Genomic DNA, 796,917 nt, shown 5'->3' with positions numbered 1-796,917 from the left:
ACTTGTTCTTCCCTAACAACAGAGCTTTACGACCCGAAGGCCTTCATCGCTCACGCGGCGTTGCTCCATCAGACTTTCGTCCATTGTGGAAGATTCCCTACTGCTGCCTCCCGTAGGAGTCTGGGCCGTGTCTCAGTCCCAGTGTGGCCGATCACCCTCTCAGGTCGGCTACGCATCGTCGCCTTGGTGAGCCGTTACCTCACCAACTAGCTAATGCGCCGCGGGCCCATCTGTAAGTGACAGCCGAAACCGTCTTTCAGTTTTCCTTCATGTGAAGAAAAAGATTATCCGGTATTAGCACCGGTTTCCCGGTGTTATCCCAGTCTTACAGGCAGGTTGCCCACGTGTTACTCACCCGTCCGCCGCTAACTAACAGGAGCAAGCTCCTGTTAGTCCGCTCGACTTGCATGTATTAGGCACGCCGCCAGCGTTCGTCCTGAGCCAGGATCAAACTCTCCAAGAAAGTTGATATAGCTCATAAATGTTACGTTGGCTTAGTTTCAAAAAGAAACTAATAATTTATTGTTTGTTGACGCTTTTGTTTGTTTAGTTTTCAAAGAACAATGTGCTTTTACTGTTATTTTACAAGTGTTACACCCACAACAGTTTGCACTCTCATTTTTAATCATCGCTCAAAAGCGACCTCTTTAATTTAACACATCTCGTTTAAGTATGTCAACAACTTTTTAAAATGTTTTTAAGTTGTTTAACGCTCTCGTTGAGGACGAGATTTAATATACCATGATAAATAAATGATTGCAATATAATTTAAAAAGGTTTTTTAAATTTTTATTTCGATTTGTTTTCTTCTATTACATTGGGAGCGCTTGGTTAATATATATAAAGAATTATTATTTGCCTTTTTCCTTAAATAAATGCAGGAATAAGCTAAAAATTGCAGGGATATTAACTAAAGGTACTTTAACACATAAAACGTCCTGGAAATGTATATGTAAATAATATAGCTTTTTCCCAGATTCTACTTCCCATTATTCCTTCAATATGTGTAGAATCTAAGTAACCTTTTATGAGTTTCTGAAATTATTAAAAATTTTAAATCCATAAACATGGACTAGAGTACACTAACTGAAATTGGATGTGAATGAATTTGAGTAATGCTGATATTGATATATTAATCAAATTGGGAATTTCTGCTATTTTCGGCCTTATTATCGGTCTTGAACGTGAATTAAAAAGGAAACCTGTTGGACTAAAGACAAGTCTTGTTATTTCGGTTGTAAGCTGTTTATTAACAATTGTCTCCATTCAATCTGCGTATATGTTCCCTGCCTCTGACGACGTAAAAATCACTATGGATCCACTTCGATTGGCAGCCCAAATAGTTTCAGGTATCGGCTTTTTGGGAGCAGGTGTCATATTAAGAAGAGGCAATGACAGTATTTCAGGCTTAACCACCGCTGCAATGATTTGGGGAGCTGCGGGCATTGGGATAGCAGTTGGTGCAGGCTTTTATTTAGAGGCTTTTGTAGGGGTTGCCCTTCTAATAATTAGTGTGGAATTAATTCCTTTCCTTATGAAGCTCTTTGGTCCTAAGCAATTACGAGAAAAAGAAATCAACCTTCAATTATTTATTAGAGACCAGAATCAAATTGAAAAAACAATTTCGTTTCTACTCGAAAAAAAATATATAATTCGCCGACTCAGAATAAAAGATTTAGATAACGGTGATCATCTAGTTCAAATATTAGTTGCGGTAGATTATCGTGAGAAGACAACCGATGTATATTCGATTGTCTCTAAAATAGAGGGTGTTCAAAAGGTGGAAATTGAAAGTATTAGTTAATACGAAAAAAATAATCTTAATTCCCCAAATTACCTCTTGCAAGATTTTTATAATACAGATATAATTTTTCTTGTACCACTTATACTGGGGGCTTAGCTCAGCTGGGAGAGCGCTTGCATGGCATGCAAGAGGTCAGGGGTTCGATCCCCCTAGTCTCCATACGTTAAAACCTTTGCGAAGCAAGGTTTTTTTTTATTTCTTTTTATTAACTCTGAATAATATACAAAAATAGGTAATTTTTCCTGTTTTTCCAAAATGCTCTTGTGCTTTCGATAATAACATTACTATAATTAATTCTAGTATTACTGTTTAAATGTTTGGAAAATTCAGTATAAAGGAGGACTAAAAAGATTCTTACTTTTCCGAAAATAGAGCTATCACGAACAAGCTTTCTTTTCATCTAATGGCCAATCAGTATTGTCTTCATTTTTTTATCTCATGATTTTTTTAAAGCTTTTTAAATGAGAGGGGGCGCTTCAATTGGAGGCACGCAAAACTAAGACTGTTTCTGAAAGCGATTACACTTCTATAGTACAATCAACCGCATTTCAAACTTTACTCTCCGAAAAGAAAAAATTTATTATCCCAATCACGGTCTTCTTTTTTTGCTTTTATTTCGCACTACCTATATTAACATCATACTCAACCATCTTAAATCATAAGTTTATCGGCAATATTACATGGGCATGGGTTTTTGCCTTCCTACAATTTATTATGACCTGGGGTTTGTGCATGCTTTACTCAAAAAAAGCAGCAAAGTTTGATGAATTAGCAAATAAGGTCATCCAAGAAGGAGGATATAACTGATGAATACTCCTGCGTTCCTCATGTTTCTTGGAATTGTGTTGGTAACATTAATCATTACTTATTACGCATCTAAAAAAACCAAAAATGCCAGTGAATTTTATACCGCTGGCGGGGGGCTGACCGGCTGGCAAAATGGAATGGCGATCGCTGGTGATTATATGTCAGCGGCTTCCTTCCTAGGAATTGCCGGTGCTGTCGCCTTAACCGGGTTTGATGGATTTTTTTATAGCATAGGTTTTCTTGTTGCCTATCTTGTTGTCCTTTATCTAGTGGCGGAACCTTTAAGAAATCTTGGAAAATATACTTTTGCCGATATGATTGCAGCCCGCTTCAATGCCAAAAAAATACGTGGTTTTGCTGCTATGAATACGGTAGCAATCTCTGTTTTTTATATGATTGCTCAGCTTGTTGGGGCCGGTGCACTTATTAAATTATTATTAGGTTTAAGCTATACTACGTCTGTATTAATAGTTGGCGTCTTAATGACAGTTTATGTTATATTCGGCGGTATGCATGCTACCAGCTGGGTGCAAATTATTAAAGCAATCCTTTTAATGGGTGGTACCTTTTTAATCTCTATTATGGTTTTGGCTAAATTTAATTGGAGTATTATAGATATGTTTGATCAAATGAAAACGGCCACCCCTTTAAAGGAATCTTTCTTAAATCCTGGTGTAAAATACAAAATTGGTCTTGATACGATTTCATTAAACATGGGACTTGTACTAGGCACAGCTGGATTACCACACATTTTGGTACGCTTCTTTACTGTTAAAGATGCAAAAACGGCTCGTTCTTCCGTTGTTTATGCCACATGGATTATCGGCATTTTTTATGTCATGACTATTTTCCTCGGATTCGGTGCTGCAGCCTTTGTTGGTAATTCTGAAATTATCGCTGCTAACCCAGCAGGAAATATGGCCGCTCCACTTTTAGCACAAGCTTTAGGCGGCGATATGCTCTTTGCCTTTATTTCAGCGGTCGCTTTTGCAACCATACTTGCCGTTGTTGCCGGGCTTGTTTTGACAGCTGCTTCAGCGTTTGCTCATGATTTCTATAATGAAATCTTGCGTAAAGGAAAAGCAACCGAAAAGCAGCAGGTTAGTATGGCACGCTGGGCTGCAATTGGAGTATCTGTTATCTCCATTATTCTAGCCTTAGGGGCACAAACACTTAATGTTGCCTTCCTAGTTTCGCTGGCCTTTGCGGTTGCTGCCAGTGCAAACCTTCCAGTCATTATTTACACGATTTACTGGAAGCGATTTAATACAACTGGAGCCTTATGGGCAATGGTTATTGGTCTTATTTCATCCATTGGTTTAGTTATCATAAGCCCGAATGTTTTTAGCCCTGAAGTAGGAAAAGCCATTTTTGTTGGCAACCCAATTTTCCCATATTCCACGCCAGGAATTGTTTCTATTCCGCTCGGTTTTATTGCCGGTTATCTAGGAACCATCTTCTCTACTGAAAAAACTGATGTGAAGAAATTTGAAGAAGTCCTTGTAAAATCAAACACGGGAATAGGCATGCGCTAATAAGAAATTTAACGTAAATAAAAGAGCATAGTGTTAAACTTTTTTCAAATGAGCGAAGAAATGGGACTGATCGTAATCAGCCCCATTTCTTTATCTTTTTGGATTCCTCTTTCTCTATCTACCTGATCTTCTAGATGTGGAAGTGGAATTAGTCGGTTTTCCCTTTGTGGATTTTTGCTGTTTTCCTCGCTCTGCGGTTGCGGATCCATATTTTTCAGAACTTCCCTTTCGATTGTGCTTCCCAAAACTATCTGACCTTTTTTCAGATTTACGCTTGAATACGCCATCCTGATTTTTATTCCGTTTTCGGTGTTCGTCTTTACCAGCGCCGCTTTTTTCCTTTTGGACATAACCTTTCTTATTTGCATCCTTAGAATGATCTTTTTCATGATTTGCGTTTCCAAAGCTTTGTTTTTGTATGCTAATCTTCAATTCTTTTTCGATTAGATCAAGAGCAGGTTGATTGTCTAAGGTGTATAATGTAACCGCTAATCCCGTCATTCCCGCTCTGCCTGTTCGTCCAATCCGATGGACGTAGCTTTCGGCATCCTGAGGAATATCGTAGTTAAATACATGGGTAACCCCCTCTACATCCAGCCCTCTTGCCGCCACATCAGTGGCAATTAATAATTGAATCTCGGCATCCCTAAAGCGCTTCATGACTTGTTCTCTTTTGGACTGCGACAAATCCCCATGCAACTCATCACAGGAGAATCCATGGGCTTTAAGACCGTCATATAGTTTACTTACTCTTCGTTTTGTACGGCAAAAAATAACGGCTAAAAACGGTCGATATGTTTCTACTACTTGAATTAGGGTTGCTTGTTTTGCCCGGTCAGTTGTAAGGATTGCTATCTGGTTAACATTATCAGCAGGACCTTGTGTTTTTTCGATTTGAATGTATTCTGGCATTTTCATATGTTTGGCTGCTAATTTCCGAATTTCCGGCGGCATGGTTGCAGAGAACAACATGGTTTGTCGATTAGCAGGTGTTTCTCTAATAATATCCTCTACTTCTCCAAGAAACCCAATATGCAGCATTTGATCCGCTTCATCTAACACAAGAAAGGAAATTTCCGATAACCGCACCGTTTCTCTTCTTATATGATCTAACAGTCGGCCAGGTGTCCCCACGACAATTTGCGGGTGCCTTTTTAATTTTTTTAATTGTTTAGCAACATCTTGTCCTCCGTATACAGCTAGCACGGCAATTCCAGGAAGATTAGCGATCAATTTTTCAATTTCCTCTGTAATTTGCAGGGCTAGCTCTCTCGTTGGCGTGACAATGAGGGCTTGAACATGTGTGGCTTCCCGATTAATTTTTTCAAGAATAGGCAGAATAAATGCAAATGTTTTCCCCGTCCCCGTTTGTGCCTGTGCAATAACATCGTTCCCCTTCATCACAAAAGGAATCGCTTGTTCCTGAATGGGTGTAGGTTTCGCAACACCATACCCACGTAATTGATTCACTAAAATTTCCGAAATACCTAATGATAAAAAATCTGACAAAAATACCCCTACTTTCTAAATATCCTATCCATTAATATTGATTGTTTATCGCCTGAATTGCAAATATACATGTTAAATGGTTAAGATAAACAAAAATAATCTAAAACCACTAGTTGCCTTTTCTACTTAAAAGCATTATAATTTCCCCAATACCCACTTATTCAATCGGAATAGTTTATTTAAAATACAAAGGAGGAATTTGATGGCCCAGAAGAGTTTTCTAATCATTCATGGGTTAGGCGGGAGCGGTCAAGATCATTGGCAAACTTGGCTGGCACACGAATTAACACAAAAAGGTTATCATGTATGTTATCCAACCTTCTCAACATTCAAGTCACCTAATAGAAAGGTTTGGTTGGATGAACTAGCACAAGCACTTCAAACTATCCCAGCTGATTCTCATCTAACCGTTATTACTCATAGTCTGGGGTGCATGCTTTGGCTTCATTACACAGCCCATCAAAGGAATAGGATTGCCAAACAAGCCATTCTTGTAGCTCCGCCATCTCCAAATATTGTTCTTCCAGAGGCTAAATCCTTTTATCCAGTACCCTTGTTTGGAAATCATTTATGTAAAGCAGCAGAAGAGACATTATTTATTCATTCCGCTAATGATCCATATTGTAGTATGGAGGATGCAAATAGCTTTTTACACTTAGGTCATCCTGCTATCATCCTTCCTAATGCTGGCCATATTAATCCAGATTCAGGTTACGGAAAATGGCCATGGATGTTGGATCAATGCCTAACGAAGGAAAAATTAGCTTTGAATATATAAAGTGAGATTCAATCCCTACGGATTACTAATAAAATGAGCAGTATTAAATGAAGGACCAATTCGCTGAGAATTGATCCTTCATTTTTTGTATATTTACTTCACTGTTGCTGTTTTTCCCTTAGATAAAAACCATCCACCTAAAGCTATCAATAGCATAACGGACCAAAAAATTGTATTCCAAATAGGTCCCTCAACAAACTCATGAGGAATAATGTGCACAGATGGGTGGGCAAGAGTATGCATTAATAATTTAACTCCAACCCAGCCAACGAGTAACATTGCGGCTGTTTCAAGGCTGGGTCGTTGTGTCAATAACTTAACGAAGTATCCTGCTGCAAACCGAATTACAATTAAACCTGCAATTGCTCCTAATAAAATAATAATAAATTGTGCACCATCCATTCCCCCAATTTCGCCCATTGGCGTTTCCGGTAAGGCGATGACGAGAGCAACTGCAGCTAATATAGAATCAACAGCGAAGGCTATATCTGCTAATGCAATTTGCATAACAGTCATCCGATAGCTTTTCCCTTTTTTCTCTTTTTCTCCATGGTCCTTTTTTAGTAAATGTTTTACTGCAATGAAGATTAAATAAGCAGCGCCAATTGCTTGAACTTGCCAAACGTGAAAAAGGTAGGAAATAATAAAGATTGCACCAATCCTAAATATAAAAGCAAATAACAATCCAATATTAATCGCTTTTTTTTGCTGATCTTCTGGTAAATGCTTTGCCATAATGGCTAAAACTAAAGCATTATCAGCAGATAATAGACCTTCTAAAAATATCAAGATAATTAACACCCAGCCATACTCTAATAATAAAGAAAGTTCCATATGATCCCCCTAAATATGATTATTTTATGACACCAATTAGTTATGAGTTTAAAACCGATTGCTTATACCATTGGAATGATATTACATTACATTAATATTAAAGAAAAATTCCCCCTTAACGAAACTATTTGTTTAATTAACCATCAAGTGAAGATATTAAACATTTATTTCAAATGAAAATGGTGATAAGCTAATATTCAAGTTATCTATGATTTCGTTTATTTATAATCGATTTTACGAATATTCAAGGAGAAGATTAGGATGGATTTGCACCAGCTATATGTATTTACCAAAGTAGTTGAGCATAAAAGTTTCTCTAAGGCTGCAGAAGATATCTTTTTAAGCCAATCTACAGTCAGCTCGCATATTCAAGGACTCGAAAAAATGCTCGATGTGAAACTATTTGATCGTGTGGGCCGGGAAAGTATTCTTACTCCACATGGAGAACGTTTGTATAAATGGGCCCTCAAACTTTTACTCTTAAAGGATCAAGCTTTACTGGATATTAAGCAGGGAATGACAGATCTGCAAGGAATGATTCGCATTGCTACAAGTTCAGTACCAGGACAATTTATGGTCCCAAAAATGGTTAAACAATTTAGGCAGAAATACCCTGAAGTAACATTCCATATTAACCAATCCTCCTCAAAAATTGTGGAAGAAAAGGTGCTGAATGGAACCGTTGATTTTGGGATACTCGGCCAAAAATTTGAAGATGAAAAGCTTCGTTATATACCGTTATTAAAAGAGAAGTTAGTGTTGGTTGCTTCTAATGAAGTAAAAATAACAGAACCTGTATTTATTCAAGATCTTTTACACCACCCTTTTGTGATGCGTAATTCTGATTCTGGCACAAATGCTTTATTAGAGAAATTCCTCAAAAAAAATAAAATAGCGAAAGAAAAATTAAATATTATTTCTTATATTGAGGATGGCCAAAGCTTAATACAATTTGTGATACAGAATGTCGGCATTTCAATAATATCCGAAGTAGCTGCAAAAGAATATTCCAATAATAAGATATTAAAAATGTATAATATCAATTATTTCGATGATGAAAGATATTTTTATCTTGTCTACAACGTAAAAAAAACACAATCCATTGTATCTAAGTTATTTATAGAAACTGCGGCTGAATTAGTTTAACCGTAAGTTTATAGCCAAGGGATATTATCACTCACATAATTTAAAGGAGCAATTAGAAGTGGATTTAACGGTGTCAGGAACTGCGCTCGGGCTTGCCCAGCACTAGATACAGTAACGTGTCCGTACGTACGTTACGGAATGCCATGGAAAAGGAGAGAACGCACTGTTCTCCCCTTTTTATATGTGAATTCCTATTTCTTTTAATCTCATTTTATCAATCTTTCCTACATGAGTTTTAGGAAGCTCATGGATACGAATGAATCGTTTTGGAATTTTGTATCTGCCTAATTTTAGCTCACAATATGTTCTTAATTCTTCATCTTCTATGATATAGTTCCGCTTTAAAGCAATAAATGCAACAACCTTTTCTCCCCATTTATCATCGGGAAGTCCGATCACAGCAACCTCATGGATACCAGGATGGGCTGCAAGCCAATGCTCCACTTCAAGAGGATAGACATTCTCACCGCCCGTGATTATCATATCCTTTTTCCGGCCGACAATATAATAGAAGCCCTCTTCATCTTGTTTTGCTAAATCACCTGTATGAATCCAGCCGCCCCTTATCGTTTCCCGTGTTGCCCGATCATTGTTCCAATAAAATGAAAAGGAATGTTTCCCTTTGATTAAAAGTTCACCGACTTCATTAGGCTTTGTGTCGCTGTCGTCTGATTTTACTAATTTTATTGAATTAAACAACATGGGTCTACCGACAGAACCTCGTTTCCATTTCGCTTCTTCCGGACTAATGTAAAAGTTGTTCGGTCCTGCTTCTGTCAATCCGTACCCCTCTTTAAAAGCCAATCCCTTTTTATGAAAGGCTTCGTAAATTTGTAACGGACATGGAGCTGCTCCAGATAGAAAGATTTTCATATATGGAAAGTTGCTGCTTTGAAATTCCTCAGTTTGAATGAGCATTTGATACATGGTTGGGACAAGCAGGATAATGGTACAGCGATATTGATTAAGGGATTGGACCGCGTTTTTCCCATTAAAACCCTCTCCTAATATGACCGTACCGCCAATCATTAGAATAGGAAGACACAAGGCATTCAATCCTCCTGTATGAAACAGAGGCAGATAGTTTATTGTCGTATCTTTTTCTGTTAAACCCCAACTTAAAATAGTGTTAATAGCATTCCACAAAATCGATTGATGGCTTAATACCACCCCTTTTGGTTTTCCTGTCGTGCCACCGGTATAAATTATTGCGAGTGGATCCGTTTCAACGATTCTTTCTCTATCCCTGTCGTCGATTGGATAAGTAACCAATTCTTCATAATGTGGATCCCCTACCAAAAAAGAACTTAAGTTGAAGTTAGTTAATGGTTGAGACAAGTCTTGAAATTGCCGATGGATGCCAATTAAGACAGGGGTACAATCTGCTAAAATTCCCTTTAATTCATGCTGTGATAAGCGGCAATTTAGTGGCACAAAGATAGCTCCAATCTTTCCACAAGCAAACAGTAAATCGAAATAGCTTATATGGTTGGGCGATAATAAGGCAATTCGATCACCTTTTTTTACACCACGTTGGCTAAGCCAGCTTGCGATTGATTTAGCCCGATGATTCATTTCTTCAAAGGTCCTAGCAATATTTGTATCTTCCTCTATAATGGCCTTTTTTTTCGGAGATAATCTCGCTCTATTATCGAGCCAATCCAGTTCCCACCTCACCGAATAATCGCTCCTTCACTACTAGATGGAACCATTTTACTGATAGGTAGTTACGGGATAGTTACATAAACCTTCGCGGACACCCTTTTCTCTTTCTCCTATTGTTACGGTCGATTTTCCCCTTCCCGATCAGACCATTTATTCAAAAAAACGACCCCGGAAAGGTCGTTTTTAAAATTACATCATAATCCCCCCATCAACATGAAGAACGGTACCATTTACATAATTTGATTCATCCGAAGCTAAGAACAAGTAAGCATTTGCAATATCCTCCGGTTTACCGAGTCTCGCAAGCGGTACCATTTGTTTCATTTGAGTTAAGACTTTCTCTGGTACCTTCGCGGTCATTCCTGTTTCGATAAAACCAGGGGCGACTGCATTCACGTTAATTCCTTTTCGGCCCAGTTCCTTTGCCCATGTTTTCGTCATGCCAATCACACCTGCTTTTGTCGCTGCATAATTGGTTTGACCAACATTTCCATAAACCCCTGTTACAGATGAAGTACAAATGATTTTCCCTTTTCCCTTTTCAATCATCGAAGGCAACACAGCTTGTGTACAGTGAAATACGCCTGTTAAGTTGACATCCAGTACTTTTTGAAAGTCTTCCACCGCCATCTTTGAGAGCATGGCATCTCTTGTAATCCCGGCATTATTAATGAGGATATCAATGTTTCCATAGGTCCCGCGTACCTCATCAACCATCCTATCAACACTGTCACGATCTGCTACATTGACTTGAAAGAAAGTAACCTCATATCCCTTTTTCCGTAATTCACTTGCACGTTCTTCGCCTTGTTCCACATCGAAATCGGCGATGGCCACCTTTGCACCTTCTCTAGCAAATACTGCTGCTGCAGTAAATCCAATTCCATTTGCCGCACCCGTTATAATGGCCACTTTATCTTGTAATCTCATTCCTGCACCTCATTATCCAAAAATTGTTCCATTGCACTTAGCAATTGCGGCAAGTCATCTACTAGTGCTGAATGACCGCAATTTTTTAATTCTATCGCTTTGGCTTTATCCCCCAAATCCTCAAGCAGTTCGTTAGTCATTCCTCGTACGACTACCATGTCTCGCTCTCCATAAAGAACCAATACAGGGACATCAATGTCATCTACTTTCCCATTTCCCTCAATCAAGCCATTAAAATGAAAGCTAATATTAAAACTGTTTAAGGCATAATACACCTCAGCAAGATTTCGCTGCGTTCGCATATCTTGAACATAGTCATCATAACGTTCAGGATCCGGCTGATTGTGAGTATAAATAACCGAATTCCAGATTAACTTTAATAGGGCAGAATCATTTGTGTCATAAGCAGTTTGGATCGGAATTGTCCGAACAAGGTCCCGCTTCATTTCTTCATGCATAGTCAATCTCCGCGGTTCATCAGTATCCTTTAATTTACCGTCAAACGGATAACCTCTGGTAGATGCAGAAGCAAGTAATATCAGCTTCTTACAATATCCAGGGTAATCCGCAGCAAACTGCATCCCAACCGCACCTCCTGTTGACCAACCGGCAATAGCAAAATCCTTCAACCCAATTTCATCAACAAACAGCTTAATGTCATCTGAAAAATCCTTAATCGACATAATGAGATGGTTATAGCTTGAGCTTCCAAAGCCGCGTAAATCTACGGCATAAAGCTTATATTTTGGATCCAGATTATCAAGAACAAGATCCCAATGCTTCGAGGATGTCATATTTCCATGGATTAATAATACCTTTTGCTCACCGCCTTCTCTTTCTCGATAGGCAAGTGTTTCCCCATTTTGTAAACGTACATCCTTCACTGTTACGTTAACCATCCTATTCACCCTTCCCCCCATTTTATCGTGGTCGCTCCCCATGCATAGCCAATCCCAGCACTGACCAGCACAATGACGTCACCCTCCTTCACTTTTCCTGTCTTTAAGGCCAGCTCCAATGACAGGATTTGATCGATTTGGCCAATATGCCCATAATCTTCTAGATAGATAGACTGACTTTCGGACAAACCTAATTCTTTTAAAACATATTCATGGGCTGACTTTTTCATGTGAAGGATGGCCAAGTAGGAAATATCTTCTTCTCGATAGCCGCTTTTCCTAACTGATTCACGAATAACCTTTAAAAAATGATCCATTGATTTTTGTTCAAGCCGCTGCTTCATTCCTTCCGGATCAAGAACATCCAGCTTATTAAGACGGTTTTCAATGGCCTCAATGGTAATTGGATTCTTTGTACCACCGGAAACAACTACGACATCCTCTGAAAAAGAACCATCTGTAATGAGCTCCGTTTCTAATAAAAGATTTCTGTTAAGACCTTTTTTTAATAGAATTGCGCCGCCGCCAGCCCCCAGATTAAACATAAACCGTGTTCTCGGATTCTCATAATCAATGAAATCTACGTTACGATAACCTCCTGCTAATAGGACAGTTCGGATACTGTCATCAGCCATCATCATATTTTTGGCTACTTTCAAGGCCATTACAGTTGTACCGCATCGTAAAGCAACATCAAAAGCCCAGGCGTTTACTGCTCCGACCTCTTCCTGAAGCTTAATCCCTGCAGTCCAAAGCGGATATTCCTTATGCTCTTCGCCAATATAAATCACTAAATCAATCTCTAACGGATCGATTCCGGCTCTAGTAATAGCTTGCTTTGCAGCAATAATGCCCATTTCACACGTATGATCCCCCGGTCCAGGGACATGCTTTTTCCTAATTCCCATTTTTTCTTCGACAACCCGTTCAGGGATACCTGCCATTTGGGCAATTTCTTTTCCGGTTACGTATTCCTCAGGAAGATAAGTACCTATACTGAGAATGCCTATTTGCACCATGCTCACCTACCTATTCACTATGCTTCTTCTGCCATTTGCTTCATATACATCATCGCTTCTTCGATTGATTCAAATAATGTTTCCCGTTCTTCCTGGACATGTGTCACCTTAATTCTCCACTGTTTTCGTCCAGATTCATTTTCGATTGCTGCTAATTGAAAACGAACGACGAAGGAAGCAATTTGATTGATATCCATTGGTTCCTCCTTCTATCCCGCTGCTTTTTCTTCTTTTTTTACGGGATGCTGCTTTTTTCGTTTCCAAGAAAGTGTCCGCAACGTTCCGACAATCCCTTTTGGAAAAAACATGACTACTAAAATATAAAGAATCCCAAAGAAGATAATCCAGCGCTCAAAAATCGCATGCTCCTTGGCCAGCTCGGTTAACCAATCATGAGCAAATTCAATTAATCCTGCACCGATTATCGCACCAATTAAAGTACCAACCCCGCCAATGATGGTCATTAATAGGGCATCTAGAGTAATATCCATTGAAAATACACTCGTATTGACAAACCTAAGTGAAATCGCGTATAAAATTCCAGCAATACCTGCTAATACACCGGAAAGGACACTAGCAGCAATTTTATAATGTAAAACATGAAATCCTAAAGATTCTGTTCTTTGTTCGTTTTCCCTGATTGCTTGAAGTACCTTGCCTAATGGAGAATTGGTAAACCGCTTTAAAATCAGAAATACAGCAACCATAACTAACAAACAGAGGAGATAGAAATTAGTCCGGTCAATAAACGGTTCAGGTACTCGAAAGGTGAACCCATCATTTCCATAGGTCATGGTCCGCCATTTTTCTGCTAACACCAGGAAAAGACCTGACAATGATAAGGTTAACATTGCGTAGAAATGACTTTTTAAACGAAGGGTGAGCAAGCCAACAATAAAACTTACCATCGCAGTAAGGACAATTGTGGTCATCACGGCCAAAAAGAAATAAAACATGGTCGGTTCAAACCTTTTCATAAAAATCCCCATCGAATAGGAACCAATTCCAAAGAACATGGCATGACCGAAGGATACGATTCCGGTAAACCCTAATAACAGGTCATAGCTCATCGCAAAAATAGAAAAAACAAATACTTGTGTTAATAAAATAAATAAGTTTCTAGATTCATAAACAAAGGGCAACAGGAGGAGAAAAGCTGCAATCACTAAAAGAATCGCTGTCATTCTATTACCTTGTATCCATCTCATATTCTCACCCCTTCGCACCAAATAAACCCTGTGGCCGAATAATTAACACAATTGCCATGAGGAGCATATTAACAGCCAGTGAGAGGTCTGGAACATAATAAGCCATAAAAGAACCTGATAGACCGACTAAAATCGCCGCTAAAACAGATCCTTTGAAGTTCCCCATACCGCCAATGACCACCACAATGAATGCTAAGATTGCAAATTCCATTCCCATTCCCGCATGGATTACACCGGAATATGGACCAAGTAAAACACCGCCAAGTGCGGCCATACCGGCACCCATCATAAATACATACATAAATACTTTTTGGATATTGATACCAAGTGCTTGCACCATTTCTTTATTCATGACACCCGCCCTCACTACAAGGCCAATTTTTGTTTTCTTTAGCACAAATTGGACTCCCGCAAAAATAAGAAATCCAACAAAAATGATAAAAACGCGATACTTAATGATAATCACACCGCCCCATTCCCAGCTTCCCTTTAAATAGTCAGGAGGTGATGCTGTAATTTGATTTGGTCCCCAGAAGACTTTTAACATTTCGGATAATACCAGCATGAGGCCAAGGGTAATTAAAATTTGCTGTACATGGTTGCCATATACCGGTTTAATGATCCACTTTTCGGTCATAATCCCCAGCAAAAAACCGGTTAAGATTGCCCCTATAATCCCAATGATGAAGCTGCCGGTCTTCCCATAAATCCATAGTCCGCTATAGGCTCCCCAGGCAAATAATCCGCCATGTGCAAAATTCAGCACATCCATTAACCCAAAAATAAGGGTTAAACCAGCAGCCAATAAAAAAATCAGCATCCCAGTTGCCAGACCATTTAAGGTTAAATTCATGATCAAATCCACGAAGAGGTTCCCCCTTTCTTACGCAATGCCCAAATATTTACGCTTCATTTCTTCATCTTCCTTTAATTGTTTCATGGTTCCACTGCTTACGGTTCGTCCATCATCAATAATGTAAAAACAATCACCGATCGTGCTCGCCATCATAAAATTTTGTTCTACTAACACGATCGTTGTTTGATCTTTCATTTGTAAAATAGACTCCATCACCTTCTCTACAACGATTGGAGCCAACCCTTTACTAGGCTCATCAATTAACAGCAGTTCGTTTTCATTTACATATGCCCTTGCAATCGACAACATTTGTTTTTGCCCGCCGCTTAAAAGGCCGCCTGGTTTCTTCCAAAACTTTTTTAAGTCTGGAAACAAATTTAATATCCAGTCCATCCGTTTTGCCGTTTCCTCATTGTCTTTTTGGATTGCTACTTTCATGTTTTCCTCAACCGTCAATCCAGCAAAAATCCCCTGGTCCTCGGGTACATAACCGATGCCCTTTTTCGCAATGGTATAGGTTGGCAGGGATTGAATCGTTTCGCCATGAAGGGTAATGCTGCCTTTCGAAGCGGAATTTAACCCCATAATGGTTCGTAAGGTGGTTGTTTTTCCGGCCCCATTTCTTCCGAGAAGAACGGTTACTTCGCCTTTTTTTACTGAAAAAGAAATACCTTGCAAAATATGATATTGACCAATATAGGTCTCCACGTTCTCAAGTTTCAACAGGGAGCACATCAAAATGACCTCCTAAATAGGCAGACTGGACCATTTCATTTTTCATGATTTCTTCCGGTGTTCCGTCAGCCAGCAGCCTTCCATTAAATAAGACCATTACCGAATCGGATAAATCCAAGATCATATCCATCTTGTGTTCGATTAGAATAATAGTCCTGTTCCCTTGTGCTTTTATTCTCTTGATTACTTCTAAAATGGCCGGCACTTCCTCTAAAGACATGCCTGCAGTTGGTTCATCTAGTAAAAGAACCTCCGTTTCAAGCGCCAGCAGCATGGCAATTTCAAGCTTGCGCTTTTCCCCATGTGCTAGGTTAATCGCCAGCGAATCTTTTTTATCATCTAAAAGGACAAGCTTGAGCCACTCCAAGGCCTTTTGTTCAAATGCTCGATATTTTTTATGATGCATTAGCATTTGATAGCGAATGCCCGCTTGCGACTGAACGGCTAATCTTACATTTTCTAAAACCGTTAAATTAGGGAATACATTGGTAATTTGAAAGGAACGGCCAATGCCAGCTCGTGTACGGTTCGTAGGCGAAAATTTCGTAATATCTTTTCCACGAAAGTAGATTTTCCCTTGCGTCGGGGCTAATTGGCCGCTTAAGAGATTAAAAAAGGTTGTTTTTCCAGCACCATTTGGCCCAATGATCGACTTAAAGTGCTTTTCAGGTACGGAAATACTGACTGAATCAACTGCAGTATGACCGCCAAAGGTAATCGATAAATCCCTGGTTTCAATAATCATAGACATTCTTTCACCACCTTAAGTCCTTAGCGTTAAAAATAAGGAAGAGGGTGACCACGCTTCATTCGGTCTAATCCTCGCCCTTTTCAATTGAAGTTATGGTTAATCAAAAATCTGCTTACTTGTTCCGAATTGGTGGTGCTGTTTCTTCAGGAGACAGTTCCCTGATCAGTACTGGGACTGGGTATGGAACCCCATCTTTCTTCTCCAGCTTAATTGCATACAAGGTTTGCAAAGCTTGGTGATCCTCTGGGCGATACGTCATTTTCCCCTTTGGTGATTCAAAGCTCATACCTTCCATGGTTGTGATGAGTTTATCAGCATCGGCATTTCCATCCGTTTTCTTTAATGCCTCCACAATGGAAATAGCTGCACTCATCCCACCTGGCGTAAATAAATCAGGAACATCACCGCTAAATCTCTTTTTATGCTCAGCTACGAGCCAATCGTTAATTTTATTTTTCGGCAGGTCATGGTAATAAACAGTGAAGCCTTCCATGCCAATCAAGGGCTCCATCGTTGATAATGCGGCAATATCTGGTGCCCCAGTTGAAATCTTAATTCCTTTTTCTTGAACCTTCATATCAGAAAGCTGCTTCCAAGGAGAGTTTGCACCCGCCCAAACGACAAATAAGTAATCCGGTTTGGCATCCACTATTTTTTGAATGTTAGAAGTAAAATCAGTTGCTGCCGGATCTGCGTATTCTTCCTTCACAATTTCTGCACCAAGCTTTTTGGCTGCTTCCTTAAATGCGGCAACGCCATCACGTCCGAACGAATAATCCGGTGCAAGCGTCGCAATTTTCACTCCCTTTTTGGCAATAGCGGCAGCACCTGCAACTGCATCTTGGGAAGAGTTACGTGCTGAATGGAAAATATACTTATTAAACTCTGAACCTGTGATACTATCAGCAGCTGCTGGTTCTACAACCATTACCTTTTGATATTCCTCTGCAAGTGGCAGCACTGCCAAGGTGTCTGCTGAACTGGATGATCCAACAAGGAAATCTACTTTATCTTCCTCTAAAAGCTTCGTCGCCTTTTGCACGGCAACTTCCGGCTTGGTTTCCGTATCTTCTACAATGAATTCAATTTTCCGACCGGCAACCTCCCTCTTACCATCTGTTGCATAATCAAGTCCCAGCTCAAATCCTCTTAATGTTTGTTTACCGTATGCTTCAAGTGCACCCGTCTTTGATGCAAGAACACCAATTTTAATTGGTTCTTTATTTTCTGTTTTCTTTCCGCCACTATCCTTCGGTTCTGATGATGATTTTTCAGAACTGCAAGCACTTGCAAAAATCATCATAAACATAAGTAATCCTAATAATGCCCATTTACCGCGATACCCCTTCACTCTTTTTCCCCCTTAAGATATGATTTAACAACTTGCAAAGCTTTGATTTTATGATAAAAGAAAGTAGTTACAACAAAGTTACAAAAAAAAACAGCCCTATCTTAAGGCTGTTTAATGGGATTCATGATTGTTTCGGATTCAATTATCATGCTGTACATATGCTTGGTCGGCTCTAATGGGGTTACACCCAGTTCTTCTTCTAATACCTCAGTGCACTTTTGATACCACCTTATCGCTTGAGGACGGTTATTTTTCCGATAGTAACAATACATCAATAATCGATAGGCTTCTTCCCATGTTCGATCCCGTTCAAGAATTTTTTCACACCAATTTATCGCAGCCTCGTAGTTTTCACGGCGCACCATCCATTGCGCCATTTTTTCAGCCCCTCGTAAAAAATAAACGAGCATACTCTCCCTTTTACTTATACACCAATCATCATAACGACGGTCAGGTAAATAATCTCCTTGATAAAGTGTTAATCCGCTTTCTAAGAGGGAAATCATCTTTTCCGGATCTGTTTCATTCAAGCCAGTATGAATCAAATTTTGAAAGCGAGTCGTATCCAGATCTATCTTTGCTTGTGGATTTAATCCATAAAACATTCCTTCCCTAATGATAAAGAATGGTGCAGCGCGTGCCTTACGCATTGGTTCAAGTACATTATGCAGACTATTTAGAGCCACTTTAAAATCACGATCGGCGCTTTTTTTATCCTGGTAGGGCCAAAGGATTTGAATAATTTCATCTTTTGCCATTTGTTCGGTTGAAGTAATCAATAATTGGAACAGTTCCTTGGCCTTTTCTCTTTGCCAATCCTTCTCACCGATTTCTTTTTCGCCAAGCCGCAGTTTGAACTGGCCTAAGGTCTGAACCCGAATCGAATAACCAGGATGGGAATCATATGTGGTCAAGCCCATATCCTGAAGGATTTTAGCAACATAGGAATATTGAATATCCACTTTCATGCATTCAATTAACATTGGAACAAATACTTGTAAATCCCTTGGGCTGAAAACAGAACAGTTATGAAAAAAAAATTCATAGCCATGGATATGGACAAGACTTAAAAAGGCATTGATAGCTTCCTTAAATAAATCTTGATTCTTTTCTACATAAAACAAATAGGATAACCAAAACAGGCTTAGCATTTGTCCAAAGGAATCCTCGCAATTTTGGAAGAGAGATTCCGTTTTTTTCAAGTAATGAAGGGCCTTTGGCAGCCGTTCATTATAAAGGCAGGTAATCCCCATGCACAGAGTAATTAAAGCAGACAACCAGACGTCATGGACCTTATCTGTCTCCTTTAATGCTTTATCCCCTGCCTCTAATGCCCGTTCTAGTTCTCCCCTTGTCCCGTATAATAGACATTGGCCCATTAAGGGCTCAGCCTTACCTCTCTCAACATTAAGCTGATCCATTATTTTTAATGCCGTTTGATAGCAATTTTCGGCCAAATGGGAATCATATTGATTTAAAATTTGTACGGCATGACCCATGCGGATCCAGCCGCATGCTTCAACAAACGGAGCCTTTGCACTTATGCCTTGTTGAATACCTGCTTGTGCAAGCTCCTTTGCCTTTAAACCTTCCCCAGTAAAAGCCTCAATTAGCGATAGTAATAAATCGGTCTCCCGGTGAGCCTGCGGCAATGAGGTGACTGCAATCCCCTTCAGCTCGGCTTTTTTCATGTAGAGGACTTTCTTTGCTTTCTCAAACCGACCGGTTCTTAAATACAATCTTGCTTCTAAATTCGCATCAAGATTAGAATCCATTGCTTCTTTCGTTTTATGAATCCATTTTTCAGCCTCTACGGCCTTCCCCGAGTTTAGCAAATTCTCAGAAAGCAATTGATAGAGTTTACTCAATTCCACATCTGATCCACTACATTGTTCGCGATAGGCAATTGCCTCATAAAGAAGCCGCTCGGCATGCTGAGGCTGAATCGTATCCAAATAAATTTTGGATTTTCCTTCTAGCGCCTTACTCATTCCAAGATAATCTTGCTTCTTTTCTGCACCTGCAAATGCTCGATCATAACTCTCTTCTGCATCTTGATAGTGGGAACGGTAGCGAAGAATTTCAGCTTTTAAATACCAAAGATGGTAATATGATTCGAGTTCTGCTTCAGGAAGAATAGCTAATTGATCAGATAAACTTTCCAATTTGCCATTTTCAAGCATCCATAAGCCATTTTCTTGTAAAATGGCACAAATCGCCTTATGATGATTAATTTTTTTATAATGATGCAGGGCTTCCTCCCATAAGTGTCTTCTTTCATAGTAACGGGCACATTTTTCATGGAGTGCGGCATAATGACTAGGATTATTTTTTTGAAATATATCTTCGAGAAATTCTTTAAATAAGGCGTGATAACGATAATGATTCAAGCCTACTTTTTGAATAAATAAATTTCGATCTTTTAATTGCTCTAGCATATGTGACGTACCCTGAAGCCCAATCACATCATTACAAATCTCTTCTTCAATTTCATCAAAAATGGAAGATTGCTCAAGGAACTGTTGGATAATTGGCGGCTGCTTTGAAAAGACTTCCATGACTAGGTACTGAAAAAAATCTTGCAGAGACTGTGAGGAATGCTGGAAAAGCTCAGAAATGTCCTTTTGTAATGGTATCTGAGTCGCGATCATGCATAAGGCAATAATCCAGCCTTCTGTCATTTCGTAAATGGATTGGAGATGATGTGGTTCAATTGTTAATCCATAAAAATCTGTTAAGAGCAGCTCCATTTCATCCATTGTCAGGATTAAGTCTTCTCTTGTTATTTCTAAAAGTTGCCCACACACCTTCATTTTCGTCAAATATTTCCATCCCGGACGGCTTCGGCTTGAAATCACGATATGTAAATTTGCTGGGATGTGTTCAAGCAGTTTTTCCACCCAGCTATTAATGGTATAGGAATGTTCAATTTGATGAAAGTCATCTAAGATTAATGTTATCTCCGTGTTACTCTCTAGGATTTCATTTATAAAGAGGGAACATAAAACACTTAATTCCTCATCACGAATATAGCGATCCATGGTGTCTATATAGGCTGATAGTTCTGTTCCAAAAGAAGGAACAACACGGCGAAGGGCATGAACGATATAAGAAAGGAAGGGAAGGATATCGTCATCCATCGAAGAAATAGAGTACCAGCATCCTGGATGTTTTTCGTCCCTCATAAACAAGGCAAGTGCCGTACTTTTACCAAAACCTGCACCAGAATGAATGATTGTCAAAGGATAGTCAGGGATTTTTTTCATTTTCCGCGTTAGCTTGGCCCTTCTGATAAAATCATCTTTCACAGCCGGGATTCGCAGTTTGGTTTGAATAATCGGCAGCCTCATATTATTAATCCTCCTTCCTAATTTCCGCAATATTTACACTATTTTACCATATTACACCTATTATGTGTATGTATGCGGTTACAAAAAGAGGGTATCCTGAATGGAAAAATAAGGGGATGAAATCATGTTGATTTCATCCCCTTATTTTGGCTTCCATCCTTATAGAAAACAATAGAATGGACTCCCTTTATTCCTTGTTTATTTCACTAATTCAATTACACTGCTACCCCTATAGTCAATCGAAAGCCTCTTTGCCGTCATGTCTGGAAAACCCGATTCCAAGGCCTTTGCAAGTCGATCACCTTTCCCTCGTTCAGTAAAGCAAATCATCGTTGGTCCTGCTCCACTTAAGGCTACGCCAAAGGCACCGTTGGTTTTAGCCAATTGTTCAATTTCCTGATAGGCATGAATCAGCGGTTTTCGATAGGGCTGATGGAACAGGTCCATTTCCATCATTTTTCCAGCCAACGCCCAGTTTTGACTTAACAGGGCTGCAATCAATAGATTGGCGGTAGAAGAAGCTTGGACAGCATCCTGACGTGAGTATTGGGGAGGCAAAACATCCCGAGCAGCTTTCGTCAATAAAATTTCTTGCGGGATGGCAACCACTACCTCTATCGGGAGATCCGTAAACGATAGCATATCGACTTCATTTTGTTGATAACATCCAATCACAAGACCACCATAAATAGAAGCACCCACATTATCCGGATGACCCTCCCAATTTGTGGCATGAAGGAGTTTTTCTTGCTTTGTTAAGTGTAAGCCGCCAAGGACATCCGCAAGCTCGATCCCTGCCACAATTGCTGAGGCACTTGAACCAAGCCCTCTTGCTAAGGGAATATCACTATCTACTTTGATTGAACAAGGAGATAGCTCAATCCCATAGTGTCCTGCTGTTTTCAGTGCCACTTGACAGATAAAATTTGACTCGTCAGAAGGAAAATCCTTCAATTCCCCACATGTAGAATAAATCTTCCACTGTTTACTTTTCTCGATTTCCAAAGTCAAATATAGATCAAGAGCGAGACCCATTGAATCAAAGCCTGGCCCAAGATTCGCTGTACTCGCAGGTACTTTTATCATAAAACGATCATGTAAAGTCATCTGTAAACAACACCTCGAATATGTTCCAATCCAGTTTTTTCATTATTAGGCTTTTTCCTTGGTGTAACTAAACTGGTTTGATTTAATAATCCCGCCCATCTCATAGTGATTTTCTCACCACTCTATAAGCACTTTTTATTTCTTTGACTGCTTTTAAATCGTTTAAGGCTAGTAATATTTTATCATAATTCGTTAAAGAAGCCTTATGTGTAACTAACACAATTTCTGACGTTTCATGTTTCTTGATTGGCAGCTGGAGTATTTTTTCAAAGCTTACACCGTATTTAGCAAAAATAGAGGTAATATCTGCGAAAACGCCCACCTCATCCTGTACATGAATCCGTAGGAAGTATTTTGAAAACTTTTCTTCGTTATCTTTTAACATCTTAGGATATTGGGGTGTAACTGCACTTCGGCCATTTACACCAAGCCTTAAATTTTTAATCACGCCTACTAAGTCTGAAACAATGGCTGTTGCAGTTGGCATACTCCCTGCACCTGGCCCATAAAACATCGTTTCACCCACTGCTTCGCCATATACATACACAGCATTATATTCATTTTGCACCGAGGCAAGCGGATGATTATTAGATAGAAAGGTAGGTGCGACACTCACTTCTACCTTTTCTCCTTCTCTATGTGCAAAACCGATCAGTTTCATTGTATACCCTAATTGCTTCCCATATCGCAAATCTTCTTCTGTTACCCTTGAAATACCGCTGACCTTAACATCGTCCAAATCAATATGCATGGAAAAGCCTAATGTAGCAAGAATCGTCATTTTGCGGGCAGCATCCAGTCCTTCCACATCTGAAGTTGGATCTGACTCTGCAAAGCCGAGCGCCTGAGCTTCTATCAAAACCTCATCATAGGAACGGTCTTCATCACTCATTTTCGTTAATATATAATTGGTTGTTCCGTTAACAATCCCCATCATTTGCGTAATTCGATCGGAGGCAAGGCCATCCACCAAACCTCTTAAAATAGGAATTCCTCCTGCCACACTTGCTTCATAAAATAAGTCGCAGCCATGTTCAGAGGCTACCGTTAACAATTCAGACCCATGCATGGCCATTAAATCTTTATTAGCAGTCACGACATGCTTTCCTTGGCGGAGAGCTGTAAGCAAATACTCCTTCGTATCTTCTACCCCACCCATCACTTCAATCACTACATCTATGTCTTGATCAAACAGGATATCCTCAGCGTTGGATGTTAGTAGCTTTGTTTCAATTTCAACCGGTCTGTTTTTGTGTACATCTTTAACAAGTATTTTTTTTATGACAACCGGGCACCCTACTTGATGGATTAATTTATCCTGATTTTTTTTAATAATCTTCACGACACCGGAACCAACTGTACCTAATCCTAATAAGCCTATTGAGATTGTTTTCATGAATTTCCCTCCCAAAACTGTCCGTTCGACACGTACAAACGTTTTTCCATTGTAGACATTATATGACTCTCTTTATTTTTTTACAATAGATTTATTTCTTAATTTTCTTAATGTAATCGATTACATGTTTATTAGGGTTGAATTGATTTTTTTATGTGAAAATTTTTAAATAAAAAATATTACTTTTACTTTATCCCTTTACATTCTTGAAGAGTTGATTGTAAAATTATTCATATATGAATTAATTTTTGAAATTTCAATCAATGACATCCTATTTATAAATGTAATCAGGAAAGCCAGCTTTTCATGCAGCAAAAGAGGGTATTACTCCGTTCATTCTCGTCCCTCATAACAAGGCAAATAGTCTGTTATGAGGGACGTTTTTATTGAAATACAAGTATATAGGAGGCTTGAGCGAACATGTATAAAGTTCTCGTAACTGATGGGATTAGTACCACAGGTTTAAAAAGCTTACTAGAGCATCCACATTTTGTCGTTGAAAGACAGCCTACACTACCAACTGCGGACTTGATAAAGATTATCGGCGCTTACGATGCTCTTATTGTCCGAAGCCAGACAAAGGTCACCGAAGAATTACTTTTGGCGGCCTCTCGTCTTCGGGTCATTGCGCGAGCAGGTGTAGGTGTCGACAACATTGATGTAAATGCCGCAACCCGAAAAGGAATTATCGTGATTAATGCCCCAGGTGCTAATACTATTGCGGCAACAGAGCATACACTAGCGATGATGTTGTCTTTAGCGAGAAAAATTCCTCAAGCACATCAAAAAACATCAACAGGTGAATGGGACCGTAACTCCTTTAAAGGAGTGGAATTGTATAAAAAAACCCTTGGTGTTATTGGTATGGGTAAGATTGGGACCGAAGTCGCCAAACGGGCAAAAAGCTTTGGCATGAATATTTTAGGTTATGACCCATATTTAACCGAAGAGCGGGCAGCAAAACTCGGAATCACAAAGGCCAGCCTGGATTTAATTGCCCAAGTTTCTGATTTTATTACCATCCATACCCCTCTGACCAATGATACAAGGGGAATCATCAATGACGACTATTTAAGAAAAACTAAAAAAGGCGTCCGCTTTGTCAATTGCGCCCGTGGTGGAATCATCGATGAGAAAGCTTTGGTAAAGGCCATTCAATCAGGCCATGTTGCCGGTGCAGCTCTCGATGTGTTTGAAAAAGAGCCAGTTGCAAATGCAGATTTATTGCAAAATCCAAATATTATCGTCACTCCACATCTTGGTGCATCTACGGTTGAGGCCCAAGAAAAGGTAGCTCAAGAGGTAAGTGCGGAAATTATTGAGATTTTTGAAACGCAGTCCATTCAAAACGCTGTTAATATGCCGCAAATGTCAGGAGAAACACAAGCAAAGCTTCAGCCATATCTGCTGCTTGGTGATCAAATGGGACAGCTGGTCATTCAATTATTAAATAAACAGGCACCTACTAAAATAGAAATCAATTACTATGGCGATTTAATTGATGAAGATACCGAATTACTGACGCGCACTTTATTAAAAGGGATCCTATCCTATCATCTAAGTGATTCTGTCAATTTAATAAATGCCCTTCATCTATTAAAGGAGCAGGGTGTTTCTTATAATGTTGTCAAACATGCTACCAATAAAGGCTTTGCCAATTACATGGATCTGATTGTCTCCAATGATTCGGACTCAGCCAAGATTGGCGCAACTGTTTTAAACGGTTATGGCGCGAGAATATTAAAAATTAATCAATATCGGATTGATGTGAAACCTGAAAAGTTCCTTTTATATATTAAACACCGTGACGTACCAGGGATGATTGGGAAAGTTGGATCTTTATTAGGCGATCATGACATCAATATTGGTACAATGCAGGTTGGACGGACAGAGGTCGGCGGCGAAGCTATTATGGTATTAACATTAGATAAGACGGTAAATGCGAATGTCATTCATGTCTTAAAATTAATTGATGGCTTAGAAGAAGCACAAGTACTAGAGTTAACCAATGTGGATCCATTTGTACCAGGGCAGTTTGAGCCTCAAAAAATAGAAAGTATCTAATTATTATGAACAGAGGGATTGCCTGTGCGGCAATCCCTCTGTTCATTTTATAAGATGTTTTTGATATCTAACACAGTATCAAGAATATAATCTGCCTCATGTTTTTCAAAATCCCTACGCGCATCTTTTCCTGATAGACCAGTTAAAACTGCAGCAAATTGACAGCCCAATTGTCTTGCTGCCAGTAGGTCTGCTAAAGAATCGCCGACAACTAAAATCTCTTCCTTATGCTCGATTGGCAGTGGGGTTTCTAGGCATTCTATTGGCGAGGTCCCTTTCCCTTTTAACCCCATTATATAAGTAAAAGGATGGGGCTTTGATAAGGATTTTCGCTCCGTAAGCACCTGTTCTGCCTTTAACACATCATCAGCTGTAATAATGCGCTGCTCATCAAAATATTGCAGCCAGTCTAAATGACGAAAAGGCTGAATCGTTTCTAATGCTGGCCTGCCCGTACCAATTCCAATCGTAAAACCAGAAGTGGTTAAAAATTGAAACAGTTTGTTAATTTCTTTGGCGGGAGCTAACGTCGTTTCATTTGCTAAAAATCCTTTTTTACCTGTTTGCACGGATGGCCTCCCGGTAGATTCAAAAACATTTTCATCGCCTACATACCATTCCTGAGAAACGTGCTCGCAAATAGACCACAGCTCGCCTTTTTGGAAAATAGAAGTTTCTACCCCAAGCTTTTCCTTTGCCAGCTCATTCAAATACGTCAGCAATTCCTGCTTCATTGCCTCGGACCGTTCAAAATCCTTAACAAACAAACTAAAATCGATTTCCACATGATAATTACGTAACACCTGGCCAATCTCTCTTAATGTTTCATAATGAATAGGTGCCTGACACCATTTGGTAATTTTTTCTAGTTCACTCTCTTTGATTTGTGACAAGAGGTGTATTAGTTGGTGGCTGAAGGATAAATAGATCATATCCCAGTTGGCATTAAGACCGCGTGATTTCATAAATTTGAGGACTTGATCATTCTCAAAGACGTGCTCCCGAATGGTCTTAATTTCTGTCTCACTATAGTTGGTTTTAAATTGGTCTGGGTCGAGTGCTAAATAATTACGGCTAATAAGCATCTCCCAAACAGTTAATGCCGATGCATCAAAGTAATGTTCTTCACTTAATATGACCCCATCTACGTCAAACAAAATTGTTTTAATCAACTTCCCATCCCTCATTTCCTAGCCTGCTTTTATACGTTATCGTATCACAGCATGTCCCATTATTGTATAGTTATTTAAAATCGAGCACCTCGCCAACCCCTGCTCAACAGAAAAAAGCCAAGAAAAATAAACCACAAAAAAAACAGTGATTTCCGATTTGGAATTCACTGTTTTTTTTTGTGTATAAATGTTCGATTATATATGGATACTATATTCAATCGACTTATTTTGCGAAACGGTGGTTGCCGATTGTTACTGTTACTTCTCGAGTGGTAATCCACTTACTTACAGCTGTTTTGGGATTATAGAAAAATAACGATCCATTTCCTTGACCTCTAAACGCTAAGGCTTCATTAACAGCACGCTTTGAAGCTGCATCGGCAGGTTGATTAATCTGACCATTTTGAACAGGTGTAAAGGCATAGTGTCCGTTAGAGATTTGATAAATAACTTCCCGCACAGAATTCGGGAAATCTGAACTTGAAACTCTATTCAAGATGACTGTAGCAACAGCAACCTTTCCAGCATAGGGCTCTCCCACTGCCTCTGCACGGACAAGACGTGCCATTAATTCTTTATCGGCCGCTGAAATAGTAGAATTAGGGATTACTAGATTCTTCCCCGCATAAAGAACACTGCTTGTTGCATTGTTCACTTTCATTAAACTCAAAACAGGCACCCCAAACTTGTTGGCGATTTTCCAATACGTCTCACCTGATTGGACTTTATGAGTTGTCGTTGCCGCTTCCGTTGTTCCATTTAACGTAAAAGCTGACATAGAAAAAATCAATCCTGTTGCAATCACTAGTTTTTTAAGTTTATTCATGTTATTCCCTCCCGTGATTTGTTTCTCTACCATTAAGGCTATCAGTTGTAACATACCTTTTCATTACCCAATATTTGCTAATGTATCATCGTCTGCAACCATGCCTAGCATGATAGGTTTTCTCTATTAAAAGGAAATAATGACCAACCCATCCTTTTTTCCTATTAATCCCTTCCAAGGATATTTAAGGTTTCAATATTACCGTTTGTTGCATGCTTGTAACATAAAAAGGAATACTCCATGCAAAATCTTCACTAAATTGACAACATATTCCTACATTTCATACAGGATTTCCGCGGTAACTTTGGTAATAATATAATAGAAGACAAAAAAAGGAGGATTTTTTATAATGGAAAATCAGTTAGTCAGCATCCTTAACAAACAAATAGCGAATTGGTCAGTTTTGTATATCAAGTTACATAACTATCACTGGTATGTAAAAGGTGGGCAATTTTTTACCCTCCATACTAAATTCGAAGAATTTTACAATGAAGCAGGTCTCCATGTCGATGAATTAGCGGAACGCTTGCTTTCGATAGGAGGAAATCCAGTAGCTACTATGAAGGAATGCCTTGAAATTTCTTCTATTAAAGAAGCTTCTGGCAGTGAATCAGCCGAAGAAATGGTTCAATCAGTCATCAATGACTTCTCGATACTTATTGGTGAATTAAAGGAAGGCATGAGTTTAGCGGAAGAAGGAAATGATGAAACAACTGGAGATATGCTGTTAGCGATTCATTCAGGTTTAGAAAAACATGTATGGATGCTAAGCGCATTCCTCGGAAGAGCATTATAAATTTCGTTTGCCCAACATCTAAATGTTGGGCTTTTTCAAATAAATAGTGGAACAGAGGATGTCTCAAGACAGAGGGTCAGACCCCTGTGAGACATCTTTTTTGTTTATATCGCTTCCTTATTGTCAAATCCTGTCGTAAACTGTACAATTTTAAGTACTATACATCCTATCCTAGGATTAACTGGGGGAATATCATGAAAAGATTTACGTTCCTTATTCTAACCGCCATTTTTCTATCTGCATGTACACCAAAGGCCTATACCGAAAGCTTTGATGCAGGAAAATCTGCTTTACAAAAGGGAGACTATGCTCAGGCAATCAATAAATTTGAAAATGCTTTAGAGGAAAAAGAGACGACTGAGGCAAAAAATTATCTTCATATTGCTCAATCCTTACAAGAAAGCCAAACACTGTACAAAGATGGAGACTTTGACGCGGCCATCAACTCTATCAAAAATCTATTAAAAGAAAAATCTACTGATGAAAAAGTGATTAAACAAGCAAATTCACTTTTGGCGGAGATTCAACAAGCTAAAACGATTTCAGATACATTTAAAGAAAAAATAGGTAAAGGAAAAACCCTTTTAGAAGATAATCAGTATGACCAGGCAGCAGCTGTTTTCAAGGAAATTGCTGAAACAACTGATTTACCTGAAGTAGCAGCGATCGAAACAATCGCCAAGGATGCGACAGAGCTTCTAAATGAAACAACGAAAAAGAAAAATGCTGCTGAACAAGAAAAGCAGCAGCAAGAAGAAGCTGCGAAAAAACAAGCGGAAGAAAAACAAATGAAAGAAAAGCAAATGGAAGAAAAGCAAGCTGAGCAAAAGCAGCAGAAACAGGAAGAAGCAAACAAAGCAATTACACATGAGCAAGCAGTGGAGCTTGTCAAGCAACACCTCAATATCGAATCAGATCAAAATGTAAAGGTTATTTATGACCATGATGCCGACAATGGAGATTATGTTATTCATGTCTACGAATTCATAGTTGATAATCCAAGTACAGGTGAAGGTCATACGAATACTTGGGGCTGGTATGGTGTAAACAAACAAACTAAGAAAATTTATGATGCAATGAATTAATTTTGAGGATGTCTCAAAAGGGTCTGACCCCTTTGAGACATCCTTTTTTAGTATACTTGGTTCCGCTAAACTTTGTCTTATTTTTCCATTTATAAACACTTGTCCATTTCAATATGAATCAAGCTTGCATATATTGTAATTATTTGAAGAAGGAGGTGATATCTATGTCTGATGGACACGGCCGCCACAACAACTTTGCTCTAATTGTGGTGTTGTTTATTCTTTTAATTATCGTCGGTGCATCTTTTATGATGTACTAATTTAACCAACAGCTCCTACGGTAAAAGAAAGAGCGGTAAACCAATTGGTTCACCGCTCTTTTAATCATTTTTAAATTAATCTTCTTTAGAACCGCGAGCTACAAGGATTAAGCTGACTGTAATAATCGCAAACGCGATAAACGCTAATAAGGGTATGGTTATAAAACCAAGCCAATTGATATAATCCTTCGAACAGGGCACCCCGGTTGTACACATTTCAAATTGCTGTAAATAAGGAATTCTTTGCAACAATGTATGATATCCGGAAATAATCATCCCAATAATAGACAATGGGAGTACATACCTATAAATTCCCTTATCATTACGATAAACCGCTATCCCTAAAATAATCGCTAAAGGATACATGAAAATTCTTTGATACCAGCATAAGGTACAGGGAATAAAATGCATCACCTCACTAAAATATAAACTGCCGAGTGTGGCAATAATAGCCGCGACCCAGGAAAGCAATAAGGACTTATTCATTATTATTCGCCGCTTTCTCTACCATATCTTTTAAGTCATCAATCGTTTGGCCTTCAAACATCTTCCCATCAACAAAAATGGTAGGTGTACCGGTTACACCTAGTTTTGAAGCGTAATCCATATCCTGATCAAAGGCATCTTTTGACTTATTAGCACGGAAGTTTTCAACTACCTTTTTTACATCTGCATCACTAGCGATTTCTTTTAACGTGCTAGTCAAAAAATCCTCTGTAAAAACATCCATTTTTTCTTTTTCCGGCTCTTTAGGCTGTAAATCAAACAGGCGGTCATGGAATTTCCAAAATGTATCGTTTCCAAGCTCTTGGTAGACAGATTCAGCAAACTTAGCCGAGCGGGTCGAATCCACATTAATAAAAGCGTCATTCATAAAATAAAACTTTGCCTTTCCTGTATTCACTAACTCTTGTTGAATGATCGGCACTACCTGTTCAGAAAAGTTCTTACAGTTTGGACATTTATAGTCACCAAATTCAATAATAGAGACCGGTGCGGACTCTTTTCCCAAGAATGGCTGATGGCTGTAATCAATCGATTCCTTTGGTTTAGCCTTATCGTCCGTGTTTGAATGATTGCCTAAAAAGATAAACCCCAGTACAAATGCAGCAATGATTCCAACTGTCCAAAAAATAAATGTGGACGATGATTTAGATTGATTCTTCGCGTTCTTGCTATTCTTTGTATTTTTTTTGTTTTTTGCCATAATCAAACTCCTTATAGTATGTATTTAAAAAGTAGTCTAACGTATTATCCTGGTTAGTTTAAATATTACTTATCCCACTAAATAATGCAAATAAAAGGTTTCTCCTACCAAAAACAAGGAATGTCTAAAAACAAACAGTCAGACCCTTTTATGATGAATTTGCTTTTATAAGTTGTTGTATTAAATAATCTTTCATTCTTTTGATAAAATAGTAATGAAAGATTATTTAACAAGGAGCCTACTTCATGACAACAAAATTTATCGGGTACATTGGAACTTATACAAAGGGCGAAAGTGAAGGTGTTTATTCTTTTACTTTTAATGCGAATGAAGCCCAAATAACAGATATCAAAGCTGTCGCACACTTGAAAAATCCTACTTACGTAAACATTAGTAGGGATAATCAATATCTTTATTCGGTATTGAAAGAAGGAGAAGACGGCGGGGTGGCCTCTTTTTCGATTAATAACGAGTCTGGAGAATTATCGGCCATTAACAAACAGTTATTACCGGGATCATCCCCTTGCCATGTTAGTCTTGATTCCCAAAGAAAATATTTATTTAGTACAAATTATCATAAGGGTACAATTGAATCTTATCTACTTGATTCGTCTACTGGTGCGATTTCTCCTCCCGTTTCTAGTATTCAACACGAGGGCTCTGGTCCTGATCCAAGACAAGAAAAGCCGCATACTCACTTTGCAGGAGTTACTCCAGACGAAAAGTACATAGCGGTGGTGGAATTAGGAACGGATTGTCTGATTACTTACCAACTTGGTCAGGATGGATCTTTAACGGAGGTTAGCCGCTTACCATTAAAAGGTGGCAGCGGACCAAGGCACCTTGCCTTTCATCCAAACAAGCAGTATGCCTACCTCATGACAGAGTTTAGTTCAGAAGTAATTGTTTTAAACTATCATTCAGAAAACGGTCATTTTACCGAAAAACAGTATATTTCAACCATTCCTGCCGATTTTAATGAAAATAACCAAGGAAGCGCTATTCATATTTCTTCCGATGGACGTTTTGTCTATGCCGGAAATCGAGGACATAATAGCATTGCCATTTTTTCTGTAAACGAGGAAACGGGCGAACTAACTTATGTTGACCGTGTTTCCACGGAAGGTGATTGGCCGCGCGATTTTTCATTGGATCCAACCGAAAAGTTTATCGTAGCTTCAAATCAGGAATCCAACAATTTGGTTATTTATGCACGCGATACTGCCACTGGAAAGCTAACAGTATTACAGTCTGACCTCGCCGTACCAAATCCAGTTTGTGTCAAGTTTTTAAATTATTAATTAAAATTACATGCAAGTCTTTACAAGGTATTAAAGATCCACACAATTTTTTGTGTGGATTTTTAATCTTGTATTTACTTTTGTACAAAATGTTACGGATGTGATTCTTCAATATATTTTTAAATATATGAAAAGACTATTAATTTTTAAGTGAAAATAGTATATTTACCATAGCATTTTTGATTCATTTAATTAAAAAGAAACGGGGGGGGCAATAAATGACTTGGTTAGATCAAGCTGAAAAATGGCTGTCTTTTTATGATCTTGAACAGGATTTAAAAGAAAAGTTAGTAGAAATAAAGGATAATCAAAAATTATTAGAAGATAGTTTTTATAAACACCTAGAGTTTGGAACAGGCGGAATGCGTGGAGAGCTAGGTCCAGGTACCAATCGATTAAATACATATACGATTCGGCGGGCGGCTGAGGGGCTTGCCCGTTATATAGCGGAACAGGGGGAAGAAGCAAAACAACGTGGGATTGTTATTGCATACGATTCTCGCCACAAATCTCCTGAGTTTGCACTTGAGGTTGCTAAAACAGTTGGTAAGCATGGAGTGAAGGCTTATGTATTTGAAGCACTCCGCCCCACACCCGTTTTGTCCTTTGCTGTTCGCTATTTACATGCCTTTTCTGGCGTCGTTATAACTGCAAGTCATAATCCACCGGAATACAATGGGTTTAAAGTGTATGGTGAAGATGGCGGCCAGCTGCCTCCAGAAGCTGCTGATATTATTATTCGTTACGTGAACGCAGTGGAAAATGAATTAACGGTTGAAGTGGCTGAAGAAAAAGATCTTCTTTCGAGTAACATGTTAACATATGTGGGGGAAAAGATTGACCAAGGATATGTGGAAAAATTAAAAACGCTTCAATTAAATCCCGAACTAGTAGCAAATGTAGCTAAGGATTTAAAAATCGTTTATACTCCGTTACACGGTACAGGGAATAAACCAGTTCGTGCCGGTCTAAAGGCCTTTGGCTTTGAAAATGTAACCATTGTAAAAGAACAGGAATTGCCTGATGCCAACTTTTCAACAGTAAAATCACCGAATCCCGAAGAACCTGCAGCATTTACATTGGCCATCCAATATGGCGAAGAAATTGCGGCAGATATCTTAATGGCGACAGACCCTGATGCGGACCGACTAGGGGTAGCGGTTAAGAATACAGCTGGAGAATATGTTGTTTTGACCGGTAACCAAACGGGCGCGTTAATGCTTGAATATTTATTATCACAAAAACAAGCAAAAGGCATCCTTCCCAACAATGGTGTCGTCATCAAAACCATTGTTACCTCTGAAATTGGCCGAGCGATTGCGGAACACTATGGTATCCAAGCACTGGATACACTGACAGGATTTAAATTTATTGGCGAAAAAATAAATGAATTTGAGCAGTCAGGCGCCTCTACCTTCCTATTTGGCTATGAAGAAAGCTATGGGTATTTAATTGGGGATTTTGTCCGCGATAAAGATGCCGTACAGTCTGCTATTTTTGCAGCAGAAGTAGCTGCTTTTTACAAATCAAAAGGCATGACTATGTATGAAGGACTTCTCGCTATTTTTGAAAAATACGGTTTTTATCAAGAAGCACTCCAATCGGTAACTTTAAAAGGAAAGGATGGTGCCGAACAGATTGCTGGCTTAATGGAAGCATTTAGAAAGGAACGAATAAGTGAGGTAGCAGGAACAGCCGTCACCTCTATCGAAGATTATTCAATTTCTGTACGATTTGCTGAAGGTGTTGAATCGAGAATTGAATTGCCACGTTCCAATGTTTTAAAATATCATTTAGCGGATGGATCATGGTTCTGCCTGCGTCCTTCTGGAACAGAGCCAAAAGCGAAATTTTACTTTGCTGTAAAGGGAGAAACACTTATTGAGTCTAAAGAGAAAATCTCTGCCCTTCAAGATGCAGTAATGGGTATGGTTAATGGCTTTTTGGCATAAAGAATATGCGAACCCTTGCCACTCAGGCGAGGGTTGTTTTTTTCAAAAGTTGAGCCCTTCTTTTCCTCCATTCGACACCTCCATATGACATTCTTTTTAACACTCGTCATTTATAATCGAATTATGAAATAAAAGCCAGATAGGAGAAACAGTTAATGGTTCATCGTAAACTCGATACTAGTAGGGTAACGAAAAAAAAGCAACTAGATAAGCGGGTAGTGGTTGTAAAAATTTCCTTAATTCTTTTATGGGGAATTTTTTTATTGATAAATACTTGGACAGAAAGCATCGAAAAACTAATCTATTTACACTCATTCGAATGGCGATGGGTGCCACAGCCAAACTTTTTGTCTTTCTTTTTTTTCCATGATTTCACCTTGGTTCATCCTGAATTTATTAAAATAAAGCTAGGGCATTTTATTGGATTTGCTATAATGGATTTCCTGATTTATAACTTAGTAAAAAACCACAAATATTCTATTGCAATAGCGCTTATTTTTGCCTTTATCACGGAATTTTTTCAACTGTTTTTTGGCAGGGATGGACGATTTTATGATCTTGTCATTGATTCTTTAGGGATTATATCGGTGTTTTTTATAATAAAAATACTTAAAGCGTAGCACAAAAAAACAATTCGTAGAAATAAAAAAAGGGTGTGCTAAATGCTCATCCTTATTTTTGTGTCTCGTATGGACTAATAGGAAAATTAATGTGGTGAAAATACCTTTATAATAGTCGCCATTCTCTTTTTATATAAACACAGGTACATCTTAAACAAAGAATTCCCGTGTTGTTCAACACCAATTTGAGCAGGCAGCTCATATTTAGAAGGAAAGAACCAATTATAGAGCTCGATTAAACTATGTTTAACAGAATCATAGCTAAAGAGCTGATAATCGATAAAGTCTATATATTGGTTTAACCCATTTACAGGATGATACTCCCATTTTGTATTCTTTAATATAAAAGGAAGTCTCTGCACATCACTTACATAAGGGATGTGCCGGTAAACAATCGATAAAGTCCTCTTCAGTCTTTTTAATGTTTTGTGTGATGCGGCTATGGTCAAAAGATCATCATAATCGATTTCATTACCTAATTTGTAGATCATTTGAATAATATCCAAAAAGTATTTCGTAGAATCTAGATTATGCCGCCAACCATGTAAGCAAATCATGTAAAAAGTATGGCTGGGTGATAACTCTTTTATATGTTTGCTGTCCCCAACTTGCTTAGCCTGCCTCCAGAAGTCATCTATATGGAACTCTGAAGTGCTCTCCTTCACCAGATTCCAATGCAGCTCTACCACTAATGGCATTGTAGAAGTAGGTAATTGCTTACTAAAACTGCAATGAAAATGTCCTGGAATCTGCTCTTCTTCAACGATAAATCCCAAAGATTTTACCAGTTTAATCGCTCTTTCCAGGTCTTGAAATCGAATTAATAAATCGATATCGGATGTGGCTCTGGCCCCAATATGTCCAAAAAATTTTGCAGCAAAATATACCCCTTTAAGCGGAATAACTTCAATCCCTTTCCCCTCAAAACTTTTTAGAATCGCATCCGTTTGATTTTTTATCAACAGGTTTTGAAAAAGCCCTTTTTCATAGCTTTCTTTTAAAGAATTTTGAAAAAAGGCAGGTGTTTGGCCAAGTCTTCCTTGCTGCTTTAATATGAAATAAACTTGAGACGAGATCCCATCCTCTTTAATATCCTGTAGGGCATATTGGTAGAATAGGTTATCAACTGGCAATGGTTGGTTTTGATCATATAGCAGCTTAACCATCTCTAAACTCATTGCCCTCAACTCCATTCAAGATTTTGCAACTAATGGGAATGCATTCTTTATTTTCGTTCCAAACGATGTTTCATTCAGTTTCCGATATAATCCAGCTTGCTTCACCAGCTCCTTATGGGTTCCTTGTTGAACAATTTTTCCTTGATCGATAACCATGATCACATCTGCATGTTGAATGGTGGACAAACGATGGGCAATGATTATAGTCGTTCGATCTTTCATTAATTCTTCTAAAGCCTCTTTTACGTAATATTCCGTTTCTCCATCTAAGGCAGATGTTGCTTCATCCAATAAAAGAATGGGGGCATTTTTTAGGATAGCTCTTGCTATGGCGATTCGTTGTTTTTGCCCTCCGGATAACTTCATTCCATTTTCACCAATTTCTGTGTCATATCCTTTTGGCAGTGACAGGATGAATTCATGAATTTCAGCCCGGATCGCTGCTTCTACCATTTCTTTTTCTGTAATATTAGGGCGGGCAATTAATAAATTTTCTCTCACCGTTCCTGAAAAAAGAAATGTCTCTTGTGGAACGAGCGCAATCGAGCTTCTTAATTCCGAGGCTGAAAACTCCTTTAGAGGTTTCCCGGAAATGAAAATTTCTCCTCTATGTGGTTTATAAAAGCCTTGTAGGAGATTAAATAATGTACTCTTTCCTGCGCCACTTGGACCAACTAGCGCAACTACTTTTCCTTCAGGGATTTCGAGATAGAATTGCTCAAAAACATTTTTATTTTCCACATAGCTAAAGGTAACATTCTGAAATTGGATAGCCCCCTTAATATCAACATTGGGAGAAAAGAAAGGAAGTTCTTTTAAATCAGCCGGTTTTTCGAGTACATCAAGCACCCTCTCAAGTGCAGAAACTGATCGTTGAAAGCCGGCCCAAATATTAGCCATTCCCGTAATTGGGTAGAACAAGTGAGTGACCAAGTTAAGAAAGGTTAACAAAGCACCGACTGTTAAACCTCCGTTTGCTACAAACAAAGCTCCAATCGAAAGATTCATGATAAAGGTAATATACCCAATAATTTGCTCACCTGTATGGTACCAATTTTGAAGTTTGGCATTCTCCATCTCTAATTGATATAAGTCTTGGTTTTGTTTGGCATACTTGTTGTATTGAAACTTTTCAAGAGTAAAGGAACGAATAACCATAAAACCATGAAGGGTCTCATTTAAAAGACTATTAATATTTCCTATTAACTTGTGAATTAATCTGCCATTTTTCCGCAACAATAGACCGAAAATGAGCCCAGATAGTGCGGCAATCGGGGCAATAATTAAACTTACCAAGCATAATGTCAAATTAATGTTCATGAGGTAAACAAACACTACAATATAGATAATAGGCAGCCTTATAATACTGAGCAGACTGCTTCCAATCATTCCATCCACACCATGAATATCATTTGAAAAATGGGACATTAATTCACCCGAACGATAATTGGCGGCCACGCCAGCCGGCAGCCTTAAGATATGATCAAACAAATGGTTTTTAAGGTCCATCTTGACTGCATTCGTAGCAATCAGATTAAAATAGGTATAGGAAACATTCGAGACGATACTCATTACAATCAGATAGGCCCCATATGGAATAAAAGACAGAATTTGCTTGTATCCTCCATGAATGGCAGCATCCGTGATATCCCCATAAAATTTTGCAAAAGAAATCGTTAAGTAAATATCTACTCCTAATAAAAGAAAAATGGTCAGATAAGCCTTCCATCTCTTCATGATAAAAGGCAGCACGAAAGAATAGGCTCTATGAATATCTTTCATTGTAAAATATTGTTTGATGAGCGCTTTAAGCTGTTCTTTCATGATATAGACACTCCATTTAGACTATTAATATTGTAGTTTTAACTTCTTGTTTAAATAGTTCCGTAACATACCTGAGAGGAATGGCAGAGAAAGGATTAATTTCCCCCATACACGGGATAGGACATGATCTGTGGTTATCTTTACTTGTTTTTTTTGTACGCTAACAAGCTTGCCAAGAATCCAATGTTCTTCAATGGGAGAATCGAAGCCCAGGTTTGTATCACCTTTTAATATAAAAAACAAACGATCCTTTTCTTTTGTTGTTTCGACAAATCGATGGGCAATTAATTGGCCTGTTTGTGAATAATACAAAACGACATCACCCTTTTTTAATACGGAGGGTTTACACGGAATAAACCGACATGTATTCCCTTGTTTGATAAAAGGGTACATACTATTTCCAAATGCGGGAAGCTCCAGCCAGCCATCCTTGTTAATTACTTTTTTTAGCAGTGTAAAGGTATGAATATCAATCAGCATAAGAAATCAACCCACACTGAACGAGATTTTCTAAAAATTCTTCGATATCGTTTGTTACCTGCTCCTTGTTTTCATTAACTGGAAATTTCTTCACCAATGTTTGCACAAGCGACTCAACTGTTTGATTTTCCTTCAGCATTGTCCAACAATGACCGCCTACCTCATTCAACTTAGTAATGGTGCATTGATCGGCATTTAAAATAATCCATTCCCCATCCAATTCGGTCGCTTCACAATTCCCTGTTTGAATAAACTGATTCATGATATTAACTCCCAAAAAGTGTTATTTTTTTGAAAATAAAGTTCATATACTGGTACCTGTTTCACAAGCATGGTGATAAGTTTTAAAATGGTCCTGGTTTCTTCCTGGTTCTGAGGCCAAAAAAACACTTTATCCATTAAGTGAAGAAGTGCATCAGACTTAAGTGACCTCACTCTTTTATTTTGAAGGGCTTGGTGAAGAAGTTGAATACTTGCTAGTTCTACCATCCCATCAAATGGCTCTGCCTCCAGTTCACTTCGGAAAGGTGAATTAAAGATGGTGACACCGGTGGAAGTAATTTTTAACAGTGTGGCCTCATCAGAAAGGAGAAAACGTGGATACGAAAGCTTTGCAGCGGTCGATTTACCGGCACCTGATTGCCCTGCAAAAATGTGGGCCTTACCATTTTCGATGGCACAGGAGGAGTGCAGCAACAATCCCCAATTATGATGAACAATGAAAGAACTATACAGGTTTGTTAAGGCATGTTTTAAAGCTAATTCATCATAAACTGATATATTAGCAGATGTGTACCCTGAATCTACTTCAATTTGGTAGTCAGCTCTGCGATAGGTAATTTTATTTACTTGATTGGTGATTTCAACTTCATAGTTTAAGAACGGAACCCCATAGCCATCTTTTATGTTGATGAAAAGATTGGGCTCCAGGCTTGCTGACCCTCCGTGGAGATGAAAATTTTTCCTGAAAAATGGATTCAGGATTTCCGATTTACAATCGATCTGTATGTAATGGTCGCCAATTTCTGTTAAAAATCCCATCATACTGACCTCCTTTGGAAGAATTGCATATATAAATAGATGGAAGGGGAAGTAGACCTTATCCTATTAATCTTCCCGTTCCCATTCAAACTATGGATTTACATTTGGATTACACTGGCCGACCCCTATATTTCCATTCCCTTTACCATTACCCTTACCACTTCCATTCCCCGGGGTTCCTGCACCACATGGCTGTGGATTTGGGTTTCCTGGTGGGAAGTGGATTCCACCATTTCCGTTAGAATCGGGACTTTTCCCTTTTCCAGGATTCCAGCTATGCCTTGTTTCAAATAGGATTTTTCGATGGCTTAGGACTGTTGGTTTTTTATAAACCTTTTCAGCAATCATTTACTCACCTCCTTACTAACGTTCTTTTTATAGAACGAACAAACCAAAAAATAAACCTTTACTATGTAGTAAGAGGATAATAATACATTTATTAAATATATAGTTAAATATAACGTATTTTAAATTCTTTTTAAAGAACAACCATTCGACAAAAAAACACAATTATATCGTATTGAATTACTTTTCTGTCACCTTAGATATAATATATTTATTTAGTACAATACCAAATGGTAAAGCAATTAGTGTCAATAGTTTTTGTGGTGAACGCCTTAAAACATCTTTACTTTCTGCAAAAATGCTACAGGATACATAATGGATGGCCTGCTTAAATTTGAATTGTAATGGAGTGTTTGGTAATTTCATCATTTCCATTCGATAAAATCTAAAGCCCTTTGGACTCACTGTATATTGTTTTAATATGTTCTTTGATGATCCATCTGGCAGATACTCCACACAACATACCGCTTCATTCATTAGCAGCAGTTCATATTCTTGGTCTAACATGTAATATTTATATGAAAGAGGAACTAATTTTTCATTTTGATAAATCGGGTAGGGATATTTCTTAGTTAGTTCAGTGCGATAGACTAACTTTTTATCCCCTTTTACTCCGTGTTTATTATATAAGCTAAATAAGGTCGAGGTTTTAAGATCCCTTGGCAGTTCTGTTCCAATGACTTCCCCACTGGCATCGCAATCAAGGCCAATTAAACCACCGATCTTCTCACTACCATTTTGTTTCCAAAAAGACACTATTTTTTCAACAGCATCGTCCGGCATATAATCATCACTGTCTATGCAAACATTTAACTCTGTATCTATTAAATTATAGGCCGTATTATGAGCCCCATGCATACCTTGGTTATGCTGACTGTAATATCGAATCGAAATAACATTTTCTGCTATCCAAGTTTTAACTAAATCTTCCGTGTCGTCAGAAGAACCATCATCAATGATTAACCAAATAAATTCCTTGTTTGTTTGTCTTTTAAGGCTCTCATAACATTTAGGAAGGATATAGGCCCGATTATATGTTGGGGTAAATATAGTTAGGATCGGCAAGAAGGATCACCTCGAGTTCGATATATAAAAATTTTGAAGCCATGACACGGTACTCTTGATATCATATCCTCTCTCTCTTAGCAGATGGAGTTTGGAGCTTTGACGATTATTTGGTTCGACTTGGAATTTCTCTAATTCCGCAACCCATATATCCCGACTCGTTATGTTCAAAAATTTCATTAAGTCTAACCCCATGTCCACTTCGTCTGAAATCTGATCCGATATGAAACAAGGAATTCCCGCTGCCTGGGCCTCTATAAGCGTGACTGGTAAACCTTCATGAAGAGACGGAAATACAAAAAGGTCAAGTGCTTGAAGCAATTGATTAATGTCACTTCTAACCCCAAGGAACATTACCTTGTCTTGTATATTTAATTCATTTACTCTATTTTCAATGTCTTGCCTTAACACACCGTCACCACATAATAATAAAGTGGAATCAGGTCTTCTTTTAACAAATTCTGCAAACACTTCAATTAAAAATTTGTGATTTTTTTGTTTTGTAAATCTCCCTACATGCCCGATCACAAGTTGGTTATCACTTAGGCCTAATTCTGTCCTTTTCATCATCCTAACTTCAGGAGAGTAATGGAACATTTCCGGTTCTATTCCATTATTAAGTAACTTTGCCTTATGCGATTTACTTCCAAATAACCACTTGGCTGCTGCTTGTGAACAAGCAAAAGTATAATCAGAATGGGAAGGAATAAATAATCCAGAATACCATTTATATCCCTTAGCAAGTATTCCTCCCTCTCCACCAGTATTATGACTATGAGAAATACAATACTTAATTCCATTTTTCTTTGCCGTTCTAACTACAAGTCCACTCATCTGATTTAGATGTGAATGTACAATTATATAGTCGTTATGATTAGAGAAGAAATCATTAAGAGATTTCATATATCCAAAATGCCCTACTTCATTAATATAGGGAATCCGATGTATCGTGCCACCAAGTTCATTGATTTCACTATCAAAAACCCCTTCTCTACACGTTAGAAAATCGAATTGAACTATGGATCGGTCTATGTTCCTATATAAATTCATAATCAGCGTTTCAGCACCGCCTCGGTTCATATTCACTACAACGTGAAGAACTCTAATAGGCTTATCCATTCCCTCCCCTCCTACAAAAAACTAATTCCTGCTTCAACATCCAAATTTTCCTTATACCAATCTATCGCTGCTTCAATCCCTCGCTCAAAGCTCCAATCTGGTTCATACCCTAGCATCTCTTTTGCCTTAGAAATATCAGCATTACTATGCTTAATGTCGCCATTTCTAGCAGGTCCAAATAGGGGGTGAATATCTTTTCCTAATGCATTCAACAAATAAGTATAGATGTCAATCAAAAACTCCCTTCCCCCGTAGGCAATATTATACGCCTGCCCTGCCGCTTCACTTTTTGCCATACAAGCCTTCAAATTTGCCTCAATGACATTTTCTATATAAGTAAAATCCCTGCTTTGCTTCCCATCACCATTAATAGTTGGCCTTTCATCATGTAGCAATTGTTTTATAAATTTAGGAATCACTGCAGCATATGCCCCATCAGGATCTTGTCTTTTGCCAAAGACATTAAAATATCGTAATCCATACGTATCAAGTCCATATAGCTTTGTATAAAGTTTCCCATATTCTTCGTCTACCTTTTTGGTAAGGGCATATGGTGATAACAAATTTCCTTCTTTTCCCTCTTTCTTCGGAAGATTTGGCTCATCTCCGTACACGGATGAACTTGAGGCATAAACAAACTTTTTCACACCAGTTTGCCTGGCTGCTTCCATCATATTTAAAGTACCTTTTATATTAATTTCTTCATAAACCAAAGGCATCTCTATACTTCTTGGAACGCTCCCCCACGCAGCTTGATGGAGGACATAATCCACGCCTTCACAGGCCTTCATGCATGTTTCCCGTTCACAAATATCTCCTTCCATGAATTCATAGTTAGGATGATTGATAAACTGCTCTACATTTTCTTTTTTTCCCGTTGAAAAATTATCTAGGCCTCTAACTTGATAACCCAGTTCCAATATGGCTTCCACTAAATTTGACCCAATAAATCCTGCTGATCCAGTTACTAAAAATTTAGATCCCTCAGGAAATGTTATTTTTTCATATCCCACTTTATAGCCTCCAATATACAAAGCCCGAATTCTCTGCTTCTATTCGATTAAATACTCCCTTGATGTCCATTAATACATGATGGTTTTGAACAACTAGGCTCATCTCAGATGAGGCAGCAACTTCATTCATGGCTTCAGCATTTATATGCATTTGCTTTGAGGATCTGAACATCTTTTTTACGTCTTCCAACTTAATGGACTTAAACTCATCATGTGGTACAGCAAAGATCACTGCGTCCATGTCTTTTATCTCGTGTACCTCACATGGATTAATTCGATATTCCTGCCAAAGATCATCTCTATCCGCAAGAGGGTCAATAACCTTTACTTCTACTCCGTACTCTTCTAATTCTTTGATGACATCTACTACCTTTGTATTTCGAACATCTGGACAATTTTCTTTAAAGGTAACACCAAAGATAGCTACCTTTGAGCCATTTATCTGTTTATTGGCCTTTATCATGTTCTTTACTGTACTCTCAGCCACATACTTACCCATATCATCATTTATTTTTCTTCCTGAGAGGATAATCTGAGAATAATAGCCCATTTGTTCTGCCTTGTAGGTAAGGTAGTAGGGATCCACACCTATACAGTGGCCACCGACAAGACCTGGAGAGAAGTTAAGAAAATTCCATTTCGTTCCTGCTGTTTCCAGAACTGCTTTTGTATCAATTCCCATCTTATTAAAAATGATCGAAAGTTCGTTCATAAAAGCAATATTAATATCTCGCTGGGAATTTTCGATAACCTTTGCCGCTTCAGCTACTTTAATGCTTTCCGCTTTATACACCCCGACATCCACGACTAATTCGTACACTTTTGCCACAATATCAAGCGTCTCTTTATCCATCCCAGAAACTACCTTAATGATCGTTTCGAGTCTATGTTCTTGATCTCCAGGGTTAATTCTTTCCGGAGAATAGCCCACTTTAAAATCTATTCCACACTTTAATCCAGATTCTTTTTCCAAAATAGGAACACATATATCTTCAGTAACTCCTGGATAAACAGTAGATTCGAAGACTACAATTGAACCTTTGGTTAAGTTTCTACCAAGCGTTCTGCTCGCGGACTTCACCGGTGTTAAATCCGGTGTGCGATCTTCCTTTACAGGTGTAGGCACCGCCACAATGTGAAATTTTGCCTCTCTTAGCCTTCTTTCATCTGATGTAAAGTCAACCGTTGTATTTTTAATGACTTCATTTCCTACTTCTTTTGTTGGGTCTATCCCATTTTTATAAAGTTCTATTTTTTCATCATTCACATCAAATCCTACTACCTCAACCTTCTTAGCAAAAGAAACAGCAATGGGCATACCAACATAGCCAAGTCCGATTAATGATACTTTTACTTCCCTGTTAACAATCTTTTCAAATAAGTTCATACTCATTTCTCCCTATAAATTGTTAATTTCATCTAAATAAGCATTAATCACAATTTTCCGATCATATTCCGTCTCCATCTTTTTACGCCCAGCTATTCCCATTGCTTTTTTTTGCCTATATGGGAGATTAATAAATTTAATAATTGCATCAACTAAACTATCAACACTCTTGACCTCAAAACCAAAACCACTTAGATTTTCATCAAACGTTTCTTTACAGCCTGGTACTCTTGAAGCCAACACTGCACGGCCCGATGAGGCAGATTCTAGGAGTACATTAGCCGTTCCTTCATGGTAGGAAGGAAGGATGGTTGCATGAGATTTCTTAATAAAAGAATGGACATCATCCTGCTGGCCGTGATAATTAATAATTCCTGCTTTATTTAATTCAGCTAAGTGTTGATTATAATCTTCTTCACAGCTGCCAATTAAATCAAATTGTGTATTTGGGTATTTTTCTTTCACAATTTTTGCTGCCTTTAGTAGTTCCTCTATCCCCTTTGCTTTCATCATCCGGCCAATAAAAAGGAATCTATGCTGCTCATTTTCTTCGGGATATTCCTCAAGAGGATGATGACCTAGGTTAACACCCGAGCCAGGAATTAATCTTAATCTAGTCTTACTCTTGACAATCTCTTTATCTAAAAAGAATGTTAGATTCGTTTCATTTTGGAAAAATAAACAGGATGCATTTTTCAATCCTGTCTTATAAAGCATCAATGTAATTTTCTGGATGTTCCCTTTGTTTTCAAGGGATGTTCCTAGCCCGGTTATGTTTGTAAGATAGGGTGTTCGAGTTAACCTACAGGCAAGGCCGCCATAAACATTCGGCTTAATCGTATAGGTTAGAACCACATCTGGTTTCATTCGTTTGATTATTTTTATGTAGTGGAACAAAAGCTTTCCGTCCTTAATGGGATTCGTTCCACGTCGTTCCAATTGCGTCTCTACAAATTGGCATCCTAAACTTTTTAGCTTTGGTACATACTCATCACTTGGCAGTGAAATATAAACCTCATGTTGTTGGTATATTAGTTCTTGTAATAATTCTTTTCTAAAGTTATACAAACCTAGCCCGAAATTAGCTAATACAAGAATTTTCATCTTCTAAACTCTCCTTAACTGGAACCAAGTCTAAGATTTAGTTTCAGTTATATCTAAATCACCTAGGGCAATACCTACCATCACACATCAAATTATCCGTTCACTGAATAGAACAATTAATCTAGAATAAAACAAAAGGATTTTTTACTAAACAGTATCTCTCCTCCATCCAGTATTAAAAAATATCCCAGCATTTGATTTGTTCTTTATATAGAACAAATTGATGTGTTTATCATATTATCTCAAGGACATGAAGTCAACAATATTTTATTAAAAGAACAGTTAACTTTATCATTGGTTCTTCGTAAAAGTGATATAGAGGGAACTAATAAATAAATTTTAGATAATATTTAAATTGTTGATCAGAAAATCAATTTTTAGTAGGTACGTAAGAATATTTAAACCAATGATTTTTTTGATGAATTTTTTTGAGAATGCAGGTAAAAATCTTCCAATATTCAGTCCGATTTTAGTAAGAAATGAGGGCTTATTATGTTTATCAAAATTGTATTTTTTTAGCCAAAATAAAAAATCCCTATGGCTGTCATCAATCATTTGTATATTTTGGGGTATGCTTTTTTGTATATCCTTCCAATAAGGCATATCATCATCCTTAGAATTAGACCAAAATCCTTTAATAATATTGTTTTTTACATGTGAAAAGAAATTTTCAGTTATTTTAAATCCATGAAAATTTGGGTCAATGCCTTCCACTAATAATCCCACAATTGTTCTACAACACTTTTCACATTTACTGCAATTTCCGCCATTATGATTTGCCTGCCAACAAACACGGATTTGCAAGTCATCCTTATTCTTTTTAATAAATCTAGAAATTAAACTTATTTTCCCCTGTCTACTTAAGTCATAACTTTCATGAACAACTTCTGTATTAGCCCATTTAATTTCATTGTCAATTGAAGGGTGTGACCCCCATGGAATATTAATTTCAGCGGTATCAGAGGCTGGAATGTAGAATGTTGAAATTTCTTTACCATAAGTTATTGGAGAACATAAACCCACTAATCCAAATCCATGCTGTACACCTGCCCACCAATGAAATCCATTTATCAAGTGACCATATTCGTCTCCAAGGGCTCTTGTATTTAAAAATAAAGTAAAATTTGACTTAATAAAAACTGCTCCTGTTTCCAATTCATTTGCTATTTTAGTGTTATAGTTTTTTACCTTTTCCCAAGAATCTATGTCATTTAAATTTACATCTGCCCCCCATATTGTAACCAAAGTTGGTTTTTCACCAATCCTTCTTATATATGTTGCAAGTGAGTCTATTCCCCCACTAAAAAGCTGAGCACTTTTACCTGATTCCTTTATTTCATTTTTTATTAGCTTTTTAGCAATTAGTTTACCCTCCATTTTTACTCTTGGATATAAATTTTTAAGACCTATTTGAATATTAGGAATTATGTTGTAAAATTTTTCATCTATTTCATCGACATATACATTCACACCGCCAAACCATGCAACTGGCAAAATATTAGCCAATAAGGGTATTACCAGAATGCTATTTGGAATATTATTTATATTTATATTGCTGTCATATTCAGCATAAAAACTTTGGTCTTTGAAAAACTTTTCAATAAAATTTGGAACAGTAAAGTCTACTTTTACTGTATTTTCGAATTTGACCGGTTTCAAAATATTTATTCCATCTATATAATTCACTGATATTACCTCCATTTTAAACTGAATTATCGGTAAAAAATCATTATCAATTTAATACCTCTGACAATATCCCAATAAAAATTAACTAAAATTATGATTATAAAATAGATCCTTTAAAATCTTTTTTAATAAGTCTTTAGTTTATGGCCATAATTTTGATTACTGTGTAATTTCAAAAGGTTCCTTAATCAACTGTGCGATATCAATAGGATTCGTCCAACTTTCATAGTAACTTGAATTTTTCCCATAAGAATTATCCATTAGTTTATTTTCTTTATTCATTAAACACGCTAATATATGGCCATGTAATCGTGAAGTAATAATAGTTTGATAACCATTAAAAAAATTTACGGCTTTGTTTATCATATGACTTATGAATATAAACCAAAATTTTGATAATAGGGTAGGAGAAATAATTTTTTGTATCTTATATGATCGATGGGCCCTTCTAAGTAATCTATATATTTTATTATCTAATTTCGAAAATAAGAGATGCCAATCAAACTCATTTACATTCTCTGTATTTATGATTTGTGAATCTAATCGTTCTTTATCTCTTCTAAAAAAATATAAACAGTTTACATTGTTCGTATTTTTATTGGTAATAGGGTACAAAGCGTGCGCCATATCCTGACACAAATATACATTTTTAAGATATTTACTAGCTACCAAGTAACTTTTTTTATCTCTAACGTAAAGGTGCAAATCTTTATGTTTACGAAAAACATCAAAATCTTCTTGCATTTTTTGTTTATTTTCATAATAAATTGATTGTGGGAGAATGACGATACGATTATTTGGGAATTTTTCGACAAGTAATTTCCTTGAGTTTTGATGAACAGAATATAAATCACCAAAATTCCCTCCCCCATGACACACTATAATTGTTTCTTTTTGCACTTCTATTAATTTATCTTGTTTTTTTAACAGATAATCTATAAGATGATGGCTAAATCTTTTTACAACACGTATCTTACAATCTTTAAAGAATTGTTCAGTGCCTTTCCAAATAAGCATGTCTCCAATGTTATTATGTACAGGATAGTCAAAATAACAAACTTTTGCTCCTTTTGGTATTACATCATTTATTTTCTTTAATTGATTCTTTAAATCCATCATGTGTATTTGCACAATATCCCCCTAAAATAGTTTTTTCATTTTATTACATGATTCTCTCATTTCTTCAAATCTTTCATATCAATAAAAAATTATGAAAACAGCTGCATCGTAATGCAGAAGGTGCTATCTTATATCACAAAAATCCCATTTTTTATATTTGTTCGTTAAATAGAACGTTTAGTCAAAAATAAATAGAGTAGACTTTATATTCGATGTATTCCCAATTATCATTCTCTGTGAACCATATAAATTAATAGATACGCAGGCTTAATATTCATTACAACGAACAATCTAAAAAACTATAATATTATGATGATGAAATAAATTTACACTATTTTTTTATGTCAAAATTACGAAAAAAATTTATATTACCTTATAAATATCCAATTATTCCTTGATCATTTTCTTCATTCTTATCTCCAAATAAATTATCAAAATTCCTGAGTTCAAAAACATCCAAGTAAGAAACCCGAGTTGCATTATAAATTTTTCTTCCTGAATTTTCATACACAAATTTCGCTTTTTCCATTCCATTATACATTTCTTCAGGGGCCTGGCCTGCCTTCTTTTCATCTGCTCTAATGTAATCTTCACTAAAATAAATTTGTGAATTATCCTCTTTTTTAAGGAATAATAAATCTTTTGTTTTCGAAACTGCGCCTTTGAAATTGTAATCATGCCCAAGTAAATATACTTCTGAAAACCCCAAGTAATGAGCTATTTGAAGTAGATGATATGAAACAGTACCTGACGAGTATAAAGATTCCATTATATTAGTTGAAAAACTTCCGTATTTGTTTTTATTAAGGTTATTATTAAAATATACATCAGCATTAAACAATTGTTTATAACACTTTAAAGTCAATTTTGTCTTTGCTTCAACTAAATTTATATCTTTTACATTCTCTTCTAAAACTATTGAATCTACGACCATATAAAAAGTTGGTCTCCATGTAGTTTGATTAAAAATTTTATATATTTTATTAGATGCAAATGTAATTTCACCTTTCAGTCTCTCTAAATCCTCAGGCTTCAAACTTGGACCATTTCCAATAATAAAGCAACGTTTGCCATTATATTTGTTTTTCAATTTAAATATTCTGTAGTTATTATTCGTAATTGGAATATTAAATCTCGAAAAGTTATAAACAATATTAACCAGTATTAAATTTGCTGAATTATAGACTTTTTTTGCAGTTTTTTTTATATATTTGTACACTTCGACATTCTCCCATATAATAATAATCTTTAAAGTGCTTTTTAAAAATTAACCAAATTAGATAGCTATTCCTTTTAAATGCCCATTTACTCATCTTAATTAACAATTATTTCTTCATGGATTATTTTGGGAGTAACTTCTTAATCTTTGATATTTTTTTAAAATGATATTTTATTATCCCAATCAACTCAAAGTAGTAGAGATAAATTTTGTATTTAGAAAAAAGGTAATCAAAAAGAGTAAAATTAAGTTTTGAAAATCTTATTAAATTTTTATATTTACTCAATCTATCGTTTGTTAAAAAACTAGCGTAGTCTTGAATAATTTTATTTTTCAACATTTTTCTATATTTCTTATTTGGATCAATTTCTTCCTTGTATTTTTTGATCATTTTATAGTGGAACATAATTTGATTGAATAAAAGGAATTCTGCTAAAATGAGAATGCTTAAATTATTTGTTCTTTTCTTTAGAAATTGGTACCTTTCTTCTTGAACTTCTAGCCCATCCAAATTTCTTAATGTATAGTTTTTTTGTTGTCCCATAATACTATCTTCTCTTTGAATGTAGTTGTATTTATCCAGTGCGACAAATATATACTTTTTTAATTTATAAAATATTTTATATGTAAGAAAGCCATCCTCGTATAACTTGTCTGGATATCTCAGATCATCAAAAAGTTCCATTTTATACAATTTACCCCATGCAACATTCCTTATAGGATGTTCTAATAATTTTTTCAATGCAAATAAATTATCTCCGCTCTCTATTCTTCCATCAATAATTTTGTTAGTTTCTAATGGTTGTAAATTGCTACTTTTTACAATCCTAAAACTACACTCCACCACGTCTGCGTTGTTCGCAATTAAAATTTTATACAATGTCTCGTACATGTCCTTATCAATAAAATCATCACCATCAATAAAACTTATTAAATCTCCTGAAGCAATATCAAGACCTGCATTCCTTGCAGATGAGAGACCTCCATTTTCTTTGTGAATTACTTTTATTCTATTATCCTTTTTTGCATATTCATCACATATTCCCCCACATCTATCAGGTGAACCATCATTTACAAGTATTAGTTCAATGTTAGTGTATGATTGTGCTAGTATTGATTCCACACATTTACGTAGGTATGGTTCAACATTATATATCGGGACAATAATACTAATTTTAGCATCCATAAATTAAGATTCCCTTCACTCACTAATTTACTTATATTTTTAATTTTTTTAATATTTTGAAATTAAACTTAATAATTTTTACTTTTACTTATGGATTGTTGGTATGATCCAAAACCTTCAATTTGTTAAGTGTCTCTAAAATCCTAAAATCTGAAATATTATTATCCTTTAAGTTAAGTCTTTCAAGATTTATGAAATATTGCATACCGTCCAAATTAGAAATATTTTTACCACTTAAATCTAATTCTCTTATCATGCTTAATTCTGAAATAGAGATCCATGGATCATCAGGATTTGAGATGTATTCCCTAACACAACTTTCCAAATTTTTGTCTATAAAGGTCGCGACACCAGCTATTTCAGCAGATGTATAAAATTCCAAATCCAGCTTTTTGGCTTCATCAATAATTTCTTTAATTACTTTGGGTGAAATTCTCCATTCTCCAGCTGCCTTCGAGTCTTTACCCCAGCCAAAATCCTTCCAGTCAATTTCTTCTGGAATTAGTGAATGGCACATAAAAATTAAATTATTTCCTGTTTTCTTAGACAATTTCATTATTCTTTTAATATACTTAACATCAGTTAGAAAATTGCTATCTACTCGTATTGAAGGCGCAAGTCCAGTATAATTAAATGCAATTAAGTTATCTTCAGTTAAATGTCCTCTAACGATTTTAAAATATTTTGGCACTAATTCCTTAATATTATCTTCATTATAATGAGAGTATGGAAATGCGTAGGTTACTGGTTTTTTAAATTTTTCTTTCGTTTTTGAATGTGACTGATTTTCCATCCAGGTAAACAAAGGTTTAATATCTTCTTCTAACCAACCTGATAAACCTTTTTCATCGGAATAACCTTTTGCATTTTGATGGTTATATCCATGGTGTGCAATTTCATGACCGTTTGCTTGTAAATCTAGCAGCATGTCTATTTCCTCTTGATTGTGCTCTCTTTGACCTTCAAAATGGTGGAATGCATTAATATTAAAAGTTGCTTTGACATCATAATACCCGAATAATTCTTTTCCATATTTGTACCAATGTTTAACTCTAAAACTATCATCAAAAGAAAACGAAATACCTGGTTTACTTAAATAAGGTGTGTTTTTGTTTGAATTCAATTTGAATATCTCAAGATTTTTTTCCATTTTATTAATAATGCTTCCATAGTACCAGTCATGCCTATACGGGGAATACCGGAACTTTACCTTCTTAATTGTATTTACTAACTTACTGCTCACTCTTTCTGTTCCTCCCTTATTGCTTTGCCATAAGTCCTACTGCTTATTAAAGGATTTGAGCCAGGATTTCATTTTCATACTCTGGATTATGCAATTTTTCAACTTTTGTTCCATTGGCAACTTCACCAGTATACTTATGTTTAACAGGGGTTTTAACTTGAGTTCTTTTTAAAAACCATTCATACTCTATATCGACATTTCCAATATCAACAGCTTGGTAACCCATTCTAGATAGATCGTATGCCAATACTGTTGCTGTAGGTCCAAGAGCAAGAAGTATTAATTTTGAGGTATCGTACTTTTTAACCGTATTTAAAATTTCCTCATATTTTGCAAATGCATTTTCAGCGGGACATAATATTCTTTTTAATGATTTTGCATTACTAAATAAATTATTACCAGCTCCTAATCTACTTTGTTCTCCTTCAACTAGAATAATTTCCCTATCATCCCAGATCTTTTTAAATCTAAAAAAGCGCTCTTCTGCTTTACTTTTATCTTTATAGTCAATATATAAACGAGTCACCATTGCGTCATAATAGACCTTCTTCTTGTCTAACTTACTATATATTTTAATTCTGTAGGAATTTAAATATTTATACCAAAAATTTTTTGCTCTATCAGTAAACCTATCGACATTACTAAAAACATCAGGTATACACACGATATGATCTTTCCTTTGTGAGCTTATAACTTCTATTAATCGTAAACTCAAATCGTTATTATATTCCTGGAAGAACTGCTCTCCCTTAAACATAATATTAAATTCTCCATTTCCATAGCGGCTCACAGAACACTTATCATTTATTATTTTGTTCAACGTTTCATCTGTTGATCTAACAATGGGAGGCTTTACAACTTTTGAAACTAATTTATTGGGTAAAACCCTGAGATTTTTTTTAAAATCAAGAAATATATAATATATTTTCAATAATAATTTCTTCATGTTTCTTTACTCCCTATTAGTTTTATTGCTTACGTCATAAACTCAATCAACTCTTTTTAAAATAACTTTGGAATGAATAACGTTTGATATCCATAATATATTTTTTTACTCTAATCATCTGTTCAAAAAACCAAATAAAATAATAATTATTTGTTTTTAATAACTTTATATATTTCTTATCTTCTTTTGATGTATCTGCCAATTTTATACACTCAATGAATTCTCTTGAATTTAGAATTTGATTGTTATATTTTAATTTTTTAATTAATTTATCCTTATTTCGTTCATCAAAAGTATTCTTAAATATTTTCAAAAAATTCAAATAGTAATACGTTGCAAATTCCCCATATTGTTCCCTATCGACGATATTTTGTTTAAAATAATCGGTCCATGCGGAATAAACCATAACAGCAATATCAAATAAATCTCTACGATAACTATTCATTAAGCTGTATTCATTCGAGTGAACGTAATTATAAGTAACTGAGGGGATGGAAACAAACGAATCCATATGACTCATATACGCGAGGTTAAAAAGTAAATCTTCCCCCCTATTTACATTTACGTCAAAATAAATAGAGTTTTCGACGATTATTTTTCTGGCATATATTTTGCAACATAAACTACCTGATAGACCTTTTTTATATGTTTCAAAATACTTCTCTTTATCAAAAGAAACTTTTTCAGGAAAAGCCTTTATGATTTCCTTCTTTTCCCTAATCTTATAAACAAACCTAATTCCACTTATCGGTAAAACCTTTTCACCTTCTTTAATAGCCTTATAAAGTTGACTACACCAATTGATTTCAACATAGTCATCACTATCACAGAACATCAGATAATCGCCTTGAGCAATTATAATTCCTTTATTTCGTGCATTTGAGACCCCACCATTATTTATGTGAATAACCTTAATTCTGCTATCCTTTTCAGCATAATTATCACAGATCCTGCCGCTCATATCTGTTGATCCGTCATCAATTAAAATTAATTCAAAATCAGAAAATGTTTGTGCCAGTATACTATCAATGCAGCGGTGAATGTAATTTTCAACATTATATACTGGTACTATTATTGATATTAAAGGTATTATTTTTCTCACCTCAATATACAGACTTTAAGTTATAAAAATGATTGGATTTTGATAGTTTAATGAACCCTATACTAAACAACAGAGAACATACTAATACGGAAATAAACAAAATAGCTGAATTATCAGTGTTAAAATAATGTGTTAAAATCAATCCATTTATATTTATGAACATAGGATGTACAAAATAAATTACGGAACTTATTTTCCTCAATAATGGATAACATATATTGTTTTTAAGTTTACTTTTACTTACCAAATTAAAAATAAAAAATACAGTAATTCCTGTTAATAATACATTTGAGAATTTAGAAGAATTTCCAGACGTTTTTAGTAACCATACTTCCAATCCAAGTAAAAAAATGCCTACAACGCTTAAAATTCCACTCAAAGTGGTGTTTATTTTTATTCTATACTTTGAAAAAACGAACCCCATCATCAGATAAGGAAATGTCCTTAATAATCCCACACTTATTGAACTAAGATGGTCATACAATTTAATTAAAAATTGAATAAGCAAGTTCCCACTTACAATCCAAGAATATGAATATGCAAATGTCCCAACTAAATAAAAAATAACTGCAATTCCGATTACTAGCTTAACTGGGACAAATCTTAATATGAAAAAAGAAAATATCATTCCATATATCAGTGCAACAATATACCACATATGATAATAACTTCCAGTTATAAAAATACTTAATACATAACCCTTAAAATTGGCTAAAGTAAAAAAAACACCCTGATACCAAAACGGTATCCACCATATTAGATAAAATAATGTCCAAAAAATATATAAATTTATTAAATGCAAGATATATTTCTTTAAATCGCTAGTATTTCTTTCAATCCTTCCGTTTTTCAGATTAATCTTATTAAAAAAGAAATAACCAGCACATACAAAAAAGAACGGTACAGCTATTCTTGCAATAATCTCCACAAATATAAAATTGGCAGTTTCGCTATATGATAGTAAGGGTGGTGCATGAATAATAACTACCAATATTGCGCATATAAATTTTGTTACATCGATAGCATTGTTATTTGAAGAACTGGACATATTTATCCTCTCTTTATTATTAAATCAATAAATTCTCGAACAGCACCATTTCCACCAATAGATTTGCATATATAATCTACTTCATCAATAACTTCATCAACTGCATCTGCTGGACAAGCTTTTAAGTAGCATACTTTCATACATTCAAGGTCATTTACATCGTCACCGATATAAGCAACATTTTCATAGGTTAATTCGTACCTACTAATTATCTCCTCCAAAACATTTAACTTATCTTCAATTCCTTGATGAACTTCCTCAATTTTTAGTTCAGCAGCACGTTTTGCTAATATTTCCGATCTTTTCCCTGTAATGATAACTGGTTTAATATTATACTTTTCAATATTTATTAAACGATAGCCATCTTTTACATTAAACGCTTTAAAAACCTCACCATTCTCACCAACATAAATTTTCCCATCAGTTAAAGTACCATCAACATCCATAACAAGCATTTTAATTTTTGATAAATCCTTATTGATCATCATATGACTATACCCACTCCAAAAATATCGTTAACCCTTACAGTTCCAACCAGTTTATGATCATTAATAACAGGCAATGCAGAGATATTGTTAACTTTCATCATCTTTAATGCATCTACAGCGAGCATATCAGAATCAATATATTTTGGTGTTTTTACCATTACATCATCTACTGACAAATCGTAAACATTTACTTCTCTTGTAAATGTTTTCCTTAAATCACCATCCGTAAAGACGCCAAGTAATTCATTGTTAATACTTACAATATTAATAATTCCGATCGCTTTCGTGCTCATCTCAACGATAGCGTCTTTTAACTTGGTTCCAGCTTTTACAACTGCATTTTTATCTCCTGAATGCATAATATCATTCACTTTTATTAGGAGTTTTTTACCAAGGGATCCTGCTGGATGATACAATGCGTAATTATGCTCATGAAAACCATAAATTTTTGATAGACAAACTGCTAATGCATCTCCCAAAACCATTTCAACTGTAGTACTTGATGTAGGTGCCAAGTCCATTGAACATGCTTCCTTAAATTTAGGAAATACAAAAGAGTAATCACTGTACTTAACAAGTGATGAATTAGGATTACCAGAGATTCCAATTAATGTTGCACCTATTATTTTTATATTTGGTAGAATTCTTGTGATCTCTTCACTTTCTCCACTAAAACTAATAGCTATGACAATATCATTTGCCGAAATCATTCCCAAGTCACCATGCAAAGCTTCAGCAGGATGAAGGAAAAACGCTGATGTTCCTAGACTCGACATTGTTGCAGCTATTTTCCTCGAAACATGACCAGGTTTACCCATTCCTGTAACAATAACTTTGCCGGTACAATTGGAAATGAGTTTTACTATACTTACAAAGCTTTCATCCAAAGCATCTTTTACAAGATTTATAGCATTTACCTCAGTTTCAAAAACAAACCTCGATTCAGATAGAATATCAATTTGATGTTCCTTTTTTGATTCAATGAGAATATCTAATTGATTCAACATCACGCACCGCCTTAAATATTTTAATAAGTTTTTTAAGCATGACTTCGATCTCATCAAGTTTCACCATATTAGGGCCATCGGACTTAGCATTATCAGGATTTTCATGCACTTCCATAAATAAAGCATCTGCACCAACTGCTATAGCCGCTTTTGCTAAATGTTCCACATACTCTCGATTTCCACCAGTCGAAGTGCCGTTGCCGCCTGGTTTTTGAACGCTGTGTGTTGCATCAAAAACAACAGGATAGCCGAACTTTTTCATTTCAATAATGTTGATCATATCAACAACTAAATTGTTATAACCAAATGTGTTACCTCGTTCGCATAAAAGAATGTTTTCGTTACCTGATTCTTCTACTTTTGTAATAACATTTTTCATATCCTTTGCAGATAAAAACTGTGCCTTTTTAATGTTAACTGGTAACCCAGTTTTAGCTGCTTCTACTAATAAATCTGTTTGTCTGCATAGAAAAGCAGGTATTTGAAGCATATCAACAACTTCAGCAGCAGCCCTTGCTTGGTATGGTTCATGAATATCTGTTACTATAGGTATTCCTAACTCATCTTTAACCTTCTTAAGAATATGAAGACCCTCATTTATCCCAGGACCTCTGAACGCTGAAACGGACGTCCTGTTCGCTTTATCGAACGATGACTTAAAAATAAAAGGAATACCAAGTAGTCCTGTGATGTCTTTCATTCTTGTAGCCACTTCCATCACCTGTGCTTCTGATTCGATTACACAAGGACCTGCAATTAAAGTAAACATAGTGTTATCTATTGTTATGTTACCAACTTTTATTGTTTTCATTTTGATTTCCTCCTCCCCATACTATTTCAACCTTTTACAAACATCATTGTTGGAACCTTCCCACTTTCCTTCATGTACTCTTCCACTTTTTCAATATCTTTGGGTGTATCAACTGAAATTGTTTTACAATGTGCGTTTATATAATATATATCTTTCCTATTTTCAATAAATCGAAAAGAATCGTTCTCTTCAATTTTCTCAATTGGTCCACGTGGTGTTTCGTGATAGTATTGAAGAGCCTTTTTAGTAAATGCTCCTACGCCAACAAATTTCTGATATGAATAGTTCATACCACCTTTAGGGAATGGAATAGGGCTCCGAGAAATGAATAGACAAATCCCATCTTTATTCGTTACAATTTTTAAATTAGAGGTATCGACAACCTCCACTGGATCAGTAAAATCTGTCATAAGATTAGATACATAAAAATCTTCTTTATTTAAATTAGACGGAATACATTTTACAATATCTTTGGCTTCTATAGCTGGCTCGTCACCATTTACCATTACATAAAGATCAGCATCTATTCGTTGCGAAACTTCATAAAGCCTTTCTGTTGCAGTTTCATGCTCTTTTGAGGTCATGATGACTTTTGCACCAAATCCTTCGCATACGCTTTTAATTTTTTCACTCTCAGTTGCAATATAAACCTCATCAAAACATTCAACTTCTTTAGAATGTTGATAAACCCACCAAACCATTGGTTTTCCTAGAATATTTGCTAATGGTTTATTATTAAATCTTGAAGAACCGCCTCTAGCAGGGATTACACCAACTATTCTCATACTTATACCACACTTTCTAAAAAATTATTTTATCAAAATTCACTCTCTCAAAGACTTCTAATTTGCCTCCACGAGTTGCATTATATATTTTTATATTATGTTCATCTGTATATTTTTTTGCTGCTATAAATGCTCTAGTTGAGATTTCAATATTGGGAATATATAATTCCTCTTTGTCAGTATTATACTTTTCAGTAAAATAGTCTTTGGCCGTCTTATCAATTATTATTTCTCCTTTATCGTTTTCCATTTTACTAAAATGATGATCAACACCTAAAAGATAAATCTCTTTAATTCCCATATAAACTGCCATTTGTATTGCGGTATAGGCTACGGTATTACCCCAGTATATACCTTTAACAATGTCTTCAGAAAACTTGGGTTCGACTTTGCTGTCACTTAATTTAAAGATATAATAGATTGCATTTTGAAAATTAATCTTGTAATCCCATGGGAAATTAACAGGGAAAAACTTATTTTCTATCTTTAAATTATCTATTTCTTCTTTACTTTTTAAAATTGTTTTTTCATCTTCAGAGCAGTAATATGTAGGGCGCCAATCTGTTTGATCGAATAAATAGTAAATTCGATTGAAGGCAAATGTAATTTCATGTTTCAGTTTATCTAGGTCTTTAGCTTTCAAACTTGGACCATTGCCAATAATAAAACATCTCTTGTGAAAATGTTTATTTTTAAACTTTATTAAAGTTGCAGCATTTTGTGATAGAGGAAATAGATTAATTTTTATTAGTCTTGTTATTCTATATAAGGCTAAATTTATTATATTTTTATATTTCTTAATCATGCTATACTCCTTGAGTTGTAAACTAATCTATCCGCTGGATTTTATTGCTACTACGATTGATTTCTTAATGAACTTATAAGGTAGTTTAAAAAGGAAGGTTAATAGTTTTTTAATATCAAAAACTGAATATCTTACATCAATTACTTCAAAGTTATCACACCTACCATACGTATGGGTCCCAGTTAATTTTTTATAAAATTTTATAGGAATATCGTCAGGTAAGATTGTTGAGATATTTTTTTCTTGATAGGAATTTTCTGATATACTTATAATTTCATTGAATTTTATTGCTTTACCATATCCACCATTTGAACAATCCTGAGATACCCTAATTAACTTACTATTTTGCTCAAATATTCTTCCAGCTGGCCTCGTAAATTCATTATCAGTTATGATTGGGTTGCTCTTATGTGGTATTAATTTAAATTCATTATCAACTGAATATAATAATAATTCATCACTATATGGACTAAAGCACAATACTTTTGAAACAAAAATATATAGTTTATCCTTGAGTTTTAAAATTGTTGCATCAGATAATTCAATATCATCCAATAGCACTTTGCTAAGTTTCCATTCATATGGAAAACTCACCGATTCATATAACAATAATTTTTTTATTGATGAGGTTTCGGGCATCATATAGATTTTGTTATTAAAATCAAAAACAAATGGGTACGACATGTGAAAGGGTTCGTTTATTATAATTTGTTGATCCACAACTCTATTGTTAATAACTGTGGCTACTCCTATTTCTCCAAGGCTTTTTTTCTTATTATAAGCTTCATAAAACATATAGACTTTCCCGCTTCTTTTATAAAGTAACGGATCTGCATACCAGTATTTAATGTTATTTTTAAAAGCGGTAAATTCAGTTCTATTATTATTATCTAACATTCCTGTGTCATGACTAATAAATCTATATGCGATCATATAATCAGTACGAAAAAATCGCTGGAAAAAATTTGATACTGAACTGTTCATAATCTACACAACCTCAATTAAGTCATAAACTTTATCCATAACAACTTTCGGACTATAATTTTTTAAAACATCACTCTTATCATTTTTTAATTGATTATAGATTTGTTTATCATTTATTAAAGTTAAAATCCCTTTAAAAAGGCCATCAGGGGTTGGTTCAACAAGTAAACCATTTTCTTTTTGACGAATAAACTCTTCTGGTCCCATTGACCTTGCAACAATTACAGGTGTATTTAAAGCTAAAGCTTCCAAGACTGTAATTGATAAAGATTCAACAAGAGATGGATGAACATAAATAAATGCATTTTTAATATATGGATAAGGATTGTTGATAGAACCTATTAAATAAATGCTATTTTCTAATTTATAACGTTTAATACATCTCTCAATTTCACTTCGTTGTACACCTTCACCAATAAGATACCATTTTAAGTTGTACCCGCTGTCTACCAACTTTTTGCAAGCATGAACACAATTAATCATTCCCTTCTCAGGTGATAATCTACCTACGCTCACTAGGGTTAGATTTTGATTAAAATTAATGTCATGACTAATTCTTTCATTTGCTTTGTCCCGGATTTCTGCAACGTTAATAATGTTTGGTATGACAATGATTTTGTTATGGATCCCATTAATATTGTTTATCAGCAATTCTTTGCTACTGTTCGAAACTGCTATTATTTTGTTAAAGTTTTTGAATACTTTCATCCAACGTTTTGTTTCATTTTTCGAATAATCGTATGCTCCATGATGCCACCAAGTAATCTTGTTTTTACTGTTAATGATATATCCAACAAAATCAGTGCAAATTCCCATCCGATATGCTATAGCGCAGTCATAATTTTTATACAAATTAAAAAGGGGCTTAGCAAGATATAATGCCTTAACTCCGATTATTTTCTCTAGTAAGAATATAATTCTGAGACAAAGTGCGAACCAATTCCTTTTTCTTATGTTTGTAAAAATACACTGGATAAATGGTCCATAGGTTTTTGATAAATCAAAGTAGATAATATTTACTTCTTTAGGGACCTCCTTAGCATAATCACCAAGTTCTTCAAATAAGATCAAATCGAGGTCATAATAATTAAAATCTATACTTTTTAGCACATTTATAAGCGAGTTCTCAACCCCGCCTACCTTTAAATGACCATTTACAATCAAAAGTTTCTTTTTCAAAATTTCACCTCTCAATCTAACAATGAATTTTTCTTCTTATTGCTATTTATTCAGTATTTTATCAGTAAAATGCACAGGTCTTGATCTTCTATTGAGCACTAACAAACTGTATAATTTAACCATTTTATATTTTATTAGAAGTACCGTAACTTTCATCTTCCAAGAGATACTTGGTAATTTAAAGTCCTCAAATATTTTTGTGACTTTTGGGTGATACATAATTTCTTTAATCCTATTTATTTTTTCACTTTGTTCGTACCCATAATATTTTACTTGCCCTAACGTATTCAATGTAAAATACAACATATTTATTTTAATTTGCCTAGAAAAATCAAATTCTATATTTTTTCCAAAATACTGATTTAATCTTTCGTTTATTTTAAGGTAAGTATGCCATTTATTTTCATGAAATGTATTCGTCGTTGAAGCAGAATTGTAAAAGTAGTTGTAGTAATAATGATTTTTTAAATAGTAGAAACTTGCTGCATGATACATTATCTTCGAGCCTAGAATTGAATCTTCACAGTAGTGTATATCTTCGTCATAGTATAAATTGTTTCTTTTAAGGAAATTTAAATTAAATAAACAAACCCAGTTTGATATAGTTGGTGGAAATTCGATATGATCGAACATGATTAAGCAGTGGAACAGCTCATTCTTTATTTCATCTTTTGAATAATACCCTCCTCGAATAGGTTGTGTTCGTTTATCTTCATAATTGTTTGATTTTTTTTTGTAATCACACATAATAAAATCAAGATCTAATTCTTCAGCTTTGTGAACCATCTCCTGGTACATCTCAGGTTCAATCCAATCATCCGAGTCAATAAAACTTAAGTACTTTCCTTTTGCAATTTTAATTCCGTCATTTCTGGCTGCTGAAACTCTAGCATTTTTTTTGTGGATAACTTTAATCCGTTTATCTTTTTGGGCATAATCATCACATATTTGACCAGAATTATCTTTGGAACCGTCGTTAATTAATATAATTTCAAAATCTTGAAATGATTGATTTAGTATACTATCAACACAGCGGTGTAAATAATTTTCAACATTATAGACCGGTATTACCACACTGATTTTCGGAAGCATCTTTTTCCTCCTTTCTAAACTATTACGGTACTTACATCGACTGTCTAAGTTTATTATCTGCTGATATTAATTTTCCATTATCTACTTTAAAAACAATGTCACAGTTTTCAATTGTGCTCAATCTATGTGCAATGATGATTAATGTCTTTTCACCCTTTAGACCATCAATTGCCCTCATAATCTCTTTTTCTGTCTCGTTATCTAATGCAGATGTTGCTTCATCTAAAAAGATAATTTCCGGGTTATGATACAATGCTCTAGCAATCCCAATACGTTGCCGTTGTCCCCCTGAGAGTCTAACTCCTCTTTCACCTACGACAGTATTTATTCCTTCAGGGAGAGTATCAATAAAATCCTTTAGCTGTGCATCTTCAATTGCCTTTTGAACAGCAAAATCATCAATGTCCTGATCATTTATTCCAAAAGCCACATTGTTCCGAATGGTTTCATCTGATAAATAAATGGATTGTGGAATATAGCCAATCTTATTTTTCCATATTGGCATCAGTTCATTTAGATCTTTCCCATCAACTACTATCCGGCCCTTCTCAGGTTCGAATAGGCCTAATATAATATCAACAATAGTTGTTTTGCCCGCACCAGAAGTTCCAATGAACGCAACAGAATGTCCAATCGGAATGGTTAAGGATAAATTTTTAATGGAATACTCTTTTTGATTTGGATAACGAAAATATACATTTTCTAATCTAATTGAATTATGGAATATTTTCTCATCATTATTTAGTTTTTCATGTTTAAACTCAATGATTACATCTTCTTCAATTGGATTCTTGCCGTTATTATCTTTAATTAAATCATTATAGACTACTGTCAATGCCGGCTGGCTAAATCGAATGGAGGTTATGGTGGCGACTATTCTATTAATAGAAGGCATTAATCGAAATGCTGCCATAGCAAATAGTGACATGGTAGCCACTAATGTAGATGTCTCTGTACCTTGAAACACAATAATGACCATCGTAATAAGGACAACTGATACTAATAAGGTCTCGATAAATAGCCTAGGAATTTGATCTAGCGTATTTTTATAAATGGTATTATTCGCCATAATCTGACTTTGCTTAGCGTACGATTTCACAAAGTAACTTTCTTTTCCCGAAACCTTGATTTCTTTACTTGCCCCTAATCCTTGATTTACCCACTTAATCATCTCACGACTTACTCTTTGGTTTTCTATTCCTAAATGAGTAATCTTGTTTCGAAAGATCTTAAAGAATAAAAGAACACTTCCCCCCAATAAAATACCGGATGTAAGCGTGGCTAATGGCGCAGTAACAATTAATAAAGTAAGTATAAAAGTCATGATTAATATCTCCGTTAGCAATTGAAAACTTGCTAATAAAATACCATCAAATACCTTTGCTACTTCTCCGTTTACATTCCTTAATAATTCAGCGGAATTCCGCTGCAAATGAAACGTATAAGGTTTTGTTAAGTACAACTTAAACATCGTTCTGGATAGTTTTACTTTTTGATTCAAAATGACTCTATATTGTACCGAATAGAAAAATAATAAATAAGCATTCTTAACAATATATACTGTGAGTAAGCAGACCACAGCAAACAAAATAAACGTATTGGTTGATTGAAAATTTAACAATTGGTATACATTTGATAAAAATGATTGCTTCTGAATAATAGTAGGATTGGTTACAATTCCAACAAAAGGAACGATTAATCCAATTCCTACCGTTTCAAATATAGCTGCAAGGATCATCATCATAAAAAGCAACAATAATTTTTTCTTATCTCTTTTATTTAACAGAACCCCTATTTTTTGAATTGTATCCCTCAATTTGTTTCCACCTTCTCTAACTCTGGTTTTGTTCATTATAATGAACACTATTACTAAAAAAATTTGTGTTGAGATTCTGTTCTGTTTCATCTTTTTACATTATAACTTACAATAAATTCTTTTTAAAGAACATCTCTTCGACATAAATCTACAGAATTTATTTTGAAACTACCTAAAAAAACCTTTTAAATTAACTTAAAATTTTATATAGCTTTTCTAGTTCATAACAATTGCTATAGTCTTGATTTCTTATATTGTTCACTAAAGTATTCTTCATTTCTTGATTACAATAAAATTCCTCAATGCCTTTCGCTATACCTGGGACACTTAAGTCACAAATCAATCCTTCAACTCCATCTTCAATTTGGCTAGCTGCCGTTGGATATTTTGTAATGAGAATAGGTTTCGCTAGTATTTTAGCTTCCGAAACCGTTACCGCTTTTCCCTCATATCTAGAAGGCTGTACATATAGATCGCAATTTTTTATAAAAGGATAAGGATTTGTTTTTTTTCCTAAAAGGATAAAGCTCTCTTTTAAACCATGCTTAGAAATTAAATCTTTCAATTCTTTCTCATATCCTCCGTAACCGATGATGTACCATTTAATATTGGTTAAACCTTTGTTATGCAAAAGTTTCAGCGCTTCTATAGCCAGGTCAAAACCTTTAACATAAGACAATCTACCTACGGAGACTAGATTAAAGGTTTGAGATTTTTCTTGATTAAGTGGCAGCTCTTCCTCCGCCATTTTCTTTATAAAATTAGGTGAAGTTATATTTTCTACAACTATCACTTTCTCCATCAAGGTTGGATACGTAGATAAAAAGGCATCCCTGCATGCATCTGATACGGACGCAATATAATCAAATTGATTCCAAACTTTAAGGTCCAGCTCATTATCAATTTCCAACTTACTATAATCAGTATGAACCCAGGCCATTTTTTTCTTAGCATTTACCTTATTTACAATGATATCATGCGGCCACGCATAGCTGATGGCTACATCGTATTTTTTATCGAGCTTTGGTAAAAAGAAGGAGGAGTATTTTTGAGTTAGCTGCATCTGTATATATCCTGCTCCCTCTTCCAAGTTTCTAGATGTTGATTTAATTTTTGCTATATACTTTGACAATACCCTAATAAAAGCTAAAGAATATTGTCTTTCTTTAAGGCAAAGCGTAACCGGTTTTCGAAAAACCGTGTACTTTTTTACCTGAGGCAGAATATTTACTGACTTAGGAATTAAATTCATAAACTCGCCGACATGATGGAAGATTAACAGATCGACATTGTATTTTTGATAGTCAAAGCTTTCTAACATATTAATCAAACTTCTCTCAATTCCGCCAATTTCCATATTATAAACCGAAATTAAAATATTCTTTTTCATCCTTTATCCTCACTAAAAAGAAGTATTAACCACTAAACTGTACAACCCTATCTTTACTTTTATACGGTTTTACTTCCGTCTCTCTTTTATTTAAAAATAATGTATGGGGCGGTATGATACCTTTAACAATACTTCCAGCAGCAACAACGACATTATCTCCGATATGGGTATTTCTTAAAATCACGACATTCGACCCAATCCAAACGTTTTCACCAATGGTTACTTCTCCTCTTACTAAATGGTCAGTGGTATTTTTTTTATAATTATGATCATGGTCGTTAATGCACACATTGGGGGCAATTTTAGTGTTCTTTCCGATTGTGATTCGGTTAACACAATTAATATTACAATTATCATTAATAAACACATTATTTCCTATCGTGAGGACACCATTATAATCAATTCGAATGCTGGCATTCTTCCGTATAAAGACAAATTTTCCTATATGAATTTTTGCCTGATTATTAAAAACTTCTATCTTACTATTTACTTGTAGAGAAAAGATGGTGGATTTTATATTTCTAAAATACAAAATTTTAAAAAACAATCCCCTTACTATACCAATGAAGTGGGAGAGGTTCATTAAAATGGTTATAAATACACCACGATTTTTACACTCGGATATAAGGGTCCTAACTATTTTCTTAACCATACTCATTCTCCTTAAAAACTTCAGCGGGATATTTTTCTTATTCTAGCAATATTATGACCACCTATTAGTTTTGACAAAATAAATTTTATTTTCCCTTTAATTCTTTTCGCTAATGGCAGCCAACTTTTATAAAAGTGATGGATTGTATATGTTTTTTCGGTAATGAATGTTTGGCAATTGATATAATCATAAGGAGAAAAATAGGTCTGTGGATAAAAAACTCCAAGCTCATTTATTTCTTGATATTGTCCATTTGCTTTTAATCCCTTCTCTTCAAGTAACTTAGTAATAAAAGCTACATTGGTAAGATTATTGAATGTGCCATCATTTTTTATGAACTTTTTATCATTATAGGATTCTAGGAATTCCTTTATTAATGCATTTCCCTTTTCCGCCCCAATCGTGCTTGTAGCAATAAAGTTTTCTTGTTCAAATCCCCAAAAGGAAGTAACATGTAAGAGGTCATCAAAGGGTTTAAACACTTCAACATCTGTATCTAAATAAATCCCACCATAATTATAGAGAGCGTACACTCGGACATAATCACTGACAAAGGCAAATTTCCCCGCATTGTAAGCTTCTTTCACATATGAATTCACATTTATATTAAAATTACTTTCATTCCATTCTAAAATTTCATAGTGTGGTAGATGCTCTTTCCAGCTCTCTATACATTTTTTCACAATCCCTGGTTTTTCTTTTCCGCCAAACCAACAATAATGAATCATCCTAGGTATCTTGGTTATATCGTCCATTGGACTTACCTCTGTTATTCTCTATTCTTGAATTTTGATTTCTCCAATTAATAAATTCAATTAACGTTTTATAGTCTTTAATTTGCTCTTTTTCTATTCCTGTCTCCTTTAATTCTGCTGCGAATTCAATCAAAATTGGATCTATTTTTTTTTGAACTTCATCTGTTTTTACTGGACTCAAAAATGAATCTAAATCAATTTCAAGCACTGTAGCAATTCTTTTTACAACTTCGATAGACGGATTCCTATTCAGATTACGTTCAATATTACTTAAGTAAGACTTTGATATATTTGCCCGTTTAGCTAATTCGGACAAAGTTAACCCCTTTTGCTTCCGTAAATCATACATCGTTTTTCCAATCACGCCTCATACCCCGTTTTTCATAAATTAAATGACTATATAGTAAACATATCCGCTCTTTCCTTCCTTTTAATAACTGTTTGTTTGATATGGTGAATGACAGTTTCTATATCTGCCTCCGTCATATTCGACCCTGAAGGCAAGCACAACCCATTATTAAAGAGGCTTTCTGAAATACTTTTTTGTTCATTATGAGAGTAATATTTCCTTCCCGCAAATACAGGTTGAAGGTGAAGTGGCTTCCAAACCGGCCTTGCTTCAATATTTTCCTCACTTAATGCACTCAGTATCTCTGTAACTGAGACTCCAGCCTCTATCTCATTGATAGTTAATGCGGTTAACCATCTATTAGAATAAGTATCTGTTAACTCAGGCATAAATGTTAAGCCAGGTAAATTGGAAAGTTCATCAAAGTATCGTTGAAAAATCACTCTTCTTGCAGAAATTCTTTCCTCCAGTACTTCTAATTGCGCTCTTCCAACCCCTGCTAAAATGTTACTCAATCGATAATTGAATCCGATTTGACTGTGTTGGTAGTGTGGTGAGAAATCACGTGCTTGTGTAGCTAAGAATCTTGCCCTTTGTAATGCCTCACGATCATCTGAAACCAACATTCCTCCTCCGGAAGTGGTAATAATCTTGTTGCCATTAAAGGAAAAAACGCCAAATTTCCCAAATGTTCCACTTGCTTTCCCTTTATACATAGCGCCAAGTGACTCTGCTGCATCTTCAATGATAGGAATTCCATATCGATTGCAGATGTCCGTAATTTCATCCATTTTAGCGCTTTGTCCATACAAATTTACAACAATTACAGCCTTCGGAAGAGTTCCTCCCTTTATGGCATCATGAAAAGCTCTCTCTAAAGCTTGTGGCGACATATTCCATGTGTCAGGTTCAGAATCGATAAAAACCGGTACGGCCCCCTGATAAATAATCGGATTGGCACTGGCAATAAAGGTAAGACTCGAGCAAAACACCATATCACCGTGTCCTACCCCTAATAAAGAAAGAGCCAAATGAATAGCTGCCGTTCCTGAACTGACGGCCACTGCTTCACTGGCTCCCACGTATTGAGCTATTTCCGCTTCAAAAGCATCCACATTTGGTCCAAGCGGAGCAATCCAATTTGTTTCAAATGCTTCATTTATATATTTATGTTCCTTTCCACTCATATGAGGAGATGATAGAAAAATCCTTTTTTTATAGGTTGGTTGATCCACTGACTTCACCCCGCGTTCACTTTATTATTTATCTTTACCTTGGCAGGTATTCCCACAGCTAGACAATTTGCAGGAAGGTGATCTAATACAGTTGCTCCTGCACCAATCATTGTCCATTCACCTATTCTTTTATTTGGGATAATGGTTGCTCCGCTTCCTACACATGAACCCTCACGCAGTACCACCGTCCCTGCAATCGTACTATTAGGGCAGAGGTGAACAAAATCTTCTAGTAAGCTATCGTGCTCCACTACTGAGCATGAATTGATGATGCAATGATCCCCAATCATCACATCTGCATTAATGACGGCTTGTGGCATGACAACAGTACCATGCCCTATTTTTGCACTTGGGCTTATACTTGCAGAAGGATGGATAATTGTTACAAAGTTTCTTCTAGATAAGTCCAGCTTCTCAGCGACTAATTTTCTTGCTCTGTTATCGCCAATAGCCATGACAAATTTTACATTCTTATTTTCTATCTTAAATTGATTTGCTGCTTCAACAGGACCACAAATGACGTTGTTCAAAACTTGAATTTTTTCATACTTATTATCAAGATATCCGATGATTTGGAGACCTTTGATTGATCGAATAATATCAGAGACTACTTTACTATGCCCCCCATGGCCGATGACAACAACATTCATGGGTTTCCTCCTCCCATTGAGGAGTTAGAGCCTTTAAAGGTCTCCACTGTTACCTTTCCAGGTTGATTAATTCCATCAGATATGATTACCTTATAAGCTGTTAAAAATAGAATTTTCATATCGAGAAAGAAGGTTTGGTTCTTAACGTACCAAACATCTAACTTGAATTTCTCATCCCAAGAAAGAGTATTTCTCCCATTCACTTGGGCCCACCCTGTTATCCCCGGTCTTACGTTGTGCCTTAAGGATTGCTCTTTTGTATAAAGTGGCAAGTATTCAACTAGCAGAGGTCTTGGCCCAACTAAACTCAAATCACCTGTTATCACATTCCATAATTGGGGATATTCATCTAAGCTGTATTTACGAAGTAATCTTCCAAAAGATGTTAATCTGATATAATCTGGCTGCAATTGACCTTGATCATCTTTTTCATCTGTCATAGTTCGAAACTTATACAAGCAAAAAGGTTTTCCATATAAACCAGGGCGATTCTGTTTAAAGAAGATAGGAGAACCCAGCTTCAGTTTAATTAACAATCCAATCACGATAAAAATGGGTGAAAGACTTACGAGCAGTATTAAAGAAATCGTAAAGTCAAATAGCCGCTTCATATTCTAACCTCCCAAGCTATTTGGAATCAGCTAATAATTGTTTTTTTATTTCTTCAATTACATCTTTAATATTTATGTTTTCAGTCTCTATCCCCTTTACATAAATATTCAACAATATTGCTTTCAATCTCTGTTGGGTTAAATGTTCTGATAAAGCCATCTTACTAACCTCTCTTAGTAATACTATTTATTCTTATTTAAAAAAATTCCTCACTTTGATTGAAGTGAGGATTGTTAACCAAAGTAATTACTTTTATAGATGATATTTAAATTAATCACACTTTCAAAGAAATAATAGGCAAAATAGCATATTATAATGGCATAATACACAAGCTTCTCGTCCTTTTTTCTAAAAACCTTAATAATCCATGATAGTAAGATTATTTGGTATAGTTCAAAATAGATACTAAACCTGGCAAAAATCCAATTCCCCATTGATATAATCATAAAGGACAGACCGATTATCGCCATATTTACGATAACATCACTTTCTGGATATATTTCTCTCAGTTTTTCTCTACCAAAAAAAGCAATGATCAAGGGAACGGCAAACACGATTACCCTTAAAATATTTGCTCCTCCTTCATTAAATTGACTGTATACACCGTATTGACTATCCTGAATTGCAGAAAATAATATACTTGAAAACTGATTAAACCCTAACACAATAAGTACAGAACAAAGTAATAGGATCAACGTCGCCTTTGACCACGCTCTATATCTTACTAAAAAATAGATTGGAATTAAGATCAGTGCACTTTGATGAAAAAATGAAGCAAATATAACGAGTAAAACATATTTAAACCAATTACCCTCAATTAAATATTTAGTACCTGTGAAAATAATGGCTGTTGCTAGACATTGTCTAATTCCATTCATGGTTACTAAAAAAAGACCACCAGTTATATAAACATAAAAACTTAATTCAAACAATCTTGAATATTTATATAGTCCCATAATAATAAGAAGATTCGTAATTGCAGCAGTTGTAAATATTAATATTTGTGGATCATTTGAAAACCTTTTTAAAACCATTTGAAGAACACCAAATCCAATATCATCCTGAGATTTCACTAAATCCCAGGTAAAATTAGTAATATTGTAGGTATGTACATAGAAGGGAGTATCTCCTATATTATTACGTAGTCCAGAAACTAAAATAAAAGATAACATCGTACCAAAAACAAATAATTTATTTGGTTTTATTGACACCAACGAACCATTAAAAACTAGGGTTCTTGAAAAATATCGTGAAAGTAATGAACATAGAAATACAATAGCAAGATTGATCCAGAGGACAGTCATACCATAAATCCCTTCAGCGTATTATAAAATTTAAATCTGGCTTTATTTTTATACAACAATATGTTCGATAATACCTCGTAGTAAAGACCAACTGTTGGAATAATTGCTTTCATTGTATGCCCCCCTTTAAACCGACACAGTTAGTTTTGGTATTTCGTTATAGTTGGCTAACGTTATAAGTCTTTTTCTAATTTCCCCAGAATCAAGGCTTGTGTACGATGTGATAATATCTTCTATTTCTTGAATAAATAATTCAGACGTCTTTCCTATATAAATCTTAGGGTATATTTGCTGCTCATGAACTTCTTCTTTTTTCAATAATTCTTCAAACAGCTTCTCCCCAGGTCTAATTCCTGTAAATTCAATACCTATTTCCTCAATTGAATTTCCTGAGAGTTTAATGAGATTTTTGGCTAAATCAACAATTTTTACAGGTTCGCCCATATCTAGGACAAAGATTTCCCCACCCTTTGCAAGTGAGCCAGCTTGTAGGACTAATCTGGACGCTTCGGGGATTGTCATAAAATAACGAACCATATCAGGGTGGGTAACTGTAACAGGTCCGCCCTTTTCAATTTGCTTTTTAAATAATGGGATTACACTGCCTCTACTTCCCAAAACATTTCCAAAACGAACCGCTACAAATTTAGTAGTACTTTCTTTGTCCAAATGTTGAATAATCATTTCAGCAAGCTTTTTAGCAGCACCCATTACACTAGTTGGATTCACCGCTTTGTCAGTAGAGACCATGACAAAGGTTTTTACTCCATTCCAGCTTGCAGCTTTTGCTACGTTCATTGTCCCAATGATGTTATTTTTGACAGCTTCTTCTGGATTAGCTTCCATAAGTGGTACATGTTTATGTGCAGCTGCATGATAAACAATATCTGGTTGATAGTTACTCATAACCGACATCAATTTTTTCTCGTCCTGTATATCGGCAATCACAGGGACAAATTCTATTTTTGTGTGTTTATTTGCTTCTTTTAGTTCCATTTCGACCGAGTAAATACTATTCTCACCATGTCCTAAAAGGACAAGCTTACTTGGATTAAAATTTGTAATCTGTCTGCAAATTTCTGATCCGATCGATCCTCCTGCACCGGTAACTAGAATAACGTTATTGGTGATGTTTTCTGAAATACTATCGATATCTAATTCAACTGGTTCCCTGCCCAGTAAATCCTCAACTTGCACATCACGAAATTGATTAACAGACACTTTCCCTGTCATTAAGTCCTCAAGCAATGGTAAAATTTGTGTTTTGGCATCTGTTTTTGCACATTCTAGAAAGATCGCATTTAGCTCTTTTTTGCTAAGTGATGGAATCGCAATCACTATATTTTCGATATCGAATTTCGAAACCGCCGTCTCGATTTTGTTGGTGCCGCCATAGACTGGAATGCCTAAGATATCAAGCTTATGCTTTTTAACATCATCGTCAATAAAAGCAATTGGGATTAAATCTGCTTCTTTATTTTGTAACAATTGCCTTGCCACCATGGTTCCAGCAGACCCTGCCCCGATAATTAGTGTTCTTTTTTTATTTTCAATCTTATTAAGACGGGAATCTCGAAGCATCCGCCAGCAAAAACGTGATCCTCCAATGAAAGACATATTAAGTAACCATGTGACTGCCATTAGTCGAAAATAAATCTCATGAAAAATAAAATGCTGAACAATCGCAGCAATAATGATTGAAGTGGTTACTACTTTTAAAATACTTAATAATTCTCCAACACTTGCATATTCCCAGGCTTTTTTATACAAATGAAACCTAAAAGCAAGAAGAAAATGACTTGATAGAATGATAATCGAACTTATCACAATCGGAAAAGTAATAACCTGAATCGTTCCATTAACTAAAAAACGGCTAATAAATATGGCCGTCATTACAATACATGAATCAATAAATATAAATAAGGACAATCGTTGCCGATAGGTCATGCTTTCCCCCCTTTAATTAAAGATGTTGTAACTAACCTCTAATCAGTCTTCATTCTTTCAACTCCCTTAAAATAAAAATGTTAATTATATGTACTCATGAAAGAACGCATAATTAACATTTTTAAATAAATTTAAACGGGCATCTAACCCATCCTCACACCACACTTTTGACGACTAGCGTCTAAGGCTCACTGCCCACAGCATGACCGAGTACCTCCATTGATAACGGAAAGGAGACATCTCCGACACTTAACAAACCCCAAATATAAAAGTAATGTTCTTAATAAAGAACTTCTCTATTAAAAAAAATAACCTTTTCCCTTGCTATTGATTCAAAATTACCCCGATAAGTTTTGCTTTTGCGAATTCTATCACTGCTTTGGCTTCAGTTGCACTTTGGCGTTTTGTTTTGCCATTCTTAACTACCAAAAGTACACCATCACAAAGTCCAGCCAACAGCTTTGTATCTGGCAATTTAAGAAGAGCTGCAGTATCTAGTATAATAACATCATAAGAACCTTTTACTTTTTCTAACAAATCCTTCATCATTTTTGAACCTAATAACTCAACTGGATTTTTGGGGATTGAACCACTTGCCAGTAAGTCTAGTCTCCATATCTCAGTATGATGAACAACTTCACTGAAGGTCATCCTTCCTGTCAGTACATCTGTCAACCCAGTTGAGTTAGAAGTATGAAAGAAATCATGTAATGCAGGGGCTCTTAAATTGGTATCAATTAAGAGGACCTTCTTTTTCTGCTGTACCATAGATACAGCTAGGTTGGCTAGCATTGTCGACTTTCCATCTCCTTCTTCAGGAGAGGTAACCAAGAAGGTTTGAGTCATTTTTTCAGACAAGAGAAAATTAATATTTGTTTGAATCATTTGAAATTGATCTGCTAATACCGAATCTGGAAAATAGTAAGTAACAAAGGGGTTCTTTATTTTGGTTGTCTTTGATGATCTTTTATTTATAATCAATTGTCTCACCCTTCATTTCTACTTCAAATTTACTTTTATTTGTTGCTCTTTTCATATTCCTTTTATTAATTTTAGGTATTCTTCCTAATACTGGAACATCCATTATTTCTTCAATGTCCTTTTTGGAGAGGATTCTATCATCTAACGTTTCTAAAAAGAAGGCAATTCCGATGCCTATTACCAGACCACCAATTATTCCATACAGAAGCTTATTATTTGTTGTTGGATTAATTGGAACCGGATTTACCTTTGCCTTGGATAAAATCCGAATATAGTCCTCCCCTACAATTTTGGGAACTTCCTCTTTAAAAACCTCGGCGGTTGTATCGGCAATTTTTGCTGCCCTATCTGGATCAGTATCCACTACACTTATGCTGACTACCTGAGAGTTTTCTAAACTAGCTACTGAAATTTGATTTGCCAATTGTTCGGATGTTTCATTTAAGCCTAACTTTTTTACAACAATATCAAGGATAGAGGAATCTCTTACAATGACTTGTAGAGTTTTTCTAGATTCTCCATCTGCACCAATAATAATTCTAGATGAAGATTGATATAACGGGACCACTGTAGATTGATTTAAGATATAACCCGCTATTCCAGCTAGAAGGGTCACCAATGTAATAACCATTAAACGCCTTTTGATCACAAGGAACAATTCTTTCAGATTGATTTCCTTTGGCCCTTTTTGAGTTACTTGGTTCATTTTTTTAAAACTATCCATAATGCCACCTTTTATGTTAGACTTTTTTCCCAAAAAACAAAACGTTCTAAATAAAGAACAAATACAGTGAAAAAATACTTAAAATTGATTTTACATTTTTTATTTTAGTTCATTATAAAGAACATGTCAATTTGTATTTTCTTAAAATAGTCTCATTTACTTATTAAAAATATTAAACACTAACTTCCAGTTGTTTTTTTAGCAACCGACTGAACATCCCTCTTTTCTCACTAGCAAGCTGGTTAAACTCCCCTTGTTGGATAACCTCACCTTGATCTAATACCACTACCTGATCTGCATTTCGAACGGTTGACAGGCGGTGTGCTATTACGATGATTGTCATCGATCCCTTAAGTCTTTCAAGTGCTTCTTGAATCTTAGATTCATTCTCTGTGTCTAATGCACTTGTTGCTTCATCTAAAATTAAAATAGATGGGTTGCGCAAAATGGCTCGTGCTAGAACAAGCCTTTGCCTTTCCCCCCCAGATAGCTTTATTCCCCGATCACCGATGAGGGTATCAAGTCCTTTAGGTAACTTTCTAACGAAATCAGCAGCCGCAGCAAATTCTAGTGCTTCCCAAATTTGTTTCTCATTAGCATTTTGATCAATAATTAATAAATTTTCTCGTAATGTAGCATTAAACAGAAACGGATCTTGTGGGACATAACTGATCGACCGTCTCAGTTCAAGTAAATTTTCATTTGATAATATTTTCCCATCAATTAAAACCTCACCCTTTTCAGGATTGTTAAGCCCCATTAATAAATCTATTAATGTGCTTTTACCAGCTCCAGATGGTCCAACTATGGCTGTCATTCGATTAGCGGGAAATTGCAAGTTAACCTTCTGTAATGCATATGCTTGCTCTGCTTTATTATATTTAAAATATGCATCTTTACATTCTAAACCTTGATTTATTATGATTGGTTTAACATTTTGAATCATTCTTTCATTTAATTCTTGGTACTCTTTACATTCCTTTTGCAGAGCAAGGAGACCTTTAAATGCGGGAACTACTGAACCTAACTGTTCCAATGATGATTGTATCCCAGTTATTCTTGGCCATAATCTAGAAAATATGATAAGAATTAGAAATAAAGAAGCAGATTGACCATTAAACATATTTATAGAAATAAATACAAAAATACCAATTAAACATGCAAATACTACCTTATAAATAAAGTTTGATTTTGTTTTTAAATCCACAGCTTCAACTACATTTTTCTCCATTTTTTCATTAAGATTTTTGAACCATGCAATGTGATGTTCCTCCAAATTGTTACTTTTAATATCTTTTATCCCATTGAAATGATCGGTTATTCCGGCCATATATGTTTGGGATAATTCAAGATTGACCAAACCTAATTTACTATTTTTTTTAATGAACTTTCTCGAGAAAAAAACAAGTAACAGACCAAAGGTAGTAACCAATATGGTCATCTTTACCGAAAAAAAACAAGCAATTCCTATTTGAATGAGTGTAAATATGATGGAAGATATAAAATTTAAAAAAAGATTTACACCTCCACTTACACGACCTGTTTCCGTAATCATTGAGTTAATAAGATCAGACTTTCGATTTTTCAGAAAAAAACCCCAATTAGCTAATAATATTGATTTATACGTTTCTTCTCTTAAATAACGAGCAAATCCTTGTTGAATTCTTGTATTCAAGATTGTTTGATTCCTTTGAAAATAACTTTGTCCTATCATTACCAATATGAATATACATAAGATTAATGAAAAACCAATCGTTTGCGAAGTACCTTGGAAAATGGACAGGAACTTATTATTTAAATAACTATCATCCATTTTTAGGTCAAGAATATTTGTAAAATTAATTAAAGGGACCAACAAAAAAATGCCTACGCCTTCAAATATGCTAATTAATATCATCGCAGAAAGGTTAATATAGAGGATTTTACCAGAATAAGAATGGATAAGTTTTACAAAATACATGGCTTCTTTCATTTCGGCTCCTCCAAGGATAGTTCTTGCTTCCTAGCTTTCCTCCATAAGCATAAAAAAGGTCTTAATATAAAATATAAAAAATGGAGTTTATATGGAAGTGGTAATGTAACCGTATCGATATGGTAGGGATATAAATAACTTAGTATAAACAATACCTTTTGCTGACCAGACATTAAATGAAATAAATGGCGGGCATGATAGGAAGAAACATCTTTTGGTAAAGGGTAATTATGTAGATTCACCATTTGTTTTATATAAAATATCGCAGCCTGAGCAAGTGATTTTGATCTTTTATTCGTAATAAACCAGTGCATTTCTTTAACTATCTGGGAATTTAACAGTTGTGAAGATAAAATAATGCTTTGTCCCACCACTTGGAAATTGCGGTGTTCTTTCACTAGAGAATGGATTTCTTGCCAGTCTATTCCCTGTCCGATCATTCGATGAATATCTACTAACCAACGCAGACGTGACCATCCGTGTCTTGCACCATGAGAAACAAGAAATAAAAATAAATCCTCCCTGCCTAAAAAAAAGATTGGACTGTTTGATAATAAGCTTTTTCTTTTGCGTTCCCATAATTCGTGGAAGCTGGGTTCCTTTCCAGGCCCTGGACTTAGTCTCCAATGAATTTCTACCTTAATATTTTTTGTTGTATGATGATATGTAACATGGTGATGTCTCCATTTCCAATCTTCTAATACACTCTGAATATAATCGTCTTTTACATAATTAATGGTTTCTAGCAGTTTATGCATGTTTTCTAATTCTTCAATTGGGATAAGTAAATCTAAATCCCCACACGTCCTTAGAGAAATATCACCATAGAATTCGTGACCAAGCATAGGCCCTTTTAAAAATATGGCTTTTAAACCATTCATATTAAATACTTTCGCTAATTCTTCCATTTCCCCACTCAGCTGGAGCATTTTGAAAATATTTTGCTTATATAATCCACCAACTGTTTGAATGACAAATTGTGGAATTAAATCATCAAAACGCTGAAGTTTAGAAGCTAATAATGGATACACCCGATGATGTATGGTTAAATTCAAAAACATTTTCCAATCTATATTGGTATATTCCTCTATTAAATACTTTTGAATGCAATCATCATCATCCCTTAACATCTCAAGTATAAGAATTAATTCTTTCGGAACATCCCGCAGGTCGAGATTGAATTTTTTCACTGTCATTACTCCTTATTTAATAAATACCTCGACTTTTTTGCAAATTTACTAACAACTACAAATTTCTTCATTTCTGCTGCACCCGTTAAATAAAGAGGACCACTTCTTAACCAGGCATGAGCAATCATTTCTCCCTTCTCATCTTTGGCAGTCCCCAAATAGATTGTACTATCAATTTGACGTCGTTCTAGCATTTTCATGCATGCTATAGCCTTTATCAAACATTGGCTTTCCCAAAAAGTATATTTACTCATAATATGGATTGCATGTGATACTTGTTTCAATATTTTTATTTTGACGGGATCTATTTCAAAAGATGTTTCGTCCATTCGAGAACCAAGAGTGGCGGAAACCCTGCTAAAAGGAAAGGCTTTTAACACGTGTGCCCATGCTAACAAAATATACGCTTCTATCAATAATTTTTTCATCTGAATATCTGAAGTGAAGAATAACCAAATTTTTCTCACTTTACATGAATCCTTCCTTACTATCTAAGTAATTATAATTCTATTGCTCTTTTTCAATCATAATTAATTTTTCATTTAATAACAGTTCTAGAAAGGGGATGACTTCTTTCTGGCATTCATCAAATTCCACATCAAACTCGTTAGTTAATTCTGAGATTAATTTATTAATAGAAATAGGAGTTTTTATACCTTTCCAAATATCTCCACCAATTAGACCCAAATTGTAGTATTTTCCGTTATCAATACTCATCATCACAGTTTCTCCATCCATATCACTAATGATATTTCCTGGACTTTGAACGATAGTCGTTTCTAAAGAGAGTTTATCTACACTTAGCATTTTCAATTTTCAATCTCCTCTTTTATACAGCTTAGAATTAGTGATGCCAACTCATCTGCTGTAAATGTATTTTTAGGTCTACTTATATGGTACATTTTAATATAGTTAATCATTTCCGTAGATTTTGTAAAATGCCAATTGGTTAGGCCAAGACTTTGAATAAGTAGATTCCTGTATGTATGAATTAATAGTGTCTGTAAACGAGTAAGACCTTCAATTTGGTTAAACTCTATTTCTTCCATTTCAGTTAAGGATAATTCAAATAATCCAGTTAGTGGTAGTGGGTTAGATATAAATTGGTCTTTAATAGGAATAGCAAACTTCGTTTCTCTTTGGTAAATTGGTCTGAATTCTTTGTTATCTAATCCGAACTCATCTAAGCTTTTCTGCCATAGTTTCTGTTGGGGATAGGATGGAATCACCATTGGTACATTACCTTTCGTAAAATAAACACCAATCACATCATCTGTAAGCAATTGATATCCTTTCTGTAGAAAGGCTGATGCCAAAGTAGACTTTCCGGCCCCGGAATCACCAATAATACCGTAAGCTTTTCCATTAATGGCAACGGCGCTCCCATGTAAAGGAAAGATTCCTCTTTGCATCAAGATAGCTCCCATACAACTTCCCAACAAATAAAGTCGTATGACATCTTCTTTATATTCATTTAGAGGTGATACAGTAATTCTTCTTCCCTCTTCAACAAGAAAAATAGCAGTATCTGAAACCTTAAACATAACTAAGTTTTCATTTATTATTAAAGTGTTTTGCGCATCAGATAATTCTAACCATAAATTTGATAAATCCTTTAATTCAATTTCTATATCTATAGAGTTCCTACCGTTATCAATCACTAATAATTCAGGGAAAGGGATTTTACTTCTCACTGAGAATCCAAAGGCCTTATAAATTACTTCATTCGCAACGCTCTCCATGGTATTCACTCCAATAAAATCCTTGATTTATAAAAAGCCCTTATATAATCTTCTATATATAAGGGCCTTTTTTAGGTCAAACAATACTGTCTAGAAGTAATTTTATATTAAAATTTCAAATAGACATGTCCTATACCATTACTACTTGCAAATATCTTCTTATTAACTTTTAGCGTCCATATGCTGACCAGTAACTGGATCTGTAGGGATTGTCTCACCATCGGCATAATGAGCATCATAAAAATTTCCAGCAGTATTGTGCATTGTCATTTTCACATCTAGCATTTCTAATTCTGGTTTTTTCCATTCTCTTTTCATTTAATCACCCCCTTTCAAAGTATTTTTTTAGTAACCGATACACTATTACAGCCCTCATTAAGATTCTATAGTCTGGGTTAGACATACTTTCTATTCTTGGACCTTTTTCACTTTTGGACAGTGCCGACCTTATTACACCTTCATCAAAGAATCTCATTGCATAGGATTCTTTTAAAAGTTCCTTAACTTCCTCAATGAGCATACTCCAATTTGGAATCATCCGATGAAGCCAATCTGCACCTTGAACACCTCTGACATATTGATTTAATCTAATTTGATTTGGCAGCACATTTTCTGTTGATCTTCGAATGAGCGCTCGGTCTACCCCATTTTGAACAAATTGATCCTCTGGTACAGAAAAACAAAAACGAGCTACTCGAATATCATTGGTAGGATCACGTTTCCAAAGTTTATATCGCAATGATAGTTTGGCATCAAGTGTACTCCCCGAATTCCACGTGGAGATATTTTCAAAGATAATTCTTCTTTGTTCATAAATATTTTGAGAGGCCAACCAGCCAGAGTTATCAATTCCATACTCCCTTAACTTTGAAAATACACCAGTCCTCTCGGCGAGGTCTGAGTTAATTAAAGTCGGAACATCTAATGATCTATTGATAGGTATCATTTGATTAATGAAAGGAAAGCTCTTTCTAATAATATAAGGAAGCAATCGAAATCTGGCTCCTCCGATATTCAGACTATATTGATGTAATTCTTGAATAAGACGCAGCCACTTTAACTTTTTTAATAGAATGGCATAATAATCTAGAGCTGAGCCCCATGATATAGTCGAATTACCTTTATCACCATTTAGTAAAATTCCAACACCTTTTTTGTGTGCTTCCTCAAAAATGCCCCTTAACCAGAATGAATTTTCAGTAAATTTGTAAGGCATTTCCATTACATCCAGATACTCATCGATTTCGGTATAAGAACTTCTCCCGTCAAAATCATAGTAATGGTCAGAAATTCCGCCTACATATTCAACCGTTTTCTTAATTAATGGTCTCTCGTCCGGCATTAATCGCTTATGAGTGAAATCTACGAAATCCATTGGTGGAATATAACTGAAAGTATGTAAGGTCTTATTTTCTTTTCGCAGTTCTTTTGCTGCAAACCCTACAATTGAGCCTGAATCTAACCCCCCGCTTAATTGGGAACCAACTTCTCGGTACGTTCGTAACCTACAGTTTACTGCCTTCTGAAAAACCTCTTGAAATGCCTCTACATATTCTTCGTTTGACTTTAATTTTATTTTTTCTTTAGGAGTAAATGTACCGTAGCGTTTTAGGTGAATTCCTTCTCCAACAATTGATATAGAATGAAATGGTGGTACTTGATCTATATTTTTAAACGGAGTCATCCGAGCATCCACCGTATCAATCATTCCAGTAATAGCTAAAAATTCAGCGATATAATTTTCGTTTAATTGCTTCTTAACATAGGGCAAGGATAATAATGATTCAATGGTTGTACAGAAGGTGAATCGTGAATTATTTTTGAAATAATATAGTGTTCTATATCCAGATGGATCTCTTGCACCAAAAAATTGTTGTTTCCTTTCGTCCCAAATCATAAAGGCAAAATCGCCGACTAGATACTTGGGAGAATCTTCTTCCCATTTATGATACGAAAGCAAGATAAGTTCACTATCAGTGATTTCTTTCCTTCTTTCCTTTTTCACTTGTAATCTTTCAAATAGTTCTTCACGATTATCGATAATTGCATCTGCCGTAATAGCTAACTTCCTTTCATAATCATAGTAGGGAAGTTTTTCACCTATAGACTCCGGGGTAATCCACTGTGCATGGCAGCCAAGAAAAACTTTGTCGTTATGCCAGGTTTGCACATCATCGGCCGGATATTTTTCTAATTCTTTCATAATCCGGTTTCCGTGCTCTAGATTGATTGGTTCATCGTTTAAATGATATATTCCGGCTATAGCACTCATCTTTTCCTCCTGCCAGGCTTAAAATTCCATATTACCTTTAACCATTAGATTAAATTGTTCACTAAAAAGAACAAATATGTCATACTTAACTAATAGAAATTTGGTTAAATCTTAATCTCCACCGATTTAACTAAATAACCCTATTTTAATTGCATTAATTTAATGAATTATATTACTAATTACCTATTTAATCCTCTTTGTTAGTTCTTTATCAAGAACACCTAATAAAGTTATAATAAAGCCTTAAACTATTAGTGTCAATATTTTTTCGTTTAATAATTCTGGAGTTTTTAAATATTGTTATTAAATTAGGTTCTACATTAAAATGAATTATATAAAAACAAATTGACATCATCACTAATTTGTAGTAAATTTTATAAATAATCTAAATAATTATTTTCTTATCAAGAGAGGTTGAGGGAAGGGCCCTGCGACACCTCAGCAACCTTCAATGTTTTTTCTCATTGAAAAGGTGCTAAGTCCTGCAAATTCACTAATTTGCAAGATAAGAAGAATGACAAATGTGCTGCCTACAAAAGTCTTCTTCTTATGAGAAGACTTTTTTTATTTATCAAAAAGCTTTATCACTCAATCGCGTTAATGTTAAACATAATAATCATTTATTACTAGGAGCGTGCCTTATGTACAAAATCGATACGAAACTTGCTCAAATCGGCAACCGCAGCGAAACAACAACTGGAACGGTGAATCCACCTATTTATTTTTCAACTGCCTTCCGCCATGAGGGAATTGGGCAATCAACAGGGTTTGACTATACCCGAACAGGAAATCCAACACGTCAGCTTCTTGAAAAAACAATTGCTGATTTAGAGGACGGCGATCAAGGCTTTGCCTGCAGTTCTGGGATGGCAGCCATCCTAACGATCCTCTCTTTATTTGAATCTGGTGATGAATGGATTGTAAGTGAAGATTTATATGGCGGCACCTACCGTCTATTAGAAAAGGGCTATAAAAAATGGGGCTTGAACACTCAATATGTTAATACCTGTTGTCCGGAAGAGATTGAAAAGAAAATTACGCCAAATACAAAGGCTATTTTCTTGGAGACACCAACCAATCCCCTCATGCAAGAATCAGATATTGCAGCTGTTTCAGAAATTGCCAAAAAACATGGGCTTTTATTAATAGTAGATAATACATTTTATACGCCACTATTACAGAAGCCAATTACCCTTGGCGCGGATATTGTCATCCACAGTGCAACGAAATACTTGGGGGGCCATAATGATGTTCTCGCCGGGCTGGTTGTTGCAAAAGGGAAGGAACTTTGTGAAGCATTGGCCTTTCACCATAACGGTGCCGGGGCAGTGCTTAGTCCGTTCGACTCTTGGTTATTAATGCGCGGAATGAAAACTTTATCGCTTCGAATGGACAGACATGAAAAAAATGCAAAAAAGATTGTTGAGTTCCTTTCTCAGCATGTAGCTGTATCAGATGTGCTTTATCCAGGCAGAGGTGGAATGGTGTCCTTCAGAGTACAAGAAGAATCATGGATTAATCCTTTCCTACAAGGCCTAAGACTCATTTGTTTTGCTGAAAGCCTTGGTGGTACGGAAAGCTTTATTACCTATCCAGCAACGCAGACCCATGCCGATATTCCTGTAGAGGTTCGGACCCAATCAGGTGTCGATAATTGTTTATTACGTTTTTCGGTTGGAATCGAAGATGCACAAGACATCATTGAAGATTTGCAACAGGCATTTGCCCATATTAAAGAAGGAGTGATCGCATAATGGCACACGATGAATATAGTTTTGAAACCCGGCTCCTTCATAATAAGCATAAAATTGATCCGACAACAGGAGCAGTGAGTGTACCGATTCAACACGCCTCCACCTTCCATCAAGCTGATTTTGATCAGTTTGGTAAATATGATTATGGCCGTAGTTTAAATCCAACACGGGAAGCTCTTGAAGATGTAATTGCAGAACTAGAGGGCGGTGTAAAAGGGTTTGCCTTTTCATCTGGGATGGCTGCTATTTCGACGGCCTTTCTGCTCCTTTCAGCTGGAGACCATATTGTGATAACAGAAGATGTCTATGGCGGGACGTTTCGGATGGTCACCCAAGTCCTTACTCGGTTAGGCATTCAGCATACGTTTGTCGATATGACGAATTTAGAGGAAGTCAAACAAGCGATTCAGCCAAATACAAAGGCGTTCTATGTGGAGACCCCATCGAATCCGTTAATGAAAGTAACGGATATTAGAGCGATTAGCAGGATCGCAAAAGAGGTTAACGCATTAACCTTTGTCGATAACACGTTCCTTACTCCATCCCACCAGAAGCCACTGGAATTAGGAGCAGATGTCGTGCTCCATAGCGCAACGAAATTTTTAGCAGGTCACAGTGATGTCGTAGCTGGACTAGCTGTGGTAAACAGCGAAGACTTAGCCAAAAGATTAGGCTTTTTGCAAAATGGCTTTGGCGCGATCTTAGGTGTGCAGGATGCATGGCTCGTGTTAAGAGGAATCAAGACGCTGCATGTTCGGTTAGAACAATCTCAACGGTCAGCTATCAAATTAGCGGAATTTTTAGAGGCACATCCACTCGTGGAAAAAGTTCATTATCCGGGGCTGGAAAGTCACCCTCAATATCAGCTGCAAAAAGAACAAGCAGCAGGTCCCGGTGCGGTCTTATCATTTGAATTGGCTAATGAAGATGCCCTTCGAACCTTTATTGCCAATGTAAAAATACCTGTATTTGCGGTTAGTCTAGGTGCAGTGGAATCTATTCTTTCCTACCCGGCAAAAATGTCTCATGCCGCAATGTCTCAAGAGGACAGAGATGAACGCGGGATTACAAATGGCCTTGTTCGCTTATCGGTTGGTCTCGAAAATCCAGAAGATTTAATCAAGGATTTTTCTCAAGCCCTTGAGCATGTTCGTGATACACACTTGGTCTTACATCAAGGAGAATCATGATGAGCCTTCTAGAAAAATTACAAAATCAAATTTTAATTGCCGATGGTGCAATGGGCACCCTTCTTTATTCTTTCGGAGTGGATTCATGCTCAGAGGAATTAAATTTATCACAGCCTGAGCAAATTCAAAATATTCATCATGCTTATATTGATGCAGGTGCCGATGTGATCCAAACCAATTCGTATGCGGCAAACTATTTAAAGCTGCAGCGATATGGATTAGAAGATTCGGTTAAGGAGATTAATAGTGCAGCCGTCCGTCTAGCAAAAAAGGCAGCACAAAATAATGCCTTTGTTCTTGGAACCATGGGTGGCAACCGTGGCATTAAAACGAGCTCCATTACGATCGAAGAAATAAAACGAAGCTTCCGAGAGCAATTATATTGCCTCCTTCTTGAGGGTGTGGATGGATTATTACTCGAAACCTTTTATGACTTGGAGGAACTCGAAACCATTCTGACCATTGCCAGAAAAGAAACGAATCTGCCAATTATTGCACAGGTATCCCTTCAGGAGCCTGGATTTTTACAGGATCGGACGCCGGTTAATGATGCCTTAAAAAGACTAGAAGGACTTGGTGCTGATGTGGTCGGTCTTAACTGCCGGCTCGGTCCCCACCATATGTTATTAGCATTGGATCAAATTGAATTGCCTGCACATGCTTTTCTATCTGCCTATCCAAATGCCAGTCTACCAACCTATACGGATGGCAAATTTCACTATGAGGGCGATGCGGATTATTTTAAAAAATCTGCTCAAAGCTTTCGACAAGAAGGGATCCGTTTACTGGGCGGCTGTTGTGGAACGACCCCAGCCCATATTAGAGCTTTTGCCTCAGAATTAAAGAATTCTGTCCCCATCACTGAGAAAGTTGTAAAATTAAAACCAAAGAAGATCGTCGTAGAGTCTTCTTCTCCTAAGAGAGAGTACACTCCCCTACAGGAGATCGTGAAGGAAAGACCATCAGTTATCGTGGAATTAGATCCACCTCGAAAGTTGGATACGACTAAATTTTTTGAAGGGGCGAAGGCGTTAAAAGAAGCTGGAATAGATTCTATCACTCTAGCGGATAATTCACTCGCTACTGTCCGAATTTCCAATGAATCAATCGGATATCTCCTAAAAAGCGAGTTAGGGATGCGGCCGCTTATTCATATTGCCTGCCGCGACCGTAATATTATCGGGCTGCAGTCTCATCTAATGGGCTTGCATACACTTGGAATGAATGATGTCCTTGCGATTACGGGAGACCCGGCAAGAGTAGGCGATTTTCCAGGTGCTTCTTCCGTTTACGATGTCTCATCATTTGAGCTCATTCAAATGATTAAGCAATTAAATGAAGGTCTATCTTTTTCCGGAAAGGACTTAGGTCAAAAAACGGCCTTTAGTATTGCCGCTGCCTTTAACCCGAATGTCCGCTCCGTTGAAAAAGCGGTAAAACGGCTGGAGAAGAAAATGGAATATGGTGCGGATTACTTTATTTCCCAGCCGGTATTTTCCGAAGAGAAGTTAATCGAAGTCTATGAAAATACAAAACATTTGGATGCACCGATTTATATTGGGTTAATGCCGCTAACGAGCAGTAAAAATGCAGAGTTTCTTCATAATGAAGTGCCAGGTATCAAAATAGCCGATTCGATACGGGAACAGATGGCCAGCTTAAATGATAATCCGCTTCTAGCCACCCGGTTAGGAATTGATATAACGAAGTCATTAATTGATGCTGCCTTAGATTTATTCAATGGGATTTATTTAATCACACCATTTTTACGCTATGAATTAACTACTGAACTGGCCATATATGCCAGACAGCGGGCTAGTGAAATTAGGGGGAACAGCTATGCCGAAAACACCATTTAGTGAACAACTTAAAAAGCGCATCCTTGTCATGGACGGAGCAATGGGTACCATGCTGCAGCGGGCCAATCTTTCTGCCGAGGATTTTGGCGGTGAGCTGTACGAAGGCTGTAATGAACATTTAAATTTAACGGCTCCTGCCGTTATTTCCAACATCCATCGGGAATATTTAGAGGCCGGTGCTGATATTATTGAAACGAATACTTTTGGGGCAACAAGTATTGTCCTTGATGAATATGAGCTCGGATTTAAAGCCTATGAAATAAATAAAATAGCCGGGATGCTTGCAGTTAGGGAAGCAATGAGGGTTTCCACCGAAGAGTGGCCTCGTTATGTTGCAGGCTCTATGGGTCCGACAACGAAAACATTAAGTGTCACCGGCGGAACTACGTTTGATGCCCTTTCTGCTTCATATGAAGAACAAGCAATCGGCTTGATTGACGGTGGCGTGGATCTGTTGCTGCTTGAAACGAGTCAAGATATGTTAAATGTTAAGGCCGGATTTGCAGGCATTCAAACAGCGTTTGAAAAGACGGGTAAAACGTTGCCGCTGTTTATTTCAGGAACGATTGAACCAATGGGCACCACACTTGCAGGTCAATCGATAGAATCGTTCTATATTTCGGTTGAGCATATGAATCCTGTGGCGGTAGGACTTAATTGTGCGACTGGACCAGAATTTATGCAGGATCATGTCCGCTCACTAGCTAATCTAGCTGGTACGGCTGTCAGTTGTTATCCGAATGCCGGCTTACCCGACGAAGAAGGCCATTACCATGAAACACCTGAAACATTAGCAAAAAAGCTTTCTGATTTCGCTGCCCATGGCTGGCTCAATATTGTTGGCGGCTGTTGTGGTACAACGCCTGACCATATTAAGGCCATTTCTGCTGCAATGAAAAATTTCCAGCCCCGGGAAGTAAAACATTCTCTTGTTCATATGGTTTCTGGGATTGAGCCGTTTATCTATGATGATCCAACGCTTCGTCCAATCATGGTCGGAGAACGGACCAACGTCATTGGTTCACGAAAATTTAAACGACTCATTACCGAAGGAAAATTTGAAGAGGCTGCTGAGATTGCTCGTGCACAGGTTAAAGGCGGTGCCCATGTCATCGATATTTGTCTAGCCGATCCAGATCGAGATGAGATTGTCGACATGGAAAACTTCATCCAAGAAGTCGTTAAAAAAGTAAAGGTACCCCTTGTCATTGATTCAACAGATGAAAAGGTCATTGAAAAGGCACTAAAATATTCCCAAGGTAAAGCAATTATTAATTCCATTAATCTAGAGGATGGCTTGGAGCGTTTTGAAGCGATTGTTCCGTTAATCCATCGCTATGGTGCGGCAGTCGTTGTCGGGACAATTGATGAAAAAGGCATGGGCGTTACAGCTGAGAAAAAACTTGAAATTGCGAAACGCTCTTATGATCTTTTAGTTAATAAATATCATCTTAATCCTCAGGACCTGATCTTTGACCCACTTGTGTTCCCTGTTGGTACTGGAGATGAACAATATATTGGCTCTGCTAAGGCTACAGTCGAGGGCATAAAATTAATTAAGGAACAGCTTCCGGAAACGCAAACCATCCTGGGAATCAGCAACGTTTCCTTCGGACTGCCGCCTGTGGGCCGGGAAATTTTAAACTCTGTTTTTCTTTATCACTGTACACAAGCCGGTCTTGATTATGCGATTGTGAATACGGAAAAACTAGAACGGTTTGCTTCCATTTCCAAGGAGGAGGTTCATTTAGCGGAACAGCTATTATTTGATACAACGGATGAGACGCTGGCGACGTTCACTGAATTTTACCGCGGTAAGAAAAAGGAACCAAAGGTAACCGTTCCAAATATGACTTTAGAAGAACGCCTTGCCTATTATGTGATTGAAGGAACAAAAGAAGGTTTGCTGCCAGATTTAGAAAAAGCACTTGAAACCTACCCTGCCCCACTGGAGATTATTAACGGTCCATTAATGGAAGGGATGAAAGAGGTTGGCCGCCTTTTCAATGACAATCAGTTAATTGTGGCGGAAGTTCTACAAAGTGCAGAGGTCATGAAAGCATCTGTTTCCTTTTTAGAGCCACATATGGAAAAAGGTGATGTTTCTGCTTCAAAGGGAAAAGTTATTTTAGCAACAGTAAAAGGCGATGTCCATGATATCGGAAAAAATCTCGTGGATATTATTCTTAGCAATAATGGCTATCAAGTTATCGACCTAGGAATTAAAGTGAACCCGACTGATTTAGTTCAGGCCATTCAACGAGAAAAACCAGACATGGTCGGATTATCCGGCTTATTGGTGAAATCAGCTCAACAAATGGTTTTAACTGCTCAGGATATGAAGGATGCAGGAATCTCCATCCCTATCTTAGTTGGGGGTGCAGCATTATCTCGCAAGTTTACCGATACGAAAATCGCCAAGGAATATGACGGCCTCGTTCTTTATGCCAAAGATGCGATGAATGGTCTTTCGATTGCCAATCAGTTAAATTCGGAAGAAGAAGTTCAGAAGCTATTAGCTCATAAGCAAGAAAAATTAGCAGCGATCGATGTACCAAGAGAGTTTGAGCGCCGGTCAACTGGAGCAGTTGCGGTAAAACCGAAGCCAGCGGTTTCCACTCAAGTTCCTGTTTTTACACCGATGGATACCAAACGGCATATTTTAAAGACCTACTCCCTTTCCCATATTGAACCGTATATCAATATGCAAATGTTGATTGGCCACCATCTTGGGGTTAAAGGAAAAATTGCCAAGTTATTGGCTGAGAAGGACGAAAAAGCGGTAAAAGTCAAAGAAGTGGTCGACCAATTACTTGCTGATGCAAGTGTACACAATTGGATCACGCCTGCCGCCGTTTATCAATTTTTCCCAGCACAATCTGATGGAAATAAGGTCATTATCTTTAGTCCGGAAAATCCTGATCAAGTGATTGAAACCTTTGACTTCCCGCGACAAGACTCAGCCCCATATCTATGCTTGGCAGATTTTATTAAAACCGTTGACAGCGGCGTTAAGGATTATGTTGGCTTCTTTACAGTTACGGCCGGCAGAGGGATTCGTGAAAAAGCTGACCAATTTAAAGCAGAGGGACGCTTTTTGGAAAGCCATGCGCTTCAATCATTGGCACTGGAAACGGCGGAAGGCTTTGCCGAATTAATTCACCGCCAAATGCGCGATCGCTGGGGCTTCCCTGATCCGCTTGATTTTAGCATGCAGGACCGTTTTGCCGCCCATTATCAAGGACAGCGTTTTTCGTTCGGCTACCCAGCATGTCCTGAATTAGAGGATCAGAAAAAGCTGTTTAAATTAATCCAACCGGAGGAAATCGGCATCCAGTTAACAGAGGGATGCATGATGGAACCTGAAGCATCGGTATCGGCGATTGTGTTCGCCCATCCAGAGGCTAGGTATTTTAATGTGTTGAGATAAGATTGTGATTCCGCGGAATGTGTATTCCGCGGACTTTTTTATGGAGATGGTTCGGCGGACTGTTGGATTGGATTCCGCGCCATTTTGAATTAATCCCGCCGATTTTGCGATTATTCCCGCCTGTTTTGAGCGGAATCCCGCCGAAATCCTGATTAATTCCGCGGTCTTTCCCATTATTCCCGCCAAACCTAGAATCCCCCCCCAATAGGAAACAATTATTGACAATTTTTCCTGTAACCATTATAGTTACCTAGGTAACTATTAAAGATATGGAGCATATTATGATAAGCCACGATTTATTTCATACTCTTCATCAGCTTTCTCGCCATCTCACCAACAAACTCAACCTAGCTCTGAAACCTTATGGATTATATAGTGCTCAATGGGCCGTCATCTTTGTTCTTAAAAATAAAGGTTCGCTTACTCAGAGGGATCTTTGTGATTACCTGTTTGTTGAAGCCCCGCCTATGACGCGAACCATTCAACGACTGGTTAAACAAGGCCTTGTTATTCAAGTTCCAGGGATAGACAAACGGGAAAAGCATGTGCAACTAACAGAGCTTGCATTGGTGGAATTCTCAAATTGGGAAAGAATCGTCAATTCTTTAAATCAAGATTTACTGAAAGACGTTCCTGAGGAATCACAGGAATTACTGTTAAAACTGCAGAAGAGCTGGTTACAGCAAATTTTATAATAGGAGTGCATTATATGAACAAAAGCAAAACAAAACTATGGACAAAGGATTTTATCAGTATTTCCTTTAGTAATTTCTTTTTATTTTTATCATTTTATATCTTACTGGTTACACTGCCATCCTATGCACTCGATGAATTACATACTAGTTCTTCCGTTGCTGGGCTGATGACAACCGTATACTTGCTTTCTGCCATTGTTTCCCGTCCGCTTGCTGGCCAATGGCTTGAACGTGCAGGGAATAGGAAAGTGCTGCTAACTGCTCTTATCCTTTTCGCAGGTGCTTCTCTCTTGTATTTCTTTCCTAAAACAATAACTGGTTTTCTAGTGATCCGCCTTTTACACGGGATTGGTTTTGGTATGGCCACAACAGCCGTCGGTACAATTGTAGCTGATTTAATTCCATCCTCACGGAGAGGGGAAGGTATGGGCTATTTTGTATTGTCCACTAATATGGCAATGGTAATTGGTCCATTTATTGGATTGCTAGCCTTGCAGCAATGGGGTTCACAGATTTTGTTTATCGTAAGTGTAATTGTAGCCGTTGGTTCGTTGGTTACCGGACTTAGTGTCAAACAGCCTAAAATGGAACAGCCCTCTAAGATTGAGGTACTTTCATCTTTTTCATTCGGCAGCCTGTTTGAAGCCAGTGCGGTTCCTATCTCGATAGTCGGAAGCTTCCTAGCGATTGTGTATTCCGCGCTTCTCTCATTTGTATCCATCTACGCTAGTGAGATTCATTTAGCCAACATTGCTAGTTTGTTTTTTGTCTTCTATGCCATTATTTTATTGGCTTCAAGACCATTTACAGGAAAGTGGCTTGATCAGTATGGACCCAACGTGATTACCTTTCCATGCATTGCACTGTTTGCCATCGGAATGTTTATCTTAAGCCAAAGTAATGGGGCATTTACGTTCCTGCTATCGGCCGGAATGATTGGATTAGGATGGGGAACACTTTTTCCGACCTTCCAAACGATTGCCATTCAAGATGCCGAACCTAGAAGACGTGGAGTGGCTACTGCCACCTTTTTATCCATCTATGATACCGGTATTGCTCTAGGGTCTTTTATCGTTGGTATCATCGCGGTGAAAATGGATTATAGTACATTATATTTCTTTTGTTCTTTCTATATTTTAATGGGTGCGGTTCTATATTATTTCCTTCATACAAAGAAGCGCAATTCTTCTATAAATGTAGAAACTCAACAACAATCAAGAATGCAAGAAGTTTAAAATTAACTAACGAAAGCTCCTCCACTGGTATATAATGGAGTGAAACCATATGGAGGAGTGATTTTGATGGCGAAATCCAAAGCCAAGAAGCTTAGAGAAAAACTCGTGCGTGAGGGGAAAATGAATCCGGAAGTAAAGCGAAGCACGTTTACTTTAACCGACATGCGCACGAGAATGACAAAGACGAAGAAGGAACAATTATATCAATTTAAACACAAGAACCATCAGTCCCATGACGGAAATGATGGTTCTTTTTATTTTATATGTTGAAAACTGGTTTATGAGTGAGTTCGATTTTAACGGTCTGTATCTCATCGGAGTTGTGTTGTTCCTGTAAAACTATCGTCCAATTTTTTGAAATAACACTCCGTAATGTTTCAAGATTATCGTTAGTGATGGTAACTTGGTCAAGAAATACACCGGTGTCGACGAAATCCTCGCCTTCTTTCATCCCGAATTTTATAGACAATAAGGATTTTAGGGCCCCTTTTGTTAAAAATGTTATTTCATATTCACCCTTAAGTGCTTTTTGGCATTTCTCTTTGTTTAAATGGAAATAGTCGATTAATGTTTTCCAGGTCGGGATACCTTCACCCATACCATCGAGTAATTCTTCATTTCCCTGATTCAAAAGTTCAATGATTGTTAGGTTAGTTAATCCTTGGGCTTTGAGCATTTCAAGCATGAGGGCATAATTTAACGCTAATTTAACCTTTTCCACAATAATGGGCAACCCCTTTCTTTAATACAGATGGCAGGCAACAAGGTGGTCTTCATCTACTTCCTTTAATTGTGGGTCCACTTCAGCACAAATAGCTTTAGCAAATGGGCATCTTGATCGAAACCGGCAGCCTTTTTCCATCTCAATCGGGCTCGGAAGCTCTCCGGTTATGATTTCCCGTTTACTACTTTGCGCCTTAATTGGATCCGGAATAGGTATGGCAGATAGCAATGCTTGTGTATAAGGGTGCAATGGTTTTTCGTATAATACATCACTTTTGGAAATTTCCACCATTTTCCCAAGATACATAACACCAATCCGGTCAGAAATATGGCGGACCATGGATAAATCATGAGCAACAAATAAATAGGTAAGATTCAGATCACGCTGTAGGTCCTCTAACATATTAATAACTTGTGCTTGTATTGATACATCAAGAGCAGAAATAGCCTCGTCACATATTATGAATTCCGGATTAGTTGACAGAGCTCGAGCAATTCCTATTCTCTGCCGTTGACCACCACTAAATTCGTGTGGGAATTTTTCCAGATCGTCTTTCTGTAAGCCTACTTTTTCAAGAATGTCTATGATGATTTTTTTTCGCTCACCTTTTGCTAATACTGTATGAATTTCTAACGGTTCATCGATAATTTCTTCCACCGTCATATATGGGTTAAGTGAAGAGTAGGGATCTTGAAAAATCATTTGGATTCTTTTACGGTAAGGTTGCAGCTCTTTATTGGTTAAATTAGCAATGTCATTACCATCAAAGTGGATTTCTCCCGCGGTTGGATCGTACAATCGATTAAGTGTTCGTCCTAATGTTGATTTACCGCACCCAGACTCTCCTACAAGACCGAATGTCTCCCCCTTATAAATATGAAATGATACATCATCGACAGCTTTTACAACCTGATTTCCTTTTTTAAACATCGATGTTTTTATCGGGAAGTATTTTTTTAAATTTTTTACATCAACGAGTTTTTCACGTCTTTCAGTCATCTCGTTTTTCCCCTTCCCCTGCTAAAAAGCACATGCATTTATGCGTGGATGAAAAGTTTTTGTATTCCGGTATCTCCGTAAAACATTTATCTACAGCAAGATCACAGCGATCGGCAAATGGGCAGCCTACTGCCATATTCTTTAGCGACGGTGCGGATCCTTTTATTGGCTTTAATCTTGTTTTTTCCCCATCTACTCTTGGAATTGAGTTCAGTAATGCTTTTGTATATGGATGTTTTGGAGAATAGAAGATTTCATCGGCCAGCCCCTCTTCCATGACCATGCCAGCATACATAACTAAAATGCGGCTGCAAATGGTTGCCACAACACCAAGGTCATGTGTAATTAAGACAACGGACATATCATTTTCTGCTTGCAATTTCTTTAATAAGTCAAGAATCTGTGCCTGGATTGTTACATCAAGTGCTGTTGTGGGTTCATCTGCAATTAAAAGTTTCGGCTTACAAGCCAATGCCATCGCTATCAGCACCCTTTGTCTCATCCCGCCGCTAAATTCGTGTGGATACTGGTCCACTCTTGTTTCAGGTGAGGGAATACCTACCATTCTCAGAAGCTCAATAGCCTCCTGCTTGGCTTCCTTCTTTTTCATGCCTCTTACTCTTACTAACAACTCAACAAGATGGTCACCAGCTTTTTTCAAAGGATTAAGGGCAGTCATCGGATCCTGAAAAATCATGGCAATTTCTCGGCCTCTTATCGCTCTTTTTTCCTTATTTGATAAACCTTCAATATGCTTTCCGTCTAAAACAATCTCACCAGCGTCCACTTTTGCATTTGATGGGATAATCCCAAGAATTGATTTAACCATGACACTTTTTCCGCTTCCTGATTCACCGACAATGCCAAGAATTTCACCTTTTTTAATGGTAAAGTCAATTCCCCGAACTGCTTCCAGTTTGGATTTACCATCGTAAAAGGCAGTACGGAGGTTTTTTACTTCTAGTAAATTCTTTGTTTCTTCGCTATTGTACGCCATTAAATTCAACCTCCTCTTTATTTCCCGCTTGTCTTTGGTTCGACGATGGCTCTAAGGATATCACCCAATTTATTAAAAGAAAAAACAGTTAGTACAATGAGAAGTCCAGGCAATACCGCCATATACGGGGCATTTCCTAAATTACCTTGGGCATTCTGAAGCATACTTCCCCATGAGGATAATGGCTGTTGTATCCCAAGACCAAGAAAACTTAATGCCGACTCCATTAAAATAGCATTAGCGATACTAACAGTCGATGCCACAATAAACGTAGGAATAACGGCTGGAATAATATGCTTCCAAATAATTTTTCGCATTGATTGTCCGGAAGACTTTGCATATAAGACATATTCTCTCTCTTTTATTGACAGTGTCTCTGCACGGACCATTCTTGCCGTACTCATCCATGTAAAAAGTCCAATTACTATAATAATAGCTTTTAAACCAGGAGTAAGGTAAATACTTACTACTGTTACAAGTATCATCCATGGGATCGAAGAAATAATATCGACCACTCTCATTAGAAAGTTATCAATACGCCCCCCGAAATATCCACTTACAGTGCCAACCAATACACCAATACTGGTGGAAATCAGCATGGCTAAAATTCCAACCGTTAACGAAACTCGTCCCCCATATAAAGCTCTGGTTAAATAATCGCGGCCGAGCTCATCTGTTCCAAATAAGTGCTTTGAACTTGGTCCTTGCAGGACATTCAAAACATCCACCTTGTTAGGCGGAAAAGGCGATAAAAAGGCAAAGATGGATAATAAAATAATGAGAACAAGGTATAGTAAGGCGAAAGTTGCCGTTTTGTTACGTTTAAGTTCTGATTTTAGCTTTGTTATTTTTCTATTTTTATCCCCGGCCAACGTTTATTCCCCCATTCCCTTTATTCGTGGGTCTACGATGCTGTACAAAATATCCGAGGCTAAATTGCCAAGAATGACAAGACTAGAGGATAACAGCATGATCGCCATAACAACTGGGTAATCAAACCCTTGAATGGCCTTCACAAAATAGGTTCCAATTCCTGGCCAGCCAAAAACAGTCTCTGTCACTACTGCTCCAGTGACCAACATCGGTAAGCTCATTCCCACAATTGTGATAACCGGAAGTAGAACATTTCGTAAAACATGTTTAAAGAGAATAGCAGTTGACGCAGAACCATAGGCTTGTTGGACCATGACATAATCTTCTGAAAGCTGCCCGATCGTGGACGATCGAACATAGCGAACAAGCTCTGGCATAAAGGAAAGAGTTAATACTGTACATGGCAGGACAAAATGGCTTAGAAGATCAGCAAACGAACCTTCACTGCCAATCGTATACATTCCAAGAATCGGAAAAAGATCTAGTTTGTGTCCAAAAATAAATACTAGAATCATAGCCATCCAAAAGCTAGGAATCGCTATCCCAAATGAACTAAGTCCATCAATTATTTTATCTGCCAGTTTGCCTTTACGGGCACCAGCGACAAGACCAAGAATAATGGACAAAACTAAAGCTATCAAATAGGCGGGCAAAACTAATAAAATAGTATTTGGAATTCTTGCCGAAAGATCCTTGGTAATACTTTCGTGCGTCACAATGGAGTAACCCCATTCACCGTTCAGGATTCCCTTCACCCAATAAAAATACTGCATATATGCAGGTTGATCTAAACCGTATCTAGCTTTAATTAGTTCAACCGTTTTATCCGTCATATTCGGTGTAGTCATTGCATCGACTGCATCATATGGAGCCAGTTGAATGAGTCCAAAACAAATGATCGAAATAATGACGAGCATGGGGATGGCCTGCAAAATCCTTTTAAACATATACTTTAACAAGATGGATACCACTCCTTATGTTTCCCGCTCAATTTCTTCTTCCATTAATAAATAAAGATAAACAGCTGAACTGTTTATCTTTATCTACTCATACTTCTTTTGTTTTAATAAGACAGTTTAGACATATCTTCAAACGTATAAACTGGCACTAAGCCTGCTTCGTCGATGCCTTTGATTCTTGAATCGATTGCAAGGATTCGTTTGTTTTCTACTAGAGGATAGAAAGCAGCATCTTCGATAATGAGTTTTTGAATTTCTTCATAAATCGCTTTACGCTTTGCATCATCTTTCTCTACACGGCCTTGGTTAAATAATTCATCAACTTTTGGATTACTGTAATGCATATAGTTGGCATTGCCATTTGTCACAAATAATGAATTAAATGTATCAGGGTCAATTCCCATAATGTAACCGCCAAGATACATATCAAAATCTGTATGAACACTTTGCATCTTTTGAGTTAAGGCTGTGCCATCCATGCCAACAAGCTCAACATTAATGCCTGCAGCTTTTAGGTTTTGTTGAATAACTGCAGCCTGCTTTTGCTGAATTGGGTTATTTGCAATAAAAGCAAGTTTTAATTTCAAATTTGAAGCTCCTGCACTAGCTAGAAGTTCTTTTGACTTTTTGGTATTGAATTTATGCTTTTCTACATTATCTGTATAATAAGTAGCTTTTCTAGGTAAGAACGAATAAGCTGGTTCCGCAAATTCACTTGAAACATAGCTTGCTGTATTGATTTCGTCACGATTCATTGCATAGGCAACGGCCTCGCGAACTTCTTTTGATTGAACTGCTTTTGAGCTCAAATTAAAGGCTAAATATCCGACTCTTCCTTCATCATAAGGCTGAAGGGAAACAGTCTTGCTATCCTTAAATTTACTTGTTTCAGAAGGCTGAATGGCGAACGCATTAATTTCACCTTTTTGTAAAGCTAATGTTGCCGTATTGGCATCCATAATGATTCGGTAAACCACTTTAGAAATCTTCGGTGCCCCTAAGAAGTAATCGTCATTCTTTTCAAACGTAACACTTTCTCCAGCTTTATACTCTTTGAACTTATATGGTCCAGTACCAACTGGCGTAGCGTTTTTCGGGCTATTGGCAATATTGGTTTCACCTTCGTAAATATGTTTTGGCATGATGAAGATGTTTCCTAATGCTTCAAATGCACCCATACTTACTTCTGGTAAAGTAAATTTAACTGTATAATCATCTACCTTTTCTACCTTAACAGGTTGATTGTTAAAAATAAGCTGACTTTGAGCCCAACCGCCATTTTCTTCTTTTAGCATTTCATTATAAGTAAATACAACATCATCTGCTGTAAAGGGCTGACCATCATGCCACTTAACATCTTTTCTTAATTTAGCTGTATACGATAAAAAATCTTCAGATGGTGTCATGCTTTCAGCTAAGAAGTACTCGACATTGTCTTTTCCGTTATACATATATAATGGAGAATATAGGGCTTTAATCTCCATCAATCCATAACGGTCACCTGTAGTGATAACATTTACCGCATTTCCTGGATCCCCATCAATACCATAAATAAATGTATCTGGTTTATTAGTCGTTTCACTCTTATCTTTCGAACTTGAATTATCCTTGGAATTAGAAGAGCAGCCGGCAAGTACAAGTAATGCACTTAATACCATGGCAACAAGGATGTTTACTTTTTTCCGAGTCATTGTTTTTCCCCCTATTTTTCTACTTTATGTTCTAAACAACAGAATAGTAGATATGTATTTTAATTCCTACTAATCTTATATGCTTTCACCTAGGATATTTTACCCCATTAGTTACTAATAGTAAATGATAAAAACATGATAATTTTACGTTCCATGTTTCGATTTTTTACAAAATGGTGAACATTAGAGGTGTAAGCAGTTTCTTTTACAAATGTTACTAAAAGAGCTAAGATTTTTTTGTAGAATATTTTAACAAGTGGAGGAATGTATATGTTTGATGTTGTGATTATTGGTGCTGGACCTGCTGGAGCAAGTGCTGCTTTATTTACAGCGAAAGCAGGCAAGAAAACATTGGTTATTGATAATGACAAAACCGTAACAAAACGGGCGTGGGTTGAGAACCATTATGGTGTTTCCGAAATCTCTGGTCCTGACCTTGTTGAAATCGGTAAGAAGCAAGCAGGTAAGTTTGGTGCTGAAATCGTCCAATCAACTGTTACAAATATTTCCAAAACAGAAGATGGTTTTAAGGTAGAAACGGATGATCAAGCATACGATGCAAAACATGTCATCGTTGCAACTGGATTCTTTGTAGATCTTGCTGAAAAAGCTGGCTTAGCAACAAAACCTGGTACAGAGCCAAGAGTAAAAACCATTCTTGACGTTGATGCGGCTGGTAAAACCAATATTGAAGGAATTTGGGCTGCTGGAACAGTAGCTGGTGTGAGTGTACATACGATTGTTACTGCTGGAGATGGCGCGAAGGTAGCAATTAATGTAATTAGTGAACTAAACGGTGAACGTTATGTTGACCATGATGTTTTAAAAGCATAATCCAAGCGAGACGATTGTTTCGATTAGAGGAGTGACTCATCTTTGAGGCACTCCTTTTTTGTTATATAAGAATTTATAAGTTTTGACTTCGAGAATTGTCTAGCTCCAGCGCCCTAGCGGCTAGTTTCCTTCGCTCTCCGCCCTACGATAAGTCAACATCGAATCGCCTCCGGCTCTTCGTGTTTCCTTTATCTCAGTTGGAGCGCTCCAGGCCATACGCCGCTGAACAGGGCGCTTCCGCTTTTCTAATTTTAAGTATGTGTTGACATGGTCATAGCCTCCCTTATAAAATTGCCTTATCTTATTGTTATAAATTTTGCCAATTCCTTTGAAAAGGAGGCTTACCGTTTTTTAACCGGTATTTATATTTTAGAATTTTAAGGGGAAATTTTATGATAAAAAAAGACAATACTCTTAAGTTCGTTGTCACCGGGCTGCTGCTAGCCATTTTAATGTCGGCAATGGATAACACTATTGTCGCGACTGCAATGGGAACGATTGTCTCTGACCTTGGCGGCTTTGACAAATTTATTTGGGTAACTTCTACTTATATGGTAGCATTTATGGCCGGGATGCCGATTTTTGGGAAGCTCTCTGATATGTACGGACGGAAACGTTTTTTCATGTTTGGATTAATTGTATTCCTTATTGGCTCTGCATTGTGTGGAATTGCCCAAAGTATCGTGCAATTAAGTATTTTCCGGGCTATTCAAGGAATTGGCGGCGGCGCCCTTATGCCGATTGCCTTTACGATTGTTTTTGATATTTTCCCGCCAGAAAGCCGCGGCAAAATGACAGGCCTGCTTGGGGCTGTTTTTGGAGCCTCCAGCGTGTTAGGTCCGTTACTCGGTGCCTATATCACGGATTATATTAGCTGGCATTGGGTTTTTTATGTAAACGTACCCATCGGCATTGTTTCCATCCTATTAATTACTCGCTATTATCATGAATCCTTACAGCATTCCAAGCAAAAAATTGATTACCTTGGAGCCATTACCCTTGTCATTTCAGTAGTCAGCTTAATGTTTGCTCTCGAGTTAGGCGGCAAAAAATATGATTGGGATTCGGTGCTAATCATCAGCCTATTCGCAAGCTTTTTGATCTTTTTTATTGCCTTTTTCGTTGCAGAATTCAAGGCATCTGAACCGATCCTGCCGCTTTGGCTTTTTAAAAGACGACTCTTTGCTGCCTCACAAATCCTATCGTTCTTATATGGAGGGACGTTTATTATTTTAACGGTATACATCCCTATTTTTGTTCAAGCGGTCTACGGGGGCACAGCCAAGAATGCCGGATTGATTTTAACACCAATGATGTTAGGGTCTGTGATTGGCAGTGCTATTGGCGGGATATTCTTGACCAAAACCTCCTATCGAAATTTGATGTTTCTATCCATCGTTTCCTATGCGATAGGTATGTATTTCCTCGGCACCATGAACGTTGATACAGCTCGCGGATTATTAACCGTATTTATGATTTTGGTTGGCTTTGGCGTTGGTTTTTCGTTTTCCTTATTACCAACTGCCTCGATGCACAATTTGGAGCCGCAATATCGAGGCTCGGCCAACTCCACGAACTCATTTCTCCGTTCTTTTGGCATGACACTTGGGGTCACCATCTTTGGTACGCTCCAAAGCAATTTGTTTACGGACCAACTAAAAGAAGCATTCAAGGGGATGCAGGGGGCTGGCGGGGGACAAAGCTTCCAAATGGGGGACCCACGGCAAATCTTCCAAGCAAGTGAACGAGCAAAGATACCTGATTTTATTTTAGATAAAATTGTTCATGCTATGTCGTATTCGATCACACATACTTTCTTACTCACGTTAGTACCCATTGCATTAGCAGCAATTACGATTTTTTTCATGGGCAATACCCGTGTTGAAGCGGCCAAAAAACCACTTAAAGATTAAAAACTAAGCACTAGACCAGTGATGGTCCAGCGCTTAGTTAATTTCTAGACGTATCCTTATACCGCAAGGTCCTTGCCTTCTTCAACAATATGAAACAGAAGGTGTGCAAGATGATGAATAGCTCCGTATTCCTCTTCTTCCTCATCTCCATCCTCAGCAACATCCATGTCGTTTAAGAATAACGCCATGAATTCGTAGAAATCCTTCAGCTGGAAGGAATAGCAGGCAGCGGGATCTTCATTATCCTCTTCGTATTGCAGTACCATGTAGGATAGGTTTCCGTCTTTGTCAGCCGCATCAAAAAATACAAAAAGCCCAATGTTTGTATCGAGTTCAAATAAGTGCCTAGTCCCACCTTCAGTCGCTTTTTCAAACTCCTCTTGATTTATTTTTTGAATTTGCATGCTATCTACATTATCTTCTTGATGAAAACCCACAACAAATGATTTCATTTTGTCCTCCTTAACCTTCTCCTAAAATATAAACACATATCTTTAGAATACCCTTAAATATTTCTTTTAACAAAATATTTCTAACTGCCTATCACATTTATCGATTATATGGTAATACATTCCAGCGCACAAAAAAATCCCTAGTAGTCAGGGATTTTTTCCATCATCCAATTGGCGGCTGAATAGGGTGATAAGATGGTTGAGAATCATAGGCAACCACATCTTGAGTCGACTTTGGAACTGAAACGTCCTTTGTTGAGGTGAACATTACAACAAGTGAAAGTGAAAACAACAGCATAACAAGCTTTTTCATTGTATTACCTCCGATATTAGATAATTTTATATAAATATTTAACAGCTTCAATAACCAATCCTTTTTGGTTGTAATATTCTGCAATCATTTTATAAAATCGGGTCAGGTCATCATTGTGTTCGTTTGTCTCTTCAAAATAGGGGATTACTTTTGATTCTAAGTATTTGAACGCTTTTTCCGGTGACACCATATGGTATAAATAAAAATCAGCTAACAATCGATATTTCTTCACACCTAGTTCTTTAGACAAAGAGTTTACTTCCTGAAAGCATTCTCTCGCTTTTTCTTTTGACTCTAGTGAATAGTGAAGTTCTCCAATCGTATATAATGTGACCAGATAATGTTGATTAAAATTAGGTTGGAGTGCCAAACTTTTTTTATAATAATAGAGTGCTTCTTTACTATTATTCATCTTATTCTGCAAATATCCCATATTATGATAAATTTGCGGAAGTAAACTTTCTTCCTTTAAAATTTTCGCATTGCGAATTAGGTGTTGAAAACACCCCAATGCTTCTTCATAAATATTAGAGTGTGTATAATTGATTCCTAGCAGCATAAGGGTATGAAGGATTCTAATAAAGTTATGCTGATTCATAAAAATTTGCAATGCCATTTTACCAAAATGGATTGCATAGCCGGATTGCTCGAGCGAACTCTTTACTAAGGCACGATGATAAAGGAATTCCCCATCGGTTGTTTCATGACCATTCTCTGTTTGAAGTGCATCCAGTATGTCATCGGCATTTTTATATTGACTCTTCCACATTAAATATACAGCAGTGTAGTATCTAAATAAATAATCCTCATGTTGGGAAAAATTTTTCTTTTGCTTATATAATAAGTCCCTTTGGCACTCGGCTTCTACCACTAACCCTTTAAAAACTAAAAATCGAAACTTGTATAATTCCCATATATAAATATATTTTGAGAATGGGATAAGATGCTCTATTTCTTTTATTTTTAAGTATAGTTCTTCCATTTCTATCTTTAAATGAAAATTAATCTTTTCCACAAACTCTTGCAGTAATAGTTTTATTTGATCTTCTTTCTCTTCTAATTCTTCCCAGCTAATATGCAAGCGCTCTAGTAAAAGCGAAATTGTTTCCTCGTTCGCTTCCTTGGAGTTGTTTTCGATTTTACTTAAATGTGGCACAGAGCAGATACCTTTTGCCAACTCTGATTGTGTCATTCCTCTTTGTGTACGATAAAATTTGATTAAGGCTCCGAATTCCATAATGTCACCCAGCTCGCCTTTCTTTTTTTCATTATTTTACAACAATAGAAGTTATTGTTATAGTTGTTTTTTTAGATTGTTCATAAAATAGGGAAAATTACTCATTTTAACTTGGGAAATTTTTTATTTATTAGATCATAAGCGAAAAAACAAAACAAAAACCAGCCTAATAAAAGGCTGGTAATCTAAAAGTATTTCTTTTTCCAAAAAATAAACGCTGTTAAACTAGTTAAAAATGCAGAGATAATTAACGGAATGGCATAGGAATGAGTCGCATGCTGGAATGGGATATCGACATTCATCCCGTAAAAGCTCGCTACCATTGTTGGGAACGATAAAATAATCGTGATCGAAGTTAAAAACTTCATTACAATGTTCAAGTTATTGGAAATGATGGATGCGAATGCGTTCATCATACCTGTCAAAATGGAGCGGTAGGTTTCCGCCATCTCAATTGCCTGAGTGATTTCGATAATCACGTCTTCTAATAAGTCTTTGTCTTCTTCATACATTTTCAAATAGTTAAACCGTAATATTTTATCGAGTACAACTTTATTAGATCTTAATGAAGTCGTAAAATATACCAAACTTTTCTCTAAGGCAAGAAACGCATATAGTTCTTTATTTTTCAATGATTGGTGTACTTCACGTTCAATTTCATTGGTTTTCTTATTAATTTGCTTCAAGTAACGAAGATAATAAGATGAAATCATAAACAAGATTTGCAGTGCGAAGCGTGTCTTTTTAAACGTAAAAAATTCCTTTACCCGGTTTTTCCGAAATTCCTCGATAATTGGTGAATCCTTTAAGGAAACGGTTATAATATTATCCTCTGTTAGGATAATGCCAATCGGAATCGTTTCATACACGGCTAGGCCTGTTTCATCATGAACGATATATGGAAAGTCAACGATAATATAGATGCTGCCATCGTCCCGTTCAATCCTTGGACGTTCTTCATCGTCCAGTGCATCTTTGATGATATCAACATCTACTTGGGCATCAATTGACACCTTGTTAATTTCTTCTGCTGTTGGGGCGTACATATTCACCCAGCATCCTTTTGTAACCACATCCACTTTTTCTAAAACCCTTGACTCGGTGCTATTAAAAATTTCTATCATGCCAAAACCTCCTCACTCACTTTGTTCGAGGAAGCCAACATCCTTTTATTGAGTTGATATTCTTGGTATTCAATTCAATCCATTCAAAGTTCACATTGACTTCCCCCCGCCTACTTGGGTCTGGGTCTATGGAATAACTCAAAAATATCAACTCCCTTACAATTTTATATCCTATCCTATCATAAACCGAAATGCCTGAAAGTACAAAGGAGTTTTTTTATGAATTATTGGTCTTCCGGAAAATAGGGGTTCAAATGTATTAATACTTCATTGATATTATCATATTTATCAATGAGTGCACGTTTAATCAATTTTGCAAGGTCATGACCTTGTTTAATGGTTTTAAAATGATCGATTGAAATTCGCAAGTCAACGAGTACATAATGCCCCAGTTCTCTTGCCCTTATCCGGTCAATTCGTTTAACTTCTGGAAACGCTTGTATGATGGAAATGTATTCCTGTAAGATCTCTGTAGTAATGTTACGCTCAAGTAAAATGTCAAAAGCCTCCATTAACATTTCCTTTGCGATTTTAAAAATTAAATAAGCGACAAAAATACTGGCAACTTTATCACCATAAAGGAAAAGGGGAATATCGAATCGTTCCCCGATAATCGACAGAAGAACCCCAATCGCAGCGGCAATGGATGCAACAATGTCTGCTTTATGATCAAAGGCAATCGCTTCTATAGCCTTGCTATTATTTTGCGTGGCTACCTTCAATGAACTGCGGTATAAAATAATCTTGGCAACAAAAGAAAAAAGAGCTACCCACATCGCTAAGAAACTTGGCGATTCCACCTCGTGAAAAAGACCACTGATTCCTTCATAGGCTACATAAACGGCTACAAGTAGTAACAGAATTCCGATAATCTCGGACACGATTACCTCTGCCTTTCCGTGTCCATATGGATGTTCCTTGTCCGCTGGTTTATTGGCAATTTTTATTACCAGCAGAACGATAACGGAGGCAAACACATCTGCAGCCGAATGAATTCCATCTGCAAAGACCGCATCACTATGCCCATACAGGCCAATAAATATTTTCCCTAATGTAAGGATAATGTTGCTAATAACACTAATCCAGGCCACCTTTTTGGCCAGTGCTTCCCTCATTTCCATACTTAACCACCTTTAAGATTTACAGAATTGCTTTCAGTTCTATTCTTTGTCCGCCCCTTTTTCCTTTTTGATCATCTCTACCTCTTCCACAACAGAGATTCTGTTAATTTGGTCATGCAGATAGTGGAAGGCCTCGTCTAATTCTTCTCGTGATGGAAATTCATTTTTGGGGTTCATCAAACGTCTCACCTTTCAAAGATTTATTTTATAGGAGTAATATTTTTAAAATGAGAAAAAAATACCTTTGTACCATCCAAACTTAAGGGAGGAATCCATCATGGCCAATAAAAAAGCCAATCCAAAAAAAGAACTTGCCGGAAGTTTCTATCATCCGAGTTATTATCTTGAAAGTGATGACCTTTCCAAAGGCATTGCCACTTCTCATGAACAAGTGAGCGATACGTTCACTGAAGGTGAAATTGGTGCCGTCATTGACGATGTAAATGGTGAGGATATTCCCATCCCTCAAAAAGGCTTTGAAGAAAGTTAAGTGAAGTAGGAAAACAGCTCTCAGTCGAAAGCTGTTTTCCTTTTTTTCACATGATAAGAAAGTATAAATTTTGGCTTTGAGAAATGTCCAGCTCCAGGCGCCATCGGTTTTTCTTAATCATCATTTATCATCATCCACATAGGGATCGTGTTCATAAGCAGGTAAATCACCAAAGCTAGTCATAATGCCTGCTTCATCTAGCGCATCTTCATATTTTTCATGCTGTGCATTTGGGTAGACCGTAATATTTTCACCATACATATCATTTCCTACAAAATTTTCATACTCCTCAACATAACCAATCGATTCCTCTGACTCATTATAAACATCATTATAATGATCCTTGGGAAAGGCAAGGTCTGAAGGTGTGTCGGATGTCCCCCATTCCGCAACCGCTTGCCAAGAATCCTCCGCATCAAAGGCAACATTTTCATCCTTTTCGTCCATATCAAATTTTCCAAATGGCGGGATTAGGACACCCTCTTCAACTGGACGATTGTGAGAAGTAACCTGATCCGGGCTATGCTTAATACAGTAAGTGGTATTCGGCAGGGCCTCTAATCGTTCTAACGGAATTTCCTTGCCACATACCTCGCATTTTCCATACGAGCCATTTTCCATTGCTTGTAAGGCCCGATTAATATTGCCTAATTCTAATTTATAGTGTTCAAGCAAGGCATTATCTTTTTCACGTTCATAAAGGTCAGTTGCTTCATCAGCAGGGTGATTATCATAACTAGATAACTCCCCCATCGACTCATGGTAATGACCGCGTTCAAAACCGAAATGATCATTTTGGTCTAAACGTTCTTCCACATCACTTTTTTCCTGCAACAATTTTAGCCGTAACTCAGCTAACTGCTGTGTTGATAACATGTGATAACCCCTTTCATAAAAACCTATCTGTCGCTTCGCACTTTCTAAATTACGCTTAGATCTATGACAACATTGTTAGTTTCTGTTTTTATCGTTCCTTTATATTTTCATTTTTTTCGTGGTTGATTATGTAAAGAAAATTTAATTCCATCAAAAATCCTTTCAAGTGTGCCATTCTAACTTGAATAAGAATTGATCGTGCGAGTATCTTAATAATGATAAACAAAGTAGAAATGAGGAAATAATATGGTTAATGAAAACTTTGATAAATTCAGACAATCCCAGAAGGAACATAGCGGAGTATATTTAGGCGGCAATAACAACCAAAAACCAGGCCTTAATGATGCAGAATATAATAATCAAGAAGATACGGATAAATCTCCTGGTGCTACTGGACGCAATATTTAGGACGCATCCAATTTCTCTTTTTAGAACAGGATAAAGGTTGGGGACCTCTCCTCAACCTTTTTTAACACGATGCATGATGGATATAAGGGAGAATGAATACCATGAGTAAATCCAAAACTAGTGCAAAAGAAAAAAATAATATGAAGTGGTGGCAGCTGTCTTTATTTGGTGTGGGCTGTACAATTGGAACAGGATTTTTTCTCGGCTCCGGGTTAGCCATTAAGATGACAGGGCCATCTATTTTATTTGCCTTTATAATCGCTGCACTAGGTACCTATTTTGTTTATGATGCCCTTTCAAAAATGACCGCACAAGAGCCTTTACAAGGTGGCTTTAGGTCATACGCTAAGAAAGCATATGGCAGGTGGGCCGGCTTTAGCAGCGGGTGGGTTTACTGGTCCTCAGAGGTGTTAATTATGGGCAGCCAACTGACGGCACTATCCATTTTTTCGCGTTTCTGGTTTCCAAAAATCCCTTTATGGGTCTTTACCACCATTTACGCTGTTCTGGGATTAGCCGTTATTTTAATTGGAGTAATGGTCCTTAATAAACTTGAAAATATTCTAGCGTTCTTAAAAATGGCGGCCATTTTAATCTTTATTGTCATCGCTCTTTTAGCGATTTTTAGTGTAATCGATGGCGACCGTTCCGTTCAGTTTCCGAATAGTCAACAAGAAATTTTTCCACATGGTATTAAAGGCTTGTGGTCATCTGTGATTTTTGCCTTCTATGCCTTTGGGGGAATTGAAATCTTAGGACTAATGGCGACCAAATTAAAGGATCCAAAGGAAGCCCCTAAAGCAGGGAAAGTGATGTTGTTTACGCTCATGTTTATTTATGTACTGTCCATTGCTTTGGCGGTAATGATGGTCTCGTGGAATCAATTTAACACAAAGGAAAGTACGTTTGTTGTCGCATTAGAAAGCTATCATCTTGCCTTTGTTCCCCATTTTTTTAATGCTACATTAATTATTGCTGGCTTCTCTACGATGACTGCCTCTCTTTATGGCGTAACCAGTGTCCTTGTTACGCTTGGAGAAGAAGGGGATGCACCACCATCCTTTGCAAAAAAAGGAAAACTAAAGGTGCCATTGGCAGCATTAATCATTACCATGCTGGGCATTACCGCTTCGATTGTATCGGCATTGGTATTACCCGACCAAATTTATGAGTGGGTGACCACAGCAGCAGGATTAATGCTCCTATATAATTGGCTCTTTATTCTTGCATCCTCTAGAAGAATCTTAGAGTTAAAAATGAAGGAAAAAATCATGTATTCGATTGGCGCCCTATTTATTTTAATTGCGGTCAGTGGAACACTTTTTCACAAAACAAGCAGACCAGGCTTTTTCATTAGCTTAGCCTTTATTGGTATCATTGGTATCATCACCTTGATCATCCAGTTTAAAATGATGAAGGAAGCGAAAAAATCCAAGAAAAAAATCCTTAAGCCCTGGCCAACCGCCTAAGAACATCAAAAAAAATAAAGGGTGACTCTGGTAAATACATTTTTCAATGATTTTACTAGTCAGCCCTTTATTTGTGCTGCTTATACTATGTCCATGTCGTACTATCACAAATTATGGATACCTTTTTCTGTAAATCTGCTAAATTTTGGTTTAAATCTAAAGGTTGACTAGTAGAAAGGAATAATCTTTTTTTATGATGCGAATTCCAAATTGCAGAAAGTTCTGCTAAATTTATTTCTTGTTCCCCCAATAACTCTTCTAATGCTATCCCCTTTGTTTTTATAGACGGAGAGTTGAGAACCTCCGCTTTAGAAGCAATCATGCAATCAGGTAAATGAGAATTATTCAGTACCATTATGGAAGATGGGACTCTAAGGATTCCAAAGATATTATAAAATTTTATGACATTAAAAATCGGTTTATAACAGCGGCCAAGTTCTTCATTTATAGAAAAATTGAGTGGAACATCCTCATTAATAATAATCCCGTCCACCTTTAAGTCACCAAAACTTTTACACAATTGAATAAGTCCTTGAGTAATTGCATCCATCTGGTTTTCAATACGATCGGGACTCTGATTGAATACATCATCCCCATATAAATTTTTAAGAATGGTTTGCGGACCAGTAACGGTTGCTATTACTGGATAGTCATGTCCATTTACTTTTACCAGTCTTTCAACGGTCTCCATTAGAATCGGAATTCTCCCCCGCTTAATAAAATCTGAGGCATCAAGGGCTGCCACCATGGGAAGATGCTCCTTGATGACAGGCATCTCTCCCCTTTCCCAATGAACGGAAGCACCGAAGGCTTCCGCTTCTAGCGTCGGGTCAATGGGTAACGTTAACGCGTCATATTCTAATAATTGCTGGGTATTGACGATGGCCGAAGACAGGGCACTTGAATCATTCAATAACTCCTCGACAGATACTTGACTTACTTTTGTAAGATAGGTCCCGACTAAAGGAATAAAAGGAGGCCGAGGAACTGCTCGACCCTTAAATAATTTCTGTACTAGCTCTTTACGATTCATTTTCGAACCTCCTATGTGATCAACCACTGATTACATACGAACAATTTGTCGTGTAGGTTCAGCTGTAGGCCATTTTCCATAGTATGTTAATGCTTCCTCAGGCGGCTGTTTTGTAGACCATTCCTTCATAAATTCCTCATAACGCATGCCACGGGCTAAACGAGAGACTTTTTCAGACTTTCGAACTTGTTTCGTTTTCTCTTCGTCTAAGGTTAACGTTTCTGGATCATAAACCACCTTATAAATGTTTTCAGCAACCCAATCGGAGATTAATTCATCTTTTAAATCCTTTATCACACTTTGAGGGTCACGGTCTAGTACATCGCCATATCCCCCGCCGCCTAATGAGTTGCCAACGAAAATGTCTCCTTCCATAACTGGGGCTGCACTGCGAATCGCACGTTCGACAACATAGTCTCCTGCAATACTTCTGTCTTCAATAAGTTCTGTTACATTTGTTGGAATGTCTTTATCACCATTGGCCATTTTCTCAAAATAATTAGCTTTTACAATTTTAATTCCGGGATGTGATGCAGGCGGATAACCACCGAATAGTCCCTGAACTGTTGGTACTTTATGATTTTTAATAATCGATTGGTAAATTAAATAGGGCACCTTATGAACGGCCCAAGCCGCATTTGTACCTGCCCCGCCTCTGTATTTCCCAAAGCCGCCAGAATCTTTCCAGTGCTTGAAGAATAAATGGACATGCGGCTGCTCATTTTCCATGTCTTCTACATCTGGCGCTTTCCCCCACCAGCCCCAAGGAAACCCAAATGAATTGTTGCCATCCCGGTTACTGCGAGCGCCTCCGCCTTCACTGTTGAGAGCATTCGCAAGCATATCAGCAAAAGGAACACCCCATTGGTTCAGTCCTGCAATAACAATTGCACAGCCTCCGACACCATACCCAGCAGTTGTTAATTCCTTAACACCACTTGCATAAAATAATTTAGACATTGCATTTGAAACGGTTGATAATGTACAGCTGTTGGTAACCGGTGAGTTGGCTACCGAAGCGTCGACATTTGCATTTAAAAATGTCCCTTGTGGAACAATGACCTTGATTGGTGAGAAAATACCGGACGATGTTGGAAGATCCGCAAATGGGACCCCGAACAAGTAGATCGCAATATGGGCACGGACAATGTGTAAAAAGCTATTAAACGAACCATCATTTTCAGGTGAAGAACCCGTAAAATCAAAGGTAAGTGTGTCACCTTTCTTTGTTAAAGTAAGGACACACCGAAGGATGGAATCAGTAACACCGATCGTATCCATAAAGGATACGGAACGGTAAACACCATCCTGCCAGCTGGCGATCCGGTTCCTTGCCCCTTCTTCTGCTACTATCAGCATTTTTCTCATCACACCAACAACAAGTTCTACCCCTTTTTTCTCGATCAGCTGTTGGACTCTGACACGCAGACGATCACAGGCTGCCACGCGGGCTTTTGTATCAACGATTTGCATACGCGGCGCCCTCGAGACCATGTTTGCCATCATGTTTAACATGTCATTTCGAATCACATAGTTTTCACCAATTTTAATAGGTGGAAGTTTCATCCCTTCATCGGAGCGGGATTTGGCAGTTACAGGCATTCCTCCAGGCTCAATCGCCCCTGTCTCAGGCTGATGCACCGCGGCGGCTGACCAAGCAATTAGCTCCCCATTATGGAAAATTGGCATAACGGCCACTTGGTCAGGATTATGAACACCGCCATACAAGGCTTCGTTTGCATAAAAGATATCACCTTCTTTTACCCCAATGGTAGGATCATCTTTGTAATGCTTTAATATATATTTAATGGCGATCTGCGTGGTAACGGCATGTAAGTAAACTCCACAATAGGCAGCAACAAGGTCACCCTTCGCTGTATACAATCCCACAATGATATCGCCGGAGTGCAGCATGCTGGAAATCCCAATTTTCGTAAGGACTTCTTTTGCCTCTAGCACGAGCTGATTCAATTTTTCACTATAAATCTCGTATTCTCCGAACTTTAACGTTTCTAAACAGTTTTTTTCGAAGTCATCTATAGGCTCTGGATGAATTCGTTCATTAATTTCGAAATCGATCATGCGAGTACCCCCTCAACCATTTTCTTTTCAATCACACCATTTAAATATTGGTCTACGGTATAATCTGCATTTGGCGGTAACACAACGGTTGTATGTGGCGATTCAATTAATGCAGGTCCTTCAATCCTATTCCCATTTTTCAACTCTTCTAGTTGATAGACCGGTGTTTTAACAAAGCCGCCTAATTCCGGCCAGTAGGCTGGACGCGAACCTTTAATGGCCCCAACTGGATTTTCGCCTTCATATTCATTACTATTAAAACTATATTTCTCCTGAGGAACGATTGCCTTTAGGACAATGTTTTCAATTTCAACCCCGCCTTCAGGATAAACAGCAATCGGGCTATACGCATTTGAGTAGTCTTCTGTAAAACTATCCCATAAATTTTGAACATCTTTAGGGCTATTAATAAAAAGTGATGGCGATTGGGTACGCTTGATATTTAGCTGTCCCCCATATTTCATATCTAACTCCAACACATATTGGATCTCTTCTTCCTTGAAGCCCTCACCTTTAATATCTCGAATTGCCTTGGCCTGCAGCTCCTTAACGGTGGTATTAAAAGGTTCATAATCTGTTAAAAATTCCTTCGTTCCCGGCTGAAGCAAAATAATATGTTTAGATTGTTCATAAATGTGCATCACATCCATCATAGATGAGGAAAAGGCACAAAATACTGGTGATTGCTGTAATATGACAGTCTTCGGAATATCTGCATCGAAACCGAATCCTGCACCATGAACAGGGCCCCCGCCGCCGAGAGCAAATAAGACAAAGTCTTTTGGATCATTTCCTTGTAGGGCTGTTTCCTTTTGAATGATATTTGCCATATTGCCGTCGCAAACTTTTTTAATTAAATAAGCAGCCTCGTAAACATCAACACCTAAAGGTTTGGCAATTTTTTCTTCAATCGCTTTCTTTGCCTTTTCTAAATTTAGTGATAAATTTCCACCATGGAAATAATCCGGGTTTAAATATCCTAAAATTAGGTCCGCATCCGTTACCGTTGGCTCTGTTCCACCTTGATCATAGGCGACAGGTCCTGGGAAACTTCCAGCACTTTTCGGCCCTACCTCTAGCCGGCCGCCTAAGTCATGATTGATCCAAGCAATCGATCCCCCGCCTGTTCCAATCGATTTACTTTCGAGCATCGTCATATCAACGAGCCAACGATCAATGACAGGTTTAAATTGATAAATACTTGTTTCCCCATCGACGACAAGTCCGATATCGAAACTGGTTCCGCCCATATCAGCTACAACGATATTTTGATAATCATATACTTTTCCAATTTCATTGCTGCCAATGATGCCGGCGACTGGTCCGCCATTATACGTATTTACCGCTGAAGTACGGAAAACCTCGGCCATTCCTCCTGTGTTATGGACCATAAGTAAGGAATTTTTATAACCCATGTCACGCAGCTCATCCCCAATATTGGACAGTTCTTCTGCCATCGCTTGGTGAAGATAAGCATTTAAGATCGCTACGTTTGACCGGCTGTATTCATAACGCTTAGGCAATACCTCACTTGAAAGAACAACTGGCATGTTGCCTAGGTAGTATTCTGGGTATTCTTCCTCTATTAGCTCTTTTATTCTTTTTTCATGTGCAGGATTCTTAAAGGAAAATAGGGTAGATACAACAAATCCCATTACCCCTTGATCCACCAAGTACTGTAATTTATTTTTAAAATCCTCTTCATCTAAAGGACGAATAATTTTACCTGTATAATCAATTCTCTCTTTGGCACCAACGACATGTTCTCTAGGAATCAACGGATGAGGTTTATCGACTTCTGCAATTTTGCGAGATTCCAATGTGCTGATGCCATCCGCCCATTGACTTCCTTTTCCGATATAAAGCATATCCTCATAGCCTTCGGTCGTAATAAATCCAAGCTTCGGACCTTTTTGCTCGATCAATTTATTCATCGCAACGGTCGTGGAATAGCGAATGACTTCGGTATCTTCTAACAGTTCGTCAATTGAGAGATCAAGCAAGTCGGCCCCATTCTCAATGGCTTTAATAAAACCTACCGACAAGTCATAGCCAGTTGTAGGGCTTTTAGCAATAATTGATTGCTGCCCGTAACGTATAAAGCAGTCTGTAAACGTTCCACCGATATCAATATCAATTGTAGCTCTCATTTTAGCTGACATGTCTTTTCCTCCCCTACACCTTTTTATATGCTTGTTTCTCTTTTGCTTGAACTTCACTTAAAGCGCGCTTCCTTACTTCATTAATATCTAATTCAATATCATGGGTGATTGGGTGACCTGGGGCTAAAATTTCTGTTTCCACTAAAGTACCGCAGCCAGGGCAGTAAAACTCCACTAAACGAACCCAGTTCGGATCTGGGGAAAATGTGTGCTCACCTTCTAGATGGGGCTGATGAATCTCACTTGGATCGCGATCATAGATCAGACAGCCTAACTTAAAATTCTCTTTTGCCGAATTCAATTCATGATCACATTTATTGCACACCCAAACCTCTTTATCTAAATCCAAATCAATGTACTCGGTAATTTTCCTTCTCATGTTTATACCTCCATTACACCATTTAGATGTTGGTCCATCTTAAATTTTGCACCGACAGGAACGACAATCGTCGTGTTCGAACTTTCTAAAACGGCAGGTCCATTTATCACGTGACCAGGCCTTAATTCTTCTATATCAAAAATATTGGTGTCGATAAAACGGTTCTTCCAATAAATACTTCTAATAGACTTTGGAACTGGATTCGTATTTTCGACCTCAACCGTTGGTAATGCAAAATGGGATACGCTTACATAGCTGTTCAAACGAATAAACTCAATGATAAAATTGTCCGATTTTAATTGAATGGCAATATCTTGCAACATGGTTTGCAGCTGATCAGCCTTATTTTTTTGAAGATACTCTGTTGACAAAGAAAAAATATTTCTGTTTTTACTATCTTCCGAAACAGCCTCGATCGCTGCTTCAAAATGTATCGATTCAGGAGTAAATCCTTCGCCTCTCATATCGCGATGAGAGAGCTTCTTCATATTTTCCAGGTATCCATTAGCGGTTTCAATGAGATCATCAATGTTTTGATTATAACGATAATGATAGTCTAAGCGTTCTTGATAGTTATGAGAAATATCAGCAGTGGATAAACCAAAGGCACTAAATACAGAACTAAACGGGAATGAATAAACATGTTTGATTCCACTTTTTAATGCCATTCCTCCTGAGAAAAGTCCGCCCCCGCCGCCGAAAGAAAATAGCTTAAACTCTCTGATGTCTTTTCCTCTTTCTGAAGCAAGTTCTTGTAATGTATCTGCACCAATTTGCTCAATTTTATCAACAATCAATGTTGCTGCTTCCTCATTGGAAATATTTAACGGAGTGGCGATCCATTTGTTAATAGCCTCCGTTGCTTTTTGTTTGGAAATTTTCTTGGTACCACCTAAGAAATATTCTGGATCTACTAATCCTAAGACAACACATGCATCAGTTACTGTTGGTTTTGTACCACCAAGGTCAAAACACGCAGGTCCAGGTACAGCACCAGCACTCTCAGGCCCTAATTGAATTCTTCCATCAGCTGTTGATTTGGCAATGGAACCCCCGCCGCCTCCAACGGAAAGAACATGTATTAATGGGGCATGGACAGGAATTCCAGCAATCTTAGATTCCGCATCAAATGTAAGCTCGCCTCCAGAAATTAATCCAACATCGGTACTGGTTCCACCAACATCTACAGACATGATATTTTCCAGACCATACATCGCTCCAATATACTTCGTTCCCATTAATCCGGCAGCAGGACCGGAATTGTACGTGTCCAGTGCTTTTGTTTTGGCAACACGAGCAACACCTCCGTTGGCATGTGCAATTAACAGTGGTTTTGTATACCCTTGTTGACGCATCCCTTCATCAGCTTTGTACAAGTATTTAACCATATCACGGTGTAGGTAGGCGTTTACAACAGCAGCGTTGGTCCGAATGGCATTATTAGAACGCGAGCTGATCTCACTGCCCAATTGAATCGGTTTTGTTCCTAAATAATGCTTAGGAAAATCCTCTTGGATGATTTTTTTGACTAATTTTTCGTTTTGGTTGTTCACATGCGCATTTTCCAGGCTTACTATAATTACTCTTGTTCCAAGTTCCAAAAGCTTTTTGGTCGCAGCCTTTACATCGTCTTCATCAACAGACTTGATTATTTCGCCTGCTTCTGATACTTTTTCATCAATAGAAACAACGAGCTCTGGCTGAATCAAATAGTTTAAAATAGGATTAGGACCATCTTGATAGAGGGATTTCTCATTCCCTTTCGTAACAATGATTCCTAATTTGGGTCCTGTCCGCTGAATTAACGAGTTTGTGCCTACAGTTGTTGACAAGCGAATTGTTTTGGTTTTCTTCAAGAAATCGCTTACATTTTTAAACCCAAATCGTTTTGCTCCCTCATTAATACAATTATTAAAACAAACGGTTAAGTCATGTGGCGTTGTATCTACTTTTACCACTTCAAATTGGTTTCCATATGAAAAAAATCCATCTGTAAAGGTACCGCCCGTATCAATATCAACCGTGTACTGAGCCATAAGTAAACCTCCCTAAGTTTAATAAACTTCTTTTACATACTTTGTTTTCATTTCAAATCGAGGTAATGTTGAATTTGGCACTAAAAGAATATTGGCCCGAAACAGGAGTTTCGCTCTCAATTGTTCTTCCAATTCGAACTTTAATCCTGCTAATTCTTCCATTTCTACTGAAGGGCCGTATTCCACTTGGATCTCTAATGGAGGTTCAGCAACTGGTCCTGGTTGATATAACACGATTTGAATTTCGCCAGTAGTCCGTGGATAAAAGCTGCTAACCACATCTTTGATAGCAGAAGGAAAGACATTAACCCCTCGAATAATTAACATATCGTCTGTTCTGCCAATACAACGAATTCGGAATCCTTTATGGCCGCAAGCGCAAGTTCCTGTTTTAATCGATATTAAATCTCTGGTCCTGAATCGTAACAAAGGAACGCACTCACGATCAATGGATGTATAAACCAGCTCACCCGTACTGTCATCTTCAATTGGTTTTACTTTCCCTGTATCTGGATCAATGAGCTCACTGAGGACATAATCTGATGCAACAAAGTGCATGCCATCACCCTCAGGGCATTCAGAGAAAAGCACAGGTGCCATATCGGCATTCCCCATTGCTTCGAACACCCTGGCTCCCCAATCTTGTTCAATCTTTTGCCGTACTTCCGGTAAGCCGCCGCCGGGTTCCCCGCCTGTTCCAATTATTTTAAAGCCGAGCTCTTTTGGATTTTTTCCGATCGAACTGACATAGTCGGCCAGGTAATTAGCATAGGATGGCGTACATAACAAGACATCGGGTTTTAAGTTTAAAGCGGTTGTCACTAGCCGGTCTGATGCCCCTGTACCAATTGGTATAAAGGTCGCACCGAGACGTTCAATGCCATCTTTTAACGGCAGTCCGCCAACGAAAAAGGATAAACCCATTGCAAAGATAACTTTATGATGCGGCCTTATCCCTGCTGTATAATAAACACGAGATACAATGTCGGTCCAAATCTCACTATCATGCTTCGTTATTCCAACGTAGGTGGGTTTTCCTGTGGTTCCAGAAGAGGAATGAATTCTGATGATGCTTTCCGAATCCGTACATTGATGTAAACCTAAATCCGAAGTGTTTTCTTGGCTTTGTCTTATTTCCCATTTTTCTGTGAAAGGGATCTTTTCTAGGTCATCTAAGGTTTGAATATCTAGGGGATGTAACCCAGCTTCAGTAAATTTTGCTGCATACATAGGGGATTTTTGATAAACATATTGAACTTGTTTTCTTAGTTTTTCTTCCTGTAATTCTCGTAATCTGTCTTTTAGAATCTGCGATTCCACTGAACTTTTGTAGGAAAACATGACGACCTCCTTCTTTTTGAAATTATTCTTATAATTTTGAATTTTACAACTTCATTATAAATCTGCTTAACTAACATTACCATGTTGGTCATTAACAAAATGTACACATATTTGCCACATTTTTTTGGCTCTAATCCACAAAAAAAAGAATGATCATATAAGATACATTCTCTCTGTTTAGCTGTGAAGCATATGCTCCAGTCTAAGTGCTAAATTTAAATTTAGTCGTACCTCGGAATCTGTAAGATCAAAACCCGTTGTCTCTAAAATCTTCTCCATGCGATATTTTAATGTATTTTGGTGAATAAATAACTCTTCAGCTGTCTTTTTTATTTGTCCATTATGCTTTAAATAAACTTGTAAAGTATCCTTCATTACGTTTGAATCTTTTATTTTATTAAGTTTGTTTAAATATAAATTTATATAAGCGGTTGCTAATTTTGAATCATTGGTCGTTATACTAGACAATAATGTCCACATTCCACACGCAGGAAAATAACCGACGCGGCCAATTTGTTTTATGGATGGTAAAACCGCCAAAATCTGACCTGCCTGTTGATAGGATTCACCGACAAATTTAACAGAATCTTTGGATTCACCAATTCCGACATACACTTCTATTTCTGGTACCTTGTTGATTATTTTTTTCTGCAAGGTATCCTGTAATTGTTTAACCGTCCGTATTAAGTCTGCTTCCGTTACATGCGGAAAAAGAACAACAATTGCTTCATCCCGATAAATTGCACATGAATTTTTCATTGTGTTTTTTATTTCTGAGAGGAGTAAATTAACATTCTTTTTCTCTGGATCTCTTACCCAGAAACCCTTTCTATAAAACCCAATTTTAAGCACACAAATACGAGGAGTAAACGAAATACCAAGGGTATTCATAATATTAGTCGTTTCCTGTACTTTATCTTCATTCATATTGATAAATAAATCAAAAAGCTGATTTAGTAAATATCCTTCAATCTCTAAACGTTTATAATTCTCTTTTCCGCTAGAAGCCATTTGAAGAGCTGCTTTTAGAATAACGCCTAATTGGTCCGAAATTTCCAACAGTAAATTCAGATCATCCTGGGTAAAATAGCCTTGTTTTTTATTGATTGCATGAATAATACCAATCCTTTTATTATCAACGACTAATGGTACCGTAATCAACGTGGATGCATTGAATAAATCGATAAACTGCTGATTATATCGTTTATCTAATTTGGCATCTAGAGTAATCGTTGGGGTGCCCGTAAGAAATACATGCTTTGCATTGCTATTTTCACTCATAGGTACTCTGTATTGTTGAATAATCGTATCATCCCAAACTCCAAAGGCAGGTTTTTGCAGGGCCAGTTCATTTTTGTTTGGATCAAAAAGCATTATTCCAGCCATTTCGGATTGGAGAAGTTCCCCAACTTTATCAACCATCTCAGCTAATATCTCCTGATAGGAATATTGATTGAGAAGGTGATGTAATTGGTTTATATAGGTGAGACTTTTTGATTTCCGCTGCATGATTAAAAATAGACGTGAATTTTCAAGAATGACCGAAACAGATTGCATAAAGATGTTTATTAAATTAATCTGTTCTCTTAATAAATTTTCCTCTTGTTTGGGTTCAATAACTAAGACACTAGTAACTTCATGCTGCCTGGTAATGGGAAAAAAATATATGGTGGTTTCCTTAAAATATTTTTGAGATATTTTTCTTTCCAGTACCTTTTTGGTCATTCCTGTTAAACTCTTTTTCTCGCGCTTATCAATGTTAAGACTTGCTTGTGGGATCAGTTGCTTTAAACTAAAGTCATACACAAGGAACATGCCCTTCCCGCCCCCAACTTGCTTTACTCCTTCAATCACAATAGCTTCCGTTAAAAGCTGCCAATCTTGAATCGTATGAAGATATTCAAGACTTTGTTGGAGTAACTCGATCTGATTATCATTAAGAGTTACTCTAGCTTTGTCGATCATATAATCCCTCCTGATCAGACTAATAAAGAGTAATAAATACATTAATAGAATTGAATTTTCTGATAATTGTATTGATGAAGGGCTGTTATACCTTACGAATGACTTAAATCCTATGTAACCTAATCATTTAGCTAATTGCCAAATGATGGTATGCAATATTCATATTTTCCCTTAATTCATTAGGGTGGTCATGATAAACGATTTCACCCTTATTTAAAATGTAAACATCGTCGGCGATACTTAAAGCTGTCGTAATGTTTTGCTCTACTAAAAGCATCGACATACCTGATTCCTTAAGTTTCAAGAGAACCTCCATTACTTCTCCAACCATTAAAGGTGATAAACCTTCTGTCGGCTCATCAAGAAGGAGGATTTTAGGATTTCTCATTAATGCCCGGCCAATCGATAGCATCGATTGTTCACCGCCGCTTAGGTTCCCGGCATGAGTCTTTTCTCTTTCCTTTAACCGCGGGAAAAGTTCAAAAATCCGTTCTAAATTCCAATCCTCCTGATGCTTACTAGCAAAAACACTCAAATTCTCATGCACGGTTAAGTTTGCGAATATCCGCCTTCCCTGTGGGACAATGCCGATGCCTTTATTAGCAATTTGATGACTATTCAGTTTGATAACATTTTCACCTTCCAGTATGATTTCTCCTTCTTTTTTGGCGACAAAGCCAATGATTGAATGTATGGTCGTGGTTTTTCCCATCCCGTTCCTGCCAAGCAGTGTTACCACACTCCCTTTTTTAACCTCAAGGTCCACTCCATGAAGGACATGGCTGGCACCATAATAACTATGAACACCCTTCAAGCTAAGCATTGGTCAACTCCTCCTTCCCCATATAGATTTCTTTAACCTCTGGATTTTCCCTAACCACTTCAGGACTTCCATCGGCAATCAATGTCCCGGCATGCAAAACGATCACTCGGTCCATGTTACCAAATAATACCTCAATATCATGTTCAATCATCATAATCGTCACATCAGAGGATAATTTATTGATTAAGGCAATGATTTGATCCGTTTCCACTTGGGACATCCCGGCGGTTGGTTCATCTAATAAAAGTAGCTTTGGTTTTCCAGCAATGGCCATAATAATCTCAATTTGCCTTTGAACACCATAGGATAGATCCTGAACCTTTGCATGACTGTGCTCATGTAGTCCCCACTCATAAAGCAGTTTTTCTACATTTTCAAATAATAATGGATAATTTTTATTATTCGCCTGTTTCCACCATTGGGTATGCTTTTTATTAATCCGCTGTAAAACTAGCAGCAAATTTTCTTTTACTGTTAAGCCCATCATTAAATTATTTTTCTGAAAGGTACGGACAATCCCTTGTTCTGTTCGTTTGTAATTTGGCAAATGATTAACCATTTCATCAAAATAGCAAATCGTTCCCCCAGATGGTTGTAAATCTCCGGCAATCATATTAAATAAAGTTGATTTCCCGGCCCCATTTGGTCCAATTAGTCCAACTCGCTCACCTATAGTGACTTCTAAGGTCACATCTTCAATGACCTGAATCCCGCCAAAATGTTTTGAGAGGCCTTTTAGCGAAAGAATTTTTTCCTTCTTCATCTACATTCACCTATCCATCCATTTTAGTTTGCTGCTGAATTGCGATTATGTTTGACTCCTCTTGATCATTCTTTTGGCGTTTAAATAAAGTCCGTTTTGCACTATTGAAAATACCAACAATCCCATTGGGGGCAAATATAACAAACAGTATAAAGGCCACTCCAATAATCATCATCCAATTCTCCGTATACGAACTAATAATCGTTTCCAAAATCACAATAAAAGCTGCTCCAATGACTGGACCCCACAAAGTACCGGCACCTCCGATTAAGACCATGATTAATACAGAGCCTGATGCAGTCCAATAAACATCGGCAGGTGAGATAAAGCCGTTAAAAACAACATATAAACCGCCAGCTAAACCACCAAGTGTACCAGCAATTAAAAAGCTAATATTTTTATATAACGCTGTCTTATAGCCAATTGATTTCATCCGTTCTTCATTTTCTTTTATACCAATAAATACAGTACCTAATGGGGAATGTAAGAATCGATTCAACAAGAATAATAGAATCGCGATCACAACCACAATAAAGTAGTATACAAACACTTGATTCGAAAGGCGGAGATCAGCGAAAACATCTAAAGGAGTGATACCTGATAATCCGTTTGAGCCCCCCGTTACATTTGTCCATTGATACACAATCGAGTAAAAGATTTGCGAGCAGGCTAGTGTAAGCATTAAAAAATAAAAGCCATGCGCTTTTGTAGACAGTAAGCCAATAATCAAAGCCAGTAAAAACGCAAACAAAAGTCCCACACCCAGGGTGAGAAAAATGTTCGTGCTAAATTTGAGTGCTGCAATCCCTGTTGCATAGGCACCAGCACCAAAGAAAGCAGCGTGACCCAATGAAACCATGCCAGTCTGCCCTACTAAAATATTTAAGCTTACTGCGAAAATACTAAGAATCAATATTTCCGATAAAATATTTACGTAATAAATAGATAAAAAGAATGGCACAAGTACCATTAGTAAAAATAATAGCGTTCCCTTTATTGGCCCCTTCTTCATTACACCACCCTCCTTCCAGTTAGACCTTGTGGACGAATCACCAGTACCAATGCCATGAGGGCAAACGTAATAATTAAACTTAGTTCAGGCACGAGATAGCGGCTAAAGGTTTCAACAAAACCTACAAGCAAACTTGCTATAAAGGTTCCAGTCACTGAACCAAGTCCACCGACTACAAGAACAACCAGTGATAGGATGAGAATTTGAAACTCCATACCTGGAAAAACCCCAAGGATAGGGGAACCAAGGACGCCTCCTAAGCCAGCCATTAAACTTCCTAAGAAAAAGACACAGGTAAAGACAAAGTGAATGTTAACTCCTAATCCTCCGACCATCTCTTTATCAGACAATCCTGCCCGGATAACCGCACCCCATTTTGTCTTTTCCTGGGTATACCATAAGATAATCGCCATCACAATTCCCACAACAATTAATGCGATGCGATAGGCGGGAATGGCATTACCTGCAATTTCCAAAGACATGTTAAGCCCATCTGGCGGGTTTACAACAAGAATATTTTTTCCCCACATCATCGAAAAAATGTCGTGAAAAATATAGGCTAATCCAAAGGTTAATAACACCTGTGAAAGATGTCCCAGCTTGTATGTAGGCCGGAGCAAGATCATTTCCAAAACTAATCCTATAATCGCAATCAGAATAGGAACAGCCATTATGGCCACCCAAAATGGTAAGCCTGCCTTCATGATTAGCGAGTAGCCAATATAGGAACCTAGTACATACAATGAACCATGCGCCAGGTTTAAAACGCCTAATATACCGAAAACGATGGTAATCCCACTTGTAATGATAAAAAGTAAAAATCCATAGCTTAATCCATTCATTAACTGCAATAGTATTGCACTCAAAATGTTTAACCTCCTTATCCAAACTATTTATTGTTAAAAGAAAGAGGCAAAGGAAATCTTGCCTCTTTAAGCTTTCTTATAGTAAATCACCACAGGAATGAATACCTTATTTTCCTGGATCAACGACTTGAGGAATGGTATCAATTACTTTATTCTCTGTTTTTCCATTAACAATACCCGTTTCAACAATATAAAGGTTTTGAATGACATTGTGTGTTTCTTTATCAAACTTAATTGGTCCTCTTGGACTGTTAATTTCAATCGAAGAAATGGCGTCAATCACTTTATCTGGATCACTTACATCACCGTCTAATTTTTTAATAGCTTCTGTTATAATCATAGCGGCATCATATCCTTCAGCTGATTCAATACTTGGGCGTTTGTTATATTTCTTCTCGTAGGCCTTGATAAATGTCTGATTTTCCTTCGTATCTAAACTATAATCCCAGAAAATTGACGCCTTAATTCCATCCGGTGAATTGCCTTGCTGCGGCCGGACATCTTCAGCAGTCAGCCACCCCGAGCCAATTAACGGTATTTTCCCTTTTAACCCGTATTGATCATATTGCTGGACAAATCTTACAGCATCGCTGCCTGCATAGAAGGCATAAATACCATCAATACCTTCAGTATTCATTTTACCTAGATAAGAGGAATAGTCATTGTTTCCTAGTGGCGGGTATACTTCACCAGCAATTTGTCCGCCGGCTTTTGTATAGGCCTCTTTAAATGCTTCTGCAACTTCATGCCCAAATGCATAGTCAGCAGCCGTAACATAGATTTTCTTCCCAACGTTTTTGTATGCCCATTCCCCCATTGAGTGACCGATTTGCCATGAACTAAACGAGGAACGGTAGATGTAATTGCTTCTCTTTGCCCTAGTTAGATCATTCCCGCCTGCATGGGAATCTAAGAAAGGAAGTTTTTTGCTGTCTACTTCATCACGAATAGCATAGGCAACCGCTGTGCTGACTGGTCCTGTTAAAATGTCAATTTGGTCTTGATCCGTTAATTTTCTAAGTTTTCTTAAAGCTACCTGTGGATCTGCTTCTGAATCTTCATGAATAATCTCAATTTTTTTGCCGGCCACTTCAAAGTTTTGTTCTTCAAAGTATAGGTTCATACCATTTAGTAAGTTCTCACCTAATGATGCGTATACACCAGTAGAAGGGAGCAAGGCTCCAATTTTAATAGGAGTATTGTCATTAGTTTTCTCTTTTGTTTTCTCTTTAGAAGTAGTAGTGCTAATGGCCCCTCCACTACAGGCCGTAAGCAATAGGACTAATAGAATAAAGAGCGATCCAGTTCTTTTAAAGTTTTTCATAATTACCCCCTGTTTTTTTGTGAACGCTTCCAAAAGTAAAATTTAGCTCCTTCCTTTTTAAATATTTAGAACATTTCTAATATTATTATATTGTTTATGCCGTTCATTTACAATATCTTTTTCTTACTCTAATCAGAAAATCGTAATGAAAAATAAAACAAGATAATCCTCCATATTCTAGCTAAATAATAATTTAGCAATTGGTAGATTTATCACTTTTATCTTAATTTAACAACAATATAAGTGAAAATAAGCTAACGATAATAATGGTTTGTTTCTAAAAATAGGTATATTTTATCGTAATTATTCCCAATAAAGCAATTATGTTTTTATTTCTCTAAAATAAAATACACATCATATTATAGGTATTTATATCTATGATAGAAGATGGATGATAAAAAAATGGTCCCAAAGCAAAGGGTCTGACCCCCGCCACTTCAACATATCGCTGCACTTTTTAAAGTGACTATATATTGAGTGTTAAACGTGAGGTCAGACCCTTTTGGGACATCCACTTTTTGCTTTAAAAATTATGCTTGTTTCAACCTAAACCGCTGGACTTTGCCAGTGGTTGTTTTAGGCAATTCTGAGATAAATTCAATTTCTCTTGGGTATTTATAAGGCGCCAGATTTTGTTTAACAAAAAGCTTGAGATCCACCTTTAGGTCTTCCGTTGGGTCAATTCCGTCCCGTAATACAATAAATGCTTTTGGGTAAACGAGATTATTCTCATTTTTCGCTCCTACTACTGCGACCTCCAGAACATACTCATGTCTAATCAGGGTTGACTCTATTTCAATAGGCGAAACCCAAATACCGCCCACCTTCAACATATCATCAGAGCGGCCGCAATACCAAAAGTACCCGTCTTCATCCTGATAATATTTATCGCCTGTATACATCCACTCACCGTGGAATTTACTTTGATTTTCTGCTAAGTTACAAAAGTAACCCACACTCACGCTATCACCTTTTATGACCAGGTCACCAATTTCATTTACAGCGACCGGCCTTGATTCTTCATTTAGAATTTTTGCTTTATAACCTGGTACAACTTTTCCCGTGCTTCCTGCCTTAATTTCCCCAATATTATTAGATAGAAAAATATGTAAGGCTTCGGTTGAACCAATTCCATCTAAAATTTCAATGTTAAATAACTCTTTCCACTTTTGAATAAAAGTGGCTGGCAGTGCTTCACCAGCAGACACGCAAATTCTAACGGACGAAAGATCAGGAAGTACACCTGTTTTTTCAACGTGTTGAATCAAAGAGCCATACAAGGTGGGCACTCCAAAAAAGATCGTAGGCTTTTGTTTTTCAATAACACTAAAGATATTTTCTGGTGTTGGACGTCCCTTTAATAAAATCGTTGAACCGCCTGCACCGAATGAGAAGTACATCCCATTCCCCAGCCCGTAAGCAAAATATAATTTCGATGCCGAAAAGGTTCGGTCGTTCTCACTAATTTTGAGTACTTTTTCCGCATAGTTTCGATAGGCTATTTCCATACTTCTTTGAATGTGGACTACACCCTTTGGATTCCCCGTGCTTCCAGAGCTATAAAGCCAAAATGCAGAGTCTTCTGAATTGGTTCGCTCTACTTCCAAATCAGATGTAGCAGGTTGAATAAACTCATAATAATCGATACCATCCGGATCACGATAGCCCTTCTCTGATATGACAATAACATCTTTTAGATAAATAAATCGCTCTCTGTTTTCTTTTATTTCGTTCCATACCTCTTCTTGGATCAATAATACTTTGGCACGGCTGTGATTGAGAAAGTATTCATAGTCTTGTGGTTTCATTGCAGTATTAACAGGGATTGGAACCGCGCCGATTTTAACGGCCCCAAAAAAAGAATAAATAAATTCAGGGGAATCATAGACAACCTGAAGGATACGATTTTCCCTTTCAATACCAATTCCTTTGAGAGCGTTACCAAATTTATTCGCCCTTAACAAGACATCTTGATAGGTAACTTGATCATCCTCACTATAAATGGCCACCTTATTAGCAAGACCCTTTTCAATATTTCCGTCTAAAAACACATTTGCACTGTTATAAAATTCTTTTACTCCTCTTAACGCTTGAACTGATTCTTGCATGCTTTAACCCCCAATAGGAAATTGGAACTCGCTACTCCAGATTATTCAGTTTGCCGATTCTAGTAGGGTTATAACTAAAGAAAGAATAGGGTCTGGCTATTTCGCATAGCCAGCCCCTTGTGAAAAATTACTTACCGGACCATTCTGCAGGACGTTTCTCAATAAAAGCACTTAATCCCTCTTTTGCATCTTCAGAACGGAATAATAGATTTTGTAATTCACCTTCATAGCGAATGGCTACATTTAGCGGCATTTCTTTTCCATTCATAATGGATAGCTTAATATTAGAAGCAGCATAGGTAGCACTATTAGCAATCTTTCTTGCATATTCTAGCGTTCTAGCACGTGTTTCTTCCTGCGGATAAACACGGTCAACTAATTTAATATTCAAGGCTTCCTGTGGTGTTAATGTTTCACCTGTCAGGTTCAAATCAAGGGCTTTAGAATGACCGACTTGTCGTGCTAAACGTTGCGTACCGCCAGTACCAGCTAAGACACCAAGGGTAATTTCAGGCAGACCAATCTTACCTGCTTGGTCGCCCATAAAACGCAGGTCACATGCTAATGCCATTTCAAGGCCGCCGCCAACTGTATGCCCTTCAAGACAAGCGATCCAAATTTGCGGAGAGCGGGCAATCTTATCTAATGTCTCATTACAGAAAAGGCAAAATTGTGTTTTAAAGCGCGGCTCTGCTGCTTTTAGAAAGTTAATATTTGCTCCTGCAGAGAAGAATTTAGGCATATCACTCATCAACACAACTACTTTGATATCACTATCAAAACGAATATCATCGATTGCTGCATTTAGTTCCTTATAGTATTCCAAGTCATAGGCATTTGTTTTGTTTACGTGAATATGAACCTCTGCAATCCCTTTTTCCTTTTTCACTGTTAATGTCTTTGTTTCTAATTGAACGTTTGTCATTTAAATTCCTCCTAAAATTTATTTAAAAATTAATTAAATTCCGAAAATATTCAATGGTTTAGCTCCAATATAGGAAACCACACTCTTTGTTTCTGTATAAAGATCAAGAGTTTCAATACATAATTCCCGGCCAAATCCTGATTGTTTATACCCTCCAAACGGTGTTCCCGGGAAGGCTGAAATCGGACTATTCACCATCACAATGCCTGCACGGATTCCAGCGGCAACTCGATGCGCCCTTCCATTGTCTTTTGTCCATACGGCTGAGCCCAATCCAAAAATGGAGTCATTTGCTTGCTTTAACACTTCTGATTCATCTTTAAACTTCATTACCACAACGACTGGACCAAAAACTTCTTCTTGGGCAATTCTCATATCATTGTTTACATTTCCAATAATGGTTGGTTGATACCAGTAGCCATTTTCGAACTCCTGTCCTTCAGGCCTGCTGCCGCCAAATAGGATTTCTCCGCCTTCTTCAATCGCAAGTTTAACGTAACCATCGACTGTCTGTTCATGACTTTTTGAGATTAATGCACCCATGTGGGTTTCTTTGTTAAACGGATCACCAACTTTTAACTTTCTAGCCTTTTCAATAAATCTTGTCAAAAATTCATCATAGACATTTTCTTGAACAAAAATTCTTGACCTTGCTTCACATGATTGACCGGAATTGTAAAATATCCCATAAATGGATCCTACAACAGCAGCCTCTATGTCACAATCGTCAAAGACAATACTCGGTGACTTTCCGCCAAGCTCAAGGGTTACACGTTTAAGGGTTTGCGATGCACGTGCCATGATATCTTTTCCCGTTTCGGTTTCACCTGTAAAGGCCACCTTATCGACACCAGCATGTTCCGTTAAATAGGGCCCGATTTCTGAACCGCTTCCTGTTAATACATTCACTACGCCCACTGGCACTCCAGCTTCATGACAAATATCAGCAAGCATGAACGCTGTAATCGGGGTATAACTTGCTGGCTTTAAAATAATCGTACACCCAGCGGCTAATGCCGGGGCTACCTTCCATGCCGCCATCATCAAGGGATAATTCCACGGAACAATCTGGGCGCACACCCCTACAGGCTCCTTCACCGTATAGTTAAAGAATCCGTTTGGCACTGGGTTTGTACGTCCAGCATGTGTCGAAATGGCGGCCGCATAAAATTCAAAATCCTCGATTGCCTGACCAATTTGCCCTTGTGCCGCCGCAACGGTTTTCCCGGTATTTAAAACTTCTGCCTCAACAAGTTCGTTAAAGCGCTGTCTCATTATGTCAGCAATTTTATTAAGGACTCTTGCCCGTCTTGCCGGTGTCAGCTTCGGCCACTTTCCCGAATCAAAAGCCTTCCTTGCTGCATCCACGGCACGGTCAACATCTTCTTTCGTTGCTTTTGCCACCTTTGCTAACACTTCTCCTGTGGCAGGATTATGGGTTTCAAAGAATTGGTTATTACTGCTATTGCTGTATTCTCCATTAATGAAAAGCTGGTATTCTTCCTTTAACGTCGTAGTTTTTAACATTACGATAACCCCTTTACATTTTTTCGATAATGGTCGATATTCCTTGCCCAACCCCAATACACATACTTGCTAGGCCATAACGACAATCACGTTTTTGCATCTCATGAACAAGTGTGGTTAATATTCTTGCCCCACTGCAGCCCAGCGGATGACCAAGGGCAATGGCTCCGCCATTTACGTTTACTTTGTTCAGATCAAACCCGAGCTCTTTTATACATGCTACAGATTGAGCAGCGAATGCTTCATTTATTTCAATTAAATCCAGATCGTTTACGGATAATCCTGCCCTTTGTAATGCCTTTCTGGTGGCTGGAACAGGTCCAATTCCCATATAGGCCGGGTCTACACCCGCCACAGCAGAAGTAACAATTCTAGCTAGCGGTTTTAACCCCAGCTTTTCTGCCAGTTCTTTTTCCATTATTAAGAGAGCACTTGCTCCATCATTAATACCGGATGCGTTTCCTGCAGTAACGGTTCCTCCCTCTTTAAATACTGGTTTAAGCTTTGACAGCGCCTCCCATGTAGTGGCAGGGCGAACATGTTCATCCGTTTGAAAAACAATCGGTGCCCCTTTTTTCTGAGGAATTTCAATTGGGATAATTTCATCATGGAATCGTCCACTTTCAATTGCTGCGGCTGCTTTTAACTGACTGCTTAGTGCCAGCTCATCCTGCTCTTCTCTGGAAATGTTATACTGTTCTGCAACATTCTCGGCAGTTTCTCCTAGACTAATAGGAGGATATTCCTTCGCCAAAGCTGGATTAATAAGGCGCCAGCCAATGGTTGTATCATATAATGTTTGGTTACTTCTTGGGTTTGCCAAGTGGGGTTTCATCATGACATAGGGAGCCCTAGTCATATTCTCCGTCCCACCAGCCAGAAAGACGTCTCCAAGTCCGGCCTTTATCGCTGAAGCAGCTTGATTCACTGCCTCTAAACCAGAACCGCATAAGCGATTGACGGTCACACCAGCCACCGATTCAGGGATTCCCGCTAATAGTAAGCCCATTCTGGCTACATTTCGATTATCTTCTCCCGCTTGGTTCGTACAACCAAAGTAAACATCCTCTATTAAGGATGGATCCAAATTTACTCTTGCTAAAAGGTGCTTCATCACATGTGCGGCTAAATCATCCGCTCTTACATTTGATAAGGTGCCATTTACTTTCCCAATCGGTGTACGAATTGCATCTATAATGACAGCTTCCCTCATATTGAATACTCCCTAACCTGACGATTTTGATAGTGATAGAAGCCTTTTCCGGTTTCAGCACCAATCCAGCCTGCATGAACAAGTTTGCGAATGAGAGGAGCTGGCCGGTATCTTTCTTCACCAAATTGCCGATGTAATCCGCTTAATACTGCATAAACATCGTCAATACCGATTTTTTCGGCCCATTCTAATGGCCCTAGCGGATAATTGGTTCCTTTTTTCATTGCTTCATCAATGTCATCTACTGAGGCTATACCTTCCATCAATGAAAAGGCCGCTTCATTAATAATCATCGAAAGGATCCGTGGAAAAACAAGACCAACCTCATCCTGGACCACTTCCGTTTCCTGTCCGATCGCCCCAAACAGTTCTTTAGCCATTTGTAAAAAAAACAACTCGGATTGCAATGCCGGGGCTATTTCAATTAGTTTAGCATCATTAAAATTTGAAAAGGTCCCAAACCCAATCAGCCTTTCAGGCTTTGCCAGCCACGATGCTGCTTCCGTAGCCATAACTGCAAGTGTGGTCGATAAAATCAATGCTTGAGAGGGAACATGCACTTCAATTTCTGTTAGATTCCGCTTTTTTTGTTCTAAATCAAGATTGCTAGTCTCAATAACTACCTCTATATCATTTACTGCTTCGTAATCATTGAGTACGACCTTTTCAAAACCATGTTCCCGAAGAGAGTGTACAAACTCTTTTGCTAATCCATTTTCACCTATAACCAAGATTCCTTTAGGTGTCATATGAAAAGAACCCTCCCTTCGTCTTTCTGCCCAAGCTGCCTGCTTGAACCATACGCTCTTGAACGTAATGCGGACGAAAACGAGTCTCGCCATGAAAACTGCTGTGTACGGATTTCGTTACCGCAAAGTTGACGTCTATTCCAATTAAATCTTGAAGTTCAAAAGGGCCCATCTTAAAATTCCCCGCCCTTTTCATAATTCGATCGATTTGTTCTACCGTTGCGCCTTGGTCATTCATGATTTTTAAGGCTTCACCATAAAATGGACGTGCGACCCGATTGACAATAAATCCAGGCGTATCCTTACACACTACAGGACTTTTATGGATCTGTTTAGCAAACTCAACTAAAGTATTTACGGTTTTAGATGCCGTTTTTAAACCATGGATGACTTCTACTAACGGCATGACTGGGGCTGGATTAAAGAAATGAAACCCCGCCACACGCTCCGATGTCTGAATTTGCCCTGAAATTTCTGTTATAGACAGTGATGAGGTGTTCGTAGTCAATATTGCCTCTTCAGAACAAACCTCTTCTAATTTTCTAAAAATGGACCGTTTTATTTCCATGTTCTCTGGCGCTGCTTCAATCACAAGCTGACAATCCGAGAGGTCAGATAAATCAGCTGTTATTTGTAAACGTTTCTTCGCATCGTTAACTTGTTCTGCACTCGCTCTTTTTTTCTCAACTAATCGATCTAATCGTAAGCCAATCGCTGATTGGGCCCGCCTTACTGTTTCCAGGTCGATATCGTAAATGATGGCGGTATATCCATTCTGAATAACAAGCTGTGCAATCCCTGCACCCATTGTTCCAGAACCAACGATCCCGACTTTTTCAATATCTTTCATTAGAAGTCTGACACCTCTCATTATTTGAGTGTGAAGCTTGCCAGCGGATGTATTCAAAGACAGAATGACAACTGTTGCAATAATATTGCCTTACTAATTGAGCTGTCCCAAATGCAGAGATTTTTTCTACATTCTCAGACGAACAAAAGGAGCATTGGATTTTTTTATTATCCTCAGACATGTTGTACATCCCCAAGGGTTGTCAGCGTTTTGATGGTTTCTTTGTATACGTTTACAAGATTGCTTTTTTCCAAGATTATTTTTTCAGAAATTAATAGAGTGTCATTTTCCACATTATTTAACCACTGTAAAGCTTCTTCCGTTATTTTTTCCAGCTCATGGACAAATGTTCTTGGAACGGCACCTTTATCATTCAGCAATTGTTTGCACCAGCTCTTTGAGTAAAGCAGATGTTCCTCTTGTTCTTTTATCAACTTGCTAAATGGAGTATTTAGCTCTGGATGGTTTGCCTTTAATATTGCCTTTATAACAAGATCCACAGCTACATTGATTGCATATACACCTGCTATCAAGCTAATCCAATTAGATGAAAGGACAATAGAAGGAAATGCCTTTCCTGTTTGGTTTTTAATTTCTACTTTGCTGCTATTTAAACCTTGCAATTCATTTGCCCATTTATACATGAGCCGCGCATGACCAAGTTCTGCTTGAGCCATCGCAATAGAAGAAAGCGTCGCTTCTAAATTAGGACCGCTAATACCAATTTCAACTAGGCGGTCACCTAAAATAAATTTGTTATCCGCAATCGTTTCTGCTAGTTGAATTAGAGATAAATTGTTTACTATTTCCATTAATTCACACCCTCTTTTTCAAATAGTGGTTCTGGAAGGCGAACAGTAATAAATGCATCTTTTCGGACTACTTGCATTTCAACCCAGTCTTCTTCATCGTAAATATATTGCGCATAAACCTTTGCAAGTTCATCCGTCTCGGCTTGAAATGAACCAACTTGAATCAAATCATCGCCTCGGTTGATCCGCGTAAACAGAAGATATTCTGGTTTCTGGTTCTTTTTATTCATGAGCTAACACCCCAGGTTCTAAGTTTTTCTCTTCCTTTATCACTCATATTGTTGACGGTCCAAGGCGGACTCCAGACTACTTCAATTTCCACTCCATCAATATCATCTTCTTGAAGGAGCCGTTCCTTGATATCGTTTTCAATCCATTGCATACAGCCACAACCTGTTGATGTGTACGTCATTCTTACAGCGATTTTCCCCTCATCAACTTTAGTAATATCATAGATTAACCCCATATCTACCACACTGATTGGGAACTCCGGATCCATTACCTCTGACAATGCATTCCAATATTTCTCAGTCTCGATTGTTAGCATTTAACTAACCTCCTCAGCGCGCAGCTCTTCAAGTTCATGGAAACCTTTTTGAATTCTGCTCACAAACTCTTGGTTTTGTGGACCGCGTTTTTTAAAACGTTCAATCACACCTTGCCATGTGTCAGGTTGATCGAGCAGCCATTTTTTATTTTCTACATCAAATTTACAAGGAAAAGGAACGTCTAGCACAAACTTTTCTTGGGCCTCATCAAAGTGTGCCGGCACCTTTACTCCAATCGATTCACAAAATGGAACTGCTGTAGACAACCATTTTTGTCTTAGTTCATCATTGGTTTTTCCTTTGAGCTTATAATCTAATTGTGCTGAACGGCTCTTAAGATTGTCGGCAACCCCAAAAAATTCTAACGCCATTAAGAACATCCAGTCGACTGCTTCTTGGACTTGCTTTGCTGTATCAGGATTTTTCATACCTGCCTTCATGATAATTTCACCATTTCTTAGGTGAAACAATTCTTCTTTGTCAACTTTCACAAGTGCTCGTTTCCAGGGTCCATAGGATGTATGTTGATAGGCGTCACCTAGAAGGGTGTAACCAGAGCGGTCAAATAAACCATTAAATACACCAAGTTCAATCCAATTATCTAATTTAAAATCAAAGGCATAGGGGTTTTTCCATCTGTTTGCCGGGCGTTCATATAGGAGTTCTTCGACATCTTCTCCTAGATCCTCCAACAATCGATAGGCAATATGTGCATGGCCAATCTCGTCTTGAATAACGGCTAGAGCGGTAATTTTATAATTTAGATTGGGCGCTTCATTATAAACGGTTAAAAGAGGGGGAACACTTAGTAGCTCTGTGTCACCAACAATCGTCAATGTTTGTTTTAATGCTCGAAGATACTCTTCATTCATATCATCTAAACACTCAAGCATAAATCCTTTCTGAATTTTATCGATTAAAATTTCCGTCTGACTCATATGGATCGCCTCACCTTATTACGTTTTTTTATTCATCGTCTATATTAGATAATATAGATTATTTTAAATTGTCTGTCAATACATTTATTATGTTTTTATGTTGTTAATATTAAAAACATAATTTTACTTTATTAAAAGAAAAGCGCAAGCGCCCTGGTCAGCGGCGTATGGCCTGGAGCGCTCCAACTGAGATAAAGGAAACACGAAGAGCCGAAGGCGATTCGATGTTGACTTATCGTAGGGCGGAGAGCGAAGGACACTAGCCGCTAGGGCGCTGGAGCTGGACAATTCTCGAAGTCAAAATTTATAAATTCTGATATTATTAAAAAACGACGCCTCTTTATGACTAGGCGTCGTTTTTTGCTTACTATTTTAATAGACTTAAAAAGTAAGGCTTCTTTCTATTCTCCTTTAAAATTGGGCTGGCGTTTTTCCTTAAAAGCCTCTAATGCTTCAATTCGATCTGTTGTTGGAATAATCACCTCATATGCCTTTGATTCAATCGCTAATCCAGTTTTCAAATCAACATTGCTGCCATAATTGATGGCATACTTTGCTTGTGTAATAGCCAATGGCGCATTCTTCAACATTTCGTCAGCTAATTCTATTGAAGCATCTAATAAATCGCTGCGTTCCACGACCTTATTAATTAGACCCAACTCAAAAGCCTGATAAGCTTCTATTTTTCTCGCGGTTAAAACTAATTCTTTAGCCCTTGAAGGTCCAATTAATCGAGTTAAGCGCTGTGTACCACCTGCACCAGGAATAATCCCCCAACTCACTTCAGTTAGGCCCATTATGGCTTCTTTAACTGCAATCCGGAAGTCACATACTAAGGCAAGCTCAAGCCCGCCGCCAAGTGCATACCCATTCACAGCAGCAATGGTTGGCTGCGGTAACTCTTCAATTTTTGTGAAAACATCCCGTATCATATTGACGTTTCTTCTGACTTCTTTTTCATTGAGTGTCCGTCTTTCCCGTAAATCTGCCCCAGCACTAAATGCCTTTTCTCCAGCTCCAGTTATAATAACAACTCTTATGTCCTTCTCTAATTTAATTCCATCTATCACTGCTTCTAATTGAGTAAGCGTTTCATAATCAAAGCAATTTAATTGTTCTGGACGATTAATGGTTACAATTGCTAAATGATTGTCTACCCGTAAGTCTACTTTTTGCAATTCGTTTTCCTCCTCATTAGGAGATTATTAGTTTAGGATGGTTATCATACATAAACTTCTTTAAAAGGATTAATCGCTTTGTCTCGCATCGGTTTTATTTCTTGGTCCGGAGCCCCTTCATAGATAGATTCAAAATAACGAATGGACGGTATCGATATTAACTGATGAATATTCCAAAATAGTTCTCTAGCCTTTGTTCCTGCCCAATCCGCTGGTAACAAATCGCGTGGAAAACCGGGATCTTGAAAGAGAAATTTTCGATATTCATGCACGATGGAAGTTCGTTTTATGAAGCATTCTTCGTCCGTTAAGGTATTTGTTAACGCCTTTTCACGTAAAACTCCAAACTCCGCGGTATACTTTTCCATAAATTGATGATAATTGTCAGAAACCTGTTCCAGGTCCCAACCCCTTTCAATAATTCCTTCACTTGTGTGCGAGATCATATCAGAGGAGCTAAATAAAATGGTGTTTTCCTCGATATGATAATTCTTAATCATTTCCATTACTTGATTTTCAAGTGGGTTCGGGCTGATCCACGTACTATTTGAAATCATACCAAAGCCTGTCCATGTAAGCTCTTTTCGAATTTCATTCCGCAGCTCACGTTTCTCCTCAGGAAAGGAATAACTTAAAATTCTCCACTTGCCATCCCATGCAGGCCGCGGAGCAGCATAGACCCTTGTCACCCCATCCTCCACTCTTCTTCTACCTTTTTCTGTAACAGAGTAGTAGCTTTTATTTCCCCTTTTCCTTACTTGCAATAAATTCTTTTGAACCATTCTTAAAATAGCCCCGCGAACAGAGGACTCTGAAATACCAAAGGCACTCATTAACTGAATTAAACTTCCAACCCAGATTTCTCCTCCATAATATTGAATGTACTCTCCATAAAGAGTAAACATTAGCGATCTAGGTTTCATTGCTGCCACCATCCAGTATTTATTAATAATTGCTTTATTTGTCTTTTCTAAAGAGACATCTTTATTATAGAGGAACACCATCTTTTATGCATTAAACCTGGGTCTATTTTTATCTGACTTCGTATGGATTTTTTCACTTAGTATTGATTGAACATCTTCCGGAATTAAGACAGCTCTAATCCCTTCTGGAGACTGCTGTACCCAGCCGCGCAATTCGTATCCGTGAGCAACCCGCATACCGTCCCTATACACTTCATGACGCAATTTAATTGTTTTGCGATTAATTTCTTCTACTTTGCTATGAATCGTAATGAGATCATCGTATAGTAACGATTTCTCAAAAGTACATTGAACATCTAGTAAAGGAACAATAATCCCGCGCTCTTCTTCCAACTTTGCAGGAGATAAATCACAGCTTCGGAAAAATTGGTGTCCTGCTATATCAAACCATTTAAAGAAATTAGGATAATAAACAATTCCTGCTTTGTCCGTATCCCCCCAGTTTACTAGCACTTCCAGTTCATTTGATCGCACTGTTGTCCCCTCGCTTTTCAACCATTTCTATTTTCTTGTTTAAAATGGCGATATCGCTTGTCGATATCGCCATTTTTTCACTTCTTACTGACCTGTCCAATTAGCTTCGCGTTTTTCAACAAATGCGCTTAATCCCTCTTTTGCATCTTGTGAACGGAATAATAGGTTTTGTAGTTCGCCCTCATATCGAATCGCCACATTTAACGGCATTTCTTTTCCATTCATGATGGATAACTTGATATTGGAGGCTGCATATGTTGCACTGTTGGCAATTTTCCTAGCATATGCCAATGTTTTCTCTCTCGTTTCCTCTTGTGGGAAAATACGATCTACTAACCTGATATCTAATGCTTCTTGTGGTGTTAATGTTTCGCCCGTGATATTCAAGTCTAAGGCTTTAGAATGGCCAACTTGGCGTGCAAGACGTTGTGTTCCGCCAGTACCAGCTAGTACTCCAAGTGAAACTTCTGGAAGCCCAATCTTTCCAGCATTGTCACCCATAAAACGTAAGTCACAGGCTAAGGCCATTTCTAAGCCGCCGCCAACTGTATGTCCCTCCAAGCAAGCAATCCAAATTTGCGGGGAACGGGCAATTTTATCTAAAGTCTCATTACAGAATAGGCAGAATTGTGTTTTAAATCGTGGTTCTGCTGTTTTTAGAAAATTAATATTAGCACCAGCTGAGAAGAATTTTGGCATATCGCTCATTAACACCGCGACTTTGATATCACTATCAAAACGAATATCATCAATGGCAGCGTTTAATTCACGATAGTATTCCAAATCATATGCATTGGTTTTATTGACATGAATATGTACCTCTGCTACTCCATCTACTTTTTTAACGGTTAGTGTTTTTGTTTCAGTTACTGTTGTCATTTTCTAAATCCTCCCTTTTTCAACTTTATTATGATTTAATTTCTTTCGTTCTTATTTCATAATATATATAATATTTTCATTATTTGCAATACTTAAAATTTGACCATTTTTCGCAAAATATAGAGGGATTTCTTTCATTTCCTTGGCTTATCTCTCTTTTCCTTTCATTTAACATTTTTTATACAGCCGTAGTGAAAACATATAAATTCCAGCGATTGTAATATCTATTTGTAACAGCCGTAATAAATACCTAGAGTCAATTAAATTGCCTGGTAACCAATTGATTGTTATAATAATTTAAATTCTTAATTTTCGGATAATATATAACTTATCTTTCTATGAGGTGGTTTCGTTGAAACAATTAAAAACTGCAAATTCTGAGGTATTCCCAATCTTCATTCCTGATCGCTCTTCATTAAAGAGCGTTAACTTCTTTTTAGTAAAACAGGAGCAATCCCTTTCCTTAATTGATGCTGGTTGGAATAATGACCAATGCTGGGACGGATTACACGATACGTTGCACAAGAACGGTTTCTCCATTAAGGACTTAACGGAAATTATCCTTACCCATCACCATGTTGACCATATTGGATTAGTCAATCGGATTACTTCTGAGCAGCCAATTCCGGTTTACTCCCATCCATCTTCCATTCCCCGTTTAAAAAGAGACCCCCATTTTCTTGAAATGAGAGTTGACTTTTACGCCCAGCTTTATCACGAAATGGGCTGTGGTATGGATGGGGAAAGGCATGTTGCCTTTTTGAAAAAAGCTATCCAGCGAAACAAACAGAATGCTATTCAAGCGGATGTCACTGAAATTGTCGAGGACCAGTTGCTTAATTTTACGATCATTGAAGTTCCCGGTCATTCACCAGACCAGATTGCATTTTATAGCAAAAAGAGTAATTGCTTACTTGCCGGTGATTTATTGATTGAGCATATTTCCAGCAATGCCTTAGTAGAACCAGATTTAGCTGGAAGAAGAATTCCCACACTTTTACAGCATATCGACTCTTTAAAGAAATGTTTGGCATTAAATGTAGGTCTCGTTTTTCCCGGACACGGCACACTAATTGACCAGCCAAATTCATTAATTTTAAAACGGCTAAATGGCATTGAAGCAAAAGCAGAACGGTTAATCCGGTTAATAGATTCTGGATGTTCAACTGCAAGTGAAATTGCCCAATCGTATTATAAAAAAACCTATTACGAGCAATTTTCACTCGTTATGTCGGAAATCATCGGCCATTTAGATTACTTAGAGGATCGTGGAAAAATCAGGAAGGAACTTGTTCAGGGCATATGGCGCTTTAGTGTTATAGAAAAGTAGGAAAATGGATCATCCTGTTTGTAGGCATGATCCTTTATTTTTTAAAATTTAGATATTCCCCAATAACCACCTCAATAACTAAAAAGAAGGTGACGAATTTTCTAACGGGTTCTCTTTTGGGGTGCAAAAATCAATTTCACAATACATTTTTAACGTGAATTCACACATGAATTCACGTTTTTTCTTTCCCTTGAAATTAGTACACTCTTTGATGTTTTCATTAAAATATAACAATAATAATATAATAAAAAACAATATTATTTTATTGATAATCGATAAATAAAATGCTAAAATCATGTTGTCATTAAATAAGTGAGGTGTTTTAAATGAATGTTAAACGAGGCTCAACCACTTTCTTAAAGGTAATTATTTTTCTGGCTGGAATTGCAGTGCTTGCTTTATGTATATTTTTAGTGCCCCATATGGCGAATTTCGCAGCAAAAATGTATCCAAATATTTCCCCAATGAAATATCTCGTTTTCATCGTGATGTATGGAGCGGCTGTGCCTTTTTACTTTGCTCTCTTTCAGGCTTTCAATCTTTTACGGTATATTGACGAGAACACAGCGTTCTCGGAATTATCTGTAAAGGCGTTAAAGAACATAAAGTGCTGTGCGATTACAATCAGTGGTTTGTATGTATTAGGTTTGCCACTCTTTCATTTTATAGCGAAGAAAGTTGACCCTCCTATTGGATTAATAGGACTCATCATCATTTTTGCTTCGTTGGTTATCGCCGTTTTTGCTGCTATCCTCCAACGGCTTCTACAAGAAGCAATTAACATAAAATCAGAAAATGATTTAACGGTCTGAGGTGGAGGATATGGCAATTATTATCAATATTGATGTGATGTTAGCAAAACGAAAAATGAGCGTAACGGAGCTTTCGGAGAGGGTTGGAATTACTATGGCGAATCTTTCCATTCTGAAGAATGGGAAAGCAAAAGCGGTTCGCTTTTCAACATTAGAAGCGATATGTAAGACTTTGGATTGTCAGCCAGGTGATATTTTGGAGTACAAAAGCGACGAAGACACTCAATAAAAACAGACAACAAATTTATTTAACGGGAGTCGTTAGGTTAGAGAATTTAAGGGATAGCCATTAAGCTATCCCTTCTTTGCGTTTATTGATGTTATTTACACAGAGAATTCCATTGAGAATTGCATTGATATTAGTGACAATAAATATGATGTGATTTGCAATGTTTGCACCTCAAAAGTGAACCCGTTAGAATTTTCGCCACATTCTTTATTTTTCATAGATTAATTATTAATTGGATAGCTCATAGTGTTCAATGGTGCCGCCTCCAATAAAATTTCATCAGATCTAACCTCATATAAGCCAAATGGAACTAATCGAAGACCTGGCAGAAAATCGCAGGTTAAGAATAATAAGGTATAGAGAATGTCATGAAATGGAAATCCACGCTCCTGTAGGGCAGCTAGCAATTGATCATGATAGTCCAGTGCGGTATTAAAAGTAGGATCAGCTGTCATCATTCCCGTTACCGGCAGAGGAATTTCCACGACTACCTCTGCTCCGTCTACAATCACGATTCCGCCACCTATGTCATGAACCCTGGCTGCCGCTTTGGCCATCGCTTCAGGATCTCGACCAGCCACCAATAGTTCGGTTGTTGTATTATACGTGGAGGCCATGCCATCTAGATTAACCGCAAATCTCTCCAATATACCCTTGGACACCCATTCACCATTACGATCAATTAATGCAGCATACACTAGCCCCTCATGGTCAGAAATATCTGCATAACCATTAACAGATGGAAGTTTAATATCTTTTCTTTGGGTGATGACATTACTTTTAAAATAAACGACTGGAACTTGGTCATGTTCAGATGGGTGTGGATAGCGATAGAGATTCGTATTTTCCAAGAATGTTTTTGAAAAGGCAAATGGTTTACGAACCATATATTTATCCCATTCTATTTTTGGCAGTGATGCCGTTAACTCTCCCTTATCTGCGACAATTTTTCCAGATGCAATCACAAGATCTGGGCGGAAATCGACAAGATCAGGCAAAAGCAAAATGTCTGCCTTCCTGCCTGGTGCAAGACCGCCAATATAATCATCCAATCGTAAATAGGTTGCAGCATTGAGGGTAACCATCTGAATCGCAGTCATCACCGGGACACCCATTTCGACAGCCTGTCTTACAAGTCCGTCAACAAATCCTTCTTTTTCAATAAAAGAAGGGTGCGGGCCGTCTGTTGTCATAAGAATTCTACTCGTACTTACATTTCCTTCAGTAATCAGTTTAATAATTTCCTGTAAATCAGGACGGAGTGAGCTATTGCGAAGTGTTGTCCACATCCCTAAACGCAGGCGATCAAAGGCTTCTTTTGCGGTAATGGCTTCATGACACGCCGTCACACCTGACGCAACTACAGCATTTAATTTTTCATAGGAACATCCTGCTGTATGTCCATCAGAAACCTTACCAAGTTCCTTGATAAAATCCATGGTCTCCATTAAAAATGGATCACCATTATATAATAATGGCCAGCGTGTTACTTCCGCTGAACCTAACACTTCATTAAGCTCAAGCAGCTCTCTAATATCCTTATGGTTATACCACTCCCGCTCCCCTGGAAAGTCTGCTTGTGAAACAAGCCGTGCCAGCCAAAAAAAGTTCCCAGGCAATGGTTTTAAATCATGTACCATTTCTTTAAAACCTTTTGCTCCCATATGTAGATAAAAAAATAGATTATCATTCACGGTAGTAGTGGTGCCTAAGGGCAATACTTTTTCTGTAACACTTACCGGGTTATAGAACACCCACGGATGGGCATGCGCTTCAATAAACCCTGGGGAGAGATATTTTCCTTCCGCATTTATAACTTTGGTATGTTCACCAATAGAGGCTTCACTAGTTCCAATATAGGCAATGCAATCTTCATAAACCGCAATATTTTGTTTCAAAAATTCACCCGAATATACATTGATTACAGTCCCGCCCTTTATATATAAATCAGCAGGTCGGTTACCTTTTGCCACATCAATCAATTCACTTCTTTGCGCTAAAAGATCCATGATTCCTCTCCTATCACCATATTATTAAGATCAGCAAGATTTATTATGTTTTATTTTATAACGTTTATATAACATAATATTAATAGGAAGGTGTTTTCCATGTCAATAAAATAGATTGAATTTTATAAACAATCAATTTGTAAGATTTAAAACAATAGTCCTTCTACCCATCCGTGTTAACTGAATAAATTATTAAAAGCTTGTATGCCAAAATAGATACCAAAGCCTATCAATGACAGACCTGATAGAAAGGAAATCACAACAAGCAAATTATTAGTTAAAAATTTTCGGAAGCTGCTAGCTACACTGGCCATGGCAATATCCCAAGTCAACAGCCCAATAAAAATGGCACTGCTGTATAAAACTAATTGACTAGTATTGTAGGTAGCAGCTGTTTTTGCCAAAATCGAACCGTAAATACCCAGCCAAAAAAGAATGGTTAACGGATTTGAAATCGACATAAAGAATCCAGAAAAAAACGACTTTACCAGTGGTTCCTTTCCTCTTGACAGTTCTAAATTTATTTTTCCAGCATTCATAAAGGTTTCTATGCCTGTATACATCAGAACAAAACAGCCAAACATCCACAAAAACGTTTGCATAAAGGATGTTTCTAAAAATTGAATGACTCCTATGTAAACAATTAGCATGTAAATTCCATCCGCAACGACTGCCCCAACGCCGATTAACCATGCGTGCATAAAGCCATTTCTTATCCCTCGGTCAATCTGGGCAGCATTGATTGGCCCAATCGGTGCTGCTAGCGAAAGTCCTAATAAAATGTAACTCAAAAACACATTCATTCTAATCTCTCCCAACATAAGGTTTCAGCCTGTCTTCTAATTTCTATTCAGAGAAGAGGGTTTGTACCACATTTTCCAACAAAAAAGAGCCTTCCTTGTCATTAGGAAAACTCTTTAGACCTCAAACTAAATGATTAGTTGCGTTCAGTTAAACTTCTAAGTTCGATATTAAAAGAATCCTCTTCTCTTGGTTGATTGATGAGATGATTTTTAGGGCCAAGTATATTAAATGTATCGAGCTCAACAATATACTTGGGCCGGTGTTTGGATTCTTTATAGATTTTTCCTACATACTCCCCTATTAATCCAATCGCAATAAGCTGCAACCCTCCGATAAGCCAAATGGAAGTAATTAGAGAGGTCCAGCCCATTTCTGTATTACCTAAAAACTTCAATGTTAGAAAATAACAACCGAATATCATACTCATGAAAAAAGAGACTAGACCGATTACTAACACAAGGCGGATAGGAGAAACAGAAAAAGAGGTGATTCCGTCAAACGCAAAGGCGAGCATCTTTTTTAATGGATATTTCGTTTCACCTGCCTGCCTCTCCAACCTGTCGTAATACACTACATCCGAGCGAAATCCAAGCAGTGGCACAATTCCTCTTAAGAATAAATTAACTTCACTAAATCGTTCTAACTCCTGTAAGGCTCTTTTGCTCATTAGCCGGAAGTCTGCATGATTATAAACGAGATCAACCCCCATTTTTTTCATAAGCTTATAAAAACCTTGAGCGGTACTTCTTTTGAACCATGTATCTGTCTCACGACTTCTACGAACACCATAAACAATCTCAAAACCTTCATTGAATTTCATGATAAATTCGCGGATGACCTCAATATTATCTTGCAGATCTGCATCAATCGAAATAACACAATCAGATTGTTTCATTGCACTAAATAAACCAGCCAATAAGGCATTCTGATGACCGACATTTCTCGAGAGTTTTAAGCCCCGCACATGGCTGCTCCGTAACCCTTCCTTATAAATCAACTCCCATGTTCGGTCCTTACTGCCATCATCAACAAACAATATTTTGCTTTGCTTTGAAACAAGTGCAACAGCAATCATTTCCCTTAACAACGTCTGAAGCTGGTCCATGGTCTCGGGCAGAACTTCCTCCTCGTTATAACATGGCACAACAATCGTAAGGATCGGTTCAATCATCTGCATCATACCCCCGGTGTCTACAATGTTTTATATAAGTAAATTTTCCATGCCGATGTTTCGGACACGAATACTTTCTTAAGTAAAAGTTGATTTTTCTCGGCATTATCGATTGGAAGGGCTGAAAAGATATAACTGCCGCCCAGTTCCTTAAAAACTTCTGTATTTAGTTCTAAATTTCTTAAATGCCGTTTGGAATCCTTTTTAATCATGTATCGTTTCCCAAGCTGTGCTGTAAAAATATAACAACGGCCGCCCCACGTATCAAAATATTTTCGGATTGTGTTATTTTTCGCCAATTCTTTTTCAATTATTTTCCTAAATTGATGTTTATAGCTTAATGGATAAAAATTATTATAGGTATCAATCGTGTAAAAGCCATTGTATTGGGCCACTGACGGATGTATTCCGATACTGGCTATTCGGTATTCATCTTGTTCTTGGCCAATATACTCTTTTATTTCCGTAAACAATTCCTCTGCGAAGAACTGTTGGACGGTTGGCTTATCATGGTAGATAATCTCATCATTCCATAACCCCAAAAATAAGATTTGTAAAATCACAAGCCATTTTGCCACTTTCGTCCATTCCATTCCTTGCAGGGAAATGATTTTTAAAGCCAGGGCAAAGCCAGCATAGATCACAAGAGGTCTTAAAAAATGGTAGCGGGCGAAATTAAAGGTATCCATAAAATGAAATCGTTTCGTTAATGGAAGCCACCCTTCATAAAACCAAAAGGCATACCATAATGACAGAAATATATTTAGTAAAAATAAAAAGACAAAAAGTTTTTCCCGCTTCCATAGTTTTTTCGAATACACAAAATAGAAAGCAATAAAGGTGGCTGGCAAAATAAATAAGGTATGTACAGTCATCACGTGGGTATGTCCAAGCAGGTAGTTTTTCAGAAAAAGCCTTACTGCACGCCAAAAAGGAAGATGTGCATGAAAATATTCATCACGACTATTCGGTTCTGTTGAAAACAAAAACGAATACACGAGTCGATATTCTACTAGCATAAAAATACCTGTCATATAGCAAATGGCAAATAAGAAGCGAAAGTTCCAGCCCCTCCCCCTCAAAACATCCCATAGCCATAGAACCCCGATCGCACTTAAAAAAAAGAAAAAGCCTAACACAATACTTGCGTAAAAAGGCAATAAGGTGAGGACTAGGTAATCTTTCCACGTGGCCAATCCATTACGGATATTAAGAAAAGCCCAAAGAGCAAACGGCATCCCTAACGTGCTAAGCATTCCTGAAGGCCAAAAAGGAGTTAAAGCAAAAGCTAGAGCACTCCCAATCTTTATGACGAGCCATTTATCTCCTGATATAAAATGATCTTTAAGTAAAAAATACATGCCGAAAAAAGCGGCAACCCTCGTTATGGCTTGACTTAATCCATAGGCAATCATAGTTGGAAATACCGTATATAACCAGACAATCAGACTATATTCAGTCCCAAAGGCGTTTCTGGACAGCTCTCCATTAATAATTTGGGGAATACCCGCCGTCACATCTCCAAACATTTCTCCACTTTTTGCGAGCACCTTATACCAAGCCAAGTTTGAATCTAAATTATCATGAACCCGGATATGGGCATTTTCTTGCAAGATAAACAGCGGAGAGAGATAGATTGCCAAAACCATTAAAGCGAAAAGGATCAATCTTCGCTCCTGTTTCGTTTCAATAACCACTCAGCTACACCTCAAATTTTTCTTATCAAAAGGATACTTCCATTTTAAATTTTACTTTTGAGAAGAAAATTATTCCAAAATAAGAAAAAACCTTCCAGATAAATTCTAGAAGGTTCTAAATGGTACTATTAATGCTTCACTAACGTACTATAATAAACATTTAAAAGAAGATCGAGTTCCTGGCTGCATTTAACAACACTAGGGTTAGAATACCCATATTGAAGGGCCAAAAGTATCATTTCTAGTCTCGTCTTTTCAATATTGGATAATAAGGAATTTAAGCCAGTTTCCATGAGCAAACCCTCTTTCCACATTGTAACCATATCCATGTTATTAACCATAATTTATAAGTTTTTCGGGCGGAAAACAAGTAGATTTTTAAAAAATGTGGGAAACATTTGTGAACTTAGACCTATTTTGGAAAAATGAGATAAAAATTATGAGAGTCACCACTTTTGACCATAATGGTAGTATCAGAAACGAGGTGTTGTTCATGCCGAATAGAATTTATATAAGCTTTTTACGCTTGCCGCTTCTAGTCCGGATCTTAGTAATTGCTTTACTTGTTTTTCTATTATTTGGCATATCTATTCATTTTTTTGAGCCAGAAACCTTTCCAACCATCTTTGATGGTATTTGGTGGGCCATCATTACCGCTTCCACAGTTGGCTATGGGGATTATGTTCCACATACATTTTTGGGAAGACTAACAGCACTTATTTTAATTTTGTTTGGAGTCGCCTTTGTCTCGTCTTATTTTGGAACATTAGCAGCCGCAGCTGTTACGAGACAGGATGCTCTTTCTGAAGGAAAAATTCCGTTTAAAGGCAATGGCCATATGATCATCATTGGTTGGAATGAGCGATCCAAGGAGCTCATTCATAAGCTGCTCCATGTAAATGATCAACAGATGATTGTCTTAATTGATGAAACACTTGAAACAAATCCAGTAAAATCACGGTTGGTTCATTTTATCCAAGGAAAAGGCCATGTGGATGAAACGATTATTAAAAGTGATATTGAAAAGGCCGACAAGGTGTTAATTACAGCTGATCGAGGAAACGATGAACTCCAGGCAGATATGAATAGTATTTTAACCTTGCTAACCATAAAGGGATTATGCGGACAAGTGAAGTGCATAGTGGAAATATTAACGGCTGAACAGGTTGTTAACGCAGTAAGAGCTGGAGCCGATGAAGTCATTCAATCCAATAAATTGACCAGTGTATTTATGATTAACAGTCTCTTAGCAAACGGGGATGGTTTGTTATCAAATGTAATCCAGCAATTGCAGGAAAACAGACTTTCAGCTTATTTTGTCAAAGAAACTGACATTGGACATACCTTTCAAGATGTATGTCAAAAGCAGTTAATGGAAGGGTTTTTGCTTATTGGCATTAAAAGAGGAGAGGAAACGGTTCTAAACCCCTCTCACTCTTTCGAAATACAAGCAAACGACCAATTATTGACTTTTAAGTAAAATCATATTCTAATCTGTTAATAGCGTGTTTTCTAATTCCTTTACTAATGCCTTGCCTTTATCAATATATTGGGTGGGGAAGTCAGCATCCTTATTAGTAGGTTCCTGAAATTGATTAAAGGATCCAGAAAAGTTTCCTGTACTTCCTTCTTCATCAAGCCCGGATTCGTACTCATGTGACAATAAGAACGGTCTTCCTATTTCGACCATGCAATTTCTGATATCCAGCTGACCATCTACTGCCGTAAACGGGACTCTTAAAAATTGGTAGCTATACTCGTCATTCAACTTATAATCAAATGCACCGTGATCATAATCCCAATTCCCGCCAATCGTATACCCAATCGGTTTTAATTTCTGTTCAAGCTTGTACAGATCAAACTGTTTTCTCTCTAAACTTGATGGTATTTCAAGCATTCCTATATACCCCCTTTACCAGTTAGCGTTAGTTTCTCCAAACAAAAGGGTTTCATAACAAAAAAGGATATCTAAAAACAAAGGGTCAGACCCACAGTTTTAGCCGTGGGGTCTGACCCTTTTGAAACATCCTCATTTATACCTAATTGTCCAGCTCCAGCGCCCTAGCGGCTAGTGTCCTTCGCTCTCCGCCCTACGATAAGTCAAGCACGAATGCGCCTCCGGCTCTTCGTGTTTCCTTTATCGCGTTTAACGGGCAGTAGATTCTCAACTGCCCGTAAAAACCCGATCGGCTCAACTAACAATCAGCGAGAAGAACGTTCGCTGATTGAAGTTTCACCTTATCTCAGTTGGAGCGCTCCATAAGGAAAGCTTCGGCAGCATTGGCATCGCACGAAGGAAAAGCGTTAGCTTTTCCGAGGAGGCCATACGCCGCTGTCCAGGGCGCTTGCGCTTTTCTTATAAACGTTTTTCTAGTTCAGCTTTCTTTTCTTCATATCCTGGTTTACCCAGTAAAGCAAACATGTTGACCTTATATGCCTCTACACCTGGCTGGTCAAATGGGTTAACGCCAAGCAAGTAGCCGCTCATCGCACAAGCTTTTTCAAAGAAATAGACAAGGTAGCCAAATGTATACTCATCCATTGCTGGAATGGTAACGATTAAGTTTGGTACGCCACCGTCTGTATGAGCAAGCATTGTTCCTTGAAATGCTTGGTTATTAACAAAGTCAATTGTTTGTCCAGCCAAATAATTAAGACCATCCAAATCATTTTCAAATGCTTCAATTGTCAACTCATGACGCGGTTTCTCAACCTTAATGATCGTTTCAAACAAATCGCGGCGACCTTCTTGTACATATTGTCCGAGCGAGTGAAGGTCCGTTGAAAAATTCGCGGAAGAAGGATAAATTCCTTTTTGATCCTTCCCTTCACTTTCACCGAATAACTGCTTCCACCATTCCGAGAAATATTGAAGGCCTGGCTCATAATTGATTAGCATTTCAATCGTTTTCCCTTTATTATAAAGGACATTTCTTACGACCGCATATTGGTAGGCTGCATTATCTTCAAGTTCAGAATGACTGAAATCCGCCTGAGCTTGAGCCGCACCTTCCATCATTTTTTTAATGTCAGCTCCGCACACAGCGATCGGGAGTAAACCAACCGCTGTAAGAACGGAATAACGGCCGCCAACATCATCTGGAATCACAAAAGACTCATAGCCCTCTTCTGTTGCTAACGTTTTTAGTGCACCTCGTGCTTTATCTGTTGTCGCGTAGATCCGTTTACGCGCTTCCTCGACTCCGTATTTTTCTTCAAGAAGTTTACGGAAGATACGGAAGGCAATCGCTGGCTCAGTTGTTGTACCGGATTTAGAAATAACGTTAACCGAAAAATCCTTTCCATCCAAAAGATCCATAACATCTCTCATATAAGATGAACTAATGTTGTTTCCAACAAAAATAATCTGCGGGGTGGTGCGCTTCTCTTTAGGAAGAACATTGTAAAAGCTGTGCGACAGCATTTCAATAGCTGCCTTTGCTCCAAGGTAAGAACCGCCAATGCCTATAACGAGAAGGACATCAGAATCTGCTTTAATTTTCTCCGCTGATTTCTGAATGCGTGAAAATTCTTCTTTATCATAGTTCGTTGGCAGGTCAATCCATCCAATGTAATCATTACCAGCACCAGTACCCTCGTTAAGCGAATGATGGGCAACTTTTACAGCATCACGTAAGTATGTAAGTTCATGTTCTCCAAAAAAAACGAGAGCTTTCGAGTAATCAAAACGAACATGTGTCATATATGACCCTCCATATTATTATTTACTCTATCACTTTATCGAAAGACGGGTCGATTATCAAGGCAGTCACCAAGATGAAAACGTACCCAATTTCAATAATTTTATTACTTTTATAATGATGCACGATAGATGGCTAGAACATCGTCATGATTTAATTTAGCAAAATTGCCGAACTCCCCGTTTGCCATTGCACGGTCAGCCATTAACTCAAGCTTACTGTCATCAATACCATAATCAGCTAACCGTGCAGGAGCTTCGATACTATTCCAGAATTCTCGAAGTTTACGAATTCCTTCAAGTCCTGCTTCTTCTGCACTCTTTCCTTCAGGATTCACACCAAACACCCTGACAGCAAGCTGCTTAAAGCGCTCAGGTTTAACATGTAAATTATGCTCCATCCAGTGTGGGAATAAAATGGCTAAGCCGCCACCGTGGGGAATATCATAAACTGCTGACACGGCGTGTTCAAGATTGTGAGTTGCCCAATCGCCGCCATAGCCCATGTTTAATACACCGTTTAAGGCCATGGTACCACCATACAGGATGGTCGCCCGATGTTCATAATTTTCCAGGTCGGCAAGCAATTTAGGTGCCGTCTCCATTACCGTAATTAGCAAAGATTCACACATGCGATCCTGAAAATCGGTATGCTCTGCAAGGTGAAAATAATGTTCAAGAACATGAGACATCATATCGACCATCCCATATATGGTTTGATTTCTAGGTACAGTATACGTATTAACAGGATCTAATATTGAAAATTTCGGGAATGTTACTGCACTTCCCCAACCATATTTTTCGTTTGTTTCCCAATTAGTAATAACCGAACCGGCATTCATCTCTGATCCTGTTGCAGCGAGGGTTAGAACCGTTCCAAAAGGCAAAGCATCTTGGGCAATCGCTTTTTTAACGACAAAATCCCATGCATCGCCGTCATATTTTGCTCCAGCTGCAATTAGCTTTGTACAGTCTATAACACTTCCACCACCGACAGCTAACAGAAAGTCAATTCCTTCTTGTTTACAAATTTCCACACCTTTACGTGCAGTAGTAATACGCGGGTTCGGTTCCACACCTGCAAGTTCAAATACTTGTGCGCCGATCTCACCTAGAAGCGAAGTGACTTTTTCGTATAAGCCGCTTTTTTTAATGCTGCCGCCGCCATATACAAGCAAAATCTTTTTACCGTATTGAGGGATTTCTGTTTTTAATTGTTCAAGCTGATCTTTTCCAAAAATTAATTTAGTTGGATTCCAAAAAGTAAAATTTTGCAATTCAAACACCTTCCTTTTCCTTCTACATTATTGTTTATTATGCTCATTTTTGCAAATGACTAGTTTTGGCTCTCTAAAAAAAAATTCCTTGCACGTTTTCATGCAAGGACATTTTATACCCAACCTCTAAACAAGGCTGCCTCGGCTATTTTTTTTACTCCTACCATGTAAGCTGCTAAACGCATATTTACATTGTTGGTGTGTGCGAGGTCATAAATAACGTTGAAGGACTTAACGAGCTTTTCCCGTAATTTTCTCTCTATTTCTTCTTCATTCCAATAAAATCCCTGATTATTTTGAACCCATTCAAAATAAGACACCGTTACACCACCAGCTCCAGCCAATACATCAGGTACAAGCAATACACCACGCTCTGTAAGGATGTTTGTGGCCTCAAGTGTTGTCGGCCCATTCGCTGCTTCCACCACAATGTTTGCACGAATGTTATGCGCATTTTCAGCTGTAATTTGTTTCGCTATTGCAGCCGGCACCAAAATATCACAATCTTTGATGAGTAATTCTTCATTTGTAATGGTTCCTTCAAATAACGAGGTTACGGTTCCAAAGCTATCACGTCGATCCAGCAGATAATTTATATCTAATCCTTCTGGATTATAAAGGGCACCGTAAACATCAGAAATGCCAATAATAATTGCCCCTGAATCATGTAAAAACTTAGAAATGAAACTTCCTGCATTTCCAAAACCTTGGACAATAACTCGTGCTCCCTTAATCGACCTTCCACGTTTTTTGACCGCTTCTTCAATGCAGATTGACACACCTTTTGCCCCTGCCTTTTCCCGTCCCTCCGAACCTCCTAGCACAAGTGGTTTACCCGTGATAAAGCTAGGAGAGTCGTTCTGTCGGAGACGGCTGTACTCATCTAACATCCAGGCCATAATTTGCGAGTTGGTGTACATATCTGGTGCAGGAATATCTTTGGTTGGCCCCACCATTTGGCTGATTGCTCGAACATAACCACGGCTTAATCGTTCAAGCTCACCAAATGACATTGTTCGAGGATTACAGATAATTCCGCCCTTTCCACCACCAAAGGGTAAATCAACGATCCCGCATTTCATGCTCATCCACATTGATAATGCCTTTATTTCATCTTCGTTTACATAAGGATGAAAGCGGACACCGCCCATAGTTGGTCCAACTGCATCAATGTGCTGGGATCGGAACCCTTTAAACATTTTCGTTGAACCATCATCCATTCGAACTGGAATCCGGACAGTTACGGATCTCAACGGTTCCTCCAAAAGATGGTACATATCCATGTTATATCCGAGTTTTTTTAAGGCATCATGAATCACAATCTGCGTTGATGTAAGGAGGTTTACGTCCTCTTTTTCCAATCCATCTCCATCAGTAGTCCCCATTTTGGCCCCCCTATATATTTTTGCAATCTACCCTAGTACTTTGTTAATCTGCTCAATGGCCCAATCTAATTCTTTTTTAGTAATTACAAGTGGTGGTGCAAACCGAATGACCATGTCATGCGTTTCTTTACACAATAATCCGTATTCTTTTAATTGTTCACAATATTTACGAGCAGGTTCGGTTAATTCCATCCCAATAAACAATCCCCGGCCACGAACTTCTTTTATCTTCGGATTGTTTATTTCATTTAATTTGCTAATAAAATACTCGCCTAGCTCCAATGATTTTTCTGCAAGTTTTTCATCCACAAGTACATCTAGTGCTGCAATTGAAACAGCGCATGCCATCGGGTTACCTCCGAAGGTAGATCCGTGAGAACCTGGATTGAAGACACCTAATATTTCTTTGCTAGCTGCCACACATGAGATTGGGAATACACCGCCGCCGAGGGCTTTCCCAAGGATATACATGTCAGGCTCAATTCCTTCCCACTCACAGGCAAACATTTTACCAGTCCGTGCCAATCCTGCTTGAATTTCGTCCGCAATAAATAGAACATTGTTTTCTTTACAAACATCAAAAGCTGCCTTGATAAAGCCTTTCGGAGGAATAATAATCCCTGCTTCACCTTGGATCGGTTCAATTAAAAAGGCTGCAGTATTTGGGGATATAGCGGCTTTTAATGCCTCTAAATCGCCATACGGAATCAGCTTAATCCCAGGCAGCATCGGACCAAATCCACGTTGATATTCAGTGTCAGATGATAAAGAAACAGCTGTCATTGTTCTGCCATGGAAATTTCCTACACAAGCAATAATTTCTGTTTGATTTTCCGCTACGCCTTTTACATCATAGCTCCAACGGCGCGCTGCCTTAACCGCTGTCTCAACAGCTTCCGCACCTGTATTCATGGGCAAAACCATCTCTTTGTTCGTTAATTGGCAAACCTTTTCATACCATGGACCAAGTTGATCATTATGGAAGGCACGTGAAGTTAAGGTAACCTTATCTGCCTGATCCTTTAAGGCTTGGATTATTTTTGGGTGACGATGTCCTTGGTTAAGAGCAGAGTATGCACTTAGCATGTCCATATATTTGTTGCCTTCAGGATCTTCTACCCAAACACCTTCTGCACTTGCGATGACAATTGGCAGTGGATGATAATTATGGGCACCATATTTCTCTGTTTTTTCAATTAATTCCCTAGTATTTGTTTCCAAATTAACTCCTCCCCTCCATTCCATTCATTTATGTATAATCACTTCTATTGTAGCCGAGCTAGAAAAAAGAATGAACACTTTTCTATTTTATTTTAAGCCTGTAACAAAAAAAAGCCTAGTCCACTTAATGAATAAGTGGTCCTAGGCTTAAATTGACTTATTTTTTAATTAAATCTTCACGTTGTGATTGGTCAATCCACTCTTGAAGTTTATCTTTTAATGTGTTAAAACCTTGTTGACCTTCAGCGTCTGGAATAATCGCAGCTGCTTGACGTTTACGAGGTTTTTTTGCTTTAGGAGCAGCCTGCTGAACAGGTGCTTCTTCTGTTGCGCGGATAGAAAGGCCGATTTTTCCAGCATTTTCATCGACTGATAATACCTTAACCTTAACTTCATCTCCAACTTTAAGATGATCGTTTATATCTTTTACATAACCGTGCGTGATTTCAGATATATGAACAAGACCTTGGGTATTATCGTCAAGTGCAATGAAAGCTCCGTATGGTTGAATTCCTGTTACCTTACCTGTTAAAATACTGCCAGTTTCAATTTTTTCTGTCATGAAAACACTCCTAAGTAATCATTATTTTATCCCTTATATACGCATTAAAAGATTATATCACAAAAAACAACTTAAATCAAAAAAGCTTATAAAATTTGTGCCCACGTACTAAAGGAACGTGAGATTCGTTTTGCAGAGCTCCGCCCCCTTTTTCAACAAACCTTAACATAATGTTCAAAAGTGGAATAGGAAAAGGGAATAGGACCATGGTATACTAATAGTGAGAAAATATCTTCAAAATGAGGTGAGCAGTATGAATTCAATCGGTCACACTATTAAAACCTGCCGTGAAATGCTCCATATGACACAAGAGGAATTAGCTCAAAAAGTAAGAGTAGGAACGCACACTATAGAGAAATATGAATCGGGTGAACAAGTTCCAAGTACTCAGACAATGCTAAAGTTGTCTACTGTTCTAGATATCCCTGCATCAGAATTATTACAGCAAACCAACAATCAACCTATAAATAAAATTTAGAAAAGCGGTAAAATTTACCGCTTTTTTTATTTTTAACAACCTATTGTATAAAAAAAGAAAATACTGGAAAGCATTAAATTATAAAGCTTTCTAGTATTCCCCCCTTTTTGAGAGGACAACCGTATGGTTTGTCCTCTTTTTTATTTACTCAAACTTGCCTCGCTGCAATACCTTGTTCTCCCCACTTTCCTACAATGAACAGGATTGATTTGCTTTTATGACCAATAAATCCTTTGCTATTTTTAAGCAGTTTTCAATTGGAAGCACTTTTTCAAAAGAAAACTCGTAAATAGTTTGGATTCGCTTCGCTAACTTAGCAGGATCATTAAGTTCATGAACAGCTTGAATAGTATCGGCAATCTCCGTTTCATAACTGCCCGATTTCAGATCAAAGGGATCCCATTCATTTAATACATCGACAAACTGTAAATTGGTTAGAATCTCTTCACGCATCGTTTTTCTCCTATTTTTACTTGATAAAAATATTTTATCATAATTTAAAGGATGATGACCCTCTGGGTGATGTTATTGAGTGACCGCTATCATTTGTTCGAGGAGCTGCTCTGCAGGCAAGAGGACATCCCCTCCGCCTTGTGCAAGTGAATCATTTCCGCCGCCTTTCCCGTTAATCATCGGGAGAATTTCTCCCACAATTTTTTTCATACTTTCGGTTCTTTCTGTGCCTCTAGCACAAACCAGCTGTATACGGGTGTCATTTATGGAAACAAAAAAGACCAGTGCATGACTGTCCGCTGCTGTTACCAATCGAGCTAGCTTCTGAAGCTCCTGGATTGTCCGATTTTGATAAATTGCCGATACGATCGCCTTACTTTCTGCTAACAATTCCTTCGCTTCAAATTGGAGCAAGCTTTCTTTTGTTCGTTCCAATTCCTTTTCCAATTGTTTTCCATTCTCCAGTAATCGAACAACAGCAAGCCCCATGTCTTTTTCAGGGGAATTTAGCAGTCTTGTTAATTCGAGCAGCAACGTTTGCTTCTCGCCAAATAGCTTAATCACTCGATTGCCGCAGGCAAATTGAAGGCGCACTTTTCTCTTTTGCCTTTCCCAGTCTAATACTTTAATAGCACTTACCTCACCCGTTGACCTTGGATGGGTCCCACCGCAGCCATTATAATCAAAGTCAGGGATAATCACGAGCCGGATGTCTCCTTTTACCTTCGTCTCTTTTCTTAATGGATATTGTGATAATTCTTCCTTTGTTACCCATTTCGTTTCGATCGGCCTATTTTCTAAGATAATCTTATTCGCAAGCTGCTCTGCCTTATCCACCTCGAATTCGGTCATCTCTTCCGTTTCTAAATCAATCGTCAGGTTTTCAGATCCTAAGTGAAAACCAATGGTCTTATAGTTAAATAACTGTTCAAAAGCAGCTGATAAAATATGCTGTCCCGCATGCTGCTGCATATGATCAAACCGTCTTTCCCAATCAATGGTTCCCGATACTTCCCCAATAGTATTCTGTAGAGGGGCTTCTAAATAGTGGCGAATCTGTCCATTAATTTCTTCAACATTCATGACTCTTTGTTCCCCGATCATTCCTGTATCGTACGGCTGCCCTCCGCCTGTTGGATAAAAAGCAGTATGATCCAGCAAAACATATGTATTTCCAGCTTCATCCTTTTCCTGTGTGACTATTTGGGCAGTAAAAGTTTGTATATATGGGTCTTGATAATATAATTTGTTTTTCATGGCAAACACACCCCAACTATTTGATGAATTCATTGTCTATAAATATAGTCACGAAATCAAGCTAAAAGAAAAACCCGTGCCTTTTGCCGAAGGAACAGGTTTTCATGAACCACATGTCAGCTATTATTTCTCTTTCTTCCGTTGACCATATGAAGTAGGTTGTTGACCTGGTGTGGAACCACCCATACCTTGAGGGAAACCAGTTTGTTGATGGCCTCCCATCATCTGTGGATAGCCATGCTGATAACCGCCCATTTGTGGATAGCCGTGTTGATAACCACCCATTTGTGGATAGCCGTGTTGATAGCCACCCATATGTGGGTATCCGTGTTGATAGCCGCCCATTTGTGGATAGCCATGTTGATAGCCGCCCATTTGTGGATAGCCTGGCTGCTGATAGCCACCCATCATTTGTGGATAGCCCATTTGTCCAGGGAATCCGCCAAATTGCCTTTTTTCCATACTTATCGCCTCCTAACATTCTCTCTGTAGTGTATGTACCATTTTTTGGATAAGCTTAGATTAATACCTATAAATGGAAAAAATATATTCTACGGAATGAGGCAGGTCAACAATATAGTTGATGGATGGAATCGGCGTACATCCTAATTTACAAGCATAAAAAGCTATCACTCAATGATAGCTTTTTCAGCCTACTTTTTTTCGTCCTGTGCGCTTTTCTGACCTTGTTTATTTTTATCTTTAGAAATCTCCCCACAGGCGATGCGGTTTCCAGAATCCCCTGCCGGCTGAGTCATACCATCATCTTTCCCTTCGTTGACCACGATGGATGTTCCTTCTTTTGTAAACAGAGAGGTTTTACCGTCCTTCAACGTTATATTGGGTGCCATAAGGTCAGCCTTCACCGATCCATCTTCCCCGACAATTAAATTGGGCAGGTCCCCCGCATGGGCACCTTTTGGATGAAGCAGGCCATGTTCCTTCTGTTCAGGATTAAAATGATTTCCTGCAGATTTGAAGTCAGGTGCTATACATTTTCCTTTTTCATGAATATGAATGGCATGTTCTCCTGCTGGGAGGCCTTTTAAACTAACGGTCAATTTCACTCCACTAGACTGTTCAGCAACCTTTACAGTTCCGAGCGAATCTCCCGCAGCATTGAACATTTCAACATTTATTTGTTTAACTTCCTTTTCCATGCAGCCAGATAGGATGAGAAGCGGAATCAACATCCAGCTTTTTTTCATATGTATTCCCCCAACTAAAGACAATCTTCCTTTAGTATAGGCTTTCAGATTAGAGGCTATTCAAATTAGGGATTGGGGATACAAAAAAGAACAGTCAGAAGTTAACTGTTCCTTGGTGTGGATTGATTGTTATTTATTTGTTCTTCTAACTCTTTGGTCTTTTGCGCTTCCTTGTTAGAAATTTTTATGATGAGTCTCATCGTTAATAAGGCGCCAATTAAGAAAATAACACATGTAATTGCAGCCGGAATGTATTCTGATTTATCTTCAGGAAAGTACAAAAATAAGGCCAGTACGGACGGTAGTAACATTTTTCCTTCTTCCTTTCTTAAAGGAACTCTTCTCGAAATTATTATATCAAGAAAAAACGGTGTCTACCAATGAATCGTCCTAGGACTAGGTGATCGTTATTATTTTAATACTTTAATCTTTTTAATAATGACGTCTTCTTTTGGTTTATCCTGAGCACCTACAGGCGTGTTAGCAATTTTATCAACTACATCCATGCCCTCAATCACTTGTCCAAAAACGGTATGGCGATGGTCAAGCCATGGGGTACCGCCATTAGCATAAGCGTCAATAATCTCCTTTGGGTATCCGGCTTTATCCATTTGTTCCTTCATTGCAGGATCAAGTGATGTGCTCTGGACAATAAAAAACTGACTTCCATTCGTATTAGAACCAGAATTCGCCATCGATAATGCACCGCGAAGATTGAATAAATTGGTAGAGAATTCATCTTCAAATGGGTCACCCCAAATACTTTCGCCGCCAGTTCCGTTTCCGCTTGGGTCGCCACCCTGGATCATGAAGTCTTTGATAACTCGATGAAAAATGAGTCCATCATAATATCCTTCTTCACCGTGCTTCACAAAGTTTTCAACAGCTTTTGGGGCATATTCGGGGAATAGCTTAATTTTAATTGTTCCCATCGACGTTTCCATTTCCACAAGTTTTTCTTTGTCAGATACCTCTGTTGTAAGCTGTGGATAATTTCCATCCGTCACTTGTTTTGCTCCTTCCTTTTGGGCTGTTTTTGGTGCTGCAGTTTCTGGCTTTGACTGAGTTTCCTCTTTCTTCGAGCTTGTCCCGCAAGCTGCCAATACTAGGATAACCGTTAATAATGTAAAGAATATTTGCCAATTCTTTCTCATTTATCATCCCTCCATTTTTTCACTTTAAACGAAATAAATTAATTTTGCACTATGTTTTTAATTTAGGCATAATGGAGGAGAGAAGACAAGACGAAATGTGAAAGCACGCGTTTTTACTATTACACGGAAAAATTTAGGGGGTGTTTCTTTGACAGAAATGCAGGTTGGTCAGGTTGTGACTGGTATTTATAAAACAGGAAAATATATTGGAGAAATAACCGAGGTACGTCCACAGCATTATTTAGTCAGAGTATTAGCGGTTGTTAAGCATCCTATGCAGGGTGATTTGCACAATCCAAAGGAAGCCGATGTGCTTATTTTTCATGAGCGACGGGCGTTAAGCTTTAGGGAGCAGGCTAATATTCCAAAACAAATGGTCAAACCGTTCCAAGCAGAAGTGCCTGATTATCAGACTTCATTAAAAGAAGCTGTAGCTAAAATGAAAAAAGAATTAGCAGAGACCACGTCATTCTTCGCTGAGATGAGTATAAGAGCGTTAGAATCCTTGGAAAAGGACTATAAGTTCTAACCAAAAGAATGTTAATATAAAAGGCCAAATCAGTTTAAATGATTTGGCCTTTTATGCAAATTCGTTTAACAGCTTTGAAAAATCAATCCGATCACCAATCGTAGTCGGTTTTGGTTTTTCTAAATAACGTTTATCCTTTTCAACAAGTTTGAATATATTAAAGGTAGTTAAGGCATCGTCCAGTGCCCGATGATGTTTGCCTGTCCCCTCTTTTCCATATTCTTGTACAGCTTTCCACAAACCCGTTTGATTTTGGTCTCCAAAAAACCGTTTATACTCCATTGATAAATCTAGTTCCACTCCGTTAAACGGAAAAGCTATCCCTGCCATTAGACAATTTTGTCGAAGCACCTTCATATCCATATTTCCCCAAGTTACAATGGTCGTTTCTACATGATCCTTATTAAATTCCGCCAATTTTTTTACAAGCTCAAAAATGGATAAACCCTTGTCAACTTGCTGCTGCGAAATATGTAAGAATGATTTACAGCGGTCTGATAACTTTGGGAATTTTAATGGAGTAACATAAGAGGAGAATTGCTCGGTTACTTGGTCGTCCAACACCGCTACGATTCCAACCTCAATTATTTCCGGAAAAAAGTCCTTCATTCGAACATTTCGTTCAGGCATCGTGAACTCAAAATCAATAAATAAATATTGTCGCCTAGCTCTCATCATTTTCACCACGCTTTCTTTTCCATCCTACTACCATTATATAAAGAAACCTGTACAAAAAATTGTGCTTTTTTTCTATTTTTTTATATCTAATATTATAACATGAAAACCAAATGAATTTTTTAAATTTTTGTACAATTGTTTAAAAAAAAGAATGGAAATTTATCCATTCTAAAATAAGCTCTGTTTACTTTTTTAATTTGATAACGGCCATTGTGCACCTTGAAACACAAATGAGACGGTCTTGTTCATCGATTATTTTGATTTCCCAGACCATAGTCGATTTCCCCTGATACAAAACAGTTCCTACTGCTGTCACAACCCCTTCTGTTTTTGGACGAACATGATTGGCATTAATCTCCAGTCCTGCTACCCCTTCTGATTCTTTATCGACAAGCTCATATGCACCCACACTAGCCACCGTCTCTGCTAAGGCAACAGATGCGCCCCCATGCAATAACCCCCATGGTTGTTTTGTCCGATGATCCACAGGCATTGTTCCAATTACCTTGCCTTCTTCAATATGAGTAATTTCAATACCTAATGCCTCAATTAATGTATCTTTGATCATTTCATTTCCTCCCAATATGTAATCTGTTCCATCTTAATTCTATTCTCCGTTTTTTAGTTATTTTCCTTTTATTTATTTCACTTTAATAATCAAAGCAAAAAACAGCCTCGAGAGCTGTTTTTTTTACGAAATTTTTAATAAAATCCTGGATAACCCATTGGTGGGTAGCCAAATCCTGGTCCGCCAAAGCCTGGATAGCCGAAGCCTGGAGCACCAAAGCCTGGATAGCCATAATATGGCCGACTTGCAAAAGAAGCACCTAATCCGCCTCCGAGTAAACCACCTAGAAAGCTAAGCCCACCAATTGCTAACGGCCAGCCAAGACCGATGAATCTTTGATCCTGTATCGGGTACGGGCTTCGATAAGGATACATGCCGCATTACCTCCTTTTTCTACGATACTTGCCTACACTATTTCATATGCGAAAAGGAAGGGTTTGGAGTGGGCTAAATGGAAATGGGGAACGTGGATGAATAAGGAAATAAACTAGTTTAATCCAAAAGGAAAAGACGTGTGTCCATTCCACAACGTCTTTTCGAATTTTTTCATTTCTTTATAAAATTATTTTTCAATCGGCTCAAAACGTTCAACGAACAAGGCAAGTGTTCTAACCATTACTCCAGTTGCTCCAGCAGGGCCTAGATCATAGGCCTTTCCAGAGGTAGCGGTTCCGGCAATATCTAAATGAACCCATGGTGTACCTTCGGCAAACTCACCAATAAAGGCACCTGCGACAAGGGCATGTCCCTCGCTCCCTGGAGAATTATTTAAATCGGCTACTTTACTGTTTCTCACACGTTCCTTTTCGGTTTCAAACAACGGCAAGAGCCACATCTGCTCCCCTGCTTCAATAGATGCTTCTAATACTTGTTCGTATAATGTTTCATGATTGGTCATGGCCCCGGTAGTATGTAACCCGAGTGCAGTGATGACACCGCCTGTTAAGGTAGCCACATCGACTAAATAGTCAGCCCCATGGTGCTTTGCGTAGGTAACCGCATCAGCCAAAACAAGGCGTCCTTCCGCATCCGTATTTAGCACTTCTATGGTTTTACCGCTCATCGATGTAATCACATCATCAGGCTTAAAGGCGCCTCCGCTAATCATATTATCTGTTGAAGGAATGACTGCTACAACATTCTGCTCCGGTCTAATTTCCCCGATGATTTCCATTGCACCAAGAACAGCCGCGGCACCACCCATGTCCGTCTTCATACCGACGATGCCTGCTTTTGTTTTAATGGAATAACCGCCCGTATCAAAGGTAATCCCTTTTCCAACTAAGCCAATGACATCTTTCCATTCATCTTTCCCTTGATATTTAAGAACAATCATTTTAGGAGGCTCAACCGAACCTTGGTTAACAGCAAGGAACGCACCCATTCCCAATTTTTCGATTTCAGCTTTATCGAGAATTTCCACTTCAAAATCATATTTTGCAGCCAATTCACTGGCATAGTTGGCTAAATCTTTGGCCGTAAGTAAGTTACCAGGAATGTTAACAAGTGTGCGGGCAGAATTTGTCCCTTTCCCAAATGCATACCCTACGGTCAAGGATGCTTGAACTTCTTCTTCGTCAAAGGCATCACTATAAATCGTAACTTGGTCTAGTCTTATCTCTGGCTCATTTGATTTTTGCCTATAGCCGTCGAATTGGTAGGTAGCAAGTGCCAATGCTTCACTTAAAGCATGTGCAACGTCTAAGCCATCCAATTCCTCTGTATGGAAAGAATCTAAGTAAATAGCTGTTTCCTCAAGCTTACTGGCTTTTACCTCTTTAAAAAGCTTTCCAAAAGCCGCTTCTAGCTGGTCAAAGGATAATTCTTTTTCTTTGCCTAGACCAACGAACCAAATCCGTTTTGCTCCTATTTTTCCAAAACTATGTACTTTACTAATCCTTTTTAACTTTGCTGACACGTCTCCTGATTTTACCAATTCAGTAAGCTGCCCTTCAAACTGAGCATCCAGTGCTGCTAATGCTCCTGAAAACTTTTCCGGTTTATCAAATAGACCGATCACTAAGCCTTCATGTTTCTTAGAAAGATCCCATTCTTTTACTACTTGAAACATTTCCTTCACCTCCGTATTATTCTTCTTCATTATAACGAAACAAATCATTTATTTCGAGAATCTAATCATCTTCTAAATACAAAACTAAATGGGGCAGCTTAGGCAAATTCACCACTTTCTCAAAAGGAACTTGATCTATTTCTTTAGGAAAAATGACTAAGCACGCCTCGATAAAGGGGTAGATCTTTTCTAAATCAAGCCCCCAGAACTTAGGACGGTAGCCTTGCAGGTAATCATGGGCCGTTTGCATCATGGCCCTTGCTCCTTTGACATTTCCATATTCATAATGGTAAATGGCCACACTCATCTGTAATAACCCTTTTAAAAACAGATTATCCTTTTCTGTCATCCACATCTCCTCAAGGAGATCGTGACATGTATAGTAATCTCCTTCATTAAAACTGACAAAAAACTCATAATATTCGATTGGGTAATCTTTCATCAAAGATGGGACCCCCTTACATGCTTTTATTATGGATGCCTAGTTTAATCCTACCATGTAAAAGGAAATTTAGTAATAAGAACAAAAGCGCAAGCGCCCGTTTAGCGACGTATGGACTGGAGCACATCGACTGAGATAAAGGAAACACGGAGAACGTCAGCGATTCGATGTTGACTTATCGTAGGGAGATGGGCGAAGTACACTAGTCGCTGGGCGCTGGAGCTGGACGAATCTAACTCATCAAAGTTATTCACAGTAATGAAATCTATAATTTCATATAAAATGCAAAAAGGCAGACACTAGGTCTGCACGAATCTTAAAAATAACAGGCTTTCATATCCCGCTTTAAAAAGTGATAGACGACTGATACTGCCTATCTTTTTTCCGAACTTGTATATTGTTGGCGAAATACCTGCAGTGATTTATCTTCATTTAATGTCTGCAATTGCTGCTCAGTCAGTTTTCCTTTTCCTTTTTGAACCACATAAACCTCAACCTGCTTTTTGCCCCATTGTTTATACACATCTTCTACAGTTTCATAATAAAGGTCTAATTCATTTCCTTTTATCGCTCCACCCTTATCAGCAACTACCCCATATCCATACCCGGGGATAAATAAAATGGTCCCAATCGGAAAAATGGTTAAATCAGCTGCTACAGTTGAAAATAAATCACGTTTTACTTTTACACCGGAGTAAGTGATTCCGTATTCAGGATGGCCTTGGTTTTTACCGGTTGATTCAAAACCTGCTGTATAGCCTGTAGCTGTCACAATATGTTTAGGGTACTTGGACCAATCAAATGCTTCCTCTAGTAATGGCTGCGGCGTCCCAGCAACTGTTGCACTCGATGAGTTTGATGACGCAAAGCGACTAATTAGTTTGTCTGCTTTTACGCCAGATATGGATTGGAAGGTCGCTGCTAATGCCATGAAGAAAAGAACAGTCATGACAAAGCGCTTAATCCAGTTTTTCATTTTATTCATAGATTTTTTCACTCCTCCCAAAATATTCATTCCCAAAGTGGAAGGAATTATACAAAAAGAGGGTGAAAAAATCTCCGAACTAAAGTTTACCGCTGTTTCAGCGCAAGACATGAATATTTTCTCGTAGTATGTACAGTTCTAATAATAAAAAAGACCTCTACCTATCGGTAAAAGTCTAAAACATTTGATATCCACTTTTGCGTAATAGCTTGATGGTTAATCCAGCTGCGATAGCTCCAGCTAATCCACTTATTAAAATAAGAATATCAGCTGTGGCTAATGAGCCAAACCTTGTCCAAAGTTCTTGAAAGGCTGCTTTACTATTTGTAAAGTAATCTGAAAATCCAACTTTATCTACAATTAAAATTGCCACTATAGGATATACAATGGCCATAACCCATGACATTCTTAGGAGCATATTCAGGATAAATCCAATTCCAAAAAATAAAACAAAAAATAGCACAATCGAGATAATTAAGACAACAATGCTCATCTGCACCTGAGATTCCCCCTTTATACATCAACAATTAGTTTACTGAATGTAGAAAATGGAGTCAATTAAAAAAGATTCAATTTCAAATTTTACCTAAAATCGGCAAAAAAAATAGCCCTTCAAAGGAGATTCGAAGTGGCGTATATCATTTACTTCATTCCATGACTATTCCTTTTTCTTTCCTGTTCCACCACAGCAAGCACAAGTTTCCGAACCGCCCAAGACCAATTGAAAATATCCTTTACCCGCACAATAATCGCAAGTTTTTGTATCCACGCTCTTTACTGTCATCCTCAACACCCTCTTTTAAATTAATTTAATTTTCTGATAATATATCAAAAATTGTTAAAAAAGGAAAGTGCTATATTAATGCGAATTCGTTTGAGAAAGCGGATACATGGTCAATTTTCTCTTATTTTCGAATGGTTACGCAAATTTTCAAAAAATTATAAAAATAATTTATAAGTTGTATAGCCAAATTGATCACCCGGGTTTATATGATCGATTCCGGGTTTAATTGAGGAGGACTTTTGCGTAATTAAATAGTGTATTAGTATGGAGGTATTTTTTTCTTGGAGCAACTCTTCTGGTGCCATGAATCGAGCATCATAAAGCTCATTTTCTTGATGTACAACGTTCATTTGCTCAAGAGGCTCCAGTAAAAACACGAGCAAATTATCACTAATTTCTTCTTTTATAACCCCCGTCCTTAAGCCTATCAGTCCGATAACTATACAATCAATCCCAGTTTCTTCTTTTACCTCCCTGATCACCGCTTCATCTGCAGTTTCCCCTGCCTCAACAAAGCCGGCAGGTAAGGACCATTGCCCTTTTAAGCCGCCATATCGTTTCTTTACAACCAGCCATTTGCCTTCCGTTGACTTTACTAAGCCGGCTGCAGCAAGCCAAACCTTCCCACGTTTTTCACGACTACTCATTCCAATCCCCCCTATCGTAACACTGCTTATCTCATCATCATAATTTATTTGTGACCGTTGTGGCTCTTTTTTTGGGTCCCATGGGCACAATTAATTTCTTTTGTGACCGTCGGGGCTCTTTTTTTGGGTCACACGGGCACAATTAATCTTTATTATGACCGTCAGGTTATTTTCTGATGTCCTGCGGGCACAATTAAAGGGACAGTTTTATCTGTCCCTTTGGAATAATTATTTTAGAAAACGTTAAATTTACCTTTTTTCAACACTAATCCAACACCGCCAACCATGAAGAGGGCACGGTTGTCGACAACCTTTTTCATAAAGGAAGCTTTACCACCAGTTAGCTTTTTCCCAAATACAACGCCAATCGCGTCATCTTCACCAAGTGAGCAAACCGTTCCTTTATTATCAAAGGTGAAGGTTTTAAGTTCAGCATTATTACGAATTAAGGCAGCAATATTTTTAGCAACTACCTCAGCTTGCTGCATGGCAATTTGTGCTGTTGGTGGATATGGACGATTGATCTCTTCATTAATAACAAGAGAGCTGTCACCAATAATGAAAACATCTTCAAATCCAGGTACACGTAAATCTGGTTGTACCTTTACACGACCTCTCATTGCTTCGAAGCCTGATTTTTCAATTACTGCGTTACCACGTACACCTGCTGCCCAAACAACGGTACCAGCCTTAATCTGATAAGGCTCCTCTTCCCCTTTACCTACAAGGATTCCATCTGGAGTCGCTTCTTTAATAGCCGTACCAATTAAAAATTCGACACCTTTACGTTCTAATTGTGAAACAGCATAATTGACGAGCTCAGGATCAAAACCAGGTAAAACGGTTGGTGCTGCTTCCACACAAGTTATTTTCACTTTATGAATATCAACATCATACTCTTTGCATAGTTTTGGAATGCGGTTTGTCAATTCGCCAAGGAATTCAATCCCCGTAAATCCTGCACCACCAACAACAATGGACAAACGATTGTCGTTCTTTTCTTCTTCCATATTATAAGTGGCAAATTGATACTCAATATGCTCACGCAATTGACGAGCTGAGTTAACATTGCTGATTCCAAATGCATACTCTTTTAACCCTTTAATACCGAACGTTTCTGGTTCTCCGCCAAGTGCAATTACAAGGTAGTCATAATTGACTTCCCCTTTTTCTAAAATAACCTTCTTATCTTCTTTATTAATCTCAACTACGGTATCTTGAACAAAATCAACTTTACTGCTGTCAATAACATTACTAATTCCATAACGTACTTTATCGTGGTGCAACGTGCCTGCAGAGGCCTCATGTAACCATGTTGTTTCGTAATGGTAATCATTTTTATTTACTAATAAAATATCTGCTTCATTTACGCCAATTAACTTTTGTAAACGAACAGTAGTTAAAAGTCCTCCGTAACCTGCACCGAGAATAACTATCTTAGGTTTTCTCAAAGTGATCACTTCCACCTTTTTAGTATTTTTGTATCAATTGTCTTTTTCTTATCTTCCACTGCTATGGCCATTTTTATTTTTAAAAAGCAGGGGGAAGTTTGTGAAAAAATTCACGTACTAAAACAAAGAAAAAGAATGACTGTTAAGGAGACAAGAATGACTAAAAATAATTGTCCTATTGAACAATATATTCCTAAGCATCCATAAAATGTACCTTTTTCGTCACAAATTATTAACAATATATCCACATTTCATCTTATGCTACTTTTCTTCTATTTTCAAGTGATTTACATAAATAATTTACATTTTTATGTTAACCTCTAAATTGTATAAAAATTTGAATCAATGTGAATATTTGTGATATAAGTTGTGAGGATTTTTTTGTTTTGTGATAATATAATGAGTGGAGTTTGTTATCTACTAGTTGGGGGGATACGAGTGCAAGAAAATCAAAAAGTTTATGACATTACGATCATCGGCGGCGGCCCTACAGGTCTATTTACTGCCTTTTACGGGGGTATGAGACAAGCATCTGTAAAAATTATTGAAAGCTTGCCACAACTTGGTGGTCAATTGTCAGCCCTTTACCCAGAAAAATATATTTACGATGTGGCTGGTTTCCCAAAAATCCGCGCACAAGAATTGATAAATAATTTAAAAAAACAAATGGCTCGATTCGAACCTTCCGTGGTTCTTGAACAGTCAGTTGAAAAATTGGAAAAGCAAGATGATGGCATTTTTAAATTAACAACTAATAAGGAAACCCACTATTCCAAATCTATCATTATTACAGCAGGAAATGGAGCCTTTCAGCCTCGTCGTTTAGAGCTTGAAACGGCTGCCCAATATGAAAAGAAAAACCTTTATTATTTTATTGAAGATTTAAACCAATTTGCTGGTCAAAAGGTCGTTGTGTTTGGCGGAGGGGATTCTGCGGTTGACTGGGCCTTAATGCTGGAGCCAATTGCTGAACAAGTAACCATCGTACATCGTCGAGATAAGTTCCGTGCCCATGAACATAGTGTTGAAAATCTTTTTAATTCAAAGGTTGATGTAAAAACCCCCTATGTACCAGCTGATTTAATTGGTGATGAAAATGGGATTAGGCAGGTTGTGCTTAAATCTACAAATGGTGATGAGACAAAAACCATTGATGTCGATTCCGTTATTTGTAACTATGGATTTGTTTCATCGCTAGGTCCGATTAAAGAGTGGGGTCTAGAAATTGAAAAGAATTCTATCGTTGTGAATTCCAAAATGGAAACGAATACACCGGGAATTTACGCCGCTGGGGATATTTGTTCATATGACGGCAAAGTGAAGTTAATTGCCTGTGGGTTTGGTGAAGCACCAACTGCAGTAAACAATGCGAAATCGTATATCGATCCCAAAGCAAGAGTACAACCAATACACAGCTCTTCTATTTTTGATAAATAAAGAGAAAAGGCGTCCAGTTTGGGCGCCTTTACTTTTAAATTATTAACACTCTTCCGGTGTTCCAGCTGCCGTTGCTGTACGGAAAGAGGAACCGCAGCCACATGATGCGATGGCATTCGGATTATCGATCGTAAAGCCGCCGCCCATCATCGACTCTTTATAGTCAATTTTCGTACCTTGTAAAATCGCCACACTTTCCTTATCAACAAGTACCCGAATTCCATACTGCTCGAACTGAAGATCATCTTCATTTACCTCGTGTTCAAAGCCCATTCCATATGATAATCCGCTGCAGCCGCCACCTTTTACACTAACACGTAATAGAGCATCTTCCTCTTCATTATGCTTCATCATTTCTTTTATGTGCAGTGACGCCGCTTCGGTTAACAAAACTACTTCTTTACTCATCATGACTCCCCCTTTGTATTGCTTTTATTTTAGTATATACACTTAGGAACCAAGACTCAACTGATTAGGTACACCCATTTTTAGGATAGGAAGGCAATATAAAAAGGAGCACACTGGCTCCTTGACTTAAAACATCGGATTTTCTTCTAAATATTGGTAAATATTATCGACTAGCTCATCAGGAGTGTTTCCCGTAACAACCTCTCCATTAACAAGAGCATACAAACCCATCGCACATTTTCCACAATAGCCAAGACATCCATATTCAATAATATCCAAGTTCGGATCTTTTTGTAGTTTTTCCAACGCAATTTGCGCACCATTTGCCAAGTTGCTGATACAAAATTCTATGATAGGCTGAATCAATGTTTTCACCTCTCCACAACTACTTATCCTACTCTATTTAGCCCACCCAGTCAATTACCATGTCCAACTCACCTTTGTCAAGAATTGTGTGAAAAGTGTTGTTATTTGGACACATATTAGATATACTCGAATGTGGTTAAGAAACAGAATATTATTTTACTATTTTTTATTACATAGGGCACTAATGATGATGTGAATACCAGATAAACAAAGGGGAATTTAATATGAAAAACCTTGTGATTCTCGGTGGTGGATATGGCGGTATGAAGATTTTAAATGAACTTCTTCCGAATCATTTACCAGAGGACGTGAAAATTGTCCTTGTTGACCGCGTTCCATACCACTGCTTAAAAACGGAGTACTACGCATTAGCTGCAGGAACCATCTCGGATAAAGAAATACGCGTCGCTTTTCCAGAACATCCTCGTTTAGAAGTGAAATACGGGGAAGTGACAAACATTGATACAAATAATCGACTTGTCCTCATGAAAGATGCTGAACCACTTGCCTTCGATGAACTTATCATTGGTCTTGGCTGTGAGGACAAGTACCATAATGTCCCTGGAGCAGACCAATTCACTTACAGTATCCAAAGTATTGAAAAAGCTCGGCTTACTTATTCTGTCCTTAATAACCTTGGCCCCGACTCAATTGTTGGTATTGTCGGTGCAGGTTTAAGCGGTGTAGAACTTGCGAGCGAATTAAGTGAAAGCCGCGAGGACCTTAACATTAAATTATTTGATAGAGGAAAGCATATTCTATCCTCATTTCCTGAACGACTAAGTAAGTATGTAGAAAATTGGTTTGTCAGAAATAATGTAGAAATTATTAACAATTCCAACATCACCAAGGTGGAAGAGAAGCGATTGTACAATCACGGGGAGCCAATTGATTGTGATGTAATCGTATGGACAGCAGGTATTCAAGCAAATCGAATTGTCCGCCAGATGGACGGGGAAAAAGATCGAATGGGCAGAATGGTCATTACCCCTCTTCACCATTTACCGAGTGATGAACACATCTTTATTCTTGGCGATTGCGCCAGCCTTCCGCATGCGCCAAGCGCTCAACTAGCAGAAGGACAGGCTGAGCAGATTGTTGAGGTATTAAAGAGACGTTGGAATGGAGAAGCGCCGCCTGCTTCCTTACCACAAATCAAATTAAAAGGGATCCTTGGCTCCCTAGGGAAAAAGCATGGTTTTGGGATGATGGCAGACCACGCGATAACGGGCAGAGTGGCGCGCCTATTAAAATCAGGTGTTTTATGGATGTACAAATGGCATAAGGGCTGATAGGAAAAGAAGCATTCCCATTTTGGAATGCTTCTTTTCTTTAAATAGCTTTATACCCATATTTCTCTAGTTCGGAAAAAACATTTTTTAAACGAGGGTTTCCTTCACCAACAATTTTTTCATTAATGACAACAACTGGGTAAAACAGATCCTCTTCGATCACTCTTTGGGCAAATTGTATTTTTTCACTCTCACCTGTAGGCTGATAAATATCAACATGCGTTATTTTAAACGATTGATTCGGAAACTTTCTCGAAATAGCCGCCTCTAGCCATTCACATGTTTCTTTGGAAGACGGTAAATTTACACAGCTCGCACATAAGATTTCAGCACCATAAACAACAATCTCGACTTCATTCGTATTCATTCCATCATTCCCGTTCGTTTTTCTTTTAAAGCATTTATTTTATTTTATATTATCCCCAACATAAAAACTAAGAAAATGTCTTAAAATGTGTATTTTCCTAATTTATGATAATGGATTTTTACTGAGGTTGACATTATAATATAAGTAGGAAAGGAGTCGATTAACATGGAAGAACAAGAAATGTTTGAGCAAGTCCAAGAAGTATTAGATAAATTACGCCCATTTCTTCTTCGCGATGGCGGGGATTGTGAATTAGTTGATGTAGAAGAAGGCATTGTTAAGCTCCGTTTATTAGGTGCATGTGGCAGCTGCCCAAGTTCTACGATCACATTAAAAGCGGGTATTGAAAGAGCTCTTTTAGAAGAAGTGCCTGGAATTGTAGAAGTAGAGCAAGTATTTTAAAAACGAAATGTGCAAAGCGATTGCTGTAATGGCAATCGCTTTATTTATGCGGTTATGCCTTTACGAAGGGCTTCCATTCTTTATTTACCAATGTCGTGGGTTCTTGTCCTTCTAATACGGCCTTGATATTTTCGATACATAGCGCCATCATGCTCGTTCTCGTTTCCATACTGGAGCTGCCGATATGTGGAAGTGCCACCACATTGGCAAGCTGTAATAATGGATGGTCTGCACTGATTGGCTCTTTTTCAAACACATCCAGCCCTGCTCCTGCAATCTCCTTTGTAACAAGCGCCTCATATAATGCCTGTTCATCCACTACAGGCCCTCTTGAAGCATTAATAAAAATAGCAGATGGTTTCATCTTTTTAAACACTTCACGGGTAAACATATTCTTCGTTTCAGGAGTGAGCGGGGTTAAACATACAATAAAATCTGACTTCTCCACAAGTTCATCAAATGTAGCATATACAGCGTCTAATTGCTGCTCGGCCTCAAGCTTTCTCGACCGATTATAATAAAGGATGTTCATATCAAAACCCGTTGCTCGTTTCGCGACTGTTTCGCCAATCTTCCCCATCCCCACAATACCAATTGTTTTATGGTGGATATCATGACCTGCTAAGAGTAATGGACTCCAACTTTCCCATTTTCCCTCCTTCACAAACTCAGCCGCTTCGACAATCCTCCTAGCTGTAGCCAAAAGCAGTCCGAAGGTTAAATCTGCCGTTGTATCGGTAAGAACATCTGGGGTATTACAAATTGCAATTCCTTCTCTGTTTGCTGCAACTAAATCAATATTATCAAATCCCACCGCAAGGTTTGCTACTACCTTTAGGTTTTTTCCAGCCGTTAAAACACTCTCATCAATAGAATCACCTAGAACCGATAGCAAGGCATCCGCTTTTTGAGCTTCTGCAAGTAAAACCTGTCTAGGGACAGGAATTTCATCATGCTCCCACATATGCACTTCATATTTTTCTTGTAGTGGATTCACTAGTTCATTTGGAAGCTTCCGAGTAATATAAACGTATGGCTTCATAATGTCACATCCTTTTGTGTTTTCTATTATTTTACCATAGTTTTTTGGCCGCTTCCTTCGAAAGTTTAGAATTGCTCTATTATTGAAAAAGCCACTCCAGTTGGGGAAGGTTCAATCGTTTAATTGGTGCCCCGGCTATTTGAAAGAATCCCGCTAAAAATTGTTCATATTCCCCTGATTGTCTAATAATTTTACTAAGCCGCTCCTCTAACAGCTTTTTATCCTGCTCTGATCGAGTGATGTAATAACTTTCAATACAGTCAAAATAGTGAAGCGGAAAGATTAATCGTGAATATAACAGACGCCATGAAAAGGAAGACAATGGGGCAACGCTTTGGTACTCCTCAAAAAACTGTCTTAAATCCACATCATAGGTCTGGATATTGCGAAAATACCGTTCCCTTGTCCACTCAGCTAGATCCCGGCTGCGATGGTCAAACACCCAATCAAACGGATTTTTAATCATATAATGATGATGCGGTCCCCATGTTTTATTGGTAAACCGCTCATGACAAACTGTCCCGCTATCTGAATCCAACGGATCATCATCAAGCTCGGTATCGACTAAATATTGAATAGCATTCTCCGTTAAACCCAGATAATATGGAAACGAATCGATAAACATTCGTTCAAATTCATCTTCTGGTGTTTGAAACAAAAGACCATTCCATACCTTTTCCATTTGCTCAAGGCGCTTTTCCCAAAAAGACTTCCATTCTCCGATTCGGCTTGACCTTTCGATTTGAAAAGGCACTCTTCGGCCACGCTCATGGAATTTGGCGAGCTTCCGCCCCAATTTGATCTTTCGCTTCTCCTCCATCTGCCGATTTGCTAACACACAATATTTATTTTGTTCCCAGGTTGTAATTAATTGACCTTCTTTAGACGGCAAAAAGATCGGTACATTTTGATCACCGTAATTTCTTAAATGTTCGGCAATCTTTTCAAGTTCGGTAATATCCTCTTCTGCCTTACCTGCCGGATTAGAGATTAAATACAGCCAGCCATTTCCTCTAAGTGCATCATAGGCATCTAGTTTTACATACTCCTCGACAGTAACTCCATATTGATTCTCAAGCATTTTCTGAAGCATCTTTGCACCCCGTTTCATTACTGTTCTTAACATATATATATGTATGGCCTGAAAAAACTTGTTGTTTTTCAAAGCGATGTTTAATTTGAAACAACTGGGAAATAATAAGATTTTAGTTTGTTCATTTACTGTCAAAATTGCATATTATTAGGAAAAAGAGTATATATATAGTGAAAATAGAAAGGCTCCAGCACCCCTTGCATTGGAGCTGGAACTAGACAGTAAACGAGGTTCACATTAGCAGATATTTTTATTTTATAGGAAAAGGTGATCTTGGAATGGCAGACAACAAAAAAGTGGATCTAACCGAGGAAACCGCCCGCAAATGGCTGAAACAAAGAGGCGTGGAAGTTCAGGACATGGCGGATTTAGTTTTCTTTTTACAGGAAAAATATCATAAAAATTTAAAAATGGAAGATTGTATTGCCAACGTTGAACGCGTCCTTTCCAAGCGCGAGGTTCAAAATGCGATTCTGACTGGAATCCAACTAGATGTCCTTGCCGAAAAGGGATTGTTAGAGGAACCACTTCAATCAATTATTGGGACGGATGAAAGCCTTTATGGCGTCGATGAAATCCTAGCCTTTTCGATCGTGAATGTATATGGTTCAATTGGCTTTACCAATTATGGTTACATCGATAAACTGAAGCCTGGCATCTTAGCGCACTTAAATGATAAATCAACAGGCGAATGTCATACATTTTTAGATGATATTGTTGGAGCGATTGCAGCCGCAGCCTCCAGCAGACTTGCTCATCGAGCCGCTCGAGAAGAAGAGGAAGAGGAAAAAGGAGAATAAGCAAAGCAGGAGTTCCTTTGCGCTTTTTTCATAATTTTAAAAAGGATGGAGTTGTTTGAGGTAACCCCGAAAAGTTAGAGTTTTATATTAAGCAGCTAATTGGCAGGTATGGGTACGGTATTGAACTGGACTCATGCCTCCCAATTTTTACTTTATAGGCTTGTTATTATAATAATGGATATATTAATTACTCCTTTTGTCCTCAAGAAGCCTTATCGAAGACAGTTTCACCATCCACTCGCCAAGTTTTGTCCTCAAAAAGCCTTATTGAAGACAGTTTCACCATCCACTCGCCAAGTGTTGTCCTCAAGAAGCCTTATTGAAGACAGTTCCGCCATCCACTCGCATAGTTTTGTCCTCAAGAAGCTTTATTGAAGACAGTTTCATCATCCACTCGCCAAGTGTTGTCCTCAAGAAGCCTTATTGAAGACAGTTTCACCATCCACTCGCCTAGTTTTGTCCTCAAGAAGCCTTATTAAAGACAGTTTCGCAATCTACTCGCCAAGTTTTGTCCTCAAGAAGCTTTATTGAAGACAGTTTCATCATCCACTCGCCAAGTTTTGTCCTCAAGAAGCTTTATTGAAGACAGTTCCTGTAGTCCCTTTGTACGAACAGTATAAACAATTGAGAATTGGGTAAAAGTATTTGAGGAATTTGGTGTGGATGGTTTTTTCCCTCTTGATACTCCTTACTACCATTAATTTATATTGTTAGCTGTATTTAGCCATAAAAATACACCCCAGAAGTCAGATTTCACTCTAACTTTTGGGGTGCAGTGCGGTTCCATCCTTTTTAGATCTTCCATTCGTCTAATGAATCAATTGAATAGGTGGGCTTACGGTTATAGCCAGCAAGCAGTTCCCTTGTGGTCACTCCTGTATGGACTAATAATGTATCCATTCCGGCATTCATACCTGCTAGTATATCGGTATCGTAATAATCACCGACCATCAGGGTCTCTTCTTTCGGCGTTCCTAACACTTTTAAGGCCTGTTCCATAATAATCGATTCAGGCTTGCCGATAAAAATCGGCTCTTTTTGAGTGGAAACCGTAATTACTGCTGTAAGCGATCCATTGCCAGGAAGAAGACCTCTCTCTGTTGGAATCGCAATGTCGCCATTTGTAGATATAAATGTTGCACCGTTCCGCACCGCCAAACAAGCAACAGCCAATTTTTCATAGCTGATTTCACGATCAATCCCGACCACTACAAATTCAGCATCTTCTCCGCCAAAGGTTAATCCTTTTTCCTCAATGGCTGTCCGAATTCCTTCTTCCCCAATCACAAATACCGATGCATCCTTCTTTTGTTCATAAATGTAATTGGCTGTTGCCTGGCTAGTCGTAAATACAAGCTGTTCTTCTGTAGGAATATCAAATCCAACCAATTTTTCAGCCACTTGCACTGGTGTTCTTGACGAATTATTTGTTACAAATAAATACGGAATTCCGTTATCCCGTAACCGTTTAACAAAATCAGATGCTGCCTCAATCCGCTCGGTTCCTTTATACATCGTTCCATCTAAATCAATTAAATAGCCTTTATATTTTTTCATAAAAGAATTCACTCCCTGCATCCTATTATTCCAACGTGAATGTTGTTCTACACCCTGATTCTGATTGAGTGCTATATTAAAATGAAAAGACTCCAACCACGGTCAATTTTTAAATGCGGATACCGGTCCCAATTCATTTTTAAGATAGTCACGGACGTTTTCTGAAAAAAGTACCAATTCAGACAGATTGTTTAAAAATTGTTCTTGCAGTTTGCCATGGTCAATTTCTATGTAATCTTGAACAAGTTCTTTTCGAAAATGGATGAGGAGTTTTAATTTTTCTCCTGTCTCTCCTGAAATAACCTTTTCATCCATTAAAATGTCAATAATATCCTCATAACTGCCAGGATCACGCATAATAAATCCATCGATCATCGCGTTTCCGACGTCTAATACAGCCTCAATCATCATTTGGCATAAACGCTCCAATGCGGCAATTTCAAGTGGTTTTAACCAATTCTTTTGAGTTGAGAAAAGATTGATTTGTTTTTCTAAATAAAGTAAGATAGCTTCGATTTTTTCTCTGTCAACAAAATACATTTTGTCCACTTCCTTATTTCATGTTGTTCTATGTATGTATTCCTTTATATTGTAACACAATCCGCTCAGGATTGATTACGGTTACATTTAATTCAACAAACTTGCATAGAAATTCCCATCATGACCAAAAAATTTGGTACTATAAAGGAGATGCGAACAGTAAAACCAAAAAGGAGACCAAGTAATGAGTGAACGCTTTTTCTTATATGATGATACAGAAGATACAAAAACAAGATTTGTCAGCTTTGTTGGTGAAAACCAGCGCTTTGATTTAGCCATTATTCAAACCAACCGCCATTACGGAAAGAGTTTGGTTCTTGATATCCAAGGAAATCGATTTGCTATTATCGGTCATGATGACTTACAGGAAGAAGGCTATTTAGAATTTGCTTTCCAATTAAATGAGGAAGACGCTGAAGAGCTGCGTTCCTTTTTAGCTGAAATCGTCTAGCACACATGTTTTTCACCCTGGCTTGCAATAATAATGGCTAAAGGAGTGAAAGCATGGCAAATAAAGACTCAGAATTATATACAGAATTAGCTACGGTTGAAAAGCAGCAAAATTTCCTCACGGCTCAAGAGTTTCCGGAGGGTCCTTATGGTTCACCGATAAGAAAGGACGAGCCAGTACAAAATAAAAGTACTCCTTGGCAGGAAGGTCAGCGCTACTACAGTAGCTTTAATTATGAATTTAAATCGTTACATCAGGATATTCCAAGACAAATGGAGGGGGCACATCCAACACATGATGACCCGGAAACCGAAGTCCAGCCTCCATATGAGTGATACAACGTTAAAAAAGAAGGATCGGGGGCCCCTGATCCTTCTTATTTTTTTACCTTTTTCAATACAAAATAGGCACAGCCAAAATTGCAGTATTCATAAAGGTACTCACTCAGCGTGCTAATCTTAGTATCAAATGTTGCCTTTTGATTTTGATCGTCAAAAAAACCCTTAAGGCGAAGCTGACCGTATCCCCAATCGCCAACGATATAATCATATCTCGATAAAATATCGCTATACCTAGCCTTAAAGGCTTCCTCATTATAGCCATTCCGATATTCCTGTAAAATTTCATAGACAATATTGTTCATTACAATCATGCGATTCACCTCATTTTACCCTGCAAATACCTAACTTTAATTATAACTGATTCCCCCTCAATTATAAAGAAAACTCACTAAAGTAAATACCAAAAAACGACAAAAGGCGTGTAGCAGCACCTACATCTCTCGTTAAAATTCGCCTCGTTTCTGCCAATTTATTCTTAGCTAAAGTCGAAGAAGAAAAATCCCCCCATTGGGCTATTCTAATAAAAGGAGGTGGAGTAATTGAAAAAGTTTATCATAATCGCTGGATTATGTACGATAACTGCTTTAACTGGATGCTCAAAGGACATGGCAGGTAAAGATGTTTATGAAGAAAGCGGTAATACCATTAACGTCAATAATAAACGGCATGACCTTTACAATGAAGGTGCAGGCCGTAGCGTACGTAACGTCAGCAATAATTATGGCTTTGTCCGTCACCAAAAAAGCCCATTGATGAATGATAGCACAGCAAATAATGGTTACACTGCCCTTGATCGTGAACAGCTAGCAAATATCATTAGTAAGTTCAGCGCGAACATTCCTCATGTTCATGATGTAGCTACCCTTGTAACAGATCAAGAAGTGTTAATTGCTTATAATACTGATACAAAAGATCGTAATTTAACAGCTGACCAGGTGAAAAAGACTGCACTGTCTGTGGTTCCACGATATTATCATGTGTATGTCACAGATGAAAAAGTGTTGATGCGTGATGTTGAAAATCTTGCAAACCTTGATTCGACAAGCCGCAACGCTCGTAGTTCGGTCAATAGTCTCATTAAACAAATGAAAAAATCGCCTCAAGGCCATCGTTTAAATGCAAGTGAAGATGAAAACGGCCGGACACCAGATGATACGAACATGAATAAAACCAGCAGGTGAAAAAAAGTGGATGTCCCATAAGGGTGACATCCACTTTTCAATAATTTATGCTTGTTTTGCTTCTTGTTCACCCATTAATTGCTTACGCTTTGTTGCGGCATTTACTTGCTCATCAGCATGGTAAGAAGAGCGGACAAGCGGACCTGCCTCACAGTGGCTAAAGCCTTTGCTGAGGGCAATTTCCTGTAATTCCTTAAACTCATCGGGACTATAATATTTTTCGACCTTTAGATGACTCTTTGTTGGCTGTAGATATTGACCAATCGTCATAATATCAACATTGTTTGTCCTTAAATCATCCATAACTTCTAGGATTTCTTCTTTCGTTTCACCGAGACCAATCATTAAGCTTGATTTGGTTGGAATAGTGGGCTGCATTTCTTTAGCACGACGGAGAAACTCGAGAGAACGATCATATTTAGCCCGTGCTCTAACTCTTGGTGTTAATCTTTTTACTGTCTCAATATTATGATTTAAGATATCTGGCTTAGCATCCATTAGAATTTTTAAATTTTCTTCCTTTCCACCCATATCGGAGGGAAGAACTTCAATGCTAGTAAATGGATTTTTACGACGAATTGCACGAACGGTTTCAGCAAAAACAGCCGCACCGCCATCCTTTAAATCATCGCGAGCAACAGCTGTCACGACAACGTGCTTTAAGTTCATCATTTGAACGGAATCTGCAACTCTTTCTGGCTCTTGTAAATCTAATTCTGTAGGTAATCCTGTTTTTACAGCACAAAAACGGCAGGCACGGGTACAAGTGTCTCCCAAAATCATAAAAGTGGCGGTTCGTCTTACGGCCCAGCACTCATGAATATTAGGACATCTGGCCTCTTCACACACAGTATGAAGATTTTTTTCGCGCATCATTTTTTTTAAGCCCGTATAGGACTCATTCGTATTGAGCTTTATTTTTAGCCATTCCGGCTTACGTAAGATTTCTTCTTTCTGGCTCATTTTTACACCCCTTAAAATCCTAATGTTAAATGAATTCTCCTGTCACTTTAACATACTAACCCAGGAACAACAAGCATTTCAATTTTTATGTATTTATCCAGCAAAAGGCGAAAAGCCATAAAAATCTGTATTTATAGGCTATGGAGTTCTTCTAAAAATAATGCCTTAAGTATCTCTACAGTGTGATTACCAATTATTAACCATAATGAAAAATCCTAATCATCATACACTAATCTTGTACATTAATTGGAAGGAGGATTCCTGTTGCGGGCTTTTCTTGTTATTGGAACTATCCTTATACTCTTTATGTCAACATTGTCTGTCAGGTATGCTCACGCAGAAGAACCTGATCCCTACCAGGAAAGAATGAAGCTTTATAAAAAAGTTGAAACCATTACCCAGATTCCTTGGTATTATTTAGCAGCCATTGATCAATATGAAAGAAGCATCCGACAAGTTCGCAGGGATTTACCAAAACCGGATAGTGTAATTGGCATTTATTTTCGTCCTGATGTATGGGCAGGTTTAACAAATCCGAACCCTTCAGAAGAAAATCCTGCGATGATCCAGTTTTTTAATGGAATGGGGGTCGATGGGGATGGAGATGGCAAAGCGAGCCTAAAGAGTGATGAGGATGTATTATATTCGTTTGCACATTATCTTCTTTCATACGGAGTGGATCCTGATAATATAAAAATTGGCTTATGGAATTATTATCATCGCGATAAAACCGTAGGAATCATTGCTGGAAAAGCAAAAATTTACCGCCATTTTGGCAGACTTGATTTAGATAAGCAGGTTTTCCCCGTTCCGCTCCGCAGCAACCATAGCTATCGAAGCACTTGGGGGGACGCACGTGGCTGGGGCGGCAGAAGAATCCATGAAGGCACAGATATTTTTGCCGGATATGGGGTTCCTGTCCGGGCAACGAATTATGGAATTGTTGAAATGAAGGGCTGGAACAAGTTTGGCGGCTGGAGAATTGGAATCCGCGACATTAACAATACGTATCACTATTTCGCTCATCTCAGCGGGTTTTCTAAGGACTTAAAGGTCGGACAGATTGTGGAACCAGGAATGGTCATTGGCGGGGTAGGAAGTTCAGGATACGGGCCTCCAGGTACCTCAGGAAAATTCCCGCCCCATTTACATTATGGAATGTACAAAGACAATGGGGTGACAGAATGGTCTTTTGATCCGTATCCACATTTAGCAAAATGGAAACGAATCGAACGTTTTTATATGAAGAAAAAATAATCAGTGTCCCAAAACAAGGGTCAGACCCCACAACCTTCGTGGGGTCTGATCCATGTTTTTTGTTAGACATCCATTGATTAATCCCCTGACTTTTTAGTTTCCGGCTTCTTTTCAGGAATTTGGATTGATGGTGTTAATCCCCCGCCGCTGTTATAAAATTGAGGCACTTCCCCTTCTACCAATGAGCCGCCCACAGGAATACTTTGTTTCAACTTGGTAATTTTTGTTGCAAAAGGGGTAATAATTTGCACAGAGACTTTTATATCAACTGAAACTTGGACCCATGTATTATTGATTCCCATTTCTTTTGTTTCAATATGCACGTCCGGCTCCACTTCACCGATTGCATGAAATTTGACGGGTATTTTTGGCCCAATATTCCCTAATAAAGAAATATTTGTAGCCTGCCCTAACGGTACATACCAGACAATTCCGTCCTCTTTTTCTGTGTTTTCCGTTTCAATTTCCACATCAGATTCTAACGAGGCAATGTCACCCTTCTTGGCTGTTTTTAAATTCTTTTGAATTTGTGCTGTGGTTTCAGCCAATACACGATTGATTAGATCGGTATTCAGTTGTGCGTTTTGCCCGGTTCCATTGCTGCCTGGCATAATCTTAATCACTTCATTATTTGCTCCGACATTGGTTGTTCGTTTTGTGATTGCTCTATTGATAACGATAGAGGCGATATTACGTGTTTCTGATTCAGCATATCTCATTAAGTTAGGTTCAAGACCTTTATTTACAATCCATAAACCAGAAGCTGTGGATAGAAGAAAAAAAACAAATGATAGCAGCAAAACATATCGGAAAGGCAACGGACCTCGCTTTCGAAGTCGTCTGCGAAACTTTGCCATAATCATCACCCCTTCAAGCTATATGTATGCAAGGAAAAGGTGAACTAGCCCAATAAAAAAGCGCAAGCGCCCTGGTCAGCGGCGTATGGCCTGGAGCATTCCAACCGAGATAAAGGAAACACGAAGAGCCGGAGGCGATTCGATGTTGACTTATCGTAGGGCGGAGAGCGAAGGACACTAGCCGCTAGGGTGCTGGAGCTGGACAATAAAAAAAGCCTGCCACGTCAGCAAGCTTTTAAATCATTTTTAGCAAAGCATCCTTACCTGTCATGCCTTGATGAATGCCTAATTCTTCAGCTTCCCATGTTACCGACTCTAACGGAGCATCGAGAAGCTGATCAATGGTTCTAACCCCAACAGCCCTGCCGGCAATAATTTTGCGGTCCTTTAATTTTTCATTTAACAGCCCCACATCTAAGGCCCCGCACATAATATAACCCTTATCATTTGATACCGAAAGCAGGGTCGTTTTTGGCAGTAACACAGTCACAGCCAAAAAGGTATGCCCTTCAATTTCGATTGGTTTCAGGTCAATCAACGGTTCCACACTCCTTTCATTACTATCACATTATGAAAGTAATGGAGAATGCGTGACAGGCTAGTCGAGCAATTGGAGCTTCCATTTTAATAGATCCCGCAAAAATTCAGGCAAGAAATAGTTCTTCTTTTTAAACGGAAGAACATCTTTGAAAAAATGACCGAATGTAAACATATCCGGAAGGGCTAATGTATAGCCTTTTTCATCCTCTATTTCTTTGTCATTAATCAAGATTCGATTGTTTTCAAACCGTATACCATCGTAAACAAATATCCCTAAAACGCTGCCCCGAAATCCTAGACCTTTTATTTCCTTATGTGCTAAATCTTTGTCTTTTGACTGTAATAATATCGATTGTATTTCTTGCCCAGTCAGTTCCACCACACAAGGATTAATAGGATGGGGACATACGGTCAATAAATCATAATTGGTGACCACACCTGATAATGACCCCAACAGGAGGCCCGCATTAATCATCGCACAATCAGCCTGACACCATTCTTTTAATGACTGGCACAATAAGCGAGAAAAATTCGTCTCCTGAAATGGATGGTGAATCAATGGATCGCTGAGTGTTATAACCTCTTGATTTAACAGTTTCTTTCCTTTTTTTAAAAAATAATCCACTTGCTCTTGTTCGTTTAGAGGAGCCGAAAGATCCTTTATATCATAAAGGATCGCCTCTTTTTGGGTTACAGCCTTTTCATCATTCAAACTGATAGCCATGTAACCAACATAATAACCGTATTTACCGGCTGCCCCAAGCAGTGTGTTACCCACAAGCTTGCCGTTTAAAAGAAAATGATGGGTGTGGGCACCCAAGATAACATCAATATCAGGGAAGTCTTCCGCAATTCGTTCATCATCATGCAGACCAAGATGGGACAATAGGATAATAATGTCCGCTTCTTTTTTTAACGACTCCAGCCACTTTTGCAGCTCTGAAAACGGATCTGTCAGCTTCCAGCCAAGCAATTCATATAGATGACTGAAATTAGCGGTAAGACCGATTACCCCGACACGTGTTCCTTGCTTAGTATAGTAAATCTTATAGGGTTTAACCCAATTAGGATAAACACCATTATGATTATACAGATTGGCAAGGAGTACCTCGAATTCTGCTTTATCATATAGATGATCCAAATCTTCATAAGGGAGGTTCACGCCTTCATTATTACCAATTGTGACGGCCGTATAGTGACAATCATTTAATAGGGGAATATTCCCTTGTCCCTTTGTAGCATCTGTTAAGGGATGCCACCGGTCGATGAAGTCACCAATATCAAATAGAAAAACCTCTTCTCCCATCTCTTGATGCTGCAATCTGTTTTGCGTTAGGAATTGCTGTATGCGCGGCCAATGTTCTAAGTGACTATGAAGATCGTTTGTGTGATAAATATGTATAGTTTCCATTCGTTTCTCTTAACCTGCCATCCCTTGATAAATTAACCGAATTCCAACAATCACCAGAATGGTTCTGATGATCAAAATGATCGTCCTGCTCTTCAATTTTGTATTTAAATAGACACCGATCTTAGCTCCCAGCCATGCACCTGGAATTAAAGCTAATGCATAGAGCCAATTTACATTACCTAAAGCGACATGGGTGATCGAGCTTAGGATGGAGGTTGGTAATATCATGAACATCGATGTGGCAGTTGCCACATGTGGTGGAAAGAAAAATACCAAGATCATCGTTGGCACCATCAACGAGCCGCCGCCAATTCCAAAAATTCCTGATAAAAACCCGACAACAAAGGCAATCACTACACCCAAAATAGGGTTAAATCCATATTCGTAGGTCATCCCGCTGTTATCCGTAAAAGTTCGGGCTATGCCCTTATCTTTCCGATAAGGAAGTGGCTTTAATTTATTTTTTATGACCATCACAACAGACACAAATAACATAAAGATTCCAAAGTAAATACTAAAGGAACTTACAGCTAACTTTTCCGTAACCCATGCCCCTAAAATACTGCCGGGCCCGCTTCCAATCAGAAAAATGATGCCGCTTTTGTAATCGATTGTCTTGTGCTTCATATAGGCTAATGTCGAGGATAAGCCTGTAAATATCATCGTAAAGAGAGATGTCCCTACCACTACCTGTGGTGTGAGATGACTAAATGTTGGCAGTGTCGCCATATAGAGTAAGGCCGGGACGACAATAATGCCGCCGCCCATGCCGATCAATGACCCCACTGAACTTGCAGCAATCCCTACTAAAACTAATATAATCCATTCCATTTGCATTCACCTTCTAGTGTCTGTTAAGTAAACAATACGGTTAATTAAACAAATCTAATTGTCTTGGGGCAAGCCCTTCATAATTTATATGTAATAGATTAATCATTTCTTTGGCGTTGTCTGCCGCATCCCCGCCGGAGTTATTGTTAAATAAAATATAAACATTTTTACAGGTCTGAGCTAAACTTTCTATATTACGCGCCCATTCCTGAAGTTCTTGTTGATTATATCGATAGAGGTACCGAACCTCGCGCCAGTTTTCAGCAGTCCGTTTTTGCCAGCCATGCACATTGCGGCCATGAAATCTTATTAGGACCTTATCGGGATTAGTAGCCTGTAATACAGTCGGTATAGAACCAAGTCCAGATTGTGGTTCATCACAAATACTATGAATCCATTTCTCAGCCTTCATAAAATCAAGTGTTTGTTGGCGATAGGAAGGTGTGAACCATGATTGATGTCTAAACTCTAATGCGCAAGGAATATCCCCCATTTCATGTCTGCACCAACGTAAATACTCTACGTTTTCCCGCTTACAATCAAACCATGGTGGAAATTGAAATAATACCATAGCGATCTTCTTTGTGTTTATATATGGGGAAAGCGATTCTTTAAAGGCATGAAACATAAGTTGTTTGCTATCAAAGGGAATTTCTCCTCGCATATGTCCGGTCATTCCTTGATATGCTTTTACGATAAATTGAAATCTCTTTGGTGTCTCGTTGACCCACTTCTCAGCATTTCTTTTCGGCTGTATTGCGTAAAAAGCGGTGTCCACTTCCACAGTTGGAAAATGACCGGCATACTCCTTCAATTTATCCCTTGTGGCTATGTGACCAGGGTATAAGCTGTCGTGGTCACCCCAGCCTGTTACACCGATATAGATCAATCCATTCACCCCCATTCCCTAATAATAGCATAACCTTTTTTGCACGTAATTTCGATTTCTTTAAAAAAAGTGAATTCATCACAGTTTTAAGAGATTGTGTAAGTTGGGGGAGCATCTTACTCGCAAGTTGGCGCTCGCTATCCGCAAGTTGGCAACCCTTATCCGCTAGTTAGCTCACCCTATCCGCTAGTTGGCAACCCCTATCCGCTAGTTGGAACTGCTTACCCTGAGGGTCTTCCCATATAAAATACCCGCTTGCCATTACAGCAAACGGGTATTTGTTCAACTTATTAACCGATAGAACCTTCCATTTCGAACTTAATGAGACGGTTCATTTCAACGGCATATTCCATTGGTAATTCTTTCGTAAACGGCTCGATGAAGCCCATTACGATCATTTCAGTCGCTTCTTGTTGAGAAATACCGCGGCTCATCAAGTAGAAAAGCTGCTCCTCGGAAACTTTCGAAACTTTTGCTTCATGTTCAAGTGAAATGTTATCATTCAAGATTTCATTATATGGAATCGTATCAGATGTTGATTGATTATCCATAATCAACGTATCACATTCAATGTTCGCACGAGCTCCATCAGCTTTCCGGCCAAAATGAACCTGTCCGCGGTAGGTAACTTTACCACCATGCTTAGAAATGGATTTCGATACGATCGTCGAAGAAGTATTTGGAGCTAAATGAATCATTTTTGCTCCCGCATCTTGGTGCTGGCCTTTACCTGCAATAGCAATCGATAAGGTCATCCCACGAGCGCCTTCGCCTTTTAAAATAACGGCAGGGTACTTCATCGTTAATTTAGAACCGATGTTACCATCAATCCATTCCATTGTTGCGTTTGCGTCACAAACAGCACGTTTGGTTACGAGGTTATAGACGTTGTTTGCCCAGTTCTGAATCGTGGTATAACGGCAGTATGCATCTTTTTTAATGACAATTTCAACAACCGCACTATGCAATGAGTTTGTAGTATAAACTGGTGCTGTACAACCTTCAACGTAGTGTACTGATGCGCCCTCATCGACAATAATTAACGTACGCTCAAATTGCCCCATATTTTCGGAATTAATCCGGAAATAGGCTTGTAATGGTGTATCTACTTTTATACCCTTTGGAACATAAATGAAGGAGCCTCCAGACCAAACAGCAGAATTCAAGGCAGCAAACTTGTTATCTGTTGGTGGAATGGTTTTTCCAAAGTGCTCACGGAAAATGTCCTCATTTTCTCTTAAAGCGGAATCTGTATCCTTAAAGACAATTCCTAATGCTTCAAGGTCTTCTTTCATGTTATGATAAACAACCTCGGATTCATATTGCGCCGAAACCCCAGCCAAATACTTCTGCTCAGCTTCTGGAATCCCAAGTTTATCAAATGTTGCTTTAATTTCTTCTGGAACTTCATCCCAAGATTTCTCGGATTTCTCTGATGGTTTTACATAATAGGTAATTTCATCAAAGCTTAATGAATTCAAGTCTCCGCCCCATTGCGGCATTGGCTTGCTATAAAAAATATCTAGTGACTTTAAGCGGAAGTCTAGCATCCACTGTGGTTCATTTTTCATTCTCGAAATTTCTTCTACAATCTCACGTGTCAACCCACGTTTTGATCGGAATATGGAAACGTCTTTATCGGCAAATCCATATTTATAATCACCGATTTCAGGCATCTTTTTTGCCATTGTCGTATTCCTCCTTCACGAATGGAGCTTCCTCCCGTTCGTTTTACTGTTGTTCCTCTTCCTTCAATCCCTTTTCCATTGCCTTCCACGCTAATGTGGCACATTTAATTCTGGCAGGAAATTTTGAAACACCTTGAAGTGCTTCAATATCCCCTAAATCAATGGAATCGTCATGGTCTTTTCCTAACATCATATCAGAAAATATTTGTGATAATTTCAAAGCATCTTCGACATTTTTTCCTTTAATGGCCTGCGTCATCATGGAAGCAGATGACATGGAAATGGAACAGCCTTCCCCTTCGAACATAGCATCGCGAACGATTCCATCTTCTACATTAAAGGTCAATTGAATGCGATCGCCACAAGTAGGGTTGTTCATATTGATCGTATGACTGCCATTCTCTAAAACCCCACGATTACGTGGTTTTTTGTAATGATCCATAATTACTTGTCGGTATAGTTGATCTAAGTTATTAGAAGACATCGCTGAAATACTCCTTTGTTTTGACAAGCCCTTCAACGAGTTTATCAATATCCTCTTCGGTATTATATAAATAAAAACTTGCCCGTGCAGTTGCGGAAACGTTTAGCCATTTCATCAATGGCTGAGCACAATGGTGACCAGCGCGCACGGCAATTCCTTCTGCATCCAAAACGGTTGCCACATCATGAGGATGAACATCCGCAATATTAAAGGTAACCATCCCCGTACGTTTCGCAGGGTCCAGTGGGCCGTAAATCGACATACCTTCGATTGCAGTCATCTTTTCTAAAGCATATGCAGCAAGTTTATGGTCATGCTCAGCAATATTGTCTAGTCCGACTTCAGTTAAGAAGTCAATTGCGGCACCAAGACCAATGGCTCCAGCAATAATAGGCGTACCGGCCTCGAATTTCCAAGGCAGTTCTTTCCATGTTGATTCGTATAAATGAACAAAATCAATCATTTCTCCGCCGAATTCAATCGGCTCCATGTTTTCAAGTAAATGTTTCTTACCATAAAGTACCCCAATACCGGTAGGACCACACATTTTATGTCCAGAAAAAGCAAGAAAATCGCAATCAAGATCCTGTACATCAATTTTCATATGCGGTGCACTTTGAGCTCCATCAACAACCATAATAGCTCCATTTTCGTGAGCAATCTGGGCGATTTCTTTCACTGGGTTAATAACACCTAGTACGTTCGATACTTGTACGACGGAGACAACCTTTGTATTAGCCGTAATGGTAGCCCGAACATCTTCAAGCGAAATCGTACCATCCTCTTGAAGCGGGATATATTTTAATTGGGCACCAGTGCGCTTGGCTACTTGCTGCCAAGGAATAATATTACTGTGGTGCTCCATATAGGTAATGACTATTTCATCGCCTTCACTTAAATTCGCAGCAGCATAGCTAGCTGCCACTGTATTCAAAGAAGTCGTCGTTCCTCTTGTAAAAATAACCTCTTGGATTGATTTCGCATTGATAAATTTACGAACCTTTTCCCGGGCACCTTCGTATGCATCAGTAGCTCTTGTACCTAATGTATGCACACCGCGGTGGACATTGGAATTAATTTCGCGATAATATTTTTCAACGGTCTCAATCACTTGGATTGGCTTTTGTGATGTCGCTGAACTATCCAAATAAACCAGTGGATTGCCATTAACTTCTTGATCTAAAATTGGAAACTGTGCTCGTATATCCCTAATATTCATTAGCGGACTTTCCTTTCAATCACTTCAGTTAATTGATGTTTCACTTTATCAACCGGAAGCTGATTTACCACTGGTGCAAGGAAACCATGGATGACTAATCGCTCTGCCTCAACCTTTGGAATACCACGGCTCATGAGATAGTAAAGCTGTACTGGATCGACACGGCCGACCGATGCAGCATGGCCTGCCATAACATCATCTTCATCAATTAACAGTGCTGGGTTTGCATCACCGCGGGCTTTCTCACTTAACATTAGTACACGAGAAGTTTGCTCCGCATCCGATTTAGAAGCCCCATGTTCAATTTTGCCAATTCCGTTAAAAATAATGGTCGCACTTTCCTTTACCACTGCATGATTTAAAATGTTACCTTGAGTATTTTTTCCAAAGTGAACAACAGCTGTCGTAAAGTTTTCAGTTTGTTCCCCGCGTCCAACAACAACTGTTTTGGTATCACCAAAGGAACCGTCACCGATAAGGTTAGTCGTATTGTCTGAAATGGTGTTTCCTTCATTCATTAATCCAAGAGCCCATTCAATTCTAGAATCTCTTCCAGCCACCCCGCGGCGGTTTACATAGGTGGTTAATCCTTTTGCAAGATGATCAACGGCACCATATTGAACTCTGGCATTGGTAGTAGCAATCACTTCTGTCAAAATGTTTGCAACTGTATTGGAAGCATCCACTGTAGAGATATAATTTTCTACATATGTGACTGAGCTATTATCTTCAGCCACAACAAGAACGTGGTTAAACAAATTAGCTTCTGCATCATCATGAACGAACAATGCTTGAATTGGTTCAGAGATTTCTACATTTTTTGGTACATATAAGAATACTCCGCCATTTATAAGTGCAGCATGTAAAGCAGTTAATTTGTGTTCATCTAAATTAATGGCCTGTGTCATGTAATATTTTTTTACTACATCGCCATGATCACGGACGGCTGTAAAAATATCAGTGAAGATAACTCCCTTGCTTTTTAGATCTTCTGATAAAGAAAGAAAAGCAGGAGTTTGGTTCCGCTGAATATATAAATTTTGATTTTGCGCATCAACTTCGACTAGCGCCTTTAATTCTTCTGGCAGTTCAGCAAGAGAAGAATAAGGAGCGCTATTTACCGTGTGCTGTTGAAATTGAATAAAGTTCCATTTATCAATCTTCGTTTTATCTGGTTTAGGCATTGGCAGTTCATTGAATTGCTCTAATGCTTGGAGACGAAGATTTTCAAACCAAGCCGGCTCGCTCTGATTTTTTGAAAAAGAGCTGAGAAAACCTTTATCAAATGGTAATTTTGTTTCTGTTGTCATGGTAATCCTCCTAACTCTACGCTTACGCTTCTTGCTCTACTGTTTCTTCTTCAATTCCAAGCTCTTTCTTAAGCCCTTCATAACCTTCCGCTTCTAAGCGTTGTGCCAGTTCTGGTCCGCCTGATTTAACAACACGGCCTTGCATCATCACATGCACATGGTCAGGAGTAATATAGTTTAAAAGACGTTGATAGTGTGTAATGATTAAGCAGCCAAAATCACCGCCGCGCATTTCATTGATTCCCTTTGATACAACCTTAAGGGCATCAATATCAAGTCCGGAGTCAATTTCATCCAAGATGGCAATTTTTGGTTCTAACATCATTAATTGAAGGATTTCATTACGTTTTTTCTCTCCGCCTGAGAAACCTTCATTTAAATAGCGTTGTGCCATATCTAAATCCATTTCAAGGAATTCCATTTGCTTATCCATCTTACGGATAAATTTCATAAGTGAAATTTCATTTCCTTCACCAAGGCGGCTATTAATTGCTGATCGTAAAAAATCGGCATTTGTTACGCCGTTAATCTCACTTGGATATTGCATTGCTAAGAATAGACCTGCACGAGCGCGCTCATCTACTTCCATTTCAAGGACATTTTGTCCATCTAATTCAATCGTTCCGCTTGTAACTTCATATTTTGGATGTCCCATGATAGCAGATGATAAAGTGGATTTACCAGTACCGTTTGGTCCCATGATGGCGTGAATTTCTCCACCCTTTATTTCAAGGTTAACACCTTTTAAAATCTCTTTCCCATCAATTGCTACATGTAAATCTTTGATCGTTAAAGTTGATCCAGCCATATTTATACCTCCGAAAAGAAAGTGTTGTTAGCTTGCAAAGCAAGTTTGTTTGTAGTTCTATTCTCATTTTATTCTCATTACAATCTTATAACAAATGAAATGTATTAGCAACTCTTAAACAGTAAAAACAATATCAGTTTTTCATTTAGCGATTTCTAAATGAGAATAGAATGATCAGTTTAAAGAAAAAGTCTGATAACGTTTGACTTATGTAACATGCATTCAAATAAAATCATACCTCATTTTTTTGCCTTTTCCAACAGATTTCGAGAGTAAAACCCTTTCTATTTTTACCAATTCACCCCTATTCATGTATCCACATACCTCACCAGGTAAAGAAGAAAAAGCCAGTGAATTTGTCACTGACTTTCTAACTTTCTTCCTATTTAATATTACTTAGAAACTGGTACAACCGCACCTTTGTATTTTTCAAGAATAAAGTCTTGAATTTCTTTAGAGTGTAGGACATCTACAAGTGCTTTAATTGCTTCTTTATTTTCGTCACCTTTACGAACAGCAATGACGTTTACATATGGTGATTCTTTATCTTCAATAGCAATAGAATCTTTAACAGGGTTTAAACCGCCATCAATTGCATAGTTTGAATTGATTAATACAGCATCTCCTTCACCATTGTTGAAGATTTGTGGTAAAAGTTTTGCTTCATAATTCGCATCAAATTTTAATTTCTTTGGATTTTCAACCACGTCTTTTAACTCAGCTTTTGTTTTATCAATACCATCTTTTAATTTGATTAAGCCTTCTTTTTCAAGTAATGAAAGGAGACGACCATGGTCAGCAACAGAGTTACTCATGATTAAGTGTGCACCTTCTGGAAGATCGCTTAACTTTTTGTATTTTTTAGAATAAACACCGATTGGCTCGATGTGAATTCCGCCAGCATTCACAAAACCATAGCCAAATTCTTTATTTTGAGATTCTAAATACGGAATATGTTGGAAATAGTTTGCATCTAATTCTTTTGATGCTAACGCTTTGTTTGGTAAAACATAATCAGTGAATGTTTTAATTTCTAAGTCAATACCCTTTTCTTTTAAAATCGGTTTAGCTTTTTCTAGAATTTCTGCATGAGGTACAGTTGATGCTCCAACTACTAATTTTGTTGTTTTGCTGTTATCTTCATTCGTACCTTGAGACTTTTCTTCGGCTTTACCACAAGCACCTAATGCTAGTACAATTGTTAAAGCTAATAATAATGTTAACCATTTTTTCATGTTGACCTCTCCTTTTATCTTTTATCTAATTTTGAAGTGATAAAATCACCAATAAATTGAATCACAAACACAATAAGTAAAATAATGACTGTAGCCACAATAGTTACATCATTTTGATTACGCTGGTATCCGTAGTTGTAAGCGAGATTCCCTAAACCACCAGCTCCAATTGCACCAGCCATCGCTGTGTAACCAACAAGGGCAATCGCCGTAACGGTAATCCCTGAAATAAGGGCAGGCATTGATTCTGGCAATAATACCTTCCAGATAATTGTGCCGGTTGAAGCACCCATTGATCTAGCAGCTTCAATGACCCCTTTATTAATTTCCCTTAGGCCAATTTCCACCATTCTCGCGTAAAACGGGGCGGCACCAATGATTAGTGCGGGTAGTGCTGCATTTTCCCCAATCATAGATCCGACCAAGAAGGTTGTAAATGGTATTAATAAAACGATTAGAATAATGAAGGGAATAGATCGGAAAATATTAACGATTGCACTAATAACTGTGTTAATTGGTTTATTTTCCCACATATTCCCTTTCGCAGTGAGAAATAAAATTAACCCAAGAATCGCACCTAAAATAAATGTGGCAAGAACAGAAATACCGGTCATATAAAGAGTATTTTTTGTTTCATCCCACATAATCAACCAATCAACATTTGGAAAATATTGTTTAATCATTCGTAACCACCTCCACTCCTACTTGCTGGGAACGAATGAAATCAACCGCTTTGTCGACTTCTTCTTCGTTACCGTCGATATGAATGAACAGGGTTCCATATGATCCACTTTGTGTTTGCGATATTTTTCCTTGCAGGATATTAACCGTCACGTTATGATGGCGGATTAAATTCGTAATGACAGGCTGTTCTGCTGACTCGCCAATAAAGGTTAACTGGACAATAAGTCCTGAACGATAGTGGTCAAGCAAATGTTCCGCTGTTTCCTTTGTCTCCTCCGGCTCCGATACCTGCTGCACGAATCGTTTCGTAATTGACTGCTGCGGATTTTTAAAGACATCCAATACAGAACCAAGTTCTACCACTTTTCCGCTTTCCATTACGGCAACCCGGTGACAAATTTTACGAATAACATGCATTTCATGTGTAATTAACACAATCGTTAAACCAAGACGTTTATTAATATCGACCAGCAATTCCAAGATAGAATCTGTGGTTTGCGGATCGAGTGCTGAAGTGGCTTCATCACATAGTAGTACTTTGGGATTATTAGCGAGCGCCCGTGCAATCCCGACTCTCTGCTTTTGTCCTCCGGAAAGTTGTGACGGATAAGCATTTTCGCGGCCTTCCAGACCCACCAACTTAATGAGCTCGTCTACTCTTTTCTTTCTTTGCGGCCCCTTGACACCTGCAATTTCGAGTGGAAAAGCAATATTTTCACTAACGGTTCTGGACCACAGTAAGTTGAAGTGTTGGAAAATCATGCTGATTTCCTGACGTGCTTTTCGAAGTTCTGCGCCCTTAATCTTTGATATGACCCGGCCGGCAACTGTTACACTTCCTTCGGTTGGAAGCTCCAATCCATTTAACATCCGGATCAAGGTGCTTTTTCCAGCACCACTATAACCAATGACCCCGAAAATTTCTCCTTCTTGAATTTCAAGATTCACATCATCGACTGCTTTTAATTCACCTTGTTTAGAAGGGAAGATTTTCCGGGCGTTTTTTATTGAAATCACTGTATCACCTACTTTTTATCCTGATTACGGAAACTTGTAACATGTACTGATTCTTTGAATATAGGGTTTGATTGTTATGGCGAAAAGATTCTACTATTTTGGAAAAATAAAAAACCTTCCTGCGCAGGCAGAAAGGCATAATAAATATAACCTTTCTCCCATCTTCCAAAGCTTATGCTTTGTGTGAATTGGCACCATTTCAATATAAATATTGACGGTTGCCGGGCTTCATCGGGCACATCCCTCCACCTCTCTTGATAAGAGTAAACAGCATACTATATTCAATTAATACGTTAATTTGTGTAAGTAAGTTATTTTACAAAAGTTATCGTATCACGGATAAAAAAGGGTGTCAACAAAAAATCATCATATTCGAAAAATTAAATCAAGGAAAATTTAGGCATTTGTTTTCAATGATGCTAAACCTGTCGCTGCTTCAATTGCTGCTTCAAGGTCCTCAATTAAGTCCTCCACATTCTCAATTCCAATCGAAAGGCGAATTAAATCCTCCGATACACCGGCAGCTTTAAGTCCTTCGGCATCAAGTTGCTGATGCGTTGTGCTGGCAGGATGAATGATTAAACTTTTCGCATCGCCCACATTGGCCACATGTGCCCAAAGTGTTAAAGAGTCAATTAGTTTTGCTCCTGCTTCTTTTCCGCCTTTGATACCAAAAACTACCATTGAGCCTGCACCTTTTGGTAAATATTTTTTCGCTAATTCATGGTCAGGGTGTGAGGCATGCCCTGGGTATGAGACCCATTCTACAGCAGGATGATTTAATAAATATTCAACCACTTGTTTTGTATTGGCCACATGCTCTTTCATCCGAACATGAAGAGTTTCTAATCCTAGTGTAAACTGGAAGGCATTTTGCGGACTTAAGGCAGGTCCTAAATCACGCAATAATTGGACACGTGCTTTGATAATATAGGCCACAGCCCCTAGTGCCTCTGCGTATACAAGTCCATGATAGCTCTCATCTGGCGTGGTGAAGCCAGGGAATTTTGGTGAATTCCAATCGAATTTACCGCCGTCAACAATAACGCCACCTGTTGACGTTCCATTTCCTAATAGCCATTTTGTTGCGGAGTGGACAACGATATCTGCCCCGTACTCAATCGGTCTGCAGAGATATGGTGTGGCAAAGGTATTATCAATGATTAACGGAACCCCAGCTTCATGAGCAATTTCTGCTACTTTTTCAATATCAAGGACACGTAAGCTTGGGTTTCCAATCGTTTCAGCAAAGACTGCCTTTGTTTTTTCAGAAATGGCAGCGCGGAAATTTTCAGGATCCTCCGCATCGACAAATTTCACCTTAATGCCGTATTTAGGCAAGGTAACTGCTAATAAATTATAAGTTCCCCCATAAAGATTTGAGGCAGAGACAATTTCATCGCCAGCTTCAGCAATGTTTAGAATAGCAAGTGTAATGGCAGCCATCCCGCTGGCAACAGCCAGTGCTCCCACACCACCTTCTAATAACGCCACTCTGTCCTCAAAAACAGTCGTGGTTGGGTTGTGGATTCGTGTATATATGTAACCTGGTTCTGCTAAGCTAAACAAGTTTGCCGCATGTTCCGTATTTTTAAATTGATAGGCATTGTTTTGATAAATTGGCACAGCACGCGCACCCGTTACCGGGTCTGGAGACAACCCTCCATGAACACTTAATGTTTCAAACCGATACTTCTTTTGATCCTCTCCCATTACACTCGCTCCTCCTTTTAACAATCAAATTGAAAAACCCCCGCTTCCAAAGAAGAGGGGGTCCACTCTTCTCATCTTCCAGAGCTATTGCTCTGCTGGATTTAGCACCGTGTTATAAACCGGTTGCCGGGCTTCAAAGGGCCAGTCCCTCCGCCACTCTCGATAAGAATATGCATCGTTCAATTGTTGTCTATTAATAGAATATTTAAATAAAACAATACAGCAAGTTTAATTCCGAGTCAATACCTTTGATTAAATTACTTTTGCAAAATTTTCCTGTGCTTTTGTTAAAAAGAAAATGGATTCTAGTAATAGAGTGGTTCTTAGTGGCGCAGATACCTTTAAATGTCCTTTTCGCTCCAAAACGCGCAGTTGCTCCGTCCCTTCAAACAGCTGTTTCATTGCGCTATGAGTTCCGCTGATCGCATCTATTGTCTGTGACCCTTCTTGTACTTCTAGGAAAGAGATCCTGCCCTTTTTGATTACTAATTGAATCGTTTGCTGCTCACAAAGAAATCTTACCGTGACATCTGCCTTGTCAATTAATCCACGAACATGTCTTTGCAGATTAAAATTCTCTAAGAATGTTTGTGTCATCTCCCTCATTTCCATCACTCCGGTCTACTCGTTATATATATATCTTATTCCGCAAGCAGAACCGGAATCCTTTCCTAATCACTCGACATTTCTCACGGCTTTCAACTCATTTCCTGAGAAATATGTCGTTTTCCGAGAGTTAAGAGTGATTTACGTTGTGGACGAAGTGTCGGAAAATAGTCAATTATTCAACTTTTGTTTCTACCTATTTTTTATAAAATGAAAATATAAATTTGAGAGGAAGTGGAATATGTTTTTTAAACCACGTACTGAACCAATTGAAATAAAAATACTTCGCTCACTAAACACACGAATGATATTAGCTGAAAATGACTTGGTACGTTATCATAACCTCTTGAAGGGATATGAAGGTGAGGTAATGTTTGACTCCCTGACAGAAAAGTTACAATGTCAAAATTACCTTTTAAATGATTTATTGCTTGAGACAATTGGTGCTAAATTTCAAATAGATTCTTTGCTGATAACTCAAGAACCGCTTTACCTCTTTGAAGTAAAAAATTATTCAGGTGATTATTTCTTTGAAAATGGAAGGTTCTATACTTTGAATAAAAAGGAAATTCCTAATCCGCTGCTCCAATTGGAAAGAAGTGAATCTCTGCTTCGTCAGTTGCTCCACAGTCTTGGTTATCATATCCCGATTAAAGCATATGTGGTCTTTATTAATCCCCATTTTCATTTATATCAAGCTCCACTAAATAAACCCATTGTTTACCCAAATCAAGTTAATCAAGTTAATCAATTTATGAAAAAATTGAACTTACTGCCTTCCAAGTTAAATGACCGCCACAAGAAGTTAGCCACTCAATTAGTTTCTTTACACCAAACAGAATTCTCTTATGACAAGTTACCCTCTTATAAATATCATTCGCTGAAAAAAGGTTTGAATTGTGCAGCCTGCTGCTCATTTAAGGTGAAGGTTGAGAATCGAAAACTAGTTTGTGATGTTTGTGGGCATCAAGAAGAAATTGATTCCGCAATTTTTAAAGCCGCGGTGGAAATTAAGTTATTATTCCCTAATGAAAAAATAACGACGAATGGGGTTCATGACTGGTGTCAAGTGGTGATTCGAAGAAGACAATTCGGAGAGTGCTGATGCGGAATTTGAATTATAGTGGAAAGACTAAGGGGTTCTTTTATGAGTAAATGTTAATTAATGTAATTTCACTTTAATTGTGACCGTTCAGGCTCTTGTTTGAAGGGCCATGGGCACAATTATTTGTTATTGTGACCGTTCGAGCTCTTGTTCCAAGGGCCTCGGGCACAATTATTTGTTATTGTGACCGTTCGGGCTCTTGTTCCAAGGGCCTCGGGCACAATTATTTGTTATTGTGACCACCAAAGCTCTTTTAAAGATGGAACGAGCATTATTAATTTACACAACGGTTTTCAAGGCGCTCCTACATAAAAAAGCAGATACCCATTCGTATCTGCTCCTTAAGATAAATGCTGTTTTATTTTTTCAAGTAAATAGGGAACGGAATGAAAAGCGTAAATTGTTTCTTGCACCTTGCCATTTTTGAAGAGCAAAAGACATGGCACACTTTCGACCGCAAAATTTTTAGCCAGTTCAGGATAAAAATTCAAATTCATTTTTCCCATTTTAATGTCTACTAGTTCCTCTACGATCTGCAGCATCCTGGAAGCTACCTGACAGGTGCCGCATAGTGGTGTATAAAAATATAACAGACCACTTTCATCTTGATTGAGGAAGCCAGCCAACTCATTTCGATTCCATTCGTTCATAAACATTAACTCATTTCTAAATACTCTTTATGCACATCAATATTCGCGCCTAAAAGAACAGTCGCTAAGTGCTGCACGGGGGCCGTTGCAACCTCTCGATACATCCGATCAATGTATAAATGTTCAGCCTGAGGAAATTCCCGCTTAAACCGTTTGCGGAGCTTTTCACCTGAATCATCAGCATCAACAAGGATATAGACATCCTTATCCTCAAGGAACTCAATTAGTTCCTCTAATTTTGCATGACTGATGGTTCCATTTGTACAAATGATTTCTATTGGTTCCTTCAAAATACTTTTTACCTTATTTTTATCCGATTTTCCTTCGACAATAAGAACTTTGTCAACATACGAGTCATTCATATCCATCACCTGTAATATAAAGTTGTTTATGTTAACATATTCTAAAATATTGATTACGTGTGCCCGCTTCTTAGTATGTTAACTATATCATTATTGTCAGCTAAGAAATAGGTATTTGCTCGGATTTGATAGTTAGCACCATCCACCATCGTCACAGTCTGTATACTTTGCATCAGGCTGTTCGGTAACCGTCACATGTTGATATATTTTTTGTTGTTCTGCTTCAAAATGGTGATCCAATTCCACCTGCATCGTCTCAGAAAGTTTTATTTTTCCAATTGGAGAATTTTCAAGAAATAGTTCTATTTCTCCATTTTTCAATTTGCCAACCACTCGATCGGTTACATCCATTTTCTGCTGTTTCAATGTCATCCTTCCACCCTCTTTAATATAATTATTAATAATGTCTCCATAATCGTAGAAGAAAAAGAGTGGAAATTTAAGAGAAAAAGCACCCGGTCAACAGGTGCTTTTTTCACATATTAGTCTTCTTTTGTCTTTTCTTCGTATTGTTCAGCCGTCATTAAGTTTTCTACTTCACTTGCATTCGCTGGCTCAATAACAATCATCCATGCTTTTTCATATGGTGATTCATTTACGAATTCAGGGCTGTCACTCAGGTCCTCGTTGATTTCAACTACTTTTCCGCTGACAGGTGCATAGAGCTCAGAAACAGTTTTAACTGACTCCACACTGCCAAATGGCTCATCAGCAGAAATTTCAGTGCCTACTTCTGGAAGCTCTACAAACACGATATCACCTAATTCATGTTGTGCAAAATCAGTGATTCCAACGCGTACTCTTTCCCCTTCAACCTTTACCCATTCATGTTCTTCGGAATAACGTAAATCTTTTGGTGTGCTCATTAGCAAAATCCCTCCATGGTTTTATTGTAAAATCTATCATCGAAGTAATTCGATTTCCAATGTAAATAGGGAAGAACTGGCCTATAGCCACATTTTTTCATACTCTTCCTCTTTAAAACCAACTGTGACACGTTCACCATCCGTTAAAAGCGGCCTTTTAATCAACATTCCATCAGATGCCAGTAAATTAAGCAATTCTTCCTCGGTCGCCGTCTTCATTTTATCCTTTATCCCTAACTCACGATACTTTAACCCACTCGTATTAAAAAATTTTTTTAACTCCAAGCCGCTTTTTTGATAAAATTCCTCTAGTTTTTCTCGTGTTGGGGGCTGATCGACAATATGTACTTCCTCATAGGAAAGATGATGGGCATCCAGCCACTTCTTGGCGTTTCGGCAGGTGCCGCATTTTGGATACCAGTAAAAAGTCAGAGACACTCGTTTCACCGCCTTTTACTAAAATGTAATCATGTCAATAAAATATTACCATAACGTTTTTCAAAATCCTAACTAAGAGTCCTAAAAAATCTCTCCATTACAAAAATTCGACTAATTTCGTAAAATCCCTTCCTGTTGGTATTAATTTTTACAAAAAGTAAAGAGGATGTCTCAAAAAGGTCAAACCCTTTTGAGACATCCTCCGAATACTATTACACAATATAGCGCTCTGCCTCAATTAATACATCGGCAGCTTCGCGTTTTTTCGCAATCACGTTGATTGGAGTATGACGAGTAAATTTGCGAAGCGATGACAACATCATCCGTAGTGTATCACCTTGTTCGATTGCTACTAGTGTTTCCTTCGCTGTTGCTTCGATTTCATTAAAGGCTTCCTGACAGAAGATTTGCGTATAAAGCAGTTTTTGCTGGCTCTTTTCTAAACCGGCCTTGGCAATTGCCTTTTCTGTCCGTAAGACAATTGATTCCATGGCGTACACATTGGAAACAAGGTCTGCAATATTAGCTAAAACTTCTTGCTCTCTTTCAAGGGCCTTACCATATTTTTGGGCAGCTAAGCCGGCAGCAAGCAAGGCAATCTTTTTCGCATTTTTCACGAGATATTTTTCTTGTGCAAGCGGCTCGTCACCAGGCTCTTCAGGCATTAACATCATTAATTCTTCTTGAAGTGCCATCGCTTTTTGGAATAGTGGCAGCTCTCCTTTAAGAGCTTTCTTGACAAGCGTTCCAGGAACAAGAAGACGGTTGATTTCGTTTGTCCCTTCGAAAATTCGGTTAATCCTAGCGTCACGATAGGCTCTTTCAATAGGATATTCCTGCATAAAGCCATATCCCCCGTGAATTTGAACACCTTCATCCACTACATAGGATAATACTTCACTAGCAAAAAACTTATTTACAGAACACTCGATTGCATATTCGGCAATCGCGTTTGCTACCTTTTTAAGGTCCTTTGCATCCTCTGTAGACAGTTTCCCTTGGTTTTCTTCATACAAACCAATCGTCCGATAGACAGAGCTTTCAGCCGCATAAATTTTCGATGCCATGGTACCAAACTTTTCTTTTGTTAAATTGAACTGGGAAATTGGTGTGTTAAACTGCTTACGTCCATTCGCATATTTTACCGTCATTTCAAAAGCGCTTTTTGAACCGCCAACACCGCCAACAGCTAATTTATACCGTCCGATATTTAGAATATTAAAGGCAATCACATGTCCTTTGCCAAACTCACCTAACAAGTTTTCAACAGGGACAGCTACATCCTCTAAAATTAAGGTACGAGTCGAAGAGCTTTTAATCCCCATTTTCTTTTCCTCGGCACCAGTAGATACGCCCGGGAACTCTCTTTCAACGATGAATGCAGTAAAATGCTCGCCATTCACCTTTGCGTAGACCACAAAAACATCGGCAAAGCCGGCATTGGTGATCCACTGTTTTTCACCATTAAGGATATAGTGTGTACCTGATTCGTTTAATTTGGCTGTTGTTTTAGCACCAAGGGCATCGGAACCTGAACCAGGCTCTGTTAATGCATAAGCGGCAAGTTTTTCACCCGATGCAAGGGCCGGGAGATACTTTTTCTTTTGTTCATCATTCCCAAATAAAACAATCGGCAACGATCCAATTCCAACGTGTCCTCCATATGATATTGAAAATCCGCCCGCTTTCGCCATTTTTTCCGTAATAATAGATGACGTTACTTTATCTAATCCTAGCCCATCAAACTCTTCCGGAACATCAACAGCTAAAAGACCTAGTTCCCCCATTTTCTTTAAAAGCTTAACCGACCGATCAAATTCATGATTTTCTAAGTACTCAAGCTGCGGAGCCACTTCTTTTTCGACAAAGTCTTCGGCCGTGTGGGCAATCATTAAATGTTCTTCCGTAAACTCTTCTGGAGTAAAAATATCTTCATATGAAAGATCCTCAATTAAAAAGCTTCCACCTTTAACAAATTTTTTCGTTTCAGTCATAAAAAATTCCTCCTAATCATTTTTTATAAGGGGCTGAATCTATGAGCCCTCATTCTGTATTTAAAGTAGTTCAAACACACCAGCAGCGCCCATTCCGCCGCCGATACACATCGTAACAACACCAAATTGTTCGTTTCTGCGTTTTAATTCATGGATTAGGGAAAGCGTTAATTTTGCACCTGTGCATCCAAGCGGATGTCCAAGCGCAATCGCACCGCCATTGACGTTAACAATATCTTCATTTAGACCAAGTTCACGAATAACTTGAAGTGATTGTGAGGCAAATGCTTCGTTTAATTCGAACAATTTAATATCAGATAATTCTAGGCCGGCCAGCTTAACGGCCTTTGGAATAGCCACAACAGGACCGACACCCATGATTTCAGGCGGGACACCGCCAACAGCAAACGAGCGGAATTTGGCTAGTGGCTTAAGGCCCAGTGATTCTGCCTTTTCACGATCCATGACCATGACAGCAGCAGCCCCGTCACTTGTTTGTGAAGCATTACCGGCAGTAACCGAACCTGTAACCGAGAAGGCCGGGCGAAGCTTTGCCAGTGTTTGTAAATTTGTTTCAGGGCGAACTCCTTCGTCTTGCGAAAATTGAATATTTTTTTCAACGAGTTTATTGTCATTGCCCACTGTACGAATCGGCACATCAACAGGAACAATTTCATCGACGAATTTTCCTTCAGCAATGGCTTTAGCTGCACGTTGGTGGCTTCTTACCGCAAATGCGTCCTGGTCTTCACGGGAAATGCCAAACTTTTGAGCAACTTGCTCAGCTGTATGTCCCATTCCCATGTAATATTCTGGTGCCGTTTCGGCCAGCTTAAGATTCGGCCGCACGACATGCCCCATCATCGGGATCAAGCTCATTGACTCTGCTCCGCCGGCGATGGCTGTATCGGTATGCCCCAGCATAATTCCCTGTGCCGCATAGGCAATCGCCTGTAATCCTGAAGAACAGAAACGATTGATGGTGATTGCAGGGACTGTATAAGGAAGTCCTGCTAACGCCCCGATACTCCGTGCGAAGTTATTTCCTTGTTCAGCTTCCGGCATTGCACAACCAATGATTAAATCATCAATATTACCTTCATAATTCCCGGCCCGCTTTAATGTTTCTTTTACGACCAAGGCTCCTAAATCATCAGGACGAACATGGGCAAGCGTACCTTTCTTCGCCTTACCTACCGGGGTCCGCGCTCCGGCTACAATTACCGCTTCTCTCATGCAAGTTCCCTCACTTTCTTTCAAATTATAAAAATACCAATCTACGGGGATCTGACCCCTCGTTATAAACTATTTTTCATAACTCTTTATGCAGAGGGGTCTGACCCCTGTTTTTAACCATTGTTTTAGTTACGTAACGGTTTTCCCTTCACAAGCATATGCTGCATACGCTGCTGTGATTTTGGTTCTGCGATTAGGCTTAAGAAGGCTTCTCTTTCTAGATTTAATAAGTATTGCTCATCCACTTCAGTACCGAATGGCACTTTACCACCGGCAATTACATACGCAATTTTCTTGGCGATTTTTAAGTCATGCTCCGAAATAAAGCCAGATAGCCGCATCGCTTCGGCACCAAGCAGTAAAGTTGCATAGCCCGTTTCACCAACGACGGGTACTTTTCGGCGAACTTTTGCTTTATACCCCTGTTCGTGTAAGGCTAGAACCGCTTGCTTTGCATCATAAAGCAAATGATCGCTATTAACGCTGATGCCATCCGATGCATCTAAGAAATTATTTTCCCGTGCTTCTTCAGCGGATGTTGACACTTTTGCCATTGCAATCGTTTCAAATACTTTATTGGCAACATTTTGCAAATCAAATGGAACACCATTTGGCAGATTCTCTAAGTGCTTCATATAAAGCTCTTTGTTTCCGCCGCCGCCTGGCAATAAGCCTACACCCACTTCGACAAGACCCATATACGTCTCGGCGGATGCTTGTATATGTGCTGTTGGCAGGCAAACCTCTGCACCGCCGCCCAGCGTCATCCCAAATGGAGCCGCAACAACCGGCTTCGAGCTGTATTTTACTTTTAACAAAGCACTATGAAGGTTGCGGACAATCATATCTAGTTCATAAATATTGTCATCCTGCACTTCCATTAACATCATCGCCAGGTTTGCACCGACGCAGAAATTCTTTCCTTGATTGCCGATTACCAGACCCTTATAATTTTTTTCCACTTCATCTACCGCATAGTTAATCATCTGCACGATATCAAGACCGATTGCATTGTTTGGTGAGTGAAACTCAAGGAGTGCTACTCCGTCGCCTAAATCAATTAAACTTGCACCGCTGTTCTTTTTTATAACACCTTTTTGTTTCTTTATTTTTTTAAGGTCAATTACCTTTGGATTGTATTCCACCAATCTATATTGACCATTATGATAGAAGAATTGCTCGCCGTTTTCTTCTATATAGAAAGAAGAATTTCCTTTTTCGAGCATTTCTGTAACCCAAACAGGAACTTCCACACCGGCCTCTTTCATTTTTTGCACAGATTTTTCAACGCCGATTGCGTCCCATGCTTCAAATGGGCCCATATCCCAGCCAAAGCCCCATTTCATAGCTCGGTCAATCGCAACGATATCATCGGCAATTTCACCTAATAACTGTGCAGAATAGACAAAAGACTCCGCAAAGGTATTCCACAAGAATTGTCCAGCTCGGTCATTCGTATATACAAGCGCTTTCAATTTATTGGCGGTGCCTTTTTCCTGCTTCGCTAACTCAACGGCTGCTGTGGAAAGCTTTTTCCGTGGTCCATACTCCAGTGTGTTTGGATCAAGTTCAAGGATTTCCTTGCCTTTTTTCAAAAAGAAGCCTTGCCCGGACTTACTTCCAAGCCAGCCTTTTTCAATCATAGCTTTTAAGAAAGCAGGGACTTCAAATACTTCCTTTTCTTTCCCTTCCACTTGTTCATACACATTACCTGCCACATGGTAAAAGGTATCCAATCCGACAACATCAAGCGTACGGAAGGTAGCACTTTTAGCGCGGCCAATTAATGGTCCCGTGATGGAATCAACTTCACCGACACTTAAGCCTGCCTTTAGCATTTCTCTAACTGTAACAAGAAGGCCATAGGTTCCGATCCGGTTTGCAATAAAATTGGGTGTATCCTTTGCCTCGACAACACCTTTTCCTAATACATCCTCACCAAACGTTCTCATGAAGGAGAGCACTTCTGGGGACGTATATTGTGTTGGAATCACTTCAAGTAATTTCAGATAGCGGGGCGGATTAAAAAAGTGTGTTCCTAAGAAATGGGTTTTGAAATCGTCCGAACGTCCCTCTACCATGGCTTCAACTGAAATCCCAGAGGTATTTGAGCTGATGATACTGCCCGGTTTGCGATATTGGTCCACTTTTTCAAAAACTTGCTTTTTCACATTGAGGTTTTCTACGACTACTTCGATTACCCAGTCAATGTCTTTCAGTTTTACTAAATCATCTTCCAAATTTCCTGCTTCAATAAGGGCAAGGTTCTTTTTCACAGCTAGTGGTGCCGGTTTTTGTTTTAGTAATTTCTGAATGTTCGTTGCACTAATTCGGTTACGTACTTGTTTGTCGGCTAACGTCAGTCCTTTAGCTGCCTCTTCTGTGGTTAATTCCCGCGGCACAATATCCAGCAATAAGGTTGGAATACCGATATTTGCTAAGTGAGCTGCGATTCCAGATCCCATTACTCCTGATCCAAGAACAGCGGCTTTTTTAATAAATTGGTTCAACATTGTCTCCCCCTTCAACTTTGAATGAATACTCATTCATTTTTTTGTCAAAAAAAATTCACATTTGAATGAGTTCTGCTATATTTACTATAAAATATTTCGAAAATTTGTGCAATCATTAAAAGCGGAATTTTGAAATTTTTTCGAACATTTCTTTCCCGCTACATAAATTCTACCTGATGGGCATCCTAATATCTGAGGTGATAATCATGGCAAAGACGAAAAAGAATCCTTCCCAAGCTGGTGTAAGTGCCGCAAGTGTGAAGGGAAATGCTGGGCCAGGTAATGAAGAAGCCCACTTGGACAAAAAAAACAGCCAGAATAATCAATATAAACGGTAATCCAGCATGAAGAGGCTTCAAAACTAAGGGTCAGACCCCACATAGGCAATATATTGAATGTTTAATCGTGAGGTCAGACCCTTTTAGGTCTCCTCTTCTTTTTTGCATAAAATTTCCTTTTAGTGAAACCATATAGTTGTTAAGCTATCTTTGAAATAGGAGGGTTACCATGCAACAGCAAAATATGAATATGCCGAATATGAATATGCAAAATCAAACAATAATGCCACAGCCACCCGGAGTTATTTCAACTAAAGATTCTCTTTATTTAACTGACATGATGTCATGGAATTTACTCGCTGCCAAAAAGGCACATTTCTTTGCCCAGCAATGTCAGGATCCTGAGATTAAAGCAGAAGCAGAAAAATGCGGGCAAATGCATCAGCGTCATTATCAGCAACTGCTTAATCACTTAGGTGAGCACGCCAACCAGCAACAGCCTTTAAATAACATGCAGTAATGACTGGCATCAGCGACCATTAGCGACAATGAAGGAGGACTTTATCAAATGGTTCAAAATCAACAGATGAATCAAAATCAGCAAAAAATTAAAAATCCTGAAACACAAGTACCAAAAACACCGCAAATGAACGATCGAGATTTTATTAACGACCTATTGGCTACAGAGAAATATATGACCACTGCTTATACCATGCCGCTCCATGAAGCAAGTCACCAGGGCTTGTTTCAGGATGTGATGCAGATTTTCACTGAGACACAGCAATGCCAGCGTGATCTTTATGATATGATGTTCAAAAAAGGCTGGTATGCTGTGGAAGCGGCCAATCAACAAAAACTGCAGCAATCGTATCAGCAGTTTCAAGGCTACACAAACCAATTACCAAGCAGTGGCACATTACAGTAGTTTAATAACAGAGAGGACCAAGCTACTTTTAGGCCGGGTCTTCTCTTTCTTGTTTCATTCAGTTGGGTGAAGGATTGCATTTAAATATTGCTGTGGACTTCCAAAATAGAATTGTTTATTGAACTGGGAATAGCTCGATCGGAACTGCATATAAATGGCGGATTCCAGCAAAAAAGGATGTTGGTATAGGAAATGGCGGTCTCCATATATAATAGCAGAGATCGCAAGGCCCAGTTCTTGCTGAAAGATCATAAACCGTTTTTTAGCGGTTTGTTCGTCAAATTCTCCACCGCTTATATAAACTTCCCCACGTAAAATATACTGCCCCATCTGTGGCAACCATTCAGCTAAAACCTCATCGCGAATACTCTTATTAATGTTCTTTAGATCATACGTGCTGCCAATACTCAAAAATAATTCACCTGTTGTATCCGAATGCGTCAATGTGTATTTTCTATAGTCCAAAGGGTTCCATTTCCCATCAGTTAATAATGTAACAGTTAATTTAGACGGATTAAATTTGCTCATAAGGTAGCATTCCACCTATAAATACTTTTTTAATACTACATTTATTTATACTCTAGTTGAATTTTTTTGTGAAAACAAAGGAAATAAGTCTTTTTTTAACAGTTTACACGTGAATAATTCTCATTTGCTTTACGCAAAATAGAAACGATTCTAAGTTAATAAGAATCATTTATCTTTTTTATTTAAAATTAATATTGGAGGTGTAGGATTTCATGAGAGCGATACATCGGATTGCCTTGGCCTTAGTTATAATTGGGGCTATTAACTGGGGACTAATTGGTTTTTTTAGATTTGATTTAGTTGCAGCTATATTTGGTGGACAAACTTCAGCGCTATCGAGAATAATCTATGGTCTTGTGGGGCTAAGTGGACTAGTTTGCATTCCATTATTATTTAAATCAGCAGATGAAACTGAAACAAACACGACTCGTCAAAGCTATGGTAAACCTAGCTATGGTACTGAATTCGCAGAGGAAAATGACTTAACCGATATTAATGAAGCGGTTAGACGTTCCGACGACCCCACTGATAAATAGTACCAGCCCAAAGGGTCAGCCCCCACTTAGCATGGGGGCTGACCCTTTTGAACCTTCTCATTAAAATTGTAGTTTTACCGCAAATTTACTGCACGGATTTCCGATGCTGTTCATTCAACTGTTTGATTTCAGTAATAATCTGCTTCATTTCATTTTTTCCATTTGGATATAATTCATTCCAATGCTTTGCTAATGCGGGCATGGACTTAGCAATATGGGTGTACAGCGCCCAAGCCTTGACCTTTTCTATCGTATCCTCATTACTTTCCCCTACCAATAGTTCACTATATTTTTCAAGCAAAGCTTCAAACTGTTGAACAAAATCTTTCTCCATCATGACACCCCCATTCTTAGCCAGAATATCATACCTTTTAATAAAAATCGATGCAGCCATCATTTGCTTTTTTTTAGATGCTTTCTCGATTTGGGATCCCGCGGGTTTTTGGATTAATCCCGCGGATTTTTGAATTATTCCCGCGCTTTTTGGCCGGAATCCCGCCAACTTTTGAATTAATCCCGCAGATTTCCTTATTAATCCCGCGAAACCCATTTCTATGAAAGAAAGTTTACCTCGTTTCAGGTGTCTCACACCATAATTCCGCGGACTTTTACCATAATCCCGCGCAACACCCTCTCGACAGCAAAAAAGAGCAGTGCCTCGCTGCTCTTTTTTCCCACCTTATGCAGTTGTTGAAAACATGTACTTTTTATAGTGATAACGGATCGAGAAGATTAGCCCCAGAGCCAGCATGTTCCCCATGAGAGCACTACCGCCGTAGCTGATAAATGGTAGCGGAATCCCTGTAATTGGCAGGACGCCAATCGTCATGCCAATATTTTGGAATACATGGAAGGTAATCATACTGATGACCCCAACACAGATATACGTATAAAAATTATTCTTTGTTTCCATACCAACCTTTGTAATATGGTAAATCAACAAGAAAAATAAACTGATTAACACACTTGCTCCAATGAAGCCATATTCTTCGCCCACAACACTAAAGATAAAGTCAGTTTGGCTTTCAGGTAAGTAGACTTCGCGATTTCCGAACCCCTTGCCGCCTGTTTGCCCTGAGCCGATTGCCAGCAGCGATTTTGTCAGCTGATAGGCGTCCGAACCTTGGTAACTATATGGATCCAGCCAGGAATAAATCCGGCGGAGCTGGTATTCACCCACGCCAAGATACTTTTCCAAGACAGCCGGCTTCCAAAGAACAAAGTAAAAAATCGTCCCAATCACTGCCAGCCCGCCAGAGAACATCGGCACCAGTAATTTCCAGGAAATCCCCGATATAAAAATCATTCCTACTAAAATGGCTAAAAAAACGAGTCCAGTTCCTAAATCCTGCTTGATGATTAACGCCAATGGGACCATCGTGACAATCCCCATCTTGATTAACAGCCAAAAATCTGTTTGAAGGGTCTTGATCTGGTTTTTTAAATGATGTTGGTCAATGACGCGTGCAAGAGCAAGAATAATGAATATTTTAACAAACTCGGATGGCTGTAATGAACCAATTCCAGGCAGCACAAACCAGTTTTTGGCTCCATTAATTACCGGAGCAATACTTGCTGGTGCAACAATTAAAAAGCATAGGAGGAAAATTCCAAACCCGTACGCATACCAGGTTAATTTCCTTAATTGATCGGAATCCAGGGTCATGACAGCTGCAATAATCCCGCCGCCAACAGCGTACCAAACTATTTGCTTGATTAAAAAGTTCTCCTTGTATTGCCCGCTCGCTTGAGCACTGTAAATTGCTAAACAACTCGCTAGAAAAAGTAAAATTAATATAAAAACAAGATTGTAATCAAGTTTTGATGTGTTGTTATTTGAATTCATCTCGGTTCCACCTTACAAAAAACTTGTCCATTCCTCCATTATATTTTGAATAACAACAAATCTCAACTTCTAAACCGAACTGGTTTTATTTACATGGTTAAAAATAGTACTTTCGCACCTCTTCTGCCATCCATTCCAAATTGTTTGGGACTTGCGGAATCCCATAGCCAATATAGAGCGGAGTGGTGACAAAACGGGAGACAATTTTTGCATAAATTTTATTATCAATATGATGAAAAAACACATTGTAGCTTGTAGCCTTAAAGGGAAAGTGGTTCAAAATGTAGTCGACAGCGATTCGTATATATTCCGAAAATGCCTCCTGATAAACAGAATCCGACATCTCCACATTAAATTCATAAAATCCCACGCGCGGTTTGGTCGACAATGTAAACTGAACATCATCCTTTTCCGCCATTACAATTCCCTCGAACATGTCATGGGATACTTTTTCTTTATAGTCAATATCATTTAACCCAACAATTTGCATATGAGGATGTGAAATCGTTCCTCCCGACAAGGGCCCATGATTTTTGAAAAAAATAACCGATTGATAGCGGCCGGTGTTCTCCATATCCAGCCAATGTCTTAGACCAAACTTAATCAAGCGATGTAAATGCTCATCTGAATAGGTTGAGAGATCCGCATGGCAATCATCGGTTTCAATTAATACGGTTTGGTAGGTATTCTCCAAAACAGGATATTTATTTTTCAAAAGAATGATCGGACCGTCCACCGCGATAATGTCCGTAAGCTGGTCTCTTTCGCAAAAAGGACAGGCCTGCTCTTTGTTTCGAATATTTTCTGGCTTTGTGACACCGATCGATGTATTAAAATGCAGATGTGTATGTTCCAAACATGTATCCCCTCTCGAAAGACTATATTCCTATTTTATGGGAGAACGCGTTAGGTTTGCACTTAATTTGATTATCTTTAAAAATTTTTATTGACCGTGTTGGGAAATTAATCCTAAAATGGAGAGGACTTTCATGAAATAGCAGTTATTCGCATACCCTTTATATGTACAGGCTTATGAATATTTTAGAATGAGAGGGAGCATATGTTAACAAAACTAGAAGCATTGGTCCTTGGAATTATCCAAGGGTTAACAGAATTTTTGCCGATAAGTAGTACGGGTCACCTTTATTTAGGAAGAAATTTATTTGGTCTTCAGGAAGCGGGCCTTTTACTCGATACGATGCTTCATGTTGGGACCTTACTAGCTGTCTTTGTTTTTTATAAGGACGAATTTATAAAAATCATTAAAAATCCTTTTAGCAAATTAACTTTCTTATTAGTTGTTGGGACCATTCCTGCCATTATTTTTGGACTCGCGTTTAAGGATTATATCGATGAAATTTCAAAAACAGGCGTAACGATTGGTTGGGAGTTTTTAATTACGGGGGTATTCCTTTGGCTTGCCGACTCGGCTAAAAATGGCTATAAAAAAATGGATGATATCGGCTATAAGGACGCCTTAATCATTGGAACCTTTCAAGCGGTAGCAATTATGCCGGCGATTTCTCGTTCAGGTATGACGATTGTGGCGGCACTTTGGCGGAAATTAGATCGCGAAACAGCGGCCTATTTTTCCTTCCTTTTATCCACACCCGCTATTGCCGGTGCAATCGTCCTGCAAACAAAGGATTTACTCGGCGGGGCCGGGGAAGAAATTTCTTTATCCGCTTTGCTTGTCGGCATCATTTCATCCGCCATCTTCGGTTATCTAGCGGTAAGATGGATGATCGGTTATTTGAAGAACCACTCTTTAAAGCCATTTGCAATCTATGTATGGGCATTAGGGATCCTCGTATTATTATTCCAATTCACAGGTAAGTTTTAATATAAAAGGTCGTACTTTTAAACGGCAAACGACGATAAGAAAAGCGGCTCGAGACTCGAGCCGCTTTTCTTATATCGTAACCGTTCGTTTAGCCATTTCTCTCGCTGCTTGTGCTGCCTCTTCTTTCGCTTTTGCCATTATTTCTGGAATCAATTTTGGGAAATGATCCATTCCTTCAGCCACAACGGTCTTAAGGGCTTCAAAGCCGAGGAATTGAAACACCTTTTGTAAGTAGCGGTCGCCCATTTCAAATTCCGCCATCGGACCTGTAGAATAAATGCCGCCGCGGGTTTGAATATGAATGGCCTTTCTGCCGGTTAACAGTCCTTTGGGACCCGCTTCCGTGTTGGTAAAGGTTTTTTCTACAATAAATAGATTATCAATAAACTTTTTCAAAATGGATGGTGCGCCAAGATTCCAAACTGGTGTAACAAACACATAATAATCAGCGGCAATAAAACGGTCTGCCAGTTCATGCATTTTCTCCAGCTTTGTCCGCTCGGCTTCTGATAACTGCTCTTTTGTATAACCCATGAATGATAATTTTGCCCGTCCATACAAAAGGTCCATATCGATTTCAGGGATATCCATATCATATAAGTGCCAGCGTTCGATATCCACATCAGGCTGTGCTGCTTTGAACTCCTCTATGAATACTTCTCCAATTTGCATCCCTTTAGATAGTTTAATATCATTTTTTGGGTTTGCCGTAATATACAAAAGTTTAGACATCTACATCCCATCCCTTTTAGCACAATTTTTTTCTTCTATTACTATATTACAACAAACTTACTTGCTCACTTTTGAACAATAAGTGAATTCTATGAAATTAATGTGAAAAGTAAATGCAGTTGTACACGTTGAGTGATGTATACTCGCTTTTATTGAACAATTCGTGACAATTCCAAACAAAACTAAACGAAACTTAACAAAACTTAACAAAAGTAACTTTTATTATGTTATTCTTTTTGTAAAATAAACACTGGAAAAAGGAGGTTAACTTATGGAAGAGAAGGCTTATACTGCCGATGAGGTAGCGCAAATATTTCAAATCTCAAAACATACCGTTTATGAATTGATTAAACGAGGTGAACTTCAAGCCTTTAAAATTGGTAATAAAATGAGAATTGAGCATGCTGAGTTAGTGCGTTATAAGGAGAGCATGAAAGCACCTGCTAAGAAAATTTCAGAACCAGCAAGACAGGCAGGCATGTCGACTCAACCCATTCGTCTATCGGGCAGCCATGACTTTCTGGTCGAGCATTTTGTCAAACAAGCTGGAAGCGCTTTGAATTTGCAAATTCAGCCTTCCTTCATTGGAAGTCTAGAAGGCCTTATGATGCTCTACCGAGGGCAATGTGATATTGCGGCCATTCATCTATTAGATCCTACATCCCAAGAGTATAATCTGCCATTTATCCATCAATTGTTTGTTTACGAATCAATATTAGTACTTCGATTAGCGGCAAGAGAACAAGGGTTTATTGTGGCCAAAGGCAACCCAAAAAACATTCATGACTTCCCTGATCTCATTCGAAAAGATGTTCAATTCATTAACCGTCAAAAGGGAGCAGGGACAAGGTTTTTGTTAGATTCCAAGCTTTCTAGTTATGGGATTGATCCTACTCAAATTAACGGGTACGGCAATGAAGAGTGGAACCATTTATCTGCGGCCGCATTCATAAGCCGGGGAATTGCCGATGTTACCTTTGGGATTCAATCAGCTGCCAGCCATTTAGGACTTGATTTTGTGCCAGTGGCGAAGGAAAATTTTGATCTTGTTTTTCGGTTTACCGCTGCAAACAAGCAAAATTTAACGGATCTAATCCATTATTTGCAATCTGCTAGGTTCAAAGATAGCCTGACGGATTTAGAAGGCTATTCGATTCACGAATTAGGAACAATCACCTATCAAACCAGTCAAACGGAGGAACTTGTATGAAGAAAAATCGTTTGTTAATCGCCCTATTTGCTTTAATGCTCTTAGTTTTATCAGCATGCGGAACATCTAACACAAAAGAAACGGCGGCAAAAGAGAAAAAGCCGGCACCTAAACCAGAACCAACTTCCATGATTCTAGCAACCACAACAAGTACACAAGATAGCGGCTTACTAGATGTGATCATTCCAATGTTTGAAAAAGAAAATAATGTAAAAGTAAAAGTCATTGCTGTTGGTACAGGTCAAGCATTAGAAATGGGTACCAAAGGTGAAGCCGATGCCCTGCTTGTTCATGCTCCAGCATCTGAAAAGGCAGTCGTCGATGCAGGTGATGCCATTAACTACAAACGTGTTATGTACAACGACTTTGTTTTAGTTGGACCAAAAGAAAATCCAGCCGGTGTAAGTGGCGATGATATTTTAGCAGCTTTCAAAAAGTTAGCTGAAACAAAAGCTACTTTCGTTTCCCGCGGCGACGACTCTGGAACACATAAAAAAGAAGTTGGAATCTGGACCACTGCTAATATAAAGCCTGAAGGCGAATGGTATGTTTCAACTGGTCAGGGTATGGGACAAACCTTACAAGTGGCTGCAGAGAAAAAAGGATATGTTTTAACAGACCGTGCGACATGGCTGGCACAGGAGAAAAATTTAGGCACTCTTCAAATTGTGGTTGAAGGCGGCAAAGATTTAATGAATATTTATCATGTTATGCAAGTAAATCCTGAAAAACATGATAAAGTAAATAGTAAAGATGCTGAAAAATTCGTAGATTTTATGGTAGATGCAAAAACTCAAGATGTGATTGAAAGCTTTGGTAAGAAAGAATATGGACAATCCTTATTTTATAAGTACACAGAATAAGATATAGACTTGGCATGAAGGAGTTACTCCTTCATGCCCTACTTCTATAGAGGCAATCCAGGAGGCTTAACGGTATGGAACTTTTACTAGATGGACTTAAGAAAGCAGTAGAGATGATCCTCTCCGGTGATCAGGAAATTTTTGCAATTACATGGCTGACACTGAAAGTCTGTCTAATTTCCATCCTTTGCAGCACCCTCATCGGATTGCCCCTTGGCATATTCCTCGGTTTAACTAGATTCAGAGGCCGGAGACTACTATTAATCTTTATCAATATTGGCTTAGGCTTGCCTCCTGTTGTTGCCGGACTTTGGATTACTATGCTTCTATGGCGCTCGGGTCCATTAGGTGACTTAACCCTGCTTTATACCCCAACAGCGATTGTCATGGCACAAATTTTAGTCAGCCTCCCGATTGTCACAAGTCTGACATGCACGGCTTTTCAACAAATCAGCGACAAAATGCTGCTGCAAATTAAAGCGCTTGGGGCCACAAAGCTTCAGACCTTGTGGATCCTTATCAAGCAATTAAAAATCGCCATTTTGGCGGCGATCATGGCTGCCTTTGGCCGCGTCATTGCCGAGGTTGGCGCCGCGATGATGGTGGGTGGAAATATTCAGGGTGACACGCGGATTTTAACCACCACGATCGTGATGGAAGTGTCAAAAGGGAATTTTGATGTCGCACTTGCTTTATCGTTTATTTTACTGACTGTAGCTCTTTTAATAACAGCGGCATTAACTTATTTACAGCAAAGGAGGCATATATCATGAACCCGTTATTGGAGCTAAAAGGCATTTCCTATATTGCTCAAAATAAACCGATCCTTGATATTGCTGAATTTAAAGTTTATAGCGGGGAATTTCTCGGCATCATGGGACCAAATGGTGCAGGTAAAAGCACCCTCCTTAAAATGCTATCATTTTTGGAGAGTCCGACGAGTGGTGATATTTTTTATCTGGGTCAATCTATCCCAAAAGGAGCGATACCGCTGGAGTTACGTAGAAAATTCTCGATTGCCTTGCAGCAATCCTTACTGTTAGATGGAACGGTGTTTCACAATATCGCCATTGGGTTAACGTTGAGAAAGATTCCTAAACCGATCATTAAAGAAAAAGTAGCCGATTGGATGGATCTGTTTGGAATTAGCCATTTAGCGAAAAAGAATGCGCTTTTCCTATCGGGTGGTGAGGCACAACGGGTAAATCTAGCCCGTGCGATGATTGTCGAGCCGGAGATTCTTTTTCTAGATGAACCTTTTTCAGCACTCGACTTTCCTACTAAAATTCGCTTAATGGAAGATTTTAAACAGATTATCGAAAAATCAAAAACAACGGCTGTGTTTGTCAGTCATGATTTGATGGAGATCCATTACCTTACTAATCGGCTTTCTATCATTGTAAATGGTGATGTGAAGCAATCTGGACCTACTCCTCAGGTTCTAGAACATCCCAATTCTTTCACCCAATCCTTCCTTAATGAGTGGAAGAAGTTCTTTCCCCTTGCACGTTGACTGGCAGTTCCTTTGGAGCTGCTTTTTTTAATAGATAGGATTGGTCCAGCTCCCTGGCCCAGCGACTAACGTCATTCGCAAAACGGGCGCTTCCGCTCTTGTTATTATTTGCTTAAAGCTTTCTTGAAGAATACAATAAGTTATATCACTTTGACAGACTGAACTTGTTTACAGGGGGAACTTTCTATGAAATATGCAATCATTACTGGGGCATCAAAGGGCTTAGGTGAAGCCATTGCAAGACGTCTCATCCATGAACAAATTGACATTGTCTCTATTTCCCGGACAGAGAATAAGGAAATACGAAATCTGTCAAATGAAAAAGGGATCCATTATAAACATTACCCATGTAATCTTTCACTAGAAAAAGAAATACAGGAAGTGTTTATGGAGATTGCCCATCGTATTTTTTTAAAGAATCCGGATGAAATTCTTCTCTTTAATAATGCTGGCGTCATTGAACCCATCCAAATGGTTGGTAATTTAGATCAAGCCCCAATCATTCGCAACATCCAAGTCAATTTAATTGCACCCATTCTGATTACTAATTTATTTATTAGCCAAGCCCAGTTAACGAATACGAAGCTGACGGTTATTAATGTGACCTCAGGCGCAGCAGACCGCTCGATTGAAGGCTGGAGTGTGTATTGCAGCTCCAAGGCTGGGTTAAATATGTTTACCCAAACCGTTGCATTAGAGCAAACACAATTGAACCCTAACAATAAATTTATCGCGTTTAGCCCCGGCGTCATGGATACGAATATGCAGGCAGAAATCCGCTCATCTTCTAAGGAAGCGTTTAAGGAACTGGAAAAATTTAAGGAATTCAAGAAAAAAAATAAGTTGTTACAGACAGAGGTTGTCGCAAACAGCTTGGTAGATTTGGTTCTTGGGGATGAAATGGAAAGCGGGAAAATATATTATATTAGAGATTTGCTAAAATAAGGGTTTATTCCCAAAATGGAAGGGTATACCAAAACAAAGGGTTTGACCCCCCACGGCTGTAAGCGGGGGTCAGACCCTTTTTAATTAGTCTCCTTGTGGAAACCACAAGGTAATGCTGGTTCCTTTATTCAACCTGCTTTTTACTTTAATAACACCTTTATGGGCATCCATTAAGGCCTTCACAATCGAAAGTCCAATACCGACACCGCCTGTTTTACGATCACGGGATTTATCACCGCGATAGAAACGTTCAAAAATATGGGGAATATCATCCTCATTCATACCAGAGCCCTCATCCTGAATCTTAAAACCGACATAGCCCTCTTTTTCCGTAACGACTGAAATCGTGACAGTCTTTCCTTCAGGAGTATATTTCAACGCATTATTGAGGACGTTGGATAAGATTTGCATCAGGCGATCCTTATCTGCTTCAAACATTTCTTCCTGTGCGGGTTCTTGAATATGAAGTCCTACTCCCTTTTCTTTAAAAATAGGTAAAAATATTTCCCATAAAGCCGCTAACACACTGCCTGCTTCCAACTCCAATTTTTCAAGTCTAATTTGCGGGTTCTCCGCAGCAAGCAGCTTTTCTAACTCATTAACAAGCCGTACTAAGCGCATTAACTCTTCATGACTGACCTGCAGACGCTGTGGGGTCGGCTCCCAAATTCCATCCTGAAAAGCTTCAATTTGACTCCTTAATGTTGCAAGCGGCGTCCGTAGTTCATGGGCAAGGTCACCCGTAAACTGCTTGCGGAGCATTTCTTCCTTTGCTAATGATTCGGCAAGATTATTGAATGAAATGGCAATCTGCTTTACCTCAGTCGGTAAGCCTGATAACGGGATGCGAATATCTAAGTTATGCTGCTGGAGCTCACCCGCGGCAAACGAAAGTCTTTTGAATCCTGAGGTTAGTTTTTTAGAAAATATCATACTAAAGATAATGGCTAAGACAATCGTTAAACAAACGGCTGCCAGTATATATAATTGGATCGTTTGAATAAACGTGGATTCGTCATCAATCAATCCTTCCGGATAGATGGCCACAAGCTTACCAATAATGGCATCACCTGCTTTAAGCGTATACGATTTAGTGTGCCACTCTTCTCCCGTTGGTTCCGGTTCTGTTAAGCCAAAGCTATTCAACATGCCGCGGATGTTGGAAGAATCCATTTGAATTTGTCCCAAGCGATCATACAATTGAAAATAAAGCTGATCGGTCATCGCGTGCTCATGCAGCAACCCAAATACCGGATCACTGGTAAAATGACCATTTTTTTTATAATCCTTCTCAATTTCCGTAATAATTCTTTCAATCTTTTTTTCACGATTTCGATCTATATAACTTTGAAAACTCTCTTCAAATCCATACTGAATAAAAAAGCTAACGATTAAAATCCCGATCATCGAGATCAGGACTAAATAAAAAAGAATTTTAGACCGGAGCGTTTGCAGCATCTAGGACCCCTCCAAATTTATAACCCATCCCGAAAACGGTCACAATGAAATCAGGCTGTCGTGAATCTATTTCTATTTTTTTACGGAGGTTTTTAATATGGGTATCAACACTTCGTTCATAGCCTTCATAATACATGCCTTCATCTTGGATTTTTTCAAGAAGATCCATTCGACTGTAAACTCTGCCTGGATTGATTGCCATATTGGTTAACAGTTTATATTCAATTGGAGTTAATGTTACATATCCCCCGTTTACAGTTACTGCTTTTTTAATTAAATCAATGACTAGTTTTTTACCATTAAATTCAAGGCGTTCGATCTTTTCTGTCTTTTTCACGCGCCTTAAAATGGCTTGCACACGGACCACTACTTCCCTTGGGCTAAAAGGCTTGGTTAAGTAGTCGTCAGCTCCCATCACAATCCCGTTAATCCGGTCATCCTCTGCCGATTTAGCGGTTAGCATGAGGATCGGGACATCCGAGTCTTTTCTTACCAAACGGCAAACCTCTTCACCGGAAATATCGGGCAGCATTAAGTCGAGAATGATGAGGTCAGGGTTAATTGTTTTCGCCTTTTTTAAGGCATCTATTCCATTGTCGGCACTATGAATTTCAAAGCCTTCTCTTACTAAATAAGCTTCGAGAACTTCTATGATTCTGCGTTCATCGTCAACTAATAATATCTTCATGTATCACCACTCCCCATATCACTAATATAACATCTTAGGTCTGTGATGTTTGTAACTTCACAAATTCACCACAACTTCTTCATAACATCTTCAATCTTTCTCGCTAAGATGTAACTGTAGTTAGGAATTAGAAGATAACGTGAAAAACTCCCAAGTTTCTGTTATCCTTCCAATGATGTAGTACATGGTAATCGACCATCTTACTCATCCCAAATTTAACCTCTCTTTTATTATAAACAGGGTGTCCCGGACGTCGGGGCACCCACTTTTTTTATTTTTTATAGATTAGCTACAAATCGAATCTTCCTTCTTGTCTTTCTTGTAGTATGCTTATCGGTAAGGGGCTGAGACATATGAATAAAATTTCTTTAAAAATAGGGTTACTATTCTTCATCGCAATCTTTCTATTAGAAGGCATTTCGATGGTTTTTTTGCATAATAATATTATCCACTCCCGCGTTCATGAGGAATTGTCAGCACTCGAAACCAGAGGGAATAATCATCGTGATGTCCTGGAAGCGTCCTTTAAAAAAGAAACGGTTATGCACATTGCGATGATGGAAGCACAGACAGATACACAAGTCATCCTAACCAAGAAAGATGGCTCCATCTATATGTCATCAAATAAAGTGACAGATGAAATGAAACAAATCATGAAGGCTACCCCAAAGATGGTTCCACATCAAGGTTTCATTTTAGAAGATGATTGGAAAAATGAACCCTATATTGCCTCGATTAGCCCAGTGGTCATCGATAAGCAAATTAGTGGTTATGTATATATGTTTCAAACAACACAAAAAATTAAAGATTTAATTTCCGGTCTGAACAAGCATTTTTTACTGGCAGGACTGCTTTCCCTTTTATTTATGATGATTATCATAATATTTTTAACAAGATATGTGACACACCCACTCATTCAAATGAGTGAAGCGACGAAACGCATAAGCAAAGGGGAACTTTCCGTATCACTGCCAAAACTAGGGAAGGATGAGATCGGTGAGCTCGGCGAGTCGATAAAGGTATTAGCGAGTGATTTGGAGATTTTAAAAAATGAACGAAATGAATTTTTGGCCAGCATCTCGCATGAATTGAGAACGCCGCTAACATATATTAAAGGGTATGTAGATATTGCCCGCCGTGCAGACACAAACGACCAGGACAGGGATAAATATTTAGAAATTATCCATGAAGAGTCTCTTAAGCTTTCAAAACTAGTAAAAGAATTATTTAATCTAGCAAAAATGGATGAGAATTCTTTTTCAATTGAAAAGGAAGAGGTACATTTGCTGCCATACCTTCAAGCAATCATTGAAAAAGTAGGACCTGCGCTGAGAGAAAATGATATGAAGCTTATACTCGATTGTGCAGACGATCTTTATGCCCAAATTGACCCAATCCGCTTTGAACAGGTTTTTCTTAACCTGCTGGATAATGCCAGAAAATATTCAGAACCGAATACGAAAATTACCGTTTCTTTAAGAATAGCTGACGGCAGGTTACGCATTAGGATTCAGGATGAAGGAAAAGGTATTCCTAAAGAAGACTTGCCACGAATTTTTGAACGCTTTTATCGGGTTGAAAAATCGAGGACGCGTGCCCTTGGCGGAACAGGACTTGGACTTTCGATTGTGAAACAATTAGTCGAAGCTCATGGGGGCACAATTGAGGTAACAAGCAGCCCAAATGTTGGGACAACGTTTGAGATTATTATATAAGAAAAGCGGAAGCGCCCTGGTCAGCGGCATATGGCCTGGAGCGCTCCAACTGAGATAAAGGAAACACGAAGAGCCGGAGGCGATTCGATGTTGACTTATCGTAGGGCGGAGAGCGAAGGACACTAGCCGCTAGGGTGCTGGAGCTGGACAATTCTCGAAGCCAAAACTTATAAATTCTTATAGTTCAAAAAAAGGACATCCCCAAAGGGTCTGACCTCACGTTTAACACTCAATCTATAGTCGTCAATTAGGAAAAATTAGGCGATGGGTTGAGGTTGTGGGGTCTGACCCTTTGTTTTGGGACATCCTCTACTCTTTTTTATTTATGAATCCAAACTGCCCCAGCTGTATTGTCTTTTGCTTCGCCGATGACTTGGACCTTAATCGGATACTGAGACGGAACTTTTACTCCGGCATCAGGGATAACATTATTAATATAAGATTTTGTAGAATCGAATTCTGTTACACCTGGAAGCCCATTGTAATCGTAGATTCCGCGAGTTGGTGAGTTTACATCCCATTCAGGTGACTTGTCTAATGAGAAGGCGGCATCTGCGACTTGGTATCTTGTGCTCTGAATTGTTGTTGACTGTCCATTTAGCTTGCCGAAAAGTGCTTCAGGGTGAGAGTCAACTACACTTAGAAAGCCTTCTCCAGGGTGAACGCCGCCCCAGTTATCCGTGAATGTATCATCTGCATACCAAACTACTAAACCAGTATTATATGCGGCACCTCGGGAGTATTTTAAGGCAACGTCAGAACCGGCATAGTTTCTCCATTCTAGGTAGTAGTAGTGCGGCTTGTTAATCCAGCCGTCAGATACTTCAAAGCCATTTAATGTTACTTTAGCATTTCCTTCTGCATCGTCAGAGAATTTAACTTGTCCATCTACTGTTAAAGTAAGGTTATCCAGCGCGAAACCATCTGGAGCAAGACCGCCATCTGTTACATAATTAAATACAAGCTTCACTTTCTTGCCAGCAAATTGGCTTAAGTCTAGCGTTTTGTCTTCCCACTTGCCTTGAGAGGTTTCATAACCGCCTGCAGTATTTTCATCACCAATGACATCAAGTTCTGTGCTCTTGCCATCTTCTGTTACTGCATTTACATATAAGTAGTCATAATCAAATTCCACTTGATACCATTGCTTGTAATCAAATTTAGCTGAAGTTGCATTAGTTAAATCAAACACAGGTGTTTCAAGAACTGTATTAAGGTCATCACCTTTTGTACTGTAATAGTATTTTTTTCCAAATGCAGGTGTAATACCTGGAACCTTCTTATTAGGCAGGTTTACCTTCACGATACCTGGATTCTTAGATTTAGTAACACTCTGATCGATAAAAGTGGCTAGTCCATTTTTATCGATATCTTCATAGTTTACTTCGGAAATATTAGCCCAGTTTCCGCCAATTGTTTTCTGATAGAATTCCTTCACTTGTGGTGAAAAGCTTGGCGGCTGGGTACCTGCAATATGACCGCTCCAGCTGCCGCCGCTCATGATGGACCACTGAGCAACTGTGTCGCCGTTGCCGGTGTATTGAGTATCATACTCATCAGGAGCCCCTAAATCATGGCCATATTCATGGGCGAATACACCGACTGCTCCATCTTCAGGCTCGATTGTATAGTCATATGCTGCCATTTTTCCGCCCCAATAAGGTACCGTTGCTGTTGTATTAGCAACAGGATATACGCCGTTCAATACCCAGCGATGTGACCAGATGGCATTGTCCCCAAGTGCCCCGCCAGCCGCTTCTTGTCCAACACCAGCATGAAGTACCATTAAGTGATCAACTAAACCGTCCGGTTCATTTTGATTTCCGTCGCCATCAAGATCATATAAATCAAATTTGTCATAATCAGCTAAATTGATTCCTTTGGCAACCGCTGCATTAAGTGCATCCTTTACAAGGCCCCGCGGACCTTTTGTTCCCGGAGCATTATCATGGCCGCCGGCAGGATTATCGCTTCCATAATCAGCCGCGTTTCCTGGTACAGTCAGCCAATCTGAAACAGTGCCATCCACTGTATAGCTTCCACCCGATTGCTCTTCATAATATTGTTTGAAGGTTTTAACCTTATCACCATTGAAAAGGGTGAAATCTTCATTGCCAAACAACATTTTTTCATAGTGCTCTTTGTTGAAATCATCTGACCACATATAACCCGGTTCTTGTTCAATATTATTGTGTTTAAAGTCTGCATATTCTACTAAAAGAACAAGCACTTTATCTTCACGTACAGAACCGTCATAAGCTGCTTGTTTTGCAGAATCTACTTTTACTGCGCCAGTTGGCTTGCCTTTTTTGAAGTTTTCATGGCCTTTGTTAAGCTGCTGGGCAAGCTTGTCCTTTTGCTTCGTCAAAAAGTCATTTGCTTTTTGGTCCATTTCCTTCTGTTCTTTCGTTAAGGCTTTGTCTGTTTTGCCAGGCTTTTCACCTTGCTTCTTGGTTATGTAGGCCTTTGCTGCTTTTGTAATTTCTGCGGGTGAAGCATTCTTAGCGATAAGTCCTCTTTTTTGTAGTGCTTTACCTAGGCGATCAAAATCAACTACATTCAAATCAACAGGTGCCGATTCGCTTATTGTTGCAGCAGATGCCGGTTTTGGTGCTGCCGTGCTTCCAGCAAACGCCCCTGCGAACATGGTAGTTGCTACCATTGTACTTGCAGCTAGACTAGATAAGACTTTTAAGCTATTTTTCTTCTTCAACTGTTTATACCCCCTAATTTGTATATATTCTATCGTTCTACTAAAAGAACGATGTTTTACTAGTTTAGCAAAGGAGTATAAATATTGTAAATAGTTTAAATTAACTGATAATTATCGATAAAAAATGGATATTAAGCCCTAAAATAGTAAAATTACGCAGCCGATTATAGGCATTAAAACCCATATAATAGAAATTGCACACGGCTTTCAGTCTTCTTTTTAACCAATTAAATACTTTTTTACTAAATATATATACTTCGAATCTCGAAATTTAAGGAATTAGACCTATTTCAAAACACCAGCTAAAATTATTAGGTCTTCCGTCTCTTTTTGGTAGTCAATAAAGAACAACATAAATCAACAAAAGCCTTATCATCATTTGAACTGCCCCGTAAATGTTAGACACCATTCTAACGTTTACGGGGGTTTTTTTATGGCCAAATTTACAGTTGAAGAAAGAATACAAATTGTTTTACGGTATTTACATGGGATCGAATCTATCAAGGCGATTGCGCAGGAGGCAAAGGTATCCCTTAGTATTGTGAGTGGATGGATTCGACTTTATGAACAACAAGGTATAGAAGCTTTTCAAAAAAAATATACAAGCTACTCTCTACAGTTTAAAATGGATGTACTGAATTATATGAACGAAACGGGTACATCATCTTACGATGCAGCGGCTATATTCAATATTTCATCTCCTAGACTAATTCGAAATTGGAGAAGTAAATTTGAACAAGGTGGAATTGGTGCCCTAGAACAGAAGAAAAAGGGGCGTCCACCAGTGAAAAAGAAGGCAAAGAAAATCGATTCAAAAAGAACAATACCTGCAGAAGGGTCAGTCGAAGCACTACAAGAGAAAATCTCCCGATTAGAAATGGAAAATGCTTACCTAAAAAAGTTGAATGCTTTAGTTCAAATGCAGGAAAAATTACAAACAAAATCAAAGCGAAAGTAATTTTTGAACTAAAGTATCAGTATGAAGTCGTGGATTTAGTTGAAGTCGCTGACATTCCACGTAGTACGTATTATTATTGGGAAAAACGATTAAATCAAGCTGATAAATATGCCGAAGTAAAAGAAGCTATCAAAGTGATTTTCCATGAACACAAAGGTCGTTATGGTTACCGTCGTATAGCGAAAGAACTTGAGAAAAAAGGATTTCATCACGATCCGAAAACGATCAATCGTTTAATGAATGAAATCGGCCTAAAATGCCTGGTACGAATGAAAAAGTATCGTTCTTATAAAGGAAATGTAGGAAAAATCGCTCCAAACCTATTAAACCGCGATTTTTCTGCCGAGAAACTGAATCAAAAATGGGTAACCGATGTTACAGAATTCCACCTATTCGGTGAGAAACGTTACCTCTCACCAGTACTTGATTTATGTAACGGAGAAATAATCGCTTATACTGTGATGAAACGACCTGTTTATAAATTAGTTGGCGATATGTTAAATCAAGCGATAGAGCGTCTTCAACCTGGGGACCAAGTAATTCTCCATTCAGATCAAGGATGGCATTATCAAATGAAGCAGTATCAAAAAACATTAGAACAGCACCAGATTACGCAAAGTATGTCTCGCAAGGGGAATTGTTTGGACAATGCAGTTATTGAAAATTTCTTTGGCTTATTAAAGTCTGAACTTCTTTATCTACAGGAGTTTGATAGTATTGAGCATTTTGAAAAAGAATTAGAAGACTATATTCACTATTATAATCACAAACGAATAAAGGCAAAATTAAAAGACCTAAGTCCGGTAGAATACCGAGCTCAGGTCCTCAATGTAGCCTAAAATATTTGTCTAACTTTATTGGTTCAGTTCACATTCTATAAGGCTTTTGTTGATTTATTTATTCAGCTTTTTTTGCAATTTCACCCGTTAATTCATCAATACTTTTTCTCACGTTCGATTTGCCAGAGTAATTTTCAATCAGTTCTTTGACATCGATCCCACTTGAGGCCTTTAATGATTCCTGCAGACTCGCCATCAAGTTCGTCGCATAACTGGTAATTTTATTGGCACCGCCATTTGCTCCCGAGCCGCCGCCTGTATCGACAACTGTGATTTTATCAATATTGGATAATGGAGCTGCCACTTGCTTCGCATATTCAGGAAGCATTTTTATAATCATATCTAAAATGGCGGCCTGACCAAATTGCTCGAAGGCTTCAGCGATTTTTTCCTTGGCTTCTGCCTCTGCCAGACCTTTCAATCGAATAATTTCAGCCTCAGATGAACCCTGCGCCTTTTGTGCTTCAGCTTTTGCTTGACCGTCAAGACGAATCCGTTCGGCTTCTGCTTTTGCCATAGCTTCAATGCGATATTTATTGGCTTCCGCTTCAGCCATTTCTCTTGCTTTATTTGCGGCTGCAGATTGCTCAACGGAATAACGGTCGGCGTCGGCCTTTTTCTTTACTTCTGAATCATATTGACGTTCGCGGCGTTGGATTTCTTTTTCTTCTAATTCAATTTGTTTTTGTCTTTCAATAATCTTGATTTGCATTTCCTGTTCCATGACGTCCTGCTTTGATCTAGCAGTTTCTAGATCATAGGCTTGGTCGGCACGGGCTTTAGCAATATCCTGTTCACGGCGGAATTCGGCGACTTTCAACTGATTTATTTTTTCCGCCTCGGCAATTTCCGTCGCCCGCTCTAATTCATTACGCTTCGCCTCTTTAGCAGCTTCGGCTTTTTTGATACGGGTTTCTTTTTCCGCTTCCGCAGTTGCAATATCAGCATCTCTTTTAACCTGCGCGATTCGCGGCTTCCCAAGTGAATCGAGATAACCATTTTTATCGCGTACATCTTTAATGGTGAAGGATACGATCACTAAACCCATTTTAGCCAAATCTTGCGAAGCCACCCTTTGGACCTCTTGTGAAAATTTATCACGATTTTTATAGATTTCTTCCACCGTCATTGATCCAAGAATCGACCGCAAATGTCCTTCAAGAACTTCTCTTGCTTCATTTTCCCGATCTTCCTTCGGCTTTCCAAGAAACTGTTCTGCAGCGGTTGCTATTTCACTAATTGAACCGCCTATTTTGATAATCGCAACACCATCTGCCATAACGGGAACACCCTGTTCCGTGTAAACCTCCGGGGTTGTTACTTCTAGCTTACTAGATAGCAAGCTTAGCGGTTTAGCTTGTTGGAATACAGGTAAAATAAAGCTTCCGCCCCCGCGGATAATTTTAATTTTATTTCCCGACTCATCAACGTGGACACTGCCATTTCCAAGAAAGCTGCCTGTGACGATTAATGCCTCGTCCGGGCCGGCTGTTCGATATTTAGTTATAAATACACCGAGTAGTGCTAATAGAATAAGTGCGACAATTCCGATAATAACCCATATAATGCTAAATCCCATTTCTTAAAACCCCCCTAAAAAATTCTCTGTTTTTTGATGTACAGTCACTTCAAGGACACCATTTTTAACCTGAACAACAAGTACACTTTCGCCATTAGGGATCGAATCGCCATCAAAGCTTGACGCTGGTTTAGCAATTCGTCCACTTGTACTCTCAATCATTACTTCTCCAAACCCATCAGCAGGAATCGAAGTAATGACAGTTCCCACCCGTCCTTGCAAATCGGACTCTTTGTAAACAAGGGACTCCTCCGCAGAAGATAGCGGCACGAGCACAAATACATTGAGTAATGTAACAAGAATGAATGCTGCGACTGCAGAGATTCCCAGTATGAGTAAATAATGTAAAGATGATAGCCTCTCAAATAAATAACCGCTTGCAGATAAAATGGTTAAGAAGGCAAAAATTAACACAGGATTAAGGAAATCGAATCCGTCTCCTGCTCCATGAAAATGAAAAACATCTGCAAATAAAACATACAAAAAGGTTAAGATACCCGAAATGATCAGGCCGTACAAATAAATGGTTTCTAAAGGAATGCTGAATGGTTCCATGTGCATCAATCCTTTTTATTCATATTAAAAAAATAGGCAAAATTCCCGTTCTCCACCACTCCTCTTCCATCGGCATCAATCCCTTTCTATCTAGATATCTTTATTACGCTTAATTGATGGAAAAGTTTCATTATTTTTCCAAAAATATTTCCTATCAACTTAAACTTCGATAAAAAATTACAATTTCCTTCACGCTTCTGCGGTGACTTTGTGAACAATATCGTCTTTTTAGAAAAAAATAAAAAATGCCGTAGCAACTTGAGCTACAGCACCTTACTGAATCATATTCAAAAACTTCTTAGTTCGTTCTTCTTTTGGATGAGTAAAGATCTCATTTGGTTTGTTTCGTTCCACAATGACACCCTGGTCCATAAAAATAACCTCATCCGCTGCCTCACGGGCAAAGCGCATTTCATGGGTAACCACAATCATTGTCATACCTTCTCCAGCCAGATCCTTCATTACTTTTAATACCTCACCAACAAGCTCTGGATCAAGTGCAGAGGTTGGCTCATCAAACAGCATTACCTTTGGTTCCATGGCAAGGGCCCGGGCAATCCCGACACGCTGCTGCTGACCGCCTGATAGCTGGGCCGGATAATAATCCATTTTGTCGCCAAGACCCACTTTTGCTAACAAAGCTTGTGCCTTTTTACGAGCATTCTCTTTGGTCTCTCCCTTCACAATTACAGGCCCTTCCATCACATTCTCAAGGGCTGTTTTATGGGGGAAGAGATTATAGCTTTGAAAAACCATTCCAGTCAAACTTCTGAAGGAAGCAATATCTTTTTTCGGAACAGGCTTTGAAAAATCGAGACTCTGACCTTCAATCGAAATGACACCTTTTGTTGGTGTTTCTAGTACATTCAAACAGCGGAGCATCGTCGTTTTACCCGATCCGGATGGACCAATCACCACAACTACTTTTCCCTTTTGAACGTCCAAGTCAATCCCTTTTAATACTTCTAATTGACCAAATTGCTTATATAAACCTTTAATTGAAATCATCGTAAAACTCCCTTTTCCCCTACTTAATTAGATGTGTATCGGTCCAATCTTTTTTCCATAACTCCTTGCAGGACGGAAAGGAAAAAACAAATGACCCAATAAAGGAGTGCAGCTTCCGAATATACCAATAAAAATTCATAATTAGTGGCAGCAATCTCCTGGGCTCGGCGAAACATCTCCGTTACTAGTACAAGTGACGCGAGTGAGGTATCTTTTACAAGACTAATAAAGGTATTTGATAAGGGCGGTATGGATACTTTTGTTGCCTGCGGCAGGATAATTCTTCTTAACACCTGTGAATAAGACATTCCAATGGAGTAACCTGCCTCCCATTGGCCTTTTGGAATCGATAGAATCGCTGCTCGAATTACCTCCGATGCGTAGGCACCGACACTAAGGGAAAAACCGATAACAGCTGAAATGAACGGATTAAGGGTTACACCAATATTCGGAAGACCATAAAAAATAATAAATAATTGCACCAATAATGGCGTTCCGCGAATCGCTGAAACATAAACCCTGGCAATCCTCTGAAATACTTTAACATGTGAAATTCGAGCAAGAGCTGTTAAAACGGCCAATAGCAAACCAACAATAAACGATATAATCGTTAATGGAATCGTATTTGTAATAGCGCCCTCCAGCATCGGCTGGAGGGAAGTTTTAGCAATATTTATTAATCGCTCTGTTCTTTCTGGGTCAGCAAAAATACTATTTAAGTACATCTACACCAAACCATTTCTCAGAGATTTTTTTGTAGGTACCATCATCAACCATGTCTTTTAAAGCCTTGTTGACTTCATCTACAAGTGTGCCACTGTTCTTTCTAAACATAAAACCACTTACAGACGCATCGTCCGCTTTTGCAACAATCTTAATCGGCGCATCTGGCTTTTGCTTTGTATAATCTAAGAAAGCAATATTATCATTGACGGTAACATCCACACGTTTTTGGGCAAGCAACTCAACTGCTTGTTGGAATCCTTCTACGCCTACTAGGTTAGCGCCATTCTTTTTGGCTATATCGGCATAGTTACTTGTTAATGATTGAGCTGAATTTAATCCCTTAATGTCCTCAAATGCCTTCACCTTATTATTATCTTTTGAAGTGATTAACACCGCAGATGAAGTAATATAAGGATCAGAGAAATCATATTTTTCCTGACGGTCTGGGCGGATCCCTACTTGGTTGGCAACCATATCAAAACGCTTTGCATCAAGACCGGCAAACATTGCATCCCATTGCGTTTCCTTGAACTCCGCTTTCACGCCTAAACGCTTAGCCACTTCCTCAGCAATCTCCACATCAAATCCTGTTAATTTGCCGCTAGTATCATGGAATGTAAATGGAGAATATGTACCTTCCGTACCAATGACAAGCTTTCCATCCTTTTTTACTTTAGCTAATAAATCTTGGTTAGCTTTTTCTGCTGTTTTGTTATCAGCTTTATTTGTATCTTTGTTGGCATTATCAGACTTGCCGCATGCTGAAAGTACAACTATAAAGCTTAGTAATAGTGCAAAAATGATTGATAATTTTTTCATGTTGTTAATCCCCCTAATTCTTAGTGTTTTTCTAGGATTTAATAATCATATTACATCCAATACATTCTGTCAAAGGATTTATTCCCTGGGAATACGATTATTCTACCCGTATATAAAAAATAAAAACCTATCAGAAAAAATCTGATAGGTTATGCTGATCACATCAGTGTACATGCTGATTAGATGCTTCCCTTTTTTTATTTCCACCACACATCAAACATACTGGCAGGAAGTCTGCGCTTATGTTCTGTAACTATATAGCGTTTTTCAACTTTTTCGGCAATTTCCGGTGAAACGGTTTTTCCTTCAAGGTAATCATCTAGTTCATCATAGGTGATTCCTAATTCTGTTTCATCCGCTTGCCCAGGCTTTTGATCAAGCAAGTCTGCGGTTGGAACCTTTAGATAGAGGCGTTCATCTGCCCCAAGCTCCTTCAGGAGGGCTTTCCCCTGTCTTTTGGTTAAGCCGGTGAGCGGTAGGATGTCGGCACCGCCATCTCCATATTTAGTATAGAATCCTGTTACGGCTTCTGCTGCATGATCTGTCCCAATTACAAGCAGACCTTCCATTCCGCCAACTGTATATTGGGCAATCATTCTCATCCTCGCCTTAACATTCCCTTTATGATAATCACGAAGCGGTTCACCCTTAATACTGGTGTCATATTCCCTTTGAACTTCGTCAACTGCTCCTTTAATATTAAAAACTTCCTCCCGATCTGCACGAATAAAAGCTAATGCGCGCTTCGCATCCTCTTCATCCTGTTGAACCCCATATGGAAGACGAACGGCAATAAACAGTGTATCCGTTCCTTCCTTGCGCAATTCCTCCACAGCCATCTGGGCAAGCCGCCCGGCAAGGGTTGAATCCTGACCGCCGCTAATCCCTAATACAAATCCCTTTGCCTTAGTTTTTAGCAGGTAATTTTTTAAAAAGTCAATTCGCTTCCGGATTTCCTCATGTGGTTGAATCGTTGGAGTCACGTTTAACTCCTTCATAATTTGTGCTTGTAAACTCATTTATTTTACCTCCACCCCAAAGATTGATATAAATGTAATGTACCACAATTTGTCTCATTTTAACTAAATCCAATTAGCAAAATGAAGAAATAGGGCAATATAATGGAAAGTGGAAAGCAACTTGGAGGGATGTATCAGATGGAAGCAAAAACATGTAATGAGTCAAGAGTAGTGAGAACAAGCAGGATTTTTCCTAATGATGTAAATAACCACAACACTTTATTTGGCGGAAAACTAATCAGTGATATTGATATGGTAGCCTCTATTTCGGCTACAAGGCATTCCAGGGCGGAATGCGTTACAGCCTCAATTGATTCAGTTGACTTTCTAAGTCCGATTACCCCAAAGGACTCCGTTTGCATTGAGACTTATGTCTCTTCGACCGGAAACTCTTCGATGGAGGTCTTCGTCAAAGTGATTGCCGAGAATCTCATCTCTGGCGATCGAAAAATTGCCGTTACAGCTTTTTTAACCTTCGTCGCCTTAGATGATAATGGAAAACCCACCAAAGTTCCGAACATCATTCCCGAAACCGAAGAAGAGAAAAAACTTTATGAAACAGGAAAAGAACGGGCTGAAAAGCGGAAAGAACACCGCAAAAACAGTAAAGAACTAGCAAGTGTACTAACCAGCCATAAACCGTGGGAATAAGAAAAGCGGAAGCGCCCTGCTCAGCGGCGTATGGCCCGGAGCCTCTCCAACTGAGATAAGGTGAAACTTCAATCAGCGAACGTTCTTCTCGCTGATTGTTAGTTGAGCCGATCGGGTTCTTACGGGCAGTTGAGAATCTACTGCCCGTTAAACGCGATAAAGGAAACACGAAGAGCCGGAGGCGATTCGATGTTGACTTATCGTAGGGCGGAGAGCGAGGGACACTAGCCGTTAGGGCGCTGGAGCTAGACAATAAGAAAAGCGCAAGCGCCCGTTTTGTGGTTACTCAAAAGGGTCAGACCTCGTGCAGTCTGACCCTTTACTCGTTTATATCTTATTCTTTTACTGGTTCCTTACGTTCTTGCCAAGTCATCACGTCATCCTCTTCATCAATCTCGATGGAGACATCGACGACTCCTCTTTCGGCCATAATCTTTTCATGCAACCGGTCTTTAATATCATCGGCCGCTGCGACAGTTAACCTAGGGTCAATTTCAATTTCCAATTCAACATGCAGGTCTTCGCCCTCTTTAATGACCGTAATATCTTGAATATCCTTCACATCAGGATCTTCCATAACAAGCACACCGATTTTATTTTCCATTTCCTCATCTGATTGTCCAATAACCCCGGCAGCATTGTCTAAAAAGACTTTTCCGACTACAAAAAACATCATAGCACCGATCAGAACGGAGGCAATCCCTTCTAATTGAAGGAAATTAGTATAGTGGGAAATCACCACAGCGATAATCGCTAACAAACCTCCCAAGGTGGCGACGGAATCCTCCAAAAACACAAGCTTTGTGGCCGGTTTTGCTTTCCCCAAATTGGCTAAGCTTTTCGTAAACACATTTAATCCAGTCGCCTCAACTCCGACTTCATGGAGAATTTCTTTCATCGCTTTAAATAATACAAACATTTCAAGCAGAGTAGCTACTGCCAAAACAAGAATATTAATGAGAAACCCGCCAGACTTAGTAGGATGAACGATATGATGATAGCCCTCCTTGATCGTTTCAAAGGCCATAATGCCTACGATTAATACAGCTCCTAAGAGGACAAGATTGACTAAACGGCCAAACCCATTAGGGAATTTTTCGGTTGGTGCCTTTTTACTCAAAGCCGATCCAATAAATACAAAGAACTGATTAGCGGCATCACCAAGGCTGTGCATTGTTTCCGCAAACATGGCCACATTCCCTGTAAACATGAAGGCCACGCCTTTTATAATCGAAATCACTGTATTAATAATGGCGGCAAGCAGGGCTGATTTATTTCCTCTTTTTAATAATTGAAGTAATTCTCCCATCGTATCCTCTTTTCTTTTTGGATAATATATTTCGTTGGCGGGACTCGATATTAGAATTTTGTCCTTTTTCGCAATGGTTATGAAAGGTTGTTTAACACCAAATATAACCTGTTATTTCTTTCATCCTGTTCCTCTACCGAAGCTAAATCATATTTTTTCAACAAATGGAATACTTCATTCAAAATTTCTTGTGTATGTTCATTTGCAAAAAACTGATTGAAGAGGGGCTTCATTTCCACTGGCAAAAAAGCGGCCTGAGATTCGTATTTATTTTTTACATCCTCCTGCGTATGATCTAACTTGCATTCGCTCATTCATAAATCCCCCTTTACTATGTATTACCAATAGAATAGCAGAAAATGAATCAAAAGAAAAAAGCCCAAATCGATGGACTTTTTTTACTTATCATTTTTATGATCCGTTACTTCTAAAACATCCAAAAGGAACACGAACACAGGAATTCCTATAATCAGACCCCAGACACCAAAAAAGTGCTCGGAGAAAATTAACACAATAAACGTGTAAAAGACAGGTAGATTTGTTTTTGAACTCATTAAGTTAGGATTTAAAATATAGGCTTCGATGCCATGAATGATTGCAATTGCAATCGCTACATAAAGAACTTTTATTAAGCCGCCAATACTATAGGCGATAATCACAAGCGGAATTAACGAAATAATCACGCCAGCAACCGGGATTAAGCCCAAAATGAAGATCATAATCGATAATCCGCCTAGCTGTGGGAAATCCAAGAGCCAGAGGAAGATGGTTGTAAGAATGCAATTCACGACAGCAATGATTAATTGAGCCTCAATCACCTTACCGAATGTTCCAACAAATTTACGAGCAAAAAATTCAACTTCTACGTAGATGGAGGAAATTTTACTCGTTCTAAATTTCTTTGTAAATTCAATTAACCTTGGTTTTTCTAATAAGCAGAATAAGCTCAACAATAGAGCTAACAAGACTTGTAGGGTAATTTTACTGATATCTGTAAAATACTTAATTAAGAAGGTGAACCCTTGTTCCAAGTAACTGGAGATTTTGATTTCCTCAAGTCGCTTGAAGACATAATTTAAAATAATATTGTCGTGTTTTGCGGTATAAAAAGCAGTTAACTGCTTAATTAAGGCTGTAATTTCTTCCACAATCATTGGCAGGTACATAACTAAACAATAGGAAAGTAACCCTACAATACAGGCATATGAAATCACAACAATCAACTTGCGATTGAGTGGGACCTTTCCTTCAATGAATTGGACTAACCGATCCATTAAAAAAGCAAAAATAAACGTGAGTAAAATTAAATTAATCATCGAACTCATTGCATATAAAATAATCGCAATGATTACAAAAATGGCTATTCTTTTAAATCCGCTGCTTTGCATTAATTTATTTAACATAGGCAATTATCGAACCCCAATTTTTTTTACTAACACACAGGTGGAAAAAAATTTCACTACAAGTTTATTATAACAAATCGTTAGGTATTTTGTCCCTATTAGCTTGTTTTTAATTTTTAAATTGAACAGGGGTCATCGAGCGATCAATGGCTTTACCTTCATAGCCTTGCTTGGTTAAGTAATCAAGCAATTGTGGCAAATGAGCTAACGTTTCTTTTCTTTCATGCAAAAGAATCACGATTGGTCCATTATGGTTAGCTAATTTATTTAATTGCTGAACCACACTATTAACATACCGAGCATCCTTATAATCCCAGTCCCGGCTGTCAATATTCCAGTCCCACATCAAATAGCCATTATCATGAACAGCCTTTCTATATTCATCCTTCATATATGGAACGCTGCCATAAGGGGTTCTCATGATAAATGAATCAATCCCGGATATTTCTTTTAACGTGTTTCGGTTTTGGGTCAATTCACCGATCACAGAATTCACAGATGCATAAAATACCTTCGGATTGTGTGAAACACTGTGCAGACCAACCGTCTCTCCAGACTGAACCATTAATTTAACGGCATCCGGATATTTTCTGATATTGCCGTCAATCATAAAAAATGTGGCTTTGTAATGATATTTTTCCAAAAGCGCAATAATCTCACCAGAAAATGATGCCGGTCCATCATCAAATGTGAGATAGACGGTTTTCTTCGTACCAGCGTTTGCAGGTTGTGTATTATTTTGCCCAGAATTAGCTGGTGGTGTAGTATTTTGTCCAGAATTAGCCGGTGGTGTAGTATTTTGTTTCGATTTGGCTGGTGGTGTAGTATTTTGCCCAGGCTGTGCTTCCGGTGATTCCTTCGCAGGTGGTTGAGCCGATGCTGAATCGTCTTTGCCAGGTTGTGCTGGTGCACCTGTCTCCGGTGGTGTTTCAGGTACCTTACTATTCTCTCGTTCTTTCATATTTCGCCATTTAATTGCCTGTTCTTGCTGTTTGTGCATCCGTTCTTTTTCCTGCTGTAGATCTTTTGTATCCCTTACAATTGTTTGTGACATTGGTCCTTTTGCAAGCGCCCGATTGATAGGTTCATTTTTTTGATGATTAATAGAAGTACTTGCAGCATTTGCCTGCAGATAATGGCTTACCATAATCCCAGCAACCAAGAACCCAATAGCAATAATGACAACTAATGCCCTTTTTGACCATCCGCTTTTTAGATTCCCCATTGTTCATACCCTCTTTGATGTTTTTTTCCTTTCCCATTATAGACGAAACATAACTCGAATTGTTTCGAATCTATTAAAAATATTACAATTCTATTAAAACAAGTGGAAATTAACAGGAAATTCGACAACAATTTAGGACATTATCATATTATTTTCAACATTTCTAGGATTTTCCTGCTTTTTACCAGTCCATTATATCAACAATTACTTAAAAAAGGTGACAATGTGAGAAATTAAATCAGAAATTTCAAAATGGTGGACAGGCAAATTCTGTTCTTGTGTGACATACATATCATTGAAGGAGATTTTCTAAGGCTAAAGAATTCCTCTTATTTTTTTGCCACGGAGGTGAAGTTTGTGTCAGGCGGTCTTAAAGCACTGCTTTACATTTTATCTTTTTTTATTCCTGTTGTCGGTATTATTCTAGGAATTATTTGGATGAATGACCAGGATCCAGAAAAGAAAGGTATCGGGAAAACTTGTTTGATCATTGGAATTGTCGCATGTGTGTTGAGTTGTATCTGTTGGTTTGCCGCATCGGCCTTATCGATTGCCCCCGCGTTTATGACAGGATATTAAGAAAAGCGGAAGCGCCCAATTTTTATCATCGGAAAAATTGGGTTCTTCCTTATAGGAGTGATTATACTTGATACAAGAAATTTTAAACTTCTTCGGAAGAGCGATCTGCCACCAACTCGAAGAACGGTCACTCCATGCTTCAGGAGAACCACTGTCCGTTTGCGCCCGTGACACGGGCATTTATATTGGCATTTTTTCAACCCTCGCTTATTTACACCTATTCAAACGCAAAACAAAAATCACCATTCCTTCTATTAAAATAAGTTTCGTTCTTTTATTATTTATGGCGCTCATGATAATTGACGGCTTAGGCTCCTATCTCCATCTATTTGAAAGTAATAATGTACGGAGATTGGTGTCAGGCACCAGCTTTGGTTTGGCATTGCCTTATTTTTTGTATCCGTTGGTTTTGGGTCGGGCACTGGTAAATGGGAGTGAGCCAGTTATAAACAAGCGGATGGATTTTTTTGTTCCCGTCCTTGCAGCGGTCGGAATAGGCGGGAGCGCTTATGGAGGATGGGTTCCTTACTATGTTTTAGATGGAATGATTATTTTGAGTATGATTGTCTGGTTTAGCTTATGTGGTTCGTTTCTATTTTCACGAGTTCAAAACCATACAATAAAGTCGGGCTTAGCATTTCTTTGTAGTTTAACCTTTCTTTCTATCCTTTCAGTACTACATAGCTTGGTTATTTTGTGAATAAAAAAAGATAAAAATAAGTAGTTTATACCCAGGGATTTCTTTGAATCCCGCGTTCGTTTAGACTTATATTGAAAGTTTAATTATTGAGGCTGATTCAAAATGGCCATCACTCTAATGACTATTTGAGTCGGTCTCATCTTTAAATGTTTAGCTTCTCTGATATAATACCTCTAAGATAATATTATGATTCCATGAAGAATGATTTGCACTAAAGATAAACACCAAAGTATTGATTCGAAGTTTAGAACATTAATTGAGCAACGGAGGAAAACATGAACAACATCAAAGAATCTTTAATCCCTGAACTACGCAAAATAGAAACGGATTTTCATCAAGCACTAATGCAGTTAGTTGACATCCCTAGTGTGATCAATGAAAACGAGGGAGATTTTCCATTTGGTAAAAATATTGATCTGGCCCTTCGTAAGACACTTGCAATCTGTGAGCAGCTGGGGTTAAAAACGTACTATGACCCGAAAGGTTATTACGGCTATGCGGAAATCGGTGAGGGTGCTGAAATGTTGGGAATCCTTGGACATCTGGACGTCGTCCCAGCAGGCAGCCTTGAAGAATGGGACACACCGCCCTTTCAGGCAACAATCAAAGATGGAAACATGTATGGCAGAGGGACACAGGATGACAAAGGACCGACAATAGCTACCCTTTTTGCGGTCAAGGCCTTAATGAATCTTGAGATCCCTTTCCATAAAAGAATTCGTTTTATTTTTGGAACAGATGAAGAAACACTTTGGCGCTGTATGAACCGTTATTGCGAACTTGAAGAAATCCCAAGCATGGGCTTTGCTCCAGACTCCGTTTTCCCGCTCGTTTTCGCCGAAAAGGGATTGTTGCAGGTGCAATTAGAAGGAAAAAGTGAAACAAGCCTGCGTATCAAAGCAGGTAATTCATTTAATGCGGTGCCTGACACCGCTCGTTATGCTGGTAAAAAGCAATCAGAATTAAAGGCTGCCTTGGACGAGCTAGGATTCCCCTATGAAACAACCGAAAATGAAACGGTTGTCCTTGGAAAAGCAGTCCACGCTCAGGTTGCAGAAGAAGGTATTAATGCCATTAATCGTTTATTAATGGGATTGAAGCAGGTTGGGTACACGTCGAAAACCCTCAACTTCATCACTGACTTAATTAAGGAAGATGCCTTTGCTGTAAATATTTTCGGTCAGTGTGAAGATGACGTTTCAGGTAAGTTGAAATTCAATGTCGGAAAAATTGAGGTAAACGAGGGAATGGAGCGGCTGTCGATTGATATGCGCATCCCGGTGACAGTGGATAAACAAGTGGTTGTCGACCAACTAACACTGGCTGCCAAGCAATATGGTTTAACCTATCAAGAATTCGACTATTTAAAATCCATCTATGTACCGAAAGATCATTTTTTAATCCAAACATTAATGAAAGTGTATCAAGAGGTAACAGGTGATTTGGTCTCTGAGCCGCTTTCTTCCGGCGGGGCTACTTATGCAAGAGCGATGGACAACTTTGTATCGTTTGGGGCTATTTTTCCCTATCAAACCAAAACAGAACATCAGCCAAATGAACACATCGAATTAGATGAAATGTTTAAGGCGATGGTAATTTATGCAACAGCTATTTATGAATTAACACGATAGGAAATATGGAGGCCTGACTCCTGATGTGTGAATTTTTGCCGCATATAGGGTCAGGCACTTTATTTGTTTATATCATTTATTTGTAGGCCTTCACTTGTAATAGTGTTTCTAAGTCGACAATTTCAAAGTTCTTTTCTTGTAGTGCTTGGATCATGAGTGGTAAGGCTTTTTCGGTTGCAATTTTATCTGAATCAGAGTGCATTAAGATGATGTCGCCATTTCGAACATTCTCCGTAACATTTTTGACAATATTGCCAGCTTCTTTTTGCGACCAGTCGAGTGTGTCGATAGACCAAAGGACAAGCGAATATTCTTTCTCTTGCGCAATGTCTGCAACTTTAGCATTAACATCCCCATATGGCGGACGAATGATGGCAGGTTCTTTTCCAATCAAAGATTTTATCGCTTTTCCAGCTTGATCCATTTCTGTCTGAAGCTCTGCTGTTCCCAACTTTGTTAATTCTACATGATGGTAACTGTGGCTTAGAACCAAATTTCCATTATCATAAGCCCTTTTTACCACCTCAGGATAAACGTGCACTTTGCTGCCAATAAAGAAAAAATTCCCCTTTACATGATTTGCAGCTAAAATATCGATTATCGCTGGCGTAATGGTGCCATCCGGACCATCATCAAAGGTTAAACTAACCTGTTTTTTATTTGGACCATTCACATACACATTTTTCTGCCCTTTTGAAAATAACACCACTTGCTTTCGCCAGGCTTGCATTTTTTCCCAAGCTTGAGCAGTCAGCTGATTCGAGCGTCCTTTAATATCTAGATGATAATCCAGCTTTGAGCTTGTTGTTTCATCGACAGAACGTTTTTGGTTAAAAACAGAGATGTGGTCAACGCCGTTTCCAGTCTTCGGGATGATAAATTTGAGGTCGGCTTTTGCACTAACTTCGTAAACATAGATGGTATCATGATCGGTTTCCCGAACTTCAGTTGGTTTACCTAGTGCTTCTTCAATCATTTTGTATGTGACTCTATTTAAATCTTGTGAGTAGGAACGCACATCAAATATTTCCCCTGCTGCGTTATACCCAAAAACCACTTTCTTTTGATTATAGGTCGCATAGTAGCCCTGACCCGCTTGGTCAACTTTGTCTGGTTCTCCCCATTCCGTTTTCACTTCGTTCATCTTACTTTCGAAAACACTAAAGGGACTTTCCAAAACCATCCCGTTAATGGCCTTTTTCTTAACTTTTTCTAGTTTCGATATGGAAGGGTTCACTTCTTTAGGCTGTACCTCATTTTGTTTAGGTGGGACTTTTTCCTTTGGAGCAGAGATATCCGAAGCACAGGCCGTTAAGATGGTGGCAAAAGATACTACTAGTATGACTAAGAAAACTCTTTTTATTTCGTATAAAATTTTATCTAGCATTCCTCTATGATTAGCCATATTCTCCCTTTCCTTTTTACGGAATTATATCATATGATTATTAGAATTCATTTTTAGTAACAAAAAAAGACAAGCATCTCTGTGTAACTTAAATTGAATAATTGTTTTAGTATAAATCAAAAAGATGTCACCCCCTCTCTTTTTAATTAAATTTTCTAACTTGTAATATTATATTATTTTATTTATATTATTTTATTTATATTATTTTATTTATATTATTTTATTTATATCACATACATGTTTATGCCGATATTGGTGATTACGGCCAATGAAATGTATCAACCTCGACATATACTTACCATACTTACCACTGAGTAACAAAAAATGTACCAGCAAATGACAGGTGTTTACCACTTCATACCTTCTGAATGATAAAAGTTAAAAATCCATAGTTTTTTGAATCGGAAATGTTATACTTTTTGTACAAATCTGATTGATTTTCAATAAGATCAGACTTCCACAAACGGGCCATTTAATTGAATATGGAAATTGATAATCTTCTCTTAAATATAAAAAGGTTAGAAAAAAGGTAAAGAAAGATAACCTAATAACTGAGGGATTTCGTGTGGGAGAAGGATTAGATGCGGGGAAATACTATGTTGTACATTACTATTATCCTGATTGGTTTTTCTTAATCCCAATAGCTTTGTTTATTTTAAGCGGAGCATTATTTTTTCTTTGGTTATTATTTCAAATTAAATATGATTATTACACAAGATATTCACAATGATGAAATTTATTTTTTCCTAAACCACAAGAAAACCTCTTTGACTCCAAGTTCAAAGAGGTTTTTTTCAGGCACTACATACTCCAAAATCAAAATTTCACTAATTGTAAAGAGGGATATTGTTTTCTTGTTTTTGGGAAATACATTTCTCTCTTACAATCAATTAAACTGCTATTCTTAATTTTTGCAACTGTGCTATGTCAAAAGGATTTGACTTGCAATAAAACATCATCTTTATTTTAAAAAAGTGTACCCGACTCTTATTTTTTATATTATTTTTGCAGCAGCTTCTAATAAATGCGTTTGATTCGGTATTCTTCTAACCACTTCTTTACCGATCTCAATTGAAGCAGTTGCAGCAGGCGAAGGGGCATTGCATACGTGGACAGTCCGTTTGCCCAAAATAATATGGAAATCATCAACCATTGTTCCATTACTTTTCAGTGCCTGTGCCCGTACTCCGGCGGGAGCAGGAATTAGGTCATCTTCCTTAATCTCTGGAATCAGTTCCTGAAGACTCTTTGTAAAATGGGATTTACTAAAAGATCTGATATATTCCTCAAGTCCTTCTTTCATAAATTTCCCTGCAAGCTTCCAGAAACCGCCGTAGGCAAGTGTTTCAGCTAAATCACGTGGACTGAAATCAGTTTTCTTGTACCCTTCTCGTTTAAACCCAAGCACAGCATTTGGTCCTGCATCCACTTCCCCTCCAATCATGCGTGTAAAATGAACGCCGAGGAATGGAAAATTTGGATTTGGTACAGGATAAATTAAATGTTTCACCAGATAACGTTTTTCCGGCTTTAATTTATAGTATTCCCCGCGAAAGGGAACTATTTTCATATCTGTTTTATACCCCGCCGCAGCCGCAACACGATCACTATGAAGCCCTGCACAATTAATCACAATACGTGCTTTCAATGTGCCATGGTTCGTTTCAATCTGGACAGTATCACCTTCCTCATGCATTTTTTCTACCTTTGTATTAAACTGAATTTCTCCACCATGGGCCTGGATTATCTCTGCAAACTTTTCGCTGACCTGTCGATAGTTTACAATGCCGGCTTGCGGAACGCGAATCGCTCCAAGTCCGCGGACATGTGGTTCTATTTCTTTCAATTCATCCACATGAATCTTTTCAATTGTCAGTTCGTTTTTTAGGCCGCGATTATATAGATCTTCAAGAAGCGGCAATTCTTCCTGTTTCGTGGCAACAATAACTTTTCCACAAATATCATGTTCAATCCCATGTGTCTGACAAAATTCTGTCATTGATCGACTTCCTTGCTTAGCAAAACGCGCTTTAAAGCTTCCGGGTTTATAGTAAATTCCCGAGTGAATCACTCCGCTGTTATGGCCCGTTTGATGCTCAGCTACAGCCTTCTCTTTTTCAATCACAACGATTTTCGCATTCGGGAAACGTTCATATAAGGCCATTCCTGTTGATAAACCGACAATTCCCCCGCCGACAATTGCAAAATCATACATTTCAACGCCTCCTATTTATTGCGATCTTGTGCTTTTTAAACGTTCCATATAATTAATTAAATTGTTTTTAGTACGAAAAATATGATACTCCACCGCCGCCCGCAATTCGTTAGGATCTCCTCGTAAAACCGCTTCATAAATGCATCGATGCTCACGTTGCGTTTCCTGAAAATAATCAATTAATAAATTAGGCGCTATCGGTGAAATGCCAAGAGTCTCTACCATTTTATGGACTCGTGGCCATGGACAACCTTTCCTGAGTGTTTCGTGAAATGAGGCATTTAGTCGAATATACTCATCATTCGTTTCATCAGTTAATTGAAGCGCTTCCATTTGGAGCAAAAGATTTTCCAATTCTTGTTTATCATCTTCTGTTAAAAAGGGCAGCGATTTTTCAACGGCCAAGCCTTCAAGAATTGAACGGGTTTGGTAAATTTCTTCAATATTATCATGTGTAATCGGCGTGACTATGGCCCCTTTATGAGGGACTAGCTCTACCAGACCCTCCATTTGGAGCTGCGTCAGAGCTTCCCGTATGGGCATGCGGCTGACACCGAGCCGCTCCGCCCATTCTTCTTGAATAAGCCGGTCCCCTTTTTTCAATGTTCCATCTAATATGATCTGTCTAAGAGTCTTCGTTACTTTTTTTACGATTGTAGATTTATTTTGGGCTATTTCAGTCATTAAATATCCACCTCGTTTTATATTGGATACAATATTAAGTTTATCATACTGTATTTAGGGCATCAATCCCTAATTTTTCAAAATATTGTATCCAATCACTTTTATTTAGGATCCAATCTGAATTAACGATGATGATCATCAACACGATAAATCCACAAAAAAAACGGACAATGCTGAACTCCCAGCTTGTCCGTTTCTCCATGTCTTCTTTATTTTAATTTAGAGTGAAATTCTTTCCCTTGTTTTTTGAAGGTTAAACATTTTCATTTTGTTATATAATGTTTTTCTAGTGATACCCAGCAGCTCTGAAGTTTTTGATATGTTCCCATCATAGACATCTAGAGCTTTGATTATGAATTCTCTTTCCACCTTCTCCAGTGTGGTTAATTCAACTCGTTCAGGTAAAAACATATGCTCTATGACTTTATAAGGGAAGTGTTCGATCGTAATCTTTTTCCCTTGAGAGATTAAGACAGCTCGTTCTATATAGTTTTCGAGCTCTCTTATATTCCCTGGCCAATGGTATGATTTTAAATATTTCAAAATAGCTGGATCAAATTCCGGACACTTTTGATTCAATCGCTTACTAATTTTATTTAGTAAGTGATTAAATAGCACTGGAATGTCTTCCTGCCTTTCACGTAGTGGAGGAATTTGGATTACAATAATTCCTAATCGATAATATAAATCTCGACGGAAACCATTTTTGTCTACTAAGTTTTCAAGTGATTGATTAGATGCCGCTATTACTCTAACATTGATTGGAATGGGGGACGATCCACCTACACGCGTCACTTCATTCTGCTGCAGTACCCTCAGTAATTTAACTTGCATATCTTCAGGCATACTATTGACTTCGTCTAAAAATAGCGTTCCGCCATGGGCCAGCTCAAACTTGCCTGGCATTCCGCCCTTTTTCGCCCCAGTAAATGCGCCCTCCTGGTATCCAAATAACTCACTTTCAATAAGTTGACCAGGAATAGCACCGCAGTTTACTGCAATAAAAGGGTTTCCGCTTCTCTCGCTCTCATTGTGAATGGCTTGTACAAACAATTCTTTACCTGTTCCACTTTCACCTTCAACAATGATTCTTGAGTTTGTTTTCGACACTACTCTTGCGATATTAATCGCAGCCTGTATTCCCTCTCCACTTCCAATTATGTCTTCAAAGGTAAAATGCTTACCCACTGATTGGAGGGTGTTCTTTTTTATTTGTGAATTTCTTTCTTTCACAAGAAGTTCGTTTTCGATCGCTTTAGCAAGAGAAACAACCATTCCAAGCGTATGGGTATGCTTTAGTGAATAATGTCCTGAAAGTGTTAGGACACCTATTAATTTCCCATTACCATCATGAATCGGAGCGGCCGCACAAGACCATTGATGAAAATGGACGTTGTAATGTTCCGGCCCACCAATATGTATTGGCTTCCTTGTTGTAATGGTGACACTAATTGCATTTGTACCGGCACTTTCAGAGCGGTTTGCCCCAATTTCGAAATTACTTTTTTTCCCTTGATCGACCACATGTTTGTCGCCTCTAACATCTAATACATTTCCGAATTGATCGGTTAATACAAATAAAAAGTTAGTTTCTTTTGTTATATCGCTAATGAGGTTAATAAATGGAGCAACTTCGTTGATTAATAATTGATTTTTGCTTATTAAGTTTTGAATTTCATCTTTATCTAATAAAGGAGGTTTTTTGAAGGGATTCACATTTAATTTTCGGCAACGCTTCCATGAATCTGCAACTTCTTTTCTCAGATGGGAAGTATCATTTCCGCCATTAATAAATTGGTCCCATTTATTATAAAGTTCTTTGTAAGAATAATCGGATGGCAATAAAATTCCTCCCGTTCAATAGTAATAATGGGTTTTATATTAAAATGTATAAAATTCCGAATAGTCACTATTAAATAATAACAGACGTTTGTACATTTTGGAAGAATATATCCTAAAAATGGGATAAAAGATGGGGATCCAAGGATACTGGGTAGTTTTAAACAAAAAAAGCTGATAAAATCGCCTAAAACAATTTGTATCAGCTTTTTTTATTATTAATGTTTAACTAAACTTTTCTTCTTCTCTAGCCAAGCTCTTGCAGTTTCCCAAATCCCTTCTGATACAGTAGGATGTGGATGGATAAGTGAAGCTAATTCATCCATCGTCCCTTCCAGAAAAATAGCAGTAGATACTTCAGAAATCATCTCGGTTACATGAGGACCAACCATTACTGCTCCAAGAATTTCGTCATAGCGATCATCCGCAATGAGCTTAATAAATCCTGATGACTCATCCATTGCCATTGTTTTGCCGTTTGCTCTTAGCTGCAGTGTCTCGCTTCGATAAGAATAGCCTCTTTCTTTTGCTTCCCTTTCGGATAACCCCACACTAGCAATTTCCGGAAATGTATAGATACAACGTGGAACCACTTTATAATCAACTTCCTTGAATATACCAGAAGCGTTCGACGCTGCGACTATACCTTCACTACTTGCAACATGGGCCAATTGCCAGCCGCCAATGACATCTCCAACAGCATAAACATTCGGATAGCTTGTTTCCATTTGTTTATTAACGGCGATAAATGGACCATTCATCTTCAAATCCAACTTATTGACACAACTTACATTTGGTTTACGTCCTGAGGCAAACAAAACTTCTTCCGCGGAAACTGTCAACCGCTCCAAATTCTTAAGCTCAACAGTTATAACCTTTTCTGAATCAATCTCACCTGCTTCAACTACTTTTGCAGATGTATGAATGGTGATACCCTTTTTCTTAAGTTCTTTCGTCATTAACCTCGAAGCATCTTCATCTTCTCCAGCAATGAGTCTTTCTCCCATTTCAATGATCGTTACTTCAACGTTCAAACTAGAAAAAATACAGGCAAACTCCACTCCAATAATTCCGCCGCCTATAATGACGATCGATTTTGGTATGTAAGTTAAATCAAAAATCGTATCGCTTGTATGGGCTTGTATGTGTTCAACGCCCTTAATCGGAGGTATATAGGGTTTTGAACCAGTAGCAATGATCATTTTTTTACCATACACCTCAGATTGAATACCATTTGATTCAATAGTAACTCGATTATCGGGAAGAACGGTGGCTAAACCATTTATGAGATCGACATTTGCACTTTTCAAGAGGTATTCTACCCCTTTTCGCAAATTCTCTATAACCGTGGTCTTCCGTTTCATCATTTTTTCAAAAGATAGATGAACGTTTTCAACTTCTATTCCCCACTTTTTTGCTTTTTCTAACATGTCGAGGAATTCTGAATGCCTAAGTAACGTTTTTGAAGGAATACACCCGCTATTCAGGCATGTTCCACCAAGGTATTGATTTTCAATGAGGGCCACTGACAAGCCCTGTTTCCCAGCGAAATCTGCAGCAACATAACCGCCTGGACCCCCGCCGACTACAATTAAATCGTACATCTTCATATTTCTCACCTCAAAGAATTAATTCATAAGGATTTTCTAATAAATTTTTCAGTTCAGTGAGAAACTCAGCTGCCGGAGCCCCATCAATCACCCGATGGTCAAATGAAAGGCTGAGGGTTACGAATTGCTTTGCAGCAAATGATCCGTTCTCAGAAACTACTTTTTCCTGAATTCTTCCGATTCCAAGGATTGCAGATTGTGGCTGATTAATAATTGGCGTAAACGCATCAACAGCATACATCCCCAAATTACTAATTGTAAATGTTCCACCAGTCAAATTTTCTGGAGCCAGTTTATTTTCTCTAGCCAGATTGACAATTCGCTTATTTTCTTCCGTAAGGGCTGAAAGTCCTTTACTATCTGCATTTCTGATAACAGGTACTACTAACCCATTCGGAACAGCAACAGCTACCCCGATATTGACTTCAGATAGAATTTCGATCATATTCCCATTTAATGAAGCATTCACCATTGTATGCGCTTTTAATGCGTTTGCTGTAGCTTTGATAAAAATTTCGGTATAGGATAGACGATGCCCCGATACCTTCTTGATCTTCTCGAGTAGTTTCGTTCTTAATTCGATTGCCGCTGTCATTTCGACTTCAGAAATAAGTGTTACATGTGGTACTGTTGTAACACTCTGTACCATTCTTTCTCCAATAATCTTTCGCAAACCATTATATTGAATGGTTTGCTTTCGAGAGATTGGATGGCTGCCCACCACATCGGAAGATACAATTTTCCCGTTTGCCCCCGTGCCTTGGATGTTTACTAAATCCATATCATTGTAATGAGCAAGCTTACTAGCCAGAGGACTTACTTTTTGTTGGGGGTTAATAAATTTTTCTACATCCTTTACTTGAATGCGATTATTGGGACCTGTACCTTTAACTTGGCGTAAGTCAATACCATTGTCTTTTGCCAGCTTATTTGCTGCAGGCGTTTTTCTAGGTTTATTTATTCCTGTAAAATGCAGTTGTTCTTCTCTATCGATTGACGAAGAAGTGTTTTTTGCTGCTGGTTCTACCTCTTCCTTCAATCCCTCTATATGATTAGTTTTTAGATTCTCAATTTTTTCATTAGCTTGGCCAATATAGGCGATTGGTTCTAAAACAGGTACTTCATCATCAACATTAAATAATCTCTTTAATAAGATGCCTGACGTTGTAGCTTCCACTTCAAGATTGATTTTGTCGGTCATAATCTCAAGAATCGGTTCACCTTTATCAACTCGATCCCCTTCATTCTTTATCCATTCCAAAATCGTTCCACTCTCCATAGTTGCTCCGAGTTTTGGCATTAACACTTGTTCAGCCATGTTCGACCCTCCTGTCAGGCATACGTTAGTATCATTGATTTAATAACTTTCTTTATATCTTCAACTTGGGGAACTGCTTGTTTTTCAAGTGAGGGATTATACGGAATCGGCACAGCTTTCCCTCCAAGTCTTACTACTGGCGCATCCAGGTAATCAAATGCTTCACTTTCATTAATGACACTGGCAATCTCTGCACCATATCCGCCACGTTGTACCGCTTCATATACCACGACAGCACGTCCGGTTTTTTTCACAGATTCAACGATTGTTTCTGTATCAAGCGGCACTAATGTGCGTGGGTCGATAACCTCTACACTAATTCCTTCTCTTTCAAGTTCTTCTGCTGCTTTCAAAGCCCTATGAACCATAATAGAAGTTGCAACGACAGTGACATCGCTGCCCTCTCGCTTAATATCCGCTTTTCCAAGTGGGATGACATAGGATTCTTCAGGTACGTCGTCTTTCATACCATATAAAAGCTTATGTTCATAGAAAATAACTGGATTATCATCTTCTAATGCCGCTTTAAATAAACCTTTCGCATCATAAGCTGTAGATGGCTGTACGACTTTTAATCCTGGAACATGTGCCATCCATGCCTCTAAGCTTTGTGAATGCTGAGCTGCAAAACCCGCTCCAGAGCCGCCAGGAGTACGGATAACAATAGGGACTTTTCCCTTTCCACCATACATATAACGTAATTTTGCTGCTTGGTTTACGATTTGGTCCATCGCAACCGTCACAAAATCGGAAAATTGGAGTTCTAAAATCGGACGCATTCCCATCAAGGCGGCCCCAATCGCAACTCCAGTAATGGCTTGTTCTGAAATTGGTGTATTTAATACCTTTTCTGGTCCCAATCTTTCAATCATTCCTCTGGTTAGTCCGAAAGCACCGCCATAAATCCCAATATCCTCACCTAAAATAAAAACGTCTTCATTTGCTTCGATTTCTTGGCACATAACTTCATTAATTGCTTCTGCATAAGTAATTTTACGCATAAATATTCCTCCTTCCTTTTTTATTATGCAAACACGTCTTCTTCAAGTGAGCTAAGTGGTGGTTCAGGACTGTTTTCGGCAAACTCAATAGCTTCGTCTATTACTTGCTTTACTTTTTCTTCTACTTCAACTATTTCTTCTTTTGACAAAATACCTTCGTTCAATACTCTTTCCTTAAAAAGCTTGATTCCGTCTCTATTTGTCATCCAATCTTGTTCTTCATCCCGAGTTCTGTATTTTCTAGCATCACTTTTGGAGTGTCCTCTCCATCTATAAGTCTTAGCTTCTATTAAAGTTGGCCCTTCTCCATTTCTAGCACGATCTACAGCTTTTTGAGTCTCTTCCATTACAGCAATGACATCAGTACCGTCTACGGTAACTCCTGGAATACCGTACGAACTTGCACGTTGTGATAAATTCTCTACTTTCGTCATTTCTTTAATGGAACTTGACATTCCATATTGATTATTTTCACAAAAGAAAATAACTGGTAAATTCCAAACAGACGCTAGATTAATTGCTTCATGGAAAGCTCCCTCATTGGTCGCTCCATCACCAAAAAAACAAACGACAACATAGCCTAAATTCTTCTTCTTAGAAGCTAACGCTGCACCACAACCAATTGGCAGCCCACCTGCAACAATACCATTCGCCCCAATATTTCCTATTTCTAAATCAGCAATATGCATGGATCCGCCTTTTCCTTTACAGTACCCTGTTTCTTTGCCTAATAGCTCAGCCATCATAAATTTAACTTTCGAGCCCTTTGCGATACAATGTCCATGTCCACGATGTGTGCTCGTAATTTTATCTTGAACGGTTAACACCGAACATGCACCAACAGCGGTAGGCTCTTGTCCGATACAAAGATGCATAGTTCCGTGGATTTTCCCTTGCATAAACTGTTTTTCAACCGCTTCCTCAAAGTCACGAATTAGTATCATTTGATATAATAATTCTTTCAACTTTTCTTTTCCTAGCTTTTGGATGCTACCAACTGTGCTTGTCTCCATAAGGGAAACCCCCTTCACATTTGAACTGTTATACTTATTTGATACATGATAATAATTTCTTTATTTTTCATAATCGTAATACATTAACACTTTTCCACATTCTCTTGATTCGATGATATCAAATGCTCTTTCCCATTCACTTAGTGGAATAACATCCGTAATAATTGGCTTTAAATCAATTGTATTCGTTGATAGGATTTTCCTTACCTTTTCCCAAGTTTTCATGGAGTGAGCAAAGGAGCCGTACAATTGAATTTGTTTATACAAAATGGAGTCGATATCCATTTCTACATTACTTCCTATAATTCCAAGCTGGATGTATTTTCCCATTTTCTTCAATGCTTTAAGGGAATTGTTTACTGCTGATGGAGCGCCAGAGCATTCAAGCGCAATATCTACACCTACACCATCCGTTAACTTTTCTATAATTTCATTAAGATCTTGGGTAAATACATCCACTGTTGTATGTGCCCCAAGTTTTTTAGCAATGTTAAGTCTTGTAATATCCTGACTTGTTCCTGTAACGATCACATTGCAGCCTTTACTCATTAGTAAGCTCAAAGAAATGAGTCCAATTGGTCCTGGACCCGAAATTAACACCCAATCACCTGCGTTAAACTCCGTCAATTCTTCGATAGCTTGTACAGCACATGCTAATGGTTCTGCAAGAGCCGCTTCTTGTAATGAAATAGTAGGCGGCACCTTATACACCATTTCTTCGTTTACAACTACATATTTCGTGAAGCTTCCATTCACTCCGCTGCCGAGACTTCTCCGTTCAGAACAAAACATATAATAGCCTTGTTTACAGTACATGCAGTTCTTACATGTCCAAGCAATGGAAGGAAGCACCATAACAATATCGCCCGGATTAATATTTTTTACATTTTTTCCTGATTCAACTACTTCTCCTGAAAATTCATGCCCAATCACAACAGGAGGATAACTCTTATAGCTATCATGATAAATATGCATATCTGTTCCACAGATTCCGGAATAACGCACTCTTATTTTTATTCCTGTTGCATCACAAACTGGTTCAGGAATATCAAGAATATTCAAATTTCCAAAACCCGGCTCCGTCTTCATAAGTGCTTTCATTTTGATCCACTCGCTTATTAGTTAGTAATTTTTTAGCGGCAAAAATGTTATTCCTAGGCTAAAATTGATTAGGTCTTTCTTTGCTTAATTAATTCAGAGGTAAACTTAATCCTTCTGAAAAAGTTATACTTTTTCAGAAGGATCTTTTTTCAACTCTTATAGCCCTAAAGAAATAAATTTCTCTTCTAAGTAATCTCTAATTCCTTGGTGACCGCCTTCACGGCCATAGCCACTGTGATTCATCCCACCAAATGGTGCTTGTGGTACGCCAGGAACAGCATCATTTAGTCCAATCACTCCAAAGTTTAGGGCTTCTGAAACAGTAACAGCACGTTGAATGTTGGATGTGTAAAGATAAGCTGCCAATCCATACTCCGTATTGTTCGCTTCGAATATGACATCTTCATCACTACTAAAAGTTGTAATAGGAGCAACTGGCCCGAAAGTTTCTTCCCTCATGATAATCATCTCTTTTGTAACATTACCGAGAATAGTTGGTTCGTAATAAAAACCGTTAGGATCCCCTGTAACTTTACCGCCAATCAAAACTTCCGCACCTTTTGATGTAGCATCTTCTACGTGCTCTTTTACCTTTTCTAGCCCATCTTTACTTACTAGTGGCCCAATTTGCACCGTTTGATCCAAGCTATTTCCAACTTTTAACTCTTGAACTTTTTTAACAAAAAGCTTTGTGAACTCTTCTTTAATATTTTCGTGAACATAAATACGGTTTGCGCAAACACATGTTTGACCTGCATTTCTAAATTTACTTGCAACAGCCCCCTCAGCTGCTTTTTCTAAATCAGCATCTTCAAATACGATGAATGGAGCATGTCCGCCTAGCTCTAAAGAAAGCTTTTTCAATTGTTCTGCGGATTTTTCTACTAATTTTTTACCAACCTCAGTAGATCCTGTAAAAGAAACCTTTTTAACTACTGGGCTTTCAAAGATTTCATCAGATATTTCTCTCGTCGCACCTGCCACAATATTTACTACTCCACTTGGAATTCCCGCTTTTTCAACTAGGCTTGCAAAAGCAAGAGCTGAAAGCGGTGACTGACTTGCAGGTTTGACAATACCGGTACAACCAGCAGCCAAGGCAGGTCCAAGCTTTCGAGTCATCATTGCTAACGGGAAATTCCAAGGAGTAATAGCCGCAATTACACCAACGGGCTGTTTCACAACAAACAATCTTTTGTTTGGTGAGGATGCTGGAACAGTTTCTCCATAAATGCGGCGGCCTTCTTCTGCATACCAAGATAGAAAGCTAGCAGCATATTTCACTTCTCCACAAGCTTCAGAATAAGGTTTACCCATTTCCATGCTCATAATAGTTGCCAGTTCTGTCTCATGCTCCAGCATTAAATCACGTACCTTCAATAAATAATCCGCTCTTTCATTTGCTGTCAGTTTAGCCCATTTTGGAAATGCTGCATTTGCAGCTTCAATAGCCGCTTTCGTTTCTTCTTTTGCTCCTCTTGGAACCTCAGCAACAACATTTCCTGTGTTTGGATTTTTCACTGTAAAGGTAGAACCATTACTAGCATTTTTCCACTCTCCATTAATGAATAATTTAATATTTTCTAAGTCAATCAATGATAATAGTTTTGTAGTTTGTAACATTCTAATTCCTCCCACTCTTAGTAAATGCTCCATTTATCTATCAAAAATAATTTAGAATTATATAAAGTGTTCTAGCACTACTTTTAAGAAAAAACCATACCGCCATCAATTACTACCGCTTGCCCTGTCATATAATTTGAATCCTCAGAGGCCAGAAATGAAACATAGTTCGCTACATCGGCCGGTTCTTCAATTCTCCCTAAAGGGATTCCATTAATTTTATTTTTCAATGTTTCTCCTAAAGGCACATTCATATACTCACTCATTTTACGATCAATTTCTTCCCACATGCCGGTTCCTACAATACCCGGACAATACGCATTAACCGTAATTCTATGACTTGCAAGTTCTTTTGCAGCAGTTTGAGTCAGACCAATGACAGAAAATTTTGTCGCACTATAGTGACCCAGAAATTCAACTCCTCTTTTTCCGGAAGTACTGCTTGCATTGATTATTTTTCCGCCCTTTTGTTTGATCATTACTTTTGCAGCAGCTTGCATGCAAAACATCGTTCCAAACACATTGATACGAAAAATTCTTTCCATATCTTCTTCCGTAATTTCAAGCAGTGGCTTTACTTGGACAATTCCAGCGTTTGAAACCATGACATCAAGACGTCCAAAATGTTCTACCACTTGATCAACCATCGAAAAAACTTGTTCTCTATTGCTGACATCTGCAACAATAGGTAAGGCTCTTTGTCCTAATTTTTCAATCTCTGAAGCTACATATTTAATAGATTCCTCACCAATGTCATTCAATGCTACATCAAATCCATCAGTAGCCAACCTTAGGGCAATCGCTCTTCCTATACCAGCCCCTGAACCCGTAACTAAAGCTATTTTCCTTTTTTTCATGTTTATCCCCCGATTTTTTCGGAAAGTTATTTTAAATGAAAACCTTTTGAATTCACAAAGTCTTTCATATGTGTCCTTCTAGGTGTGGATAAAAAATCACTCATTGATTCTGACCAATTTGTCTTTTTTTGGTTTGTCAGACGACTTCCATAGTAATCTTCTAACTGAGAGTCATATAGATCCAAAACTTCTTGATATTTTTCTTCGTTATATACATTTTCATGAAGGATTGCTTCAACTGGTAAACGTGGCTTAACCAGCTGATTTTCATTTGGGATCCCAACTGTCATACCGAATAAAGGAATGGTTTTATCAGGTAAACCAACAACTTTACTAATTTCTTCAGGGTTATTTCTTACCCCTCCAATATAGCAAATACCATAGTTTTGAGATTCTGCAGCCACTACAAAATTTTGAGCAAATAATGCTGTATCAATGACAGCAACAAGGAAATTTTCAAGAATTTCATTCTGTATACTTGTTCCTTGTTTTTTACATGCATATTCCAAGCGTTTCAAGTCAGCACAAAATAATAATAAAACAGGTGCTGATTCGATTTGCCTTCTATTATTTGAAAGTGATGCAATAGCTTCCCTTTTGTCTGGATCCGTTACATGAATAACTGAATATGCTTGAACAAAGTGGGAGGATGCAGCATGTTGGGCAGTAACCAACAATTTTTCTAGCATTCCTAAAGGCAGACCTTCCTTTTTATAGTCTCTTATGGAAGTATGACTTCGTATAAGATCGAGCGTTGTATCAATTTTTTGTTCAAAAGTCATATAACTATCCCCTTCATTAACTTATTGCCAGTACCGGCTTTAAGACGACTTGATTTAAACCATCTTCAAAAGCCTGTGTAACATTTATCAAAGGATAAATTGTCATTAGATCCATTAACTTTTCTGATAATGAATTTAATACTGTAAATGCTTCATTATAATCTTCTGGATTACAACCGTAACTTGTATTGACATGTACCTCATTTCTTACTAATTCCGTTAAAAAGAGGGTTGTTTCATATTCGTACAAAGCCACCAAAATAGCCTTACCCCCCTTTTTCAAACTACGGAATCCTGTTTTTACCGCTGCACTTGATCCGGAGCATTCAAAAACGATGTCTACCTTTTCTTTCACATTCCCTGATTCAACAATGTGAGGGATGACTCCGAATGATTGGCATTTTGACAATCTACTTTCATAATCCCGCTCTAGTCCCGATAAATAAACTTTCCCACCCTTCTGGGCGAGTATTAAACTTACAAAAAAGCCAATTATTCCTGGACCTTGAACTAGAATAATATCAGATTTTGCTATTTCTCCGGCCTGACGGACAGCATGAACAGCAATTGCCATTGGCTCGCTTAATGCTGCTAAATGAAGTGGTATATCCCCTGGAACTTCTTTTACATATTGCACATTTGTTTTCACATATTGTGCCATGCCGCCATCATAATGAAGCCCTATTACTTTATTTTGAGCGCAGATAGATTTCCGCCCGTTTTGGCAGTTTTCACAGAGGCCGCAATAATTCATAGATTCCACGATGACTCGTTTTCCCTTTAAGTGTTTTGCTGAGGCATCAAAGCAATCAACGACAACACCTGAAAATTCATGGCCCAAAATAATGGGTTTATGAACAAACTCATAACCTTTTGAATGCTTATATGCATGAAGATCGCTGCCGCATACACCACAGTACTCTACTTTTATTAACACTTCATTACGGAGGAGTGTTGGCAGTTCTTTTTCTTGAAGGATAATTTCCCCTGCTTTTTCTGTTTTCAGGGCCACTCGCATACATGTCACCTCTACATTCCAAGATAAGCTTTTTTCAAATGTGGATCTTTAATTAAATCTGCAGATTTCCCAAATAACGACAATCGCCCATTTTCTAATACATACGCATCACTAGCTATAGCCAATGATTGCTGTACATTTTGCTCGACAAGAAGAATTGTAATTCCCTTATTTCTTATATTTAATAAGTCCTTTAATAACTGTTGGACTAATATAGGAGCTAATCCGAGCGATAGCTCATCAATAATCAAAAGTTTAGGATTAGCCATTAATCCTCTGGCTATAGCAACCATTTGCTGCTGTCCGCCGCTTAGGTCACCTGCCATTTGATTTTTTCTTTCTTCTAAAATTGGAAACAAATCAAACACGAAGCGGAGATTTTTTTTGAAATCTTTTTTTGCCCGTTTGGAATAAGAACCTAATTCCAAATTTTCCTGAATAGACATATAGTTAAAAAGCTTTCTACCTTCTGGTACCTGGATGATCCCTTCTTCCACAATTTCATGCGGGCTCATTTTGTGAATCTCTTTACCGAAAAATGTAATTTCACCACTCGAAATTCTTTCTAGCCCAGAAATAGCATTGATTGTACTGGACTTTCCCGCCGCGTTCGCTCCTAGTAATGCAGCAATTTGACCTTCATTAATTTCCAATGAGAGATTCCATAAGGCTTGAATTTCGCCGTAGAATAAGTTTACGTTTTGTAATTTAAGCAAAGCTCAATTCCTCCCCAAGATAAGCTTTAATTACTTCTGGATTGTTTGCGATTTCTTTTGGAGTCCCCTCGGCTATTTTCTCGCCATGATGCACTACCACTATCCGATCACAAACATTCATGACAACTTCCATTATATGTTCAATAAGAATGATAGTAATTCCGCTGTCTCTTAGCCCCTTGATCATTGGCAGTATTTCCTTCACTTCACTTGGATTTAAACCCGCCATAACTTCATCCAACAGTAGCACGGTTGGCTGGGTTGCCAATGCTTTCGCTACTTCAAGACGCTTTTTATCAGCGATGGTTAAGCTTTTTCCAACTTGGTCTTTCTTTTTATCTAAACCAACTTTTTTCAAAATTTCCATGCTGTATTCTCTTGCTTCTTTTGTGCTGGATGCCTTATTAAAAGCTCCAACCATCACATTTTCAAGTACAGAAATATTGCCAAATGGCTTAACAATTTGATAGGTTCTGCCAATTCCTTTTTTGCAAATAACATAGGGCTTTTGACTAGTAATTTCTTCATTTTTAAATATTACATGTCCGGATGTTACCCCGAGTGATCCGGAAATAAGGTTAAACAATGTCGTTTTACCAGCCCCGTTTGGCCCAATGATCCCGACAATTTCTTTTTCATTTACATCAAAAGAAACATTTTTTACGGCTTTTAACCCACCAAAATGTTTGGAGACTTCTTTAACTTGAATAATCAACTTTTTCACCCTCCCCTACTTTGATTTTTTTTTTATTTAAGCCTTTTAGTTTTTCAGGAATGCGTTTAAGGATTGGAAGCAATCCATTGGGCAAAAACGATACGATTAAAATTAATACAATCCCGTATATTAGATAATTCATTCCACTTAAGGACGGGAATGTAGAACGTAAAAGCTCATTTAATGGGATAATGATGAACGCTCCTAATACCGGTCCGAAAACAGTTCCTACTCCGCCGATAATTGCTATCAAAGCAATCTCAATGGAAAAGTTTAAGTTAAAAACAGAAATTGGTTCAAAGAACAACATATATTGAGCGTAAAATACGCCCGCAACCCCCGTCATTCCAGCACTGATAGCCATGGCAATCATTTTATATTTTGTTACATTAATACCAAGTGTTTCAGCACCATCTTCGTCTTCACGAATGGCCTTCAAGTAATATCCAACCTTTGTTTTATCAACCCAAATAGCAATTCCTATACTAATAACAAACAATACTAATACGACAAAATAGTAGGCGCTGTATTCTCTAAAAATAAGGTTTTTTAAACCTGGATCAAAACGAATGTTAACACCGATTGCTCCATTTGTGACGTTTTTGAAATATAATGTCAAGTGGCGGATTACCTCTGCAAATGCAATAGTTGTTAAAGTAAAATATGTTCCTTTTAATCTGAAAGCAGGCCATCCGATTAAGACACCAACTACTATGGAAATGACGGCTGCAATGATAAATCCTAACCACGGACTAACACCAAATTTAAGATATAAAAGCGATGAGGAGTAAGCTCCTAATCCAAAAAAGATCGCATGGCCGAGTGATAATTGACCACCGTATCCGCCTAGAATATTCCATGCTCCAGCAATCGTTGCATACAATAAAATAAGAATGAAAATATTTAAATAGAATTTATTTTGAACAACAAATGGAGTTACTAGTAGAAATATCCCAAAGAAAATAAGAAATTTTTGTTTTGACAATAGCTGCATCATTTTAATCCTACCTCCTCTGCGCCTTTACCCAAACTAAAAATACCAGCTGGACGTACTAGTAATACCATGATGAAAATGATGAAGTATACTGCTTCCTTTAGACCAGGGTCAAAAATGACACCTGAAAGCGCCTCGACTACTCCAATGATTAACCCCCCAAAGAAGGCACCGAACATACTTCCCATTCCACCTAATACAACGACAACGAACGCAATAAGTACGAAGGATGTTCCAATTGTTGGATAAACCGAGTAAATTGGCATGAGCATAGCACCTGCAAGACCTACCAAACCGGAACCGATTCCGAAAGCTAAAAGATAAATTCTTTTGACATTAATCCCCATCAAAAATGCAGCTTGTCTTTGCATAGCAACTGCTCGGATGGCTTTTCCAGTCATCGTTTTTTGCAAAAAGAGATATAAAAGGACAGCTACTGCAACGGCAACTCCGAATGCAATTAGTCTAGGAACGCTGATTGCAAATTCTCCTATATTAATAACTTGTGTTTGATAACTGGTTTTAACTGAAAGATGATTCGCACTTAAAGTCATTAAAGCAAGATTTTGAAGTGTAATCGATAATCCTAATGTTGCAAATATTTTCGTTGAAGCAGGAGTATCTAAAATGGGCTGGATCATAATTCTCTGCGTAATTACACCCAGCAAGAAAAGACAGATGATTACTAGAATGGCAGAAACATATGGGTCAAGACCCAATGTCGAATAAAATAAGAAACTAATATACATGGCAATCATTAGCAGTTCACCATGTGCAAAGTTAACGATTCTTACGACTCCAAGGATTAAATTCAAGCCCATGCTGATTAAAGAATATATCCCACCTAACAATAGACCCGAGATAAGTGTTTGAACTAATGTCATATTTACACCTCGCTGTTTCATTTTAAAAGGATTTACCCAAAAGTGCTTGCACCTGATACCTGATAGTCGTTTCTAAATATTGATTGGACATAGTCTTGTTTCAAATAAATATTTTCTGCTGATGCCAAGCACTTAGTTCTGGGTAATCCTTTTAGCTGTTTTTTTGTAAAACTATTATTTTATTGATTTCCAATTTGGGGTTCTTCTACAGCAACATTTTCTGGCCAAACCGTCTTAAGCTCACCATTGATCCACTCATGAACGTACGGTTGGCTCAATTTATTTTGTCCGCTTTTCTTATCGAACTCTACTCCCCAGCCAGTAACGGTGGAACCAACTTTAGCTTTGTATTTCAAAGCTTCTTCTTTTAATTTATCAGGGTCAACTTCGCCGACTTTATCCATTGTGTCCAGTACGACTTTCATTCCCATATAGTTTGTTAAAGAGTGACCAGAACGTGGTTCTGTACCATACTTTTCTTTGTAGAGCTTGATAAATTCTTCAATTCCAGGAGTAACTTTGCGATTAATTTGGTATTGTGGGAAGTCAATATCAAATATCCCGTTAGCTTTATCTCCCATTGCTTCTTTAAAGTCACTCATTGTATGACCGCCACCGGAACCGATGAATACTGGAACCTTCAGTCCCAGCTCTTCACTTTGTCTAGCAAGAAGAATGGAGTCATTTAAGTATGAAACCGCAATGATTACGTCTGGTGCAGCCTTTTTAATATTCAACACGACTGAACTTAAATCATTAGTTCCTGCGCTGTATGGTTGATTTGTTACAACATTAATTCCTTCTTTTTTTGCGAGCTTAGAAGCTTCATCTGCAATGGTTGTCCCATAGGAAGAATCCTCATGAGCAATAGCAACCTTAATATCTCCTAATTTTTTACCTAGTTTTTTTGTCACCACATTTTTAATAAAATCAATATGCACCTTAGAGAAATTAGAAGCAGGTGGATTTGTTCGTAGAACATATTTGTAATTTCTGTCTGTAATGGAATCAGATACGGCTCCAAGCTCCCAATACAAGACACCACTTCTTTCAGCAACTTCACTAGCTGCAAAAGAGATGGAGCTAGAATACGATCCGATTATCGACTTTATGTTTTCCTGATTAATTAAACGATTCGCCTCTGCTTGAGCAGCATCTGCATCAACTGCGTCTCCTTTAACTAATTTTATTTTTTTCCCGCCTGCAATTCCGCCATTTTTATTTGCTTCTTCAACTGCTAGCTCTGCACCACGAAAACTCTCTTCTCCAAGAAGTGCCAAGCCACCTGATAAAGGGTATAAAGCACCAACTTTTAATGTTTCCGATTTACCACTACCTTTACCATCACCACTCGCTCCACCCGAGCAAGCCGATAAAAGGAAAAGCAAACCTATCATTATAACGCTTACAATTTTCTTCATAAGATACCACCTTCTTTTAGAATAGTTTATTTATTAAGGTTAAGTTGCGGTTCCTGTACAGCCACTTTTTCTGGCCATACAGCTAAAAGCTTTCCGTTAACCCACTGATGAACATAAGGTTCACTCAAAGTGTTTTGACCCGTTTTAGAATCGAATTTCACACCCCAGCCAGTCACTGTTTTACCTGGATCTACTTTATATTTCATTGCTGCAGCACGTAATTTATCAGGATCAATCTCTCCAACTTTATCAATCAGATCAAGAAGGACATTCGTTCCCATAAAATGCACAAGAGAGTGCCCAGATCGTGGTTCTTCACCATATTTTGCTTTGTACAATTTAACAAAGTCTTCCATTCCAGGTGTGAATTCGTGATTAATTTGATATTGTGGAAAAGCTACATCAAAGACTCCATTTCCGCTTTCACCCACGCCCTCGATATAGTCAGCCATATCATGGCCTCCACCAGAGCCAACAATAACTGGAACCTTTAATCCTAATTCTTGACTTTGTCTATGCAATAGAATTCCATCATTTAAATATGATACTTCTATGAGAACATCAGGCTGAGCCTTCTTTAGGTTTAGAACCACTGAGCTTAAATCGTTTGATGAAGCACTATATGGCTGCACCGTTACAATGTTAATGCCTTCTTTTTTGGCTAACTTTACTGCTTCATCTGCAATGGTTGTTCCATACGATGAATCTTCATGGGCAATCGCTACTTTAAGATCGCCTAAATCCTTTCCAAGCTTTTCTGCCAAATAATTTTTGATAAACTCGATGTGTTTTTTTGATAGATAGGATGCAGGAGGATTCGTACGTAACACATATTTATAACCGCGGTCCGTAATCGAATCAGCAACGGCTCCATACTCCCAAAACAAAACTCCGTTCCTTTCTGTCACTTCACTGGCAGCCTGTGAGATACCAGAAGAATAAGAACCCACAATGGTTTTAATATTTTCCTTATTAATCAAACGGTTTGCTTCTGCCTGTGCAGCGTCAGCGTCAGGTGCGTCCCCTTTAACGAGCTCTACTTTTTTACCACCTGCAACTCCACCATTTTTATTTCTTTGTTCAATAGCAAGCTCTACTCCACGATAGCTTTCTTCACCAAGGAGCGCCAAACCTCCAGACATTGGAAACACAGCTCCAATTTTCAACACCTCGCTGCTTTTATCATTTCCACTAGCCTGATTGGATCCACCGCAGGCAGATAATAGCAATAGAAAACCTATCATGATTAGAGATAGAATCTTTTTCATAACTTGCCCCCCTTAATTTTTTAACTGATTAGCCAGCCGCCATCGACATAAATGGTTTGACCTGTTATATAATCTGATGCACTTGAAGCTAGGAAGATGGCAGCTCCTTTTAAATCCTCTAGTTCCCCGGTTCTCTTTAGAGGAATACGAGATTTCATCCACTCTACTTTTTTCTCATCTTCAAAAAGAACCTTTGTCATTTCTGTTTTGAAATAGCCTGGCCCAATTGCATTCACTAAAATCCCATCTACCGCAAACTCTACCGCCATTGCCTTTGTTAATTGGGAAATCCCCCCCTTACTAGCCGCGTAAGAGGACATGTTAGGAAATGCTATTTCACTTGTCAGTGAAGCAATATTGATGATTTTCCCGTAATTTTGTTCCCTCATGTAAGGGATAACAGCCTGTGAGGTAAATAGAGCTGTTTTCAGGTTAATATCCATCACAAAATCCCAATCGTCTTCGGTTACATCCAAAAACGAAGAGCGGACATTTGTGCCAGCTGCATTTACTAAAATATCTATTTTCCCTTCCTTGTTCACGATTTCTTTTACGTAGTTTTTAATTTCCTCTGAATTTCGCGCATCTACTGCCGCATAATACGCATTTCTAGAGAAATTTTTAATCGTCTCTGCTGTTTCTTTGAGTTCACTTTCTGTTCTACTAATAACAGCTACGTTTGCACCTGCTTCTGCAAGAGTAAGGGCAATCGTTTTACCTATTCCTCGCCCGCCTCCCGTAACCAAGGCTGTTTTACCGCTTAAATCAAATAACCTCAACTAATACACCCCCAATTGATTTCCGGTACAATTCAACGACATCTTCATAGGCAGTAATTCTGGGATTGACCGCGATATTTCCACTTAACATAGCGTCCTTTACCATCTGATCTATTTGAGACTCATCAATATGAAATTCTGCGAAAGTAGTGGGGATTCCAATATCCTTTGAAAGTTTTTTAACAGCATTCACCGCAGCTTCCGCTCTTTCCATTAAGGTTAATCCCTCAAGATTTTCTCCCATATCATCTGCAATATCACTAAACAGTTCCGGTACTGCCAATGCGTTAAATTCCATAATGTGGGGAATTAAAATTGAATTAGCTACCCCATGGGCAACACCATAAATCGCACTTACTGGATGACTTAAGGCATGACAATTTCCTAAACGAGTGTTATTAAATGCTAATCCGGCTAGTAAACTTCCCATAAGCATATTTTCTCTAGCTACGATATTGTCACCATTGTAAACAGCTTGCCTCAAATTGCCACTGATTTTTCGAATTGCCTCCCTTGCAAGCGTTTTTGTAATGGGGTTGGCCATTTTAGAAGTATACGATTCAATTGCATGGACTAATGCGTCTAGTCCAGTTGATGCGGTAATTTGCTTTGGCAGTGTTAAAGTAACAAGCGGGTCAACTATCGCCCATTTTGGTGCAAGCTTTATTCCACCTACTGTTAACTTGTATTTTCTTACTTCATCAGTGATAACGGTAAAAGTTGTAACTTCACTTGCGGTACCAGCAGTTGTTGGAATAGCGATTAATGGCAAAAGTTCATTTTCACACGTATCTATCCCTTCATATTCAACAATGGAGCCACCATTTGTGGCCAGCAAACACACTGCTTTGGCAACGTCTATCGAACTTCCGCCGCCCATCGCTATTACCGCATCTGCATCGATCTCACGAAGTAGTTTCACTGCGTCATTACAGTTGGTTACCGTAGGGTTGGGCTGTGTTTGATCATAGATAGAATAATTGATATTATCTAATTGCCTTGTAATTTTATTTAATAATCCCGTCTTGACAAGTCCCTTATCTGTAATAATAAGAACGTTTTTAAAATTTTGTTCATCGATGATTTTTCGAAGCTGTTCTGTTACGCCTAAACCAAACATAATCTGCGTTGGATTCCTAAAAAAGCCAATTGTGTTCACTTTGTATTCCCTCCAAGTTAAAAAAATTCTACACATACTTACAATGCAAATTTCGTGCCAAGGTTGAAAATTCTAAAAATTTCGATTAGAGTAAGGGTTTACAATACCTCATGAAAACCACTAATTTTTCTTAATGGGCAAAATTTACACACTCTATTCATTTATGTATAAATTTTACCCACTTTAATGAATAGCTGTTTCGCAGGATGTTTTTGCTTGTTCAAATTAGATGTCCTCCATTCTAAAGGCATGAAAAAAAACCTCAACTGTTGTTAAGGTTTTTTTCATGCTATTTCAAGCATATTCTTAATTCATTTAAGATTCCTTTTTTTGGATATAAAAAAGACCAGCATCTCTGCTGATCTTGTTATCCACCTATGTATGGTGGAGACGGTGGGAATCGAACCCACGTCCAAAGATATCGGCACTTAAGCATCTACGAGTGTAGTCGATATATTGGCGTTTCGCTGAGCCTTTTGCCTATCGACCGGCGTCCGGTCAGCTAGCCTGGTTGTTCTCTTCCTTCGTCCTCAGGCGGTGGACTCCGGCGTAGCCTACTAAGAGTGAGTCCGCTACCCTACCACATAGGCAATGGAGGGGCGAACAGCTATGCAGTTATTAAGCTGCGAAAGCTAAGTTGTTGTTAGTTTTGCCAGTTATGGCTTTGACGTTTTAACGAGGCCGATCCCCTCGACTCGCAACCTAAGCTCAAACTACCCCTGTCGAATCCGTAGCGTCCCCATTATAAAATGAGCTGAAATCTATTTAAAGATTCTAGATCAGACGTTAGGATTGCTCCATGAATGTCAGAGCAAAAGATTGTGCCGCTAACTTAGCGACAAACTTATTATAACACATTCAGCTTATTTTTCAATTGTAACTATTTGTAAATTAATTCCCAATTACATCTTCTGACGATCGCGGAAGGCTCGTTCGATTTCACGCTTCGCTTCTTTTTGCTTCAGTGCTTCCCGCTTATCATAATTCTTTTTACCCTTTGCTAACCCAATTAAAACCTTACAAAAGCCATTTTTTAAATATAGCTTTAACGGCACTAGTGCGTACCCTACTTCTTTTGTTTCCCCAATTAGTTTATTGATTTCACGTTTATGAAGTAATAGCTTTCGTGTTCGCAATGGATCGTGATTAAACCTGTTTCCTTGCTCATATGGACTGACGTGCATCCCAAACAGGATCGCTTCCCCATTTTGAATTCTCGCATAAGCATCTTTCAGATTGACTTTTCCGGCACGAATCGACTTAATTTCGGTCCCCTGCAGAACAATGCCAGCTTCATATGTTTCTTCAATAAAATAGTCATGGTAAGCCTTTTTGTTTTGCGCGACTACTTTTCCTTCACCTTTTGGCATCTGTTTCACCTCAACTCTATGACTCATTTTAGCAGAAATAGAATCCCTATACAATCAAAAGGGGGCCTTATTGCAAGGCCCCTCAGGCGATTATTTATTTCTTCGCTTTGTACTTTTCGATTTAGGTACATTATCGTAAAATTTACGTTTCTTTTTCGCTTTTTTGGCTTGATCTTGACCGGTGCCTGAATCCGACTTTTGGCCATTGCGATTGCGCCCTTGTCCTTGATCTTGATTGCCTTGTTGTTTGTTGCGGCGCGGTTTGTGGGTATCGCTGCCCGTTTTAAAAACCTTTGGCGTTTCAGATCTCTCGCGGCGCGTTCCTTTCATGCCAACGATTTCAAAATCGATCACGCGCTCGTCTTTATTCACTTTGACGACCCGAACGGTAATCTCATCCCCAATGCGGAACACATTACCGGTCCGCTCACCAATCATTGCAAAATGGCGCTCATCAAAACGGTAATAATCATCCGTCATATAGCTGACATGGACAAGTCCTTCAATGGTGTTTGGCAGTTCAACAAACAACCCGAAATTGGTGACAGAGCTAATGATCCCGTCATACTCGACACCAATCTTATCCTCCATGTATTCCGCTTTCTTCAAATCATCTGTTTCGCGCTCCGCATCAACAGAACGGCGTTCCATTTTGGAAGAATGCTGGGCAATTTCAGGTAAGCGGGCATTCCATTTTTCCCTAGTCGTTTCATCCAGCTTGCCTTCAATTAAATAGGTGCGAATTAACCGATGGACAATCGTATCCGGATAACGGCGAATCGGCGAGGTAAAGTGAGTATAAAACTCCGTCGCTAACCCAAAGTGACCGAGACTTTCCGGATCATATTTAGCCTGCTGCATCGAGCGGAGCATGACAGTCGAAATCACCATCTCTTCCGGCTTGCCTTGCACCTCTTCAATGATTTCTTGCAGTGCTCGTGGATGAACATCATTGGCCGTTCCTTTTACAATATAACCAAAGTTGGTGATAAATTCGAAAAATCTCCGTAATTTATCTTCCTTCGGATCCTCGTGAATCCGATAAATAAATGGAACCTCCATCCAGTGAAAGTGCTCCGCCACTGTTTCATTTGCAGCCAGCATAAATTCTTCAATTAATTTCTCCGCTACCGAACGCTCGCGAATCACCACATCGGTTGGCTTTCCTTCTTCATCGACAAGAATCTTTGATTCTTTAAAATCAAAATCGATCGCGCCCCGTTTCATCCGTTTGTTACGGAGGATGGCAGCAAGTTCTTCCATCATTTCAAACATCGGCACAAGCGGCTCGTATCGAGCTTGCGTTTCCTCATCATGATCGACAAGAATTTTATTTACGTCATGGTAGGTCATCCGCTCGGTTGTTTTAATAACGCTTTGAAAAATTTCATGCGAAACCACAACACCCTCAGGTGAAATCTCCATTTCGCAGGACAATACTAACCGGTCTACTTTCGGATTTAAGGAACAGATTCCGTTAGACAGACGATGCGGGATCATCGGAATCACTCGGTCCACTAAATAAACACTTGTTGCTCGTTCCTCTGCCTCGACGTCAATTGGCGTCCCTTCTTTTACATAATAGCTGACGTCGGCAATATGAACGCCAAGCTTATAGTTGCCGTTGTCCAGTTTTGTCACCGTTACGGCATCATCCAAGTCTTTTGCATCCGCCCCGTCGATTGTTACAATCGTTTCATTCCGTAAGTCACGGCGATTGGCCAATTCGCTTTCATCAATCGTATCAGGCGTTTCATTAGCCTGCTTTAATACATCATCAGGAAATGCCATTGGCAGCCCGTGCTTATGTATGATGGAAAGAATGTCCACTCCGGGGTCATTTTTATGCCCGAGGATATTGATGACTTCCCCTTCTGCACTTTTTCTTCCTTCCGGATACGTAACAAGCTTAACAACTACTTTATGTCCTTCTACTGCCCCTTTAGAGGCATTCTTCGGAATAAAAATATCGTTGGCGAATTTTTTATCATCAGGTATAACAAAACCAAAACTTTTACTTTCGACATAGGTGCCGACAACCTGCTGGACACCCCGTTCAATGATCCGTATAATGCTGCCTTCGCGGCGCTGTCCGGAGGATTCCGAGGAAACCCGTGCTAAAACAGTATCTCCGTGCATGGCCGTGTTAGTTTCATTAGGCGGGATAAAAATATCATCCATACCTGGTTCATCTGGTACTACGAACGCAAAGCCTTTGGCATGTCCAATTAGCTTTCCGCGAATTAAGTTCATTTTTTGCGGCAGTCCGTACCGGTTGCTGCGGGTCCGAACCACGAGACCCTTTTCCTCCATTTGAACAAGAGCCTTGACAAACTCTTTAAAGTCGCCGGAGTCCTGAATGCCAAATGCCTGTTCCAGCTCCTGAACCGTTAAAGGCTTATATGCCTCATCTCTCATATATTGCAAAAGCTTATCAATGTGCTTTTGAATGTTATCTTCCAAACTGATCCCTCCTTAGGGTGCTTAATTATGGTTCCAATTTAATCCTTCTAAAAACGCATAAACATCTTCATGCAGTTGTTCACGCTCTTTATCTAATGTAATCACATGTCCCGAATTTTCGTACCATTTAATTTCCTTTTTAACAGACTCAATTTCGTTGTAAATGATATTGGCACTTTCTGTGTTAATCATCTTGTCGTGACGGGCCTGCACCACGAAAGTCGGCGCATAGATCATATCCACATTATCACGAACGTTCGCAATTAATTGCTGCAGTGATTTTAAGGTTTCCATTGGTGTCTTTTGGAACTCATTCATTTCCATTTCGATTTGTTCGTTTGTTTTTCCTTCATGCTTTTTATATTCTCTGGCATACGCTAGAATTCCTTTGTACATGACTTCTTCACTTTTTATATACATTGGAGCACACATCGGTACAATACCCTTTATAGGTACAGTGTATCCCAATTTTAAAGAAAATACGCCGCCAAGCGAGAGTCCTGCCACTGCTATTTCATCGTGACCTTTATTTTTTAAAAATTGATAGCCATTTATGACATCCTGCCACCAATCCTCAGGACCAGTATGGACAAGTTCCTCAGGTGGTACTCCATGGCCTTTATAATGCGGAGCATGGCAGGTGTAGCCCTTTTTTTCTAAAAAACGTCCAAGCATACGAACATCCGCTGAATTTCCGGTGAAACCGTGAAGAAGCAATACTGCTCTTTTTCCTCCTTCAAAAGTAAATGGCTTCGGTGGTGCTACTTTCATCTTGAAAAACTCCTTTTATTTCAATTTCCTTATCTTAGTTTTAGCATTGAGGTGGGGAACATTCCACAAAAAAGCTTTAATTGAGTGGTGAGTAATGTTGAATTTGTATGGATTCCGCTGAATTTTGGATTAATCCCGCCAACTTTTTGATTAATCCCGCCGATTTTCCCATTTTTCCCGCCAACTTTCGAACGAATCCCGCCAACTTTCCTATCTATTCCGCCAAACACTATTTTCAACCCGCACATCCCTCATACACAACAAAAAACCTGGCTTTCGCAGGCCAGGTTTGAGTGTGTAAGATTAGATTTTAAAGTATGTTACTAAAAGCGCAAGTACAAAGAATAATATTGATAAAACAACCGTAATACGATGTAGAATCAAGTCAATTCCTCGAGCTTTTTGCTTGCCGAATAGGGTTTCAGCACCACCAGAAATGGCACCGGATAACCCAGCGCTCTTACCAGATTGAAGTAATACAACTGCAATAAGACCAATACTTACGATCACTAATAGTGTTACAACTAATGCATGCATGTAAGCCACCTCCTGTTAGACGTACAGTTCACAGTATATTAAATTTACCATAATATTTTACTTTAGACAATAGGAGTTATTGTGACAGCAGGGGTGGTTTAGGATCTTTTACATTATCTTAATATAGAAGATGTCATTCTGACATCTATCTGTCTTTTCCCTCATCATTTATTGCTTCACGTTAAAATGTTTTTCTAAAAATGCTTGCTCGTCTTCAACCGAGGCGATGCCGACAGCGGCCCCAATCGTGCCTCCTTGCAGTTCCCAGATTTGATTATGGTCCTGATCGACACGTGAAAAATCCCCGTCTGACCAGCGCTTAAGGATATCTTTGTATATATTCGAATTGCGGTAATCTCGTTCATGTTTATAGACTATTTCCAGTAATCGATTCACACGCTCTGGAGTAAGCGGAATCGCGCCCCATTTTTTATTTGCAATTACTTTTTGATGAGACATTTTATGAATGGCAGACATGACCTTCTCCTCGGACATATCCAATGGAAACTCCCGTTCAATAGCACGAATGCTCACGTCCTCAACCTTAATAACTTGTTCACCATCACTTGTTTCTTGGATTTTGACGGTAACGGCATCCTTGAAAACTGGCAAAGACCCTGTAGCATTATAATAAAAATAAACTCCTAAAACCATGACAGCAAAAATGATGATGAACCGTTGGACCCAGGATAGGTTTTTAAGAAATTTTTTCATTTTAATCCCCATTCTTTTCTATCTATGGTGTTTATAAATAAATATTACACAAATGCTCCTGAATTCCCTTTTTTTAATCAACATTTTGTCGCAGCGGTTTCATAAAATGAAAAAAGGCAGGACACTAAAAAGTGTCCTGCCGCGATCTGTTTACTGAAAAGGAAAAACCCCTGACACGGTGGATTTCCACGCATTGTCAGGGGTTTTACTTTTAAAAAGAATTATTTCTTTAGGTTATAGAAAGATTTAATTCCGTTGTATTGAGAAGTTTCACCTAATTGGTCTTCAATACGAAGCAATTGGTTGTATTTAGCTACACGGTCTGTACGAGATGGCGCACCAGTCTTGATTTGACCTGCATTTGTTGCCACAGCGATGTCAGCAATTGTGCTATCTTCTGTTTCACCAGAGCGGTGAGAAACGACTGCTGTATAGCCAGCACGTTTCGCCATTTCGATCGCATCCAATGTTTCAGTAAGTGTACCGATTTGGTTAACTTTGATTAGGATTGAGTTACCAATTCCTTTTTCAATACCTTCAGCAAGTTTCTTAGTATTTGTAACGAACAAGTCATCACCAACTAATTGAACTTTTTTGCCAAGACGTTCTGTTAATAGCTTGTGACCTTCCCAGTCATTTTCATCTAAGCCGTCTTCGATGGAGATGATTGGATATTTAGCAGAAAGCTCTTCATACCAGTCAACCATTTCTGCAGATGTTTTGACAACACCTTCACCAGAAAGGTGGTATTTGCCATCTTCTCTGTTGTAGAACTCAGAAGATGCAGCATCCATTGCTAAGAATACTTCTTCACCAGGCTTGTAGCCAGCTTTTTCGATTGCTTCAACGATTGTTTGAAGAGCTTCTTCGTTTGAACCTAGGTTTGGAGCGAAACCACCCTCATCACCAACAGCTGTGTTAAGGCCTTTGCCTTTTAAAACTGTTTTTAATGTGTGGAAGATTTCAGCACCCATACGAAGGGCTTCTTTAAAGCTTGGAGCACCAACAGGCATGATCATGAATTCTTGAATATCCACGTTGTTATCAGCATGTTCGCCGCCGTTAACGATGTTCATCATTGGAACTGGAAGTTGTTTTGCATTCACTCCGCCAAGATATTGATATAAAGGTAATCCTAAATATTCAGCAGCCGCACGAGCAACAGCTAAAGATACACCAAGGATCGCATTTGCTCCTAATTTACCTTTGTTATCTGTTCCATCTAATTCAATTAAGGCATTATCTACTGCAACTTGATCAAGAACACTGAACTCTTCACCTACAAGGTGTGGAGCAATAATCGTGTTTACATTTTCAACCGCATTTTGAACACCTTTTCCAAGGTAGCGGCTTTTGTCGCCGTCACGAAGTTCAACTGCTTCGTATTCACCTGTTGAAGCACCGCTTGGTACTAAAGCTCGGCCAAAGGCACCTGATTCTGTTGTCACTTCAACTTCAATAGTAGGATTACCACGGGAATCTAATACTTCGCGAGCATATACGTCTACAATAAATGGCATGTAAAATCTCTCCTTAAAATAACTTATTTTTTGAGTAATGAAGTTCCAGTCATTTCAGCTGGCTTATCAACATGTAACAAATCTAGAATGGTCGGCGCTAGATCGCCAAGAATACCGCCATCGCGGAGTTCCACACCTTGCTTGGTCACAATGACTGGCACAGGGTTTGTGGTATGTGCAGTCATTGGCTCACCCTCAAGGGTTACCACTTCGTCGGCATTACCATGGTCAGCAGTAATAATCGCTGATCCGCCTTTTTCAAGGATTAAATCAACAATTTTACCTAAGCATTCATCCACTGTTTCAATCGCTTTAATCGTTGGCTCAAGCATACCTGAGTGCCCAACCATATCTGGGTTAGCAAAGTTCAACAGAATGCAATCAAATTTATCATTGCGAATTTCATTGAGCAATGCTTCTGTTACTTCATAAGCGCTCATTTCCGGTTGAAGGTCATAGGTTGCAACCTTTGGAGAATTGATTAAAATTCGTTCTTCGCCTGGAAATTTCGCTTCACGACCGCCGCTCATAAAGAACGTGACATGTGGATATTTTTCTGTTTCAGCAATTCTTAATTGCTTCAAATTATTTTGTGCAAGTACTTCCCCTAATGTATTATCCAAGTTTGTAGGCTTAAATGCAACATATCCATCTACGGATTCACTGAAATGTGTTAAACAAACAAAGAATAAATCCTTTGGATGCTTGGGTCCACGGTCAAACGAGCGGAAATCATCGTTTGTAAATGTATTAGAAATCTGAATCGCACGGTCAGGACGGAAGTTATAAAAAATGACAGCATCATTATCTTGAATCGTTGCAACCGGCTGTCCATCTTCTTTTGTAATCACAGATGGAAGCACGAATTCGTCAAAAATGCCATGTTCGTAGGAATCTTTTACAACCTCTAATGGATTCGTGTAAGCTGGTCCTTCCCCGTACACCATGGAACGATATGATTTTTCAACCCGCTCCCAGCGCTTGTCCCGGTCCATTGAATAATAACGGCCAGAAATGGTCGCGAATTCACCAACACCATATTCCTCCATTTTATCCAGTGTTTGTTGAATATATTTTGCAGCTGTTTTTGGACCAACATCCCGGCCATCTAGGAAGGCGTGAACATATACTTTTTCAACGCCTTCTTCTTTTGCCAGCTTAAGCAATGCGAACATATGTTGAATATGACTGTGAACCCCGCCATCTGATAATAAGCCGAACAAATGAAGAGCAGTGCCATTTTTTTTCACATGCTCCATTGCGCCTGTAAAGGTTTCATTTTTTTCAAATTCGCCTTCACGAATAGCAATGTTCACACGTGTTAAGCTTTGGTATACAATCCGGCCTGCACCGATATTTAAATGTCCTACCTCGGAGTTACCCATTTGTCCTTCTGGGAGACCTACCGCCTCACCAGATGCTGTTAAATGGGAATGCGGATACTCGCTCCAAAAGCGGTCAAAGTTTGGCTTTTTCGACTGAGCCACAGCATTTCCTTTTGATTCTCCCCGGCAGCCAAAGCCATCAAGGATAATGAGCGCAACGGGAGCTTTACTCATATTTACCCGCCTCCAGTAATTTTAAGAATGATTGTGCTTCAAGGCTTGCTCCGCCTACTAATGCACCATCAATGTCTGGTTGTGCCATATATTCTTTAATATTTTCTGGTTTTACACTGCCGCCATACTGAATTCTTACTGCATTGGCAACATCCTGCGAGAATTGCTCGGCAACAACCTGACGGATGTGAGCACATACATCATTCGCATCTTTGGATGTGGATGATTTTCCAGTTCCAATTGCCCAAATAGGTTCATAGGCAATGACCGTTTGTTTTACTTGGTCATCGGTTAAGCCAGCTAGAGCTTTGGCAACTTGATCCCCAACTAATTGATTGGTTTCACCATTTTCCCGCTGCTCCAACGTTTCTCCACAGCAAACGATTGGTGTTAAGTTATACTTAAACGCTGCAAGCGCCTTTTTGTTTACGGATTCGTCTGTCTCATTAAACATTTCACGGCGTTCTGAATGTCCAATAATGACATATTGAACGCCAAGATCTGCAAGAGCTTTCGGGCTAATTTCACCAGTAAAAGCGCCACTTTCTTCAAAATGCATATTTTGAGCACCAATTTTCACATTACTGCCTTCCGTTACTTCGACAAGGCTTTGTAAAAATAAAGCAGGTGCGCAAATAATCGATTCCATATCTTCTGAAACAGGAACAAGACCTTTCACTTCTTCTGCAAAGCTTTTAGCTTCCGAAAGCGTTTTGTTCATTTTCCAGTTACCTGCAATGATTGGTTTGCGCATGCTGACACATCCTTTCTTAGTACCTTTTATTGCATGGGTTCATTTTTTAAACAAGTTAAAAATTACTTATCGTTTAAAGCGACGACACCTGGAAGTGCTTTACCTTCCATAAATTCAAGCGAAGCTCCTCCACCTGTGGAGATATGGCTCATTTTATCTGCCAAATTGAACTTTTCAACTGCTGCTGCAGAGTCGCCGCCGCCAATAACGGAATATGTACCTTCTGCTTCAGCAAGTGCTTCAGCTACAGCTTTTGTACCACCAGCAAACTTATCAATTTCAAACACACCCATTGGTCCATTCCAAATCACAAGTTTTGACTTTTTAATCACTTCGCTATAGATTTCTGCTGTTTTTGGTCCGATATCTAGTGCTTCCCAATCGGATGGAATTTCTTCAATCCCAACAACTCTTGAATTAGCATCTGCAGAGAAATCATCTGCAATGACAGCATCTACAGGCATATAGAAATTAACACCTTTTTGTTTGGCTTTTTCCATGAATGATTTCGCTAAATCAATCTTGTCTTCCTCAAGTAATGATTTTCCGATTTCATGGCCTTGGGCTTTCACAAATGTGTAGGCAAGACCCCCGCCAATAATAAGGTTGTCAACAAGCTCTAAAAGATTTTCAATTACACCTATTTTGTCCTTTACTTTCGCACCACCAATAATCGCTGTAAAAGGACGTTCTGGCTTGGAAAGAGCCTTACCAAGTACATCCAGTTCTTTTTCCATTAAAAGACCTGATACCGCTGGAAGGTTATGGGCAATTCCTTCGGTTGAAGCATGGGCCCGGTGTGCCGCACCAAATGCATCATTCACATAGACATCAGCAAGCTCAGCAAATGCTTTAGCCAATTCTGGGTCGTTCTTTTCTTCGCCTGGGTAGAAGCGAACATTTTCAAGAAGAAGAACATCGCCTTCACTCATTTCTCCGATCAATGCCTTAACAGACTCACCATAGGCCTCATCAGCTTTTTTCACGTCTTTACCAAGAAGCTCAGAAAGTCTTACCCCAACTGGAGTTAAACGCATTTCTTCGACTACTTTTCCTTTTGGACGGCCAAAATGGCTGGCAAGAATAACTTTTGCCCCTTGTTCCATTAAGTATTGAATCGTAGGCAATGCCGCACGGATCCGCGTTTCATCAGTAATTTTTCCATCTTGCATCGGCACATTAAAATCTACCCGGCAAAATACGCGCTTCCCTTTTACATCGATATCCTTAAGTGTTTTCTTGTTCATGTAAAGGACCTCCACAAAGTTTGGTTTTTTACAATAAAAAAGGAGGGGGGAATCCTCCCCGCTCCCCTTTGGAATACCATGTTCATTATAGACTGGCTTCGCTAAAAATGCCAATCATAACCAATATTTAAAAATTAAAGTCCTTTGGATGCGATGTATCCAACTAGGTCTACAACACGGTTTGAGTAACCAACTTCGTTGTCATACCAAGATAATACTTTAACCATGTTGCCTTCAAGAACCATTGTTGATAATGCATCAATAGTAGAAGAAACAGTCGTACCGTTATAATCACGAGATACTAATGGAAGCTCGCTGTATGCCAAGATGCCTTTTAATGGACCTTCTGCAGCTGCTTTAAATGCATTATTTATTTCTTCAGCAGTAACATCTTTGTCTAATTCAGCAACTAAGTCAACAACTGATACGTTTGGAGTTGGAACACGCATTGCCATACCGTTTAATTTACCTTTAAGTTCTGGTAAAACAAGGGCAACAGCTTTAGCAGCACCAGTTGAAGTTGGGATAATATTTTCAGCTGCAGCACGAGCACGACGGTAGTCTTTGTGTGGCAAGTCAAGAATTTGTTGATCATTCGTATAAGAGTGAACAGTTGTCATCATACCGCGTTTAATTCCAAAGCTATCATTTAATACTTTTGCAAATGGTGCCAAGCAGTTTGTTGTACAAGATGCATTTGAGATTACGTGGTGGTTGTTGGCATCATATTTATCTTCGTTAACACCCATAACGATTGTGATGTCTTCGTTAGATGCTGGAGCAGAAATGATAACTTTTTTAGCGCCTGCTTCAAGGTGTTTTGCTGCGTCGTCACGTTTTGTGAAACGTCCAGTTGATTCAACTACTACTTCTACGCCAAGGTCGCCCCAGCCAAGTTGTGCAGGATCGCGCTCAGCGATAACTTTTACTTTGTGGCCGCCTACTACTAAGTATTCGCCGTCTACAGTAACTTCTTCTGCAAGAGTTCCGTGAACTGTATCATATTTTAAAAGATGTGCCAGCATGTTTGCATCTGTTAAGTCGTTAATTGCAACGATTTCGATATTGCTATTGTTTAAAGCCGCACGAAGCACGTTACGACCAATACGTCCAAATCCATTAATACCAACTTTTACTGTCATGATAAAATTCCTCCTTATATTGGGTGAAGATATATTTTTTAAAAGGATTTACCCTTTCAACAACCTTTTTGCCACACCTTCATCGGTAATAAGGATCGTCGATGATGGCGCTTGTTTAAAATAAGCCTTAATTGCCTTAGCTTTTGAGGCCCCGCCTGCAACAGCAATCACATTTGGGATCTGTCCAAGGTCTTCAAGCTGCAGTCCAATCGTTAAAACCTTGTGGACAATCTCGCCTTCTTCATTAAAATAATAACCAAATGCTTCGCCAACGGCCTTCCCCTCTTCAAGCTTCCGCTTAATATCAGGGTTGGTTTTTCGTCGTTCAGCCATCGTGATAGCATCCCCAATTCCATGCAGAACCATGCTTGCGGATCGAATCAAACTTAAAACCTCGTGAATGTCTGGCTCTTTGATCAGGGACTCATAAATTTCAGAACTAACCTGATCAGGAACATAGAAGACGCGATGTTTAGAATCAGTGTTTTTTGCCATATTCGAGCAAATGGTATTTGCTTGATTACCGACATCTTCACCAACTCCGCCTCGTGCCGGAACAAACACTAACTCTTTTTGATTATGATCGGGTGTTAGTCTTTCCGCAACGGCAGCCATGGTAGTACCACCGGTTACAGCGATGATATTTTTCCCATATAAAAGTTTTTTCATGCAAACTGCAGTGGCTTTGCCAAGTTCACCCTTCACCATTGGTGATTCATCACTATCACCGGGAACGATGATGACCTTTTTAATGCCAAGCCGGTGTTTTAATTCCATTTCCAATACATCAATACCCTTTAACTCACGCATTAAACCTTCCAGATCCTCGAGTAAATTTTTCCCTTCCAAGGTCAAACTCATTCCTATAGTATTTGTATAAATAAGTTCTTGCTCTTTGAGGAAGTCTACTTCACTACGAAGGATTCTTTCCGTTAATCCAAGGCTAACGGCTAAACTCCTTCTTCCTACGGGCTGCATATAACTTATGTAACGTAGGATCGTATATCTTTTTTGCAGAACTTGAAGGAGGTCGGGTAATAATCTTTTTTGGATATCGATAAATGACTGCATGAATCGCATGCTCCTTTATTGTATGTAGTTGGTCGTAAAATGTCCACCATAGACATATTATGTCCCACCTACGTTAAAAAAAATCACCCCTACTAGTAGTACGTTTTTATTGTAGCAGGAGTGAAAATGTATTTCAACTAATTTTAGTCAGCTTTTTTCTTGCAAACGATTACTTATGTCAAATTTGTCAACATAGCCGTAACCCACTTCTACCCCATCGATATAAACAACAGGAATCATTAGTCCGTACTGTTCTGTCAGTTCATCACTTGATTCAATATCGACTTCCTCAAGTTTAAAATCCCATTCCTTTTTCATTTCTAAAAGGGTAGCTTTCGCTTTCTCACATAGCGGGCAGCGATTTCGAGTATATAAAGTAATTGTCTTTGAATGTTGCATCGTCTTTTCCTTTCAATAGTAAAAATTTGAATGATTAGTAGTTTACGTAAACCGTTTCCGCTTGGAGGAGGATGGTATCCCCAGTTGTTCGCGGTACTTAGCAATCGTTCGTCTTGAAACTACAATCCCTTTTTGCACTTGTAATTGTTCAACAATATCTTGGTCTGAGAGTGGTTTTTCCTTGTTCTCTTGTTCAATTAACTTACTGATTTCATTCTTCACTTGGGTCGAAGACGTAGTTTCATCATTAGAAACGGTCTGAATGGTGCTGGTGAAAAAAGTTTTTAACGAGAAAGTGCCCATTGGTGTCTGCACATATTTTTCACGCACTGCCCTGCTGACTGTAGATTCATGAATTTCAAGTTCGTTTGCCACTTCTTTCATTGTCATCGGAACCAAATATTGGGTCCCTTTTTGAAAAAAGGCCGTTTGTTTTTCAACGATTTTCGCTACTACCCTGGTAAGTGTTTCTTTGCGCTGCTCGATGCTTTTTAAGATCCATTGGTAGTCCTGCACCTTATCCTGCAAAAAACGGCTCACCTGCTGGTCTTTATTGTTAAACTTTTGTAAATATTGTTCATTAAAGCTGATCCTTGGCAGAGAATCATCAAACATCCGTACGGTTAGACCCTGAGGGGTTTGTTCCACAACCGCATCTGGAATAATGTAGGTGGTTGCTTCATTGCGTAACATGGCCGCTGGTTTTGGATTAAGCTGTTGAATATCATCAAAAATATCTTGAATCTCTTTTAAAGAAATTTTCAGTTGTTTCGAAATTTGTTTCCACTTCTTTTCGGCAAAGAGAACGAAATAGTCAGAAATGATTTTTTGAGCCAGTTCATTATTTGGATTTTTATAATAAACTTGCATCAACAGGCACTCTTGGAGGTCTCGTGCCCCGATCCCTGCTGGTTCCAATGTTTGAATTACAGCTAGGCATTCCTCCACAAGTTCAGTGTCCACTTTGAGATGTTGAGCGATTTCCTCAAGGTCTCCAATAAAGTAACCGTTTTCATCAAGGCTTTGTATAAGGTGACGGATGACTTTTAACTGTTCCGCCGATAAATTGGTTATTTTTATTTGAGAGATTAAATATTCTTCAAGCGAAAATGGTTTGTCTGCAATCTGGTCTATCCAATCTTTTTCCCCTTTTTGGTGCTTCTTTCGTTTGCGGTCAATGAGGGGATTCACTGGGTTGACATTGTCATTTTCAATCTGCAGTAAGGGATTTTCCAATGCCTTATCTTCTAGGAAAGCAGTCAGTTCCTGTGCGGAGTATTGCAATAATGCAATGGCTTGAGATAACTCCTGCGTCATTGCTAGTTTTAATGTTTGCTGCTGCCATAAGCCTGCTCTTAAGTCCATTCGTATCCCCCCTTTTCCTATTTTACACGATTGAAAGCTTTTCGTGTATTAGAAAATGAGAAATGAGGAAGGGCCCATTAAATAAAAAAATTTGAAGAAATAAAGTTTTTAGTCTGGAACTTTACTTCTTTTGAAAAATCGGTCTATTTTTGGGAATAATTGTCTATTTGTACAAAACACCTTGAAAATGGTACAAAACCCTTTGAAAATGGTACAAAACACATTAAAATCCGCACAAAATCTCCTTAAATTGGCACAAAAGCACCAAAAAGTAGCACAAAATCAAATAAATAAAGTAAAAAAACCCCCTGTTTGCAATAAACAGAGGGTTTTCAGGATGCGCTCGGCGAGAATCGAACTCACATTTTAAGCTTCGGAGGCTTACGTGCTATCCGTTGCACCACGAGCGCATAAATATTAGCGACTTTTCTATTATATGCTACCTTCCCCTATTTTGCAAGCATAGAATAGGTTTTAAAATGAGGTAAAATGGTTATGATGATGTAGTGAAAGTTGTCGAACATTTTAAAGGCTATTTGTTTGACCTTTATTGACCATCAGTGTATGATACTAATACATAAGCATTTACCTTTTCTAATCAAAGGAGGAAGAAAAATGAATTTGATTCCTACAGTTATTGAACAAACAAACCGCGGCGAAAGAGCATATGACATTTACTCCCGTCTATTAAAAGACCGGATTATCATGCTTGGCAGCGCAATTGACGACAATGTTTCCAACAGCATTGTGGCGCAGTTATTATTCCTTGAAGCAGAAAACCCTGAAAAGGATATAACACTTTATATTAATAGTCCTGGTGGAAGCATAACATCTGGGATGGCCATTTATGACACCATGCAATATATTAAAGCAGATGTATCGACTGTTTGTATTGGTATGGCTGCATCAATGGGTGCATTCTTACTTGCTGCAGGTCAAAAAGGCAAACGTTACGCGTTGCCTAATGCTGAAGTCATGATTCACCAGCCACTTGGCGGTGCACAAGGACAGGCAACTGAAATCGAAATTGCCGCAAAACGTATTCTATTCCTTCGTGAAAAATTAAACGGCATTTTATCAGAACGCACTGGCCAGTCACTTGAAGTGATTAGCCGTGATACAGATCGTGATAACTTCATGACAGCTGAAAGAGCAAAAGAATACGGTCTTATTGACAATATCATTACACGTAAACTTACTGATACACCTGAGAAAAAATAAGGATAAACGGCAATCGGCTTTCAAGTCGATTGCTTTTTTTCATTTTAACATGCTTTTCAAAAATCGACTAAAAAAAAGGATTTAGCCTGGAATGGGCCAAATCCTTTTTAATTATTGTTCTTTTTGAATAAAATCAGATAAAACGTTGATGGCTTTTTCTTCATCATCGCCGTCTGCAATGATATTGATGACGACTCCGGAGCCTACTGCTAAGCTCATTAATCCCATAATGCTTTTCGCATTAACCTTTTTGCCATCCTTTTCTAGAAAGATATCAGCAGAAAATCGATTCGCTTCCTGTACAAAAAGTGCTGCAGGGCGTGCTTGTAAACCCGTTTTCAATTTTACTTCTATTTCTTTAGCCAACATTATAATAATTCCTCCTAGTATTTATTGTTTATTTACTTGAAACTAATTCATTATTTCACAAACTATGACCTCTTGAGGCCATTTCTCCCATTCGAAGCTTGTCAGCGATTTCATCGATTTTCCTTAAACGATGATTAATTCCTGATTTGCTGATTGAGCCTCCGGAAACCATTTCACCTAATTCTTTTAAGGTAACGTCAGGATATTGAACGCGCAGTTCCGCAATTTCTCTAAGCTTATCAGGTAAGATCTGCAATCCAACAGTGGCATCAATAAAGCGGATGTTTTCCACCTGTCTAATCGAGGCCCCAATCGTTTTATTAAGATTAGCGGTTTCACAGTTGACAAGCCGGTTGACGGAGTTTCTCATATCCCTAACAATTCTGACATCCTCGAAGCGGAGCAAGGCATTATGGGCCCCGATGATATTTAGAAACTCAGTAATTTTCTCAGCTTCTTTTAAGTAAGTTATAAACCCTTTTTTACGCTCAAGCGTTTTACTATTAAGATCAAATGTATTCATTAATTCGCTTAAAGAATCATTATGTTCTTTATAAAGCGAAGCAATTTCCAAATGATAGGAAGAGGTTTCCGGATTATTTACAGAACCTCCGGCAAGAAATGCACCGCGAAGGTAAGAACGCTTACAACATTTCTTCTTTATTAGGTCTGGTGAAATATCATGAATGAAGGTAAAGCCTTCGCCAAGTATTTTCGTATCTTCAAGAATTTCCTTTGCCTGCTCAGCTAAACGAACAATGTAGACATTGTTTTTTTTCAAGCGCATTTTTTTTCGAACAAGCAGCTCTACCTGTACTTGGTAACTCTTTTTCAATAATGTATAAATCCTTCTAGCTATCGCAGCATTTTCTGTTTGAATATCAACAACTAACTTGCGATTTGAAAAGGAAAGGGAACCGTTCATGCGAATCAACGCCGATAGTTCAGATTGAATGCAGCATGTTTTCACTTCCAAGTTAGTTAATTCCTTTTTCGTCTCCGAAGCGAAAGACATCCCCTCACCACCTTATAAACCAAACAATGATCAATAAAAACATTGCCTTATTTTGTTATCAATACACTGTAACTAATTATAACTTATTTACCTTATAAAATCTGCCCATTCCTATCTACGCTTGATAACGCTTATTGGTTTCATCAATCAGCAAATTATATAAAATTTTTGCAACCTTTTTGGGATCATGCCTTAATGCCCCATTTTCCTGGTAGGCAATATCTGCATGGACAACTTCAAGCCCGAGCTCAGAAAGCTGTGGCAGGTCATAAAGGACTGGATCGGCCAGTTCTTCATTATAGCGGAGTTGAATATCTGGTGGAATTTCTTCATTATTAACAAGAATGGTATTAATAGACGCACAACTCATATGATCATAAATCGCCTTCACATGATCGCTGGCCGTATAGCCGTGGGTTTCTCCTGCCTGCGTCATCAAATTACAGATATATACTTTCTTCGCATGCGAGCGGCACACTTCATCCCCTAAGCGAGGAACGAGCAAATTGGGTAGGATACTTGTATACAAACTTCCCGGCCCAATAATGATTAAGTCGGCTTGGCGAATCGCTTGAAGTGTCTCGGGCAAAGGACGAATATTTTTCTTTGATGTTAAAAAGACTCTTTTAATTTTTTTTCCTGAATACGGAATTTTTGATTCTCCCGAAACGACTGTACCATCTTCCATCTCCGCATGTAAGACTACACTCTGATTCGCAGCAGGCAAGACCTTTCCGCGCACATTTAAAATTTTGCTCATCTCTTGGATGGCATGAACAAAATTCCCGGTAATGGAGGTCATCGCTGCTAAAATTAAATTTCCAAGTGAGTGACCTGAAAGTTCATTTGATGTTTTAAAACGATGCTGAAACATTTCCTCAACGAGCGGTTCAACATCTGACAGTGATGCAAGCACATTGCGAATGTCGCCTGGTGGAGGTATATGCAAATCCTCACGCAAGCGGCCAGAGCTGCCACCGTCATCCGCGACTGTCACAATGGCAGTGATATCGACAGGATATTGTTTTAAACCTCGCAATAATACGGGTAATCCTGTCCCTCCGCCAATGACGACAATCCGAGGCTGTCCGTAATTACTCATGTTGTTTTATCCTTTCTCCTCTCAATGTCACGGTGAGAAACAATGGTCTTATAATCATTTTGGAAAAATCGGCCAATATATTCCGCTAATGCCACTGACCGATGCTGCCCTCCAGTACAACCAATCGCAATGACAAGCTGTGCTTTACCTTCCCTTTTATAATGAGGAAGCATGAAATGAAGCAAGTCTGTCACCTTTTCCAAAAACTTTTGTGTTTCGTTCCATTTTAAAACATAGCTGTAAACTTCTTCATCCAAGCCAGTTTTAGGTCTCATGTGATCAATATAATGAGGGTTAGGCAAGAAACGTACATCAAAAACGAGATCGGCATCGATGGGAATCCCATGCTTAAAACCAAACGACATCACATTGACCGTGAAGTATGATTGTTTATTTGCCGTAAATTCCGTTAATATTTTCTCACGAAGTTCCCGTGGTTTCATCTGGGAAGTATTGTAAATCACTTGTGCCCGGCCTTTTAGTTCTTCAAGAAGTTCCCGCTCCAGCGTGATGCCTTCAAGCGGAAGACCAGACTGTGCCAGAGGATGTGAACGCCTTGTTTCTTTATATCGACGGACTAATGTGGCATCATCCGCATCTAAAAATAAAATTTGCGGTGCCACCCAAGAAGTTTCTGCCAATTCATCTAATGCTTTAAATAAATGTTCAAAAAATTCTCTTCCTCTTAAATCCATGACGAGGGCAACTTTATTCATCTTATTCCCTGATTCCTTCATAAGTTCTAGGAATTTGGGGAGCAGTGTCGGAGGCAAATTATCGACACAGAAAAACCCTAAATCTTCGAAGCTCTGAATGGCTACAGTTTTTCCCGCACCAGACATTCCAGTAATAATCACCATCTGAATGTCACTTGCCGAACCGGTACTCATGTCTCATTCCCCCTGTTATTTAACTTGGATCTAATCGGTAACTAATTAGTTTAAAATCACTTGTATAGGTAAAAGTACCGTAAATAATCCCTTTTCCATGAACCATATATTCTAGGATATGAAGATCACCCGCAGCCATGGGCAAACTTTTGATTTGGTCGATCGGCTGCCATGACAGTTTTCCTTCTTCAGATTCCTCTAAATCAATGCCATCGGAATCGGTCGCAACAAAGGTAAACATCATCCACTCAGAAAGAAGCTCATCGCCATCCTTCATAATCATGGTGAAGACTCCCTTTAATTGGGGGTTTTTTAAATAAATCCCCGTTTCCTCTCGGAATTCCCTGATGCAAGAATCTCGAACCGACTCGCCTGGTTCCATTTTCCCGCCGGGAGCAACCCACCAGCCGCGACGCGGTTTCTGCAGCAATAATATTTGATTATTTCTGATTAATACACAATTAGTAACCCGCTGCATGTTTATACACCCTCTTAAGCAAAGCTTAGAGCACACTGCTCAAGCTATTATCCTAACTATCAACCTGTTTATTCATTTTATTATACTATTTTTAAGAATCAGCCACAATGAATACAAAATTGATATTTCTGTTAAATTGGTTGACTTTTCTGACGTTTAGTCCCCCTTTTTACACAAAAAAAGAGCACAAGCTGCTGGGCTTGTGCAGAAAGGTATATATTTTAAAGGGGGTCAATTAAGATTATAATACCCCATCTATATTTCACCACTGTTACAAGAGAATTAAAACAGAGTTACTTTTTTGTAAATTCTTGTTCACAAAAATGAGATAAAAATTCACATTTTAGATAAGGTTACTTTTTTAATTTCATTTCTTCCTTTAATTCCTCTACAAAATGCTGTGCACTTTGAGCCGCAATACTGCCATCACCAGTCGCCGTTACAATCTGACGAAGTGTTTTTTCACGGATATCTCCTGCTGCAAAAATACCAGGAACTTTTGTTTCCATTCGGTCATTTGTTTCAATATAACCATTTTGATTCGTAATACCAAGGCTTTCAAATGGTTTAGATAGTGGAACCATTCCCACATAAATAAATACACCATCTGCCGGTAATACTTGCTCTTCACCATTTTCCGTCGAAACAAGGGTCACACTGCCTACTTTACCATCTTTATTATTAATTTCCTTTACAGTATGATTCCAGATAAAATTAACTTTTTCATTAGCAAAGGCACGATCTTGAAGAATTTTTTGAGCACGAAGCTGATCGCGTCTGTGTACAATGGTTACCTTTGAAGCAAAGCGAGTTAAATAGACGCCTTCTTCAACTGCAGAGTCGCCGCCGCCAATAACAAATAGTTCTTTCGCTTTAAAAAACGCGCCATCACAGACAGCACAATAAGAAACGCCGCGTCCGCCAAGTTCTTTTTCACCTGGAACACCGAGTTTCTTATACTCAGCACCTGTTGTGATAATTACAGAATAGGCTTTGTATTGTTTTGACCCAGCGGTTATAACCTTGTAATCACCATGGTCAACAATTTCCTTGATATCACCATAAGCATATTCAGCACCGAACTTTTTCGCATGCTCAAACATCTTGGTCGACAAATCAGGACCTAAAATACTTTCAAAACCAGGGTAGTTCTCAACATCCTCGGTATTGGCCATTTGCCCGCCCGGCATCCCCCGCTCAATCATGAGTGTTGAAAGGTTTGCACGTGATGTATATACAGCAGCTGTCATGCCAGCAGGACCAGCCCCAGCAATAATAACGTCATAAATTTTTTCTTCAGACATGGTTATCACTCCTTTAAAAAGTGGAAGTGCCTTGCTAGGCACTGTAGCTAGACATAATATAAAAAAATACGATTAAGTATTAGCATTCCCTACTTAATCGTATAAAACAATTGAATTATAGTCCACGAATATGCTTACTTTACTGCAAATAGCTGTTAACCATTTTCACATATTTGCCAATGGTGGCAGCGGAGAGGCCGTAAAGTTCAGCAACTTCCTGCTGGGATACTTTTTCACTGCGGAGTTTATGCCACAAGTATTCCACGGCACCGGCCCAGGCCCGTTTATTTTTCAACGAAACACCAGCTTTCGATAGTTCGACAAAGATCGAAAACCACATGAGATACAAGCCAGCCTCAATCGTTCCAATTGGCTGATGGTTTTCATAAAAAATTTCAGCTATCTCTTGTGCATCTGCAGTCGTTGATGGTTTTCCTAACCTGATTAACGAAATATATTCTTTTTCCAATTTCGTCAATTTTTGATTTTGAAAAAGCCGCTTCGAGCTAATGATTTCGTCTTTTTTACTTGAAACAGTGGTCAGAAAAAGAGCGAATAATCGTTCTTCGACGAAGTCGCTTTCCAGCTTTTGAAAAATAGAACCTGTCAGGTCTTCAAACCCATTGGCTGTTGCTTTTTTTTCCATATTCCATGGCTCTGTGCCTTCTTTATCAGGATTCATTGCAATTACCTTTTTCCAAATGTTTTTTGCAAAGTTTTCATGACCGGTAAAAAAGGCTGAATAGGATAGCCAGTAATAATAGGGTCCATCTCCATCAAAGCCGTGTTTATATAACTTTTTCAACCATACGTAGGCTAGTTCGAATTCCCCCACTAAAGCAAAGGTTGCACCGAGCTTAAATTGATGCTCGCTAAGAAGAGGTTGAATTTTTTTCAATATTTGCAGCAACTCTTCAACCTGTTGCGTTTGCCCTTGATAATGGGCAAATACCAGCCTGTTGCATAAAGCATGCAGGTTCCCTGGATTACGCTCCAGTACATCCTCTAAGATGGCTTCCGCTTTTTCCACTTTGCCTAAATAAAAATAAGCGAGTGCTAAGTTATTATAAGCAGACCAGTATTCCGGGTATTCCTTGACGACATCTTTTAACAGCTCAATCGCCTTTGGAAAATAACCGGATTCTAGGAGCTCCCGCGCTTGCTCTTGTTTGAAGATAAGGTCATCTTGCTCATACAGCTCATCCTCAAATTCTTCCGATTCCAAGGTAAGCAAATCCAATAAATCCTCTGTATCTTCCGAAAAATCACCTTCAGGGTCTAACTCCAAATAAAGTTTGCTGTGGTGATAGGCATCTTTAAAAAATCCCATATGGGCATAATTATTTGCAAGTAAGTAATGGCACTCTGCCATTTCAGGATCAAGCTCTTCAAGGACATGATGCAAGAGTCGGTTGGAATTTTCGAACTCGCCAAGTTCTGTTGACACAATCGCCAACTGGCACGTAATCATCGGTTCACCCGGCTCAAGCTGAATCGCCCGCCCAAGATATTTTTTTGCTTTGTTAAAATCACGTCGATGGTATGCCTTTAAACCCTTCGTGAAATAATATTCCCCCGTAGGAACAAATGATAGTAATTTTCCTTTTTGAATTCTTGCCTTCGCGTCTTTCACCATGAAGTCCTCCACATTTTTCAACATAACTTATGTATTATAGCACATATTATGGTTGTTCGAGAAGGGATTGTAATAGAGGGAATTTTCGACGTTTTTTGGGGTAAGTAGGAGTTTAAATTAAAATTTGGTATATTTTTACAATTATTGTAGAATCATACCTAGCTTTTGTAGAATCACAGTGTATTTTTGTAGAATTAACCCATAATTTTGTAGAATTCCCTTAGAAAGACGGGGTTTCTCTCTATAAAAAGGAAAAACCGATCCCATTAGGACCGGTCTTTGTGTCGTTCTTCTAGTGTTTTTAGTACCTCTTTGAATGGAAGCTCTTGTTCTACCAACAAAACTTGCAGGTGATAAAGCAAATCGGCTGCTTCCCACTTAAGTTCCTCATGACTTCTGTTCTTTGCGGCGATGATGACCTCAGACGCTTCCTCGCCGACTTTTTTCAATATTTTATCGACGCCTTTTTCAAAAAGATAGGTAGTATAGGCGCCCTCTGGCCGTTCCTTCTCGCGTTCCAAAATCACTTTTTCAAGTGATTGCAGAATTTGATAATCTCCCAAATTTGAACCCTCATAAACGCGTTCAGAGAAACAGCTGACTGCTCCTGTGTGACAAGCAGGTCCTTTTGGATAAACAAGTACCAATAACGCATCTTGATCGCAATCATAGCTGATGTTGACAACCGTTTGCGTATTTCCGCTTGTTGCACCCTTATGCCACAATTCCTGACGAGAGCGGCTGTAAAACCAGGTTTCACCGGTTTCTAACGTTTTAGCCAATGATTCCTCATTCATATATGCAAGGGTTAACACTTCTTTTGTTCCAGCATCCTGGACAATGGCTGGGACAAGTCCCTTTTCATCAAATCGAACATTCATCGTATGCTCACTCCTTTTTCCCGTAAATAATTTTTTACTTCATGAACCGAAGTTTCTTTATAATGAAAAATTGAAGCTGCAAGGGCTGCATCGGCCTTTCCTGCTAAAAATGCATCTTCAAAATGTTCAGCATTTCCCGCACCGCCTGATGCGATAACAGGTATTGAAACGGCTTCACTAACAGCTTTCGTCAGTTCTAGATCGAAACCATTTTTCTCCCCATCACTGTCCATACTAGTTAATAAAATTTCACCTGCACCAAGCTCGGCTGCTTCGACAGCCCAATCGACTACTTTCTTAGCAGTAGGTGTTCGTCCGCCATGCGTATAGACTCGCCATGTCCCTAGCTGAGGATCATATTTCGCATCAATTGCGACCACGATGCATTGGGAGCCGAAATAGCTGGCACCTTCTTTAATGAGCTCGGGATTTAAGACAGCCGCCGTATTCAGTGAGACTTTGTCTGCACCGGCACGAAGAATTTTCTTCATATCTTCTAAGGCGTTGATTCCTCCGCCAACTGTAAACGGGATCGCCAATTCGGATGCGACAGCTTTAACAACTTCTACCATCGTTTTCCGGCCTTCGACAGAGGCTGAAATATCTAAAAATACAAGCTCGTCTGCCCCTTGTTCATCATAAAATCGTGCCAAATCAACCGGGTCTCCGGCATCGCGAAGCTGGACAAATTGAACTCCTTTTACGACCCTTCCTTCTTTCACATCGAGGCAAGGAATAATTCTCTTTGTTAATGTCATTTGATTTCCACCTCTTTCAAGGCTTGCTTTAAAGTGAAGCGATTTTCGTAAAGGGCCTTACCGACAATTGCTCCACTAATCCCATTAGCGGCGATTGCTTTTAAATCTGCAAGACTGCTGACCCCGCCTGAAGCAATGACGTGCTTCCCGGTGACTTCTGCCATTTCACAAACCGCAGCAATATTTGGTCCTGCTAGTGTCCCATCTGTCGCAATATCGGTAAAAATAAAGGTCTCGGCACCTGCGTCTGCAAACCGTTTGCCCAATTCGATTGCTTTCAGCTTCGAAGTTTCAATCCAGCCATGCGTGGCCACAAACCCATTTTTCGCATCAATCCCGACTGCAATGTTTGCACCATATTTTTTTATCATATCAATGGCGAATTCTGGGTTGGATACTGCGATACTACCAATAATGACACGATCGACACCATTGTCTAGATAGTGGAGGATATCCGCCTCGGAACGAATACCGCCGCCGATTTGAACTTTGGCAATCAGCTTTTGAGCAGCCTCGATGACAAATCGGTCATTGACCCGCCTGCCGTCCTTTGCACCATCAAGGTCCACCATATGAATCCATTCAGCTCCATCTGCCGCAAAGGTCTGAGCCATATCAAATGGGGAGTCACCGTAAATTGTTTCTTGATTATAGTCCCCTTGGAGAAGACGGACACAATTGCCGCCCCGCATATCAATTGCTGGATAAATCGTGAGGCTCATCGTGCCACCTTCCTTTCTTCCACCATTTGTAAAAAGTTATTTAAAAGAGCCATTCCTAATTTGCTGCTTTTTTCCGGGTGAAATTGCATGCCCATGACATTGTCCCTGCCAACTACAGCTGAAACTTGTTCATGGTAATCAGCCTTTGCAAGGAGGACTTCCGAATTTTCTGCAGCCACATAGTAGGAATGCACGAAATAGACGTAATCTTCGTTAAGATTGTTTAACAATGGAGATTCGTTGACAAATTCTAGCCGATTCCATCCCATATGCGGCACTTTGTAGTGCTCCCCATCCTTCGTTGTACCAGGAAAACGACGAACACTGCCAGGCAATAACCCCAATCCCTTCGTTGGGCCATTTTCTTCACTTTCTTCAAAAAGTAATTGCATGCCGAGGCAAATTCCAAGAAGCGGCTTCCCTGTTGCGGCAAATTCCTTAATGGTTTCTGCCGGTAACCGTTCCATTGCATCACGGAATGAACCAACACCCGGAAGAATTAACGCGTCCGCCTCAAGCAACTTAGATTTCTCAGCAGAAATGAAATAGTCGGCACCAAGCCGCTCGAGCGCTTTGCTTACACTAAAAAGATTTCCCATCCCGTAATCTACAATGCCAATCATGTTCGTGTTCACCTTCTCTTTGAGCAGCGTTGCCTTACTTACACCGCCAAAATTTTATAGAAACTCACCTACACCGTACAGGTACGGTTTGCACAGTGCTTGACGTAGTATGGGTGTCAAGCACCAATTTCCAAATTATAACATTCCTTTTGTTGACGGCACGCCTTTGATACGCGGATCAATGGTGGTTGCTTCGTCGAGCGCTCTGGCTAATGCTTTAAAAACGGCTTCGATCATATGGTGTGTATTTTGTCCATAATGTACAATCACATGGAGGTTCATACGCGCTTCAAGCGCAAGTTTCCAGAGAAATTCATGCACCAGTTCGGTATCAAAGGTACCTACCTTTTGACTGGGGAACTCTGCACGCATTTCAAGATGCGGGCGATTGCTGAGGTCTACCACTACTTGTGCAAGGGCCTCATCCATAGGTACAAACGCATTCCCATAACGCTTGATGCCTCGTTTGTCACCCAATGCCTCCCGAAGTGCATAACCTAAACAGATTCCGATATCCTCGGTTGTGTGGTGATCATCAACGTCCGTATCACCTTTAGCGTCCACTGTCAGGTTGAACTGCCCATGTTTTGTAAACAAATCAAGCATGTGCGTAAGGAAAGGGACACCTGTTTCAAGATTGGATTGGCCATCCCCGTCAATGTCTAATGAAAGTTGAATTTTTGTCTCATTGGTATTGCGTTCAATACTTGCTACTCTTTCCATGAAAGGGACCTCCTGAACTTTTTGTTCTTCAATATTTATTAGTTATGCCTGGTTTAAAGTGTTTGTTTGTTATTTTGAGGCTGGCCCCAAGAGAGAAGCTTTATTGAAGACAGTTTCACTGTTTTCCCAACGAGTTTTGTCCTCAAGAAGCCTTATTAAAGACAGTTTTGCCATCCACTCGCCAAGTTTTGTCCTCAAGACGCCTTATTAAAGACATTTCTATCATCCACTCGCCAAGCTTTGTCCTCAAGAAGCCTTATTAAAGACATTTCCATCATCCACTCGCCAAGCTTTGTCCTCAGGAAGCCTTATTAAAGACATTTTCATCATCCACTCGCCAGGTTTTATCCTCAAGAATCCTTATTAAAGACATTTCTATCATCCACTCGCCAAGTTTTGTCCTCAAGACGCCTTATTAAAGACATTTCTATCATCTACTCGCCGAGTTTTGTCCTCAAGAAGCCTTATTAAAGACATTTCCATCATCCACTCGCCGAGTTTTGTCCTCAATACCCTATCATTTATTTAGTCGAGTTTCGATTGCACGGGCGTGTGCTTCGAGTCCTTCCATCCGAGCGAAGGCAGCGATTTTTGCGCCGTTCGCCTTTAAGGCTTTTTCACTATAAATCACTACACTGGATTTCTTTTGAAAATCGTCTACATTCAACGGGCTTGAGAAGCGTGCTGTTCCGTTGGTCGGCAGCACATGGTTCGGACCGGCAAAATAATCGCCAACAGGCTCGGAACTATAGCGTCCGATAAAAATGGCTCCGGCGTGGCGAATTTTCCCAAGCAGCTCGATCGCATTATCAGTGATGACTTCTAAATGCTCTGGTGCTAATTGATTCACGGTTTCCACCGCTTCATCCAAGTCTTTAGTTACATAGATAGCACCATAGTCCGCAATCGAACGGGCGGCTATCTCCTTACGCGGCAATACCGCAAGTTGTTTTTCCACCTCAACGGCTACCGCTTCTGCTAAGACAAGTGACGGTGTCACTAACACACTGCAAGCCCGGGGGTCGTGTTCGGCCTGTGATAATAAGTCTGCAGCTACCTCATCTGGCAGTGCGGTATCATCTGCTAGAATAGCAATCTCACTTGGACCTGCGATCATATCAATATCGACATCACCGAATACTTCTCGTTTGGCCAAAGCCACAAAGATATTTCCAGGACCCGTAATTTTATCAACCGATGCAATCGACTCTGTCCCATAGGCAAGGGCCGCGATTGCTTGCGCTCCGCCGACCTTATAAATCTCTTCGACTCCCGCTTCTTTTGCTGCCACAAGCACTGCGGCTGGAAGGTTCCCATCACGGTCAGGTGGTGACACCATCACAATTCGTTTCACCCCGGCCACCTTTGCCGGAAGGACATTCATCAAAACGGATGACGGATAGGCGGCCGTTCCTCCTGGCACATATACTCCCACTGAATCTAACGGTGTTATTTTTTGGCCAAGAACAGTCCCATTTTCTTCGGTTGTCATCCACGATGGACGAAGCTGCTTTTCATGAAAGACCCGGATATTTTCAGCTGCTTCCCGTACGATTGAAATATACTGCTGATCGACTTGCTGATAAGCGGCCTCGATTTCTTCTTCCGTTACGGAAAAAGTAGACATCAGAACACGGTCAAATTTCTCCGTATATGCCCGTAATGCCTCGTCACCACGGGTACGAATCTCCGTAATAATCTTTTTTACGACTTCCTGCTGCTCGGAGGTACCCGCTTCAATGGAGCGTTTTATCGAAACTAGTTCGTTCACTTTAAGTATTTTCATTTAAAAATCCCCCACAGAAACAACTTCACTCAATCTTTTCACCAATTCGTCAATCCGCTTGTCGTTAATCCGGTAGCTAACAGGATTGACAATAAGCCGCGATGTAACATCGACGATTCTTTCATATTCCACCAGGCCGTTTTCCCTCATGGTTCGTCCGGTTGAAACGATATCCACAATCCGGTCGGAGAGACCGATAATTGGTGCCAGTTCAATGGAGCCATTTAATTTAATGATCTCAACCTGCTCCCCCTGTTCGCGGAAGTAAGCCTCGGCCACATGTGGATATTTGGTTGCCACGCGCGGTGCAACTTCATTCATTTTTGTATCCGGAAGGCCAGCCACCGCTAAATAACAATAGCTGATCTTGAGATCGAGCAGTTCATAAACATCGCGCTCCTCCTCAAGCAAAACGTCCTTTCCGGCAATGCCGACATCAGCAACCCCATGCTCCACATAGGTTGCAACATCCATCGGTTTTGCGAGAATAAACCGTAATCCTTCTTCGGCCACATCAATAATCAATTTCCGTGAATCATCAAATTCAGGTGGCAGCTTGTAGCCCGCTTTTCGGAGCAACTCCAATGCCTCTACAAAAATTCGCCCCTTTGGCATCGCAATTGTTAGTATGTTACTCATTAGCGTGCCCTCCAATTAAGTAAGTTGTCTCGGCAAACCTTTTTGTAAATGCATCCAGATTATTCACAGCAGTAATATCCTGGAGCACAGCCTTTTTCCCTTGCTCGTGCATATTTTCAGCGAGTTGAAAGGCTTCCTTGCGCCGCTCCTGACTGAAAAATATACAGTGAGTCGTATTTTCCAGTGGTTCGCCGCCAAGAGCCTCCAGCAGCATATCAACCCGAACTGCAAACCCCGTTGCACTTGCGATTTTTCCAAATTTCTCAATTAAACTATAGCGGCCGCCGTTGCCGATCGGGAAGCCCACATTACCGGCATAAGCCTCAAATAATATCCCGGAATAATAACTCATATGACTGACAATCGTAAAATCAAATTTTACATATGCCTCGACGCCGTAATCCCTGATGACATCCCACAGCTCTTTTAGTTCGAGAAGTGCTTGCTTACCTTTGTCATTTTCAATGATGTCAAGTGCTTGACCGATCACTTCATTTCCACCACGTAATTCAAGAAGCTGTAATAATCTTTGTTTATCAATAGTGGATAATGGCAACGAGTTCACGTGCTCCCGGTAGCCTACATAATTTTTTTCAAATAAAAACTTCCGCAACGCCGTTGCCCTGCCGTTCGTACCGAGGATTTGCACAAATAATTCCTGGGCAAAGCCTACATGACCAATGGATACTTGGAATTGTTGCAATCCTGCTTTTTTTAAAGAAGAAATCAGTAAAGCAATGACCTCACCATCACAGGAAATCGTTTCTTCGTTCAGGCATTCAACGCCAATTTGCTCAAACTCGGCGGGTCTGCCGCCTTCCCGCTGCTGGGCACGGAAAACATTGGCGGAATAGCCTAATCGGACAGGCAAATCTTCATTTAAAAGCTTAGAGGCTGCCACCCGGGCAATAGGTGCAGTCATATCAGGTCTGAGCACCAGTGTGTGCCCTTCTTTGTCAAGTAATTTAAAAAGCTGCTGATCAGCAATCGCTGATGCTGCTCCAACAGTTTCATAATATTCCAATGTTGGTGTTTCGATAAATTGATAGCCCCAAAGTTTCATCGTTTCTGCCATTAAGGAACGGACACGATGTTTTTTTTCATATAATTCCGGGAGCGTATCCCGCATTCCCAGTGGCTTTTCAAACATAAACAAGTGACTCATCCTGTTCACCCTCTTCCGTTTTGCTTTAGTTCGCTAATATGTTAGAGAATTAAAGTTAATAGTTGTATTTTAATCCTTGAAAAGATATTCGTCAATAAAAAAAGCGAAAGTCTTCGACTGTGTTCGAACAATTCCGTCAACTTAAGCTAGTAAAAAACCCGGTTTCAAAACCAGGTCCATTAACATTCTTCCCTATTTTTTACTCCATAAATTGGATCATCTAAACGGCGCTCTGCCATTTCTTCTTTGGTATAGATGACCTGCATGGGGTTTCCACCCACGAACGCTCCGGGTGGAACATCCTTATGCACCAGCGTACCTGCTGAAACAATCGCCCCGTCACCAATCGTTATACCAGGGAGAATCGTGGAATTTGCGCCAATCATCACTTCACTGCCAATCGAAACAGGGCCTAGCCGGTATTCTTTAATTAAATACTCGTGAGCTAGAATGGTCGTGTTGTAGCCGATGACTGTGTTGCGGCCGACACTGATTTTTTCGGGAAACATCACATCCAGCATCACCATCAAGGCAAAGGATGTGTGCTCCCCGACCTTGAGTCCTAAAAATACACGATACAGCCAATTTTTCATCCCCAAAAAGGGTGTATAACGGGCTAATTGAATCACCATAAAATTTTTAACAACCTTCCAAAAGGGCACGGTCTTGTAAACGTGCCATAAGGAGTTCGCACCTTCAACAGGATAGCGGGTCGTGTTTCTCATGCTTCTCACTCTCCGAGAACGGTTAATAAGTCTGCCATGTCCTCTAACATGTAATCTGGTTCATATTTTGCCACATACTCCCTGCCCTTAATAGACCAGGCCACACCTGCCGTCATGGTACCGGCATTTTTTCCTGCTAAAATATCGTGATAATTATCGCCGACCATAATGGTTTCTGATGGAGAAGACCCCAACTGTTCGAGTGCTTTAAAAATTGGCTCTGGATCCGGTTTTGTCTTGCTAACATGTTCATAGGCGACAATCACCTCAAACAACGGCTCCAGGTTCATCAGGCGCAGCCCCTTAAGGGTAACATCCAACCGTTTCGTTGTGACTACTCCAAGCTTATAGCCCCGCTCCTTCAGAGTCTGAACCGTTTTGGATACATTGGGAAATTCCTTCACAAGCTCGTCATGTTTGGCGATGTTAAAGGCGCGGTATTCCGTAATCAGTTCTTCCACTCGGTCAGGGTCTATGCCGCCAAAAGCCTCATTCAGCGTTGGTCCAAGAAACGGCAAAACATCCTCGCGGCTATAGGTGCTTGGATAATATTTTTCCAATGTATGCATATAAGTAGTAATAATTAATTCATTTGTATCAATGAGTGTCCCATCTAAATCAAAGAGTACAGTCGTAATTTTGTTAGTCATAGGTGGCTTCCTTTCTGCTGATAAGTCCTGAGCGCTTCCAAATGGTACCGACAACCAAAGTTAACACAATCGCAACTCCGAGCCGGATTAAAAACAAGGGCAGCACCGGAATGCCAAGCGGTAAAAAGATTAACGTATCTTCGACAACCGCATGACAAGCCATTAGAAAAATAAAGGCTAAGGTAATATCCTTTTTGCTCACTCCATCTTCTTTAACAGCTTGAATCATGACTCCTGCACCGTAGGCTAGACCAAATAATAAACCGGCCGCCATTGTCGTTGAGGTATTTTCCTTCATTCCAAGTGTTTTAGTAACTGGAGCCATCGTTTTTGAAAATTTATGGAGCCATTGTAAATCTTTTAAAATTTGAATCACGATCATGAGTGGAATGACAATTATCGCTAGCTGCAAAATGCCAAGTCCAGCCTTTTGAACCGCCTCTAGTAAAATTCCAGCAACACCACTAGCTTGTTCCGCACTTGATTCAATGAAGCCGTACTTAGCAGCTTCTCCCCCGCCATGCCAAACGAGATTAATCACTGCGGCTGAAAGGAGGGCGAGCCCCGGTCTTGTCACCAGGACCACCCACAACTTCACACCTGCTTTCATGGCCACGCCTGATTCGATAAACAAATTATGTGAAAAGGATAGCATCACTGCCAAAATAAATACCTGTTTGACAGAGAAATCAAGTGTGAGGATCGCACCAATCGCGGCATATAGGTTAAGAAAATTTCCAAGTACCAGTGGAATGGCCGCATCCCCAGGCAAGCCTAGTAACTCCATGAGCGGAGAAATCAACTTCATTAGCCAGGGGAGAACAGGTGTATATTGCAGAATGGCCACAATAAGCGTAACAGGAAAAATAACTTTTCCTAATGTCCATGTTGTCTTAAAACCAACCAGTAACCCCTTTTTTATTGAGTTCAATACCATTTCCCCAAACTCCTTTGTTTAGAACATCCTAATGTCTTTCAGTTTTTTATATACTAATTCGTTTGATCCAAATAACGCGCCTCTGATTGATGCTTTGTCCGGCGATAGATAAGGATGACCACCGCGCCTATCACAAGGGCAATCGAAATGGTTTGTGCCATGCGAAGGCTGCCTAGCATCAAGCTATCCGTACGTAAGCCCTCAACGAAAAAGCGGCCGACCGAATACCAAATCACATAGGAAAGGAACAGCTCGCCACGACGGAAATTAGCACGGCGAAGCAGGATTAATATGATAAAACCAGCAAAGTCCCAGATTGATTCATATAAGAATGTTGGGTGATAATAGGCACCGTCAATATACATTTGATTGATAATAAAATTCGGTAAGTGCAGGTTTTCGAGAAATGCCCTGGTCACTTCACCGCCATGGGCCTCTTGGTTCATAAAATTACCCCAGCGTCCAATCGCTTGGCCGAGAATAAGACTAGGTGCGGCAATGTCGGTAATTTTCCAAAAGGAAAGTCCCCTTTTTCTGGCAAACACAATAGTGGTAATCACAGAGCCAATTAGTGCGCCGTGAATGGCAATTCCGCCATTCCAAATTTGCGGAATCGCTGCCGGGTGATTCGCATAGTACTCCCATTCAAAAATGACATAATAAATTCGTGCGGAGATAATTGCAATGGGGATTGCCCAAAGCATTAAATCAGCAAATGTATCCTTCGGCAGTCCTCTTCGATTGGCTTCCCTAATCGCTATATACAAGGCAAGGGCCAAACCGGAGCCGATAATAATTCCATACCAATGCACGTCAATAGGACCAAGCGAAAAGGCAATTGGGTTAAGCGGCTGAATCGTTTCGTTCATTTGTCTATTCTCCCCCTACATTTCTTCATGGTCGCCGTCTTCAATTACATCCGAAAGACGATCTGTAAATTGTTGGGCCGCATTCACGCCCATGCGTTTTAAACGGTAATTCATCGCCGCTACTTCAATGATAACAGCGAGGTTACGACCTGGCCGAACAGGGACTGTCATCTTAGTGACCTCGGTGTCAATAATCTTCATTTTCTCTTCATCCAAACCAAGGCGGTCATATTGTTTTTTGGAATCCCAAATTTCTAGATTCATGACAAGTGTAATTCGTTTATTACTGCGGACAGCACCTGCCCCAAAAAGGGTCATGACATTAATAATGCCTAAGCCGCGTATTTCCAATAAATGCTCGATTAATTCTGGTGAGGTTCCAACCAACGTATCCTGGTCCTCTTGGCGAATTTCGACGCAATCGTCAGCCACAAGCCGGTGGCCGCGTTTAACTAATTCCAGTGCTGTTTCACTTTTACCGACTCCGCTTTTGCCGGTAATAAGCACTCCAATCCCATAAATATCGACTAATACACCATGTACAGCGGTTGTTGGCGCAAGCTTACTTTCTAAAAAGTTGGTTAAACGGCTGGAAAACCGAGTTGTTTTCATGCCTGTCCGTAAAACCGGAACCGATTCCCGTTCCGATGCCTCGATTAACTCGGGAGGAATATCAATCCCCCTTGTCACAATAATGGCTGGGGTAATATCTGTGCATAACAGCTCCATTCGTGTCATTCGGTCAGTTGGAGAAAGTTTTTCGAAAAATGATAATTCTGTTTTTCCTAGCAGTTGAATCCGTTCTGCAGGGTAAAATTCGAAATAGCCGGCTATTTCCATCCCTGGTCTTGATATATCGCTCATCGTAATGGGGCGGTTAATTCCTTCCTCACCACTGATTAATTCTAGCTGAAATTTCTCTAATATATCTTTGGTACGTACTTTTGGCAAGAAGCGTTCCTCCTCAAACGGATTGTTTTTTTAGAAAAGTAGAATTAGAAGAATTCATAACTCTTATTTTAGCATTTTTTGAATAAGAACCAAACGGAAGTTATTCAAAAAAAAATAGAAGAATCAAAAAAGTGTACACCATTTCGGATGGTGTACACTTATATCTCACTTTATTGCTTCTCTAGCTGACACCAAAATGTCAGTGCCTACTTATTTTCCGGAGATTTGTTAATGGTTATGGATCCAGTTTTTGTATCAGCATAGATTCTTAGCATTTGATCAGGATGATTAACAGATTGGAAGCGGAGTGATTTTTGAATCATTTCACTCTTTTCCTCCAGCACTTGGATGCCGACAAGATTGACATTAAAACCGCCAAGATTGGTCTTCAGCTCTCCGTTTACCGGCGTTCCTTCCGGGATAAACATATCGATACTGCCCGTGGTCGCTTTGGCCTGAATTAATTCAGAACGGTTTCCGCGCACGTTTAAGCTGATATTTCCGTTAAACGACTGCATTTCAACCTTTTTAAAATCGCCATCAAGTTCGATCGCCCCATTAATCGTCTCTGTTTCCACCTCATCAAACTGACTGCCAGCAACCTTGATTTTCCCGTTGGCCGTTTCTACTTCTGCTTTTTTTCCATGAAGTTGGGTAAGAATGATTTTTCCGTTTGCTGTTTTCACGCGCAGGTCATCGATATTCATTTCTTCGCCTGTAACAGAACCATTAAACATTCTGATGCGAATCCGCTCATATTGTGCTTTTGGCACAAATATGATGGCTTCCACCTTCATCCATTTTTGCTGTGTCGTAAAGCGTAATTTCTGATGCTCCACTGAAAAAATAACATCTCGTAAAAAGTTTTGCCGGGCCTGGTCCTGATTTTCAACACGATACACTTTTGCTTGGCACTCAATCCTGACGTCCGGCTGGTCCCATGCGGCCAGCTTCACGGAACCGTTGGCCACGTCAATATCGATATTTTTCAAATCCACGTCACCATGCTGAAAAATATGCGAAATATCCACGGATTGACCAAAGTTAAAGTCAAAATCAAAGTCTTTAATTTTTTTCAAAGCTGAATCAACAAAGTCAAAAACCTTATCCTTTGTTGATTGGTATTTCGCTTGGAATGGTTCTTCCTTTTTTTCTTCTTCAAATTGAACAGTTGTCGATAGGTCGTTGACGATTTGCTCCTGCTTCTGCTCCATCGTTTGCTGAGCTTTTTCCAGTTCATCAAGCAGCGCCAATGCTTCATCAACCTTTAACTTCCCTTCCTCGACCATTTGTAATATCCGTTTTCTTTCCTCTTTCATAATTTTCCACCTCAGCTATATATTTTTATCACTTAAAGCATATTCTGCTGATAACATCTTTACGACTTTAATAAAGCCCCTGAAAAACAGGTCTCTTCCTTTACTACGAACTAAAGGGTAAAAAGTTTCTGAGAGTTCCAATTTTTGATAAAAAAAAGCTGAAATCCTACAGGCATCCCCTAGTGATTTCAGCTCTTTTCAAAACTCAGGCCTTCACGGCACTTTTGTCTTCGATTTGTTGTTTCATCCGTAAGCGGTCGCGCTCTAAGATGGGCTTTAAGTATTTTCCTGTATAGGACTCAGGAGTCTCTGCCACTTTCTCGGGTGTTCCCGTTGCAACGATCGTTCCGCCCTTGTCGCCACCTTCAGGACCAAGATCAATAAGGTAATCGGCGGCTTTAATCACATCTAGATTGTGTTCAATCACAAGAACCGTATCGCCATTTTCAACGAGGCGCTGCAATACCACCAGCAAGCGAGCGATGTCATCGACATGAAGACCGGTTGTCGGCTCATCTAAAATATAGAACGATTTCCCATTCGAACGGCGGTGGAGCTCGGAAGCAAGCTTAACCCGTTGTGCCTCGCCTCCTGATAGAGTGGTTGCCGGCTGACCAAGCTTGATATAACCTAGGCCGACATCCAAAATCGTCTGCAGCTTCCGGCTGATTTTTGGATGGTTTTCGAAAAATTCAACCGCTTCTTCAATCGTCATATCAAGAATATCCGCAATGCTTTTACCTTTGTATTTCACTTCCAGTGTTTCACGATTATAGCGTTTGCCATGGCATACTTCGCATGGTACATAGACATCTGGCAAAAAGTGCATTTCAATTTTAATGATTCCATCGCCACGGCAGGCTTCACAACGGCCGCCCTTCACATTAAAGCTGAAACGCCCTTTTTTATAACCGCGTACCTTCGCTTCATTGGTCGTTGCAAACAAATCACGGACATCATCAAACACACCTGTGTAGGTGGCAGGATTGGAGCGCGGCGTTCTGCCGATTGGTGATTGGTCAATATCAATCACCTTCTCTAATAAATCGATGCCCTTGATACTCTTATGTTCCCCAGGCTTTGTTTTCGCACGATGAAGCTTTTGCGCCAGAGCTTTATGAAGGATCTCATTAATAAGTGAACTCTTTCCAGATCCCGACACACCCGTAACCGCAATAAACAGGCCAAGTGGAAACTTCACATTCACATTTTTTAAATTATTTTCAGAAGCGCCTTTGATTTCAATAAAACGGCCATCTGGTTTCCGGCGCTCAAGCGGCAGTGGAATAAACTTTTTCCCGGATAAATATTGACCTGTGAGCGAATTCGGATCCGCCATTACCTGTGCAGGTGTTCCGGCTGACACAATTTCTCCGCCATGGGCACCAGCACCAGGGCCGACATCAATCAAATAATCGGCAGCCATCATCGTGTCCTCATCGTGCTCGACAACGATTAGGGTGTTGCCAATATCGCGCATCTCTTTTAATGCACCGATTAAGCGGTCATTATCACGTTGGTGTAATCCAATCGATGGTTCATCCAAAATATATAATACCCCAGTGAGTCGCGAACCAATTTGTGTGGCTAAGCGAATCCTTTGGGCTTCACCGCCTGAAAGGGTTCCAGCAGTTCGACTAAGGGTTAAATAATCTAGTCCAACATTAACTAAGAATCCGAGTCGTTCACTAATTTCTCGGAAAATCAGTTTCGCAATTTGCATTTCTTTTTCCGAAAGGTTTAATCCTGCGAAAAATTGACGGGCCTCTACAATGGAAAGATCGGTCACTTCTGCAATATGGCGGCCATTAATCAGGACAGCTAAGGTCTCTTTTTTCAAACGGTAGCCTTTACAGGTTGGGCATGGCTGCTCTCCCATGTACTTTTGCATTTGTTCACGGATAAAATCAGAGCTTGTCTCTTTATAGCGCCGCTCGACATTCCGCATCACGCCTTCGAACTCAATCTTTCCATCACGGATTTGCCCAAAATCGTTCTCATAACGGAAGTAGATTTTTTCTTTACCTGATCCATAGAGGATTTTTTCCAGCTGATGATCAGGAATATCCTTCACCGGAATATCCATATCAATTCCAAAATGGTCACAAACGGCTTTTAATAGCTGTGGATAATATTGTGAACTGGTAGGTTCCCATGGTGCAATTGCATGCTGCTTCAGCGTCAAATCCTTATTGGGAATGACCAAGTCAAGATCCACTTCAAGTTTAGCGCCAAGCCCGTCGCATTCAGGACAGGCGCCAAATGGACTGTTAAAGGAAAACATCCGTGGTTCGAGTTCGCCAATCGAAAAACCACATATTGGACAAGCGTGGTTTTCACTAAATAATAGCTCTTCCTCGCCAATCACATCCACAATTACTTTTCCTCCACCAAGTTTCAAGGCAGCCTCAAGTGAATCAGCAATTCTGGCCGAAATGCCTTCCTTCACAACTATTCGGTCGATGACCACTTCAATCGAATGTTTTTTATTTTTTTCAAGTTCAATCTCTTCACCAAGGTCTAGCATTTCCCCGTCTACACGAACACGAACATAGCCTTGTTTTTTAATATCCTCGAATACCTTCACATGTGCTCCTTTGCGACCGGATATAACCGGAGCCAAAATTTGCATTTTGGTTCGTTCTGGATATTCGAGAATCCGGTCAACCATTTGTTCGATGGTTTGCGAGGAGATTTCAATATGATGAATTGGACAGGTTGGATGCCCGACTCTTGCATAGAGTAATCGTAAATAATCATAGATTTCTGTTACCGTCCCAACGGTCGAGCGCGGATTCCGGCTTGTCGTTTTTTGATCAATTGATATCGCCGGGGATAATCCTTCAATGGCATCCACATCCGGCTTATCCATCTGTCCAAGAAATTGCCGTGCATAGGCAGATAAGGATTCAACATACCGCCGCTGTCCTTCTGCATAAATCGTATCAAAGGCAAGTGAGGACTTTCCTGAACCAGAAAGTCCTGTTAATACAACGAGCTTATCTCTCGGAATGGTGACATCTATATTTTTCAAATTGTTGGTGCGGGCGCCTTTCACAATCAGTTTTTCCATTGCCATGTAAACGTCATCCTTCCGCTTTCAATTCCAAAATTAAATCACGAAGCTCGGCCGCACGTTCAAAATTAAGCGCCTTTGCTTCGGTCTTCATTTCTTTTTCCATCGTAGCAAGTAATTTCTCTTTTTCCTTCTTCGACATCTTGCCGAACGATGCCGCTGGTTTGTACTCTTCTTGGTCCTCAGCCGCATGGGTAGCACGGATCACGTCGCGGATTTCTTTTTGAATCGTCTGTGGTGTAATTCCATGCTTGCGATTGTATTCTTCCTGAATGATACGACGCCGCTTCGTCTCACTAATCGCCAGCTCCATTGAGTTGGTGATTCTATCCGCATACATAATGACGTGGCCATTAGCATTTCTGGCAGCCCGGCCAATGGTTTGAATTAATGACCGTTCTGAACGGAGGAAGCCCTCTTTATCCGCATCGAGAATGGTGATAAGTGAAACTTCGGGAATATCCAATCCTTCCCGGAGCAGGTTGATCCCAATCAGCACATCATATTTACCAAGACGCAGCTCACGAATAATTTCAATCCGCTCAAGCGTTTTGACCTCTGAATGCAAGTATTGGACTTTTATCCCAATTTCTTTCAAATAATCGGTTAAATCCTCTGACATTTTTTTAGTCAGTGTCGTCACAAGGACACGTTCGTTTTTCTTCACTCGTTCATGGATTTCACCAATGAGGTCATCAATCTGACCTTCAATCGGACGGACCTCAATCGTTGGATCTAAGAGTCCTGTCGGGCGAATGATTTGCTCGATCATTTCTGGTGTATGCTCCAGCTCATATGGCCCAGGTGTTGCCGACACAAAAATAGCATTGTGAACATGCTTGTCAAATTCATCAAAGGTGAGCGGCCGGTTATCCAGTGCAGATGGCAGACGGAAACCGTGATCCACAAGCACTTGTTTACGGGCTTTGTCACCATTAAACATACCCCTAATTTGCGGTAAGGTAACATGGGACTCATCAACAATCAGCAGAAAATCCTCTGGAAAATAATCAAGCAAGGTGTATGGTGTTGAACCGGCTGGTCTCAATGTCAGATGACGGGAGTAGTTTTCAATCCCCGAGCAAAAACCCATTTCCCGCATCATTTCTAAGTCATAGCGGGTACGTTGTTCAATCCGTTGTGCCTCAAGCAATTTATCCTCTGCTCTAAGCTCGGCAAGCCGTTCTTCCAGTTCTTTTTCAATATTTTCAATGGCTAGCAGCAGTTTTTCTTCCCTTGTAACGAAGTGAGAGGCTGGGAAAATCGCAATATGTTCGCGTTCACCCATGATTTCACCTGTGAGGGCGTCAACCTCGCGAATGCGATCAATCTCATCACCGAAAAATTCGACCCGTACGCAATGCTCATCACGTGAAACGGGGAAAATCTCGACAACATCACCGCGGACACGGAACGTCCCACGTTTAAAATCAATGTCGTTTCGTTCATATTGAATGTCGACTAAACGACGCAGCAGCTGATTCCGCTCGATTTCCATACCGGTCCGAAGGGATAGAACCATCTCACGATATTCTTCCGGCGAACCGAGACCATAGATACAGGACACACTGGCGATGATGATGACATCTTTCCGTTCGAATAAGGCAGAGGTCGCCGAGTGGCGCAGTTTATCGATTTCATCGTTGATGCTGGCATCTTTTTCAATAAATGTATCAGTTTGTGGCACGTAGGCTTCAGGCTGGTAGTAATCATAGTAACTGACAAAATACTCAACAGCATTGTTTGGAAAAAATTCCTTGAACTCACTGTAGAGCTGTCCGGCCAGCGTTTTGTTGTGGGCAATCACAAGGGTAGGTTTATTGACCTCTTTAATCACGTTTGATACGGTAAACGTTTTCCCTGTCCCTGTGGCGCCAAGTAGTGTTTGGTGGCGCTTATTTTGTTTGATGCCTTCCACTAATTGACGAATGGCTTCAGGCTGGTCCCCTTGTGGTGAGTACTTTGAAACTAATTCAAATTGGTCTTTCACAATTCAGTTCCTCCCGTGAAATAGCTTGTAACCCTGTTTATTGGCCGGGTAAGTGGATTCCCTAAAAATACATATTAACATTCTACCACATTCCCCCAAAACCAAACCACCAATATGCAAACTAGCGTTCGTTTTTATTGAAAAAGCAGTACCTCTCTGGGAGAATTGAAAATAAAGTTTTTTAATTTGGGATCCTTTTGGGTTTTGTGCCACTTTTTGATGGTTTTGTGCCACTTCGAGGGGGTTTTGTGCGGATTTTAATAGGTTTTGTGCGTATATTAATGGGTTTTGTGCTATTTTCAAGGTGTTTTATACAATTAGACAATTCCTTCCAAAAAATAGGCCCATTTTCGTGAAAGAAATAGAGTTCCAGACCAGAATCTTTATTTTTTTACATTTCCAAATGACAAAAAAAGCCTGCCCTTATGGACAGACTTTCGAATACTAGCTGCTTTTCACGACCCGCGGTTTCATTTTGGACGCTAGCCAGAATCCGGCGGTAAGCGAGAAAGCATCAATTACAATAAGTAAAAATGTGTTGGTATAACCTTTATAGACAGATGCAGCAATGAGTGCAACGGTTAAAACAAGGCCGATGGTTCGATTGTAAGTGACCCGTGCAAAAAGCAAAACTAGTAACCCAGGAAAAACTAATCCCGAAAATATTCTAATCATCTCTAACAAGGGGTTCACCTCATTTATCATTCATTTCTGTTATATTTTAGAAACTTATTAATAAAATTGCAACTAAAATTAACTGGATGGCTTAATTTTTAAAGCAGCTTTTTGCTGAAAAATAAGACTGCCGATAATAAATGCTAGAAAGGACAGGATGATTGGCAGGACAACCGTATGAAGTCCGAAGGCATTCGGATAAAACCGATCAAGAAGAATATATGAACACATTCCTAAAATCATCGACGAAATCGCCCCATACTTATTTCCTTTGCTCCAATACAGTCCTAATATAACCGGCCAAATAAACACTGATTCCAACCCGCCAAACGAGAATAGATTCAACCAAATAATTAAATCAGGCGGGCTTAACGCCAGAATAATGACAATCAATCCAATAATGGCTGTTACGCTAAAACTAACCTTTTTCACATGGTTGTCTTCGGCATTTGGTTTAATATAATTTAAGTAAACATCCTTCACCAATGCTGAGCTTACCAAAATAAGTAGGGCATCTACGGTCGATATAATGGCAGCCATCGGCGCTGCAAGAACGATACCAGCCACATAAGGCGGCAGTACCTTCATTGATAATAATGGCATAACCGTATCACCAATTTTGATTCCGGGAAGAACGGGACGGGCAAACACGCCAATGAGATGCATACCCAGCATGATAAAGCCGACGACGATCGTTCCAATAATAATAGCATTATGCATAGCCTTCGAATTTTTATACGACATGGCCCTTACCGTTATTTGTGGTAAGCCAACCACACCAACCCCTACTAAAATCCAGTACGATGAAACATAGGAAGGGGTTAAGTCACGTTCAGCACCAAACGGACTAATTAAATTAGGATTTTCGGCTGCTAAATCGGAGATAATCTTGGGTATTCCTCCACCTGCTTTGATCGTCGCAATCAAAAGAATCAGCGTCCCCACAAACATAACGACACCCTGGACGGAATCAGTTAATGCGACCGCACGAAAGCCGCCGACAATCACAAAAACAAGGACGGAAAAGGCAAAAATCAATAATGCTGTTGTATACGGCATACCGGTTAGCGATTCAACGAGTCGAGCACCGCCAATCCATTGAGCCGTCATGGATGAAAAAAGAAAGATAATAATACTTGCTGCTGCTAATAATACAACCGTTTTACTCTTATAGCGTTCTTTTAGAAAATCGATTAAGGTAATCGCCTTATACTGACGGGCAACAATCGCAAATTTCTTTCCGAGAACCATCAACGTAAAATAACCGGTCGCAAGCTGGGCCATTGCAAGGAACACCCATCCTAACCCTCTTGTATATGCGACCCCTGGTCCGCCAATGAAACTACTTGCACTGCCATAGGTAGCGACCATCGTCATTGCCAGGATGAACCCGCCCATTTGCCGTTCTCCTAAAAAGTATTCCTCAAGGAATGAACTGGATTTAAGGACAAATTTGTTCGACCAAATGCCAACGGCAAAAATAATCAGTAAGAAAATAATTAATGGTGTAATAACGGCCCAGTTCATTTAACTTCCCCCTCTTCATCTTCAAAGGGTATATCTTTAAAGATAAACTTTACCGTGAAAACCACCAGAATAATCATGACAAGGGATCCAACGATACAGCTGTAAAAGAACCATGCGGGTAAACCAAATACGTATGTATAATTCTCAACTTTATCAGAACCAAGCCCATAGCCGAAGCCATACCATAAAAGAAAATTAATAATGACAAGGATTACACCAATCCAAGCTTCTTTATGGGCGATTTTGAAACGCTTGTCCTGCGAATTTGCTGCTTTTTTCACTATAAACCTCCTAAAACTTGTTATCAGGTAGTTTTCACCAATAGTAAACATTTTACCAAATATAGTTTCATACTTAAACATAAAAAAACCTTACTTCACAATAAGGTTTTGGGAAGACCGCCTTGGTGTCAGGCACCAAAAACTGCCTTACTACATTTTATAAGTTTAAAAGTGTAGTTTGGGTGTCAGGCACCCATTAATGCACCATTTTAATTGCACGTTCCATGTGGACTTGGGCAGCCGTTGGCTTCTTTTTCGACTTGGATGGTGCTGTGTTCGATGTGGAAGTCGTCATGTAGTAACTGCTGTGATTGGAAAAGAATTTCATCATGAATCCCATCATTCGAAATAGTAATATGGCAGCTTAAGACCGGATAGCCGGAGGTAATGGTCCAGATATGCAGGTCATGGACTTCATTCACCAACGGGATTCTCTTTAAAGCCGCTTTCACTTCTTTTACCTCGATCTGTGTTGGAGCACCCTCCATTAAAATGTGAAAAGAATCCTTTGTAATGCGATATCCACTCACAAGGATCAATACCGCCACAATGACACTGGCAATTGGATCGGCAATGCCCCAGCCGAAAAACATAATAAGCAGGGCAGCGATAATTGCTCCGACAGAGCCAAGCATATCGCCTATGACATGTAAAAAGGCACTTCTGACATTCAGATTTTCGTCCTTGTCGCCTTTCATCAAGATCCATGCTGCGATGATATTAACCACTAATCCAATGATGGAAATAAGCAGCATCCCCTTACTTTGAACCTCTGGAGGAGCGAAAAAGCGCTGAAATGCTTCATAAACTATATAAAGAGAAATGACGATCAGTGTTAAACCATTCAGTGCAGCAGCGATGATTTCAAACCGTTTGTAGCCATAGGTGTTTACTTGAGAACCCCGTTTTTCGCCCAGCTTTAATGCGAAAAAGCTTAGTCCCAAGGCGGCTGCATCACTTAACATATGCCCTGCGTCCGACAATAAGGCGAGACTATTGGTTAAGATTCCTCCAATGACTTCTACAACCATAAAAGCAGCAATTAATAAGAATGAACTCAATAATGCATTTTTATTACTTGTATGTGAATGTCCGTGTGAATGCCCGTGATGATGATGTCCCATGTTTATCCCCCCCAAGCGCTCTGTAAAGAGTAGCTTTTTTCTTTATCTAGATTTATTTCTAAAACGATAATATTCCGATTAAGGCTAGTTTTTTCTAATGTTTATTTTTCAATTCATACCATCGACCGAGATAACTCTGAAACTTAGAAAAAGCCTTTTACATGCTAGACTTGCCCTTTTAGTTCAAGTTCTTACTGGTGTGCAAACGCAATCTTAATTAATTGTTTCACATGATTATCGTCAAGGGAATAATAGACCAGCTTCCCCTTCTTGCGGTATTTAGCGAGGCCGAGGCTCTTTAAATGACGGAGATGGTGGGAAGCAGTTGCCGTTGTTGCGCCAACTATATTAGCTACATCACAAACACACAGCTCGTCTTCAAGTGTCAGGGCATAAGCGATTTTCATGCGGGTTTCATCTGACAATGCTTTAAAAAACTTCGTCACGTCCACGATATTTTCTTTGTTCAGTTGCTGCTGCACGCGAGTCGTTTTTTCACTTTCTTCACAAATACTCTCGCAAAGATCCTGTTCCTTCAAATTATTCACCTTCTTCATTCAAATGTTCGTTTGACTTTATGATATTCAAACTACAGTTTGAATGTCAATCATTTTTGTTTTTTTAAAGAAATTTTTTTAAAAATAGAAAATAGTTGCTTTAACTAAATGTAAAAAAGGAAGAACCAAATAGATCCTTCCTTCCATTTCCTTCATATACGATTGTATTTTCCCCTCAGCGTCTATTTAAAACAAGTTCCTCTTGTGAATTCCCGTTAAACTTTGCAGAAAAACGGTCCACTTCAATCGCATATCTTGGACGCCGCTTTACTTCGCGATAAATTTTTCCTATATACTCGCCAATGATTCCAATTCCCATTAGTTGCAGGCCGCCTACAAACCAGATGGAGATGATCAGTGAGGTCCAACCGGATTCAGTATGGCCTAGTGATTCTTGAATTAAGGCGTACCCACCGGCAATGGTACTAATGATAACAGCAAGAAACCCAACCATGGTAACCAATCTGATCGGTGCGATACTGAAGGAAGTAATCCCGTCAAAGGCAAACGCCAGCATTTTCTTCAAAGGATATTTCGATTCTCCCGCCAGTCTTTCTTTCCGATCATAGTAAACCTTTGTGGAGGTAAAACCTACAAGCGGGACAAGGCCCCGCAAAAATAAATTCGTTTCCTTATACTTTAATAATTCATCCAATGCTCGTTTACTCATCAGCCGAAAATCAGCATGATTCGGAACGAGCTTTATGCCAATCCTGTCCATGAATCGGTAGAACCCCAAGGCGGTAGTCCGTTTGAAAAAAGTATCGCTATCACGGCTATCCCTGACACCATACACGATATCTATACCATTCCAATATTCTTCAACAAACGTTCGAATTACGTTTATATCATCCTGTAAATCTGCATCGATTGACACGACACAATCTGATTGTTTATTAGCTGTTTCCAACCCGGCGATGAGAGCATTCTGATGCCCGACATTTCCCGCAAGCTTCAGCCCTGTCACAAGGGGATTTTTTTCGCCCTCTTCCTCAATGAGTTCCCAGGTTCGATCCTTACTCCCATCATCCACAAATAATAGTTTACTATCCTGCGAGATGAGGAATTCCTCCATTAAACCAGTAAGCACGGTAGATAATTGAGTAACCGTGTCATGTAATACTTCTTCTTCATTAAAACAAGGTACCACGATTATTAAAATCGGCTTATTCATTTGGAGTGACCCTCCTTATTTAACTTGGTAAAGGTAAATTTTCCAAGCAGAATCCTTTTGATCAAACGTCTTTTTGAGCTCAAGATCATTTTCTTTTGCATTCATGATCGGCACGGCTGATAATATATATTGTCCGCCCAATTGTTTAAACGCTTTTGTATTTAACTGCAAATGATGAATTTTCACCTTTGAGTCTTTTTTATAATCATATTTTTTTCCTAATTCTGCGACAAAAATATAGCATCTCCCGCCCCAGTGATCGAAGTATTTCTCCAGTTTCGGGCTCTTATCCAATTCTTTTGCAATGATTCTCCTAAACTCATGTTTATAGGTTAATGGATAAAAATTATTGTACGTATCCAAGGTGTAAAAACCATTATACTGAGCAATTGCAGGGTGTATTCCAATACTGGCGACACGATAACTACTCTTAGGTTTTCCAATGTATTGGTCGATTTCTTTAAATTGTGTGACGGCATAAAACTGCTTCACCGATGGCTTTCCCGCCACTCGATAAACAATTTCATCGTTGGCACAAAAGAGGACGAGGAGTTGGCCAATCAGGAAAATTTTTACGAATGTTCGCCACCCCTTGCCTTTTTCCCACAGAATAAACGCGCCAACTGCAAACATTAGGTAGATGACTAACGGCCTTAAGAAATGAAACCGGGCAAAATTAAAGGTATTTAGAAAAGAAATACGGTCTTTAAGCGGCTGCCATCCTTTATTAAACCAAAACGCATACCAGACAGAGAGAAGAAAATTAAAAATAAACAGGTACAAAAATCTTTTTTCAATCGCTCCCCATTTTTTCTTCATCCCTATTAACACAACAACAAGAAAAGACAGCGGCACAATCACCAGAGTATGAAGGGTTAACACATGCGTATGGCCGAGAAAATAGTTTTTAAACACAAGACGAATAGTGCGCCAGAACCCTAAGGTGGAGCTGACGAACTCATTTCTGCTTGTCGGCGCCTCAGGGAAGACTAATGAGAACACAAGGCGATACTCGATTAACAGATAAATGGCCGTCATTAAAAAAATACTGCTAAAGAAAACCCAATTTGGCTTTTTTTTGACGAGAAGATCCCGCAGCCATAACAATCCCATTGCTGCCAAAAAGAAGAAAAATCCCAGAACAAAGCTTGAATAGAATGGCAGCAGAATAAGGGTAAGCCATTCTCTCCATGTATGCTTACCTTCTCTGATATTCATAAAAGCCCACAGGGCAAGCGGCATGCCAAGGGTGCTCAGCATTCCCGAAGGCCAAAACGGAGTCAAGGCAAAAGCAAGGGATACCCAGACGCGGATGTGATAGGTCGTTTCCGTTTTAACAAAATGCTTTTTAATCAATAAATACATGCCGATAAAAGCAACGATTCTTGTTATGGTTTGACTAATTGCATAGGCCAGCATAGTTGGGAAGAGGTTATGCAGCCATTCAATACCGCTAAATTCTGTCCCAAAGGCATTTCGCGGCAGCCCATTGATGACTTGCTGAATAACAGCATCATTCGCGCCAAATAATTGCCCACTATTCTTTAAAACTTTGTACCAAGCTATATTTGAATCAAGATTATCATGAACTCTTATATGTGCGTTTTCTCCTAAGATAAACAGCGGAGAAACATATAAGATTAATAAACAGGAGGCTAGCCATATATGCTTTATTTCTGGACTTAATGATGCCCATCGTTTCATACTTTCACACCACTTTACAACAAAAAATGTTTAACAGATTTCACTTGCTGATTCCGATCATTTTCTAATCAAATGCGTCTTTTTCAACAGATTCGTTTCTATTTTTTCATAAAACTCGATTAACCAATTGAGGACTTTGTTTATTTGTCCGAATCGATGGACTAAGAAATGAATGGCAACTGCCACACTTGCCCCGATGAACATTCCTACTGTTACATCTAAAGGGTAATGTACGCCTGTCCAGACACGGGACAGAGCAATTCCTGCTGCTAACACTAACCACAACCAGCCATCCCGTTTTTTCCAAATCCAAATGGCTGTCGCAATCACAAATGCCGCTGTCGCATGGTCACTTGGAAACGAAGCATTATTCGCATGGGGAATTAACCAGTTAACATGATGGACGACAAAGGGTCTAGCCCGGTAAAAAAAGTGACCAATTTCCACATTAATACTAAGTGCAATACATGCGGCAAGAATCGCCTCAACAACCATTTTTCGATTTCGCGATTTTGGATAAAACCAGTAAAAAAGGATTCCAGCAAAAAATAAATACTCTGCTTTTCCTGCTAAAAATATCATCAACGGGTTCAAAAATCGTTCACTTACTGCTAAGTGATTGATGATTTGAAAGACCCCATAATCTAAATGTGACACATGACTGACCTCCAAAAATAGTTATTTTCCTTTTTATGCTTGCGTCCTATTATTTCGACGGCTTTAATAAATGCATTTCAATGCTTTTTAACAATCTAAAAATCTCAAGAAGAAGGAGATTTAATCCTAGCCATACCCCTCCAAACACATAGCCTGCCGCCACATCACTAGGTATTTCCACTTTAAAATACACACGACTAACAGCGATTAAAGCTAACAGAACCAGAACGGCGATTGGCACCATCGTGTGAATCCATACCCTTTTTGCATGCCGAACAACGATAAATACGATAAAACCATATATAACGATTGTCATCAGCATCTGTTCACTAGGAAACGAATATAACAGTTGATCGATTAGTGATCGATTGTCCGGTGAGAGCCTGTGAAAAACAATTCTCAAGGTTTCCTCATAAAGCTCGCCACCAGCGGCCGCAAGTCCAAGACACAACCATTCAATAAGTCTGTCCCGGCCTCTCCATAATATCCAGAAAACGCCAAAAATGATAAGTACCAAGAGAAACTTTCTAGAACCCATAAAAAAGAAGATATTCATTATTTCTGACCAGTCTTTATTAAACGTTAATGGCACGAGTACATTGACAATTTCATTAAAATCCGAGAACTCTCCACCAAGAAAATCTTGCACCATTCCAATCATCAGGATGATTAGTCCTAACGTAGAAGCAGCCGTCATACCAAGTAAAAGCCCCACCTTTTTACGGGAATGAAATACGTTCAACGTGAGATTTAATAATCTGACCGCTCCACGTTCCATCTCCACTTTGTATTTTTTATAAATATAGAAAGCAATCATCAAGATTGCAGCTATGATCACTCCGATGAGGAGGTATTTTTTAATGGATTGATGAAACTGCTCCCATTGTGGTCCTAAAATCTTGCCGAGTGAAATAAATACTGTTACCCATATAAATGCCCCGCTATAGGCAAACAGGGCATACTTACGAAATGGAATCCGGGTCATTCCTGAGAAATAACCAGTGATATGTCTGACTCCAGGGATAAAATAGGCGAAAATCAGTAACTTATTTCCGTGCCTGCTGAACCATTGTGATGTTTTTTCAATCCTTTCTGGACCTAAATGAAATCGGTGACCATGCTTTTCAAAAAATGGAGGGCCTAATTTATTCCCAATCCAATATGAAATGGTCATTCCCACGCAGGCTCCAATGCCAGCTACTAGAATACTTAACAGCCAATTTAAGTGACCTTGAAAAACTAAAAATCCACTATAGCTCATCAAGACTTCGCCTGGTAATGGGATGGCAATTAATTCGAGCAAAAGGGCAGCAAAAAGGACAATATATCCATAATGATCAATGTAAGCTGTAAGAGTAGTCATGGTTTGTCCTCCTTTCTTTCCTATTATGCCCTGACTCTTTGATAAACTTTAGTTTTCCTCACAAATCCGGCAGGCACACCTTTTGTCTGGTGCTGATTAAGGACTGCCTTAATGGACTTCAGAATATAATTTTTGTTCTCTAATTCGATTCCCTGTTGATAAGAAGCAATCGCCTGCTCCCAACGAGTTATTTTTTTAGCATCGCGCAATATTTCTAGTAACTGTTTTTCCAATGGTTTCGTTGCATCGAGGGCAAAAACCAGCTCTTGTTCCTGTAGATACCCTAAATTAATCTTTTCTTGACCCGGGAGCATGGAGTGGACAAAGATGGGAAGTCTCTTTTGTAAAGCTTCACTTACTGTCACACCACCCGGTTTGGTCATGATGGCATCCACCGCTTCATAGAGCTGATTCATCTCAGACCTTGAAGAAAGGTATGGTAATGGTTTAATATGCTCAAGCTTCCAGGAAAGGATTTCATTATAAAGTTTTCGATTCTTGCCACAAAGCACAAAATATTCTAGTTCAGTGGAGCGTTTTAACTCATCCTTTAGTTTTGCAATTCCGCCTAGGCCACTATTCCCACCGGCAATTAAAATTTTCAGCCGTCCAATGTTGGTTTTAGGAGTAGTAGAATTCCTCGTAATTTCTTCATGAACGGGAATACCGGTTACAATCATTCGATGTTTCGAAATCTGATACTTCGCAAATAACGTTTCTTTCACCTGTTGACTTGGAACAAAATGAACGTCAATTCCTTCTCGTCCCCACACATTATTGACAAAAAAATCAGTATAGACATTAATGATGGGAATGATGCATTTCCCTTTCATCTTTAATCGGCTAAGAAGGTGGGAGGGGAACCCATGGGTACAAACTAGTAAATCGGGTTTTTCTTCAACAAGCAATTGTTCCATCTTTTTTAAAAAGAAATGTTCATACCATTTAAAGGGATGTCCCTTCGCCTCTGGCATGTAAAAAAAGCTTTTGTAAGCAAGATTGTAGGTTTCGGGTGCATAGCGAATCCAGTTAAGATAGCCGTTGGTAACCATTTTTTCTAATGATTTATTTGTATAACTCAGTAAGTCAATTTTCTTAACCATAATATCGTCGGTATGATGTTTTATCAGATCCATTAATGCTTCAGCCACTTGGTGATGTCCTGATTGCATTTGTAAGAGTGGTAAAAACAATATCTTTTTCATTTTATCCATCTCCTGTTTTTATAAAAATCTTCCCTGACAGTGGTCATGCTGTATGTCTCTTTCAATGTACCACTCATTTAATAAAAAACTGGGTTTTTAATGGATTTTTAATCTAGCCTTCAGTGTTTTTTTAGCTTAAAACAAAAACCCGAAAAGGATTTTTCGAGTTTTTGTTTTAGATTGTCTATTTAGTTAATCGTGCTCTTTTAGTTTTACTATATTGAATCAATCCATATATCACAAATAAGAAAAACGATCCGATTCCGACCCATGGAACATAGGCAGGATTAATATGAAGGATCTTTCCCGTATAAAATCCGATCATAATAAACGGGACCGTCCAAAGGAGTGTGCCCAGCAGTGATAATAGAAAGAATTTTCGAAAGGGAATGTTTGTAATGCCCGCAAAGTAGGGGCTGATTTGGCGGAGACCGGGTAAATAAAAGCCAAATACGATGGTTTTATGAACATTTTTCGAATAATACTTCATCACTTTTTCCATACGCTCACTCGTCATTCCGACATACTTGCCGAATTTTTTAATAAATGGGGTGCCTACATACTTTCCACACACATAGGCCGTCAGCATTCCGGCAAACACCCCCATTATGGAGATGATAACCACTAATCCAAAGGAAAGTCTATGCTTTACACTTAGCACTCCAATTAAAAAGAGAAGGGATTCCTCTGGAGCCGGAATACCGACAATTCCAAAAAATAAACTAATAAAGATGACCAAATAACCATACACCTGGATGTAATTTATAATTGTATCTAGATTCATGATGTCCTCTTATAATCTAATTCGTTTAATGTGATAAATTGGGTTCTCTTTGCTACAGATTCCTTCAAATATATCTCCAGGTTCTGCAGCATATAGTGCGGTGACTCTCGATCCGCACCAAGCGTTTCCCCACAGTCATGAAGCAAAAAAATCGCTCCCGGTGCCGTTGCCGACCGCAATTGTTCCAGCAGACCGTTTTTGCCTTTCTCTATCTTCCAATCTCCAAAAATGTGTGACCACATAATCACATTATAGGGCTTACTTAAAAAGAGGCTGAACAGATTAAAATGCCCCCATGGCGGCCGATAAAAGGATACCTTTTCACCAGTACATTCCATGATGGCCTGTTCAGTTAACTGCAGCTGTTTTTTTAATCGCAACGGTGTCAATAGCCAGCTTGAAATATGGTTAAAATGATGAATACCGATCGTATGTCCTTCCTGGCTCATCCGTTTAATGATATCTGGGCAGGCTTTCACTTTACTGCCCACCACAAAAAAGGTTGCCTTTACCTCATATTTTTTCAAGAGATCCAACAGCTGTGGCGTATAAAGGGGATTGGGACCATCATCAAAGGTAATCGCAATGGCATCGGAATGGATTCGTTTGGTGATTCCCCGTCCACTAATCCGGATTAGCAGCGTTGGTAAAATGGCATAGGCAAGAACGATAAGGATGAACAGGGTGATTAGCGCAAGTATTAGTTTCATCGCTCAAAGGTCAATTCCTTTCTCATTTCTCCAATCGGTAATAACAATTCAACCTCTGTTCCTACCCCTTCCGTACTGCTTACTTTAATTTCCCCATGATGCTGCTTGATAATATTTTTAGCGATTGACAGTCCTAGTCCGGTTCCACCTGTTTCTCGGCTTCTAGCCTTGTCCACCCGATAAAAACGCTCAAAGATATTTTCAATTTCACATGCAGGTATGCCTATTCCATAATCTTTCACCTTGATGACTGTGTTTTGCTCCTGCACTTCTAAATAAACATCAATTTTATCTTTACTATATTTAATGGCATTATCAATTAATATAATTATGGCCTGTTTTAGCTTTAATTCATCCGCTGTCACGGTAATCGAGGCATCCTTAAAATGAAGATCAATTTCCCTTTTATAGGCACGTTTTAGCTGCTTGATGATATTCTGACATAAAAGTACCAATTGAAGGGGGGTGGTTTCTAGATGACTTCCTGATTCAGTATCCGCTAAATCAAGAAACCTTTCTGTCATTTTTTGAATACGTGTTGCTTCTGAATGAATCGTCTCTATGGATTCAAGTGCATCCGCCTCATTTCGGATTCCACGTCTTAATAAATGATCTGCATAACTTTTTATCACGGTAAGTGGCGTTTTTAATTCATGGGAAGCATCAGAGATAAATTGCCGTTGTTTGTCAATATTTCCTTCTAATCTGCCGATCATGCGATTAAAAGTTACCGCCATTTTTTGCAGCTCATCCTTTGTATCATGTTGGATCACAATTTTTTTCGGTATCCCGCTTTGTTCAATATCCTCCATTGTGTTAATCATATTGGAAATTGGCCTCATGATGAGATTTGATAACCATCGGCCGCCTAACATAGCTAAAACGGCTCCTAAAATCGTACAAAAGGCAAGAATGGAAAGTAATACATCCTTAGCTAATTCAAGTCCAGATAACTTCTCTCCCATCTCGAGGGTTCCCGTCACCTTTCCGTTGGATTGTATGGGCACCCTGACAATCAGAATTTGCTCTTCTCCATCCTTTTGTCTAATCGTCTTCCGTTCTGCTACTTTCTTGCTTACATACCTTGCTTTGATTTTTGCCGCCATTTTTTTATCATTGGTGACTTGATTTTTAATTTGCAAATCCGGCTGCACCACCCTAATAAATGAATGACTGGTTAAAAAGGGCGCTAATCGATCATTCATATCAGCCGAGGATGCTTCAAGATTGATTTCCTTAATCAAATTATCCGCCCGTTGAAATAAGTCATCGTCCTCCATGTTGATTGTAATTTTCATAAATGAGAAAAAGACAACTGCGTTGACCGCTACTAGTACACAGAGAATCCAAGCAGTCGTCATCAGATTAATCTTTGTCGTTATCTTCATAGCTTAATTCTCCCTTACAGTGTAGCCAATTCCTCTTACCGTTTGAATAATAACCGGATCAGCGAAGCCTTCTTCGACTTTCTTTCTTAAATGTCGAATAAAAACATCGATGACATTTGTTTCTCCTTCGTATTCATATCCCCAAACATGAAAAAGGATATTGTCTCTTGTGACAATGCGATTTTTATTTTCTATTAAATAAACGAGCAAATCAAACTCTTTGGGGGTTAACGAAATGGATTCTTCCCCCCTCGTAACCTCTCTTGTGTCAAGATTTACAGATAAATCTCTTATCGATAAAATGGAGTCCTCCGATTGGGCTGCGTTGGCCGCAATGGCATTTTGCCGCAGGCACGAACGGACTCTCGCCAATAATTCCTCCATCTCAAACGGCTTTGTTATATAATCATTAGCCCCTTGATCAAGGCCTGTTACCTTGTCCATGGTCATGTTTCGGGCCGTTAATAAAATGACTGGCAGTAGAGTATTTTCTTTTCGAATTCTTCTTAAAACCTCAATGCCATTCATTTCAGGTAACATCACATCCAACAAGATTAAGTCCAGTTTTTCGTTCAAAGCTGTCTGCAGGCCTGACTTTCCATCATAGGCGACGACTACTTCATAGCCTTCATATTCGAGTTCGATTTTTAAAATCTTCGCGATTTGCTTTTCATCTTCAACTACCAAAATACGGTGATTCATTGTAACCCCTCCTTTTTCCTGCTTATCACAGGGTGGAGCATCTCCATTCTAGAAACAAAGTTTATAAGTCTTCCTCTTCAATTTAGCACTATTCCTTGTTATTTTTCTTATTTTAATTGAATTTTAATCTTAAAAATAAAAGCGGAAGCGCCCTGGTCAGCGGCGTATGGCCTGGAGCGCTCTAACTGAGATAAAGGAAACACGAAGAGCCGGAGGCGATTCGATGTTGACCTATCGTAGGGCGGAGAGCGAAGGACACTAGCCGCTAGGGTGCTGGAGCTGGACAATTCTCGAAGCCAAAACTTATAAATTCTTATGCAATGAAAAAAGGGAAATAGCACATCAACTATTCCCCTTCCATTCTTGCTCTGGAGCTTTATTTCCTAAACGAACTGTCAAGGTTAAGCCAAATTTGTGCATTCCCAACATAAGGAATCCGGCCATGATTTGGTCATTTTTCGTATTGAAGGAATCAGGAAGTAGATGGAGAGAATTCAATTGCGAAGGTGCTATACAAAGAGTGGCAGTCATTTGTGTTAGAAGCGGATTCGTCACTTCACCTATAAGAGCTGTTATGATAAGGAAACTGCATGCAGGCAGTAATAACAGACCACTCAAAAAAACATACCGTTTATTCGACTCCTTTACAATCGGCCTCCACATCCTGAGTGACAAGATGAATAGCAGTAATAAATAGCCATTGTGAGCAAATGAATGCAGGGAAAGGAAGGTTAACACGATCGGCAGATGGTACAGTAAGAACAAAACTGCAAATGTATACAGAGCAACTTTGGCAGGTAAGAAGAATTTGCTTATTCCTTTTATTATGGAAGGAAATGAATCCGGAATTCCTAATAGGAGAAGAGGTGGAATAATAAAATAGACAATACTCATATGAATCATATGGAAACTAAAGGATAAATGACTTAATACGGATAAAGGACTGCCCATAGTTACGTAGGTTATCGCCAAAGAGAGAAAAAAAAGGAGGGGCTGCTTGTGAAAAATTTTTATGGTTGTAAAGGATCGTAAGAGGGTGACATAGATCAGGGCTATACAGAGAAGTCCTACTAATAAAGGTGAATTCCACAACAGTTGACCTTGCAGCCAAATACCATCGAACATAAAAGAATCCTCCTCCTTCAGGTTTGGATTGACCTAATGATCGACACTGACACATTGAGAAAGCAGGTAAACAATAGAAATGTTTGGACTCGATTCTATTTTCCTAACCTTAAATTATATGTTGGATTTTGCTAGTTAGTACGTGAACCATGCCACTAATAAACACAAATCAACTAAACCTAACGGTCAAGCACTAAGATAATCTCTTTGATAATGAGGTTTAACAATTTTGAGGGGAAATAAACCTCCTTCTTTTTACTAAATAACGTGGTCACTTAAGAGGTGCACAAACAAACCAAGGTTCTAAACGACCGATCCCCCTTTTGAATCATCGAAACGGTCGATTATCAACGTTCTAAACGACCGAACTCCTTTTGAAATCATCGTTACGGTCGCTTATCATGGTTCTAAACGACCGATCTTCTTTTGAAACCATCGATACGGTCGTTTAACAATCCAATTTCAGATTATCAACGAAATGTGATTGCTCATGAGAATTGAATAGGGGAATAACGGAGAAATCCCCTTTGATTTAACTTAAGTTTTACTATTATGCACCCCAAAAGTAAACCCGTTATTTCACTATAGAAAGAGTGGATTTATTAGAAATGGTGTTAGGCACCCTTACTGAATAGGATTGGTTGGTTCCTCGGTAACGAGGTCTTGCAATGAGTGTTTACGGATTGCTAGGACGAGGTCGGCGAGAAAGTATAGTCCAACGACTGACCAGATCCATGCCCAAAATGGTTCAATGGCTTCATACATTGAAGCAATGGATGGATGAACCCATTGTAAGCAGATGAACGATAAAAATCCCCAACAGATGGAGAAGGGCAAACAAATATGACCATGGAGCTGCAATGGAGTATTTGAATAATCCCACCATTGCTTTTGGAAACATATTTGCAGCATTGCCCCGCTTACATACTCAACAATTGTAGGAATGAAAAAACACAACAGTACCGCAGTTCCCCAATTTGTTTTTGGTGAAATCAAGTACACCAAGAGCAACGGTGCAAAGCCATACATCGGTTTAAAGGGGCCGAATAAAAAATTCTCCTTAAAAAATTTCCTTTTCGTGAAAAAGTTATAGCTATTTTCCAGCAGCCAGCCAGCGAATGAATACATCGTGAAATAAAAAACGATGGCCGCAGCTCCTTCAATTGTAAGTATGTCGTGAGGTTGAAACTCAATGCCTTTCATCAAGCCGAGAATCATGGCTAAACCACCTTTCATGGATATAATTTTTCCCACTTTAGGGTTAGCCTTCAATGTGCAAAATATACCAAAACCTTCCTCTAAATTGTCGAAAAAAAGAGGAGGAAATGAATGATCATTTCCTCCTCTTTTTAATTCTCTTTAATTTCTTAAAGTTTTTAATGCGCCGCTCCAAGCGTTAACTTCGTCAAGCATTGCATTTACATTTGTAAGGTGCAATTCAGCTGGTTTGAAATCAGCTCCGTTTTCAAAGTCTGTGAATAATGACAATGTTGGATGTGTGCGTACGTCAGCGATTTTTAATTCACCCATAATTCCACGTAAATGTTCAGCTGCACGAGCACCGCCTGTTGAACCATAGCTTACGATACCTGCTGCTTTGTCGTTCCATGCTTCACGAGCAAAATCAAGAGCATTTTTTAATGCGCCAGTGATGCTGTGGTTGTATTCTTGAACAACGAATACGAAACCATCTAAGCTAGCAAGTTTTTGATTCCATGCTGCGATACCAGGTTCTGTACCATCAGTTGTACCTAAGAATGGTAGGTTGAAGTCTGCGATATCAACGATTTCATAATTTGCATCGCCGCGTTGGTCAGCAATACCTTTTACCCATTCTCCTACTTGTGGACTAACGCGTCCTTGACGTGTGCTTCCTAAAATAATACCAATGTTTAATTTTGTCATTGTTTTTTCCTCCTCTTGTTTTTTACCAAATAATCTATCTAAAAAACTCATTACCACACCACCTTAACTTAAAGATTCTCCTAATTGAGTATTTCAAATTAATTTATTTTTAATTCGAGATAATAATATAATATATTTTTCACTATGTCAACCATATTTGCTTAAACTTTACCAATAAAAAATAAAAACCACCTAGCTTCTCGAATATAAATAATGCTCGGATCATAAAAGCTCCGAGCATTACCATTCCATCACTTTTTTATTTTTATTTTCTCGGGTAAGGTCGTCCAGTACATGGGGTCTTCTAACCCGAGCCGCCAAATCCCGATTCCCCGTAAGTTATATTTTTCTACCAAGTCTAGCTTAAACCGCAGACTATGACTATTCTCAAACCAGGCCTGATGGTTATGATGTTCTTCATCTATGTAACTGAAATGAGGTGTTTGTGAACGGGAGTCCCATGTAATTTTTGCTTTATATTTTGCTTTCTGATCCATTAACTGTGCATAGGAGCTATAAACGGCTTTGTCTGCTGTTGTATCCCAGTCCCATCCATAACCAGCGATACCGAGTAAAATTTTGGATGGTGGTACTCCATGTTTCAAAGTATAACGAATCGTTGCTTCTGTCCAATTGACTGATGCTGTTGACCCGGGTGTTGTTCTTGGGCTGTGCTCATCGTATGTCATAATCATTAACCCATCTGAATATTGACCAAGCTTTTCGTAATCAAACCACGGTGACCAGGGATTAGCACGGGAATCACCTGTGTTTGCAGGGACCGAAACCGTAACCACTTTTCCATCTCTATGCAGAGCATCAGACAATCTTTTTATCAGCAGACTAAAGGAATCCCGGTCAGTCAAATACAAATTTTCCATGTCAATATTAATACCGTCATATTTAAACTGATTCATTTCATTGCGTAAGTTCTGAATGAAAACATTACGGTTTTTATCGTTATCGAGTATATTACTCGCTACCTGCTTTCCCTTCTCCTCGGTTTCATAAAAGAGATTATGTACAACCATATATACCTTTAGGTGTTTTTCATGAGCACTCTGAATAACCATTCTTTTATGATCTACTGTAACCGAATCGATAAGATTGCCTGGTCGCTTATCATCAAGCTTATACCAAAAGGGTGCAATGCTACTTAAATTAGTGAATTGTGAGTTAACTGTAGGTTGAGAACCTGGTAACGCTCCTTCCTGTTCTGTATAGAAACCTAAAACCTCGCGAGGAGTTTTATTCGTACTGTATTCTTCCTCTTTTCTTTGTGACTGGCTGCATGAAGACATTAGTAAAAAGACCGTGCTTAAAGAAATGATGGTGAATGACCGATAACGTTTTTTTGCCATAATACACCTTCTTCTAATTTGTATATTTGTTAAGTTGATTAGAAAAGGTGCAACTTATTCACGAATTGACTTTCTTTAAGTACTGTATGTATATCACAATCTTACTTTGTTTGAGTAAGAGCTAATATTAAGTGTTTTTTTGATTGAAATAAAAAAAGGGACTCTTACTGTATACTTCAACACCAATACCATAAAATAATCTCAGAATACCAAATGAAAAAAATGGAGGTATTCCCTATGGGAATATTCAGAAAAACAAAGAACAACACTTTAACCGCTGCTGAAGTATCCGCCCTTTGGCTTCAGTATATGGGTGATAGTATGGCGATATGTGTTTACAAATATTTTCTTAACATTGTTGAAAACGAAGAGATAAAACCCATTTTAGAATTTTCATTACAGTTAGCTGAGAGCCATGTTACGAAAATCACCGAATTCTTAAAAAGTGCTAATTTCCAAATTCCAAAAGGATTTACAGAGAATGATGTAAATGTTAATGCCCCTCGTCTGTTTTCTGACCAATTTCTACTTTTTTACTCCTATATTATGACAATACATGGGTTAACCGCTTATAGCTTGGCTATTACCAATATGGAGCGACAAGACCTTCAAAATTATTTTTTTGAATGTATATCATCATCTAAGGAATTGTTCCAAAAAATAGTGGTATTGGCTGAAAATCAGCCAAAATTTACAAGTGTCCCCTCTATTCCTTCACCTCATGGGGTGAAGTTTATGAAATCACCAGGATTCATTTCTAATTTAATTGGAGACAAGAGACCACTAAATAGTTCAGAAATAAGCACCCTTTTCTTTAATTCAACGAAAACTGGATTTGTCGGTTCGTTAAGTTTGGCTTTTAGTCAGGTGGCGGTGCGGGAAGATGTTCGTAATTTTATGTTAAAAAATGTTAAATTAGCAGGGAAAGATGCTGAAAGTTTTGACTCTATCTTACAACAGGATCATTTACCAATACCTGAGAAATGGGATACTGAGATAACTGACTCTACTGTAAGTCCATTTTCTGATAAATTGATTATGTTTCACGCGGGGTTTTTAGTAAATGCGGCTCTTACCTATTATGGTGCATCATTAGGTTCCAGCTTCCGTTCAGATTTAATCGTACACTATTCTAAAGTATTTACTCATGCTATGGAGGCAGGTGCATTATCTTACAATATAATGGTTAAACATGGATGGTTAGAAAAACAACCTGAAGCCGATTGAATAATAATCAAGTAAATATATCGATATGATCCTACCCAGACAGAAGCTATCTTTATAAAAAGATAGCTTTTTTAATGTCATCTGAGTTCTCCTCCTCAAATCTCTTCTTAAAGTAAACAGTTTTTTAAAATCAATTTTTCTTTTTAATCAATTATTAATGTTTTATTCAGAGATTATACAAGTCCATTTAATATACTTAAAAAGCCCAATTCAAACAGGGAGTAACGAACTATAAATCGCAATCTATATAGCAGCAATTGGGTTCATAAATAAATACTTATTAAATTTTTTGGGGGTAAAAAAATGAAAAGATTAGTAGAGGCAACCATGCAGCGAGCCATACTTATGATTGTATGTGTTGTCATTATTTTAGCATGGGGAGGTATTTCCGCATTCCAGATGCAAAGAGACTATTTGCCTGGGATCAACAATACTACCCTGTCTGTTAGTATGAGAGTACCTGGGTATCAAGCAGCTCAGGTTAAACAGCAAGTGACTGATAATCTGGCAAGTGCCGTCAAAGCAGTAGATGGTTTAGCCAATGTGGAAAGCACATCTTATGACGGTGGATTATTTATGAGTTTGTATTTTCCAATGAATACAGACATGAAACAAGCAGAAGACCAAGTAAATAAAGCCTTGGCAAATGCAGACATTCCATCAACTATTACGAGCACTCCATCGGTAACAAGATTAACAACAAGCTCATTCCCAATTTTGACTTATAGTGTAACCAGTTCAAAATTGGATGAACCGACACTTCGCTCGACAGCAACCCAGGAAATCGTGAAACAATTAAAAGCGGTTCCCGGTGTAGCAGATGTCTCCGTATTTGGGGGAGCAAAGGATGGTTATGTACTAACTGTCCGGATGAAAGACCTTGTAAAAAATGGGCTAACATTGGATGATGTTAATAAATCATTTGCTATGTCTCTGCCAATGATGCCGCAAGGAAACATTGTAAACAATCAGTTATCAATTCCTGTATCTTTTGATGGATTACCATTAACAGAGCAACAAATGGAAAACGCAACGATTAAAAATAAGGAAGGAACAGCCATTCCTGTATCAGCGTTCGGCACCATTTCTCATTCTTTAAATGACGTTAAAACCGTCTCCAGAACAAATGGGGCACCTAGCGTGCAGTTAAATGTAATCAAAACGCCATCGGCTAATATTACGGATGTGGCACAACAAGTAAAAGACCGTGTTGCACACCTTCACTTGGATACGATAAATCCAAAAGATGTATCATTCCAAGTCTTACTTGACCGAGCAAAAGAATTAAACAGCTCTCTTTTTGGATTATTACGAGAAGGATTACTCGGATGCTTATTCTCGATGATATGTGTGTTCTTCTTCTTCCGAAATGTAAAGTCGACATTACTGATTGCGATTTCTTTGCCAATTTCATTGTTAGCAACAACAGCTATCTTGAAATCAATGGGAATTACATTAAATATTTTGACGGTATCTGGTTTAATTGTCGCGATGGGTCGTATTGTCGATGACTCCATTGTTATTTTAGACAATATGTATCGAAAACGGGAAGAATCGAAGGACAAATCTATGCTTTCCATTCTTGCATCATCTGTAACAGAAATGATTCCGGCAATTTTAGGTTCTACTTTAACCACCATTGCTGTTTATATTCCAATAGCGTTTGTGGGTGGTGCCCTTAGTGCTTCGTACAGTGGATTTGCCTGGTCAATCGTAATTGCACTAATCATTTCGTTCTTTGTAGCAATGCTTGTCATCCCTGCCCTTGCTTTTATGGGATGGAAAGGTGGAAACGGGGCAAAACAAACCGTCAAACTCGATTCTAAAATGAAGCCAGTATTGCAATCTGCTTTTAAACATAAAAAAGCAATGATAATTGTTTCTATTTTAGTCTTCTTAGCTGCTGGTATCTATTCAGCTTTTCTTCCAGTAAGTTTATTACCTAGTGGAAAAATCGGCCAAATTGCGATTAAAGCAGAGTTGCCAAAAGGAAGCACATTAATCCAAGTAGATTCTGAAGTACAAAAAATCGAAAAAACATTAAAATCAAATCCAAAAGTCAAAGCTTATTCATCCAATTTCGGGTCTACCATGACACCACAAAGTGATGATGTATTTGACCAAGGTGGAGGATTTATAACCTATCCAAATGTCGCCAACCTTTCAGTTGTTTTGAAAAACGACAAGGATGCTGATTCTGTCATCAAGCAATTACAATCACAATTGCCAACATTATCTAAAGAGGTAACTTATACTGTAACAAGCCAGAACATCTCTGGTGATGATTCTCAAATGAGAATCCTATTTACAGGTTCAGATCAAGCAACTTTGGATAAAGTAGCTCAAGAGGCAAGAACCAACTTATCAAAAATTCCAAACTTAAGTGTAGATGGAAAAGTGGATTTGACAAATGGTTCTACTAAGTACAAATTTACTTTTGATGCGAAGGCCATCCAGGATAAAGGTGTGAAAGTTGCTGACATTTTGGCGATCGTTAATCGTTATATGTCTCAATCAAAGGATGCAACGCTTACAGTCGACCATAAGGCCTTCCCTGTGGACCAATATTTAGACCAAATTGCTTCAGGAACAAATTCTTCTATTACGTTAAATGCTTCTGCGGAGGATGTCTTAGCATCTTTAGAGGCTGAAACGATTAAAGGAACAAATGGTGAAAATGTTCGTTTTGAACAGTTAGCTAAAATTTCAAAAGATACCTCTCCTTCTACGATAAGTGAAAGGGATGGTCAACCGTTCTCCCTTGTAACAGCACAGATTACATCAAATGATATTAGTAATGTTTCAAATCAAGCTGACCAAGCTCTAAGCAACTTGAAACTTCCAAAGGATGTAACGTACTCATTAGGAGGAATTTCTGAACAAGTAAAACAAATGATTTTCGATATGTCCGTCGCCGTTGCTTTTTCTATCCTTCTAGTATTGCTCATTACTTCTTCTATTTTCAAAGGATGGAGAGCACCATTATCGGTTCTTTTAAGTATTCCACTTGCTTTAAGTGGTGTCGTAATCGCATTAATTCTCTTCCACGGTGAATGGAATTTAGCAGCATTAATCGGTATTCTAATGCTTACAGGTATCGTAGTAACCAATGGTATTGTGTTAATTGACAAAATCGAAAGAAATCGAAAAGAAGGAATGTCTGTTAAAGAGGCTATATTAAATGGTAGTCTTTCAAGGATTAGACCGATTTTAATGACAGCAGCAGCAACAGTTCTTACTTTGTTACCACTTGCATTTTCACATAATTCGGATACCGTTATTTCTCAAACGCTTGGGATTGTCGTAATTGGCGGTATGGTAACATCAACAATCAATAGCTTTATTATCATTCCTATCATTTATGAATGGCTGCATAAAAAAGCAGCAATTAAAAACATGAGTACAACAACTCAAAGTAAAATCAGCTAAGGATGATTTAGTTAAATCTTCATAACTTCAACATTGAATCTCCCTAATTTCTGCAAATTTTTATTTTATGATAAAGATATTAAAGAAAGGAGTTGTAGAAGAATGAAAAAATTTGTTGTTGGAATTCTAAGTGCAGCCTTTATTCTTGGAGCTGGCACTGCTGTATTTGCAGCTGGAACTAGCAGCACTGGTGAGGGTGTAAGTTTTGAAAAAATGTTGCCGTTTATGCAAAAAATGCATCCAGAATCTTCAAAGACTGAACTAAAAGACATGTATAAAGCTTGCCATAAAGATAAAGAAATGATGGGTGATTCAAAGGGAAAGGAAATGGATAGTGAAAATATGATGAATAGCTTTTAAGAACGGGGTGTCTATCTATGATGGACATATCGGAATGATGGTGAAAAGGTTTGGTATTCCTACCAGACCTTTTTGGGCTTTCTATTTCTTATTTTTTCTTCCTTTATTCCCTCAATAAAAAACCCGCATAGAATAAAGAATTCTACACAGGTTTAGAAATGTATTAACCCCTAAAAGGTCATAATTAATATTCATTATTATCTCTTAATTAAACTCTGTGCATCATAGGTAATGAGAATAAATAAATATTTGTAATAGCTAGTGCTGTCATAAGTAAGTAATATGGCAGCATCTATCGAAGTAGTACCCCTTGCGCATGATTACAATTTAACTTTTTGTAAACGTAATGCATTGAGAACAACCGATACTGAACTGAACGCCATGGCTGTACCTGCAAGCCATGGAGCAAGGAATCCAAGCGCTGCGATTGGAATACCAAGTGTATTATAGGCAAGAGCCCAAAAAAGGTTTTGCTTAATATTTCTAATTGTTTTTTTACTCATAAAAATGGCATCTGCAATACTATTTAAATCTCCTCGGATAAGGGTTATATCAGCTGCTTCCATTGCAACATCTGTTCCGGTACCAATGGCCATTCCGATATCTGCCAAGGCAAGGGCTGGTGCATCATTTATTCCATCTCCGACCATTGCCACTTTCTTACCTAGTGCCTGGAATTTCTTTATTTCATCTGCCTTACCTTCAGGAAGTACTTCGGCAATCACATTGTCGATCCCAACTTGTGCAGCAATTGCTGTTGCAGTCTGTTGATTATCTCCTGTAATCATAACCACTTCAATACCCATACTCTTAAGTCGACTAATAGCAGATTCCGAGGTCTCTTTAATTGTATCCGCGACGGCCACCATACCTGCATATTGACCATCTATAGCTGCAAGCATGGCTGTTTTCCCCACTTTTTCTAATGCATTCATTTGATCATAGGCATTTTCAACAGGAACGTTATACTTATTCATTAACTTCCTTGTTCCAACTAACAACTCTTTACCATCCACAATTGCTTTTATTCCAAATCCAGGAATGGCCTCAAAGTTCGTAACATCTTTTAAAGGTATACCTTTATCCTTTATTCCTTGAACAATCGCTTGTGCTAGTGGATGCTCTGATTGTTTTTCAGCAGATCCAACCAGTGATAAAAATTCATTTTCTGATTGTGACTCGACCATGAAAACGTCTGTTAAAAGAGGTGTACCGTTAGTAACCGTCCCTGTTTTATCTAAAACAACAGTAGAAATTTTATGCGTCATTTCCAAATGCTCTCCGCCTTTAAACAGAATTCCATATTCCGCTGCTCGACCTGAACCAGCCATGATGGAAGTCGGCGTTGCCAATCCCAATGCACATGGACATGCTATAACAAGGACAGCTATCAATTTCTCTAGAGCTTCAGCAAAATCCCCAGGAGTGACCCAAACATACCAAACTATAAACGTTAAAACCGCAAGCCCAACCACAATAGGGACAAACACGCCGGAAATCTGATCAGCTAGACGTTGGATAGGTGCCTTGGACCCCTGTGCTTCTTCTACTACTTTAATAATTTGCGCCAAAGCCGTATCCCTGCCTACTTTTGTTGCTTCCACTTTTAAAAATCCATTTTTATTGATGGTTGCTCCAATTACTTCATCACCCATTTTTTTATCTACCGGGACGCTTTCACCTGTCAGCATCGACTCATCAATAGCGGAATTACCTTCAACAATTTTACCATCGACTGGAATTTTTTCACCAGGTTTGATATGAAGTATATCACCAACGATTACTTCTTCAATGGGAACTTCCTGTTCTACTCCTTCTCTTTCAATGGTTGCGGTCTTTGCTTGAAGACCCATTAGTTTCTTAATGGCTTCTGATGAACGCCCTTTTGCTTTAGCTTCAAAGAGCTTCCCAAGAATAATTAACGAAATAAGAATGGAACTCGTCTCATAATAGAGTTCTACTGAGTGTGCCATACTTCCGATTGAGAGCAGCGATAGATACAAACTATAAAAATATGCTGCTGATGTACCTAAAGCAACGAGGACATCCATATTGGCGCTTTTATTTTTCAAGGCTTTATAAGCTCCGATATAGAACTGTTTTCCGATATAAAACTGGACTGGAGTAGCCAGTGCAAACTGAACCCACGGATTCATAAATATTTTTGGAACCCAGATGAATGAGGTGAACGAAAAGTGTCCGACCATTGCCCATAAAAGAGGGAATGAAAGGATGGCCGAAAAGATAAACTTTCCAGTTTGTTTTTTAATTTCCTTTTGACGATAATCACTTGTTTCTTTTACATCTTCCTTTATATGAGCACCATAACCGAGGCTTTCGACCTTTTTAATGATTTCCCCTGATGAGAGCACGGCACTGTTATACTCTACAGTTGCTTTTTCAAGTGCCAAATTCACATTTGCTTTCACTACCCCATCTAACTTATTTAAACCTTTTTCAATTCGAGTAGCACAGGCAGCACAGGTCATTCCGGTTATGTCAAATTCGTTTTTTTCATTTACAACATCGTATCCTAAATCCTTTATTTTTTTTTCAATATCTTCTAAATTTATTTTTTCAGGATTATACTTCACATTTGATCTTTCTAAGGCTAGATTAACATTTGCAGTTTCTACGCCGTCTAATTTACTTAGTCCTTTTTCAATCCTTGCAGCACAAGCAGCACAGGTCATTCCACTGATTTGCAAATTTGTTTCCTTTACAGTTTGACTCATAAAAGCCAACTCCTTATACCCTATATAGGTATATTTTTTTGTTAAAAGAACGTGCTATCAGCTAGCACGTCTTTTTTACTATTTATTTCACATCGTAACCTTGGTCATCAATGGTTTCCTTAATCTTTTCTAATGAAACCTCTTGGTTATTAAACTCAACATCCACTTTAGCTGCTTTTAAATCAACTTTAACGGAGCTAACTCCGTTAAGAGCACCAACACTTCCTTCTACTGCTTTCACACAATGACCACATGACATTCCTTGAACATTCAATGTTACCTTTTCCATTTTAAAACTCCCTTTCAGTTCAATGATGGATTTTTTTCCGAATGTTAACGTAACAAATATGACTACTCTAATTATGTTTAATGTTATCAGGATCGTGATTTTTCATTATCACTCCTTCTTTAACTCTATATTACCATACCCCCCTACCCTATGTAAATAAATAAACGTAAATATTAGTAAAGTTTTTTGACCGTTTACAAATGGTGATTCAAGCTCTTTAACTAAATAAAAAATACTTTAACAAATAAATTTGCAGAAAGTAAGGATTTATTCAAAAATCAAAAAAGGGATTGCAACGCAACCCCCTTTCAAAATTAATTGTAATTTTGGTTAATTCATATTTTCAATCAACACGTATTTAATTATTTAGTAGAAAGTTCACTTTCTGTTACCCATTTATGATTTTTCACTTTTTCTCCACCATTAGCCGGATTGTAATCAATCATATATACTGTTGTCTGTTCTGCTGAATCAATTGTCCCCGTTGCCCCCTTCATACCTTCCATGTGGTCAGCTTCTAAGGTAACTTCTGTTCCAGGTTTTAATACTTCACTACCAGCATTCATAATCTCTTCTTGGATTACCCATTTATGGTTTTTCACCTTTTCTCCACCTGTTGTCGGAGTATAGGTAACCACATAGGCGGTTGTATCATATGCCCCCACTATTGTTGCTTTAGCACCCTTCATACCTTCCATATGGTCAGCATTGATTACAGCTTGACTTCCCACTTTATAGGTTGGATTCTCACTTTTCTTTAAACCCTTAGGAATTTCACCAGAGCTTGAATGATCCATATTCATACTTTTATGGTCTGAATTTTTATTCTCATCAGAACTCTTTTCATTGCCAGCACAGGCAGACAACATTAACATCAAAACAACGGAAACGATTCCTGCCATCAATGTTTTACTTTTCATAATTACCTCCTAAAAATTTTGTTAAAAGTATCCTACACCAAAAGTTTGCAGAAATTATGGATTTTTCTATATCCAAGGTAGTAATGTTAGTTCTCAACTAGATAGAGGACTTATAATATTGTTTAATCTGCTTACCATATATACAGTGTCTACCCATTTTTTCACGATAGGATTCATTCTATATTAATATAGAGTAAATTTTTGTTCTCTATAAGAAAAGCCCATAAAAAAAGCGAGAGATATTAAAATATCTCTCGCTGAATTTAAGAATGTGAAATTTATCGCAAAGTTCCATTAAACAATAAATAATTATTCCGGAAGCTTATGAAAAATTACAACTAAACAATCTTCTCATCATATTTTCGCTCATCAAGAACAAATAGGATGCCAAGTTCATAATGATCGCCTTCAAAAAGGGCACGTTGGACAAAGCGGATTTCGCCCCTTGTATCAAGGACATCAAGCTTGCAGTGGGCTCGATTTTTTTGCAGGGCCTCATAAAGGGTTTTTTCATTTTGAACTGCTACACCATTGGCTTTTGTAATGATCTCCCCGACTTGCAGTCCCATCTTACTTGCAGGAGATTCTGGAATAATCCCAATGATCATCAAGCCTTGATTCTTTTTGGAAAAATAAAACGGCAAGCTATCATCCTTCATAATCGCAATTAACGCTAAGGATTCTCGGCCAATAACAGCCAGTGCCGCCACAATGATGGAACTAAGCGGGTACCAAAAACCTGCAATCGAAAGAAGTGAAATCAACACACCGAGTACCATTACCCGACGGCCTTGTAACTGGACCGCTTCCTTTGGCAGCCTCCCCTTCACCTGTTGTTGAAATCCAATTGCAAATGGAACAAGAATTAGCGAGTACTCCTTCGCCCCCAAATGGAAGACCGGCCACCAATCAAACGGAAGCTGGAGGGCATTTCCGGGGATTAACAAAAATAACGGCACCATCCATAGGCGTTTAATTTCATGAACACCTACACTTTGACCTCGCTTACTTTTCGTTAGCTTAGGCGAAGACCCTTTGCTGCCATTTTTAAAAATCAGAATTCCTTCTGCGATCATTAATAGTCCGAGAACGACAATGACAGAAGGATAAATCTTATCACTTATGGAATCAAACGCCTCCGAAATAATCGGAACAGACCAGTTGCTTTCGGCGATGATGATGATCGCGAAAAAGGCAGCTCCCAACGTATAAGCAGGGGACATGAACCGCACATTCGTTGTAAATGACCAAAGCAGCGTAAATCCAGCAATCAGAAGGATGGCTGCAAACGGAACCGTAATTCCTGCTGCAACAAGAACAATAGAAAGGCTCAATCCGATCAGAATGCCGAGTGGAAATATTTGCCGCAGCTCAAAATAGGCATCATGCGCCCGTATATGAAAATTTTTCCGTTCTCGTTTTACCCTCATCACGCCTAAAATCGCGGCTAGGAAAACGCCATAGTATAAAACAGGATGAAGAAATAACTTGCCTGTTCCTTTAAGAAGTTCCACAAGCCATGTTTCTACCATTTCCTGTCACCTGCCTCTATAAAAATTTCTCGTAAATAAAAGTCTCTTAAAGATTATTTTACCAAATTAAGACCATAAAACATATTGCTAGATTCTAGAAAAATTAAAAAGGTCATCAAAATTTATTAACTCTAAATCTTTTTTCCAGCCAAAAATAAAAACAGAGGCCCCTTAGAGCCTCTGCCTGGTTATTTGGTGAGCAACTTTAGTGCCATTTGCAGTTGCAGATCATTTTTCTCTTTTTTCATTTCTTTAACAGCCGCTTCTTCAAGCTTAGCAGCTGTTTTGCTGTCAATTTTTCCTGTTGCCTGCAAGTTATTTTGCTGCTGAAAGCCTCTGACAGCCTTTGTGGTTTCATCGCTAAAGTATCCATCCGTCCGGCCTGGTCCATAACCCAAGCCGTCTAAAATTTCTTGCGCATTCTTAATCTGTTCATTGTTCATGTCCTCAACAAGCGGCTCCTCCAATTGGATCGGATGTGTTTCAAAAATGGCCGGCTGCTTAATCGCTACATCCGGTTTGATCCCTTTTTTGTGAATCCAATTTCCATTTGGGGTCAGCCACTTAGCTAATGTAAGCTTTATATTGCTTCCATCCCCCATAGAGATGGCTTGCTGAACTGTTCCTTTACCAAACGTCGTTTCTCCAACGAGTTGATAGCCTGCCGCCTCTTTCAGGGAACCTGCTAAAATTTCCGATGCTGACGCACTGCCCTTGTTGATCAGGACTAGCACAGGATAATCCTTTTTCTCAGTTATCGTCGAGAAATATCGCTTCTTTTTACCATCGCGCTGTTCTATTTGTACATAAGGCTTATCGTTCGGAATAAATTCTTTTAATATTTCACCAACACTATCTAAAAATCCACCAGGGTTGCCGCGTACATCAAGGATTAACCCCTTAATATGATCATTCTCCAGCGCCTTTAATTCCTTTTTAAAATCAGCAGCGGTATCTTCTGAGAAGGATGTTAATTCAATATAGCCAATTTTCTTTCCATCCTGTTTCTTAATGGAGGAATGAACGGTCTCAAGCGGAATCTCATCCCGTTTCACGTTAATAGACAACGGTTCTTTTAACCCTTTTCTAGCAATCTCCAGCTTAACCGTCGTACCCTTTTTTCCGCGGATCTTGAGAGTTGCTTTATTTAGGTCAAGTCCTTCGACACTCTTTCCATCGACCTTTAAAATTTGGTCATTCGGCTTAATGCCTGCCTTTTCGGCTGGAGAATTTTTAAATGGTGAGACAATCACTATTTTTCCATCGACCATCCCAACCTCAGCGCCAATTCCTTCAAAAGAAGATTCCAACGTTTGTGTGAATTGCTGAGCGGTCGCCTTGTCCATATAGACCGAATAAGGGTCTTTTAAAACGGAAAGCATCCCTTGGATAGCTCCTTCCTCGAGTTTCTCCCCGTCTACTTTTTCAACATAGCGGTTTAAAATGAGATCATAGGCTTGCTCGGCTTTTGCGAGGCCGTCTGTATTTGCCTCCGCATTGGTCGTGGTTTCCTTAGGGGTTACCGCTTGTTCAAGTTTGGAAGCTGCATTCCTTTTATCCATAAAGGTCATTCCAGCATAGGTCCCCCCTGCTCCTGTCAGCAGTGAACCCGTCATTAACAGGGCCATCCATTTACGATTCATTCTAGTCCTCCTCAAGGTAAAAATGCCTGTCCTAACTATTTGGATGAACGGGCATCTAATTCCTTCCCGATATTAACTTATATGTTAGAAGTGGACTAGATATGAGTAAAAGAAAAGCAGAAGCGCCCTGGTCAGCGGCGTATGGCCTGGAGCGCTCCAACTGAGATAAAGGAAACACGAAGAGCCGGAGGCGATTCGATGTTGACTTATCGTAGGGCGGAGAGCGAAGGACACTAGCCGCTAGGGCGCTCCTCGGAAAAGCTAACGCTTTTCCTTCGTGCGAAGTAATGCTTCCGAAGCTTACTCTTGTGGAGCTAGACAATTTTCGAGGTCAAAATTTATAATTTTTTATATAAAAAAAGAAGAAGCAAAAGCTTCTCCCTTTTCAAGATTATAGTGGCACGATGCCCATAGGATTAATCGCAGAATGGAATGCCCATTTGCCCTTATACAGTTCAAAGTGCAGGTGCTGTCCTTGAGAATCGCCGGTGTTGCCCATGATCCCGATTTGTTGTCCTTTTTTCACAGTGGTTCCTTCAGACACCATTCTTGTTCGCATATGTGCATAAACGGTGGTATAAGTTTGTCCATTAATATTGTGTAAAATATACACTACATTTCCATAGCTTGATGAGTAATGCGAGACATAGACCTGTCCATCTGCGGCCGCTACAATTGGCACTGTCCCACCTTGGGCAATGTCAACACCATAGTGGAAAGTACCCCAGCGTCCCCCGAAAGTTGAAGTTATAGTGCCCGCTGCTGGTCTTGTGAAGCTTCCACCTGAAACCTGTGGGGCTGGGGCCGGGGCTGGGGCAACGGTATTGCTGCTGCCGCCACTGCTTGCTTTTGCCGCTGCATTTCGTTTCGCTTGAGCCGCTGCTTGAGCCGCTGCTTCAGCTGCCGCTTTAGCCTGACGTTCTTTCTCTAGTTCAAGTGATTTCTGAATGGCTATTTCTTGAGCAGCAAGAATTTGCTCCTGCTCATTTAAATCCATTGCATATTCTTTTGTTTCCTGTTCTTGAGTAGCCAAACTTGCTAATAGTTTATCCTTTTCTTCCATTTGAACCTTTAATTGTTCATTCAACTTATTTAGTTCTGCTAGCATTGTTTTTAAGCTTTCAGCATCTTTTTCCAATTGGTCTTGTTTCTGCTCAAGTGCCAATTTGTCAGCTTCCTGCTGTTTTAAAATTTCCTGATCCGCCTGCACGATAGTTGCTACAGCATTAGCACGATCAACAAAATCACTAAAGCTGGTTGAGCCCATTAAGACATCCAAATAATTGACCACACCGCCTGTTTCCTGATAACTGCGAGCACGATCCTTCAATAATTCATTACGCTTTTCGATCCGCGCCATAATGACCTTTGTTTCCTCTTGGAGCTTAGTAATTTCTGCTTTAGTTTCTTCTATTTTAGTAGTTTTTTCATTTATTTTATTAGTTGCATCCGTAATTGCATAATCAAGACGTTCTTTTTCACTCTTTACATCTTCCTGCTGTTTTTGGAGATTACTAATTTTATCGTTTGCTTGATTAAGATTAGATTTTATATCAGAACGCTGTTCTTGAATTTTGTTTTTTTCACCATTAAGACCGGAGATTGATTCAGCTTCAGTTTTTACAGAAGCTCCCCCAAAAAAAGTCCCCAGTCCCACTGTGGTTGCCATGGTTAACGTTAGTACTGTCTTTCTCATTTACGATTTTTCTCCTCCCACTGTCTATGTATGAATACAATCATTATAGGGGAGGACAAAACGTTTCGTCCTCCCATCATTAACCTAAACTTTTAAGAATTTCCGTACGGACATTACACTGCCCCATATGCCAATCAAGGCCCCCATCAAAATTAAAACACCAGAAACCTGATAGACAAACGGGTCAAATGGCAGTACCTTAATAAAGGTACCCTCTAGTTTCGGGCCGATATAATCGTAGGCACGGTAGTAGGCAATTGAAATCAGGATAATTGGTAAAATTGACCCAAGAATCCCAAGCCATAAACCTTCCAAAAAGAACGGCCAGCGAATAAAGGTATTCGTCGCTCCAACTAATCTCATAATCTTAATTTCTCTCCGTCTAGCAATAATAGTAATTCTAATTGTATTGGAGATTAAGAAGATAGCTGTAAAGAACAACCCAATAATTAAGACGATTCCCACGTTTCTGCTCGCATTAATAAACTTAAATAATTTTTCAACCTTGCCTTGCCCATATTTTACTTTTGCTACGAAATTGGCTTTTTCTATCTTTTTAGCCACTTTCATCGTATCTGTCGGGTTTTTCGTTTTTACGATAAATACATCGTTAAGCGGATTATCCTGTTCAAAAAGCTTAAAGGCTTTTCCATCTTCACCAAGACTCTCCACTAGGTTATCTAGTTCTGCCTTTTTAGGTGAATAGATAACACTTTTTACCTCAGGCATACTTTCAATCGTCGTTTTTAATGATTGCTGGTCTTGCTGGTTTGCAGCAACGTCGATGTGAACGCGAATTTGCACGTCCTCTTCGATGGTTTGGGCCACCCTGTTAAGATTCATCATAATAACGAAAAAGACACCGACTAAAATTAAAGTAACGGTAACAGCACTAACGGATGCAAAGGTCATCCAGCCATTTCTTTTAATACTTTTTAAGCTTTCACGGGCGTGACGGCCAAGTGTTCTAATTTTCATAACCGTAATCACCTCTTAGTTCATCACGCGCTATTTTTCCGCCTTCAATGGCAATAACGCGATGCTTTAATGTATTTACAATCTCCCTGTTATGGGTTGCCATAACAATCGTTGTGCCGCTAGTATTAATTTCTTCAAAGATATTCATAATCTCCCATGACGTTTCAGGATCAAGGTTCCCCGTTGGCTCATCTGCAATGACAACCTTCGGTGAGTTGACAATCGAGCGGGCAATTGACACACGCTGCTGTTCACCGCCAGAAAGCTCTGTAGGAAGCATTTTGATTTTATGCTTTAAACCAACCAGTTCAAGAACTTCCATCACTCGTTTTCTAATGAATTTCGGTGATGCTTCAATTACTTCAAGAGCAAAGGCTACATTTTCATAGACAGTTAGCGTTGGAAGGAGCTTAAAGTCCTGGAAAACAACACCAAGGTTTCTTCTGAATATGGGCACCTTTTTCATTTTTAATTTGGCGAGATTAACACCATTCATCGTGATGGTCCCTGAAGTTGGTACTTCTTCCCGGTACATCATTTTAATAAAGGTCGATTTACCAGCACCACTCGGGCCGACAACATAAACAAATTCGCCCTGATTAATCCGGACGTCTATTCCATTAATGGCTGTGACACCATTCGGATACTTTTTATATACTTCTTGCAGTTCTATCATTTTTATCACCTATCGTTAAAGGATATGTCGATAGTGGAAATTCGACAAAAATCTTCGTGTATTTGCAAAATGGACTAAAATCGCAAAGAATATGTGCATAATTTCGCATAGACCCATTATAACATCATAATTTGCTAAAAAAACCGATAAAATTATTACAGTTTCTTTTCAATGTAAACAAAACTCGACAAATTTCTCTATCTTTCGAATAATAAAAACACTCTGCTATTTCAACAGAGTGTTTTGGATAGATTTATTTTTTGGCTGCGAGCCAATCTGCAATCGTATTAGCATCATCGCCGGATACTAAGTTTGCGGGCATTCCGCCTGCTTTTCCATTTTTAAGAATGTCTAAAATTTCATCTTTTGAATATCGTGATCCAACCTGTGTAAGGTTTGGACCCATGGCCCCTTTAAGATCTCCACCGTGACAGCTTGAGCACTTTTGATCGTAAATCTTTTGAGCGTCTCCTGCTTGAGCGGTGTCAGTACCACCTGTGCCCTTGTCAGTTGCATTATCATTGCCGCCGCCACACGCAGCAAGACTCATAACTAGCGAGATTCCTACCATGAATGTTCCTAGTTTTTTCTTCATCGTCATAGCTATACCCCCTTTGTGGAAATATTTCCATCATAGTGTTATTATACCAACCCTACACCCTTTTGAAACCCTCACCGAGTACTTCTGCCGCATCCATTACTACTACAAATGCTGTTGGATCAAGGGTTTTAACTAAATGTTTCAATTTTGTGAACTCCGTTTGATCCACTACACACATTAGAACGGGACGTTCATGATCGGTAAAACCCCCATATGCTGATAGTTTTGTCACACCGCGGTCAATTTTATTCAAAATTCCTTCACGAACTTCTTCTTGCTTACTCGTAATAATCATTGCCATTTTTGAGCGGCCAAAGCCAACCTGTATGAGGTCAATCGTTTTACTTGTCACATAGAGGGCGATTAAGGCATACAGGCCCCTCTCAATATCAAAAACAATTGCTGCAGCTAGGACGATTAATCCATCAATCAGGACGACACACCTGCCCAATGTAAAACCAGTATATTTATTGATAATCTGAGCGGCAAGGTCGGTCCCGCCTGTTGAAGCGTTTCCTCTAAAAACAATACCGAGGCCAAGTCCAACACCAATTCCTCCAAACAATGCGCCGAGCAATGCGTCATTTGTCCATGGTTCCCAATCGTTAGTCAAAAAAACAATAAACGGTAAAAAGATCGTACCGACTAGCGTTTTCACACCAAAATGCTTCCCTAATAAAATTACACCGGCAATAAATAAGGGAATATTAAGGGCCCACTGTACGTATGCCGGTTCCCATCCTAACATCGTCTTTAAAATGGTACTAATCCCGCTTACTCCCCCTGACGCCACTTGGTTAGGTAGTAAAAACACGTTAAAAGTCAGTCCTATTATGGCAGAACCCATAAGAACAAATAGATAATCAATCGTCATTCTTAATTTCGGATAGGTTTCTGTTAGATTGCTTACTATATTCATTTAACATTTTCTCCTCAAAAAATTCTTTATGTACTGTCAACCGATAGTGAGTATAGCATTGGTCTAATAGTGTGTAAATGCCAGTAAGCTGACGCGATGAAGTATTAAAATTTCTATTAGCATTTACCATAGAAGTCGTTTTCATAAAAAGTGACTTTGAGCTACGATTAATCAACAATAAATATCTATCAGAAATTGATCCTTCCAATAGAAAAGCCTTTGCCGAACATGTCGACAAAGGCCTTTCTTTTTGATTATGAAATTCTCGAACGCAAATAAGCATTAATAAACTGATCCAAATCGCCATCCATGACCGCCTGAACATTCCCGCTCTCGGTACTGGTCCGGTGGTCTTTAACCATGGAATAAGGGTGGAAGACGTAGGAACGGATTTGACTGCCCCAGCCAATTTCCTTTTGTTCACCACGGATTTCTAGAAGTTCCTGTTCCTGCTTTTCAATTTCTAATTGATAAAGCTTGGCTTTTAGCATTTTCATCGCTGCCTCGCGGTTTTTTATTTGAGAACGTTCGGCTTGGCAAGTGACGACAACTCCAGTTGGTGTATGGGTAATCCGCACGGCCGAGTCAGTGGTATTGATATGCTGTCCACCTGCTCCTGTTGCACGATAGGAGTCTATTTTTAGATCTTCCGTACGGATATCTACGTGAATTTCATCATTAAATTCAGGCATAACTTCACATGAAACAAACGATGTATGACGTCGGCCTGAGGCATCAAACGGCGAAATCCGGACAAGCCGGTGAACCCCTTTTTCTGCTTTCAGGTACCCATAGGCATTATGGCCTTTAATCGAAAGGGTCACACTCTTAATTCCAGCTTCATCGCCTGGAAGATAATCGAGCGTCTCGACCTTAAAGCCTTTTTTCTCTGCCCAACGAGTATACATCCGCAGCAGCATCGATCCCCAGTCCTGAGACTCTGTTCCGCCTGCACCCGGGTGAAGCTCTAAAATCGCATTATTTTTATCATACTCCTCACTCAAAAGAAGCTGCAGTTCAAATTGACCCAAACGGTTTGTTAAATGCTGCATCTCTTCTTCCAGCTCGGCACGCAATTCTTCGTCATTTTCTTCTTTTACAAGTTCATATGTCAATTCCAGATTCTCATAGGAATCATTTAACTCTGTAAACTCATTGACCTGGTCTTTTAAGCCATTTGCTTCGCTGATGACTGCCTGTGCTTTCTCTTGATCATTCCAAAAATCAGGATGAAGCATCTCATCATCTAGCTCTGCAATCCTAGCTTCCTTATTTTCGAGGTCAAAGAGACCCCCTAAAGTCCACTAATTTTTTTGCTGTTTTCTCAAGTTCATTACGTATTTCTGCTAATTCCATTATCGTCACCTCTATAAAAAATTAAATATTCACGATTTGTAATACAGTTTATTCAAATAAATTAGGTCAGTTCCTTATCCATTATAGCGTGAAAACCACACAAAATTCAAAGCTTGACCATTAATTGCACATTTATCTGCCCTTTTTCCTTCAAATACTCTTCGTTATCTCTTTGGATACCACAAAAAACCCTTACCAACATCTTAGAGGAAAGCGAAAATTCTATCAAATTTCCTTAGTATTTATATATTTCAAACTGTCAAAAATGGTACTATTAAATAAGTAACAAGCAGGAAAATAAATCATTCATTCAGTGACCCTACATAAAAAATACCGTTAGTCTTCAAACCGGGAGACTGGAAAGCGAAAATACATAGACTGTTAAAAGGAGCCAAGTGAGATGGAGAAAATAAAACGCAATGAACCATGTCCATGCGGGAGTGGAAAAAAGTATAAAAATTGTTGCGGGGCAAATGAGGCGATATCCATCACCGGGATTATTGAAAAAGAAATGGATGAACTGCAAAAACAACTCCTCCAATTTGCATACTTCCACTTTGGTCATGAAATACAAGAGGATTTTGAGCTTCTAGAAGAAATGCTTAACGTGCAAAATGAGCAAGAGCAGGAGTTTTACGAGTTAGTCCATTCCATTTGGTTTTCTCTTTTTGAAGGCTTAGATGACGGAGAAACAATCGTCGAAAAATTTATTGCAGCTGAAGGAGGAAAAATCAAACGCCCGAAGCTGAAGCAAATTTTACAATCATGGGCATTTGCTAGAATCATTGCGGGAAAAGTGCTTCGTGTTGAAAATAACAGGCTGACAGTCGAAGATGGCCTTTCAATGGAACAATTAGATGCAACCTTTGCCGATGTGCCACTCACCATAGAAGAAGGTTCTTTCTTTATGGGAATCTTACTCCCCTATGAGCAAAATTATGTTTTTTTTCCAACACCGTTTGAATTGCCAGATTTGAAACCGGAGCATGCTTTTTCCTACATTGAAGACAGCAGCATAGAGGCTGATTATGATTCTCCCCAGGAATATTTGACTGACTTTTTTATGGAAGTATTAAGCGAATTACCCATGATTGGCGGTCTGCTTGAAGTCGATGATATAGACTGGCCTGCTCCTATTTACAAAGAAGTGGCCGATCTCTTCAAAGAGAAAATGGAAATGCTTGTCCCTCCGCCTGTTGTGGATACAGGAGTGATTCTCTGGCATAATTTTTGCCAAAAGAAACAAAAACGGATTCAAAATCCAAATCTATATGCCGCCGCCCTCCATTATTTATTATTAATGATAGCTCCTGGGGCAGAAACTGTGACACAAAAAGAACTGGCAAAGACATATGGTGTTTCTGCTAATAGTATATCTTCGATTGTATCGGAGCTTGAATCAGAATTAGCCGAAGATATTGCCGAATTAATCGACCTTGTTTATGGTGACTTTCAGCCTTCTATTATCCCACCCATGGAGAAGGCTTCTGTTATTGAATTCCCTAAAAGTCCAAGGAATAGCGTAGATCAACCTAGTTCACCAGCCTCAAACGTAACAGCACTTCCTAGTAACGAAAAATCCAAGGTAAAAACGGTGCGTAAGGTATCTAGACGCGACGAGGAACGTGCTCGGAACTTAATCTATGACGCTTTACAAACAGATGGAAAACAACGTTATAAGCTCGCAGAAGAGGCACTAACATTGAATCCTAATTGTGTTGATGCCTATGTCATCCTTGCTGAAAAAACGAAAAGCTTGGAAGAAGCCATCTTACTTTACGAAAAGGGCATTCAAGCCGGCGAAAGAGAACTAGGCAAAGCCTTTTTCAAGGAAAACAAAGGTTATTTCTGGGGTCTGGTTGAAACTAGACCATTTATGCGAGCCAAGCTTCATTATGCTGAGGCCCTTTCACTAATAGGAAAAGTACATAAGGCGGTGCAGCAATACGAAGAATTACTCGAATTAAATCCAATGGATAACCAAGGTGTCCGCTACTCTTTATTTGTAGCCTATATCGATTTGGGTGACTATAAAAAGGCCCGCTATCTCCTTGAACATTATGAGGAAGCAACCGCTCAAGGCTTATACAACCAGCTTTTGCTGGAGCTGCATGAGAATGGCTTTACGGCCAGAGCTGCAACTCTGCTTAAAAGGGCAAAGAAAGAGAATAAACATGTCATTGCCTACCTAACTGGCAAAAAACGGCTCCCCGCTTATCCGCCCGACTATTATGGCTTTGGCGATGAAAACGAAGCGATTGTTTATGCAGATATGCATTTGCAGCTGTGGCGGAAGATCGAGGGGCTGGGGGAATGGTTGAAGGGGAAATAGATTAATCCAACTCCCCCTCCCTTTGGGTTCCTACATTTCATATAAATAACCACGAGAGGTTAATAAGCTCTCGTGGTTATTTTTGTTTATGGAGTTGTTGTTGGATCTACACCTGGCAATGGAGCATGTGCTGCACTCATTGATTTCTCTCTAAACGTGCTATATGTCTTTGTCTGGTCGCTATGACATTCGGAACATGCCCAGCTGTCATCAATCTGATGTCCTGGGGTATCTAGATCAATAGCTGCCTTCTTACCATATATTTCTGTTCCTTTAGTGTGGCAATTCAAACAAAAATTACGCTCATTTCCTTCATTCCATGCAGTACCAATTGTATTAAAATGATCTTCTGCAGGCAATGTAGGATTATTCCCCAGTATTTCTCTTAAGTTAAACAGGTTGTTTGACCCATGTGTTTCATGACATTCAGCACAAGGAATGGGGCCATTCAACAGACTGCCGTCCCTTTGGATTTGTTGGTCTGCAGCTAACACAAAATTATGTCCTGAATTCTGTTTTAGGTAATTCGTTTCTATATCTGCCAGTTTAGGATCCTTCACGCTCTTTTCAGCATTATGGCATCTCAAGCACAAAGAATAATCAGATATAGTCTTAAGAGTAGGATCTGTTAATTTATTTGATATAGTTCCACTAGCGGTTAAGGATTTTTTATAGGCAAGTGTTTCCTGTTTTCCTTTATCAGAACTGATGTTATTGAAATCAATATAGTCATGGCACGAATCACAAGAAACATCCAGACTGTCAACTGTAGGAGTTTCAAGCCCCACTTCAGGATGTGCCTCATTGTGTGTGTACACATAATGATCTTTTAACAAGTTAGGATTGTTTTCAGACCATTCTAAATGTGGATTATGGCAACTCGTACATGATTCTGGCTGCTTTAATGCATTAGTTCCATCAGCAGTATAATCAATAGGATTATTATGACGGTACTTACTATCATTTTTTTCAATAATTGGCGCATTCATAGTACCATCATGACAGGCCATACAATAGTTCTGTGAAGGATTATCAGCAGGCTGTCCAGCTGCTAGCTCTTCTTTGAATGTATTTTGGTAATATCCACCATTTTTAGAATCATGTGTACTATGGCACGCAGCACACATATTTGTATTTGATTGATAATGTCCATGCGGATTAGACGATGAATGCCTTATCGGATTATCTGGATCAGACCATTCGACACTCGTCATTGTAGTGAATTTAAAAAGCTTTGAAAAAATTGGATTGTCTAAATCATCCACAAGTTCTCGATCGATGTACACCAAATAGGTTTTATTTATTTTTAACTCAGAACTATTTGGTTTAAAGATAATGTCGTAATAATACTTTCCGTTTCGAACAGGAAGTTCATTTATTTCCGTAGTTCCTTGTATTGTATCTGGTCCCAATAATATCTTAATCGGGTTATAGTTATTCGTTTCTACTTTACTTTTGAGTTGATCCATCTTTTGATCATCAACAACAGCGATTTTTATTTTTGCATCAAGTGGAACATTTGTTAAATCTTCTCCCTTTCTCTCTGTGCCATCAGCAAGGATGATACTAGTTTCTGTAACATAGGGTCTAGTAAATGCTAAAGAAAAATTAATAGATGCCTCTGAAACCTCACTTGTTGGTGGATATTTAATTTCAACAGTGATGTTATGATTACCCTCTTCTAATGAGGTTGGTGAGAATGTCCATTTCTTAGGTGTACTGCTTTCATCCACGGTCCATTCAGTTTGGTTTGTGATCGAATCTGATATGATCTTTCCATTATCAGATGCTGTAAAAAGCAAATCAGTTTTGGAAACAGTACCTGCAGTATAAATACCTGAGATTACAACATGTTTTGAATTTAGCACCTCATTTACCAATGGAGATTGTATGGAAATAGTAGGTGTAATAGCAGCAACAGTTGAAATGGTTACAGTAAAGGTAATTGATACAGTCGATACTTCGTTAGTTACCGTATTTTTAATCTCTAAGGAAAAATTATGATTCCCCTCTTGTAAAGAGGAAGATGTGAAAGACCAAGTCTTAGGAGTACTGCTTTCATCAACAGTCCATTCAGCTTGGTTTGTAATCGAATCTGATATGATCACTCCGTTATCATATGCTGTAAAAAGCAAATCAGTTTTGGAAATATTATCAGCGATATATGTTCCTGAGATCACAACATCATTTGAATTAAGCTCAGCCCCAGTTGATGGGGATTCAATTGTTATTGTAGGTTGACTGCCACTTGCTGAGTATACATTGATAGAATGAAATGAAAAGGTTGAAGTTACTATTAATAAAATGATTAAAAAACTAGAAAAATACGCCGTTTTCATCCTGTGAAATTTTCTCATATTTGATTCAACTCTTTTTCCGTAAATTTATGTTTAGTTATTATGCTTAAGTAATTTTCTATAGGGATTATATGTACATTATAGCAGTGACAACGTAGATAAATTGGGGCGGAAATGAAGAGATTTTTTGACAAATTTGTGACTAGATGGGATAATAAAACAAGGTAACAATATAACTATTGCTACCTTGTTTAACTACAGTTTTATTCAATTTTCATTTTAAGCTAACAAGTAGTGGCGCTATTTGTTGGCTTATTTTTTATTTTTTAGCACCTGGTTGTAGTGGGCTGTAATTACTCCAAGTAGTTTCATCACTTGCAATGGATCCATCATGACATCCGAAACATACTGACATACCAGTGTAACGTTTTAATGCAGATGATGGGTTAGGATCTTTCAAATAATCTGTGGCAGCAGTTGTAGCGGCAGCTGCATCTCCAGCATAATTTGCAGGATCAAATGGTGCCCCAACTGCGGTTAAATCAGTAAGTCCTCTGTCTAAAGAGTCTTTCATGATTGTTGCATCTGTACCGTGTGCATAGTGACAGCGTACGCAAGTCAACCTGTCAGTATCAGTTTGGTGACGGTGAGCATCTGTAAATACGCCAGTATCAGCATTAGCATAAGTTGCAGATAGGTAGTCAGTGTGACAAGAAGCACAGAATTTGCTCATTTGAACGCCACTGTCTTTTACATAAGTAGGAGCAGCACTATCAAAGAAGTCATAGTTGTTTGTAACTTTATCTACAGCTGAGCCGATTAGGAATGTAGCACCATCGATGCTAGCAGCGGTTGTATCACCATTTTTGCTATATGCAAATCCGTCTGTCCAAACATAAACGAAGTCGGCAGTTGCAGGTTTAGCAGTACCAGCAACTTTTAATTGAGTTTCTATAGCTGGTCTTCCCCCATCAGAACGTACCCATAATGAAGAGTCTTCAATATATTTCTTGCCTTTGTAATCCCATTTGTAAGTTGAGATAACTGTAGAACCAGCAGGAACTGCTGCTCTCTTGAAGAAGACGTTTGCATCTACTGCAGCTTGGTCAGCTAAAGTTTGTCTTACAAGGATATAATCTCCAACATTTGTAGCAGGTAATGAAGCTTTTTCGTAGATGGATTTGTTTGTAAACTTCATACCGCCGTTTGTTTGTCCAGCAGTAATGGTATTTTCAGTCTTAACCCATCCAGCAGGGTCAGATTTTAGTAAACGAGTGCTATCAGATCCATGGGGATTATGACAGCTAGCACAAGTGAACTCACCAGCCCAGTTACCAGTATCAGTATGGTTACCGCCTGGGGCAGCTTTAACATCAACAGTACCATCTGCTAAGTGAACAGACATGTTGCCATCATGTGTTCCGCCGAATGTACCAGCGTTGGTTGGGTCACCAAATACATTATTTGCTCCCATTGTACCATCATGACATGCAGCACAAGTGCTGTATGTGCCATCTCTGAATAAAAGGTAGTGGTCTTCACCAGTGTGTGTTTGGTGACAGCTTGCACATGAGTTTGTATTATTTTGATATGAACCGTGCATTTTTTGACCTGATCTTTTTTTACTTAAGCCTTCAAAACCAGTTTCGTTGGCGTTGACTAAATTAGTGCTATGGTCAACAACGACTTCTGATCCTTCAGGATTGTGGTTATCAGCAATAAGCACATCACCACTTGCAACAATAACAGTTGGTGCAGTTTTGTATGCAAGTTCAACTGAGTATCTTGCTCCTACTGTTAATACTGGAGATGTATAAGATCCAGTTTTATCTGCAAGAGTTGTTACATCAACAGTATCTTTAACAGCATTAGCCGAATCTCTAAGTGTTACTGTAAAAACTGTACCTGCAGCATCAGTAGTTAAACCTTTAAACGTTGCTGTAGCAGTATTAGCACCTGCAGTTTGAGATACAGCAAAGCTCATTGCACTTTTCGCAAAAGCAGCAGTGCTAAGCATTCCCACTAAAAGTAAAGCAAGTATTAGTGAGAAGCTAAGTTTTTTCTTACTCATTCCAAAAACCTCCCATTTTTTCTCTCTGTCTCTCTCTGTTTCTCTGTGTTTTTGATTTTTTACTTATAAATCTCCTATTGCCCTCTCTGCCGATGCATCACCTCCTTAAAGAAAGCTTTGGCTTTAATAGTAAACTGCAACTCTTTGGTTAAAGGTATCAGTTATATAAAGCTGGCTCTTTTCATCGATAAATAAACCGTTCGGCAAGAAAAATTGATCATTTTCTCCGCCTAAGCCACCAAATTGATAGATTTGCTCTCCTTTTTTATTAAATCCATATACATAATGGGTCATATTATCAATCATGTATAAATTGCCTTTTGAATCTACTGCTAACCCTCTTGGATTAACAAACTTCGATTCACCCTTAGCATCCTTATTCCCATTAAGAATTCGTTTGAATTTCCCTTTTTTATCATAGATAACAACTCTTTGGTTTCCTGAGTCAGCTACATAAATGTTTTCATCCTGATCAACTGTGACGGCATTAGGTGAGTTTAACAAATCATCCTTATTAGTACCTGATTTTATTTCTAGAAGTTTTTTTCCCTCAAGGTTAAAGACCATTACTTTCTTACTTTCAACGTCGGTAACATATAGCTTTTTACCAAAGATTCTTAAACCGCCAGGACTTGTAATAGATGGTGTAGAACTGCCTTTTTCCTCAAAATATTTTATAAACTTTCCTTTTTTTGTAAAAATTGAAATTTTACCATTATATAAATCTGCTACATAAACATTTCCATCTTTATCTCCTGCAATACCATATGGGAATTTAAATTCACCTTGCCCCTCCCCTTCTTTACCGAATTTGAAAAAGGGACTGCCAGATGAATCAAAAACCTGAACCTGTTTATGATTTGTATCGGTTACATAGACATATTCTCCAATTTTTGCAACATCCATCGGTTTATCAAATGGAGTCTTGAAATCTCCTTGAATAAAATAGCTAAAATGCGGCGCGCCACCTTTTACTGTATTAGCAACCTTACCAACATCATTTCCTAAATTTAAAAAATAGATGACTGCAAAAAGAACAACGGATAACCCAGCAATGGTTCCCATCAATATATAAACAGTTTTTCTTTTCAAAGGGTCCAACTCCTTTCATTCATGTTTTAATCTTTGGCTGCTAATCGATCAAGAGCTTTAAGTGCTGGCTTATAAAGGGGATCATATGAAAGTGCATCCTTGTAAATAGCCTCAGCATCTTTTTTCTTCCCCTGATCTTCTGCAACGAGTCCTATCTCATAAATCGTATCAGTGTTCCCTTCATTTAAACTATCCGCTTCATTTAAGGCTTTGTTGGCTTCTTTATACATTTTTAACTTACGGTAACATCTTCCCTTAAGGAGGTGACCCTTATAGTCCTTTGGAGAAATTTCCGTTGCCTTTATGGCATTTTGTAAGGCATCATCTATTTTATTTTGCTTATCATAGACAATACTTAAATTTAAATAGGCATCAAAGTAATTTTTATCAAGTGATTTAGCTGTTTTATATTCCTTTATGGCATCATCATAATTTTCATTTAAAAAATAGGCATACCCTAATTGAACTCTGTTTTTCGGGTCATTTGGACTCTTATTAACTTCTTGTTTATAAAACTTAATTTGTTCAGCAATTTGTTCAGAGTCCGTATTACTCCAAAGATACCTATCACTGATAAAATATCCAGCAGTCAAACATATAGCTAGAGTTCCTACTAATAATATGGTTGTCTGCCACCAAGTAAATCGGTCCTTTTTTTTCTTTTCAGGCCCTTTTGTTTGAAGTTGTTCCTCTGTTTGCATACGAACCCTCCTACTTTTTTGAAATTACTACTCCTCTTTGTGACAAGAAGAACATTTAGTCTCATTGTGGCACTGATAACATGTTTCTGATACCTTAACTCCTTTTGGAAGTCTAATAGGATGCGTTTGTCTCCACTCCTTGCCATCATGGCTGCTAGGATGACAACTGCTGCATGTGACATTAGATGTTTTGTTTTTGCCTGTCTTTTGATAGTCATGACAGGTTAAACATGCTTCTTCGTTCTTATTTGCAAGAGTTCCATGATTGCTAATAAATCTCTTGTTATGACTTGGCGGGCGTTGTAAATGACACGACTTACAATAAGTATTTTCTTTAGCGTATTCTTGAGGATTGACTTTCTTCGTTTCAATCTTTTCATCATTTAAAAATTTAGTATATGCAGGCTGATCATTAAATAAATTGATCTCCTCGCTAGACATATATTGGTGGCACTCATTACACTTATTCACATCTTTTTTAGCCAAATTGCCGTGTGTTTCAAGTTTGAAATCTTGTTTTTTATGACTTTTTGGAAACATCGTTGTTGTATGACACGATTTACACTCTGTTGTTACTTGACGTGCTTTATGACAATCCATACACGTTTCCATTTTAGGGCTTGTAAACTTAATATCACTCATCATTGATTTACCCAGTGATGAATCCCATTTTGCATAGTCAGATTTAAATGTCACTTTTCGTTCAGCAATCTTTCCATGTGCAACTCCACTATGACATTGGGTACACTTAATATCCTTAGCTAAGTGCTTATCATGAGGGATGATGAGATCTCCTGAGGCAGTTACCTCACGGGCATCCATATTGTGACATGATTCACAAGCGGAATTTGGTATGTCTTTAGGCATTTGAATTGGTGCTGTGTACGTGTTGGTTTTTTGTTTATAAAGCTCAACTACCCCTTCAGCTTTATCTTTCGCTATGTTTTTGGCCCCTGGTTGGACATGACAGTTAACACAATCCACTTCACTGTGTGTGGATGCTTTCCAAGTGTAGTACTCAGGTTTCATCTCATGACAGGATGAACAAAACTTTGAGCTTGATGTTGCTTCTAGCCCTAGTCCACCAAAAACGATGAAAAGGGCTAGAATCAACAATGTTAAAGTCGCAATTTTGATTAACTTATAGCGAAATTGGGGAGGGGTCGGCTGCTCTTGTTCATGATTTTCTTCCATAAAAGCGACCCTCCTTTAATTTTTTTAGTTTTTCACATCAGATTTAAAGCCAGTTCTATGGCAGTATTGGCAATAAACATCTGTTGGCGCTTTTACTTCAGTAGAACCTTCTTTAGGTTTATCACGATCGTGGCAGACAAAACATTCAGCTTTTGCATCAGCTGTCAAAGCTTTATCAGCATGGCCAGTTAACCATTCGTTACTTTCAGCGTGACTTGCTGGGCGGTTAGCGTGACAGGCACTACAGAATTTATTGATTCTTGATTGCTCTTTTACAACGGTAATATTAGGTACATATTTCGTTTTTGTTTCTTTCATCTTAAGTAAAGACATGATGTCTTCTTTTGGTATTTCTCTAGCCCATTTCGAATCCTGGTGACAGTTCATACACTTATCTAACGTTTGAATTGCTGTGCTGCCGTGGTTTCCATTCCAACCTGCCACTTTGTGGCTCTTAGGCACCTTTACCTTTTTATGACAAGTTTCACAGGCCATGGAAAGTTTCACGTCTTTTTGCTGTTTACCAATTGCTTGTAAAATGATGTCTTGTGTTTTTTGATCGTGTTCTGTTAAAGCCTCTGCCTCAGTCTTTTCAGTTTCGTTTGTTGCTACCGTGGTTGCTTCACTAGCCGTTTCTTTTTTGTTTTCTTCCAGTTTTTTCTCTACCTCTTCAGGATTTGGCGGAACATTATAAGATGCTTCCTTCCAAGGCTTTTCGCCATTATTGACTTTGTCATGGCAGTCAATACATGTTCCCATGTTAGGTCTCAAGTATTTTTCTTCCATTAACTTTTCTGCACTCTCTTTTGTCCATTTACCGCGAACCTCTTCAGTGTTGATACCGCGGGTAGCCATTTTCGCATGGACAACTCCTGCGTGACAGGTAATACAAGGAATATCTTCTTCGATATGTCCTTTGTGATTAACCTTTAAGTCACCCGATGCGGTAACAAGCCGATTTTTAGAATGACATTGTAAACAGTTTTCATTGGAAACTGCCTCTTCTTCTGTTTGAACAATTTGTTCAGGTACTCCTGTAACGTGATAGTAAACTTCTTTAAGCGATTTCACTTTATGTGTCAGCATGTTGATGGTTCCTGGTTTAATATGGCACTGTACACATGTGATTTGATTATGAGCACTAGCTGTATAGGTTGAATACTCTGGTGCCATTTCGTGACAGCTTGAACAGAATGACGGAGAGTTTGTAAACGTGAGGACTCCATATCCTCCTCCAAATAAAATAATACAACCAATAAGCGACGCAAATAATAATTTCCACCTGTTAACAGGATTCTTCCAATCTATTCCTCTGAACTTTTGCCAGAGTCTTCGTATTGGGCCTGGTTTTTTTCTATTTTCTCTAGAAACGGGATCTGTTTCTTTATTTTTTCTCCCCCAAAAGGCCACTTTACTCACCCTTCCCATTTTGGATTTATTCTCTCTATTTATTTTCCAACTTAACCTCTCTAAAGGTAGTATCTAACATTGTTAGAGTATAATCCAATGTACAATTTGTGAATATTTCTACACACCTGTGACAAATTTTTTAACTCTAAAAACAACTTGTAAACCTTGTTATATCAATGATTTCCTTATCACTATACCAATAGTGTTAACGTGCATTAAAATCTATATTTATACAATATAAAATGGATTTATGCATTTTTTATTAATTCTAAGCTGGGCCAATTCTAAATAGAATTCAATTCACGTTTAAAAGTCATCAGTTTGTCAAATATGGCAAAAAAACGAAACTGAAATTAGATGTTCTTGATTGAAAGATATATAATAGTAGAATGACAATTTTTCCTTCCTGACTAACATTGTTGTCACTGTTTAGATGAAATGGTAAGATGAAAAGGGAAATTATCGAATATTTTTGACATGACTATTTTTGAAAAAATTGTACTTTGAGTCTCGATAAAAAGGAGCGTTCATCAGAGATGGGGATTTTAAATAAAGTTTTTGATCTGAACAAACGCGAGCTGAAGCGGTTAGATAAGCTTGCTTTAAAAATTGACGCACTTGCGGTTGAAACGGAAAGATTAACCGATGACCAGCTTCGTGAAAAAACAGAGGAGTTCAAGTCCCGTTATCAAAATGGCGAAACACTTGATGATCTGCTTGTTGAAGCATTTGCAGTGGTTCGTGAAGGGGCGCGCCGTGTCCTTGGCTTGTATCCGTATCATGTTCAGCTAATGGGGGGAATTTCTCTCCATGAAGGGAATATTTCGGAGATGAAGACTGGTGAAGGTAAAACGTTAACCGCGACCATGCCGGTTTATTTGAATGCCATCTCTGGCAAAGGCGTTCATGTGGTAACAGTCAACGAATATTTAGCAAGCCGGGACGCATCTGAAATGGGTGAATTGTATCAATTTTTAGGCCTAACCGTTGGCTTAAATTTGAACAGTATGGATAAGGATGAAAAACAGGCTTCCTATGCCTGTGATATTACCTACGGTACCAACAATGAATTTGGCTTTGACTACCTGCGTGACAATATGGTCCTTTATAAGGAACAAAAGGTCCAGCGTCCACTTTTTTATGCAGTTATTGATGAAGTTGACTCCATCTTAATCGATGAAGCCCGTACACCACTGATTATTTCAGGGTCGGCGCAGAAATCAGCTGTCCTCTACATCCAAGCAAATGCGTTTGTCCGGATGCTGACAAAGGATACCGATTATACGTATGATGAAAAAACTAAGGGTGTTATGTTGACAGAGGAAGGGATCAGCAAAGCCGAGAAAGCCTTCGGAATTGAAAACCTCTTTGATATGGCACATGTTACTTTGAACCATCATATTAACCAGGCGTTAAAGGCAAATGTCAGCATGCATCTTGATGTTGATTATGTAGTGCAGGAAGGCGAAATTGTCATTGTTGACCAATTTACTGGTCGTTTAATGAAGGGCCGCCGCTATAGTGAAGGCTTGCACCAAGCAATTGAAGCAAAAGAAGGCCTTGAAGTTCAAAACGAAAGTATGACAATGGCCACAATTACGTTCCAAAACTACTTCCGTATGTATGAAAAATTAGCTGGTATGACTGGTACAGCCAAAACGGAAGAAGAAGAATTCCGCAATATTTATAATATGAATGTTATTGTCATCCCGACGAACAGACCAATCGCCCGTGATGACCGGCCTGATTTAATTTACTCATCCATGGATGGTAAGTTCCGTGCCGTGGTCGAAGATATTGCCGAACGTAATCAAAAAGGACAGCCGGTGCTTGTTGGTACGGTCGCGATTGAAACGTCTGAGCTCATTTCAAATTATTTATCCAAAAAACGGATTCAGCACAATGTCTTGAATGCGAAAAACCATGAACGTGAAGCCGAAATTATTGCGGAAGCCGGTCACAAGGGTTCCGTAACAATTGCGACGAATATGGCTGGTCGTGGTACGGACATTAAGCTTGGCGAAGGTGTGATCGAACTTGGCGGTCTAGCCGTTATTGGAACCGAGCGCCACGAGAGCAGACGGATTGATAACCAGCTCCGCGGACGTTCCGGACGTCAAGGGGACCCTGGTGTCACTCAGTTCTACTTATCAATGGAAGACGAATTAATGCGCCGCTTTGGCTCCGATAATATGAAAAACATGATGCAAAAGCTTGGCATGGATGACACTCAGCCCATTCAAAGCAAGATGGTGTCCCGTGCGGTGGAATCAGCGCAGAAACGTGTTGAAGGAAATAACTTCGATGCGCGGAAGCAGCTATTGCAATATGATGACGTACTACGTCAACAGCGTGAGATTATATACTCCCAGCGTGATGAAGTGTTAGAATCAGAAAATCTTCGTGACATTGTTCAAAAGATGATTCTAAATTCGATTGAGCGTAATGTTAATGCCCATGCCTCTCTTCATGAGGATGAAGAAGACTGGAATCTTCAAGCCATTGTGGATTATGTAAATGCTACCCTTCTGAATGAAGGCGACATTACCGTTGAAAATCTTAAGGGCAAGGACCCTGAGGAAATAGTAGAAGCCATCTTGGAAAAAGTAAAAGAGCGTTACGAAGAGAAGGAGCAGATTCTTTTCCCTGAACAAATGCGTGAATTTGAAAAGGTTGTTACCTTAAGGGCAGTTGACTCCAAGTGGACGGACCATATTGATGCGATGGATCAGCTTCGCCAAGGTATCCATTTACGTGCATATGGACAAATCGATCCGTTGCGTGAATACCAGCATGAAGGCTTTGCGATGTTTGAAGCGATGATTCAATCGATTGAAGACGAAACCGCCATGTACATCATGAAGGCTGAAATCCGCAATAACCTTGAGCGTCAAGAGGTAGCAAAAGGACAAGCGGTGAATCCGAAAGAAGACGGCGAGCCTGTTAAGAAGAAACCAAAAGTAAACCAGATCGATGTCGGCCGCAATGACCCATGTATCTGTGGCAGTGGCAAGAAGTATAAGAACTGCTGCGGGGCAGCGAAATAACTCAAATGTGGACTTTTAAGACCGGTGAACGAATCACCGGTCCTTTTTCTTTTAACAAGGATCTTTGGTTTAGTTCCACTTAAATTTTGAACAGAGGCTGCGTTGTTTATTTGCCAGATATACAAACTCTATAAACAAATAAAAGGTGCGCCATGTCAGGCGCACCTTTTGTATTGATCCTGTATAATCAATTATAATCTCTCATAAATTGAAGGACTTCTAAATCAATCCATCCTGTTTTTTGTTCTCTCATTTCAAAGTTTTCAGTATGGATAAAGGCGGTAAGTGCCTGTTGAATATGTTCATCGCTTGCTGCATCAACTGAAAGGTAAGCAAGTCTTGTTAAATGGTGTACCACTTCTGTTTTAACTTCCCCTTCAATTGCTGCAACCTTTTCCGGCTTTGATGGGGAAAAATATAATTGCTGTAATTGAAAAATTCGGATGAGCTCCCTGATTGGTTCAGGATGGTCGTCCACTCGCAAATCAATAAAACGGTCATTAAAGCCTCAATAACCACCTTTTTCTTTTACAACATAAAGAGCGGCAGATTGTTTTCCTCTGCTGTCGCCACCCGCTTCCTGGCCTGCATCAAGTGCCGCAAGAAGCCTCGCAGCTAATGTTCCCTCAGCCTCATCAAACGTTCTAGCCATCGCTTCTACAGTCTTTTCATCCACTAAGATATTTCCTTGTGCGGCAAAGTTATGTCCTGTAAGGCCACCGGCCCAGTCATAGCATTCCCTTCCAGTAAAGGTTGCTGCATTTCCGGCTGCATCAATAAGGCCAACTTGGCGCATTTCCCGTTCAGGATCCTCTGCAAGCAATAGCTCAAGTGCTTCTTGCGCAGACTTTCCTTGTGCCATTAATTCCAATCCCTTTGGGCCATAGGCTGTATTTGCATAAGACTGAGTCGCTACCGCTCCTACACCTGCTTTAGCCCAAGGAACAACAGAGCCCACACCTAGAAATTTTGATTGAACAGCAATTCCCCATTCTTTTTCGATAGGGTCAAAGCCAAGGATTGAAAATGTCATGAGTAAATCCAGCCTCCAAATTTATAAAAATAAATATCTTGAAATCCATTTTGAACACTTTTAAAGGTTGATTAGATAGAAGAATCAGAGTTTATTATACCTAAATAATTTATATAGATGAGGCATAAGCGGAACGCCCCCGAATGGCTGGGAGACGGACGAGTCTCACTCAATAAAAATTCTTCACAGGTATAAAATCTATAATTTTCTAAAACTCCAAAAAAACGCCGCTCCATTGGAGCAGCGCTTTTTCATATATTTATTGTGCTTCAATTAAGCCGTAGCGGCCATCTTTCCGCTTGTAGACAACATTTGTACGATTATTATCTGAATTCGTAAATACATAGAAACTGTGACCAAGCATGTTCATTTGTAAGATTGCCTCTTCACTATCCATAGGCTTCAAATCGAAACGTTTTGTCCGAACTAGCTCAAGATCATCTTCATCTACAACTACATCATTAACTTCAGGGCTTTCAGTGGCAAAGGTAACTGGTAAATCACCTTTTTCACGGAATTTACGGTTGACTTTTGTTTTGTGCTTGCGGATTTGGCGCTCAAGTTTATCAGTAATCAAATCAATTGCCCCATACATATCCACGTTTGTTTCCTCAGCACGTAAAACTAATTGTGGGAGTGGAATGGTTACCTCTACTTTTGAAGTTTTATCTTGATTGAATCTTAGATTCACATTTACGTTTGCTTCTAGTGCTTCTGTAAAATAACGCTCCAATTTAGAAATTTTTCTTTCAACATATTCTCTAATTGCTGGAGTTACCTCAATGTTTTCGCCACGTACGTTATAGTTCATGTGGACTCCTCCTTTAGTTAAGGCTATGTATTACATTTCTATTTTACCCTCTTATTATCCTGCTAAATCCTAACAATAATTTTGTCGAATTATTGACAAAAACAACGGGAAAATAGTGAGAATGTTTTCTATCACCTTTGACAAGGATAAGCAGGTTTACTAAAATGAATAGTTATTCATCTTAATTTTAATATTACTAGGGACAATTTTCCAGTAAAATGCTCACCGAAATCCACTTGTATTGTGTCCTTTCCACATGGACAGTGTCCACGAATGGTGTCAGGCACTATCAAAGGCACTAACGAGCAAGTGTCACGGACTGAATGCTCACAGCCCCTGCTTCTTTTAATAGTTTGGCTGCATGTCTTAGGGTGGAGCCGGTTGTGTAAATATCGTCGACTACGACGATTTTTTTCCCTTCTATGTGGATCTCAGGATCGATGTTAAAAACTTGTTTTAGATGGATCCGCTCTGACCTTGATTTTTTTGATTGTTTTTCGGAGTGGATCCGCGTGAGAATAGCCGAGGTAAAAAAGCCTGCTGCTGTTAAAAGGGCTGCAGCTTGATTAAATCCGCGCTCATAAAGTCTCTCTTCACTTAATGGTATTGGTACAAATAAATCTGCATCCAGTTTTGAAAGCTCTTCTTTAAAATATTCGGCAAATATCTTTACTAATACATAATCGCCGCGAAATTTATATTTCGCCAGCAGTTCTTTTAAAAAATCATTATAAAGAAACAAAGAGTTATTTTTTTTGAGGCATCCCTGCCAATTCGGATCCTCCTCCCAGCGGAAACAATCATGGCATAGCTCCCCATCGCGAAACCTTTGATCTAGGAGGCGAAACTGCCTGCTGCAGACTCGGCAGGTTTCCCCCACTATTTTTTCTAGTTTCCCTTCACATTCAGAGCAAAGGAGATGTTCTGTTTCGATAGAGAAAATCGCTCTCCACCCTATGGCAGGATGGATGACATGATGGCAATATATACAGTGGTCTTGATGGAAAAAATTCATGGTTTGACTCCTTTCTTCCCTCATTAAGCATCAAGTAAACCTTTTTTCAATCCTTCTCGATTCATCGAGACAATTTGCTTCCTTGCCTTCAGCATCTCTTCCGTTTTTCCATAATGAAAAAATGTCACCACTCCATCTGGATAATCCTTGCTCCTGCCTGCTCTACCGGCAATTTGAACAAGCGCACTTTCTGTAAAAATGCTATCTTCAGCCCCCACCACGGCTACGTCGATATTAGGAAAGGTAACCCCCCGCTCGAGGATAGTGGTCGTTAGCAGTAATGGAATTTCGTGCGCGCGCATCTTTTGAACCTTATGTTTTCGGTCAGGGTCTTCTGCATGGACTGCTTCGATGGCTGGATTGAGTTTGCGGAGAATAGTAAGAGCTTTTTCCATCAAGGGAATATGTGGAAAAAAGACTAGGACTTGTTTGTTTGATTGCAGTCGCTTTGTGATCCACACGATGACGGTTTGCGGGAGTTTGTTTTTGTGAAGCTGCTTTTGCCAGTTTCCACACCAGACAAAATGTGGAGCGGGCAATGGATGGCGGTGGAAGCGGGCGGGGATGGTGGTGTATGCTCTTTTTCCAAGACGGCATTCTCTTTGCCATTTACTATTCGGTGTTGCGGTTAAGTAAATCATGGCTGAAATCGGTTTACGAGCATGTATGGCTGCATGTTGGAGCGATTCCTCCACCGTATAGGGAAAAGCATCGACCTCATCTAAAATAATTGCATCAAAGGCATGGTAAAATCGGAGCAGCTGGTGGGTAGTAGCAATTGTCAGAGGGGCGAATAAATACCTGTCCTCGCTCCCACCATAAAGAGCGGCAACTGGAATATCTGGAAAAGCCGCTTTCAGCCGCGGTGTTAGTTCTAGGACAACATCGGTTCTTGGTGTGGCGATACAAATTCTTTTTTTGGCAGCTAGTGCGGACTCAATTCCTCGAAACAGGACTTCTGTTTTCCCTGCGCCACAGACGGCCCAGATGAGATGCTCTTGATTTTGCCGGATCGCCTCAACCACATGATTGGATGCCGCCCTTTGGCCATCTGAAAGTGTCCCTTGCCAGGCCATGATCTTGGGCGGAAGGATGGTGTCAGGCACCGGGCCATTCCAGCCTATGAGTGGTGTGCACTCACTGATTCGCCCCATCATAATACATTTGCGGCAGTAACGGCATGTTTCCCCACACCGAGAACAGGGGAAAGTAGCAAATAATTGCGGATTCTTGTTACCACACCTGGTGCAAATCGACAGTTTCCCATTATAGTCAATTCCTCTACGGTACGTGATGTATCCATTTTGATAATGGGATTGGATTTCATCGGGGTGAAATCCGATATCATCATGGAGGAGCTGTTTGCCGGTTAGAAGGTGCTGGAGGTCGGGATTGTAGACGAAAGTTGGATTGAGTGGCGGCTGTGGGATGGTTGGTATTGTCGAGATGGGGAGGGCTTCATTCTCTGTAGTGCTCGGCATTAAAATTCCATTTTTTATAATAAAACGCATGGTGGCACCTTTTCTGGGCATAGATGATAGATACGATTTTTGGTTTTACCCGACGCTGGTAAGTTTAATCGAAACAGGATTTTTTGGGTGGTGTTATCGGTTGGAAGATGCAGGAAACTTCGAAGTTCATAATTTGTAATCGTTGGTTTAATCAAGTAGAAATAGTCACTGATGGCATCTAAATGGGCATCCTTTGAGGTAGTTTGGCAAACAGAGCAAATCCATTTACCTCGTTTGTAATTCATCGGGATTTGTTGGCATTTATCATTGGGACAGCAAACGCCACTGCGAATATCTTTTTCTGTAAGATTGTATTCTTTTAAAATGTTAATTGGCACGGGGTTATGCTGATTTAACAGTAATTCTCCTAATTTGTTCATCGTCTGTTTATCGACCCTTTCATGTTTATATCGCTGCTCAAAATTCCCAATTTTATTAAACACATCTCTACCTTTACAAACTTTGCTAAAATCGACCTTTTCCATTGGATTAGTTTTTAAGATCGTATTCGTACTCTTAAAAAATATAAGGGTATCAATCGGTAACAAATTGAAATCATTTTTAACCATCCAACTGCTTAAGAGAGATTGCAGTCTTTGGCATTGGACTCGGGGATCTTCGAAAGCTTCTTCCGTTCCGTCTACATTTATACGAATTAGCTGTTTGAATACATTATCAAAAACCAAAGTACCAATGATGTTTTTTGCTTCGATGATTAGGATATAGTTTTGTGATAGGAGAAGAGTATCAATTTGAAAGTGAATACCATTGATTTGTAGTTGGAGGTCATGAAAGATGAGGTATTTTTCTAGTGGTAGTTCTTTTACATAATTAGCTAGTGCAATTTCGCCCCAGTAACCAGCCCATCTTTTGGCAAGGTCTTTTTCAATTTCTTGATATTTACTATGGCTAATGAGAAGGCGTTTTTTTAAGATTATTGTTAGAAATAGCCTTTGTGGCGGGGTTAATTCTTTCCTAATCAATTAGTTCATCACTCCTTTTTCTTTCATAAAAAATTCTTGCTTTAAGAGTTTCTGCAACTAATGTAGAAATTCCTGCTAATTTGTCAGAAGTTTTGTGGAACTTTTTATGATCGTCCACTTGTCATGGAAGTGATTCCGCCACACTTTGCTGGGATTCCGCCAACTTGAATGGGGATTCCGCCAAACTGCGAATCGATTCCGCCAACTTTTACCTGGATTCCGCCAAACTGACCTTCGATTCCGCCAAACCCCTTTCAATTACCTTTTTTATAAAAATTTCTTACTGCGGTTGTGCCCCTTTGAAGCTGTTATCCTTTTTTTAGATGATTCCGCCATCTCAGACCAGGATTCCGCCAACTTGAATGGGGATTCAGCCAAACTGTGAATCGATTCCGCCAACTTTTACCTGGATTCCGCCAAACTGACCTTCGATTCCGCCAAACCCCTTTCAATTACCTTTTTTATAAAAATTTCTTGCTGAGGTTGTGCCCCTCTGATGCTAGAATCCCTTTTTCAGATGATTCCGCCATCTCAGACCGGAATTCCGCCAAACTGGGCGGGATTTCCGCTAAACTATGAATTGATTCCGCCAACTTTTACCGGGATTCCGCCAAACTGACCTTCGATTCCGCCAACCCCCTTTCTATCAACTACACACACCACACATACAGCCCGATCAAACATAAAAAACCATTCCGGCCTAATAATCCGGAATGGCAGCAAACCAAATAATATTTTTATTTTTTCATCCAGCCCAAACCCATTGAACCTTCCCCTAGGTGGGTGCCAATGACAGCGCCAAAGTAACCTATTGAGAAGTCGACGTTTGGATACAAGGCGGACAATTCAGTGCGCCATTCCTCCGCCTCGTTTTTGCGATTCGCGTGAATAATAACGGCTTGGTATTCACCGCCTCTTTTGGCATCTTCGCCGAGCAGGTCCATGATTCGTTTCATGGCCCTTTTCCGAGTGCGGATTTTTTCAAATGGAACAATCACCTTGTTTTCGAAATGCAGCAATGGTTTAACCTGCAGCAGACTGCCAATAATAGCTTGGGCACTGGAGAGCCGGCCGCCGCGTTGTAAATGATTGAGATCATCGACCATAAAATAGGCTCGGGCCGTTTTTTTCAACTCTTCCAACCTGGTTATAATGGTGTCAGCATCCTCACCGCGCATCGCCATTCCTGCCGCTTCAAGCGCATAAAAGCCTTGGACCATACAGCTAATTTCGGTATCAAACGGAAAAACCTCGAGGCCCTCTACCATCGTACCGGCCGTGACCGCTCCTTGAAACGTCCCGCTGATACCGCTTGAAAGGTGAATACTGATGACTGCGTCATAGCTTTGCGAAAGCTGCTCAAACAGCTCGACAAATTCCCCAATCGGCGGCTGAGATGTAGTCGGCAGCTCTTTTGTTTTTACCTCTTCATAGAATTCATCTGCCGTTAGGTCAACTTCCTCCTGATAAACCTCATTCCCGAAAATCACATGTAACGGGATCATATGTATATTCCATTTTTCTCTTAAATCCTTCGGTATGTACGCGGTGCTATCCGTGACAATTGCCGTTTTCATATTGGTATACCATCCTTGTTTATTAACTACACTATGTTATGACTAATATTTTATATGAAAACTACCTAAAATGCATTAATAAAAAAGAACACGCTAGATCAGCGTGCCCATTTACTTGCTATACATTATTTCACTTCCACCCAGCCGTTTTTAATTGCAGCCACAACGGCTTGGGTACGGTCATTCACATTCATTTTTTGTAAAATATTACTTACGTGGTTTTTCACCGTTTTTTCACTAATGAATAAGGATTCGCCGATTCCACGGTTGCTTTTTCCATCAGCAAGCATTTGCAGGACTTCACATTCGCGGCGTGTTAAAAGATGAAGCGGACGGCGAATATCAAGAGTTTGTATGTAGCCGCCACCACCGCGGGCAGCTGTTGTTGCAAGCTTACGGTATTCATTTACTAAATTGTGAGTCACTTTTGGATGTAAGTACGAACCACCATCTGCTACGACCCGAACCGCCTCAATCAAAGCATCTGCATCCATTTCTTTTAAAAGATAGCCACATGCACCAGTTTTTAATGCATGGGTCACATAATTTTCATCATCATGAATGGATAAAATGATAACCTTCGTGTTTGGGTATTGTTCAATTAACTCGCGGGTTGCCTCAACACCATTCATTTGCGGCATATTAATATCCATAATGACGACATCTGGTTGATACTCCTGAACAAGACCTAATGCATCGCTGCCATCGTCACCTTCGGCCACAACTTGGAACGACTTTTCAAACTCTAGTATTCTCTTAACGCCTTCTCTGAATAATTGGTGATCGTCTATAATGGCAATTTTAGTAGTCAATTGCTACGCCCCCTAATCTTCCATTTCAATTTTATTATCAGTAACAAATATATCTTTAGTTAATTAATGGAACATGAATTAACACAGCTGTCCCTTTGCCAATTTTAGAATCGTAGGTGATTTCTCCTTCAAGCAGATCGACACGCTCTCTCATCCCAATCATCCCAAAAGACTCAGGCTTCTTTTGATTGATATCAAATCCAACGCCATTGTCCTTAATCAACACGGTTACAGCAGCATTCGATATTTCTAATCTGACTTTGATTTCACATGCATTTGCATGCTTAAGTGCGTTTTGTACCGATTCCTGAATCATCCGAAACAAAGCAACCTCATATTTAGTCGGCAGACGCCGCTCTAGACCAATATTCACAAACTCAATTTTTGAGTGGTTATGATATTCTTCAATGGTTTGTAAATATTTTCTAAGGGTTGGAACAAGACCTAAATCATCAAGTGCCATTGGACGCAAATCATAGATAATTCGCCTAACCTCATAAAGAGCCGCACGGACCATTTTTTTGTAGCTATGAATCTCAGAGAATGCCTCTTCTGGACCTTGGTCTCGGTAAACTCTTTCTATTAAATCGGAGCGCATGATTACATTTGCCAGCATTTGCGCAGGACCATCGTGGATCTCCCGGGACAGCCGCTTTCGCTCTTCTTCCTGCGCTTCAATAATTTTCAAGCCGAAGTCTTGTTTTGCTTTGGCGTTTTCTAACACTTCACCCACTTGTTTTAAATCACTGGTCAAATAATTCATTACCACAGAAATTTGGGAAATGAGTTGATCTGCTCGGTCAATCGTTTCATTTAAACCGAGGAGTCTGCGTTCAAGATCATCCCTTTTTTCCAGAAGCTGTTTTTTGTACTGCCAATTAATCGAGAGGTCCATTTGTAACTGATGGGCTTTTTCATATGCTTCCCGAACCTCTTCTTCTGAATAACGTTTAAAATTCATACTAACTTCTGACAGCATCAATCGTGCCTGAAGCACTTGTTTCTCAAGCTGGTCACCTTCTTCAATGAGTTTGACCATCATTTCTTTAATACTTTCCAATTCATTAGTCATATTTTCGTAATCTTGACGGCATTGCTCACCAATTCGAAAAATATCACTTTTACTGCATGTGACTCGGTCAATCATTTCTTCACGAATTTCATCAATCGATTTCATATTAACCTGATTAATTTTCATTTCATTCCCTCCAGGGGTATTTCCCTTTAGGTCTTTTAACACATTTTAACCTTGAAATGTACCAATTGGATAATCTAATCACTTTTGTTGACCTTAAACAATAGGGAAAAGTAGTATAATAAAAGTACTCATTCTTTTTTACTATACTCATGGTAGGTTTTAATGAACTACAACTATTATATCATTCGAACATTACTACTTTATTAAAGGTATATTACAACAATATTTTTTAAAAAACTTTCTAATCCATGTATCTTCTAAGAAAATGGGTGTCGAAACACTGACTTTCTACTCCAAAGAAAGGCACAGGAAATAACTTCGCTTAGGCACTTATACCTGATAGATAGGAATGTGATTTTTCCTATTAATCAAAGAAAGGAGCTTATTATGCTTGCACAATATCTTACCGTAAAACAGACTGGTGAACATGAAATAAACATCCAGCGGTCCCGCTTTATTGCTCATATTACAAGAGCAGAAACGGAAAATGAGGCACAGGAATTCATTCAAACCATAAAAAAGCTGAATTGGGACGCCACCCATAACTGTTCTGCCTATCTTATTGGTGAACATGATCAAATCCAGAAAGCGAATGATGATGGTGAACCTAGTGGAACAGCTGGTGTACCCATCCTAGAGGTTTTGAAAAAAAGAAAGTTAAAGGACACAGTTGTCGTCATTACCCGTTACTTCGGCGGAATTAAATTAGGCGCCGGCGGGCTGATCCGTGCTTACGGCAAAGCCACCTCTGAAGGTTTAGAAACGGTCGGTATCGTCGAAAGGAAGCTTTCGCAAATTATCCATGTGAAAATTGACTACACATGGCTTGGGAAAATTGAAAAAGAACTTCGTGCCTCCGATTATAAAATAAAAGAAATTCACTATTTAGATACCGTTGAAGTAGAGACCTACGTGGTGGAAAGTCATGTCCAAACCTTCAGGGACTGGATGGTCGAGCTGACAAACGGCCAATGCGCAATGGAACAGGGAGAAACGGTTTACCTTGAAGAAGACTTTATCAGGTAAAAAGTAGTAGTTCTTGTTGTTGATTATAGGCGGTTACGATTAGAAGTACAATTGGGAAAAAAATAAGGAAAAAGTATTCAAGTCTTAAGGACAAAAGAACTTTTTCAAGAATAAAGAGGAGCTCATGGAATTGAGTTCCTCTTTCTAATAACGGATTTTAAGCAGAAACTGTTTAATTTATGCTAAAAAGTGTCTACGGGCGGTTTTTCGCTGTCGTGGTTCGTAACGTTCGGACAATATTTAACAAGGGTCGATAGTCCTTCCCCATTAAGCCAATTTTTTCTGCAATGATTTCGATTAACAAAATGATGAAACCGATTAAAAAAATCGCTCCTCCGATTCTTGCCTGAGAGTAAATCACAGCGACTAGTCCAAAAAAGGCTGCCATTGCATAAATAAGTAACACCGTCTGGCGATGGGAATAACCCAAGCGCAGCATACAGTGATGCAGATGGGATTTGTCTGGTGCAGACAGTGGCTGTTTGTTAATAATTCTCCTGATAATCGCGAAAATGGTATCCGAAATAGGCACACCCAGGATGATGACAGGAATGACAAATGAGATAAATGTTACATTTTTAAAACCAAGCAAGGATAAAACAGAAATGATGAATCCTAAAAAAAGAGCTCCTGTATCTCCCATGAAAATACTGGCCGGATGGAAATTATAGATAAGAAAGCCAAGCGTGCTTGCCAGCACAATCGATCCGACAGCTACTACGTAAAAATTCCCCTGAATGATGGCCATTCCTGATATGGTAATTAACGCAATCGATGATACCCCTGCTGCCAATCCATCCAAACCATCAATTAAATTAATGGCATTGGTAATCCCGACAATCCAAAGAATCGTAAAGGGAATACTTAGAAATCCAAATTGGAGCTGTCCCCCAAACGGCAGGTTAATAAAAACCATTTGCAAATCGCCTAAGAAAACAACGCTGCAGGCTGCAGCTAGTTGGCCAAGAAGCTTGTATTTTGCCGGTAATTCAAATAGATCATCGCAAATGCCGGTGATGATAATAATCAGGCAGCCAATCAAGATGGCGAAAGAGTACGTATTTTCGGGTTTTAGCAGGAAAATACCTACGATAAAACTAATAAATATTGCTAAGCCTCCAAGCCTTGGCATAATCGACTGATGGACTTTTCGATGATTCGGCCGATCGGTTGCGCCAATGACAAAGGCTAATTTTTTGATTAGCGGTGTTATAAGAATAGAGACCACAAAACAAACTATCAAGGTAAGATAAAGCATCAGACATCCTCCTTGTTAGTCAGTTTGTCCATTAAAGATAAAACAAAAACAAATTAGGAATAGTAAAAAACGGTAAAAGGTAAAATAATTCCCTAACTAAAAAAAGAGGCATTCCCAAAGGAATTACCTCTTTCTTCATGGACGAATTATTTGATCCAAGCTCCGTCTTTACCAAGTTTGTATTTGCCGATCTTTGTGTTAGCAGCCATACTTCCGTTACTGTATAAGAAGTACCATTTACCATTTACAAGTACCCAGCCTGTTTGCATCGCACCAGATTTGTTAAGGAAATACCACTTGTTATTTACTTTTACCCAACTAGTTTGCATTGCACCAGAGTTTGCAAGGTAATACCAAGTTTTACCATCTTTTATCCAGCCTGTTTGCATTGCACCAGAGTTTGCAAGGTAATACCAAGTTTTACCGTCTTTTACCCAGCCCGTTTTCATCGCACCGGATTCTGCAAGATAATACCAAGTATTACCGTCTTTTACCCAGCCTGTTTGCATCGCACCAGACGCTGCAAGGTAATACCACGTTTTACCGTCTTTTACCCAGCCTGTCTGCATGATACCAGACTTATTAAAGAAATACCATTTTCCATCAACTTTTACCCAGTTAATTTTCATGTCACCGTTAACTTTGTCAAGGAAGTACCACTTGCCGTTTTCTTTGTACCAGCCTGTTTTCATGGCCCCGTCTTCAGCTAAGAAATACCATTTTCCTTTATCCTGAAGCCAGCCTGTTTTCATCACGCCATCTTTATTAAAATAGTACCATTTGCCAGCTTCTTTTACCCAGCCTGTTTGCTTGGCAGCATCACTAACTTTTAGGATACGTCCTGCTATTTCCGCACTTACCGGTTGCGGTAATGATTTGAAGTACTCAATAAATCCATCTAAATCTGATACATCTGTTACACGATTTTTACCAGATTTAAGAATTGTAAAGCCATCACCGCCATCAGCCATAAAGTTGTTAACTGTGATAGAATAGTCAGTTTTTGGATCAATCGGTTTACCATTTTCTAAATAAATATCGACAACTTTGCTTCCATACGGCTTGTCATCGTTCCAAGTATATTTTAGACCAGAGATTGCCATAATCTTATTATAGCTTGGTGATGCCTGGAATTGCTGATTTAACAATGTTCTGATTTGCTCACCTGTAATGGTCATGGTGACTAAATCATTGCCAAATGGTTGGACCTTAAATAAATCACCCCAAGTGATTGTACCTTCTGGAAGTGAATTACGAATCCCACCAGAATTCATAAATCCAAAATCAGTACCAGTAACCGCACGCATTCCATCAGCAATCAGATTACCAAGAGCGGATTCACCATCCTCATTTGCATCTTTACTAATTGCAGCCGATGTTTTACCAATGACTTGGCTTACAACTGGTTTGATATCCTCTTGATAGCCATCAAGTTCGGCTTTAATTTTTGCATCCGGTGTTATTTTGCTGTGAAGTGTGTCTACAATTGCACCGTTTTTAGAGATGATATCTTGAGTAACTGGATCAATGGTTAAATCAATATCTGAGAAAGCTGTTCCATATGACCATGATTGTACTAAAAGTTTACCGTCTACTGTTGAGTTTAGATATTTATGATCATGTGCACCATAGATTACATCAACTTCTGGATCGATTGCCTTGGCCATGTCGACTACTTTTCCAGTTGGATTAGAGCCGTCAGTCGCAGATGAACCGGGATTATGCGCAAGGACAACGATTGCTTTAACACCTGCATCTTTTAATTCCTTCGAATACTTATTAACTGCTTCTACTTCATCAGTAAACTTAACACCAGCAACACCAGTTGGGGATACAATGTTTGGTGTATCAGTTGTGACGACACCGATAAAGCCAATCTTAACGCCATCAACTTCTTTTACTGTATATGGAGGCAAAATCAATTTATTTGTTTTTTCATCCACAACGTTTGCCACAACATAGTCCATGTCAGAGCCTGTAAACTTGCCATACTTTTCTTCGTATTTTTCTGTTTTAGGATGGGATCCACCATTGATTAAGCGATTCATTTCAGTAATGCCTTCGTCAAATTCGTGGTTACCAATTGTGCCAACGTCTAAACCAATTTCATTCATAAAGCGGATGGTTGGCTCGTCTTGTAATAATGCAGAGACCGGTGAACTAGCTCCAACAAGGTCACCAGCAGAAAGCATTAACGTATTGGCAGGATTTGTTGCTTCTGCTTGTTTTAAATAGGCTCCTAAGTATTCAATTCCACCGGAGTAATCGACCACTTTACCATCTTTATCTTTAATAGATCTCCAAGTATCAAGCTGGCCATGATAATCATTTATTCCTAGTAATTGAACATGAACATTTTGATCGAGTTTATATAATTCGTATCCTTCTTTCGTTGTTGAAGCACCTAGATCTGTTACTTCTGGTTGTTGATCAAGGTATGCTTTAGCATCTGGAGCAGAATGGAATACTAATTTGGCCGCGCCGCCAACAGGCGCAATTTTCCAGTTATTATCTGCGACTGGATTGATGGTGCCCTGAGCCGTGATATAATCCATTAAAATTTGACGGTTTTCGAATGGAGAATTTACGACTACCTTAGCATCCTTTAATTCAGCCAAACCGCCGCTTCCACCAGCGCGGTAGTTATTTGTTGCAATCACAAATTTCTGTGCAGGATCAACTGGTGTTCCATCCATCATCGTTAAGTTAACAACTCGCTGTCCTTTTGGCTTGGTTACATCGATTTCGTATTTAACCCCATCAAGGACATCAATGTTATACGGACGGAAATCATAATCTAGTAAGTCTTGATTTCCTTCTTTATTCGGATCAATGGTATTGAATTGTTCAGCCGATTTTTCAATCCATCTCTTTACTTGGTCGCCAGTTACTTCAAGAGCTTTTAATGTGTTGTCAAACAAGTATAAATCTGCTGCACTCTTAATACTAACATCACCAGCAGGAATATTCGTAAAGTCAGCTACACCACCGCGGCCGCCCTTAAATGGTGCTGCAGCTGAAATGACCGGATAGTCTTTATATTCTGTACCAGCGATTGCTTTTTTCACGTAATCCATTTGTGCTTCGTTTACAATTTGTAACGACGCATCATCCATGACACGTGTAAAGAAGCTGTGCATTGGAATTTGCGTTTCACCGATTTTACCACGTACATATGCAAGTGTTTCGTCATGCACCGTTTTTACATCGTTCACAATCGTTTGGTCGGCCGCTGTATCAGCACTTACCGGACGGTTAACTGATTTAGAATTGGTCTTATCAACAGTCCATTTCCCGTTTTCATCCTGAACAAGAGCTAAATCAAGGACACCAAGGTTGTTCCCCCAGAAGCCTGCTTCAACTGCCTGGACACCATTAATGGTTCCTTTTGTATTATCAATTCCAGTCTTGCCTGTGAATGAGGCATCGCCTGGGAAGTTCACATGGGCATGTCCGAAAAGCATCGCATCAATGCCAGGTACTTTTGTTAAGTCATAAACAGCATTTTCTGCTTCTTCCTGTCCTTCAGAAGCAATATCACAACCAGAGTGTGCAATCGCGACAATCACTTCAGCGCCTTCTGCCTTCATTTGTGGGATGAACTTATTCGCTTGCGCAACAATATCCTTGATGACTAGTTTTCCTGCTACGTTATCTTTATCCCAAGACATAATTTGAGGTGGTGCAAAACCAATGACACCCACTTTAACAGTTGACTTATTACCTGCTGCATCAACAATCTCTTTGTCTATTAATTTGTAAGGCGTAAAATAGTTTACATCGTTATCGGGATTAGAATCATGATCATCTTTATAAATGTTGGCGTTTACAACAGGGAATTGTACTTCCCCTAAAACATCATCTAAGTAATCTAAACCATAGTTAAATTCATGGTTTCCAACGATGGAGGCATCGTATTTTAAATAATTCATTGCTTTGAAGATAGGGTGTGTATCATTAGGTCCTAATTTATTTACTTTTGCGACATAACTTGCCAGTGGATTTCCTTGAATCGTGTCACCAGCATCAAAAAGCATCGAATTGGCCGCTTCAGATCTTGCTTGCTGAATTAATGTCGCTGTTTTAGCCAATCCATAATTCGTTACAGGTACATCTTTGAAATAATCATATGGCATTACATTGGAATGCAAATCCGTCGTTTCTAAAATACGCAGTGTTGCAGTATTACCTGTACCTGCCGCTTTTGCTGTTTGTGGAAAAATATTCATCGGAACTGTTGTTAGAGCTAATGCTACCGCTAGAGAGCTATTAAGCATTCGTTTTTTCATGCTTCTTTTTATCTGTCTCTTCACACTTCTACCGCCCTTCGACACAATTATTTGTATTGCAAGACTATTCTACTAACTATTCTTGTAGATTAATAGTCTTTTTTTGTAAAAATATCGTTAAATCCCGTAAAATGTAGGAGAAAGCAGATCCTACAAGATTCGACACAAAAATTCAATTTACGAGATGACTAAAAAAAGGTAAAATGTAAGCTGGACTTTCATTTTTAAAATTATTCAAAAAGATATATTAATATAAAGGAGAAATCACATGTCCGAATTTCAACGCTCCCTACGAGTAGTAACTAAAAAGAAAAAGGGTCGTAAAAAAAGAATTTTTATGTGGATTTTTGTTCCGCTGCTCATTGTCGTTTTAAGCGGAGCAGCATACGGGACATTCTTGCTTAAGAAAGCGGAATCCGTCGTTAACAAATCGTATAAGCCGGTAGCAGCGGCTTCCAAACGGACCACTCAGGTAAACCCCGATATGGACAATATCTCCATTCTGCTTATCGGCGTCGATGAAAGCAAAAGTCGAGCAAAACAATATGGAGACGCGGTTCGATCTGATGCTCTTTTAGTAGCGACCTTAAACAAAAAAGAAAAATCGGTAAAGCTGTTAAGTATACCACGTGACTCCTATGTATATATCCCAGGAAAAGACAAGTATGATAAAATCACTCACGCCCATGCGTACGGTGGACCTAAAATGACGATTGAAACCGTCCAAGAGCTTCTTGATATTCCCATTGATTATTATGTAAAAGTTAACTTTTATGCATTCATTGATGCAGTTAATGCTTTAGATGGTATTAAAGTAGAAGTGCCTTATGCAATATCTGAAAAAGATTCAGAAGATCATCACGATGCAATTAAATTAAAACCAGGTGTACAAACATTAACGGGTGAAGAAGCACTTGCCTTAGCCAGAACGCGCCACCAAGATACAGATGTGATGCGCGGGATGAGGCAGCAGGAAATTCTTAAAGCCATCATGAAAAAGGCTCTATCAGTTAAATCCTTAACCAAACATACCGACTTGATTGAAGCGGTTGGAGACAATATGGAAACGGACATGTCATTTAATGATATGAAATCATTATTGGATTATGGTCTTGCTGGCAGCGGTTTAACCATTGATACCATAAATTTAAAAGGTGCCGATGATTATATCAATAATATTTATTATTATAAGCTAGATGATGCAAGCCTTGAAGAAACAAAACAAACGTTGAAAGCTCATTTAGATGCCGATTCCAACACAGCAGCATCGAGCACAAATGATGAAGACAGTAATGAAGGACAGGATGATTCCTCCTCAAGTACTAATGAATAGATAAGAAAAACCGCGTCACAAATGTGATAGCGGTTTTTTTCATACTTGGGATCTTTTCGATATAAAAAGAGGATGTCTCAAAAGGGTCTGACCTTTTGTTTTGAGACATCCTCTCTCGTTTTATCTATTTCGGGTTGGTGTAGCAAGCAAGAGGCGCAACATTTTAATTAATGGCCGGTAGTTCTTGCCGACAAGGCCAATCATTTCGGCAAATAATTCAATCATGATTAATAATATCACGATGAAGAAAAAGCCGCCCAAAAGCTTTGCTTGTGAAAAAATGATTGCAGCTAATCCGAAGAATGCAGCCATTGCATATATAATCAGTACGGTCTGGCGATGGGTAAAGCCCGACCGCAGCAAGCAGTGATGTAAATGCGATTTATCTGGTGCCGATAATGGCTTCTTATTGACAATTCGGCGAAGAATCGCAAAGAATGTATCAGAAATTGGTACTCCGAGAATAATAATTGGAACGATAAAAGAAATGACTGTGACATTTTTAAAACCTAGTAAGGATAATACGGAAATCATAAATCCAAGGAATAGCGCACCCGTATCTCCCATAAAAATTTTGGCCGGATGGAAATTGTAAATTAAAAAGCCAAGTGTACTTGCTAAAACGACAGATGCAACAGCTGTTACAAATCCATCCCCCATGATGATCGCCATTCCAGAAATGGTAATGAGGGCGATTGATGATACACCTGCAGCTAGTCCATCTAAACCATCAATAAGGTTGATTGCATTGGTGATTCCCACAATCCAAATAATCGTTAATGGTATACTAAAGTATCCGAATTCGATTTGACCGCCAAATGGTAAATTAATAAATTGAACATGGACGCCGCCCCAAATAACTACGATGGAAGCAGCCGCAATTTGCGCAATAAATTTTACTTTTGCGGAAAGTTCGTACATATCATCAAGAATTCCAGTAATGATGATGATGATACTTCCGATGATGATTGGCATTGCGTATGGTCCTCCTGGACGAAGAATCAACATACCAATAATAAAACTTACATAAATAGCTAAGCCACCCAGTCGCGGCATTATTTTCTGATGAACTTTTCTTTGATTTGGTTTATCTGTTGCCCCTATTTTAAAGGCGAGTTTTTTAACTAATGGTGTAAGAAGAATCGAACATATAAAACTTATAACCATGGTGACATAAATCATATTAATCCTCCCTCATAGTTTTCCTGCATAAAGCTTTACTAATAAGCTGACAGGATAGGGATAGTAACGATCAGATTTCTATTATAAGAACTTGCTATTTTTGTAGATTCTTGAAACTTAATTGCCCATATGGATTATATCATATGTGTTCTTTTTATCAAGTAGAAATCCTTGGTTGGGTTAGCTTAAATCAACCAATATATGAAACTTTTATACATACGTAAATGTCAAATGAAAATGGAACGCCTCGCGGGCTCCATTTTCATTCCTTTTTTCCTCTGTTACCAGAAAACTGCTTTGGTACTGTAATTAATGACTTCTTTTTCCTTCTTTACCTTGATAGAGAGCAATAACTCGTTCAGTCATGATGGTTTGGTCGTTTTGTTCCGCCATTTCTAATCCATGGCGAATGAGGTCTTGTTTGATTGTTTCCGAATTCAAGACCGTTTGCATACCTTCTTTTAATGAATGTGAATTTTCAACTTCAACAAGCCAGCCATTTCCATCCTTAAGTAAGTATTTCAGACCGCCGACCTTGGTACCCACCACTGGTGTCCCACACGCCATGGCTTCTAAGGCTACTAGACCAAATCCCTCAATATGTGAGGGAAGAACAAAAAGTTCAGCTGCCCCAATCCACAGAGCCACATCATCTTGGGATTTTGTGCCGAGAAAATGGATGCTCTCGGTCAATTCTTTCTGTGCAATAAGCTTTGTTAATGATTGAAAGTACCCCTGGTCTTTATTGGATCCAATTATGTACAATTCATATGCTGCATTTTCCCTCTTCAAATCGGCGAATGCTTCTATCAGTTCATTTAAACCTTTTTGTTCAATAATATTACCTACAAATAGTAATGGTGTGACGACTTGTGGAATACCGCAACGGGAGCGGGCAACTGTTTTATCTACCGGATGAAACACGTCTCGATTGACGCCCATGTTGATAAGGGAAAGCTTTTCTGACGGCACCCCAAAATCCTTTTCAAGGGTGGTATACAATTCTTGGCCAACAGCAATGACGTGATCCGCATCATCTAAGATGCTTTTGGTCATATTAAAAATTCGTTCACTTTTTTTGACCATTTTATCGATATCACCGCCATGCGCGGTCACAATAAAACGAGCTCCATATAGCTTTTTATACCATTTTGCCAGCCAGCCGCTTGGAAATACATAATGAGCATGCACTACTGTAGTTCTATTCCCTTTTAAAAGCAAATGAAACAAGAAGGTGAAGGCCCATTTTCCATACTTCTTAAGCAAATTCAGACGGCCTTTGTTAGGATTATCAATGGCAATGACATCTACGAAAAGGCCCTGGCTTCTCAGTGCCTCTACTTGGTTCTTGACAAAAATCCCAAAGCTTTTGTGATTACTGGTTGGATACATATTTGAGATGACTGTTACTTTGTTTTTCATGAGATCTCCTCATTTTGGTACAATGACCACTTTATTGTCCTTAATATACCATGAAATTTGACGAAACACACATCCCATAAGTTTCATTTTGTTGGTTTAGATAAAAAATTGACATTTTTCAACATCCATTCGACAATATCTAATGTATTCTTTAGTATGCTATAATATTTTCATGGTTTTATCACGATTAGGAGGTCCAAAGTGGTCTGTTATGACTAATAAAAAAGAGACGATTGCATATTTGTTTTTTGGCGTGCTTACAACCGCCATTAATATCGTTTGTTATGCGATTTTAACCAAACTATTTCAGATGGATTATAAGCTGGCCACAACCATTTCGTGGATTATATCCGTGATCTTTGCATTTTTCACAAACAAACTATACGTTTTTAGGAGCAATAAAATGGACCTCACAGGGGTCATAAAGGAATTTACGTCCTTTACGTTTTTCCGGTTACTATCCTATTTTTTAGATCTAGTAACGATGATTCTGTGCGTGGAATACCTGAGGATGGATGATTTTATTGCTAAACTTGCTGCTAATGTCCTAGTCATCATTTTTAATTATTTTGCCAGTAAATATGTCGTGTTTAAAAAGACAGATAAACAAAAAGGGTAAAGAAATAGGAGACTCCCGCAAATCCGTCATCGACGAATTTTGAGGAGTCTCCTTTTTTTGTTTGTAGATCCAAACTCATATTAGAGATCGGACTCTGTACTGCCGGCACCTTTTTGAAAAACGATTGCTAGAAGAATAAAGTAGAACATCATAAAGGTATCATTTTCTAAAATATTATATACAGTTCCACCCACAATTAACGCAATAAACAAATAAGAAAGTAATGGTCCGTAGAACTTCTTTCTATTTTTCCATGTTGGGATAAGTAAGAAGTAACCAATGAAAAGAATAGCCAGCATGCCTAACGCACCTGTTTCCGCAAGGATTAAGATATATTGATTATCAGAATAAAAATCAAAATCGATGTTGTATTCCTCGTAAATAGGTGACGAGTAAGCAAGAGTTGCTGCACCGCCAAAGGTTCCAAACCCCGTCCCAATAATCGGATGGTCTGCAAATATCTCAATGGCCTTTTTCACTCGATAGATACGGCCACTCGTATTACTTTGATCGAGCGTTTCTTCGGAAAAAGTATTTTTGAATCGTTTACTTCCTTCGTCGGATTCTGACTTCTTTTCGACATGACCACTATTATCCATTGATAAGTAATGGTTAAAATATTGAGTTGAAGCTAGGTTGGCCCCGATAAATAGACCATAAGAAATAATGGCTACTATTCCCATGGAAACAAATGGTTTCCATTTACGATTAATGACAATATATACAAATAGAAATACGAAGAGGGTCAACAAGGTTCCTCGCGAGTAAGTAAGCAAGATCGTTGTTCCCATTAAAGTTAACCCTGCGTAAATCAGATAACGCATGCCTCCGCTAACCCGTTTTAACAAGAACAGCGAAATGATAAAAGCAATTAATAAGTAAAGTGATAGCTCATTCGGTCCTTTAAGTAATCCATAGACCCTAATTCGATTGGTCGGAGACAACCACCACTCCTGCCATTCTTGCGGCATTAACATCGTCTTATTAGAGATTTTTTCAACAATTCCCTGTACGGATAGGACTACACCTACAACAAAGGTTGTGATTGACATCTTGCGAATGGTATCCATTGAGATTTCCATCCGTTTGACAATATAAAAAAGTAAATAGAAGAGATAATAGGCCCGCAACTGGACAATGATTGCCTTAAGTGAAACCCCTGTTAGAAGGGCAGAAACCACACCGATAATGGCAAATGCAAAAAAGGCCCATTCAAACGGATGAAAAGATATGAGTTTTTTTATATCCTTCCGATAATCGTAAAACGTTCTAATTAGCAGTAATCCAATGATCACATCACCAATAATCTTAAAACCTGGATTCATCGTAATTAAAAATGGTCGAATGGGAATGAGAATAAGCAGAAAGAGAATCCCTGTTTCTTTTCTCATAAAGGAAAGGATGGCAACAAATAAAGACAAAGCCATGGCCACCTTCGTATTCCCTGCCATTGTACCTGCTGCAACTGCAAGTATTCCTATTATTAATAGCAATAGGTTGTTTCGAAGTAATTTCATTGATTTGTACCCCTATTTATAATTTTAGTTCTCATAAAGTGCCTTTGTTTTCTCTATCATTTTTTCAAAAGTAAAATGGTCGTCAAAATACTTTCTTCCATCACTTGAAAGTCTCTTAACAAGCTCCTGGTCCGTTAAAAGACCATATAACGTGGCAGCTAATTCAGTCTCATCACCGTATTCCACAAGTAAACCAGATTCACCGTGTTTAATAATTTCCGGTATACCGCCAATCTTTGTGCCAACCACAACCCGACTATAGGATAATGCCTCAATCGGCACATAGGGAAATGCATCGTTACTTGATGGGACAACGATAATATCACTATTTGGAAATAGTATTTCCTTATCTGAACAAAACCCTTTAAATTGGACAAAATTTTCTAATTTGAGTTCTTTGACGAGGGAAATTAATTCATCACGCTGCGGCCCGTCTCCATAAATATGGCACTCCCATTTCATTGCAGGGTGCAATTTCAGTAATTGCGCTAAACTCTTGATTAAAAAGACTTGCCCTTTTTCTTCCCGAAGGCGTCCAATGACGGATATAACAGGAACCTCTCTCAATCCCTGCATGGGATGGGATTCAACCGGTGCCTTAACACCATTATAAATTAATTGCAGTTTTTTCTTTGAAACACCCTTTTTTTGTAACTGCTCATACATAAAACGGGAAACAGTTATGACTTTATCATTAAAAGAAGTCATGATTTTATTTAAACTGCGAATACCAATGCCCATTGGCACATTCACATGATAGGTCCAAATCACCTTACAGTTTGCTCCCAGCAATTTTGCTAAAATGCCAAGATAATTTTCCCGTAAAAAGCTGGCATGGACCACATCCACTTTTTCCACTTGAATAATGTTCTTGATTTGTTTCGCGGCATGTAAATCAAAAGGACCGTTCATCGTAACCTGATACATTTTAACCTTGGTACGTTTGAACTCTTCTAGACCGGGACCCTCTTCCGAGTATATAAAAACACAGTTCTCAGGCCCTGTTGAATCGATTAAATCTAAGACGTACTTTTCCGTTCCACCATTGCCCACGAAATTTAATAAATATAGAACTTTTGCCAATAGAAGCACCTCTGCATGTGGAAGTATGATTGTGAATGATACAAATCAAATTTCATGTTATCGTTAATCCGTTGATTTATCAAGTAAAAACTGGTGTTTTTTCACGAAGAATGTCGAATGAGTTCGAAAAAGAGAGAATGCAATGATGCATTCTCTCAAGCTTCCATCTTATTGGATCCATGCTCCATCTTTCCCAAGTCGATAGGAGCCAATTTTCGTATTAGCTGCCATTCGACCGTCATTATATAGATAATACCACTTAGAGCCAATAACGACCCAACCGGTTTTCATCACTCCACTTTTATCTAAATAATACCAATTTTTGTTATTTAGCAGCCAGCCCGTTTGCATAACTCCGCTTTTATCTAAATAGTACCAGCTTTTATTATTTAACAGCCAGCCCGTTTGCATCGCTCCACTTTTATCTAAATAGTACCAACTTTTATTATTTAGCAGCCAGCCCGTTTGCATCGCTCCACTACTCGTCATGTAGTACCATTTATGCTGATCACTTACCCAGCCAACCTTCATCATTCCACTTTGGTCAAGGTAATACCATTTGCCGCTGTCTTTCAACCAGCCAATTGCCAACGCGCCATTGCTGTGGAGATAATACCATTTAGTCTTGTCTTTTATCCAGCCGGTTTGCATGACACCATCAGGGTTAAAGAAGTACCATTTAGTTTGGTAGTTGAGCCAGCCGGTAACCTTTTCACCTGTTGCAGAGTCATAGTAATAATAGTTATTACCATCTAAAATCCAGCCCTTGTACTTATCCGTTTTCAGGGTTACTTTAATTGGCAGAGACTCGTTGTTCCAAGCATCAACAGCCGTAATCTCAAAGGTATAATCAGTATTTCCCTTTAATTTAGTAATGGTTGCAGTATAATTCTCCGGTGTGGTCTCCTCCCAGTACTTTGTATAAATAGTCTGGATAACCGTTCCATCTTGTTTAATTAAATATTTATCGACCTTTGTGTTATCCTGTGCTGAAGGCCAGGAAATGGCCGCTGTTGTTTCTGTAACAGCATCGGCATAACCTTTTGCATTCCAGCCAAAAACAGGTCTTTGATCGTCTGCGATTGTTTTCTCAAATGGAAGTTTAACCGTATAGTTGTTTATCCACGTATGATTGCTAAATTCCCGTGCCTTAATTTCAACCTTATCATCATAGACATTAACCAACAATCCCTGTGAAAAAGCTGCTGGCGCATTTCCATTTTCGTAAAGTGTATAGGCTATTGCCCCTGTATTAATCATCGTAAACCCATCCTGATAAACCGTTCTTGGATGTTGGAGCAGATAATGTAAATGTCCTGAGAATAATAGGGCTTGCGGATATTTCTGAAGGATTCCCTTTAACCTGCCATCGCGTAAAGCCCCGCCCCATTCTTCACTGCCATACACGGTGTCATCGATCGGAAAATGAAGAAAAACAAATATCGGTTTATTTGACTCCGCCCCTTCACTTAAGGCATTTTCAAGCCATTGATATTGTGCATCAGATATTTTAGCAACATCGATGCCTCCATTGATAATCTTCGATTCCTCGCTCCCGATGACAATGAAATGATATTGACTAGCATTGGCCCCTTTGACCCACTTATCGTAGTAAAGACCTGGTACACCCGTTTTAGTAATAAATCGGTCTATAAACAGTTGATCTGTATACTGTGGGTTAGGCCAGTAAACATTTTCAAAGAATTCATGATTGCCCATTGCTAAGATTTTCTCAGCCCTAGGATTTCCGTATAGGCCTAACAGTTTATTAAATTCATCATATTGCGTATCTAACCCTTGATCCGTCATATCACCTACGATTGCCATAGCCTGATAATTTGGTGCAAGATACTTATAATCTTCTAATGCACTTTTAAATCTCGTTTGCCGTTGTGATAGATCTAAATTGATATGAACATCACTCATGATTGGAATTTGCAAGTTGGGCTTCGAATCATTATTAGCGAATGCCGTCGTTTGAAAAAATTGCAAAAATCCAATCAGAAGCGCGAATGTAATAAGTTTTTTAAACATGGACATTCCCCTTATCTGTATGGAATAAGGATACAGGAAGATATTTCCATATATCTACTAAAATATTCAATTTCAATAATAGCATAGTATAAAACTATTTTTAAAAGGATTATGGGGCATTTATAAGAATTATTTTGTCCTAGAATTGGGTGATATATAAAAAAACACAGAGGTTAAGCTCTGCGTTTTCTCAAATTGTATAACTTCATAATAAGGCTGAGTGCAAATTTCTCACGTAATAAAAGTAATACAACTACATATACTAAAATCCCTGCCAATACTTTAATGATAATGGACAACAACAGGGAAAAATGAACGTATAACGTGGATTGGTAGGCTGCGATTGCCATGATTACCGAGGCCAGTAAATACATCATGATTGCTTGTTTTGAACGGAATGGTAAGTCAAGGACATCCTTTAAAAACCACAATTGAATGCATAAAATGAGTCCCTCTGTGATCGTTGTCGCAATGGCCGCCCCTACTGCACCGTAGCGAGGGATGAGTACAAGGTTGAGAATAAAGTTTAAGACAGCCCCTATCACGATGGGAAGCGTATATTCTTTATTTTTTTTCATCGGAACTAGATACCAGGAACCAAAAATAACCCCTAAAGATTTAAAGATGATGATAGGAGCCATAATCATTGCAATGGTCCCGCTCGCTGTAAATTTATCGCCTAAAAACCATAGGACGAAATCCTTCGAAATGACAAAGAAACCAAACGTGATTGGCAGGACAAGAAAACTTGACATGGTAATCCCATCACGGAGTACCTGAACCAGTTTTTCAAACTTTTTCTCGGCAATTAACGAAGAAGTCCTCGGCAGCATGACAACGCCTGAAATATTAATCAATGACGAAATCATATAGACAATCTTATAGGATTGCTCATAGTAACCCACTTGAGCTGTTGTAGACATGATCCCGAGCATGGTTTTATCCAAAACGGAATAAATCATTGCTGAAAAGCTCGGAATAAACAAAATCACCATCTGAAGAAAATGCCGCTTATATTTAAGCAGGCGTGCGGTAAAGTGGACGAACTGATTCAAACGATAAAAGAGGGCAATATTTCCGATTAGGACAGCCGCTCCCATTATAATGGTATATAAAATTAGGTCATTTTCATCTTTCACAAAAATAAACACGCTGCCAAAGCCAATTAACTTCAAAGAGATATTTCGCGTGACGACCTTTTTAAATTCCTCTAAGCCTTGAAAAAGCCAAGTGATATCAAAAAACGCTGCAATTAGATGTAGTGACTGCCAATAAAAAACGGCATCTCCGTTCCAAACAATGGGGACACAAATAAAGTAAGTTACAGTAGCAATAATTAAAAGACCTGTCCGAATCAGAAAAATTTCACTAAAAGAGCGATTGAGCTGCTCTGAATTTCCTTTTACACTGGCGATTTCCCTAATGGCATACAAATTAGAGCCAAGCAAAAAGATATTAATAAACAAGGTAATATAAGAAAAGCTGTAGCTGTAATGGCCTACGCCTTGAGGACCTAATATCCTCGAAATATAAGGAATCGTTAAAAATGGCAGTCCGAGCAGGATAAACTGCTGCAACAGAACATATTGAAAATTCTTTTTCACAGTTGACATTATAAAACCTCATCTCTTCGAAATAACAATGTAACAATAGAAGAGTTTCCTTAAATTATGCTTAAGAATGAGTACCAAATATATTTTCTGTTGCTATATATATTACATATCACAAAAATGATTAATTAAACATAAATTAGCCTGTTAAATGACCGCAGCCCTCAGATACACATTATTTTTTTAAAAATTTCCCTTTCAGCTTCGCTGTAAATAAGGCAACGATTTCGTCCTTGGTGACGACCAAGATGAACAAATACCAGATTCCACACACAATGATAATTGCCGCCGTCAACATGAGCGTTCCATGGACAACAGAACGAATCGCCATCGAGATTGGAATAAACAAAAGTGAAAACACAAGGTATTTTAAATTTCTCCATGACACCAAATTAAATGGTACCTTCAAATATTTCCGTATATAGACATACTCACCAGCAATGAGCAGGATATTAGAAATAGCGGTTGTAAAGATCGCGGTTCTCGCGTCTAATACATCAAAATAAAGACAGAAAGCATTCAATGCCAAGTTTACTGCACCACAAGCGAAAATTAATCGAACTAGAATATGTTCTTTCTTTTTAATATAAATGACTTGATTCGCTAGAATGGACTCAAAGCCAATCGTAATCATATAAAGAGCAAAAACCGACAAAACCGGTCCGGCCGGGATAAATTCTTTATCTCCATAGAGAACCACTGCCAAGTCAGCAATCACATAAAGTCCAATCGCGGCGGGGAAAAGCAAGGCCGAATACACCTTTGCAATCTTCTTTAGCAGCGAAAGATACTGTTGTTCTTCTTCACCGCCGACTAAATAAGACAGCCGCGGGATCGTCACTTGAATGATACTGAGCATTAAGGCATTAATCATCGTCGAAATTTGCTGAGCCATCGTGTAATACGAAACAGACCGTTCATTAACGAATTCCCCCAGCATAAACCGGTCAAGCTGGGTATAAAGAATGTTGCCATTCGAAAAAATAACAACCATTAACAATGGCTTCAAATGGGGGCGGAAGCTGAGATTTTTAAAATCAAATTTTACTCTCCGCCTCACATAAATATAGCTGATGATATTATTTAAGCCAGTAGTGGTGGCTAACAATCCGATAAAGATAAGATAGTTATCGGCACTTTTTACAAACGTAAGTAATAAAGCTACATAAATGATTTTTACAATCATGGTCTTGATGGTAATAAAACCATAATCTTCATATGCTTCATTTACCCATTCTACATAGAAAATATTTAAAAAGAAATTAAGCGAATAGACCATTAAAACAGGAAATAAAGCCCTGCCCCCATAACCCAAATAGGACACAGTCAGATAGATAACCAATGTCACAATGTTTGTCAGCAGGCCTAATGTAAATAAACTTGTAAATAACTGATTGACCTTTTGCTTATTATGTTTGATGCGGCTGACTTCACGCAAGCCATATTGATAAACACCAAAGGCAGCAAATATAAAGAAGTAATTAAAAATCGTTTCCCCGGTCTTTACTCTCCCGATTGCCTCTGAACCCAATGTCCGGTAAACATATGCCCCAATGATTACAGGGACGATCAAGTTGAAAAAATTTAAGGTGATTTTATAAATGGCATTTTTTAGTAGTGACTTTTGCATAAAACTAACCCTCAAATCAAAAAGTAAGGGCTGTTTGTCATGTCAGCCCTTCAAATCTATTCTCTCTTTTATTAATCGTGTCAGCCCATTATTGCTAAATAAACTCTTTTACAATAACAGGCTTATCAATCATTTTAATATTGTCTGGTGATTCTCCGGTTATCCAGTTTTCATCTACTTTCATATAGGATGTCCCGTAGTTGTCTATCAAATACTCATGATAATTGCTGGGAATCTTAAAGATTTCCCCTTTAAATTCGTAATCCATTAACCCGGAAAAATGCGATGTGACCGTTGAAGTTCGATAACCCTTAGCAATTTGATAGTTTGAATAATTTTCAAATTCCATATTAGGGCCAATTTCACTAAAATAGCACCAAATTGTATTATCGCTGCCCTTTTTATAATAAAAAATATCAAAATGCAAGTCATTTAAATGAAAGGCTTGCTCATAGATCTTCCCGTCCATTTCGAATTGCTTATAAAGTTTGACCCCTTTTTTCGCCAGTATCTCAACGAGCCGAGCCTTCTTACTATCGTCAAAATCGAAGCAGCCGATATCAAGGTCCTTGTCATGACCGATAAAATCCTTATCTCTTACTGCTCCAAGCAAGGTTCCATAATCAAGCCAAAATTCCTCACCAAGTTCTGCAAACGCTTCCTTCATGAACTTTAACATCTTCAGTCCGTAAACATGGACACTATACTGTTGCTTTTGATATTGCGCTCGGTCATATTTGCGTTTCAGTTTTATTAAAACGGAGTTGTTTTTGGCAATGCCATAAAACTTACTTGCTCGTAATTGTTTAATCAAATTATCAACTATCGTTGCCATTTTCCTCCCCCTTCCTTCCTTGAAGGAAAAAGGATGTCTCAAAAGGGTCTGACCCCACGTTTAACACTCAATATAAAGACGCCAAATAGAAAATTCAGCGGTATGTTGAGGTTGTGGGGTATGACACTAAATGTTGAGACATCCTTCCAGTAAATTTATTTCTTTAATGTTTTTAATAGAAATTTAGGTAAAATTAACTGCCGCTTCCAACGCCAAGGTTCCTTAATAAGACGATAGAACCATTCAAGTCCTAAGCTTTGAAACAGCTCTGGAGCTCTTTTCAGATTACCTGAAATGACGTCATACGAACCACCTACTCCCTGGAAAACGTAGGGTGTTACCTGATTCATATGATTCACAATCCAATATTCCTGAGCAGGGCTTCCTAATGCAACAAACATAATCTCTGGATTATGTTCATTAATCGTCTCGATCATGACCTTTTCGTCTTTTTCATAGCCATGTAACGTGCCTACAATTTGGATCCCTGGAATTTGTTTTTCCAGTTCCGCCTTAGCCGCCTCTGCTACCCCGGGCTTCCCGCCATACAGAAAAATTCGTTTTCCTTCTGCTGCCGCTGTTTGACATATTTTTAACATCATATCAATCCCGGTTACACGGCTCTTTACCTGACCGCCTTTTAGCTTTGAGGCTAAAATGACGCCAATACCATCCGGAATCTGATAGTCAGCACGGTTCAAGAGCTTACTCAACTCTTCATCCGCTTGTGCCTTCATAATTTTTTCCGGATTAATGGCTACGATAAATGATTTCTTTTTCTTTTCAATATCCTGCATTAATAACGAGGCGAGCTGGTCGTAATCATAATTACAAACATCTATCCCAAGAAAGTTTTCTTTCATAACGTACCACCTGTTATTCCTTTTGTCTTGTCATATGTAACAAACTGCGGCTTTGGTTTTGGTCCGCCGCAGTTTTCTTCCGTTCTTACGTTAGTTAGATTTAGAATCCCCTAATACACGAACATCAAAACCTGCTTTTACCCAAGCTTCACGAGGCAGACAATTTTTTGTATCGAGGACGATTTTTGACCGAACAAGATTAGCGGTCTGCTTTGGATCCAAGATCTTAAATTCGTCATGCTCCGTTAATACAAGGATGACATCTGCATTTTTTAATGTTTCCTCGAGGTCTAGAGATTGATTAGGTAATTTCTGCACCTTGATATGTGGATCAAAAGCGGTTAACTCAAGGTTCATCTCATTTAAATGATGAATCACCTCTACAGATGGACTTTCCCGCATATCATCGATATTCGCTTTAAATGATAAGCCTAACACCGCAATTTTTGGATTTTTAATTTGGTGCTGTTCACAAATGGTTTTAACCTTATTAGCTACATAAAGCGGCATAGAATCATTCGTTTGACGAGCCAGATGAATGATTTGTGCATTTTCAGGTTGTTTTTCTACAAGGAACCATGGATCTACCGCAATACAGTGTCCGCCGACACCAGGTCCTGGAAGGTGAATATTCACACGAGGGTGATGGTTGGCAAGCTTAATAGCATCCCAGACATTAACCCCCATTTTTTCACTAATCTTCGCTAACTCATTAGCAAACGCAATGTTAACATCGCGATAGGTGTTTTCGATGACTTTAACCATTTCTGCTGTAGTAGCATCCGTTAAGAAAATTTCACCTTTTACGAAAGCACGATATAGTTCTGCTGTTTTTTCAGATGACTCTTCATTAATACCGCCGACAATCCGGCTGTTGTTAACAAGTTCTTCAAAGACGCGGCCCGGAATAACACGCTCAGGTGAATGGGCTATAAGCAATTCTGTTCCCATTTCAAGTCCGCTTTCTTTTAAAATGGGCATCATGACATCTTCAACTGTGCGTGGTGGAACAGTCGATTCTAAAATGACAAGATTTCCTTTTTCAATAAAAGGAACAATTGATTTTGTTGCTGCTTCTACATATTTCATATCAGCGGTTTTATCAGGATTGATTGGAGATGGAACTGCAATAATAAAGGCATCAGCTTTAACAGGTGTGGTTGAAACGGTAAAATTACCACTGTCAATTGCCGCATTTAGTCGTTCCTGCAGGCCATTCTCTTCAATATGAAGCTGTTTATGCTGGATCATTTTAACAGCTGCAGCATTAACATCTACTCCATGTACATGCAAACCGTTATTAGCAAACATAACAGATGTTGGCAAGCCGATATAACCAAGACCAACGACACAAATTTTATTCATAAAAGTTACTTCCTTTCATACGTTAACATTTGTATATGTTTATATTTTACCTTAACGACGTAATCTACCCGTCAATAAGTAAGACGATTAAATTTTTACAACTAATTGTAACAAAAAACAACAGTAAAATAAACTCAAAGACGCAATTGATGTCGAAATATCCTATTTTGTTCAATATTTCACTTATATGGTGAATTTTTATTGCAGAATGATGGAAACTAACAATGATTTAAAATATGTATTGCAGTTGAAATCGTGCCATATCAGGTCAAAAAAATAAAAAGCGAAATCAACATTTCGCTTTTCATTAACATTTTTTATTATTGGATCCAAGCACCGCTGCTGTTAAGTTTATATCCGCCAATGCTTGTATTCTTGGCCATTGAGCCATCAGAATATAGGAAATACCATTTTCCGCCTGTTAAAACCCAGCCGGTACGCATTGCGCCGCTTCCATCTAAGTAGTACCAATCATTTTTCCAGAATAACCAGCCTGTTTTCATGGCACCGTTTGATTGTAAATAGTACCATTTGTTATTATCTTTAAGCCATCCTGCTTGTTTGATACCATCTTTATAGTAGTACCATGTTTTACTCGATAGAACCCAGCCATTCGTGGTGTTGCCAATTCGTTTAGAGCCAATATATGTATTTGCATAATAAGACTCATTTAATGAACTAACTTTTACACCCTTACTTGAAGCATGAACAAACTTATTATCATCTAAATAGATGCCGACATGGGATGCGCCTGCCTTATAAGTACTAAAGAAAACTAAATCGCCTTCTTGTAAGTTACTTTTTGAAACCGGCTGACCTTTTCTATATTGATCGGCTGCAGTTCGAGGAATTGTAACTCCCGCTTTCTTATATGTATAACTAGTATACCCTGAGCAATCAAATCCGCTTGGAGAAGTCCCTCCCCACACATATGGTACACCTATATAATCAAGAGCTATGTCTGTAACTTTATCGCCAAATGATGCCGCTTCTGCTTTTTGTCCACTGATTAATCCGCCGAAGAGTAAAGAACATGATAGTAAACCACTGACAACTAACTTCTTCATGATATCCCCCTAGTTTCCTTGTCTCTCTTTTTGCTATTTATAGTATCTCATAAAAGTTACCAGTCTTAATTTACAGTTAGTTATTAATAGTATTACAGGAATGTTTCAAAAACTGACCAAATTCGACTTTTTATTAGTTTTTTCAAATAAATGCAAAAAAAACAGGCCTATTGGCAGACCTGTTTTATGACATTTAGCCTATTACAACCAATATTCACTTAATATTGGTCCTTCTTATCCTAGCTTTAATGTACTAGTATTTGTCGAATCGGGGAGTAGAAATTTTATAAAAAAAGAATCAACCTACATGCTATTAGGCGTTTTTTTAATAGTTTGTTAGAGCATCGCGCCGTCTCTTCCTAATCGATATCCGCCAATTTTCGTATTGGCCGCCATATGACCGTCACTATAGAGGTAATACCATTTACGGTTCACATAAACCCAGCCTGTTTGCATCGCGCCGCTTTTATTTAAGTAATACCACTTGCCGCCATTGCTAAGCCAGCCGGTTTTCATGGCACCGCTATTATCGAGAAAATACCACTTGCCGCCTGTTTTCAGCCAGCCAATTTTCATATCACCGGCAGGATTCATAAAATACCATTTACCATTTACATACTGCCAGCCTGTTTTCATCACTCCGGACGAATCAAGGTAATACCATTTGGTGCCCGTTTTCACCCAGCCGGTTTTCATTACACCAGTATTATCGAGGTAATACCATTTACCGCTTGTTAGAAGCCAGCCCGTTTTTAGAGTCCAATCTTGATTGAAAAAATACTTCTTGCCATTAATCGTTTTCCAACCAGAATTTGCCGTGAACTGATTAAATTCTTGCGCAAGTTGGGCAATCTTGCTTGCCCAGGCTTCATCGGTAGAGTATTGATGCAAGCCGCTATTAAACCGCATGTTATCTAGTGTTGGCTGTGGGAATGAATAGTTTTCCATAAATTTTTCCCTGCTCACAAATCTCTTATTGATCCATTGTGCCCCATTTATGATTCCATCATTTGGAGTGGAAAAACTAGCTGCTCCACTAGTAGGATTAAGGTCATCTGCTCCAATCCCATAGAAGTTGTTCTTCGCTTTAACAATATCGGAAGTTCCCCATTTGGACTCAAGGCCTGAATGGGCCAAAAGATAAATGGCATTCAAGCCCGTTTGATTTTGGGCGTTGATATAGGCCGCGCCCGTATTCGTCATTAATGTTTTAGCCCAATTTGTTTTATAGTTAATAAACTGGTTGAGGGCGTTCGCTGAGATATTGGCTTTTTTGTTTAATGGGGTGAAAATAGAAATCTGGTTTTTGTTGGTACCCTCTTCATAGGGGATGATATTGCTCCCAGCTTTGTAATCTATAAATCCTCCATTTTCTTCCCCTTGATAGAATCCATAAATCCAGCCTGTTAAACGTTTATCCACTGTTTGAACCTTATAAAAATTAGTCGCTTTATTATAGTCAAGGACATTCACCTTGGCGTTATCAGGAATCACCCCGGTTTTTGCATAAGAGGTACTTGGTCCCTCTCGCAAATTTCGACCCTCTTTAACCAACCACGTTTGTTTCGAGCTATCGCTGCTTAAGTAGGCTTTATGAACCCAGCCTTCTTGGCCGTTGGTCATTCTGATTTTTGCAGCATAGTCTTTCTCGCTTAAAATGGTTACTTTATCGTTATAGGAAAGTTCCGCTAAGTGGGCATAGCCAGTTTGGGTATGAATACGAAAGTCAGAAAGTTCCTCAAAACTCTTATAAACTGGCAGTTTCACTGAAGTAACAACCTTTTGTACTTCGGCTGCTTCTACGTTTTTTGATGGTACGCCATAAGACCAGCCTAGTATGACAAAAAGCATGATAAAACTACAAATTACTCTATTTTTCAACTCATTTCTCCTCTCTACTTCCTCAGTTTTATTTCTAGGATTCTACTAATAGTTTACCATAGTTTACAACGGTTCCCACAAGTTTATATCTCTTCCTTTAGTGAAACCCTTCGCTAAGGATTTACCGAAAAATGTCAATAAATGGACATAGATGTGATATAGATAGTTTCGTATTTTTTATAAAATTAAACTTGAATGCTGCCTAAAAACGGGAAGGATGTGCTCTATGGCTTATAAGCCCCGAACGGAACGGAGAGAGTTAGTTATTTTAAGAAGTTTAAATGCTCGAATGGAGTTAGCTGAAAAAGATAAAAAAATTATTTGTGGATTAAAAAAGGTTATGAGGGGGAGTTGATGTTTGATTCACTAACGGAGAAACTTACGAGTAAACCTATTGTCTTAAATGATTTATTGCTCGAGGTAAACAATTCGAAGTTTCAAATAGATACGTTGATTATTGATGAAACCATTTACCTTTATGATGTTAAAAATAATGAAGGTGATTATTTTTTTGAAGCAGGTGATTTCTATATGATAACGGGTAAGTTAATGAAGAATCCCCTGAAACAACTCTCACGATGTGACTCCTTATTCCGTCAATGGCTCCAACAATACGGATTTATATTTCCACTTGAATCGCGGGTAGTTTTATCAACCCTAATTTCACCCTATATCAGGCACCCAAAGATGAACCAATCATTTATTCTACCCAGATTAATAACTTAACGAAAAAATTAAATGCGTTATCAGGGAAGCAAACCGGAAGATACACCAAGCTGGCGGAGCTGTTAGTTTCCATGCATCAAACTGACTCTCCTTATCCTTATATTCCTCCTTATTCTTATAATGGCCTCAGGAAAGGCATACTTTGTCCCTTGTGCCAATCTTTTATGGTTCTTGCGAGATTAAGGAATGTACTCTGTAAGGAATGCGGCTATGCAGAGGATGTTGATACTGCGGTAGTGCGTAATGTGGAGGAATTAAGGTTACTTTTTCCGGATGTTAAGATTACTACGAATGGAGTACAGGAGTGGTGTGCGGTAATTGAATCGAAGAAAATGATTGGGAGGATTTTAAAGGAAGAATATAAAGCTATCGGGTTTGGTAGATGGGTTTATTATGAATAAAGAGTTAAGGTTTGGGCCCTGGTAAAATACTAGGGTTCTTTTATTTGTGAAGTTTAAGTATTTAGGATCTTGCTAGGCTTAAAGTACTTCCTCTTTTTTCTTGTGTTTGGCCGTTTAGAGTGTGGATAAACTCCCCTTCGAATCTGTTTTCTTTTGTTCGGTCGTTTAGAGGGGCCATAAACTACCCGTCTCCTTCTATTCTCTTGCGTTAGGTCGTTTAGAGGCGACATAATCTACCCTTCGCCTTCTTTTTTCTTGTGTTCGGTCGTTTAGGCACTTTTATATCACAACTAATCTTTTGTCAGCTTCCATAAACACCCTCAAAAAAAAACAGACACCAAAGTGTCCGTCTTTTTTTATCCACGTGCCGCTAATGATTGATTCAATTTTTCAAGATCTGCTATAGAGTCAATTTCGTAGCTGTCATCTGAATGAATTTCTTGAAGATAAACATTTACCTCATCGAGATGATCCTTAACGATGTTATCCCAGAACAACTCAGTAAAGCTGCTTTTGGAAACGACTTCTTCTAATTTTCCAACAATGTACTTGCCATCCGTCTCAGACCAATAAGAAACACCGCAGAGAATAAATTCGTGGTTTCCATCACCAACTTCAATATCAGTAACCTTATATTGGTCGTTGAAGCGGAGCATCCACTCCCCTTTAAAATCAGGCTTTCTGGCACTGAAATACATGGAATTTTTTGGCTCTTTTAAAAGAAAATTGTGATGCAAGTATACATCGCCCTCGCACACATAGGCATCGTGGAGATATTCTCTAACTAAATACATGCTGTAAATGTTATTATAGACCTCGTACTTATCATTATGAATGAGCTTTACACCATATTTTTCTTTTAAATAGTCGAATTTCTCAGCTAAATAACCTGTAACCACGATGATCTCGTCGACACCAATTTCCTGTAGATATTCAATCTGTTTCTCAAGCATCGGCTTGCCGTTTACGACAGTTAGGGATTTTGGTGTTGTGAGTGTTAATGGTCGTAATCTTGTTCCCATTCCTGCTGCTAGTAAAATTGCTCTCATTTAAGTTGTTCTCCTGCCTTTACTAATTTCCATTCATTTTTAACGTCCGCGTTAGAATTGGTCTTGCCATCAACCCATTACGCGCTTTTCTTAGCTTTGAACATATTCATCCATTTTAGTTCATCCTGGCTGGCAACCGTAATGACCGAACCAACTAATATCATAATACTAAAAAAGACGACCTTTGCGGTAATAGGTGTGTGTAAAATAATAAAACTTAAGAAAATGGCCCAAGCTGCATAAGAGATATTTAACGCCATCGCGCGAGTCGGTCCAAGCGTATAAATGGCTTTATAGTAAAACACATATGATGCGGTACCAGACAAGGCAATCACCGCAATTAGGAAAAATTCACTGCTCGTCACGACTTGACCCACAAGCGGATACGCCTTAAAAATAGGTAAAATCAATACGCCGTAGGTTACAGCAGAAACCAGCTGCCTAATTTGCAGCGCCTGTTCAGGCGAGATTTCATCATCCTTCATGCCGTAAGCGAGAATAACACACTCCATTCCCCAGCCAAAAATACATAACAGAATAAAAGAGAAGCCAAGAATATAACTTGGTGACGGCGTACCTCCGGAAAAACCAAGCAGGAAAATAAATAAAATGCTGATAAAAAGCCCAATCCAGTTCTTTATCGATAATCGGTCTTTCAAGATCAAGAAAGCAAAGAACGCCCCAATGGCCGGGTATATGGCCGAAATCGATGCTGATAGTGATGCACCTAAGTACTTAACAGCAAGCACGTAACCGGTCATTCCAATCGGACCGCCGAGAAGTGCCCCTAACATAACAAACCGGCCGCTTCTTGTGAATATTTTTTTAAAAGGAACTTTAAATTCCCCTCGAATGGTCATATACAGCATCATCCATAAGCTGGATAACATATCATGTAAAAAAGTACTAACTAATGGAGCAAGAAAAATGACGGTTTCGGTTGAAATAAATACGGTCTTTGCTAGCACCATTCCAATTAAAACGGTGTCGAGTGCCCAAGTGAATCCAGAAAACATACCATAAAAAATACCTTTATTTTTGGTATACATACGTCATCTCCCTAATTAAGTCATGGTTTAAATGCTCTCTACAGCGATTAAAGCGATCGATTCCATATGTGCCAAAATCGTCACCCTTCGCTTCTTTTATGACTGTCCAAGTACTCCATAGGAAATCCTGGAAAATTTTATTCATCAGCACCCGCTGTTGAATTTCTAGCGGAACTTCATCTTGTTCTAAGTAAAGCATTAGCAGTAATTCTTCTTCTTCTGGTGTAAAATTACTTTCCATAGAATGAGAGGCTAAATCCCACATTGGATCATTCATGCCGCTATATTCCCAATCAATAAAATACAACTGTCCATCCTTGCTCAAGACCATGTTTTCTGGAACCGGATCGATATGGCAGGGGGTCATTTTAATATCCATAGCCTGGTAAATCTGTTTCAAGTTCATTACTTGAGCTTTTACTTCTTCATATGGTACATATGGTTGACCCTTAGCTTCCTCCATCAGACGCTCGTATACAGCCATTCTTTCAAACACATCAAAACGATTTGCCATCTGTAGGTTAGAAGAATGGAGCTTTCTAAAAATGGCGGTTGTCATTTCCATAAAATCTTGGCGTTTACACATTTTGCTGTTCAAGGTTTCCGCCCCTGGGATCAATTCCGCTATTTTTACACCTGTTTCTTCATTAAAATAAATCAGTTCAGTATCAATGCCAAGTTTGCTGGCGAGTGCAGCATTGAACTTTTCCTCTTTACGATTAATCATCGTTTCCGTTCCATTCCCTGGAATCCGGAGAACATATTCCTTCCCCTTAATGACCACTTTAAAGTTCTTATTAGTCATGCCTCCAAACGGCTGAATATCCTCAATATCCTCGTAGGCTAAATCTAAAGCATCCATTAATTGGCTCTTGATAAAAATTTCAAGGAATTCTGCTTCCTTCCTTTTTAGCATCGGATAGGTTTTTTCCTTAATGGTGATATAGTGCTGCTGGCTGTCATTTTCACCCCAAATAAGGTTATGCATTTTCAAATACCCAATGTTGTAGTGTCTCGAAAAATCCAAAAGCAGATATTCATAATTGATATATGGATTTTTATTATTTCGTTGATATTCGCTGACCATTTTTTCATAAACTTCATAGGATAGTTTGCTAATTCCAATCATTTCACCGTCGATTCGGTTAAACTGATGGATGTCTTTAGAGATTTTATGTAGATAGCCATTTTTAATTTCAACAAAAGCCTCGTCTCCTGATCCACTCTCATTGCTAATCAGGACACAATCACGCTGCGGGTGGGAGAGTATTTCTCTTATTGCCCGCTGTTCAATTAAAATATCATCTTCAACTAAAATAAAATCATCCGTTATAAAGTCAAAAGCGGCAGTCAAGGATGCCATTGAACCAGTCCATTTGTATTTTGGATTATTCACAAATGTAAGGTGGTTAAATTCAGGAAACCCCTGGAAGACTTCCCGCTTATAACCAGTCACCATGATAATATGATTGATGCCGTTTTCCTGCAAAATATCAAGATTTCTTTTCAGTAACGTGGTACCGCCTATATCCATTAATCCGGCTGGTTTATCGAAATCTTTTCTTGGCCCAGCTGCTAAAATTACCGCCTGTTTAATTTCCTTGAGCGGCTCTTGATGGATATTAACCTTTTTTTCGTAATAGGCTTCAATCCCGCTTTGTAAAAAGTCCAGCCCTTTTTGCGTTAGAAAATAACTAATATTTCTCCCCTTTTTTTCCCTGTAAATATAATCTCCAAATGTTAGGTCATGGATTAAATAATTAACCTTTCCAATTGAAATTCCGCATATTTCAGCCAGTTTTTTTTGATTCAAGTTGGCATTTTTATTAATGGCTTCTAATAATTGAAATAAATGCTGTTCCATTTCATTTGTCCTCCGATGTATTCAATATTTGAATGTAAAGTTATTGTAACGCAACCTTAAAACTCTGTAAACAAAAAAAGGAAGGATTTATTCAAAAATTGAATATAAAAGAGACTAAAATTAGAAATGTACTCCCCTGCTCCCCTTGATATACGCAAAAAGACTGTGCAACTTCATGCACAGTCTTCATTTTTACCTTATTTATAAACAGGAAGGTCATAATATAAGGTATATGAACTTAATGAATCATAGATTTTTTTAATATTATATGTTTGTTTAACGGCCCAGCCTATATCGGTAGCATATTGATGACTAGGATTAAGCGGATTCCAACGCATTTTATAAAGTGTATTTTGTGGTGTTGCTGCATTTATATAGCCGGCGCCAATAAATTCTGCACCGCCAATGATGGCAGCTTCCGGTGTAAACCAGCCCTTTTTATAGGCCATTTCCGCTCCACATGTATTTGGACAGCTGTCAAAGGCACCGATGCCGTACATATTATAAACCTTCACTGGTTGGGCTAATGCTTGCCCATCCACCTCTGTCACCTCAATACCTTGAGCCAACGCAGATTTACCATTGCCTGTTTCAAGCAAGGCATGGGAAATTAAATAAATTTCATTGACATTATACTTTTTGCTCGCTTGAAGGAATGCATTTGCCTTTCCTTCTAAAATTCCTTTTCCAGCCAATGCTTTCGCATTTAAGTCCTCGGCGGTTGTACCTGCCCCCTTATTTAAAAGGAGGAATTGGAAGTACTCTGTACTAGTCGAGCTAAACGTTTTTGGATTCAAATAATAAGACACATCTGCAGATTTCGCATTGCGCCAGGTGTCGTACTTAATTTCGTACCATGTTCCCACTTTCGCAAGTACTTGCACTTGTGTACTCGGCTTTACTGTTCCAAAAACAAACGAACTTGTATTAGTTTCTTCCCGAACGTTCAGCGGTGTTGTGGATATTACGAGTCCTTTTGTTGGATCTTGAGCATCAACAAGAACATAATCAGCACTCACATAGGCCTTACTATTTCTATACTTATCCGTTTGCGGGGTTTTCCCCATTTCGATGTCGAGGAACTGCTGGAATGTTTGGCTATAATTAGTTGTTGTCGTAATCGGACCTGTATTTAAGATCCCGTTATCAAAAAAGTTATAGGTCCTGCCATCGATAACTTGTTCGCCAGTAACCATTTTTCCATTGGCAGCAAAGTAGTATTTATAATCACCCAGTGTTAACCAGCCTTTTGCCATACTGCCACCGCTAAGTAAATAATACTTAGCACCGTTATCAATTAACCAGCCTGTCTTCATTATTCCATAATTATCCATGAAATACCATTTTCCATTGTCATATACCCAGCCAATAGCCATTGTGCCATCGGTTTTCAAATAATACCATTTATTATTGTCTAATAACCAGCCTGTTTGCATCTTGCCATCCTGAGCAAAGAAATATTTTTCTCCATTTTCAGTTAACCAGCCCGTTTGAATTAAGCCGTCTTGGGTAAAATAATACTTATTCGTACCTTCGGTGAGCCACCCTTTGTGCATGACTCCACCAGCATCGAAAAACATAATTATTTTTCCGTCACGGAACCAGCCTGTCAATGGGGATGTGTTCAAGGCACCTGAAGCAGCAAACTCATAGGGCTTTCCGTCAATGAATTTTTGACCAGTAACCATTGCACCGCTCAGGCTAAGATAATATTTTATGTTTTGATCAACAATCCAGCCTGTCTTCATCGCACCGCTTGATTCAAGATAATACCATGTTGGACCATCTTTTATCCAGCCTGTTTTCATCGCACCACTTGCATCTAGGAAGTACCATTTCCCACCTGTTAACAGCCAGCCTGTTTTCATCGCACCGCTTGGTTGCAGAAAATACCATTTATTATTACTTTTTACCCAGCCAGTTTTCATGGCACCATTTGCGTCCAAGAAATACCAACGATTTTTATCTAACAGCCAGCCTGTTTTCCTGGCACCACTCACATCCAGGAAATACCAAATATTTTTATCTAAAAGCCAGCCTGTCTTCATGACACCCTTGCTATCTAAAAAATACCATTTATTATTATCTTGAATCCAACCAGTAATAGGCGTACCTGTCGAAGTTAAATAGTACCAATGATTATTTTGATACTTCCATGTATTCGTACCCGCGGCAGTGACACCTGAAGCAGCGGAAGAGAACAACATAGTTGCCAAGGCTAAAGCTGTGAACCCTTTTTTCTTCAAAATTTTTCTCCCTCCAAAAAAGATCTTTCTATTAAATTATCTATATGAAAAAATAGTTAAGGACAAACAAAAGGAATTGATTACCGAACCAAACCTTTTCATATAGTCGAAAGAACCCCCTTTTTAAAAATTGATAGTTTCTCCTTATTTTCTCATGTTGGCACGATATTTCAATAAAAAAATGAAAAATATGTCGTTTTTAGTACTTTCGCCATGGAATTCCAATTTTTAGGTCGAAAGAAAATGGCGAACAGATTGCTCTGCTCGCCATTCTTTTTAAGATTGTAAGAGTAATTGTTTATTTAATCCATGCACCATCTTTGCCCAATTTATAGCCATTGATAGTTGTATTAACAGCAAGTTGACCAGATTGGTAGAGGAAGTACCACTTTTGGCCAACCTGCTTCCAGCCTATTGCCATGTCGCCGTTTGGATTCAAATAATACCATTTACCCTTTTGTAAAACCCAGCCTGTTGCCATAGCACCATTTCCATTTAAATAGTACCATTTACCCTTAAGCGCAACCCAGCCTGTTTTCATTACGCCATTTAAACCAAGGTAATACCACTTATTGTGATCATATACCCACATTTTCTCTGCCATTGCGCCGCTCTTGGTTAGGTAGTACCATTTGTTCTTATCTTTTAACCAGCCGGTTTGCATTTTCCCATCTTTATCAAGGTAATACCAAACATTGTGAACCTTTAACCAACTAGTTGCTTTGACACTGTTGTTGTAGTAATACCACGAGCCGCCTTCATACTTCCATCCCGTTACATTGGAACGATTGACCACAACTTCTTTCACCGTTTCATTGCCGGCAAGATCGCGAAGCTTTAAAGTTATTTTATTTAAGCCGCTGGAAAGAGGCACTTTAACTTCCACCTCATCATTTGCAGGCGTTAGCACATCAACCGGACCAACAATTGCTTTTTCATATTCATGATTATCATTAACAAATAATGAAAGATAGTTAAAATTGTCTTTTAGGTTAAGTTTTAATGTCACTTCTTTAACCTGATCAGCAACAAGCTTTGGTGCGGTCACATTGATTTGTGGTGCAGTAGAATCAATGAAAACCTTACGAGATATCGAAGACTGATTGTCTGATTTATCGATTCCTTTGACAATGATATCGTAGAAGCCGTCCTTTTCAAATGCCACTTTCGTTGAAAAGGCGTACATTCCCGGGCCAGCATGGGTAAAGCTCACTGCTTTTCCATTAACGGTTAAGGAGGTTAATCCCAAATCCTCCATGATAAAACCGGTAACCGGGACTTCTTTCGCGTTATATGCTCCATAAGGCATGGTTGAAAAAGGATCAACGACGATTATTGGATCCTCATCTTCTACCTCACCAACCGCAGCTGTATCTCCACCAAAGTTATACGCATAGTCAACAGCAAGAACATCAATTAGCGCACCTTCTGGCACATCGGATAATTCATAGCTAGTTTCCTCACCAGTTGTTTCCCCAACATATTCACCATTAACAAAAATGCCGTATGCCAATACGCCTGCACCCTTATCAACCCCATTCCAACTGACTGTAGATGTTTCTGGGTCGAAACTTGCTTTCACTTGTGGTGAAACGGTATCTACTAAAATAGGAATATCTTTCGTTTGATAGCCGGCACCTTTATAATCTATCACAGACTTCACTTGGTAATAATATAAACCATCCTTCACTGTTTTACCTTTTACCGTACCATCCCATGACCGGTCGTAGTTATAGGAAAACGGCATTCCGTAACCGTCATCATAATAACTTTTAAATACGTTTTTCTCCAATTTCACACGACGTAATACTTGTTTATTTTCATCTAATACATTAAACTGTGCCTCGGCTGCATTCCGTAAAAATGCTGGGAATACATTGATGTCCTCTTTCATCCAGTCTCCATTTGGCGAGAACGCATAGAAACCTTTTTCAGGAACTGGTTCGGTAAACCAGTCATCTGACAACATATTATGGATAGGAACTTCAACTTGATTGCCCTCTTCATCTTCATAATCAAACATACCTTGGAGATCGAAGAATTGGGATTCGCCCATATCCTTAAAGCCATCGAGAATAGACGGATTATCCCACTTGCCGTAAAAGCCAACATATGGAACTGTTAGATCCGGACTAAGCTCTTTTTTGCCAATGGCATTCTTATCTGCATCCTCTAATCGAACAAACCCTTCAACAAACATATCTGGTTGAAGTTTAACAGTCGTTTTCTTTCCACCCGCTGTGATGGCAGGCACTTTTGCCTGACTAATATCCACCTTAATGGTAATATCTTTTGTACTTCCAGCAGGAACTGTAACGGTCTTTGGTCCACCGACAATCACACCTTCTAGATTACCGGCACTCAAAGCATTACGGTCGTCTCCATCCGCACTTTTCTTGAGAGTATCCGCTAATACAGATGTATGTACTGTATAGGTAATGTCCTTTGTTGAAATGTTTTTAGCAGTAAGCGTCATTTCAAACTTTTTAGAAGTAAAGTCTTTTAGTTCGACTTTTGCTTGGTTATTGTTCTTATTTACAACATATACGGGTGTCTTAACTGCATTGAATATCTGCATCATCCCAGCGCCCTGAAGACGTGGTGAATATGGCTGACCATTGGCATCATTGATCACTTTTGCCGTATTCATTAGAAGTGTTTTCGCCAAATGTGTACGTGCACTAACGGAAAGACCTTTAAAACGAGTGTCCTTTTGCAAGTACTGCTGGACAAGGGCGGCACCGCCGGCCACATGCGGAGCAGCCATAGATGTTCCACTATATTCGCCATATTGATCATCATTTAGAGTCGAAGTAATGTTTCCTCCTGGGGCCGTGATTTCTGGTTTTAACTCAAGACCTGGTGTCGTTCCCCATGAAGAAAAATTAGTTAGTTTACCTGAATCAGGGTCTTGTTGTTTTTCTAATTGGGTAATGGTTGCCGAAGTATGGCCGCCGGCAATGGCAGCTTCGAGCGCCTCACCCTCTTTTTCCGAAATTAACATAAACGGAATGTCAAAGCCACCCTGATTTTTATAGAACGTCTCCCCATCATCATAAACGATAATGCCAATGGCACCTGATTCTGCAGCGATCCACGCTTTATCAGCAAGGGATAGGTCACCCCTTTTTACAAGGACTACCTTACCAATTACATCTACATTTTCATAATCCTCAAAATAACCCAAACCACCATTTAGGCTGACCACCTGTAAATCTTCATTTTCTGCTGTCAGTGAACTCCAGTCATCTTTTCCATAGCCAACACCCGTAAAACCGTCTACTGCAATCGAATGTTGATACTGGTTGATAAGATTGTTAGCCGCTGCAACAGAAATACCATCTGGATTTAATCCTGGTGCTTCAACGACACCGATATCCGGATTTTTATAAAAAGGATTATCCCAACCGAAACCAATTGTTCCCGAGTTTCCAGCAGACATCGAACAGACAATACCATTCGTGGTTGCTCTACTGATTGCTACATCCTCGGCACTATCCTTCGAATAAAACGAGGCTATTTCGCCAAGGCTCATGTTCAGCACATCTGCTCCGAGTTTAATCGAATCATCAATGGCTGCCAGGTATACATCCGACCATGTAGAAGGGAAAAGAATATCATTACTAAACACCTTCATCGCCAACACCTGTGCTTCAGGGGCTACCCCTTTAACACCGCCATCCTCTTCGTCCCCATTGGCAGCAACGATACCGGCTACATGCATGCCGTGCATTCCCGTAAATCCTTTATCGAGGATTGTGTCGTTCTGGTCAAAATAGTTATAGCCATACGGTACCTTTTCCGTATAAAATTTCCCTTTTAATCCATCTTTACCGACAATTTGATTGACATCTTCCTTAGAAAGTTCGGCCTTCGAGTCATCTGATAGCACAAAGTCCTTATGGGTTGGATCAACGCCTGTATCAATGACAGCGACAACCATTCCCTCGCCTTTTAAACCAGCATCCGCCCAAGTTTCGGGTGCTTGAACATATGATTTGCTTGTTTTTAAGTCTGGTTTAACCGGACGCTTGTATTCATTTGCCAAATATACCTGTTTAACGCCTTCAACGCCCTCAAGCTTCTGAATTTCACCAAAAGGGATTTCAGCGCTGAACCCATTAAATGCAGTTGAGAAGTGGTTCTTGTATTTTAGTTTGACACCTTTGGTTTTGATTTTTTCTTTTACGTCTTTCTGTGCCTTATCAAGTTTGGCAGCGATTGATTGTTTCGTACTTTCCGCTAACTCCTTGTAAAGTTTTCCTTGTTTTGTTGCGATCTCTACAGGTGTCTGCCCATCGACTTCTACGATGACACGAACATTGTCCGTCTCTTTAAATTTATTTTTAAGCGTTTCACTAAGTTTTTTGTGTTCATTTACTTTTAAATGCTGTTTAAACTGGTTCACCAAAGAAGAGTAATCTTTTTTCACTGGTGTTTGTGCTGCGGCTGATGCGGGAACAACATATCCAAGGTTTGATAAAACCAAGGCAGATGCTAACGCATATGATGTCAATTTCTGTTTCTTTTTCCATGACTTAAGACTCATTCTTTTATTTGCCCCCTCTAAATAACTAGCACACTTAAATTATTTCAATCTAGTAAGTATCTCCAAATTTGTAGGAAAAATCTAAATGATACTTCAATTCTAGTAGACCCCTACCTCTTGGTCAATCTATTTTTCAAAAATAGATTGCAAAAAAATTCCAATATTTTCATAGGGAAAAGGTCATAAAAATAGCGAATAGAATTGCTTCTATCCGCTATTTTTCACTAAAATACAATCTTACTATTTAATCCAAGCTCCATCCTTACCAATTTTATAGCCATCGATCGTAGTGTTGGCAGCCATTACACCGGAATTGTAAAGGTAATACCACTTACCATTTACATATTTCCAACCAGTGGCCATGGCACCGCTGGCATTGAGGTAGTACCACTTACCATTTACATATTTCCAACCAGTAGCCATGGCACCGCTGGCATTGAGGTAGTACCACTTTCCACCTTCTAATAACCAGCCGGTCTTCATTGCACCAGACTTGGTTAAGTAATACCAAGCACCGCCTGTATATACCCAGCCAGTAGCCATTTTTCCATCATTTTTTAAGAAGTACCATTTACCAGCGTCTTTTACCCAGCCAGTAGATTTAACATTCTTCACATAATAGAACCATGATCCATTTTCAAATTTCCAGCCGTTTTTCAATACTGGTTGTGGTTTTACTTCTGCATCCTTGCGGTTAATCACTACTTCTTTGACTGTTTCGTTACCTGAAAGGTCAGTAGCTCGTAATGTAAATTTATTTTCGCCTTCCTTAAGCGGAAGTGTTACCTGATAATCCTTAGTTAATGGCTTTAAAGCATCCACTGGGCTCACAAGCGGTACTTCAAACTCATGATCCTCGCCCACATAGAAGTTTAAGTAGCTAAAGTTATCTTGCAGGTTTACATTCAAGGTAACCTTATCAACCTTCTTATCTACTCTTTCTGGTGCTTTTACATTAATTACTGGCTTAGTAGTATCGATATAAACCTTACGCGCAATTGAGAATGCTTTGTTAGAATGGTCAACCGCTTCCACTTGGACATCATAGAGTCCATCCTTTGCAAACTTTACAGTCGTAGCGAACACGTAACGTCCCGTTTCATCTTTCGTTAAGGCAACTTCTTTACCATTAACCTTCAATGATTTTAAGCCAGTATCGTCAGTGACAAAGCCTTTCACCGGAACTTCTAATGTATGATAAGCCCCCCAAGGCTCTGGCGAATTCGGTACATAGGCACCATCTGAATCCTTTTCACCATCAGAAATAATGATTAATGGAAGATCAACATCACCGATGGCAGCAGTATCATACCCATAGTTACCGGCATTGTCCCATGCGACTACTTGAATAATTGCTTTTTCAGGTGCATTTTTAAGGACATAGGAAGAAGTTTTGCCATCTACCTCCGCAACTTTTTCACCATTTACAAAGATCCAGGATGAATCTACACCAGTACCATTTTCAGTTGTTTTCCAAGAAACAGCTGACTGCTTAGGATCAAATGCAGCAGCAACGGTTGGCTTGGTTGTATCGACATAGACAGGAATTTTCTTAGATTGCCACTTCGCTCCTGCATAGTCGATGACCGTTTTGATTTCATAATAGTACAAGCCGTCTTTTACCACTTCACCTTTTACTTTTCCATCCCATACGCGGTCTGTTTTATAGGAGAATGGATTAGCAGACCCACCATCAAATGCATTTTTGTAAACATCTGCTTCAGCCTTCACACGGCGAAGCTGCTTGCCGTCCTTGTCCAAAATGTTGAATTGTGCTTCCGCAGCGTTTCTTAAAAATGATGGAATTGGGTTTATATTCTCCAAGTATTTATCACCATTTGGTGATAATGCATAGAATTTATTATCAACCGAGGTGCCAAAATAATTTCCATCTACTTCTACATCTGTGCCATCTTTAAAAAGGTACTTCAAATCAAAGTATCGGTCTTCGCCAAGCGTAGCAAAGCCATCCACGTTTTGCGGCTCATCCCAATTTCCGTAGAAGCCGACATATGGTGCAATTAAATTAGGCGTATTTTCATCGATACCCGCTAAAGTCACGAAGCCTTCAACGAAGATATTTTTTCTTAAATCTAGCAGCGTTTTGTTGCCATCAGCATCTAGACCTGGAATTTTTGCATTTGAAAAATCAACCTTAACCGTAAAGTCCTTAGATTCTCCAGCTGCAACCGTTATGGTCTTAGGTGCATTAACTTTTGCTCCTTCAAGATCACCTGCAATTAGGACATTGTATTGATCCTGAATCGTATCCGTTACCACATCCGTGTTGACATTGTAGTTTACTGTCTTATTAGAGATATTTTTAACGGTAAACGTCATTTCAAATTGTGTCGATTGGAAGTCCTTCAACTCAACCTTAGCATCGCCAGTAGCCTTATTCACAAAGTAGGCTGGTGTGGTAACCGCCGCATAGGTTTGCATCATCCCAGCACCTTGACGGCGAGGTGAGAATGGCTGGCCATTTAGGTCATCGATATTTTTCGCCGTGTTCATCAATAATACTTTTGCTAGATGTGTACGTTCTGCAACCGTAAGCTTGCTGAATCGAGCATCTGATAGCAAGTATTGTTGAACGAGGGCAGATCCACCGGCAACATGCGGTGATGCCATAGACGTACCACTCATTACCGTGTACTTATTATTATTAACAGTCGAGTAGATATTTCCACCAGGTGCTGTAATTTCAGGCTTCAATTCAAGGGATGGTGTCGTTCCCCATGATGTAAAGCTTGTCATTCGGCCCATTTCAGGACTGTTCTTCTTATTGGCTGTAGCAACATGAATGAAGGTCTGCCCCTTAGCCACTTGGTCTTCAAGGGCAGCTCCTTCTGCACCTGAAATCAGCATAAATGGAACATCCCAGCCGCCTTGGTCCTCATAGAAAAATCCATTTGTTTTATTGTAAACAATAATTCCTGCTGCACCTGCATTAGCAGCATTAATGGTCTTGTCAACGAAAGTTAATGTCCCTCGTGGAACAAGGACGACTTTTCCTTTAACATCGATATCCTTATAGTCTTCAGGGTACCCTAGCTTGCCGCCAAGGCTGACCACTTCAAGTTTGCCACCATGGGCTGCCGCTAATTTTTCCCAGTCATCAATCCCTTGACCTACGCTTGTGAATCCTTCAAGACCGTCGACGGTCACATTTGTTTTATACCAGTATGCTTCGTTACCGGCAGCGGCAACGGAAATACCATCTGGATTTAAACTTGGTGCACCTACTACGCCTATATCAGGGTTTTGGGCATATGGGTTATCCCAGCCGTCACCGATATGGTTGGAGTTACCGGCAGACATGGCACAGACAATTCCGTTTGCGGTTGCTCTTTGAATAGCAAGGTCTTCTGCGCTATCTTCTTGATAGAATGCAGCGACATCACCTAAGCTCATGTTTAAAACATCGGCACCTAGCTTGATGGAATCATCAATTGCAGCAAGATAGACGTCAGACCATGTAGATGGATAAATAGGGTCATTACTAAATACCTTCATCGCAAGAACTTGCGCCTCTGGAGCAACCCCTTTAATTCCACCGTTTGCTTCGTCCCCATTCGCTGCTACCGTTCCCGCAACGTGCATACCGTGCATGCTTGCACCAGGTCCTAAGTCAAGGATAGTGTCGTTTCCATCATAATAGTTATAGCCAAAAGGAACTTTATCTGTATAAAATTTACCTTTTAAGCCATTGTCAGCAACAGCTTGGGCTACTTCATTTTTTGTTAATCCTTCTTTAGCGTTATCTGTTAATTTAAAGTCACGGTGGGAAGGGTCAACACCGGTGTCGATCACCGCAACAACCATACCTTCGCCTTTAAATCCTGCTTTTGACCATGTATCTCGAGATTGAACGAACTGATGGCTGGTTTTCATGTTAGGTTCAACTTTAGGTCTGTTGTACTCATTTGCTAAGTAAACAGCTTTTACACCTGATACAGCCTCAATTTTGCTAAGATCGCCGTAAGCGATTTCACCACTGAAACCATTGAAGGCTGTTGAGAAACTCTGTTTGTATTTAATCCCAACACCTTTTGATTTGATTTTATCTTTAACGGATTGTTGTTGACTTTTTACCACAGATAAGAGTGAAGATTTTTTATTTTCCGATAATTGTTTGTATAATTTTCCCTCTTTTGTCGCATATTCAACAGGCGTTTGCCCCTCTACTTCGACAATCACGCGTACTTTGTCAGTTGCTTTAAGGTCAGCTTTTAAATTTTTAGCAGCTAATTGTGCTTTATGAGATTCCCTCGTTTGCTGCTGTTTTAATTGTTGGACCTTTGATTCTATGTCATTAGGTTTATATGCTGCTGCAGATGTGGGTTGTGCAAAGCTAAAGTTGGATAATACTAGAGCGGAGGCTAATGCATATGTAGCAATTTTCTTACTTTGGTTCTTTTTACTCATCTACTTCTTTCCCCCAATTCAATAAAATAGATTCTACTTGAACATTATTTTGGTATATTCTCCTCCTTTTATTTGCTAGAATAATTGGAATATACAATCTAATTTTAGTAGTTTTATCCAACAATGGTCAACATAATTTTCGGATTTCGAAGAATTAATTTTCGCAATATTCGACATTTTCATCAAAACGATTTATGGTATTTTTAGCCAGTAATTACCAAGAATTTTGTATAATTTTGTAAATCCTTATGTGCGAGTTATAGCAAAACAATAATCGTCATTTCTCGGGAAATCGCTTCAGCTTCCTATTTGCTTTCTCGAATAAAGTCGTTTTTTATCGACAAGAATTGATTTCCACCCTTTCATGAGTGCGATATCATTAATTCTATTAATACTATTATTTATTTGGAGGTTGATGAAATGCCGCTTTTACATATGAAGGAAATCTTCACTCCACTAAGACTTATTGGGATCAAGGTATTTCGCCCTCAAGAAGGACGAACCTATATAAAGGTCTGAAACCAGCCGCGCAAACGAATATTCGTGAAAGACTGATTGACAGTCTTTTTTTTTGTGAAACTAAATCCTTTTAATTTGTTTTTTTTAGAAAAATTGGAGAATAAATGGTTTTTTTATTAACTTTTATAGTAGGATAATAATAGTTTTAATCTATTCTACTCGTTATGGAGGGCTGAAGATGCTAACGGCCGCCCAGCAAAAAGTAAAACAAGAACTAGAAGAACTGCAGGCAAATGCTCGATTCCATCAGGAAGCCGAAGCTGTTTCGCCGGCACGACGTACTGGTAGGAAACTTGGGGTCTATTTCTTAAGCGGATTATTGGTATTAATCATTATGATCATAGTGGCCACTGTTACTACCATGACGCCTAATCAAAAGGTGATGGTATCCTACTTAACAAAAGAGCAGAAGTATCATTTGCAAAGTGAGCAACTACTAAACAACTGTCTGGAAAAAAATAGTGTAAACTATCAACAAGCGTTAGGCCTACAAGCAGAGCTAATAAAAAGGACCGCTGCTCTAGATGTTCCTTCCAGTTTAAAAAATCATAAACTAGATTTCTTGGATGTCATGAACCAGAAGCAAGATATTCTTATCTATCTCACTACCACAAAGGAACCAAACCTGATGATCCTAAATAAAAAAATAATGGAACTACAAGTAAAACAAGAATTAGCAAGAGATAGTTTACAAAAGGCTTTAACTAGAGAAAAAGTTAAATACATAATCATGGAAGATGGCACCGTTCAGTATTGGCTGAATGATAAATCCTATTCCTATACATACTGAAAAAAAGGGTCAGACCCTGCAACCTCATCATGCCGCCGAACTTTTCTTAATAGGCGACTATTGATTGAGTGTTAAGCGTGAGGTCAGACCCTTTTAATACACTATTTATATCATTCAGCTGCTTGCGCCAGTTCAACTGCTTCGAGCTTACGCTTCTGGCGTCTATTGTTTATTTTTTCTAACGTAAACAAAACCACATGAAGAACCAAAACTGCTAGAGCAAATAGTTCAACAGCGTAATCAACATAGTACCATGATAAGGTGGCAGTGATATCGTAGAGAGCATGCACGAGGACGGTCAACCAAAGGTTTCGGGTCCATAATAAAATTAATCCGAAAAGCAAACCCATGTCTGCAAACGTGACAATGGCCCCAATCCGAATCGACCACGGCTGCTCCGAATCTAGCGTGTGGTCAATGCCAAAGAGGATGGATGTAACAAACAGCGCTGACATCAGAAATAGATCTCTGCGTCCGCTTTCCCACCTGTGCGGGAATATTTTTTTACATACCACGAGAAATAGAATCATATAGGCAAGGCGCCAAACTTCTTCCAATCCCGCAAGCGTATCCGCAAATAAATCATAGCCCAGTAAATCTACTTTTTCAAAAAAGGACCAAATTGGTTCCGTTGCCTCACCTGCAACGGTATCCTCCTTCACATCAGACATCTGCATGTCCGCATAGTCTTGCACGAATTGATCATAATCAACACTAAAATCCTGAAAGGTGCTGGTTGAATAAATATTAATGATCGTACTTCCGAGAAAGAAAAATAAGAATGCCCCTGTAAATTTTAATGTCAGCTGTCGTTTTGTTGGTGGATGGTCTACAGAACTAGTGAGGCGCCGGTGCAGTTTCAAGCCGACAAAAAAGGACGCTACCATCATAGCATCGTAAAGGGTACTGGCCAGATTGCTGTACCGGGTCAAATAGAGGAGAATTTCCGCCCCAATCGTCACAACCAGCATGGCAAAAAGCAACTTTTTCGAAATCGGTTTTGTTAAGTTCGATGTCATCCTTGTCATTCCCTGCTATTAGAGTTCAACTACCAATTTAAAATCGTAACCGCCAGGATTCCGAATCCATTTAAACAAAGCAGGAATAGGAAACAGCCAAGCACCCACTTCCATTTTCTCTTCACAAATTTTTCTCCTTACCATTACGAATGTATTTACATGAATATTACCCTAAAAATAGGTTTAGTGAAACTATTACTAGATCATAATACTGATAATTTAACATATTGACAGGCGAATATCACCACAATATTTTTCCATCTTCCTGTTATTGTCAACAAAAGTTATTCACAGTGAGGCAATTTATAATTTCCTATAAAACAAAAAAGGGCAGCTAATTTTAGCTGTCCTTCTTCGTGCCTGGCAACGTCCTACTCTCACAGGGACGCGTGTCCCAACTACCATCGGCGCTGAGAAGCTTAACTTCCGTGTTCGGTATGGGAACGGGTGTGACCTTCTCGCCTTAATTACCAGACTATAAAATTAGAGAGATCGTTCTCTCAAAACTAGATAATACAGAAGAAGTGTTGTAAAACTCAAGTTCGCTTAAAAATTGTCCAGTTGCGGCTCCTAACTTCTCGGCCGTTTCGATACGTCCCTTCAAATCCAAAACCAGGATTTGCAGTGCCGGCTCTCCAACGTCTGTCGAAGTTGACCAGTCGCCTCCGCTTTTCTATTTGGTTAAGTCCTCGAACGATTAGTATCAGTCAGCTCCACATGTCGCCATGCTTCCACCTCTGACCTATCAACCTGATCATCTTTCAGGGTTCTTACTAGCTTGACGCTATGGGAAATCTCATCTTGAGGGGGGCTTCATGCTTAGATGCTTTCAGCACTTATCCCGTCCGCACATAGCTACCCAGCGATGCCTTTGGCAAGACAACTGGTACACCAGCGGTGCGTCCATCCCGGTCCTCTCGTACTAAGGACAGCTCCTCTCAAATTTCCTGCGCCCACGACGGATAGGGACCGAACTGTCTCACGACGTTCTGAACCCAGCTCGCGTACCGCTTTAATGGGCGAACAGCCCAACCCTTGGGACCGACTACAGCCCCAGGATGCGATGAGCCGACATCGAGGTGCCAAACCTCCCCGTCGATGTGGACTCTTGGGGGAGATAAGCCTGTTATCCCCGGGGTAGCTTTTATCCGTTGAGCGATGGCCCTTCCATGCGGAACCACCGGATCACTAAGCCCGACTTTCGTCCCTGCTCGACTTGTAGGTCTCGCAGTCAAGCTCCCTTGTGCCTTTACACTCTACGAATGATTTCCAACCATTCTGAGGGAACCTTTGGGCGCCTCCGTTACTCTTTAGGAGGCGACCGCCCCAGTCAAACTGCCCACCTGACACTGTCTCCCACCCCGATCAGGGGTGCGGGTTAGAATTTCAATACAGCCAGGGTAGTATCCCACCGACGCCTCCACCGAAGCTAGCGCTCCGGCTTCTCAGGCTCCTACCTATCCTGTACAAGCTGTACCAAAATTCAATATCAGGCTACAGTAAAGCTCCACGGGGTCTTTCCGTCCTGTCGCGGGTAACCTGCATCTTCACAGGTACTATAATTTCACCGAGTCTCTCGTTGAGACAGTGCCCAGATCGTTACGCCTTTCGTGCGGGTCGGAACTTACCCGACAAGGAATTTCGCTACCTTAGGACCGTTATAGTTACGGCCGCCGTTTACTGGGGCTTCGATTCAGAGCTTCGCTTGCGCTAACCCCTCCTCTTAACCTTCCAGCACCGGGCAGGCGTCAGCCCCTATACTTCGCCTTGCGGCTTCGCAGAGACCTGTGTTTTTGCTAAACAGTCGCCTGGGCCTATTCACTGCGGCTCTTCGAGGCTATTCACCCCAAAGAGCACCCCTTCTCCCGAAGTTACGGGGTCATTTTGCCGAGTTCCTTAACGAGAGTTCTCTCGCTCACCTTAGGATTCTCTCCTCGCCTACCTGTGTCGGTTTGCGGTACGGGCACCTTTTATCTCGCTAGAGGCTTTTCTTGGCAGTGTGGAATCAGGAACTTCGGTACTAAATTTCCCTCGCTGTCACAGCTCAGCCTTCACGGTAAGCGGATTTTCCTACTTACCAGCCTAACTGCTTAGACGCGCATATCCAACAGCGCGCTTACCCTATCCTCCTGCGTCCCCCCATCACTCAAACGATAAAGAGGTGGTACAGGAATATCAACCTGTTGTCCATCGCCTACGCCTTTCGGCCTCGGCTTAGGTCCCGACTAACCCTGAGCGGACGAGCCTTCCTCAGGAAACCTTAGGCATTCGGTGGATGAGATTCTCACTCATCTTTCGCTACTCATACCGGCATTCTCACTTCTAAGCGCTCCACCAGTCCTTACGGTCTAGCTTCAACGCCCTTAGAACGCTCTCCTACCACTGACATCGTTGATGTCAATCCACAGCTTCGGTGATACGTTTAGCCCCGGTACATTTTCGGCGCAGAGTCACTCGACCAGTGAGCTATTACGCACTCTTTAAATGGTGGCTGCTTCTAAGCCAACATCCTGGTTGTCTAAGCAACTCCACATCCTTTTCCACTTAACGTATACTTTGGGACCTTAGCTGGTGGTCTGGGCTGTTTCCCTTTTGACTACGGATCTTATCACTCGCAGTCTGACTCCCACGGATAAGTCTTTGGCATTCGGAGTTTGTCTGAATTCGGTAACCCGATGAGGGCCCCTAGTCCAAACAGTGCTCTACCTCCAAGACTCTTACTACGTGAGGCTAGCCCTAAAGCTATTTCGGAGAGAACCAGCTATCTCCAAGTTCGATTGGAATTTCTCCGCTACCCACACCTCATCCCCGCACTTTTCAACGTGCGTGGGTTCGGGCCTCCATCCAGTGTTACCTGGACTTCACCCTGGACATGGGTAGATCACCTGGTTTCGGGTCTACGACCACATACTCATTCGCCCTATTCAGACTCGCTTTCGCTGCGGCTCCGTCTTTTCAACTTAACCTTGCATGGGATCGTAACTCGCCGGTTCATTCTACAAAAGGCACGCCATCACCCATTAACGGGCTCTGACTACTTGTAGGCACACGGTTTCAGGAACTATTTCACTCCCCTTCCGGGGTGCTTTTCACCTTTCCCTCACGGTACTGGTTCACTATCGGTCACTAGGGAGTATTTAGCCTTGGGAGATGGTCCTCCCTGCTTCCGACCGGATTTCTCGTGTCCGGCCGTACTCAGGATCCACTCAGGAGGGAACGAAGTTTCAACTACAGGGTTTTTACCTTCTATGACGGACCTTTCCAGATCGCTTCATTTACCCCGTTCCTTTGTAACTCCATGTTGAGTGTCCTACAACCCCAAGAGGCAAGCCTCTTGGTTTGGGCTATGTCCCGTTTCGCTCGCCGCTACTCAGGGAATCGCGTTTGCTTTCTCTTCCTCCGGGTACTTAGATGTTTCAGTTCCCCGGGTATGCCATCCATACCCTATGTATTCAGGTAAAGATACTACTCCATTACGAGCAGTGGGTTTCCCCATTCGGAAATCTCCGGATCAAAGCTTACTTACAGCTCCCCGAAGCATATCGGTGTTAGTCCCGTCCTTCATCGGCTCCTAGTGCCAAGGCATTCACCGTGCGCCCTTTCTAACTTAACCTAAAAGGTTATTTCTCTTATTAAATAAGAGAGAAAACTAAAATGGCGATTACTCGATGTTTTACTTGCTTCTTCTTACGATTATCTAGTTTTCAAAGAACGAATGTTTCGAGAGAATTGCTCTCTCAAAACTAAACAAACAAAAAGCGGTCAACTTCTTATCAGTCCGAAAGGACTGCATTATCCTTAGAAAGGAGGTGATCCAGCCGCACCTTCCGATACGGCTACCTTGTTACGACTTCACCCCAATCATCTGTCCCACCTTAGGCGGCTGGCTCCTTACGGTTACCCCACCGACTTCGGGTGTTACAAACTCTCGTGGTGTGACGGGCGGTGTGTACAAGGCCCGGGAACGTATTCACCGCGGCATGCTGATCCGCGATTACTAGCGATTCCGGCTTCATGTAGGCGAGTTGCAGCCTACAATCCGAACTGAGAATGGTTTTATGGGATTGGCTAGGCCTCGCGGCTTTGCTGCCCTTTGTACCATCCATTGTAGCACGTGTGTAGCCCAGGTCATAAGGGGCATGATGATTTGACGTCATCCCCACCTTCCTCCGGTTTGTCACCGGCAGTCTCCTTAGAGTGCCCAACTGAATGCTGGCAACTAAGAACAAGGGTTGCGCTCGTTGCGGGACTTAACCCAACATCTCACGACACGAGCTGACGACAACCATGCACCACCTGTCACTCTGTCCCCCGAAGGGGAACGTCCTATCTCTAGGAGTGTCAGAGGATGTCAAGACCTGGTAAGGTTCTTCGCGTTGCTTCGAATTAAACCACATGCTCCACCGCTTGTGCGGGCCCCCGTCAATTCCTTTGAGTTTCAGCCTTGCGGCCGTACTCCCCAGGCGGAGTGCTTAATGCGTTAGCTGCAGCACTAAGGGGCGGAAACCCCCTAACACTTAGCACTCATCGTTTACGGCGTGGACTACCAGGGTATCTAATCCTGTTTGCTCCCCACGCTTTCGCGCCTCAGCGTCAGTTACAGACCAGAAAGCCGCCTTCGCCACTGGTGTTCCTCCACATCTCTACGCATTTCACCGCTACACGTGGAATTCCGCTTTCCTCTTCTGCACTCAAGTCCCCCAGTTTCCAATGACCCTCCACGGTTGAGCCGTGGGCTTTCACATCAGACTTAAAGGACCGCCTGCGCGCGCTTTACGCCCAATAATTCCGGACAACGCTTGCCACCTACGTATTACCGCGGCTGCTGGCACGTAGTTAGCCGTGGCTTTCTGGTTAGGTACCGTCAAGGTACCGGCAGTTACTCCGATACTTGTTCTTCCCTAACAACAGAGCTTTACGACCCGAAGGCCTTCATCGCTCACGCGGCGTTGCTCCATCAGACTTTCGTCCATTGTGGAAGATTCCCTACTGCTGCCTCCCGTAGGAGTCTGGGCCGTGTCTCAGTCCCAGTGTGGCCGATCACCCTCTCAGGTCGGCTACGCATCGTTGCCTTGGTGAGCCGTTACCTCACCAACTAGCTAATGCGCCGCGGGCCCATCTGTAAGTGACAGCCGAAACCGTCTTTCAGTTTTCCTTCATGTGAAGAAAAAGATTATCCGGTATTAGCACCGGTTTCCCGGTGTTATCCCAGTCTTACAGGCAGGTTGCCCACGTGTTACTCACCCGTCCGCCGCTAATCAACAGAAGCAAGCTTCTGTTGATCCGCTCGACTTGCATGTATTAGGCACGCCGCCAGCGTTCGTCCTGAGCCAGGATCAAACTCTCCAAGAAAGTTGATATAGCTCATAAATGTTACGTTGGCTTAGTTTCAAAAAGAAACTAATAATTTATTGTTTGTTGACGCTTTTGTTTGTTTAGTTTTCAAAGAACAATTTGATGAGACAACTTTTAAATTATATTATCTTCACTTTTAATTGTCAACAACTTTTTTCTTTACAAGATTAATAGTTTCTGTGACAACTTTTATATTATATAACTGATAACTACCATATGTCAACAACTAATTAATATTTTTTAAAGAGATTAAAAGTATGTAAAACTTTTCACGGGGTGACCATAAATCAATTGAATTTGTCCCATCATAATAAAAACAATTCGCCCCTTGCTCCTTTATAAAGTTGTACCCTATTCATTTTCCAGAACATACAATACCTCAGGAAAATTATTAAATTGGTTGTCATTTATTCATTCACTTCCCACTTTTTGAGGAAAGGAGGACTTGGATTGAAGGGGATTATTTTAGCAGGAGGCAGTGGAACAAGACTTTACCCTTTAACTCGGTCGATATCAAAGCATTTGTTGCCAGTCTATGATAAGCCTATGATTTACTACCCCCTCTCTACGCTATTGCACGCTGGGATTAAAGAATTGCTAATTATTTCAACTTTGCAGGATCATTCCCGCTATAAAGAGCTGCTAGGAAATGGAACAGATATAGGAATTTCCATTTCCTACGCGATACAACCCACTCCAGATGGAATAGCCCAAGCTTTCATTATTGGTGAACAGTTTATTGGGAATGACGATGTAGCCTTAATTTTGGGCGACAATATCTTTTATGGTTTCGAGTTCCAAAACCTGTTAATGGAAGCTGTCAGTCAAAAAAAGGGTGCTACCGTTTTTGGTTATTTTGTTCACGATCCAGAGCGATTTGGTGTCCTTGACTTTTTAGAGGATGGGACGGTTATTTCAATTGAAGAAAAACCAGTCTATCCAAAAACGAATTATGCAGTAACAGGTCTTTATTTTTATGATAATCGGGTGGTGGATATTGCAAAAAACATTCAGCCATCACAAAGAGGTGAACTTGAAATCACAGATGTGAATAAAGTCTATTTAGATATGGGCGAGTTATCAGTGAAATTATTAGGGACTAGCAACGCCTGGATTGACACTGGTACACATCAATCAATATTTAAGGCTTCGCAATATATTAAAACCATTGAGGACACGCAAAACATTAAAATCGCGAGTATTGAAGAGATTGCCTTTCAAAAAGGTTATATCTCAAGAGAAGATTTATATAATTTAGCAAAGCCTTTAATGAAAAATGAATACGGGAAATATTTAATGGATGTTGCTGACGGAAAACAATTAAGAGGTGGGCAATGAATATAAAAGAAACAGAGCTCCAAGGTGTCTTTCTCCTCGAACCGCTTGTCTTTAGGGACACCCGGGGTTTCTTTATGGAAAGTTATAATAAGAAGTTACTCGAACAATTTGGCATCCACTTTGATTTTATTCAAGACAATCAGTCCTTTTCAAAGGAAGCTGGAGTCTTACGTGGTCTCCATTATCAATTAAACCCTAAGGCACAGACAAAATTGGTCCAAGTTTGTTCTGGAGCTGTTTTTGATGTAATAGTAGATATTCGTCAGAACTCCCCTACTTTTGGTCAATGGATCGGTGTTATTTTGAGTGAAGATAATAAACGCCAGGTTCTCGTTCCGCAAGGTTTTGCTCACGGGTTTTGTACACTTGTTCCGAATACAATTGTATTTTATAAAGTTGATCAGTATTATGACCCTAACCAGGACAGAGGGATTTTTTGGGATGACCCTGAACTAGGAATTGATTGGCCTATATCAGATCCCATACTATCTGCGAAGGACAGCAATCTTCCTTTATTAAAACATGCAGAATTGAACTTTTCTGTAAAGGAGTAAAAACAAATGAAATTACTTGTTACAGGAGGAGCAGGGTTTATAGGGAGTAATTTTATTCATTATTTACTTAAAAAGTATCCAACTTATCACATTATTAATGTTGATAAATTAACGTATGCCGGTAACTTGGAAAATTTAACAGACATACAAGACACGAGCCGCTATGCCTTTATTAAAGGGGATATCACGAACAAAGAATTAGTAGAGTACATTGTTACTGGTCATGCAGTGGACTTAATTGTGAATTTTGCGGCGGAAACTCACGTGGATCGCAGCATCTCAAACTCTAATGAATTTGTAAAAACAAATATAGTTGGTACGCAAATCCTGTTGGATGCAGCCAGAAACCATAACCTCCGATTCGTTCAAATTTCGACTGATGAAGTATATGGATCGCTTGGAGCAACTGGTTATTTTACTGAAGCTACTCCTTTATCCCCTAACAGTCCCTATTCAGCCAGCAAAGCAAGTGCTGACTTCATGGTAAGATCCTATTACGAAACGTATGGTTTACAGGTTAACATTACACGCTGTTCCAATAATTATGGCCCTTTTCAATTCCCCGAAAAACTAATCCCACTCATGATTATTAACGCCATAAAAGGAAAATCCTTACCTATTTATGGTGATGGAAAAAATATTCGAGATTGGCTGCATGTGAGCGACCATTGTTCAGCTGTCGATTTAGTGATCCATCAAGGGAAGCCTGGAGAAATTTACAATATTGGCGGGAACAATGAGCGGACAAATATCGAAATTGTCGAGACGATTGTTAAAGAGTTAGGTGAATCAAAGAACTTACTTACATTTGTTCCTGACAGGTTAGGTCATGACTACAGATATGCGATTGATTCCAGTAAAATTCAGAATGAATTAGGCTGGAGGCCAAATTATTCATTTAAGGATGGGTTAATAGAAACGATTTCATGGTATCAAACGCATCAGGAATGGTGGGAAAAATTAATTTAAGTAAGAGTAACAAACTGGAGGTTTTAGAGGGGTGTGAAATGACGAAAGTACTTGTTACAGGTGCAGAAGGCCAGCTAGGTTCAGACCTCGTCCTGCTTTTTAAAAAATTACCAGGGTATGAAGTCTTTGGAATGGGAAAAACCGAACTAGACATCACAAATGAACATGAGGTAAATAGGGTTGTGCTGGTTATTAAACCAGATATTATTATCCATTGTGCTGCCTATACCAATGTGGATAAAGCAGAATCACAGACGGATTTTGCTTTTTTAGTCAATGGAATAGGAACACGGAATATTGCAATTGCAGCTGAAACAGTCAATGCAAAACTAGTATATATAAGTACAGATTATGTGTTTGACGGTAATTCTAGTACATCCTATCATGAATTTTCACCAGTATCCCCAATCAATGTATATGGAAGTTCTAAATTGGCAGGGGAAAATTTAGTACGAGATTTCCATTCGAAATTCTTTATTGTACGAACTTCATGGGTTTTCGGCGTGTATGGGAACAATTTTGTAAAAACAATGCTAAAACTTGCTAGCGGAGCAGAACAATTAACGGTCGTTAATGACCAAGTAGGTTCTCCAACTTATACAGTAGATCTCGCAAAGTGTATTGTTCAGCTCATGAAAACCAGTAAATACGGGGTATATCATGTATCTAATTCAGGGAGTTGTTCTTGGTTTGAGTTCGCCAAAGAGGTGTTTCAACAAACTAATATTCCTATACAGATAAAACCTTGTACAACAGAGGAGTTTCCACGTCCAGCTCCTCGACCCAAGTTTTCAGTCATGGATCATATGGGTTTGCGGATTAATCATTTTCCCGCCATGCCTCATTGGAAAGAGGCCTTGAGACGATTTTTGTTTCAGTTAACGGTGCACGAAGATGGAAACAACAAAGCCTGAAAGAAGGAAAAAAATGAGTACTCCACTTTTGACAACTCATCTATTTATTTCAAGCAAGATTGCATTTGATGAATTACATGAAATGATCATGAGGTTGACGGAGAGCGGCATCACTTTAAAAATGTATCAACCACAGGATGAATTAGTGAATATGAATCCTAAAAATCCTCGTGTCTATCTCTCATTGGGAACAGATTGGGAAGAATTCAGCACCCTGAATTCGTTACCCTTTCATGAAAGAAAACGGTGGTTACACTTTACTTCTACTGAACAGATTCAATCCTCAAAATTATTTTATTGCTGGCTAAGCAGTACCGACCCTCTCCCTAAAAATAGAAGCATACCAACTACAAAATTTTCTTCAGACACTCCATTAGTATCGGTGTTTACGGCAAGCTACAAATCCAAAGAAAAAATACAGCGGCCCTATCGCTCCTTATTAAATCAAACTTACACCAATTGGGAATGGGTGATTGTAGATGACTCTGGAGATGATGATGAGACATACCGTAACGACCTGCTTACTCTTAATGATCCACGGGTGAGAAGATATCGCCAAGATACTCGGAATGGGTACATTGGTGCAATCAAACGATATGCTGCAGGTTTATGTACTGGGGAAATTCTGGTTGAAGTGGATCATGATGATGATCTAACTCCTGACTGTCTAGAGAAGATTGTCCAGGCTTTTCAACAACACCCTGATTGTGGATTTGCTTTTGGCGAAAATGCAGAAGTATACGTAGGAAGCCATCATGCTCATTGGTATGGCTGGGATTGTGGGTTTGGATACAGTCTCTTTTATCGAGTTTGGGTCCATGAAATGAATCGCTGGCAAAATGTAATGAAGCAAACGACACTAAATGGGACGACTATCCGGCATTTGGTAGGGTTACCGAATCATCCTCGTGCATGGACTAGGGATTGTTATCACTTAATTGGAGGTCACCGGGAAGAATTATTGGTTTCAGATGATTATGACTTGCTAGTTCGGTCGTTTCTTTCAACAAAATTTGTTGCAATTCCTCACCTACTCTACATCCAATATCGGAATGAAAACGGAGATAACTCTACTTTTCAGAGAAATCAGCAGATACAGATTCTCTGCAGTGAACTAGAAAGTTATTATCAATCGCGAATCAATGCAAGATTGAATGAACTGGGTTTACCGGATGAGATAGAATATAGTCGTGTATGGGAGAGGCCTTCAGATGACCCCGCACGTAAATCTGCTCATATTATCCATGAAGATCCTTTAAAAGTTTCATTCCTGTTTCCTATCCCTTATTCTAGTCCTGAGAGTGAGCATACCGAATTATTTAAAACGCTTCAAAAGGGAATGGAGACTAACTTTAAAGAGATTGAAGTGGTAGTGGTGGGCCGTGTTCCTGAAGAAATTGAGACTTTTGCATCGAACGCACCCAGGGGATCCATTCGATGGTGGGGAATGGAATCGGATGATTCATTAGAATCGTGTATCCAATATGCAAAACTTTGCTCTTCTTGCATAGAGAAAGTACTCATATTGCCGTAAACCTTTACAAGTGCTCTAGCGAAATTGGGTGAGAAAGAGGGAATTTTATCCTAGGATTTTTTACTTCAATATTAAAAATATATAAGCAGCCTGAGACCAATTTTTTTAAGGTTTTAGACTGCTTATTTTTATTGTTTTGGACATATTTATTGGCTCTACCTAAACTAGTGCGGATAAATTCAGATTGAGGCCGATGTAGAGGGGTCCTAAAAACCTAAATTACTTTCAATTCTATAACAATATAAAAATACATTTCCAAGTTATTAGATAAATACCTATTTTTTTCAATCTAGGTATTTATATATTTTTTGTCAACTAAATGTTTGTCCCATTCCATCTTGATTGGACTTCAATATTTTATAGAGCAAGTACAAATTGGAATTAGGTGGTGTGTTGTTTGTCCAAACAATATTTTGGCGATTTAGGTGGCAACAGCGGCTGTAATCGCGATCGGGAACGGGATCGTGATTTGGATTGCGATCGGGATCGGGATTGCGACCGGGATCGCGAGGATGAAGAGGAATGTAAAGAAAAACGCGGTAAACGCGGTAAACGAGGCGAACCTGGTAAACGAGGACCTCAGGGTGCTCAAGGTGCTCAGGGTGCTCAAGGCGCTCAGGGTGCTCAAGGACCTCAAGGTGCTCAAGGTGCTCAAGGACCTCAAGGTGCTCAAGGTGCTCAAGGTGCTCAGGGTGCTCAAGGTGCTCAGGGTGCTCAAGGTGCTCAGGGTGCTCAAGGTGCTCGGGGTGCTCAGGGTGCTCAGGGTGCTCAAGGTGCTCAGGGTGCTCAGGGTGCTCAGGGTGCTCAAGGTGCTCAAGGTGCTCAAGGTGCTCAAGGCGCTCGGGGACCTCAAGGACCTCAAGCTGCTCAAGGTGCTCAAGGCTCTCAAGGACCTCAAGGACCTCAAGGACCTCAAGGACCTCAAGGTGCTCAAGGTGCTCAAGGTGCTCGGGGACCTCAAGGCGCTCAAGCTGCTCAAGGTGCTCAAGGCGCTCGGGGACTTCAAGGACCTCAAGGCGCTCAAGGCTCTCAAGGTGCTCAAGGCTCTCAAGGCGCTCGGGGACCTCAAGGACCTCAAGGTGCTCAAGGCGCTCGGGGACCTCAAGGACCTCAAGGCGCTCTTGGACCTCAAGGACCTCAAGGTGCTCAAGGCGCTCGGGGACCTCAAGGACCTCAAGGGAATCAAGGCGCTCGGGGACCTCAAGGACCTCAGGGGAATCAAGGCGCTCGGGGACCTCAAGGACCTCAGGGGAATCAAGGCGCTCAGGGGAATCAAGGCACTCGGGGACCTCAAGGACCTCAAGGTGCTCAAGGCGCTCGGGGACCTCAAGGACCTCAAGGCGCTCTTGGACCTCAAGGACCTCAAGGTGCTCAAGGCGCTCGGGGACCTCAAGGACCTCAAGGGAATCAAGGCGCTCGGGGACCTCAAGGACCTCAGGGGAATCAAGGCGCTCGGGGACCTCAAGGACCTCAGGGGAATCAAGGCGCTCAGGGGAATCAAGGCACTCGGGGACCTCAAGGACCTCAAGGACCTCAAGGTGCTCGGGGACCTCAAGGACCTCAAGGACCTCAAGGCGCTCGGGGACCTCAAGGACCTCAAGGTGCTCAGGGAAGTGGAGGATTAATTCCATTTTCATCAGGTATCATCATCAGTGGTGCTACAGTAGTATCAGCTGCTCCAATTTTAATGGGTTTTGGTAATCACACGGTTGAAGTTATTAACGGTTCTGGAGAATCAACTATGCCACCAGAAGCAGGTGGATTTGCTTTCCCAATTCCTTTTGCGGGAACCGTTCAAAATTTACAGATAAGCGCAGATTTATTGGTTGCTTCAGTGGCTTCTATAAATGTGACCCCTCTTGTATATGATTTTACAGTTTTCGTCGCACCTTCAGCTCCTAATAATGGGATTAGTCATCTTTCTTCATTTTACGTGACAACTCCGCTGACTAGCTCGCTTATTTTTGGCGGTCCTGGTAATCCTGTTACTGCCGGTACTTTCTATACGGCAACCAATATAAATGTCGGATCATTAACAGTCGCAGCGGGTGATCGTATTGGTATTCGTATAAGGACACGTGCATCGTCGGATCCCTCAGCAGTTGATATCACCCAGCTCTCATTTAGCGCCAGTCTATCTTATACTCCTTCTTAATAAACCTCCAGCATTGTAATCCTCCATTTGTTTCATAGGTAGGCGAAGGATTCAGGAAACCATTACAGGACTTGTTTTTAATATCCGCGATGAAGTTTTAACAGCAGGGCAATCAGTAACCGCTGAAATATTTGTAAGTAGCAACTGCGGATTTGGTGTCGCAGGCAATCCGAACGCAGGTTTTGTATCTACACGAATTACCGTAACAGTAAATGGACCAAATAATGCCACTGCACCAAATTGTTGTGCATTTACAGCAGCCAGCTTCGCTGTCCTTAGATGTCAACTATTAACTGTTCAAGTTACTCATAGTGGAAACTCAGCGTTACAAGATAGTGCGGCAGCCACACTCCTATTTAGTCCCCCTTAAAAGTGGATAAGCAATTCTCTTGTAAGCTTTCAATGGTAGTCGTGCATCGGCACTACTACTTTTTTGTTTAACAAATTAATCTATCAATTATCAACCTATTTATCACTTTAAAGCGAAATAATATTCAAAATAATATGATAAAATGGTGATATCATATTTTTATTATAGGAGAGAGAAAAATGGTGTCGTTTATTTTAGTTGTCTTGGTTTTATTTCTGATCCCCGGTCCAGCTGTGTTACTTACGGTAACGCAAACAGCTAAAGGCGGGCGAAGAGCCGGAATCATTACGGGCATCGGGATTGCGGTTGGCGATTTAATTCATACCATTGCAGCTGTCCTTGGTCTTTCAGCTATATTGATGACATCGGCCCTTGCTTTTGAAATAGTAAAATATTTAGGGGCTGCTTATTTAATTTTTATAGGGATAAAATCACTGTTTGAAAAATCGAAAAAGCAAGTCGTAGCAGTACCAAAGAAAAATAACGCTGCTGTTTCGTTTCGTCAGGCCTTATTAATCGAATTATTAAACCCAAAAACGGCTCTTTTTTTCCTAGCTTTCTTACCACAATTTATTCATCAGGGTGGAACATCTGTTGTCCTTCAGTTATTAATATTAGGACTCACATTTGTATTAATGAGCATTTTGTACACAACTCTTTTAGCATTCTTAACCAGTTCCATTGGCGAAAAATTATTTTCTAATCAAAATAGCCGAATTGCCCGCTGGCAAGGAAAAGTAGTCGGTGCCATCTATATTGGTTTAGGGCTGACACTGGTATTTCAAAGTCAAAAATAAAAAGAGCTCAAAATGGGCTCTTTTTCTCACTATATTAGAATTTATAAGTGTTGGCTTCGAGAATTGTCCAACTCAGGGCGCTTGCGCCTTGCTTATATTCCTAATGATTGGCGACTCCTACATAATGGAAGCCTAAGCTTGTGATTTTCTCCTTATCCAGCATATTGCGGCCATCGAAGATATATGGCTGGCTCATAAACGGTTTGAGGCTCGCCCAATCGAGATGCTGGTAATCATCCCAGTCCGTGCACATGACAAGTGCGTCTGCCCCTGTCAAAGTTTCTTCAATTGTTTTATATTGGTATGCCTCCCCTATTTTTACAATGGGGTCATGCGCTTTAATCACGGCTTGTTCCGCTGCCAAATGCTTGATTAAAGTTAGACTTGGTGACTCCCGTATATCATCGGTATTTGCTTTAAAGGCTAATCCGAGTACAGCAATAGTCTTATTTTTTAAATTACCGCCAAGAACTGCTTTGATTTTGTTCAGTAAATAAAGCGGCTGTTCCGCATTGACTTTTACAACATCCCCCAAAATAGCAAGCGGCATTTTGTTATCGTTTCCGATATTTATTAACGCACTCACATCCTTCGGAAAACAAGATCCTCCATACCCCATCCCCGCCCGAAGGAAATGCGACCCTATACGGTGATCGAGTCCAATCCCTGTTGAAACATCATTTACATTGATATTTAACACATCACATAGTCTAGCTAATTCGTTAATATAGGAAATTTTCATCGCAAGGAAGGAGTTAGCAGCATACTTGATCATTTCGGAGGCTTTTGGGAAGGTTTCAATGATAGGACAGGAAAAATTCTTGTACAATTCGCGCATTATTTTTCTTGCTGCTTCACTTGTTGTGCCGATCACAATCCGGTCAGGATTTAGGGCGTCCAGAAGGGCGGAACCCTCACGAAGAAACTCAGGATTACTGACTACATCAAATGGAATCGGAGCCTTTTGTTTTTCGCTGATCCATTTTGTCACTAACTCTGCTGTCCCAACCGGCACGGTACTTTTTGTCACAATCACTTTATAATGTTCCATATAGGTGCCAATCGATTCTGCCACATTTTTCACATAAGTAAGATCTGCACTTCCATCCGCATCTTGTGGCGTACCGACGCAAATGAAAATCACTTCATTCTGTTTAACCGCTTCTTCTGTTTTTTTGGTAAAAATAATATTCTGAGCTGCGACATGCTTGCGTAGTAAGTCCTCCAGGCCCGGTTCATAGAAATGGAGTTTACCAGCTTGTAATGCTTGAATTTTACTTTCATCAAGATCCAACCCTGTTACCTGGTGACCCATTTCGCAAAAAATAAGGCCTGTCGTCGTCCCCACATAACCTGTGCCGACGATTAAGATTTTCACGGTTATTTATTCCCCCTTCTATCCACGTATAATGACATTAGTTAGTTTGAGGGAGCGGCAATATTGAGCAATTTTACTTTTTTCTTCAACCCAATGCTTGTATGATTTTCCGTCTGCTTGTTGGGTGAAGTTCACTAACGCCTTCAAACTACTAATAATTTATTCTTTAATGTATTTTGTGGAAGGTTATCCGACTAGATTGGGCATAAATGGGGCATGGTCTAAGTAGATTGGGGTGGGAATGGAGTGAGTAGCATTCGACAGCATTAGTGAATACCACTCATTCATTGGATTTCTATTTGTGGACATCAATAGCAATAGTTCTCAAATGACAACCGGACTTTTACAACTAACGGCTCCAAGCACCTGCTAGATCCAACCTTTTTTCTCGGCGATACTAGCGGCTTCGGTTCTGTTTTTTGCATCAAGTTTGTGAATAATTTCGGAGATGTAGTTGCGGACGGTGCCGGATGATAAGTAGAGTTCAAAGGTGATTTCTTTCGTTGTTTTTCCTAAAGCTGCTAATCTTAAAAGCTCTTGCTCTTTTGTTGTCAGCGGGTTTTCCTCACGAATGGCATCAATGGCCAGTTCCGAACTGAACACCCGTTTACCTGACATCACCTTACGAATGGCATCGGCGAGTTCATCAATTTCCCCGTCCTTAAGTAAATAGCCGTGTACGCCTATTTTTACGGCACGCTCAAAGTATCCAGGTCGGGCAAAAGTAGTTAAAATAATGACCTTACTGGCAGCAGACTTTCGTGCAAGCTCTTCTGCTACCTCGAGTCCATTCATTCCCGGCATTTCAATATCCAACAAACAAACATCAGGCTTAAGCGCCAGAATGGAGCCCAGCGCCTCTTCCCCATTCAACGCTTGGCCCACCACTCTCATATCGGCCTCCAAATCAAGGAGGGAGCCAAGTGCTCCCAATAACATTCGCTGATCTTCAGCAATAAATAATCGAATCATACCGCAGTACCCCCTGCCTTATTAATGATGGGAACAGTCATTTCTAACACAGCACCATTATGATTTGATAGTTTTAGTGACCCCTCAATCAACGCTAACCTCTCCTCCATCCCCCTCAAGCCATTGCCAAAGAGATTATTTTTCGGCACGCCCATCCCATCATCCCGGATGACAAGGTTCATTTTTTCCGAAAAAAGCTTGATCGTAATGGAACAGTGTGTGGCGCGGCTATGCTTGACGACATTGGTCACTGCCTCCCGTATACACATCCCGATGACATTTTGCATGAAGGGGGAAACCACAGTAAAGTCAATATCCCCCTTGTATTGATAGGTAATTCCTGAGGCCCGTAAAATTTGCTGGATTTGTAAGAGTTCTTCGGTGATCGTAGAGGCACGCATATCGGTTACCAATTCGCGCACCTGTTTTAAAGCAGCACGAGAGGTTACTTCCATTTCCTTGGCTTCCAGCCGCGCTCGTTCTGGGTCAACTGCGGTTAACCGTTGCACGAGCTGACTCTTTAATGTCAATAGGGACAGCGTATGACCAAGCGTATCATGGAGATCACGGGCAATCCTCACTCTCTCCTCACGCTTTACCAACTGTTCAATTTTCTGATTTGCCTGATCTAATTTTTTCTCCAACTCCATCCGGCGATTCATCGAGCGGATGCCAAACGGAGATATCAGCATAATAATGAGGAACGGGACAAAATAAATGAGCTCTGCCGGTGTAAAAAAGGTTCTTGTTTGGATGACCTGAACAATGAACGGAAGTATTTCCACAAGCGCTAAACTTAGCAATCCCCGTCTAAATACCGTTTTGTCCCGATACCAGCCGATGAAATTGGCGGGGAAGAAGCCCATAAACATGTAGTTTAAATGATAAAACAGACTGAAAATAAACACGATCGCCAGTTGCACAGCCAACCAGTAGGTGAACTTTCTTTTTCCCATTAAAAAATATAACTGGCGATACGACACCAAAAATAGCAGGACCATCCCGTAGCCAATCAGCTGTTTGATCCCTGCTTCTTTCGTTAAATAGAAAACAGGAAACCCTATATAAATGAGAAAGATATAGGGAAAGAATCCAAATTGTCTCGGGAAGATTGACCATTTCACCTTACATCACGCCACTTCTGTTTTTCTTCTAATATATTTCGATAGTAGCATGAATACGGTCAAATAAGCGATTAAAATCAGAATATTTTTCCAATTAGGCGTGTTTCCGCGGACAATCTCCCAGGCTCCATTGCCAAAGTTGTAGGACGGAAGCCATTTGCCAATGGCTTGCATCATTTTCGGCATGATCTCGAGCGGCATCCACAACCCTCCGGACACGGCAAGCACCATGTACAGCACATTGCTGATCCCTGCTGCTGTTTCTACTTTTTTCATCATCCCAATTAATGTCCCGATAGCGAGGAATGGTAAGGAACCAAGTAAAATCCATAAGCCACTCAGGATCCATTGCATCGCTGTAAGGGAAACACCGTTGATAATCGCACCGGCGATAAATATGATCGTTATCGATAGTAGATGGATTACACTTTGACCGATCATCTGTGCCGCAAAATATACCGTGTCGGAAAGAGGAGTGATTCGAATAAAGGTCGACCAGCCTTGAGAGCGCTCCTGCACCATGCGGATCCCGAGTGTCATTATCGACGAGCCCATCACACTAAAGACGGTCATGGACATGAGATAGTGTGCCTGCCATTCCGCTTTGTTCGGAACGTCTGAGTTCACTAAATTAGTGAAAATATAATAGAAGATAATCGGCATCACCAAAGACCAAAACACAAAATACCGATTCCGTAACACCCTGATTATTTCCACTTTACATTGCATTTTAAATGCTTTCATTTTAAATGGCCTCCTTCGTGCCGTTTGTCAGCTGTTCGAACGCTTCTTCCAGCTTTCCACGTTCAATTTGGATATCTCGGGCACCAATTTTTTCTTGGAAAATAAGCTCTAATACACGGTCCGTATTAGTTGACTGGACATAGACACGGTTATTTTTTCGATAGATATCATCAATCTCACTGTATAGATAAAGGTTTTCAAGCGACATTTCCGGGTCGACGATAAAAGAAACAGATTGCTTTGATATTCTCGCTTTAATTTGGGCCGGCGTACCATCTGCTACGATAGCGCCCTCTTTAAAAAGCAAGATTCGGTCTGCGGCATCATCCGCTTCCTGCAAATAATGGGTTGAAAAAATAACCGTTTTGCCTTGCTCGGCTAAGTGGTGAATGGTCTGCCAAAAACGATTCCGTGAGGCAATATCCATCCCTACTGTGGGTTCGTCAAAAATGATCAGCTCTGGATTCCCCGCGAGTGCCAGCGCAAAACTTAAGCGCCGCTTTTGCCCGCCTGATAATTTTTCAGCCCGCGTCTTCAGGTCCTGCTCTGTCAGGCCGGTTAGCTTGATTAGTTCCGTCATGGCGAGCGGTCTTGGGTAGTAGCTTCTGATTAGCACCAGAATTTCGCGCACTTTCAAGCCTGGCATGACACTAACCTCCTGCAGCATCGTGCCGATTTTTTCTCGGACATGTTTTTCCTCGGGTTGGTGGTTAAATAATTGAATCTCTCCTGCTGTTGGTTTGAGCAGCCCTAAAATCATTGAGATGGTGGTTGTTTTCCCTGCACCATTCGGTCCAAGGATTGCTACTACCTCCCCTTTTGTAATCGAAAAGGATACATTATTAACAGCCGTTTTATGTTGAAATGACTTTGTCACGTTTGTTAAGCTTACAATTTCATTCATTTCCTGACCACCTCCTGCTTTCTTGCTCTTATTGTATGATGTCAAGAAGATAATTTTTAGTAAGCTTTGTCATCAAAACGAGATGACAAATGTCATTTTAGTGTAGTGGTATCACGTGGTGGTATCTGGAGCTGGACCATTCTCGAAGTCAAAACTTATAAATTCTGATATTAAAAAAAGACCCCCATGATGGAGGTCCTTCATAAACGATTTTCGAATGTCCACTGGAAACGGACAAATGTGCATGAATGGTGTCAGGCACCATTAGTGACACCAAGGTGTTAGTATAGTAAATAGTTTTCGCGAACATCCATAAATTTGTCCAGTGCTGGCTGCCATTCTGCTTTCATTTCTTCGACGGATTTACCCGCCTCGATACCGGCACGGATGGAGCCGTTTCCTACTAAATTATCAAAAAACGAGATTCCCGCACTGTTTGGTGCACGGAATTGGAATTTGTCCGGATACAGATCATGGATAGTCTTTACAATATAAAGACCTGTCTCGAACGACTTAAAGGAGTTACGGTTGGTGACGTGAATTTGAATGCCATTGCTTAACTGATTTGTAAACTTTGATGTTGACGGGATGAACGAAGCGGCGCGGAATGTCACTCCCGGTAAGTTGTATGCATTCAATTTTGCGGCTAGGACATCTCCATTGATAAATGGTGCACCGATCAATTCGAACGGTTTGGTAGTTCCACGCCCCTCTGAAACATTGGTTCCTTCAATTAAACAAGCACCAGAGTAGACTAATGCTGTCTCTAAAGTTGGCATGTTCGGTGACGGCATAACGAATGGTAAATCAGCGTCATCGTAATACATGCTGCGGTTCCAGCCTTCCATTTTCACCACTGTTAAATCTGCTCCAATGTTAAATTCCTTGTTAAAGAGGTTGGCCAATTCGCCGACCGTCATTCCGTGGCGTACTGGAATTGGAAATTCACCGACGAAAGAAGAATATTTGTCCTCTAAAATTGGTCCCTCTACCTTTGCACCACTGATTGGGTTGGGGCGGTCAAGGACAATAATTGGAATGTTGTTTTCTTTTGCGGCCTCCATTGCTAACGCCATTGTGTAAATATATGTGTAATAACGCGTCCCGACATCTTGAATATCAAATACCAATACATCGACATTACTTAACATTTCAGGCGTCGGTTTTTTTGTTGCTCCATAAAGACTGTAAACCGGAACCCCTGTTTTTTCATCAATATAAGACTCTACATACGAACCGGCAGGAGCGCTGCCGCGAACACCATGTTCTGGTCCATATAAGGCTGTAAGCTTGAAATTCGGGTTATTGTTGAATAAATCTACAATACTAGTAAGCTTTTGATCGACACCAGTAGGATTGGTGATTAAACCAACGCGCTTACCCTTAATTAAGTCAAGGCGATCCTTTAATAACACCTCAACGCCTAATTTGAGCTTTCCATTTTTCTTTTCTGTTTCATTTTTAGCAATTGCCGCCGTAACGGTTGACAGGACAAGCAGTAACACAAGGACACCGGTAAGCCACTTCTTCATCCAAACCCCTCCATGTTTTTTTATGATCTACTGTTCAGGAAACCTTTAGAAAAATAAACACATTAGCTTAATAACCAAGTCCATGACCAAATCCGAACAATTCACTGCCATCATGGTTGTAAATGGTTACCGGCAGCTTTCCAGTTGGGTTATTTTGTCCAAAAATAGTATTAACAGATGCTTCAAAACTGGCAGGTCTAAAGCTGTATTGGACTAACGCGGCACCTACATTTGGATATGACATCACATCATATGGATTTCTTATCCCGACCGCAATAACCGGTTTACCTGTTTCAATCAGCTGATTGGTCATCAGCATTTGACTGGCTCCTGGCGCTCTGCCTGAAACACTGGAGGTATACGTACCGACAATAATATAGTTAGCATCTTTAATTTGATCCAACTGAGTTGATGTCAGCTTTGTAGCAGTATTGATGTACGTGACATCATCATGGTGTTTTTTCACCTCAGCCACTAGTGAATCCACATAATAGCCAGAATAACCCACCACGGCAATCTTATCTTCTTTTGTCAAATTCAGCGGAAGAACACCGCTATTTTTTACAAGCGTAATCGATTTTGCTGCTGCCTCTTTTTCTACTGCTTTATGTTCAATTGAACCTACGACTTTAAGGGCATTGGCAACCTTTTCATCAAGGCTTTTTTCTACCTCAGGCTTCACAATGGAACGGTTGAGTTTCAGTGTTAAAATCCGCTCAACTGATTGGTCAATTCTATTCATTGAAATGTCCCCAGCGTTAATTGCATCATATAAGCCATTGGCCACTTCGACAATTCCAACCGGCATGAGCAGAACATCAACCCCCGCTTGAACCGCACGAACCGCTGCATCAACAGACCCAAAATGGTCAGCAATTGCTCCCATATTCATAGCATCGGTCACAATAACTCCGTTATACCCCATTTCTTCGCGCATAAGCCCGGTTATAACTTTATGGGATAACGTCGCCGGGACTGCAATTTCCGTTCCATCCTTTTTCGAAATTGCTTTTGTATCATCGATTTTCGGGAAGGTTACATGTGCCGTCATCACCGCATCAATACCAGCATCCATAGCCTGCTGGAATGGATATAATTCTACTTTTTTCAGACGGTCCATATCATGGGGAACCTCTGGTAATCCAATATGTGAATCCACCGCTGTATCCCCATGGCCGGGAAAATGTTTGGCCGTAGACGCTGTTCCTGATTCATGAAGTCCTTTAATATAGGCCTTTCCCAATTTAGCGACTAACTCTGGGTCTTCCCCAAACGAACGAACGGCAATGACAGGGTTATCGGGATTGTTGTTAACATCCAATACTGGACCGAAGTTCATGTTAATCCCAAGGGCAGTCAGCTCTTCCCCAATCGATTTGCCCACCTTTTCAGCCAGTTCTTCAGAACGGGCTGCACCTAGAGCCATGTTACCCGGAAAATCAGTTCCTGTTTGCAGGCGTGTCACAATCCCGCCTTCCTGGTCAATCGAAATCAACAGTCCGTATTTTTCCGCTGCCTCTTGATAGGCACTAACAAGCTTCGCTGTTTGATCAGCTGTCACCGTGTTTTCACGGAATAAAATGACGCCGCCTATATGATAGTCTTTGACAAGCTGGGTAATTTCGTCATTCATTTCCGTTACATTTTTACCCTTCCAATTACGGAAGTCCGGCATCAGCATTTGTCCAACCTTTTCTTCCATCGTCATTTTCTTGATGGCCCTGCCAATCAGGTCATAGCGAGCACCAGTTTCTTTTTCAACTAGAATCTTATCTGGATTTTCTTTTACTTGGATCGCGATTCGATCAGAGTAGCTGCCATCGCTTACCGTAATAAACGTTTTCCCATTGTGACCCGATAGCGTTACTTCGCCATCCTTAACAGAGGCGACATTTTTGTTTGAAGACTTCCAAGTCAGGTTCTCGGAAGCTAGCATAAACTTGCCGTCGTCAAACACATGCAAAGCATTCAATTGCAGGTTGTTATTTTCCACGTCCCTTGTGACTTGCGGTACATTAAGGTCAATCACTAAATCTTGAATCCCCGTTGCTGCTGTTGCCCCTGCGAGCGGAATGCCCGTTAGCAAAAGCACTACTGCTAAAAATGAAGTGATGACTGCCTTTACAATCTTCCTCATGTTTCTCCTCCTCTTTTTTAAAAGTTAATAATCTCTCTGCTGCCAATCATTTCGGTCAAACGACAGCTTTTCTGAATCTAGTTTAGGATTTAGGACATACCAGCCTCGGCCATTAGTCGTTCCATCCGTTTTATAAACAAATCGCAATTGAGTGGCCTCTTTCGGAATCGTCACTTGTTGATTCTCCCAGCCATCGCTTGTCCCGGTGAACACAGCTAATTTTTGCCACGTACCATCTTTCAAAATTTCCACGCGGCCAAAGTCCCAGCTATTTTCGATCATATGCCACGTTGAAAACGACAATTGAGCATCATCTTTGAGAGCAAGTTTCGTTTCCATGACGCGGTTCAGTTTGTCTCCATAGCCGGCAAACCATGCTGAGTCACCTTTAGGGATGGATACTGGAATCGCATCAGCGACCTGCCGGGCAAATAATCTTCTTGGCTCGTTGATGGAGCCCATGGTTCTGCTTGGATGAACACGGTTAGTTAAAAGAATCGCAATCGTTTTATTATTCGGACTCACCACGATGGATGTACCCGTATAGCCAGTATGTCCAAACGAATAGGTTCCTTCTGATAATGCATCCATATACCAGCCCTGTCCGAGCTCCCAGCCGAGTCCATGGTCATCGCCAGGGAATTGATCATTTTGATTTTCAAGTAAAAGGTTGACTGTTTCCGGCTTCAGAATGCTTTTTCCAGCATACTTTCCGTCATTGATGAATATATGGGCCAATTTCGCTAAGTCCTCTGCGGTTGAGAATACTCCGGCATGCCCCGCTACCCCATCAAGCGACCAAGCATTCTCATCATGAACTTGTCCCCAAACCAGACCGCGGTTTGGCATTGATTGGTACTCCGTTGCGGCAATGCGGTTCTTTAAGGTTGCAGGCGGATTGTACATCGTATCCTTCATCCCCAATGGTTCAGTAATATGTTCTTTTACATATGCATCCTGCCGTTGGCCGGTTAATCGCTCAATCAATGCCCCAACTGTGATCATGTTTAAGTCACTGTATTCATAATTCGTGCCAGGAGGATTTGCTAATCGTTGTTTAAAAACTAACTGCAGCCTATCTTCCCGTGAGCTGCCCTGTGAATAGAGTGGAATCCAGGCGGTAAATCCAGATGTATGAGTTAATAGCTGACGGATGGTGACCTGTTCTTTACCGTTCGCAGCAAATTCAGGAATATACTTGGCAACCGGATCATCAAGTTCAAATAATCCTTTTTCATATAGCTGCATCGCGGCCACGGAGGTGAAAATTTTACTAATCGACGCCAAATCAAAAATGGTATCCTCTTGCATCGCAATTGGATTTTCCATTTCCGTAAACTGTCCGTCCGAATAGAGAGCCGAATGGCCATATGCCGTATGCTTAACTATTTTTCCACCCCTTGCAACAAAAACAACGGCACCAGGGAAAAGTTTTTGTGAGATATATTTATTCATAATAGAGTCAATTTGTTGAAGTGGATGATCAACCATACCAGCCCCACGTGCTGAGCTTGGATGGAGAACGCTCGTGACCGGAATTGTGTTTGAATTCCATGTAAAGACTGGATGTGGTTTCTGTGATGAGGAATAACTGTTTTTTTCTTTTACTTCAATTGATTTTCCAAGCGGTTCACTAGCAGCAAAGACATTTGAAGTGCCTAACAATGCTGTACAAACGGCAGTAATGATAATCGTTTTATTTTTCATATATCCTCCTTATCTTTTTATAGGGAGTTGCAGGCGGCAAATCTATGTGTAAAAAAGAAAAAGCGCTTACAACCTATAAAAAGCATATAAGAAATTCGGTATAGTTGTCTATACCGCTAATTTCCTATAAACAGTAAATTTGTCCGATTTTAGGGTATAAAGAAGGATGACTTTAAGATTATTTATTGAAAATTTTGTATTTTATTGTCTCCAAACACTCTAATTTGCCTACTTTCCTCTTTTATCCAAGATAGTCATAATCCACAGAGTTATCCCCATCTTTATTCTAGTTATCAACAATTTTCTTTTTATACCCACAGGTTTATCAACAACTTTTTACTAAACTATGGAATACAACCTATGTCATTTACGTTAGTACCATGCTTATCCACAATTAACGATTATTTATCCACATAATCATCTAATTCATCCACATTTTATATTGTTTTACCCACAACTTTTCCACATTTCAACTAAAAGAACCTAGAATAAAGTCCTAGGTCCAATGTCTGGAGTGGTGTCCTATTCAGATTTGTTCGCTTGGGACTCGTTTGTCTTTGTATTAGTTGGTTCGACAATCTCCTTTAGTTCCCCCGCATCTCCCTTTGCATTGATAATTTCAAAGATCTGATTTAATCCTTCACTTGTTTCATCAGCATTATTTTTCAAAATAATCCCTCCTTTTTAAGGATAGCGTGTCCATTCCATCAATTTTTAAATAGGAAAAATTGATTGGCTCCCTGCTTTTTAGGCAGACCCGCTGTTTATTTTGAAATGAGACCAAAAATTTATGTCGAAAACATTCTTGGATAAGCTGACAATTTTCATCTTATTTCCTATCAAGTATTTGCTATTCTTTTAAAAAGTAATCGATAAGGGGTGACAGTGATGCATTTTGAATTATTGTTAGATGCTGTCCTGGGAGAACGACAAATATTCCATATTATCGAATGCCCCATCTGTGGATTTGAAGAAGTATATTATGAGGATCTTTTTACAAAAAGGTTAATTGGACGAGCCTGTTCTGATTGTAATTTTGTCCAGAAGTTTGATCCATTCACGCAAAAGAAGAAGCCTGCGCTTTAGGCTTCTTCTTTTGCTGGTTTATATTCTCGTTCCAATTTCTATCGCTTTACTATTATGATATGTGGCTTTCACCCTGAGCTTCATTCGTAACTCGTCACTGAGGCAATCCTGCTGGAGAAGCTGATTATGTCTGTGCTGGAATACATGATAAAAATATCTACCCTTATTAAGCATTTTTAACACATGAAAACCTCCTCAATTGTTGGTTTACATAAATCGCAGGAGTTAGTCGTGTTCGGTAACTGGCGAGCATCGTTGTTAAACCTTAGCCCCTGTAGTTTTGCGTCGCCATCTTTCAATGGGTTTGCCGTTTCGTACGATTTATGTGTTTATAAAAAATATAAGCAACTGGTTTATAAAATAAAAGAGTCTTAGGACCCAATTGGGTATAAACACATACCCGTCCTTCTATTAAAGTTCCATGCCTAAAACATTTTGTCACATTTTTGGTTCACGTTTTTATTTACATAAAGGTTTCAAAGTTTTGAATCGTGTCAATGATACGTAAGGAAGTGAATTTTTTCAAAAAAGGACGTTTGCTATGGCAAAATCAAAATTTATTATTCTATGGATGATTCTTCTATTATTTCTTATTGCAGGCTGTTCATGGAAAAATTATTTTTCACCATACGATCAAAAAATGGGTAATCACTCTCCTGTTCCTGCTGAAAAGTCATCTGTTCCTATTAAAAAGACTAAGACCGATTCAAGTATCCAGGTCGTCACTAATCCAGAGGTAATCCCTGTTTTAGTCAACAAACAAAATAAACTACCTGATAGTTATTTACCTAGTGATTTAGTTGATCCAAACATTCCGTTTACTTTCAAAGAGAAGTCACAGAAACGGAAAATGCGCTTGAAAGCAGCTAATGCGATTGAGAAATTGTTCACTGGTGCCAAACAGGATGGGGTGAGTCTGCTTGGGGTTTCGGCCTATCGATCGCACGCTTCCCAACAAGCTTTGTTCAATCACTACGTCCATTTAGATGGAGAGAAGTTAGCCAAGACATATAGTGCTATACCCGGTACGAGTGAACATGAAACCGGACTTGCGATTGATGTAACCGGCGGGAATGGAGCCTGCGCGGCAGAAGATTGTTTCGAAGGCACGGTGGAGGCCGATTGGCTCCAGGACCATGCTGCGGAATACGGCTTTATCATCCGCTATCCAAAAGGAAAAGACCGCATCACCGGCTACAAATACGAGCCCTGGCACCTGCGTTACGTCGGCAAAACCATCGCCAAACAAATCATGACCCGCGGCATCACACTAGAAGAATACCTAGAAACTACCCCGGTAAACAAATAAAATAGGAGCGATGGCGGTTACGATGGTGGAAATAGTGAAAATGGTGCCTGACACCCTTTATGGACACTGTCCACGTTAGGTGGACACGATGCACGAAAAATGGGTTTGGAATTAAAAACGGGGGACTCCTTGCTGCACCTGATTGGCAGCGAGGAGTCCCCTGTTTTTGTTATAGTATCAAAATTTATAAGTTTTGGCTTCGAGAATTGTCCAGCTCCACAAGAGTAAGCTTCGGAAGCATTACTTCGCACGAAGGAAAAGCGTTAGCTTTTCCGAGGAGCGCCCTAGCGGCTAGTTTCCTTCGCTCTCCGCCCTACGATAAGTCAACATCGAATCGCTACCGCTCTTCGTGTTTCCTTTATCGCGTTTAACGGGCAGTAGATTCTCAACTGCCCGTAAGAACCCGATCGGTTCAACTAACAATCAGCGAGAAGAACGTTCGCTGATTGAAGTTTCACCTTATCTCAGTTGGAGCGCTCCAGGCCATACGCCGCTGACCAGGGCGCTTCCGCTTTTCTTATTTGCCCTTGATTTCTAATAGTTTTAGTCGCAGGTCGTTTTCCATGTTAGCTAGTTCTTGCTCGGCAAGGCGGCGTTTGTGGCGGCCTTCTTCTTGGATGCGCATCGTTTCTTCCAAGGTGGAGATTAGGCTTTCTTGCGTTTTCTTTAATGTTTCAATATCAACGAGGCCGCGCTCGTTTTCTCTAGCCGTTTCAATCGTATTGGTTTTCAGCATTTCGGCATTTTTTAATAACAGCTCATTGGTTGTTTTTGATACCTGTTTCTGTGCCTCGACCGCATGACGCTGACGAATTAACGTTAACGCAATGGCTACTTGATTTTTCCATAACGGAATGGCTGTCATAATGGATGATTGAATTTTTTCCACAAGCGCTTGGTTGGTGTTTTGGATTAACCGAATTTGCGGTGCACTTTGAATCGTGATTTCCCGGCTTAATTTCAAGTCATGCAGACGCTTGTCTAAACGGTCTGCAAATTGAATCATATCATTGACCTCTTGAAACTTCATTTGGTCATTTGTTGTTTCCGCCGCTTTTTTTAGCTGTGGAATCGTCTTTGTTTCCATTTCTTCCAACTTGATTTCTCCAGCGGCAATATAAATATTAAGGGCATGAAAATATTCTTTATTTGTTTCATAAAGCTGTTCAAGCAATTTAATGTCAGATAGAAGGACATTTTTACTGCGGTCGAGTTTCACACTAATCCGGTCAATTTGTGCCCCTGTTTTTTGGTATTTGGATAGCACCTCTTGGAGAGAGCCAGAAATTTTTCCAAACACACGTGCAAATAGGGATGGTTTCCCATCCTTTAATTCATCCGGATTCACATCATGCAATCTTTTCATTAAATCATTAATGATATCGCCTATTTCGCCGACATCCTGTTTTTGAACATGCTCGAGCATGGTATGCGAGAAGGATAATAGTTTTCCTTGGGCTTGGGTACCATACGCAATCATCGCCTGATGGTTGGTCGGATCAATTTGTTCGGCCAACTGGTACGCCTTTGCACGGTTTTCCTCTGGAATAACATCAATTAGTTTAACCGGCCTCACCTCGCCTGTTGGCAAAACTGAACTTTTAGCCGGCTCCAGATGGTCCCCAAAGGGATTGGAAAGAATGTCATCTAATAAATCTCCAGATTTCTGGATTAGGTTATTTTCACTCATTTAAGCCACCTATTTTCTTCAGGAAATTTCGTTTCTTTTTTCTTGTTGATCGTATGCTTTGCGACATCAATTTCAAAATTTAATGTATTGATATCATCGGAGATAACATGATACAAATCCTCTTCCAACACCTTGGTTAGTTCATTTAAGGTTCTGCGTGTTTCAATCAGGGATTGGCCCATCTCGATGTTTTGTTTCGGTTGGGCAGAGAGGAAACTATATTTTTCGGTTAGTTCAACAACTGAATCTAAATGGGAAAAATAAAATTCTTCCGCCTTATAAAAGCGTTTCGGTTCCTTTATGGTCATTTTATGAATTTTTTTGATAATCCGGTGTATGTCAATTCTTTGTTTAACAGAAGTAATATCACGGACCTTGAATATACTTTTATTTAAGCGATTGATTTTTTGTTTGGCTTCCCCTAAATTTTTCTGAATGTACCGGTATTCTTTCCTTGTTAGCTGGTGCTTTTTTAAATAGCGGCTGTTCATCGTTAATGACAAGACAAAGTGAGTTATACTCCCGCCAAGGATTGCTATTAAGGTTGCGGGCCAAAATGCGAAATTTAATGGAAAGTAACATAACAGCCATGTTATGACAGTTACCGGGACGGCCACAAACGAGCGAATAATAAAAGAGACAATCGGGTTCATAATAAATCGACTCCTGTCTTCATAATCCTATATATTCATACGAGTAAAAGTAGATGAATGTTTCAACGTAAGCGAAAAAAATCCTCATTAAAAGAAAGTTATTTCCATTTACTACTTCCACAATACACGAAAAAACTCCTGCCTGCTATAGACCTAAAACGGAAAGAAGTCTAAGACTTAAGACGTATTTTTATTATGTTAGAAGGTCGAATAAATGATGGTTTTTGGTGGTGTTTATAATGTTTTATTTGTGTATATGGTGTATATGTTGTTTTGGGTGTCAGGCACCAATCATAGACACTGTCCATACCAAAAGGACAAAAACATTCAAAAGAAGCAGAAAGGGTTCGTCCTTTCTGCTTTTTTGTGTTTGTCGCGCGCTATCATACCGCTAACCATTATCGCTCATATAATTCAATCGGGAGTCCATCAGGATCAGCGAAGAAGGTGAATTTTCTGTTTGTTAGTGTATCTACACGGATATCTTCAACTGTTACATGATGTTCTATTAACTCGTTTACTGCTGCTTCGATATCGTCCACTTCAAAGGCAATATGCCGCAATCCGGCTGCTTCCGGATAGCTTGTCCGTTTAGGTGGGTTCGGAAATGAAAACAACTCAATCTGATATTGTCCGCCCACTTCCAAATCCAGCTTATAGGAATCCCGTTCTTCTCGATATACTTCCGAAATCGGAGTTAAGCCTAAGATCCGTACATAAAAGTCCTTTGATTTTTGATAATTAGAACAAATTACCGCAATATGATGAATCTTTTTTAACCTCATGTGACCACACCCCTAGAATAAACATAAAACCCCCTTGCCTACCTATTTAGGCAAGAGGGCAACAGCAACTTTACCATCAATCCACTCTATGAAGAGGTTGTCCACTGCAGGAGGACAACTGTCTACAAATGGTGCCTGACACCATTTGTACTATTAACATCATTCATTACAGAATAATGACTTCTTTATTTATTAGATTTCTCTTCTCCAAAGTCTGCGGGTCTTTCTCCACTCTGTTCGAAGTGGTAGAGAATGGCTTCGACGATTCGTTTGGAGGCGAAGCCGTCTCCGTATGGGTTGGAGGATTTTGCCATTTTATCATGAGCTGCTTTGTCTGAAAGAAGTTCATCAGCCAAACCAAAGATGGTTTCTTCATCGGTTCCGGCAAGCTTTAATGTCCCCGCTTCAATCCCTTCTGGACGCTCTGTTGTATCGCGCAGCACCAGCACTGGCACGCCCAACGATGGCGCTTCCTCCTGCACGCCGCCTGAATCAGTTAAGATCAAATAGGCTCTTGACGCAAAGTTGTGAAAATCAATGACATCTAACGGCTCGATGAGATGAATTCGGTCATTCTGGCCCAGGATTCGATTCGCAATTTCACGAACAACTGGGTTCATATGGACAGGGTAAACAACCTGGGCATCCGAATGTTTTTCTACGACACGACGAATCGCCCGGAACATATTTTCCATCGGTTCCCCCGTATTTTCCCGGCGGTGGGCGGTCATTAAAATTAACCGGTCCTCTCCCAGCTTCTCTAGAACAGGGTGAGAATAATCGGTTTTAACGGTTGTTTTTAAAGCATCAATCGCGGTATTCCCCGTGATAAAGATAGCTGCTTCCTTTTTATTTTCCACCAAAAGATTTCGCTTCGATTGGATGGTTGGTGAAAAATGAAGGTCTGCCAAGACACCTGTCAGCTGCCGATTCATTTCCTCAGGGTATGGTGAATATTTATTATGGGTCCGAAGCCCCGCCTCTACATGCCCAATTGGTATCGAATGATAAAAGGCAGCCAAACTAGCCACAAAAGTAGTCGTGGTATCACCATGAACGAGCACGATATCCGGTTTTACTTCCGCGAGAACTTGATTGAGTCCCTCTAAACTGCGTGTTGTCACATCAATTAATGACTGTCTTGCTTTCATAATATTTAAGTCGTAATCAGGTGTAATATCAAAAATATTTAAAACCTGGTCGAGCATTTCGCGGTGCTGGGCTGTTACTGTGACAATAGATTTGATTTGATCAGGATATTTTTCTAATTCTTTTACTAGAGGTGCCATTTTAATGGCCTCTGGTCTAGTTCCGAACACTGTCATTACCTTCAATTGATTTTCCATAAAGACCTCCAGGTACATAATTACAGTCATTATACACTTGTTCTGGATTATTTTTAAAATAAACGACCGTAAAGTTACATAATTGATAGTTTAATCCTATTTCACAATTTAAAATCCACTTACATGATATCAAATTCTTCATAATGCGAAAAGCAATAACGGAAACCGATGTGGTTGTGGCATCGACTGGTTCATGACTTCCCTTCCAGCCCACATGGTTATATATATCTAATAAATTCAAAAGGTACAAATTGCCTTTAGCTTGCTCGAGAATATATTGCAGAGAATTGAAAATATTCCATCTAAGAGGTGAATCCATCTTTGAAAAAAAGAGCCTTTATTACCATACCAATTAGTTTGCTGCTTATTGCAGTAATGATTACCTCCTTCTTTTTAATAAATCTTAAACCAGTCGAAGGGAAAATAGGTCAAGCGCAAAAGCTAGCCGAATACACGAAGCCGGCAGTCGTTCGAATTGTGGATTATGCAGTCGTAACCTGGCAGTTTAACAATCCCAATGATCCCGAAGTCATTGCCATCTTAGACCAGCTAAAGAATCAGTCTGTTGTCGGCGGGTCAGGGTCTGGCGCGATTATTAGCTCGGATGGCTATATCGTCACAAATGCCCATGTTGTGGAAGTTACACAAAAGTCCGACCAGGATATTGCCAATGCTGCCTTTGAACAGCTTGTTACCATCATTGCGGACTATTTTAAAGTAGACTATGATACGGCGCATCAATACATGGTCACATACACGCAATACACAGACATTAAAAAAATATTAAAGGTCGTTTTACCAGGTGGGGATGTGCTGGATGGTGAGGTTAAAAGCTACGGTGCTCCAATTAATGAAGGAAAAGATGCAGCTGTTCTAAAAATTGAAGGCAAGAACCTGCCTACCCTGCCACTTGGCAATTCTGACAATATCCAGAACCAAGAAAATATTTGGGTAATCGGTTATCCCGCTGCAGCCGATTCTGATCTTTTGTCGGAGGATTCATCATTAGTGTCCTCAATGAATGCGGGTCAAATTTCTGCTACATCGAAAAAGACGGACCAAGGGAGCCCCGTAATCCAAATTAATGCCGCTGCCACACACGGGAACAGCGGTGGACCTGTCATTAATGAAAAAGGGCAGATTATCGGATTACTCACCTTTAGAGGCGATACGGTGAACGGGCAAGAGGTTCAGGGCTTTAACTTTGCGGTGCCAGTGAATATTGTAAAAGAGTTTGTCAACCAAGCCGGGGTAAAAAATACCGAAAGCGAGACAAATACGCTTTACCAGGAAGGCCTAGAACTGTATTGGGGCGGCTACTATAAACATGCCTCAGAAAAGTTCGAGGCGGTTCAGCGCATCTATCCGAACCATTCCGAGATTAAACAATATATTTCTAATTCCGAGAAAAAGATGGGCAGCAGCAAGACATTATGGTCCGATTACACTACCATCTTCTATATCGTCGATGGTGTTTCCGGGTTGCTCATACTCGTGTTGCTCGTGTTCACCTTTGCCTTTAGGTCCAAAAGTCCAGCAGTTACGATGGCTCCGCAGGCCACAGGACCTGCATCTGGAGCTGAAGCTGCGTCTTCACCAGAACCCGCAGCACCGGGATCAGGGCCGGAGCCAAGTCCAACAGAGATAGAAAATGCCTTAGCAGACCTAAATAAAGATGGGAAAATCGATGTCCAAGACATCCTGCTTGCCCTCCAAGAACACCAGAAAAATCAGAAAAAAGACGAAGACTGAACAAAACCTAACCCCAAGTTAATGTAAAATCAGCTGACTCAACATCTCGTCGCAAGACAGCTTGTTGAATTAGCCTTCTTTTGTTTCAGCGGAAACATTTATAAATGGTGCCTGACACCTTTTACACTATCTCGAGATTCCAAATGGTGCCTGACACCTTTTATACTGTGTTCAAGTTGATTGCTTCCTGGATGCTATGGTCGGTGATGGCGAGGCTTGCTTGCAGGTCTGAGATGGTGCGGGCGAGGCGGATGATTTTAATTTGGGTGCGGTTGCTGCAATTTTTCTTTATGACGAATTGATTCAACATTTTTTGTTGTGTGCCTGAAAGCGGACTTGCATGTTGAAGAACTTCATATGGTACTCTGCTGTTACAGATTTCCTTCCCGTAGCGGTCATATTGTCTTTCTCTTGCTGCTCTTACTCGTTCACGCACGACCCTTGACGTCTCCCCCTCACCAAATCCGTGCTCTCCCTCAAATTCAACTGGTTTTAACGAAAGATTGATATCAAACCGATCACGTAACGGACCTGAAAGTCTATTGTGATAGGAGAGAATTTGCTTTGGATTACACGTACAATAATGATGATTCGACCCAGCATATCCACAAGGACATGGATTCATCGCGGCAACCAGCACAAAGGAAGCCGGATAGGTAATCGATGCATGGGTGCTGCTAATGGTTATAAAGCCGTTTTCTAATGGTTGCCGCAGCATATCCAATGTTTTTTTGAAAACTCACCAATTTCATCAAGAAATAACACACCATGATGTGCTAACGAAATTTCACCTGGCTTTGGATATTGTCCGCCGCCAATAATAGCAACACCCGAGGCGGAGTGATGCGGACTCCGATATGGAGGCATGTGACTTCGTGGATGGGTGTTCCTACTTAATTGGTACAAGCTTAACACCTCAAGTTGCGCTTCTTTTGTTAAGGCAGGCAGAATAGACGGAAAACTCTCTGCTAATAAGCTTTTTCCACAACCGGGCGGCCCTGTCAGCAAAACATGATGCTCCCCAGCCGAGGCTACTTCTAAAGCGTGTTTAGCCTCAGTATGACCAATTATCTGCTGAAAATCTAAATGTTCTATATCTTGGCTGTCACTAGCCTCTTCATCGACTTGTTTTTTTAGGAGAGGAGGTACCCATTGTCCGGTCAAATGCCCAATCACATCTTTTATTGATCCAACACAAATAATCTCTAACCGTTCAAACTCAATATCCGGGAGCTGTTGATCAACAGGAATGTATAGTCTTCGTATGCCAAGTCTTTTTGCCGCAAGCACTGCCGGAAGCATCCCTTCCACAGGTTGGATCGAACCATCCAAGGATAATGCCCCAAGAAAACCCGTATCCGTAGGAATGACTGCCTCTAATTCATGCAAACTCAACAATAGCCCAATCGCCATCGGAAAATCATACATTGCCCCCATTTTCTTTTGATCCGCTGGTAATAGATTAATAATAATTTTGTTGCCTGATAACACATACCCTAATGAACCAAGCGCTGCAATGATCCGCTCCCGCGACTCTTTCACAGCTGTATCAGGGAGGCCTACTATTTTAAACGAATCATTTCCCACATATGTTCCTACCTCTACATTAATTCGATAACCTTCCATCCCCTTAAGACCGACACTCGTCACTCGTGCCCACATGGAAACCACTCCCCTTCGCGCTTTAGAAATTTTCCATCTTCCCAGAAAAATTTATCTGTTAGTGGGGACTTCATATATTGTTCATAATTATGTTGGGAGGGTTCAGGAAAGTAGGAAAGAATCGGTTTTGGGGTTACATGAGGGTTGGCTTCACCATAAATATAGGCCCGATAGCTGCTCCATGGATAATCCTCTGGAGCGGGCACCATCCCAGCGGCGACCGGGTTCAAATGAATATACCTGCTGACATCTATCTCATATTGACGCGAATTAAGGAGCTCGTCTCCATATCGTTTTTCAAATACATGGCCTGAGAAATCGTATTTTTTGTTAAAATACTTGGCGTATTTGGTATTGAGGTGTTTCATGATTAGGCTAAGTGGGGTTTCAAGTGTTTCAATCTGGAGATGGGTATGATTGGTCATTAAGCAATAGGAGTGGAGATGGAATGGGTACCGTTCCCTGGTTTCACCCAAAAAATATAAATACTTATTAAAATCTTCATCCTCAAAAAATAACGCCCCCTTTCGTATCCCCCTGCTGGTCACATGATATTTTGCACCTTTAAACCACAAACGAACATTACGAACCAAATCGAACACTCCTTTAAAATATTTGTACGTTAAAAATGGTATCGATGCTGTCAGAATTACCAATGGTGTCAGGCACCACACCTTCTCCCCCATTATACAAGGGACGTTTCGTGTAGGTTGGATTTGTGGAAATTTGTAACAAAATGTTCAATGCTGGCGGCAGCCCGTAATACTCATGTCCACTGAGTATGCTTGTGTTCAGAAAACAACCAAGCCCGTTGAGCATCCTAAACGTATAATATGGTTGAGGCGTTAATATTTATTTATAAGTGAAAAATTTCATTGCTAACTTTCTTTAGGGGGAATGTCTCTGAAAAGTATCCGAATGATTCAAAGATTGGTTGGTGTTCTCCTGCTCGTATACGGAATTTATCTTATTTTCGGTACACAGGATTTTTTCGGAACCGTCCTCATCATTCTGGCATTCTTAATTTTTCCTACTTTAAACAAGGAAAAACGCAGATCTTATAGCAGCGATAATCATGAGCAGGACCGTTCCAATGATTCAGCCTTTGACGACAACAAATCTGATGGGGGCAATGACGCAGATTCGAGCAGCGGGGATTGAGTAATTTACATTCACATTAAAAAATGCCCCGGCTGCAATAGTGGCCTTGGGGCATTTTTTATGCACAAAAAACTCATTTTGCTTTGGTAAAGAAATATAGAAACCAAACAGCATGATTTTGCTCATCTGCTGCTGCTCTACGGAAGGCCTCTTTTATCAATGGTTCTGTCGCCGTATCAGCTATCTCTAAATAAAAATCGACCGTTTTTTGCTCATCCTCTAAGGCAAACACTAAGCCCTTTAAATAAGTATTGGGACATCCTTCAATGATTTTTGCTTGTGGTGCCCTTCCCGTTAAACTTTGATAAATCCGAACAAATTGCTGATAATGTTTTATCTCATCCTGTCTAATCTCCAGAATGCGTTCTCGATCCGTCTGGTTTGGGGCTAAATTTGCCAGTCTGGCATAACAGTCGATCGCACTATACTCACCGTTGATCGCCTTTTCAATATCACTAATCAATGTATGTGTTTGCCTAAACAATGCATCATGGTAATTCGTATATGGATACATTGATAAACCTCCTATTTCATTATCATTGTATATCCTATGAATAAATGAAAGTTTAGGTGTATGCCGGTCAACTTTTCCGAAAAAACCTGCCAGCCTTCGCAAAAATATTAAATGGATTCTACAAAAATCACCTTATTCCCCGGGAAACTTACAATTTACAATTATTTCTTCAACATATTCTCCCGAAATCCCCTATTAAATTACGTTTTTTTCCTAAAGAAGGAAAATTTTTGTCGATTTTTACTTCACATTAACAAAATTAGAGTTTAATATAAAAAGAGCATTTAGGGTGTACCGATAAGAATTTCGTAACATCTTAAAATATCTGATTAAGGGGTGTGGGAAAAGCTAGTAGAGGAAGAATAACCAACTTTTTTTTAGATTGGACCGACTCTTTAGGATTAAAGGAAAAAGACGGGAAAGGGAACGTGGCATTGAAAAAGAAACTCATCATATTATCTATACTATCATTGTTATTAGGATTAGGGTTGGGAAATACGCATTCTTTTGCAGCCAATAATGGCTGGGCTAAAGAAAGCGGAAAGTGGTACTTCTACCAAAACAACACAGCCGTAACTGGCTGGGTTTTCAACGGAAATAAATGGTATTACATGGATTCAAAAGGGGTCATGTTGACTGGCTGGATAAAAGTCAAAGAAAAATGGTATTTCCTGCAACCTAGCGGGGCGATGAAAACAGGCTGGCTCTACAATGGAGGAAAGTGGTATTATCTCCAGGCAAGCGGGGCTATGCAAACGGGCTGGGTGAACCTCAGTAACAAATGGTATTACCTCCAACCTGACGGTGCCATGAAAACTGGGTGGTTAAAGCTGGAGAACAGCTGGTACTATTTAAAAGCAAGTGGAGAAAGAGCTACTGGTCTCCTCACCGTAAATTCAAAAGTTTACTATTTTAATAATTTAGGCGTCATGCAGGAGAATACATGGCAGGAAGTCAATAGCAAGAAGTATTACCTAAAAAGCGGTGGTTCAGCTGCAACAGGGCTATTCAATCTTGAAAACAAAAAATATTTATTTAACACTAATGGCGCACTTATTTCTGGATGGGGACTAATCAGTGGAAAATGGTATTTTTCAAATAATGAAGGAATTGTACAAACTGGCTGGTTGACTAACAATGGAAAAAAATATTATTTAAATCAAGATGGTACCATGCTGACAGGCTGGTATGGAGAAGCAGGAAAAAAATATTATTTTAATACTAGCGGAGCATTAACAACTGGAATCACCGTACTAGCCGGAAAAGGATACTATTTCGATCAAGCTGGCGTTTTATTTAACGGGGGTTGGGTAACATCCACTTCGAAAAAGTATTACGCAAATGAAACTGGCGAACTTCAGCAAAAAGGCTGGTTTAAACTGAATAACATTTGGTATTTTATTATCGATGATTTTTCTGTAAAAACCAACTGGTTGTTGGTAGGCGGAAAATGGTATTTTTTCAATGGTCAAGGAGAAATGCAAACGGGCTGGCTGCAGGATAAAAGCTCCCGCTATTATTTAAATGGCAGTGGAGCTATGCAAACAGGCTGGCTTACATTGGAAGGGAAAAAGTATTACTTCAGTACCTCAGGTGCACTGCAAATTGGCTGGTATAAAATTAATAACCAATGGTACTACTCCGATGCCAATGGGGTCATGCAGACAGGCTGGGTCACAGTCAACGGAATGGATTACTTTCTAGAATCCAATGGCGTCTGGGAATCTACTGATTCAACAACGAAAACCATTGTTCTCGATGCAGGCCATGGTGGCTATGATAATGGTGCCGGAGCAAGCGGTGTCTATGAAAAGAACATCAATTTACAAGTCACACTGAAATTGGCTGACCTTCTAAGCCAAAATGGTTACACCGTATATTTAACACGAAGCACGGATGAATTTATTTCTTTAGATGGACGGGTTGCGTTATCAAATGCGATCAAACCAGATGCATTTATTAGTATCCATGTGAATTCTTCTGAATACACTAGCCCATCGGGAATCGAAACATATTACAACTCAGTAGATGGCGTTATGCCTGTAGAAAGTAAGCAGTTGGCCTCCTACTTACAGGCGGAACTTATCAAAACAACGGACGCTGTTTCAAGAGGCATCAAAGATGAAAGCTTCAGAGTCATAAGAGGCAATCAAGCCCCAGCGGTTTTAGTGGAAATTGGTTTCATCTCGAATTCTAAAGAACGTGCAAAACTCGTCAGTGACAGCTATCAAAACAAACTTTGCACTGGCCTACTGAATGGAATCATAAAATTCTTCAACAGATAACCCAAAAAGCCCCGCCCTTCTGGACAAACAACCAGCTGGGGCGGGGCTTTTATACTATCTAGATACCGTTAATGGTGCCTGACACCATATTATTTTGTGTGAATCTCCTCTTCATTCTGAACAATGAGGTCTTTTAAGAATTGTAAAAGCTCATCGTGTATGCCTTCTTGCTGCAAGGCAAACTCAATGGTGGTTTTCACAAAACCGATTTTCTCCCCCACATCAAACCGTTTTCCTTCGAAATTGTAGGCAAAGACGCGTTGGATCTGGTTGAGTTTATGAATGGCATCGGTTAACTGGATTTCCCCGCCGGCACCTTCCTCCTGTTGGTCTAGGAATCTAAAGATCTCAGGGGTTAAAATATATCTTCCCATGATGGCTAAGTTCGATGGAGCGGTTCCCGGCTCCGGCTTTTCTACAAAGTTCTTAACTTGATAACGTCTGCCATCCTGTTCGATCGGATCAACAATCCCATAGCGGTGTGTTTCATTTTCCGGAACATGCTGAACACCAATGATAGAGGAAAAGGTCGTTTCATACTGATCAATCAACTGTCTTAAACAAGGCTCTTCGCTTTGGACAATATCATCGCCCAAAAGGACAGCAAATGGTTCATCACCAATAAAATTACGAGCACACCAAACCGCATGACCTAATCCTTTTGGTTCCTTCTGACGAATATAATGAATGTCAGCAAGATTAGAGGTATAGTTCACTTTATCTAAAAGATCCCATTTCTCTTTTTCTATTAAATTTTTCTCAAGCTCAGGGGCAAAATCAAAGTGATCTTCAATCGCTCGTTTTCCTTTACCAGTTACGATAATAATATCTTCAATTCCTGAAGCAATCGCTTCTTCCACAATATATTGAATCGTCGGCTTATCTACAATTGGCAGCATTTCTTTTGGCATAGCTTTGGTTGCTGGTAAAAAACGTGTCCCCAACCCAGCAGCAGGAATAATCGCTTTCCGAACCTTTTTCACAGAATGTCTCTCCTTCAACTTATATTTTTTAAAAATATGTATGTATCATGATAATCTGTTTGATTTTTTCTCCAATAAATTACAATAGTCAAAATTATTATATCATAAGACCTATTTTAAAAGTATGTATAGATATTTATTACGTTATCATTCTCATCAATAACATGAGACACGGTGAATTTATGGAAAAATTCACACAAAGACTTTATAGTAAACATAAAGAAAAATCTTAGGAGCCAAAAGGGGGCTGTGCACATGAAAAAGGACGGTATTTTCCACTCGGTTTGCTCGCTCGATTGTCCCGACCAGTGTGGATTACTTCTGCATATAAACCAAGGAAAAATTGTCAAGGTTGACGGTGATCCCGACCATCCGGTAACGAAAGGTCATATTTGCAACAAGGTCCGCAACATGACTGACCGCATCTATGATGAGAAGCGCTTAAAATATCCGCTCAAACGGGTCGGGGCAAAGGGGGAAGGTAAATTCATTCCCATCACCTGGGAGGAAGCCATCGGCACGATTACAGCCCGTTGGAAGGAACTGATTGAATCAGATGGCCCGGAAAGCATTCTCCCTTACAGCTTTTACGGAAACATGGGCAGGCTTACGGCTGAAGGGATGGACCGCCGCTTCTTTCATCGGTTGGGTGCTTCCCGTTTGGACCGGACCATTTGTCAATCCGCCGGCTCGGTCGGTTATACCTATACGATGGGCGGCAGCTTGGGAGTAGATCCTGAGGATACGATTCATTCCAAGCTCATCATCTTTTGGGGCATTAATGCGGCCAGCACGAACATGCATCAAGTGGCCCTTGCTCAAAAAGCCCGTAAACAAAATGGTGCCAAGATTATTGTTATCGATGTCCATAAAAATCAAACCGGTAGATTAGCAGACTGGTTTATTCCGATTTTACCAGGTACCGACAGTGCTCTCGCCTTAGGAATCATGCATGTTTTGTTTGCTGAAAACTTGGTCAACAATGAATTTTTGCAAACTTATACAGTTGGGCATGAGCAGCTTTGCGAGCATGTCAGCCACTATGATCCGGCCTCTGTTTCGGCCATCACAGGCGTGCCTGTTGAAGATATTTATAAGCTTGCCCGTCTGTACGGAAAAACAACACCTGCTTTTATCCGGATTGGAAACGGCCCGCAGCATCATGACAACGGCGGCATGTTTGTTCGGACCGTCTCATGCTTACCTGCCCTGACCGGTCAATGGCTTGTAAAAGGCGGCGGTGCGATTAAGGGAAACTCCGCTTATCTGGCTTTTAATACCGTTAATCTGCAGCGGCCTGATCTTTTGAAAAAGAAAAGGACGCGAACGATTAACATGAATCAGCTCGGCGCGGCCTTACTATCCTTGGACCCGCCTGTCAAATCACTATTTGTATACGGTTCAAATCCTGCAGTTGTTGCTCCGTCAAGCAGAAAGGTTCGGGCAGGACTTCAGCGGGACGACTTATTTCTTGTTGTCCATGATTTATTTTTAACCGATACCGCTAAGTATGCGGATCTCGTTTTACCTGCGACGTCTTCCTTTGAAAATATGGACTTTTATACATCCTATTGGCATCATTACGTTCAACTCCACCAGCCCGTGATTGAACCATATGGAGAATCAAAATCGAATGTGGAAGTCTTTCGCCTGCTTGCAAAAGAGATGGGCTTTGATGATCCCGCCTTTGCTGAGACGGAAACTGACATGATTGCTTCTGCCCTGGATAACACGAAAAATTCGTATCTCAAGGGCATCGATTATGAATCCTTAGTGGAGAAGCACTATATGAAGGCTGAGGTTAAGCCGTTGTTCCCAGGCCGATTGCCCACACCAAGCGGAAAAATAGAATTGTATTCCGAAAGAATGAAAGAGGCTGGGTATCCTCCATTGCCAACATATGTACCATTAATAAAGGATAGTGATCTTCCTTTTCAATTTGTCCCAGGTCCGAATCACAATTTCTTAAACTCAACTTTTTCAAACAATCAAAAGCATGTCATGCTTGAAAAAGAACCGCGCTTACACATCAATCATACGGATGCCTTGAAGTTAGGGATTGAGGATGGAGATAGGGTTCGCGTCTGGAACGAACGTGGCGAATGTGAGCTAAAGACTGCTGTCGGAGAGAATGTTCTTCCAGGTGTGGTCGTCAGCCAGGGACTTTGGGCTGACACGAAAGGCTCTAGACAACTCGTCAACGAACTCACCCCCGACCGCATTGCTGACATGGGCGGCGGTGCTGCTTTCTTTTCAGGGCGAGTAAACGTGACGAAAATCTAACCTTTAGAAAAGCGCTAGGGCGCTGGAGCTGGACTATTCTCAACGTCAATCCTTATAATTTCCTATATGATAGAAAGGAAGGCTGTTTCCGAACAGCCTTCCTTTCTTTGTATCTTATGTAACTCTAATATTCTTTTATGATTCCGACTGCTGCTCTAACGCATCAATTTCAACTAAGTTCCACGTAGTGATAATCCCGAGCGGCCGTTCACTTTTCTTCCCGTTTTCTGTAATAATTACAGCTTCCAGCTTTTTATGGGCTAAAAAGTAGTCTTCAAAAATTTCCTCTACCTCATATATATCCGTTTTCCTTTTTACATAAACAACTTCATGAAGTTTTTCATGGGCGCTCAAGTCTTGAACCTGAATTTGGTCGATGGAAATCGCTGATGAGGGCTGCCTTGAGATCCAGCGGATGATCCCTTCTAAAGTTAACAGCCATTTATACGTGCCAGTTGAGTCGTAAATCGGAAAAAGAGAAACAGAGAGCCGATCGACAATTTTCATAATGTCCTTTAACGGTGTTTCCTCTTTATAATAAAGCACAGGGGAACTGGCAATCGATAAAACCATTTTCGGCTTTTCAAATTGATCGGCTATCATCTCAATATGGTTTACCACATCAACATTCGGTTCAGCAATATAATAGCGGTCTTTTACTTTTTCATGAACAAGCGCATTGCGTAGTTTAGCATACTGATAGAGATCGTTCCGATGAGTTCGAATGATGGCATGAGAGTTCCCGCTATCTAGTAAAGTTTTAAAACTGTCACTTCTAGCATTAGGGACTAACTTTATCAAACATTTATGAATCCGATTAAACGCAGTCTCAAACCTTTCAGCAAGAGGAGTTAAATTTCTAATATCCTGCAAAAGTATTCACTCCCTCAAATCATAATTAAATATATTATCCAATTTTTATCATTCATATAAGGGAAAGCGTAGTAACGGTGTCAGGCACCATTTATCCCGCCTTATATCCCTTACCCATCATTTCGTGGACATTGTGGATGGTGACATAGGCCTGTTTGTCGATGTCGTGGATGATGTTTTTCAGGGTGACGATTTCTTGTTTATTGATGACGATATATAGGACTTCTTTGTTCTCCCCTGTGTAACCGCCGCGTCCGTCCAAAACCGTTAATCCCCGCGACATTTTTTTGGTAATCATGTCCAAAACTTGCTCTGGGGAGTTTGAGATAATTAACACGGCGACCCTTTCATCCAATCCTTCGACAATGAAATCTATCGCTTTCGCCCCAACATAGACAATCAGCAATGTATACATTGCTTTCTCTAAACCTATGATAAAAACAGAGCCGGCCACTACTAAAATATCAATAATCAACATGGCTTTTCCTATGCTCCAGCCTAATAATTGATTGGCCAGCCGCGCGATGATCGTCGATCCGCCCGAGGTTCCACCTGCACGGAAGATCAATCCCAAACCGCCACCGACCAGCAAGCCGGCAAAGAGTGATGCTAAAAGTGTATCATTGGTAAGTTGTTTTCCGAAATCTTCTGTTAAAAATAAAAAACCAGAGCTTGCGGCGATGGAAAGTAAGGTATAGACAAATGTTCTTTTTTCAAAAAATTTATACCCCACTCCCAACAAAACCACATTTAAAACAAAATTCACCACACCTGGTGACCAATGAAACAAATAATGGGTAATGATGGTAATTCCTAAAATCCCGCCTTCTGAAAGCCGATTTGCTATCGTAAAATAATTCACACCAACAGCAAAGATAAGAGCACCTAGTAAAATAAATAATATATCTTTGACTGTTTTTTTCATAAAATGGCCACCTTTAACACTCTCAATCGTATGTATTTTCCCTTACATAAAAAATCATAATCCATTCTATCCATTTATCCATAATTATTGATTCTATAAGACAAATAAAGGAACCGCGGCTTCCTTTTAGCCATGGCTCCACTCTTTTGATCACGAATTCACTCTTTGCTCAATTTCCTTGATGGATTGGGTTAGCTCTTTTAAGGAGATCGGTTTACTAATATAGTATCCTTGGATGAGATCACAGTCCATTTCCCGCCATTCTTGAAACTGTGTTTCGTCTTCAATGCCTTCAATAATCACCTGTAGATTCAGATTATGAGCAATCTGAATAATCGGCGAAATGGCGCCGACATGCTGTTTGTTTTTCACTAAACTAACGACAAAATTACGGTCCAGTTTAATATAATCAACGGGCAGCTTTAGAAAGTCGGCGAACGAGAAATACCCATTACCAAAGTCGTCCAAAGCAATGGTGAAACCCAACGCCCTTAAAGCATGCAATCGTTCATTTACTTTTTTCACCGTATAAATCTCAATATTCTCGGTTATCTCCAAGGTGATTTTTGTGGCCGAGACTGAGTACTGGGCCAGAATGTCCATCATTTCCTCTACTATGTTATCAAGGAGGAGTTGATTTACCGATAGATTAATCGAATATTTCAGCTGCTGGTTCGTTTCACTGGCTATATTTTTACAAATTTCTTCAAATATCCAATAAAATAAACTGTTTAATACACCAGCATCCTTAATATGATGGATAAATTCAGATGTAGTAATTTCCCCTAAACTTGGGTGATTCCAGCGGACTAAGGCCTCTACCCCTGTAATCGTTTTATCCTTTAAATGATATTGTGGCTGGTATTCAACATAAAGCTGACCTTTTTTCAATGCATACGGAAGGTCATTCTCGATCAGCATTTTTCGGCAGGCTCTAGGATTTAACTTCCCGTTGTACACAGAATAGGTATTCTCACCGTCCTGTTCCGCTTCATACATTTGCATTTTTGCCATCGTTTTTAGTTCATGCGCGTCTTGTGAATGATACGGGTACATGCAGATTCCCATACTGCTGCTTATCGAAATTTGATGAAAATTAATGGTGTATGTTTCTGCTATTGACTGTATAATCCGCTCGCAAATCAGCTTGCAATCATACTCAGTAATATCCGCAATTAGCAGGATAAAATCAGTACGGTTGATTTTGATTACCGTGTCAATATCTCTAACCGCTCGGTTTAATCTTGCAGCAACTTTTGTAATTAAGACATTTTCTATTTCATGATTTTGGGGAGGGTATAATTCCTTTGGGACATGGATTCTTAGGTAACAAACAGCTACTGACATATGATATCTCTTACTAAAAGCTAAGGTTAAATTGAGGCGTTCATTTAATAGTTCAATCCTCGAAAATTCGTCCTCTTTTTCATGATTTTCACCGTCCATCGTTCCACACCTCATTCATTTAAACGAACCTTTTTGTCCTTTTAAGTGTACTCTAAACGACCATATCCATCAATCATCATTTTCCAGCTTCTTTCCTAAAAAAATGCCGTAAGAATCCGCAAATTCTCACAGCATTTGGTGGTGCCTGACACCATTTTTAATTCCCATGTAGTGCAAAGGGTGTCAGGCACCCATTAAAGGCACCCATTAAGGGACGAGCCTTTTTAAGATGGGTATTTTACTTAGGATATAACTGCCAACCCCGCTTATAATGATAACGATTAAGACATTTAAGGGTGTTGCGATGGCAGGATGGAATTTATCCCAGATAGGGTTGAAGATTTCATTGGAAAAGACTTGCATAACCAGGATATGGGCCAAGTAAATTCCAAAACTGACTCTGCTAAGGACATTAAAAACAAATGGCAATTCTTTTGTTGTGGTCACAAAAACTCTCAACAACATAAAGATCCCCGCCGCAGATATAAGGACATTAGGCGAGTAGTATTCATACCAGTATTCTTGAAGAACACCGTCTGCTTGTTTTGTATAATAAAAAGTAAAGAAAAACGTAGCTGCAATACCGACCAAGGCAGCTGCAACGGAAATGGGTTTGTAGTTTCCTTTTAAAGGAAGATTCGCTAAATAATGTCCCAAGACAAAATAACCGACATAATTCGTCACAAAGAAAAGCTCAATGTTAGGGCTGAACCCTAAATAGAATTTCATAAATTTAACAACTACAGAAGCAAACAACCATAATACCAGAAAGTATTGAATATCTTTTTTTGAAGCATTTCTAATCAGGATCTTAACCAATGGGGTAATCAGATAGATTCCCAAAATCATATACATAAACCATAAATGTGTGCTAATTCCACCTGTAGTAAATAATTTTAAAAATTGTGTAATGGAAAAACCATCGAAATAATCTCCCCTGTATACGAGGTAGGAATAATAGATGAAACTCCAGCCAAGTAACGGGATAAAGATTTTACTAATTCTTTTTTGCAAAAATACTTTGTAGCCAAGATCTCGTGTATCCCCCAAAAGAAGCGCCCCGCTAATCATGACAAAAAGAGGAACCGACGGCCTAGAAAGGGCTTCAAAGAAATTTCCTGTCAACCAGTGCGACACTGGATTTTTATGAAGATTCGTTCCGACCAGCCATGCGGAAACATGAATAAAAACCACCATAATGGTCGAAAGCGCTCGGAGCCAATCTAAGTAGTATAATCTTTGTTTCATAAAATCTCTCCAACCATGTTAGTATAACTGATTTTGATGCCATCTCCAGGCATCGGTAATGATTTTCTCTAAATTACGCTCCGCTTTCCAGCCTAATTCAGAGAGAATCTTTTGAGAGGATGCAACAAGTCTAGCCGGGTCCCCTGCACGGCGCTCAGCCATTTCTACGTTTGCCTTAACACCTGTTACTTTTTCACATGTCTCAATAACTTCTTTCACAGAATACCCATGACCATTGCCAAGGTTATATGTAACCGCTGCTGTCTTCCCTATTAACAAGGCATCAAGCGCAAGGATATGGGCATGGGCTAAATCAGTGACATGAATATAATCACGGATACAGGTACCGTCTGATGTCTCATAATCAGAACCAAAAACAGCTACCTTCTCCCTCTTTCCTAGCAGCTGCTGTAGAACAATTGGAATTAAATGAGTTTCTGGGGCATGACTTTCACCGATTAACGCTGACTCATGTGCACCGGCTGCGTTAAAATATCGCAGCACAACATACTTCAATCCATCCGAGATTGCACAGTCAGCCAGAATCTCTTCTACCATCAGTTTAGAATGGCCATATGGATTAATCGGTGCTGTGACACATGTTTCATCAATCATTTTGACATTTGGAATTCCATATGTAGCGGCAGTAGATGAGAAAATAAAGTTTTTTACCTTAAATTTCATCATTACCTTTAATAAAGTTATAGTAGATGATACGTTATTTTGATAATATTTTAAAGGGTCCACTACGGATTCCCCAACCAAACTACACGCAGCAAAGTGCATCACTGCTTTGATTGGGTAGCTTCTAAAAACCATATTTACATCATCTTCACTGCCAAGATCCCCTTGTACAAAAATGGCACGGCTATCAACAGCATCACGATGACCCGTTGATAGGTTATCCAGCACGACAACTTCTTCATTTTCAACTAGTTCCTTTACTACATGGCTACCAATGTAACCAGCTCCGCCAACAACGAGAATCATATTCATTTCCCCTTAGCTAGAAATTCATAAACCTCATCCATTATAACATTTTTGAAAAAAAACAGCTTGTGATGGGACATTACCAATTATTGCCCCCAATTTATCTATGGTTAAAGCAGGGGGGCTAGCTTTCAGCTGTCTATTAACTTTTTTTCATCAATCTAATCAGAGGTCATACACTTTTTAATATTGAGGAAACTTCTCGCCTGCTTCCACCATCTTTTGTGCATTTAGAACAATTTCAGTGTTCAGTAATGATATCTGTTTCTTCACTTCACTTCTACTTGCATCAATAACAATTGTCGCTTCTGAAGTTTTTTTTGTTAACCGTTTCGCTTGTTCTGATTGAAAGTCTACAGCATTAAAAGTCTCCACTGAACGAACTTCGTCAATATTCCAAACAGCTGCGTCAATTTGGTTTTCTTTTAACATTTGAAAAAGCTGCATGTAGTTCAGATCGACAAATTGAACGTCCAAACCATCACATTCCAGCAGGGTTATGTTTGTTTGGTCTGGTGATGAGCGATCAATTCCCACTCGCATTCCTGGCTCAATTTTTGATTTCCTTAAATCCGCTAAGAAAATTTTATGCTCTGAAACATACGATCCTAATCCAAAAGATTTAACGATTTCTAAGCCTTTATGTGATTTGATACCCTCTTCTGCTGCTAATTGTGAGACAATCGCAAAATCATAACGTCTTGTTTTAAGCGCTTCCAAACGATTACTGGCACCTCGCATATAAGCCAAGCTTATTCGTTTGTTAAGGCTATTAAAGCCATCAACAATGCCTGTTGCCAACCCTTCATATTTCTTAGAGTACGGTAACGGCATTACTCCCACTAAGGGGCCAGTACCTGATATATCAAGTAGAACACTTACATCCTTTTTTACTAAAAATGATCCCAAGTGACCTCTTGCTTCTAATTCAATTGCTCCTAACATTTCAAGGAGTTTAATGGCACCCTGTACAGTGCCTCTTCCTAAACCAAGCATTTCACAAAATTCAGAGACGGTAGGAATCTTCTGGCCTATTTCTATCCCCAATATCTCTATTGCAATATTTTTTGCTGCCAATCCGTTTTTAGAATAAAGAATTTCCCACATGTGTCGTTCATCCGCCTTTAGAACTAAAATACTATATTCAGTATCTTGAATATATCAATTTAGAGTCATGTGGTAAAGTGAAGATTAACACACATACTCCAATTGGTTACTCCTTCAGATAGGAAAAAAAATACAAAAAAATTGTTCCTGAACAAAACAAAAGAAGCCGTACCTTTAATAGGAATTACGACTTCTTCTATAAGGTTATGATGATTTACGCTTAGAATTGCTCATAATCATAACAGTGTCTAACTTCGAAACAGCTGTTTCATCTGCCACCACCACTACATTAGAGTGATTTCTTAAAACAGATGCAGGGCAGTCAATACTTGGCTCTTCCGTAAACATTTGATAAATAGCTTCTGCTTTGGATTCACCTGATGCAAGAAGTAAAATTTCTTTGCTTTTTAAAATGCTGGCAATTCCCATCGTTATGGCTTTTTCCGGAACATTTTCAACACTCTCAAAATAACGGGAATTGGCCTGTTTCGTCGATTCTGTTAACGTTACAATATGTGTCTCTCTGTCAAATGGGGTACCAGGCTCGTTAAAACCAATATGACCGTTTTCACCAATTCCTAGTAATTGCAAATCCACTCCACCGATTTGATTGATGATAGTTTCATAGCTGCTAGCTTCCTGGTAAATATCTTCTGAAAGTCCATTTGGAATATGAACATTTTTCTTTGGGATGTTGATATGATTAAATAAATGTTCAAACATAAAGGAATGATAGCTATTAGGGTGATCTGGTGCAATCCCTACATACTCGTCTAAATTATAGGTAGAAACATTCTGATAGGAAGTATCGTTTCTTCTATAATCATCAATCAACATTTCATATGTTCGAACAGGAGTACCTCCTGTTGCCAGGCCCAGCTTAACTTTGGAATCAGCTTTCACCTTATTTAGGATGTAATTCGATGCAAATACGCTCATTTCTTCATGGCTTTTAACTCTTACAAGTTTCATATTCTAATCTCCTTGTTAAAAGGCATGACCCCTTCAAATTTCTCACAAAATCTCCTGTAAAAAGCTTTCACCGTACTCTGGTTTTTCAACACCAACAAATTCGGCCATCGTTGCCGCGATATCAGCCATCGTCTCCCTGGTTCCAATTGAAACGGGTTTGACATGTTTTCCAACAATTAAAATGGGCGTTTGTTCCCTTGTGTGATTTGAGTGGCCAATTGTTGGATCGTTTCCGTGATCAGCCGTAATGATAAGGACATCATCCTCGCTTAATTGCGGAATGAAGGAAGCTAAAAACGTGTCTGATTCCTCTAACACTTCTTTGTACCACACGCTATCTTCTTTATGACCAGCTAAGTCTGTTTCTTGGACATTTACCAAAAAGACTGCATTTTCTTCACTATTTTTATAAAGCTTGGCATAGGTTTCGAGAACATCTTTCGTATTTACGACGGGATCGCTATATCCATTTGCTTGAATGACATCCGCAGTTTTTCCAACGCGATAAACAGGAATGTCATGCAATTCTGCAATATGAGCAAATTGTTTTTCAAAATCCACTCCATATCCCAAATGAACAACTTGGTACCCTTCTCCATAAACATTGGCTTTAGGAGCGTCCACTCCCCATTGCCCAGGATTATTCTCTTTTACAACGGAAAGAATCGTTTCAATATTAGACTTTTCATTGCCAAAAATAATCACTCTGCTCGTATCTACATTTTCTCTTACAACTTTTCCTATTTTTGTAACTTCCTCGAAAGATAATTGATTTAAATCTCCGACTACGTTAATAATATTCCCCAACTGTGACTCAAGATTATCGCCAATAACCACAGCACCATTTACTAGCAAAATAGTAGACTCTTCAATCGGGTTGGTTACATCGTAGCCCTTTTCTTTTAATGCACGCTTAAGGGTACTTCTGATATCTTTCATTAAACGTTTTTTCGAAACCTGCGGCCGGCTTCCCATGAGTTCCTGATGACCCATAAATGTATCTGCACCTGGATGTGCTAAGTTACTTTTACCATAGGCAGCACTTGGTGTCCCAACTTGGTCAACGATTTTTCCTAATCCAAGGTTATAAAGGCACGGAATATTTAGATCAACGCTCTCTCTGATGTGTTTGTACGTATTTGCATTGATATCCTCAATTTTTTGTTCCTTACAGTCTTCCATTGCCCCGACTCCAAATCCATCCAACACTAGCAACGTAATCTTACTCATACCTTAATTCCCCCTTCTTTGTAAAAAGCTAAGCTCTGGCTGATTGGAATTTACCTTTCGAACAAAGGCAACATGAGCTCTAGTTACGAAAATTTGCGTGCGAAAGGCGTATATTACCGTATCCGCAACCTTCATATTTTTCTCACGCTTTAAACAGCCATAATAATCGATATTTTCAGGTGACACACAATCCACTTTTGTTCGTTGTTCAAAAACCTCTGTTCCGTTACTTCCGTATAGTGCATTTTCCATATTGGAACGCGGGTAAAATCCACCTGCAATCGTGTAGGCATAATTCTCATCCATATGTGAAATTTCGGATACATAAATCATAGAAGGTACTTCTGGCAAATCCTCTTTGTAAGCGTGTAATGGTGTAGTCCCCGTCAATGCATGTCCTGGTTCACCATGTGTCACTCCATACTCTTTCAGCATTGGTATCGTATGACAGCTTGTCGCACTGGGAGCATTCACGTGAGTAACGATAATTCCTTTATTTTCAAGGATTTTTCGTGCCAGTTTTATCGTTTCCATATTAGAAGTAAATTCAAAGTCACTTTTTTCACCATTCATTTGCAGAACAGGAAAACTGGTAATACCAATCACACGGATTCCTTTTAATTTCAGCAGCTCATTCAAATCATCTTCAAGCTGATCTAATAAAAAACCGCCAAATTGGCCGGGATATACCATATCAGAAGGCTTAATCACACGAAGAATGACATCTTGAACCACAGCCAATTTTTCGGCTGCCTCTGAAAGTTGTTTACCTTTTTCTACTGAAAAAAGAGTAACAACCTCTGGCTTTAACTTTGTAAGTACTTCTTTCCATTGGGATTTACTTGGTTGAACAATATGACCAATATTACCAATTTGGCAATCTTGCTTTTTTAGTTCAAATGCTTCATCGATATCAACCGCAACCGCTCGCTCAATTCCATTTTGCTCGATTACCCGGCCAACAAACCCGCTTCTACCGATTTGCTTTGACATATAATACAAATTAAGACCATGCTCTTTTGCTGTTTGACTAAGTTTCCTTACGTTTTCTTCTAACGAATCCAGATCAATCACATACGTATTAGCCGGTATGACTCCTTCTTGATGGAGTTTTACCGCTGCTTGGATTAGTCCTGGGTTTCGTTTCATTGTCATATTTATAAACATGGGCTGTTCACCCCCTTAAGATTTCTTCTAGTACATTTTGTAAAATTCTAACCACAGTAGTTGCAGAAGATTTCATAGGATTTACTCTGACCCCATGTTGTTTCAAATCGGGTTTGCTTTCAAGAAAACTCGCAGATACCCGATAAATCATGGGAATTAATTCATAACGTGATTCTGCACCAACTGGATAAGTTGCTGCTCCATATTTTGAAGCCAGCTCAATTACTTTTAAGGCAATTGGTTTCTCAAATTCAATAATCACGTTTTTTGATTGCGAATTGGTTATATAGGCTTCTTTTATTCCATCTATTTCGCCATTATTTAATCGCAAACACAATTCTTCGACCTGCTCATTTTGGATTGCAATCATAACAGGAGCAAACGCCAAGCTTCGAAGCAGTTCATGTGCCTCAAAACCTTGTACTTGCCCTCCACCGGAATAATTTCGCTGGTGAAGCCGTTGAATTGCGTCTTTTTTTCCTAAAATCACACCAATGCCTTCAGGGCCTAACAGTTTAAAGCCTGAAAAAGTGGAAAAGTCCGCCCCTAACTGTGTACCTATGAATTCCGTTTTCATCGCACAATAATTGTCGTCCACGACAATCGCTAAATCAGGACGCAGCTCTTTTACCAGGGAGATGATTTCCTTTAAGTCATACTCATCTACAGGATGTTGTCGTGAATGCTGAACGTATAAAACTTTAGAGACTTTATCTTGTTTTAATACTTGGATGAGATTTGATTTATTATTAAAATTGACCGTGTTTTGTTTTAATCCCATTAAACGAAATGTTTCTTTTGTTGTTGTATACATGGGGGCCGAATGAACAATACATTGATCACCTGCTTCAAGCAATATACTTAGAATCACTCGTATGGCCCCAGTTCCGCTCCCGCGCACTAATGCACACGCCTCTGCTTCAAAAGTATTGGCAATAACCTTTTCGACTCTGGCGGTCGTCTTTGGACGGTGATAGTCAGGATGGAGACCTACATCACCTATTAAAAAGAATTCATTGTATGAGAACTCTTTGGTCACTTCATCCAATAGTCGAAACTGCAGTTGCTTTGCTTCTTCTAACGTCATATTTTTCAAAACAGATTGTTTGTATCTATTACTCATTTCCTGCCCTTCCTTCTAGTAATCAAAAAAATCTATTAAAACACTAAAAATTTACGTGGATTGTCAATAAGCATTTTTTCAATGATTTCATTTGTCACTCCGCTTTTTAATAGCGAAGGAATAAAGCTATCAAATAAATGGTTATAACCATGTCCGCCGTGTGCTTTCAAATGGGACTTTCTTGTAATATCACAAGACAACATAATCTGTTCTTCAAAGCCTCGGTCTAGTAATATAAGCAGGTTTTCAACCTTATCAGAATCTTTGCGGTAACTATTTTTACCAATAGTATCAAATTGAATATAAGCACCGCTTTGCAATAGCAACAGTTGTTCTTCAATATCCGTATTTAAATCCTGGTGACCGAATGAAATCTGCTTTATATTCACATCATTTCTTTGGAATATCTCAAGCTGTCCTTTTCCCATTGTTCCAATCTCGCAATGTGTACTAATCGGAGCCCCTGTCTGCTTATGAGCCATAATCGAAGCTTGAAACACTTTTTGTTCAGTAGGAGTGATTTCGTTAAGGCTGCTGCCGATTTCCGAAATGAGCCCAGCTTTGATGTCCGTTTCGTCCATTCCATTCGTAATTTCGCGAATCATGATATCAGCTAACTCTTCTGCTGATTTTTCAAATACAAAAGCTGGATACACAGATTCCTTATAAAAACCAGTGGAAGCAACAATGACTAAATCATGCTTTTTGGCAATATGATAAAGTGCCTTTGCATCTCTGCCCATACCGATATTCGAAACCTCTACAACTGTGTTACAGCCTGAGTCCTTCAGCATTTGGATTTCCTGGTCTAAAATAGGAGTGTCTTCAAGCCTCGAATCCTTATCTTCTTCTTGGCGCACGCCTGACAAATCAAAGACAAGATGTTCATGAATCATCGTTTTCTGCACTTGCTGGGGATCTATTGCTCCTGTTACTGAATGAACTTTCAAAGTAATAACCTCCATAGGGAAAGGTAGGTTGGACCTACCTTTCAATTTTTTAAACTAAATGAAGAAAATATAATAAGTTCAGAATAATACCTGTTAAAATGATTGCTACTGGACCTGCTGCAAGTTTCATTACCGGACGGCCAAGACCTTCGTTTGCAGCGTATAATAGAATATAAACCGTTAACGATAAACCAACTGCATCTGGCGCCATTTTCATGGCAGCAAAAGCACCACCGATAAATAAGGCCAGCTCAATCATAGAGTTCATAGATGAACGAATATTATCGGAAGCTTCACGTAATGACGGAAAACGCTGTAAGAACCGGCCAATTCCGCGAAGAGCAATAACTTCTAAGCAAACCCAAAGCGCACCAACAATACCTGCAAGAATTGGGTTCGGTATTAATAGACCAATAGGGAAAACAAAGGTTAAACCAACAACACCATAGACACCCGTCGCAAGGGCAGTTGTTGCAATCAATGGAATAAAACTGATCCCTCTGATAATGTCAGCAATTGCTGCACTTTGCAGGAGGTTGCTTCGCTCATCCCCTGTAGCAGCCCATGCTTGCTGCAGGATTGGACCATCGACCTCAGACCCATTCATTAATCCCAGATTCGTAGCGACGGCAAGTAGTGCACCGATCCCCGCTAAAATCGGCAGACCTTTAAAAATTCTTTTTGTCCGGGCGTCAAAGATGTTCTCTTCTTCCGTATCAATCGTAATTTCAGCCTTACTCTTCTTGTCTTTTATGATGGCAAAAGTAATTAATAGAATCATACCCATTAACATCAAAACGGCAATTTGCATCGTAAAGCCGGAAAGCGTACTTCCCAGAGAATAGTTATTTTGAGCTTGTGATAGTAAATCCTGTACATGTGGATTGTTTTCCGCTGCATCCTTCAGCGCCTTCACTTTTCCAGCAAAGTCTGCCTTATTCGGGAAGGTTACCCCTGCAATTTCACTTGCATCTTTTAAATTGACATTTGCTTTATCTGTGTAAACGCCGCCCACCATCGGAAGGATTTGACGGACAACTAAAGCAGCAAGACCTGAAAGGAGTGCTCTTACCCAGCCAAATTGATATAAAATCGCGATAATTGGAAAGGCAGTGAACGCAACGAGAACGGGTGTTGATAATTCTCCTAACGAACCAAGTAAATCAATTGGCAGTAAAGAAAAGGCAGTCTGAACGCCTGTTAGTCCAAACAAAGCAACAAGTCCCCACACAGCTCCCAGCCCTGCCGCCATCCACCAGCTGGCAGCCATTACTCCTAAAATATCTGTTGGAAGGAACAGCAGCCATGGGTTTAACATCTTAAAGGAAACAGCAAAAGAGATCCCTACGGAAACAATAAATCCAATACTCAATCCGAAGGAGATAGAAGTCAGTTCCGTACGTTTCATTCGCCCTTCCAAAAACTCTGGTAAGATTGGGCGAATTCCATCATGGAATACCGCCTTTCCTAAATGCGCTGCTAATGCTGTTAAGGCAGTAAGCAATACAACGACTGCAATTTCAATAACAGATAAGTTTTGAAAGATATCCATTTCCCCAACTCCTATACAAGTTCATGTTTTTTAAGCAAGCTATTAATAATAACTGGTACAGCTTCTTCTATGCTCTCTACAGCCATACCAAAGGCGATTTTCCCTTCTTTTACTAACTTTTCTATCTCTTGCTGATTTGGTTTTTTTCCGTTTTTTGCCACTGTGGAACATTTGCCATAGCCTAGAATTCCAATTGCAACTGATAGTGCTGCACCACCGCCGCTGTTGCATGCTCCTAAATAATAATCTGCATCACCGGCTTTAACTTTTTTGGCCGCATCAAAATCGGTAGTAACGGTTACTTGTACATGCTCTCCACCTGCTGTTTTTGCACTTCTCTCAATAACGTCCTTTTTAAGACCTCCAACAACGATTCGTAACATTACGCATTCTCCTTCCCTGTTAACAAACAGAAATATAATGTAATAAAAGCTGCTTCCGCATCAATATTCATCTGGTCATTTTTCAGTAAATCTTTAGCAAATTGGTAATATTCCGGATTTTTACCGATGACCTTTTCTAATTCATCTGCTATATCAATAACAGGCTGGTTATCAGAAATTCTCTGTAACGCTACCGAAATGTGGCTCGTAAAAGAACCGGCATTCTCTTCGGTTAGTTTTACATCAAGAAACCTTTCGACTTCTTCCATTAGAATAGGCAGACGGTTAAAAATTTCATCATTGATTTGGTTTGTATCATGAAGAAGATCGATTCTCTCTTTTAAAGTAGCATCCATTTGATAATGCCCCTTTCTATGCTTTTTAAGATTATCAATATACCAAAAACTGTATATTAGGATATTTTATAACTTTTATTTTGTTACTCTTAACTAATTGCAATACAACATGATTAAAGTTAACCACCTTCACCAAAATACAATTTTTTGTATATTATGGCGAAAAAAATTAGTATTTAGGGATCATGTCACCGTTTACTACTTGCTTTTGAACATCAACAATTCTGCTTAAAGATAGCAGCTTAATCATATATTCCATCTTTCGATTTTCGGAATGAATGACACAAACAGCTTCATTCATTTGTTTTTCAAATTGAATCGCAAGCGGTGATGTCAGCGGCTTAATGTTATAAGATTCCGAATCAATTTCATCCACGTTCCAGATCATCGCATCAATCGTATGCGCTTTCAAATGTTGCAATAAATGCATATAGTTAAATTCTAAATACTCAACATTGAATCCCATTGCTTCTGCATTGGTTAATATTTTCTGGTCAGTAGAAAAGCTGTCCAATCCCACCTTCATCCCGTTCGTAATTCTTTCCATGCTTGGTTCAGAAAAGATAACACCATGCTCGGATACATAGGTTTTTTCTCCAAATTCCAAGGCGATTTTTAAGGATCTATCTTTTTTCATTTCCTCAATGGCTGAAAACTTGGATACAAGCGCAAAATCATATCTGCCATCTATAACTCCTTTAATACGAGGTTTCGAACCTCTCATAAAAGCAATATTCAAGGATAGTTCCAATTGCTCAAATTGCGAGGTGAGTCCTGTCGCAAGTCCCTCATATTTTTTGGAGTACGGAAGCGGCATTACTCCTGTTATTTGATAGGAACCAGAAAACTTTAGTAAGTTTGAAATATTTTTGTAGCGAAGGAATGTACCAAGATGTCCTCTTGCTTCTAATTTAATACAGTTTTCATTCTCTAATTTTTTTAACACCGTTTGGATCGTTCCGCGCCCCACTTGAAACCTTGCAGCAAAATCACCAACTTTTGGCAAACGCTCATTTACTTCAATGAACATTAACTCTTCGGCAATCTTTTGTAAGATCATTCCCTTTTTTGAAAAAAGATTTTCAAGGCTTTCCATTCATCACCATCCTCTCAATGTACATTTTTTTGTATAATGAGATAAAAATAAAAACCGCTCGAAGCGTTCTCTAAAACTTTATTCGAAAGTACCATTAAATATTTAGGAATATACAATTTTTTGTACTTTCTGTACACATAATGTAACATGGTTTAAAAGCGTTTACAATACTTTTTTTATAAAATTATTTTTCAATATACAAAAATCTGTATTTTGTATATTATAGAGTATGAATGTATTTATATAAAATTCTTGGCAGGGGTGAGTTAGATGTATCGAATGGTTTTTCTTGATATCGACGGAACCATCTTAGATTCTACAGAAAAATTAGATAGCAAATTAATCCAAACTATTAAAGATATACAACAAAAAGGGATACTAGTGGGATTAGCTACGGGTCGTTCTTTTGATGGGGCAAAAAAATATGGTGAAATGCTCGGTTGTTCCATATTCGTAACTTATAATGGAGGTTATGCTCTTTCAAACGGGAACATCATTCATGATGAGAAGATACCTTCCACACTTGCTTATCAATTATGCAGCGAAACGAAAAAATTAGGCGGTGCTTATATCCATTTTTCATACAGGGCATCAGTTTCTAATCGTCCGCCGCATGGAATTGAGTACTTACTGCCAGCAGCAGAATTATCGAATTTAACGGACACAAATCAGGATGCACATCGTTTGGTCCTCTATCTTAATCAGCATCAACGATCAATTCTTCAAGGAAAAATCACTGGTGCTGCGAGTTTTGATGAAGGAGATCGGTTGGAAGTCTTTCCGAATGGATCGAAATGGACTGGGATTTTACCTGTAATCAACATGCTAGGAATTTCCCCAGATGAGGTAGTAACGATTGGTAACGGTACAAACGACATAGGGATGTTACAAGAAGCTGGTTTAGGGATTGCCATGGGGAATGCACCTGAATCTGTGAAGGAAAGTGCTGATTTCGTGACAGAGGATAATGATCATGATGGTGTAATCTTGGCTTTAAATAAAGTTTTTAACCTTCAAAGTCAGTTTATATCTTAGTTCTTTTTCTAGAAGGATTTTCACACTACAAATAATTTACATTTCAAAAAGCCTGTTCCGGAGAAATTGAGATAAAAGAGACAAGGAAAAGCACCCACTGTATCGTATTAGATAACTAAACGATAATGGTGGTGTTTTTTTGTTTATTAAAATATAAGAATTTCACAAATTTTTGATATCAAACACCCGATTCCATATTAAAACCCAAAGATGATATACAAGTGCTTTTGGAATACAAAAAGCGCCTATCTAATGAAATACTGAATAGGTGCCTTAACAGGTTGAAGGAGGATTGGATCTGCTGGTGCAGGTTTGCCATTTAAAGCGTCAATATCAAGTTCAACTGCTTTAGCTCCCTTCGCAATCGGATCTTGTTGGATTGTACCATCAATCTTACCTTGGCGAATTTGTTAAAGAGCTTCGGAAGTACCATCAACGCCAACGATATATACTCTGAAGGGTTTTGTTTCTATATTTCTTAAACAATTTTCGAAAATAATTAACATTGCAACATCCTATTTTTTCAGCTATTAAAGTGAGAGCCATATCTTATTTAAAAGTAATTTTTCAGCTTCTTCTATTCGATACATATTCACTACATCGATAAACGTTCTTCCGGTGATTTTCTTAAATCTTTTACAGAAATGATGGGAACTGGTAAAAGAGGCTCTAGAAACTGAGCCCCTTTATTTCACTGCTGGTTGTTATTTAGTAATAGCTTGAAATGGATTCAGGTGTTTTCTTGATAGTAACCCCTCTGTACCTCCGCCTACCACAACAAGCCGTTTTTTCCAAGTTTTTTAACTTTTAAGCTTCTTCTCTGCGAACCCAGATATCTAAGATAACCGCCAAGCCAATGATGGCACCTTTAATCATTAATTGATAGGCATAGGTCATACCTAATAGAGTTAATCCATTACTTAGTACGCCGATGATAAGCGCACCGCCAATCGTACCAAGAACAGTACCTTGACCGCCGCTAAACTTTGTTCCTCCCAGAACAACTGCGGCAATCGCATCCAGTTCCCAGCCTGTACCGGAATCAGGAAGACCTGCTGATAGACGCCCGGATAACACAACCCCGCTAAACGCTGAAAGAAAGCCGCAAATAACGAAAACCATAATTTTCACTCTGCCTACATTCACTCCGGCTAAGGATGCTGCAATCGGACCGCCGCCCGTAGCGTAGATATGTCTTCCAAAAACAGTTCTGTTCAGAGTAAAGTGGGCCATAATTAATATCGCAGCGAGATAAATCAGGACAATGGGAATCGGTCCAATATTCATGGTTGTTAAATCTACATAAGTAGATGAGTCAATCGTGATTGGTGCTGAACCAGGACTTGAAGCGAGTGACAGCCCCCTTAATACGGACATGGTCACTAATGTAGCTAAAAAGGCTGTAACCCGAACCTTTACGACCATCATTCCATTAAATAACCCTATTAAGGCACCTAATACGAGAGATAAACATATTACTAGAATCGGATTCATGCCTTTTTGAATCGTGATGGCAGCGAACATTCCAGTAATTCCGATAATCGATCCTACTGATAAATCAATTTCACCGGCAATGATAACATACGTCATTCCAAAAGCCACAATCGCAATCATCGCCATTTGGCGAATAATATTCATAAAATTGCTAAAGGTTAAAAAATAGGGTGAAAGATAGCTAAACACAACCGCTAGTATGACAAGCCCTATAAAAATGATGGCCTGTGATGAGGTTAAGATTTTCCCTATCTGTAAATTCTTTTTATGATTTGGTTTTGAATTGATTACTTGTCTTTCCACTCCTAAACTCATTTAAACACCCCCAGTGGCAAAATATAAAATGATTTTATCCGTAATCTCTGAACCTGCCAATTCCTTCTTAACCTTTCCGTCATAGAGAACGATTGTACGATCTGCCAGCGACACTAATTCAGGTAATTCGGAAGAAACCAGGATAATGGACATCCCTTGTTCTGTCAATTGGCGAAATAACATTTGCAGTTCTGTTTTAGCGACTATATCAATTCCTTGAGTCGGTTCATCAAGCAATAGAATTTTTGGATTCAGGTTTAAACATCTGGAAATGACAACTTTTTGTGCATTTCCACCGCTTAGCTTCCCAACTTTCTTCTTTGGATCACCTGGACGGATATTTAAATGGTCAATATTTTCTTTGGCAATCCTGTCCTCATCCCTAGATTTAATAAGGCCTTTGGGGAATAACTGAGGCAGATTCGTTAAAGTAACATTTTCTTTTATTGACATACCAGGGATGATTCCTTCATTCCTACGATCTTCAGGGACCATAATAATCCCTAATCGAATGGCATCATGAATAGATTTTATCTTTACAACTTCACCATTTAATTGGATTGTTCCTGAGATTATTGGATCAATTCCTGAGATAGCCCTTAGAATCTCCGTCCTGCCACTTCCAAGTAACCCTGAAATTCCTAAGATTTCACCTTCAAAAAGTTCAAAACTGAGATTGCTGAATTTTTGTCCTGTCAGATTCTTTACCTGTAAAAGAGGACTAGCTTTTTTATCCGTCTTTTTCCTTTTTACGGATGAATCGTACAACAACTCATTATCGCCAATCATCATATTAATAATTTGTTTCGTGTTTGCCTCTTGTGTTTGAAGTGTTTCAATTTTTTTGCCATCTCTTAGTACGGTGATCCGATTGGAGATTTCAAAGATTTCATCCATACGATGCGATACATAAATAATGGATGTACCTCTAGAGGTTAACGTTCTAATGATCTCAAAAAGTTTTTCCTGTTCATCCTGTGTTAACGCTGTAGTTGGTTCATCCATGACAATAATTTTCGCATCACTTGAGATGGCTCTTGCAATTTCGATAAGCTGCCTTTCCCCAATACTTAAATTTTTAACAATTTGGGATGGGGATAAATTCATTCCTAAACCATTAAGCAGCGTTTGTGCCTCTTTTTCCATCTGTTTATCATCTAAGCGAATACCCTTTTTCTTTTCTCGTGAAAGAAATAGATTTCCAGCTACACTTAGGTTCGGCAATATACTTAACTCCTGAAAGATCATGGCAATTCCATGTTCCTGCGATGAACTTCTTGAGTTAATTTGTACTTGGTTTCCATCTATCAGAATACTGCCATTTTCAGGTCGATACACTCCGGCAAGAATCTTCATTAAGGTTGTTTTTCCAGCCCCATTCCCCCCCAGCAAAGCGTGAACTTCTCCTTTTCTCAAGTCAAAGTCTACGTTATCGACAGCCTTAAAACCTGAAAAAACTTTCGTTATTTGTTTCATTTCAAGGACATTACTAACCAAGATTACCCCCCCTAAAAATGTTTCTGGGTTAAATAGAATCTAACCCAGAAACAAAAGTTTTAACCAATTAATTGGCTAAAGTCTTTTGAAATACAGTCTTATATCGTTCTTTAACGTTATCTGGTGAAGTAGCTAATGTCGGTACTGTTACATATTTAGGAACTTCCCCGCCTGCAAGTTTCTTTAACAAGGCCAAAGTTTTGTACTTTCCTTCTGCATACAAGTCTTGAGAAGAAGTAAATACAACAATCTTATTTCCCTTTGCCATACCTTGGGCTAAATGGTCACTTAAGTCATGTGTTACGACAAAAACATCATCACGGCCAGAAGTTCTTACCGCTGCTTCCATCCCTAATGCCGGTGTTTCATAAACGCCAAATCCTCCGACTACATCAGGGTGTGCCGTTAAGATATTTTCAAATTCTTGCTGAGCCTGGTCTGCTGTATCGGCCTGTCCCCTAGCAACAATTTTATATCCTTCTTCACCAACGGCATCTTCGAACCCTCTTACTCGTTGTTCACATGTTAGAATATAGGCTCTTAAGCCCATCGTAGCTAAAGATTTACTTTTAATGCCTTCATCCTTCAGCTTTTTCACTAAAGCTTTTCCTGCTGCAAATCCGCCGCCATATCCATCTGGATCTACTAAACTAGTAAATTCACCTTGGTTAGGAGGACCGCCGCCAAGGACCACCGGAATCTTTGACTCATTTAATTTCTTAACTGCAGGTCCAAATGCGGCTGTATCTACCCCAATCGCTACGACGCCATTTACTTTTTGAAGGATTAAGGATTCAACGTCACTCATTTGTTTATTTAAATTTCTTTGTGCATCTGTTTGAACATATTTTCCGCCAAAAGATTCAACGGTCTCTTTAATCGCCTGGCCAATTACCTTCTCTGACGCGATGTCGCCAAAGTGAACAGAATAGCCAATAAATGGTTTCATCGCTTTAATTTTTTCAATTTCCTGTGGTGTTAATTCCAAAGTTTCTACACCGGCTGGTTTTCCTAACGCACTTTCTTCCTTTAAAGGCGGCAGCGCCGCTAACCCATTAGCAGATTCCTTTTGAGATGCTTGAGTTTCTTTCGCTGTTTCTTGTGTTGCTCCGCAACCTGCCAACAAACCTAACGTCAGCAGTGAACTACCTAAAATGGACGCAATTTTTTTTGTTTTCATCGTTTTCTCTTACCCCCCTGATATTAAATGATCGTTTGTACACTTTTTATAGTACATGTATAATAAATAATTAAAAATTAATAAAATTGCGAATAGTAATACATATTATTGTTAACGCTTACAAAATAAAAAATAGCCTCTCATTTATGTGGAAAAACTTAAAAGTTATTGAATAGCGATTCTCCTGATTCTTTCTTCAGATGCTTCGGTATGATGAATTTCGTCTACTATTTGCCCATCACGCAAAACTAAGATTCTATTGCACAAGCCGATTAGTTCGCTAATGTCGGAGGAAATAACCATGATCCCTTTCCCTTTCTGCGCAAGATCATGAATGGCTAAATATAATTCACATCTTGATCCGATATCAATCCCTCTAGTCGGTTCATTTATTAATAGTAATTCACTGTCCGCGACCAGCCATTTCCCTAGTATAACCTTTTGCTGATTTCCCCCGCTCAAATACTTAATTTGATCATGGATATGTTTTAATTTGATATCCAGTTCCATTACTTTTTCTAACGCCGTGTCCTGCTCTTCATTCAGCTGAATAACCTGCCATTTATTTAATTTATCCAAACTGGATATCGTAAGATTTTGCGATATATCCATATTCGTCAAAAGGCCCTCTTCTAGACGATTTTCGCTAACGTATCCCATATGCTTATCTACAGCCTCGTAGGGATGCTCTAGTTTAATTTCTTTACCTCGCCAATAAATATGGCCTGAATCTTTTGTCACTTGCCCTATGATGATTTTAGATAACTCGGTTCGGCCTGATCTTGATAAGCCTGCTATTCCAAGTATTTCGCCTTCATATAAAGAGAAGTTGATATTTTTTAATAAAGGTGCTCGCGACAAATTTTCAACCCGCAGCATCGCTTCCCCTTGATGATCGAAAATAGGCGGGAAATAATTACGAATATCCTTTCCGATCATTTGTTTTACGATTTCACGTTTATTTACGGTTTTGATATCGTTCGTACTGATATGTCTGCCATCTCTTAAAATAGTCACCCGATCACTGATTTTGATAACTTCATCCAGATAATGGGAAATAAAGATAATTCCTATTCCTTGCTTTTTAAATTCCCTGATTAGTGTATACAAACGATTCCGTTCTACCTCATTTAAGTTTGCCGTTGGTTCGTCCATTATTAAAACTTTTGACTTTTTACTAAGAGCTCTAGCAATGGAAACGATATATCGTTCACCAGGATCTATTGAAGAAACAAGCGTATTGGGATTCATTGGACACCCAAGGAGTTCTAATAAGCGCCTTGCTTCATACTTCATCTTTAAAAAATTCGGAATGAACCCTAAGAGCTTAGGATAATTACCTAAAAAGATATTTTCGGCAATGCTCATACTTCGAACTAACATTGGTTCCTGGTAAATAGTTGAAATTCCTAGTTTTTGAGCTTCTTGAGTGGATGAAATTTTAACTTTTTCATGATTTATATAAATTTCTCCCTCATCAGAGGTATAAATGCCGGCAATCATTTTAATTAAGGTGCTTTTTCCTGCTCCATTTTCCCCGATAATGGCATGGACTTCACCTGATTTTAATTCAAAGTCTATCTCCTCTAAAACTTTCGTACCAAAAAAGGATTTATGAATATTTTTTAATTCTAGAAGCATACATTCACCTACCAACGAAGATACATATTAATTACCAAAAGTTTACACGATGCAATAACAATATATAATTAAAAATATTGCGAAAAAAACTACAGATTTTTGCCTTGAGCATCACTATATTCAAATCACAACTATTTATCTATACTTTAATCTTTCTATATTTTCCCGGCGGGCTCCCTGTGATTTTTTTAAAAAGCAGATTGAAATAATTAGCATTTTCATAGCCTATTAACGATGCTATTTCTCTCACAGAAAGGTTGGAATGCTCTAGTAACCTTTTTGCTTCTTCTATACGGCACTGAATCATGTACTGAATTGGCGGCAACCCTACCTCTTCTTTAAAAACATGAGCTAAATGGTAAGGACTTACATAAACGAGGTTAGCTAATACGTTTAAAGTCAGCTCTTGCCGAAAATTTTCTTCTATATATTTTTTTACTTCCAGACACAAGGAAGAGAGGGAAGGATGATTGGCATTTTTCAAAAGACGACTAATTTTTATAATCACTGTTCGTAATATTGAGGATATGATATCTTGATATCCGGCACCTTTCGTATCATATTCACTTAATATAACATTTAAATAATGTTGAATCTCCCTTTTTTCTTCCATCAGAGGAATAATCGGTAGATCCGTGGAATCTATCAAAAAACCTTTCTGGTTTCCATTGATATGGAGACTGGAAAAACAGATAGAAATCCCTTTAAGAGGCTTGTCTATACTAGATTTCCCCTCAATATGACTTAATGGATTTAAAATAATAAGGTCTCCTTCTTTTCCGACTAAAAGTTTATCTTCAAATTTAAAATCTCCACGCCCTTGTTCTATAAAAATAATCTCTGTATAGTCAGCGTAGGTATGTTTTTTAATCCACATTGGATTTTTTGGTTTGATTTCTGATGCAGTTATAAATCGAGGAGTATCTAATAAAATGGAGGATTTTTGCACGGGATTGCCCCCTTATCGTAACAAATAAAAGAAGTAAAGAAACGCATTTTTGGGGAGCATCAACGGGGCGGTTCCTGGGAAACTTATTTTGCCTGGGACTGCCCCGTAATCATTTGTACCTTAACCTGTAAGGATTATTTGTACTCCCAACCAATTTCTTTTAGTTTTTCTTTCAAGTAAGCAATGGATGTTTTCGCATACCAATCCGGCTCGGACTGTCTGGCATGGAATCCAACCTCCATGGATAGATATCCGTCATAGTTGTTATCCTTTAATGCTCTTAGAACCGCTTCGAAATCACAGCGTCCTTGGCCAGGAGGAAGGCGGTCATTGTCAGAGATGTGAACATGGTGAAGCTTGTCCTTCATTCGGTATACATAGTCGCTGGCAACTTCATTGCGGTATAAAGCATGGAACGTGTCAAACATAACCTTTACATTATCCATACCGGATTGCTCTGCTAGAAGAAGAGCATCGTCAGCCGTTTCAATTAAATTGCTGTCCGCCGGAGTTGGTTCGACAACTAGAGTCACTCCAAGATCCTTTGCATATTTTGCTACTTCAATGAGCCCTTCTAAGCTATTGTTCCATGCCTCCTGCTGTGAAGTTCCAAAAACAACCCAGCCTGCAATCCACATGACCGTCGGACATTCCCATTCATGCGCTAAACGGACTACTTCTTTATAATGATTAATGGTAAATTCTCTTTCTTCTTTTAAAGGAGAGCTTGGGTTCATCCCTGGGCCGCCGCCTGGTGCCGGGAGCATCGATGAAACCTTCAAATTCTTTTCCTTTAATAATTTTTTGATTTCTTGTCTTCTTTCAGGCGATAAATAGTCCGGCCATGCATGTGGAGCAGCACAGCCAATTTCAATGGCATCATAACCAAATGAAGAGAGACGGTTAATAACTTCCTCTAGAGGATAAGAAGAAAGCCAATTTGGAAAACTACTATAAACCCATGTATTAAATGAAATACCTTTCATCACGAACAGCTCCTTTTATTTAAAATAAGTTTATTCCCAAACAAATACTGCTTTTTCTGTCTTTCTTTCATCAAACATACGGAATGCTGTTTCAGCTTCTTCTAGTTTAAATTGGTGTGTCACTAATTTTTCAACAGGCAGATTTTTTCTCACAATGAATTCAGCAATTTCGTCAAATTCTTGTATTGGGAAGTACCAAGAACCCATTACCGTAATTTGTTTACGAATTAACTGCTGACTAGGCTTGATATTTGTTTCTTTACTTTCGCCAATAAACGCCACGCGACCGTGCGCTCTGACACAATCTAGTGCATCATTTTCACCATAAGGGCTCCCAGAACAATCAATCGCTGCGTCTGCGCCGGCACCCTTGGTAATCCGGGCGATTTCTTCTTGGACATTCATCGTTTTACCGTTGATGGTGTAATCTGCCCCCAATTCCTTCGCAAGCTCCAAGCGCTCATCAAGCATATCAACAGCGATAACCGTTGCTCCTAATCCTTTGGCGATCATTACACCTGCGCCGCCCATTGGACCCATTCCAAAAATAACAAGGTAGTCTCTACCGGAAATTCCCATTCTCTTTTGCGCATGATATAGAGTTCCTACTGCGTCTGTTGAAACCGCTGCCGTTACGAAGCTCATGCTATCAGGGAGTCTCATGCAGTTTTCTGCTGGAACAACCATGTACTCAGCGTCACCGCCATGGGAATCAAAGCCAATGCACTTAAATTCTTTACAGAACATTTTGTAGCCGCTCTTACAATGAGCACATTCACCGCATCCTAGTGCTAAGTAAACGGCAACACGGTCGCCCGGCTTGAAATTTGATACACCATTACCAACTTCTGTTATTACCCCTGCCGGCTCATGGCCTGGAACCGTACAACCGCATTTTGTTCCTTCAAAAACAGAAGTACCATAGTATAAGCTCATATCACTGCGGCAAATAGCGGATGCTTTTAATTGAACCAATACTTCTCCTTGGCCAGGAGTTGGAATGTCGATCTGACGAATTTCCACCTTTTTGTCTCCCGGAAAAAATACGGCATTCATTGTCGTCATTTTACTGCCTCCAAAAAGCTAATTTTTTCTTAAATTTTAATTCCTCACTCAGGGCCCTTATCAGCGCTAGCAGCTTAAGCCCACCACATCTCAGTCAGTTGCTCCTTAAACATAGCTCCTTTTAGAAGGGAAATTGCCTTGCTTAACCCCTCATCTGTAGACGCAAGCATATCCTCATGTTCAATGGAAATGATATAATCGTATCCGACAGCACGCAAGGTACTGACAATATCTTTCCAGAACTTTTCATCAGAACCATAACCGACTGATCTAAAAGTCCATGAGCGGTCTAATATTTCGGAATAATGCTTTGTATCTAAAACACCATTTACACGAATATTGGCACGATCTAAATACGTGTCCTTTGCGTGGAAATGGAAGATTGCATTCTCGCGGCCAAGCTTTTTGATTGCTTCAACTGGATCGATTCCCTGCCAAACAAGGTGGCTTGGATCAAAATTCGCACCGATGTTTTCTCCAGCATGTTCCCTCAACTTCAATAATGTTTCAGGATTATAAACCACAAATCCCGGATGCATTTCAAGGGCAATTTGGTTAATGCCATGATTTTTAGCGAATTGTGCTTCCTCTTTCCAATACGGAATCATGACTTCGTTCCACTGCCAGTTCAACACATCTAAATATTCAGGCGGCCACGAGCATGTGACCCAGTTTGGATTTTTTGCTTCCGCGTGATCGCCCGGGCAGCCAGAAAAACCATTCACTACAGGTACATCTAGACGCTCAGCTAACAAAACCGTTTTTCTCCAAACTTCATGGGAATCCTTCGCAAACTTTTTATCTGGATGCAATGGATTTCCGTGGCAGCTTAGACCGCTGATGGTTAACCCCCTGCTTTCAATCGCACGCAAGAAAGCTTTTGCTTTCTCTGGAGATGCAAGTAATTCATCCGGATTACAATGATGATTCCCCGGATAATTTCCTGTTCCCAATTCAACCGCTTCTACACCCATCCGAACTAATTTATCTAGCATTTCCTCAAAAGGTAGATTCTGATACAAAGGATTAAATACCCCTAGCTTCATGCAAGTACCTCCTTGCCTGACTGAACCTTCACCCATTTCTGCAGCTGGTGGCTTTCCAAGATGGCATCGGTAATGCACATGGAAAGGTGGCCATCTTCAAATGTTGCAAAATTAGGCTTGTCTCTTTTAAGGCTCTTGCCATCACGGACAAACGAGTAGAAATTCAGCATCATATTTTTCAAAGCATCAGGCCAGCCTTCATTATGGCCGCCAGGGTGGTGGATGGAGGACCTTGCTTCAGCAGCAAACAATGCAGGATCGGCTAACAAAAGTTCATTTGCTTTATCCCGATGTCCGATCCATAGCTTTTCTTGCTCCTCTTGGTTCCAGAATGTAGAGCTCTTACTTCCGTTAATTTCAAAACTTAGTCTATTTTTCCGGCCAGCACTTACTTGAGAAACAGTAAACACCCCTCTAGAACCATCCTCAAAGCGAAAAAGAACCGATGCATAATCTTCTGTATTGATTGGAACATCGTCACACTCTTGTTCTTCTATATTCTGTGAATTAAAAGTAGAGATAGTATTTCTTGCCTTCTTTCTTACAGGAATTACTGTTGCTAAATCGGCAAAAACTTCGACGATTCTTTTTCCTGTCACAAACTGAACCGTGTCACACCAATGAGAGCCAATATCGGCAACCGCACGTGATTTCCCGCCCACTTCAGGAGCGAGGCGCCAGTTGAAATCAGTTTCATACAATAACCAATCCTGCAGATAGCTTCCATGTACCAAATTCACTTTGCCTAGGTCACCACTCTCGACCATTGCCTGTAAATTTTGCACACTTGCATGTTGTCTATAATTAAAATTCACCCCATGGACGACACCATGTTTTTCTGCTAACGCTAGCAATTCTGCTGATTCTTCACTGTTCATCGCCAGTGGTTTTTCAGATAAAACATGTTTACCTGCTAAGATGATTTCTTTATTAATCGCAAAGTGCAGGTGATTAGGTGTGCAGTTGTGAACGACTTGGATTTCGCTATCCTTTAGCATTTCACAATAATCACCAAAGGCTTTTGGAATACCCAGATCCGCTGCTTTTTTTTCAGCTGCTTCTTGACTAGTTTCCGCCAAGCCGACTACTTCAACGAACCCAAGTCTTCTGATCGCTTCAATATGGGTTGGTCCAATAAAGCCCGTTCCAATAATCCCAACCTTTATTTTGTTCATAACGATCACTCCGTTTCCATCAAACTTTATTTTTTTACAACCTCTTGTTTTTTAAGAAAATGAATAAATTGTTGAGCCACATCCTTCGGCTCCCCTTCCAAACGATTGGCCGTGCGTTCTTTTACGCCGCCAGTGAGGATTTGTTTCAGTCTTTTATTGGCACTGATATTGCTGTCAGGCATATAGATTTTTTTAGGTCTTGGATTTGGCGTTTGAAGCGTCATTCGATCCGATTTCATTTGAGTCGTCAGCACATGTTCTTTTACCTTTATTTTCGCTGCCTGAAGAACATTTGAAAGCGATTGTTCTCTATCATGCTCCATTGTCTGATCACACATCATCAATGCAGGCAATTGAACCGTTAATTTTTGCCTTCTTCCACGTCCAAGGGTTCGAGTTGCAACATAATTTTCATTTGTAACCTGCTCAAGTTCGAGCAGGGAATTAATCAACGTCACCCCGAGTAAATTGGAAAGAGCCGGCCCAACACCGTTTGCTCCAGCTCCCTGTTGACCGGTCATGATTAGATCAAATTTCTGATCAACAAGGATTTCGCTTACCCTTTGGGTCATTTCGAAAAGATTTTGTTCGTCATTGGTCTTAAACAAATCTGCCCCATCCGCTCCTAAACCTAGTAAACTGCGAAGCATGTATGAATTGTTTCCGAAATAATAGACATGAATCTGCGTATTTGGTATTTTAGCTTTCAGATTTGCTGCTTCCTTCATCCCAGCAGAATCGGATTCATCAATAAATAAAGTCGTATTCAATTCACTTAACCCTTTATGATTTTGCGTAAACATCGGAGTTCCAACTGGTGCTTGTTTCTCCCTTATCAGTACTGCAATTTTCAATCCTTCTCCTCCTCTCCTTACGAATGCGTTTCTTAACCTAATCGAAAACGAACTCCGCAGCCACCATGCGGAAAATTCCATGTTACAGCATCAGTCTCACAAGAAATGCGGCAGGCGCCACATTCGAGACAGCCGTCGACAACAAATCTCATTTTTCCGGATTCTAATGTAAAACGTTCGGCCGGACAGATATTAAGACAAATTTGTGTAGAACATGTATTGCAAATTGAGGTATCAACTTTTATATGCGGTGTTTCATCGGGATTAAAATTAACGTGCAAAAGCTTTTCGGTTGTATTCATTTTACATATACCTCCAAACATCATAGCCATCCTTAATTAATTGCCAAGCAGAAACATTTCCGCGGAGGGAATTTTTCAGCGTTGATGACAAACTCGGTTGAATCGTATCTTCAAATCCAAATAAATTTTTAGCGATATTGTCGATCAGAACAGGATACTCTCTGCCCATGCGCGGATTAGCCAAAACCTTATGCGTCTTCTGAAACTTTTTAAGGTTTTTTCCAACAAAGGACTGATCTAGCTGCTGTTTATAGGATGCTAATTTCCGAGCTGATACATTTCCTTGCCTTATACAGTTAACCGCTGTTTTCCCTGCCTCTCTTCCTGAAGCGATAGCATAATTCATCCCCTGAATCGAAAAGCCGTTATTGATGACCAGCCCTGCAGCATCCCCAGTGACTAAAATCCCATCTCCATATAATTGTGGAACCATGTCTAGTCCAACTTCGGGAACTAAATGAGCACTATATTCCACTAAGCTTCCGCCTTCAATAAATTTTTTAATTTGCGGCTGATTTTTAAAATGTTCTAAAATCGCTCTGGAGTTAACAGAAGTTTCTGCTATGGATCCTAAATTGACGACAATTCCGATGGATAGAGTATTACGATTCGTATAAATGAAGGCACCGCCATAAACTCCATTTAAAAACTCGCCAACAAACTCATAGGCACAACCTTCACTTCCCTTAAGTCCAAAACGCTCATTAATGGTTTCCTCAGACAGTGACAGAATTTCTTTAATACCAAGCCCGATATCCTTAGGCGATATATCCTGCTTGAGCAAGCCTGCTTTTTGAGCAACCAAGGAATTTACTCCATCCGCACAAATCACAATATCAGCGTAAATATAGCCATCCGAATGATGAGTTTTGACACCTTTTACAAACCCATCCTCCAAAATCACATCTTCCACTAATGTATTGGTTAAAAGGGTCGCCCCCGCTTCTTCCGCTTTATTAGCCAGCCAGCTGTCGAAATGAACTCGGTTTAATGTGCAGGCATTATAGCCTTCATTTCTTTCTGTCTCATATTGCATTAAAGATAATGAATCGGCCGTTACCATCCCGATTCCTTTTTTGGAAATCCATCGCTCAATCGGGGCATCATTCTTCCAGTCCGGGATAAATTCATCCAAGATTCCTTTAAACATGACGCCGCCGGTTACATTCTTTTCCCCTGGCACAATTGCCCGTTCAATAATACAAACATCCAAACCAGCCCTTGCCATTTCAAGAGCTGCTGCACTCCCGGCCAAACCGGCACCGACCACGATTACATCAAATTTGCTAGACAACTTGGTCACCTCCTAATCCATCAATAAGAGCAGGTAAAATTTCAAACGCATCACCTATAATGGCAAGATCTGCAACCTTTAATAAGGGTGCGTTTGGATCTGAATTAATTCCAACAATAACATCCGATTCCTTAATACCGATGAGATGGTGGGGTGCGCCAGAAACGCCGACGCCTACATACAATCTTGGTGCAACTACGTTTCCAGTCAGACCAATGAGTTTATTGTGCGGGAGAAACCCGTTATCAACGACAATCCGGCTTCCCCCCAATGTCGCTCCTATTAGACTGGCAAACTGGGAAACTAGCTTTAATCCTTTTTCATTCGCAATTCCATCACCCATTGCCACAACCACTTCGGCCTCGGTTAAATCAATATTTTCCGCTTTGGCTTTAAAGGTCTCCATAATTTTCGGTACCATTCCATTTACAAGTGAATCCACTTTCTGAACAGCAACAGGGATGTTTTTTTCAAAATAAGGATTTCTGCCCGTGCCGCTTGGGATAATGGTCGCAAAACAAACATTTGAATGTCTCGGCAGTATCCGAACTTCATCGACTTTACCGGCATAGGTTGATTGATGTATTTTAAAGTCACCATCATCAATCGTAATTTGCCGACAAGAATGGAAAAATACGCTGTTCGAGGAAGCTGCAGCAATGGCTAAAATGGTTTCTCCCAATAAATTATTGGCAGCTAAAACTAAGCCCAGTTTTGCTTCGCCTGCTAAATTTCCTATTTCACTGCCCACTAATTGCCCGCATGGATCATCGTCTATAGTAAATGGCAATTCCCAAAATACATCGACGGCCGCTTGTGTTAGTTCCTCATGGGAGATGGTTTCGCTGCAGGCCGCCCCTATAAGGCTCCCTCCCAAAAGATTGGCCAACTTTCTGCCGTCCTTAACGATATTCTTACTATCCTCCGTGATTTTTCCTTCTTCTCCTTCAATAAAAACAAGGACATTTTTCATACCAGGATGCTCCCCTCTAAACATTCCGATCTATAGTTTGCGCCCAATTTCCTCTCCATCCCAAACCGCTTGCTCGATCATCCTTGGTGCAGCACTATCACCAATTCGATAGATTTCCTTACACTTGCCTTTTAAGGAGAAGTATAAATCAGTGTTAGAGCTGTTTTGGGTGGCATAGACAAAGGAATCGTATCCATCCATTTCGACTTCCTTTTCAGTGTATACATTTTTTAGCACCGCACAATTTCCATTAATCGCCACAACTTCATGATGCGGTGTCATTTCTACATCCATTTCCATAAAGCGTTGATAGAACATAACCTGATTACTTGGTTCCAAATTTTCTCCAACAAAGTTTAAATGCGTGACCATGTTTACATGTACGCCTTGAGAAGCTAATAATTCTGCTACTCCGGCACCCTTGTAATGTCCATTTTCATCGATAAACAATACTCGATTTCCGACTGATGCTTTTCCGTCAATCACATCATAAACACTGTAGACATTTTCCTGGCTGCCGCCTGGAACATTCAAAGGTGAAACGCTGGAACCCGTTGCGATCACTACTACATCCGGATTAAAATCCAGTACGGTCTTTTCATCCGCTTCCACTTTATAGTGAATCTCAACACCCAGACGATTTACGCGTTTAATTAAATGAGAGATAACACCATGTACCTGGTCCCGGTGTGGGAGCTTACTTGCTAAAAGAACCTGGCCGCCAAGCTTATCATCTTTCTCAAGCAGTGTAACCTGATGTCCTCTTAATGCAGCGATTTCACTTACCTTCAAGCCGGCAACACCACCGCCGATCACGACAATCCGTTTTTTCTTGTCTGCTTCTTTTAACGTGCCGATGCCAAGTTCTTTTTCAAGCCCTACAGCAGGATTGTGAATGCAGCGAATCGCTTTTTCCTGCATGACTTGGTAGATACATCCATCATTACAGGCGATACAGTTTCGAATATCCTCCTCATCGCCGCGCTGCGCTTTATTTGGAAGCTCCGGATCTGCGATTAAGGCTCTTGCCATTCCCACAAAATCAGCATGGCCATCTGCTAAAATCTTCTCCGCTTGAACTGGATCATTGATGCGGCCAAATGAGATGATCGGCAGATTGATAATTTCTTTAAGAGATGCACCCATGTAAACAGCGAACCCGGCAGGAACAGACATTGGCGGGATTTCCATATAAAAACTGGAGAAGGAGCCTGCATCGGTATTGATGTAGGTTACTTGACCTGTTTCCTCAAAAGCCTTTGCCAGTTTAATTCCATATTCAAGGTCGTAGCCCCAAGGGGTAAACTCATCCAGACAAAGACGAATACCAACCGGGTAATCATCCCCCACTGCTTTCCGTATTGCCCGGAGGACCTCCATCGGCAGCCGTAATCGATTTTCAAATGAACCGCCATATTCATCGGTACGTTTATTAAAATATTCGGAGACAAAGGAGCGTAATAAACCATCATGTGCCACTTTAAACTCAACACCATCAAACCCCGCTTGTTTGTAGTGGTAAGCTGTTTTGGCAAATCCTTCAATCGTTTCTTGGATATCCTCTATCTCCATTTCCTTTGTATTGAATGAACTAGACGGTTCCGGCATTTGGGTAGGAGCTAATAAGATTTGTGGAGGATTCCTTAAAGTTGTGTGACCTGCATGGTTAATTTGTCCAAAGATTTTCGCACCATTTTCATGGACCATATCAGCATACATACGCAGCCCTGGAACAATTTTAGGGTCCCATCCACGGACAAATTTATTTGACATTTGCCCGGATAATGTAGCGGCAATGCCATACATGATAATTAAGCCGGCTCCGCCTTTCGCGCGTTCAGCATAATAGCGTGCTTCCCGTTCATGCGGCATGCCATCTTCCTCTGTCAAAGCATCAAAATGCGGCTGAAATACAATCCGGTTTTTAATTGTCACATTCCCGATCTTAAACGGGGTAAACAAATAATCAAAGTTACTCATTACAGTCTCTCCTTTAGATTACGCACCCGTTCCCTCACAAATGGTTAGCGAGAGATTGAGGCAATTTCTTCAAAATGGTTGAGTTTAATTTCGTCAGCCAACAGCGATTCGAGTTTTTCTAGCAATGCTTTCATATGAGGGGTAGAGTCATGATATTCCCAGGCAGCTTGGTCCTTATATTTTTCATAAAATGTATACTTCCCTGGAGTATCCTTCACGCTATGAAGAATATAGATAAGAGCGCCATCCTCATTTTGTACTTCTGAAACCATATGGACGAGGGCATCTTCAAGTTCCTTTTCTTTCCCTGGCTTCGCCTGTAAAGTAGCAGTGAAAACGATCATTTGTATCTCCTCCGGGCTATTTAAAATATTTCTCCAAATAACGGTAGCTGTGCTCTGCCAGATATTCCACATCATCTCCGATATCATTGGCCTCGACTGTAAATTCAACGTTGTTGCCATGATTTTGGATGACGTTAAAGATCTCCTCAAATTGAACATTGCCCTTACCTAGCGGCTGGAATTTTCCGTTCCCGAAATCTTTCAAGTGCATATAACGAATTCTATCAACATATCTTTTTACGACTGCCAGTGCATCTCCTCCAGCACCATGGATATGGCCTGTATCGACACAAAGATTGATTTTCGTCTGCGGCATCAGTTGATCGAGTTGTTCCTCTGTTTCTACCATTGAGTCAAGATGGTGATGGAAGCTGGCCATTAACCCATTCTCTTCACATAAATCCACAACTCTATCTAAGCCCATTGCAAGTTTCGTAAAATCACTTTCCCTGATACCGTCCCGTCTTACAGCTCCGCCCCCGACAATCAGGTGCTTTGCTCCAAATACTTTTGCTGCTATAATGGCCTTGTCAATTTTGTAAAATTCTTCTTCAAGGATTTCATCGAATATAAAGTTAGCAGCGGTATAAACAGCCGCTAATTCTACTTGGTTTTCTCTCAACAGGTCAGTAAATTCATCTCTTTTATTAATATAGCTATATAAATTCCCATCAAAGATCTCAATTCTCCCAAAGCCCGTTTTACCAATGATCTTAACAGCCTCTTCGATAGAGCCCGTAGACAAGTAGAACAAATCTTTGATCGATGGAACGCCATTTGGATGGCCCACTGTATAGCCCCATGCATTTGTCATAAATCCAATTTTCATAAACAATCCTACTCTCTTTGTGAAAATAAATACAAAAGGATTCGAAAAGAAGAAGGTGAAAAGGGAGATGGTGACTCCCTAATTATTTATTCCCTTTCAATCTTTTCCCACTGTCTTGAATTAGCCGATTTTTCCACCGCATCCAGCACAGCCTGATTGCGAACTCCATCAACAAAATTCGGGGATGGGCTGTATCCATTTGTAATTCCATCCATCAGATCTGACATCAGGTTAATAAAGGTATGCTCATAGCCGATAATGAGGCCTGGTGGCCAGTACGCTCCGGCATAAGGATGATGCTCCTCGGTACAGTTGATGGTGCGGAACCCTTGCAGCCCCGGCTCATCATCCGTAAAATACACTTGGAGGTTATTCATATTCTCTAAATCCCAGCGGATGGATCCTTTTTCGCCATTAATTTCAAAGCGATTACCATTACGGTTCCCAGCTGCGAAGCGAGTCGCCTCAAATACTCCAAGTGCCCCGTTTTCAAAGCGGGCAAGAAATGCAGTGGCATCATCCACTTCAACAGTGCCTTTGGCCGTTTTATCGCCTATTGCTTTTAAGCCAAAGCTTGCTTTCTCAAGCGGCCGTTCCTTAATAAACGTTTCCATCATACTTGTTACTTCTGTAAATTCCCCGACCAAAAACCGCGCCAGGTCCAAAATATGGGCTGCTATATCTCCCAAAGCTCCTGATCCAGTTACATCCTTCCGCAAACGCCAGACCAATGGGAAGTCGGGATTTATAATAAAGTCCTGTAAATAGGTGGCGCGTATATGATAAATTTTGCCAAGCCGACCTTCCGAAATCAGTTTCTTGGCGTATTGTACTGCTGGTGCATAACGGTAAGCGTGGCCGATCATGTGCACTACCCCAGCCTTCTGAACCGCCTCAAGCATTCGCTTGGCTTCCGTTAACGTCATCGCCAGCGGCTTTTCACAAAATACATGTTTTCCTGCTTCTGCTGCAGCAATCGCTATTTCCGCATGTGTATGGTTCGGAGATACAATATCAATCAGGTCAATGTCATCCCGTTCGATCAAACGCCGCCAATCCGTTTCATAAGAAGCAAATCCCATTTTTTTAGCTGCTTCCCTAACACCGTCCTCATTCCGTCCAGCAATCGCCTGTAATACCGGAACAGTTTCTGGGTCAAAATAAAACGGTAAATCACGGAAAGCATGACTGTGTGCCTTTGCGACAAACTTATATCCGATCATTCCTATCCTAACTTTCTTTTTACCCAACAGAGTTCACGATCCTTCCTTCATAATGTAATCGATTACATATATTCAAAATAAACAAGAGTACAAAAACGTTAATGATCCATTTTATCATTCAATTTTAATGTTGGATGGCGCGCTCTAATTCAGCCTCGGAGTGGATCTGATCCCCATCTAATTCACCAGTGATCCTTCCATCCTTTAGGACAATGATTCTGTCACAGATTGCCATAAGCTCAGCCAATTCGGAAGATATGAGGATGACACCGAGACCTTTATCAGCCAAACTCCTTATCACATTAACGATTTCACCTTTAGCACCTATATCCACACCTGCTGTCGGTTCATCCATGATCAGTACCTTTGGATTTGTTTCTAACCATTTTGCGATAACAACCTTTTGCTGATTACCACCCGATAATAGCGAGATTACTTTATTCATAGAATCTGTTTTGATCGAAAGCTCATCAATATAGGAGTTAACCTTTTCTGCTACGCGCTTTTTATCTACTACAAAGCCTTTTCTCAATTTACTTATTACAGGCAAGACCATGTTATCTTTTACCGAATGGATTAATACTAATCCTTGCCTTCTTCTGTCTTCAGGGATCAAAGCAATTCCAGCATTAATACCATCTTTTACAGATTTAATTTTGACCTTTTGATTATCTAGGATGATTTCTCCCTCTTTTGCAGGATTAAGTCCAAATATAGCCTCCGCGATTTCGGTTCTTCCAGATCCCATCAATCCAGCAAACCCGATGATTTCACCCTTTTTTAAACTAAATTCAATATGCTTAATTTTGTCGTTAATAGAAAGGTTTTTTACCTCTAAAATGTTTGAACCGGTAAGTTTCTTTTCTCTTTTTATTCGTTTGAATGCTTTTTCCACAGATGTACTTCCGAGGAGGTGATGGATGATGGATTCCATCGTCAAGCTCTTGGTTTCAGTTGTTATCACATGGCGTCCATCTCTCATGACCGTGATTGTGTCTGTAATCTGGAATATTTCATGCATCCGATGAGAAATGTAAATGATGGTAACTCCTTTTTTCTTGAGCTTCTCGACAATACCAAAGAGTATTTGTGTTTCAGCTTCTGTAAGAGAGGCTGTTGGTTCGTCCATGACCAAAATTTTTGCTTCAAGGGACAAGGCTTTTGCTATTTCAATCAGCTGACAATATCCTACACCTAACGTATTGACAGTTGTACCAGGGTCAACATCTATTTCAAATGCTTCCAATAGTTCAGCTGCCCTTCTTTCCAATTCCTTCTTATTGATTATTTGCAACCCTTTTTCTTTTACCCTCTGGTTAAGGAAGATGTTCTCAGCCACTGTCATAGTGGGGATTAAGCTCATTTCCTGAAAGATCATTCGAATACCATGCTGACTGGAATCCTTCGTTGATGATATCTTGATTGGCTGTCGGTTTACTTTGACCGTTCCAGAGTCGGAAGTGTATACCCCTGTTAATATTTTCATCATGGTGGATTTACCCGCGCCATTTCCACCTACTAGGGCATGTACTTCACCCTTTTTTATTTTTAGATTAATATTGTGCAACACTTGTATTCCATTAAACGACTTGTTTATATTTTCCATTTCAAGGATGTATTCACTCATTGTTTATCACCTCTTGATTGTACCCTTCTCACAAGGTTCTTCCGCAGAGCCTTAAGGAATGGCAACTTGATTACAAACTATAGTTCTATTAATTTCTAGCCTTTTTCCGAGTTCCTAATGTACTAAGTGCTACAAACAGGATGATAATCCCGCCTCGAACCATCATTTGCTGACTTATGCTTAATCCCCCAATGATCAGACCATTGTTAATGATACCCATAAGCAAGGAACCGATGACAGAGCCGATCACAGTGCCTACGCCGCCCGCCATGCTCGTTCCGCCAAGAATTACCGCTGCGATAACAGAAAGTTCATCGCCCTCACCGAAAGTGTATCTCGCTGTCTGCACTCTTCCTGCATAAAGCATGCCGGCAAAACTCGCTGCAATACCAGAGATGACAAAAACGGAAATTTTGATTCTGTTTACATTAATACCGGTATATTTCGCAGATAATTCATTACCGCCAGTAGCCATCACCTTTTTACCAAATGGCAGTTTATTCAAAACAAAATAACCAATCACCAGGGCAACAACTGTCCATATTAAAAGAATAGGAATAGGTCCAATTTGACCAAGACCAAAGAAAAAATTATAGTGATCATTTGTAATGGGCACGGCCGCAGTGTTTGTTGTCCACATAGCAGCACCTTTGACAATACTTAACATACCAAGTGTCACGAGGAACGAAGGGATACCTACTTTCGTTACAAAGACACCGTTAATTAAACCTACAGATGCACCAAGCGCCATACCCGCTAATATGGCAAGAAAAATACTATCTGTACTTTGTAACACAAGAGCTACGATAATAGATGACAACGCTACTGTTGAGCCAATCGAAAGGTCGATTTCCTTGGCACCAATAACAAATGTACATGCCACAGCCATAATGGAAATCATGGCAGTTTGCTTAGTAATATTTAAAATATTGTTCACTGAGAAAAATTTATCGCCAAACAAAAGGGCAAAAGAAACCAAGACGATAACAAAAATAATATAAACCATGTAGTTACTAAAATTTATATTTACTTTTTTTCTTTGCTTACCTTGCTTACTTTCTACTGGAAGTTCAACAAGTTTTTTTGCAGTCTGCATACATAACCACCTCATTATTTGAATTCATTTCGTTCATTTTGGAAGGTTAATAGTTAAGCAGCATCCCTGCTGCTTAACTATTACTGTAAGGAATGCATCCTTCATTACTTACCTTTCTTTAAAGCTTTTTCCACTACAGACGGAGCGTCCTTATGGTAGGCAATTTGAAATGCATCAACTACATTCTCTTTCATGACAGGAAGTGGTGGCGGACAAATATAGGTTGGAACTTCTTTTCCAATAAGAGCATAAGCAGCCGCCATTGCTTCGGCAATACCTTGATCATAAGAACGAGGAGCAGCTGTACCTTGAATCATGCCATCTTCAGCAATCATCCTTGCAGTGTTTTCCCCTAGGTCAACAGTAGTAATAACTAAATCATTTTTCCCGGCTGACTTTGCTGATGCGATGACTGCTTCGGCTATTACATCCCAACTAGCATAGACTCCCTTTAAGTTCGGCTGATTTACTAACAATCCGTCCGCAACTTCACCGACTTTGTTCGGATCTGCAAATGGCGATTCAGCAACCAATTTGATATTTGGATATTTTTTAATTTGATCCTTAAATCCTCTATCGCGTTCATTGGTTACAAAGAATACGGCATCATAGTAAACCATAGCAACTTCACCTTGATAGCCAATTTGCTGAGCCAGCATATCTGCTGCTGCTACCCCGTTTCCGTAACTATCTGCATTCACAAGAGTGGCATAATCTTTTCCAGGTTTGAAACCCTTCGGTATATTTTCCATAAACACTAGTTTTGTTCCAGATTTTACAACCTCTTTATAGGCGGATGCTGTTGCTTCCGGATCAACAGGCATTGTAATCATGACATCCGGTTTAAGGGCCATTGTACTTTCAATATTGGCAATCTCGGTCTGAGCATTGAAATTGGCGTCTGTCACTGAAACAACCTCAACTCCAAGCTCTTCAAGTAAGGTCTTAGCAGCAGCCAATTTCACTTGGTTCGGTGCGTTACTTTGCATATGATAAACAAATGCAGCTTTGAAATTTCCATCTTTTAGTTTCTGTTTTTCTGCATCTGTCAAGGTTAATTCTGAAGGAGAAACTGCTTTCTCACCATTTGGTCCAACCCCTAAAACCGTTGTCGGATTAAGATCAATTTCTTTTACAGGTGCTGTTGCAGCCGCATCCTTTGAAGATGAAGTACCTGAAGACTTTTCTGTAGTTGCTGTAGAACCACATGCAACCAAACTAAGTGTTAATCCAACAGTCATACCTAGTGATAATAATTTTTTACGCATACTGTTCCTCCTAATAACAATTATTTTTTGATCTTTTATCAGGGCATTTTCTTGACTAACCTATAATTCCTGAATTTAGCAGACCCAACCTTTTCCTAGAACTACGGATGAACAATGTAAACTTAACCAGCTATTGAACCCCATTAGAATTGTAAAGGATTACATAAATGCTCATCGGTCTAATCGTTTTAAATCAATGCCATTTCCTTTCCAAAACCATCACCTTTCTACAGGTTCTTTATATTAACCCGCGTCATTTCCAAAAAATCCAGATGTTAAAATGAATGGGGATAATAGTTAATACATGTTTTTCTAACCTTCAAGTGATGGGGCAAAACGATTTGCTTTCTGGCTAGATTCCCTTTTTCAATAATAGTTAACAGCATTTGCATCGCCTGATAACCCATGTCATATCGTGGTTGTGAGATAGTAGTCAGTTCCGGTTCGACAAGCTTACAAAGCGGAATATCGTCAAATCCGATAACAGATATATCGTTTGGAACTTGCAGCCCTCTTTGTTTAATTGCCTTCATCGCTCCAACAGCCATTTCATCATTTGTTGCGAATACGGCTGTGGGCGGGTCGTCCAACGCTAGGAGCTTCAGCATGGTTTCATATCCTGAAGTAACCGAAAAATCTCCTTCTTGAATCAACACTCCCTCAATCGAGATTTCATTTAAATTTAATGCCTGGTAATAACCTTTCACCCGGTCCCTGCTTAGGATTACTCCAAGAGGTCCGGTAATCATTCCAATCCGCCTATGACCGAGACCGATCAAGTGCTCTACTGCTTCCCTAGCTGCGCTTACATTATCAATCGCAACCGTAGGTATATCAAAACCATCTATATACTCACAAGCCAAAACTACCGGAATTTCCTGGCTGGCTTCCAGAATTTCTTCTTTCGGGAGTCTTGCGGTTGCCAAGATAAGACCGTCGACAACACGCTCTTTTACAAGATTAATATAAACCCTCTCCTGTTCAAGACTATTACCAGTGTCTCCCAATAAAACATGATAGCCATATTCTAAGGCAACATCTTTGAACCCTTGAAGAATACTTGAGAAAAAGGGATTGGTGATATCGGGTACGACTGCCATCACTGTTTTTGAGGACATTTTCCTAAGGTTACTCGCCAGACGGTTTGGTTTATATTCCAGCTGGTTTATTACTTCTATTACCTTGTCACGTGTTTTTGAAGAAACATTCATGTTGTTGGATAAAACTCTGGAAACAGTGGCTGTTGACACCTTGGCCATTTTTGCTACATCTACGATCCCAACCATCTTTGTTCTTTTCCTTTCATAATCTCTATACCGAGATTGTAATCGTTTACAAATTTGTTGTCTAACTGGCTCTAGACAAGCTTTTCATCCAATTAGACTAATTTTTTCTCCATTAAGACAAATGTTTTGTTCTTCCAGACAAAAAATTCATAATTTTATAAAAAATAAAAAAATGAGACCCATTGAAACTGAGCCTCATAACGATTTACTTTTTTGTAATTCTATTAATTTTTGTTTTGAAACTTTTGCCGTCTCCACATAATTTTTAAAATGAGCTTTATACGTTTGACCAGCAACTTCAATCTTAGATAGATGCTGTAAATTTAAAATATAAGACCGATGGGAGGCAACAAATCGGGAATCAAGGATTTCTTCTAGATTAGTTAAGGCCTCATTAAACTCAATTTTTTGGTTTATTGTATGCATGACAGACTTGCGGTCTGCCTTTTCGATAAAAATTATTTCATCTAAAGGAATAAAGGAATATTGATTTTGCTGCTTAATCATTAAATCCTTTGTAATTAAAGGCTGCTGAAATGAGACGTTCTTATTCTTGAAGGTAGACGCTCGATCTAAAGCTGAATAAAGCCTGTCACGCTCAATCGGTTTTATAATGTAATCGATTGCATTTACACCAAATGCTTCTAACGCGTATTCATCATGTCCGGTGATAAAGATTACCTGCAGGGTTGGTAATATTTTTTTAGAAGACTTCACGGCTTCCATCCCATTTAATAGTGGCATATTTATATCAACCAAAGCGATGTCGGGCTTTTCACTCATCACCTTGTCGATTAATTCCTCACCGTTCGCCGCTTCACCAACAATTTGATAATTCGGTAAATGTTTAATCAGGTGCTTTAATAATTTCCTTGCTACAGCATTGTCCTCTGCAATTAAAACTCTCACAGATTACCCTCTCCCAAGTAATTCATTTAATGTTAATAGAAGCTCTTTGACATCAATGGGTTTGGTTAAATATTTTTTGAATCCCATGTCTAGTGCCTTTTGGATATCCTGCTGCATGGCGTTCGCACTTAATGCGACCATTGGGATACCTTTAGTTCGCTCCTCTGTTTGCATAATCTTGTACAAGACATCTCCGTTTATATCTGGGAGATTCATATCGAGCAGAATTAAATCTATTGAATGTCCTCGGAGCATTTGTATTCCTTCCACACCATTTGTGGCGGTGAAAAGTTTATAACTAGGATATATGTTTAAAGCATTTTTAACTAGTTTTAGGTTAGATTTATTATCTTCAATGTATAGGACACTAGAATTGCTCGCCTCACTGTCTGGCAAGCCCTTTTTTTCCTGACTACTTTGAAGGATTTGTCCTGAAATATCTTGGAACGGGAGGCTAAACCAAAAATCAGTGCCCTCACCTAATTTACTGTTTACCCCCATTACTCCGTTCATTACCTCAACTAAGTGTTCTACTAAAGATAAGCCAATCCCTGCCCCTTCTTCCTTTGTCCCAGCAACTCGGTAGAAGGGGAGAAAGACCTTTTCATATTCTTCAGGAAAAAATCCCTTACCAGTATCTGCTATGTGGATGAAAAACTGGTTGTTATCCAGTTGGCCGGTAATCGTTATTTTTCCACCCGTTTCGTTATACTTAATGGCATTATCTAACAAATTAAGAAGAATTTGTTTAAGTCGAATACGATCTGCCAGAACCGTAGTGTTTTTGAAGTCGCTTAGGTCCTCATAGATTTGAACATTCTTCTTTCTTGCCAGTGGCTGAACGCTTTGAATGCATTCCTTGACAATAGGATAAATAGTTACCTGTTCAAATTCAACCTTTAATTTGCCTATTTCAATTCTCGATAAATCCAAAATGTCATTGATGAGATTTACTAAATGCCGTCCTGATGCTAAAATTTCCTGTACAAACTCTTGTTGAAGTTCGGTTATAGTTTGATCCATTTCTAATAATTGAGCAAAACCAAGAATTCCATTGAGAGGTGTCCGCAGTTCATGGCTCATTTTTGCTAAAAAATCGGACTTAGCCATATTTGCTTTTTCAGCCTCTTCTTTTGCCTGGATGATCGCTCTCTGCATTTTAATCCGTTCAGTTATGTCCATACTCGTAGCAACAACTTCCACCACTTTCCCCTCCTGAAAAAGGGGTCTTAGATACGTAACATAATGGAAATCATTCATGATACCCTGAGATTCTACATATTGCCCCTGCCAAGCTTTTTCATAATTCTGATGAAGCCTGTCCGCTACATCATCAGGGTACAAATCATATAATGTTTTTCCCATGACCATATCAGGTGTAAAACCAAGCTTATAGAGAAATTCTCCGGCACAAAAAGTAAAGATGAATTGATGATTTTGTTTTTTAAACTTATATATCATTCCAGTATCTTTAAAGCCTACATGTTCAACAAACCCAGAATAAATCATTCTCTTCTCTCCCTGATATAGTCAAACCGAATGCTCTGTCATTCAGCAGTTAAAGTCATTTCCGTTTTTAAAGATTCCCCCGGATTGACAAAAACCAGCTCCTCTTTTCGATTCAACTCATTTGTCATCGCCATCCAGGGTTCAACACAGACAAACTCTTGCCCTTCTTCTGTCCATAAATACACATATTTGAATTCTTCGCCGTATGTCAGATGTACCTTCTTTTTCATTTCCAGTAAATCGAAGGAGATTTCCATTTTACTCGCATCCAAAAGAACCAGGGATTCCTTCTTCTCTGTTAGATCCAGGCCTTGGCTGACCTCTTTAATTTTCATATCATTGTAGTCCAGAAAGGTTTTTGCATCGGTTTCATATGTAATATTTTTTTCAGCAGTACGAAAATAGGGGTGAAAACCAGGATAAATAGGCATTTTCGTATCAGACTGATTTTTATACTCTTGATAAATGGTAAAGCTATTTTTCCGTAAAACATAGGTAAAAATCACTTCAAAATCAAATGGATATGACTGTTTCATTTCCTGATTACTTTTCAAACGGATTGTGATCGATGCCTCATCCTTATCATTTGTACCTACTACTTCCCAAGGATGATTTCTTGCCACTCCATGATTTCTCATCTTATAGACTTTTCCATCCCATTCATATTCTCCATTTTCCAATTGACCGGAAATAGGGAAAAGAATTGGAATTCCGCCTCTGACATTTGCTTCTGAATTGTAAAAGGTCTCCTTATTTAAAAACAATAATTCCTCACCTTGAACGCCAAACCCGATAATAATGCCGCCTCTTTCGGGTGCGACTTTTAACCATGAATTCGCCTCTTCATCAGTTAGTTCATATATTTCGTAATCGTTATCTTTATATTGCTTTATTTGGTACATATAAGCACATCCTTTCTTCCTATTTATATTTTACCCACAAAGGGGCCTAACACCCAAGTGTTATACAAAAAGTTGTTTAAAACACGACTCCTATGCTCAGAATTAGAGGGAAGGAGGGAAAACATGAGAGGATTATTTATTTTATAATCTAAAGAAAAAGGTAATCACTCCGCCGGCACCAACTGATCCAGGGTCAGGAACTCTTTATAAGGTGATTGCCGGCTCATTACAATCGCGAGAAAATGCCGATGACCGGGTAGCATTACTTGGGTCAAAAGGAATCGATTCATTTGTGAAAGTGACCACAATTTCAGGAAAAACCTGGTACCGTGTTCAAGCTGGAGCCTATAAAAATCGGGAAAATGCCGAAGAACGATTAGACGAAGTTAAAAAAGCTGGAGTTGGGGATGCATTTCTGGTTGCCGAATAATAAGACCTTAATGCAGACGGGTTAATGAATGACTTTTCTCTTTGTCCAAACACTACATTTGTCCTTCATTGCCCTGATGAAGGACTTTTCTCTTTATCCTTTTACTTAGTTTGTCCCTTATGAACCTGGCGTGGAAAGTGACAAAATAGGGAAAAATAAAATTATCTATTGAAACATTATCTAAAAGCGAATAATATAATTAAGTCACAAAAAAATGTTCGTGTTTTGGAGGAACTAGTATGTTTAAACTCAAAGAAAATCAGACAAATACAAAAACGGAACTAATGGCGGGAATCACGACCTTCTTTACAATGGTTTATATCGTCGTCGTTAACCCCGTTATTCTCGCCGATGCCGGCGTACCCTTTGAACAAGTGTTTTCCGCAACCATCATTGCCGCTTTGGTTGGTACACTTTGGATGGCACTGTTCGCCAATTATCCAATCGCCATTGCACCAGGAATGGGATTAAATGCCTACTTTGCTTACTCTGTTGTCGGCGGTCACGGGATTAATTACCAAACAGCCTTTGCTGCTGTCTTTATCGCCGGTATTATTTTTGTCATCTTATCGTTAACCCCGTTCAGGGAAAAATTAATTGAAGCTATTCCAGATAACCTAAAGCATGGAATCACCGCTGGGATCGGTCTATTTATTGCTTTTATTGGCCTTCGTCAAACCAAAATTATTACCGCACATCCAACCAATCTGGTCGGTTTGGGCGATCTTCATTCCCCGGAAGCCATTTTAGCGATCGTAGGTTTAGCCGTTACACTGATTTTAATGGTACTTAGAGTAAATAGCGCGTTATTTTTCGGGATGATTATCACCGCACTCATTGCCTTTTTTACAGGCCAGCTTTCATTTGACAAGGGATTCATGGCGTTTCCTTCACTTCCAGAGGGACTAATGATTGCAAACCCGATCACAGCCCTGACCGATGTGATACATCACAGTCTTTATGCGGTTGTGTTTTCCTTTATCCTTGTCACCATTTTTGACACCACGGGGACTATGATTGGCGTTGCCAACCAAGCAGGATTAATGAAGGGAGACAAATTGCCGCGGGCCCGCCAGGCACTTTTATCAGATTCCCTAGCGACCGTTGTCGGTTCCATATTTGGGACAAGCCCAACCACCGCCTTTATTGAATCGACTTCTGGGGTTGCTGCGGGCGGACGAACAGGTTTAACCTCGCTAACAGTTGCCGGATTATTTGTTGTCTCGGCTTTCTTTGGACCGCTGGTGAGCGCCGTGTCTGGGATTGCAGCGATTACGGCACCTGCCTTGATTATTGTCGGCAGTCTGATGATGGGCAGTATTGCCAAAATCCAATGGAACGAACTCGATGAAGCCTTCCCAGCCTTCATCACCGTTTTAAGTATGCCATTGTCATCAAGTATTTCGACAGGAATTGCCCTCGGCTTCATCAGTTTTCCACTGTTAAAATTAGCCAAAGGGAAATGGCGCGAGGTTCATCCACTGCTTTATGTATTCGCCGTACTATTCTTTATTCAATTAGCATTTTTGCAAAAGTAATGTAAAAAATCTTAAAAGACCATTTCATTGTAATGAGATGGTCTTTTTTTCTTTCAGTCCAATAAATCCAGCAAAAGATTTCAATTCGGAACCTATGTATGGATAGGAGTAGCAAATTTTCTACTTACTGAGGCTAAAAGCTTTTGCAGCACTACGCCCCTTGTCCTTAAACTATCAAGTCACTCTGCTGCTTTTCTCCCTGTCGTTGTTCCTTAATCAAAAGTCCGCCAAATAAACCCAACAACGAGAAGAGAACGGGAATAATGAAGCCATAATGATATCCAACACTAGCAGAAGAAGCTTGAAAATGGTCTAATACCTTCCCAAACATGCTTGGCAGGAGGACGGCACTTATAAAGCCCCCTGTATTGGCAAAACCAGAAACAACACCGACTTCCTTGATATCAAATGATTTTCGAACCACCACAAATGTAAGCGAAGCAGCGCCATTCCCCAATCCAATAATGAAAAAGATGATCTCTAGCATAAAGTAGGGCGGCTTGCCATTAAAGAAAACAAACGCTGACCAGCTAAAAAATACAACCAAATGCACAATGATATAAAACCGTTTAATAGATTCCAGCCGGCTTGTAATCCAACTGATCAACGGTGCACCAATAATGGCCCCAAATAGACCGATCATAATAAGCTGACTCGCATTGGACCGCGTCATTCCATACACATGCATTCCATAGGGCACAGCCCATGAACCGATAAAGCCTACGTATGTGCCAACAATGCCGAAATGACACAAAAATGTCGCCCATGCCTGGCGGCTTGAAAAAATCCGGCGTAAGCTGTCTAGTGTTCTTTCTTGCTGTTTCTTTTGTTTAACAGGAACAGCCAAATCGTTTTTGAATAGCTGTTTTGGCTTCCACTCAAGCACATAATATAAAAGTATTCCAAATAGAACCAACACAATGCCTGTTATCAAAAATGGCGTCCGCCATCCTGACAGTGTAATCCAGGCAGAAAACGGAACCGTCGCCAGCAGAAAGCCGAGACTTCCGGCCATGCCTGCAAAGCCAAGCAGTCCCACAAATTCTCTTACTTTAAACCACTGACTAAAAATGATAACCAAATTGATATAGATGGCGGCATCGCCTATCCCTACCAATAACCTGGCAATTAGTAGGACAAACTCATTTGGGGCTAGACTATACATGAGTGTGCCTAACCCATTAATCACCGTCCCGCCAATCAAGAAGAAATTGGGGCCAACGCGATCAGACAATATTCCAATTGGAACTTGCAAACCAGCGTATGCCAAGAATTGAATACTTGTCAGTAAACCAATCGCAGCTGCTGTTAGGCCGAATTCCTTCATCAATTGGTCCGTGATTAACCCGGGTGCAGTTCTTTGACTTACGATTAAAAAATACGCTAACAAAATTGTCGTAAAAACGACCCATCTATACCTGCTATTTTGTTTTTCCAATTGAGCTCGACTCCTGTTAACTTTTATCCATTTTCCTATTATACTCTAAATTTCATTGATGAAATGATCAAATTAAACTGATTACGTTTCCATTCAGGAAATTTTTAGAAGGGACAACAGACATCAATAATACCAAACATGTAAAATCAATCATAAAAAAACGATAAGACCAATTGATCTTATCGTTTTTTAAATTTGTTACGGTATTCGTGTCACCCTTATAAAAACGCTCCATAATGAATCCAAACCTATACTTGGTTAGCCTCTTAACATGAATTTTTTATTAACTTGCAGGCCAAATTGAGTCTGCCCATTCTGGATGATCAATAAAAGGATTGCGGTTGCCTTGAATGGATTGAATCACATCATTTCTATGCTTTTCAAAAGCATCTGGCGGATCCATTTTACTCCATTGCAGTAGGACAGATTTCTTGCCATGGAATGGTGTTGGATACGTGTTGACCTTGTCCGCTAACTCAAGGTTGAGCTCTCCGCCGTCCCCTTCATAACGAACATCCATATACATGAGCATTCTGGCAACATCACCTTTTACCCGATTAGGCGGCTCAAAAGAATCACCATCGTAATAACAATCTGCACACTCCCCTTGAGACTTGCCACCGTTATCAAAATCCAAATGTCCGCGTGTACTATTTACGGAGGCATCCGTTGGTCGTAAATGGTGAATGTCTGTTCCTGGTCCTACACTTGTTCCAAAATCACCGTGTGATTTTGCCCAAACATGCTCTCGATTCCAGTCATTTACACCAGAACCGAAGGTCGTTTTTGCTTGTGAACGCCCTGTGTAAAGCAGTATCACATTATTTGGATTGTTTGGATCTTCATCCGTTTTCTTTAGCGCTTCCGTCACTTGGGCATACGTTAATTTTGTTTGTGATTTAATGATATTGTGTAAGGCTAGCTTTAGATCAGTACCTGTTTTTCCAGCAGCTGCTTGGTAATAGGCTTCAACATTGTTGGCCGGTGCAGCTGTTACAGTAATAATAAAGGAAGAACTAGCATATTTCTCACCGTCACTCGCCGTTACGGTTACCATAAAAGTTCCTTCTAGTGGAGTTGGAATCGTAAGAGTTGTTCCCTGAATCGTTCCAACCGTCGATGTATACGTTAAGGCATCACCATCTGGGTCCACAAAGAGACCCGTTAAATTAATGGAGACTGGTGTACCCACTTGAGTTGAAACATTTTGTTGCGGTACGGCTGCCACTGGCGCTTGATTAACCTTTGGTGCAGATACAGGAGACGGAAGAACCAATCCATCCACATTTGTAAATTTGATGCCAGATGGGTCAACACCGTCTTTCACTGTCCACTTTTGAACCTTTTCAACGCCTCTGATTTGGCCGATATTGGCATTGTCGATAATGACCTCTTTAACCGTCACACCGCCAAAGTCAATAACAGCACCTGGTGAGGTTGGGCTAAGCGTAATAACCGTGTTCTTTAAGCCTTCACCATTTAGCTTGGCGTAGGAACTTTTTAAAACAATTCCTTCTGTGATGACAGAAGCTGCATCTATAGTAATATTAGCAGCCGCATTGTTTACGGTTAATTTCTTCGTTTTGAAGCCATTTAAGTTGTAAACTTTTGTATCTGCTGGTGCTGTAACTGGTGGTAAAACCTCTCCACCCGCAGCTTTTAATTGGGTTTGAATAATCACTGGATCATGGTCACTTGCACGTCCGTGCTCTTCCATGAATCCAGAGTTAATGTGTAAGATATCGACAGTTGTATTAGCTAGCATATTGTTCGTAACTAAAACATGATCTAATTCTTGGGCGTTACCTTGATAAGAGTAATTATAGCGTTCATCTGCAGGAACGCGGTCAACCATGTTAGTTAATTCATTGCCTTTTACGATTTCTAACGTTTTCGTGAATTCAAAATCATTAAAATCTCCTAGTAAGACAACGTTTGCGTTGGCATCTTTTGCTTTCACATCTTTAACGAAGTTATTAACAATCGTTGCAATCTTATGACGTTGAATTTCACTGCTTAAGACTGGTGGTTGATTTTTTCCAAATAACGGTTGGTCTCCGCCTTTAGAGTTAAAGTGGTTAGCCACCACGATGATGCTTTGGCCTTGGAAATCAAATTGAGCCGCTAGTGGCTTACGGCTTGAACTAAACGCAGCGTTAGTTGGATCAATCCGTCCAGGGTTTAGGGTAAGCTTTCCATTATCAAAGCCAACTGCTTGTGTTGATGTACCTTTTGGTGCACCTGTTGTTAAAGAAACACGATCTTTATTATAAAGGAACGCAACACGAATGTTTCCGCCCGGTGCCCCGCCATCTTGATTGTTGACTGGAGCTATTTCAGTATAAAGATAGGTTGGTCCGCCAAGTGCTTTAACTTTATCAATAATTTTTTGTGCACTTTGTGTTCCATCCACTACACCTGTATCGGTTTCACCGTTATTATCTTGGATTTCGTTTAAGCCGATAATGTCAGGACTTTTCATTTTTGCTACAATAGCATCAGCAATTTTGGCCACTTTTGCATCAGGTGTCGCGGTTGAGAAGTTCTCAACGTTATACGTTCCAACCGTTAACTTGTCAGCTGCTGGTGTTATTTTAGTTGCGGCGCGGACGATTGGTGTTTCTGTTAATGTTGGAAGACTTGATTCTTGGGTCATCACTTTAAAATTGCTGTAACCGTAGTTCACAACACCTTTAATTGCTCCCGTAAAATAGTCACCCATTTTTGCTCTGTAAGATTTATTGGCTGTCGAGCCATTTCTTACATCGACCCCAATCCGATCTGGGTTCGTGTCAGTAGCCGTAATGCGTAAACCGCCAGGATTTACATTGGTTGGATACGTTCCAGGAACCACCCAAACCAATCCATCTTTTTGAAGCGCAATGACTTTTCCATCATCTACTTGTACATACATACCTTCAAGGCTTTCCCAGAAGTCAATCGCATCTTCTTGAGGATCGAAGGCAGCAAATTGATCATTATCAATGATTTCTGTTGGAGCAATTCGGTCAACACCAAGTTTGATTGGCGCTGGAAGGGAAGCTGTTCCATTTTTCGTAATGGTCGTTGCTTCAATTTCTGTAATCGTTAAGTCGGTAGTAGCTTTTTCAGCGTAACCTTCACCATAGTATTCTGATACCTTACCTGTTACTTTCACCCGGTCGCCAATGGCTACACCGTGAGCAGATTTAAATACTAGAATCCCATCAGATGTGTTAGGATCTCCATCGCCTTGCAGGTCTTGAATGAAAAAGCGACTTGTTCCATCAATATACGTAACAACACCCTCTACATCTGTTACAGTTTTACCGTTAAGGATAGATGTATGAGATTTACCTTGGATATCATAAACGTGGATCGCACCATCTTGGATTACATAGTCAAATGTGGCAACAGGACTATTGGTCATGCCAGATTTCACGGCAACGGCTTTAATCGTTGTTGCTTTAGTAATCACGATTGGTTGAGTGAAAGCTGGACTTGCTGCAGTCGGTACACTTCCATCCACTGTGTAATGAATGGTTGCACCAGCTGTACCCGTTTCTAAAGTGACTTCAGTCCCTGATTTCACCATTCCAGCTCCTGGAGTAGCGATAACAGATTGGACAATACTTGAATCTTGAATGATGTCGCCTTCATTACGTGGAATTAATTGGTACACCCCATTGAAGGCACTAAGAACGCCAGTAATTTCTTCATAGGTTGTTCCAGTAGTCAGCATAGTAGAGCTTGGCGGGCGAACTTGGAAACTTGTCCCATCAGCATCGGTTGCTGTATAGTTACCGCCAGAGGATGCACCTATTGTCACATTCTTAACTTTTAAAAGTTTCGCTTCTTTACTTTCTTGAAGATCCGCAGCTTTTAATAGTTCAGCGGCTGGGACTGCCTCTTTACCTGTTACAACAATATTTTCGTGGTTTGCTTCAATTTCAAGCAATGTCGAATATTCCGTTAGTTTACCCGATACTGTAATTTTATCACCTGGTTGAATCGTTGTGCTGTCAGTTGGAGTGTAAGCCACTAGTCCGGCTGTAGTATCTTGAAAGTAAATCGCTCTTCCTAAAACAGCCGTAACAACACCACTCGTTTGAACGTTTGATTGTAAAGCCATTGCTCTAACTTCAGCAATAGTGCTTACTTGTAAAATGGTATAAGCAAGTGTTACAATATCGCTGTTTTCTAGGCCCGCTTTTACTGCAATTGCTTTGATGGTCGTATCTGCATTAATGACAATTGGAGCTTTGTACTCTGTGCTTGCTGCAGTTGGCTCAGTGCCATCAATAGTGTAATAAATTTTAGCATCAGCCGTATCAGTTGCTAACGTAACGGGCGTTCCAACTGCCACAGCACCTGCTGCTGGAGAAGCTGTTACATTGGCTGCCTTCGTTTCTCCTGGTGAAGAACCGCCATCCATTGTGTGGGAACCAAGATAGGTAAATACATCTTTACCCATGTTGTCCCATTCGATTGCAGGATCAAATGCGTCTGCTGGGTTACTATCACCAGAGGTAATAGAGCTTTTACGAACGAGGGTTTGATCAATCGTTTTAACTGTTGTTCCCCAATTGAGTCTTTCGCCCACTTTTCCAATTACGTCGATGATGTTTCCATTATGTTTTAAAACAATCGCGTCATCACCATTAAAGTTGATCACCGTTTTTGCTGAATCCAATAGATTTGCCTTTGCCACGATAGCGGCATCTGCATCACTACGTGAAATTACAAAGGTCGATCCATTTGCAAGTTTCGCGTTTGCATCAGTTGACAGAGCTAGTTTGAGGGTAGTTGTTGTTGCACCATTGGCATAAAGCTCTAGTGTGTATTCACTTAATTTCACATCAGCGCCTGTCCCATTATAAACCTCAATTGCTTTGTTAAAGCTGCTGCCTTCGATATATTCAGAAATGAAGAGATCGGCAGCTTTTGTGGCTGCGGTTGCCGAATTGATATAAAAGTTTGGTAATACCATACTGATAAGCATGATTGCTACAAGGATAATATTAAACTTCTTTTTATTTTTCCTAGACAAATACTTGCACCTCCTGATTGGGTAAATATTTGGGGCTTAGATTTAAGTGTACATTCCTCCAGTTAATCAGCTGGAGGAATGTACACTTAAATTAGTCTTCAAAAATTGTATCGCCTTCTACTGTTACGTTTGAAAGCTCAACACCAGTGTCGCCTTTAAGAGTAAGGTTACCTTTTACAGTTGCATACTCAAGTTTTGCTACACCTGTTACATCAACAATCACATTACCGTGGTATACCTTTGGATTTGCTTCTGTCCCGCTGAATGAAGCGGCAGGAATGGTTTGTGGAGCAAGGTTAACGATTCGTCCTTCAACTTGCGCATTAACCGTTTTGTTTGGCTGTGCTGCAATATAGTCATTGAACATTTCCCAATCCACAAACCCTGGTTCACTAACACGGCCTTCTGCGTATGCTTTAGCAAACACTGTGTATCCATCTCCACCTTTAGCCGTAAAGATGTTTGTGGCAACAGAATAGTTTTTAGTAAGATCTAATGCTGTGTAGCTTCCATCTTGACCTTTTACCTCAATCGTTTGTACTTTTGAACCAACTGGGTTAGAGCTGTCATACGTGAATTTCAACCCTGATACTTGTAAGAATCCCCCAAATGCAGTCGGAGCATCTTTGACACTGTATTCTAGGGCAGCTTTAATTTCGTCACCTTTTAAGTCCATGATCCCCAAAGCATTTCCGAATGGTAGGACGGTAAATACATTGGCTAACGTAATGTCACCAGCCTTAAGAGTTGTACGAACTCCACCGCCATTTTGGAAAGCAATGACAGTATCCGGATTGATGGTTTTTGCTTTTGCAAGCATACCGTCGGCAATGAAGTTGCCAAGGTTGGTTTCACCTACACGTGCAGAAGGATTTCCGCCTATTAAATCAACAGCAGCTGTACCAACCACAGTAGCTTTCTTTTCATCAATTGCTGGTTTGTATTTTGTGTTTAAGATTTGAGCTGTAGCTGTATCTTCTGTATATGTGGCAATATCGAGTAATTTACCAGTTGTTTCTGGGATAATTACTTTACCTTCTGCATCAAAGGTTACATCCAAAGTACCCAAGTACTTGTTATATTCATTGGCTTGAACAATAACAGTCGGTTCATCGCCCGTTTGATCAATCTTAGGTGCATCCAGCTTTGTATGAGAGTGGCCGCCGACAATTATGTCAATTCCTTCTACTTGTTTCGCTAATTCTAAGTCATTGTCCCACGCAAGTGAGTCATCATAACCGATATGTGTTAAGGCAACAATTTTGTTAACACCTTGTGCTTTTAGGGCATCAACCGATTTTTGTGCTTCTTGCAGATAATTTTCAAATTTAACTCCTGCTCCAGGACTTGAAATAGTCTCCGTTTCGGCAGTTGTCAAACCAAAAATACCAATTTTTTCACCGTTTACAACCTTAATTATGCCGTTGTAAATTTCACCGGCCACTGGGCTGGCTGTTGTAACGTCATTATGGAAACGGGATTGTAAATTTGCATCATTTGTAAAGTTTACGTTCGCACTTACAAATGGGAAGTTCGCTTCTTTAACAAAGTTTGCTAACGTTCCAGTCCCTAGGTCAAACTCATGGTTACCAAACGTCATAGCATCATAGCCAGCTAAGTTCATAAACTCTAAATCTGCTAATCCTTTATACTCGTTGAAATATAATGTTCCAGAGAATACGTCCCCTGCATCAAGAAGTAAAGCATCAGGTTTTTCTGCACGAACTGATTTTATGGCAGTCATTTTTTTAGCAGCATTATCAATGTTGGCATGCGAGTCATTCGTGTGCATGATGTTCAGTGTATACTTTTCTGCTGGTTGTGGTTCTTGAGCAGAAAGGACTTCACCATTAAACTCGATTTCACCCATGTAGCTTGTTCCGCCGGAAGCAATAGGATTGCCATTTGCTGCTGTGTCTGAGCTCTTTAACCATCTAACATAGACTAAGTCTTGGTCATTTGCCTCTTTAGGCAATGCTGTATTCGATAATACCCCGCTTGTCCAGTTCGCTGCTAAAGTTACGGAAGCACCTTGAACATCCACCCATGTCGTGTCGTCTAAACTATATTGAACCTTAAAATCTCTTGGTCCGGATCCTGAACTCCTTTGTATAGATGATAGAGTAATATTTTGATAGCCTTTTGTGGAAATAGACACTTTCCAAAAGCTAGGATTCGCTGTCCAAGGTTTTGCATTTGGAACTTGGATCCCTTTAGTAGGTCCACCAACATACGCTGCTGAAATTTTCGCCCCTGTTGCAGACAAAGTCTTGTCAGCATTCGCAGGTGTACCCGAAGTTGCAGTTAGGTTTCCCTTGCTGAAATCCCACTTTGCCAAAGATACTGGGGCTGCGTCTGCATTAAGTGGTAATAACATTGCGACCAATATAATCGCTGTCAATGCCATACTAATCCACTTCTTTGATCTGTTTAATACTATATTCACAGAAATTTCCCCTCCCAATCTTTAATCTTTAAATTACCAACCAATTTAAAAACACTAATTTTCCTAAAATCTCCCTCACCTTCCAATTAGGTATATACAACTAATTACAAGTTTATATGGGTTTATGTCAAAATTCTATATATTACAAGAAATTATCTAAATTTTACAATTTCTTCACAAAAATTATTACTTATTAATAATTCAAACCAGTATAGCTTTTTTGTTAGTTAAATTCTGAAAATTCAATCAATTTTTATGCTTTCTATCAGCTAAAAACCAGCCCATCTACTAGATGTGGCAGGTTCTTTTAACTCCTTACCTATCAAACTTTTGACCTTGTTAATATAATTGCAATCTTGGTTATTGTTGTTATTTATTTCTCGACACTTTTCCTATATCATAATAAAAACTGCCCCATCGAAAAGAGGAGGCAGTTCCGTTTTAGACTTGTATTAACTTTATCCTTTGACCTGGTTTGAGCAGGGAAAGAAGAGGTAAATCCTCTTTTACAACCCTCCCCACAATATTGACTCGTTCATCTGCAGGTAAATCACGAATGGCAATTTGTACCTCGCCGCGATAGCGGCCATAGTGGTCGTTATCTGTGGTAATGGTTCCAATTGACCGCGCTGTAGTATTTTCAGGGACTACCCGCTCAGAACTCCTCGTGTCCATAAACCTTAAGACATCTCGGGAAAAATCAGGCCGGAGCCGGAACTCCCCTTCTTGAAATCCTTTAATCCTAATTGAAACACGTTGATGCTGGTCAAAGTCTATTAATCTTTTTAGAAGGTTCTCACTCACTTCTGGATCGCCTATAAAGATACCCTCGACACCTGCCCGGTCCAATTCCAGTGCAGCGAGAAATGGCTCAACCTGACGATGTGCCTCCAAGGTTGGCAGACCCTCAAACAAAGGACCGCGTTTTTCCCCATCACCTGGAATATAAGCACTAACCGGAATTCCATACTGTTTAAAAAGTTCATTTTGCGATTGAAAAAAGGATTCCGCTAATCCCGTTTCACGCCTTGGATAAAAATTATGCCACGCTAGTAATTGACTCGCGTTTAATCCGCCATCTATTAGTGCACGAATATCTTCTTCAAATAAAATACTGGCATTCAGGGCAAGTTTGAATTCCTTCGCCAAATTCAAAATGGTTTCATGTTCAAAAAAATCATCCAGCCTGAGACCGATTACTCCTAAGGATTTTAATTCAACTAAGCTATTCAATCCCAAGTGAGCAGGCGTTCTTGCCGATACGTCTGCATAGACTTCTATCCCAACGTCTTTAGCTGTTTGAAGTAGTTTTTTGGCGCGGTTGGCTAAATCACCTGATTCTTCTGGAATGTGAAGCGAGGTAAATGCCCGCTTCACACCCTGCTTTCCTGCCAAAGCAATCCGCTCCTCAGCTAACGGATCGTTTAAATAGAAGGAAATACCGATCAATCAAATTCACCAGCCATCTCATCTTTGAAACCGAATAGATAAGTAAACAAGAAACCTGCTGCATAAGAAATTAAAACACCTAATAGATAAAGAAGAACCTGACCTGAAACTACAAGGAAAGCAAGTGGTAAACCAGATACACCTACAGCAATTGTTGCTACATGGAACGCAGCTTGGAAGGCACCGCCGACACCTGCCCCTAAACAAGCGGTTAAGAAAGGACGGCCTAATGGTAACGTTACACCAAAGATAAGCGGCTCCCCAATCCCAAGAATTCCTGCAGGAAGACCCCCGCCAATCGCTCTTTTTAAGCCTTTCTTCTTGGTTTTAAAGTAAATCGCAAACGCAGCACCTACTTGTGCAGCGCCACCCATAGCCAAGATTGGAAGAAGCGGGTCAATGCCAGTTGTATTAATTAACTCGAGGTGGATTGGTGTTAAGCCTTGATGTAAGCCCGTAACAACAAGTGGAAGGAACGTTGCCCCAAGGACAAAGCCAGCCACGACACCACCCATATCGAGTAAAGACGTTAATCCTTTTGTGATGACATCTGAAATGAAACCACCAAGCGGCATAAAGACAAGATACGTAACTATACCAGTAACCAATAAAGCAACCGTTGGTGTGATAAATAGATCAAGCGATTGTGGAACATAACGGCGAACTCGTTTTTCGACAAGGGCAATGAAAATAGCGGCAAATAAAACTCCGATTAAGCCCCCGCGTCCTGGAAGTAACGCTGTATCAAACAATTTGATTCCTGCAACTGCTGGGTTAATGATTAAGATACCGGCAATCGCACCAAGTGCTGGTGATCCGCCGAATTCTTTTGCAGCATTGGTACCAACTAAAATACCCAGGTAACCGAATAATCCGCCGCCAATTACGGAAAGAATCGTCGCAAGCTGAGAATCAGCAGCAAGCCAGCCAGCTTGAATAATCGCTTTTGTGATCCCTGTAATTAAACCTGATGCCACAAGGGCCGGGATTAAAGGGATGAAAATACTAGCAATTTTTCGTAAAAACATCTTAAATGGAGTGGCATTCTTTTTATTGATTTCTGCTTTATTACTAGCTGCCGCTTCTTTTAAGTTAAACTCACCTGAGCTTTCTACTAACTTACCAAACTCTTCCGTTACAGTATTTACTTTTCCCGGTCCAATGATAATTTGAAGTGTATCTGCTTCAACAAATCCGAGAACCCCATCTATTTTCTTAATGGCAGCCTTGTTGACAATGGACTCATCCTTCGGTGTGACACGAAGTCTTGTCATACAATGTGTATAATTGCTAACGTTTGCCGAACCGCCCAATTGTTCAAGAATTTCTTTGGCTAATCTTTTATCTTCTCCAGCCATCCTTATTCCCCTTCTCTCTGTTGATTATGGATTTTTTTCACTAGCCCTAATGTATTGCCCCCATAGCACTGTTTTTAAAAAGTAACCATCTTGGTGTTCACATCACCCCCTGAAAGTTATTTTCCGTCTTTCATAAACCGAATGGCTTCCCTTGTTTGATCAATCGAGCGGATCGTATGTTCATATTGAACCGTCGCCATCGACAAAAACAAAATATCCATCATATATAACTGGGCAAGACGTGATGATGTGGCCGCACTTCGAAACGGTGCTTCCCCTGAATAAGAGGTAAACAGCTTATTATCTGCTAGGGACGAGACAGTAGATTGGCCGTATTTCGTTAAACTGATTGTGTTCACTCCACGCTCTTTCGCGAGTGTCATTACTTTAATGACCTCTTGCGTTTCACCGGAATGAGAGATGCCAAACACCACATCATCCTTACTGGCATTGGCAATTAATGTCGCCACCAAATGAGTATCAGTAAAAGCGGTTGCATTTTTTTGAATTCTCAGCAGTTTTTGCTGAGCATCCTTGGCAATGATATTGGAAGCACCAATGCCAAAAAAATGAACATTTTGAGCAGACGATAGAGTTTGGACAGCTCGTTCCAATTCATCATAATTGATGATTTCCTCGGAATCACGGATGGTTTGGATACTATTGCTTGTTGTTTTCTGAACAATGGAGAAAAAGGATTCACCTGGTTCGATATCCCGATATCCTTGTTCTGCAGGCTTCACTAAATCCCCAGCAATTCGTACCTTTAAATCTTGAAAACCCGTTAAACCCAATGATTTGCACAGTCTAATAACGGCGGCACCACTCGTATTTGCTTGGGTTCCAATATCATTGACTGTATTATTTAAAATACTTTGCGGATTTTCAAGGATAAATTGCGCAATTTTCCGCTCCGAAGCCGGAAGCTGTTCAAGCATATTTTGAATCATTTTTAAACCGCCTGCTGCCACATTCGTAACCACCTTATCGCAACTAATTAGTAATCGCCTTTTTTACATATCCATTTACTTCATTTAATCGTTTTTCTGCTTCTTGTTTTGATGTGTCCGTCTTAATCATGACAATCGCCGTTTTGACTTGTAAGTCTGCTTTTTCTAATGTCTCCAAAGCTTGTTGGTATGAAACACCGGTGATTTTTTGAATAATCCCAATGGCGCGTTCCTTCAACTTTTGATTGCTGACATGAACATCTACCATCAGGTTTTCATACGCTTTTCCCAACAGAATCATCGAAGAGGTTGAAATCATATTCAACACCATTTTTTGAGCTGTGCCTGCTTTCAGACGAGTTGAACCAGTTAATACCTCTGGACCGACGATGACCTCAATACGCTGATCAGCTTCTTTACTTATCGCCGTATTTTTATTACATGAAAGAGCAACTGTTTTCGCTCCAATACTGCGGGCATACCGAAGTGCCCCAATCACATATGGTGTCCGGCCGCTGGCAGCAATGCCAATAACTGTATCATTTTTAGTTAGCTTCAATTCTTTCAGATCGCTAACACCGAGATCCGGATCATCCTCTGCTCCTTCGACCGCTTTTACGAATGCGCCGTCTCCTCCCGCGATAATTCCTTGAACCATTTCAGGATCGGTGCTGAAAGTAGGCGGGCATTCGACTGCATCAAGAACGCCTAGTCTCCCGCTGGTCCCTGCTCCTAGATAAATGAGACGTCCACCCTTTTGAAAGGATTCAAAGACAAACTGAACGGCGGCCTCCACATCGGGTAAGACATCTTTTACGGCGAGGGCTACCAGTTGATCTTGCTCATTCATAATTCGTAATATTTCAAGCGGATTAGCTGTATCAATTTGTAAGGAAAGTTCATTTCGCGATTCGGTTGTTAAGTGTTCAAGATTTTCTTCCATTCTATCGTCTCCTCCTGTTAGTTTTTTCTATGTTGTAAACGGTTACCGTATACTTATTATATTCCTGTTAAAATATTAATTCAATAAATTTATAAAAATAATGAAATGTTATTTTAAAAAATCGATAAGGGTTATTACCAACATGATTCATCCTTATTCAAGTAAATAACGGCGGATCGCTTGTGCGACTCCTGCTTCACTATTCTTCCCGGTTACCTGATCCGCTGCCTCTTTCACTTGATCCGGGGCATTTCCCATCGCAACACCGAGACCTGCCATCGAAAGCATAAGCGAGTCATTATAGTTGTCTCCGATCGCGGCCGTTTTCGAGATGGGGATACCCAGCTGCTCGGTAAGTTTTAACAGTGTCGACGCCTTTGTGATCCCGCTCGGAGAAATTTCAAGATTAAGATAGTTGAGGCTGCTGGTAATTTCCATCTCTACACCATGTGTCATAATTCGTTCTGAAAAATCAGAGAGCCTAGCATCATCATCAAATACCGCAATTTTGGTAATCAGCGGTTGATGGGTTTTAATGTAATCGTAAAAATCCTTTATTACTTTGACCTGGCATCTTCCCCGAAAATCTTCACAATCAATTGGACTGCCCCCTGTTTGTTCAAAGAGTGGAATATTATTTTCAATCCATTTCTCATTCCACTTATTGACCTTTGGGACCAAGAGTGTATCGCCTTCATAAAAATGGGCATAGATACCGTCTGCCTCACATAATTCCCAAAAACTCAACAGGGATTCATGCTGAAAATTAGCCTGTGCGCTTACCTGCCCCTTCTCATCAAGCAAAACTGCCCCATTATAAGCAATAATTGGCTCATCCTGTAGACCAATGGTTTTGGCAATCCACTTGGTTGACAGTGGGGAACGGCCGCTGCAAATCACAACCCTCCCTCCTCTGCTCCGATATTCTTGAATGGCTTCAATTGTTTCTTGATCAATCTCTTTTTGTTCATTTAATAATGTCCCATCCAAATCAGTCGCTAGTAGTGGATATTTCAATTGTATTGCCCCTTTTGAATTATTATTTTATAATTATTATACGATTAATGAAATATCATTTCAAATTAATCATATCCATACAGTTTTAAATGCCTATTTTTTAAGCGTTTGCATTCTTCGTTACCTTTCCACAAGAAGGATAAGAAATAACTAGAGTTTTAATTTAGGAATGGGGGAAACACAATGCTTTTACCTGAAGTAAAAGAAAAACTGCTATCCATTGTAAGCAAAGAAAACTTTGCTGATTCCAAAACGGAGCGCTTAGTTTACTCATATGATGCGACACCAAACTTCCAATCCATGCCGGATGCGGTGGTGAGTCCGCGCAACAAGGAAGAGATTTCACAGATTTTACAGGTTTGTAATGAACATAAGGTACCTCTTGTACCAAGGGGCTCCGGCACGAATCTCTGCGGCGGCACCTGTCCGACCGAGGGCGGAGTTGTCCTTCTTTTTAAACATATGAACAAAATCCTTGAAATTGATGAGGAAAACCTGACAATCACGGTTCAGCCGGGTGTGGTCACGCTGGATTTGATCCATGCCGTTGAGGAAAGAGGGCTGTTCTATCCGCCTGATCCCAGCTCCATGAAAATCTCGACGATTGGCGGGAACATCAATGAGAACTCGGGCGGCTTACGCGGTCTTAAATATGGTGTCACAAGGGATTATGTCATCGCCCTCGAAATCGTTTTGCCGAATGGCGATATCATCCGAACCGGAGGAAAGCTGGCAAAGGATGTCGCTGGTTACGATTTAACACGTCTGTTTGTTGGCTCAGAAGGTACACTCGGTGTGATTACGGAAGCTACACTGAAATTAATTCCAATGCCGGAAACCCGGAAGACCATGCTTGCTCTTTATCAAGATCTCAATGCTGCCGCCAAGTCGGTATCTGCGATAATTGCCAATAAAATCATTCCGGTAACGCTGGAATTCCTTGACCAGCCGACATTAAAAGTGGTGGAAGAATTTGCGCAAATCGGGCTGCCTACCGATGTCCAAGCGGTTCTGATTATTGAGCAAGATGGCCCTGCTGAGGTCGTCGAACGGGATATTAAAAAAATCGCTGAAGTGTGTATGCAGGAACAGGCTGTATCGATTCAAATTGCCGCTTCCGAAGCGGAAGCCAATGCCCTGACAACAGCACGGCGGACCGCTCTGTCTGCGATTGCCCGGTTAAAACCAACCACGATTCTTGAGGATGCGACAGTGCCAAGGTCGGAAATTGCCAATATGGTAACAGCCATCAATGAAATTACCGAAAAATATCAACTGACGATTTGTACCTTTGGTCATGCCGGAGACGGGAATCTTCATCCTACCTGCGCAACGGACGCCAGAGATCATGAAGAAATGGAACGCGTCGAAAAGGCCTTTGCTGAGATTTTTGAAAGAGCCATTGACCTAGGCGGAACGATTACCGGCGAACACGGGGTCGGCGCCATGAAGGCCCCATACCTTGAATGGAAGCTGAAAAAAGAAGGCATTGCGGCCATGAGAGGAATTAAGCAGGCCTTTGACCCGAATAACATCATGAATCCAGGGAAAGTATTTGCCAAAGACAGCAAGAAACGTGTGGTGGTGACAAGATGACAACATTGGTTGAACAGGAAAAAATCCAAGCACAATTTAAAGAACGAATGAACGAAGATGAATTGTTAAACTGTATGCGCTGCGGCTTTTGTCTGCCAACATGCCCAACCTATATTGAATCAGGCTATAAAGAATCACATTCCCCTCGAGGCAGAATTGCGTTAATGAAAGCGGTTGTCGATGGAGTGATTGAACCGGATGAAGATTTTGAGCGTTCACTCGAACTCTGTCTCGGCTGCCGGGCCTGTGAACCCGTATGTCCCTCCGGTGTGAATTATGGCCACTTATTGGAAGATGCACGCGATATTATCAATCAAAACAAGAAGCACTCCTTACCAGTACGGGCTATAAGAAAAACGGTTTTTCAAGGGCTATTCCCTCACCAGTCACGGATGAGGCAGACGGTTGGCCTTCTCGGGTTTTATCAGCGTTCCGGAATTCAAACGATTGCTCGGAAAATTGGCTTTTTAGGCCTCTTGCCTGCAAATTTGAAAACAATGGAAAAGGTTTTGCCGGCCGTTCCAACGATGAAAGAGATGAAAAATCGGCCTGAATTTTTGCCAGCTGCGGTCGAAAAAGTTCACCGGGTTGCTTTTTTCAGCGGTTGTTTAATGGATACGATGTTCATGAAGACCAACGATGCCACGATGAAGCTGCTTCAGTTAGCCGGCTGTGAAATCGTCATACCGAAAGACCAGGCATGCTGCGGGGCTCTTCATGGTCATAGTGGTGAAAAAGATGCCGCTAAAGAGCTGGCCAAACGGAATATCGCTGCCTTTGAAGATATGGGAGCCGATTTTATCATTACCAATGCCGGTGGCTGTGGTGCTTTTCTGGTTGATTATGACCATTTACTAAAGGATGACCCTGAATGGCGGGATCGTGCAAAGGCATTTAAGGATAAAATTAAGGACATTTCTGAAATATTAGTCGCGATTGATTTTCATAAAAAGGTTAAATTGGAGCTTCCGGCGCAGGTGATTACTTATCAGGACTCCTGCCATCTCCGCAATGTGATGAAAACCGCTTCTGCACCACGAATTTTGCTGCAATCGATTCAAGGGGTGCATTATCAAGAGATGAAAGAGGCGGATCGTTGCTGCGGATCGGCCGGAATCTATAATATTGTTGAGTCCGAGTCGTCGATGGTGATGCTCGACTATAAAATGGTTCAAGCCAAAGCGACCCATGCGACCGCTATTGTTACAGCTAATCCTGGCTGCTTGTTGCAGATGCAGCTTGGAATTGAGCGGGAGGGCTTGTCAACTAAAATGAGAGCTGTCCATATCGTCGATTTATTAGCGGAAGCCGTGAAGGCGAAGTAACTATGATTAATGGAAGAGTTTGGAGCTCAAGTTTCAGAACACTTTTAGTTCTGAAACTTGAGCTTTTTTATGCTTTTGTGACCATTTTGGGGATTTTAGGGCTTCGAAGGGTACAAATATGCTTTTTTATGACCGTTACGGCATTCTTTAGGACCTCCAAGGGCATAATTATGTTTTTTTGTGACCGTTGCGGCATTTTTTATGCTCCCACGGGCATAATTATGTTTTTTTATGACCATTGCGGCATTTTTTATGCTCCCAAGGGCATAATTATGTTTTTTTATGACCATTGCGGCATTTTTTAGGACTCCCACGGGCATAATTATATGTTTATATAGGACATTCCTCATCTTTTTTTCAGAACAATACAAAATTTCTTCAACATTACGTGACAGACACTACAAATAGGATTAAAATCATCAATAAAGAAACTTGTCGAATCGATAGGCTTACATCACTTACGCCTGAAAAACTGATCGGCAAAGAAAGTTAAGGAGGCCGCATACATGCAGCTTAGTAGTGAAGAAATTGAAATTTTAAAAATTATAGAAGAGAATCATAAATTACCGGTAGAATCCATCGCCTTAATGGCCATGTGCAAGGAAGAAACCGTTCTATCTACGATTGAAAAATTAGAAAAAGCAAACATTATTATGAGCTACCCAACCTTAATTAACTGGAGCAAAGTCGAAGGACAAGAAAGCGTCATTGCCATGATCGATGTCAAAGTGACTCCAAAACGCGGCGTCGGCTTCGATGAAGTTGCGCAAAGAATCAGTCGTTTTCCTGAAGTCACTTCCTTATATCTCATGTCCGGTGCCTACGATTTATCGATCACCGTAGAAGGAAAATCTATGAATCAAATCGCGAACTTCGTATCAGAAAAATTATCGACAATTGAAAACGTGATTTCGACAACCACTCATTTTATGTTAAAAAAATACAAACATGATGGCGTAAGTTTTATCAGTGGTAACGATGATAAAGACCGCAGGATGGTGGTTACACCATGAAACATGAGATAACTCACTACCTTTCCCAAACAGCTAAAGAACTGCAGCCCTCAGGGATAAGGAAATTTTTCGATCTTGCTGCCAGCATGAAGGGTGTCATCTCGCTCGGTGTCGGTGAACCTGATTTCATCACACCTTGGAGCATTCGTGAAGCTACCATTTTATCAATCGAACAAGGCTTTACTTCTTATACGGCAAACGCAGGGCTGCTGGAATTACGGGAAGAAATCACGGCCTATTTAAGTAGAAGATTTGGGGTTCTGTATGACCCAAGAAATCAAATTATTGTAACAATTGGAGCAAGTCAGGCGATTGACCTTGCCTTTCGGGCCATTTTAAACCAAGGGGAAGAAGTCCTGATTGTCGAACCAGCGTTCGTTTCCTATGGACCTTTGGTGGCTGTCGCAGGCGGTAAACCTGTGCCGGTTTCCACATCGGCGGAAAATGGCTTTAAGGTCACATCCGAACAAATCGAAGCCGCCATTACTGAAAAAACAAAAGCAATTTTATTATGTTCACCAAACAACCCGACAGGTAGTATGTTAACGAAAGACGAGCTGATTGAAATTGCAAAAGTCATCAAGAAGCATGACTTGCTCGTCGTATCAGACGAAATTTACGCAGAACTGTCTTATGATGAGGACTTTAGCAGTGTAGCTTCAATCGAAGGGATGTACGAGAGAACTATTTTAATTAACGGTTTTTCAAAGGGCTTTGCGATGACAGGCTGGAGATTAGGCTTCCTTGCTGCTCCAAAGGAATTAGTGGAGGTTATGTTAAAAATCCATCAATATACAACAATGTGTGCGCCGCACATGCTCCAACATGGTGCCATTGAAGCACTTCGCAATACCTATGATGAAGTCATCGCAATGCGCAACAGCTACCGGCGGAGACGGAATTATGTCGTCCAAACCCTCAATCAAATGGGTCTCGATTGTCATACTCCTGGCGGCGCCTTTTATGTGTTTCCATCGATCCGTTCCACCGGCATGAGCTCAGAGCAATTTGCCGAGGAACTGTTGATCCAGGAAAAAGTCGCCGTTGTGCCTGGTCATGTATTTGGCGAAAGCGGTGAAGGCTATATTCGCTGTTCCTATGCCACTTCCATGGAAGACCTGCAAGAAGCACTAAAACGAATCAAGCACTTTATTGAATCGAAAGGCGTTTATGCAGATAAACAAACGGAACATGCTGAATTGCGTTAAAAAATAAATAAAGATAGCTCAAAAGGGTCTGACCCCACGTTTAACACTCAATTTATAATCGCTTATTAGAAACGTTCAGCGATAGGTTGAGGTTGTGGGGTTTGACCCTTTGTTTTGTGACCACGATTTTTGCCAACTTTTTTCGATCAACGAGCGTGCACCCGTTTACAATTCTTCCACCAGCAAGAATTCTCCCGGTACCATTCAATCGTCTCATTCAGCCCGGTTTCAAACGAATATTCTTGCTGCCAGCCCAAATCCGACATAATCTTAATCGGATCACTTGCGTAACGATAATCGTGGCCAAGCCGGTCGGGAACATATTCAATTAACTTCCGTGATACACCCAGTTTGTCAACAATTAAATGGACAATCTCATTGTTGGTCCACTCATTATCGCCGCCAATATTATAAACCTCACCAGCGCGCCCATAATGAATCACCAAATCCACACCTTTGCAATGGTCAAACACATGAAGCCAGTCCCGTATATTCCCGCCGTCCCCATAAATCGGCAGCCGGCCGCCCTCCAAAGCATTCGTAATCATCAAAGGAATTAACTTCTCCGGATATTGATACGGGCCGTAATTATTGGAACACCTCGTAATATTAGTATTCAGCCCATAGGTTTTGAAAAAGCTGTGCACCAGCAAATCCGCGGCCGCCTTGCTAGCAGCATAAGGACTATTCGGTGAAATCGGCGACTCCTCTGAAAAATAACCGGTCTCACCCAGCGAACCATACACTTCGTCCGTAGAAATTTGCACAAACTTGCTTATTCCGAATTCCATCGCCACATCCAATAACGTCTGCGTCCCAACGACATTTGTTTGCACAAACACCCCCGGTTCCACGATACTCCGGTCCACATGCGATTCCGCCGCAAAATTCACGATCACATTAATCTGATAGGTTCTCACTACATGACTGACCAACTCACCGTTCGTGACATTCCCTTTGACAAACCGATAATTTTTCCGGTTTTGGATATCTTTTAAATTCTCCAAGTTTCCCGCATAGGTTAACAAATCATAGTTGACAATCAAATAATCCGGGTATTTATCCAACATGTAGCGAATGAAGTTACTACCAATAAAGCCAGCTCCACCAGTTACTAAAATATTCATAGAGAACTCCTTTTTCCGAATATTTTCTATATTTATTTACTAGTTTAATATAAGAGCCGTGGAAAATATATCCTCATAAAGGAAATACATGAAAATATTCTTCCATTGAAAATTTTGTAAAAAGAAAAAGAACCCCGGCTCTGCCAAGGTTCCCCTCTTCAATTATTGATTCTGTTTACTTAATTCAATGATGGCAAACACCTTCACCGCATTATATTCTTCATTTGACAATCGTGCCAAAACAATCCCATTAATCTGGTTCTTCTCTTCAGGTGTCAAGCCGCCCTTAGCCTTTTTGGCTAACTCAGTCAGCTCTCCCATGGAAAACTTCGATAATAAAAACTTCAGCACTTCTTGTCTCGTCTTAAAGTTTAAAGTTGGATTATTTTTCGCAGGTGTTTGTTGACGTACCTTCGTTTCTGTTGGTGAATTTGGACTCACTTGACTTTCGCCCACAACGGAATCCGTCGGAGTGACGGAAGTAGATACCTCTTGATTAGCAGGTACTGCTCCTTGACTCGCAGGGACCACTCCTTGACTTGCAGGTATTACCCCTTGTTGTTCCAGAATCGCTTGTTTTTTGTCAGAGCCCAATTCAGTTTCAATCATTTGCTGAACGGAAGGATCCTTTAATATTTCTTGGACATCTTTTTCCGGTATTTGTGAAGATAATTCGTTGACTACTTTATCTGAAACCATATTCATACCGATTTTGTAGCCCGTAAAACCAAAAGCAACAAGTACTAAAAAAGGGACTCCAAGTACCACCCTTTTACTTTTCCAAAAAGGCCTCTTCACCACTTTACGGTGACTGGCCCCTTTCTTTTTATAATAAAGACCTTCTTCATCTTTATAATATTTAATTCCTATGAACTTCAACGGTGTATTTATTTCTTTCATTTTCGGCATGGATTCTTACACTTCTCCTAGTTAGCTGAATGTGGATCTGACTCATACCCATTCGGATTATTCTTCTGCCATCTCCATGAATCCCGGCACATTTCGGCAATTCCTCGTGTCGCTTCCCAGCCTAGTTCTTTTTTCGCTTTAGATGGATCGGCATAGCAGATGGCCACATCGCCGGGACGTCTTTCGACAATTTTATAAGGAATTTTCACGTCAGAGGCCTGTTCAAAGGCCGCTACAATCTCTATAACGCTGTAACCCGTTCCCGTTCCAAGATTATAGGCCTCCACCCCGTTAGCTGATAGGATCTTCTCCAATGCCTTTAAATGACCTAGGGCAAGATCGACTACATGAATATAATCCCTTACGCCTGATCCATCAACGGTTGGATAATCATTTCCAAACACTTGCAATTCATTCAATTTGCCCACCGCTACCTGAGTAATAAACGGCATTAAATTATTCGGAATTCCGTTTGGATCCTCACCAATCCGGCCGCTTTCATGAGCACCAATAGGGTTAAAATAGCGCAGCAAGGCAATACTCCAGCCATCGTCAGCCACATATAAATCCCGTAAAATCCCCTCGATAAAAAGCTTCGTCCGTCCATACGGATTGGTTGCACTCAATGGGAAGTCCTCTGAAATCGGCACTCTTTCCGGCATACCGTACACTGTGGCCGAGGAACTAAACACAAGGTTTTTCACATCGTATTTTTTCATCACTTCACAAAGAATAAGTGTCCCTGTAATATTATTATGATAATAATGGAGTGGAATCGAAACCGATTCGCCAACCGCCTTTAATCCGGCAAAATGAATAACAGCTTCAATTTGGTTCTCCGAAAATACTCCCTCAACGCCCTCTCGGTCAAGCAAATCAACTTCGTAGAACAAAAAGTCTTTACCTGTAATCTCTTTTACCCTTTTTAGTGCTTCAGGTTTACTATTTGAATAATTGTCAAGGATAATAACCTCGTGGCCAGCCTTAAGCAACTCTACACATGTATGACTGCCAATATATCCAGCACCGCCCGTTACTAAAATTGCCATTGATTTAATCTCTCCTTTTTTTGAGCACAAACTACATTTATATTACCAAATATCATGCCAAAAAAATACAAAAGACTCCAAATCTTTAGGTATGGTTTAGAAAGTGCGGAAAAAACTACCATTCCACTCGGCTAAAATATTTCTCTAAATAGTCATTTAGGAGGTCATTAACAAACGTTCGGGAGGTTTCTGGTATATGAAACTGTACACCATATTGGTATAAGCCAGCAGACAATTCTTCACTCCAGATAATATCTCCAGGGAGATGAATCATTTCTTCGAGAATGGCTGATTCTATCGAATAAATCAGCTCTTGGTCCTCTTCTAATGGTAGATTAGATAAAAACCTCAACCCGCCTGGACCAATATTTTCAATACACACTAGCGTATTGTCCGCTTCCACTACTATTTCTTGCGGATTAATCAACGTCATCTCCGATTCAAACGGATACTTGATGTTAATTCGATAGGAAGATGGCTGAATCATACTTGCCCTTTCTTGTCTTGGTTTCAATTTTAATAGCTTTAGTGTCATTGCCTATACCCCTTAAATAATCAAAGATTACATCCTAATAGTGATTACTGCTCGTTTCGTCTACTTTATTAATAACGACCTGTTCGCTAAATTTGTTTACCAAAAAAAGGGGAGGATGTCTTTATTAGACACCCTTTATTTTATTTAGTATCTTTAACAATTCATTGCGTTAATTGATTATAATATTATTAATAAATAGACTATTCGACATGTCTGTTGATTGGCGCTCCAGGCACTTCGCTTTCCGCGGGCGTGCCGGGGAGCCTCCTCGGCGCAAGCGCCTGTGGGGTCTCCCCCTGCCCCGTACTCTCGCAGGAGTCTTCGTGCCTTCCGCGCAAATCAACAGGTGTTAATAATAAGACGAGCAGTTCAACCCATCATTTATAAAATTAAGTGGTGATTTCAATGTTTAAACCACACAAGTCTAGCCAAAGTGAATATGCATTTGTGTCAATTGTTGAATTCGTTCCCGATGATCACCTTCTTCGTTTAATTGATATATAGGTAGATTTTTAATTTATTCTTGAAAAAGTACGCCCGTTTTATAGTGAACGCCCGTCCATCTGATCCCCTTATTCTTTTTAAAATGATGTTCATCGGGTTTCTCGCTGGCATTCGTTCCGAAAGGCAATTTGAAAAAGAAATTAAAGGAAAAGGTTGATTTATCGTAAAATGGTATGATGACACCTACCCTACATCTGATTAAATGAGTTTCAACTCAACTGGATATTTATGTTAAAATAAGAATAGTTTGTGAAGGAATGCACTTAAACTAACGGGCAGGTTAGCTTAAGAAGGTATATTGATTATTAGCATAGAATTAAAGTAAAAACTGCATTTTGGGGAGTGTGGTACATTGTGATTAAGGCTGTCATATTTGATTTAGATGGGACCTTGTTAAATAGAGACGAATCGGTAAAGAATTTTATTGATAACCAATATGAAAGATTAAATAAGTGGGTAAATCATATACCAAAAGAGAAATACATTACTCGATTCATAGAACTCGATCACCGTGGGTACGTTTGGAAGGATAAAGTATATCAGCAACTAACTGAGGAACTTGAAATTACAGGGGTAACTTGGGAGGACTTACTTCAAGATTATATAAGCCAGTTTAAGAATAATTGCATCCCCTTTCCAAATCTGTTTGAAATGTTGGAGGAATTGAGGAACCAGAATCTTATCCTGGGGATGATTACAAATGGAATCGGACAATTTCAAATGGATAATATAAAGGCTTTAGGTATTGAAAGGTATTTTCAAACTATCCTAGTATCGGAATTGGAAGGACTAAAAAAACCTGACCCCAATATCTTTTTCCGAGCTTTGAAACAACTCGATGTTTCGCCCAATCAAAGTGTTTATGTTGGCGATCATCCTGATAATGATGTGAAAGCTGCCCAAAAGGTAGGAATTAAAGGAATTTGGAAAAAAGATATTAACTGTAACAATTTCACAAATGATTTAATCATTGATGACTTGGGGGAGTTACCTGCAATTATTTCTAATTTAAGTAAAGTATCTTGTTAAACAACTGGGTCCTCTCCTTAAAGAACTTGCTTGAACAAACAGAAGCCCTTTTGTTCTTGAACGAGCAGTTTTGCGTAAGAAGGTTTTAAAGTTTTTTTGTCGAATTACATGCGTAAAAATACATACTTAAGGGTGGATTTGATGACCGATATAATAAGTTATTACAGCCAATTCGATGAGTGGGGAAGACTTGAACGTGAACCGATTGAATTTCAAGTAAATTGGCATTATATAAAAAAATATATGCCAAAAACAGGATACGTCCTTGATAATGGTGCTGGACCTGGAAAATATTCTATGGAACTTGCCAAAGATGGTTATAAGGTAACATTGACTGATTTAACACCTAGACTTGTTGAAATTGCTAAAGATAAAGCAAAAGAACATAATTTAGAACAACAGTTTGAAGGCTTTTATGTAGCTGATGCCAGAGAGCTTAATATGATTAAAGATGAACAATTCGACTCATCGTTAATGCTTGGTCCTATGTATCATTTACAGAAAGAAAATGAACGTATCCAGGCTGTTAAAGAGTTAAATAGAGTGACAAAAAAGGGTGGGCTTGTTTTTGTTGCTTTTATGCCTAGAATTAGGCACATACTCACATCGCTTTTATATCCTGAGAATTGGAAGCCAAACGATAATATAGATTCCATTATTCGATTTTCTCAAACAGGTTGCTTTAATCACGCTGATGAGGGACGTTTTACTGGGGCGTATTATTTTAATATTGAAGACATCAATCCTTTTATGGAATCACAAGGATTTGAAACTTTGGATATAATAGGTTCCAATCCAGGAGCAGTCTTAAACAATGATAATTGGAATTATTGGAGAGATAAAGGGGATCAAGAAGTTAGATCAATCATTGATTTAATTAAAGAAAAAGCAACTGACCCCTATATTCTTGGGATTTCGACTCACTTACTTTACATTGGTAAGAAAAAGTGATTTAGAACATTTCATATAGTAGTAATAGATGGAATCGTCATCTGGCGTTCCCTTTTTTGTAGGAGATAACAAAACCTTATTCATCAGATTGTGAAGAAATGTACTTAAACAAACGAGTGCGTATTGCTCAAGATGATGATCGCTGCTGCGATCCTTTTTTGTTATTGAACTAAAGGGCAGAATAGTTGAACAATAAAATAACGCTAATTAAAATTAAATATATGCGTAAGCAATTGGGGATTAGGAGGTTTTTTAATTAAAAAAATTTACGAAACACATTTACAGATTAAAAACTTGAATGATTCAATCGATTTTTACCAAACTAAACTAGGTAAAAGGTAGGATTTTGAGGTATTTTATTAGATAAAAGGACGTTGGTCATTTTCTGGCCAACGTTCTTTCATTTTTATTAAGAGATGGATTTTATGTTACACAGCTTAGTTTTAAATCAAATTAGATTTGATTTACTCATTTTTGGTCTCGAATAAATCTAACAGCATTTAAACCAATCATTTGGGCTGCTAATGCTGTATTACCATCTGGTAAAATAGGAGAGATGGAAAGATCTGCAACTTTCAGGTTTTCCGTACCAAATACATTCAGAAATCCATCCACAACTCCTTCTTCAATATTCCTTCCCATCCTGCATTGCCCACCATAGTGATTTAATACGTTATATGATGCCTTTGCAAAATTAGCAAGTTGAGCTCGCTTCTCAGTTTCATCATTTAAGTTAAAAATATCCTCTGAAGGATAAACTACCCTATAAATCCCCTCTGGGTCTAACTTACGAGCCCTTTTAATTATATTAAAGGTCTCAATATAATGGTCAACCATATACTCTAAATCATCAGGGTTTTCTAGTGGATTAAAATCAACAGAAGGGTATGCTTCGGGGTCGCTGTGTGCTGCCATAATAGTCCCTTTACTTTTAGGATTAAGATCTACAATCCCAATGCTCATTATATTACTCGGTTTATTCTCGTTAAAATTCCAGTTGTTAATGAAGACATCTTGAACAGGAATAAATCGTGGAAATATGTTACCTAATAATTGAAGGCGGCGTGCTTCCCGCTGTCCTGCTTCATCATCCTTTTTAAAGGCACCTAACGGTATAGGTTGATCTGGGTCAGATGACATAACCATTAATAATCGAGTTGTCTCCACTTCTACCCCTATACCAACAGCATAATGTGTTTTAAAGTTGTAACCGACATTTGGACTTTCGACTAATGTGTTTATACCAGCTTTAGCTAAATCCGAAGAATTACCAATTCCTGAACGTTGTAGTATAACTGATGAAAAATTCCCCGCTGAGACGATTATCCCTTTATGAGCAAAAGCTCTTTGTGATTTGCCGTTTCTAACAAATTCAACACCCACAGCAATTTGGGTTTGCCCGTTTTGTTCAAATAAGATTTTATTAACAGTGGTTTTTGCAATTACTCCCAGTTTTCTGCGGCCCAAACCAACCTCATCAGGATCGAATTCATCGCCTTGTGTCACAATATATTTGTTTAAATATCCAGTTGCAGTAGAAGAACGAATAAACATTCCTCTACCCACTTCTTTTTGAGTAAATTGTGATTTGATGAAGGTACAATCTCTTATCCCAGTATTATAATCTTCGACAATCGGAATTCTTAAGACATCGGATGTTGCTTTTGCTAAAATAGTAGTAAGCCCATTTGTAGGAATCATTTGTTGTCTTATAAAGATGGGTCCATCGGTTCCTCTTTCGTTTGGTTTTTGTGTTTCACCCGTGTAGGTTTCATTTTCTATAAATAAATCGCGAACATTATTGTAGCTCCATTGAGGTCCTGCAATATTAGCCCATTCATTATAAAGGTGGCTGCTCCCACGTACAGCAAGCATTGCGTTATGCTCTGAACTTCCTCCAATAACTCTTCCACCTGATAATAGGAGCTGACGTCCAATAGTTTGTTCTAATTTGGACAAGATATTGAAGGAGAATTTATTATCAGAGGATAAGGTAAGTGCAGTTCCACCATTAGGACTACTTAATTCTTTTGTCATATTTGTACCTGGCTCAAGGACAAGCACAGATGTAGATTTATCATCGGTTAATTCTTTAGCAATTATCCCCCCAGCCGTTCCAGCACCGATTACAATATAATCAAAGGTGTTTTTTGCTGACATTTCATCATTCCTCTCTAAGGCCTAGTTAGATTAATTTAGAACCATATTTTATATGTATGATGAATTACCACCTTTGTGTGAGTAGGATTTTAACGACCCTGGGAAAGTAACATTGTGAAGAAATATACTTAATGTAAACCAGCTAATAGTTTGCTAAAGCAAATTGAATTGCCTCTTTTGTGAAATTGGAAAAGGTGTTAGGCAATTCTTTAGGTTGATTAATCTCCTGTTGATTGGAGCGGAAATCAACAGGCCCTTTAGCAGGGGAATTTTTATTAATATCGGCAATTCAAATTCCAATAAAATAAAAAAATTGCCGAGGAATATATCCTTTCTCGACAATCTGAGGATGTCTTTATTAGACACCCTCCTCCTTTTTAGATGATTTCTTTTTCCAAAATCTTTTTCAATTTTTGCAGGATTTTTGAATGGAGCTGCGAGATTCTTGATTTATGAAGGCCTAAAATCTCCCCCACTTCACTCATGCTTAAATTCTCATAATAAATAAGTGAAAGAATAATTCTTTCTCGCTCTGGCAGCTCATCGATTAGCGCCATTAAGCGTTGTTTCTGCTCTTTCTCCTCGACAATCGTCGATTGCTCCATGATGGAAGGATCCGAGATTAATTCGATCTTTAATTGACTCTCGCCACTGTGCTCAATCGGTTCGTTTAATGACTCTTGTTTTTCAAAGGAAGCCTGCGACATGATTTCCTTACATTCCGTTTCACTGATTTGTAAATAATCACTAACTTCCTTGATGCTGGGCTGTCTAAACAGATGCTGCTCTAAAAATTGAAAGGCATGCCTGACTTCTTTTTCCTTTTTTCTTAACGTTCTCGGCAGGGGGTCGAGTCGACGAAGTCCATCATAAATTTCACCGCGTATTCTTTGGGTCGCATACGTTTCAAATTTAACATTTTCTTTTTTGTCATATTTACGAAAGGCATCTAATAAGCCCAGCATTCCAAACGACATCAGTTCATCCTCTTCCACATGGTGTGGAAGATTTCTCTTCATATGCTTAACGATTTTTTTGACCAATGGCAGATATTGATCAAACAACTTTTCTTCTAACTGTTGACTCAAAAATGTTCCCCCTCCTTGATGAGACAAGTACCCTACCTATATTTTTGCCAATCCCGAAATCTTTTGTATAAACCCTTTTATCCCCGTAATCGGATTGCTTTTCGTTTCAACATTTAAATAGATCCTGGCAATATCCTTCATCCATTTGGCAGCTTGAGATTTGGGATATTTCAATAGAAAAGGCCTTTGTTCCAAGACAGATTGAAATACGAGTGCATCATTGGGAATAAATCCAAGAATATCAATCTCTTTTTCTAAAAACTTTTTCGTTACTAAGCGCACCCGATTGGCAATTGCCATTCCTTCCTTGGAGTTGGCCACCCGGTTCACCACCAAACGGACATTTAGGCTGGCATCTTGGTGATGTAATATTTTAATCACGGAATAGGCATCGGTAATCGCGGTTGGTTCAGGTGTTGTCACCAATATAATTTCATCGGCTGCTAAGTGACATCGCTGAGATTCTTTCGAAAGGCCTGCACCAGTATCAAACAAGACAATATCAGCATAGCCCTGCAGTTTTCCAAGCTCCGAAAATAAATAATCGGTATCTTGATCACTTAAATCTAAAATTTCCGTAAAGCTGCTTCCTCCGGAGATAAGCTCTAATCCATTGGGACCTGTTTCAATCACATCCCAAATCGTTTTTTTATCATTCACCATATCAATCAGATGATAGGCTGGATTCATTCCTAATAATATTTCCAAGTTAGCCATACCGATATCCAGATCAATCAAGACCACCTTTTGGCCGGATTCAATCAGGCTTAGGGCAAAGTTTACGGCAAAATTAGATTTGCCGACACCCCCTTTTCCGCTTGTAATCGAGACAACCTTCGTCCTTTTTTCTTGCTCTTGCTGATCATCGTTAAAACGCTGATACAATTCGCGCAGCTTTTGTGCTTGATCCTGTTTCATCTTCATCTACTCCCATGATCTTTTTAGCCATATAATCCGGATCTGCCAGCATGATGTCTTCGGGAACCCCTTGTCCCAAACTAATAAACGATAATGGGAATGGATGGTGATACACGAGATTAAGGGCGGCCCCGTAACAGGTGCTTTCATCCCACTTTGTTAGAATCACTCGATCAATCTGAACGGATTTCATTTTTTCGACAATTTGCTTCATATCCTTCCACCTGGAGGTCATACTGAGGACCAAATGATTTTCTTGCTTTAATGCCTGCGACAAGAACTCATTGATTTCCTCGATATATTGCTCCTCGAGATAATTTCGTCCAGCGCTATCCATAAAAATTATTTGGCAATTCTTTAAGTTCAGCAACGATTGGGCAAGCTGGTCAGGACTCTCGACGACCTCAATCGGGATATTTAAAATAGTGGCATAGGTCTTGAGCTGCTCAATCGCTGCAATCCGAAAGGTGTCAGCTGTTAAAAAGCCAACCTTCTTCCGCTGAAATAAAACTTGTCTGGAGGCAAGCTTCGCGATCGTAGTTGTTTTGCCCACACCGGTCGGACCGATGAGTGTAATCAACGTCGCATCGGGATCTAATCCTTCTGGTGCGATGCCATCTTGAAACAGCTTCGTTAAGGTACGCTGGATAATATCCGCTACTTCCTCATCTGTTTGCTGGTCGATAAACGGATATTGAGCACTAATCTTTTTCATAATATATTGAATGACTTCATCATCGACCTCTTGGTCCATAAGCTGTTTTTGCCATTTTGCTAATTTGGCAGGCGATTTCGGCTCTAATGGGTGTTGATTTTTCACAAACTCACCAAGGAGCTGCTCCATCTGATTGAGGCGTTGCAAAACTTCTGTTTCGGCCGGTTCTTTTTTGACCTCAACAGGCGCAGCGGGGACGGCGGCCTTTGGCTCAGAAGCCTCCGAGGCTGCAATCACTTCAAGCTGCTTTCGTTTAAACAGGCCCAGGAACCCGCCAGTTTTCGTTTCCTTCGTATTGAGAATGACGGCATTTTCGCCTAGTTCCAGCCGAATCTGCTGAATGGCTTGCGGTAAGGTATCTACGATATATCTTTTAATCTTCATGCAGTAACCACTCCATCTTGAAAATGAACAACGCCGATATTCTGGACTTCTACATCTGATTCTAATTCGTTAAACGAAATCACTGGGATATCTTCGTTAATCCGTTCCACAATTTGCTTCATATACATGCGAATCGTCGGCGAGGTCATAATAATCGGCTGAATTCCCACCCTGACTACCTGCTGAATGGTATCATTCAGGGCCATGACCAATTGCTGAATGGTTTGTGGATCTAAGGTAAGATAAATCCCTTGTTCCGTTTCTTGAAGGTTTTCACTGATAATCTTTTCCACTTGTGCATTAACGGTTATCACTTGAATCATTTTTCCAACGGTTAATTGCTGGGTAATCTGTCTTGATAGGCTCTGTCTCACATATTCGGTCAGGTAATCAGGATTTTTTGTAAACACAGCCCAATCGGCAAGGGTTTCTAGGATAACAGACAGGCTTCGGATCGAGACTTTTTCTTTTAACAGCTTCTGCAATACTTTTTGAATCTGCCCCACCGATAATAAGGATGGAACGAGTTCTTCTATAATAGAAGGAGACGATTCCTTCACTTTTTCAATCAATTGTTTCGTTTCTTCCCTGCCTAAAATCTCGTGGGCATACCGTTTGATGGTCTCAGCCAAATGGGTCGTGATGACGGAGGTGGCGTCAACCACGGTATAGCCAAAAATTTCGGCTTTTCGTTTCATCTCATCGTTAATCCATAAAGCCGGCAGGCCAAAGGTTGGTTCGACCGTTTCAATCCCAATGATGCCATGGTCTTCCTCTTCCGGCACGAGCATCAGATAATGATTGAGGAAAATCTCCCCTTTGGCGATCTCATTGCCTTTTAACTTAATCACGTACGCATTAGACTCTAAATTAACATTGTCCCGAATCCGAATGATCGGGATGACTAACCCTAATTCAAGTGCGATTTGTTTTCTAATTGCAATCACCCGGTCTAAAATATCCCCGCCCTGAGTACTATCTGCTAATGGAATCAGGCCTAATCCAAATTCAAATTCCAACGAATCCACTTGGAGCAGGTTCAGCACATTCTCCGGACTATTTTCTTCTTTAACGGGCAGGTCCGGCAGTTCTTCTAATTCTTCTGCTTCTTTATCTTTTGCTTTTTGCATTTTATAGGCCGCAAAAACGAGCAGACCGGCAATACTCCATGTTAATAAAATGCCAATTGGCGTAACTAAACCAAACAAAGCAATACAGCCAGCCACTACATAAATCAACTTTGGATAGGCAAATAATTGCCGGGTCAGGTCATCGCCTAGGCTGCCATCGGAGGCTGCCCTTGTCACGATAATCCCTGTTGCTGTTGAAATTAACAGCGCCGGTATTTGACTTACTAGTCCATCACCAACCGATAGCAGGGTAAAAGTACTGGCTGCCTCGGCAAAACCCATTCCCATCATCGTCATTCCAATAATGAAACCGCCGATGACATTGATGAACAAAATGATGATTCCGGCAATCGCATCACCTTTTACGAACTTGCTGGCTCCATCCATGGCTCCGTAAAAATCAGCTTCATGCGATACCTTTTCCCTTCTAGCTCGTGCATCTTTTTCACTAATAAGACCAGCATTTAAATCAGCGTCAATACTCATTTGCTTACCGGGCATGGCATCTAAGGTAAACCGTGCCGCCACTTCGGCGACCCGTTCTGAACCCTTCGTAATAACTAAGAATTGAATAATCACGAGGATTAAAAAGATGATAAACCCAATGACGGGATTCCCGCCGATGACGAACTCACCAAAGGTTGCGACCACATGGCCGGCATCCCCATGTGAAAGGATGGAACGGGTGGTGGATACATTTAACGCTAAACGAAAGAGTGTCGTTAACAGCAATAAAGACGGAAAAATGGAGAAATCTAATGGTTCCTTTGTATTCATCCCGACGAGCAAGATCGTAATCGATAGGGAGATATTTATAATGAGCAAAACATCTAATAGAATGGTAGGCAGCGGGATCACCATCATGACAACGATGAGTAAAACAGCAAGTAATACGGAAATTTCTTTTAACTTCATTTTTCCACCTTATTCCCTGTAAGACTTAGAATTTTCCTTTTAAGCGATAAACATAGGCGAGGATCTCAGCGACGGCTTTAAACAATTCCTCGGGAATTTCCTGGCCAATCTCTACATTTGCATATAAAGCCCTGGCTAAGGGCCTATTTTCGGTTAAAATGACGCCGTGTTCTTTGGCGATTTCTTTGATTTTTTGGGCCATAAAGTCAACACCCTTTGCAATGACTACCGGTGCCTTTGCATCATTGGCATCATAAGCAATCGCAATCGCATAATGGGTTGGATTCGTAATGATGACATCTGCCTTTGGCACATCAGACATCATTCTGTTTAACGACATGGCTCTTTGCAATTCTTTGATTTTCCCCTTAACTAGAGGGTCACCTTCGCTCTTCTTATGTTCATCCTTTATTTCTTGTAACGACATCTTCATTTTCTTCTCATGATCATATTTTTGATAAAGAAAATCGGCTGCACCTAAAACGACATACACGGCAGAGGTAGACACGCCAATTTTGATGATGACATCAAAAAGAAATTCGATGATTTGCGTAATGCTCATTTGGGAAAGGTGCAAAAAGGTCCCGATATCCTTGTTTAATAAGAAGTAGGCAGTCCAGCTAATCAGGACAATTTTCAAGACATTTTTAAGCAGCTCGACTATCGACCTCATCGACAAGATCCGTTTCGCCCCTTCGATCGGGTTGATTTTTTTAAAATCAAATTTTAAATTTTCCGTTGTAAACAAAAAGCCAATTTGGAGATAATTTGCCAATAAGCCGACAACAAACAAGAGTGCTAGAATCGGCAAAACGATTTTAATGGTGAGTACCGTAAGATCGAAAAACAGTTTGTGTGTACTCGCCTCCGTTAAATCAAGTAATAGATAGGAAGAAAACAGATCGCGAAACAAAACGAGAATGTTCATCCCAAAATATTTTCCATAAAAGAGGAGAAATAGAAAAAATGATAGCAGCATGAAGGAAGACGATACCTCGATACTTTTGGCTACTTGACCTTTTTTCCTTGTTTCCCGTCTTTTTTGGGGCGTCGCTTTTTCTGTTTTTTCTCCAGCGAAAAATTGTAAATCTAATTGAAGTAAAAATGGACTATTTACCCTCATAAAAATGCTCCCATCAAGCGAATCATCTGACTGACCGCATCAAACATGTCGGCAAACAAACGATGAAGCAGCAAGAAAAAGCCAGGCAGTGCTAATAATAATACAAGATAATACACACCAATTTTCACTGAAAAGCCGACCACCATCAAATTGATTTGCGGTGATGTTTTTCCGATAATGCCTAGGACTAAATCGACCAAAAATAAGGTAAACACAATCGGCGCTGCTAGTAAAAAAGCAATGATAAACGAGTTTTTAAACGTTTCAAGTAAAACCGATGATATTCTGCCATCGATTAATGCGGGCACAAGCGCGTTCACCGGTATCCATTGATAGCTTTCCAGCACACCCTGGATGAGTAAATGATGGCCATCAAGCGAAAACAGAAACAAGGTTGCGATGGCGTTTTTTAACCTTCCTGTTAAATTAACGTTCGTACCTGATTGCGGGTCAAATACCGCTCCCATTGCAAAACCACTTTGCAAATCGATGAAAGTTCCGGCTAGCTGGATCGCATAAAACAGGATAGAAGCAATGAAGCCTAAGCCTAATCCTACAATCGCTTCCTTCATAATAAGGATCAGGTATACGGCTGTGAAGGCAGTGATTCTGTCTTGACCGGTTGAAATGGTGACAATCACAGCTAGGAAAAAAGAGAGTCCTATTTTAAAAGGTGCCGGAATGGATCTCGACATAAAAATAGGTGCTGTGATAAAAAAACAAGAAATTCGAACCAAAATAAGTAGAAATACAGGCAATTCATTTAACCAATCCATCACAGCGTTCTACCCAACAAACTGAGACAAATTGCCAAAGATGTTTTCCGTAAAGTTTAATAACTGCCTTAACATCCAAGGTCCAAAAACCAATAGGCCAATAAAAACAGCGATGATCTTCGGAACAAACACGAGTGTTTGCTCTTGGATTTGGGTAACAGATTGAAAAATACTAATGATCAAGCCAACTGCTAAAGCAAGTATTAAAATGGGTGCAGCCACTAGGCCTGTTATATACACGCTTTGCTTCGATATTTCGATAACCATTTCCGGTGTCATGATGGTACCTCTCTTATTTAAAAACTGGTGAGTAACGATTTAACAATCAAATGCCAGCCATCGACTAAAATAAATAGCAATATTTTAAATGGCAAGCTAATCAGTACAGGCGGCAGCATCATCATGCCCATCGCCATTAAAATGCTGGATACGATCATATCGATGATCAGAAAAGGGAGAAAAATCATAAACCCCATTTGAAAAGCGGTCTTTAACTCACTGATCGAATAGGCTGGAACTAACACATGCAAGGGAATATCATCGATTGTTTTCGGCTTTTTCTGTTTAGAATAATCAAGAAATAAATTTAAGTCTTTTTCCCGGGTGTGTTTCGCCATAAATTCCTTGATTGGTTTGCTCGCTGTATCAAATGCTTGTTCCTGCGTCAATTTTCCATCCATAAACGGCTGATAGGCCTGCTTGTTTATATCCGAAAAAACCGGCCCCATAATAAACATGGTAAGGAACAGGGACAAACCAATGATGACTTGGTTAGGCGGCATTTGCTGTGTGCCTAACGAGGTTCGAACAAACGATAACACAATCACAATTCTCGTAAACGATGTCATCAGCAGCAAAATCGCTGGTGCCACAGATAGAACAGTTAAGAGAAGCATGATTTTAATTGAGGTCGCCACTCCTCCTGGTTCAGAACTTAAATTCACTCCAGGGATAGAGGCATCGAAGGCCGCATAACTAACTTCATGAAAGCTTAAGAATAGAAAAGGTAAAATCAAACATATTTTTTTTAGCAACTGAATTCCCGCCATTTTTATTAGTCTTTTAGCTTGTTGATTGGAATACTGGATGGATGAACCTGATTCATTTGCGAAACAAAGGTTTGTTCCCAATCCTCGGTTTGTTTCTTTTTGAAGGAAAAGAATCTCGGTTTTTGCTTACTTGCCGTTTCCACAACGAGGGATTGTAAAATGGAATCCTGTTCTTCCCCGGGATCGATCGTTCGAAGCAGCTGGACCTCATTGCCGACTCCCAAGATATATAACGTTTTCCCGATCATCATCAATTGCAGGGAACGATTGCCGCCTAACGCGTGACCGCCGATTGTGTAAAAGGGACCTTTTGAATCGATGTGCTTCGACTTCGCTTTCAAAAATTTCAAACATAAGAGTAATAGAATAATAATCGCAGCAAATGAAAAAATAAATTTTATTACCTGCGGTACCAGTGAACTACTTTCACTTTGTGTGGTTTGCTTGGCATCCGAATGGGTCTGCCCTTTATCATTCTGATAGGCATCGTAAACCGTGTTCCCTTCCTTTGCAAAGGCCGCGTGATGATGGTAAAAGAAAGAAAACAGTAAAACAATGACCAATGCGAGGGAGATTTTTATTCCGATCTGACTGGTCTTCACTACCTCACCCCTAATCGTTCATTCTTTCTTCTCGTTCTTGTTTCGACACAATATCTGTGATGCGGATTGCAAATTTTTCATCGACGACGACTACTTCTGCTTCGGCGACAGCTGACCCGTTGATGACAACATCCACATGTTCCCCTGCTAACTTATCGACTGAGATAATGACACCTGGTTTAATTTTTAGAATGTCCCTAACCTTCATATTGGTTTTGCCAAGTTCAACAATGAGTTGGAGATTCACATCATCGATCGAGTTTAATTCTTTACTTGAATTGGATGATTTTACACCCTCTAATAACGGGGCAAATTGGACAGTTTGAATCCTTTTTGTTTGCTTCTCATTCATGTTTGGTTGCACTCTTTCTTACTCTAGTTTTTATTGTGAAAATAGCGAAGCACGGCCATCTCATCTAATTGATATTGTTCTTCCTTATTTATTCTAGCGGTATATTCCTCGAAGGATTTTTCCCGCCACGTACTCCACATCTTTTCTTCCTGGTTTTTTGCCAATAACAGATTTTTTTTCATGGTAAACTCTTTGCTGAGCTCGCTGACCTTTTTTCTAAGTCTGTCAATTTGCTTCGTTAGAAAATGGATATATTGCTCTCGTTCCTGGATGTCGGTCACTCTTAACGAGTTCCGCATCATCGTTTGGTAGTCTCGGATGTAGCTGTCTTTTTTCTCTACCAATTCCAGCAATTGATGTTCGGCTGTTTCTTTAATGGTTTTAATCACATTCATTTCATGAAAGGCCGATTCTTTTTCTTTTTCTTTCATCGTCACGATTTTTTCAAATCGAAATTGAAAACTCATTTAACCATCTCCCCAAATTGCTGAATCATTGTTTGTATGGAATGTTCTAAATGGGATGGTTCATTTACTCCTTGCTTTAAGAAGTTGTCAATCCAACCCTTATACTTAATCGATAAATCAATTTCCGGATTTGTCCCCTGTTTATAGGCCCCAATTTTAATTAAGTCCTCGGCCTCTTGATACACGGCCATGTATTGCTTGATTTTCTGCGCGGCATGAAGATGTTCTGGAGAGGTAATGTCCTTCATGACACGGCTGACACTATTTAAGATGTTAATCGAAGGGAAGTGGCCAAGCTGTGCTAGTTTTCGATCTAGCACAATGTGCCCATCCAAAATTCCTCTAACTGTATCGGCAATCGGTTCATTCATATCATCACCATCGACTAAGACCGTATAAAGGGCGGTAATTTCCCCCTTTGGCCCTGTCCCTGCCCGCTCTAACAATTTGGGCAGCATCGCGAAAACGGATGGTGTATAACCCTTTGTCGTCGGCGGTTCACCGATCGCGAGTCCAATTTCTCTTTGCGCCATCGCGAACCGGGTGACTGAATCAATCATCAGATTGACACTTAAGCCTTGATCTCTAAAAAATTCAGCAATCGTGGTCGCGATCACCGCGCCCTTGATCCTGACTAAGGCTGGCTGATCACTGGTAGCCACGACCACCACTGATTTTTCCAATCCTTCTTTTCCTAAGTCTCTTTCGATAAAATCAAGAACTTCTCTGCCACGTTCTCCAATCAGGCCAATCACATTGACATCCGCACTCGTATTTCGCGCAATCATCCCAAGTAACGTACTTTTTCCTACGCCACTCCCTGCGAAGATGCCGACCCGTTGACCTCTGCCAATCGTTAATAGCCCATCAATCGAACGGACACCCACATTCAAGGGCTGATAAATTCTAGGTCGTTTCAATGGATTAGGGGGATTGTTGTTGGTCACAACCTCGATTAATCCTGACGGCAGCGGACTTTCATCCATCGGCTTGCCCAAACCATCTAAGACCTTCCCTAATAGCTCCATGCCCACTTTTACGGTTAACGGCTTGCCTGTCGCCACGACCTCACAGCCCGGACCAATCGAAACAAGTTCTCCTAATGGCATTAACAGGACTCGATTCCCTTTAAAGCCGACCACCTCTGCTTCTAATGGGGGTTCATTACTGGCAGGATAGATTTGACAAACATCACCCATTTTTACATCTGGACCTTGTGATTCAATCGTAAGACCAATGACTTGTGTGACTTTCCCATTAATCTTAATCGGGTTAATCGTCTGCAGCGTTTGTAAATACTTATCAATCTTGAGCATTTTCTTCATATAAATCATCCTGTAAGGTTTTCAGCAGTGCTTGCTTGATTTCTTTTAGCTGGACATCAATGCGGGCGTCAATACTTCCATACGAAGTGCGGATCACACAGCCGCCTCTTTCAATCGAGTGCTCCGGTAAAATTTTCACTTCGATTTGACCCTCCAACGATTCTAGTAATTGTGTCCGTTGGTTGTGGACAAATGAAAAATCGTCAGGACTGACACAAATCGAAATCATCGAGCGTTCATTGGAATAGACCAGGTTTTGTTTAATCATCTCAATGAGCACGTCTGGTTTTGTTGATAATTCCTCTTGAATAATTTTAGCGGCAATTTGCACCGATAATTCGATGACAAATGGTTCCGATTCTTGGATAATTTCCTTTTTCTCTTTAAAAGCCTTATCTAATATCTCTTGTGCCAATTCGATTTTAGCGGTATATTCCTTCTCTGCCGCCTGCATCCCTTGACCGTACCCTTCGCTCCAGCCCTGACGTTTGATTTCTTCCAGCTCTTGCGTTACTTTTTCTTGCTGGACACGTGTCCAGTTTTCAAGCTCAATTGCTGCCTTTTCCTTCTCAAGTAAGCTTTGTTCTTGCGCTTTCTTCACAATCGCAGCAGCTTGCTCTTCCGCATGTTGTAAAAGCTCTCCGGCAGATTGATTGGATTGGGCAGGATCGACATTGGCTCTTTTTATTGACAAAAACAGTTTGGTATCAATGACAGGTGGGATCGACGTTGATTTAACAATCTTAGACGACAACAGCCTCTCCACCTCTTCTCTCAATCATGATGGAGCCCTCTTCTTCTAACTTACGAACAATTCTTACGATCCGGCCTTGTGCTTCCTCTGCTTCCTTCAGGCGGACAGGCTTATCATATTTGCCCTGCTCTTCAAGTAATTCTGCCCGTCTTTTCGAGATGTTTTTATAAATCACTTCTTTTAAATCCTCACTGGCAATTTTTAAAGCTAAATACAAGTCTTCGCCGTCGACATCGCGGAGAATTCGTTGAATCGAATGATGATCTAATAGCGCAATATCTTCAAAGATAAACATCTTTCCTTTGATTTCCTCTGCCAGGCTCGGACTTTCCTGTGATAAGGATTCTAAAATATGTTTTTCGGTACCACGGTCTACGCTTGTGAGGATGTTGACGATGTTGTCGATTCCATTGTTTACGGTGTAATCCTGTGATGAGGTTGTTGCCAGTTTTTCCTGCAGCACTTCTTCAACCTGACGAATGACTTCCGGTGACACGGTGTCCATTAAAGCAATTTTCGTGGCAATATCGGTTTGCTTTTCTTGTGGAAAAGCAGACAGGATCGCCGATGCTTTCAATGAATCCAAATAGGATAGGACAAGCGCAATCGTTTGTGTGTTTTCATATTGCAAAAGGTTTAAAATCTGAACAGGTTCGGCCCTATGTGCAAAGTAAAAAGGCTTCTTTTGATTTTTTTCGGTTGTGCGGTTAAGCATTTCATTGGCCTTCTCTTCACCAAACGAAAGAGCCAGTAAATCCTTAGCAAAATGTTCACCGCCTTTGGAAACGACATTCCGTTCCGAAGCCATTTTATAAAACTCATCTAAAACTTCTTCTTTCACTTTTGAATCAATCCATTGAAGATTGGCGATTTCTTTCGTTAATAATTCTACTTCGTCTTCTTTCAAATGTTTATAGACGGTAGATGATCCTTCTTTTCCTAATGAAACCAAGAGGATGGCCACTTTTTGAAGCCCTGTTAGCTTGCGCATATTACCCCTCCTTGTCGTCCTTTAACCAGTAGCGCAGCAGATCAACGAATTCCTCCGTATTTTTACCTGCTAATTGATTAATTTCATTTTGAACGTTGTTCTTTTTCGTTGCCTCTTCTTCAAATTCCTTAATATTTTTCGCTTCCAAGTACTCAGAAAATGGATCAAGATCTTCATCCTTTTTCCGTTTCATCCATCTCCCTAAAAGAATACCGCCGGCTAGTAAGGCTAAAGCCGCAAGCCCGATTAAGATATAATTCAAGTAGGATTGTTTTTGTGACCCGGAGTCTTTTGGTTTGGCTGCAGCCATTTTCCCTGTAAACTCTCTTGGGAATACAGTGATGCGCTTGTTTATATCAGCATCTGTAATTCCAGTATTTGCACCAATTGCCGTCCGCACGACATTTGAAATGATATTTCGGATGTTATCCTGTGTTGCCGGTGTTAATGAACCGGGATTTTTCGGATTAGGAGGTTCCACCCCGACATTGATAGTTAAATCATCAATTGTATAAGGACTTTGGACAATCTCTTTTGTAATCCGATTGACCTCGTAGTTGACTCGATCCTGCGTTTCCTTGTAATCGTTATTGCCTGCATCGCCGCTGCTGGCATAAGCCGGAACATCACCTTGGCCAGTCCCATCTACCCCGCCGGCAGCCGGTGTTCCCTTGCCCTTGTATTCTTTGCTGATTTTCTCCACACTAACGGCGATTCCTTGCTCCGTTCCATCCTTAGGAGCCTTGGTAACGGGCTCCACCAGGTTTTGCTGTGTTTTGACCTTATCAAAATTCAGCTTAGCAAAGGTCTGAACGTAGACTTTATCCTTCCCTAGCATCGTCCCCAGCATCTGCTGAATACTGCGCTGAATATCGGCCTCTACTTTTTGTTTAATATTTCTTTGACTTTCGTAACTGCCTACCCCCGTAAAAGAACCATCATCCTCCGAACCATTTAGCGTTAAAAGCTGACCGTACTGATCGGTAATCACAATATTTTCTTGCGGTAAATTAGGAATACTTTTTGAAGCTAAGAAATAGAGCGATTTGATTTGCCCCTGCTCCAGTTCTATGCCTGGTTCTAAGTCCACAATGATGGAGGCACTTGCTTGGTCCTCTTTCTCCGGTCGAATAAAGACACTGTCCTGCGGCATGGTAATCATCACTTCAGCGCTTTTAACACCACTAATCTTAGTCATCAAATTCGCTAATTGCTTCTGAATCGTTTCTCGTTCGATGACGTCTAATTCCTGCTCCGTTACGCCAAACTTCAGATTCTGGGTTTGTTCTGTAAAACTAATTGGACCGCTTTTTGGTAGTCCTTCAGAGGCTAAATTTACAATTAAGTCGGGAGCAGACTCTTTTGGAACAAGAATTTGCGTACCATTATTGGCAATCTTATAGTCGGTGAACCCTTGTTTTTCTAAAACCCCTTTAATCTCACCGATTTCCTTTTGGCTTAAGCTATTGGTATAAAGTGGTACATAATTCGGTTTTAATAAATAGAAAAAAACAAAGCAGAAAATGGCGATTAACGCCAAAAAGGTACCAATATAGAAAAATTTATTTTTCTTGCTGGTATTCATCCAAAACTGAACGATTTTTTCCTTAATATCACGAATTTTTTCTTTCATAAGTCATAGTTCACCAGCTTTCGTGTCAAAACTAAGCAGTTCATTATACTTGCATTCTCATGATTTCTTGATAGGATTCCACGACTTTATCTCTTACTTGGGTGGTCAGCTGGAGAGCAATTTCTGCCTTTTGGGCAGCAATCGTGACATCATGAATATTCTTGATTTCCCCTGTGGCAATTTTTTCAGACATGTTCTCTGATTGGACAATGGTATCGTTCGCGCTTTGCAAGGCCTCTCCCAACATTGCTGAAAAGGATGTCTTCGCAGGTGAAACCGCATTAACATTTGGACGCTTATCCAAAAATGTGGCTGGGTTTGTAAACAATGAATCAATTTTCATTATGGCAAAACTCCTTATCTACCAATATCTAATGCTTTTAACGACATCGTTTTCCCTACATTAAAAGCCGTAACGTTGGCTTCATATGCTCTCGAGGCACTCATCAGGTCAACCATCTCTTTGGTGAGATCTACATTCGGCATCATGACATAGCCATCATTGTTTGCGTCTGGATTGGTTGGGTCATAAACCGGATTGAAAGGTGTCTGGTCTTCAACAATCCTTGTGACCTTTACACCATTTGCTCCCATTTCGTTGTGTAAATATTGACTGAACGGGGCCGACCCTTTCGCCTCCACCTCAACCATCTTCCTTCGATATGGTACCCATTCTCCATTCACCAATTTTCCTCTTGTCGTCGTAGCATTGGCAATATTGGAAGAAATAATATCCATTTTCAGGCGCCCGGCTGTTAATGCGGAAGAACTTATGTTTAATGGCTGAAACATTGACATATTCGATCCCCTACCTTGATCTTATGGCTGTTTTTAATAGATTTAATTCTTCTCCTAATTGATAGCTTAGGGTTTGATACCAAATTGAGTTTGTCGTCAAATCGGTCATTTCCTGATCGACATCAACACCATTCCCACTATTTTGCATCACAACAGGCTGCTCGGTAATGAAGGCTCTGGCTGCTGTATTCCCGATTGGTATATGCTTTTCATTCGAACGCTTTCCTTCAAAAGAAGTGTTAGCTAATTCTCCTTTAAGCAGTTCCTCAAAGACTACTTTTTGCGGCTTATAATTGGGTGTATTGACATTTGCTAGATTATTAGAAATCGCATTGTGTCTTAACACTGAAGCATCCAATGCCTGCTTTAAAACGGAAATATTTTGAAGCATAAAAAACCTCCTTTTTAAAATTGGTAAATTTATCCATTTTCTCAGAACAAAAAAAGACTATTCCGAAGAATAGTCAATAGTAAATAAACTATAACTCTTCGGTAACTGGCTGGCGTTATCAAGATTGATGGTAGCCCCTATAGCTTTGCGTCCCTGGATTTCCCCAGGTTTGCCTTTATCGGATTAATTGTCGTTTTGTGGTAAAATTGGTCGAAATTTTATCAATACTATTATATTACATTGCGCTTACAAATATTACAATGGGGAAAAAACGAAAAAAGACCTACTTAACAAAAAATTTACTTTTGTTAAGTAAGTCTGATAGCTTTCATGGCTTCTGTCCAAGTTTCAAGCAGTTCTACCAGCATGGCTTGGACTTCATTTAAAGTTTCCGCCTCTTTATGGATATTCGCTTCGATTAATCTTTGCTTTAAATAGTCATAAAGTAGGAGTAGGGACTTCGAAATTTCGATATTCATATTAAGGGTCACCATTAATTCACTAATGATGTTCTGAGCCCTAAGAATGCGATCGTTGGCTCGCGGCAGATTATTTTTTTCAATCGCTAGTTTTGCCTGCTCAATGAATTTTATCGCACCTTTATATAAAAGCAGTGTCAGCTCTTCCCCTTTGGCATATAGTACTTGATTACTCTCATATGCTTGGTATGGATTAGTAAGAGACATAATCTTCCCCTTTTCGCTATTTTCTTTTATCATAAAAAACCCCAGTTGAACCATAGGCAGCTTCCCCGTACCGTTTAATCTTTTTTTCCTTTTTTAGGGCATGGAGATTGGATATTACTTTTTGCTGCTCTCCCTGTAACAGCTCTTTCACCTTTTCTTCCAATGGAACTATTTGTAACAGCTGTTCTTTAATGGCCGCGTTGAGGAGGATCCCACCCGCGGTTTGATCCAAACGGTTTACCTTTTCAATACAGGTTTGCCTCGCGTCCAGCAAGGCTTGGATGTGGTCTGTCTCGTCCGAATTCATTTCGTTTACTAGTTTCATTGTAAGCTGGCTATAGGTTTGGAGGAATGCCTGTTTCTGTTCATACATGGCTACATTCACCCGCCCATTTGCTGTGTTAACCAGCCGCTCTGGCTATTCGCTTTTTGAATCGCTTGTTCCATGGCTGTGAACTGCTTCCAGTAATAATCTTCTTTCGTTTGTAATCGCTTCTCCCAAGAATCGATTTGTGTGTCCAGCTGGCTTAATGATTTACCAAGGACCGTATCATTGGACGTGCCGGCTGTTTTGGAAATTTCCTTCATCGTCTCATTAAGTTGGTCATACAGTCTCCAGCCAATCCCGCTATTGGCAAATTCGTCTTTATTATTAGCGGTATTATTTGTCGAGCTGCCGGTATCGTATTTTTTGGAAAATAATAACGACACTTCATTGGTATTGTTTTCTAAAGCCTCTCTTAGCTTTGTTTCATCAATGACCAGCTTCCCATTTTCTTTATAATTGGAACTGGAGGTAATCCCAATTTCAGCGAGCGAATCGAATTGACTATTCATTTTTGTCGAATCCACATCACGAACATTCGAGTACAAGGTGGTGCGCAATTTATCTAAGGCCGACGAAATGATTCGGTCGCTTTGCAATAACCCGCTCTTTGCCTTTTCTTCCCATAGTTCGATTTGCTTGTCCTTCATGTCCGTTTTCTGGTCATCTAACAAGGGGGCATAGTCTTTATAGCGTTTTTCCCCGACCTTATCGTGCAACGTCTTGATGGTATCGTTATATTTATCGACAAACCCTTTGATCGAATCGAAGATCGAATCCACATCTGTCTTTTTCGTAATCGTGACATTGCTCCCCTGTGGTATGTCGTTTTTGATGGTAAAGGTAATCCCGTCGTAGGTTAGCTGATTATTCTTTAGCGTTAGGGTCGTACCGTTAATCGTCACCTGACCATCGACGGCATTTACAGCTGAATTTCCGGTGGCACCGCTAGGGTTTCCTGCCGGGAAGTCATTCTGTGTCCCGCTTACCGTGCCAGCTGCCAGATTTAATCCATTCACAGGGTTTGATAGATTCGCAATGTTAATAGTTGTCGCTGCATCTTTAGAGGTAAACACAATCGCCTGGTCACCGCTGGAATAGCTGGCGGTCACGCCCGTTTTAGCTGCTAAAGCATTGATTTTTGAAAGCGAGCTTCGGATCGAATCTTGAGCAGTCAGGTCTATTGTTTCTCCGTTCAAGCTAAATTGAAACCCATTCCCTGCTCCTAATTCACTTGCTTCACTTGGAAGCGTCGTGGAAGCGAATTTTACAGAGGAAGGCGTCCCCGGCTGATACGGTGTGGCAGCCGAAATAACATACTCACTTCTGCTTGGTATGCCTGCCAGCGTTACGTCTACCTTACTGCTATCCGATGAAGTCAGTTTACTTTTTGTAAAAGTAGACTCCAATCGAAGACTTTCCATGGAAGTACGTAAATCAAGGAATTTCGTATTCACCTCTCGATAGGCATCGACTTTCCATTCCGTCTTGGTCTTATTTTGGTAAACTTTATTTAATTGTGCCTTTTCTGCGTCCATTAATTTTTTTACAAGTGTTTCGGTATCGATTCCTGATGCCAAACCAGAAAAACGAAGATTGTTTGTGATCATCCTGCCATCCCCCGAACCATTTAGAGTATCTACTAAAGGGTAACGGCATTTTCGGTATAAGCGTTGAATAAGAAACACACATGAACCGTTTCTCCATCTACTCGCCAAGGTTTGTCCTCAAGAGGCCTTATTGAAGACAGTTTCGCCATCCACTCGCCAAGGTTTGTCCTCAAGAAGCCTTATTAAAGACAGTTCCATCATCTACTCGCCAAGGTTTGTCCTCAAGAGGCCTTATTGAAGACAGTTTCGCCATCCACTCGCCAAGGTTTGTCCTCAAGAGGCCTTATTGAAGACAGTTTCGCCATCCACTCGCCAAGGTTTGTCCTCAAGAAGGCTTATTGAAGACAGTTTCGCCATCCACTCGCCAAGGTTTGTCCTCAAGAAGCCTTATTGAAGACAGTTTCTCCATGTATTTAGCCATAAAAATACACCCCAGAAGTCAGATTTTACTCTAACTTTTGGGGTGCAGTACAAGTCAGCCCTTCTTTTTTTACTAATTGATTGTTTTATTCACAATTTCCGTTACCCGAATACCAAAATACTCGTCAATGACAACGACTTCTCCTTTGGCGACTACTTTTCCGTTGATTAAGAGGTCAACCGGCTCACCAGAGACGCGGTCCAATTCAATAATCGAACCCTGTGAAAGCTCTAAGATCTCGTTTATTTTCTTTTTGGTTCTCCCTAATTCAACGACTATTTCTAAATTAATATCCATCAGGAGGTTCATATTGACGGATTCCTCTTTGTCCTTTTTAGGGGGATTTTCTTCTAAATCCTTAAATAAAAATGGTTTGGTTTCTTCTTCCTTATCTCCTAGTAACGCGGCTAATTCTTCTTGTGAAATTTTCCCATCATGACTCATCTTTTTTACCCTCTTTTTCAAAAACAGTTTCGATTTCTGCTGCTAGGCGCGTCTTTTTCACACCTGGTTTGACTAAGAATTTAACGTCTTTCCCAACCATTGCTTTTAAGGGTTCCTCATAAAGCTGTTCGAGCTGGACGATATCCCCCACACTCAACGCTAAAAATTCTTCAATAGTAACATTGGAACGGCCTAGTTCAACGATGACCGGTATTTCAAGCTCCTGCAGCTTGGCTTTTAATAAATTTGATTCTTCTGGACTATTGGTTTTATTGCGGTTTGAAAATAATTGATAGGATGACAATTTGGGCAGGAATGGCTCTAAAATAATATAGGGAATGCAAATATGCATTAATTCCGATATCTCACCGATTTTAATATTAAAGGCAATCACAATCACTGTTTCATTGGGAATCGCTACTTGTAAAAATTGTGGATTGGTCTCAATCTCAACCACCTTTAAATTCACATTCATGAGATCTTTCCATGATTTTTGTAAATTTTCCACAAAGCCTTCAAATAATTTTTGGAGAATTTTATTTTCGATTTGTGTTAACGTCGTTTTTTCTTCAGAGAAAGCAGGCAGATCCCGGCCCCCTAATAACCGATCAATAATGGCAAAAGCCATCTGCGACTTTAATTCCATAATCATGCGGCCCTTTTCCGGGGTCTCAAAGATATTCAAAATCGTGAAGGGTGGCAGTTGTTTAATAAACTCTTCATAGATCATCTGGTTAACGGACAACACGTCCACTTGAACAATCGCCCTCAATTGCGTAGAAATGGCGGATGCCAATTGGTAAGCAAAGTTATCATGAATGCGCGTTAAGACCCGCACCTGTTCCATGGACAACCGCAAGGCTTTTTTAAAATCATATACTTTTACGTCATTGCTATTTTCATAAAGTTTCATCGTGTTTTCCTCACCGCCGTATAATCATTTAAAGGGAAAGTGGAAAGTAGAAGTAGTCTACTTTCCCTTTAAATACTAACACTTTGATTTGATGATGGTCTAGGGTTAATTGGATACCCCTATGAATCTATTAACGTTTTAAATTCACAAGCTCTTCTAAAATGGAGTCTGAGACGGTAATAACCTTAGCATTTGCTTGAAAACCACGCTGGGCAATAATCATTTCGGTAATTTCTTCTGAGAGATCAACGTTTGACATTTCGAGCTGGCCGGAGACGATTTGGCCGGCGTTATTATCTTGACGCTTGTGGATCAGATTATCAATATTCGTTTCACGATCAGCATTCCCCGTTAATTCATACATTGAGCCGCCTACTTTTTTCAACCCGGCAGGATTGGATACAAGCGCAGTACCGATCGTAGCAATATCAGTTGTCGTCCCGTCTGCCGCTACTCCTCTCACTACTCCATTAAAATCAATCGTGTAGGAAACGTACAAATTAGAATTAATGTTAATCGGACCAACTGTGTTAGGCACAGGACTATCCGTTATGCCCAGTACTTTATATCCTTGTGGGGTTACGAGGTCACCATTCGCATCCCTGTCAAAATTTCCTGCTCTGGTCATATATTTCGAGCCGCTGTCGGTTTGGACAACGAAGAAACCATTCCCATCCATATATAAGTCAGAAGAAAGGTTTGTTGTGGTCGGACTTCCCGGCGTTTGAATCGTATCAACAGAGGCTGTTTTTACACCTAAACCAATTTGGACAGGATTGGTTCCCCCTGAATTACCGCTCGGGGTTGAACTGCTGCGCACCGTTTGACTGAGCACATCTTGGAACATAATCCGGCTTTTCTTGAATCCGACCGTATTCACATTGGCAATATTGTTACCGATAACATCTAATTTATTTTGAAATCCTTTCATTCCCGATACACTTGAATTTAATGAACGTAGCATAATTTACCCTCCTGATTTAAATTAGTTTTGTGTAGATATATCTTTAGCTGAATGAATCATTCCCACAGGAACATCCTGGTCATTCACTTGATAATAGAGTTGATTATTGTTTTGGATAATTCCTTTAACAACCCCGCTTATTGGCTGGCCTGTTACTTCATCGGTCCAGGAAACTTCTTTATTGATCATCGGTGAATAACGGCTAATATCCAGCTGTTGACTAGTCATAAATTGATTAAATGCTTGATTTAAGTTTGAAATTTGTTCCAGCGTGCTAAATTGCGCCATTTGCGCAATCATCTCACGGTCCTCCATCGGCTGGGTTGGATCTTGGTTTCGTAATTGGGTGGTTAAGATTTGCATAAAAAGGTCTTTATCCATTTGGTTCTGTTGCTTGGTTTGTTTTGTGCTTGTTGTGGTCATGTTTACGGAATTAATCGTATTCATCATGCTTTCCCCTTTTTAAGCAAGTATATTAATCGTGTTTTGCGTTCCAGTGTGTTTGTATTCATCGATCATCGAATGGCTCTGATAATAATCATCGACATTAATTTTCTTTTTCGCAAATCGCTGCTGTGATTGTTCCTGGCGCGGCTTTTCTTCCTGTTGTGAAAAAGAATGCTGTAATCCTTGTCCACTTAAGGATATCTCTAGTTTATCGACTTGAAGCCCCTGCTGCTGCAGCGACGAACGCAGCAAAGAAATCTGCGATTCTAATGATTCTTTACCGAGCAGCGTTTCAGCCGAAAAGTGAGCAAATACTTGTCCTTTATGAATGGACAATTGCACATCAATATCACCAAGCTTTTCAGGGGTTAACGAAAACTTTGCTTCAATGAACTCAGATGCCTTTTTGAGACTCGCTTGATTCTGGATTAACTCCATGACCTCAGAGAAAAACTGGTGAACAGTAACCTTCGGCATGGGGGTCTGCTCCCCTTTATTAGCAGCTGAAGCTGTGCCGTTAGGATGCAGCGATTGAAAAACAACTTCTTTCCCCTCAAACTGTCGCTGGAGGTCAAAATCAGGAACCGCTGCCGTTTCCTTCTGGTTAGTAAAAAGGGTGGAGTTAGCAGCACTCTCAACCACTTTTTGCAGGGATGGAACAGTTTGGATTGCTTCTTTAACTGGTACATTCGCTTCAGTGAGCAGCTTTGCGATTTTTTCAAAGCTGATTGGTTCTTGTTGATGACTAATTCTATTTAACTTTTTTTCTAGTAACGCAAGTATCGGTTTTTCTGATTGGATGTTTTGCCATTCTTGTTCAGATTGAGCAGGTGTTACTTGGTTCAGATCGACACTTTGTAATTCTTTTTCTAAGCGCTTAAGGGCTGGATCGTTTGGGTCAATATTATTTTTGAACCATTCACTTATAAAAGAAATAATATCATCTCTCGTTTGTTGCTCGTTGTCATGAGGCTCTTCTTGATGATTGTCCAGGTCTGCTAATGTGATAGGCTCGTTGGCTTGCTCATTAATTGGCTTAACCAATGAGCTCAGCTTGGCGATAAGTTCGCTGGTTGAATCCTGTTCTGTTTCTTTTTTAACCTCATTCAGTATCTCCAAAAATGATCCGGCTGGTTGGTCATCTGGTTTTGTAGTGCTGCCTTTATCAGCAATAAACTGGGATGCGGGCTTCAGGGAAGCAGATGGAATCACAATCTATTCTCCTTTCAAGTGGAGTTTTTTTATTTTTTAACAAAGTATTCCGATAGGATTTACCTTATATTAGAAATGGTGTAAAATAGTAGAAAAGAAGTCATACTACAGGAGCGTAAAACTATGAGCATAGGTCCCGTATCTTCAGATTGGTTTAAAAATATAGCTCTACTGTCTATATCGACCAATCTTCCAAAGTTGACTAGTGCAAATTCGCAAATTTCTAGCAGCGATTTTTTTCAAGCTATTTTACAAGCTGTATTAAGTGAACAAGAATCGTCCAAGCTGCAACAGCCCCAGCTTTCAAACGGCAGTTTTCTGGCTGGTATTTCTCCAATCCCTGCTGCGATAAAGGACGCTTCACATGTATTAGAAACAGGCAAGGGTTTGAATTTTTCAGAAATTTCTGTAGAAAATTTGAATTCGAATTTAAAAGGAAAATTAAGCAATTACGGAGAAACGTTCATGGAAGCGGGCAGAAAATATAATATGAATCCGAAGCTCCTAGCATCTATCGCCATGCATGAAACGGGAAATGGTACATCCCATGCAGCCATTGAAAAAAATAATATTGCCGGCATGATGGGGAAACATGGCCTAAGACAATATGATTCGGTTGCAGAAAGTATTTTCGATATGGCGAGAAATTTGCGACAGAATTATTTAGATAAGGGAATCGATACGATCGCAAAAATCGGGGCTAAATACGCCCCCGTTGGTGCCACTAATGACCCAACCGGATTAAATAATCATTGGGTAAAAGGTGTCAATAACTTCTTTGGTAGTCTTGTATAGAACAAAAAGCTCCAACGCTGGATTGCGTTGGAGCTTTCTTTTTTTAATGCTTCGTCATTTTAAGTGAGCTTTCTAACCATGAAAACAAGGTATTATCGCTTTCTTTTTTAGTATTGTTTTGTATATCGTCTTTGTCTTTGCAATCGTCTTTGTCTTTATCCTTTTGCTGCTCTACTTTTTTATCTTTGCAATCTTCTTTGTCTTTTTGATTGTTAATGACATCGACGGTGGTGCTTCCCACGACTAGAACACCATCCACCATTGCACGGAAGACTAACAGTTCTTTTGATTCATCCCAAACAAAGTCTTCTCGATCAAATTTAAATTGACCTTTTTTCGCTTGGTTTTCTAAACCCTTGCTATCGTTAAGAGCGTTGACGTTATTAATAGTAGCGGTTGCTAAATCGACTTTATCGAAACTGTACCCTTTCGGTAATGTCGCCCTAACCGTAAACTCTCCCTTGTTGCCATTGATGACTTTTGGAGTCACTTCAATTGTAGCTTGAATGTAGGTAGAGACTGTTTTTTCCACAACTGTTTTTAAGCCTGCATTATCGATAGCCGTTATTTTAATGGTATTCACACCTGGTTTGTCTAACGTAATTTTTCCAGTTGTGTTTTTCACTCCATTTACTTCAACAAAGCTTTCTTTGATGCCGGAAAGATTATCTGCTGCTTGATAAGTAAGGTTTAAACTTGTTCCAAGGGCATATTCCGTTGGGAAATCTGCTTTAATAGTTGGTGCCGTTTTATCCACTTTTACATTAACTGTGTTTTTGTCCTCTGTATTTCCAGCGTTGTCGACACTGTTAAAGGCCACGGAATGGATACCTTCTGATGCGATTGTGAAGCTTGTGCCCTCGGTGAGAACAGCTCCATCGATAGAGTAGTAGGTGGCTTTCACACCGCTTAACTCATCACTTGAAGTAAGATCAACGTTCACATCATCTGTGTACCATTTATCCTCGACATTACTTACTGTGACTGGACCGGTTTTATCTGTTTTTATTTCAACCGTGTACTTGTCTTCGATATTTCCAGCATTATCCACACTATAAAAAGTAACCTTATGGGTGCCTTCTTTTTCAATCGTAAAACTTGTACCTTCGCTGAAGTCAGCTCCATCGATCGAATAGTAGGTGGTTTTTACGCCACTTAGGTCGTCTGTTGCTGTCAGTTCAACGTTCACTGCTTCGTTGTACCATTGATCTTTCACATTGCTTACAGTGACCGGAGCGGTTTGGTCTACTTTTACGTCTACTGTGTTTTGATTTTCAATATTACCAGCCTTGTCGACACTATAAAAAGTAACTGTATGGGTGCCTTCTTTTTCGATTGTGAAGCTTGTGCCTTCGCTTTTTTCAGCTCCATCGATTGAATAGTAGGTGGTTTTTACGCCGCTTAGGTCGTCTGTTGCTGTCAGTTCAACGTTCACTGCTTCGTTGTACCATTGATCTTTTACATTGCTTACCGTAACTGGAGCCGTTTTATCAACTTTTACTTCTACTGTGTTTTTGTCTTCAATATTGCCTGCATTATCAACACTGTAAAAAGTAACTGTATGGGTGCCCTCTTTTTCGATCATGAAGCTTGTGCCTTCGCTTTTTTCAGCTCCATCGATTGAATAGTAGGTTGTTTTTAAGCCGCTTAGGTCGTCCGTTGCTGTTAACTCCACGTTCACTGCATTTGTATACCATTGTTCCTTGACATTACTTACAGTAGTTGGAGCGGTTTTATCTACTTTTACTTCTACTGTGTTTTTGTCTTCAATATTGCCTGCATTATCAACACTGTAAAAAGTAACTGTATGGGTGCCCTCTTTTTCGATCGTGAAGCTTGTGCCTTCGCTGAAGTCAGCTCCATCGATAGAATAGTAGGTTGTTTTCACACCGCTTAGATCGTCTGTTGCTGTCAACTCAACATTCACTGTTTCGTTATACCATTGATCTTTAACATCGCTTACAGTAACTGGGGCTGTTTTATCTACAACTACTTCAATCGTTTGCTTTTCTTCATAGTTACCGGCCTTGTCGATACTATAGAAAGTAACTGTATTGACTCCTGCTTGATCGACCGCAAAGCTTGTACCTTCCTTATAGTCAGAACCGTTTACGGAATAGTAGGTTGTAAGAACTCCAGAGAGATCATCCTCTGCTGTTAATTCCACCAAACTTTGATTTTTTATATCGGCAGTGGTTTTTGGTGCTTGATTATCAATTTTCACTTCAACTGTTTTTACTTCCTCAACATTGCCCACATTGTCAACGCTATAGAAGGCAACAGTGTGAATGCCTGCTTGATCAATTGTGAAGGCTGACCCTTCGACAAAAGCTGCGTTATCAACAGAATAATAGCTTGCTTTCACTCCAGAAAGATTATCGACTGCTGTTAATTCTAAATTAACTTCATGGTTGTTATACCAATATGCACTCGCATTAAGGATAGTTTCCGATGCTTGTTTATCGATTTTCACATCTACTGTTTTAATTTCTTCAATGTTTCCAGCATTATCAACACTGTAAAAAGAAACAGTGTTAACGCCTTCTTGATCAATTGTTAGCTGTGTTCCTTCTACGAACTCTGAATGGTTAATAGAATAGTAGGTGCTTTTGACTCCGCTTAAATCGTCGGTTGCACTTAGTTTGACAGTAACATCCTCTTTTGACCACTTACCATCGGTATCACTCACGGTAACTGGTGCCGTTACATCGGAAGGTTGAGCGACTCCAACATTTACATCAACGGTTGCATAGTCAATCGACTCTACTCCATCCTTTGTAACTGGTACGATTAAGTACTCGTGAGTGCCATCTTCTTCAGGAGTATCGACTGTAATGGTTGGATCAGTTGTCGTTCCAACTAAAACACGTTCTCCGTTTACTTCTTTGTAGACATTGTATTTGTCTGCTTCAGCCACTGGTTCCCAGGTAAGTTGAACAGAATCGCCTTTTACTTCTGGTGCGCTTGGTTTTGGTGCCGGAAGCGCTGGAGATACTTCTGCCACGACAACATTCGAATAAGCTGATTTTCCGAAACGGTCGGATTTGGCGATGACAGTGTATTCGTGTTTTCCTTGTTCTAACCCCTTAACAGAGTAACCCGTTTTCGTCGTAGTACCAATTAATGTTGGTTCTCCATTTACTAATTTATAAACTTCGTATTCGGTCGCATAAGGTACAGAACCCCAGCTAATGATGCCACTGTTCCCAGTATCCATTGTTAAAATAGCTCTCGGAGCAGTCATTTCTGGGAAATCAACCGTTACATTGTATGACTTTGGTGCGGATTCACCAAACCGATCACTAACCGAAACAATTTCGTACGTATAATCTCCTTCAGGAAGGTTGCTGATATAGCTTGAACGGCTTGTAGTAGTCGCAATCAATTCCTTTTGTCCATCTTTCACTTGATAGACTTTATAGTTATTTGCATATTGGATGGAAGACCACGTGAGCATTAGATCATTTCCATTATAAAAAAAAGAATTTATTTGATTTGGCGGCAGCATTTCAGGGTAAACAATCGTAACAGTGATTTTGCTTCCTTCTTTCGCTTCACCAAATCTTGAACTATAGGATGTTACTTCATACTCAATTTGTCCTTCTGGGATATTTGCTATATATTGTCTTGTATTTATTGTGTTTGCAATAAATTTTCTTTTCCCATCCACTAATTGATAGACATTATAGGAATCCGCAAATGCTACTTCCTTCCAGCTTAGTGTCGTATTATTTACATCATAAATATATGAAGATAAACTTCCAGGCCCAGCCATTACAGGGTAAACAACATTTAGTTGAAGGGAACTGGCCTTTGATTCTCCATATTTATCATTAAACGAAGTCACTTCATAATTATGCTGTCCCTCTGAAACATTGAGAAATGTTTTACTTAACGTAGTTGTTGTAGCCAGCAATTCCCTTTGGCCATTTTTTACTTCGTATATTTTATAGCTATTTGTAAACTCAGTCGCACTCCATTTTAACGCTACATCATTCCCGTTCACGATATTAGATGTGAATCCATTGGGTGGCTGCATTTCGGGATATTTAATGACTACGTCTAGAGATGTAGATAAGGCAGACTCTCCTGCACTATTTACAGCCGTTACTGCATACGTATGAGTTCCTGCTGCAACAGTTTGAAAATAGCGATTTAAATTCGAGGTTTGACTCAATTGTACCTTTTCCTCACCATTTATTTCATATATCCGATAAACCGTTGCACCGCTTACTGCATCCCATCTTAAGATAACATTATCAACACCATCAAGAGAGAAGCGTAAATTAACAGGCGCCGGTAAAGTACTTGCGGCAAATGCTTGCGTGATCGGTGAAAATAATTGCAATAATAAAACCATTAAAACGAAGAAAGACAGCTTCTTCTTTATTTTATGCATACCTTGATCCTCCTACAATTCTCTGAAAAAAAGTAATAGATAGCTTAAAAAGAAGTCCCTCCTTACAAGAGACTTCTTTTTTAATTAGATTAACTAGTTATTAACCACGAAGAAGCTGTAATACACCTTGAGGCTGTTGATTAGCTTGTGCAAGCATAGATTGTGCTGCTTGTGATAGAATGTTATTTTTCGTGAATTGCATCATTTCATTAGCCATATCCACATCTCTTAAACGAGATTCAGCAGCCGTTAAGTTTTCAGAAGAAGTTCCAAGGCTATTAATGGTATGCTCTAAACGGTTTTGAATTGCCCCTAATTTAGAACGCTCAGAAGATACACTACTAATTGCACCATCTAATACCTTTAATGCATTTTCAGCACCAACTTCACTCATAAGGGAGATATTAACACCGTTTGTCTTAAGACCTAAAGCTACAGAATCCATTGCGTTAATACCAATTTCTAATGTTTGTCCTGAGTTTGATCCAACATGGATGGAAACTGTATTATTAGCTGAACCTACTGTAATGGTAGATGTAGCACCAGTTGTAATGGTATCCTTAAAGGATAATTGTAAATTAGATACTTTAACAACAGAGTTTGATCTAACTGCAATCTTTCCATCACCAGCACCGGCAGCACCGTCTCCATTGATATCAACTGAAGCAATATAGTCATCCTTGTTTCCTGCAACTTGAATTTGTTCAAGTCCACCATTTGTTCCGCCATTCATTTCTGTATTAAAGGTAGAACGAGCAATGCCTTCTGAAGAAGAAGCATTGATTGTTAATGAACTGATATCATTAGCGGCACCTGATTGACCTGTAATCACAAGTGAATCTAAAGTAGAAGCTGCTTGGTCTAGACCCAACGCATCTACGTCAGCAGGTGCGGCACCACCAACTGTATCCATTGATACATTGGCAGCCCCTAATGTATTTTTAACAGAAGACATAAAGTCATCTAACGTGCTTTCAGCCGTTACAACATATACTGAATTTTTCACTTCACCGCCAACAACTCCGGAAAGCGTGATTTCATCGCCTACTTGAAGGCCATAATTGTTCGTACCATCACCAAGATCAGTAAGTTTAGTTGCGCCCGTAACCTGAGCAGGAGCTGCGCCACTGTGGTCCTGTAAAGTACCTGTTTGCCAAATGGCTGCTGTTGCAGCTGTTAAAGGTCCGGTAGTTTTAACCGTTGTTGTTCCAGCAGCAGCTGTTGCAGAAGCTACTACATTATCAACAGAACCGCCAGTTGATTGAGCAAATTTAGCAGTTTTAGAGATATCACCATTTAAAATTTTAAAGCTGTTAAACTCTGTATCACTAGCTACACGATCGATTTCGTCGATTAATTGGTTAACTTCTGTTTGGATATTTTGTTTATCTTGAGTTGTTGAAGTTCCGTTTGCTGCTTGGTTTGCTAGTTCACGAACACGTTGTAAGATGCTGTGTGTTTCGTTCATGGCACCTTCTGCTGTTTGGATTAAAGAAATCCCATCTTGTGCATTACGTGATGCTTGATCTAAGCCGCGGATTTGTGCTCTCATTTTTTCAGAGATTGCTAGACCAGTTGCATCATCAGCAGCACGGTTGATTCGTAAACCTGAAGATAATTTTTCTAGGTTTTTGGATGCTGCAGCTGAGTTAGAACTTAATTGATGATAGGCATTTAATGCGGAAATGTTGTGATTGATTCTCATTTTTAATATTCCTCCTAGTCATTTATGTATCTTGTTTTCTTGTCTTTCTACTATTAATTAACGGCCGTTTTTCTAGATTGGAGAGGGAATTTAGCGCTTTTTTTATTTATATTTGTTTTTTTATAAAGCTATTTTATTAAACTTTGGTCATTTACCAGCCTATCTTAGGTAGATGTATGTCTCGTTATATGAAAACCTAACTTCTTTTTATTGCCCTTTTTGATTGCTTAGCCCTTTATCAACCACTTTGATCAAGTTATCAACCGTTTTTGGGATTTTATCAACCGCCTCGGCCAACTTATCAACAACTCCCTTCTCCTACCCCTCACTAATAAGCTAAAAAGCCTGGCTCAGAGATCCCTTTGGTTACCTTTTTTGAATGCCTGATCCTTTATCAACCGATTTTCGAATGGTATCAACCGATTTGACCAACTTATCAACCACTTTTCATTTTTATCAACAGATTCGGCCAACTTATCAACCGTTTCCCCCCACTTATCAACCGCGCCCCATTCCCACCACAACCAAACCACACACAAAAAAAGCACCCCGAAACTTATTCGGAGTACTTACCGTAAAAAATCCACCAACGTTTGCTGGATCGCCTTCGCACCGGAAGACAAGGCTGCATTTAGAATCGTTTGTTGGGTTGTAAAATTCGTAATAATCTCTGCCAAATCCGCATCTTCTGTTTTCGACAGCATCGTTTTGGTTGAAAGCTCGGTTTGGTCTAAGCGATTGACCATCATTTCTAATTGATTCACATTGGAGCCGACAATCGAGCGGTGAGCGAGGAGATTGTTCATTTGCTTGTCCAAATGGTCTAAATACTGTTGTGGGTCATTGCCCGCTTCCAGTTCCGTCGCGATTTTTTCAACAGTATCAGCCAGGTTTAATCCCCCTGCTTGGAAATTAAAAATGTCTGCTCCATTAACATTGACCTTCATATAAATGCCCTGACCGACATTCCAAGAAAGAGGATCATTATTTGTACTTACAAACCCACCATTTTCAAATGGTGCCGTATCCGTAGCGGTTCCAGCAAACAAATAGCGGTCGCCCAGCTTGGCATTGGCGATATCGCCGATATTTCCCTTTAACGACTTTAATTCCATCGCAATTGTTTCTAACGAATCTTGGTTATTTACACCATTGCTGCCTTGAACCGTGAGTTCCCTCACTTTTTGCATGACTTGTGTTAAATCATCGAGCGCACGATCAGTAGTTTCAAGCCAATTTAAGCCATCTTCAGCGTTACGTTTGAATTGGTCTGTTTCCGTTAACGCAGACCGATAGGACATTATTTGTACCGATTTTACAGGATCATCAGACACTTTATTAATCGCTTTGCCGGACGCGATTTGTTCCTGATAACGACTCAGCGCACGGTAATTCGTTTGAATATTCCTAACCGCCTGCGTACTTAACATGTTTTGCGTGATTCGCAACCTGCTCACCTCCTTAGATACCCACTCTTCCAGTTCCATTAATTAATTTATCCAGCACTTCATCCATCACGGAAATATATCGTGATGCCGCATTATAGGATTGCTGGAATTTAACCATGTTCGTCATTTCTTCATCAATCGAAACCCCTGATACAGACTGTCTTTGGCTCTCTGCTTGCTGCACTAAAATTTCCGTGTTATTTTCCATCTGATTGGCTTCTTGTGTTTTAATCCCGATATCGCCAACAATCGTCCGATAAAAATTATTCAGGGTCGTTGATTGACTGGAAAAAGCGACACTATTGAATTTTAAATTATTCAGGGCATTGGCATTCCCGGCATCACTGACATTGGCCTGCCGCGCGGCTGCAATTTTATTTAAGGATGCAACAATCAGCGGATTAACCGTTATTTCACCCGCGGTTCCAGGACCGTTTGTACTCCCCTTTGCTACAAAAAAAGGAATCTGGTCAAGGACTGCGGTCGGGTCCGTTTTTCGATTTTGAATGTCATCTAAATTCATCGCACTTGGATCACGATGAATTTGATTTACTTCCCGGCTAAACACGGTCACTAGCTCATTGATTTTCGCTATAAAGGACGGGATATCCTGGGTTAACGACTCGACCATTCCGGCGATTTCGCCTGATTTCAATGAAACACTGTTCCCGCCCACTGAAAGTTGATTGCTGTTAGGATCAAATGAAACCGAGTAATTTTTATCGCCGGCCACTACATACTCTTGTCCTACTAAAATATTAACCATTCCATTGGCGACTGGCTGTACCTGAATGTCCGCCATTTTAGAAATTTTATCAACGAGCAAATCCCGTTGATCCAATAAATCGTTCGGCTGCTGTCCACTCGCGGTGATTTTAGCAATTTGCAAGTTCAATTCACTTACTTGCTTCGTGATATTATTCATCTCTTGCATTTTAGTGGTTAGTTGATTTTGCAAGTCTGTGCTTAACTGATCCATAGAATCAGAGACTTGATTAAAGCGGCCAGCTAAAGCATTGGCATTCGAAAGCAGGGCGGCACGTGCTGCTAAACTTTCCGGTTCTTTCGATAAATCCTCCCACGATTGCCAAAAACGATCAAAACTGGCTTGTATTCCATTATCACCTGGCTCATTTAACGTTTCTTCTATCTTCGAAAGCGTATCGTGCTTTACATTCCAATACCCTTGTTGCTCATTTTGACTGCGAAACTGCCCATCTAAAAAAGAATCGCGAATTCGATTAATTTCTATTGTTTCGACGCCTGTGCCGATCTGCAAGGGACCGTTTCCTACATTCATACCTGGGTAAGAAAGTGGATTCGTGGCTTGTGTAATCGCGTTTTGCCTTGTATACCCTTCTGTATTGGCATTGGCGATATTATGTCCGGTTACACTCAATGCCGTTTGCTGTGCAAAAATAGCTCGTTTTCCAATTTCAAGCCCGTGAAATGTAGAATGCATGTCGTTCCCTCCTTACTGTATGGTTGAAGTTTCTACACCTTTGCATCAAAGAAACTCCTTGATTGGTTATGGTCTCTCGGGTACTTTTTCGAAGCTGAATAGGTGATGGATGGTTCTTGCGGCTGTGTGAATAAGGCCAGCATACTATTGACATAGACGAGTGATTTTTCGATTAGCTGTTGGTTTAATTCATGCTGGTCTACTAATTCCTTTAATCTCGCTTTTAATTCGCTTTGAAGGAATGACAGTTCTTCCTTTTCTTTGGCCGAAGAGCTGTTATCAATAATCTCAGTTAAGGATAGAGATTGATAGGAGAGCGTTTCGGCTTGTCTTTTTTCCTCTAGCAATCCAATCTCCTTCAATAAAGCAGATTCCTTTGGAAAAATCGACAGCAAACCTTCAGGATCGCCCTTTATAATGGCTGCTTGTTTTTCTTGACCCACTGCCAATAATTTTTCATATACCAAGATCATCTCTTGTAATATGGCCTTTAGCGGTTCATAGGTGGTCATTCTTCCGTCCCTCTGCTCCAGTTAGCCAGCAATTTTTCAGCAATCTTTTCACTATCGACTTTGTAGGTGCCATTTTGAATTTGTTCTTTTAATGCTTGAATGCGTTGTTCTCTTTCCACACTTATTTTTTCCTGTGCCGCTTGAGAGAACTCTACTTTATCTACTTGTACTTTTTTACTAATCTCCTGAGGCTGTATTTTACTAATATTATTTTTATAGGATTGCAGGCCTTGTAATCGACTCACGTCATTAATTTTCATCAGTCTTTCCCCTTTCTCCTCCTAAATCTCCGTATCAAAGTGTATCTATTAGTTATTATCGACATTTTACCAAGAAGTGTTTAGCTCTAAAAGTCTTTTCATTATTGGATTATAGTGGTAAATTTACCATATTACCAAATGATGAGGGGAGTTCCTATTGATTACCACTTATTTCGCTGCTGGATTATGTGTAATTATCGTATTTATTATTTTATTAAGTTTTAGATTCAGGAAAAAAAATACCGTTGAGCCAACAAAGAAAAATAGACGAAACGCCTTTCGTCTTAGCTTATGGGAGCATGAGTGCCGGTTTATGATCCCTTCTTCACCTGACAAGATTCTTTATGGTACGATTCGGGATATTAGTATTTCTGGGATCAGACTTATTACGTATGAAGATTTAACCGGTGTGGATGAACTCAATTTGTTTTTTGAAATAGGGGAACCTTTCGCCTTTGCGGGAAAAATCGAAAGACGAAGAAGACTCGCCAACGGATTGTACGACTTCGGCGTCCACTTTGTAGGATTAGACGAAAAGACTGAACAAAAACTATTTAAAATCCTCTGGGATAAAAGCAGAGAGAAAGTCGTTTTGTAAGAAAACAAAAATGCTTGTCAAAAATGACAGGCAAATAATCAGCCGTTGAGAAGGTTGCTCTTTAACCTTCTCGACGGTTTTTTTTACCCGCATAAGTTACATATTTTTTCCAAACAATAAATAGTGCTATTAAATCGGCAAAGGAGGGATTTGTATTCAAAAAAATTTATCCTCTTTCGAATTGATTTTAATCGTTATGTTAAGTACCGGTTTATTAAACCACGTTTTTATCATTCCCGTTTTATTAGAAATTTCTGGAAGGGACTCGTGGATCAGTATCATACTCTCGTTTTTTCTGTATTTAATTTGGATGTTACTTATCACATGGCTAATGAAAAAATTAAACGGGGAGGATATTAAAATATGGCTTGAAAAAAGAAGCGGAAAATGGCTTACAAAAATATTCCTTTTGGTAATAGTTTTTCTATTACTTGTTCTGGTAACAGTTACTCTTAGCGAGACGCTTACCTTTATTAACTTCTATTTGCCTACCACTCCGCGGTTGGTAGTAACTATTTTACTAAGCTCTTTATGTATTTACGGAGCACTCAAAGGGCTAAAATCTATTGCGATGATTTCTGGTATTTTATTACCTATTGTTGTCCTTTTAGGTTTTTTTATCATGACTGCAAACATACCTAACAAAAACCTTACTTTATTAAAACCCTTTCTTGAATATGGAATTAAACCGATCATCAACGGAACTATATATAATCTTTCAGGATTAATGGAAGTATTTTTTCTCCTTTTTATACAGAATCAAGTAAAAAATAAATTAAATGTAAAATTTTTTGTTATTTTAGGGTTGATTCTTTCAGTTCTTACATTAGGACCAACAATTGGTGCACTGACTGAATTTTCACCAAATAAAGCTGCACTAATGAGGTTTCCTGCATATGAAGAGTGGCGCTTATTGACGATTGGACGCTACATTGAACATGTGGATTTTTTGGCTGTATTTCAATGGCTTTCTGGTGCATATATCCGAATAAGCTTTTTTATGCACCTGGCTTTTAGGCTGTTAAATTTCGAGAAAATACTGGTTGAATTCGGTTACAAGGTATTCCTTGTCCTTTTTATTATTGTTTTCTCCAACCTTCCAATATCTGATGATGATTACTTTACAATCATGAAGAGATTCGTCCTTCCCGGTACGTTTTTTGTTATTTTAGGGATTTCCCTGATTTTTTCACTTATAGCTTTTTTGCCTAAAAACGAAAAAGTAGAGCAAACTTAAAACATTAGAATTCTAAAGTTAAATACGAGGGGACAAAATGGAAAAAAAGGTTTGGGTAGTCATAATCATTTCAACATTTTTTCTAAGCGGCTGTTGGGATTTTAAGCAGATTGAAAAACAGATTTACTTTAATGCACTTGGTATCGACTATGTTGACCATAAATTTATAATGTATGGCCAGGTAATAAGCTTTGAAAATATTGCAAAACAAGAAGGAGTAAGTCAGCGGGTCCCTCCAACAATCGATGTCGTAAAAGGTCAGGGGGAAACAATCGATGACGCTGGCTTTGATTTTTACCCTGCGGCTCCACAAAGAATATCTTGGGATCATGTCACTTCCATTGTGTATTCTAAACGACTACTGAATAGCAACATGTTAAACGAGGTTAACGACTTCCTTTCCAGGTTTCTGCAATTACGAAATACAGCTTGGACCTTTGGGACAGAATTGCCAATTGAGGACATTCTCTTTAATGCACCTATATTGAAAACCAGTCCTTTATTTTCGCAACTTAATACTCCCGACGATATTACAAAGCAATTATCACGATATAAACCAATCAGGCTTTTTCAACTAGACGCTTTAAATTTTGAACCTGCTACTAAAATGGAAATCCCTTTTCTCTCTATTTCTAAACGAAGATGGATGGAAGAGAAAAAGCCATATCCACTCTTAATTGTAAATAAAATTGGATTTGAAAATAGGAAAGGAAAATTTGTAACTATCCCCATCGATGATATGGTTGGATATGAATTCTTTAAGAAACGAGGTTTACGAAACAAATTAAAATTAAAAAAAGATGGGAAACCACTTGCTGTCGGTTCAATCATTCATATTAAATCCAAAATCATTCCTACATCCTTAAAGCCAGGAAAAATACAAGCGAATCTAAAAGTTAAAATGGACTATCAAATTATTGAGTTAAAAGAGGATATTAATAATCGTGAGCTTGCAAAGCTCTCGAAACAGGAAGTCACAAAACAAATTAAGCAAGTTGTAAAAATGAGCAGCGATAACAATATAGATTTGTTAGGGATTTCAGACATTATTTATCGAATTAATCCAAAGTTTTGGGAAAGGGTGAATAAAGACGGAATGATTCCAATGGATATGGTAGACATTAATAAAATTGATATTAACTGCCATATAATAAATACAGGTGAATTAAAGAAACAAACGTTTGAATCCAAGCTTCACAAGTAGGTAACCAAGCGGTTCCATAGGAATGGGGATGGGGGGTGAGTGATGATGAACAATAAAAAGAACAAAAATTCACCTGTCAATCCTATGTTTATAAAGGAAAGTTTTAAAGGGTGCAGTGATGTTATCTTTCTAGAAAAGAAAGTGGGCACTATTCCTATACTTATTATTTTTCAAGAAGTATTATCAAACCAAAAAGCTCTTTATGAGATTGTTCTGCCTGAACTTGCTAAGATAAATGAAAGGGTGGGAATAACCCAAGAATCTTTAGTAAAAGAAAGCAAATTTCCAATAGAACTACTCCCGCTTGAAGGTATCGAAAACGAATTATTAAGTGCCGTCTTCTCGGGAGATTTTGTTTTACTTTTTGAAAACTTAGATATAGTCTTCAAGATCTCATTTCCAAATCCTCCGAAAAGATCAATTGAGGAACCAAGCTCAGAAGTCTCCATAAAAGGGCCAAAGGAAGGTTTCATTGAAGATATTTCAACCAATGTGGCTCTTATTCGAAAAAGACTGAGAACAAACACCCTTAAATATGAAGGTTTTGAAATAGGAGAAAGAACGAAGACGAAGATCGGGTTATTATATATATCTGATATGGTAAATTTGGACATTCTAAGTAATATCCGATCCGGTCTAAGCAATATTAAAACAGATGGATTATTGACGAATGCAGACATCGAAGAGTTAATCATGAAGAGGAAATCTCTTCTTATTCCACATTTTGGTTATACTGGTCGTCCAGATTATGCAGCGGATATTCTTCTATCAGGGAGATTTATTATTATCATTGATGGAATTCCAACTATTTTAGTTGCTCCTGTTACGCTATCTTTTTTAATACGAACCTCCGAGGATAATTTCACACTCACTGTTCAAAGCTTTTTTAGTATTATTTTTAGGTATTGTGGTCTTTTAATATCCTTACTCTTGCCCGGGCTTTGGACAGCACTATTAGCGTTTCACCCTGACCAATTGCCTTATACAATGCTAGCAACCATCTTACTATCAAGGCTGGGAGTCCCCTTTCAACTGCCAATTGAAGTTTTTATTATGATTTTCTTATTCGATATATTTAAAGAAGCAAGCCTTAGAATGCCCAGTCCACTTGGCCAGACACTCTCAGTGGTAGGCGGGCTTATTATTGGACAGGCTGCGATAAGCGCAGGGTTAACGGCACCAGGGGTTTTAGTAGTCATTGCTGTGTCAGTTGTAGCTTCTTTTACGATTATCAATCAGGAGCTAAGCATTGCAATTAGAGTATTACGCCTCTTTAATGTGCTTTTTTCTTCACTTTTTGGGCTAATAGGTTTCTTTGTTTCTTCTTTCGCCATTTTGACCTATTTAGTAAATATAAATTCATTTGGAGTGCCTTTTTTAAGCCCATTTAGTCCCTTAGACTCTAAAAAGGTTTTTTCAGCGCTTGGCCACATACCCAAATACCTAAAAGGCAAGATCACAAATATCGGTCCAGAGAAAAAGTAATAAAATCTCCTAAAGCATTAACAAGGGTATCGAAATCATGACGATTTGATACCCTCTTGTAATGGTTTATACGTTATCTTTTTAACTAGCTTCTAATAATCCCATTCGCAATCCCCATCATTTGGTCGGCAAACGAAATCGACCTTGAATTAAATTGAAAACCACGCTGGGTTGTAATCATATCGGTCACTTCTTTACTCATATCCACATTAGAGGATTCGATCGCGCCTTGCTGGATGGTCGAGCGGGTATTAGCGAGAATTTCCGCGCCGGCTCCTGTAAAGCGGAAGACATTCCCGCCTTCATTCACCAATTTTTGCGGATCAACGAAATCGACAATCCCAATTTGTTGAGTAGAGTTTGCAATCACTCCGGCCTTATTCACCGAAAAATCGCTGTTGTTTCTCATTTCGACGGGTTGGTTGTTTTTGTCTAATAAAAAGTACCCTTCCGCGTTGACTAAGCGATAGGTCCCATTGTTCGTTGGACTTTTCTGAAACGAACCATTTCTGGTAAAGAATGTTTCATTGGTGCCGCCCTGCTGTTTTCCCACTTGAAAAAAGCCTTGTCCTGTAATCATTAAGTCCAAGGGATTATCAGTTGCTTTCGTCATTCCTTGATCTAAGATCATTTGCGTTCCGTTCAAATGAACACCAAAACCGGCCCGAATTCCGTTCGGTGTCAGCCGGCCCATTTCGCGATTCGTTGCTTTTTGGTTTTCAATCGATATCGCTAAGTTTTCCTCGAAGGACGCCTCTCTTCGTTTGAAGCCAGCTGTTTCGCTATTAGCCAGATTATTGGAAATCGTATCCAGCTTTTTTTGATAGGAGTTTAAGCCACTCGTGGCAATGTAAAGCGAACTATTCATGTGTTACTCCCTCCTACACTTTTCCGACAGTATTTAATAACTCCAGCGAACGGTCGTAAGCCTGGAGCACTTTTTGATTTGCTTCATACAGGCGCACGTTCTCCATCATATTGGTCATGGTCATCGTCGGATCGACATTTGAACTTTCAATCATTTTATGGTGCAGCTGTACACCTGCAGGTAAACCGGTCAAGAATGGCGGGTTTTGACCATCCAATCTGAAAATCCCATTGCCTTCTTTCACCAAGTCATTGGGATTTTGCACCTGAACTAATCCGATCGTGTCGATGACTTTTCTGGCAGCCGGATTGTCTGGATTCACGGTAATATCGCCGTTGGCATTGATGGCAACCTCACTTGAAGCTAGTGACGGATCGGCTTGAATGGGTTGTCCTTGCTGGTTTAGCACCTTATTCCCTTCTAACGTCACAAGCTGTCCTGTTTCATCGACAGTAAATCGGCCGTTCCGTGTGTAGCGAATATCACCGGCTGCATTTTCGACGGCAAAAAGGACACTCGGCTTTTGCCCATTTTCGAGCGGCAAGGCTCTGTCATCAATCGCTACATCAAACGGGTTATTGGTTGTCACCAAATCTCCCTGCAGAAAACTCGAAATATTTTCTTGGGCATAAACGCCCTGCTGCATTGACCCAATAAATGAAAATCCTGGTGTGTTTCCGACAGGACTCGTTTTTGAATCATTGATTCGCTCGAGAAAAACTTCAGGAAAAGCTCGTAAGCTAGTATCTACCTTTTTGTAACCAGGTGTTTCGATATTGGCGAGATTATTTGTTAACGCCTCTTGCCGCCTTTGTATGGCAATCATTCCGGAAGCTGCCGTATCAATTCCTCTTAGCATAGTTGCCCTCCTCTTTACTGAATAAGTAATTCCGTTGTATACACATGAGAAATTTCCCCATCGGTGAATCGTTGATTTAATTGATTTTTCACCTTTTCCTCGAAGGCTTCAATATTTTTAAAATCTTCCTTTTTCGATTGAGAGAGGATTTTGATAATATCACTTTCGATGATCGGAATGATTTTTTCGGCTTGCTTCTTCGTATCCTTTGAATCTAGTTCAATCGAAAACTTTACTTGGATCAGATTTTCTGAATTAAGATTCGTGCTAATTTGGTTTGTCTGAATTGTTTGGTCAGCCAGTTTATCCATGGCAGCGGCTTCGGCTTTGGCTGGGTGTGTTTTCGTATATTGGTAGTAATATAGACCGCCGGCGATTAATGCAATAAGTGTCACACATGTAAAAAAAACTCTCATAAATTTTTTCATTATGCCCTCCTATGTTGCTCCATTAGGGAACTCACAAGTAGAGGTCAATCAATAATCCTCTTATTTCCCCTATACTATCTAATAAACGGATATTTTCATCTTCTTGTTTAACCATTTCTTGTGAAAGTTTTAGCAATTTTGTGTCAACCTCTTTTATTACTTTTAACTTTCGTTCCCTACTAGACGAAGATGAAAAAGATGTCGTTTCTTCTAAGGAGAGGCCATATTTTACGACCTCCTGTAAAAAGGATTTTATTAACCGTTTATATTCATGAAGATCTTTTAATGATCGAGACCGGTTCAACCGCTCTCCTTGTTTCGTAATCCCATCCAAAAGGGTGCTTAAATGTTCCTTGGCAACGCTCGTTTGTTTTTCGGTCAAAACGTTTTGAAAAGACGTTGATTCAGTTGATTTTGTTTCTTTTTGGGAAAAGGAGATTTCTTTTGGGATATTAAATCCTTGACCAACTTTCAAATCCAAACACCACCATCACGGAAAATATTATTGTCGAAATTTGTAAACTTCAATACAATGAGATTATAAATTTTTCAGAAAAAAAAGGAAAGGAGAATTTCATGACTACCATTGTCGGTCTTATCATCGCACTTATTGCCATCGGGGTTGGAATGGTATTAAAAGGGGTATCTCTTAATGCCTTTGCAAACCCAGCCGCCTTTTTAATTATTTTTGGTGGAACCATTGCTGCACTGCTTGTTTCTTTTCCTTTTAGTGAAATTAAGAAATTCCCTAAATTATTGCAAATCGCCTTTTGGGAGCCCAAGCTGCCAACCCAAACGGAAGTGATCGACATGATGGTGGAATGGTCGATTGTGTCCCGAACAGAAGGTGTCTTAGCCTTAGAAGAAATTGCCGAATCAGTCAAAGATCCCTTTTTAAAAAATGGCTTGGAAATGATCATTGACGGCAGTGACCGAAAGCAAATGGAAGAAATCTTATTCGACGAATTAGACGCGGTCGCGGAAAGACATAAGGTTGGCAGCTTAATATTCAGCCAAGCTGGCACATACGCTCCAACATTAGGGGTTTTAGGTGCTGTGGTCGGCTTGATTGCCGCATTAGGGAACCTAAAGGACATGGATAAATTAGGCCACTCGATTGCTGCCGCCTTTATCGCCACATTTTTAGGTATTTTTACGGGATATATGTTGTGGCATCCGATTTCCAATAAATTAAAGCGGATTTCTAAAAAGGAACAGGACATCAAGGTGATGATGATCGATGGCTTGCTGGCCATCCAAGATGGGTTAACTCCTAAATTAGTCGAACGAAAACTATCTGTGTATTTACCTTCAACGGCACGTTTAAAGCAAGAGCAGAAGCAGGAGGCAATGATCAGTGAAGAAGCGGAGATCGCATAACCACGACGACGAGCATGTTGACGAAAGCTGGTTACTTCCCTACTCGGATCTTTTAACATTACTATTGGCATTGTTTATCGTCCTGTTTGCGGCAGGGACAATCGATAATGCGAAGTTCCAGCAAATTGCCATTTCGATGAATAACGCCTTAAAAGGCGGCGGAAACAGCCTGATTCTAAAAGAAAATTCAGGAATCTCTAAAGAAATAGAAAAAGCGAAAACAGAGTCAACGAAACAAGAGGAAACAGAGAAATTACAGAATTTAATGGGACAAATTGAGAATTATATTAATGAACGAGGGTTAAACAAGGTTATTACGATAAAGGACGAACCAAAAGGGATTAAACTTTCGTTGAAAGATATGATTTTATACGAATCAGGAAGCGCCGAGCTAAAGGGAGAGTCTCTTACCATCCTCGCCGATCTCTTGGATTTAATTAAGCAAGTGCAAAACCCGATCAGCATCGAGGGTCACACCGATAACGTTCCGATCACGGGCGGCCCGTTCAGATCGAATTGGGAATTATCCTCAGCCAGGGCCTTATCTGTTCTTTATTTTTTCGAGCAGAAAGGAATTCCCTCCAACAAGTTACAATTTGCTGGTTTTGGGGAACAAAAACCGATATACCCAAATGATACGCTAGAACATCGACAAGCGAATCGCAGAGTGGATATCACTATATTAAAAACAGAATAATGGTACAATCAATATCAAGGGCAAACTTATTGAAAAATAAGGACGCAAAACTAGAGGGGCCTCTGCCGCACTGACAAGGCCAGCCAGTTACCATCAAACAAAGGGGATCTGATTGATGTCAAAAAGTTATTGGCTTACACCAGAGGAAGCTATTCAAAGAAAAAAACGAAAAAGAAATCTTACTTATGTCTGCATTATGCTCGGTACCATTGTCTTAAGTGCTTGTGTCACCATACTTGCTAATCATTTATATTAATTAGAAAAGCGCAAGCGCGCTGGACCATTCTTAACGTTCAATGTTATAAATTCTTAAATTTAATCAATTCCATGAATCGTACGATAATGGCAAAACCATTGAAAAATGGTGACGCAAAGCTTAGGGGCTAATGTCACGCTGATGTGATTATGCTTGCCAGCTTCCGAATACGGACTCCGACGATTTGTGATACTAAAGGGAGTGGAATGATGAGTATTAATGTATTTATGTCAAAATCCAAACGCGAATGGCACTTTTTTAGATTACGCTACCATCAATTATTACTAGATAGTTGTTTAGATTGTGATCTAAAAAGTAAAATAGAAAGAAAAATTTCCTATCATAAAATGAAGATTACCTCACTAGTTTAATAGGCACTTTTATATACATAAACATAAAAAAACAGTTACGACGCGTTGTCGGAACTGTTTTTTTATGAATTGAACTTAGCGGAGCGTTGAGTGGGGTCTGACCCCCTGATGACGTTTCGCTTTTTTCAAGGTATTTAACCCGATTCGATAAAGGCCAATCCCTACTAATGCCCCTGTGCTGTCAATTAACACATCTTTTGCCTGCGGGCCTCTGCCTGAGACAAAAATTTGATGAACCTCATCTGAAATCGCATAAAGAACACAGATGCTCATGGCGAGGATAACGCTCTTGAATCCGTAAATCCGGCTATTCCTCAACGCAAAAAACACCCAGATAGCAAGCATGAGATAGATAAAGAAATGAGCATTTTTCCGGACAATATGATCCAATCGATCAATACTAAGATCCGTTAGAGGGGTAACACGCTTAACCGTTTCGATCACGACTTTCGTAACTCCCTTGCTTAACTTATCTGAATGGACGGCAGGCTGCGCTGAAAAATGAAAAATGAGCATCATCCATAGGATGACGATGACCCACGGTAGAATATATTTAAGTTTTTGAAAATAAGCCATGCTGAATATCCTTCCCTTTAACCTTTACATTTACTTTTTATCTTACCATAATCATGAATAGGACCAAATCGTTATTTCAGGCTCTTTAAATGGAAACTTTTCTATGTACAGAATGTTCCAGCCTACTTTATTGCGATCCTCCATTGAGACATCGAAAAAACACTAGTATAATGGGAAAATATGAAGTTTATAAACAGATACTTTACTAATTTACAGTATAGGGGGAGCACATGAAACAGGAAGGTTCCAGATCCATCGCCCTGCCGCTGACGATTTCCATCATTGCCATCTCGTTTTCGGCTATTTTTGTGAAATGGTCTGACGCGCCGGCATCTATTTTGAGTATGTATCGGATGTGGTTTGCCAGTATTTTAATGGTACCGATCGTTTGGAAAAAACGCGATGAATTTAAAAAAATAGTAAAAAAAGATTGGTTCTTTTTATTTTTCTCCGGCTTCTTTTTAGCCTTGCATTTTATGCTTTGGTTCGGGTCTTTGAAGCTGACGACGGTCGCAAGTTCCACCATCATTCTGGCCTTGCAGCCAATTGTTTCCTTAGTCGGCGGTTTTTTCTTGTTTAAAGAGAGAACGACCCTTTCCGCCTTGATGACAATGGGCATTGCGATTGTTGGTGCGATGATGATTGGCTGGGGTGATTTAGCTTTAAGTAAAGATGCGATAATGGGGGATCTTCTTTCATTCTTCAGTGTGATCTCAGTGGTTGGCTATCTATTGATCGGTCAAACGATTGTCAAAAAAGTCTCGCATTGGATTTATAGCTTTTGTGTCTTTTTCGCAGCGGCTATTTTTCTGACCATCTATAATCTGGCTGCAGGGGTTGAAGTGACCGGCTATCCGGCCAAGGAATGGGGCATCTTCCTTTTGCTCGCCACTGTTCCAACCGTCAGCCACGTGATCAATAACTGGCTATTAAACTATGTCAATGCCACAACCATTTCGATGAGCATATTAGGCGAACCCGTCGGCGCGACGATTTTGGCCTTCTTTATCTTAAATGAAAGCCTCGTCGGTTCGCAAATTGCCGGCGGCCTGCTCGTTTTGCTGGGTGTCTTTTTCTTCTTGAGCCAACAGCAAAAGCCGATTCCACACGCAGTCAAAGAAGGCACATATAATTAAAACACCTGAAGACCCTTAGAACATTGCTCTAAGGGTCTTTTTAATGTCATTTAGTTATGTGAATCCGGTCGATTCCACACAATTTGGCGATCCAAGTTAGATTAAAACTAATTCTTTTATCATCTACTATTTAGGCATCGTATTCACAATCAAGCCAATATGGGTAAAGTAATTCATGACTCCGAAAAGAACAAAGATAACGCCGGCAATAGTCAACAAGAAACGGATTGTTTTTACTAACTTTACGTTTGGATTAGCTGTTAAGACAAATGGGAATAATACTGCCCCAATTCCTGTGATTGCATACAATAAAGAAATAAACACGGCTTCAACCATTGGATAATCGGCTAAGAGACCAGAAATTGGTTCTTGTGGCGGTGCGGCAAATAACTGGAATCTTACACCAGCGAAGGCGATGGAAATAAGCGCAAGTCCCATTGCTGCTCCAAAATATGATATCGGTTTGATTAAGGTTGGAATTTCTTTCATTAACATAGCTGATACAGCCTTAGGATCATTCATATCAATACCTTTTTTAAAATACATCGTTGATTTTCTCCATAAAAGGATGGAAACAGCCAATAGTAAAACACCAAATCCCAGGGTTGGCTCACCAAAAATAATATCATCAAATGGGAATCCTACCTTTGATAACGGCCATGTGAAAATCATGTGTGCACCCGTAATTGTTAAGATAAAGCCTGGTACTCCAAAACCAAGTGCCCATCCTTCCAATTGGGCAATTTTATGTTTTTTCAAGTGAGAAAAAAAGCGAAGAATTAATAATATTGCAATCCCAGACGCAACCGACATAATCGTGTTATACACTGCTGATACAGACCAATCAATAACCATAAAAAATACCCCCTATTATTTATCTTGAATTAATTTATTTTTATTTCGAGATAATAGTAACTCTAAATAAATAGGTTGTCAACATTTTCTATTAAAAAATAATTATTTTAAATAACAAAAAAAGGGGTCAGACCCCCGCTAGAGTAAAGCTTTAAAGCGGCGGGGGTCTGACCCCAAACATAAATTAACCAAACTTCTTAGCTTATGCCTTTTGATGATTGGGTGAATTAACAGGCCAATTGGGCTGTTCGCCTGATAATACTTTGTGAACCTCCATGGCCGCATGTAATGCCATTCTTGCCATACATTCTTCTGTATTGGATGCAATGTGGGGTGTAAGGAGACAATTTTCTAATTGGAATAATGGATGATCTAAGGGCAGTGGTTCCTGGGCGAAAACATCCAAAGCGGCTCCCTTAATTTCCTTATTTTGTAATGCTTTGATTAGGGCCGGTTCATCAATTAGTTCTCCTCTAGCGAGATTGATCAAAAAGGCTGATTGATTCATTAAACCCAATTCGTATTCGCCAATGCTCCCTTTTGTCTGATCATTTAAGGGCATATGAAGAGTAATGATATCCGCTTGTTTAAAAATTTCATCACGCTCAAGAATCTTTATATTTGGAAATTCTGCTAGTTCTTCTGGAGTGATAGTAGGTTTAAAGACTAATAGTTCCATACCAAAGGCTTCTGCTAGTTTTGCAACCATCTTGCCAATCCGGCCAAATCCTAAAATACCTAATTTCTTCCCCTCTAAATCCATTCCCTTATGGTGGTTTTTGTAGAAAAAGTCACCTTCGGACATTTTTTTATTCACATTCAGGATATTCTTTGCAGCCGTTAAAATTAAGGTAATCGTGGTTTCCGCTACTGTTTTGGCATTAGATAAAGGCGTATTGGTGACCCAAATTCCCAACTCCTCTGCCGCATGAATATCGACATTGTCGAAGCCCACTCCATGTCTTGCTACTATTTTCAAATTGGGACACGCCGCCAATATCCTCTTGTTAATTATCGAAGTTCTTAATAAAATAGCATCGCAATCCTTCCCCTCGGCGATGACGGTTTCTTCATCGGCAGCGGATCCAATCTTTATTTTATAACCCCTATCTAACAAATAGTCTTTTCCTTCTTGGGCAATATCCTGTGGGATTAACACCGTAAAACTCATTTAAGTCTCTCCTTTTAAAAATGGGGTCAGACCCCCGCCAGAGTAAAGCTTTAAAGCGGCGGGGGTCTGACCCCAAAAACTGCTGTTTATCTCAACAGTTCGATTCTCACATACGTTTGTTTAAACAAAAAGCGCGATAGGCTGTTTCCCCGGCCAGGGTGATTAACTTTTCCACATTAGAAATCGCTTCCGACAGCGGCATCGGTTTAATCACCGTATCTAACACTAAATCAATTCCATGTTGATATACTTCGTGCAAATCGTAATCAGCGCTTCCAACAATGGCGACAACCGGAATCCCATACTTTTTCGCAAGCTTCGCCACCCCAATCGGAGCTTTTCCGTTAAGGGATTGATTGTCCATTTTACCTTCACCGGTGATGACAAGGTCTGCTCCAGAAAGATGGGCTTCCAAATCCAAGATTTCGAGGATCTTGTTAATACCACGAGCGAGCTTCGCATCGCAGAATGCCATTAGACCAAAGCCCAGCCCTCCGGCAGCTCCTGCACCTGCTTCATTCGCAAGATCAATCCCTAGTTGTTCCTTGATTGTTTCACTATAGCGCTTGAGAATGTCATCTAACCGTTCCACATCTTGCACAGATGCGCCCTTTTGCGGTCCATACACATACGAAGCCCCATTTTCACCACAAAGCGGGTTAGTCACATCGGATAAGCCAATAATTTGCACATCCGCTAATCGCTTATCTAATTGAGTTAGGTCGATCGTGGCAATGTCTTTAACCCCATTCGCTCCAAATCCTACTTCCTGACCATGACGATCTTTAAAAGATCCACCAAGTGCCTGGACCATGCCCACGCCGCCATCATTGGTAGCGCTTCCGCCTAGACCAACAAAAATTTTCGTTACACCATGGTCAAGAGCTGACTTCATTAATTCTCCTGTCCCATAGGTGGTCGTTGTTAATGGATTTTTCGTTTCGTCATTGACTAAATGCAAGCCAGATGCTTGTGCCATTTCAATAATCGCAACGTCCCCGTTCATTAATCCATACTTGGCGATAATTTTATTTCCTGCCGGACCGACGACCTCGACTTGCCGGTATTCCCCCTGGCAGCCCAGAACGAGACTATCAACCGTCCCTTCCCCGCCATCGGCAATCGGAATCTTGACAATTTCAACCTCTGAATCAATCCTTCTGATTCCTTTTTCAATAAAATTTCCTACTTCTATGGTGGAGGCACTTCCTTTAAAAGAGTCCGAAGCAATGACTATTTTCATCTCATTTTTGCCCCCCTTCCTGTCCATTTCCGTTAAATGATTCTAAGCGGTTCTTAAAGTAACCCTGCTTCGATCATTTGTTTCTTCATATTTTCTAATACGGGCCCTTTCGATGCTTGACTTGGCTTAATAGACATGCCCACATCTAATCCCAGTAAATTGGCCATATCTTTAGTTGCCACAGGGAAGCTCGCTGCATCCTGAGAAAGACGAACTGGATTTAATAAGAATTGAGCTTCCAAGGAACCTGCCACATCTCCTGCTATATATTTTTCATAGATAGAAGTGACTAATGGTGCAAACATATTAGCGGTTGAACAAACACTGCCAACCGTTCCGATACACAAACCAGGGAAAACGAGTGTGTCTTTACCAGCCATGACTTTAAAATCGATATCTCTTGTCCGTCTTACATACTCACTTAACAACGTAAAGTCGCCGCTAGAGTCTTTTATCCCAACAATATTTTCAACCTCGCGTGCTAGTCTCTCCACTAAGTCTACTGTCATCGTATAGCCGCCCACTCTGCCGGGGTTGTTATATAGTAACACAGGTGTGCTTGGAACAGCATCAGCAACGGCTTTAAGATGATCGTATAGTTCGTCAAATGTTGGTTTTAGAAACATGGGTTGGAGGATGGAAATGCCATCTGCCCCGCTTTCTTCTGCCATTTTTGCAAGCTTGATGGCCTGTTTTGTACGAATGGCGCCAATTCCGAAGAATACTGGGACACGGCCATTTGCTTGGTCCATCATAATGTCAAAGCCGCGTTTGAGTTCTTCATCGTCAAACATGTAAAACTCTCCGTTGCTTCCAAACGCTAAAATTCCATGAACCCCGCCATCAATAACATGGTCCACCATAAAACGCAGCTTTTTTTCGTCAATCCGTTCTTCGGCATCGACGGGTGTAATAATTGGAACAATAATGCCTTTAATAAAATCTGTTTTCACGATCAATCCCTCACTCTCTCTTAAAACTGCTTTAACGCACATCTACGGATTATTTCTTGCTTTGAATGGTAATATTGTTAAGCTTTTCAAAGTATTTTGCAATGCTTGAATGATCTTCTTTTTCATAACCATCAATTTTAAGTGCTTGAAGAATCTCCATTGCTTGTGAGGTAAATGGAATCGAAGCATTGATTTCATGTGAAGTATCCAAGGCATTTTGTAGGTCTTTGATATGTAATTCCACCCGGAATCCAGCTTTAAAGTTTCGATCTAACATCATCGGAACTTTGGCATTCATAACATTACTTCCTGCTAAGCCGCCTTTGATAGCTTCATAGACTAATTCAGGATCCACGCCTGCTTTGGTTGCAAATGTGAGTGCTTCACTTACGGTTGCAATGTTTAAAGCAACGATCATTTGGTTTGCTAATTTTGTAATGTTTCCGGCGCCCGCTTCCCCAACGTACGTAACGGAACCGGCCATTGTCATTAATAAATCATAGTATTTTTCAAAGACTTCCTTTTTGCCTCCAACCATGACCGCAATTGTACCAGCAATCGCTCCAGGTTCACCACCGGAAACGGGTGCATCTAAGAAGTCCACTTCATATTTTTCTAATGCTGCAGCAAATTCACGGCTAGCGACTGGAGAAATAGAACTCATATCGATCACTGCTTTACCGGTTGAAAGTCCTTCAGCCACGCCATTTTCCGCAAACAAGGCACTTTTTACATGTGGAGAATTTGGTAACATGGTGATGATGACATCCGAATGTTCTGCTACTTCCTTACCATTTCCTGCTACATTTGCACCAACAGCTGTAAGCTCATCAATGGCGCTTTGATTAAAGTCAAATACAGTTACTTCATACCCAGCTTTTACTACATTTTTTGCCATTGGTTTTCCCATAATTCCTAAGCCGATAAATCCAATTTTCATTTTACATAATCCCCTTTCTAGGTTTATTCCTATCCATGTTCATGTGAATGCTTTTCGTAAAGTTTTAACTGTGATAACGTTTGTTTATTTTTTCACATAGTCAGTACTTTTCACCTATTTGACCAAACCATAAGAGGCTTCTAATATTTGGAAAGGACCCAAGCTGCTATGAAAAATTTTTTACTTACACTTATTATTTTAGGCGTTTTCAGATTTTTTGATATATTATAGGTAATAGGATTTTTTGTTTTTATAAAAGGATTTTTATTACACATAACATATTTATTTCAATAACCAGCAAGGAAAGTGATCAACTCATGGATATTTCCCCGCCTTTAGCACAAGTCATTGTTTCTGACATGAAAAAAATTATCAACCAAGAACTAAATTTTATGGATATCACCGGGCTGGTGATTGCCAGCACCGACCCAAACAGGATTAATACCTACCATGAAGGGGCAAAAAGAGTAATCTCAACAAAAGAAGACCTGATCATTGAAGCTGATGAACAATTTAAAGGCACAAAAAAAGGCATAAACCTTCCAATCTATCTTGAAAAAAAGCTAATTGGGGTTATTGGGATAACCGGAGAAAAAGACGAAGTCGTTAAATATGGGCAAATCATAAAAAAAATGACCGAAATCCTCATTAAAGAAGCATGGGTAAAGGATTATTTCATTCAACTATGGGAAAATTATCGGACCATTATCGATTATTTACTTTTTAGCACTGACTACGAGGAAAGCAAATTTACTTTTTCCAATATGTTTGAGATAAATTTGCAGTCGCCCAAAAGGGTGGTGGTGGGCAACTTGATGCATCCAACTAACTCCCCACACCATAAACTGGAAAAAATCCATCGTTTACTTGATAAATATTTCACGAGTAAACAGCAAAATATTTATACGATCAAAAATGATGAAATCATCATGATGATCGATTATACCTTCGAGCAAGACTTGGAATACAGTCTTCGCCAATTAATCAAAGAGGCAGCAGAATCACTCCAGATTCCCTTACTATTTGGCATTGGTGTCACTACTAGTGAGACCATCACCCATAAGCAGTCCTATGAGCTGGCCAAAACCACCATTAATTGGGCAAAATCATTTGCGAACCAGGGGATTTATTACTTCAAGGATCTTGATTTAGGATTAATTTTACAACATACCTCCCCAAGTGATAAAACTTACTTTATCGACAAAGTGTTAGCCGATTTGTCTAAGGATGAACTAACCGAATTCAGCCGCATCCTCGAGGTCTATGGAAAAAATAATGGCAGCATCAACAAAAGCGCGGACGATTTATTTATTCATAAAAACACCCTTCAATACAAGCTCAATAAAATAGATAAGCTGACAGGCTACAACCCTAGAAATATCGACGATTACGTGGTTTTAAAATTGGCATTTCTTTTGTATAAGATGAGTTAGCGAAAGCGTCAGTTGAGCGACGTACACTAGTCGCTGGGCAATTTTTATCTATACATAAATCAAGCTATTCTCCGATCCATTATGATCATGACTGATCATAATGGCGAAAAATAGCTTCATTTAATGGGACTCCGTCTTAAGATTCAAGTAGTGAATTTCGCTCATTCACTATTTTTTGTAAAATCCCGTTTTGTCCACCGCAAGGATATTCGATCGCACAAGGAACAGATTCAGGGAATATCCGTAAAATTGATTGAATAGGCAGATCTCCTGTTTCAATATCCGCTAAGGTAATCCCCGCTTCGGTCTTTTGAATATTTTTAATATGAACATACTGCACAAACGGCTTTAATAGTTCTGCGCTTTCAGCTGGAACTTCATTAATATAAACAAAGTTTCCAGTATCGAAGGTGAGACCTAGTGATAAGTCAAATGCAGCAGCCTGTTCCATAACGGCCTTCAGCTTTCTGGCACTGCCTTTTTCGATCGTTTGGTCATTTTCAATCACTAATTTTATCGAAAATCGTTGGATCAACTCGGCGATTTGCTCAGCCTGTTGTTTCGTAAGGTTGTCCAGTTCTCCCAATGTCAACTTCACTTGACGTGCCTGCAATGCTTGCGCTTCCTGGAAATATCCTTCCACTACTGGATTTACTTCATTCGCTTTAAATAACTCATCCGGCACGGAATAAAAAAGCGTCAATTGCTCTTGCTTTGCTTTTGCCGCAATTTGAGGGATTTCTGCTTTAACATCGTTGAAATATTCTCTTCGAATTTCAATCGTGTGAATCCCGGCTGATTTTATTTCATCCATCACGTCCTCTTGGCTGATGGTTGGATTTTCATCGAACACCTGTTGATAAGCTAACGTATTTAAAACCACTACACGTGTCATACTCTACACCCTTTTTCTTTTTCTATAAGAGTAACATGAAGACTATTGATTGAAAAGGCGGCTGAAACCTTCCAATTTAAAAATCACAGTATGCAGATCGTAATTTTTTTAATATTTTTACTTTTATCCTTAATGCTATATTAATATCTTGTTTCGGATTGGATGATAAAAGGTGTGATTAGATAGCTGATGGGAAAAAGAAGGTGGTACTTTCTGTTTTAATATTTCAATATCATTTATCATTTTTTTGAATATTTTTTCTTTCAAATTCCCCATTCACATATGGGTTGGGCTATGGTACTATCAGTACGGTTTTGGAATTACATTTAAGGATTACCTTCAGATAGATGCTTAAAGTCATGCCATCATGCTTTTCCAAAATTAAGACTCTAATGATTTATAGCGAGGTGTATGATGAGAGAAATAGAAAATGTTCAAAGCGAAAATATCGAACTTTTAAAGGAAATTATTCAGCTTAGAAGTAATTTGGATGAATTATACCTTGAAAAAGGGCCAGCAAGTACCGACTATATTTCGCTTTCCATCGAACTTAATTTACTCACAAAGGAATACTTTACAGAAAAAAGTTTACATCTGAATAACATGTGAACAACATAATGGTACCACCCTATTTGAAAGGGTGGTTTTTTTTTAATAAAAATTAGAATTTATAAGTTTTGGCTTCGAGAATTGTCCAGCTCCAGCGCCCTAGCGGCTAGTGTCCTTCGCTCTCCGCCCTACGATAAGTCAACATCGAATCGCTACTGCTCTTCGTGTTTCCTTTATCTCAGTTGGAGCGCTCCAGGCCATACGCCGCTGACCAGGGCGCTTCCGCTTTTCTTAGTTATCATTAAGAATCGGCTGATCTACTACATCCGCATCGACCGTATTATTTGAACTTATTCCAGTAAACGTTAAGATCTGGGCTCCTGTATTGGCAGATCCAGAACCAAATGCACTCTTTGCAGCACTTTTTGGAGAAACAAACACCGCACCACCAAATTGAACAACGCCCCCGGAAACCGTATTAATATTAACAGCCATCTAAAACATCCTTTACAGTTTAGTAACTTAATCCACTTTATGCATACTCACTAGATTTGGTTCATTTGACCGGCATCGTCGATTCAAAAGGCTCTCTGAATAAACCAGACAAGCCCAAAACTCAATATTCCAATCGACGTTCCAGGTATCAGCCAGTTCATTTTCTTTATTTTTGTCAGCAATAACAGAACGGGTATGGCCAAGGAAACGATAATCAGCTGACCAATTTCAATCCCTATATTAAAGGACAGGAGCGATGCGGCCATCGATTCTGGATCCAAGCGCATTTCGGATAAAATGCCTGCAAAACCAAAGCCATGGATGAGCCCAAAGCCAAATGCAAGCCACGGTTTATGTTTTGGCTCTTTATTAAAAATATTGATGAGGGCGACATACACAATACTAAGTGCAATTGCTGACTCCACAAATTTAATTGGCAGGGAGACAATTTGGAACGTAGCAAGAGCCAAGGTGATACTGTGCGCAATCGTAAAGGCCGTGACAAATGAAAAAATATGACGGAAGGTTTTTACCCCGAATAGTAAACTTATGACGAATAAAATATGATCATTGCCCGTAAAAATATGCACTAATCCAAGCGAAATAAATTGTTTCATATTCTGGAAAAAGGTTACCTGGCCAATCTCTAATTCTCTCGATTCGTAGGTGAGAATCTTTTCTTGCTGCTTTCCATCCATTTTAACCGTGGCCAAGTTGGCATGGCTTGGATCAGAGTCATCGAGAAAAAGATTATAATTGACTATTAGTTTTTCAGGCTTATGCTCGAGTTCATAGGTCATGTTCATCACCGCGTACTGGCGATTCCCAATCGTTTCAACATCCGACTTTTTTATACTTCCTTCAATTTGGACGCTATCAGCATATAGCTTGATGTGGGAATTGATATAGGTTTGCACAATGGTAGCATCGATTGGTTTAGTTGGGTCGATTTCCTGTTCAAGTGCATGCCCTAATTCCTCAAGATCGACTTTCAGTTCATAATCCAGTGCGTTATCCTTCACCTCTATCAAGGAATAGCCCTCACTGTTATTCGTATGAGCAGATACTGATGAAGAAAATAAGCCGCTCACCGTAAGCAAACTAAGTAAACAAGTCATGACAAGTTTTTTCATAAATAATGCTCCCCATCCATTCCTCGATTATGTAGAAAATAATTGAAAGACGAGGAGTTTTTACATTCCTCGTCCTCTTTACTCTTATTTATTAGTTTTCACAAAAATTGGGTTAGAATAGAACCATAGATCGGTCCATGGATTCTCACCGCGAGGGTCTAATGTTGGTTCTAACTGGTCTGTGCTGGTTCCGCGTAAGCGAATGTAACTATCTTTATTCACATCTTTTAACTTATAAGAGATGGTGATATAGTCACCGTCTTGCTTCCAATCTTTTTCTGTGAAACGTTTAACAACTTTTGTGGTTGGATTGACAGCCGTAGAACGATCTTCCACCTTACCGGTCACTTCACCGACAATTAAGTCGACACGTTTTACTTTTGGATTATCGCCATTGGCATTTTTCGCATTTGGATCTTTCAATCGAATCGTCACCGTTACATCACTTGCTTTCTTGCCTGGTAAGGTCAAGGTTTCACCGATTGAAGCTGTATTCCCTTTCGCCACAGCATTCCAAGGCGTTTTTCCTTTAGCTTGAGCCTTGACATCAAGTTCGGAGATAAGGTCGCCGGTAGTGACGAACACATTACCATTGCGTAAGCCTTCCATAATATCCTTATAATCTTTATCTGCTTTTACATATGTTTTGGAATATTCACCAGGCCAGAAGTCACTTCCGCCATCGCGCCAGTTGACGTGGGAATCAGATGTTGACGTGATCCACCAGTGTCTTCCTTCTCCTAACATCGAATCCCATAAACCGCCGACTTTAGCGGACATTTGATCAAATCCGCCCATAGTTGGTGCCGCCACATTTCCGTATCCACCGCGCGCACCATTTGGATCAATCGATCCATCCTTATTGATGGCACCAGCTTGGTGGCCAGGTGCCCCTTCAAATCCTACCGAAACATTCGGTGCTGCATCGTTCCAATTACGGAATTCTTGCGGTGTATCCTGACCCCACTTCGCATCCCCGCTTGCCGAGCGCGCAGGATGGTTAGCAAATAGAACAGGTGGTTCCTCTAATTGCTTCATATAGTTAAGCGCCGCAATCATATTGGATTCGCTATCACGGCTGTTATCATTCGGATAGGGATCACGTTTATTAAATTGACTTTCGATGCCATAAAGAGTTTCGGACTCCGTATCACTTTTTGGAATGATTAATGAACTGTGGTCGGCTGCTGGTGTATCAAATTCCATGCCGTAAAACTGGAGTAGGTCTGGAACCGCTTGTCGGGATTTAAGCAGTTCAGGGTAAGCTTGTTCCAAGTTTACTTTGGAGTGATTCGGTCCGCCGTGGTCCGTTGACACCATCCAATCAAGCCCGTATTTCTTAGCATTTTCGGCATTTTTTACAATTGGATAAATGGCATCCCCACCTCTAATGGCCTGAGGGGGATTTTTCGTGTTGTCCCAGCCAACACTCCATTCGCTATGTACATGATGATCCCCGGCAAGCCACTTCGCACCATTCTTATTTTCTTCTGAAAGTGTACTTGCTTCCGCTTTTTGATTTTGCCCTACATTTTGCAAGGTCTGAGTTGTAAAAGCAGTTGTTGCCAAAAGAGTTGTTGCAATCAATGGAATCGACTTCTTCTTAAAACGAGATTTCATTCACATTCACTCCCACCCTGTCATTTTACTTACACCTAACATGATAGAGGGCTAATATTGTCCCACCGTGAATTAATTGATAGAAAATTGTAAATTTTTCTAGTTCTTTCCACCTAGGAAATAAGACAAGGGGTCAGACCCCCGCCGCAGTAAAGCTTTAAAGCGGCGGGGGACTGACCCCTGTTTACTATTTACACTATCATCTAATAATTTTAATATTTCCTCGATCAATTCGCTTTTTGATGAGGCGAATCATGAACAATTTGACTACCTTTCTCGTTGGTGGAAAAAGCATCAGAAAGCCGGTAATGTCTGAAATAAACCCTGGCGTAAGTAATAGGGTTCCCCCAACTAAGACACAGATGCCATCTAATACCGCATCACCGGGCATTTGGCCGTTTCTGAGCTGTTCCTGAACCTTACGAATCGTTTGCAATCCTTCCCTTTTCGCTAAATAAGCGCCAATGACTCCCGTCAAAATCATCACGACCAGTGTTGGCCATACGCCAATTGTTTTGCCGGAAAATAGTAATAAACCTATTTCTGCTGCCGGTATGATAATAAGCAAGAAAACTATATAACGCATATGAATCACCTTCCAATCGGCTTGATTTCATGGTAAATCTATGCCAGTTACCCCAATGTATGGGGGTATATCTATATATAATATCATTGATTTTGTGGAAATAGATAGAAAGATGATACAGTAAAGCTTTAAAGCGGCGGGGGTCTGACCCCCTCCTGGGGATTAGCCCCCCTCTTCTATAAATTCCAGGAATTCAGTCACGCCTCGTTTAGTGAATCGTTGTTGTTTTTTGACTAGCCATAGACTTCTTGTGATGGTGACTCCTGTGATGTCAACTTCTCGTAAGGTCCCTTGCGCTAATTCTCTTGCGACTGTTAATCTTGGCAGGATACTTATTCCTAGTCCTGCTTCAACTGCACCTTTTACGGCTTGGGTGCTGCCTAACTCCATATAACTTTCGATTTTCTCTAATATTCCATAATCTCTCAGCGTGTTTTCTACGATCAGTCGTGTCCCTGACATGGATTCCCGCCAGATCATTCGCTCATTTGCCAACTCTTCAATCTGAATTTGGTCACTCCAAACGTGATCGGGGGAACAAATGAGAATAAGCTCGTCGTCCGCAAATTTCTCGACATTAAAATCCTCGTTCTCCACAATTCCCTCCACCAGAGCCAAATCAATCACATCATTTGCTAAATCCTCAATCACACTAGGTGTATTTTTGATGGTTAATGATACTTTGATGTCAGGCTTTTGTTTTTTAAAAAGCCCCAGCAAATTGGGCAATAAATATTCCCCAATCGTAAAAGAGGCACCGACATGGAGGTTTGTATTGTACTCGCCTGTTACCTGTTTAATCAGTTCTTTAGAACGGTTGAAATCATTAATGATCGTTTTGGCAAAGGGATATAATATTTTCCCCGTCTCGGTTACTTTCATTTTTCCGTTCGTTCTGTCGAACAACAAGGTGCCATAAACATTTTCCAACTGATGGATCTGCCTCGTTACAGCCGGCTGCGTCACATAGCTTAATCGGGCCGCTTGACTGATACTACCTTCATCCACAACCAAACAAAACATTTTCAGACTCTCTATGTTCAACGAAAACGACCTCCTAAAATCTGCAAAAATGATTACATCAGTTTACTTGGTATAACAAACCGTTATACCCTATAAATTTGTTGCAATTTACGTTGACGGTATCTTTTGATAACCTAATAGATAGATGGACTTATACATTTACGATACACTATTATTTTGCAGCAAAGAAATAGTTTATTAAAAAAACACCCTTAAAGAAAGAGGAATAAAGATGAAAACACCATGGAAATTACTATTTCAAATCTTTTGGACCTTTTTCAAAATCAGCCCTGTCACATTTGGCGGTGGTTATGCGATGATCCCATTAATTGAAAAAGAAGTAGTAGACAAGCGGAATTGGGTAAATCGGGACGATGTGACTGAGGTATTTGCGTTATCTCAAACCGTCCCAGGAGCGGTTGCGATTAATTCCGCCACCTTTATCGGACATCGAATAGGGGGAATCAGAGGAGCACTGGCAGCCATCATTGGGGTCTCGCTTCCGACATTCTTAATTGTCCTGACGTTAGGGATTTTTTATTTTTTCATCCATGACAATCCAAAAATCGAAGCCGCTTTTGTCGCCATTAGAGCAACCATTGTAGCGATTATTGTTTATGCTGCCATTAAAACGGCAAAAACAGCCATCATCGATAAGACCACCTTTACGATTATGCTCGCAGGGGTTCCTGCCCTGTTCTTTATTCACCCTTTAATAGCCATTTTGTTCGGTGCATTAATAGGCATCATTTCCGTTTTTGTTAAACGAAAAATGGGCCGCACCGTCCCATTCGAACAGGATAAAGATAAGGAAACGGATCAAACCAATAACTATGACTATTTCATGGGTGCTGGTATTTAACAAAGGAGGGTTCAGCATGATCCTGTGGCAGCTTTTTAAAACATTCTTTTTATTTGGTTTCGTGTCGTTTGGGGGCGGTTATGCCATGATCCCTCTGATTGAATCTGCCGTCACCCATAACGATTGGATGACGCCGGAAAAATTAACGAATATCATTGCCATTGCCGGAATGGCGCCCGGCCCCATTGCCGTTAATAGTGCCATTTTAGTGGGGTATTCAACAGCAGGCTTTTTCGGAGCGTTCATGGCTGCAAGCGGGATGCTGCTTCCTTCGATCCTATTAGTGATCATCGTTGCCGCATGTTTCATGAAAGTGCATCATAATCCCACAGTAAGATCTATGTTTTATGGACTAAAGCCAATCGTTGCAAGTTTAATTATCTATGCGGCGCTAAGTTTTGCTTTATCCAATCACTTATTCACCATTGATGTTACCTTTCGTTCGGTGAGTTTATTTCTCATCTTTGCGTTATCCTTATTTGCCCTATTAAAACTTCGGTGGCATCCTCTCCATGTCATTGTCTTGTCAGGCTTAGTCGGCGTTGCGCTCTATTCCTGATACAAAATGGACGAGAATACCTTATTTTTGGATTAATTGTTCTCGGTCATCTGCCTGCGGTGGCTCCTCCAGCCAGCCATGCTTAATCATAAGGTTGGCGCCATCTTCAGCATACAGGGAGATTTCCGGCACCAACGAAGCATATGTCAATGCTATATCTCTTCTCGGACTTGCGGCCATCGCCATTCCATAATTCCCGACCCCGGCAGCAATCATTGCTGAGATATGGAACATCATTATTTTATCTGAAAAAATAGTGGCGGTTGCATCCGAAACGGTTGAATCCCAACTCATTGGAGCAGGCAGGTCCTCTTTTATTAACAATTGACTAAATAGCTCGACATGCTTTTGCGAGATTTGTTTACCTCTTAATAAAAATTGTTTCACCTCTTTATTTTCGGCGGTTTGGGCAAACCCAGTAATGAGTGCCTTTCCAATCGCATTGGTTTGTACATTTAAAAATATATGAGTAATTTCAATTGTAGTAAGAGTTCGCTTTTTCCCAATAAAACCAGCTAAAAAATGCTGTTTCTCAACAAAATCGACCTTATCAGGTGGAGTGATATAGGGAGGTTTAATATAGGTTCCCTGTTTTAACATTAACGCGCGAGTTAAATCCTGCAGTTCAACCGCGGCTTTTAAAACCCGCTTATGAAACATAACGACATCGGGACGGGTGACAAGTCCCAGAGCGGCACTGCTAGCAGCCATCGCAAGGATCGACATTTGCCGTAAATACATACAGACAAATGTATCGGAAAAGAGTTTTGGCGCGGAAGGATTGACATCCTGTTCCGTAAATCCAATCGGGATAGGGAATTTTTCCTTTTTAAAAATCTCCTGCATAATAGAAAGGTTACCTGCAGCGATTTTTAACGTATATTCAATAACAGGTCGAACTTCTTCATCTTCCACCTTTTCTAAAAAGTATGTATTTACACAAAAAGCGAGTGTGTCATTTATATATTGCGTCCATAAGGTAGACATTTCCGCAGCCGTTAAGGGTATGTTTGTTTTATCTTCCATTGAGAAACCTCCTACTGAATTCCTTAAAAATAATATCCCCTCCTGCTTGGAAAAATATATACAAAAAGGACTAATAATAAAATTAGTCCTTTGCGGCGAACGACTCAAACGAGGCTGATTCTTTGGCTCCTTCTTCCTAGCAGCAGCCCTTCAGAGCTTCCAATTTGGAAAGGGATCCTCTTTATTGGTTTCATACTCTTTCATCCTCGAGTATGAGTTTGACAGTTTTGACAGAATGTAACCTTGAGGATTTTGCGTGGGTTCAGGCTCATTGTTTAACTCTTGAATTTTAATAATTGCGAACATATTGGCGATTTGAGCTAAACCTTCAATTGTTTCCATTAAATCAGGGTTGTCATGGGAATTACTTTTAGCGATAGAATAAATATGATCAAGTCTACTCCGTATGTGCTTCAGCGTCTCGAGATCAAATTGGTCTTTTTCCATTTTACTTCACCCCTATTCATAAAGCATATGGTGTAGTAAAGGAAAACGGAACGAAATAAATAAATTAACTGGAGTACGCATATTTTAAGTACCGATTCATGTAACGAAAGGTACATAAATGGCTCTTGGGACATCCACTAGGTTGTATCTTAACATTTATCTCATTATTTTTTGCCGAACATAATCAAGGTGTAAATACATTTGATGGAATGCTTCGAATGGGTCTCGATTGGCCAATGCCTCATAAATGGCTGTATGGTGCTTCAGGGTTCGCTCCCGTTCCCGAACTTTGATTTCACTGTTAATTTTCACAAGCGTGACGATCAAGGAATCAATCATCCCTTCGACAATCGGATTATCGGCACTTAACGCAATGATGCGGTGAAATTCCATATCTGCTTCTCCGTAATTATCGTCTTTACTGTTGGCGATCACATCAATGGTTTCTTTTAAGCGCACCAGCTCTTCATCACTAATTTTTTCTGCTGCAATTGCAATTAGGCCTAATTCTAATGCCATCCGTGCCTCCACCATCGCTTGCAGGTTATCATGGGCTAAGGCTAACATAACAGAAAAGGGATGACTGCTAATTTTATTGTTGAAAAAAGTGCCTTCACGAGTTTTTCGTGTAATAACCCCTAAGAATTCAAGCGAACTGAGGGCCTCACGTAATACAGGACGGCTGACTTCAAGCATCCCCATTAATTCCATTTCCGTCGGAAGTTTATCGCCTGGTTTCAACTGACCACTGCTCAAAAGCTGGACAAGCCTTTCCACCACCTGCTTCGATAACGTAGTTCGATTTAGCGTTTCAACTTTTACTTTTGGTGAATCTTTCATCGTCGGACTCCTCGGTTTTCATAGGTAGATATGCCTTATTATAGTATAGATTAAACTCAAAATGCATATTTAAAAGGAAAAATCGCTGCCTACAACTTGCGGCAACGATCTTTAAATTATCACGATTATTTATATTTTTAGAACCCGGCAGATGCTCTCAGCTGCGAAGGATAAATTTGCTTCCCCGGACACGAGTGCTTCCTCTAAGGAGGTAATTCCTTTTAAAATTCCTACGATCGAAGTAAATCCATTATCATATAATGGCTCAACGCCATCGCCAATTTTACCCGCAAATGCAATAACCGGAATAGCGTATTTTTTTGCGATAGAGGCTACCCCGTATGGTGTTTTACCAAACAAGGTTTGGCCATCAATGCTGCCTTCGCCAGTAAAAACAAAGTCGGCACCCTTGACTCGTTCTTCGAGACACGTATATTCAATCACAAGATCGACCCCTTTTTTTAGATGGGCATCCAGAAAGGCCATTAATCCTGCACCTAGTCCGCCTGCCGCTCCCGCACCATCCAAATGGGCAATATCTTGACCCAATTGCTGCTTAATCATCTCCGCAAAATGGGCTAAATTTCGGTCGAGTACTTCCACAACAGCAGGAGTTGCCCCTTTTTGCGGGCCAAAAATCGCTGAGGCACCATTTTTTCCAATTAGTGGGTTCGTCACATCACAAGCTACATCAATCTGGACGTTTTTAATTCGTTGATCCAACCCACTCATATCAATCGAATGTAATTGAGCTAACGACCCGCCGCCAAACGCTAATTCCTCGCCGTTCCGATCCTTAAACGAAACACCAAGCGCTTGAAGCATCCCTGCTCCGCCATCATTGGTGGCACTTCCGCCGATTCCAATTAGAAACCGGCTCACCCCTTTGTCTAGGGCGTGTTTGATTAATTGACCCGTACCGTAAGTAGTGGTCAGTAAGGGATTACGCTCTTCCGGTTTGATTAATTCTAGACCACTGGCACTAGCCATCTCGATGACAGCTGTTTGCCCCTTTCCTAAAAGACCATATTCCGCCATTACTTTTTCCCCTAATGGTCCGAGTACTTCGGTCTTAATGATCTCCCCATTTGTCATACTAACGAGAGAGTCTACTGTTCCTTCTCCACCGTCAGCCATCGGGACAATCACACATTCCGCATCAGGAAAAACTGTCTTTATTCCTTTTTCCATTGCAAGGGCAGCAGTCTTCGCCGTCATACTTTCCTTAAATGAATCGGGCGCTAGCACAAACTTCATAGTAATCTGTCCTTTACAGTTAATGAGTAAATTTAAACGTGTTCTAGATTCATTTTTAAAAGATGAGGGTGACCCTTCAGCCACCCCTAAAGTTTTAAAACTATTTCAGTTGAAGCGCCCCAGTCCTGTCGTACGCTAAACAGGCGCTTATTCTTCTCTTATTTCTTATCTTACAAGGCAAGGACGTTTGTTATCAAACTGCCAGTTTGGAACGAGGAATTGCATGCCGGCTGCATCATCACGAGAACCTAATCCCATGTTGTTATACATTTCGTGGGCCTTCAAAATTTGTTCCATGTCCATTTCCACTCCAAGACCTGGTTTATCAGGAACCGTGATATCGCCATCAACAATTTGGAATGGATTCTTTGTTAAATGTTCTGTTCCTTCCTGCCAAATCCAGTGAGTATCAATCGCTGTAATATTACCCGGTGCAGCTGCAGCAACATGCGTAAACATCGCAAGCGAAATGTCAAAGTGGTTATTAGAGTGGGAGCCCCATGTTAAGCCCCATTCATTACACATTTGGGCAACACGGACAGAACCCTGCATGGTCCAGAAGTGTGGATCCGCTAATGGAATATCAACCGATTGCAAGGAAATCGTGTGACCCATTTGACGCCAGTCGGTTGCAATCATGTTCGTTGCTGTTGGAAGGCCTGTCTGTCTCCTAAACTCAGCCATCACTTCACGGCCTGAATAGCCATTTTCTGCACCACATGGATCTTCTGCATACGTAAGAATGCCATGCATATCTTTACAAAGCTCAACCGCTTCATTTAAGGACCAAGCACCATTCGGATCTAAGGTAATTCTGGCATCAGGGAATCGTTCTTTTAATGCTCTAATAGCTTTCATTTCTTCTTTACCCTCTAATACGCCGCCTTTTAGCTTAAAATCTTTAAAGCCATACAGCTTTTGCGATGCTTCGGCAAGACGAACAACCGCTTCCGGTGTTAACGCTTCTTCGTGGCGGATCCGGTACCATTCTACGTCAGAATCAGGATTGCTATAGTAAGGTAAATCTGTTTTATTGCGGTCGCCAATGTAGAACAAGTAACCCAATGTTTTTACTTTATCACGCTGCTGGCCCTCACCTAATAGAGCCGCAACCGGTACATTTAAATGCTTTCCTAAAAGATCGAGCAGCGCTGCTTCAATTGCCGTTACCGCATGAATCGTGATGCGCAAATCAAAGGTTTGCAATCCACGGCCGCCGGAATCGCGACCAGCAAACGTTTTTCTCACATTATTTAAGATATTATTATAATTACCGATGGATGAACCAATTACTATTTGTTTTGCATCTTCAAGGGTTTTACGAATCCCTTCTCCGCCAGGTACTTCCCCGACACCAACATTCCCATTGCTATCCTTTAAAATAACAACATTTCTGGTAAAATAAGCACCATGTGCGCCGCTAAGGTTCAGCAGCATGCTGTCACGGCCGGCAACTGGATATACTTCCATTTCGGTTACAACTGGAGTAACATTAACAACTTTCTCTACTGTATTCATGAGTGATTTCTCCAATCTAAATTTTTTATTGGTTGGGATGATGTTTGTTAATCCGCCATCCTTCGACTTTTTTTAAAATTATCGTGTTACTTCAACGTCAGCCAATTTTTCATAGTATTTTAATAGACTGCTATGATCTTCAAATTCATGGCCATCTACCTTTAAGGCATACATCATTTCTAATACGGCCGCTGTTAATGGAGCTGGGGCTCCTACTTCATGGCTCGTTTCCATGGCATTCGTTAAATCTTTAATGTGTAAATTGATGCGGAACCCTGGATTGAAATTACGATCAAGCATCATTGGGGCTTTTGCTTCTAGCACCGTACTTCCTGCTAAGCCGCCGCGGATTGCTTCAAAGACAGCTTCTGGGTTTACGCCTGCTTTTTGAGCCAATACAAAGGCTTCTGAAACAGCCGCAATATTCAAGGCGACAATCACTTGATTGGCAAGCTTGGTTACATTCCCTGCACCGATTTCCCCAACATGGACCACCGAACCAGCCATGGCCTCTAAGACTTCTTTTGATTTTTCAAAAACTTCCTTTTTACCGCCTACCATGACAGAAATGGTTCCATCAATGGCCTTTGGCTCTCCGCCGCTGACAGGCGCATCAAGCATGTCAACTCCTTTTTCTACCAATGCTCTATACACTTCTTGAGAGGCTCCCGGCGCAATCGAGCTCATGTCAATATAGATTAATCCTTCATGTGCCCCTTCAATGAGACCATTTTCACCTAAGGCAACGGCTTTTACATTTGGAGAGTTTGGCAGCATGGTGATGACGATATCCGCTTTTTCAGCAATTGCCTTTGGCGTCGTTTCCACTTCAGCACCCAATAATTCAAGTTCTCTAACGGCATCTTTATTAAAATCACTAACGATTAATTGATAGCCTGCTTTAAGCAAATTTTTGCTCATCGGCTTACCCATAATTCCTAATCCAATAAATCCAATTTTCTTCATCATTCAATCACTCCTACAAAATTTAATATATATAAAGAGGAAACCCTCTTATAATCAAGGTTTAAGAAAATAGCTGGGCAGCAAACTCCACCAAATGAGGGAAGTCTGTGTTGTTTACTGCCCGCTGCTTTTGAAAAAATACTTATCCGATAAATAGATTTAGAAGTAATACTCCGCCCAAGCCGAGAATGGCGAGTGCTGTTGTATAGGTGGTTCTTGTTTTTAATGCGTCTCCAACCGATAAATTGAGATATTCCTTATACATCCAGAAACCTGGGTCTGTCACGTGAGAGAAAGCAACACTGCCGCATGTTACGGCAAGGGTCATTAATTCTAAACTAACACCTGAGCTTTGTGCGATTGGCAGAACAACACCGGCAGCCGTCATAACCGCTACAGTTGCGGATCCAAGGGCAATACGTAAGATAGCAGCAATTAACCAAGCAAGGATAATTGGGGAAATATCCCATCCGCCAGTGATATCTTTAATATAATCAGCAATACCACTATCTACCAATACTTGTTTAAATGCACCGCCGGCACCGATTACAAGGATAATCATCGCCATCGGTTTTACACTATTGGAACAAGAATTCATGACATCTTTTAATGAACGGCCCACTCTAGTACCAAGAAGGTAGAAGGAAAGCACAAGGGCGATCAATAACGCAATTGGGGCAGATCCAAAGAATTCCATTACATGTCTAAAGCTATTCTCTTCTGGTAAAGTGACTTCACAAACTGCTGAAATTCCCATTAAGATAACTGGCACAAGCGCAGAAGTGACACTGGCAAAAAAGCTAGGCATTTCTTCATCTTTGAATACTTTTGTTGGAATAAGTCCCTCTGGGATTGTAGGGTTAATCTTTCTAACAAACGGTAATCTTGGCCAAACTAAGGCAATGAAACTACCAACAGGAATCGCAATGATAAGTCCATATAAAAGGGTTAATCCCATACTTGAACCGAACACTCCTACAACAGCTGCAGGTCCTGGGTGCGGCGGCAAGAAACTATGTGTAGTCGATAATCCAACGGCTGTCGGGATCGCAACCCAAAGTAAGTTTAACTTTGTTTGACGAGCAACGACGAAAACTAACGGAATCAATAAGACGAAAGCAACTTCAAAGAACATTGTAATTCCAAGGATATAAGCAGCAATTAACATCGCAATTTGAACGCGTTTAATGCCCATTTTTTCAATTAATGTATTCGCAATCCGCTGTGCAGCACCGGCATCAGCCATGATCGTTCCTAACATCGCACCGAAGCCTAAAATCAAAATTAAGTCATCGAGTTGTCCGCCAATACCTCCAGCGATTGAATCCATGAGTTTATCCATTGGCATTCCTTGCAGAAAACCAACCAATAAGGCGGCAGCGATTAGGGCAATAAAACCATTCATCTTTAAAGGCATCATCAAAATCAAAATAAGGGCGACTGCTAATGCAACATATAATAATGGCATAGTCTTTTCCTTCCTTTCACAAGAAGTTAAATAGTTTGATATAATTCTAAATCTTTGAGAACATCTACCAATATTTGCTTACTTTCAGGATTCATCTCAGCTGCTGGTCCAAACGCATAGCCTACATCAATGCCCACCATTCTTAAGCCTTCTTTTAACACCACCGGAAATGTGGCTTTATCGACTGCAAGTCTTAATGGAGCCAATTTAAACTGCAGCTCTAGTGATTTTTGATAGTCACCGGCTATAAATGTGTTATAAATATCAGCTGTTAATTTAGGAGCAATATTCCCGGTGCTGGCAATAGCACCGCTTCCACCATGGCAAAGCCCTGCATAAATGAGCGTGTCACGACCTGCTAGAACAGAAAAAGTGTCCCGATTCGTCACCCTTAGATACTCAGCCATTTTCGTCATATCCCCACTGCTGTCTTTAATCCCAATAATATTATCAACCTTGCTGAGCTCCTCACATGTCTTCACATCTATCTTCACTTGCGTCCGTGCTTCATTTCCGTAAAGGATAATCGGCAGGTCTGTTGCTTGGGCGATAGCGGTAAAGTGATCAGCTAACTCACGTTGGGTTGGTGTCATAAAATAAGGAGTAAGCACAGATAACGCTGAAACACCACCAATTTCTTGAACCATCTGAGCTGTTTCGATGCAATCTCTGGTTGTAATCTCACTTGCCCCACAATAAATAGGGACTCTGCCAGCGGTATGTTGGACTGTTACTTCGACAACTCGGCGTTTTTGTGCCGGTGTTAACCCGTAAATTTCACCGCTGCTTCCGAGAATGAACAATCCATGGACACCGCCTGCAATCGTGTAATCGATTACATTTTTCAAAGCTTCTTCCATCAATTGCCCATTTTTATCCAATGGTGTGACTAACGCGGGGATAACCCCTTTAGGCTTAAACATGGTTGACTCCTCCTAGCTCTTTGACGTTCCCACAAATCGCTCGAAATTCTTGTAAATATCGCTAGACTTGTGACCGACTTCACATAGTTTGTTTTTATAAAAAGTTATTAGTTCGATTAATACTATTTCTAACTTAGTAATCTTATAATAACCATTTTAATAGAAACATTTATGCGAAAAGTAGTACAATTTATAGACATGTGATTGGGATAAACGATTCTGTTTGAGTGCTGTTATTGTTTGTGAATCCTATCACATACCTATTGTAAACGGTTAAAAAGAAAATATCTTCGTTCGCTTCGATAAAGTTTATCTGCTTTTTTTAGTCATTTGACCAATAAGTTCATCGGTTCATAGTTGTCACAGGAAATTATTATGAGTCAAGTGACTGTTTTTTAACGATAAATCATCTAAATTAAAAACTTTTAATACATTTCAGGTAACCGTTTACATTTTTATTGTATAATTGTCTTACAAATAAATCATCATTCAAATTGCTAATAAAAAATATTATTTTTTAGGCAAATGAACAAATATTTTTTGTAATTGTTTGATAACTATCATCATAATCGGAGATTGGGGGTTCGTCTTATGAAGATTAATAAAATTCTAGCTCAAGAGATTGCTGAAAAAGTGATGAAGGTCATTCCTTATAATGTCAATATTATGGATGAAGTGGGGTTAATTATTGGCAGCGGGGATAAGGACCGGCTCAATACTTATCATCAAGGGGCGATCACAGCGATCGAACGTGGCACGATTGTTTCCATCTATGATTTAGAGGGTGCGTCAAAGCCCGGGGTAAACATTCCCATCCACTTTAGAAGTAAAATTATCGGTGTAATTGGGATTAGTGGAGACCCCCATATCGTCGGACCTTTTGCGGAATTAGTCCGCGTCACTTCAGAGTTATTAATTAGCCAGGAATTTTTATTCAGAGAGCGTCGAATCAAAGAGCAGATGAAGGAAGAATTTTTGTATCAATGGGTATTTCGCAATGAAGAATATGATCCTGCTTTTATCAATAGTGGAGAAGCGATTGGGATCAATCTAAACCTAGTGAGAAAAGCGATTATTGTGAAGGGCAGCCTTCCGAAAGAACCGAGTTTGCATGATCAAGAATTCACCTTCCGATTAAATCCAAATATGATTCTATTTCTTGTTCCAAATGACAGTGATTTTTTAAAAAGATTAGAATCCCTGCTGTCACAAAAAGATACCAAAATAGGAATTGGCAATGGTTATACACATGTGGCCAGGTCGATTGAGGAAGCGAAAAGAGCCATCGAAATTGCTGAAAAAATCGATCTGCCTTCAATCTGCTGTTACAATACCGAGTTAAAATTTATCGATTATTTAACAAATAAAGATGTGTCCTTCAGCGAAATCAGTGATTTTTATAAAGAATTAGATGAAAATCCAAAAGGGCACGAGCTGATCGAAACACTGGTCAGCTATATTAAACATAGCGGGGATATGAATGCCATTTCAAAGGAACTTCATATTCATCGGAACAGCTTAGCCTACCGCTTACAACGGGTTGAAGTCCTATCAAACAAAAATCCGAAAAATTTCCTCGATCTATTTCAGCTGTTTACGGGATACATCCTTTATAAAATGAATTAAAAAAGGGTCTGACCCCCACGTGTAACGCTGAGATTGTGGGGTCAGACCCTTTGTTTTGAGAGATCCTTTTTTGCTAGATTACTATTTTCTATCTATGAATGAGATAATCGCTATTCCTAGAAGGGCAATGATCGACAAATGTAATCCGTTTGCCCGCAGACCGGTTTGTACCCCTGAAATCCCAGTAAAGCGGCTCACCATTAAATTCAATCCAGAAAATGGGCTTAATGCTGTTGAGATTGACCAAGTGAGCAAGAGCAGCAACGCCAATCCAATATTGCTCATCCCTAACTCCGCTGCATTTAATTGCATGGCCAAAGCCCCTACAGCTGCAATCTGGTGGATGCCAATATAGGTAATACACAAGACAATCGCCATAACAGCAAGCGCAAATAAAACAAACGATTGCTGAGCCAACTGACTAAGGAATGCACTGACTCCATTTGCCGCACTCGTGCCTTTCATCGCGAAGGCTAACATCCCTGCACTCATAAATAGCATGATTTCATTATTCAGCATGGGCACTGTCCGGTCACGAAAATCGATCAATGGCGTTTTCATCCGTTGCCAATCTCTTGTAAGGGCACCAAACAAGAGGGGCGCAATAATAGAAACAAGACAAACAATGACGATCATGGACCAATGTGTGAGATTCTCGATGAGTAAACAAAAGCTCATTAATATCACAACAAACAATCCTAATTTAATCAACTGATTCCGATGCCCCTTTTGGATGGGAACCTCTGAAGAGATTTCTTCCGTGACAGGGTGGCGTTTCTCCCAAATGGCAAACAAAATATTTCCGACGACGATGGAAAGCACGGATAAGCCAATTCCATAAAGGATATAGTCTTTGAAAGAAATATTCAGGTAGTGAAGTACAAGTGAAACCGATGCAAAATACGGTGACCAAAGAATCGCACTTGAAAATCCAACCAGATAACTTTTCGCTGACATGGCAGAAGGAAGCTTAATTTCCTCTAAAAATTCATTAATAATTCGGACTGAACCTAAGTTTAGAATAGGGGCCAATAAAAAAAGCGTCCCCGTTATACCGGCGTATAACTTTTTCGGCCGATTTATTAAATGGTGCAATAATACGGAAATGGATTCGAAGTATCCCCCGAGCCTTAAGGGAATCGACAGCAGCGGAGCTAACGTAAGCAGGCAAAGCAAGGGAAGAATTAAAAAGATCCCATCACTAATTCCCTCAATCCCTGTTCCTTTTCTCCATTCAATCACTAATCCGGCTGTCATCATGATAATCCCGAGCCAGCGAGGAAAGCGATCGGCTTTAAAAGCACTCCCCAGAAATGCCAGTAAAGAAAGTCCCACCACCACTAATTGAAGCCATTGTAACTCTGCAAAATATTGAACCAAAAATAAGGCGCACATCCCCAAAATAAGATAACTTCGCACCGCCAACACTCCCCACCCAAAGGAAATAAAATCATTTCCATTTCCTTTTCAAATTTGTCATTTAAGCCCATTACAATAATATAAAGATTATCATAAACCAATTCATTAATGATGACTATTTAAAATATCACAGAGTGAGAAAAGCGCAAGCGCCCTGGTCAGCGGCGTATGAGAAATGGTGCCTGACACCGATACAACGTTTGACAATATTTTTATACTACATAACTACTTCAATGAATATATATAGTATCACTCATTTAATAGATAGGGTGGTATGAACGTGAACATTGAGGAAGAAGTGTTATACGAGGGAAAGCTGTATGTCGTGATTTATAAATATACGTCGGGTTATTGGGAGATTCGGGAGAAAGAAAGCAAGTTTCATGTCGAATTAGTCCATGAATCAGAAGTAGAACTGTTGTCTTAATGTGGAAAGGGTCAGACCCCCTAAACCTTTGGGGTCTGACCCTTTTGCGATTTTTTTTAAATTTACCTGGCCCTCACCAGCAAAACAAACCACTTCCTTAGCCTCTAACACTCAACTGGCTGCACCTGCCCGCCATGGTTTTATCTAAGAAATGCTTAAACTCTGGAACAGGCATAGGCCGGGCATAATAGTATCCTTGGATTTCATCACAGCGCAGATCCCACAAGGCCTTCAACTGATGTTCATCCTCTACCCCTTCTGCCACGACACTCATTCCTAACGAATGCGATAGCGAGATAATCGTATCGATAATCGCATGATCATGCTTATCTTCAAAGATCCCATTCGTAAAGGACCGATCAATCTTTAGATAATCAATCGGCAGCAGCTTTAGGTAACTCATCGACGAATAGCCCGTGCCAAAGTCATCCAAAGAAATACTCACACCTAACGCCTTTAATTTCAGCAGTTTTTCAACCGCATCATCAATATTATATAGAGCAATTCTTTCGGTAATTTCTAAATTCAAATTTTCAGGGGATAAGTCACTTTCTCTCAAAACTTGTTCCACCATTTTCACAAAGTCATCCTGTAAAAACTGCCTGCTCGATATATTTACACAAACAAGAATCGGCGGATAACCATTCCTTTCCCATTCCCTTGTTTGCTGACAGGCTGTTTCTAAAACCCATTTCCCAATCGATATAATCAAGCCTGTTTCTTCGGCAATCGGGATAAACTCCGCCGGTGAAACGATACCAAGCACAGGGTCGTTCCATCGGATTAGAGCTTCCATCCCGGTAATGGTATTCGTCTCTAAATTTAATTTAGGTTGATAGACAACAGACAGATTGTTTTGCTCCAATGCTTTTCTTAAACGCTGCTCGAGTTGAAGCCTCCGATTCGCTTGCATCCCTATTTCAGCCGAATACAGTTGAACCTGATTGCCGCCAAAATCCTTAGCAAAATGCAAGGCAGAGCCTGCCTTTTGGACTAGTTCCTCTAAGGTATCATTCTCTTCCACTGCGGCAAGCCCAATACTGGCAGTAATTTGAATCTCCTGGTCATGGTCAGTAAGATCATACGGCTCGGAAAGGATGTTCAATAACGATTGAGCCTTTTCTAATGCCAGATGTTCATTTATATCTGGAAAATAGAGAATAAATTCATCCCCCTGACCACGGACAGCTTTCCCACTCCGTTCAAGGCAAACTTGAAGTCTCTGCGCTACCATCCGAATCAACTGATCCCCAATGCGATGACCAAAGGAATCATTAATCAATTTAAACCGATCCAAATTGATGCAAAAGATATAAACGGGCAATCCTAGCAACCTTGACTGATAAAACTGTTTTGCTACATCATTAATTAAATAATATTTATTAAAAAGTCCTGTTAACGCATCATGATAGGCCAAGTATTCTAACTCATCTTTTGCCTTCTTTTTATCGGTGACATCTAACGCAATCCCAATAATCGCTGTGGCCCCATTGATGGAGGTTATCGTTGATTGAATTTCAAGGTATTTAGTCGCTCCTGCTCGACCATCCTTTGTTTGAATCTGCTCGACAAAAAACAATTCTCTCCCCGCTAACAATTGTTGAACTTGGTTTAACACCCGGATCTGGTCCGCTTCAATAAAGTAATCTAATAAACTGGTACCTAGTAATTGATCTTGCGGGATCCCAAGGATGTTTGCAATCCATTGATTCACATACACCAATTGTCTATTTTGAATCATAAACACGCCCATAAGCGAGTTTTCTACCAAATTTTTATATCTCTCTTCAGATTCTTTCAAGCTGAACTCTAGTATTTTTTGCTTGGTAATATCGACATTTGTACCATCATATCTTTCATGCTCACCAGCCTCGTTAAATACAGGCAAGCCGCGATCCAAGATCCAACGGATTTCACCATCGGGGCGAATAATCCGGTATTCAAATTCGTATTCTTCCAGCATTTCCCACTTTCGATCTATTTCCCCGGCAATCGACACATCCTCTGGATGAATCGACGTATTCCAAAAACGGTTGTTTCGTAGATCCTTTTCCCGGGACAACCCATAGATTTCCTCAATCCCTTTTGAGAGGAGCAAACTTTTACTTTTCGTAATCGACCAAATCCCGATATGAAGATGATGAAACACACTTTCCAACAAATTTTTCGTACGCGACAATTCCCTGCGTTTTTGGTAGTTTATTTTCACCAGAAACCCCACGATAATGGCGACGATTAGGTTGATGAGGAGGATCTCAAAGAAAATGAATACTTCATGAATACTAACCCCACTCGGCTGAAAGGATTCAATATATAAAAAGAGCAATGAAGATACAATCGTGGCTAAGGCTCCATACTTCGTTCCTTTTTTAAAAGAAATTAGTAAAGTGGGAATCAGATAAAAAAACCAAAGGACGTTTTTAAAATACTGATCATTATAATCAATGTAATCAAATAAGGGTGGAAACAAGTAAAATACGACAATTAACATCCATAAACGTAATGATGAATCTTTAAAAAGCTTTGTTGGAAAATTCACTATATTCAACCGCCCCTAATGATCTGGAAAATCTACTTTCATTCTCCTTTGATAGTAGCATATTATGTCGAATTTTGGACCAATATCAAAAAAATCCCTGTAGGAAAATTGTAATAAATGGCTCCCCACTTCCCTTTCCAGCCAAAGCGACTGATAATTGTACGAAAACTTTCAAGTTTTTCCCTCTATTATGAACGTAATTCACTTTATAATCGTGGTAGAATCAGATTTTTAAAAGAAACAGCATTCCCGATTACAAAAAATCCAGCTGATTACTAATAAAAAAGATGGAGGATCTATTATGAAAAACTTTTGGGCTGTGGGCGCCATAACCCTTTTACTATTAGGAGGCTGTTCATCCAGTACCACGAGCAAGGAACCAATGGATGGTGAGGCCATTTATGAAGCAAAATGTTCAGCCTGTCATGGAGGAAACCTGCAAGGAGCTGTTGGACCTTCCGTCGTAAAAATGGGCAGCAAATATACAGAAAAAGAACTTGTGAAACTGATCACCGATGGCACGGAGAAAATGCCTGGACATCTCATAACAGATGAACAAACTAACATCATCGCTAAATGGCTACTGACTAAATAAAAGAGACAATCAGAAACTTGTCGCATTTTGCATGCAGGTTTTTTGTTTTTCAATGAGATTTATACCCTACTCCCACTGAACTTGATAGGCAGATTACAGTGTCGGAACTTGCAAATTCAATTTCAATCGTGTACGATTTAATCACACACGATTGAAATGAAAATTTGGGAGGGACGAAACAATGACAACCGTATACGATTTTAATGTAAAAATGACCAACGGTGAGATCAAATCATTACAAGATTATGCAGGAAAGCCTTTACTAATTGTCAATACAGCGAGCAAGTGCGGGTTAACCCCACAATTTAAAGGTCTTCAGGAATTATATAAGAACTATAAGGATCGAGGTTTAGAGATTTTAGGTTTCCCTTGCGATCAATTCAATAATCAAGAATTTGCTAATATTGAAGAAACGACTCAATTTTGCCAAGTCAACTACGGTGTAACCTTCCCGATCTTTGCAAAAATTGATGTAAATGGTGACAAGGCGGATCCTTTATTTACTTTTTTAAAGGAACAGAAAAAAGGCCTGCTTATGAAAAACATCAAATGGAATTTCACTAAATTTCTAGTGAATGCAAATGGTGAGGTAGTGGAACGCTATGCACCAACAACGGAGCCTGAAAAAATAGAAGAAGATTTAATTAAATTATTGTAAAGCTCAACATCATGCCGGGTTCTTTTCTGCATGCACCCCGATCAAAAGGATAAATTAGGTGATATTTTGGAAGACTTCTTCACGTTAAAAAAGCAACTTTGCTTCGCCATCTATGAAACGGCTGGTGAATTTACCAAGCTCTATACAGGTGTGCTACAGCCCTTTGGGTTAACCTATCCACAGTACTTAGTTCTTTTAGCTTTATGGGAACAGGATGGCGGAACCGTCAAAGAATTAGGGGAGAAATTGCATCTTGGCACGGGAACGCTGACCCCGATGATTGGAAGAATGGAAGGGAACAGCTGGCTCCGAAAAGAACGTTCCATGGACGATGAACGAAAAGTGCTTATTTACCTCCAGCCGAAGGCTATTGAACAAAAACAGGCTATTACCGAAACTGTCAGCGCAGAAATCCAAACCTGCAACATTGAACTGGACGAATATGCACAACTCATGGAGCAATTGAATACGTTACACAGGAAATTGAAACAACGAAGGGGTCAGACCCCCGCCGCGACAGAGCGTTAAAGCGGCGGGGGTCTGACCCCTTAAAAAAATTTCTCTACCATATCGACAGAAGTGGGTCTGCTAAAATAGTAGCCTTGCATTTTATGGCAGCCGATGCTGCATAGGTAATGATATTGTTCGAGCTCCTCTACTCCTTCGGCGACAACGTTCATGCCGAGGTTACGCCCCATTGCGACGAGGGCGCGGCAGACTGACTTTTGGTTTTTATGGTTCAGACCATCAATAAAGGATTTATCGATTTTAATCGTATTAAAGGGGTATTGAACTAGGTAACTAATCGAGGAATAGCCGATGCCAAAATCATCTAAAATACTATCGACCCCAAATTTTTTTAATTCCCTCATGGTTGTTAAGGTTTTTTCTACATTGGTCATGGCTGTTCTTTCGGTGATCTCTATTTTTAAATAGGAAGGCGGTAACTCATACTGGAGTAACGTCCGTTTGATGGTATCAATGAAATCATCCTGCTGGATTTGCCGTGCAGGCACATTAATGGAAATATAAAAGGGCGGTAAGTCCTGATCCGCCCATTTGCGTCGCTGGCGGCAGACCGTTGCTAAAACCCAATTACTCAGCTTAATAATCAGATCCGATTCTTCAGCAATTTGAATAAATTCCCCCGGTGAAACCTTCCCCAAGATGGGATGCTCCCAACGAAGGAGGGCTTCAAGACCGATCACCTGCTTCGCTGAAACATCGAGAATAGGCTGATATTCTAAATACAATTCATGATGTTCGATTGCTTTGTGTAAATATTGTTCTAGAAGCATTTTGCGTGAAAGGGTTTTGAACATGCCTAATTGGTATTGCTGAAAGCCCGTTTGATTCTCCTTAGCGAGATACATCGCATGATCAGCCTTCATCATAAGCTCCTCCGGATCATGCCCATGGTCCGGGAAAATACTAGTCCCAATACTGATACTCAATCTGTATTCATGATCAAGTAACAGAATGGGTTGAGCAAAAACCTGACTAATTCTTGCTGCCATTTCCTCAATCACATGAGCATTGGGCAAATTTTTCAGTAAAATAACAAATTCATCCCCGCCTTGACGGGAAATGACATCATTGGCACGAAGGTTCTCTTTTAACCGTTTGGCCATCATTTGGATAAATTTATCCCCCATTTTATGACCAAGCGAATCATTGATATCTTTGAAACGATCAATGTCGATGAATAAAATGCCCACATATTGGTTGTTTTTTTTCGCTTCTATTAAGGCCTTACGAAGTTCTTTATCCAGTTCCCTCCGATTCGGCAATCCTGTTAACGGATCATGATAGGCCAAATATTTCAACTCTTTTTCTGTCCTTTTCCGATGATCAATATCCATCACCACTCGATCAAATCTCACCAGTCTGTTTGCTTCCTCATAAATGGGAACGATATAATCAAAAACCCACTTATACTCTTTCTTTTGGGTCTGAATTTGGTATTCGAGTCTAGCCGATTGGCCCTTTTGCAGTGACTGTAGCTGATCGAGGACAGCTGGTTTATCATCGGGATGCAGAATATCCAGCCACATATGGGGATTCTGAACAATTTCCTGTTCGGTATAACCCAAAATATGCTCGCAGGCTGAGGTAATCTGAAGTGTTTTCATGGTCTCCGCCTCGACTGACCATAAACAAATATCGATTTCCGTAAAAATTTGATCCCAATGCCGCGGATCGTACAGTTGAAAAGGGACATCCTTTTTATCAGATTGTTCCTGCATGATTCCACAAATCCCCTGCACAACGCCGCCTATTTCAAGCGGGATGGAAACCACCTTGACAGGAACTCTGTTTCCATTTTTATGTCGAATCTCAATCTGAAGTTGCAGCCTTTCTCCCTTTAGAACCGTTTTAATATGATGGATTGTTTTTTCAATATATTCATCATCCAATTGAGAGATAAAGTTCCTTTTGCAATCCCTTTCACCTTCATCCCCTGTTAATTGGACTGCAGCATCATTTGAAAGAACAATCGAGCCTTCTAGATCAAGAATAAAACAGGGAAAGGGCAAATTGAGCAGAATGGATTTAAAGGTTTGAATAAACAAACTTAAATCAGTGGTTTTTCCTTGTTTTTTCATAAAGGACTCCTTTTAAAAAATGAGTACATGCTTTCATTTTTCTATCATAATTTAAAAGTCACCTCGAGACTGTTTCAAAAGTCACTGTTCCAAAGCATTTTTTTCGACATTTCTTCCTTGTTACGATCCAGAAAAACTTTTTGAAAATAACAAGCAATACCTTCCAAAAATCATCATTTATTGACTAATTTCAAGCAATTTCAACACTAATGACAAGTATGATCGGAACACGAATTAACCTTATTAAAATAGCTTTTTTAGGGGGTACTGGGGAGAAATTTGTCGAAAGGTAAACTATAAAAATTTATAACTATCTTTAAATATGAGGCAGTCATGTTGAAAAATTTTCATGGCTGAACGACTATATCTTGTGGACAAGTTCTGCTTAACTAGATCGTTTTCTGTCCTCATGGACCCCCTATGTGGACAAGTTCCATTCAACTATCCACATTTCTGTCCTCATGAACCTCTTATGTGGACAAGTTCCATTCAACTATCCACATTTTTGTCCTCATGAACCTCCTATGTGGACAAGTTCCATTCAGCCATCCTCCTTTTTGTCATCATGAACCTCCTATGTGGACAAGTTCTGCTAAAACCAGCCCGACTTCTGACCTTATGAAAATCCTATTACCGCTAGCAACCTTCCAAAATGGTCATCACCTTTACTAATCTATGAAATCATCTAACAAACGTAATAAAATCCACATTAACTGGTTCGGATCCTTCTTCGCGAAGTACTCGATTAATCTGCCCGCGATGATACTGACCATGCAGCGCTACATGTGTGACGATATCTCGAATCGATGTCGAAAACTCCTTACCGGTACTATTTTTATAGACAATCAACTGGTCCAGATTCATTTCGGACAAACCTGCAAGAAGTTCGCTAAAGTTCCTATTATTTTTTTCAATAAGATCTGAACATGCTTTTATACTAAGCTCGGTCCAGAGTGCCTGTGGGGAGCTGTCTAACCCTCTTATCCGTTGAAACCAGACCTCCTCAGCAAGCAGGATATGAGAAAATAGGCGCTTCGCCGGGCTATTTTGATCTTCCCTCGTTTTTAAGGTTTCTAAAATACGCTGATTAGCCCAATGCAAATGGTCAAACATCGTTAGAATCGTTTTCAAGAATATCAACCTCCTATTAAGAATTCTTCTTCACTAATTCGAATTGACGAACAAGCGAAGATACTAATGTATTCAGCGGATTCATGATCGTCCGAGATGTCTGCTTCTCAAATTGCTGGGCTCCATCCACCATCGATAATTGCGCAACAGAGAGTACCTTCTTTTTATCTGCATTGAATTGATTCAAGAACTTAGAAATTGCCTGATTGTATTCGTTTTTCCGCCCTTGCATTAACAGCTCGAAACTATTGTTTATGACCATTACCTCAACATCCAACGTTTTTTGATGATTTTTTGCATAGGCATGGAGACGTTCCATCGTCCCTTCTACCGTGGCAGGATTAGTAAAAAGAATCGTTTGGGATTGTTGGATGCTGCAAATGGTTTCGAAGAAAGGTTCATCAATTTTTATGATGGGCACTGCTGTGGAAAGTGCTTCTTCTTGTAAAAATAGAATATAGTTCGTACACGTAATCATGATGGCATCAACATCAGATTGGGCAATCCACTCGATTTGCTCTTTAACCTTTTGCTCCGCATCTGCTTTTTTATAAGTTTCATCGGATGTCACTCGATACATTAAGGCAGGATCAACAAAATGTATTAATTCAATATCATAGGATGAAAGGGCTTTTTCAATATAGTCTATGTTGGAATAATGGGCATGTAAGCAAGCTAATTTTTTTCGCATTTCCATTCCACCTTTACATTTTTACAAAATATTGTTTTTAAGAAATCTACTAAAGCGTCCACTGGTGAAACTTCTTTTAACCTAATCCTTCTAACACAAAATTATTAGATCTGCCAACTGTCTAATGAGGACTGACTATACAATATATTTTTAGGGGTAGGTAAATTATACCATTTCCTCCTTAACTTCAAAAATACTACGCTGAAAGTAATTGGTTATCAAGATTGGATGTAAATTTCCCCCTCTTTTCTTTTTATAAATGAAAATAGCAGATTCGATTAACCCCTTTATTCTCGGTATGGTAAGGCTACCTAGGAATAAATCGGAATGCGCGCGATCCCGGAAGGATCAGCAGTGGATAACTTTGAACAATTAGTCGAACAGTATACGCCGATGATTTTTAAAATCATGCACTCATTATGCCTTTATCAAAATCAGGAGGAATTCTATCAAACTGCCTTAATTGGACTTTGGGAGGCACAAAAAGGCTTTAATGCCAAAAAGGGAAACTTTACAAATTATGCCTATACGGTCATAAAAGGTAAGCTCCTTCTTGACCTCACCAACCGTAATAAGGATGCCGCACGGAACACGTATCCAAAAGAGGAATACTGGGAGGCTTTGGAGGATCACCATTCAATCTTGCCCTTTGCGGTCGAGCAGCTCCTCGCTTATTGTGAGGGACTAACGGAAAAAGAGACGAAATGGCTGACGTCTACGTTTATTGATGATTTATCCGTACGTGAAATTGCTGTACGGGAAAAAGTCTCTGTATCAGCAGTAAAGCAGTGGCGGATGGGCGCCCTAAAAAAACTGCGGGTACAACTGGGATAAAGGCATGGGCGGGTGCGTCCAACTTGTTTTATTATTAAAATATTTTCACTCTGCCTATCCTTTTTGTCCCTAAATCTATATATAAAAGGTGAAAGGAGGTGAGAGACAATGGCACTAGCATTACTAGAAGGTACAAAGCTACGCTTAGTGTTTGAGGCTGGCATAGACGGTGAAGGGAAACCAATCTACAAAGCGAAAACATTTAGCAACGTGAAAAAGGAAGCAACAGGTGACCAGCTGTATCAAGCAGCTCAAGCAATCTCAGCCCTATGCAATGACGCCCTAAACAAAGTCGAACGCAATGACAGCACCGAAATCTTAGGCTAATGAATCAGTAAAGCAATAGTGTCCGCTCCATATGGACAGTGCCCACGAATGGTGCCTGACACCAAAAATATCATGAAGGGAGGTAAAGGAATTGGCTAAAACATTGGAATTGCAATTTGGAACGGAGTTTGGAAAGACTGCCCGTCTTTCTGTCGATAATCCGAAAGAACCAATTGATGAAGAGATCGTCAAATTATCAATGGCCCAAATTATTGCATCTGAAGTATTCACAACTGCCGGTGGAAAGTTTGTGGCTGCTAAAGGCGCACGCGTGATCGACCGCAATGTCACAGATTATGAACTTGTTTAATAATGGAGAGGCCGGATTGATAAGAAATCCAGCCTCTTTTTTACGGCTATATCATCCTGGTTTACCAAGAAACTAAACTGAAGGATATCCCAAATTCCATTCAAAAACTGCTCAAGGATCCTATTAAACATATGCCCTGGAAACACCCAAAGGGAGCAAAAAAAGGTTAGATGAATAATATATATAATGTCATCCCCTCACTAACAGCGAAAAATGCAGTGGATTAATTAAATTGAAAGGAGAAGTAAACATGGCCTATCCGATTAAAAAAGCTTTAATCCCTGGTTTACCAAGAGAGCCGTATCGAAACGGTGTTGGCGCATATGAAGGTGTAGTGGCTCATTCAACAGCAACACCGGAAGCAACCGCAGAAGCCGAATCAACTTATTTTCACAGAGAATGGGACAATCGAAATGCTTTTGTTCACTTCTTTGTCGATTGGGATTCGATTGTACAAACAGCAAATACAGATTATAAAGCCTGGGGAGCAGGAAAAGGAAATCCTCGTTATGTCCATGTTGAATTATGTGAAACAAGCGACCATGGTAAATTTATCGATTCTTATCATCGATATGTCTGGTTAATTGCCTATCTGTTAAAACAAAAAAATTTGGGTGTCATCAACGGTAAAACCTTAGTGTCTCATGCCTGGGTATCTAGAAATTTGGGCGGAACAGACCACGGAGACCCCTTAGCCTATTTAACCTCTCACGGGGTCACTTGGAACGAATTTGTTCATGATGTACAGGATGCTTATGTTCCAACCCGAAAAGGGTGGGTTAACGAAAATTCTAAACGGTATTTTTACGAAAATGGTAAAAAGCGAGTGGGCTGGCTTCAGGACAAAGGAAAATGGTATTACTTCAATGAAATAACTGGTGTCATGATCACTAGCTGGTACAAAGTAGCCGATAGCTGGTATTACTTCAGTCCCCAAGGAGAAATGCAGATAGGGTGGGCACGTTCCAAAGGAAAATGGTACTACCTTGATGCAAGAGGGAAGATGGCCACTGGGGAACGTGAAATTAATGGAGTGAAGTATACTTTTGATAGCAACGGTGCTCTAAAACAATAGACAAACCTAACCCCAGGGCTTGTTTGTAAAAAGGCTTTATTAAACTTGGCTGTTGCCTTGCGCTCCATGCGCTTCAATCAACCTAGCTAGAGCTTTTACACAACCTCGTAAAAAAACCGATCTTCCGAACGAGATCGTTTAAATCTCTCACTAGAAAAGGCGCTTGGGCATTGCTCCAAGCTTATTTTTATGTTCTTGATAACCTGCTATTGAATGTGTGTAACCTCTCACGAGAACAAACAAAGTCCAAATCCACCAATCAACCAATAATATTTTCCAATCCCCTGTCCTTTTTAGCTCTAAATCTATATATAGAAGGTGAAAGGAGGTGGGAGACAATGGCACTTGCCTTATTAGAAGGGACCAAGCTTCGATTGGTATTTCAAACAGGGATCGACGGTGAAGGAAAACCAATCTATAAAGCTAAAACGTTTAGCAACGTGAAAAAGGAAGCAACCGTAGATCAACTCTATCAAGCAGCACAAGCCATCTCTGTCTTATGCACAGACACTCTAAACAAAGTTGAACGCAACGACAGCATTGAAATCTTAGCGTAATGATCTAGTTATACCCTATCTGTCCTTTCCACGTGGACAGTGTCCACTAATGGTGCCTGACACCACATGACACAGGGATTACCCACCAAAAGGAGCAAAAAGATGGATCAGAAGGAGGTGATGGAAATGGCAAAGACATTGGAGTTGCAGTTCGGTACGGAGTTTGGAAAGACGGCCCGCCTTTCAGTTGATAATCCAAAAGAGCCAATTGATGAAGAGTTGGTGAGACTGTCGATGGGACAAATTATTGCATCTGAAGTATTTACTACCGCGGGTGGAAACTTTGTGGTAGCCAAGGGAGCTAGAATAATCGATCGTAATGTAACCGATTATGAACTTGTTTAATAACAGTGAGGCCGGATTCGTAATGAAGTCGGTCTCTTCTTTACAACATTCCTAAAGAGAAAGGAGCCAAAACGTGTGGAACAAGTCATTCCCCTCATTAGCGAAGTGGGATTCCCGATCGTTGTGACCCTCTATTTACTTTATCGGATTGAATCTAAACTAGATCTAGTCGTCCAGTCGATACAGGGACTGCCAGACCGAATGAAGGAGCGAACATAAGAAAAGCGCAAGGCGCCCGTTTAGCGAAATATACTAATTACTGGGCGCTGAAGCTTACTACCGGTGCCTGACACCCAAAGTAGTCTCCCTACTGTGATAATAGTAATTTCCACCCGCCCCTCCCTCCCTCCCTCCATCCACACAATATTGAGACTATTAATTATAATCCCAGACAATCTCCCATTTATCTTTGTTCTGCACCACATAAACATCCTGCTCAAAGTTAAATTTCCCGTATTTCCCTTTATACTTCTGGAGGACCTGAAATTTATAGGCTATTTTAAAAGGCTTTCTGTCTTTTGACATTTTCCACCCTTTCACCTTATCGATTAATTCGATCGTAAAATCAAACGTTTCTGCTCCAAAGTGCCCCATAAACACATGGGCCCGGTCATTAAGATAGGTTGATTTATCCCACTTTTCCTTCATGTAAGGATGAAATAGTTCCCATGACTCGGTGAAATTCCCCTTCTGCTCAGCAGCATAAAACTCCTCCACGACCCGTTGAGCCTTTTCCTTGTCGGTAAAGAAAACAGACTTAATGAATACAATCAAAAAAATCATGACGATTATTATTCCGATTAACGTACCGAAACCAACATGTTTTCGCCTCATTGCTTCTCCTTCAATAGTAAGGTTTTTTACACTATATGAAGGAAATGATTTATTTATTATCCAAGCATTCTGTACCTATAATAAAACAGAGCAATCTACTAACGGAGAAAAACAGAAAAACTTTATGATGGATTATACCTTAACAATAAAATTTATAGTAAATATTTTACATTTATAGTATTAGTTTACATGTTGTGTTAAAATTAACTGTATTTAATAAATGAATGGGAGGTTCACAGTGAACATAAAAAGGATTGGTAGTTTAGTTGCCTTGTCTACTGGAATATTATTGTTGGGTGGTTTTAATGCAAGAGCTGAATCGCCTTATGATGCCACAAAAGGAAAACTTGAAAAAGATCAAACACATGTTAAAGTAGAAAAAGTGGAAGGGTTTTATAATTCTAATATTGATAGAATGTTAAAGTCCCAACTACCTCAAAGTTTAGTACATCCCCAAAAACCTCAAAATGGCTACACGACACAATCATTAACTGGAAACTATATTTATGAAAATGAGCCCAATGACAACATTTATGAAGCAGACTTTTTACCACAAGGAGATATTGTTTTAGGTACATTCTCACTTTATGATGTGGATACCTATGAAATTGTTCTGGAGAAACCCAGTTATATAGCAATTTCTGGGATCATGCCTATCGATTCTTTATCTGATATAGGTTTTGTTTTAACCGATGAGTATGATAATTTAATTTATGCCGACGATATGCAGCTCGATGATCATCAACAAACAAGTGGATACAATCTTGCAGCAGGTACTTATTACGTAGGTGCCCTAAACATAGGCTCATATGTAACAGATGATGTATACGGTCTTGCATGGGATGTTTTAGATCAGCAGCAGCCACAAGATACCACACCACCATCTCCCCCACAAGTTAACCGCATTGATGATAATGATACACAATTAACAGGAGCAGCTGAACCGAATTCTACAATTGAAGTATCACTAAATGGAACTATTTTAGGTACTGGATTAACAAACGAAAATGGTAGATACATAGTCAGCCTACCTATCACTTATTCCACAGGAACAGTATTGAGTGTAACTGCAATTGACCAAGCAGGTAACAGAAGTGCAGTAAGCTATGTTACGGTGGTCACATCAAAAATTACTGGCTGGGTTTCAGAAAACGGACAGCGTTATCATTATACAAATGGCGTAAAGAACACCAAATGGTATTACGAAAATGGAAAGTATTACTTCTTTGAACCCACTACAGGTGCTATGAAGACCGGTTGGTTATTCATAGATAATAAATGGTTTTTCTTAGACAAGAAGACAGGGGTAAAGAGGTCAGGTTGGGTACTTGATGGTAAATGGTACTATCTAAATGCTTATGGAGTAATGCAAACAGGCTGGGTCAAAACCGGTGGTGCTTGGTATTATTTGAAGAACAGCGGCGCTATGGCAACTGGATGGATTAAAGATGGTGCTAGGTGGTATTATCTAGGCAGTAATGGAGCTATGAAAACCGGTTGGGTGAAAGATGGTGCTAATTGGTATTACTTAGGCAGTAATGGGACTATGAAGACCGGTTGGGTGAAAGTAGGAACAAAATGGTATTACTTTTATAGCAGCGGCAAAATGGCCTACAGTACAAAGATTCAAGGCTACAAATTAGGTGCAAATGGTGCTTGGATTAAATAGCATAGGAATTAAGATAGGGTCTTTTAATGAAATATAACTAAGTGGGGATAATTAGGTCATAAAAATGACGAATTATCCCCTTTAATATGTTTTAAGCTATCTATAACCTAGAAGCTTATGACAGGCAAGGAAAGGAATAATGCTAATCTCAATAAATGAAGCATAAATCCTCCTGTATATTGGCAAAATAACAGTCGGAACAAAATATAAATCCTTTGATAAAAAGGCAGTTAATAAATCAATCATGGTCGGAGGTTGTTCAGATTTGTTCATAGTATGGGGCATCATTGTGGTTTTAGTATTTGCCATTATATTAGTTCCAAAACAGATAACGCTTAGAGAAAGCATTGTACTATTCCCAACCGCAGGTTATTTTGCTTGGATTTGTCATATTATCTTTGGAGTGATCTTAGATCTTATCGACTTTGGTCCCACGCAAAAGGTTGAATTTATGGACTGGGTCCTCATCACATTTGTTCCATCCTTAATTGCCATTTTATTTTTAAACCTTAAGAAAATAGATAAAAGTTTTCTTTATGCCGTCATCTGGACGGTGGTTTCTCTATTGATTGAATTTCTATTGACTCAATCAGGCTTTATGAAATATAAAGGATGGAAATTATGGTACTCCACTCCGTTTTATTTAATAGCATACCTTCTCCTGCCTTGGTACTTTAAATATGTAATCAGAAAATTGGGGCCAAACTAGGCACCAAAATCATAAGAAGCGTAAGGGAATCTTCTACGCTTCTTTTCAAAAAATAACCACCTATTTAAAAAAGGCAGTTACTTTTTAACACATTATATGGATTTTTCTCCTTTAACCCCATTAATCGAGTAACTTACCGTTATTTCTGCGCTCAAGGAATGAGAGACTGAGCAGTATTTGTCTTTCGACAATTGAATCGCTCGGATCACTTTGTCTTCAGGCAAGTCACCATCTAGTGCATAATGGATGTTTATCGACGTGAACCGCTTAGGATGTTCATCTGCCCGTTCGCCGTTAACATCCATTTGAAAAGAAGAAGGCTCAAGGCGCATTTTATGCAAAATCGAAATAATATCAATTCCCGTACATCCAGCAACAGCCGACAGAAGCAGTTCCGTTGGTCTGGCACCAGAATTTTCTCCCCCAACTTCGGGAGCTGCATCCATTGTAATCTCATGTCCGGAAGGCGTAACTCCGGAAAATGCCATTTTCTCTTTCCAGTTAATAGTGAAATCCATATCCATCCCCCTTTCTCCCTTATATTCTTACCAATCAGGTTCATCCTTACTACTTCCCCATTATATTGCCAAAAAACAAGCTTCACCACTAAGAAAAGCGCAAGCGCCCTGGTCAGCGGCGTATGGCCTCCTCGGAAAAGCTAACGCTTTTCCTTCGTGCGATGCCAATGCTGCCGAAGCCTTCCTTATGGAGCACTCCAACTGAGATAAGGTGAAACTTCAATCAGCGAATGTTTTTCTCGCTGATTGTTAGTTGAGCCGATCGGGTTCTTACGGGCAGTTGAGAATCTACTGCCCGTTAAACGCGATAAAGGAAACACGAAGAGCCGGAGGCGCATTCGTGCTTGACTTATCATAGGGCGGAGAGCGAAGGACACTAGCCGCTAGGGCGTTGGAGCTGGACAATTCTCGAAGCCAAAACTTATAAATTCTGATATTACATGCAAAACTTAATTTTTTTCTCAGTTTATAACAGTGCAAACGCATATAACGGTGTCAGGCACCGATTACTATATTGACACTATCCAAATATAAGGATTATAATTATCTCGAATTAAAGATACTTTATTATATAAATTTTCTAGCTCATACTATATAAAAAGGGATGATATTATGTTGAGGAAAATAGAAAGTGCGAATATGGGTAGTGCGAATCATGGATGGCTTAAGAGTAAGTTCCATTTTTCATTTGCAGATTATTATAATCCTGAAAATCTCCACTTTGGTGTGTTGCGTGTCATTAATGATGATCTCGTTCAATCAGGTACTGGTTTTGGGATGCATCCACATCAAAATATGGAAATTATCTCTTATGTCATTAATGGACAGCTTACGCATGGAGATAGCATGGGGAATACATCGACCATTTCACGCGGTCATGTGCAGTATATGAGTGCAGGAACGGGTGTGTATCATAGTGAACGAAACCTTGGTGAGGAAACGTTAAGATTTTTACAAATTTGGATTCTCCCAGATCGAAACGGACATACACCAAATTATGGTGACCATCGATTTAATCTTGAAGATCGCCAGAATCAATGGCTGCATATGGTTTCTAGTGTAGAAGGCCCTGCACCAATCAAGATTAATCAAGATGCAAACATCTACTCCTTACTTTTGGATAGAGACAAGGAAATCAGCTTCCCTGTTAAAGAAGGAAGACAAGCTTACCTCGTCCAAATAGAAGGCAGTTCTACCATAAATAACATTAACTTAGGAACACGAGATGCCATGGAAATTATCGAAGAAGACATCACGCTCCATGCAGACGAACCAACACATGTACTCATAGTTGAAATGGAAAAACAATAATGGAGTGAGGGGTCAGACCCCTGCTCCATTATTGTTTTTTTGTTTAAAAGAGAAGAATTTCCTCATAAAAAAAGGCTTGATTTAGGAAATTTCTAAACCAAGCCTTTTTACCAATAAAATTTTATTGAGCTATTGCTAATGGTACTAACTGTTTAATACGTTCTTCTGCTTTATATTCGAATGGTGCAGGAAGTGTTTTAACAAAGTTTAAAGTACCCTGTAGATCTTCCGGACCGACCTCTAAATCTGTCGCGAGATCTTTAATACCGTATTTCGCATTTCCATACATATAGTTGTTGACAACAACTGTGTATTCCTGATTCTTATCAATTCTCGAACCATTTGGCAGGAAGATGTCTACGACTTTACCTGTATTACCATCCCATGTGTATTTAAAGCCGGCCACATGGAAGTCGAGATAATAGGATTTTGTTCCATTTGGCGCCGTATTTGCTGAAATTTGGTTATTTAGAACAGTCTCCAAATCAGCACCACTTAGCTTGACTTTATTTAACACATTACCGAAAGGCTGGATGGCGAAAAGGTCGCCGAACGTGACTGTACCAGCATCAAGATTGGCTCGAACACCGCCGCCATTCATTAAGGCAAAATCAGCATTCATTTCGGCTTTCATTCCATCTGCAATCAAGTTTCCTAGTGCAAAATCACCCGTTACTGCACTAGGGTATCCTTTTTCCAAAGTGGTTTTAGACTCCCCGACTATTTCTGCTTTCATCGGCGCTACTTTATCTTCATACTTCTGCATAATCGCGGAAACTTCTGGATCAGGTGTGTAATCCTTTTGGAATACCGTTACGATCTCTGCTTTCTTGTCAACGATGTCACCTGTTATAGGATCAAGCTCTAAATCAACATCGGAAAAAGCGGAGCCGTAAGAGTATGCCTGAACAATTAGCTTGTTATCGACTACTTTATTCACACCCACATGGTTATGGGCAGCGAAAATGACATCTACCTCATCATCTACTTGTTCAGCAATTTTAGATGCATCAAATGAAGCGGAATTGTCTGTTTGTGTGGTTGGGTTATGGGCAAGAACCACAATCGCTTCGATGCCTTGCTGCTTTAATTCAGCCGTGTATTTATTGATGGCTTCAGCTTCATCAGTAATTTGCAGATTTTCATTTCCTTTGGACACGATCATATTAGGTGTTTCTTGCGTAACAACACCGATGAATCCCATTTTTTTGCCGGCAATTTCCTTGATCGCGTAAGGTTCAGTAATTAAATTACCTGTTGATTTGTCAAACACGTTTGCTGCGACAACAGGGAAGTCCATTCCTTTATAGCCGGGATTTCCTTTTGGATGGTCGCCGCCATGAATCATCCGCTTTAATTCCGCTATACCTTCATCAAATTCATGATTACCGAGTGTACCAACATCAAACTTCATCGCATTCATCACTTCGACAGTCGGTTCATCCTGGAAGAGTGCGGAAATAAGCGGGCTGCCGCCAATCATATCACCCGCATGAACTAAAAGGGTGTTCGGGTTTGTGGCTTTCCGTTGTTTCATTGCAGCTGCCGTGTACTTCATGTTACCAGCCAATTCCGTTCCAACCTTGGTAACTGTATCAAGCTGGCCATGTAAGTCATTTAAGCCTAGTAATTGTACGTTGATAGGACTTAAATTTAATTTGTAGATACCAAAACCTTGCGCATCTGTTTGCTTGGTATACGTAATATTGCTGCCTTGTTTAATATAGGTTTCAGCTAGTGGAGATGTTGTAAACGTAACATTTACATCGCCATCAATTGGCGCAATCGACCAATTGTTATCAGCAGTCGGAACGATTTCTTTGGTTTCCGAAATATAGTCCATTAAAATTTGACGGTTTTCATCTGCGGAGTCAACCACTAGTTCACTTCCTTTTACACCTGGGAAGTTACCGCCGCCGCCGGCACGATAGTTGTTTGTGACAACAATAAAGTCTTGATTAGGATCGACTGGTTGACCGTTGTACGTAAGATTAATGACACGGCTTGAATCTGGATTAATTAATTTTCCAGTTGTATCGTATTTTGCTGGTTTTGTTACATCAATTTGATAGTTTACGCCGTCAATAACATCAAAGTTAAAGACAGGGAAGGCTGGATTTAACAGTGGTTGTTCGTCCGTTTTAGCCGGATCAATTTGGTTGAACTTTCCTGCCGTCATTTCAATCCATTCTTTCACGACAGAACCCTTCACTTTAATCGCTTTTAAAGTGTTGTCATACAGATATAAATCACCAGCGCTGCGGATCGTTAAATCACCTTTTTTGATTTCTGTATATTCAGCTACCCCATTGCGGCCGGCCTTGAAAGGAGCTCCAACCGAAAGAATAGGCAAATCTTTTAACTCTGGTTTGCTTTGAGCAATGGTTTTCTCAACGTACCATTTCTGCGCATTCGTAACGACTTGAATAGAAGGATCATCTTGAACTAAAGAAAAATAGCTGTGAATATCGTCAGTCGTTTTACCAATTGGGATATTCACGTAATTGATGGTTGCCTCATGATCAGCTTTCACAAGCTTGGAAATGGTTTTATCAGGTTGTACTGTGCTCACTGTTTTGGTCTGACCCGTAACAGAATCTTTTTCATCCTTATACGTTTCACGGGTAGAAGATTGAGAATTGACAACAGACCATTTACCTTTTTCTTTTTTAAGTTGCAAATCGATGAGGCCCAGAGACCCGCCGCCATAGCCTGCTTGAACAGCGGCTACACCGTTAATGGTTCCTTTGGCATTATCCACGCCTGGTAATGGCTTTTTATCTGCGCCTAAAAATAATCCATCAAGCGCTGCTTCTGTTTTAGCAGGGAACAACTTATGTGTATGAGAGAAGGTAATGGCGTCAATTCCAGGTACTTCACTTAAGGAGTAGATAACGTCCTCTGTATTGGCTTTATCACTGTTGAAGCCAGAATGCGTCATCGCGATAACTAGATCAGCACCCTTTGCTCTCATTTGCGGGATGAATTTTTTTGCCGTTTCCACAATATTTTTGGTGATGACCTTCCCATCAAGATTGGCTTGATCCCACTCCGTAATTTGCGGAGGAACGAATCCGATATAACCAATTTTGATTTTATGCTTCTTCCCTCTCTCATCGATCACATTTTTTTCAACAATGCGATAGGGAGTGAATTTATTTTTATCATTATTGGGATTATCATCATGGTCATCTACATACACGTTCGCATTGACAACGGGGAAATTCGCATCATCATAGGTTTCATTTAGGAAATCTAATCCGTAATTGAATTCATGATTTCCAAGTGTCGCCATGTCGTACCCCATTTGGTTCATTGCTGCAATCGCAGGATGGTCTTCTCCATCTTTTAATGGTGCTATTTTCGCTTTGTACGTTCCGAGCGGAGTGCCTTGAATTAAGTCTCCATTGTCTACTAAAACACTATTCCTTACTTCTTTCCGTGCTTGTTTGACAAGTGCAGCGGTTTTCGCTAAGCCAACCTTCTCATAAGGAGCATCTTTAAAATAATCATAGGCTGCTAGATTGGTATGTATATCAGTCGTTTCCATGAGGCGTAAATTGACAAGGTCTTTACCAAATTTGTTTGGTTTGTCAGCACGAACATTTTCAGCTCCATTGTTATGCTGCTGTTTTTCCTGATTTGCTGCGTTTGCTTGTGATGAAAAAAGTGGAGATGAGATAAGTGTTAGCGCAAGAGAAGCTGATAAAATGCGCTTGGTGCTCAGGTTGTTTCTTTTTTTCATTCAAAATCACCCTTCTATAAATATAGTTTTTTAGTTCAGTAAAATAGCCTTCATTTCCCTCTCTTCCTGAAATGAAGGCTTCTTTAAATGACTTTTCTAGATTTACCCCTTACTATAAAAAATCAGTGTTTTGTTGAACCATCTTTAACAATAGATATTCATTGTTAACTCAGCATTAAGCGATTGTTAAGCTTTCTGAATGCTTATAAAACAATACTGTTACAGGTAAGAACATTTACCTATTACTTATGGAGGGTGAACATTTCTCGGAGCCACAACTTATTAATTTTTATAAAAAAAAAGCAGAGAGACTGATCTCCCTGCCCTGCTATTTAAACGATAAATGTTTGTATGTGGGATCCAACTTAAGCTCTAACAGCTGAATAACGTTTTGCTACTTCTGCCACTTTTGCTAAGCCTTCAGCAATAATAGTTTGTGCTTGATCTGGTGCTGCATTATGGCCTTCGATAATGACTTCATCCACAATTTGCATACCAAATACGCCGCCTACCACATTTTTAATGTAGTTTACAGACATTTCCATAGGTGCTGCTTCTGGTGTGGAGTAAACGCCGCCGCGCGCATTAAGAATAATCGCTTTTTTGTCCGTCATTAATTGGACTAATTGGCCGTTTTCATCATATTTGAATGTGAAACCTGCTGCGTATACATAATCAATGAAAGTTTGTAATGGTGCTGGGATTGTTAAGTTCCAAAGTGGGAACGCAAACACAACTAAGTCAGCTGCTGTTAACGCATCCATCGCTTTTTGTTTTGCTGCTAATAGGCGTTGTTCAAGGTCTGTTAACGCTTCGCCAGATTGAACTTTACCAAAAGCATTGAATAGATCTTGACCAAAGTAAGGCATATCTTCTGTAAAAACATCATAAGTAGTGACGTTTACACCCTCTAAGTTCTCCATGAAAGTCTCATACATTTTGCTAGATACAGCTTCAGAAGCTGGACGGTTATTTGCTTTTACTACTAAAACGTTCATTATATTGTAAATCTCCTTTAGATATTATAGTTGAATAGTTACTTCGAATTCATAATATATGGAACTGAAATAAAAAGCAATGAAAAACACCTATATACATAGTTAAAAATATAGGTAAGAATGGAAAAATATGGGATACATCTATTTATTTTAACAGGTTAATAAAGGAAAATGATAATAGGAACATGATGTACTTCGGATTCATACTATAAAGTAAAACGGTTTAAAGGAGGTGTAAGCCTTGACTCATACGATTGTAACAGGTCCACATCCTGGACAACCTGGAGCCTGTATGGCGAAATATAACCACTATTCTTATAGTCCATACTCCTCATAATCCGTCTGCCTATCAGCAATCCCATCATAATCCGGGTATGTCCTATGGACAGCAGCCATTTGCAAGCCAAGGTCATTATGGAAATCCATACTGGAGACCGCCAGGCACTCCATTTTATTAAGATTCAAAAGAGCTATTTGAGGACAAACACTCAAATAGCTCTTTCCCTTTAACGCTTTAACGGACCGGGGGTCTGACCCCATCTGAATTATGTAGTAGAGGACTGGGCCATGCCATATCCTCCTCATTTTGCGAATCTCTTTCTCTTACCAGCCGTAACCCCAATGTCCATGATGATGCCCAAATCCGCCGTAGAATGGATAATGGTGATGATGGAATGGGTACCCGTACCCACCATAACCGCCGTATCCATAACCAAACGGACTATAGCCTAACCCCATCACAGGATAACCAACTGAGCCAAAAAATGGAGGCATGTTAACAACCCACTTTCAGTTTATTATCTTACACTCTAGTCATATGTAACGGCAGGATAAATGGAGCATCTCTTAATCAAAAATGGGCAAAAAAAAGAGGATTTCTCAAAACAAAGGGTCTGACCCCACAACCTCAATATATCGCTCAACTTCTCCTAATAAGCGACTATATATTGAGTGTTAAACGTTAGGTCAGACCCTTTTGAGATATCCTCTTCAATTCTACTACTTTACTTCGACTTTCATGATTTCTGTTTGTCCTTTTGTTACTTCGCCCATGTCCCCGCGATTTATTTCCTTGACCTTGTCGGGATTTGTTATCACCACTGGTGTAATAATCGCGCTTGCCTTTTGTTGAATTAATTCAATGGAGAAACTGATGAGCTTTGTCCCGACTGATACTTTGTCTCCAACCTTAACAAACGTTTCAAATCCCTCACCTTGCATATTCACGGTTTCAAGCCCAATATGAATTAAGATTTCCAATCCTTGCTTAGATTTGATCCCAATTGCATGCTTAGTTGGAAATAAAGAGATGACTTCACCGTCAACAGGAGCCACGACTACCCCTTCTGATGGAATAATGGCAACGCCATCACCTAACATTTTTTCGGCAAACGTCGGGTCTGGTACCTCTTCAATTGGCACTAAACGGCCCGTTACAGGTGCGACAATCGTTTCTTCTTTGCTTGCTCCATTCAATCCAAATAATTTTTTAAACATCCTCATACTCTCCTTTTGTGTACTAGTATTCCACAGGGAACGCTTAGATTTCAATTTCACAAAAAAGATACCGCTGTTCAAACGGTATCCTCCCATCCATATTGGAAAACTGACTCAAAAATGGTCCATTCATGTTCCCTTCCGCTAGGACAGGAATATTCAATTCTTAAAGAACATTTTTTAAAATAAAAAGGTCATTTTCATTTAGTTTACTATCATTTTATCTATATATCTAACCATAAGGACTTTGAGAAATAAAGTCAAATTCATATATATCCCTCTTCTAAAAAAAAGCTGAATGAAAAGTCGTTAGCAATAACAACTTCAACCTTCAGCTTTTTCTGACAGGTAACCTCCGCAAAGTTATTGAATAACCATTCGGAGATCGTCTTTTTTGGCCCAGCCTAATAGTTTCAAACCATGATAGATAGAGAGAGAAATGATAACCGGAAGAACGACGCCCACTGCAATAAACACAGAAAAGACAATCGCACCTTGGTTGGCTAATATATTAATTGGTGCAATTAAGGAATTCAGGCCTAGGCCCGCTAATTTGTATGGCACTTGGAAGTCAAAAATCATCGTCGCAATTGGTGCGCAAATAATCGCTGAAATAAATGGCGGTATCGCTAGACGGGGGTTCTTAACCAAGTTTGGAAACTGAACCTTTGGTGTAATTAAGGATTGCGCAATATTGGCGCCAAGATCATTTTGTTTAAGCGACATTGCCGTAAAGCCGGCAAATTGAGCCGTACAACCAATTAACGCAGCTGCGCTTGATACAGGGTCAAGCTGCAGGGCTATCGCAATCGCTGCTGACGATGCCGGTGACATCAGGAAGACACTCCACACAAGTGCGATGGTGATGGCTCCCATTAATGGATAACCCTTAACGGAGGCCGTAATTTGTGCACTTAGCCATTGTAACAATGGAGTTGTAATCTTTGCTAAAAATACACCAGCAATTCCACCTGTAAAAACAGCAGCAAACGGGATTGCCATCATATCCAGTTTCGTTTTTCCCGTCACACGTTTTCCTACCCAAGTCGCAACAACCGCTGCCAAGACAGCACTGATCGGCTGCCCTGTTACTAAGGTAACTCCACCGTTCGCACCGATATGGAGCGCATTAGCTCCAATTGTACTACAGGCCATGGCACTAAAAATAACTAAGGTATTACCGCCAAGCTGGTAGGCAATTCCTGCTCCGATGGCTGGTGCCAGCATGAGCTGTGCCGAGGTGCCGATTACATTAAATCCTTCCCAACCCGTAAATGTCCCAAACGATTGAATCAACAGCCCAATTCCAAGTGTAACTAAAACGGCATTGGCCAGTCCTTGTGATGCTTTATACATACGATCCACTAAATATTTTTTTGTAGATTGTTTCATAGTTTACCCCACCTTAAAGATTAATCAAATTTCCAAATAATTATTTGCTGTTAGTCTCATAAAAGTTATCTTCCGAAATGCATTAATCACCTTATAGAGGGCCCTTGAGTCCATTTTTAAATAATAATTTTCAAATTTATCAGTCACTAAATCGAGAGAAATTTTTTAAAATTGATATAATAGTATAACTTTTTTAAAATTGTGTCAATAATTATCGCTATTCTGAAATTTCTATTTTTCAATAAATGGATGTAATAGTATCATCCTAACAACATGCAAAAAGACGATTCGGAGTCCGAATCGTCTTTTGATTGGATGTTTCAATTATGCTGTAACTTTTGGCTTTTCAGTACCAGTTTCTTTTTTGCTCATTTTTCTAATGAAAGGAATTACCCAACGGTCTAATCCGATTCTGCCGGCGTTATAACCAGCTGTTAAGATGATGAAGCCTAAAAAAATGTCTCTAGGGTTGTGAGATACGGTGCCTGCTAGGAAGAAGCTGAAGTTCATCACTAGTCCAAAGAACATTGCCGTTGTGGTTAAGCAGCCTAGGATTAAACCTAAGCCGATAAGTGTTTCACCCCAAGGGACGATGAAGTTAAACATATCAACGTTTGGCAAGGCAAAATGTTTCAAGAAGTCAACGTACCAGCCAAAAACGACTGCGCCATCTGGACCTTTTACCGGATTGGCGATTGCGCCTTTTAAAAATCCAGCAGCATCAAAGCCGCCGCTTGTTAATTTGCCTAAACCTGCTGTGAACCAAGAATAACCAAGATATAAACGTAAGACTGTTAGGATGGCCGCTGCAATTTTATTTTCTCTTAAAAATGTATTAAACATAAATGATTCCGCCCTTCATTTTTTGTTTTGTTCTTTATACTTACAATATATAACTTTTTTGCATTAATACCATGGCTGTAGTGATAAGTTCACAGTTTGTTAGAAATGTTTTGACGGAAAATTGAACACCGCTAAAATCTCTCTTTCTCCAGCAGGAGCACGCCGCCACTGATCAACTTAGTTTCCTAGAAAAAGCCTCCAAAGAATTAGTCATAAGTTAAGTTTACTAATCGATTATTGACCCTCGATTAAAAAATTGTAAAAATCCTGTATTTAATTCAATGCATGTAAATAATGAATAAGTTGGTAATCAAAATAAAAGAGCTTGGATCCCCAAGCTCTTTTATTGCCAGTATCGATTTATAAATAGCTCCTATAATGATATAACATAGCAGCGAATGATAGGATGGTGTATGCCAAGGATGTAAAAAAAGCAAGATTAGGTGAAAACTCATACTTTTGTTCTTTTGCTTTGATCCCTGTTGTTCCTTGAATGGTCAAATCGAGATTTCGTGAGGTGAACCCGCCTTTTGAGGTCGAAAACCAAACAATGACGGTGGCACCTAAGCCAATCATAAACGAATAATCAATGAACTTTGTATCGGTTAAATACGTGATTCCAAAACTCAAGCCTAGTAAAACTAATAAAGTAATCGCTATGTTCAGTAATCGTTTCATTTTGGAGAGTCCCCCTTTTATCTATATATGTAAATAATAACACTATCCAATTACAAAATATGTAAAAAATACAAATAAAACAAAAAAACACATTTGAAGTCACTTGTACTCCCAATGTGTTTTTGCACCTTTATTTTTTTCCCTAGCCACAGCATCAGTCTGAAGTAATCACCGTTTCCTTCTTGTCTTTTGATCGAATGATAACTTTATAAGCATCATCCTTAATAATTTCCTTGGTTTCTTTGGAGATAAGGAACTCTTGAATCGTCTCTTCAATATCTTTAATGACCTTTTTATAGTCAGAGTCGGTCGAGGATGCAGACGTTTTGATGATAATCGTCATATATTCGGCCGACCGATTCGTGTATCCCACACCCGTTACTTTAAATTTCTTAGCGCCAAACGTTCCTTCCGCAATCGTATGAATAATTGGGCCCCATCTACCTTCCCGCTCTCTTTTCTTCGCGTTATAGACTTCCACTTTAACGGTATAGGTTCCGAAATCTTTTGCAGCTAGTTCCGTTTGAACACTTTGCTTCATTTCTTCTAATCTCGTTTCCGTATTGGGTAAACTTAATTCAATCGTCTTATTCACCACATCCGGTCCAAATGAAACTTGTTCATAACCGTAGCTTTTTAGCACCGCGATGACCACATCTCCCACCTTAGTGGTTTTTTCATCAACCTTCTGTTCCTCAGGTGTGAGTTCAACGGTCCGATCGATCGATTCAACTACGACTTTATAGGCATCCAAATCTCTAGCAAGGAGGAGGCCGGTCACAATCTTCTTCACTTCTGGTGTAACTTTTTTTACATAATCATCCGTCCCGATAATGTTCACCGTCACCATTTTATTTGGTCTATATTGAACACCAACACCATCAAAATGGTAACCTTCTTTTGTGAGCGCATCGTGAATTTCTTCCGTAATCGGCTTTGATTCAAACAGCATTTTTAAAAACGGCACCTTTGCGGCCACGTTGGCTACCGCAGGTGAGTAAAAGGCTAAACCAATAAATAACGCAAAGGCTGCTATAGCTGCACTGCTGACATACATGATTTTTTTGCCGAGATTTGTTCGTTTTTTACGATAAATTTGTTGATGGACGCCTTCTTTAATTCTATTGGCAATCCCTTCCTCAAAGTACAGTTCGTTATAGTATTCTTTTACATCCTTAAGATCGTTTTTCAAGTAAATCATCTCCTGTAAAAGAAGTTATCTTTTCTTTTAAAATAGACCTAGCCCGTGATAGTCTTGTTTTGACTGTATTTACATTCATATTTAAAATATCAGCAATATCCTCCACTTTTTCATCTTGAAAATAGTAAAGAATGATCATTTCACGATATTTGGTTGAAAGGCTAAGAACTGTTTGTAAAACCGCTTGCCGCTGGTCTTGTTTGAGGAAAGCATCCTCGGAACTCTCACTTTTTGTTAAATTTTCAAAGAAACTTTTCGGATACTTGAGGATATTAAAACTCTTAGACCTGAGAAAATCCTTGGCGGTATTAGCTGTAATTCGATAGATCCAGCTCGATAGCTGCGAATCTCCTCTGAACTGTTTAAGAGACTTATAGCATTTGATAAACACTTCCTGGGATATATCTTCGGCAAGCCCCTGATCTTTTACATAGGAGTATGCTAGTAAATAGACTTTTTTCGAATACAAGGTCATCAGTTCATCAATGATCCTTGCTCTATCTTCATCACTTATGTTTTCAAAATTGGTTGACAGATCTGCAACACTATATTTAGGCACCTAAAAACTTCCTCCTTTCTAACACCCTTAAGACTAAGGAAGCTTATATTTAGTTTCATATTTTTTTATTCATCATAAAAATCCCCCTATTCGTATCATACAAAAAATGGGTGGGCGCATCACCAACCATTTTTGAAAATCAAAAAAGGCGGAGAGATTTCTCTCTCCACCCTGCATTTGTGGGGTCTGACCCCAATTATTCTTTTATAGCCTTTTCAACAGTTGTATCTTCAACAATAACTTGTTCTGTTGCTTCGTCTGTTACAACTTCTGTTGCTTTTTCAGCAGTTTCTTCATCTTTTACAACTACTGTTGCTTCTTCAGTTGTTGCTTCGTCTGTCACAACTTCTGTTGTTTGTTCAGTTGTCGCTTCGTCTGTTACAACTTCTGTTGCTTCTTCAGTTGTTGCTTCGTCTGTCACAACTTCTGTTGTTTCTTCAGTTGTTGCTTCGTCTGTTACAGCTTCTGTTGCTTCTTCAGCAGTTGCTTCGTCTGTTACAACTTCTGTTGCTTCTTCAGTTGTTGCTTCGTCTGTCACAGCTTCTGTTGCTTCTTCAGCAGTTGCTTCGTCTGTTACAACTTCTGTTGTTTCTTCAGCAGTTTCATCAGAAACTACGTCTTCAGATACTTCTCCACTAGCTAGAACAGCAGAGTTTGCTGCAGCGTGTGCTTTTGCTTGTTTGCTTGCTTTGACACTAGCTTGAGCTTTTGCTTTGTTTGCTACGGATGGGCTTACTTTTTCAGCATCTACTGCAGTTTCTTCAGTTGTTGCTTCGTCTGTTACAGCTTCTGTTGTTTCTTCAGTTGTTGCTTCATCTGTTACAGCTTCTGTTGCTTCTTCAGTTGTTGCTTCATCTGTTACAGCTTCTGTTGCTTCTTCAGCAGTTTCATCAGAAACTACATCTTCAGAAACTACGTCTTCAGATACTTCTCCACTAGCTAGAACAGCAGAGTTTGCTGCAGCATGTGCTTTAGCATTGTCGCTTGCATGTTCAAAAGCTTGAGAATTTACTTTATTTTCAGCAGAAGGATTTACCTTAGAGTCTTTGTCTGTGTCAGTATCTTCTTCTGTTGCCTCAGCATCTTCATCATCTTTAGAATTCACTACAGCATTATGATCAGAATCCACTTTCTTAGAATCTGAATCTTGGTCAGCATCTTGATCAACATCCTCTTGATTATCAGTTACAACTGCTGAATCAGACTCAACCTCCGCTGCTTTTTCTTCTTCAACAACTGCTTCATCATCAGACTCGACAGTAGGTTCAGCTACAACATCGGTTGCAGGAACAACAGGTTCAGTAGTTTGAGTTTCCGCTGTAACGTCAGCCTCTTTCACTGCAGGTTCTTGAACTGGAGTTGCCTCCGTTACCGCTACATCCTTTACTGGTTCTTGAACTGGAACTTCTTCCTTAACAGGTTCTTGAACCGGTACTTCCTCGGTTACTGCCTCTTCCACTTTTCCAACCTTACCTAGAACAGCTGAGTTTGGATTAGCATGCATTTTTGCTGTTTCACTGGCATGCACGCTTGCTTGAGATTTGTTCACTTTTTCAGCTTTGGGCTGTGCCTGAACGGGTGCTGCTGGTTTTACTTGGACAGCTGGTTTTGAAACTGGTACATGCTTTTCTTTTACATTTACCTTGACACTATTTTCTGCTTTAACATGAACAGCTTGTCCAGCTTTTCCATGATCAGGACCAGCAGCTGCAGCCAATTGCGCTTGTGCAAAAAATCCAAAAGATAACGCTCCAGCTAATACCATAGATTTCACAACAACTTTATTAGGGTTTAAGTAATGTTTCATTTTTATTTTCGCTCCTCTTATTTTCGTATTCCGTGGCTTTTAGCTTCGGGTAACGGTTTATAAAGAAGGAGCTGCTTGCGGTGGCGGTGAAGGTGGAGCATTCACCCATTGATGATTCATAAGCGCATACCGAGTAAGGTAAGGCTGGATAAGTTTGATTTGATAATATTTATTCCATTCAAACCAATTATCCAAAAAGCTAATGGTATGTAACCCCTGGCTGACGCGATCATTTAGCTGTCCGCCAGAACTGTTTGAACGTTGAGTCGGGTTAGGCATCTGATCGATGGTTGGCATCTCTTCCTTACTAACAGGAACCTTTCCCTTTTCGGGTGGCTCTGGTACAAGAGGTTCATCCAAACGCTCCACCTTTTTTGGTATGGATAGGTCTGAAACTTTCTCGTACGATTCGGTTTGATTCACCAATCTTGTTGATTCGGTTTTATTTTTTACAGTAGCCGCCTCAACCACAGAAACAGGTTCAACCCCATCATGAGTCGTAAGTGTTTTCTTTTCTAACTCACTCTTATTCGCCTGAACAGCTTTGCTTTTCTCTTGCCCAGGAGCATTTACGGTCTTCTCAGTCTTTTTGACAGCAGACAAACCGTAGCCGTTCCCTTTTGCTTGCGTCGGCAATGTTTTTGGCGTTACTGCTGGTTTATGAGAAGCAGCTTGTTTAGGGACAATATGGGTTGCCTGCGCTTTTTCTTTACTCTGATTCTTACTAGCTTGTTCAGGGACTACCACAGATTTAGTTGGTTTTGCTATAGGCTTTGCAATTGGTTTCCCAATTGGTTTTGCATTTTCAGCTTTCACCGGAATCTTAGCCTGTGCTTGTACAGCAGCAGGGTTCTTCGCTTTTTCTGAAGCGGCGTTCGCCTGGACAGATACCTCGTTTGACTTCGATTGTCCATTAACCTCATTCTTCTCCGCAAAAACATTACCTGGCAAAAATAGGGCTGCTCCCACCATTAGAGCGGACATAACAAAAGGACGGAAGTGCAATCTCTCACCCCCTTTCATCTAATTGTCTCTTTCATGGACAGCATTCGAGGAAATGAAACATTATTTGACCGTTTTCTTCACCGAAAAATAGAAACGAATCTATTTACCTACTATCCTATGATTCAGATAGCCTGTTTTTTTGGTACATTTTGTACGATTTTAGCCCCATCTTCCGCGGAGATTTATCTTTATCAATCTTATGAAAGACATTTCTCATACTACCTTGGTATTTTTTTCCTTCATCGACCCGATGAAAGACATTTCTCTCTCTTTCCTGGTTGCGTTTGTCCTTCATCGACCTGATGAAAGACACTTCTCTCGCTTTCCTGGTTACGTTTGTCCTTCATCGACCTGATGAAAGACACTTCTCTCGCCTTCCTGGTTATTTTTGTCCTTCATCAACCAAAAAGGGGTCAGTCCCCCGCTGCTTTAAAGCAGCAGGGGACTGACCCCTTCCTCTATTTTGCGACCATTTCCGTTATATAGGCCGTAACGTCTTTGATTTGTTGATCGGTCAACAGGTCTCCGAAGGCTGGCATGACCGTGCCGCCCTTTTTGACTCTTTCCATGACTTGGTCCGGATGTTTCGCTGCCTCACTCATCTGCAGGTTCGGCCCGTTATGTCCGCCTGCTCCTTGTTCTCCGTGACAAGCTAGACAATTTCCTTTAAACACCTCTTCGCCGGCAGTTGCATTAGCCGTTGTCACACCGGACTTCTGATCTTTATTTTCTTTCTGATCCTTATTGTTTGTGACCGTTCCGGATTCAATCTTGCCATCCAGTGAGAAGGTCCATAACGAATCGCCATGCTTGGATCCAGCCAAGGAATTTCCTGCGACAAGGACCGATAAATACTGTTTCCCATTAACTTCATAGGTAACTGGCGGTGCATTGACACCAGCATCGGTCTTAAATTCCCAGACCTGCTTACCCGTTTTAGCGTTATAAGCGATTAACCTGCCATCATTATGGCCCACAAAGACGAGTCCACCCTTCGTTGTTAAAAGTCCGCTGTAGGCTGTTGCATCCCATTTGTTCTGCCAGGCAATTTTATTCGTTTTCACGTCAATCGCCGTTACGGTTCCCCTTAGCGGTGCATCCTGTATCGGCTGGATAATGCTGCCCCAATAAGCGGTTCCCTCTTTATACTCTTCCAAGCTTCGGGTAAAAGTAGAATATTGATCGGAACCCAACACGTAAAAATACTCGATTTCCGGATTGTAAGCTGATGGCGGCCAGTTCGCCCCGCCAAAGGTCGATGGCTTCACAAGCATCGCTTCTTCCCAATATGGAGTGAAAATTTTACCGAATAATTTACCGTCATATCCTTTTACTTCTTTTTTGATCATTTCTTCTGTGACTTCTTGTGGCACAAACGCATCGCCTGCCGGGATCGGTTGTGTTGCGGAAGTATTCTGGCGCGGTTCCTGCGGGACAGGTTTTTCATCAATCCCGATTAATGGCTTCCCATTTGTTCTGTCCAGGATATAAACCCAGCCGGTTTTACCAGCCTGGGCAAGAGCTTTTCTATTTTTCCCATCTTTTTTTACATCGAATAAAATTACTGGATTTGGAGCATCCAAGTCCCAAATATCATGATGTACCTCTTGAAAATGCCATTTGTATTTCCCCGTCTCCGCATCAATAGCGACAATCGAAGAGGTAAATAAGTTATCGCCTTTTCGTTTGCTTCCATCTAAATCCGGGGCGGCATTTCCTGTTGAAAAATAAAGCATGCCCAGTTCAGGGTCAACAGCCGGTGTCTGCCAAACAGGAGCCCCTCCACGCTTCCATGAATCGTTATCACTTGGCCATGTTTCATGTCCGGTTTCTCCGGGCGCCGGGATGGTGTAGAACCGCCAAAGCTCCTTTCCATTTTCCGCATTAAAGGCAGTCACCCGCCCTCTGATGCCATATTCGCCGCCGGCAATTCCCGTATACACCTTTCCATGATAGTAAAGCGGCGCACTTGTAATTGTATATCCTTTTTTCCAGTCATCGACTGTTGTTGTCCATACCACTTTACCGGTTTTTTGGTCAAGAGCCACGAGCCTGGCGTCTAGCAGACCGACATATACTAACCCGTCTCCAATCGCTACACCCCGGCTTGTCCATCCGCAGCAAACGGTATTCAAGTCCCCAATGTCAGGTTTATAAGTCCAGAGAGTCTCACCTTTTTCGACATCAACCGCCGAAACTTCATCCGCACCTGTAATCACATACATGACACCGTTATAAACAACCGGAGTAGCTTCTCCTGAATACTTAAATTCAAGTCCCGAGCCCAGATGTGTAACGGAATTTCCTTTTAAATTCTTAATGGTAGATGTATTAATTTCATCTAAGTCCGAATAGCGTTGATTAAATACATTACCCCCGTTTGAAATCCACTCATCTTTTGGTATCTTTGTCAATTGCTTGCTTGAAAACGCTGGAATCATTGGATTTTTTGTAACTTCCTTTGAGGCCATTTCTTTTACAGCAAGTCCCTTTCCACCCTCTGCCGGCTTCACATTCACGTGCTCCTTTTTATCCACTGATGTTAAAAAAGTATAAAAAAGAACGCAGATCATAAAAAGTCCCAAAAAACCTGAAAACACTACCCACTTATTTGGCCTATTCAACACTCAACACCGACTCCCCTACCAGTTTCTTTCTCTTTACATTCCACCATTTTGTAAACGTAAACATCCAAATAGAAAAAAAGGGGTCAGTCCCCCGCTGCTTTAAAGCAGCGGGGGACTGACCCCTTTTTTATTACTCTTTTCCGCCTGGTAAATGTGCTCCATATTTAGGAAGTATGGTGTCCCTAGTATACACATCGACTTGACGAAGTGTTTCAACGATCGCCGGCATATCCAATGCCTTTACAAGTTCATGAATCGCTTGAACACCCGCATCTGCATGTACTTCTCTTTCTTCAGGTGTTTTCAAAAATGGAGTAGCCATATGATCAGATGGTGCATCAAAGTAAGAACCCACCGCGCCGGATTGATAAGCATATTTTCCTAATTGATTTCCAGGATTCTTCCCCATCCCCGCTAACATATGCCCAATATCATACGTAACAGACTGAGATACAGGAACATTCAATGGAACATCTTCTAATCTGCCTAAAACTTTATAAGCACCAATGGTCATATCATGGAAGGCATCCATCACATTAAAATTGGCTGCCTCCGCTGCATTTAATAGATCCATATAAAGCACAGGCACTTTTGTTTCATCAAAGAAATCACGAACCATGCCGCTTACGGTCAAATAAGCTGGCCCATGACTAGTGATAAAAATTTGTCGTCTAAAACCCTGATTTAGTAATGACTTTGCAATTTTATCTAAATAAGCCATACCGTCTTTTACACTCATTTGAATCGTTCCCCGGCCCACAATCGTTCCGCCTGGGAAGAAATAAGGTAAGTTGTGCAAAACAAGCCCATCTGATTCTTCAGCCATTTTTAATGCAATCGCTTCTGCTAAAACGGTTTCAGAATCCAGTGGCAAAGCTCCATGCGTTTCCGTTACCCCAACCGGCACATAAATTATATCATTTCGCTCTAAATACTCTTCGACTTCCCCATTTGTCATTTTTGAAAGGAATCTAGTACGCATTTGAACCTCTCCTATTATTCTATTTAATAACGATTCACTATAAAATAGCTCTCCTTATTACGACGCTCTTCTTTCTTTTAATACTGCATACATTTCATTTGTGCTCTTTGTATTTAGGTTAAAGATTAAACCTACACCGATTAGGATAATAATAAATGCCACAACTGGCATACCTGTGTACATTTTTAATATACCTTCTGCAACTTCTTGTGACTGTGATTTTGCACCAGATACAAATCCAACCCAACCTAAAGAGTAACTTCCCACTGCTGCTCCTAATCCCATTCCTACTTTACGAGCGAAAGAATAGAGGGAGTAAAGGGTTCCTTCGATTTTCTTTCCAGTTTTGTACTCTGTATAATCGATACAGTCTGTAACCAATGCCCAAACAAGCATAACGAACACGGATGAACCGATTGTTGCGATATTGTATAATGCCGCAAATACATATACATTTTCAAACGTAACAAAAGTCATTAGTGCAGATGCAACTAAACTGAATGCTGATGTAGCAAGAATCAAGTTGCGTTTATTGAATTTTGCTACGAGTTTTGGAATTACAACGAATAACACAAGTATAATTCCCATACTAATGAAAGAGTTAATAGCAAATGCCTTAGGCATGTTATAATACTCAGCAAATACATAAGCAGCTAAAGTAGCAACACCAGAAATGATTAAGGTAGAACCGAGAGTTGCAACCATCATACCGATTAATGGTCTGTTGGAAAATGCTACTTTAAATGCATCCTTGAAATCGTAATCAGGCTTAGCACCATCAAGCTTAGCTCCATCAGGTTTTTCGTCACGGATACGTTCAGTCGTTAATTTTACAAGCCCTGAATAAGATAATAATGATAAAATACTGAATACAATAGCGATATAGAAGAAAGCCTCAGGAACGATATTTCCAGCTTTATCATAGATGAACATTGGAACAAAAGATAAGAAACCAACTCCTACAATCATACCGCCGATCGAACGGGCACGGGATAATTTTGTACGTTCAACTGGATCATTTGTGATAACAGATGCTAATGAACCATATGGAATGGCATCAGCAGTATAAGCAACACAGAAAAATAGATAAGCAGTTACTACCCAAATGTGAGTAGCGGTAGATTCCCAACTTGATATGTCTGCAAAAGCTATTAAACATGCTGCTGCTAGTAACCATTTAGAAAAGCTAATCCAAGGCAAGAATTTATCTCCGCTTTTTCCTATTCTAAAACGGTCAGTAATGGTCCCCATAATTCCAGTCACAAGGGCGTCGAATATTTTCCCGACTAAAAACATTGTCCCCATAAAGTAAGGGCTTACACCTAATACATAAGTACAAAAGACAATAAAGAATGAACCAATATATAAATTAACGAAACTTCCTCCTATATCTCCTAGCGCATATCCAACCTGGTCTTTTACTCCAAACTTCTTCATATAGTGCCCTCCTCTTTATTTTTTATAAAGTTCCTAACATCCTTCACTTCGCTTTGAAGCATGATTCTTACCTCTCTCCTAATTAACCGTTTACATTTTGTTAAAAAATGCATATATTCTACATTTTTCAACTGTTTGTAAGCGCTTTATGTGTTTCTTGACTACTAGTATACATCGAATACAAAAAATACTTTTGTACTCCAATTGCATGATTTTATAGTATAATTGCATGAATTTTTTAAAAATAGGTAAGTAAAAAGGCGCATGATTTCTCATGCACCACTAAAAAGATGGTCCTCTCTCATACATCTCTTCTATAAATCATTTCTTACGTTTCTTTTTAAACTCTACAGGAGTCATTCCTTCTACCTCTTTAAAAAATTTAGAAAAATACTGGGAGTTGCTAAACCCAACCATAATGGCAATTTCCGTCATGGAAAGATTGGAAAATAAAATCAGTTCTTCCGCTTCTTTTACTCTTCTCAGATTTCGATAATGACTAATCGTTGTTCCCTTTTCTTTCTTAAACGCACGCATTAAATGGGAAGGATGAACATGTAATTTCCGTGCCATTTGCTCCATGGAAATGTCCTCCGCAAAGTTCATCTCTATATAGTTTTCTGCTTTCTCTACAATGGTTAGGTTGTTACCTTGAGATTTTCGGATCGCAGGGTCGGAATACTCTTTTATCATATTGTAATGAATTTTATCCAGCTCAGTAATGGCTTCAGCGTGCTCAATCATGATGGCATATTTTTCTGATATAAAATGGCTTTGCCATGGACTTAATCCGCCCTTTTCAGCTGCATAGCTATAAAGTGTATTGTGTGATAGGAGAATATTTTTATAGGATCGAATCCTATTATTTGGGACCCTGTTCAGAAGGTTAAATAGATCCTCCCCAAATATGTGAAACAAGTCACTTTCATATTCAGTTACCAAATCTCGATCACCCTGTTGAATACCGTAGAGCAGCTTGTCCCTTAGCTTATGGCCAGATTCAATGTATTCAGGCGTAAGACCATTTTGATTTAGAGGTGAATTTGGAGTATCTGCACGCCGTTGTTCCTTCATGTATAATCCCTGCCTTATGGATTTTGCCTTAAATATATTAGATTTTTATTAATTTTTCTAAATAAGGCCCTGCGATCTTCATTCTCGCCCCGTACCAAAACATTTCGCCGTCGACGAGAATGATTTTTACGTTGGGAAGAAAGGATTGCAATTCCGCTGCATGTTTTTCTTGAAAGGGAAATGGTTCGGAAGCAAGCAAAACCACATCAAGATTGGCAGCTGCAAGCTCCTCTTTTGTAACCTGGGGATATCTTGATTCTCCCTGTTCGAAGGGGTTATGGAAACCAAGGGTCTGTAAAACATCATTTATGTAGGTCGTTCCCCCTACTACCATATATGGTTTGCGCCAAATAACATAGGCGGCATTTAGAGCTTGTTTACTTGATCGAGCTGGGAAGGAAGATTGGCAAGAGGTGATGAGGCGTTTCGCTGTCTGCTCCCTCTTGGTCAGTAATCCCAGCGTTTCAATCAAACGGTAGGAATCATCAATCTTTTGTACCTCCATCACGAAAACAGGGGCAATTTTTTCAAGGGCAAGCACGATTTCTTTTGTGTTTTCTTCTTTTTCAGCTAGGATGAGATCGGCTTGCAATTCACGGATGATGTCCACATTTACTTCTTTTGTACCGCCCACAATGGAAACGTTTTCTACAATTCCTTTAGGAAAAATACAATAGTTTGTCCGACCGATTATTTCCTTCTCAAGCCCCAAAGCAAAGAGGGTCTCGGTAATGGCTGGACAAATGGAAATAATCCGCTTCGGTGTCTCAGGAATATTCACCTGTCTCCCAAGATGATCCGTTAAAAAATCTGTCATCGATTTTCTCCCTCTTTCCATTTTTAATAGAAGCCGCTCCTTAAAAAACTTGTTAACTATGTAAATAGTTATTTCACACCAACATCCGCCATGTCCGCCTCAATCCTGCTCATGAACTCTTCGGCAGCGCTGTATCCCTGCTGCTTCAAATACCAGTTATTTGCTGCTGCCTCAATTAATCCGGCGACATCACGTCCGGGCTGGAGTTGGAGTTCAATCGAAGGAATCTTCACACCCATATAATCTGAATAGTTAAGTTTCTGGTCCAATTCATTATATAAGGCATCTTTTTCCCATTTGGTCAAATGAATATCAAGCGCAATTCGTGTTTCATCTTGAAAAGCCTTACGACCGTATAAACGAACCACGTTTAACAGCCCAATACTGCGAAGGGCTAAAAACTCCTTGTTTTTCTCATCATGAGTCCCCAGAATGGTTTGCGGACTAAGCTTTTTTAGGACAACGATATCATCGGCCACTAGCCGGTGTCCCCGACGTATTAACGTGTGTGCCGTTTCACTTTTCCCTACCCCTGAATGACCACGAAGCAAGATCCCAATGCCAGACACATTTAAACAAACACCATGCACAGCAATTTCTGGGGCTAATTCCTTCACTAAATACGCATCCAATTTTATTATAAACTCTGACGTGGTCTCAGGTTTATTTGTTATTAATAATGGGATTCCTTCTTCCACACAATGGTGCTTTAAATAGGTAAGTCCTTCTTCACCAGCCGTTACAATAAAACAAGGCGGATGATAGTGAACAATATTTCCGATGCGTATTTTACGTTCCTCTTTACTTAATTTATGTAAATAGGTAATTTCCTTTTTTCCTAAAATTTGCACTCGTTCTGTCGGAAAAAAATCAAAATGCCCGACAAATTCCAGGCCCGGACGATGCACCCTTGATTGCGTAATCATTTTCTGCAGTTGACTTTCACCTGCCACTACTTTCAAGGAAAACCTCCGAACCAAGTTTTCAACTGTTATTTTTTTCACCCTTATCCTCACCGTCCTAATCGCCTTTCTTTATTTGAATTATACTTAAGAATAATAGAATCGTCATCCATTTGCGAATTAAATTCTGAAAAGAGAGATTTTTAACAGCTGTACGTATGGAAAATCCAGCCTAAGACAAAAATCCATATTTTGTCTGTTCAAGCACAAACTTTTTAAAAACAGCCACGGCCGGTGACATATATCCATCTTCCCTCCATACCATGGAAATATTGCGAAAGCATTTCGGGTTACTGACGCGAATCAAAGAGACTTTATTTTCATCAAGGTCAGGAATAAACGGAATAATCGCGACACCAAAATTAGCTCCGACCAGATTAGCAACCGTTTTTTCCTCCAACCCTTCAAAGGCAATTTTTGGTTGAAAACCGGCTTCGGCACACAGTCTATCAATGACCTCCCGAAGAGCTGTGTTTTGTTTAAAAAGAATAAATGGATCAGTCGAAACCTCTTTTAAATCAACTTCTTGCGCGCATGCCAAACGATGGCCCGCCGGAACAATTAAATACAATTCTTCTTTTATAATCAAGGAAACACCCAGTTGTTCAATCGGTACTTGCGGGGAACAGAAGCCAATATTAATTTCCGCCGAATCAACTTGTTCGAGAATTCTTTTCGTTGTATCTTGATACAGGTGAAAGGTAATATCCGGAAACTGTTTTTGAAACTCACTAATTAAATCCGGTACATAGCTTGACCCAAGCGTTTGAATAAAGGCGAGTGAAATCGTCCCATGTAAAGGATGAACCATATCAGTAATCTTTTGAATCGCTTCATTTATTTCTGAAAGTGCGCAATTGGTATGTTGTAAAAATACCTTTCCATATTGATTTAACGACACGCCACGATTCATCCGTTCAAATAAAGGAACCCCAATCTCTTCCTCAATGCGCGAAATCGACCGGCTTAATGCCGGTTGCGAAAGATTTAGTTTCTCGGCAGCCTTGGTTATATTCTCCTCACTTGCTAAGACTTGAAAATATTTAAGTTGATGCAAGTCCATCAATTAACCCTCCATTCAATCTGATATTACAATTATGCATGCTAACCATACAATATTCAAATAATCATGCATGATAAGAAGGAGTATAATGAAATAGTTGCACTATTTAAATAAGAAGAACAAATTTAACAACTAAGGGGAGATCGTTCAAATGAGAGAAAAATTATGGACAAAAGACTTTATTTCCATCACTTCGATTAGTTTTTTTATATTTTTAGCCTTTTATATTTTAATGACGGCTTTACCATTGTATCTTGTTGGTGAGCTTGATGCGGGGGCAGACAAAGTCGGGCTCGTCCTTACCTTATTTTTACTAGCTGCCATTATCATTCGGCCGATTGCCGGAAAATGGGTTAGCAAAGGTTCTCAGAAAAAAATTCTAATATACTCTGCTCTGGCCTTTTTCATTGGTACGCTTTTGTATCCCTTTGCCACAAATATTTGGGGATTATTAATTCTGCGGATTTTCCATGGGCTAACTTTTGGCGTCATTACCGTCATCAAAGGAACGATTAGTGCTGAACTCATTCCCGCCTCCAGACGTGGTGAGGGCTTAAGCTTTTTCTCTTTGGCCATGGGTCTCGCGATGGTTTTCGGTCCGTTAATCGGGCTAAACCTTTCAAATATCCATGCGTATACCATGCTCTTCATTCTGTGCATGGTCATTTCCGCCATCAATGTTTCCCTTGCCTTCATCACCAATGTTCCCGAAAAAGAATTCAAACCAGATGGTAAAAGACCTAAATTTTCCTTTAACGATATTGTCGATAAAAAGGCAGCTAAATACGCCATTCCAACTTTCTTTTTAGCATGTGCTTATTCAGGAATTTCTTCTTTTTTACCATTATTTGCACAGGAAATTAATTTAGTCGCAGCGGCAAGTACCTTCTTCGTGATTTATGCCGTGTTTATGCTTGTGTTCCGTCCGTTTACAGGACGTTGGTCAGATCGCTACGGTGCAAAAGTCATTGTTTATCCTTGTGTCCTTCTTTATTTCATTGGCATGTTCCTATTACTACAAACTCAAACGGCTGCCTTAATGATTATTGCAGGGGCGATTATCGGAATTGGATACGGTTCGATCACACCAATTTTCCAAACCCAAATTATTAGTTCGGTTGAGCCCGATCGTGTCGGAATTGCCAACTCCTTATACTTCAATTCGATGGACCTTGGTATGGCAATTGGTGCTTATATTTTAGGATTAGTTGCTAGTGGGCTTGGCTATCGCAATGTCTTTTTAGCCGGAGGAATTATCATCATTCTTGGCGGTGTTTTGTATTTTGCTTTAACTAGAAATGTCAAAGAGAAAGAACAAAAAGCATCACAGCTTGTTCATTAATCATGGTGGGCAGCTGCATGGTAAATAATAGTGAGAATTTGAGACTCTCTTATGAGATGGGGTGCGAAGTTTTAGGCTTCCACCTCTTTTTGTTGTTGGAAGAAGCACGGTCGTCATATTTGGAACAAAGTGCTTCTAACCAGCCGAAAACACCCCTGAACCAAGTATTTGAAACACCCCGATAACCTTTCCTCCTAATCTTCTACTAATTAAAAAATAAATTCCCATAATTGTCATATGATTGTCAAAATTTTAGTCGAAATATAGGTTATTTTGAATACTTTAGTCAGTGGTAAAAAAGACCTAATTCATGTTAAATAGAAATGGGAGATTTAGGTTCCCATCTATAAAACTATAAAAAATCTCTTGGCGGGGGTAAAAGGCGGTGAACAGCGTTCAAACAAACAAGCAAATGTAAGCGTGGTCATTTTGAGCACCAAAGAGTTCATATCAGAAATAGTAGGAGGAGAGCCTTTTTCAAATCATGCGAATTTAGAGGAGTGGATAACTATTATTATTCAAAAAAATTACTTTATCGAAAAGCAAACAATTTTGATGATGGGGGAATATGACCGTAATGGCAAGCTTTGTGCTCGAGTCATGGCTGGCAATTCCTCCTTTCTGGTGGACAGAACGCCCTTGCAGCTATTAGATGATTCACTAACATACATAGGCTATGACTTAAGAGGCGCAATCGCGGGGGCTAAATTTGTATTGGGCAAGAAAATGAAGTGCCCAATCATCGTGAACCCATATCAGGGGATTTGCCTTTTTCCAATAAAGTCACCTAAAAAGGTGGATTGTATCTGGTTCAACCCTTAACATATTGTGAAAACCACAGCAGTGGGCAAAAAGACAAAAGTAGAGTTTGATAATAGTTATTCCATGATTGTCGATTCAAAATTATCCTTCTTTAATAATAAAATTGAAACAGCCAATCAATTAATTCGACTTTCGTTGGAAAGAGGCACTCATCCTAGTCCCATTACCTTCTATCTTGAACCGAAGAAAGTTCACCAACTTGCCATGGAAGAAACAGGCAAATACAATTTTGCTGTTTTAGAAGATTGGCAAAATTAGAAATTCAATTTATACATTATTAGATGTTTCGAATGGGGGATGTTTTTGGAGACGTATTCAGCGGTTCATTTTGGCAAGGTATTAAAAAAATTAAGAGAGGAAAAGCACCTTTCACAGGAAGGTTTGGCGCTTAACAGTTCTCTAGACCGTTCCTATATCAGTATCCTGGAAAGAGGGATTAAAAAGCCTGGACTGGCAACCATCTTAGCACTTGCAACTGGGCTTGATCTGAAAGCATCAGACCTTATTAAAGCGATCGAAGAGCACCCGGAAAATAGATAAGCAATCGTTCTGTTAAGAAAAGCGGAAGCGCCCTGATCAGCGGCGTATGGCCTGGAGCGCTCCAACTGAGATAAAGGAAACACGAAGAGCCTGAGGCGATTCGATGTTGACTTATCGTAGGGCGGAGAGCGAAGGACACTAGCCGCTAGGGCGCTGGAGCTGGACAATTCTCAAAGCCAAAACTTATAAATTCTTATAGAACAAAAAAAGCCCTGCAGGATGAAATTTCATCCTGCAGGGCTAATCCCTTAATTTTCTTGTACTTCGCGGCGATTTTTCTTGAATAGCTTCGATAAGACCTCATAAACGATTGGCACTACAATCAACGTCAATAACGTCGAACTTGTTAAACCACCGATTACAGTAATCCCTAACCCTTTCGAGATTAAACCGCCGCCGCCAGAACCAAGTGCTAAAGGAATTAACGCCCCAATCGTGGCAATCGCTGTCATCAGGATTGGCCGTAACCGCGTTGCACCTGCTTCTAGAATGGCATCGCGCATTCTCATTCCATCACGTTCCATATGAATGATCCGGTCCACCAGGACAATTGCGTTGGTGACAACGATACCGATTAGCATCAACAGACCCATCATAACCGATACAGAAATCGTTTCACCGCCGATTAATAAACCAACAAATGAGCCAATCACCGCAAATGGTAACGAGAATAGAATCGAGAATGGAGCGACACCCTCACCAAATGTCACAACAAGGATAAAGTAGACGATTGCGACCGCAGCAAGCATGGCTACACCAAGTTGTGTAAAGGTTTCTGTCATATCTGCCTGCACACCCGCCGTGCCGACTGTAACACCTTTTGGCAGATCCAGCTTTTTAACCTGTTTATCTACTTCAGATGTTGTTTTTGAAATATCTTTATCCAAAATCGTTCCAGTAACCGTTGCGTAGTACTCACCTTTACTACGTGCAAGGGTATTTAACGTTGTACCTTTTTCTACTTTGACAAGCTCAGAAAGCGGCATAGGCTTACCGAGTGCTGTCGGTATTTGAGTTGCTAACAGTTCATCGATGGATTTTGGTTGTTTGGATTGTTCTTGCTGAACAATTACATTTAAGGTGTCACCATCTTTTTCAACAGTGGTTAACACATCTTTTGTTTTCGCTGGGTTCAACATCATGACGATTTGCCCCGTTGTTAATCCATGCTGCAGCAGCTGGTCTTGGGCTACCTTGAAGGTATATTCAACGTAAGCATCCTCTGCCGTTGACGTAACATCCTTTAAGCCATCATTTTTCTGCATCACTTTTTCAACCTTTTTGACAGATTCATTTAGCTTGTCTAAATTCTCACTGTAAAAAGTGTAGCTGACTTCATTTGAAGACATCGACGTAGGCGAGAAGTTTTGAGATTTCCACTCCCCGGATTGGCCGATATTTTTCACATAGTCTTCTATTTCCTCACGAACTTTCGGGAAATCTTTCATATCAGGATCAAAGATGAGGTACATTAAAGCACCGCCAGATCCGCCGCCCATCATCATCATTTGTGAAGAGGGATCGCCGCTTTCCGTTACAGATAATTGAACGATATCAATATCATCACGGTTCAGCATCTTCTCTTCAACCTTTTGAACATTGGCTAACGTCTCATCTTTCAACTCGCCTGCCTCTGGCGTGTAGGTTAAATACATAACTTTTTCTTCTTCACTGCCCATAAAACTAAAACCGATTAATGGGGTTAATGCCAAGCTGCCTGCTAATAGAACAATCGCAATCAGGGATGTAATCACTTTATGGTTAAGGGCCTTTTCGAGGACCCATTTGTACCAGTTCGCTAATTCCCCATTCCCTTTATGACTTTTCACAGTCTTTTCACCGTATAACTTTTTCTTAAATAAGAAATGTGATAATGCCGGCACAACTGTAATGGCGACAAGTAACGAAGCACCTAGTGAAAACGCCATGGTTAAGGCAAACGGCCTGAACATCTCGCCGACCATACCGCCAACAAAAATGAGCGGTGCGAATACGGCTACCGTTACTAAAGTGGAGGACAAGATTGGTTTAAACATTTCAATCGTCGCTTCACGGACAAGCGCGCGTCCGTTTAATTTCTCTTGTTTTAGATGCAAGCGGCGATAAATATTTTCCACGACGACGATCGAGTCATCGATAACCCGGCCAATGGCAACCGTAATCGCTCCAAGGGTCATGATGTTGAGCGTTATTCCCATCCAGTTTAACAGCAACAATGCCATGAATATCGAAACTGGAATCGAGACAATTGAAATAATCGTCGATTTAAAATCTCGTAAAAATAGAAGAATAATCAATACGGCAATTAAACCGCCAAACAAGGCTTTTTCAACCATGGTTGAAACAGATTCTTCAATTGGTTTACCTTGGTCAAGTGAAACATCAATCACGAGTCCATCAATTTTTGTTTTTTCGTCTTTGATGACTTTCTTCACACTGTTAACAACGTCAACGGTGTTTGCTTGTTGTTCTTTCACAATTTGAATCGCAATCGCATCTTTACCGTTTGTCCGTGAAACCGATTGGACTTTACCGACGAGATTAATCGTCGCGATGTCGCTAAGTTTCACAAATGGGGATGGATGTTTCGCTGAAGGTGTGACAGGAATCAGCATATTCTTTAATTCATCTGTAGTCATAAACTTGCCGTCTACAGCTACAGCCTGTTCACCTTCTTCAAACTCGTATAGCCCTAATGAAACCGCCATATTGCTTGCTTGAATCATTTGCTTAACTTTATCTTCTGTTAATCCAAACTCCGCTAATTTGGCTTTGTTATACGTTAAGTCCACTTCTTCAATGTGCTGACCTGTAATCGTAGCAGAGGCAACCCCATCGATTTTCTCGATTTTTGGAAGGATGACATCCTCTACGGTTGAGGTTAAATCAACAATATCCTCTTTTGTACTACTTACACTTAGAGCCACAACCGGCATCATGTTCATGCTAATCGCCGTAATTTTCGGTTCCTGTGTACCCTCTGGTAATTTCACGGCATCTAACGCCGATTGCAAGGCACGTTTTGCCTCGTCCATGTCAATTCCATATTCGTATTCCACTTGAAGACTTGACATGTTAGAATAGGAATTTGAATAAACGGCCTTTACATTTTCAAGGCCTTCTACCGCTTTTTCGATTGGAACAGAAACATCTTCCATCACTTTTTCAGGAGTGGCCCCAGGATATACGTCCATAACCATTAAGTATGGAATTGAAATATCTGGAATAGTCTCCATATTCATTCGTGTCCCTGAATAAATACCCGAAACCGTAATAATAATGGTAAGCAGCCAGACTGCTAATTTATTTTTCAGGACAAAGTTGACTAACCCTTTCACGATGACACCTACCTAAATTGACTTATTTAACTCATTTCCTTATAATAATGACTAATGAGTCATTTGTCAACGAAGTGACCTCTAGGAGCGGATCAAATAAGATGATAAAAAAACAACTAATTATGGAAAAAGCATTGGAACTCTTTGCAAAACAAGGATTTGAAGCCACTACCGTGCAACAAATAACCGAGTATTGCGGTATTTCTAAAGGTGCGTTCTACTTATCCTTCAAGTCAAAAGATGAATTGATTATCGCATTAGTTGATCACTTCATGATGCAATTCACTTCTGATATTGACCACATAGTCAGAAATACTGACAAGGCTGAAAACCTTTTATACGAATTTTATTACACCACGTTTTTAACTTTTCATAAACATACGGATTTTGCCAAAATCCTTATGAAAGAGCAATCCCAAACACTCAATAAAGATCTTTTTATAAAAATGCAAAACTACGATCGGCTATTCGAAACGATCATTCTTTCGCTGATTGAACGTATATACGGTGAAGCAATTCAACAGACAAAATATGATTTAATTTATTGTATCAAAGGGTTCATCAGTATTTATTCGCATCTATTTTTATTTTCTAACGCTGCAATCGATATGAATTTGTTGTCTCAATCGCTAGTGGAAAAAACAAATATACTCGCCCGGTATACAACAATTCCGTTTATTTCAGAAGAGCTGCTTGAGTCATATAATCATCCTACGAAAGAAAATATAACGAAGGAACAGCTCCTTGAAATGATCGCCCAAAAGATAAATGAAATGGATGAATCGATTGAAAAAGAATCGCTGCTTTTGCTTCAACAACATTTACTTAAACCAACGTTAAGTCCCGCGCTGGTAAAAGGATTACTCGAAAACATCCGAAACCATCCGCATTGTAAGTGGATTTCCTATTTACTTCGTCAATATTATGAATTATAAGAAAAGCGGAAGCGCCCTGGTCAGCGGCGTATGGCCTGGAGCGCTCCAACTGAGATAAAGGAAACACGAAGAGCCGGAGGCGATTCGATGTTGACTTATGTAGGGCGGAGAGCGAAGGACACTAGCCGCTAGGGCACTGAAGCTGGACAATTCTCGAAGCCAAAACTTATAAATTCTTATATACTGAAAAAGGAAGCTCTTTCATTTTGTTCCAGAATAAAGAAATGTTATAATGCGATTAATCTAACTAGTAGAAGGGGCGAAATGAATGATTAATCAAGTTGGTCAAATTATGATCTACGTCAATGATCAAGATGCAGCAGTGAAATTTTGGACAGAAAAACTAGGGTTTCGTGTCATTTCTGAAGAAACTAACGGAGAAATGCGCTGGTTTGAAGTGGCTCCAACTAAGGATGCACAAACGAGCCTCGTTCTTCACAATAAGGAACTTGTTGCTAAGTTTTCCCCAGAAGTAAATCTGGGCACCCCTTCATTAATGTTTTTCTCAGACAATTTAGAAGCGTTATATCAAGAGTATAAGGATAAACAGATCACCGTCGGAGACATGGTTACACTGCCTTCTGGTAAAGTATTTAACTTTGCTGATGAAGAACAAAATTACTTTGCTGTTATGGAAAAAAATAAGTAATGATAGCAAGAACAGCTGCCTAGCTCAGGTAGCTTTTTTTTGATTATAAACAACATCAAAAGCACCCGGGTATGACACACATGCTCCGGGTGCTAGTTCACATCATACAACTTACACTTATCATAAAAACTAGTTTTACTAATATCGAGCAGTTTTGCGGCTTCGACTTTATTTCCCTTCGTGATCGCTAATGCCTGTTGAATCGCTTGTTTTTCAGCAAGGGCCAGCCTTTCCTTTAAGGGCTGAACGGTCAAAGAGGCAGGTGGTTCAATTAAGTCAGGGAACGGTCGAATTCCATCGTCTTCCCCTTCCACCATTTCTAGGTCTTTTTGGTCCCGTAAATACAATGGTAGATGGGCCGCTTGAATCGTTTTTCCATCCAGTACATTAATGCAGCGTTCCAACACATTTTCAAGTTCCCGGATGTTACCCGGCCAGGCATGCTGCATTAATCCTTCGATGACTTCGTTAGAAAGTTCGATGCCCTTTCGATAGAATCTCTTTTCCAGCTTTCTTAATAGACTGTTTGAAATTAACGGAATATCCACCTTTCGCTTTCGCAGTGGCGGGATTTCAATTTTAATAACATTTAAGCGATAATATAAATCTTGGCGAAACGTGCCCTCGTCGACCATGGTCTCCAAATCCCGATGGGTGGCCGCAATAATCCGAACATCAACAGGGATGGACTTTTGCCCGCCAACACGATGGACTTCTTTTTCCTGCAAGACCCGCAACAGTTTACTTTGCATCGAAAGCGGCATATCGCCTATTTCATCAAGAAAAAGCGTGCCTTCATGGGCAATTTCAAACTGCCCCTTTTTTCCGCCCTTTTTGGCGCCTGTAAACGCCCCATCCTCATAACCAAACAATTCGGATTCAAGTAAATGCTCAGGAATAGACGAACAGTTAATGGCCACGAAGAGCGCGGAGGCCCGCATGCTGCTGTTATGGATGGAATGGGCAAACAATTCCTTGCCCGTACCGGATTCCCCCATTAAGAGCACCGATGAGTCACTCCAGGAAACTCGTTCAGCCAGTTTTTTGACAGCCGAAAAAGCAGGACTCGTCCCAATTAAGTCGTTGAAGTTATACTTACTCCGTAAGTCCTTTTGAACTTTCTTTTGATAGTAGTTTAATTCTTCAACAAGATTTTGGACCTTCGTTTTATACATCCGCCATTCCTCAGGATTGCGAAACATCACACTTCCCAAGCCACCAACAATTTCTCCATTTTCAAAAAGAGGGAATCGGTTGGCAATCATTTCACTGCCATTGATGGATTGAATCGAAGCCAGTTCTTTTTCACCCGTCTGAACCACGATGTGCATGCGTGAGTTTTCAATCACATCCTGTACGGGGCGGCCGATGGCCTCTTCCATCGTCGTGCCGATAAACTCACAATATCCTTCATTGATATATATAATAATCCCGTCCCGATCAACAATAACGACTCGCTCTGCTAATAAATTCGTGATTTGCTCATGCCAAGTTTTAGGTACTCTGTCAAATGCCTGGTTCACCCTTGTCCCCCCTTTGTTATGGTAGTTACGTTTATTATAACAAAAATATACGGAATGATTTCAATAAATAAAACGCTTCCATTCATACAAGTGCTCCAAAACTGAGTTTCAAAAAAGTAGATTAATAGATAGATGATTATAAATAGTAGAGGAAGGATTCAATTCGTGCGAGGGCTGGCCTGCCTTGGCGAGAGAGTTTCTATGCCGCGCTTTTGTGCGTTAAACTAGTGGGGATCTACAGCATTAACCCAGTGGGGGTCTGACCCCCACCCAAACTTAATTATTCACCAATACTCTTTCTGAGACCAATTCTTTTGGAAGCTCAGTGAACTTCTGTGCTTCGACTAGTAACTCATGACGTTTGGCAAATAGACTTTGACAATTAGGCTTTAAGCAGCAAGGGCAAGTACCTTTCATGATTCCAATGTTATAAGCTTTAACACGGTTATCTTCTACTCGGCAAAATAACATAGCATGATTATCATCAGTGAAGGTTAATAGCATATTAAAGGTTGATTTTTCTAGGTCAATATTTTGCACGACTGCATCTTTTAGTTGCATACTTGTTCACTCCAAATTTTATATGATTTTCAAAGAAGAATTTCCGAACACTATGTACATTATACCAAACACCTATTCTTTACGTCTGCAAAATTTGTAAAATAGTGAAATCCTTTTCACACTTCACCGCATTACCAGGGCGGGGGTCTGACCCCGCCCTGGTATATTTCCTGTCCCAGGCAAATATAATATAAGCGTGACAGACACCGGAAGGGAGAAGGATATGTTTAAATATTTTTCTTTTAAGAAGAAACCGGTTGAAAAGGAACTTAAGATGGACCCCCTCCTTCTCTCGAAATTAGACCGTATTATTGAACTGCTGGAGCAGAAACAAAAAGCAGAGGAAGGCAAGGAAGGGAGGAATATCCAAATTGATCATGTACAAATAGATTATTTAGAGAATATGATTTTCCGGCTGGACAATCTAGACATTGACGAGCTGAGCGGAAAACTTATTATCGGCAATCATATTGGAAGAATGGAAGATCTTTCCGACCCCGTTATTTTAAAAATGGAGAAGGACAAGGCAAAACAGAATACCATGAGTGAAACGGCCGCACCGAATCAGCAAAATATCACCAAAACAGCAAAGGGATACCGCTTCCGCAATGATTGATTTTTACTTGGTAATATTGGCAATCTTGATATCTTGATCTTCCATCACACCATCGACAACATCTTGGTCATTGGTTGAATTGATATTCCCCATTAACTGATTTTGATTTCCATAAACGCCTCCTTGTGAATAATTTGCTTTCTCGTTGGCGTCCATCCCGGTCACATGTGACTTCCCAACAAAAACAGAGCTATTTTGCTGCATCGAATTAACACTTAATGCCCCAAGATTAAAACTGGTATGGTCTTCATTGCTTGCATTTTCAACGGAAAAATTAATATCGCGATCATCAATGGGTGTATCGATAAAATCAGGATCACTTAAGATTAAAATATTTTGAAAAAGAAGATTAGATTGCCCGCTAACACTCCCAATTACATTGTTTTCTTTGCCATGGGTACTCCAGCCGATGGCGTGATTTCGTTCCCCAATAAAGATCCCAGATTGCCTCCGCATGGTTTGGACTTTGATATCCCCGATAAAGTTAAATTGTGAAGTATGTTTCAACTCTGCTCACCACATTTTCAATATTTACTATTAATGCACCTTATGTGTCTGGATTTACGATGGTGACGAATGCCTAGGGAAATCAGAAAGATTGTGTCAAACGCCCAATTATTGAATAGTCTGATAAGGAAATGAAAGGAGACACGATATATGATTGAGATCACTTTCGGCCATATTTCAGTCGATCAACTGGAAACATCATCTGGCATATTTATCGGCAGCCATAACAAGCTTAAGGAATTTTCGGTGGAAACAACGATAAATGAAGCGGTTGGATCACTGACTGGAAATAACAATAAGCTAATCGAGAATCGTTGGATCACAACAAAGGAAACAGGAGAGGATGATTAATTCATGTCTTCCCCCATTCTATCTCCCACCTTTCACATCGGTACAATCAAAATCGGAACCATCGAAGGAGCTTCATGCTTCAGCATCGGAAACAACTTCATAGAAGACTTCAAAAACACCAAAGAACATAACCAAGGCTTAGGAAACATCCATGGAGACCGAAACAACTTTTCGCAAGCCAGCTCTGCCTTAACAACCAAAAGGGGTCAGACCCCCACTGCTTTAAAGTAGTGGGGGTCTGACCCCTTGCTTATAAATTTCCTCCAATACTTGGCTTAAAGTCCTGGTCAAAAATAACTCCATCCATAACCTCGAAGCTATCTGCATTATTGGCTAAATTTCCTGCCATCACATTTCCAAATCCATAAATACCCCCAAAGCCTAAATTATATTTTCGATTAGCGTCCATGCCCGTAACAACGGATTCACCAATAAAGACGGCAGAACTTGGCTGTGTAGAGTTAATATTTATTATACCTAAATTAATCACTGAAGGCACTCTTACTCCTCCCTTCTACCTCTTACTGTCCTTTATCTATCATATGTTTTTTATGAACTTCGGTGATAAAAATAAGGTACAAGTTTAGCCTTTACCGCATTACCGGAGTGGGGGTCTGACCCCTGTAAAGACTAATGTCTACATTCCGTCACAAATTTTTACAATTTTCCCTTGCTTTCGACAATTATATTTGATTATATTATTGTGGGAATATTTTCCCTAGGTGCAATTTTTACATTTGATAGAATTGTAATATATTTTGAAATAGGTAGGTAACCGCTGATGGTATTTGACGGCATCATTATCTCGTTTATTGTTGGGTTTCTTCGAAAAGGAAACTTACGAGCCCTAGCACAGCTAAAGCTAAAGTGGGGTTGGATCTTTCCACTTCTCTTAATCATTGAATTGGCGGTTTTTACGCTTCAAAATGACAGCAAATTTCTCGGCCAAATAAGTGGCTCTATCTACATAATCGTTTATGTCCTTGGTTTACTATTTTTATTCATGAATCGGAAAAACAAGGGGTTTAAGCTCATTTTTATAGGTGTATTTCTAAACTTTATAGTTATGGTACTCAACGGCGGCAGAATGCCCGTATCAGTGAATGCAGCTTCAATTTTGGATCCAGCATATGTTGATGCTTTGAAAGAAAGCCTGTATGCTAAACATACGATGTTAACTTCTTCTAGCTATCTTGGATTTTTAGGTGACGTCATTCCCATTACAGATCCTTATCCACGGACACAAATCATCAGTATTGGTGATATAATTATGAATATCGGAATCTTCTTTTTCATTCAGTATCTGATGGTTCATCATCCAATAGCTAAAAAAGCGAATCCTGCACCTCATCTCCTTAAAGGAGGTGAGAATAGATGAAAAAAGATCAAAAACAAGGAATTAAGTTAACTGGCATTCTTTACAATGCAATCATTATCGGTTCTATTATTATTGCTTTAACTTCTGGATTTAAATTAGTTTAAGAGTAAAATGGTAGGAGAAGTAAAACTTTTTTACTTCTCCTAAATTAATATATATGAGAGTGATGAGTATGCGTAATTTAATGACACCTGCAAATACATATCTTTCCTTAATTTCAGCCGCTGGCATTTTACTGTTTTCTTTCTTGATTCAACTCCCACATAAAACACAAGTCGATTGGATTATGACTTTTGCTCTTTCCTTATCCATTTTACTGCTTAATTACTACACCATCCTGATTCCCCCAAAGGGAAATTCCCTTTCGATGGATTCTTCTATTTATTTAGCAAGTCTTTTTATGTATGGCTTACACATGACATTGGTAGTTTTATTAATACATTCTATTATTTTTTCAATCATACAGCGAAAAATTGCCTGGTGGAAACATCTATTTAATTTCTCTGTTTACTCTTTAATGATTATCGGTGCCTATGCTGCATTTAAATTTACAGATGGGGCTCCAGGTGAAATCAGTATCAATAATATCCTTCCCTATTTACTTTCTTTTTGCGTGTACTTTGGATTGAATTTACTATTAGTTGGTATCTATTTTATTTTAGATGCAACGGAAAACATCATAAATTTTTTTAAGGCCATTCTTAAAGAGACAACTGCTACCTATATTAGTACTCTTGTGCTTTCATTAGTACTTGTCATTTTGATGAACCCTCAGAAATTATTCGGGCTGTCGTTATTTACCTGTATTGCCTTTTTATTGTCGTTAGCCTTTAAACAGCATTTTAACTTATTTAAAGAGATATCTGAGAAAGCAAACAAAGATTTCCTTACTGGTCTTAATAACCATGGGTACTTTAAAGAAATATTAGAAAAATACGTAAAGGAATCAAAGGAAAATGATCAGCCATTAAGTCTTGTCATCCTTGATATCGACGATTTTAAAAAATACAATGATCTCTACGGGCATATTCAAGGGGATCATTTGCTGCAGGAATTCGGTGCAATTTTGCAAAAGGAATCTGATACGGCAAATTTCATCGTTGCCCGCTATGGCGGTGAAGAATTTTCAATCATCATGCCAAATACCGATTGCCAAACGGCTTTTGCATTCATGAATGAATTGCGAAAGAAAGTAAATGACACCTACTATAAAGGGGTAGAAAGTCTCCCCTATGGCTGCTTGTCCTTTTCATCAGGGATTGCTGAATGTGAAAAAGAAACCTACAGTATTTCCGAGTTACTTAATAAAGCGGATCAAGCCATGTATGCTGCGAAAAAACAAGGGAAAAACCAAGTACAAATCTATAATGAACATTCTAACTATTCCGTCCAACACTCGCATACACTTGAAAGTGAGCTGGAAGAATTGGAATTCCAATTAAAAATTTTCCTCTCCAAGGATGTTTATACGTATCGCCATAGTAAACGCGTCTACCAATATGCGGTCGACTTTTCACGGTTACTTAATTTAAGTGACCATGAACGGAAGACGCTGATTCTAGGAGCTATCATCCATGACATTGGAAAAATCGAAATCCCGCGGGAGATTTTAAATAAAAAAGGAAAACTCGAGCCTCATGAATGGGAAATCATGAAAAAGCACGTCACCTGGGGAAAAGAAATCGTTTCAACGAATAAGAAATTAGAAGACTTGATTCCATTAGTCGAACTTCACCACGAACGATTTGACGGAAACGGCTATCCATATGGGCTGGCAGGAAAATCAATTCCAAAACTAGCGCGGATTCTCTGCGTCATCGACTCCTTCGATGCGATGACAACGGAGCGGCCTTACCAAAAAACAAAAACCTTCCAAGAAGCGATCGTGGAGTTACGCGAATGCTCCGGAAAACAATTCGATCCTCAATTCATCGAACCCTTTATTGCCATGATCAAAAAGCTTGATCATACGAACATCGAAGTCGAAAAAGAGCTTGAAACCGTGCATAGATAAAAAATGGGGGTCAGTCCCCCACTACGTTAACGTAGTGGGGGACTGACCCCTATCTTACCAATTCCACTTTCTTGTGTTTCGATTTCGACTTGTGTTTCTTTTTCGACTTGTGTTTCGATCTCGACTTGTGTTTCGATCTCGATTACGACTCGTCCTTCGCTCCATATCTCGATCTCTATCACGACTTGTGATACGATCTTTATCGTCATCATCATCTTTGTCAGATTGAGCAATTGCTAAGCCACTAAAGGAAATTGGTCCTACAACTGCAGCTTCTGTACCATTGGTAATATTTTCAGCAGTCACTTGATACGTATGGGAACCTTCTCCCACATTCGTATCTATCCCTTGGACTGTCACAATATAGTTTAGCTCTGATCCAGCATCTGATTCTACTCCCTCTTGGGCTCTGAAGATTTCTTTTCCATCACGGAAGATCTTAAATAAAATTTGAGAAGTCCCTGTAACCCCGCGCACTCCCACTGTTGCAATTAATTCTACATGATTTTTATTTGCATCTCTTCGAGGAATAGTTATACGAATAGTTGCTAATACTACTCTTTTTGGAGAATGAGGAATAGTAACTGGTCTAATTTGATTAACTCTACTAACTGGCTCTGTAGCTTGATAATCAATAATTCGAACCATTTTAATCACCTCCTTAACTTAATACACTAGAGTATGCAATTAAGAATTAAGAGCTTGGACAATTATTTTAGAATCATGAGCTAATTTTCCAAAAAAAGCAAAAAAGGGCTATTGTCAGCCCAGTTCTCTTGGAGTTATTGGTTTCACTTCATCGTATAAACATAATAAGGGTCAGTCCCCCGCTGCTTTAAAGCAGCGGGGGACTGACCCCTTCTTTTATGCGGCTAACTTTTCCTCATCAACAACTACTTTATGCCCTTCCCATCTTGAGATGACGATGGCTGCCAAGGAGTTACCTACGATATTGACACATGTACGAGCCATATCGAGGATTCGGTCGATTCCGGCAATGAAGGCTAGTCCTTCGACAGGGATTCCGACACTTCCTAACGTTGCAAGAAGAACAACGAATGAAACACCTGGAACACCGGCAATACCTTTGGAAGTAACCATCAAGACAAGCACTAACGTGATTTGATGCATGATACTCAACTCAATGCCATACATTTGTGCAATGAACAGCGCCGCAATGGCTTGATAAAGTGTTGACCCATCTAGATTAAAGGAATATCCAGTTGGGATTACAAAGGACGTAATCGCCTTTGGACAGCCAATCTTCTCCATTTTTTCCATGATTTTCGGAAGAACGGTTTCCGAACTTGCAGTCGAATAACCAAGCAATAATTCGTCCTTTAAATACGCTATAAGCTTGAATATATTAAAGCCAACTAATTTGGCAGTTATACCAAGGACAACCAAAATAAAGAAAATCATGGTGCCATACACAACAATGACCAATTTCCCTAATGGAATCAGCGAAGTTAAGCCGAATTTAGAAACGGTCACACCGATTAACGCAAACACGCCAATTGGTGCAAACTTCATGATTTGATTGGTAACATAAAACATCGCATCTGCCGTACCTTTAAAGAAGTTGATAAGCGGTGTTCCTTTTTCCCCAATCGCTGCAATACCAAGACCAAACATGACCGAGAAGAAAATAATGGCTAACATATCACCATTAGCTAATGACTGAATAATATTAGTTGGGACAATATTAACAAACGTATCGACCATGGAGTGGGTTTCTGTTGTTTTAGCAGTCTCCACATAGGAATTAATATCGGTTTTGGTTAATTGCGAACGATCGACTCCTGTACCCGGATGGAAAATATTACCTGCTAATAATCCAACTAAGATAGCGATAGTGGTAATAATTTCAAAATACAGAAGCGTTTTGCCGCCAAGCTTCCCGAGCGATTTCATATCTCCAGTGCCAGCTACTCCGACAATAATACTAGAAACCACAATTGGAACCACAATCATTTTTATCAAGCGGATAAAAATATCCCCAAATGGCTGTAGGATATCAGCAACATGCGGGTTTCCGTAAAAAATAGCCCCCACTATAATCCCTAGGGCCAGTCCAATGAAAATTTGCCATGCCAAACTAATCTTTTTCATAAGTCATCTCCTTCTTGTATATAAAATTTTTTATGTGAAAAATAGTTAATTCCTATCATAACATGATACTACTATATTATTCTAGATATAATTTTCGACAAAGGCAATACTGAAAATACTGGCATTTGCCCCAAAAACAAACCTAGTTTCCCCTATTGTTACTATTGTAGTAGTATAAAAAACCTATAAATTAAAGTGACAAATAGTTTTCTAAGATTATTATAATTCGAGTATTTTTAATAACAGCTTGGGTGGGGTTAGGGGAGTGAGGTTAGGACTTGGGACTTGGGACATTTTACTTTCATAATAAATGGACAAGATAACTTCCCCTAACCTATATTGCCCAAAATGATGACAATAAAACCTATAGCGAAAAAGGAAATATTGAAGAAAAAAACTTAGTATTTTACCGCTTTAAAGCACCGGGGGTCTGACCCCCTAAACTTTTAGATTAACAGATAAACCATTTTCCAAATAGCTGAAAAAACCACTGAAATTAGTTGAAATTCAGATATTTTTTGGTGTTGTTTATATCCTTTATACCATGCAAAATTAGGATTACAAACGCTTTCAATTGCGATTTGTTGTTTCACAATAAGTAAGAACAGCAAGGTCACCAGGACGTTTTATCAGACTGTATGAAATCCGAGAGATTAATAAAATGTTAAAAAAGGAGGAGTTCACCAATAATGAGAAAAAGGGCATTGACAGTGTCAGTATTAATTTTACTAACCCTTGTAACCGTAACAATGGCAGATGCAAAATCATTATACGAAACAAAACCGGTTCCAACGAAGGAAAGACATTCTATTTCAGAAATTGTCTCGCCTGATAGTGTATGGGAAAAGGTAGTCACCGGCAGTGGATTCATGGAAGGGATAAATTTTGATAACAAAGGCCAAATATGGATGGTCAGTCCAGCCACCGGAGAAATCATGAAGGTTGAGAATGATAAGGTAAAAATTGTGGGTGATCCCTATAAGGTCCCTGTTGGTGCAAAGTTTCATAAAGATGGGCGACTCTTTATCACTGATGGGACAGGCGAACTTTATGCTTACAACACCGCTACAGGACAACGGACCACGATTGTTAATTCTTATAAAGGCTTGCCTTTAAAAGGACTGAATGACCTGGTATTTGATGAATTCGGCGGACTTTACTTTACCGAACCGGCGGGATCAAGTGCTACAAAGCCAATTGGCCGAGTCTTCTATCTGCCGCCAGATGGTTCTGAATTGCAGCTTTTTCAAGAAAATATTGCATATCCTAATGGTGTGGCCGTCTCAGCGGATGGCCAACGTGTATATATCTCTGAGTTTGCCACCAATCGAATTATCTCTGTCCCATCAAAGCATGCGAAGGACCAACGCGAAGTATCATTTGTCTTCGGTCAGTTTGAAGGCGGAATAGGTCCAGATGGTCTTACCGTCGATTCGGAGGGCAATCTTTATGTTGCACATTTCCAAGCGGGTGAAATTGCCGTTCTCGATGCTAGTGGATTTCACTATGGTACGATTCGTTTGCCGAAAGATGCAGGAACATTTACCACCAACCTAACTTTTCATGATGGCTACCTCTATGTAACAGAATCATCGAAAAATGTAGTCTGGCGTATAAAGGTTAAAAAAGAAGGTTTGTAACCTATCTGGTTACAGTAGACCTTTGGAAGATTCTTTATAAATCTCTCGGTTTTTGAAGGGCTGTGATTGCGGCAGCCCCTTTTTTATTTAAATTCCTGTTTACCATTATTACAGATGGATATTCAAGAATATCCGATGTTAGAAATAATAACTGGTAACTTGAATTTTACCGCTTTAAAGCGCCGGGGGTCTGACCCCCAAAAAAAATTATGTTCATTTCTCCTCCTCACACGAATATAGTCTAAAAGGAATACTCGACTTGGGGGTATTAGTATGGGTTACTATATTCGAGTGGAATCGAACGTGGCTATTTATGTTGAAGACCTTAATCCGGGGAGCGAGAAGGCTGTCTTGTTTCTTCATGGCTGGCCGGCAAATCATAAGATGTTTGAATATCAGTTTAACCACCTGCCCCAAATGGGCTATCGGTGTATCGGCATGGACCAACGCGGTTTTGGGAATTCAGATAAACCTTGGAGAGGATATGACTATGATCGCTTGGCAGATGATGTTCGAGCTGTTATAGACGCACTCCAATTACAAAACATTACACTGGCCGGGCACTCCACGGGAGGTGCAATCGCCATCCGATATATGGCCCGCCACAATGGCTATGGGGTTTCCAAGCTTGCCCTGCTTGCCGCTGCAGCTCCAAGCGTAATCCAACGCCCCTATTTCCCTTATGGGCTGAAAAAAGAAGATGTCACAAACATCATTCAAGGAACATATAAGGACCGCCCTGACATGCTGCGGGGATTTGGCAACCTATTTTTCTTTCAGCATGTAACCGAGCCTTTCTCAGATTGGTTTCTCCAATTAGGTCTGCAAGCAGCCAGTTGGTCGACCGCCGCCATTGCGGCCACTTGGTTAGGCGAGGAGAGCCTCTTTCAAGACCTGGCAAAAATTCACGTTCCTACTCTCATTCTTCACGGCGTTCATGATCAAGTTTGCCGCTTCCCCTTGGCCGAAGCTCAAAGGCAAGGAATCAAAAATGCCAAGCTTGTCCCATTTGAAAACAGCGGTCACGCATTGTTCTGGGAAGAACACGATAAACTGAATCGAGAATTAGCCCAATTTATAGGATGAAAAAGACCTCTCAACTATAAAAACCACCCTTTCGAGAGCAGGGTGGTTTATTCATTATTTCTCTTCGAACTGACATTCTTAGACAAAATTCCCTATGTGCTATACTATTCAAACGTTTAATTAAAACGGCTAGTACTGATACACAAGGATTTCCCTTACTAAACAGGAAAGAAAAATGTCGATAGATGCAATCTGGTGGTGCTAGGCACCGAAGCCATGTCCTTAAGCACTGAATACTTTTTTAATCAAGTCTACAATGACCCATTGACCGTACTCGCTTGCTTTTTGCTGAATTTCTTTTAAAACATCGTCTACTCCTTCGATATGTTTGTTAAGGAGAATGAGATAGTTTTCGTTTAATTCAGACACTGCAGCCTTTTCTACATCATCATAGGTGACTTGACCGACATCATGAATCTCAAACACACCATGGAAATGTTCGGCCATATCCATGTGGCCAAGCTCCCAAATTTCTCGTATCATAGTGATTCCCTGAACCTTGGTCTTTAATAAAGTTGGATCAAATTCATGAATCCGATTAAGCACATAATAATGGTTTGTAGAACAGAGGTTTTTAAAAAAGGATTGCTCTCCGTAAGCCGCATAAGAAACAAATTTAGGATCATAACCGGCCTCAAACATCTTCCACAGCAGCATACTCGACAAACTGGAAACCGCCATCGCTACTTCCTTTTCTCTTGTCTCAACAGGAATAGACTGAATTAATTCAGGATACTTCTCAGGCCAATACGTCTTCCCTGCAAGATACAAAAAGTAATAAGGCGACAATTGTCCCTCTGGCAGTTTTTTTACGGATTCTTGATACTGTTGGATCGAGTTTTGGCAGTAATGATAAAGAGTGTCGGCCATTAAAAAACTCCCCTGAGAAGTGGCTCTTGCCAATACATACGTATTCTCCAATGGGGTAAACGGATCTAGGCCTAATTGAAGAAGTGCAAACATAGCATCCGGATCATCATTTTTAATAACCTCTAAAAGAATTTCCTGGTCGATTCTTATTTCCACTTTTTCCAAGAAGCTAGCTAACAAATCAAGGAATGGCCGGTGCTGCAGTTGAACCATCTCGGTCGTAATCGTAAGGGACTTGACCTTGGTACCCTCTTTGAAAAGCTTCTCGACTGCAATGTAGTCTAAATCTTGGATTGCCTTTTCAAGTTTGCTTTCTCCACCAATTTTATCAACTATTTTGGAGAAAAACCCGCCTTTACGCGGCGCCGAAGGTAACCACCTTTCCGCCAATTCCCCAACAACCCTTGCATTATCTAATGTCTTCACAAACGGAAGTAAGATTTTTTCTTTATATTCATGTATATTCTCAATAGAGAAATCAGGTACTTTCTCTTGTACCGCCAAAGAGGTAATGAGATATAAACTAGACAGTTCATCATCGGACAACATCTTTCTTGTTCTTGATCGATTTTCCCACGTATACAGCTGATATTTGTCTACTAGAGTTAAGAAGATTTCCTGCATGCTGTCTGGAAAGTCAAAAAATGCATTCCCAATCGTATCAAGAATTTCCTTATAGTTGTCGTCTAAAAGAAAAGAAAAGGCTGAATTGATTCGTTCTTTTGTCCAATGAAACGAAGGCAGCTCTTCCATTCCACTATAATAAGACCCGGTTTCAATTAATAATTTAGCCTGCAAATGCAGATAAAGCACTATTACTCTTTCAATATATAAGTTATTCTCTCCGTCAACCAAACTTAGTAAGGAAGGATAGGTTGAAAAGGTATCAATGGTAGTAACTACTTCCGCTAGATCGCCACAAGACTCTAGCAAATGATTGAGTCGCTGCTTAAATGCTTGTTCCCCGTCAGCATGAAGCTCCACCTTTATTCGGTCACCTGTAAAAGCAAATTCATTGATTTCAAAACCTAACGCATATAAATCCTTATTTATTTTGAGTAATAATCCCCCGACCAACGATAAATAAAGATGATGCAAGCGCGGTCGATAATTCGATGTACACGAATCAATTAAGTTTGCGGTTTGGATACCATACCAGGTTTGGTGAGAGGTGGATAATTCCTGGCTAAACTGCCGCTCACCTTTGGAGTTCAGATGTGAGAAAAGAGCGGTCACAGCCATTGAACCAGCGATTCCTCCTAGGAAACTGCCGGCAAGTTTTGAGATAAAATATGTAGATTGAAGGTCTTTTTTTTCCCTCATATAGGTCTTGAACAATTCAAAGGTTTTCTTTAATTGTTTCTGATGGTCGGTCATCTTGTTCGCAAACGGCTTAAGAGCATGAGCCAAATAGATTTTACAAAACTTCCTCATATCGTCTGTAAAGGGATATCTTTTTCTAAATGAAATAGACGGAAAAGCCTCTTCCATTAAGGTCAACATGTTATCGTACTCTTCTTCAATCGCAGCTGCATCCTTGTCCAAGCCTTCACCAAACATATATTTCAATGATTTCGATACATCTAAACTCTTAATGACATCCGAAAAGGTAGAATCCCTCACCTCTTGGTTCGATATTTTTTCTAAAAACTCAGCTGTACTCACCACAGAATCTAAGTAATGATTGAATGGTTCGATCGAGCTAGCAGATACAGAGAAACGTGATAAAAAAGGACTGGAAGCAAGCCCTGAGAAACTTTCTAGTATTTCAGCTTCCATATCAAGGTTTTTAAAATAGAGATCATATCCGCTTTCATTTAATAGTTGTTCTATGTTTGGCATTGTTTTAGTCATCATGCTATCACCCTCTTAGAAGAAATCTATTATATCGTGAATGTTTAATAACGTATCGACAGAATCAACATCTATATCCAAGACATTGCTTAATAGATCCGAGGACCCATGATGGGCCATATCGAAAAACCCAGAAACACCGGTAAATACCTCTGGGCTTGTAAATAAATTGCCAAGCAAATCGTGGTGATCATAGATTTGATATTGAAAATCGGACACTGACGAAACAGAACCAACGGTTGAAAAATCTTGATTTTGAAAAAGAAGTTGGCCATTCGAATCGATATTCAAATAGTTGGTTATATTGCCCACTTGATCGGTTAGGGCAAAACCATTGCTCCAAGGAATCATAAATGAATGATCAGCAGCTCCCCATTTGTTTAATAATAAATCGAGTGTGTCTTGATTAAATAATAGGTCTCTTATATTATCCATGCTTCTATCTCCAATCTATTAAATCTCATAAATAAAAGATTACATGCTATGTCCGAAATTTATTATATCACCCTTTAAAATTATGTTAATATTACTTTCAAGAAAATTGTTTAATTTCAAAAAATACTATTACCGTAGATAGTGCCTACCCCTCTTTACTTCCCTCCCAAATCTAACAACAAAATCTCTTTTAAATCATACTGAATTTCTCAAACCATACATTTATGAAATTCATCTTCTTTGCATTTTTGATGATTAATATAGGTACTTTATCATGAAACTAGTTCTATTTCACCTATTTCCCTCTAAGGAAAAGGTCGTGTTTTCGTTCGTTTTACAGAATATTCATATTCTATTAATAGCGACTTTACAAATCTCCTATAGTTTTAAATATGGAATACATAATCTTATAGGAGATGAATTGAGCATGAAAAAGAGTTTGATTGCTGGATTAACTACTCTGTCTCTTGCGGTGACTTCAGGAGCCCCTTTGGCCGTTTTAGCCCACCCCATTCAAATCGCAGCTACTGACAATGGACAATCTACTTTACGTCCAATTACCTCTGATGTAGCCGTTATTGCCCACCGCGGTGCTTCTGCCTACGGTCCGGAACATACACTGGCAGCCTATAAACAGGCCATGACCATGAAGGCAGATTATGTGGAATTCGATTTACAAATGACAAAGGATGGTCAATTGATCGCCCTGCATGATGAAACGCTGGCGAGAACCACGAATGTGAAGGAACTTTATCCAAACCGGGCACCATGGCGGGTTAAAGATTTTACGCTCGAAGAAATCAAACGCCTGGATGCAGGTTCATGGTTTAACAACGCATATCCCGACAAGGCCAAAACGGCTTACATTGGACAGCATGTCCCAACCCTCGAGGAAGCAATTGAATTTGTCAAACAACATGGAAATGGCAAAGTTGGTCTTTATATGGAAACAAAAGCACCGAACGTTTATCCGGGAATGGAAGAGAAAGTAATCGATATCTTGAAAAAAACCGATGTCCTTGATAACGAAAAGCTTTTTCTCGAATCATTTAGCGAGGAAAGCCTTCGCAAATTAAAAACACTTGCCCCTAATGTAAAGCTGATTCAACTATATACAGGAAGTATGCTGGCAGGCAAGGATGTTTATCAGGAAATGACACGAATCTCTGATTATGCTGCGGGAGTTGGACCTAGTAAAGAGCTTGTTGTTCCCAAGCTAATGGAAGCCGCTCATAAAAATGAGCTATTAGTTCACCCTTGGACCGTTAATTCTCAAGACGATATGGTATCTTTACTTTCCCTAGGTGTGGACGGTGAGTTCACAAACAATACGGACCAGCTTGTGGATTTACTAGACAAGCCGTTTATTTCACATGGAGTGGCCAGCGGGGATATAACAGATTCTTCAGCCATTTTATGGGCCCGGACAAATGGAGACACCAACGTTCAATTTGAAATCTCCACTGACAGCAACTTTAAACACGGTACAATCGTTAAAACGAGCCCTGCCGATAAAGAACATGATTATACAGTAAACGTAGAGGTCAACGGATTAAAGGCGGATACTACCTATTATTACCGGGCACATGCTGTTTCCAGTCAATATACGGTGAATGGTTCATTTAAAACCGCACCGGAGGAAAACAGCTTAAAGCCAATGACAATGGTTTGGGGCGGAGATACGGGCGGCCAAGGCGAAATTCCGCCATTTAAATCGTTTAAAGCGATGGCAGCGCTAAATCCAGACTTCTTCCTGTTTAGCGGGGACACCATTTATGCGGATAATGCTACCCCGGCAGTACCGAATCCTCCTTCAAAAAAGGTTGAGGATTTCTGGGCAAAATATAAAGAAAACCGTACGGATGCAGGCTTGCGCAGCCTTTTGCAGAAGACAGGGACCTTTTCTATTTGGGATGACCACGAAGTAATCAATGACTTTTCAGGTCCGTCTCAGGAGTTGACACCAACCGGGTTAGCAGCATTTAAGGACTATTGGCCAATTTCAAGTGAGCGCAGTTCAGCGGATAAGCTTTATCATAAATATTCTTGGGGTAATACCATGGATATGATCATCCTTAACAACCGAGGGTATCGCTCACCTAACACCCAGGCGGATGGAGCGGATAAAACCATGCTTGGTGATGAACAGCTAAAATGGCTGGAGCAGCAGCTTCTAGAGTCGGATGCAAAAGTGAAACTTGTAGCGACTTCCGTGCCAATCTCTGTTCCAACTGGAAAAGCGGCTGCAAGAGACGGCTGGGCGAATGGCAATCAGGTTAATCCAAATGATATGACTGGGTATGAGAACGAGTTCAAAAAAATCTCAGATTTTATCGTTGAAAAAGGAATCAAAAACGTGTTTTTCGTTACTACCGATGTGCATTTTGCTGAAGTTATCAAATATGATGCTAATCAAGACGGAAAAACGGATTATAACGAGCTGATCAGCGGTCCGATTGGCGCTGTAAAAATTAACCCTGGTACATTGGATCCAACCTTCGGCCCTGAAAGATTATATGCAGAAGGAAATTTCAACAACTTCGGTGTGTTCAAGGTAGATCCCGCAACGAAGCAAGCTACAGTAGAAATCCAGGATGAAAACGGAAAAACTCATTTCAGCCATTCATTCCAACTGGAAGATTAATGAACTGAATACGCCAAGACCATTCTCCCAGTTTTAAAAAAATCTAAATGGAAAAGTAAGTTCACAAATCTAGAAGTGACTCTAGGAAACTAGTGAACGGTAATTTAATTTAAACATCCGCCGCTTGCATGCTTGTAACCATCACAAAAAAGCGGCGGATTTTTTTTACGCGTTTTAGTGTCTATGTTAATGTATTAAGTGTTGGTAAAACAACCGGCCCTTCCACAAAAAAACGATAGTGTTCCTTCTGCGGCTCTGGAAAAGTGGATAAGATACTTGTGGTGGTAATATGAGGATTCTCGGTATCCGATACATAAGCTGTATAGCTGCTCCATGGATAATCTTGCGGGGACTGCACCATTTCAGCCGCTACCGGATTCAAATGAATATACCTGCTAACATCTAACAGATAAGCAGCGGTATCAATTATGTCTGAACCATATCGACCTTGGAAAACGTGGCCAACTAGATCATGACGTTTATTTAAATACATGGCATAGCGGGAATTAAGCATTTTCATGATATCTTGTGGGTGGTGTTGAATGGTTTCGATTTGGAGATGAACGTGATTGGTCATGAGGCAATAGGCGTGGAGATGAAAAGGAAATTTACGACGCGTTTCTTCTAAGAGATCTAAGTAAGCTAACAAATCAGCGTCATCATAAAAAATAATGGCTTTTCGATTTCCTCGGCTCGTAATATGATACATGGCACCTGGAAACCAAACACGTGGTTTTCTCGACAACGGGACATAGCACCTCTCAATCTACTAAATTTTCTCCATAATATTATTCAACATCCACCTCCAATTTCCTCCCAAATTCGATAAAAATTTCAACCTAAAAAAAGAAAAAAGCAGAAAGACGCTCCTCACTGCTTTACCGCTTTAACATGGTGGGGATCTGACCCCAACCTTTCCAAAATCCTTCTCTTCCGATAAAGCATCATCCCGGTCTCAGTAAGGTCGTTAATCATCGACCGATTTGTGAATGCTCCGAAGATCATCCCCGCGACGGGGACCATTTGAAAGAGTTTTTTCCAGCCAAACTGGTCTCTGTAGGTATAAACCACCTCGCGCCAGCCCTGCAGCTGCGACATCATTTCACCAGACCTGCCCTCTTGTTGAGCATAGCTGGCAAGATCCTTCAAAATGGCCCGTTTGCCGACAATATCAGCGGATGAAAATTGCAGACATTTTATAATAAAAATGCGTTCACTTTTCTCATTTGGATCGTAACCATGGAGGATGGCAATTTCCTGCAGGGTTTTCAAGGAGATGCCCATTAACGCCGGAATATCGATCACAAGAGTAAAAATTCCACCGATTCCGGTGCTGGCTCCTTGGAAGGTCGCAAACCTTTTCCGTTTTCCGCTCAGTTCGCGGCTTATCTTATTCATGGTAGTGAGTGGAAGATCCTTGATATCTGATACCTGGTTTATCGTCTTCCCCGTCTCTTTTTCAATCAGCTTAAAGATATGTTGTTCCTTTGTTAAATAGCTGCCGCCATGTTGAATATATGAACCGATTTCGTCTAAGAGCTTGCCCACTTTGTTGTGAATAAATTGGGGTGTTATTTTATCGAGAATCTTAAATGGCAGCCGCCCTAAGCGGTCCCAAATCCACAAATCACTCTGGCTTTTTTCCCACTTCTCAATCACAGACAGCTCTTCCAATAATTCCTCTCTTGTTTCCATATATGTTTAGCCACCTTCGTTCGCTTATTTTCTATTATTAGTAATACGAATAATACATAGAATAGTTTCAGGATAAGGCGTTTATATGAACGCTGTGTCAACGCGTTTAACAACTTGAACTTCCATTATTCTAGTAATTTCCCCCACTTATGTACTAATCAAACGTCTAATTGCTGGAAACATGCGGCCAAGAAAACAAAAACAGTCTGCTGGAAAATAGCACACAAAAAAGCGAAGAGACCAAGCTCTTCGCTAATCTTTATACTTCACCGCGTTACACTTTAGCAGAGTGGGGGTCTGACCCCTTTTTTACTGTTTTAAGAAAACCTTTTGTGCAGCTAATACGCCTGCCCCTGGTTGGAAGGAGTAGGAGAAGTCTTGTAAGGCTGCTTCGATTAGGGATACGGCTTGGAGGATGTCGCTTGGGAAGCAATAGCCCATGTGGCCGAATCTGAAAATTTTCCCTTGCAAGGATCCGAGCCCGCCGGCAAAGTCAAGATGGTATTTTTTCTTTAAATGCCCGATAAAGGCAGCAGCCTCAATTCCCTCTGGCGCATAAATAGCTGTTATGGTTGGAGAAGCATATTCATCACTTGTCAACAAGCCGATGGAAAGGGCCTTCATCGCTTCACGAACCATATTTTTCATTAATTCGTGTCTGGTGACGGTTTGCGCAAAACCGCCTTCCTCCTCAATCAAATCACACACAGCGGAAAGTCCCATAATCAGTGAAATGGCAGGGGTGTTTGGGGTCATCCCCTTTTCTGCCCAATTGCGATAGCTTAACAAATTTAAATAATAAGAAGAAGATTGATTTTCCTCGATGACCTTCCAAGCTCGATCACTCATGCTTAAAAAGGCTAATCCTGGCGGCAGCATCATCGCTTTTTGTGACCCTGTTACTAAAATATCAATTCCCCATTGATCCATCTCAGCAGGAGCTCCGCCGATACAGCTCACCCCGTCGACAATAAAGAGCGCATCTGAATGGGCATGAACCACCTTGGCTAATTTTTCAATCGGGTTTAAGATTCCTGTCGACGTTTCATTGTAAGTGGCAAAAACAGCCTTTATATTCGATAAGGGTTTAAGAAACTCACTCAAATCCTCCTCGGTACAGGCCTCGCCCCATGCCTTTTCAAGCTTATGTACATGAAAGCCATATTTCTCACAAATCGAGACGAAATAATCGCCAAAGGCACCTACCGTAATGACCACCACTTCTTCACCTCGGGAAACGGTGTTTACCGCTGCCGCTTCTAATGCAGCCGTACCACCAGATGGCAGCAGCAAAATATCCTGCTTCGTTCCGAAGATCGGCTTCACTCGATTCGTGGTTTCTTTGTATAACTGGACAAACTCTTCCGTGCGATGACTAATCATATCCTGGTTCATAGCAAGCTGTACTTTTTTAGGGATAGGGGTTGGTCCAGGATGTCTTAAGATATTCGGATACATAAACGATACCTCCATACATTTTTAAAGTTGGTAATGCTTTAAATTCACTAATCGATCCAATCGAAAAAACGATCCGCAGCATCATCGGGAACCGCTATTTCGCAGCCACTGCTTCCAAAAGCAAATCGACAATATGGACGCCTCTCATTTTCGAAGAAAGGCCATCTTTTTCAATGCCCAGCTTCATTTGCAATAAACAGCCCGGATTGGCGGTCACGATGGTGGCTGCCTGGGTGTGTTTGGCTTGCTCCATTTTATAATCAAGCATTTTCATCGACATCTCTGACTCGATAATATTGTAAATCCCCGCCGATCCGCAACACCGATCAGCATCCTTCATTTCAATATATTCTGCCCCTTTAATGGCTTTTAGCAGGGTCCTTGGTGCTGACGCTGTTTTCATGACATTACGAAGATGGCAGGAATCCTGGTAGGTGATCTGTTGATACGGCAGCTCTAACGGCACCTTTTTATGAAAATCAACAGCGACTAAGATTTCAGAAATGTCCTTAATTTTTTTAGAAAAATTCTTTGCCCGCTCACTCCACACCGGGTCATCCTGTAACAGATGATCATAATCGATGAGAAAGGCGCCGCAGCCGCCGGCATTTGAAATGATAAAATCAACGTTTTGGTCTTCAAATGCTTGGATATTCCGTTTCGCTAACTCCATCGCGCCTTGCTTTTCACCACTATGGCCATGTAAGGCTCCGCAGCACGCTTGGTCCTTGGGAATGACCACCTCACAGCCGGCTAGCTGTAGTAATTTGATCGTCGCATCATTGGTTTTTAAAAAAATCGTATCCATTAAGCAGCCGCTAAAAAAGGCAACTCGATGTGTTTTCGTTCCAATCGGTTCTGCATATTCGGGACGATCTTTCATTTCCCTCATCGTTGGAACGGGTGGAAGGACTTTTTCCATCAGCGCCAAATGATCAGGCAGGATACCCAAAAAACCAATTTTTCTGGCGATCGTTTGAATGCCGGACCGTTGGTAAAATCCAAGTAATCCCGTTACGTTTCGCATTCGATTTTGATGAGGAAATAACCCTTCAAATACCGTTTTTCGGACCATCCGCGTTGAAAATGAGAATTTCTTGTTCTGATTGATGATATCCCGGGCATTTTCAAGCAAATGCCCGTAATGAACGCCAGATGGACAAACAGATTCACAGGCTCGACAGCCGAGACAGAGCTCAAGGGACCGTTCAAAATCTTGGTCCGGCTCCACCAAGCCATCCACGACCGCCTTCATCATCGCAATTCTTCCACGTGGTGAATGGGATTCCTTATAACCAGATTCAATATACGTAGGACAGGCAGGTAAACAAAACCCACAGCGCATACAATTTAATAGCTCATCCTCATTCAATCGCTCTTTGAACTGCTCTTGGATCATTTCTCGTTCTTTCACCGTTGTCATTTGCCTACCACCACACGTTGTCTGTCATCCTTTGCAAATACTTTTCCCGGATTCATAATGTTGTTAGGATCAAGTGCTTGCTTAATAGCCTTCATGACGGCAATTCCTTCTTTACCAAGCTTCAGTTCCAGGTAAGGGGCCTTCATCACTCCTACACCGTGTTCGCCCGTAATCGTCCCACCCAAATTGACAGCCGCCTCAAAAATTTCCTCGAAGGCCTTCTCGACCCGTTCCATTTCATCATGATTTCTGGAATCGGTTGGGCAGGTTGGATGCAGATTTCCGTCGCCGGCATGGCCAAAGGTGCAAATATTTACGTTGTATTTCTCGGCAATGGCATTAATCGCATGAACCATATTCGCTACCTCTGACCTTGGAACGGTGGCATCCTCGAGAATGGTGGTGGGCTTCAGACGTGCAAGCGCCGAAAGTGCCGTACGCCGGGCCAGGGTTAACATTTCCGCCTCTTCATTTGATGATGCCACCTGGACAGAAACGGCCCCTTCCTGTTTACAGATCTCAATGATTTTTTCAATGTCACGATCCACTGCCTCCGGTGAACCATCCTGCTCAATTAACAAAACCGCTTTGGCATCAACCGGTAACCCAGCCTTGGCATAATCCTCCACCACGATAAGGGTTGGTTGATCAAGGAACTCAAGCGTAACCGGAATAATTTTATTGGCGATAATTTTTGAAACGGTTCTTGCCGCCGCTTCGAGATCTTGATACAAGGCAAGCATCGTTTTTTTCGCTTCGGGCATCGGAACCAGCTTTAAGATCGCCTCTGTGACAATCCCTAGCGTACCTTCTGAACCGACAAGTAAGCGGGTTAAGTCATAACCAGCGACGTCCTTCGCTAATTTCCCGCCCGTTCTGAAGATATCACCGTTAGGCATCACGGCCTCAAGCGCGATAACGTAATCTCTTGTTACCCCATATTTAAGTCCTCGCAAGCCGCCGGAATTTTCATTGATATTGCCGCCAATCGTCGATATTTTCATCGAGCCCGGATCTGGTGGATAAAAAAGTCCCTTGGCTTCAACGGCCGTCGTCACTTCCTGCGTGATAACACCTGGCTGCACCGTAATCGTTAAATTTTCCATATCCAGTTCCAAGATTTGATTCATGTGTTTAAAAAGAAGCACGATTCCGCCTTCCGTTGGGCATGTGCCGCCGCAAAGATTGGTGCCCGAGCCCCGAGGAACAATCGGAATCTTATAGTGGTTGCACACCTTCACAATCTCTGAAACCTCGCTTGTATTTCTGGGGCTGAGCACCGCATCTGGCATGGACTGCATGTTCGGCGTTGAATCATAGGAATAGGCGAGCCTTTCCATTGCGGCATCTTCAAAGTTTTCCTTTGAGACAATTGAAATGAGCTTTTCTTTTACTTCGATAGGAAGCATTCGGATTCCTCCCCTTGGAATGAAATGGTTACACAAATTGATGAAAGGTTAATAGATTACGAACAAAAGCAGGAAGGCTCTTTCCCAAAAGGATAGAGCCTTAGAGGCTTGGTCAAATTTAAGGAATCATAAAAGTCAGGTACGTATTTTGTAACCAAACGATGATTCCAATAATAATGACTAGGAAGATACTATGTTTTAACGTAAAGCGGAACAGATCCGATTCCTTCCCAACCAGTCCAACCGCTGCACATGCAACCGCAATTGATTGCGGAGAAATCATTTTCCCGGTAACCCCGCCGGACGAGTTAGCTGCAAGGGCCAGGACTGGATTCATCCCAATCGATTCGGCCGTAACCTTTTGTAAATTAGCAAATAACACATTGGCTGAGGTATCCGAGCCTGTCACAAACACGCCAATCCAGCCAAGAAATGGCGAGAAGAATGGGAACAAATGTGAACCTGTCTTAGCTAAAGCCAGTCCGAGTGTCGTACTCATTCCCGCAAGGTTAATGACATAGGCAAAACCAACAACGGAAGCAATCGTTACGAGTGGGAATTTTACTTCATTTATGGTTTCACCAAAGGTGCTCACCCAATTTTTCCAGGACATGTTTACAATATACTTGGTGATAAGAGCGGCAATTAAAATGGCTGTACCGGCAGCCGCAAGCAGCTCCAATTTGTAGATAGCCGGAGTTGGTACTGCACCAGCTTTACTCAATACTTTGTTAGAGACTAAAGGGACTTCAGGCATAAAGGTTAAGACATGCCCAATCGAATTGACCGCTTTTAGGATGACATTGGACCCCTCATAATGTCCGCCTAACGCCATTTTAATGGCCGGTATCCCCCAAAGCGTGATTGTGACGGTCAACAGGACGAATGGCGACCAAGCTTTAAAAATTTGTCCCCCCGTATAATGAACGGCGTTTGTTTTGTGAGTTTTCCGTGCAGACACTGTTGCTGCCAGTTCTTGTTCGGCTGAAAAACGGAAAATCGTTTTTGGTTTCCAGAAATTTAAGAACACCGCTAAGGCAATTAATGAAACGAGTGAAGATAAAATATCCGGTAATTCTGGTCCTAAATAGTTAGAGGATAAAAATTGGGTAACGGCAAATGAAATACCTGAGACGAGAATAGCCGGCAATACTTCCATGGTTTTCTTGAAACCAGCCATAATGAACACAAGGTAAAAGGGAATAAACACCGATAAGAATGGCAGCTGACGGCCAATCATTTTTGAAATTTCAAGGGCCGGTATACCTGTAGGCCCCTCCATCGCAATAACAGGAGCACCAATCGCACCAAATGCAACCGGTGCCGTGTTGGCGATTAAGCAAAGGCCCGCCGCATAAAGCGGATTAAAGCCTAATCCCACTAATAATGCCGCTGATATGGCCACCGGTGCTCCGAAGCCTGCTGCACCTTCAAGGAACGCACCAAAGGAAAACGCTACCAAAAGTGCTTGTAAGCGGCGATCTTCTGTAATCGATAAGACAGAATGGCGAATAATATCGAATTGACCTGACTTTACCGTAAGTTTATATAAAAATACGGAGGCAATAATAATCCAGCCTATCGGCAATACTCCGTAAACGGCCCCTTGAGTAGCCGACATGACGGCCATGCCAACTGGAACTTTATAAGCTATAACGGCAATAATGATTGCTAGGATTAAGGTAGTTACTCCGGCTATATGCCCCTTCATTCTTTTAATCGCTAAAGCCCAGAAAAAATATAAAATGGGTATTAGTGCAACAATGGCGGTTAGTCCGAGACTGTCTCCTACCGCAGTAAAATTTTGTGTAAATGTCATTAGCGTAATCCCCCCTGATTAACAGCTTATTTTTTTAAACATTTCCCCGAAATACACAGTGCCTGCCCCTCCTCTTGTATAGTAACCGCTTACAATTGGTGACTAGGTCATCTGATGACTGGACGTATGAAACGATCTATTGAAAATTATAGGTAGATTTCTAAAAAAATACAAGACTAATTTTCTGAATTTTTTTCCAAAGGTCTTGATAAATGATCCCTTAGATGGAGGGAATCGGTGAGACTACTGAGGTCGGCTGCGGAAAGCGAGCTCCATTTTTTACAGAAGAAATACCGTTTTGAAGAAGATGCGAAATTGTTAGAAAATAGGTATAATGAATGAAGTGACGAATTGTTTAAAGGGGCTCTGTTGATGAAATACCAAAAAATAAAACCAAAAAAGATTTATGAAGAAGTCTCAGAAGTGATTCATGAAATGATTCGGTCAGGAGAGCTAAAACCTGGTGATAAACTGGACTCTGTTCAACAGCTTGCTGAAAACTTTCAGGTAGGCCGGTCCGCCATTCGTGAGGCTTTGACTTCATTAAGGGCGATGGGACTCGTGGAGATGAAGCAGGGAGAAGGAACCTTCGTAAGAGAATTCAATAAAGACCAAATCACCTATCCGTTATCTACCGCGATTTTAATGAATAAGGATGATATTGCCCAATTATTAGAGGTTCGCAAGATTTTAGAAAGCGGCTCAGCAGAGGCTGCCGCAAAGCGACGGACCGATCAGCACTTGGCGATGTTGGAAGCTGCCCTTGAGTTGATGAAGGAAGCAAAAGGCGATGAAGAGCTTGGCGAAAAAGCCGATTTACAGTTTCATTTGGCCCTTGCCGATGCCGCTCAAAACCATCTCTTAAGCAATTTAATGAACCATGTGTCGGAGCTTATGGGAGAAACGATGCGAGAAACACGCAGAGTATGGCTGTTTTCCAAACAAACGACCTTGGAGCAGTTATATCAAGAACATTTATCCATATACGAAGCCATCAAGAACCAGGATGAAGCGGAGGCAAGAAACAAAATGCTCTTTCATCTTGATAATGTCGATGCCCTGCTCAAAAATTATTTCCGTCAAACGATGATGTTTAAATAAAGATTACAGCATGAGAAGGATGTCCTCAAAACAGTGTGACAAACCCCGCAATCTGGGGTCAGACCCCAGACTGTCGCGTTGAGACAACCTTCTTTTTTGAACATGCCAATAAGGGAAAAAGTAGAAATTTTATTGAAAACCCTTTCTTTTTCAAATGCCTTTGATGTAAAATATGAATATTATTACATATTGTTAGGTCATCAGATGACCAGTTCACCAGTTTAATAGAGAAAGATATTATCGTCAGAGAGGGAGAAAGAAATGAAGGTCACTCTTTTTGCAACATGTATAGTCGATATGTTCCAGAGTAATGTTGGTAAAGCAACCGTCGAATTGCTAGAAAGACTTGGGTGTGAAGTTGAATTTCCCGAATCACAAGTATGCTGCGGCCAGCCTTCTTATAATAGCGGGTACTTGAAGGAAACCAAGGAAGCGATGAAGCGAATGATCAATACGTTTAGTGAAGCTGAGTATATTGTTTCACCATCCGGGTCATGTGCGTTTATGTTTCACGAATATCCGCATATTTTTGCCGGCGATCCTGTTTGGGAGCCAAAAGCAAAAAAACTAGCGGAGAAAACCTATGAACTGACGCAATTTATCGTTGATGTTTTAAAAATAGAAGACGTGGGGGCCAAATTTGAAGGAACGGTCACTTATCATACTTCCTGCCATATGACAAGGTTACTAGGCGTAAAAGAAGCGCCAATGATTTTACTCAAAAATGTAAAAGGTCTTACATTCACAGAATTACCTGGCAAAGAACAATGCTGCGGTTTTGGCGGTACCTTCTCCGTAAAAAACAGCCAAATTTCAGAACAGATGGTCGATGAAAAGGTCCGGCATGTCGAAGAAACAGGAGCCGAGTACTTGATTGGTGCCGATGCTGCCTGCTTAATGAATATTGGCGGACGGCTGGAACGATTAGGGAAACCCGTGAAGGTCATGCATATCGCAGAAATATTAAATAGTCATTAAGAAAAGCGCAAGCGCCCTGTTCAGCGGCGTATGGCCTCCTCGGAAAAGCTAACGCTTTTCCTTCGTGCGATGCCAATGCTGCCGAAGCCTTCCTTATGGAGCGCTCCAACTGAGATAAGGTGAAACTTCAATCAGCGAACGTTCTTCTCGCTGATTGTTAGTTGAGCCGATCGGGTTCTTACGGGCAGTTGAGAATCTACTGCCCGTTAAACGCGATAAAGGAAACACGAAGAGCCGGAGGCGCATTCGTGCTTGACTTATCGTATGGCGGAGAGCGAAGGACACTAGCCGCTAGGGCGCTGGAGCTAGACATTTCTCAACGTCAAATCTTATAAATTCTTATAGTTTAAAAAGAATCGGTGTGTGTGGCAAGTTTTAGATAAAGCCTAGAAGGCCATAAACATTTTGATAGTATGGGGGTAATTTCGTATGGCAATGAAGACTAGCACGGATCAGTTTAAGAAACGTGTCGATGATGGCATTCATGACCAGTTTATGCGTGGGGCTGTAGCTGGTGCTCAAGACGGCATGGGGATTAAACGCAAGGTTGTAACAACCGATGAATTAGATAACTGGGAAGACTGGCGAAATCATGGCGAAGAGATTCGTCAGCATGTCCTTGAGCACCTCGATTATTATTTGGAACAGTTAAGCGAAAATATTGCAAAACGCGGCGGACATGTCTTTTTTGCCCAAACGAAGGAAGAAGCAAATGATTATATTAGAGGCATCGTCCAACGAAAGAATGCGAAGAAAATCGTCAAGGCAAAATCGATGGTGACCGAGGAAATCAGCTTAAATGCGATGTTGGAGGACGAAGGCTGTGAAGTAGTCGAAACGGACCTCGGCGAATATATTCTCCAACTGGATGAGCATGATCCTCCCTCCCACATTGTGGTCCCGGCTCTTCATAAAAACAAAGAGCAAATTCGTGAAGTTTTTGCTGAAAAGCTGGGTTATACGAAAACATCTAAACCTGAAGAACTCGCCTATCAAGCTAGGATTACGCTTCGCGAGAAATTTCTTGAAGCGGATATCGGAATTACAGGCTGTAATTTTGCGGTGGCAGAGACGGGTTCCTTTAGCTTAGTGACGAATGAAGGAAATGCCGATCTAGTGACGGCATTGCCAAAAACACAAATTACCGTAATGGGGATGGAAAGAATCGTTCCTACCTTTGAGGAAATGGAAGTTCTCGTTAGCATGTTAACCCGCAGTGCGGTTGGACAAAAATTAACCAGCTATATTACGGTTCTAACCGGGCCGCGTGAAGAATTAGATGTCGACGGGCCAGAAGAATTTCACCTAGTCATTGTTGATAATGGCCGGTCTGAAATCCTTGGCAGTGAGTTCCAGTCGATCCTTCAATGTATCCGCTGCGGGGCATGCATCAATGTTTGTCCTGTCTATCGCCATATTGGCGGACATTCTTATGGTTCCATTTATCCGGGTCCAATTGGGGCCGTTCTTACACCGTTACTCGGCGGTTATGATGATTATAAGGAACTTCCATATGCCTCTACCCTATGCGGTGCGTGTACGGAAGTATGTCCAGTGAAAATACCCCTGCACAATCTTCTTCATCAACACCGCGTAAACATTGTTGAAAAAGAAGGGAAAGCACCTATTTCCGAAAAATTATTAATGAAAGCGTTTGGGCTTGGAGCTGCCTCTCCGACTCTTTATAAACTTGGTTCAAAAATGGCGCCTGCTGCGATGAATCCATTTACATCAGGTGATAAGATCTCCCATGGTCCGGGACCACTAAAGGCCTGGACGGATATTCGGGAATTCCCGGCTCCAAATAAAGAGAGATTCAGAGATTGGTTTAAAAATCGCGAAAAAGGAGACCAGTAAACATGAACGGCACAATCCAAAATCGAGATAAATTTTTAAATCAAATAGCCACTCGTCTTAACCGGCCGCGCCTATCTTCTCCGATTGCAAGGCCAGCCTGGAAATTCCAGCCTCAGCATGAGGTGTTTAAGGATGCGACACAGGATGAGCTATTAGCTATCTTGGAGGAGCATTGCAAAAAAATCCATACTCAGTTTATGACGACAGACTTAAAGGGCTTGTCTGCTGTTGTAAACGATGTGGTGTCAGACTATGGCGGCGGTCCGATTGTGACCTGGAAAGACAAACGGTTCGCTGAGTGGGGGCTTGATCCCTTACTAAAAGAAGAATGGCCAGCGCAAAATATCGAGGTTTTTGAATGGGATTACATACTGGGCGACAAGAATATTCATAAAGCAAAGAACGCCAACGTCGGGATCACGATTAGTGAAATTACGCTGGCTGAATCCGGTACAGTTGTCTTGTTTAGCGATAAAGATAAAGGAAGAACAGTGAGCTTTTTGCCAGCCACGTCAATTATGCTGATTCCAAAAAGCACCCTGGTGCCAAGAATGACTCAGGCCGGCGTAAAGATGCGTGAGATTCACCAAAAGACAGGTCATATCGCATCCTGCATCAACTTTATCAGCGGTCCAAGTAACTCAGCCGATATCGAATTGAATCTCGTCGTTGGCGTTCACGGACCGATCAAAGCCACCTATATTGTCATTAATGATCGATAGAGAAAAGTGGAGAGCTTTTGCCCTCCACTTTTCTTTCATTTTCAAACTTAACAAACCGTCCCCAAATTACATACTTTACCGCTTTAACTCAGCGGGGGTCTGACCCCCTATGCTGCAATGTCACGCTGTTTTTTCATCATTCTTCCTTTAATTGACTTCATCACATGATACGTAGTAGGGACGATCACCAACGTCAATAACGTTGAGGTTAATAATCCTGAAATAACGACGATCGCGAGCGATTTTGAAATTAATCCGCCTTCACTTGATAAGGCTAATGGTAATAACGCACCGATCGTGGCAAGCGCGGTCATGAGAATCGGACGAAGGCGCGTTTTTCCTGCGTCTAATAACGCGGCTTTGAGCTCCATCCCCTTCTTTTCATTTTGCTTCACGCGGTCCATCAGTACAATCGCATTCGTTACGACAATTCCGATTAACATCAGGAATCCAACTAACGCCGGCATCCCGAGTGCTTGGTCTGTTAAATATAACCCTAGTAAGCCCCCAGAGAATAAGAATGGCAAGGAGGACAGGATCGCCACTGGCATTAGCATATTGCCAAACGCAATCAACATCACGATAAATACAAGCACAACGGCTACTGCCATGGCGATCATCATATTGGTAAATCCTTCATTCATCGCTTGCGCTGTGCCCTCTGAACGATATTCAACCCCGTTTGGTAAATCCAATGTTTTCAATCGCTTATCTACCTCCGCTTCCACACCAGAGGCATTATCGGTGGTGATCCGGCCCGTAACCTGCACATATTGCTGCTGATTCAAACGATACAAGGCGGAAGGACTAGGTGCCTTTTTAAGAGTGGCCACTTCTGAAAGGGTGACTTGCTGCCCTATTGGATTGGTCATCGTTTGGCTCATAATCGCATGGATCGAGTTTAATGCATCTCCTTCCAATGCTAAATGAATACTAGTTGTTTTCCCGTCCACTTGCATTTCGGCAACATTCTCACCGGAAATCAACTCTCTGACGTATCCGGCAACCATGATCGGACTTAAGCCTTTTTCAACCGCTTTCTGATCATTTATCTCTAGTTGGAGCTGCTCTTTGACCCCTGAAAGGTTGGACTCGACATTTTCCAAGCCATCAATACCTTTAATTTTGTCGGTGATCAGCATCCCGGCTGTCTCTAAATTGGCGGCATTTCCGCCCTCAACAATTAACGTTATCCCGTTTGTTCCAACAATCCCAACCGGACTCAACGCCACCTGCATTTGATCATCGAGTTTTTCTACTTCGGTTTTTACCCTTTTTTCAAAAGTAGTCGTTTGATTTTTCGAAAGGTCATCCCTTAAATCAATTGCAAAGCGAATATGTTCCCCGTTTACAATCGTTTGGGTATGCTTAATATCCTGTTCCTCTTTTAAAATTTCTTCTATTTTAACCGCGATGCCGTTCGCTTTTTCCAAGGAAGTTCCAGCCGGTAAATCCCCTGTTAACCGATAGGATACAGCTTTTTCCTGCGGTAAAAAGTTCTTCGGAATCATCGGAACTAAAAACAGCGAACCAGCAAACATGACCAATGCCAGTACAATCGTTAACGCCCGTTTAGTTAACACCCATGATAATGTATGTTTATAAGCTTTTTGAAAAAGGGTTTCTTTCTCCTCTTTCGGCTTGATGCCAAGTAAGAAAAGTTTAGCTAGTAATGGCACGACCGTTAATGAGACGATTAGTGAAAACGCGAGTGCCACGATGACCGTGATGCCAAATGGAGCAAAAAAGCGGCCGATGATCCCTGGAACAAAGGACAGCGGCCCAAAAACGGCAATCGTCGTCAGGGTAGAAGATGTAATCGCACCGCCTACTTCTTTTGCTGCCGTCAGCACCATTCGTTCATCACGTTTGGGACTTGTTAAGGTGCGGCGGTACACATTTTCAATAACCACAATGGAGTCATCGATCACCCGACCGACAGCGACCGCAATTCCCGCGAGTGTCATCATGTTTAAGCTGTAATCAAAATATTTCAAGGTGATCATCGATGCTAAGATCGACAATGGAATAGAAAGAACGGCTACGAGTGTTGCTCGAATGTTACGAAGGAATAAGAAGGTAACCATAACAGCAAACAATGTGCCGAGCAGGACTTCCCGCAGCATTCCATCGACCGATGATTTCACTTCTTTTGACGTATCATATAACTTCGTTAATTGGTATCCAGCAGGGAGGTCAACTGCATCGAGCTTTTCCTTTGCTTGATCCACCAGTTCGACGGTATTGGAGCCTGGCTGTGCAGTCATTTCAACCAGAACCGCCGGCTTTTCATTTAATCGAGTGTAGACCATTTCTTGTTTGTTGTGATAGGAAATGTCAGCGATTTCCGACATGGTTATTTTTTCAATACCAGCAGGCCCTTGTGCTAAAATTTGAATCGCTTTAACATCTTCGACTGAATTCAGCTTGAAATCGGCTTGCACATTTAATGTTTTATCGTCTACATTGACTTGACCAGCCGGAAATGAAAAGTGATGAGCTAACAATGTCTGCTTTACGGTCTCATACGTGATTCCATGCTGCTTCATTTTTTCAGGATCAAGCTTCACGGCCACTTCCTTTTCCGTTTCACCAGAGATGTCAATCCTGCCGACTCCATCTAGTCCTGTCAACGCTGGCTTAATTTGTTCATTAATATATTGTGTCAGGTCGGATTGATTGGCCGTATCCGATGAAAGAGCAAATGAAAATACCGGCATGGCGGAAGGACCGTCCTTGAAAATCCCCGGTTTTTCAGCATCAGCAGGCAGCTTAAGTGAAGCGACTGCAGTCGTGACATCCTTTTCTGCTTCATCCATATCCTTGCTCATTTCAAATTCGAGAATCGCTACGACCATATTACTGTGTGCTTCGATATATAAATTATCTAGTTGTTTTATCCCCGATAGCGTTCCTTCCAAGGGCTTGCCAACATCCTCTAATCCCTGTTCAGGAGTAGCTCCGATATAGGGTACCTGTACGACCATATAAGGAATGTCTACATTCGGCATCGATTCCATCTTCATGGTTTTGACTGAATATAATCCCCCTGCAATGACCATTAACATGGCGATAAAAATAACCCCGGCATTCTTTAAAGAAAATTTAATCCATGATTTCATACCTTCTCTTCCCCTCCGTTAAATCGTCCTTTTTCAGTTTAACTACTTCTCAACCTACCAAACTTGTTTTCTGGTTCTTTTTACCTTTTTTATTATAGTTTTCCAAACAGTTCTCCAACATCGGGCAGTTGATGTAATCTCAACTACGACCTCAGACCTAGAAGGGTAAGACCCCCGCTGCTTTAAAGTAGTGAAGGACTGGTGGAGCTTGTTGATAGTTCTTAAAGCGGACAATCGGAAGTTTTGCGCGCGAAAAAAGCACCACTAGCGTATTTTAGCTGGTAGTGCCTTAAATGTTATCTATGTAGAAGATTCATATGAAGCATGATCGTCCCCCAAATCACACGCTTTACCGCTTTAGCTTAATGGGGGTCTGACCCCTCTCCTTTCTATTCAGTATTTTGATAAAAAAAGAAGCACTCACCCAGCCTAACGAGTGGTGCTTCCCTTTCCTGCTTATCCTCAAAACCCTTATAACGTCACTTTTTCACCTTTTAGCTTTTCAATTTCCCTATTTAGCTCTTCCTCGTTTACATAGCTGCTATATGCCGCGTCAAACTGAGCTAAAGGAGTGGAAAACTGATTTCCCGCCTGTACCTCTGCTTCCATTAATAAAATCCTCGCTTCGGCACGGGCAACACCTCTGACAATATTGTCAGTTTGGAAGGAAACTGTCGCTTTTTGGATTTGTTTCATCGACTGGGCCACATTGGCACGTGAAGCTAACAGAACTTTCTTCTGCTGCATTTGATTATACGTTTCCTTTAGCTCGTCCAACTTTTCAACAAGAATGGCTGTTTGCCCTTTAATAGCCTCGTATTGTTCCTCATAAAGATGTAATTGCTTTTCATTAATAAGCTTTTCTTGCACGGCCAGTTTTGCCATATTGTCATCCCCTTGGCCAATCGCCAATTTCGCCTGTCGTGCTCTCTTCGCTACCAACTCTCTCGTTTCCATCAGGAGCGCCTCTTGTTTTTTCTCTACAAAAATTTGTCGCGCTAAGGCTTTCTGACCTTTTACAATTTCCTGTTCCATTTCTCTGGAATATTCATTTAGCATCGCAATCGGATCTTCGAGACCGTCTAAAAGGCTGTTAATGTCCGCCATTGTAATCGTCTTTATTCTTTTAAAAATACCCATCTTATTCATTCTCCTTTTTATTGATCATATTTTGTTCCCACTGATCCAAAAGACGTGCGTTTTGGTTGATTACGGGTGTATGTGAACTCACAATCGAAGTGTCGATAAACTGTTGCATGGATGAAGCCTTTGCCTTCTTTCTAAGCCATCTTACTAGTAAAACAAGTAGAGCTGGTCCAATAATTAGGATGAGCCATGGGAATCCGCCATCATGGTGAGGGCCATTCATCATTTGGTGGGAACCAAAACCGTCGCCTCCCCTTGGTCCCATTCCACCAGGACCATGACCGTGACCTTCTGGACCTCTAGCAAAAGCACTGCCTCCACCTAGAAGAAAATGGAGGACGTTAATCACCAAAACCGTAGAGGCAACAATCACACCCCAGAAAATACCTTTTCTCACTTTACTATTCATCTAATCTTTCCTCCTTTCGCTACTTGATACAATGAATTCTACTGGCGAATGGTGAAAGCTTGGTGAAAAGCAGAAAAAAGTAAAAAATTTTTTTTTGGGGTCTGACCCCCGCTAAATTAACTTGGTAAAGCATTAATACGGTGGGGGTCTGACCCCCCAAATTTCCATTGCATTTTCGATGAATTTACTTTACAATTAACTGCATAAATATTCATACAAACCGTTAGAGTTATACAAAGAAGGAGACATTACACCATGTTGCAGACAAAATTAGTAGACTCAGAGTTAATTGCTTGGACGATCGAACAGCGCCGGCATTTTCATATGAACCCTGAATTATCAGGACAGGAATATAACACAGCAGCTTATGTTAAAGAGAAATTGAATGAATTTGGAATCCCATTAGATACTCGGTTTTCAGCCCCGAATGTGATTGCTAGATTTAATGGAATAGAAGGGAAAAGGACGATTGCGCTACGTGCCGATATGGATGCCCTTCCCCTCCAGGAAGAGGGCGATAAACCGTATCTTTCAACCGTTCCAGGCGTGATGCATGGCTGCGGTCATGATGGTCATACAGCTACATTACTTGGCGTGGCCAAATGGATGAGCCAACACCCGCAGCTGGTAAAAAATAATATTGTCTTGATTTTCCAAAGCTCGGAGGAAGCCTCTCCTAGTGGCGCCCAACAGCTAGTCAAAGAGGGTATCTTAGACGGAGTCGATGTCATCTATGGCATTCATTACATGTCCAGCATACCGCTTGGAAAAATTGGCTTTGCCACCGGGTACGCGATGGCATCATGCGACGATTTTGATATCACCATTGAAGGGCAAGGCGGACACGGGGGCTATCCACATGAAACCGTCGACCCCATCTACATTGCTACCCATCTGATTCAGGCCTTTCAATCGATTGTCAGCCGGAACTTAAACCCCCTGCATCCTGGAGTAATTTCTATCGGCGGAATGCAAGCGGGCAACTCCTATAACGTCATTCCAGATAAGGTGAGACTGCAGGGAACCATTCGGGCGTTATCGTTTGAAGGCGCGGACCTGATGCACAAAAAAACTGCTCAGTTAACGGAATCGTTGTGCGCAAGCTTTGGCGCAAAAGGCCATTATCATTTTATCGAAGGAACACTGCCATTATACAATCATCCTGAAGCCTGTGAAGTGGCGAAGGAAATCATCGAAACAACCTTTGGTGAAGAAGTCTTTACAGAAGTAGAACCCGTCATGGGAGCGGAGGATTTCTCCTATTATTTAAAGGAAAAGACAGGAGCGTTCATTAAAGTCGGCATGCAAGGGGAAAAAAGCCAATACCCACACCATCATCCCAAATTTGATATCGATGAAGCAGCCATTCCTGCTGGGTTAGAGCTAGTAATTCAATTAGCATTAAATGCATAATCTATTTGAAATAAAAAAACAGCCATTTTATGAACAACATAAAATGGCTGTTTTTAGTACTTTAACACTTTAGTGGAGTGGGGGTCTGACCCCGCCCGCAGCTATTTCTTTCTTTTCATTGAATCCTTTAACAATGAGCCACACTGCTAAAATCATTTCATTAGCTGCTACTGGCAGCGCCAAAATACCACCCCAAACAGAAATTTGCTGAATGACCCCGAACATGACCAACAAGGCACAAAGAAAAACACAAGTTGCCCCTGTCATACCCAAAATGGAAATGAACCTGGGTACAAGTTTAGATTTATAAAATATATAACTGTACATCATTGTATTGATACCCAGCATGAAAAGAGGACCAAGCATAAATGTCCAATCATGTATTGCTTTTAATATTGTACCTGAAGATTGAAAAGATGCGGTATCCACCATTCCTACTGCCACAGATTCTCGGCTTAAGGTCAATAGCGACAGGACGCTGATTACACCAACCGTAATGATAACCGCTTCAAGGAACCTAAAGCAAACATGCCATAGAGCGATCGTCTCATTATATTTTCTTAAAATCGGAAACATGGTCGTTGCCGTACCAACCGCTGAAACGACAAGTATTAATTCCATAACCGCTCCAAGTATCACCTCATTAGCGTGTGCAGCACCATTAATTAAGTAATCGGGGCCCTTTAGGATTGGGTTGTATAAATTAAGACCTATTATTGCCGTAACAGCTGCCAGTATAAACAGTACTCCTACCATTTTTGCTGCTTTTTTATTTGAATTCATTTTTTATCTCCGCCCTATCGTAAATTCAAAAACGGTAAAGTAAATCAAGCAAAGTTCTTACAACTTTGTGTTGTCCCCATAAAAGAATACCTCTTCCAATGGTAAGTTAAATGCGTGAGCAATGCGGAAAGCCAGTTCTAGAGATGGGGAGTAATTTCCTTTTTCAAGAGCCACGATGGTTTGCCTTGTTACGCCCACCTTGTCAGCTAATTGCTGCTGAGTCATTTCATCATGGTTGAATCGTAATTTACGGATGTGATTGCCGACAAGAGTTTTACCCATATTAGACTCCTTTTCGATAGTGATAAAGTTTAGTAACGGAGCCGGTCACATCAGAAATGAATCCTGAACTGATCAGGATAATGAACATTACCTGTGACGGCTGATAGATGATCAATGATCCCATTGCAAGAAGAAAGCCGGCGATAAACACAAAAAAAGAATTTCGGTTCGCTTTCAAGTCAATTAATTTATCCAGTTCATCCGCAAATCTTGGTTCCTTTTCTTTAGTCGTCATTCTAAAGACGATGTTAAAAATAATGCTGATAATGATGTGCGCGACTATTGAAACCAAAGTCAAAATGAGGACGAAGGAACCCCAATAACGAAAGGTTTCGGTCGTTTCCAGACCTCCTTCAGGGTACTTAGGGTACATGTACAAGCCATAAGATACGAAAATGAATATGGCGCTGATCAATGATACAATGCTTTTCTTTTCTTGATAAGTCATGGTTTACACCCCCTGTATGTTCACTTTTACACCATGCATAGTATTATATGCATGATGTAAAAAAAAGTTTACATGAAGTAAAGTATAAATTACGTTAATAGACCAGACACCGCCTATTAGGGCAAAGTGCCGGCCTTGGAGACGCAATTGGTTAGGGGAAGTTAAGAAATGAACTACGGTATAACCGATTTTTCGAACTGCAAATATCAAAAAAGCAGACCAAACTGTTGGTCTGCTGTGTTAAGCTTAGCTGCGCTCTAGTAGAGAATTTCAACTCATTCACCCGTTGGAGTGAAGTATATTAGTAAAAAAGCGCCTGAGTATGTTAAGTACTCAGGCGCTTCTAATCCATATTAACTTTTATGCGCCTTAGAGGATTCGAACCTCTGACCGTACGCTTAGAAGGCGTATGCTCTATCCAGCTGAGCTAAAGGCGCATTATTGAATGGCGGAATGCTCACGTGACCTAACCATTATCATGGATGCCTGTTGAGTATTTCCGATCCAAAAAAATGGCTCCGCAGGTAGGACTCGAACCTACGACCGATCGGTTAACAGCCGATTGCTCTACCACTGAGCTACTGCGGAACAATAAAATACTATTAGAATAAGGTGGGCCTAAATGGACTCGAACCATCGACCTCACGCTTATCAGGCGTGCGCTCTAACCAGCTGAGCTATAGGCCCAAATAGAAGTGTGGAGCGGGTGATGGGAATCGAACCCACTACATCAGCTTGGAAGGCTGAGGTTTTACCAGTAAACTACACCCGCATTTATGATGGAGGCGGCAACCGGATTCGAACCGGTGGTAAAGGTTTTGCAGACCTCTGCCTTACCACTTGGCTATGCCGCCAACATTTAATAGGCATTAGCCCAATCAAATTAGAAAAATGGGGCGGCTGATGGGAATCGAACCCACGAATGTCGGAACCACAATCCGATGCGTTAACCACTTCGCCACAACCGCCATAATGGTGGAGGGGGACGGATTCGAACCGCCGAACCCTGAGGGAGCGGATTTACAGTCCGCCGCGTTTAGCCACTTCGCTACCCCTCCATGTATAAGTTGAAATAGCGTATTAAAAGATATGATGGCGCAGGACGGAATCGAACCGCCGACACAAGGATTTTCAGTCCTTTGCTCTACCGACTGAGCTACTGAGCCAATTTAATATTCTTACCTACAACAAATTTAATGTTAGTCCTTTGCTCAAAAAAACTACTGGGATAAAATGGCGGTCCGGACGGGACTCGAACCCGCGACCTCCTGCGTGACAGGCAGGCATTCTAACCAACTGAACTACCGGACCATATTGCGGGGACAGGATTTGAACCTGTGACCTTCGGGTTATGAGCCCGACGAGCTACCAGACTGCTCCACCCCGCGACAATAAAAATCAAGAATACATATTATGGAGGAGGAAGAGGGATTCGAACCCCCGCGCGGTATGACCCGCCTGTCGGTTTTCAAGACCGATCCCTTCAGCCAGACTTGGGTATTCCTCCAAATAAGTGGAGCCTAGCGGGATCGAACCGCTGACCTCCTGCGTGCAAAGCAGGCGCTCTCCCAGCTGAGCTAAGGCCCCAAAAGTATAAAAATGGTCGGGAAGACAGGATTCGAACCTGCGACCCCTTGGTCCCAAACCAAGTGCTCTACCAAGCTGAGCTACTTCCCGTTATATATGGCATGCCCGATAGAGGGCCAAACCTACAACCATATGGTCTGTAGTCAGATACTCTTTCTATTGAGCTAATGGCGCATTTGGAGCGGAAGACGGGATTCGAACCCGCGACCCCCACCTTGGCAAGGTGATGTTCTACCACTGAACTACTTCCGCATGGAAAAATAAATGAATGCGGGTGAAGGGAGTCGAACCCCCACGCCTTGCGGCGCCAGATCCTAAGTCTGGTGCGTCTGCCAATTCCGCCACACCCGCATATAAATTTATTATGGTGAGCCATGAAGGACTCGAACCTTCGACCCTCTGATTAAAAGTCAGATGCTCTACCAACTGAGCTAATGGCTCGTACATAATGGTGCCGGCGAGAGGACTTGAACCCCCAACCTACTGATTACAAGTCAGTTGCTCTACCAATTGAGCTACCCCGGCTTAGAGTTTAGAAAGAAATATGGTGGAGGATGACGGGATCGAACCGCCGACCCTCTGCTTGTAAGGCAGATGCTCTCCCAGCTGAGCTAATCCTCCAAATATGGTGACCCCTACGGGACTCGAACCCGTGTTACCTCCGTGAAAGGGAGGTGTCTTAACCGCTTGACCAAGGGGCCGTAATAAATTTTCACAAAAAAATAGCCCCAAATGGGGTAGCCTGGCAACGTCCTACTCTCACAGGGACGCGTGTCCCAACTACCATCGGCGCTGAGAAGCTTAACTTCCGTGTTCGGTATGGGAACGGGTGTGACCTTCTCGCCTTAATTACCAGACTATTTTATTGAGAGATCGTTCTCTCAAAACTAGATAATACAGAAGAAGTGTGTAAAACTCAAGTTCGCTTAAAAATGGTTAAGTCCTCGAACGATTAGTATCAGTCAGCTCCACATGTCGCCATGCTTCCACCTCTGACCTATCAACCTGATCATCTTTCAGGGTTCTTACTAGCTTGACGCTATGGGAAATCTCATCTTGAGGGGGGCTTCATGCTTAGATGCTTTCAGCACTTATCCCGTCCGCACATAGCTACCCAGCGATGCCTTTGGCAAGACAACTGGTACACCAGCGGTGCGTCCATCCCGGTCCTCTCGTACTAAGGACAGCTCCTCTCAAATTTCCTGCGCCCACGACGGATAGGGACCGAACTGTCTCACGACGTTCTGAACCCAGCTCGCGTACCGCTTTAATGGGCGAACAGCCCAACCCTTGGGACCGACTACAGCCCCAGGATGCGATGAGCCGACATCGAGGTGCCAAACCTCCCCGTCGATGTGGACTCTTGGGGGAGATAAGCCTGTTATCCCCGGGGTAGCTTTTATCCGTTGAGCGATGGCCCTTCCATGCGGAACCACCGGATCACTAAGCCCGACTTTCGTCCCTGCTCGACTTGTAGGTCTCGCAGTCAAGCTCCCTTGTGCCTTTACACTCTACGAATGATTTCCAACCATTCTGAGGGAACCTTTGGGCGCCTCCGTTACTCTTTAGGAGGCGACCGCCCCAGTCAAACTGCCCACCTGACACTGTCTCCCACCCCGATCAGGGGTGCGGGTTAGAATTTCAATACAGCCAGGGTAGTATCCCACCGACGCCTCCACCGAAGCTAGCGCTCCGGCTTCTCAGGCTCCTACCTATCCTGTACAAGCTGTACCAAAATTCAATATCAGGCTACAGTAAAGCTCCACGGGGTCTTTCCGTCCTGTCGCGGGTAACCTGCATCTTCACAGGTACTATAATTTCACCGAGTCTCTCGTTGAGACAGTGCCCAGATCGTTACGCCTTTCGTGCGGGTCGGAACTTACCCGACAAGGAATTTCGCTACCTTAGGACCGTTATAGTTACGGCCGCCGTTTACTGGGGCTTCGATTTAGAGCTTCGCTTGCGCTAACCCCTCCTCTTAACCTTCCAGCACCGGGCAGGCGTCAGCCCCTATACTTCGCCTTGCGGCTTCGCAGAGACCTGTGTTTTTGCTAAACAGTCGCCTGGGCCTATTCACTGCGGCTCTTCGAGGCTATTCACCCCAAAGAGCACCCCTTCTCCCGAAGTTACGGGGTCATTTTGCCGAGTTCCTTAACGAGAGTTCTCTCGCTCACCTTAGGATTCTCTCCTCGCCTACCTGTGTCGGTTTGCGGTACGGGCACCTTTTATCTCGCTAGAGGCTTTTCTTGGCAGTGTGGAATCAGGAACTTCGGTACTAAACTTCCCTCGCTGTCACAGCTCAGCCTTCACGGTAAGCGGATTTTCCTACTTACCAGCCTAACTGCTTAGACGCGCATATCCAACAGCGCGCTTACCCTATCCTCCTGCGTCCCCCCATCACTCAAACGATAAAGAGGTGGTACAGGAATATCAACCTGTTGTCCATCGCCTACGCCTTTCGGCCTCGGCTTAGGTCCCGACTAACCCTGAGCGGACGAGCCTTCCTCAGGAAACCTTAGGCATTCGGTGGATGAGATTCTCACTCATCTTTCGCTACTCATACCGGCATTCTCACTTCTAAGCGCTCCACCAGTCCTTACGGTCTAGCTTCAACGCCCTTAGAACGCTCTCCTACCACTGACATCGTTGATGTCAATCCACAGCTTCGGTGATACGTTTAGCCCCGGTACATTTTCGGCGCAGAGTCACTCGACCAGTGAGCTATTACGCACTCTTTAAATGGTGGCTGCTTCTAAGCCAACATCCTGGTTGTCTAAGCAACTCCACATCCTTTTCCACTTAACGTATACTTTGGGACCTTAGCTGGTGGTCTGGGCTGTTTCCCTTTTGACTACGGATCTTATCACTCGCAGTCTGACTCCCACGGATAAGTCTTTGGCATTCGGAGTTTGTCTGAATTCGGTAACCCGATGAGGGCCCCTAGTCCAAACAGTGCTCTACCTCCAAGACTCTTACTACGTGAGGCTAGCCCTAAAGCTATTTCGGAGAGAACCAGCTATCTCCAAGTTCGATTGGAATTTCTCCGCTACCCACACCTCATCCCCGCACTTTTCAACGTGCGTGGGTTCGGGCCTCCATCCAGTGTTACCTGGACTTCACCCTGGACATGGGTAGATCACCTGGTTTCGGGTCTACGACCACATACTCATTCGCCCTATTCAGACTCGCTTTCGCTGCGGCTCCGTCTTTTCAACTTAACCTTGCATGGGATCGTAACTCGCCGGTTCATTCTACAAAAGGCACGCCATCACCCATTAACGGGCTCTGACTACTTGTAGGCACACGGTTTCAGGAACTATTTCACTCCCCTTCCGGGGTGCTTTTCACCTTTCCCTCACGGTACTGGTTCACTATCGGTCACTAGGGAGTATTTAGCCTTGGGAGATGGTCCTCCCTGCTTCCGACCGGATTTCTCGTGTCCGGCCGTACTCAGGATCCACTCAGGAGGGAACGAAGTTTCAACTACAGGGTTTTTACCTTCTATGACGGACCTTTCCAGATCGCTTCATTTACCCCGTTCCTTTGTAACTCCATGTTGAGTGTCCTACAACCCCAAGAGGCAGGCCTCTTGGTTTGGGCTATGTCCCGTTTCGCTCGCCGCTACTCAGGGAATCGCGTTTGCTTTCTCTTCCTCCGGGTACTTAGATGTTTCAGTTCCCCGGGTATGCCATCCATACCCTATGTATTCAGGTAAAGATACTACTCCATTACGAGCAGTGGGTTTCCCCATTCGGAAATCTCCGGATCAAAGCTTACTTACAGCTCCCCGAAGCATATCGGTGTTAGTCCCGTCCTTCATCGGCTCCTAGTGCCAAGGCATTCACCGTGCGCCCTTTCTAACTTAACCTAAAAGGTTTGTTTCTCTTAATAAATAAGAGAGAAAACTAAAATGGCGAATTCTCGATGTTTTACTTGCTTCTTCTTACGATTATCTAGTTTTCAAAGAACGAATGTTTCGAGAGATTGTACTCTCAAAACTAAACAAACAAAAAGCGGTCAACTTCTTATCAGTCCGAAAGGACTGCATTATCCTTAGAAAGGAGGTGATCCAGCCGCACCTTCCGATACGGCTACCTTGTTACGACTTCACCCCAATCATCTGTCCCACCTTAGGCGGCTGGCTCCTTACGGTTACCCCACCGACTTCGGGTGTTACAAACTCTCGTGGTGTGACGGGCGGTGTGTACAAGGCCCGGGAACGTATTCACCGCGGCATGCTGATCCGCGATTACTAGCGATTCCGGCTTCATGTAGGCGAGTTGCAGCCTACAATCCGAACTGAGAATGGTTTTATGGGATTGGCTAGGCCTCGCGGCTTTGCTGCCCTTTGTACCATCCATTGTAGCACGTGTGTAGCCCAGGTCATAAGGGGCATGATGATTTGACGTCATCCCCACCTTCCTCCGGTTTGTCACCGGCAGTCTCCTTAGAGTGCCCAACTGAATGCTGGCAACTAAGAACAAGGGTTGCGCTCGTTGCGGGACTTAACCCAACATCTCACGACACGAGCTGACGACAACCATGCACCACCTGTCACTCTGTCCCCCGAAGGGGAACGTCCTATCTCTAGGAGTGTCAGAGGATGTCAAGACCTGGTAAGGTTCTTCGCGTTGCTTCGAATTAAACCACATGCTCCACCGCTTGTGCGGGCCCCCGTCAATTCCTTTGAGTTTCAGCCTTGCGGCCGTACTCCCCAGGCGGAGTGCTTAATGCGTTAGCTGCAGCACTAAGGGGCGGAAACCCCCTAACACTTAGCACTCATCGTTTACGGCGTGGACTACCAGGGTATCTAATCCTGTTTGCTCCCCACGCTTTCGCGCCTCAGCGTCAGTTACAGACCAGAAAGCCGCCTTCGCCACTGGTGTTCCTCCACATCTCTACGCATTTCACCGCTACACGTGGAATTCCGCTTTCCTCTTCTGCACTCAAGTCCCCCAGTTTCCAATGACCCTCCACGGTTGAGCCGTGGGCTTTCACATCAGACTTAAAGGACCGCCTGCGCGCGCTTTACGCCCAATAATTCCGGACAACGCTTGCCACCTACGTATTACCGCGGCTGCTGGCACGTAGTTAGCCGTGGCTTTCTGGTTAGGTACCGTCAAGGTACCGGCAGTTACTCCGATACTTGTTCTTCCCTAACAACAGAGCTTTACGACCCGAAGGCCTTCATCGCTCACGCGGCGTTGCTCCATCAGACTTTCGTCCATTGTGGAAGATTCCCTACTGCTGCCTCCCGTAGGAGTCTGGGCCGTGTCTCAGTCCCAGTGTGGCCGATCACCCTCTCAGGTCGGCTACGCATCGTCGCCTTGGTGAGCCGTTACCTCACCAACTAGCTAATGCGCCGCGGGCCCATCTGTAAGTGACAGCCGAAACCGTCTTTCAGTTTTCCTTCATGTGAAGAAAAAGATTATCCGGTATTAGCACCGGTTTCCCGGTGTTATCCCAGTCTTACAGGCAGGTTGCCCACGTGTTACTCACCCGTCCGCCGCTAATCAACAGGAGCAAGCTCCTGTTGATCCGCTCGACTTGCATGTATTAGGCACGCCGCCAGCGTTCGTCCTGAGCCAGGATCAAACTCTCCAAGAAAGTTGATATAGCTCATAAATGTTACGTTGGCTCGCATTCTTCATTATATATAGAAGAAACACGATTGTTATTGTTTGTTGACGTTTTTGTTTGTTTAGTTTTCAAAGAACAATATTGTTTGTCTTAAGCGACAGTGATATAATCATATCACAACTTTTTTATTATATCAATATAATTTTTTAACTTTTTTCGTTAGCATTCTTAGTTGATATAACCTTTGTTGAAAGCGACTCACTTATCTTATCACCATTAATTTAATTATGCAACAGAAAGTTTTTCTTTTTTTCAAAAGTATTTTTATTTCCTTAAAACCTTTTTTGAGATAACAACCTCTTTCTTTTGACAGTATTAAATAATAAACATGGCTGGTGCCAATCGCGGATAGTATTTTCACTAAAATGACCTTCTTCTTCCTATTATTAAATTATTTTAATAAAACCAATCGATCATACACATGGAAGGGAAACCGATGTTTATCTTTCGTCCACCGTTTTTTGGGTGAAATTAGGACTGATCTGAATTAATAAAAATATCACAAAAAAACCTAAAATTAATACAATGGTTAATTGTCTTAATTTTCATATAATTAAATTGTCCATAATGTAACCGCTTGCAATTGGTGGATATCCATTCTTTGGGGGCAAAGGAGGGAAAAACGTTATATTTTTATGCAAGCGCTTTATGACTAGTTTTATCCATAAAATTTCTAGGAGGTAGAAAAATTGGCAAAAAAATCGAAGCGATTAAGAAAAATGGTCATGTCTTCCCTTATCACAAGTGTGGCGGCTGCCACAATTGCCGGCGGGGCATTAGCCTCACCGCCTGACCACTCAAATGCTGGTGGGAAGAATGCCCCATCGGTTGAAGCCCATGTTAAGCCCATCATTAAGATTGGCCAACGTCAATTTAAAGATCTCAACGCTAACGGCAAGTTAGATCCGTATGAGGACTGGCGCTTGTCCACCGAAAAGCGTGTAGCCGACCTCTTGCCGCGCATGAGCATGGAGGAAAAGGCCGGCATCATGCAAATCACATCACTTAGCACTACCGCCATCAACGATTACATCAATAATCGCCACATTCGCTACCTAATCATCCGAGACAACCCTACAGCAGCAGCACTAGCTGAGCGCGCCAACCAATATCAGGAGATCGCAGAGGCATCGCCGCTTGGTATTCCGATCGTTTTCACCTCTAACCCGAGAAATCACATTAATGAACAAAATGAGTTTGGTATCAGCGAGGCCTCCGGTCAGTTCTCAACTTGGCCTGGAACCCTAGGTCTTGCAGCAACACGTGACCTCAGTCTCATCCGTGACTTTGCCGAGATTGCCCGTGACGAGTGGCGCGCAGCTGGCATCCAAAAGGACTACGGCTACCAGATTGAAACGGCGACTGAACCGCGCTGGCGCCGTATCTCCGGTACCTTCGGAGAAGACCCAGCGTTGAATGCAAAAATTGCCAAAGAACTCGTCCTTGGTTTCCAAGGCAAGGAACTTAGCAGCCAGTCTGTCGCCCAGACCGTTAAGCATTTCCCTGGTGACGGAGCTGTTGTAAAAGGCCTCGACCCGCACAATGAGCCCGGCCAATTTGCGACCTATCCAACACCTGGAAGCTTATACAAATACCAGCTGCCGCCGTTCCAAGCCGCCATTGATGCAGGTGTGAGCTCGGTCATGTCCTACTACAATGTTCCTAAAAACGGGGGCAGTGCCGCACAGCTTCCGCGTGAGCTTTGGCAATCGGAGACCCAGCAGTTCGAAGAGGTGGCGGGTGCCTACAACAAGACCCTCCTCACTGACCTGCTTCGTGACCGGATGGGCTTCAAAGGCTATGTCAACAGCGATAGCGGCGTGCTGACCACCCGCGACTGGGGTGTTCACGACCTATCGATTGAGGAGAAATTTGCTAAGGCCATCGATGCCGGAACCAACATTTTTTCTGACAACAACGACCCAAGCGGGCTGATCTCTGCGGTAAATAAAGGCTTAATTAAAGAGAAGGACCTTAATCCATCAGTGTCCCAGCTGCTTACTGAGATTTTCAACCTTGGTCTTTTCGAGGACCCATATACTAACCCGGCAGAAGCTCAGGCGATCGCCAGCTCAGCGAAGTCACAGGCACGTGCTGATGAAGCGCACCTTAAATCCGTTACACTTCTTCGTAACAACAAGGGGATGCTGCCACTGACTGATAAAAAAATCGCCTCTACAAAGCTGTATGTAGAAGTGTTTAGCGGTAGCAACAGTGCTAATCGCACAGACTCATTGAAGCAGCTCATTGCGAAGGAAGATCCTTCAGTGACTATCGTCAATACGCTTAGTGAAGCGAACGCCGCCCTTATCTGGCTGCGCCCAAGTCCATACGAGTTCCCTGACAACTCTACTGTTGATATTAAACTAGGCAAAAACACAGGCATTGACGTTGCAAAAGTGAAACAAATTGAAGCGGCCGTCCCAACTGCCCTTGTGGTCAATATGACCAATCCATGGGTGATTGATGAGGTCGAGCCTGGCGCTGCATCCGTTGTGGCAACCTATAGCGTCAAGGCCGAAGCACTACTCGATGTCCTTCGCGGACGCTTCAACCCAACTGGTAAGCTGCCAATCACCATCCCAGCCAACCAAGAGGCGGTCGAGAAAAATGCATCTGATGTCCCAGGCTACGCCGAAAAGTTCGACTATACTTACACAAATGCAGCTGGTGATGACTACACCTTTGGCTTTGGTCTCAGCTATAAAAAATAATGCACTAAGGGTTAACAACTATGTTTTATCAGACTACTATTACCGTTCCCTTTAGTGAAAAAATCAAGGTCTAACAAATGGAGAAATATAGAGAAGCCGAGGAAAATTGTATCCTCGGCTTTCTTTTGTTGTTTCTATCATTGTTCTGCTTATACAACAGATTCGCGGATAAAAACCGAGATTCGCGGATAAGCACGATGCAATATTAAATTCAGGAGTAAAGCAATTAAAAATGACCCCAAAATAACGATTTTAGGGAAATACACTAATCTTAATCTAAAAAAATCAAGACACGATTCTATCGGACTTTAAATCTGCCATTTTATTATCCTATGTATACACTACACCACATGGATTCCAAGCCCATAAAGCCTACCCATTCTAGGTTTACCCCTCAAAAACCCTAAAAAGATCTTAAAAACTGACTTCCCCACTACCTTCGTACTTTACCGCTTTAGTCGAGTGGGGGTCTTACCCCCTCTTGTCATTAACAGGATTATGTGGAAATATAAAGATGAGAAAACAACACAACAGTAGTGATTTCCACTACTGTTTTTTATGAGATTGAAAGATAAAGGGGAGCACTATGATTTATGAGTAAAAGAATCGTTTTTTTCACTCTACTATTTACCTTCATGTTTGGTACGTTTGCCTCTGCACATCCAGGGCGAACAGATTCAAATGGAGGCCACACTTGCCGAACCAATTGCGGGAATTGGGGACTTAGTACCGGAGAATATCACTATCACAACGGAGGCGGAACCACTTCAAACCGGTCTTCCACTAGTAGTAATAGTAGTAAGAGTCAGAGCACGAGTATAAATGATAAGGATTGTACAGACTTTGCCTCTTACGATGATATGATTGCATATTGGAATGCAAAAGGTTATTCAGCAACAAACGACCCAGAAAATCTAGATGGTTGGGGAAACGGTCAAGTCGATGACGGGATCCCGTGTGAAGCTCCTGATGGCTATGACCGAACATTGATCAATAATAGTTCTGAACAAAAAGCTCACATCCAAGCGGAACAAGATAACCAAAAAGGCGAAAAAGCAGGATATTCCGTTGGACTTCAGGATGGATATCAAGAAGCAACCAGCAATATGACGAATTCGACGGGTTCATATGATTATAATACCGGGTATTCTGTAGGGTATGAAAAAGGATATGCAGAAGGTAAGAAAAAAATTGAAGCAGCAAAAATAAAGGCCGTAAATGAAGGCTCTTCTTTAGGAAAAAAACAGGACCAGCTCAACATTCCTACTACATATGCTTCTCATGCAGGCTTGAAAAAGGCCTTTGAAGATGGATTTAATAAAGCCGTATCGAAACGAGTCGAAGCAAAGAAAAAGGAATATACTAGCGTAGGTTATTCTGACGGGAAAAAGGATGTTCATTCCCCTCCAAAAGCTGTGGAAGAAATGTTTGTAAATGCCTATCAAGAGGGATATAAAACGGGACAAAGCGAGTTAAAAGAGAACTACGTTAAACAAGGATACGAAGCCGCTTTTACAATGCTAAAATATAAAGCTCCTAACCTAACGAATGAAAAGTTTACAGAATGGTATAAAGAAGGTTTTGAATCGAATAAAGAAATAGTGAAGATTCAAAATGAGGGTTATGCATGGGGGAAATCAGGCGAACCATTAACAACACCAAAGAAATATAACAAAAGCCAAGAGATATTCCAACATTATTACCAATTAGGTCTTAAAGAATATGAAGAAAAGCAAAGCAATACTAAAAAGGCTGCAGCTAGTGGCGTTGGTGTAATCGCATTAAGCTGGCTTGGCAGAAGATTCTATATAGCGAAGAAAATGATTAAATAAAGGTGATGGGAATGGGAGTTTATCAAGCAGTTTGTTATAAGGTTGAGGACTTATTTGTAAAAATGCTAACGAAAAAAACAGAGGTAAAAATTTCGGCAGAGAAAGTAAACCAATACAGAAATGAAAAAGAACAACTCCTGCACCAACGAAAAGCTGTACATACAAAAGAAGTGGCTGTACAAAGCACGATTGAAGAAAAGAAAACTGTAATACAAGAAAGTCAGCCAATTGAACAAAGAGACCTAGATGATAGAGAACTAGAAGAAAGAGAATTAAATGCCTTAATTTCAAAATTGATGGGGAGAGGCCTAGAAAAATCTCATTATGAATACAAAGAGATAAAAAGGAACAAACCATTATTCGAATCCCTTGTTAAAATTGGGCTTGAACCAAACGAAACAGCCTTAAGGCTTATTTTCTGTAAGTATGATCAATCAAGGCAGAGAAAAATGAATGGATACTTGATTCCTACTAATAAAAAGATAATTTTCATAAAAGAAGATTCCACATTTAGGGAATCATTCAGGTACCATATGATTGAGCATGTACATTGGATTCAAAATGGATCTTCTGAAGCAAGTCTCATGGTTAAATGTATAGGAAGAATATTAAAATTTGATGAAATTCATAACATCAGACAACTGAAAAAAGTGAAGGACTCCATCTCAAAATATACATCTAAAAAAGCAATGTAGAAACTCCTGTATAATAGAAGAAGAAAATGATCCATAAAAAATGTCGAGCACTGTCTACCATTGTACTATGATGCTTCACCGCTGTATAAGAGCGGGGGTCTGACCCCCACTCTTTTTTTACACCCTTTACTAGGCATTTGGACAAACACTGCTCTTTCATAAAAATAAACTAGAGTAAGGACGGTGATTGCATTGGCATTCTCATTCAATATTGGGCAATTTGAGGTACATTCTCTTTCTAATAATGCAAATATTAATTTTGGTCGTACTTTTCAAAACAGCCATACTGCCAATAGTTCCATAATCGGCGGCAATTTTAATTTTGGTGATGGTTGCATCATCTTAAGCAAGAGTATTTCTTTCGGTAATATTGAAAACACCAGCAAAGATTCCTAGATAATATGAAAACACATCTGTTGGGCTCGCTAAATAAAAACACCACAGGGACGGTTCTTGTATAGTTAAAAAAAACAATATATTAATTAACAAAAATGGTGTCAGGAATCTGACACCATTTTTTAATAAAGGATTTTCCAATCCGATTCATCTAAAAACACGTACTTCGATCTTACCTATTAATGATTTTCCTTCCCTTTACCATGGCCTTTTCCCTTGTCTTTTCCACGGTCCTTTCCATGATCTTTTCCATTGCTTTTCCCTTGCTGTTTCCATTCCTTTTTTTGTTGCTTCACTTCAGCCTTATTCCCACCATTTTCAGGAGCTGATTTGGTACTAGGTTTTGGTTTTGGTGGTACTTCTGCATTGCCGACACCTTTTATATACAGTTCGTTCTTTACGCTATAGACACTGTTTGGCTGTTGAAAACTGGATGAATCGGTTCCAAATGTTTGCATCATCGCTTTAAACATCAGCTGTGAAATTTTCGTCGTATTTCCGGCCATATAGTTACCAGAACCGTTTTGTGCATATCCGGTCCATACCGCCATAGTGTACTGTGGTGTATATCCGGCGAACCAGCTATCATTTGTCGCTGAATCCGGGTATCCATATTTAGCACGGGTCTGTGCATCAAAATTGGTTGTACCTGTTTTCCCGGCAACATCAAGTCCAGGGATGTTTGCGGTTGTTCCGGTCCCCGCATCTACGACGGTGCGTAACATATCCGTCACCATATAGGCGGTGTAATCCTGCATCACTCGTTTTGATTTCCCCGTAAACTGTACCGTTTTGCCATTTGGAAAAATAACTTTTTGGACAAAATGTGGTTTATTGTAATTACCACCATTTCCAAACGCACTATAAGCCCCTGCCATCATTAAAGGACTAACGGTATTACTTCCAATCGAATAGGATTCATAGACCTGGTTATTTTTAAAGTCAATGCCGAGTTGTTCTGCAAAGTTCTTTGCCTTATCCATTCCAACCTCTCGAAGCGTGAGCAGCGCAGGGATATTGTAGGACTTTTGCAGGGCCGTGCGGATCGTCAGCATTCCGTGATATTGATGATCCCAGTTTGAAATTAATTGACCGGTTGAATAGGTCGTCTTCTGATCATTGATCATATGAGCAGTGGACCATTTTAAATGTTCTATTGCAGGGCCATAATCAAAAATCGGCTTAAAGGCCGAGCCTGGCTGCCGATTAAGATCGACGGCAAAGTTATTCCCTAGGAATGCGGCTTTATAGTCATTTCGCCCGCTTCCAATCGCCCTGACTTCCCCTGTCTTTGTATCTAAAAAAACAAATGCTCCCTGAAAATCCGTATCTGGATAGGCAATAATTTCATTGGTGTTCATCATTTTGTCTGCATAATCCTGTGCTTTTGGATCCAGGGTAGTATAAATAGATAATCCATCCGTGCTGATGTCTACATCCTTCAGTTTTCCCTTTACCTCATTCACAGCTGCATCCAAAAATGCTTCATAAGCCATACCTTCTTGCGTGTTTTTTGCTGCAATTCCTTCTGTTACTGGAACCTTTGATGCTTCCTTCCATTGTTTCTCTGTAATATAACCATCTCTCAGCATCGAACTTAAGACAATATTACGGCGCTTGGTGGCTGCCTCTTTGTTTTCCGGCTTGGACGGGTCGTAACGATTCGGACTCTGTGGCAGTCCGGCTAACATAGCGGCCTGTGCGAGCGTCAATTTTTTCAACTCATTGGCTTCAATTCCATAGTAATTCTTCGCTGCCGCCGCCACGCCATAAGAACGGTTTCCAAGGTAGATTTTGTTTAAATACATCATTAAAATCTCCTGCTTGGAATATTTTTGTTCCAACTGATACGCCAAGTCCCATTCTTGCACTTTTCGCTTTAACGTCTTCTCTGGCGATAAAAAGGAGTTTTTGATCACTTGCTGCGTAATCGTACTGCCTCCTTGCGATCCGAAATCCCCGGTTAAGTTCACGAAAATGGCTTTGGCCGTCCGTTTGATGTCGATCCCATGATGTTCATAAAAATGGGAATCTTCCGTGGCAATAAACGCATGTTCCAGCACTTTTGGAACTTGTTCATATTTGATTTTTGTCCGCTTCTCCTTCCCGTATTCATAAATAAAATTTCCGTTTTTATCATAAAATTTTGTTGAAAGCGGATCGACCAGCTTAGAAGAATCTAATTTAGGCGTACCCTTAATCATCGAAGCGAACGTTATCGCTCCTGCTCCTGTTGAAACAAGTCCAAGCACCAAACAGACAATGAGCACTTTTTTCAACAACGATCCTTTTTTCGGGATTCGATTACTATTTTGTCTTGTTTTTTCAGCTTGTTTTCGCTCTTCACGAGATTGATAGATTTCTTCTGGCATACTTCTTCTCTCCCATGTATATATGTAGTTACGCTAAGTGGTTCTGAATGGAGGAATTGACAATTTGTGAATAGGTTATACCCAAAATAAAAATAATGAACCTTCCTACATGAAACTATTTATAGAAATTCGTAAGCTATCTTCTCTTTATGAGGGCTCTAACAGATTTTTAAGGAATACTAAAAAGCCAGGCGGACGGCCTGGCTCAGATAACTTGCTATTTTTTTAGGGTGGAAGTGGATGAAACACGAAATTTCCAAAGGCAATCACAGGGACAAGTAGATCCGGCTAAAAAAAGTCAACTTTTCCACTTCACCGCTGTATAAGAGTGGGGGTCTGACCCCCACCCCCACCCCTACCCCTATTTCGTAACTCCACTCACATCGATAAACGGTGTGGCTCCACCGGTTACGCTTGGCAGGCGGCCGTCCCATTTTTCTAATGCTTTTTCTTGGACTTCGATTTGTTTTAGTTGGATGAGCTCTGGTGTGACTTCTTGCTTTTTCAACCGTAATGCTTCAGCTTCAGCGCCGGCTTGGGCGACTTTCTGCTCGGCTTCGATTTTGATTCTTTCTAAATCACGTTGTGCGCGTAACGCATTTTGTTCCGCGGTTTGTTTGGATTCAATCGCTTTATTAAATTCATCACTAAACGCAAATTCTTTAATATTGATTTCTTCTAGGATCATATAATATTTGGTTAATTTTACATCAAGCATCTCTTTCACTTTGGCAGATACCTCTGGACGTTTGGAAATTAACTCTTCTGCTGTGTATTGGGCTGTGACGGCTTTAAGTGATTCTGCAATCGCTGGGTCAACAATACGGGACCGATAATCCAATCCGACTTCTTGATAGAGCTTATTGACAGCTTCGGGATCAACCGAAAAGTTGACGGCAACGTTGGCCGTGACCATTTGCAGATCCTTTGAGGCCGCCGTTTGCGAACTTTCTTCCTTTTGTACCCGCACTTCAATCGGTTGAACCGTTTGGATAAATGGAATCTTAAAATGGAACCCTTCCGTTAAAATGGTCGGTTTAACCGCCCCTAATTGCAAAAGAATACCTCTATAACCTGATGCTACTGTGGTAGCTGAAAAAAAGACAATGGCTAAAATAACAATCGCAATGAGCCCGCTGATAATAGACTTCCGATATTGCATTCAGTCTCCCCCTTTTTGCCTTTCCTTTCTAATAAAGAGTGCCTATCATGTTAACTTTATGAAAATAGCACTACGATTAGACCATTAGAGAATACAAAAGGGGCTGATTTATTGTTTCAAAAATAACAAATATCGACCAATTTCAATCTATAATAGCATATTCAAACGTTTAATTAACTAAGAGGTAAGCCTTGCTATAAAGGGTTTTTTATTAAGCTTGTAATAAATAATTTGTCTATAGGCCGACTAGATTTTTTCGGAAAAAAGAACAATATTCCCCAGAAAATGATTCGATTTTGGTGAACCTCCATAAGTCATCTTATTTCTCCCCTTTTCAACACTACTCAAACGTTTGTTTAAATATGCCTTCAACCTACATCAGCAATCATTTCCCACCCCCAATCGCTTAAAAAGAAAGTCGATTTCTATAACCGATCAAACGACAAAAAGGCAGAGAGACTTGGCTCTCCACCTTACACTTTACTACTTTATTGCTTTAAACTTTAGCTGAGTGGGGGTCTGACCCCAAACCAACAATCCCCAAACAACAATCCCCAAACAACAATCCCAAAACAACGATCCCCTAATTCAACAAATGCAAGCAAAATTCCAAGTCGGCTTGGAGGTGTGCTTGCATTAGCATGTCTGCTTTTTGTCCGTCTCTTGCTTTGATAGCAGTGTAGATTTGTTCGTGTTCGTCGATGAGATGGGGGCGGTTGTAGAATACGACTGTTTTTCGAAATAGGTAAATGATCGATGACATCCGATCGATGATATCAATCATGACTGGGTTATTACTGGCACCCACAATAATTTCATGAAACCGCTCATTGGCTTCCATTATTTCCTCGACGGTTCCTGACTTTCCAATTTCAACACATTGATGTAATGATTGAAGTTCATTTTCTTTTAAATAAGACGCAGCACACTTAGCGGAGTAGCCCTCCAGCAGTATGCGTACTTGAAACATATTGCGCAAGTCCTTTTCGGTCGGCTTGACTACTCGTTTATTGACAATAAGTCCCTCATGCTCCAACCTTCGAATCGATTCTCGGATTGGGGTTCTACTGACACCTAGTTCCGCAGCGATTTTTTCCTCGACAATTTTGGTACCGCCAGGAAGTTCTCCATTTAAGATCCTATCCCGAAGGATTTCATACGATTGATGGGAAGCAGGACGAGAGCGATTACTTTCTAACACACTGTTCACCTCAATATCTCTTCAAACCTACATTTATCTTATCAAAATTCATGTCAAAAAAATATATTAGACCTCAGTAATCTTATTTTTTGTATACAAAAATAACAAAAATGTATACAAAAATAAAAAAAGCGAGTACAATATTTTTTGTAAACAATATTTGAAAGCGATTGCAGATGATTGGATCATCCATTGCATCGTTTCACTCATAGCATTCAATACAAAGAGGGGGAATTTTTCATGGAACAAAAAGTCGGGTTTATAGGTCTTGGAATCATGGGGAAACCAATGGCATTAAACCTAATCAAGGCGGGGTTTACACTTACGGTTAACGATCTTAATCAAGATGCCGTTCATCATGTCGTCGAAGCTGGCGCTGTTTCTGCTCCATCCGCAAAAGAAGTAGCAGCAAACAGTGATGTCATTATTACCATGTTACCAGCCTCCAAACATGTGAAAGAAGTTGTTTTAGGGGAAAATGGAATCTTGGCAGGGGCTAAACCAGGTTCGGTCATTATCGATATGAGTTCGATCACCCCTGAAGTTTCTCGGGAATTAGCAGCAGAAGCCGCTAAACAAGGGGTCGGCATGTTGGACGCACCGGTCAGCGGCGGCGAACCGAAAGCGATTGACGGTACATTGGCGATTATGGTTGGCGGTAAAGAAGATGTTTTTGAAAGCGTTAAACCGGTGCTTTATGGCATGGGTAAAGACGTGACTTTAGTTGGCGACAATGGCTGTGGCGTGACCGCAAAGCTTGCGAACCAAATTATTGTAAACCTTAACATCGCCGCTATGTCAGAGGCACTTGTTCTTGCTGCGAAGGCTGGTATTGATATTGAAAAAATGTACCAAGCAATCCGCGGCGGACTTGCCGGAAGTGCAGTTCTTGATGCCAAGGTACCACTCATTTTGGATAGAAATTTCGTGGCTGGCGGCAGTATTGCCATCAATATGAAGGATATTACCAATGTAATGGATACGGCCCATGAAATTGGCGTACCCCTTCCATTATCAAGTCAGTTGCTTGAAATTTTCCATGCCTTAAAGGTCGATGGAAAAATAAAAGACGATCATGGCAGCATTGTTCGTTACTATGAAAAATTGGCCAATGTTGAAGTAAAGAAGGCGTAAATGATGACTGAAACAAAAAGATTATCCGCAGAGTACCTAGAAACCATCCCTGAAGTGGACCGTGAAGCAGTCAATCAGTTACTAGCAGAAGCACTAAAAAGCTTAAACAAAAAAATTATCGTGCTCGATGATGATCCAACAGGTGTCCAAACTGTTCATGATATTTCTGTGTTCACCGATTGGTCGGTGGAAAGCATCGAGCAGGGCTTTAATGAAGAGCAGTCAATGTTTTTCATTTTAACGAATTCCCGAGGATTTACAGCAGAAGAAACCGAAAAGGCTCATCGCGAGATTGCCGCCAATATTCAAACCGTAGCATCTAAGTTAAATAGAGAATTCCTGATAATCAGCCGTGGCGATTCAACCCTTAGAGGCCACTATCCACTCGAAACATCTGTTTTAAAGGATACGCTCGAATCAGGTTCTGACTTGAAAATGGATGGTGAAGTCATCCTTCCATTTTTCAAAGAAGGCGGCCGTTTGACCATCAATAATATCCACTATGTTCAAACTGGTGAGGAACTTGTCCCTGCTGGGGAAACAGAATTTGCCAAAGACCGTACCTTCGGTTATTCTAGCTCTCATTTAGGTGAATGGATTGAAGAAAAATCGAATGGTGAATATCTTGCTAAAAATACCTTATATATTTCTCTTGAACAATTACGTGCATTGGAGATCCGTTCCATTACCGAACAGCTCCTTCAAGTAAACGATTTTAATAAAGTAGTAGTGAATGCCGTCGACGAAGTCGATGTTAAGATATTCACGGCTGCATTAGTACAAGCCATCAATGCTGGTAAGAACTTCCTGTTTAGAAGTGCGGCTGCCCTTCCTAAGGTCATTGGCGGTGTCAGTGATAAAGCACTCTTAACAAGAGAAGAATTAATAATAGAAGAAACAGGGAATGGCGGCTTAGTTATTATCGGTTCCCATGTGAAAAAGACCACGGAGCAGCTTGAAAAATTAAAAGAATTAACTACGATAGAATTTATCGAGTTTAATAGTCATTTAGTTTTACAACCAGAGCAATTCAAAGCGGAATGCGACCGCGTGGTAGAAACAACAGAATCATTGATTCGTTCGGGTAAAACCGTTGCTGTTTATACGAGCAGAGAACGGCTCGACCTTGGGGAAAATAAAAAAGAAGAAGAGCTAAAATTGTCCGTTGCTATTTCTGATGCGGTGACAAGCATTGTAACGAGATTACAAGTGAAACCGAATTTTCTTGTCGCCAAAGGGGGCATTACCTCTAGTGACGTCGGCACAAAAGGCCTAAAAGTTAAAAGAGCAACCGTTGCAGGTCAAATTAGACCAGGAATTCCTGTCTGGAGAACTGGGGAAGAAAGTAAGTATCCAGGCATGTCCTATGTCATTTTTCCAGGCAATGTGGGAACGGTAACTGATTTAAAAGCTGTCGTTGAGATTTTAAGTAATAAGTAATTCAAATTATAAATAAAGGATGCCCAAAGCAATGGGGTCAGACCCCACCACCTTAACATTTCACTACACTTTTTTAATAAGCGAATAGATTGAGTGTTAAACGTGGGGTCAGACCCCTATTGGGGATATCCTTACCTTCAAAGGGGAAAGAGGGAGAAACATGCCAATCGTTTATATTTGTATAGGGGTAGCCCTATTGCTATTATTAATGGTCGTCTTTAAATTAAACGCTTTCATCTCATTAGTTATTGTTGGATTACTTGTCGGAGTTATGGAGGGAATGACCCCGATTGAAGCGATGACATCCGTCACAAACGGCTTGGGCGGAACCCTTGGCAATCTCGTACTGGTTATTGGTTTTGGGGGTATGCTTGGTAAACTGATGGCCGATTCCGGGGGAGCACAACGAATCTCTGCCACATTGGTTAACGCATTTGGAAAAAAACGTGTTCAGCTTGCAGCTGTCCTAACGGCCTTTATTGTTGGGATTGCGCTATTCTTTGAAACCGGTGTTGTCGTATTAATCCCATTAGTCTTCACGATCGCAGCAACAGCAGGTGTACCAATTCTTTATATTGGGATGCCAGTTATAGCGGCTTTGATTACCATGCATGGCTTTGTTCCTCCACACCCTGGACCAACAGCGGTTGCTGGTGTTTATGGTGCTAATATTGGTAAAACTTTATTATATGGTATTCTGATCGCCATTCCAGCGATCTATATCAGTGGACCATTATATACAAAGACGTTTAAAAAGGAAGAGTTAGAAGTAAAAGTTCCAAAAGGACTTTTTAATCCTAAGCAATTTACAGAAGAAGAAATGCCTGGATTTGGGATTAGTGTATTTACGGCTCTTATTCCTGTTATTTTGATTGCATTCCAAGCCATTGTGGAAATCACGATGCCTGAATCATCGCTTATTCCAGCGGCTAAATTTTTAGGAAATCCTGGTGTCGCCTTATTAATCGCCGTTATTGTCGCGATCTTTACCTTTGGTTTAAATAGAGGTAAAAAAATGCCGGAAGTCATGAACTCGATTACAGAATCAATCAGCAGCATCGCAATGATCTTATTAATCATTGGTGCCGGCGGTGCCTTTAAACAAGTTCTTATCGACAGTCATGTTGATAAATATGTGGCCCATTTGATGGAAGGCTCTACCATGTCGCCGTTAATCCTAGCCTGGTTAATCGCGGCAATCTTACGTGTCGTCTTAGGTTCCGCTACCGTTGCCGGATTAACAGCAGCCGGTATTGCGGCACCACTCGTGGCATCTGCACACGTAAGCCCAGAACTTATGGTATTAGCAACTGGTGCAGGAAGCATGACCTTCTCACACGTAAACGATGCCGGCTTCTGGATTTACAAAGAATACTTCAACCTAACCATCGGTAAAACCATTCGTACCTGGTCCGTAATGGTAACGATCGCATCCCTCGTTGGACTTGCCGGTGTGTTAATTATTAATATGTTCCTATAATAAGGGGTCAGACCCCCACTGCTTTAATGCAGTAAAGAAAGTACCCCTCTCTTTATTTAAGAGAGGGGTTTTAGGTGCGCCTAGTGCTGACTGGGGGTTTGACCCCACTATAACCCATCCGCCTCGATACTTCCAGGCTCCTCTTCTTTCGGTTTCGGGATAAAGGTTGAATCGATGATGTCACTTGATTTGATATCTTCTAGAAGGAAGTTCTTATAGTTGGTTTCAAAGAAAGTAGGATGTTGATCCCATTCGGTTTTTGGCAAAGTTAACACGAATTCACCATTTTTATTCGGGATGGTAATGGTGTAGGGAACTTTTACATTCACTCCAATTAGCGTCCCTTTATAAAGAGCACCTGAGGCAACCGTTGTCACCAAAGTAGGTGGTTTGTCATCAATAATCGTTCCCACTTTGGGAAGTACAACATCAATATTCACACTGATATCTTCAGGGAATTGATAGACCTTTTTAGGAGGCAGGGTATAATTTTTATTTTGATAATGAACATAAAAATAATGGTCTTCATCATCTTCCGGGAGATAATACATGGTAAATTGCCCGTTTTTATCACTTGGCTCGGACATACTGAATCCTTCTACTCCATCACGACGTAAATTAACGGTAGCCCCTTCCACGGGATTGCCATCAGCATCCCTTACGGTTCCTCCGACTTTGTATTTATCCGGGGTAAAATTAGGATAGTTTTCGCCGTTATTTAAAATGACATGGGCATGAACATCTACTAATTGTTTATCTTTTTCGTTTGTCATGACTTTGTCAATTTGGATCGGATAATGAACAACAACTTTTTTTTCTAAGGCTAACAACCTTTTTTTTGTTTTTTGATCATCAATGGATTTTCCCTTTACTTTTGCTTGATTCACATTTATGACATGAACGGTTTTATCATCCAAAACATTTCGATTGACTGAAAGAAAAAACTTTCCATCTTGGTTTGTTTCCATGATTCGCTTGTTTGAAATTTGCACCTTTGCTCCCGAAACAGGGATTTGATTAACCGTAATTTTTCCTGTTACATGTTCCGTGTGGCTATTATCCACTTTCCAGTTGACAACAGTGAAATCCGTTTTATCAAGTTCCATGGAAACCTGAACAGGAGCAGCGGACCGCCCCGCTGTTTTGGTTTGTTCACTGCACGCAGTAACAAGGAAAATGCCAACAGCCATTAGGAATAATAGATAAATTTTCCGCTTCATCAAAATCTCCTTATCTAAAAAATAAAGACAGAGAGTCTCTGCCTTTATTTTTTGTTCTTATTTCTTGTCATCTTTCTTTTTATCATGCGGATTCTCATTTGTACCAGCTCCAGCGGCATTTGCTGCTTGTGTTTTATCGCCGTCTAAGCCAAAGACAAAGATTTGTGGATCATTCCCTGCACTGGTAATCATCACATATGTTTTGCCGTCTTTTTCGAAAATACTTGGTGCTGCCGAAATCGTTTTTCCTGTTGTTTGGAAAGACCATAGTTCTTTACCTGTTGCTGTTTCAATGGCTTTAACTTTACCGCCTAATTCACCATAGAAGCTAAGACCTGTTTTGGTACTTGTCAAACCACCGCGCATTGGGTCATCTGTTTTGATTTGGTATTTAATCTTCCCATCATTTAAATCAATGGCCGTAATACGACCAAATGCTGGGATGTCCGTTGGAGCTGCAAAGGATGTACCCATTGCATTTGCTCCAAAAAACAAACCTGTTTTCGCTTCCTGTTCGTTTTTAGCCGATTTATAAAGACCAGGTTGTTCAATAGATGGAATTAAGGTTAGGTTGCTTTCAGGGTCAAACGTATCAGGTGCATAGTTTTGTCCGCCTAATACTCCAGGATAAACCATTACGCCTTCTGATGTTGGTTTTGGATGATCAATCTTACCGAATGCCACATTTTTATAGATCGGTTCACCGGTTTTTGCGTCATAGGCAAACCATTCGGCCCCTTTTGTTCCGACTAGGACCACTTTACGTTCTTTTCCTCCAACGGTTGCTTTTACAACGTCTGGGGAATCCGCCGTATCATAATCCCATAAATCATGAGATAATTGTTGCTGTGCCCAAAGCAATTTACCTGTATTGAGATCTAAAGCTAGGACAGAATTGGTGTGAGGGTTGGCACCTGGACGATTTTCACCGTAAAAATCAGGAGCAGGATTGGCAACAGATACATAAATGGTGTCTGTTTCCTCATCCACACTGGCAGGCATCCAAACAGTTCCCCCACCGCCAAATATTCCATCCTTCAACCAATCTTCGCCCTTAGGCGGCACTGTCCAGAATGGTTCATCCCATGCAGGAGTTAAATCGTCTGCATTAAATACGGTGAAGAATCCACGAACACCATTATCCGAACCCGCACTTCCGATTAATAGTTTGCCTTTGTAAAAAACAGGAACGGAAGATTCATAGTAACCATTTTCAGCTGTTATATCAGGATGAAAATCACTTAGATGCACAAATTTGACGGTTTTTCCTGTTTTAGCATCAATGGAAACGACGCCATTATCCGCAGTAGTCATGTATACTTTTCCATCACCATAAGAAACTCCCCGATTGGTACCAGCCATACCCGTATTCACAATTTTATCTAACACCTCTTGGGGCGGCTGCCATTCCCAAATCGTTTTTCCTGTCAGGGCATCGAAGGCAAATACGTAGTTTTGACTAGTTGTGACATAGGCCACTCCATCTATAACAAGAGGAAAACTTTGGTTTCCGTTTGGAATTTTACTATTTAATTCTTTAAATTTTTTACTCCATACAAGGCCTAAATCTTTGACATTATCTTTTGTGATTTGCGCAAATGGCACATGTCGCGATAATCCGTAATCGTATCCATACGTTGCAAAGTTTCCATATTTCACTTCTTTCACTGTTGGTACCGAATCTTTTGGTTTTTCTTTTGAATCCTGCTCTTGGCAAGCGCTTAAGATAAGAGCAGCAGTTAAAAGTGCCGAACCGATTTTAACCTTTTTATTCATAAAATTTCCTCCTCGACTATTAATTAAATCCATCTCATCGAGCTCAACCTCAATCCGTAAACGTTTACATTTTTACAAGTCTAAGTTTCTATAAAGTAAGAAACATGAATAATTATTCTACAATTAATTTTCCTGCCATTTTATCGTGTCCTACACCACACATGAGAGAACAATAGAAGTCGAATGATCCTGTTTTGTCCGCCAAAAATTCTTTTGTTTCTCCTCCCTTAAGATCAACACCATAGGCATCAATGCCCAGACCATGAGCACCGTCATCATTTGCTAACGTAATTTTTACGGTATCTCCCACATGTGCCTTGATCTCTTTCACATCAAAATCAAAACTTTTCGCATGAACCGTCACTTCTACTGTCTTTCCTGTAGGCGTCACTTCCGCTGGCTTTTCCTCTTTTTTGACTGTATCTTCTTTAGGCTGTTGCACTTTTACTACCTCTTTTTCTGCTGATTGACGATCATTGGAGCTGCAACCTGCTAAACAAACAGATAATAGTAGAATAGAGCATAAAGCAATAAAAGTTTTTTTCATGAAAACATTCCTCCTGTAAAAAATAACTCGTCCTTATCTAATAAAGACCACGAAAATGTTACCACCTCTTTTTAGAACCATTGAAAAAAAACGCTTTCAAGAGGGATATTGTAATATATGAACTCAATTCATAAATTATGAGTCCCTAAAGGTCATCCTATCGAAATATCCCAAAATAAGATTAGCGCCAAGCACCTTGTATCCTCATTATTTGAAAGCAGAATCGAGAACCTGAAAATAATTTTTCCAAAATAAAATGATTGAGATACAACAGGATACAAGCGGAGGTCAGTTAAACAAACGTTCTCCTTTAACCGATATTCAATAATATATGTGCTAACTCGCTGAATCCAATATAGAAAAAGACAAATCTATGGCTTAACAAGGTCTGAAAGCATAAAAGGGGCGTGACAGGCCACACATTAACAATATAATCCTATGTTAAATGGGAATTCGAAGAGGAGAAAAAGAAGTGACTAAAAGAAAAAAGAAAATGATCAAAAGTATTATATATTTTATTCTTCTATTTTATTACCTATCCAATGTTCTATTAAAAAGGTTAGACTGGCCCTATCTACTTGCAGCTCTGATCACTCCTTTTATAATTACTTCGATAATTGGCTTATTTATACCCGTCAAGAAAGTTGTTGATATTCCTAAAAGTGGAAACAAAGGTAAAACCATAAATAAAATTAATAATGATGTGCAACTCCTTAATGCTAATATTGATAGTTTAGCTGGTAATGATTTTGAAAGACTAATTTACTTATATTTTAAAGATAAAGGCTTTAGCCCGGAATTAATTGGAGGTTCTGGAGATCATGGAGTGGACATTGTGATGAAGGATCCTAGGAATGGTGAAAAGATCGCCGTTCAATGTAAGCGATGGGCAAAGGGAAATAGTGTTGGAAATGCAGATATTATTAAATTGAATGGCGGCAAAGAGTTTTATGGGTGCTCTGATACACTATTCATTACAACCAGCTACTATACGCCCAAAGCAAAGGAATTCGCTGAAATGTGTAAAATGAGAATGTGGAATCGTCTACACGTTGTGGATAAAGTGGGGAAGTGGAAAAAGGAAAAATTGAAAAACATAAGTTGAATTTAATCTCTCAAAAAAAGCAGACGGCTTATTCTGCCTCTGCTTCATATAACCACTGCATCAAATCTTGGGTCTCATAGAAAATCGGATTCATTAAGAAGGACGTATCTCGCTGATACCCTCCCTGATCCCCATTGGTGGAAGGATGCTTGCTTTTGTAGAGAAATTCCTCTTTTACGCCTAACTTCTGAAGTGTTTTTCCATATTTACGTGCTTCTCCCCATAACGCATAGCGAATGGTCGGGTTATGAGAGACAATATACTCCAGTAACAGGGAGAAAAACTTCTTCCATATCTTCACATGGCTCCCTGATTGTTCGATTCCGCCAACTTCACATGTGAAAGCGGTGTTTAAAAACAGTACACCCTGCTCTTCCCAATACGAAAAGGCCTCATTTGGCGGCGGGATCCGGAACTGGCCCTTTTCAATCTCTTTCCGTACTTCTTCAATAGAAGCCCCTTCCACTCGATTGTTTGAAGACTTATGAATGAGTTTAATAATGTTTTTAAATGAACTGTTTACCCGCTTATCAAACCACGAGGAAACCCCACTGACTTCAAAGCTCCGTCCTGTGGCTACGCCTTTTTGTGGATATGGATCTCTTCCTAACCACATACAAATCACCTTGGTTAAATCGGTAGTGGCAAAACGCAGCACGAAGGATTCCTCCGGCGTATATTGAGTTCCTACCATTTGTTCAATCTGTTCCAACTCTTGTAAAACATGTGGATTAGTAAAAAATTCCTGCCAGGATGGATGAATGGAAATAGCCGCTAAAAACTTAGACATCTTCAACCCTTCTTTCTTATATAGGTCGAATTTAGTATACCTCATCCCCTATTAAACTTGAACCCACTTTAAATTCACCTATCCTGAGTACCCTATATAAGTGCCTACTAATGATACTAATTTACTGGACGTTCCCTGCTTTTTTAAGGGTATAACTATTCAAAAATTTGTCCATCCTATAAACATAGAATAGAAATCATATAGTGTTGGAGGTTGTTCATATGGGGAGAGACCTGGGAAGTATTTTTATCGAGCTGCAAACGGTTAAGAACAAGGAATTAATAGAATGTAACAACGAACTTGCGAGCCAAAACTATAATCCGTTAATCAGAAAAGCCTTATTAGTGTATAAACACGAACTGCTGGAGAGTTTAGAAATGTATGATCACTATCTTGATAAAAAAGAAACGATCCGATAAAAGGAAAACAGGAGGGACGGTCTCAAGTACCGTCCCTCCTGTTTCCCTTATTCCGTTTCCGCTAACGTTGGCAATGCCGGCTGGGCCCCTTCTCGTGTGACAACGATAGCCGATACTTTCGTTGCAAATTCTGCTGCCTCCAAGTCGCCCATCCCGTTGGTTAGCCCGACAACAAAGGCGGCAATATACGCATCGCCCGCTGCTGTTGTGTCAACTGGGATCACTTCCCTAGCCGGGATATGAACTTGGCATTCATCATTAAGTAAATAGGAACCCTTTTCCCCCATCGTCACAATGATTCTAGCTACGCCTAATGACTTTAGGAAAAGAGCCGCTTCGGCAATGTCTTCCGTGGTACCCGCGGGCATCCCAGTCAGCAGCTGCAATTCCGTTTCATTCGGTATCAAAGTATGAACCATGCGCAGCATCTCCGCAGATAACCGTTGACCTGGTGCCGGATTTAAAATCACTTTCTTCTGATGCTCAGCAGCAAGGGTCAAGATGTATTCCACCACGTCCAGCGGAATTTCTAACTGCAAGATAATAAACTCACTCTCTTTAATCAATGGGATGGAACGGTCGATATCCGCACGACTCACTTGATAATTGGCACCGGGAACTAAGACAATCTGATTTTCTCCCTCTTGACTGACATTAATAAACGCCATTCCTGTCACGCCTTCTTGCCGTATTCTCGTGACATCGACACCGGCTAGTTTTAATTGATTTAAGAGCACTTGACCATGATCATCAGATCCTACCCGGCCGACCATGGCGACATTGCCTCCTAGTTTCGCGGCCGCAACAGCTTGATTGGCCCCTTTCCCGCCAGGATTTTGTTGAAACTTCGTACTGCTAATGGTTTCACCAGGATACGGGAGATGTGGAACATGGGTAACTAAATCCATATTCAAGCTCCCAATGACTAGTATTTTACTCAAAGAACCCACCTCAAGCTTAATTCTACCAATTATTTACTTGCTGTAAATGATTCATCATCTCATCAATGGACAAGACCTTCTCTTCTAATTGCAGTGCACGGCTGACACGGCTAATATGCGGCTGCTTGAGCATGCTCTCTTCTAGCACATCAAAATCCCAAAAGATGTCTCGTTTATTCCCTTCTGAGATCTTCCGGCGATTGGCCATGACAATGACACGCTCAAAATGATTTACGACAAATTCCATATCATGGGTAATCGTGATCACCGTTTTTCCTTCTCTGACTAACGTACGAATAATCGACCCTAATCGGTCCATCGCCAGTAAATCCTGGCCGGCTGTCGGTTCATCCAAAATAATCACATTCGACTCCATCGCCAGCACAGAGGCGATCGTCACAAATTTCCGCATCGAAAAAGGTAAATTATAGGGGTGTTCCTTTAAGTAAGGGACAATCCCCGTAAGTTCAGCCACTTTTTCCACATTGTCTTTGATTTTTTCAGGCGGCAGCCCCAGCCGCTTAGGGGCAAATTCAATTTCACTGTACACATCACTATGAAAAATTTGATCGTCCGGATTTTGAAACACATACCCCACTTTTCGCGAGATTTGGGCGGTCGTATAGTCTTTTGTATTCCAGCCATCAATGATGACATTGCCAGATTCCGGCTTTAATAGACCGTTCATTAATTTTACCGTTGTTGTTTTTCCAGCTCCGTTTTGCCCTACAATCGCAACAGCTTCCCCTTTCGCAAACGACATGTTTACATTTTCCACTGCTTTATAGCCATTAGGGTAACGAAAGCTAACATTATCCAGCGTTAAGAATGACATATTTGTCCCCCCTTCGCATGGATCAATCCTTTTACCGTATCAATCGCCTGCTGTTCCGTCAGTGGGATCTGCCCCACTTCCCAGTTCCGCTTCTTCATTTCAAGACCCAATAAGGCATATTGCGGCAGTGCTGCACCGTATTCCTGCACGCGTTGATTCGTAAGAATCTCTTCGACCGCTCCTTGCATGACCACTTCGCCATCTTTGAAAACAAGGATCTTTTCAGCCTTTTCCGCAATTAATTCAATTTTGTGCTCGGCTAAAATGATCGTTTTTCCTTTCAGCTTCATCAATTCGATTATTTTAAAAATGTCCTCCGTCCCACGAGGGTCTAGTTGTGACGTAGGTTCGTCAATCACTAAGATTTCCGGCTCCATCACGATAATCGATGCCAGGGCAACACGCTGCTTCTGGCCGCCCGAAAGCTCCTGCGGATTTTTTTCTCGTAAATAATCAATCCCCAGAAGGCCGATCACTTCCTCAACCTTCTGAATAATCACATCCACGTCTATCCCTAAATTCTCAAGCCCAAAAGCAATTTCCTCAAAGACCGTTTCTTTAACTCCACTGATTTGTGTAAAAGGATTTTGAAAAACAAAACCGATCTTCTGCGCGAGCTCTCCCATATCCCATTCACGAATATCCTTGCCGTCGATTAGCACATCACCGCGTAAATCACCTTTGTAAAAGTGGGGAACAAACCCGCGTAATACGTTACAAAAGGTCGTCTTCCCACTGCCATTGGCCCCAATTAACGCGTAAAAACCGCCCTTTTCAATTTCTACATTGACGTCCTTTAACACATCGACTTTCCCGACCGGGTACTTATAAGATACATTCTTCAGTTGAATAAAACTCATAAAGCAATCCTCCAGACAATGATGACAATAAGTAAAAAGAGTAATAGGATTCTTACAACAGTGTCCTTTGTAGTTTTTTCAATCCTGTATAGGCTTGTTTTTTTGACAGGTGCCGTAAAGGCCCGTGCCTCTAAGGTAATGGCCCGTTCTTCGGTGCTGGCGACTGATGTTAAAATAAGCGGGGTCAAGGTGGGCAGAAACGCTTTAGCCCGCACACGTAAATTGCCTTCTGTTTCCACGCCGCGCGTTTTTTGGGCATCCATGATGGTTAACGATAACTTCTTCATTTCAGGGATAATCGTCAGGGTTGATAAAACGACATACGTTACTTTGGACGGAAGACCCAAACGTTCTAACGAATAGACAATGTCCTTAACGGAAGTGATCCGGAAAAATAGCAGCAAGGCTGACCCGATGGCTGTAATTCTAGAGGTAAGCAGTAAACTGAAATCAATCCCTTCTTGTCGCACCGAAAGGAAACTCCAGCTCCACAGGATGGTGTCACCCGGATAGAAGAAACTTTGGATTAAAAAGATAAATGTACACAAGACGAGAAGCGTCTTAATCAACAAGCCGAGTAATTCTTTAAAAACTCCTGCATATAAAGCAAGCAGCAGGCATAAGGGTACCATTAAATAGCCATACCAATACCCTTTTACAATAAAGACGGAAACAATAATAAATAGCGTAATCAAAAACTTGGTTGTTGGATAAAGATCAAGAAGTAAATTGTTGGATTTTTCCTTCATGGCAAACCCTCTCATTATCATAAACTAGGAATCTAAAAAGTTTTGACCATAATTATGCTTGGATAAGTAGCGGTCAGACATCTTTTTCACAATTGTATACGTGATGAGCAGCGATAGAATTTTATCAATGCTCTCAATAATAAGATTGGAAGAAAAAACGGATTTCCATATACCTTGACCAGAAGCTAGGAAAATAGCTCTTACCGCAGAAGAGGAGTCACCAGTTGAACCGCCAAACAAGATGACACTAATCGGTGTACTCACAATAATGACAATAAAGGTTAAAATAACGCCGACAATGATGGTTTTTCCAACGCTTGTAAACATTTTTTTGATAGAAAAATAACCTACTACCAATCCAATCACCATCGATACAATCGCAAATGGCAATTCCGTTGGAGAAAAGATTGATTTAATAACGTTCGTAAGCCCTCCGGTAACCATACCAACCCATGGGCCGGCAATCATGGCAACCAGCATCGTGCCGATCGCATCTAAATATAAGGGGATGCGCAATACTTGAACAAGCTGTGAAATGACTACATTAATCGCCACGCCAATCGGAATAAGTAAAATCGCAATCAGCGTAAAATCGTACTTCAGACCTTTTTTCATAAAATATATTCCCCCTGGGTTAAGTTTTTTTAGTAAAAACATAGGAGTAAATGGATGGAAATCTGAAAAACTAGGACGGATGAATTCAATTTTTCACATGTGTGGAACAAAGGAGTTGGTCAAAAGGTGCAGGTAAAGGACTAGGACGGGTTATGTTAATTTTTCAATGGCAGTGTAGAGTAAATCAAGAATCCTGTCGCGGTCCACATCAAAGGCTACAGTGACATTCTTGGGATTACCTGTTCGCCCCTTCTTATCCACTACAGTTTGCCCTCTAGTGAACTCACCCTTTGTCTCAATTTCGACATTACAAGGGATGAAGGTAAATAAGGAAGGATCAATCAGGTTGGCCACTGCACACGGGTCATGCATGGCATCGGCACGACCATCGCGAAAATAAAAATCGAGCATGCTGGCCACTGCTTTTCCGGTTTTATTACCAATAAAGCGAATACGATCAATATCCTCTTTATACATCGGGATTTTATTGGTAACATCTAAGCCAAACATCGTAATCGGAATTCCTGAGTTAAAAACAATTTTTGCTGCATCTGGGTCTACATAAATATTGAATTCTGCTACTGGAGTACGATTGCCGCCATCACATGCCCCACCCATAATCGATAATTGGTCAATGTTCCCGATGACCTCTGGATAGGACTTAATCAATAGAGCAATATTGGTAAGTGGTCCAATCGCAACAATGGTTACTTTTTCCGGCGATTGGAGAATCGTCTCGCTCATCGCTTCTAGTGCAGAGCGGCTGCTCACTGAATAATGCGGTGCACCTAACTCGACTCCCCCAAAACCTGAATCACCGTGGGCTACATCTGCAAGTACCAATTCATGAAGCAACGGTCCTGCCGCCCCCCTCGCAACTTCAATTTCCTCTCCAACAAAACTGACTAGCTTTAAGGCGTTTGTCGTGATCTTTTCACTCGTTTGATTACCTGCACATGTGGTAATCAGTTTTAGATCCAGTTCATCTGATGAGATGGCTAAAAGGATTGCTAGTGCATCATCAATTCCAGGATCGCAATCAATAATAATGGGTTTGGACATGTCGTTCTCCTTTTTTTAGTTTTCAAGTTTTCTAGTACTTTCGCGCAAAATCAGTGATGGTTCAAGATACAACGTTTTGTTTTTAACATCACCTCCTTGAGTGATTTGTTCAAATAAGATTTGGGCTGAGATTTCGCCCATTTCGTAAACGGATTGCTCAATGGTCGTTAACTTAGGGTTTAATAACTGGTTATATTTAATATTGTCAAAGCCAACTACCGATAGATTATCTGGTATGGTAATCCCTAATTCAACTGCTGCCTGATACACACCAAAGGCCATTAAATCGTTAAAGGCAAAAATCGCTGTAATGTCCTTATTGGCCAATAAGGTTTTAGCTGCCCGGTATCCCCCATCCATTTGGTAGTCAGCAGCTAGGATAAGATCTTGATTGAAGGGAATACCCGCTTCTCCTAGAGCCCTCATATATCCATTCAACCGGGCCTTCGAGTTTGGAAAATGCGCCGGCCCCGTTATACAACCGATTTTTGTATGAGAAAGATCCAGTAAATGTTTGGTTGCTAGATAGCCCGCTTTTTCGTTATGAATCGAAACACCACTAAACGTTTGGTCATCTACCCCGCGGTCCAGTAAGACGATCGGAATATTCTTCTCTCGCGCAATTTCTTCTAGCTGCGGAATGGTTTCAGCACTAGAATAGGTAAAAATGATGCCATCGACATTTTTTTCCTTCATTAAACTTACATACGTTAATTCTCGTTTCGGGTCTCCATCGGTATTACACAAAAAGACATTGTAGGCATGTTTATTAGCAAAATCCTCCACACCTCTAACCAGCTCGGGGAAAAAAGGGTTTCTAATATCCGGAATAATTAATCCAATGGTATTGGTTTGTTTCGTAATCATACTTCTAGCAATCGTATTAGGCCGATAATCTAGCTCTTCAATAATGTCCAGCACCTTTTTGCGGGTGGACTCCCCAATCCCCTCACTCTTTTGATTAATCACACGCGAGACTGTGGTAATTGAAACATTCGCCTTTCTGGCAATATCTTTTATGGTTATCGTCATAGCAAAACCCCATATTCGGATTTAAGAAAACGTTTTCTGAAAACGTTTTCTTAATTATAATTCAATTTTCAGAATTTAGTCAACATTATATTGGTATTTTATGAGGGGTCAGTCCCCCGCCGCTTTAAAGGAATACAGTAAGTACCCCTCTTTTCTTTAAGAGAGGGGTACTGAGGCAAACTTGTCCATCCTATAAACATAGAATAGAAATAATATAGTGTTGGAGGTTTCAAATGGGGAGAACCCACCGTCCCTCCTGATTTCATCATGGTTGAATCTCAAACAAAGGGCGAATGTTTTGGTCGGCGGCAATGTGTTCAGGAAGGATAAAATCCATGGGGTCACTTGCAAGTTTAATATCTAGTTGTTTAAAGCATTCATTCACAAATTCTGAGCATATGTACTCATCATCATCAATATGACGGCCGATCCCTAATCCGATGCGGGCAACGATTCGGGCAATTTCGACTTTATCATAGTTTCGATTTAATAAATCAACTGCCTTTCCGAGCATTTTATTTATCTTTTCTTGATCAAAAGTGGGATCATCCAGTAAGGTATGCCTCGCTACATACAGGTTGCCCTTATACTTTTTTCTGCTATTTTCATAATTATAAAGATAATGTGACAAGGGAACAGCCCTGACACCATCGTCCTCCACGCTCTCTAAAACAATAACTCGGTCATTCCAAAAGCATAATAAACCCACATGGCTAATTAAAGAAGCTGAAGCTTTTTTGATCAGCTCACTAACTAAATATTGACCGCTGCAAAACAGAATATCTCCCGTCTTTATTTCATTTCTTGCTTGCTGATATGAACGCTGCGCAATGCCGATAAATTTACTGGTCCCCATCTAAACTCTCCTCTCTCTCACTCTCTATTTTTTAACTATTCTAAAAATATTAAACCACAAAATCTTTGTAAAAACCAAGAACCGCCTCCAAGATCTACTTCACATACTTGTGCCAAAATGTAAAGGTTTTCAATAAAAAATTCAAATTTATGTCACAAATATTGTGAAAAACTTCACAAACTTGGTGATATACTAACACCATCAACTGAGTAATTAATAAACAAGCAGTACAAACATCCAGCTTAAGTCATTTTTCACATTTTATATAAAAAGGAGATTGTTAATATGGATAACAGAAATAAGAAAGTAAACCGGGTTGTCTTAGTAGGAACAGGTGCTGTCGGCTGCAGTTATGCCTATTCAATGATTAATCAAGGAGTGGCCGAAGAGTTAGTTCTTATTGACCTGAATGAAGCAAAATCAGAAGGCGAAGCGATGGACCTTAACCATGGCATTCCATTTGCTCCGTCACCAATCAAAGTATGGAGCGGTTCTTATCAGGACTGTGAAAGTGCGGACTTAGTGGTCATTACCGCAGGATTAGCACAAAAGCCTGGTGAAACCCGCTTACAATTAGTGGAAAAGAATACAAAAATCTTTAAAGAAATTGTAAAAAACATTATGGCAAGTGGATTTGACGGGATCTTCTTAGTCGCCACAAACCCTGTCGATATTTTAACCTATGTAACCTGGAAAGAGTCCGGCCTGCCAAAAGAACGGGTTATCGGTTCAGGTACGGTATTAGATTCTGCGCGTCTCCGCTTTGCGCTTGGTCAGCATTTTAACATGGACACAAGAAATGTTCACGCCTATATCATTGGCGAACACGGAGATACAGAGCTTCCGGTTTGGAGCCGTGCTTCAATAGGGGTTGAAAGACTTGGAGAGCTCCCAGCTGAAAAACTGAATGAAGAATGCTTAGAAAACATTTTCGTTAACGTCCGTGATGCGGCCTATCATATCATTGAACGGAAAGGGGCAACGTACTATGGAATCGGGATGTCTCTAGTTCGAATTACGAAGGCGATTTTAAATAATGAAAATTGTATCTTAACGGTATCCTGCTATCTAGAGGGACAATATGGACTTCAGGATGTGTTTATCGGTGTTCCTGCGGTTATTAACCGTGGCGGAATCCGTGAAGTCATTGAAATTGAGCTAAATGAAAAGGAAAAACAACAATTTTGTCACTCGGTTACAGTATTAAAAGAAACCATGAAACCTGTTCTTTAGTATATTTTTCGATTAAAACTCCTTAGATAAAGAGAAAATCACGAATGAAAGCAGATGAAACTATGGTAACGATCAATCATACAAAAAAGGGTTATTTTATGATGGCTGTTTTATGGCTGGCCTATGTAACCTTTGCGATGAACTGGGTGGCGGGTTCTTCATTGACGCCCCAAATCACCGAAACGTTTTTCGGTGGACCGGTGGATCCGATCATTTCTCAATTAGTGAATTATTCGATTACGACTGCTCGTGTATTTGCCAACATTTTAGCCGCGATGGTGCTTATGAAGTTGGGGCCTAAAAAAGCAGCAGGCACGGCAATCGGACTTTTAATGATGGGACTTGTCGCGATTTATCTCCCTAATTATTGGGCCTACACCGTCGCGAGGATGGTCATGGCCGTAGGAGGCTCGATGGTCATTGTCTACATGAACCCGATCGTGGCTCACTATGTCAACCATCCAAAAACAAAGCTGCGCATTAATGCGGCCAATACCGTTTCCTATAATGTGGGTGCCTTTATTGTCGCCGTCTTATTTACGGTTTTTGCCAAGCAAATGGTGGTCAACTGGCGTTTAACGTTAACCTTTTTCGCCTCTTTAACGATCTTGTTTTTTATCGGCTGGCTTTGGAAAGCAGAGACCTTTGAAACGAAAGAATCAGGCGGAAAAGCTGAAAAGTATGGCTATAAAGACGCGCTCAAGGACGGATTTCTCTGGCGCTATGGCCTGGCGTTTGCTTCCTTTTTAACTCTGTATGTATTATCGTTAGTGAGCTTTAAAGCGATTTTTGATCAATATACCTTGTTAAATGGCTCGGTTACGAACCTATTAATCTCAGGTTTTGGCATTCTCGGAACCTTTGCTGGGATTCGCATCGGGAATAAAGGGGTGCTGCGGAAACCAGTCCTTCTGTTTTCAGGGATTGTGATGGTAGCAACCTTTGCCCTTGCCATCGTCTTTGCCAATAAAATTCCACTTCTATCGTACACACTCATTTCGATTTCGGGATTTGCGATGTATATCCAGTATCCAATCTTTTTGAATCTGCCCCATGAATTAAAAGGGATGACTCCACAAATATTGACGATTATGTTCGGACTATTCTGGGCGATCGCTTATGCGGGCCAAACCATCGCTACAATTGTGTGGAGCTTTATTTTAGGACACTCCGGATACACACCGGCCATGATATTCTTTATAGCAGCCTCCAGTTTGTACATCTTCTTAGTGGCTACCTTCCCGGAAACAAAACAAAAGGAAGCAGCCATACGAAGAGCAGCATAAGTTACAAAACTCTTTATTTATAATGATTTAGTGCCGACCATAAGTACGTCTAAGTTTATTTTTCGATGGACAACGCAAAAAGCTCTATGGCAATATGCCATAGAGCTTTTTTTAACCCTTATTTTCTTGTTTATAAAAATATTGCCGTTAGTTTAATATGTCGACATTCGCTTTTCAATCGCTTCTCTAACTTCTTTTCCTGTTGCATGTTCCTTAACAATCTTCATTATGATTTGGTGGATTTCGTTAACGTCAGGTTTTGCTTGTCCATCCAGTTGATTGATTGTATTTGTTATAAGTAAATTTAGCCATGTTTCTTTTAAACGTTCTGGCTTTTCCTTGTTCTTTTGACCAAGGATTGATTTCATTTCATCGACAATCTGGTTCTCTGCCCTTTGAAGATTTTCAGTTAATCTACCACGTTGATTAGTAGGTATTTCTTCGACTAATTTTTTTGCAGTTTCAAGCGTAACAATAGCATGATCAACTTCTTCAACACTTTCCAGCCTAGAATCTAACAATGTATGAATGACTCGGTCTGCTTGTAAAATGGTTTTTACGATATATAGTCGCTCCAATAATGTATTTTTGTTTGTACCATCAATTAATTTATCAATTGCTTGTTCAGCCTTTTCAACACTTTCTTCAGAAAGTGACTGTTCAGCTTGCTCAACGGCTTCCTTTGCCAGTTTTAGATTTAAGACTGCCTGGGCTTGATTTACTTCAGCAGAAACGATATTTAAACGACCTTGTAATTCAAATTTCTTTTCACCATCTTCTAGCTTTTCAATTAAAGCCCCTGCATAATTTACTGCTTCGACAGCGGCATCAATCTTTTCTTGCGCATCAAGCTCGGCTCCTGCTAACTCCTCAGCTTTGACTACTGCTTCCATTGCCAGTCTATTAGTTTCACTGTTTTCATCAACAATTTCTATTTTCATAGAACCAATGATAAGTGGTAAGTTTTTAGCACCAACGATTCTAAAGTCTGCATGACCATTTTGACGATTGGTAAACTTTGCTTGCGGCATATCAATGGTTACCGTTTGCCATTGATTAATATCTTCTTCCTTAATGGTAACTTTTTGTGCAGATTGATAGGCAGCCCCTGTTTCAGCTGATTCATATTGAAGGGTAAAGGTACCAGCGACAGGTGAACGATATTCAATGGTTGCACGGCTATTATAGGGTCCTCCATAAATATATCGATCGTCAACTGAAAGATAGAGGTTATTTCCTTGATTAAACAGATTTTTATCGACTTGTAAGACCGTTCTGCCATCCATTATAATTTCGTGAGCAGGACCACTTTCATACGGAATCCACGTTAATCCATTGGGCTCACTATTAAAATCCATGGATACAAAATTTACTGGCTTGTCCGGGACGATTTCAATCTTCATTTTTCCAAGCAGGAGCGGCAGGTTATTAGCCGCTAAAAGACGCATATCTGCCCCATTATTTTGGCGATTTGTAAATTTGATATCTGGTATCTCTATTGTCGTAGTTTTCCATTGGTTGATTTCAGCATCAGTAATAGTAATAGATTGTGTTTTTTGATAGGCTGATCCTGAATCAGCCGATTCGTATTGCAGACTAAACGAACCTGCTTTTGGTGAACGATATTCAATGGTTGCTTTCGCATGATAAGGTCCACCTAGGATAGATTTGTCGTCTACAAATAAGTAAGCGTGATTGCCGCCGCCCATAGGATTTTTTTCCAGTTGAAGGGCCTTTCTGCCATCTATAGTGACTTCACTAACGGGTCCATCTTGATAATTCTGATAGGATAAACCATCTGGAACAGTTGTATCATCAAAATCCATGGACACACTATATTTATTTGGGACCGGCGATGCACCTGGATTAGGGTTAGGATCGACCCATTCCATACGGTCGGCAATATAGGCTTTACCAGTTGTTTTATCTTTTTTTAAGGTAAAATCATACTGATTCTCACCAGAAAGAGTAAGATATTCTACTTTTAAATCCTCTTTACTCACCGTAAGACGAACAGCACCTAAATTTTTATCATCCCGATAAAGACTGCCCTCGACTGGGGAAAATATCGGTGTTTTACCATTCCCGCCATTACCTGAAATCACCATGTTATATCCATCTTTCGTTTCAATATGTTCTGCATGATGATCATGTCCCGCTAATATCAAGTCGACACCTGGCGTCATAACCCAAGAACGATCAAAATTATTACCCGCTTTTCCAGATGAATAAACGGGTTGGTGCTCACCTACAATGACCCATTCTGCTTGACTATTGTCAACCGTGTTCTTATACGCATCATAAATTGGAGGCATTTGATCACCTGTTGATTTATTACAGTTTGCATCTGGATTGACGAAATCAACTAAGCCATTGCCAAATCCGGCAACATATGAAACGGGAACCCCAAATTTATCAATACTTGGTTGAACACTTTCCATGGTACAGCCGTTTCCATAATCGTGATTTCCCATGATAGGGAAAAATCTACCCGCATTGATATCTTCTATATATGCTTCTTGTGCTTTTTCAACTTCCTCTGGTAATCCACGTTGATAAGTATTATCCCCCACAGTTAATATATAATCCGGTTTCCATGAATGGACCATATCAGCCACCTTTTGTTCACCTTCACAATTACCAACTCCACAACCGCCATAATCACCGATAACTGCTAAAATAAGTTCATCATCAGCTGGTTTGGCAGGATCTACTTCTTCAGTAATACGTTCCAATTCACCATTCGTTTCTGCTGCTAAACTAGTAAAAGGAAAATTAACAGTGCTTGATAAAATGATGATACTTGTTAAAATCCCGAAATACTTTCTGAATTTCCCCAAAGACAATCACTCCTCACATAGTTTTTAAAGCTATGAATTTCATAGATTCTAAATAATGGTAACAAACTCAAATTAATCCACTATTAAGCCATCTTAAATTTAAGGTAAATAATATTTGCTGTTCAGTGAGTAAGTGCATTCCGACCTCCAAAGTATCTATTTTTAAAATTTTCTTCTGTGCGTGTTATTTCCATCACACCTCTCTTTATCGATAAATTTTACAATAAGAGTGATACATGGAATGGATGGCACAGGTGGAAAAAAGTAGAAAAAATTAGGAGGTTGTTCGTTTGCTAAAAATACTGGTTTTCGTTTTAATTGCTATTACGTTGATTTTGCTGAGTTTATTTATCGATGGGCTGATGAAGCTGTATAAGCAAGAAAAGGACGCTGAACAAAATACAGTCCGCGCAGGAATGGACGGTTACTTGGATCAAACGTTTGGATACGGTATGGTGAAAATATTCAAATCCATCCTGGATGCGGAAGGCAATGTACGATATCTGGTTTATCTGCCGCAGTACGCTTGGTTCAAGACCCCACAATACCAATGGTTCGAGGTCTATGCCTCCCATAACGGCTACCAGCACAGTAAAATCGAAGGCTAAGAATGTTGGGGTCAGTCCCCCATTGCGTTAAAGCAACGGGGGACTGACCCCAAAAAAGTAGAAAAGATAGTTTAATAGTCAAGAAGCCGGGTATATATATAGTGTAAGTTGTAAGTCAAGAGCAATTCCAAATTCAAAAAGGAGGAATCTATCATGACCAACAATCGAAATGAAAAAAACAGAGGTATGTCAGTGGAAGAAGCAGGCCGTAGAGGCGGAGAAGCTACATCAGATAGCCATGGTAAAGATTTTTATCAGGAAATTGGCCGCAAAGGCGGAGAAGCCACATCGGATAACCATGATAAAGAGTTTTATCAGGAAATCGGCCGCAAAGGCGGAGAAGCTACATCGGATAACCATGATAAAGAGTTTTATCAAGAAATCGGCCGCAAAGGCGGAGAATCACGATCTGACCAACGAGACAATGATTAAGATTGCATTTTAAGGGAGAAGAATTTTCTTCTCCCTTTTTTAATGATACATAAGATTAGCTGGAGAACCGTTTAGACGTAAGACAAAGTCTTCGACAATGGGCTGCATCTCACGAACAAAGGGTCAGTCCCCCACTGCGTTAACGCAGTGGAAGACTGACCCCTTTTATTTTTTTTATTAAGTTAATGTTAAATAACTCTGTTAATATTCGATTGTTGAAAGCTGCCTGTTCTCAACGGACATCACATATGATAAGCTTAGATTATCAAAATTTTCCAAATGATTATCGAGCAATTTTCCGTTACAGGGCAGGATTGTTGAAGTAAATGATTTAATTGGAAGGGTGAAAAAATTCGTGGAGAATATTTGTTCTAAATGTAAAACCATAATGGTAGAAGCTAAACTAGATAGTTTTCCTGTTAGAATTTATAAAGCAACTGAAAAACCAAATGCAAAAACGATGAGTGATATAACCCCTTGTTATGTATGTCCAACCTGTGGATTTATCGAACTTTATGCAGCAAATCCAGAAAAGTTCCATTAAATTTTAATTGATGTGTTTTCAGCCTTCAATTAACGGGGCTTTCATTGAACAAGGGAACTCCCAAATCACGGAGTTCCCCTTTTGTATGTTTAAAATCAACATTCATGTTTAACAAAGCTTTTTAATGATTAGGCTCCGCTGGAACGGAAATTTCCTTAAGAGCTTCTCCGGCCTTTTTACTTGATTGATTATTTACAGCTAAATCACCAAGAGAGACCATTCCAACCAATTTTTCGTTTTCCACTATTGGAAGGCGGCGAATTTGTTCCTGGGACATTATTTTTGCAGCTTCCTCAATAGACATATCTTTGGTTCCTCTCACTACCATATCTGTTACTATATCAGCAACGGTAGATTCATCCGAAAGGCCATTGGCTAATCCCTTTATGACCAAATCGCGGTCGGTGATAATCCCTACTATTTTATCATTTTCACCACAAATTGGCATGGCACCTACATCGAGTTCTTTCATTTTAACAGCAACTTCTTTACAAGTACTTTCAGGAGTACAGCTATCCACATTCGTTGTCATAACATCTGCAACATACATTTTAAGTTCCTCCTTCATTCGTTCTTATCTATTTTATACCCGTCCTATTTTTTAGGTAAACATGATGACGTATGACAAACCTCGAGAACTGTCTTCCGATGCCTTTCATACTTCACTGCTTTAAAACTTTAACCCTGTGGGGGTCTGACCCCGGATCCTATAGCTATCTCATAAAAAAGATGTTAAAATGAATCAGAAATTCACCTAGAAGGAGCACATGCATGCAACAAAAAATATCATTTTCAACCTATGCCATCATTGGCACGATGCTGTTCGGAATGTTCTTTGGCGCGGGAAATTTAATCTTTCCGATCCAAATGGGACAGCTCGCTGGCACGAACTTTTGGCCGGCGTTAATTGGCTTCCTCGTCACCGCTATTGGCCTGCCATTTATGGGGATTTTAGCATTTGGACTATCGGGGAGTAATGGACTGCGTGACTTAGCAGGCCGCGTCCATCCATTTTTTGGCGTCGTCTTCGCCATGGCCCTTTACTTAACCATTGGACCGTTTTTCGCTATTCCACGAACAGCAACGGTACCTTTCGTGGTCGGTTTTGAACCATATATAAATCCCGAGCACGGCAGTTTATATCTCGGACTTTTTAGTCTGGTATTTTTCGCCATCGTATATTATTTCTCTTTGAATCCGGCGAAAATTATCGATTATATCGGCAAATATTTAACACCGGCGTTTTTAGTGTTTTTATTCCTATTAATTATCATTGCCATCGTTAAGCCGATGGGACAATTCGGTCCGCCAACAGATGACTATAGTGATTTGGCCTTTATCACGGGCTTTAAAGAAGGCTACAACACGATGGATGCCCTTGCATCGCTAGCTTTTGGTATCGTGGTCATCCATGCGATTAAGGGACAAGGCATCACCGATCCAAAGGCGATCGCGAAAGCCACTTGGAAATCAGGCATTTTCGCAATGGTCCTTATGATGCTGATTTACGGGCTCATTACCTATATGGGAGCCTCAAGTGTATCCACAATCGGAACCTTCGATAATGGCGGTTTAATCTTTGCTGCTGTTGCCCAGCACTATTTTGGACCATTCGGCGCCATCCTATTGGCGATTATTATCGTACTTGCTTGTTTAAAAACAAGCATCGGCCTTATTACATCATGCAGTGAATTTTTTAATAGTGTATTTCCAAAAGTAAGCTATAAAATGTTCGTACTCATCCTATGTCTTGTATCATTTATCATTGCTAACTTCGGATTAAACAATATCATTCAATACGCTGTGCCAGTTTTAATGTTATTGTATCCTTTAGCGATTGTATTGATTTTATTAGCACTCACCTCATCCCTATTTGGACATAAGCGGAGTGTCTATGCAGGAGCTATGCTGCTCACTTTTTGTGTAAGTTTCTTCGACGGATACAGCACGTTAGTCAGCAGCTTACCAGGAGCGCAGATCTCTTTGTTCGAATCGATTAAAGCGTTCTATGGAGATAATTTGCCGCTTTATGGTATTGGTCTTGGATGGATTTTACCAGCTGTAGTTGGTGCGATTATCGGTTATTTCTGGCCGACGCACAATAAAAAATAGGACAAAGTTGAGAACCACCCTTTTGCTTAATATCAGCCGGGTGGTTCTCTTTTTTTATGACATTTTTCCAAAAAGTAAAGAACAACACCGCGACCCTATAAAATATATAATGGCAACTCCAGTTATCATTACTCTCTACCCAAATCCCTATCTTTTCCACAAGATTCGGGGCGCGTAACAGGAACCGAAATCATAGAGGGATGAACGACACAAAAAGTCCATGAAAAACAAACCCCATCATATAAATGACGGGGTTACATTTCTTCTAGAATTCCATTTAAGGTTATAAAATTAACCTCTGAATATCTTGTGGAAAAACCGGATCATACATGTACTAGTTGTGAGCGAAAAGCCTTCACTTTGTCCATAAACTCCCTAACCCGGATAACATCAACATGATTTTCAAATTTACCATCATACTTAAAAGTGGTTCCTGTTACTGCTCCATCAGCAAGGGAAAGTTGTTCCTCAAGGTTCTCTAATCTTACTCCTGTATTTGCAAAGACTACAGTTTCAGGAACAGCCTCTTTAACACGCGATAGCAAGGCAACATCGGTCTTGGCTCCTGCTGTCAGGCCCGATACACATAAGGCATCCGGTCGATTGTTAAATACAGTTGATTTAGCAATACTTTCAATATCTCTATCTGCTAAGTACTTAGCAGCCTCTGGGACAATATTAAATAGCAGCTTTACATTTTCTGCTCCTATTCTATGTTGATGACGAATAGTTTCCCCAACATTCGTGTTCCAAGTACCAAAATCACTTGCATATACTCCTGTGAAAATTTCCCGAACAAATTTTGCACCGGTAGCAGCCGCCAAATCTAATGATTTTTTTGCATCCCATAATACATTTACACCAAACGGAACTTTAATGTCAGGCATTAATTCACCAATAATGCGGGCCATTGCCGCAACTGTTTCAGTTTTTACCTCCGTTAGGTAAGGTAAACTAAATTCATTCGAGAACATGACCGCATCCACTCCACCATCTTGTAAAGCGTTCAAATCCTTCCTTGCCATTTCAACTACATATTCCATTCCTTTTTCTTTATCAAAATGTGGGTCTCCTGGAAGTGGCAATAGATGGCACATTGCTATAACTGCCTTTTCTGTTCCTATTACATCTTTTAACCATGTCATTTTTATCACCCTTTTTTTAAAATTAGTCTTTAATTCTTTTTAAAAAGATTATGCTAACTAAAGATCACTAAAGATTTCAAGAACACGTTCATGTAGAGTAGGATTTGCTACAATCACATTTTCCCCCGGTCCTTCAAGCAACTCACCATTAATGTCTGTAACAACTGCACCTGCCTCTAAACAGATTAAGGAAGCAGCTGTGATGTCCCATCTTCCAAGCCCTTGTTCCCAAAATATATCGATTCTTCCTCTTGCAACCTCACAAAGATCTTTAGCTGCAGCTCCTAGTGATCTAACAGTTAGTACACGTGGAGTAATCATTGTCCATTCCGATAAATTATTAGTTTTGGGATCGTCTAATAAATATGGGAAACCTGAGGCAGCAACCGACCGGTTTAATTCAGTAATTTGAGATACTGTAAGTCTTTCTCCATTACACCAAGCACCCATACCTTTGATGGCCGTAAACAACTCCTCCATCATTGGGTCAAATACCACGCTGCAAACTGTTAAATTATCTTCATCTACAAGAGCTAAAGAAATGCACCAATGTGGTATGTCTCGCATGTAATTTACCGTACCGTCAAGCGGATCAAGGTACCAGCGTCGTTTACCATTAACCAATTCCTCTTCAATAGGATTCATCTCTTCTGAAATGATGATGTCATTTGGAAATTCCCTACTAATAACTTCAATAATTATTTTTTCAGAATCCTTATCCGCTGAGGTTACTGGATTAATGACCCCTTTCCATTCCTTTTCCAATGGTCTTGACCAGTTTTTCAGAATCATACCTGATGACTGAACTGCTTTGATAGCAATATTTAATTCTCTTTGATAATTGTCTTCCATATTACCCCCGCTTCCCCCATATTTTTATTCTTTTACTGCTCCTCCACCCATTCCTTGAATCAGTCGTTTTTGAATAAAAAACGATAAAATAATGGTAGGAATGGCTGATACTAATATGGCAACAGACATCTCACCTAATTGAACCCCTCGAAACGTATCAAACGCTGCAATAGCTACAGGAAGAGTTTGTGTATCCTCCCCTCCCAAAATAAGGGCATAAAACAGATCATTCCAAGATAGGACAAAACCAAATATACTAGCAGCACCAATTCCTGGGAGCACTTGAGGCAATACCACTTTCCTAAAAGCCTGAAACCGGCCGCATCCATCGATTTGTGCTTGTTCCTCTAACGATTTTGGAACAGAGTCAAAAAAACCTATTAAAAACCAAGTAACTATGGGCAAAACGAAGGTTAAATGGGCTACTACTACAGGAATTAATGTACCGTTTACTTTTAAAAAATAAGCCACTAAAAATATAGGGACTACTAGAACAGCAGAAGGAACGATTTCAGAAATAAGAATACTAAAACGAGTAAATCTGCCGCCTGTTTTAAATTGGCTAATGGAATAAGCCGCCGGAAGACCAACTAGTAAGGAAACTACTACAGAAATTAACCCAACTATTAAACTATTAACAAAGTTTATTGGGATATCTCCAGTGAGTACGGTAATCCAATTATCAAAAACGGGAGAAAAGATAATGCTTGTTGGTTTAGTAAGCTCTGAGGGTGTCTTTAGTGAAGATAATATGATCCATACAAACGGTGTTAAGACAAATAAAATAACAATAAATAGAAATAATATTCTGATAGTTTTACTCATGGCACTTTCTCTTTGGTAGTTTCTCATTAGGAGTTTCCCCTCTTTTTTTGACCCCTCAGCATCATGACAATACCTAACATAACTATAATAACAACTGTCCATGATACAGCAGATGCCTCTGAAAGACGATAATATCCAAATCCTAATTTGTATATATAGTATTGTAGAGTTTCTGTAGCATTGCCGGGTCCGCCTCTTGTTATGGCATAAACATATTCAAATACTTTTAATCCATCTAATGCTCTAATGAGAGTGGCAACAATAATAATGGGTGTCATTAAAGGCAGGGTAATATTCCAAAAAACAGTCCATTTATTTGCTCCATCAACATACGCTGCCTCAAAAGGCTCCTCTGGCAAACTCTCTAATCCTGCTAAGAGCATCAAAATCATAAACGGGGTCCACTGCCATACATCAATAAGGGCCAGAGTAATTAAAGCTGTTTTCGGTCCAAAAAAGTTAATGGATAGACCTAAAAATTTAAAAATTGCTGGTATAAAACCTAATTGTTCACTTAGTAAAAACTTGAACATTAATCCCACTGCGATTGGTGTGATAAACATGGGGGCTAAAATGATAGAACGCGTTAAGTTTTTAAATTTCACTTGTTTCTTTAAGGAGAGAGCAATTAACATACCGAAAATCAACTCAAGACAGACAGCCAAAATCACAAAGAATATAGTGTTTCGAAATACTGTCCAGTACAGAGGATTACTAAAAATTTTTGTATATTGGCTAATACCTATAAATTGATCTTGGCCTGGTTTTGTTATCGAAAAGTCCCTTAGCGAAATCCATAATGAGTATGCGAGCGGATAAGCTAGGATAACAAACATAAGAACAAGCAGGGGCAAAATCATCCGCCATTTGTAAGAAAAAAGGAAGAAAGAAGTCTTTCTTCCTTCATCGCTTTTCTTAATCATTTCTTTAATGTCTCCTTTGCCTGAGCAGCCGCATCTTTAATTGCTTCATCTACACTCTTTTGGCCATTTACCGCTGCATTTAATTCGGTTCCAATAACCTGAATGGTTTCTTCAGCATTCGGTCCATCTGCTAGCGGAGCAGCATCTTCTAATATCTTTTTTAGTGTTTTATAATAATTTTCGCCATAACCTTTTTCCCATACTTGAGGATTATCCATTGCACTGTTTCTTACAGGTGCACCACCTAAGCTAACTCTATTTACCTCCTGTTCGCTAGAAGTTAACCAGTTAATAAATTTCCACACTTCTTCTTTATGAGTCGTATTAGATGGAATGGACCAATACCAAGCACCTAAAGCAGCTTTACCGCCAGGAACTTCTGCAAGATCGAACTTACCTGCTAAATCCCCTGCTGGTCCTTTGTTATTATTCAAAGTGGGTAACATCCAGTTATAATTAATAGTCATAGCACTTTCACCGCTTGACACAGACCTCATAGCCTCATCAAATGCCCAGTTTGAACTATTTGGTGGTGCTGAACTTTTATAGGTTTCAATGTATTTTGTTAATGCCTCTCTTGCCTGTGGAGAATCTAGTTTAATATTTCCATCCTGATCTTGGATTTCCCCGCCTGCTGCAAACAGCCAATTGGACCACTCTTCTAAAATTTTATAGCCCTTCTGTGGTTGGGAGGCGATGCCATATTGCTTACCACCAGTTAATTTCTTAGCAGCTTCCTGTAATTCGTCTAAAGTTTGTGGAGCTGAAATATTGTTTGCTTCAAATAAATCCTTACGATAAACCAAACCCGTTGCATAATTATAGAAAGGAATTCCATAAACCTTGCCTTTTACAGTTGAAATCTTTCTAAGCGGCTCAGAAAAATCCTCAAAATTATAATCTTTCCCTGCTTTTTCTATCTGTTTATCTAGTGGTTCCAGGTATCCGGCAGCTGCAAAGTCATACATCCATGGATTATCCACCACAATAATGTCATAGGACGGCTTTGGTGCTAGAAATGAAGAGACAAGTTTATCTCTCATTTGGTCGTATGGAAGCATTTCAATCTCTAATTGGATATTTGGATTCTCCTTATTAAAATTCTTCACCATTTCTTTTACAATATCAGAATCAGGTACCTGTTCCATTAGCCCCTTTAATACAACTTTTCCATCAGAACCACCAGTTTTAGCTGTACTGCAGCCTGCTAATAACACGAAAAGTAAAACGAAATATAACAATTTTTTAACCATTAACCTCACCCCTTTGTTTATTTTTAATAGATTATTAGTCCATGAAAGCGCCACCATTTACTGCAATAGCTTCGCCAGTTACAAAATTCGAATCGGGACCAGCTAAAAAAGAAATAACTTTAGCCACATCTTGAGGTGTTTCCAAACGGTGGAGCGGCGTTACTTTAATCATTTCCTGTTTTACTTCTTCTGCTGATTTTCCTTTGAGGCTTCCTTCCCACTCAAGTTCCCTTTGCTGCATTGGTGTTGAAACAAAACCAGGACAAACTGAATTGACGGTAATTTTGTACTTCCCTAATTCATGTGCCATTGCTTGCGTTAGACCGACAACGGCAAATTTGGATGCTACATAATGGCTTAGAAATGGAACATTACCTTGTTTTCCAGCCATTGATGCCGTATTGATGATCTTCCCTCCCTCATTTTGTAAAATAAACCTCTTGGCGGCTACTTGCCCGCATAGAAAAACTCCCTTAGCATTTACATTCATGTTGAAATCCCAATCATTTTCACTCAAATCAACAAAATGATTCATCGAAGAAACACCAGCATTCGAGACCCATACCTTTAAATCCCCAAATTCTCCGATAAGGGTTTCTAGTGCACTTGAAATAGATGCCTGATCTGTAACGTTTAAATAAGCACCTTTTGCCTCTCCACCACTATCCTTAATTTCTGAAACTACTCTATCCACTGACTCCAAATTCACATCGGTAACGCCTACCATAAAACCATCTAGTGCTAAACGTTTTGCAATTTCTTGACCAATTCCGCTTCCTGCTCCAGTAACTACTGCCAATCCCCTTAAAGTTAACATTCCTTTTCCCCCTATTGAAAATCTGATAAGATATGTTGTTCATTTATTAGCTTTGGATATATAGAACGATAGACATTGTATAATACCTTATACCTCTTCGTGTTTTCTGGATTAGGCTCTATTTTTTCCTCAATTTTGATGAATCGATCAATGTCTGACCATGATTTAAATTCGCCCACTCCCATTCCGGCAATAAATGCTGCTCCTAAAGAAGAACCAGGATGTTCAATAATGGATTCCAGTGTTAATCCCGTTATATCTGCGATAATTTGTCTCCAAAGTCGTGATTTTGAACCGCCATTGGTGATTCTAACCCTGTTAAATGTGAATCCAAGTTCTTGAAATACCTCGATATGGTGGTTAAAACCGAACCCAATTCCTTCTAATATGGAGCGGTATAGATGTGACCTAGTGTGGCCTAAGTGAAGACCAATGAACATCCCTCTTGCTTTCGTATCATTAATAGGTGTCTTTTCCCCAAGAAAATAGGGAAGTGTGATTAATCCATTAGAGCCTATTTCAGTTGCTTCCGCTTCTTTATCAAGAGTTTCAAGCGGCGTACCATTGGCTGCTACATTCTGAAACCACCGAATTAAACTCCCGCTTGAGGCCATACATCCATTTGGAAGGTAGTGTCCAGGCACTAAATGGTAGTCTAAAAACAATCTGGAATCTGACACTGGCGTGGCAGAAGATAATAAAATATCACCAGCACCGCCTAATTTTATTAAAAGGTCACCATTCTCAATTACTCCTGCAGAAAAAGCACTTGCTACATGGTCTGCTGCTCCGGCAACTACAGGTGTACCATCCTTTAGACATGTTCCATGATTGCCTTGAACAGTTCCAACAACTTGATGAGAATTGTAAACTTGACCAAGCCAGTCTTTATTGATACCTGCTTTTTCTAGTATGTAATCATCCCATTGTTGAGTTTGATAGTTATATAGTCCGCTTTCTAAAGCCCAATTAGCTTCTAGCGATTCATTTTGATTTCCCATTAATCGTCGAGTAATATAATCATAGGAGCCACAAATGGAGGTTGTTTGTTCTAATACTTGCGGTTCGTATTTTTTTAACCACATTATCTTAGGTGCAATCGACTGTTGCGTTATTTCGGAGCCTGTCTTTTGAAGTATGTTATATCCTGAGGTCATGTTTGATAATTCTTCAATTTCATTTGATGCTCTTGCATCATTCTGTTGAATGGAATACCTTATTGGTTCTCCATTTTGATTTAAGCATATTAAAGTAGGTACCATTCCACTTACACCTACAGCCAGTATTTGATCCGCACTTACGTGGGATTCAGTTAAAAGAATGGGCAATAATTCTTTTACATTATCCCACCATTGCTGCGGATCTTCTTCGGACCATCCAGGTTTTAAAGAGTAAAGGTTAACCGGTTTGGAAACGCTATTTACAATGGTGCCTCGACTTTGGATAAGGACTAACTTAGTAGCCGTTGTGCCAATGTCAATGCCTATAATATATTTGTCCATGTATAACCCCACTTTTTAAAAAATCTATTTAGGCTAAAACAACCGTTAAATCTTTTTTCCTTAATCGATTAATTTTCTCCATAGTTGACGGTTTATTAGTAACTAAGGTATCAATTTCGTTTATAGAGGCTATTTTTACAAATGCCTTTTTGTCAATTTTACTTTCATCTGCTACAACAATCGTTCGTTGAGATGCTTGAATAGCTTTTCTTTTAACTTTGACGTCATCTATATCAAAATCTGTAAAACCACATTCTGCATCAATTCCTCCTACACCCATAATAAAAGTGTCGGGAAAGAAGTTTTCAAATATGTTTTCAACTAAAGTTCCCACTAGAGATCTCTCTCCATTTCGAACAACTCCTCCCAATACAATTAAATTTATATTAGGACGATCCGATAACAGCCACGCTACTCTAAGACTCGAAGTTAATATGGTAAGATTATTCCTTTCCTTTAATTCTTCAGCCACCGCTAAGGCTGTTGTTCCTGTATCAATGACCACTGTCTCACCATCTCGAATCATGCTAGCCGCCTTTTTACTTATAAGACTTTTAGCTTCAAACTCCTTTTCGCACCTCATTTCAAACGGCATTTCGTATGATCCATGATTGATTTTAATTGCTCCGCCCCTAATTCTTTTAATCACTCCTTTTTGGGCGAGGATATCCAAATCTCTTCTTAAGGTCATCTCTGAAACATTAAAGTGAGTACTAAGGTCGGGTATTAACACTTTTTCTGTTTGATTTAACATTTCTAATATCTCTTTTTGTCTATTTCTCACATATTTCATGTTAAAACAATAACCTTTTTTTGTTAATTCTGTCAACAGAAAATTAACAATTTTCAAATTTTTATATAAGAACGAGATAAAACAATATAATACTCATCCTCATATCAAAAGGCGATCACGAAAGCCACTTGGAAATCAGGCATTTTCGCCATGAACCTCATAATGCGGATTTATGGACTTATTTCCTACATGGGGGTTTCAAGTTATCCACAATCGGCATTTGAGTGAAGTGTAAAACGAGAAAACATCATTACAACTTTTTATTTTTTAAAAAAACGATATTATAAAAGGAAGAATTCCTCGAAGTCTCTGCCGAGTTATTCTTCCTTTTTTGTCTTAAAATCAGTATACTAGTATACATGCCATTTGTATGTGAATGATTTTTATTAGCAAAGTAATACTAAATAGAACAATAAGACAAAGTTTGCTAAAAGTCCCACTTATTAAATCTTTAACAAAAAAGGGAGTAAACAAATATGGAAGCGACAAATACTTCAAGAAACTCTGATGTTTCTACAGAAAAAAAAGAAACAATCATGAATAAAATTTTAGGAGCTGTCAGTGGTAGTTTCGCTCCTATTTTAGGGGTACTTGCTGGATCTGGATTAATTTCAGCCTTATTATCTATACTAACGACATTAGGATGGTTATCTCATGAAAGCGGAACTTATGCCATTCTTTCTGCAGCGGGCCATGCTATTTTTTACTTCTTCCCAGTATTCCTCGGGATTACATTGGCCATAAAACTCGGAGCCAATGGCTATGTTGGCGGGGCCATCGGTGCCGCGCTTTTGGAACCGCATTATACAGATTTAGTTGCAGCAAAAGCGCAAAACATCGATTTCTTAGGGATCCCGGTTATAATAGCGAACTATTCTTCAACCGTTTTTCCTATTTTAATTGCTGTTTCCATTTATGCTGTACTAGATAAGTTTTTGAAAAAAGTAATTTATAAAGACATACAAATGTTCATCAATCCACTTATTTCTTTAGTAGTGATTGTTCCTTTAACCATCCTTATTTTCGGTCCTTTTGGTACCTATGTTGGCGAGGCCATCGGACTAGTTATTGAGTTTTTAAGTTCGAAAAGTGGACTTATAACGGGGGCAGTGCTTGGCGCTGGATGGACCTTCTTAACGATATTAGGCCTTCATTGGGCAGTTATTCCATTAGCGATTGCCAATCTTGCCCATGGCGGTGACCCGATTATCCCTATGGCAGCAGCCGCACCTTTTGCTCAAATCGGGATGGCGCTTGGTGTCTTATTGAGAACGAAGGATAAGGACTTAAAAACGGTCACTGGATCGGGAATTATCCCAGGTGCCTTGGCAGGTACGACAGAACTGATTACTTATGGTGTGCTTGTACGTTATAAACGAACGATGGTTATTGTCGCAATAGCAGGAGCAATTGGCGGAGCAATTAATGGAGCATTTGCCGTAAAAATGAAGGCATTTGCCCTCCCTAGTTTCTTGTCCATTCCTGTTTTTACACCAATGGGATTATATATAATTGGTGTTCTAGTTGCTCTAGTTTTAGCAATGGTTCTTACACTTGTTTTTGGATATGAAGGAAAACACAAAGTAGTGCCTGCACAAACGGTGAAGGAATTTGGATTAGGTCCTGTGAGTAAGGAAACCATTTTAAGCCCATTAAGTGGGGAAATTGTTCCATTAAATCAAATTGCCGATCCTCTTTTTTCAACGGAAACGGTAGGAAAAGGAATAGCCATTGAACCAACAAAGGGTGAAGTGGTTTCACCAGTAGACGGAATGGTAACAACCTTATTTCCAACCCAGCATGCCATTGGAGTGACATCAGAAGGCGGGGCTGAAATCTTAATTTCGGTTGGGGTTAATACCATTAATCTGAAAGGTGAATTTTTCACTGCTCATGTAAAACAATGGGATACCGTTAAGAAAGGCGACTTGCTGATTCAATTTGACATTGAAAACATCAAAGCTGCAGGCTATGATCTAAAAACGCCGGTCGTTATCACCAATACCGATCAATATTTAGATGTCGTCCCAACCAAAGTTGGAAAAGTCCAGGCCAATGAAGAACTAATCAAGCTTATTGTATAGAAAAGCGCATGCACCCTGGTCAGCGGCGTATGGCCTGGAGCGCTCCAACTGAGATAAAGGAAACACGAAGAGCGTTAGCGATTTGATGTAGACTTATCGTAGGGCGGAGAGCGAAGGACACTAGCCGCTAGGGCGCTGGAGCTGGACAATTCTAGAAGTCAAAACTTATAAATTCTTATAAATAAATGAGAACATGAGGGAAGAGGATAGCATACTTGCTATCCTCTTTTTCACCAAATCGTCACAAACTCCCCCATTCCACCATGTCCTTTCCGCCCTTAAATCCATATATAACGGGTGAAAGGGTGGTGCAAAAGAATGAATTTAAAATCGGGTCGGATTGAAGGGTTTGAAGAGTATTCCCAGTTTACTAGTCTTAAGGAGTTTAATATGCATTTTGAGTGGTGGATGCTGGAGACAAAGGATCAGTTTTCGAAGAGTGAATTGGTCGGATTAAAACATTTGGTACGCTTTGCGGCAAAAATCCCTGGTATCGCCAATGCCAAAATTGGGACCGTGTTAAAAGCTATTCATGAAAACTATAATGGGAACGGCATTTCGCGTTCTACGTTTAAACGCATGATTTTCAAAGCCCAAGAATTAGGAATTCTGTCTGTCTATGAAACGGAGCGCAAAAATGGTTCCCAGTCGAGCAACCTTTATGTCTTTCTTCGCTTCCCATCAGTTGAACCACCCACAGAGGAAAAAGTGAACCACCTAAATGAAACCATTAATCCTTTAAAAACCAATGACCAAAAGATAAAAGAACGTAAAGAAACGCCTGATCAACCGGAATTGGATTACACGTTTACAAGCAATCAAGTACCGCAGCCATTTGTTCAATTGGTCAAATGTTTTTTTGATGGAGCGAAAACGATTGAAGAATATTGGCGAATGGTCCCGATTGCAGCCTATCGAAATAACTGCGAGGATAAACCGGAAAGAATGCTGGATGTCGCCATTGATGCCTTCAAACAGCTCATTCACAAGCTAAAAATCTCTCGAAAGGTAAAAAATCCGTTTGCCTATTTTTATGGAATTCTAGACAAAAAATTTAATAGGCTCTTTCACGAGGACTTAGAGGAACTGCTTGATGAAGATGATGACGAAGAAACGCTAGTGTTTCAGGGAATGACGAGTCCAGGCGTTTGCGTTTATTATTATTGGCTTAATGTCTAGGCTAAAAAGAAAAACAGTGCATAGGGCCGATTGGCTACCCGCGGGACTTTTTTTTCTTCTGCTCAGTCGTCAATAGCGTCGATTGACTACCCTGCGGACTCTTTTTCCTCCTGCTCAGTCGTCAATTGCGCCGATTGACTACTCATGGGACTCTTTTTTCTCCTCCTCGGTCGTCAATAGCGCCGATTGACTACCCGTGGGACTCTTTTTTCTCCTCCTCGGTCGTCAATCGCTCCGATTGGCTACCCGGGGTGCTTTTTTTCCTCCTGCTCGGTCGTCAATCGCTCCGATTGGCTACACGGGGTGTGAGGTATATTAATCAAAATTTTCTAGGCGAGCCGACAAATTTATGAAACACGAAAAATAAAGCATCTACTTAAAGTTAACAAAGTATTCAAATATTTTTCAGACTTTTTTTGCTAATATTAATTTGGATTCATTTAATAATAGGAAAGGAAGTTTGATATGCATCCTTATAAACCGCGTATGAAATCAAAAGAACTAAGGACCTTGAGCTCATTAAACTCACGAATGGAGTTATCTTCAAAAGACAAGCAGCATTATGCTTATCTTGAAAAAGGATATCAGGGGGAGGTGCTCTTTGACCAGTTAACGTCAAAGCTGCAAAATAATTTATACATATTAAATGATGTATGCCTCGAACATAATAAATCATTTTTTCAAATTGATACCTTGGTCATTGCTCAGAATACGATCTACCCATATGAAGTGAAAAACTATGAAGGTGATTATAGGTTTGAATCAGGAAATTTCTATCCTAAACTATCAAAGGAAGAAATAAAAAACCCCTTGGATCAATTAAAACGCAGCAAGACCCTTCTCCGCCAATTACTTAAAAATCTCGGCTTTCATATACCGATTGAAGGTTACGTTTCCTTTGTAAACCCCTATTTTACCTTATATCAAGCCCCATTAAACGAGCCAATTGTTCACCCCTCCCAGCTTAATAACCTGATGATAAAACTAAACGAAATCCCTTCAAAACTAACTAATCACCACAAAAAACTTGCAGATCAGTTAATTTCGCTGCATCAAGTTGACTCTCCCTATACCCGTTATCCTCCCTATGCGTATAATCAATTACTTAAGGGAATAATTTGTACATCGTGTAACGCGTTAATATCTTCTCCTGAGAAAAAGCATCAGATAGTCTGTGAAACATGTGGACACGAGGAAACGGTCGATTCCGCTGTTTTACGGAGTGTGGAGGAGATAATGCTACTTTTTCCCGATATCAAAGTCACTACTAATATAGTATATGAATGGTGTAGAGTAGTTGAGTCTAAAAAGAAAATTAGTCGAATCCTTAAACAAAACTATACTTTGATAGGATATGGCCAATGGACCTATTATGAATAAAAAAGGGGTAACATTCATTCCTCAAGCGCCACGTGTTGTCCCTGAAAAAAAACAGACAAACCCCATTAACAATAGATTGGTAAAAGAGGCAAATGACGTGTGCAAATGATATGCTCCCGATAAAGTAGACAGATGAAATAATAAAAATCTGTTTACTTTATTGGGGGTTTTTTTATGGCAAAAAGTGCTTATTCTGCACAAGAAAAATTAGAATTAATTATCGCTCATCAAAACAGAAAAACATCAATTAAAATTTTCTGTGAACAAAACAAAATAACTGAAGATACGTTAAATAAATGAATTTATTTACATCAGACATATGGAATGGACGGACTTCAGGGATCTAAAGGATGGAAACGGTATACAAAAGATGTTAAAACAGCTGCAGTCCTTGATTATCTTTCGGGGAGCTATTCTATGAATGAGATAGTACGTAAGTATGAAATATCTAGTCGTTCACTTTTGAAACAATGGATAAGGAATTATAATGATCATAGAGAATTAAAAGAGATGAATAGCTCTATGATTAAAGGCCGGTCCACCACACTAGAAGAACGTTTGGAAATCGTTATGTACTGCATTCAGAACGGGGAAAATTATCGTCAGGCATCTGAACACTTCAATGTTTCCTATCAACAGGTATATCAATGGGTTAAGAAGTTTGAGAAAGAAGGAGAAGACGGTCTGCAGGACAAGCGAGGCAAGCGTAAAGCAGAGCCGGAGTTAACTTCTGAAGAGAAGATCCAGCGCGAAATGAAGCGGTTGGAGCGGGAAAATGATCGCCTTCGGGTCGATAACGCATTCTTAAAAAAGTTGGAGGAACTCGAAAGGAGGCGTTTAAAGAGACATCCATAAGTCAAATTCGATTAACCGATAAATATGTAGCCATTCAGGAACTCCATGAGAGAGAGAAATTCTCCATTGTGCTATTATGCGAGATAGCTAGAATTCAACGTTCCTCCTATTATAAGTGGCTTAATCGTACTCCCTCAGAGAACGAGAAGTTGAATCAGGAAATTTTGGAGGAGATAAAACAGCTAGATAGGAAGGTGAACGGTATATATGGATATCGCCGCATGACGATGAACCTGAACCGTACCTTATCAAAGAAAATTAATCCTAAACGTGTGTATCGATTGATGAGAATCGCTGGAATCCAAGCGGTTATTCGACGTAAGCGGAAAAAATATAAGCCAAGTACGCCAAAACATGTAGCCGAGAACATATTGAACAGAGAATTTAAAGCAGAGAAACCAAATGAAAAATGGTTAACAGATGTGACAGAAATGAAGTATGGAGCTCACAGAAGGCTTATTTGAGTGCGATTTTAGATTTGTACGATGGGTCTGTAAGCTATGTATTAGGCACTTCCAATAATAATGCATTAGTGTTTAAAACCCTTAATTTGGCGTTGGATACTAACCCAGAAGCCACCCCCCTCCTCCATAGTGATCGGGGATTTCAATACACATCCCCTGCTTTTAAAAGGAAAATTAAGAAAGCAGAGATAGTTCAAAGTATGTCGAGAGTTGGAAGATGCATCGATAATGGACCAATGGAAGCTTTTTGGGGGACATTAAAATGTGAAAAGTATTATCTAAACAAGTACAGCACCTTTGAAGAGTTGAAGAAAGATATTGAGGAGTACATACAATTTTATAATAATGAACGATTACAAAAAAGATTAAACGGCCTTAGCCCCTTAGAATACAGGGCTAACGCCGCTTAGTGTCGTTTTTTTATTTCCGCTGTCTACTTGACCGGGGGCACTTCAAAATGCATACGTCATTTCTTATGCCATTAATTGGAGGCAAAAGTTATTTTAGCCGATGAAACGGATACAATACAATAGATAACATGTTGACTGATCCCAATAACTACCTGCTCAGTCGTTAATACTGTCGATTGACTACCCTGAGCGCTCTTTTTCCTTCTGTTCGGTCATCAATACCGTCCATTGACTACCCAGCGCGCTCTTTTTCCCTCTGCTCGGTCGTCAATACCGTCCATTGACTACCCAGCGCGCTCTTTTTCCCTCTGCTCGGTCGTCAATACCGTCCATTGACTACCCTGTGCTCTCTTTTTCCTTCTGCTCGGTCGTCAATAGCATTGAATGGCTACCATTGTCACGCTTCCAATACCTGTGCTCACGTCGTCATTAACAACTATTCACTCTCCATTCAAAATACGGCTACGACAGCCACTGCAATGTTAGTGAGAGTAAACGTAATTTACTGTAACACTCCATGTTTAACTAGACACTCGCGACTGACCGTCCCTCTTCCCAGCAACACTTCAAGGCGTTGAACAAAACCATAACAGCAAAGCCATAGAGACGGTTCACATGGTTTCCTTTCGGTTTTATTCCACCAGAACCGCCCACGGTCCCTCCTACTTAGGATAAACTTTATTCCATTTATCTTTATCCTGCTGCAAATAAGCATATTGATCGCCTGATTTAAATACGATGGTATATCCGCCGTCCTGATTTTTATACCCCATGATAGGATCTACATTTTCAAGGAAAATAACATATTGATTAGACCAAGGATGACCCTTTGTTTTGTTGTCTCTCTTCCAGACTCCAACGCCACCGGTCGTTAATTTACAAATGACCACAAATTGACCGGAATTAGTTTCAAAGAATACTGGATCTCCTGTAACACCTTCAGCAAACGTCTTACTTTTATACCACTTGCCATTAGAATGCTTCCAATAGTGAGTTAACGAAGAACCCGATCGAACAATAAGCTCGGAGTTACCAAAATTACTCTTAATCGGCAGCGAAACAGAATAATTGCTTGGGTTATCCTGATACCATGGATATCCTTTCGCTTTATATTTTTTTGTATAAATTTCACTAGTAATATGAAGGATTAGATTTCTTGCAGGATCAGCCTTGTCCCGAATCACGGGGTGACATAGACCACAAATTTGGCTATTATTTAAGCTTGCAATCATTTCATCCAATGTGAAGTAGGGACGATAACGAATCATCTCTTTATCAATAGAATTTGGATAGCTTTTTAAGTTAAATCCAAGTTCCTTTGCCATGTTCACAAACACTACCTCATCTGTACCGAAGGAAATGGTTTCTAATAAAGCTTTTTTTAATTTTTTCTTTCTTTCAGGTTCAAGTAAGGATTTAATAATAGGTCTCGAAATGACCTGACCAACATTAAAAATTCCATAAAAAGGATCAACGTTAAATAATTCTTTCCATCTGTTTATGTCCTTCTTCAGTTCCGTTCCAATATACCAATCTTCTTCTGGAACCCGAAGCAATACCGCCATATAATCAGCATGTTCCATTTCCGTTTGAATGAATTCTTCATACCCTTTTTTGATAAACAACGCATCCGAATCAATATTAATAAAATACTGATAGTTAACACCTAATTCCTCTAACCATTCCATTGTTTCCAGAAAATAGATGGTCGTCCACCCACGATTTAATTTTCGGCTGGAAGGACAGACAGGAACACCTAAACCATCACACAGCGTAGGGTCATCTCCCCCGTTATATAAGACAATGGCACTGTTAGGGCAATAGTATTGGACATTATTAATGAGTTGTTTAACCAGCTCTCTGTTTTCATGCACAAGGATTGAAAAGCAAATTTTGCTTTGTGGTGATTTCATTACCTCATGTTCATAGCTGTTTAAAGGATTTTTTTCATTATGTCGATCCTTTTTTCGTTCTTGAATAAGCTTGATCATTTCTTGCTTGTTTCCACTTGCACTTACATAACGATTGAGAAGTCCACCATTGGCCATTCCATTTGGATTTGTCGCATAGCTTGAACTAGGATGCCACAAATGGTATATTTCACCTTTTATATTTGCGATTTTACCACAAACGGTTCGGACGGAATGGGAAAAAGCATCATCCTCGCCTCCCCATCCAATAAACCGTTCATCAAAACCACCGACTGCTTGAAAGTTATCCCTCGTAATCACAAAGAGTTTACCAGCGAATCCTTCATACAACCATCCGGCTCTAGTACATTCATCGGATCTTAAATCAATTGGCCATTGTGGCTTTGTATTAAGGAGTCTATTTGTACCTGGCTGATTCACATCATATACATCTGAAAAAGGAACGACCCATGCTTCTTTTTTTAATAATTTAATAGCTTCAACAATTATATTAGGGTCATAGACAACATCGGCATCCGCTATGACGAAAACATCTCTTGTGGCTCTTTTAGCTGCTTGGTTAACTGCTTTGGCTTTATTAATTTCCTGGCTATCCATGATTCCTAAACATAATTCCGCCTCAGGCATGTTCAGTTTATAATACTTTTTCACCCATTCAAATGCCTGAGCTCGTGGACCATGGTCCGTTTGAAAGGGGATAATGATTGAAACATTTTCTAGCACAACTACACTCTCCTTTTTAGCCAGAGATTAATGGCTTTTACTCATGATTTTTATAAATCCAGTCAAACCTAACAGTTTTCTTATTATTATGTGTCTTGGCATGAAACATTGAAACGGCTCGTATCATGATTCACGGATTATTTTGGTAATAGTTGCTGTATGAAATCAACACATATTTTTTTCAATAAAAATTTGGAGTTCACTGTAAATTTGTCCCTTTCCAATAAACGCAAACTCGCATTTCATATAGGAGGATTCCTTGATGCTTGGTGTCAGGCAGCGGGCAGGTGAGTATTTGATCGGGAGAGATGTAAGCATGAAACTGGGGATTATGTGCGGGATGCCATTAAGCGGAAAATCCACATACGCTAAAATTCTTCAAAACCAAGGGTGGGTACGTGTATCACTTGATGATCTCAGGCTGGCCTTGCATGGCCAAATCTATAAGGCAGAGGCGGAACCACTCGTATGGCAAAGCGCCGAGCTCATGGTCCGTTCCTTACTAAAAAGCGGGCATAACGTGATTGTGGATACCACAAACAGAACGAGAGAACGGCGAAAAAGATGGATCCGTGTTTCTAAGGAATTCGGACTTACGTTGGAAATATTCCACGTTGATACTGATTTTGAAATTTGTAAAGAACGGAACAGAGTCTTGAAGCGATTGTCTGAAACTGTTTTAAAACAAATTGATGAGGAATTTCAAAAACCCACTTTTGACGAGGGGAACATTATTAAGGTTCATTAACAAACTATGTAGGAGGGGATCACTTGAAAAAATACATTGCCTTTGATGTCGGTGGGACAAAAGTAAAGCATGGACTATTACTAGAGGACGGAACGATTCTTTCAAAAAATAGTTACCATACGCAATGCACAAATTTAGACCTGTTTTTAAAAGATATGGTAGACACCATTAAGATGTACACACAAGGTAATTATGTGAGCGGTGTTGCGATTAGCCTGCCTGGCTTTATTAATCCCCACACAGGCTATTCAGAACGAGCAGGCGCTGTAACAGCACTAAATGAACAAAATCTTAAAAGGTTATTAGAAACAAGAATCCCGCTGCCAATTGAAATCGAAAACGATGGAAACTGTGCGGCTTTAGCAGAAAAAATAAGTGGAAACGCAAAAAAGTGTACCGATTTTATTTGTGTGATAATTGGAACCGGAATTGGCGGGGGGATCTTTATCAACGGGAAACTAGTACGGGGGCATAGTTTTAGATGCGGCGAATTTGGTTTTATGATTACCCAAGCCGGCGGACTGAATAACAATGCTTCCACGGCAAGTTTAATCAGTGCCTATAAAAAACTAAAAGATATGAGTAAACATGAGGAAATGAATGGAGAGACCATTTTTTTAGAATCTCATACCCATAAGCCGGTGAACCAACTGGTTGATGACTGGAGTAAAAATATTAGTTATGGAATCTATAACCTAGCGGCAACATTAAACCCCCAAAAAATCTTAATCGGTGGTGGAGTAATCGCCCAACATGATTTGCTATATAAAATTAATCATCATCTTGACCAACTACATGGATGGAAAGAGATTAAGATTCCCGTTGAAAGATGCAAGCATCAAAATGATGCAGGGATGCTTGGTGCTTTGTATCATTTTTTACAAAAGCAAGGCAGATAAATTGTTCATGCACGTTTCCTAGTCATAAATAAATGGACAAGACATTGTTCCACTTGAAGAATTAATGCAGGTTATCGTTTAATAGGTGTTCTATTTAAAAAGGAACCGCGATTGGCGGTTCCTGAGATTATTATTTATTTGCTGCGGTTATGGTACTAAGTGAATGATTAAGTGCTGTTTTACACTTGTTTACATCAGGATTCGATGAACGAACCGCTGCTAGCACAGAGTCGATTGTTCCATCAATTTTTGTCCATGTAGTGCTATCAATTTTTCGAAGCTTAGGTTCTTGTGTATCCCACTGATGTTCCAAATTATCAGCACCATTTTTTGCTGATGCAAAGTCATTTTTATTTACAGCATTTAGTAGATCATTTTCAATTTTAATAAAATCGTTTAATTGACCTGTTAATGTAGCTTGCTCTGCAGCACCTTGTGATGCAATATAATTACTGCGCAAGTTATAACCACCTATACCAACCACTAAGAAAATGACGAGTACAACAATCGTTTGTGTTAGCACATGTTTCTTATTGGCATTACTTTGTTTTGTTTCTGCTATATCAGATTTAGCATTTGTATCAATTTTTGAAACGGCAAGGAACACGATGATCGCTAAAATAGCGATAAGAAAAATCACACTTGTAACGGTTGTCCCGAGTCCTAATCCGCCATTTACTTTTGGTTGAGATAGGTAATCTCCAAGGGAAGCTCCAAGGGGACGAGTTAAAATATACGCAATCCAGAAAGCTAATACTCCGTCAAGTTTCAAAAATTTATAAGCTAAGAACACAAGAGCAATAATAATAACAACGCCTAGGCCTGTGTTAAGATATCCAAAACCAAGTTGTTCGGAATATAAATCGCCGACCGCTGTTCCAAGTGCAAAAGTGAAAAGGATCGTAAGCCAGTAGAAAACTTCTCTTTTTCTAGTGAAAATCGAGTGGATCGATAGTGTTTTTTCACTAAGATACCAAAATAGAAAAGTCAGTCCTAGTAACACCGAGAAAACAACTGTACTAACCTCAAGTGGTACGCCCATATTATCTGTCAAATTATCCGTTACCAATGTTCCAAATACGCTTATAAGAACAACTGTTACCCAGTAAATGGCTGGAACATAGTTGTTTGCTTTAAATTGAAAAAACAAGGCAATAAAGAACGCAATTCCCATAATAATGGTTGTAACCGTTAAACCAAGTCCCATATTAAAATTGATGAAATCAGCAAATGTTTCACCCACAGTTGTACACAAAACTTTGATGATCCAAAAGAAAATCGTCACTTGTGGCACTTTGTTAAGTAGAATATTCAGTTTATTATGATTTTCTTGCATATTTAATTTCCTTTCTTTAAAGTGGTTTCCCACAACTAAATTTTATTTTTCCCACTAATTAATGATAATATCCACAGGCTTATTTTCATTTGAGATGATGACTGTCTCTACTATATAAGAAATGGGGGAGCTATTTATTAACAACAGATTAAAATTAACTTAAGTGACTATTAAGTATAAGTGGCATTCTCTCGGTCCAGGAGGGTAAAGAAGGGTAAATAATAAAAAGGAACCATCGAAATGGACAGCCAATAAGGAAAACGGAAAAAGCTCTCGTGATCTTTCCGATTAAAGCGAAGTAAGGACAATAGTATCCTCAAAAATAATTTTAGATATAAAAAATCCTCTATGATATCACCCATAGAGGCTTCTTTTGCTTCAAAAATACAACGTTAATCTATAAAAAACGATATTTGCTATCCAATGCTTACGTTTGATTATCAGAACCCTTAACAGGCACCAATCCTGCATTTACCACTGCTAACCATTAAAAAGGTTGTCGAGAACTGTTCCCACCACTTCTTTTCAAAACAAACGAGATTATGCCGTTTTCCTCGAATCAATATCCAAACGTGTTTCCAATTTCCTAAGAAGATACGTAAATAGCATGACGAGGATAAAATAGTAGAAGCCGACCACGATGTACGTTTCCAATTGCCGGAAATTGGACGCTGCTTCACTTAAGCCGGAGCCCCATAAATCTGCCATACCGACATACGCCACTAGGGATGAATCCTTTAAACCGATAATAAATTGATTGCCTAATGAGGGGATCGAAAATTTAAAGGCTTGCGGTAAAACAATTCTCCTCATGGCAAGCGGATAAGTCATCCCTAGTGAACGAGCTGCCTCCATTTGTCCCCGATCAATCGATTGAATCGAGCCCCGGAAAATCTCAGCGATGTAAGCCCCGCTATGAATGGCTAAAGCCAACGCTCCAGCCCAGAACTGAGACAAGGTAATGATGGAAGCAATGCCGAAGTAAAGAATGGCAATCTGTACAATCAACGGTGTTCCCCGAATTAAGCCAATATAGACCATTGCCACTTTGTTTAACCATCTATTTCTTGATATTCTAAAAAACGCCATGATCAGCCCAATGATGATCCCAATTAATAACGAAGTAATCGTTAATCGTAAGGTAAGCAGGGCTGCATAAATTAATACTTCGTAGGTGTCTAGGAAGATTTGAACGATGATCAACACCCCCTCCATTTAATAGTCAAAAAGGGCCTAGAAAAGGACACGCTACTACTCCCTTACTCTCCTAAAATATTGCGGTTAAACCATTTGTTACTGATCTTCTCATACGTTCCATCCTTAATAATTTCCTCAAGGGCTTTATTTAATTTGTCGAGCAGCTCCTTGTCCTCTTTCCGCACCGCAATGGCTTGATCATCTTTGGAAAGCGGTTCGCCCACATCCTTTATCTTGATGGCGCCTTCTTTAATGATTGGAAACCCGACCATTTGGTCCGTAATCACCGCGTCAAGTCTTCCTGTTGGCAAATCCATCAAGGCGGTTATATCACTGTCATACTCAACCACCTTGTCCTTATCTGTGTTTTGCAGCGCCAATTCCTTGTAACTACTTGCCTTGACTACCCCAATCTTCTTTCCTTTCAAGTCCGCAGCTGATTGAATGTCTTGGTTATTTTCAGCGACAAAAATCTGTGCACCTGATCGATAGTAGGTATTGGTAAAATTCACCGACTTTTTTCGTTCGTCCGTCACGGTCATACTGCCAATAATCGCATCATATTTTTTCGCCTGCAACCCTTGAATAATGGTTTCCCATGGATTTGTCACAGGGACCGCCTTCATTCCCATTTTCTCGGCAAGGGCTTTGCCAATTTCCACATCAAAACCTTCTAACTTACCCTTCTCTTTAAAATTAAACGGTTTATATAATCCGCTCATGGCATACTGAAATTCCTTTTTATCTGCAGACGTTCCGGCGCTTTTTTCTGACGATCCACAGGCCGTTAAAATGAATGAAACCAACGACAGCGAAACAAGCATTCCTATCCACACATTCTTTTTCATGAGTACCTCCTCCACTTTTTAAAGAATATTAGTTAAAAACTGTTGGGTTTTCTCGTTCTGCGGATTCACAAAGAATTCATGAGGTGGTGCTTCTTCTATTATTTTTCCGTCTCCCATAAACACAACCCGATCGGCCACTTCCCTGGCAAAGCCCATTTCATGGGTAACCACAATCATCGTCATTCCCTCATATGCCAACTGTTTCATAACCTGAAGCACTTCTCCGACTAATTCCGGATCAAGTGCGGAGGTAGGCTCATCAAACAGCATAATACGCGGCTCCATGGCAAGGGCACGAGCAATGGCCACTCGCTGCTTTTGACCGCCAGAAAGATTTTTCGGATACGCTAAGGCTTTATCTGTTAACCCTACCTTCTTCAGTAAAATCATAGCCTTTTGTTCAGCCTCTGCCTTGTCCATTTTTTTCACATATAAAGGTGCTTCCATCACATTCCCCAATACATTCTTGTGGGGGAAGAGGTTAAAATGCTGAAAAACCATTCCCACCTCTGCTCGGACTTTATTAAGATTGGTTTGGTTGGGGATGATCTTTTCTCCCATAAGGATGATTTCACCTTGATCGAAAATCTCCAAAAAATTAAGACACCGAAGCAGTGTGCTTTTCCCTGAACCACTAGCACCAATAATCACGACAACTTCTTTCTCAGAAACCGTAAGCTCAATCCCATTTAATACCGTTTGGGACCCAAAAGACTTAACAAGATTCCTTACCTTAATCATGTCACCCTCCTTTTTACTTTTTTATAATAAAGTGCTCCCTGACAACCAAACAGAATGAATGCACCCCTGCAAAATCGTTACGATTCAAAAGAAGCTTGTACACTGTTCATTCTATTAATCGAAACGCTAATATATGCGTGGAATCTTGGAAAAGCAGGGGTGGTTCTAGTAGCGGACAATCGGACGTTTTACGCACAAAAAGGCACAACTAGCAGATAGGAGCTAGTTGTGCCTTCGTGTTTGATCGGTTAAGGATCCCCGTATAAAATTTTTAATTGCCAAAGAAGAGCTTAACACTATGGTCCCGTGCTCTAGAAGTGAAATACCCACACAACGATGGGCCCCAAAAAGGAGCCGATGATGGCACTTAAGGTCATGGTTACGGAACTCATGGAAAAGGCGAGTTCCCCGTATTCGGCAGCTTTTGATGTCCCTAAAGCATGTGAGGCACTTCCAAGAGCGATACCTTTCCCTATTAAACTATGAACTCTAAGGAATTTAAAGACCGTTGGAGCTAACATAGCACCAAATATCCCTGCAATCATGACACCCACTACAGCCATAGAGGCATTTCCTCCCAATCCTCTAGCCACTTCAATCGCAACAGGGATGGTCAGAGATTTAGGGATGATCGAAAGAATAATGGTATGATTGATCCCGAACAGCTTAGCTAGAAGACCAACACTTACCATCCCGGAAATGGCACCGATCAACACTCCCCCTATAATCGTGAAAAAATGCTTCATTAAAAAATGTCGTTGTCTATATAAAGGATAAGCCAGTGCCACTATAGCTGGTCCCAGCAGAGAGTTAATCCACTGCCCGCCTATCATATAGCTTTTATAGGGGATATGGAGCACAACAAGGATAATTACGATTAGAATGGTAGTCGTTAAAACAGGAATCAAGAAGGAATACGAATACCGTTTGTACAATCGTGCCATTGTAAAATAGGCAAGGATGGTTAATAAAATCATCAAGATTGCGAATAAGACTTGTTGCATTCTGCTTCATCCTCTCCTTTTTGTGCTTTCCTTTCAAAAAACTGACTTGCCCTTCCTGCTATTGCAATGGTAATAATGGTGCTTAATAGAACCGCGAGAATGAGCAATACTCCCTGAATGGAAACGAGGGAAGGATAGTTCATGATCCCGACGGTAGCGGGAATAAAAAATAAAGTTAAGATACTTAACAAAAAGCCGGCTCCATGCGCAATCATCTTTACTGGGATGATTTTCAAACACAAACAGATAAAAAGTAATATAAGTCCCACAATACTTCCTGGAATCACTAAGTGAAAAAGATTGTGAAGCAAGGTTCCAATGAAGGAAAAAATAAATAAAATGCAAATTTGCAAAATGACGATTAGGATTTTCATACTTGCAATGCCCCTCTTATCGAGGAAACATCCCTACCTTCTTTCTGATTTATTAATGTAAAAACAAAAAGGCGAGATTCATTGATTCTCACCTTTTCTAGCGTTTCAGTCTTACTCGCTTGTAGTAGACACTACTCTATCTAACATGAACACTAGTCTTTTCTATTTCTCCGTAAGATCTATCTATGCAAGCCTCGATACCATAGCAAAATAAATCATCTTTCAATAATAACTCATTTTTTTACTATTTTCCATTCGGGTGCACCACAAGGGCGGTTCGGTTGGCTTTCTTACATCAACTGACACAATTCTAAGAAACTCCCCCTTTTTCAACATTACACAAATGTTTGATTAGACGATTCCTGACAGGCGTCACCCCTGTATTTATCCCTGCTGACTAAAAAGGTTGTCGAGTAAATGCACGACAATATCCGTTCTGACCTTAAACTATTAGTGCAATTTTGTATTTTCAAGGAGTTCACTACCTTTTTATTAAGACACAAAAATGGATACCATTTTTACATGGTACCCACTAAAATAGACTATTTATCATACTAATTCCAGTATTTCTTTCAACGATGGCAGGCCAGTCATTGCGCCCTTTTTCGTGGTGGCTAACCCTCCGGATACACTTGCAAACCGTATGATCTCTACCATTTCTGACACAGAATACTCTTGTAGTGTTTTCGTAGATTCGTTTAGGGAGTAAAGAATACCAGAGACAAAGGCATCCCCTGCACCAGTGGTATCAACCACATTACATTTTAAAGCAGGGACCCTCCCTATCTCCTCTTTAAATCGATAAATACAACCTTCTCCGCCCAATGTTACCAGGACAAGGGGTAAATAAGGCAATTTACCGATTCCTTCCTCCAAACTGCTGCATCCTGTTAAGAAGACTAGCTCTTCATCTGAAACCTTTACAATATCCGCATATGGAAGTGCGGAAAGGATAGTTTCTTTTGCCTTCTCTTCGGAATCCCACAAACCTAAACGGAGATTAGGGTCATAAGATACAAGCATTCCCTTTTCCTTTGCAATCTCCACTGCCCGAAGTGTTGCTGATTTGGAAGGTTCATCAATGAGGGAAATAGAACCAAAATGGAAAATCTTATGATTGTTAAATAAAGAGCTATCTAATTCTTCTTTTTGCAAAAAGCGGTCTGCACTCGGATTAATGTAAAAACTAAAGTCACGCTCCCCAGATGGCTCTAAGGTAACAAACGTGACACCTGTCCTAGCTTCATCCGAAAAAATCATGGAACTAGTGTTAACCCCGTACCCATCTAATGTTTCCTTAAGAAAATGCCCTAACACATCATTGCCAACTTTCCCAAGGAAAGTGGCTGCTCCCCCAAGTTTTGCAATTCCAACAGAAACATTAGCCGGAGCTCCTCCAGGGGCTTTTTGGTAAGTTAGATTATCAGAATCCAGCGGAATAAAGTCAATGAGGGCTTCCCCTAAGCATAAAACTCCGTTCATATTACACCTCTACGAATTTTTGGATTACTTTTGTAAAGAAATATATAATACAAGTGACATGCCAATTTTACACTAGCAAAAAGCATGCCACTTGATTAGGGTAACTCTACTAGACTAGTACTAATTCATTATCTAGGATTATCGCTAAACCTTGCTTGGAATCAATATTCTTTTCCATGGTAACAGCTTGTGCTTCCCAATTGTCGAACTTTCCATATGCGGTATAAATAGTGGATCCGGTTGGTAATTCAGGGTATTCGTTTTCGCCATTTGTTCCCCAGTTTACCCAGCCTGAATCATTTCTCTGTACGATTTGATAACGTGATACTACTTCACTTGTATACCATACCATAGTATAGCCAGTATGATCGTTTAACTCTGCTGTTTTATTAGCACTCATTGGGAAAATAGTTTGTTCCGGTGCGTTGTTCACATCGACCCATTTATCAAATAAGACATTCTGGTTTCGCTCACTTTGGTGAACAAGTTGATGGGATTTAGGAATAATCTTAGAGATATGTTCTTTGATTTCATCGGCCGAGAGTATCCCTTCTTTTATACAAAACAGTCTCCAGAAGAAATCCCAAGAAACATTATTAATATCTTCACCAATACTTTCTTTATATTTTTTAACATTTGGACTATTCAGTTCGTCAGATTGCAGCAGCTCGTGAACACCCTCAGAAAGAATATTTGCGTATAAATCTCCTTCTCTGTAGTAAGTGCCGCCATAGGATGCAAAGGAAGTAAATACTCTGTCTCCTTGCCCGCTCTCGAATTCATCACCAACCGTAATTTTGTTTACAACAGGGATTCCGTCAACAGTAGTTGAAAAATCATCTACATCGTATTTTCTTCTAAACCATGGTGTATTGTAAAAGAACTCCCACGTGATGGTGAAATTCTTACCTTTTAGATTTTCATCTAATCCATCAGGTACTGCTCCTTTGAATAAATACCGGCAATATAAAGGCCCTTCTTCTTCAATGATTATATCCACCTTTGTGTGCTCTGGAGGGTTGATTAAGCCATTTTTCGGAGTGAAAAATGGACCATAGAATCCTCCAATAGCGTTAGAATAATCTTTTATAAGATTTTTCTTTTCTTCCTTCGCTTCGAAATAGCGAATTCCCCATTTTCCATAAGAGGTTCCATCGGCAGTTCCTGAACATAGTTCTAAGATGTAGTAGCCTGTATCTAGTCTTCTAAACCCATCCTCTTGGGTAACGTCTAGTTTCTCAATTCCTTTAAACTCCTTTAGGTTATTTAAAGGTCTTTCGTCAGCATATAGCCAATAAGAAGTAACGGATTGCTCCATACTAACGATATATACAATTGAAGCCTCTTGGATAAACCCATCTTCCGAAATAACAGCATCAATAATTTGGAAAGGGACTTTATTGTTAGAATTATCAAATAATTCAAGGCTATCTTGATGAACCTGGTAAGCTGAAAAATTCAACTTCGTAATAACCGGCTCGTTTTTTCTAGTTAAATTATCGGGATTATTTAGCATGATTTGAAACTTATACTTAAACTTTTCCACCCATAGGCCCTCTTTTCATAATTAAGATAACATTAGATCGCTATTTAGCTAATTTAAAAGAAAATTTATGCTTTTTTCCTTTTTGTGCATCAATTAAAATCGCAATCATAATAATGATCCCTTTAAAAACTAATTGCCAGAAAGAACTTACTCCCATCAAGTTTAGACCATTGCTGATTACTCCAATAACCATGGCACCAAAAATAGTTCCACTTATTTTCCCTCTGCCTCCTGCCATGGAAACCCCTCCCAATACACAGGCTGCAATAGCATCCATCTCATATCCTGACCCTACGGAAGGTTGACCTGAATACATTCTTGCCGAGAGGACAATACCAGCAAAAGCGGCTAAAAACCCAGTAAGTGTATAGACAGCAATTTCTACTTTTTTGATTGGCACTCCCGATAGACGAGCAGCTTCTCTGTTACCGCCAATCGCATAAATATAAGTTCCAAACTTTGTTTTATTCAATAAAATAATAAAGATAATGGCTAATATAATCATATATAGGACAGGGTATGGAAGAAATCCAAAGAGTTTACCTGTTCCAATGATTGTGTAGGCGTCATTAGTAATCCTTTCAGATTGCCCGCCGCTATAGATATAAGCTACACCCTGAGCAATATTCATCGTTGCTAACGTTACCATAAAAGCTGGTAATCTAAATTGTGTAACAACTGTTCCATTTAGGAATCCGATAAAAGTACCGATTAATAAGCCACACAATATCGCTAGCCAGATAGGCATTCCAGTTCCAACAATAAACCCTACTGTTAATGTTCCCGCTAATGCTACGATTGCCCCCACAGAGAGATCAATACCTGCGAGAATCATTACTAACGTCATGCCAAGGGCTAAGAATACGTTATTAGATATTTGCCTGAAAACAGTGATTAAATTATTGGTTGTTAAAAATACTGGTGAAGTAATCGACAATATAATACATAAAAGCATCAAAACAGCGATTATACCTATATTGCTTTTTATCATCGAAAGGAAACCGCTATTCCCATTTTTACTTGTTCCCAACGAAAGAAACATTTTATTTATCTTTCCATTGTTTACATCCATCATTCTCTTAACCCCCTGTTGCATAGCGCATAATATTTTCCTGCGACAATTCCGAATGATTTAGCTGTTTCACTAATCTCCCATTTCTCATTACGCAAACAGAATCACACATATTAATAATCTCAGGGAGATCAGAAGAGATCATAATGATGGCTAACCCTTCGTTAGCAAGTTCGTTTATAATCGAATAAATCTCAGCTTTTGCACCGACATCGACACCTCTTGTAGGCTCGTCAAGTATTAATAAATCAGGATGTGTCATTAACCATTTAGCAATGACTACTTTTTGCTGATTACCGCCCGATAAGCTTGATACTTCGATCTCAGGTGAAGCAGTTTTTATTCTCAAATCCTTGATATATTTATCGATTACTTTCTGTCTCTTCTTATCGCTGACAATTACTTTATTTTTCATTAAGTTTTTCAAGTTAGCTAAAGTGAGATTAAAGGCTACTGTGTTATTTAATACTAATCCTTGATCCTTTCGATCTTCTGGTACCATAGCAATGCCTTTTTCAATGGCCTCAATACAATTCTTCACTTTTAGTTGCTCTCCGTTAAGATAGATATCCCCATTGTCATGACGGAAAGCTCCAAAAATAGTTTGCATTAATTCACTTCTACCTGCACCCATAAGACCTGAAAAACCTAGAATCTCACCTTTACGGACACGAAAGGTGATGTCTTCAAAGACATTCTCCCTAGAAAGATGGTTAACCTTTAATACCTCTTGTTCCTTAACGGAATACGTTCTTGTATAGAAACTCCCTAGTTCCCTGCCGACCATCATCGCAACTAGTTCATTTGCATTCGTTTGGCTAGTAATCTTTGTTCCAACATAACTTCCATCTCTAATTACCGTGATTCGATCAGTCATTCTAAACAATTCTTCAAACCTATGCGAAATATAGATGATACTTACATTCTTTTCTTTTAATTTATTCATCGTAATAAAAAGGTTATTTACTTCTTCATCTGATAATGAAGATGTTGGTTCATCCATGACTAAAATTTTTACATTAAAAGAAATAGCTTTAACGATTTCAACCAACTGCTGTTGGGCAACGGTCAATTCTCCTACTAACGTGTTTACATTAATATTTAATCCTAGCTGCTCCACCATTTTTTGCGCTTGCGTATTAATTTGTTTACTATCTTTGAAGCCTAATTTAGTCTTTGGTTCTCTTCCTAAAAAAATATTCTCAGCTACGCTTAGGTAAGGAACAAGTACAATTTCTTGATGGATAATACCGATACCGTGCGATCTGGCATCTTGCACATTTTCAATATCTACAATAGTCCCATTGATGGATATTTCACCTTTATCCGGTTTATGGATACCGCCTAAGACCTTGATTAAAGTCGATTTACCCGCCCCATTTTCACCTAAAAGTGCATGAATCTCTCCTTCTTTAAGTTCAAAATGGATTCCACTTAAGGCTTGGGTTTTGCCAAAGCTTTTGTATACACCATTCATTTTTAATACTGCTTCCGTCAATTATCGTTCACCCCCAAAGGATAATAAAAGCATAGAATGCAAGAGATTCTTGCATTCTACTAGATTAGAAATCGTAAAACTTACTTATCAATACGATTCACGATTATTGCCATTGTCCATCTGTTTCTTTTGCTAATTCCTTCGTTACAACATGGGATGGTAATAGAATCTCTTTTTTCACTTTTTCCCCTTTTAGGGATTTAACTGCCTCATCAAATGCAGTCTCAGCAATTTTAATTGGTACCTGCGCCGCAACTGCTTTAAATGAACCATCAAGCACTGCTTTTTTACCATCTGGAGATGCATCAATAGAATAAACACTAATATCTTTTTTGCCGCTTGCCTTAACTGCAGCTGCTGCACCTAAAGCTGAAGGATCATTGATTGCAAAAATTGCGTTGATATCAGGATTTGCCTGGATAATATCTTCAGCAATTGGTAAAGACGCATCTAGGGCAGCTTTCCCATCTTGTTGTGCAACGATTTTAAATTTTGACTTATCTGATCCTAAACCATCCAAGAATCCTTTAACACGTTGTACGCAGCTTTCATTAGCCGGGAAATCCAATATCGCAATTTTTGCTCCATCTGGATAGTCTTTAACCATTTGTTGTCCCATTAATTGACCTGCCATGAAGGCATCGGTAGCAATTACACTTTTCACTAATTCTCTGTCTTCACCAATAACAGCAGTATCTACATTAAAAACGGGAATATTACTATCTTTCAATTGTTCTAACCCTTGGCGAATCCCTGCTGAGTCAACTGGGATGACAAATACGGCATCAAATCCTTGGTTAGCAGCATCTCCCATTTGGCTCAATTGCTTATTAAGATCATAATCTGGATCTAGCATTGTATATTTGTATCCGTTTTCTTTGGCCAGCTTCTTAAACGTATCATTCATCGCAGTTTGAAAGGTATTATTTTGTGTGTTAGGTAAAAAAGCAAAATTGTACTTGCCATCTTTAGCTGATTCTGAAGCTTTGTCACTTCCACATGCAGTAAGTGCCATTGCTACTAGCATTATTAGAACTAACTTTAAAAAGTGTTTTTTCATACGAAAGCCTCCATAGTAATAGATTTAGATTTTACAAGAATGCATTTTACAAAAATTGCGTTTTAACTAAGAAAGTCTACAGTTTTTTTAAATCCCTGTGTGCGCACAGACTTTTTTCACCCTAATTAAACGCTTTCATCAATCTTTACGTAAAATTTACCATGGTGAGTGATATCATGTCAATGAATAATTAAAAAATTCATAAAAAAAAGCAAATTTACATCTTTTTACGTAAATTTGCTCAATATTATTTTTTCTATCTCTTGAGGAACCGGTTCAGATGTTATTTCCTTCCAAGCTTTTAATAGATTATTTGATTCCACGATATAAGGCGGAACCCCAATATACTTATAATGATCCTGTCCAAGCAATGCTTTGGCAGTAGCTAACCCTACTGCTATTCCTTGCTGATAAGGTCTTTGGGTTGAAAGCCCTTTGACCATTTCTTCTTTAGCTAAATACGTAGCAATTTCATTATCTAAATCTGTTGTAAAAATGGCTACGTCTCTTCTGTTTAAATCGTTGAGTGCTTTTATCGCTTCCAAGGCAGGTCTATCCCATGAAATATATAATCCTCTTATTTCAGGATGAGCGACCATCATTTCTTTGCATACATCATAGGTATTCTCTATTTTGTAAAAATAGTTTTCATCTACTATCTCTATATTTTGGAAATTATTCCTAATAAAATCATTTGCAACTGCATCTCTTAAATGCGTCCCATAAAACGGAGCCCCATGCCCGATAAAACCGATTTTTACATCTTTTCTATTTTTAAAATAATTCCCTAAGAGTAATGCGATATTCTGACCATGCTCTCTTTCATTAACTGAAACACAAGAATAATATTGGTCTTTACTCATTCCTTGCGGAACATTACTCATAAAGATTAGTTTTGTTTCTTCTGAGATGCTTTGGAACTTTTTCGAAGTAATCTCATCATCAACGGGAATCGCAATAATAGCGTCAGGCTTTTGAAGTCTTAGTCCTTCTAATTGGGCTACTTGCAGTAAAGGATCAAAATGCGCATCTGTTATCGAAACGATTGAGATACCATATCTATTTAAGACGTTACGGATACCATTCTCGTAAAGTCTTGCCCATGCCGTTCCTCCAAAGTGAAAGGAAATGCCAACCATATAATGGCCTGAACTCAATATTTCGGCCTCTTCTTTTGAAATCGTTAAATCTTCAGGAGAAAAGGCTTTTTCTCCAAAAGGTCCCTTTCCAATCACTTGCGTTGACTTTTGAATGGAGAATTCCAATGGAACTTTAATTTCTATAGAATCTTCTGTGTAATTTTCGATTTTACTCAATAACAGGTTAACCTCTTGGATCGCCATTTCTCTTGTATCTTGTTTAAGAATGGTTAAAGGAGGATTCGTTATTTCAGACCATTCATCATCACCAAACCCAATAACAGAAACATCTGCCGGACATTCAATACCTAATTTATTCATAACTTTTAATAGATTTAACGTAATTCTATTTCCGCTTGCCAAAAAAGCGGTTGGCTTGTCATGAATCCAAACCTCTTTTATCCGTTTCTCAAAATCCGCAAAATCATTTTGATCGATTTCAATCAACAATTCTTGCCTGAAAGGTATTTGATAGGAATCCAAAGCCTCTCGGTATCCTTCAAGTCTTCCTTCTGCAGAAGAAAAGTTACCGCTTTCAATAATTAACGCAATGTCTTCATGTCCAGATCTCAAAAGATGAGTGCATCCTTTATAAATTCCTCCTTTAGTATCTGAGACAACAGAATCTACGCCATTAATTTTGACGGCTCTATCTAGGAAAACAAACGGAATTTTTTGTTGGATTAGCTTATGAAACTGTTTTTCTCCCGTGCTAGCAGGAACAATCATTAATCCCGCGATTCTCTTATTGCCAAGGATATTTGTAATGATGTCTTTTTCCTGAGATACATGATCATCATGAAAGTATACTGATAAACTATACCCTTTTTCAGTTAAGTAGGAGGAAATATTAGAAATTATTTTTGAATAGAAAGTCCCGTATAAATTGGGGACTATTAGTGCGATTTCGGACTTCTTCCCAATCTTTAAATTTGTATCAGTCCCTTTTAATTTTTTATCATAGCCTGTCTTCTTAATAGCCTCTTCAACTTTTTCAACAAGTTCCGGACTCACATATCTTGTTTTATTAATAACATGGGATACGGTTGCTATAGAAACGCCAGCTTCTTTGGCTATTTTATTAATAGTTGTCAAATAAATCACCACACAATAATATTTACGTAAATTTTATAAAAATTGTAACACTTTTTTTATAAACAGGTCAAACAAATATGCAAAATTCGTTTTACCATTATCAATGCTACCTCTTTTCTTTGTTAATTTACGTAAATTGAATAATACAAAGAAAAACCTTCCCGGCTCCTAAAAAACTTGTTGAACCGTGGATGGTCCTCTTTCTTCTGATAGAGTAGAATTAGTATAAAGAGAATTTTGGTTATTTTGAAAAAAATAGGAAAAACAGGAGATTGCGCAAATGAAACTAGAGGGCAGCAGGGTCTTTCTTAGGCCACTTGAAAGTGCGAATGCAGAAAAAAGCTTACAATTAGAGGCACGAAATCGCTCGTTTTTCCAGGAATATTCCGTCGATCGAGAGGAAACCTTTTATACGTTGGAAGGACAGCTGGAGCGGATTAAAACGAGTCAAAAAAATATGAACGATGATCAGTCCTATGGATTTGGAATTTTTTTGAATGGAAGTGAAGAGTTAATTGGAAATATTGGATTGTATAAGGTGGAGCGTGGTCCGGCCCAGAGTTGTATTGTCGGCTATGTCCTTGACAAGGCGCATAATGGAAAAGGATATATGACCGAGACAATCGGGTTAATCGTTGATTATGCTTTTACTGAGCTAAAGCTGCACCGATTAGAAGCAGGGGTTAAGCCGGATAACGCGGGCTCCATCAGAGTCCTAGAAAAATCGGGCTTTCATCAAGAAGGCATTGCCCGAAAAAATATCAAGATCAATGGAAATTGGGAAGACCATCAGATCCTGGCGATCATAAATGAGGAAATGTAAATGATAAAAAGATCAAGCACTTCATGAAACAGTAAAATGCTTGATCTACTAAGAGCCTATTGACGACCGTAAGCCCAAAAAGTGATTCAACAGGGTAGTCAATAGAGCCTATTGACTACCGTTAACCCCAAAAGTGATTCAACCGGGTAGACAATAGAGCCTATTGACGACCGTTAACCCCAAAAATGATTCAACCGGGTAGCCAATAGAGTATATTGACGACCGTTAACCCCAAAAATGATTCAACCGGGTAGCCAATAGAGCTTATTGACGACCGTCAACCCCAAAAGTGATTCAACCGGGTTGCCAATAGAGCCTATTGACGACCGTTAACCCCAAAAATGATTCAACCGGGTAGCCAATAGAGCTTATTGACGACCGTCAACCCCAAAAGTGATTCAACCGGGTAGCCAATAGAGCCTATTGACGACCGTCAACCCCAAAAATGATTCAACCGGGTAGCCAATAGAGCCTATTGACGACCGTTAACCCCAAAAATGATTCAACCGGGTAGCCAATAAGCGGGGCATTGGTATCCGGTTATGTTGAAACGCCAGTTTACCTAATCACAATTCAACTTGGCGTCCCCTCTCTTCAGCCACATCACAAGATGTTGCCCCATCCTAGAGCGAGAGTCTATCAATCTACTCCAAAAGAAAAATCGGCTTACTTTATTCACCCACCCAAAAACACAAAAAAGCAGAGAACCCTTGCTCCCTGCCACGCATTCACACTTTACCGCTTTAAACTTTAGCCGAGTGGGGGTCTGACCCCAGTCTCTTAAACCAGTCTCTACTTCCTCCAAACACCATTAGAATCAAAGTAGTATTTCTTCCCTTTTATGGTTTGCCAGTCTGTCGCTGCTTTTCCGGAGGAAAGGAAGTAATACCAGCTCGTTCCGAATTTCGCCCATTCGTTTGCTGCCATGGCACCGCCCGGCTTAAGGTAATACCACGCACCGCTAATCTTTTTCATCCCGAGAGCCATTACCCCATCCGATTCTAAGTAATACCATTTGCCCTTATCATATATCCAGCCTGTCTTCATGGCGCCGCTCTGATTGAAATAAAACCAGACCAATCGTTTCGGACTATTCGGCCTTTGATAATTGATTTGCTTCCAGCCTGTAGCCATTACCCCAGTAGAATCAAGATAATACCAGACTGTGCCCTGCTTCAACCAGCCAATGGCTGCTTTTCCACTAGACAGATTGAAGTAATACCATTTACCATTAATCAACTTCCAGCCTGTTTGCATCGCACCGCTGCTAGTAGAATAATAGAGGGAACCATTCACTTTATAGAAGCCTGTGAGCATTTTCCCTTGTGAATCTAAGTAGTACCATTTTCCGCCAGAATATCTCCAACCAGTGAGGGCTTCCCCATAGTTGGCAAAATAATACCAGCTGCCATCGATGAAGCGCCAACCCGTAGCTGCAGGATGACCATCTTTATCAAAATAGTAACGTTTGCCCAAATAGTCAATCCAGTTGTTCGTAACCATTGCACCGTAGTCATCATCGAAATAATACCAGTCGCCATCAATCAAACGCCAACCGTAAGCCAAATCCCCATCTTCATTAAAATAATAATAGGAACCATCTTCTGGATCTTGAACCCAGCCGGTGACCATCCGGCCATCTTCATCAAAGAAATACTCATAACCGTCTTCCTCAAGCCAGCCGCTGTATCGTTCGCCATCATCATTTAAATAATACCAATACCCCTGATCCTCAAGCCATCCGATAACTTTTTCCCCTGTCTCAGGATCGTAATAATACCATTTATTCCAAAACATGACCCAGCCAATTGGAGAAACGGCCTCATAATCGACATGACGAAAGTCCATACTAACAGGCTTATCATACAACTCTTGGTTATAATAAACGATTTTGTTAGAAGTACCAGGATCACTCACCGCCACCCTATCAATTTTCCAAGTACCCGTCTCATCATAAGGATTCACATAAAACTTCAATTGAGAAGAAGAATCCGTATAAACCTGGAAATTTTTAGTCTGGGATAGATCAGAGGGAGCTCGGTAATAAATCTCGACCAACGCCGCTTTGTTTGCGCTTAGCGGATTAACGGCAACCGTCAGCGTCACATATTCTCCCAGCGTCACCTTAGTTTTATCAATACCAATACTCTTTAACTCGGGTACATATCCGGTCTGATCGACAGTAAATCCGCCGCCGCTTAGGTCAATCGCATCCGAATCTGTAGTGTAAATCTCCTTATTAAAGGAATAATAAAAATAGGAATCTACCTTGACACCGACAGCTCTAATCTTCCATTTTCCCTTGGCAAACTTGTCCGTTACCGCAATATCTGTTTGCCACAGATTAGTGGATCCATCGTTTTTCAAACTAATTCTCTCTTCCCCCGAACCATACCCGTCCGGCTGGTAAATGGCGATGACCTCATTCACTTTACCACTAGACGTTACCTCCATCGATAAATGCAGTGTATCCCCAACCTTTGCCTCCTTTTTGTCAATCATGACGTTCTGCAGCTGAACAACCGATGAATCGGCCGCCGCCATTCGAACTGACAAAAAGATCATCAGGAACCCAACCATGAAAGCCGAACCAAACATTTTCATCGTAAAGCCTTTCCTCAACATAAGCCCCCCTATATCTCTATAAAAATAAGAATCATCTTTGATTATAGCAATATCCACCAGCTAAAATAATCCATTTTTTCTAAAAAAAGTAGAAAATGTTTGAGTGTTAAAATTCTTATTGTCTTTTTTTCGGGGGCTTGACCAAATCTTTAAATTAATGATTTTCAGCGTTATTATTTCTTAAGCTATTAACTAAGAGACGTTTGGGTTTGTTCACTTGAGCGTTTATTTCCTTTGTAGATGAAATAAAGAGCAATAAACATAAATAGTAAGGCTACAGAACGTTTCCAGTCTAAAGGTATTACTAAACTATCAAACCAACCAAAATGATCAATAAGCATACCAATTACAAGCTGACCAATGATACCGGCAATATTGGTGGCAATGACGCCAATTTTTGGAACAGCTATGACAGTGAGAAGTAAGTACATCGTACCCAAAAATGCTGCACTTAATTGCCATTTAGGTGCTTCTAGTATGGCTAGTACATTTCCTTGACCAAAAAAAATAATCATAACGACAAGAAACATTAATCCGGTTATAAAGGTTAAAAGTGTCGTTTCAATTATTCCAGCTTTTCGACTAAATGTTCCATTGATAGATGATTGTGCGCTTAATGTGATACCACCTAATAAGGTGAATAGAATCATTAAAATCCCCATTTTTAAACCTCCTAATTAATTAAAATAAGTGCAATAATCATTGAAATAACGGCAAATACTTTTTCTTTATTGATTCTTGCTTTCTTGCTGCCAAGCCAGCCATAATGTTCAATGACCATACTCATGACCAATTGACCAATAATGACGGCAACCATAGAGATCCCAACACCAACAAATGGAACACTAATAATAATAGCTGTTAAATAAACAACCCCTAAAATACCTCCAAGTAGTGACCATTTAGGTGCTTCAACTACATATGAAAGTTTACCTTTTCCAAAGAATATCCATAATATTCCCATGATGATAGAACCCATAAAGAAGTTATAAAAACTAGTTTCTAACTGCCCTATTGTTTTCCCTAGTTCACCGTAGATAGCTCCTTCAAAACTAAGGGCTGCCCCTGCAAATAACGCTAATATATAAGATATGTAACGCATTAAATCATTCCTCCTTCTTCATCTTTATAATTAGATATCTAGAAAAATCGATATAATTAAAGGTAAAAAACAGATATCTAATCTACTATTAGATATCTGTTTTGAGATATTCAGCTAGTTGAAGAATAGCTTCTTCGTTACGCCTATAATACGTCCATTGGCCATAGCGAACAGATTCGAGGAGCCCAGCTTTCTGCATTATATTCAAGTAGTGGGAAACCGTAGATTGAGAAACTTTAGCTTTTTCTTGGATATCCCCTACACAAACGCCGCCCTCAATACTTACCTCCTTTGGAAGGTGGGCTTGCTGCTTAGGGAAATGCTTCTCTGGCTCCTTCAGCCACTTTAAAATGTTAAGCCGAGTCTCGTTTGACAATGCCTTGAATAAATCGATTGGTTCCATGGTTAGTATTGTATATCGAATTATTTCGATATGTCAACATTACACGGCTGTTCTCGGATAATAAAATCGTTTTTAAATGAAATATCTTTTATATTATTTATTCGTCCTGTTAAATTAACGTAGATAGATGCAGAAGGTCTAAATATATTACATTTCGAAAAAGTTATCTCTTTCTACTTTACAAACTCTAAGTGCGAAGTTTTTGTACCATTCATTTTTACCTCTTTCTTGTGCAACTTGATGCGCTAAATGTTCCTTCCAACTCCTTATTGCATCTAGTGATTCCCAGTATGAAACAGTAATTCCCAGTCCCTCGTCACGGGCACTTTCTACACCTAAGAAACCTTTCTGTTGAGACGCTAACTCTACCATTTTTTCAGCCATATTCCCATAACCTTTGTCACCCTCAGTTCGTTGGGAAGCAAATATCACTGCATAGTATGGTGGTTGAGGAGTTTTAGCAATTCCACTCATTTTAGTTCCCCCAATATGTTTAATTTTAAGGCATTCCTAAATTTATAAATTTTACATAATTGAAAATTTGTTCATAAAAAAATCCCTAAAGTTGGATTTTCATGTCCAGCTCTAGGGTTTACATCATTTCAGGTCAGACTGCTTTTTTGATACTTTTTTCGGTTTGATCTTTTTCTTTCATTCGGCTGAAAAGATTGGCCAGAACGGAACCGGATAAATTATGCCACACACTGAAAATAGCACTTGGTACGGCCGCTAAAGGAGAGAAATGAGCCGTCGCGATCGCAACTCCCAAGCCGGAATTCTGCATGCCGACTTCCATTGCTACCGCTTTTTGTTTGGCGAGATCCATCCCACATAAACGGGCAAAGAAAAAGCCAATTAAGAATCCTAGTAAATTATGAAGAATGACCACTCCAAAAATAAGCAGACCCGTTTGCGCAATCCTGTCAGCGCTGCCTGCTACAACAGCAGATACAATTAACACAATCGCAATAACGGAAACAAGCGGCAATGCTTTTGCACCGGCCTGCGCTTGTTTTCCAAAGAACTTTTTAATGATAAAGCCAAGCGCTAATGGAACAATGACAACTTGTACAATTGAAAGGAATAAGGACGCAACACTAACATCAACCCACTTACTTGCAAATAGAAGAATGAGTAATGGAGTGACAATTGGTGCTAGAATCGTAGAAACAGAGGCAATCGCAACAGCCAGTGCCACATTTCCTCTTGCTAGAAACACCATAACATTCGAAGCCGTTCCGCTTGGGCAGCATCCTACTAAAATGACACCTACAGCGACTTCTTGCGGTAAATCGAGTCCGACTGCTAATAAAAAGGCGAGCAGCGGCATGATGATAAAGTGTCCGATAACTCCAAGTGCCACTTCTTTTGGTCTTCTAAATACTTCTTTAAAATCCGATAACTCCAGTGTAAGGCCCATTCCAAACATAACAATCCCTAATAGTGGAACAATATAGCCCCCGAGCCCTACAAAGTGACTAGGAAAAGAATAAGCAATAATGGCAAAGATCAAAACCCAAAACGTAAATGTTTTTCCAGCAAAGCTGCTGATTTTCTCAATGACTCCCACAAAAATACCCCCATATTTGTTTCGCTTTTCTAAATAATAAGTATTTTATTATAGTAGAATAAATATTTAAAAAAATCAATATTTTCCCACAAAAATCCTCCTACTTTACTGATTGATATAGATAGGAGGTTTAAAAAATAGGAATTATTAAAAGAAGAGGATGAATGAATTCATAGGAAACTAAGTAAAAACTATTAAAAATTTTCCCACCCTTAAGCATGGAATGATAAAGATTTAGAGTTGGAGGTTGTGCAAAGTGGGGAGAGATATAGAAAGCATTGGCAGGGAGCAAAGCGTAGTTAAGAACAAGGAATTGGAAGAATAAAACGGCAATGATCCTTGTCTGCCGATGATAACCAAACTTTCTACTTAATTGGATAAAATTCTCGTCAAATGACAACATTCTAGAAGTTTCTAACCTTTTCAACACTACACAAACGTTTGATTAGAATCACCCTTAACATGTGCCAATCCTACAATTATCCCCGCTAACTACTAAAAAGGTTGTCGAGAACTGTTCCTACCACTACCTTTTTAAAAAGGAACCTTGGCCAGTGGCGGAACCAGGCATGTCTTCTATTTAAGTTGGTTACTTTATGTAAGTCACCCAGGGTTAAGATGAGCCTATTCTCTTACTTTTTCTTTTTTCAGTAAGTAAAATAAATATACACCAATCAATAAATACGTTATCAAGAACCCGATAATTAACTGTGATCCTTCATTGAAAGAAGTAAGGGATAATAATACTTTTGGTAAGTGAAGGGCAATTAACATTACGGGCAGAATAGTAGTTTTTGCCCAAATTGAAAATAAAACGACAAAAGAAAGAAAAAGTAAGGCGATTATGATACTTCCTACAATACCAAAGTCAACTATGGGTGTAGTATAAATTGAATCCGCAATTATTACGCCCCCGAAAAAGAAAGTACTAATAAAAATAGGAAACAATAATATTAAAAACTCTCTAATTTTAGAAACTTGATTGCTAGCCATATAGCGAAATGCGGTAAACACACCTACAAGGAAGATAATACTATATACAAGCGTTCCTATGATTTTTAATAAACTATATCTTAATGTGCCTTGTAGAAGATCTCCAAACACAGAAAATGACATTGCACCAATGATAATTAGTGAGATATATTTAGCCCATTCTTTATAATCAGTCTTCATTTCACTGGAGATACTCACCATATAATCCTTTGGCGAAACTCCAATAATTCGATCAATTGATTTACCATTTATCTCTGCTTCATACAGATGAACCTCAAGTTCTTCCGTAATTTCTTTAATCTCTTGATCATTTTTTCCACTTGAAAACAAGTATAGTTTTAAATCATCGATAAATTTCTTACTCTTATCAGACATTTGAAGTTGTTCCACTCTCTTCACCTCATTCTTTTATTTCTTTCTTAATAACTGCGTTAACACTTTTCTCAAGTTGGTTCCATCTAATTAAAAAATCGTCTAATTCTTGCTGTCCATCATTGGTTAATGAATAGTATTTTCTCTTTGGACCAGCTATTGAATCTCTTCGAACAGAGGTGACAAATCCTTCACGTTGTATTCGCAGCAATAATGGATAAATGGTGCCTTCACTGACAGTACCAAAACCATACTCACTTAAACGCTCTGCCATCTCATATCCATAACACTCTTTCCCTTTGATAATAGCCAAGAGACAACCATCTAATATTCCCTTCATCATTTGTGTTTGCGACATTTGTTTTCCACCATTCTTATTATCTTGCATTACAAGGTATATCCACATTGTAAATCAATATACCATGCAATACAAGAGTAATGTGATTTTATAGTTGAAGAGCAGGCAAAATGACCGCCGAAACCCCTTTAATCCAGAGAGATATTATAAATGTGTGAAACCAAATGTTAATTTAATCGTATTAAACTTAACAGTTCAATGATGAGGAGATGTATCAGAAATGGATAGAAAAACAAGAGAAGCGTTAGATGCAATTGAAAAAATAAAGTCTCCAGAAGACATAATTTACGAGGTTTACAGATCTGAAAAAAGGTCTGGATGGTTTCATTTTTGGGATATTGTATTTGATGTAATACCATCTACTACAACAAAGTTATTGTACGATAAAGTTATGTATTTACTTGCTTCTGAAAAAAGTGGGAAAATCATTGAAGTTGAAAACGGAAAGATTACTAACATAACAGATGTACCCGATTGGACAAGTAATAAAAAGGTGAATTTTAAAAAAGTAATTATAGATCATTACATTTATAAGAAATTTAAAAAAATTGCGTAACGGGTGAATTCTTATTGAGTTAAAGGGTGCAAGTTAGTTTAAGTGGGGGTTCCCTTAATTTTATGCAATTTTCAACAATAACCATTAACAGAGCCAATAAAGGAAAAACATCACGAGATTAAACTCCCAACCCATGGAATGATCACTTTTTTCCTGCTCGGTAGCGGCGATTAACTACCCTCCGTGCTCTTTTTTTCCACGCTCGGTCGTCTATAAGCCCGATTGGCTACCCGACGTGCTCCTTCTTCCCCCTGCTCGGTCGTCAATAGCGCCGATTGGCTACCAACGTGCTCCTTCTTCCCCCTGCTCGGTCGTCAATAGCGCCGATTGGCTACCCAACGTGCTCCTTCTTCCCCCTGCTCGGTCGTCTATAAGCCAAATTAACTACCCTAAGTGTCCCTTTTTTAGTCAACTCGTCCTCTTAAGCTATTAAACTTGCGGAAGAGTATTTTTAGCTCGAAGAAAACAGTCGACATTGGCTGAAGTTACGCTTCCAACTACAGAGAAATTCATTTATATAATTCCCAATATAAAAAATTCGGAAAAATTAAAATAAATATATTGAAAACGCTGTCATTTTAGTTATAATAAAATTAGTTGCACAGTAATAATAAATTATCACGATGATAATTTATTATCCAAGTGATAAATATTTTATTATCAGGATAAATCATTGTCTGAATAATGACCAATCAGAATAACTTTACAGCTAGTTTGTTCTGATGGGATACACTTCAATTTGGTGTAGATTGATAAATGTTGCTGAAATGACAAGACTAGGGAGGAAATTTCGGAATGAGAGATAACATACCTTCCCAATTACAACCTTATATTCAAATGGTTGAATTTTTAGGAAGTGTAATGGGGAACCAATGTGAAGTGGTTTTACATGATACGAGGAATATTGAGAATTCTATTGTGGCAATTAAAAATGGCCATATAAGCAACAGAAAGGTTGGTGGGTCACTAACAGATTTAGCCTTAAAAATAGTAAAGAATAAATCATATATCGAAAAGGATTACCTGATTAATTACTCAGGAAAAACACAAGACGGGAAAATTGTACGCTCATCCACTTACTTTATTAAAGATGACATAGGGAACGTCGTCGGTATGCTTTGCATTAACATGGACCTTAGTATAATGGTTGAGACCAGGAATCTCTTGGATAGCCTTATCAATGGATTAAACAATGTACCGTCAAGGGGTTTGGACCTACATGGAAAGACTCCTAGTGAGTTTGAAAATCCAATTGAAGACCTTAATACGTCAATCGAAGATCTGACAACATCCATTATTTTAACTACGCTTGCAGAAACAAACATTTCAGCAGATCGGATGTCTGCCGATGAAAAGATTGAAGTAGTTAAACAGTTGAATGAGAAAGGTGTGTTTTTAATTAAGGGTGCTGTAGCAGAAGTAGCCGTGCATTTGAAAACATCCGAAGCAACAGTCTATCGATATTTAAATAAAATTGATATAAAGCAATATTGATAGGGATTGCCACTTTATTTTTATTCAATTCGTTAACACCGACAAAAGGTAGATAAATATAAAAATAAGAAAGGTGGATTTCACGTGAAGTATAATTTTGATGAGGTAGTCAACCGGAGAAAAACCTATTCATTAAAATGGGATGGGGGAAATTTAATTAAAGAAATAGGTATTACGGAAAGATATGATGAAGATACATTACCTTTATTTACAGCCGATATGGATTTACCTGTACCACAGCCGTTAATAGATGCCTTGCATAAAACAGTAGATCATAAAATTTTTGGGTATTCCGTATTCCCTGATGAGTATTATGAAGCCATCCAACATTGGTTTAACAAGAGGCATGACTGGGATATCAAGAAGGAAGAAATTGTATACAGCCCAGGGACTGTCCATGCATTGAATATTGCCGTAAGAGCATTTACAGATCCAGGTGATGGAATCATTATTCAGCGTCCAGTTTATCCACCCTTTACATCAGCAATAGAGGGTAATGGAAGACAAGTCGTTAATAACGCTCTCCAATGTGATGAAGAAGGGTATTATTCGATAGATTTTACTGATTTTGAAATGAAAGCAAAAGAAGAAACGACAAAAATGTTCATTTTATGTAATCCTCATAACCCAACCGGAAGAGTCTTTACTAAGGAAGAACTTCAAAAATTATCGGACATTTGTGCAAAAAATAATGTGCTCATCATTGCAGATGAAATTCATGGAGATTTAATAAGACGTAATCAAACGTTTATTCCAATCGCAAAGGCTTCAGAGAATGACAATCATATTATCACCTTTACGGCAATCAACAAAACATTTAATGTCGCTGGACTTCATTGTACAAATGCGATTATACCGAATGCTAGTCTGAGGAAAAGATTCACTGAAGTCTTGGGGTTTCAATTAGCATCGCCATTTACCATCTCTGCCCTCATTGCGGTATACAATGAAGGTGAAGAGTGGTTAGAGCAGTTAAAAACATATATAGATGAGACAATGGAATTTGTGAAAAGTTTCTTAGCTGAAAGAATGCCTAAGGTGAAGGTGAGAATTCCAGAAGGAACGTATATCATGTGGATGGACTTCAGTGCTTATGGCCTATCTCCTGATGAAGTTCATGATCGTATTTATAACAAAGCGAATGTTCTTTTAGAAGATGGAAAAATGTTTGGAGATGAGGGATTAGACTATCAGAGAATTTGTCTTCCCTCTCCTCGATCAATCATTAAGGAAGCAATGGAAAGAATCGCAAGAGAATTTGAAGACATTAATGCAACTAACTCTATAAAAGAAGAGGTCGTTAAATAACCTCTAAAACGATATTATGTGTGAGTTCCAAATTAATAGTTTATAAAGGTTAATTTGGAGCTTCACTTAATTTTTATATAAATCTAATCTTTTAAAAATAGTCTGAATTTTAAAAAAATAATAAGGGGTGGAATTATGGCTAGTCAAGAATCTAATTTAAAGAAAGTTTTAGGTTTAGGGGATGTAATGAGCATTGGGGTGGGGCAAATTATCGGAGCGGGTGTAATGGCTTTAACCGGTATTGCCATTGGGATGACGGGAAGTGGAGTTTCCCTGGCATTTATCATTTCATCTATATTCACATTGTTTATGGCTATACCAATAGCGGTGATGGGATCAGCCATCCCAACAACAGGCGGAATGTACAGATATACAAGTCGCCTCTTGTCTCCTAAAATAGGGTTCTTTTGGTTATTGCTCTTTATTCTTGCCCAATTAACACTAGCCATGTATGCGATATCTTTCGCAGAATATGTTCAAGGACTCGTACCATCAGCACCCCTCAAGCTGATTGCATTTGTCCTTCTCACCGTATTTTTTATTGCTAATTTAGTAGGGGTTCAATTTGCAGCACTTGTCGAAAAATTCATGGTTGTGGTCCTGCTTCTTGCCTTAATTGTTTTTGTAGTATGGGGAATGCCAGAAATTAATTATTCTGTTTTCAATTCAGGAGAAATGTTCTCGGGTGGATTTGTTGGATTTTTTATGGCAGTAGGATTGCTTTCATTTGCTACAGGTGGTGCGCAAGTGGTGGCTGAGCTGGGTGGAGAAATGAAAAATCCAGGAAGAGATATACCATTGACCATTATTGTAACCACAATAGCGGTGGGAATCCTTTATGCCTTTATGGCTACGATTGCTGCCGGAGTTTTACCAATTGCAGATGTCGCAAACAAACCTTTAACAGATGTTGCCCGAACTATTTTGCCGGCTCCTCTCTTCATTTTCTTCATGGTTGGCGGGGCTATGTTTGCTCTGGCAACTACGTTAAATGCAACACTTTCTTGGGTTACCAAAGGGATTATGATTGCATGTGAGGACGGCTGGTTACCAAAATCATTAGGAAAAGTGAATAAAAAATTTGGGACGCCTCATTGGCTTTTGACTGTGTTTTATATTATTGGGACTATTCCTATCCTTACTGGATTATCTTTAGGAGTCATTTCAGCCTTAGGAACAGGAGTTTTCTTGATTGCTAATATTCTTCCCGTATTTGCTGCCACAAAATTACCGAAAAAATATCCTGAACTTTATAAGAAAGCGCCGTTTAAACTTCCGCCAAAAATTTTAAATGCCTTTGTATATATTGCTGTAGCTCTACTATTTTTCCAAGGCTATCTTCTTATGTCCTCTTTATCATACAAAATAATAATAGGGGCTATTGCTTACATGGTGGCAGCCGCATTATACGTGGTGATTGTTGGAAACCATTCAAAGTCTGGAGTGAAGAAACAACTTCATTTTTCTCACGAAGAAGTTGACCCTACAATCGGACCGAATAATAATGTGGGAGCTTAAACGCGAGAAAGCAGTACTTACTTTTTAGCAGAAAAATAGGTGCATTTATTAAAAGTTTCATAAAGACAAACACTGAAATTAAATAAATGGAGGTTTTTTAAATGACAAACGATAGTTTATATCAAAAATCCTATATTCGGAGACTACCAGAATTAGGCAAACTCGCCCCGGAAACATTTAAAGCATTTGTAGCATTTGATCAATTAGCACTGGCTCCAGGTAAGTTACCGAAGAAGCTAAAAGAACTAATTGCCGTTGCGGTAGCACACGTAACTGGCTGTCCTTATTGTATTGAAGGGCATGTTTCAACTGCGAAAAGATTAGAAGCGTCAAAAGAAGAGATAACGGAAGCCATTATGGTGGCTACTGCGTTAAAAGCTGGTTCAGCGCTTGCTCATGGTTTAAATGGATTAAATGCTTACGATGGAACGGCCGATGAGGAGCTTTATAAAAGATCGAATATGATGCGGTTTAAGGAATTCAAGGACATCAATCCAGAAACGTTTGGTGCATTCGCTAGTTTTGATATGCAAGCAATGAAAGCAGGACTACTAAGCAGAAAAGAAAAGGAATTAATCGCGATTGCCGTTGCTCATGTTACGGGATGTGCCTATTGTATTGAGTCACACACGAAAAAGGCCAAGCAATTGGGAGTGACATTAGAAGAAGTGACAGAGTCGATTTTTGTAGCTACAGCATTAAAAGCAGGATCAGCACTTGCCCATAGTGTAAACGCACTAAATGCTTATCAAGACTAATAGATAGTTAAGAAAACTATATTTTAAGAATGGGGTAGGAAACGATATGTATCATACTATTTTTACAGAAAATGCTCCTAAAGCAATTGGTCCGTATTCTCAAGGGGTTCGAGCAGGAGACTTCATTTTTCTATCGGGACAAATTCCAGTAGATCCAGATACAAATGAAGTCGTCGAGTGCGATATTGTCCTGCAAACGAACCAAGTGATGAAAAACATTAAAGCCATTTTAGAATATGAAGGCCTTACAATCGAAAACATCGTTAAAACGACTATTTTTATTAAAGATATGGATCAGTTCTCTATCGTCAATGAGGAATATAGTAAACACCTAGGAAATCATCGTCCCGCTCGATCTACAGTCGAGGTCAGTCGTCTTCCAAAAGATGCATTAATTGAAATAGAGGTTATTGCCACTACCAATAAAATATAGTCAAGATAGGGGTCCCGGCATTTGGTACCCCTATTAATGTTTTCTTATTAGGGTAACTATGTCAACTGCTTTGCAGACCATCGGAATATAATGGAAGAAATCGGAGTTACGATAACAGGAAGCTCCGTGATTGCAGATAGGATTAATACGTTCAAGGGCACTTTAAGTAGCATGAAAAAGGGAGGAATAGAATGAAGGCTCCAAAAACATTTGCTTCACTTAGGTTTCGAAACTACCGCTTTCTTTGGTTCAGTTCAGCACTTGCCAATTCCGCACAATACTCATTTACAGTTGCATCAAGCTGGCTCATTTTTTCGCTTTCCAATTCAACGGCGCTAGTAGGAGCATCCATGTTTGCTATGATGATCCCGGGAGTTCTGTTTGGGCCAATTATCGGTGTGTTGGTTGACCGCTTTGATAGACGACGTTTGTTATCGATCTCATTATTTTCCAACGCATGTAATACTGGTTGTTTGGCTCTAATAGGCATCACTGGGTTTGTTTCGCCTTGGATTGTGATTGCAAGTGCGTTTTTCTTAGGAATTTCCTTTAATCTGCAAATGACCTGCACCAACGCTGTAATGCCAGACTTGGTACCAAAAAACGCACTATTCAACGCAACGGCTCTACAAGGAAGTATTCAGCATGGAGCAGGATTCCTAGGCTCGGCTCTAGCCAGTCCGCTTTTGGTATTTGCCGGTCCGATCGCCGTCTTTACATTATGCTGTTTGCTGTATACAGGAGCTGCTATCCAATCAAGATGGATTCAAACTAATCAACCTAGATCCCAGTCAGGAGTGAAGCGTGACGCAAATATCTTTCGCCCTGTCATGGAGGGGATTGTTTACATTCGGAGGTCGCCAATGCTAGGCCTCTTGATTGTAATGGTCGGACTACATTGTTTATTAACGATGGCCTATACCTCTATGCTGCCGCAGTTTATTCGGGATGATCTAGGTGCCGACAGCGGAATTTATGGGACCCTCATGATGTTTATCGGATTGGGCGCAATACTCGGCAATTTAAGTACTGCATCAATCTCCACACCACGCGGTCAGGGGATTCTCTATATCATTATGGCGTTGGCAAGCGGCCTTACCTTGGTTGCCCTAGCATTTACGTCTACTCCATTGTTAGCATTTATCGTTGGACTTACAGTTGGGGCTTCCCAAGCGGTTTTTATGGCTATCAACCTGTCCTTTGTGTTGCAAAAAGCCAACGACGAGTACCGCGGACGTGTGGCAAGCGTGAATTTTATTATCGCTTCTGGGGCCATGGCAATAGGGAACTTTTTATACGGATCTCTTAGCCAAATCATTCCGACGAAAATGAACATGATCTCATCAGGTAGCAGTTTTGTCTTTTTGGTTATCGTCTTACTCCTTGTATCGCCAACTTTGCGGTCGCTTTATAAGAAATTAGCCTCAGTAAAGGAAAATCAGACTTCAAGCATTGTTTGAAAAAGCTCAAGATCATCATGTGCCAGGCACCACCCAATTTATCTCCGACAAATTTTGGGTTGTGTCGGGCATCGAAACGTGTAGTTCAGTCAAAATAATCAGCCACCCAAACACCATTTTAAAAAATAATTTCATCCATTTTTCGTTGAATAAGAGACACTGATAAGTCATTGTTTACGGAACCCTCTGTCTCCATACAATTCACAGCTGTCATATAGGCAAATTTAAGGATTTCCTCCCAATTCATTTGATTCATTAGCCCCCAAACAACCGCAGAAGTCAGTGCAGCACTTGCCCCATTTGTATTCGCCCTGCTATTAATGACTTTATTAATTTTTATTGACCTTTCTTCGTTTTTGAAAAAAAGCAGTCCCTCGTCTGAAGAAAAAACAATCACATTATTGACTCCTCTTTCCAAAAGAATGTTTATACTCTTTTCGATCGTTGTTTCCTCATCTATAAATCTTTCAACTAGTTGTTTTAATTCATCTGGGGTAATAATTAATGTATTAATATTGTGAATCCCTTTTATTAATTTATAATTTTTGTTTAATGAAACAGTCTTTACGATAATGGGAACTTTGCAATTATCATATAACCATTCAATTGTTTCCTTTGGAATATTTGTATCAATCACACAGTATTTTGAGCTATTGATTAAATCTAGTTTTTTGTTTAAAAATTCTGGAGTAATTTGATTATAGATATCCATATTATCGATACCAATTTTTCTGTGACCATTTGGTTCCACTACATATAGATAAGTCGAAGTGTGTTCACCATCTATTTGCTTACAATGTTGTATATCCATTCGATTTTCTTTCGAATCTGTAATAAAATTCTCTCCATTTACGTCATTACCGAAAACAGAAATTAAATAATTAGAGACTTCTAACTTTGTTAAATTTAATGCAATATTTCTCCCTGCCCCACCTAGTGTGAAAATGATTTTGCCAGGATTGGAGTTATGTTCAATTAACCTTTCCTTAGAAATACCTAGTATATCCATATTAATTCCACCAATGATACAAACAAAATCTGGTTCCCTTAAAACATACCCCCTCCCACTTATATATCCCTTTTTCGTAAGATTATGGATATGAGAAGCAGCACTAGCGCGTGTTATATTCAATAATTCAGCCAATTCATTTTGTGATATAAGCGGATTTTCCTTAATTAAGTTTAATATTTCACTTTCCCTTGCTGTTTTCATGTAATCACCACGGCTCTTCCTATAATGTTTATTCTAGTATATTTCAAAAACTCCATCAGTTCAATCACTAAACATTTGTTTAGATTACAAATAATTGTTGACCAAATTATCTTTCGGTTGTATGATGAAAACGTAAACAAAATAAATAAATGTTTATATTATAAATAAATGTTTATTTTACTTTATTTTTATTCTATTATGAAACCGCAAACAATTAATAGGAGGTGGATAAAATGGAAAAAGAAAAATATGTAGTAGTTGTAGGCGGCTTAAATATGGATCTTGCAGGTATTTCTGGTGAAAATTTTAAGGAACGAGATTCAAATATAGGATCGATTAAATTATCCGAGGGCGGCGTTGGGCAAAATATAGCTCAAAATTTGACCAAACTAGATGTTCCTACCTATTTAATTACCACATACGGTGATGATTACTTTGGGAAAATATTGAGTGAAGAGTGCCAGAAAAATTCTATTAGCTTGGAATATGCTCAAGAAATTCCCGGTAAAAGAAGTTCCACCTATTTATATGTAACAAATAGTGACGGAGATATGGTTGTAGGAATCAACGATATGGACATTATCAATCAAGTAACACCAGAGTTTCTAAATGACCGTATCGACTTCATAAATAATGCTGCTATTTGTGTCATTGACGGAAATATCCCAAAAGAGTCGATTGAATGGCTGGCAAATAATTGTAAGGCTCCTATTTTTGTCGATCCCGTTTCAGTGGCTAAAGTAGATCGATTTGAAAATGTATTAAATAAAATTGATACCTTTAAACCCAATGCAATTGAGGCCGAACTTTTAACCGGTATCCAAGTTATCGATGAAGATTCTGCTAAAAAGGCAGCTGATCATCTAATCAGCAAAGGTGTTAAAAATGTGTTTATATCACTGGGTTCCAACGGAATCCTCTGTACGAATCAATACGAAATGGTTATAGTTCCTATTTTAAAAACGGATGTCGTTAGCTGCAATGGTGCTGGTGATTGTACGATGGCAACGATTACATGGGCACGATATTACTTTGGTAAAAGTTTACCCCTAGCAGAAGTTGGCCAATTTACCCAAGCAGCGGCTAGCATTACCATTGAAAGTGCGCATTCTGTATCACCAGATATTACAGTAACAAACATTATTAAACGAACACAACAATCTTTAGTAAAGTGAGGAAAACATAATGATTAAACAAATTTACTCTTTAATAACATACGAGGAAAGTATTAAAACAATGGAAGCTGGAGCAGATCATATCGGCTTAGTACCAATGCAAAACGGAGGAGTACCTGCTCACCGTGTACCTTTAGATGTAGTCGATAAAATTTTTGCAGAAGCAAAAAATAGAGGCGTTAAGTCGGTTGCCATCATGCTAAACAAAGATACAAATGAAATATTGGACATCGCCCAAAAAATCCAACCCGATATTCTTCATATTGCAGGGATGGAATATACGGCTACTCCTGAATTTGCCAAGCAATTAAAGGAAGTATGTCCAAATACAGGCCTGATGCAAGCCGTTTTAATTGATGGACCGGAAGCCGTAGATCGTGCCAAACAATACGCAGAGTTCTGTGACTATTTATTAACAGATTCGGGTCTAGCTGCAGATACAGGAATTGGAGCCAGCGGCGAAACACATGATTGGTCCATTGATGCGGAAATCGTCCGCAGTGTGAATATCCCTGTTATTATTGCCGGTGGATTAGGACCAGATAATGTAGAAGAAGCAATCAAACAAATTAGACCATATGGTGTAGATTCATTAACGAAAACAAGCATTAAGTATGACGGCGGGCATATGGAAAAAGATATTGAAAAGGTAAGAGAATTTTGTGAAAGAGCAGATAAGGCAGCTCGTGAATTGGAAGTTTAATAGATCTAATTCTCCTAGAATCACACCAAAAAAACTGTTTGTATCTATCATAGGGATTGCTTTTGTTTGTATGGGCGTAGCGTTTAATAATAATACACAGTTTGGGAATGACCCGGTCGGGATGGTTTATGATGGCATTCGAACTACACTGCATTATAACCAGGCAGAATTAGGAGTCGTTTCTAATTATATAAACATCGGCTTGATTTTATTATTGCTTTTCTTTGGCAGAAGATACGTCAATATTGGTACCTTTTTATATTTAATTCCTTATGGTCTTTTCGTTTCGTTTGGCAGTCATTTTTATCAATTCCTGTTTGATAATAGTATCTATTTCCACAGGATTTTAGGAGGATTGATTGGGTGCACGCTGTACTACGTTGGTATTAGTTTATTTGTGGCCAGCAATATAGGTGTAGATCCCTTCAATGGATTAATGTTGACCCTGCGAGATAAAACCAAATGGAGCATGAGAAGATCAAAAGTAACCATGGATATATGTCTAATTGTGATTGGCTTTTTATTAAGCGGCAAATTTGGAATTATCACCATAGTAACAGCTTTAACTACAGGGCCGGCTATTCAATATTTAAGCCAACTTTTCGAAAAAAAGTTTTTCAATAAAAATAATACATTAGAGGAGGTAAGCTAGATGGATTATAAATTAATTCAAAACGTCAAAGTAAAGGTAACGGATAATTTACCTGATACGATTTTATCAATTTTAGAAGAAAAAAATTATCATAAACCATTTATCGTGATGGATTCATTTTTACGTACGGTACCCATTATTAAAAGTTTACTAGAACAACTGGAGAACCAAAATCTTGAGTATGTTATTTATGATAAAGTCGTCCCTGATCCACCAGCAGAAGTCGTCGATGAAGGCGCTCCATTATTTAGTTCGAATCAGTGCGATTGTATTATTGCGGTTGGCGGAGGCAGTTCGATTGATGTAGCCAGAGGCATTAATATTGTCAGAGTAAATGGCGGAAATATTGCTGACTATGTGGATCCGAATAAAGCAATAAAACCATGTCATGACCTGATTGCTGTTCCAACTACTTCCGGTACAGGCAGTGAATTATCCAATGCCCTGGTCGTAACGGATACACATACACAGACTAAATTAGCCGTGCTAGCTGATCAAGCTGTTAGTGAATATGCCGTTTTAAATCCGGAATTAGTCATGACCTTACCAAAAAATATGACGATTGCGACTGGCTTAGATGCGTTTGCTCATGCCGCCGAAGGTTACACGTCCAATTTATCTAGTCCGATAACAGACGCTATTTGTGAAAAAGTGATGTATTTAATTGTGAAGTATTTACCAAGAGCTGTGGAAGATGGGAATGATCGAGAAGCTAGAGAACGCATGATGGTGGCGGCGGCACTTGCAGGGTGGATGCTGAATAATGCCGGTACCCATTTAGGTCACTCGATTGCTCATATCATAGGTTCCAAATATCATATTCCTCATGGTATGGCTTGTTCCTATGCTTTACCGGGCGTTTTAGAATATATTGCTCCGGTTGAATCTAAAAAAGTAAAAGAAATCGGTTTAATTTTAGGCGCGAACTTTACGGACAACCTCACTGATTTAGAAATTGGCAATGTGACGGCACAGGCTTTGCGTCATTTTAGAGACACTATCTTAGGAATGAGTCCGTTTAGTCATTTAGAGATTAGTAAAGAAGAATTAGTGAGCAATGCAGAAAATGTAGTATCAGAAAGATTTGCCGGGAATTCACCACGTCCACTTGATATTGAAGGTGCACGTTCTCTATTAGAAAAGCTTTATGTATAAAAAGTAATGAATCAAGATCATAACGTATAACACCTATCATACTAGTAGTTTCCTTCTTCAAAAAGAGAGTTATTTTTGGAGAAGGAGATTACTAAATATCTTAAAAATAAGGTATAACGAAACTTTAAAGTCAGAAGATAGAGATGAGGAGAAAAAATGAGCATCATTAGAGGAATCATTGGCTTGGCTTTCATCTTTGGTTTAGGTTATTTAATAAGCTTTGACAAAAAAAATATTCGCTATAAACAAATTGGCATTATGGTTCTTTTACAACTAGTTATTTCATTTATTTGTTTACACACCGCGGGTGGTATCAAAGTACTAAATAGTATTTCTGTTTTTTTTAATTGGTTAATGCAGCAAGCAGCCGGCGGCGTCAATTTTGTATTTGGCGGTATAAAGCTGGAGTCTGGCGGCTTTGTCTTCTTTTTTAATGTGTTAATGCCGATTATTTTTATATCAGCTTTGGTGGGAATTTTAAATTATATCAAGGTCTTACCATTTATTATTAAATGGTTAGGAAAAGTGATCAATAAGATTACCGGAATGGGAAATCTGGAGAGTTACTTTTCTGTTTCAACCGCAATTTTAGGACAGCCTGAAGTGTTTATTACCATTAAAGATCAGATTCCTAAATTGAAAGCACAACAACTTTATACCATTTGTGCTTCGTCCATGTCAGCTGTCAGTGCAGCCATGCTGGCATCTTATATGACCATGGTTCCAGGTAAATTTGTCGTAGTTGCCGTATTTTTAAATATTTTTTCTGCCTTAATTATTTCATGTATTGTAAACCCTTACAATCCTAAAGAGGTAAGCATTGAGCCAGCGAATCTAGAGGAGAGCACAGAAAAAGAACCATTTTTCCAAATGTTAGGTACGTATATTTTAGATGGTTTTAAATTAGCGATCACGGTTGCTGCCATGTTAGTAGGTTTTATTGCCTTAGTGACTTTATTAAATAACTCATTTGATTATTTATTTCATATTACGTTTATCGATATCATGGGATGGATTTTTTCACCGATTGCTTTCTTAATCGGGATCCCTCAGGAAGATATGATTAAAGTGGGAGGTTTAATGGCCACTAAATTGATTACCAATGAATTTGTAGCAATGGGAGAGTTAGCAAAAGTAGCTGCTACGTTATCTCCTAAAGCAAATGCCATTATTTCTACCTATTTAATAAGCTTTGCCAATTTCGGGACATTAGGAATTGTTTCAGGTTCTATTAAAGCGATCGATATGAACCAAGGAAAGATTGTTGCCAAGTATTCATTAAAACTTTTAATTGGTGCTACAATGGCTTCACTTCTAACAGCATCCATTGTTGGTATGTTTTTTTAACCTATAGGAGACTCGAATTGGAATGAGATTAGTTATTTATTTTTAATATGGAGAGTGAGATAGGATGACGACTAGAAAAATTATTATGGATTGTGATCCAGGACATGATGACGCAATTGCGATTATTTTAGCTGCTGCACAACCGGAATTGGAAATTTTAGCGATTACAACTGTTTCTGGAAATGCAGAAATTGATAAAACGACAATGAATGCCTTGAAAATTTGTGATTTAGTTTCATTAACCGATGTGGTTGTTTCAAAAGGGGCTAGTGAGCCATTAATTCGCGTACGAGAAACGGCACCTAGTATTCATGGAGACTCGGGCTTAGATGGTCCGGAGATGCCTCAACCTTCCAGGAGCTGGAGTGGGGAACATGGTTCAGATACCATCATAAGACTTGTAAAAGAGTCAAAAGAGCCTGTTACCATTCTTCCAACCGGACCATTAACGAATATTGCGTTAGCTTTATCAAAAGCTCCGGAAATAAAGGACAACATTCAAGAGATTGTCCTTATGGGCGGTGGGACATTTGGGAACTGGACACCAACTGCTGAATTTAATATTTGGGCTGACCCAGAAGCAGCAAAAAAAGTTTTTGATAGCGGTATCCCGTTAGTCGTTATGGGATTAGATATCACCCATCAAGCCTTAGCAACAAAAGAAGTGATCGATCAAGTGAATAAAATTGATAACAAGGTTGCAAAAATAGTTGGTGAATTATTAGTGTTTTTTGCATCAGCATATAAAGAAACATTCGATTTTGATGCACCGCCAGTACACGATGTATTAACTGTGGCATATTGTGTTGCACCGGAATTGTTTAAGATGAAAGATGTAAATATTACAGTGGAAACAAAGGGAGAGTTTACTGCAGGAACAACCGTAGTTGATTTACTTGGGACCACAGGCAGAAAGGTTAATGCTAAGTTTGGATTAAAACTTGACGTAGAAGGTTTTTGGAAATTAATGATTGAAGCACTTAAAAAATACTAGAATCTGATAATTGAGAGCCGTTTAGTAGAGGTGATAATGTGATTACTGTAATTGGAAGCATCAATGTGGATCTAGTTGTTGAAACAAATCACGTACCAGAAAATGGAGAAACTACGTTAGGGTACTCTTTTTCAACTTTCTTTGGCGGAAAAGGAGCAAATCAAGTCGTTTCCATTGCGAGATTAGGGAAGGAAGCTCAAATGATTGGAGCATGCGGTACGGATGAATATGGCAAGATGGCCTTGACTTCATTAAAACAAGAAAACATAAATACAGATCATTTGTTTTTATATCCGGATGAAACAACAGGTATCGCTTCCATCATGGTTTCCAATGCTGATAATAGAATTATTGTCGTTCCTGGTGCGAATAATCGATTGACACCAACTGAAATAGAACTTGTTAAAAATGAGATTATTAAAAGTAAAATGGTCGTTATTCAATTAGAAATACCCTCGAACACAGTTCTTGCAGCATTAAAATTATGCAAGGATCATCACATTCCTGTTGTGTTGAACCCTGCACCCGTCGATAATTTTAAAAATGAATTTATTGATTTAGCAACATATATTACGCCAAATGAATCCGAATGTATGAGTATTTTTGGTGAAAATATTGAACAATCATTAGAACGGTATCCAAATAAATTAATTGTCACTTTAGGTGACAAAGGCGCCCGTTTTTATGACGGAAAAAATCATAAATTCATTGAAGGATTTAAAACGAATACTGTTGATACAACAGGTGCCGGAGATACTTTTAATGGTAGTCTTGCTGTTGCCTTAACAGAGGGGAAAAATATTGAGGAAGCAGTAAGATTTGCAAATGCAAGTGCTTCTTTATCAGTTGAAAAAAAGGGCGCACAAAGTGGTATGCCTTCATTAGAAATGGTTTTAAATAGGTTGAACTTGGGAATTTAACGAACGTTTTTAAGATCATAATGTGCCAAGCACCACCCTATTTTGTACTGCACCCCAAAAGTTAGAGTTGAATTCTAACTTTGGGGTGTCTCTTTATGACTAAATATAGTGAAAAATTAAAGTTAAAGTTAGTAAGAGAGTATCAAGAAGGTAAATTGGGATATAGGCTTTTAGGAAGCAATCTTAAATCGTGTTCGATAATTCAGCTGACTCCTCTTGTGATTCTTCTCTTAGCTGAGATTGATCCGTCAGTTTTACAAATGGGTAGTAAATAGCTACTGTTACAGCAAGAGTAATGATTTGAATAATGGCACCGCTGATTTTACCTCCCGTTGCCAGATACCCGCTAATGATCGGAGGCATTGTCCATGGCACTACAATACCAATCGGTTTTGCTACTAATCCCCAAGCCATGCTAAAGTAGGTAATCAGCGCTGTTGCCATTGGAGCGAGAATAAATGGAACGAGCAATTTAAAATTTAAGACAATTGGCAGTCCAAATAACGCTGGTTCATTAATATTGAAGAGTCCTGGTGCAGCCGTGAGTTTTCCCATTGCTTTATTATTTTTACTTTTTGAAAATAACCATAGGCAAATAACCAGTCCAATAGTTGCTCCTCCACCGCCGATCCAAACGAAGTTAAACATAAATTCATTTGTAACAATATGCGGCAATTCCTTTCCGGCTTGAAATGCCAGTCGATTAGCATCTGTATTTTGTAACCAGATCGGTTGAATTACCGGGTTGATGGTGTTTGCACCATGAATGCCAACAAACCAAAATATTGAATTTAGTGCAATGATCACCAACATACCCCATAAACTTCCACCAAGAACACTAAGTGGTTTCCCTAGCGTATTTGTTAATAGAGTATGAATGTTATTTATACCTGCTAGTCCTAAGAATAAATAAATTAGACCCCAAAACAAGATCACCATTAATCCTGGTACTAATGCAGCAAATGATTTCTCAACTGCTACCGGTACACCCTCCGGCATTTTTACCGTGAAATTTTTCTGGACGAAGAATCTAAAGATTTCCGCAGATGTTAATCCTACTACAATGGCTACAAACAAACCGCCACTACCAAGGTAGGAATAAGAAATTCCGGAACCCGCTTTCGAAACTAGGTCTGGCGTAACGATGACAAAACTGGATAATGCAATAATTCCGGCGGAAACACCATCAACTTCATAAAACTCAGCTAGACTATGGGCAATTCCAAAAACAGCAATAATCGCCATCAATCCAAAAGAGCCATTAACGATTTTGCTAAAAATGGATGCTAAACCGATGTCAGCCAACCAATCAGTGTAACCATTTATCGGTAAATTTCCTAAGATAAGAAATACGGATCCGATAATAATAAGGGGCATACTTAATAAAATTCCATCCCGTAATGATCGCAGGTGTCTTTGGTTACCAACTCTAGCTGCAATCGCTTCCACTTTATCTAACAACTTACTCACTCCTCTATTTTAAAGGTTTATCTGAATCATCCCGATAACATTCTTTTATGAAAGGGTAAACATAAAACTGGACCAAGGCTTTAGATAGTCTAATAGAAAGATGGATTCTTCTGTAAGATGGCCAATTACATTCCTATTTCCCTCATTTTCCATATCTTTTAGTGCAATTTGCGTTTCTCCTTTATATTGGCCAAAATGATTATTACAAATCAGAATATCTCCTTTTTTTATAGGGAGGGTCTGATTGGCCCGAATATCCTCATTATTATATTTACCACGTGTGGAAGATGATCGAATCATGTATTCAGATCGGTCGCCTCTATACTGATGAACTTCATTAAGAATGATGTTTTTTTCTAACTCTGTAATATTGGATAAGAACTCAATTTCAAATGTCGGATGGGTGTTTAGATACGCATCTGACATTGCCCTCAATTCTTCTTCTGTAGCATATGCATTTCCAATTAATAAATCATCAATCGTTCCCATTAATCGATAATGAGTAACTTGCGTATGAATGGTTAAATTTCTATGTTGTTCCAGCGTGGATAATCCTGTCTGAACCGGCCATGGTCCCAACTTGCCCTCCTGAGAGGTAACAAAAGCCCCCGTTTTGATATGATGTTGATTAAACACACTGGTTGTTTGTTCAAAATGGCGCTGGGAAATCCCTGAATACTTTTGAGGATAAAAGTTATGTGAAGCATATAAATTTTCCAGATTAGGCTGGTAGCTCATAATATTATCTATATATCTAGTACCACTGCTCATATTGACTTCAATGATTAAACCATATGGATTTTTTGTCATTTTCGCTTCCTCTGCTCCTGTAAAACCCAAATCCAGACGAATTCCTGACGCACCTAATTCTTTAAAAAAAACAAGATCATTATAACTGATATTTAACTGCTCGAATAATTCGGGATTAATATCTAAGATGGTATCCATACCAATGGAATTGCCATATTCTATTATGTTTTTAAACTTAGTAATAACTTCATCTTGATCTCCATTAATTTCTAACAAACTGGTAAAAATTCTTGTATATCCATAACTTTTGGCAAGGTCCAGATATTCCCTGTCATGTTCAAAGCTACTCTTTGCCGGATAAATCGATATGCCAATACGTTTCATATGTTTGCCTCCTGTTTCTTTCACTTGACCCTTGAAAAAACGACACTTTCTTTCAAATGGGTTTGGATCTTAAACGGGTACATTCACTTTTTTATACACATCTATTAGTTCCTTTACCAAATCCAAAAATGTAATCGCATTCATTAAATGATCTTGGGCATGAATCATTAATAGCGTAACCTCAAGTTTTTCCCCGCTAGCCTCTTGAGTTAACAAACCCGTTTGTGCATGGTGCGCTTTTACTAATTCCTCGTTTGCTTCCTCAAGCTTTTGGTCTGCCTTTTTGAAATTTCCTTCCTTGGCTGCCTGGACGGCCTCCATGGCAAAGCTTTTGGCATTCCCGCTATGCATAATCAAGCCCATGACAACTTCTAAATCTTTTGGCTCTTCCACCGAATGTTTCCCTCCCTTTTAGCTTTTTAAATTGTCCTAACCAATTATTTTTCATTGTTTTTAATTAATTCTAATGCAGTGGCTAACACTTTTTCGCCATCCATTCTGCCATAATCTTTCATATCAATGACTGCGACCGGAATATGGGTATCGGCCACTAGCTTTTCAAACTTATCTTTCATAAAACGCACTTGCGGACCAATCAATAAAACATTTACTTTTTGCTTTGCTAATAACTTGGTAGCTTCGTTAGAAGACATTGCCGTTACTTCGGCATTGATACCTTTCTCCTGTGCCGATTTTTGCATTTTAGTCATTAATAAACTTGTACTCATTCCCGCAGAACATACAAGTAGAATTTTCTTACTGTTCATTTTTCATTTCTCCTTTTACCATTATCAGGACCATTACTTACACTGCAAGTATATATTGTATACGCTTTATTTTTGAGTTGAACTATTTCCTTTGGTTAACGGAAAAAGTTACTCATTAAATGGATGACAAAAATGGATGACTTTGGAATGGTAACTAAAAGGCGGAAAGTGAAAATAAAAAGCCAATTGCATTGGTAAGCAATTAGCTCATTTACGTATTTGTCCATACATGGTTTTCATAATTTCCTCTTTGGAACTGCTTTTAACTAATTTCTGAACGATGGATTTATGTTCAATAATTTTAATTAATTGCTGATACATTTGATTTAAATTACGGGTATTATTTTTGTTAATATTTAATAAACAAACGAGTTGAACCATTTTTTGTTCATCCCACTGAATCGGTGATTTTAGCGTACATACTGTCCAAAATGTTTCATTTGTTACGGGTGTAATTGGGTGGGGGACAGCAACTAAATTGCCAAAACAAGTGGATGCCAGTTTTTCTCGTTCTAATACAAGCTCTACATAATCCTCTAAAACGAGACTTTGTTTATATAATTGTTTACACATGAATCGTATCGCCTGTTCCTTGGTATCCAATTCTTGGTGAATAAAAATTCTTGATGAATGTAAAAACTCCTGTTTGTCATTTTTAGAGGAAACTAATTTTTTCTTTATATTTGTTATATCTTCCTCTTCTAAAAAGGTATTGACTACAAGAACCGGGATACCTAAGTTTTCCTTAATAGGAATGGTGCTGATAATTAAATCAATACCTGATAAGTTATATAAGGTTAAATTATAATAACTGATTGTATCTACTATTTCGATGTCACCTTTAAATACATTTTGCAAGTGATAAAATAGAAGTTTTGCACTTCCCATACCAGAGGCGCAAACAATTAACACCCTTTTTGCTTGTTTTTGTTTTTCATTCATTCGTTCAAGTGCTGCTCCAATATGCAAGGCAATATAGGCGATTTCGTTTTCACCAGCCTCTATTTTTAAATAATCCTCTATACATTTACTTGCAACAACAGCCCCTTCAAATGCGCTTGGAAATTTCGTCTTCGTTTGGCTCAATAACGGATTTCGTATATTTAAACCGTATCTTAATCGACTCATGGCTGGCCGAAGGTGTAAGGTGATTCCTTTTATAAATTCTAAGTCACCATGGAAGTCCCAATTAAACTCTGTCCTTAATTTTTCAATCATGCATTTTACAAGATTATTTACTTCATCAAATTCTCCAAAACTGGTTAATTCCTCGTTCGTTAATAATTTTGTACCTAATAAATGGACTATAATATAATCGATTTCCGACTTTGGAAACGTTAATCCGGTTACGGACTCAACCTCTTTAATAATCTCCATAGAAACTACTTTTTCAAATGTATGTTCATTCCCTAATTGAACACCCAATGGATCACTAATAAAGCCTTCTTGAATTCTTTTACATGCAATCGTAATATGAATAGTCAAGTTTTCCAGTTCTACATCCGAAATGTTAATATGATAATCATTTACCTTTTTTATCAGGACCTCTTTTATTTTTTCAAAAAGTACGCCATCTAATAATTGAAGGGTATCACCATTCAGGCTTTTATCCCCATTTGTTCTTAAGATCAAATTTGACAAACATGATCTTTTCAAGTATTCGTCGCCTTCTACCTTTGTTCCGTAGTGAGGACGGTTCATAATTTTCAATTTGTACTTTTTTATAATTTCTCGGACTAGCTTCAGGTCTTGTTGCAGCGTTGATCTGGAAACAAACGTTTCTTCTTCCAAAGTTTCAAATTTTATAAAGTCCTGGGCCAGCAGCAATCGTTTTAATAGATATCGAACTCTGTCTTCCTGTTCCATGTAACTAGCGGATGACTGGTTATTCTCTTCAAACAATTGAGAAGGTTCATTTGAAAGAAATTCAGAATTTAATACTTTTAATTTGTAGCCTTGTCCTCGTATCGATTCAATATGAATACCTAGCATACTGCTGTAATGCTGCAACTGTTTAATTTCACTACGGACTGTTCTGTCACTAATACCTATTTCTTTAGCAATCCAATCAGCCGTTATGGGTTCGGAGGATTCTATTAGAAACTGTAAAATATCTTTTTGGCGTTTCTTTAACGATACCATTCAAATCACCCCTTCCAGCAAATACCACTATCTATACACCTGCTTCTGTTTGAATTTTTAATTATTTTTTGACTTTATTGTATCATATCGTGTCAGGCCTGCATTCCAACTTTTAGATGGGTGAGGTACACTAGTCACAGGGAGCTAGAGCTGGACGAATCTAACTCATCAAAAGTTATCTACAGAGATGAAATCTATAATTTCCAATAAAACACAAAAAAAGCAGAGAGCCCTCGCTCCCCACCATGCATTCACACTTTACCGCTTTAAACTTTAGCCGAGTGGGGGTCTGACCCCCAAATTTATCCCCAGCTATATCCCCAGAGGCAGGCCAGTAAATTTGAGGTGTACATGGCGCCTCCATAGATGAAAAGCTGAAGTGGTTTTTTTCCTTTGTAGAGTTGCAGCAGTTCAAAATTAAAGGTGGAGAAGGTGGTAAAGGAGCCGAGAAAACCAATCGTGAAGAAATTAATTTGGACATCTGTGAAATTGTTTCCACCATAAATCAGCCCGATGGCAAAAGAGCCCAACACATTTATTATGTACGTTCCGGTAGGAATCGAAATAATCGTCCATTTTGAAAAAATGTTACTTAAAAAATAGCGAAAAATGGCACCCAGAAACCCGCCAGCCCCTATGACCAGAAGTGTTTTCAACATATCATAAGCTGCCTTTCTCTATTTTCGAAGCAAAAAATTGCCCTAATTGGACAAAACAAAATCCGCCAACCATGGTTAACAGGACATACAGGATGCTATGAGCGGGACCCCATTTTAAAAAAAGCTCTAGTGTTTTAAGACTAAACGAAGAAAATGTAGTGAAGGAGCCGACAAATCCTGTTGAAAATCCAATTCTCACTACCGGAGAAAATCGCTTCGCATGCAGAGATAAAAATAATCCAATCATAAAACAACCCAGTAGATTAACGAGTAAGATCCCGGAAGATGGTGGAAGGAACGTACGAGAAATAAAATAATCGAAGAGGAATCGTCCCATCGCGCCAAGGATTCCCCCGATGCCCACAGCCATATATACCATTATCATCACTTCTTTTTAGCTAATATATTCCCGCTATTAAAAAAAATGCTAATAGTATACGATTTTTTGAATCAACTGTTAATCATTATCACTATTAAACCATTCTTCTTCCCATTCATCTTCCTCAGATTCGCTGCACCATTTATAATTTCTCTTCTGAAAAGTAAGAACATAATTTTTCAACATATTATAGCGAATTAATTTTTGATCTTGTGTTAACGCACCGGCCCAGGCATAGGTTTCTATCAAGTCAATATAATCCATATAAATACGATGATAAATTTGATCAAGCCGTTTTTTTTGCGCTACCGTATAGGGAATTTCCTTAGTGCACGTTAAATCAGAATCGATCTCGCCTTTATTCATTTTTAAAGGGTCCGCGCCCTCATCCATATCCAAATCCATCATTTCCTCTAGTTTTTCAGATGGCTGATTTTCTTCAGCTTTACTCTGTTCGGCATCAGCAATTTCTGCAGCATATGGATGCAAACACAGGATGGTATAGCAAACGAAAAAAAAGAGAATCATTACAAATTTTTTCAGCATCGAATTCCTCCTACGAGACGTAAATGAGTTTCACAAAACCATTTGCTAGGGAACGAAGCCCACCTACTAACTTTTTATCTTTCATACAAATAGGGAAAGTTGCATATCTATAGACATGCAACTTTTTCGTTATGTTTTAGTCATCCCCAGGCTCGTCATCATGGTCGTCGTGATCATCATCATGACCATCATGATCATCATCTCCATCCTCATGACCATCACGGGAAGAACCTTCCTTCTCTACTTCTAATACCTGACCAGTCTTTGCATCAATTTCTACCTCGTAAACGGCCCCAGCACTTTTTATGATGACTTCATATTGTTCCTTGCCGTCATCATTTTCTAATTTTATATTGACGACCTGACCTTTAACCTTTTTCAAAGCAATGGCTTCTGCCTGTTTTTTCGAGATGCGCGTATTTTCCGCTTCTACTTGACCTGCCTTAGCATGGCCTACATGCATATAGGCTGAAGAACCGATAGAGATAAAAAAGATCACGAACAATATTAACTTTTTCACACATAACACTCCTCTTTTTTGGGCTATTTCCGCAGTGTTTGTTGTTTTTCGAACAAATTATAGCTTTCGATTCAGACACAATTCCTTTGAAACACCTCTAGCCTGTCCGAATCTGCCATCCATTTGGACACGATTGCTTTAAAACACCTCAACTCTGTCAGAATCAGTCTCTAATAGAAAAAATAGCAACAAAGGTTACGAAAACAGCCTTTTTTAGATGATCAGCATTGAGACTCTGAAAGGCATACTGCCAATCATCGGATTTCTTTACTATCGTGCGCCAGATTTTAAAACTTATTCCTCCACTTCTATCTCAATATTTGTCCAAAAAAGTGTGACAAGCTGGGGCAGTGCCGTTCCATTTTGTACCTATTTAGCAAATAATACAGTAATTGACATATTTTTTAGGAGAGTGAGAATCTTGGGATAAAAAAAATTACCCATTTCTTCAACAAGTATTTTCGAAAAATAAACGGCGGGCAGGATCCACCATCACCTGCAAGCCATATAAAGTGGACACTAGGGATTGAGGCACCATTTTTTTTTAGTTCAAAATTCTCCATTGAAAGGAACTCCATCACCATAACAGGATCGCAAACCACCCATGATCATACATGGCCCATAAAGTATTCCATTGTAAAAATGTCCAAGCTAGGAACTTCCATTAAATACTATGACAGCGTAACTTTTTATGGCACCCATTCAGATGGGGAGTTCAATCATACCTTTACCCTTCCAAATGATACGGGATATCAGCTAGAGGTTTTTAATCATTTCAAATATCATTCAACCGGAAACATTCGGATTAACCAAGATTGATCAAATGTTCATCAATATTCAGCTTCTTTTTTATTTAATGGTAAAACTGCCCACTTCTATTGGACAACTTACACATACCCTAACAAGAGACTCACAATTTTAAGGAGGATTTATGGATGTTTAGTTTAAGTGGTGAGGAAATTAGTCATTTTTTGTTAGCAATGGGTTGTTTACTGGCAATGGCTCATTTATTGGGATACCTCGCAGAACGCATCTTTATCCCGCGTGTCATTGGGGAAGTAGCAGCTGGCCTAGTCCTGGGTCCTACTATTTTAGGACATTTTTTTCCGGAAATGTTCAATTGGATGTTTTTAGGGTTTCCCTCTGAAGGAAAGTTATTTGGACTTCTCTATCAATTGGGTTTACTGATGCTAATGTTTTGTTCAGGGCTGAAATTCCAAACACGGTTTAGTAAAGAGGATGCCAAAATCACCTCCTCATTAGTGATTGGGGCAACCATTCCTGCTTTTATCGTGGGATGGTTTGCGACAAGTATATTCAATATCACACCCTATCTAGGAACGGCAAACAATTCCCTGGCCATGAAAATTGTCATTGCCATATCTATCGCCATCACGTCCATTCCCGTGATATCGAAAATTTTCAATGATCTTGGAATTATGCATACACGGTTTGCGAAAATTGTGATTGCCTGTGCGGGTATCCATGATATTCTGCTTTGGGTAGCACTAGGATTTGCTACAGCACTTGCTAGCCAAGGAGGTACCTTTACAATTGAATCGGCACTAACAAGTGTAAGTATTTCCTTGGGCTTTATCATTGGAACTTTCGCACTTGGCTACCTGCTCTTTAAACGCTTGACCATCATTAAACAAAACCTATTATTTAGGTCGTCGAACCTGGGCTACTTTTTATTTATCATGTTCATGCTGGCCTCACTGGCGGGCAACCTACACGTAGAAACCATCTTTGGAGCATTGCTTGCCGGTATTGTGGCAAAAATGGCCTTACCTAAAGCGCTGTCAGAACGACTGGAGCAAAACGTTTCAAATATTTCCTTTTCCTGGTTTATTCCCGTCTATTTTGCAACCGTTGGATTACAGCTGGACCTAGTCAGACACTTTGATGTCCTCTTCTTTCTTGGCTATTTCTTATTTGCTACCCTAACCCAGACAATCGCCGTTTATATCACCTCTCGATTCATTAAACAAGACCGCTTTACTAGCCTTAATCTCGGTGTAGCCATCAATGACCGCGGCGGCCCCGGAATTGTTCTTTCTTCCGTTGCCTACTCTACCGGCATTATTAATCAGGAGTTGTTCGCGATTCTTGTCATGCTGGCACTCGTTACGTCCTGGATTCCCGGAACGTGGCTCCGGCTGGTTGTCTCGAAGGGTTGGCGTCTCATGCCAGGAGATGAAAATCTGGTTCCGCAGCAAAGGAATGATGATAAAATTAGATCCATTAATCTGCATAGATGAAGATATATGGAGGAAATTCACGGATTAATGTCGATTGATGGGGGACAAGATGAGACAGAAAAAAACATTATTCCCCAGAAAATGATTCACTTCTACACAAGAGCTTGAGGTATCCAAGCTCCTTTATTGTGTATATAAAAGTACTCAGTTAGGTTCCTGCTCCGATATAGAAATTCACCTTTTCCTGACTGGTCGTCTATAAGGGCGATTGACTACCAACGGGGTCCCTTTTTTTTCGGATCGGTCGTCTATACGGGCGATTGGCTACCCTCGGGGACCTCTTTTTCCCTGCTCGGTCGTCTATACGGGCGATTGGCTACCCTAGCTGCCCCTTTTTCCCCTGCTCGGTCGTCAATAAACGATCAAGCCTTATAATGGTATAAAAGAGAATAGTCATCATCATGAATCGTGATTTGGTTCCTAAGAACAACCGTCCTCATCGTTCTAAATCTTATAAAATCTTTTTGTATTCTCTAAAACTCTTTCCCAAACTTCTGTTTCAGAAAGAGTTTTTATTTTTGCAATCATCGATATGGATTGTCTCATCATATCAGGGTGAGTCATTTTCCCGGAAAAAGGACCTTCAAACGGCCAGGGACCGTCTGTTTCAATCATTAATTGCTCTAATGGGTAGGTGTGAACTAACTTCTGAATTTTTTCCTTATAGACAATCTCAGGTGTAACGGAGATAACATACCCATTTTCAATCATTCTCGTAACCGTTTTTTCATCCCCTTTAAACCAATGGAAATGTGCCTGTGTCACGGAATGCTTTTCTAAAAGCTCACAAACAACCGGCGCATCATCATAGACAGCATGCAGGACAATCGGCTTGTCCCATTTCTTTGCTAGTTCCATGAACATCTCAAGTTGTTCCAAATATTGACCGTACTGCCAGCTGGATACCTTTTGATCCTGTCTTAAATAGTACGGCAAACCCACCTCTCCAACCGCAATCATTTCCGTTCGATGGTGGAACATCCATTCCGTCAGTCGATTCAGCTCATGTTCAGTTGGCAGCCTTTGCTCCGGATGAAACCCAAAGGCAGGCTTTACCTTGTAACAGTTTCTTGCTAATTGAAGATTCCGCTTACATGATTCCAGATCAAATGAAACGGACAACAATGCTTCAATCGAGTCTGAACCCTTCAGCATCCGTTCAATTTCTTCATTTTTATATTGATCTAAATGAATATGGGCATCGATCATCTTCATCTGTTTTATCACTTCCTAAAAACATTTTACAATTTGGGAAGACTAGCTACAAATATTCGGAAGATTTTACACAACAAAAAGGCACAACCAGCTCCTACCCGCTAGTTGTACCTTTTTACGTGCAAAAAATCCCCTAAGAGAACCGTACCCGTGCTCTGTCAATCTTCGACAAAATCCGAGGCGTGACAGGCACCGGTATTAAGATTCGTTCAAGCCATTATCGGGCGGTAAACAGCAAATTGCCATTACGGAAATAAACGAGTTCATCGAAAAACTTATAACCTAACTTTCCACAAATTTAGATGGGTTTCTATTAACCGATTTACCCGTCATTTCCCCCATTTCACCCGCAAACCCTCTGACTAAGCCTGTTTAGAAAATCTGCTTGAATTGTTCCTTCAATGCCTTTGTAACTTGACCTGGCGTACCATCATTGATTTGTTTGTCGTCCACGCGAATGATTGGTGTTATTTCTAACGTTGTACTTGTAATGAAAACTTCATCAGCTTGGATCATTTCATCTGGCGTAAACTGTTTTTCTACAAATGGAATTCTAAGATGCTCTGCCAATTTTTTCACTGCCATTCTCGTAATTCCGGATAAAATATGTTTGGAGAGCGGTGTAGTGATGATCGAGGAATCTTTTACTATGTATGCATTGGAACTTGTTCCTTCGGTCACTTTACCATCTCGAACCAGAATCGCTTCTAAGTAGCCCTTTTCATGCGCCACCTGCTTGGCCAGAATGTTAGGCAGCAGGTTTAACGATTTGATGTAGCAATTTGCCCAACGCTCATCTGGATGCAAAATGACACTTGCACCTTTATCCCCAACTGGAATGCTTCGAAATGGTTTAGCAGTCATTGAAACAGATACGGGGCATTCCGGGAATAGATGATTTCTCGGTGCCATGCCTCTGGTCACTTGCACATATAGGTCGAGGTTCGTTAAACCGCTTTTTTGAACCAACTCCAACATGGAGTTTTTGAAGGCTTCACGATTAGGATCAATACCTAACTTGATAGCATCAGCGCTTTGATACAATCGATACAGATGCTCATCCATCATGAAGGGTTTTCCATCATAAATTCTAATAACCTCATAAACGCCGTCACCAAACTGATGACCTCTTTCATCGATAGGAATAACTGACTCATTTGGTTCAACAAATTTCCCATTAAAATAGGCTGATATCATTTCAAACCCCCTCCTTTATGAAGATGACCCCAACAGAATATGATAAGGAATTGCCTTTCGAACTCTTCCCTTATTTCCTTTTGTTGTGGTCGCCATGCAAATAGAATTCCATATCGCTTCTTCCACTGCCTCAACCGTCATCTCAAACAGTTGGGAAATCCATTTGCCGTCCTCTCTCATAAATGAATACGAGATAGTTTCTTGGTCTGGTTCATGAGGGACCCGATGCGCCGTAGAGAAGGCAATGACGATATCACCACTTCCGTTAGCCCCATAAGAACCTGTTCGGCTAAGTCCGAATGTAGCTCGTTTAGCTATTCGGCCAAGTTGTCTCTCATTGAGTGGTGCATCCGTTGCCAAAATTATCATAATTGATCCATCGGGCATTTTTTCTTCCTCTCCTGTACGGTGTAACCAGCCGCCCGCAGGAGTGCGCAAATCCTTCTCCTCGCCAAAATTACTGACCACCAGCGCACCAATGGTATAGGACTTTTCTCCAAAGGAAGCGACTCTCGAGCTTGTTCCAACGCCTCCCTTGAAACCTAGACAAGACATTCCGGTTCCTGCCCCGACACAGCCTTCCTCCACTATTCCAGATTTGGCAGATTGAATCGCTTGATAGGCATGTTCCGGTCTGACATGTAATCCGCGGATATCATTGAGGTAGCCATCATTGCATTCTCCTACGACTATATTTACCGTACCCGTTGTATCACCAATTTGCGGATTCTGGTCGAGGAGATAGCGTATGGTGCCTTCCAAGACCGCAGGAATAGACAGGGTATTGGTTAAAAGAATGGGACTTTCTATTACTCCAAGTTCCTGCAGTTGAATGGTCCCCACAGTCTTGCCAAATCCATTGATCACGTAGGAGCTTCCCAATACCTTTTCTTGAAACAAACTGCCCGAATGCGGAAGTATGGCTGTTACTCCGGTTTGAACCATTCGATCTTCGGCACTCTTATAGGAAAGTGTCGTATGCCCAACCATAACTCCAGAAATATCCGTAATCGCATTATACGTTCCAGTTTTATATCTTCCAATGCTTATACCAAGGTCACGAATCCGAACTCTATTCATCATTTACACCACCAAAACATTTTTCCCGCTTGTTAAGCTTTGGACATTTTATTTTTCATACGAAGCGTTTGAAGGAACAACTCACCTTTTCTCGAAATCGTTGTTCCCGAACGTCCTTGACGTACATTCAATAACTCTAATTGGTTGAGGGCATCCAATCGTGTTCTCAACTGTTGCTCGGAAAGAGTCATATCCTTTTCCTCAAGCCTTTTCTGTAACATAGCACGCCCATAAGATGTATGCTGTTTCTTTCCTTCATCATAAACTTCAAGGATCGCCAAGCTTTCTTCCAAGAAACCGTGCTCTTCAATACTCATAAACAATTCATTTAATTCACTTTCATCCATTTCTTGCGGTATGGAAGAATCAATAGCCGCTTTTTGAAGCCTCCCCTTTATATAGAAGGGCAATAATTCTAAAGTGATCTCTTTTTCTTCCAAACAGGCCATATACGAGAGGGCATTAAACAATTCTATTACATTCCCAGGCCAAGGGTATTGTCGCAGGAGCTTAATCATATCGGGCGGAATAACCAAATCACCCCTTTGCAAATGGGACTGCAGATACGTTTGAATAAGCGGCTCAAAATCCTCCTTGCGTTCTGACAAGGACGGAACTTTGCACGTTAAAGCTGTCAGATAATAAAATAGATCCCTGCGGAATTTTCCTTCATCCACTAGTAACGAGAAATCGGCATCGCTGGTCGTAATAATTCTTACCTGAATGGGAATCGGAGTATGTCCATTTATCCTAATAATTTGACCTTCCTCAAGTACCCGCAATAGTCTGCCTTGTAGGGAAACGGGTAATTCATCAATCTCTTCCAGACACAAGGTTCCTCCATTAGCCAATTCGAACAAGCCCGGAAAGGTCTGTCCACCCGATTCTGTACCAAACAATTCCCTTTCCAGCACGTCTGATGATCGTGCCGCACAATTGATATTGAGGTAGGGCCCCATCTTTACCGGAGAATCGTTATGCATCGCCTGCGCAAGCATTCTCTTGCCCGTTCCCGTTTCTCCAAATATATGGACAGGATCACTTGTTTTGGCAAGTTTCTTGGCAATCTTTAGAACATCGTTCATAGCTTGACTATGATCAATCACGTCATCAAAGAAATACTTGGCGGTTTTTCCTCCCGTATACTCGGTCCATTTGCTAATAGTAGAGCCCGTATTAAGAGCATGATTTCCATTGGATAAAGCCACAAGGGATTTCATATAGCGATTAGCCAGAAAGAATGGCTGACAATCTAATTCCATTGCTTCAAATATTTCAAAAACAGTTTCCAAAGCAAGAACACGATAGCCAATATCGACCACTTTCATGTCCCCCTTCGGAACGAGTTGCATCTCTCCGGGGGTAATGATGTAATCGATTTGCTCCGGAATCGGGGTATCCGGGGCATATGCGTAATAGTTATGCTCAAATACAGTCTCTCGAAGCGCTTGGATCGTTTCCTCCGTGGTATGCTCCGTATCGTTTACTACTAAAATATTTTTCCCTTGAGGAGCATAAATTAGTTTTTTTATGTTTACAAAATTCAGCCCTCGTTTAGCTTTAATGCATATTACATTTTTTGGCAAAAAAGGCCGAACAAGTGGAAGAATGAAGTTGGCACCTAATAAAACGATATCACCTTCCGAAATCGTTTCCCTTGCTAAGTTTTTTATGGAAATCGGACGAATCTTTATTAAATCACCGGCAATCTCAGTCATCTGTTTTGAGACTGTCGACAAATATTCATCCTGAATTGAAATAATCGTTAATACTTTATCAATCAATGTGTCTTTCACTCCTTACTATAAGAAAACCAACCAGCATTCCTATTATACATACAAATGACATGCGGAAAAATGCCCAGGCTCGATCTCTTTTAGTTCAGGAACTGTTGTTTTACAAATCTCCATACAAGACCGACAACGGGGATGAAACGTACACCCTGTTGGAGGGTTTGATGGACTAGGAATATCACCTTCCAGGATAATCCGTTCTCTTTTCATACGCGGATTGGCCACGGGAACGGCGGACATTAAAGCTTGAGTGTAAGGATGTAATGGATTTTCATACAGGGATTCCTTCTGGGATATTTCCACAATTTTCCCTAGATACATAACACCTACACGATCGCTTATATGCTCTACCACACTCAAATCGTGGGAAATAAACAGATAGGTCAGCCCTAGTTCTTTTTGTAAATCCTGCATGAGATTTAATACCTGAGATTGTATGGACACATCTAACGCAGAAACAGGCTCATCCGCCACAATCAGCTTCGGATTTACGGAAAGCGCCCTTGCAATGCCGATTCGTTGTCGCTGCCCTCCGCTAAATTCATGGGCATAACGGTTTGCGTGATAATGAGTAAGACCGACACATTCTAATAATTCATGAACCCGCTTGTCTCTTTCTCTTTTACCCATCATGTTATGAACAATCAAAGGCTCTGCAATAATTTCCCCAACCGTCATCCGAGGATTGAGGGAGGCGTAAGGATCCTGAAAAATCATCTGGAAGTCTTTCCTAACTTCACGCAACTGTTTATCATTTAACTTGCTGATATCCTGTCCGTTAAACCAAATTTCCCCTTCCGTCGGTGCCAGCAGCCGCATCATCATGCGCCCTGTTGTAGACTTTCCGCATCCGCTTTCCCCAACTAATCCGAGTGTTTCTCCTTTTCGAATGGAGAGAGAAACCCCGTCAACAGCCCGGACATAGGATTTATTCTGGCCGAACAATCCTTTGCTAATCGGAAAGTGCTTCTTCAACCCCTTAGATTCTACTAACAACTCTGCCATTTATTACGCCTCCCTTGCCAGTTCACTTTGATACAGGAAGCACCGACATTGATGCCCTTCTGCGATTTGTAGAAGATCCGGATCTTGTTCCTTACAAATGTCCATTACTTGAGAACAGCGCGGAGCAAATTTACACCCCAGCGGCATATTCGCTGGAGTAGGAACGTTACCGGGAATGGATTCAAGCCGGTTCGTTTTCTGACCCATCTTTGGTACGGAGTTAAGCAATCCCTTGGTATAAGGGTGTTTAGGATTTTCAAAGATCTCCAACACATCGGCTTCCTCTACAACTTTTCCAGCATACATAACCACGACACGATCACACATTTCTGCCACAACCCCTAAATCATGGGTAATTAACATAATGGCTGTCCCTTTTTCTTCTTTCAGCTTCCTCATTAATTCTAGGATTTGAGCCTGAATGGTCACATCTAGAGCCGTTGTCGGTTCATCGGCGATTAAAAGTGTCGGGTCACAGGACATCGCCATCGCAATCATAATCCTCTGCCTCATCCCACCAGACAACTGATAGGGAAATTCGTCAATAATCTCTTCCGCACGCGGGATTCCCACTAATTTCAACATCTTGATCACGTGTTCCCGGGCCTGTTTCTTGTCATACTTTAAATGAAGCTGGACAGCCTCGCCAATCTGTTTTCCGATTTTATATACCGGGTTCAAGGAGGTCATCGGTTCCTGGAAGATCATCGCAATTTCGTTACCGCGTACCTCTCTTATCTCACTATCCGAAAGGGATAAAAGATCTCTTCCTTCAAACAGAATCGATCCATCCACTACTCTTCCAGGTGTATCTGTGAGCAGACGCATGATGGAAAGGGATGTGACGCTTTTTCCGCAGCCTGATTCCCCCACGACTCCGAGCGTCTCCCCTTTGTTTATATATAGATCAACACCGTTAACGGCAGGTACATGACCTTTGTCTGAAAAAAAATAGGTTTTTAAATTGGATATTTCCAATAGTTTATTGTTCATATGATCGCTCCCTGTCTATTAATCTTTTAACTTCGGATCAAGAGCATCCCGTAATCCATCACCCAGCAGATTGAAGGCAAGTACGGTAAGGAAAATAGCGAGTCCCGGAAAGAAGGTGACATGCGGAGCTGTATTCAAAAAGTCCCGGCCGGAGCTGAGCATCGCACCCCACTCTGGTGAAGGAGGCTGGGCACCCAATCCTAGAAAGCTAAGGCTTGCCGCCGTTAAAATTGAAGTTCCAATCCGCATCGTAAAATACACAATAATGCCGGACACCGTACCTGGGAAAATATGCTTCCAAATGATCCGTCGAGGGGCTGCCCCAATGGACTGTGCTGCCTCGACAAACACGGTAGCTTTGATGGAGAGGGTGCTGCTTCGTACAATTCGTGCAAAAATTGGAATACTGAAAATCGCAACGGCAATAATCACATTCCCAAGACCCGGCCCTAAAATGGCAATAATGCCAATCGCCAGCAGAATTCCTGGGAAGGCGAATAATACATCACAAAATCGCATGATGAGGCTGTCTACCCATTTTCCATAGTACCCGCTGATCAGACCAAGGATGGTTCCGGCGATGGCTCCTACCAACACGGAGGTCAAGCCGACAAAGAGAGAAATCCTCGTTCCTTCGAGAATCCTGCTAAAGATATCCCGGCCGAAAGCATCCGTGCCCGCCAAGTGTTCCATCGAGGGGGGACTTAAAATATTATCGTAGTCCGGCTCTATCGAAGAATAAGGTGCAATAGCAGGACCTATAAGGGCAATTAGAAACAGTAAAACAATAAAACTCCCAGCGATCATGGCCAAACGCTGTTTTTTAAATTTCCTGCAAAACTCCAAAAACGGGGTGCGTACCTTCTCTACTTCTGGTTGAGTCACTTGTTCATTCGGTTGAATAACTACACCGCTATTTGCCAATTTTCATTCCCCCTTTCACTACTTATAACGAATTTGCGGATTCATTACCCCATATAGGATATCCACAAGTAAATTAATCAAAATAAACTCTAAAGCAAATAGTAACATTTCTGCCTGAATCAATGGGTAGTCGCGGAATGATACAGAATCAATCAGTAACCGGCCCAATCCTGGCCAACTGAATACCGTCTCTACCACAATCGAACCTCCCAATAGAAATCCAAACTGCAATCCTGTCATGGTAATGACGGGAATCATTGCGTTTTTTAAGGCGTGTCTCCACACGACAGCGTTCTCCTTCAATCCTTTGGCTCTTCCAGTCCGAATATAGTCTTCCTTTAAAATTTCCATCAGGGAAGAACGTGCAAAGCGGGCAATGACCGCAGCTACTCCAGCTCCTAAGGTGATGGACGGCAAAATATACGATTTCCAAGAATCACTGCCTCCTGTTGGAAACCAGCCCAGCTTAACGGAAAATAGTTGAATCAGCATTAAACCCAGCCAAAAAGATGGTAAAGAAATACCCGATACGGCACTAAACATACCTGCGTAATCTTGCCATTTATTCCGTTTTGTTGCCGAAATCACGCCAATTAACAGCCCGAAAACGATGGCCCAGACCATACTCCAAACCGTCAGCCAAAAAGTCGGCATAAATCTTTGGGCAATCTCATCATATACAGGTCTCTTCGTTTTCATAGATACGCCCAAATCGCCTTGGAATAGATTGCCTATGTAAGTGAAATACTGCGTCGTGATTGGTTTATCCAGACCAAGCTGTTGACGGACAAGCTCCACATCCTTTTTCCCTGCATCCGGACCAGCTACAAGCCGTGCAGGATCCCCAGGAATCATATGGACAAACATGAAAATAAAGATGGAAACGATCAATAGAATAGGAATGATACCCAACAAACGCTTTAAGATATAACGAAACATAACCCGCCTCCTTTTGCTTCCTGTCTTAAAGATAAGGCGATCACTAATCGTTAATTAGCGACCGCCCACTATTTCCCTACCTTTTAATTTCTGCTGCTTTTGCACTCAGAGAACCGTCAGGCAGTAAGTAAACGCCTTCTAGGTAGTTCTTTTTCCCAGCGATTGTATCTTCGACAATCAGAGGTGCCCAAGGTGCATCATCCCAAATCATTTTCTGTACGTCTGCGTAAGCTGCTTGACGCTTTTCTGGATCTGCTGTTTGTAAAGCAGCGTTAATTAGCTGATCCGCCTTGTCATTTTGGTAATAGCCTACATTATAGGATTTTGGCGGAATGGAATCTCCGGCAAGTAACGGACGAATTCCCCAATCCGCATCCCCCGTGGAAGAAGACCAGCCGCCATAGTAAAGCTCGACTCCGGCATCTTTCGCATCCTGAACGGACCAAATTTTATCCGAAAGTGTACCTGCTTCCATAGGAACTACTTCTACCTTAATGCCA

General features: G+C 39.7%; 709 protein-coding genes, 21 tRNA genes, 7 rRNA genes, 1 other RNA gene, 9 pseudogenes and 7 riboswitches (2 of these 754 only partly in view). Of the genes and pseudogenes, 176 read left to right on the top strand and 571 right to left on the bottom strand.

The genetic code is table 11. The features are described from left to right. Nucleotides 1-463: ribosomal RNA gene (locus AC3ANL_RS06185) — 16S ribosomal RNA — on the bottom strand (it extends 1,087 nt beyond the left edge of the window). 645 nt (nt 464-1,108) lie between these two features. Here AC3ANL_RS06185 and AC3ANL_RS06180 point away from each other — a divergent pair. The 4 genes from AC3ANL_RS06180 (at nt 1,109) to AC3ANL_RS06165 (ending at nt 4,146) form a co-directional block, all read left to right on the top strand. Continuing rightward, nucleotides 1,109-1,804 carry an MgtC/SapB family protein gene (locus AC3ANL_RS06180; RefSeq protein ID WP_488328380.1) on the top strand — a complete coding sequence of 232 codons (696 nt, stop codon included), beginning with the start codon at nt 1,109-1,111 and terminating at the stop codon, nt 1,802-1,804. 86 nt (nt 1,805-1,890) lie between these two features. Beyond that, nucleotides 1,891-1,963 (top strand) — tRNA-Ala (locus AC3ANL_RS06175). 321 nt (nt 1,964-2,284) lie between these two features. Continuing rightward, complete coding sequence (locus AC3ANL_RS06170; RefSeq protein WP_488328379.1) at nt 2,285-2,611, top strand: DUF485 domain-containing protein; 327 nt, start codon at nt 2,285-2,287, stop codon at nt 2,609-2,611. Then, on the top strand, nt 2,611-4,146 hold the full coding sequence (locus AC3ANL_RS06165) for a solute symporter family protein (protein ID WP_488328378.1): 1,536 nt from the start codon (nt 2,611-2,613) through the stop codon (nt 4,144-4,146). Before AC3ANL_RS06170 ends, AC3ANL_RS06165 begins: the two co-directional genes overlap by 1 nt. A gap of 114 nt (nt 4,147-4,260) precedes the next feature. Here the strand turns inward: AC3ANL_RS06165 and AC3ANL_RS06160 are convergent, their stop codons facing one another. Then, complete coding sequence (locus tag AC3ANL_RS06160) at nt 4,261-5,655, bottom strand: DEAD/DEAH box helicase (RefSeq protein WP_488328377.1); 1,395 nt, start codon at nt 5,653-5,655, stop codon at nt 4,261-4,263. A gap of 202 nt (nt 5,656-5,857) precedes the next feature. Here AC3ANL_RS06160 and AC3ANL_RS06155 point away from each other — a divergent pair, with 202 nt between their 5' ends. Beyond that, a complete protein-coding gene (locus AC3ANL_RS06155; RefSeq protein WP_488328376.1) occupies nt 5,858-6,433 on the top strand; it encodes an RBBP9/YdeN family alpha/beta hydrolase in 576 nt (191 codons plus the stop codon). Nucleotides 6,434-6,526: 93 nt separating this feature from the next. Here AC3ANL_RS06155 and AC3ANL_RS06150 read toward each other — a convergent pair whose 3' ends face one another. Then, nucleotides 6,527-7,267 carry a TerC family protein gene (locus AC3ANL_RS06150; RefSeq protein WP_488328375.1) on the bottom strand — a complete coding sequence of 247 codons (741 nt, stop codon included), beginning with the start codon at nt 7,265-7,267 and terminating at the stop codon, nt 6,527-6,529. A gap of 261 nt (nt 7,268-7,528) precedes the next feature. Between AC3ANL_RS06150 and AC3ANL_RS06145 the strand changes: the two genes are divergently transcribed. After that, the gene (locus tag AC3ANL_RS06145) at nt 7,529-8,413 is read left to right on the top strand and encodes a selenium metabolism-associated LysR family transcriptional regulator (RefSeq protein ID WP_488328374.1); all 885 of its coding nucleotides are present in this window, start codon (nt 7,529-7,531) and stop codon (nt 8,411-8,413) included. Between the two features lie 177 nt (nt 8,414-8,590). On the opposite strand, the gene AC3ANL_RS06140 is transcribed toward AC3ANL_RS06145, so the two are convergent. From AC3ANL_RS06140 to AC3ANL_RS06080, 13 genes are all read right to left on the bottom strand, one after another. Further along, nucleotides 8,591-10,090 carry an acyl-CoA synthetase gene (locus tag AC3ANL_RS06140; RefSeq protein WP_488328373.1) on the bottom strand — a complete coding sequence of 500 codons (1,500 nt, stop codon included), beginning with the start codon at nt 10,088-10,090 and terminating at the stop codon, nt 8,591-8,593. Between the two features lie 177 nt (nt 10,091-10,267). Continuing rightward, the gene (gene fabG / locus AC3ANL_RS06135) at nt 10,268-11,008 is read right to left on the bottom strand and encodes a 3-oxoacyl-ACP reductase FabG (RefSeq protein ID WP_488328372.1); all 741 of its coding nucleotides are present in this window, start codon (nt 11,006-11,008) and stop codon (nt 10,268-10,270) included. Continuing rightward, on the bottom strand, nt 11,005-11,907 hold the full coding sequence (gene phaZ, locus AC3ANL_RS06130) for an intracellular short-chain-length polyhydroxyalkanoate depolymerase (RefSeq protein WP_488328371.1): 903 nt from the start codon (nt 11,905-11,907) through the stop codon (nt 11,005-11,007). The genes fabG and phaZ overlap by 4 nt, the downstream gene beginning before the upstream one ends. 5 nt (nt 11,908-11,912) lie before the next feature. Further along, the gene (locus tag AC3ANL_RS06125) at nt 11,913-12,926 is read right to left on the bottom strand and encodes a 3-oxoacyl-ACP synthase (protein WP_488328370.1); all 1,014 of its coding nucleotides are present in this window, start codon (nt 12,924-12,926) and stop codon (nt 11,913-11,915) included. Nucleotides 12,927-12,943: 17 nt separating this feature from the next. Then, the gene (locus tag AC3ANL_RS06120; protein WP_488328369.1) at nt 12,944-13,123 is read right to left on the bottom strand and encodes a hypothetical protein; all 180 of its coding nucleotides are present in this window, start codon (nt 13,121-13,123) and stop codon (nt 12,944-12,946) included. Between the two features lie 12 nt (nt 13,124-13,135). Continuing rightward, nucleotides 13,136-14,134 carry a branched-chain amino acid ABC transporter permease gene (locus tag AC3ANL_RS06115; protein ID WP_488328368.1) on the bottom strand — a complete coding sequence of 333 codons (999 nt, stop codon included), beginning with the start codon at nt 14,132-14,134 and terminating at the stop codon, nt 13,136-13,138. Between the two features lie 4 nt (nt 14,135-14,138). Further along, on the bottom strand, nt 14,139-14,999 hold the full coding sequence (locus AC3ANL_RS06110; RefSeq protein ID WP_488328367.1) for a branched-chain amino acid ABC transporter permease: 861 nt from the start codon (nt 14,997-14,999) through the stop codon (nt 14,139-14,141). Between the two features lie 18 nt (nt 15,000-15,017). Continuing rightward, nucleotides 15,018-15,725, bottom strand: coding sequence for an ABC transporter ATP-binding protein (locus AC3ANL_RS06105; protein ID WP_488328366.1), 708 nt, complete (start codon nt 15,723-15,725; stop codon nt 15,018-15,020). Continuing rightward, on the bottom strand, nt 15,703-16,476 hold the full coding sequence (locus tag AC3ANL_RS06100) for an ABC transporter ATP-binding protein (RefSeq protein ID WP_488328365.1): 774 nt from the start codon (nt 16,474-16,476) through the stop codon (nt 15,703-15,705). Before AC3ANL_RS06100 ends, AC3ANL_RS06105 begins: the two co-directional genes overlap by 23 nt. A gap of 112 nt (nt 16,477-16,588) precedes the next feature. Further along, entirely contained in the window at nt 16,589-17,785 is a 1,197-nt protein-coding gene (locus AC3ANL_RS06095) for a substrate-binding domain-containing protein (protein WP_488329670.1), read from the bottom strand. Between the two features lie 143 nt (nt 17,786-17,928). Further along, complete coding sequence (locus AC3ANL_RS06090) at nt 17,929-21,177, bottom strand: winged helix-turn-helix domain-containing protein (RefSeq protein WP_488328364.1); 3,249 nt, start codon at nt 21,175-21,177, stop codon at nt 17,929-17,931. Nucleotides 21,178-21,375: 198 nt separating this feature from the next. Continuing rightward, on the bottom strand, nt 21,376-22,284 hold the full coding sequence (gene thrB, locus AC3ANL_RS06085; RefSeq protein WP_488328363.1) for a homoserine kinase: 909 nt from the start codon (nt 22,282-22,284) through the stop codon (nt 21,376-21,378). Between the two features lie 100 nt (nt 22,285-22,384). Then, nucleotides 22,385-23,680 carry a homoserine dehydrogenase gene (locus AC3ANL_RS06080; RefSeq protein WP_488328362.1) on the bottom strand — a complete coding sequence of 432 codons (1,296 nt, stop codon included), beginning with the start codon at nt 23,678-23,680 and terminating at the stop codon, nt 22,385-22,387. A 420-nt stretch (nt 23,681-24,100) separates the two neighbouring features. Between AC3ANL_RS06080 and serA the strand changes: the two genes are divergently transcribed. Beyond that, nucleotides 24,101-25,744: a phosphoglycerate dehydrogenase gene (gene serA / locus AC3ANL_RS06075; RefSeq protein WP_488328361.1), complete on the top strand. Its 1,644-nt coding sequence runs from the start codon at nt 24,101-24,103 to the stop codon at nt 25,742-25,744. A 47-nt stretch (nt 25,745-25,791) separates the two neighbouring features. On the opposite strand, the gene AC3ANL_RS06070 is transcribed toward serA, so the two are convergent. Together AC3ANL_RS06070 and AC3ANL_RS06065 are read right to left on the bottom strand one after the other, a co-directional pair. Further along, nucleotides 25,792-26,916: an HAD family hydrolase gene (locus AC3ANL_RS06070; protein WP_488328360.1), complete on the bottom strand. Its 1,125-nt coding sequence runs from the start codon at nt 26,914-26,916 to the stop codon at nt 25,792-25,794. Nucleotides 26,917-27,139: 223 nt separating this feature from the next. Next, nucleotides 27,140-27,742 carry a cell wall hydrolase gene (locus tag AC3ANL_RS06065; RefSeq protein ID WP_488328359.1) on the bottom strand — a complete coding sequence of 201 codons (603 nt, stop codon included), beginning with the start codon at nt 27,740-27,742 and terminating at the stop codon, nt 27,140-27,142. Nucleotides 27,743-28,091: 349 nt separating this feature from the next. Between AC3ANL_RS06065 and AC3ANL_RS06060 the strand changes: the two genes are divergently transcribed. The 3 genes from AC3ANL_RS06060 (at nt 28,092) to AC3ANL_RS06050 (ending at nt 29,883) form a co-directional block, all read left to right on the top strand. Then, nucleotides 28,092-28,538, top strand: coding sequence for a Dps family protein (locus tag AC3ANL_RS06060; RefSeq protein WP_488328358.1), 447 nt, complete (start codon nt 28,092-28,094; stop codon nt 28,536-28,538). Between the two features lie 194 nt (nt 28,539-28,732). Beyond that, a complete protein-coding gene (locus AC3ANL_RS06055; RefSeq protein WP_488328357.1) occupies nt 28,733-29,623 on the top strand; it encodes a tetratricopeptide repeat protein in 891 nt (296 codons plus the stop codon). 164 nt (nt 29,624-29,787) lie between these two features. After that, nucleotides 29,788-29,883 (top strand): YjcZ family sporulation protein, encoded by a 96-nt coding sequence (locus AC3ANL_RS06050; protein WP_488328356.1) that lies wholly within the window; start codon nt 29,788-29,790, stop codon nt 29,881-29,883. Nucleotides 29,884-29,958: 75 nt separating this feature from the next. Here the strand turns inward: AC3ANL_RS06050 and AC3ANL_RS06045 are convergent, their stop codons facing one another. Continuing rightward, entirely contained in the window at nt 29,959-30,369 is a 411-nt protein-coding gene (locus AC3ANL_RS06045; protein ID WP_488328355.1) for a disulfide oxidoreductase, read from the bottom strand. Beyond that, a complete protein-coding gene (locus AC3ANL_RS06040; protein WP_488328354.1) occupies nt 30,362-31,090 on the bottom strand; it encodes a DsbA family protein in 729 nt (242 codons plus the stop codon). Before AC3ANL_RS06040 ends, AC3ANL_RS06045 begins: the two co-directional genes overlap by 8 nt. Before the next feature lie 245 nt (nt 31,091-31,335). Between AC3ANL_RS06040 and AC3ANL_RS06035 the strand changes: the two genes are divergently transcribed. From AC3ANL_RS06035 to AC3ANL_RS06025, 3 genes are all read left to right on the top strand, one after another. Further along, nucleotides 31,336-32,391, top strand: coding sequence for a lactonase family protein (locus AC3ANL_RS06035; RefSeq protein ID WP_488328353.1), 1,056 nt, complete (start codon nt 31,336-31,338; stop codon nt 32,389-32,391). Between the two features lie 218 nt (nt 32,392-32,609). Continuing rightward, entirely contained in the window at nt 32,610-34,343 is a 1,734-nt protein-coding gene (locus tag AC3ANL_RS06030) for a phospho-sugar mutase (RefSeq protein ID WP_488328352.1), read from the top strand. Between the two features lie 155 nt (nt 34,344-34,498). Beyond that, nucleotides 34,499-34,963: a VanZ family protein gene (locus AC3ANL_RS06025; protein WP_488328351.1), complete on the top strand. Its 465-nt coding sequence runs from the start codon at nt 34,499-34,501 to the stop codon at nt 34,961-34,963. 86 nt (nt 34,964-35,049) lie between these two features. Here AC3ANL_RS06025 and AC3ANL_RS06020 read toward each other — a convergent pair whose 3' ends face one another. From AC3ANL_RS06020 to AC3ANL_RS05790, 47 genes are all read right to left on the bottom strand, one after another. Next, nucleotides 35,050-36,141 carry a nucleotidyltransferase domain-containing protein gene (locus tag AC3ANL_RS06020; RefSeq protein ID WP_488328350.1) on the bottom strand — a complete coding sequence of 364 codons (1,092 nt, stop codon included), beginning with the start codon at nt 36,139-36,141 and terminating at the stop codon, nt 35,050-35,052. A gap of 15 nt (nt 36,142-36,156) precedes the next feature. Next, nucleotides 36,157-37,965, bottom strand: coding sequence for an ABC transporter ATP-binding protein (locus AC3ANL_RS06015; protein WP_488328349.1), 1,809 nt, complete (start codon nt 37,963-37,965; stop codon nt 36,157-36,159). 24 nt (nt 37,966-37,989) lie between these two features. Next, entirely contained in the window at nt 37,990-38,445 is a 456-nt protein-coding gene (locus tag AC3ANL_RS06010; RefSeq protein ID WP_488328348.1) for a signal peptidase I, read from the bottom strand. Continuing rightward, nucleotides 38,435-38,707, bottom strand: coding sequence for a PqqD family protein (locus AC3ANL_RS06005; protein ID WP_488328347.1), 273 nt, complete (start codon nt 38,705-38,707; stop codon nt 38,435-38,437). Before AC3ANL_RS06005 ends, AC3ANL_RS06010 begins: the two co-directional genes overlap by 11 nt. Next, a complete protein-coding gene (locus AC3ANL_RS06000; RefSeq protein WP_488328346.1) occupies nt 38,704-39,489 on the bottom strand; it encodes a hypothetical protein in 786 nt (261 codons plus the stop codon). The genes AC3ANL_RS06005 and AC3ANL_RS06000 overlap by 4 nt, the downstream gene beginning before the upstream one ends. A gap of 87 nt (nt 39,490-39,576) precedes the next feature. Continuing rightward, the gene (locus AC3ANL_RS05995) at nt 39,577-39,834 is read right to left on the bottom strand and encodes a hypothetical protein (protein WP_488328345.1); all 258 of its coding nucleotides are present in this window, start codon (nt 39,832-39,834) and stop codon (nt 39,577-39,579) included. A 177-nt stretch (nt 39,835-40,011) separates the two neighbouring features. Next, nucleotides 40,012-40,896 carry a glycosyltransferase family 2 protein gene (locus AC3ANL_RS05990; RefSeq protein WP_488328344.1) on the bottom strand — a complete coding sequence of 295 codons (885 nt, stop codon included), beginning with the start codon at nt 40,894-40,896 and terminating at the stop codon, nt 40,012-40,014. A gap of 6 nt (nt 40,897-40,902) precedes the next feature. Then, nucleotides 40,903-42,015 (bottom strand): glycosyltransferase family 1 protein, encoded by a 1,113-nt coding sequence (locus AC3ANL_RS05985; protein WP_488328343.1) that lies wholly within the window; start codon nt 42,013-42,015, stop codon nt 40,903-40,905. Nucleotides 42,016-42,026: 11 nt separating this feature from the next. After that, nucleotides 42,027-43,028, bottom strand: coding sequence for an SDR family oxidoreductase (locus AC3ANL_RS05980; RefSeq protein ID WP_488328342.1), 1,002 nt, complete (start codon nt 43,026-43,028; stop codon nt 42,027-42,029). Between the two features lies 1 nt (nt 43,029). Then, nucleotides 43,030-44,415 carry a nucleotide sugar dehydrogenase gene (locus AC3ANL_RS05975; protein ID WP_488328341.1) on the bottom strand — a complete coding sequence of 462 codons (1,386 nt, stop codon included), beginning with the start codon at nt 44,413-44,415 and terminating at the stop codon, nt 43,030-43,032. 12 nt (nt 44,416-44,427) lie between these two features. Then, nucleotides 44,428-45,519, bottom strand: coding sequence for a glycosyltransferase family 4 protein (locus AC3ANL_RS05970; RefSeq protein ID WP_488328340.1), 1,092 nt, complete (start codon nt 45,517-45,519; stop codon nt 44,428-44,430). A gap of 339 nt (nt 45,520-45,858) precedes the next feature. After that, nucleotides 45,859-47,205 (bottom strand): hypothetical protein, encoded by a 1,347-nt coding sequence (locus AC3ANL_RS05965; RefSeq protein WP_488328339.1) that lies wholly within the window; start codon nt 47,203-47,205, stop codon nt 45,859-45,861. Between the two features lie 159 nt (nt 47,206-47,364). Beyond that, nucleotides 47,365-48,336: a polysaccharide pyruvyl transferase family protein gene (locus AC3ANL_RS05960; RefSeq protein ID WP_488328338.1), complete on the bottom strand. Its 972-nt coding sequence runs from the start codon at nt 48,334-48,336 to the stop codon at nt 47,365-47,367. Nucleotides 48,337-48,697: 361 nt separating this feature from the next. After that, nucleotides 48,698-49,543, bottom strand: coding sequence for a 6-hydroxymethylpterin diphosphokinase MptE-like protein (locus AC3ANL_RS05955; RefSeq protein ID WP_488328337.1), 846 nt, complete (start codon nt 49,541-49,543; stop codon nt 48,698-48,700). A gap of 121 nt (nt 49,544-49,664) precedes the next feature. Continuing rightward, nucleotides 49,665-50,729 (bottom strand): glycosyltransferase family 2 protein, encoded by a 1,065-nt coding sequence (locus tag AC3ANL_RS05950; protein ID WP_488328336.1) that lies wholly within the window; start codon nt 50,727-50,729, stop codon nt 49,665-49,667. 88 nt (nt 50,730-50,817) lie between these two features. Continuing rightward, complete coding sequence (locus AC3ANL_RS05945) at nt 50,818-51,972, bottom strand: polysaccharide deacetylase family protein (protein ID WP_488328335.1); 1,155 nt, start codon at nt 51,970-51,972, stop codon at nt 50,818-50,820. Between the two features lie 46 nt (nt 51,973-52,018). Next, nucleotides 52,019-52,918 carry an SP_1767 family glycosyltransferase gene (locus AC3ANL_RS05940; RefSeq protein ID WP_488328334.1) on the bottom strand — a complete coding sequence of 300 codons (900 nt, stop codon included), beginning with the start codon at nt 52,916-52,918 and terminating at the stop codon, nt 52,019-52,021. A 46-nt stretch (nt 52,919-52,964) separates the two neighbouring features. Beyond that, on the bottom strand, nt 52,965-54,020 hold the full coding sequence (locus AC3ANL_RS05935; protein ID WP_488328333.1) for a glycosyltransferase family 2 protein: 1,056 nt from the start codon (nt 54,018-54,020) through the stop codon (nt 52,965-52,967). Nucleotide 54,021: 1 nt separating this feature from the next. Further along, a complete protein-coding gene (locus AC3ANL_RS05930) occupies nt 54,022-55,068 on the bottom strand; it encodes an acyltransferase family protein (RefSeq protein WP_488328332.1) in 1,047 nt (348 codons plus the stop codon). Nucleotides 55,069-55,070: 2 nt separating this feature from the next. Next, a complete protein-coding gene (locus AC3ANL_RS05925) occupies nt 55,071-55,556 on the bottom strand; it encodes a KdsC family phosphatase (protein ID WP_488328331.1) in 486 nt (161 codons plus the stop codon). Next, nucleotides 55,553-56,563, bottom strand: coding sequence for a KpsF/GutQ family sugar-phosphate isomerase (locus AC3ANL_RS05920; RefSeq protein WP_488328330.1), 1,011 nt, complete (start codon nt 56,561-56,563; stop codon nt 55,553-55,555). Before AC3ANL_RS05920 ends, AC3ANL_RS05925 begins: the two co-directional genes overlap by 4 nt. Beyond that, on the bottom strand, nt 56,535-57,374 hold the full coding sequence (gene kdsA, locus AC3ANL_RS05915) for a 3-deoxy-8-phosphooctulonate synthase (protein WP_488328329.1): 840 nt from the start codon (nt 57,372-57,374) through the stop codon (nt 56,535-56,537). Before kdsA ends, AC3ANL_RS05920 begins: the two co-directional genes overlap by 29 nt. A 26-nt stretch (nt 57,375-57,400) precedes the next feature. Further along, the gene (locus AC3ANL_RS05910; protein ID WP_488328328.1) at nt 57,401-58,159 is read right to left on the bottom strand and encodes a 3-deoxy-manno-octulosonate cytidylyltransferase; all 759 of its coding nucleotides are present in this window, start codon (nt 58,157-58,159) and stop codon (nt 57,401-57,403) included. Between the two features lie 16 nt (nt 58,160-58,175). After that, nucleotides 58,176-58,964, bottom strand: coding sequence for a 6-hydroxymethylpterin diphosphokinase MptE-like protein (locus AC3ANL_RS05905; protein WP_488328327.1), 789 nt, complete (start codon nt 58,962-58,964; stop codon nt 58,176-58,178). A gap of 27 nt (nt 58,965-58,991) precedes the next feature. Continuing rightward, nucleotides 58,992-59,948, bottom strand: coding sequence for a glucosamine inositolphosphorylceramide transferase family protein (locus AC3ANL_RS05900; RefSeq protein WP_488328326.1), 957 nt, complete (start codon nt 59,946-59,948; stop codon nt 58,992-58,994). 3 nt (nt 59,949-59,951) lie between these two features. Then, entirely contained in the window at nt 59,952-61,127 is a 1,176-nt protein-coding gene (locus tag AC3ANL_RS05895; protein ID WP_488328325.1) for a glycosyltransferase, read from the bottom strand. Between the two features lie 42 nt (nt 61,128-61,169). Next, nucleotides 61,170-62,219, bottom strand: coding sequence for a glycosyltransferase family 2 protein (locus AC3ANL_RS05890; protein ID WP_488328324.1), 1,050 nt, complete (start codon nt 62,217-62,219; stop codon nt 61,170-61,172). 31 nt (nt 62,220-62,250) lie between these two features. Next, on the bottom strand, nt 62,251-64,035 hold the full coding sequence (locus AC3ANL_RS05885; protein ID WP_488328323.1) for an ABC transporter ATP-binding protein: 1,785 nt from the start codon (nt 64,033-64,035) through the stop codon (nt 62,251-62,253). Between the two features lie 190 nt (nt 64,036-64,225). Then, complete coding sequence (locus AC3ANL_RS05880; protein WP_488328322.1) at nt 64,226-65,425, bottom strand: glycosyltransferase; 1,200 nt, start codon at nt 65,423-65,425, stop codon at nt 64,226-64,228. A 25-nt stretch (nt 65,426-65,450) separates the two neighbouring features. Next, entirely contained in the window at nt 65,451-66,077 is a 627-nt protein-coding gene (locus AC3ANL_RS05875) for an acyltransferase (protein ID WP_488328321.1), read from the bottom strand. Nucleotides 66,078-66,097: 20 nt separating this feature from the next. After that, a complete protein-coding gene (locus tag AC3ANL_RS05870) occupies nt 66,098-66,832 on the bottom strand; it encodes a glycosyltransferase family 32 protein (RefSeq protein ID WP_488328320.1) in 735 nt (244 codons plus the stop codon). After that, entirely contained in the window at nt 66,807-67,196 is a 390-nt protein-coding gene (locus AC3ANL_RS05865) for a helix-turn-helix domain-containing protein (protein WP_488328319.1), read from the bottom strand. Before AC3ANL_RS05865 ends, AC3ANL_RS05870 begins: the two co-directional genes overlap by 26 nt. A 32-nt stretch (nt 67,197-67,228) precedes the next feature. Next, complete coding sequence (locus tag AC3ANL_RS05860) at nt 67,229-68,368, bottom strand: DegT/DnrJ/EryC1/StrS family aminotransferase (protein WP_488329669.1); 1,140 nt, start codon at nt 68,366-68,368, stop codon at nt 67,229-67,231. Nucleotides 68,369-68,421: 53 nt separating this feature from the next. Next, nucleotides 68,422-69,066 carry an acetyltransferase gene (locus AC3ANL_RS05855; RefSeq protein WP_488328318.1) on the bottom strand — a complete coding sequence of 215 codons (645 nt, stop codon included), beginning with the start codon at nt 69,064-69,066 and terminating at the stop codon, nt 68,422-68,424. Continuing rightward, nucleotides 69,063-69,677, bottom strand: a complete 615-nt coding sequence (locus AC3ANL_RS05850) for a sugar transferase (RefSeq protein WP_488328317.1) — start codon at nt 69,675-69,677, stop codon at nt 69,063-69,065. The genes AC3ANL_RS05855 and AC3ANL_RS05850 overlap by 4 nt, the downstream gene beginning before the upstream one ends. Before the next feature lie 16 nt (nt 69,678-69,693). Next, complete coding sequence (locus AC3ANL_RS05845) at nt 69,694-69,837, bottom strand: YwzD family small protein (RefSeq protein ID WP_488328316.1); 144 nt, start codon at nt 69,835-69,837, stop codon at nt 69,694-69,696. A gap of 74 nt (nt 69,838-69,911) precedes the next feature. Continuing rightward, complete coding sequence (locus AC3ANL_RS05840; protein ID WP_488328315.1) at nt 69,912-70,982, bottom strand: EpsG family protein; 1,071 nt, start codon at nt 70,980-70,982, stop codon at nt 69,912-69,914. Nucleotides 70,983-71,108: 126 nt separating this feature from the next. Further along, nucleotides 71,109-72,929: a polysaccharide biosynthesis protein gene (locus AC3ANL_RS05835; RefSeq protein ID WP_488328314.1), complete on the bottom strand. Its 1,821-nt coding sequence runs from the start codon at nt 72,927-72,929 to the stop codon at nt 71,109-71,111. 324 nt (nt 72,930-73,253) lie between these two features. After that, nucleotides 73,254-73,910 (bottom strand): CpsD/CapB family tyrosine-protein kinase, encoded by a 657-nt coding sequence (locus tag AC3ANL_RS05830; protein ID WP_488328313.1) that lies wholly within the window; start codon nt 73,908-73,910, stop codon nt 73,254-73,256. Further along, complete coding sequence (locus tag AC3ANL_RS05825) at nt 73,897-74,634, bottom strand: YveK family protein (RefSeq protein ID WP_488328312.1); 738 nt, start codon at nt 74,632-74,634, stop codon at nt 73,897-73,899. The genes AC3ANL_RS05830 and AC3ANL_RS05825 overlap by 14 nt, the downstream gene beginning before the upstream one ends. 172 nt (nt 74,635-74,806) lie before the next feature. Continuing rightward, nucleotides 74,807-76,606, bottom strand: coding sequence for an ABC transporter ATP-binding protein (locus AC3ANL_RS05820; RefSeq protein WP_488328311.1), 1,800 nt, complete (start codon nt 76,604-76,606; stop codon nt 74,807-74,809). Further along, nucleotides 76,603-77,802, bottom strand: coding sequence for a nucleotidyltransferase domain-containing protein (locus AC3ANL_RS05815; protein ID WP_488328310.1), 1,200 nt, complete (start codon nt 77,800-77,802; stop codon nt 76,603-76,605). Before AC3ANL_RS05815 ends, AC3ANL_RS05820 begins: the two co-directional genes overlap by 4 nt. Continuing rightward, nucleotides 77,802-78,224: a lasso peptide biosynthesis B2 protein gene (locus AC3ANL_RS05810; RefSeq protein ID WP_488329668.1), complete on the bottom strand. Its 423-nt coding sequence runs from the start codon at nt 78,222-78,224 to the stop codon at nt 77,802-77,804. The genes AC3ANL_RS05815 and AC3ANL_RS05810 overlap by 1 nt, the downstream gene beginning before the upstream one ends. Nucleotides 78,225-78,303: 79 nt before the next feature. Then, nucleotides 78,304-78,603 (bottom strand): lasso peptide biosynthesis PqqD family chaperone, encoded by a 300-nt coding sequence (locus tag AC3ANL_RS05805; protein WP_488329667.1) that lies wholly within the window; start codon nt 78,601-78,603, stop codon nt 78,304-78,306. A 2-nt stretch (nt 78,604-78,605) separates the two neighbouring features. After that, nucleotides 78,606-79,538: an aldolase gene (locus AC3ANL_RS05800; RefSeq protein WP_488328309.1), complete on the bottom strand. Its 933-nt coding sequence runs from the start codon at nt 79,536-79,538 to the stop codon at nt 78,606-78,608. A gap of 162 nt (nt 79,539-79,700) precedes the next feature. After that, nucleotides 79,701-79,856, bottom strand: coding sequence for a paeninodin family lasso peptide (locus AC3ANL_RS05795; protein ID WP_488328308.1), 156 nt, complete (start codon nt 79,854-79,856; stop codon nt 79,701-79,703). 4 nt (nt 79,857-79,860) lie between these two features. Next, nucleotides 79,861-81,810 carry an asparagine synthase-related protein gene (locus tag AC3ANL_RS05790; protein ID WP_488328307.1) on the bottom strand — a complete coding sequence of 650 codons (1,950 nt, stop codon included), beginning with the start codon at nt 81,808-81,810 and terminating at the stop codon, nt 79,861-79,863. A gap of 398 nt (nt 81,811-82,208) precedes the next feature. After that, a riboswitch (SAM riboswitch) is annotated at nt 82,209-82,322 on the top strand. A 129-nt stretch (nt 82,323-82,451) separates the two neighbouring features. Between AC3ANL_RS05790 and AC3ANL_RS05785 the strand changes: the two genes are divergently transcribed. From AC3ANL_RS05785 to AC3ANL_RS05755, 7 genes are all read left to right on the top strand, one after another. Next, nucleotides 82,452-83,564, top strand: coding sequence for a methionine biosynthesis PLP-dependent protein (locus AC3ANL_RS05785; protein WP_488328306.1), 1,113 nt, complete (start codon nt 82,452-82,454; stop codon nt 83,562-83,564). Further along, nucleotides 83,564-84,754, top strand: a complete 1,191-nt coding sequence (gene metC, locus AC3ANL_RS05780; RefSeq protein WP_488328305.1) for a cystathionine beta-lyase — start codon at nt 83,564-83,566, stop codon at nt 84,752-84,754. The genes AC3ANL_RS05785 and metC overlap by 1 nt, the downstream gene beginning before the upstream one ends. Continuing rightward, a complete protein-coding gene (locus AC3ANL_RS05775; RefSeq protein ID WP_488329666.1) occupies nt 84,754-86,613 on the top strand; it encodes a bifunctional homocysteine S-methyltransferase/methylenetetrahydrofolate reductase in 1,860 nt (619 codons plus the stop codon). The genes metC and AC3ANL_RS05775 overlap by 1 nt, the downstream gene beginning before the upstream one ends. Continuing rightward, the gene (metH, locus tag AC3ANL_RS05770) at nt 86,594-90,043 is read left to right on the top strand and encodes a methionine synthase (RefSeq protein WP_488328304.1); all 3,450 of its coding nucleotides are present in this window, start codon (nt 86,594-86,596) and stop codon (nt 90,041-90,043) included. The genes AC3ANL_RS05775 and metH overlap by 20 nt, the downstream gene beginning before the upstream one ends. A gap of 281 nt (nt 90,044-90,324) precedes the next feature. Next, nucleotides 90,325-90,738 carry a MarR family winged helix-turn-helix transcriptional regulator gene (locus tag AC3ANL_RS05765; protein WP_488328303.1) on the top strand — a complete coding sequence of 138 codons (414 nt, stop codon included), beginning with the start codon at nt 90,325-90,327 and terminating at the stop codon, nt 90,736-90,738. Nucleotides 90,739-90,752: 14 nt separating this feature from the next. Continuing rightward, nucleotides 90,753-91,973, top strand: coding sequence for an MFS transporter (locus tag AC3ANL_RS05760; protein WP_488328302.1), 1,221 nt, complete (start codon nt 90,753-90,755; stop codon nt 91,971-91,973). A gap of 66 nt (nt 91,974-92,039) precedes the next feature. Beyond that, nucleotides 92,040-92,243, top strand: a complete 204-nt coding sequence (locus AC3ANL_RS05755) for a hypothetical protein (protein ID WP_488328301.1) — start codon at nt 92,040-92,042, stop codon at nt 92,241-92,243. Here the strand turns inward: AC3ANL_RS05755 and AC3ANL_RS05750 are convergent. The 6 genes from AC3ANL_RS05750 to AC3ANL_RS05725 all read right to left on the bottom strand — a co-directional run bounded on the left by AC3ANL_RS05750 (nt 92,233) and on the right by AC3ANL_RS05725 (nt 98,216). Beyond that, nucleotides 92,233-92,694 (bottom strand): hypothetical protein, encoded by a 462-nt coding sequence (locus AC3ANL_RS05750; RefSeq protein ID WP_488328300.1) that lies wholly within the window; start codon nt 92,692-92,694, stop codon nt 92,233-92,235. The two genes, AC3ANL_RS05755 and AC3ANL_RS05750, sit on opposite strands and share 11 nt — an antisense overlap. Nucleotides 92,695-92,715: 21 nt before the next feature. After that, on the bottom strand, nt 92,716-93,696 hold the full coding sequence (locus AC3ANL_RS05745) for an ABC transporter ATP-binding protein (RefSeq protein WP_488328299.1): 981 nt from the start codon (nt 93,694-93,696) through the stop codon (nt 92,716-92,718). Beyond that, nucleotides 93,689-94,693, bottom strand: a complete 1,005-nt coding sequence (locus AC3ANL_RS05740; protein ID WP_488328298.1) for an ABC transporter ATP-binding protein — start codon at nt 94,691-94,693, stop codon at nt 93,689-93,691. The genes AC3ANL_RS05745 and AC3ANL_RS05740 overlap by 8 nt, the downstream gene beginning before the upstream one ends. A 17-nt stretch (nt 94,694-94,710) precedes the next feature. Further along, a complete protein-coding gene (locus AC3ANL_RS05735) occupies nt 94,711-95,565 on the bottom strand; it encodes an ABC transporter permease (RefSeq protein ID WP_488328297.1) in 855 nt (284 codons plus the stop codon). A 3-nt stretch (nt 95,566-95,568) separates the two neighbouring features. Further along, a complete protein-coding gene (locus AC3ANL_RS05730) occupies nt 95,569-96,525 on the bottom strand; it encodes an ABC transporter permease (protein WP_488328296.1) in 957 nt (318 codons plus the stop codon). Between the two features lie 104 nt (nt 96,526-96,629). Further along, nucleotides 96,630-98,216 (bottom strand): ABC transporter substrate-binding protein, encoded by a 1,587-nt coding sequence (locus tag AC3ANL_RS05725; RefSeq protein WP_488328295.1) that lies wholly within the window; start codon nt 98,214-98,216, stop codon nt 96,630-96,632. Between the two features lie 270 nt (nt 98,217-98,486). Here AC3ANL_RS05725 and AC3ANL_RS05720 point away from each other — a divergent pair, with 270 nt between their 5' ends. Both AC3ANL_RS05720 and AC3ANL_RS05715 read left to right on the top strand, forming a co-directional pair. Continuing rightward, nucleotides 98,487-99,050: an FAD-dependent oxidoreductase gene (locus AC3ANL_RS05720; protein WP_488328294.1), complete on the top strand. Its 564-nt coding sequence runs from the start codon at nt 98,487-98,489 to the stop codon at nt 99,048-99,050. A 392-nt stretch (nt 99,051-99,442) separates the two neighbouring features. Continuing rightward, nucleotides 99,443-100,963 carry an MDR family MFS transporter gene (locus AC3ANL_RS05715; protein WP_488328293.1) on the top strand — a complete coding sequence of 507 codons (1,521 nt, stop codon included), beginning with the start codon at nt 99,443-99,445 and terminating at the stop codon, nt 100,961-100,963. 56 nt (nt 100,964-101,019) lie between these two features. Here the strand turns inward: AC3ANL_RS05715 and AC3ANL_RS05710 are convergent, their stop codons facing one another. The 6 genes from AC3ANL_RS05710 to AC3ANL_RS05685 form a co-directional block, all read right to left on the bottom strand. Next, a complete protein-coding gene (locus AC3ANL_RS05710) occupies nt 101,020-101,415 on the bottom strand; it encodes a cytosolic protein (protein WP_488328292.1) in 396 nt (131 codons plus the stop codon). A gap of 163 nt (nt 101,416-101,578) precedes the next feature. Next, nucleotides 101,579-101,728 carry a hypothetical protein gene (locus tag AC3ANL_RS05705; RefSeq protein WP_488328291.1) on the bottom strand — a complete coding sequence of 50 codons (150 nt, stop codon included), beginning with the start codon at nt 101,726-101,728 and terminating at the stop codon, nt 101,579-101,581. Between the two features lie 16 nt (nt 101,729-101,744). After that, entirely contained in the window at nt 101,745-102,965 is a 1,221-nt protein-coding gene (locus tag AC3ANL_RS05700) for a helix-turn-helix domain-containing protein (protein WP_488328290.1), read from the bottom strand. 185 nt (nt 102,966-103,150) lie between these two features. Continuing rightward, on the bottom strand, nt 103,151-104,089 hold the full coding sequence (locus AC3ANL_RS05695) for a magnesium transporter CorA family protein (RefSeq protein ID WP_488328289.1): 939 nt from the start codon (nt 104,087-104,089) through the stop codon (nt 103,151-103,153). Nucleotides 104,090-104,313: 224 nt separating this feature from the next. Next, nucleotides 104,314-105,210, bottom strand: a complete 897-nt coding sequence (locus AC3ANL_RS05690; protein WP_488328288.1) for a cation diffusion facilitator family transporter — start codon at nt 105,208-105,210, stop codon at nt 104,314-104,316. A gap of 39 nt (nt 105,211-105,249) precedes the next feature. Then, entirely contained in the window at nt 105,250-105,387 is a 138-nt protein-coding gene (locus AC3ANL_RS05685) for a hypothetical protein (protein WP_488328287.1), read from the bottom strand. Between the two features lie 100 nt (nt 105,388-105,487). Between AC3ANL_RS05685 and AC3ANL_RS05680 the strand changes: the two genes are divergently transcribed. Beyond that, the gene (locus AC3ANL_RS05680; RefSeq protein ID WP_488328286.1) at nt 105,488-105,700 is read left to right on the top strand and encodes a DUF4025 domain-containing protein; all 213 of its coding nucleotides are present in this window, start codon (nt 105,488-105,490) and stop codon (nt 105,698-105,700) included. Between the two features lie 120 nt (nt 105,701-105,820). On the opposite strand, the gene AC3ANL_RS05675 is transcribed toward AC3ANL_RS05680, so the two are convergent. Beyond that, a complete protein-coding gene (locus AC3ANL_RS05675; protein ID WP_488328285.1) occupies nt 105,821-106,576 on the bottom strand; it encodes a yteA family sporulation protein in 756 nt (251 codons plus the stop codon). Nucleotides 106,577-106,822: 246 nt separating this feature from the next. Between AC3ANL_RS05675 and AC3ANL_RS05670 the strand changes: the two genes are divergently transcribed. Both AC3ANL_RS05670 and AC3ANL_RS05665 read left to right on the top strand, forming a co-directional pair. After that, nucleotides 106,823-106,984 carry a hypothetical protein gene (locus tag AC3ANL_RS05670; protein WP_488328284.1) on the top strand — a complete coding sequence of 54 codons (162 nt, stop codon included), beginning with the start codon at nt 106,823-106,825 and terminating at the stop codon, nt 106,982-106,984. A 101-nt stretch (nt 106,985-107,085) separates the two neighbouring features. Further along, the gene (locus tag AC3ANL_RS05665; protein ID WP_488328283.1) at nt 107,086-108,453 is read left to right on the top strand and encodes an amino acid permease; all 1,368 of its coding nucleotides are present in this window, start codon (nt 107,086-107,088) and stop codon (nt 108,451-108,453) included. 85 nt (nt 108,454-108,538) lie between these two features. Here AC3ANL_RS05665 and AC3ANL_RS05660 read toward each other — a convergent pair whose 3' ends face one another. The 27 genes from AC3ANL_RS05660 to AC3ANL_RS05530 form a co-directional block, all read right to left on the bottom strand. After that, on the bottom strand, nt 108,539-109,486 hold the full coding sequence (locus AC3ANL_RS05660) for a uroporphyrinogen decarboxylase family protein (protein ID WP_488328282.1): 948 nt from the start codon (nt 109,484-109,486) through the stop codon (nt 108,539-108,541). A gap of 30 nt (nt 109,487-109,516) precedes the next feature. Further along, the gene (locus AC3ANL_RS05655; RefSeq protein WP_488328281.1) at nt 109,517-111,568 is read right to left on the bottom strand and encodes a hydantoinase B/oxoprolinase family protein; all 2,052 of its coding nucleotides are present in this window, start codon (nt 111,566-111,568) and stop codon (nt 109,517-109,519) included. Then, nucleotides 111,565-113,730 (bottom strand): hydantoinase/oxoprolinase family protein, encoded by a 2,166-nt coding sequence (locus AC3ANL_RS05650; RefSeq protein ID WP_488328280.1) that lies wholly within the window; start codon nt 113,728-113,730, stop codon nt 111,565-111,567. Before AC3ANL_RS05650 ends, AC3ANL_RS05655 begins: the two co-directional genes overlap by 4 nt. 13 nt (nt 113,731-113,743) lie before the next feature. After that, complete coding sequence (locus AC3ANL_RS05645; protein ID WP_488328279.1) at nt 113,744-114,109, bottom strand: acetone carboxylase subunit gamma; 366 nt, start codon at nt 114,107-114,109, stop codon at nt 113,744-113,746. A 2-nt stretch (nt 114,110-114,111) separates the two neighbouring features. Further along, entirely contained in the window at nt 114,112-116,145 is a 2,034-nt protein-coding gene (locus AC3ANL_RS05640) for a hydantoinase/oxoprolinase family protein (protein ID WP_488328278.1), read from the bottom strand. Nucleotides 116,146-116,163: 18 nt separating this feature from the next. Continuing rightward, nucleotides 116,164-117,486 carry a phenylacetate--CoA ligase family protein gene (locus AC3ANL_RS05635; RefSeq protein ID WP_488328277.1) on the bottom strand — a complete coding sequence of 441 codons (1,323 nt, stop codon included), beginning with the start codon at nt 117,484-117,486 and terminating at the stop codon, nt 116,164-116,166. Between the two features lie 177 nt (nt 117,487-117,663). After that, nucleotides 117,664-119,451 (bottom strand): helix-turn-helix domain-containing protein, encoded by a 1,788-nt coding sequence (locus tag AC3ANL_RS05630; RefSeq protein ID WP_488328276.1) that lies wholly within the window; start codon nt 119,449-119,451, stop codon nt 117,664-117,666. A gap of 127 nt (nt 119,452-119,578) precedes the next feature. Then, nucleotides 119,579-120,274, bottom strand: coding sequence for an ABC transporter ATP-binding protein (locus AC3ANL_RS05625; RefSeq protein WP_488328275.1), 696 nt, complete (start codon nt 120,272-120,274; stop codon nt 119,579-119,581). Next, nucleotides 120,267-121,037: an ABC transporter ATP-binding protein gene (locus AC3ANL_RS05620; protein ID WP_488328274.1), complete on the bottom strand. Its 771-nt coding sequence runs from the start codon at nt 121,035-121,037 to the stop codon at nt 120,267-120,269. Before AC3ANL_RS05620 ends, AC3ANL_RS05625 begins: the two co-directional genes overlap by 8 nt. A gap of 10 nt (nt 121,038-121,047) precedes the next feature. Continuing rightward, nucleotides 121,048-122,049: a branched-chain amino acid ABC transporter permease gene (locus AC3ANL_RS05615; protein ID WP_488328273.1), complete on the bottom strand. Its 1,002-nt coding sequence runs from the start codon at nt 122,047-122,049 to the stop codon at nt 121,048-121,050. Continuing rightward, nucleotides 122,049-122,915, bottom strand: coding sequence for a branched-chain amino acid ABC transporter permease (locus tag AC3ANL_RS05610; RefSeq protein WP_488328272.1), 867 nt, complete (start codon nt 122,913-122,915; stop codon nt 122,049-122,051). Before AC3ANL_RS05610 ends, AC3ANL_RS05615 begins: the two co-directional genes overlap by 1 nt. A 106-nt stretch (nt 122,916-123,021) precedes the next feature. Next, entirely contained in the window at nt 123,022-124,239 is a 1,218-nt protein-coding gene (locus AC3ANL_RS05605) for an ABC transporter substrate-binding protein (protein WP_488328271.1), read from the bottom strand. A gap of 530 nt (nt 124,240-124,769) precedes the next feature. Further along, complete coding sequence (locus AC3ANL_RS05600; protein WP_488328270.1) at nt 124,770-126,347, bottom strand: benzoate-CoA ligase family protein; 1,578 nt, start codon at nt 126,345-126,347, stop codon at nt 124,770-124,772. A gap of 127 nt (nt 126,348-126,474) precedes the next feature. After that, nucleotides 126,475-127,272, bottom strand: coding sequence for an enoyl-CoA hydratase/isomerase family protein (locus AC3ANL_RS05595; RefSeq protein WP_488328269.1), 798 nt, complete (start codon nt 127,270-127,272; stop codon nt 126,475-126,477). A gap of 33 nt (nt 127,273-127,305) precedes the next feature. After that, entirely contained in the window at nt 127,306-128,799 is a 1,494-nt protein-coding gene (locus AC3ANL_RS05590) for an aldehyde dehydrogenase family protein (RefSeq protein ID WP_488328268.1), read from the bottom strand. Nucleotides 128,800-128,812: 13 nt separating this feature from the next. Then, a complete protein-coding gene (locus AC3ANL_RS05585) occupies nt 128,813-130,012 on the bottom strand; it encodes a thiolase family protein (protein WP_488328267.1) in 1,200 nt (399 codons plus the stop codon). Then, nucleotides 130,009-130,761: a 3-hydroxyacyl-CoA dehydrogenase family protein gene (locus AC3ANL_RS05580; RefSeq protein ID WP_488328266.1), complete on the bottom strand. Its 753-nt coding sequence runs from the start codon at nt 130,759-130,761 to the stop codon at nt 130,009-130,011. Before AC3ANL_RS05580 ends, AC3ANL_RS05585 begins: the two co-directional genes overlap by 4 nt. After that, the gene (locus tag AC3ANL_RS05575; RefSeq protein WP_488328265.1) at nt 130,751-131,611 is read right to left on the bottom strand and encodes a 3-hydroxyacyl-CoA dehydrogenase NAD-binding domain-containing protein; all 861 of its coding nucleotides are present in this window, start codon (nt 131,609-131,611) and stop codon (nt 130,751-130,753) included. Before AC3ANL_RS05575 ends, AC3ANL_RS05580 begins: the two co-directional genes overlap by 11 nt. Then, complete coding sequence (locus tag AC3ANL_RS05570; protein WP_488328264.1) at nt 131,598-131,792, bottom strand: PaaD-like zinc ribbon domain-containing protein; 195 nt, start codon at nt 131,790-131,792, stop codon at nt 131,598-131,600. The genes AC3ANL_RS05575 and AC3ANL_RS05570 overlap by 14 nt, the downstream gene beginning before the upstream one ends. Then, nucleotides 131,785-132,423, bottom strand: coding sequence for a Phenylacetic acid catabolic protein (locus AC3ANL_RS05565; RefSeq protein ID WP_488328263.1), 639 nt, complete (start codon nt 132,421-132,423; stop codon nt 131,785-131,787). Before AC3ANL_RS05565 ends, AC3ANL_RS05570 begins: the two co-directional genes overlap by 8 nt. After that, nucleotides 132,423-132,653 carry a hypothetical protein gene (locus AC3ANL_RS05560; protein WP_488328262.1) on the bottom strand — a complete coding sequence of 77 codons (231 nt, stop codon included), beginning with the start codon at nt 132,651-132,653 and terminating at the stop codon, nt 132,423-132,425. The genes AC3ANL_RS05565 and AC3ANL_RS05560 overlap by 1 nt, the downstream gene beginning before the upstream one ends. Continuing rightward, entirely contained in the window at nt 132,650-132,970 is a 321-nt protein-coding gene (locus AC3ANL_RS05555; RefSeq protein WP_488328261.1) for a metal-sulfur cluster assembly factor, read from the bottom strand. Before AC3ANL_RS05555 ends, AC3ANL_RS05560 begins: the two co-directional genes overlap by 4 nt. Further along, nucleotides 132,971-133,909, bottom strand: coding sequence for a Phenylacetic acid catabolic protein (locus tag AC3ANL_RS05550; protein ID WP_488328260.1), 939 nt, complete (start codon nt 133,907-133,909; stop codon nt 132,971-132,973). A gap of 401 nt (nt 133,910-134,310) precedes the next feature. Further along, complete coding sequence (locus tag AC3ANL_RS05545; protein ID WP_488328259.1) at nt 134,311-135,087, bottom strand: enoyl-CoA hydratase-related protein; 777 nt, start codon at nt 135,085-135,087, stop codon at nt 134,311-134,313. 44 nt (nt 135,088-135,131) lie between these two features. Beyond that, complete coding sequence (paaX, locus tag AC3ANL_RS05540) at nt 135,132-136,010, bottom strand: phenylacetic acid degradation operon negative regulatory protein PaaX (protein ID WP_488328258.1); 879 nt, start codon at nt 136,008-136,010, stop codon at nt 135,132-135,134. Between the two features lie 84 nt (nt 136,011-136,094). Continuing rightward, entirely contained in the window at nt 136,095-136,544 is a 450-nt protein-coding gene (locus tag AC3ANL_RS05535; protein ID WP_488328257.1) for an acyl-CoA thioesterase, read from the bottom strand. An 84-nt stretch (nt 136,545-136,628) separates the two neighbouring features. Next, nucleotides 136,629-137,423 carry an enoyl-CoA hydratase/isomerase family protein gene (locus AC3ANL_RS05530; RefSeq protein ID WP_488328256.1) on the bottom strand — a complete coding sequence of 265 codons (795 nt, stop codon included), beginning with the start codon at nt 137,421-137,423 and terminating at the stop codon, nt 136,629-136,631. A gap of 343 nt (nt 137,424-137,766) precedes the next feature. Between AC3ANL_RS05530 and AC3ANL_RS05525 the strand changes: the two genes are divergently transcribed. From AC3ANL_RS05525 to AC3ANL_RS05515, 3 genes are all read left to right on the top strand, one after another. Next, nucleotides 137,767-138,753, top strand: a complete 987-nt coding sequence (locus AC3ANL_RS05525; RefSeq protein WP_488328255.1) for an MBL fold metallo-hydrolase — start codon at nt 137,767-137,769, stop codon at nt 138,751-138,753. 326 nt (nt 138,754-139,079) lie between these two features. After that, nucleotides 139,080-139,565 (top strand): DUF2975 domain-containing protein, encoded by a 486-nt coding sequence (locus AC3ANL_RS05520; RefSeq protein ID WP_488328254.1) that lies wholly within the window; start codon nt 139,080-139,082, stop codon nt 139,563-139,565. A gap of 10 nt (nt 139,566-139,575) precedes the next feature. Further along, nucleotides 139,576-139,794, top strand: a complete 219-nt coding sequence (locus AC3ANL_RS05515; RefSeq protein WP_004434885.1) for a helix-turn-helix domain-containing protein — start codon at nt 139,576-139,578, stop codon at nt 139,792-139,794. Nucleotides 139,795-140,015: 221 nt separating this feature from the next. Here AC3ANL_RS05515 and AC3ANL_RS05510 read toward each other — a convergent pair whose 3' ends face one another. The 5 genes from AC3ANL_RS05510 to AC3ANL_RS05490 all read right to left on the bottom strand — a co-directional run bounded on the left by AC3ANL_RS05510 (nt 140,016) and on the right by AC3ANL_RS05490 (nt 145,768). Then, nucleotides 140,016-141,803, bottom strand: coding sequence for an adenine deaminase C-terminal domain-containing protein (locus tag AC3ANL_RS05510; protein WP_488328253.1), 1,788 nt, complete (start codon nt 141,801-141,803; stop codon nt 140,016-140,018). A gap of 176 nt (nt 141,804-141,979) precedes the next feature. After that, the gene (locus AC3ANL_RS05505; protein ID WP_488328252.1) at nt 141,980-142,606 is read right to left on the bottom strand and encodes a LysE family transporter; all 627 of its coding nucleotides are present in this window, start codon (nt 142,604-142,606) and stop codon (nt 141,980-141,982) included. Nucleotides 142,607-142,740: 134 nt separating this feature from the next. Beyond that, on the bottom strand, nt 142,741-143,778 hold the full coding sequence (locus AC3ANL_RS05500; protein WP_488328251.1) for a glycosyltransferase family 2 protein: 1,038 nt from the start codon (nt 143,776-143,778) through the stop codon (nt 142,741-142,743). A 20-nt stretch (nt 143,779-143,798) separates the two neighbouring features. Then, the gene (locus AC3ANL_RS05495) at nt 143,799-145,427 is read right to left on the bottom strand and encodes a DUF6044 family protein (protein WP_488329665.1); all 1,629 of its coding nucleotides are present in this window, start codon (nt 145,425-145,427) and stop codon (nt 143,799-143,801) included. A 176-nt stretch (nt 145,428-145,603) separates the two neighbouring features. After that, nucleotides 145,604-145,768 carry a Spo0E family sporulation regulatory protein-aspartic acid phosphatase gene (locus AC3ANL_RS05490; protein WP_488328250.1) on the bottom strand — a complete coding sequence of 55 codons (165 nt, stop codon included), beginning with the start codon at nt 145,766-145,768 and terminating at the stop codon, nt 145,604-145,606. A gap of 200 nt (nt 145,769-145,968) precedes the next feature. On the opposite strand from AC3ANL_RS05490, the gene AC3ANL_RS05485 reads away from it, so the two are divergent. Continuing rightward, nucleotides 145,969-146,955 (top strand): potassium channel family protein, encoded by a 987-nt coding sequence (locus tag AC3ANL_RS05485; RefSeq protein WP_488328249.1) that lies wholly within the window; start codon nt 145,969-145,971, stop codon nt 146,953-146,955. A gap of 9 nt (nt 146,956-146,964) precedes the next feature. Here AC3ANL_RS05485 and AC3ANL_RS05480 read toward each other — a convergent pair whose 3' ends face one another. The 6 genes from AC3ANL_RS05480 to yugI all read right to left on the bottom strand — a co-directional run bounded on the left by AC3ANL_RS05480 (nt 146,965) and on the right by yugI (nt 153,620). Continuing rightward, the gene (locus AC3ANL_RS05480; RefSeq protein ID WP_488328248.1) at nt 146,965-147,372 is read right to left on the bottom strand and encodes a YugN-like family protein; all 408 of its coding nucleotides are present in this window, start codon (nt 147,370-147,372) and stop codon (nt 146,965-146,967) included. A 459-nt stretch (nt 147,373-147,831) separates the two neighbouring features. Beyond that, a complete protein-coding gene (locus tag AC3ANL_RS05475; protein WP_488328247.1) occupies nt 147,832-149,178 on the bottom strand; it encodes a glucose-6-phosphate isomerase in 1,347 nt (448 codons plus the stop codon). A gap of 110 nt (nt 149,179-149,288) precedes the next feature. Continuing rightward, the gene (locus tag AC3ANL_RS05470) at nt 149,289-150,452 is read right to left on the bottom strand and encodes an iron-containing alcohol dehydrogenase (RefSeq protein ID WP_488329664.1); all 1,164 of its coding nucleotides are present in this window, start codon (nt 150,450-150,452) and stop codon (nt 149,289-149,291) included. Nucleotides 150,453-150,565: 113 nt separating this feature from the next. Beyond that, a complete protein-coding gene (locus AC3ANL_RS05465; protein ID WP_488328246.1) occupies nt 150,566-151,837 on the bottom strand; it encodes a Glu/Leu/Phe/Val family dehydrogenase in 1,272 nt (423 codons plus the stop codon). 27 nt (nt 151,838-151,864) lie between these two features. After that, nucleotides 151,865-153,058 (bottom strand): ornithine--oxo-acid transaminase, encoded by a 1,194-nt coding sequence (locus AC3ANL_RS05460; protein ID WP_488328245.1) that lies wholly within the window; start codon nt 153,056-153,058, stop codon nt 151,865-151,867. Between the two features lie 157 nt (nt 153,059-153,215). Further along, complete coding sequence (gene yugI, locus AC3ANL_RS05455; RefSeq protein WP_488328244.1) at nt 153,216-153,620, bottom strand: S1 domain-containing post-transcriptional regulator GSP13; 405 nt, start codon at nt 153,618-153,620, stop codon at nt 153,216-153,218. 253 nt (nt 153,621-153,873) lie between these two features. On the opposite strand from yugI, the gene AC3ANL_RS05450 reads away from it, so the two are divergent. Further along, the gene (locus tag AC3ANL_RS05450) at nt 153,874-154,098 is read left to right on the top strand and encodes a helix-turn-helix domain-containing protein (protein WP_488328243.1); all 225 of its coding nucleotides are present in this window, start codon (nt 153,874-153,876) and stop codon (nt 154,096-154,098) included. Nucleotides 154,099-154,287: 189 nt separating this feature from the next. Here AC3ANL_RS05450 and AC3ANL_RS05445 read toward each other — a convergent pair whose 3' ends face one another. The 6 genes from AC3ANL_RS05445 to AC3ANL_RS05420 form a co-directional block, all read right to left on the bottom strand. Continuing rightward, a complete protein-coding gene (locus AC3ANL_RS05445) occupies nt 154,288-154,551 on the bottom strand; it encodes a DUF1871 family protein (RefSeq protein ID WP_488328242.1) in 264 nt (87 codons plus the stop codon). A 72-nt stretch (nt 154,552-154,623) separates the two neighbouring features. Beyond that, nucleotides 154,624-155,808, bottom strand: a complete 1,185-nt coding sequence (locus AC3ANL_RS05440) for an alanyl-tRNA editing protein (RefSeq protein WP_488328241.1) — start codon at nt 155,806-155,808, stop codon at nt 154,624-154,626. A 123-nt stretch (nt 155,809-155,931) separates the two neighbouring features. Further along, complete coding sequence (locus AC3ANL_RS05435) at nt 155,932-156,270, bottom strand: hypothetical protein (RefSeq protein ID WP_488328240.1); 339 nt, start codon at nt 156,268-156,270, stop codon at nt 155,932-155,934. Nucleotides 156,271-156,461: 191 nt separating this feature from the next. Beyond that, nucleotides 156,462-157,016, bottom strand: coding sequence for a superoxide dismutase family protein (locus AC3ANL_RS05430; protein WP_488328239.1), 555 nt, complete (start codon nt 157,014-157,016; stop codon nt 156,462-156,464). 101 nt (nt 157,017-157,117) lie between these two features. Beyond that, nucleotides 157,118-157,327 carry a hypothetical protein gene (locus tag AC3ANL_RS05425; protein WP_488328238.1) on the bottom strand — a complete coding sequence of 70 codons (210 nt, stop codon included), beginning with the start codon at nt 157,325-157,327 and terminating at the stop codon, nt 157,118-157,120. Nucleotides 157,328-157,426: 99 nt separating this feature from the next. Next, a complete protein-coding gene (locus AC3ANL_RS05420; RefSeq protein WP_488328237.1) occupies nt 157,427-158,170 on the bottom strand; it encodes a peptidylprolyl isomerase in 744 nt (247 codons plus the stop codon). Between the two features lie 148 nt (nt 158,171-158,318). On the opposite strand from AC3ANL_RS05420, the gene kapB reads away from it, so the two are divergent. Beyond that, nucleotides 158,319-158,699: a kinase-associated lipoprotein KapB gene (kapB, locus tag AC3ANL_RS05415; RefSeq protein WP_488328236.1), complete on the top strand. Its 381-nt coding sequence runs from the start codon at nt 158,319-158,321 to the stop codon at nt 158,697-158,699. A 51-nt stretch (nt 158,700-158,750) separates the two neighbouring features. Here kapB and kapD read toward each other — a convergent pair whose 3' ends face one another. The 10 genes from kapD to AC3ANL_RS05365 all read right to left on the bottom strand — a co-directional run bounded on the left by kapD (nt 158,751) and on the right by AC3ANL_RS05365 (nt 166,334). Then, a complete protein-coding gene (kapD, locus tag AC3ANL_RS05410) occupies nt 158,751-159,374 on the bottom strand; it encodes a 3'-5' exonuclease KapD (protein ID WP_488329663.1) in 624 nt (207 codons plus the stop codon). A 187-nt stretch (nt 159,375-159,561) separates the two neighbouring features. Continuing rightward, on the bottom strand, nt 159,562-159,945 hold the full coding sequence (locus AC3ANL_RS05405) for a hotdog fold thioesterase (protein ID WP_488328235.1): 384 nt from the start codon (nt 159,943-159,945) through the stop codon (nt 159,562-159,564). A gap of 134 nt (nt 159,946-160,079) precedes the next feature. After that, complete coding sequence (locus tag AC3ANL_RS05400) at nt 160,080-160,319, bottom strand: hypothetical protein (RefSeq protein WP_488328234.1); 240 nt, start codon at nt 160,317-160,319, stop codon at nt 160,080-160,082. A gap of 188 nt (nt 160,320-160,507) precedes the next feature. Further along, entirely contained in the window at nt 160,508-162,016 is a 1,509-nt protein-coding gene (locus AC3ANL_RS05395; RefSeq protein WP_488328233.1) for a leucyl aminopeptidase, read from the bottom strand. Between the two features lie 61 nt (nt 162,017-162,077). Further along, the gene (locus AC3ANL_RS05390; RefSeq protein ID WP_488329662.1) at nt 162,078-162,458 is read right to left on the bottom strand and encodes a DUF309 domain-containing protein; all 381 of its coding nucleotides are present in this window, start codon (nt 162,456-162,458) and stop codon (nt 162,078-162,080) included. 373 nt (nt 162,459-162,831) lie between these two features. Further along, nucleotides 162,832-163,443, bottom strand: a complete 612-nt coding sequence (locus AC3ANL_RS05385) for a 3D domain-containing protein (RefSeq protein WP_488328232.1) — start codon at nt 163,441-163,443, stop codon at nt 162,832-162,834. A gap of 175 nt (nt 163,444-163,618) precedes the next feature. Continuing rightward, nucleotides 163,619-163,942: a YuiB family protein gene (locus tag AC3ANL_RS05380; protein WP_488328231.1), complete on the bottom strand. Its 324-nt coding sequence runs from the start codon at nt 163,940-163,942 to the stop codon at nt 163,619-163,621. 159 nt (nt 163,943-164,101) lie between these two features. Then, the gene (locus AC3ANL_RS05375) at nt 164,102-164,227 is read right to left on the bottom strand and encodes a YuiA family protein (RefSeq protein WP_488328230.1); all 126 of its coding nucleotides are present in this window, start codon (nt 164,225-164,227) and stop codon (nt 164,102-164,104) included. A gap of 155 nt (nt 164,228-164,382) precedes the next feature. Continuing rightward, nucleotides 164,383-164,874 carry an NUDIX domain-containing protein gene (locus AC3ANL_RS05370; RefSeq protein WP_488328229.1) on the bottom strand — a complete coding sequence of 164 codons (492 nt, stop codon included), beginning with the start codon at nt 164,872-164,874 and terminating at the stop codon, nt 164,383-164,385. A gap of 233 nt (nt 164,875-165,107) precedes the next feature. Continuing rightward, nucleotides 165,108-166,334, bottom strand: coding sequence for an NAD(P)/FAD-dependent oxidoreductase (locus tag AC3ANL_RS05365; RefSeq protein WP_488328228.1), 1,227 nt, complete (start codon nt 166,332-166,334; stop codon nt 165,108-165,110). Between the two features lie 429 nt (nt 166,335-166,763). Here AC3ANL_RS05365 and AC3ANL_RS05360 point away from each other — a divergent pair, with 429 nt between their 5' ends. Beyond that, nucleotides 166,764-167,762 (top strand): NAD(P)/FAD-dependent oxidoreductase, encoded by a 999-nt coding sequence (locus AC3ANL_RS05360; protein WP_488328227.1) that lies wholly within the window; start codon nt 166,764-166,766, stop codon nt 167,760-167,762. Between the two features lie 42 nt (nt 167,763-167,804). Here AC3ANL_RS05360 and erpA read toward each other — a convergent pair whose 3' ends face one another. Beyond that, nucleotides 167,805-168,170, bottom strand: coding sequence for an iron-sulfur cluster insertion protein ErpA (gene erpA, locus AC3ANL_RS05355; protein WP_488328226.1), 366 nt, complete (start codon nt 168,168-168,170; stop codon nt 167,805-167,807). Between the two features lie 126 nt (nt 168,171-168,296). Further along, on the bottom strand, nt 168,297-168,536 hold the full coding sequence (locus AC3ANL_RS05350) for a YuzB family protein (protein ID WP_488328225.1): 240 nt from the start codon (nt 168,534-168,536) through the stop codon (nt 168,297-168,299). A 224-nt stretch (nt 168,537-168,760) separates the two neighbouring features. Here AC3ANL_RS05350 and AC3ANL_RS05345 point away from each other — a divergent pair, with 224 nt between their 5' ends. Then, nucleotides 168,761-169,828, top strand: coding sequence for an NAD(P)/FAD-dependent oxidoreductase (locus tag AC3ANL_RS05345; protein WP_488328224.1), 1,068 nt, complete (start codon nt 168,761-168,763; stop codon nt 169,826-169,828). Between the two features lie 40 nt (nt 169,829-169,868). On the opposite strand, the gene AC3ANL_RS05340 is transcribed toward AC3ANL_RS05345, so the two are convergent. Continuing rightward, entirely contained in the window at nt 169,869-170,195 is a 327-nt protein-coding gene (locus AC3ANL_RS05340) for a YuzD family protein (RefSeq protein ID WP_488328223.1), read from the bottom strand. Between the two features lie 165 nt (nt 170,196-170,360). Here AC3ANL_RS05340 and AC3ANL_RS05335 point away from each other — a divergent pair, with 165 nt between their 5' ends. Continuing rightward, nucleotides 170,361-170,597 carry a NifU family protein gene (locus AC3ANL_RS05335; RefSeq protein ID WP_488328222.1) on the top strand — a complete coding sequence of 79 codons (237 nt, stop codon included), beginning with the start codon at nt 170,361-170,363 and terminating at the stop codon, nt 170,595-170,597. A 52-nt stretch (nt 170,598-170,649) separates the two neighbouring features. On the opposite strand, the gene AC3ANL_RS05330 is transcribed toward AC3ANL_RS05335, so the two are convergent. After that, the gene (locus AC3ANL_RS05330) at nt 170,650-171,642 is read right to left on the bottom strand and encodes a 2-hydroxyacid dehydrogenase (protein WP_488329661.1); all 993 of its coding nucleotides are present in this window, start codon (nt 171,640-171,642) and stop codon (nt 170,650-170,652) included. Between the two features lie 76 nt (nt 171,643-171,718). Beyond that, nucleotides 171,719-172,732 (bottom strand): spore coat putative kinase YutH, encoded by a 1,014-nt coding sequence (gene yutH / locus AC3ANL_RS05325; protein WP_488328221.1) that lies wholly within the window; start codon nt 172,730-172,732, stop codon nt 171,719-171,721. Between the two features lie 278 nt (nt 172,733-173,010). On the opposite strand from yutH, the gene AC3ANL_RS05320 reads away from it, so the two are divergent. Continuing rightward, a complete protein-coding gene (locus tag AC3ANL_RS05320; protein WP_488328220.1) occupies nt 173,011-173,532 on the top strand; it encodes a phosphatidylglycerophosphatase A family protein in 522 nt (173 codons plus the stop codon). A gap of 792 nt (nt 173,533-174,324) precedes the next feature. Here AC3ANL_RS05320 and AC3ANL_RS05315 read toward each other — a convergent pair. Further along, nucleotides 174,325-175,089 carry a TIGR01457 family HAD-type hydrolase gene (locus tag AC3ANL_RS05315; RefSeq protein WP_488328219.1) on the bottom strand — a complete coding sequence of 255 codons (765 nt, stop codon included), beginning with the start codon at nt 175,087-175,089 and terminating at the stop codon, nt 174,325-174,327. 102 nt (nt 175,090-175,191) lie between these two features. Continuing rightward, nucleotides 175,192-175,629 carry a DUF86 domain-containing protein gene (locus tag AC3ANL_RS05310; protein WP_488328218.1) on the bottom strand — a complete coding sequence of 146 codons (438 nt, stop codon included), beginning with the start codon at nt 175,627-175,629 and terminating at the stop codon, nt 175,192-175,194. Nucleotides 175,630-175,813: 184 nt separating this feature from the next. On the opposite strand from AC3ANL_RS05310, the gene AC3ANL_RS05305 reads away from it, so the two are divergent. Beyond that, nucleotides 175,814-176,080 carry a DUF3055 domain-containing protein gene (locus tag AC3ANL_RS05305; protein ID WP_488328217.1) on the top strand — a complete coding sequence of 89 codons (267 nt, stop codon included), beginning with the start codon at nt 175,814-175,816 and terminating at the stop codon, nt 176,078-176,080. Between the two features lie 53 nt (nt 176,081-176,133). Beyond that, complete coding sequence (locus AC3ANL_RS05300; protein WP_488328216.1) at nt 176,134-176,415, top strand: cytosolic protein; 282 nt, start codon at nt 176,134-176,136, stop codon at nt 176,413-176,415. Between the two features lie 41 nt (nt 176,416-176,456). On the opposite strand, the gene AC3ANL_RS05295 is transcribed toward AC3ANL_RS05300, so the two are convergent. Then, a complete protein-coding gene (locus tag AC3ANL_RS05295; RefSeq protein ID WP_488329660.1) occupies nt 176,457-176,732 on the bottom strand; it encodes a YutD family protein in 276 nt (91 codons plus the stop codon). A gap of 228 nt (nt 176,733-176,960) precedes the next feature. Between AC3ANL_RS05295 and AC3ANL_RS05290 the strand changes: the two genes are divergently transcribed. Further along, nucleotides 176,961-177,602, top strand: coding sequence for a YhcN/YlaJ family sporulation lipoprotein (locus AC3ANL_RS05290; RefSeq protein WP_488328215.1), 642 nt, complete (start codon nt 176,961-176,963; stop codon nt 177,600-177,602). Nucleotides 177,603-177,647: 45 nt separating this feature from the next. Here the strand turns inward: AC3ANL_RS05290 and lipA are convergent, their stop codons facing one another. After that, nucleotides 177,648-178,565 (bottom strand): lipoyl synthase, encoded by a 918-nt coding sequence (lipA, locus tag AC3ANL_RS05285; protein WP_488328214.1) that lies wholly within the window; start codon nt 178,563-178,565, stop codon nt 177,648-177,650. 306 nt (nt 178,566-178,871) lie between these two features. Here lipA and AC3ANL_RS05280 point away from each other — a divergent pair, with 306 nt between their 5' ends. Continuing rightward, nucleotides 178,872-179,822, top strand: a complete 951-nt coding sequence (locus AC3ANL_RS05280; RefSeq protein WP_488329659.1) for a M23 family metallopeptidase — start codon at nt 178,872-178,874, stop codon at nt 179,820-179,822. A 77-nt stretch (nt 179,823-179,899) separates the two neighbouring features. Here the strand turns inward: AC3ANL_RS05280 and yunB are convergent, their stop codons facing one another. The 15 genes from yunB to AC3ANL_RS05205 all read right to left on the bottom strand — a co-directional run bounded on the left by yunB (nt 179,900) and on the right by AC3ANL_RS05205 (nt 195,114). Beyond that, nucleotides 179,900-180,679, bottom strand: coding sequence for a sporulation protein YunB (yunB, locus tag AC3ANL_RS05275; RefSeq protein ID WP_488328213.1), 780 nt, complete (start codon nt 180,677-180,679; stop codon nt 179,900-179,902). 235 nt (nt 180,680-180,914) lie between these two features. Then, nucleotides 180,915-181,217, bottom strand: coding sequence for a YunC family protein (locus tag AC3ANL_RS05270; protein ID WP_488328212.1), 303 nt, complete (start codon nt 181,215-181,217; stop codon nt 180,915-180,917). A gap of 60 nt (nt 181,218-181,277) precedes the next feature. Then, nucleotides 181,278-182,630, bottom strand: a complete 1,353-nt coding sequence (locus AC3ANL_RS05265) for a bifunctional metallophosphatase/5'-nucleotidase (RefSeq protein ID WP_488328211.1) — start codon at nt 182,628-182,630, stop codon at nt 181,278-181,280. A 9-nt stretch (nt 182,631-182,639) separates the two neighbouring features. Further along, complete coding sequence (locus AC3ANL_RS05260; RefSeq protein ID WP_488328210.1) at nt 182,640-183,461, bottom strand: sulfite exporter TauE/SafE family protein; 822 nt, start codon at nt 183,459-183,461, stop codon at nt 182,640-182,642. Nucleotides 183,462-183,501: 40 nt separating this feature from the next. Then, the gene (locus AC3ANL_RS05255; protein WP_488328209.1) at nt 183,502-184,350 is read right to left on the bottom strand and encodes a DUF72 domain-containing protein; all 849 of its coding nucleotides are present in this window, start codon (nt 184,348-184,350) and stop codon (nt 183,502-183,504) included. Nucleotides 184,351-184,640: 290 nt separating this feature from the next. After that, nucleotides 184,641-186,038, bottom strand: a complete 1,398-nt coding sequence (gene sufB, locus AC3ANL_RS05250) for a Fe-S cluster assembly protein SufB (protein ID WP_488328208.1) — start codon at nt 186,036-186,038, stop codon at nt 184,641-184,643. 43 nt (nt 186,039-186,081) lie between these two features. Then, nucleotides 186,082-186,522 carry a Fe-S cluster assembly sulfur transfer protein SufU gene (gene sufU / locus AC3ANL_RS05245; RefSeq protein WP_488328207.1) on the bottom strand — a complete coding sequence of 147 codons (441 nt, stop codon included), beginning with the start codon at nt 186,520-186,522 and terminating at the stop codon, nt 186,082-186,084. Then, the gene (locus AC3ANL_RS05240) at nt 186,512-187,741 is read right to left on the bottom strand and encodes a cysteine desulfurase (RefSeq protein ID WP_488328206.1); all 1,230 of its coding nucleotides are present in this window, start codon (nt 187,739-187,741) and stop codon (nt 186,512-186,514) included. Before AC3ANL_RS05240 ends, sufU begins: the two co-directional genes overlap by 11 nt. Further along, entirely contained in the window at nt 187,741-189,051 is a 1,311-nt protein-coding gene (sufD, locus tag AC3ANL_RS05235) for a Fe-S cluster assembly protein SufD (RefSeq protein ID WP_488328205.1), read from the bottom strand. Before sufD ends, AC3ANL_RS05240 begins: the two co-directional genes overlap by 1 nt. A 22-nt stretch (nt 189,052-189,073) precedes the next feature. Next, nucleotides 189,074-189,859, bottom strand: a complete 786-nt coding sequence (sufC, locus tag AC3ANL_RS05230) for a Fe-S cluster assembly ATPase SufC (protein ID WP_488328204.1) — start codon at nt 189,857-189,859, stop codon at nt 189,074-189,076. 392 nt (nt 189,860-190,251) lie between these two features. Continuing rightward, on the bottom strand, nt 190,252-191,094 hold the full coding sequence (locus AC3ANL_RS05225; RefSeq protein WP_488328203.1) for a MetQ/NlpA family ABC transporter substrate-binding protein: 843 nt from the start codon (nt 191,092-191,094) through the stop codon (nt 190,252-190,254). Nucleotides 191,095-191,108: 14 nt separating this feature from the next. Beyond that, nucleotides 191,109-191,777: a methionine ABC transporter permease gene (locus AC3ANL_RS05220; RefSeq protein ID WP_488328202.1), complete on the bottom strand. Its 669-nt coding sequence runs from the start codon at nt 191,775-191,777 to the stop codon at nt 191,109-191,111. Continuing rightward, nucleotides 191,770-192,795, bottom strand: coding sequence for a methionine ABC transporter ATP-binding protein (locus AC3ANL_RS05215; protein ID WP_488328201.1), 1,026 nt, complete (start codon nt 192,793-192,795; stop codon nt 191,770-191,772). The genes AC3ANL_RS05220 and AC3ANL_RS05215 overlap by 8 nt, the downstream gene beginning before the upstream one ends. A 155-nt stretch (nt 192,796-192,950) precedes the next feature. After that, nucleotides 192,951-193,059: riboswitch (SAM riboswitch) on the bottom strand. 132 nt (nt 193,060-193,191) lie between these two features. Beyond that, on the bottom strand, nt 193,192-194,508 hold the full coding sequence (locus AC3ANL_RS05210) for an O-acetylhomoserine aminocarboxypropyltransferase/cysteine synthase family protein (protein WP_488328200.1): 1,317 nt from the start codon (nt 194,506-194,508) through the stop codon (nt 193,192-193,194). Nucleotides 194,509-194,576: 68 nt separating this feature from the next. Then, nucleotides 194,577-194,677: riboswitch (SAM riboswitch) on the bottom strand. Between the two features lie 83 nt (nt 194,678-194,760). Beyond that, nucleotides 194,761-195,114, bottom strand: a complete 354-nt coding sequence (locus AC3ANL_RS05205) for a hypothetical protein (protein ID WP_488328199.1) — start codon at nt 195,112-195,114, stop codon at nt 194,761-194,763. A gap of 241 nt (nt 195,115-195,355) precedes the next feature. On the opposite strand from AC3ANL_RS05205, the gene AC3ANL_RS05200 reads away from it, so the two are divergent. Beyond that, nucleotides 195,356-196,219, top strand: a complete 864-nt coding sequence (locus AC3ANL_RS05200) for a nuclease-related domain-containing protein (RefSeq protein ID WP_488328198.1) — start codon at nt 195,356-195,358, stop codon at nt 196,217-196,219. 341 nt (nt 196,220-196,560) lie between these two features. Here AC3ANL_RS05200 and AC3ANL_RS05195 read toward each other — a convergent pair whose 3' ends face one another. From AC3ANL_RS05195 to AC3ANL_RS05160, 8 genes are all read right to left on the bottom strand, one after another. Next, on the bottom strand, nt 196,561-196,869 hold the full coding sequence (locus AC3ANL_RS05195; protein ID WP_488328197.1) for a thioredoxin family protein: 309 nt from the start codon (nt 196,867-196,869) through the stop codon (nt 196,561-196,563). 5 nt (nt 196,870-196,874) lie between these two features. Next, nucleotides 196,875-197,231, bottom strand: a complete 357-nt coding sequence (locus tag AC3ANL_RS05190) for a toprim domain-containing protein (protein WP_488328196.1) — start codon at nt 197,229-197,231, stop codon at nt 196,875-196,877. Nucleotides 197,232-197,363: 132 nt separating this feature from the next. Further along, nucleotides 197,364-197,603: a YusG family protein gene (locus tag AC3ANL_RS05185; protein WP_488328195.1), complete on the bottom strand. Its 240-nt coding sequence runs from the start codon at nt 197,601-197,603 to the stop codon at nt 197,364-197,366. 110 nt (nt 197,604-197,713) lie between these two features. Next, nucleotides 197,714-198,097 carry a glycine cleavage system protein GcvH gene (gene gcvH, locus AC3ANL_RS05180; RefSeq protein WP_488328194.1) on the bottom strand — a complete coding sequence of 128 codons (384 nt, stop codon included), beginning with the start codon at nt 198,095-198,097 and terminating at the stop codon, nt 197,714-197,716. Between the two features lie 81 nt (nt 198,098-198,178). Further along, nucleotides 198,179-198,535, bottom strand: a complete 357-nt coding sequence (locus AC3ANL_RS05175; protein WP_488328193.1) for an arsenate reductase family protein — start codon at nt 198,533-198,535, stop codon at nt 198,179-198,181. Between the two features lie 212 nt (nt 198,536-198,747). Further along, on the bottom strand, nt 198,748-200,529 hold the full coding sequence (locus AC3ANL_RS05170; protein WP_488328192.1) for an acyl-CoA dehydrogenase family protein: 1,782 nt from the start codon (nt 200,527-200,529) through the stop codon (nt 198,748-198,750). 60 nt (nt 200,530-200,589) lie between these two features. Next, nucleotides 200,590-201,765, bottom strand: a complete 1,176-nt coding sequence (locus AC3ANL_RS05165; RefSeq protein WP_488328191.1) for an acetyl-CoA C-acetyltransferase — start codon at nt 201,763-201,765, stop codon at nt 200,590-200,592. A gap of 125 nt (nt 201,766-201,890) precedes the next feature. Then, nucleotides 201,891-204,278 (bottom strand): 3-hydroxyacyl-CoA dehydrogenase/enoyl-CoA hydratase family protein, encoded by a 2,388-nt coding sequence (locus AC3ANL_RS05160; RefSeq protein WP_488328190.1) that lies wholly within the window; start codon nt 204,276-204,278, stop codon nt 201,891-201,893. A gap of 206 nt (nt 204,279-204,484) precedes the next feature. Between AC3ANL_RS05160 and AC3ANL_RS05155 the strand changes: the two genes are divergently transcribed. The 3 genes from AC3ANL_RS05155 (at nt 204,485) to AC3ANL_RS05145 (ending at nt 205,481) form a co-directional block, all read left to right on the top strand. After that, nucleotides 204,485-204,616 carry a YuzL family protein gene (locus tag AC3ANL_RS05155; protein ID WP_488328189.1) on the top strand — a complete coding sequence of 44 codons (132 nt, stop codon included), beginning with the start codon at nt 204,485-204,487 and terminating at the stop codon, nt 204,614-204,616. 169 nt (nt 204,617-204,785) lie between these two features. Then, the gene (locus AC3ANL_RS05150; RefSeq protein ID WP_488328188.1) at nt 204,786-205,076 is read left to right on the top strand and encodes a hypothetical protein; all 291 of its coding nucleotides are present in this window, start codon (nt 204,786-204,788) and stop codon (nt 205,074-205,076) included. Between the two features lie 66 nt (nt 205,077-205,142). Then, nucleotides 205,143-205,481 carry a spore coat protein gene (locus AC3ANL_RS05145; protein ID WP_488329658.1) on the top strand — a complete coding sequence of 113 codons (339 nt, stop codon included), beginning with the start codon at nt 205,143-205,145 and terminating at the stop codon, nt 205,479-205,481. A gap of 54 nt (nt 205,482-205,535) precedes the next feature. Here AC3ANL_RS05145 and AC3ANL_RS05140 read toward each other — a convergent pair whose 3' ends face one another. Then, entirely contained in the window at nt 205,536-206,009 is a 474-nt protein-coding gene (locus tag AC3ANL_RS05140; RefSeq protein ID WP_488328187.1) for a staygreen family protein, read from the bottom strand. 212 nt (nt 206,010-206,221) lie between these two features. Between AC3ANL_RS05140 and AC3ANL_RS05135 the strand changes: the two genes are divergently transcribed. Further along, entirely contained in the window at nt 206,222-206,545 is a 324-nt protein-coding gene (locus tag AC3ANL_RS05135) for a DUF378 domain-containing protein (protein WP_488328186.1), read from the top strand. An 85-nt stretch (nt 206,546-206,630) separates the two neighbouring features. Here AC3ANL_RS05135 and AC3ANL_RS05130 read toward each other — a convergent pair whose 3' ends face one another. From AC3ANL_RS05130 to AC3ANL_RS05120, 3 genes are all read right to left on the bottom strand, one after another. Then, nucleotides 206,631-206,879 (bottom strand): YusU family protein, encoded by a 249-nt coding sequence (locus AC3ANL_RS05130; RefSeq protein WP_488329657.1) that lies wholly within the window; start codon nt 206,877-206,879, stop codon nt 206,631-206,633. Between the two features lie 345 nt (nt 206,880-207,224). After that, nucleotides 207,225-208,391, bottom strand: coding sequence for an FtsW/RodA/SpoVE family cell cycle protein (locus tag AC3ANL_RS05125; protein WP_488328185.1), 1,167 nt, complete (start codon nt 208,389-208,391; stop codon nt 207,225-207,227). A gap of 97 nt (nt 208,392-208,488) precedes the next feature. After that, a complete protein-coding gene (locus AC3ANL_RS05120; protein ID WP_488328184.1) occupies nt 208,489-209,247 on the bottom strand; it encodes a DUF4931 domain-containing protein in 759 nt (252 codons plus the stop codon). Nucleotides 209,248-209,451: 204 nt separating this feature from the next. On the opposite strand from AC3ANL_RS05120, the gene AC3ANL_RS05115 reads away from it, so the two are divergent. After that, nucleotides 209,452-210,234 carry an undecaprenyl-diphosphate phosphatase gene (locus AC3ANL_RS05115; protein WP_488328183.1) on the top strand — a complete coding sequence of 261 codons (783 nt, stop codon included), beginning with the start codon at nt 209,452-209,454 and terminating at the stop codon, nt 210,232-210,234. Between the two features lie 69 nt (nt 210,235-210,303). On the opposite strand, the gene AC3ANL_RS05110 is transcribed toward AC3ANL_RS05115, so the two are convergent. Then, nucleotides 210,304-210,966, bottom strand: a complete 663-nt coding sequence (locus tag AC3ANL_RS05110) for an FMN-dependent NADH-azoreductase (RefSeq protein ID WP_488328182.1) — start codon at nt 210,964-210,966, stop codon at nt 210,304-210,306. A gap of 271 nt (nt 210,967-211,237) precedes the next feature. Here AC3ANL_RS05110 and AC3ANL_RS05105 point away from each other — a divergent pair, with 271 nt between their 5' ends. From AC3ANL_RS05105 to AC3ANL_RS05085, 5 genes are all read left to right on the top strand, one after another. After that, nucleotides 211,238-212,176 (top strand): helix-turn-helix transcriptional regulator, encoded by a 939-nt coding sequence (locus AC3ANL_RS05105; protein ID WP_488328181.1) that lies wholly within the window; start codon nt 211,238-211,240, stop codon nt 212,174-212,176. Continuing rightward, the gene (locus tag AC3ANL_RS05100; RefSeq protein WP_488328180.1) at nt 212,173-213,039 is read left to right on the top strand and encodes an ABC transporter substrate-binding protein; all 867 of its coding nucleotides are present in this window, start codon (nt 212,173-212,175) and stop codon (nt 213,037-213,039) included. Before AC3ANL_RS05105 ends, AC3ANL_RS05100 begins: the two co-directional genes overlap by 4 nt. Before the next feature lie 74 nt (nt 213,040-213,113). Beyond that, the gene (locus tag AC3ANL_RS05095) at nt 213,114-213,812 is read left to right on the top strand and encodes an ABC transporter permease (protein WP_488328179.1); all 699 of its coding nucleotides are present in this window, start codon (nt 213,114-213,116) and stop codon (nt 213,810-213,812) included. After that, nucleotides 213,809-214,552 (top strand): ABC transporter ATP-binding protein, encoded by a 744-nt coding sequence (locus tag AC3ANL_RS05090; protein WP_488328178.1) that lies wholly within the window; start codon nt 213,809-213,811, stop codon nt 214,550-214,552. The genes AC3ANL_RS05095 and AC3ANL_RS05090 overlap by 4 nt, the downstream gene beginning before the upstream one ends. Before the next feature lie 186 nt (nt 214,553-214,738). Further along, nucleotides 214,739-215,497: a (S)-benzoin forming benzil reductase gene (locus tag AC3ANL_RS05085; protein ID WP_488328177.1), complete on the top strand. Its 759-nt coding sequence runs from the start codon at nt 214,739-214,741 to the stop codon at nt 215,495-215,497. An 84-nt stretch (nt 215,498-215,581) separates the two neighbouring features. Here the strand turns inward: AC3ANL_RS05085 and AC3ANL_RS05080 are convergent, their stop codons facing one another. Beyond that, nucleotides 215,582-216,955 carry a HAMP domain-containing sensor histidine kinase gene (locus AC3ANL_RS05080; protein ID WP_488328176.1) on the bottom strand — a complete coding sequence of 458 codons (1,374 nt, stop codon included), beginning with the start codon at nt 216,953-216,955 and terminating at the stop codon, nt 215,582-215,584. Then, a complete protein-coding gene (locus AC3ANL_RS05075) occupies nt 216,933-217,643 on the bottom strand; it encodes a response regulator transcription factor (RefSeq protein WP_488328175.1) in 711 nt (236 codons plus the stop codon). The genes AC3ANL_RS05080 and AC3ANL_RS05075 overlap by 23 nt, the downstream gene beginning before the upstream one ends. A gap of 353 nt (nt 217,644-217,996) precedes the next feature. Here AC3ANL_RS05075 and AC3ANL_RS05070 point away from each other — a divergent pair, with 353 nt between their 5' ends. Beyond that, a complete protein-coding gene (locus tag AC3ANL_RS05070) occupies nt 217,997-219,358 on the top strand; it encodes a HAMP domain-containing sensor histidine kinase (RefSeq protein ID WP_488328174.1) in 1,362 nt (453 codons plus the stop codon). 319 nt (nt 219,359-219,677) lie between these two features. Here the strand turns inward: AC3ANL_RS05070 and AC3ANL_RS05065 are convergent, their stop codons facing one another. Beyond that, entirely contained in the window at nt 219,678-222,020 is a 2,343-nt protein-coding gene (locus tag AC3ANL_RS05065; protein WP_488329656.1) for an immune inhibitor A domain-containing protein, read from the bottom strand. A 484-nt stretch (nt 222,021-222,504) separates the two neighbouring features. Here AC3ANL_RS05065 and AC3ANL_RS05060 point away from each other — a divergent pair. Together AC3ANL_RS05060 and AC3ANL_RS05055 are read left to right on the top strand one after the other, a co-directional pair. Continuing rightward, nucleotides 222,505-222,792 (top strand): annotated as a pseudogene (locus tag AC3ANL_RS05060) (helix-turn-helix domain-containing protein); the annotation flags it as partial. Between the two features lie 80 nt (nt 222,793-222,872). Continuing rightward, nucleotides 222,873-223,868 (top strand): annotated as a pseudogene (locus tag AC3ANL_RS05055) (IS3 family transposase); the annotation flags it as partial. A 58-nt stretch (nt 223,869-223,926) separates the two neighbouring features. On the opposite strand, the gene floT reads toward AC3ANL_RS05055, so the two are convergent. The 6 genes from floT to nadE all read right to left on the bottom strand — a co-directional run bounded on the left by floT (nt 223,927) and on the right by nadE (nt 229,574). Then, nucleotides 223,927-225,447 carry a flotillin lipid rafts scaffold protein FloT gene (floT, locus tag AC3ANL_RS05050; RefSeq protein WP_488328173.1) on the bottom strand — a complete coding sequence of 507 codons (1,521 nt, stop codon included), beginning with the start codon at nt 225,445-225,447 and terminating at the stop codon, nt 223,927-223,929. A gap of 3 nt (nt 225,448-225,450) precedes the next feature. Then, nucleotides 225,451-226,002 (bottom strand): NfeD family protein, encoded by a 552-nt coding sequence (locus tag AC3ANL_RS05045; RefSeq protein WP_488328172.1) that lies wholly within the window; start codon nt 226,000-226,002, stop codon nt 225,451-225,453. 273 nt (nt 226,003-226,275) lie between these two features. After that, on the bottom strand, nt 226,276-227,010 hold the full coding sequence (locus AC3ANL_RS05040) for an amino acid ABC transporter ATP-binding protein (protein ID WP_488328171.1): 735 nt from the start codon (nt 227,008-227,010) through the stop codon (nt 226,276-226,278). Between the two features lie 23 nt (nt 227,011-227,033). Continuing rightward, complete coding sequence (locus AC3ANL_RS05035) at nt 227,034-227,735, bottom strand: amino acid ABC transporter permease (RefSeq protein WP_488328170.1); 702 nt, start codon at nt 227,733-227,735, stop codon at nt 227,034-227,036. Next, nucleotides 227,722-228,555: an amino acid ABC transporter substrate-binding protein gene (locus AC3ANL_RS05030; RefSeq protein ID WP_488328169.1), complete on the bottom strand. Its 834-nt coding sequence runs from the start codon at nt 228,553-228,555 to the stop codon at nt 227,722-227,724. Before AC3ANL_RS05030 ends, AC3ANL_RS05035 begins: the two co-directional genes overlap by 14 nt. Nucleotides 228,556-228,752: 197 nt before the next feature. Then, on the bottom strand, nt 228,753-229,574 hold the full coding sequence (gene nadE / locus AC3ANL_RS05025) for an NAD(+) synthase (protein ID WP_488328168.1): 822 nt from the start codon (nt 229,572-229,574) through the stop codon (nt 228,753-228,755). A gap of 138 nt (nt 229,575-229,712) precedes the next feature. Between nadE and AC3ANL_RS05020 the strand changes: the two genes are divergently transcribed. Next, the gene (locus AC3ANL_RS05020) at nt 229,713-230,225 is read left to right on the top strand and encodes an acyl-CoA thioesterase (RefSeq protein ID WP_488328167.1); all 513 of its coding nucleotides are present in this window, start codon (nt 229,713-229,715) and stop codon (nt 230,223-230,225) included. A gap of 334 nt (nt 230,226-230,559) precedes the next feature. Here AC3ANL_RS05020 and AC3ANL_RS05015 read toward each other — a convergent pair whose 3' ends face one another. The 4 genes from AC3ANL_RS05015 to AC3ANL_RS05000 all read right to left on the bottom strand — a co-directional run bounded on the left by AC3ANL_RS05015 (nt 230,560) and on the right by AC3ANL_RS05000 (nt 234,162). Beyond that, nucleotides 230,560-231,534 (bottom strand): cation diffusion facilitator family transporter, encoded by a 975-nt coding sequence (locus tag AC3ANL_RS05015; protein ID WP_488328166.1) that lies wholly within the window; start codon nt 231,532-231,534, stop codon nt 230,560-230,562. 77 nt (nt 231,535-231,611) lie between these two features. After that, nucleotides 231,612-231,848 carry a hypothetical protein gene (locus AC3ANL_RS05010; protein WP_488328165.1) on the bottom strand — a complete coding sequence of 79 codons (237 nt, stop codon included), beginning with the start codon at nt 231,846-231,848 and terminating at the stop codon, nt 231,612-231,614. 84 nt (nt 231,849-231,932) lie between these two features. Next, nucleotides 231,933-232,937 carry an AI-2E family transporter gene (locus tag AC3ANL_RS05005; RefSeq protein ID WP_488329655.1) on the bottom strand — a complete coding sequence of 335 codons (1,005 nt, stop codon included), beginning with the start codon at nt 232,935-232,937 and terminating at the stop codon, nt 231,933-231,935. A 109-nt stretch (nt 232,938-233,046) separates the two neighbouring features. Beyond that, nucleotides 233,047-234,162 carry a polysaccharide deacetylase family protein gene (locus tag AC3ANL_RS05000; RefSeq protein ID WP_488328164.1) on the bottom strand — a complete coding sequence of 372 codons (1,116 nt, stop codon included), beginning with the start codon at nt 234,160-234,162 and terminating at the stop codon, nt 233,047-233,049. A 357-nt stretch (nt 234,163-234,519) separates the two neighbouring features. Here AC3ANL_RS05000 and AC3ANL_RS04995 point away from each other — a divergent pair, with 357 nt between their 5' ends. The 3 genes from AC3ANL_RS04995 (at nt 234,520) to AC3ANL_RS04985 (ending at nt 237,072) form a co-directional block, all read left to right on the top strand. After that, nucleotides 234,520-234,741, top strand: a complete 222-nt coding sequence (locus tag AC3ANL_RS04995; RefSeq protein WP_488328163.1) for a hypothetical protein — start codon at nt 234,520-234,522, stop codon at nt 234,739-234,741. A gap of 67 nt (nt 234,742-234,808) precedes the next feature. Continuing rightward, on the top strand, nt 234,809-235,441 hold the full coding sequence (locus AC3ANL_RS04990) for a DUF2085 domain-containing protein (RefSeq protein WP_488328162.1): 633 nt from the start codon (nt 234,809-234,811) through the stop codon (nt 235,439-235,441). 275 nt (nt 235,442-235,716) lie between these two features. Then, the gene (locus tag AC3ANL_RS04985) at nt 235,717-237,072 is read left to right on the top strand and encodes a M20 family metallopeptidase (protein ID WP_488328161.1); all 1,356 of its coding nucleotides are present in this window, start codon (nt 235,717-235,719) and stop codon (nt 237,070-237,072) included. A 76-nt stretch (nt 237,073-237,148) separates the two neighbouring features. Here AC3ANL_RS04985 and AC3ANL_RS04980 read toward each other — a convergent pair whose 3' ends face one another. From AC3ANL_RS04980 to AC3ANL_RS04800, 37 genes are all read right to left on the bottom strand, one after another. Then, a complete protein-coding gene (locus AC3ANL_RS04980) occupies nt 237,149-238,477 on the bottom strand; it encodes a DUF4309 domain-containing protein (RefSeq protein ID WP_488328160.1) in 1,329 nt (442 codons plus the stop codon). Between the two features lie 994 nt (nt 238,478-239,471). Then, a complete protein-coding gene (gene lhgO, locus AC3ANL_RS04975) occupies nt 239,472-240,692 on the bottom strand; it encodes an L-2-hydroxyglutarate oxidase (protein ID WP_488328159.1) in 1,221 nt (406 codons plus the stop codon). A 15-nt stretch (nt 240,693-240,707) separates the two neighbouring features. Continuing rightward, complete coding sequence (locus tag AC3ANL_RS04970; RefSeq protein WP_488328158.1) at nt 240,708-241,376, bottom strand: GntR family transcriptional regulator; 669 nt, start codon at nt 241,374-241,376, stop codon at nt 240,708-240,710. A gap of 219 nt (nt 241,377-241,595) precedes the next feature. Next, nucleotides 241,596-243,218 carry a sigma-54-dependent Fis family transcriptional regulator gene (locus AC3ANL_RS04965; RefSeq protein WP_488328157.1) on the bottom strand — a complete coding sequence of 541 codons (1,623 nt, stop codon included), beginning with the start codon at nt 243,216-243,218 and terminating at the stop codon, nt 241,596-241,598. Between the two features lie 215 nt (nt 243,219-243,433). After that, nucleotides 243,434-244,825, bottom strand: a complete 1,392-nt coding sequence (gene lpdA / locus AC3ANL_RS04960) for a dihydrolipoyl dehydrogenase (RefSeq protein ID WP_488328156.1) — start codon at nt 244,823-244,825, stop codon at nt 243,434-243,436. 10 nt (nt 244,826-244,835) lie between these two features. After that, the gene (locus AC3ANL_RS04955; protein ID WP_488328155.1) at nt 244,836-246,143 is read right to left on the bottom strand and encodes a dihydrolipoamide acetyltransferase family protein; all 1,308 of its coding nucleotides are present in this window, start codon (nt 246,141-246,143) and stop codon (nt 244,836-244,838) included. A gap of 14 nt (nt 246,144-246,157) precedes the next feature. Next, nucleotides 246,158-247,144, bottom strand: a complete 987-nt coding sequence (locus AC3ANL_RS04950; RefSeq protein ID WP_488328154.1) for an alpha-ketoacid dehydrogenase subunit beta — start codon at nt 247,142-247,144, stop codon at nt 246,158-246,160. Nucleotides 247,145-247,167: 23 nt separating this feature from the next. Further along, on the bottom strand, nt 247,168-248,157 hold the full coding sequence (locus AC3ANL_RS04945) for a thiamine pyrophosphate-dependent dehydrogenase E1 component subunit alpha (protein ID WP_488328153.1): 990 nt from the start codon (nt 248,155-248,157) through the stop codon (nt 247,168-247,170). 60 nt (nt 248,158-248,217) lie between these two features. Next, complete coding sequence (locus AC3ANL_RS04940) at nt 248,218-249,258, bottom strand: zinc-dependent alcohol dehydrogenase (protein WP_488328152.1); 1,041 nt, start codon at nt 249,256-249,258, stop codon at nt 248,218-248,220. 156 nt (nt 249,259-249,414) lie between these two features. Continuing rightward, complete coding sequence (locus tag AC3ANL_RS04935) at nt 249,415-250,881, bottom strand: NAD-dependent succinate-semialdehyde dehydrogenase (protein ID WP_488328151.1); 1,467 nt, start codon at nt 250,879-250,881, stop codon at nt 249,415-249,417. Between the two features lie 83 nt (nt 250,882-250,964). Beyond that, complete coding sequence (locus AC3ANL_RS04930; protein ID WP_488328150.1) at nt 250,965-251,738, bottom strand: acetoin reductase; 774 nt, start codon at nt 251,736-251,738, stop codon at nt 250,965-250,967. Nucleotides 251,739-251,764: 26 nt separating this feature from the next. After that, nucleotides 251,765-252,502 (bottom strand): oxygen-insensitive NADPH nitroreductase, encoded by a 738-nt coding sequence (nfsA, locus tag AC3ANL_RS04925; protein ID WP_488329654.1) that lies wholly within the window; start codon nt 252,500-252,502, stop codon nt 251,765-251,767. Nucleotides 252,503-252,536: 34 nt separating this feature from the next. Next, nucleotides 252,537-253,538 carry a zinc-dependent alcohol dehydrogenase gene (locus AC3ANL_RS04920; protein WP_488328149.1) on the bottom strand — a complete coding sequence of 334 codons (1,002 nt, stop codon included), beginning with the start codon at nt 253,536-253,538 and terminating at the stop codon, nt 252,537-252,539. 11 nt (nt 253,539-253,549) lie between these two features. After that, on the bottom strand, nt 253,550-254,254 hold the full coding sequence (locus AC3ANL_RS04915) for an ABC transporter ATP-binding protein (protein ID WP_488328148.1): 705 nt from the start codon (nt 254,252-254,254) through the stop codon (nt 253,550-253,552). Beyond that, on the bottom strand, nt 254,247-254,978 hold the full coding sequence (locus tag AC3ANL_RS04910; RefSeq protein ID WP_488328147.1) for an ABC transporter ATP-binding protein: 732 nt from the start codon (nt 254,976-254,978) through the stop codon (nt 254,247-254,249). Before AC3ANL_RS04910 ends, AC3ANL_RS04915 begins: the two co-directional genes overlap by 8 nt. Further along, the gene (locus tag AC3ANL_RS04905; protein WP_488328146.1) at nt 254,953-255,966 is read right to left on the bottom strand and encodes a branched-chain amino acid ABC transporter permease; all 1,014 of its coding nucleotides are present in this window, start codon (nt 255,964-255,966) and stop codon (nt 254,953-254,955) included. The genes AC3ANL_RS04910 and AC3ANL_RS04905 overlap by 26 nt, the downstream gene beginning before the upstream one ends. Further along, entirely contained in the window at nt 255,963-256,847 is an 885-nt protein-coding gene (locus tag AC3ANL_RS04900; protein WP_488328145.1) for a branched-chain amino acid ABC transporter permease, read from the bottom strand. The genes AC3ANL_RS04905 and AC3ANL_RS04900 overlap by 4 nt, the downstream gene beginning before the upstream one ends. A 179-nt stretch (nt 256,848-257,026) precedes the next feature. Continuing rightward, nucleotides 257,027-258,268 carry an ABC transporter substrate-binding protein gene (locus tag AC3ANL_RS04895; RefSeq protein WP_488328144.1) on the bottom strand — a complete coding sequence of 414 codons (1,242 nt, stop codon included), beginning with the start codon at nt 258,266-258,268 and terminating at the stop codon, nt 257,027-257,029. Between the two features lie 26 nt (nt 258,269-258,294). After that, the gene (locus AC3ANL_RS04890; protein WP_488328143.1) at nt 258,295-259,536 is read right to left on the bottom strand and encodes an ABC transporter substrate-binding protein; all 1,242 of its coding nucleotides are present in this window, start codon (nt 259,534-259,536) and stop codon (nt 258,295-258,297) included. A 20-nt stretch (nt 259,537-259,556) separates the two neighbouring features. Beyond that, nucleotides 259,557-260,315 carry an SDR family NAD(P)-dependent oxidoreductase gene (locus tag AC3ANL_RS04885; protein ID WP_488328142.1) on the bottom strand — a complete coding sequence of 253 codons (759 nt, stop codon included), beginning with the start codon at nt 260,313-260,315 and terminating at the stop codon, nt 259,557-259,559. Then, nucleotides 260,302-261,474 (bottom strand): iron-containing alcohol dehydrogenase, encoded by a 1,173-nt coding sequence (locus tag AC3ANL_RS04880; protein ID WP_488328141.1) that lies wholly within the window; start codon nt 261,472-261,474, stop codon nt 260,302-260,304. Before AC3ANL_RS04880 ends, AC3ANL_RS04885 begins: the two co-directional genes overlap by 14 nt. Nucleotides 261,475-261,856: 382 nt before the next feature. After that, nucleotides 261,857-262,215, bottom strand: a transfer-messenger RNA (tmRNA) gene (gene ssrA, locus AC3ANL_RS04875). A 161-nt stretch (nt 262,216-262,376) separates the two neighbouring features. Then, nucleotides 262,377-262,844, bottom strand: a complete 468-nt coding sequence (gene smpB, locus AC3ANL_RS04870) for an SsrA-binding protein SmpB (RefSeq protein WP_488328140.1) — start codon at nt 262,842-262,844, stop codon at nt 262,377-262,379. A 90-nt stretch (nt 262,845-262,934) separates the two neighbouring features. After that, complete coding sequence (gene rnr / locus AC3ANL_RS04865) at nt 262,935-265,307, bottom strand: ribonuclease R (RefSeq protein WP_488328139.1); 2,373 nt, start codon at nt 265,305-265,307, stop codon at nt 262,935-262,937. Between the two features lie 21 nt (nt 265,308-265,328). Then, nucleotides 265,329-266,078, bottom strand: coding sequence for an alpha/beta hydrolase (locus AC3ANL_RS04860; protein WP_488328138.1), 750 nt, complete (start codon nt 266,076-266,078; stop codon nt 265,329-265,331). 29 nt (nt 266,079-266,107) lie between these two features. After that, a complete protein-coding gene (locus AC3ANL_RS04855; RefSeq protein ID WP_488328137.1) occupies nt 266,108-266,317 on the bottom strand; it encodes a hypothetical protein in 210 nt (69 codons plus the stop codon). Nucleotides 266,318-266,381: 64 nt separating this feature from the next. Next, complete coding sequence (gene secG / locus AC3ANL_RS04850) at nt 266,382-266,615, bottom strand: preprotein translocase subunit SecG (protein ID WP_488328136.1); 234 nt, start codon at nt 266,613-266,615, stop codon at nt 266,382-266,384. A gap of 168 nt (nt 266,616-266,783) precedes the next feature. Further along, the gene (locus tag AC3ANL_RS04845) at nt 266,784-267,329 is read right to left on the bottom strand and encodes a DUF6241 domain-containing protein (protein WP_488328135.1); all 546 of its coding nucleotides are present in this window, start codon (nt 267,327-267,329) and stop codon (nt 266,784-266,786) included. Nucleotides 267,330-267,550: 221 nt separating this feature from the next. Then, entirely contained in the window at nt 267,551-268,849 is a 1,299-nt protein-coding gene (gene eno, locus AC3ANL_RS04840; RefSeq protein WP_488328134.1) for a phosphopyruvate hydratase, read from the bottom strand. A gap of 23 nt (nt 268,850-268,872) precedes the next feature. Next, nucleotides 268,873-270,408 (bottom strand): 2,3-bisphosphoglycerate-independent phosphoglycerate mutase, encoded by a 1,536-nt coding sequence (gpmI, locus tag AC3ANL_RS04835; protein ID WP_488328133.1) that lies wholly within the window; start codon nt 270,406-270,408, stop codon nt 268,873-268,875. After that, nucleotides 270,401-271,162 carry a triose-phosphate isomerase gene (gene tpiA / locus AC3ANL_RS04830; RefSeq protein WP_488328132.1) on the bottom strand — a complete coding sequence of 254 codons (762 nt, stop codon included), beginning with the start codon at nt 271,160-271,162 and terminating at the stop codon, nt 270,401-270,403. Before tpiA ends, gpmI begins: the two co-directional genes overlap by 8 nt. A 62-nt stretch (nt 271,163-271,224) precedes the next feature. Further along, a complete protein-coding gene (locus tag AC3ANL_RS04825) occupies nt 271,225-272,409 on the bottom strand; it encodes a phosphoglycerate kinase (RefSeq protein ID WP_488328131.1) in 1,185 nt (394 codons plus the stop codon). Between the two features lie 134 nt (nt 272,410-272,543). Beyond that, nucleotides 272,544-273,551, bottom strand: coding sequence for a type I glyceraldehyde-3-phosphate dehydrogenase (gene gap / locus AC3ANL_RS04820; RefSeq protein WP_488328130.1), 1,008 nt, complete (start codon nt 273,549-273,551; stop codon nt 272,544-272,546). Nucleotides 273,552-273,599: 48 nt separating this feature from the next. Then, entirely contained in the window at nt 273,600-274,622 is a 1,023-nt protein-coding gene (locus AC3ANL_RS04815; protein WP_488328129.1) for a sugar-binding transcriptional regulator, read from the bottom strand. Between the two features lie 147 nt (nt 274,623-274,769). Further along, entirely contained in the window at nt 274,770-275,021 is a 252-nt protein-coding gene (locus AC3ANL_RS04810) for a glutaredoxin family protein (RefSeq protein WP_488328128.1), read from the bottom strand. Between the two features lie 42 nt (nt 275,022-275,063). Next, nucleotides 275,064-276,386: an RNA polymerase factor sigma-54 gene (gene rpoN, locus AC3ANL_RS04805; protein ID WP_488328127.1), complete on the bottom strand. Its 1,323-nt coding sequence runs from the start codon at nt 276,384-276,386 to the stop codon at nt 275,064-275,066. 338 nt (nt 276,387-276,724) lie between these two features. Continuing rightward, nucleotides 276,725-276,796 (bottom strand) — tRNA-Arg (locus AC3ANL_RS04800). 205 nt (nt 276,797-277,001) lie between these two features. Here AC3ANL_RS04800 and clpP point away from each other — a divergent pair. Then, nucleotides 277,002-277,607 carry an ATP-dependent Clp endopeptidase proteolytic subunit ClpP gene (clpP, locus tag AC3ANL_RS04795; protein WP_488328126.1) on the top strand — a complete coding sequence of 202 codons (606 nt, stop codon included), beginning with the start codon at nt 277,002-277,004 and terminating at the stop codon, nt 277,605-277,607. Between the two features lie 111 nt (nt 277,608-277,718). On the opposite strand, the gene AC3ANL_RS04790 is transcribed toward clpP, so the two are convergent. From AC3ANL_RS04790 to AC3ANL_RS04590, 41 genes are all read right to left on the bottom strand, one after another. Then, complete coding sequence (locus AC3ANL_RS04790) at nt 277,719-277,976, bottom strand: HPr family phosphocarrier protein (protein WP_488328125.1); 258 nt, start codon at nt 277,974-277,976, stop codon at nt 277,719-277,721. Nucleotides 277,977-278,031: 55 nt separating this feature from the next. Next, nucleotides 278,032-278,991 carry a DNA-binding protein WhiA gene (whiA, locus tag AC3ANL_RS04785; RefSeq protein ID WP_488328124.1) on the bottom strand — a complete coding sequence of 320 codons (960 nt, stop codon included), beginning with the start codon at nt 278,989-278,991 and terminating at the stop codon, nt 278,032-278,034. Nucleotides 278,992-279,106: 115 nt separating this feature from the next. Next, nucleotides 279,107-280,093: a gluconeogenesis factor YvcK family protein gene (locus tag AC3ANL_RS04780; RefSeq protein ID WP_488328123.1), complete on the bottom strand. Its 987-nt coding sequence runs from the start codon at nt 280,091-280,093 to the stop codon at nt 279,107-279,109. After that, a complete protein-coding gene (rapZ, locus tag AC3ANL_RS04775) occupies nt 280,090-280,983 on the bottom strand; it encodes an RNase adapter RapZ (protein ID WP_488328122.1) in 894 nt (297 codons plus the stop codon). The genes AC3ANL_RS04780 and rapZ overlap by 4 nt, the downstream gene beginning before the upstream one ends. Before the next feature lie 19 nt (nt 280,984-281,002). Further along, nucleotides 281,003-281,461: an NUDIX hydrolase gene (locus AC3ANL_RS04770; RefSeq protein ID WP_488328121.1), complete on the bottom strand. Its 459-nt coding sequence runs from the start codon at nt 281,459-281,461 to the stop codon at nt 281,003-281,005. A gap of 353 nt (nt 281,462-281,814) precedes the next feature. After that, nucleotides 281,815-282,765 carry a thioredoxin-disulfide reductase gene (gene trxB, locus AC3ANL_RS04765; RefSeq protein ID WP_488328120.1) on the bottom strand — a complete coding sequence of 317 codons (951 nt, stop codon included), beginning with the start codon at nt 282,763-282,765 and terminating at the stop codon, nt 281,815-281,817. 139 nt (nt 282,766-282,904) lie between these two features. After that, nucleotides 282,905-284,401 carry a tetratricopeptide repeat protein gene (locus tag AC3ANL_RS04760; RefSeq protein ID WP_488328119.1) on the bottom strand — a complete coding sequence of 499 codons (1,497 nt, stop codon included), beginning with the start codon at nt 284,399-284,401 and terminating at the stop codon, nt 282,905-282,907. A 266-nt stretch (nt 284,402-284,667) separates the two neighbouring features. Beyond that, nucleotides 284,668-285,282: a bifunctional phosphoribosyl-AMP cyclohydrolase/phosphoribosyl-ATP diphosphatase HisIE gene (hisIE, locus tag AC3ANL_RS04755; RefSeq protein WP_488328118.1), complete on the bottom strand. Its 615-nt coding sequence runs from the start codon at nt 285,280-285,282 to the stop codon at nt 284,668-284,670. Beyond that, nucleotides 285,279-286,040 carry an imidazole glycerol phosphate synthase subunit HisF gene (gene hisF / locus AC3ANL_RS04750; RefSeq protein WP_488328117.1) on the bottom strand — a complete coding sequence of 254 codons (762 nt, stop codon included), beginning with the start codon at nt 286,038-286,040 and terminating at the stop codon, nt 285,279-285,281. Before hisF ends, hisIE begins: the two co-directional genes overlap by 4 nt. After that, nucleotides 286,037-286,762, bottom strand: coding sequence for a 1-(5-phosphoribosyl)-5-[(5-phosphoribosylamino)methylideneamino]imidazole-4-carboxamide isomerase (gene hisA, locus AC3ANL_RS04745; RefSeq protein ID WP_488328116.1), 726 nt, complete (start codon nt 286,760-286,762; stop codon nt 286,037-286,039). Before hisA ends, hisF begins: the two co-directional genes overlap by 4 nt. Continuing rightward, nucleotides 286,759-287,385: an imidazole glycerol phosphate synthase subunit HisH gene (gene hisH, locus AC3ANL_RS04740; RefSeq protein WP_488328115.1), complete on the bottom strand. Its 627-nt coding sequence runs from the start codon at nt 287,383-287,385 to the stop codon at nt 286,759-286,761. Before hisH ends, hisA begins: the two co-directional genes overlap by 4 nt. Nucleotides 287,386-287,520: 135 nt before the next feature. Beyond that, the gene (hisB, locus tag AC3ANL_RS04735) at nt 287,521-288,108 is read right to left on the bottom strand and encodes an imidazoleglycerol-phosphate dehydratase HisB (RefSeq protein ID WP_488328114.1); all 588 of its coding nucleotides are present in this window, start codon (nt 288,106-288,108) and stop codon (nt 287,521-287,523) included. Nucleotides 288,109-288,625: 517 nt separating this feature from the next. Next, nucleotides 288,626-289,894: a histidinol dehydrogenase gene (gene hisD / locus AC3ANL_RS04730; RefSeq protein WP_488328113.1), complete on the bottom strand. Its 1,269-nt coding sequence runs from the start codon at nt 289,892-289,894 to the stop codon at nt 288,626-288,628. Then, complete coding sequence (gene hisG, locus AC3ANL_RS04725) at nt 289,895-290,533, bottom strand: ATP phosphoribosyltransferase (RefSeq protein ID WP_488328112.1); 639 nt, start codon at nt 290,531-290,533, stop codon at nt 289,895-289,897. Continuing rightward, complete coding sequence (locus tag AC3ANL_RS04720) at nt 290,526-291,698, bottom strand: ATP phosphoribosyltransferase regulatory subunit (RefSeq protein ID WP_488328111.1); 1,173 nt, start codon at nt 291,696-291,698, stop codon at nt 290,526-290,528. The genes hisG and AC3ANL_RS04720 overlap by 8 nt, the downstream gene beginning before the upstream one ends. Nucleotides 291,699-291,877: 179 nt before the next feature. Beyond that, on the bottom strand, nt 291,878-292,423 hold the full coding sequence (locus tag AC3ANL_RS04715; RefSeq protein WP_488328110.1) for an acyltransferase: 546 nt from the start codon (nt 292,421-292,423) through the stop codon (nt 291,878-291,880). 5 nt (nt 292,424-292,428) lie between these two features. Continuing rightward, nucleotides 292,429-293,073 carry a pyrophosphatase PpaX gene (gene ppaX / locus AC3ANL_RS04710; protein ID WP_488328109.1) on the bottom strand — a complete coding sequence of 215 codons (645 nt, stop codon included), beginning with the start codon at nt 293,071-293,073 and terminating at the stop codon, nt 292,429-292,431. Further along, the gene (locus AC3ANL_RS04705) at nt 293,066-294,010 is read right to left on the bottom strand and encodes a nucleoside recognition domain-containing protein (protein WP_488328108.1); all 945 of its coding nucleotides are present in this window, start codon (nt 294,008-294,010) and stop codon (nt 293,066-293,068) included. The genes ppaX and AC3ANL_RS04705 overlap by 8 nt, the downstream gene beginning before the upstream one ends. Before the next feature lie 53 nt (nt 294,011-294,063). Beyond that, complete coding sequence (gene lgt / locus AC3ANL_RS04700; protein ID WP_488328107.1) at nt 294,064-294,879, bottom strand: prolipoprotein diacylglyceryl transferase; 816 nt, start codon at nt 294,877-294,879, stop codon at nt 294,064-294,066. Nucleotides 294,880-294,894: 15 nt separating this feature from the next. Next, a complete protein-coding gene (gene hprK / locus AC3ANL_RS04695) occupies nt 294,895-295,830 on the bottom strand; it encodes an HPr(Ser) kinase/phosphatase (RefSeq protein ID WP_488328106.1) in 936 nt (311 codons plus the stop codon). 206 nt (nt 295,831-296,036) lie between these two features. Continuing rightward, on the bottom strand, nt 296,037-297,149 hold the full coding sequence (locus AC3ANL_RS04690) for a DUF4097 family beta strand repeat-containing protein (protein ID WP_488328105.1): 1,113 nt from the start codon (nt 297,147-297,149) through the stop codon (nt 296,037-296,039). A 205-nt stretch (nt 297,150-297,354) separates the two neighbouring features. Continuing rightward, a complete protein-coding gene (uvrA, locus tag AC3ANL_RS04685; protein WP_488328104.1) occupies nt 297,355-300,228 on the bottom strand; it encodes an excinuclease ABC subunit UvrA in 2,874 nt (957 codons plus the stop codon). A gap of 7 nt (nt 300,229-300,235) precedes the next feature. Beyond that, entirely contained in the window at nt 300,236-302,215 is a 1,980-nt protein-coding gene (gene uvrB, locus AC3ANL_RS04680; protein WP_488328103.1) for an excinuclease ABC subunit UvrB, read from the bottom strand. Between the two features lie 444 nt (nt 302,216-302,659). After that, on the bottom strand, nt 302,660-302,890 hold the full coding sequence (locus tag AC3ANL_RS04675) for a CsbA family protein (RefSeq protein WP_488329653.1): 231 nt from the start codon (nt 302,888-302,890) through the stop codon (nt 302,660-302,662). A gap of 78 nt (nt 302,891-302,968) precedes the next feature. After that, nucleotides 302,969-304,417: a sodium/pantothenate symporter gene (panF, locus tag AC3ANL_RS04670; RefSeq protein WP_488328102.1), complete on the bottom strand. Its 1,449-nt coding sequence runs from the start codon at nt 304,415-304,417 to the stop codon at nt 302,969-302,971. Then, entirely contained in the window at nt 304,414-304,698 is a 285-nt protein-coding gene (locus AC3ANL_RS04665) for a YhdT family protein (protein WP_488328101.1), read from the bottom strand. The genes panF and AC3ANL_RS04665 overlap by 4 nt, the downstream gene beginning before the upstream one ends. A 209-nt stretch (nt 304,699-304,907) precedes the next feature. Continuing rightward, complete coding sequence (locus AC3ANL_RS04660; protein ID WP_488328100.1) at nt 304,908-305,822, bottom strand: cation diffusion facilitator family transporter; 915 nt, start codon at nt 305,820-305,822, stop codon at nt 304,908-304,910. A 191-nt stretch (nt 305,823-306,013) separates the two neighbouring features. Next, nucleotides 306,014-306,361, bottom strand: coding sequence for an ArsR/SmtB family transcription factor (locus tag AC3ANL_RS04655; protein ID WP_488328099.1), 348 nt, complete (start codon nt 306,359-306,361; stop codon nt 306,014-306,016). 193 nt (nt 306,362-306,554) lie between these two features. Then, nucleotides 306,555-307,553 (bottom strand): glycosyltransferase family 2 protein, encoded by a 999-nt coding sequence (locus tag AC3ANL_RS04650; RefSeq protein ID WP_488328098.1) that lies wholly within the window; start codon nt 307,551-307,553, stop codon nt 306,555-306,557. Nucleotides 307,554-307,568: 15 nt separating this feature from the next. Then, complete coding sequence (locus tag AC3ANL_RS04645) at nt 307,569-309,257, bottom strand: DUF6044 family protein (RefSeq protein ID WP_488328097.1); 1,689 nt, start codon at nt 309,255-309,257, stop codon at nt 307,569-307,571. A gap of 57 nt (nt 309,258-309,314) precedes the next feature. After that, nucleotides 309,315-309,914 (bottom strand): undecaprenyl-diphosphatase, encoded by a 600-nt coding sequence (locus AC3ANL_RS04640; protein WP_488328096.1) that lies wholly within the window; start codon nt 309,912-309,914, stop codon nt 309,315-309,317. 49 nt (nt 309,915-309,963) lie between these two features. Further along, a complete protein-coding gene (locus AC3ANL_RS04635; RefSeq protein WP_488328095.1) occupies nt 309,964-311,277 on the bottom strand; it encodes a VTT domain-containing protein in 1,314 nt (437 codons plus the stop codon). A gap of 23 nt (nt 311,278-311,300) precedes the next feature. Next, on the bottom strand, nt 311,301-312,482 hold the full coding sequence (locus AC3ANL_RS04630) for an MGDG synthase family glycosyltransferase (RefSeq protein WP_488328094.1): 1,182 nt from the start codon (nt 312,480-312,482) through the stop codon (nt 311,301-311,303). 184 nt (nt 312,483-312,666) lie between these two features. Further along, a complete protein-coding gene (locus tag AC3ANL_RS04625) occupies nt 312,667-313,266 on the bottom strand; it encodes a DedA family protein (protein WP_488328093.1) in 600 nt (199 codons plus the stop codon). Further along, the gene (locus AC3ANL_RS04620; RefSeq protein WP_488328092.1) at nt 313,263-313,976 is read right to left on the bottom strand and encodes a polysaccharide deacetylase family protein; all 714 of its coding nucleotides are present in this window, start codon (nt 313,974-313,976) and stop codon (nt 313,263-313,265) included. The genes AC3ANL_RS04625 and AC3ANL_RS04620 overlap by 4 nt, the downstream gene beginning before the upstream one ends. After that, nucleotides 313,973-315,364 carry a sensor histidine kinase gene (locus AC3ANL_RS04615; protein ID WP_488328091.1) on the bottom strand — a complete coding sequence of 464 codons (1,392 nt, stop codon included), beginning with the start codon at nt 315,362-315,364 and terminating at the stop codon, nt 313,973-313,975. Before AC3ANL_RS04615 ends, AC3ANL_RS04620 begins: the two co-directional genes overlap by 4 nt. A gap of 3 nt (nt 315,365-315,367) precedes the next feature. Further along, nucleotides 315,368-316,066 (bottom strand): response regulator transcription factor, encoded by a 699-nt coding sequence (locus tag AC3ANL_RS04610; RefSeq protein ID WP_488328090.1) that lies wholly within the window; start codon nt 316,064-316,066, stop codon nt 315,368-315,370. 342 nt (nt 316,067-316,408) lie between these two features. Further along, on the bottom strand, nt 316,409-317,191 hold the full coding sequence (locus AC3ANL_RS04605; RefSeq protein ID WP_488328089.1) for a cytochrome c oxidase assembly protein: 783 nt from the start codon (nt 317,189-317,191) through the stop codon (nt 316,409-316,411). A gap of 624 nt (nt 317,192-317,815) precedes the next feature. Further along, nucleotides 317,816-318,409: a putative ABC transporter permease gene (locus AC3ANL_RS04600; RefSeq protein WP_488328088.1), complete on the bottom strand. Its 594-nt coding sequence runs from the start codon at nt 318,407-318,409 to the stop codon at nt 317,816-317,818. Nucleotides 318,410-318,550: 141 nt separating this feature from the next. Then, nucleotides 318,551-319,147: an NADPH-dependent FMN reductase gene (locus tag AC3ANL_RS04595; RefSeq protein ID WP_488328087.1), complete on the bottom strand. Its 597-nt coding sequence runs from the start codon at nt 319,145-319,147 to the stop codon at nt 318,551-318,553. A 200-nt stretch (nt 319,148-319,347) separates the two neighbouring features. Next, nucleotides 319,348-320,457 (bottom strand): glycosyl hydrolase family 18 protein, encoded by a 1,110-nt coding sequence (locus tag AC3ANL_RS04590; protein WP_488328086.1) that lies wholly within the window; start codon nt 320,455-320,457, stop codon nt 319,348-319,350. 237 nt (nt 320,458-320,694) lie between these two features. On the opposite strand from AC3ANL_RS04590, the gene AC3ANL_RS04585 reads away from it, so the two are divergent. The 3 genes from AC3ANL_RS04585 to AC3ANL_RS04575 all read left to right on the top strand — a co-directional run bounded on the left by AC3ANL_RS04585 (nt 320,695) and on the right by AC3ANL_RS04575 (nt 325,473). Continuing rightward, nucleotides 320,695-321,684 carry a DUF3231 family protein gene (locus AC3ANL_RS04585; protein WP_488328085.1) on the top strand — a complete coding sequence of 330 codons (990 nt, stop codon included), beginning with the start codon at nt 320,695-320,697 and terminating at the stop codon, nt 321,682-321,684. A 303-nt stretch (nt 321,685-321,987) separates the two neighbouring features. Next, the gene (locus tag AC3ANL_RS04580; RefSeq protein ID WP_488328084.1) at nt 321,988-325,113 is read left to right on the top strand and encodes an efflux RND transporter permease subunit; all 3,126 of its coding nucleotides are present in this window, start codon (nt 321,988-321,990) and stop codon (nt 325,111-325,113) included. Nucleotides 325,114-325,215: 102 nt separating this feature from the next. After that, on the top strand, nt 325,216-325,473 hold the full coding sequence (locus tag AC3ANL_RS04575; RefSeq protein WP_488328083.1) for a hypothetical protein: 258 nt from the start codon (nt 325,216-325,218) through the stop codon (nt 325,471-325,473). 320 nt (nt 325,474-325,793) lie between these two features. On the opposite strand, the gene AC3ANL_RS04570 is transcribed toward AC3ANL_RS04575, so the two are convergent. The 11 genes from AC3ANL_RS04570 to prfB form a co-directional block, all read right to left on the bottom strand. Next, on the bottom strand, nt 325,794-328,208 hold the full coding sequence (locus AC3ANL_RS04570) for a heavy metal translocating P-type ATPase (RefSeq protein WP_488328082.1): 2,415 nt from the start codon (nt 328,206-328,208) through the stop codon (nt 325,794-325,796). 82 nt (nt 328,209-328,290) lie between these two features. Next, entirely contained in the window at nt 328,291-328,497 is a 207-nt protein-coding gene (gene copZ, locus AC3ANL_RS04565) for a copper chaperone CopZ (RefSeq protein ID WP_488328081.1), read from the bottom strand. A gap of 362 nt (nt 328,498-328,859) precedes the next feature. Next, a complete protein-coding gene (locus AC3ANL_RS04560) occupies nt 328,860-329,417 on the bottom strand; it encodes a YdhK family protein (RefSeq protein WP_488328080.1) in 558 nt (185 codons plus the stop codon). Nucleotides 329,418-329,755: 338 nt separating this feature from the next. Next, complete coding sequence (locus tag AC3ANL_RS04555; RefSeq protein WP_488328079.1) at nt 329,756-330,949, bottom strand: PDZ domain-containing protein; 1,194 nt, start codon at nt 330,947-330,949, stop codon at nt 329,756-329,758. Between the two features lie 188 nt (nt 330,950-331,137). Then, entirely contained in the window at nt 331,138-332,592 is a 1,455-nt protein-coding gene (locus AC3ANL_RS04550) for a S41 family peptidase (RefSeq protein WP_488328078.1), read from the bottom strand. 391 nt (nt 332,593-332,983) lie between these two features. Next, complete coding sequence (locus AC3ANL_RS04545; RefSeq protein WP_488328077.1) at nt 332,984-334,288, bottom strand: murein hydrolase activator EnvC family protein; 1,305 nt, start codon at nt 334,286-334,288, stop codon at nt 332,984-332,986. A gap of 84 nt (nt 334,289-334,372) precedes the next feature. After that, nucleotides 334,373-335,266, bottom strand: coding sequence for a permease-like cell division protein FtsX (gene ftsX, locus AC3ANL_RS04540; protein ID WP_488328076.1), 894 nt, complete (start codon nt 335,264-335,266; stop codon nt 334,373-334,375). Continuing rightward, on the bottom strand, nt 335,256-335,942 hold the full coding sequence (gene ftsE, locus AC3ANL_RS04535; protein WP_488328075.1) for a cell division ATP-binding protein FtsE: 687 nt from the start codon (nt 335,940-335,942) through the stop codon (nt 335,256-335,258). Before ftsE ends, ftsX begins: the two co-directional genes overlap by 11 nt. A gap of 253 nt (nt 335,943-336,195) precedes the next feature. Continuing rightward, entirely contained in the window at nt 336,196-336,537 is a 342-nt protein-coding gene (cccB, locus tag AC3ANL_RS04530) for a cytochrome c551 (RefSeq protein ID WP_488329652.1), read from the bottom strand. Between the two features lie 58 nt (nt 336,538-336,595). Next, nucleotides 336,596-337,417, bottom strand: coding sequence for a YitT family protein (locus AC3ANL_RS04525; protein WP_488329651.1), 822 nt, complete (start codon nt 337,415-337,417; stop codon nt 336,596-336,598). A gap of 299 nt (nt 337,418-337,716) precedes the next feature. After that, nucleotides 337,717-338,818 (bottom strand): peptide chain release factor 2 gene (gene prfB / locus AC3ANL_RS04520; protein ID WP_488328074.1). Its coding sequence is split into 2 segments (ribosomal slippage): nt 337,717-338,745 and nt 338,747-338,818, totalling 1,101 coding nucleotides; the frame shifts between segments, so codons are not numbered across the junction. A 400-nt stretch (nt 338,819-339,218) separates the two neighbouring features. Between prfB and AC3ANL_RS04515 the strand changes: the two genes are divergently transcribed. After that, nucleotides 339,219-341,150 (top strand): SEC-C metal-binding domain-containing protein, encoded by a 1,932-nt coding sequence (locus tag AC3ANL_RS04515; protein ID WP_488328073.1) that lies wholly within the window; start codon nt 339,219-339,221, stop codon nt 341,148-341,150. 86 nt (nt 341,151-341,236) lie between these two features. Here the strand turns inward: AC3ANL_RS04515 and AC3ANL_RS04510 are convergent, their stop codons facing one another. From AC3ANL_RS04510 to AC3ANL_RS04485, 6 genes are all read right to left on the bottom strand, one after another. After that, complete coding sequence (locus AC3ANL_RS04510; protein ID WP_488328072.1) at nt 341,237-343,330, bottom strand: hypothetical protein; 2,094 nt, start codon at nt 343,328-343,330, stop codon at nt 341,237-341,239. Nucleotides 343,331-343,766: 436 nt separating this feature from the next. Further along, the gene (locus tag AC3ANL_RS04505) at nt 343,767-345,518 is read right to left on the bottom strand and encodes a cytochrome c3 family protein (protein ID WP_488328071.1); all 1,752 of its coding nucleotides are present in this window, start codon (nt 345,516-345,518) and stop codon (nt 343,767-343,769) included. A 123-nt stretch (nt 345,519-345,641) separates the two neighbouring features. Continuing rightward, a complete protein-coding gene (locus AC3ANL_RS04500; RefSeq protein ID WP_488328070.1) occupies nt 345,642-346,610 on the bottom strand; it encodes a 6-bladed beta-propeller in 969 nt (322 codons plus the stop codon). Between the two features lie 26 nt (nt 346,611-346,636). Beyond that, nucleotides 346,637-347,311: a tetratricopeptide repeat protein gene (locus tag AC3ANL_RS04495; RefSeq protein WP_488328069.1), complete on the bottom strand. Its 675-nt coding sequence runs from the start codon at nt 347,309-347,311 to the stop codon at nt 346,637-346,639. Between the two features lie 27 nt (nt 347,312-347,338). Then, nucleotides 347,339-348,505, bottom strand: coding sequence for a NapC/NirT family cytochrome c (locus tag AC3ANL_RS04490; protein ID WP_488328068.1), 1,167 nt, complete (start codon nt 348,503-348,505; stop codon nt 347,339-347,341). A gap of 24 nt (nt 348,506-348,529) precedes the next feature. Beyond that, nucleotides 348,530-349,933: a cytochrome c3 family protein gene (locus tag AC3ANL_RS04485; protein WP_488328067.1), complete on the bottom strand. Its 1,404-nt coding sequence runs from the start codon at nt 349,931-349,933 to the stop codon at nt 348,530-348,532. A 518-nt stretch (nt 349,934-350,451) separates the two neighbouring features. On the opposite strand from AC3ANL_RS04485, the gene secA reads away from it, so the two are divergent. Beyond that, complete coding sequence (gene secA / locus AC3ANL_RS04480) at nt 350,452-352,962, top strand: preprotein translocase subunit SecA (RefSeq protein WP_488328066.1); 2,511 nt, start codon at nt 350,452-350,454, stop codon at nt 352,960-352,962. A 187-nt stretch (nt 352,963-353,149) separates the two neighbouring features. Here secA and AC3ANL_RS04475 read toward each other — a convergent pair. The 8 genes and pseudogenes from AC3ANL_RS04475 to AC3ANL_RS04440 all read right to left on the bottom strand — a co-directional run bounded on the left by AC3ANL_RS04475 (nt 353,150) and on the right by AC3ANL_RS04440 (nt 361,902). Further along, nucleotides 353,150-353,995 (bottom strand): annotated as a pseudogene (locus AC3ANL_RS04475) (DUF1028 domain-containing protein). Nucleotides 353,996-354,254: 259 nt separating this feature from the next. Beyond that, nucleotides 354,255-354,806 carry a ribosome hibernation-promoting factor, HPF/YfiA family gene (hpf, locus tag AC3ANL_RS04470; protein ID WP_488328065.1) on the bottom strand — a complete coding sequence of 184 codons (552 nt, stop codon included), beginning with the start codon at nt 354,804-354,806 and terminating at the stop codon, nt 354,255-354,257. A 298-nt stretch (nt 354,807-355,104) separates the two neighbouring features. Next, nucleotides 355,105-355,821 carry a ComF family protein gene (locus tag AC3ANL_RS04465; RefSeq protein ID WP_488328064.1) on the bottom strand — a complete coding sequence of 239 codons (717 nt, stop codon included), beginning with the start codon at nt 355,819-355,821 and terminating at the stop codon, nt 355,105-355,107. A 23-nt stretch (nt 355,822-355,844) separates the two neighbouring features. Continuing rightward, complete coding sequence (locus AC3ANL_RS04460) at nt 355,845-357,332, bottom strand: ATP-dependent helicase ComFA (RefSeq protein WP_488328063.1); 1,488 nt, start codon at nt 357,330-357,332, stop codon at nt 355,845-355,847. Then, entirely contained in the window at nt 357,317-358,315 is a 999-nt protein-coding gene (locus AC3ANL_RS04455; protein WP_488328062.1) for a nuclease-related domain-containing protein, read from the bottom strand. The genes AC3ANL_RS04460 and AC3ANL_RS04455 overlap by 16 nt, the downstream gene beginning before the upstream one ends. Before the next feature lie 737 nt (nt 358,316-359,052). Next, nucleotides 359,053-359,892, bottom strand: coding sequence for a DegV family protein (locus tag AC3ANL_RS04450; protein ID WP_488328061.1), 840 nt, complete (start codon nt 359,890-359,892; stop codon nt 359,053-359,055). A 125-nt stretch (nt 359,893-360,017) separates the two neighbouring features. Continuing rightward, nucleotides 360,018-360,704, bottom strand: a complete 687-nt coding sequence (locus AC3ANL_RS04445) for a response regulator transcription factor (RefSeq protein ID WP_488328060.1) — start codon at nt 360,702-360,704, stop codon at nt 360,018-360,020. A gap of 55 nt (nt 360,705-360,759) precedes the next feature. After that, the gene (locus AC3ANL_RS04440; RefSeq protein ID WP_488328059.1) at nt 360,760-361,902 is read right to left on the bottom strand and encodes a sensor histidine kinase; all 1,143 of its coding nucleotides are present in this window, start codon (nt 361,900-361,902) and stop codon (nt 360,760-360,762) included. Between the two features lie 387 nt (nt 361,903-362,289). On the opposite strand from AC3ANL_RS04440, the gene AC3ANL_RS04435 reads away from it, so the two are divergent. Beyond that, nucleotides 362,290-362,928, top strand: a complete 639-nt coding sequence (locus tag AC3ANL_RS04435) for a YigZ family protein (protein ID WP_488328058.1) — start codon at nt 362,290-362,292, stop codon at nt 362,926-362,928. A gap of 193 nt (nt 362,929-363,121) precedes the next feature. Here the strand turns inward: AC3ANL_RS04435 and AC3ANL_RS04430 are convergent, their stop codons facing one another. Beyond that, nucleotides 363,122-364,186: a glycosyltransferase family 4 protein gene (locus AC3ANL_RS04430; protein ID WP_488328057.1), complete on the bottom strand. Its 1,065-nt coding sequence runs from the start codon at nt 364,184-364,186 to the stop codon at nt 363,122-363,124. A gap of 146 nt (nt 364,187-364,332) precedes the next feature. Continuing rightward, a complete protein-coding gene (locus AC3ANL_RS04425; RefSeq protein WP_488328056.1) occupies nt 364,333-368,499 on the bottom strand; it encodes a bifunctional 2',3'-cyclic-nucleotide 2'-phosphodiesterase/3'-nucleotidase in 4,167 nt (1,388 codons plus the stop codon). Between the two features lie 244 nt (nt 368,500-368,743). On the opposite strand from AC3ANL_RS04425, the gene AC3ANL_RS04420 reads away from it, so the two are divergent. After that, entirely contained in the window at nt 368,744-369,808 is a 1,065-nt protein-coding gene (locus AC3ANL_RS04420; RefSeq protein ID WP_488328055.1) for an LCP family protein, read from the top strand. 120 nt (nt 369,809-369,928) lie between these two features. Here the strand turns inward: AC3ANL_RS04420 and AC3ANL_RS04415 are convergent, their stop codons facing one another. After that, complete coding sequence (locus AC3ANL_RS04415; protein WP_488328054.1) at nt 369,929-370,990, bottom strand: glycosyltransferase family 4 protein; 1,062 nt, start codon at nt 370,988-370,990, stop codon at nt 369,929-369,931. Nucleotides 370,991-371,299: 309 nt separating this feature from the next. Continuing rightward, nucleotides 371,300-372,412 carry a glycosyltransferase gene (locus tag AC3ANL_RS04410; RefSeq protein WP_488328053.1) on the bottom strand — a complete coding sequence of 371 codons (1,113 nt, stop codon included), beginning with the start codon at nt 372,410-372,412 and terminating at the stop codon, nt 371,300-371,302. A 211-nt stretch (nt 372,413-372,623) separates the two neighbouring features. Here AC3ANL_RS04410 and AC3ANL_RS04405 point away from each other — a divergent pair, with 211 nt between their 5' ends. Continuing rightward, complete coding sequence (locus tag AC3ANL_RS04405) at nt 372,624-373,031, top strand: GtrA family protein (protein ID WP_488328052.1); 408 nt, start codon at nt 372,624-372,626, stop codon at nt 373,029-373,031. A gap of 80 nt (nt 373,032-373,111) precedes the next feature. On the opposite strand, the gene AC3ANL_RS04400 is transcribed toward AC3ANL_RS04405, so the two are convergent. The 10 genes from AC3ANL_RS04400 to AC3ANL_RS04355 form a co-directional block, all read right to left on the bottom strand. Beyond that, a complete protein-coding gene (locus AC3ANL_RS04400; protein ID WP_488328051.1) occupies nt 373,112-374,548 on the bottom strand; it encodes an O-antigen ligase family protein in 1,437 nt (478 codons plus the stop codon). A 24-nt stretch (nt 374,549-374,572) separates the two neighbouring features. Next, the gene (locus tag AC3ANL_RS04395; protein ID WP_488328050.1) at nt 374,573-375,631 is read right to left on the bottom strand and encodes a glycosyltransferase family 4 protein; all 1,059 of its coding nucleotides are present in this window, start codon (nt 375,629-375,631) and stop codon (nt 374,573-374,575) included. Nucleotides 375,632-375,799: 168 nt separating this feature from the next. Beyond that, nucleotides 375,800-377,665, bottom strand: a complete 1,866-nt coding sequence (locus AC3ANL_RS04390; protein WP_488328049.1) for a metallophosphoesterase — start codon at nt 377,663-377,665, stop codon at nt 375,800-375,802. Nucleotides 377,666-377,838: 173 nt separating this feature from the next. Further along, nucleotides 377,839-379,278 carry a flippase gene (locus tag AC3ANL_RS04385; RefSeq protein ID WP_488328048.1) on the bottom strand — a complete coding sequence of 480 codons (1,440 nt, stop codon included), beginning with the start codon at nt 379,276-379,278 and terminating at the stop codon, nt 377,839-377,841. Nucleotides 379,279-379,450: 172 nt separating this feature from the next. After that, complete coding sequence (locus tag AC3ANL_RS04380; RefSeq protein WP_488328047.1) at nt 379,451-380,905, bottom strand: oligosaccharide flippase family protein; 1,455 nt, start codon at nt 380,903-380,905, stop codon at nt 379,451-379,453. A 94-nt stretch (nt 380,906-380,999) separates the two neighbouring features. Beyond that, on the bottom strand, nt 381,000-381,740 hold the full coding sequence (locus tag AC3ANL_RS04375; protein WP_488328046.1) for a LicD family protein: 741 nt from the start codon (nt 381,738-381,740) through the stop codon (nt 381,000-381,002). 155 nt (nt 381,741-381,895) lie between these two features. After that, nucleotides 381,896-382,603 (bottom strand): WecB/TagA/CpsF family glycosyltransferase, encoded by a 708-nt coding sequence (locus AC3ANL_RS04370; RefSeq protein ID WP_488328045.1) that lies wholly within the window; start codon nt 382,601-382,603, stop codon nt 381,896-381,898. Nucleotides 382,604-382,693: 90 nt separating this feature from the next. Beyond that, the gene (locus AC3ANL_RS04365) at nt 382,694-383,968 is read right to left on the bottom strand and encodes a nucleotide sugar dehydrogenase (RefSeq protein ID WP_488328044.1); all 1,275 of its coding nucleotides are present in this window, start codon (nt 383,966-383,968) and stop codon (nt 382,694-382,696) included. 320 nt (nt 383,969-384,288) lie between these two features. Next, nucleotides 384,289-385,035: a C40 family peptidase gene (locus tag AC3ANL_RS04360; RefSeq protein WP_488328043.1), complete on the bottom strand. Its 747-nt coding sequence runs from the start codon at nt 385,033-385,035 to the stop codon at nt 384,289-384,291. Between the two features lie 336 nt (nt 385,036-385,371). Then, entirely contained in the window at nt 385,372-386,916 is a 1,545-nt protein-coding gene (locus AC3ANL_RS04355) for a glucosaminidase domain-containing protein (protein ID WP_488328042.1), read from the bottom strand. A gap of 354 nt (nt 386,917-387,270) precedes the next feature. On the opposite strand from AC3ANL_RS04355, the gene AC3ANL_RS04350 reads away from it, so the two are divergent. Together AC3ANL_RS04350 and AC3ANL_RS04345 are read left to right on the top strand one after the other, a co-directional pair. Next, nucleotides 387,271-387,642: a nuclease-related domain-containing protein gene (locus AC3ANL_RS04350; protein ID WP_488328041.1), complete on the top strand. Its 372-nt coding sequence runs from the start codon at nt 387,271-387,273 to the stop codon at nt 387,640-387,642. Between the two features lie 164 nt (nt 387,643-387,806). Then, a complete protein-coding gene (locus AC3ANL_RS04345; protein ID WP_488328040.1) occupies nt 387,807-388,043 on the top strand; it encodes a hypothetical protein in 237 nt (78 codons plus the stop codon). Between the two features lie 356 nt (nt 388,044-388,399). Here AC3ANL_RS04345 and AC3ANL_RS04340 read toward each other — a convergent pair whose 3' ends face one another. The 6 genes from AC3ANL_RS04340 to AC3ANL_RS04315 all read right to left on the bottom strand — a co-directional run bounded on the left by AC3ANL_RS04340 (nt 388,400) and on the right by AC3ANL_RS04315 (nt 403,228). Next, complete coding sequence (locus AC3ANL_RS04340) at nt 388,400-389,092, bottom strand: NTP transferase domain-containing protein (RefSeq protein WP_488328039.1); 693 nt, start codon at nt 389,090-389,092, stop codon at nt 388,400-388,402. A 77-nt stretch (nt 389,093-389,169) separates the two neighbouring features. Further along, entirely contained in the window at nt 389,170-390,141 is a 972-nt protein-coding gene (locus AC3ANL_RS04335) for a DMT family transporter (protein WP_488328038.1), read from the bottom strand. Continuing rightward, a complete protein-coding gene (locus tag AC3ANL_RS04330; protein WP_488328037.1) occupies nt 390,125-392,005 on the bottom strand; it encodes a phosphotransferase in 1,881 nt (626 codons plus the stop codon). The genes AC3ANL_RS04335 and AC3ANL_RS04330 overlap by 17 nt, the downstream gene beginning before the upstream one ends. Before the next feature lie 197 nt (nt 392,006-392,202). Then, nucleotides 392,203-394,251, bottom strand: a complete 2,049-nt coding sequence (locus tag AC3ANL_RS04325) for a glucosaminidase domain-containing protein (protein WP_488328036.1) — start codon at nt 394,249-394,251, stop codon at nt 392,203-392,205. Nucleotides 394,252-394,549: 298 nt separating this feature from the next. Beyond that, complete coding sequence (locus AC3ANL_RS04320) at nt 394,550-398,800, bottom strand: S8 family serine peptidase (RefSeq protein ID WP_488328035.1); 4,251 nt, start codon at nt 398,798-398,800, stop codon at nt 394,550-394,552. A gap of 240 nt (nt 398,801-399,040) precedes the next feature. Next, nucleotides 399,041-403,228 carry a S8 family serine peptidase gene (locus AC3ANL_RS04315; RefSeq protein ID WP_488328034.1) on the bottom strand — a complete coding sequence of 1,396 codons (4,188 nt, stop codon included), beginning with the start codon at nt 403,226-403,228 and terminating at the stop codon, nt 399,041-399,043. Nucleotides 403,229-403,925: 697 nt separating this feature from the next. On the opposite strand from AC3ANL_RS04315, the gene AC3ANL_RS04310 reads away from it, so the two are divergent. Continuing rightward, on the top strand, nt 403,926-404,537 hold the full coding sequence (locus AC3ANL_RS04310; RefSeq protein ID WP_488328033.1) for a hypothetical protein: 612 nt from the start codon (nt 403,926-403,928) through the stop codon (nt 404,535-404,537). Nucleotides 404,538-404,647: 110 nt separating this feature from the next. Here the strand turns inward: AC3ANL_RS04310 and AC3ANL_RS04305 are convergent, their stop codons facing one another. The 4 genes from AC3ANL_RS04305 to AC3ANL_RS04290 form a co-directional block, all read right to left on the bottom strand. After that, on the bottom strand, nt 404,648-405,556 hold the full coding sequence (locus AC3ANL_RS04305; protein ID WP_488328032.1) for a CPBP family intramembrane glutamic endopeptidase: 909 nt from the start codon (nt 405,554-405,556) through the stop codon (nt 404,648-404,650). Between the two features lie 358 nt (nt 405,557-405,914). Next, nucleotides 405,915-406,031: ribosomal RNA gene (gene rrf / locus AC3ANL_RS04300) — 5S ribosomal RNA — on the bottom strand. A 202-nt stretch (nt 406,032-406,233) separates the two neighbouring features. Then, nucleotides 406,234-409,169, bottom strand: a 23S ribosomal RNA gene (locus AC3ANL_RS04295). 189 nt (nt 409,170-409,358) lie between these two features. After that, nucleotides 409,359-410,908: ribosomal RNA gene (locus AC3ANL_RS04290) — 16S ribosomal RNA — on the bottom strand. The 16S, 23S and 5S rRNA genes sit together here, the layout of an rRNA operon. 453 nt (nt 410,909-411,361) lie before the next feature. Here AC3ANL_RS04290 and rfbA point away from each other — a divergent pair. The 8 genes from rfbA (at nt 411,362) to AC3ANL_RS04250 (ending at nt 419,542) form a co-directional block, all read left to right on the top strand. Beyond that, on the top strand, nt 411,362-412,249 hold the full coding sequence (gene rfbA / locus AC3ANL_RS04285; RefSeq protein ID WP_488328031.1) for a glucose-1-phosphate thymidylyltransferase RfbA: 888 nt from the start codon (nt 411,362-411,364) through the stop codon (nt 412,247-412,249). Next, entirely contained in the window at nt 412,246-412,803 is a 558-nt protein-coding gene (gene rfbC / locus AC3ANL_RS04280; protein WP_488328030.1) for a dTDP-4-dehydrorhamnose 3,5-epimerase, read from the top strand. Before rfbA ends, rfbC begins: the two co-directional genes overlap by 4 nt. 6 nt (nt 412,804-412,809) lie before the next feature. Beyond that, a complete protein-coding gene (gene rfbB, locus AC3ANL_RS04275; RefSeq protein WP_488328029.1) occupies nt 412,810-413,772 on the top strand; it encodes a dTDP-glucose 4,6-dehydratase in 963 nt (320 codons plus the stop codon). 38 nt (nt 413,773-413,810) lie between these two features. Continuing rightward, nucleotides 413,811-414,686 (top strand): dTDP-4-dehydrorhamnose reductase, encoded by an 876-nt coding sequence (gene rfbD / locus AC3ANL_RS04270; RefSeq protein WP_488328028.1) that lies wholly within the window; start codon nt 413,811-413,813, stop codon nt 414,684-414,686. Nucleotides 414,687-414,699: 13 nt separating this feature from the next. Further along, nucleotides 414,700-416,220, top strand: a complete 1,521-nt coding sequence (locus AC3ANL_RS04265; RefSeq protein WP_488328027.1) for a glycosyltransferase — start codon at nt 414,700-414,702, stop codon at nt 416,218-416,220. Nucleotides 416,221-416,645: 425 nt separating this feature from the next. Continuing rightward, entirely contained in the window at nt 416,646-417,845 is a 1,200-nt protein-coding gene (locus tag AC3ANL_RS04260; RefSeq protein ID WP_488328026.1) for a hypothetical protein, read from the top strand. A gap of 116 nt (nt 417,846-417,961) precedes the next feature. Then, nucleotides 417,962-418,375, top strand: a complete 414-nt coding sequence (locus tag AC3ANL_RS04255; RefSeq protein ID WP_488328025.1) for a hypothetical protein — start codon at nt 417,962-417,964, stop codon at nt 418,373-418,375. A gap of 549 nt (nt 418,376-418,924) precedes the next feature. Then, entirely contained in the window at nt 418,925-419,542 is a 618-nt protein-coding gene (locus AC3ANL_RS04250) for a LysE family translocator (protein WP_488328024.1), read from the top strand. Between the two features lie 100 nt (nt 419,543-419,642). Here the strand turns inward: AC3ANL_RS04250 and AC3ANL_RS04245 are convergent, their stop codons facing one another. The 9 genes from AC3ANL_RS04245 to AC3ANL_RS04205 all read right to left on the bottom strand — a co-directional run bounded on the left by AC3ANL_RS04245 (nt 419,643) and on the right by AC3ANL_RS04205 (nt 430,709). Further along, entirely contained in the window at nt 419,643-420,920 is a 1,278-nt protein-coding gene (locus AC3ANL_RS04245) for a UDP-glucose dehydrogenase family protein (RefSeq protein WP_488328023.1), read from the bottom strand. A gap of 369 nt (nt 420,921-421,289) precedes the next feature. Next, entirely contained in the window at nt 421,290-421,892 is a 603-nt protein-coding gene (locus AC3ANL_RS04240) for a response regulator transcription factor (protein ID WP_488328022.1), read from the bottom strand. Beyond that, on the bottom strand, nt 421,889-423,016 hold the full coding sequence (locus tag AC3ANL_RS04235; protein ID WP_488328021.1) for a sensor histidine kinase: 1,128 nt from the start codon (nt 423,014-423,016) through the stop codon (nt 421,889-421,891). Before AC3ANL_RS04235 ends, AC3ANL_RS04240 begins: the two co-directional genes overlap by 4 nt. A 6-nt stretch (nt 423,017-423,022) precedes the next feature. Next, a complete protein-coding gene (locus tag AC3ANL_RS04230) occupies nt 423,023-423,760 on the bottom strand; it encodes an ABC transporter permease (protein WP_488328020.1) in 738 nt (245 codons plus the stop codon). A 1-nt stretch (nt 423,761) separates the two neighbouring features. Then, nucleotides 423,762-424,664: an ABC transporter ATP-binding protein gene (locus tag AC3ANL_RS04225; RefSeq protein WP_488328019.1), complete on the bottom strand. Its 903-nt coding sequence runs from the start codon at nt 424,662-424,664 to the stop codon at nt 423,762-423,764. A 281-nt stretch (nt 424,665-424,945) separates the two neighbouring features. Beyond that, nucleotides 424,946-426,196, bottom strand: a complete 1,251-nt coding sequence (locus AC3ANL_RS04220) for an exo-beta-N-acetylmuramidase NamZ family protein (RefSeq protein WP_488328018.1) — start codon at nt 426,194-426,196, stop codon at nt 424,946-424,948. 67 nt (nt 426,197-426,263) lie between these two features. Then, the gene (locus AC3ANL_RS04215; RefSeq protein ID WP_488328017.1) at nt 426,264-428,333 is read right to left on the bottom strand and encodes a glycoside hydrolase family 3 protein; all 2,070 of its coding nucleotides are present in this window, start codon (nt 428,331-428,333) and stop codon (nt 426,264-426,266) included. A gap of 24 nt (nt 428,334-428,357) precedes the next feature. After that, nucleotides 428,358-430,040 carry a serine hydrolase domain-containing protein gene (locus AC3ANL_RS04210; RefSeq protein WP_488328016.1) on the bottom strand — a complete coding sequence of 561 codons (1,683 nt, stop codon included), beginning with the start codon at nt 430,038-430,040 and terminating at the stop codon, nt 428,358-428,360. 522 nt (nt 430,041-430,562) lie between these two features. Then, on the bottom strand, nt 430,563-430,709 hold the full coding sequence (locus tag AC3ANL_RS04205) for a hypothetical protein (protein ID WP_488328015.1): 147 nt from the start codon (nt 430,707-430,709) through the stop codon (nt 430,563-430,565). A gap of 219 nt (nt 430,710-430,928) precedes the next feature. On the opposite strand from AC3ANL_RS04205, the gene AC3ANL_RS04200 reads away from it, so the two are divergent. Together AC3ANL_RS04200 and AC3ANL_RS04195 are read left to right on the top strand one after the other, a co-directional pair. Next, on the top strand, nt 430,929-431,126 hold the full coding sequence (locus tag AC3ANL_RS04200) for an acyltransferase (RefSeq protein ID WP_488328014.1): 198 nt from the start codon (nt 430,929-430,931) through the stop codon (nt 431,124-431,126). 234 nt (nt 431,127-431,360) lie between these two features. Continuing rightward, nucleotides 431,361-431,445, bottom strand: a riboswitch (cyclic di-GMP riboswitch). Nucleotides 431,446-431,667: 222 nt separating this feature from the next. Next, nucleotides 431,668-432,435: a M15 family metallopeptidase gene (locus tag AC3ANL_RS04195; protein ID WP_488328013.1), complete on the top strand. Its 768-nt coding sequence runs from the start codon at nt 431,668-431,670 to the stop codon at nt 432,433-432,435. A 517-nt stretch (nt 432,436-432,952) separates the two neighbouring features. Here AC3ANL_RS04195 and AC3ANL_RS04190 read toward each other — a convergent pair. From AC3ANL_RS04190 to AC3ANL_RS04170, 5 genes are all read right to left on the bottom strand, one after another. Continuing rightward, the gene (locus AC3ANL_RS04190; RefSeq protein WP_488328012.1) at nt 432,953-434,125 is read right to left on the bottom strand and encodes a toxic anion resistance protein; all 1,173 of its coding nucleotides are present in this window, start codon (nt 434,123-434,125) and stop codon (nt 432,953-432,955) included. Beyond that, the gene (locus AC3ANL_RS04185; protein WP_488328011.1) at nt 434,122-434,778 is read right to left on the bottom strand and encodes a 5-bromo-4-chloroindolyl phosphate hydrolysis family protein; all 657 of its coding nucleotides are present in this window, start codon (nt 434,776-434,778) and stop codon (nt 434,122-434,124) included. The genes AC3ANL_RS04190 and AC3ANL_RS04185 overlap by 4 nt, the downstream gene beginning before the upstream one ends. Before the next feature lie 398 nt (nt 434,779-435,176). Further along, nucleotides 435,177-435,563: an SMU1112c/YaeR family gloxylase I-like metalloprotein gene (gene gloA2 / locus AC3ANL_RS04180; RefSeq protein WP_488328010.1), complete on the bottom strand. Its 387-nt coding sequence runs from the start codon at nt 435,561-435,563 to the stop codon at nt 435,177-435,179. A gap of 185 nt (nt 435,564-435,748) precedes the next feature. After that, nucleotides 435,749-436,909: a non-hydrolyzing UDP-N-acetylglucosamine 2-epimerase gene (gene wecB, locus AC3ANL_RS04175; RefSeq protein WP_488328009.1), complete on the bottom strand. Its 1,161-nt coding sequence runs from the start codon at nt 436,907-436,909 to the stop codon at nt 435,749-435,751. Beyond that, nucleotides 436,869-437,150, bottom strand: a complete 282-nt coding sequence (locus tag AC3ANL_RS04170) for a hypothetical protein (protein WP_488328008.1) — start codon at nt 437,148-437,150, stop codon at nt 436,869-436,871. Before AC3ANL_RS04170 ends, wecB begins: the two co-directional genes overlap by 41 nt. A gap of 80 nt (nt 437,151-437,230) precedes the next feature. Here AC3ANL_RS04170 and AC3ANL_RS04165 point away from each other — a divergent pair, with 80 nt between their 5' ends. Then, nucleotides 437,231-438,661, top strand: coding sequence for a S1C family serine protease (locus tag AC3ANL_RS04165; RefSeq protein ID WP_488328007.1), 1,431 nt, complete (start codon nt 437,231-437,233; stop codon nt 438,659-438,661). 160 nt (nt 438,662-438,821) lie between these two features. Here AC3ANL_RS04165 and AC3ANL_RS04160 read toward each other — a convergent pair whose 3' ends face one another. The 3 genes and pseudogenes from AC3ANL_RS04160 to AC3ANL_RS04150 form a co-directional block, all read right to left on the bottom strand. Next, nucleotides 438,822-439,097, bottom strand: a complete 276-nt coding sequence (locus AC3ANL_RS04160; protein ID WP_488329650.1) for a magnesium chelatase subunit ChlI family protein — start codon at nt 439,095-439,097, stop codon at nt 438,822-438,824. 105 nt (nt 439,098-439,202) lie between these two features. Beyond that, nucleotides 439,203-440,287 (bottom strand): annotated as a pseudogene (locus AC3ANL_RS04155) (YifB family Mg chelatase-like AAA ATPase); the annotation flags it as partial. Nucleotides 440,288-440,307: 20 nt separating this feature from the next. Next, nucleotides 440,308-440,925, bottom strand: a complete 618-nt coding sequence (locus AC3ANL_RS04150; protein ID WP_488329649.1) for a transposase — start codon at nt 440,923-440,925, stop codon at nt 440,308-440,310. 295 nt (nt 440,926-441,220) lie between these two features. Here AC3ANL_RS04150 and AC3ANL_RS04145 point away from each other — a divergent pair, with 295 nt between their 5' ends. Further along, complete coding sequence (locus AC3ANL_RS04145) at nt 441,221-441,484, top strand: hypothetical protein (protein ID WP_488328006.1); 264 nt, start codon at nt 441,221-441,223, stop codon at nt 441,482-441,484. Nucleotides 441,485-441,557: 73 nt separating this feature from the next. Here the strand turns inward: AC3ANL_RS04145 and AC3ANL_RS04140 are convergent, their stop codons facing one another. After that, on the bottom strand, nt 441,558-441,998 hold the full coding sequence (locus AC3ANL_RS04140; protein ID WP_488328005.1) for a ferritin-like domain-containing protein: 441 nt from the start codon (nt 441,996-441,998) through the stop codon (nt 441,558-441,560). A gap of 338 nt (nt 441,999-442,336) precedes the next feature. Here AC3ANL_RS04140 and AC3ANL_RS04135 point away from each other — a divergent pair, with 338 nt between their 5' ends. Beyond that, nucleotides 442,337-444,283: an N-acetylmuramoyl-L-alanine amidase family protein gene (locus AC3ANL_RS04135; protein ID WP_488328004.1), complete on the top strand. Its 1,947-nt coding sequence runs from the start codon at nt 442,337-442,339 to the stop codon at nt 444,281-444,283. 89 nt (nt 444,284-444,372) lie between these two features. Here AC3ANL_RS04135 and galU read toward each other — a convergent pair whose 3' ends face one another. Continuing rightward, on the bottom strand, nt 444,373-445,266 hold the full coding sequence (gene galU, locus AC3ANL_RS04130; RefSeq protein ID WP_488328003.1) for a UTP--glucose-1-phosphate uridylyltransferase GalU: 894 nt from the start codon (nt 445,264-445,266) through the stop codon (nt 444,373-444,375). 255 nt (nt 445,267-445,521) lie between these two features. On the opposite strand from galU, the gene AC3ANL_RS04125 reads away from it, so the two are divergent. Further along, entirely contained in the window at nt 445,522-447,549 is a 2,028-nt protein-coding gene (locus AC3ANL_RS04125; RefSeq protein ID WP_488328002.1) for a molybdopterin-containing oxidoreductase family protein, read from the top strand. Between the two features lie 135 nt (nt 447,550-447,684). Here AC3ANL_RS04125 and AC3ANL_RS04120 read toward each other — a convergent pair whose 3' ends face one another. The 15 genes from AC3ANL_RS04120 to yhfZ (AC3ANL_RS04050) form a co-directional block, all read right to left on the bottom strand. Next, the gene (locus AC3ANL_RS04120) at nt 447,685-448,422 is read right to left on the bottom strand and encodes a CBS domain-containing protein (protein WP_488328001.1); all 738 of its coding nucleotides are present in this window, start codon (nt 448,420-448,422) and stop codon (nt 447,685-447,687) included. Between the two features lie 91 nt (nt 448,423-448,513). Further along, nucleotides 448,514-449,347, bottom strand: a complete 834-nt coding sequence (locus AC3ANL_RS04115) for a YitT family protein (protein ID WP_488328000.1) — start codon at nt 449,345-449,347, stop codon at nt 448,514-448,516. 150 nt (nt 449,348-449,497) lie between these two features. Continuing rightward, nucleotides 449,498-450,793: a putative bifunctional diguanylate cyclase/phosphodiesterase gene (locus tag AC3ANL_RS04110; protein ID WP_488327999.1), complete on the bottom strand. Its 1,296-nt coding sequence runs from the start codon at nt 450,791-450,793 to the stop codon at nt 449,498-449,500. A 207-nt stretch (nt 450,794-451,000) separates the two neighbouring features. Next, nucleotides 451,001-452,041 (bottom strand): acyltransferase, encoded by a 1,041-nt coding sequence (locus AC3ANL_RS04105; protein WP_488327998.1) that lies wholly within the window; start codon nt 452,039-452,041, stop codon nt 451,001-451,003. An 18-nt stretch (nt 452,042-452,059) separates the two neighbouring features. Continuing rightward, nucleotides 452,060-453,031, bottom strand: coding sequence for a UDP-glucose 4-epimerase GalE (galE, locus tag AC3ANL_RS04100; RefSeq protein ID WP_488327997.1), 972 nt, complete (start codon nt 453,029-453,031; stop codon nt 452,060-452,062). Between the two features lie 183 nt (nt 453,032-453,214). After that, nucleotides 453,215-454,138, bottom strand: a complete 924-nt coding sequence (gene yhfZ, locus AC3ANL_RS04095; RefSeq protein WP_488327996.1) for a GntR family transcriptional regulator YhfZ — start codon at nt 454,136-454,138, stop codon at nt 453,215-453,217. A 204-nt stretch (nt 454,139-454,342) separates the two neighbouring features. After that, nucleotides 454,343-455,110: a glucosamine-6-phosphate deaminase gene (gene nagB, locus AC3ANL_RS04090; RefSeq protein WP_488327995.1), complete on the bottom strand. Its 768-nt coding sequence runs from the start codon at nt 455,108-455,110 to the stop codon at nt 454,343-454,345. 42 nt (nt 455,111-455,152) lie between these two features. Next, nucleotides 455,153-456,340, bottom strand: coding sequence for a phosphopentomutase (locus AC3ANL_RS04085; RefSeq protein WP_488327994.1), 1,188 nt, complete (start codon nt 456,338-456,340; stop codon nt 455,153-455,155). 3 nt (nt 456,341-456,343) lie between these two features. Next, nucleotides 456,344-457,507: a YhfX family PLP-dependent enzyme gene (locus AC3ANL_RS04080; protein ID WP_488327993.1), complete on the bottom strand. Its 1,164-nt coding sequence runs from the start codon at nt 457,505-457,507 to the stop codon at nt 456,344-456,346. 7 nt (nt 457,508-457,514) lie between these two features. Beyond that, the gene (locus AC3ANL_RS04075; protein ID WP_488327992.1) at nt 457,515-458,630 is read right to left on the bottom strand and encodes an aminotransferase class V-fold PLP-dependent enzyme; all 1,116 of its coding nucleotides are present in this window, start codon (nt 458,628-458,630) and stop codon (nt 457,515-457,517) included. Nucleotides 458,631-458,665: 35 nt separating this feature from the next. After that, nucleotides 458,666-459,580, bottom strand: a complete 915-nt coding sequence (locus AC3ANL_RS04070; protein WP_488327991.1) for a phosphotriesterase family protein — start codon at nt 459,578-459,580, stop codon at nt 458,666-458,668. Nucleotides 459,581-459,629: 49 nt separating this feature from the next. Continuing rightward, nucleotides 459,630-461,132 carry a YhfT family protein gene (locus AC3ANL_RS04065; RefSeq protein WP_488327990.1) on the bottom strand — a complete coding sequence of 501 codons (1,503 nt, stop codon included), beginning with the start codon at nt 461,130-461,132 and terminating at the stop codon, nt 459,630-459,632. An 11-nt stretch (nt 461,133-461,143) separates the two neighbouring features. After that, nucleotides 461,144-461,515, bottom strand: a complete 372-nt coding sequence (locus tag AC3ANL_RS04060) for a DUF2620 domain-containing protein (protein WP_488327989.1) — start codon at nt 461,513-461,515, stop codon at nt 461,144-461,146. Beyond that, the gene (locus AC3ANL_RS04055) at nt 461,515-461,871 is read right to left on the bottom strand and encodes a PRD domain-containing protein (protein ID WP_488327988.1); all 357 of its coding nucleotides are present in this window, start codon (nt 461,869-461,871) and stop codon (nt 461,515-461,517) included. Before AC3ANL_RS04055 ends, AC3ANL_RS04060 begins: the two co-directional genes overlap by 1 nt. A gap of 169 nt (nt 461,872-462,040) precedes the next feature. After that, a complete protein-coding gene (gene yhfZ / locus AC3ANL_RS04050) occupies nt 462,041-462,967 on the bottom strand; it encodes a GntR family transcriptional regulator YhfZ (RefSeq protein ID WP_488327987.1) in 927 nt (308 codons plus the stop codon). A gap of 270 nt (nt 462,968-463,237) precedes the next feature. On the opposite strand from yhfZ (AC3ANL_RS04050), the gene AC3ANL_RS04045 reads away from it, so the two are divergent. Next, nucleotides 463,238-464,002 (top strand): HAD family hydrolase, encoded by a 765-nt coding sequence (locus tag AC3ANL_RS04045; RefSeq protein WP_488327986.1) that lies wholly within the window; start codon nt 463,238-463,240, stop codon nt 464,000-464,002. Between the two features lie 807 nt (nt 464,003-464,809). Here the strand turns inward: AC3ANL_RS04045 and AC3ANL_RS04040 are convergent. The 24 genes from AC3ANL_RS04040 to AC3ANL_RS03925 form a co-directional block, all read right to left on the bottom strand. Further along, on the bottom strand, nt 464,810-465,811 hold the full coding sequence (locus AC3ANL_RS04040) for an ABC transporter permease (RefSeq protein WP_098932701.1): 1,002 nt from the start codon (nt 465,809-465,811) through the stop codon (nt 464,810-464,812). Next, nucleotides 465,812-467,308: a sugar ABC transporter ATP-binding protein gene (locus AC3ANL_RS04035; protein WP_488327985.1), complete on the bottom strand. Its 1,497-nt coding sequence runs from the start codon at nt 467,306-467,308 to the stop codon at nt 465,812-465,814. It abuts the gene before it with no gap. A 67-nt stretch (nt 467,309-467,375) separates the two neighbouring features. Then, nucleotides 467,376-468,488, bottom strand: coding sequence for a substrate-binding domain-containing protein (locus AC3ANL_RS04030; RefSeq protein WP_488327984.1), 1,113 nt, complete (start codon nt 468,486-468,488; stop codon nt 467,376-467,378). A 165-nt stretch (nt 468,489-468,653) separates the two neighbouring features. Next, the gene (locus tag AC3ANL_RS04025) at nt 468,654-470,129 is read right to left on the bottom strand and encodes a sugar ABC transporter ATP-binding protein (RefSeq protein ID WP_488327983.1); all 1,476 of its coding nucleotides are present in this window, start codon (nt 470,127-470,129) and stop codon (nt 468,654-468,656) included. Nucleotides 470,130-470,268: 139 nt separating this feature from the next. Then, nucleotides 470,269-471,078, bottom strand: coding sequence for a helix-turn-helix domain-containing protein (locus tag AC3ANL_RS04020; RefSeq protein WP_488327982.1), 810 nt, complete (start codon nt 471,076-471,078; stop codon nt 470,269-470,271). A 134-nt stretch (nt 471,079-471,212) separates the two neighbouring features. Further along, nucleotides 471,213-472,064: a sugar phosphate isomerase/epimerase family protein gene (locus AC3ANL_RS04015; protein WP_488327981.1), complete on the bottom strand. Its 852-nt coding sequence runs from the start codon at nt 472,062-472,064 to the stop codon at nt 471,213-471,215. Between the two features lie 30 nt (nt 472,065-472,094). Next, nucleotides 472,095-473,129 (bottom strand): zinc-dependent alcohol dehydrogenase family protein, encoded by a 1,035-nt coding sequence (locus AC3ANL_RS04010; RefSeq protein ID WP_488327980.1) that lies wholly within the window; start codon nt 473,127-473,129, stop codon nt 472,095-472,097. A gap of 74 nt (nt 473,130-473,203) precedes the next feature. Then, nucleotides 473,204-474,175, bottom strand: coding sequence for a sugar phosphate isomerase/epimerase family protein (locus AC3ANL_RS04005; protein WP_488327979.1), 972 nt, complete (start codon nt 474,173-474,175; stop codon nt 473,204-473,206). Next, on the bottom strand, nt 474,172-475,350 hold the full coding sequence (locus tag AC3ANL_RS04000; protein ID WP_488327978.1) for a Gfo/Idh/MocA family protein: 1,179 nt from the start codon (nt 475,348-475,350) through the stop codon (nt 474,172-474,174). The genes AC3ANL_RS04005 and AC3ANL_RS04000 overlap by 4 nt, the downstream gene beginning before the upstream one ends. Before the next feature lie 26 nt (nt 475,351-475,376). After that, entirely contained in the window at nt 475,377-476,204 is an 828-nt protein-coding gene (locus tag AC3ANL_RS03995; protein WP_488327977.1) for a hypothetical protein, read from the bottom strand. Nucleotides 476,205-476,236: 32 nt separating this feature from the next. Then, the gene (locus AC3ANL_RS03990) at nt 476,237-476,506 is read right to left on the bottom strand and encodes a ferredoxin family protein (RefSeq protein ID WP_488327976.1); all 270 of its coding nucleotides are present in this window, start codon (nt 476,504-476,506) and stop codon (nt 476,237-476,239) included. Between the two features lies 1 nt (nt 476,507). Continuing rightward, nucleotides 476,508-477,800: an FAD-dependent oxidoreductase gene (locus AC3ANL_RS03985; RefSeq protein ID WP_488327975.1), complete on the bottom strand. Its 1,293-nt coding sequence runs from the start codon at nt 477,798-477,800 to the stop codon at nt 476,508-476,510. Next, entirely contained in the window at nt 477,793-478,773 is a 981-nt protein-coding gene (locus AC3ANL_RS03980) for an electron transfer flavoprotein subunit alpha/FixB family protein (protein ID WP_488327974.1), read from the bottom strand. The genes AC3ANL_RS03985 and AC3ANL_RS03980 overlap by 8 nt, the downstream gene beginning before the upstream one ends. 30 nt (nt 478,774-478,803) lie before the next feature. Next, nucleotides 478,804-480,753 carry an oxidoreductase gene (locus tag AC3ANL_RS03975; protein WP_488327973.1) on the bottom strand — a complete coding sequence of 650 codons (1,950 nt, stop codon included), beginning with the start codon at nt 480,751-480,753 and terminating at the stop codon, nt 478,804-478,806. 44 nt (nt 480,754-480,797) lie between these two features. Then, the gene (locus AC3ANL_RS03970; RefSeq protein ID WP_488327972.1) at nt 480,798-481,097 is read right to left on the bottom strand and encodes a putative quinol monooxygenase; all 300 of its coding nucleotides are present in this window, start codon (nt 481,095-481,097) and stop codon (nt 480,798-480,800) included. 16 nt (nt 481,098-481,113) lie between these two features. Further along, nucleotides 481,114-481,926, bottom strand: a complete 813-nt coding sequence (locus AC3ANL_RS03965) for a sugar phosphate isomerase/epimerase family protein (protein WP_488327971.1) — start codon at nt 481,924-481,926, stop codon at nt 481,114-481,116. A gap of 86 nt (nt 481,927-482,012) precedes the next feature. Then, a complete protein-coding gene (locus AC3ANL_RS03960) occupies nt 482,013-483,176 on the bottom strand; it encodes a Gfo/Idh/MocA family protein (RefSeq protein WP_488327970.1) in 1,164 nt (387 codons plus the stop codon). 97 nt (nt 483,177-483,273) lie between these two features. Then, nucleotides 483,274-484,776 (bottom strand): sugar ABC transporter ATP-binding protein, encoded by a 1,503-nt coding sequence (locus AC3ANL_RS03955; RefSeq protein ID WP_488327969.1) that lies wholly within the window; start codon nt 484,774-484,776, stop codon nt 483,274-483,276. 88 nt (nt 484,777-484,864) lie between these two features. Beyond that, a complete protein-coding gene (locus tag AC3ANL_RS03950) occupies nt 484,865-485,872 on the bottom strand; it encodes an ABC transporter permease (protein WP_488327968.1) in 1,008 nt (335 codons plus the stop codon). A gap of 104 nt (nt 485,873-485,976) precedes the next feature. Beyond that, entirely contained in the window at nt 485,977-487,140 is a 1,164-nt protein-coding gene (locus AC3ANL_RS03945; RefSeq protein ID WP_488327967.1) for a substrate-binding domain-containing protein, read from the bottom strand. A gap of 275 nt (nt 487,141-487,415) precedes the next feature. Next, the gene (locus AC3ANL_RS03940; protein ID WP_488327966.1) at nt 487,416-488,426 is read right to left on the bottom strand and encodes a LacI family DNA-binding transcriptional regulator; all 1,011 of its coding nucleotides are present in this window, start codon (nt 488,424-488,426) and stop codon (nt 487,416-487,418) included. A gap of 195 nt (nt 488,427-488,621) precedes the next feature. Beyond that, a complete protein-coding gene (locus AC3ANL_RS03935; RefSeq protein WP_488327965.1) occupies nt 488,622-489,335 on the bottom strand; it encodes a LytR/AlgR family response regulator transcription factor in 714 nt (237 codons plus the stop codon). A 3-nt stretch (nt 489,336-489,338) separates the two neighbouring features. Further along, nucleotides 489,339-490,844 carry a PAS domain-containing hybrid sensor histidine kinase/response regulator gene (locus AC3ANL_RS03930; RefSeq protein WP_488327964.1) on the bottom strand — a complete coding sequence of 502 codons (1,506 nt, stop codon included), beginning with the start codon at nt 490,842-490,844 and terminating at the stop codon, nt 489,339-489,341. Nucleotides 490,845-490,882: 38 nt separating this feature from the next. Then, nucleotides 490,883-491,746 (bottom strand): aldose epimerase family protein, encoded by an 864-nt coding sequence (locus AC3ANL_RS03925; protein ID WP_488327963.1) that lies wholly within the window; start codon nt 491,744-491,746, stop codon nt 490,883-490,885. A 163-nt stretch (nt 491,747-491,909) separates the two neighbouring features. On the opposite strand from AC3ANL_RS03925, the gene AC3ANL_RS03920 reads away from it, so the two are divergent. Together AC3ANL_RS03920 and AC3ANL_RS03915 are read left to right on the top strand one after the other, a co-directional pair. Then, entirely contained in the window at nt 491,910-492,176 is a 267-nt protein-coding gene (locus AC3ANL_RS03920) for an SPOR domain-containing protein (RefSeq protein WP_488329648.1), read from the top strand. 239 nt (nt 492,177-492,415) lie between these two features. Next, nucleotides 492,416-493,714 (top strand): NCS2 family permease, encoded by a 1,299-nt coding sequence (locus tag AC3ANL_RS03915; protein WP_488327962.1) that lies wholly within the window; start codon nt 492,416-492,418, stop codon nt 493,712-493,714. A gap of 166 nt (nt 493,715-493,880) precedes the next feature. Here the strand turns inward: AC3ANL_RS03915 and AC3ANL_RS03910 are convergent, their stop codons facing one another. The 8 genes from AC3ANL_RS03910 to AC3ANL_RS03875 form a co-directional block, all read right to left on the bottom strand. Further along, nucleotides 493,881-495,152 (bottom strand): MFS transporter, encoded by a 1,272-nt coding sequence (locus tag AC3ANL_RS03910; protein WP_488327961.1) that lies wholly within the window; start codon nt 495,150-495,152, stop codon nt 493,881-493,883. Nucleotides 495,153-495,435: 283 nt separating this feature from the next. Continuing rightward, nucleotides 495,436-500,181, bottom strand: coding sequence for an endonuclease (locus AC3ANL_RS03905; RefSeq protein WP_488327960.1), 4,746 nt, complete (start codon nt 500,179-500,181; stop codon nt 495,436-495,438). A 91-nt stretch (nt 500,182-500,272) separates the two neighbouring features. Further along, a complete protein-coding gene (locus AC3ANL_RS03900; protein ID WP_488327959.1) occupies nt 500,273-502,627 on the bottom strand; it encodes a bifunctional metallophosphatase/5'-nucleotidase in 2,355 nt (784 codons plus the stop codon). Nucleotides 502,628-503,068: 441 nt separating this feature from the next. Beyond that, complete coding sequence (locus AC3ANL_RS03895; RefSeq protein WP_488327958.1) at nt 503,069-504,076, bottom strand: MupG family TIM beta-alpha barrel fold protein; 1,008 nt, start codon at nt 504,074-504,076, stop codon at nt 503,069-503,071. Then, nucleotides 504,073-505,434, bottom strand: a complete 1,362-nt coding sequence (locus AC3ANL_RS03890) for a PTS transporter subunit EIIC (protein ID WP_488327957.1) — start codon at nt 505,432-505,434, stop codon at nt 504,073-504,075. Before AC3ANL_RS03890 ends, AC3ANL_RS03895 begins: the two co-directional genes overlap by 4 nt. A 116-nt stretch (nt 505,435-505,550) precedes the next feature. After that, the gene (locus AC3ANL_RS03885; RefSeq protein WP_488327956.1) at nt 505,551-506,405 is read right to left on the bottom strand and encodes a MurR/RpiR family transcriptional regulator; all 855 of its coding nucleotides are present in this window, start codon (nt 506,403-506,405) and stop codon (nt 505,551-505,553) included. 22 nt (nt 506,406-506,427) lie between these two features. Next, nucleotides 506,428-507,327 carry an N-acetylmuramic acid 6-phosphate etherase gene (gene murQ / locus AC3ANL_RS03880; protein WP_488327955.1) on the bottom strand — a complete coding sequence of 300 codons (900 nt, stop codon included), beginning with the start codon at nt 507,325-507,327 and terminating at the stop codon, nt 506,428-506,430. Between the two features lie 153 nt (nt 507,328-507,480). Then, nucleotides 507,481-508,344, bottom strand: a complete 864-nt coding sequence (locus AC3ANL_RS03875) for an HAD family hydrolase (protein WP_488327954.1) — start codon at nt 508,342-508,344, stop codon at nt 507,481-507,483. Between the two features lie 183 nt (nt 508,345-508,527). Here AC3ANL_RS03875 and glcD (AC3ANL_RS03870) point away from each other — a divergent pair, with 183 nt between their 5' ends. From glcD (AC3ANL_RS03870) to AC3ANL_RS03855, 4 genes are all read left to right on the top strand, one after another. After that, nucleotides 508,528-509,940, top strand: coding sequence for a glycolate oxidase subunit GlcD (glcD, locus tag AC3ANL_RS03870; protein ID WP_488327953.1), 1,413 nt, complete (start codon nt 508,528-508,530; stop codon nt 509,938-509,940). After that, nucleotides 509,937-511,265, top strand: coding sequence for a (Fe-S)-binding protein (locus AC3ANL_RS03865; protein WP_488327952.1), 1,329 nt, complete (start codon nt 509,937-509,939; stop codon nt 511,263-511,265). Before glcD (AC3ANL_RS03870) ends, AC3ANL_RS03865 begins: the two co-directional genes overlap by 4 nt. 506 nt (nt 511,266-511,771) lie before the next feature. Beyond that, entirely contained in the window at nt 511,772-512,278 is a 507-nt protein-coding gene (locus AC3ANL_RS03860) for an Lrp/AsnC family transcriptional regulator (RefSeq protein ID WP_488327951.1), read from the top strand. Then, nucleotides 512,275-513,486 carry an aminotransferase gene (locus tag AC3ANL_RS03855; RefSeq protein ID WP_488327950.1) on the top strand — a complete coding sequence of 404 codons (1,212 nt, stop codon included), beginning with the start codon at nt 512,275-512,277 and terminating at the stop codon, nt 513,484-513,486. Before AC3ANL_RS03860 ends, AC3ANL_RS03855 begins: the two co-directional genes overlap by 4 nt. A 146-nt stretch (nt 513,487-513,632) precedes the next feature. On the opposite strand, the gene rfbB (AC3ANL_RS03850) is transcribed toward AC3ANL_RS03855, so the two are convergent. The 4 genes from rfbB (AC3ANL_RS03850) to AC3ANL_RS03835 all read right to left on the bottom strand — a co-directional run bounded on the left by rfbB (AC3ANL_RS03850) (nt 513,633) and on the right by AC3ANL_RS03835 (nt 517,106). After that, entirely contained in the window at nt 513,633-514,613 is a 981-nt protein-coding gene (gene rfbB, locus AC3ANL_RS03850; RefSeq protein WP_488327949.1) for a dTDP-glucose 4,6-dehydratase, read from the bottom strand. 162 nt (nt 514,614-514,775) lie between these two features. Then, nucleotides 514,776-515,522: a hypothetical protein gene (locus tag AC3ANL_RS03845; RefSeq protein WP_488327948.1), complete on the bottom strand. Its 747-nt coding sequence runs from the start codon at nt 515,520-515,522 to the stop codon at nt 514,776-514,778. A 17-nt stretch (nt 515,523-515,539) separates the two neighbouring features. Continuing rightward, nucleotides 515,540-516,571, bottom strand: a complete 1,032-nt coding sequence (gene galE, locus AC3ANL_RS03840) for a UDP-glucose 4-epimerase GalE (protein WP_488327947.1) — start codon at nt 516,569-516,571, stop codon at nt 515,540-515,542. Nucleotides 516,572-516,686: 115 nt separating this feature from the next. Then, a complete protein-coding gene (locus AC3ANL_RS03835) occupies nt 516,687-517,106 on the bottom strand; it encodes a PilZ domain-containing protein (protein ID WP_488327946.1) in 420 nt (139 codons plus the stop codon). Nucleotides 517,107-517,511: 405 nt separating this feature from the next. Here AC3ANL_RS03835 and AC3ANL_RS03830 point away from each other — a divergent pair. The 3 genes and pseudogenes from AC3ANL_RS03830 to AC3ANL_RS03820 form a co-directional block, all read left to right on the top strand. Continuing rightward, nucleotides 517,512-517,755 (top strand): annotated as a pseudogene (locus AC3ANL_RS03830) (transposase); the annotation flags it as partial. A gap of 209 nt (nt 517,756-517,964) precedes the next feature. Further along, the gene (locus AC3ANL_RS03825) at nt 517,965-518,639 is read left to right on the top strand and encodes an HAD family hydrolase (RefSeq protein ID WP_488327945.1); all 675 of its coding nucleotides are present in this window, start codon (nt 517,965-517,967) and stop codon (nt 518,637-518,639) included. 141 nt (nt 518,640-518,780) lie between these two features. Then, on the top strand, nt 518,781-519,590 hold the full coding sequence (locus AC3ANL_RS03820; RefSeq protein ID WP_488327944.1) for a class I SAM-dependent methyltransferase: 810 nt from the start codon (nt 518,781-518,783) through the stop codon (nt 519,588-519,590). A gap of 468 nt (nt 519,591-520,058) precedes the next feature. On the opposite strand, the gene AC3ANL_RS03815 is transcribed toward AC3ANL_RS03820, so the two are convergent. The 27 genes and pseudogenes from AC3ANL_RS03815 to AC3ANL_RS03685 all read right to left on the bottom strand — a co-directional run bounded on the left by AC3ANL_RS03815 (nt 520,059) and on the right by AC3ANL_RS03685 (nt 544,183). Beyond that, a complete protein-coding gene (locus AC3ANL_RS03815; RefSeq protein WP_488327943.1) occupies nt 520,059-521,750 on the bottom strand; it encodes a GMC family oxidoreductase in 1,692 nt (563 codons plus the stop codon). A gap of 377 nt (nt 521,751-522,127) precedes the next feature. After that, complete coding sequence (locus AC3ANL_RS03810) at nt 522,128-522,838, bottom strand: sigma-70 family RNA polymerase sigma factor (protein WP_488327942.1); 711 nt, start codon at nt 522,836-522,838, stop codon at nt 522,128-522,130. A 36-nt stretch (nt 522,839-522,874) separates the two neighbouring features. Next, nucleotides 522,875-523,756 (bottom strand): MinD/ParA family protein, encoded by an 882-nt coding sequence (locus AC3ANL_RS03805; protein ID WP_488327941.1) that lies wholly within the window; start codon nt 523,754-523,756, stop codon nt 522,875-522,877. Then, nucleotides 523,707-524,855 carry a flagellar biosynthesis protein FlhF gene (locus AC3ANL_RS03800; RefSeq protein ID WP_488327940.1) on the bottom strand — a complete coding sequence of 383 codons (1,149 nt, stop codon included), beginning with the start codon at nt 524,853-524,855 and terminating at the stop codon, nt 523,707-523,709. Before AC3ANL_RS03800 ends, AC3ANL_RS03805 begins: the two co-directional genes overlap by 50 nt. Beyond that, entirely contained in the window at nt 524,852-526,900 is a 2,049-nt protein-coding gene (gene flhA / locus AC3ANL_RS03795; RefSeq protein WP_488327939.1) for a flagellar biosynthesis protein FlhA, read from the bottom strand. Before flhA ends, AC3ANL_RS03800 begins: the two co-directional genes overlap by 4 nt. 25 nt (nt 526,901-526,925) lie before the next feature. Then, complete coding sequence (gene flhB / locus AC3ANL_RS03790) at nt 526,926-528,023, bottom strand: flagellar biosynthesis protein FlhB (RefSeq protein ID WP_488327938.1); 1,098 nt, start codon at nt 528,021-528,023, stop codon at nt 526,926-526,928. After that, complete coding sequence (gene fliR / locus AC3ANL_RS03785; RefSeq protein WP_488327937.1) at nt 528,020-528,799, bottom strand: flagellar biosynthetic protein FliR; 780 nt, start codon at nt 528,797-528,799, stop codon at nt 528,020-528,022. Before fliR ends, flhB begins: the two co-directional genes overlap by 4 nt. 9 nt (nt 528,800-528,808) lie before the next feature. Beyond that, the gene (gene fliQ / locus AC3ANL_RS03780; protein WP_488327936.1) at nt 528,809-529,078 is read right to left on the bottom strand and encodes a flagellar biosynthesis protein FliQ; all 270 of its coding nucleotides are present in this window, start codon (nt 529,076-529,078) and stop codon (nt 528,809-528,811) included. A 17-nt stretch (nt 529,079-529,095) separates the two neighbouring features. Continuing rightward, on the bottom strand, nt 529,096-529,833 hold the full coding sequence (gene fliP / locus AC3ANL_RS03775; RefSeq protein ID WP_488327935.1) for a flagellar type III secretion system pore protein FliP: 738 nt from the start codon (nt 529,831-529,833) through the stop codon (nt 529,096-529,098). A gap of 20 nt (nt 529,834-529,853) precedes the next feature. Continuing rightward, a complete protein-coding gene (locus AC3ANL_RS03770) occupies nt 529,854-530,450 on the bottom strand; it encodes a flagellar biosynthetic protein FliO (protein WP_488327934.1) in 597 nt (198 codons plus the stop codon). 10 nt (nt 530,451-530,460) lie between these two features. After that, the gene (gene fliN / locus AC3ANL_RS03765; protein WP_488327933.1) at nt 530,461-530,802 is read right to left on the bottom strand and encodes a flagellar motor switch protein FliN; all 342 of its coding nucleotides are present in this window, start codon (nt 530,800-530,802) and stop codon (nt 530,461-530,463) included. Nucleotides 530,803-530,825: 23 nt separating this feature from the next. Then, nucleotides 530,826-531,269 (bottom strand): flagellar export protein FliJ, encoded by a 444-nt coding sequence (fliJ, locus tag AC3ANL_RS03760; protein ID WP_488327932.1) that lies wholly within the window; start codon nt 531,267-531,269, stop codon nt 530,826-530,828. Further along, on the bottom strand, nt 531,266-532,594 hold the full coding sequence (fliI, locus tag AC3ANL_RS03755; protein WP_488327931.1) for a flagellar protein export ATPase FliI: 1,329 nt from the start codon (nt 532,592-532,594) through the stop codon (nt 531,266-531,268). Before fliI ends, fliJ begins: the two co-directional genes overlap by 4 nt. Further along, nucleotides 532,572-533,348, bottom strand: a complete 777-nt coding sequence (locus AC3ANL_RS03750; protein WP_488327930.1) for a FliH/SctL family protein — start codon at nt 533,346-533,348, stop codon at nt 532,572-532,574. The genes fliI and AC3ANL_RS03750 overlap by 23 nt, the downstream gene beginning before the upstream one ends. Further along, complete coding sequence (gene fliG / locus AC3ANL_RS03745; RefSeq protein WP_488327929.1) at nt 533,338-534,339, bottom strand: flagellar motor switch protein FliG; 1,002 nt, start codon at nt 534,337-534,339, stop codon at nt 533,338-533,340. Before fliG ends, AC3ANL_RS03750 begins: the two co-directional genes overlap by 11 nt. A 1-nt stretch (nt 534,340) precedes the next feature. Then, nucleotides 534,341-535,972, bottom strand: coding sequence for a flagellar basal-body MS-ring/collar protein FliF (gene fliF, locus AC3ANL_RS03740; protein WP_488327928.1), 1,632 nt, complete (start codon nt 535,970-535,972; stop codon nt 534,341-534,343). Nucleotides 535,973-536,015: 43 nt separating this feature from the next. Then, on the bottom strand, nt 536,016-536,315 hold the full coding sequence (gene fliE, locus AC3ANL_RS03735; RefSeq protein WP_488327927.1) for a flagellar hook-basal body complex protein FliE: 300 nt from the start codon (nt 536,313-536,315) through the stop codon (nt 536,016-536,018). A 14-nt stretch (nt 536,316-536,329) separates the two neighbouring features. Then, a complete protein-coding gene (gene flgC, locus AC3ANL_RS03730) occupies nt 536,330-536,770 on the bottom strand; it encodes a flagellar basal body rod protein FlgC (RefSeq protein WP_488327926.1) in 441 nt (146 codons plus the stop codon). A gap of 10 nt (nt 536,771-536,780) precedes the next feature. Beyond that, nucleotides 536,781-537,161 carry a flagellar basal body rod protein FlgB gene (flgB, locus tag AC3ANL_RS03725; RefSeq protein WP_488327925.1) on the bottom strand — a complete coding sequence of 127 codons (381 nt, stop codon included), beginning with the start codon at nt 537,159-537,161 and terminating at the stop codon, nt 536,781-536,783. A 97-nt stretch (nt 537,162-537,258) separates the two neighbouring features. Next, nucleotides 537,259-537,345, bottom strand: a riboswitch (cyclic di-GMP riboswitch). 124 nt (nt 537,346-537,469) lie between these two features. After that, a complete protein-coding gene (gene fliS, locus AC3ANL_RS03720; protein ID WP_488327924.1) occupies nt 537,470-537,880 on the bottom strand; it encodes a flagellar export chaperone FliS in 411 nt (136 codons plus the stop codon). After that, nucleotides 537,864-538,220, bottom strand: a complete 357-nt coding sequence (gene fliT, locus AC3ANL_RS03715; RefSeq protein WP_488327923.1) for a flagellar protein FliT — start codon at nt 538,218-538,220, stop codon at nt 537,864-537,866. Before fliT ends, fliS begins: the two co-directional genes overlap by 17 nt. Nucleotides 538,221-538,228: 8 nt before the next feature. Further along, nucleotides 538,229-539,782, bottom strand: coding sequence for a flagellar filament capping protein FliD (fliD, locus tag AC3ANL_RS03710; RefSeq protein WP_488327922.1), 1,554 nt, complete (start codon nt 539,780-539,782; stop codon nt 538,229-538,231). Between the two features lie 493 nt (nt 539,783-540,275). Beyond that, a pseudogene (gene fliN / locus AC3ANL_RS03705) lies at nt 540,276-540,515 on the bottom strand (flagellar motor switch protein FliN); the annotation flags it as partial. 121 nt (nt 540,516-540,636) lie between these two features. Next, nucleotides 540,637-541,560 (bottom strand): flagellar motor switch protein FliM, encoded by a 924-nt coding sequence (gene fliM / locus AC3ANL_RS03700; RefSeq protein WP_488327921.1) that lies wholly within the window; start codon nt 541,558-541,560, stop codon nt 540,637-540,639. A 130-nt stretch (nt 541,561-541,690) separates the two neighbouring features. Then, entirely contained in the window at nt 541,691-542,524 is an 834-nt protein-coding gene (locus AC3ANL_RS03695; protein WP_488327920.1) for a flagellar hook-basal body complex protein, read from the bottom strand. A gap of 21 nt (nt 542,525-542,545) precedes the next feature. Next, nucleotides 542,546-542,971 carry a flagellar hook capping FlgD N-terminal domain-containing protein gene (locus AC3ANL_RS03690; RefSeq protein ID WP_488327919.1) on the bottom strand — a complete coding sequence of 142 codons (426 nt, stop codon included), beginning with the start codon at nt 542,969-542,971 and terminating at the stop codon, nt 542,546-542,548. 15 nt (nt 542,972-542,986) lie between these two features. Then, nucleotides 542,987-544,183, bottom strand: a complete 1,197-nt coding sequence (locus AC3ANL_RS03685) for a flagellar hook-length control protein FliK (RefSeq protein WP_488327918.1) — start codon at nt 544,181-544,183, stop codon at nt 542,987-542,989. Between the two features lie 123 nt (nt 544,184-544,306). On the opposite strand from AC3ANL_RS03685, the gene AC3ANL_RS03680 reads away from it, so the two are divergent. Continuing rightward, nucleotides 544,307-544,978, top strand: coding sequence for a glucosaminidase domain-containing protein (locus AC3ANL_RS03680; RefSeq protein WP_488327917.1), 672 nt, complete (start codon nt 544,307-544,309; stop codon nt 544,976-544,978). 43 nt (nt 544,979-545,021) lie between these two features. Here the strand turns inward: AC3ANL_RS03680 and AC3ANL_RS03675 are convergent, their stop codons facing one another. The 6 genes from AC3ANL_RS03675 to flgM form a co-directional block, all read right to left on the bottom strand. Then, entirely contained in the window at nt 545,022-549,377 is a 4,356-nt protein-coding gene (locus tag AC3ANL_RS03675; protein WP_488327916.1) for an OmpL47-type beta-barrel domain-containing protein, read from the bottom strand. 100 nt (nt 549,378-549,477) lie between these two features. Next, nucleotides 549,478-551,082: a flagellin N-terminal helical domain-containing protein gene (locus tag AC3ANL_RS03670; protein WP_488327915.1), complete on the bottom strand. Its 1,605-nt coding sequence runs from the start codon at nt 551,080-551,082 to the stop codon at nt 549,478-549,480. Nucleotides 551,083-551,651: 569 nt separating this feature from the next. Next, on the bottom strand, nt 551,652-552,530 hold the full coding sequence (flgL, locus tag AC3ANL_RS03665) for a flagellar hook-associated protein FlgL (RefSeq protein WP_488327914.1): 879 nt from the start codon (nt 552,528-552,530) through the stop codon (nt 551,652-551,654). 13 nt (nt 552,531-552,543) lie between these two features. After that, nucleotides 552,544-553,992, bottom strand: coding sequence for a flagellar hook-associated protein FlgK (gene flgK, locus AC3ANL_RS03660; RefSeq protein WP_488327913.1), 1,449 nt, complete (start codon nt 553,990-553,992; stop codon nt 552,544-552,546). A gap of 32 nt (nt 553,993-554,024) precedes the next feature. Continuing rightward, a complete protein-coding gene (locus AC3ANL_RS03655) occupies nt 554,025-554,504 on the bottom strand; it encodes a flagellar protein FlgN (protein ID WP_488327912.1) in 480 nt (159 codons plus the stop codon). Further along, a complete protein-coding gene (gene flgM, locus AC3ANL_RS03650) occupies nt 554,501-554,764 on the bottom strand; it encodes a flagellar biosynthesis anti-sigma factor FlgM (protein ID WP_488327911.1) in 264 nt (87 codons plus the stop codon). Before flgM ends, AC3ANL_RS03655 begins: the two co-directional genes overlap by 4 nt. Nucleotides 554,765-554,921: 157 nt before the next feature. Between flgM and AC3ANL_RS03645 the strand changes: the two genes are divergently transcribed. From AC3ANL_RS03645 to AC3ANL_RS03630, 4 genes are all read left to right on the top strand, one after another. Next, on the top strand, nt 554,922-555,362 hold the full coding sequence (locus AC3ANL_RS03645; RefSeq protein WP_488327910.1) for a PilZ domain-containing protein: 441 nt from the start codon (nt 554,922-554,924) through the stop codon (nt 555,360-555,362). 196 nt (nt 555,363-555,558) lie between these two features. Then, complete coding sequence (locus tag AC3ANL_RS03640; protein WP_488327909.1) at nt 555,559-556,599, top strand: endospore germination permease; 1,041 nt, start codon at nt 555,559-555,561, stop codon at nt 556,597-556,599. Between the two features lie 37 nt (nt 556,600-556,636). Beyond that, nucleotides 556,637-557,803: a Ger(x)C family spore germination protein gene (locus AC3ANL_RS03635; protein WP_488327908.1), complete on the top strand. Its 1,167-nt coding sequence runs from the start codon at nt 556,637-556,639 to the stop codon at nt 557,801-557,803. Nucleotides 557,804-557,845: 42 nt separating this feature from the next. Then, a complete protein-coding gene (locus tag AC3ANL_RS03630; RefSeq protein WP_488327907.1) occupies nt 557,846-559,288 on the top strand; it encodes a spore germination protein in 1,443 nt (480 codons plus the stop codon). Nucleotides 559,289-559,373: 85 nt separating this feature from the next. On the opposite strand, the gene AC3ANL_RS03625 is transcribed toward AC3ANL_RS03630, so the two are convergent. Genes AC3ANL_RS03625 through AC3ANL_RS03610 form a run of 4 tightly spaced genes read right to left on the bottom strand, consistent with a single transcriptional unit; the run spans nt 559,374 to nt 561,918 of the window. Continuing rightward, nucleotides 559,374-560,156 carry a flagellar hook-basal body protein gene (locus AC3ANL_RS03625; protein WP_488327906.1) on the bottom strand — a complete coding sequence of 261 codons (783 nt, stop codon included), beginning with the start codon at nt 560,154-560,156 and terminating at the stop codon, nt 559,374-559,376. Between the two features lie 13 nt (nt 560,157-560,169). Then, nucleotides 560,170-561,015, bottom strand: coding sequence for a flagellar hook-basal body protein (locus AC3ANL_RS03620; protein WP_488327905.1), 846 nt, complete (start codon nt 561,013-561,015; stop codon nt 560,170-560,172). Nucleotides 561,016-561,029: 14 nt separating this feature from the next. Then, nucleotides 561,030-561,443 carry a flagellar basal body-associated FliL family protein gene (locus AC3ANL_RS03615; protein ID WP_488327904.1) on the bottom strand — a complete coding sequence of 138 codons (414 nt, stop codon included), beginning with the start codon at nt 561,441-561,443 and terminating at the stop codon, nt 561,030-561,032. Nucleotides 561,444-561,474: 31 nt separating this feature from the next. Further along, nucleotides 561,475-561,918: a YaaR family protein gene (locus AC3ANL_RS03610; RefSeq protein WP_488327903.1), complete on the bottom strand. Its 444-nt coding sequence runs from the start codon at nt 561,916-561,918 to the stop codon at nt 561,475-561,477. Between the two features lie 101 nt (nt 561,919-562,019). Between AC3ANL_RS03610 and motA the strand changes: the two genes are divergently transcribed. From motA to AC3ANL_RS03595, 3 genes are all read left to right on the top strand, one after another. Continuing rightward, the gene (motA, locus tag AC3ANL_RS03605) at nt 562,020-562,823 is read left to right on the top strand and encodes a flagellar motor stator protein MotA (RefSeq protein ID WP_488327902.1); all 804 of its coding nucleotides are present in this window, start codon (nt 562,020-562,022) and stop codon (nt 562,821-562,823) included. Continuing rightward, on the top strand, nt 562,801-563,520 hold the full coding sequence (locus AC3ANL_RS03600) for an OmpA family protein (RefSeq protein WP_488327901.1): 720 nt from the start codon (nt 562,801-562,803) through the stop codon (nt 563,518-563,520). The genes motA and AC3ANL_RS03600 overlap by 23 nt, the downstream gene beginning before the upstream one ends. Nucleotides 563,521-563,529: 9 nt before the next feature. Then, a riboswitch (cyclic di-GMP riboswitch) is annotated at nt 563,530-563,615 on the top strand. A 20-nt stretch (nt 563,616-563,635) separates the two neighbouring features. Continuing rightward, the gene (locus AC3ANL_RS03595; RefSeq protein ID WP_488327900.1) at nt 563,636-563,776 is read left to right on the top strand and encodes a hypothetical protein; all 141 of its coding nucleotides are present in this window, start codon (nt 563,636-563,638) and stop codon (nt 563,774-563,776) included. 78 nt (nt 563,777-563,854) lie between these two features. Next, nucleotides 563,855-563,944, top strand: a riboswitch (cyclic di-GMP riboswitch). A gap of 278 nt (nt 563,945-564,222) precedes the next feature. Here the strand turns inward: AC3ANL_RS03595 and AC3ANL_RS03590 are convergent. Continuing rightward, on the bottom strand, nt 564,223-564,723 hold the full coding sequence (locus tag AC3ANL_RS03590; protein WP_488327899.1) for a VanZ family protein: 501 nt from the start codon (nt 564,721-564,723) through the stop codon (nt 564,223-564,225). Between the two features lie 230 nt (nt 564,724-564,953). Between AC3ANL_RS03590 and AC3ANL_RS03585 the strand changes: the two genes are divergently transcribed. Next, nucleotides 564,954-565,859 (top strand): DMT family transporter, encoded by a 906-nt coding sequence (locus tag AC3ANL_RS03585; protein WP_488327898.1) that lies wholly within the window; start codon nt 564,954-564,956, stop codon nt 565,857-565,859. Between the two features lie 126 nt (nt 565,860-565,985). On the opposite strand, the gene AC3ANL_RS03580 is transcribed toward AC3ANL_RS03585, so the two are convergent. From AC3ANL_RS03580 to garR (AC3ANL_RS03560), 5 genes are all read right to left on the bottom strand, one after another. After that, the gene (locus AC3ANL_RS03580; protein WP_488327897.1) at nt 565,986-566,714 is read right to left on the bottom strand and encodes a DUF981 family protein; all 729 of its coding nucleotides are present in this window, start codon (nt 566,712-566,714) and stop codon (nt 565,986-565,988) included. A 202-nt stretch (nt 566,715-566,916) separates the two neighbouring features. Next, on the bottom strand, nt 566,917-567,885 hold the full coding sequence (locus tag AC3ANL_RS03575; protein WP_488327896.1) for a hydroxyacid dehydrogenase: 969 nt from the start codon (nt 567,883-567,885) through the stop codon (nt 566,917-566,919). Nucleotides 567,886-567,991: 106 nt separating this feature from the next. Further along, nucleotides 567,992-569,128: a glycerate kinase gene (locus tag AC3ANL_RS03570; protein ID WP_488327895.1), complete on the bottom strand. Its 1,137-nt coding sequence runs from the start codon at nt 569,126-569,128 to the stop codon at nt 567,992-567,994. 53 nt (nt 569,129-569,181) lie between these two features. Continuing rightward, nucleotides 569,182-570,081: a dihydrodipicolinate synthase family protein gene (locus tag AC3ANL_RS03565; protein ID WP_488327894.1), complete on the bottom strand. Its 900-nt coding sequence runs from the start codon at nt 570,079-570,081 to the stop codon at nt 569,182-569,184. Nucleotides 570,082-570,130: 49 nt separating this feature from the next. Continuing rightward, nucleotides 570,131-571,021, bottom strand: a complete 891-nt coding sequence (gene garR / locus AC3ANL_RS03560) for a 2-hydroxy-3-oxopropionate reductase (protein WP_488327893.1) — start codon at nt 571,019-571,021, stop codon at nt 570,131-570,133. 317 nt (nt 571,022-571,338) lie between these two features. On the opposite strand from garR (AC3ANL_RS03560), the gene AC3ANL_RS03555 reads away from it, so the two are divergent. Further along, nucleotides 571,339-572,454 (top strand): CdaR family transcriptional regulator, encoded by a 1,116-nt coding sequence (locus AC3ANL_RS03555; RefSeq protein ID WP_488327892.1) that lies wholly within the window; start codon nt 571,339-571,341, stop codon nt 572,452-572,454. 136 nt (nt 572,455-572,590) lie between these two features. Here the strand turns inward: AC3ANL_RS03555 and AC3ANL_RS03550 are convergent, their stop codons facing one another. Next, a complete protein-coding gene (locus AC3ANL_RS03550) occupies nt 572,591-573,349 on the bottom strand; it encodes a sugar phosphate isomerase/epimerase family protein (protein ID WP_488327891.1) in 759 nt (252 codons plus the stop codon). A gap of 411 nt (nt 573,350-573,760) precedes the next feature. On the opposite strand from AC3ANL_RS03550, the gene AC3ANL_RS03545 reads away from it, so the two are divergent. Next, nucleotides 573,761-573,958, top strand: coding sequence for a hypothetical protein (locus tag AC3ANL_RS03545; RefSeq protein ID WP_488327890.1), 198 nt, complete (start codon nt 573,761-573,763; stop codon nt 573,956-573,958). Nucleotides 573,959-574,189: 231 nt separating this feature from the next. On the opposite strand, the gene AC3ANL_RS03540 is transcribed toward AC3ANL_RS03545, so the two are convergent. The 5 genes from AC3ANL_RS03540 to AC3ANL_RS03520 form a co-directional block, all read right to left on the bottom strand. Next, nucleotides 574,190-574,393: a spore germination protein gene (locus AC3ANL_RS03540; RefSeq protein ID WP_488327889.1), complete on the bottom strand. Its 204-nt coding sequence runs from the start codon at nt 574,391-574,393 to the stop codon at nt 574,190-574,192. 83 nt (nt 574,394-574,476) lie between these two features. Next, complete coding sequence (locus AC3ANL_RS03535; protein WP_488327888.1) at nt 574,477-575,526, bottom strand: HupE/UreJ family protein; 1,050 nt, start codon at nt 575,524-575,526, stop codon at nt 574,477-574,479. 84 nt (nt 575,527-575,610) lie between these two features. After that, nucleotides 575,611-577,146 (bottom strand): CehA/McbA family metallohydrolase domain-containing protein, encoded by a 1,536-nt coding sequence (locus AC3ANL_RS03530; protein WP_488327887.1) that lies wholly within the window; start codon nt 577,144-577,146, stop codon nt 575,611-575,613. Between the two features lie 199 nt (nt 577,147-577,345). Continuing rightward, complete coding sequence (locus tag AC3ANL_RS03525) at nt 577,346-577,732, bottom strand: FxsA family protein (protein ID WP_488327886.1); 387 nt, start codon at nt 577,730-577,732, stop codon at nt 577,346-577,348. A gap of 162 nt (nt 577,733-577,894) precedes the next feature. After that, nucleotides 577,895-578,776, bottom strand: a complete 882-nt coding sequence (locus AC3ANL_RS03520) for a LysR family transcriptional regulator (protein ID WP_488327885.1) — start codon at nt 578,774-578,776, stop codon at nt 577,895-577,897. A gap of 211 nt (nt 578,777-578,987) precedes the next feature. Between AC3ANL_RS03520 and AC3ANL_RS03515 the strand changes: the two genes are divergently transcribed. After that, nucleotides 578,988-579,617 carry a chromate transporter gene (locus AC3ANL_RS03515; RefSeq protein ID WP_488327884.1) on the top strand — a complete coding sequence of 210 codons (630 nt, stop codon included), beginning with the start codon at nt 578,988-578,990 and terminating at the stop codon, nt 579,615-579,617. Between the two features lie 16 nt (nt 579,618-579,633). Then, complete coding sequence (locus AC3ANL_RS03510) at nt 579,634-580,176, top strand: chromate transporter (RefSeq protein WP_488327883.1); 543 nt, start codon at nt 579,634-579,636, stop codon at nt 580,174-580,176. Nucleotides 580,177-580,197: 21 nt separating this feature from the next. Here the strand turns inward: AC3ANL_RS03510 and AC3ANL_RS03505 are convergent, their stop codons facing one another. The 8 genes from AC3ANL_RS03505 to dapA all read right to left on the bottom strand — a co-directional run bounded on the left by AC3ANL_RS03505 (nt 580,198) and on the right by dapA (nt 588,621). After that, entirely contained in the window at nt 580,198-581,202 is a 1,005-nt protein-coding gene (locus AC3ANL_RS03505; RefSeq protein WP_488327882.1) for a DUF3231 family protein, read from the bottom strand. Between the two features lie 150 nt (nt 581,203-581,352). Beyond that, on the bottom strand, nt 581,353-581,649 hold the full coding sequence (locus AC3ANL_RS03500) for a hypothetical protein (protein ID WP_488327881.1): 297 nt from the start codon (nt 581,647-581,649) through the stop codon (nt 581,353-581,355). Nucleotides 581,650-581,805: 156 nt separating this feature from the next. Then, a complete protein-coding gene (locus AC3ANL_RS03495; RefSeq protein ID WP_488327880.1) occupies nt 581,806-582,489 on the bottom strand; it encodes a FadR/GntR family transcriptional regulator in 684 nt (227 codons plus the stop codon). A 129-nt stretch (nt 582,490-582,618) separates the two neighbouring features. Continuing rightward, nucleotides 582,619-583,746 (bottom strand): glycerate kinase, encoded by a 1,128-nt coding sequence (locus tag AC3ANL_RS03490; RefSeq protein WP_488327879.1) that lies wholly within the window; start codon nt 583,744-583,746, stop codon nt 582,619-582,621. A 165-nt stretch (nt 583,747-583,911) separates the two neighbouring features. Next, complete coding sequence (gudD, locus tag AC3ANL_RS03485) at nt 583,912-585,264, bottom strand: glucarate dehydratase (RefSeq protein ID WP_488327878.1); 1,353 nt, start codon at nt 585,262-585,264, stop codon at nt 583,912-583,914. Nucleotides 585,265-585,342: 78 nt separating this feature from the next. Next, nucleotides 585,343-586,233 carry a 2-hydroxy-3-oxopropionate reductase gene (gene garR, locus AC3ANL_RS03480; RefSeq protein WP_488327877.1) on the bottom strand — a complete coding sequence of 297 codons (891 nt, stop codon included), beginning with the start codon at nt 586,231-586,233 and terminating at the stop codon, nt 585,343-585,345. Between the two features lie 139 nt (nt 586,234-586,372). Beyond that, the gene (locus AC3ANL_RS03475) at nt 586,373-587,698 is read right to left on the bottom strand and encodes a gluconate:H+ symporter (protein WP_488327876.1); all 1,326 of its coding nucleotides are present in this window, start codon (nt 587,696-587,698) and stop codon (nt 586,373-586,375) included. A gap of 26 nt (nt 587,699-587,724) precedes the next feature. Beyond that, nucleotides 587,725-588,621, bottom strand: a complete 897-nt coding sequence (gene dapA / locus AC3ANL_RS03470) for a 4-hydroxy-tetrahydrodipicolinate synthase (protein WP_488327875.1) — start codon at nt 588,619-588,621, stop codon at nt 587,725-587,727. 591 nt (nt 588,622-589,212) lie between these two features. On the opposite strand from dapA, the gene AC3ANL_RS03465 reads away from it, so the two are divergent. Continuing rightward, nucleotides 589,213-590,247, top strand: a complete 1,035-nt coding sequence (locus AC3ANL_RS03465) for a CdaR family transcriptional regulator (RefSeq protein ID WP_488327874.1) — start codon at nt 589,213-589,215, stop codon at nt 590,245-590,247. Nucleotides 590,248-590,328: 81 nt separating this feature from the next. Here the strand turns inward: AC3ANL_RS03465 and AC3ANL_RS03460 are convergent, their stop codons facing one another. Beyond that, nucleotides 590,329-591,666, bottom strand: coding sequence for a hypothetical protein (locus AC3ANL_RS03460; protein ID WP_488327873.1), 1,338 nt, complete (start codon nt 591,664-591,666; stop codon nt 590,329-590,331). A gap of 280 nt (nt 591,667-591,946) precedes the next feature. Here AC3ANL_RS03460 and AC3ANL_RS03455 point away from each other — a divergent pair, with 280 nt between their 5' ends. Next, on the top strand, nt 591,947-592,093 hold the full coding sequence (locus AC3ANL_RS03455) for a hypothetical protein (RefSeq protein WP_488327872.1): 147 nt from the start codon (nt 591,947-591,949) through the stop codon (nt 592,091-592,093). A 97-nt stretch (nt 592,094-592,190) separates the two neighbouring features. On the opposite strand, the gene AC3ANL_RS03450 is transcribed toward AC3ANL_RS03455, so the two are convergent. Then, nucleotides 592,191-594,632: an EAL domain-containing protein gene (locus tag AC3ANL_RS03450; RefSeq protein WP_488327871.1), complete on the bottom strand. Its 2,442-nt coding sequence runs from the start codon at nt 594,630-594,632 to the stop codon at nt 592,191-592,193. 301 nt (nt 594,633-594,933) lie between these two features. Between AC3ANL_RS03450 and AC3ANL_RS03445 the strand changes: the two genes are divergently transcribed. From AC3ANL_RS03445 to AC3ANL_RS03435, 3 genes are all read left to right on the top strand, one after another. Then, nucleotides 594,934-595,227 carry a c-type cytochrome gene (locus AC3ANL_RS03445; protein WP_488327870.1) on the top strand — a complete coding sequence of 98 codons (294 nt, stop codon included), beginning with the start codon at nt 594,934-594,936 and terminating at the stop codon, nt 595,225-595,227. Nucleotides 595,228-595,408: 181 nt separating this feature from the next. Next, nucleotides 595,409-595,885, top strand: a complete 477-nt coding sequence (locus AC3ANL_RS03440) for a glutathione peroxidase (protein WP_488327869.1) — start codon at nt 595,409-595,411, stop codon at nt 595,883-595,885. A 30-nt stretch (nt 595,886-595,915) separates the two neighbouring features. Then, on the top strand, nt 595,916-596,413 hold the full coding sequence (locus AC3ANL_RS03435) for a MarR family winged helix-turn-helix transcriptional regulator (protein WP_488327868.1): 498 nt from the start codon (nt 595,916-595,918) through the stop codon (nt 596,411-596,413). 20 nt (nt 596,414-596,433) lie between these two features. On the opposite strand, the gene AC3ANL_RS03430 is transcribed toward AC3ANL_RS03435, so the two are convergent. The 3 genes from AC3ANL_RS03430 to AC3ANL_RS03420 form a co-directional block, all read right to left on the bottom strand. After that, on the bottom strand, nt 596,434-598,491 hold the full coding sequence (locus AC3ANL_RS03430; RefSeq protein WP_488327867.1) for an EAL domain-containing protein: 2,058 nt from the start codon (nt 598,489-598,491) through the stop codon (nt 596,434-596,436). Between the two features lie 681 nt (nt 598,492-599,172). Then, complete coding sequence (locus AC3ANL_RS03425; protein ID WP_488327866.1) at nt 599,173-599,622, bottom strand: DinB family protein; 450 nt, start codon at nt 599,620-599,622, stop codon at nt 599,173-599,175. A 16-nt stretch (nt 599,623-599,638) separates the two neighbouring features. After that, nucleotides 599,639-600,319 (bottom strand): hypothetical protein, encoded by a 681-nt coding sequence (locus AC3ANL_RS03420; RefSeq protein ID WP_488327865.1) that lies wholly within the window; start codon nt 600,317-600,319, stop codon nt 599,639-599,641. Between the two features lie 348 nt (nt 600,320-600,667). Here AC3ANL_RS03420 and AC3ANL_RS03415 point away from each other — a divergent pair, with 348 nt between their 5' ends. From AC3ANL_RS03415 to AC3ANL_RS03385, 7 genes are all read left to right on the top strand, one after another. Next, nucleotides 600,668-601,147: a sigma-70 family RNA polymerase sigma factor gene (locus AC3ANL_RS03415; RefSeq protein WP_488327864.1), complete on the top strand. Its 480-nt coding sequence runs from the start codon at nt 600,668-600,670 to the stop codon at nt 601,145-601,147. 108 nt (nt 601,148-601,255) lie between these two features. Then, the gene (locus AC3ANL_RS03410; RefSeq protein WP_488327863.1) at nt 601,256-601,474 is read left to right on the top strand and encodes a DUF1659 domain-containing protein; all 219 of its coding nucleotides are present in this window, start codon (nt 601,256-601,258) and stop codon (nt 601,472-601,474) included. Nucleotides 601,475-601,565: 91 nt separating this feature from the next. Then, nucleotides 601,566-601,784: a DUF2922 domain-containing protein gene (locus tag AC3ANL_RS03405; RefSeq protein ID WP_488327862.1), complete on the top strand. Its 219-nt coding sequence runs from the start codon at nt 601,566-601,568 to the stop codon at nt 601,782-601,784. 250 nt (nt 601,785-602,034) lie between these two features. Continuing rightward, the gene (locus AC3ANL_RS03400; protein WP_488327861.1) at nt 602,035-602,859 is read left to right on the top strand and encodes a peptidoglycan recognition protein family protein; all 825 of its coding nucleotides are present in this window, start codon (nt 602,035-602,037) and stop codon (nt 602,857-602,859) included. Between the two features lie 338 nt (nt 602,860-603,197). After that, entirely contained in the window at nt 603,198-603,416 is a 219-nt protein-coding gene (locus AC3ANL_RS03395) for a DUF1659 domain-containing protein (RefSeq protein ID WP_488327860.1), read from the top strand. Nucleotides 603,417-603,542: 126 nt separating this feature from the next. After that, entirely contained in the window at nt 603,543-603,761 is a 219-nt protein-coding gene (locus tag AC3ANL_RS03390; protein WP_488327859.1) for a DUF2922 domain-containing protein, read from the top strand. Between the two features lie 75 nt (nt 603,762-603,836). Then, entirely contained in the window at nt 603,837-603,980 is a 144-nt protein-coding gene (locus AC3ANL_RS03385; RefSeq protein WP_488327858.1) for a YvrJ family protein, read from the top strand. 156 nt (nt 603,981-604,136) lie between these two features. Here the strand turns inward: AC3ANL_RS03385 and AC3ANL_RS03380 are convergent, their stop codons facing one another. After that, entirely contained in the window at nt 604,137-604,595 is a 459-nt protein-coding gene (locus AC3ANL_RS03380) for a hypothetical protein (protein WP_488327857.1), read from the bottom strand. Nucleotides 604,596-604,833: 238 nt separating this feature from the next. Here AC3ANL_RS03380 and AC3ANL_RS03375 point away from each other — a divergent pair, with 238 nt between their 5' ends. Both AC3ANL_RS03375 and AC3ANL_RS03370 read left to right on the top strand, forming a co-directional pair. Continuing rightward, nucleotides 604,834-606,264 (top strand): Ig-like domain-containing protein, encoded by a 1,431-nt coding sequence (locus AC3ANL_RS03375; RefSeq protein WP_488327856.1) that lies wholly within the window; start codon nt 604,834-604,836, stop codon nt 606,262-606,264. 265 nt (nt 606,265-606,529) lie between these two features. Next, a complete protein-coding gene (locus AC3ANL_RS03370; RefSeq protein WP_488327855.1) occupies nt 606,530-606,973 on the top strand; it encodes a hypothetical protein in 444 nt (147 codons plus the stop codon). Between the two features lie 92 nt (nt 606,974-607,065). On the opposite strand, the gene AC3ANL_RS03365 is transcribed toward AC3ANL_RS03370, so the two are convergent. Continuing rightward, entirely contained in the window at nt 607,066-607,491 is a 426-nt protein-coding gene (locus AC3ANL_RS03365) for an OsmC family protein (protein ID WP_488327854.1), read from the bottom strand. Between the two features lie 612 nt (nt 607,492-608,103). On the opposite strand from AC3ANL_RS03365, the gene AC3ANL_RS03360 reads away from it, so the two are divergent. Next, complete coding sequence (locus AC3ANL_RS03360) at nt 608,104-608,802, top strand: pirin family protein (protein WP_488327853.1); 699 nt, start codon at nt 608,104-608,106, stop codon at nt 608,800-608,802. A 121-nt stretch (nt 608,803-608,923) separates the two neighbouring features. On the opposite strand, the gene AC3ANL_RS03355 is transcribed toward AC3ANL_RS03360, so the two are convergent. The 18 genes from AC3ANL_RS03355 to AC3ANL_RS03270 all read right to left on the bottom strand — a co-directional run bounded on the left by AC3ANL_RS03355 (nt 608,924) and on the right by AC3ANL_RS03270 (nt 631,489). Beyond that, a complete protein-coding gene (locus AC3ANL_RS03355; protein WP_488327852.1) occupies nt 608,924-612,547 on the bottom strand; it encodes a bifunctional 2',3'-cyclic-nucleotide 2'-phosphodiesterase/3'-nucleotidase in 3,624 nt (1,207 codons plus the stop codon). Nucleotides 612,548-612,912: 365 nt separating this feature from the next. Then, nucleotides 612,913-613,545 carry an FMN-dependent NADH-azoreductase gene (locus AC3ANL_RS03350; RefSeq protein ID WP_488327851.1) on the bottom strand — a complete coding sequence of 211 codons (633 nt, stop codon included), beginning with the start codon at nt 613,543-613,545 and terminating at the stop codon, nt 612,913-612,915. Between the two features lie 603 nt (nt 613,546-614,148). Further along, entirely contained in the window at nt 614,149-614,319 is a 171-nt protein-coding gene (locus AC3ANL_RS03345; RefSeq protein WP_488327850.1) for a hypothetical protein, read from the bottom strand. A gap of 225 nt (nt 614,320-614,544) precedes the next feature. Then, complete coding sequence (locus AC3ANL_RS03340) at nt 614,545-615,042, bottom strand: PTS sugar transporter subunit IIA (protein ID WP_488327849.1); 498 nt, start codon at nt 615,040-615,042, stop codon at nt 614,545-614,547. A 363-nt stretch (nt 615,043-615,405) separates the two neighbouring features. Beyond that, a complete protein-coding gene (locus AC3ANL_RS03335) occupies nt 615,406-616,434 on the bottom strand; it encodes a PTS sugar transporter subunit IIC (RefSeq protein WP_488327848.1) in 1,029 nt (342 codons plus the stop codon). Nucleotides 616,435-616,758: 324 nt separating this feature from the next. Beyond that, nucleotides 616,759-617,277: a DoxX family membrane protein gene (locus tag AC3ANL_RS03330; protein ID WP_488327847.1), complete on the bottom strand. Its 519-nt coding sequence runs from the start codon at nt 617,275-617,277 to the stop codon at nt 616,759-616,761. A gap of 360 nt (nt 617,278-617,637) precedes the next feature. Then, a complete protein-coding gene (locus tag AC3ANL_RS03325) occupies nt 617,638-617,955 on the bottom strand; it encodes a hypothetical protein (RefSeq protein WP_488327846.1) in 318 nt (105 codons plus the stop codon). Between the two features lie 154 nt (nt 617,956-618,109). Continuing rightward, a complete protein-coding gene (locus AC3ANL_RS03320; protein ID WP_488327845.1) occupies nt 618,110-619,147 on the bottom strand; it encodes a hypothetical protein in 1,038 nt (345 codons plus the stop codon). After that, nucleotides 619,131-619,715, bottom strand: a complete 585-nt coding sequence (locus AC3ANL_RS03315; RefSeq protein ID WP_488327844.1) for a sigma-70 family RNA polymerase sigma factor — start codon at nt 619,713-619,715, stop codon at nt 619,131-619,133. Before AC3ANL_RS03315 ends, AC3ANL_RS03320 begins: the two co-directional genes overlap by 17 nt. 196 nt (nt 619,716-619,911) lie before the next feature. Next, entirely contained in the window at nt 619,912-621,522 is a 1,611-nt protein-coding gene (locus tag AC3ANL_RS03310; protein ID WP_488327843.1) for a hypothetical protein, read from the bottom strand. A 57-nt stretch (nt 621,523-621,579) separates the two neighbouring features. Then, nucleotides 621,580-622,527, bottom strand: coding sequence for a hypothetical protein (locus AC3ANL_RS03305; protein ID WP_488327842.1), 948 nt, complete (start codon nt 622,525-622,527; stop codon nt 621,580-621,582). A 458-nt stretch (nt 622,528-622,985) separates the two neighbouring features. Continuing rightward, on the bottom strand, nt 622,986-625,040 hold the full coding sequence (locus AC3ANL_RS03300; protein ID WP_488327841.1) for an outer membrane protein assembly factor BamB family protein: 2,055 nt from the start codon (nt 625,038-625,040) through the stop codon (nt 622,986-622,988). Nucleotides 625,041-625,284: 244 nt separating this feature from the next. Continuing rightward, nucleotides 625,285-626,136, bottom strand: a complete 852-nt coding sequence (locus tag AC3ANL_RS03295) for a creatininase family protein (protein WP_488327840.1) — start codon at nt 626,134-626,136, stop codon at nt 625,285-625,287. A 57-nt stretch (nt 626,137-626,193) separates the two neighbouring features. Next, nucleotides 626,194-627,573, bottom strand: a complete 1,380-nt coding sequence (locus AC3ANL_RS03290) for an MFS transporter (RefSeq protein WP_488327839.1) — start codon at nt 627,571-627,573, stop codon at nt 626,194-626,196. Between the two features lie 321 nt (nt 627,574-627,894). Then, nucleotides 627,895-628,647, bottom strand: coding sequence for a helix-turn-helix transcriptional regulator (locus tag AC3ANL_RS03285; protein ID WP_488327838.1), 753 nt, complete (start codon nt 628,645-628,647; stop codon nt 627,895-627,897). A 37-nt stretch (nt 628,648-628,684) separates the two neighbouring features. Further along, nucleotides 628,685-629,464, bottom strand: coding sequence for an ABC transporter substrate-binding protein (locus AC3ANL_RS03280; protein ID WP_488327837.1), 780 nt, complete (start codon nt 629,462-629,464; stop codon nt 628,685-628,687). 68 nt (nt 629,465-629,532) lie between these two features. Further along, a complete protein-coding gene (gene hprK / locus AC3ANL_RS03275; protein ID WP_488327836.1) occupies nt 629,533-630,468 on the bottom strand; it encodes an HPr(Ser) kinase/phosphatase in 936 nt (311 codons plus the stop codon). A 130-nt stretch (nt 630,469-630,598) separates the two neighbouring features. After that, nucleotides 630,599-631,489, bottom strand: a complete 891-nt coding sequence (locus tag AC3ANL_RS03270; RefSeq protein WP_488327835.1) for a LysR family transcriptional regulator — start codon at nt 631,487-631,489, stop codon at nt 630,599-630,601. 151 nt (nt 631,490-631,640) lie between these two features. Here AC3ANL_RS03270 and AC3ANL_RS03265 point away from each other — a divergent pair, with 151 nt between their 5' ends. The 4 genes from AC3ANL_RS03265 to AC3ANL_RS03250 all read left to right on the top strand — a co-directional run bounded on the left by AC3ANL_RS03265 (nt 631,641) and on the right by AC3ANL_RS03250 (nt 634,193). Continuing rightward, nucleotides 631,641-632,831 (top strand): MFS transporter, encoded by a 1,191-nt coding sequence (locus AC3ANL_RS03265; RefSeq protein ID WP_488327834.1) that lies wholly within the window; start codon nt 631,641-631,643, stop codon nt 632,829-632,831. A gap of 429 nt (nt 632,832-633,260) precedes the next feature. Further along, nucleotides 633,261-633,653, top strand: a complete 393-nt coding sequence (locus AC3ANL_RS03260; RefSeq protein WP_488327833.1) for a competence protein ComK — start codon at nt 633,261-633,263, stop codon at nt 633,651-633,653. A gap of 21 nt (nt 633,654-633,674) precedes the next feature. After that, a complete protein-coding gene (locus AC3ANL_RS03255; protein ID WP_488327832.1) occupies nt 633,675-633,911 on the top strand; it encodes a hypothetical protein in 237 nt (78 codons plus the stop codon). A 45-nt stretch (nt 633,912-633,956) separates the two neighbouring features. Then, the gene (locus tag AC3ANL_RS03250) at nt 633,957-634,193 is read left to right on the top strand and encodes a helix-turn-helix domain-containing protein (protein ID WP_488327831.1); all 237 of its coding nucleotides are present in this window, start codon (nt 633,957-633,959) and stop codon (nt 634,191-634,193) included. Between the two features lie 248 nt (nt 634,194-634,441). Here AC3ANL_RS03250 and AC3ANL_RS03245 read toward each other — a convergent pair whose 3' ends face one another. Further along, the gene (locus AC3ANL_RS03245; RefSeq protein ID WP_488327830.1) at nt 634,442-637,531 is read right to left on the bottom strand and encodes an efflux RND transporter permease subunit; all 3,090 of its coding nucleotides are present in this window, start codon (nt 637,529-637,531) and stop codon (nt 634,442-634,444) included. 101 nt (nt 637,532-637,632) lie between these two features. Here AC3ANL_RS03245 and AC3ANL_RS03240 point away from each other — a divergent pair, with 101 nt between their 5' ends. Together AC3ANL_RS03240 and AC3ANL_RS03235 are read left to right on the top strand one after the other, a co-directional pair. Further along, nucleotides 637,633-638,466, top strand: a complete 834-nt coding sequence (locus tag AC3ANL_RS03240; RefSeq protein ID WP_488327829.1) for a TetR/AcrR family transcriptional regulator — start codon at nt 637,633-637,635, stop codon at nt 638,464-638,466. Between the two features lie 268 nt (nt 638,467-638,734). After that, nucleotides 638,735-639,115 (top strand): VOC family protein, encoded by a 381-nt coding sequence (locus AC3ANL_RS03235; protein ID WP_488327828.1) that lies wholly within the window; start codon nt 638,735-638,737, stop codon nt 639,113-639,115. A 92-nt stretch (nt 639,116-639,207) separates the two neighbouring features. Here AC3ANL_RS03235 and AC3ANL_RS03230 read toward each other — a convergent pair whose 3' ends face one another. Together AC3ANL_RS03230 and AC3ANL_RS03225 are read right to left on the bottom strand one after the other, a co-directional pair. Next, nucleotides 639,208-640,638, bottom strand: a complete 1,431-nt coding sequence (locus AC3ANL_RS03230) for a sigma-54 interaction domain-containing protein (protein ID WP_488327827.1) — start codon at nt 640,636-640,638, stop codon at nt 639,208-639,210. Between the two features lie 276 nt (nt 640,639-640,914). After that, the gene (locus AC3ANL_RS03225; protein WP_488327826.1) at nt 640,915-641,199 is read right to left on the bottom strand and encodes a hypothetical protein; all 285 of its coding nucleotides are present in this window, start codon (nt 641,197-641,199) and stop codon (nt 640,915-640,917) included. A 223-nt stretch (nt 641,200-641,422) separates the two neighbouring features. Between AC3ANL_RS03225 and AC3ANL_RS03220 the strand changes: the two genes are divergently transcribed. Continuing rightward, nucleotides 641,423-641,815: a hypothetical protein gene (locus tag AC3ANL_RS03220; RefSeq protein ID WP_488327825.1), complete on the top strand. Its 393-nt coding sequence runs from the start codon at nt 641,423-641,425 to the stop codon at nt 641,813-641,815. A 3-nt stretch (nt 641,816-641,818) separates the two neighbouring features. On the opposite strand, the gene AC3ANL_RS03215 is transcribed toward AC3ANL_RS03220, so the two are convergent. Then, complete coding sequence (locus AC3ANL_RS03215) at nt 641,819-642,322, bottom strand: hypothetical protein (protein ID WP_488327824.1); 504 nt, start codon at nt 642,320-642,322, stop codon at nt 641,819-641,821. A gap of 150 nt (nt 642,323-642,472) precedes the next feature. On the opposite strand from AC3ANL_RS03215, the gene AC3ANL_RS03210 reads away from it, so the two are divergent. Then, nucleotides 642,473-642,673 (top strand): hypothetical protein, encoded by a 201-nt coding sequence (locus tag AC3ANL_RS03210; protein WP_488327823.1) that lies wholly within the window; start codon nt 642,473-642,475, stop codon nt 642,671-642,673. A gap of 250 nt (nt 642,674-642,923) precedes the next feature. On the opposite strand, the gene AC3ANL_RS03205 is transcribed toward AC3ANL_RS03210, so the two are convergent. Next, nucleotides 642,924-643,172 carry a hypothetical protein gene (locus AC3ANL_RS03205; RefSeq protein WP_488327822.1) on the bottom strand — a complete coding sequence of 83 codons (249 nt, stop codon included), beginning with the start codon at nt 643,170-643,172 and terminating at the stop codon, nt 642,924-642,926. A 282-nt stretch (nt 643,173-643,454) separates the two neighbouring features. Here AC3ANL_RS03205 and AC3ANL_RS03200 point away from each other — a divergent pair, with 282 nt between their 5' ends. Next, complete coding sequence (locus AC3ANL_RS03200) at nt 643,455-644,051, top strand: DUF5317 domain-containing protein (RefSeq protein ID WP_488327821.1); 597 nt, start codon at nt 643,455-643,457, stop codon at nt 644,049-644,051. Nucleotides 644,052-644,223: 172 nt separating this feature from the next. Next, nucleotides 644,224-646,065 (top strand): diguanylate cyclase, encoded by a 1,842-nt coding sequence (locus tag AC3ANL_RS03195; protein WP_488327820.1) that lies wholly within the window; start codon nt 644,224-644,226, stop codon nt 646,063-646,065. A gap of 216 nt (nt 646,066-646,281) precedes the next feature. Here AC3ANL_RS03195 and AC3ANL_RS03190 read toward each other — a convergent pair. After that, a pseudogene (locus AC3ANL_RS03190) lies at nt 646,282-646,713 on the bottom strand (exosporium protein C); the annotation flags it as partial. Nucleotides 646,714-646,929: 216 nt separating this feature from the next. Beyond that, nucleotides 646,930-648,177: a cation:dicarboxylate symporter family transporter gene (locus tag AC3ANL_RS03185; protein ID WP_488327819.1), complete on the bottom strand. Its 1,248-nt coding sequence runs from the start codon at nt 648,175-648,177 to the stop codon at nt 646,930-646,932. Nucleotides 648,178-648,866: 689 nt separating this feature from the next. Here AC3ANL_RS03185 and AC3ANL_RS03180 point away from each other — a divergent pair. Together AC3ANL_RS03180 and AC3ANL_RS03175 are read left to right on the top strand one after the other, a co-directional pair. Beyond that, nucleotides 648,867-649,817 (top strand): SMP-30/gluconolactonase/LRE family protein, encoded by a 951-nt coding sequence (locus AC3ANL_RS03180; RefSeq protein WP_488327818.1) that lies wholly within the window; start codon nt 648,867-648,869, stop codon nt 649,815-649,817. 273 nt (nt 649,818-650,090) lie between these two features. Further along, entirely contained in the window at nt 650,091-650,903 is an 813-nt protein-coding gene (locus AC3ANL_RS03175; RefSeq protein ID WP_488327817.1) for an alpha/beta fold hydrolase, read from the top strand. 222 nt (nt 650,904-651,125) lie between these two features. Here AC3ANL_RS03175 and AC3ANL_RS03170 read toward each other — a convergent pair whose 3' ends face one another. Both AC3ANL_RS03170 and AC3ANL_RS03165 read right to left on the bottom strand, forming a co-directional pair. Beyond that, nucleotides 651,126-653,630: a hypothetical protein gene (locus AC3ANL_RS03170; protein WP_488327816.1), complete on the bottom strand. Its 2,505-nt coding sequence runs from the start codon at nt 653,628-653,630 to the stop codon at nt 651,126-651,128. Between the two features lie 12 nt (nt 653,631-653,642). Then, entirely contained in the window at nt 653,643-654,062 is a 420-nt protein-coding gene (locus tag AC3ANL_RS03165; RefSeq protein ID WP_488327815.1) for a hypothetical protein, read from the bottom strand. Nucleotides 654,063-654,489: 427 nt separating this feature from the next. On the opposite strand from AC3ANL_RS03165, the gene AC3ANL_RS03160 reads away from it, so the two are divergent. Beyond that, entirely contained in the window at nt 654,490-656,706 is a 2,217-nt protein-coding gene (locus AC3ANL_RS03160) for a glycerophosphodiester phosphodiesterase family protein (RefSeq protein WP_488327814.1), read from the top strand. A gap of 181 nt (nt 656,707-656,887) precedes the next feature. On the opposite strand, the gene AC3ANL_RS03155 is transcribed toward AC3ANL_RS03160, so the two are convergent. The 6 genes from AC3ANL_RS03155 to AC3ANL_RS03130 all read right to left on the bottom strand — a co-directional run bounded on the left by AC3ANL_RS03155 (nt 656,888) and on the right by AC3ANL_RS03130 (nt 664,510). Then, nucleotides 656,888-657,451 (bottom strand): transposase, encoded by a 564-nt coding sequence (locus tag AC3ANL_RS03155; RefSeq protein WP_488327813.1) that lies wholly within the window; start codon nt 657,449-657,451, stop codon nt 656,888-656,890. 125 nt (nt 657,452-657,576) lie between these two features. Further along, nucleotides 657,577-658,401: an EcsC family protein gene (locus tag AC3ANL_RS03150; protein WP_488327812.1), complete on the bottom strand. Its 825-nt coding sequence runs from the start codon at nt 658,399-658,401 to the stop codon at nt 657,577-657,579. A 309-nt stretch (nt 658,402-658,710) separates the two neighbouring features. Continuing rightward, nucleotides 658,711-659,859 carry a pyridoxal-phosphate-dependent aminotransferase family protein gene (locus tag AC3ANL_RS03145; RefSeq protein WP_488327811.1) on the bottom strand — a complete coding sequence of 383 codons (1,149 nt, stop codon included), beginning with the start codon at nt 659,857-659,859 and terminating at the stop codon, nt 658,711-658,713. A 94-nt stretch (nt 659,860-659,953) separates the two neighbouring features. Further along, nucleotides 659,954-661,282, bottom strand: a complete 1,329-nt coding sequence (locus tag AC3ANL_RS03140) for a (Fe-S)-binding protein (RefSeq protein ID WP_488327810.1) — start codon at nt 661,280-661,282, stop codon at nt 659,954-659,956. After that, on the bottom strand, nt 661,279-662,691 hold the full coding sequence (gene glcD, locus AC3ANL_RS03135) for a glycolate oxidase subunit GlcD (RefSeq protein ID WP_488327809.1): 1,413 nt from the start codon (nt 662,689-662,691) through the stop codon (nt 661,279-661,281). Before glcD (AC3ANL_RS03135) ends, AC3ANL_RS03140 begins: the two co-directional genes overlap by 4 nt. Before the next feature lie 118 nt (nt 662,692-662,809). Next, complete coding sequence (locus AC3ANL_RS03130) at nt 662,810-664,510, bottom strand: L-lactate permease (protein WP_488327808.1); 1,701 nt, start codon at nt 664,508-664,510, stop codon at nt 662,810-662,812. Between the two features lie 372 nt (nt 664,511-664,882). Here AC3ANL_RS03130 and AC3ANL_RS03125 point away from each other — a divergent pair, with 372 nt between their 5' ends. The 4 genes from AC3ANL_RS03125 to AC3ANL_RS03110 all read left to right on the top strand — a co-directional run bounded on the left by AC3ANL_RS03125 (nt 664,883) and on the right by AC3ANL_RS03110 (nt 669,168). Further along, nucleotides 664,883-665,611 (top strand): FadR/GntR family transcriptional regulator, encoded by a 729-nt coding sequence (locus AC3ANL_RS03125; RefSeq protein ID WP_488327807.1) that lies wholly within the window; start codon nt 664,883-664,885, stop codon nt 665,609-665,611. 261 nt (nt 665,612-665,872) lie between these two features. After that, nucleotides 665,873-666,589, top strand: a complete 717-nt coding sequence (locus AC3ANL_RS03120; protein ID WP_488327806.1) for a (Fe-S)-binding protein — start codon at nt 665,873-665,875, stop codon at nt 666,587-666,589. A gap of 429 nt (nt 666,590-667,018) precedes the next feature. After that, complete coding sequence (locus AC3ANL_RS03115) at nt 667,019-668,446, top strand: LutB/LldF family L-lactate oxidation iron-sulfur protein (protein WP_488327805.1); 1,428 nt, start codon at nt 667,019-667,021, stop codon at nt 668,444-668,446. Nucleotides 668,447-668,448: 2 nt separating this feature from the next. Continuing rightward, a complete protein-coding gene (locus tag AC3ANL_RS03110) occupies nt 668,449-669,168 on the top strand; it encodes a LutC/YkgG family protein (protein ID WP_488327804.1) in 720 nt (239 codons plus the stop codon). A gap of 107 nt (nt 669,169-669,275) precedes the next feature. On the opposite strand, the gene AC3ANL_RS03105 is transcribed toward AC3ANL_RS03110, so the two are convergent. The 3 genes from AC3ANL_RS03105 to AC3ANL_RS03095 form a co-directional block, all read right to left on the bottom strand. After that, nucleotides 669,276-672,290 carry an efflux RND transporter permease subunit gene (locus AC3ANL_RS03105; RefSeq protein ID WP_488327803.1) on the bottom strand — a complete coding sequence of 1,005 codons (3,015 nt, stop codon included), beginning with the start codon at nt 672,288-672,290 and terminating at the stop codon, nt 669,276-669,278. 471 nt (nt 672,291-672,761) lie between these two features. Then, nucleotides 672,762-673,430 carry a PspA/IM30 family protein gene (locus AC3ANL_RS03100; protein WP_488327802.1) on the bottom strand — a complete coding sequence of 223 codons (669 nt, stop codon included), beginning with the start codon at nt 673,428-673,430 and terminating at the stop codon, nt 672,762-672,764. 1 nt (nt 673,431) lies between these two features. After that, nucleotides 673,432-673,845: a hypothetical protein gene (locus AC3ANL_RS03095; RefSeq protein WP_488327801.1), complete on the bottom strand. Its 414-nt coding sequence runs from the start codon at nt 673,843-673,845 to the stop codon at nt 673,432-673,434. Nucleotides 673,846-674,100: 255 nt separating this feature from the next. Here AC3ANL_RS03095 and AC3ANL_RS03090 point away from each other — a divergent pair, with 255 nt between their 5' ends. Continuing rightward, nucleotides 674,101-675,258 (top strand): M20 metallopeptidase family protein, encoded by a 1,158-nt coding sequence (locus tag AC3ANL_RS03090; protein WP_488327800.1) that lies wholly within the window; start codon nt 674,101-674,103, stop codon nt 675,256-675,258. A gap of 69 nt (nt 675,259-675,327) precedes the next feature. On the opposite strand, the gene AC3ANL_RS03085 is transcribed toward AC3ANL_RS03090, so the two are convergent. The 25 genes from AC3ANL_RS03085 to AC3ANL_RS02965 form a co-directional block, all read right to left on the bottom strand. Beyond that, complete coding sequence (locus AC3ANL_RS03085) at nt 675,328-676,041, bottom strand: DUF4386 domain-containing protein (RefSeq protein ID WP_488327799.1); 714 nt, start codon at nt 676,039-676,041, stop codon at nt 675,328-675,330. A 57-nt stretch (nt 676,042-676,098) separates the two neighbouring features. Continuing rightward, on the bottom strand, nt 676,099-676,323 hold the full coding sequence (locus AC3ANL_RS03080; protein ID WP_488327798.1) for a helix-turn-helix transcriptional regulator: 225 nt from the start codon (nt 676,321-676,323) through the stop codon (nt 676,099-676,101). Nucleotide 676,324: 1 nt separating this feature from the next. Beyond that, on the bottom strand, nt 676,325-676,771 hold the full coding sequence (locus AC3ANL_RS03075; protein WP_488327797.1) for a hypothetical protein: 447 nt from the start codon (nt 676,769-676,771) through the stop codon (nt 676,325-676,327). 363 nt (nt 676,772-677,134) lie between these two features. Next, nucleotides 677,135-677,208: transfer RNA gene (locus tag AC3ANL_RS03070), tRNA-Arg, on the bottom strand. 76 nt (nt 677,209-677,284) lie between these two features. Further along, nucleotides 677,285-677,359: transfer RNA gene (locus AC3ANL_RS03065), tRNA-Asn, on the bottom strand. Nucleotides 677,360-677,384: 25 nt separating this feature from the next. Further along, nucleotides 677,385-677,458 (bottom strand) — tRNA-Ile (locus AC3ANL_RS03060). An 11-nt stretch (nt 677,459-677,469) separates the two neighbouring features. Further along, nucleotides 677,470-677,543, bottom strand: a tRNA-Gly gene (locus tag AC3ANL_RS03055). An 8-nt stretch (nt 677,544-677,551) separates the two neighbouring features. Further along, nucleotides 677,552-677,625: transfer RNA gene (locus AC3ANL_RS03050), tRNA-Cys, on the bottom strand. Nucleotides 677,626-677,663: 38 nt separating this feature from the next. After that, a tRNA-His gene (locus AC3ANL_RS03045) sits at nt 677,664-677,739 on the bottom strand. A 5-nt stretch (nt 677,740-677,744) separates the two neighbouring features. After that, a tRNA-Tyr gene (locus tag AC3ANL_RS03040) sits at nt 677,745-677,829 on the bottom strand. 35 nt (nt 677,830-677,864) lie between these two features. Beyond that, nucleotides 677,865-677,937 (bottom strand) — tRNA-Phe (locus AC3ANL_RS03035). Nucleotides 677,938-678,005: 68 nt separating this feature from the next. After that, nucleotides 678,006-678,082: transfer RNA gene (locus AC3ANL_RS03030), tRNA-Asp, on the bottom strand. 3 nt (nt 678,083-678,085) lie between these two features. After that, nucleotides 678,086-678,159 (bottom strand) — tRNA-Met (locus AC3ANL_RS03025). Between the two features lie 26 nt (nt 678,160-678,185). Beyond that, nucleotides 678,186-678,278, bottom strand: a tRNA-Ser gene (locus tag AC3ANL_RS03020). Nucleotides 678,279-678,285: 7 nt separating this feature from the next. Beyond that, nucleotides 678,286-678,358, bottom strand: a tRNA-Ala gene (locus tag AC3ANL_RS03015). Between the two features lie 13 nt (nt 678,359-678,371). After that, nucleotides 678,372-678,448, bottom strand: a tRNA-Pro gene (locus AC3ANL_RS03010). Between the two features lie 87 nt (nt 678,449-678,535). Then, nucleotides 678,536-678,610 (bottom strand) — tRNA-Gly (locus AC3ANL_RS03005). Between the two features lie 17 nt (nt 678,611-678,627). Then, nucleotides 678,628-678,709 (bottom strand) — tRNA-Leu (locus tag AC3ANL_RS03000). A 14-nt stretch (nt 678,710-678,723) separates the two neighbouring features. After that, a tRNA-Lys gene (locus tag AC3ANL_RS02995) sits at nt 678,724-678,799 on the bottom strand. An 8-nt stretch (nt 678,800-678,807) separates the two neighbouring features. Beyond that, a tRNA-Thr gene (locus tag AC3ANL_RS02990) sits at nt 678,808-678,883 on the bottom strand. Nucleotides 678,884-678,903: 20 nt separating this feature from the next. Beyond that, nucleotides 678,904-678,979, bottom strand: a tRNA-Val gene (locus AC3ANL_RS02985). A gap of 5 nt (nt 678,980-678,984) precedes the next feature. Continuing rightward, nucleotides 678,985-679,059 (bottom strand) — tRNA-Glu (locus tag AC3ANL_RS02980). 39 nt (nt 679,060-679,098) lie between these two features. Continuing rightward, nucleotides 679,099-679,215, bottom strand: a 5S ribosomal RNA gene (rrf, locus tag AC3ANL_RS02975). A gap of 75 nt (nt 679,216-679,290) precedes the next feature. Then, nucleotides 679,291-682,226: ribosomal RNA gene (locus AC3ANL_RS02970) — 23S ribosomal RNA — on the bottom strand. A gap of 189 nt (nt 682,227-682,415) precedes the next feature. Next, a 16S ribosomal RNA gene (locus AC3ANL_RS02965) occupies nt 682,416-683,965 on the bottom strand. 722 nt (nt 683,966-684,687) lie between these two features. Here AC3ANL_RS02965 and AC3ANL_RS02960 point away from each other — a divergent pair. The 4 genes from AC3ANL_RS02960 (at nt 684,688) to AC3ANL_RS02945 (ending at nt 689,635) form a co-directional block, all read left to right on the top strand. Beyond that, nucleotides 684,688-686,712, top strand: coding sequence for a glycoside hydrolase family 3 protein (locus tag AC3ANL_RS02960; protein ID WP_488327796.1), 2,025 nt, complete (start codon nt 684,688-684,690; stop codon nt 686,710-686,712). A gap of 593 nt (nt 686,713-687,305) precedes the next feature. After that, the gene (locus AC3ANL_RS02955; RefSeq protein ID WP_488327795.1) at nt 687,306-688,544 is read left to right on the top strand and encodes a YHYH domain-containing protein; all 1,239 of its coding nucleotides are present in this window, start codon (nt 687,306-687,308) and stop codon (nt 688,542-688,544) included. 11 nt (nt 688,545-688,555) lie between these two features. Then, the gene (locus AC3ANL_RS02950; RefSeq protein WP_488327794.1) at nt 688,556-689,239 is read left to right on the top strand and encodes a hypothetical protein; all 684 of its coding nucleotides are present in this window, start codon (nt 688,556-688,558) and stop codon (nt 689,237-689,239) included. A gap of 183 nt (nt 689,240-689,422) precedes the next feature. After that, nucleotides 689,423-689,635 carry a spore germination protein gene (locus AC3ANL_RS02945; RefSeq protein ID WP_488327793.1) on the top strand — a complete coding sequence of 71 codons (213 nt, stop codon included), beginning with the start codon at nt 689,423-689,425 and terminating at the stop codon, nt 689,633-689,635. A 179-nt stretch (nt 689,636-689,814) separates the two neighbouring features. On the opposite strand, the gene AC3ANL_RS02940 is transcribed toward AC3ANL_RS02945, so the two are convergent. From AC3ANL_RS02940 to AC3ANL_RS02930, 3 genes are all read right to left on the bottom strand, one after another. Beyond that, entirely contained in the window at nt 689,815-692,007 is a 2,193-nt protein-coding gene (locus AC3ANL_RS02940; RefSeq protein ID WP_488327792.1) for a transglycosylase domain-containing protein, read from the bottom strand. Between the two features lie 361 nt (nt 692,008-692,368). Continuing rightward, complete coding sequence (locus AC3ANL_RS02935) at nt 692,369-693,169, bottom strand: prohibitin family protein (RefSeq protein ID WP_488327791.1); 801 nt, start codon at nt 693,167-693,169, stop codon at nt 692,369-692,371. Between the two features lie 583 nt (nt 693,170-693,752). After that, nucleotides 693,753-694,379 (bottom strand): GntR family transcriptional regulator, encoded by a 627-nt coding sequence (locus AC3ANL_RS02930; RefSeq protein ID WP_488327790.1) that lies wholly within the window; start codon nt 694,377-694,379, stop codon nt 693,753-693,755. Nucleotides 694,380-694,610: 231 nt separating this feature from the next. Here AC3ANL_RS02930 and garR (AC3ANL_RS02925) point away from each other — a divergent pair, with 231 nt between their 5' ends. The 3 genes from garR (AC3ANL_RS02925) to AC3ANL_RS02915 all read left to right on the top strand — a co-directional run bounded on the left by garR (AC3ANL_RS02925) (nt 694,611) and on the right by AC3ANL_RS02915 (nt 698,424). Further along, on the top strand, nt 694,611-695,504 hold the full coding sequence (gene garR, locus AC3ANL_RS02925; protein WP_488327789.1) for a 2-hydroxy-3-oxopropionate reductase: 894 nt from the start codon (nt 694,611-694,613) through the stop codon (nt 695,502-695,504). A gap of 3 nt (nt 695,505-695,507) precedes the next feature. Continuing rightward, nucleotides 695,508-696,944, top strand: a complete 1,437-nt coding sequence (locus AC3ANL_RS02920) for a four-carbon acid sugar kinase family protein (protein ID WP_488329647.1) — start codon at nt 695,508-695,510, stop codon at nt 696,942-696,944. Between the two features lie 160 nt (nt 696,945-697,104). Continuing rightward, complete coding sequence (locus tag AC3ANL_RS02915) at nt 697,105-698,424, top strand: gluconate:H+ symporter (RefSeq protein ID WP_488327788.1); 1,320 nt, start codon at nt 697,105-697,107, stop codon at nt 698,422-698,424. 107 nt (nt 698,425-698,531) lie between these two features. Here the strand turns inward: AC3ANL_RS02915 and AC3ANL_RS02910 are convergent, their stop codons facing one another. The 3 genes from AC3ANL_RS02910 to AC3ANL_RS02900 all read right to left on the bottom strand — a co-directional run bounded on the left by AC3ANL_RS02910 (nt 698,532) and on the right by AC3ANL_RS02900 (nt 701,967). Then, on the bottom strand, nt 698,532-699,644 hold the full coding sequence (locus AC3ANL_RS02910; protein ID WP_488327787.1) for an Ig-like domain-containing protein: 1,113 nt from the start codon (nt 699,642-699,644) through the stop codon (nt 698,532-698,534). 57 nt (nt 699,645-699,701) lie between these two features. Then, nucleotides 699,702-701,420 (bottom strand): outer membrane protein assembly factor BamB family protein, encoded by a 1,719-nt coding sequence (locus tag AC3ANL_RS02905; protein WP_488327786.1) that lies wholly within the window; start codon nt 701,418-701,420, stop codon nt 699,702-699,704. Nucleotides 701,421-701,532: 112 nt separating this feature from the next. Next, a complete protein-coding gene (locus AC3ANL_RS02900; protein WP_488327785.1) occupies nt 701,533-701,967 on the bottom strand; it encodes a cupredoxin domain-containing protein in 435 nt (144 codons plus the stop codon). A 472-nt stretch (nt 701,968-702,439) separates the two neighbouring features. Between AC3ANL_RS02900 and AC3ANL_RS02895 the strand changes: the two genes are divergently transcribed. Continuing rightward, nucleotides 702,440-703,072, top strand: coding sequence for a restriction endonuclease (locus tag AC3ANL_RS02895; RefSeq protein ID WP_488327784.1), 633 nt, complete (start codon nt 702,440-702,442; stop codon nt 703,070-703,072). A 28-nt stretch (nt 703,073-703,100) separates the two neighbouring features. On the opposite strand, the gene AC3ANL_RS02890 is transcribed toward AC3ANL_RS02895, so the two are convergent. Beyond that, a complete protein-coding gene (locus AC3ANL_RS02890; RefSeq protein ID WP_488327783.1) occupies nt 703,101-703,862 on the bottom strand; it encodes a uracil-DNA glycosylase family protein in 762 nt (253 codons plus the stop codon). A gap of 221 nt (nt 703,863-704,083) precedes the next feature. Between AC3ANL_RS02890 and AC3ANL_RS02885 the strand changes: the two genes are divergently transcribed. Then, a complete protein-coding gene (locus tag AC3ANL_RS02885) occupies nt 704,084-704,281 on the top strand; it encodes a hypothetical protein (RefSeq protein WP_488327782.1) in 198 nt (65 codons plus the stop codon). Between the two features lie 47 nt (nt 704,282-704,328). On the opposite strand, the gene rbsK (AC3ANL_RS02880) is transcribed toward AC3ANL_RS02885, so the two are convergent. The 8 genes from rbsK (AC3ANL_RS02880) to AC3ANL_RS02845 all read right to left on the bottom strand — a co-directional run bounded on the left by rbsK (AC3ANL_RS02880) (nt 704,329) and on the right by AC3ANL_RS02845 (nt 711,231). After that, nucleotides 704,329-705,222: a ribokinase gene (rbsK, locus tag AC3ANL_RS02880; RefSeq protein ID WP_488327781.1), complete on the bottom strand. Its 894-nt coding sequence runs from the start codon at nt 705,220-705,222 to the stop codon at nt 704,329-704,331. Between the two features lie 22 nt (nt 705,223-705,244). Next, the gene (locus AC3ANL_RS02875; protein WP_488327780.1) at nt 705,245-706,057 is read right to left on the bottom strand and encodes an energy-coupling factor ABC transporter ATP-binding protein; all 813 of its coding nucleotides are present in this window, start codon (nt 706,055-706,057) and stop codon (nt 705,245-705,247) included. Continuing rightward, complete coding sequence (locus AC3ANL_RS02870) at nt 706,045-706,917, bottom strand: energy-coupling factor ABC transporter ATP-binding protein (protein WP_488327779.1); 873 nt, start codon at nt 706,915-706,917, stop codon at nt 706,045-706,047. The genes AC3ANL_RS02875 and AC3ANL_RS02870 overlap by 13 nt, the downstream gene beginning before the upstream one ends. Further along, a complete protein-coding gene (locus AC3ANL_RS02865) occupies nt 706,914-707,666 on the bottom strand; it encodes an energy-coupling factor transporter transmembrane component T (protein ID WP_488327778.1) in 753 nt (250 codons plus the stop codon). Before AC3ANL_RS02865 ends, AC3ANL_RS02870 begins: the two co-directional genes overlap by 4 nt. A 24-nt stretch (nt 707,667-707,690) precedes the next feature. After that, complete coding sequence (locus AC3ANL_RS02860; protein WP_488327777.1) at nt 707,691-708,281, bottom strand: ECF transporter S component; 591 nt, start codon at nt 708,279-708,281, stop codon at nt 707,691-707,693. 150 nt (nt 708,282-708,431) lie between these two features. Continuing rightward, nucleotides 708,432-709,343, bottom strand: a complete 912-nt coding sequence (locus AC3ANL_RS02855) for a nucleoside hydrolase (RefSeq protein ID WP_488327776.1) — start codon at nt 709,341-709,343, stop codon at nt 708,432-708,434. Between the two features lie 15 nt (nt 709,344-709,358). Then, the gene (locus tag AC3ANL_RS02850) at nt 709,359-710,375 is read right to left on the bottom strand and encodes a LacI family DNA-binding transcriptional regulator (RefSeq protein WP_488327775.1); all 1,017 of its coding nucleotides are present in this window, start codon (nt 710,373-710,375) and stop codon (nt 709,359-709,361) included. Between the two features lie 265 nt (nt 710,376-710,640). After that, a complete protein-coding gene (locus AC3ANL_RS02845; RefSeq protein WP_488327774.1) occupies nt 710,641-711,231 on the bottom strand; it encodes a YiiX/YebB-like N1pC/P60 family cysteine hydrolase in 591 nt (196 codons plus the stop codon). Nucleotides 711,232-711,516: 285 nt separating this feature from the next. On the opposite strand from AC3ANL_RS02845, the gene AC3ANL_RS02840 reads away from it, so the two are divergent. Both AC3ANL_RS02840 and AC3ANL_RS02835 read left to right on the top strand, forming a co-directional pair. Further along, on the top strand, nt 711,517-712,464 hold the full coding sequence (locus AC3ANL_RS02840) for an L-lactate dehydrogenase (protein WP_488327773.1): 948 nt from the start codon (nt 711,517-711,519) through the stop codon (nt 712,462-712,464). Nucleotides 712,465-712,508: 44 nt separating this feature from the next. Then, entirely contained in the window at nt 712,509-713,750 is a 1,242-nt protein-coding gene (locus AC3ANL_RS02835; protein ID WP_488327772.1) for an MFS transporter, read from the top strand. Between the two features lie 152 nt (nt 713,751-713,902). Here the strand turns inward: AC3ANL_RS02835 and AC3ANL_RS02830 are convergent, their stop codons facing one another. Then, the gene (locus AC3ANL_RS02830) at nt 713,903-716,590 is read right to left on the bottom strand and encodes a metallophosphoesterase (protein WP_488327771.1); all 2,688 of its coding nucleotides are present in this window, start codon (nt 716,588-716,590) and stop codon (nt 713,903-713,905) included. Nucleotides 716,591-716,880: 290 nt separating this feature from the next. Between AC3ANL_RS02830 and AC3ANL_RS02825 the strand changes: the two genes are divergently transcribed. The 3 genes and pseudogenes from AC3ANL_RS02825 (at nt 716,881) to AC3ANL_RS02815 (ending at nt 718,174) form a co-directional block, all read left to right on the top strand. Beyond that, a complete protein-coding gene (locus AC3ANL_RS02825) occupies nt 716,881-717,198 on the top strand; it encodes a hypothetical protein (protein ID WP_488327770.1) in 318 nt (105 codons plus the stop codon). 153 nt (nt 717,199-717,351) lie between these two features. Further along, nucleotides 717,352-717,627 (top strand): annotated as a pseudogene (locus tag AC3ANL_RS02820) (KGG domain-containing protein); the annotation flags it as partial. A gap of 358 nt (nt 717,628-717,985) precedes the next feature. Then, complete coding sequence (locus AC3ANL_RS02815) at nt 717,986-718,174, top strand: hypothetical protein (RefSeq protein ID WP_488327769.1); 189 nt, start codon at nt 717,986-717,988, stop codon at nt 718,172-718,174. Nucleotides 718,175-718,295: 121 nt separating this feature from the next. On the opposite strand, the gene AC3ANL_RS02810 is transcribed toward AC3ANL_RS02815, so the two are convergent. Continuing rightward, nucleotides 718,296-718,724, bottom strand: coding sequence for a CBS domain-containing protein (locus AC3ANL_RS02810; protein ID WP_488327768.1), 429 nt, complete (start codon nt 718,722-718,724; stop codon nt 718,296-718,298). A gap of 221 nt (nt 718,725-718,945) precedes the next feature. Here AC3ANL_RS02810 and brnQ point away from each other — a divergent pair, with 221 nt between their 5' ends. Then, nucleotides 718,946-720,286, top strand: a complete 1,341-nt coding sequence (brnQ, locus tag AC3ANL_RS02805; RefSeq protein ID WP_488327767.1) for a branched-chain amino acid transport system II carrier protein — start codon at nt 718,946-718,948, stop codon at nt 720,284-720,286. A gap of 323 nt (nt 720,287-720,609) precedes the next feature. On the opposite strand, the gene AC3ANL_RS02800 is transcribed toward brnQ, so the two are convergent. From AC3ANL_RS02800 to AC3ANL_RS02765, 8 genes are read right to left on the bottom strand one after another with little or no spacing between them, the layout of a single operon-like run. Further along, entirely contained in the window at nt 720,610-721,431 is an 822-nt protein-coding gene (locus AC3ANL_RS02800; RefSeq protein ID WP_488327766.1) for a BtpA/SgcQ family protein, read from the bottom strand. A 57-nt stretch (nt 721,432-721,488) separates the two neighbouring features. Then, nucleotides 721,489-722,283 (bottom strand): inositol monophosphatase family protein, encoded by a 795-nt coding sequence (locus AC3ANL_RS02795; protein ID WP_488327765.1) that lies wholly within the window; start codon nt 722,281-722,283, stop codon nt 721,489-721,491. A 24-nt stretch (nt 722,284-722,307) separates the two neighbouring features. Beyond that, entirely contained in the window at nt 722,308-723,135 is an 828-nt protein-coding gene (locus AC3ANL_RS02790; protein WP_488327764.1) for a carbohydrate ABC transporter permease, read from the bottom strand. Then, nucleotides 723,135-724,031: a carbohydrate ABC transporter permease gene (locus AC3ANL_RS02785; protein WP_488327763.1), complete on the bottom strand. Its 897-nt coding sequence runs from the start codon at nt 724,029-724,031 to the stop codon at nt 723,135-723,137. Before AC3ANL_RS02785 ends, AC3ANL_RS02790 begins: the two co-directional genes overlap by 1 nt. Beyond that, complete coding sequence (locus AC3ANL_RS02780; protein ID WP_488327762.1) at nt 724,028-725,284, bottom strand: ABC transporter substrate-binding protein; 1,257 nt, start codon at nt 725,282-725,284, stop codon at nt 724,028-724,030. Before AC3ANL_RS02780 ends, AC3ANL_RS02785 begins: the two co-directional genes overlap by 4 nt. A gap of 34 nt (nt 725,285-725,318) precedes the next feature. Beyond that, the gene (locus AC3ANL_RS02775) at nt 725,319-726,101 is read right to left on the bottom strand and encodes an SDR family NAD(P)-dependent oxidoreductase (protein WP_488327761.1); all 783 of its coding nucleotides are present in this window, start codon (nt 726,099-726,101) and stop codon (nt 725,319-725,321) included. Between the two features lie 11 nt (nt 726,102-726,112). Beyond that, nucleotides 726,113-727,603 (bottom strand): FGGY-family carbohydrate kinase, encoded by a 1,491-nt coding sequence (locus AC3ANL_RS02770; RefSeq protein ID WP_488327760.1) that lies wholly within the window; start codon nt 727,601-727,603, stop codon nt 726,113-726,115. 28 nt (nt 727,604-727,631) lie between these two features. After that, a complete protein-coding gene (locus AC3ANL_RS02765) occupies nt 727,632-728,357 on the bottom strand; it encodes a DeoR/GlpR family DNA-binding transcription regulator (RefSeq protein WP_488327759.1) in 726 nt (241 codons plus the stop codon). Between the two features lie 515 nt (nt 728,358-728,872). Here AC3ANL_RS02765 and AC3ANL_RS02760 point away from each other — a divergent pair. The 4 genes and pseudogenes from AC3ANL_RS02760 to AC3ANL_RS02745 all read left to right on the top strand — a co-directional run bounded on the left by AC3ANL_RS02760 (nt 728,873) and on the right by AC3ANL_RS02745 (nt 734,768). Further along, the gene (locus AC3ANL_RS02760; protein WP_488327758.1) at nt 728,873-730,480 is read left to right on the top strand and encodes a glucose PTS transporter subunit IIA; all 1,608 of its coding nucleotides are present in this window, start codon (nt 728,873-728,875) and stop codon (nt 730,478-730,480) included. Nucleotides 730,481-730,798: 318 nt separating this feature from the next. Next, complete coding sequence (locus AC3ANL_RS02755) at nt 730,799-731,659, top strand: hypothetical protein (RefSeq protein WP_488327757.1); 861 nt, start codon at nt 730,799-730,801, stop codon at nt 731,657-731,659. 465 nt (nt 731,660-732,124) lie between these two features. Next, complete coding sequence (locus AC3ANL_RS02750) at nt 732,125-733,039, top strand: nuclease-related domain-containing protein (RefSeq protein WP_488327756.1); 915 nt, start codon at nt 732,125-732,127, stop codon at nt 733,037-733,039. A gap of 174 nt (nt 733,040-733,213) precedes the next feature. Beyond that, nucleotides 733,214-734,768 (top strand): annotated as a pseudogene (locus AC3ANL_RS02745) (IS3 family transposase). A gap of 662 nt (nt 734,769-735,430) precedes the next feature. Here the strand turns inward: AC3ANL_RS02745 and AC3ANL_RS02740 are convergent. Further along, nucleotides 735,431-737,422 (bottom strand): galactosyltransferase-related protein, encoded by a 1,992-nt coding sequence (locus AC3ANL_RS02740; protein ID WP_488327755.1) that lies wholly within the window; start codon nt 737,420-737,422, stop codon nt 735,431-735,433. A gap of 262 nt (nt 737,423-737,684) precedes the next feature. Between AC3ANL_RS02740 and AC3ANL_RS02735 the strand changes: the two genes are divergently transcribed. Both AC3ANL_RS02735 and AC3ANL_RS02730 read left to right on the top strand, forming a co-directional pair. Further along, the gene (locus AC3ANL_RS02735; RefSeq protein ID WP_488327754.1) at nt 737,685-738,170 is read left to right on the top strand and encodes an AAA family ATPase; all 486 of its coding nucleotides are present in this window, start codon (nt 737,685-737,687) and stop codon (nt 738,168-738,170) included. Between the two features lie 23 nt (nt 738,171-738,193). Then, a complete protein-coding gene (locus tag AC3ANL_RS02730; protein WP_488327753.1) occupies nt 738,194-739,069 on the top strand; it encodes an ROK family protein in 876 nt (291 codons plus the stop codon). A 130-nt stretch (nt 739,070-739,199) separates the two neighbouring features. On the opposite strand, the gene AC3ANL_RS02725 is transcribed toward AC3ANL_RS02730, so the two are convergent. From AC3ANL_RS02725 to AC3ANL_RS02670, 12 genes are all read right to left on the bottom strand, one after another. Beyond that, nucleotides 739,200-740,405 carry a COG4705 family protein gene (locus AC3ANL_RS02725; RefSeq protein WP_488327752.1) on the bottom strand — a complete coding sequence of 402 codons (1,206 nt, stop codon included), beginning with the start codon at nt 740,403-740,405 and terminating at the stop codon, nt 739,200-739,202. Between the two features lie 540 nt (nt 740,406-740,945). Continuing rightward, on the bottom strand, nt 740,946-741,620 hold the full coding sequence (locus tag AC3ANL_RS02720; RefSeq protein ID WP_488327751.1) for an amino acid ABC transporter permease: 675 nt from the start codon (nt 741,618-741,620) through the stop codon (nt 740,946-740,948). A 44-nt stretch (nt 741,621-741,664) separates the two neighbouring features. Next, nucleotides 741,665-742,450, bottom strand: a complete 786-nt coding sequence (locus AC3ANL_RS02715; protein ID WP_488327750.1) for an ABC transporter substrate-binding protein — start codon at nt 742,448-742,450, stop codon at nt 741,665-741,667. 18 nt (nt 742,451-742,468) lie between these two features. Then, nucleotides 742,469-743,191: an amino acid ABC transporter ATP-binding protein gene (locus AC3ANL_RS02710; protein ID WP_488327749.1), complete on the bottom strand. Its 723-nt coding sequence runs from the start codon at nt 743,189-743,191 to the stop codon at nt 742,469-742,471. Nucleotides 743,192-743,502: 311 nt separating this feature from the next. Then, on the bottom strand, nt 743,503-744,195 hold the full coding sequence (locus AC3ANL_RS02705; RefSeq protein WP_488327748.1) for an LrgB family protein: 693 nt from the start codon (nt 744,193-744,195) through the stop codon (nt 743,503-743,505). Beyond that, nucleotides 744,168-744,569 (bottom strand): CidA/LrgA family protein, encoded by a 402-nt coding sequence (locus AC3ANL_RS02700; RefSeq protein ID WP_488327747.1) that lies wholly within the window; start codon nt 744,567-744,569, stop codon nt 744,168-744,170. Before AC3ANL_RS02700 ends, AC3ANL_RS02705 begins: the two co-directional genes overlap by 28 nt. Before the next feature lie 549 nt (nt 744,570-745,118). Further along, a complete protein-coding gene (locus AC3ANL_RS02695; protein WP_488327746.1) occupies nt 745,119-746,051 on the bottom strand; it encodes a carbohydrate kinase family protein in 933 nt (310 codons plus the stop codon). A 109-nt stretch (nt 746,052-746,160) separates the two neighbouring features. Further along, nucleotides 746,161-747,597 carry a hypothetical protein gene (locus tag AC3ANL_RS02690; RefSeq protein ID WP_488327745.1) on the bottom strand — a complete coding sequence of 479 codons (1,437 nt, stop codon included), beginning with the start codon at nt 747,595-747,597 and terminating at the stop codon, nt 746,161-746,163. Between the two features lie 40 nt (nt 747,598-747,637). Next, complete coding sequence (locus AC3ANL_RS02685; RefSeq protein ID WP_488327744.1) at nt 747,638-748,672, bottom strand: ABC transporter permease; 1,035 nt, start codon at nt 748,670-748,672, stop codon at nt 747,638-747,640. 4 nt (nt 748,673-748,676) lie between these two features. After that, complete coding sequence (locus AC3ANL_RS02680; RefSeq protein ID WP_488327743.1) at nt 748,677-750,167, bottom strand: sugar ABC transporter ATP-binding protein; 1,491 nt, start codon at nt 750,165-750,167, stop codon at nt 748,677-748,679. 103 nt (nt 750,168-750,270) lie between these two features. Next, nucleotides 750,271-751,227: a substrate-binding domain-containing protein gene (locus tag AC3ANL_RS02675; protein ID WP_488327742.1), complete on the bottom strand. Its 957-nt coding sequence runs from the start codon at nt 751,225-751,227 to the stop codon at nt 750,271-750,273. A gap of 227 nt (nt 751,228-751,454) precedes the next feature. Continuing rightward, a complete protein-coding gene (locus AC3ANL_RS02670) occupies nt 751,455-753,470 on the bottom strand; it encodes a LacI family DNA-binding transcriptional regulator (RefSeq protein WP_488329646.1) in 2,016 nt (671 codons plus the stop codon). 271 nt (nt 753,471-753,741) lie between these two features. Here AC3ANL_RS02670 and AC3ANL_RS02665 point away from each other — a divergent pair, with 271 nt between their 5' ends. Further along, nucleotides 753,742-754,284: a GNAT family N-acetyltransferase gene (locus AC3ANL_RS02665; RefSeq protein WP_488327741.1), complete on the top strand. Its 543-nt coding sequence runs from the start codon at nt 753,742-753,744 to the stop codon at nt 754,282-754,284. 792 nt (nt 754,285-755,076) lie between these two features. On the opposite strand, the gene AC3ANL_RS02660 is transcribed toward AC3ANL_RS02665, so the two are convergent. The 8 genes from AC3ANL_RS02660 to AC3ANL_RS02625 form a co-directional block, all read right to left on the bottom strand. Next, the gene (locus AC3ANL_RS02660) at nt 755,077-756,909 is read right to left on the bottom strand and encodes an N-acetylmuramoyl-L-alanine amidase family protein (RefSeq protein ID WP_488327740.1); all 1,833 of its coding nucleotides are present in this window, start codon (nt 756,907-756,909) and stop codon (nt 755,077-755,079) included. A gap of 188 nt (nt 756,910-757,097) precedes the next feature. Continuing rightward, the gene (locus AC3ANL_RS02655; protein ID WP_488327739.1) at nt 757,098-757,571 is read right to left on the bottom strand and encodes a DMT family transporter; all 474 of its coding nucleotides are present in this window, start codon (nt 757,569-757,571) and stop codon (nt 757,098-757,100) included. Between the two features lie 11 nt (nt 757,572-757,582). Further along, the gene (locus AC3ANL_RS02650; RefSeq protein ID WP_488327738.1) at nt 757,583-758,011 is read right to left on the bottom strand and encodes a DMT family transporter; all 429 of its coding nucleotides are present in this window, start codon (nt 758,009-758,011) and stop codon (nt 757,583-757,585) included. A gap of 88 nt (nt 758,012-758,099) precedes the next feature. Then, a complete protein-coding gene (locus AC3ANL_RS02645; RefSeq protein ID WP_488327737.1) occupies nt 758,100-758,414 on the bottom strand; it encodes an ArsR/SmtB family transcription factor in 315 nt (104 codons plus the stop codon). 147 nt (nt 758,415-758,561) lie between these two features. Continuing rightward, nucleotides 758,562-758,888, bottom strand: coding sequence for an antibiotic biosynthesis monooxygenase family protein (locus AC3ANL_RS02640; RefSeq protein ID WP_488327736.1), 327 nt, complete (start codon nt 758,886-758,888; stop codon nt 758,562-758,564). A 133-nt stretch (nt 758,889-759,021) separates the two neighbouring features. Next, entirely contained in the window at nt 759,022-759,984 is a 963-nt protein-coding gene (locus tag AC3ANL_RS02635; RefSeq protein ID WP_488327735.1) for a bile acid:sodium symporter family protein, read from the bottom strand. Between the two features lie 624 nt (nt 759,985-760,608). Then, nucleotides 760,609-761,367: an HAAS domain-containing protein gene (locus AC3ANL_RS02630; RefSeq protein WP_488327734.1), complete on the bottom strand. Its 759-nt coding sequence runs from the start codon at nt 761,365-761,367 to the stop codon at nt 760,609-760,611. A gap of 10 nt (nt 761,368-761,377) precedes the next feature. Further along, entirely contained in the window at nt 761,378-761,707 is a 330-nt protein-coding gene (locus AC3ANL_RS02625; RefSeq protein ID WP_488327733.1) for a PadR family transcriptional regulator, read from the bottom strand. 220 nt (nt 761,708-761,927) lie between these two features. Here AC3ANL_RS02625 and AC3ANL_RS02620 point away from each other — a divergent pair, with 220 nt between their 5' ends. The 7 genes from AC3ANL_RS02620 (at nt 761,928) to AC3ANL_RS02590 (ending at nt 769,234) form a co-directional block, all read left to right on the top strand. Beyond that, nucleotides 761,928-762,263, top strand: a complete 336-nt coding sequence (locus AC3ANL_RS02620; protein ID WP_488327732.1) for a hypothetical protein — start codon at nt 761,928-761,930, stop codon at nt 762,261-762,263. Between the two features lie 795 nt (nt 762,264-763,058). After that, nucleotides 763,059-763,757 (top strand): helix-turn-helix transcriptional regulator, encoded by a 699-nt coding sequence (locus AC3ANL_RS02615; RefSeq protein WP_488327731.1) that lies wholly within the window; start codon nt 763,059-763,061, stop codon nt 763,755-763,757. 84 nt (nt 763,758-763,841) lie between these two features. Further along, nucleotides 763,842-765,065 (top strand): MalY/PatB family protein, encoded by a 1,224-nt coding sequence (locus AC3ANL_RS02610; protein ID WP_488327730.1) that lies wholly within the window; start codon nt 763,842-763,844, stop codon nt 765,063-765,065. A gap of 135 nt (nt 765,066-765,200) precedes the next feature. Beyond that, nucleotides 765,201-766,583, top strand: a complete 1,383-nt coding sequence (locus AC3ANL_RS02605; RefSeq protein ID WP_488327729.1) for an APC family permease — start codon at nt 765,201-765,203, stop codon at nt 766,581-766,583. Nucleotides 766,584-766,684: 101 nt separating this feature from the next. Further along, on the top strand, nt 766,685-767,341 hold the full coding sequence (locus AC3ANL_RS02600) for a carboxymuconolactone decarboxylase family protein (protein ID WP_488327728.1): 657 nt from the start codon (nt 766,685-766,687) through the stop codon (nt 767,339-767,341). Between the two features lie 46 nt (nt 767,342-767,387). Next, a complete protein-coding gene (locus AC3ANL_RS02595) occupies nt 767,388-767,774 on the top strand; it encodes a RidA family protein (RefSeq protein WP_488327727.1) in 387 nt (128 codons plus the stop codon). Nucleotides 767,775-767,965: 191 nt separating this feature from the next. Next, nucleotides 767,966-769,234, top strand: a complete 1,269-nt coding sequence (locus tag AC3ANL_RS02590; RefSeq protein WP_488327726.1) for an MFS transporter — start codon at nt 767,966-767,968, stop codon at nt 769,232-769,234. Nucleotides 769,235-769,352: 118 nt separating this feature from the next. On the opposite strand, the gene AC3ANL_RS02585 is transcribed toward AC3ANL_RS02590, so the two are convergent. Continuing rightward, nucleotides 769,353-770,447: a PfkB family carbohydrate kinase gene (locus tag AC3ANL_RS02585; RefSeq protein WP_488327725.1), complete on the bottom strand. Its 1,095-nt coding sequence runs from the start codon at nt 770,445-770,447 to the stop codon at nt 769,353-769,355. Between the two features lie 233 nt (nt 770,448-770,680). On the opposite strand from AC3ANL_RS02585, the gene AC3ANL_RS02580 reads away from it, so the two are divergent. The 7 genes from AC3ANL_RS02580 (at nt 770,681) to rbsK (AC3ANL_RS02550) (ending at nt 777,393) form a co-directional block, all read left to right on the top strand. Then, complete coding sequence (locus tag AC3ANL_RS02580) at nt 770,681-771,622, top strand: PfkB family carbohydrate kinase (protein ID WP_488327724.1); 942 nt, start codon at nt 770,681-770,683, stop codon at nt 771,620-771,622. Between the two features lie 10 nt (nt 771,623-771,632). Continuing rightward, nucleotides 771,633-772,325, top strand: a complete 693-nt coding sequence (locus AC3ANL_RS02575; protein ID WP_488327723.1) for a phosphoribosylanthranilate isomerase — start codon at nt 771,633-771,635, stop codon at nt 772,323-772,325. Continuing rightward, nucleotides 772,285-772,977, top strand: a complete 693-nt coding sequence (locus AC3ANL_RS02570; protein WP_488327722.1) for a YczE/YyaS/YitT family protein — start codon at nt 772,285-772,287, stop codon at nt 772,975-772,977. The genes AC3ANL_RS02575 and AC3ANL_RS02570 overlap by 41 nt, the downstream gene beginning before the upstream one ends. Continuing rightward, nucleotides 772,978-774,132 (top strand): iron-containing alcohol dehydrogenase, encoded by a 1,155-nt coding sequence (locus AC3ANL_RS02565; protein WP_488327721.1) that lies wholly within the window; start codon nt 772,978-772,980, stop codon nt 774,130-774,132. Nucleotides 774,133-774,288: 156 nt separating this feature from the next. Further along, nucleotides 774,289-775,479, top strand: coding sequence for a NupC/NupG family nucleoside CNT transporter (locus AC3ANL_RS02560; protein ID WP_488327720.1), 1,191 nt, complete (start codon nt 774,289-774,291; stop codon nt 775,477-775,479). Between the two features lie 64 nt (nt 775,480-775,543). Next, nucleotides 775,544-776,473, top strand: a complete 930-nt coding sequence (locus AC3ANL_RS02555; protein ID WP_488327719.1) for a nucleoside hydrolase — start codon at nt 775,544-775,546, stop codon at nt 776,471-776,473. 38 nt (nt 776,474-776,511) lie between these two features. Next, nucleotides 776,512-777,393: a ribokinase gene (gene rbsK / locus AC3ANL_RS02550; protein ID WP_488327718.1), complete on the top strand. Its 882-nt coding sequence runs from the start codon at nt 776,512-776,514 to the stop codon at nt 777,391-777,393. 183 nt (nt 777,394-777,576) lie between these two features. Here rbsK (AC3ANL_RS02550) and celB read toward each other — a convergent pair whose 3' ends face one another. From celB to AC3ANL_RS02505, 9 genes are all read right to left on the bottom strand, one after another. Then, nucleotides 777,577-778,854 carry a PTS cellobiose transporter subunit IIC gene (celB, locus tag AC3ANL_RS02545; protein ID WP_488327717.1) on the bottom strand — a complete coding sequence of 426 codons (1,278 nt, stop codon included), beginning with the start codon at nt 778,852-778,854 and terminating at the stop codon, nt 777,577-777,579. Nucleotides 778,855-778,908: 54 nt separating this feature from the next. After that, a complete protein-coding gene (locus AC3ANL_RS02540; RefSeq protein WP_488327716.1) occupies nt 778,909-779,997 on the bottom strand; it encodes a DUF871 domain-containing protein in 1,089 nt (362 codons plus the stop codon). Between the two features lie 69 nt (nt 779,998-780,066). Further along, nucleotides 780,067-780,390 carry a PTS lactose/cellobiose transporter subunit IIA gene (locus tag AC3ANL_RS02535; protein ID WP_488327715.1) on the bottom strand — a complete coding sequence of 108 codons (324 nt, stop codon included), beginning with the start codon at nt 780,388-780,390 and terminating at the stop codon, nt 780,067-780,069. Between the two features lie 44 nt (nt 780,391-780,434). Beyond that, the gene (locus AC3ANL_RS02530) at nt 780,435-780,764 is read right to left on the bottom strand and encodes a PTS sugar transporter subunit IIB (protein ID WP_488327714.1); all 330 of its coding nucleotides are present in this window, start codon (nt 780,762-780,764) and stop codon (nt 780,435-780,437) included. 207 nt (nt 780,765-780,971) lie between these two features. Continuing rightward, the gene (locus AC3ANL_RS02525; RefSeq protein WP_488327713.1) at nt 780,972-782,906 is read right to left on the bottom strand and encodes a BglG family transcription antiterminator; all 1,935 of its coding nucleotides are present in this window, start codon (nt 782,904-782,906) and stop codon (nt 780,972-780,974) included. Nucleotides 782,907-783,208: 302 nt separating this feature from the next. Then, a complete protein-coding gene (locus AC3ANL_RS02520) occupies nt 783,209-783,565 on the bottom strand; it encodes a fluoride efflux transporter FluC (protein WP_488327712.1) in 357 nt (118 codons plus the stop codon). Nucleotide 783,566: 1 nt separating this feature from the next. Then, complete coding sequence (gene crcB, locus AC3ANL_RS02515) at nt 783,567-783,944, bottom strand: fluoride efflux transporter CrcB (RefSeq protein ID WP_488327711.1); 378 nt, start codon at nt 783,942-783,944, stop codon at nt 783,567-783,569. Between the two features lie 78 nt (nt 783,945-784,022). After that, on the bottom strand, nt 784,023-784,490 hold the full coding sequence (locus tag AC3ANL_RS02510) for a DUF2680 domain-containing protein (protein ID WP_488327710.1): 468 nt from the start codon (nt 784,488-784,490) through the stop codon (nt 784,023-784,025). A 136-nt stretch (nt 784,491-784,626) separates the two neighbouring features. Further along, nucleotides 784,627-785,010 carry a PepSY domain-containing protein gene (locus AC3ANL_RS02505; protein ID WP_488327709.1) on the bottom strand — a complete coding sequence of 128 codons (384 nt, stop codon included), beginning with the start codon at nt 785,008-785,010 and terminating at the stop codon, nt 784,627-784,629. Nucleotides 785,011-785,945: 935 nt separating this feature from the next. On the opposite strand from AC3ANL_RS02505, the gene AC3ANL_RS02500 reads away from it, so the two are divergent. Continuing rightward, on the top strand, nt 785,946-787,271 hold the full coding sequence (locus AC3ANL_RS02500; protein WP_488327708.1) for a cation:proton antiporter: 1,326 nt from the start codon (nt 785,946-785,948) through the stop codon (nt 787,269-787,271). A gap of 444 nt (nt 787,272-787,715) precedes the next feature. Here AC3ANL_RS02500 and AC3ANL_RS02495 read toward each other — a convergent pair whose 3' ends face one another. The 9 genes from AC3ANL_RS02495 to AC3ANL_RS02455 all read right to left on the bottom strand — a co-directional run. Next, nucleotides 787,716-788,486, bottom strand: coding sequence for a TatD family hydrolase (locus AC3ANL_RS02495; RefSeq protein ID WP_488327707.1), 771 nt, complete (start codon nt 788,484-788,486; stop codon nt 787,716-787,718). A 372-nt stretch (nt 788,487-788,858) separates the two neighbouring features. Next, a complete protein-coding gene (gene dat / locus AC3ANL_RS02490) occupies nt 788,859-789,683 on the bottom strand; it encodes a D-amino-acid transaminase (protein WP_488327706.1) in 825 nt (274 codons plus the stop codon). A 15-nt stretch (nt 789,684-789,698) separates the two neighbouring features. Then, nucleotides 789,699-790,763 carry a DmpA family aminopeptidase gene (locus AC3ANL_RS02485; RefSeq protein ID WP_488329645.1) on the bottom strand — a complete coding sequence of 355 codons (1,065 nt, stop codon included), beginning with the start codon at nt 790,761-790,763 and terminating at the stop codon, nt 789,699-789,701. A 32-nt stretch (nt 790,764-790,795) separates the two neighbouring features. Next, on the bottom strand, nt 790,796-792,547 hold the full coding sequence (locus AC3ANL_RS02480) for a sigma 54-interacting transcriptional regulator (RefSeq protein ID WP_488327705.1): 1,752 nt from the start codon (nt 792,545-792,547) through the stop codon (nt 790,796-790,798). A gap of 45 nt (nt 792,548-792,592) precedes the next feature. Continuing rightward, entirely contained in the window at nt 792,593-793,561 is a 969-nt protein-coding gene (locus AC3ANL_RS02475) for an ABC transporter ATP-binding protein (RefSeq protein WP_488327704.1), read from the bottom strand. A gap of 3 nt (nt 793,562-793,564) precedes the next feature. After that, complete coding sequence (locus AC3ANL_RS02470) at nt 793,565-794,554, bottom strand: ABC transporter ATP-binding protein (RefSeq protein WP_488327703.1); 990 nt, start codon at nt 794,552-794,554, stop codon at nt 793,565-793,567. An 18-nt stretch (nt 794,555-794,572) separates the two neighbouring features. Beyond that, the gene (locus AC3ANL_RS02465) at nt 794,573-795,478 is read right to left on the bottom strand and encodes an ABC transporter permease subunit (protein WP_488327702.1); all 906 of its coding nucleotides are present in this window, start codon (nt 795,476-795,478) and stop codon (nt 794,573-794,575) included. 18 nt (nt 795,479-795,496) lie between these two features. Next, complete coding sequence (gene gsiC / locus AC3ANL_RS02460; protein ID WP_488327701.1) at nt 795,497-796,417, bottom strand: glutathione ABC transporter permease GsiC; 921 nt, start codon at nt 796,415-796,417, stop codon at nt 795,497-795,499. A 76-nt stretch (nt 796,418-796,493) separates the two neighbouring features. After that, nucleotides 796,494-796,917: the 3' portion of a glutathione ABC transporter substrate-binding protein gene (locus AC3ANL_RS02455; RefSeq protein ID WP_488327700.1), read on the bottom strand. It continues 1,196 nt past the right edge of the window; 424 of the gene's 1,620 nt are visible here — the last part of the coding sequence; the start codon falls outside the window, past its right edge; its stop codon occupies nt 796,494-796,496.

It is taken from the genome of Neobacillus sp. DHD-1R, from assembly GCF_057747995.1.
This window is presented reverse-complemented; position numbering and strand designations above follow the sequence as displayed.

What these genes read in the sequence shown, in the direction of transcription:
- rapZ (WP_488328122.1), bottom strand. Translation starts at nt 280,983, where the DNA reads ATGAGTACCGGTTCGGCAAGTGACATTCAGATGGTGATTATTACTGGA.
- gpmI (WP_488328133.1), bottom strand. Translation starts at nt 270,408, where the DNA reads ATGAGTAAAGCTCCCGTTGCGCTCATTATCCTTGATGGCTTTGGCTGC.
- AC3ANL_RS05580 (WP_488328266.1), bottom strand. Translation starts at nt 130,761, where the DNA reads ATGACACCTAAAGGAATCTTGGTTATAGGTGAAAATGGATTAGCAAAA.
- AC3ANL_RS03175 (WP_488327817.1), top strand. Translation starts at nt 650,091, where the DNA reads ATGGGTTACTATATTCGAGTGGAATCGAACGTGGCTATTTATGTTGAA.
- AC3ANL_RS04595 (WP_488328087.1), bottom strand. Translation starts at nt 319,147, where the DNA reads ATGAGTTTTTTAGATAGATTATTTGGTAAAAAACAAGAGGAGGAAAAA.
- AC3ANL_RS05210 (WP_488328200.1), bottom strand. Translation starts at nt 194,508, where the DNA reads ATGGGAGAGGATCAAAAGAAGTATCGGTTTGAAACATTAAGTGTTCAT.
- AC3ANL_RS04250 (WP_488328024.1), top strand. Translation starts at nt 418,925, where the DNA reads ATGGTGTCGTTTATTTTAGTTGTCTTGGTTTTATTTCTGATCCCCGGT.
- AC3ANL_RS02760 (WP_488327758.1), top strand. Translation starts at nt 728,873, where the DNA reads ATGGAAGCGACAAATACTTCAAGAAACTCTGATGTTTCTACAGAAAAA.
- AC3ANL_RS03390 (WP_488327859.1), top strand. Translation starts at nt 603,543, where the DNA reads ATGGCAAAGACATTGGAGTTGCAGTTCGGTACGGAGTTTGGAAAGACG.
- yhfZ (WP_488327987.1), bottom strand. Translation starts at nt 462,967, where the DNA reads ATGGAAAGCCTTGAAAATCTTTTTTCAAAAAAGGGAATGATCTTACAA.
- AC3ANL_RS02655 (WP_488327739.1), bottom strand. Translation starts at nt 757,571, where the DNA reads ATGGGGATTTTAATGATTCTATTCACCTTATTAGGTGGTATCACATTA.
- AC3ANL_RS05435 (WP_488328240.1), bottom strand. Translation starts at nt 156,270, where the DNA reads ATGGAAAAAAGGCAATTTGGCGGATTCCCTGGACAAATGGGCTATCCA.
- AC3ANL_RS04450 (WP_488328061.1), bottom strand. Translation starts at nt 359,892, where the DNA reads ATGAAAACGGCAATTGTCACGGATAGCACCGCGTACATACCGAAGGAT.
- AC3ANL_RS05185 (WP_488328195.1), bottom strand. Translation starts at nt 197,603, where the DNA reads ATGACATTGAAACAGCAGAAAATGGATGTAACCGATCGAGTGGTTGGC.
- AC3ANL_RS04905 (WP_488328146.1), bottom strand. Translation starts at nt 255,966, where the DNA reads ATGATGCAGCTATTGTCAAAACAAAAATTTCTTATTTTCTTTGGGATA.
- AC3ANL_RS04485 (WP_488328067.1), bottom strand. Translation starts at nt 349,933, where the DNA reads ATGGGAAGGGTGAGTAAAGTGGCCTTTTGGGGGAGAAAAAATAAAGAA.
- AC3ANL_RS03490 (WP_488327879.1), bottom strand. Translation starts at nt 583,746, where the DNA reads ATGAAGTTTGTGCTAGCGCCCGATTCATTTAAGGAAAGTATGACGGCG.
- AC3ANL_RS04895 (WP_488328144.1), bottom strand. Translation starts at nt 258,268, where the DNA reads ATGAAGAAAATTGTAAGCGTTATAATGATAGGTTTGCTTTTCCTTTTA.
- AC3ANL_RS04495 (WP_488328069.1), bottom strand. Translation starts at nt 347,311, where the DNA reads ATGCAAACAGAGGAACAACTTCAAACAAAAGGGCCTGAAAAGAAAAAA.
- AC3ANL_RS02765 (WP_488327759.1), bottom strand. Translation starts at nt 728,357, where the DNA reads ATGTTAAATCAAACAGAAAAAGTGTTAATACCCGACCTTAGTACTCAC.
- gap (WP_488328130.1), bottom strand. Translation starts at nt 273,551, where the DNA reads ATGACAGTAAAAGTTGGTATTAATGGATTTGGACGTATTGGTCGTAAC.
- AC3ANL_RS05105 (WP_488328181.1), top strand. Translation starts at nt 211,238, where the DNA reads ATGGAAGAGAAGGCTTATACTGCCGATGAGGTAGCGCAAATATTTCAA.
- AC3ANL_RS02870 (WP_488327779.1), bottom strand. Translation starts at nt 706,917, where the DNA reads ATGAGTTTTATTCAACTGAAGAATGTATCTTATAAGTACCCGGTCGGG.
- AC3ANL_RS04985 (WP_488328161.1), top strand. Translation starts at nt 235,717, where the DNA reads ATGAACAACATCAAAGAATCTTTAATCCCTGAACTACGCAAAATAGAA.
- garR (WP_488327877.1), bottom strand. Translation starts at nt 586,233, where the DNA reads ATGATGAAGAAAATTGGATTTATTGGATTAGGAATTATGGGTAAGCCG.
- phaZ (WP_488328371.1), bottom strand. Translation starts at nt 11,907, where the DNA reads ATGGTTAACGTAACAGTGAAGGATGTACGTTTACAAAATGGGGAAACA.
- hisF (WP_488328117.1), bottom strand. Translation starts at nt 286,040, where the DNA reads ATGACATTAACAAAGAGAATTATTCCTTGCCTCGATGTGAAAGAAGGA.
- AC3ANL_RS06040 (WP_488328354.1), bottom strand. Translation starts at nt 31,090, where the DNA reads ATGGCAAAAAACAAAAAAAATACAAAGAATAGCAAGAACGCGAAGAAT.
- AC3ANL_RS05970 (WP_488328340.1), bottom strand. Translation starts at nt 45,519, where the DNA reads ATGAAAATTCTTGTATTAGCTAATTTCGGGCTAGGTTTGTATAACTTT.
- AC3ANL_RS04335 (WP_488328038.1), bottom strand. Translation starts at nt 390,141, where the DNA reads ATGTATACCAAAAATAAAGGTATTTTTTATGGTATGTTTTCTGGATTC.
- AC3ANL_RS03635 (WP_488327908.1), top strand. Translation starts at nt 556,637, where the DNA reads ATGGAAAAAAAGGTTTGGGTAGTCATAATCATTTCAACATTTTTTCTA.
- AC3ANL_RS04810 (WP_488328128.1), bottom strand. Translation starts at nt 275,021, where the DNA reads ATGCAACATTCAAAGACAATTACTTTATATACTCGAAATCGCTGCCCG.
- AC3ANL_RS05930 (WP_488328332.1), bottom strand. Translation starts at nt 55,068, where the DNA reads ATGTCCAGTTCTTCAAATAACAATGCTATCGATGTAACAAAATTTATA.
- hisIE (WP_488328118.1), bottom strand. Translation starts at nt 285,282, where the DNA reads ATGAATGTTCGATTTGATGAAAAGGGACTTGTCCCAGCCATTGTCCAG.
- AC3ANL_RS03980 (WP_488327974.1), bottom strand. Translation starts at nt 478,773, where the DNA reads ATGAAAAATGTCCTTGTTTTTATTGAAGGAGAAGAAGGAAAAATCACG.
- AC3ANL_RS03940 (WP_488327966.1), bottom strand. Translation starts at nt 488,426, where the DNA reads ATGGTTGGGATCGTAGATGTAGCAAAAATGGCCAAGGTGTCAACAGCC.
- AC3ANL_RS05065 (WP_488329656.1), bottom strand. Translation starts at nt 222,020, where the DNA reads ATGGTAGCAACTACCATGTTCGCAGGGGCGTTTGCTGGAAGCACGGCA.
- AC3ANL_RS02695 (WP_488327746.1), bottom strand. Translation starts at nt 746,051, where the DNA reads ATGAACGGAGTTTTATGCTTAGGGGAAGCCCTCATTGACTTTATTCCG.
- AC3ANL_RS04660 (WP_488328100.1), bottom strand. Translation starts at nt 305,822, where the DNA reads ATGGGACATCATCATCACGGGCATTCACACGGACATTCACATACAAGT.
- AC3ANL_RS05530 (WP_488328256.1), bottom strand. Translation starts at nt 137,423, where the DNA reads ATGACAACAGTAACTGAAACAAAAACACTAACCGTTAAAAAAGTAGAT.
- AC3ANL_RS02940 (WP_488327792.1), bottom strand. Translation starts at nt 692,007, where the DNA reads ATGCCAGAAGAAATCTATCAATCTCGTGAAGAGCGAAAACAAGCTGAA.
- fliQ (WP_488327936.1), bottom strand. Translation starts at nt 529,078, where the DNA reads ATGACACCGGAAATGGTTATCGAAATATCGAAGCAAAGCGTGTATATA.
- AC3ANL_RS03355 (WP_488327852.1), bottom strand. Translation starts at nt 612,547, where the DNA reads ATGAAAAAAAGAAACAACCTGAGCACCAAGCGCATTTTATCAGCTTCT.
- AC3ANL_RS03360 (WP_488327853.1), top strand. Translation starts at nt 608,104, where the DNA reads ATGTTGAGGAAAATAGAAAGTGCGAATATGGGTAGTGCGAATCATGGA.
- AC3ANL_RS05985 (WP_488328343.1), bottom strand. Translation starts at nt 42,015, where the DNA reads ATGGATAAGCCTATTAGAGTTCTTCACGTTGTAGTGAATATGAACCGA.
- AC3ANL_RS02580 (WP_488327724.1), top strand. Translation starts at nt 770,681, where the DNA reads ATGGAAAAAGAAAAATATGTAGTAGTTGTAGGCGGCTTAAATATGGAT.
- fliF (WP_488327928.1), bottom strand. Translation starts at nt 535,972, where the DNA reads ATGAAAGAAAAAATTCGTGATATTAAGGAAAAAATCGTTCAGTTTTGG.
- AC3ANL_RS03200 (WP_488327821.1), top strand. Translation starts at nt 643,455, where the DNA reads ATGGTATTTGACGGCATCATTATCTCGTTTATTGTTGGGTTTCTTCGA.
- copZ (WP_488328081.1), bottom strand. Translation starts at nt 328,497, where the DNA reads ATGGAAAAGGTAACATTGAATGTTCAAGGAATGTCATGTGGTCATTGT.
- AC3ANL_RS02560 (WP_488327720.1), top strand. Translation starts at nt 774,289, where the DNA reads ATGAGCATCATTAGAGGAATCATTGGCTTGGCTTTCATCTTTGGTTTA.
- AC3ANL_RS04145 (WP_488328006.1), top strand. Translation starts at nt 441,221, where the DNA reads ATGTCTCTGAAAAGTATCCGAATGATTCAAAGATTGGTTGGTGTTCTC.
- AC3ANL_RS04025 (WP_488327983.1), bottom strand. Translation starts at nt 470,129, where the DNA reads ATGCTTCTAGAATTAAAAAATATTCATAAATCCTTTTTTGGTACGAAA.
- AC3ANL_RS03990 (WP_488327976.1), bottom strand. Translation starts at nt 476,506, where the DNA reads ATGAATACAACCGAAAAGCTTTTGCACGTTAATTTTAATCCCGATGAA.
- AC3ANL_RS04970 (WP_488328158.1), bottom strand. Translation starts at nt 241,376, where the DNA reads ATGACTGAAATAGCCCAAAATAAATCTACAATCGTAAAAAAAGTAACG.
- AC3ANL_RS03530 (WP_488327887.1), bottom strand. Translation starts at nt 577,146, where the DNA reads ATGAAATCTCGTTTTAAGAAGAAGTCGATTCCATTGATTGCAACAACT.
- AC3ANL_RS05670 (WP_488328284.1), top strand. Translation starts at nt 106,823, where the DNA reads ATGGTTAATGAAAACTTTGATAAATTCAGACAATCCCAGAAGGAACAT.
- AC3ANL_RS03845 (WP_488327948.1), bottom strand. Translation starts at nt 515,522, where the DNA reads ATGCCGAAAATGAAAGAAATAAATACACCGTTGAAGTTCATAGGAATT.
- AC3ANL_RS05310 (WP_488328218.1), bottom strand. Translation starts at nt 175,629, where the DNA reads ATGTATTTTGTTGACAGAGAAAAAATCGAAGCTATCTTACTTTATTTA.
- AC3ANL_RS03495 (WP_488327880.1), bottom strand. Translation starts at nt 582,489, where the DNA reads ATGAAAGATTCACCAAAAGTAAAAGTTGAAACGCTAAATCGAACTACG.
- rfbB (WP_488327949.1), bottom strand. Translation starts at nt 514,613, where the DNA reads ATGAATATTTTAGTAACTGGTGGAGCTGGCTTTATTGGTAGTAACTTC.
- AC3ANL_RS02710 (WP_488327749.1), bottom strand. Translation starts at nt 743,191, where the DNA reads ATGATTAAGGTAAGGAATCTTGTTAAGTCTTTTGGGTCCCAAACGGTA.
- AC3ANL_RS04310 (WP_488328033.1), top strand. Translation starts at nt 403,926, where the DNA reads ATGCTAACGGCCGCCCAGCAAAAAGTAAAACAAGAACTAGAAGAACTG.
- AC3ANL_RS06025 (WP_488328351.1), top strand. Translation starts at nt 34,499, where the DNA reads ATGGTTCATCGTAAACTCGATACTAGTAGGGTAACGAAAAAAAAGCAA.
- AC3ANL_RS04940 (WP_488328152.1), bottom strand. Translation starts at nt 249,258, where the DNA reads ATGAAAGCACTTATGAAGACGGAGCCGGGTTTTGGAAATTTGAATATT.
- AC3ANL_RS03555 (WP_488327892.1), top strand. Translation starts at nt 571,339, where the DNA reads ATGGATATTTCCCCGCCTTTAGCACAAGTCATTGTTTCTGACATGAAA.
- AC3ANL_RS04555 (WP_488328079.1), bottom strand. Translation starts at nt 330,949, where the DNA reads ATGGTAGAAACATGGCTTGTGGAACTTCTTAAAGGAACAGGCAAGTTA.
- AC3ANL_RS05835 (WP_488328314.1), bottom strand. Translation starts at nt 72,929, where the DNA reads ATGACCTATCGGCAACGATTGTCCTTATTTATATTTATTGATTCATGT.
- AC3ANL_RS02850 (WP_488327775.1), bottom strand. Translation starts at nt 710,375, where the DNA reads ATGACGATAACCATAAAAGATATTGCCAGAAAGGCGAATGTTTCAATT.
- garR (WP_488327789.1), top strand. Translation starts at nt 694,611, where the DNA reads ATGGAACAAAAAGTCGGGTTTATAGGTCTTGGAATCATGGGGAAACCA.
- yutH (WP_488328221.1), bottom strand. Translation starts at nt 172,732, where the DNA reads ATGCTTCAGAAAATGCTTGAGAATCAATATGGAGTTACTGTCGAGGAG.
- AC3ANL_RS05660 (WP_488328282.1), bottom strand. Translation starts at nt 109,486, where the DNA reads ATGAATCGTAAAGAGCTAGTACAGAAATTATTTAAGGGTCGAGCAGTT.
- AC3ANL_RS06095 (WP_488329670.1), bottom strand. Translation starts at nt 17,785, where the DNA reads ATGTTTATGATGATTTTTGCAAGTGCTTGCAGTTCTGAAAAATCATCA.
- AC3ANL_RS04065 (WP_488327990.1), bottom strand. Translation starts at nt 461,132, where the DNA reads ATGGATATCTTTCAAAACTTATCTGTTATTGAAATTGCAGTCGTTGTA.
- yugI (WP_488328244.1), bottom strand. Translation starts at nt 153,620, where the DNA reads ATGACAGAAAAAATTGAAACTGGCAGTATTTTAACAGGTAAGGTAACA.
- AC3ANL_RS05695 (WP_488328289.1), bottom strand. Translation starts at nt 104,089, where the DNA reads ATGATAGAAATTTTTAATAGCACCGAGTCAAGGGTTTTAGAAAAAGTG.
- erpA (WP_488328226.1), bottom strand. Translation starts at nt 168,170, where the DNA reads ATGAGTAAAGAAGTAGTTTTGTTAACCGAAGCGGCGTCACTGCACATA.
- AC3ANL_RS04330 (WP_488328037.1), bottom strand. Translation starts at nt 392,005, where the DNA reads ATGGAACAGCATTTATTTCAATTATTAGAAGCCATTAATAAAAATGCC.
- AC3ANL_RS04375 (WP_488328046.1), bottom strand. Translation starts at nt 381,740, where the DNA reads ATGGCAACGATAGTTGATAATTTGATTAAACAATTACGAGCAAGTAAG.
- AC3ANL_RS06100 (WP_488328365.1), bottom strand. Translation starts at nt 16,476, where the DNA reads ATGTCTATGATTATTGAAACCAGGGATTTATCGATTACCTTTGGCGGT.
- AC3ANL_RS03475 (WP_488327876.1), bottom strand. Translation starts at nt 587,698, where the DNA reads ATGCCATTATTATATGTTGCATTAGCAGTCGCCCTTATTTTGATTTTG.
- dapA (WP_488327875.1), bottom strand. Translation starts at nt 588,621, where the DNA reads ATGTTTAAGCCTAAAGGGGTTATCCCCGCGTTAGTCACACCATTGGAT.
- AC3ANL_RS02555 (WP_488327719.1), top strand. Translation starts at nt 775,544, where the DNA reads ATGACGACTAGAAAAATTATTATGGATTGTGATCCAGGACATGATGAC.
- AC3ANL_RS05570 (WP_488328264.1), bottom strand. Translation starts at nt 131,792, where the DNA reads ATGTCTGAGGATAATAAAAAAATCCAATGCTCCTTTTGTTCGTCTGAG.
- AC3ANL_RS04610 (WP_488328090.1), bottom strand. Translation starts at nt 316,066, where the DNA reads ATGAATCACCGTATTTTGGTAGTTGAAGATGAAAAGCAAATCGCGAAG.
- AC3ANL_RS03430 (WP_488327867.1), bottom strand. Translation starts at nt 598,491, where the DNA reads ATGAAAAAACAAGGAAAAACCACTGATTTAAGTTTGTTTATTCAAACC.
- AC3ANL_RS02795 (WP_488327765.1), bottom strand. Translation starts at nt 722,283, where the DNA reads ATGGAAGACAATTATCAAAGAGAATTAAATATTGCTATCAAAGCAGTT.
- AC3ANL_RS04705 (WP_488328108.1), bottom strand. Translation starts at nt 294,010, where the DNA reads ATGGTATTGAACTCAATAAAAAAGGGGTTACTGGTTGGTTTTAAGACA.
- AC3ANL_RS05165 (WP_488328191.1), bottom strand. Translation starts at nt 201,765, where the DNA reads ATGAGAGAAGCGGTAATTGTAGCCGGAGCGCGGACCCCGGTAGGTAAG.
- AC3ANL_RS02520 (WP_488327712.1), bottom strand. Translation starts at nt 783,565, where the DNA reads ATGTTGAAAACACTTCTGGTCATAGGGGCTGGCGGGTTTCTGGGTGCC.
- AC3ANL_RS06105 (WP_488328366.1), bottom strand. Translation starts at nt 15,725, where the DNA reads ATGTGCTCCCTGTTGAAACTTGAGAACGTGGAGACCTATATTGGTCAA.
- AC3ANL_RS04115 (WP_488328000.1), bottom strand. Translation starts at nt 449,347, where the DNA reads ATGAAAAAAACAGTCAAAGATATATTATTTATTTTACTAGGTGCTCTT.
- dat (WP_488327706.1), bottom strand. Translation starts at nt 789,683, where the DNA reads ATGATATCAGCCTATTTTAATGGGAAATTTGTTGAACCAAATGAGTCA.
- AC3ANL_RS05785 (WP_488328306.1), top strand. Translation starts at nt 82,452, where the DNA reads ATGTACAAAATCGATACGAAACTTGCTCAAATCGGCAACCGCAGCGAA.
- AC3ANL_RS03670 (WP_488327915.1), bottom strand. Translation starts at nt 551,082, where the DNA reads ATGAGAATCAATCACAACATTTCCGCATTAAATGCCTATCATCAATTA.
- AC3ANL_RS04575 (WP_488328083.1), top strand. Translation starts at nt 325,216, where the DNA reads ATGAAAAAATTTGTTGTTGGAATTCTAAGTGCAGCCTTTATTCTTGGA.
- AC3ANL_RS04420 (WP_488328055.1), top strand. Translation starts at nt 368,744, where the DNA reads ATGTCCGAATTTCAACGCTCCCTACGAGTAGTAACTAAAAAGAAAAAG.
- AC3ANL_RS05495 (WP_488329665.1), bottom strand. Translation starts at nt 145,427, where the DNA reads ATGGTTTTGGCAATCTATCTCTCTCCGCTGTTTATCTTGCAAGAAAAT.
- AC3ANL_RS05710 (WP_488328292.1), bottom strand. Translation starts at nt 101,415, where the DNA reads ATGAAATCATTTGTTGTGGGTTTTCATCAAGAAGATAATGTAGATAGC.
- lhgO (WP_488328159.1), bottom strand. Translation starts at nt 240,692, where the DNA reads ATGTATGATTTTGCAATTGTCGGCGGGGGAATTGTCGGTTTATCAACA.
- AC3ANL_RS05475 (WP_488328247.1), bottom strand. Translation starts at nt 149,178, where the DNA reads ATGACACATGTTCGTTTTGATTACTCGAAAGCTCTCGTTTTTTTTGGA.
- AC3ANL_RS03285 (WP_488327838.1), bottom strand. Translation starts at nt 628,647, where the DNA reads ATGAAGGAACAACGGCGTGCAGATACTCCAAATTCACCTCTAAATCAA.
- AC3ANL_RS04305 (WP_488328032.1), bottom strand. Translation starts at nt 405,556, where the DNA reads ATGACATCGAACTTAACAAAACCGATTTCGAAAAAGTTGCTTTTTGCC.
- AC3ANL_RS02775 (WP_488327761.1), bottom strand. Translation starts at nt 726,101, where the DNA reads ATGTTAACTTTAAGGGGATTGGCAGTAGTTACTGGAGCAGGAAGCGGA.
- AC3ANL_RS02590 (WP_488327726.1), top strand. Translation starts at nt 767,966, where the DNA reads ATGAAGGCTCCAAAAACATTTGCTTCACTTAGGTTTCGAAACTACCGC.
- trxB (WP_488328120.1), bottom strand. Translation starts at nt 282,765, where the DNA reads ATGTCTGAAGAAAAAATTTATGACGTTATTATTGCTGGGGCTGGTCCT.
- AC3ANL_RS03330 (WP_488327847.1), bottom strand. Translation starts at nt 617,277, where the DNA reads ATGTTTAATACATTTTTAAGAGAAAATAAAATTGCAGCGGCCATCCTA.
- AC3ANL_RS06120 (WP_488328369.1), bottom strand. Translation starts at nt 13,123, where the DNA reads ATGGATATCAATCAAATTGCTTCCTTCGTCGTTCGTTTTCAATTAGCA.
- AC3ANL_RS03630 (WP_488327907.1), top strand. Translation starts at nt 557,846, where the DNA reads ATGATGAACAATAAAAAGAACAAAAATTCACCTGTCAATCCTATGTTT.
- AC3ANL_RS05625 (WP_488328275.1), bottom strand. Translation starts at nt 120,274, where the DNA reads ATGCTTAGCTTGAAGGGTGTTCATAGTTATTATGGTGCCAGCCATGTC.
- AC3ANL_RS04055 (WP_488327988.1), bottom strand. Translation starts at nt 461,871, where the DNA reads ATGGATGCTACTTTAAAAGAGAGAATCGATCTTCTTCATGATACAAAC.
- fliR (WP_488327937.1), bottom strand. Translation starts at nt 528,799, where the DNA reads ATGGATTGGTTAAATGAATTGCCTGTATTTCTACTTATTTTGGTTCGA.
- AC3ANL_RS03280 (WP_488327837.1), bottom strand. Translation starts at nt 629,464, where the DNA reads ATGACAGATTTTTTAACGGATCATCTTGGGAGACAGGTGAATATTCCT.
- AC3ANL_RS03580 (WP_488327897.1), bottom strand. Translation starts at nt 566,714, where the DNA reads ATGGTTATTGATTGGTCTGTATCAGCAGTGTATAACACGATTATGTCG.
- AC3ANL_RS04060 (WP_488327989.1), bottom strand. Translation starts at nt 461,515, where the DNA reads ATGTTACGAATCGTTGTTGGAGGTCTTAAAAAGGACGTTATTGAGAGA.
- AC3ANL_RS04075 (WP_488327992.1), bottom strand. Translation starts at nt 458,630, where the DNA reads ATGAGTAATAGATACAAACAATCTGTTTTGAAAAATATGACGTTAGAA.
- AC3ANL_RS05810 (WP_488329668.1), bottom strand. Translation starts at nt 78,224, where the DNA reads ATGAAAAAATTATTGATAGAAGCGTATATTTTGTTAGCATGGGCACAC.
- AC3ANL_RS04265 (WP_488328027.1), top strand. Translation starts at nt 414,700, where the DNA reads ATGAGTACTCCACTTTTGACAACTCATCTATTTATTTCAAGCAAGATT.
- AC3ANL_RS05640 (WP_488328278.1), bottom strand. Translation starts at nt 116,145, where the DNA reads ATGGCTCAGTACACGGTTGATATTGATACGGGCGGTACCTTTACAGAT.
- AC3ANL_RS05840 (WP_488328315.1), bottom strand. Translation starts at nt 70,982, where the DNA reads ATGACTGTCCTCTGGATCAATCTTGCTATTGTATTTCTATGTTCATTA.
- AC3ANL_RS04210 (WP_488328016.1), bottom strand. Translation starts at nt 430,040, where the DNA reads ATGAAAAATAAAACGATTATCATTACTGCCGTTTGTACAGCATTGTTA.
- AC3ANL_RS05615 (WP_488328273.1), bottom strand. Translation starts at nt 122,049, where the DNA reads ATGAAGAAGGGGCCAATAAAGGGAACGCTATTATTTTTACTAATGGTA.
- AC3ANL_RS05320 (WP_488328220.1), top strand. Translation starts at nt 173,011, where the DNA reads ATGGCAGACAACAAAAAAGTGGATCTAACCGAGGAAACCGCCCGCAAA.
- AC3ANL_RS05775 (WP_488329666.1), top strand. Translation starts at nt 84,754, where the DNA reads ATGAGCCTTCTAGAAAAATTACAAAATCAAATTTTAATTGCCGATGGT.
- fabG (WP_488328372.1), bottom strand. Translation starts at nt 11,008, where the DNA reads ATGAGATTACAAGATAAAGTGGCCATTATAACGGGTGCGGCAAATGGA.
- AC3ANL_RS04605 (WP_488328089.1), bottom strand. Translation starts at nt 317,191, where the DNA reads ATGTTCGATGGTATTTGGCTGCAAGGTCAACTGTTGTGGAATTCACCT.
- AC3ANL_RS03110 (WP_488327804.1), top strand. Translation starts at nt 668,449, where the DNA reads ATGAACGGCACAATCCAAAATCGAGATAAATTTTTAAATCAAATAGCC.
- AC3ANL_RS06125 (WP_488328370.1), bottom strand. Translation starts at nt 12,926, where the DNA reads ATGGTGCAAATAGGCATTCTCAGTATAGGTACTTATCTTCCTGAGGAA.
- gloA2 (WP_488328010.1), bottom strand. Translation starts at nt 435,563, where the DNA reads ATGAGGTTAAAAAAGATTCATCATATTGCGGTAATTTGTTCTAATTAT.
- AC3ANL_RS05150 (WP_488328188.1), top strand. Translation starts at nt 204,786, where the DNA reads ATGCAACAGCAAAATATGAATATGCCGAATATGAATATGCAAAATCAA.
- AC3ANL_RS02675 (WP_488327742.1), bottom strand. Translation starts at nt 751,227, where the DNA reads ATGAAAAAACACTTTTTAAAGTTAGTTCTAATAATGCTAGTAGCAATG.
- AC3ANL_RS04980 (WP_488328160.1), bottom strand. Translation starts at nt 238,477, where the DNA reads ATGGCTAATCATAGAGGAATGCTAGATAAAATTTTATACGAAATAAAA.
- AC3ANL_RS04430 (WP_488328057.1), bottom strand. Translation starts at nt 364,186, where the DNA reads ATGCTTTATCTTACCTTGATAGTTTGTTTTGTGGTCTCTATTCTTATA.
- AC3ANL_RS05890 (WP_488328324.1), bottom strand. Translation starts at nt 62,219, where the DNA reads ATGCTTCCGAAAATCAGTGTGGTAATACCGGTCTATAATGTTGAAAAT.
- AC3ANL_RS05130 (WP_488329657.1), bottom strand. Translation starts at nt 206,879, where the DNA reads ATGGAGAAAGATTTTGTTCAACAGTTTGAAGCTTTGCTTGAAAAATAT.
- AC3ANL_RS05090 (WP_488328178.1), top strand. Translation starts at nt 213,809, where the DNA reads ATGAACCCGTTATTGGAGCTAAAAGGCATTTCCTATATTGCTCAAAAT.
- AC3ANL_RS04045 (WP_488327986.1), top strand. Translation starts at nt 463,238, where the DNA reads ATGTATCGAATGGTTTTTCTTGATATCGACGGAACCATCTTAGATTCT.
- AC3ANL_RS05190 (WP_488328196.1), bottom strand. Translation starts at nt 197,231, where the DNA reads ATGAATGACTCGTATGTTGACAAAGTTCTTATTGTCGAAGGAAAATCG.
- AC3ANL_RS03805 (WP_488327941.1), bottom strand. Translation starts at nt 523,756, where the DNA reads ATGAAACAGGATCAAGCACAAAAGCTGCGCGAATTGTATCAGCGTTTT.
- AC3ANL_RS02950 (WP_488327794.1), top strand. Translation starts at nt 688,556, where the DNA reads ATGGGAGTTTATCAAGCAGTTTGTTATAAGGTTGAGGACTTATTTGTA.
- AC3ANL_RS03225 (WP_488327826.1), bottom strand. Translation starts at nt 641,199, where the DNA reads ATGCAACTAAAAGATGCAGTCGTGCAAAATATTGACCTAGAAAAATCA.
- AC3ANL_RS05600 (WP_488328270.1), bottom strand. Translation starts at nt 126,347, where the DNA reads ATGCAAGAATCAGTTCAAGCGTTAAGAGGAGTAAAAGAATTTTATAAC.
- AC3ANL_RS04490 (WP_488328068.1), bottom strand. Translation starts at nt 348,505, where the DNA reads ATGGAAGAAAATCATGAACAAGAGCAGCCGACCCCTCCCCAATTTCGC.
- AC3ANL_RS05805 (WP_488329667.1), bottom strand. Translation starts at nt 78,603, where the DNA reads ATGCTAAGTGTAGATAAACTCTCTTTAGAAACGACTATCGTTCAAAGT.
- AC3ANL_RS04770 (WP_488328121.1), bottom strand. Translation starts at nt 281,461, where the DNA reads ATGCAGCGGGTTACTAATTGTGTATTAATCAGAAATAATCAAATATTA.
- kapD (WP_488329663.1), bottom strand. Translation starts at nt 159,374, where the DNA reads ATGAGAGCTAGGCGACAATATTTATTTATTGATTTTGAGTTCACGATG.
- AC3ANL_RS06035 (WP_488328353.1), top strand. Translation starts at nt 31,336, where the DNA reads ATGACAACAAAATTTATCGGGTACATTGGAACTTATACAAAGGGCGAA.
- hisB (WP_488328114.1), bottom strand. Translation starts at nt 288,108, where the DNA reads ATGGAAAGAGTAGCAAGTATTGAACGCAATACCAATGAGACAAAAATT.
- crcB (WP_488327711.1), bottom strand. Translation starts at nt 783,944, where the DNA reads ATGGTATATATGGCTGTGGGCATCGGGGGAATCCTTGGCGCGATGGGA.
- AC3ANL_RS03855 (WP_488327950.1), top strand. Translation starts at nt 512,275, where the DNA reads ATGAAACATGAGATAACTCACTACCTTTCCCAAACAGCTAAAGAACTG.
- fliG (WP_488327929.1), bottom strand. Translation starts at nt 534,339, where the DNA reads ATGCGCAAGCTAACAGGGCTTCAAAAAGTGGCCATCCTCTTGGTTTCA.
- AC3ANL_RS04340 (WP_488328039.1), bottom strand. Translation starts at nt 389,092, where the DNA reads ATGAGAGCAATTTTACTAGCAGCAGGAATGGGAACAAGATTACGACCA.
- hisD (WP_488328113.1), bottom strand. Translation starts at nt 289,894, where the DNA reads ATGAAAATACTTAAAGTGAACGAACTAGTTTCGATAAAACGCTCCATT.
- AC3ANL_RS04515 (WP_488328073.1), top strand. Translation starts at nt 339,219, where the DNA reads ATGGAGAAAATAAAACGCAATGAACCATGTCCATGCGGGAGTGGAAAA.
- AC3ANL_RS02495 (WP_488327707.1), bottom strand. Translation starts at nt 788,486, where the DNA reads ATGAAGATGATCGATGCCCATATTCATTTAGATCAATATAAAAATGAA.
- AC3ANL_RS04030 (WP_488327984.1), bottom strand. Translation starts at nt 468,488, where the DNA reads ATGAAAACAAAAAAAATTGCGTCCATTTTAGGTAGTTCACTGCTGACG.
- AC3ANL_RS04380 (WP_488328047.1), bottom strand. Translation starts at nt 380,905, where the DNA reads ATGCAAAAGTCACTACTAAAAAATGCCATTTATAAAATCACCTTAAAT.
- AC3ANL_RS05510 (WP_488328253.1), bottom strand. Translation starts at nt 141,803, where the DNA reads ATGGATCTTTTAGCGCAAAGAAGTGAATTGATTGATGTGGCAAAAGGT.
- fliM (WP_488327921.1), bottom strand. Translation starts at nt 541,560, where the DNA reads ATGAAACTTTATGAAAATAGCAATGACGTAAAAGTATATGATTTTAAA.
- AC3ANL_RS05420 (WP_488328237.1), bottom strand. Translation starts at nt 158,170, where the DNA reads ATGAGAAAGAATTGGCAAATATTCTTTACATTATTAACGGTTATCCTA.
- AC3ANL_RS03820 (WP_488327944.1), top strand. Translation starts at nt 518,781, where the DNA reads ATGACCGATATAATAAGTTATTACAGCCAATTCGATGAGTGGGGAAGA.
- AC3ANL_RS02720 (WP_488327751.1), bottom strand. Translation starts at nt 741,620, where the DNA reads ATGGAGGGGGTGTTGATCATCGTTCAAATCTTCCTAGACACCTACGAA.
- AC3ANL_RS06010 (WP_488328348.1), bottom strand. Translation starts at nt 38,445, where the DNA reads ATGCTGATTGATATTCATACCTTTACACTGCTAAAAAAAGTAATTAAC.
- yunB (WP_488328213.1), bottom strand. Translation starts at nt 180,679, where the DNA reads ATGGCAAAGTTTCGCAGACGACTTCGAAAGCGAGGTCCGTTGCCTTTC.
- nagB (WP_488327995.1), bottom strand. Translation starts at nt 455,110, where the DNA reads ATGAAACTTGTAAGAGTTAAAAGCCATGAAGAAATGAGCGTATTTGCA.
- AC3ANL_RS05030 (WP_488328169.1), bottom strand. Translation starts at nt 228,555, where the DNA reads ATGAAAAAATTATCAATCATTTTTGCACTATTACTAAGCTTTATAGTT.
- AC3ANL_RS02585 (WP_488327725.1), bottom strand. Translation starts at nt 770,447, where the DNA reads ATGAAAACAGCAAGGGAAAGTGAAATATTAAACTTAATTAAGGAAAAT.
- AC3ANL_RS05515 (WP_004434885.1), top strand. Translation starts at nt 139,576, where the DNA reads ATGGCAATTATTATCAATATTGATGTGATGTTAGCAAAACGAAAAATG.
- AC3ANL_RS06045 (WP_488328355.1), bottom strand. Translation starts at nt 30,369, where the DNA reads ATGAATAAGTCCTTATTGCTTTCCTGGGTCGCGGCTATTATTGCCACA.
- AC3ANL_RS05585 (WP_488328267.1), bottom strand. Translation starts at nt 130,012, where the DNA reads ATGAGGGAAGCTGTCATTATAGATGCAATTCGTACACCGATTGGGAAA.
- AC3ANL_RS02725 (WP_488327752.1), bottom strand. Translation starts at nt 740,405, where the DNA reads ATGCAAGAAAATCATAATAAACTGAATATTCTACTTAACAAAGTGCCA.
- AC3ANL_RS05125 (WP_488328185.1), bottom strand. Translation starts at nt 208,391, where the DNA reads ATGAATTCAAATAACAACACATCAAAACTTGATTACAATCTTGTTTTT.
- kdsA (WP_488328329.1), bottom strand. Translation starts at nt 57,374, where the DNA reads ATGAAAACAATAAAAGTTGGTAACATAACAATAGATAACACTATGTTT.
- AC3ANL_RS05500 (WP_488328251.1), bottom strand. Translation starts at nt 143,778, where the DNA reads ATGATTGAACCGATCCTTACGATTGTTGTGCCATGTTATAACGAGGAG.
- AC3ANL_RS05860 (WP_488329669.1), bottom strand. Translation starts at nt 68,368, where the DNA reads ATGAGTGGAAAGGAACATAAATATATAAATGAAGCATTTGAAACAAAT.
- AC3ANL_RS05910 (WP_488328328.1), bottom strand. Translation starts at nt 58,159, where the DNA reads ATGAGAATAGTTGGTGTAATCCCTGCTAGAGGCGGTTCTTCAAGATTT.
- AC3ANL_RS03440 (WP_488327869.1), top strand. Translation starts at nt 595,409, where the DNA reads ATGACAACCGTATACGATTTTAATGTAAAAATGACCAACGGTGAGATC.
- gcvH (WP_488328194.1), bottom strand. Translation starts at nt 198,097, where the DNA reads ATGAGCACACCAAAAGATTTACGTTATTCCGAAGAACATGAATGGGTA.
- AC3ANL_RS05680 (WP_488328286.1), top strand. Translation starts at nt 105,488, where the DNA reads ATGGCCAATAAAAAAGCCAATCCAAAAAAAGAACTTGCCGGAAGTTTC.
- AC3ANL_RS03680 (WP_488327917.1), top strand. Translation starts at nt 544,307, where the DNA reads ATGAGCATAGGTCCCGTATCTTCAGATTGGTTTAAAAATATAGCTCTA.
- AC3ANL_RS04580 (WP_488328084.1), top strand. Translation starts at nt 321,988, where the DNA reads ATGAAAAGATTAGTAGAGGCAACCATGCAGCGAGCCATACTTATGATT.
- AC3ANL_RS03815 (WP_488327943.1), bottom strand. Translation starts at nt 521,750, where the DNA reads ATGTCAGCAAAAAACACCTTTGATTATATTGTAATCGGTGCTGGAACG.
- AC3ANL_RS05295 (WP_488329660.1), bottom strand. Translation starts at nt 176,732, where the DNA reads ATGATTGTAATGAACAATATTGTCTATGAAATTTTACAGGAATATCGG.
- AC3ANL_RS04790 (WP_488328125.1), bottom strand. Translation starts at nt 277,976, where the DNA reads ATGTTGGCTAAAGAAATAGAAGTAAAATTGAAAACGGGTTTACAAGCA.
- AC3ANL_RS02540 (WP_488327716.1), bottom strand. Translation starts at nt 779,997, where the DNA reads ATGAAACGTATTGGCATATCGATTTATCCGGCAAAGAGTAGCTTTGAA.
- AC3ANL_RS03890 (WP_488327957.1), bottom strand. Translation starts at nt 505,434, where the DNA reads ATGGCTGGAGAAGATAAAAGATTAGCCAAAGAAATTCTTGAACAATTG.
- AC3ANL_RS03105 (WP_488327803.1), bottom strand. Translation starts at nt 672,290, where the DNA reads ATGAAATCATGGATTAAATTTTCTTTAAAGAATGCCGGGGTTATTTTT.
- AC3ANL_RS03515 (WP_488327884.1), top strand. Translation starts at nt 578,988, where the DNA reads ATGAAAACACCATGGAAATTACTATTTCAAATCTTTTGGACCTTTTTC.
- AC3ANL_RS05845 (WP_488328316.1), bottom strand. Translation starts at nt 69,837, where the DNA reads ATGGCTTTATCAGAACATTTAACCCAACAGAGATTGAAAGCAATATTG.
- sufU (WP_488328207.1), bottom strand. Translation starts at nt 186,522, where the DNA reads ATGTCTTCTAATAACTTAGATCAACTATACCGACAAGTAATTATGGAT.
- AC3ANL_RS04935 (WP_488328151.1), bottom strand. Translation starts at nt 250,881, where the DNA reads ATGTTACAAACTACAAAACTATTATCATTGATTGACTTAGAAAATATT.
- AC3ANL_RS05850 (WP_488328317.1), bottom strand. Translation starts at nt 69,677, where the DNA reads ATGAAGCGGCTATTTGACTTTACGATTTCTTTAATACTGCTCGTAAGT.
- AC3ANL_RS02615 (WP_488327731.1), top strand. Translation starts at nt 763,059, where the DNA reads ATGAGAGATAACATACCTTCCCAATTACAACCTTATATTCAAATGGTT.
- AC3ANL_RS04465 (WP_488328064.1), bottom strand. Translation starts at nt 355,821, where the DNA reads ATGAATTTTTTCCATCAAGACCACTGTATATATTGCCATCATGTCATC.
- AC3ANL_RS06080 (WP_488328362.1), bottom strand. Translation starts at nt 23,680, where the DNA reads ATGAAAACAATCTCAATAGGCTTATTAGGATTAGGTACAGTTGGTTCC.
- AC3ANL_RS05370 (WP_488328229.1), bottom strand. Translation starts at nt 164,874, where the DNA reads ATGAGTAGTCGTGAAAAACGTGGGAAGGTTTGGCTTGCTGCAGCCGGC.
- AC3ANL_RS05855 (WP_488328318.1), bottom strand. Translation starts at nt 69,066, where the DNA reads ATGAATGTTGTTGTCATCGGCCATGGGGGGCATAGTAAAGTAGTCTCT.
- nadE (WP_488328168.1), bottom strand. Translation starts at nt 229,574, where the DNA reads ATGAGTTTACAAGCACAAATTATGAAGGAGTTAAACGTGACTCCAACG.
- AC3ANL_RS04125 (WP_488328002.1), top strand. Translation starts at nt 445,522, where the DNA reads ATGAAAAAGGACGGTATTTTCCACTCGGTTTGCTCGCTCGATTGTCCC.
- uvrA (WP_488328104.1), bottom strand. Translation starts at nt 300,228, where the DNA reads ATGGCAATGGAAAAACTGATTGTGAAAGGCGCCCGCACCAACAATTTG.
- AC3ANL_RS05425 (WP_488328238.1), bottom strand. Translation starts at nt 157,327, where the DNA reads ATGTTACTACCGTCCGTACTGGCCTTATTTTTGTACTTTCCTGAAGAT.
- AC3ANL_RS03525 (WP_488327886.1), bottom strand. Translation starts at nt 577,732, where the DNA reads ATGCGTTATATAGTTTTCTTGCTTATTATCATACCGGCAGCAGAAATA.
- AC3ANL_RS02525 (WP_488327713.1), bottom strand. Translation starts at nt 782,906, where the DNA reads ATGGTATCGTTAAAGAAACGCCAAAAAGATATTTTACAGTTTCTAATA.
- hpf (WP_488328065.1), bottom strand. Translation starts at nt 354,806, where the DNA reads ATGAACTATAACGTACGTGGCGAAAACATTGAGGTAACTCCAGCAATT.
- AC3ANL_RS02755 (WP_488327757.1), top strand. Translation starts at nt 730,799, where the DNA reads ATGAATTTAAAATCGGGTCGGATTGAAGGGTTTGAAGAGTATTCCCAG.
- flgM (WP_488327911.1), bottom strand. Translation starts at nt 554,764, where the DNA reads ATGAAAATTAATGACGTGAGTCGATTACAAGGCCTGCAATCCTATAAA.
- AC3ANL_RS04105 (WP_488327998.1), bottom strand. Translation starts at nt 452,041, where the DNA reads ATGAAACAAAGATTATACTACTTAGATTGGCTCCGAGCGCTTTCGACC.
- AC3ANL_RS03345 (WP_488327850.1), bottom strand. Translation starts at nt 614,319, where the DNA reads ATGCCTCCATTTTTTGGCTCAGTTGGTTATCCTGTGATGGGGTTAGGC.
- AC3ANL_RS02660 (WP_488327740.1), bottom strand. Translation starts at nt 756,909, where the DNA reads ATGTTGAGGAAAGGCTTTACGATGAAAATGTTTGGTTCGGCTTTCATG.
- AC3ANL_RS05765 (WP_488328303.1), top strand. Translation starts at nt 90,325, where the DNA reads ATGATAAGCCACGATTTATTTCATACTCTTCATCAGCTTTCTCGCCAT.
- AC3ANL_RS03075 (WP_488327797.1), bottom strand. Translation starts at nt 676,771, where the DNA reads ATGACTTATCAAGAAAAGAAAAGCATTGTATCATTGATCAGCGCCATA.
- AC3ANL_RS03505 (WP_488327882.1), bottom strand. Translation starts at nt 581,202, where the DNA reads ATGGAAGATAAAACAAACATACCCTTAACGGCTGCGGAAATGTCTACC.
- AC3ANL_RS04505 (WP_488328071.1), bottom strand. Translation starts at nt 345,518, where the DNA reads ATGAGTAAGAAAAAACTTAGCTTCTCACTAATACTTGCTTTACTTTTA.
- AC3ANL_RS03115 (WP_488327805.1), top strand. Translation starts at nt 667,019, where the DNA reads ATGGCAATGAAGACTAGCACGGATCAGTTTAAGAAACGTGTCGATGAT.
- AC3ANL_RS02835 (WP_488327772.1), top strand. Translation starts at nt 712,509, where the DNA reads ATGAAAGCAGATGAAACTATGGTAACGATCAATCATACAAAAAAGGGT.
- ftsX (WP_488328076.1), bottom strand. Translation starts at nt 335,266, where the DNA reads ATGAAAATTAGAACACTTGGCCGTCACGCCCGTGAAAGCTTAAAAAGT.
- AC3ANL_RS05905 (WP_488328327.1), bottom strand. Translation starts at nt 58,964, where the DNA reads ATGATTAAGAAATATAAAAATATAATAAATTTAGCCTTATATAGAATA.
- AC3ANL_RS04110 (WP_488327999.1), bottom strand. Translation starts at nt 450,793, where the DNA reads ATGGACGGTGAAAATCATGAAAAAGAGGACGAATTTTCGAGGATTGAA.
- whiA (WP_488328124.1), bottom strand. Translation starts at nt 278,991, where the DNA reads ATGTCTTTCGCTTCGGAGACGAAAAAGGAATTAACTAACTTGGAAGTG.
- AC3ANL_RS04690 (WP_488328105.1), bottom strand. Translation starts at nt 297,149, where the DNA reads ATGAAAGAGGAAAGAAAACGGATATTACAAATGGTCGAGGAAGGGAAG.
- AC3ANL_RS05720 (WP_488328294.1), top strand. Translation starts at nt 98,487, where the DNA reads ATGTTTGATGTTGTGATTATTGGTGCTGGACCTGCTGGAGCAAGTGCT.
- flgC (WP_488327926.1), bottom strand. Translation starts at nt 536,770, where the DNA reads ATGTCAATGTTTCAGCCATTAAACATAAGTTCTTCCGCATTAACAGCC.
- AC3ANL_RS03445 (WP_488327870.1), top strand. Translation starts at nt 594,934, where the DNA reads ATGAAAAACTTTTGGGCTGTGGGCGCCATAACCCTTTTACTATTAGGA.
- AC3ANL_RS03510 (WP_488327883.1), top strand. Translation starts at nt 579,634, where the DNA reads ATGATCCTGTGGCAGCTTTTTAAAACATTCTTTTTATTTGGTTTCGTG.
- AC3ANL_RS04140 (WP_488328005.1), bottom strand. Translation starts at nt 441,998, where the DNA reads ATGTATCCATATACGAATTACCATGATGCATTGTTTAGGCAAACACAT.
- AC3ANL_RS02750 (WP_488327756.1), top strand. Translation starts at nt 732,125, where the DNA reads ATGCATCCTTATAAACCGCGTATGAAATCAAAAGAACTAAGGACCTTG.
- AC3ANL_RS04570 (WP_488328082.1), bottom strand. Translation starts at nt 328,208, where the DNA reads ATGAGTCAAACTGTAAAGGAAACAAATTTGCAAATCAGTGGAATGACC.
- AC3ANL_RS02715 (WP_488327750.1), bottom strand. Translation starts at nt 742,450, where the DNA reads ATGAAAAAGAATGTGTGGATAGGAATGCTTGTTTCGCTGTCGTTGGTT.
- AC3ANL_RS03965 (WP_488327971.1), bottom strand. Translation starts at nt 481,926, where the DNA reads ATGAAAATTGGATTTATGACAAATGCATGGGGCTATACAGTGGGCCAT.
- AC3ANL_RS03690 (WP_488327919.1), bottom strand. Translation starts at nt 542,971, where the DNA reads ATGAATACGATTAATTCCGTAAACATGACCACAACAAGCACAAAACAA.
- AC3ANL_RS03615 (WP_488327904.1), bottom strand. Translation starts at nt 561,443, where the DNA reads ATGAAAAAATTTATGAGAGTTTTTTTTACATGTGTGACACTTATTGCA.
- AC3ANL_RS04545 (WP_488328077.1), bottom strand. Translation starts at nt 334,288, where the DNA reads ATGAGAAAGACAGTACTAACGTTAACCATGGCAACCACAGTGGGACTG.
- AC3ANL_RS05385 (WP_488328232.1), bottom strand. Translation starts at nt 163,443, where the DNA reads ATGAATAAAATGAAAAACTGGATTAAGCGCTTTGTCATGACTGTTCTT.
- AC3ANL_RS03085 (WP_488327799.1), bottom strand. Translation starts at nt 676,041, where the DNA reads ATGAATTCAAATAAAAAAGCAGCAAAAATGGTAGGAGTACTGTTTATA.
- AC3ANL_RS03160 (WP_488327814.1), top strand. Translation starts at nt 654,490, where the DNA reads ATGAAAAAGAGTTTGATTGCTGGATTAACTACTCTGTCTCTTGCGGTG.
- AC3ANL_RS06165 (WP_488328378.1), top strand. Translation starts at nt 2,611, where the DNA reads ATGAATACTCCTGCGTTCCTCATGTTTCTTGGAATTGTGTTGGTAACA.
- fliD (WP_488327922.1), bottom strand. Translation starts at nt 539,782, where the DNA reads ATGATCACAAACAATCTTCGTTTTTCTGGTTTGGCATCAGGAATCGAT.
- AC3ANL_RS03465 (WP_488327874.1), top strand. Translation starts at nt 589,213, where the DNA reads ATGAAGATTAATAAAATTCTAGCTCAAGAGATTGCTGAAAAAGTGATG.
- AC3ANL_RS05795 (WP_488328308.1), bottom strand. Translation starts at nt 79,856, where the DNA reads ATGAAAAGAGAATGGAAAAAACCAGAATTAGAAATGCTAGATGTGAAA.
- AC3ANL_RS03170 (WP_488327816.1), bottom strand. Translation starts at nt 653,630, where the DNA reads ATGATGACTAAAACAATGCCAAACATAGAACAACTATTAAATGAAAGC.
- AC3ANL_RS02475 (WP_488327704.1), bottom strand. Translation starts at nt 793,561, where the DNA reads ATGGCAGAGTTGTTAGTAGAATCTAAGGGGTTGAAGAAGCACTTTCCG.
- AC3ANL_RS02910 (WP_488327787.1), bottom strand. Translation starts at nt 699,644, where the DNA reads ATGAAGCGGAAAATTTATCTATTATTCCTAATGGCTGTTGGCATTTTC.
- AC3ANL_RS04825 (WP_488328131.1), bottom strand. Translation starts at nt 272,409, where the DNA reads ATGAACAAGAAAACACTTAAGGATATCGATGTAAAAGGGAAGCGCGTA.
- AC3ANL_RS03945 (WP_488327967.1), bottom strand. Translation starts at nt 487,140, where the DNA reads ATGCGTAAAAAATTATTATCACTAGGTATGACTGTTGGATTAACACTT.
- AC3ANL_RS04650 (WP_488328098.1), bottom strand. Translation starts at nt 307,553, where the DNA reads ATGAATAAGCCGATTTTAATAATCGTGGTACCTTGTTTTAATGAAGAA.
- AC3ANL_RS04005 (WP_488327979.1), bottom strand. Translation starts at nt 474,175, where the DNA reads ATGAAGCTAGGGGTATTTAATCCTTTGTATCAGAATCTACCTTTTGAG.
- AC3ANL_RS05445 (WP_488328242.1), bottom strand. Translation starts at nt 154,551, where the DNA reads ATGCGTGAAGAGATTCTAACCAATTTACAGTTTGTCGATGTATTAAAT.
- AC3ANL_RS02840 (WP_488327773.1), top strand. Translation starts at nt 711,517, where the DNA reads ATGGATAACAGAAATAAGAAAGTAAACCGGGTTGTCTTAGTAGGAACA.
- AC3ANL_RS03325 (WP_488327846.1), bottom strand. Translation starts at nt 617,955, where the DNA reads ATGAAACGATTACTGAACATAGCGATTACTTTATTAGTTTTACTAGGC.
- AC3ANL_RS03545 (WP_488327890.1), top strand. Translation starts at nt 573,761, where the DNA reads ATGATGAGAGAAATAGAAAATGTTCAAAGCGAAAATATCGAACTTTTA.
- AC3ANL_RS04715 (WP_488328110.1), bottom strand. Translation starts at nt 292,423, where the DNA reads ATGAGAAACACGACCCGCTATCCTGTTGAAGGTGCGAACTCCTTATGG.
- AC3ANL_RS05800 (WP_488328309.1), bottom strand. Translation starts at nt 79,538, where the DNA reads ATGGAGAGCGTTGCGAATGAAGTAATTTATAAGGCCTTTGGATTCTCA.
- AC3ANL_RS06030 (WP_488328352.1), top strand. Translation starts at nt 32,610, where the DNA reads ATGACTTGGTTAGATCAAGCTGAAAAATGGCTGTCTTTTTATGATCTT.
- AC3ANL_RS03350 (WP_488327851.1), bottom strand. Translation starts at nt 613,545, where the DNA reads ATGAACGTTTTAGTAGTAAAAGCAAATAACCGTCCAGCTTCTGAAGCT.
- AC3ANL_RS04950 (WP_488328154.1), bottom strand. Translation starts at nt 247,144, where the DNA reads ATGCGTAAAATTACTTATGCAGAAGCAATTAATGAAGTTATGTGCCAA.
- glcD (WP_488327953.1), top strand. Translation starts at nt 508,528, where the DNA reads ATGCTTTTACCTGAAGTAAAAGAAAAACTGCTATCCATTGTAAGCAAA.
- AC3ANL_RS05605 (WP_488328271.1), bottom strand. Translation starts at nt 124,239, where the DNA reads ATGAAAAACTTTAAAAGAACTGGATCGCTCTTTATTCTATTAGTCCTA.
- lipA (WP_488328214.1), bottom strand. Translation starts at nt 178,565, where the DNA reads ATGAGCCAGAAAGAAGAAATCTTACGTAAGCCGGAATGGCTAAAAATA.
- AC3ANL_RS04010 (WP_488327980.1), bottom strand. Translation starts at nt 473,129, where the DNA reads ATGACGACAATGAATGCCGTATTTTTTCCGGGAGACAAAAAGGTGGAA.
- AC3ANL_RS04760 (WP_488328119.1), bottom strand. Translation starts at nt 284,401, where the DNA reads ATGGTGAAAGACGCGAAGGCAAGAATTCAAAAAGGAAAATTACTATCA.
- AC3ANL_RS03865 (WP_488327952.1), top strand. Translation starts at nt 509,937, where the DNA reads ATGACAACATTGGTTGAACAGGAAAAAATCCAAGCACAATTTAAAGAA.
- murQ (WP_488327955.1), bottom strand. Translation starts at nt 507,327, where the DNA reads ATGGAAGAAAATCTTGAACACTTAACAACCGAATCGCGAAATGAACTT.
- AC3ANL_RS02640 (WP_488327736.1), bottom strand. Translation starts at nt 758,888, where the DNA reads ATGAGTGGAATTGCTAAAACTCCTCAACCACCATACTATGCAGTGATA.
- AC3ANL_RS05075 (WP_488328175.1), bottom strand. Translation starts at nt 217,643, where the DNA reads ATGAAGATATTATTAGTTGACGATGAACGCAGAATCATAGAAGTTCTC.
- AC3ANL_RS02510 (WP_488327710.1), bottom strand. Translation starts at nt 784,490, where the DNA reads ATGCTGAAAAAATTTGTAATGATTCTCTTTTTTTTCGTTTGCTATACC.
- AC3ANL_RS05145 (WP_488329658.1), top strand. Translation starts at nt 205,143, where the DNA reads ATGAATCAAAATCAGCAAAAAATTAAAAATCCTGAAACACAAGTACCA.
- AC3ANL_RS04635 (WP_488328095.1), bottom strand. Translation starts at nt 311,277, where the DNA reads ATGACTACTCTTACAGCTTACATTGATCATTATGGATATATTGTCCTT.
- AC3ANL_RS05875 (WP_488328321.1), bottom strand. Translation starts at nt 66,077, where the DNA reads ATGGTTAAGAAAATAGTTAGGACCCTTATATCCGAGTGTAAAAATCGT.
- AC3ANL_RS05520 (WP_488328254.1), top strand. Translation starts at nt 139,080, where the DNA reads ATGAATGTTAAACGAGGCTCAACCACTTTCTTAAAGGTAATTATTTTT.
- AC3ANL_RS03955 (WP_488327969.1), bottom strand. Translation starts at nt 484,776, where the DNA reads ATGAGTGAATACATCCTTGAAATGGAAAATATAAACAAGTCGTTTAAT.
- AC3ANL_RS03080 (WP_488327798.1), bottom strand. Translation starts at nt 676,323, where the DNA reads ATGGGTAAAACTCTTGTCGGCAATCACATCCGTAAATTACGATTCAAC.
- AC3ANL_RS02885 (WP_488327782.1), top strand. Translation starts at nt 704,084, where the DNA reads ATGGGGAGAGACCTGGGAAGTATTTTTATCGAGCTGCAAACGGTTAAG.
- AC3ANL_RS05155 (WP_488328189.1), top strand. Translation starts at nt 204,485, where the DNA reads ATGGCAAAGACGAAAAAGAATCCTTCCCAAGCTGGTGTAAGTGCCGCA.
- AC3ANL_RS04435 (WP_488328058.1), top strand. Translation starts at nt 362,290, where the DNA reads ATGCTTGCACAATATCTTACCGTAAAACAGACTGGTGAACATGAAATA.
- AC3ANL_RS03800 (WP_488327940.1), bottom strand. Translation starts at nt 524,855, where the DNA reads ATGAAGATTAAAAGATATATCGTAGATACCTTACCGCAAGCCATTCAG.
- AC3ANL_RS02665 (WP_488327741.1), top strand. Translation starts at nt 753,742, where the DNA reads ATGAAACTAGAGGGCAGCAGGGTCTTTCTTAGGCCACTTGAAAGTGCG.
- AC3ANL_RS04920 (WP_488328149.1), bottom strand. Translation starts at nt 253,538, where the DNA reads ATGCGAGTGGCCCTGAAAACAGAAAAAGCAGGGGAAATTATCCTTCAA.
- AC3ANL_RS05010 (WP_488328165.1), bottom strand. Translation starts at nt 231,848, where the DNA reads ATGAGCGAATGCAAGTTAGATCATACGCAGGAGGATGTAAAAAATAAA.
- AC3ANL_RS04370 (WP_488328045.1), bottom strand. Translation starts at nt 382,603, where the DNA reads ATGAAAGAAAACTTTCTTGGGATAGATGTTTGTAATTATGATTACGAC.
- AC3ANL_RS05220 (WP_488328202.1), bottom strand. Translation starts at nt 191,777, where the DNA reads ATGATTAAACAATATTTTCCAAATGTTGATTGGTTGATTATGTGGGAT.
- AC3ANL_RS03535 (WP_488327888.1), bottom strand. Translation starts at nt 575,526, where the DNA reads ATGAAAAAACTTGTCATGACTTGTTTACTTAGTTTGCTTACGGTGAGC.
- wecB (WP_488328009.1), bottom strand. Translation starts at nt 436,909, where the DNA reads ATGGAAAATCAATTGAAGGTAATGACAGTGTTCGGAACTAGACCAGAG.
- AC3ANL_RS03180 (WP_488327818.1), top strand. Translation starts at nt 648,867, where the DNA reads ATGAGAAAAAGGGCATTGACAGTGTCAGTATTAATTTTACTAACCCTT.
- AC3ANL_RS04315 (WP_488328034.1), bottom strand. Translation starts at nt 403,228, where the DNA reads ATGAGTAAAAAGAACCAAAGTAAGAAAATTGCTACATATGCATTAGCC.
- AC3ANL_RS03695 (WP_488327920.1), bottom strand. Translation starts at nt 542,524, where the DNA reads ATGCTACGTTCATTAAATTCAAGTGTATCGGGAATGAAAGGATTTCAA.
- AC3ANL_RS03290 (WP_488327839.1), bottom strand. Translation starts at nt 627,573, where the DNA reads ATGAAGAAGTTTGGAGTAAAAGACCAGGTTGGATATGCGCTAGGAGAT.
- AC3ANL_RS05675 (WP_488328285.1), bottom strand. Translation starts at nt 106,576, where the DNA reads ATGTTATCAACACAGCAGTTAGCTGAGTTACGGCTAAAATTGTTGCAG.
- gsiC (WP_488327701.1), bottom strand. Translation starts at nt 796,417, where the DNA reads ATGTTTCGTTATATCTTAAAGCGTTTGTTGGGTATCATTCCTATTCTA.
- AC3ANL_RS05665 (WP_488328283.1), top strand. Translation starts at nt 107,086, where the DNA reads ATGAGTAAATCCAAAACTAGTGCAAAAGAAAAAAATAATATGAAGTGG.
- AC3ANL_RS03420 (WP_488327865.1), bottom strand. Translation starts at nt 600,319, where the DNA reads ATGGAAATGCGAAAAAAATTAGCTTGCTTACATGCCCATTATTCCAAC.
- AC3ANL_RS02530 (WP_488327714.1), bottom strand. Translation starts at nt 780,764, where the DNA reads ATGAACAGTAAGAAAATTCTACTTGTATGTTCTGCGGGAATGAGTACA.
- AC3ANL_RS05900 (WP_488328326.1), bottom strand. Translation starts at nt 59,948, where the DNA reads ATGAACAGTTCAGTATCAAATTTTTTCCAGCGATTTTTTCGTACTGAT.
- AC3ANL_RS03235 (WP_488327828.1), top strand. Translation starts at nt 638,735, where the DNA reads ATGATTAATCAAGTTGGTCAAATTATGATCTACGTCAATGATCAAGAT.
- AC3ANL_RS04440 (WP_488328059.1), bottom strand. Translation starts at nt 361,902, where the DNA reads ATGAAAATTAATCAGGTTAATATGAAATCGATTGATGAAATTCGTGAA.
- AC3ANL_RS03185 (WP_488327819.1), bottom strand. Translation starts at nt 648,177, where the DNA reads ATGAAAAAGATTAGTTTGGCATGGCAAATTTTCATTGGACTGGCCCTA.
- AC3ANL_RS03400 (WP_488327861.1), top strand. Translation starts at nt 602,035, where the DNA reads ATGGCCTATCCGATTAAAAAAGCTTTAATCCCTGGTTTACCAAGAGAG.
- AC3ANL_RS04000 (WP_488327978.1), bottom strand. Translation starts at nt 475,350, where the DNA reads ATGAACAAAATAAAGGTTGGGATTATTGGAACGGGCTTTATTGGACCA.
- garR (WP_488327893.1), bottom strand. Translation starts at nt 571,021, where the DNA reads ATGAAAATTGGATTTATCGGCTTAGGAATTATGGGAAAACCAATGGCA.
- AC3ANL_RS04415 (WP_488328054.1), bottom strand. Translation starts at nt 370,990, where the DNA reads ATGATTTATGTCACCATGGTTATAAGTTTTATATGTTCGATTCTTCTT.
- hisA (WP_488328116.1), bottom strand. Translation starts at nt 286,762, where the DNA reads ATGAGCCTCACGATTTATCCAGCAATTGATATGCGGGGCGGCAATTGT.
- serA (WP_488328361.1), top strand. Translation starts at nt 24,101, where the DNA reads ATGTATAAAGTTCTCGTAACTGATGGGATTAGTACCACAGGTTTAAAA.
- AC3ANL_RS02620 (WP_488327732.1), top strand. Translation starts at nt 761,928, where the DNA reads ATGGATAGAAAAACAAGAGAAGCGTTAGATGCAATTGAAAAAATAAAG.
- AC3ANL_RS02575 (WP_488327723.1), top strand. Translation starts at nt 771,633, where the DNA reads ATGATTAAACAAATTTACTCTTTAATAACATACGAGGAAAGTATTAAA.
- AC3ANL_RS04890 (WP_488328143.1), bottom strand. Translation starts at nt 259,536, where the DNA reads ATGAAAAAGATTCTATCTCTAATCATGATAGGTTTTCTATTGCTATTA.
- AC3ANL_RS03380 (WP_488327857.1), bottom strand. Translation starts at nt 604,595, where the DNA reads ATGAGGCGAAAACATGTTGGTTTCGGTACGTTAATCGGAATAATAATC.
- AC3ANL_RS05490 (WP_488328250.1), bottom strand. Translation starts at nt 145,768, where the DNA reads ATGGAAACTGGCTTAAATTCCTTATTATCCAATATTGAAAAGACGAGA.
- ppaX (WP_488328109.1), bottom strand. Translation starts at nt 293,073, where the DNA reads ATGACTAACAAAATTACGACTGTACTCTTTGATTTAGATGGGACACTC.
- AC3ANL_RS05040 (WP_488328171.1), bottom strand. Translation starts at nt 227,010, where the DNA reads ATGATTTCAATTAAAGGTTTATATAAGCAATTTGGTCAATTAGAAGTA.
- AC3ANL_RS05395 (WP_488328233.1), bottom strand. Translation starts at nt 162,016, where the DNA reads ATGTTTCAAGTAGTAAAAGAATGGGATCTTTCTAAGAAACATGAAGGC.
- AC3ANL_RS03340 (WP_488327849.1), bottom strand. Translation starts at nt 615,042, where the DNA reads ATGTTTAAAAAATTATTTGGATTGAATGGAGCAAGCAAAGAAGAAACG.
- AC3ANL_RS05405 (WP_488328235.1), bottom strand. Translation starts at nt 159,945, where the DNA reads ATGATCAAAGATACATTAATTGAGGCATTAGGTATTGAAATTACTCAT.
- AC3ANL_RS02645 (WP_488327737.1), bottom strand. Translation starts at nt 758,414, where the DNA reads ATGGAACCAATCGATTTATTCAAGGCATTGTCAAACGAGACTCGGCTT.
- AC3ANL_RS03500 (WP_488327881.1), bottom strand. Translation starts at nt 581,649, where the DNA reads ATGGAAAAAGACCAATTTGATCTCGAGACGCTGAAGCACATACGGAGT.
- hisG (WP_488328112.1), bottom strand. Translation starts at nt 290,533, where the DNA reads ATGAGTAACATACTAACAATTGCGATGCCAAAGGGGCGAATTTTTGTA.
- galE (WP_488327947.1), bottom strand. Translation starts at nt 516,571, where the DNA reads ATGGCAATTTTAGTAACGGGCGGTGCTGGATATATTGGCAGTCATACA.
- AC3ANL_RS05345 (WP_488328224.1), top strand. Translation starts at nt 168,761, where the DNA reads ATGAAAAACCTTGTGATTCTCGGTGGTGGATATGGCGGTATGAAGATT.
- AC3ANL_RS03130 (WP_488327808.1), bottom strand. Translation starts at nt 664,510, where the DNA reads ATGACATTTACACAAAATTTTACTGCGGTAGGAGACAGTCTCGGACTA.
- AC3ANL_RS05740 (WP_488328298.1), bottom strand. Translation starts at nt 94,693, where the DNA reads ATGGCGTACAATAGCGAAGAAACAAAGAATTTACTAGAAGTAAAAAAC.
- AC3ANL_RS04955 (WP_488328155.1), bottom strand. Translation starts at nt 246,143, where the DNA reads ATGGCTGAACAAGTGTTAATGCCAAAACTCGGAGCAACTATGGAGAGT.
- AC3ANL_RS02780 (WP_488327762.1), bottom strand. Translation starts at nt 725,284, where the DNA reads ATGGTTAAAAAATTGTTATATTTCGTTTTACTTTTCGTGTTATTAGCA.
- galE (WP_488327997.1), bottom strand. Translation starts at nt 453,031, where the DNA reads ATGATTCTCGTTGTTGGCGGAGCTGGTTACATTGGTAGCCATGTAGTA.
- AC3ANL_RS04345 (WP_488328040.1), top strand. Translation starts at nt 387,807, where the DNA reads ATGGTTCTTGCGAGATTAAGGAATGTACTCTGTAAGGAATGCGGCTAT.
- AC3ANL_RS03835 (WP_488327946.1), bottom strand. Translation starts at nt 517,106, where the DNA reads ATGACACTAAAGCTATTAAAATTGAAACCAAGACAAGAAAGGGCAAGT.
- AC3ANL_RS04620 (WP_488328092.1), bottom strand. Translation starts at nt 313,976, where the DNA reads ATGAAACTAATACTTGCGCTAATCACCCTGTTCATCCTTATCGTTCTT.
- AC3ANL_RS02920 (WP_488329647.1), top strand. Translation starts at nt 695,508, where the DNA reads ATGACTGAAACAAAAAGATTATCCGCAGAGTACCTAGAAACCATCCCT.
- AC3ANL_RS03140 (WP_488327810.1), bottom strand. Translation starts at nt 661,282, where the DNA reads ATGACAACGGTGAAAGAACGAGAAATGATCCAAGAGCAGTTCAAAGAG.
- AC3ANL_RS05480 (WP_488328248.1), bottom strand. Translation starts at nt 147,372, where the DNA reads ATGCTTGAAATACCATCAAGTTTAGAGAGAAAACAGTTTGATCTGTAC.
- AC3ANL_RS02705 (WP_488327748.1), bottom strand. Translation starts at nt 744,195, where the DNA reads ATGCAACAAGTCTTATTCGCAATCTTGATGATTTTATTAACCATCCTT.
- AC3ANL_RS05745 (WP_488328299.1), bottom strand. Translation starts at nt 93,696, where the DNA reads ATGACTGAAAGACGTGAAAAACTCGTTGATGTAAAAAATTTAAAAAAA.
- AC3ANL_RS04525 (WP_488329651.1), bottom strand. Translation starts at nt 337,417, where the DNA reads ATGACGATTGATTATCTATTTGTTCTTATGGGTTCTGCCATAATAGGA.
- AC3ANL_RS02785 (WP_488327763.1), bottom strand. Translation starts at nt 724,031, where the DNA reads ATGATTAAGAAAAGCGATGAAGGAAGAAAGACTTCTTTCTTCCTTTTT.
- fliJ (WP_488327932.1), bottom strand. Translation starts at nt 531,269, where the DNA reads ATGAGTTTTCAATTTCGATTTGAAAAAATCGTGACGATGAAAGAAAAA.
- AC3ANL_RS04220 (WP_488328018.1), bottom strand. Translation starts at nt 426,196, where the DNA reads ATGAAGAAGTGGCTTACCGGTGTCCTTGTGTTACTGCTTGTCCTGTCA.
- AC3ANL_RS02800 (WP_488327766.1), bottom strand. Translation starts at nt 721,431, where the DNA reads ATGACATGGTTAAAAGATGTAATAGGAACAGAAAAGGCAGTTATAGCA.
- AC3ANL_RS05035 (WP_488328170.1), bottom strand. Translation starts at nt 227,735, where the DNA reads ATGTACTTAAATAGTATTTTTGCTGACCCAGAAAGAACAGAGCGATTA.
- AC3ANL_RS03970 (WP_488327972.1), bottom strand. Translation starts at nt 481,097, where the DNA reads ATGATCGTTTTCACTGCTACTTTACAGGCGAAGCCAGGGAAAGAAAAG.
- AC3ANL_RS03270 (WP_488327835.1), bottom strand. Translation starts at nt 631,489, where the DNA reads ATGGACTTGCATCAACTTAAATATTTTCAAGTCTTAGCAAGTGAGGAG.
- AC3ANL_RS05020 (WP_488328167.1), top strand. Translation starts at nt 229,713, where the DNA reads ATGGAAGCAAAAACATGTAATGAGTCAAGAGTAGTGAGAACAAGCAGG.
- AC3ANL_RS03640 (WP_488327909.1), top strand. Translation starts at nt 555,559, where the DNA reads ATGTTAAGTACCGGTTTATTAAACCACGTTTTTATCATTCCCGTTTTA.
- AC3ANL_RS04390 (WP_488328049.1), bottom strand. Translation starts at nt 377,665, where the DNA reads ATGTTTAAAAAACTTATTACATTCGCGCTTCTGATTGGATTTTTGCAA.
- AC3ANL_RS05925 (WP_488328331.1), bottom strand. Translation starts at nt 55,556, where the DNA reads ATGATGATCAATAAGGATTTATCAAAAATTAAAATGCTTGTTATGGAT.
- AC3ANL_RS04600 (WP_488328088.1), bottom strand. Translation starts at nt 318,409, where the DNA reads ATGATTCTCGGCTTGATGAAAGGCATTGAGTTTCAACCTCACGACATA.
- AC3ANL_RS05225 (WP_488328203.1), bottom strand. Translation starts at nt 191,094, where the DNA reads ATGAAAAAATGGTTAACATTATTATTAGCTTTAACAATTGTACTAGCA.
- AC3ANL_RS05560 (WP_488328262.1), bottom strand. Translation starts at nt 132,653, where the DNA reads ATGAATAAAAAGAACCAGAAACCAGAATATCTTCTGTTTACGCGGATC.
- AC3ANL_RS05690 (WP_488328288.1), bottom strand. Translation starts at nt 105,210, where the DNA reads ATGGAAATGAGGGAAGCACTGGCCAAAAAGGTGGCCTGGATTAGTGTT.
- rfbB (WP_488328029.1), top strand. Translation starts at nt 412,810, where the DNA reads ATGAAATTACTTGTTACAGGAGGAGCAGGGTTTATAGGGAGTAATTTT.
- AC3ANL_RS05555 (WP_488328261.1), bottom strand. Translation starts at nt 132,970, where the DNA reads ATGCTAACAATCGAGACTGAGAAATATTGGAATGCATTGTCAGAGGTA.
- AC3ANL_RS02625 (WP_488327733.1), bottom strand. Translation starts at nt 761,707, where the DNA reads ATGTCGCAAACACAAATGATGAAGGGAATATTAGATGGTTGTCTCTTG.
- AC3ANL_RS02845 (WP_488327774.1), bottom strand. Translation starts at nt 711,231, where the DNA reads ATGGGGACCAGTAAATTTATCGGCATTGCGCAGCGTTCATATCAGCAA.
- AC3ANL_RS04815 (WP_488328129.1), bottom strand. Translation starts at nt 274,622, where the DNA reads ATGCAGTCATTTATCGATATCCAAAAAAGATTATTACCCGACCTCCTT.
- AC3ANL_RS02900 (WP_488327785.1), bottom strand. Translation starts at nt 701,967, where the DNA reads ATGAAAAAAACTTTTATTGCTTTATGCTCTATTCTACTATTATCTGTT.
- AC3ANL_RS05620 (WP_488328274.1), bottom strand. Translation starts at nt 121,037, where the DNA reads ATGAAGAAGGAAAAAATTCTTTCGCTAAAAGGCCTCTCAAAACATTTT.
- AC3ANL_RS06015 (WP_488328349.1), bottom strand. Translation starts at nt 37,965, where the DNA reads ATGAAAGAACAGCTTAAAGCGCTCATCAAACAATATTTTACAATGAAA.
- AC3ANL_RS03570 (WP_488327895.1), bottom strand. Translation starts at nt 569,128, where the DNA reads ATGAAAATAGTCATTGCTTCGGACTCTTTTAAAGGAAGTGCCTCCACC.
- AC3ANL_RS04190 (WP_488328012.1), bottom strand. Translation starts at nt 434,125, where the DNA reads ATGAGTGAAAATAACCTAATCCAGAAATCTGGAGATTTATTAGATGAC.
- AC3ANL_RS02955 (WP_488327795.1), top strand. Translation starts at nt 687,306, where the DNA reads ATGAGTAAAAGAATCGTTTTTTTCACTCTACTATTTACCTTCATGTTT.
- AC3ANL_RS02565 (WP_488327721.1), top strand. Translation starts at nt 772,978, where the DNA reads ATGGATTATAAATTAATTCAAAACGTCAAAGTAAAGGTAACGGATAAT.
- AC3ANL_RS03655 (WP_488327912.1), bottom strand. Translation starts at nt 554,504, where the DNA reads ATGACCACCTATGAACCGCTAAAGGCCATATTACAAGAGATGATCTTG.
- AC3ANL_RS05575 (WP_488328265.1), bottom strand. Translation starts at nt 131,611, where the DNA reads ATGAAAGATATTGAAAAAGTCGGGATCGTTGGTTCTGGAACAATGGGT.
- AC3ANL_RS05815 (WP_488328310.1), bottom strand. Translation starts at nt 77,802, where the DNA reads ATGACAGTGAAAAAATTCAATCTCGACCTGCGGGATGTTCCGAAAGAA.
- AC3ANL_RS02875 (WP_488327780.1), bottom strand. Translation starts at nt 706,057, where the DNA reads ATGTCATTCTTAACGCTGGATAATGTTAGCTTTCGTTACCCTAATGGC.
- AC3ANL_RS06145 (WP_488328374.1), top strand. Translation starts at nt 7,529, where the DNA reads ATGGATTTGCACCAGCTATATGTATTTACCAAAGTAGTTGAGCATAAA.
- AC3ANL_RS05005 (WP_488329655.1), bottom strand. Translation starts at nt 232,937, where the DNA reads ATGTTAAATAAATTAATGCAAAGCAGCGGATTTAAAAGAATAGCCATT.
- AC3ANL_RS05940 (WP_488328334.1), bottom strand. Translation starts at nt 52,918, where the DNA reads ATGAAGAAATTATTATTGAAAATATATTATATATTTCTTGATTTTAAA.
- AC3ANL_RS05590 (WP_488328268.1), bottom strand. Translation starts at nt 128,799, where the DNA reads ATGTTAAAAACTACGACGTTAAAGGAAGAATACCAGCTTTTCATTAAT.
- lgt (WP_488328107.1), bottom strand. Translation starts at nt 294,879, where the DNA reads ATGAACGAAACGATTCAGCCGCTTAACCCAATTGCCTTTTCGCTTGGT.
- AC3ANL_RS03590 (WP_488327899.1), bottom strand. Translation starts at nt 564,723, where the DNA reads ATGGCTTATTTTCAAAAACTTAAATATATTCTACCGTGGGTCATCGTC.
- AC3ANL_RS05080 (WP_488328176.1), bottom strand. Translation starts at nt 216,955, where the DNA reads ATGCTGCAAACGCTCCGGTCTAAAATTCTTTTTTATTTAGTCCTGATC.
- AC3ANL_RS03145 (WP_488327811.1), bottom strand. Translation starts at nt 659,859, where the DNA reads ATGTATCCGAATATCTTAAGACATCCTGGACCAACCCCTATCCCTAAA.
- AC3ANL_RS04560 (WP_488328080.1), bottom strand. Translation starts at nt 329,417, where the DNA reads ATGAAAAGTAAAACATTGATGGCAGGAATCGTTTCCGTTGTTTTGATG.
- AC3ANL_RS03220 (WP_488327825.1), top strand. Translation starts at nt 641,423, where the DNA reads ATGTTTAAATATTTTTCTTTTAAGAAGAAACCGGTTGAAAAGGAACTT.
- AC3ANL_RS02770 (WP_488327760.1), bottom strand. Translation starts at nt 727,603, where the DNA reads ATGGACAAATATATTATAGGCATTGACATTGGCACAACGGCTACTAAG.
- AC3ANL_RS06115 (WP_488328368.1), bottom strand. Translation starts at nt 14,134, where the DNA reads ATGAGATGGATACAAGGTAATAGAATGACAGCGATTCTTTTAGTGATT.
- AC3ANL_RS03975 (WP_488327973.1), bottom strand. Translation starts at nt 480,753, where the DNA reads ATGAGTAACTTTGATTATTTGTTTACCCCGTTTAAGATCGGGAATGTG.
- AC3ANL_RS05375 (WP_488328230.1), bottom strand. Translation starts at nt 164,227, where the DNA reads ATGACAGTAAAGAGCGTGGATACAAAAACTTGCGATTATTGTGCGGGT.
- AC3ANL_RS04615 (WP_488328091.1), bottom strand. Translation starts at nt 315,364, where the DNA reads ATGAAGATAACGACAAAGATTAATCTGATGACGACTGCTTGGATTCTC.
- AC3ANL_RS05635 (WP_488328277.1), bottom strand. Translation starts at nt 117,486, where the DNA reads ATGTTTTCCTACAAAAGTTCAGTGGAATCGCAGATTCTAAAAGACAGA.
- AC3ANL_RS05195 (WP_488328197.1), bottom strand. Translation starts at nt 196,869, where the DNA reads ATGAACGAATGGAATCGAAATGAGTTGGCTGGCTTCCTCAATCAAGAT.
- AC3ANL_RS02735 (WP_488327754.1), top strand. Translation starts at nt 737,685, where the DNA reads ATGCTTGGTGTCAGGCAGCGGGCAGGTGAGTATTTGATCGGGAGAGAT.
- glcD (WP_488327809.1), bottom strand. Translation starts at nt 662,691, where the DNA reads ATGCTTCCTATCGAAGTAAAAGAAAAGCTCATTTCAATTGTCTCAAAG.
- rpoN (WP_488328127.1), bottom strand. Translation starts at nt 276,386, where the DNA reads ATGGACTTAAGAGCAGGCTTATGGCAGCAGCAAACATTAAAACTAGCA.
- rfbC (WP_488328030.1), top strand. Translation starts at nt 412,246, where the DNA reads ATGAATATAAAAGAAACAGAGCTCCAAGGTGTCTTTCTCCTCGAACCG.
- AC3ANL_RS04195 (WP_488328013.1), top strand. Translation starts at nt 431,668, where the DNA reads ATGGCAAAATCAAAATTTATTATTCTATGGATGATTCTTCTATTATTT.
- AC3ANL_RS04780 (WP_488328123.1), bottom strand. Translation starts at nt 280,093, where the DNA reads ATGAGTAATTACGGACAGCCTCGGATTGTCGTCATTGGCGGAGGGACA.
- AC3ANL_RS06065 (WP_488328359.1), bottom strand. Translation starts at nt 27,742, where the DNA reads ATGAATAAACTTAAAAAACTAGTGATTGCAACAGGATTGATTTTTTCT.
- AC3ANL_RS05820 (WP_488328311.1), bottom strand. Translation starts at nt 76,606, where the DNA reads ATGAAAGAAGCCATGTATTTTGTAAAACTTATCCATTCTTATTCTGGT.
- AC3ANL_RS03365 (WP_488327854.1), bottom strand. Translation starts at nt 607,491, where the DNA reads ATGGATTTCACTATTAACTGGAAAGAGAAAATGGCATTTTCCGGAGTT.
- AC3ANL_RS03150 (WP_488327812.1), bottom strand. Translation starts at nt 658,401, where the DNA reads ATGGAAACAAGAGAGGAATTATTGGAAGAGCTGTCTGTGATTGAGAAG.
- AC3ANL_RS02790 (WP_488327764.1), bottom strand. Translation starts at nt 723,135, where the DNA reads ATGAGAAACTACCAAAGAGAAAGTGCCATGAGTAAAACTATCAGAATA.
- AC3ANL_RS02470 (WP_488327703.1), bottom strand. Translation starts at nt 794,554, where the DNA reads ATGAACAATAAACTATTGGAAATATCCAATTTAAAAACCTATTTTTTT.
- AC3ANL_RS04675 (WP_488329653.1), bottom strand. Translation starts at nt 302,890, where the DNA reads ATGATTAGAATATTTTCGGGATTAGTTTTTCCTGGGTTACTAGTTTTG.
- metH (WP_488328304.1), top strand. Translation starts at nt 86,594, where the DNA reads ATGCCGAAAACACCATTTAGTGAACAACTTAAAAAGCGCATCCTTGTC.
- AC3ANL_RS05700 (WP_488328290.1), bottom strand. Translation starts at nt 102,965, where the DNA reads ATGGAATTCGGAGCCTTAATCAAATTTTATCGTACACAAAGAGGAATG.
- AC3ANL_RS04410 (WP_488328053.1), bottom strand. Translation starts at nt 372,412, where the DNA reads ATGAAAAACAAAGTAACAGTCATCTCAAATATGTATCCAACCAGTAAT.
- AC3ANL_RS06005 (WP_488328347.1), bottom strand. Translation starts at nt 38,707, where the DNA reads ATGAATCAGTTTATTCAAACAGGGAATTGTGAAGCGACCGAATTGGAT.
- AC3ANL_RS04405 (WP_488328052.1), top strand. Translation starts at nt 372,624, where the DNA reads ATGACTAATAAAAAAGAGACGATTGCATATTTGTTTTTTGGCGTGCTT.
- AC3ANL_RS04460 (WP_488328063.1), bottom strand. Translation starts at nt 357,332, where the DNA reads ATGCGTTTTATTATAAAAAATGGAATTTTAATGCCGAGCACTACAGAG.
- AC3ANL_RS03540 (WP_488327889.1), bottom strand. Translation starts at nt 574,393, where the DNA reads ATGGCTGTTAATATTAATACGGTTTCCGGGGGCGTTGTTCAATTTGGT.
- AC3ANL_RS05260 (WP_488328210.1), bottom strand. Translation starts at nt 183,461, where the DNA reads ATGGAATGGATTATATTAGTTTTAGTAGGGATTGCTGCAAGTTCAGTG.
- AC3ANL_RS05315 (WP_488328219.1), bottom strand. Translation starts at nt 175,089, where the DNA reads ATGAAAAAATATAAAGGCTATTTAATTGATTTAGATGGAACGATGTAT.
- AC3ANL_RS05115 (WP_488328183.1), top strand. Translation starts at nt 209,452, where the DNA reads ATGTTAACAAAACTAGAAGCATTGGTCCTTGGAATTATCCAAGGGTTA.
- AC3ANL_RS03410 (WP_488327863.1), top strand. Translation starts at nt 601,256, where the DNA reads ATGGCACTAGCATTACTAGAAGGTACAAAGCTACGCTTAGTGTTTGAG.
- AC3ANL_RS05100 (WP_488328180.1), top strand. Translation starts at nt 212,173, where the DNA reads ATGAAGAAAAATCGTTTGTTAATCGCCCTATTTGCTTTAATGCTCTTA.
- AC3ANL_RS05995 (WP_488328345.1), bottom strand. Translation starts at nt 39,834, where the DNA reads ATGATTGCTGAAAAGGTTTATAAAAAACCAACAGTCCTAAGCCATCGA.
- AC3ANL_RS05630 (WP_488328276.1), bottom strand. Translation starts at nt 119,451, where the DNA reads ATGATCGACAAAGCTAGAGTAACTCTTAATGATAATCAGATCGAGTTA.
- AC3ANL_RS05085 (WP_488328177.1), top strand. Translation starts at nt 214,739, where the DNA reads ATGAAATATGCAATCATTACTGGGGCATCAAAGGGCTTAGGTGAAGCC.
- AC3ANL_RS05095 (WP_488328179.1), top strand. Translation starts at nt 213,114, where the DNA reads ATGGAACTTTTACTAGATGGACTTAAGAAAGCAGTAGAGATGATCCTC.
- sufC (WP_488328204.1), bottom strand. Translation starts at nt 189,859, where the DNA reads ATGGCTGGATCAACTTTAACGATCAAAGATTTACATGTAGCAATTGAT.
- AC3ANL_RS05725 (WP_488328295.1), bottom strand. Translation starts at nt 98,216, where the DNA reads ATGACTCGGAAAAAAGTAAACATCCTTGTTGCCATGGTATTAAGTGCA.
- AC3ANL_RS04085 (WP_488327994.1), bottom strand. Translation starts at nt 456,340, where the DNA reads ATGAGTAAGATTACGTTGCTAGTGTTGGATGGATTTGGAGTCGGGGCA.
- AC3ANL_RS05685 (WP_488328287.1), bottom strand. Translation starts at nt 105,387, where the DNA reads ATGAACCCCAAAAATGAATTTCCATCACGAGAAGAATTAGACGAGGCC.
- panF (WP_488328102.1), bottom strand. Translation starts at nt 304,417, where the DNA reads ATGAACTGGGCCGTTATTACACCATTAATTATTTTCTTACTGATTATT.
- AC3ANL_RS05265 (WP_488328211.1), bottom strand. Translation starts at nt 182,630, where the DNA reads ATGGAAACTATACATATTTATCACACAAACGATCTTCATAGTCACTTA.
- AC3ANL_RS05140 (WP_488328187.1), bottom strand. Translation starts at nt 206,009, where the DNA reads ATGAGCAAATTTAATCCGTCTAAATTAACTGTTACATTATTAACTGAT.
- AC3ANL_RS05465 (WP_488328246.1), bottom strand. Translation starts at nt 151,837, where the DNA reads ATGGGGACTACTGATGGAGATGGATTGGAAAAAGAGGACGTAAACCTC.
- AC3ANL_RS04320 (WP_488328035.1), bottom strand. Translation starts at nt 398,800, where the DNA reads ATGAGTCTTAAGTCATGGAAAAAGAAACAGAAATTGACATCATATGCG.
- AC3ANL_RS05880 (WP_488328322.1), bottom strand. Translation starts at nt 65,425, where the DNA reads ATGAAAAAGAATATTTTAATTTCGGTTTATAATATGGAAATTGGCGGA.
- AC3ANL_RS03675 (WP_488327916.1), bottom strand. Translation starts at nt 549,377, where the DNA reads ATGCATAAAATAAAGAAGAAGCTGTCTTTCTTCGTTTTAATGGTTTTA.
- cccB (WP_488329652.1), bottom strand. Translation starts at nt 336,537, where the DNA reads ATGAAGAAAAAACTAGGAACATTCATGGTAGGAATCTCGCTAGTTATG.
- AC3ANL_RS05825 (WP_488328312.1), bottom strand. Translation starts at nt 74,634, where the DNA reads ATGGATAGTTTTAAAAAAATGAACCAAGTAACTCAAAAAGGGCCAAAG.
- AC3ANL_RS05975 (WP_488328341.1), bottom strand. Translation starts at nt 44,415, where the DNA reads ATGAACTTATTTGAAAAGATTGTTAACAGGGAAGTAAAAGTATCATTA.
- AC3ANL_RS02500 (WP_488327708.1), top strand. Translation starts at nt 785,946, where the DNA reads ATGTTTAGTTTAAGTGGTGAGGAAATTAGTCATTTTTTGTTAGCAATG.
- gudD (WP_488327878.1), bottom strand. Translation starts at nt 585,264, where the DNA reads ATGAATACAGTAGAGAAAGTTGTTAATGTTACTCCAGTTGTAACCGAA.
- AC3ANL_RS03240 (WP_488327829.1), top strand. Translation starts at nt 637,633, where the DNA reads ATGATAAAAAAACAACTAATTATGGAAAAAGCATTGGAACTCTTTGCA.
- AC3ANL_RS04625 (WP_488328093.1), bottom strand. Translation starts at nt 313,266, where the DNA reads ATGAATCTAGATACAATTATAAATTACATCCAGGTGTATGGTTATTTG.
- AC3ANL_RS05550 (WP_488328260.1), bottom strand. Translation starts at nt 133,909, where the DNA reads ATGAGTCAGACGGAAATTTTAATCGATAAAATTCAGAAAGGATTTATG.
- sufB (WP_488328208.1), bottom strand. Translation starts at nt 186,038, where the DNA reads ATGGCAAAAAAGATGCCTGAAATCGGTGATTATAAATATGGATTTGCC.
- AC3ANL_RS02935 (WP_488327791.1), bottom strand. Translation starts at nt 693,169, where the DNA reads ATGCAATATCGGAAGTCTATTATCAGCGGGCTCATTGCGATTGTTATT.
- AC3ANL_RS03950 (WP_488327968.1), bottom strand. Translation starts at nt 485,872, where the DNA reads ATGCAGACTGCAAAAAAACTTGTTGAACTTCCAGTAGAAAGTAAGCAA.
- AC3ANL_RS05715 (WP_488328293.1), top strand. Translation starts at nt 99,443, where the DNA reads ATGATAAAAAAAGACAATACTCTTAAGTTCGTTGTCACCGGGCTGCTG.
- AC3ANL_RS04215 (WP_488328017.1), bottom strand. Translation starts at nt 428,333, where the DNA reads ATGAGGAAGATTGTAAAGGCAGTCATCACTTCATTTTTAGCAGTAGTG.
- AC3ANL_RS04360 (WP_488328043.1), bottom strand. Translation starts at nt 385,035, where the DNA reads ATGAAGAAGTTAGTTGTCAGTGGTTTACTATCATGTTCTTTACTCTTC.
- AC3ANL_RS06020 (WP_488328350.1), bottom strand. Translation starts at nt 36,141, where the DNA reads ATGAGTTTAGAGATGGTTAAGCTGCTATATGATCAAAACCAACCATTG.
- AC3ANL_RS05160 (WP_488328190.1), bottom strand. Translation starts at nt 204,278, where the DNA reads ATGTTGAACCAATTTATTAAAAAAGCCGCTGTTCTTGGATCAGGAGTA.
- AC3ANL_RS02605 (WP_488327729.1), top strand. Translation starts at nt 765,201, where the DNA reads ATGGCTAGTCAAGAATCTAATTTAAAGAAAGTTTTAGGTTTAGGGGAT.
- AC3ANL_RS05565 (WP_488328263.1), bottom strand. Translation starts at nt 132,423, where the DNA reads ATGGAAATAGTAAACAATTTATCTCTAATTCAACTAGCAGAAACGATT.
- AC3ANL_RS04585 (WP_488328085.1), top strand. Translation starts at nt 320,695, where the DNA reads ATGGGAATATTCAGAAAAACAAAGAACAACACTTTAACCGCTGCTGAA.
- AC3ANL_RS06000 (WP_488328346.1), bottom strand. Translation starts at nt 39,489, where the DNA reads ATGATGGGATTTTTAACAGAAATTGGCGACCATTACATACAGATCGAT.
- AC3ANL_RS03335 (WP_488327848.1), bottom strand. Translation starts at nt 616,434, where the DNA reads ATGAAACAATCTACAAAAAAATATTTAGTGGATCGTATGTATAAAGCA.
- AC3ANL_RS03435 (WP_488327868.1), top strand. Translation starts at nt 595,916, where the DNA reads ATGCACCCCGATCAAAAGGATAAATTAGGTGATATTTTGGAAGACTTC.
- AC3ANL_RS04900 (WP_488328145.1), bottom strand. Translation starts at nt 256,847, where the DNA reads ATGACATTAGTTCAAACACTTATCTCGGGTCTATTGTTAGGTGGGATA.
- AC3ANL_RS05950 (WP_488328336.1), bottom strand. Translation starts at nt 50,729, where the DNA reads ATGGATGCTAAAATTAGTATTATTGTCCCGATATATAATGTTGAACCA.
- AC3ANL_RS03090 (WP_488327800.1), top strand. Translation starts at nt 674,101, where the DNA reads ATGTTGCAGACAAAATTAGTAGACTCAGAGTTAATTGCTTGGACGATC.
- tpiA (WP_488328132.1), bottom strand. Translation starts at nt 271,162, where the DNA reads ATGCGCAAACCAATCATTGCAGGTAACTGGAAAATGAACAAAACGCTT.
- sufD (WP_488328205.1), bottom strand. Translation starts at nt 189,051, where the DNA reads ATGACAACAGAAACAAAATTACCATTTGATAAAGGTTTTCTCAGCTCT.
- AC3ANL_RS03620 (WP_488327905.1), bottom strand. Translation starts at nt 561,015, where the DNA reads ATGCTAAGAGGAATTGATACGGCAGCTTCCGGAATGATTGCCATACAA.
- AC3ANL_RS03925 (WP_488327963.1), bottom strand. Translation starts at nt 491,746, where the DNA reads ATGTACCAAATAAAGCAATATAAAGATAACGATTACGAAATATATGAA.
- AC3ANL_RS04240 (WP_488328022.1), bottom strand. Translation starts at nt 421,892, where the DNA reads ATGATTCGATTATTTATTGCTGAAGATCAGCGAATGTTATTGGGAGCA.
- AC3ANL_RS04185 (WP_488328011.1), bottom strand. Translation starts at nt 434,778, where the DNA reads ATGAACCCGATTGTCTCTTTTATTATTCGCTCGTTTGTGGCCGTCCCG.
- AC3ANL_RS05240 (WP_488328206.1), bottom strand. Translation starts at nt 187,741, where the DNA reads ATGAATATTAGGGATATACGAGCACAGTTTCCAATTTTAGATCAAGAA.
- floT (WP_488328173.1), bottom strand. Translation starts at nt 225,447, where the DNA reads ATGGGATTTAGCATTATATGGGTTATTATCGGAATTGTCGCACTTATT.
- fliS (WP_488327924.1), bottom strand. Translation starts at nt 537,880, where the DNA reads ATGATAAAAGAAAATAGCGAAAAGGGGAAGATTATGTCTCTTACTAAT.
- hisH (WP_488328115.1), bottom strand. Translation starts at nt 287,385, where the DNA reads ATGATTGGCATTGTAGATTACGGGATGGGAAATCTTTTTAGTGTAAGC.
- AC3ANL_RS04860 (WP_488328138.1), bottom strand. Translation starts at nt 266,078, where the DNA reads ATGAAAGTAGCACCACCGAAGCCATTTACTTTTGAAGGAGGAAAAAGA.
- AC3ANL_RS04400 (WP_488328051.1), bottom strand. Translation starts at nt 374,548, where the DNA reads ATGAAATTACTTCGAAACAACCTATTGCTATTAATAATAGGAATACTT.
- AC3ANL_RS05400 (WP_488328234.1), bottom strand. Translation starts at nt 160,319, where the DNA reads ATGTATCCTTATCGAAGCCCGTACCCGATACAGGATCAAAGATTCATC.
- flgB (WP_488327925.1), bottom strand. Translation starts at nt 537,161, where the DNA reads ATGCTTCAAAATATTTCCGTTTTAAAGCAGGCATTGGATGCTTCAGTG.
- AC3ANL_RS02905 (WP_488327786.1), bottom strand. Translation starts at nt 701,420, where the DNA reads ATGAATAAAAAGGTTAAAATCGGTTCGGCACTTTTAACTGCTGCTCTT.
- AC3ANL_RS05430 (WP_488328239.1), bottom strand. Translation starts at nt 157,016, where the DNA reads ATGAAAAAAAGCTGGATGTTGATTCCGCTTCTCATCCTATCTGGCTGC.
- AC3ANL_RS05110 (WP_488328182.1), bottom strand. Translation starts at nt 210,966, where the DNA reads ATGTCTAAACTTTTGTATATTACGGCAAACCCAAAAAATGATATTAAA.
- AC3ANL_RS05790 (WP_488328307.1), bottom strand. Translation starts at nt 81,810, where the DNA reads ATGAGTGCTATAGCCGGAATATATCATTTAAACGATGAACCAATCAAT.
- AC3ANL_RS05335 (WP_488328222.1), top strand. Translation starts at nt 170,361, where the DNA reads ATGGAAGAACAAGAAATGTTTGAGCAAGTCCAAGAAGTATTAGATAAA.
- AC3ANL_RS05755 (WP_488328301.1), top strand. Translation starts at nt 92,040, where the DNA reads ATGGCGAAATCCAAAGCCAAGAAGCTTAGAGAAAAACTCGTGCGTGAG.
- AC3ANL_RS03295 (WP_488327840.1), bottom strand. Translation starts at nt 626,136, where the DNA reads ATGCGTACTAGATTCCTTTCAAAAATGACAAATGGGGAAGTCGAAGAG.
- AC3ANL_RS06155 (WP_488328376.1), top strand. Translation starts at nt 5,858, where the DNA reads ATGGCCCAGAAGAGTTTTCTAATCATTCATGGGTTAGGCGGGAGCGGT.
- AC3ANL_RS05200 (WP_488328198.1), top strand. Translation starts at nt 195,356, where the DNA reads ATGTTTTTTAAACCACGTACTGAACCAATTGAAATAAAAATACTTCGC.
- AC3ANL_RS04845 (WP_488328135.1), bottom strand. Translation starts at nt 267,329, where the DNA reads ATGAAAAAATTTCTTAAAAACCTATCCTGGGTCCAACGGTTCATCATC.
- AC3ANL_RS02810 (WP_488327768.1), bottom strand. Translation starts at nt 718,724, where the DNA reads ATGTATGTTGCAGATGTTATGACAACGAATGTGGATAGCTGTACTCCT.
- AC3ANL_RS04200 (WP_488328014.1), top strand. Translation starts at nt 430,929, where the DNA reads ATGCATTTTGAATTATTGTTAGATGCTGTCCTGGGAGAACGACAAATA.
- AC3ANL_RS06050 (WP_488328356.1), top strand. Translation starts at nt 29,788, where the DNA reads ATGTCTGATGGACACGGCCGCCACAACAACTTTGCTCTAATTGTGGTG.
- AC3ANL_RS02890 (WP_488327783.1), bottom strand. Translation starts at nt 703,862, where the DNA reads ATGTCTAAGTTTTTAGCGGCTATTTCCATTCATCCATCCTGGCAGGAA.
- AC3ANL_RS05705 (WP_488328291.1), bottom strand. Translation starts at nt 101,728, where the DNA reads ATGAAAAAGCTTGTTATGCTGTTGTTTTCACTTTCACTTGTTGTAATG.
- AC3ANL_RS05000 (WP_488328164.1), bottom strand. Translation starts at nt 234,162, where the DNA reads ATGGGGAATCTAAAAAGCGGATGGTCAAAAAGGGCATTAGTTGTCATT.
- secG (WP_488328136.1), bottom strand. Translation starts at nt 266,615, where the DNA reads ATGCATGCATTAGTTGTAACACTATTAGTGATCGTAAGTATTGGTCTT.
- AC3ANL_RS05655 (WP_488328281.1), bottom strand. Translation starts at nt 111,568, where the DNA reads ATGATCGATTTCGAAATTAATGAACGAATTCATCCAGAGCCTATAGAT.
- fliE (WP_488327927.1), bottom strand. Translation starts at nt 536,315, where the DNA reads ATGAAAATTGATTCATTGTTTACAAACCCAGCCACATTTTTGGATAAG.
- AC3ANL_RS05340 (WP_488328223.1), bottom strand. Translation starts at nt 170,195, where the DNA reads ATGAATACGAATGAAGTCGAGATTGTTGTTTATGGTGCTGAAATCTTA.
- brnQ (WP_488327767.1), top strand. Translation starts at nt 718,946, where the DNA reads ATGCAACAAAAAATATCATTTTCAACCTATGCCATCATTGGCACGATG.
- AC3ANL_RS04255 (WP_488328025.1), top strand. Translation starts at nt 417,962, where the DNA reads ATGCCACCAGAAGCAGGTGGATTTGCTTTCCCAATTCCTTTTGCGGGA.
- AC3ANL_RS05440 (WP_488328241.1), bottom strand. Translation starts at nt 155,808, where the DNA reads ATGAAAAACAAATTATATTATCAAGACCCATATATACAAACTTTTACT.
- AC3ANL_RS03125 (WP_488327807.1), top strand. Translation starts at nt 664,883, where the DNA reads ATGAAATACCAAAAAATAAAACCAAAAAAGATTTATGAAGAAGTCTCA.
- AC3ANL_RS05205 (WP_488328199.1), bottom strand. Translation starts at nt 195,114, where the DNA reads ATGAGGGAGATGACACAAACATTCTTAGAGAATTTTAATCTGCAAAGA.
- AC3ANL_RS04930 (WP_488328150.1), bottom strand. Translation starts at nt 251,738, where the DNA reads ATGAAAAAAAGGAAAATAGCTTTAGTTACGGGTTCAGGGGCTGGTATA.
- AC3ANL_RS03100 (WP_488327802.1), bottom strand. Translation starts at nt 673,430, where the DNA reads ATGGGTATTTTTAAAAGAATAAAGACGATTACAATGGCGGACATTAAC.
- AC3ANL_RS04630 (WP_488328094.1), bottom strand. Translation starts at nt 312,482, where the DNA reads ATGAAAAAGATATTGTTTTTACCACTCTTACAAATGCAATCAGGACAT.
- AC3ANL_RS04590 (WP_488328086.1), bottom strand. Translation starts at nt 320,457, where the DNA reads ATGGCAAAAAAACGTTATCGGTCATTCACCATCATTTCTTTAAGCACG.
- AC3ANL_RS05170 (WP_488328192.1), bottom strand. Translation starts at nt 200,529, where the DNA reads ATGACTGAAACGAAAAAATTTGTTAAAGGTGGAAGCTTTTTAATTGAG.
- AC3ANL_RS02600 (WP_488327728.1), top strand. Translation starts at nt 766,685, where the DNA reads ATGACAAACGATAGTTTATATCAAAAATCCTATATTCGGAGACTACCA.
- AC3ANL_RS02855 (WP_488327776.1), bottom strand. Translation starts at nt 709,343, where the DNA reads ATGTCCAAACCCATTATTATTGATTGCGATCCTGGAATTGATGATGCA.
- AC3ANL_RS03860 (WP_488327951.1), top strand. Translation starts at nt 511,772, where the DNA reads ATGCAGCTTAGTAGTGAAGAAATTGAAATTTTAAAAATTATAGAAGAG.
- AC3ANL_RS04350 (WP_488328041.1), top strand. Translation starts at nt 387,271, where the DNA reads ATGTTTGATTCACTAACGGAGAAACTTACGAGTAAACCTATTGTCTTA.
- AC3ANL_RS05045 (WP_488328172.1), bottom strand. Translation starts at nt 226,002, where the DNA reads ATGGAACCATTCAGCATTCCTTTAGAAACCATTTATTTGTACGGCCTG.
- AC3ANL_RS03550 (WP_488327891.1), bottom strand. Translation starts at nt 573,349, where the DNA reads ATGACACGTGTAGTGGTTTTAAATACGTTAGCTTATCAACAGGTGTTC.
- lpdA (WP_488328156.1), bottom strand. Translation starts at nt 244,825, where the DNA reads ATGAAGATGTACGATTTAATTGTAGTCGGCGGGGGTCCAGGCGGTTAT.
- fliN (WP_488327933.1), bottom strand. Translation starts at nt 530,802, where the DNA reads ATGAATGAGAAGCAAACAAAAAGGATTCAAACTGTCCAATTTGCCCCG.
- AC3ANL_RS06055 (WP_488328357.1), top strand. Translation starts at nt 28,733, where the DNA reads ATGAAAAGATTTACGTTCCTTATTCTAACCGCCATTTTTCTATCTGCA.
- fliT (WP_488327923.1), bottom strand. Translation starts at nt 538,220, where the DNA reads ATGTATGAACAGAAACAGGCATTCCTCCAAACCTATAGCCAGCTTACA.
- AC3ANL_RS06060 (WP_488328358.1), top strand. Translation starts at nt 28,092, where the DNA reads ATGGAAAATCAGTTAGTCAGCATCCTTAACAAACAAATAGCGAATTGG.
- secA (WP_488328066.1), top strand. Translation starts at nt 350,452, where the DNA reads ATGGGGATTTTAAATAAAGTTTTTGATCTGAACAAACGCGAGCTGAAG.
- AC3ANL_RS04945 (WP_488328153.1), bottom strand. Translation starts at nt 248,157, where the DNA reads ATGGAGACAAGCACAGTTGGTAGCATCCAAAAGCTAGGAAAAGAAAAG.
- flhB (WP_488327938.1), bottom strand. Translation starts at nt 528,023, where the DNA reads ATGAGGGTAAATAGTCCATTTTTACTTCAATTAGATTTACAATTTTTC.
- AC3ANL_RS02650 (WP_488327738.1), bottom strand. Translation starts at nt 758,011, where the DNA reads ATGCGTTACATATCTTATATATTAGCGTTATTTGCAGGGGCAGCCCTT.
- clpP (WP_488328126.1), top strand. Translation starts at nt 277,002, where the DNA reads ATGAATTTGATTCCTACAGTTATTGAACAAACAAACCGCGGCGAAAGA.
- AC3ANL_RS05505 (WP_488328252.1), bottom strand. Translation starts at nt 142,606, where the DNA reads ATGAATGTGTTTTTGAGTTACATTTTATTAGGACTTTCGCTAGCAGCA.
- AC3ANL_RS03930 (WP_488327964.1), bottom strand. Translation starts at nt 490,844, where the DNA reads ATGATTTATTCTGGGTTTGTTGAACATGTAGGCTTTAAAGATACTGGA.
- AC3ANL_RS04040 (WP_098932701.1), bottom strand. Translation starts at nt 465,811, where the DNA reads ATGAGTTTAGGAGTGGAAAGACAAGTAATCAATTCAAAACCAAATCAT.
- AC3ANL_RS04365 (WP_488328044.1), bottom strand. Translation starts at nt 383,968, where the DNA reads ATGAATAAAATTTGTGTCGTTGGTCTTGGTTATATCGGCTTGCCAACA.
- AC3ANL_RS05760 (WP_488328302.1), top strand. Translation starts at nt 90,753, where the DNA reads ATGAACAAAAGCAAAACAAAACTATGGACAAAGGATTTTATCAGTATT.
- eno (WP_488328134.1), bottom strand. Translation starts at nt 268,849, where the DNA reads ATGCCATTTATTGTAGACGTATATGCTCGCGAAGTATTAGATTCCCGT.
- AC3ANL_RS05920 (WP_488328330.1), bottom strand. Translation starts at nt 56,563, where the DNA reads ATGTTGAATCAATTAGATATTCTCATTGAATCAAAAAAGGAACATCAA.
- AC3ANL_RS05070 (WP_488328174.1), top strand. Translation starts at nt 217,997, where the DNA reads ATGAATAAAATTTCTTTAAAAATAGGGTTACTATTCTTCATCGCAATC.
- AC3ANL_RS02865 (WP_488327778.1), bottom strand. Translation starts at nt 707,666, where the DNA reads ATGAAGGAAAAATCCAACAATTTACTTCTTGATCTTTATCCAACAACC.
- ftsE (WP_488328075.1), bottom strand. Translation starts at nt 335,942, where the DNA reads ATGATAGAACTGCAAGAAGTATATAAAAAGTATCCGAATGGTGTCACA.
- AC3ANL_RS04550 (WP_488328078.1), bottom strand. Translation starts at nt 332,592, where the DNA reads ATGAATCGTAAATGGATGGCCCTGTTAATGACGGGTTCACTGCTGACA.
- flhA (WP_488327939.1), bottom strand. Translation starts at nt 526,900, where the DNA reads ATGAAGTTAAAAGAAATTTCCGTATTACTTGCTGTTTTACTCATCGTT.
- AC3ANL_RS04720 (WP_488328111.1), bottom strand. Translation starts at nt 291,698, where the DNA reads ATGAGTCACTTGTTTATGTTTGAAAAGCCACTGGGAATGCGGGATACG.
- AC3ANL_RS05450 (WP_488328243.1), top strand. Translation starts at nt 153,874, where the DNA reads ATGAATTCAATCGGTCACACTATTAAAACCTGCCGTGAAATGCTCCAT.
- yhfZ (WP_488327996.1), bottom strand. Translation starts at nt 454,138, where the DNA reads ATGTGGGAAATTCTTTATTCTAAAAACGGATTGGCAGCAAAAAATATT.
- AC3ANL_RS05595 (WP_488328269.1), bottom strand. Translation starts at nt 127,272, where the DNA reads ATGACAAACGTTCAATTAGAAACAAAGACATTAACAGTGAAAAAGGAA.
- AC3ANL_RS03310 (WP_488327843.1), bottom strand. Translation starts at nt 621,522, where the DNA reads ATGAAACATTACTTAAACCCTAATAAAGTTGTTGTGAAATCTATGGTA.
- AC3ANL_RS03195 (WP_488327820.1), top strand. Translation starts at nt 644,224, where the DNA reads ATGCGTAATTTAATGACACCTGCAAATACATATCTTTCCTTAATTTCA.
- motA (WP_488327902.1), top strand. Translation starts at nt 562,020, where the DNA reads ATGACTACCATTGTCGGTCTTATCATCGCACTTATTGCCATCGGGGTT.
- AC3ANL_RS03595 (WP_488327900.1), top strand. Translation starts at nt 563,636, where the DNA reads ATGTCAAAAAGTTATTGGCTTACACCAGAGGAAGCTATTCAAAGAAAA.
- AC3ANL_RS06150 (WP_488328375.1), bottom strand. Translation starts at nt 7,267, where the DNA reads ATGGAACTTTCTTTATTATTAGAGTATGGCTGGGTGTTAATTATCTTG.
- metC (WP_488328305.1), top strand. Translation starts at nt 83,564, where the DNA reads ATGGCACACGATGAATATAGTTTTGAAACCCGGCTCCTTCATAATAAG.
- AC3ANL_RS05645 (WP_488328279.1), bottom strand. Translation starts at nt 114,109, where the DNA reads ATGAGAAGGAAAATTACCGAGTACATTGATTTGGATTTAGATAAAGAG.
- AC3ANL_RS03575 (WP_488327896.1), bottom strand. Translation starts at nt 567,885, where the DNA reads ATGAGTTTTACGGTGTTAATCCCACAGGATATTGCCCAAGAAGGAAAA.
- AC3ANL_RS05650 (WP_488328280.1), bottom strand. Translation starts at nt 113,730, where the DNA reads ATGTCAGCTAAAATGAGAGCTACAATTGATATTGATATCGGTGGAACG.
- AC3ANL_RS03210 (WP_488327823.1), top strand. Translation starts at nt 642,473, where the DNA reads ATGATTGAGATCACTTTCGGCCATATTTCAGTCGATCAACTGGAAACA.
- AC3ANL_RS05485 (WP_488328249.1), top strand. Translation starts at nt 145,969, where the DNA reads ATGCCGAATAGAATTTATATAAGCTTTTTACGCTTGCCGCTTCTAGTC.
- AC3ANL_RS06090 (WP_488328364.1), bottom strand. Translation starts at nt 21,177, where the DNA reads ATGAGGCTGCCGATTATTCAAACCAAACTGCGAATCCCGGCTGTGAAA.
- AC3ANL_RS04015 (WP_488327981.1), bottom strand. Translation starts at nt 472,064, where the DNA reads ATGAAAGGTATTTCATTTAATACATGGGTTTATAGTAGTTTTCCAAAT.
- AC3ANL_RS03625 (WP_488327906.1), bottom strand. Translation starts at nt 560,156, where the DNA reads ATGAATAGTTCGCTTTACATTGCCACGAGTGGCTTAAACTCCTATCAA.
- AC3ANL_RS02485 (WP_488329645.1), bottom strand. Translation starts at nt 790,763, where the DNA reads ATGAATAGAGTTCGGATTCGTGACCTTGGTATAAGCATTGGAAGATAT.
- paaX (WP_488328258.1), bottom strand. Translation starts at nt 136,010, where the DNA reads ATGAAACCTAGATCGCTAATGTTTACTCTTTATGGAGAGTACATTCAA.
- AC3ANL_RS03265 (WP_488327834.1), top strand. Translation starts at nt 631,641, where the DNA reads ATGAGAGAAAAATTATGGACAAAAGACTTTATTTCCATCACTTCGATT.
- AC3ANL_RS03120 (WP_488327806.1), top strand. Translation starts at nt 665,873, where the DNA reads ATGAAGGTCACTCTTTTTGCAACATGTATAGTCGATATGTTCCAGAGT.
- AC3ANL_RS02700 (WP_488327747.1), bottom strand. Translation starts at nt 744,569, where the DNA reads ATGAAAATCCTAATCGTCATTTTGCAAATTTGCATTTTATTTATTTTT.
- AC3ANL_RS03165 (WP_488327815.1), bottom strand. Translation starts at nt 654,062, where the DNA reads ATGGATAATATAAGAGACCTATTATTTAATCAAGACACACTCGATTTA.
- AC3ANL_RS02595 (WP_488327727.1), top strand. Translation starts at nt 767,388, where the DNA reads ATGTATCATACTATTTTTACAGAAAATGCTCCTAAAGCAATTGGTCCG.
- AC3ANL_RS02860 (WP_488327777.1), bottom strand. Translation starts at nt 708,281, where the DNA reads ATGAAAAAAGGTCTGAAGTACGATTTTACGCTGATTGCGATTTTACTT.
- AC3ANL_RS04080 (WP_488327993.1), bottom strand. Translation starts at nt 457,507, where the DNA reads ATGTTTATAAATATGACAATGAAACGAAACCCAGGACTAATCCAAGCA.
- AC3ANL_RS05135 (WP_488328186.1), top strand. Translation starts at nt 206,222, where the DNA reads ATGAGAGCGATACATCGGATTGCCTTGGCCTTAGTTATAATTGGGGCT.
- fliI (WP_488327931.1), bottom strand. Translation starts at nt 532,594, where the DNA reads ATGAAGAAAATGCTCAAGATTGATAAGTATTTACAAACGCTGCAGACG.
- thrB (WP_488328363.1), bottom strand. Translation starts at nt 22,284, where the DNA reads ATGACTTTACATGATCGTTTTATGATAAAAGTACCTGCGAGTACAGCG.
- rfbD (WP_488328028.1), top strand. Translation starts at nt 413,811, where the DNA reads ATGACGAAAGTACTTGTTACAGGTGCAGAAGGCCAGCTAGGTTCAGAC.
- AC3ANL_RS03095 (WP_488327801.1), bottom strand. Translation starts at nt 673,845, where the DNA reads ATGAATAGTAAAGTGAGAAAAGGTATTTTCTGGGGTGTGATTGTTGCC.
- AC3ANL_RS05280 (WP_488329659.1), top strand. Translation starts at nt 178,872, where the DNA reads ATGTCAACATTGTCTGTCAGGTATGCTCACGCAGAAGAACCTGATCCC.
- AC3ANL_RS04645 (WP_488328097.1), bottom strand. Translation starts at nt 309,257, where the DNA reads ATGAAACGATGGGCATCATTAAGTCCAGAAATAAAGCATATATGGCTA.
- AC3ANL_RS05870 (WP_488328320.1), bottom strand. Translation starts at nt 66,832, where the DNA reads ATGGACGATATAACCAAGATACCTAGGATGATTCATTATTGTTGGTTT.
- AC3ANL_RS05305 (WP_488328217.1), top strand. Translation starts at nt 175,814, where the DNA reads ATGAGTGAACGCTTTTTCTTATATGATGATACAGAAGATACAAAAACA.
- AC3ANL_RS05015 (WP_488328166.1), bottom strand. Translation starts at nt 231,534, where the DNA reads ATGGGAGAATTACTTCAATTATTAAAAAGAGGAAATAAATCAGCCCTG.
- AC3ANL_RS05300 (WP_488328216.1), top strand. Translation starts at nt 176,134, where the DNA reads ATGGCAAATAAAGACTCAGAATTATATACAGAATTAGCTACGGTTGAA.
- AC3ANL_RS03395 (WP_488327860.1), top strand. Translation starts at nt 603,198, where the DNA reads ATGGCACTTGCCTTATTAGAAGGGACCAAGCTTCGATTGGTATTTCAA.
- AC3ANL_RS04385 (WP_488328048.1), bottom strand. Translation starts at nt 379,278, where the DNA reads ATGTCAACTGTGAAAAAGAATTTTCAATATGTTCTGTTGCAGCAGTTT.
- AC3ANL_RS04230 (WP_488328020.1), bottom strand. Translation starts at nt 423,760, where the DNA reads ATGAAAGCATTTAAAATGCAATGTAAAGTGGAAATAATCAGGGTGTTA.
- smpB (WP_488328140.1), bottom strand. Translation starts at nt 262,844, where the DNA reads ATGCCAAAAGGTGAAGGAAAAGTAGTCGCGCAAAACAAAAAGGCTTAC.
- AC3ANL_RS04225 (WP_488328019.1), bottom strand. Translation starts at nt 424,664, where the DNA reads ATGAATGAAATTGTAAGCTTAACAAACGTGACAAAGTCATTTCAACAT.
- AC3ANL_RS02915 (WP_488327788.1), top strand. Translation starts at nt 697,105, where the DNA reads ATGCCAATCGTTTATATTTGTATAGGGGTAGCCCTATTGCTATTATTA.
- AC3ANL_RS05390 (WP_488329662.1), bottom strand. Translation starts at nt 162,458, where the DNA reads ATGAAAGATTACCCAATCGAATATTATGAGTTTTTTGTCAGTTTTAAT.
- flgK (WP_488327913.1), bottom strand. Translation starts at nt 553,992, where the DNA reads ATGCATTCTACATTTCACGGGCTTGAAATTGGAAAACGAGCTATTTTT.
- AC3ANL_RS02685 (WP_488327744.1), bottom strand. Translation starts at nt 748,672, where the DNA reads ATGATGGATGTAAACAATGGAAAGATAAATAAAATGTTTCTTTCGTTG.
- AC3ANL_RS03585 (WP_488327898.1), top strand. Translation starts at nt 564,954, where the DNA reads ATGAAACAGGAAGGTTCCAGATCCATCGCCCTGCCGCTGACGATTTCC.
- AC3ANL_RS03915 (WP_488327962.1), top strand. Translation starts at nt 492,416, where the DNA reads ATGTTTAAACTCAAAGAAAATCAGACAAATACAAAAACGGAACTAATG.